Origin of the sequence: Streptosporangium sp. 'caverna', from assembly GCF_003203775.1 — a bacterium.
GTDB lineage: Bacteria > Actinomycetota > Actinomycetes > Streptosporangiales > Streptosporangiaceae > Streptosporangium > Streptosporangium subroseum.
Window position 1 is genome coordinate 7,204,570 of record NZ_CP029711.1, and the last position, 922,746, is coordinate 8,127,315.

658 protein-coding genes, 1 tRNA gene, 1 other RNA gene, 3 pseudogenes and 1 riboswitch (2 of these 664 cut by a window edge) are annotated in these 922,746 nt (G+C 70.0%); of the genes and pseudogenes, 283 read left to right on the forward strand and 380 right to left on the reverse strand.

All coding sequences use genetic code 11. The annotated features are described in order from the left end of the window. On the reverse strand, window positions 1–48 hold the beginning of the coding sequence (locus DKM19_RS31520; protein WP_110700669.1) for a sensor histidine kinase. 1,188 nt of this gene lie to the left of the window's left edge; the window shows 48 of its 1,236 coding nt (coding positions 1–48); its start codon is at window positions 46–48; its stop codon lies off the left edge, out of view. Between the two features lie 213 nt (window positions 49–261). On the opposite strand from DKM19_RS31520, the gene DKM19_RS31525 reads away from it, so the two are divergent. Continuing rightward, window positions 262–1,296, forward strand: a complete 1,035-nt coding sequence (locus tag DKM19_RS31525) for a hypothetical protein (RefSeq protein ID WP_110700671.1) — start codon at window positions 262–264, stop codon at window positions 1,294–1,296. 477 nt (window positions 1,297–1,773) lie between these two features. Here the strand turns inward: DKM19_RS31525 and DKM19_RS31530 are convergent, their stop codons facing one another. The 4 genes from DKM19_RS31530 to DKM19_RS31545 all read right to left on the reverse strand — a co-directional run bounded on the left by DKM19_RS31530 (window position 1,774) and on the right by DKM19_RS31545 (window position 7,661). Then, window positions 1,774–2,931 carry an acyl-CoA dehydrogenase family protein gene (locus DKM19_RS31530; protein WP_204358333.1) on the reverse strand — a complete coding sequence of 386 codons (1,158 nt, stop codon included), beginning with the start codon at window positions 2,929–2,931 and terminating at the stop codon, window positions 1,774–1,776. A gap of 99 nt (window positions 2,932–3,030) precedes the next feature. Continuing rightward, complete coding sequence (locus DKM19_RS31535) at window positions 3,031–3,960, reverse strand: hydroxymethylglutaryl-CoA lyase (protein ID WP_110700675.1); 930 nt, start codon at window positions 3,958–3,960, stop codon at window positions 3,031–3,033. A gap of 120 nt (window positions 3,961–4,080) precedes the next feature. Then, a complete protein-coding gene (locus DKM19_RS31540; protein ID WP_110700677.1) occupies window positions 4,081–6,045 on the reverse strand; it encodes a biotin carboxylase N-terminal domain-containing protein in 1,965 nt (654 codons plus the stop codon). A 47-nt stretch (window positions 6,046–6,092) separates the two neighbouring features. Beyond that, entirely contained in the window at window positions 6,093–7,661 is a 1,569-nt protein-coding gene (locus tag DKM19_RS31545; protein WP_110700679.1) for a carboxyl transferase domain-containing protein, read from the reverse strand. 101 nt (window positions 7,662–7,762) lie between these two features. Here DKM19_RS31545 and DKM19_RS31550 point away from each other — a divergent pair, with 101 nt between their 5' ends. Next, window positions 7,763–8,362: a TetR/AcrR family transcriptional regulator gene (locus DKM19_RS31550; RefSeq protein WP_110700681.1), complete on the forward strand. Its 600-nt coding sequence runs from the start codon at window positions 7,763–7,765 to the stop codon at window positions 8,360–8,362. Between the two features lie 220 nt (window positions 8,363–8,582). Beyond that, window positions 8,583–9,404 carry an alpha/beta fold hydrolase gene (locus DKM19_RS31555; protein WP_110706140.1) on the forward strand — a complete coding sequence of 274 codons (822 nt, stop codon included), beginning with the start codon at window positions 8,583–8,585 and terminating at the stop codon, window positions 9,402–9,404. A 245-nt stretch (window positions 9,405–9,649) separates the two neighbouring features. Here DKM19_RS31555 and DKM19_RS31560 read toward each other — a convergent pair whose 3' ends face one another. From DKM19_RS31560 to DKM19_RS31580, 5 genes are all read right to left on the reverse strand, one after another. Then, window positions 9,650–10,498: a universal stress protein gene (locus tag DKM19_RS31560; RefSeq protein ID WP_110700682.1), complete on the reverse strand. Its 849-nt coding sequence runs from the start codon at window positions 10,496–10,498 to the stop codon at window positions 9,650–9,652. Window positions 10,499–10,729: 231 nt separating this feature from the next. Further along, window positions 10,730–11,086, reverse strand: a complete 357-nt coding sequence (locus tag DKM19_RS31565; RefSeq protein ID WP_110700684.1) for a nitrile hydratase accessory protein — start codon at window positions 11,084–11,086, stop codon at window positions 10,730–10,732. Next, window positions 11,083–11,676 (reverse strand): nitrile hydratase subunit alpha, encoded by a 594-nt coding sequence (nthA, locus tag DKM19_RS31570; RefSeq protein ID WP_110700686.1) that lies wholly within the window; start codon window positions 11,674–11,676, stop codon window positions 11,083–11,085. The genes DKM19_RS31565 and nthA overlap by 4 nt, the downstream gene beginning before the upstream one ends. After that, window positions 11,673–12,338, reverse strand: a complete 666-nt coding sequence (gene nthB, locus DKM19_RS31575; protein WP_110700688.1) for a nitrile hydratase subunit beta — start codon at window positions 12,336–12,338, stop codon at window positions 11,673–11,675. Before nthB ends, nthA begins: the two co-directional genes overlap by 4 nt. A gap of 375 nt (window positions 12,339–12,713) precedes the next feature. Continuing rightward, on the reverse strand, window positions 12,714–14,090 hold the full coding sequence (locus DKM19_RS31580) for a hypothetical protein (protein WP_110700690.1): 1,377 nt from the start codon (window positions 14,088–14,090) through the stop codon (window positions 12,714–12,716). Between the two features lie 205 nt (window positions 14,091–14,295). On the opposite strand from DKM19_RS31580, the gene DKM19_RS31585 reads away from it, so the two are divergent. Continuing rightward, window positions 14,296–16,515 carry a thiamine pyrophosphate-dependent enzyme gene (locus DKM19_RS31585; protein ID WP_110700692.1) on the forward strand — a complete coding sequence of 740 codons (2,220 nt, stop codon included), beginning with the start codon at window positions 14,296–14,298 and terminating at the stop codon, window positions 16,513–16,515. Between the two features lie 42 nt (window positions 16,516–16,557). Here DKM19_RS31585 and DKM19_RS31590 read toward each other — a convergent pair whose 3' ends face one another. Both DKM19_RS31590 and DKM19_RS31595 read right to left on the reverse strand, forming a co-directional pair. Then, window positions 16,558–17,232 carry a YoaK family protein gene (locus DKM19_RS31590; protein WP_204358334.1) on the reverse strand — a complete coding sequence of 225 codons (675 nt, stop codon included), beginning with the start codon at window positions 17,230–17,232 and terminating at the stop codon, window positions 16,558–16,560. A gap of 80 nt (window positions 17,233–17,312) precedes the next feature. Beyond that, complete coding sequence (locus DKM19_RS31595) at window positions 17,313–18,995, reverse strand: LLM class flavin-dependent oxidoreductase (RefSeq protein ID WP_110700696.1); 1,683 nt, start codon at window positions 18,993–18,995, stop codon at window positions 17,313–17,315. A 474-nt stretch (window positions 18,996–19,469) separates the two neighbouring features. Here DKM19_RS31595 and DKM19_RS31600 point away from each other — a divergent pair, with 474 nt between their 5' ends. Then, a complete protein-coding gene (locus DKM19_RS31600) occupies window positions 19,470–20,315 on the forward strand; it encodes an oxidoreductase (protein WP_110700698.1) in 846 nt (281 codons plus the stop codon). Window positions 20,316–20,325: 10 nt separating this feature from the next. On the opposite strand, the gene DKM19_RS31605 is transcribed toward DKM19_RS31600, so the two are convergent. From DKM19_RS31605 to DKM19_RS31615, 3 genes are read right to left on the reverse strand one after another with little or no spacing between them, the layout of a single operon-like run. Then, entirely contained in the window at window positions 20,326–21,468 is a 1,143-nt protein-coding gene (locus DKM19_RS31605) for a magnesium and cobalt transport protein CorA (protein ID WP_110700699.1), read from the reverse strand. A 10-nt stretch (window positions 21,469–21,478) separates the two neighbouring features. Continuing rightward, window positions 21,479–21,955: a nuclear transport factor 2 family protein gene (locus DKM19_RS31610; protein WP_110700701.1), complete on the reverse strand. Its 477-nt coding sequence runs from the start codon at window positions 21,953–21,955 to the stop codon at window positions 21,479–21,481. 13 nt (window positions 21,956–21,968) lie between these two features. Next, window positions 21,969–22,898: an amidohydrolase family protein gene (locus DKM19_RS31615; protein ID WP_239513686.1), complete on the reverse strand. Its 930-nt coding sequence runs from the start codon at window positions 22,896–22,898 to the stop codon at window positions 21,969–21,971. Between the two features lie 74 nt (window positions 22,899–22,972). On the opposite strand from DKM19_RS31615, the gene DKM19_RS31620 reads away from it, so the two are divergent. The 10 genes from DKM19_RS31620 (at window position 22,973) to DKM19_RS31665 (ending at window position 33,741) form a co-directional block, all read left to right on the forward strand. Continuing rightward, window positions 22,973–23,686, forward strand: coding sequence for a M50 family metallopeptidase (locus tag DKM19_RS31620; protein ID WP_110700705.1), 714 nt, complete (start codon window positions 22,973–22,975; stop codon window positions 23,684–23,686). Window positions 23,687–23,984: 298 nt separating this feature from the next. Beyond that, window positions 23,985–24,704 carry a sensor histidine kinase gene (locus DKM19_RS31625; protein ID WP_110700707.1) on the forward strand — a complete coding sequence of 240 codons (720 nt, stop codon included), beginning with the start codon at window positions 23,985–23,987 and terminating at the stop codon, window positions 24,702–24,704. A 147-nt stretch (window positions 24,705–24,851) separates the two neighbouring features. Then, window positions 24,852–27,488, forward strand: coding sequence for a class III lanthionine synthetase LanKC (lanKC, locus tag DKM19_RS31630; RefSeq protein ID WP_110700709.1), 2,637 nt, complete (start codon window positions 24,852–24,854; stop codon window positions 27,486–27,488). Window positions 27,489–27,496: 8 nt separating this feature from the next. Continuing rightward, window positions 27,497–27,640: a SapB/AmfS family lanthipeptide gene (locus tag DKM19_RS31635; RefSeq protein WP_110700711.1), complete on the forward strand. Its 144-nt coding sequence runs from the start codon at window positions 27,497–27,499 to the stop codon at window positions 27,638–27,640. 32 nt (window positions 27,641–27,672) lie between these two features. Next, window positions 27,673–27,816 (forward strand): SapB/AmfS family lanthipeptide, encoded by a 144-nt coding sequence (locus DKM19_RS31640; RefSeq protein WP_110700713.1) that lies wholly within the window; start codon window positions 27,673–27,675, stop codon window positions 27,814–27,816. A 33-nt stretch (window positions 27,817–27,849) separates the two neighbouring features. Beyond that, the gene (locus DKM19_RS31645) at window positions 27,850–27,993 is read left to right on the forward strand and encodes a SapB/AmfS family lanthipeptide (RefSeq protein WP_089207185.1); all 144 of its coding nucleotides are present in this window, start codon (window positions 27,850–27,852) and stop codon (window positions 27,991–27,993) included. 33 nt (window positions 27,994–28,026) lie between these two features. Beyond that, complete coding sequence (locus tag DKM19_RS31650) at window positions 28,027–28,167, forward strand: SapB/AmfS family lanthipeptide (RefSeq protein WP_110700715.1); 141 nt, start codon at window positions 28,027–28,029, stop codon at window positions 28,165–28,167. 107 nt (window positions 28,168–28,274) lie between these two features. Then, window positions 28,275–29,948, forward strand: coding sequence for an ABC transporter ATP-binding protein (locus tag DKM19_RS31655; RefSeq protein WP_110700717.1), 1,674 nt, complete (start codon window positions 28,275–28,277; stop codon window positions 29,946–29,948). Next, window positions 29,945–31,648: an ABC transporter ATP-binding protein gene (locus tag DKM19_RS31660; RefSeq protein ID WP_110700719.1), complete on the forward strand. Its 1,704-nt coding sequence runs from the start codon at window positions 29,945–29,947 to the stop codon at window positions 31,646–31,648. The genes DKM19_RS31655 and DKM19_RS31660 overlap by 4 nt, the downstream gene beginning before the upstream one ends. Next, window positions 31,645–33,741, forward strand: a complete 2,097-nt coding sequence (locus DKM19_RS31665) for a prolyl oligopeptidase family protein (protein ID WP_239513687.1) — start codon at window positions 31,645–31,647, stop codon at window positions 33,739–33,741. The genes DKM19_RS31660 and DKM19_RS31665 overlap by 4 nt, the downstream gene beginning before the upstream one ends. 112 nt (window positions 33,742–33,853) lie before the next feature. Here DKM19_RS31665 and DKM19_RS31670 read toward each other — a convergent pair whose 3' ends face one another. Then, window positions 33,854–34,510 carry a DNA-binding response regulator gene (locus DKM19_RS31670; protein WP_110700723.1) on the reverse strand — a complete coding sequence of 219 codons (657 nt, stop codon included), beginning with the start codon at window positions 34,508–34,510 and terminating at the stop codon, window positions 33,854–33,856. Between the two features lie 296 nt (window positions 34,511–34,806). Here DKM19_RS31670 and DKM19_RS31675 point away from each other — a divergent pair, with 296 nt between their 5' ends. Further along, a complete protein-coding gene (locus tag DKM19_RS31675; RefSeq protein WP_110700725.1) occupies window positions 34,807–36,216 on the forward strand; it encodes a threonine/serine exporter ThrE family protein in 1,410 nt (469 codons plus the stop codon). Here the strand turns inward: DKM19_RS31675 and DKM19_RS31680 are convergent. Beyond that, a complete protein-coding gene (locus DKM19_RS31680; protein WP_110700727.1) occupies window positions 36,139–40,134 on the reverse strand; it encodes an AAA family ATPase in 3,996 nt (1,331 codons plus the stop codon). The two genes, DKM19_RS31675 and DKM19_RS31680, sit on opposite strands and share 78 nt — an antisense overlap. Then, the gene (locus tag DKM19_RS31685) at window positions 40,135–41,262 is read right to left on the reverse strand and encodes an exonuclease SbcCD subunit D (protein ID WP_110700729.1); all 1,128 of its coding nucleotides are present in this window, start codon (window positions 41,260–41,262) and stop codon (window positions 40,135–40,137) included. A 192-nt stretch (window positions 41,263–41,454) separates the two neighbouring features. Here DKM19_RS31685 and DKM19_RS31690 point away from each other — a divergent pair, with 192 nt between their 5' ends. Further along, window positions 41,455–42,921, forward strand: coding sequence for a S9 family peptidase (locus tag DKM19_RS31690; protein WP_110706141.1), 1,467 nt, complete (start codon window positions 41,455–41,457; stop codon window positions 42,919–42,921). On the opposite strand, the gene DKM19_RS31695 is transcribed toward DKM19_RS31690, so the two are convergent. Next, on the reverse strand, window positions 42,894–43,850 hold the full coding sequence (locus tag DKM19_RS31695) for an alpha/beta hydrolase (protein ID WP_110700731.1): 957 nt from the start codon (window positions 43,848–43,850) through the stop codon (window positions 42,894–42,896). The two genes, DKM19_RS31690 and DKM19_RS31695, sit on opposite strands and share 28 nt — an antisense overlap. Window positions 43,851–44,141: 291 nt before the next feature. On the opposite strand from DKM19_RS31695, the gene DKM19_RS31700 reads away from it, so the two are divergent. Then, entirely contained in the window at window positions 44,142–45,644 is a 1,503-nt protein-coding gene (locus tag DKM19_RS31700) for an LCP family protein (protein ID WP_239513688.1), read from the forward strand. Window positions 45,645–45,730: 86 nt separating this feature from the next. Here the strand turns inward: DKM19_RS31700 and DKM19_RS31705 are convergent, their stop codons facing one another. The 4 genes from DKM19_RS31705 to DKM19_RS31720 form a co-directional block, all read right to left on the reverse strand. After that, on the reverse strand, window positions 45,731–46,789 hold the full coding sequence (locus DKM19_RS31705; protein WP_110700734.1) for a glucose 1-dehydrogenase: 1,059 nt from the start codon (window positions 46,787–46,789) through the stop codon (window positions 45,731–45,733). A 150-nt stretch (window positions 46,790–46,939) separates the two neighbouring features. Beyond that, the gene (locus DKM19_RS31710) at window positions 46,940–47,947 is read right to left on the reverse strand and encodes an enolase C-terminal domain-like protein (RefSeq protein WP_110700736.1); all 1,008 of its coding nucleotides are present in this window, start codon (window positions 47,945–47,947) and stop codon (window positions 46,940–46,942) included. A gap of 136 nt (window positions 47,948–48,083) precedes the next feature. Beyond that, window positions 48,084–48,866: a hypothetical protein gene (locus tag DKM19_RS31715; RefSeq protein ID WP_110700738.1), complete on the reverse strand. Its 783-nt coding sequence runs from the start codon at window positions 48,864–48,866 to the stop codon at window positions 48,084–48,086. Further along, window positions 48,853–49,368: a SigE family RNA polymerase sigma factor gene (locus DKM19_RS31720; protein ID WP_110700740.1), complete on the reverse strand. Its 516-nt coding sequence runs from the start codon at window positions 49,366–49,368 to the stop codon at window positions 48,853–48,855. The genes DKM19_RS31715 and DKM19_RS31720 overlap by 14 nt, the downstream gene beginning before the upstream one ends. Window positions 49,369–49,542: 174 nt before the next feature. Between DKM19_RS31720 and DKM19_RS31725 the strand changes: the two genes are divergently transcribed. Next, window positions 49,543–50,520 (forward strand): hypothetical protein, encoded by a 978-nt coding sequence (locus DKM19_RS31725; protein ID WP_110700742.1) that lies wholly within the window; start codon window positions 49,543–49,545, stop codon window positions 50,518–50,520. Between the two features lie 220 nt (window positions 50,521–50,740). Here the strand turns inward: DKM19_RS31725 and DKM19_RS31730 are convergent, their stop codons facing one another. After that, window positions 50,741–52,018, reverse strand: coding sequence for an MFS transporter (locus tag DKM19_RS31730; protein ID WP_239513689.1), 1,278 nt, complete (start codon window positions 52,016–52,018; stop codon window positions 50,741–50,743). Between the two features lie 132 nt (window positions 52,019–52,150). Then, complete coding sequence (locus DKM19_RS31735) at window positions 52,151–52,897, reverse strand: TetR/AcrR family transcriptional regulator C-terminal domain-containing protein (protein ID WP_110700746.1); 747 nt, start codon at window positions 52,895–52,897, stop codon at window positions 52,151–52,153. Between the two features lie 286 nt (window positions 52,898–53,183). On the opposite strand from DKM19_RS31735, the gene DKM19_RS31740 reads away from it, so the two are divergent. Next, a complete protein-coding gene (locus DKM19_RS31740; protein WP_110700748.1) occupies window positions 53,184–54,098 on the forward strand; it encodes an NAD(P)H-binding protein in 915 nt (304 codons plus the stop codon). Between the two features lie 82 nt (window positions 54,099–54,180). On the opposite strand, the gene DKM19_RS31745 is transcribed toward DKM19_RS31740, so the two are convergent. From DKM19_RS31745 to DKM19_RS31755, 3 genes are all read right to left on the reverse strand, one after another. Further along, entirely contained in the window at window positions 54,181–54,903 is a 723-nt protein-coding gene (locus DKM19_RS31745; RefSeq protein WP_110700750.1) for an MgtC/SapB family protein, read from the reverse strand. 251 nt (window positions 54,904–55,154) lie between these two features. Further along, window positions 55,155–56,417, reverse strand: a complete 1,263-nt coding sequence (locus DKM19_RS31750; protein WP_239513690.1) for a low temperature requirement protein A — start codon at window positions 56,415–56,417, stop codon at window positions 55,155–55,157. A 201-nt stretch (window positions 56,418–56,618) separates the two neighbouring features. Beyond that, complete coding sequence (locus DKM19_RS31755; protein WP_110706143.1) at window positions 56,619–57,464, reverse strand: SDR family oxidoreductase; 846 nt, start codon at window positions 57,462–57,464, stop codon at window positions 56,619–56,621. 690 nt (window positions 57,465–58,154) lie between these two features. On the opposite strand from DKM19_RS31755, the gene DKM19_RS31760 reads away from it, so the two are divergent. Together DKM19_RS31760 and DKM19_RS31765 are read left to right on the forward strand one after the other, a co-directional pair. Next, entirely contained in the window at window positions 58,155–59,717 is a 1,563-nt protein-coding gene (locus DKM19_RS31760; protein WP_110700752.1) for an alpha-L-arabinofuranosidase B, read from the forward strand. Between the two features lie 130 nt (window positions 59,718–59,847). Next, window positions 59,848–60,633, forward strand: coding sequence for a GNAT family N-acetyltransferase (locus tag DKM19_RS31765; protein WP_110700754.1), 786 nt, complete (start codon window positions 59,848–59,850; stop codon window positions 60,631–60,633). Between the two features lie 108 nt (window positions 60,634–60,741). Here the strand turns inward: DKM19_RS31765 and DKM19_RS31770 are convergent, their stop codons facing one another. The 3 genes from DKM19_RS31770 to DKM19_RS31780 are packed head-to-tail and all read right to left on the reverse strand — an operon-like array spanning window position 60,742 to window position 63,940. Beyond that, complete coding sequence (locus DKM19_RS31770; protein WP_110700756.1) at window positions 60,742–62,562, reverse strand: hypothetical protein; 1,821 nt, start codon at window positions 62,560–62,562, stop codon at window positions 60,742–60,744. Beyond that, window positions 62,547–63,302 carry an ABC transporter ATP-binding protein gene (locus DKM19_RS31775; RefSeq protein ID WP_110700758.1) on the reverse strand — a complete coding sequence of 252 codons (756 nt, stop codon included), beginning with the start codon at window positions 63,300–63,302 and terminating at the stop codon, window positions 62,547–62,549. The genes DKM19_RS31770 and DKM19_RS31775 overlap by 16 nt, the downstream gene beginning before the upstream one ends. Next, window positions 63,299–63,940 carry a TetR/AcrR family transcriptional regulator gene (locus tag DKM19_RS31780; protein WP_110700760.1) on the reverse strand — a complete coding sequence of 214 codons (642 nt, stop codon included), beginning with the start codon at window positions 63,938–63,940 and terminating at the stop codon, window positions 63,299–63,301. The genes DKM19_RS31775 and DKM19_RS31780 overlap by 4 nt, the downstream gene beginning before the upstream one ends. Before the next feature lie 139 nt (window positions 63,941–64,079). Between DKM19_RS31780 and DKM19_RS31785 the strand changes: the two genes are divergently transcribed. Further along, on the forward strand, window positions 64,080–64,349 hold the full coding sequence (locus tag DKM19_RS31785; protein WP_204358335.1) for a hypothetical protein: 270 nt from the start codon (window positions 64,080–64,082) through the stop codon (window positions 64,347–64,349). Between the two features lie 186 nt (window positions 64,350–64,535). Here DKM19_RS31785 and DKM19_RS31790 read toward each other — a convergent pair whose 3' ends face one another. Next, entirely contained in the window at window positions 64,536–65,783 is a 1,248-nt protein-coding gene (locus DKM19_RS31790; RefSeq protein ID WP_162641921.1) for an MFS transporter, read from the reverse strand. 265 nt (window positions 65,784–66,048) lie between these two features. Then, a complete protein-coding gene (locus DKM19_RS31795; protein WP_110700764.1) occupies window positions 66,049–66,693 on the reverse strand; it encodes a LysE family translocator in 645 nt (214 codons plus the stop codon). Between the two features lie 88 nt (window positions 66,694–66,781). On the opposite strand from DKM19_RS31795, the gene DKM19_RS52620 reads away from it, so the two are divergent. Next, entirely contained in the window at window positions 66,782–66,904 is a 123-nt protein-coding gene (locus DKM19_RS52620) for a hypothetical protein (protein ID WP_255415452.1), read from the forward strand. 45 nt (window positions 66,905–66,949) lie between these two features. Here the strand turns inward: DKM19_RS52620 and DKM19_RS31800 are convergent, their stop codons facing one another. From DKM19_RS31800 to DKM19_RS31840, 9 genes are all read right to left on the reverse strand, one after another. Then, window positions 66,950–68,110, reverse strand: a complete 1,161-nt coding sequence (locus DKM19_RS31800) for a VWA domain-containing protein (RefSeq protein ID WP_110700766.1) — start codon at window positions 68,108–68,110, stop codon at window positions 66,950–66,952. After that, a complete protein-coding gene (locus tag DKM19_RS31805) occupies window positions 68,103–70,856 on the reverse strand; it encodes a DUF5682 family protein (protein WP_110706145.1) in 2,754 nt (917 codons plus the stop codon). Before DKM19_RS31805 ends, DKM19_RS31800 begins: the two co-directional genes overlap by 8 nt. Then, on the reverse strand, window positions 70,853–71,188 hold the full coding sequence (locus DKM19_RS31810; RefSeq protein ID WP_162641923.1) for a hypothetical protein: 336 nt from the start codon (window positions 71,186–71,188) through the stop codon (window positions 70,853–70,855). Before DKM19_RS31810 ends, DKM19_RS31805 begins: the two co-directional genes overlap by 4 nt. Window positions 71,189–71,204: 16 nt before the next feature. Continuing rightward, on the reverse strand, window positions 71,205–72,272 hold the full coding sequence (locus tag DKM19_RS31815) for an AAA family ATPase (protein ID WP_089207211.1): 1,068 nt from the start codon (window positions 72,270–72,272) through the stop codon (window positions 71,205–71,207). After that, the gene (locus tag DKM19_RS31820) at window positions 72,269–73,675 is read right to left on the reverse strand and encodes a DUF5691 domain-containing protein (protein WP_110700770.1); all 1,407 of its coding nucleotides are present in this window, start codon (window positions 73,673–73,675) and stop codon (window positions 72,269–72,271) included. The genes DKM19_RS31815 and DKM19_RS31820 overlap by 4 nt, the downstream gene beginning before the upstream one ends. Further along, window positions 73,672–75,093, reverse strand: a complete 1,422-nt coding sequence (locus DKM19_RS31825; protein ID WP_110700772.1) for an SWIM zinc finger family protein — start codon at window positions 75,091–75,093, stop codon at window positions 73,672–73,674. The genes DKM19_RS31820 and DKM19_RS31825 overlap by 4 nt, the downstream gene beginning before the upstream one ends. Before the next feature lie 337 nt (window positions 75,094–75,430). Continuing rightward, on the reverse strand, window positions 75,431–76,600 hold the full coding sequence (gene murG / locus DKM19_RS31830) for an undecaprenyldiphospho-muramoylpentapeptide beta-N-acetylglucosaminyltransferase (protein ID WP_110700775.1): 1,170 nt from the start codon (window positions 76,598–76,600) through the stop codon (window positions 75,431–75,433). Between the two features lie 252 nt (window positions 76,601–76,852). Continuing rightward, the gene (locus DKM19_RS31835) at window positions 76,853–77,833 is read right to left on the reverse strand and encodes an endonuclease/exonuclease/phosphatase family protein (RefSeq protein WP_110700777.1); all 981 of its coding nucleotides are present in this window, start codon (window positions 77,831–77,833) and stop codon (window positions 76,853–76,855) included. Between the two features lie 352 nt (window positions 77,834–78,185). Next, on the reverse strand, window positions 78,186–79,652 hold the full coding sequence (locus tag DKM19_RS31840; protein ID WP_239513691.1) for an alkaline phosphatase PhoX: 1,467 nt from the start codon (window positions 79,650–79,652) through the stop codon (window positions 78,186–78,188). A 304-nt stretch (window positions 79,653–79,956) separates the two neighbouring features. Here DKM19_RS31840 and DKM19_RS31845 point away from each other — a divergent pair, with 304 nt between their 5' ends. Both DKM19_RS31845 and DKM19_RS31850 read left to right on the forward strand, forming a co-directional pair. Continuing rightward, entirely contained in the window at window positions 79,957–80,388 is a 432-nt protein-coding gene (locus DKM19_RS31845) for a cupin domain-containing protein (RefSeq protein WP_110700781.1), read from the forward strand. 104 nt (window positions 80,389–80,492) lie between these two features. After that, a complete protein-coding gene (locus DKM19_RS31850) occupies window positions 80,493–82,028 on the forward strand; it encodes an aldehyde dehydrogenase family protein (protein WP_110700783.1) in 1,536 nt (511 codons plus the stop codon). A gap of 107 nt (window positions 82,029–82,135) precedes the next feature. Here DKM19_RS31850 and DKM19_RS31855 read toward each other — a convergent pair whose 3' ends face one another. The 3 genes from DKM19_RS31855 to DKM19_RS31865 all read right to left on the reverse strand — a co-directional run bounded on the left by DKM19_RS31855 (window position 82,136) and on the right by DKM19_RS31865 (window position 85,948). Then, window positions 82,136–83,056, reverse strand: coding sequence for an acetamidase/formamidase family protein (locus DKM19_RS31855; RefSeq protein WP_089207220.1), 921 nt, complete (start codon window positions 83,054–83,056; stop codon window positions 82,136–82,138). A gap of 344 nt (window positions 83,057–83,400) precedes the next feature. Next, window positions 83,401–85,221, reverse strand: coding sequence for an adenylyl cyclase (locus DKM19_RS31860; RefSeq protein WP_204358337.1), 1,821 nt, complete (start codon window positions 85,219–85,221; stop codon window positions 83,401–83,403). Window positions 85,222–85,507: 286 nt separating this feature from the next. Further along, a complete protein-coding gene (locus tag DKM19_RS31865) occupies window positions 85,508–85,948 on the reverse strand; it encodes a hypothetical protein (RefSeq protein ID WP_110700785.1) in 441 nt (146 codons plus the stop codon). 174 nt (window positions 85,949–86,122) lie between these two features. On the opposite strand from DKM19_RS31865, the gene DKM19_RS31870 reads away from it, so the two are divergent. Further along, on the forward strand, window positions 86,123–86,932 hold the full coding sequence (locus DKM19_RS31870) for a class I SAM-dependent methyltransferase (RefSeq protein WP_110700787.1): 810 nt from the start codon (window positions 86,123–86,125) through the stop codon (window positions 86,930–86,932). An 87-nt stretch (window positions 86,933–87,019) separates the two neighbouring features. On the opposite strand, the gene DKM19_RS31875 is transcribed toward DKM19_RS31870, so the two are convergent. Together DKM19_RS31875 and DKM19_RS31880 are read right to left on the reverse strand one after the other, a co-directional pair. After that, entirely contained in the window at window positions 87,020–88,846 is a 1,827-nt protein-coding gene (locus DKM19_RS31875) for a M14 family zinc carboxypeptidase (RefSeq protein WP_239513692.1), read from the reverse strand. A 142-nt stretch (window positions 88,847–88,988) separates the two neighbouring features. Further along, entirely contained in the window at window positions 88,989–89,396 is a 408-nt protein-coding gene (locus DKM19_RS31880; protein ID WP_110700789.1) for an ATP-binding protein, read from the reverse strand. Window positions 89,397–89,590: 194 nt separating this feature from the next. On the opposite strand from DKM19_RS31880, the gene DKM19_RS31885 reads away from it, so the two are divergent. Both DKM19_RS31885 and DKM19_RS31890 read left to right on the forward strand, forming a co-directional pair. Continuing rightward, window positions 89,591–90,421 carry a helix-turn-helix transcriptional regulator gene (locus DKM19_RS31885; protein ID WP_239513693.1) on the forward strand — a complete coding sequence of 277 codons (831 nt, stop codon included), beginning with the start codon at window positions 89,591–89,593 and terminating at the stop codon, window positions 90,419–90,421. 27 nt (window positions 90,422–90,448) lie between these two features. Then, window positions 90,449–90,679, forward strand: a complete 231-nt coding sequence (locus tag DKM19_RS31890; RefSeq protein WP_089206526.1) for a DUF397 domain-containing protein — start codon at window positions 90,449–90,451, stop codon at window positions 90,677–90,679. A gap of 159 nt (window positions 90,680–90,838) precedes the next feature. On the opposite strand, the gene DKM19_RS31895 is transcribed toward DKM19_RS31890, so the two are convergent. The 4 genes from DKM19_RS31895 to DKM19_RS31910 all read right to left on the reverse strand — a co-directional run bounded on the left by DKM19_RS31895 (window position 90,839) and on the right by DKM19_RS31910 (window position 99,999). After that, the gene (locus DKM19_RS31895) at window positions 90,839–93,502 is read right to left on the reverse strand and encodes an exo 1,3/1,4-beta-D-glucan glucohydrolase (RefSeq protein ID WP_110706147.1); all 2,664 of its coding nucleotides are present in this window, start codon (window positions 93,500–93,502) and stop codon (window positions 90,839–90,841) included. A 514-nt stretch (window positions 93,503–94,016) separates the two neighbouring features. Then, entirely contained in the window at window positions 94,017–95,705 is a 1,689-nt protein-coding gene (abc-f, locus tag DKM19_RS31900) for a ribosomal protection-like ABC-F family protein (RefSeq protein WP_110700793.1), read from the reverse strand. A gap of 329 nt (window positions 95,706–96,034) precedes the next feature. Continuing rightward, complete coding sequence (locus DKM19_RS31905) at window positions 96,035–96,763, reverse strand: SDR family oxidoreductase (protein WP_110700795.1); 729 nt, start codon at window positions 96,761–96,763, stop codon at window positions 96,035–96,037. Between the two features lie 74 nt (window positions 96,764–96,837). Next, window positions 96,838–99,999 carry a BTAD domain-containing putative transcriptional regulator gene (locus DKM19_RS31910; protein ID WP_110700797.1) on the reverse strand — a complete coding sequence of 1,054 codons (3,162 nt, stop codon included), beginning with the start codon at window positions 99,997–99,999 and terminating at the stop codon, window positions 96,838–96,840. A gap of 284 nt (window positions 100,000–100,283) precedes the next feature. Here DKM19_RS31910 and DKM19_RS31915 point away from each other — a divergent pair, with 284 nt between their 5' ends. Further along, complete coding sequence (locus DKM19_RS31915) at window positions 100,284–100,667, forward strand: carboxymuconolactone decarboxylase family protein (protein WP_110700799.1); 384 nt, start codon at window positions 100,284–100,286, stop codon at window positions 100,665–100,667. Here DKM19_RS31915 and DKM19_RS31920 read toward each other — a convergent pair. Beyond that, entirely contained in the window at window positions 100,662–101,921 is a 1,260-nt protein-coding gene (locus DKM19_RS31920) for a nucleotide sugar dehydrogenase (RefSeq protein ID WP_110700801.1), read from the reverse strand. The two genes, DKM19_RS31915 and DKM19_RS31920, sit on opposite strands and share 6 nt — an antisense overlap. 332 nt (window positions 101,922–102,253) lie before the next feature. On the opposite strand from DKM19_RS31920, the gene DKM19_RS31925 reads away from it, so the two are divergent. Next, window positions 102,254–104,476 carry a hypothetical protein gene (locus DKM19_RS31925; RefSeq protein WP_110700803.1) on the forward strand — a complete coding sequence of 741 codons (2,223 nt, stop codon included), beginning with the start codon at window positions 102,254–102,256 and terminating at the stop codon, window positions 104,474–104,476. Between the two features lie 36 nt (window positions 104,477–104,512). Here the strand turns inward: DKM19_RS31925 and DKM19_RS31930 are convergent, their stop codons facing one another. Both DKM19_RS31930 and DKM19_RS31935 read right to left on the reverse strand, forming a co-directional pair. Next, entirely contained in the window at window positions 104,513–105,331 is an 819-nt protein-coding gene (locus tag DKM19_RS31930; RefSeq protein WP_204359190.1) for an aldo/keto reductase, read from the reverse strand. 74 nt (window positions 105,332–105,405) lie between these two features. Then, window positions 105,406–106,422, reverse strand: a complete 1,017-nt coding sequence (locus DKM19_RS31935) for a glycosyltransferase family 2 protein (RefSeq protein ID WP_110700807.1) — start codon at window positions 106,420–106,422, stop codon at window positions 105,406–105,408. An 89-nt stretch (window positions 106,423–106,511) separates the two neighbouring features. On the opposite strand from DKM19_RS31935, the gene DKM19_RS31940 reads away from it, so the two are divergent. The 4 genes from DKM19_RS31940 to DKM19_RS31955 all read left to right on the forward strand — a co-directional run bounded on the left by DKM19_RS31940 (window position 106,512) and on the right by DKM19_RS31955 (window position 109,956). Next, complete coding sequence (locus DKM19_RS31940; protein WP_110700809.1) at window positions 106,512–106,967, forward strand: GtrA family protein; 456 nt, start codon at window positions 106,512–106,514, stop codon at window positions 106,965–106,967. Window positions 106,968–107,107: 140 nt separating this feature from the next. Then, on the forward strand, window positions 107,108–108,175 hold the full coding sequence (locus DKM19_RS31945; RefSeq protein ID WP_110700811.1) for a glucose-1-phosphate thymidylyltransferase: 1,068 nt from the start codon (window positions 107,108–107,110) through the stop codon (window positions 108,173–108,175). Beyond that, window positions 108,172–109,149: a dTDP-glucose 4,6-dehydratase gene (gene rfbB / locus DKM19_RS31950; protein ID WP_110700813.1), complete on the forward strand. Its 978-nt coding sequence runs from the start codon at window positions 108,172–108,174 to the stop codon at window positions 109,147–109,149. Before DKM19_RS31945 ends, rfbB begins: the two co-directional genes overlap by 4 nt. 108 nt (window positions 109,150–109,257) lie before the next feature. After that, complete coding sequence (locus DKM19_RS31955) at window positions 109,258–109,956, forward strand: bifunctional 2-polyprenyl-6-hydroxyphenol methylase/3-demethylubiquinol 3-O-methyltransferase UbiG (RefSeq protein WP_110700815.1); 699 nt, start codon at window positions 109,258–109,260, stop codon at window positions 109,954–109,956. A gap of 126 nt (window positions 109,957–110,082) precedes the next feature. On the opposite strand, the gene DKM19_RS31960 is transcribed toward DKM19_RS31955, so the two are convergent. The 3 genes from DKM19_RS31960 to DKM19_RS31970 form a co-directional block, all read right to left on the reverse strand. Then, on the reverse strand, window positions 110,083–112,275 hold the full coding sequence (locus tag DKM19_RS31960) for a hypothetical protein (protein WP_110700817.1): 2,193 nt from the start codon (window positions 112,273–112,275) through the stop codon (window positions 110,083–110,085). Between the two features lie 397 nt (window positions 112,276–112,672). Continuing rightward, window positions 112,673–112,858 (reverse strand): hypothetical protein, encoded by a 186-nt coding sequence (locus DKM19_RS31965; RefSeq protein WP_162641924.1) that lies wholly within the window; start codon window positions 112,856–112,858, stop codon window positions 112,673–112,675. A 204-nt stretch (window positions 112,859–113,062) separates the two neighbouring features. Continuing rightward, on the reverse strand, window positions 113,063–113,989 hold the full coding sequence (locus tag DKM19_RS31970) for a LysR family transcriptional regulator (RefSeq protein ID WP_204358338.1): 927 nt from the start codon (window positions 113,987–113,989) through the stop codon (window positions 113,063–113,065). A 97-nt stretch (window positions 113,990–114,086) separates the two neighbouring features. Here DKM19_RS31970 and DKM19_RS31975 point away from each other — a divergent pair, with 97 nt between their 5' ends. Then, complete coding sequence (locus DKM19_RS31975) at window positions 114,087–115,220, forward strand: alkene reductase (RefSeq protein WP_110700823.1); 1,134 nt, start codon at window positions 114,087–114,089, stop codon at window positions 115,218–115,220. Between the two features lie 407 nt (window positions 115,221–115,627). On the opposite strand, the gene DKM19_RS31980 is transcribed toward DKM19_RS31975, so the two are convergent. The 5 genes from DKM19_RS31980 to DKM19_RS49945 form a co-directional block, all read right to left on the reverse strand. Beyond that, the gene (locus DKM19_RS31980) at window positions 115,628–116,692 is read right to left on the reverse strand and encodes an acyltransferase (protein ID WP_162641926.1); all 1,065 of its coding nucleotides are present in this window, start codon (window positions 116,690–116,692) and stop codon (window positions 115,628–115,630) included. A gap of 333 nt (window positions 116,693–117,025) precedes the next feature. After that, window positions 117,026–118,162: a glycosyltransferase gene (locus DKM19_RS31985; protein ID WP_162641927.1), complete on the reverse strand. Its 1,137-nt coding sequence runs from the start codon at window positions 118,160–118,162 to the stop codon at window positions 117,026–117,028. After that, a complete protein-coding gene (locus tag DKM19_RS31990; RefSeq protein WP_162641929.1) occupies window positions 118,159–119,259 on the reverse strand; it encodes a glycosyltransferase family 4 protein in 1,101 nt (366 codons plus the stop codon). The genes DKM19_RS31985 and DKM19_RS31990 overlap by 4 nt, the downstream gene beginning before the upstream one ends. Before the next feature lie 11 nt (window positions 119,260–119,270). Then, a complete protein-coding gene (locus tag DKM19_RS31995) occupies window positions 119,271–120,521 on the reverse strand; it encodes a hypothetical protein (RefSeq protein ID WP_162641930.1) in 1,251 nt (416 codons plus the stop codon). Window positions 120,522–120,642: 121 nt separating this feature from the next. After that, window positions 120,643–121,509, reverse strand: coding sequence for a bifunctional 2-polyprenyl-6-hydroxyphenol methylase/3-demethylubiquinol 3-O-methyltransferase UbiG (locus tag DKM19_RS49945; protein ID WP_162641932.1), 867 nt, complete (start codon window positions 121,507–121,509; stop codon window positions 120,643–120,645). A 541-nt stretch (window positions 121,510–122,050) separates the two neighbouring features. Here DKM19_RS49945 and asnB point away from each other — a divergent pair. From asnB to DKM19_RS32040, 7 genes are all read left to right on the forward strand, one after another. Further along, a complete protein-coding gene (gene asnB / locus DKM19_RS32010; protein ID WP_369986528.1) occupies window positions 122,051–123,967 on the forward strand; it encodes an asparagine synthase (glutamine-hydrolyzing) in 1,917 nt (638 codons plus the stop codon). After that, window positions 123,946–125,283: a lipopolysaccharide biosynthesis protein gene (locus tag DKM19_RS32015; protein WP_110700837.1), complete on the forward strand. Its 1,338-nt coding sequence runs from the start codon at window positions 123,946–123,948 to the stop codon at window positions 125,281–125,283. The genes asnB and DKM19_RS32015 overlap by 22 nt, the downstream gene beginning before the upstream one ends. A gap of 158 nt (window positions 125,284–125,441) precedes the next feature. Next, the gene (locus DKM19_RS32020; RefSeq protein WP_110700839.1) at window positions 125,442–126,623 is read left to right on the forward strand and encodes a glycosyltransferase; all 1,182 of its coding nucleotides are present in this window, start codon (window positions 125,442–125,444) and stop codon (window positions 126,621–126,623) included. Then, window positions 126,620–127,567, forward strand: coding sequence for an NAD-dependent epimerase/dehydratase family protein (locus tag DKM19_RS32025; RefSeq protein WP_110700841.1), 948 nt, complete (start codon window positions 126,620–126,622; stop codon window positions 127,565–127,567). Before DKM19_RS32020 ends, DKM19_RS32025 begins: the two co-directional genes overlap by 4 nt. A 73-nt stretch (window positions 127,568–127,640) precedes the next feature. After that, the gene (locus DKM19_RS32030) at window positions 127,641–128,630 is read left to right on the forward strand and encodes an NAD(P)-dependent oxidoreductase (protein WP_110700843.1); all 990 of its coding nucleotides are present in this window, start codon (window positions 127,641–127,643) and stop codon (window positions 128,628–128,630) included. Next, window positions 128,627–129,667 carry a glycosyltransferase family 4 protein gene (locus tag DKM19_RS32035; RefSeq protein ID WP_110700845.1) on the forward strand — a complete coding sequence of 347 codons (1,041 nt, stop codon included), beginning with the start codon at window positions 128,627–128,629 and terminating at the stop codon, window positions 129,665–129,667. Before DKM19_RS32030 ends, DKM19_RS32035 begins: the two co-directional genes overlap by 4 nt. Before the next feature lie 4 nt (window positions 129,668–129,671). Then, the gene (locus DKM19_RS32040) at window positions 129,672–131,096 is read left to right on the forward strand and encodes a polysaccharide biosynthesis tyrosine autokinase (RefSeq protein WP_162641935.1); all 1,425 of its coding nucleotides are present in this window, start codon (window positions 129,672–129,674) and stop codon (window positions 131,094–131,096) included. Here DKM19_RS32040 and DKM19_RS32045 read toward each other — a convergent pair. From DKM19_RS32045 to DKM19_RS32060, 4 genes are all read right to left on the reverse strand, one after another. Continuing rightward, complete coding sequence (locus DKM19_RS32045) at window positions 131,074–131,670, reverse strand: hypothetical protein (RefSeq protein ID WP_162641936.1); 597 nt, start codon at window positions 131,668–131,670, stop codon at window positions 131,074–131,076. The genes DKM19_RS32040 and DKM19_RS32045 overlap by 23 nt on opposite strands. A 275-nt stretch (window positions 131,671–131,945) precedes the next feature. Then, window positions 131,946–133,673: a DUF4012 domain-containing protein gene (locus DKM19_RS32050; RefSeq protein ID WP_110700851.1), complete on the reverse strand. Its 1,728-nt coding sequence runs from the start codon at window positions 133,671–133,673 to the stop codon at window positions 131,946–131,948. A gap of 22 nt (window positions 133,674–133,695) precedes the next feature. Then, entirely contained in the window at window positions 133,696–134,355 is a 660-nt protein-coding gene (locus DKM19_RS32055; RefSeq protein ID WP_110700853.1) for a hypothetical protein, read from the reverse strand. 274 nt (window positions 134,356–134,629) lie between these two features. Further along, the gene (locus DKM19_RS32060; protein WP_110700855.1) at window positions 134,630–135,820 is read right to left on the reverse strand and encodes a sorbosone dehydrogenase family protein; all 1,191 of its coding nucleotides are present in this window, start codon (window positions 135,818–135,820) and stop codon (window positions 134,630–134,632) included. Between the two features lie 183 nt (window positions 135,821–136,003). On the opposite strand from DKM19_RS32060, the gene DKM19_RS32065 reads away from it, so the two are divergent. After that, the gene (locus DKM19_RS32065; protein ID WP_110700857.1) at window positions 136,004–136,756 is read left to right on the forward strand and encodes an SDR family oxidoreductase; all 753 of its coding nucleotides are present in this window, start codon (window positions 136,004–136,006) and stop codon (window positions 136,754–136,756) included. Window positions 136,757–137,066: 310 nt separating this feature from the next. Here DKM19_RS32065 and DKM19_RS32070 read toward each other — a convergent pair whose 3' ends face one another. After that, window positions 137,067–138,281: an ABC transporter ATP-binding protein gene (locus tag DKM19_RS32070; protein WP_089206496.1), complete on the reverse strand. Its 1,215-nt coding sequence runs from the start codon at window positions 138,279–138,281 to the stop codon at window positions 137,067–137,069. 176 nt (window positions 138,282–138,457) lie between these two features. On the opposite strand from DKM19_RS32070, the gene DKM19_RS32075 reads away from it, so the two are divergent. Continuing rightward, window positions 138,458–139,456, forward strand: a complete 999-nt coding sequence (locus tag DKM19_RS32075; protein WP_110700859.1) for a LacI family DNA-binding transcriptional regulator — start codon at window positions 138,458–138,460, stop codon at window positions 139,454–139,456. 9 nt (window positions 139,457–139,465) lie between these two features. On the opposite strand, the gene DKM19_RS32080 is transcribed toward DKM19_RS32075, so the two are convergent. Next, entirely contained in the window at window positions 139,466–139,951 is a 486-nt protein-coding gene (locus tag DKM19_RS32080; RefSeq protein WP_110700861.1) for a glutathione peroxidase, read from the reverse strand. Between the two features lie 630 nt (window positions 139,952–140,581). Between DKM19_RS32080 and DKM19_RS51070 the strand changes: the two genes are divergently transcribed. Then, complete coding sequence (locus DKM19_RS51070; RefSeq protein WP_204358339.1) at window positions 140,582–141,346, forward strand: hypothetical protein; 765 nt, start codon at window positions 140,582–140,584, stop codon at window positions 141,344–141,346. Window positions 141,347–141,416: 70 nt separating this feature from the next. On the opposite strand, the gene DKM19_RS32090 is transcribed toward DKM19_RS51070, so the two are convergent. From DKM19_RS32090 to DKM19_RS32110, 5 genes are all read right to left on the reverse strand, one after another. Beyond that, complete coding sequence (locus DKM19_RS32090) at window positions 141,417–141,662, reverse strand: hypothetical protein (protein WP_204358340.1); 246 nt, start codon at window positions 141,660–141,662, stop codon at window positions 141,417–141,419. 168 nt (window positions 141,663–141,830) lie between these two features. Beyond that, window positions 141,831–142,550, reverse strand: coding sequence for a hypothetical protein (locus tag DKM19_RS32095; RefSeq protein ID WP_110700863.1), 720 nt, complete (start codon window positions 142,548–142,550; stop codon window positions 141,831–141,833). 252 nt (window positions 142,551–142,802) lie between these two features. Next, the gene (locus DKM19_RS32100) at window positions 142,803–143,162 is read right to left on the reverse strand and encodes a DUF202 domain-containing protein (protein WP_110700865.1); all 360 of its coding nucleotides are present in this window, start codon (window positions 143,160–143,162) and stop codon (window positions 142,803–142,805) included. A gap of 176 nt (window positions 143,163–143,338) precedes the next feature. Further along, entirely contained in the window at window positions 143,339–143,680 is a 342-nt protein-coding gene (locus DKM19_RS32105; RefSeq protein ID WP_089206491.1) for a YidH family protein, read from the reverse strand. Window positions 143,681–143,737: 57 nt separating this feature from the next. Then, window positions 143,738–144,142: a hypothetical protein gene (locus DKM19_RS32110; RefSeq protein ID WP_110700867.1), complete on the reverse strand. Its 405-nt coding sequence runs from the start codon at window positions 144,140–144,142 to the stop codon at window positions 143,738–143,740. 310 nt (window positions 144,143–144,452) lie between these two features. On the opposite strand from DKM19_RS32110, the gene DKM19_RS32115 reads away from it, so the two are divergent. Continuing rightward, window positions 144,453–144,710, forward strand: a complete 258-nt coding sequence (locus DKM19_RS32115; RefSeq protein WP_110700869.1) for a ubiquitin carboxyl-terminal hydrolase 14 — start codon at window positions 144,453–144,455, stop codon at window positions 144,708–144,710. Between the two features lie 155 nt (window positions 144,711–144,865). Here DKM19_RS32115 and DKM19_RS32120 read toward each other — a convergent pair whose 3' ends face one another. Continuing rightward, on the reverse strand, window positions 144,866–146,458 hold the full coding sequence (locus tag DKM19_RS32120) for a Na+/H+ antiporter (RefSeq protein WP_110700870.1): 1,593 nt from the start codon (window positions 146,456–146,458) through the stop codon (window positions 144,866–144,868). Between the two features lie 313 nt (window positions 146,459–146,771). Next, complete coding sequence (locus DKM19_RS32125; protein ID WP_162641938.1) at window positions 146,772–148,109, reverse strand: hypothetical protein; 1,338 nt, start codon at window positions 148,107–148,109, stop codon at window positions 146,772–146,774. A 264-nt stretch (window positions 148,110–148,373) separates the two neighbouring features. Here DKM19_RS32125 and DKM19_RS32130 point away from each other — a divergent pair, with 264 nt between their 5' ends. After that, window positions 148,374–150,503 (forward strand): ATP-dependent DNA helicase, encoded by a 2,130-nt coding sequence (locus tag DKM19_RS32130; RefSeq protein ID WP_110700874.1) that lies wholly within the window; start codon window positions 148,374–148,376, stop codon window positions 150,501–150,503. A 376-nt stretch (window positions 150,504–150,879) separates the two neighbouring features. On the opposite strand, the gene DKM19_RS32135 is transcribed toward DKM19_RS32130, so the two are convergent. The 9 genes from DKM19_RS32135 to DKM19_RS32175 form a co-directional block, all read right to left on the reverse strand. Beyond that, window positions 150,880–151,683 carry an SGNH/GDSL hydrolase family protein gene (locus DKM19_RS32135; RefSeq protein WP_110706148.1) on the reverse strand — a complete coding sequence of 268 codons (804 nt, stop codon included), beginning with the start codon at window positions 151,681–151,683 and terminating at the stop codon, window positions 150,880–150,882. A 202-nt stretch (window positions 151,684–151,885) separates the two neighbouring features. Beyond that, the gene (aroQ, locus tag DKM19_RS32140; protein WP_110700876.1) at window positions 151,886–152,323 is read right to left on the reverse strand and encodes a type II 3-dehydroquinate dehydratase; all 438 of its coding nucleotides are present in this window, start codon (window positions 152,321–152,323) and stop codon (window positions 151,886–151,888) included. 202 nt (window positions 152,324–152,525) lie between these two features. After that, the gene (aroB, locus tag DKM19_RS32145) at window positions 152,526–153,602 is read right to left on the reverse strand and encodes a 3-dehydroquinate synthase (RefSeq protein WP_110700878.1); all 1,077 of its coding nucleotides are present in this window, start codon (window positions 153,600–153,602) and stop codon (window positions 152,526–152,528) included. After that, window positions 153,599–154,102, reverse strand: coding sequence for a shikimate kinase (locus tag DKM19_RS32150; protein WP_110700880.1), 504 nt, complete (start codon window positions 154,100–154,102; stop codon window positions 153,599–153,601). The genes aroB and DKM19_RS32150 overlap by 4 nt, the downstream gene beginning before the upstream one ends. Before the next feature lie 64 nt (window positions 154,103–154,166). Beyond that, window positions 154,167–155,345 (reverse strand): chorismate synthase, encoded by a 1,179-nt coding sequence (gene aroC / locus DKM19_RS32155; RefSeq protein WP_110700882.1) that lies wholly within the window; start codon window positions 155,343–155,345, stop codon window positions 154,167–154,169. 377 nt (window positions 155,346–155,722) lie between these two features. Next, on the reverse strand, window positions 155,723–156,403 hold the full coding sequence (locus DKM19_RS32160; protein WP_110700883.1) for an A24 family peptidase: 681 nt from the start codon (window positions 156,401–156,403) through the stop codon (window positions 155,723–155,725). A 343-nt stretch (window positions 156,404–156,746) separates the two neighbouring features. Next, the gene (locus DKM19_RS32165; protein WP_110706149.1) at window positions 156,747–157,295 is read right to left on the reverse strand and encodes an SseB family protein; all 549 of its coding nucleotides are present in this window, start codon (window positions 157,293–157,295) and stop codon (window positions 156,747–156,749) included. Window positions 157,296–157,441: 146 nt separating this feature from the next. Then, a complete protein-coding gene (locus DKM19_RS32170; RefSeq protein ID WP_089206480.1) occupies window positions 157,442–158,533 on the reverse strand; it encodes a ring-opening amidohydrolase in 1,092 nt (363 codons plus the stop codon). Between the two features lie 33 nt (window positions 158,534–158,566). Next, window positions 158,567–159,484 (reverse strand): carbamate kinase, encoded by a 918-nt coding sequence (locus tag DKM19_RS32175; RefSeq protein WP_239513696.1) that lies wholly within the window; start codon window positions 159,482–159,484, stop codon window positions 158,567–158,569. A 255-nt stretch (window positions 159,485–159,739) separates the two neighbouring features. Here DKM19_RS32175 and DKM19_RS32180 point away from each other — a divergent pair, with 255 nt between their 5' ends. Beyond that, complete coding sequence (locus tag DKM19_RS32180) at window positions 159,740–160,648, forward strand: cation diffusion facilitator family transporter (RefSeq protein ID WP_110700885.1); 909 nt, start codon at window positions 159,740–159,742, stop codon at window positions 160,646–160,648. A 114-nt stretch (window positions 160,649–160,762) separates the two neighbouring features. On the opposite strand, the gene DKM19_RS32185 is transcribed toward DKM19_RS32180, so the two are convergent. From DKM19_RS32185 to DKM19_RS32205, 5 genes are all read right to left on the reverse strand, one after another. Continuing rightward, the gene (locus DKM19_RS32185; RefSeq protein ID WP_110700887.1) at window positions 160,763–161,170 is read right to left on the reverse strand and encodes a YidB family protein; all 408 of its coding nucleotides are present in this window, start codon (window positions 161,168–161,170) and stop codon (window positions 160,763–160,765) included. A gap of 318 nt (window positions 161,171–161,488) precedes the next feature. After that, window positions 161,489–162,280, reverse strand: a complete 792-nt coding sequence (locus DKM19_RS32190; RefSeq protein ID WP_110700889.1) for a metalloregulator ArsR/SmtB family transcription factor — start codon at window positions 162,278–162,280, stop codon at window positions 161,489–161,491. Between the two features lie 425 nt (window positions 162,281–162,705). After that, the gene (locus DKM19_RS32195; protein WP_110700891.1) at window positions 162,706–163,569 is read right to left on the reverse strand and encodes a GNAT family N-acetyltransferase; all 864 of its coding nucleotides are present in this window, start codon (window positions 163,567–163,569) and stop codon (window positions 162,706–162,708) included. A 210-nt stretch (window positions 163,570–163,779) separates the two neighbouring features. Beyond that, window positions 163,780–164,964: a pyridoxal phosphate-dependent aminotransferase gene (locus DKM19_RS32200; protein ID WP_110700893.1), complete on the reverse strand. Its 1,185-nt coding sequence runs from the start codon at window positions 164,962–164,964 to the stop codon at window positions 163,780–163,782. Between the two features lie 162 nt (window positions 164,965–165,126). Continuing rightward, entirely contained in the window at window positions 165,127–166,728 is a 1,602-nt protein-coding gene (locus DKM19_RS32205) for a GDSL-type esterase/lipase family protein (protein ID WP_204358341.1), read from the reverse strand. Window positions 166,729–167,480: 752 nt separating this feature from the next. On the opposite strand from DKM19_RS32205, the gene DKM19_RS32210 reads away from it, so the two are divergent. Beyond that, on the forward strand, window positions 167,481–168,824 hold the full coding sequence (locus DKM19_RS32210) for a PHB depolymerase family esterase (protein ID WP_239513697.1): 1,344 nt from the start codon (window positions 167,481–167,483) through the stop codon (window positions 168,822–168,824). A gap of 132 nt (window positions 168,825–168,956) precedes the next feature. Here DKM19_RS32210 and DKM19_RS32215 read toward each other — a convergent pair whose 3' ends face one another. The 4 genes from DKM19_RS32215 to DKM19_RS32230 all read right to left on the reverse strand — a co-directional run bounded on the left by DKM19_RS32215 (window position 168,957) and on the right by DKM19_RS32230 (window position 173,499). Further along, entirely contained in the window at window positions 168,957–170,333 is a 1,377-nt protein-coding gene (locus DKM19_RS32215) for a GH1 family beta-glucosidase (protein ID WP_110700895.1), read from the reverse strand. Further along, window positions 170,330–171,220, reverse strand: coding sequence for a carbohydrate ABC transporter permease (locus DKM19_RS32220; protein ID WP_110700897.1), 891 nt, complete (start codon window positions 171,218–171,220; stop codon window positions 170,330–170,332). The genes DKM19_RS32215 and DKM19_RS32220 overlap by 4 nt, the downstream gene beginning before the upstream one ends. Before the next feature lie 3 nt (window positions 171,221–171,223). Then, on the reverse strand, window positions 171,224–172,150 hold the full coding sequence (locus DKM19_RS32225) for a carbohydrate ABC transporter permease (RefSeq protein WP_110700899.1): 927 nt from the start codon (window positions 172,148–172,150) through the stop codon (window positions 171,224–171,226). A 65-nt stretch (window positions 172,151–172,215) separates the two neighbouring features. Then, window positions 172,216–173,499 (reverse strand): ABC transporter substrate-binding protein, encoded by a 1,284-nt coding sequence (locus tag DKM19_RS32230; RefSeq protein WP_239513698.1) that lies wholly within the window; start codon window positions 173,497–173,499, stop codon window positions 172,216–172,218. Between the two features lie 276 nt (window positions 173,500–173,775). Between DKM19_RS32230 and DKM19_RS32235 the strand changes: the two genes are divergently transcribed. From DKM19_RS32235 to DKM19_RS32255, 5 genes are all read left to right on the forward strand, one after another. Further along, window positions 173,776–174,801 carry a LacI family DNA-binding transcriptional regulator gene (locus tag DKM19_RS32235; protein WP_110700903.1) on the forward strand — a complete coding sequence of 342 codons (1,026 nt, stop codon included), beginning with the start codon at window positions 173,776–173,778 and terminating at the stop codon, window positions 174,799–174,801. 71 nt (window positions 174,802–174,872) lie between these two features. Further along, on the forward strand, window positions 174,873–175,853 hold the full coding sequence (locus DKM19_RS32240) for a DUF418 domain-containing protein (RefSeq protein WP_110700905.1): 981 nt from the start codon (window positions 174,873–174,875) through the stop codon (window positions 175,851–175,853). Next, window positions 175,816–176,610, forward strand: a complete 795-nt coding sequence (locus DKM19_RS32245) for a carbon-nitrogen hydrolase family protein (protein ID WP_110700907.1) — start codon at window positions 175,816–175,818, stop codon at window positions 176,608–176,610. The genes DKM19_RS32240 and DKM19_RS32245 overlap by 38 nt, the downstream gene beginning before the upstream one ends. A gap of 39 nt (window positions 176,611–176,649) precedes the next feature. Continuing rightward, a complete protein-coding gene (locus DKM19_RS32250; RefSeq protein ID WP_089206472.1) occupies window positions 176,650–177,081 on the forward strand; it encodes a hypothetical protein in 432 nt (143 codons plus the stop codon). Then, a complete protein-coding gene (locus DKM19_RS32255; protein ID WP_110700909.1) occupies window positions 177,078–177,509 on the forward strand; it encodes a hypothetical protein in 432 nt (143 codons plus the stop codon). Before DKM19_RS32250 ends, DKM19_RS32255 begins: the two co-directional genes overlap by 4 nt. A 62-nt stretch (window positions 177,510–177,571) precedes the next feature. Here DKM19_RS32255 and DKM19_RS32260 read toward each other — a convergent pair whose 3' ends face one another. Both DKM19_RS32260 and DKM19_RS32265 read right to left on the reverse strand, forming a co-directional pair. Continuing rightward, entirely contained in the window at window positions 177,572–179,068 is a 1,497-nt protein-coding gene (locus DKM19_RS32260) for a carboxyl transferase domain-containing protein (RefSeq protein ID WP_110700911.1), read from the reverse strand. Further along, window positions 179,065–180,219, reverse strand: a complete 1,155-nt coding sequence (locus tag DKM19_RS32265; RefSeq protein WP_110700913.1) for a CaiB/BaiF CoA-transferase family protein — start codon at window positions 180,217–180,219, stop codon at window positions 179,065–179,067. The genes DKM19_RS32260 and DKM19_RS32265 overlap by 4 nt, the downstream gene beginning before the upstream one ends. A gap of 176 nt (window positions 180,220–180,395) precedes the next feature. Between DKM19_RS32265 and DKM19_RS32270 the strand changes: the two genes are divergently transcribed. Beyond that, entirely contained in the window at window positions 180,396–180,971 is a 576-nt protein-coding gene (locus DKM19_RS32270) for a uridine kinase (protein WP_110700915.1), read from the forward strand. A 252-nt stretch (window positions 180,972–181,223) separates the two neighbouring features. Here DKM19_RS32270 and DKM19_RS32275 read toward each other — a convergent pair whose 3' ends face one another. Continuing rightward, window positions 181,224–182,129 (reverse strand): alpha/beta fold hydrolase, encoded by a 906-nt coding sequence (locus DKM19_RS32275; RefSeq protein WP_110700917.1) that lies wholly within the window; start codon window positions 182,127–182,129, stop codon window positions 181,224–181,226. Between the two features lie 398 nt (window positions 182,130–182,527). Between DKM19_RS32275 and DKM19_RS32280 the strand changes: the two genes are divergently transcribed. After that, window positions 182,528–186,043, forward strand: a complete 3,516-nt coding sequence (locus DKM19_RS32280) for a S8 family serine peptidase (RefSeq protein ID WP_110700919.1) — start codon at window positions 182,528–182,530, stop codon at window positions 186,041–186,043. An 86-nt stretch (window positions 186,044–186,129) separates the two neighbouring features. Here the strand turns inward: DKM19_RS32280 and DKM19_RS32285 are convergent, their stop codons facing one another. Then, entirely contained in the window at window positions 186,130–186,777 is a 648-nt protein-coding gene (locus DKM19_RS32285; RefSeq protein ID WP_110700921.1) for an O-methyltransferase, read from the reverse strand. Between the two features lie 71 nt (window positions 186,778–186,848). On the opposite strand from DKM19_RS32285, the gene DKM19_RS32290 reads away from it, so the two are divergent. Beyond that, on the forward strand, window positions 186,849–187,511 hold the full coding sequence (locus DKM19_RS32290; RefSeq protein ID WP_110700923.1) for a TetR/AcrR family transcriptional regulator: 663 nt from the start codon (window positions 186,849–186,851) through the stop codon (window positions 187,509–187,511). Here the strand turns inward: DKM19_RS32290 and DKM19_RS32295 are convergent. Then, window positions 187,508–189,610 (reverse strand): hypothetical protein, encoded by a 2,103-nt coding sequence (locus tag DKM19_RS32295; protein WP_110700925.1) that lies wholly within the window; start codon window positions 189,608–189,610, stop codon window positions 187,508–187,510. The two genes, DKM19_RS32290 and DKM19_RS32295, sit on opposite strands and share 4 nt — an antisense overlap. Before the next feature lie 148 nt (window positions 189,611–189,758). Further along, window positions 189,759–190,415 (reverse strand): histidine phosphatase family protein, encoded by a 657-nt coding sequence (locus tag DKM19_RS32300; RefSeq protein WP_162641940.1) that lies wholly within the window; start codon window positions 190,413–190,415, stop codon window positions 189,759–189,761. Window positions 190,416–191,075: 660 nt separating this feature from the next. Between DKM19_RS32300 and DKM19_RS32310 the strand changes: the two genes are divergently transcribed. From DKM19_RS32310 to DKM19_RS32340, 7 genes are all read left to right on the forward strand, one after another. After that, entirely contained in the window at window positions 191,076–192,320 is a 1,245-nt protein-coding gene (locus DKM19_RS32310) for a hypothetical protein (RefSeq protein ID WP_162641941.1), read from the forward strand. Continuing rightward, window positions 192,317–193,675, forward strand: a complete 1,359-nt coding sequence (locus tag DKM19_RS32315) for an MFS transporter (RefSeq protein ID WP_110700932.1) — start codon at window positions 192,317–192,319, stop codon at window positions 193,673–193,675. Before DKM19_RS32310 ends, DKM19_RS32315 begins: the two co-directional genes overlap by 4 nt. A 69-nt stretch (window positions 193,676–193,744) precedes the next feature. Continuing rightward, the gene (locus DKM19_RS32320; protein WP_162641943.1) at window positions 193,745–194,449 is read left to right on the forward strand and encodes an SRPBCC domain-containing protein; all 705 of its coding nucleotides are present in this window, start codon (window positions 193,745–193,747) and stop codon (window positions 194,447–194,449) included. Between the two features lie 10 nt (window positions 194,450–194,459). Further along, complete coding sequence (locus tag DKM19_RS32325) at window positions 194,460–195,041, forward strand: flavin reductase family protein (protein WP_110700936.1); 582 nt, start codon at window positions 194,460–194,462, stop codon at window positions 195,039–195,041. A 130-nt stretch (window positions 195,042–195,171) separates the two neighbouring features. Next, window positions 195,172–196,209 carry an aldo/keto reductase family protein gene (locus DKM19_RS32330; RefSeq protein ID WP_110700938.1) on the forward strand — a complete coding sequence of 346 codons (1,038 nt, stop codon included), beginning with the start codon at window positions 195,172–195,174 and terminating at the stop codon, window positions 196,207–196,209. A gap of 1,325 nt (window positions 196,210–197,534) precedes the next feature. Continuing rightward, the gene (locus DKM19_RS32335) at window positions 197,535–198,359 is read left to right on the forward strand and encodes an AfsR/SARP family transcriptional regulator (protein ID WP_110700940.1); all 825 of its coding nucleotides are present in this window, start codon (window positions 197,535–197,537) and stop codon (window positions 198,357–198,359) included. Then, window positions 198,307–198,579, forward strand: coding sequence for an ATP-binding cassette domain-containing protein (locus DKM19_RS32340; RefSeq protein WP_110700942.1), 273 nt, complete (start codon window positions 198,307–198,309; stop codon window positions 198,577–198,579). Before DKM19_RS32335 ends, DKM19_RS32340 begins: the two co-directional genes overlap by 53 nt. A 43-nt stretch (window positions 198,580–198,622) precedes the next feature. On the opposite strand, the gene DKM19_RS32345 is transcribed toward DKM19_RS32340, so the two are convergent. The 3 genes from DKM19_RS32345 to DKM19_RS32355 form a co-directional block, all read right to left on the reverse strand. Beyond that, window positions 198,623–199,609 (reverse strand): polysaccharide deacetylase family protein, encoded by a 987-nt coding sequence (locus DKM19_RS32345; protein WP_204358343.1) that lies wholly within the window; start codon window positions 199,607–199,609, stop codon window positions 198,623–198,625. A gap of 300 nt (window positions 199,610–199,909) precedes the next feature. After that, entirely contained in the window at window positions 199,910–200,812 is a 903-nt protein-coding gene (locus tag DKM19_RS32350) for an AEC family transporter (RefSeq protein WP_110700946.1), read from the reverse strand. Between the two features lie 288 nt (window positions 200,813–201,100). Further along, window positions 201,101–201,544: a VOC family protein gene (locus DKM19_RS32355; RefSeq protein WP_110700948.1), complete on the reverse strand. Its 444-nt coding sequence runs from the start codon at window positions 201,542–201,544 to the stop codon at window positions 201,101–201,103. A gap of 139 nt (window positions 201,545–201,683) precedes the next feature. On the opposite strand from DKM19_RS32355, the gene DKM19_RS32360 reads away from it, so the two are divergent. After that, window positions 201,684–202,235: an ABATE domain-containing protein gene (locus tag DKM19_RS32360; RefSeq protein ID WP_110700950.1), complete on the forward strand. Its 552-nt coding sequence runs from the start codon at window positions 201,684–201,686 to the stop codon at window positions 202,233–202,235. Window positions 202,236–202,396: 161 nt separating this feature from the next. On the opposite strand, the gene DKM19_RS32365 is transcribed toward DKM19_RS32360, so the two are convergent. From DKM19_RS32365 to DKM19_RS32380, 4 genes are all read right to left on the reverse strand, one after another. Further along, window positions 202,397–204,808, reverse strand: a complete 2,412-nt coding sequence (locus DKM19_RS32365) for a prolyl oligopeptidase family serine peptidase (protein WP_110700952.1) — start codon at window positions 204,806–204,808, stop codon at window positions 202,397–202,399. Window positions 204,809–205,202: 394 nt separating this feature from the next. Then, on the reverse strand, window positions 205,203–207,056 hold the full coding sequence (locus DKM19_RS32370; protein ID WP_110700954.1) for a hydantoinase B/oxoprolinase family protein: 1,854 nt from the start codon (window positions 207,054–207,056) through the stop codon (window positions 205,203–205,205). Continuing rightward, the gene (locus DKM19_RS32375) at window positions 207,053–209,116 is read right to left on the reverse strand and encodes a hydantoinase/oxoprolinase family protein (protein ID WP_110700956.1); all 2,064 of its coding nucleotides are present in this window, start codon (window positions 209,114–209,116) and stop codon (window positions 207,053–207,055) included. Before DKM19_RS32375 ends, DKM19_RS32370 begins: the two co-directional genes overlap by 4 nt. A 365-nt stretch (window positions 209,117–209,481) precedes the next feature. Next, on the reverse strand, window positions 209,482–209,841 hold the full coding sequence (locus tag DKM19_RS32380; RefSeq protein WP_239513699.1) for a hypothetical protein: 360 nt from the start codon (window positions 209,839–209,841) through the stop codon (window positions 209,482–209,484). Window positions 209,842–210,074: 233 nt separating this feature from the next. Between DKM19_RS32380 and DKM19_RS32385 the strand changes: the two genes are divergently transcribed. Then, window positions 210,075–210,707 carry a thymidine kinase gene (locus tag DKM19_RS32385; RefSeq protein WP_089206446.1) on the forward strand — a complete coding sequence of 211 codons (633 nt, stop codon included), beginning with the start codon at window positions 210,075–210,077 and terminating at the stop codon, window positions 210,705–210,707. A 155-nt stretch (window positions 210,708–210,862) separates the two neighbouring features. Here DKM19_RS32385 and DKM19_RS32390 read toward each other — a convergent pair whose 3' ends face one another. From DKM19_RS32390 to DKM19_RS32410, 5 genes are all read right to left on the reverse strand, one after another. Beyond that, window positions 210,863–211,561: a DsbA family protein gene (locus DKM19_RS32390; RefSeq protein WP_089206445.1), complete on the reverse strand. Its 699-nt coding sequence runs from the start codon at window positions 211,559–211,561 to the stop codon at window positions 210,863–210,865. A gap of 186 nt (window positions 211,562–211,747) precedes the next feature. Next, a complete protein-coding gene (locus tag DKM19_RS32395) occupies window positions 211,748–211,963 on the reverse strand; it encodes a DUF3072 domain-containing protein (RefSeq protein WP_110700958.1) in 216 nt (71 codons plus the stop codon). A gap of 174 nt (window positions 211,964–212,137) precedes the next feature. Further along, the gene (fumC, locus tag DKM19_RS32400) at window positions 212,138–213,628 is read right to left on the reverse strand and encodes a class II fumarate hydratase (RefSeq protein WP_110700960.1); all 1,491 of its coding nucleotides are present in this window, start codon (window positions 213,626–213,628) and stop codon (window positions 212,138–212,140) included. A gap of 1 nt (window position 213,629) precedes the next feature. Further along, window positions 213,630–215,363: an NAD-dependent malic enzyme gene (locus DKM19_RS32405; protein WP_305000269.1), complete on the reverse strand. Its 1,734-nt coding sequence runs from the start codon at window positions 215,361–215,363 to the stop codon at window positions 213,630–213,632. A 267-nt stretch (window positions 215,364–215,630) separates the two neighbouring features. Beyond that, window positions 215,631–216,149 carry a DinB family protein gene (locus DKM19_RS32410; protein WP_110700962.1) on the reverse strand — a complete coding sequence of 173 codons (519 nt, stop codon included), beginning with the start codon at window positions 216,147–216,149 and terminating at the stop codon, window positions 215,631–215,633. Window positions 216,150–216,686: 537 nt separating this feature from the next. Between DKM19_RS32410 and DKM19_RS32415 the strand changes: the two genes are divergently transcribed. Continuing rightward, complete coding sequence (locus tag DKM19_RS32415) at window positions 216,687–219,200, forward strand: cation-translocating P-type ATPase (protein ID WP_110700964.1); 2,514 nt, start codon at window positions 216,687–216,689, stop codon at window positions 219,198–219,200. Window positions 219,201–219,404: 204 nt separating this feature from the next. Here DKM19_RS32415 and DKM19_RS32420 read toward each other — a convergent pair whose 3' ends face one another. Together DKM19_RS32420 and DKM19_RS32425 are read right to left on the reverse strand one after the other, a co-directional pair. Next, the gene (locus DKM19_RS32420) at window positions 219,405–220,004 is read right to left on the reverse strand and encodes a hypothetical protein (protein WP_110700967.1); all 600 of its coding nucleotides are present in this window, start codon (window positions 220,002–220,004) and stop codon (window positions 219,405–219,407) included. A gap of 132 nt (window positions 220,005–220,136) precedes the next feature. Further along, window positions 220,137–220,613, reverse strand: coding sequence for a TIGR00725 family protein (locus DKM19_RS32425; RefSeq protein ID WP_239513700.1), 477 nt, complete (start codon window positions 220,611–220,613; stop codon window positions 220,137–220,139). Between the two features lie 324 nt (window positions 220,614–220,937). On the opposite strand from DKM19_RS32425, the gene DKM19_RS49950 reads away from it, so the two are divergent. Beyond that, entirely contained in the window at window positions 220,938–221,300 is a 363-nt protein-coding gene (locus tag DKM19_RS49950; protein WP_162641944.1) for a hypothetical protein, read from the forward strand. Between the two features lie 400 nt (window positions 221,301–221,700). On the opposite strand, the gene DKM19_RS32435 is transcribed toward DKM19_RS49950, so the two are convergent. The 9 genes from DKM19_RS32435 to DKM19_RS32475 all read right to left on the reverse strand — a co-directional run bounded on the left by DKM19_RS32435 (window position 221,701) and on the right by DKM19_RS32475 (window position 231,849). After that, complete coding sequence (locus tag DKM19_RS32435) at window positions 221,701–222,600, reverse strand: hypothetical protein (protein ID WP_110700969.1); 900 nt, start codon at window positions 222,598–222,600, stop codon at window positions 221,701–221,703. A 25-nt stretch (window positions 222,601–222,625) separates the two neighbouring features. Then, window positions 222,626–222,955, reverse strand: a complete 330-nt coding sequence (mnhG, locus tag DKM19_RS32440) for a monovalent cation/H(+) antiporter subunit G (RefSeq protein ID WP_110700970.1) — start codon at window positions 222,953–222,955, stop codon at window positions 222,626–222,628. 147 nt (window positions 222,956–223,102) lie between these two features. Next, window positions 223,103–223,363, reverse strand: coding sequence for a monovalent cation/H+ antiporter complex subunit F (locus DKM19_RS32445; protein WP_089206438.1), 261 nt, complete (start codon window positions 223,361–223,363; stop codon window positions 223,103–223,105). A gap of 141 nt (window positions 223,364–223,504) precedes the next feature. After that, window positions 223,505–224,053, reverse strand: coding sequence for a Na+/H+ antiporter subunit E (locus DKM19_RS32450; RefSeq protein WP_110700972.1), 549 nt, complete (start codon window positions 224,051–224,053; stop codon window positions 223,505–223,507). Window positions 224,054–224,182: 129 nt separating this feature from the next. Beyond that, on the reverse strand, window positions 224,183–225,784 hold the full coding sequence (locus tag DKM19_RS32455) for a Na+/H+ antiporter subunit D (RefSeq protein ID WP_110700974.1): 1,602 nt from the start codon (window positions 225,782–225,784) through the stop codon (window positions 224,183–224,185). A gap of 43 nt (window positions 225,785–225,827) precedes the next feature. Continuing rightward, window positions 225,828–226,661, reverse strand: a complete 834-nt coding sequence (locus DKM19_RS32460) for a Na(+)/H(+) antiporter subunit C (protein WP_110700976.1) — start codon at window positions 226,659–226,661, stop codon at window positions 225,828–225,830. Further along, window positions 226,658–229,444 carry a Na+/H+ antiporter subunit A gene (locus DKM19_RS32465; RefSeq protein ID WP_110700978.1) on the reverse strand — a complete coding sequence of 929 codons (2,787 nt, stop codon included), beginning with the start codon at window positions 229,442–229,444 and terminating at the stop codon, window positions 226,658–226,660. The genes DKM19_RS32460 and DKM19_RS32465 overlap by 4 nt, the downstream gene beginning before the upstream one ends. 342 nt (window positions 229,445–229,786) lie before the next feature. Further along, window positions 229,787–230,527: a carbon monoxide dehydrogenase subunit G gene (locus DKM19_RS32470; RefSeq protein WP_110700980.1), complete on the reverse strand. Its 741-nt coding sequence runs from the start codon at window positions 230,525–230,527 to the stop codon at window positions 229,787–229,789. Window positions 230,528–230,781: 254 nt separating this feature from the next. Next, entirely contained in the window at window positions 230,782–231,849 is a 1,068-nt protein-coding gene (locus tag DKM19_RS32475; protein ID WP_239513701.1) for an acyl-CoA desaturase, read from the reverse strand. 519 nt (window positions 231,850–232,368) lie between these two features. On the opposite strand from DKM19_RS32475, the gene DKM19_RS32480 reads away from it, so the two are divergent. Then, entirely contained in the window at window positions 232,369–233,259 is an 891-nt protein-coding gene (locus DKM19_RS32480) for a polysaccharide deacetylase family protein (protein WP_110700984.1), read from the forward strand. Between the two features lie 187 nt (window positions 233,260–233,446). On the opposite strand, the gene DKM19_RS32485 is transcribed toward DKM19_RS32480, so the two are convergent. Continuing rightward, the gene (locus DKM19_RS32485; RefSeq protein WP_110700986.1) at window positions 233,447–233,977 is read right to left on the reverse strand and encodes a hypothetical protein; all 531 of its coding nucleotides are present in this window, start codon (window positions 233,975–233,977) and stop codon (window positions 233,447–233,449) included. 282 nt (window positions 233,978–234,259) lie between these two features. Here DKM19_RS32485 and DKM19_RS32490 point away from each other — a divergent pair, with 282 nt between their 5' ends. Next, a complete protein-coding gene (locus DKM19_RS32490) occupies window positions 234,260–235,705 on the forward strand; it encodes a cytochrome ubiquinol oxidase subunit I (protein WP_110700988.1) in 1,446 nt (481 codons plus the stop codon). Between the two features lie 11 nt (window positions 235,706–235,716). After that, window positions 235,717–236,658, forward strand: a complete 942-nt coding sequence (gene cydB / locus DKM19_RS32495) for a cytochrome d ubiquinol oxidase subunit II (RefSeq protein WP_110700990.1) — start codon at window positions 235,717–235,719, stop codon at window positions 236,656–236,658. A 196-nt stretch (window positions 236,659–236,854) separates the two neighbouring features. Here the strand turns inward: cydB and DKM19_RS32500 are convergent, their stop codons facing one another. Beyond that, window positions 236,855–237,415, reverse strand: coding sequence for a dihydrofolate reductase family protein (locus DKM19_RS32500; RefSeq protein ID WP_204358344.1), 561 nt, complete (start codon window positions 237,413–237,415; stop codon window positions 236,855–236,857). A gap of 422 nt (window positions 237,416–237,837) precedes the next feature. Between DKM19_RS32500 and DKM19_RS32505 the strand changes: the two genes are divergently transcribed. Both DKM19_RS32505 and DKM19_RS32510 read left to right on the forward strand, forming a co-directional pair. Continuing rightward, window positions 237,838–239,082, forward strand: coding sequence for an MFS transporter (locus DKM19_RS32505; RefSeq protein WP_110700994.1), 1,245 nt, complete (start codon window positions 237,838–237,840; stop codon window positions 239,080–239,082). Window positions 239,083–239,249: 167 nt separating this feature from the next. After that, window positions 239,250–240,437, forward strand: coding sequence for an MFS transporter (locus DKM19_RS32510; protein ID WP_110700996.1), 1,188 nt, complete (start codon window positions 239,250–239,252; stop codon window positions 240,435–240,437). A 124-nt stretch (window positions 240,438–240,561) separates the two neighbouring features. On the opposite strand, the gene DKM19_RS32515 is transcribed toward DKM19_RS32510, so the two are convergent. From DKM19_RS32515 to DKM19_RS32535, 5 genes are all read right to left on the reverse strand, one after another. Beyond that, window positions 240,562–240,981: a PPOX class F420-dependent oxidoreductase gene (locus DKM19_RS32515; protein WP_110700997.1), complete on the reverse strand. Its 420-nt coding sequence runs from the start codon at window positions 240,979–240,981 to the stop codon at window positions 240,562–240,564. Between the two features lie 292 nt (window positions 240,982–241,273). Beyond that, window positions 241,274–243,664, reverse strand: coding sequence for an aerobic carbon-monoxide dehydrogenase large subunit (cutA, locus tag DKM19_RS32520; RefSeq protein ID WP_110700999.1), 2,391 nt, complete (start codon window positions 243,662–243,664; stop codon window positions 241,274–241,276). A gap of 208 nt (window positions 243,665–243,872) precedes the next feature. After that, entirely contained in the window at window positions 243,873–244,361 is a 489-nt protein-coding gene (locus tag DKM19_RS32525) for a (2Fe-2S)-binding protein (protein ID WP_110706155.1), read from the reverse strand. Between the two features lie 22 nt (window positions 244,362–244,383). Further along, on the reverse strand, window positions 244,384–245,253 hold the full coding sequence (locus tag DKM19_RS32530; RefSeq protein ID WP_110701001.1) for a xanthine dehydrogenase family protein subunit M: 870 nt from the start codon (window positions 245,251–245,253) through the stop codon (window positions 244,384–244,386). After that, a complete protein-coding gene (locus DKM19_RS32535; protein ID WP_110701003.1) occupies window positions 245,250–246,665 on the reverse strand; it encodes a uracil-xanthine permease family protein in 1,416 nt (471 codons plus the stop codon). Before DKM19_RS32535 ends, DKM19_RS32530 begins: the two co-directional genes overlap by 4 nt. 347 nt (window positions 246,666–247,012) lie before the next feature. Here DKM19_RS32535 and DKM19_RS32540 point away from each other — a divergent pair, with 347 nt between their 5' ends. The 5 genes from DKM19_RS32540 to DKM19_RS32560 are packed head-to-tail and all read left to right on the forward strand — an operon-like array spanning window position 247,013 to window position 253,870. After that, window positions 247,013–248,341 (forward strand): cytosine permease, encoded by a 1,329-nt coding sequence (locus DKM19_RS32540; protein WP_110701005.1) that lies wholly within the window; start codon window positions 247,013–247,015, stop codon window positions 248,339–248,341. After that, complete coding sequence (locus tag DKM19_RS32545) at window positions 248,338–249,957, forward strand: hydantoinase/oxoprolinase N-terminal domain-containing protein (RefSeq protein ID WP_110701007.1); 1,620 nt, start codon at window positions 248,338–248,340, stop codon at window positions 249,955–249,957. The genes DKM19_RS32540 and DKM19_RS32545 overlap by 4 nt, the downstream gene beginning before the upstream one ends. Next, window positions 249,950–250,999, forward strand: a complete 1,050-nt coding sequence (locus DKM19_RS32550) for a DUF917 domain-containing protein (RefSeq protein ID WP_110701009.1) — start codon at window positions 249,950–249,952, stop codon at window positions 250,997–250,999. The genes DKM19_RS32545 and DKM19_RS32550 overlap by 8 nt, the downstream gene beginning before the upstream one ends. A 4-nt stretch (window positions 251,000–251,003) precedes the next feature. Next, window positions 251,004–252,239 carry a DUF917 domain-containing protein gene (locus DKM19_RS32555; protein ID WP_110701011.1) on the forward strand — a complete coding sequence of 412 codons (1,236 nt, stop codon included), beginning with the start codon at window positions 251,004–251,006 and terminating at the stop codon, window positions 252,237–252,239. Then, entirely contained in the window at window positions 252,236–253,870 is a 1,635-nt protein-coding gene (locus DKM19_RS32560) for a CdaR family transcriptional regulator (RefSeq protein ID WP_204358345.1), read from the forward strand. Before DKM19_RS32555 ends, DKM19_RS32560 begins: the two co-directional genes overlap by 4 nt. A gap of 186 nt (window positions 253,871–254,056) precedes the next feature. Here the strand turns inward: DKM19_RS32560 and DKM19_RS32565 are convergent, their stop codons facing one another. Together DKM19_RS32565 and DKM19_RS32570 are read right to left on the reverse strand one after the other, a co-directional pair. Next, the gene (locus DKM19_RS32565; RefSeq protein WP_089206415.1) at window positions 254,057–254,278 is read right to left on the reverse strand and encodes an RNA-binding S4 domain-containing protein; all 222 of its coding nucleotides are present in this window, start codon (window positions 254,276–254,278) and stop codon (window positions 254,057–254,059) included. Window positions 254,279–254,466: 188 nt separating this feature from the next. Next, window positions 254,467–256,029, reverse strand: a complete 1,563-nt coding sequence (locus DKM19_RS32570) for a PucR family transcriptional regulator (protein WP_110701012.1) — start codon at window positions 256,027–256,029, stop codon at window positions 254,467–254,469. A 210-nt stretch (window positions 256,030–256,239) separates the two neighbouring features. Between DKM19_RS32570 and DKM19_RS32575 the strand changes: the two genes are divergently transcribed. The 5 genes from DKM19_RS32575 (at window position 256,240) to DKM19_RS32595 (ending at window position 264,249) form a co-directional block, all read left to right on the forward strand. Further along, a complete protein-coding gene (locus DKM19_RS32575) occupies window positions 256,240–257,124 on the forward strand; it encodes a DUF2877 domain-containing protein (RefSeq protein ID WP_110701014.1) in 885 nt (294 codons plus the stop codon). A gap of 55 nt (window positions 257,125–257,179) precedes the next feature. Continuing rightward, window positions 257,180–258,784 (forward strand): FdrA family protein, encoded by a 1,605-nt coding sequence (locus tag DKM19_RS32580; protein WP_204358346.1) that lies wholly within the window; start codon window positions 257,180–257,182, stop codon window positions 258,782–258,784. 262 nt (window positions 258,785–259,046) lie between these two features. Next, window positions 259,047–260,456, forward strand: a complete 1,410-nt coding sequence (locus DKM19_RS32585; RefSeq protein ID WP_110701016.1) for a DUF1116 domain-containing protein — start codon at window positions 259,047–259,049, stop codon at window positions 260,454–260,456. A gap of 220 nt (window positions 260,457–260,676) precedes the next feature. Then, window positions 260,677–262,743, forward strand: coding sequence for a serine/threonine-protein kinase (locus tag DKM19_RS51080; protein WP_204358347.1), 2,067 nt, complete (start codon window positions 260,677–260,679; stop codon window positions 262,741–262,743). A 78-nt stretch (window positions 262,744–262,821) separates the two neighbouring features. Next, a complete protein-coding gene (locus DKM19_RS32595) occupies window positions 262,822–264,249 on the forward strand; it encodes an MFS transporter (protein WP_239514497.1) in 1,428 nt (475 codons plus the stop codon). Here DKM19_RS32595 and DKM19_RS32600 read toward each other — a convergent pair. From DKM19_RS32600 to DKM19_RS32615, 4 genes are all read right to left on the reverse strand, one after another. Further along, a complete protein-coding gene (locus tag DKM19_RS32600; protein WP_204358348.1) occupies window positions 264,200–265,456 on the reverse strand; it encodes a GNAT family N-acetyltransferase in 1,257 nt (418 codons plus the stop codon). The genes DKM19_RS32595 and DKM19_RS32600 overlap by 50 nt on opposite strands. A gap of 107 nt (window positions 265,457–265,563) precedes the next feature. Continuing rightward, the gene (locus DKM19_RS32605; protein WP_110701020.1) at window positions 265,564–267,162 is read right to left on the reverse strand and encodes a bifunctional 3'-5' exonuclease/DNA polymerase; all 1,599 of its coding nucleotides are present in this window, start codon (window positions 267,160–267,162) and stop codon (window positions 265,564–265,566) included. A gap of 36 nt (window positions 267,163–267,198) precedes the next feature. Further along, window positions 267,199–268,707 (reverse strand): metallophosphoesterase, encoded by a 1,509-nt coding sequence (locus DKM19_RS32610; protein ID WP_110706158.1) that lies wholly within the window; start codon window positions 268,705–268,707, stop codon window positions 267,199–267,201. A 39-nt stretch (window positions 268,708–268,746) separates the two neighbouring features. Continuing rightward, window positions 268,747–270,411, reverse strand: coding sequence for a serine/threonine-protein kinase (locus DKM19_RS32615; RefSeq protein ID WP_162641945.1), 1,665 nt, complete (start codon window positions 270,409–270,411; stop codon window positions 268,747–268,749). Window positions 270,412–270,642: 231 nt separating this feature from the next. On the opposite strand from DKM19_RS32615, the gene DKM19_RS32620 reads away from it, so the two are divergent. Continuing rightward, window positions 270,643–271,053, forward strand: coding sequence for a thioesterase family protein (locus DKM19_RS32620; protein ID WP_110701024.1), 411 nt, complete (start codon window positions 270,643–270,645; stop codon window positions 271,051–271,053). 109 nt (window positions 271,054–271,162) lie between these two features. Here the strand turns inward: DKM19_RS32620 and DKM19_RS32625 are convergent, their stop codons facing one another. Further along, on the reverse strand, window positions 271,163–272,764 hold the full coding sequence (locus DKM19_RS32625) for an FAD-binding oxidoreductase (protein WP_110701026.1): 1,602 nt from the start codon (window positions 272,762–272,764) through the stop codon (window positions 271,163–271,165). 46 nt (window positions 272,765–272,810) lie between these two features. Here DKM19_RS32625 and DKM19_RS32630 point away from each other — a divergent pair, with 46 nt between their 5' ends. The 4 genes from DKM19_RS32630 to DKM19_RS32645 all read left to right on the forward strand — a co-directional run bounded on the left by DKM19_RS32630 (window position 272,811) and on the right by DKM19_RS32645 (window position 276,983). Beyond that, a complete protein-coding gene (locus DKM19_RS32630; RefSeq protein WP_110701028.1) occupies window positions 272,811–273,404 on the forward strand; it encodes a TetR/AcrR family transcriptional regulator in 594 nt (197 codons plus the stop codon). Continuing rightward, on the forward strand, window positions 273,401–274,933 hold the full coding sequence (locus DKM19_RS32635) for a glycerol-3-phosphate dehydrogenase/oxidase (protein WP_110701030.1): 1,533 nt from the start codon (window positions 273,401–273,403) through the stop codon (window positions 274,931–274,933). Before DKM19_RS32630 ends, DKM19_RS32635 begins: the two co-directional genes overlap by 4 nt. Before the next feature lie 692 nt (window positions 274,934–275,625). After that, a complete protein-coding gene (locus tag DKM19_RS32640; protein WP_110701032.1) occupies window positions 275,626–276,564 on the forward strand; it encodes a sucrase ferredoxin in 939 nt (312 codons plus the stop codon). A gap of 104 nt (window positions 276,565–276,668) precedes the next feature. Then, window positions 276,669–276,983: a WhiB family transcriptional regulator gene (locus tag DKM19_RS32645; protein ID WP_012893126.1), complete on the forward strand. Its 315-nt coding sequence runs from the start codon at window positions 276,669–276,671 to the stop codon at window positions 276,981–276,983. Window positions 276,984–277,083: 100 nt separating this feature from the next. On the opposite strand, the gene rsgA is transcribed toward DKM19_RS32645, so the two are convergent. From rsgA to DKM19_RS32670, 5 genes are all read right to left on the reverse strand, one after another. Beyond that, the gene (rsgA, locus tag DKM19_RS32650) at window positions 277,084–278,202 is read right to left on the reverse strand and encodes a ribosome small subunit-dependent GTPase A (RefSeq protein WP_110701034.1); all 1,119 of its coding nucleotides are present in this window, start codon (window positions 278,200–278,202) and stop codon (window positions 277,084–277,086) included. 549 nt (window positions 278,203–278,751) lie between these two features. Then, window positions 278,752–280,008, reverse strand: a complete 1,257-nt coding sequence (glyA, locus tag DKM19_RS32655) for a serine hydroxymethyltransferase (RefSeq protein WP_110701036.1) — start codon at window positions 280,006–280,008, stop codon at window positions 278,752–278,754. 33 nt (window positions 280,009–280,041) lie between these two features. Further along, a riboswitch (ZMP/ZTP riboswitch) is annotated at window positions 280,042–280,121 on the reverse strand. A gap of 8 nt (window positions 280,122–280,129) precedes the next feature. Continuing rightward, the gene (locus tag DKM19_RS32660; protein ID WP_239513702.1) at window positions 280,130–281,095 is read right to left on the reverse strand and encodes a YihY/virulence factor BrkB family protein; all 966 of its coding nucleotides are present in this window, start codon (window positions 281,093–281,095) and stop codon (window positions 280,130–280,132) included. 111 nt (window positions 281,096–281,206) lie between these two features. Continuing rightward, window positions 281,207–281,605 carry a YccF domain-containing protein gene (locus DKM19_RS32665; RefSeq protein WP_089206538.1) on the reverse strand — a complete coding sequence of 133 codons (399 nt, stop codon included), beginning with the start codon at window positions 281,603–281,605 and terminating at the stop codon, window positions 281,207–281,209. Window positions 281,606–281,638: 33 nt separating this feature from the next. Further along, on the reverse strand, window positions 281,639–282,457 hold the full coding sequence (locus DKM19_RS32670) for a TIGR03084 family metal-binding protein (RefSeq protein ID WP_369990656.1): 819 nt from the start codon (window positions 282,455–282,457) through the stop codon (window positions 281,639–281,641). A gap of 327 nt (window positions 282,458–282,784) precedes the next feature. Here DKM19_RS32670 and DKM19_RS53105 point away from each other — a divergent pair, with 327 nt between their 5' ends. The 4 genes from DKM19_RS53105 to DKM19_RS32690 all read left to right on the forward strand — a co-directional run bounded on the left by DKM19_RS53105 (window position 282,785) and on the right by DKM19_RS32690 (window position 286,327). Beyond that, entirely contained in the window at window positions 282,785–282,868 is an 84-nt protein-coding gene (locus tag DKM19_RS53105; protein WP_364250218.1) for a putative leader peptide, read from the forward strand. A gap of 150 nt (window positions 282,869–283,018) precedes the next feature. After that, the gene (locus DKM19_RS32675) at window positions 283,019–284,701 is read left to right on the forward strand and encodes a nitrite/sulfite reductase (protein ID WP_110701042.1); all 1,683 of its coding nucleotides are present in this window, start codon (window positions 283,019–283,021) and stop codon (window positions 284,699–284,701) included. A gap of 136 nt (window positions 284,702–284,837) precedes the next feature. After that, a complete protein-coding gene (locus tag DKM19_RS32685) occupies window positions 284,838–285,569 on the forward strand; it encodes a phosphoadenylyl-sulfate reductase (RefSeq protein WP_089206395.1) in 732 nt (243 codons plus the stop codon). Further along, window positions 285,566–286,327, forward strand: coding sequence for a sirohydrochlorin chelatase (locus tag DKM19_RS32690; protein ID WP_239513703.1), 762 nt, complete (start codon window positions 285,566–285,568; stop codon window positions 286,325–286,327). Before DKM19_RS32685 ends, DKM19_RS32690 begins: the two co-directional genes overlap by 4 nt. A gap of 12 nt (window positions 286,328–286,339) precedes the next feature. Here DKM19_RS32690 and DKM19_RS32695 read toward each other — a convergent pair whose 3' ends face one another. From DKM19_RS32695 to DKM19_RS32705, 3 genes are all read right to left on the reverse strand, one after another. Further along, on the reverse strand, window positions 286,340–287,095 hold the full coding sequence (locus tag DKM19_RS32695) for a hypothetical protein (RefSeq protein WP_110701046.1): 756 nt from the start codon (window positions 287,093–287,095) through the stop codon (window positions 286,340–286,342). A gap of 1 nt (window position 287,096) precedes the next feature. Further along, window positions 287,097–287,594: a SigE family RNA polymerase sigma factor gene (locus tag DKM19_RS32700; RefSeq protein ID WP_110701048.1), complete on the reverse strand. Its 498-nt coding sequence runs from the start codon at window positions 287,592–287,594 to the stop codon at window positions 287,097–287,099. Window positions 287,595–288,130: 536 nt separating this feature from the next. Beyond that, window positions 288,131–288,961, reverse strand: coding sequence for a DUF1707 domain-containing protein (locus DKM19_RS32705; protein WP_204358349.1), 831 nt, complete (start codon window positions 288,959–288,961; stop codon window positions 288,131–288,133). 209 nt (window positions 288,962–289,170) lie between these two features. Here DKM19_RS32705 and DKM19_RS32710 point away from each other — a divergent pair, with 209 nt between their 5' ends. The 4 genes from DKM19_RS32710 (at window position 289,171) to glgX (ending at window position 295,832) form a co-directional block, all read left to right on the forward strand. Further along, window positions 289,171–290,619: an ankyrin repeat domain-containing protein gene (locus DKM19_RS32710; RefSeq protein WP_110701050.1), complete on the forward strand. Its 1,449-nt coding sequence runs from the start codon at window positions 289,171–289,173 to the stop codon at window positions 290,617–290,619. Between the two features lie 338 nt (window positions 290,620–290,957). Further along, a complete protein-coding gene (locus DKM19_RS32715) occupies window positions 290,958–292,610 on the forward strand; it encodes an isovaleryl-CoA dehydrogenase (protein WP_110701051.1) in 1,653 nt (550 codons plus the stop codon). 129 nt (window positions 292,611–292,739) lie between these two features. Continuing rightward, window positions 292,740–293,168 carry an OsmC family protein gene (locus tag DKM19_RS32720; RefSeq protein WP_089206388.1) on the forward strand — a complete coding sequence of 143 codons (429 nt, stop codon included), beginning with the start codon at window positions 292,740–292,742 and terminating at the stop codon, window positions 293,166–293,168. A gap of 492 nt (window positions 293,169–293,660) precedes the next feature. Further along, entirely contained in the window at window positions 293,661–295,832 is a 2,172-nt protein-coding gene (gene glgX / locus DKM19_RS32725; protein ID WP_110701053.1) for a glycogen debranching protein GlgX, read from the forward strand. On the opposite strand, the gene DKM19_RS32730 is transcribed toward glgX, so the two are convergent. Continuing rightward, window positions 295,804–296,232 (reverse strand): hypothetical protein, encoded by a 429-nt coding sequence (locus DKM19_RS32730; protein ID WP_239513704.1) that lies wholly within the window; start codon window positions 296,230–296,232, stop codon window positions 295,804–295,806. The genes glgX and DKM19_RS32730 overlap by 29 nt on opposite strands. Before the next feature lie 102 nt (window positions 296,233–296,334). Between DKM19_RS32730 and DKM19_RS32735 the strand changes: the two genes are divergently transcribed. The 3 genes from DKM19_RS32735 (at window position 296,335) to DKM19_RS32745 (ending at window position 298,674) form a co-directional block, all read left to right on the forward strand. Next, window positions 296,335–297,054, forward strand: coding sequence for a pyrimidine reductase family protein (locus DKM19_RS32735; RefSeq protein WP_110701057.1), 720 nt, complete (start codon window positions 296,335–296,337; stop codon window positions 297,052–297,054). Window positions 297,055–297,215: 161 nt separating this feature from the next. Then, complete coding sequence (locus tag DKM19_RS32740; RefSeq protein ID WP_110701059.1) at window positions 297,216–298,253, forward strand: ATP-dependent DNA ligase; 1,038 nt, start codon at window positions 297,216–297,218, stop codon at window positions 298,251–298,253. Window positions 298,254–298,308: 55 nt separating this feature from the next. Next, entirely contained in the window at window positions 298,309–298,674 is a 366-nt protein-coding gene (locus tag DKM19_RS32745) for a hypothetical protein (protein ID WP_110701061.1), read from the forward strand. On the opposite strand, the gene DKM19_RS32750 is transcribed toward DKM19_RS32745, so the two are convergent. Together DKM19_RS32750 and ligD are read right to left on the reverse strand one after the other, a co-directional pair. Beyond that, window positions 298,652–299,185: an NUDIX domain-containing protein gene (locus DKM19_RS32750; RefSeq protein ID WP_204358350.1), complete on the reverse strand. Its 534-nt coding sequence runs from the start codon at window positions 299,183–299,185 to the stop codon at window positions 298,652–298,654. The genes DKM19_RS32745 and DKM19_RS32750 overlap by 23 nt on opposite strands. Before the next feature lie 229 nt (window positions 299,186–299,414). After that, window positions 299,415–300,419, reverse strand: coding sequence for a non-homologous end-joining DNA ligase (gene ligD, locus DKM19_RS32755; RefSeq protein WP_110701062.1), 1,005 nt, complete (start codon window positions 300,417–300,419; stop codon window positions 299,415–299,417). 333 nt (window positions 300,420–300,752) lie between these two features. Between ligD and msrB the strand changes: the two genes are divergently transcribed. Then, window positions 300,753–301,154 carry a peptide-methionine (R)-S-oxide reductase MsrB gene (msrB, locus tag DKM19_RS32760; RefSeq protein ID WP_089206381.1) on the forward strand — a complete coding sequence of 134 codons (402 nt, stop codon included), beginning with the start codon at window positions 300,753–300,755 and terminating at the stop codon, window positions 301,152–301,154. A 526-nt stretch (window positions 301,155–301,680) separates the two neighbouring features. On the opposite strand, the gene DKM19_RS32765 is transcribed toward msrB, so the two are convergent. The 3 genes from DKM19_RS32765 to hemG form a co-directional block, all read right to left on the reverse strand. Next, complete coding sequence (locus DKM19_RS32765) at window positions 301,681–302,244, reverse strand: hypothetical protein (protein ID WP_162641946.1); 564 nt, start codon at window positions 302,242–302,244, stop codon at window positions 301,681–301,683. A 456-nt stretch (window positions 302,245–302,700) separates the two neighbouring features. Next, complete coding sequence (gene hemQ, locus DKM19_RS32770; RefSeq protein WP_338055665.1) at window positions 302,701–303,408, reverse strand: hydrogen peroxide-dependent heme synthase; 708 nt, start codon at window positions 303,406–303,408, stop codon at window positions 302,701–302,703. Next, the gene (gene hemG, locus DKM19_RS32775; RefSeq protein ID WP_110701066.1) at window positions 303,405–304,847 is read right to left on the reverse strand and encodes a protoporphyrinogen oxidase; all 1,443 of its coding nucleotides are present in this window, start codon (window positions 304,845–304,847) and stop codon (window positions 303,405–303,407) included. Before hemG ends, hemQ begins: the two co-directional genes overlap by 4 nt. Before the next feature lie 205 nt (window positions 304,848–305,052). On the opposite strand from hemG, the gene DKM19_RS32780 reads away from it, so the two are divergent. After that, the gene (locus DKM19_RS32780; RefSeq protein WP_162641948.1) at window positions 305,053–306,024 is read left to right on the forward strand and encodes a DUF4349 domain-containing protein; all 972 of its coding nucleotides are present in this window, start codon (window positions 305,053–305,055) and stop codon (window positions 306,022–306,024) included. A gap of 60 nt (window positions 306,025–306,084) precedes the next feature. Here the strand turns inward: DKM19_RS32780 and hemE are convergent, their stop codons facing one another. Continuing rightward, a complete protein-coding gene (gene hemE, locus DKM19_RS32785; protein ID WP_110701070.1) occupies window positions 306,085–307,122 on the reverse strand; it encodes a uroporphyrinogen decarboxylase in 1,038 nt (345 codons plus the stop codon). A gap of 684 nt (window positions 307,123–307,806) precedes the next feature. Between hemE and DKM19_RS32795 the strand changes: the two genes are divergently transcribed. Together DKM19_RS32795 and DKM19_RS32800 are read left to right on the forward strand one after the other, a co-directional pair. Then, window positions 307,807–308,403: a DUF3000 domain-containing protein gene (locus DKM19_RS32795; RefSeq protein WP_089206376.1), complete on the forward strand. Its 597-nt coding sequence runs from the start codon at window positions 307,807–307,809 to the stop codon at window positions 308,401–308,403. Further along, complete coding sequence (locus DKM19_RS32800; protein ID WP_110701074.1) at window positions 308,400–309,626, forward strand: ribonuclease D; 1,227 nt, start codon at window positions 308,400–308,402, stop codon at window positions 309,624–309,626. Before DKM19_RS32795 ends, DKM19_RS32800 begins: the two co-directional genes overlap by 4 nt. Window positions 309,627–309,936: 310 nt before the next feature. On the opposite strand, the gene DKM19_RS32805 is transcribed toward DKM19_RS32800, so the two are convergent. Next, the gene (locus DKM19_RS32805; protein WP_110701076.1) at window positions 309,937–310,569 is read right to left on the reverse strand and encodes an HNH endonuclease family protein; all 633 of its coding nucleotides are present in this window, start codon (window positions 310,567–310,569) and stop codon (window positions 309,937–309,939) included. A 278-nt stretch (window positions 310,570–310,847) separates the two neighbouring features. On the opposite strand from DKM19_RS32805, the gene DKM19_RS52125 reads away from it, so the two are divergent. The 4 genes from DKM19_RS52125 to DKM19_RS32825 all read left to right on the forward strand — a co-directional run bounded on the left by DKM19_RS52125 (window position 310,848) and on the right by DKM19_RS32825 (window position 314,590). Further along, window positions 310,848–311,183: an SDR family oxidoreductase gene (locus DKM19_RS52125; RefSeq protein WP_239513705.1), complete on the forward strand. Its 336-nt coding sequence runs from the start codon at window positions 310,848–310,850 to the stop codon at window positions 311,181–311,183. Between the two features lie 133 nt (window positions 311,184–311,316). Next, complete coding sequence (locus DKM19_RS32815) at window positions 311,317–312,459, forward strand: Gfo/Idh/MocA family protein (RefSeq protein WP_110701078.1); 1,143 nt, start codon at window positions 311,317–311,319, stop codon at window positions 312,457–312,459. After that, window positions 312,459–313,589 carry a dihydrodipicolinate synthase family protein gene (locus tag DKM19_RS32820; protein ID WP_110701080.1) on the forward strand — a complete coding sequence of 377 codons (1,131 nt, stop codon included), beginning with the start codon at window positions 312,459–312,461 and terminating at the stop codon, window positions 313,587–313,589. The genes DKM19_RS32815 and DKM19_RS32820 overlap by 1 nt, the downstream gene beginning before the upstream one ends. Continuing rightward, window positions 313,586–314,590: a sugar phosphate isomerase/epimerase gene (locus tag DKM19_RS32825; protein WP_239513706.1), complete on the forward strand. Its 1,005-nt coding sequence runs from the start codon at window positions 313,586–313,588 to the stop codon at window positions 314,588–314,590. Before DKM19_RS32820 ends, DKM19_RS32825 begins: the two co-directional genes overlap by 4 nt. A 182-nt stretch (window positions 314,591–314,772) precedes the next feature. On the opposite strand, the gene DKM19_RS32830 is transcribed toward DKM19_RS32825, so the two are convergent. After that, window positions 314,773–315,765, reverse strand: a complete 993-nt coding sequence (locus DKM19_RS32830) for a LacI family DNA-binding transcriptional regulator (protein WP_110701082.1) — start codon at window positions 315,763–315,765, stop codon at window positions 314,773–314,775. A gap of 225 nt (window positions 315,766–315,990) precedes the next feature. Here DKM19_RS32830 and DKM19_RS32835 point away from each other — a divergent pair, with 225 nt between their 5' ends. The 3 genes from DKM19_RS32835 (at window position 315,991) to DKM19_RS32845 (ending at window position 319,819) form a co-directional block, all read left to right on the forward strand. Further along, complete coding sequence (locus DKM19_RS32835) at window positions 315,991–317,190, forward strand: thiolase family protein (protein WP_089206366.1); 1,200 nt, start codon at window positions 315,991–315,993, stop codon at window positions 317,188–317,190. Next, entirely contained in the window at window positions 317,187–319,259 is a 2,073-nt protein-coding gene (locus DKM19_RS32840; RefSeq protein WP_110701084.1) for a 3-hydroxyacyl-CoA dehydrogenase NAD-binding domain-containing protein, read from the forward strand. Before DKM19_RS32835 ends, DKM19_RS32840 begins: the two co-directional genes overlap by 4 nt. 95 nt (window positions 319,260–319,354) lie before the next feature. Then, window positions 319,355–319,819 carry an SSI family serine proteinase inhibitor gene (locus DKM19_RS32845; protein ID WP_110701086.1) on the forward strand — a complete coding sequence of 155 codons (465 nt, stop codon included), beginning with the start codon at window positions 319,355–319,357 and terminating at the stop codon, window positions 319,817–319,819. Window positions 319,820–319,828: 9 nt separating this feature from the next. Here DKM19_RS32845 and DKM19_RS32850 read toward each other — a convergent pair whose 3' ends face one another. Both DKM19_RS32850 and DKM19_RS32855 read right to left on the reverse strand, forming a co-directional pair. Next, on the reverse strand, window positions 319,829–321,766 hold the full coding sequence (locus DKM19_RS32850; protein ID WP_110701088.1) for a maleylacetate reductase and hydroxyquinol 1,2-dioxygenase domain-containing protein: 1,938 nt from the start codon (window positions 321,764–321,766) through the stop codon (window positions 319,829–319,831). A gap of 106 nt (window positions 321,767–321,872) precedes the next feature. Then, window positions 321,873–322,754 carry an AraC family transcriptional regulator gene (locus DKM19_RS32855; protein ID WP_110701090.1) on the reverse strand — a complete coding sequence of 294 codons (882 nt, stop codon included), beginning with the start codon at window positions 322,752–322,754 and terminating at the stop codon, window positions 321,873–321,875. Between the two features lie 318 nt (window positions 322,755–323,072). On the opposite strand from DKM19_RS32855, the gene DKM19_RS49955 reads away from it, so the two are divergent. After that, a complete protein-coding gene (locus tag DKM19_RS49955; RefSeq protein WP_162641950.1) occupies window positions 323,073–323,240 on the forward strand; it encodes a hypothetical protein in 168 nt (55 codons plus the stop codon). 80 nt (window positions 323,241–323,320) lie between these two features. Here DKM19_RS49955 and DKM19_RS32860 read toward each other — a convergent pair whose 3' ends face one another. After that, window positions 323,321–324,823: an amino acid permease gene (locus DKM19_RS32860; protein WP_110701092.1), complete on the reverse strand. Its 1,503-nt coding sequence runs from the start codon at window positions 324,821–324,823 to the stop codon at window positions 323,321–323,323. A gap of 147 nt (window positions 324,824–324,970) precedes the next feature. Between DKM19_RS32860 and DKM19_RS32865 the strand changes: the two genes are divergently transcribed. Next, complete coding sequence (locus DKM19_RS32865; protein ID WP_162641952.1) at window positions 324,971–325,621, forward strand: DedA family protein; 651 nt, start codon at window positions 324,971–324,973, stop codon at window positions 325,619–325,621. A 49-nt stretch (window positions 325,622–325,670) separates the two neighbouring features. On the opposite strand, the pseudogene dxs reads toward DKM19_RS32865, so the two are convergent. Beyond that, window positions 325,671–327,497 (reverse strand): annotated as a pseudogene (gene dxs, locus DKM19_RS32870) (1-deoxy-D-xylulose-5-phosphate synthase); the annotation flags it as partial. A gap of 119 nt (window positions 327,498–327,616) precedes the next feature. On the opposite strand from dxs, the gene DKM19_RS32875 reads away from it, so the two are divergent. The 3 genes from DKM19_RS32875 to DKM19_RS32885 all read left to right on the forward strand — a co-directional run bounded on the left by DKM19_RS32875 (window position 327,617) and on the right by DKM19_RS32885 (window position 330,283). Beyond that, window positions 327,617–328,537 (forward strand): neutral zinc metallopeptidase, encoded by a 921-nt coding sequence (locus DKM19_RS32875; protein WP_162641953.1) that lies wholly within the window; start codon window positions 327,617–327,619, stop codon window positions 328,535–328,537. Window positions 328,538–328,629: 92 nt separating this feature from the next. Then, entirely contained in the window at window positions 328,630–329,412 is a 783-nt protein-coding gene (locus tag DKM19_RS32880; protein ID WP_110701100.1) for a neutral zinc metallopeptidase, read from the forward strand. Window positions 329,413–329,683: 271 nt separating this feature from the next. Next, window positions 329,684–330,283 carry a hypothetical protein gene (locus tag DKM19_RS32885; RefSeq protein ID WP_162641955.1) on the forward strand — a complete coding sequence of 200 codons (600 nt, stop codon included), beginning with the start codon at window positions 329,684–329,686 and terminating at the stop codon, window positions 330,281–330,283. Window positions 330,284–330,444: 161 nt separating this feature from the next. Here DKM19_RS32885 and DKM19_RS32890 read toward each other — a convergent pair whose 3' ends face one another. The 8 genes from DKM19_RS32890 to DKM19_RS32925 all read right to left on the reverse strand — a co-directional run bounded on the left by DKM19_RS32890 (window position 330,445) and on the right by DKM19_RS32925 (window position 341,313). Next, window positions 330,445–331,647 (reverse strand): ROK family transcriptional regulator, encoded by a 1,203-nt coding sequence (locus tag DKM19_RS32890; protein ID WP_110701104.1) that lies wholly within the window; start codon window positions 331,645–331,647, stop codon window positions 330,445–330,447. Between the two features lie 35 nt (window positions 331,648–331,682). Next, on the reverse strand, window positions 331,683–332,930 hold the full coding sequence (locus tag DKM19_RS32895) for a sugar ABC transporter permease (RefSeq protein WP_110701106.1): 1,248 nt from the start codon (window positions 332,928–332,930) through the stop codon (window positions 331,683–331,685). Beyond that, complete coding sequence (locus tag DKM19_RS32900; RefSeq protein ID WP_089206353.1) at window positions 332,927–333,691, reverse strand: ATP-binding cassette domain-containing protein; 765 nt, start codon at window positions 333,689–333,691, stop codon at window positions 332,927–332,929. The genes DKM19_RS32895 and DKM19_RS32900 overlap by 4 nt, the downstream gene beginning before the upstream one ends. 179 nt (window positions 333,692–333,870) lie before the next feature. After that, window positions 333,871–334,998: a sugar ABC transporter substrate-binding protein gene (locus DKM19_RS32905; RefSeq protein ID WP_110701108.1), complete on the reverse strand. Its 1,128-nt coding sequence runs from the start codon at window positions 334,996–334,998 to the stop codon at window positions 333,871–333,873. Window positions 334,999–335,196: 198 nt separating this feature from the next. Continuing rightward, window positions 335,197–335,892 carry a sulfite exporter TauE/SafE family protein gene (locus DKM19_RS32910; protein WP_239514499.1) on the reverse strand — a complete coding sequence of 232 codons (696 nt, stop codon included), beginning with the start codon at window positions 335,890–335,892 and terminating at the stop codon, window positions 335,197–335,199. 261 nt (window positions 335,893–336,153) lie between these two features. Continuing rightward, window positions 336,154–338,949: an aconitate hydratase AcnA gene (gene acnA, locus DKM19_RS32915; protein ID WP_110701110.1), complete on the reverse strand. Its 2,796-nt coding sequence runs from the start codon at window positions 338,947–338,949 to the stop codon at window positions 336,154–336,156. Window positions 338,950–339,140: 191 nt separating this feature from the next. After that, window positions 339,141–339,869 carry a metal-dependent hydrolase gene (locus tag DKM19_RS32920; RefSeq protein WP_110701112.1) on the reverse strand — a complete coding sequence of 243 codons (729 nt, stop codon included), beginning with the start codon at window positions 339,867–339,869 and terminating at the stop codon, window positions 339,141–339,143. A 724-nt stretch (window positions 339,870–340,593) separates the two neighbouring features. Further along, window positions 340,594–341,313 carry an SDR family oxidoreductase gene (locus DKM19_RS32925; RefSeq protein ID WP_110701114.1) on the reverse strand — a complete coding sequence of 240 codons (720 nt, stop codon included), beginning with the start codon at window positions 341,311–341,313 and terminating at the stop codon, window positions 340,594–340,596. Window positions 341,314–341,373: 60 nt separating this feature from the next. On the opposite strand from DKM19_RS32925, the gene DKM19_RS32930 reads away from it, so the two are divergent. Further along, complete coding sequence (locus DKM19_RS32930) at window positions 341,374–341,997, forward strand: TetR/AcrR family transcriptional regulator (RefSeq protein WP_110701116.1); 624 nt, start codon at window positions 341,374–341,376, stop codon at window positions 341,995–341,997. A gap of 349 nt (window positions 341,998–342,346) precedes the next feature. On the opposite strand, the gene DKM19_RS32935 is transcribed toward DKM19_RS32930, so the two are convergent. Continuing rightward, window positions 342,347–342,799, reverse strand: a complete 453-nt coding sequence (locus DKM19_RS32935; protein WP_110701118.1) for a hypothetical protein — start codon at window positions 342,797–342,799, stop codon at window positions 342,347–342,349. A gap of 701 nt (window positions 342,800–343,500) precedes the next feature. On the opposite strand from DKM19_RS32935, the gene DKM19_RS32940 reads away from it, so the two are divergent. Then, window positions 343,501–344,280, forward strand: a complete 780-nt coding sequence (locus tag DKM19_RS32940) for a PadR family transcriptional regulator (protein WP_110701120.1) — start codon at window positions 343,501–343,503, stop codon at window positions 344,278–344,280. Between the two features lie 7 nt (window positions 344,281–344,287). Further along, a complete protein-coding gene (locus DKM19_RS32945) occupies window positions 344,288–344,842 on the forward strand; it encodes a DUF1707 domain-containing protein (protein ID WP_110706162.1) in 555 nt (184 codons plus the stop codon). Between the two features lie 319 nt (window positions 344,843–345,161). On the opposite strand, the gene mug is transcribed toward DKM19_RS32945, so the two are convergent. The 6 genes from mug to DKM19_RS32975 form a co-directional block, all read right to left on the reverse strand. Continuing rightward, window positions 345,162–345,755, reverse strand: coding sequence for a G/U mismatch-specific DNA glycosylase (mug, locus tag DKM19_RS32950; protein WP_110701122.1), 594 nt, complete (start codon window positions 345,753–345,755; stop codon window positions 345,162–345,164). A gap of 63 nt (window positions 345,756–345,818) precedes the next feature. After that, window positions 345,819–347,228: a sugar porter family MFS transporter gene (locus DKM19_RS32955; RefSeq protein WP_110701124.1), complete on the reverse strand. Its 1,410-nt coding sequence runs from the start codon at window positions 347,226–347,228 to the stop codon at window positions 345,819–345,821. A 78-nt stretch (window positions 347,229–347,306) separates the two neighbouring features. After that, entirely contained in the window at window positions 347,307–348,470 is a 1,164-nt protein-coding gene (locus tag DKM19_RS32960) for a VLRF1 family aeRF1-type release factor (protein ID WP_110701126.1), read from the reverse strand. A gap of 109 nt (window positions 348,471–348,579) precedes the next feature. Beyond that, complete coding sequence (locus DKM19_RS32965) at window positions 348,580–351,237, reverse strand: polynucleotide kinase-phosphatase (RefSeq protein ID WP_110706163.1); 2,658 nt, start codon at window positions 351,235–351,237, stop codon at window positions 348,580–348,582. Then, the gene (locus DKM19_RS32970; protein ID WP_369986532.1) at window positions 351,230–353,149 is read right to left on the reverse strand and encodes a 3' terminal RNA ribose 2'-O-methyltransferase Hen1; all 1,920 of its coding nucleotides are present in this window, start codon (window positions 353,147–353,149) and stop codon (window positions 351,230–351,232) included. Before DKM19_RS32970 ends, DKM19_RS32965 begins: the two co-directional genes overlap by 8 nt. Window positions 353,150–353,562: 413 nt before the next feature. Next, window positions 353,563–354,486: an LLM class F420-dependent oxidoreductase gene (locus tag DKM19_RS32975; RefSeq protein WP_110701128.1), complete on the reverse strand. Its 924-nt coding sequence runs from the start codon at window positions 354,484–354,486 to the stop codon at window positions 353,563–353,565. 146 nt (window positions 354,487–354,632) lie between these two features. Here DKM19_RS32975 and DKM19_RS32980 point away from each other — a divergent pair, with 146 nt between their 5' ends. The 3 genes from DKM19_RS32980 to DKM19_RS32990 all read left to right on the forward strand — a co-directional run bounded on the left by DKM19_RS32980 (window position 354,633) and on the right by DKM19_RS32990 (window position 357,066). Beyond that, window positions 354,633–355,715, forward strand: a complete 1,083-nt coding sequence (locus DKM19_RS32980) for a hypothetical protein (RefSeq protein ID WP_162641957.1) — start codon at window positions 354,633–354,635, stop codon at window positions 355,713–355,715. Window positions 355,716–355,970: 255 nt separating this feature from the next. Continuing rightward, window positions 355,971–356,768: a Clp protease N-terminal domain-containing protein gene (locus DKM19_RS32985; protein WP_110701131.1), complete on the forward strand. Its 798-nt coding sequence runs from the start codon at window positions 355,971–355,973 to the stop codon at window positions 356,766–356,768. A gap of 4 nt (window positions 356,769–356,772) precedes the next feature. Beyond that, entirely contained in the window at window positions 356,773–357,066 is a 294-nt protein-coding gene (locus DKM19_RS32990; RefSeq protein WP_110701133.1) for a hypothetical protein, read from the forward strand. A 199-nt stretch (window positions 357,067–357,265) separates the two neighbouring features. On the opposite strand, the gene DKM19_RS32995 is transcribed toward DKM19_RS32990, so the two are convergent. Continuing rightward, on the reverse strand, window positions 357,266–358,588 hold the full coding sequence (locus DKM19_RS32995; protein ID WP_239513707.1) for a class I SAM-dependent RNA methyltransferase: 1,323 nt from the start codon (window positions 358,586–358,588) through the stop codon (window positions 357,266–357,268). Between the two features lie 74 nt (window positions 358,589–358,662). Continuing rightward, a complete protein-coding gene (locus DKM19_RS33000; RefSeq protein WP_110701134.1) occupies window positions 358,663–360,705 on the reverse strand; it encodes an APC family permease in 2,043 nt (680 codons plus the stop codon). A gap of 115 nt (window positions 360,706–360,820) precedes the next feature. Here DKM19_RS33000 and DKM19_RS33005 point away from each other — a divergent pair, with 115 nt between their 5' ends. Both DKM19_RS33005 and DKM19_RS33010 read left to right on the forward strand, forming a co-directional pair. After that, window positions 360,821–361,486: a TrkA family potassium uptake protein gene (locus DKM19_RS33005; RefSeq protein ID WP_110701136.1), complete on the forward strand. Its 666-nt coding sequence runs from the start codon at window positions 360,821–360,823 to the stop codon at window positions 361,484–361,486. Next, window positions 361,486–362,157 carry a TrkA family potassium uptake protein gene (locus DKM19_RS33010; protein ID WP_089206339.1) on the forward strand — a complete coding sequence of 224 codons (672 nt, stop codon included), beginning with the start codon at window positions 361,486–361,488 and terminating at the stop codon, window positions 362,155–362,157. The genes DKM19_RS33005 and DKM19_RS33010 overlap by 1 nt, the downstream gene beginning before the upstream one ends. An 88-nt stretch (window positions 362,158–362,245) precedes the next feature. On the opposite strand, the gene DKM19_RS33015 is transcribed toward DKM19_RS33010, so the two are convergent. From DKM19_RS33015 to valS, 7 genes are all read right to left on the reverse strand, one after another. Continuing rightward, complete coding sequence (locus DKM19_RS33015) at window positions 362,246–362,908, reverse strand: DUF3159 domain-containing protein (protein ID WP_110706164.1); 663 nt, start codon at window positions 362,906–362,908, stop codon at window positions 362,246–362,248. A gap of 33 nt (window positions 362,909–362,941) precedes the next feature. After that, window positions 362,942–363,334 carry an OB-fold nucleic acid binding domain-containing protein gene (locus DKM19_RS33020; RefSeq protein ID WP_110701138.1) on the reverse strand — a complete coding sequence of 131 codons (393 nt, stop codon included), beginning with the start codon at window positions 363,332–363,334 and terminating at the stop codon, window positions 362,942–362,944. A 48-nt stretch (window positions 363,335–363,382) separates the two neighbouring features. After that, window positions 363,383–364,078 (reverse strand): DUF3710 domain-containing protein, encoded by a 696-nt coding sequence (locus DKM19_RS33025; RefSeq protein ID WP_110701140.1) that lies wholly within the window; start codon window positions 364,076–364,078, stop codon window positions 363,383–363,385. A gap of 139 nt (window positions 364,079–364,217) precedes the next feature. Beyond that, window positions 364,218–364,661, reverse strand: coding sequence for a dUTP diphosphatase (gene dut / locus DKM19_RS33030; RefSeq protein ID WP_110701142.1), 444 nt, complete (start codon window positions 364,659–364,661; stop codon window positions 364,218–364,220). Continuing rightward, window positions 364,658–364,831, reverse strand: a complete 174-nt coding sequence (locus tag DKM19_RS33035; protein ID WP_204358351.1) for a hypothetical protein — start codon at window positions 364,829–364,831, stop codon at window positions 364,658–364,660. Before DKM19_RS33035 ends, dut begins: the two co-directional genes overlap by 4 nt. A gap of 144 nt (window positions 364,832–364,975) precedes the next feature. Continuing rightward, window positions 364,976–366,175 (reverse strand): AI-2E family transporter, encoded by a 1,200-nt coding sequence (locus DKM19_RS33040; protein ID WP_110701144.1) that lies wholly within the window; start codon window positions 366,173–366,175, stop codon window positions 364,976–364,978. A 416-nt stretch (window positions 366,176–366,591) separates the two neighbouring features. Then, entirely contained in the window at window positions 366,592–369,132 is a 2,541-nt protein-coding gene (gene valS / locus DKM19_RS33045) for a valine--tRNA ligase (RefSeq protein ID WP_110701146.1), read from the reverse strand. A gap of 80 nt (window positions 369,133–369,212) precedes the next feature. On the opposite strand from valS, the gene DKM19_RS33050 reads away from it, so the two are divergent. After that, window positions 369,213–369,509, forward strand: a complete 297-nt coding sequence (locus DKM19_RS33050; protein ID WP_110701148.1) for a DUF4235 domain-containing protein — start codon at window positions 369,213–369,215, stop codon at window positions 369,507–369,509. A gap of 39 nt (window positions 369,510–369,548) precedes the next feature. Here the strand turns inward: DKM19_RS33050 and DKM19_RS33055 are convergent, their stop codons facing one another. From DKM19_RS33055 to DKM19_RS33075, 5 genes are all read right to left on the reverse strand, one after another. After that, complete coding sequence (locus DKM19_RS33055) at window positions 369,549–370,922, reverse strand: trehalose-6-phosphate synthase (RefSeq protein WP_110701150.1); 1,374 nt, start codon at window positions 370,920–370,922, stop codon at window positions 369,549–369,551. 53 nt (window positions 370,923–370,975) lie between these two features. Continuing rightward, window positions 370,976–371,782: a hypothetical protein gene (locus DKM19_RS33060; RefSeq protein ID WP_110701152.1), complete on the reverse strand. Its 807-nt coding sequence runs from the start codon at window positions 371,780–371,782 to the stop codon at window positions 370,976–370,978. Window positions 371,783–371,863: 81 nt separating this feature from the next. Continuing rightward, on the reverse strand, window positions 371,864–372,163 hold the full coding sequence (locus tag DKM19_RS33065) for a DUF4193 domain-containing protein (protein ID WP_089206330.1): 300 nt from the start codon (window positions 372,161–372,163) through the stop codon (window positions 371,864–371,866). 273 nt (window positions 372,164–372,436) lie between these two features. After that, complete coding sequence (locus tag DKM19_RS33070; protein ID WP_110701154.1) at window positions 372,437–373,738, reverse strand: cell wall metabolism sensor histidine kinase WalK; 1,302 nt, start codon at window positions 373,736–373,738, stop codon at window positions 372,437–372,439. A gap of 65 nt (window positions 373,739–373,803) precedes the next feature. After that, complete coding sequence (locus DKM19_RS33075) at window positions 373,804–374,457, reverse strand: response regulator transcription factor (protein WP_110701156.1); 654 nt, start codon at window positions 374,455–374,457, stop codon at window positions 373,804–373,806. 217 nt (window positions 374,458–374,674) lie between these two features. On the opposite strand from DKM19_RS33075, the gene DKM19_RS51085 reads away from it, so the two are divergent. Next, complete coding sequence (locus DKM19_RS51085; protein ID WP_179281925.1) at window positions 374,675–374,839, forward strand: hypothetical protein; 165 nt, start codon at window positions 374,675–374,677, stop codon at window positions 374,837–374,839. A gap of 68 nt (window positions 374,840–374,907) precedes the next feature. Here DKM19_RS51085 and DKM19_RS33080 read toward each other — a convergent pair whose 3' ends face one another. After that, the gene (locus DKM19_RS33080) at window positions 374,908–375,702 is read right to left on the reverse strand and encodes an inositol monophosphatase family protein (protein ID WP_369986533.1); all 795 of its coding nucleotides are present in this window, start codon (window positions 375,700–375,702) and stop codon (window positions 374,908–374,910) included. Between the two features lie 58 nt (window positions 375,703–375,760). Then, window positions 375,761–377,743: a S9 family peptidase gene (locus tag DKM19_RS33085; RefSeq protein ID WP_110701158.1), complete on the reverse strand. Its 1,983-nt coding sequence runs from the start codon at window positions 377,741–377,743 to the stop codon at window positions 375,761–375,763. 139 nt (window positions 377,744–377,882) lie between these two features. On the opposite strand from DKM19_RS33085, the gene DKM19_RS33090 reads away from it, so the two are divergent. Beyond that, the gene (locus DKM19_RS33090) at window positions 377,883–378,845 is read left to right on the forward strand and encodes a ferrochelatase (protein WP_110701160.1); all 963 of its coding nucleotides are present in this window, start codon (window positions 377,883–377,885) and stop codon (window positions 378,843–378,845) included. On the opposite strand, the gene DKM19_RS33095 is transcribed toward DKM19_RS33090, so the two are convergent. Next, complete coding sequence (locus DKM19_RS33095; RefSeq protein WP_239513708.1) at window positions 378,836–380,095, reverse strand: lytic transglycosylase domain-containing protein; 1,260 nt, start codon at window positions 380,093–380,095, stop codon at window positions 378,836–378,838. The genes DKM19_RS33090 and DKM19_RS33095 overlap by 10 nt on opposite strands. 173 nt (window positions 380,096–380,268) lie before the next feature. On the opposite strand from DKM19_RS33095, the gene DKM19_RS33100 reads away from it, so the two are divergent. The 3 genes from DKM19_RS33100 to sepH all read left to right on the forward strand — a co-directional run bounded on the left by DKM19_RS33100 (window position 380,269) and on the right by sepH (window position 385,246). Next, complete coding sequence (locus DKM19_RS33100) at window positions 380,269–381,459, forward strand: MFS transporter (protein WP_110701164.1); 1,191 nt, start codon at window positions 380,269–380,271, stop codon at window positions 381,457–381,459. Window positions 381,460–381,685: 226 nt separating this feature from the next. Further along, window positions 381,686–383,002 (forward strand): D-arabinono-1,4-lactone oxidase, encoded by a 1,317-nt coding sequence (locus DKM19_RS33105; RefSeq protein ID WP_110701166.1) that lies wholly within the window; start codon window positions 381,686–381,688, stop codon window positions 383,000–383,002. A 558-nt stretch (window positions 383,003–383,560) separates the two neighbouring features. Continuing rightward, window positions 383,561–385,246 (forward strand): septation protein SepH, encoded by a 1,686-nt coding sequence (gene sepH / locus DKM19_RS33110; protein ID WP_110701168.1) that lies wholly within the window; start codon window positions 383,561–383,563, stop codon window positions 385,244–385,246. A 314-nt stretch (window positions 385,247–385,560) separates the two neighbouring features. Here the strand turns inward: sepH and DKM19_RS33115 are convergent, their stop codons facing one another. Both DKM19_RS33115 and DKM19_RS33120 read right to left on the reverse strand, forming a co-directional pair. Then, window positions 385,561–387,627 carry a PH domain-containing protein gene (locus DKM19_RS33115; protein ID WP_239513709.1) on the reverse strand — a complete coding sequence of 689 codons (2,067 nt, stop codon included), beginning with the start codon at window positions 387,625–387,627 and terminating at the stop codon, window positions 385,561–385,563. Next, complete coding sequence (locus DKM19_RS33120; RefSeq protein ID WP_369986534.1) at window positions 387,624–388,232, reverse strand: PH domain-containing protein; 609 nt, start codon at window positions 388,230–388,232, stop codon at window positions 387,624–387,626. Before DKM19_RS33120 ends, DKM19_RS33115 begins: the two co-directional genes overlap by 4 nt. Window positions 388,233–388,384: 152 nt before the next feature. On the opposite strand from DKM19_RS33120, the gene DKM19_RS33125 reads away from it, so the two are divergent. The 8 genes from DKM19_RS33125 (at window position 388,385) to DKM19_RS49960 (ending at window position 398,837) form a co-directional block, all read left to right on the forward strand. Continuing rightward, complete coding sequence (locus tag DKM19_RS33125) at window positions 388,385–389,353, forward strand: ATP-binding cassette domain-containing protein (protein WP_110701170.1); 969 nt, start codon at window positions 388,385–388,387, stop codon at window positions 389,351–389,353. Then, window positions 389,350–390,156, forward strand: coding sequence for an ABC transporter permease (locus DKM19_RS33130; protein WP_110701172.1), 807 nt, complete (start codon window positions 389,350–389,352; stop codon window positions 390,154–390,156). Before DKM19_RS33125 ends, DKM19_RS33130 begins: the two co-directional genes overlap by 4 nt. Before the next feature lie 111 nt (window positions 390,157–390,267). Next, complete coding sequence (locus tag DKM19_RS33135) at window positions 390,268–393,390, forward strand: DEAD/DEAH box helicase (protein WP_110701174.1); 3,123 nt, start codon at window positions 390,268–390,270, stop codon at window positions 393,388–393,390. A 1-nt stretch (window position 393,391) separates the two neighbouring features. Then, on the forward strand, window positions 393,392–393,613 hold the full coding sequence (locus tag DKM19_RS33140; RefSeq protein ID WP_110701176.1) for a hypothetical protein: 222 nt from the start codon (window positions 393,392–393,394) through the stop codon (window positions 393,611–393,613). Window positions 393,614–394,113: 500 nt separating this feature from the next. Beyond that, window positions 394,114–394,587 (forward strand): YbhB/YbcL family Raf kinase inhibitor-like protein, encoded by a 474-nt coding sequence (locus DKM19_RS33145; protein ID WP_239513710.1) that lies wholly within the window; start codon window positions 394,114–394,116, stop codon window positions 394,585–394,587. Window positions 394,588–394,770: 183 nt separating this feature from the next. Beyond that, on the forward strand, window positions 394,771–396,315 hold the full coding sequence (locus DKM19_RS33150) for a hypothetical protein (protein ID WP_110701180.1): 1,545 nt from the start codon (window positions 394,771–394,773) through the stop codon (window positions 396,313–396,315). A 72-nt stretch (window positions 396,316–396,387) separates the two neighbouring features. Beyond that, entirely contained in the window at window positions 396,388–398,637 is a 2,250-nt protein-coding gene (locus DKM19_RS33155; RefSeq protein ID WP_110701182.1) for a SulP family inorganic anion transporter, read from the forward strand. A gap of 32 nt (window positions 398,638–398,669) precedes the next feature. After that, window positions 398,670–398,837, forward strand: coding sequence for a hypothetical protein (locus DKM19_RS49960; RefSeq protein WP_162641958.1), 168 nt, complete (start codon window positions 398,670–398,672; stop codon window positions 398,835–398,837). Window positions 398,838–399,284: 447 nt separating this feature from the next. Here DKM19_RS49960 and DKM19_RS33165 read toward each other — a convergent pair whose 3' ends face one another. Continuing rightward, window positions 399,285–399,740: a hypothetical protein gene (locus DKM19_RS33165; RefSeq protein WP_110701186.1), complete on the reverse strand. Its 456-nt coding sequence runs from the start codon at window positions 399,738–399,740 to the stop codon at window positions 399,285–399,287. 177 nt (window positions 399,741–399,917) lie between these two features. On the opposite strand from DKM19_RS33165, the gene fxlM reads away from it, so the two are divergent. From fxlM to DKM19_RS33185, 4 genes are all read left to right on the forward strand, one after another. Next, window positions 399,918–401,090, forward strand: coding sequence for a methyltransferase, FxLD system (gene fxlM, locus DKM19_RS33170; protein ID WP_162641960.1), 1,173 nt, complete (start codon window positions 399,918–399,920; stop codon window positions 401,088–401,090). A gap of 125 nt (window positions 401,091–401,215) precedes the next feature. After that, the gene (locus tag DKM19_RS33175; RefSeq protein ID WP_110701190.1) at window positions 401,216–401,725 is read left to right on the forward strand and encodes a SigE family RNA polymerase sigma factor; all 510 of its coding nucleotides are present in this window, start codon (window positions 401,216–401,218) and stop codon (window positions 401,723–401,725) included. Next, window positions 401,722–402,825, forward strand: coding sequence for a hypothetical protein (locus DKM19_RS33180; RefSeq protein WP_110701192.1), 1,104 nt, complete (start codon window positions 401,722–401,724; stop codon window positions 402,823–402,825). The genes DKM19_RS33175 and DKM19_RS33180 overlap by 4 nt, the downstream gene beginning before the upstream one ends. 236 nt (window positions 402,826–403,061) lie before the next feature. Next, on the forward strand, window positions 403,062–403,529 hold the full coding sequence (locus DKM19_RS33185; RefSeq protein ID WP_110701194.1) for a hypothetical protein: 468 nt from the start codon (window positions 403,062–403,064) through the stop codon (window positions 403,527–403,529). Between the two features lie 135 nt (window positions 403,530–403,664). On the opposite strand, the gene DKM19_RS33190 is transcribed toward DKM19_RS33185, so the two are convergent. Then, a complete protein-coding gene (locus DKM19_RS33190) occupies window positions 403,665–404,306 on the reverse strand; it encodes a LysE family translocator (protein ID WP_110701196.1) in 642 nt (213 codons plus the stop codon). A gap of 96 nt (window positions 404,307–404,402) precedes the next feature. Beyond that, complete coding sequence (locus DKM19_RS33195) at window positions 404,403–405,230, reverse strand: helix-turn-helix transcriptional regulator (RefSeq protein ID WP_110701198.1); 828 nt, start codon at window positions 405,228–405,230, stop codon at window positions 404,403–404,405. A gap of 430 nt (window positions 405,231–405,660) precedes the next feature. On the opposite strand from DKM19_RS33195, the gene DKM19_RS33200 reads away from it, so the two are divergent. Continuing rightward, window positions 405,661–406,176 (forward strand): hypothetical protein, encoded by a 516-nt coding sequence (locus DKM19_RS33200; protein ID WP_110701200.1) that lies wholly within the window; start codon window positions 405,661–405,663, stop codon window positions 406,174–406,176. 18 nt (window positions 406,177–406,194) lie between these two features. On the opposite strand, the gene DKM19_RS33205 is transcribed toward DKM19_RS33200, so the two are convergent. Together DKM19_RS33205 and DKM19_RS33210 are read right to left on the reverse strand one after the other, a co-directional pair. Beyond that, complete coding sequence (locus DKM19_RS33205; protein WP_110701202.1) at window positions 406,195–407,523, reverse strand: cytochrome c biogenesis protein/redoxin; 1,329 nt, start codon at window positions 407,521–407,523, stop codon at window positions 406,195–406,197. Next, entirely contained in the window at window positions 407,523–407,741 is a 219-nt protein-coding gene (locus tag DKM19_RS33210; protein ID WP_110701204.1) for a hypothetical protein, read from the reverse strand. Before DKM19_RS33210 ends, DKM19_RS33205 begins: the two co-directional genes overlap by 1 nt. 110 nt (window positions 407,742–407,851) lie before the next feature. Between DKM19_RS33210 and DKM19_RS33215 the strand changes: the two genes are divergently transcribed. Beyond that, window positions 407,852–408,415, forward strand: coding sequence for an ABATE domain-containing protein (locus DKM19_RS33215; RefSeq protein WP_204358352.1), 564 nt, complete (start codon window positions 407,852–407,854; stop codon window positions 408,413–408,415). A gap of 611 nt (window positions 408,416–409,026) precedes the next feature. Beyond that, window positions 409,027–410,346, forward strand: a complete 1,320-nt coding sequence (locus tag DKM19_RS33220) for an epoxide hydrolase family protein (RefSeq protein ID WP_110706167.1) — start codon at window positions 409,027–409,029, stop codon at window positions 410,344–410,346. A 177-nt stretch (window positions 410,347–410,523) separates the two neighbouring features. On the opposite strand, the gene DKM19_RS33225 is transcribed toward DKM19_RS33220, so the two are convergent. From DKM19_RS33225 to DKM19_RS33245, 5 genes are all read right to left on the reverse strand, one after another. Continuing rightward, window positions 410,524–411,183, reverse strand: a complete 660-nt coding sequence (locus DKM19_RS33225; protein WP_110701208.1) for a hypothetical protein — start codon at window positions 411,181–411,183, stop codon at window positions 410,524–410,526. A 393-nt stretch (window positions 411,184–411,576) separates the two neighbouring features. Next, on the reverse strand, window positions 411,577–412,539 hold the full coding sequence (locus tag DKM19_RS33230; protein ID WP_162641962.1) for a zinc-binding dehydrogenase: 963 nt from the start codon (window positions 412,537–412,539) through the stop codon (window positions 411,577–411,579). 44 nt (window positions 412,540–412,583) lie between these two features. Further along, window positions 412,584–413,414, reverse strand: coding sequence for a helix-turn-helix transcriptional regulator (locus DKM19_RS33235; protein WP_239513711.1), 831 nt, complete (start codon window positions 413,412–413,414; stop codon window positions 412,584–412,586). Window positions 413,415–413,521: 107 nt separating this feature from the next. Then, entirely contained in the window at window positions 413,522–414,508 is a 987-nt protein-coding gene (locus DKM19_RS33240; RefSeq protein ID WP_110701214.1) for a zinc-dependent alcohol dehydrogenase family protein, read from the reverse strand. 310 nt (window positions 414,509–414,818) lie between these two features. Beyond that, on the reverse strand, window positions 414,819–415,394 hold the full coding sequence (locus DKM19_RS33245; protein WP_110701216.1) for a TetR/AcrR family transcriptional regulator: 576 nt from the start codon (window positions 415,392–415,394) through the stop codon (window positions 414,819–414,821). Window positions 415,395–415,579: 185 nt separating this feature from the next. Here DKM19_RS33245 and DKM19_RS33250 point away from each other — a divergent pair, with 185 nt between their 5' ends. Both DKM19_RS33250 and DKM19_RS33255 read left to right on the forward strand, forming a co-directional pair. Continuing rightward, window positions 415,580–416,296 (forward strand): hypothetical protein, encoded by a 717-nt coding sequence (locus DKM19_RS33250; RefSeq protein ID WP_162641963.1) that lies wholly within the window; start codon window positions 415,580–415,582, stop codon window positions 416,294–416,296. Between the two features lie 393 nt (window positions 416,297–416,689). After that, window positions 416,690–417,130: a spore-associated protein A gene (locus DKM19_RS33255; protein WP_204358353.1), complete on the forward strand. Its 441-nt coding sequence runs from the start codon at window positions 416,690–416,692 to the stop codon at window positions 417,128–417,130. A gap of 633 nt (window positions 417,131–417,763) precedes the next feature. Here DKM19_RS33255 and DKM19_RS33260 read toward each other — a convergent pair. Continuing rightward, entirely contained in the window at window positions 417,764–418,687 is a 924-nt protein-coding gene (locus DKM19_RS33260; protein WP_204359193.1) for an NADP-dependent oxidoreductase, read from the reverse strand. A gap of 99 nt (window positions 418,688–418,786) precedes the next feature. On the opposite strand from DKM19_RS33260, the gene DKM19_RS33265 reads away from it, so the two are divergent. After that, window positions 418,787–419,752, forward strand: a complete 966-nt coding sequence (locus tag DKM19_RS33265) for an AraC family transcriptional regulator (protein ID WP_110701224.1) — start codon at window positions 418,787–418,789, stop codon at window positions 419,750–419,752. A gap of 603 nt (window positions 419,753–420,355) precedes the next feature. Then, a complete protein-coding gene (locus DKM19_RS33270) occupies window positions 420,356–423,271 on the forward strand; it encodes a family 20 glycosylhydrolase (protein ID WP_162641965.1) in 2,916 nt (971 codons plus the stop codon). Between the two features lie 197 nt (window positions 423,272–423,468). Here DKM19_RS33270 and DKM19_RS33275 read toward each other — a convergent pair whose 3' ends face one another. The 4 genes from DKM19_RS33275 to DKM19_RS33290 form a co-directional block, all read right to left on the reverse strand. Further along, complete coding sequence (locus tag DKM19_RS33275) at window positions 423,469–423,951, reverse strand: MarR family winged helix-turn-helix transcriptional regulator (protein WP_110701228.1); 483 nt, start codon at window positions 423,949–423,951, stop codon at window positions 423,469–423,471. Between the two features lie 65 nt (window positions 423,952–424,016). Then, on the reverse strand, window positions 424,017–424,856 hold the full coding sequence (locus tag DKM19_RS33280; RefSeq protein WP_110701230.1) for a YceI family protein: 840 nt from the start codon (window positions 424,854–424,856) through the stop codon (window positions 424,017–424,019). Window positions 424,857–424,984: 128 nt separating this feature from the next. Continuing rightward, window positions 424,985–427,510: an MFS transporter gene (locus tag DKM19_RS33285; protein ID WP_204358354.1), complete on the reverse strand. Its 2,526-nt coding sequence runs from the start codon at window positions 427,508–427,510 to the stop codon at window positions 424,985–424,987. A gap of 696 nt (window positions 427,511–428,206) precedes the next feature. Next, window positions 428,207–428,776: a GNAT family N-acetyltransferase gene (locus DKM19_RS33290; RefSeq protein ID WP_110701234.1), complete on the reverse strand. Its 570-nt coding sequence runs from the start codon at window positions 428,774–428,776 to the stop codon at window positions 428,207–428,209. A gap of 375 nt (window positions 428,777–429,151) precedes the next feature. Between DKM19_RS33290 and DKM19_RS33295 the strand changes: the two genes are divergently transcribed. Further along, a complete protein-coding gene (locus tag DKM19_RS33295; RefSeq protein ID WP_110701235.1) occupies window positions 429,152–435,466 on the forward strand; it encodes a metallophosphoesterase in 6,315 nt (2,104 codons plus the stop codon). Window positions 435,467–435,596: 130 nt separating this feature from the next. On the opposite strand, the gene DKM19_RS33300 is transcribed toward DKM19_RS33295, so the two are convergent. Then, window positions 435,597–436,205 carry a CGNR zinc finger domain-containing protein gene (locus DKM19_RS33300; protein WP_239513712.1) on the reverse strand — a complete coding sequence of 203 codons (609 nt, stop codon included), beginning with the start codon at window positions 436,203–436,205 and terminating at the stop codon, window positions 435,597–435,599. An 81-nt stretch (window positions 436,206–436,286) separates the two neighbouring features. Here DKM19_RS33300 and DKM19_RS33305 point away from each other — a divergent pair, with 81 nt between their 5' ends. Next, window positions 436,287–437,078, forward strand: coding sequence for an MBL fold metallo-hydrolase (locus DKM19_RS33305; RefSeq protein WP_110701239.1), 792 nt, complete (start codon window positions 436,287–436,289; stop codon window positions 437,076–437,078). A gap of 316 nt (window positions 437,079–437,394) precedes the next feature. Here the strand turns inward: DKM19_RS33305 and DKM19_RS33310 are convergent, their stop codons facing one another. The 4 genes from DKM19_RS33310 to DKM19_RS33325 form a co-directional block, all read right to left on the reverse strand. Then, a complete protein-coding gene (locus tag DKM19_RS33310) occupies window positions 437,395–437,628 on the reverse strand; it encodes a hypothetical protein (RefSeq protein WP_110701241.1) in 234 nt (77 codons plus the stop codon). Window positions 437,629–437,811: 183 nt separating this feature from the next. Continuing rightward, complete coding sequence (locus DKM19_RS33315) at window positions 437,812–438,252, reverse strand: SRPBCC domain-containing protein (RefSeq protein WP_110701243.1); 441 nt, start codon at window positions 438,250–438,252, stop codon at window positions 437,812–437,814. 186 nt (window positions 438,253–438,438) lie between these two features. Then, window positions 438,439–439,026, reverse strand: a complete 588-nt coding sequence (locus DKM19_RS33320; protein ID WP_110701245.1) for a TetR/AcrR family transcriptional regulator — start codon at window positions 439,024–439,026, stop codon at window positions 438,439–438,441. Beyond that, window positions 439,019–439,855 carry an alpha/beta fold hydrolase gene (locus DKM19_RS33325; RefSeq protein ID WP_110706169.1) on the reverse strand — a complete coding sequence of 279 codons (837 nt, stop codon included), beginning with the start codon at window positions 439,853–439,855 and terminating at the stop codon, window positions 439,019–439,021. The genes DKM19_RS33320 and DKM19_RS33325 overlap by 8 nt, the downstream gene beginning before the upstream one ends. Window positions 439,856–440,065: 210 nt before the next feature. Between DKM19_RS33325 and DKM19_RS51090 the strand changes: the two are divergent. The 4 genes and pseudogenes from DKM19_RS51090 to DKM19_RS33345 form a co-directional block, all read left to right on the forward strand. Beyond that, a pseudogene (locus DKM19_RS51090) lies at window positions 440,066–440,281 on the forward strand (ANTAR domain-containing protein); the annotation flags it as partial. Between the two features lie 288 nt (window positions 440,282–440,569). Then, the gene (locus DKM19_RS33335; protein ID WP_110701247.1) at window positions 440,570–441,250 is read left to right on the forward strand and encodes an alpha/beta fold hydrolase; all 681 of its coding nucleotides are present in this window, start codon (window positions 440,570–440,572) and stop codon (window positions 441,248–441,250) included. 297 nt (window positions 441,251–441,547) lie between these two features. Further along, a complete protein-coding gene (locus tag DKM19_RS33340; RefSeq protein WP_239513714.1) occupies window positions 441,548–442,387 on the forward strand; it encodes an alpha/beta fold hydrolase in 840 nt (279 codons plus the stop codon). Window positions 442,388–442,482: 95 nt separating this feature from the next. Next, window positions 442,483–443,409: an alpha/beta fold hydrolase gene (locus tag DKM19_RS33345; protein WP_204358355.1), complete on the forward strand. Its 927-nt coding sequence runs from the start codon at window positions 442,483–442,485 to the stop codon at window positions 443,407–443,409. Between the two features lie 85 nt (window positions 443,410–443,494). Here the strand turns inward: DKM19_RS33345 and ppk2 are convergent, their stop codons facing one another. Genes ppk2 through DKM19_RS33360 form a run of 3 tightly spaced genes read right to left on the reverse strand, consistent with a single transcriptional unit; the run spans window position 443,495 to window position 445,793 of the window. Next, window positions 443,495–444,442 carry a polyphosphate kinase 2 gene (gene ppk2, locus DKM19_RS33350; RefSeq protein ID WP_110701251.1) on the reverse strand — a complete coding sequence of 316 codons (948 nt, stop codon included), beginning with the start codon at window positions 444,440–444,442 and terminating at the stop codon, window positions 443,495–443,497. Further along, window positions 444,439–444,642, reverse strand: a complete 204-nt coding sequence (locus DKM19_RS33355) for a hypothetical protein (RefSeq protein ID WP_110701253.1) — start codon at window positions 444,640–444,642, stop codon at window positions 444,439–444,441. Before DKM19_RS33355 ends, ppk2 begins: the two co-directional genes overlap by 4 nt. Next, the gene (locus DKM19_RS33360; protein WP_110701255.1) at window positions 444,639–445,793 is read right to left on the reverse strand and encodes an inorganic phosphate transporter; all 1,155 of its coding nucleotides are present in this window, start codon (window positions 445,791–445,793) and stop codon (window positions 444,639–444,641) included. The genes DKM19_RS33355 and DKM19_RS33360 overlap by 4 nt, the downstream gene beginning before the upstream one ends. 400 nt (window positions 445,794–446,193) lie before the next feature. Between DKM19_RS33360 and DKM19_RS53110 the strand changes: the two genes are divergently transcribed. After that, complete coding sequence (locus tag DKM19_RS53110) at window positions 446,194–446,301, forward strand: three-helix bundle dimerization domain-containing protein (RefSeq protein WP_369986535.1); 108 nt, start codon at window positions 446,194–446,196, stop codon at window positions 446,299–446,301. A 177-nt stretch (window positions 446,302–446,478) separates the two neighbouring features. Continuing rightward, window positions 446,479–446,892: an anti-sigma factor antagonist gene (locus tag DKM19_RS33365; protein ID WP_369986536.1), complete on the forward strand. Its 414-nt coding sequence runs from the start codon at window positions 446,479–446,481 to the stop codon at window positions 446,890–446,892. 337 nt (window positions 446,893–447,229) lie between these two features. On the opposite strand, the gene rnpB is transcribed toward DKM19_RS33365, so the two are convergent. From rnpB to DKM19_RS33385, 4 genes are all read right to left on the reverse strand, one after another. Then, window positions 447,230–447,622: RNase P RNA component class A (rnpB, locus tag DKM19_RS33370), an RNA gene on the reverse strand. 149 nt (window positions 447,623–447,771) lie between these two features. Further along, a complete protein-coding gene (locus DKM19_RS33375) occupies window positions 447,772–449,130 on the reverse strand; it encodes a bifunctional RNase H/acid phosphatase (protein WP_110701259.1) in 1,359 nt (452 codons plus the stop codon). Next, window positions 449,127–449,867 (reverse strand): zinc ribbon domain-containing protein, encoded by a 741-nt coding sequence (locus DKM19_RS33380; protein WP_110701261.1) that lies wholly within the window; start codon window positions 449,865–449,867, stop codon window positions 449,127–449,129. Before DKM19_RS33380 ends, DKM19_RS33375 begins: the two co-directional genes overlap by 4 nt. Next, a complete protein-coding gene (locus DKM19_RS33385; RefSeq protein ID WP_110701263.1) occupies window positions 449,864–450,700 on the reverse strand; it encodes a Nif3-like dinuclear metal center hexameric protein in 837 nt (278 codons plus the stop codon). Before DKM19_RS33385 ends, DKM19_RS33380 begins: the two co-directional genes overlap by 4 nt. Window positions 450,701–450,780: 80 nt before the next feature. Here DKM19_RS33385 and DKM19_RS33390 point away from each other — a divergent pair, with 80 nt between their 5' ends. From DKM19_RS33390 to DKM19_RS33405, 4 genes are all read left to right on the forward strand, one after another. Further along, window positions 450,781–452,220: an NAD(P)/FAD-dependent oxidoreductase gene (locus tag DKM19_RS33390; RefSeq protein ID WP_110701265.1), complete on the forward strand. Its 1,440-nt coding sequence runs from the start codon at window positions 450,781–450,783 to the stop codon at window positions 452,218–452,220. A gap of 123 nt (window positions 452,221–452,343) precedes the next feature. Next, the gene (locus DKM19_RS33395; protein WP_239513715.1) at window positions 452,344–453,456 is read left to right on the forward strand and encodes a dipeptidase; all 1,113 of its coding nucleotides are present in this window, start codon (window positions 452,344–452,346) and stop codon (window positions 453,454–453,456) included. Next, window positions 453,453–454,547 (forward strand): M20 family metallopeptidase, encoded by a 1,095-nt coding sequence (locus DKM19_RS33400; RefSeq protein ID WP_110701267.1) that lies wholly within the window; start codon window positions 453,453–453,455, stop codon window positions 454,545–454,547. The genes DKM19_RS33395 and DKM19_RS33400 overlap by 4 nt, the downstream gene beginning before the upstream one ends. Further along, a complete protein-coding gene (locus DKM19_RS33405; protein WP_204358356.1) occupies window positions 454,544–455,350 on the forward strand; it encodes a GNAT family N-acetyltransferase in 807 nt (268 codons plus the stop codon). The genes DKM19_RS33400 and DKM19_RS33405 overlap by 4 nt, the downstream gene beginning before the upstream one ends. A 221-nt stretch (window positions 455,351–455,571) precedes the next feature. Here the strand turns inward: DKM19_RS33405 and DKM19_RS33410 are convergent, their stop codons facing one another. The 3 genes from DKM19_RS33410 to DKM19_RS33425 form a co-directional block, all read right to left on the reverse strand. Next, window positions 455,572–457,206 carry an AMP-binding protein gene (locus tag DKM19_RS33410; protein WP_110701269.1) on the reverse strand — a complete coding sequence of 545 codons (1,635 nt, stop codon included), beginning with the start codon at window positions 457,204–457,206 and terminating at the stop codon, window positions 455,572–455,574. A 20-nt stretch (window positions 457,207–457,226) separates the two neighbouring features. Further along, window positions 457,227–458,207, reverse strand: a complete 981-nt coding sequence (locus tag DKM19_RS33415; protein WP_110701271.1) for an acyl-CoA dehydrogenase family protein — start codon at window positions 458,205–458,207, stop codon at window positions 457,227–457,229. Between the two features lie 220 nt (window positions 458,208–458,427). Further along, the gene (locus DKM19_RS33425; protein WP_110701274.1) at window positions 458,428–459,615 is read right to left on the reverse strand and encodes an acyl-CoA dehydrogenase family protein; all 1,188 of its coding nucleotides are present in this window, start codon (window positions 459,613–459,615) and stop codon (window positions 458,428–458,430) included. A gap of 177 nt (window positions 459,616–459,792) precedes the next feature. On the opposite strand from DKM19_RS33425, the gene DKM19_RS33430 reads away from it, so the two are divergent. Next, the gene (locus DKM19_RS33430) at window positions 459,793–461,136 is read left to right on the forward strand and encodes a cell wall metabolism sensor histidine kinase WalK (protein WP_239513716.1); all 1,344 of its coding nucleotides are present in this window, start codon (window positions 459,793–459,795) and stop codon (window positions 461,134–461,136) included. A 9-nt stretch (window positions 461,137–461,145) separates the two neighbouring features. After that, window positions 461,146–461,748 carry a TetR/AcrR family transcriptional regulator gene (locus DKM19_RS33435; protein ID WP_089213870.1) on the forward strand — a complete coding sequence of 201 codons (603 nt, stop codon included), beginning with the start codon at window positions 461,146–461,148 and terminating at the stop codon, window positions 461,746–461,748. Here the strand turns inward: DKM19_RS33435 and DKM19_RS33440 are convergent. The 4 genes from DKM19_RS33440 to DKM19_RS33455 all read right to left on the reverse strand — a co-directional run bounded on the left by DKM19_RS33440 (window position 461,705) and on the right by DKM19_RS33455 (window position 465,490). Further along, window positions 461,705–462,628 carry a DMT family transporter gene (locus DKM19_RS33440; protein WP_110701276.1) on the reverse strand — a complete coding sequence of 308 codons (924 nt, stop codon included), beginning with the start codon at window positions 462,626–462,628 and terminating at the stop codon, window positions 461,705–461,707. The two genes, DKM19_RS33435 and DKM19_RS33440, sit on opposite strands and share 44 nt — an antisense overlap. A 953-nt stretch (window positions 462,629–463,581) precedes the next feature. Continuing rightward, window positions 463,582–465,033, reverse strand: coding sequence for a condensation domain-containing protein (locus DKM19_RS33445; protein ID WP_110701278.1), 1,452 nt, complete (start codon window positions 465,031–465,033; stop codon window positions 463,582–463,584). Beyond that, window positions 465,030–465,314: an acyl carrier protein gene (locus DKM19_RS33450; RefSeq protein ID WP_110701280.1), complete on the reverse strand. Its 285-nt coding sequence runs from the start codon at window positions 465,312–465,314 to the stop codon at window positions 465,030–465,032. Before DKM19_RS33450 ends, DKM19_RS33445 begins: the two co-directional genes overlap by 4 nt. After that, window positions 465,311–465,490 carry an MbtH family protein gene (locus DKM19_RS33455; RefSeq protein ID WP_110701282.1) on the reverse strand — a complete coding sequence of 60 codons (180 nt, stop codon included), beginning with the start codon at window positions 465,488–465,490 and terminating at the stop codon, window positions 465,311–465,313. The genes DKM19_RS33450 and DKM19_RS33455 overlap by 4 nt, the downstream gene beginning before the upstream one ends. Before the next feature lie 830 nt (window positions 465,491–466,320). Here DKM19_RS33455 and DKM19_RS33460 point away from each other — a divergent pair. Together DKM19_RS33460 and DKM19_RS33465 are read left to right on the forward strand one after the other, a co-directional pair. Beyond that, a complete protein-coding gene (locus tag DKM19_RS33460; RefSeq protein ID WP_110701284.1) occupies window positions 466,321–466,896 on the forward strand; it encodes a copper resistance CopC family protein in 576 nt (191 codons plus the stop codon). Then, entirely contained in the window at window positions 466,896–467,927 is a 1,032-nt protein-coding gene (locus DKM19_RS33465; RefSeq protein WP_110701286.1) for a copper resistance D family protein, read from the forward strand. Before DKM19_RS33460 ends, DKM19_RS33465 begins: the two co-directional genes overlap by 1 nt. Here the strand turns inward: DKM19_RS33465 and DKM19_RS33470 are convergent. Beyond that, window positions 467,885–469,045: a hypothetical protein gene (locus DKM19_RS33470; protein WP_110701288.1), complete on the reverse strand. Its 1,161-nt coding sequence runs from the start codon at window positions 469,043–469,045 to the stop codon at window positions 467,885–467,887. The two genes, DKM19_RS33465 and DKM19_RS33470, sit on opposite strands and share 43 nt — an antisense overlap. Window positions 469,046–469,310: 265 nt before the next feature. Here DKM19_RS33470 and DKM19_RS33475 point away from each other — a divergent pair, with 265 nt between their 5' ends. Continuing rightward, a complete protein-coding gene (locus DKM19_RS33475) occupies window positions 469,311–472,040 on the forward strand; it encodes an alpha/beta fold hydrolase (protein WP_110701290.1) in 2,730 nt (909 codons plus the stop codon). Further along, window positions 472,037–472,936: an ABC transporter permease gene (locus DKM19_RS33480; RefSeq protein ID WP_110701292.1), complete on the forward strand. Its 900-nt coding sequence runs from the start codon at window positions 472,037–472,039 to the stop codon at window positions 472,934–472,936. The genes DKM19_RS33475 and DKM19_RS33480 overlap by 4 nt, the downstream gene beginning before the upstream one ends. A 217-nt stretch (window positions 472,937–473,153) precedes the next feature. Here the strand turns inward: DKM19_RS33480 and DKM19_RS51095 are convergent, their stop codons facing one another. Beyond that, a complete protein-coding gene (locus tag DKM19_RS51095; RefSeq protein WP_204358357.1) occupies window positions 473,154–473,318 on the reverse strand; it encodes a hypothetical protein in 165 nt (54 codons plus the stop codon). A 165-nt stretch (window positions 473,319–473,483) separates the two neighbouring features. Here DKM19_RS51095 and DKM19_RS33485 point away from each other — a divergent pair, with 165 nt between their 5' ends. Next, complete coding sequence (locus tag DKM19_RS33485; RefSeq protein WP_110701294.1) at window positions 473,484–475,604, forward strand: ATPase; 2,121 nt, start codon at window positions 473,484–473,486, stop codon at window positions 475,602–475,604. Window positions 475,605–475,788: 184 nt separating this feature from the next. After that, a complete protein-coding gene (locus tag DKM19_RS33490; protein WP_110701296.1) occupies window positions 475,789–476,796 on the forward strand; it encodes a hypothetical protein in 1,008 nt (335 codons plus the stop codon). A gap of 16 nt (window positions 476,797–476,812) precedes the next feature. Here the strand turns inward: DKM19_RS33490 and DKM19_RS33495 are convergent, their stop codons facing one another. Further along, the gene (locus tag DKM19_RS33495) at window positions 476,813–477,217 is read right to left on the reverse strand and encodes an ankyrin repeat domain-containing protein (RefSeq protein WP_110701298.1); all 405 of its coding nucleotides are present in this window, start codon (window positions 477,215–477,217) and stop codon (window positions 476,813–476,815) included. 101 nt (window positions 477,218–477,318) lie between these two features. On the opposite strand from DKM19_RS33495, the gene DKM19_RS33500 reads away from it, so the two are divergent. Continuing rightward, window positions 477,319–478,227 (forward strand): proteasome assembly chaperone family protein, encoded by a 909-nt coding sequence (locus DKM19_RS33500; protein ID WP_110701300.1) that lies wholly within the window; start codon window positions 477,319–477,321, stop codon window positions 478,225–478,227. Beyond that, window positions 478,220–479,257 carry a Gfo/Idh/MocA family oxidoreductase gene (locus DKM19_RS33505; RefSeq protein ID WP_110701302.1) on the forward strand — a complete coding sequence of 346 codons (1,038 nt, stop codon included), beginning with the start codon at window positions 478,220–478,222 and terminating at the stop codon, window positions 479,255–479,257. Before DKM19_RS33500 ends, DKM19_RS33505 begins: the two co-directional genes overlap by 8 nt. Window positions 479,258–479,419: 162 nt before the next feature. Here DKM19_RS33505 and DKM19_RS33510 read toward each other — a convergent pair whose 3' ends face one another. From DKM19_RS33510 to DKM19_RS33520, 3 genes are all read right to left on the reverse strand, one after another. Then, window positions 479,420–480,217, reverse strand: a complete 798-nt coding sequence (locus DKM19_RS33510; protein ID WP_110701304.1) for a tyrosine-protein phosphatase — start codon at window positions 480,215–480,217, stop codon at window positions 479,420–479,422. Between the two features lie 239 nt (window positions 480,218–480,456). Then, window positions 480,457–482,916, reverse strand: a complete 2,460-nt coding sequence (locus tag DKM19_RS33515; RefSeq protein ID WP_162641968.1) for a tetratricopeptide repeat protein — start codon at window positions 482,914–482,916, stop codon at window positions 480,457–480,459. A gap of 514 nt (window positions 482,917–483,430) precedes the next feature. Beyond that, entirely contained in the window at window positions 483,431–485,539 is a 2,109-nt protein-coding gene (locus tag DKM19_RS33520) for a M6 family metalloprotease domain-containing protein (RefSeq protein ID WP_239513717.1), read from the reverse strand. Window positions 485,540–485,686: 147 nt separating this feature from the next. On the opposite strand from DKM19_RS33520, the gene DKM19_RS33525 reads away from it, so the two are divergent. Continuing rightward, complete coding sequence (locus tag DKM19_RS33525) at window positions 485,687–486,736, forward strand: hypothetical protein (protein WP_110701308.1); 1,050 nt, start codon at window positions 485,687–485,689, stop codon at window positions 486,734–486,736. Between the two features lie 9 nt (window positions 486,737–486,745). Here DKM19_RS33525 and DKM19_RS33530 read toward each other — a convergent pair whose 3' ends face one another. Beyond that, window positions 486,746–487,321 (reverse strand): NADPH-dependent FMN reductase, encoded by a 576-nt coding sequence (locus DKM19_RS33530; RefSeq protein ID WP_110701310.1) that lies wholly within the window; start codon window positions 487,319–487,321, stop codon window positions 486,746–486,748. 362 nt (window positions 487,322–487,683) lie between these two features. Next, on the reverse strand, window positions 487,684–488,106 hold the full coding sequence (locus DKM19_RS33535; RefSeq protein ID WP_239513718.1) for a MarR family winged helix-turn-helix transcriptional regulator: 423 nt from the start codon (window positions 488,104–488,106) through the stop codon (window positions 487,684–487,686). Between the two features lie 117 nt (window positions 488,107–488,223). Between DKM19_RS33535 and DKM19_RS33540 the strand changes: the two genes are divergently transcribed. After that, the gene (locus DKM19_RS33540; RefSeq protein WP_110701312.1) at window positions 488,224–490,053 is read left to right on the forward strand and encodes an ABC transporter ATP-binding protein; all 1,830 of its coding nucleotides are present in this window, start codon (window positions 488,224–488,226) and stop codon (window positions 490,051–490,053) included. 98 nt (window positions 490,054–490,151) lie between these two features. Beyond that, on the forward strand, window positions 490,152–490,721 hold the full coding sequence (locus DKM19_RS33545) for a GrpB family protein (RefSeq protein ID WP_110701314.1): 570 nt from the start codon (window positions 490,152–490,154) through the stop codon (window positions 490,719–490,721). A 147-nt stretch (window positions 490,722–490,868) separates the two neighbouring features. Here DKM19_RS33545 and DKM19_RS33550 read toward each other — a convergent pair whose 3' ends face one another. Both DKM19_RS33550 and DKM19_RS33555 read right to left on the reverse strand, forming a co-directional pair. Beyond that, complete coding sequence (locus DKM19_RS33550; RefSeq protein ID WP_110701316.1) at window positions 490,869–491,567, reverse strand: dienelactone hydrolase family protein; 699 nt, start codon at window positions 491,565–491,567, stop codon at window positions 490,869–490,871. A 93-nt stretch (window positions 491,568–491,660) separates the two neighbouring features. Beyond that, window positions 491,661–493,673, reverse strand: coding sequence for an erythromycin esterase family protein (locus tag DKM19_RS33555; protein ID WP_110701318.1), 2,013 nt, complete (start codon window positions 493,671–493,673; stop codon window positions 491,661–491,663). A gap of 346 nt (window positions 493,674–494,019) precedes the next feature. Between DKM19_RS33555 and DKM19_RS33560 the strand changes: the two genes are divergently transcribed. The 4 genes from DKM19_RS33560 to DKM19_RS33575 all read left to right on the forward strand — a co-directional run bounded on the left by DKM19_RS33560 (window position 494,020) and on the right by DKM19_RS33575 (window position 497,952). Then, window positions 494,020–494,514: an NUDIX hydrolase gene (locus DKM19_RS33560; RefSeq protein ID WP_110701320.1), complete on the forward strand. Its 495-nt coding sequence runs from the start codon at window positions 494,020–494,022 to the stop codon at window positions 494,512–494,514. A 197-nt stretch (window positions 494,515–494,711) separates the two neighbouring features. Then, window positions 494,712–496,175: a gamma-glutamyltransferase family protein gene (locus DKM19_RS33565; RefSeq protein ID WP_239513719.1), complete on the forward strand. Its 1,464-nt coding sequence runs from the start codon at window positions 494,712–494,714 to the stop codon at window positions 496,173–496,175. Window positions 496,176–496,326: 151 nt separating this feature from the next. Continuing rightward, complete coding sequence (locus DKM19_RS33570) at window positions 496,327–496,656, forward strand: DUF5709 domain-containing protein (RefSeq protein WP_110701324.1); 330 nt, start codon at window positions 496,327–496,329, stop codon at window positions 496,654–496,656. Between the two features lie 159 nt (window positions 496,657–496,815). After that, window positions 496,816–497,952, forward strand: a complete 1,137-nt coding sequence (locus DKM19_RS33575) for an NAD(P)/FAD-dependent oxidoreductase (RefSeq protein ID WP_110701326.1) — start codon at window positions 496,816–496,818, stop codon at window positions 497,950–497,952. 203 nt (window positions 497,953–498,155) lie between these two features. Here DKM19_RS33575 and DKM19_RS33580 read toward each other — a convergent pair whose 3' ends face one another. After that, window positions 498,156–498,803: an HAD family hydrolase gene (locus tag DKM19_RS33580; RefSeq protein ID WP_110701328.1), complete on the reverse strand. Its 648-nt coding sequence runs from the start codon at window positions 498,801–498,803 to the stop codon at window positions 498,156–498,158. A gap of 400 nt (window positions 498,804–499,203) precedes the next feature. On the opposite strand from DKM19_RS33580, the gene DKM19_RS33585 reads away from it, so the two are divergent. Both DKM19_RS33585 and DKM19_RS33590 read left to right on the forward strand, forming a co-directional pair. Beyond that, window positions 499,204–499,821, forward strand: coding sequence for a Uma2 family endonuclease (locus DKM19_RS33585; protein ID WP_369986551.1), 618 nt, complete (start codon window positions 499,204–499,206; stop codon window positions 499,819–499,821). 172 nt (window positions 499,822–499,993) lie between these two features. After that, window positions 499,994–500,590 (forward strand): Uma2 family endonuclease, encoded by a 597-nt coding sequence (locus DKM19_RS33590; RefSeq protein ID WP_369990662.1) that lies wholly within the window; start codon window positions 499,994–499,996, stop codon window positions 500,588–500,590. A 178-nt stretch (window positions 500,591–500,768) separates the two neighbouring features. Here DKM19_RS33590 and hrpA read toward each other — a convergent pair whose 3' ends face one another. The 3 genes from hrpA to ppgK all read right to left on the reverse strand — a co-directional run bounded on the left by hrpA (window position 500,769) and on the right by ppgK (window position 508,438). After that, a complete protein-coding gene (gene hrpA, locus DKM19_RS33595; protein ID WP_110701334.1) occupies window positions 500,769–504,665 on the reverse strand; it encodes an ATP-dependent RNA helicase HrpA in 3,897 nt (1,298 codons plus the stop codon). Between the two features lie 440 nt (window positions 504,666–505,105). Next, on the reverse strand, window positions 505,106–507,418 hold the full coding sequence (locus DKM19_RS53115; RefSeq protein WP_110701336.1) for a glycoside hydrolase family 6 protein: 2,313 nt from the start codon (window positions 507,416–507,418) through the stop codon (window positions 505,106–505,108). Between the two features lie 285 nt (window positions 507,419–507,703). Continuing rightward, window positions 507,704–508,438: a polyphosphate--glucose phosphotransferase gene (gene ppgK / locus DKM19_RS33605; RefSeq protein ID WP_110701337.1), complete on the reverse strand. Its 735-nt coding sequence runs from the start codon at window positions 508,436–508,438 to the stop codon at window positions 507,704–507,706. Window positions 508,439–508,568: 130 nt separating this feature from the next. On the opposite strand from ppgK, the gene DKM19_RS33610 reads away from it, so the two are divergent. Beyond that, window positions 508,569–509,072 (forward strand): hypothetical protein, encoded by a 504-nt coding sequence (locus tag DKM19_RS33610; protein ID WP_110701339.1) that lies wholly within the window; start codon window positions 508,569–508,571, stop codon window positions 509,070–509,072. A 26-nt stretch (window positions 509,073–509,098) separates the two neighbouring features. Here the strand turns inward: DKM19_RS33610 and DKM19_RS33615 are convergent, their stop codons facing one another. Together DKM19_RS33615 and DKM19_RS33620 are read right to left on the reverse strand one after the other, a co-directional pair. Beyond that, window positions 509,099–510,079 (reverse strand): LacI family DNA-binding transcriptional regulator, encoded by a 981-nt coding sequence (locus DKM19_RS33615; protein ID WP_110701341.1) that lies wholly within the window; start codon window positions 510,077–510,079, stop codon window positions 509,099–509,101. A 228-nt stretch (window positions 510,080–510,307) separates the two neighbouring features. After that, on the reverse strand, window positions 510,308–511,945 hold the full coding sequence (locus DKM19_RS33620) for an ABC-F family ATP-binding cassette domain-containing protein (RefSeq protein ID WP_110701343.1): 1,638 nt from the start codon (window positions 511,943–511,945) through the stop codon (window positions 510,308–510,310). 383 nt (window positions 511,946–512,328) lie between these two features. Here DKM19_RS33620 and DKM19_RS33625 point away from each other — a divergent pair, with 383 nt between their 5' ends. The 3 genes from DKM19_RS33625 (at window position 512,329) to DKM19_RS33635 (ending at window position 515,124) form a co-directional block, all read left to right on the forward strand. Continuing rightward, window positions 512,329–513,060, forward strand: coding sequence for a hypothetical protein (locus DKM19_RS33625; RefSeq protein WP_110701345.1), 732 nt, complete (start codon window positions 512,329–512,331; stop codon window positions 513,058–513,060). Between the two features lie 328 nt (window positions 513,061–513,388). Then, window positions 513,389–514,198: an SAM-dependent methyltransferase gene (locus tag DKM19_RS33630; protein ID WP_110701347.1), complete on the forward strand. Its 810-nt coding sequence runs from the start codon at window positions 513,389–513,391 to the stop codon at window positions 514,196–514,198. Then, window positions 514,195–515,124, forward strand: coding sequence for a TIGR03619 family F420-dependent LLM class oxidoreductase (locus DKM19_RS33635; RefSeq protein WP_110701349.1), 930 nt, complete (start codon window positions 514,195–514,197; stop codon window positions 515,122–515,124). Before DKM19_RS33630 ends, DKM19_RS33635 begins: the two co-directional genes overlap by 4 nt. 108 nt (window positions 515,125–515,232) lie before the next feature. Here the strand turns inward: DKM19_RS33635 and DKM19_RS33640 are convergent, their stop codons facing one another. The 4 genes from DKM19_RS33640 to DKM19_RS33655 all read right to left on the reverse strand — a co-directional run bounded on the left by DKM19_RS33640 (window position 515,233) and on the right by DKM19_RS33655 (window position 520,328). Next, the gene (locus DKM19_RS33640) at window positions 515,233–516,273 is read right to left on the reverse strand and encodes a family 2 encapsulin nanocompartment cargo protein polyprenyl transferase (protein WP_110701351.1); all 1,041 of its coding nucleotides are present in this window, start codon (window positions 516,271–516,273) and stop codon (window positions 515,233–515,235) included. A 42-nt stretch (window positions 516,274–516,315) separates the two neighbouring features. After that, complete coding sequence (locus DKM19_RS33645) at window positions 516,316–517,725, reverse strand: family 2B encapsulin nanocompartment shell protein (protein WP_239513722.1); 1,410 nt, start codon at window positions 517,723–517,725, stop codon at window positions 516,316–516,318. Between the two features lie 652 nt (window positions 517,726–518,377). After that, window positions 518,378–519,526, reverse strand: coding sequence for a glycosyltransferase family 4 protein (locus DKM19_RS33650; RefSeq protein ID WP_239513723.1), 1,149 nt, complete (start codon window positions 519,524–519,526; stop codon window positions 518,378–518,380). 529 nt (window positions 519,527–520,055) lie between these two features. Continuing rightward, window positions 520,056–520,328, reverse strand: a complete 273-nt coding sequence (locus DKM19_RS33655) for a GlsB/YeaQ/YmgE family stress response membrane protein (RefSeq protein WP_110701355.1) — start codon at window positions 520,326–520,328, stop codon at window positions 520,056–520,058. A 428-nt stretch (window positions 520,329–520,756) separates the two neighbouring features. On the opposite strand from DKM19_RS33655, the gene DKM19_RS33660 reads away from it, so the two are divergent. The 4 genes from DKM19_RS33660 to DKM19_RS33675 all read left to right on the forward strand — a co-directional run bounded on the left by DKM19_RS33660 (window position 520,757) and on the right by DKM19_RS33675 (window position 526,173). Next, window positions 520,757–521,275, forward strand: a complete 519-nt coding sequence (locus tag DKM19_RS33660) for a hypothetical protein (protein WP_239513724.1) — start codon at window positions 520,757–520,759, stop codon at window positions 521,273–521,275. A 320-nt stretch (window positions 521,276–521,595) separates the two neighbouring features. After that, a complete protein-coding gene (locus tag DKM19_RS33665) occupies window positions 521,596–522,453 on the forward strand; it encodes an NAD(+)/NADH kinase (protein ID WP_110706177.1) in 858 nt (285 codons plus the stop codon). Window positions 522,454–522,918: 465 nt separating this feature from the next. Further along, entirely contained in the window at window positions 522,919–524,367 is a 1,449-nt protein-coding gene (locus DKM19_RS33670) for an RICIN domain-containing protein (RefSeq protein ID WP_204358358.1), read from the forward strand. A gap of 384 nt (window positions 524,368–524,751) precedes the next feature. Further along, window positions 524,752–526,173: an alpha-amylase family protein gene (locus DKM19_RS33675; RefSeq protein WP_110701359.1), complete on the forward strand. Its 1,422-nt coding sequence runs from the start codon at window positions 524,752–524,754 to the stop codon at window positions 526,171–526,173. Between the two features lie 139 nt (window positions 526,174–526,312). On the opposite strand, the gene DKM19_RS33680 is transcribed toward DKM19_RS33675, so the two are convergent. Both DKM19_RS33680 and DKM19_RS33685 read right to left on the reverse strand, forming a co-directional pair. Then, complete coding sequence (locus tag DKM19_RS33680; RefSeq protein WP_110701361.1) at window positions 526,313–527,428, reverse strand: arabinogalactan endo-1,4-beta-galactosidase; 1,116 nt, start codon at window positions 527,426–527,428, stop codon at window positions 526,313–526,315. A gap of 217 nt (window positions 527,429–527,645) precedes the next feature. Beyond that, window positions 527,646–529,838 carry a beta-galactosidase gene (locus tag DKM19_RS33685; RefSeq protein ID WP_239513725.1) on the reverse strand — a complete coding sequence of 731 codons (2,193 nt, stop codon included), beginning with the start codon at window positions 529,836–529,838 and terminating at the stop codon, window positions 527,646–527,648. 217 nt (window positions 529,839–530,055) lie between these two features. Between DKM19_RS33685 and DKM19_RS33690 the strand changes: the two genes are divergently transcribed. The 4 genes from DKM19_RS33690 to DKM19_RS33705 are packed head-to-tail and all read left to right on the forward strand — an operon-like array spanning window position 530,056 to window position 534,192. Beyond that, complete coding sequence (locus tag DKM19_RS33690; RefSeq protein WP_110701363.1) at window positions 530,056–531,363, forward strand: ABC transporter substrate-binding protein; 1,308 nt, start codon at window positions 530,056–530,058, stop codon at window positions 531,361–531,363. After that, the gene (locus DKM19_RS33695) at window positions 531,360–532,262 is read left to right on the forward strand and encodes a carbohydrate ABC transporter permease (RefSeq protein ID WP_110701365.1); all 903 of its coding nucleotides are present in this window, start codon (window positions 531,360–531,362) and stop codon (window positions 532,260–532,262) included. The genes DKM19_RS33690 and DKM19_RS33695 overlap by 4 nt, the downstream gene beginning before the upstream one ends. Beyond that, window positions 532,262–533,137, forward strand: coding sequence for a carbohydrate ABC transporter permease (locus DKM19_RS33700; protein WP_110701367.1), 876 nt, complete (start codon window positions 532,262–532,264; stop codon window positions 533,135–533,137). Before DKM19_RS33695 ends, DKM19_RS33700 begins: the two co-directional genes overlap by 1 nt. Before the next feature lie 53 nt (window positions 533,138–533,190). Beyond that, window positions 533,191–534,192 carry a LacI family DNA-binding transcriptional regulator gene (locus tag DKM19_RS33705; protein ID WP_110701369.1) on the forward strand — a complete coding sequence of 334 codons (1,002 nt, stop codon included), beginning with the start codon at window positions 533,191–533,193 and terminating at the stop codon, window positions 534,190–534,192. A gap of 132 nt (window positions 534,193–534,324) precedes the next feature. Here DKM19_RS33705 and DKM19_RS33710 read toward each other — a convergent pair whose 3' ends face one another. Next, window positions 534,325–535,509, reverse strand: coding sequence for a hypothetical protein (locus tag DKM19_RS33710; RefSeq protein ID WP_239513726.1), 1,185 nt, complete (start codon window positions 535,507–535,509; stop codon window positions 534,325–534,327). Between the two features lie 344 nt (window positions 535,510–535,853). On the opposite strand from DKM19_RS33710, the gene DKM19_RS33715 reads away from it, so the two are divergent. Together DKM19_RS33715 and DKM19_RS33720 are read left to right on the forward strand one after the other, a co-directional pair. Beyond that, on the forward strand, window positions 535,854–536,087 hold the full coding sequence (locus tag DKM19_RS33715; RefSeq protein WP_110701373.1) for a hypothetical protein: 234 nt from the start codon (window positions 535,854–535,856) through the stop codon (window positions 536,085–536,087). A gap of 436 nt (window positions 536,088–536,523) precedes the next feature. Then, complete coding sequence (locus tag DKM19_RS33720) at window positions 536,524–536,784, forward strand: hypothetical protein (protein ID WP_204358359.1); 261 nt, start codon at window positions 536,524–536,526, stop codon at window positions 536,782–536,784. A gap of 69 nt (window positions 536,785–536,853) precedes the next feature. Here the strand turns inward: DKM19_RS33720 and recQ are convergent, their stop codons facing one another. After that, the gene (recQ, locus tag DKM19_RS33725) at window positions 536,854–538,671 is read right to left on the reverse strand and encodes a DNA helicase RecQ (protein WP_305000270.1); all 1,818 of its coding nucleotides are present in this window, start codon (window positions 538,669–538,671) and stop codon (window positions 536,854–536,856) included. 195 nt (window positions 538,672–538,866) lie between these two features. Between recQ and DKM19_RS33730 the strand changes: the two genes are divergently transcribed. Next, window positions 538,867–539,253 carry a VOC family protein gene (locus DKM19_RS33730; RefSeq protein ID WP_110701375.1) on the forward strand — a complete coding sequence of 129 codons (387 nt, stop codon included), beginning with the start codon at window positions 538,867–538,869 and terminating at the stop codon, window positions 539,251–539,253. Between the two features lie 42 nt (window positions 539,254–539,295). On the opposite strand, the gene DKM19_RS33735 is transcribed toward DKM19_RS33730, so the two are convergent. The 5 genes from DKM19_RS33735 to DKM19_RS33755 form a co-directional block, all read right to left on the reverse strand. Further along, window positions 539,296–542,529: a glycosyl hydrolase 115 family protein gene (locus DKM19_RS33735; RefSeq protein ID WP_110701377.1), complete on the reverse strand. Its 3,234-nt coding sequence runs from the start codon at window positions 542,527–542,529 to the stop codon at window positions 539,296–539,298. Between the two features lie 752 nt (window positions 542,530–543,281). Beyond that, window positions 543,282–544,139 carry a sulfotransferase gene (locus tag DKM19_RS33740; protein ID WP_110701379.1) on the reverse strand — a complete coding sequence of 286 codons (858 nt, stop codon included), beginning with the start codon at window positions 544,137–544,139 and terminating at the stop codon, window positions 543,282–543,284. A 130-nt stretch (window positions 544,140–544,269) separates the two neighbouring features. Continuing rightward, window positions 544,270–545,376, reverse strand: coding sequence for a serine hydrolase domain-containing protein (locus tag DKM19_RS33745; RefSeq protein WP_110701381.1), 1,107 nt, complete (start codon window positions 545,374–545,376; stop codon window positions 544,270–544,272). A gap of 118 nt (window positions 545,377–545,494) precedes the next feature. Continuing rightward, the gene (locus DKM19_RS33750; protein WP_239513727.1) at window positions 545,495–546,445 is read right to left on the reverse strand and encodes an RNA polymerase subunit sigma-70; all 951 of its coding nucleotides are present in this window, start codon (window positions 546,443–546,445) and stop codon (window positions 545,495–545,497) included. Between the two features lie 2 nt (window positions 546,446–546,447). After that, on the reverse strand, window positions 546,448–546,660 hold the full coding sequence (locus DKM19_RS33755) for a hypothetical protein (protein WP_110701385.1): 213 nt from the start codon (window positions 546,658–546,660) through the stop codon (window positions 546,448–546,450). Between the two features lie 593 nt (window positions 546,661–547,253). On the opposite strand from DKM19_RS33755, the gene DKM19_RS33760 reads away from it, so the two are divergent. Beyond that, window positions 547,254–548,051: an alpha/beta hydrolase gene (locus DKM19_RS33760; RefSeq protein WP_110706179.1), complete on the forward strand. Its 798-nt coding sequence runs from the start codon at window positions 547,254–547,256 to the stop codon at window positions 548,049–548,051. A 131-nt stretch (window positions 548,052–548,182) separates the two neighbouring features. On the opposite strand, the gene DKM19_RS33765 is transcribed toward DKM19_RS33760, so the two are convergent. The 4 genes from DKM19_RS33765 to DKM19_RS33780 form a co-directional block, all read right to left on the reverse strand. Then, complete coding sequence (locus DKM19_RS33765; protein WP_110706180.1) at window positions 548,183–548,524, reverse strand: MmcQ/YjbR family DNA-binding protein; 342 nt, start codon at window positions 548,522–548,524, stop codon at window positions 548,183–548,185. A gap of 90 nt (window positions 548,525–548,614) precedes the next feature. Next, a complete protein-coding gene (locus tag DKM19_RS33770) occupies window positions 548,615–549,625 on the reverse strand; it encodes a hypothetical protein (RefSeq protein WP_110701387.1) in 1,011 nt (336 codons plus the stop codon). Then, window positions 549,622–550,893 carry an MFS transporter gene (locus DKM19_RS33775; protein WP_110706181.1) on the reverse strand — a complete coding sequence of 424 codons (1,272 nt, stop codon included), beginning with the start codon at window positions 550,891–550,893 and terminating at the stop codon, window positions 549,622–549,624. The genes DKM19_RS33770 and DKM19_RS33775 overlap by 4 nt, the downstream gene beginning before the upstream one ends. A gap of 89 nt (window positions 550,894–550,982) precedes the next feature. Continuing rightward, window positions 550,983–552,398 (reverse strand): DNRLRE domain-containing protein, encoded by a 1,416-nt coding sequence (locus DKM19_RS33780; RefSeq protein ID WP_110701388.1) that lies wholly within the window; start codon window positions 552,396–552,398, stop codon window positions 550,983–550,985. A gap of 725 nt (window positions 552,399–553,123) precedes the next feature. On the opposite strand from DKM19_RS33780, the gene DKM19_RS33785 reads away from it, so the two are divergent. Next, window positions 553,124–555,247, forward strand: a complete 2,124-nt coding sequence (locus tag DKM19_RS33785; RefSeq protein WP_110701390.1) for an alpha-L-fucosidase — start codon at window positions 553,124–553,126, stop codon at window positions 555,245–555,247. Window positions 555,248–555,379: 132 nt separating this feature from the next. Here DKM19_RS33785 and DKM19_RS33790 read toward each other — a convergent pair whose 3' ends face one another. Then, a complete protein-coding gene (locus tag DKM19_RS33790) occupies window positions 555,380–555,652 on the reverse strand; it encodes a hypothetical protein (RefSeq protein WP_110701392.1) in 273 nt (90 codons plus the stop codon). A 51-nt stretch (window positions 555,653–555,703) separates the two neighbouring features. Continuing rightward, on the reverse strand, window positions 555,704–556,285 hold the full coding sequence (locus DKM19_RS33795; protein ID WP_110701394.1) for a CGNR zinc finger domain-containing protein: 582 nt from the start codon (window positions 556,283–556,285) through the stop codon (window positions 555,704–555,706). Window positions 556,286–556,415: 130 nt separating this feature from the next. On the opposite strand from DKM19_RS33795, the gene DKM19_RS33800 reads away from it, so the two are divergent. The 4 genes from DKM19_RS33800 to DKM19_RS33815 all read left to right on the forward strand — a co-directional run bounded on the left by DKM19_RS33800 (window position 556,416) and on the right by DKM19_RS33815 (window position 559,988). Beyond that, on the forward strand, window positions 556,416–557,414 hold the full coding sequence (locus tag DKM19_RS33800; protein ID WP_110701396.1) for a zinc-dependent alcohol dehydrogenase family protein: 999 nt from the start codon (window positions 556,416–556,418) through the stop codon (window positions 557,412–557,414). Window positions 557,415–557,610: 196 nt separating this feature from the next. Then, window positions 557,611–558,627 (forward strand): alcohol dehydrogenase catalytic domain-containing protein, encoded by a 1,017-nt coding sequence (locus DKM19_RS33805; protein ID WP_110701398.1) that lies wholly within the window; start codon window positions 557,611–557,613, stop codon window positions 558,625–558,627. A 97-nt stretch (window positions 558,628–558,724) separates the two neighbouring features. Beyond that, window positions 558,725–558,901 carry a hypothetical protein gene (locus DKM19_RS33810; protein ID WP_162641970.1) on the forward strand — a complete coding sequence of 59 codons (177 nt, stop codon included), beginning with the start codon at window positions 558,725–558,727 and terminating at the stop codon, window positions 558,899–558,901. 103 nt (window positions 558,902–559,004) lie between these two features. Further along, the gene (locus DKM19_RS33815; protein WP_110701402.1) at window positions 559,005–559,988 is read left to right on the forward strand and encodes an alpha/beta fold hydrolase; all 984 of its coding nucleotides are present in this window, start codon (window positions 559,005–559,007) and stop codon (window positions 559,986–559,988) included. A 1-nt stretch (window position 559,989) separates the two neighbouring features. On the opposite strand, the gene DKM19_RS33820 is transcribed toward DKM19_RS33815, so the two are convergent. Continuing rightward, window positions 559,990–561,057, reverse strand: a complete 1,068-nt coding sequence (locus DKM19_RS33820) for a DMT family transporter (RefSeq protein WP_110701404.1) — start codon at window positions 561,055–561,057, stop codon at window positions 559,990–559,992. A 73-nt stretch (window positions 561,058–561,130) separates the two neighbouring features. Between DKM19_RS33820 and DKM19_RS33825 the strand changes: the two genes are divergently transcribed. The 3 genes from DKM19_RS33825 (at window position 561,131) to DKM19_RS33835 (ending at window position 566,304) form a co-directional block, all read left to right on the forward strand. Beyond that, a complete protein-coding gene (locus DKM19_RS33825; protein ID WP_110701406.1) occupies window positions 561,131–562,048 on the forward strand; it encodes a LysR family transcriptional regulator in 918 nt (305 codons plus the stop codon). 657 nt (window positions 562,049–562,705) lie between these two features. Next, entirely contained in the window at window positions 562,706–564,280 is a 1,575-nt protein-coding gene (locus DKM19_RS33830; RefSeq protein ID WP_110701408.1) for an alkaline phosphatase, read from the forward strand. A gap of 14 nt (window positions 564,281–564,294) precedes the next feature. After that, on the forward strand, window positions 564,295–566,304 hold the full coding sequence (locus DKM19_RS33835) for an NPCBM/NEW2 domain-containing protein (RefSeq protein WP_110701410.1): 2,010 nt from the start codon (window positions 564,295–564,297) through the stop codon (window positions 566,302–566,304). A 267-nt stretch (window positions 566,305–566,571) separates the two neighbouring features. Here the strand turns inward: DKM19_RS33835 and DKM19_RS33840 are convergent, their stop codons facing one another. Beyond that, window positions 566,572–567,072 carry a DinB family protein gene (locus DKM19_RS33840; protein WP_110701412.1) on the reverse strand — a complete coding sequence of 167 codons (501 nt, stop codon included), beginning with the start codon at window positions 567,070–567,072 and terminating at the stop codon, window positions 566,572–566,574. A 416-nt stretch (window positions 567,073–567,488) separates the two neighbouring features. On the opposite strand from DKM19_RS33840, the gene DKM19_RS33845 reads away from it, so the two are divergent. Then, a complete protein-coding gene (locus DKM19_RS33845; RefSeq protein ID WP_110701414.1) occupies window positions 567,489–567,797 on the forward strand; it encodes a hypothetical protein in 309 nt (102 codons plus the stop codon). 27 nt (window positions 567,798–567,824) lie between these two features. Continuing rightward, complete coding sequence (locus tag DKM19_RS33850; RefSeq protein WP_110701416.1) at window positions 567,825–569,831, forward strand: hypothetical protein; 2,007 nt, start codon at window positions 567,825–567,827, stop codon at window positions 569,829–569,831. Window positions 569,832–569,843: 12 nt separating this feature from the next. On the opposite strand, the gene DKM19_RS49965 is transcribed toward DKM19_RS33850, so the two are convergent. Beyond that, entirely contained in the window at window positions 569,844–570,317 is a 474-nt protein-coding gene (locus DKM19_RS49965; protein ID WP_162641972.1) for a hypothetical protein, read from the reverse strand. Between the two features lie 494 nt (window positions 570,318–570,811). Between DKM19_RS49965 and DKM19_RS53120 the strand changes: the two genes are divergently transcribed. Then, window positions 570,812–571,342: a Scr1 family TA system antitoxin-like transcriptional regulator gene (locus DKM19_RS53120; RefSeq protein ID WP_162641974.1), complete on the forward strand. Its 531-nt coding sequence runs from the start codon at window positions 570,812–570,814 to the stop codon at window positions 571,340–571,342. A gap of 14 nt (window positions 571,343–571,356) precedes the next feature. Here the strand turns inward: DKM19_RS53120 and DKM19_RS33860 are convergent, their stop codons facing one another. The 6 genes from DKM19_RS33860 to DKM19_RS33890 all read right to left on the reverse strand — a co-directional run bounded on the left by DKM19_RS33860 (window position 571,357) and on the right by DKM19_RS33890 (window position 576,885). Further along, a complete protein-coding gene (locus DKM19_RS33860) occupies window positions 571,357–573,342 on the reverse strand; it encodes a phosphocholine-specific phospholipase C (protein WP_110701420.1) in 1,986 nt (661 codons plus the stop codon). 89 nt (window positions 573,343–573,431) lie between these two features. Next, window positions 573,432–573,617: a DUF6203 family protein gene (locus tag DKM19_RS33865; RefSeq protein ID WP_110701422.1), complete on the reverse strand. Its 186-nt coding sequence runs from the start codon at window positions 573,615–573,617 to the stop codon at window positions 573,432–573,434. Between the two features lie 111 nt (window positions 573,618–573,728). Further along, the gene (locus DKM19_RS33870; protein WP_204358360.1) at window positions 573,729–574,028 is read right to left on the reverse strand and encodes a hypothetical protein; all 300 of its coding nucleotides are present in this window, start codon (window positions 574,026–574,028) and stop codon (window positions 573,729–573,731) included. A 190-nt stretch (window positions 574,029–574,218) separates the two neighbouring features. Then, window positions 574,219–575,154, reverse strand: coding sequence for an SDR family oxidoreductase (locus DKM19_RS33875; RefSeq protein ID WP_110701424.1), 936 nt, complete (start codon window positions 575,152–575,154; stop codon window positions 574,219–574,221). Between the two features lie 155 nt (window positions 575,155–575,309). After that, window positions 575,310–575,933: an NADPH-dependent F420 reductase gene (locus tag DKM19_RS33885; RefSeq protein ID WP_110701426.1), complete on the reverse strand. Its 624-nt coding sequence runs from the start codon at window positions 575,931–575,933 to the stop codon at window positions 575,310–575,312. Window positions 575,934–576,150: 217 nt separating this feature from the next. Further along, complete coding sequence (locus tag DKM19_RS33890) at window positions 576,151–576,885, reverse strand: SDR family NAD(P)-dependent oxidoreductase (RefSeq protein WP_110706182.1); 735 nt, start codon at window positions 576,883–576,885, stop codon at window positions 576,151–576,153. Between the two features lie 263 nt (window positions 576,886–577,148). Between DKM19_RS33890 and DKM19_RS33895 the strand changes: the two genes are divergently transcribed. Continuing rightward, window positions 577,149–578,048, forward strand: coding sequence for a LysR family transcriptional regulator (locus DKM19_RS33895; RefSeq protein ID WP_110701428.1), 900 nt, complete (start codon window positions 577,149–577,151; stop codon window positions 578,046–578,048). 365 nt (window positions 578,049–578,413) lie between these two features. On the opposite strand, the gene fusA is transcribed toward DKM19_RS33895, so the two are convergent. The 20 genes from fusA to DKM19_RS34125 form a co-directional block, all read right to left on the reverse strand. Further along, window positions 578,414–580,507, reverse strand: coding sequence for an elongation factor G (fusA, locus tag DKM19_RS33900; RefSeq protein ID WP_110701429.1), 2,094 nt, complete (start codon window positions 580,505–580,507; stop codon window positions 578,414–578,416). Window positions 580,508–580,991: 484 nt separating this feature from the next. Next, window positions 580,992–581,924, reverse strand: coding sequence for a 3-hydroxybutyryl-CoA dehydrogenase (locus DKM19_RS33905; RefSeq protein WP_110701431.1), 933 nt, complete (start codon window positions 581,922–581,924; stop codon window positions 580,992–580,994). Further along, a complete protein-coding gene (locus DKM19_RS33910; protein ID WP_110706183.1) occupies window positions 581,921–582,910 on the reverse strand; it encodes a 3-oxoacyl-ACP synthase III family protein in 990 nt (329 codons plus the stop codon). The genes DKM19_RS33905 and DKM19_RS33910 overlap by 4 nt, the downstream gene beginning before the upstream one ends. A 2-nt stretch (window positions 582,911–582,912) precedes the next feature. Beyond that, window positions 582,913–584,259, reverse strand: coding sequence for a crotonyl-CoA carboxylase/reductase (gene ccrA, locus DKM19_RS33915; protein WP_110701433.1), 1,347 nt, complete (start codon window positions 584,257–584,259; stop codon window positions 582,913–582,915). A gap of 32 nt (window positions 584,260–584,291) precedes the next feature. Beyond that, window positions 584,292–585,086 (reverse strand): VCBS repeat-containing protein, encoded by a 795-nt coding sequence (locus tag DKM19_RS33920; protein ID WP_110701435.1) that lies wholly within the window; start codon window positions 585,084–585,086, stop codon window positions 584,292–584,294. Window positions 585,087–585,170: 84 nt separating this feature from the next. Next, complete coding sequence (locus DKM19_RS33925; RefSeq protein WP_110706184.1) at window positions 585,171–585,842, reverse strand: 4'-phosphopantetheinyl transferase; 672 nt, start codon at window positions 585,840–585,842, stop codon at window positions 585,171–585,173. Continuing rightward, complete coding sequence (locus tag DKM19_RS33930; protein WP_110701437.1) at window positions 585,842–586,891, reverse strand: sulfotransferase; 1,050 nt, start codon at window positions 586,889–586,891, stop codon at window positions 585,842–585,844. The genes DKM19_RS33925 and DKM19_RS33930 overlap by 1 nt, the downstream gene beginning before the upstream one ends. Then, the gene (locus tag DKM19_RS33935; protein WP_110701439.1) at window positions 586,888–587,658 is read right to left on the reverse strand and encodes a thioesterase II family protein; all 771 of its coding nucleotides are present in this window, start codon (window positions 587,656–587,658) and stop codon (window positions 586,888–586,890) included. Before DKM19_RS33935 ends, DKM19_RS33930 begins: the two co-directional genes overlap by 4 nt. Continuing rightward, window positions 587,655–593,588: a type I polyketide synthase gene (locus DKM19_RS33940; RefSeq protein WP_110701441.1), complete on the reverse strand. Its 5,934-nt coding sequence runs from the start codon at window positions 593,586–593,588 to the stop codon at window positions 587,655–587,657. Before DKM19_RS33940 ends, DKM19_RS33935 begins: the two co-directional genes overlap by 4 nt. A gap of 29 nt (window positions 593,589–593,617) precedes the next feature. After that, window positions 593,618–615,043, reverse strand: coding sequence for a type I polyketide synthase (locus tag DKM19_RS33945; protein ID WP_110701443.1), 21,426 nt, complete (start codon window positions 615,041–615,043; stop codon window positions 593,618–593,620). Between the two features lie 145 nt (window positions 615,044–615,188). Then, window positions 615,189–624,959: a type I polyketide synthase gene (locus DKM19_RS33950; RefSeq protein WP_110701445.1), complete on the reverse strand. Its 9,771-nt coding sequence runs from the start codon at window positions 624,957–624,959 to the stop codon at window positions 615,189–615,191. A gap of 30 nt (window positions 624,960–624,989) precedes the next feature. Further along, window positions 624,990–645,641 carry a type I polyketide synthase gene (locus DKM19_RS52140; protein WP_239513728.1) on the reverse strand — a complete coding sequence of 6,884 codons (20,652 nt, stop codon included), beginning with the start codon at window positions 645,639–645,641 and terminating at the stop codon, window positions 624,990–624,992. Window positions 645,642–645,670: 29 nt separating this feature from the next. Continuing rightward, a complete protein-coding gene (locus DKM19_RS33990; protein ID WP_110701447.1) occupies window positions 645,671–660,325 on the reverse strand; it encodes a type I polyketide synthase in 14,655 nt (4,884 codons plus the stop codon). 157 nt (window positions 660,326–660,482) lie between these two features. Beyond that, a complete protein-coding gene (locus DKM19_RS33995; protein ID WP_110701448.1) occupies window positions 660,483–669,623 on the reverse strand; it encodes a type I polyketide synthase in 9,141 nt (3,046 codons plus the stop codon). A gap of 287 nt (window positions 669,624–669,910) precedes the next feature. Continuing rightward, a complete protein-coding gene (locus DKM19_RS52820) occupies window positions 669,911–674,509 on the reverse strand; it encodes a type I polyketide synthase (RefSeq protein ID WP_110701450.1) in 4,599 nt (1,532 codons plus the stop codon). A gap of 483 nt (window positions 674,510–674,992) precedes the next feature. Further along, on the reverse strand, window positions 674,993–717,109 hold the full coding sequence (locus DKM19_RS52165; protein WP_239513729.1) for a type I polyketide synthase: 42,117 nt from the start codon (window positions 717,107–717,109) through the stop codon (window positions 674,993–674,995). Window positions 717,110–717,543: 434 nt separating this feature from the next. Continuing rightward, complete coding sequence (locus tag DKM19_RS34110; RefSeq protein ID WP_110701452.1) at window positions 717,544–718,866, reverse strand: NAD(P)/FAD-dependent oxidoreductase; 1,323 nt, start codon at window positions 718,864–718,866, stop codon at window positions 717,544–717,546. 48 nt (window positions 718,867–718,914) lie between these two features. Next, window positions 718,915–719,460, reverse strand: coding sequence for a PadR family transcriptional regulator (locus DKM19_RS34115; RefSeq protein WP_110701454.1), 546 nt, complete (start codon window positions 719,458–719,460; stop codon window positions 718,915–718,917). 236 nt (window positions 719,461–719,696) lie between these two features. Beyond that, window positions 719,697–721,244 carry a PH domain-containing protein gene (locus tag DKM19_RS34120; RefSeq protein ID WP_110701456.1) on the reverse strand — a complete coding sequence of 516 codons (1,548 nt, stop codon included), beginning with the start codon at window positions 721,242–721,244 and terminating at the stop codon, window positions 719,697–719,699. Next, the gene (locus DKM19_RS34125) at window positions 721,241–721,741 is read right to left on the reverse strand and encodes a PH domain-containing protein (protein ID WP_239513730.1); all 501 of its coding nucleotides are present in this window, start codon (window positions 721,739–721,741) and stop codon (window positions 721,241–721,243) included. The genes DKM19_RS34120 and DKM19_RS34125 overlap by 4 nt, the downstream gene beginning before the upstream one ends. Before the next feature lie 236 nt (window positions 721,742–721,977). Here DKM19_RS34125 and DKM19_RS34130 point away from each other — a divergent pair, with 236 nt between their 5' ends. Beyond that, a complete protein-coding gene (locus tag DKM19_RS34130; RefSeq protein ID WP_204358361.1) occupies window positions 721,978–723,660 on the forward strand; it encodes an NAD(P)/FAD-dependent oxidoreductase in 1,683 nt (560 codons plus the stop codon). A 172-nt stretch (window positions 723,661–723,832) separates the two neighbouring features. On the opposite strand, the gene DKM19_RS34135 is transcribed toward DKM19_RS34130, so the two are convergent. The 4 genes from DKM19_RS34135 to DKM19_RS34150 are packed head-to-tail and all read right to left on the reverse strand — an operon-like array spanning window position 723,833 to window position 727,333. Beyond that, window positions 723,833–724,456 carry a response regulator gene (locus DKM19_RS34135; RefSeq protein ID WP_369986583.1) on the reverse strand — a complete coding sequence of 208 codons (624 nt, stop codon included), beginning with the start codon at window positions 724,454–724,456 and terminating at the stop codon, window positions 723,833–723,835. Then, window positions 724,453–725,625: a sensor histidine kinase gene (locus DKM19_RS34140; RefSeq protein ID WP_204358362.1), complete on the reverse strand. Its 1,173-nt coding sequence runs from the start codon at window positions 725,623–725,625 to the stop codon at window positions 724,453–724,455. The genes DKM19_RS34135 and DKM19_RS34140 overlap by 4 nt, the downstream gene beginning before the upstream one ends. Continuing rightward, window positions 725,622–726,491 (reverse strand): ABC transporter permease, encoded by an 870-nt coding sequence (locus DKM19_RS34145; RefSeq protein WP_110701462.1) that lies wholly within the window; start codon window positions 726,489–726,491, stop codon window positions 725,622–725,624. Before DKM19_RS34145 ends, DKM19_RS34140 begins: the two co-directional genes overlap by 4 nt. Then, window positions 726,488–727,333: an ABC transporter ATP-binding protein gene (locus DKM19_RS34150; RefSeq protein ID WP_110701464.1), complete on the reverse strand. Its 846-nt coding sequence runs from the start codon at window positions 727,331–727,333 to the stop codon at window positions 726,488–726,490. Before DKM19_RS34150 ends, DKM19_RS34145 begins: the two co-directional genes overlap by 4 nt. Window positions 727,334–727,468: 135 nt before the next feature. Here DKM19_RS34150 and DKM19_RS34155 point away from each other — a divergent pair, with 135 nt between their 5' ends. After that, window positions 727,469–728,296: a metallophosphoesterase gene (locus tag DKM19_RS34155; RefSeq protein ID WP_110701466.1), complete on the forward strand. Its 828-nt coding sequence runs from the start codon at window positions 727,469–727,471 to the stop codon at window positions 728,294–728,296. Window positions 728,297–728,372: 76 nt separating this feature from the next. On the opposite strand, the gene DKM19_RS34160 is transcribed toward DKM19_RS34155, so the two are convergent. Beyond that, on the reverse strand, window positions 728,373–731,126 hold the full coding sequence (locus DKM19_RS34160; protein WP_110701468.1) for a LuxR family transcriptional regulator: 2,754 nt from the start codon (window positions 731,124–731,126) through the stop codon (window positions 728,373–728,375). Between the two features lie 617 nt (window positions 731,127–731,743). On the opposite strand from DKM19_RS34160, the gene DKM19_RS34165 reads away from it, so the two are divergent. The 3 genes from DKM19_RS34165 to DKM19_RS34175 are packed head-to-tail and all read left to right on the forward strand — an operon-like array spanning window position 731,744 to window position 735,269. Continuing rightward, entirely contained in the window at window positions 731,744–732,862 is a 1,119-nt protein-coding gene (locus DKM19_RS34165) for an agmatinase family protein (RefSeq protein WP_110701469.1), read from the forward strand. A gap of 41 nt (window positions 732,863–732,903) precedes the next feature. After that, entirely contained in the window at window positions 732,904–734,346 is a 1,443-nt protein-coding gene (locus DKM19_RS34170) for a class I adenylate-forming enzyme family protein (protein WP_110701471.1), read from the forward strand. Continuing rightward, entirely contained in the window at window positions 734,343–735,269 is a 927-nt protein-coding gene (locus tag DKM19_RS34175) for an ACP S-malonyltransferase (protein ID WP_110701473.1), read from the forward strand. The genes DKM19_RS34170 and DKM19_RS34175 overlap by 4 nt, the downstream gene beginning before the upstream one ends. Window positions 735,270–735,473: 204 nt before the next feature. Here DKM19_RS34175 and DKM19_RS34180 read toward each other — a convergent pair whose 3' ends face one another. Next, window positions 735,474–736,088: a TetR/AcrR family transcriptional regulator gene (locus DKM19_RS34180; RefSeq protein ID WP_110701475.1), complete on the reverse strand. Its 615-nt coding sequence runs from the start codon at window positions 736,086–736,088 to the stop codon at window positions 735,474–735,476. Window positions 736,089–736,157: 69 nt separating this feature from the next. Here DKM19_RS34180 and DKM19_RS34185 point away from each other — a divergent pair, with 69 nt between their 5' ends. Then, a complete protein-coding gene (locus tag DKM19_RS34185; protein ID WP_110701477.1) occupies window positions 736,158–736,733 on the forward strand; it encodes a peroxiredoxin-like family protein in 576 nt (191 codons plus the stop codon). Between the two features lie 194 nt (window positions 736,734–736,927). Then, window positions 736,928–737,539 carry a DUF6461 domain-containing protein gene (locus tag DKM19_RS34190; protein ID WP_110701479.1) on the forward strand — a complete coding sequence of 204 codons (612 nt, stop codon included), beginning with the start codon at window positions 736,928–736,930 and terminating at the stop codon, window positions 737,537–737,539. Window positions 737,540–737,770: 231 nt separating this feature from the next. Here DKM19_RS34190 and DKM19_RS34195 read toward each other — a convergent pair whose 3' ends face one another. Next, entirely contained in the window at window positions 737,771–738,049 is a 279-nt protein-coding gene (locus DKM19_RS34195; protein ID WP_110706190.1) for a hypothetical protein, read from the reverse strand. 65 nt (window positions 738,050–738,114) lie between these two features. Between DKM19_RS34195 and DKM19_RS34200 the strand changes: the two genes are divergently transcribed. Beyond that, window positions 738,115–738,849: a MerR family transcriptional regulator gene (locus DKM19_RS34200; RefSeq protein ID WP_110701481.1), complete on the forward strand. Its 735-nt coding sequence runs from the start codon at window positions 738,115–738,117 to the stop codon at window positions 738,847–738,849. Between the two features lie 139 nt (window positions 738,850–738,988). On the opposite strand, the gene DKM19_RS34205 is transcribed toward DKM19_RS34200, so the two are convergent. The 4 genes from DKM19_RS34205 to DKM19_RS34220 all read right to left on the reverse strand — a co-directional run bounded on the left by DKM19_RS34205 (window position 738,989) and on the right by DKM19_RS34220 (window position 742,263). Next, entirely contained in the window at window positions 738,989–739,822 is an 834-nt protein-coding gene (locus tag DKM19_RS34205) for an ABC transporter permease (RefSeq protein WP_110706191.1), read from the reverse strand. Window positions 739,823–739,827: 5 nt separating this feature from the next. Then, a complete protein-coding gene (locus DKM19_RS34210) occupies window positions 739,828–740,724 on the reverse strand; it encodes an ABC transporter ATP-binding protein (RefSeq protein WP_369986590.1) in 897 nt (298 codons plus the stop codon). 316 nt (window positions 740,725–741,040) lie between these two features. Further along, the gene (locus DKM19_RS34215) at window positions 741,041–741,265 is read right to left on the reverse strand and encodes a hypothetical protein (RefSeq protein WP_110701485.1); all 225 of its coding nucleotides are present in this window, start codon (window positions 741,263–741,265) and stop codon (window positions 741,041–741,043) included. 245 nt (window positions 741,266–741,510) lie between these two features. After that, entirely contained in the window at window positions 741,511–742,263 is a 753-nt protein-coding gene (locus tag DKM19_RS34220; RefSeq protein ID WP_110701488.1) for an oxidoreductase, read from the reverse strand. 219 nt (window positions 742,264–742,482) lie between these two features. Between DKM19_RS34220 and DKM19_RS34225 the strand changes: the two genes are divergently transcribed. Then, entirely contained in the window at window positions 742,483–743,130 is a 648-nt protein-coding gene (locus tag DKM19_RS34225) for a TetR/AcrR family transcriptional regulator (RefSeq protein ID WP_110701490.1), read from the forward strand. A gap of 212 nt (window positions 743,131–743,342) precedes the next feature. Here DKM19_RS34225 and DKM19_RS34230 read toward each other — a convergent pair whose 3' ends face one another. Continuing rightward, complete coding sequence (locus DKM19_RS34230) at window positions 743,343–744,467, reverse strand: hypothetical protein (RefSeq protein ID WP_110701492.1); 1,125 nt, start codon at window positions 744,465–744,467, stop codon at window positions 743,343–743,345. Window positions 744,468–744,877: 410 nt separating this feature from the next. Here DKM19_RS34230 and DKM19_RS34235 point away from each other — a divergent pair, with 410 nt between their 5' ends. Further along, window positions 744,878–745,234, forward strand: coding sequence for a helix-turn-helix domain-containing protein (locus tag DKM19_RS34235; RefSeq protein ID WP_110701494.1), 357 nt, complete (start codon window positions 744,878–744,880; stop codon window positions 745,232–745,234). Window positions 745,235–745,261: 27 nt separating this feature from the next. On the opposite strand, the gene DKM19_RS34240 is transcribed toward DKM19_RS34235, so the two are convergent. Then, window positions 745,262–745,852 (reverse strand): ClpP family protease, encoded by a 591-nt coding sequence (locus DKM19_RS34240; protein ID WP_110701496.1) that lies wholly within the window; start codon window positions 745,850–745,852, stop codon window positions 745,262–745,264. Further along, window positions 745,849–746,478: a ClpP family protease gene (locus tag DKM19_RS34245; protein ID WP_110701498.1), complete on the reverse strand. Its 630-nt coding sequence runs from the start codon at window positions 746,476–746,478 to the stop codon at window positions 745,849–745,851. The genes DKM19_RS34240 and DKM19_RS34245 overlap by 4 nt, the downstream gene beginning before the upstream one ends. A gap of 348 nt (window positions 746,479–746,826) precedes the next feature. Between DKM19_RS34245 and DKM19_RS34250 the strand changes: the two genes are divergently transcribed. Next, entirely contained in the window at window positions 746,827–747,381 is a 555-nt protein-coding gene (locus DKM19_RS34250; protein WP_110701500.1) for a DUF1349 domain-containing protein, read from the forward strand. 78 nt (window positions 747,382–747,459) lie between these two features. Here the strand turns inward: DKM19_RS34250 and DKM19_RS34255 are convergent, their stop codons facing one another. The 3 genes from DKM19_RS34255 to DKM19_RS52625 form a co-directional block, all read right to left on the reverse strand. Next, complete coding sequence (locus DKM19_RS34255) at window positions 747,460–752,160, reverse strand: PQQ-binding-like beta-propeller repeat protein (RefSeq protein WP_110701502.1); 4,701 nt, start codon at window positions 752,158–752,160, stop codon at window positions 747,460–747,462. Between the two features lie 30 nt (window positions 752,161–752,190). Next, window positions 752,191–753,321 (reverse strand): HupE/UreJ family protein, encoded by a 1,131-nt coding sequence (locus tag DKM19_RS34260; RefSeq protein WP_110701504.1) that lies wholly within the window; start codon window positions 753,319–753,321, stop codon window positions 752,191–752,193. An 872-nt stretch (window positions 753,322–754,193) separates the two neighbouring features. Then, window positions 754,194–754,325, reverse strand: a complete 132-nt coding sequence (locus DKM19_RS52625; protein ID WP_255415454.1) for a hypothetical protein — start codon at window positions 754,323–754,325, stop codon at window positions 754,194–754,196. Window positions 754,326–754,399: 74 nt separating this feature from the next. Between DKM19_RS52625 and DKM19_RS34265 the strand changes: the two genes are divergently transcribed. Both DKM19_RS34265 and katG read left to right on the forward strand, forming a co-directional pair. Then, window positions 754,400–754,831: a Fur family transcriptional regulator gene (locus DKM19_RS34265; RefSeq protein WP_110701506.1), complete on the forward strand. Its 432-nt coding sequence runs from the start codon at window positions 754,400–754,402 to the stop codon at window positions 754,829–754,831. Between the two features lie 15 nt (window positions 754,832–754,846). Beyond that, entirely contained in the window at window positions 754,847–757,117 is a 2,271-nt protein-coding gene (gene katG, locus DKM19_RS34270; protein ID WP_110701508.1) for a catalase/peroxidase HPI, read from the forward strand. Between the two features lie 304 nt (window positions 757,118–757,421). Here the strand turns inward: katG and DKM19_RS34275 are convergent, their stop codons facing one another. Further along, entirely contained in the window at window positions 757,422–758,561 is a 1,140-nt protein-coding gene (locus DKM19_RS34275) for a cellulose binding domain-containing protein (protein ID WP_110701510.1), read from the reverse strand. A gap of 673 nt (window positions 758,562–759,234) precedes the next feature. On the opposite strand from DKM19_RS34275, the gene DKM19_RS34280 reads away from it, so the two are divergent. From DKM19_RS34280 to DKM19_RS34295, 3 genes are all read left to right on the forward strand, one after another. Further along, window positions 759,235–759,687: a hypothetical protein gene (locus DKM19_RS34280; RefSeq protein ID WP_110701512.1), complete on the forward strand. Its 453-nt coding sequence runs from the start codon at window positions 759,235–759,237 to the stop codon at window positions 759,685–759,687. Window positions 759,688–760,117: 430 nt separating this feature from the next. After that, window positions 760,118–760,600, forward strand: coding sequence for a GNAT family N-acetyltransferase (locus DKM19_RS34285; RefSeq protein WP_110701514.1), 483 nt, complete (start codon window positions 760,118–760,120; stop codon window positions 760,598–760,600). An 804-nt stretch (window positions 760,601–761,404) separates the two neighbouring features. Next, complete coding sequence (locus DKM19_RS34295) at window positions 761,405–764,266, forward strand: LuxR family transcriptional regulator (RefSeq protein ID WP_110701516.1); 2,862 nt, start codon at window positions 761,405–761,407, stop codon at window positions 764,264–764,266. 598 nt (window positions 764,267–764,864) lie between these two features. Here DKM19_RS34295 and DKM19_RS34300 read toward each other — a convergent pair. From DKM19_RS34300 to DKM19_RS34335, 8 genes are all read right to left on the reverse strand, one after another. Next, window positions 764,865–765,110, reverse strand: coding sequence for a DUF2630 family protein (locus tag DKM19_RS34300; RefSeq protein WP_110701518.1), 246 nt, complete (start codon window positions 765,108–765,110; stop codon window positions 764,865–764,867). Then, the gene (locus DKM19_RS34305) at window positions 765,107–765,667 is read right to left on the reverse strand and encodes a pyridoxamine 5'-phosphate oxidase family protein (RefSeq protein WP_204358364.1); all 561 of its coding nucleotides are present in this window, start codon (window positions 765,665–765,667) and stop codon (window positions 765,107–765,109) included. Before DKM19_RS34305 ends, DKM19_RS34300 begins: the two co-directional genes overlap by 4 nt. 514 nt (window positions 765,668–766,181) lie before the next feature. Further along, a complete protein-coding gene (locus DKM19_RS34310; RefSeq protein ID WP_204358365.1) occupies window positions 766,182–767,051 on the reverse strand; it encodes an alpha/beta fold hydrolase in 870 nt (289 codons plus the stop codon). A gap of 384 nt (window positions 767,052–767,435) precedes the next feature. Next, on the reverse strand, window positions 767,436–768,611 hold the full coding sequence (locus DKM19_RS34315; protein WP_204358366.1) for an LLM class flavin-dependent oxidoreductase: 1,176 nt from the start codon (window positions 768,609–768,611) through the stop codon (window positions 767,436–767,438). Between the two features lie 236 nt (window positions 768,612–768,847). Further along, window positions 768,848–769,123 carry a hypothetical protein gene (locus tag DKM19_RS34320; protein ID WP_162641977.1) on the reverse strand — a complete coding sequence of 92 codons (276 nt, stop codon included), beginning with the start codon at window positions 769,121–769,123 and terminating at the stop codon, window positions 768,848–768,850. Between the two features lie 22 nt (window positions 769,124–769,145). Continuing rightward, the gene (locus tag DKM19_RS34325; protein ID WP_110701524.1) at window positions 769,146–769,865 is read right to left on the reverse strand and encodes an alpha/beta fold hydrolase; all 720 of its coding nucleotides are present in this window, start codon (window positions 769,863–769,865) and stop codon (window positions 769,146–769,148) included. A gap of 169 nt (window positions 769,866–770,034) precedes the next feature. After that, on the reverse strand, window positions 770,035–770,898 hold the full coding sequence (locus tag DKM19_RS34330; RefSeq protein WP_110701526.1) for an alpha/beta fold hydrolase: 864 nt from the start codon (window positions 770,896–770,898) through the stop codon (window positions 770,035–770,037). 111 nt (window positions 770,899–771,009) lie between these two features. Next, the gene (locus DKM19_RS34335) at window positions 771,010–771,579 is read right to left on the reverse strand and encodes a TetR/AcrR family transcriptional regulator (protein ID WP_162641978.1); all 570 of its coding nucleotides are present in this window, start codon (window positions 771,577–771,579) and stop codon (window positions 771,010–771,012) included. Window positions 771,580–772,008: 429 nt separating this feature from the next. Here DKM19_RS34335 and DKM19_RS34340 point away from each other — a divergent pair, with 429 nt between their 5' ends. The 3 genes and pseudogenes from DKM19_RS34340 to DKM19_RS34350 all read left to right on the forward strand — a co-directional run bounded on the left by DKM19_RS34340 (window position 772,009) and on the right by DKM19_RS34350 (window position 776,061). Continuing rightward, the gene (locus DKM19_RS34340) at window positions 772,009–775,338 is read left to right on the forward strand and encodes an AAA family ATPase (RefSeq protein ID WP_204358367.1); all 3,330 of its coding nucleotides are present in this window, start codon (window positions 772,009–772,011) and stop codon (window positions 775,336–775,338) included. Window positions 775,339–775,471: 133 nt separating this feature from the next. Beyond that, window positions 775,472–775,735, forward strand: a pseudogene (locus DKM19_RS34345) (type II toxin-antitoxin system RelE/ParE family toxin); the annotation flags it as partial. Further along, complete coding sequence (locus DKM19_RS34350; RefSeq protein ID WP_110701532.1) at window positions 775,732–776,061, forward strand: helix-turn-helix transcriptional regulator; 330 nt, start codon at window positions 775,732–775,734, stop codon at window positions 776,059–776,061. The pseudogene DKM19_RS34345 and the gene DKM19_RS34350, both read left to right, overlap by 4 nt. 495 nt (window positions 776,062–776,556) lie before the next feature. Here the strand turns inward: DKM19_RS34350 and DKM19_RS34355 are convergent, their stop codons facing one another. Next, the gene (locus DKM19_RS34355) at window positions 776,557–778,173 is read right to left on the reverse strand and encodes a metallophosphoesterase family protein (RefSeq protein ID WP_110701534.1); all 1,617 of its coding nucleotides are present in this window, start codon (window positions 778,171–778,173) and stop codon (window positions 776,557–776,559) included. A gap of 622 nt (window positions 778,174–778,795) precedes the next feature. Here DKM19_RS34355 and DKM19_RS34360 point away from each other — a divergent pair. After that, window positions 778,796–779,353: a tyrosine-type recombinase/integrase gene (locus tag DKM19_RS34360; RefSeq protein ID WP_239513732.1), complete on the forward strand. Its 558-nt coding sequence runs from the start codon at window positions 778,796–778,798 to the stop codon at window positions 779,351–779,353. Window positions 779,354–779,397: 44 nt separating this feature from the next. Here DKM19_RS34360 and DKM19_RS34365 read toward each other — a convergent pair. The 6 genes from DKM19_RS34365 to DKM19_RS34390 form a co-directional block, all read right to left on the reverse strand. Then, window positions 779,398–779,472: transfer RNA gene (locus DKM19_RS34365), tRNA-Val, on the reverse strand. 32 nt (window positions 779,473–779,504) lie between these two features. Then, window positions 779,505–780,527 carry an ROK family protein gene (locus DKM19_RS34370; RefSeq protein WP_110701536.1) on the reverse strand — a complete coding sequence of 341 codons (1,023 nt, stop codon included), beginning with the start codon at window positions 780,525–780,527 and terminating at the stop codon, window positions 779,505–779,507. Between the two features lie 366 nt (window positions 780,528–780,893). Further along, on the reverse strand, window positions 780,894–781,241 hold the full coding sequence (locus DKM19_RS34375) for a hypothetical protein (RefSeq protein ID WP_239513733.1): 348 nt from the start codon (window positions 781,239–781,241) through the stop codon (window positions 780,894–780,896). A 23-nt stretch (window positions 781,242–781,264) separates the two neighbouring features. Beyond that, entirely contained in the window at window positions 781,265–781,723 is a 459-nt protein-coding gene (locus DKM19_RS34380; protein ID WP_110701538.1) for a peroxiredoxin, read from the reverse strand. An 81-nt stretch (window positions 781,724–781,804) separates the two neighbouring features. Further along, window positions 781,805–782,233: a DUF3052 domain-containing protein gene (locus tag DKM19_RS34385; RefSeq protein WP_089211288.1), complete on the reverse strand. Its 429-nt coding sequence runs from the start codon at window positions 782,231–782,233 to the stop codon at window positions 781,805–781,807. A gap of 123 nt (window positions 782,234–782,356) precedes the next feature. Continuing rightward, a complete protein-coding gene (locus tag DKM19_RS34390) occupies window positions 782,357–782,764 on the reverse strand; it encodes a secondary thiamine-phosphate synthase enzyme YjbQ (RefSeq protein ID WP_110701540.1) in 408 nt (135 codons plus the stop codon). 454 nt (window positions 782,765–783,218) lie between these two features. Between DKM19_RS34390 and aceE the strand changes: the two genes are divergently transcribed. After that, window positions 783,219–785,966: a pyruvate dehydrogenase (acetyl-transferring), homodimeric type gene (gene aceE / locus DKM19_RS34395; RefSeq protein WP_110701542.1), complete on the forward strand. Its 2,748-nt coding sequence runs from the start codon at window positions 783,219–783,221 to the stop codon at window positions 785,964–785,966. 127 nt (window positions 785,967–786,093) lie between these two features. After that, complete coding sequence (locus tag DKM19_RS34400) at window positions 786,094–787,638, forward strand: alpha/beta hydrolase (RefSeq protein WP_110701544.1); 1,545 nt, start codon at window positions 786,094–786,096, stop codon at window positions 787,636–787,638. A 120-nt stretch (window positions 787,639–787,758) separates the two neighbouring features. Here the strand turns inward: DKM19_RS34400 and DKM19_RS34405 are convergent, their stop codons facing one another. The 4 genes from DKM19_RS34405 to DKM19_RS34420 all read right to left on the reverse strand — a co-directional run bounded on the left by DKM19_RS34405 (window position 787,759) and on the right by DKM19_RS34420 (window position 792,416). After that, the gene (locus DKM19_RS34405) at window positions 787,759–789,558 is read right to left on the reverse strand and encodes a bifunctional serine/threonine-protein kinase/glutamate ABC transporter substrate-binding protein (protein WP_162641980.1); all 1,800 of its coding nucleotides are present in this window, start codon (window positions 789,556–789,558) and stop codon (window positions 787,759–787,761) included. A 159-nt stretch (window positions 789,559–789,717) separates the two neighbouring features. Continuing rightward, entirely contained in the window at window positions 789,718–790,518 is an 801-nt protein-coding gene (locus DKM19_RS34410) for a DUF4097 domain-containing protein (RefSeq protein WP_162641981.1), read from the reverse strand. A 15-nt stretch (window positions 790,519–790,533) separates the two neighbouring features. Then, entirely contained in the window at window positions 790,534–791,175 is a 642-nt protein-coding gene (locus DKM19_RS34415; protein ID WP_110701549.1) for a response regulator transcription factor, read from the reverse strand. Next, the gene (locus DKM19_RS34420) at window positions 791,166–792,416 is read right to left on the reverse strand and encodes a sensor histidine kinase (protein ID WP_110701550.1); all 1,251 of its coding nucleotides are present in this window, start codon (window positions 792,414–792,416) and stop codon (window positions 791,166–791,168) included. Before DKM19_RS34420 ends, DKM19_RS34415 begins: the two co-directional genes overlap by 10 nt. A gap of 254 nt (window positions 792,417–792,670) precedes the next feature. Between DKM19_RS34420 and DKM19_RS34425 the strand changes: the two genes are divergently transcribed. Beyond that, window positions 792,671–794,512, forward strand: a complete 1,842-nt coding sequence (locus tag DKM19_RS34425; RefSeq protein ID WP_110701551.1) for a glycoside hydrolase family 15 protein — start codon at window positions 792,671–792,673, stop codon at window positions 794,510–794,512. Between the two features lie 46 nt (window positions 794,513–794,558). Here DKM19_RS34425 and DKM19_RS34430 read toward each other — a convergent pair whose 3' ends face one another. Further along, the gene (locus DKM19_RS34430; RefSeq protein ID WP_239514507.1) at window positions 794,559–795,818 is read right to left on the reverse strand and encodes an amidohydrolase family protein; all 1,260 of its coding nucleotides are present in this window, start codon (window positions 795,816–795,818) and stop codon (window positions 794,559–794,561) included. 98 nt (window positions 795,819–795,916) lie between these two features. Between DKM19_RS34430 and DKM19_RS34435 the strand changes: the two genes are divergently transcribed. After that, window positions 795,917–796,435, forward strand: a complete 519-nt coding sequence (locus DKM19_RS34435) for a MarR family winged helix-turn-helix transcriptional regulator (RefSeq protein WP_162641983.1) — start codon at window positions 795,917–795,919, stop codon at window positions 796,433–796,435. A gap of 20 nt (window positions 796,436–796,455) precedes the next feature. Here DKM19_RS34435 and DKM19_RS34440 read toward each other — a convergent pair whose 3' ends face one another. Then, entirely contained in the window at window positions 796,456–797,157 is a 702-nt protein-coding gene (locus DKM19_RS34440; RefSeq protein WP_110701554.1) for a YafY family protein, read from the reverse strand. Window positions 797,158–797,292: 135 nt separating this feature from the next. On the opposite strand from DKM19_RS34440, the gene DKM19_RS34445 reads away from it, so the two are divergent. The 9 genes from DKM19_RS34445 to DKM19_RS34485 all read left to right on the forward strand — a co-directional run bounded on the left by DKM19_RS34445 (window position 797,293) and on the right by DKM19_RS34485 (window position 805,762). Beyond that, the gene (locus DKM19_RS34445) at window positions 797,293–797,694 is read left to right on the forward strand and encodes a hypothetical protein (protein ID WP_110701555.1); all 402 of its coding nucleotides are present in this window, start codon (window positions 797,293–797,295) and stop codon (window positions 797,692–797,694) included. A gap of 10 nt (window positions 797,695–797,704) precedes the next feature. Then, the gene (locus tag DKM19_RS34450) at window positions 797,705–798,865 is read left to right on the forward strand and encodes a glutathionylspermidine synthase family protein (RefSeq protein WP_110701556.1); all 1,161 of its coding nucleotides are present in this window, start codon (window positions 797,705–797,707) and stop codon (window positions 798,863–798,865) included. A gap of 18 nt (window positions 798,866–798,883) precedes the next feature. Then, on the forward strand, window positions 798,884–799,366 hold the full coding sequence (locus DKM19_RS34455; protein ID WP_110701557.1) for a DUF350 domain-containing protein: 483 nt from the start codon (window positions 798,884–798,886) through the stop codon (window positions 799,364–799,366). Between the two features lie 280 nt (window positions 799,367–799,646). Next, complete coding sequence (locus DKM19_RS34460) at window positions 799,647–800,756, forward strand: CdaR family transcriptional regulator (RefSeq protein ID WP_110706194.1); 1,110 nt, start codon at window positions 799,647–799,649, stop codon at window positions 800,754–800,756. A gap of 117 nt (window positions 800,757–800,873) precedes the next feature. After that, complete coding sequence (locus DKM19_RS34465) at window positions 800,874–801,770, forward strand: ACP S-malonyltransferase (protein WP_110701560.1); 897 nt, start codon at window positions 800,874–800,876, stop codon at window positions 801,768–801,770. Next, window positions 801,767–802,723: a beta-ketoacyl-ACP synthase III gene (locus DKM19_RS34470; RefSeq protein ID WP_110701562.1), complete on the forward strand. Its 957-nt coding sequence runs from the start codon at window positions 801,767–801,769 to the stop codon at window positions 802,721–802,723. The genes DKM19_RS34465 and DKM19_RS34470 overlap by 4 nt, the downstream gene beginning before the upstream one ends. An 80-nt stretch (window positions 802,724–802,803) precedes the next feature. Further along, a complete protein-coding gene (locus DKM19_RS34475) occupies window positions 802,804–803,043 on the forward strand; it encodes an acyl carrier protein (protein WP_089207771.1) in 240 nt (79 codons plus the stop codon). A gap of 52 nt (window positions 803,044–803,095) precedes the next feature. After that, on the forward strand, window positions 803,096–804,328 hold the full coding sequence (gene fabF / locus DKM19_RS34480) for a beta-ketoacyl-ACP synthase II (RefSeq protein ID WP_110701564.1): 1,233 nt from the start codon (window positions 803,096–803,098) through the stop codon (window positions 804,326–804,328). Window positions 804,329–804,340: 12 nt separating this feature from the next. Next, complete coding sequence (locus DKM19_RS34485; protein ID WP_110701566.1) at window positions 804,341–805,762, forward strand: acyl-CoA carboxylase subunit beta; 1,422 nt, start codon at window positions 804,341–804,343, stop codon at window positions 805,760–805,762. A gap of 183 nt (window positions 805,763–805,945) precedes the next feature. On the opposite strand, the gene DKM19_RS34490 is transcribed toward DKM19_RS34485, so the two are convergent. Further along, a complete protein-coding gene (locus DKM19_RS34490) occupies window positions 805,946–806,440 on the reverse strand; it encodes a DUF3145 domain-containing protein (protein ID WP_089207768.1) in 495 nt (164 codons plus the stop codon). Window positions 806,441–806,644: 204 nt separating this feature from the next. Here DKM19_RS34490 and DKM19_RS34495 point away from each other — a divergent pair, with 204 nt between their 5' ends. The 4 genes from DKM19_RS34495 to DKM19_RS34515 all read left to right on the forward strand — a co-directional run bounded on the left by DKM19_RS34495 (window position 806,645) and on the right by DKM19_RS34515 (window position 811,407). Further along, a complete protein-coding gene (locus tag DKM19_RS34495; protein WP_110706195.1) occupies window positions 806,645–807,709 on the forward strand; it encodes a S8/S53 family peptidase in 1,065 nt (354 codons plus the stop codon). A 61-nt stretch (window positions 807,710–807,770) separates the two neighbouring features. Next, on the forward strand, window positions 807,771–808,343 hold the full coding sequence (locus tag DKM19_RS34500; protein ID WP_089207795.1) for an RNA polymerase sigma factor: 573 nt from the start codon (window positions 807,771–807,773) through the stop codon (window positions 808,341–808,343). Further along, a complete protein-coding gene (locus tag DKM19_RS34505) occupies window positions 808,340–808,804 on the forward strand; it encodes a hypothetical protein (RefSeq protein WP_110701568.1) in 465 nt (154 codons plus the stop codon). Before DKM19_RS34500 ends, DKM19_RS34505 begins: the two co-directional genes overlap by 4 nt. Before the next feature lie 11 nt (window positions 808,805–808,815). Then, entirely contained in the window at window positions 808,816–811,407 is a 2,592-nt protein-coding gene (locus DKM19_RS34515) for a CHAT domain-containing protein (RefSeq protein WP_162641984.1), read from the forward strand. Here DKM19_RS34515 and DKM19_RS34520 read toward each other — a convergent pair. Genes DKM19_RS34520 through DKM19_RS34530 form a run of 3 tightly spaced genes read right to left on the reverse strand, consistent with a single transcriptional unit; the run spans window position 811,347 to window position 813,858 of the window. After that, entirely contained in the window at window positions 811,347–812,159 is an 813-nt protein-coding gene (locus DKM19_RS34520) for a sulfurtransferase (RefSeq protein ID WP_110701574.1), read from the reverse strand. The genes DKM19_RS34515 and DKM19_RS34520 overlap by 61 nt on opposite strands. Continuing rightward, window positions 812,156–813,271 carry an alkaline phosphatase family protein gene (locus tag DKM19_RS34525; RefSeq protein ID WP_110701576.1) on the reverse strand — a complete coding sequence of 372 codons (1,116 nt, stop codon included), beginning with the start codon at window positions 813,269–813,271 and terminating at the stop codon, window positions 812,156–812,158. Before DKM19_RS34525 ends, DKM19_RS34520 begins: the two co-directional genes overlap by 4 nt. Further along, window positions 813,268–813,858, reverse strand: a complete 591-nt coding sequence (locus DKM19_RS34530; protein ID WP_089207763.1) for a DUF5998 family protein — start codon at window positions 813,856–813,858, stop codon at window positions 813,268–813,270. The genes DKM19_RS34525 and DKM19_RS34530 overlap by 4 nt, the downstream gene beginning before the upstream one ends. 360 nt (window positions 813,859–814,218) lie before the next feature. On the opposite strand from DKM19_RS34530, the gene DKM19_RS34535 reads away from it, so the two are divergent. After that, window positions 814,219–815,700 (forward strand): hypothetical protein, encoded by a 1,482-nt coding sequence (locus tag DKM19_RS34535; protein WP_110701578.1) that lies wholly within the window; start codon window positions 814,219–814,221, stop codon window positions 815,698–815,700. Between the two features lie 269 nt (window positions 815,701–815,969). On the opposite strand, the gene DKM19_RS34540 is transcribed toward DKM19_RS34535, so the two are convergent. After that, complete coding sequence (locus DKM19_RS34540; RefSeq protein WP_110701580.1) at window positions 815,970–818,615, reverse strand: bifunctional GNAT family N-acetyltransferase/acetate--CoA ligase family protein; 2,646 nt, start codon at window positions 818,613–818,615, stop codon at window positions 815,970–815,972. 148 nt (window positions 818,616–818,763) lie between these two features. On the opposite strand from DKM19_RS34540, the gene DKM19_RS34545 reads away from it, so the two are divergent. Next, window positions 818,764–819,657, forward strand: a complete 894-nt coding sequence (locus tag DKM19_RS34545; RefSeq protein ID WP_110701582.1) for a carbohydrate kinase family protein — start codon at window positions 818,764–818,766, stop codon at window positions 819,655–819,657. Between the two features lie 177 nt (window positions 819,658–819,834). On the opposite strand, the gene DKM19_RS34550 is transcribed toward DKM19_RS34545, so the two are convergent. Further along, window positions 819,835–821,904 (reverse strand): ATP-dependent DNA helicase RecQ, encoded by a 2,070-nt coding sequence (locus DKM19_RS34550; protein WP_110706196.1) that lies wholly within the window; start codon window positions 821,902–821,904, stop codon window positions 819,835–819,837. Window positions 821,905–822,104: 200 nt separating this feature from the next. On the opposite strand from DKM19_RS34550, the gene DKM19_RS34555 reads away from it, so the two are divergent. Both DKM19_RS34555 and DKM19_RS34560 read left to right on the forward strand, forming a co-directional pair. Then, complete coding sequence (locus DKM19_RS34555; RefSeq protein ID WP_110701584.1) at window positions 822,105–822,710, forward strand: GNAT family N-acetyltransferase; 606 nt, start codon at window positions 822,105–822,107, stop codon at window positions 822,708–822,710. Between the two features lie 189 nt (window positions 822,711–822,899). Continuing rightward, entirely contained in the window at window positions 822,900–825,401 is a 2,502-nt protein-coding gene (locus DKM19_RS34560) for a DNA topoisomerase (ATP-hydrolyzing) subunit A (RefSeq protein WP_110701586.1), read from the forward strand. Window positions 825,402–825,406: 5 nt separating this feature from the next. Here the strand turns inward: DKM19_RS34560 and DKM19_RS34565 are convergent, their stop codons facing one another. Both DKM19_RS34565 and DKM19_RS34570 read right to left on the reverse strand, forming a co-directional pair. Continuing rightward, window positions 825,407–825,772: a VOC family protein gene (locus DKM19_RS34565; RefSeq protein WP_110701588.1), complete on the reverse strand. Its 366-nt coding sequence runs from the start codon at window positions 825,770–825,772 to the stop codon at window positions 825,407–825,409. 206 nt (window positions 825,773–825,978) lie between these two features. Further along, entirely contained in the window at window positions 825,979–826,296 is a 318-nt protein-coding gene (locus DKM19_RS34570; RefSeq protein ID WP_110701590.1) for a hypothetical protein, read from the reverse strand. 167 nt (window positions 826,297–826,463) lie between these two features. On the opposite strand from DKM19_RS34570, the gene DKM19_RS34575 reads away from it, so the two are divergent. Further along, window positions 826,464–827,012, forward strand: coding sequence for a carbonic anhydrase (locus DKM19_RS34575; RefSeq protein ID WP_110701592.1), 549 nt, complete (start codon window positions 826,464–826,466; stop codon window positions 827,010–827,012). A 106-nt stretch (window positions 827,013–827,118) separates the two neighbouring features. Here the strand turns inward: DKM19_RS34575 and DKM19_RS34580 are convergent, their stop codons facing one another. Further along, a complete protein-coding gene (locus DKM19_RS34580) occupies window positions 827,119–829,191 on the reverse strand; it encodes a type IIA DNA topoisomerase subunit B (RefSeq protein WP_204358369.1) in 2,073 nt (690 codons plus the stop codon). 238 nt (window positions 829,192–829,429) lie between these two features. Between DKM19_RS34580 and DKM19_RS34585 the strand changes: the two genes are divergently transcribed. Next, entirely contained in the window at window positions 829,430–829,657 is a 228-nt protein-coding gene (locus tag DKM19_RS34585; RefSeq protein WP_110701596.1) for a hypothetical protein, read from the forward strand. A gap of 600 nt (window positions 829,658–830,257) precedes the next feature. After that, window positions 830,258–830,998, forward strand: coding sequence for a YaaA family protein (locus DKM19_RS34590; RefSeq protein ID WP_110706197.1), 741 nt, complete (start codon window positions 830,258–830,260; stop codon window positions 830,996–830,998). 174 nt (window positions 830,999–831,172) lie between these two features. On the opposite strand, the gene DKM19_RS34595 is transcribed toward DKM19_RS34590, so the two are convergent. The 3 genes from DKM19_RS34595 to DKM19_RS34605 all read right to left on the reverse strand — a co-directional run bounded on the left by DKM19_RS34595 (window position 831,173) and on the right by DKM19_RS34605 (window position 836,217). Beyond that, window positions 831,173–832,138 carry a hypothetical protein gene (locus DKM19_RS34595; RefSeq protein WP_110701598.1) on the reverse strand — a complete coding sequence of 322 codons (966 nt, stop codon included), beginning with the start codon at window positions 832,136–832,138 and terminating at the stop codon, window positions 831,173–831,175. Between the two features lie 111 nt (window positions 832,139–832,249). Further along, on the reverse strand, window positions 832,250–833,881 hold the full coding sequence (locus tag DKM19_RS34600; RefSeq protein ID WP_110706198.1) for an RNA polymerase sigma factor: 1,632 nt from the start codon (window positions 833,879–833,881) through the stop codon (window positions 832,250–832,252). 242 nt (window positions 833,882–834,123) lie between these two features. Beyond that, window positions 834,124–836,217, reverse strand: a complete 2,094-nt coding sequence (locus tag DKM19_RS34605; protein ID WP_110701600.1) for a SpoIIE family protein phosphatase — start codon at window positions 836,215–836,217, stop codon at window positions 834,124–834,126. A gap of 743 nt (window positions 836,218–836,960) precedes the next feature. On the opposite strand from DKM19_RS34605, the gene DKM19_RS34610 reads away from it, so the two are divergent. The 7 genes from DKM19_RS34610 (at window position 836,961) to DKM19_RS34640 (ending at window position 843,015) form a co-directional block, all read left to right on the forward strand. Next, window positions 836,961–837,203, forward strand: a complete 243-nt coding sequence (locus tag DKM19_RS34610) for a hypothetical protein (RefSeq protein ID WP_110701602.1) — start codon at window positions 836,961–836,963, stop codon at window positions 837,201–837,203. 203 nt (window positions 837,204–837,406) lie between these two features. Further along, window positions 837,407–838,918, forward strand: coding sequence for a hypothetical protein (locus DKM19_RS34615; protein ID WP_239513734.1), 1,512 nt, complete (start codon window positions 837,407–837,409; stop codon window positions 838,916–838,918). Between the two features lie 7 nt (window positions 838,919–838,925). Then, window positions 838,926–839,681: a LamB/YcsF family protein gene (locus DKM19_RS34620; protein WP_110701606.1), complete on the forward strand. Its 756-nt coding sequence runs from the start codon at window positions 838,926–838,928 to the stop codon at window positions 839,679–839,681. Between the two features lie 10 nt (window positions 839,682–839,691). Beyond that, window positions 839,692–840,387, forward strand: coding sequence for an allophanate hydrolase subunit 1 (locus DKM19_RS34625; RefSeq protein ID WP_110701608.1), 696 nt, complete (start codon window positions 839,692–839,694; stop codon window positions 840,385–840,387). Next, window positions 840,384–841,241 carry a biotin-dependent carboxyltransferase family protein gene (locus DKM19_RS34630; protein ID WP_110701610.1) on the forward strand — a complete coding sequence of 286 codons (858 nt, stop codon included), beginning with the start codon at window positions 840,384–840,386 and terminating at the stop codon, window positions 841,239–841,241. The genes DKM19_RS34625 and DKM19_RS34630 overlap by 4 nt, the downstream gene beginning before the upstream one ends. Before the next feature lie 38 nt (window positions 841,242–841,279). Further along, the gene (pnuC, locus tag DKM19_RS34635) at window positions 841,280–841,921 is read left to right on the forward strand and encodes a nicotinamide riboside transporter PnuC (RefSeq protein WP_110701612.1); all 642 of its coding nucleotides are present in this window, start codon (window positions 841,280–841,282) and stop codon (window positions 841,919–841,921) included. Beyond that, a complete protein-coding gene (locus tag DKM19_RS34640) occupies window positions 841,918–843,015 on the forward strand; it encodes an AAA family ATPase (RefSeq protein ID WP_110701614.1) in 1,098 nt (365 codons plus the stop codon). Before pnuC ends, DKM19_RS34640 begins: the two co-directional genes overlap by 4 nt. Before the next feature lie 181 nt (window positions 843,016–843,196). On the opposite strand, the gene DKM19_RS34645 is transcribed toward DKM19_RS34640, so the two are convergent. The 6 genes from DKM19_RS34645 to DKM19_RS34670 form a co-directional block, all read right to left on the reverse strand. Then, entirely contained in the window at window positions 843,197–844,918 is a 1,722-nt protein-coding gene (locus tag DKM19_RS34645; protein WP_239513735.1) for an ABC transporter family substrate-binding protein, read from the reverse strand. 13 nt (window positions 844,919–844,931) lie between these two features. Then, window positions 844,932–847,196, reverse strand: a complete 2,265-nt coding sequence (locus DKM19_RS34650) for an ABC transporter ATP-binding protein (RefSeq protein WP_110701618.1) — start codon at window positions 847,194–847,196, stop codon at window positions 844,932–844,934. Next, window positions 847,193–848,110 carry an ABC transporter permease gene (locus DKM19_RS34655; RefSeq protein WP_110701620.1) on the reverse strand — a complete coding sequence of 306 codons (918 nt, stop codon included), beginning with the start codon at window positions 848,108–848,110 and terminating at the stop codon, window positions 847,193–847,195. Before DKM19_RS34655 ends, DKM19_RS34650 begins: the two co-directional genes overlap by 4 nt. A 7-nt stretch (window positions 848,111–848,117) precedes the next feature. Next, entirely contained in the window at window positions 848,118–849,101 is a 984-nt protein-coding gene (locus tag DKM19_RS34660) for an ABC transporter permease (protein WP_110701622.1), read from the reverse strand. A gap of 368 nt (window positions 849,102–849,469) precedes the next feature. Further along, entirely contained in the window at window positions 849,470–851,830 is a 2,361-nt protein-coding gene (locus DKM19_RS34665; RefSeq protein WP_110701624.1) for an AAA family ATPase, read from the reverse strand. A 448-nt stretch (window positions 851,831–852,278) separates the two neighbouring features. Continuing rightward, a complete protein-coding gene (locus tag DKM19_RS34670) occupies window positions 852,279–854,132 on the reverse strand; it encodes a tetratricopeptide repeat protein (RefSeq protein ID WP_239513736.1) in 1,854 nt (617 codons plus the stop codon). A 257-nt stretch (window positions 854,133–854,389) separates the two neighbouring features. Between DKM19_RS34670 and DKM19_RS34675 the strand changes: the two genes are divergently transcribed. The 3 genes from DKM19_RS34675 (at window position 854,390) to DKM19_RS34685 (ending at window position 857,265) form a co-directional block, all read left to right on the forward strand. After that, window positions 854,390–855,151 carry a DoxX family protein gene (locus DKM19_RS34675; RefSeq protein WP_162641986.1) on the forward strand — a complete coding sequence of 254 codons (762 nt, stop codon included), beginning with the start codon at window positions 854,390–854,392 and terminating at the stop codon, window positions 855,149–855,151. Between the two features lie 128 nt (window positions 855,152–855,279). After that, window positions 855,280–856,437 carry a low temperature requirement protein A gene (locus DKM19_RS34680; protein ID WP_204358370.1) on the forward strand — a complete coding sequence of 386 codons (1,158 nt, stop codon included), beginning with the start codon at window positions 855,280–855,282 and terminating at the stop codon, window positions 856,435–856,437. A gap of 165 nt (window positions 856,438–856,602) precedes the next feature. Continuing rightward, entirely contained in the window at window positions 856,603–857,265 is a 663-nt protein-coding gene (locus DKM19_RS34685; RefSeq protein ID WP_110701630.1) for a response regulator transcription factor, read from the forward strand. A gap of 225 nt (window positions 857,266–857,490) precedes the next feature. On the opposite strand, the gene sthA is transcribed toward DKM19_RS34685, so the two are convergent. The 3 genes from sthA to DKM19_RS34700 form a co-directional block, all read right to left on the reverse strand. Next, on the reverse strand, window positions 857,491–858,894 hold the full coding sequence (gene sthA, locus DKM19_RS34690; RefSeq protein ID WP_110701632.1) for a Si-specific NAD(P)(+) transhydrogenase: 1,404 nt from the start codon (window positions 858,892–858,894) through the stop codon (window positions 857,491–857,493). Between the two features lie 67 nt (window positions 858,895–858,961). Continuing rightward, window positions 858,962–859,219, reverse strand: coding sequence for a hypothetical protein (locus tag DKM19_RS34695; protein WP_110701634.1), 258 nt, complete (start codon window positions 859,217–859,219; stop codon window positions 858,962–858,964). Between the two features lie 138 nt (window positions 859,220–859,357). Then, window positions 859,358–862,900 (reverse strand): serine/threonine-protein kinase, encoded by a 3,543-nt coding sequence (locus tag DKM19_RS34700; protein ID WP_110701636.1) that lies wholly within the window; start codon window positions 862,898–862,900, stop codon window positions 859,358–859,360. Window positions 862,901–863,040: 140 nt separating this feature from the next. Here DKM19_RS34700 and DKM19_RS34705 point away from each other — a divergent pair, with 140 nt between their 5' ends. From DKM19_RS34705 to DKM19_RS34710, 3 genes are all read left to right on the forward strand, one after another. After that, window positions 863,041–863,439, forward strand: a complete 399-nt coding sequence (locus tag DKM19_RS34705) for a hypothetical protein (RefSeq protein ID WP_110701638.1) — start codon at window positions 863,041–863,043, stop codon at window positions 863,437–863,439. A gap of 335 nt (window positions 863,440–863,774) precedes the next feature. After that, window positions 863,775–863,930 (forward strand): hypothetical protein, encoded by a 156-nt coding sequence (locus DKM19_RS50030; RefSeq protein WP_162641151.1) that lies wholly within the window; start codon window positions 863,775–863,777, stop codon window positions 863,928–863,930. Between the two features lie 353 nt (window positions 863,931–864,283). Beyond that, window positions 864,284–865,036, forward strand: a complete 753-nt coding sequence (locus DKM19_RS34710; protein ID WP_204358371.1) for a pyridoxamine 5'-phosphate oxidase family protein — start codon at window positions 864,284–864,286, stop codon at window positions 865,034–865,036. On the opposite strand, the gene DKM19_RS34715 is transcribed toward DKM19_RS34710, so the two are convergent. Then, window positions 865,000–866,313 (reverse strand): MFS transporter, encoded by a 1,314-nt coding sequence (locus DKM19_RS34715; RefSeq protein WP_110701640.1) that lies wholly within the window; start codon window positions 866,311–866,313, stop codon window positions 865,000–865,002. The two genes, DKM19_RS34710 and DKM19_RS34715, sit on opposite strands and share 37 nt — an antisense overlap. Before the next feature lie 82 nt (window positions 866,314–866,395). On the opposite strand from DKM19_RS34715, the gene DKM19_RS34720 reads away from it, so the two are divergent. Continuing rightward, window positions 866,396–867,259 (forward strand): LysR family transcriptional regulator, encoded by an 864-nt coding sequence (locus DKM19_RS34720; protein ID WP_110701642.1) that lies wholly within the window; start codon window positions 866,396–866,398, stop codon window positions 867,257–867,259. Here DKM19_RS34720 and DKM19_RS34725 read toward each other — a convergent pair. The 3 genes from DKM19_RS34725 to DKM19_RS34735 all read right to left on the reverse strand — a co-directional run bounded on the left by DKM19_RS34725 (window position 867,226) and on the right by DKM19_RS34735 (window position 870,751). Then, on the reverse strand, window positions 867,226–868,995 hold the full coding sequence (locus DKM19_RS34725; RefSeq protein WP_110701644.1) for an alpha/beta fold hydrolase: 1,770 nt from the start codon (window positions 868,993–868,995) through the stop codon (window positions 867,226–867,228). The two genes, DKM19_RS34720 and DKM19_RS34725, sit on opposite strands and share 34 nt — an antisense overlap. A 136-nt stretch (window positions 868,996–869,131) precedes the next feature. Further along, window positions 869,132–869,698 (reverse strand): TetR/AcrR family transcriptional regulator, encoded by a 567-nt coding sequence (locus DKM19_RS34730; protein WP_239513737.1) that lies wholly within the window; start codon window positions 869,696–869,698, stop codon window positions 869,132–869,134. A 189-nt stretch (window positions 869,699–869,887) separates the two neighbouring features. Continuing rightward, the gene (locus tag DKM19_RS34735; protein ID WP_110701648.1) at window positions 869,888–870,751 is read right to left on the reverse strand and encodes an RNA polymerase sigma-70 factor; all 864 of its coding nucleotides are present in this window, start codon (window positions 870,749–870,751) and stop codon (window positions 869,888–869,890) included. 102 nt (window positions 870,752–870,853) lie between these two features. Here DKM19_RS34735 and DKM19_RS34740 point away from each other — a divergent pair, with 102 nt between their 5' ends. Beyond that, window positions 870,854–871,471 carry a TetR/AcrR family transcriptional regulator gene (locus tag DKM19_RS34740; RefSeq protein WP_110701650.1) on the forward strand — a complete coding sequence of 206 codons (618 nt, stop codon included), beginning with the start codon at window positions 870,854–870,856 and terminating at the stop codon, window positions 871,469–871,471. A gap of 781 nt (window positions 871,472–872,252) precedes the next feature. Here DKM19_RS34740 and DKM19_RS34745 read toward each other — a convergent pair. Further along, window positions 872,253–872,522 carry a hypothetical protein gene (locus DKM19_RS34745; RefSeq protein WP_162641988.1) on the reverse strand — a complete coding sequence of 90 codons (270 nt, stop codon included), beginning with the start codon at window positions 872,520–872,522 and terminating at the stop codon, window positions 872,253–872,255. A gap of 375 nt (window positions 872,523–872,897) precedes the next feature. Here DKM19_RS34745 and DKM19_RS34750 point away from each other — a divergent pair, with 375 nt between their 5' ends. Both DKM19_RS34750 and DKM19_RS34755 read left to right on the forward strand, forming a co-directional pair. Continuing rightward, complete coding sequence (locus tag DKM19_RS34750) at window positions 872,898–874,370, forward strand: AlkA N-terminal domain-containing protein (protein WP_110701652.1); 1,473 nt, start codon at window positions 872,898–872,900, stop codon at window positions 874,368–874,370. Window positions 874,371–874,410: 40 nt separating this feature from the next. Continuing rightward, complete coding sequence (locus DKM19_RS34755) at window positions 874,411–874,932, forward strand: methylated-DNA--[protein]-cysteine S-methyltransferase (RefSeq protein WP_110706201.1); 522 nt, start codon at window positions 874,411–874,413, stop codon at window positions 874,930–874,932. A gap of 311 nt (window positions 874,933–875,243) precedes the next feature. Here the strand turns inward: DKM19_RS34755 and DKM19_RS50040 are convergent, their stop codons facing one another. Further along, on the reverse strand, window positions 875,244–875,504 hold the full coding sequence (locus DKM19_RS50040) for a hypothetical protein (protein ID WP_162641989.1): 261 nt from the start codon (window positions 875,502–875,504) through the stop codon (window positions 875,244–875,246). A gap of 234 nt (window positions 875,505–875,738) precedes the next feature. Continuing rightward, window positions 875,739–876,239, reverse strand: coding sequence for a winged helix-turn-helix transcriptional regulator (locus DKM19_RS34765; RefSeq protein WP_369986632.1), 501 nt, complete (start codon window positions 876,237–876,239; stop codon window positions 875,739–875,741). 94 nt (window positions 876,240–876,333) lie between these two features. Between DKM19_RS34765 and DKM19_RS34770 the strand changes: the two genes are divergently transcribed. After that, a complete protein-coding gene (locus DKM19_RS34770; RefSeq protein ID WP_110701656.1) occupies window positions 876,334–877,767 on the forward strand; it encodes an MFS transporter in 1,434 nt (477 codons plus the stop codon). A 238-nt stretch (window positions 877,768–878,005) separates the two neighbouring features. Here DKM19_RS34770 and DKM19_RS34775 read toward each other — a convergent pair whose 3' ends face one another. Both DKM19_RS34775 and DKM19_RS34780 read right to left on the reverse strand, forming a co-directional pair. Further along, the gene (locus DKM19_RS34775) at window positions 878,006–879,640 is read right to left on the reverse strand and encodes a phosphodiester glycosidase family protein (protein ID WP_110701658.1); all 1,635 of its coding nucleotides are present in this window, start codon (window positions 879,638–879,640) and stop codon (window positions 878,006–878,008) included. 349 nt (window positions 879,641–879,989) lie between these two features. Then, complete coding sequence (locus DKM19_RS34780; protein ID WP_110701660.1) at window positions 879,990–880,880, reverse strand: LysR family transcriptional regulator; 891 nt, start codon at window positions 880,878–880,880, stop codon at window positions 879,990–879,992. 98 nt (window positions 880,881–880,978) lie between these two features. On the opposite strand from DKM19_RS34780, the gene DKM19_RS34785 reads away from it, so the two are divergent. Then, window positions 880,979–881,908: a DMT family transporter gene (locus DKM19_RS34785; protein WP_110701662.1), complete on the forward strand. Its 930-nt coding sequence runs from the start codon at window positions 880,979–880,981 to the stop codon at window positions 881,906–881,908. A 283-nt stretch (window positions 881,909–882,191) separates the two neighbouring features. Here the strand turns inward: DKM19_RS34785 and DKM19_RS34790 are convergent, their stop codons facing one another. Further along, window positions 882,192–882,656: a hypothetical protein gene (locus DKM19_RS34790; RefSeq protein ID WP_110701664.1), complete on the reverse strand. Its 465-nt coding sequence runs from the start codon at window positions 882,654–882,656 to the stop codon at window positions 882,192–882,194. A 160-nt stretch (window positions 882,657–882,816) separates the two neighbouring features. Between DKM19_RS34790 and DKM19_RS34795 the strand changes: the two genes are divergently transcribed. After that, window positions 882,817–883,737 (forward strand): aminoglycoside phosphotransferase family protein, encoded by a 921-nt coding sequence (locus DKM19_RS34795; protein WP_110701665.1) that lies wholly within the window; start codon window positions 882,817–882,819, stop codon window positions 883,735–883,737. 718 nt (window positions 883,738–884,455) lie between these two features. On the opposite strand, the gene DKM19_RS34800 is transcribed toward DKM19_RS34795, so the two are convergent. The 4 genes from DKM19_RS34800 to DKM19_RS50045 all read right to left on the reverse strand — a co-directional run bounded on the left by DKM19_RS34800 (window position 884,456) and on the right by DKM19_RS50045 (window position 889,874). Next, window positions 884,456–885,469 (reverse strand): hypothetical protein, encoded by a 1,014-nt coding sequence (locus DKM19_RS34800; protein WP_162641990.1) that lies wholly within the window; start codon window positions 885,467–885,469, stop codon window positions 884,456–884,458. A gap of 422 nt (window positions 885,470–885,891) precedes the next feature. Further along, window positions 885,892–888,720 (reverse strand): vitamin B12-dependent ribonucleotide reductase, encoded by a 2,829-nt coding sequence (locus DKM19_RS34805; RefSeq protein WP_110701670.1) that lies wholly within the window; start codon window positions 888,718–888,720, stop codon window positions 885,892–885,894. A gap of 85 nt (window positions 888,721–888,805) precedes the next feature. Continuing rightward, window positions 888,806–889,267, reverse strand: coding sequence for a transcriptional regulator NrdR (nrdR, locus tag DKM19_RS34810; protein WP_089207714.1), 462 nt, complete (start codon window positions 889,265–889,267; stop codon window positions 888,806–888,808). A gap of 340 nt (window positions 889,268–889,607) precedes the next feature. After that, complete coding sequence (locus DKM19_RS50045; protein ID WP_162641992.1) at window positions 889,608–889,874, reverse strand: LysM peptidoglycan-binding domain-containing protein; 267 nt, start codon at window positions 889,872–889,874, stop codon at window positions 889,608–889,610. 55 nt (window positions 889,875–889,929) lie between these two features. On the opposite strand from DKM19_RS50045, the gene DKM19_RS50050 reads away from it, so the two are divergent. Continuing rightward, entirely contained in the window at window positions 889,930–890,562 is a 633-nt protein-coding gene (locus tag DKM19_RS50050; protein ID WP_162641993.1) for a hypothetical protein, read from the forward strand. A gap of 72 nt (window positions 890,563–890,634) precedes the next feature. Beyond that, window positions 890,635–891,345 (forward strand): transcriptional repressor LexA, encoded by a 711-nt coding sequence (lexA, locus tag DKM19_RS34820; RefSeq protein ID WP_110701674.1) that lies wholly within the window; start codon window positions 890,635–890,637, stop codon window positions 891,343–891,345. Between the two features lie 63 nt (window positions 891,346–891,408). Here the strand turns inward: lexA and DKM19_RS34825 are convergent, their stop codons facing one another. Then, entirely contained in the window at window positions 891,409–892,275 is an 867-nt protein-coding gene (locus DKM19_RS34825; RefSeq protein ID WP_110701676.1) for an NAD(P)-dependent oxidoreductase, read from the reverse strand. Between the two features lie 303 nt (window positions 892,276–892,578). Next, the gene (gene leuS, locus DKM19_RS34830; RefSeq protein WP_110706202.1) at window positions 892,579–895,047 is read right to left on the reverse strand and encodes a leucine--tRNA ligase; all 2,469 of its coding nucleotides are present in this window, start codon (window positions 895,045–895,047) and stop codon (window positions 892,579–892,581) included. Between the two features lie 558 nt (window positions 895,048–895,605). Here leuS and DKM19_RS34835 point away from each other — a divergent pair. Beyond that, entirely contained in the window at window positions 895,606–897,888 is a 2,283-nt protein-coding gene (locus DKM19_RS34835) for a hypothetical protein (RefSeq protein WP_110701678.1), read from the forward strand. A 75-nt stretch (window positions 897,889–897,963) separates the two neighbouring features. Here DKM19_RS34835 and DKM19_RS34840 read toward each other — a convergent pair whose 3' ends face one another. The 3 genes from DKM19_RS34840 to DKM19_RS34850 form a co-directional block, all read right to left on the reverse strand. Further along, the gene (locus DKM19_RS34840) at window positions 897,964–899,238 is read right to left on the reverse strand and encodes a cytochrome P450 (RefSeq protein WP_239513738.1); all 1,275 of its coding nucleotides are present in this window, start codon (window positions 899,236–899,238) and stop codon (window positions 897,964–897,966) included. A 76-nt stretch (window positions 899,239–899,314) separates the two neighbouring features. Then, window positions 899,315–900,547, reverse strand: a complete 1,233-nt coding sequence (locus DKM19_RS34845; protein WP_239513739.1) for a cytochrome P450 — start codon at window positions 900,545–900,547, stop codon at window positions 899,315–899,317. A 291-nt stretch (window positions 900,548–900,838) separates the two neighbouring features. Continuing rightward, window positions 900,839–902,383 (reverse strand): GMC family oxidoreductase, encoded by a 1,545-nt coding sequence (locus tag DKM19_RS34850; RefSeq protein ID WP_110706204.1) that lies wholly within the window; start codon window positions 902,381–902,383, stop codon window positions 900,839–900,841. A gap of 172 nt (window positions 902,384–902,555) precedes the next feature. On the opposite strand from DKM19_RS34850, the gene DKM19_RS34855 reads away from it, so the two are divergent. Continuing rightward, the gene (locus DKM19_RS34855) at window positions 902,556–904,091 is read left to right on the forward strand and encodes a long-chain fatty acid--CoA ligase (RefSeq protein ID WP_110701681.1); all 1,536 of its coding nucleotides are present in this window, start codon (window positions 902,556–902,558) and stop codon (window positions 904,089–904,091) included. Window positions 904,092–904,246: 155 nt separating this feature from the next. Here DKM19_RS34855 and DKM19_RS34860 read toward each other — a convergent pair whose 3' ends face one another. From DKM19_RS34860 to DKM19_RS51240, 7 genes are all read right to left on the reverse strand, one after another. Then, window positions 904,247–904,873 carry a class I SAM-dependent methyltransferase gene (locus DKM19_RS34860; RefSeq protein ID WP_110701684.1) on the reverse strand — a complete coding sequence of 209 codons (627 nt, stop codon included), beginning with the start codon at window positions 904,871–904,873 and terminating at the stop codon, window positions 904,247–904,249. Then, window positions 904,870–905,607, reverse strand: a complete 738-nt coding sequence (locus DKM19_RS34865) for a PIG-L deacetylase family protein (protein WP_204358372.1) — start codon at window positions 905,605–905,607, stop codon at window positions 904,870–904,872. Before DKM19_RS34865 ends, DKM19_RS34860 begins: the two co-directional genes overlap by 4 nt. Further along, window positions 905,604–906,584 carry an acyl-CoA dehydrogenase gene (locus tag DKM19_RS34870; protein WP_239513740.1) on the reverse strand — a complete coding sequence of 327 codons (981 nt, stop codon included), beginning with the start codon at window positions 906,582–906,584 and terminating at the stop codon, window positions 905,604–905,606. The genes DKM19_RS34865 and DKM19_RS34870 overlap by 4 nt, the downstream gene beginning before the upstream one ends. A 261-nt stretch (window positions 906,585–906,845) precedes the next feature. Continuing rightward, on the reverse strand, window positions 906,846–908,105 hold the full coding sequence (locus DKM19_RS34875) for a class I SAM-dependent methyltransferase (RefSeq protein WP_110701688.1): 1,260 nt from the start codon (window positions 908,103–908,105) through the stop codon (window positions 906,846–906,848). A gap of 13 nt (window positions 908,106–908,118) precedes the next feature. Then, complete coding sequence (locus DKM19_RS34880; RefSeq protein WP_369986642.1) at window positions 908,119–909,501, reverse strand: FAD-binding oxidoreductase; 1,383 nt, start codon at window positions 909,499–909,501, stop codon at window positions 908,119–908,121. Window positions 909,502–909,585: 84 nt separating this feature from the next. Then, a complete protein-coding gene (locus tag DKM19_RS34885) occupies window positions 909,586–910,584 on the reverse strand; it encodes a D-isomer specific 2-hydroxyacid dehydrogenase family protein (RefSeq protein WP_239513741.1) in 999 nt (332 codons plus the stop codon). A gap of 1 nt (window position 910,585) precedes the next feature. Then, window positions 910,586–912,253: a serine/threonine-protein kinase gene (locus DKM19_RS51240; RefSeq protein WP_204358373.1), complete on the reverse strand. Its 1,668-nt coding sequence runs from the start codon at window positions 912,251–912,253 to the stop codon at window positions 910,586–910,588. 202 nt (window positions 912,254–912,455) lie between these two features. On the opposite strand from DKM19_RS51240, the gene DKM19_RS34895 reads away from it, so the two are divergent. The 4 genes from DKM19_RS34895 (at window position 912,456) to DKM19_RS34910 (ending at window position 915,385) form a co-directional block, all read left to right on the forward strand. Further along, window positions 912,456–913,589 (forward strand): CaiB/BaiF CoA-transferase family protein, encoded by a 1,134-nt coding sequence (locus DKM19_RS34895; RefSeq protein ID WP_110701692.1) that lies wholly within the window; start codon window positions 912,456–912,458, stop codon window positions 913,587–913,589. 300 nt (window positions 913,590–913,889) lie between these two features. Next, the gene (locus DKM19_RS34900) at window positions 913,890–914,126 is read left to right on the forward strand and encodes a helix-turn-helix transcriptional regulator (protein ID WP_089207699.1); all 237 of its coding nucleotides are present in this window, start codon (window positions 913,890–913,892) and stop codon (window positions 914,124–914,126) included. Next, window positions 914,126–914,662 carry a hypothetical protein gene (locus DKM19_RS34905; RefSeq protein ID WP_110701694.1) on the forward strand — a complete coding sequence of 179 codons (537 nt, stop codon included), beginning with the start codon at window positions 914,126–914,128 and terminating at the stop codon, window positions 914,660–914,662. The genes DKM19_RS34900 and DKM19_RS34905 overlap by 1 nt, the downstream gene beginning before the upstream one ends. 195 nt (window positions 914,663–914,857) lie before the next feature. Then, a complete protein-coding gene (locus DKM19_RS34910) occupies window positions 914,858–915,385 on the forward strand; it encodes a hypothetical protein (protein WP_110701696.1) in 528 nt (175 codons plus the stop codon). 63 nt (window positions 915,386–915,448) lie between these two features. Here the strand turns inward: DKM19_RS34910 and DKM19_RS34915 are convergent, their stop codons facing one another. Next, on the reverse strand, window positions 915,449–915,916 hold the full coding sequence (locus tag DKM19_RS34915; protein WP_089207696.1) for a GyrI-like domain-containing protein: 468 nt from the start codon (window positions 915,914–915,916) through the stop codon (window positions 915,449–915,451). Between the two features lie 137 nt (window positions 915,917–916,053). On the opposite strand from DKM19_RS34915, the gene DKM19_RS34920 reads away from it, so the two are divergent. Further along, a complete protein-coding gene (locus DKM19_RS34920) occupies window positions 916,054–917,493 on the forward strand; it encodes a GuaB1 family IMP dehydrogenase-related protein (RefSeq protein WP_110701698.1) in 1,440 nt (479 codons plus the stop codon). Between the two features lie 205 nt (window positions 917,494–917,698). Here the strand turns inward: DKM19_RS34920 and DKM19_RS50055 are convergent, their stop codons facing one another. Beyond that, window positions 917,699–917,848: a hypothetical protein gene (locus tag DKM19_RS50055; protein ID WP_162641994.1), complete on the reverse strand. Its 150-nt coding sequence runs from the start codon at window positions 917,846–917,848 to the stop codon at window positions 917,699–917,701. A 230-nt stretch (window positions 917,849–918,078) separates the two neighbouring features. Here DKM19_RS50055 and DKM19_RS34925 point away from each other — a divergent pair, with 230 nt between their 5' ends. Next, window positions 918,079–918,792 (forward strand): general stress protein, encoded by a 714-nt coding sequence (locus tag DKM19_RS34925; RefSeq protein ID WP_204358374.1) that lies wholly within the window; start codon window positions 918,079–918,081, stop codon window positions 918,790–918,792. A 56-nt stretch (window positions 918,793–918,848) separates the two neighbouring features. Here DKM19_RS34925 and DKM19_RS34930 read toward each other — a convergent pair whose 3' ends face one another. From DKM19_RS34930 to DKM19_RS34940, 3 genes are all read right to left on the reverse strand, one after another. Continuing rightward, window positions 918,849–919,799, reverse strand: coding sequence for a carbohydrate ABC transporter permease (locus tag DKM19_RS34930; RefSeq protein WP_110706207.1), 951 nt, complete (start codon window positions 919,797–919,799; stop codon window positions 918,849–918,851). 55 nt (window positions 919,800–919,854) lie between these two features. After that, window positions 919,855–920,829 (reverse strand): carbohydrate ABC transporter permease, encoded by a 975-nt coding sequence (locus DKM19_RS34935; RefSeq protein ID WP_110701700.1) that lies wholly within the window; start codon window positions 920,827–920,829, stop codon window positions 919,855–919,857. 83 nt (window positions 920,830–920,912) lie between these two features. Then, entirely contained in the window at window positions 920,913–922,271 is a 1,359-nt protein-coding gene (locus DKM19_RS34940) for an ABC transporter substrate-binding protein (RefSeq protein WP_110701702.1), read from the reverse strand. Between the two features lie 191 nt (window positions 922,272–922,462). Here DKM19_RS34940 and DKM19_RS34945 point away from each other — a divergent pair, with 191 nt between their 5' ends. After that, on the forward strand, window positions 922,463–922,746 hold the 5' end (the start) of the coding sequence (locus tag DKM19_RS34945) for a GH1 family beta-glucosidase (protein WP_110701703.1). Its footprint extends 1,096 nt past the window's final position; only the first 284 of its 1,380 coding nucleotides appear in the window; it begins with the start codon at window positions 922,463–922,465; its stop codon lies off the right edge, out of view.

Consider the following 922,746-nt stretch of genomic DNA (forward strand, 5'->3'; position numbering starts at 1 on the left):
TTCGACGCCCCCTCGCTCCGGCTCGGCGGTGACCGCACTATTCAGCACGAACCCACCATAGAGCGGGCCGGGCGCGCTCCGCGTCTGCCGATCGGCAGATATCGGGACCGCCGGGGCGGCTGCGAGTCTCCAGACTGCGTGCCGCTCACAGGGGCGGCGCCAGAGTCCAGGAGGAGAGATGACCCATTCGAATCCGCCCGCGCCGCGGAACGGGGCGCACTGTCCCGGCGATCCGCGCGGCACTCGGTTCGGAGGACGTCGATGACCGCGGCCGAGGTGGTGACCGCGCGGTACGGCGGCCGCATGGTGGGGCGGCTGTGGGGGCTGGTCCCCTACGCGGCCGCCCTGTGGTGCCTGGGCTATGGTGCCCTCGCCGTGTACTGGGCGTCCGGCGGTGCCGGGTTCCCCTTCGGCGCCGGCGACCCCAAGGGCATGGAGATGGGAAACCTGCTGGCCACCGCCGAGCCGCGAACGGCCGGCGTGGTCATCGCCTTCGGTTGCGCGGCCGGTCTGGTCGCCGCGCTGGCCGGGCGGTCGCCGTGGACGCGGTGGATCCCGCACCGGGCTGCGGCCGTGGTGCTCCTCGTGGTGGCGGCACCGCTGCTGCTGGCGATCCCCGACGTCCGGGTGCTCCAGAACATGGCCTACGGGCTGCACGGACACGCCCTGGTGGACTGGCCATTGACGAACCAGCTGCTGTGCGCCCTCGGCGGCGCGCTGCTCGCCGGTACGGCGGCATCACTGCTGCGCGACCCGCGCTGCCCGCGGTGCGACCGGACACGCGCCGAACCGGGTACGGCGGCGCGCTGGGCCCGGATCGGCCGCTGGGCGACCGCGGTGGCGGTGGTGGCGCCGCTGCCGTACGCGGTGCAGCGGGCAGCGTGGAACCTCGGCATCCCGCTGGGCGTGGACCAGCAGTTCGTCCGAGGCCTGGCGGCCGACATGGCCGCGAAGGGGATCGGGCCGCTGATCGAGTACAGCCTGCCGCTGTCGGCCGTGGGCGGTGCGCTGCTCACGCTCGGGCTGTCCATGCGCTGGGGCACGGTCCTGCCGGGATGGGTGCCCTACCTGGGCAGCCGGCGCGTGCCCGTGGCACTGGCCGTGGTCCCCGCCACGGTCGTGACCGTCGCCGTCATCTCGGCCGGACTGGTGATTTACCGGCTGTTCATTTTTGACGGCCTGCCCATCACGGGCAGCGGCGCGCCCGGCCTGCTGTGGCTACCGTGGGGAATCGGGCTGGGCCTGGCCACGCTGGCCTACCATCGGCGCAGGCGGGCGACCTGCTCCGGCTGCTGACCCCGCGTCCCGCAGGACCGCGCCGAAGCTCGCCGCCGCTATGCCCTACTACGGTTTGACCAGGCCGGACCGTCCGCTCCCGGGCACGCCGTCCCGCGTGCCCACCGGACTTCAGCTCATGGAGTTCGAAGAAACCCGCTCATGTTGAGTTGCGGCGAAGTGAACGACGCCGTCCGACACGACGGTCGGCAGCGTACGGCAACGCCAGCGGGGATCAACCGAGCGGACCTTCCCCATCCCGGAGCCTGCCCGCCCAGCGAGGGCATGTCCCATTGATCTTGTAGCTCTAGGTGACGGTTCATCATCGGATCAGTCAGAGGCCGGGTCTGGTCGTCAATAAACGATCGTTTATTGACGACTGTTCCGGCCGCGTTTCTCGTCTGACGGAACAGGGACGGAACAGAGCCGGTTCTGGGATTGCCTCCGCGGCCGGGCGGTGGCCGGATCGGCTCTCCCCCTGGCTCATGTATCCGCGGGTCAGAGGCTGCTCAGGCCCAGCTCTCTGGCGATGAGCATGCGCTGGACCTCGCTGGTGCCCTCGCCGATCTCCAGGATCTTGGCGTCACGGTAGAAGCGGCCGACCGGATACTCGTTCATGAACCCATAGCCGCCGAAGATCTGGGTGGCGTCGCGGGCGTTGTCCATGGCCGCGTCGCCGGCGACGAGCTTGGCGATGGCCGCCTCCTTCTTGAACGGCTCACCGGCCAGCATCTTCTCCGCCGCGTGGTAGTAGGCCAGGCGGGCGGTGTGGGTGCGGACCTCCATGTCGGCGATCTTGAACTGGATGGCCTGGTAGTGACCGATCGGGTGGCCGAAGGCCTGGCGTTCGCGGACGTAGCGCAGGGACTCGTCCACGCAGCCCTGGGCCAGGCCGACCGAGAGGGCGGCGATCGCGATGCGGCCCTCGTCGAGGGTCTGCAGGAACTGCGCGTAGCCCCGGCCGCGCTCGCCGAGCAGGTTCTCGGCCGGGACCCGGCAGTTGTCGAAGGAGAGCTCGCGGGTGTCGGAGCAGTTCCAGCCGACCTTGGAGTACTTCTTCGAGGCGGTGAAGCCCGGCGTCCCGGCGGGGACCAGGATCGTGGAGATCTCCTTCTTGCCGTCGGCGCGCTCACCGGTGATCGCGGCCACGCCGACGACGCCGGTGATGTCGGTGCCGGAGTTGGTGATGAACGCCTTCGTGCCGTTGATCACCCACTCGTTCCCGTCCAGCACGGCCGTGGTCCGCATGCCGCCCGGAACGTCGGTGCCGCCGCCCGGCTCGGTGAGGCCGAACGCGCCCAGCATCTCCCCGGAGGTCAGGTGGGGCAGCCACTCGGCGCGCTGCTCCGGCGTACCGAACCGGTAGATCGGCATCGCGCCCAGCGACACCGCGGCCTCCACGGTGATCGACACGCTGGAGTCGACCCTGGCCAGCTCCTCCAGCGTGAGGCAGAGCGCGAAGTAGTCGCCGCCCATGCCGCCGTACTCCTCCGGGATCGGCAGCCCGAACAGGCCCATCGCGCCCATCTGCCGCACGATGTCATAGGGGAACTCCTCGCGCTGGTAGAGGTCCCCGATCACCGGGGCCACCACGTCGCGGGCGAACGCCTCGACGGTTTTGCGGAGGTCTTCGTAGTCCTCGTTGAGCTTGGGCATCGTTACTCCTTGACGTAGTGATCGGCCGCTCGGCGCGCCGGGTCCGTTCTCCATGGCCGGCCGCTCAGCGCGCCCGGTCTGTTTTCAATGGCCGGTCTCTCAGCGCGCCGGTTTTGGTCCCAGTGCCTGGACGACCCGCGAGGTGCTGGGGCGGCCGAGCTTCTCGGCCAGCCAGGTGCTGGTCTCGACCAGCGATTCGAGGTTCAGGCCGGTCTCGATGCCCAGGCCGTGCAGCATCCAGACCAGGTCCTCGGTGGCGAGGTTGCCGGTGGCGCTCTCGGCGTACGGGCAGCCGCCGATGCCTCCGGTGGAGGCGTCCACCACGGTCACGCCCTCGCGGAGGGCGGCGAGGGTGTTGGCCAGTGCCTGGCCGTAGGTGTCGTGGAAGTGCACCGCCAGCCGCGACGGCCCGCCGAAGGCCTCGATCAGCGCGCTCACGTGGCCCGGCGTGGCGACGCCGACGGTGTCGCCGAGCGACAGCTCGAAGCAGCCCAGGTCGAGCAGCCGGCGTCCCACGGTGACCACCTGGTCGATCGGCGTCGGCCCCTCCCACGGGTCGCCGAAGCACATCGACACGTAGGCCCTGACCTTCAGGCCGTGCTCCAGCGCCCGCGCGACCACCGGCTCGAACATCTCGAACTGCGAGTCCAGTGTCCGGTTCAGGTTCTTGGCGGCGAAGGTCTCGGTGGCGCTTCCGAAGATCGCGATCTCCTCGACGCCGTGTTCGAGCGCCCGGTCGAGGCCACGCTCGTTGGGCACGAGCACCGGGTAGCGCACGCCGGGAACCCGCTCCATGCCCGCCAGCAGCTCGGAGGCGTCGGCGAGCTGGGGCACCCATTTGGGGTGCACGAAGCTGGTCGCCTCGATCACGCGGTGCCCCGCGGCGGCCAGCCGGGCGATGAACTCCGCCTTGACCTCCACGGGGATCACCGCCGACTCGTTCTGCAGCCCGTCGCGCGGCCCGACCTCGTAGATCGTGACCCGCTCCGGCAGCCCTTCGGCCCTGACCCCGTACGGCTCACGCATCATGACTCGTCCTCTCCCCTGCCCGGCCCGCCGCCCTGATCTCGTACGGATCACGCCTCATGACCCGTTCTGTCCCTGGCGGCCCTGTCATCCCGGCCCTGTACGGCTCGCGCGTCATGGCCGTCACGACTCCTCGTGCCGGACCACGGCCAGCACCGCGTCCATCCCGACCGCCTGACCTGCCCGGACCGGCAGCTCGGCGACCACCCCGGCGATCGGCGCGGTCACGGTGTGCTCCATCTTCATCGCCTCGACGATGAGCAGCGGCTGCCCCTCGGCGACCTGCTCCCCCATGGTCGTCTTGACCACGAGCACCGTTCCGGGCATCGGGCTGCGGACCACTCCGTCCGCGCTGCCGCCCGCGCCCGCCCGGTCGGCGGGGTCGCCCAGATGGCGGCGGGTGAGCGCCCAGGTGTCGCCGTCCCGGCCGAGCCAGATCGTGTCGCCGTCCCTGGCGACGGCGTAGCGGCGCGCGGTCCCGCCGAGGGTGACCAGCAGGTCGCCGCCGTCCCGCGACAGCGTCGCTCGCAGGGAGGTGTCCGGGTCGCCGCCGGGCGGGCGGACCTCGGCTCCGGCGGCGGGCAGGCCGCGCACCCGGATCTCGGCCACGCCGTCGCGGCTCTCCAGACGCCAGGTGGTCCACGCGGCCTCGCCCAGCCGCCAGCCGTCGGGCACGTCCCACGGGTCGGCGGGCGCGACGGGCACGTGCTCGTGCTGCAGGAGCAGGGCCGCGGTGGTCAGGACGTCGGCGGGGACGCCCCCGTCCGCGACCAGCTCGTCGAGATGGCGCTCGACCAGGCCGGTGTCGAGGTCTCCGGCGACCACCTCGGGGTGGTTGATCAGCGCGCGCAGGAAGGAGATGTTGGTGGGCACGCCCAGCACGGTCGTCATGGCGAGTGCCCCGTCCAGCCGCCGCAGCGCGGAGGCCCGGTCGGGCCCCCAGGCGATGACCTTGGACAGCATCGGGTCGTAGTCGCTGCCGACCACGCCCCCGACCATCAGGCTGGAGTCCACGCGGACGTCTTCGGGCTCGCGGAGTGCGAGGACCCGGCCGCCGGTCGGCAGGAAGCCCCGGGAGGGGTCCTCGGCGTAGACGCGGGCCTCGACGGCGTGGCCGCTCAGCCGTACCTCGTCCTGGGTGAGCGGGAGCGGCTCGCCGGTCGCGACCCTGAGCTGGAGCTCGACCAGGTCCAGCCCCGTGACCAGCTCGGTGACCGGGTGCTCGACCTGGAGGCGGGTGTTCATCTCCATGAAGTAGTAGTCGGCGGTCGCGCCCTGGACGATGAACTCGACCGTCCCGGCGCCGACGTAGCCGACGGACCTGGCGGCCTCGACCGCCGCCGCGCCCATGCTCGCCCGGGTCGCGGCGTCGAGCAGCGGGGAGGGCGCCTCCTCGATGATCTTCTGGTGACGGCGCTGGAGGCTGCACTCGCGCTCGCCCAGGTGGATGACGTTGCCGTGTGTGTCGGCCATCACCTGGATCTCGATGTGCCGGGGGTTCTCCACGAACCGCTCGATCAGCAGCGTCGCGTCGCCGAACGCGGCGGCGGCCGTACGGCGGGCCGACTCCAGCGCGTCCGGAAGTTCCGCCGCGGAGCGCACCAGCACCATGCCCTTGCCACCGCCGCCCGCCGAGGGCTTGATCAGCGCGGGGAAGCCGACCCGCTCGGCGGCGGCCGCCAGGTCGTCGTCCGGCTCCGCGCCGCCGGGGACGACGGGGACCCCGGCCGCCGAGACGGTGGCCTTGGCGCGGATCTTGTCGCCCATGGCCTCGATGGCCTCCGGCGGCGGGCCGACGAACACCAGCCCGGCCTCGGCGCACCGCCGGGCGAAGGCCGCGTTCTCGGCCAGGAAGCCGTAGCCGGGGTGCACCGCCTGGGCCCCGGTCTCCGCGGCGGCGGCCAGGATCGCCTCGGCGTCGAGGTAGCCGCCGCCGAGCCGCAGCGCGACGTCGGCCTCGCGGGCGTGCCGCGCGCCGGCGTCGGCGTCGCTGTAGACGGCGACGGAGCGGATGCCCAGCTTCCTGAGCGTGCGGATGATCCGCAGGGCGATCTCGCCCCGGTTGGCGATGAGAACGGTGTCGAACATTCCGGGCGCTCCCGGTGAGGGGTGAGGAGCCGATGAGTGGGTCATGGTCACATCCGGAAGACGCCGTAGCCGACGGGTTCGAGGGGGGCGTTGGCCGAGGCGGACAGGGCCAGGCCGAGGACGGTCCGGGTGTCGAGGGGGTCGATGACCCCGTCGTCCCAGAGGCGGGCGGTGGAGTAGTAGGGGTTGCCCTGCTCCTCGTACTGCCTGCGGATGGCGTCGGGATCGGCGTTGCCGACCGTGGAGAGCACGTTGGCGGCCTGCTCGCCGCCCATCACCGAGATGCGCGAACCGGGCCACATCCACATGAACCGGGGTGAGTAGGCGCGCCCGGCCATCGCGTAGTTGCCCGCTCCGAACGAGCCGCCGATGACCACGGTGAACTTGGGCACCCGGGCGCAGGCGACGGCGGTGACCATCTTGGCGCCGTGCTTGGCGATGCCCCCGGCCTCGTACGCCTTGCCGACCATGAACCCGCTGATGTTCTGCAGGAACACCAGGGGGATGTTGCGGCGGTCGCACAGCTCGATGAAGTGGGCGCCCTTGAGCGCCGACTCGCTGAACAGGATGCCGTTGTTGGCGATGATCCCGACCGGGTGGCCGTGGAGGTGGGCGAAGCCGGTGACGAGCGTGGCACCGTACTCGGCCTTGAACTCCAGGAACCGGCTGCCGTCCACGAGACGGGCGATGATCTCGCGCACGTCGTACGGCGTGCGGGTGTCGGCGGGGACGATGCCGTAGAGGTCGCGGGGGTCGTGGAGCGGCTCTTCTGCGGGGAGGCGATCCCACGGGGAGGGGGTGCGCGGCGCGAGGGTGGCCACGATGTCCCGGACGATCTTCAGGGCGTGGCGGTCGTCGTCGGCGAGGTGGTCGGTGACGCCGCTGACCCGGGCGTGCAGGTCGCCGCCGCCCAGGTCCTCGGCGGAGACCTCCTCGCCCGTCGCGGCCTTCACCAGCGGCGGGCCGCCGAGGAAGATCGTGCCCTGGTTTCGGACGATCACCGCCTCGTCGCTCATCGCCGGGACGTAGGCGCCGCCCGCCGTACAGGAGCCGAGGACCGCGGCGATCTGCGGGATGCCGCGCGCCGACATGGTGGCCTGGTTGTAGAAGATCCGGCCGAAGTGTTCGCGGTCGGGGAAGACCTCGTCCTGCTTGGGCAGGAACGCGCCGCCGGAGTCGACGAGGTAGACGCACGGCAGGTTGTTGTGGAGGGCGACCTCCTGGGCCCGCAGGTGCTTCTTGACCGTGATCGGGTAGTAGGTGCCGCCCTTGACGGTGGCGTCGTTGGCGACGATCACGCATTCGCGGCCGGAGACGCGGCCCACTCCGGTGATGATCCCGGCCGCGGGGGCCTCGTCGCCGTACAGGCCGGTGGCGGCCAGCTGGGAGAGCTCCAGGAATCGTGAGCCCGGGTCGAGCAGGGCGTCGACGCGGTCGCGGGGCAGCAGCTTGCCCCGGGACACGTGCCTGTCCCGCGACCTCTGCGGGCCTCCCAGCGCGGCGACCGCGAGCCGTTCGCGCAGGTCGGCGGCGAGGCGCTCGTTGACCTCGGCGTTGCCCTTGAAGCTCTCGCCCCCCGGGTCGCAGGCGCTTCGCAGCACCGGCCAGCCACTCATCCGAGCTCCCTTTCGACACGACTGCCACGGCTCCGTCGCCGTGGGTTAGCGGTCGCTAACTCCACCGGAGATGTTAGTCATTATTAACGTTACCGTCTACCATGCGAGAGGTGACGACTGCCCAGAGCCCTACCCGCAATCGTGGGTCACGGCGCATGGAGATTCTGGACGCCGCGGCCGAGCTGTTCGCGGCGCGCGGTTTCCACGGTGTCTCCATCGAGGACATCGGCGGCGCGGTCGGCACGTCGGGCCCCGCCCTCTACCGGCATTTCAGCGGCAAGGAGGCCCTGCTGGCGGAGATGCTGCTGGACATCAGCGAGCGCCTGCACACCTCGGCCACGAGCCGCGTGACCGAGGCCCCCGACGCCGAGCACGCGCTGGACGCCCTGCTCACCGGCCAGATCGAGTTCGCGCTCAGCCATCCGGCGTTGATCATCGTGCACGACCGCGAGCTCGGCAACGTCCCCGAGCCCGCCCGACGCCGGATCCGCCGCCTCCAGCGGCTCTACGTCGAGGAGTGGGTCACCGTGCTGAGCGAGCTCTACCCGGACTGCCCGCCGCCCCGCCTGCGCGCCGCGACCCACGCCATCTTCGGCCTGCTCAACTCCACCCCGCACAGCGCGGGCGAGCTCGATCCCGCGGCGATGGCCGAGCTGTTGCGCGGCATGGCCCGGGCCGCGCTGGCCGACGCCCAGAGTTAGGACTTGTTAACTCTCGCCCGAGTTGATCGTTTGGTGTCGCCGAAGGCGCCCCGATCGGGTGGCCGCCGTCCGGCAGGCGCGACCGCGATGACAGCCCATACCGGACATCAGGTACTTTGAGTCGGTTTTCACATCCGGCTTCCTGCCACCGGCGCAGGGGGAACGCCGTTTGAGCCGCCTGGCGATCCCGGCCGGCATCATCAACGCAAAGGGGAAATCGATGGGCACCATCACCACCAAGGATGGCACCGAGATCTTCTACAAGGACTGGGGCAGCGGGCAGCCCGTCGTGTTCAGCCATGGCTGGCCGCTGAACGCCGACGCCTGGGACGACCAGCTCGCCCTGGTCGCCGCCAACGGTTTTCGCGCGATCGCCCACGACCGTCGCGGGCACGGCCGCTCCGGCCAGTCCTGGGACGGCAACAACATGGACACCTACGCCGACGATCTGGCCGAGCTGATCGAGGCGCTGGACCTCAATGACGCCGTTCTGGTCGGGCACTCCACCGGTGGCGGCGAGGTGGCCCGCTACATCGGCCGCCACGGCACCGCGCGCGTCGCCAAGGCCGTCCTGCTGGGCGCGGTGACGCCGTTGATGGTCAAGACCGACGCCAACCCGGAGGGGCTGCCGATCGAGGTGTTCGACGGCATCCGCGCGGGCGTCGCGGGCGACCGGTCACAGTTCTACAAGGACCTCAGCATCCCGTTCTACGGCTTCAACCGGCCGGGCGCGGCGGTGTCGCAGGGCGCGAGCGACGCCTTCTGGCTGTGGAGCATGCAGGTGGGCCTCAAGGGCGCGCTCGACTGCGTCAAGGCCTTCTCCGAGACCGACTTCACCGAAGACCTCAAGCGCTTCGACATCCCGACCTTCATCGCGCACGGCGACGACGACCAGATCGTTCCGATCGTCGCCGCGGGCCTCAAGGCGGCCGAACTGGTCAAGGACGCCACCCTGAAGGTCTACCCCGGCGCCCCCCACGGCCTGGTCGGCGCCTACAAGGACGAGTTCAACGCCGACCTGCTGGCCTTCCTCAACACCTGAGCCGCGGGATCGACCCGGCCGGCCGTCACCCGGTTTCCGCGCACCGAGCGCCAGGCGGATCCGGCAGGCCACGGCGGGCCGGGCAGCTCCTGAGCCCGCCGTGCGGGCCGGACCACAGCGGCGACGACCCTCGACCGCGTCGCCATGTGGGCCGGCGTCGCGGTGCGGGCCGGCGTCGCGGTGCGGGCCGCCTCCTTGGGCGACGAGCGCACCGTCCTTCGGGCGGGGACGCCTTCGTGTCCGGCTCACCAGAAGGACAGGGACAGAATCCGCGACGGGACCACGATGACCGGGCACCCCGCCTCTCGCAGCAGTGAGTGACACACCGGGCCGAGCGGCAGATCGACCGGGTCGTCCTGCTCCCTGTCGCTGATCACCACCAGGTCCGAGCGGTCGGCCGCATGGCGGAGAACCTCCGCGTGGGGCCGTGTCTCGACGATGGTCTCCACGTCCACCCCGGAATACTTCTCCTCCCACACCGCGACGTTGGCGTTGAAGCGAACGACCAGCGGCCGTATGTCCTCCATGTCTTCGGGGCAGAGACAGATCGCCAGCAGCGAGTCCCTGCGCAGCCTCGCCTCCTCGAACGCCACGGCGAGCTCCGCCGATCCCGGGTTGACGCCCTCCACGCCGACCGCCACGCGGTTCGTGCGCGGATGGGTGGTCTCCTTGACGACGGCCACCGGGGAGCGCGCGTGCGAGAGAAGCTGGACGGCGGTCGGGCCGATCCGCGACCTCTCGACGCCGCCCCATCCGCGAGGGCCGATCGCGACCAGCTCCGCCGCGACCGACCCGCTCACCAGCACGGCCGCCGGCGACCCCTCCACCAGCTCCCCCCGGATCCGCACCCGGGGAGCCAGGTCATGCGCCAGGCTCACCCCCATCTCGAGCACGTGCCGGCTCATGCGCCGTATGATCTCCGTCGACTCCTGGCTGATGGGGATCGGGGAGCGCGGCCGCTGCCAGCCGTGGCAGACGAGCAGGGGATCGAACCGCATTCGGGCCTCTTCGACGCCCCACCGGAGAGCATGCTCGCTCGTTTTCGAACCGTCGTATCCGACGACCACGGGTCGCCCGTCGTCACCTGCGCGCATTGTGACTCCTATGTTCCGCCGCTTACCTCAATACTTCTCCCGTCCACCCGCTGTGGCGGGCGCGTCACCACAAGACTTGCCTTGTTTTACGGCTTGCGTCCGCAAATGAAATCGGACATCACCTGACCCTTGCGTCACAGCCGGGTGCCGCCGTCCCACCGGACGACTCCATCGAGCAGAACCACGGGGATGTCTCCGAGCCCTGGCCGGGGCGTCGCGGGGCGGGTGGGATCAGTGCGAGTGATCGTGATCGTCCGGGTGGTCGTGGCCGGTGGGGCGCCGGGCCAGTGTCCGGCCGCGGGCGGTGATCTCCTCGGCGAGCACGGTGCCGCCGTCGGCCAGCACGTCCTCCAGCGCGCCCAGCCAGTGCCGGTAGTAGTTCCAGTGCTCGCCCCCGGCCGGTGCGGCCTCCCAGGCCGCGATCCGGGCGATCAGCGCCGCCTGGAACCGCGGCCAGGTGAACGCGCCCGCCTCGTACAGGGTGACGGCCATGCCGAAGGCACGGCCCTCCCACGGCTCGGCGAACACCAGTTCGCCGTTGGAGCGCGGCGGCGCGGCCGGGCCCTCGGCGTCCAGCGGGGCGCTCACGGCGCCTTGACCTTGGCCACGCCGACCATCGCGTCCCGGGTCACCAGTGGCACGAGCTGTTCCGCCGTCAGCTCCTCGGTGCCGGCCGGACGTTCGGGCAGCACCAGCCAGCGCACCTCGCTGCTGGAGTCGTGGACGGTGATCCGTACGTCGTCGGCGAGATCGAGGCCCATCTCGGACAGCACCCTGCGCGGCTCCCTGACCATCCGCGCGCGGTAGGCCGGGTCCTTGTACCAGCTCGGCGGCAGGCCGAGCACCGACCACGGATAGCACGAGCACAGCGTGCAGACCACCACGTTGTGGGTGGTCGCGGTGTTCTCCACGACGACGATGTGCTCGGCCTGCCGCCCCACGTAGCCCAGCTCCCTGATCGCGGCGGTGCCGTCGTCGAGCAGCCACCGGCGGTACTCCGGGTCGGTCCACGCCTTGGCCACCACCTTGGCGCCGTTGAGCGGACCCACGTTGGTCTCGTAGGTGGTGATGATCCTGTCCATCGTGTCCGGGTTGATCAGGCCCCGTTCGGTGAGCAGCTGCTCCAGAGCCTCGGTGCGCAGCGCCGGGGAAATGCGTTCGGTGGATCCGGTGGTCATGCGGGCTCCTCCAGATAGCTCTCGAACAGCTCGACGGTGAGTGCGAAGGGCTCGGCGTCGGCGCCCCACAGCTCGCGGGAGTCGAACCGCACCGAGTAGACGTACTGCGGGTTCTCGCCCAAGAAGTGCGCGTTCGTGTCCGGCAGCACCGCGGCGGGCTGGACGAGCGCGACGACTCCGGTGTGCCCGCGCACGTAGCCCGCCAGCCTGGTGTGCCCGGGCGGCGACATGTCCTTGGCACGCACCCGCTCGCCCACGGCGAAGGCCGGCGCGGCGTCCACGGTGCGCAGCGAGCCCTCGGCGGCCGGTGCGTAGTCGGGTTTGGCGGGCTCGGGGACCGGCGGTTCCTCGACCCGCTCGCCGCGCAGGTTGCGGGCGCGGGCGTCGATCGCGGCCGGCGCCAGGATGGCGGTGTCGGTGAGCATCAGCTCCGAGGCGTTGAGCCAGCGGCCGTAGTAGCCGTCGTCCAGGTAGGCGGTCCGGTCCAGGCGCTCGAGCGCATGCCGGAAGGCGTCCACGTTGTATCCGGACACCTGCTCGGAGAGCAGGGTCAACGCGAACGCCCGGCCCTGCCAGGCTTCCTCGAAGACCGGTTCGTCACTCCTCGGCGGATGAGCGGGGCCCCAGCCCTCGGTGCCCCCCATGTCGGCGATCCCGTCCATGGCATCACCTCCCGTGGTTGTACGGAAAGACGTTTGTCACCGTGCGTCAGCGGGTGCCCAACCCTTATTCTCGCAGGTCATAGGGGTGCCGAGCGATAGCGCACCCCGCCGGGAGTGTCCCGGGCGCCGCACCGGAAAGCGGCACGGCGATCCGAGGGTCGTACCTGCTCGCCCGCCCGGTCCACCAGTGCCGCCGTCACTCCGGCGAACCGGACATCACACCGCTCGCTCCCTGCGGGAAACCCGGGCCGACGTCGCGTACGGGGCCGCTGCCACCGATGCCGGGCAAGGGAGCGGCCCGGGTGCTCGAGCACCCGGGCCGCCGTCTGTCAGGTCCGAGCCGGGGCTACGGACCGAATCTCCTGAACCTCGTCGTCAGCGCTTGACCCTGACGTAGTCACTGCGGCTGGAGTCACCGTGGAAGTCGTCGTCGCCCTTGAAGACGAACTTCCAGTAGCCCGAACCGTAGGCCATGGTCTTGGTGTAGAGCCTGCCGCTGCCGTTGGCCGTCGTGATCTTCACGTAGCGCCACTTCTTCGAGCTCGTGGCCTTGAAGTACAGCGCGACCTTGGCCCGGTAACCCTCCCAGCCCCCGTCGTCCACCTGGAGCTTGCCGGTGAACCTGAGGTACTTGCGGTAGCGGACGGGCTCCGGTGAGGCGTTGAAGCTGATGACACGGCTGGCCGCACGCTCCGGCTCCGGCGCGGGCTCCGGCTTGCGGACCGTCACGTGGTCGGTGTCGCTGCTGCTGCCCTTGACGCCGTCGGCGCCGCGGAACTCGGCACGCCAGTGACCCGAACGCCTGGCCGTCACGTCGACGTCGAAGCGCCCGTCGCGGTTGGTCCAGCCGCTGTCCACCTGGTCCCAGCGGGACGAGCCGTCGGCGCGGAACAGGATGGCGACCTTCTGGCCCCTGTAGCCCTCCCAGCCGTGCTGGGCGTCGAGCTGCAGGAGACCTCTGACGCTCAGCCTGTCGCCCTCGGTCACCCAACCGGGTCCGGCGCCGAAGCCGACGATCCGGCTGGATCGGGCCTTGGCCCTCACATCCACCCGGTCCGTCTCGCTCCTGGCTCCGAGGCGGGTCGACGAGCCGTCGTACTCGGCCCGCCAGTGACCGCTCTTGGACGCCCTGGCCTTGAGCCAGAACTTGCCCTGGCCGTTGGTCTCCACGCTGCCGGGGAGACGGCTGTAGGAACCGCCCAGCGGCCGGAAGGCGAGATGGACCCTGGCGTTGGGCACGACGGCCCAGCCACTGGCGCCGTTCTGCCTGAACACGCCGCTGAGGGTGACCCATTCGCCCTCGTCCACGACCGAGGGGGCGGCCGCGATGTCGTCGAAGTCGGTCTCGTAGACCTGCTTCACGCTGAACTCGGTGGACACGGTGGAGCTGCCCACGACCGCCCTGAAGGTCCACTTGATGGGGGCGGACTGGCGGTTGAAGTCCTTGGAGTACTTCCACCTGGCCTTGCCTGAACCCAGGTCCGCGTCCTTCGCCAGTTCGAAACCGGTCTCGACGCCGAGTTCCGGCTTGATCACACCGGTGACCTTGGACGCGTTGTCCTTGGTCTCCGCGGTGAAGACGACCTTCACCGTCTCGGAGCCCTTCACCACGATCGGATTGGGGTTCACCGAGACGCTGCTGACTGCGGGGTCGACGTTGTTCGTCCCCGCTGATGCCGTCGTGACCGGGCCCGCGACCAGAGTTGCGATGCCCAGTGCTGCCACGACGGCGACACGAATGCGCTTAACCATTCGGGCCTTCCGTCCTTCCCGTTGGTTGCACGCGGCATGAGGGTGCCACGTCATTCCACCAAGTAGACGGCTATAGGAGGTCAATGGTTCGTAAGTCTGACAAGTTGTTATGGAGGACTGTCGAATAGGATCGGTCCACTGACTGTGTTGCACCAAACATGTCAAGGTTGAGGACGAGACCGAATGATGAGGACATAATCAGGTTGTGGTCCGCGACATTGTTGAAACTCATTTCGCCGAGGCCGTGGCCGCCCTCTCCCCCGGGGCCCCACGCGATGCCGGCCTGCCCGTACGAGAGGGCACGGGCCTGACCGGGGCTCGCTGCCGCGAGCTGTTCGAGTTCCAGCTCGGCAGCAGACTCCTGGATGTCACCGCACGCTGGCTGCGTGAGCAGGGCCAGGGCTTCTACACCATCGGCTCGGCCGGGCACGAGGGCAACGCCGCGATCGCCGCGGCGCTGCGCACCACCGATCCCGCTCTCCTCCACTACCGTTCGGGAGCCTTCTACCTGACCCGGTCCGCGATGGCGGGGCGCCTGCCCGAGGAGGGGCTGCGCGACGTGCTGCTCGGCCTGACCGCCGCGGTCGAGGAGCCGATCGCGGGCGGGCGGCACAAGGTGTTCGGCCACCCCGACCTGGCGGTGATCCCGCAGACGTCCACGATCGCCAGCCACCTGCCTCGCGCGGTGGGCGTGGCCTTCGCCATCGAGCGCGCCCGCCAGCTCGGCGTGCCGAGCGCCTGGCCGGACGACGCGATCACGGTGTGCAGCTTCGGCGACGCCTCGATCAACCACGCCAGCGCCCTGTCCGGGCTCAACACCGCCGCCTACGGCTCCCACCAGGGCCTGGCGCTGCCGATCCTGTTCGTCTGCGAGGACAACGGCCTGGGCATCAGTGTGCGCACCCCGCAGGGCTGGGTCGAGGGCGCCCATCATCCGCTGCTCCGTTACTTCGCGGCCGACGGCTGCGATCTGGCCGACGTCCACGACGTGACGAAGAGTGCCGCCGAGCACGTCCGCACCCACCGCGCCCCGGCCCTGCTGCACGTCAACACGGTCCGGCTGATGGGCCACGCGGGTTCCGACGTGGAGCTCTCCTACCGGACGAAGCGGGAGATCAACGGAGATCTGGAGCGTGACCCGCTCGTCGCGACCGCGCGGCTGCTGGTCGAGGCCGGTCTGACCACCCCCGACGAGCTGCTGCTCCACTACGACACGACGCGAGACCACCTGTTCAAGATGGCCATGGAGAGCTCGCGGCGGCCCCGGCTGATCTCGGCCGCCGACATCATGGAGCCGCTGGCCCCGCGCACGCCCGAGGCCGTCGCGTCGGCCAGCACCGTGGCCGCGGACGGCGCGGAGGCCAGGATCAAGGCCTTCGGTGGCAAGCTGCCCGAGCAGGAGGGTCCGCTGACCCTCTCCCAGGCGATCAACCGGACCCTGACCGACGCCCTGGCCGCCCACCCCGACGTGCTGGTCTTCGGCGAGGACGTGGCCCGCAAGGGCGGCGTCTACGGCGTCACCCGGGGCCTGCAGAAGCGCTTCGGCCTGGGCCGGGTGTTCGACACGCACCTCGACGAGCAGGCCGTGCTGGGCCTGGCCCTCGGCTCGGGGGTCTCCGGGCTGCTGCCGGTGCCCGAGATCCAGTATCTCGCCTACCTGCACAACGCGCTCGACCAGATCCGGGGCGAGGCCGCGACGCTCCCCTTCTTCTCCCAGGGGGCCTTCCGCAACCCGATGGTGGTGCGCGTCGCCTCCTACGCCTACCAGAAGGGCTTCGGCGGCCACTTCCACAACGACAACTCCATCGCCGCGCTGCGCGACATCCCCGGCCTGGTCGTGGCCTCCCCCGCCCGGCCCGACGATGCCGCCTCGATGTTGCGCACCTGCCTGGCCGCCGCCCGCACCGACGGCAGCGTCTGCATCTTCCTCGAACCGATCGCCCTCTACAACACCCGCGACCTGTTCGAGGACGACGACAAGGGCTGGCTCTCGCCGTACGTCCCTCCGGCCCGCTGGGCGGAGACCCACATTCCGATCGGCCGCGCCCGCAGCTACGGCGACGGCCGCGACCTGACCATCGTGACCTTCGGCAACGGCCTGCGGATGAGCCTGCGCACCGCGGTCAGGCTCACCGCGGAGGGTTTCAGCTGCCGGGTCCTGGACCTGCGCTGGCTCTCCCCGCTGCCGGTGGAGGATCTGATGCGGGCGGCGGAGCTGACCGGCAAGGTGTTGATCGCCGACGAGACCCGCCGCACCGGGGGCGTATCCGAGACCATCATCGCCGAGCTGCTCGACGGGGGCTTCACCGGCAAGATCGCCCGGGTGACCTCCTCCGACAGCTTCATCCCGCTGGGCGAGGCGGCCAAGCACGTGCTGCTGTCGGAGGACGCGATCGAGGCGGCCGCCCGCAAGCTGCTCAGTTGATCCATGGGCCCGGCGGCCGGGAGGCCGCCGGGTGGAAACCGCTCACGCGCCCCTGCGCTCATCGACGACGAACAGGCCCAGCGCCACGACGAGCACACCCGCCGCCACCCAGATCGCGTGTGCGCCGACGTGCAGCGTCAGCCAGCCGCCGACGAGGCCTCCGGCGATGAAGCCGACGATGATCACCGCGAAGTTTCGTGTCTTGCGCGCCGAGTCCGGGTCGCGATCCGCGATCGCCAGATACAGGGCCTGCGAAAACGAACGGAGGTTGCCGGTCATCATCGTCGTGTTGTAGGACCACGTGATCAGGGTGCGGAAGGTCGAGACCTGGACCGACGCCACAAACGCGATCACGACCACCTTCACGCCGCCGGGCACACCGGCGGGCAGAAATCCCACAACGATCAGCACGAGGATCTCCAGCACCAGCGCGGCCCGGGCCGGCCGGCGGAGGGCGGCCGCGACACGGGGGCGCCGGAGCGTCTCCGCGACCGCCACCCCGATCACGAACGCGACGATCGGCGGGATGTGCCGTGCGGCCGTTCCCCAGTTGCCGCGAACGGCCTCGACGCCCAGCAGCACGACGTTGCCGGTCTGGGCGTTGGCGAACACGCCGCCGAGGCCTATGACGGAGTAGGCGTCGAGGAACCCGCCCACCACGGCCAGCAACGCACCCAGCTCCACCGACACCACGGTGCTCCGCCGCATCGGCTCCATTGTCATCTCCTGGCCTCCGGCACCTCGGGAACAGGGGGACAACTGGTCGTCGCCGCTCTCCGCGCGGCTTCGGTACGGCCTCAGTACGGCGAGGGCCCCCCGAACATCTCCCCGAGGCGAGAGGCCAGAGCCGGGTCACCGGCGAGGTGGATGCGGCCGGCGGTCAGGAGACCCCCCGGATCGGCGGTGCCCGCGATCAGGCGGAGGAGGTCGGCGCCGGAGAGCGTGAGGACGACGGCGGGATCGGCGACCGAGATCTGGCGCGCGAAGGCGCGGTCACCGCGGATCATGATCGTCCATGGGGTGGGCGCCGGGTCCGAGCCGGTCAACCGGAACTCGATCGCCCCCTGGAAGCCGAACGCCTTGGCCGGGTCGAACGCACCGGCCAAGGCCGCGAACAGGACGCGCTGCCCGCGAGGCCCGAGTCGCCTCTCCAGCTCGGCGTCGGAGCGATCTCCCACCATCCGGGCGAGCAGGTCCTGTCCCCGGCGCCGGACGAGCCTGCGGGTCCCCGCGACGGCCGAGGAGAGCAGCACCCGGGGTGACGGCATCTCCCGGCGGACGATCCGGGCGAGCTCGGCCTCCTCGGCGATCTGGTAGCCCTCGGGCATCTGCCGCGCCGGAGCGCGCCTGGCCAGTGCGGCCTCGATCGCGGGCGCGAGCCGCTCCGCCTTGGCCCGCTCGCGCTCTTCCCTGCCTTCGGCGAAGACCGGGATCACTCGCTTGCCGAACAGCTCCAGGCTCTCGCATATGTCCTCGTGCCGGTTCTTTCCCGACTGGAGCACGAAGATCATTTGATCCACGCCCGCGTCCTGGTAACTCCGGACCAGTTCGATCAGCTGCTCGGGAGTGCCGATCCCGGTGGCCAGCGGCGACGTGGACTCCGTACTCCGGCGGGTGAACGAGGACCAGATGTCGCCGTGCCCCGGGGAGTGCTTGGAGGGACCGTAGTAGTGGGCCAGGGCGTAGCCGAAGAAGTTCGCCCCCTGCGCGCCGCGTTCCCTGGCCGTCTCGAGGTCCTCGTGGCACATCATCGGGAGCACCACGGCGAGGTTGGGGTTCACGGCGAACCCCGCGGGCAGGCACTCCTCGGAGGCGAGCAACGCGTAGTACTCCCCCGACCAGCGGGCGGCCTCCTGCGGCGTGACGAACGAGAACGACAGCGCGCCGATTCCGTTCCGTGCCGCCAGGTGGATGGTCTCCCTTCGCGAGCAGGCCACCCAGAGCGGCGGGTGCGGCTTCTGCACGGTTTTCGGGATGACGTTGCGGGGAGGCATCCGGAGGTATGACGAGTGCCAGCCGGCGAAGGGCTCCTCCACGAACATCCGGGTGATCGCGTCGAGGGCGTCCTGCCACATGGCCCGCTTCTCGCCCCTGGGCACGCCGAACCCGCTCAGCTCGGCGGCGGAGCTGGCCTCACCGGTGCCGAAGTCCACCCGGCCGTCGGAGATCAGGTCAAGGGTGGCGATCCGCTCCGCCACCCGGGCGGGATGGTTGACCGGCGGCGGGATCTGCACGATGCCGTGACCGAGGCGGATGGTGGTGGTTCGCTGCGAGGCCGCGGCGAGGAAGATCTCCGGCGCCGCCGAGTGGCTGTACTCCTCCAGGAAGTGGTGCTCGACCTCCCAGGCGTAGTCGAAACCCACCCGGTCGGCGATCTCGATCTGCTCCAGCGCGTCCTTGTAGAGCCGCCGCTCGTCACCGGGCTGCCACGGCTTGGGAAGCTGGTGTTCGTAGAAGATGCCGAACCTGATCCGAACCACCTCCTGGTTCCCGGGCCGAGGAGGCCTCCGGCCGGAGGTCCCCTCCCGGCCAGCCTTACCCGCATTGAATCGCGTCAACGCGGCGCCGCCCATGCGACCGAGGAACGGGAAGCCGGTCGCGTGCGGATCCCGCCGTACGGAGAGCCCGTCGCGTGCCGACCTGACCTGAGGGGAAGGAACGTCGCCGCCGGGCCGAGCCGGTACGGCCGCCCATCGGCGAGCGGGTCCGCGACAGGTGAGTACGGCAAACGGTGCACGATGTCTGATTTCTTCCAAATTCCCACCAAAAGAGATCGATAGGGGTCCAGACAGCGCCTGGCTGGGTAGCTTCCTCCGGGTCGGCGCGCTGCGCGGGCTGCGGAGTCGGCGCAGCGCGCAGAAGACGTTACGAGGGACAGCGGCCCCTGCGCGGGAGGGCCCTCAGCGGGCACGCCACCGCCATCCGGCACACCACCATCACCGAGGAGGTTCACCATGAGTGTCTGGTTCATCACCGGCGCCTCGCGCGGGTTCGGACTTCTCATCGCCCACGAGGCGCTTGCCCGCGGCAACCAGGTCGTCGCGACCGCCCGCCGTTCGAGCGATATCCAGAAGGCGCTGCCCGACGCCGGCGACAACCTGGTCGCGGTCGACCTTGACGTCACGAACGCCCGGCAGGCAACGGCGGCCGTCCAGGCCGCGACCGACGCTTTCGGACGTATCGACGTCCTCGTCAACAACGCCGGGCGCGGAGTGCTCGGCGCCGTCGAGGAGATTTCCGACGAGGAGGCCCGCGCGGTCTTCGATGTCAACGTCTTCGGCACGTTGACCGTGCAGCGCGCCGTTCTCCCCGTCCTGCGCGCCCAGCGGTCCGGGCATGTGATCAACATCAGCTCGGTCGGCGGACTGGTCGGCTCGCCCGGGTGGGGCATCTACGGCGCGACGAAGTTCGCGATGGAGGGATTCACCGAGGCGCTCAGCCAGGAACTCGCCCCACTCGGGATACGGGTCACGCTCGTCGAGCCCGGATACTTCCGTACCGACTTCCTCGACGCGTCGAGCCTGCGCACGGAGGGTCTGGTGATCGACGACTACGACCAGACCGCCGGCGCCACGCGCCGTAGGGCGGTCGACGTCAACCACGCGCAGCCAGGTGACCCCGTCAAGGCGGCGTCCGCCATCGTCGACATCGCCGAGGTCCCCGATCCGCCGCTGAGGCTGCTCCTCGGCATGGACAGCGTGACCAACGTCGAGAACAAGCTCAGGCAGGTGGCCGCGGACATAGAAACCTGGCGCGCCCTGTCCGTCTCCACCGACCACGACGACGTCCGCGCGGTATGAGGGGTGACGTTCACAGCCAGTCGCGGCGCTTGAACACCAGGTACAGGGTCGTGCAGACGCCCGCCATCAGGAGCACCGCGAACGGATAGCCCCACGCCCAGTGGAGTTCGGGCATGACGTCGAAGTTCATGCCGTAGATGGTGCCGACGAGGGTGGGGGCGAACAGGATGGCGGCCCAGGCGGAGATCCTCTTGACCTCCTCGTTCTGGGCGTTGCTGGCCTCGGTGAGATTGGTCATGTGCTCGTTCTGGGCCTGGGCGACCATGGTGGAGTTGACCACGAGGATGTCGTGGAGCATCTGGCGGAAGCCGCTGACCCGCTCCCCCACGGTGATCGTGTGATCGGCCACGTCGCGCAGGTATCGCTGCAGCTCCTCGTCCACCCCGTATTTGACCGCCCCCGCGATGAATCCCTCGATCATGCCGAGCAGCGGCTGGGTGGCCCGCTGGAACTCGATCACCTCGCGTGACAGCTCGTAGATGCGGCGCGAGACGCCGGGCTCGTTGCCGAAGACCTGGACCTCGATTTCGTCGATGTCGTTCTGCAGGCCGGCGACCACGGGGGCGTAGCCGTCCACGACCGCGTCGAGGATGGCGTAGAGCACCGCCTGCGGACCCTGGCCGAGCAACTCGGGGTCGTCCTGCATCCGGCTGCGGACCTGGGAGAGGTCGGGGGCCTCGCTGTGCCGTACGGTGATCACGAAGTTGTGGCCGACGAAGACGTGGAGCTCGCCGAAGTCGACCTCCTCGACCTCGTCGAGGTATCTGGCCGGGCGGAGCACCACGAACAGCGTGTCCCCGTAACGGTCCGCCTTGGGCCGCTGGTGGGCGACGATGGCGTCCTCGACCGCCAGCTCGTGCAGGTCGAACTTCTCCGCGACGTTGAGGATCACCGCGTCCTCGGGCCGGTAGAAGCCGATCCAGGCCATGCTGTCCGGGGTGTTCTTGAGGCTTTCGAGGGCTTCGCGCAGCGACTCGGGGGTGGAGGACCTGCAGCCGTTCACGTAGATCGCGTTGTCGATGATGTGCGACCGGGGCGGGATCGGTTTGTCGCCCGCGGAACGGGGGTCCATCGACCGCTCGGGAGAGTCCCGGACGATGCCGGAACGTCCGCGAACCAGACTCCGCAGGCCACGCACTCGCCGATCGGTCACACACTTCTCCTCATCGGGTCTTCATGAACTCTTGCAGTGACTGCGTCGCCCTGCCCCTGACCGAGGCCCGGAACATCGGGGTCCAGCCGAAGAAGAACCCGACCGGCTTTCCCATGGCCATCTTCGACCACCGCCTGAAGTCGAACTCGTCGTGGTGCCGGACGATCAGGCCGTCCTCGAAGCGGAACAGGGCGTCGACCTCGTTGACGACCGCCCTGCCCGTCCCGCTGAAGGTGTAGTGGGCGGTCCAGTGCGCCGTGCCCTCGTGCTCCTGCGCGGTGATGTCGCGCGCGGTCACGGTGATGTCGGCGCTGCGGCCGAGCAGCATCCGCCACATCCCCATGACCTTGTCGCGGCCCTCGAGATCCTGGAAGACGGGGTCGCCGAACGTGACCTCGGGGTGGTAGCAACGCTCCATGGTGTCGGCGTCGCGGCGCCCGAAGGCGTCGTAGAACGTCTTGATGAGGGCGGCGTTCTCGTCGTTCACAAAGATCTCCCGATCATGACTGGCCTGGCGGCTGAGTGTAGTCGGGAGTGAGATCTAGTAAATGGTCGGCATTGTCCCAGCACACCGCTCGCAGCCAGTCCTCACCGAGACCGAGGCGGTCCAGCGACTGGAGCTGGTGCGCGTACGAATGCGGGATGTTCGGGAAGTCGCTGCCGAGCAGGACCTTGCCCGCCAGCCCGAGGTCACGCAGGCGCGGCTTGAGGCGGGCGGGAAACGGCATATCGCGCTCGGCGAAGTCGGTGAAGGTCATCGTGGTGTCGAGCCGCACGCCGGAGAACGCCTCGGCCACCTCGAAGAACTCGTCGTACTCCGGCATGCCGAGATGCGCGATGATCATGGACAGGCGGGGATGGCGGGCCAGGACCTCGGCGACCGGCTCCGGACCGGTGCACCGGCCGGGCAGGGGGATCGAACTGGCATGGACGACGACCGGGACGCCCCGCTCCGCCAGCAGCCCCCACACCTCGTCGATCTCCTTCATCCTGGGATCGAAGTCGCCCACCTGGAGATGGACCTTGAAGATGCGCGCACCGCGCTCGAGCGCGTCCCGCACGTAGTCGAGGACCCCAGGCTCGGGGTAGAAGGTGGCCGAGGGGAGACATCCAGGGGTACGGCGGGCGAAGTCGAGCGTCCAGTCGTTGAGGCTTTCGGCCATGCCCGGTCTGTGAGCGTATGCCAGGGCAGAGAACACCTTCACCCCGAGATCCTTCAGCCGGGCGACCCGCGCCTCGACGGACACCCGGTAATGTATCCGCCACCCCTTCCCCATCAGCGGGCCACCGTTCTCGAAGTGGTGCCAGACTCGGCGCTCCATGCGCTCGGGCAGGAAATGGACGTGCACATCCGCCAGACCAGGTAGACCAAGTCCCCTCCACCAGGCGGAGACCCCGGCGTCCGTCAGTTCCGGAATCCTGTTCTGCACAACTACGACTTTATCGTGAGCAGACCATCCCATATGGGACGCTCTGCTCCGACGTCGAGAAGGAGAAGTGAACGTTGTCCGAGGTCTGGGTGACTCTGACCACGGCCCGTTCGGGGCCGCCCCCGCTGGTCGTGCTGCTGTCCGCGCTGGCCGCACTGGTCGTGGTGTCGTGGTCCACCTCCTGGCAGCTCTCCCGAGGCCTGATCACGATCGCCCACGAGGGCGGGCACGCGCTGGTGGCGCTGCTCACCCGGCGCAAGCTGCAGGGCATCCGGCTGCACTCCGACACCTCGGGCGTCACGCTCACCCGGGGCAGGCCCACCGGTCCCGGGATGATCCTGACCGCGGCCGCCGGATACGTCGCGCCGTCCCTGCTGGGGCTCGGCGGAGCGTGGCTGACCGCCTCCGGCTACGTGGCGGTGCTGATCACCATCGTGATCGGGCTGCTCTTCTGCATGCTGCTGCTGATCCGCAACCTGTTCGGCGTGGTGAGCCTGCTCGTCACGGGTGGCGCGATCTTCGCCTTCACCTGGTACGCGGCGCCCGACATGGACGCGGTTCTGGCATACCTGGCGGTCTGGTTCCTGCTGCTCGGAGGCTTCCGGCCGATCGTGGAGCTGCAGCGCAAGCGGCGCCACGGCCGCGCCCCCGACTCCGACGCCGACCAGCTCGCCCGGCTGACCTTCCTGCCCGGCGGGTTCTGGGTGTTGCTGTTCATGCTCGTGGCGGGGGCCTCCCTGGTGAGCGGCGCATACCTGCTGTCCCCGGTGCCGCTCGATTTCGGCTGAGGACCACGGGGCCCGTCGCACCGCGTCCGGCGGGTGATCGGCCGTTCCCCGGTGACCGCGTCCGGGAGCGCCCGCTCCGGCAGGCCGCACTCCGTGATGCCGCGCCCCACGATGAGGTCGGGAATCACCGGATCACCTATGCCCGGTTAAACACGTTAATAAATCACGCTATAGCGCGAGCCGATATCGCTATTACCAACCTTTCGACTGCCTTGGAGCATTACTCTCCTTTGGCGACAGTTAATCATTTTTTTGAGTGTATTACGAGGCATGCCGTTCACTCGGCGAGAGTCGGTAGATGCTGCACCACACGTACTTCGCTGGAACAGCCGCCCTGGGGATCTTCCTGATCTCACTGGGTGTGACGATCGCTCTGACGCTGCGGATCAGACGGCTCCACGCCGAGAAGGACCGCGCCGTCGCCCTGGCGCAGGAGCAGCAAGAACAGCAGGAGCAGCTCGCCCGCGACGTGCACGACCTCGTGGGGCACTGGCTCTGGCTGGCCTCCATCAAGAGCGAGCTGGCCTACCGGCACGCCGAGGGTGACGCGCGCCTGCGCAGGGATCTGAGCGAGATCTCGCAGGCCGTACAGCATGCCGCGCACGCCGTGCGGAACGTGTCGAAGGTCTACCAGCAGCTGTCGCTCCAGGGGGAGACCACGCGGGCCGAGGCCCTCCTGTCGAGCTTCGGGGCCTACTGCTCGGTGCGGATGGACGTCACCGACCTGCCCGATGACGTGAGCGCCACGCTGGGAACCGTGGTCCGCGAAACCCTCACGAACATGCTGCGGCACAGCAAGGTCACGAGATGCGCGATCGAGCTGACCGGGCACGGCGGCCGGCTGCGGCTGACGGTCGCCAACGACGGCGCCTCCCGGCGGGAGCCGACGTCCACCGGCAGTGGCCTGGGCAATCTGGGGCATCGCGTGGGCAAGCTCGGCGGCACGGTGCGCGTCACGGCCGACGGGGACGGCTGGTTCATTCTGATCGCCGAATTGCCCCTAAATTTTTCCGAATAACCTTCATATCTATTGCAAAAGCGCAGGTAGCGCACACCGTCACGGTCGGACCTGTGAGGTTCGCACACATGAATGGTTTAGTTTGTAACTAGTGATTCCTCGGGTTATCCGTAAGTCTCTCTTCTGGAAGACAGCAGGGAGAATGTCGTGGATGACCAGTATGAGCTTTACTGCCTGGCGGACCCGCTCTTTTATGACACGCTTGACGGCCGCCGGGGCAATCACCCCGATTTTTCGCTAACCAACCGTGATGTTCCGGACGGCTGGGGGCACCAGGCGACCGACACCTGGATGCACTACGCGCCCCTCGCCAACCGGACGCCGGCACAGGGTTGGAAGATCCACGTGTCAGCGTGCCTGGAGGACGCCGAGCGCGTCACCGAGGCGGTCTGGGACTACTGCGTGCCGCGGGACATCGCGTTCAAGTTCCTGCGCAGCCGGTCGGTCATGACCATGTTGAACTCCAAGGCCGCCCCCCGCGGGTCCAGCGGCAAGCTCGTGACGATCTATCCCCTGGACGACGACCAGCTCGAGCTCACGCTGAAGGAGCTCGACGAGCTGCTCCGAGGCGTCGAGGGGCCCTACATCCTCAGCGATCTCCGCTACGGCGAGGGTCCGCTCTTCCTCCGGTACGGCGGCTTCTCGGCGCGGCACTGCCTGGGCGAGAACGGCGAGCAGGTGCTCGCCATCGAGGACCGTGAGGGGCGACTCGTCCCCGATGTGCGGGGGCCGGCCTTCAGCCTTCCGTCCTGGTTGACGCTGCCCGCGTTCCTGGAGCCCCACCTGGCGGCCCGCAACGCGGTCACCACCAACGGCCTGCCGTACACGATCGAGAGCGTCATCCAGTTCTCCAACGGCGGAGGCGTGTATCTCGGGCGTGACACGCGCACCGACGAGCAGGTGGTGCTCAAGGAGGCTCGCCCGCACGCCGGGCTGGACGCCGCAGGCCGCGACTCCGTGACGCGGCTGGCCCACGAACGGGACATGCTGGAGCGCCTGGCGGGACTCGACTCGGTGCCGGAGCTGCTCGACTACTTCACGCTCGGCGATCACCACTTCCTGGTCCAGGAATTCATCGACGGCAACCCGCTGCAACGGCTCCTCGTGCGGAAGTACCCCCTGACCCGGGCGAACTGCGACCAGGAGACCCTCGTCGAGTACACCTCGTGGGTGCTCGACATGCTCCCCCAGGTCCGTCGGGCGGTCGAGTCCCTGCACGAGCGGGGGGTGGTCTTCGGCGACCTGCACCCCAGCAACATCCTCATCAGCGGAGAGGGCCGCCTGGTCCTGATCGACTACGAGGTCGCGACCCTCGCCGCGGACCACGCCCGCGCCACCCTCGGCCATCCGGCCTTCAGCCCGCCGCCCGGCAGGCAGGGCGTCGACATCGACGCCTACGCCCTCGCCTGCCTCTGCCTCGGGCTGTTCGCCCCGCAGCTCACGATCATGTTGCCGCTGGACCGGGCCAAGGTGGTCCAGCTGGCCGGGCTCATCACCGAGACCTTTCCCGTGGCACCGGGGGTGATCGACGAGGCCGTCCGGACCATCATCGGCACCGACCCCGTGACGGCGCGGCTCATCCCCAGGCTCGACCGGGACAACTGGCCGCAGCTCAGGGAGGCGATGTGCCGGGCGATCCTGGCGAGTGCCACACCTGAGCGCGAGGACCGGCTCTTCCCCGGCGACGTGGCCCAGTTCCAGCCCGGCGGAAGCGTGAACCTCGCCTACGGCGCGGCGGGAGTGCTCTACGCGCTGGCCGCGGCCGGGGCACCGCGCCTCCCCGAGTACGAGGACTGGCTGCGCCGGCACGCGCTGGCCCCGGATCCCGGAACGGGCATCGGGTTCTACGACGGGCTCCACGGCGTGGCCTACGTCCTGGACCTGCTCGGGCATCGCCAGGACGCGATCGACACCGTCGACCTGTGCCTGCGGGAGAAGTGGGACTCGCTCGAACTGGGCCTGTTCGGCGGACTCGCCGGAGTCGGGCTGAACCTGCTCCACCTGGGCGGGACGACCCGCGAGGCGACGTTCACCGACCTGGCGCTCCAGATCGTCGACATCTGTGCGGACAGACTCGGCGGACCCGACGACGTGCCGGAGATCAGCGGCGGCGCCAATCCCCGCGCCGGGCTGATGTACGGCTCCGCGGGCCCCGCCCTGCTCTTCCTGCGCGCGTACGAGCAGACCGGTGACACGGCGCTGCTCGACCGGGCGGCCGTGGCCCTCCGGCAGGACCTGCGGCGGTGCTCCTCAAGCGAGGACGGCACGCTCCAGGTCACGCAGGGCTGGCGCACTCTCCCCTACCTGGACGAGGGCTCCGTGGGCATCGCCCTGATCCTCGCCCGCTACCTGACCCACCGCGACGACGAGGGTTTCCGGACCGCGCTCAGCGCCTGCCGGCTCGTCACCCAGGGACGATACTTCGTGCAGTCCGGGCTGTTCACCGGCCGGGCCGGCATGGTCGCGACCCTGGGCACGGGGCTGGGACCCGCACCGAACGATCCCGACATCGACCTGGCCGAACAGATCCGCGGACTTGGCTGGCACGCGCTGCCCTACGGCGGCGGCCTGGCCTTCCCCGGCAACCAACTGTTCAGGCTCTCCATGGACTTCGCGACCGGCACGGCCGGAGTCCTGTTCGCGATGAGCACCGCGCTGCGCGAGCGCCCGGTGTTCCTCCCCTTTACCGAGCCGCCCGGCGGCGCAGGCGCCCTGTCCACGGCACTGCCTGCGCATGAATCCGCCGAGCGGCTTCGCTCCTACGAGTCACTGAAGGAGGTGTAACTACAAAGATGGTACTTCTCGACCTCCAGAGTCTGGAAGCCCCCACCGGCGGCGGAGGCCACGGTGGTGGCGGTGGCGGCGGCAGCACGCTCACCGTTCTCGGGTGCGCGTCGGTCACCCCGAGCAACCTCAGCCTTGTCCTCTGTCACTAGTCATCGCGGTTCACCAGAAATGGAGCAACACCATGGTTCTTCTCGACCTCCAGGCTCTCGAGACCCCCGGCGGCGGCGGCCACGGCGGTGGCGGCGGCGGGGGCGGTAGCACCCTGACCGTCCTCGGCTGCGCCTCGGTCACCCCGAGCAACCTCAGCCTCCTGCTCTGCCACTAGTCGTTCCCGTCTCCCAAGAAGTGAGGTAACACCATGGTTCTTCTCGACCTCCAGACTCTCGAGGCTCCCGGCGGCGGCCACGGCGGCGGTGGCGGTGGCGGTGGCGGTAGCACGCTCACCGTCCTCGGCTGCGCCTCGGTCACCCCGAGCAACCTCAGCCTCATCCTCTGCCACTAGTCGTTCCGCTCTCCCAAAAGTGAGGTAAGAAAAATGGTTCTTCTCGACCTTCAGTCCCTGGAAACCCCCGGCGGCGGCCACGGCGGCGGTGGCGGCGGGGGCGGTAGCACCCTGACCGTCCTCGGCTGCGCCTCGGTCACGCCGAGCAACCTGAGCCTCGTGCTCTGCCACTAGGTGAGCCGGGTGCCCGGGACGGCCAGCGACGGCGGCCGTCCCGGGCACCACTCTTTCCCCAGTCCTTTCCACAGAGCCCTGCTCACGAGCTTTCACGAGGAGGAACGGTGCGGACGGCAGATCGGCTGGTGGTCCAGACCGTACGGCGGGGCGGCCCCTGGCTGGGCGTTCTCGCCGTCACCTCCGTCATCGGCGCCTTCGCGGAACTGGCGCTCCCCCTGGTCCTGGGCAGAACGGTCGACAGTCTCGTGGCGGCCGGGCCCGAGGGCGGATCCTGGCTCGGCGCCTGCGCCGCCATCGTGATCCTGACCGTGCTCTGCGACACCCTGGGCGTCTGGGCCTCCGGATCGAGCAGCGCGCAGGCCTCGGCGTGGCTCCGCAACCGGATCGCGCGGCACGTCCTCGGAGTCGGCCAGGCGATGACCCGCCGGTTCTCCGAAGGAGACCTGGCCACCCGGATGGGCGTGAACGCCGAGGAGGCCGGGCGCGCCCCCGAGTCGATCGTCACCGGGGCGACGCTGATCATCCCCACGGCGGGCAGCATCGTGGCGCTCACCCTCATCGACTTCTGGCTGACCCTGACCCTGGTCGCCGGCCTCGTCCTCATCGCGCTGGTGCTCCGGGCCTTCCTCCAGGTGAGCACCTCGATCGCCGGCGACTACCAGGAGGCGCAGAGCGACATCGCCGCCCGCCTGGTCGACGCCCTCGCCGGAGCCCGCACGATCGCCGTCGCCGGTACCGCCGACCAGGAGAGGGCTCGGGTGCTGACCGCCCTGCCCCGGCTGCGCCTGCACGCCATGGAGATGTGGCGGGCCAACGCGAGGGCCGGGGTGCAGGCGGGCATCGTGGTGCCGCTGCTGGAGGTGGCCGTGCTGGCGGTGGGCGGGCTGCGCCTGGCGGCCGGTGATCTCACGGTCGGCGAGCTGTACTCCGCCGCCCGCTACGTCGTGCTCGGAGCCGGTCTCGGCGCGGCGCTGGGCTACGTCAACCGGCTGGCCCGGGCACGTGCCGCCGCCGGCCGGATCACCGAGCTGATCGACGAGAGGCCGAGAGCGTACGGCGGGCAGCCGCTGCCCGCGGGCCCCGGCACCCTGGAGTTGCGCGGCGTCACCGCCGACGGGCTCGCCGACGTCGACCTCGTCGTCCCCGGCGGATACGCGGTGGCCGTGGTCGGCCGGTCCGGCACGGGCAAGTCCCTGCTCGCCGCCCTCGCCGGCCGGCTGGTGGACCCCCTGAGCGGGACGGTCTCCCTCGACGGCGTGCCGCTGCCCCGGCTCTCCCCCGAGGCGCTGCGCCACGCCGTCGGCTACGCCTTCGAACGCCCCGCGCTGATCGGCGGCACCATCGCCGGGGCCATCGGCCTCGGCCTCGACCGCCCCGATCCGGAGACCGTACGCGCGGCCGCCCGCGCGGCGTGCGCCGACACCTTCGTCCGGCGACTCCCCCTGGGATACGACACCCCGCTGGACGAGGCCCCCATGTCCGGCGGGGAACGGCAGCGGATCGGCCTGGCCCGCGCCTTCGCGCACGGCGAGCGCCTGCTCATCCTGGACGACGCCACCTCAAGCCTGGACACCGTCACCGAGCGCCAGGTCGGCAGGGCACTCGCCGGAGAGCTGCACGGCCGTACGCGCCTGATCGTGGCCCATCGGGTCGCGACCGCGGCGGCGGCCGACCGGGTGATCTGGCTGGACGGCGGCCGGGTGCGCGCCTACGACAGCCACCACGCACTGTGGCGCGATCCCTACTACCGGGCCGTCTTCCAGGCGGGTGCCCCGTGAACCGCCCCGTGCGCCGGGCGCTCAGAAGCGACCCGTACCGGCTGGTCAGGCTCGGTGCCTGGTCCGTCGCGGAGACCGCGCCCGCCCTGGTCATCGGCCTCGCCATCGCACGGGCGATCGACGAGGGCTTCGCCGCCGGCCGGCCGGGCGTCGGCTTCGCCTGGCTGGCCGTCCTCGGCGGCGCCTGGCTGTTGGCCGCGGTCGGCGCGCGGCAGGTCGTGATGGCCGTCGCCGCGATCGTGGAACCGTTCCGCGAGGATCTGCTCGCCCATGTCGTCGAAGGCGCGCTCCAACGGTCGACCGCGTCGGGCCGGGGGCCGGGCACGGGGGCGGTGGCCCGGTCGAACCTCCAGGTCGAGCTGGCCCGCGACGCCTTCGCCTCGGTCATCACGGTGGTCAGGTCCTTCGTCTTCACCGTGGTGAGCGTCATGCTCGGCCTGACGACCCTCATCCCCGAGGTGCTCGTGCTGGTCCTGCCCCCGTTTGTCGTGGGGCTGGGCCTCTTCCTGCTCTCGCTGCCCGCCCTGGCCAGGCGGCAGCGGGCCTTCATCATGGCCGACGAGCACACCGCCGAGTCGCTCACCGACATGGTCGGCGGGCTCCGCGACATCACCGCCTGCCGCGCCGAGGACCGGGTGGCCGCCACGGTCGGCCTCCAGGTGGCGGAGCAGGCACGCGTGACGCGGTCGCTCGCCCGGGTGACCGCGCTGCGCACGGTGTCGCTGGCGGTGGGAGGGTGGCTGCCCGTGCTGCTCGTGCTCGCCGGCACCCCCTGGCTGATCAGCCGGGGAGCCGGCGCCGGGGTGATCCTCGGCGCCCTGGCCTACATCACCCAGTCGCTGGCCCCCGCGCTCGGCAACCTCGTGGAGGGTCTGGGGATCAGCGGGGTCCGGCTGCGCGTGTCGCTCAACCGCATCCTGCACTCGGAAGACCTGCCCCGCCGACCGTCCGGGCGGAGCCCGTCCAAGGGCACGTCCAGGGGAGCGGGAGTCGAGCTGCGCGGTGTGACGTTCGCCTACGGACCGCACGCGGAGCCGGTGATCGACGACCTCCATCTGTCCGTCCCCGAGGGGGATCACATCGCCGTGGTGGGGCCCAGCGGCATCGGCAAGTCCACGCTGGCCGCACTCGTCACCGGCATGCTCCGGCCCCACTCCGGGCAGATCCTGGTGGGCGGCGTCCCCGCCGAGGAGCTCCATCCGGCGGGGCGGACGCTGATCCCCCAGGAGGCCTACGTCTTCCGGGGCTCCCTCATGGAGAACCTGACCTATCTCGCCCAGGCGCCCGCGGCCGCCGTGGACGGCGCCGTGGCCGCGGTCGGTCTCACGGCCCTGGTGACGCGGCTGGGCGGATACTCCGCCGAGATTCACTCGGGCATGCTGTCGCCGGGCGAGCGCCAGCTGATCGCCCTGGCCCGCGCCTACCTGGCCCCGGCCCGGCTGGTGATCCTCGACGAGGCGACGTGCCATCTGGATCCGGCGGCCGAGGCCCGCGCGGAGGAGGCGTTCATCCGGCGCGGCGGCACGCTCCTCGTCATCGCCCACCGGCTCACCTCGGCGCTTCGCGCGCGGCGAATCCTCGTCATGGACGGAACCAGCGTCCAGCTGGGCGGGCACGAGGAGATGCTCGCCGTCTCCCCTCTCTACGCGGACCTGGTCGGCCGATGGAACCCTTCGAACACTCAGGAGCTGGTCCCGTGATCTATCCACCCGCCGAACGGCAGCCGGTCGTCGACCACCTTCACGGCCATGCCGTACCCGATCCCTACCGGTGGCTTGAGGATCGGGAGAGCCCGGCGACGCAGGGCTGGCTGGCCGCCCAGGACGATCTGTGGCGCGGCCACGCCGCCGCGCTGCCCCGCCGCGACAGGTGGCGCGCCCGCGTGTCCGAGCTCACCGACGCGGGAACGGTCGGCCCTCCGCTCTGGCGGGGCAGGCGCCGGTTCTTCCTGCGCCGTACGGCCAGGCAGGAGCACGCGGTGCTCTACACCATCGCCCCCGACGGGGCCGAGGAGACGCTGATCGACCCGATGGAGATCGATCCCAGCGGGCTGACCACTCTCGACAAGTGGCAGCCCGACCTGGACGGACGGCTGCTGGCCTACCAGCTGTCCAGGTTCGGGGACGAGCGGTCGGAACTGCGGGTCATGGACGTCGGCACCCGGCAGATCGTGGACGGCCCGATCGACCGTTGCCGTTACTCGCCGATGGCGTGGCTCCCCGACGGGAAGTCCTTCTACTACGTCCGCTCCCGCCAGGTCTGCCTGCACCGGCTCGGCACCCCGGCCGAGGACGACATCGTGATCTGCGGGGCCGACCGCTCCTACGGTCTGGGAATCAGCTACAACGGCCGCTGGCTGACGGTCTCGGCGCCGTCCGACGGCGGCAACGACCTCTGGCTGGCCGACCTGTCGAACTCCTCCCCCGACCGCCCGGACCTGCGGGTGATCCAGGAGGGGGTGGACGCGGTGACGGTGTCCACCGTCGGCCGCGACGGGCGCCTGTACCTTCTCACCACCCTGGACGCGCCCCGGGGTCGCCTGTGCGTCGCCGATCCCGCTCGCCCGCGGCCCGAGCACTGGCTCGACCTGGTCGGCCCGGATCCGGAGGCGGTGATCGGTGACTTCGCGATCACCGGCGACTCGGTGCTCCTCGTCGGCTGGACCCGGCACGCGATCAGCGAGATCAGCGTCCACGACCTGAGGACCGGGGAACGACGCGGCGAGGTGCCGCTGCCGGGACTGGGTTCGGCCGGAGGGATGTCCACCCGCTCCGGGGGCGGCCACGAGGTCTGGTTCACCTACACCGACGGGGTCACACCGCCCAGCGTGCACCGCTACGACGTGCGCACCGGGCAGACCTCGCTCTGGGCCAGTGCGCCGGGCACCGTCGAGGTGCCGAAGCTGGAGGCTCGCCAGGTGGTCTACCCCTCGGCGGACGGCACGGCGGTGCGGATGGTCGTGCTCGCCCGTCCGGGGACCGGTCCCCGGCCCGCGATCCTGTACGGCTACGGCGGGTTCGGGCTCTCCCTCACGCCCTCCTACTCCAGCTACATCCTGCCCTGGGTCGAGGCCGGCGGGATCTTCGCGCTCGCCCAGCTGCGCGGCGGCGGAGAGGAGGGCGCGCAGTGGCACCGCGACGGCATGCTCGACCGCAAGCAGAACGCCTTCGACGACTTCACGGCGGCGGCCGAGAAGCTCATCGCCGACGGCTGGACCACGGCCGGACAGCTGGGCGTCTGCGGCGAGTCGAACGGCGGGCTGCTCGTCGGCGCCGCGGTCACGCAGCGCCCGGACCTGTTCGCCGCCGCCGTCTGCTCGGCCCCGCTGCTCGACATGGTCCGCTACGAGCGGTCCGGACTCGGCCCTTCGTGGCGATCGGAGTACGGCTCCGCCGACGACCCCGAGCAGCTGGGCTGGCTGCTGGGCTACTCCCCCTACCACCGGGTCACGGACGGGGTGGACTATCCGGCGATGCTGCTGACCACGTTCGACGGTGACTCCCGGGTCGACCCCATGCACGCTCGCAAGATGTGCGCGGCCCTGCAGCGGGCCACCTCGGGCTCGCGCCCGGTCCTGCTGCGTCACGAGGACGGGGTCGGGCACGGGTCCCGGTCGGTCAGCCGGTCGGTCGACCTGGCGGCCGACATGCTCGCCTTCCTCGCCGCGCACACCGGGCTCGGCGACCGGCCGACGACCGGCGGGGAACCACCGATCAGACCCGTGACCGGTGACGGACCGGAGATCGGGAACGGGGACCGGCGGGAAACCACCGATCGGGTCGGCGACCGGTAACGGATTGGCGATCAGGCCGACGACCGGCAAGGGGACCGGCGGGGAACCACCGATCGGTCGGCGACCGGTAACGGGCCGACGATCAGGTCGGCGACCGCCGAGGAACCGGCGATCAGGTCGGCGACCGGTACCGGATCACCCCGAGATCTCCCAGGTCGTCGGGCCACAGCCAGCCGGCCTCCCTGGCGATCGTGACCGCCTCCACCCGTGTCCGGGCTCCGATCTTGCTGAGGATCCGCGACAGGTAGTTGCGCACCGTTCCCCCGGAGAGACAGAGCCGGTCGGCGATCTCACCGACCGGCGCCCCCTCGGCCGCGGCCTTGAGCACCTCCAGCTCGCGGGTGGTGAGCGGGTTCTTCCTGGCGTGGAGCGCGGCGACGGCCAGATCGGGGTCGACGACCCGTTCGCCGGCGGCCACCCGGCGCACGCACTCGGCGAGCTGCCTCGCGGGGGTGTCCTTGACGACAAAACCGCGCGCCCCGGCGTCCAGCGCCCGCCGCAGCGCCGCCGGGGTCGCGAGACCGGTCAGGATCACCGCCTTGCACTCGGGAAGCCTGCGGCTCAGCTCCGCGGTCGCGGTGAGACCGTCGGTGCCGGGTAACCCGATGTCGATGAGCGCGACGTCCGGTCTGTGGAGCAGGCACGCGGGCACCACCTCGTCACCGTGTCCGACCTCGCCGACCACGGTGACGTCCTCCTCCGCGGAGAGCAGGGCGACCATGGCCCCGCGGATGAGATGCATGTCCTCGGCGATCAGGACGTTTATCACGGTGCTCGCTCCTTTTTGGTGGCGTACCGGTGTTCCTGGGCCAGGGTTGTTACCTAAAGGGGTCAAACGATTACGCACCATGCCCGAGTTAAGCATCGATACACGGGATCCATAAAAGGAATCGCCTCCTCCCGCGCATCGGGAACCCTCTCGCGAGGTTCCTTCGCCCACCGAGTGAGCGTTTCGATCGGTTTGACGTGTTCGCAGGGTGAATCCCGAGGCCGGCCGACCGGCGGCACTCAACGCCTCGGCGAGCGGGTAGCCTCTTGGGGCATGCCGGGAGGTCAGGGGGCACATTGTCGGCGTCACCTCTGGACCAGGCACCCGTCCAGCGCGACATCTACCGGGCCATGGGACTGGCACTGCGCGTAGGCGAACTGCTGCTCGGCAGCGGGGAGTCCACCGAGACGGTCACCGTCACCATGCGCAGGGTCACCAACGCATACGGCGTGCCCCACTGCGAGGCCGACGTGAACCTCTCGGTCATCACGCTGTCGCACGTCCCCACGGACGGCAGCGCGCCGGTCACCGCCCAGCGCAGGGTCCGTCGCCGCCTGCCCGACTACGACCGGCTGATCGCGGTCCACGACATGGTCAGGGAGGCCTCCGGCAGGTCGGTGCCGCTCGACGACGCCGAGGCCCGGCTGCGGGAGATCACCCGGCGGGTTCCGGCCTACCCCAACTGGTTCCTGGTCACCGCGCTCGCGCTGATCGCCTCCTCGGCGAGCATCCTGGTCGGCGGCGGCTGGTCCGTCGCGGTCGCCGCGTTCTGCGCCACCGTGCTGGGCGACCGGGCCAGCGCGTGGCTGGCCAGGCGGGGCGTGGCGGAGTTCTTCCAGCTCACGGTGGCGGCGATGCTCGGCTCGCTGGTCTCGGTCCTGATGATCGCGATCGACGCGCCCGTTCAGGCCTCGGCCGTGGTGGTCGGCGCGGTCGTCGCGCTGTTGCCGGGCCGCCCGATGGTGGCCTGCGTGCAGGACGGCATCGCCGGGGAGTACGTGACGGCGACCGGCAGGCTGTTCGAGATCTTCTTCATACTGGCCGCGGTCGTCTCGGGGATCGGCATCACGCTGTACGCCGCGATCCGCCTCGGCGTGCCGCTGAGGGTGGAGAACGTGCCCGGCGCGCCCCTCGTGCTCAGGCCGGAGCAGTTCCTGGGCGCCGTCGGGGTGACGGTGTCGTTCGCCGTCGCGCTCCTGGTGCCGCCCCGCTACCTGATCCCGGCGGCGATCGGCGGCGGGGTGACCTGGACGGTCTTCGTGCAGCTCCACAGCTGGCAGGTCCCGACCATCCTGGCGACGGCCGTCTCCGCCGCGGTCGTCGGCCTGTTCGGCACCGCCTACACCAGGCACGTCAAGGTGCCCTCGATGGTGATCACGATTCCGGCGATCGGCACGCTGCTGCCCGGCACCGCCCTCTACCGGGGCATGCTCGAGGTCAGCCTCGGGCACGGGGACGCGGGTGCGTCCAGCCTGCTGCAGGCTCTGTCGACCGCGCTGGCCCTGGGAGCCGGGGTCATCCTCGGCGCGGAGATCCTGCGTGCGGTCACCGGCTCCGACCTGACCAAGCGGGTGCTCCGCCCGGCCGCCCGCCGTACCCGAGGCTCCGCCGAGCGCGCCCCGGAGAAGTCACGAAGTCGTCGTGGACAGGGTGGAGCCCCGGCGCTCCTTGCGGACGCGGAGTTGAGCGGGGACGCGGGTGCGTAGCTCGGCGACGTGACTGACGATGCCGACCGCCCGGCCGCCGTCGCGCAGGTTGTCGAGGATGTCGAGCACCCCGTCCAGGGTGTCCTCGTCCAGGGTGCCGAAGCCCTCGTCGACGAAGAGGGTGCCGAGCTCCACTCCCCCTGCCTCGGCGGTCACCACGTCGGCCAGGCCCAGGGCGAGCGCCAGCGAGGTGACGAAGCTCTCGCCGCCGGACAGGGTCGCCGGATCGCGGTCCACACCGGTCCAGGCGTCCAGGATCCGCAGGCCGAGCCCGCCGCCCGACTTGCTCCGGTCGCCCGCGGTGCGGCTGAGGTTGTGTTCGAGGAGATATCGCCCGCCCGACATGTGGTCGAGCCGCTCGTTGGCCGACTCGACCACCTGGCGGAGACGCTCGCCGAGCACGTAGGACGACAGTCGCATGTTCCACTGGTTGTCGGTGGAGTTACCGCCGGTCAGGGCGGCGAGCCGCTCGGTCAGGCGGTGCCGCTCGGCGGCGGGCAGCCAGCGTTCCAGGCAAGCGGCCAGCTCGGTGCGGAGGGCGGCCAGGCGAGCCCGGCGGGCCTCGGCCTGGTGCCGTTCGGAGAGCAGGCCGGCGTGCACGGCGTCGGCCGCGTCCCGCGCGGCCCGCAGCCCGGCGAGGTCGGGCTCGGGCTCCGCGGCGGCGGCGATCAGCTCGGGGTCGGCGAGCAGCGCGGCGACCTCGGTGCTCGCCCTGTCGAGCTCCTGGAGCCGTTCGGTCTTCTCCTTCAGCTCGGCGGCGGGACGGATCGCCGCGCGGGCGTCGTCGAGCCCGAGGAACCCGGCCTCGACGATGGCGGCCAGGGCCCGCTCCCGGGCGGTCGCGAGCTCGGCCGCGGTGGTCCGCTCCTCACGGGTGGCCTCGACCGCCTCCCCGAGCAGGTCGGCCTCCTCGGTCAGCCGTTCCAGCCGGGCGGCCAGGGTCGCGTCGTGCCCCCTGGCCTCGTTGATGCGGCCGGTGAGCTGCTCGGCGTCGGCGGTGAGCCCCTCGACGTTCGTACGGCGGGCGGCGAGGGCGACCGCGAGCTCGCGTGAGCGCTCTCCCAGAAGTCCCAGCTCGGCGGCCAGCGCGTCCGCCTCGGCCAGCAGCCCGCGCTCGGCCTCCGCCGACTCCCGCAGCGCGGTCAGTGCCCGCTCCGCCTCGGCGAGACCGGCCCTCGCGAGCTCCACGGCGAGATCGGTCCTGTCGCACGCCTCGCGGTGGCCGGCCGCGAGCTCGGCGACGAGGGTCGCGGCGGCGAGGGCGACGGCGAGGAGCGCGGCCTCCCCGGTGAGACGGTCGCGGCGCGCCTGGACGGTGGAGTCCATGCCGCGGGCGCCGTCCAGGCGGGCGGTCAGCCGGTCGTGCTCGGCCTGCCATCCGGCCAGGCGCATACGGTCTCCGGTCAGCCGCCGGGCGAGCTCCGCGGCTTCCCTCCTCGCTTCGTCCAGCTCGGCGGCGAGGCGCTCCACCTCCGCGGCGAGTGCCTCCTCGGTGCTCGCGGCCGAGGTCAGGGCCTCCAGCTCCCGCTCGGCCTCGGCGAGGGTCTCCTCGGCCTGCCGCACGGTCAGGTCACCGGCGATCGCGAGGGCCTCCTCCAGGCGGGAGCTCAACGCGGTGACGGTGTTGCCGGCGTCCCGGCGGCGTTCCGTGGCCGTCTCGTAGGCGCTCTGGGCGGTGCGTTCGTCCTCGGCGGTGGGCGCCTCGGCGGCGGGGGCGGCCGGGGCGGGGTGGTCGGGTGAGCCGCAGACCGCGCAGGGGTCTCCGGGGGAGAGCTTGGCCGCGAGCTCGGCGGCCATGCCCTCGATCCTGGCCTGGCGGAGATCCTGGTGCCGGTCGCGGAGATCCTGGGCCTCGTCGACGGCCTTCACCTCGGCCGCGCGGGCGTCCTTCAGCTCGGTGCGGAGGTCGTCGCGGCGCCGGGCGGCGCCGAGCACGGCGGCGGCGGTGCCGGCCGCGGCCCGCGCGGCCGGGATCCCGGCCGCCTGCGCCCTGGCGGCGGCCAGCCGCGCCGAGGCGTCCGCCGACTCGGCGGGCAGTCCTTCCTGGCGCTCGTGGAGCACCGACTCCTGCCGGGCGAACTCCTGGATCTCGAGGTCGAGCGCGGTGAGCAGACCGTCCAGCTCGGCGAGCCGGGCCTCGTCGGCCCGCAGCCCTTCCAGCCCCGCGAGCTCCTCACGGCGCTCGCGCTCCCAGGAGGCCAGCGCCTCACGGGCCCCGGATTCGTCGGCCTCGTCCGGCGCGACGGGCAGGACCGCGAGCTTGGCCGCCAGGTCCGCGCGGGCGCGAGACAGCTCGGCGGCGAGGCTCTCGCGGCGCTCGGCCGCCCGGAGCAGGACGGCGGCGCTCTCGGCCGCCGACTCGGCGGCGGGGACGCGGGCGGCGTCGAGGCGGGCGGCCGTGAGGCGGGCGTCCACGTCGAGCCGGAGGCCGGGCAGGACCTCCAGGCGGGCGTCGGCCTCGGCCTGCGCGGCGGTCAGATCGACGATCTCCCGGCCGGCCCGCTCACGCTCCTGGACGATCGTCGCCAGGCGTGACTCCTCGGTGCGCAGCTCACGCAGCCGGGTGATCTCACTTTGGCGGTCGCGCTCCAGCGTTGCCAGAAGGTCCGGGCTGGGGTCCCGGCCGGCGGCGAGGAGGGGAAGCGCGCGGGCCACGGCGTCGGCGGCCAGCTGGGAGGCCTTGGCCGCGGCCTCGGACCGCTGCTCCGCGCCCTGGATCAGGGGGAGCAGCCGGTCGGCGCGGGCGGCCTCCGTCAGGGTGGCCTGCAGATCTACCCGCTCCTCGGCGGTCTCCTCGACCATGCGGCTCCGCGTGAGCGCCTCGGCGTGGCGACGCCGCCGGTCGGCCAGCGCGGCGCCGTACTCCAGGCTCGTGCGCGACTCGCGCACCGCGACCTCGCCCTCGGCGCAGTCGCGGCTCACCCGGGCGACCATCCGGCCCGCGAGCTTCTCAAGCGCGTGGGCCCATTCGAGCGGGTCCTCCTCCACGGAGACCGCCACGCTTCGCGGTCCGGCGCCCTCGGCGAGGTCGGAGACCACTCGCGCGACACCGGAGGCCACGCCGTCCGGCGCCTCCCCGAGGGCCGCCCCACCCGAGAAGGCCGCGCCGTCCGGGGAGACCGAGCCGTCCTGAAGCTCCTCCGAGGTCTCGCCGTCCCGGAGGTCGCCGGAAGCCGCGCCGTCCCGGAGGTCGCCGGAGGCCGCGTCGTCCGGAAGGTCGCCCTCGGCCAGGGCCGTGATAAGGGCGGGGCCCGCGGCCTCCTCCAGGCGCTTGGCGGCGAAGTCCACCTCCCTGCGGAGGGACTGCTGCTCGCGGTGGGCCTCGGTCCGCCTGTCCGCGAGCCAGGATTCGGCGGCGGCGTAGATCTTCACGGAGAACAGGCGTTCCAGGACCTTGCGGCGGTCCTCGCCGTCGGCGCGCAGGAACTTCGCGAAATCGCCCTGGGGCAACATCGCGACCTGGAAGAACTGGTCGGCGTTCATGCCCAGCAGGGTGCCGATCAGCTCGCCGGCCTCGTCGACCCGGGTGGTCAGCCCGATCCACTCCCCCGAGGCGTTGAGCTCCTGGAGGAGTGCCTTCTCGTTCTCCCTGGTGGTGCCCGTACCCCTGAGCTTCGGGCGCTGCCAGGACGGCGATCGGGTGATCTTCAGTCGCCTGCCCCTGATCGTGACCTCCAGCGCCACGCTCGGCCCCCGGCCCGGGGGCGCGTGATCACAGCGCAGGCTCTTGGCGCTGTCGCGCTTGCCGGGCACCCTGCCGTAGAGGGCGTAGCAGAGCGCGTCGAGAACCGTGGTCTTGCCCGCGCCGGTGGGACCGTGGATCAGGAACAGGCCCGCCTCGGTGAGGGCGTCGAAGTCGACCTCCTCTTCGGCGGGAAAGGACCCGAACGCGGTGATCCACAGACGGTGCGGGCGCATCTACGCCATCGCCTCCTTGGTTCGGCATGCCTCGACGGCCTTCTGGAGCAGATCGGTCTCGGCGGGGTCGGCGGCCTCGCCCCTCACCTCGCGGACGAAGTCGAGGGCCACCTCGATCTCGGGACGGCCCGCGACCTTGGGACGCGCCACGGCGTCCTGGACTCCGCCCTCGGGCTCGAAGGACAGGGTGAGCGTGTGCGGGAAGCGGGACCTGAGCCGGTCCATGGCTCCCTTGGGGCGGATCGGGTCGGTGAGCACCACCTGGAGCCAGTGGTCCTCGTAGGGGGCGTGTTCGTCGGAGGTCAGCAGCTCGTCGATGCGCCCGCTGAGCCGGTTGACCGGCCGGGGCACCGGCGCCTCGACGAACTCGGCGCTCACCCGGCCGCCCTGGTCGAGGTCCACCAGCCAGGAGCCCTTCAGCTGGCCGACCTCGGAGAAGGAGTAGGCGAGGGGGGACCCGGAGTAGCGGACGGTCTCGCTCATCCGCTGGCGGCCGTGCAGATGTCCCAGCGCCACGTAGTCGACGCCGTCGAAGGCCGAGACCGGGACGTGCGCGACGCCGCCGACGCTGATGTCGCGCTCGCTGTCGCTGCCCCTTCCCCCGGTCACGAACGCGTGGGCGAGGACCACCGATCGGGGGCCCCGGCGGGAGAGATCGTCGCGGATCAGGGACATGGCGTGGTCGATCGCGGCGGTGTGGGTGCGCTCGGGCAGCTCCCAGGGGACGCGCACCAGCTCGGGCTCCAGGTAGGGGATGCCGTAGAAGGCGACCTCGTCGATCACCACCGACTCACCGACCCGCCCCGGATCGGTGCGCAGGTGAACGCCTGCGGCGTCGATCAGGTCGGCGCCGAAGCCCAGGCGGCGCGCCGAGTCGTGGTTGCCGCTGATCACCACGGTGCGGACACGCTCGGCGGCCAGCCTCCGCAGTGCCTGGTTGCACAGATCCACCGCGTCGACCGAGGGCAGCGCCCGGTCGTAGACGTCGCCGGAGACGACGACCACGTCGACCCGCTCGGATCTGACCGTCTCGATCAGGTGGTCGACGAAGGCTCCCTGGGCGGTCAGGAGGCTCTCCCGATGGAACGAACGGCCCAGATGCCAGTCTGATGTGTGCAGCATCCGCATGTCGCATGAAGCTAACAGGCCCCGGCGATAAATGACGCCACTCTCATCACATGGGTCTCTCGCACTGCCCCTGAGCCCCGCTCATGAGTACGCTTAAAGATCGAGGGGAACGATACCTCCATATGACCATCACGGAGGCGAGTGACGGGCGAGATCCGGAGCGTTGCGCAAGCCGGCCGAGGCGTGCTGAGCATGGCTGCGGGCCTGATTCTGCTTATCCTCGCGACGCTGGGTTACACGCTGCCTCCGCCGTTCGACCCCACCCCGATGACCGCCGACCCGATCTTCCAGACCCTGCCCGCCCAGCCTCCGTCCGAGATCAGGCCGGTCGTCGCGAACGGGAAGATCACCACCCAGGACGTCACCGTCCACGCCGTGGACGGCACGGCCCTGGGCGCCACGATCCGCGCGCCGATCACCCCGGGACGCCACCCCGCGCTGATCTTCGTGCAGGGTGCGGGGCCCGGGGCGCGGGGCGAGTTCACGACGCAGGCCGAGTGGCTGGCGAGGGCCGGGATCGTCACGCTCGTCTACGACAAGCGGACCGTGGGCTACGACTTCCTCAACCGCGACTTCGGACTGCTCGCCGACGACGCCCTGCGCGTCCTGGCGCGCCTGCGGGAGCGCCCCGACGTCGACCCGGCCAGGACCGGGCTCTGGGGGGTGAGCGAGGGCAGCTGGGTGGTCCCCATCGCCGCCGCCAGGAGCGCGGCCGTCGGGTTCACCGTGCTGGTCTCGGCGCCCAACGTCTCCCCCATGCGGCAGGTCACCTGGGCGCTGAGCGAGCAGCTCGACCGGCTGCACGCGCCCAGCGGGGTGCGTGAGCTGCTCACCCGCGCGATAAGCGCGGTCCGCATGAACTTCCTGCGCTACGACGGCCTGCCCATGCTGCGCCAGCTGCATCAGCCGGTCCTGGCCCTGTACGGCACGCGGGACCCGTCGATCCCCTTCGTGGAGAGCAGCCAGGCGCTCACCGGCGCGCTCGCCAAGGGTGGCAACACCGACTACACCATCCGCTATCTCAACGGCGCCGACCACGGCATGCGCATCCAGGGAGGCCCCCTGGCGCCGGGTTACCTGCAGACGCTCTCCAACTGGGTTCTGGGCCTTCCCGGAACCGCCCGGCCCGCGGTCCACATCGCCGGCGCCACCCCGGTCCAGCGCTACCAGGCCAGCGACGTTCCCACCGCCCCCTGGTACGCCGGGGGCGCGGTCCTCGGGCTGGCGCTCTGCCTGGCCGCCGGCGGCTACGTGGTCGGCCCGGTGGCGGAGATGGTCGTACGGCTGCGCGGCCGGCAGCTGGCCGCCGAGACCAACGCCCGGATCTGGCCGCCGATCCGGCGCCGCTTCCGCAAGATGGCGTGGACCGGGCTCGGACTGCTCGTCTCGGTGCTCGCGTTCATCACCCTGCTGGTGCTGTTCTCGGTCAACCAGGCGGGAGCCTGGCCCGCGGTGCTCTCCGGGTGGCTGGTCATCAGGATCCTGGCGCTGCTCATGCTCGTGCAGGAGGTCACGGCCGTGGCGGCCGTCGTCTCCGGGCTGCGGGAGGGCTGGCAGCCCAGCCGCTCCCAGCACGTCGCGATCACCGGGGTGCTGGGCAGCACCGGCCTGCTCCTGATCGCCGGGGCCTACTACGGCCTCTTCGTGTTCCCCTGGTAGCAGTCGATCCAGCGGTCCATCTCGGCGAAGACCCGCTTGCGCACGGGCTCGGGTGACAGCACCAGGTCGTGCATGCCGCCCGGCACCCGGATGCACGTCACGTGCGGGCCGATGCTGGTCGACCAGCGGGCGATCTGCCGGGGATCGAGCACGATGTCCGCGCTCTGCGCCTCCGGCGCGAAGTCGCGCAGCTGCAGTCCCCTCTCAGCGCAGAGCACCAGGACGGGGACGTCCACGCCGAGGCCGCCGTGGAGCCTGCGCTGCGCCCGGCGGATCGCGGCCAGCCAGACCGCGTGCACCGAAAACCCTCCGATCGGCTTCCATTCCAGGTCGAAGTCCCACTCACCGTGGTGGCCGCGGTGCAGGCTCGTGCCGTACGCGGTGGCCGAGCCGAGGGGCAGTACGGTGCGCGTGGACATCCTGGACATCGGCCCCCGCAGCACATCGGCGGCGACCCGCAGGTGCGCGGGAATGTTGAGGTCGAGGAAGGGGCTGTTGAGCACCAGGCCCTGGACCAGCCCCCGGCCCCGGACCCGGTCGGCCCAGAGCGCGGCGATCAGGCCCCCGGTGGAGTGGGCGTTGATGATCACCTCGTCGTGACCGTCCTCCTCCCTGATGATCCGGATCGCCTCGTCGATCTCCGGAAAGTACTCGGTGACGCTGCGCACGAGGCCGCGGGTCTGGTGAGGCAGCAGCGAGCGGCCGTACTTGCGAAGGTCGAGCCCGTAGAAATCGGTTCCCTGGGCGACGAAGTGCTCGGCCAGATGGGTCTGGAAGAAGTAGTCGGTGAAACCGTGGATGTAGAGCACGGCCCTGCCGGTGGGCTCGGCGGCGCGCCGCACCACCAGCGAGGCGACCACCGCCCCCTCGTAGTCGTCTGACATGGGCAGGGTTCTGAGCTGGTAGTCGGAACCGAGAACGTCGGGCATACCGGTCAGGGTAGTCAGGGTGGTTCGCAGGAGTTGACCGGCCGGTGGGGCTCGGGGCCGGAAGGCCCCCTCGACACCCCTGCCCGAAACTCCATCGGAAACCCCGCAGGAACCGCCCATCGCGCCGCGCCAAGTCTCCGCAAAAACCATGATCGAAAATTATTTGAGTAGAAATGAGGCGATAAAGCCGTATTAGCTTTCCGTTCTGTTCATTCACTCGTCGCCTACGGCATGGTTTGCCGCCCTACCATCTCTCTGCGGCGCTCAAGCTTGGTAGGAAACGGGGAGCAGTTGCGGGACAGAACTAAGCCGCCCGGTGTCGGTGCGGTCATCGGTTGGACGGCACTGGCCGCCATCGCCCCCGGGGCCGCGCATTTGCGCGCCGGATGGCGCAGGACCGGGCTGACGCTCCTGTCCGTCTACACGGCGTTGCTGCTGGGCCTGCTCTGGGTCGCACTCACCAGCGACCTCGGTGAGCTCGCCGGGCAACTGGTGGCGTCGTCCTGGCTGACCGTCGTCACGGTGGTCTCCATCGCGCTCGGCGTCGCCTGGTTCGCCCTGATCGTGCACTCGTTCGTGGTGATGAACCCCGGCAAGCTCCACGGAAAAGCCCAGATCATCACCGGAAGTGTGGCGGGGGTGATGGCGGTGGGCGTGCTGCTGCCGTTCAGCCTGGTCGGGCAGTACGCGGCGGTCTCGCAGTCGGCGCTGGACGACGTCTTCAGCGCCCCGGCCACACCGCGGCCCCAGGTCAGCGGCGTGCAGGAACAGGACCCGTGGGCGGGCCACAGCCGGGTGAACATCCTGCTGCTCGGCGGCGACGCCGACACCAACCGGGTGGGCGTGCGGACCGACAGCATCAACGTGGCCAGCATCGACGTCAAGACCGGCAACACCGTGCTGCTGAGCCTGCCGCGCAACCTGGAGAACGTCCGCTTCCTTCCCGGCTCCCCGATGGCCAAGCGCTTCCCCGACGGGTTCAGGCTGCCCGCCAACCCGGACGGCTCGCGCGAGGACCTGCTCTTCGCCGTCTGGGAATATGCCGACATGCACCCGGAGATCTTCGGAGGCCGCAAGGGCCAGGGCACCCAGACGCTCATGGACACGATCGGCTACACGCTCAACCTGAAGATCGACTGGTACGCCCTGGTGAACATCTGGGGCTTCGCCCGGCTGATCGACGCGATCGGGGGTGTGAAGCTGACCGTGCCGCAGGACGTGGTCTTCGGCAAGTACAACGAGGGCCTGGTCAAGGCGGGCACCCGCAAGCTCCGCGGTGCCGACGCCATGTGGTTCGCCCGCTCCCGCACCAACAGCGACGACTACACCCGGATGGGACGCCAGCGCTGCGTGCTGGGCGCCCTGCTCGCCCAGTCCGACCCGGCGACCGTGCTGGTGCGGTTCAACCAGGTCGCGCTGGCCGCCAAGGAACTCTTCAAGACCGACATCCCGCGCTCGATGCTGGAGCACCTGGTCCCGCTGGCCCTGAAGGTCAAGAGCGCCAAGGTGACAAGCGTCCAGTTCGTACCCCCGCTGATCAACACCGGCTACCCCGACTGGAACAAGATCCGCACCGTCACCGCGAAGGCCATCCGGACCTCGACCCTCACCCGGCAGCCCCTCGCCGCCACCGCCCAGCCCACCGCGTCCGGCTCCGCGACCGCCAAGCCGACCGCCAAGCCCGGCACGGGCACGACGGCCTCCAAGCCCGGCGCCCGCCCGACCTCCAGCCCGAGCGCCTCCGGCGCGACGGACGTGACCGCGCCCAAGGACATCAGCGAGGGCTGCGCCTGACCCGGCCTCTCCCGGCCCGGGGCTATGAGGTGGTCAGGTCAAGCTCTCGGCGCGGTCCGGCGCCGAGAGGCCGGTGGGTCTCCGGGTTATGAGGCGGTCTCGTCAAGGGTGATGACGACCTTGATGTCATCGGGCCGGTGCGTGAACGCCTCCGAGAATCGTTCGAGCGGAACCTGCCGGGAGATGAGCCGGCGGAGCCAGTCCGGATCGGCCTTGGCCAGGGCGTCCGCCGCCGCGGAGTAGTGGGTGAGGTTGGCGTTGACCGATCCGACGATCGCGTCGTTCTCCAGGACGATCTCCCGGTTGAGGTCGCCGGCGTCGACGGTGAGCCGGTGTGCCGAGGAGACGCCGGTCAGGCAGACGATGCCGTAGGGGGCCGTGGCGGCGATGGCGTCGAACACGACGCGGCCGCTTCCGGTCGCCTCGATCACGACGTCGGGTCTGGCCGAGGCCACGGCGTCGCCGACCCCGCCGTGATGGTAGGTGGCTCCGAGGTCGCCGACGATCCTGGGTTTGGGCCCGCCTGTGGCCCTGTCCAGGACGTGGACGTCGAGTCCGCGCTGGACGCCGAGCAGCGCGGCCAGCAGCCCGATCGGGCCCGCCCCGGTGACCAGGACGGTGCGGGGCTCGAACCACGCCCGCGCGCCGATCCTCTCGACCTGCTCCCAGGCCTTGGCCACCACGCTGGTGGGCTCCATCAGCACACCGACCCCGGCGAGGGCCGGGTCGAGTTTGACCGCGTAGCCGGCTTCCACGCGCCAGGACCGGCTGGCGTAGCCGTCGATCTCCTTGATGCCGCGTTCGGTGTAGCGGTTGTTGCGGCACATGTCGAACTGCTCGTGCGCGCACGCCCCGCAGGGCACGGGATCCGGGCGTCTCACGACGCCCACGACCAGGTCACCCGGGGAGAAACCGCTGCCGTCCGGGGCCTGACGCACGCGGCCCAGCGATTCGTGCCCGATCACCAGCCTCTCCCTGCCGGGCGGCGCCCAGCCGTACTGCCCGGCGACGATCTCCTTGTCCGTCCCGCACACGCCGACGGCGAGCCCGTCGACAAGAAGGTCTCCGTCACCCCGCTCCGGATCCGGGACGTCGGTCACCGCGAGCGAGTCCTTCTTCAGCGGGACAACGGTCAGTGCACGCATGTGGGCTCCCGATGGCGGTCGTACCTGCGGGATGGCCCGGCTGCGACGCTCTAAACACTCGCCATGTGGAAGCTGTCGACTCTTTGCGATTTTTGTCACCTAGACGATGAACGCCGAGGGCGGGAATCGCGAGAGGACCACGGCCAGGCCCTACCGGGTGGTGTACGACTCCTTGGCGAGACGGCGGACGCGCACCTCGTCGATGGTGTGGCCGAGGCCCGACTGGGTGAGCGGCACGGCCACCACCCCGCCGGAGGCGCCGACGGGCGGGGTGACGATCTGCGCGCTGCGCGGAGGTTCGGCCACGTCACAGGGGAGGTCGCAGCCGGGCAGGCTGGCCGCGGCGACCGTGGCCGCCCTGGCCAGGCCGGTGCCCTGGCCACCGGCGCAGGCGATCTCCCAGCCCGCCGACACGGCGTGGTCGTGCGCTCGCCGTACCTCACGCAGGGAACCCAGCGCGGCGGGGCGCAGCAGCAGGGCCCGGCCCGCGCTCGCCGTGATCGCCTCGTCGAGCTCGGTCACCGAGGACACGTCGAGCAGGACCGGGGCGGCGACGCGCTCCTGCAGGTCGGCGTGGTCGGCGAGACTGGCGAACGGACGTTCGATGGATGAGAGGTTGTAGGCGTCCAGCGCCTCGAGCGCTTCGATGTCGGTGTAGACGCCGCGGGCGTCCACGCCGATGCCCAGCGCCGGGTAGGCGTGCCGGACGGCGCGCAGCGGCTCGATGTCCCAGTCGGGGTGGACGTCCAGCGTGACGTGGGCGTATCCGGCGCAGACGAGGCGGTTCACCCGCGCGACCAGACTCTCCAGGTTGCGATCGCCGCCGATCCTGGCGGTGGCTATGAGCGAGGTGCGGTTGCCGCCCAGGGCGTGGGAGAGCGGCACCCCGCGCATCTTGGTCCACAGGTCCCAGCAGGCCATGTCGGCGGCGGAACCGCCGGGGACGACGCCCAGCTCGTCGGGGTGCTCCCAGTCGACGCCGATCAGGGCCCGGGCGAGCCCCTCCTCCAGAGCCGCCCAGACCTTGGGATCGGCGTCGACGACCTCGCCCCAGCCATCCATGCCCCCGTAGTCGACGAGCCTGACGAGAATGCTCTCCGGCCGCCTGGCATACGGCAGGACCAGCCGGAACACCTCAATCTCACGGACCCGCGGCATGGACCCCCCTCGATCTTTTTCAAGCTCGGAAAACACGAAACCCGCCCGGGGGGCGGGACCCACCCCTCAACACCGGGAAGGGGGGTGTTCTTCCCATGGTGTCATGACGCCCGAATTCCGGCGGGAGCGGGCGGTTTCAGCCCGTGGCGGTGAGCCCTGCGGCGATCTTCTTCAGTTCGCGGTCGACCGTTCTCTCGCCGCCGAGCCGCTTGGCGAAGGTGGGGCTGAACATCACCTCGACCGTCCGCCCCTCCCCCACGCCCAGGAAAAGGCTGGGAGTGCCCTTCAGGCCGTCCTCGCCGACCCACTGCCTGAGCAGATAGCCGGTCCGGTCGCCGATGGTCACGTCCCTGCCCGCCTTCTCCTCGCGGTATGCCCGCACGCGCTCGTCGGCCTCCTGGACCGCCTGGCCCTCGTAGACGAAGATCTGGACGCAGTAGAAACCTTTCTTGTCGCCGTCGTAGTTCCACGAGGTCGTATAGCTGTCTCCGGAGTCCAGCGACCAGTGGGACCACTGCAGACCGGCGGGCAGGTAACCCACCCTGACGCGCCCGAAGGCCCTTCCGTCGCCCAGATCCCCGAGATCGGGAGTCGGAGAGGGGGTGGGCGGGAAGTCGTCGATGGCGGGGGGCTCCGGCACGGCCTGGCCGGTGGCGTCCGGCCGCGGCGTCTCGGAGGCCGCGACCGGCCCGCCGAGCCCGAATCCCTGTACGGCCACGGAGTTCGGGCCGAGGACCAGGTAGACGGGGACCACGGCCCCCGCGACCGCTACCGCGGTGGCCAGGGCGGTGAGCCTGACCCGATTGGTCTTCTTCCGCCGCGAGGATCGGAGAACCCGGTCCACCAGGTCGGGTGCGACGCGCAACTTCTCGGTCTCGTTCGCCATGAGCCGGCGAAGGTCGTCCTCAAGCGTGGACATTCCTGATCACTCCTTTCACTGATTCCCCGCCGATCGCCAGGCGGAGCTTGGCGAGTGCTTTGGAAGCCTGACTTTTCACCGTGCCCGCCGAGCAGCCGAGGACCTCCGCCGTCTGCGTCTCGCTGAGGTCCTCCCAGTACCGCAGGACGACCACCGCCCGCTGCCGGGGAGGCAGGGCCCGCAGCGTGTCCATGAGCACGTGGCGCAGGTCGACGTCGGTCTCCCGCACCGGCAGTTCGGGAGGGGTGTGCATCGGAATGATCCGCAGGATCGCCCGGCGCCGGGCACGGCTGATGGAGGTGTTGACGATGATGCGGCGGACGTAGGGCTCGGGGTCGTCGTACCGCACCCGGTCCCAGTTCTGGTATGTGCGCTCCAGCGCCGTCTGCAGCAGGTCCTCCGCCTCCCCCTCGTCGCCGCACGCGAGGTAGGCGACCCGGAGCAGACTCGTGCCGCGTGCGGCCACGAATGCGGCGAACCCGTCGCCGTCCGTGCCGCTCACGCCTGTTCGTCCAATTTCATGACCTCTAATACGCCTGGACCGCGCCCGGCGTTGCCCGTCTGCGCGAACCGCTGCGCATCCGATGGAATCGGTGAATTCGCGAAATCCACCGGTTGATCGAACCAAGGGCCCCACACGGGCAACCTCCCGGGCGGCCCAGGCGTATTAGAGGTAATGAATGGGGACGCCTGGAGGAAACAGACGACGTTCACGACCGCACCGCTCCGGTCGCTGATCGCAATCGGGGCCGGGGTCGGGGTCGGTCTGGCCGCGGTGGGCGTCATCGCCCTGTCGGGTCCGCCGAACACGCCGGGCTCGCGGCTCGCGACCGCCGCTCAGTCGGTGGCGGCTCCGGCGGAAGGCGCTTACTGGCATACGAGGACGCTGTCGAGGACGATCCATCCCCGGCGACTCGGGCGCGGCGCGAACCGCTACTGGGTGGAGGAGCGGCAACTCACGGAGAATTGGTCCTCACCCGACGGCAAGGCCTGGTTCGGCTACCGGCAGCTGGGGACGCGCCCGAAAAGCCCGGCGGACGAGAAGGCGTGGCACCGCGACGGCTCCCCGGCCACGTGGAACCGCACGGCGGAGGGCACGGTCGTGTCCCTGTCCACCAAACCGGACAAGGGCATGGTCGTCCTCAGGGAGGGCCCGGCCGCGTTCTCCCTGGCCGGGCAGCAGCTGTCGTACGAGGAGCTCCAGAGGCTGCCCGCGGAGCCTGCCGGGTTGAAGGCCTGGCTCGGGCAGGCCGTGCGGGTCGCGAAGGTTCCCGACGACGACATTGACGACCAGGTGACACGGATGCTGCCCTCGCTGTTGCACGAGGTCCCGGTGTCGAAGGAGATCCGCACCGCGGCTTACCGGGCGCTGTCGACGATGCCCGGTGTCCGCTCCCTGGGGAAGGTCAAGGACGAGCGAGGCAGGATCGGCGACGGTCTCTCCATCGTCTACGAGCAGACCAGCCCGGAGAAGGCCACGTCCGTGGACAGGATCCAGATGATCGTTGACACCGGCTCGATGATGCTGCTGTCCAGAGGCGTCAGGATCACGGCCGAGGTCAACGGCAAGCCGCTCCCGGAGACCAACATGACCGAGACCATGCTCCAGGTCGGCTGGACCGACGACGAGCCATCGGTCCCCGCTCTTCCCTAGCCGGCGGGCGCGCTCTCCCGTCAAGGGGCATTCGCGATCCCGGGGAGTGCCCGGGATCGCGTCTTGGGACGAGCGCACCACTCGAACGGCGCCTTTCACACGACGGAGGAGGATTCACCGGCGGCCAGGCGCGCGGCGCCGTGGTCGGCGAGGGGCTCGACGGGAGAAGAGCACCGCGAGCCCCTCGCCCGAGGCTGACCTGCCGATCCCGGCGGCGCCTTCAGGGCTTCGGGACGCCGACCCGGCCCGCGACCAGCGCCCCCGTCGCCGCCATCAGCGCGGTCAGCGCGAAGCAGAGCACGTAGGTGAAGACCGCGCCGCCCAGGGCCGCGAGGATCGCACCGGTGACCGCGACCGCGACGACCGTGTAGACCGACTCGCCGACGCCCAGGGACGCGCTGTTCTCTCCCTCCTCCCCGGGGCGCGACAGCTCCAGGACGAGCACCGACAGCGTCGGGTACACGATGCCCATGCCGAGCCCGAGCACGATCTCCCCGGCGAAGGCTCCGGCGACCGGAACGACGGCGAAGACGGTCAGGCCCATCAGCGCGAGGCCCGTGGCGACCAGCGCGGAGCCGGTCCGCAGGACCAGGACCCGGTCGAAACGCCTGCGACCCACGACCCACGAGCCGAACGACCAGCTCAGCGCGCCGCCGGTCAGCGTGAGCCCGGCCATGGTGAGCGACAGGCCACGCTCCTCGGTCAGCATCAACGGCAGGAACGCCTCGCCTCCGATGGCCGAGCCCGCCACGATCCCTCGCAGAGCGATCACCGAGGGCAGGCCCCGGGCGGCGAGCAGGGTGCCCGGAGGGAGCAGCCGGGGCAGCGCCGCGCCCAACGTGGCCAGGCCGACGAGCAGCAGGATCAGCCCCGCGCCACGGGCAGCCCCGCCGTACTGCATGAGCGCCGCGCCGACCGCGACCAGCACCGCCCAGCCCAGCCGCCGCACGATCGAGGACCGTGCGCCCAGCGGCGGCTGCTCCGACATCGGCGCCGAGATCAGGCCGCGTCCGAACAGCAGCGCGGCCGGGAGGAGGAGGATCGTCACCCCGATGAAGACCCAGCGCCAGCCGGTGCCCTCCACCACGAAGCCGGTGACGGCGGGGCCGATCATGGAGGGCACCACCCAGGCGGTCGCGAAGACCGAGAAGACCCGGGGATGAATCTTCGCCGGATAGACCCGCGAGACCAGCACGTACAGCGAGACCTGGAGAATGCCTCCCCCGAAGCCCTGGACGAACCGCCCGACGATGAACAGGTCCATCGTCGGCGCCAGCCCGGCTACGACCAACCCGGTGGCGAAGGTGGCCATACCCGTCCAGAGCGGCGCGATCGGCCCCCTGACGTCGCTCCACCGCCCGCCCAGTACCGTCGCGATCACTCCGGCCGCCATCGCCCCGCTGAACGCCAGCCCGTACAGCGCGTGTCCGTCCAACTCGTCCGCCACGACCGGCATGGCGGTGGCCACCGCCAGATATTCGAAGGCGACCAACACCATGAGGGCCACCATTCCGACCGTCAGCGCACGGTAGGGCTGGGCGAATATCCCAGCTGGGCGTTCAACAGTCGTCAAAGTAGTCATGATTCGACAATATGATCACCTCTCGGCACGGGACATCGGCCCGAGGGCTCAGCCCTTGGTCGTAGGACCCGCTGGATCCGCGCCTTCGACGCGGGAGGCCAGGCCGCGCAGAATCAGGTCAAGACCGAACTCGAACCGCTCGATGCCATCGGCATCCATCAAATTGTCCACCTGGGCGACGAGGGTGGGGAAGCGGTCAGCGGGCAAGCTTCGGTAGAAACCCTCGATCTGGCCGAAGAACTCCTCCATGAAGCTCCCCAGCTCCTTTCCGCTGTCGCGCTGCCTGCTGAGCTGGAGCGAATCCTCGTAGACGTCGGAGCAGATGTAGAGACCGAGACGGTCGATCATGATCCCGGCGAACTTGGGAGGCACGCCGCCCGCGAGCATGATGGCCATCTGCGCCTCGGCGATCCGCAGCCCGTTGGGCCCCGTCGGGAGGTTGCCCAGGCCGATCTTGGCGATGTCCGCGTGGGCGCTCAAGACTCGGAACGCGTCGAGTGCCATCTCCCTGAGCTGCTCCAGCCATCGCTCCGGCTCGGGCTCGGGCACACGGATCTCGGCCAGCGCCTCGTCGTAGATCAGGTCGAGCAGTTCCTTCTTGTTCTCGACGTGGGCGTAGAGGGAGGCGGGACCGGTCCCGAGCTCCTGTGCGACCCGGCGCATGCTCAGCGCGTCGAGGCCTTCGGCGCCAAGAATCCGCAGGCTGGTCGCGACGATGAGATCCCTGTTCAGAACGGCCCGTGGAGCGTTCGCCTTGCGAGTCCTGCGCCACGGCGGAACCGGGATCTCGGTCATCCGCCGATCGTATATCGCGGGAATCGTCTGCGGCGAACACTGTACTTAAGGCGAACGCCGTTCTTCAAAGGAACGATGTTCGTTCAAAAAACGGCGTTCGCCGACCCCTTAGGGGCCTACCTGCTTTCGCCTTCCCGCCTTCCCGCCTCCCTGCCCTGCCCTGCCCCGCCCCGCCCGCCCCGCCCCGCCCCGCCCCGCCCCGCCCCGCGAGAGGAGACCACCGGACGAGAGCCGGTGGATCGCTCGCCGAAAGGTGGTGACTACCCTGAGGTAAGGAGGCATCACGATGGTTGACGACAGCCTTATCCTCGTCACCGGTGCCGGCGGTGGTGTCGGAGGCGTTGGCCGTACCGTTGTCCGACTGCTGCGCGAGCGTGGCCTGCCCGTGCGGGCGATGCTTCATCACGACGACGAACGCGCCGACGCGTTGCGGACCCTCGGCGCGCAGATCGTCGTCGGTGATCTCACCCGGCCCGACGACGTGGCGAACGCCCTTGACGGCAGTTCCCGGATGTTTTTCAGCATGAGCGTCTCACCGTCGTATCTGGAGGCCGCCGCCACCGTCGCGACGGTGACCCGCGCCCTGGGCACCCTCGAGGCCCTGGTCGGCATTTCGCAGATGACCGTGTCGCAGATGAACCCGTTGAGCACCGAGGAGTCGCACCAGCAGCGGTTGCACTGGCTGTCCGAGCAGGTGCTCGACTGGTCCACGCTCCCGATCGTGCACATCCGCCCCACCATTTTCCTGGACAACCCACTGTTCACGACGCTGGCCGCGCAGTCCATCATCGACAGCGGAACCATCCGGCTTCCCTTCGGAACCGGCCGCACCTCACCGGTCGCGGCCGACGACGTCGCGCATGTCGTCGCCGCTGTTCTGGAAGATCCGCGACCGCATCTCGGGCACGTCTACGAGCTGACCGGATTCCGGTCGCAGGAGATGACCGGCGTCGCCGAGGAATACTCCCGCGCGCTGGGAAGGAAGATCACCTACGTGGACGTCCCGCTCGACCCCTGGATCGACCAGGTCGTCCTGCCCGCCGGATTCCCGCCGCACACCGAAGAGCACATCATCACCATGGCGCGCCTGCATCGCCGGAATCGTTACGACCGGGCGACCCGGGACATCGAATCGATCCTCGGAAAGCCCGCGAAAACGGTGGAGGAGTTTGTCGCGGAACGGGCCGGGCTTTTCGCCTGACAACCGTTTCCACCGCGCCGACGGGCGCTCTTCCCGATGGACGCCCTGCGCGGCGACAGGGCCCGGGACCTCGGTACGGCCTTCAGGGCACCGCCGCGTTGGCGTCCTGGCTCAGCACGGCGAGCACCCCGTCGGTCTCGGAGAGCGCCGCGGTCAGCTCCGCTATCGAGCCGGCGCCGTACACGGTGAGCCAGAGCGAGACGGTCGCCGGGTCGCGGCGCTCGATCCGCTGGTCGATGGCCAGCTCGTTCACGCTGAATCCCCGCCGCGTGCATTCGGTCAGCACCTGCCGCAGCACGCCTCGCCCGTCGAGATAGGTCAGGCGGAGCCGCGAAGGCACGTACTTGGACCGGGGGAGCCGGACGGCCATCGGGGAGAAGATGAACATCGTCATGAAATATCCCACGGTGACGATGACGGCCAGCAGCCACAGCCCCGCCCCCGCCGCCATGCCCACCGCGGCGGTGAGCCAGATCGCCGCGGCGGTGGTGAGGCCGCGGACCGCGTCGCTGCGAACGAATATCAGGCCGGCGCCGAGGAAGCCGATACCGGACACGATCTGGGCCGCCACCCGGGAGGGATCGAGAATGACGCGCTCCCCCAGAACATCGGCGAAGCCGTACTTCGACACCAGCATGATCAGGGCGGCGGCGATGCCGACCAGGGTGTGGGTGCGCAGTCCCGCACTCTTCTGGCGGACCTCCCGCTCGAGGCCGATCGCGGCCGAGAGCACAAACGCCAGGGCCAGCTCCCCGACCTGCGTCCAGCCTTGCCCGGTGAGGTCACCGAGATATGCCAGTGCCATCGTCCCAGGTTAGAGGACATCTGATCGAGAAACTTGAGCAGCTCACCATCCGGCCGTCCACGCTTTCCCCTTGGATGCCGGGGCCGGGGAACAACACCCGTCGTCGACAGCCGGAGTCGGCTCCGCCCGGGTTCGTCTACTTCCGCCCAAGGCGCCGTGTCCCAGCGCAATGAACGCACCCGCACGACGTACGACCTGTGTCTCCCCGTCTCTGACCGTCTTCGGGTGCGCGATCCGTGTGGACCAGGCGGTCACTGCTGTCCGTCATGCCCCAACGTGCCGCGGAGGCCGGCTCGGGCCTGCGTGTTGCGAGTGGTCTCGACGACGATGAGGGCGGTCAGGAGGACCACCGCGCCGGCCAGCCCGGCAAGCGGTGGGAGGACGACGGCGGCCGGCAGGGCGGCGAGGAACACGCAGGTCGCCACCAGCCGCGGAAGGCTCAGCGCACCGTGCATGCGGCGCTCGAACAGCAGGTGCCCGGCCAGATACAGCGCGAGGCCGCCGAAGAGCGGAAGCGCGTAGAAGGCGCCCAACGACTTGCCCTCACCGGCGTGTGCCAGCACGCCCTCGACGCCGAGGGCGGCCAGCACGATCCCGGCAACGATGGGAAAATGCCCGTACGTGTATGCCTCGACCGCCAGGTTGACCCTGGCTCGGTCTCGCGCCTCGACGAGCCGGTGCTCGGCCGCGAGCGACACCACGTCGAAGTACAGCCACCACAGGCAGACGGCGACGGCAATGCCAAGGATGGCCGCGGACAACAGCGGCACGCTGATGGGCCGGTCGGCGGCGCCGACACCGATGGCGACGACCGACTCGCCGATGGCCAGGATGATGAACAGGCCGTGCCGTTCGGTCAGGTGCATCGGGCTGTGCAGTCGCCAGCCGCCGCGCCTGGCGGTGAGATAGATGCCGAGCCAGTCCACCAAGAGGGCAACGGTGAACAGCACCGTCTGTGTCCAGCCACCCAGCAGCGCCCCGGACACCAGCAGAACCGCACCCGCCGTCATCGGCAGCCAAGTGATCACGATCTGGTGCCGCAGCCCGACGTCACCGGCGGCAGCCACGGTATAAACCGCAAGGTGCACGCAGCGGACCAGCAGGTAGGCGCAGACCAGCACAAGGGGTCCGTCCAAACCTCCGGGTCCGTCGCGCCACGCCTCGGGAATGCTCAAGGCGACCACGAACATCGCCGCCATCGCGACGATCATCCCCGCCCGCACGAAACCCTCATCGGCTCGCGAATGGTTTCCCAGCCAGGTGTAGCCCGACCAGGTCCCCCACAGCAGGGCCAGCATCAGCAGTCCCTGCAGTACGCCGTGCGCGCTGTGCTCGTCCGCCATGTAGCCGGTGACCTGCGTGACCGCGAAGACATAGACCAGGTCGAAGAACAGCTCGAAGGGAGTCGCCCGATGGTCCTCACTGGTGGGGCGAACGCCCTGCCGCACGGCCAACCTCTCCTCCATGGTCCACGTGAAGCATAGGGCCCGGGTGACGAGGCGGATGACGTCCACATCGACTCGTTATCAGCCGGCAAACGCCGGATTGATCCCCGAACGCCCGGACCGAAACCGCGCCCGTTCCACACCTTGATCACGTGCCGGAACACACCCCGGCCATGCGCCGGAGCCCGACTGCCAGACCTCGTTCAATAGCACCCGTCGTCGGCCCAAGAATGCGAATTACTACCTGTCAACCTTTTCCGGCTTACTTGGTCAGCCCCAGCGGCGGAAGCCACCCTCGCTGCTGATGGTCTGTCCGGTGATCCAGGCCGCGTCGTCGGTTACCAGCCAGGCGATCAAACGGGCGGGGTCGTCGGGGGTCCCCCAGCGGCGCGTGGGGAAATGGCGCTTCACGGCCTCCAGGACGCCGGGTGGGGCGTAGCCGGTGTCAACGGGGCCGGGGTTGACGGTGTTCAGGGTGATCGCCTGGTCGGCGAGATGGTCGGCGAGGGTACGGGTGATGGAGGCCAGGGCGCCCTTGCTGGCGGCATAGGCGACTTCGTCGCGCATGGGGCCCAGATCCTGGCCAGAGGTCATGAAGATGATCCGGCCACCGGGGCGGCCGTCATGCTGGGCGGCGAAGGCCTGGGCCAGCAGGATGGTCGAGCGGGTGTTGACCGTCCAGTGCGCGTCCAGCATGGCGGCGTCCAGCTCGCCCAGCGGGCCGTCGCCACCGCTGCGAGCGTGGTTGCACACCAGGATGTCCAGATGCCCGAACTCGCCGGCCGCGGCGCGGATGAGCGCGGCCGGTGCGTCCGGATCGGTCAGGTCGGCACCTTGATGGGCGACGGCGGCCTCCGGGTCGGCCAGAGCCTGAGTGACGCCGTCGAGGATGGCCTGCGGTCCGCCGGGGTCCGCTCCCCACGGCTGGTCATGGTCGTGCGGAGCATGGTGGTGCAGAAACACGCTGGCGCCCAGGGACGCCAGACGGCGGGCGATGGCGTACCCGATGCCGACGCGTCGGCTGACCCCGGTCACCACGGCTGCGCGTCCGCGCAGCGGCAACGGGTCTGTACGCAGCTGAGAATCCGGATTCCCGGACAAGTCGCTATAAGCCATGATCACAAGTATGGCGAAATCCGGGCGGGCCTGGCTGCGCGTGGCCGATCGACGGTGACCTGGATTTGAGTTCTCCGCTATAGCGACCCTGGATCGCCTTCGGCTCTCCGGCGGCACCTCCAGCCATCAGAATGCGCCGGTCGGGACCCGAATCCCCGGCCTGCGGATCAAGAGTCAACAGATATCGCCTCTCATAGGCGATATCCGTACCACGCCGTACCGTTCTGCCGACGCCCTGCGAAGCGGGCCATCGCCGATGAAATTTTCATCACAGGCGATTCCCTCGTGATGTTCGATGACCAGCAACAGGGCGGTGACAGGCGGCCGGCCGGGTGGCGATCCGGAGCCAAGGCTTGACGGGCTCACGTCCGTCGTATTTGCTCCGCCGCATCACCATAAATCGCCCAGCAAAGAGGGCCTGGCTTTGAGAGAAAATGTTAGCGCTATCAAAAGCCTCCAATGCTTGACCATCTCCGGCCGTCCAAATGCCACCGTGCTGACGTCCGTAAATGCGTTAGCGCTAACAATTCTCCTCCCCCGGAGCGGTCACGAAGAGCCATCGCTCGCGAACCTGACTCGCCGACCACAACCGCCGCCGGATGCCGTGTCGACCACACGGTGACCGATTCTCCGATTCCGCCTAGAAATCGTATGCATTCCCGGTCCAACCGTAGAAAGGCACAGGATTCAATGTCCTCTCGGCCCGTACTCCAGAACCTCAAAAAGGCATTACTACCCGCGGGCGCGGCGCTCGCCCTCGTCTCCGGCCTCGTCATCGGCACGGCGGGGACGTCACAGGCCGCGGGGACGCTCCCTTGCGACATCTACGCCGCGGGCGGCACACCGTGTGTGGCGGCGCACAGCACGACCCGTGCTCTGTTCGGCTCCTACAACGGCTCGCTGTACCAGGTGCGCCGCTCCTCGGACAACACCACCCGGGACATCGGCGTCCTGAGCGCGGGCGGAGTCGCCAACGCCGCCACCCAGGATTCGTTCTGTTCCGGCACGACCTGCCTGATCACCATCATCTATGACCAGTCCGGCAGGAACAACCGCCTCACCCAGGCGCCCCCCGGCGGTTTCTCCGGCCCGGCCGCGGGTGGATACGACAACCTCGCGAACGCGACCGCGGCGCCGACCACGGTCGGCGGCCACAAGGCCTACGGCGTTTTTGTGGCTCCCGGCACCGGATACCGCAACAACGCCACCAACGGCGTCGCGAAGGGGGACCAGCCGGAGGGGATGTACGCCATCTTCGACGGCACGCGCTACAACAGCGGCTGCTGCTTCGACTACGGCAACGCCGAGACCAACAGCCGAAACAACGGCAACGGCACCATGGAGGCCATCTACTTCGGGAACAGCAAGGCCTGGGGCTACGGCGCCGGCAACGGCCCCTGGATCATGGCCGACTTCGAGAACGGCCTGTTCTCCGGGGTGAACCAGAGGTACAACGCGGGCGACCCGAGCATCAGCCACCGGTTCCTGACCGCCATCGTCAAGGGTGAGCCGAACCACTGGGCCCTCCGGGGCGGCAACGCGCAGTCGGGCGGCCTGTCGACCTTCTACAACGGGGTGCGCCCCAACGTCGCGGGCTACAACCCGATGAGGAAGGAAGGGGCCATCATCCTCGGCATCGGCGGCGACAACAGCGTCAGTGCCACCGGCACCTTCTACGAAGGCGTGATGACGTCCGGCTATCCCTCGGACGCCACCGAGAACGCCGTCCAGGCCAACATCGTCGCCGCCGGTTACTCCACCGCGTCGGGCGGCAACTCGGGCTCCCTCACCCCCGGCTCGTCGATCTCGCTGAGGGCGACGACGGCCTGTTGCACGGATCGCTCCATCCGCCATCAGAACGACAACGCGGTCACCTCGGTGATCACCTCGTCGAGCTCCGCGACGGACAAGGCCGACGCCACGTGGACCGTACGCCAGGGCCTGGCCAGTAGCTCCTGCGTGTCGTTCGAGTCGAGAAACTACCCGGGGGACTACCTGCGGCACTACAACTTCCAGGTGCGCCGGCAGCTCAACGACGGAAGCGCGGCGTTCGCCGCCGACGCCACCTTCTGCCCCCAGACCGGCAGGAACGGCCAGGGCAGCTCACTCGCCTCGTACAACTATCCGACGAGGTTCCTGCGCCACTACAACAACACCGTCTACATCGCGAGCAACGGCGGCTCGAACGCCTTTGACGCCACCGGCTCGTGGGCCGACGACGTGAGCTGGATCGTCGGTCAGCCCTGGTCCTGAATCCTCTCGCTCGAAGCAGCGCCGTCGCAGAGCCGTCCCCGGTCCACGAGGGCGGCCCGGTACGCGACGGCGAGGTGCCGCGCCCGAAACCCGGTTGCCGGCGCCGGCGTGGTTCTGGTCGGATGCCCGCATGGATCGACAAGCGGTACTCGCGGCCTTCGACGAGCAGCTACGCCGGCGTCCGGAGCCCGACGCACCGGACGGATCCGTCGAGCACGACGGCGGCGTGATCCGCAGCATGTCCGCCGGGGACGGGTGGGCGGGGGTGACCTGGTGCGACCTGGACCCCGCCGGTGCCGACGCGGTCATCGCCGCACAGATCCACCGGTTCGCGGGACTGGCGCGCCCCTGGGAGTGGAAGCACTACTCCTACGACCGGCCCCCGGACCTCCCCGACCGGCTGCTCGCGGCCGGTTTCACCCCCCAGCCGGCCGAGGCCCTGCTCGTCGCCGAGATCGCGGACCTCCCGCTCGAGGTGCCACCGCCCCCGGGCGTGGAGCTGCTGGCGGTCGTCGACGAACAGGGTGTCGACGCGCTCGTGCGGGTTCATGACGAGGTGTTCGGCGGAGACCACTCCCCCGTGGGCAGGACCCTGCTGGCCGGTCTCGCGGGCCAGAGCGGTACGACCGCGGCCGTGGTCGCCCTGGCCGGGCGGACTCCGATCTCCGCCGGGCGCGTGGAGTTTCACCACGGCACCGACTTCGCCAGCCTGTGGGGCGGCGGCACGTTGCCCGCCTGGCGAGGCCGTGGCGTGTTCCGCTCGCTGGTGGCACACCGGGCCGCCCTGGCGGCGGCCAGGGGCTTCCGCTACCTACAGGTCGACGCCTCCCCGGACAGCCGTCCGATCCTGAAGCGCCTCGGCTTCGTCGAGCTCGCCACCACGACCCCGTTCACACACCCGGGCGGAGCCGGCTGACGTCGGCTCCGCCCGATCCTCACCCGGTACGGCGGCACACGCCCGCGCCTTCCCGGTCCGAGATGAGGTGTCACCGTGGCCACCGCCCGTCACCGGCGGCGACCCGGCCTACGCCGCCTCCGTGGAGGTGACCGTTTCACGGCCGACGACGGGGGGCTCCTTGCGCCGGTAAGAGACGATCACACCTGTCGTGTAGATGGCCACTCCCAGGACGACCATGAACACGATCGTGGGCCACTGCAGCCACGGCGGTAGATAGAGGGCCAGAAACCATGAGCGCGTGGGGCTTTCGGAGACCTTGAGGTAACCGGCCACCACGCCCTGCGGAAACAACGGGATCGCGCCGGTCGTGAAGCAGATCATGGCGATGATCTGCTGACGGCGCGTCAGGTCATCGAAGCGGGTCCGGCCGACTACGCCGGGTTTCCCGGCCGGTCGGCGTCCGGTGCGCATCATGTCGAGCAGCTCGGGTCCCTCCGTGAGCAGCCGCCGCTCGGCGAGAAGCCCGAATCCCCAGTAACAGAGAACGCCCGTCAGGGCTCCGACGGCCACGCCCGCCCAGCCGAGCAGCGCGGTCGCGATCGCCGCGGGGACCGCGGTGAGGGCGGTCAGCGCCAGCACCGCGTACACCATGCCGGTGACCGCGCCGTCCTCCTCCGTGGAGCGCAGTGGATTGCCGCCGCGCCGGTGCGGGTCGGTGCCGGGGATGAGCGCGTACACCGAGGCCAGGGGCACCAGCCCGGCGCCTCCGCCCAGCAGCGCGAGAAGAATGGCGAGCAGTGCGGGCGACGGCCCTCCGGTGACCGCGGCGAGAGAGAGCGTCAGCACGACGGCGAGGGGCGCGACGACCAGCAACCACGCGTGCTGGCGCCCGCGGACGTCACTCGCTCCCGGTGTCATGACGGTGAGCCACAGGGCGGTGCCGTCGCCGCCGTAGAGGTTGGCGGACATGGCCGCGGCCATCAAGACGAAGATCGGACCCGCCCAGGGCAGCATTCCGTTCCAGTTCATCAGCAGCGGGGCCGCCGCGAAGCATACGCCGTAGGCGAAGGCGAAGGTCAGCTGGTGTGTGCGCACCAGGTCGCGCGACCAGGTGCGCAGTTCCTTGGCGAGCACGGCGCCGGAGGCGGTGGTGGCCCGCATCGGCCTGCGCCCCCGGGTGGCGGCCCTGGTCGCCCCCGCACGCCGGGTGAGGAGGGCCGCCCATGCGGTCAGCAGCAGGGCGATGAGCACCGCCATTCCGCCGAGAGCCGCCAACGCCCGCAACCAGTCGGCGGACGCGGCGGCCTCGACCGCGACCAGTCCCCAGCCGGAGGGCAGGTAGCGGGTCACCGTCGTCACCACCGGCGGGATGCCCTGTGTCTGGCCGAGCGCCACGAAGACGACCCAGATCTGGCCGAGGATCGCCAGGATCAGGCCGTTGATCAGTCCGGCGCCGATCGCACCGACGCGGGAGCGCAGGGCCAGGCCGATCAGGGCCACCGCGACCCGGGAGAGCAGGACGAACACCACGAGCTGGAGCAGCAGCGCGGGGATCGAGACGAGAGCGGCCACGACGCCCTGCCGTACTCCGAAGACCGCGAGCCCGGTGAGGGCCAGCAGGCTGATCACCGGCGCCACCCCGACGAAGGCCGACACGAGCAGCCCCGAGGCCAGACGGCGCGGCGGCAGGCCCAGCAGCGTGAAGTACTCGGGACGGAGCGTCTCGTCGCCTCCCCCGGCGAAGACGGGGCCGAAGATCCAGCCCAGCATCCAGACGGCGTAGACGGCCGTGAGCAGATCGGCCTCCGAGATGGCCAGGAAGATCGTGCCGGCCGCGAGGACCAGGCCGACCAGCGCGCCCATGACGATGAAGCCGGCCCGCTGGCCGGTCATCGAATGACGGAGCACGGCCACCTTCATCTGGACCATGGTCAGCGCGACAGCCACGTCAGCTCCTTCGATCCGCCGTCGGAGGCGCCGACCAGGCCGACAAAGGTGTCTTCGAGGGACTCGGCTCCGCGGACCTCGTCCAGGGGCCCCGCCGTGGCCACCCTGCCCTTGTCGATCACCGCGACGTGGTCGCAGAGCTGCTCCACGAGGGCCATGACGTGGCTGGAGAGCACGATGGACCCGCCACCGGCCACGAACCCCCGCAGGATCGTCTTGATCGTCGCGGCCGACACGGGGTCCACGGCCTCGAAGGGCTCGTCGAGCACCAGCAGTCTCGGCGCGTGCAGCAGGGCGGTGGCCAGCCCGATCTTCTTGCGCATTCCGGTGGAGTACTCGATGACGAGCGTCTTCTCCGCCTCGTCGAGTTCCAGGACCGACAGCAGCTCCTCGGTGCGCTGGTCGACGACCTCGCGCGACAGCCCGCGGAGCAGGCCGAGGTAGGTCAGCACCTCGCGGCCGGTGAGCCGTTCGGGCATGGCCATCCCGTCGGGCAGCACCCCGACCAGAGTCTTGGCCTCGGCCGGGTTGGACCAGACGTCGGCGCCGAAGATCCGCGCACCACCTTCGTCGGGACGCAGCAGGCCGACGGCCATGGACAGGGTGGTGGTCTTACCGGCGCCGTTCTGGCCGACAAGCCCGTAGAAGGAGCCCTGGGGGATGCTCAGGTCGACGTGGTCGACGGCGACCTTCTCACCGAAGGTCTTACATAAGCCTGAGATCTCGAGCGCTGCGGTCATATGTCACTCCGGGTCGCGAGCATGAAGAGAACGGTCAGTTCACGTGCTAGGTGATCTATATCTAGATCGGGAAATACAACTATTTGGGCTGGTATAGCGTCAATGGCACCGCGAATCGCGATCGCCATCGTCCGGAGGTCGAAGTCGCGGAACTCACCCGTCCGCCGCCCCCAGGTCAGCACCTTCTCCAGATCCGCGATGGCGATCTCGTGCTGGGCGGCATAGGGGCCCGGGCCGCCGTCGCCCGCGCGGCTGTGAGTGACGATCTCCACGAGCGCGAGCAGCGGCTTGGGGTGCAGGCGCATGAATTCCAGGTTCGCCTCGATGTAGACGCGCAGGGCATCGGTCGCCGTGGCCTGGGCGACGATGCGCGGCGTCATCAGATCCGTCGCGATGCCCGCCACCTCGGCGACCACGGCCTGGATCAGCTCGTCCTTCCCGTCGAAGTGGTAGGAGATCACTCCGGTGCTGATCTTCGCCAACTTCGCGATCTTGGCGAGCGAGGCGTTGGCGTAGCCGAGGGTCGCGATGACCTCGATGGCGCAGGCGATGATCTGACTTCGCCGGGCCTCTTCAATGAATGTGCGAGTTCCCAATTGCACGTTCAAAAATTTAAAAGCAAGTTCAAATCGAGTCAAGGGGGTTGATCAACCTCGCCGCGATTCCTATTCAACAAACCACAAGCGGGCATAACAGGCAAAGTTCTATATATATGGTGTTATCACCATAAGCAGGGCGGGGATTGCCGACAGTACGTCGTGACTCACGGAGGCCGCCATGGTCCAGAGAACCAGCACCGCCTCGAATGGCCGCGCGGGCGGCCGGGCGGGCGAACCACAGCGGCCGCACGTCAGCGTGCCGATGATCGGCACGCTGACCATGCCGCCACCGGATCGACTCGTCTTCTACGCCGTACTGGGCGCGCTGGGCGCCTTGGAGGTCATCGAATGGCCCATCGCGCTTGTCGTCGGGGTCGGTCACTATCTGACCGAACAGCGCTTCTCCCCCGCCCTGCGGGAAGCCGGACAGGCCGCCGAAGCGGCTTGACGCGGAGACCCGGGATTCCCGCGCCCACGGAGACGCTCCCGGGGGAGGAACGCGGCGACCCCCGCCGGGTCGCCGTCTTCGATGACCCGGTGCGTCGGTCGACCATCCCGGCCGACGGCCTCGCACCCGGCGTGGACCGGGTCTCCCCGTGGCGGGGAGCGGCGCCCCTCTCCGGAACGATCCGGATCAGGGTCCGTAGACGTCCCGCCGATCGACCGGCGGACGTCGCGACGGGATCGGGACACGCCGCGCCGCGCCGACCAGGAACGGTACGGCGGGGACGATGATCGCGGCTGCGCCCAGCAGGGCCGCCCTGATCGACAGTCGCTCGGCGGTGAGGCCGAGCGGCGGACCGCCGACCAGCTGACCGGCGGCGTCGACCTGGCTGACGAGCGAGTAGACGGTGGCGCGCGTGGCCGCCTCCGTCCGGGCGGCCAGCCACGCTCCGACCAGCGGCCCGGCGGCCGCCCGCAGCAGGCCGACGCAGACCGACGCCGCCGCCGCGAGCCAGAACCGGTCGGCGAGCGCGAAGACGACGATCGCCCCGACGCACGCGGCCTGCAGTACGGCGAGCGCGCGGGCGAGCCGCGCCGGATCGGCCAGATCTACCGATCTGCGGATCAGCTCGGTGAACCCGATGGCGCAGAACATGCCCGCGACGGACAGGACACCGAACCAGACGGCCGGAGTACCGGCTGACGGGAAACCCACGTCGTCGAGGAAGTGCAGTTGGGTGAGACGGTCCAGACCCTCGCCGGCGAAGGCCGTGCACAGCAGTGCCGCGAGCAGGAGCATCAACGCCGGGTCGCCGCGGGTCGCCCGTACGGCGGTGAGAGCCTGCCCGCGCATGGATCGCCACGAACCGCGCTCCTCCGGGGGTGCGGGGGTGAATCCGCGCTCGGGCATGACAACGACGAGGACGAGGCCGAGGACCAGCCACGCGGTCGCGGCCACGACGATCGGGACGTTGAGGCCGGCACCGGCCAGCACGACGCTCGCCACGATGCCGGCGACGGACGAGGCCTGAGCGACCTGCGAGCCCCGGACGAGAGCATCCGGCGCGCGTTCGGCGCCCACCTCGTCCACGACCCAGGCCTCCTGGGCGCCGTCCACGAACGTGGCACCGACGCCCCACACGACGTTCGCGACGAGGATGGCGGCGAACGCAGGGACCAGGCCCTCGACCATGATGCCGGCACCGATCAGGAGATAGCCGACGATGACCGAGAGCCTGCGGCTGTACAGATCGGCGAGCACCCCGGTCGGCACCTGCGCGACGAAGCAGACCGCCTCCAGCACGGTGCCCACGAGGACCAGTTCGAGCGGGCCCAGCCCCGCCACTTCGGCCTGGTAGACGAGATTGAGGGTGAAGGCGGTGGCCCCGGCGAAGGCAGCCACCCCACGAATGACGAGATACGTGACATAAGCACGCAAAACCAGCTCCACGGGTCGGATGGATCGACCCTCCGGCGACGGCGCGAGCTCAGATTGGCGACACCACGACGCCGGAGGCCTGGGCGGCGTGGCGAGCTCTCATCGGGGTCGCTCCCTCCGTGGCGGTACCGACAACGCTAACCGTGCCCGGCCCGGCGGGACAACGGGATTATGAGCGGCCTCGGAGACCTGGGCTGCCCCGGAACCCCTGCCTCCGTGGCCGTGGGCCGTCGCCTTTCAGGAGGAGCCCGTGGCCGTGCACGATCTAGGTACGGTTGCCGAGTGCCAGCTTGCCGCCGAGCGTGAGAAGAACGACTCCGACGACGCCGTCCATTATCGGTTCGAAGTAACGGCGTCCGATCAGCCGGGCGGTACGGTGTGCGGCGACCGCGAAGACGCACTGCCCGCTCAGGTTGGCCACGGCCGCTATGAGCGCCAGGCCGACGACGAGTGGAGCGGCGGCCATCCCGTGGCCCGTGACGAACTGGGGAAGCAGCGCGGTGAAGAACGCGGCGGCCTTGGGATTGAGCAGGTTGGTTATCAGTCCCTGCCTGAACAGAACTCTCGCCGAGACGGCGGCATGCGGCTCGGTCGCCGAAACGATCGCAGAGCCTGGGTGGCGTTGCCACGCCTGCCAGAGCATGCGAATCCCGAGATAGCCGAGATAGGCGGCACCGGCCAGCTTGAGGACGGTGAAGGCGAAGGCGGAGGCCGCCAGGATCACGGCGATGCCCAGACCGGCGGCCAGTCCCCAGATCAGGAGGCCCAGGGCGCTGCCGACACCGGTGCGCACGCCGGCCGACCAGCCATGACGCGCCGCGTTACGCAGGACGATGGCCGTATCCGGTCCCGGGGTAACAGTGATCATCGCAACAACACCCAGGTAGGCCAGCAGTGCTTCACGGGTCATGGGCCGAGTATAAGAAGAGACCCGCAGAACACACTCGGCGCTACCGGCCGCTCCGTTCGCGAGAGAAGGCGGACGACGGAGCCGGCCGGTGCATCACATTTCCGGCGCACACCTCCACCAGCTCCTCGCCCCCGTGGCCGTGGCCGTGGCCGTGGCCGTGGCCGTGGCCGACTGGATGATCGGCGCCGTCGCGGATCCCCGACGCTTTTGACGCTCTGACAGGGGTGGGCCTCCGTGCCGCCCCCGTCAGAGCCGATCAGATCGCCGCCCGGCCCAGCTGCCGCTCGGCCCACTGGCCGATGTCGCGACGCTCGATCGCGGCGGCCATCAGGTCGGGAAAGGCATCGGGGGTGCAGGCGAAGGCGGGCACCCCCAGGGCGGCGAGCGCGGCGGCGTTGTCGTGGTCGTAGAAGGGCGCACCCTCGTCCGACAGCGCGAGCAGCACGATCACCTGGATTCCGGCGGCGGTCATCTGGGCGACCCGGCGGAGCATCTCCTCCCGGACGCCGCCCTCGTAGAGGTCGCTGATCAGAATGAAGATCGAGTCGGTGGGCCGGGTGATGAGGCCCTGGCCGTAGGCGATGGCCCGGTTGATGTCGGTGCCACCACCGAGCTGGGTGCCGAACAACAGCTCGACCGGGTCGTGAAGCTGGTCGGTGAGGTCGACGACCGCGGTGTCGAAGACCACCAGTGACGTCCTGAGCGAGCGCATCGAGGCGAGCACCGCGCCGAAGACGCTCGAATAGACGACGGAGGCGGCCATCGAACCGCTCTGGTCGATGCAGAGCACGACCTCGCGCTGGACCGCCCGCTGCCGCCGGCCGTACCCGATCAGCCTCGACGGGATCACGGTGTTGCGGTCGGGAAGGTAGTTCTTCAGGTTGGCTCGGATCGTACGGTCCCAGTCGATGTCGGCCACCCGCTTGGGCCGGTGGGTCCGCGCCGAGCGATCCAGCGCCCCGGTCACCGCGGCCTTCGTCTTCTGCACGAGCTTGCGCTCCAGCTCGGAGACGACCTTGCGGACCAGCGCCCTCGCCGACTCACGGGCCTTCTCGGGCATCACGCGGTTGAGCGACAGGATCGTGCCGACCATGTGGACGTCCGGCTCGACGGCTTCCAGCATCTCCGGCTCAAGCAGCAGCCGGGTCAGGTTCAGCCGCTCGACGGCGTCCTTCTGCATGACCTGGACGACGGTCGAGGGGAAATACGATCGGATGTCGCCCAGCCATCGCGCCACCCGGGGCGCGGAGGCACCCAGGCCGCCGCTCCGCTCGCTCGAGCTCCCGCCGCCGTCACCGCTGTTGTACAGCGCGGCCAGAGCTCCGTCCATCTGGGCGTCGGTCCCGCCGAGCGCGCATCCGGTGCCGTCGGCGTCTCCGCCCAGCACCATCCGCCAGCGACGCAGCCTCTCATCCATCAGCGCTCTCCGCCTTCCCCAGAATCGTCAGTACGGTCCGTACGACCGCCGCCGCGCGCCTCTCGTCGAGATCCGCCACCTCCTGCGTCCCGTGGGCCGCCCCGGTGGTGAGCGAGCGCACCCGCGAGCCGATCGAACGCCGCTCCGGAGCGGCGAAGGCACCGAACGTCCGCCGGAGCAGCGGCAGCACGTCGACGAACGTCTCCGGGGCGAGCCCGATGAGCCAGTCGTCGACCAGACCGAGCAACCGGGAGTCGTGGACGAGCAGCAGTCCGCCACCCGACAGGAATCCCTCGATCCAGGCCGCCGCCCTCGCGGGCGGATGTCCCGCCGACATCGCCCGCGACATCCGCAGGCCCACTTCGGCCGCATCGAGATCCCCGGCGTCCAGCAGGATCCTGGTGAGCCGTCCCTCGATGATCCCGTGCAGGTCGGCCCGGCCCGACGCGCCACGCAACGTGGTCAGCCACCGCGTCTGGGGCGCCTCCTCGCCGGAGCCGCCGTCGAGCAGGGCCACCGAGGCGTGCACCCCGTCGATGTGGCGCAGCAGGTCACGGGCGGCGTCGTCGTCCAGCCCGGTGACCGCTCCGCCCAGCCCGACGCAGATCCTGGTGAGCAGGGCGTCGACGATGGTGGTCAGGCCCGCGGCGGGGGTGCCGCGCACGTCGCCGTAGCGCTGGGCGCGGACCATCGCGGGGAGCGCGGCCATCAGGTGCGTGACGTCGCTGTCCAGCGCGGCCCGCGCCGACAGCGCGTCGAGCACGTACGGCAGCGCGTCCGGCAGATCCGCGAGCAGGCACCGCTCCACCAGCCCGGTGAGGCCGGCCAGCGTGACCCCTGCGGGCGCCCCGCCTCGCGGGCCACCACCGGATGCCCCGGGCGCGCCGGGTCCCGTGCCTCCCTGACCCGGCATTCTCGCACCGGGCGCCATACCCGGTGTTCCCGCACCGGGTCCTCCCGCACCCGGCGTCCCTCCGCCGAGTCCTCCCATACCGGGCGTTCCCGCACCACCTCGCGTGGCCGAGCCAGGTCCCTGCCCACCGTCGGCCAGGTCACGGACCTTGGCGGCGGCCGCGGCGGAGACGGTCGTGCCCCAGGCGCTCGCCTCGATCAGCTCGATGTCGAACTCGGGCCGCCAGGCGAGCGTCCACGACTCGCGGAAGGTGCCCTTGCTCCGGCTCTCCTGGGGTGTCCCCCAGCCGACGCCGAGCAGGCGCAGACGGTGCAGCAGCCTGCTGCGCTCCAGGTCGAGGGGCTTGCGCAGGTCGAGGTCGTGCTCGCGGTCCAGGGCCTCGGGCTTGAGCTTCACCCGGCGCTGCTCCTCCCGGAGGTGGCGCTGGAGGGGGACCATCGGGGTCGCGTCGGGCACGTGGCCGAGCCGCTCCCCGACGACCATACGCCGCTGGATCAGCTCCACCGGCAGGTCGTCGCCCTCGCACAGCACCGCCCTGACGGCCTCGGTGACCTCTTCCAGCCCGGCCAGCGGCCGTCCCCTGAGCACGGCCAGGCTCTCCGCGAGCCGTACCGCCTCGATGACGTGCGCGGAGGAGACCGGCAGGTCCTCGTCACGGAGCACCCTCGCGGCCTCGGTCAGCCACCGCTCCACGGGGCGGTCGGGGGCGGCGAACAGGTGGTGGTACCAGCCCGGCGACGTCACCCCCGCGCCGTATCCACTCCAGGCGGCCAGCCGTCCGTACGTCCATGGCACCCAGGTCATCTCGGCCTTGACCTTGGGCAGCCCCTTGAGCAGCGCGTCGTCGGCCTTGACCGTGGGCAACCCCGCGCCCCAGGCCGCGCTCTCCCGCGTCGGGCCGTTCGACGAACCACCCGACGACCCGGTCAGAGCGGGCACGTGCCAGGCGCCGCAGACCACGACGATCCGCTCGAACCCGTCCTTGACCGCCTTGCGGATCGTGCGTCGCATGTAGGCCTCGCGCCTGGCCTCGTACGCGTCGGTGACGTACCCTTCGCGAACCGCCGCCATCGCCTCGGCGATCACCTGGAACGGGGTGTCCCCCCGATGCTCGACCGCGTCTTCCCACCACCGCTCGGGGTCGTCGTATCCGGCCGCGCGAGCGAGCATCCCGATCGGATCGGCCCGGAGGGCAGGCGTCCCGGCATCCTGCTTCTCAGCGTCCTGCGGCTGCGACCCCTGTGGCTCCGATCCCTGTGGCTGTGGTTCTGAGTCCTGCCCTTTCTCATCCTGCGGCCCGACGTCCCGCGCCTTCCCATCCTGCGAGTCCACGTCCTGCGGTCCAGCGCCTTGCGCCTTCCCATCCTGCGAGTCCACGTCCTGCGGTCCGGCGTCCTGCGCCTTCCCGTCTTGCGGTCCTACATCCTGCGCCTTCCCCCTCTGCGGCTCTGCGTCCTGAGCCTTCCCGTCCTGTGGATCCGCTTCCTGTGGCGCGGTCTCCGGCGTATCCGGGCGGGAGGCAAGGCTGTGCGCGGCGGGCAGGTCGCAGAAGCGGACCGGGATGCCCGCCTCCACCGCGTGGCGGAGCGCCTGCCATTCGGGCGAGAACACCGCGAAGGGCCAGAACGCGGCCTTGGACGGCTCGCCCGGCACGTGGGCCAGTAGCGCCACCGGCGGTTCGAGATCGGGGTCCTTGGCCAGCTCGACCAGCTCGTCGGCCTCCGGCGGACCCTCGATGAGCACGATGTCCGGCCTGAGCCGTTCGAGCTCGTCTCGCAGAGACCGCGCCGACCCCGGCCCGTGATGCCGGACTCCCAGTACGGAGACGCTCACGGGCATCCTCCGGACAACGTGGTGCCCATCTCCGCGCCCGTGACTGCTTCCATGGCCGTTTCCTTCTCCGCGTCCGTTTCCGTGACCATTTCCGCGTCCGTTTCCGTGGCCGTTTCCGTGGCTGCATCCGCGTCCACGTCCGTGACTGCTTCCGTTTCCGTTTCCGTTTCCGTTTCCGTGGCGGTGGCTGCGTCCGCGTCCGTGGTCGTGACTGCTTCCGTTTCCGTTTCCGTTTCCGTTTCCGTGGCGGTGGCTGCGTCCGTGGCCGTGGCCACGGCCGATGATGGGGTGCGGCCGCCGCCGAGCGGTGTCATCAACGCGGGCGTGCCCATCCGGGCGGTCGTCACCTCAGCCCGCGTCACGGCAGGCCCGGTAGAAGTCGCGCCAGTCCTGGCGCTCGCGGACGACGGTCTCGAGGTATTCGCGCCAGACGACGCGATCGGAGACCGGGTCCTGGACCACGGCGCCGACGATTCCGGCGGCCACGTCGGAGGGGCGGAGCACACCGTCGCCGAAGTGGGCGGCCAGGGCGATGCCGTTGGTGAGGACGGAGATGGCCTCGGCGGTGCTGAGGGTGCCGCTGGGAGACTTGACCTTGGTCCGGCCGTCCTCGGTGACGCCGCTGCGCAGCTCCCGGAAGACCGTGACGACGCGGCGGATCTCCTCCAGCCCGGTCAGGGTCTTGGGCAGCTCAAGGGAGCGGCCGAGCTGGTCGACGCGGCGGGAGACGATGTCCACCTCCTCCTGCGCGGTGGCGGGCACCGGCAGCACGACGGTGTTGAACCTGCGGCGCAGCGCGCTGGACAGGTCGTTGACCCCCCGGTCGCGGTCGTTGGCGGTGGCGATGATATTGAAGCCGCGCGAGGCCTGGACCTCCTGGTTGAGCTCGGGGATGGGCAGCGTCTTCTCCGACAGCACGGTGATCAGCGCGTCCTGGACGTCGGAGGGCATTCGAGTCAGCTCCTCCACCCTGGCGATCCGTCCCTCGGACATGGCCCGCATCACCGGACTCGGTGTGAGCGCCGCCATGGACGGCCCCTCGGACAGCAGCCGGGCGTAGTTCCAGCCGTAACGGATGGCCTCCTCGGCGGTGCCCGCCGTACCCTGCACGAGCAGGGTGGAGTCGCCGCTGATCGCGGCGGCGAGGTGCTCCGACAGCCAGGTCTTGGCGGTGCCGGGCACGCCGAGCAGCAGCAGCGCGCGGTCCGTGGCGAGAGTCGCCACGGCCACCTCCACGATGCGACGAGGCCCGATGTATTTGGGGGTGATCTGCTCTCCGTCGCCGAGGATGTAAGTGGTCACCGCCCAGGGCGAAAGCTTCCAGCCCGGCGGCCGGACCCGGTCGTCGCTCTTGGCCAGGACCTCCAGCTCCTCGGCGTACTGGTCTTCGGCGTGGGCCCGCAGAACCGTTGTCAATGGAGCTCCTTCAACATGTCGTCACGGAAACGCAGGAGGGCGGCGACCTCCTGGATGGGGGGTTCGGGGGAGAGCCGCTCCGCCATACCGCAGAGGGCGGGGTCGATACGCTCACCCGCGAGTTTGGCCAGCTCCCCGATGTTCCAGGGCTGGGTCTCGGAGACCTCGATGATCTTCTGCAGCACGGCCTTCGCCAGGTCCGGCCCCCAGGGGGCCGCCGCCCCTCCGAGAACCATGATCAGCTGACCGTCCAGGCCGTGCCGCCGGACGAAGCCGGCCGCGACGACCTCCTGCTCCGCGGGAGGCAGCGCGGCCAGCAGGTCGGCGAGTGGATCCGAGGCGAACAGCTCTCGCGCCCACTCCGGATCGCCCTGGAGCACGGTGGCCCTGACCCATCCCGCCATGACCTCGCGGCCCCAGTCGACGATCTTCATCTGGACGAGCTCCCGAGGCGGATGGCCGAGCAGCCGGGGCCAGACGCCGAGCGAGGCGCGGGCCACGGCCTGCTGGAGCCACCAACTCTTCTCCCCGGTGCCCCTGGGTGGCTTGGCCCGGATGCCGTCGCGCTCCATCGTGCTGTCACAGGCGACGGGCGGGGTCACCTGGATCTTCCCGCCCACGACGGTGACGTAGCGGGCGACCCGCTCGGCCATGCGCAGGGCCAGACGTGAGTCCGGCAGGCGGGTGAGCAGGTCGGCGGCCTGGTGGCGGACTTCGCGGCGGCGGTCGTCGAGCACCGCCTCCAGGAACGGTTCGTCGTCGAGGGAGAGCCCATCGGCGAGCACCTCCAGGAACGCCGCCCTGTCGTCGGGAGTCTCCTTCTCCCACGTCACGGCGAGCAGCTTCCTGGCCTCCGCCGGGTCCACCGCCCGCAGTGCGGCCAGGTGGGCGCGGCGGTCACCCGAGGTGCCCACCTCCCAGACCTCCGGGGCGTTCGCGGAGCCCGCGGCGGCTACCGTGACCTCCTCCAGCAGAAAGCCCCACGCCGGGTTGAGCCCCGCCAGCCAGCGCCCCCGGTTTCCGGCGAGGACGCCGAGGTGGGATCGGATCGACCGATCCCTGGCCGCGTGGTCGAGAAGCTCGGGCAGCAGGTGCGGAGAGAGCCGGTAGCCGCGCCCGGCGGCGATCTCCAGCCATTCGGCGAGCAGCCGTGGCTGCTCGCCCCCGAGGATCCTGGCGAGCCTGCCGCCCGCCGCACGCGAGACCGCCGGCTGCTCCTCGGGCGCCGCGACACTCAGCGGCTCACTCGCCACCGGTCTCCGGCCCGCCCGCATCCGCAGCGTGTGCACGGCGGCGCGTCCGAGCAACTCGATCTCACCGGCGGCCTCTCCCGCCTGCGGGCGGCGGTCGGTGCCGACGAGCGCGGTCGAGACCAGGTCCTCCCATTCGGCCGAGGCGTTCACAGAATGATCACTTGCCCTTCCTCGTCCCAGGTGGTGAGGGGTCGCAGACCCCTCGGGGTCCATTCGGCGGCGATGGTCAGGGGGTGGCCGCCCGAGACGGCCATCAACCGCCAGGGAGTGCCGGTGGACGGGTGCAGCGGGATCCCGCCGGAGGGACCGGCGATATGCCAGGAGCCGCTTCCGGCCGGGGTCACCGGGCCGAGCACGACGGGCCAGGAGTCCAGCCAGGGGTCTCCCGCCAGGGCGGCGGCCACCTCGTCCAGCGCCTGCTCCACGGTCGATCCGGACGGAAATCCGGTGGAAACGGTGCCGTGGCGGGCGGCGACCAGGGCCCGGAGCGGTGCGGAGCCGGGATAGAACGCCAGGTCGGCGTCCAGGGTCGTACCTGTGACGAGCGAGGCGTCGAGGGCCTGTCCCGCCATGGCGAACGAGAGCACGAGCGCGGCCCTGCCCGTGTGCCTGCCACGGAGCCAGACCCGGCGTGCGATCAGCCGATCCTGCTCCTCGTCACGGCGCCCCACCACGTCCCACAGATCGCGGACCGTCTCCCCCGCGAGCACCTCCTCCTTCGTGACCGGGAAACCGACCCGCTCGCGAACTCTCTGCAGAAGCCCCGCGCCGCCCACTCCCTCCCGAATCCCCGGTGCCTCGGCCGCGGAGCCGGTAACGATGGTTGCGGTGGCGGGCGCGACATCGGAGCCGGAGGCCACTGCGGGATCGGTAGCGGCGGAGAGACGGCGGTGGGCCACGCAGAGGAGATGGAGGAGCGCGTATTCGCTGAGGAGACGGGCGGGCCAGTCCTCGCTGTTCAGGACGGAGCTCAGGCGGGAGAGGGCACCGGCGACGGCCGGAGCCTGGGCATCGATCAGGCGTTTGGACAGCTCGTCCCAGTGGTCGTGGCGCCGGGATCCGGCGATCCCCTGCCTGATCTGGTCGGCGAGCCAGCGCTCCAGGTCCGACAGTCCGGCGGCCACGCGCTGCTCACGCTGCTCGGCCCGGCGGGTGTCGGCGGGACCCGCACCCGCCGCCCCCGTCGCCTGGGGCGACTCGGCCGTCTCCGCCGCGCGGGTTGTCGCCTTGGCGAGGCGCTCGCGCCGCTGGTCGAGCCACTCGGCCACCCAGTCGGCAGGCTCCTCGGCGGCGGGGACTCCGCCGGCCGACCACAGGAGCAGCAGGCCGAGAGCGTGTTTGCAGGGAAACTTCCGGCTTGGGCAACTGCATCGGTAGGCGGGCTCGGACAGGTCGACGCACGCCCGGTAGGGCGTGGAGCCGCTGCCCTTGCACCCGCCCCACACCGCGTCGGCGGTGGCTCCGATTCCCGACCACTTGCCGGGAGAGGAAACTCCTTGGGCCGCTTTCTGGGATGGGGCGTCGGGCGCGAGCGCGAGCACCTGATCCCGGTTCCACCGTTCGATCACGGACCGAACGCTAGCCAACCCCCCCGACAAAACCGGACCTGCTCAACAGACGAAACTTCCGCCTCTCTGTACGGCTTCCGTCCCGACCCCGTACGGCCGTCTCCACCGGCCGGGAAACGGCTGTCGCCGCACCCCCGCAGGACCGCCACCGTCCGGGAAACAGCCGCCGCCACGACTCCGTACGACTGTCACCATCGCCGAGGAGAACATGACGCCCCGACCCCGTACGGCCGTATCACCGGCCGGGGAACAGCTGTCACCCGACCCTGTACGGTCGTCGCCACCGGCCGGGGAACAGCCGTCGCCCCGACCCCGTACGGCTGTCGTCACGGACCGCTCATGTGAGGTCGGTGACGTGTGCCTCTTCGAGGATGACCTTCGCGAGAACGTCGGCCGCGTCGACGCGGCTCAGCGACCGGGCCGCGGCGGCCATGTGAGCGCGCGCCGCCTGGTCTCCGAGGAGGACGCCGAGCTCCGCGAGGAGCTGGTCGGCGCGGGGGCCGTTCTCCAGCAACGCTCGCGCGGCGCCCGACTCGACCAGGTACCGGGCGTTCTGGCGCTGCTCGTCTCCGGCGGACGGGACCAGGGGAATGAGGACCGACGGCTTGCCCACGGCGGTCAGCTCCGCGATGGTTCCCGCGCCGCTGCGGGAGATCACGATGTCGGTGGCGGCGAAGACGTCGGCCAGCTCGTCGCCGACGTAGGGCACCGGCTGGTAGCGCTGCCTCAACTCGGCGGGCAGCCCCTCCGCCGCCCGCGTGAGCTGGGCGATCCAGTCGGGGCCGCACTGGTGGAGCACCTGCGCGCGGGTGAGCAGCGAGGGCAGGATCGCCTCGACCATGGTGTTGATCTGGCGGCTTCCCTGCGCGCCGCCGGTCACGTAGATCAGGGGCAGCTCCGGCGAGAGCCCGAAGTGCCGCCGTGCCGAGGCGGCGTCGCCGTGCAGCAGGTGCGTCCTGACGGGGTTGCCGGTCACGACGGCCCGGCCGCGCGCCGAGGCGGGCAGGTGCTCGATCGACGACGGGTGCGTGAGTGCGACCCGGGTGGCGAACCGCGACAGGATGCGGTTGGCCAGGCCGAGTGAGGTGATCTGCTCGTGCATCACCAGCGGGCGGCCGAGTGCCCGCGCGGCGAGCCCCAGGGGCACGCACACGTACCCGCCGGTGGACAGCACCACGTCCGGCCGGTATCGGGCGGCGACGCCGAAAGCCTGCAGGACTCCGACGGGGATCCGGAACATGTCGGCCAGGTTGGTGAGCAGCTCGCGCATGTTGGGCGAACGCCGGAGCTTGCCCGCCTTGATCGCTCGGAACGGGATGCCGTTCTCGGCGGCGATGCGGGCCTCGAGGCCGCTCGCCGTACCCACCCAGAGCACGTCGAGGTCGAGCCCGCGAGCGGCGGCCTGCTCCCTGACCGCCCCGACCGTGGTCAACGCGGGGTAGGTGTGACCACCGGTCCCACCTCCGGTGACAAGCAGCCGCAGGGGTCGGCGATTTTCGGCCTTCATCTTTTTTCGCTGTCCTTCCAACATCACGGTCGTTTACATGTGTCGGCCGCGCCTGAGCGCGGGGCGGCCTCGCGCACCGTACCGGGGGTTGTGGCAAAGATCTACTTCGGCGGGGCGCGGCTCCCGGCGGGAGGGACGGTGAAGCCTCGGCGCGCCGCCGGTCCGGCCGGGAGCGACGACGTCCGGGCATCGACGCGCTCAGGACCGGCGACGGGATGGCCGCCGACGTGAATCAGGGAATTCAGGGCGTTCTCATCGTGACACCCGCGAGTCGCCGGTCGCCTTCACGGAGGCTCTCAGATCGGTCAGGACCGCACGGTGATCGCTGCCCGTCATCGGCAGCACCCTGCTGTCGAGGGCTATGAACCCGCGGGTGAGAACGTGGTCCAGGCGGACGGCGGGCAGCTTCGCGGGCCAGGTGAACTGCAGGCCGGTGCCGGCCTCCTCCGACACGGGCGACAGGAGGGTGGTGAGGCGCCTCATCTCCCGGTCGGTGGTGGCGGTGTTCAGGTCGCCGGCGACGATGATCCGAGGGCTGGGGTCCGCCTGGATCGCGCGGGCCAGGGCCTCCACCTCGGCGTTGCGGTTGGCGATGACGAATGGCTCGCCTGGGCGGAAGGACGCGAGGTGCACCGCGTAAAAACTGACCGGGCCCTGCGGCGTACGGATGACGGCCTGCCGTGAGCGCGGCACCCCGGGCACCTGCCGTGGCCGGTCGTCGAAGGGGTATCGACTCCACACCGCCACGCCCGGATTGTCCGGAAACTGATATGGGTAGCCGGGGCTGATCTCCCGGCCGAAGACGGGATCGACCGTTCCGTTCCTCAGCATCGGGTCGTCGGGGACCTCCGCGGCCACGAGGATGTCCGCGTCGGTGGCCCGCAGCGCCTTGGCGGTCGCCGCCAGGTCGCGGTTGGAGTAGCTGACGTTCTGGTGGACCACGCGCAGGTCCCGGGGCACGATGCCGGCGATCCCGGGGGCACGGACGAACGCGGGTCCGAACATCACCGCCCACATCACGGCGGGGACCATGGCTCCCGCCAGTGCGAGCCAGGACCGCCGGACGAGCGCGACGAGGAGCATGACGGGAACGGCGAGGCCCAGCCACGGCAGGCCGCTGTCCAGCGTGTTGCCCATTCCGTGCCAGTTCGGCAGCAGCCGGTGCCCCACCATGACGAGGGCGATCAGAACACCCGCGGTCGCTGTCAGCCCGCCCCCGAACCGCGGCGACATGATGGGAGATCCCTTCGACGACTGCGAGCGGCGGTCTTCACCGGATTCAGTCCATCACGACATCAGCGGCCGCAGGGGAGAGCCTGTGATGTCGAGGTCCGTCCATGCCGCTGCCGGGCGGAGGACTTTACCCCCACCTGGTGATTGCCGCCCGGCCGCCCGCGGCACGGCCCGCCGCGCCTCCTGGGGTCCGAAGCGGGCCACGGACGGGCCCGGACACACGGCAAGAGCCCCCGACCCGCGCACGCGCCGGTCAGGGGCCCCTTCTTGCCGGTTCTCACGGTGGAAGGCGCCGCGCCGCCCTGGCCGTTCAACGGAGCAGGGCGGTGCGGCACCCGCGGTCGTACGACGGTCAGTGGTGACCGTGGTCGTTTCCGTGGCCGTGGTCATTCCCGTGGCCGTTCCCGTGGCCGTCGCCCTCGCCCGGCCGGCCCCAGGGACCGGTGATCGCGAACACGTAGCCCGGACTCTGGATGTTGGCGTACAGGATCCTCCCGTCCTCGCTGAAGGTCGGGCCGGTGAACTCGCTGGTGCTGAAATCGTTGCGGGCCATCGGGTAGGCGTTGCCCTGCTTGGTCACGCCGACCAGGTGCGACACGCCCTCGCCGTCCTCGGCCAGGATGACCCCGCCGTACGGAGAGACGGTGATGTTGTCCGGCCCGTCGTAGTCGGTGTCCTTCTCGGGGTCCGGGTTCACACCGAAGATCGTCTTAAGGGTGACCGTCTCGGTCTTGGGGTTGTAGAACCACACCTGGCCGTCGTGCTCGTTGGCACTGCCGTCGTCCGCGCGGGCGAAGCTGGCGACGAAGTAGGCGCCGCCGTCGGACCACCAGGCTCCTTCGAGCTTGCGGCTGCGGGTGACCTGGTCATTGGTGAACTGGTTGCGCACCGAGACGGTCTTGGCGTCGCGGTCGGGAACGTTGACCCACTTCACCTTGTACGTGGTGCCCGGCTGGGTGGCCTCGGACAGGTCGGCGATGTGCTTGCTTCCCTTGAAGCAGCTCATGGCCTCCAGGGTGCCCGCGGTGTCGCCGCCCTTGCTGAGCGCGAGCTTTCGCAGCGCGCCCTTGCCGGCCCGGAAGTGCTTCGGCGGGGTCCAGCGGAAGTACAGCCCGAGCGGGCTTTCCGCGTCCTCGGTCTCGTAGATCGCGGAGGTGTGCGGGTCGACCGCGACGGCCTCGTGCGCGAACCTGCCCAGGAACTTCAACGGGATCGGGTTGAGGTTGGCCTTGCGGTCGAACGGGTCGACCTCGAAGACGTACCCGTGGTCCTTCTGCAGCGCGCCGCCGGCGCGCGCCTCGGTCTCCTCGCAGGTCAGCCAGGTGTCCCAGGGGGTGATGCCACCCGCGCAGTTGTTGTGCGTGCCGGCCACGCTGACGTACTCACGGATGCGGTTGCCGCGGCTGTCGACCTCGATGTTCGTGGTGCCGCCGCGCGCGCCCGGGTCGTACGTCAGGCCCGGCAGTGCGGGTACGCCGTAGGGCTCGGTGCCGTCGATTTCGTGGTTGTTGACCAGGACGGAGCCGTGGCGGCCCTTGAAGAAGCCGGTGCCGTCGGCGTCGCTCGGGGTCGGCTCCCCCGACTCGAGCAGCGTCTTCCCCGCCTGAGCGACGATCTTGTAGGAGAAACCCTTCGGGAGTGCGAGCAGGCCGGCCGGGTCCGCGACGACCGGGCCGTAGCCCACCGCCTTGACACCGGTCTGAGCGGCCTGTGCGGCGGCGGGGCCGGCAATCGCTTCGATACTGCCGACGATGGCAATGCCCAGGCCACCCACTGCGCTGGAACGCAGCAGGTTGCGGCGAGAGATCGAGGAAGTCACAGGGGGTACCTTTTCCATTACATATCGGTAGATACATAATGGACCCAAGTCCTCCGCCCTGAACGATTCCTCTCATGATGCGGTCACCGGGATGAACGCACGGAGAATGCTCAACCCTGACGCCAATAATGCGTTTGTATAGGTGATTAGGTCGTATATAGGCGATTAGAGGGCTATTGGGCGGCCCGGGCCTCCACCCGCCCAGGCGGCCGGCAGCACCTGCGGCCCCTCAGTGACCATGCGGCGGGTCATGCCGGCCGGTCCGACCGGCCGGCATGAAAACGTCGCGACTATCATCGGTCCGATGAAGACCTCTGCCCGTCCTCCGCTCGCCGAGGCCCTGGACCTGCTGCCGCACCCCGAGGGCGGCTGGTATCGGGAGACCTGGAAGACCTCCGCCGACGTCACCCCGCCCGGGTACGGCGGGGCGCGGGCCACCGCCACCGGGATCTACTTCCTGCTGGAGCCCGGCGAGGAGTCACGCCCGCACGTGGTCCGCTCCGACGAGGTGTGGCTCTGGCACCGGGGCGGCCCGCTGACCCTGATCCTCGGCGGCCACGAGGGCCAGCCCTCCAGCACGACGATCCTCGGCCCCGCGGTGGAGGAGGGACAGGCCCCGCAGGTCCTGGTGCCCGCCGGAACCTGGCAGGCCGCCCGGCCGGCCGGCGACGAGGGCGTGCTGGTGAGCTGCGTCGTCTCCCCCGGCTTCGACTTCGCCGATTTCCGCATGCTTTGACATCCTCCCCGCCCTGAAGGACGGAGCATCCGCCCTAGACGTCCGGTGACGAGCTCTCCTTTGCGGGGAGAATGCGGTCACAAGCCCAAACCAGGAGGTCAACGATGACCCGCGAGATCGGTTCCGTCATCGGCGGAAAAGAAGTCCCGAACGGCACGGCCTACGACTCGATCAACCCCGCCAAGGTGGACGAGGTGGTCGCCCGGGTCCAGCTGGCGGACGCGGGCACGTTCTCCTCCGCGTGCCGTACGGCCGCCGCGGCCCAGAAGGAGTGGGCGGCGGTTCCCGCGCCCGTCCGAGGCCGGGTGATCGCCTCGATCGGACGGCTGGTGGAGGCCAACGCCGAGGCCCTGGCCCGCCTGGTCACCCGGGAGATCGGCAAGCCGTACGCCGAGGCGCTGGGCGAGGTCCGCGAGATCATCGACACGTGTGACTTCTTCCTCGGCGAGGGCAGGCGGCTCTACGGGCAGACGGTGCCCTCGGAGATGCCGGACAAGAACCTGTTCACCTTCCGGGTCCCGGTGGGGGTGGCCGCGGTGATCACCGCGGGCAACTTCCCGGTCGCGGTGCCGTCCTGGTATCTCGTCCCGGCGCTGCTGTCGGGCAACGCGGTCGTGTGGAAGCCCGCCGAGTACGCCGCCGCCTCGGCGGAGGCGCTCTACCGGCTGTTCGCGGCGGCGGGGCTGCCCGAGGGCGTGCTGAACCTGGTGCTCGCCGACGGTCAGGCGACGTTCGAAGGCCTGGAGACCGCGCTGGGCGAGGGCACGGTGCACAAGGTCGGTTTCACCGGCTCCACCGAGGTGGGCCGGAGGATCGGCGAGCTGTGCGGGCGGCACCTGCAGTCCCCCTGCCTGGAGCTCGGCGGCAAGAACCCGATGGTGGTCATGCCCGACGCCGACCTCGACCTGGCGGTGGAGGGCGCGCTGTTCGCCGGGTTCGGCACGGCGGGGCAGCGCTGCACCTCGCTCGGCACGGTGATCGTGCACGAGAGCGTTCACGACGAGTTCCTCGACCGCTACACGCGTGCGGTGGCCGAGGCCGAGATCGGCGACCCGGCCGGAGACGTGCTGTGCGGGCCGATGCTCGACCACAAGTTCGCGTCACGGTACGAGGACTACCTGGGCTGGATCCAGCCGCACCACACGGTCGTCTCCGGCGCCACCGGCCGGATCACCCCGGACAACGCCCGCGGCGACTTCACCGGAGAGGGCGGCCTCTACTACCACCCGGTGGTCGTGGACGGCGTGCGCCCCGACGACCGGCTCTTCCTTGAGGAGACCTTCGGGCCGATCGTCGGCGTGAGCACCTTCACGACCCTGGACGAGGCCGTCGAGCTGGCCAACCGTCCCGGCTACGGGCTCTCCTCCTCCATCTACACCACCGATCCCAAGTCCGCCTTCAGGTTCCGCGAGGGCATCGGCGCCGGCATGGTCAGCGTCAACAACTCCACCTCGGGCGCGGAGGCCCACCTGCCCTTCGGCGGAAACGGCAAGTCGGGCAACGGGAGCCGTCAGTCGGGGGTGTGGGTGCTCGACCAGTTCACCCGCTGGCAGGCCATGAACTGGGACTACTCCGGCAAGCTGCAGAAGGCCCAGATGGACGTCGCCGAGGTCGTTCCCGACCTCGACTTCCGCCTCTGACGGGAACCGCCACGGGTCATCCGCTCGCGGGGCGGATGACCCGGCCCGTGCGACAGGTCAGCCGGCTCGCGTGGCAGGCCCGCTGATCCGCGGGGCGGGTCACCCGCTCATCGCAGCACGCCCTCGGGCAGCACGGCGTGGACGCCCCACACCTGGTTGGCCACCTGGGTGACCCGCAGGCTCACGGCCGGGCTGGCCAGCGCGAGGGCGGTGGCCTTGTCCACCCCGAACATCGACTGAAGCCAGCCGAGCATGGCGTCCAGCGCCTGTGCGGACGCCTCGTTGAGGTCGGCGCTGAAGCCGAAGGTGACGCGGCCGGCCGGGGTCACCGCGTGCACCGTCGGGATCGGCCGGTCGGTCACCAGGTCGACCACGATCTCGGTGGTCATCCCGCACTCGATCGCGGTGCCGGACACCTCGCCGTCGCCCTGCGCGGCGTGCCCGTCGCCGAGGCACAGCTGCGCGCCGGGCACGGTCACCGGCAGGTAGAGGGTCGAGCCGGCGACCAGCTCGCGGCAGTCGATGTTCCCGCCGGACGGGCGGGGCGGGGTCGTCGAGTGCTCACCGGCCTCGTCCGGCGGCAGGCCGATGACGCCGAGGAAGGGCGCGAGATCCATCGACAGTCCATGGTTGTTGCGGCCCACGAGTTTGTCGGCGTCCAGCTCCCAGAGCAGCCAGGTCGGGGGCCCGCCCGCCACCCCGAGCCGCCGGTTGAGCGGGTTGTCCACTGCGGCGGCGACGGTCCAGCCCCACTCGTCGGGCCGCAGCGAGACCAGCCGCACCGCGAGCATCATCCCCGGTTCGGCGCCGCGTACGGCGATGGGCCCGGCGAGGCAGTGGCCGCGCTTGGCGCTGAACATCTTCGGACGGACCTCACCGGGCGTCCTCTGCCGCTCCAGGTGTCCCGAGGCGTCCAGGGAGTGCACGACGATCGTGTCACCCGGGTCGACGGTCAGCGCGGCCGGAAGGTCGCGGGAGAAGACGTCGGTCACCGTTTCGGGGGTGGGGTCAAGCCGGTGCTTCGTCATGCAGGTCCTTCTTGTCCGGGGGCACGAGTGATCAGGGAGTCGGTGGCCCCCGGGGGGGCCGGGGGCGATATGACCCTAACTGTCGGGTCCCGTCCAAGAACAGACCGAAACAGCGCACTTCGGAAAGGCCGGTGCGCGAAAGACGACAGGCCGGCCCGGAGTTCTCCGGGCCGGCCTATCGGGTTCGCCGGTCGTCGGGTGACGGGTGACCGGCGACGATGCCCGTGCCGTACGGACCCCGACGGAGGTCAGATCACTGACGACCGACGACCGTGCCCGTGCCGTACGGAGGTCGCCTCACTGACAACCGACGACCGTGCCGTACGGACCGGACGGAGGTCGCCTCACTGATAACTGACGATGGTGCTCGTGCCGTACGAACCGACGACGGGGGTGCCCGCCTCGTTGATCGTCCGTTCGATGCCGCCGCTGCCGTCGAGGAAGACCGTGACCATGTTGTGGAAGTTGACCTTCTTGGTCTTGGGGACCTCGATCCCCCGGTCCGCGCGGATGTCCACACCCTGGTTGAAGTAGGAGTAGACGCCCAGGCCCCACGCCTCGTGAGCCTTCACCCTGGGAGCGACCTTGTACGAGGCCCATCCCTTGCCGGTCGGGCTGGTCCACGCGCTCTGGCTCGGCGGGTCGTACGGAAGCTCGCTCTGGTAGAAGATCGTCCGGCCCTTCTCGCCGTTCCAGATCGTCTGGTACTTCTGGTAGTGCTCGACGAACAGGCCGTACGCCGTCACGTCGTCGCCGTTGACCACGACGCCCGTGTCGGCCGTGTTCTGCGTCCAGCCGATCCCGTTGCCGTGGTCACCGCGCCACGCCCAGATGTTGTCGATGATCGTGTCGTCGCTGTTGACCACGAGGCTCGTCTTCGCCTTGCCCACCCACGGTCCGCCGATGCGGAAGAAGACGTCCTGCAGCGAGATCGGGTTGCGGGAGTGGTCCCGGCGGCTGTTCCGCTCGCCGACCTCGACCAGCGTGTCGGACTCTCGCCGTCCGGCGTCGACGAGCACGCCGGCGATCCGGACGCCGTCGACGTCGTCGATCTTCAGCGCCGCGTCACCGGTGTCGGGGGCCAGGCTCGGCATGCCCAGCCCGAGCACGACCGTGTTCTTGTTCTCCACGCGCAGGGCCTGGTTCAGGTGGTAGACGCCCGGGGTGAGCAGGAGGTGCTTGCCGCGCGACAGCTGCTGGTTGATCTTCTGTGCGCTGTCGGTCGGCTTCGCGATGAAGAAGTCGCGGATCGGCAGCGACGAGCCCTCCTGCTGCCGGCCGTCGGCCCACGTCGTACCGGAGGTGTTGTGGCGCAGGGCGGGGACGAAGACCCGGTAGTCACCCGAGTCGTCGATGTAGAGGAAGGGCTTCTCCCGCGTCACGGGGCTGGTGGGCAGCGTCGTGTAGGGCGGGTTGGGGAAGCCCTCCGGGGGAGCTCCCACCACGCCGGAGAACACCTGGTTCCAGACGCCGTTGGTCCAGGCGTCGCCGAGCGCGCTGTCGCGCGTCAGCCACTGCTGCTGCGAGCCGTTGATCGTGATCCCGTCGACCTTCGAGTCGGCGATGTATCCGCCGCTCGAGAATCCGCCGTTCCCGGGCTCCAGCCAGAGGGTGCCGCGGATGTGGACCCGTCGCATCGGCGACGCCTGCGACACCGCCCACTGGTTCGACCAGTCGGTCGGCGTCACCGACAGGTTCTCGGCGGAGCGCCAGAAGTTGGTGAGCGCGGAGATGCCGGCCACCGAGCCCGGATCGGGCTGGCCGACGACCCGCACCGCGCCGTTGATGTCGACGTCGTCCGGCGACCGGCCGAGCCCGGCGACGGTCGTGTAGTAGCCGAGTCTCGCGTTGACGTCGTACCGGCCGGGCTTGAACAGCACGGCGTACCGGTTCGTGCCCATCTCGTTGTGCTCTTGCTGGGTGAAGAGCTCGTCGAGCTTGGTCTGGATCTGCGCGACGGGCGTCGACGGGTCGTACACGAAGACGTTGGGCCCGAAGTCAGGTGCCCCGCCCGTGTGCGTCGCGGCGGTGGCCGGGACGGACACGAGCCCCGCGCCGGTGAGCACCGCCACCGAGGCGGCGAGTGCGAGGTGACGGACTAAGGAGATGCCTCTGCGTGCGCGCGAGGTGGTCTCTCGCACGCCGTGGTCACGGACAGTTCTCATCGGCCTGCCTATTCGAGAATGGGCGGCGTGACGTCGTCGCGGTGGCGAGAGAGCGCTCTCTCGCCACCGCGACGCTTACGTCAAGCCTTGAACGAAGGGATGAGATGTTTCTATCCGGTTAATTGCATTCGCGCTATGGCAGCGAGGCACCTTTATCGACTTGTTTCAGGCCGGACGCCATTCGGGAACCTCGGCCGTGGACTCGATTTTCCTCGACGCCGTCCTCGCCGCCGATCGCGAATGCCGAATGCGGATCCCCGGGCTCAGCCCTGGGAGCGCTCTCACCTCAATGGTGCCCGACCACGAATTCGACGACCTCGAAACTCGTGAAGAGCAGGAACACGATCCCGAGAAGGGCATAGATCAGGACCGGCTGCGTCCACCGGTGGGGAGATCGCGGATTCAGGCCGGGTACGGAGCCCGGCTCCGTGACCGACTCGGGGCCGAACGTCGCGGGGGCGGGCGCGAGCGGCAGGGTCGTGTAGCGCGGGCGGTGTCCCGCGGGGAAGGCCCGCGCGTCCCCGCAGCCGCAGCCGGGACAGTTCGCTCCCGCCCAGGGCGGCTGGACCAGCACACCGGACCGCAGCCAGAGCACGATGTCGTGCCCGCGGCCGTCGGTCAGATGGCGGACCAGGTATTCCTCCTGCCAGACGTGCCGGCAGTGCGGGCACTCCAACGGCCAGATCTCTCGCGTGCTGAACTCCTCGTGCACGAGGACCACCCCCATCGACGCACTGATTTCCGCCCTGAGTGTGGGCGCACCTTTCCGTGCCAGCAAGCACTTGTGACGGTAAGCGACAACAATGTACTAAATCCGTTACGACCACATAATGAGATGATTCTTCTTGCTATGTGAGACTCGTGTTACGGTTGACAGAGCCGATCGAAGGAGCGATCTTCCATGACGGACAAGAACGCCGTATATACCCATGGCCACCACGAGTCGGTGCTGCGATCCCACAGATGGCGCACCGCCGAGAACTCGGCGGCATATCTCCTGCCGCATCTGAGGCCCGGGACATCGCTACTGGACGTCGGCTGCGGGCCCGGCACCATCACCGTCGACCTGGCGGAGCGGATCGCGCCCGGCATGGTCACCGCCGTCGAGGTCACCGCGGAGGCGCTCGCCCTGGCCCGCGCGGAGGCGGAGCGGCGTGGGCGATCCACCATCGAGTTCTTCGTGGCGGACGTGCACGCGCTGGAGTTTCCCGACGACACCTTCGACGTCGTCCACGCCCACCAGGTGCTGCAGCACGTCGGCGATCCGGTCCAGGCGTTGCGCGAGATGCGGCGGGTCTGCAAGCCGGGCGGGATCGTCGCGGTCCGCGACAGCGACTACGCCGCGTTCACCTGGTTCCCCGAGCAACCCGAGCTGGACGAGTGGCTGACCCTCTACCACCGGATCGCCCGGGCCAACGGCGGCGAGCCCGACGCGGGCCGCCGGCTGCTGTCATGGGCTCACGCGGCGGGCTTCACCGACGTCTCGGCCACCTCCTCGACCTGGTGTTTCGCGACGCCGGAGGATCGTGCCTGGTGGGGCGGCGTGTGGGCCGAGCGGATCCTGAAGTCCGACATGAACCGCCAGATCCTCGCCTCCGGCGCGGCCACCGAAGCAGATCTGCGCCGCATCTCCGACGGCTGGCGGGCCTGGGCCGCGGAGCGGGACGGCTGGATGTCGCTCCTTCACGGCGAGCTGATCTGCCGCGCCTGAGGACCGGGAGCCCCGCCGGGTGGGAATCGAGTGCCTCGCGAGAGCTTGGGGCGCCCCGGGCCTTCGGCGGGGGGCGCCCCAGGCGGGTCAGGGCTGCCGGGTTATCTTGACGTCGTCCACTCCGGCCTCGACCAGCGAGGCGCCGGAGGCGTCACCGGCCTCGATCAGGATGCGGACACTCTGCCCGGCGAAGGCGGAGAGGTTGGCCGTGGCCGTGGCCCAGGCGCCGTTGCGGTTGGCGGCCGCGCCGAGCTGCTGGAACACCTGGGTGGTGGTGGAACCGACGACCTTCACGCGCAGGAAGTCGGCGCTGGAGGCGTTGGAGCCGTGCGCGAGATACCAGGAGAACGACAGGTTCAGCGTTCCGCTCGGCAGGGTGATCGCGGGTGAGCGGACGCTCGTCGTGCCGCCGTCGAGGTCGTAGTCGCCGGCGGCCGTTCCCGCCAGTCGTCCGGTGACCAGGTCGTTGACGCCGCTGACGGTGGTGCCGAGCTGCTTGGCGCCGCTGGAGGTGGTGGCTTCGGGGTCACCGCGCTCCCACTGGCCGCTCGTGGCGGTGTCGGTGGCGCCGGGGTTGGTCGTCCAGCCGGTCGCGGTCTCGAAGGTGTCGGAGTAGACCGTCGTCGGCGGGGTGCCGGTGCCGCAGTACTGCGACTCCTTGCCGATGATCCGGTAGACGCAGTCGGAGTACTCCAGGAAACGGAGCGTGGCCTCCCGGTTGCGGGTCGTCTGCGGAACGATCTGCTCGTCGGGGGGGTAGAAGCCGGGGGACGACCCGGTCGGGTACATCTCGATGGTGTAGCTGAAGATCTTGTAGTTGGCCCACATCCAGTCGTCGATCGAGCCGTCGGTGACGTAGAGGTCGCTGGCCTGCTGGGGGGTGTACGAATTGGTGGAGGCCATGTCCTCCCCCAGCGCCTCGAACGCGTCGTGGTCGTCCTGCGTCAGGCCGGGGGCGGTGTCGCTGGAGGTGTAGCCGTAGGGCCACAGGATCAGCTCGCCGTAGGTGTGCCAGTCGATGTGCGACTTGATCTGCTGCACGCCGCCGACCACCCGGCTGCGCACCCAGTTGGCGACCGCCTTGGTCTCCGGGGCGGACTCGCCCGCCGTACCGCGGTAGGTCTCGCTGGAGGTGGAGCCGGAGGAGCCTCCGCAGCAGCCGAACTGGTAGGCCCAGTTGCGGTTGAGGTCGGTGCCCACGTAGGACGAGCCCGCGTTGGGCTGCCGGTTCTTCCGCCAGGAGCGGTAGGAGCCGCCGGCGATGTCGTACTCGCCGCCGTCGGGGTTGAGGTCGGGCATGATCCAGATCTCGCGGGTGTTCACCAGGTTGGTGATCCTGCTGTCGCTGCCGTAGCCGTCGGTGAGCTGGTTGAGCAGGTAGAGCGCCATCTCGACGGTCAGATGCTCCCGGGCGTGCTGGTGGTGGGTGAACAGCACCTCGGGTTCGTTCTCGTCCGTGCCGACGTTGTCGCTGATCTTGACGGCCATCAGGTCGCGGCCCTCGTACGAGGTGCCGTAACTGATCTTTCTGGCGATGGTCGGATGGTCGGCGACGATCTGGTTGACCGCGGCGGTCAGCTCGGCGTAGTTGTGGTAGGCGGAGTCGGCCGAGGGGAAGTCCGAACGGTCCTCGGGCCCCACCGGGGACAGAGGCTTGGAGATCTTGCTGACGGCGTAGCCGAGTTTCTTGATCTCGGCGACCTCGGACTCGGTGGCGGTGACCACGATCGAGGCGGAGTCGACCTGGTCGATCGCGGCACCTGTGGCGGCGACCGCGCTTCGCTGCTCCGAGTTGCTCGGACCCTGCACCTTGTACTGGCTGTTCGGCTGTGGCTCAGCCGAGGCACCCGCCCCGGTCATGCCGAAACACAGCAGCGCCAGGACCGTGAATACCACGGTCAGACGGCCTCTCACCTAGATCCTCCTCAGACACGTGATCTCGGATTTTTCACGCGCCTGCACTGAGAGTCAAGCAACCACGTCGATTCGGAAAGACCCAACTTTAAAGACTTGTACGGCTCGCTTCATCGCCATATCCGACTTCTGGCCAGAAGGGTCAGAAGTCGACTTCGAACCAGAGAGTCCTGAATCCCCGGACGATGTCATCCTGGACTCCCCATCGGGCCGCGAGCAGGTCCACCAGGAACATGCCCCGGCCGTTCTCCGCCTCCGGCTCGTTGCGCACGTGCGGCGCCGACGTCCCCGATCCGACGTCGCGCACCTCCACGAGCACGGCCTCCGATCCCACCGCCACGGTCATCGCCACCCTGCCGCCGCCGCTCGACCCGGAGTGGACCACCGAATTCGTCACCACCTCGCTGACCAGCAGGACGACGTCGTCGGACGCGGGATGCCCCTCCCCCAGGAGTTCCCTGACCCGGTGCCGTGCCACCGCCACCGATTCCGGCACCCCCCGCAGGGTGACCGTCGATCTAGGCGAGACAGTCTGGCGTCCGGCCGTCATGGCTAACCTCACTCCCCGACATGCATCGTTCACATGCACATCGCGCTCCGGGATGGCACACTCACTCACGGTGAACTGTTCTATCAAGGACTGCAATAGCTCATGTTGAGATTCCACAGTTTTCCTGTAATAGAACGGAGGGAGGTAGATGCGTGGCTTCTCGGCGCAGCCCCACGGCCCGGCATCGCCGCCTGATGGCTGAACTAAGCCGTCTGCGAAAGAGCAGTGGGCTGTCACGGGTGGAGGTGGCCGAGCGGATCGGCTCCACCGACACCACCGTCTGGAGATACGAGACGGGCCTGACCCGTCCCAAGCCCTCCGACGTGTCGGCCCTCACCGACGTGTACGGCGTGACCGGGGAGGCGCGGGACTCCCTGATCCAGATGGCCGTCGAAGCCCGGCGGCGGGGCTGGTGGCACCAGCATCGCCAGACGCTCAAGCCCGGTTTCGACTCCTACATCGGGCTGGAGGCGGAGGCGTCGCTCGTGCGCTCGTACGAGCCGCTGGTCGTCCCCGGCCTGATGCAGACCGAGCCGTACGCACGTGCTGTGACCAAGGCGACCTCCATGGTCCATGACCCCTCCGAGGTCGAGGAGCAGGTCTCCGTGCGCATCTCGCGTCAGCGACTGCTGCACGGTCCCGGGGACCCGATCCAACTCGTCGCGGTGCTCGACGAGGCAGTAATCCGGCGTCGAATCGGCAGCCGTGAAATCATGGCCGAGCAGCTGGAACACCTGATCGATCTCAGCCGACTGCCCAACGTGGAGATCCGGGTCCTCCCCTTCTCCGCCGGAGAGCACGCTGCGATGGACGGCAAGTTCTGCCTGCTCAGCTTTCCGGAGCCCGAGGATCCCGACCTGCTCTACCTGGAGCAGGCCGCGAGCGGGCACGTGCCGAACGACCCGGAGGAAGTGCGCCGATACGCCTCCATGTTCGAGAGCCTGTCAGCGCTGGCTCTCGACCCGGAGGCCTCGACCGCCTTCATCGCCCAGATGGCGAAGAGATTTTCCAACCTCAGCCCGTAGAAAGAAGAAAGAGTGCGAGGGTCCACGATGGATCTGTCCAGCGTCGCGTGGCGCAAGAGCGGTCGCAGCACCAACGGAGGGGACTGCGTGGAAGTGGCGGTCGTTCCGGGTGACCCGGCTGTAGCCGGGCACAAGGCAGACGCCGATGAGCTCTATCTCATCCGCGACTCCAAGGATCCGGACGGCCCGGCGCTGGCATTCACTCCCAGCGAGTGGAGCGCCTTCGTCGGCGGCGTCAAGGACGGCGAGTTCGACTGATGAATCTCCGGGGGAATCGGGTCGCCGGTTCCCCCGGAGCCTTCGGCGGAGCTCCGCCCGCCTATGCGGACGGAGCCGGCGGACGGAGAACTCAGCCTCCGAGGTCCCCGAGCGTGAGCCGCCCGCCGGTGCGGGTGGAGATGCCCCCGCTCCAACCGGTCAGGTCAGATCAGTGCATTTCTTGGCATCCGCGTCCTTGGCCGCCTGCGGCACCCATCGGACGTTGGCGAACGATGCCGAGAACGCGCCCTCGGTGTAGACCAGGAAGGGCGTGTTGATCACCTCGAGGTCGAGGGCCCCCGTCGCGAAGCACGCGATCGGGATTTTGACGGTCGTCTTGCTCCCGATCGGAAGCCCCGCGAACAGCGACGTGGCCACCACCTCGGAGAAGCAGGGATAAACGCAGTGGACACTGATCACGGTCCTCGCGGCCGGAGCCTGGTGGACGATGGTGTCGAAGACCAGGGCGCCGTCGGCGTTGAGGTAGCCCCGCTGGTCGGTGCCGCCCGCCGGATTCTGCATGTAGAACTGCGCCGGCCCGCTGCCGGTCCAGGTCGCCTTGAGGCCGTCCTGCTGCACGTTGACGTCGGACGGCACCACGTTGATCTCGGAGTGTGCCGCCTGGCCGTCGACGCCGATCTCGGTGCCGCCCCAGTTCTCCGCCGAGCCGATCAGGCTCTTGTACGGCGGGACGTCCGTCCGGTTGAAGATCTCGAGGTCCTCGGTCGCGTTGCCGCCGCCACCCGAGGAGCCACAGCCGAGCTCGGGCGCGGTCTCGTCGAGGACCCCGACCGAGCCGCTCTGCCCGTAGTGCAGGCCGTACCCGAGCGGGAAGAGGGGGTCGTAGCCCTCGTCGCCCGGATTGAGCGGCGTCTGGCACGCGCTCTTCGGCCAGGAGTAGGACAGCTTGCCGGTGTAACCGCTGCTCCGGTGTGAGCTCCGGACGAGCAGGTCCGCGACGCCGCCGCCCTCGGTGCCCGGGAGCCATGCGGCGACGAAGGCGTCGGAGCGGTTGAGCTCCTTGTTGACCCAGAGCGGACGGCCGGTGACGTAGACGGTGACCACGGGTGTGCCCTTGCCCGAGACCTTGTCAAGGACGGCGAGGTCGCCGGGGTAGAGCTTGGCCGCCTCCAGCGAGCGCCGTCCGAGGTCTCCGACGCCCTCGGCGTACGGCGTCTCACCGATCACGGCGATGACCGCGTCGTAGGCCGCGGGGTCGACGCCGTCACCCGTCTCGCTGAAGGTGACGTCGGCCTCGCCCAGCGTCTCCCGCAGGCCGCCGAGGATCGTCGTGCCGTTGGGGAAGTCGGCGTTGGTGTTGCCGGTGCCCTGCCACGTGAGGGTCCAGCCGCCGGTCTGGTTCTGCATGCTGTCGGCGCTCTTGCCGACCACGAGCACCTTGGAGTTCGCGGCGAGCGGCAGCACCCTGTTGTTGTTCTTGAGCAGGACCTGCGACTCGCGAACGGCCTCGCGGGCGAGCTTCCTCGCTTCGAGCGCACGGGCCGACCCGGCCATGTCGCGGGCGGACGGCTTCGGCGCGGAGAACACACCGGCGCGCAGCTTCACGCGCAGGATCCGGGTCACCGCGTCGTCGATGCGCGACATCGGGATCTCGCCACCGGCAACCTGGGCGAGGGTGTTGGCGATGAACGCCTTCCAGTCGTTCGGCACCATCACGACGTCCAGGCCGGCGTTGATCGCCTGCGCGCAGCTGGAGTTGGTGCATCCGGCGACCTGGCCGATGCCGTTCCAGTCGGAGACGACGACGCCGTCGAAGCCGACCTTCTGCTTGAGGATGTCATTGATGGCGTACTTGCTGCCGTGGAGCTTGCCATGGTTGATGCCCAGGTCGGCGTTGGTCCAGCTGTTGAACGACACCATCACGGTCTGGGCGCCGGCCGCGAGCGCGCCGTAGTAGCCCTGACCGTGCACGTTGATCATCTCGGCCTCGGACGAGGGGTTGACGCCCTGGTCCGTTCCCCTGATGGTGCCGCCGTCTCCGATGAAGTGCTTCGCGGTCGCGATGACACCGTCCTCGTCGACGCGGTGCGCGTTTCTGCCCTGCAGGCCGTTGACGACCTCGTAACCGTAGGCACGGGTGATCCGGGGGTCCTCGGAGAAGCCCTCGTAGGTGCGTCCCCACCGGTCGTCCTTGACGACGGCGAGCGTGGGCGCGAAGGCCCAGTCCTGACCGGTCGCGCGAATCTGCTCCGCCGTCGCCGATCCGATGTCGCGGACGAGACACGGGTCGTGCGCGGCGCCCAGGCCGATGTTGTGGGGGAAGACCGTCGCGCCGTACACGTTGTTGTTGCCGTGAACGGCGTCGATGCCCCAGATGACCGGGATCTTCGTCCTGGTGGTGACGGACGCCTGCCAGTAGGCGTCGGCGAGGTCGAGCCAGGCCTGGGGCGCGGCGTGCTTGTCGCGGCCGGGCCACGAGCCGCCGCCGTTGAGCACCGAGCCGATGCCGTACTGCCTGACCTCATCGGGGGTGATCGCGCCGATCTCCGGCTGGGTCATCTGCCCGATCTTCTCGGCCGTCGTCATGCCGGCGAGGATCTTCGCGACCCGCCTCTCGTCGGCCGGGTTCTGCTTGATCCGGCTCTTGACCTTGGGCCAGTCCGCGAGGGTGGGCAGCTTCTTCTCGATGCGAGCGCAGCCGTCGGAGTCCAGAGCCGGACCCTCGATCACCGGCTGCCGGACGCCTTTACCCGTCCCGGCGTCCGCGCTCGGAATCCCGGCGCCCCCGGCCAGAAGGGCGAAGCCCGCCAGCAGCGCGAGCCCGCTCCGGCGTGCACGTAATCGGGCGAAAGGTTTGGTCATGGACAGTCCGTTCTTGAAGCGCGTCAACGGTCATTGCGGCCTTCTGAGGCCGCACTGGGCAGATCCTGACCCTGTGATGACAGTTGCGTCAAGAGTTCGCGAGAGCGCTCTCTCAGCCGCACCGATATTCGACGGTGGACGCGAAGAGGCGAAACCGACCCCCACCGGCCGGTCGAACCGCGTTGCGACGGACTTGACCGTACGAAAACGCCCAGGTCAACGCCGAGGTGAGAGCGCTCTCAACAAAATGGTCACCCGTTTCCGAAAAAACGGACCCGATGGTTCTTCAGCACCTCGGCAAAGTGGAAGTTTGTCCGATTCAGCGCGCTCGGCCTGGAGCAGGCGACACCCGAAGATCTGCGGTAAGCCTCAATCGCTCGCTCGACCAAAACGGATATTTCGGCACGTTCGTCGCCTTTGACAGTCCTGCGGGCAGGACCGTCAACACCGCCCTCTGAAAGAAGTGATACTCCCTCAGTACGGCTCCCATCGGCTCTGTCGACGTTCCCGCCGATCAGGCAACGATCCTGCCCTCGCGCAGCGCGGTGTGGGACCCGATGAAGTCACTGCGGAAGCGGCGATCGTGGGAGACCACCACCAGGGCACCTGCGTAGGCGGCCAGCGCCTCCTCCAACTCCTCGACAAGGGTGAGCGAGAGGTGGTTGGTCGGCTCGTCCAGGATCAGCAGGTCAACAGGGTGGACCACAAGCCTTGCCAGTTCCAGACGGCGTTGTTGCCCGACGGAGAGAGCGGCCACAGGCTTGACGAAGTCCTCGCGCTGGAACAGGCCCAGCGCGAGCAGGGCGGTCGCGTGCTCTTCCGGCGACCCTGGCAGACCTTCGGCGAAAGCGGCCAGTACTGTGCGCTTGGACCGCTTGACGGGTACTTCCTGGCGCAGGTAGCCGATCCGCCGAGGGCGGCGTACGGTGCCGGCGTCTTGGACGAGGTCACCGGCGAGCAACCGCAGAAACGTCGTCTTCCCCGCCCCGTTGGGGCCGGTGAGCAGTACCCGTTCACCGGGGACGACCGTGAACTCCTCGACGGTGAGCCGGTTTCCGACGCTGACGCCGTTCAGCTCGGCCAGCGGAGTGACGCCGATCTCGCCGTCGGCACCGCCTGCGTCACCGCTGTCGAATCGGGCGGCGAAGCGCAGCGGGTCGGGCGGGCGCGGGACCACGTCTTCGCGTAGGCGGCGCAGCCGCTCTCGGGCCTTGCGAACCTGGCCTGACAGTCCGGCCTCATGGGAGCGGCGATGGCCGGCCGTACGGGGGCGGCTGCTGGACCTGACGCTGGACGCCAACCGTATGGCGCCCGTATCGGCGAGGCCGGTCTGGCGATCGATTTCGGCCAGCCACTCCTGATACTCCTGCTCCCAGCGACGCCTGGCCGCAGCCTTCGCAGCCAGATAGCCGTCCCAGCCGTCACCGTATCGAGTAACGGTGCGGCGATCACGATCGACCTCCAGGATCGTCGTGGCGACCCGCTCAAGGAACGTCCGATCGTGGGTGACCGTCACGACCGTGCCGCGATGAGCCCGAAGCCGGGTCTCCAGCCACGTCACCGCTGTCTCGTCCAGGTCATTTGTCGGCTCGTCAAGCAGTAGCAACTCGGGCGCGGCGGTCAGCACGCAGGCCAGTGCCAGGCGAGACCGCTCGCCACCTGACAGGGCGCCGAGTCGCCGGTCCCTGGTGAGGTGAGCGAGGCCCAAGCCATGCATGGCCGCGTCGATCCGCGCGTCGACCTCGTAGCCGCCGCACGCCTCGTAAGCCGTGAGCAGATCACCGTAGACTTCCAGCTCCTCCGCGGACGCCTCAGCCAGCGAGGCTTCGGCCTCGCGCATGCGGTGCTCCAGTTCCCGCAGGTCGGCGAGTGCCACATCGATGGCATCCTGCACGGTCTGCGTGGCAGCCAAGTCCAGCGTCTGGCTGAGATAACCGATACCACCGGAGGTGACGACGACGATCTCGCCATCGTCCGGCCTCTCCTGGCCCGCGATGAGGCGGAGCAGAGTGGACTTGCCCGAACCGTTCTCGCCGATGACGCCGACCCGCTCGCCCGAGGCGACGGTGAAAGAAACGTTCTCCAGTACGGCATGGCCTGCGTAGGCCTTGGTGACGTGGGTGACGGTGAGCTGTGACGGATGGGCCAAGGGTTCGACCTCCAGGATTCTCGACGATGGGCATGGGCGGCCGCCGAGAAACATGGGAGAACATCATCCGGCGGCGGAAGGGCGCGGCGTGTCAGAACGTCATCGCGCGAGGGTGGTGAGACCACAGCCAGATCAAGAACACATGTAACGCATCGTATCCGGCGCCGTTCCCCAGCTACAAGGCATTAACTGATCCAAAGCACGATCGAGGTTGCCGGGTGGATACCGACGAAGAAAGAGAATCCTTTGATGAAGGATGCGGCTTTCGCGCAGCCGAGGCGATTTCCAGGAACCGGAGCCCGGGGCGGTTTCCGGAAACCGCCCCGGGCTCCGCCGCCGGCACCCGTCAGAACCCCGGGCCCGTCAGGACGGTGTCAGGGCCGTCAGGCCATCGTTCTGCCGCCGTTGACGGCGAGACGCTGTCCGGTGACGAAGCGGGCACCGGGTGAGGCGAGAAAGGCGATCACGTCGGCGACCTCGGCGGGCACCCCCATCCGGCCCAGCGGCACCCTCTCCGGGTAGTCCCCGAAGTCCGCGCCCTCGTGCCGTTCCACCGGTATCCAGCCGGGCTCGACCGTGTTGACGGTGATCCCCTCCCGGCCCAGCTCGTTGGCCCAGGAACGGGTCAGTCCGTGCATGGCGGCCTTCGCCGAGACGTAATGGCCCATCTCGGGATTGCCCAGGTCCACGACCTCACTGCCCACATTGATGATCCGGCCCGCCCCCGCCTCACGCATTCCCGGGAGTACGGCGTGCAGGATCAGCAGGGGCGCCTTGACGAAGAACCTCAGCTGGTCCAGATGGTCGTCCCAGGTCTGCTCGCCGAGGGGGATCAGCGGCTGTGGCCCGGTCGCGTTGTTGACCACGACCTCGATCGGACCCGCCTGCTCGGCCGCCTCGGCGACGCCCCGCCGTACCGACTCCTCGTCGGTCACGTCGAAGCGGGCCAGATGCACCTTCCCACCCGCCGCAGCGGCACGCTCGGCGACCGCGGTGGCGCCCTCGGTGTCGTGGGCGTAGTTGAGCGCGACCGTCCAGCCTTCCTCCGCGAGCCGTACGGCGATGGCGGCGCCGAGCCCTCGTGAGGCTCCGGTGACCAGGGCGCATCCCATGGGTCTCCCCTTTCACAGCATGTATGGAACCGCACTCATTGTGATGGGAACGCGTCACCCGTGCGATTCGGGGATCACACCGGATACGCCCCGAGCATCGCGAGCACCTCGCTCCGGGACATCCGTGCCCCCGCGTGCCACTCCTCCTCGTAGGCCGTGTCGCCGATCCGGGCGCGGACGGCCGCCGTGGTGCGGACGGCGTCGGGGTGAGCCGTCGCGGTGCCGTGCAGCGCCGTGGCCGCGCCCAGCAGCCGGGCCGCTCCCCCGGCGTCGCCCTCCAGCAGCGCGACCTCCGCCAGCCCCTCGGCCGCCGAGCCCGCCACCAGCAGGTAGCGGTGCGGGCTCTGCTCCAGCGCCTTGCCGTACCAGGCCCTCGCCTCGGCCCCGTCGCCGCTCGACGCGGCGATCCGGCCCAGGTCGACGATGATGCGCAGCCGTGTCTCCTCGGCGCTGTACCACCCCTGCGGGCACAGGGCCAGAGCCTCGTGAGCCAGGACGAGGGCCTCGTCCAGATCTCCGCGGAGCCTGGCGACCTCGCCGAGGCCGCGCCGGACCGCGGCCACGGCCTCGGGGGTGCCCGCCCGGCGGGCGTACTCGGCCGCGCGAAGGTATTCGGCGTGGGCGGTCGTGAGGTCACCGGCGCGCACGGACCCCATGGCCCTGCGATAGATGAGCTCCGCGATGTCCTCCGCCGATTCGAGCTCCTCCGCCAGATGGAGTGCCTCGTCGGCCAGCGCGTGCGACGCCACCCTGTCGCCCCGCAGTTCGGCGAGCTCGGCCAGCTCGGCCAGCGTCAACGCGGCCCCCCAGCGCTCTCCGATGGAACGGAACAGCTCCAGCGCGTCCCCGAAGGAGCGCTCGGCTCCCCCGGCGTCGTCGCCGTACAGCTGGAGGTAGCCGATGCCGAAGTGGGACAGCCCCCGCAGCCACGGATCCGCGACGGCCAGGGCCGTCTGGGCCGAAGACGGGTCGAGGGCGAAACCGGGGGGCGGACCGGTGAACATCGGCCACAGTATCCCGAGGAACGGCCACCGGTACCGCTGGTCGATCGGCGGGACGAGCGGCCTGACCCTCTCCAGCCGCTCCCGCAGCTCCGGGGTCCGCGACTCGCCGGAGAAGGCGACGAGCACGCACATGGCGTACTCCTGCTCCAGCCCGGAGACCGGTTCGGGCCCGATCATGTCGAGGAGATCCGTGGCCAGGCCCTCCCCCTCGGAGCGCCGCCCCCTCACCCACCAGTACATGGCGAGCCCGGCCAGCAGGCGGAGCCCGACCTCGGCCCGGCCGGTCCCGATGGCCCAGCGCAGCGCGGCGTGCAGGTCGTCGCGCTCCTCGTCGAGCCGTCGCAGCCACTCCAGTTGCTCGCCGCGGCGCAGGTGAGGGTCGGCCTCCGCCGCCAGGTCCGCGTAGTACGCCGCGTGCGCCTCGCGGCGCTCCTCCACCTCGCCGGTCTCGGCCAGCCGTTCCGCGCAGTAGGCGCGGATGGTCTCCATCATCCGGTAGCGCTCGCCGACCACCTCGACCAGTGACTTCTCCGCCAGAGAGGTCAGCAGGTCGACGACCTCGGCCTCCGGCAGACCGCACACCCGCCCGGCCGCCTCCAGGGTCGCGCCCCCCACAAAGACGGTCAGCCGTCCGGCCAGGAGCCGCTCGCCCTCGTCGAGCAGGTCCCAGCTCCAGGCCACCACCGCGCGCAGCGTCTGGTGTCGCGGCAGCGCCGTACGGCTGCCGCGCGACAGCAGCCGGAACCGGTCGCCGAGCCGGGAGGCCACCTCGGTCACCGGCAGGGAGCGCAGGCGCGCCGCGGCCAGCTCCAGGGCGAGCGGCAGCCCGTCCAGCGCCCGGCAGATGTCCAGCACCCGCTCGACGTTCCCGGCGTCGACGCGGAAGTCCGGCCGCACCGCGACCGCCCGGTCGGCGAACAACCGCACCGCGGGATAGCCGAGCGCCTCCCGCGTGCTCGTGCCCGCCCGGGGCACCGGCAGGGGCGCGACCGGGTGGATCGTCTCTCCGGTGATGCCCAGCGCCTCCCGGCTGGTGGCCATGACGCGCAGTCGCGGGCAGGCGGCGAGCAGGCGGTCGACGAGCTCGGCCGCGTCCGCCACCACGTGCTCGCAGTTGTCCAGGACGAGCAGCAGCGGGCGGTCGGCCAGCGCCGCGACCAGGCGGGCCGGCGGATCGGGCACATGACGGCCGGACACCGGTGGCGGGAGCAGACCGGCGTCGCGGATCCCCAGCGCGTCGAGGACGGCCTGCGCCATCTCCTCGCCGTCGGAGACGGGGGCCAGCTCCACGAAGCAGACGTCGCCCCGCCGCGCCCCGGCGACCTCTCCGGCCAGCCGGGTCTTCCCCGCCCCGCCGGAGCCGACCAGGGTGACCAGCCTCGACTCGCCGAGCAGCGCGTGCAGCCGGGACGTCTCGTCCTCCCTGCCGACGAAGCTGGTCAGCTGGGCCCGCAGGCCGAGCCGGGTGGCGGCGGAACCGGGGACGGCGGTGAGCGCGGGGTCGGCCCTGAGCACGGCCAGGTGCACGGCGGCCAGCTCGGCCGACGGGTCGACGCCGAGCTCCTCGCCGAGGATCCGCCTGGCCCTGCCGTACACCTCCAGCGCCTCGGCCTGTCGCCCGGAGCCGTACAGCGCCCGCATCAGCTGTCCCTGAAGCCGTTCCCTGAGCGGATGTGCGGCCGTCAGCTCCTGCAGCTCGGCGACGAGCTCGCGGTGGCGGCCCCGTTCCAGCTCGGCCTGGACGCGGTCCTCCAGGCAGTCGAGCCGGAGCCTCTCCAGTCTGGCCGAGGACGCCTGGGCGAACGGCGGCTCTCCCACGTCGGCCAGGGCGGGCCCGTGCCACAGCGAGAGCGCCTCGCCCAGCAGCCCGGCCGCCCGCCCGGGGTCACCGGCCGCCAGGGCGTGGCGCCCCTCTGTGGCGAGCCGCTCGAAACGGTGGGCGTCGACGGCGTCGGCGTCGACCACGAGCCGGTAGCCCGCCGGATGGAACTCGATCACGTCCCGGGCGCCGAGCGCCCTGCGCAACCGCGAGACCTGGGACTGCAGGGCGTTGGCCGCGCCCGCCGGGGGGTCGGTGCCGTACAGCCCGCCGACCAGCCGCTCGGTGGTCACCACCTTCCCCGCGTCGAGGAGCAGCAGCACCAGCAGGGCGCGCATCCCCTGACCGCCTACGGAAACCACGCGCTCGCCGTCGAGCCGAATACGCGTGGGGCCGAGGATGTCGAACCGCATGCCTCGATTATCCGGGTTTTCGCGTCCCATAATCGATCATCCCCCGGAACCGCCGTGCTCCGCGACCGTGGCCGCGGGGTCGCCGGGCGCCGGTTAGGTTAGCCGGGGAAGGTGACGGTTTCTGTAACGCCCGAGGATCCTCAGCACGACATATAGCTATATATCGGGAAGCTTGATGAAAGGGATCTATCTCTGGCGCTGGAACTGGCGAAGGATGAGGGGGTCGAGACGCCCCTCGCTGCGCTCGCCCCCCGACCGGCTTGGCTGACGTACTCGGAGTCCTCATGAGCAACCACGCGAACAACTCCTCCCCCGACCGCCGGGCCCGCGGGCTGGAGGCCATGAAGCGGGTGAACGGCCGTGACCACGTCGGCGACGATCCCGGTGACTTCCTCGGGATGACCGTCGAGCACCTGTTCGCCGAGGTGTGGTCCAGAGACGTGATCACGGTCCGCGACCGCCGGTTGCTGCTTCTCGGCCTTCTCGTCGGCCAGGGTCTGGACGACGAGATCGAGCTCCAGCTGGACGCGGCGCTGCGGACCGGGGACCTCACCCCCGCGGAACTCCGCGAGATCGTCGTCTTCCTGACCCACTACGCCGGATGGCCACGCGGTTCCCGGCTCAACTCCCAGGTCGAAGAGCTGATCGCCCGCGTCCTGAGGTCATAGCCGCTCCACGTTGGGCCCGCTGCAGCGGTTACGCGTGTCGAAGACGAAGGTGCTCGATCGCTGGATCAGCTCGTAGTCGAAGCAGTCGTGGTCGGTGAGGATCACCACCGCGTCCGCCCGGGCCAGCTCCCGGGCCACCGGTTCGACGATCTCGATCCCCGGCGGCATCAGGAAGTCGTCGATGTGGGGGTCGGCGGCCCGCACCTTCGCGCCCAGCTTGTACAGGGCTCTGGCCACCTCGATCGCGGGTGACTCGCGGCAGTCTCCCGCGTTCGCCTTGTAGGAGAGCCCGAGCACGAGGATCCGGCTGTCCCTGAGCGGCTTGCACCGCTGGTTCAACGCGAGGATCAGCCGGTTCACGACATGGGCTGGCATGTGGTCGTTGATGTCGTTCGCCAGCTCCACGAACCGGAAGTTGTGCCCCAGGCTGCGCTTGACCTTCCACGACAGGTACGACGGGTCGATCGGCAGGCAGTGCCCGCCGACACCGGGGCCCGGGGTGAAGCGCATGTAGCCGAACGGCTTGGTGGAGGCGGCGTCGATGGCCTCCCAGACATCGATCCCGAGCTGCTGCGCGAAGATCGACAGCTCGTTCACCAGGGCGATGTTGACGTGCCTGAAGGTGTTCTCCAGGAGCTTGCACAGCTCGGCCACCTGGAGGGAGGAGACCGCGACGATCGGCTGCACGAGGAGACCGTAGAACGCCCGGACCCGCTCCAGGGAGGCCTCGTCGATCCCGGACACGACCTTCGGCGTGTTCTCCAGACGCCAGTGCGGGTTGCCCGGGTCGATCCGCTCCGGGCTGTAGCCCAGGAAGAAGTCCTCCGGCGTCCGCAGTCCGGAGCCCTCCTCGAGCAGCGGCCGGAGGTATTCCTCGGTGGTTCCGGGATAGGTGGTCGACTCCAGGATGACCGTGGCGCCCGGCCGGATCAGCGGGGCCACGGACCGGCCCGCCGAACCGATGTGGCGAAGGTCGGGAGCGCCCTCGCGGAGGGGCGTCGGCACCGTTATCACGCAGACGTCGAACGCCTCCGCGTCAGCGTAGTCGGTGCTGGCCAGATAACGACCGGAACGCATGGCGGCGGCCAGCACCTCGTCGCCGATGTCCTCGACATAGGACTCGGCCACGTTCAGCCGTTTGACCCGCCATTCGTCCACGTCGATCCCCACGACGTCGAACCCCGCCTCGACCGCCCGCATCGCGAGTGGCAGGCCGACGTACCCCTGGCCGACGACGACCAGTTTCTCTCCCATGTCAGGACCCCCGTCGCTTCGAGATGAGATATCCCCGACTGTAGGAGCCAGGCCTTCCCGCACCGTCGATTCGGCGGCGAGCCGGGCGTGTCGGGCGCCCCTGTCTCTCGGCGGGAGGAAATCAGTCCCGACACCGCATAAAAGAGTGGCAAGAATATCGGCCGGACCGAAGGTCCGGACCGGCCCAAAGGCCCGAAGTGATCAGACTTACCCGCATGACCACGACTCCGTCCCTTCCTGACTCCGCTGCGAACCCGCTGAGAACCGGGGCGGACACGGAACCGGATGCCTTCGTTCGCCGACAGGCGCCCTCTCCCCGAGGAGTGCGGCGTTTGCTGGCGTCGCGATGGCCGCCGGTCGCGTTCGCGACCGTCTTCAGCGTGGTCGTGCTGAGTGTCTACGGCGTTTCCGGCTCGGAGACATCCCTCTTCGGCGCCTACGTGGCACTGGGTGTCGCGTTGCCGGGCGTGCTGCTGGTGCGGGCCCTGTATCCCGGTTCCCGCACGCTCGCGGAGGAGATCGCGCTCGGCGTGACCCTCGGCTACGCCGTGGAGGTACTCGCCTACATCGCCGCCCGGGCCGTCGGGCTGCCGCTGTTCGTCCTGGTGTGGCCGGTCACCACCTATGCGGCCTTCCTGCTGGTTCCCCGCCTTCGCCGGCACTGGAGAGGCATGCCCCGCTCCGAGGCGCCGCTCTGGTGGTCCTGGTCGCTCGCGCTGGTCGTCGTGTATCTGGTCGGCTGGAGCGCCTTCACGTTCTTCACGCGTTCCCTCAGCTGGCCGGGGCTCGGGACCAACGTCGACGTGCCGTTCCATCTGGCGCTGATCGGCGAGCTGAAGCACCACGTGCCGCCCACGATGCCCATGGTCTCCGGCGAGCCCCTCTTCTACCACTGGTTCGTGTACGCGCACCTCGCCTCGGCGAGCTGGGTGACCGGGATCGAGCCGCTGGTGCTGCTGCTCCGCCTGGCCATGCTGCCCATGCTGGCCGCGTTCGTCGTCCTCATCGGGATGATCGGCAAGCGCGTCATCGGCTCGCGCGCGGGCGCGCTGATCGCCGTCGGAGGCACGATCTTCGTGGCGCCGCCGAACCTGTACCTGGGCACGGACGTGGTCTTCACCTGGGGCGGCGTACCGGACCTCGCCTGGATGAGTCCCACCCAGACCTTCGGATCCCTGCTGTTCGTCTTGGTCGTCATCCTTCTCGGCGACCTTTTCAGGCGCCGCCGGCAGGGCCCCGGCAGGTGGCTCGTGCTGGGCGTCTCGCTCATCGCGGTGATGGGGGCGAAGGCCACCTACCTGCCCCTGCTCATGGTGGGGCTCATCGCGGTGGTCGCGGCCGAGCTCGTCCGGCGACGGCCGCCGTGGCCCACGCTCGCCGCGCTCGGGATGACGACGGCGTGTCTCGTCTACGCGCAGTTCGTGCTGTTCGGCCAGGCGAGGCAGGGCATGGTCGTGGATCCCCTCTCCTTCATGCGCTCGGCCTGGGGAGAGTGGACGGGCCTGGGCGAGCAGGTCCGTCCCTCACCGGCCTCGGTGCTCGGCGTCACGTTGATCTTCTCGCTGTGCTGGCTCGTCACCTGGTCCGGAATCCTCGGGCTGCTGAGCCGCCCGCGGCTGATCCTGAGATCCGAGACGTCCCTCATGCTGGGAATCGGCGTGGCGGGCATGGGCGCGATGCTCCTGTTCGGGCACCCCGCCCGGAGCCAGCTCTTCTTCCTCTGGGCCGCCTATCCCTATCTGGTGATCGTCGCGGTACACGGGCTTCTTGTCCTCCTGCGGCGGGCTCGGGTGTCGCTCACGGCGAAGGCCGCCGCGGCCGCCGCGGGGCTGCTCGCCGTCTATCTCGTCCCCTTCGTCGGCGGCGTCGAGGTTCCCCTCTCCCCGGGCCGGCCGGATACCGTCCTGTACCGGCCCTACCTCGTACTGCTGGCCGGTTCCCTTCTTGCGGCGGCCGTCCTGACGGTCATGAGGGGACGCCTTCGCGCCTGGGCTCTCGTGACCGTCGCCTTCGCGGCCATCGGCCTGCCGGCGGATCTGCACGCCCGTGCCCTCAAGGTCGCGGGCGACGCCCTGGGAGACGGCCGCACGCCGACGGTCTCGAAGCTGACGGCGCGGACCATCCCGCAGGGAACCCTGACGATCGCGCGGTGGTTGCGCGACCACTCGGACCCGGACGACCTGGTCGCCACGAACGCCCACTGCTTCTGGGGATACGAGAACCCGTGCGACAGCCACCACTTCTGGGTGGCCGCCCTGTCCGAGCGGCACGTCCTGGTCGAGGGGTGGGCGTACGCCTCCCGGAACCTGGACCGCTGGCGCCCGGGCCGGCCCGCGTTCGAGCTTCCGTTCTGGGATGACGAGCGAATCCGGCTGAACGACGAGGTCTTCAACGCGCCTTCGGCGCTCGCGATCCAGCGCCTGCGCGAACGTTACGGAGTGGACTGGCTCCTGGCCGACGAACGTCACCTGGGATCCGGCTCGAGGATCGGGGACTTCGCCGACCTTCAGATCCGCTCGGGCGGCTACGCCCTCTATCGCTACCCGCCTCGATGATCCGTGAGCCTGGACGGCCCGGTGCCCCTCCGGCCGTCAGCCGAAGGTCTCGGGATCCACGCAGAGACGGGTGCCGTCGTCCAGCCGCGCGATCGCGGCCATGTCGTCCGGGTCGAGCTCGAAATCGAAGACATCGATGTTCTCGGCGATGCGCGCCGGCGTCACCGACTTGGGGATCGCCGCGTTGCCCAGCTGCATGTGCCAGCGGAGCACCACCTGGGCGGGTGTCCTGCCGTGCTTGGCGACCAGCCCTGCGAGCGTGGAATCGCCGAGCAGGCGGCGGCCCCGGCCGAGCGGGCTGTACGCCTCGGTCACGATGCCGTGCTCGGCGTGCAAGGCCCGCAATCCGGCCTGGGCCAGATTCTGGTGAAGCTCGATCTGGTTGACGGCGGGCACGACGCCGGTCTCGCCGAGGAGCCGCTCGAGCGTCTCGGCGGTGAAGTTGGAGACGCCGATCGCCCGGGCCCGCCCGTCGGAGTGGAGCCTCTCGAAGGCTCTCCACGTCTCCACGTATCTGCCCCGGACCGGACAGGGCCAGTGGATCAGGTAGAGGTCGACGTAGTCGAGGTCCAGTCGCTTCAGGCTCATGTCGAAGGCCCACAGCGCCTCGTCGTAGCCGTGCTCGTCGTTCCACAGCTTCGTGGTGACGAACAGTTCCGCGCGTGACACGCCCGAGGCGCGCACCGCGCGCCCGACCTCTTCCTCGTTGTGGTAGCGCGCGGCCGTGTCGATGCTGCGATAGCCGGCCTCGATCGCCACGGCGACCGCCCTGGCCGCTTCGTCGCCGGACACGCGCCCCACGCCGAAACCGAGCTGCGGCATCGTGATGCCGTTGTTGAGCGTGACGGTGCTCACCCGTCCCCCGGCGCTTGCCGGGGTCGCTCCGTGCTCCGGGTTCCTGTACGCGTGCGGGGCGGATCCGAGGTCGTTCATATCGTTCTCACCCGCTCCTCCGCTCCGGAGCCCACTCCCGCGTACGCGGGGGCGTCGGTCCGGAGTTGTTGCGGAGCGACGGCCTCCGCGGACGGTCCCGCGTGCTCGCGGATCACGTAGGTCGGCCGCCCCATCCCGCTTCCGTGGATGCGGCCGACGTATTCACCGAGAATCCCGATGGCTATCAACTGGACGGAGGAGAAGATCGCGACCATGGTGGCGATGGTGGTGAATCCGGCGACCTTGGTGTCCCCCGTGATGAAGTACCAGAGGACGCTGCCGCCGAGGAACAGGCCGACGAACCCCGTGAGGAACCCCAGATAGCTGGCCACCCGCAGGGGCGCCGCGCTGTAGCCCAGGAGCATGTTCACGGCGTGCCGGATCAGCAGGCGCGGGGTGTAGTTGGACTGCCCGTGGCGGCGTTCGTCCATGTGCACCCTGACCGCGCCCACCTGCGTGGTGGTCCAGGAAAGGGCGACGTCGACGGAGACGTGCGGTCCGGACATTTCCTGAAATCCATCACGCAGGCGCGTGTGAAAGGCACGGAAAGAGCTGATCGACCGCGCATGACGGACTCCCAGCGTGGCGGACATGCCGGCCTTCACCGACCGGGAGGCGAGGCTCCGGAGAAATCCGTGCTCCTCCTCATGCGGGATCCCGTAGACCAGATCGTGGCGATCGCCCTCGAGCGCGGCCAGCAGGAGGGGGATCTCCTCCGGCGGGTGCTGCAGGTCGTCGTCCATCGTGACGATGACCTCGAATCTCGCCTCCCTGATGCCGACGACCAGCGCATTGTGCTGGCCGTAGTTGCGAGAGAGGCGAATCGCGCGAACACCCTCGAACAGGCGGGTGAGTTCAGCGGCCACATTCCACGTATCATCCGGACTTCCGTCGACGGCGAGAATCACCTCGTGCTGGATGGAGGCGTCGCGCAGGACGGAAACCAGCCTGTTCACCAGCGCCGGAAGGGTTGTCGCCGAGCGATAACATGGAATAACCACTGACACTGACATTAATCCCCCGATTGCAAGACTTGATTTCTCGCGAGACAGCTACACTCCTCTTGATCCAGCTGCTCGACCATGGTCCAGAGGAGCCAAAAATGGTTGAAATGGAAAGTCGGACCGTTCGCGACAAAGATTCAGGGTTCGGGCGGCGAGCTTTGATCTCCGCTCTTAGCGGACAGCGCATCACATACCTGGTGGCCGGCGCCATGACCGCTGTGCTCTATTACGGTCTCCTAGGCCTAGGATTGCTGATCGCTAAAGATGGGGTTCCCTATCTTTTCCTGGTCGTGGCCTGCTATTTGGTCGCTGCGACGATCATCTATCCCTGGTACAGGCTGGTGGTCTTCCGTGGCACGCGCGAATCGTGGACGGTCGGCTATCTCCGGTTCTACGCGGTCGGACTGAGCTTTCTGGCGACATCCATCATTGGTCTTCCCATTTTGGTGGGATTTGCCGGGATTCCAATCCTTATAGCGCAGGGCCTCATAATAATTGCAAGCCCTCCGCTGAGTTATCTAATACATCGAACATGGACATTCCGCACCCACTGAAACATCTAGTCTTGGCAATTTGTCACACATCCTTTGATAGAGGCAGAGGATGGCGAAGAGTCGCTAATCCGAGCTCCGCATAGATTCAGCGGGCAGGTGGTCACTGTGGCCATGCGTTCTTCGCGGAAGGACACAGAGTGATGAAAGCACTCGTTCTAGCGGGGGGCAGAGGGACGAGGCTGCGGCCGCTAACCCATACCTCCGCGAAACAGCTGGTCCCGGTGGCCAACAAACCGGTGCTCTATTACGGACTCGAAGCGATACGGGACGCGGGAATCACCAGCGTGGGCATCATCATCGGTGACACGGGCGCCGACATCCGGGAGGCCGTGGGAGACGGCTCGCAGTTCGGCCTCGACGTGACCTACATCCCCCAGGAGGCTCCCCTCGGACTGGCGCACTGCGTCCTGATCGCCCAGGAGTTCCTGGGCGAGGAACCGTTCGTGATGTATCTCGGCGACAACTTCCTGGTCGGCGGGATCTCCGGCCTCGTCGACGCGTTCCGCGTCGGCGGGTACGACGCCCAGATCCTGCTCACCAAGGTCGACGAACCCCAGTTCTTCGGGGTCGCCGAGCTCGGGCCGCAGAACGAGATCATCGCGCTGCAGGAGAAACCGGCCCATCCGCGGAGCGATCTCGCCATCGTGGGCGTGTACTCCTTCTCCCCGGCCATCCACGAGGCCGTCCGGGCGATCAAGCCGTCGGCCCGCGGTGAGCTGGAGATCACGGAGGCGATCCAGTGGCTGATCGAGAACGGTTACTCCGTGCACTCGCACATGGTCACCGGCTACTGGAAGGACACCGGTCGGCTGAAGGACATCCTGGAGTGCAACCGCATCGTCCTGGAGTTGATAGAACCCGATGTCAAAGGCACCGTTGACGGCCTGAGCGAGATCACCGGCCGGGTGATCCTCGAAGCGGGGGCGGTGGTGGAGAACTCCATTCTCCGCGGGCCGATCGTCGTGGGAGCCGACACGAAGGTCACCTCCTCCTACATCGGCCCCTTCACGTCGATCGGGTCGAACTGTCTCCTGCAGAACTCCGAGATCGAGTACTCGATCGTGCTCGACGGTTCTTCCGTTCACGGTGTTTCGCGGCTCGCCCACTCCCTCATCGGGCGCAACGTCGAGGTGAGCTGTGCCGCGGGCGTGCCCAACACCCACCAGCTCATGGTGGGCGACCACAGCCAGATACAGGTGAGGGCATGAGAATCCTCGTCACCGGGGGCGCCGGATTCATCGGATCCCACTACGTACGGTCGCTGTTGCTCGGCGCCTATCCGGGATACGAGGACGTTCGCGTCACGGTGCTGGACAAACTCACCTACGCCGGCAACCTCGCCAATCTCGCCTCGGTGGCCGGGCACCGAGGCTACGCGTTCGTCCGGGGGGACATCGCGGATCCGGCGCTCCTCGATGACGTCCTGCCCGGGCACGAGGTCGTCGTGAACTTCGCGGCGGAGACCCACGTCGACCGCTCCATCGCCGAGGCGGGCGACTTCGCGACGACCAACGTGCTCGGCACCCAGAGACTCCTTCAGGCGGCGCTGCAGGCGAAGGTCCGCACGGTCGTCCACATCTCCACGGATGAGGTCTACGGCTCGATCGCGCAGGGGTCGTGGAGCGAGGACGAGCCCCTGCTGCCGAACTCGCCCTACTCCGCCGCCAAGGCCGCGGGTGACCTGTTCTGCCGCGCCTACGGCCAGACCTACGGCCTCGACGTCCGCGTGACCCGCTGTTCCAACAACTACGGCCCCTACCAGTATCCGGAGAAGGTCATCCCGCTCTTCGTCACCGACCTCCTCCGCGGCAGGAAGGTCCCCCTCTACGGCGACGGGCTCAACGTCCGGGAGTGGCTGCACGTCGACGACCACTGCCGGGGTATCCAGCTGGTGCTGGAGAAGGGCTCCCCCGGTGGGATCTACAACATCGGCGGCGGTGTCGAGCTGACCAACCGGGAGCTGACCGAACGGTTGCTCGCGGCTCTCGGCATGGGCTGGGAGATGGTCGAACACGTGCCCGACCGGCTCGGCCACGACCGTCGTTACTCGGTCGACAGCGGCAGGATCCGCGCGATCGGCTACAGGCCCAGGGTGGACTTCGACGAGGGACTCGCCGACGTCGTGCGGTGGTATCGCGACCACGAGGACTGGTGGCGACGCCTGAGGAGAACCGGTCGGTGATCTCTGGAGCCCGCCGGCCGGACGCCGTCGCGCTCCCGGTGAGGCGGTGACCTCACTCACGATGAGGCAGTAACCCTTCACACATTCGAACAGGTCCGAGGAGGACGCATGGAGGCCACAGAGATCCGTTGCATGGTCGAGCTGGAGGACCGGCACTGGTGGTATCGCGAACGGCGTGCCGTCCTCGCCCGGGAGCTGCGCCGGCTCGGCACGCCGGGCAGGGCGCTCGACATCGGGGCGGCGGGCGGCGGCAACACCCGCGTGCTGGTGCGGCACGGATGGGACGCGCTGGTCGCGGACTTCTCCGAGACCGCGGTGCGGTTCGCCCGGGAGCGCGGCCTGAAGGCGATCCACGCCGACGCGCGGGATCTGCCCCTGCCCGACATGCGGTTCGACCTCGTGCTGGCGCTCGACGTGCTGGAGCACATCGAGGAGGACGACAGAGCCGTACGGGAGATCGTGCGTGTGCTCCGGCCCGGGGGAACGGCGCTGATCACGGTCCCCTGCGACATGGCGCTCTGGTCGGCGCACGACCTGGCGTGCGGGCACGTCCGCCGGTACACGCGGGACGGCCTGCGCACCCTGCTGACCGAGGGAGGCCTGGTCATCGACGCCATGTGGAGCTGGAACGTCCTGCTGAGACCGATCGTCGCCTGGCGCAGGAAGAAGAGCACCGGATTCGACCTCAAGGAGACGCCGCGCCTGGTCGGCGCCGCCCTCACCGCCGTGATGGTGGCGGAGAGGTACCTGCCGGTCAGGTCACTTCCCGGAGTCACCCTCACCGTGCGGGCGCGTCGCCCGCTGTGAGCTCGCCGTTCTCACGATCGCTCACCGTGCGGGCGCGTCGCCCGCTGTGAGCTCGCCGTTCTCACGATCGCTCACCGCCGTTCCCCCGGAGATCGGCCCGTGCCCGTCAGCGGCCCCGGCGATCGCTCACAGGGATGTGCCGTCCGCCATCCGGTAGACGGCGTAGTCGCCGGAGCGGAACCGCAGGGCCGCGAATCTCCCGATCCCGGGGCCGGTGCTCGCGTGACGTTCGTCGACGAAGAGCCAGCGCACCCCGTAGCGTTCCCGCAGCTGCCGCATCACGGCCGCCGAAGGCGAGACGAAGGCCTCGTCGTTCAACCGGACTCGTTCGGGGTCCCAGAACGGCAGGGTGAACGCCTCCTGCCCCGGACGCCAGTGCTCCAGGTTCTTCGAGGCGTACGCCCACCCCTCGACGAGCGCGCGGCGCTCGGACAGCGCGGTCAGCCAGAAGTGGCGGCTGTCACACGGGCTCTCACGCTCCCAGAGGCAGTGCGCGTTCGTGGCGACCAGGTCGTCCGGGTCCGAATGGTCACGCAACCAGCGTGCGGCGGCCAGTGTGCCCGTCGGGATCGCCGGGGTCGTTTCGACGGAGGCGTTCTCCGCGACGTCGTGCCCGACGGCGAGGACGCGGCCGTGCAGGTCGGCGGGGAGCCCGATGGCCGCGCACGCGACGGTCATCAGGGCCCACGCGCGAAGGCGTCCGCGGGTGAGGGTCAGGACGAGGGCCGCCGACGCCGCGACGGCCGACAACACGGTGTACGGCCGGTACAGGATGGCGTCGTCCTCCCCCGGACCCAGGGGAATCGTGACGCCGCAGATGAAGGCGACGAGGTAGAAGGCGGCAACCCCGGCGCCGGCCGCGAACGCCACCGACCGGAGTGACAAACGTGCCCGCCGCAGGACGGCGACGAGTCCATGGACCGAGACGATCGCCAGATAGGGATAGGCCCCCCAGAGGAAGAAGAGCTGGCTCCGGGTGGGGTGCCCGAGCAGGAACATCGTGCCGAGCCCCGCCGCGCCGATCCCCAGCATGAGGACCACCCCGGGCCGCACGAGCAGCCGCGGCCGACTCAGCAGCCCGAGGATTCCCGACCAGGTGACGAGCCAGCACAGCAGGAACACCAGCGTGATCCCGAGCGTCGAGGCCGGCGAGGGCGCCGCCCGGTCGCCCAGTCCCGTCCACTCTCCCCAGGCCGTACGCATGAAGGACAACGGGTCCACGACGGTGGCGTGAGACGCCCGGCCGAACAGCACCGCCTGCGCGTACAGGAAGCACGCGGCGGTCATCCCCAGTGCGGCCAGCGCGGGCCAGGGCGGCTGGCGCCTGCCGACCGCCTCGACCGCGGCCACCGCCAGCAGTCCCGCGCCGAGCAGGGGCAGGTAGGTGGCCTTGGCTCCCATGACCGCCACCAGGAAGACCCCGAGCAGGAGCCATGGACCGGCCTCCCGCCGCCGGCGTTCGAGAAGATCGACGAGAAGGAGCACCACCGGAGCGAACAGGAGCGTGCCGAAGGTCTGGGTGGGGCTCGTCCAGGCGAGATCCGGGATGCCTCCCCAGGTGAACACCCCGTTCGTTCCCAGATACAGGCTCGGCGCCGCCGCCAGGAGCGTCCCCGCGACGGCCGGCAGCGCTCCCGCGCGGAAGCCGATGACACGCCGCCCGATGGCGCCCAGGATGACGACGAACGCGGCCAGCATGGGCAGCATGGTCAGCCGGAGCAGCAGCATCAGGGGTTCCACCCCGGTCACCCAGCTCGCCGCCGCCATGTGCGCGTAGACGAACCAGTGGTAGAAGAGGGGCTCGCCGTCGACCATGGGCATGGTGGGCGGCATGTGATGCCTCAACTCGCCGATCAGCGCCAGGTGAAACGGCATGTCGCGGAAGGACGTCCCGAGCCCCGGCCAGGTGAGGGGGGTGACCCGGAAAACCGTGCGGGCACTCCAGGCGACCAGATACGCGATGGCCAGGGCGATGGACCATGACCACCAGATCGGCGCTCTCGGGCGGGGCTCGCCCCGCCAGTGCCGGCGGAGCCGGGGCACGGCGAGGAAGACCGCGTAGGTGGTGATCGGCCATGCCAGGACCAGCAACGGCAGCCCGACGGCCCGGGCGGCGATGTAGGCGAGCACTTCCACGGCGTAGCCCAGCGCCAGCCCCAGCGCGACCTCCTCCGCCAGCGTGCGCGTGCGGCGATGAAGGACGCGGATCAGCAACAGACCCGGAAGCGCCAGCCCCAGCGCGACGTACGCGCCGAAGAGGGCCATGTCCGAGGCCGGAACATCGTAGAGGCTCAGCACGGCCACCGTGAGAACGGTCACGAACGCCGCCGGCGACCACCTCGATATCGAGGAACGCCGTGTCCCCCGACGCCGATCGTCCTGCCCGGCCTCGTTCGCCTGAACGCCTCCCGCGGGCGCGAACGGGCTCGGCCCGGAACCTCGGACGGGCGAAGTTGTGTCCATGCACGCAAGCCTGGTGACCTCGGACGTCCGATGGAGACTCAGGCGCCCGCGCTCGGCGATGTCCTTGCCCGTTTTTGGCGAGGTCCGGCCCCGACCTTCCGTCACGGTGTCGGGGGTGAAGGCGGTCCTCGCCCTAGGGCCTGCACGGAGTTGAGATCAGAGGAACTCGCCTGCGCGTCGGTCTCCGATCCTGGTAGGCCATCGACATGGCGCGTGGAGACCTCACCGATGACGAATGGTCCTTGATCGAGCCTCACCTGCCCCTGGGTGAGCGCGGTCCGATCCCGAACCTGCGCCGGCCCCGCACTCGACGGTCGAGCTCGGCGAGGACCGGCTCCAGGAACGGATCGCCGAAGTAGTGGCCGCCGATGTTGGAGCTGATCATGACACCGTCCAGGCCGAGGGTGTCCAGGGCGTACTCGATCTCCTCGATCATCACTGCGGGGCTGTCGCCCCCTTTCCCTCAAGTGCCAAAGTCATGTCGAATTCCTTTTCATGCGGCAGAAGCGCACGGTGGACAGCTGCGGTAACACCGCAACACTGAGTGACCGGTTTCCTTGCGGCGCCGGTCCACTGTCCACGGACCCAAGCCATCAGGTCAAAGAATTCATATTGATAGTGTTCAGCACTGAATCTGATGGCACTACGGCTGGCCCAGCTCCAGCGACGCGGGGTGCAGCTCCCTGAGCAGATCCAGGAATGCCTCGGTCGGAGCACTGGGGCGGCGGCGCGCGGCCGTGGCGACGACGAGCTGCCACCGCAGATCGTGGTCGGCCACCTCCAGCACGTCCAGGCCCGTGTCATCGACGACCAGGAAGCGGCTGAGGAAGCCGATACCGAGTCCAGCACGGATGAGAGGGACGGCCATGGCGATGTCCGCGACCTCCAGAGTCACCTCCCGGTCCACCCCGGCCGTGGCGAAGGCCCGGTCGACCACCACGCGGTTGCCGAAACCCCGCGGGGAGTCGACGAACGGGAACTCCGCCAGCTGCGCCAGCAACACCCGTCCGGCACCCGCCAGCGGATGACCGGCGGGCACGTAGAGCCTGAGCGGCGCGTACGCCAGAGGCCGGGCGAGCAGGCCGGTGGGCAGCGGGTCCGGTAGCGACAGGAACGCGACGTCGATGCGGCCGTCACGCAGCTGCTGTGCCAGGTCGGCCGAACCGCCCGCGGCCGCCCGCAGCCGTACGGTGACGGCAGGATGCCTCTCCCGCAGCGCACCCAGAAGACCGGCCAGATCCACGACGTCGATCGACGTCAGCGTGCCCACGGTCACCTCACCATGGAGAGTGCCCTGCGTGCGGTGGACGGCGTCCTTGGCCGCTCGTGCAGCGCTCAGAGTCTCGCGAGCTCGGGGCAGGAAGGCTCGACCGGCCGCGGTGAGCGACACGGCTTGCGGGGTGCGAACGAACAGACTCGAACCCAGCTCGTGCTCCAGCACCTTGATGGTCGCTGACACTCCGGACTGGACGACATGCAGGTTCCTCGCCGCCTGGGTGAAACTGCCCGTGTCGGCGACGGCAAGGAAGTGTTCGAGGTGACGTAGCTCCATCTCATCAGCATCACACATTTTGATCCTTGTGATGAAAATGAATCATTGGACGCGATGAGCCTCCGAGTGTGACCGTGAAAGGCGCACCCACCCATCACGCCGAGGAGGCGCGGGCATGTCCTTCCCACCGCACGCAGCGGAGCAGCCTCTGCTCCATCCCTACGATCTCGGAGCGGTCCGGCTGCGGAACCGCATCGTGATGGCGCCGATGACCCGGGCGCGCGCCGACAACGCCGAGCTGGTTCCGACAGCACTGCACAGTGAGTACTACCGGCAGCGTGCCGGCGCCGGCCTGATCGTGTCTGAGGGCCTGTGGATCAGTCCCGGCGCCATCGGTGCGATCAACGTGCCCGGCATCTACAGTCAGGAGCAGGTGAAGGCCTGGCGGACGGTGACCGACGCGGTGCACGCGGAGGGCGGCGTAATCTTCGCCCAACTCGCGCACACCGGAGGGGCCTCGCACCCGGCCTTCCGCGGCGGGCATCTCCCGGGTGCCCCCTCTGCGGTCAATCCCGGCATCAAGGTCTTCACGCCCACCAGCGGGCAGGTCGACACGGTCACCCCAAGAGCATTGTCGGCCGAGGAGATCGCGGAGATCGTCGAGGAGTACCGGACGGCCGCCGTCAACGCGCAGCGGGCCGGTTTCGACGGGGTGGAGATCCACGCACAACGTGGCTATCTCATCGCCCAGTTCCTCAATCCCTCGCTGAACCTGCGCACCGACCATTACGGCGGGAGTGCCGAGAACCGGGCCCGCTTCCTCTTCGAGGTGCTGGACGCGGTGACCGCCGTCTGGGCACGGCACCGGGTCGGCGTCAAGTTCGCCCCGCACCAGGTCATCGGCACCGGCTCCGTGTCGCCCGGGGTCCTGGCAGGCCACGAGTACGTCGCCGAACGTCTGGACGACCACCGCCTTGCCTATCTGCACCTGATGATGACCCGCCGCCCCAACGAGACAGTCACCGCCGATCAGCGCCTCGAGTCCCTGAAACGGTTCCGGTCTCTCTACCGGGGCGCCCTCGTCGCCAACGCCAGTCTGGACAGGGAGTCCGGCAACGCAGTGATCGCGGAGGGCCTGGCCGACCTGGCCTCCTACGCACAGCTGTTCATCGCCAACCCCGACCTGCCCACGCGCTTCGCCCACGGCCTACCGCTCGCGGAGGCCGACCGCGCAACCTTCTACCAGGGCGGCGCAGGCGGATACACCGGCTACCCGGCGGCCGATCGAAGCCTGCCCCTGGAGGCATGAGCCGACGTTGGGGCGAGTCTCCCCAACCCATCGGCTCGGTCACGAGGGACGGGGAGGCGACCTCACCCTGGACACGGCACGCCGCCGACAAGGCCTATTCCTCCCGCGGCAACCGCGTCTATCTGCGCCGGCGGCGCATCAAGGCCGTCATCCCAAAAAAAGTGACCAGGCGGCCAACCGTAAGAACCGCGGCTCCCGGGGCGGCCGCCCGGTCAACCATGATCCAGAGCTTTACCAGCAGCGCAACGCGGCGGAACGCTGCATCAATCGGATCAAGGAGTGGCGCGGGCCGGCCTTCCGCTTCGGCAAGACTCCCGGCGGCTACCTCGCCGGCCTTTACCTACGGGGAACCATCTTGTGGGTCCGAAGCCTCCGATCCACCTAAAGATCCGAAGTCCGTACAGGCCCTAGCTCCCCTTCCGGTCCACGGCCACGGCGCTGGGCGCGGGCTCCGGAATCAACCGTGACAGCAACTGCCTCATCGGTGTCTCGATCCTGTCCGCCAGCAGCACGCATCCCACGACCACCAGCACGATGAAGATCGGACCGAGCAGGGGCGAGTCCTCGATCTGGAGACCGAAGATCAGCAGCAGACCGGAGAAAAAGGCGAGCGCCGGCAGGTGCAGCGCGTAGACGGCGTACGACGCGGCCCCGGTTTTCTCGCAGAAAAGCCTCGTCATCCCCGAGGTCTCGCTCTTCGCGCCGAGCAGCACGAGCAACGGAAGCACGACCAGTGCGCAGAACAACTGGCCGTAGGCGCCCAGTGGCAGCAACGCCATCACCGGAATGGCCGCGAGCAGCAGGCCGGGTGGAACGCGGCGAAGGGTCACCGCGCCGTGGAATCGATGAAGGAGGACTCCCAGCATGAACGAGTAGACGACACGCGGGAAGCCGGGCAGGAACGTGTTCCATCCCATGCCGACGGCGGTGGTCTTGAACAGGAAGGTGTCCACGACCAGAAGCGCCCCGGAACCGATGACGACGGCGACCAGAAATCCGGTGCGCTCGAGACGACGCCAGAAGACGACCCAGATGAGGTTCGCGGCCAGCTCGAAGAATATCGACCACATGACCGCGTTGAAGGGAAACAGGTACCTGTCGAACGGTGCCGGGAGCATGACGGCCGCGAACGGAAGGCTCGGAAGGATCCTCGGCCAGTTCCAGATGTCCGGACCCTGGTAGTACTGAGCCATCAGCACAGCCTGCAGAATCCCCAGGGTCGTTCCGAGCAGATACAGCGGGTAGAGCCGCACGATCCGTAAACGCAGGAAGTGCAGAGGAGTCATGCCCGCGCGGAAACGAGGCTCGTAGACATGCGCCAGGACGAATCCGCTGAGAACGAAGAACAGGTCGACGGCCATCTGCGCGGAGAGCAGCCAGCTTCCGAAACACTGCGGCATGTGGTGCGCCACGATGCATATCGCGGCGACCCCGCGGATCCCGTCAAGCGTTCGAAAGCTCCTCGCTGTCATCGATGCGTCCTTAATCTTGCCTGGCCAGAGGTGCGAAGGCGCCTTGACGGGCGCGGCACCGGACATCGTCACCGGCATTCGTCCCATGAGATGCCCAGGTGTGAACACGCGTCCGGCTTCGTGTTCCAGCCGATGGAATGGTTGCGTGAGCGACAGCGAAAACGTCGGCGGTCGCATCGTATGTATTCGCTTGCCGCGATTCGGGGACTTCCGAGTCGCGGCATCTGCAAGTCTGTGGAACAGGTCGGCATGAGAGGGCCAACACAAGGGAAAACCGCCGGATCCCGGCAACCGGAGTCGAGACGCCGTCGCGCCCTCCCGTGACGCTCCTTGTCAGTCGCGCCGCGCCGCCGAGGTCATCTCCTCGTAGAGGTGCTCGAACCACTCGGCGGTGTCCGCCATCTCGACGCCCTCCGAGCTGGCGGCGGCTCCGGAGCACAGCAGGCGGTGCACGTCGGGTTCCATCGCCTCAAGGATTCCGGCGGCCAGCGCGTCCGGCGACCCCGGCTCCGTCAGGATCCCGTTCCAGCCCGAGCGGACCAGCTCCGGTATGCCTCCCACCTCGGTGGACACCACCGGCACCCCTGCCGCGAGCGCCTCCATGACCACCACGGGCAGCCCCTCGTAGTGCGAGCTCAGGACCACCAGGTCGGCCGCCGCGGCCAGTCGCCCCGCCTGCCGCACCCGGCCCAGGATCCGCACGCGGCCGCCGAGCCCGCGCCGCTCTATCTCCCCGGCGACGTGTTCCTTCAGCGGCCCGTCGCCGGCCAGGAGAAATACCGCGTCCGCCCGTGCCCGAAGCACCTCGGCCGCGGCCTGGATCAGCAGCGAGTGGTTCTTCTCGGGCCGGAAATTGGCGACGCAGGCCACGAGGAACGCCCCTTCGGGGACGCCGAACTCGCACCGGACGATCGCGGAGCGCGTCGCCCACAGCCGCTGCTCGGTGACGTCCACGCCGTGCACGCGGGTCAGCAGGCGTCGAGCCCCCCGAACGGAGGGTGAGTGCGCCACCTGCGACGAGACCGCGACGGTCCGGTCGTCGAACCTGCGGGTGAGCCGGTCGGCGAGCATGCTGATCCCCGTCGTCAGACGGTTGAAGCGCACGGTGGTCGGTCGCCGGCAGTAATGGACCGTCGACACCAGGAGTGGCCGCCGCCGAGCGAGCCGTACGAACGGCCAGAGCACGGCGGCGGGCGTCGGCGAGTGCACGTTGAGCACGTCGGGGGCGAGCCGCCGAACCGTTCTGACAAGGTCGGCGTAGACGAGTGGGCGCGGGCTCGGCCCGAGGTTGACGACCGTGATGCCCGAGGCCCGCAACCGTTCTATGAGCTCGTCGGTCGACGCCTGGAGGCATACGACCGTGTAGTCCTTGTTCGCTCTGGGAGCGCGCCGGAGCCGCTCCACGAGAAGCACCTCGGCGCCTCCGGCGTCAAGGGTCTTGACGACCTCGCACACGCGCAGGTCCCTCATCGCGCGTCGCCGTTCCGGGAGCCCGTGGGCAACGCCGCACGACACCATTCCTCGACCCGGCTCGCGACCACCGGCCAGTCCAGGGCCGCGACCGCTCGCATCCCCGTCTCGCCCATCCGGCTCCGGGCCTCCTCGTCGTCGAGCACGGCGCCGAGCACGGCGACCAGGTCGTCCAGCGAGCCGGACCGGAAGGTCCGGTAGACCCCGTGGTCCGGCACCACCGGATCCAGGGACGCCTCCGACGAGAGGACCACGGGCGTGCCCAGAGCCAGCGCCTCAAGCGCGGCCGTGGGCACCCCCTCGCCCTTGCTCTCCAGGCGGCGCGAGGCCAGCACGAAGACCTGCGCGCGCCGGACGAGCTCGTAGATCTCTTTCCTGCCCAGGTGACCGGCCAGCTCGATCGCTCCGCCGGTTCCCGAGAGTTCGCGTAGCCGGTTTCGCTCCGGGCCCTCTCCGGCGATGACCAGCCGGGCTCCCGGCCGGGTCCGCCGGAGGACGGCCATGGCCTCGATCACGAGTTCGTGGTTCTTCACCGGATCCAGGGAGCCGACGCTGACCACGAGGCCCGGGACGCGGACGACCGGACTCCGGAAGCCGGAGACGCTTTCGAGGTCGAGCCCGCTCGACATGGCCAGGATCCGCCTCGGATCGACCCCCAGCTCGACGAGATCCCCCTGCGGCCGGGTTCCCAGGGCGATGAACGCGTCGACCGTCCTCAGCGCCCTGCGCGCCATCGGACGATGTCGCCTCGTCATGGCGCCGTGCACGGTGAGCAGCAGTGGAATGCCGCGTCGCCGGCAGACCGGCCCCAGAACGGCCGCCTCAACATGATCTCCATGAAGGTGGACCAGATCGGCGGGACCGGCGTCTCGAAGTGCCCGCCCGACCTCGGCCGCGAACGCGAGCACGTCGGACCTCGCCCCCAGGGCCACCGACAGTGGAGTCGGCCGGGTGGGCAGTACCGTCGCGCCCTCCGGCACGACGTCCCCTCGCCGGAACGCGAGCGTCACCTCATGACCGCGCTTCAGCTGTTCTCGGGTGAGGCATTCGACGTGCCGCTCCTTACCACCCGGTTCCGGCGGAACGCTGTAACTCACACGGAGGATTCTCATTTCCGAAGCCCGCCCATCCGATCGCGTATCGGTGCGGGCAGCGACGGAAGCAGCTGCCCTCCCTGCTCCGTCCTGGTCCACGCGATCGCGGACAGCAGGCTCGTGACCAGCACGATCGGAATTCGCTGGCGGAATATCAGGCCGACGTTGGCCATCGTCGTCGCATAGGCGATCGTGCTCGGAATGATGAACAGCACAAGGACGAACAGCAGCGTGCGATCGTGGTTCCACAACCGGCGGGCCCCGCGCACCGCGCTGTAGACGAGGTAGTACCAGAAAAAGGTGTCGATCTTTCCCAACTGCAGCGCCAGGCTGCCGCTCATCCAGGGAAACGGAGCCAGAAGCGTGTAGAGGAGCTTGGGCCCGAACGCACCCCACGCGTTTCCGCTGTCCTCGAACAGCACGCCGGAACCACCGTCGGCATTGGCGTTGCGCACCACCGCCGACTGACCGTGATCCAGCTGTTCCTGCATCATCGACAACGGCGAGTTTCCGCCCGCGCCCTCAATGAGCGCCAGGACGACCGCGAGCAGCACCGTGGAGACGACCAGGCCGCGCATGGACAACCTACGCTTGATGCTCGAAAGCCCAAAGATCAGCGGCAGTCCGCACATGAAGACCATGTACGGTCGCACATGCCAGAGCGCCCACAGCAGCGGGATCAGCAGGAGCAGCTTTCCCACGTCGAAGCGCCGTACGCTCGAGGCGACGAGACCGAGGCAGGCCACGACGAGGAACGCGTTGATGCCGTCCTTGAACGTGTCGGACGTGTGCACCAGGAAGGCCGGAAGAAAGGCCACGAAGATCAGCAGCCGGAACGCCGCGGGCTCGTCGGCGCCGATGAGCCGCGCGAACCTGTACATGACGACGCACAGACCGCAGGCGATGAGGGCCACGACCGCCGTACAGGCCAGCGGAGCCGGTCCGCCGACCAGGTAGACGACGGCCCCGAAGAGATTGCACGGCACCTCGACGGAGTACAGGGATCCGATCTGCTCGGAGGTGACGAACCGGAAACCCTCACGGTTCCAGTACGCGGCGACCTCCAGCGCCCTGGTCTGGTACGTGTGGTTGTCTCCGCCGTAACCGATGACGCCGGACCGCATCACCAGAACGTGCACGATCAGGCGGACGAAAAAAGCGGCGAGCACCACCGGGAGCACCCGGTTCGCCGCTCTCCTGTCCAGGCTCGCGTGAACCATCAGAACGCAGAGCGCCGTCAGCGTCACGACAAGGACGTACTCCATGAAGGAAGCACCTCCGGTCCACATCATGATCATGGTATGGAGAGCCCGTCACATGGTCGAGGTGCTGACAAGTGATTCCGCCGAGGCGCCGTCGGCCGTGAGACCGGACCCGATCCGCCGGTCATTTGACGCCGCGGATGACGTACATTCCACGTCGCCGTTCGATCGAGACCTCGCGCAGCGCCAGATCCCTGGTCCAGCGTTCGACGCTCCGGCGCGACTGCGGCTTCTCGTACCGCGGTGACAGCCAGTCGAACGTGTCCAGCACCGACCAGTTCCTCAGCGTCTCCCCGTTTCTCAGGCCCAGGTGCCGGTGGTTCGCGACCGGCACCAGACGGGCGAGGTACGGGCCCACCCCCGGGGCGGCGGAGAGCGTCATGGACAGCGGAAGCAGGCGCGGAACGGCCCTCTCCACCAGTGGATAGAGCTTCGCGGGAGACATCCGCCTGGTGAAGGGCCGCAGCAGTTGCCGGGGGTGCGGATAGGCGACGATCGCCGCGTAGACATCGACGCAGAAGCGGCCTCCGGGCCGCAGATACCGCATTATCGTCTTGAACGTCCGCTCGACGTCCGGCGTGTGCTGGATGACTCCGAAGCAGAGCAGGAAGTCGAAGGACTCCTCGGGAAAGGGCAGGTCGTAGATGCTCGCCTGCACGAGCCGCAGGTTGGGAAAGCGGCCGTTCGAGGCGGCGTTGGCATGGACGGCGCTGGAGATGTCGAACGACGTCACGGTGGCGCCGGTCTCGCACAGCACCTCGGTGAAGCGCCCCGCGCCGCTGCCGCATTCGAGCACGCTCCGGCCCCGCAGCTCGTCCGCGGACCAGCGGCTCCCGGTCATCAGGCGATCGCGTGAGATCGGCATGCCGGTGTAGGAGTCAAGCTGCGTCAGCCGATGCCGGTTCCACTGGAATCCGAATCCCTCCGCGTAGTTGTCCCGGGGAACGAACCGTGGAATCCCGTTGTCGATCGGATACCCCGCCTCGCACATGTCGCATCGAAGTTCGTCCCCGTTGCCGAGTGAGCCACCGCAGCGGGGACAGCACAGTGCGGAGTGCCAGGGAATCCCAACGCGGGCACTGCCGGGTACGTTTTCCGCAAGGGTCATTCGACTGCCCATCCAGCGAGAGAAGAGGGAGTTCGACGCCGCAGCCGGACCTCGGAGTCGCCCTGAGGAAGTCATCGGCCAGGCACGTATGCGAACCGGACATGTTGCCATGAGCGTTGAAACGACGTCGTTCGACATGCTCGCGTTCAAGCTCGCACGGCACCGCCGGGACCAGGGCGTTCACCCGCACCCTTATGGGCAACGATCTTCGCAGTCATTACCCGCAATTAAAATTCGCCGCGACACACATCGCTCGCGGCCCGGTCCTGGACGGCCCGGTATGGTCACTCTCGGTATGGTCGCGATGACGTTGGGAAGCCTGGAGGTGGCTTCCTCAGGGCCGCGGCAGGCACGGAGGGCCCCCGGCGCGACCGGCGCGCGGCGAGGAACACGTCAACCGGTAACACCGACCAGTGGAGGCCCGATGTGCGGGATAGCCGGAATGGCGTCGACGTCGCGCCCGGACCCGGAGCTCGTCCGCCGCATGTGCGACATGATCGTGCATCGGGGTCCCGACGGTGACGGCTTCCACAGCGACGAGCACGCGGCGCTCGGCATGCGCAGGCTCGCGATCATCGATGTGGCGACCGGCGACCAGCCCGTCTACAGCGAGGACGGCCGGATCGTGGCGGTCTTCAACGGTGAGATCTACAACTTCGCCGAGCTGCGGCGGGACCTGGCGCACCGGGGACACCGGCTGCGCTCGGCGGGAGACTCCGAGTGTCTCGTTCACCTCTACGAGGAGCATGGCGCCGACATGGTCCACCGGCTGCGGGGCATGTTCGCCTTCGCCCTCTGGGACCGCGATCGAGAGCGCCTGATCCTGGCCCGTGACCGGGTCGGCAAGAAGCCGCTGTACTGGCGGTCCGACCACGCCTCGATCTGGTTCGGATCGGAGCTGAAGTCCCTCGTCCAGGATCGCGGGATGGACCGCGAGATAGATCCCGTGGCCCTGCATCACTACCTGACCTACCGATACGTCCCCGCGCCGTGGTCGATCTACAAGGGAGTTCACAAACTCCCGCCGGGACACGTGCTCACCTGGGAACGGGGGCAGGTCACCACGCGCCGTTACTGGCAGCCGGACCGCACCCCCCGGCCGGTGACGGACGAGCGGGAAGAGGCCGAACGGCTGCGCGAGCTGCTCCTGGAGGCGACCCGGATCCGCATGGTGAGCGAGCGCCCCATCGGGGCGTTCCTGTCGGGCGGCGTCGACTCGTCCGCGGTGGTGGCGGCCATGGCCATGCAGAGCGGCGACCAGGTGAAAACGTTCTGCATCGGTTTCGACGACAGCCTGTACGACGAACGTCACAAGGCGCGGATGGTCGCCGACCGGTACGCCACCGATCATCACGAACTCGTCGTCACGACCGACCTCCTCGACGTCCTGCCGCGCCTCGCCTGGCACTTCGACGAGCCGTTCGCCGACTCCTCGGCGATTCCCAGTTTCTACGTGGCGCAGATGAGCCGGCGGCATGTCACCGTCGTGCTCAACGGCGACGGCGGGGACGAGTGTTTCGGCGGCTACCAGCGTTATGCCCTGATGAACCAGGCCGGCAGGATCCCGGCCATGCCCCGCGCCCTCGAGGCGGTGTCCGCCCGCGCCGGCGCCCTCCTGATCGAGCGGAGCGGATACAAGTCGGCGATGAGGCAGCTCGGCCGTCTGGTGCGGTTCGCCGCCGAATCCCCGTCGCGGCGCTACGCCTGCCTGATGTCCTGCTTCACGCCGGAGCAGAAGTTCGAGATCTACAGCCACGGGCTCCGCGACCGGCTGGCCGGCGTGGACAGCTACCGGCTGCTTGAGGAGCTCTTCCAGGACTCGTCGGCGACGACCGACCTCGCCCGGGTCCTGGAGGTCGACACCGCCACCTACCTCCCGTACGACCTGCTGGTCAAGGTCGACATCACCACGATGGCCAACTCGATGGAGGCCCGCTCCCCGTTCCTGGACCATCACCTGCTGGAGTGGGCGGCGGGCCTCCCCGACTCGCTGAAGATCCGCAACGGCCAGACCAAACCGCTGCTCAAACAGGCGGTCGCCCCCTGGCTTCCGCAGGAGCTGCTGCACTATCCCAAGCAGGGGTTCGGCGTGCCGCTCGCCGCCTGGCTCCGGGGAGAGCTGCGAGATCTCGCCCACGACCTGCTCACCGACGGCACCGCCCGTGACAGGGGACTGTTCCGGCCCTCGGTGGTCCGCGGCCTGCTCCGGCGGCACGCCGCCGGCGCCGACCACAGCGACCGCCTGTGGGCGCTGCTGCAGTTCGAGCTCTGGCACCGCGCGCACGCGGTTCCGGGTGGCCCCGTCATGACGGAGATCGGATGCCCCGCGTCCCGAGCATGAGCGTGACCCTCACCGGCGCCGTCCAGACGACGGCCAGTCACCTGCTGCGGCTGACGCTGGCGGCGCTGACGGGTGTCCTCATAGCGCGCACCCTCCAGCCCGAGGGCCGGGGCGTCTACGCGATGATCGCGACCACCGGCGGAATCGCGATCGTCATCGGCAGCCTGTCGATAGGGAGGTCGCAGATCGCGCTGTGGCCGGACGGCGCGCGCCACCGGACCCTGACGGGCAACGGCCTGCTCCTCGGGCTGATCCTGGGGGTCGTGTCCGCCCTGGTCACCCTGGCCATCGTGGTCACGTTCGTTCCTCTCACCGCGCCTCATTTGCTGGTCGTCGCCCTGCTCGCGGTGCCGTTCGGCGTCGCGGCGGTCAACCTCAACGGGATCGCGCTCCTGCGGTCCCGCATCGGCCTGGCCAACCGGACGGTCGTCGCGTCGGCGCTCGTCCTGAACGTGCCGGTCCTGGTGCTCGCGGCCATCGGGCACCTCACCGTCACGGCGGTGGTCGTCTGCTGGACGGCGGCCATCGCCGTGCCCTTCTGGCTGCTCCTCGGTCCCCTCGGCCTCCGCGCCATGCGCGTCGAGGCGGCGCTCGCCCGGCGCCAGCTCGCCCTGTCGTGCCGCTACCACGTCGGGGTGGTGGCGTCCCACCTCCTGTTGAGCGCCGACATCTTCCTCCTGAGCGCTCTCGTCTCCCCCGCCGAGGTGGGCCTCTACACCGTCGGAACGGCGTTCCTGACCTTCGCGCGCGTACCGGCCGACGCGGTGACCCAGATCGCCCTCCCTCGCCAGGCGATCCAGGACGAGCGCGCCGCCGGGGACGTCACCGCCCGCGTCCTGCGGGTCAACCTGCTGATCTCCGCCACCCTCGTCGGCACGCTGGCGCTCGTCTCCCCCGTTCTCATCCCCCTTCTGTACGGCGCCGCCTTCACCCGCAGTGTGGCGCCGCTGCTCCTCCTCGCTCCCGGCGTGATCGCGCTGTCCCTGATCCGGCCGGTCGAGCAGTATCTGGTACGGCTGGGCCGTCCGATGACGATGACCGCCATCGCCTTCGGCGCTCTCGCGACGAACCTCGCGCTGAACGCCGTGCTCATCCCGCGCTGGGGAGCCCGCGGCGCCGCCCTGTCCGCCACCGTGAGCTACACCGCGATGCTGGCGATCGAGGTCGCCTGGTTCGTCAGGGCGGCCTCGGCCGGTGTGCGCGAACTGCTGCCTCAGGTCTCCGACCTGCGCTCCATGGTGTCGATGCTTTCCGGTGCGGGCCGCACGCCTTCGACGGCGACGACGCGACAGGAGGAGGACCGGGTCGTTCCGTGAAGGTCACGGTGGGGTTTATGCGCACAACAACCCAACCTGATCATGCGCAGGTAGGGAATAGGGAAAACATCTCGCCGCGACCGTGACGGTGCCGACGAACACCCCAAACGGCGAGCTAACTTCTCCGACGTGAGACAGGTCAATCGCTGAGGAGCCGCATGAAGCCGGACAGTCGGATTCGTGTCATGGAGATCATCGCACGTATGAACGTCGGCGGACCGGCCACTCAGATCATGGGACTGTGCGAGCGGCTGAACACCGAGGAGTTCGACCACCGCCTCTACACCGGCCACGTCGACGACGACGAGGGCGATCACCTTCGCCTGAGGGAGGCGACGACGCGGGTCCACCGGGTGCCGGGCCTCGGCCGATCGGTCAGGCCCGCCGACGACTACCGTGCTCTCTCCTGCCTGATCAAGGCCATGCGCACCTTCCGCCCGCATATCGTCCACACCCGGACGACAAAGGCGGGTGCCCTCGGCCGTGTGGCGTCCCGCCTGTCCGGTGTCGGTTCGGCCCGCGTGCACGTGTTCCACGGTCATCTCTTACACGGATACTTCTCCCGGCCGAAACGCTCGCTCTACGTGCGGTCGGAACGACTCCTCGCCTCCATGTCCGACCAGCTGGTGACCGTCGGGTCCCAGGTCCGTGACGACCTGCTCGGAGCCGGGATCGGCCGCCCCGAGCAGTACGTCGTGATCGCACCCGGCGTTCAGCTGAATCCGGTCCTCGACAGGAGGGCGGCTCGCGCCCTCCTGGGCCTCCCCCCGGATGTGCCGATCGTGGCGTACGTGGGACGCCTGACCCAGGTGAAACGACCGGACCGGTTCGTCGCGGTGGCCAGGGCCGTACTCCAGCGCGTGCCCGGCTGCCACTTCGTCGTCTGCGGAGGCGGCGAGCTCCACCAGGACCTCGAGCGGCGCATCGAGCCCGTACGCGGCTCCTTCCATCTGCTGGGCTGGAGAAAGGACGTGGAGACGGTCTACGCCGCGGCCGACGTCGTCCTGCTGACCTCCGACAACGAAGGCATGCCCCTCAGCCTCATCGAGGCCGGGATGGCCGGAACCCCGGTCGTCTCCACGCGGGTGGGAAGCGTCGCGGAGATCGTCCGGCACGAGGACACCGGTCTGCTGGCCACAACCGACGTCGGCGCACTGGCGGTGCCCGTCGTCCGGCTGCTGTCGGACCCCGCGCTCGCCCACCGGATGGGTGAGTCGGCCCGGCGGTGGACGACCGCCTCGTTCGGGGTGGACCGCCTCGTCGCGGACACCGAGGCCCTCTACCGATCGCTGTACGGCGTGCCCCGGCTCCGCTTCGCCACAGAGGAGACAGTCAAATGAAGGTTCTTGTGACAGGGGGCGCCGGCTTCATCGGCGCGAACGTCTGCCGCGCGTTCACGACCCGGCCCGAAGTGGAGCAGGTCACCGTGCTCGACGACCTGAGCAGCGGGGATCTCGCCAACCTCGACGGGGTGGGCGCGGACTTCGTGATGGGCAGCATCCTGGACCGGGATCTCGTGGCGGACCTCGTCGCCGACGCCACCACGGTGGTCCATCTCGCCGCGCGCCCCTCGGTGCCCCGGTCCCTGAACGATCCGATGGCCTCGCACACCGTCAACGCCACGGGCACCCTCCACGTCCTGGAGGCGTGCCGGGAGACGAAACCGCACCTCATCCTCGCGTCGTCGTCCTCCGTGTACGGGGACTGCCCGGAACCGTACAAGCACGAGGATCTCCCCACCCGGCCGCTCAGCCCATACGGAGCCAGCAAGCTCGCCACCGAGGCCTACGCCCTGGCGTACGCGGAGAGCTACGGCCTGCCGGTCCTTCCCTTCCGCTTCTTCAACGTCTACGGCCCCCTGCAAGCCGCCGACCAGGCCTACGCGGCGGTCATCCCGGCGTTCGTGTCGGCGGCTCTCGACGGCCGTCCCGTACCGATCTACGGTGACGGGCACCAGGCACGGGACTTCACCTACGTGGGATCGGTGACCGGCGTCCTCACCGATGCCGCCGTCCGCCGGACCACGAGCAGGAAGCCGGTGAACCTCGCGTTCGGGACCCGCGTCTCCCTGCTGCGCCTGAAGGACATCCTGGCCTCGGTCCTCGAGCGGCCGATCGAGACGACCTTCCTGCCGCCCCGGACGGGCGACATCCACCAATCACAGGCCTCCCCTCATCTGCTCCGCGAGATGTTCCCCGACGTCTGCCCGGTGTCCCTCGAGGACGGCCTCCGCATGACGGTCGCCTGGTTCGAGAAGGCCGCGATCCCCGGTGCCGGTGCGTGACCGGCACATCTGACTGATCACCTCTCCCCCGCGACAAGCACCTTTCCAGGCAAGTAGGCAGAAGGGGAATCCCGTGGGCAAGGAAGCAGAGAACACCTACCTGATAACGGGCGGCAGCGGGTTCGTCGGATCGCATCTGACCGACGCGCTGCTCGCTCGCGGCAGTTCCGTCGTGGTTCTGGACAACCTGTCGACAGGGCGGTCCGCCAACCTCAACCCGCACCCGAACCTGCGGTGCGTACAGGGGTCGGTCCTTGACGAGCTCATGGTCGACGAACTGGTCCACCAGTGCGACGTCGTCGTCCACCTCGCGGCCGCGGTCGGCGTCAAGCTGATCGTCGAACAACCGCTGAGATGCCTGACGACCAACATCCGCGGCTCGGAGATCGTCATCGAGGCCGCGCACCGGTACCGGAAAAAAATCCTGATCACCAGCACGAGCGAGATCTACGGCAAGAACTCCTCCGGCGCGCTGCGGGAGGACGCGGACCGCATTCTCGGCAGCCCCGCCGTGGTGAGGTGGGCCTACAGCACCGCGAAGGCCGTCGACGAGATCCTCGCGAACGCCTACCACAAGGAGCGCGGCCTGCCGACGATCATCGTCAGGCTGTTCAACACGGTGGGATCACGCCAGAGCGCGGCCTACGGCATGGTCATCCCGCGCCTCGTCCGGCAGGCGCTCGGCGGCATGCCCCTCACCGTCTTCGGCGACGGCAACCAGACCCGCTGCTTCGCCCATGTCGCGGACGTCGTCGACGCACTGCTCCGGCTTCTCGGCAACGACGAGGCGATCGGGGAGACCTTCAACATCGGCTCCGATCACGAGGTGAGCATCCTGGAGCTGGCGAAAATGATCATCGATCACACCGGCTCCACGTCCGAGGTCGCCTTCATCCCCTATCACGAGGCCTACGAGCAGGGTTTCGAGGACATGACCCGCAGGGTTCCCGACACCGCCAAACTCCAGAAGCTCACCGGGTGGGCTCCACAGCACTCTCTCGACGAGATCCTCGCCGACGTCGTGAAGGAGGCCCGTGCGGATCTCGCGGCGTTCACCCAGTGAACGCCGGGGTCCTCCTCGCCGCGGGAGCGGTCGCCTTCCTCCTCAGCGCGGTGACGATCGTGCCGCTGAGGCGTCTGGCACTGCGGTGGGATCTCACCGACCGCCCGGGGGGGAACAAGGCCCATGCCCGCCCGACCCCCTACCTGGGGGGCCTCGCGATCGCCGTGGCCACGGTCGTGCCCACGGCGGCGGTGATCGGCCTGAGCGATCACCGGATCACCGCGATCCTCCTGACGGCCACCGCGGTGGCCATGCTCGGCCTGATCGACGACGTCGGTTCGCTGTCCATGCTCATCCGGTTGACCGTGGAGACCGCGGCGGCGATCGGGGTCGTGCTCGCCGGCGTCCGGATCACCATGACCGACGGCTGGCTGGACGGGCCCGTCACGGTGGTGTGGATCGTCGTGATGACGAACTCCTTCAACCTGCTGGACAACATGGACGGCGCGCTGGGAGCCGTCACCACGGTCACCGCCACCCTTCTCGCGGTGACGGCCTTCGTGTACGCCCAGCCGGTTCTGGGGCTGCTCCTGTCCATGCTGGCCTACTCCGGCCTCGGCTTCCTGCTCCACAACTGGCCGCCCGCGAGGATTTTCATGGGCGACTCCGGATCCCTGTTCATCGGCTTCGTCCTCACCTGTTCGGCGATCCTCCTGGTGATGGGGGCGAGGCTTGACACGACGATCGCCGGGCTGCTCCTGCCGACCTTCGTCGCGACCGTCGACACCGGCGTCGTGTTCCTGTCGCGGATGCTGGCGGGCCGCTCGCCGCTGGCGGGCGGCACCGACCACGTCTCGCACCGGCTCCGCCGGATCGGCCTCGGCCCCCGGATGGTCGCCGCGGCACTCGGTCTGATCACGGCGACCGCCGGAGCGCTCTGCCTGGCGATGGCCCTGCGCTGGATACCGCCGCTCCCCACCGCGATCGTCACGGTCGGAACCGCGCTCGTTCTCATCGGCCTGCTGCAGGGCGTGGACGTCTACTCGCCGGCCCAACGTCAGAAAGCTCTTCCAAGAATCCGTGAAAGGTTGCGTTGAACCGGTGGATCTGCTCTATTTCGCGCGACTCGCGCGCAGGAACTGGCTCCTCATTCTCTTCTCGCTGGTCCTGGCGGTGTCCACGTCACTCATCGTCACAGCACGCATGCCGACCAAGTACGTCGCGACGATCTCCATGCTGGTCTCCGGTTACGACAGGGAGGGCAGCCTCTCCACCGCCATCCAGGCGGGGACGCTGTCGCAGCAGAGGGTGCAGTCCTATGCCAATCTGCTTCCCAGCCGCCGGGTGGTCAGTCAGATCACCACGGGCGACGACATCCGGCGCGTCCAGGAGAACATCACGGCGGAGGCCATCCCCGGCACCGTGCTTCTCCGCGCCACGGTCACCGACACCGATCCCGCACGCGCCGCGCGACTGGCCAACGCCCTGGGCGGGGCGTTCACCCGGCTGGTCGACGAGATCGAACAGCCCCTCCCCACCCGTAAGAGGAAGCACGCGAAAAAGGACGAGGAAAAGGACGGCCGCTCGTCCCGTAAGGACGACCACCCCAACGTCAAGGTCGCGGTGGTGGACCCGGCGGATGTTCCCAGGGCCCCGATCAGTCCGAGGCCGCTGGTCAACCTGGCGCTCGCCATACTCACCGCGCTGCTCATCGCCATGGCCTCTCTGGTCCTGCGCGACCGCATGGACACCACCATCAAGACGAGCGAAGTGCTGCACGAGGCGTCGAAGAGCTCGGTGCTCGGGATCATCGGCTACGAACGCGACGCGCGACGCCACCCTCTCATCCTCCGCGACCGCGGCCGCTCGTCCAGATCGGAGGCGTTCCGCGCGCTCCGTACCAACCTGCAGTTCATCGGCGTCGACCGGCAACCGAGATCCCTCGTGGTCACGAGCTGCCTGCCGGGCGAGGGGAAGTCCTCGACCTCCGCCAACCTGGCGATCACGCTCGCGCAGGCGGGGTGGCGGGTGCTCCTGGTGGACGGCGACCTCCGCCGCCCGCGCATCCCGAACTACCTCGGAATCGAGGGGGCGACCGGCCTCACGGATGTGCTGATCGGCAGGGCACGGCTGGAGAACGCGATCCAGATCTGGGGCGAGTCGGACCTCGCCGTCCTGCCGAGTGGCCAGATCCCGCCGAACCCCAGCGAACTGCTCGGCTCGAACGGGATGCGTACGCTGCTCAGCGGGCTCACGGAGAGATACGACATAGTGATCATCGATGCTCCGCCGGTGCTGCCGGTCACCGATGCCGTGGCACTCGCGGCGATCTGCGACGGCGCGCTGCTCATCGCGCGGTACGGCAAGACCCGGCGCGAGCACGTCGTCCGCGCCGTGGAGGTGCTGACGTCGATCAACGCCCGCCTGGTCGGCACCGTCCTGAACTTCGCACCCGCCAAGAGCAACCGGTACTACGGGTACGAGTACGAAGCCAGGGCCGAGGTCACGCCACGCGTGAGTGTGTGAGCAGCCCGAGCGGGACGGCGAGCGACTTCGCGATCCTCCGTCCCGCCGCCCGGTAGGCCAGCCGGGAGCCGCAGTAGGGATCGGGAATGTCGGGCTGGTCCACTCGGACCAGCCCGCGCCGCGCCCGGACCTCCCCGATCAGCGTGTGTGCCCGCCGTACGGGATCCTCATGGCAGATGACCGCCAGGGGCGGCACGGACCCGGCCAGCGTCCCGAACTCGGCGATGGTGAAGGTCCGCGTGGCCGCCGGGGGGAACGCCGCCACCGATTCGGCACGGTGCTCGGAGGCGGCCGTCAGCACGAGATCGGCGGCGGCCACCAGTTCGGGGGTCAGCGGGCGAGAGCCGAAGCCGTCGGGATCGCCGCCGAGCCGGACCAGCACCCGTCGCGCGCGCTCCGTCATCTGCGTCCCGGCGCCGGCCCGGGTCCCCGCGCTGGTCACCTGAAGCGCCGGGCAGGGTCCGAGGATCGACCGGGTCAGCCGCTCCGCGAGCGGAGAGCGGCAGATATTGCCCGTGCACACGAACAGAAGACGGAAACGGACGTCGTGCCGCGACGCCGGCGCCGCTCGCACATCCCTCCAGCATCGCGGACCGCAGTGCTCGTGACCGGGCTGTGCGACCCCGGCGGCTTCACCGATCTCAGCGATCTCCATGAGCGCGACGGTAGGTCTCCCCCGTGGGGCCGCCGCCCGTGGCACGCCGGGCTTTACGCTTTTCTGTCGATACCGGCGGTACGGCATGCGTCTCGGCCCTCGCCGTGGAACACGGCGAGGGCCGAGACGCATGCCACTCACAGAGCCTTCCGCCGAGCCGGCCACCGGGGGTCCGCCGGAGCCGGAAGGGGTGATCAGAGAGGGCATCCCTGCCGATCCTGGGTGACGCTGGTGCGCTGGGAGCGGACCAGCGGCTGCTCCGGAACCAGTGGCGGCTCGTCGGAGACGAACTCCGTGAGGTCGAGCTCCAGGGTCCTGGACTGCCCGGGAGCGAACTCCAGGATGGTCGAGTAGACGGGGTGGGACCGTTCGGTCGCCTTGATGAGCGACACCGGGTCGCCGTCGAGCCGGGCCCCGGTCATCTTCGCCCCGAGCCCGCCGTACAGCGACACCCACAGCAGGTTGGACCCCGGGGCGTGACGGCGCGTCGGGGAGTCGAGCCGGCTGGTGACATAGCTGGGCAACCTCCCTCGCGGGACGTCGTTGGTGAGGCGGACCCGCACGGTCGAGGAGCGCAGCCCGTCTCGGCAGGGACCCAGCTTGTAGTCGAGGGAGCGTTCCAGGTAGTAGTCGAGCTTGCCGCCGGCGGAGTTGTTGACCACCAGCCCCGCGAACGGTCCCGAGCGCAACGGCAGCACGCCGCTGACCGGGGTCCGCGACAGGCGTCGCTGCTCCGCCTCGTGGCGGCTCCAGATCTGGATCCGCCGCTCGCTCACCATGCGGGTCAGCACGGGCAGCAGCCTGGCGGGCTGGGTGAGGGACGCGGGCAGCGCCTCGCTGACGGCGCCGGCGATCGTGATGAGGAACCGCTTGCGCGCCATGGGGTCGGCGAAGCGGGCGTAGGCCGTCCGCTCGGTGAGGTCGACGACGTTCGAAGAGGTCACCCTCTCCCCACCGGGCAGGGTGACCGGTCCGATCAGCTGCAGCAGGTAGGACAGGCCCACCGGGTCGGTGGCGAGGGCGCCGTCCAGGTGGCCGCGGGCCTGCTGCTCCCACAGTCCCGTCCAGGTGGCCGCGGCGTACGGGAAGTGCGGGGAGAGGTTGGAGACGGAGAGCATCTTGGTCGACCACGGGCCGTAACGCGAGCGGTAGTCCGGGCCGTGGTCGGCGCCGGGCACGGAACTCCCGGCGAGGCCGTTGTTGGCGGAGAGATGCCCGATGTCGACCTTGCCCCGGTCGGCCTTCAGGATGCCGAACGCACCGACCAGGCCTCCGGTGCCTCGCGCCTCCGCGTTGGTCTGGAACGCGAGGAAGTACCGACGGGGGCCGTCGAGGCCGAGCATCGGCGGCAGCAGGGCGGCGGCGGTCGCGGCGGCGTCAAGCCAGCCGTGCAGCCGGTCGACCTCGTGCAGCGCCGTACCGCGTGCCTGGTCCAGCTGCTTCAGGCCGGTCTCCGCCGGGGTGGCCTCCAGGCCGGAGCCGATCCGGGCGAGGCGCTTGGCGGCGGAGTTCAGGGTCGGCGACGCCGCGTCGAGATCGGTCAGCGGCTGCCTCAGGGTGCCCGGGGAGCTCTTTCCCATCGTGGTGAAGACCGCGGCGAGGGGCTGGACGTCGGCCAGCACGTCGGTCAGATCCGCGGCGCTCTCGGCCAGTCCCCGCACGGTCGTCGCGGCGTCTCCCACGACCGGAGTGTGGGCGATCGTCCACCAGTCAGGGCCCTCGGTGAGCCGTCGTGCCTCGGCCGCGTGCCGCCGGGCCTCGGCCAGCGCCGTGGCCACCGGGCGCGGGTCGCCCGTGCTCGCCGCCGCGCGCACCTGGACCAGTGCGGTCCCGGCGGCCTCCAGATGATCGCGCACGCGCATGCCGAGATGGGCCGACCAGCCTCCCGCCAGTACCAAGGCCGTGAAAGCCAGCAGGCCCACTACGACTATGCGACGTCGTCTCCTACTTGACACTGGTGGATCGGCGGCGACGTACCGGGACCAGCACGCCGACGGTTCCCATGGCCAGCAGGCCACCGCCGAGCGCGGCCACGGTCGTCACGGGCGCTCCCGTGAACGGCAGCTCCCTGACCCTGCCGACCCGTTCACCACAGCCCCCCTCGCAGCAGTCCTCCCCGCAGTTGCGGAAACCGCGCCTGTGGTGGCGGTCCTCGTCGCCGAAGTCCTCATAGACGGCTTCGGGATCGACGTTGTTGTTGTTGTTCGTGTTGTTCACCTCGCCGCCCCGCTCACATCCGCGGCTGGCGATCTCCTGAGCCCGCCGGGCGTCCGCATCAGCCCCGACGGCCATCCTCTCCGCGTCCCTGGCCATCTCCACGGCCTCGGAGTCGCCTGCCGCCTCGGCGGCGTCGGCGATGGCGTCGGCCCTGATCCCGATGTTCCTGGCCTCGGCCTCGAGCTCCTCGGCCGCCGCGATGATCCTCGCCGCCTCGGCGGGGCCGCCCTCACAGTTCTCGGCCTCCCGGAGGAGAGCCTCGGCCCTGGCGTCCACACTCGTGGCGTCGGCCATGGCCGCATCGGCGAGAGCGCCGAAGTCGGGCGGATAGGGCTGCGCGTGCACGGCGGCCATCGGCGCCGGCATGCTGGTTGCGGCGATCGCCATTCCAGTGGATCCGAGCGTCAGTCCGCTCCCGGCCACCACTGCAAAAAGAACAGATATTGTGTATTTTCCGGCCATTCCGGACCCCCTGTGGCAATGATTCAGGTCATAGAAAACAGACGCTTGGAACACAAGCGGCATGTCCCCGGAACCCGTTATATTCACCACCGGAAAATGGCAACCTGACCGGCGCACACCTCTTACCGAACAATCAGTGGTTGTTCTCCGAACATTGACATTCGGAGGACGACAAGGCCCCGGCCGGAGACCGGCGGGGTCACGGAGCGACCTCGATCCGGTAGACGGGTCCGTCCAGGCTGAGCGCGTACAGTTCGCCGTCGTGATCCTGGCCGAAGGACGACAGCTGCTTCACCTCGCCCAGGTTCTCGGCCCGCTCCGGCTCCCCCGCGGGGGCGGACCTGATCCATCCCGCGCAGAAGTCGCCGTAGAGGAAACGACCCTCCAACCCGGCGATCTTCTTGCCGCGGTAGACGTATCCGGCGATCACCGAGCAGTTCCCGCCCTCGTGCAGGGGGTATTCGATGACGGGGTCGACCAGATCGCCCGTGGCGTCTCCGTCCCGGAACCGGTGGGTGGCCTCCTTGATGTTCCAGCCGTAGTTCTGGCCGCCCTTGCCCCGTGGCTGGAGGTCGACCTCCTCCCAGGCGTTCTGGCCGACGTCGCCGATCCACATGTTCCCCGTCTCGGAGTCGAAGGTGAACCGCCAGGGGTTGCGCAGGCCGTACGCCCATATCTCGGGCTTGGCGCCGTTCGTGGCGACGAACGGGTTGTCGCCGGGAACCTTGTACGGCGTGCCGCGCGGATCGATCCTGAGGATCTTGCCGAGCCAGGTGTTCAGGTTCTGGCCGTTGCCCTGCGGGTCTCCCCCGCTGCCGCCGTCGCCGAAGGCGATGTAGAGGTAGCCGTCGGGACCGAAGGCGAGCTGTCCTCCGTTGTGGTTGGCGTACGGCTGCTCCTGGGTGAGCACGTCCCTGCGCCCGGTGGCCTTTCCGTCCTTGAAGGCCCATTCCGTCACGTGGGTGTGCCCGTCGCGGTCGGTCCAGTCCAGGTAGAGGAAATCGCCCCCCGGATGGAAGGCCACGCCGAGCAGCCCCTGCTCGTTGCCCCCGCTCACCTCCGCCGAGAGGTCCACGACGGGCTCCTGGGCGACCTTGCCGTCCGTCACGGCGCGCAGCCGTCCCGTCTGTTCCACGATGTAGAGCGTGCGGTCCCCCTTGCGCACGGCCATCGCCACCGGCTTCTCCAACCGGGCGAACTCGGTGAATCTGACCCGCGGGGCGGTCTCCCCTCCCGAGCCTGCCGAGGCCGTGTCGGCGGGCGTCACCGCGGACGTGGCGGCGGGCGGGGAGACGGGCGAGGCGGCCTCGGTGGGCGTGCCGGAGGAGCAGGCCACCAGCGCCGCGCTCAAGAGGGCGAGGCCCCATCCGGTCCGGTAGGAGATCGTCACGGTTCTTATCCTTCAATAATCGGCGACTACCTGACTGACTGCCTTCTACCCAGACATCGCGGCAAAGGTTCCGCGGTCCACCTGGGCACGCGATGGTCCCGGCCCGTGCTCCGCCGAGCCCATCGCGAATCGCGGGGACCGTGGAGGTTAGGGGATCCGATGGCGCGATCTTAGACTGCGTACATGCCAACCGCACTGATCACGGGAGCGACCGCCGGCATCGGCGCCGCCTTCGCCCGCCGTCTGGCCGCCGACGGTTTCTCCCTCGTCCTCGTCGCCCGCGACGGCGAGCGCCTGTCCGCCACCGCCGAGGAGCTGCGCCTGCGCTACGGGGTGAGCTCCGAGGTGCTCCCGGCCGACCTGTCGGCCGACGAGGGCCTGGAGGCGGTCGAGGAACGGCTCCGCCGGGGAGTCGACCTGCTCGTCAACAACGCGGGCTTCGGCCATGGCGGCGCCGCCTCCGACGTGCCCGTGGACGACGAGCGGCGGATGCTCAAGATTCACTGCGAGGCGGTCCTGCGACTGACGCTGGCCGCGCTGCCCGGAATGAAAAAGCGCGGCCGCGGCGCGGTGATCAATGTGGCGTCGGTGGCGGCGTTCTTCCCCCAGGGCACCTACAGCGCGTCCAAGGCGTGGGTGGTCAGCTTCAGCGAGTCCATGGCCGCGGAGCTGGCCGGCAGCCGCGTGCGGGTGATGGCGCTGTGCCCGGGATTCGTGCGCACCGAGTTCCACGACCGCGCCTCGATTGACATGTCGGGTCTCCCCGGGTTCCTCTGGCTGTCGGCGGACAAGGTGGTCGGCGAGGCCATGCGCGATCTGGCCCGCGGCTCATGGGTGAGCATTCCCGACCTGCGCTACAAGGTCATCACCAGGATCGGCACGCTGGTCCCCCACCGGCTGGCCGCCGAGGTCTCCCGCCGTTTCGTCCGCCGGTAGTCGCGGCCCCGCCGTTCCCGCGCTCCGTGAGGAGGGCTGGAACGGCCTCGCACCCGGCCCGCCGATCACACCGGCCCATCACGTCGGCGCGGTGGAGAACCAAGGCCGTGTAGCCGCGTTGGCGCGTTGGCGCGTTGGCGCGTTGGCGCGTTGGCACCGAATCTGCGGAGAGAACGCCCCATCCCGACCTCGGCGCGGGCATCCGGGAAGACGAAAGGACCCGCGCCACGGGAGGGGGTCGTGGCGCGGGCCTTTTCGGCTTACGAGGTTGGTCTTGGGCGGGCCTCGCGGCCCGCGGGGTCACTCAGACTCAGACGTTGGCCTCGTGGCCGATCGCCAGGCCCGAGACCGGGTCGAAGAAGTGCAGGTTGTGGGTGTCCACGACCAGCTCGATGGTCTGGCCGGGGCGGACGTGGCTACGCGAGTTGACGCGGGCGGTCCACAGCGACTTGTCGCCGACGAGCGGGAGGGTCGCCTCCTCGTCGTCACCGGCGTCGGCCGCGGCGACCGTGTCCTGGTGCACGACCGGCGGGGCGTCGATCAGGAACAGCACGTTGATCTCGGAGCCCAGCTCCTCGGTGACCTCGGCGCGGACCTGCAGGTGCGTCCAGCCGCCGGCGGAGCCGTTGGCCGCGGTCGAGTCCTCGAAGTCGGAGGGACGGATGCCCAGGATGATCTTCTTGCCGAAGTACTGGTCGAGGCCGGGCTTCTCGGCGAAGGTCGACTCCGGCACCGGCAGGCGAAGGTCGGCGAAGGCGACGTAGGCGCCACCGTCACCGCGCACCAGCTCGGCGGTGACGAAGTTCATCGAGGGGGAGCCCATGAAGCCGGCGACGAACAGGTTGACCGGCTTGTCGAACAGGTTCTGCGGGGTGTCGACCTGCTGGAGGAGACCGTCGCGCAGGACGCAGACGCGGTTGCCGAGGGTCATGGCCTCGACCTGGTCGTGGGTGACGTAGACGGTCGTCACGCCCAGGCGCTCGTGCAGGGTGTTGAGGGAGGCGCGCATGGAGACGCGGAGCTTGGCGTCCAGGTTCGACAGCGGCTCGTCCATGAGGAAGGCCTGGGGCTCACGCACGATCGCGCGGCCCATCGCGACACGCTGACGCTGACCACCGGAGAGCGCGGCGGGCTTGCGCTTGAGGTACTGCTCGAGGCCGAGCATCTTGGCGGCCTCGCCGACGCGCTTGGCGATGTCCGCCTTGGGCATCTTGCGGAGCTTCAGACCGAAGGCGAGGTTCTCCTCGACGGTCATGTGCGGGTAGAGCGCGTAGTTCTGGAAGACCATGGCGATGTCACGGTCCTTCGGGGGCAGATGGTTGACCATCTTGTCACCGATGAAGATCTCGCCGCCGCTGATGTCCTCGAGACCGGCGATCATGCGCAGGGCGGTGGACTTGCCGCAGCCCGACGGCCCCACCAGAACCATGAACTCCCCGTCCTTGATCTCAAGGTCGAGAGCGTTCACGGCTTTTACGCCGCCTGCATAGATCTTGTCGACTTTGCTGAGAACGATGGAAGCCATGAAAGTCCTTAGCGCTTCGGGCCAACCCCGTGTTTACCCGGTGTGGATACGTTTTCATGCATCTCACCGGAAACGGACATCAGTGTCAAGAGGTAGGTCGATTTTGGCTTGTCAGAAGCACTTCTGTTACCTCTCCGCACTGGATTGACCACGGAAACCATGATGGAATCGTTTCCATGAGCATGCGTCGTACGACCATCAAAGACGTCGCGGGAGCAGCCGGGGTCGGGGTCGCCACGGTGTCACGAGTCCTGTCCGGCGGCTCGGCGAGTCCCGAGACCAGGGAGCGGGTGCTGAACGTGGCCGCCCAGCTCGACTACCGGCCCAGCGCACTCGGCCGCAACCTGCGCCAGCAGAGATCGGGCGGGATCGGGCTGCTGCTGCCCGACATCACCGACACCTTCTACGGCCGCCTGGCCGACGGCGTGCTGGCCTGTGCTCGCTCGGCGGGCGAGCCGGTGATCCTGGGCACGACCGGCGACGACCCGGAGCGCGAGGCCGAGCTGATCGGCATGCTGATGGAACAGGGCGTGGACCGGGTGATCGCGGTTCCCTCCGGCGACGGGGAGATCTGGGCGCCGACCCTGCGGGCCGGGCTCACCATGGTCTTCGCCCACCGGCTCTCGACGGGGCACGACGACGTGCCCGCGGTGCTGGCCGACGACCGCGCCGGCGTACGGACCGCGGTGGACTACCTGACGGGGCTGGGCCACCGCCGCATCGCCTATCTGGGCGGCCCCGGGCAGGAGCAGCGCCTGTCGGTCTTCCGCCAGGCGCTGGGCTCCCTCGTGGACGAGGAGCTCATCGTCGTCGCGCGGGGCAGCCGCGACTCCGCCTACGCCGCCGCCGCCGGGCTCTTCCAGCACCGGCCCGACCTGACCGCCGTGCTCGCCGGGGGCAACCTGCTGGGCGAGGCGGCCGTGCTGGCCGCCAGGGAGCTGGACCTGCGGGTGCCCAGGGACCTGTCACTGATCATGTTTGACGACGTGCCCTGGGCCGAGCTGTGCGCTCCGCCGCTGACCGTGATCGCCCAGCCGGCCCAGGACATCGGCTACCGCGCGGCCGAACTGGTGCTGCGCGAAGGTGGCCGGCGCCCGCGCGGCGTGCTGCTGCCCACCGAGCTGATCGTCAGGGGTAGCTGCGCGCCCAGGAGGACGCCGAACAAGAACGGTTGAACCGATCGGTCAGAGAGACTTCTCGATCGCCTCGACGACCGCGGGGTCGTCGGGCTGGGTGCCCGGCCTGAACCGGGCCAGCACCTCTCCCTCGCGCGAGACCAGGAACTTCTCGAAGTTCCATTTGACGTCTCCGGCCTCCCCCTCGACATCGGGAGTAGAGGTGAGCTCGACGTAGAGCGGGTGCCGGTCCTCCCCGTTGACGTCGGTCTTGGCGAGCAGGGGAAAGTCCACGCCGTAGGTGACGGAGCAGAACTCCTGGATCTCCTCGGCGGTGCCCGGCTCCTGACCGGCGAACTGGTTGCAGGGGACGCCGACGACGGTGAAGCCCCGTTCGCCATAGGCCTGCTGGAGGCCGACCAGTCCGGCGTACTGGGGGGTAAGGCCACATCTGGAGGCCACGTTGACAATCAGGACGGACCTGTCACCGGCCAGCTCGGCCAGGGTGGTGGACACGCCGGTGAGAGTGCTGAGAGGGGTATCACGGAGACTCATGCTCCGCAGCCTAATCCTCGTGTCGCATTGGAGAGCCGGTGCCCCCGGGGGGTGCGACATCATCGATGCGATATATGAGATGTCAAACCATTCACCAGGCCTTTTGTCACCTGCGGACCCTTCGTTGACACAAAAACCGACAGGCGATGTCGGCATGACCGCCGCAGAGCCGTCCGGACGTCGCATCGGCCTCCCCGCGGGGCCCGGGCGGACGGTGGCCCCGCGGGGTCCGAACCGCCCCGGGGAGTGCCGCGGATCACCATATGGGGTGCGAGCTCTTTTCCCGTCGCGGAGCCGGCCCCGATTTGAAACCCCATGCCGAAGCTATTTTCGGTTCGGTCCTCCATAGAGAAGAATCGCCTGTCGTAATTCGGTACCCGCCGAATCGCCTTTAGACCACGAAGATCGGGCAAACACCTTTCCTCCGCGTGTCGCATCCGCCTCTCAATGATCCCTCGGCGTACTAGAAAGCGGCCTAGAGAGATCGTCGCGGTGTCTCATGCCGGAAACAGGCCGGCGAGACCACGCGGGCATTCCTCACCCGAGCCACGGGCGCTGGATCGCCAAGCACGTGAGAGCACCTCGTGCCCTCACGTGCCTCCCGCACGCGGCCAGAGGACAAGGATCACCTTGAACAGCTACCGCCTTGTGCGCAACACCGTCGTGACCATGATCGCCGCGTCGACCATGGTCGGATCGGCGGCGGTGGGGCGAGCAGAGGAGACCGTCGAACCATCCGGGAAAGGAACGGAGGAGACGGTCCGCGAGGACTCATGGTCCACCCAGGCCGAACCTGGGGTCACGATCCGCGAGAACATCAGGACCGCCCAGGCCGAGCCTGGGGTCACGGTCCACGAGGGCATCTGGTCCACCAAGGCCGCACCCAGGGCCGTGGTCCGCGAGAGCACCTCAACCACCCGGGCGAAGCCCGGGGTCGCGATCCGTCGAAGCACCTGGCCCACCCGGGCGAACCCCGGCGTGACGGCCCTCGGCGGAACCTCGTCCATCCGGGCGAGGCCCAGCGTCGCCATCCACCAGAGCACCTGGTCCACCAAGGTCGCACCCAGGATCAGGCTGGCCACAAGGACCGCCAAGGGCAGGAACAAGGCGATCGCTTATCGCCTCGTCTCCCGCCGCGCGTGGTCACACAGCCAGTTCCGATGTCTGGACAGCCTCTGGACCAGGGAGAGCAACTGGAATCACCGGGCCTACAACCAGTCCTCGGGGGCCTACGGCATCCCGCAGGCGCTGCCGGGTTCGAAAATGGGCGGCAGTGGCGGGGACTGGCGGTACAACCCGTTCACACAGATCCACTGGGGTCTGAACTACATCAAAAGCCGTTACGGGTCACCGTGCGGCGCATGGGGTCACTTCCAGTCCAGTAACTGGTACTGACCCCGCCGGGGAGCTTCCAGGGGAAGGGAACGCTCCCTGGTGACGCCCGGGACCTGGCCGGTCCCGGGCGTCACCTTTTCAGCCGTACGGTTATCGCCTTTACGAGCAGTTCCAGGCCGAACTCGAACTCCGACTGGTGGTCGCAGTCGCTCAGCACCGAGGCGAGCCCGCTCCCCTCGGGGAACAGCTGGGGATCGACATCCTTGACCGCGAGGTCCAGGCCGTGGGTCGGAGCGAACGTCGGGGTCACCCCGACCTCCCGCAGCAGTGAGCCCACGAGACCCTGGGCCTGAGCAAGTCCGAGACCGAACGCCACGCGGAGGTCGCCGAGACGGTGGCCCTCGGCGTCGACTCCTGACCTTCCGTACGTCAGGGCAGGCCGAAGACGCTCACCCCCGTACGTCACGGCAGGTCGAAGACGCTCAGTCTTCGTACGTCACGGCAGGCCGAGGGCGCTCGAACCTCCGGTACATCCCTCCGCACGTCACGGCAGATCGAGGGCGCTCAGACCCAGCAGCAGGGTCTGTCGCTCCCTCGTGGTCAGGGTCTCGTACGGCACGGCCGCGCGGCGGTTCGTCTCCGCCTCGATCCGGTCGCGGACGGCGCCCGGCGTCAGGGCGATGATCTGCGCGGCGGTGAAACCCTCCTCCGCCCAGACGGCGGCGTGAACGTCGGCGCGGTGGTAGCGCAGCGCGGCCAGCCGGTTGAACAGGAGCACGCCCGCGGGGGTTCCCTCCGGCTCGTAGGGCGGCGAGGCCTGGGCGAAGGCCGCGCCGCCGCTGTCCGCGCCGGCCGCCAGGAGTCGTCCGGCGAGGTCCGCGAGCTCGGGCAGCCGGTCGGCGTGGTCCGCCCACAACGCGCCGGTCACCGTCGCGTGCACCTCGTACAGGGCCTCGATGAACGCGAGCGAGATGTCCGTCGCGTGCAGCTCGCCGTCGTCGACGAGGATGCCCTGTGCGATCTGCGCCTCGATCTCGGCCCGGTCAAAGGGGTTGTAGCGGTAGAGGGCGGTCAGTCCCTCGGGGGTCAGCGGCCGGATGGGGAGCACGTAGCGGAGATCGATCATCAGCTCCGTCTGAAGACCCGACTGCCTGACGAGCTCCCGGCCGATTGGCCGGCTCGCGACATGGACACCCAGGTGAACGGCATCGATCAGCGGAGCGATCGATGCCGCGTAGCCCGGCAGATCATCGAAGCGTGACATGCTGCGCCATCTTGCCCCATTTTTGATGGGTCAGGAGACGTCATTCGATGCCTGGCAGCTAACCGGCCACCCGCCACCCACCGTCGACCCCCCCGAACGGACCGGGCGGACCGGATGGACGAGCGACCCGGACGGACCAGGCAGACCGGATGGACCGGATGGACCGGATGGTCGAGTGACCCGGACGGATCAGGCAGGCCGGACAGACGAGCGACCCGGACGGACCGGACGGACCGGACGGCCAGCGCGTACCTACCGGGTGAGCACGAGGCTGAGCGCTCCGAGGGTGACGGCGAGGGTTCCGAGCCAGGCGATGAGGGCGTCCACCCGGTTGTCGAGGGGGCGGCCTCCCCGGACGGCCTCCTGGGCGTTCCGGTAGCGGGTACCGGTACCGGTGAGCAGGAGCGCGCCGCAGAAGACGGCCGGGGCGAAGGGGATTATGGCGATCGCAGGTGTGCCGGTGCGCAGGGCGAGGCCCGCGCCGCCCAGGCCGGTGACGGCCAGCAGCGCGGCGGTGCGAACCCAGGCCAGCCGGGTCCGTTCGCTCTGCAGGCCTTCCCCTCCCCTGAGGCTCGACGGCAGGTCCGAAGGCTCCTCTCCCCTGAGACTCATCGGCGAATCCGAAGGCTCCTCTCCCTGGGGACTCATCGGCGAAGCAGGAGACTCCTCTCCCCGAAGGCTCGACGGCAGATCCGGAGACTCCTCTCCCTGGAGGCTCGACGGCAGATCCGGAGACTCCTCTCCCTGGAGGCTCGACGGCAGATCCGGAGACTCCTCTCCCCGAAAGCTCATCGGCGGAACAGGATGAGGACCAGGGCGAGAACGGCTACGGCGGCCACGCCGTAGCCGAACAGGGGCGCGAGGGCCGGGGGCGGGAGCGGGGCGGCGCGGCGCAGGGCGCGCTGGATCAGGCGCCAACGGGGGTACGCCATCGCAGCCGACAGGGCGGACAGCGACACGAGGATGACCGCGAGCACGGTCCGCATCCAGGGCACGAAGACGTCGGCGGAGACCGCCGCCATAGCGACGCCGCCCGCGCTCAGCGCGAGCGACGTGCTCAGCCAGGTCAGGAACGTTCGTTCGTTCGCGAGCGTGAACCGGGGGTCTGGCTCGTTTTCCAGGGTCTTCATGAGAACGACGCTATTTCAGCCACATTCCCCCTAGAGAACCCGGGATTGAGCGGAGGCTCAGCCGCTGCAGGCGCCGGCCAGCTGCTCGACCCACTTCACCGAGTCGGTCGCGACCTTCTGGGCCGCGTCGACGGCGTTGTTGGCGTTTGTGGCGTTCAGTCCCTCAAGGTCCTTGGAAACGCCTTCGGCGGCTTCCTTGAGCGTGGTGTTGGCCGCCTCGTCAGCCAGAGTGCCGAGTTTGGCGGCGCCGTCGTTCAGCGCCTTCTCCATTTCGGCGGGGTCGTTGACCAGGCCGGCGACCTTCGCCGCCGTCTCGGTGACGATGCCCGTGGCCTGAACGCACTGCTGAGCCTTGTCGATGCCCTGGCTCACGTCCTGGATTTCGGAACATCCGGTGATGACGAGGAAAGCGGCCAGAACCGAGGCGGAGAGGATGGGAATTCGTCGCGGGAGAGGTCGCATGCCTCGACCCTACCCAACGGGCCGCCGCGACAGGCGCCTGTCGCGGCGGTCATTGTCCGCCTCCCGCTCCGCGGAGCGGGAGACGCTCACCATGTGGCCCGCGCGGGCGCACGACCTGCCGCTCCGCGAAGCGAGAACGGCTCGGCATGGCCCCGCACGGCGTGCACGGTCGATGAAGCGGGAACGGGGAAAGGGAATCACTGAAGTTCTCCGAACGGTTGTGCCGGACCTCCGCCGTACGGGGCAAGGCGGCCGAGTTGGAACCCGGCTCTGGAAGTACGATCATTGGATGTCTAAGTAAGGGGAGAACATGAGTGTTTGTGAGCACATCGTTGAGGCGCAGAACCCGTCCCCTGGGACGCCGCAGGGGTGCGAGGAATGCCTGGCGGCCGGCACACGCTGGGTTCACCTGCGCAAATGTCTTACGTGCGGGCACATCGGTTGTTGTGACTCATCGCCCAGCAAGCACGCCACGGCCCACTACAAGGAGACCGGCCACCCGGTCATGGCGTCCTTCGAGCCGGGCGAGAACTGGCGCTGGTGCTTCGTGGACAACGTCATCGGCTAGAGGGGCCCGTCCTCGGGCGTAGAACAGACGTCACCGCCGGACGGCCGGCTCCTGCCGGGGCCGGTCCTCCTCGCGGGGCGGCCTGACGGGGGACGGTCCTTTCCCATCAGGCGTTCACGGAGCCGGTCCTCCTCGCGGGATGGCCTCACGGGCCGTCAGTCCCGCTCCAGGGTGGCCTCTTCGAAGTCGATCTCGTGGATGATCCTGCGGAGCACCTCGTCCTCGATGCGTCGCTCGTCGCGGAACCGTACGAACACCTCACGCTCGACGACCAGCATCTCCCTGCGCAGCCGCCGGTAGATCGTGCTGGGGGTCTCCTCCCCCTCCTGGCCCGTGCCGCCGCCGAGCCGCTCCCAGGCCGTGAGGGTCCGGCGTTCGGACCGTGACCTGAGCTGCTCCACGATGTCCTCGTGGACGTCGGCGACGCCCTCGGCGACAAGCTCATCCAGCCGGGCGAGCCCGGCGGAGGCGGCCGCCTGCTGGGCGGCCGCCTCGGCCAGGTTGTCGGTGTAGAGCTCCTGTTCGTTGGAGACCTTCAGCCGGCGGATCAGCGCCGGGAACGACAGACCCTGGACCAGCAGGGTTCCGATCACCACCACGAAGGTGAGGAAGAGCAGTGTGGGCCGGCCCTCGAATTCCAGGGGGATGGCGAAGGCCGCCGCGAGGGAGACCACCCCGCGCATGCCCGCCCAGCTCACGATCGCCACGTTCTGCCAGGCCACCGGATGCGGCTCGCGCCCCCGGAACCTCCTGGCCAAAAATCCCGGCAGGTAGCTGGTGGGCACGACCCAGACGACCCTGGCGAGCACCGCGGCGGCGAAGACCGCCAGCGCCATCCCCGTGAGCTTCCACCGGTCGTCCCAGTCCAGCGCACTCATGATGGGCCACATCTGCAGGCCGATCAGCACGAAGACGATCGACTCCAGGAAGAAGTCCATGACTCGCCAGACGGCGTCGGACAGCAGCCGGGTGCCGAAGCCCGCCCGGGGCATGCGGTGCCCGATGTAGAGACCGACGATCACGACGGCGATCACGCCGGAGACGTGGATGTACGGGCTCTCGGCCACGAAGTAGACCGCGAACGGGGTGAGCAGCATGACCGTGTTCTCGACGAGCGCGTCGCGCAGGCTCAGCAGCACGCGGGCGAGTATCCAGGCGAGCACGACCCCGACCAGCACGCCGCCCACCGCCGAACGGACGAACTCGATGGTCACGGACTGCCAGGTGGCCGCCCCCTGGCCCAGCGCCGCCGCGATGGTCACCCGGTAGAGGGTGAGCGCGGTGGCGTCGTTGAACAGGCTCTCCCCCACCAGGATGGTCACCACCTTGCGGGGCAGCCCGAGCCTGCGGGCCACCGCGACCGCGGCGACGGCGTCCGGCGGCGCCACGATCGCGCCCAGCGCGAACGCGGCGGCCAGCGGCAGCTCGGGCATGAGCAGGTGGACGACCCACCCGATGACCAGCGTGGTGAACAGCACCAGGCCGATCGAGAGCAGCGCGACCGGGCTGCGGAAGGCCTTGAGCCTCAGGTAGGAGCTGTCGATCGCGGCGGAGTAGAGCAGCGGCGGCAGGAACACCAGCAGGATCAGGTTGGGGTCCAGCTGGTAGCCGGGAACCAGCGGCGACAGCACCAGCCCGACCAGCACCAGCACCAGCGGGGACGACCACCCCATGCGCCTCGCCACGGCGGCCACCGCGATCGCGATGACCGGCACCACCAGTATCTGTACCGCCAGAGCCTGGTCCATCCCACCCCTACCGACAGAGAACGATCAGCATGCGGAACCATGCTCACATACGCGCATTAACGCGGAATTACCGTACGCAGAGTACGCGCAACCGTTCCATACACGCGCACGGGCTCCGCGGCCGTGATCGCCTCCACCTGGCCGGGGTCTGCCCGCCCCACCCTCGCGCATGACCTCGACGCCACACCGCGCCACCCGCGTCAACGTCCTGCCGCTTCACGCGCGGGCCAGGCGCCTCACAGATGGCGGGAGGACCCTGACGGCCCGATCACCGGTCGACGCCTCGCCGATGGCGGGGGCCCTGACGGCCCGATCACCAGTCGCGGCGCTCGTCTCGCTCGTCCCGGCGCCGCCCTTCGCGGCGCTCGTCCCGCCGATCGTCGTAACCCTGGTCGTCATGGCGCCGCTCGTCGTAACGCTGCTCGTCGTAGCGCTGCTCGGGACGGAGTCTCTCCCCGGTGGCGTGCGACGGCTCCTGGATGTAGGGGCGCGGCGCCAACTGCTCGGGCTGCTGGCCGCGCAGGCCCAGCGGGTCGGACGGGTCCACGTTCTGTTGCTGGTAGGCGGGCGGCGCGCCGTACAGGTCGCGCAGGTCCGCCGGGTGACCGGCCTGCGGGGACTGCGGCGGGCCGGGTTGCTGGGCGCCGAACGCGTAGAGGTCGGGCTGGACCGGGGCGGGGTAGCCGTAGGGGTCGGGCTGGGCCTGGTAGGCGGGCTGCTGCTGTTGCTGCTGGGCCGCGAACCCGAAGGGGTCGGTGGAGTGCTGCTGCCCCTGGGGCGTGTAGGGGTCGGCGTGCGACTGGTGCGCGGACGCCGGGAACTGGTCGGCGTGGGCCGCGAAGGGGTCGACCGGCTGCCGGCCCGCCGGCGCGGTGAACGGGTCCACGGGCTGCTGGGGAGGCACGCCGTACGGGTCCGGCTGGCCTCCCGGAACGGCGAACGCGTCGGGCTGCTGGCCCGGCGTGCCGTACGGGTCAGGAGAGGCGCCGTACGGGTCGGACGCGCCGTACAGATCCTGATGGCCCTGCGAGGCGCCGTAGGGATCCGGTTGCGAGGTCGGGTAGCGGTCGCCGGGCATCTGGTACATCGGCTCGCCGGAGCCGAGCGGCCCCGCGGACTGCCCGTAGGGCAGGGCGTCGCCCACGATCATGTTCTCGCGCGGCACCGCGTCGCCCGCGCCGTAGGCGGCCATCCGGTCCTGGGATCGATCCGGGGACTGTGGCGCGGTGCCCCGGGCGACGAGCACGTCGTTGGGCCCGAGGGTGGCGACCTGGCGTGGCTCGTCGAGCGGCGGGGCGTGACCGACCGGGTCGGCGTACGGCTGCGGAGGCTGGGCGTAGTCCTCCGAGCGCGGCCGGGCATACTGCCCGGTGGCGGGGAACTCACCGTGCACCTGGTGCTCGACCATGTGCGCGGGCTCGCCCGCCTCGTCGGGATACTGGCCTCCGGCCTCGACAAAACCCTCGTCGAGGGTGTCGACCAGACGTCCCACGTCGTCCATGGGCATGCGGAAACTCGCAGTGCACATCTCACCGCGCCACAGGCTCAGCACCAGCGTGCCTTCGTGCCAAGTGACCCGGAGCACCCGCTCCTGGCCACGCTCGTCAAAGAACACCTCGCCGAACGACGGCAACGGGACAACTTCCGACATGGAAGACATAGTGCTTCAGCCAGCCTTTATTCGTCCACTCGACCTCAGAAAACTCTACCGAACCGACCTTTCCACCCCCATCTTCCGCCCCAGCAACACCAGAACGGTAGATCTTCCTTGACCTTTGGGGGATTGGCGAGCCGGGTGATCGAGCCAGTTTGCCACGGAACATGAGCCCCAGGTTTGCGAATACCGCGATGCGTCCGCGCAGTGACTCCCCGGAGCAGCCGCGATTGTCAGGGCGAGCGGGTACGGTTGGCTGTCGTGCCAACCGACTCCATCGCCCCTCCCGAAGACGTCTCCTCAAAGGTGGATATTCCCCCAGTTGAGGATTTGCTGAGCATCGCCGTCGAAGCCGTCGGCGGGGTCGAGCGCCCCGGCCAGATAAAGATGGTCCAGGCGGTGCAGCACTCGATCGAGTCGGGTGACCACCTGGCCGTTCAGGCGGGCACGGGCACGGGCAAGTCCCTGGCCTACCTGATCCCCTCGATCCGGCACGCGATGACCTCCGAGGGAGCCGTGGTCGTCTCCACCGCCACCATCGCGCTCCAGCGCCAGCTCGTGGACCGCGACCTGCCCCGCCTCGCCGAGGCGCTCGCCCCGCAGCTGCCGCACGAGCCCAAGTTCGCGATCCTCAAGGGCCGCCGCAACTACCTGTGCCGTTACAAGGCGAGTGCCGGATGGCCCGACGACGAGCAGGACCAGCTCTTCGACCCCCGCGAGGTGAACGCGACGGGGCGCATGGTCCAGCGCATCCAGGACTGGGCGAACGAGACCGAGACCGGCGACCGCGACGAGCTCGTCCCCGGTGTCAACGAGCAGGCGTGGCGGCAGTTCTCGGTGAGTGCCAGGGAGTGCCTGGGCGCCACGCGCTGCCCGAGCGGGCCGGAGTGCTTCGCCGAGCTGGCACGGGCCCGCGCCGGGGAGGCCGACGTCGTCGTCACCAACCACGCCCTGCTCGCCATCGACGCGATGGAGGACTTCCCCCTCCTGCCCGAGCACGACGTGGTCGTGGTGGACGAGGCCCACGAGCTGGTCGATCGGGTCACCTCGGTGGTGACCGGCGAGCTGTCCGAGAACATGGTCTCGCTGGCCGTGCGCCGGGTCGGCAGGCTGATCGACCAGCCCACCTCCGACCGGCTCATGGAGTCGGGAGAGGATCTCAAGGCCCTGCTCGCCGCCGCGCCCGCCGGGCGCCTCGACGAGCTGCCCCAGGTGCTCGGGATGACGCTCGCCCTGGTCCGCGACTCGGCGTGGGCGTGCATCACCTCCCTCGGCCCTCGGATGGGCGCCGACAAGGACGACCCCGAGGGCGCGGGCCTGCGCAAGGCTGCCTTCACCGCCCTGGACGAGATCCACGACACCGCGCAGCGGATGCTTGACGCCTTCGGTCACGCCGAGGAGATCGACCGGGCCGAGGTGGTCTGGCTGGAGGCGGGCACCGAGCGACGCCCGCCCCTGCTCCGGGTGGCGCCGCTCACCGTGGCGGGCATGCTCCGCGACAAGCTCTTCGGCGACCGGACGGTGATCCTCACCTCGGCCACGCTCGCTCTGGGCGGCGCCTTCGACGGCCTGGCCCGCCAGTGGGGTCTGGGTTCCGGAGACGGTGCGAAGGACGAGGCCCGGCTGACCGCGAGCACCGCGAACGGCGAGACCGGGGACGAGCCGAAGAACGGAGCCAGAGACGGGGCGAAGGACGGAGCCAAGGCTCGGCCGAGGAAGCGGGCCGGCTGGACCGGCATGGACGTCGGCTCGCCCTTCGACCATCCCCGCAGCGGCATCCTCTACGTCGCCAAGCACCTGCCGCAGCCGGGCCGCGACGGCCTGCCCGAGGCCTACCTCGACGAGATCACCGAGCTGATCGAGGCCGCCGGGGGCCGCACCCTCGGCCTGTTCTCCTCGATGCGCGCGGCCAAGGCCGCCACCGAGGCCCTGAGGGACCGCCTGAGCGTGCCCCTGCTCTGCCAGGGCGACGACTCCACGATGCTGCTGGTCAAGCAGTTCGCGGAGGACGAGCCGACCTGCCTGTTCGGCACCCTGTCCCTCTGGCAGGGCGTGGACGTGCCTGGCCCCTCGCTGCGGCTGGTCATCATCGACCGCATCCCCTTCCCCCGCCCGGACGACCCCCTGAGCTCCGCCCGCCAGCGCCACGTCGCCGCCAAGGGCGGCAACGGCTTCATGGCCGTCGCCGCCACCCACGCCGCCCTGCTTCTCGCCCAGGGTGCGGGCCGGCTGCTCCGCAGCCAGCACGACAAGGGCGTGGTCGCGATCCTGGACCCCCGCCTGGCGACGGCCCGCTACGGGAGCTTCCTGCGCGACTCCCTGCCGCCCTTCTGGCCCACCAACGACCCCGCGAAGGTCCGCGACGCCCTCAAGCGCCTCGGCTCGTCATAGGGACTGTCGGCCGGGGGCCTCGCGACAAGCGTGCCCTGGATCTTCCTGGAGGCGCCGGCGCCTCCAGGAAGAGCACCTCAGCTCGTCCCGGAGATATCTGCATGCGGCTTTTGACGAGCGCCTCAGCTCGTCGTCGAGGCGTCGGGGTGAGGCCGCTGCCGAGAACGGAAAGATCCGCGTTTCCCGTTTCCCGGCAGCGCACCGTTCCGGCGCCGCCGGACCCGGCCCGGCGAGCCGGTGGCCTGTCACTCCGGGATCGCCGGAAAGCCCGGGTTGCCGGAAAGCCCGGGTTGCCGGAAAGCCCGGGTTGCCGGAAAGCCCGCCCCGTCAGGAGCCGGTCATACGACGACGGATGCTCGACGTCCGGAGGCGGCCGCTAGGGAAAGATCCTCAGATCCGGGCGCTTGGGATCGACGGCGTCACCCGAGGAACGCCCGCGCAGGCGGCGGCCGAGCCAGGGGCCGAAGTGCTCGCGGACCCACTGGGCGTCCTCGCGGCGCTTGGCCCTGCGGTCCACGTGCTCGCGGGGCGGCCAGACCTTGCGCCAGTCGTCGTCGCAGTCGATCCCGAGCACCTGGCAGATCTTGGCGGCCACGATGCGGTGGCCCTCCTCGTTCATGTGCAGGCGGTCGTCGCTCCATGCCCGCCAGTCGCGCAGGCCCTGCATCGACCACTGGTCGACCAGGCGGCAGCCGTACAGCTCGGATATGGACCTGACGTGCATGTAGAAGATCGCGAACGTGCCGCGGGCGCGGCGCATGATCGGGGTGTCGCGCGGGTCCACGCCGGTGAACAGCAGCACCTCCGCGCCGGTGGCCCGCAGGTCCCGTACGGCTCCCGCCAGCTTCTTGGCCATCCGGTCGGGGTCGCTGCCCGGCCGGAGCAGGTCGTTGCCTCCGGCGCAGAAACTGACCAGGTCGGGCCGCATCTCGATCGCCCGCGGAACCTGGTGCTCGACGATCTGGTCGATGAGCTTGCCGCGCACGGCGAGGTTGGCGTAGCGGAAGTCCGGGTCGAGCGCGGCCAGCCGCTCGGCGACCCGGTCGGCCCAGCCCCGGAAGTGACCGTTCACACCGGGGTCGTTCAGCCCCTCGGTGAAGCTGTCGCCGAGGGCGACGAACGAGGAGAAGGAGCGGTCGCGCGCGGGGCCACTCGCCGAGTCACTCGCCAGGCCGTTCATCGGATCACCCGCCGAGCCATTCACCGGACCGTTCATCGGGTCACCCGCCGAACCATTCACCGGACCGTTCATCGGGTCACCCGCCGAACCATTCACCAGGCCGTTCATCGGGTCGCTCGCTGAGTGGCCGTTCATCGGATCACTCGTGGGGCCGCTCGCCGGACCGTTCATCGGGTCACTCACCGGGTCGCTCATCGGGCACTCACTCAGCAGAGGTCTCGGCGATGGCGTGCAGCGCGAGCACGTAGGACCTCAGGCCGAAGCCTGCGATCGTACCGGTGGCCACGGCGGCGACCACCGAGTTGTGCCGGAACTCCTCGCGGGCGGCCGGGTTGGAGATGTGCACCTCGACCAGGGGCGCGGTGCGCTGGGCGATGGCGTCGCGCAGCGCGTAGGAGTAGTGGGTGAACGCCGCCGGGTTCAGCACCACCGGCACCCGGCCGTCGGCCGCCTCGTGCAGCCAGCCGAGCATCTCGGCCTCGTCGTCGGTCTGCCGGACCTCCACCGAGAGGCCCAGCTCCCGGCCGGTCTCCCGGCAGAGCGCTGTCAGGTCCGCGAAGGTCTCCGCGCCGTAGACGTCGGGCTCACGGGTGCCGAGCCGCGACAGGTTCGGGCCGTTGAGCACATAGACGGATCTCATGGAATCACTACCACTCTTCAATGGCCGCGTGTCTGCGACACGGCCGACGTTCTGTGCTCACCACTCCACGCCGTTTCATCCGCGGCTCCGCCCGTCGCCTCGCGCACCGCGACCGAGCCGCTCCGCCCGTCACTCCGCATATCGGAGCCGAGCCGCTTCGTCCGTCATTTCGCGCGCACCTCGGGCGGGTCGCACCCGTTACTCAACGGGCCACCTCGTCGTAGGCGGCTTCGAGCAGCGCCTCCGGCGGGTCCTCCAGCGGGGAGAGCTTCGCCAGGTCGTCCAGGAGGATGAAACGGAGCTTGGCGCCGCGGCTCTTCTTGTCCAGGCGCATGTGGTCGCGGAGCTCGGGCCAGGCCTCGCGGCGGTAGGCGGTGGGCAGCCCGACCGAGGTCAGGATGGACCGGGTCCGCTCCACAAGGTCGGGGCCGATCCTGCCGGCCAGGCGGGACAGCTCGGCGGCGTAGACCATGCCGATGGCGACGGCCTCGCCGTGACGCATCTGGTAACGCTCGACCCGCTCGATGGCGTGGGCCAGGGTGTGTCCGTAGTTGAGGATCTCCCGCAGGCCGCCCTCACGCAGGTCGGCCCCGACCACGTCGGCCTTGATCTGGATCTTCCGTTCGATCAGCTCGCGGGTGTGCCGTCCCTCGGGGAGCCTGGCGCCCTCGGGGTCGTCCTCGATGAGCGTCAGGATCGTCGGGTCGGCGATGAAACCGCCCTTGATGATCTCCGCGAGACCGCCGACGTAGTCGTCGCGGGGCACCGAGACCAGCGTGGCCAGGTCGCACAGGACCCCGGCCGGAGGGGAGAAGGAACCGACCAGGTTCTTGCCCTCGGGGGTGTTGATGCCGGTCTTGCCGCCCACCGCGGCGTCGACCATGCCGAGCAGGGTCGTCGGCACCTGCACGACCTTGACACCACGTAGCCAGGTGGCGGCGACGAAGCCGGCCAGGTCGGTGGTGGCTCCCCCGCCGACGCCGACCACGGCGTCGGATCGCGTGATGCCGTGACGGCCGAAGGCCGACCAGAGCTCGGCGGCCACCTCGATCGTCTTGGCCCGCTCGGCGTCGGGCACCGGCAGCGCGACGACCTCGTATCCGGCCGCCTCGATCGCGCCGCAGACCGGCCGCGCGATCTCCGGCAGGCTCGCCGGGTGGATCACGGCGACGGTGCGGACCTTGGGCCCGAGAAGGCCGGGGAGCTCGCCGAGCACCCCGGCGCCGACCACCACGTCGTAGGGGGTGTCTCCGTCGACCTTGATCCTGGAGATCGTCACGGCTCCAGGCCCTTCACGATCTCGTCGACGACCTCGTCGGGCTTGCGCTCGTCGGTCGCCACGGTGATCCGGGCCAGGCCCTCGTAGATCGGGCGGCGGGCGTCCATCAGCTTCTTCAGCTGGCTGCGCGGGTTCAGCACCAGCAGGGGGCGCGCCGAGGCCAGACCCACCCGCTGCACGGCCTGTGAAAGACCGATCTCCAGGTAGACCACCGTGTGACCGGCCAGCAGCTCGCGCGTCGCCTCGTCCAGGATGGCGCCACCGCCGAGGGACAGCACGCCGCCGTGCTCGGCCAGCGCCCGCCGTACGGCCTCCGCCTCCAGCTCGCGGAAGCGCTCCTCGCCGTCCTCGATGAAGATGTCGCCCACCGACTTGCCCGCCACGGTCTCCACGTCGAGGTCGGTGTCACGGAAGGCGACCCCGAAGCGGTCGGCCAGAAGCTGGCCGACGGTGGACTTGCCCGATCCGGGAGGACCGATCAGCACTACTCGGGGACTCACTGTGCCTCCTCAGCTCGCGTCTCGCCCGCCCGGGAGTCGATGCGGCTCCCGCGGGTGCGCCCGCTCACTTGATCACCATCGAAGAAAGGTATCCGGACAGGTTGCGCGCGACCTCCTCGACGGAGTCGCCGCCGAACTTCTCGATCGCGGCGTCGGCCAGGATCAGCGCGACCATCGCCTCGGCGACGATCGCGGCGGCCGGGACCGCGCACACGTCGGAGCGCTCGTGGTGGGCCTTGGCCGCCTCGCCGGTCAGCACGTCGATGGTGGCCAGCGCCCGGGGCACGGTGGAGATCGGCTTCATCGCCGCGCTGACGCGCAGCGGCTCGCCGTTGGTCATACCGCCCTCGACGCCGCCCGCCCGGTTGGTGATCCGGTGGACCCCGTCCGCGGTGTTCTCGATCTCGTCGTGGGCCCTGGAGCCGGGGCGGCGGGCGGTCTCGAAGCCGTCGCCGACGGCGACGCCCTTGATCGCCTGGATGCCCATCAGGCCGGCGGCGAGGCGGGCGTCGAGGCGCCGGTCCCAGTGGGTGTAGCTACCCAGGCCCGGAGGCAGTCCGTAGGCGATCACCTCGACGACCCCTCCGAGGGTGTCGCCGTCCTTGTGCGCCTTGTCGATCTCGGCGACCATCGCGGCGCTGCCTGCCGGATCGGCGCAGCGCACCGGATCGGCGTCGATCGCCGCCAGGTCGCCGGGGCCGGGCATGACGCCCGGGGTGGTCTGCGCCTCGCCGATCGAGACGACGTGGCTGACGATGTCAACGCCGAGGGCCTGCTTGAGGAAGCTCCGGGCGACCTGGCCGAGCGCGACACGGGCGGCGGTCTCGCGGGCGCTGGCCCTGTCGAGCACGGGGCGGGCGTCGTCGAAGCCGTACTTCTGCATCCCGGCGAGGTCCGCGTGGCCGGGCCGGGGACGCGAGCGCGGCGCGTTTCGGGCCTGCCCCTCCAGCAACGCGGGGTCCACGGGGTCGGCCGCCATGACGGTCTCCCACTTGGGCCACTCGGTGTTGCCCACGCGGATGGCGACGGGGCTGCCGAGCGTGCGACCGTGCCGCACGCCGCCCACGACGTTCACCACGTCCTGCTCGAACTTCATCCGGGCGCCGCGGCCGTAGCCCAGACGACGTCTCGCCAGCGCCTCATCGATATGGGCCGTGGTCACCTCCACCCCGGCGGGCATGCCTTCCAGGATCGCGACGAGCTCGGGGCCGTGGGACTCTCCGGCAGTCAACCAGCGCAACATGATGACAAGTCTTCCATGTGCCGCCCACTGGAATGGCCCCAGCTCACCGGGTGAGACGTCGGCCGGCATGCCGAAACGGTCGTACCGCCCGACATCGGGTCACATGAATCACAACAAGGCTGTACAAACCCGCATCGGGCCAGCTGGTCATAACGGGGTCGGCCAGACCGGCACCGGGTCGTACGAGCACCGGGCGGGGTAGCGCCGACCGGCATCCGGTGGCACGGGTCACCGAGCATCCGCAGCGTGGAAGCCTCGCTCTTCGGGACCTTGCCGGCCGATTCGTTGTGGATCTTCTCGACCCGCGCGTCCGACCGCGATACCGGACGTGGCCCGACGGGAATCGGCCGGCGGAGTCCTTCGGGGCGGGGAGGACGTCAGATCAGGAGCGCCGCGAACGCGCCAATGATCATGAATGGGCCGAAGGGGATCTCACTCTTGCGGCCCGCACGGCCCGCGACCATCAGCGCGACACCGTAGAGGCCGCCCGCGACAAAGCCCAGGAACGCCCCGATGACCACGGTCTCCCAGCCGAGCCAGCCGAGCGCGGTGCCCAGGCTTGCCGCGAGCTTGACGTCGCCCAGTCCCATCCCCGCCGGATTGACCAGGAATAGCGCCAGATAGAAGGCCGCCAGCGCGGCGCCCGCCAGTCCCGCCCTGAGAAGATCGTCGAATCGTCCTCCGGTCAGGGCCGCCACCGCGAGCAGGCCGCCGGTCCCGAGGTACGCCGCGAGGGTGAGCCCGTCGGGGAGCCGGTAGACGGCCAGGTCGATGAAGGCCAGCGTCACGGCGATCACCGCCAGCCACCAGAAGGCGAGAAGCTCCCCCACCCACGTGGCATCCGGCGGAAAGAAAGCCTCCGAGGCGGGGCGGTCCGCCACGGCCCGCAGGGCCAGCGCCCCGAGCGCCAGGGCGGTGACCACCGGAACGACCGGCGACGATGGCCTGCCCGGCCGGGACGGTTCCCCCTCGGCCGGGGCGTACCGGGCCACCAGGACGCGCGTCCGGAGCCCGATCACCAGACCGGCCAGGGCCGCCACAACGGGGAGGAGGATCACGCGACGACCATAATCCGCGGGGGCCTCCCCCGTCCGCCGAGCGCCCGGGTCCGCATCGGCACCGGCTCACGGAGGTCTCCCCGGTTCATCGAGACCCGGCACCGTCATGACGGTGTTCTCGTCCCACGTTCTCCATCGCGGCTCCGGCGACCCCGCCGCCGTGATTGCCCCGGTGATCCCGGCCGTCGACGTCGCCGGTTTCCCCCGGTGATCCCGGCCGTCGACGTCGCTTTCCCCCGAGGTTGCCACCGGAAGGGTCCACCTCCGACGTGGCCACCTCCGACGTGGCCGGCTTCGCCGGCGCCACTGTCGGAAGGGCCGGCCATCGGCTGCGCCGGCGCCGTTATCGGAAGGGCCAGCCGAACCGCCGGCGCCGGGGAGGCGGAGCGGGCTCCTCCTCCATGCGCGCCACGGTGACCTCGGGCCCCAGCCGGCCGACCGTGCCCGACTCGACCGCGGCGAGCGCCCGCAGGAGACTTCCCTCGATCACGAAGGGCACCGGGCCCGCCACGTCGATGACAACGGCGGCCACGCCCTCCTGCACCGCGGCCTGGCAGACCTGGAGGGCCGTCGCCTGGATGGGCCGGGCGTCGGGGCGCCAGAGTTTCAGCGACTCGGCCCCGGTGAAGGCGGGCACGGCCTCACGCCCGTCGTTGCCGACCAGCTTCGGGAGAGCCATCTCGCTCTCCTTCTCCTGCTTCAGCCCGTGCTCCCCGACCTCCGAGTCGGTCAGCAGCGCCACCACAGGGACGAGCAGCCTGGCCCCGCCCAGCGCGGCCATCACCTCACCCGCCTCCGCCGTACCGGCGGCGAAGGCCGCGAGCGCGGACGTCACGGAGACGTCGGCGCCGCCGTCGTCGTCGGGGACCAGTGGTTGCGGAATGCTCGGCACGAACCGGGAGCCTACCCGCGGGCGGCGGTGAGGCATGACCGCCCCGCCGCGGTCCCGCCTCACCCGCACGTCCCCGCCCGCTAATCCCCGGGCCGCCCGGAATCCCCGGGCGGCCGGCGATCTGGCCCGTGCTCGCGTGAGACGGGTCAGCCCAGGTCGGCGATGGCGGCCACCGGACCCCCGCCGCTGGGACCCTGATGGACCGCGGCGACCGAGACGAATACCGCGGGATCGCCGGTGACGCTGGCCGCGACCCCGCCGACGGTGGCCTTGATCTGACGGTGCCAGTGCACGTCGGAGTCGTCGAGCATGATGTTGCGGCGTCCCCTGACACTGCCCGACGGATCGGCTTCGCACTTCATGAAGACGTTGACCAGTTTGTCGCCCAGGTCCGACGGATGGGGGCGCTCGGGCAGGTCGATGCCGCTGGAGCGGATGGCCTCCCAGATGCCGTCGGCGTCCAGCGCGTCCTTCATGACGGAGTGGCCGATCCGGTAGCGACCACCGATGCCGCGCACGTTGCCGACGACCACGATCTGGGCCCGGTCCAGCTCGACGCCCGAGGAACAGGACGCGACGGAGGAGAAGAGCGACAGGTCGCGGTGGATCTGGTCGGCGGCGGGCATCTCGATCTCACCGAGCGCGACGGCGATGCCGAGCGCGGTGGTGGAGTTGGAGATGTCCATGGACGGGCCGGTGTCCTCGATGACCACGTCCTTGCCGCGCGACTTGGCCTCGTTGATGGTGGCCAGGGTGAGCAGGGGCGTCTTGGTCTGGACGTAGTGGACGTCGGCGGGATCGTCGATCCCGGCGGCCTTCATCGCCTCGCGGACCCCGGCGGCGACCTTCTCCACCATGGCGGGACGGCCGATGTCCTCGGGAAGGATGACGTCGCTCATCGCGATGCCGACGCTGACGCGCGGCTCGTCGCCCGGCTCGGCGTTCGCCGTGGTGGCGAAGATCGTGGCGTGCGGGCTGAGCACGCCGTCGGTGCCGCCCGACCACACCAGCGGGACGCTCTCGGGGGAGGGATGGCCCTTGGCGGCGAGCACCTCGCGGAAGGCGCGGTCGGCCAGGATGCGGGTGTAGTCGTTCACCCCGCCGTTGCCCTCGGTCTTGCCGATCACCGCGAGCACCCGGTGCGCCTCGATCACCCCGTCGTCGATGAGCCTGGTCAGCCCGGAGGCGTCGGTCACGCTCTCGATGGCCACCTTGCGTACTTCAATCGGTTCCGGCATCCCTGCCACCTTTCAATTGGTTCGTACTCACATTCAATGTCGCACCACGGTGCCGGCCTCCCCCGCGACCGCCGCCCCGATGTTCTCCAGGGAGGTGATCACCGACCGGTCGCCGCCCTGCTCGACGAAACGCAGGGCGGCCTCGACCTTCGGGCCCATGCTGCCCCCGGCGAAGTGCCCGGCGGCGTGCAGCGCGCGCAGCTCGACCGTGGTGACGTGGCCGATGGGCCGGGCCTCGGCCGTACCGAATCCGACGACGGCCTGCGGCACGTCGGTGGCGATGACCAGGGTCGTGGCCCGTACGGCGCGCGCCAGCATCGCGGCGGCCAGGTCCTTGTCGATCACGGCCTCGACTCCGCACAGCTTCCCGTCGGCGTCGCGGACCACGGGCACTCCCCCGCCGCCGGCGGCCACGACGGTGAACCCCGCGGCCACCAGCGCGGCCACCGCGGGCGCGTCGAGGATCTCCAGCGGTTCCGGGGAGGCCACCACCCGGCGCCAGCCCCGGTCGAACCGGTGCCAGGTCTCGCCGAGTTTCTCGAAGCGGCGTGCCTCCGCCTCGGTGAAGTAGCGGCCGATCGGCTTGATCGGGTCCTGGAAGGCCGGATCGCCGAGGTCCACGAGCGTCCGGGTCACCACCACCACGGCGCGACCGTCGAGCGCGTTGAGGATGAGCGTGCCGATCGTGGCCTGGGTCTGGGCGCCGCACCAGTCGAGCGGCACCGGGGGCACGACGTCGGCCGCGATCTGGTTCTTCAAGATCAGGTTGCCGACCTGGGGTCCGTTGCCGTGGGTGAGGGTCACCTGGTGACCGGCCGCGACCAGCGTGGTGACGTGGCGCATCGCGTCCTCGACCGCGCGGCGCTGATCGTCCGGCGACGCGCTCCCGTCGGGGGCCGTCATCGCGTTGCCCCCGAGCGCGATCAGTACTCGTTCACCCAACTCGTTCACCCAACTCGTTCACCCAGCCCGCTCTCCCGGCTCGTCTCATTCATTCCTCCACCCACACGGGCGACGTTAACGGGCTGCCCGGCCCGGCTCATGGGCACTCTTTGCCCAAGGCACGCCTGTTCTTCGACAGAACCCGCCGGTCGGAGGCCCGGCGCCCCGCCTTCCCCTCCGCTCTGCCGTCGCGCGAAAGGCGGGATCTTGCCCCGCTGAGGACATCTTGCGTAATATATGAGCATCTGTTCAGGTGTTAGAGAGATGGATCTTGCGATGGGTCACGGCCACGGTCACGGGCACAGCGCGAACTCCGACCGCCGCTACCTGGCGGCGGCGCTCGCCCTGCTGGTCGTCTTCATGGCGGCCGAAGTCGTCGTCGGCGTGATCGCCAACTCCATCGCGTTGATCTCCGACGCCGGGCACATGCTCACCGACGCCGCCTCCATCGCGCTCGCGCTGATCGCGATCAACATGGCCGCCCGCCCCGCGCGCGGCGCCTACACGTTCGGCTGGAAGCGCGCCGAGATCCTCTCCGCGGCGATCAACGGGCTGACCTTCGTGGTGCTCGTCGCCTACTTCGTCTACGAGGGCGTCCGGCGGCTCATCGAGCCACCGGAGGTCAAGGGGCTCCTGGTCTTCGGTACGGCTCTCGCCGGGATCGCGGTCAACGCCGCCGCCGCGTGGCTCATCGCCAGGGCCGACCGGAGCAGCCTCAACGTGGAGGGCGCGTTCCAGCACATCCTCAATGACATGTACGCCTTTGTCGCCACCGCGATCGCGGGCGCCGTCATCTGGCTCACCGGCTGGGGCAGGGCCGACGCGGTCGCCGCCCTGATCGTCGCGGCCCTCATGGCCAGGTCCGCCTACGGCCTGCTGCGCGACGCCGGGCGCATCCTGTTCGAGGCCGCTCCCGCCGGCGTCCATCCGGCCGAGGTGAACGCCGCGATCGTCGCCCATTCCGAGGTCACCGCCGTCGAGGACCTGCACGTGTGGACCGTGACCAGCGGCTTCCCCGCGCTGTCCGCGCACGTCATCGTCAAGCCCGGTGGCGACTGCCACCGCGTCCGCCGCGAGCTGGCCGAACTGCTGCACGAGCGGTTCCACATCGACCACACCACCCTGCAGGTCGACCACGTGCCCGGCACGGCGTGCCGGATCGTCTCCGCCTGAGCGGTCCCCGCGCCCGGGCCGGGCCTCGAAGACCGTCACCGGCCGGGTGACCACAGCATCGTGGCCGGGCGAGTCGATCACACTCGCCCGGCCCCTCGTACCGACGATGTCCGATCAGGACATGCCGGGAGATCTACCGGGAGGCATGTCGGAGGACATGTTGTGAAGGTCCTTCATGCTCCCGCTGGGCGTGGCCTTGTCGACCACCTCGGGGAGGTGGCTGGCGAGGGCCTGAAGCATCTCGTCCTCCGACATGCCCGCCTTCTGAGCGATCTTCCTGAGGTCGTTCATGTCGATGGCGGACCTCAGTTCCTCCGGGGTCACCGACTTGTTGGGGCCGGGGCTGACCCAGGACTTCGTCTGCTCCCCCAGGCCGCCCTTCCTGAGCTGATCGATCTTGTCGGCGACACCGCCGGACTTTCCGGAGCCGCTCTCGTCCTCTGGGGAGAAGAATGATTTGACCATGTTGCGGACGCCCTCGTCAGGGATGAGCCGCTCTAGGAAACTGTCGAATGCTGCCATGGAATCCCCCGGTTACGCGGTGGCGCCTTCGCGCCGCGAACAAGAACGGACCCTAAGGCCCATAAACCGGAATACCCCGAAATGCTCCTCAGTAATCGATATGTCACTTTAAGTGAGTAAAATCAACGATAAGTTCCCTAACCCTTCCTGGAACCACCTCTGGGAAGCGGAAACGGACGCCCCGACCACCCGACGGAGCCTGAACGGGCCGCCCGGAGCCGCCTCGGGTAAAGCCCGAGCGGACGCCTTCGTCCCCGCCCGCCTTCCCCGGATCATCCGGCGGTACCTCGCGACGTCGTCGAGCCCCGATCGGGGAGGTCACGCATCGTCCGGCAGCGGTTCGCCGGTCTCCAGCAGCGACTTCAGGCTCGCCACCACGCTCGGCCAGCCGTAGCTGACCATCTCGGCCAGGCTCGATCCGGGCTCGAAGCCGTCGTGCACGACGGTGAGCCTCACGACCTGCGCAGCCTCCTCAATCGTGAAGGTGACCTTCGAGCGAGCCTCGCCGGACAGCCGGGCGAGCAGTTCCTCGTCCCAGCCGAAGCGCTTGGCGAGCTCCGGGGTGATGGCGTGCCAGGTGTAGGAGAGCCGGCTGTAGGGTTCGGCCTCCAGCACGACCTGCTCCGGGTCGCTGATCAGCACGCCGTGGTTGTCCCAGGTCATCGGCGAGCCGACGGACCAGTCCGTGGTGAACTCCGTGGCCCAGTAGCGGCGGGTGAAGGCGGGATCGGTCAGCGCCTGCCAGAGCTTCTGCGGGGTGGTGCGGATGTAGGTGGTGTAGACGAAGGTCGGCGCGTCCATCGGGGTCTCCTCCAGGGCGAGTTTCAGGTCCGCCAGGGCTTGGACCCTGGCCCGGTCGTAGCGGCTGATCCACCGGTGGGCGATCTCGTGCACGGGCGCGGCGTTGAGGTAGTGCAGCTTCTCCCGGCCCCGCCGCACGGTGGTGACGAGCCCGGCCTCCTCCAACACCGCGAGGTGCTTGCTGACGGACTGCCTGGCCATGTCGAGTCCGGCGCACAGCTCGCGCAGCGTCTGCCCGTTACGGGCGTTGAGCGAGTCGAGCAGCGCGCGCCGGCTCGGATCGGCCAGTGCCTTGAACACCTCGTCCATGCCCGCCCTCGTACCCAGGTCGCCGCCGTCGATATGCAGCCTTTCGGCTGCCTTTAATTTAGGCAGCCATATGGCTGCCTGTCAAGGCGCGCGGTTACGACGGGCGGAGGCGGGAGTTGATCATCCTCGGCACGGCCTCGCAGGTGCCGACGCGTACGCGCACGCCCGGCGGCCGGTCATCGGACTTCGGTCGGCCCAGGTTCGCCCCGACTTCGTTCACGGGCGTTCCGTGCGCTTCACTCGGTGTCTCTTCGAACGGCGGTCGCCACCCGTCCGCCGCCGCGGATGGGAAGGCAGCAGCGGCTCGGCGCGCCGCCACAGATCGTCGGTGACGATCCAGGGACGCGGACGTGATGGCGTACCCCCGGCGCAGCAGGTAAGCCACCCGCCGTCAGTCGAATCAGAACCAGTTCACACCGTCTGTGTCAGAGGTTCTCAGGCTTCTCGGGAAACTCGGCGATCAGCGCGGTACCGATGCGGCGGAAACCGATCCGGGCGTACATCCGGGCGACGTCGTCGTCGCCGGCGGACAGGAAGACGGTCTTCACACCCCGTGATCTGGCGTCGGCCACCAGCGCGGCGGTGACCGCGAGCCCGAGACCGCGCCGGCGGGCGGCGGGCAGCGTCCCGACTCCGACGATCTCGCTGACCGCTCCAACCGGCTGGTGCTGGCCCGCGCACAGCGCCATCCCGTCCTCGACGGCCGCGGCGATCGCCGTCAGTCCCGCCCGCATGCGCGAGACCGCGCGCTCGACCGAACCGTCGGCGGCGCGGGTCGCCGCCGCCGTGGCCAGTTCCGCCAGGCCCGCCACGCCGACGCCCGTCCCGGGCTCCGCGAAGGCGAGATGCGGAACGGCCAGCGCGGAGGGCAGCGCCGGATCGTCCGGGCCCATGATCCGTACGGACGGTCCCTCGGAAGGCTCGTTCCGCTCCGGTATCGCGGCATCCTCGTCGAGGACCATCAGGGGATGTTCGTGGATCACGAGCCCCGACTCCTCGACCGCGGGCCTCAGCGCGGGCGAGGTCTCGGCGACCCACTCGAAGCTCTCCGGAATCCCGAGCTCGCGCTGCCGGGCCCGCACCAGTGTCACGTCGGTGACGCTCACGGAACCGTGCCATTCCCGAGCGGGCCGCGCGTAGAACGGCCAGCCCTCGCCCTCCCGCACGAACAGCGTGAGCGGGCCGTGGCGCTCCACGCGAGCGCCGGAGAGTGGGACCGCGTCGTAGTACTGCTCAAGCCGGTCCAGCAGGGCCCGCTCAGAATGATCATCGAGTTTCACGGAAGTCATACGATCATCCAAGCAACACCCGGCCGATCACCGCCACCCGATTACGGCCCAGGTCAGGGCATCTACCGTTCAAAGGGACGGTCGACCTGGTCTCCAGCGAACCGTTCAGCGTCGCCGCGCTCACCGGTCCCGTGCCGAGCCGGATTCCGCGAAGGAGCGGGACGGGCTCCGCAAAGGAGACGGACCGCCCGCGAAAGGGGGCGGGCCCCGTCACCCGGGGTGGCCGCCCGTCCCGCCGAGCCGGGCCAGGCGGCTCACGGCCTCGTCGATGACCTCGTCCTTCTTGCAGAAGGCGAAGCGGACGAAGTGGCGTCCGCGCTCGGGACGGGCGTAGAAGACCTGCGTGGGGATGGCGACCACGCCCGCCAGGGACGGAAGCTCTCGGGTGAGGGCGAGACCGTCGGTGAAGCCGAGGGGACGGATGTCGGTCTGGACGAAGTAGGTGCCCGCGGGGCGGTAGACCTCGAACCCCGCCGCGGACAGCCCCGCCATCAGGCGGTCGCGCTTGGACTCCAGGCCGGTGCGGAGGGAGGAGACCCAGCCGAGCTCGTGGCGCAGGCCGTACGAGGCGGCGAGCTGCCAGGGCGCGGCGGCGGTGAAGGTGAGGAACTGCTTGACGGTCTGGACCGCGCGGACGAACTCGGGCGGGGCACAGATCCAGCCCGTCTTCCAGCCCGTGACCGAGAAGGTCTTGCCCGCGGAGGAGATCATCACGGTGCGGTCGCGCATGCCGGGGAGGGTGGCCAGGGGGATGTGCTCGACGCCGTCGAAGGTGAGGTGTTCGTAGACCTCGTCGGTGACGGCGATCAGGTCGCGCTCCTGGCAGAGAAGGGCGATCTCCTCCAGCTCCGCGCGGGTGAAGACCGTGCCCGTGGGATTGTGCGGGGAGTTGACCAGGATCGCCCGGGTGCGCGGGCCGACGGCCGCGCGCAGTTCCGCGGGGTCGAAGGTGAAGCGGCCCTCGACCGGGCGCAGGGTGACCGGGCGGAGCACGGCTCCCGCCAGGGTGACGGAGGCGGCGTAGGAGTCGTAGTACGGCTCGAAGGCGATCACCTCGTCGCCGGATTCGCACAGCGCCAGGATCGCCGCCGCGACGGCCTCGGTGGCGCCGACGGTGACGAGGACCTCCCCATCGGGGTCGTAGTCGAGGCCGTAGTGGTCCTTGCGGTGCTCGGAGACGGCCTGGCGCAGCTCGGGGACTCCGGGACCCGGCGGATACTGGTTGAAGCCATCCCGGATCGCCGCCATCGCGTGCTCAAGCATCGCGGCGGGCCCGTCGGTGTCGGGGAAGCCCTGCCCCAGGTTGATCGAACCGGTCCGCACGGCCAGCGCGGACATCTCGGCGAAGATGGTCGTTCCGAACTCGCGCATCCGCGCCACCAGAGGATCGCTCACGCGTCCCAGAGTAACCGGCACGCCGTTCGCGGCGGATCACGACGCCGGACGTCGGGAAACTCCGCCCGGACCCGGACCGCGGGTGCCTGGAACGGCGGAGCCGTGGCGCGGGAGATGCCCGGCGGGTCGTGGCGGACCCGCCGGGCATCGAGGCGCCGGCGGTCAGCCGGCGACGATCTCGAACTGCTCCCAGGGTCCGATCGCGTCGCGGTTGGCGATCAGAGGCTGCGCCCCGCCGCCCTCCGCGCACACGTACTTACCGTTGATCTGGGCCCGGATGCTGGTCGAGCCGTCCGGGTTGCCGATCAGCTGGAAGGTCTCCCAGGAGCCGGCCGTGGCGCGATCGGCGATCAGCGGCTGCGTCCTCGTGCCCGCGGCGGACACGTACATGTTGTTGATCTTCGCCTTCAGGGCCACGTTCCCGTTGCCCAGGTCGACGCGCTCGAACTGCTGTCCCGATCCGACGGACGTCCCGTTCGCGATCAGGGGCGCGCCGTTGGCGGCGGTGACGTAGCGGCCGTTGGCCTTGGAGCGCAGGCCGACCACCGAGGAGACCGGCGTGCCCGGTGCCCCGAACCAGCTGAGGTTGACCGCGTTCGCGATGGCCTGCAGGCCGGCCTCGTTGGGGTGCAGGTGGTCGCCGGTGTCGTAGGCGGGGAGGAACATCGTGGGATTGGCCGGGTCCCTGGTCGCCACGTCCTGGTCGAGCACGGCGTCACAGCCGCTGTCGGCGCCGCGGACGAAGGTGTTGTAGGCGACACGCTGGTTCTCGGCCGCCTGCGACCAGCCGCCCGCGCCGCGGAAGGGGGTCAGCGTCGAGCAGATGAATTTGATGTTCCGCTGGTGGGCGCGGGAGATGAGCTGCTTCGCGGCGTCGATCAGCTGCGACGCGGCCGGCGGCGAGGCGACACCCAGGTCGTTGATGGGATCGTCGGAGAAGATCACCCATTTGACGCCCGGCTGGGCGAGCACATCGCGTTCGAAGCGGTTGGGCGCGCTCTGCCCGGCGCCGTCGGCCAGCAGCTTGTTACCGCTGATGCCCTGGTTGAGCACTCCGACCGCGCGGCCCGAATCGACCAGCCGGGAGGCCAGCCGGTTGGGCCAGCGCCGGTTGGTGTTGGAGCTGGAGCCGACGCCGTCGGTGATCGAGGCGCCCAGCGTGGCGACGGCGCCCGGCGCGGAGTCGTTCTGCACGTCCAGGTTGGCCAGGAAGTAGTAGCTGCCGACCTGCTGGGCACCGGGGAGGGTCGCGTTCGCGCTGGCGTTCCCCGAGGTGACGTAGTTGGTCTGGCTTGAGGTCTGGTGGTAGGTGGCGGGGCCGGTCGACTGCGGAAGGTAGATGCTGACCGCGAGGTCCGACTGCGCGGGGACCACGAGGTCGATGGCGTCGCTGATCGCCAGCGACCCGGCGGGGATGGTGACGCTCCGCTGACCGCCGAAGGTCGCCACCCGGTCGGTGCCGAGATCGACGCCGGAGTCGGAGGTGCGGCGGGCCACGTGCACGTTGTCGATGGTCACCGCCTGCCTGCCGAACGCGTTCGACAGCTGGACGCGCGCCGACGTGCCGCCGATGCTGGTGTGCACGATCTGGCGCACGGTCTGCTGGTTGAAGACGGTGCTGCCGCTCTGTGGAGAGACCGCCCAGGTGCCGGTCCATCCGATCGCCGCCGCGTCGGCCGGGCCGGTCGTCACGCCGGTCATGCCCGCCGTCAGGACGGCCGCGAGGGCCACTGCTGACAGACGGAAAACGCCGCGTCGTCTCAAGAATCCTCCTGTGAACCGGTGCTGCCGTGAACCGAACCCGGTGGCCGGCCGTATTTACGGACGGCCCACATCAGGGTCCGGTCATCGAATTAATCAAGGCGACATTAGGGCGACATATAGGACTCGGTCAAGCCATAGATAGGATGTATCGACAAACTCCCGCCGGGATGTTTTCGACGTGATCCATTGTAACGTTCCTAAAATACGATTTTTCAGCCAGATTCCTCAGGCGAGCAGGGAACGGGCGATTGGATCTCTCCAAATAGGTCCGATCTATTTGGAAGAAGTGCGGCTCACCGAGTGGCCTGAGATCCGCCGCCGGTCCGTCTGCCCAGGACCGCGACGCCCTAACTCCGACCGTCGAAGACGCCCCCGCCGACGCTCGGCGGCTCGTCCGGCCCGGGCATGACGACGCCCGGAGGCGTCCGGACGCCTCCGGGCGCTCCGTACGCCCGAACCGGGAGCCCCGCGGCCCGCGTAACCGCCTGAATCCCGGCCGCCCGCGCACGGACCCAGTGGGGCCGGCGGACCCGCCGAATCGCCGATCCGCCCGGCGGGCCGGTGGAGATCCGGCCGAAAGTTTCACCTGACCGGTGCTCGCGTTCACGACTTCTTCCAGGTCATCGACCCTCCCTCTGGCGGGGTCCGCGGAGAGGCTTGTCCTCTGAAACATTTCTGTGAACACTTCGAAATATTTCAGACGGTCGCACCCTTGATGCGGTCCGCCCCAGGACAGCCAGAAAGGACAACGGATGAGGGTGAAAGCTCACGCGTTGGGCGCGGTGATCGCCGCCATGGTGCTCGTCATCACGGCCCTGGTCACGGCGCCGCCGGCCTCGTCGGCATCCCTGACCGAGGTGACCGGCTTCGGCACCAATCCCACCAACCTGCGAATGCACCTGTACGTGCCGGATCGCGTCGCGGCCAGACCGGCCATCGTGGTGGCCGTGCATTACTGCACCGGCACCGGCCCTGCCTTCTACTCGGGTACGGAGTTCGCCTCCCTGGCCGACCGGTACGGGTTCATCGTCATCTACCCGTCGGCGACCCGGAGCGGCGCCTGCTTCGACGTCTCCTCACCCCAGGCGCTCAGACATGACGGCGGCAGCGACCCCGTGGGGATCGTGTCCATGGTCAGGTACGTCCAGCAGCGCAACAACGCCGATCCCAGCCAGGTCTACGTCGTCGGCGCGTCCTCCGGCGCCATGATGACCAACGTCCTGCTGGGCGACTACCCCGACGTGTTCAAGGCCGGGGCGGCGTTCATGGGAGTGCCGTTCGCCTGTTTCGCCACCACCGACGGCTCCAGCTGGAACAGCGCCTGCGCCAACGGCACCGTCGTCAAGACCCCGCAGCAGTGGGGCGACCTGGTGCGGGGGGCCTATCCCGGCTACAGCGGCGCGCGTCCGCGCATGCAGGTGTGGCACGGCACCGAGGACGCCACCCTGCGCTACCCCAACTTCCAGGAAGAGATCAAGCAGTGGACCAACGTCCACGGGATCAGCCAGACTCCCACGTTCACCGACCGGCCGCAGTCGAACTGGACGCGGACCCGGTACGGAGGCACCGGCGTGAACGTCGCCGTGGAGGCGATCAGTGTCCAGGGCGTCGGGCACAGCCTTCCCACCAGCGGCATGGCCGCGGCCGCCATCCAGTTCTTCGGCCTGACCGGCGGCCCCACCCCCACACCGACCCCCACCCCGACGCCTACACCCACCCCCACGCCGACCCCGACCCCGACGCCCACGCCCACGCCCACGCCCACGCCGGAGCCCTCCGGTCCCTGCCGCGTCACCTACACCATGAACACCTGGAACAACGGATTCACCACCGCGGTCACCGTTGCCAACACCGGAACCTCCCCCATCACCAACTGGTCCCTGGCGTTCTCCCTCCCCGGCGGGCAGACGATCACCTCCGCCTGGAACGCCACCGTCTCACCGGCCAGCGGCCAGGTGACCGCCAGGAACGTCTCCTACAACGCGACCATCGCGGCGGGCGCCTCGGCCGGTTTCGGCTTCCAGGCCACCCACACCGGTAACACCGGCAAACCCGCCTCTTTCACCCTCAACTCCGCCACCTGCACCACGGGCTGAGAGGATCCGCGTCGGCGCTCGGGGGCCGGCGCGGGCCTGAGGCAGGCGGGTGTCCCTCCACCGCCGACGACTCGGCACGGAGATCGGCACGGAGAGCCACCGTCTCCCGGGCGACCCCCGGGAGACGGTGCCTCACCCCTGGCCACCGATGAAATCGCGGTACCAGTGGTAACTGGCCTTGGGCGTGCGAGCCTGGGTGGCGTAGTCGACGTGCACGAGGCCGAACCGGGCGTCGTACCCCCTGGCCCACTCGAAGTTGTCGATCAAGGACCAGCAGAAGTAACCGCGGACGTCCACCCCGTCGGCGATGGCCGCGCCGGTGGCGGCCAGGTGCTCCGCCAGGTAGTCGATGCGGCCGGCGTCGTCGAGCTCGCCGCGGTCGCCGTAACCGTTCTCGGTGACGAAGACCGGCGGCAGTCCCGGAAACCGCGCGGCGAGCCCGGTGAGGGTGTCCCGCAGGCCGCGCGGCTCGATCCGCCAGCCGAGCCCGCTGGTCCGCGGCCCGTCCGGCATCACCGTGCGCACGCCGATGTCGTGGGCGGAACGCAGCGCCGGGTCGGGCTGGGCGTACGGCGCGGCGGCGGCGTGGATCGGGTAGTAGTAGTTCACCCCGAGGAAGTCCAGCGGCGCCGAGATGAGTTCGAGGTCGCCGTCGCGGCGGAAGGAGAAATCGCTGATCTCTCCGTAGACCTCGGGCAGGTCCTCGGGATAGGCGCCGCCGAGCAGCGGCTCGGTGAACTGCCGGTTGACCATCAGGTCCATCCGGCGGGCGGCGGCCGCGTCCTCGGCCGAGGAGCTCGCCGGCACGCCCGGCGACATGTTGAGCGTGACGCCGATCCGCTCGCCCTCCCGGGCGCGCTCGCGCAGGCGGCCGGTGGCCAGGCCGTGCCCGACGAGCAGGTGGTGTGCCGCGGCCAGGGCCCCGTGCCCCTCCCGGGTGCCGGGCGCGTGGCGGCCCTCGGCGTATCCGACGATCGAGGAGCAGTACGGCTCGTTCAGCGTGATCCAGTACGGCACGCCGTCCAGTGCCTCGTGCACGGTCGCGGCGTAGTCGGCGAAGCGCTCGGCGGTGTCCCGATCCCGCCACCCGCCGCGGTCCTCCAGCGCCTGGGGCAGGTCCCAGTGGTAGAGGGTGACGAACGGCACGATGTCATGCTCGTGGAGCGCGCCGACCAGGCGGCGGTAGAAGTCGAGGCCCCGCTGGTTGACACGGCCGCCTCCCTCGGGGAACACCCGCGGCCACGCCACCGACAGCCGGTAGGCGCCGACGCCGAGACCGGCGAGGAGCTCCACGTCCTGGGGCCAGCGGTGGTAATGGTCACAGGCGGGGTCGCCGGACTCCCCCGCCGCCACGGCTCCCGGGACCTTGGAGAAGGTGTCCCAGATCGACGGGCCGCGGCCGTCGACGTCGACGGCCCCCTCGATCTGGTAGGCGGAGGTGGCCACGCCCCAGACGAATCCGGTGGGGAAGGTCCCGGCCTCCGTGACGCGCTCTTCTGTCGCCGTCATCCCTTGATCGCCCCTGACATGATTCCTCCAATGATCTGCCGGCCGAGGAGCGTGAACACGACCACCATGGGAACGGTCGCGATCACGGCACCGGTCAGCACGAGTGCGAAGTCGGTCGTGTAACCGCTGGCCAGGGTGGAGAGCGCGACCTGGACGGTCGGATTCTCCGGGGTCAGCACGACCAGCGGCCAGAAGAAATCGTTCCATGCCTGCATGAAGGTGAACAGCCCGAGCACGGCCGCGGCGGGCCGGGCGGCGGGCAGCACGACGTGCCAGAACAGTCGCAGCGTGCTGCAGCCGTCCATCCGCCCCGCCTCCAGCAGCTCGTCGGGGACGGCGCCGGAGAGGTACTGCGTCATGAAGAACACTCCGAACGCCGTCACCAGACCGGGGACGATCACCGCCTCGATCCGCCCGGTCCAGCCCAGCTCTCCCATGAGGATGTAGAGCGGGATGATGCCGAGCTGGTGGGGGACGGTCGTGGTGGCGATCGCCGCCACGAGCAGGCCGCTACGCCCCCGGAAGCGGAGCTTGGCGAAGGCGAACCCGGCCAGGGTCGAGAAGAAGACCACCGAGACGGTGACCGTACTCGACACGAGGAAGGAGTTGAACAGGGCCTGCCCGAAGGCGGTGGTGTCGAACACCCGGGCGATGTTCTCGAACAGGTGGCCGCCGGGCACCAGCACGGGCGGCACCTTGCCGATCGCGTCGTTGCTCTGCGAGGCGACGATCAGCGACCAGTAGACGGGGAACAGCGAGCCGAGCAGGAAGGCGACGAGCGCCGCGTAGGTCCAGAATCCCGCCGAGCGGGGCGCGCGGACCTTACGAGGCCGGCGCGGACGTGGGGTGTCCGCCTTGGGAGGGGCCGAAGTGGTGATGGTCGCCATGGGTCAGCTGCCCCTGATCCGTCGGGTGATGGAGAAGTTGACGAGCGCCATGACCACGATGATCAGGCAGAGAGTCCAGGCGATCGCCGAGGCGTAGCCGAACTCGTACAGGCCGAAGCCCTGCTCGTAGAGGTAGAGCCCGACGGTCTGGAACTGCCGGTCGGATCCGCCCGTCGGGTTGCCGGTCCCGGCCTGGAACAGCAGCGGCTCGGCGATGATCTGGAAGCCGCCGATGGTGGAGACGACGCCGGTGAAAATGATCGTCGGCCTGAGCATCGGGATGGTGATCCGCCAGAACTGGGTCCACTGGCCGGCCCCGTCGATGGTGGCGGCCTCGTAGAGGTGATTGGGGATGGCCTGCATGGCCGCCAGGTAGATCAGGGCGTTGTAGCCGGTCCACCGCCAGATCACGATCACCGAGATCGCGATGTGTGAGCTGAGCGTGCCCGCCTGCCAGTCGACCGGGCCGAGCCCGACCACGCCGAGCACCCAGTTGACGATGCCGAAGTCACGGCCGAAGAGCTGGGCGAAGATGATCGTGACCGCGACGATCGAGGTGATGTTGGGCAGCAGCACTCCCATCCGGAAGAACGTCCTGGCCCGCAGGCTGCGGTTGAGCATGTGCGCGACGACCAGGGCGACCAGCAGCTGCGGGATCGTCGACAGCAACCAGATGCTGACCGTGTTGCCCAGGGCGTTCCAGAAGTACGAGTCCTGGATCAGCGCGACGTAGTTCTCGGCCCCCACCCAGTTCCTGGTCGACTCGATCAGGTTCCAGTCGGTCATGGAGACGTAGGCGGTGTAGAGCAGCGGGAACAGGCCGAACACGCCGAACAGCAGGAAGAAGGGGGCGATGTAGAGGTACGGCGAACCCTTGACGTCGAGTGTGTACGCGAGGCGGCGCCGTGGCCGCCTGGTGACGGAGGTCATCGATGATCTCATCCCTGTCGGAGGGGGCACGCCGGCGAGCCCTGGCCGCTCGCCGGCGTCCCGGCTCACTTACTGATGCGCTCGACGTCCTTGAGCATCTGCTCCCACGCCTGGTCGCCGTTCTGTTTGCCCTCCTCCACACGGTTGATCGCGTCGCGGATGGCGGTCTGGATGTCACCGGCGCGCGGGCCCTGGTACTGCGGCTTCAGGTTGAGCGCCGCCGTGGTGAAGATCTTGCCGATCGGGGCGTCGTTGAAGAATTGGTGGGTCAGCCCCGTGACCTCGGGCTTCTCGTAGGTCTCCACGGTCGAGGGCAGGATGCCGTGCTTGCTGAACACCTTGATCTGCTGCTCGGGTGCGGTCAGCCAGGCGATCAGCTCGACGGCTTCCTTGACGTGCTTGCCCTGGGCCGGAACGGTCAGGTAGGAGCCGCCCCAGTTGCCGCCGCCGCCGGGGATCGCGGCCACGTCCCACTTGCCGGCGAACTCCTTGGCCTGGTCCTGGATCTTCGCGAGCATCCAGGCGGGACAGCCGATGGTGGCGAACTGGCTCTTGGCGAAGCCGGTGTTCCACGCCGGGGAGCTGCCGACGAGCTTGGCGGACTGGCCGTCCGTCACGGACTGCAGGACCTGGTCGTAGGCCTTGCGCACCTCGGGATTACCGGCAACCACGACCTTGTCGCTCGTGTCGTAGTAGCCGACCGGGGCCTGACCGATGATCGCGTTGAAGACCTGTGCGGCTCCGTCGTAGAACGCGGCGCCGTCGGGCTTCTTGGCGGTGTACTTCTTGCCGGCCTCGAAGTAGGACGGCCAGTCGGGCCAGAGCGCCGACACCTCGTCGCGGTCGGTGGGCAGGCCGGCCTTCTCGAACAGGTCACGGCGGTAGCACATCGCCAGGCCGCCGACATCGGTGCCGTAGCCGATCTGCGCGCCGGTCTTGGCGAGGGAGGCCTCCCACTTCCACGGCAGCCAGCGGCCGGAGAGCTGGGCGGCTCCGTGCTGGTTGAGGTCGGTGAAGTGCTGTGGCTGCCCGCGGAACTGGGCGATGAAGCCGGTGTCGATCGCCTCGATGTCGCCTGCGCCCTGCTTGGTGGCGAGGTGGGCCGCGAGGTTGCGGTGGTGGTCGTTGTAGGCCGAGGTCCGCTCCACGATCTTGATGTTCGGGTGTGCGGCCTCATATTCGGTGTAGAGCTCCTTGAAGCCCATGTTGCCGAAGAGGTTGAGGGACAGGGTGATCTTCTCATCGCCCTGGGGCCCGGCGGAGGCATCGTCTCCCTGGGAGCCGCAACCGGCGGCGAGCAGTCCTGCCGCGGCCACTGCCGCGATGATGCGCATTCTTCCCGAGAACACAGGGACTCCTTCTTCCTGAAGAAGCGGGGAAAGGTCCCAGAGATAAGGAACAGCGCGACCGCGGGCAACGAGCGGTAACCCAGATTTCACATAGAAAAACGCTCCCCTGTCAAGTCGCGGACCCGTGAAACGGGACGTCGTTACTTAACCGCGAGGAAATCAACCCGGCTGCCGAATACGCCGAACGCAGAGGGGTTGACTGAGCCGGTCAAGACGACTACCTTCCCTGTAACCGGTTACATGAAACCGGTTACAGAGGTACGGTAGTGTGCGGTCGTGGCAACGATCAGAGACCTGGCCCGCCAGTGCGGCGTGTCGGTGGCGACAATCTCCCGCGTTTTCAACAACCCCGAGGTGGTGAACGCCGAAACCCGCGACAACGTCCTGCGCGTCGCCGCGCGTATCGGCTACCAGCCCAACGAGTCCGCGCGGACCCTTGCCACAAAGAAGTCATACATGGTCGGCCTCATATGGGACACCGACCATCGGCGTCCCGGATGGCGTCATCCCTTTTTCCAGGAAATCATCATCGGCCTGAAAACCGCTCTGAGTGAGCGGGGATACCACCTTCTGATGCTCGCCACGAGCGACGACGAAGGAAGCCACTTCCGTGCCGCGAAAAGGCACAATCTCGACGGCGTGGTATTCATCGACAATGGCACTCAGGATCCCGCCCTGACCCAGCTGGCGGAGTCCGACGTGCCCTGCGTCTCTCTGGACCGCCCGATCACGGGGCCCAGGACGACCTACGTCATCTCCGACAACGCGGGCGGTGCCCGTATCGCGGTCAACCACCTGTACGAGCAGGGAAGACGGTCCATCGCCACGATCGCCGGGCCGGGTCGCACCCGGCCGGGCATCGAACGGCTCGACGGATACCGCGACGCGCTCGCGGCGCTCGGCCTGCCCGCGCGGGACGACCACGTCGCCGAAGGCGACTTCTACCTGGCGGGCGGGCACGCCGCGATGCGGCGTCTGCTCGCGCTCGACGAGCGTCCCGACGCCGTCTTCGCGGCCGGCGACGAGATGGCGATCGGCGCCATCCGCGCCATCACCGAGGCGGGGCTGAAGGTCCCCGAGGACATCGCGGTGGTCGGTTTCGACGACATCGAGCTCGCTGCACTGGTCCAGCCGGGCCTGACGACCGTCGCCCAGGACAAGGGCGGGTTCGGCACCGCCGCCGCCACCGCGCTGATCGCCATGATCGACACCCCCGCCACCATGTCGCCTCCGCCCAGCGTCCTGCCCACCAGCCTGGTCGTCCGGGGAACGACGTCGACCCTGCCGAGGACGTCACCTTAAAGGCGCATAGACGCCTTTGTTCCCACTGATGTCTATGCGTGATCAGTTATGTGGTGATACGTCTATTTCTTGTGACCAGAAGACTGCATGAGCTCGACGCGCTCCGTGGCTTCGCGGTGTGCGGGATCATGGTGGTCAACACCTGGCAGCACACGCGCGAACACCTCACGAGTCCGGGGCAGAACGCGGTCGACTGGGCGATCGACAACCTGCTGCAGAGCAGGTTCTATCCGATCTTCTCGTTCCTGTTCGGGCTGAGCTTCGTCCTCTTCCTGAGGTCGGCGGCCCAGCGGACGGATCGTCCCTGGGCCGCGCTGCTGCGCAGGCTGGCGGTGCTCGCGGTCTTCGGCGCGATCCACTGGATCGTGAACCCGGGCGAGGTGCTCCTGCCGTACGCGATCTTCGGGGCCCTGGTCCTGCTGCCCGTCTCGTTCTTCCCTCCGCCCGCGATGGTGATACTCGGGGGCGCCCTCACGATCTGGGCGGTGCACGAGGGCGGCGGGATGATCCTCATCCCCGGGCTGTTCCTGCTCGGCATGGCCGTGATGGAGCGTCCGCCGCCCGAGCGGTGGCTGCTCCCCGCCTTCGTCGTCTCCACCGTGCTGGCGGTGGCGCTCGTGTATCTGTGGAGCCGGACCTTCGACGATCCCGACACCTTCTACCGGGGCACCTACCCGGCCGCGGGGCTCGCCGCCGCCACGGCGTACTGCACCGGCCTGCTGCTGCTCCTGCGGACCCGGCTGCGGGACCCGCTGTTCGCCGTCTTCACCCCGCTCGGCCGGATGGCGCTGACGAACTACCTGCTCAGCACGCCCATCATCCTGCTCTCCCTGCCGCTGCTCACCGCGGATTCGACCCGGATCACCGGGGTGGTCCTGTCCGTCGTCGTGCTGGCGCTCCAGGTCGTGTTCAGCCGGATGTGGCTGGCCAGGTTCAGGTACGGCCCGATGGAATGGGTGTGGCGGTGCCTCACGTGGATGGAACGAGTCCCGAACCGACGGATAAGGTCAGAGCGTGACACGCATAGCCCTGTGCCAGATCCCGGTCTCTGAGGAGCCCGCCGCCAACCTGAGCCGTGCCCGCGAGGCCATGGACAGGGCCGCCGCCGACGGCGCCGACCTGGCGATCTTCCCCGAGGCCACGCTCACCCGGTACGGCAAGCGGATCACCGACCTGGCCGAGCCGCTGGACGGGCCCTTCGTCACCGGGCTGGCCGAGTCCGCACGGGCCCACGGCCTCGCGGTGATCGTGGGAGTGTTCGAGCCGGGAGACGACCTGGTCCACAACACGGCGGTGGCCATCGGCTCCACCGGTAGGATCGAGGCGGCCTACCGGAAGATCCACCTGTTCGACTCCTTCGGCGCCCGCGAGTCCGACCTGGTCTCGCCGGGTTCCGTCCCGGTCGTGGTGGAGCTGGCCGGACTCCGGATAGGCCTGGTCACCTGCTACGACATCCGCTTCCCCGAGTTGACCCGGGCGCTGGTCGACGAGGGTGCCGAACTCTTTGCGGTGATCGCCGCGTGGGGGTCGGGACCGATGAAGGAGGAGCACTGGACGACTCTGGTCAGAGCCCGCGCGATCGAGAACACCACCTGGGTGGCGGCCGTGGGCCAGGCGCCGAATCCGGAGGCCCGCGACGGCTTCGGGATCGGCCGGAGCATGCTGGTCGATCCGATGGGCGTGGTCCGCGCCGATCTCGGCCCGGCACCCTCCGTCCAGACCTGCTCACTCGACTCTCAGATCACGATTGTCACCCGGAATGCCCTACCGTGCCTGGAACACCGACGCCTCAACATCGGCAGATCGTAAAATGCGACCGTGAGTGAGCCACCAGGGCGTAGAACGCAGATGCAGAAGGTCATTCCCCCTCGGCTGCTCGTGCCCTATCTGGCCGGCAGGCGGACGGTGATATCGGGTTACGTCTACCGGGTTCAGGACTGTGCCCGCCTGACCACCCCCGCGGAGCTGTTCATGGGCCTCGACCTGGCGTTCGAGGGTTCCGAGCTGACCGTGACGGTTCCGGAGATCTACCTCATGCGCTGGTTCGCCCGCGACATGGACGCCTATGTCGTGCCGTATGGCCCGCACATGGGCGGCGACTGGAACGATTCACCGCCGTTCGCCGGGAACGGCTTCACCACCTCGCGCGAGCACGTCGTGCCCCAGTTCCACACCACGCCCATGCCGATCCCCGCGGGGGCAGAGATCATCCATGTGACTCCCGACGAGGAGCGCCTCTTCGGCCTCTACGACGGACTCAGCTGGAGGCCGGCTTCATGAGCACCGAGATCGAGCCGGTGGCCTCGGGTTTCGCCGCCCACTACGAGGGCCAGACCTACGCCGCGGCCCTCGGGCCCGGCAGCGCCGAGGTCGTGCTGTTCAACGAGGAGGCCCACAAGGGCTTCGAGGCGGCCTCCGGCTACTGGCGAGCGGTGGTGGCCCGCGAGGACCTCGACTGGCTCGTGCTGGTCCGCACGGTCGGCGCGTTCGGCGGTGAGCCGTGCCTGGTCCTCGACGTCTCGGAGGAGAACGGCGAGGAGAGCCTGCACATCGCCTACACCGGGCACAGCGGGCTGAAGGCCGAGGCCCTGGGTTACTGGATGGTCGACCACGGAGCCTACGAGGTCGTCGTCCCCCGCGACGAGGTCTTCTCCATCCGGATCGAACGCCTCCCCGTCCCCCTCGCCCCGGCGGGCTCGGAGCCGTAGCGTCCACCGGCGGGGCCTGCCGAACCCGCGGCCCCGTCAAGGCGCCGGCCACCGGCGCCTTCTCAGCCCATTCCGAGCCGGCGGTAGCGGGCCAGACGGGCGGCGAGGCGGTCGGCGGGGGGCTGGTCGAGCAGCCCGGCGATCTCATACTCCAGGGCCCGGGAGACCCTGCGGCAGAAAGCCTCGGGTTCGTAGGCGGCGTCGGGGAGCTCCGGGATGATCCGGTCCACGACGCCGTCCTGCCGCAGGGCGGTGGATTTCACCCGCTGGGCCGCGGCGATCTCCGGGGCGAAGTCGACGCTCCGGTACAGCAGCGCCGAGGCTCCCTCCGGGGAGAGCGGCGACAGCCAGCCGTGCTGGGCGCAGAGCACCCGGTCGGCCGGGAGCAGCGCGAGTGCCGCGCCGCCCGCGCCCTCGCCCAGCAGCAGGCAGACGGTCGGGGCGTCGAGCATCACCAGGTCGGCCAGGGAGCGGGCGATCTCGGCGGCGAGCCCGCTCTCCTCCGCCACCTTGGACGCCGCGGCCCCGGCGGTGTCGATCACGGTGACCAGCGGCAGGTTCAGCTCGGAGGCCAGGCGCATGCCCCTCCTGGCGACCCGGAGCCCCGCCGGGCCGACCGGGGCGACGATCCGCTGGCGCCGCCGGTCCTGGCCGAGCACGACGGCGGGAACCTCGCCGAACCTGGCCAGGGCGAGGAGCATCCCGGGGTCGTTCTCCCCCTCGCCGGTGCCGCTGAGCGGCGTGACGTCGGACGCGCCGAGCTTGAGCAGCGCCCGCATGCCCGGACGGTCGTCCCGGCGGGAGCGGCTGATCGCGTCCCAGGCCTGGATCGGCTGGACGTGCTCGTCCGGCTCGGGCCCGGCCTCCAGCCCCGTGCGGGGAGCGCACAGTACGGCGAGCGCCCGGATCGCGATCCTCCGGGCGTCCTCGGCCGACACGACCGCGTCGACCAGGCCGCGGGCGAAGAGGTTCTCGGAGACCTGCACCCCGGTGGGGAACGGGTAGCCGTGCAGCGACTCGAACACCCTCGGCCCGAGGAAGCCGATCAGCGCCTCCGGCTCGGCCGCGGTGACGTGCCCGAGCGAGCCCCAGGAGGCGAAGACGCCGCCGGTGGTGGGATGGCGCAGATAGACGACGTACGGCAGGCCCGCGGCGCGATGGTTGGACACCGCGATGGTGATCTTCACCATCTGGGCGAAGGCCACCGCGCCCTCCTGCATCCGGGTGCCGCCGGAGGCCGGGGCGGCCAGCAGCGGGAGCCGCTCGGCGGTGGCCCGCTCGATCGCCGCGGTGAGCCGCTCGGCGGCGGCCACCCCGATCGAACCGGCCAGGAAGGAGAACTCGCAGGCGACGATCGCGACCCGGCGCCCGTCGAGCAGGCCCTCGCCGGAGACCACCGCCTCGTCGTATCCGGTCTTGGCCCGGACCGCCGCGAGCTCTTCCGCGTAGCCGGAGCCGGGCTCGGCCGGGTCGATGGGCGTCTCGTCCCACGACCGCCAGGTCCCGGGGTCGAGAAAGGTGTCGATCAGCGTGCGCGCGTCAGGCCGGGTGAGGCTCATCCCTCACGGTCCTCCAGCCAGGCGAGCACCTCGTCGTTGTGCTCACCGAGTGCGGGCGGGACCCGGTGGCGCATGGGAGGGGCGCCGTCGAAGCGGAGCGGCGGCCCCGGCAGTTCGATGGGGCCGAGCACGGGGTGGTCCACCTCGATGACCAGTCCCTGGGAGCGGGCCTGGTCCCAGGCGTACACCTCGTCGATGGATCTGATGGCCCCCGCGGGCACACCGGCCTCGCCGAGCGCGGTCAGCCAGTGTCCGCGGTCGTGCTTGGCGAGCGCCCGCTCCATGTCCGCGATCAACTCATCCCGATGAGCGAATCTTTCCCTATTTGTCGCATATTTCGCCACATTGGGATCAATGTCCAGCAAGGCGGCGACTTTTCGCCACTGCACGTCATTCGCCGCGGCGATCTGGATCATGCCGCCGTCGCAGTGAAACGCGCCGTAGGGGGCGATGGAGGCGTGGTGGTTGCCATTGGCCCTGGGCACCTGGCCGCCGACCGTCCAGGCCGTGCCGTGGTAGGAGTGCACGCCGGCCACCGCGGCCAGCAGCGAGGTCCGCACGACCTTGCCCAGCCCGGTCCGCTCGCGCTCGTAGAGCGCGGCGACCACGCCGTACGCCCCGTGGATTCCGCCGAGCAGATCCGCGATCGAGGCGCCCACCCGGTACGGCTCGTCGGGGGACGGGCCGGTGAGGCTCATCAGCCCCCCCTCGCCCTGGGCGATCTGGTCGTAACCGGGCCTGCCGCCCTCGGGACCGTCGTGGCCGAAGCCGGTGATCGACAGGATGACCAGGCGCGGGTTGAGCTCGTGCAACCGCTCGACGGTGAAGCCCAGCCGGTCCAGGACACCGGTGCGGAAGTTCTCGATCATCACGTCGCTCTGCCGTACCAGCCGCTCGATCAGGGCCTTGCCCTCGGCGGCCTTGAGGTCGACGGTGATCGACTGCTTGTTGCGGTTGGCGGCCATGAAGTATGTGGACAGGTCGCCGTCGGGGCCCACGAACGGACCCCAGCCCCGTGACTCGTCGCCCCCTCCGGGATGCTCCACCTTGATCACACGGGCCCCCAGATCGCCGAGCATCTGCGCGGCGTGCGGTCCCGCGAGCGCGCGCGAAAGGTCGAGAACGACGATGTCGCCGAGGGCTCCCTGCAAGATCAACCTCCAGTGGTGGTGGCCGAGCCTAGTCGAACCGGGTCCGGAAAGGCATTCCCCGCCCCACCGGTCACCTTGCCAGGTGACCACCCGGCACGACATCCAGATAGGGAGAAAATAGTCGATTCCCCACGCGGACGATCAATAGGGTAGGCGACGGATGGAATCATGGGAAAATGGCAGTCGCGATCTCCTTCACGGAACTGGCCGGAAAGATCAGAAAGCTGCCGCCGTCGTGCGGGCTCACCCGGGTCGTCGCGGTGGACGGCCCCGCCGGATCGGGCAAGACCACCTTCGCCGGACGGCTGGCGCGGGAACTGGACGCGCAGGTGATCCACAGTGACGACTTCCCCGTGCCGTGGGACGAGCCGCCGGCGGCGTGGTTCGGACGGGTGGAAGACCAGGTGCTCGGCCCGCTGGCGACCGGCGGACCGGGACGCTACCAGCGCTACGACTGGGTCCGCGGCACGTTCGAGGACTGGGTGGACGTGCCCGTCGCGCCGGTTCTCCTCCTCGAAGGGGTGAGCACGGCCCGTCGCACCGCCCCCGTCGCCTTCGCCATCTGGGTGGAGGCTCCCAGGGAGCTCCGGCTGGCCCGCGTCCTGGACAGAGACGGCGCCTCTCTCGCGCCGCGCTGGCGGGACTGGATGCGCGCCGAGGACGAGTGGTTCACCGCCGACGGCACTCGCGCCCATGCCGATCTCCTCCTCGACGGCGCCACGATCCCGGGCGAGTTCGTCGGGATCCGATAGTGCCCTTAGGGCTCAGCCGCCTCGGGCATGGGGCGCCGCTTCTCTCGCTGACTTTAACAATCTGCCCATTTACCAGCGATATTTACATGTGTCGGGTAAAAATCCATTTGCAGTGAGACATGCGGATAAAAGCGCGTCCGCTCGCGCCGCCGTGCCCGGAACCCGGCACGTGACCTCTACGGGGATGCCGCGGCAGGGATCCGCCGCCCGACCGCCGTCGCGCCGCCGTGCCCGGAATCCGGCGCTCGACCGCTACCGGGCCGCCGTGACCCGGGAGAGGAACGAGCCGAGGAGCTTCGCCGCCATCTCGGGCGCCTCCTCGGGCACGTAGTGATCGCAGGGCAGTGCCTGGCCGCGTACGTCGGTCGCGTACCGGCGCCAGACGTCGAGGACGTCGTAGGTGTGGCCGACGAAACTGTCGGCGCCCCACAGTGCCAGGACCGGGCAGCTCACCCGCCAGCCCGCGTCCGCGTCGGCGTCGTCGTGACGCAGATCGATGCTCGCGGCGGCCCGGTAGTCCTCGCAGGAGGCGTGGATGGCCGCCGGATCGGAGAAACAGCGGACGTACTCGTCCAGGGCCGCCGGGTCGAACGGGGTTCCGCCGTTGTGGCGGGCCTGCATCCGGGAGCGGACCCAGAACTCCGGGTCGCCGCCGATCAGGTGCTCGGGGATGCCGCCGCCTCCTGCGAGGAAGAACCAGTGGTAGTAGCCGAGCCCGAACGCGGCGTCGGCGTGCTGGAACACGTGGCGGGTGGGCACGATGTCCAGGACCGCCAGCCCGGCGACCGCCCGCGGGTGATCCAGGGCGAGGCGGTGCCCGACCCGGCCTCCGCGGTCGTGACCCACCACCGCGAAGCGGTCGAAGCCGAGTTCGCGCATGACGAGCAGCTGGTCGTAGGCCATCGCCCGTTTGGAGTAGGCGCTGTGGTCCGGCGTGGAGGGCGGTTTGTCGCTGTCTCCGTACCCTCGGAGGTCGGTGAGGACCACGGTGTGCTTACGGGCGAGCACGGGCGCCACGTGGTGCCAGATGAGATGGGTCTGCGGGTAGCCGTGCAGCAGCAGCACCGGCGGGCCGTCGCCGGAGACGTGGGTGTTGATCCGCACGCCGTCGGCGTCGATCACGCGATGGGCGAACGAGGCAGGCAAAGGGATACTCACGATGACGTCCCTCCCGGGCGCGGCAAGGTCGCGGGATCGGTCGACCGTTCCGCGGCCTCCCTTGGGCGGGCGCTGATGTGCCCCTGATTCGATACCAGCACATACCGGGTCCACCGGCCACACCCGTGCCGCCGGTCGGCACAGAGGTTTTGTCGTATCCCGTCGGAAAGCGGAGGTTCGTCCTTGACCCGTGCGCGTTCGAGGCGTCGCGGGGCCCCGCCCCCACCTGGGGAGCAGCCCATATGTGTTAATTCTGGCGAAATATAATTCTTTAACGGCCTAAAAGCTTGAAAAATTGACAAGATCGATTCACGATTCTCCACGTGGGTTGCAAAGATCATGCGCATCCCACTTCGCTTTCCCCGGCGGGACCCCCCGCCCGGCGTGAAGGAGATCGTGTGTCCAACACCTTCCGGAACTGGCGAGCGGCCCTGATCGGGACCGTCGCCGCCCTCGCGCTCGCGCTTCCCCAGGGCGTCGCCCAGGCCGCGCCCGATCCCGACAAAATCCACCAGACCGTCCTGACGGAGCTGGCCAACGGCGACAAGGCCACCTTCTGGGTACGTCTGAAGAACGGCGCCGACCTCAGCGCGGCCCGCAGGGCGACGACCAAGACCGAGAAGGCCAAGCAGGTCTTCCGGGCCAAGACCGAGCTCGCCACGTCGTCACAGGCGGGCCTGCGCAAACTCCTCACCGCCCAGCATGTCGACTTCACCTCGTTCTGGATCGCCAACGCCGTCCAGGTGACCGGTAACGCCAAGCTCGCCGCGGAGATCGCGAAGCTGCCCGAGGTGGAGCGGATCGATCCCAGCCGCGTCACCAAGTTGCCCGACCCGCTGCCGGGCAAGGTGGAAGCGAAGATCAGCGCGATCGAGTGGAACATCGACCGCGTCAACGCCCCGAGGGTCTGGAACGAGCTCGGCACCCGCGGTGAGGGCATCGTCGTCGCCAACATCGACAGCGGCGTGCAGTTCGACCACCCCGCGCTGGCCGCCCAGTATCGCGGCAAGAAGGCCGACGGCACCGTCGACCACAACTACAACTGGTTCGACCCGGCCGGGATCTGCCCGAGCGCCGCGCCGTGTGACAACAACGACCACGGCACCCACACCATGGGCACCATGGTGGGCGACGACGGCGGCGCCAACGCCGTCGGCGTCGCTCCCGGCGCGAAGTGGATCGCCGCCAAGGGCTGCGAGTCCAACACCTGCTCCGACGCCTCGCTGCTCGCCGCCGGGCAGTGGGTGCTCGCGCCCACCGACCTGAACGGCCAGAACCCGCGCCCCGACCTGGCGCCGGACATCGTCAACAACTCCTGGGGCGGCGCCGGGTTCGACCCCTGGTACAAGGAGACCGTCGAGGCGTGGGTCGCGGCGGGAATCTTCCCCGCCTTCGCCAACGGCAACGTCACGGGCGCGGGATGCAACTCCAGCGGCTCTCCCGGGCAGTACCTCTCCAGCTACAGCGCCGGCGCCTTCGACATCAACAACACGATCGCGACCTTCTCCACCCGCGGCTCCGGTGAGAACGGCGAGATCAAGCCCAACCTCGCGGCACCCGGCGTCAACGTGCGCTCGTCCATTCCCGGCGGTTACGACTCCTTCAACGGCACCTCGATGGCCTCCCCCCACATGGCGGCCACCGTGGCGCTGATGTGGTCGGCCTCTCCCGCCCTGCAGGGCGACATCACCGCCACGAGGGAACTCCTCGACCAGACCTCGATCGACGTCAACGACACGCGCTGCGGTGGTACCGCGGCGGACAACAACATCTGGGGCGAGGGCCGGCTCGACGCGTTCGCGGCGGTCCAGTCCGCTCCCGTCGGGGATCTCGGCGCGCTGAAGGGCACCGTCACCGCGGGCGGCTCGCCGGTGTCCGCGGCGACCCTCACCGTCACCGGTCCGCTGAGCCGTACGGTCACCACCGCGCAGGACGGGACGTACACGCTGCCGCGCCTGATGGTCGGCGACTACCAGATCACCGTCAAGAAGTTCGGATACGACGACGCCACCGCGACGGTCACCGTCGTGGTCGACCAAACGGTCACCGAGGACGTGTCCCTGATCCTGAAGCCCTCGGGCACGGTGTCGGGAACGGTCACCGCCGCGGGCGCACCCGAGGCGGGCGCGGCCGTCGTCGCGGTGGGCACCCCGGTCAGCACGGTCACCGACGCCGCGGGGCGATACCAGCTCACGCTGCCGAACGGCGACTACGAGCTGAACGTCACCCCGGTCTCCCGATGCGCGGGCGGCCTCACCGTGCCGATCACGGTGAGCGGCGACCTGACCAAGGCCATCGACCTGCCGCGCCGCAGCGACACCTTCGGCTACACCTGCACCAGCGCCGCCGAGGCGTACGTCGCGGGCACCGACAAGCAGCCGATCACCGGCGACGACGTGGCCCAGCCGATCACGCTGCCGTTCACCTTCCCCTTCTACGGCACGAGCCAGACCGCGGGCTGGATCAGCAGCAACGGGTTCCTGAACTTCGCCGCCAGCAGCACCTCGGCGGCCAACGGACCCCTGCCCTCCACCGCCGCGCCCAACGCGGCGATCTACCCCTACTGGGAAGACCTGGTGCTGGACGACCAGGCCGGGGTCTACACCGCCACCATCGGGACCGCGCCGAAGCGCACCTTCGTCATCGAATGGCGCAACGCCCGGTTCTACTCCGACGCCAATCTGCGCATCTCGTTCTCGGCGCTGCTCGGCGAGGACGGCTCGATCGGGTTCCGCTATCGCGGCATCGACAGCGAACGCGCCTCCGGTACGAGCACCACGGTGGGCATCGAGAGCCCGGGCGGCACCGACGCGCTGCAGTACTCCTCCGACAGCGCCGCGCTCAAGAACGGTCAGAGCCTGACCTTCACCGCGAGCCGGCACGGGCTGCTGACCGGCGCCGTCACCGACGCCAACGACGGCAAGCCACTGGCGGGCGCGACGGTGAAGGTGGGCGATCTGGCCACCTTCACCACCGGGGAGAACGGCACGTTCATCGGGCAGGTCCTCGCGGGCGACTACAGGGTCGAGGTCTCCAAGGAGAACTACGGAACCTTCACCCAGGACGTCACCGTCGTCGCCGGAGCCTCGGTCCGGGTGGACACCGCCCTGACCACCGGCCGGGTGGCGGCCTCGGTCGGCGAGCTGACCCTGGTGATGCCGGCTGCGTCCACCAGGAGCGGCACGGTCGAACTGTCCAACCTCGGCGGCGCCACGACCTACACCGTCGTGAACGATCCCGCGCAGAGCTGGCTGAGCGTGACCCCCACCGGTGGCGATCTCGGCTCGGGCAGGTCGGTGACGTTGAAGATCACCGCCTCCAGCGCGGGTCTCCAGCCGGGCACCGTCCGTACCGGCAAGCTGCTGGTGCGTTCGGCGAGCGGCCGCAACCCGCAGATCGAGATCACCGTGACGGTCGTGGTGCCCAAGCACCAGGTCGCCGTCGAGGTCGGCGGCACCAAGGACGTCGTCGACGCCGCCGGTGACCGCTGGACCGCCGACCGGAAGTACAGCGCGGGCGGCCACGGCTACGTGGGCACCGGCACCAAGACGAACACCGCGAGCAAGACGGTCGCGGGCACCACCGAGCAGGCGCTGTTCAAGAGTGTCCGCGAGTCGATGCTGGAGTACCGGTTCGACCAGGTGCCCAATGGCACCTACACCGTCGAGCTGGGCTTCGCCGAGACCCGGGGCAAGCGTGAGGGCCAGCGCGTCTTCGACGTCGTCGTCGAGGGCCAGCTCGCGATTCCCGCGCTGGACCTGGCTCTGGAGGCCGGCGCCAACACCGCCGTCAACCGGCAGTACACGGTGAAGGTCACCGACGGCCAGCTCAACCTGCGGTTCGTCGAGCGGACCGGCGACACCATCGTCAACTCCATCCGCATCTCCGAGCGCCCCGACAGGGCCACCCCGTAACGGCCTGAATCCATCACCGGCCCGTCCCGCCTCCATGGCGGGGCGGGCCTCATGCGTCGCCGCCGGGACGTTCGCCTGAAGCGGCGTCAGGTTCGGCAGCTGATCTCCATACCGTCCTCCACGGGGAACGCGATGGTGACGTATCCGTGCGCGGGATCGCGGACATAGGCGAGATAGTCGGCCATGCTCGCGAAGGTGGTGTCGTCGGCGACGATGAGGGCGGCCGGGGCGAGGCGGTCCTCGATCAGCCGCAGCACCGGCAGACAGAGGTCTTTCCAGCCGTCGAGCAGCAGCAGTCCGATAGGCCCGCGGACCTCGGCCAGGGTCACGAGAGCGTCGCCCGCCAGGATCGTCACGTGCTGGGCCACACCGGCCTGCTCCAGATTGCCGCGCGCGGCGTCGACCTTGGTCTGGCTGAGTTCGGTCGTCCATACGTGCCCGATCCCGTTGTCGGCGACCGCGGCGGCCAGGTGGATCGTGGAGGTGGCGTAGGAGGTGCCGAACTCGACGATCGTCTCGGGGCGGCCGTTGCGCACAAGCGCGTAGAGCAGTTGCCCGCCTGACCTGGAGATCGGCATGTACTCCCCCGCCAGCGCGTCGGCGCGCTGTTTCGCCGAGGCGTCGGCGAAGGACGTGTCCAGCGGCCACGGCGCGGGATTCGCCTCTTCGAGGTCGGCGGCCGCGAACAGCCGATCGAGAACAGCGGCGGTGTCCGTCGTCGTCAGTGTGTTCATGGGCGCTACCGTAGACGCACCGTTGCGTCTAGACAAGGTGTTAAGGTCATGTGGTCGAAGGGAACGGACTCATGGGCGCTGACGCCGGCGGCACCGCGAGCAGACACCGCGGGAACAGGCACGGCCGCAGCGAGGAAGCACGCCAGAGCGTGCTGGAAGCCGCCGACGACCTGCTGGTGGAGGTCGGATACACGCGGCTGACCATCGAGGGGATCGCCGAACGCGCGGGTGTGGCCAAGCAGACGATCTACCGCTGGTGGTCGTCGAAGAACGACATCCTCATGGACGCCTTCGTCCAGGACGCCGCCGAGGCCCTCATCCCGTCAGACACCGCAGACCTTCGGCAGGACCTGCGCACCCATGCCCGCAAGATCGCCCGCTTCCTGACCACGTCAGACGCCGGCGCGGTCTTCCGCGCCCTCACCGCCCAGGCCCAGCACGACCCCGCGCTCGCCGCCCGGTTGCGCTTCGAGCATCTCGGCAAGCAACGCGGCCACGACCGGCTCCCCTTCGAACGCGCGGTCGCCCGCGGTGCGCTCGACCCCACCGTCGACATCGACCTCGCCGTCGACCAGATCGTCGGACCCATCTACTACCGCGTCCTCGTCACCGGCCAGACCACGTCCCCCAGGTTCACCGACGCGCTCGTCGACGCCGTCCTCACCCGGCTGCCACCGGCGCGCACCGGTGACAGCACATCTGATCTTGCCGCTCAACAAGGGACAAAAAGCTAGAGCCGTTCCGCCGGGGCGGCCAGGCAGAAGGTGTCGGCGCAGACGTCGATAACCAGGCCGTCCCGGAGGAAGTACGCCTTCTGCACGCGGGCCGAGGGATTGTTCCTGGGGTCCTCGTGCGGGTCGCGGCCGTACTGCGGGCCGGACGGCGGCAGGTTGACCACCGGGGGTGCGGGGGTGCCGCTGTCCCAGACGACCAGGGCCGAGCCGGAGTACGGGCCGCGGGGAAGCGCCCTCAGCCCCCAGTACGGCTCGATGTCGGGATTGCGCCCGTCGCCCACGGCCGGCTGGTGGATGCGCGCGCCCACCGTACGGGCCTCGACCTCGGCCGTCACCGTCGAGACCTGATGGTCGCCGAAGGCGACGTGCAGCAGCACGCGGTGGCGGGGCGAGCCGGGCAGCGGATCGTCGGTCAGGTGCTGGGCGTAGCCGTTCGTCTCGGCCCGGTCCCAGAGCATCTGGATCAGCGCGAAGCAGAGCTGCTGGTTCTGCCTGTCGGGGTAGGAGTCGTTCATGAGCTGCTGGAACGGCTCGAAGTCCACGCTGCGGTTGAGCAGCGTGCTGTAGTTCATGCCCGTCACGCCGAGCACGGCGTTGCGCACGTCGGGCGAGACGGCGACCAGCGCGCCGCCCGCGATGCCGCCCTGGCTGTTGCCGTCGTAGGCGAGCTCGGCCCGCCGGTCGATCAGCGATCTGCCCCGCTTGTCCTGGAAGGCCTTGTGGCCCGCGAAGCCGTCCCTGGTGATCATCGCCCGGCCGAGGAGGACGAAGTTGAGCAGGCTCTGCTGGAGCCGGTCGGTCACCGTACCGAACTTGGAGAAATCTCCGAACACGCTCGCCACGTTCGAGACGTCCTCATCGGCCATCCCGATCCACTTGGTGGCGCAGAACATGAAGCCGTGCTCCCCCGCCATCGCCCGCACGTTGCGGGCGCGTACCTCGGTGGCCTTCCCGAGCAGGCCGTGGCCGTACAGGGAGGGATGCGCGGGCCGCTCGAACGCCGAACGCGGGATCTCGCACAGATACTGCGCCTTCAGGCTGTCGCCGAGGGGCCGCGGCAGTCCGCCGGGTCCCCGGTTGAGGTTCGAGCCGGGCGGGCCGCCCGGCCTGTCGAGAAAGTTGGGGACCGTGATCTCACCGGCGACCTCGCGGGCCACGTTGGGATCCTGCTCGGGGGTGAGGTCGGTGACGGTGGTGACCGTGAAGCGCGGCGAGCGGCCGCGCAGGGCGCTCAGCGCCTGGTCGCGCATCGCCAGCACCGGGCCGGCGATGCCCTGCTCGCTGGCGACGGTGAAGTCCCACGCCAGGTGGAGTCCCTGCGCGTTGACCCCGGCGCGGGCGAGGTCGCCGAGCGTCTGCCGGAGCTCGCGCTGCCGCCGGACGAGGAGGTCTCCGGCGGGGGGCCCGCCGTCGAGGAGCGCGGCGAAACCCTCCGGGACCGGGAGGTCCTCACCGGCGGCGTTCTTCAGCCGTCGCAGGGCGACGGCGTAGCGGTGGCCCTCAAGGAAGTTCTTCGCGGGCCTGATGATCAGCATCCGCCGGGCGGGGTCGGTGGCGCCCGCGTCGAGTTCGGTCCAGTACGGCCAGCGCTCCCCGGTCCTGGTGTCGACGATCACGATGGGGGCGTCGCGCCTCAAGGACCATCCGACGTCGGTGACGGGCGCGGCGCCGGTCTTGGCGAGGTCGATGCCGGGCACATGGGCCAGCAGCATCGAGCCCGGGGAGAAGCCGTCGGCCGTGTTCCACTGCGCCGGGTTGATCGGGGTGCCCGCCGTGTTGCGGGGCATGGCCTCGGCGGAGAAATTGACCCGTAGCCCGGTCGGGGTGTGGGCTTTCGTGGTGAACCAGTCGTTGGGGAACGGCAGCAGGCACTCCGTACCGGCGATCGGATCGCACCCGGCGACGGCCGGTACGGCCGATCCGGCGGAACCGGGACCGGGGCCGGCGGAGACAGAGGCGAGCCCTGGTTCTGCGGCAGCGGTCTCGGAGCCGGAGCCGGAGCCGGGAATCGACCCGGGCTCCGGGGCGGCCCACGCGGGTACGACCGTCGTCGATGCCACGACCAGAACGAGGCTCGCCATCACCATGCGCAGACGCATGCGGCTCCTTCCACGAACCTCATGCCCATGAGGATCTACAAGCGACTAGGCGCAGCAGACCCCAGTAAGACTCAATCGTCAATGGAGCGACGGAAATCCGCCTGAAATCATGTCCTCCGCAGGCGCTCAACGGCGTTGGGGACCTCGGTTAGAACGAGCTCTCCCGCAGGTGGCCGACATCGTTGAAGACCTCGGCCTTGGAACCCCTCCATATCGAGACGGAGGCGTTGCGGACCGGGAGGAACTCCGCCAGGGCGTCCGTCGGAATATCCTCGATCACCTGCTTGAGCATCAGCACCACGGAGTCGTGCGCGACGATCAGCACCCGGCGTCCGGCATGCTCGGCGCGTAGCTCCTCCAGCACCTCGCGCAGCCGGTCCGCGACGTCGGGAAGACTCTCGCCGCCGGGCGGACGCCATCCGGTGAGCAACCGCGACCTCAGGTTCTCGGCCTCCCCGGGAAACCTGTCCCGGATCGCCGCCAGGTTCATTCCCGACCACTGCCCCATGTCGTGGTCTCTGAGCCGGGCGTCCAGCCGGACCTCGGGAGACGTGTCCAGCTCGGCGGCGACAAGCTCCCAAGTCTGCACGGCCCGCAGGTACGGCGAGCTCAGGACGAGGTCGGGCGGGTCCTCCGCCGCCAGCCGCCGTCCCAGCTGCGTGGCCTGCTCCCGGCCGAGCGGACTCAGCGACACGCCCCCGTCCGGACGATCCAGGGCGATGCTCACGCCGCTGCGCTTGGCCTCGTCGAAGGCCGCGTTGGACTCGCTCTGGCCGTGCCGTACCGCAGTGATCGTAGAAGGCATACCACCAGCGAACCGGTCTTCCTCTTCGCTGACAAGACTTGACTCCCGGAAACCGGACATATGCCCCTTAATTACAGCTCGTTTCACAATGAACGGCATGTTGGCTCGACTACGCACCGCTACGGACACCGCGCCGATCTCCATCGGGGCCTGCTCGACCTGGCATCCAGCCCCATCTGTCTGCGCCGCCTCCGCGGCACGCCCCCTCCCACGCCGCCGCGAAGTCTTTGGGCCGGCGACGGCCCGCCGGGCCCGGCGAGGGGCCAGACGGCGTCCGCGGGCCGGGACGCGCGGTGCCCTGCGCCCGTGATCCGGCAGGATCGCCGGGTCACCGGAAAAAGATTCAAAGCCCCTGTCACCAGGCCGGACAATTTTATTCAGGAGCTGTAAAGGACGTCGTGAAACCGGCGCGAAACCGTTGTGAAACTGCTTTCAGAAAAGCTGACTCCGGCAGCAAGGAACAACCCCAAAAGGAGGTGTTTCAGATGCGGAGTGAGGTCTACGCCCCGAGCGAGGTTTACACGCCCAGCGAGGTTTACGCGCCGAGCGAGGTCTACTAAGTCGGTGGATTAAACGCCGATATCTGGCGGGAGAGGATTCCAGCAATCTTCTCCCGCCTTTTTAGCCAGGCGATCGACTTATCTGGAAAAGAGTGGGGCATTGGCGGGCTTGCACACCTATACGCGCGCGGATGATGTCGCGTGGGGGGATCTGGAATTCCCGACCGTGGTCGAGTTGGACACCGTCGGACTGCAGCGCAACTGGAGCGCCTGGTTCACGCTGACTCCCACGGTGGGCGGGCCGCTCTGCGCCGAGAGCACGCCGCTGCTGCTCGCCCTGCTGCGCGACGAGAACAAGGACGAACTGCTTCCGCACTGCTCCCTGATCCTGCAGGGAGACTCACGGTCCTGGCTGGCAAGGCAGGTCAGGCAGGACATGTTCCTGGGGGACTCGCCGGCGGCCGTGGCGGCGAACACCGGACTGGAGCCGTGGCTGTTCCTCAGCCGCCAGATCGCCGAATGGCCGCACCAGTCCGTTCCGCGGCGCGCGGTGCTCGTCAGAATCCTCACGCAACTCGGGTTCTACCGGCTCGCGGCGGAGCTGACCGCGGGCGACGCCGACGGCGCGAGTGGCTCCCACCCCGCCGGCGACTACCTCGCCTACGAGACCGCCCGTGCGCTGCGCCAGCATCTGCGCGACTCCGCGGTGGTGGACGCCTTCACCAGGCTGGCCACCGAGGGAAAACTGCCGACACTGCGCGTGCTCTCGTGCACCCAGCTGATCTCGATCCTGCTGCGGGACCGGGGAGGCGAGCGTGGGAGCGACTACTGGATGGCGTACGGCCAGGAGCTGTTGCCCGCACTGAGCGAGGTCGAGCCCTGGTTGCGCGCGCTCACGGTGAGCAGGTTCTGGCGGGCCGCGGCCTTCCACCGGATCACGGAGAAGGACGCGGACGCGGCGCGGACGGCCATGGACGCGGCGTACGAGGCGGGTGCCGAGGCAGAGAGCCTCGCCGCCGACTCGCAGCAGTGGCACAGCGCCCGGGAGAACACCAGGCTGCTCCTCGACGTGACCGTGAAGGCGGGCACCATGCTTCACCCCGTCGACCACGTGGAACAGGCGGCCGAGCAGCTGTTGCGGGTGGACGGGAACGAGCCTTCCGCGCGCTACTTCGCGGGGGCCTGGTTCCAGCGCAACGGCGACGTCAAGCGGGCGGCCGTTGAGTTCGAGCGAGGCGCCCAGGCGGGTGCCCTCAGGGGGGCCGGCGCGGCGTACAAGGCGGTGCTCTGCCAGCGGGAGCTCGGAGACGCGGACGGGGTCGCGCGCACCACTCGCCTGCTCTTCGAGCTCGATCCTGCCGCGCTGCTCCCCGAGGAGTCCGCCCCGGAGGGCGGGGGCGCATGACGACGCGGGAGGCTCCGGGTGACGGGGACCTGCGGACCACGGTGAAGCCGAAGGGCTCCGGCGCACCGCCGGGCGGGCGGGGAGGGCGCCTGGGCGCGAGGATATCCAGCGGCCTCGGGCGTAACTTCTGGCTGCTCTGGGGAGGCTGGTCGGTCTCGAGCGTGGGAAACGGCCTGACCGTCACCGCGTTGCCGCTGCTGGCCGCCGACCTCACCAATGATCCGGCGACGCTGTCCCTCGTCGGGATGGCGGACAAGCTTCCCTGGCTGCTGCTTGCCCTGATGGGAGGCGCGCTCGCCGACCGCTGGGACCGGCGCCGGGCGATGTGGGTGTCGGACGCCGTCCGGTGCGTGATCCTCATCGTCCTGTTCGTCGCGGTTCTCGGCGGCTGGGCGTCGATTCCGCTTCTCATGGTGATCGCCTTCAGCATCACGTCGATCGAGACCGTCTACGACAGCTCGCGCTCGGCGATCCTCCCGATGGCGGTCTCGCAGGACCGGGAGGCGCTGGAGCGGGCCAACGGCAGGCTGATGACCGCCAACACGGTCGCCCTGAAGTTCCTGGGGCCGGCGCTCGGCGGCGTGCTCTACACCGTGGGCAGGGCCGTGCCGGTGGGCGTGGACGCCATCAGCTTCGCCCTGAGCTCCGTCTTCTCGTTCCTCATGCGCGGCGATTTCCGTGCCGACGGCGACCGGGCGGCGACGGCTCCCGGCGCGAGGCCCCGGCGCGCGATGCGCAAGGAGATCGGCGAGGGCGTGCGCTGGCTGGCCCGCCATCGCGTGCTGCGCGTGTTCACGCTGGTCGCGGGTCTCACCAACATGTGCACGGTCGGCCAGCTGGCGATGCTGGTGCTGTACGCGCGGCAGGTCATGCAGATCAGCGACGTGGCGTACGGGCTGCTGCTCGCCTCGGTCGCGGTCGGCAGCGTGACGGCGGGTTTCACGTGCCGGATGTTCACCCACCGGCTGGGGCCGGCGAGGTCTGCGCTCGGCGGGGTGATGCTGGGCGCGCTGGGCTTCACGATCCTGGGATTCACCAGCGAGGTCGCCTTCGTCGCCCTCGGCCTCGCCATCACCGGCTACACGGCCATGACCTGGAACGTCACGACCGTGTCGATCCGGCAGGCCATCGTCCCGAAGGAGCTGACCGGACGGGTCAGCAGCGTGAACAGGCTGGTGGCCTTCGGGCTGATGCCGGTCGGCATACTCCTGGCCGGCCAGATCGCGACCCACGCCGACCTGGAGACCGTGTACCGGGTGGGCGGCCTGTTCGGGGCGGCCGTGTCACTCATCGGACTACTGACGCTTTCCAACGCCGCAGTCGAGAAGGCCCTGCACGAGGCGGGGGCCAAGTAGGCGATCGACCGGTGTACCGCTGAGCCCGTGCCCTCGTCGGCGCGGATCCCAAGAATGGAGAACGGTGTCATGGCACTCGAAACATCGACGTCACGCGAGATCAAGGTGAGCCGGGACCGTGTCTGGCAGGCCTGGACCGACCCGAAGGAGGTCCGCGCCTGGCTCAACCTGCACGACGCGAGCATCCCCGCCGAGCCGGGCGACCCGCTTCGCTGGCACTTCAACCGGGGAGGGCGGGTCGACCTCGTCTTCACGGCGACGCTGCTCGACGTCAAACCCGGCGTCTCGTGCCTCTATGGCTGGGACGTACCGGGAAACGACGAGCCGACCACCGTGGAGGTGGAGTTCGTCCAGGTCGACGAGGACCGCACCGAGGTGAAGGTGCGCCACTCGGGTTTCAGCGACTCGGTCCGCTCCCGGGTGGAGTTCGACGCGTACGACCACCACTGGTGGCACTACCTGGAGCGGCTCGCGGCCTACCTGGAGCACCGGCCGTTCCAGTTCCACAAGACGCTGACGCCACCCAAGACGGGCATCATCCCCCTGGGGGTCACCCCGGAGACCGGGATGGTCGTGCAGGACGTGGCGATCAACTCCGCCGCCGAGTTCGTCGGCATCCAGCCCGGCGACGAGATCCACGCCATCGACGGCGTCACGCTGAAGGAGATGGAGGACTTCCACCGCTGGCTCGACGACGCGGTGCCCGGCCAGAAGGCGACGTTCACCCTCCAGGACCGCACGGTCGAACTGGTGCTGCGGCCGTTCACGGCATGACGTCCCGGTGATGATCACCGTGGACGACTTCCGGGCCGCGCTCACCCGCTTTCCCAGCGGCGTCACGGTCGTTACGGCACGAGGGGAGCAGGAAGGCGCGCACGGGCTGACCGTGAGTGCCTTCTGCTCCGTCTCCGTCGAGCCTCCGCTGGTCCTGGTCTGCCTCGCCCGGTCCGCGCGCACACTGCCCGCCGTACACGAGTCGGGACGCTTCGCGGTGAGCATGCTCCGCCAGCACCACGACGCCGTGGCGCGCCTGTTCGCGACGTCGGCCCTGGACAAGTTCCAGGGCACGTGGGGGGCACTCACCCCGGGCGGCCCGCCGGTCGTCCCGGACGCGCTCTTCTCGCTGGAGTGCACCGTGCACAGCGTGCTTCCCGCGGGGGACCACGAGGTCGTCATCGGCGCGGTGCAGGCGTACAGCGTGTGCGACGGTGCTCCGCTGATCTACTACAAGAGAGCCTTCCACCCTCTCGCCGGCACCTTCTCCGGAGGTCGCCCAGGCGATTCGCCTCTCCCCCGGGACGGCGCGCGCCCGGGCGAGGCGGATGAGCTCACGAACGGGAAGTCTCGCCGGAGCCGCGTGTCCTGACGCTCCGGTGCACCGGAGCGCGCGACCGGCCCTCCCTTGACGCCGCGCACAGACCAGTATTGTGACCTTCATCTGAAAGGGGGATCGGGAAAAGGGCTCCTCGAAGGAGAGCACCGCATCCTGACTACCAATGGAATATCGCCATCTCGGGCAGAGCGGCCTGATGATCAGTGAAGTCACCTTCGGAAACTGGCTCACCCACGGCGAACTGGTGGATCGGGACCAGGCCGTCGCATGCATCCGGGCGGCACTCGACGCGGGCATCACCACCTTCGACACCGCCGACGTCTACGCGCAGGGAGCGGCCGAGGAGGTGCTGGGCGCCACGCTTGACGGGGTGAGGCGGTCGTCACTGGTCCTCGCCTCGAAGGTCTGCCTGCCCACCGGCGACGGCCCGAACGACCGCGGCCTGAGTCGCAAGCACATCCTGGAGTCCTGCGAGGCGTCCCTGCGCCGGCTGCGCACCGACTACCTCGACCTCTATCAGGCGCACCGTTTCGACGAGACGACCCCTCTGGAAGAGACCCTGATCGCCTTCGACGACCTGGTGCGCCAGGGCAAGGTGCTCTATCTCGGCGTCTCCGAGTGGACGGCCCCGCAGATCGCGTCGGCGCTGACCATCGCCCGCGAGCTCGGGCTGCATAGCCGCATCGTCTCCAACCAGCCGCAGTACAACATGTTGTGGCGGGTCGTCGAACCGGAGATAGTCCCGCTGTGCCTTCGCGAGGGCATCGGCCAGCTGGCCTTCCAGCCGCTCGCGCAGGGGGTGCTGACCGGCAAATACCGGCCCGGCCAGGAGCCGCCGGACGGGTCGCGCGGAACGGCCGGCGGGCGGGCTCCCACGTTCATCCGCAGGGTGCTGGGCACGTCACTGCTCGAACGCGTGCAGGACCTGCTCCCCGTCGCCGAGGAGTGCGGCCTCTCGGCCGCCCAGCTCGCGATCGCCTGGGTGCTCCGGCAGCCGGGGGTCTCCTCGGTGGTCGCCGGTGCCACCAGGCCCGAGCAGGTGACAGAGAACGCCTCGGCATCCGGCAAGACGATCGACGAGGCCGTCCTGAAGCGGGTGGACGAGGTGCTCGGGGATCTCGTCGACCGGGATCCCGCCAAGACCGCGCAGATGATGGCGGTCAAGCCGAGCTGGATGAAAACCGCACCGGCAGACGGTTAGCCGTGTGCGGGCACCCGTCCGCGGGGACGTCGCCGGGGCTCCCGCGCGGGAGCCGCCAGGCCGCGACCAGGACGGGCGGCCGCCACCTGCTGACCGGCGGAGAAGCCGGGCAGCACCGGGCGAGGCCTGCCCGACACCCGGCGGGGCCCGCCGGCATTGAGCCAAGCCCGTCGGCACCCGGCGAAGTCTGCCCGGCACCCGGCCACTCCCGCTCCGGCGCAGATGCCGGAACAGCCTGTCGGAATGGCCTGACGCGCGCCGGGATGTCCGGCGGGCCATCGGTCGGTTCCAAGCCCTGTTGAGTGTTCAGTTCACGGCGAAGCGTTCGTGTCCTCGCCGCATTGTCGCTGTACGGCCGTGGTCGTACAGCGAAGCCGTCTGCGTTCCGCCGACCGATATCCGCTCAGCGCGATTTTCCGTGGTGCTCCGCCCTGCCGGGAATCCGCGTCTCGGTGTGATGTTCGCCAGGAATGACCGCAACAGCATGACCTTATGAAGGTATACGGCCTGCTCCTAATTCGACCGGCCACGCATTGAGATAATCCGGCTTTTCAGCTTGAGGGTAAATCCGGGATCTTGCCCACTGTTTACGTATAATGGCCGGAAGCAGACAAGAGGTATGGGGGCTACCAGATGGCTGTGCGTTTTCATGTTCTCAGACATGCTGAAATTACCGCAGAGAGGAACAAGGCTGGCTTGGGGCGCCGCCGGTGCGAACTACTCACGTTCATGTCGCCGCGCGTCAGCGAAAGGGACGCCGTAGGGCGATCGCGCGGGACCAGGCCAGGGGGCCGCCGTGCGAAGGCCGATCACGTCCCGCTCGTCAAGGCTTCGGCCGAGCCCGGAACCGGAGCGGGAGCCGGCTCTCCGCTGAACCGGCCCGAGCAGGACCGCGCTCACCGGAGTGGCGTCGCCTGAGCCGCGGCTGTCCCGCAGCCCGGTCTCCGCGGTCCCACCGAGACCGCACGCGCCATCGGGGTGCTCGCGGCGGGTTCCCGCCCCGTCGTCCGCGCCGCGGAGGCGGGTCGCGACCCCTCTGGCGCCACCGTCTCCCTCGGGTGCACAGCCGGTGAGATCCGCCGGCTCATGTTCCCGACCGAGTCGCGGGTCGCCCGTTCCGAGCGCGGCGGCACGGCCCTGCCCTGATCATGACGGCGGCGCTTCGCCGGGCCGTCGCACGCGCCCGTCATCGGTCGGCGCGCACGCCGGCGCCCGACGATCCCGGCCCGTGCGAAACCGCCGTTCCGTGACGGCGTACCACGGCGAAGGAAACGACCTTCACATGAAGAGGCTGACGTCCCTTTCCCACCCGCGAAGGACAACGCATGTCGCCTAACACCCTCCCGGAGGGCGAGATACAGTTCCACGTTCTCGGGGATCTAGCGGTTATCGTGAACGGCGTCGAGGTGCCGGTACCGGCCCAGAAGCCGAGGAAGTTGCTGAGCATGCTGCTCAGCAGAGCGGGGCAGTCGGTGCCCGTGGCCCTTCTGTCGGATATTTTATGGACCAAACAGCCCAAGAATCCACGGAAGGCGATGCAGGTTTATGTGTTCCGCCTCCGGCATGTTCTCGGTTACGACCGGATCCAGCAGCGGGGTGAGGGCTACGCGGTGGTCACGTATCCCGACGAACTCGATGTCCACAGGTTCGAGGCGCTCGCCAAACAGGCGCTGAACGCCAAGATGTACTGTGACATAAAGGATCTGGCGCGCTATTCCGCCGAGGCGCTCGACATGTGGCGTGGCAGGCCGTACGTGGACCTGGCCGAGAGCGCCGTCACGGCCCACGAGGTCAGCCGCCTGGAGGAACTGCGAACCTCACTCCTGGAACTTCGCATCGGCGCGGACATAGGTCTCGAAAACCACTTCGAGACCATACCCGAGCTGCGAAGCCTGATCATGCGTTTCCCGTTTCACGAACGGTTCCGCACCCTGCTGATGCTCGCTCTCTACCGGACCGGTCGCCAGGGGGAGGCACTGAAGGTGTTCCACGAGACCCTTGTACTGCTCGACCGGGAGCTGGGAATCCTGCCGGGCCGGGAAATGAGCACGACGCACACTCGAATCCTGCAGTCCGACCCGTTCCTGATGTCCGCCGATGCCGTACTGGAATGCTTGGGGGAGGTCCACCCGAAGGCCGCACATCGGTGAACCCGGGCCGGCGCGGCGCACCGCACGGCCGCCGCGCCGGCCCGGGTTCGGAGAGCTTCGGCGTCCCGTAGTCGCGCTGGTGGGGCCGGACGGCGCGGGCAAGACGACCTGGCTGCATCTCACCGTGGGCATGCTCTCCTCAGGCGAGGGAGAGGTGCGGGTCTTCGGCAGGCCCGTCCGCGAGAGCCTGGAGCGGGTCGCCTTTCGCCTTTTCTCGTAACAATGAACAATGCGTACGCGACACAATTTATTTGTTAGGACTTTTAAGCGCTGGGTCCGGGCAGGCCGCTGATGGGAGCCGGGTCGCGGCTGACCCATGTGACGGTCTCAGGATGAGCGAGAATCCAGTCGGCGATCTGATCCTTACGCGCCCACCACACGTCATCGTGTTCGCGCAGCCTGGTGAGGACACGGTCGAGCACCCGGACCCGGGAGGCGTGACCGGATAGACGGTCGTGGAGGGCGATGACCATCATTCGGCGCTTGTGAGCCCCTTCTTCATAGAGCTGATCGAACTCGTCGACGAGTTGCTGCTCGTACGCGGCCGGGTTGAAGCCGGGGAAGTCGAAGCTGACGATGTCGTTCAGGTGCACCGTGTACGGAACGGTGGCGAACGGCCTTCCGTTGATGGTCTGCAGGAACGGCTCATCAGCGGACAGGTCGTCGATGTGATACCGGAATCCCAATTCCTGCAGGATTTCCAGGGTGTTGACCCCGGGGCGAATCCAGTAATTGGTGTAGCCGCTGGGGCGGGTGCCCGTGGCCTCCTCGATGGATCGCACGTTGCTCGCGATCCACGCCGTCTCCTGCGGGCGATCCAGCTGGTACTGGCGCTGCCAGCTCTGCCCGTGCGCACCGGCCTCATGCCCGCGCCGCACGATTTCGGCGGCGAGGCCCGGGTGGCGACGGACCGCGTCGCCGACCATGTAGGCGCTCACCTTGATGCCGTGCTTGTCGAAAAGATCCAGAAGGCGAGGTATCCCCTCGCGGGCGCCGTATTCGTAGAAACTGTTCTGCCCGAGGTCTGGAAATCCGGGCAGGATCGGCTCGGCGATAGGGCCCGGTGCGCCGCTGATCGGCTGCCCTCCCGCCTCGAATTGAAGGGTGATGGTGACAGCCAGTCGTGCCCTGTTCGGCCAGAAGGTGCTCGCCATGGTCCTGGGGTGGTTCCATTCCATGTAGGTGTGAATAATGCCGTCGCGTTGCGTACGCCACCCGATCCCCAGGGAGCGGGAAGGTCCAGCGCCCATGGCTCACGTTCTCGCGGGCATGCTCCACCTTCGGGCACACCCCCAGAATCCCCATTACCCGATCAATCGGCACCTGGTCGGATCCGACCACAGCATTGATCATTTTTTGAAGGTTCTTAGGACGTCATACTTCGCCGAAGCACATCAAGCGCCCACCGGATCCCGCTTCGAGCAGCGAGGCCTCCCCCGTTGCCGGGACGCTCGGGGCCGTGTTGTGGCACGCGCGCCCCGCCGCATCCGGGCGGGACATCGCATTTCGGGGACGGTCGGTCAGCGAGCCGCTCGGGTCGGGGCGTCAGGTCACGCCAGCAGCCAGCCGATCGTCGCGAGGGTGAGCATCGACAGCGCGGTGCTGGTGATCACGATCCCGCGTGCCACCGAATCGGCCTGGCCGTACTCGCGGGCGAAGATGTACGCGTTCTGCGCGGTGGGCAGGGCCGCGCAGACCACGAGCGCGAGCAGCTCTGCCGGGCGGAGCTGCGCCAGAAGCCCGAACAGGTACGCCAGCAATGGCTGGGCCAGCAGCTTCAGGGCCGACAGTCCCAGCACCTCGCTCCGTTCGCCCGCCAGGCCCGGACCGCGCACGGTCAGGGACAGGCCGAGGGCGACCAGGGCCGCGGGCACGGCGGCGTCGCCGAGCAGGGCGAGCGGGTCGGCGATCATCGGTGGCGGGTGCCGGCCGAAGGCCGAGCAGAGCGCGCCGGCGGCCATGCCGAGGATCACCGGGTTGCGCAGGGGCAGGCTCGCCAGCCGGGACAGCCGGAAACCACGGTCGGCGCCCCGGTCCAGGAGCGTGAGCACGATGGGAGTGATCACCAGGACCTGGAACAGGAGCACCCCGGTCAGGAAGGTGGCGTCGCCGAGCACCTGCAGCGCGACCGGGATGCCGAGATTCGCGGAGTTCACGTAACCGGCGGCCATCGCGCCTATCGTGGCCTCGCCGGGCTTTCGCCGGAAGACCCGGCGGCTCAGGACGAAGCCCAGAGCCATGGTCACGACGGTGCTGGCGGCGAAGGCCCCCAACGCGGGCACGCTGAACGACAGCCGAGTCCGCGTGAGAACGGAGAACAGCGCGGCCGGCATCGCGAGGTGGAAGACGAAACCGCCGAGCACCCGATCGGCCTCCGGGCCGAGCAGCCGGAAACGCCCGGCCGTGAAGCCGAGCAGTGTCAGCGCCCAGATCGGGATGAAGGCCGCGATCAACGGGGGACCATCACAGCTTCCTCACCTCGGCAGGGTTCGAGCGTACCTTGCCGATCTTGACGGCCCGAAGCCGGGGCTCGGCGAGCATCGGACATGCGGCGTCGGCGTGGTCGGGCGGAAGCAAGCCGCCGGGCGGCTACGACGAGTAGCCGAATCGACGGCTCGTGACATGGACCGGCCGCAGAGAAGCCGTCCGGAATGACTTTGGCCGCTCATCCTGAGCGTTCAGGATGGTGAGCCCGTCCGGTTCCTTTTCTGTCGTCGGATCGGCGGCGGGTCAGCGGCGGGTCAGCGGCCGGGGGCGCGGGTGACGATTTCCTGGAGTACCCAGCCGTTGCCGTCGGGGTCGCTGAAGGAGGCGAACGATCCGTAGCTGCGACGCTCCGGGTCCGGACCGGCGACGCGTCCTTCCGTTCCGGCGTGGTGGAACACTCCGTCCGCGTCGTGGAACACCTCGCTGACGTCGACGCCACGGGCGGCGAGGTCGGCCCGGGCGGCGACGATGTCGGTGACGATGACGTGCAGGCCCTGAACGGAGCCCGGGAGCGCCGACGTGACTCCATTGCCGATGATGACGGACGCCTCGGAACCAGGGGGTGTCAGCTGCACGACGCGGAAGTCGTCGCCGACGGCAAAGTCGGCATCCAGCCGGAAATCCAGATTTTCGTAAAAGGCCTTGGCGCGATCGACGTCGGAGACGGGGAGCGTCAGTACTTCAAGCTTCAGGTCCATGATGTGCCTCTCTTGGTGCCCCTGGTGAGACTCGCACCTTTGCGCGTCACCGGTTCAACTGGTGACGAGCATGGCATGGCGTTCCGTCACCCGTCAATGCGGTGACGCATGATGATTCGTCACCTGGCAGACTGGTGACATGGAGCACGCATTCCCCTGTGGCAACCTGGCTCTCGATTTCGTCGGGACGCTGCGAGCGCGACGCAACCCCGTGCCGACGGACATGCTCGCGTCTCCGCGCAGCCTGGATTCCTGGTTCCGGGAATCCGGACTCGTCGATGTCGACGGCAACGCCCGCCCGGCCGATCTCGACGACGCGATCGCGCTGCGGGAGGCGATCTACGCGCTCGTCATCGCGCGAATGAAGAACATCCGGTACGACGAGGACGCGCTCGCGCTCGTGAACCGTGCGGCGGGCCTGCCCTCCGCGATCCCGCGCCTCACCCAGGGCGGCCGGCGGACCGAGGCGACGACGGGGCAGGCGATGTCGTCGGTGGCGAGGGACGCGATCGACATCCTCGGCGGCCCCCACGCCCCACGTCTCAAGGAATGCACCCGCCCCGAGTGCACCCAGGTCTACCTCGACCATTCACGAGGCGGACGTCGCGAATGGTGCGCGATGCAAACCTGCGGCAGCAGGGTGAAAGCGGCGGCCTACCGCGCGCGCAAGCGGCGGTCCGCCGCCGTCTAGTGCCGCACCCGTCGACTCGTCGAGGGGCCGGCCATCCATACCCTGGTGCTCTTGGCATCGTCGCCCAGCACGATGTGGATCTGGTGACCTGGGTCGATCAGCCGGTCGAGTGCCTGCGGCTTTTACCTCGACGATCCTCCACGAACCGACGCGGTGCGGCGTCAATCAGATCCCAGGCCGGTGTGGGCGGCGCAGAAGGCGAGGATGTCGGCCTGCAGCGCGCTCCAGCGGGACGCGGCGCGCGGTCCGTGGCCGACGCCTTCTTCGTAGCGCAGCAGGATGGGGTTGCCGGAGGTGGTGGCGTGCTGGAGGGCCGCGGTCATCTTGCGGGTGTGCATGGAGTCCACGCGCGCGTCGTGGTGCGGGCTGATGAGGAGCACAGCGGGGTAGGCGCTGCCCGGCCGGACCCGGTGGTAGGGAGAGTAACCGAGCAGGGTGTCGAACTGGTCGGCCTGGTCGGGGTCACCGAACTCGGTGACCCACCAGGGACCCAGGCCGAAGTACGGGTAGCGGACCATGTCCAGGACGGCGGCGGAGCAGGCGACCGCGGCGAACAGCTCGGGGCGCTGGGTGAGGGCGGCCGCCACCATGAGCCCGCTGTGTGAGGCTCCCTTGATCGCGAGCTGCCGCGGGGTGGTCCACCGGTGATCGATCAGCCAGGTGGCGGCGGCGATGAAGTCGGCGAAGGCGTTGGGTTTGTTGAGGCCGCGGCCGGCGGCGTGCCAGTCGGTTCCCCGCTCTCCGCCGCCGCGTACGTTGGCGATCGCGTAGGTTCCGCCGGCCCGCACCCACGCCAGGATCGTGGGCGAGTAGGCGGGCAGGCAGGAGGCACCGAATCCGCCGTAGGCGGTCAGGAGCGTCGGACGCGGACCTGACGCGTACGGCCCGGCGGCCGGGGCGATGAGATACATCCGCACCGGGGTGCCGTCGAGAGATTCGTAGGTGATCTGGCGGATCCGCGGGGGTGGTTGCCCCGGCTCCGCCAAGCCGGAGACGCGGCCGGGGACCGAGCCGGAGGGGGCGGGGACAGCGGTGGTGACCGGGGTGGCGGGGGCCGGGACAGCGGTGGTGGCCGAGGTGGCGGGATGGCAGCGCCGGTCGCGCAGGCTGAAGCGGTAGACGGCCGGGGCGGTGACGAAGTCGCTGTAGCTGAACCACGCCTCGGCGGCGCCATGAGCCGGTGCGGTGAGCCTGGTGATGGATCCGGGTCCGGGCGTCGGCACCTCGGCGATCCGGTGGCCTTCGCCGTCGTGCAGCGACAGCTCGGCCGCCCCGTGGCGGGAGCGGCTCAGCAGCAGGTAGACCTCCTCGGAACCGGAACCGGAACCGGGTACGAGGCCGATGCCCGGAGCGGAGGTAGAGCCGGGGACGGTGTCGAGGCCGATGCCCGGAGCGGAGGTAGGACCGGGGACGGGGCCGGATTCAAGGGGAAGGGCGGGACCGGGGACGGACGCGGCGACAGGACCGGGAGCGAAAGCAGGGCCGGGGACGGTGGGGCGGGCTACAGCAGCGGCGCTGTCGGAATCGGGACCGAGAGCGGGGAGTGGGACGCAGCCGGTGAGTACGGCGGGCGGGTCCTGGGCGATCAGGGTGCGCCAGGCCGGGGCGCGGGGATCCGCCAGGTCGACAGCGCACACCCGGCCGAACGGCGCGCCCGCGTCGGTGATCGCGTAGATCCGGCCACCGGGGCCGAAGGTGAGCACCGCCTGAGCGCCGTCGGCGCTCCCGTCATGGAGAAGACGCGGCCGCAGGACGTGCTCCTGCCCGGCGGTCACCTCGGCCAGCCACAGCAGATTGCCGCTCTGCGCTCCTGGCGCACAGCTCAGCATCAGCCACCGCCCCTCAGGGCTGATCTTGACCGACAGCTGCGGGGAGCAGGTCTCGAAGACCACCGCGTCACGGTCGGAGTCGTGGCCGAGGCGGTGCAGCCGGACCTGGCGCTGTGGCGCCGCCCCGGAGCCGCGGCTCCGGGAGAGGGTGACGTAGTAGAACCCGTCATCGCCGGCCAGCCAGGCCGTCGGCGTGGCCCGGCCCGGAACCAGCGGGCCGTCGACGACCCGGCGACCGGCCACCTCCATCACCCACAGCGCGGGCCGCTCATCGCCCTGGTAGGAGAGCTGGTAGGCCAGCAACTCTCCCGTCCAGGACGGCCGCCAGGCGTCCAGCGTCGTGCGTCCCGACGGATCCACCACCAGCGGATCGAGCAGCGCACGCGGCGGCTCGCCGTCCTCGGCGACCATCAGCACGGGCAGCTCCTGGTCGGGGGCGCGGTGCAGGAAGAAGCGACGCCCCGCCCGCCGTAGCGGCGGTGTCACCGCGGGAACGGCCACCGCGCCGTTGCCGGCCAGCTCCGCGACCACCCGATGGAACATCTCCCGCTGCGGCCAGGTGGCCGCCTGCGTCGCCAGTAGATCATCCTGGGCGGCCAGCCACGCCGCGCACTCGGCGCCCTCATCCGACTCCAGCCAACGGTAGGGGTCGGCCACCGTGCGCCCATGCAGTTTCTCGACCAGCTCTTGACGCCGCGCCGCAGGATAGACGATCTGCTCCTTGACTTTCTCTTGTCGTGCCATTGTCGCCGGTTCGCCTCGCCTGATTGAGCTCCCACCCGGCAGTGGGCTTCCCACCCGGGAAGCCCACTGGCCTTTGAGGTTTCAGCGGTGATGTTCAGTCGACGTTTCCGTCGACCAACTCGATCCGCCAGTCTTCGACAGAGACCACCTCATCAGCGAGGATGCTCATGACATCGAGTGGAAGTTCGGTCATGGTCTTCTCTCTTCTTTGCCGATTAACGGCCTCTCCCTGAGGCGCCTGTTGCACGTCACGCCCAGTTTGACGCCATTGATTACTAATCGACTATGTTCCTCCACTTTGACTTACCTGCCTATGAGAGTGGCGGGTTCGCTCACCTAAAATCTCGGCCAGGAAACGGCCAAGTGCCGCGCGCTCGAAACGCTCGCGATGGTTTCAGAGATGGTCCACCTCCGCGTACGGCAGGCCGCCCGACAGCGACGGGAAGCCGGAACCCCGGTCGAAGAACGGGGCGTCCGCGGGGACACGGGCACGCAGCTCGTCACGGAGGCGGCCCGTGCCCTCCTCATCGATCGACAGCTCGTCGGCGGGGCCGTGAAGGATCACGCCGTAGTGCTCGCGGGCCCCTTCTGCCGAGACCTTGCCGTCGCGGACGTCGGCGGCCACCAGCGCAGGGGCGCGATCCAGCGGCGAACCCCAGCCGCCCCCACCCGTGGTGCGCACGCGAATGACCTCGCCCGCGCGGACCGGCGAGTCGTCCACCAGTCCCTCCATCACCCGGCCCTCGATCTCAACGACGAACGGCCGGCCGGCCCGGCCGCCGTTCACTCCCCAGCAGGACAGGATCGAGCGGTCGGCGATGGACATGAACGAGGCGTCGCGGAGCATTCGCAGATGCTTGTCATAGCCGAGACCTCCCCGGTAGAGACCCGGACCGCCGGAGTCCTGCGCCAGGCCGAGCCGTTCGACCCGGAACGGCCAGCGGGACTCGGCGAACTCGACCGGGATGTTGCGCGAGTCGGGGACGACGTGGATGGTGTCCTCCCCGTCGGCGTACCACCGTCCGCCCGAGCCGCCGCCGAGGACCTCTCTCATCAGGTACGGCATGCCGTCGAGGCCCTCGCCGTAGACGCCGGTGTAGCGGATGGTCTCCTGGTCGGCGGGCATCCGGCCGCCGGTCGCCTTGGCCAGCACCCCGGCCAGCACCCCCAGTAGACGCAGGATCACGAACGTCCGGGCGTTCGTGGGCGCCGGGAAGATCGGGGTGAGCAGGGTCCCCTTCTCCGGGAACCTCATCTCGATGAGGGGGACGACGCCCTCGTTGACGTCCAGCTCCGCCATCCGTTCGGGGGTGTCGGCCAGGTTGCGCAGGATCGGCGCCAGCCACTTCTTCAGAAAAACCCCGTCGGCGTAGTCACCCGCATGGTTGATCGGCCCCTTGGCCTGCGGCGACGTACCGGTGAAGTCGATGATGAGAGGAGAGGTGGCGGTGTGGTCGACGGTGATGGTCATCCGCTGGGTGTGCAGGCGAGGCTCGTCCACCCCGTCGTGCTCGGCGTAGTCCTCCCACACGTGCGTGCCCTCGGGAATCTTGGCCAGCAGCTCCCTGCGGAACGTCTCGGTGGTCTTGGAGATGATCGCGTCGAAGCAGTCTTCCACCGCCTCGCACCCGTAGCGGTCGAACAGTTCCCCCAGCCGCCGCGCGCCCATCAGGCAGGCCGAGCACTCGGCGTCCAGGTCACCGGCGAGCGAGTCGGGCATCCGCGAGTTGCGGGTCATGATCGTGAGCGCCGCCCGGTTGGGCACGCCCTCGTCCCACAGCTTGATCGGCGGGACCATCAGCCCCTCCTCGAACACGCTCCGCGCGTGGCTCGGCATCGAACCGGGCACCGACCCGCCGATGTCGTCGTGGTGCCCGAACGCCTGCACGAAGGCGACCACCGCCCCGCGGTGGAAGACCGGGACCGTGACGCACAGGTCGGGCAGATGCCCGATCCCGCCCTCCGACAGGTAGACGTCGTTGTGGAAGAACACGTCGCCGGGCTTCATCTCCTCGGTGGGAAAATCCCTGACGACGGGCTGGACCAGCGCCGAGTAGGACCTGCCGGTCAGCTTGCGCAGCCGTACGTCGTGGATGCCCGCCCGGAAGTCGTGCGCGTCGCGGATCATCGGTGAGCGGGCGGTCCGCGCGATGGCGGTCTCGACCTCCTTCTCCACCGACGCCAGCGTGCCCTCGACGATCTCCACCAGCACCGGGTCCGCCACACTCACCACTCGATTGACGCTCATCGCCGCACCTCCAGGTTTCCGAAGGCGTCCACGACGGCCGTGAAACCGGGATGCACCGGCAGCGTGGATCCGTACTCCTCGATGACCGCGGGGCCCGCGATCACCGTTCCGGCGGCCAGGTCGGCGCGGCGGTGGATCGGGGCCGGGCCCCACTCGTCGTAGAAGACCTGGCGGGCTCTCGCGGGTTCGGGTTCCGGCGGCACCGTGCCGTACGGCCTGCGCCCGATGGCCGGGCGGGTGATCGGGCCGATGCCCGAGACCCGGAGGTTGACCCACTCGACGCCGTGCCGGGGATCGTCGCGGTAGCCGTACCCGTAGAGCTTCTGGTGCGCCTCGTGGAAGCGGTCCAGCACCTCGGCCCGCCACGCCTCGTCCAGTGGACCTGCCGGGGCGGGCACCCGGACCTCGTAGGCCTGGCCGTAGTAGCGCAGGTCGGCGCTGCGCGCGTAGACGTGCCTGTCGGCGGCGAACCCCTCCCGGTCGAGGGCCTCGGCCGCCTGTCCCTCCAGGTCGCCGAAGATCTCCGCTGCGGCGGGCAGGGAGAGGTCGCGGGTGACGAAGGTGCGCACGTAGTCGTTCTTGACGTCCACCGTCAGCAGCCCGAACGCCGACACGTTGCCCGGGTCGGGCGGGACGATCACCGACGGCAGCCCGAGGATGTCGATCAACCGGCAGACCAGCAGCGGCCCCGAGCCGCCGAAGGCCACCATGGGGAAGTCACGCACGTCCAGGCCGCGTTTGACGGTGATCTGGCGGATGGCGTTCGACTGGTTGAACGCGCTGATCTCCAGGATGCCGGCGGCGGTCCGTTCGGGGGTCAGCCCGACCTTGCCGGCCAGCGCCTCGACTCCCTGGCGGGCGGCGTCCGCGTCGAGCGGGATCTCCCCGCCGAGCAGGTGCGGCGGGACCCGGCCGAGGAAGACGTGCGCGTCGGTGACAGTGACCTCGGTGCCGCCCCTGCCGTAGCAGAGCGGGCCGGGATCGGCCCCCGCCGACCTGGGCCCCACCTTCAGCGTGCCCTCGGGCGAGATCCACGCGACGGATCCGCCTCCCGCGCCCACGGTGACGATGTCGATCATCGGAATCTTGCAGGGATAGCGGCCGATGCTGCCCTCCGTGGTCAGCGACGGCTCCCCGTCGACCACCACCGCGACATCGGTGGAGGTGCCGCCGCCGTCCAGGGTGATCGCCGAGGGGTGCCCCGCGGTGGCGGCGATCAGCGCGGCGCCCAGCGCGCCCGCGGCCGGGCCGGAGAGCACGGTCGTGATCGGCTGGTGCACGACCTCGGCCGCGGACAGCACGCCGCCGTTGCTCTTCATGACGGAGAACGGCATGCCGCTCCCCCCTGCCTCCTCCAGCCGTTCGGCCAGGTTGGCGATGTAGCGGCGCATGGTCGGCTTGACCGCGGCGTCCACCAGCGTGGTGACCGACCGCTCGTACTCGCGGTACTCGCGCAGCACGTCGCTGGAGATCGAGACGACCGCGTCGGGGTGCTCCCGTTCGAGGACCTCGCGCATGCGCTGCTCATGGCCGGGGTTGGCGTAGGAGTGGAGGAAGCACACGCCGATCGCGGTGATCCCCCGCTCGCGGAACCACCTGGCCGCCGCCACGGCCTGCGCCTCGTCGAACGGCCGGACCTCGGCTCCGGTGTGGTCCAGGCGCCCGCCGACGGTCTTGATCCGGTGCACCGGAACGATGCGGGGCGGTTTCACCCAGAAATAGGAGTTGCCGTAGCCGTCGGGGACGCTCTGCCGGGCGATCTCCAGGATGAACTCGAAGCCCTCGGTGGTGACGAAGCCCAGATCGGCGATGCGATCCTCGAGAAGCTGGTTGGTGGCGACCGTGGTGCCGTGCACGACGGCCGACACGGCCTCCATCCCCGCGTCGCCCTCTGTGGCCGCCTTCCGCAGGACCTTCCGTACCCCCTCCATGAATCCGTCGGCCGGGTTGGCGGGGGTGGAGGGGGTTTTGGTCGTGACTATCTCACCGGTCTGTTCGTCCACCGAGACCACGTCGGTGAACGTGCCTCCGGTGTCGACCCCGATACGGACGCTACGCATGCCCCCGTGTCTACCCAGTCCTGCGACGTCAGCAAATCGGCGGACCCTGCCGAAGCTTCGTCTGGTCCTTGGGCAGTGTTGGTCGACGTCGGCCGACGTCCTCCCCCGTCTGAAGGACTCCGCCGGCCGATTCGTTGTGGATCTTCTCGACCCACGCGTTCGACGCCGGACCGCGACACCGGACGTGGCCCGATGGGAATCGGCCGGCGGGGCCCCTCAGGGCGGGGATTCCAACGGCGGCCACTCCACGGGGAGAAGGTCGCGTCGAGGGGAGGACATGGAACGGCCACCGCGCGATGCTCCGAGTACGACAGATGTTCGGAGATCTGTGGTGGCCGTCGTTTCGGGCGTCAGCCCGGGTGGTCTCAGCGGCGGCGGGGACCCATGGTGGAGTTGATCACCGCGTCGGCGTCGTGCGCGTGAATCTTCGCGGCGAGCCGGATGGCGATCTCGTTCGTACGGCGCAGCTCGGACTCGACCCGGTCCTTGCCGGACTGGCCGACCTGCACGCCGAAGTAGGCGCCGATGATCGCACCCGACACCCCGACGAGGCCGGCGAACGCGGCGCTCGTGTCATTGCTGCGCAGTGCGATCACCACGAACCCGATCAGGATGACCACGAGTCCCGTGACCACGACGAAGAACCCGTACCGCCAGCGAGCCGCCTCGGCCTGGGCGGCGACGGCCTCGTCCTCGGTCATCATCGCCGCAAGCGCCGTGGGCATCTCCGAGGTCTCCGCGGTGGAGGGACCGGAGGTTGTAGTGGCTGGGATCTTGCCTAGAGGTGGAGCAGAGTTATTGGTGGTCGTCACAGATTCTCCCACTTTGATAGGCCAAAACGAATCTCCCACGCTTTTCATAATCAAGCCAAGTCAAGCTATGTCTGCTCGTATCACACACTTCTACCAGCGCACCGTCTGCCCAAACAGTCCCACCAGACCCACTAGGCTGGCATCCTGTGACCGAATTGTCTGCGCTCTCCGCTGTTCCCGTCGGCTCCAGGGATGGAGTACTGCGCTTCTACTTCGGCCCAATGGACTGCGGCAAGTCCACGCTGGCCCTTCAGATGAATTACAACCACGGCCGCCAGGGTCGGCGCGGCCTGGTGCTGACCAAGCACGATCGCTCCGGCGGACCCCAGGTCACCAGCCGTATAGGGCTGGGCAGCGAGGCCGTCGAGGTCGTCGACGACCTGGATCTGGTGGCCCTGGTCCGTGCGCACGAGCGCATCGACTACGTGATCTGCGACGAGGCGTGCTTCTACACGGTCGCCCAGATCGAGCAGCTCGCCGACCTCACAGACGACTTCGGCATCGACGTCTACGCCTTCGGCCTGGCCTCGGACTTCCGCTCGCAGATGTTCCCGGCGGCCCAGCGCCTGTTCGAGCTGGCCGACGAGATCAACCGCCTCCAGGTGGAGGTTCTGTGCTGGTGCGGGCGTCCCGGACGCCTGAACGCCCGGGTGGTCGGCGGCGACCTGGTGCGCACCGGCGAACAGGTGGTCATCGGCGACACCGGCGCCGACCCGATCCGCTACCAGGTCCTCTGCCGCCGTCACTACCGCTCCGGCGACCTCGGCCTCTCCACCTGACCTCCCACCCGGCCGGACCCACGAGCGGAATGGCGGGTGGTCTTCCCACCCGCCATTCCCACCGGCCCGGCGCCGTCGGACGGCGCGGAACGGGCGATCTCGCGGCCCGGCGCCGTCGGACGGCGCGGAACAGGTGACCCTGCGGGAACCCTGGGTCAGACGGCGCAGTATCCCTCGTCGTCGCAGGCGTCCCCGCCGGATGCGGCGGCCTTGACGGCCCGGGCCGCCGGGCTCTGACCGGTGCGCTCGGCGACCTCTTCGAGTGCGGCGAGCAGGGTGTCCTCGGGCTGGGCGCCGGAGACGGCGAACTGGCCCTCGAACAGGAACAGCGGCACCGAGCTGACTCCGAGGGCGCGGGCGTGGGCCAGCTCCTCCTTCACCGCGGCCGCGCCGTCCTCTCCCTCGAGGTCCGCCCGCACGCCGAGCTCGGTGGCCAGCTTGGAGAGGGCCTCACGCGAGCCGACGTCGAGGCCGTCGGTGAAGTGGGCCCGGAAGAGCGCGTAGAGCGCCTCCTCCCCCTTGCCCTGCTCACCCGCGAGCCGGATGAGGCGGTGCGCGTCAAAGGTGTTGGCCTGGATCGAGCGATCGAAGTCCAGCACCAGACCGTCCTCGGTGGCGACCTCGGTCACCCTCCCGAACATCTGCGCGGCCCGCTCGGACCCGCCGAACTTCTCCGCCGCCCATTTGAGCGTGAGCTCCCCGTTGGACTCCGCATCCGGCGCGAGCTGGAACGGCCGGAACTCGACCTCCACCTCGCCACCCTTGGCCCGGTAACGCTCGACGGCACGGGCGAAGCGCGCGTGGCCGATGTAGCACCAGGGACAGACCACGTCTGAGTAAATTTCAACCTTCACACGTGGCTGCAACCCGTCCGGAGACCCGCTGATTCCGTCGCCGAGGCCGTTGTTCCCCGTGGGATCGCATGGCCCGGCCCGGCCGGTCCGTCCGTGAGTCCGCTTCGGGTCCGCTTCCGCCACTGACGTGCCCGGCTCTCGGAGGGTTCCGAGAGCCGGTAGGGGCGTCTCAGGCGATCGCCGGACTCAGGTCACGCCGCCCTCGTCGATCGGGTGGAGTCGCTCACTTCGATTTTGCAACTCGTCGATCAGCTGGGACGCCTGGGCCTTGGTGAGGCCCTCCGGCACGTCCACACCCGCTTCCCGCGCGAGCGTCTGCAGGTATGACTCCTGCGGCGCGGTCATCGGCTCGTCTCCCGTCGTCCACTCCTCCGGGTTCTTCTCCACCGGTCCGTTACTCATGCCGAATCCCCCCTCGAACCTCTGTTCGCTTCACCGGCCCCAGCATGCCCCCAGATCCGGAACGCAAACCGCCCCCGCATCCCACCCTCGGCAGTGGCGGTTCACCGCCCCCCCCAACCCCCCCCCGTGGAGACAGGACCTCTGGACGATCTTCTTCTGGGCCGGGTTCGATGCCTACTCCGCGCCGGCCTTCGCGGTTTCGGCGGCGCCGGCCACGCCGGGCCGGGTGAGGCGTTCGGGGTCGACGACCCTGTCGTACAGGTCCTGGCCGACACCTGACCTGAGGGCGGCCTCCCTGAGCGTGAGGTCCTCGTCGAGCGCCCGGTGGGCGATCCGGGCGGCCTTGTCGTAGCCGATGACGGGGCTGAGCGCGGTCACCATCATGACGGACCGGTCGATGTTGTCCCGCAGCTTCGCGGTGTTGAGCCGGACGCCCTCGACGAGGTAGATGCGGAAGTGGTCCATCATGTCCGACAGGATCCGCGCCGAGTGCAGGACGTTGTTGATGATGACCGGGCGGAAGGCGTTGAGCTCGAAGTTGCCCTCCGCACCGGCCATCGAGACCGCGCTGTCGTCGCCGATCACCTGGATGGCGACCATCAGCATCGCCTCCGCCTGGGTCGGGTTGACCTTGCCCGGCATGATCGAGGAACCCGGCTCGTTGGACGGCAGGATCAGCTCGTGCAGGCCCGTACGGGGCCCCGATCCGAGCCAGCGCATGTCGTTGGCGAACTTGAACAGCGACACCGCCAGGGTGCGCAGCGCCGAGGAGACGCGGACCAGCGCGTCGCACGAGGCCTGGGCGGCGAACTTGTTGGGTGCGCTGACGAAGGGATACCCGGTGAGATCGGCGATCCGCGCGGCGACCTCGTCCCCGAACCCCGGCGGCGCGTTCAGCTCGGTGCCGACCGCCGTCCCGCCGATCGCCAGCCGGTACAGCCCGGCGAGGGTCTGCTCAAGGTGGTCGGCGGCGTCCTGGAGCTGGGCGACGTAGCCCGACCATTCCTGGCCGACCGTCAGCGGGGTGGCGTCCTCCAGATGGGTACGGCCGATCTTGACCACGTGCTCCCACTCACGGCTCTTGGCCGCCGCGGAGTCCCGCAGCCGCGCCAGCGCAGGCAGCAGCCGGCTGTCGATCGCCCGCACCGCGGCGATGTGCATGGCGGTGACGAACGTGTCGTTGGACGACTGCCCCATGTTCACGTGGTCGTTGGGGTGGATGGGCTCCTTGCTGCCCAGCCGGCCGCCGACCAGCTGGATCGCCCGGTTGGAGATCACCTCGTTGACGTTCATGTTCGACTGCGTGCCGGAGCCGGTCTGCCAGACGTACAGCGGGAACTCGGTGTTCAGATCACCGCTGATGACCTCGTCCGCGACCCGGCTGATCAGGTCGGCCTTCCACCGGGGAAGGCGGCCGGCCTGTCCGTTGACGTTCGCCGCGGCCTTCTTGATGAAACCGTAGGCGTGGTAGACGGCCTTCGGCATGCGGTCGTCGCCGATGTTGAAGTGGATCAGCGACCGCTGGGTCTGCGCGCCCCAGTAGTGGTCGGCCGGCACCTGGATCTCGCCGAGGGAGTCGCTCTCGGTGCGCGTGCCGGAGGCCTTCAGCCCGATCGGCAGATCCAGGATCCTGGGCGGGGTCTTCTGTCCCTGGTGGGCGGCCATGTCAGGCCGCCCGGACCGGCCGGTACTCCGGCTGCCACATGGCGTCCTGGACCTGCTGGACGGGGTCGTGCAGGTCGACGCGGGCCAGGTTCTCCTGGGCGGCCTGCCTGGCGACCGCGACCGCGACCGTGGCCGAGACCTCCCTGAGGTTGTCCACCTGGGGCAGCAGCGACGCGCCCGGCGTCGAGACGTCCACCAGTCCGCCGACCGCCTCGGCGGCGGCCTGGAGCATGCCGTCGCTGACCCGGCGCGCTCTCGAGACGATCGTGCCCAGCCCCAGCCCCGGATACAGCAGGGCGTTGTTGGCCTGGCCGATGACGTAGGTGACGCCGTTGTAGGTGATGGGGTCGATCGGGATGCCGGTGGCGATCAGGGCGCGGCCGTCGGTCCATCGGATCAGATCGGCCGGCATCGCCTCGATCCGCCCCGTCGGGTTGGAGATCGGGAAGATGATCGGCCTGTCGGCACCGGCGGCCATGGCGCGCACGATCTTCTCGGTGAAGGCGCCGTGGACGGTGGAGGTGCCGAGCAGCATGGTCGGCCTGACCCGTTCGACGACCTCGCAGAGCCCGATGCGGTCTCCCTCGCCTCTCCAGTCGCCGACCTCGGAGGCCGGCCGGGCGTAGGGAGCCTGGAAGTCACGCAGATCGGCCATGTCGTCGATCAGCAGGCCCTGCTTGTCGACCGCCCAGATCCGGCGCGTGGCCGTCTCGCGGTCGAGGCCGTCACGGACCATCGCGTCGCGCATCTGGTCGGCGATCCCGATGCCCGCCGTACCGGAGCCGAAGACCACGATCCGCTGGTCGCGCATCGGCGTGCCGGAGACGCGTACGGCGCCCAGCATGGCCGCGAGCACGATCGCACCGGTGCCCTGCATGTCGTCGTTGAAGGTGGAGATCCGGCCGGTGTACTTCTCCAGGATGCGCCGGGCGTTGGACGGGCCGAAATCCTCCCAGTGCAGCATCGCGTTGGGGAACAGACGGGTGGCCACCGAGACGTAGGCCTCGATGAAGTCGTCGTAGCGCTGTCCCCGCACCCGTGAGTGCCCGTTGCCGACGTAGAGGGGGTCGTTGAGCAGTTGCTCGTTGTCGGTGCCGACGTCCAGCGCGACGGGGATGACCCGGGCGGGGTCGATTCCGGCGGCGGCGGTGTAGACGGCCAGCTTGCCGGCGGCGATGCCGGCGCCGCCGCCCACTCCCCAGTCCCCGATGCCCAGGATCTCCTCGGCGTCGGAGGCGACGATCAGGTCGACGTCGTCGGGCCCGATGCCGAAGTTCCGGAAGGCCTGCTCGATGCCGCCGATGTCGTCGATCGACAGGTAGACGCCCCGAGGCCGGCGGTACTCCTGGCTGTAGCCCCTGATCGCCTGCGCGACCGTCGGGTCGTACACGATCGGCAGCATCTCCCGCAGGTGATCGGCCAGGAGCCGGTAGAAGAGCACCTCGTTGCGGTCCTGCAGCGCCAGCAGGAAGACGTTCTTCAGCAGGTCGGTCGATTGCTCCAGATACTGCGCGTACGCGCGACGGGCCTGCTCCTCCAGCGTCTCGACCACCGGCGGGATCAGCCCGTCCAGAGCCAGGTCCGCCCGCTCCTGGGGGCTGAACGCCGTCCCCTTGTTCAGGAGCGGGTTCTCCAGGACCTCCAGACCGCCCGCCGGGGTGACGTAACTTCCGTCGGGATTCTCCGCGAAGCCGCGGCGCATCCCCTTCGACCGTTCGTTTCTGCTGGACGACATCGCCTTCCCCCGTTTCCCTGGGTGGAGCGTTCACCCGCCGCGCGGGCCCTTTCCCAGGTGGTCGGCGGCCGGCTCATCCCCGCCCAGGCTCCCCGCGACGTCCCTGCTAGGGCTTCCCTATGGGGTGTTATAGACACCAAAACGGCTACAAAATTAGATTTGCCCCAGTTTCGCCGTCCCCTTGGGCCACCCGGAGATCAGAACATCGCCCGGCCGTCCCCTTGGGCCGCCCGACGATCCGGGTGGCCCAAGGGGAGGGGCATTCGCTCAGTCGCCGGTCACGCCGTCGGCCATCTCCCTGAGCAGGTCGATGTGCCCGTTGTGCCGTGCGGTCTCCTCGATCAGGTGCATGATGATCCACCGCAACGTGACAGGTTCACCGGTGCTGATCTTTTTCTTTGACGGAGTATCCAGGTCGAGAGATGCCACAAGCTCCCGATACCGCGCGCACTGGGCTTCGTATTCGGCGAGCAGTCGAACGATCGGGATCTCGACGCCGATGCGCATCTCTCGGTCGGGATCCTCCTTGGTCCACGGACCGTGGTCCTCGGCTCCGAGGAATGTGACCTCGAACCAGGAATACTCCACCCAGTGCAGGTGGCTGACCAGCCCGGAGATGGTCATCAGCGGAGAACCCGGCAGGGACGCCCGGCGGGCGTCGTCCTCGGCGATTCCGGCACACTTCGCGTGAACCGTGGCGCGGGTGTAGTCGAGGAACGTGGCGAGCATCGTGCGTTCGTCCCAGGCGGGAGGGACGTCCGTACGGGAGGCGAGCACGGTGCTCATGGATTCGGGAGCCGGTACGGGAACACGCTCGCCGTCGGAGGCGACCGTTGAATCAGAAACCATTTCAGTCCTCTGTTGGAGTCAGACAGAGGCGCGACCTGGATCGGTCAGATCCGGATCCGGGGAGGCGCCTGCAGATCGGAGCACTCGAAAAACTCAGCAAACTCGGAAAACACTGCGTGCCTCCTTTCCCGTCGGGTGCGCCGCACGATGCGACGGCGCGCCGAGCCTAGAACTCACGGGCCGGGCGGCGCAACAGGAATACGACCACGCGACCGGCCGAAATGATCAAAGTGGATCCGGCGAAAATCCGTGATCACCGCGGCCGGGTTCCGCCCTCTCCTGTGACGCGTGGGGGAGCGCTCCTGCGATGCGCGAGAGCGCCGGGTCCGCGTTCGGAGCCGTACCCGAGGATGGGCAGAGCCCGCGGATGCGGCGGCCCGCGGCCCGGCGCAACAGATTGATCTTGCGCGGAATCGATGGATTTACGATGGGAGTGTCGACTCCAGCACTTTCTACCGTGAAGGAGGCCGGCCCGTGACCGATCACGTCCACGCTCGCCACAGGGATGGCAAGGAGCGCAGCACCGCGATCCTGGATGTCAGCGGGTTGCTGTGGGCCTCCGAGCAGAACGTCGTCGCGGCCCGGCTCGGCCGCTGCCCGGGAGTGCTGGAGGTGGAGGTCAACCCGGTCGCCCAGACGGCGACGGTCCTGTTCGACCCGGCCCTCACCTCGCTGGCGGAGCTGCGCGCCAGCGTGATCGAATGCGGTTACCACTGCGCGGGACAGTCGGTGCCCGCCCATATCTGCGATCCGATGGACGAGCCGGACCCACCGCCCGCAGTCCACGGCGGAGCCGGGACGCCGCCCGCCCCGTACGACACGATGGAGCACGACGGGGCCGAGGCGCCGCCTTCCCCGCATGACACAGGCCACGGTGGAGCCGAGACGCCACCCGCCCCGCACGACACGATGGAACACGAAGGAGCCGAGGCGCCGCCCTCCTCGCACGACGCGATGGACCATGGCGGGCACGCCGGGATGTCGATGGCCGCGATGGTGGCCGACATGCGCAACCGGTTCCTGGTGGCGCTGCTGTTCTCGATCCCGATCGTCATGTGGTCGCCGATCGGCACCGAGGTGCTCGGCCTGGACCTGCCGGTTCCCTTCGGGCTGCGCCCGGACATGTGGGCGCTGCTGCTCAGCCTGCCGGTGATCTTCTACTCGTGCCGGCTCTTCTTCAGCGGGGCGGTACGGGCGCTGCGGGCCCGCACGCTGGACATGATGGTGCTGGTCTCGGTGGCGGTCGGCGCGGGCTGGCTGTACTCCCTGATCGTGACCCTCACCGGCGGCGGCGAGGTGTTCTACGAAGCCTCCACCGTCCTGGCCGCCTTTGTTCTGCTGGGGCACTGGTTCGAGATGCGCGCTCGCGGCGGCGCCAACGACGCCATCCGCACCCTGCTTGACCTGGCCCCGCCCAGGGCGGTCGTCATCCGCGGGGACGCGCTGGTCGAAGTGCCCACCGCCGAGGTCGTCACCGGCGACCTGCTGCTGGTACGTCCCGGCGCGAAGATCCCGGTCGACGGGGTCGTCGAGGACGGCGACAGTGAAGTGGACGAGTCCGTGGTCACCGGCGAAAGCCTGCCGGTGCACAAGCAGCCGGCCTCGGCCGTCATCGGCGCCACGATCAACCGCAACGGCACGCTGCGGGTACGCGCCACCAAGGTCGGCGCCGACGCCGCCCTGGCACAGATCGTCAAGCTCGTCCAGCAGGCCCAGAACTCCAAGGCTCCCGGGCAGCGCCTCGCCGACCGGGCCGCCTTCTGGCTGGTGCTCGTCGCACTGGCCGGTGGCGGGATCACCTTCGTCGCCTGGTTCCTGCTCGCCGGTCAGCCGTTCAGCGTCGCGATCTTGTTCGCCATCACCTTCGTGGTCATCGCCTGCCCGGACGCGCTCGTCCTCGCGACCCCCACGGCGATCATGGTCGGTGCCGGGCTCGGCGCCGAGCGCGGAATCCTGTTCAAGAACGCGATCGCGCTGGAGACCTCCGCGCGCGTCCAGGTGGTGGTCATGGACAAGACCGGCACCCTGACCAAGGGCGAACCGGAGGTCACCGACGTCATCACCGACGGTGTGGCGGAGGACGAGGTGATGCGGCTGGTGGCCGCGGTGGAGCGGGAGTCCGAGCACCCGCTGGCCGAGGCGGTCGTCCGCCACGTCGACGCGCGCGGTTCGGACGCGTTGCGGGCCGGACGGTTCGAGAACGTGCCCGGTCACGGCGCCGTCGCCGAGGTGGCCGGCCATCGGGTGATGGTGGGCAACCGGCGTCTGCTTGAGCGTGAGGGGGTGGAGCTCGGCAAGCTGGGCGTCCGCCGGGACGAGGTGGCCGCCGGAGGCCGTACCGCGATCATGGTCGCGATCGACGGCACGGCGGCCGCGGTGATCGGCATCGCCGACGCGCCCCGCCCGACCTCCGCGGCGGCGGTGGCCGCCCTGCACGAACTCGGCCTTGAGGTGGTCATGCTCACCGGCGACAACGCCGCCACCGCGCGGCGGATCGCCGATCAGCTGGGCATCGACACGGTCATCGCCGAGGTGCTGCCCGGCGACAAGGCAGCCAGGATCATCGAACTGCAGACCGGTGGCCGCAAGGTCGCCATGGTCGGCGACGGTGTCAACGACGCCCCCGCACTCGCCCAGGCCGACCTGGGCATCGCCGTCGGCGCCGGCACCGACGTGGCCATCGAGACCGCCGACGTCGTGCTCATGCGCTCCGACCTGCTGGACGTGCCCACCGCGTTGCGCATCGGCCGCGGCACCCTGCGCAAGATGCGCCAGAATCTCGGCTGGGCGATCGGCTACAACACCATCGCCCTGCCGATCGCCGCGGGCGTGTTCGAGCCCGCATTCGGCCTGGTGCTGCGCCCCGAGATCGCAGCCCTGTCCATGTCCGGCTCCAGCATCATCGTCGCCGTCAACGCCCTCGCCCTCAAACTGACGCGCCTGCCCTCGCCGGCCGGCGCGACCTCGAAAGGCGAAACTCGCGCGTGATGCCGGTCCCGCACCGACCGTTGCGGGGTGAAGCGCAGATACCGATCCCGGCCTTTGGAACCTCCCGACCGCCGACGGCTACCGCGTGCGGCGATGGACCACCGAGGCGCCCAGGAGGTCGCCGCCTCTCGCGCATGCGCTGTCGCGGGCCTGGCCATGGCCGACTGCGGTCCGGACATGAGCGGTGTAGAGGTGCCTTGTACGTCAGGCCAGAAACAGGACGGCCAGCCCGAGCAGGAGGTCGAGGACGCCACACCACTCCGCGAACGGACGCGTCACGACCCTGTCGGCCCGCCAGTGGGCCGCGTCCCAGGCGGCGTGGCCGAGCAGTCCTGCGGCCACCAGGTAGTGGCCGAGGTCCGAGGCGACGGACAAGGCGCCCAGCGCGATGACACCGAAGACGAGCATGGCCGACGTCTGGAGCGCGAACGTACCTGGTCTGCGCAGTTGCCCGCGGATCAGACCGGCCGCGACGAGCACGAGCGCGGCGATGATCAGTACGGGCCACAGGTCGATGTCCAGGACTTTCATGAACACCACAGCGACCATCAGTACGACGAGCACGCCCCAAATCGCGCGAGGCCGATCAATGACCGCCGCGGCCAGGTAGCCCAGTGCGGAGATGAACACGATGAACGCGAACTCGCGTCCGTCGTCCAGGTCCGAGGAGACCACGGCGGCGAAGGCGATCGCGAACCATGTCGGCCAGCGGCGCATGAGCGCTGCCGCGATGCGGGCGGGACGGGTCTGCCGGTGCACGGCCGTGTCGCGTGCCGGACCGCGAGCGGGGGTGGTCTTCGTCATGACCTGACTGTGACGGCCCCGTCCGCCCTCACCGGGACCAGCCAGACAAAGGGTCCGAAAACTTGGGCTATTGGTCTTACCGACCCTGCGTTGGGGCCATGGACGGACGTCGGGTCGGCCACGACGACGAGGTCAGCGGTCGGGCCAGAGCCCGGTAACCGCCAGCGCATCCTCCGGGGACGACGCGTGCCTGATACCGGCCACCGGGCGCCCGTCATGGTCGAGGAGCCGCCAGCCGCCGAGCTGGACCACGGGGGCACGGCCGCCGCGCATCGCGAGTGCCAGCTCGGACAGCGTTCCCCACGATCCACCGATGACGATCACGGCGTCCCCCGAGTTGACGATGACACTGTTTCGCGCCTCTCCGATGCCGGTCGGGATCACGATGGAAAGGTCCGGGTTGGCGTACTCCCTGTCCGCTCGGGACAGGATTCCCACCACCGTTCCGCCCGCCGATCGGGCGCCGGCCGCCACAGCGGCCATGACTCCCGTGTAACCGCCGCAGATCACCACCGCGCCGCGCTCCGCCAGCAGCCGGCCGATCTCGTGGGCGTTGGACTCGTCTTCGCTGGTGCAGTCGCGCGGACCACAGACCGATACCTGGATCACGATGAGATCCTGCCAGCGCTGCGCCGGTATCAAGCACCGCCACGAGCGAGGCGGGACGGCCGCCGCCTGGCGCGGGCTTCATGCGCAGCGTCTGCCACCCGTCCTCATCCTGCCCAGAGGTGGCCGCGCCCCTGGAAGTCTCCGAACCACCGTGGTGGATTCGCCGGTACGCGGTCACGGGCATCGCACCACAAAAGTGCTGTTTGTGTGCCATAGTGCGCACTGGGGCTTATATGTGACTTTGTACGCAGAAAAGGACATTTCACCCATCTAGCTTGAGGATGCGCGTTGAGAACAGCGCGCACCACTCAAGGGGGAAATGACATGAAGATCACACGAAGCCTGGCGACGGCGGCCGCGACTCTGGCGATCGCCGGTGGCATCATCGCCTCCACCGGCGGAGCCGCCTCGGCCGCCACCGCGACCACCGCGAGCACCGCGGCCGTCTCGGCCGCCACGGTCAGCGCGAGCCAGACCGTGGCCGTGAGCACATTCAACCGCGGCGAGCGCTACCGCTTCGACGGGCACCGGTTCTACCGGTGGTTCAACGGTGGCTGGAGGGCCGTGTCCTTCGATTACGCCCGCTCCCACCACTACGACCGCAACCACCGCGACCGCGACTACGACCGCGACCACAACCGCCGCGACAACGACCGTCGTGACCACAACCGCGGCGACCGGCACTGAGGACCGAAGACCGGCCCGGTAGCACCGCCGGGCCGGTCCGCACCTTCTCCCATGGAGGACGGGGCTCGGCACACGATCCGGCTCCGGCGTTCCTCGGATGCCGTGTCCCGCCGAGCGCGGCTCGCGCTCTGAGGTGAGCCGGCCCGCCCAGGCCACCGGGTTTTCCGAGAAGGTCCCGTCTTCGAAAGCGGAGAAGGCCACAACTTCCAAGAACATGGTCGGCTGACTGGCACCGTTAAGGTCTTCGGGGGCGTGCCGGTCAGCCGATCAGGTGCACGGCGAAGTGGCCGCAGGTCTGGGAGCCAGAGCGTGCGGTACGTCGATTCGCTCATCTCCGAGGCCTGCGGCACAGCGAGAGGGCACCCCGATCGCACGGCGGTGTGCGGCAGGGAACTCGCTGCTAAGCAGCGTCAGCGATCTCTTCGAGACGGGCGGCGAGCTGCTTGGGCTCGCCGTCGACCAGGGCGGCCACGCCTCGCCACCAGGCGAACCACTCGGCGCTGCGCCACATCCAGTCGACCCTTTCGATCGCTGCGACGACGTCGCCCTTGACCTTCCAGACCTCACCCGCCTGCTGGGCGGACGCGCCGTGTCGCAGGGCCCAAGCGTGCAGGATCTCGGCGGCCGGGGCGTCCACCGGCTCCCCGTAGGGATCGGGATCCTCTTCCAGAAGGTGCGGGCCGAGCCCGGCGGCGACGCCCCAGCTCCACTGGGCCTCGGCCGGGCGGGAGTAACGCAGCGAGTCGAAGTCCAGGTTGGAGCCGAGCTCGTCGTCCGGCCGGCGGAGAACCACCGCGTCGAGCCGGCCGCCCGCGTCGAAGGAGACCACGATCCGCTGTCCCGGGGTGGCGTCCTCGGGCAGCTCGACCCGGTCCTCCGCCTGCCAGGAGTTGAGATCGGTCACGGCGAAAGGGCGGCCCCAGGCTCCGTCCGCCACGTCGTCGGCGATCCAGGCGGCGAGCATCTCCAGCACGGTCAGGTCGGTCCACGGGTCGATCGCGGTCGAGGTCCGGAGCACCTCGTCCGGCGCCGGCAGCTTGCCGCCGCGCTCGCGCCGCCACCATTCCTCGCCGAGCTCGCGGGTGCCGACCAGCAGTCCGGCCAGCGCGGCGAGCTCGGTGGACCTCCGGGTGAGCGGAGCGCCGCGTGCCAGCTCGACGCAGCGCTCGACGCGGTCGATGCCCAGCACCGTCCCCGCCTCACGCAGCAGAACTGCGGCGTCAGGCCGCTCCTCACCCAGCAGATCACGTATAAGTCGTCTGGCCTCGGTCCTTGCGTCCTCCGCACGTGCCTCCCGCATACCGACACGGTACGCCGGTAGATCCTTAAGCGCGAGGTTCTGAGAACGGGCTCGCCGTGCCGTCGTCCTCCGGTGACTCCCCCAGATAGGCGGCCCGTCCCACCACGTAGGCGGCCACCGCCACCGTGACCACCTGGAAGACGCCGATGAGCAGCAGCATCCCCACGACCGTCCAGCCCGGGTCGCGCAGGCCCATGGCCAGCAGGATGAGCAGAAGTCCGAACACCTGGGGCTTCGTCGCCGCGTGCATGCGCGCCAGGGTGCCGGGGAACCTGACCATCCCGACTCCCGCCGCGAACGCCAGTCCCGCGCCCAGCAGCACGCACGCCGCGGCGGCCATATCCAACGGGGTCAACGGACCCACCTCCCGGGAAACCGGATTGGAACGATCAACGGACCCACCTCGCCGAGAGCCTGGCCGTCGTGACAACCGGCCCACCTCGCGGAAACCCAGGCCGATGTGACCAACGGACCCGGCTCGCGAAAGACCCGATCGGCGCGATCATCGGGCTCGCCCCGAGAAGAACCTGGCCAGCGAGACCGATCCGACGAACCCCAGCAGGGACAGCACCAGCAGCACGGGCAGCGCCGAGTATTCGCCGAGTGCCGTCGCCCCGGCTCCGATCCCGCACATCACCACGGCGGTGAGCACGTCCAGCGCGACCGCGCGGTCCAGCATGGTGGGACCGCGCACGAGCCGGTAGAGCGTCATCGCCGCCGCGCCGCCGAGCAGCGCGAGCACGGTCAGATATACCGCCGTCATCGCGGTTCCTCCTGGTCGGTGTGGGCATGGTCGGATACCCTCGCCCTCACGATTCCTCCTGGTCGGCACGGGCACGATCGGATATGCCATCGCCCTCGCAGTTCCTCCGGGTCAATGCGGGCGTCGTCGGATACACCGCCGTCATCGCAGTTCCTCCTGGTCGGCGCGGGTGCCGAAGGCCGCCAGGATGCGGCTCTCCAGCCGCGCCACGTCCGCCTCGGTGACGGCCCGCGCGTCACCCGTGATGCCGAGCACGTGCAGCACCAGCTGCCTCTCCCTGACATGCGCCTCGAGCACCAGGCTGCCCGGCAGCGCCGACAGGGCCACCGTGATCAGCACGGCCATGACCTCCGACGACGAGCGCAGCCGTACCTCGACGATCTGGACCGGAGGGGCGCCCGGGCGCAACGCCCAGAAGGCGACCCTGAAACTGGAGACCAGCATGTCCACCGCGAAACGGACCAGGAAGACGAGCAGCCCGACGGGGTGGACCCGGAGCCCGGAGTCCAGCACCGGCAGCGGCAACAGCCACACGATGACCAGCCCGGCCAGCAGACCGCCGAGCACGTTGCCCACGGTCAGGTCACCCCAGAGCAGCAGCCAGACCAGCGTGAGCCAGGCCACCTGCGCCGGCGGTACGCGCCTGCCCAGCAGCCGTGGTGCGAAGCGCGGACCTCCTCCCCCGTTCATCGCGCGCCTCCGAACACGCCGGGTCCGCCGTTCACCGCGCGCCTTCGAGCGCCACCGAACCGGCCGTTCACCACGCGCCTCCGAGCGCCACCGGACCGCACGTTCGCCGCATGTCTCCGGACCGGCCGTTCATCGCGCGTCTCCGAGCACTGCCGAGATGTACGGCTCGCGGGCCAGCAGTTCGGTGGCGATCCGTTCCGCCAGGGCGGACAACGGCCCGGCCATGACGGTGTACGACAGGGCCAGCGCCACCAGCGCCATCGTGGAGCCCAGCATGGCGGGCGGCATGTTCACGCTGGTCACGATCGCGCGCCCGGTGATCCCCTCGGTGCCGTGCGCGCGGGAGGCGGGGTCTTCCCCGTCCTCCCGCTCCTCGCTCTCGAGTACGGTTCCCGTCTGCCTGATTCCGGGGGGCGGCGCCCGCCAGAAGGCCTTGCTCCACGTCGTCGCCACCGCGTACAGGGTGAGCAGGCTGGTCATCAGGCTCCCCGCGACCAGGGTCAGCGCCATGGGGCGGCCGTCCGCCACTCCCGCCTGGATCAGCGCCAGCTTGCCCAGGAAGCCGGACATCGGCGGGATCCCCGCCAGGTTCATCGCGGGAACGAAAAAGAGCACCGCGATCAGGGGCGCCAGTTTCATCAGGCCTCCCAGCCTGTCCAGTGAGGTGGTCCCGGCACGGCGCTCGATCATCCCGGTCACCAGGAACAGGCTGGTCTGCACGGTGATGTGGTGAACGACGTAGAACACCGCGCCCGCCATGCCCGCGACGGTGGAGAGCGCCACCCCGAACACCATGTAGCCGATGTGACTGACCAGGGTGAAGGAGAGCATCCGCTTGATGTCGGTCTGCGCCACCGCCCCGAACACGCCGAGCAGCATGGTCAGCAGCGCCGCCCACATCAGCAGGCCGCTCACCGGCCCGCCGGGGAACAGCAGCGCCTCCAGGCGGATGATCGAGTAGATGCCGACCTTGGTGAGCAGCCCGGCGAAGAGCGCCGTCGCGGGGGCGGGCGCGGTCGGATAGGAGTCGGGCAGCCACGCCGACATCGGGAAGATCGCCGCTTTGACCACGAATACCAGCAGGAGCATCAGCTCGACGAGCAGCTTGATGTGCTGGGGAAGGACCGAGAACCGCTCGGCGAGCTGGGCCATCGACACGGTGCCGGTCGCGCCGTAGGCCACCGCGATCGCGACGAGGAACAGCAGCGACGACGTCAGCCCCATCACCACGTAGGTGGCGCCCGCCCGGATGCGGGATTCGGTCCCGCCGAAGGTGAGGAGCACGTAGGACCCGCTGAGCAGCATCTCGAACGCGACGAAGAGGTTGAACAGGTCGCCGGAGAGGAAGGCGTCCGACACTCCGGCAACCATGATCAGGTAGGCCGGGTGGAAGATCGACAGCGGGGCCCTGTCCTCCTGGTCGGCGTAGGCCTGGGCCAGCGAGTAGATCATCACGCACAGCGTCACGGCCGAGGAGACCACCAGCATCAGCGTGGAGAGCCGGTCCGCGACGAGCGAGATGCCGATCGGCGCCTCCCAGCCTCCCGCGCGGGCCACCAGCGGCCCCTCCCTGTCGGCCGCCGGCAGCAGGATCAGCGACACCGCCAGCACCGCCGCGAGGGTGAACACGCTGATGAGCGCCTGAAGCCGGCGCAGCCGCCTGCCGATGGCCAGCTTGAGCCCCGCGGCCAGCAGCGGCAGCACCACGGGCACCGAGATCAGCGCCTCCACCGGCGCTCCCCCCGTGCGTCCCGTACGGCATGCGGCATCGCCATCAGCTCTCCTCCTCCGGGTCCGGGCCCTCCAGGTCGGGGTCCTGCGCCCTGGCCTGTCGTTCCCGGTCGGCCCGGATCGCGGCGCGCAGCTGCTTGCGCGCCTCGCGCCGGCGGGTACGGAGCCGCCTGCGGATGTGCCGTTCCCGCTCGGCCTGCTCCCGCTCCCTGCGGGCGAACTCCGAGCGCAGCTCGCGGACCCGCTCCTGCCTGCCCTCCTTGGAGACGTCCTCGGCATGCTGGGCCTCGGCGAAACGCTCCGCGAGCCGCTCCGTGGACAGCCCCTCGTCCTTGTTCTCCTGGAGCCATCGGCCCAGGTCCACGTTGACGTCCAGGATCCGCTGCTCCAGCTCCTCGGCCTCCCTGCGCTCCCTCTCGTGCCGCGCCTCCCCCAGCCGGGCGAGCTCCGCGCGCTGCTCCCGGACCATCCGCCGGTACGCCTCCTGCCTGTCGAGCACGGCCTGGGCGAGCTCTCCGCGCCTGGCGCGCAGCCGTACCCGGCGGTCCTCGGTGTCGTCCTGCACCTCGTCACCGCCGGTGAGCTGCCAGGACCGGTGGACCATGGCGAGCAGGAACGCGGTGACGCCAAGGGTGATCACGATGGAGGTGAGCACCATCGCCTGCGGCAGGGGGTCGGCCATCCGGTCCGGATCGGACCTGCCGAGGATCGGCGGCTCCCCCGCGGGACCGCCCGCGGTGAGGATCAGCAGGTTCACCCCGTTGCCGAGCAGGATGACACCGGCCAGCAGCCGGACCAGGCTCCGTTCCAGCAGCAGCGTCACTCCCGTCGCCACCAGGACTCCCGACGCCGCGAACGGCGCCAGCGAGGCGGTCACCCGGCCTCCTCCTCGACCTGCCGGTCCAGCTCGGTGCCGAGGCTGCGCAGGATGTCCTGCACCATGCCCGCCACCGTGATGTAGACCCCGAGATCGAACAGCAGCACGGTGGACAGGTGAAGCCCGCCGACCAGCGGGACCGTCAGGTCGGCGGAGAGCATGTCCAGAGGCGCGCCGCCGAACAGCAGTCCCCAGAACGCGGTGGTCGTGGACAGCAGCAGTCCCAGGCCGATCAGCACCCCCGCCGTGACCGGCGCGGCGACGGCCAGCTCGTAGCGGCCGCCGGCGAGATAGCGGATGACCAGGGCAAGCCCCGCCACGATGCCTCCCGCGAACCCCCCGCCGACCGAACTGTGCCCGGTGAACAGCAGGAAGACCGAGATCAGCACCACCGTGTGGAAGATCAGCCGGGCCACGACCTCGACGATGACGGCACGCTGCCCCGCGGGCAGGGTCGCCGCGAGCCAGGCCGTCCCGGTGTCCGTGCTCGCCGTCTCCGGCGGGCGTTCCATCGAGTACGTACGGCGGCGCAGGAAGACCAGGCCGGTCACTCCCAGGATGAGGACGGCGAGCACCGAGCTCTCGCCCATGGTGTCCCACGCCCTGATGTCGACCAGGAGCGCGCTGACGACGTTGGAGGCCCCGGCCTCCTCGGCGGCGGCGGCCATCAGCGTGCCGACCGGCACCGCCTGGCGCGCGTTCACGGCCAGTATCCCGGCTCCGGCGGCCACGGCGCCGCTCACCAGCCCGAGGACCAGGCGCACGCCGAAGGGGATCCTGAACCGGCCCTCTTTCGATCCCGCCGGGAGCCTGCGGAGCACCAGCACGAACACGACCAGGCTCAGCGTCTCGACGAGAAACTGGGTCAGCGCCAGATCCGGCGAGCCATGGACCAGAAACAGCAGGGCGGTGCCGTATCCGGTCAGCCCGGCCACCAGCACGAGCACGATGTGCGCCCGCACCCGGAGCGCGATGATCGCCATGGCGATGAGGAGGATCCCGATGACGGGCTGCTCGACGCGCTCCCAGGGGACCACGTCCAGCCGGATCCGGGCGGTGGGCCCGTACAGCAGTGAGAAGACCGCGACCCCCGCCGCGGTCACAAAAGCGATCATGAGGTAGTCGGGGAGCGAGCCCCGCTGGGTGACGCCGGTCAGCTGGAGGGAGAAGCGTTCCAGGCCCCGGACGAGAGCCCAGTAGATCCGGCCGGAGTCGATCACGTGCAGGGCGGCCCCGGCACGCGACAGAGGCTCCCTGGCCACGAACAGGAGCGCTCCCCCGGCCAGCGCGGCGGCCGACAGCAGCAGCGGCACGGGCGCCCCGGTCCACAGCGCGAGGTGGGTGCCGTGGCCGGGTCCGGGGAAGGTGCTGAAGTAGCTCTCCATCGCCTGGCCGTACCGGCCGGAGAAGGGTGCGGCGAGAAGTCCGAGCGCGGCGAGCAGCGCGGACGGCAGGAACATCGCGGCGCCGGTGCGGCGGACGGGGACCGGTTCCAGGCCGGGTCTGCTGCCGAAGGCTCCCCACAGGAACCGCGCGCTGTAGCCGACGGTGAGCACCGAACCGGCGACCACCCCGGCCAGCGTCACGGTGTCGGCGAGCCGCCCGGTCAGCAGCGACTCGAAGGCGGCCTCCTTGCCGACGAATCCCAGGAACGGCGGGATCCCCGCCATCGAGGCCGTCGCGGCGACGGTCGCCGCGCAGAGCCAGGGCGCCGAACGCCGCAGACCGCTCAGCTCGCGCAGGTCGCGGGTGCCCGTGGAGTGGTCGACGACGCCGACGATCAGGAAGAGCGACGCCTTGAACAGCGCGTGCGCCGGCAGCATGCCGACGCCCGCGATCGCGGCGTCCCGGGTGCCCGCGCCGAACAGCACGGCCAGGAAACCCAGCTGGCTCACCGTGCCGCAGGCGAGCAGCTTCTTGAGGTCGTTCTCGCGCAGGGCCCGCCAGCCGCCCAGCAGCATGGTGAGCAGGCCGAGGGACACGGCCGGCCACCGCCAGACGGCCGTGTCCCCGAACGCCGGGCCCAGCCGGGCGAGCAGGTAGACCCCGGCCTTCACCATCGCCGCGGCGTGCAGGTAGGCGGAGACCGGGGTCGGCGCGGCCATGGCAGCCGGCAGCCACATGCTGAACGGGAAGATCGCCGACTTCGACAGCGCTCCGGCCAGGATGAGCACCACCGCCGCCGCGACCATGCCACCCGCCGGGGGATCGGCGACGATCCGTGAGATCCGGTAGGTTCCCGCCGCCTCGCCGAGCATGACCATGCCGGCGAGCATCGCCAGCCCTCCGGACGTGGTGACGGTCAGCGCCTGCATCGCGGCCCTGCGGCCGGTCCTGCTCTCGGGGATGTGGCCGATCAGCAGGTAGGAGCAGACCGTGGTCAGCTCCCAGAACACGTACAGCAGCAGCAGGTCGTCGGCGACCACCAGCCCGAACATCGCCCCGGCGAACGCCACCAGCACCCCGCCGAACCGGCCGAGCCCGTCGTCTCCCGGGGCGAAGTAGCGCGAGCAGTACAGCAGGACCAGCGCGCCCACGCCCGTGACCAGCGACATCATGAGCACGGCGAGCGCGTCGGCGCGGAAGGACAGCCCGAGGCCGAGAGCGGGGGCGAACGAGTGGTGCGACTCGACCGGGACACCGGTCAGCGCCGTCCACAGCGTGTAGGCGAACCCGCACACCGGCGGTACGGCGAGCACGAGGAAGGCGTCGCGGCCGAGACGGCGCACCAGAGCCGGGGCGAGCACCGCGGCCACGGCGTGCAGGATCAGCAGCGGCTCCATGTTCCCCCGGCAACCGTCGTGGTCGACGTATCCCAAACTGCCAGGAGATGCGCGTTTTACCGGCCAAGCGCGCAAGCCGCTTGACCCGAAAACCGCTGGTTCTTCACCGGGACATGATCAGTGCTTCCCGCCGCCACGGCAGATCGGCGCTTCCCGACGGCACCGCCGGGGCAGCCGACCGATCACCGCTTCCCGCCGATACGGCCGCTCACCGCTTCCCCGCGACGCAGCCGGCCGATCACCGCTTCCCGCAGGTACGGCCACTCACCGTTTCCCGGCGGTACGACCGATCACCGGTTCCCGCAGGTACAGCCGCTCACCGCTTCCCAGCGGTACGGCCGCTCACCGCTTCCTGCTGCTACGGCCGAGCAGCCAGCCGATCACCGCGCTGCCGAGTGCGACGCCCGCGCCCATCCCGAACCCCGCGAGGAGCGACCACGCGGGAACACCTGGCCTGGGCTGCTTGGCAGGACGCTCGAAGACCTGCGCGGTCCCGGGCTGCCCCGCCGTACCCGGGACACCCGGGACACCCGGAGCGGCCGGCGCGGTGAAAGCGGCGGCCGACGGCCCGCCCGCCGCGGCGACGTCGAGGACGGGGACCGCGGGCGCGGTCGCGGCGGGAACGGGAACGGGAACGGCCGTCTCGTTGAGGACGAGGTGACTCTCGATGGCGGCGAAGAAGTCCTTCGCGGTCTTCTTCGCGACCGAGCTGAGCATGCGCTGGCCGACCCCGCCGATCATCCCGCCGATCACGGCCTCGGCGTCGTAGTCGACCCGGGTGCCGCCCTCGACCTCGCTGAGGCGGACCTCCACGACGGCGTCCACGGTGCCGGGGGCGCCCTGGCCCCGGGCCCTGAGCACGAACCGCTGCGGCGCGTCGGGTTCGGACAGGGCGACCTCGCCCTGGTAGACGCCCTTGATCGAGGCGACTCCGGCGGTGACCATCATCCGGTAGGTGTCGGGCCCCGTCTCCTCCAGCCGCTCGCAACCCGGGATCGTGCACACGAGCACGGCCGGGTTCTGGAGCGCGGACCACACACGATCTCTGTCGATGCCGAGTACGGCACTGCCTGCGAGCTTCACATGAACCACCCTAGGCAATCGCCCAGCGGAGCGATAACAGCAACATCTGCCCTACGGCGTGGCGTCCGATTGTCAGAGAGGTCCCAGCTCATGAGGGTCCCGGCAAGATCGCCTTAGTCGTCACTCATGAGAGTCAGATCGCCTTGGTCGTCACTCATGAGAGTTCCGGAAAGATCGCCGCAGTCGTCCGGGCCCGCGAACCGTACGCGACGAGCCGGTCGCCACCGGCCCGCCGACGATCAGGGCGACGCGAACTAACGGGCCGCGGCGGCTTGGGCTCGTAGCGGGGCACCCACCTCGTGCAGGTGGCGCAGCGCCTGCGCGTAGGAGCTGACGATCCCGGACTCCAGGTAGTCGACGCCGATCTCCTGGCAGTACTGCTGGACGATCGGCTGGGCACGGCGCAGGTTCGGCATCGGCATGCTGGGAAAGAGGTGGTGCTCGATCTGGTAGTTGAGCCCGCCCAGCACCGTGTCCACCACATAGCCACCGCGCACGTTGCGCGAGGTCAGCACCTGACGCCGGAGGAAGTCGAGCTTTTCGTCGCCCCGGAACATCGGCATTCCCTTGTGGTTGGGCGCGAACGTGCAGCCCAGGTAGACGCCGAAGAGCGCCTGGTGCAGGAAGAAGAACGCCACGGCCTTACCGGGCGACAGCACCGCGAACAGCGCGACCAGGTACAGGACGGTGTGCACGACCAGCAGCGACGCCTCCACGGGACGGTGCTTCATCGTCGGGCGCAGCAGCGCCCGGACACTGGCCACGTGGAGGTTGAATCCCTCCAGCGTGAGCAGCGGGAAGAACAGGTACGCCTGCCAGCGGCCCAGATACTTGGGCAGTCCCTTGGTGACCGCGGCCTGCTCGGGCGACCAGAGCAGGACGTCCGGCGAGACGTCGGGATCGTGGTCCTCGTGGTTGGGGTTCGTGTGGTGGCGGGTGTGCTTGTCCATCCACCAGCCGTAGCTCATGCCGATGGCGACGTTTCCGGCCACCAGTCCGGCGATCTCGCTGGAGCGCCGGGAACGGAAGACCTGCCGGTGAGCCAGGTCGTGCGCGACCAGCCCGATCTGGGCGAACACCACCGCGAGGAAGACCGCGACCAGGAGCTGGTACCAGGAGTCGCCCAGTGCGAAGAAGGCGACCCAACCGCCGACGAAGGAGGCGGTGACGAGACCGATCCTCAGGGCGTAGTAGCCGGGGCGCCGCTCCATCAACCCCGCCTGTGTGATCCGGCGCGACAGACGGGCGAAGTCGCTGCCCCGCGCTCCATCTTCTGGATCGGCGGCTTGGTACACGGCATCGGTCACGATCGAATCGGTCACTGCTCTCCTCATGTGGGCCGGATCACTAGACAAGATTTGTCAGCTATTAGCGCCAAAGGTTGGCATACAGAAGCTGACAGGGTGACCGTCTTAGGGTTTCGTGATTGTCGTGTTCCCGAACTCCAGCCCCCACCCCGGCTCGTGGTAGTGCTGGCCCTACCCAGCACCCGTCGGAGAGCCTGGTGACGATCTCAGAGAATCCCCACGGCAACGTTGGGGAGGGGCGGATTACCAGGTCTGACCTGCGGGGATCTATACGAGCCTCACCTCTGTCGGCCGTATTCCGCCAGGCTACTCGAAGCACGTGAGTCGAATGTGCTATAGAAGGCCGCGCGGTCGTGGCGGACGGAGGCAGCCGGTCGAGATGGCGGCACGGCGGAGGCAGCCGGTTGACACGGCGGGCGTGAGGCGGGTGGAGACAACCTGTCGGGGTGACGGGTGCAACGTGGGCGGAATCCACGGCAGCCGAACTCTCAAATCGGGCATTTGCCCCTTCGACTACTGGCAGGATGATCTTCCATGTCACCGGCGAAGTCATGGGCGATCAGATCGGCGGCCGCGTTCACAGTCCTGGCGGTGAGCGCCGGATGCGGCACCGGAGTGGACCGCGACGGGAAATCCGGCGACGAGGGCACCGTCTCCGCCCCCGGCGCCTCCCCCACCGGATCCCCCGAGCCGGCGAGCCCGAAGGGACCGCCGGGGGCACTCCCCAGGCCGGGTGAGGTGAAGAGGATCCCCCGGTCCGACGACGGCCTGCCGCCGGTGATCAGCTCCATTCCGACCAAGAGGAAGGTCGTCTTCCTCACCATCGACGACGGCTGGGAGCAGGACCCCGGTTTCGTGGCACAGATCAGGGACCAGCGGATTCCCATCGCGGCCTTTGTCATGCGCGACGCCGTGGAGGCCAGGGGCGCGGTCGATCCGACCGCTCAGGGCGGCAGGTTCCTGGGCGCGGGCAAGTGGGGATACGTGCGCGACCTGCGCGACGCGGGCGCGACGATCGAGAACCACACGCTGACCCATCCGAACCTGCCGACGCTCGGCTACGAGCAGCAGAAGGCCGAGATCTGCGGCTCCTCCAAACTGATCCGCAAGCACCTGGGAACCCAGCCCACCCTGTTCCGCCCGCCGTTCGGCAGTCTGAACAGCCTGACGCGCAAGGCGGCCAAGGCCTGCGGCATCGACGCGCTCCTGCTCTGGACCGCGACCGTGCAGCCCGGTGGGAAGATCGCCTATCAGGTGCCCGACAAGAAACTACGACCGGGCGACGTGTTGCTGCTGCACTTTCGCCCGAACCTCTCGCGCGACTTCCGCATCCTGGTGAACAAGATCAAGCGCCGTGGTTTCGAGCTCGGCAATCTCGACGCCTACCTGAAAGCCGCGACCGGCAACCCCTCCGGCAACTCGTAGCCCACGCGACTCCCGCCATTTCCCCGAAAGCCACAATTCGCCATAAAGATGCGATTCCTATAAAGCAATGATGAAAATGGGCAAATCGGCCGGAAGGCGCGACCCATAAACCGCGTGAAAGGCCGAACGGCCCGCCCCCGGAAAGGGGACGGGCCGGTCAGGGCTAGGGGACGGGGACCATATGTGATCACTCGCTCTCGGCGGTGTAGAGGTACTCCCAGTCGCCGCACCTGGTCGGCGAGGAGCTGTGCAGGGGGATCTGGCAGACCTTGACGCGGACGCTGTCCACCCGGTTCTTGGAGAACTGGAACTGCTTGGCCCCGCCGGCTCCGCAGTAGGTGTAGGACTTGCCGTCGTACCACTGGCCGTCGTGGTCGCCGAAGTGGTGCACCGCGAACTTCACGTAGGCGCACTTCCCGCCCTGCTTGTACGTGCGGTGGTCGAGGTCGTACAGGGAGCCCTTCACCCGCACGCTGTTCCACTTCTGGTGCTTGTCCCACTCGACGCCGATCCAGCCGCGGGCCTTGGCCTTGTGGTTGGAAGAGAAGTAGCTGCCCCAGTAGTCGCTGTAGTCGTAGTCGGACGAACCGGCCGCGGCGGACGCGGTGACCGCGGTCGTCGCCGCCGACGTCGCGGCGGACGCGGTGGCCGGAGTGGCGAAAGCGAGGGCGCCGGTGGCGGCGAGCGCCAGCAGACCGGTGGCCATTTTCTTCATCATGATTTCTCCTCAGCCCTCCGTGCCGGCCCTTTGCCGACTCCCCCTTCGGGCTGATTCATTGATATCGGGATGCACTTGCACATCCCCATATCATTCCTTGCAATTTCCTTTAAGAAATGGCTGCAAGCCGGACGGTCGTCGTGCAACCCCGCGGGCCCGTTCCGGACCGTGTGACGAAGATCGCACGAGCTCGCGGCACCTCCCCCTCCCATTGCTCTACAGCGTGTAGTACTACTGAAAGTAGAACTACAACCCGTAGAGCATCGGATCGGCGAGGGGAAGATGGACGCACTGGACCTGGCACGGTGGCAGTTCGGGGTCACCACCGTGTACCACTTTCTGTTCGTACCCCTGACGATCGGCCTCGGCGTCTTCGTGGCCGGTCTGCAGACCGCATGGCACCGCACCGGCAAGGAGCACTACCTGCGGCTCACGAAGTTCTTCGGGAAGCTCTTCCTGATCAACTTCGGAATGGGCGTGGTGACGGGCATCGTGCAGGAGTTCCAGTTCGGCATGAACTGGAGCGAGTACTCGATCTTCGTCGGTGACGTCTTCGGCGCTCCGCTGGCCCTGGAGGCGCTGCTCGCCTTCTTCCTGGAGTCGACCTTCCTGGGTCTGTGGATCTTCGGCTGGGACAAGCTGCCCAAGCGCGTCCACCTGGCCACCATCTGGGCGGCGGTCATCGGGTCCAACCTGTCGGCCTACTTCATCCTCGCCGCCAACGCCTGGATGAAGCACCCGGTCGGCTACGAGGTCGTCGACGGCCGAGCCAGGATGACGGACCTGTGGGCGGTGCTCACCAACTCCACCGCGCTCGCCCAGGTGCCCCACGTGGTCGGGGGCGCCTTCGTGGTCGCGGGCGGATTCGTGCTGGCGGTCTGCGGCTACCGCATCCTGCGGGAGCGGCGGAACGACCCGGCGGACCCCGGCCCGACCACGCCGGCGCGTGAGGGCTCGGCGAGCATGTGGCGAACCCCGATGCGGGCCGCACTGGTCATGGTCGCGATCGCCGGAGTCGTGGTCGTGGGCAGCGGGGACACGTCCGCCAGGCTGCTGTACGAACAGCAGCCGATGAAGCTGGCCGCCGCCGAGGGGCTCAGGCACGACACGGCGGGCGCGCCGTTCTCCCCCGTCCCCGGGGTGGAGGTGCCCAGGCTGCTCAGCTTCCTGTCCACCCACGATCCGAACGCGGTGGTCCAGGGCACCGAGGACCTGCAGGCCACCTTCGAGAAGCAGTTCGGTCCCGGCGACTACCGGCCCAACCTTCCCGTGGTCTTCTGGTCCTTCCGCGTGATGATCGTCTTCGGTCTGTCCACGGTGGGCCTGTCGGTCCTCGGCCTGTGGCTCACCCGCAAGCGCCGCCGCGCCGCCGTCCAGCCACGTGAGATCCCCGCGTGGTTCGCCCGGGCCTGCGTGCTGGCGCTGCCGCTGCCGACCATCGCGATCATCGCGGGCTGGCTGCTCAGCGAGGTCGGCCGTCAGCCGTGGACCGTTCAGGGCGAGCTGCTCACGGCCGCGAGCGTGTCACCCGGCGTCAGCCTGACCGAGGTGGCCGTCTCACTGGCGATTTTCACCGCCCTGTACGGCGTGCTCGCGCTGGCCGAGGCCGTGCTGCTCGTGCGCCACGTCAGGACGGGCCCCGAGCCCGTCTCCCCCGACCCCCTCACGCGGCCCTCCCACGACGACGAGGACCGGGCCGCCCGGCTCCAGCCGACCCTGATGTACTGAAGGCGGAAATCATGGAACTCACCACCTTCTGGTTCGCGGTCATCGCGTTCCTGTGGACCGGTTACTTCGTCCTGGAGGGCTTCGACTTCGGCGTGGGCATGCTGGCACCGGTGCTGTCCAGGAACGAGGCCGAACGCAAGCAGGTTCTGGGCACGATCGGCCCGGTATGGGACGGCAACGAGGTCTGGCTGATCACCGCCGTCGGGGCGATGTTCGCCGCCTTCCCCGCCTGGTACGCCGGGCTGCTCAGCACGTTCTACCTCCCGATCGCGCTGGTCCTCGTCGGGCTGATCGTGCGCGGCATCGGCCTGGAGTGGCGGGGCAAGGTTCACAGCTCCACGGGCCGCGCCCGGGCCGATCTGGGCATCCTGGTCGGCAGTTTCCTCCCCGCGTTCCTGTGGGGCGCGGTCTTCGCCGACCTGCTGCACGGCAGCGCGACGGCGGCGCTGGCCGGCGGGATCTTCTCCCTTTCGCTGTGCGTGCTCCACGGGGCGGTCTTCGTCGCGCTCAAGACCTCCGGTCCGGTGCGCTCGCGTGCCCGCCGTACCGCGATGATCACCTCCGCGGTGGCCCTGCCCGCCGCGGTGGTGGCGCTGTCCGGCATCCCCGGCGCGTCCGCGTCCGTCTCCGACTGGGCCGCGGCACCGTGGCTGTGGGCGTGCGCGCTGACCGCGATGGCGGCCCTGTCCGCCGGGATCGCGCTGACCTGGCGCGGCCGGGACGGCTGGGCGTTCGCCGCCACCGCCTCGTCCATCGCCGGCACCGGCGCCGCCCTGTTCGGCGCCCTCTCCCCGGCGCCCCTACCGGGCCTGACCATCGCCGAGGCCGCTTCCGGCCCCTACACGCTGAACGTGCTGACCTGGATCGGCCTGGTCGCGCTGCCGTTCGTCCTGGGCTACCAGGCCTGGTCGTACTGGGTGTTCCGCAAGCGCCTGGTCGCCGAGGTGTCCTGAGACACCGGACTCGCCGCTTGGGCGAGGTCTCCCGCCGTCAGGCCGGGCCAGGGCGGAGCCGAGTCCTCCTGCCGGTTGTCCCGTCCCGTCCTGGGCAGAACGGGACGGGCCCTCCCGCCGACGGACTCAGGCGGAACGGGACCGAGTCCTCCTGTCGGCGGGCCCAGGCAGAACGGGACCGTGGCGGCGTCGCCGCCTATTTCACGACGCGAAATTCCAGATGCGTGGCGTGGGGTGACTCGATCACTCGGGTCCGTTCCAGCTCGATGTGATCGGTGCCGAGGTGGTCGAACAGCCGGCGGCCCTCACCGATCAGCACCGGTGCGATCTGAAGGTGTATCTCGTCGAGGAGGCCGGCCCTGAGAATCTGCTGGGAGACGTCCGCGCCCATCACGATGACGTTCTTCTCACCCGCGGCCGCCCTGGCCAGCCGAAGTGCGCTCTCGACGCCGTCGGTCACGAAGGTGAACGTTCCACTCTTCATGGCCAGCTCCTCTCGGACCTCATGCGTGAGCACGAAGGAGGGTGCGGGGAAAGGCGTGTCCTCCCACTCCCCCAGGCTCACATCGAACGTCCTCCTGCCCAGCACGACCGCCCCCGTCGTGGCGAACAGCTCCCGGATCACTCCGCCGTCCACATTGTTGGAGGACGCGTTGAATATCCAGTCGTGCAGCCGCGGCCCGCCCCGGCCCATGGGCAGCTCGACGCTGATGTCCGGACCGGCCATGAAACCGTCCAGCGACATGGTGACGTGCAAGATGACCTTCCCCATACGGCCCGACAGTAGAGCACAAACCAGGCCTCACACGACCCTTCACGGTCATCGGGCCGTTTATATCCGAAATGTCAGCACTCCTTCTTCGGGGGAGGTCGTCTCCGATGGCAACTTCAAGGAGGACTACGGCGATCTCAACACCTCGGAGTTCCCCAGACGCACCTGAGATCATCGCCCTGCCCTCAGGGGCCGTACCCCATGAGCGCTCCGTCGAGAAGAACACGGCCGACGGCCATGCTTCGCAAGAGGCGTGATCGTGTCTGAGATCGGTGATGACGAGGACATCTTCATCGATGACGATGTCGCCGAGTTGACGGTCTCCTTCGGAACCTCGGCTGTCGGCTCGGCTCCAACAACGGAGTAAAGGTGTTGATTTTTGCCGCAGAGATCGTCACCATGCCCCGGTGACCTCCCCCAGCCTGTTCCGGCATCGGAACTTCATGCTCTTGTTCGGCGCCGACACGATCAGCCAGGTCGGCACACAGATCAGCATGCTCGCGCTTCCACTGGTCGCGGTGCTCGCGCTCAAGGCGAGCGAGTTCGAGACCGGGCTGCTGGTCGCGGCCGAGACCGCCGCGTTCCTGCTGGTGGGGCTGCCCGCCGGGGTGTGGGTGGACCGGATGCGCAGGCGGGGGATCCTGATCACCGCGGATCTGGTCCGCGGCGCGCTGCTGCTGTCGGTGCCGATCGCATGGTGGCTCGACGGGCTGACCCTCCCCCAGCTGTACGGCGTGGCGCTCGGCATGGGCCTGGCCACGGTCTTCTTCGACATCTCCTACCAGAGTTACCTGCCGAGCCTGGTCGGGCGGGAGCGGCTGGTGGACGGCAACTCCAAGTTGGAGATCGTGCGGACGACGGCGGGCGTGGCCGGGCCCGGCGTGGGCGGTCTGCTGGTCCAGGCGCTCACCGCGCCGGTCGCGGTGCTCCTGGACGCCATCAGTTTTCTGGGCTCGGCGCTGTTCCTGTGGCGGATCAAAGCCACCGAGCAGGTGCCGGACCGCACGGCGCGGCGGAGCCTCCTCAAGGAGATCGGCGAGGGGCTGCGGTTCGTGGCCACGCACCGGATCCTGCGGATGATCGCCGCCTGCACCGCCACCGCCAACTTCGGCAGCGGGATACTGGCGGCCGTTGAGATGATCTTCCTGGCCCGGGTGGTGGGCCTCTCCCCCGGCGGCATCGGCCTGCTGTTCTCGGTGGCGGCCCTCGGCGGGCTCGTCGGCGCGGCAAGCGTGAGCATGGTCAGCCGCCGGGTCGGCACCGCCAGGATCATCTGGCTGTCCAACCTCGTGACCAACCCGTTCATGCTCCTGGTGCCACTCGCCGAGCCCGGCTGGAGAATGTCGCTGTTCGCGATCGGCATGTTCATGAACGGGATCGGCGTGGTGTTCTACAACGTCGGTCAGCTCAGCTTCCGCCAGAGCGTCACCCCCGAGCACATGCTCGGCCGGATGAACGCCACCATGCGTTTTGTCGTATGGGGCACGATTCCCCTCGGCGGCCTGGTCGGAGGGGTGCTGGGCGAACTCTTCGGCGCCCGCACCACGCTGTGGATCAGTGTCGTGCTGGGGCTGCTGTCGGTGGTGCCGCTGCTGCTCTCCCCGCTGCGCACGATGCGCGACCTGCCCCCCTCGGACCAGGTCGACGCCTGACCCTCTCCACCGTGAACATCCGACACCCTTGGAGAGCCCAGCCACTGGCGTCCATGCCCGAGGAGGCGCCTCGCGTCCCTGATGCGGTTTCGGACCTGTTCAACGAGTCGAGATCGGCAAGCGCCCAATCCCTGAAAGACCCCGAAATATCACCCTAAGATTCCGGAATGATCTCCCTGCTCCGGCGTCGGAATTTCCTGTTGTTCCTGGGCTCCGAATTACTCGGTGCCCAGGCGAGCATCATCGGGCTGACGCTGGTGGCGGTGGCGGCGTTCGACCAGAGCTTTGTCACGAGTTCGATGCTCGGAGCCGTACAGGCGGTCCTCATGGTCCTTCTGGCCTTTCCCGCAGGCGTCTGGGTGGACAGGACGCGCCGCCGTCCCGTTCTGGTCACCGCCGCGCTGGCCCACTCGGTCCTGCTGTTCTCCGTCCTGGCCGCCTGGTCGCTCGACATGCTCACCATGTCCCATCTCTGGGTCGCGGCAGTCGGGATCGGCGTGGCCTCGGCATTCGTCTACGTGGCCCGGCCGAGTTTCCTGCCGACCCTTGTGCACCGGGACGCGCTGATCGCCGCCAACGGCACCCTCACGGCCTTCGGCTCGCTGGCCGGCCTCGGCGCGGGACGGGCGGTGAAATGGCTCCTCGCAATCGCGGCGGCACCGGTCGCACTTCTCATCGAGGCCGTCGGTGCACTCGTGTCCGCGTTTCTGCTGCACCGGATCGACGCTCCAGAGGCCGCTGCGGCCGGGCGTCGAGGCTTCATGAAGGAACTCCGCGAGGGTCTCGGTTTCCTGGGGAACTACCCACCCCTGCGTGTGGTCACCTTCGCCACCGGTCTCGCGTACCTGTCACTGACGGTCGTCACGGTCAACCAGGCTCGGTTCCCCTACAACTCGATGGGTCTCTCCGACGCGACCTTCGGCTGGCTCGGCACCGGGGGAACCGCGGGGGCAGTGGCCGGGGCGCTGCTCGCCTGGCCTATCGCCCGCCGGATCGGCCGGATCAGGACCTTCTGGCTCTCCCTGATGGCGACCCAGCCCTTTCTCCTGTTCGTCCCGAACGACTGGCCCGGCGCCTTCCAAGCCGTCCCCGTGTTCGTCCAGAGCATCGGATTCTCGATCTTCGTCGTCACACAGGTCAGCTGCATCCAGGCGATCGTCCCCGGAGGCCTGCTCGGCCGTACGACCGCCGCCATGTACGTGCTGGTCACCCTGCTCTCGACGGCCGGCCTTCTGGTCAGTACCCTGCTGAACATTTTCCTCAGCACTCAGGTCGTTCTGCTGATCGGCATCGCGGGCCTGATCGCCGCGGGAGCCGTCGTCATGCGCTCCCTCCAGCCCGCGCTGTCCGGCTGACGAATCAGCCGGACTCGGCGCCAACGTGCCGACTGAGGTCCCCGGGACATGAGGCGGCCTTCGCCGCCCGCTCACCTGCCGCGGGCATGAGCCACCGCCCGGCCGTCGCCTGCCCGGGCAGGTGTCAGCCGGGCTGTCTGTTGTCCTTGAGCGCGCCCCAGCCGTGCCAGCCGTCGATCTCGATCCAGGCGCTGACCCGGCTGCGATCCCGCTGCGGATAGCTCTTCCCGAGATACTGCTGGGCCAGCCTGTCGATGCCGGTCAGATCCGTGTCGTCGCGCATCTCGGCGACGTGCCCGATGATGCTGACGTGCGTGTACCAGTCGCCCTCGTCGAGCACGGTGAGGGTGACCCGGGGATCGTCGCGCATGTGACCCAGCCGCTTGCGGCCCTCATCCATGTTGACCAGGATCCGGCCGTCGTCCCAGAGATACCAGGTAGCCGTGGACACCGGCTGGCCGTCGGACCGAAGCGTCGTGATGACGGCGGGATTCGGCTTCTTCAGCATGGCGACTGCTTCCTCGGGAAGCGGCGGCTTTGACATGATCACTCCTCTTCGCCTCGACGTCCCCCACGGTGAGGGTGACGCATGCGGCCCGCGAGATACACATCCACGGTGTCACATCGCATATGGTCACGACTCGGCGACCCTCCGTGAACGGCCCGTCTCGTGCTGGAACGCCTGTCCAGGCGGCCGGAACCCCTGGCGCAGGTGGCGTCGGCGGGCCTTGCCGAAGATTTCAAGCACGTACCCGCCGGCGGGAAACCCCGCCCCCGGCATGGCGATCCAACGGATCGGCCCACGGCGGCGCGGGTCGCCCTGGAGATCCGGCGAATCAGCCCGCGGCGGCTCGGCGGAGGTCGAACAGCTCCGAGGGGGAGATCGGCATCTTGTCGATCCTGATTCCCTCGGCGTCCTCGACGGCCGAGGCGATCACCGCCGAGCCCGGGATCACCCCCGCCTCACCCGCCCCCTTGATTCCCAGGGGGTTGAGCGGGGACGGAGTCTCCAGGTGGGCCGTCTCGATGAAGGGGATCTCCGTGGCATAGGGCATCAGGAAGTCCATGAACGAGGCGTTCAGCAACTGACCGTGATCGTCGTAGACCATGCGCTCGTACAACGCGCCACCGACACCCTGGGCGACCCCGCCGTGAATCTGCCCCTCCACGATCATCGGGTTGATCAGGTTTCCGCAGTCGTGGACCACGGCGTAACGCAGGATGCGGATCTCGGCCGTCAGCGGATCGGTCTCGACGATCGCCGCGTGCATGCCGGAGGCGAACGTCGAGCGGATCGGCGAGTAGTAGTCGCGTCCCTCCAGCCCCGGTTCCTCCCCCGCCTCCACCGGCGGCCGGTCGAAGGACGACGCCCCCGCGAACTGGGTCGCCCGGGCCGTCTCGGAGTCGAAGGCGTAGCGCAGGGGGTTGGACAGCACCGCCACCGTCGCCAGCGGGATCGAGACGCCGGGCGAGCCCACCACCCTCACCTCGCCGTCGACGATCTCCAGGTCGCGGGGGTCCGCCTCGAGCGCCTCGGCGGCGATCCGCAGCGCCTTCTCCCTGACCTTCCTGCACGCCAGGGCGATCGCGTTGCCGCTCATCACCGCGGCCCGCGAGGCGAACGTGCCGACCGCGTAGCCGAACCTGCGGGTGTCGCCGGTGACCACCGAGACCCGTTCCATCGGCACGCCGAGCTCGGCCGCGGCGATCTGCGCGAACACCGTCTCGTGGCCCTGGCCCTGCGAGGTGAGACCGGTGGAGACGTGCACCCGGCCGTCGGAGGTGATCTGGACGTGGCCGCCCTCGTAGGGGCCGACTCCGGTGCCCTCGACGTAGCAGCCGATGCCGAGCCCGATCCTCCGTCCCTCGGCCGCGGCCCGGGCCTTCAGCGCGGGGAAGCCGTCCCAGCCGATGAGCTCCTTGAGCAGTCGCAGCGACTCGGGGTAGTCACCGCTGTCGTAGATCAGCGGACGGCCGTCCTGGAAGATCAGACCCTGGTCGTAGGGGAACTCGTCGGGCTGGATGAAGTTGGCCTCGCGCACCGCCGTACGGTCCGCCCCCAGGTATTCGGCGATGTGGTCCATCGTCCGCTCCATGCAGAAGACCCCCTGCGGGCGGCCCGCCCCACGGTACGGCGTGACCTGCACGGTGTTGGTGTAGATCGAGGAGAATTCGACCCGGTAGGCGCCGATCTTGTAGGGGCCGAGGAGCTGGGTGGAGGTGATGATCGGGACGATGATCCCGTACGGCGTGTAGGCGCCGTGGTCGTGCAGGATGTTCACGTCGAGGCCGAGCACCCTGCCGTCGTCGTCGAAGCCGACCCTGACGAACTGCACCTGGGCCCGCTCGTGCGCCGAGGAGATGAAGTGCTCGCGCCGGTCCTCGGTCCACTTGACCTCGTGGCCGAGCAGGATCGCCGCCCACGGGACCAGCACCTCCTCCGGCCACGGATGCACGATCTTGACGCCGAACCCGCCGCCCACGTCGGGCGCGATCACCTCGACCTTCGGCAGAGGCAGGCCGAGCTTGGCCGCGATGGCCATGCGGACGCTGGTGGAGGTCTGGGTGCTGGAGTAGACGCGCAGGGACTGGTCGTCGGCGTCCCAGCGGGCGTACACACCGCGCCCCTCCAGCGGCATGGAGGCGCTGCGCTCGATGTCGAGCCGGAAGGTCAGCGTGTGCGGCGCGGTCTCGATCAGCTCCCGCGCGTCGAGCCCGTCCGCCGAGGGCACCTCCTGGATCAGGTGCGCGCCGACGTTGTCCGGCACGTCCTCGTGGACGAGCTGCGCCGACTGCGCCGCCGCCTCCACCCCGACCACCGGCTTGAGCAGCTCGTAGTCCACCTGGATGAGCGCGCAGACGTCCTCGGCGAGGTAGCGGTCGCGGGCGACGACCATCACGACGGGCTCGCCGACGTGCCTGACGACGTCGCGGGCGAGGGGGTAGGCGGTGCGGCCGTGGGTCAGCGCCGGGTGCGGGATGAGCAGCGGCAGCGGCTGGGCGAGGAGGGTGGGCAGGTCCTCCCACGTGTAGATCGCCACCAGCCCCTCCACGTCGACGGCGTCCGACACGTCGATGTCGCGGATCCGGGCGTGGGCGTACGGGGACCGGACGAACGCCACCTCGAGCGCGCCCGCTCCCAGGTCGTCCACGTAGTGTCCCTGCCCGGTGAGCAGCCGGGGGTCCTCCCGCCGCTGGACCGGCTCTCCGAACAGCTTCGTGCTCATGATGTCCTCGCCTCTTGACCGTCCCTGTCCTGCCCCACGGCTCGGAGTCCGCATCGGCGCACGCCGCGGCCCCTCGCGCGATCTCCTCGCCCCACGGCTCGGAGTCCGCATCGGCGCACGCCGCTGCACCTCACCCGATCTCCTCGCCCCACGGCTCGGGGTCCGCGTCGGCGCACGCCGTGCCCGCAGGCTCGATCCCGTCGCCCCCTCACCCGATCTCCTCGCCCTGCGGCTCGGAGTCCGCGCCCGCTCGCCGTTCCTCCGCCATGATCTCGGCCGCGCGATGAACGGACTTGATGATGTTCTGATACCCCGTGCACCGGCACAGGTTGCCGGAGATGCCTTCCAGCACCTCCTGCTCCGTCGGCGTCGCGTTCTCCCGCAGCAGGGCGGTCACCGTACACAGGAAGCCGGGGGTGCAGAAGCCGCACTGCAGGCCGTGGCACTCGCCGAAGGCCCGCTGCACCGGCGACATGGTGCCGTCCTCTCCGGCGAGCCCCTCCACCGTGGTGATCTCGTGCCCGTCCACGGTGACCGCGAACGTCAGGCAGGACCGGACGGGCTCGCCGTCCAGCAGCACCGTGCAGCAGCCGCAGACCCCGTGCTCGCAGCCGACGTGGGTGCCCGTCAGTCCGAGATCGTGCCGCAGGCAGTCCGACAGCAACCGCCGCCCTGGCACCTCGACCTGCCGGATCATCCCGTTGACGGTCAGCGTGATCTCATGCACCGGTGGCCTCCCTGGCCGCGTCACGGAGTGCCTGCTCGGCCAGGACCCCGGTGAGGTGCCGCCGGTAGTCGGCGGTCGCGTGGATGTCGGTCTCCGGATCGACGCGATCCTGTACGGCCCGCGCCGCCGAGGCCCAGTCGGCCGTCGCCGGCGGCCGGTGGCCGCAGGCCGCGGTGACGTCGACGACCATCGGGACGGGGCCGACGCTCACGCACGCCACCGTGGCCGAGGTGATCCGCAGGTCGTCGTCCAGGCGGACCAGGGCCGCGATCCCTGCCAGGGCGTAGTCGCCGTGCCTCCTGGCGACCTCGCGGAACGCGGTGCCCGAGCGCGGGAGCAGGGCGGGGAAGAACGCGGAGACGGCCAGTTCGCCGGATTCGACCGCCGATTCCAGGGGACCCACGAAGAAGTCGGCGGCCGGGACGTCGCGGGTCACGCCGGGCCGCGCCAGCCGTACCGAGCCTCCGAGAAGGGCCAGTACGGCGGGCAGCTCGGCGGCCGGGTCGGCGTGCGCCAGGCTGCCGACCACGGTGCCCCGGTTGCGGATCACCGGGTGGGCGACCAGCCGGAGCGCCTCGCGGAGCAGCGGCTGAACGGCCGCGACCCGCTCGGACCGCTCCACCTGGGCGTGCCTGGCCAGCGCGCCGACGCGGACGCCGTCCGGCTCCACGTCGAGGGTGGCCAGCTCAGGCAGCCGGTTGATGTCGACGAGGTGCGCCGGGGCGGCCAGCCGCATGTTCAGCATCGGGATCAGGCTCTGGCCGCCCGCGAGGACCTTGCCGTGCTCCCCGGCCTCGGCGAGGGCGTCGAGCGCCTCGCCGAGGGAGCGGGGTGCGTGGTAGTCGAAGGGGGGTGGCTTCACCCGGCGGCCTCTCGTTTCAGCCCGGTCGGCTCGGTCTCGGGAACGGCGGGACCACCGGGACCACCGGGACCACTGCCCGCACCGGTGCGGTTGGATATCGCCCGGAGCACGTGATAGCCCACGAGCACCACGATGGTGCCGAGGGCGATGCCCTCCAGCGTGAAGTCCGAGCCGATCATCTGCTTGACCGGCCCGATGGCGAGGATGATGCCCGCTCCGATCGGAACCATGTTGACCGGGTCGGAGAAGTCCACCCGGTTCTCGATCCAGATCTTCGCGCCGAGCAGGCCGATCATGCCGTAGAGGATGACGGTGATGCCGCCGAGCACGCCGCCCGGCGTCGCCGCGACCAGCGCGCCGAACTTGGGGCAGAGGCCGAACAGGATCGCGATGACGGCCGCGATGTAGTACGCGGCCGTCGAGTAGACCCTCGTCGCGGCCATGACCCCGATGTTCTCGGCGTAGGTGGTGGTCGGGGAGCCTCCGAAGGCGCTGGCCACCACGGTGGCGGCCCCGTCACCGATGATCGCCCGGCCCATGTAGGGGTCCACGTCGGTGCCGGTCATCTCACCGACCGCCTTGACGTGGCCCACGTTCTCGGCGACCAGCGCGATCACGGCCGGGAGCACGAGGATCACGGCGGAGACCTTGAAATCGGGGAGGTGCATGTTCGGCAGGCCGATCCAGTCGGCCTGGGCCACCGCGCCGAAGCTCACCCTCGGATGCGCGTCGACCGCGCCGGTGCCGGCGTTGTAGGCGGTGATGTCGCCGAAGATCCGGTCGGCCCCCCAGGAGAGGAGGAAACCGATGATCAGTCCGAGCAGGATGCCGATCCGGCCGATGAACCCCTTGAAGAGCACGATGATCAGGAAGGTGACGCACATCGTGATCAGGGCGATCCACTGGTCCTGCGGCCAGTAGATGTCCGCGACCACGTACGCCAGGCCGAACCCGATCAGCATCACGACCGCGCCGGTGACGACCGGCGGGAAGATCCGATGGATGATCTGCACGCCGACGTAGTGGATCGCCACGCCGATGAGCGCGAGCACCAGCCCCACGACGAGGATCGACCCGGTGACGATCGCGTCGGCCATGGGGACGTCGCCGCCGAAGGCCGCCCGGATGGCGAGCACCCCGCCCACGAACGACGCGCTGGTCCCGAGATAGCTGGGGATCTTCCCCTTCACGATGAGCAGGAACATGATCGTCGCGACGCCCGAGAACATGATGGCGACGTTCGGGTCCAGCCCCATGACCAGGGGGAAGACGAACGTCGCCCCGAACATCGCGATGACGTGCTGCGCGCCGAACCCGACCATGCGCGGCCAGGAGAGCCGCTCGTCCGGTTTGACGACCTCTCCCGGTGCCAGGGTTTTTCCGTCGCCGTGTTTTGTCCAACCTGCAACCATCAAGCCCACCTTTCACCGGGCCGTCGGTCGGTGGCCGCCCCGCAGGCATCCCTCCGGCGAATCCCCATGCTGTCGTTGCGGGCACATTAGGCCCGCGATCACGCCCTTACACCGTCATGATCTGCCAAATCTGAGTCGCTGACCAGTGAAAGCGTCGCGCACGATCGGCGAGAACGCTCGGTGAACACGCGAGGAACCACGAAGACCTCCCGCGCGCGGCCTCGCCGAGCCCTTCACGAGGCGACGGTGCGAACCGCCCGATTCAGCCATCCAAGCGGTGCGTAACGCACCTATGCCAGGGCGGAACGGCTGCTTACCGTACTCCCAACTCACTTCTGGAGGCCCGGATGGCTGACACCGTCGGCATGGACGACTACTCGCTGGCACGTGTGCCCGCCGAAGCGCGCTACCCCTGGTGGTCGATCGCCGTACAGCGGTTCGGCCAGGTCTCGGCCCTGACCCAGTTCCTGCTCGGCGCGACGCTCGGCTTCGGCATGGACTTCTGGGGCGCGTTCTGGGCGTTGACCATCGGTGCGGTGATCCTGGAGTTCGGGATGATCTTCGTGGGCATCATCGGCATGCGCGAGGGCCTGTCCACCTCGATGCTCGCCCGCTGGACCGGATTCGGCCGCGGCGGCTCCGCGGTGATCGGGCTGGCGATCGGGATCAGCCTGATCGGCTGGTTCGGCGTCCAGTCGGGCGTCTCGGCCCGCGGCCTGTCGGCGCTGATCGGCGGGCCGCCGGAGTGGGTGTGGGCGATCGCCTTCGGCCTAGCCGTCACGGCCATCGTCATGCTCGGCTTCCACTCCATGGCATGGACCGCCTACCTGACCGTCCCGCTCTTTCTCGCGCTGGTCGCCTGGTCGATCATCTCCGAGCTGAGCAGTCATCCGTTCGGCACGCTCGTCTCCTCTCCACCACCGGGGCCGGCCATGACCCTGCTCCAGGGGGTGGCGCTGGTCGCGGGGAGCCTCATGGTCGGCGCGGTGATCACTCCCGACATGACGCGGTTCAACCGGAGCGCCGCCGACGTCGTCAAGCAGACGCTGGTCGGCGTCACCCTGGGCGAGTACGTCATCGGACTCTCGGGAGTGCTCCTCGCCCACGCGGTCGGCAGCTCCGACGTCATCGCGATCGTCACCTCCTCGGTCGGCCTGGTCGGCACGCTGGTGATCGTCGCGGGAACGCTGAAGATCAACGACTGGAACCTGTACTCCTCGGGCCTGGGCATCGTGAACTTCGTCGTCGTCATCACCGGCCGCCGCCCCAACCGGGCCGTGGTCACCGCGGTCGTCGGCGTGGCGGGCACGCTGCTGGGCGCGGCCGGGATCCTCGACCAGTTCTCGAACTTCCTGCTGATCCTCGGGGTGGTGTTCCCGCCGATCGCCGGGATCATGATCGCCGAATACTTCGTGGTGCGCCGCTGGCGCGGCCGGCTCGCCGAGGGCCGCGCGGAGGGCGCCGCTCCGTCGAGCTCTCCGATGTGGGTCCCCATGACACTGGTGATATGGCTGGTCGCCTCGCTCGTCGGCCAGTACGTCACCGCCGGGCTGGGCAGCGTCAACTCCCTGGTCGTGGCCTTCCTCCTCTACGTCGCCTGCGGGAAGCTCGGCCTGGTGAGAGAAGTGGGAACCGCTCCGTCCGACATCGCGATCTCCGAGGGGGTCCGGGCATGAGGATCGGCATCGACGTGGGCGGCACCAACACCGACGCGGTCCTGATGGACGGCGAACGGGTGGTCGCCGCGGTGAAGCGGAGCACCACCCGGGACGTCACCGGCGGAATCGTCGCGGCCCTCGAAGGCCTGCGGGACCAGCTCCTCCACGACCGGTCCGGGACGGGCTCCGTCGGGGCCGTGGGCGGTACGGACACCGCGACGCTGGGCGACGTGAACGCCGTGATGATCGGCACCACGCACTTCATCAACGCGCTGGTGGAGGCCGACCGGCTCGCCCCCACCGCGGCCGTACGGCTTGGCCTGCCCGCCACCTCGGCCCTGCCCCCGTTCGTGGACTGGCCGGACGCGCTGGTCGAGGCCGTCTCCGGCCGGGGCTACCTGTGCCACGGAGGCCACGAGTTCGACGGGCGGCTCATCTCCGAACTCGATCCCGACGAGCTGCGCCGTACCGCCGACGACATCCGTGCCCGCGGTATCCGTTCGGTGGCGGTCTCCTCGGTCTTCTCCCCGGTGAACATCGAGTTCGAGGAGCGGGCCGCGGAGATCCTCGCCGCCGAACTGCCGGGCGTGCCGATCTCGCTCTCCCACGAGATCGGCCGGATCGGCCTGCTGGAGCGGGAGAACGCCACGATTGTGAACGCGGCGCTCAGGGAGCTCGCGACCGGCATCGTGGACGGCCTGGCCGGGGCGATGGCGGGGCTCGGCATCACCGCGCCCCTCTACCTCAGCCAGAACGACGGCACGCTGATGGACCTGGAGTTCGCCAGGCGCTACCCGGTCGCCACCTTCGCCTCGGGACCGACCAACTCCATGCGCGGCGCCGCGGCGCTGTCCGGCATCGGCACCTGCGCGGTCGTCGACATCGGCGGCACGACCAGCGACATCGGCATCCTCAGCGGCGGCTTTCCCCGCGAGGCGACGACCGAGGTCACGGTCGCGGGGATCCGCACCAACTTCCGGATGCCCGACGTATTGTCGATCGGCCTCGGCGGCGGCAGCCGGATTCACCCCGACCACGGCGTGGGCCCCGACTCCGTCGGCTACCGCCTGCCCGAGCAGGCGCTGGTGTTCGGCGGCTCGACCCTCACCGCCACCGACATCGCGGTGGCCGCGGGCCGGGCGGAGATCGGCGACCCCTCGCTGGTCGCCCACCTGGACCGGAGCATGGTCCAGGCGGTCCTCAAGCGGATCGCCGACGAGGTGGCCGAGGCCGTGGAACGGATGCGGACCAGCCCGGAGCCGCTTCCCGTGGTGGCGGTGGGCGGCGGATCGATCCTCCTGCCCGACGAACTGCCCGGCTGCGGCACCCTGCACCGGCCGGGCAACCACTCGGTGGCCAACGCCATCGGCGCGGCCATCGCGCAGATCGGCGGCGAGGTGGACCGGATCTACACCGTTGCCCCCGGCCGCCGGGAGACCGTACTCGACGAGGCCCGCCAGGAGGCCGTGGACCGGGCGATCGCGGGAGGCGCCCAGCCGGGCAGCGTCCGGATCGTGGAGTTCGACGAGATCCCGGTGCCCTACCTCCCGGGGGACGCCACGCGGATCCGGGTGAAGGCCGTGGGCGACCTGGCGATCAAGGGACTTTCGACCAAGGGAGCGGGACATGCGTGAGATCGGCCTCGGCGACCTCGCCGACATCGCCACGGGAGCGGCGATCCTCGGCACGGGCGGAGGCGGCGACCCCTACATCGGCCGCCTCATGGCCCGCGCCGCCCTGCGGGAGAACGGCCCGGTGAAGCTGACACCGCTGGCGGAGCTGCCCGACGACGCGGTGGTCCTGCCGGTCGCGTCCATGGGCGCGCCCACGGTGATGGTGGAGAAACTGCCCGCCGCCGACGAGCTCTCCAACGCGGTGGAGGCCCTGTGCGGCTACCTCGGCCGTCGCCCGACCCACCTGGCCTGCGCGGAGGCGGGCGGCGTGAACTCGCTGATCCCCGTCGCCGCGGCGGCCAGGACCGGCCTGCCGCTCATCGACGCCGACGGCATGGGCCGCGCGTTCCCCGAGCTGCAGATGTTCGTCCCCGGCCTCTACGGGGTCAAGGCCTCCCCGATGGCGATGTCCGACGACAAGGGCAACCGGGCGGTCATCCACACCGTCGACAACCACTGGACCGAACGGCTCGCCCGAGCGGCCACCGTGGAGATGGGCGGCTCGTCCACGACCGCCCTCTACGCCATGACCGGCCGGCAGGCCCGCGAGTACATGGTGCCCGGCACCCTGTCGCTCTGCGCCGAACTCGGCGCGCTGGTCGAGCGCCACCGGACCACCGGCGACACGGCCGAGGCGGTCGCGGAGCGGCTGGGCGGGCGGGTGCTGTTCACCGGCAAGGTCCTGGACGTCGAGCGCCGCACCGTCGGGGGATTCGCCCGGGGTACGGCGAGGCTCACCGACGGCGCGGCCGAGCTGCGCCTGTCGTTCCAGAACGAGCACCTGCTGGCCGAGCTCGACGGGGTGCCCGTGGCGACCACGCCCGACCTGATCTGCGTGCTCGACCAGCAGACGGGCGTTCCGGTGACGACCGAGGGCACCCGGTACGGCCAGCGGGTCACGGTGCTGGTCGCCCCATGTGACCCTCGCTGGCACACGCCGGAGGGCCTGGCACTCGTCGGACCGAGGTACTTCGGGTACGACATCGACCCCGTGACAACCTAGAGAGGTGATCACCGAGCAGGACGTCGCCGCCCTCGACAGTGGCTGCGTCCTGCTCGGTTCCGGCGGCGGCGGTCCCAGCGCCACGATGGCGACGCTGCTGCGGCAGCGGCTCCGCGCGGCCCCGGTGCCGTTCCTGGCGGTCGCCGGCCTCCCCCGTGACGCCGTGGTCGTGCCGATCGGGTTCATCGGGTCGACCGGGCTGCTGGACGAGAAACTCCCCTCCGGCGGCGAGCTGGACGAGGCGATCGAGGTGGTGGCCCGCTGGAGCGGCGTCCGGGTGGACGCGGTCATGTCCCTGGAGGCGGGCGGCGTCAACGGGCTCGCCGCGTTCTGCTGCGGACGGCCGGTGGTGGACGCCGACCTCATGGGACGGGCCTTCCCCAGGCTCGGCCACATGTCCACCTCGCGGGCGAACGTGGCCGCCGGGCCGTACGCGATGGTGGACGCCGCGGGCCGGACCACGGTCATGGACCGGTGCGACCCCGACGCGGCAGAACGGATGATCCGCGGCGCGCTGGCGGCGAGCGGCGGGTGGGCCGCGTTCGCGCACTGGCCGATCCGCGCCGCGGACCTCCCCGGGCAGGCGATCGTCGGCAGCCTCTCGCGGGCGCTCGGTCTCGGGCGCACCATGCTGTCGCTGCCGGGGCGCGCACCGCGTGCGGCGGCCCTCGGCGGCAGGCTCGCCGGGACCGGGCGGGTCGTCGAGGTGGACAGGCGCCCGAGCGGACGCGGCACCGTGACGGTCCTGGACCACGGTGGAGCCGTGCTGCGCGTGGAGATGGAGAACGAGTACCAGGTCGTGTTCCGGGACGGCGTGCCGGTGGCGACCACCCCCGACGTGCTCTGCCTGCTGGAGTCGCGGACCGGGGCGCCGATCGCCTGCCACAAGATACGGCCCGGACACCGGGTCGAGGTCGTCCAGCTGGCATCCCCCGCTCTCTGGCGCCGGCCTGACCGCCTCGCCCAGGTCTCCCCCACGGCGTTCGGCATCGAGATCCCCCCGTGCCTGCTGGAGGACGGCGACGCCGACGGCCGGGGCCCCACCGGAGACGACCCGTCGCACCGGAACGGCACATCGAGTGGAGACAGCCTGCTGCACCGGGACGGCTCACCACGCGGAGACAACCTGCCGTGCCAGGACGGTTCACCGTACGGAGGCGGCCTGGCGTGCCAGGACGGCACATCACGCGGAGACGACCTGCCTCACCGGGACGACCTGCCGGACGGAGAGGGCCGATGATCATCGCTGATCTGTTCGTCCGGGCCCCGCTGGTCGCACTCGCGGGGGAGATCGCGACGGAACGCCAGGTCACCGGCGTGCGCGTGGCGGCGAGAACGGCCGGCGCGACCCTCTCCCCCGGGGAGTTGCTCGTCCTGCTGGATCCCGACCGCACCGCCTGGCGACTGGACGCCGAGCTGAGCCGGGCGGCCGAGGCCGGGGCCGCCGGGCTGCTGGTTCCGGGGACCGAACCGCTGCTGCGCAGCACGGTCCTGCTCGCCGACCGGTTGGAGATGCCCGTACTCGGCTGCCGGGAGGATCCGCTGGAGACGGCGATGAAGCTGGCCGTGCTGGTCGCCTCCCCCGAGGTGGACGTGGCACGGCGGGTTCTCGCGGCACATCGGGTTCTCGACGCCGGCGCGACCGCCCTCGCGGAGATGCGCGACCGGACGAGCGCGGTCCTGGGAACCGAGGTCACCGTGCTGGCGAGGGACGGGACCGTACTGCTCGGCCCCGCCATACCGGCTCGGGTCAGGACGACCGTCCCGGTGCGTCAGCGGCTGACGGGCGGCGGCGTCGCGGTACCGGTCCTCGCCCCTGACGGCCGGACCCCGGAGCTGTGGCTCGTCACAGGCGGCACGACGGACGAGGCGGCGACCCGAGCGGCCAGGAGCGACCCGGCGAAAGGCATCTCGACGACCCACCCGGCGAAGGACATCACGGTGACCCGACCGGCGAAAGACGACACGACGCCTCGCGTGGCGAAGGACATCTCGGCGACCCGGACGGCGGAGAACGACGCGACCGGCTCGGCCGCGGTGGCCGGCGACGAGGAGGTTCTCGCGGTGGCCGCGGCAGCGGTCCAGCGATCGCTGGCACTGCGCCGGGTGGATGTGGAGCGCGACGCCCGGCGCAGGTCGGGCCTGCTCGGCGAGCTCCTTCAGGCGGGCGACGATCCCGGCCCCTCGCTACGCCGCCGCGCGGCGGAGGCGGGCTGGAGGCTGGACGGCTGGCACACGGGCATCCGCATCGGCGTGAGCCGGTCGGTGGACGTGGTGGCGCTGAGCACCGACGTGGTCTCCGCGCTGGCCGCCGAGGGAGTCGCGGCGGTCGTCGTGGCGGAGGACGACGGCTGGATGGCCTGGGTGACCAACGACACCGAGCCCGGTCCCGGACCGGTGAACCGGCTGGCCGCTCGCGTACGGCAGGCCCAGCGCCGCCTGGCCGACCTCGACCTCCACGTGGGCATGGCCCGGCCCCACCTCGGCCCCGGCGGCATCGCCCGCACCCTGTCCGAGGCTCGCGACGCCGCCCGCCTGGCCGGGTCGCGGGTCGAGACCGGCCGTTTCCTGCACGTCGACCGCCTCGGCCTGGCCCAGCTCCTGCTTGCCTGGACCAGAACCGACACGTTCGTCCCCGCCGCCAAGTCGCTGCTCGCCACCCTGGACTCCGAGCCGGGCGACCTGATCCGGACCCTCACCGTCTATCTCGACGCCGAGTCCTCCCTGATCGAGGCCGCCGCCGTCCTGGGCGTCCACCGCAACACCATCGCCCGGCGGATTGCCAAGATCGGGCAGCTCCTCGGCGTCGACCTCACCGACCCCGACACCCGCCTGGCCCTCCACCTCGCCTGCCGCGTCGCACGCATCTGAGCCGCGCGTCGGAGCAGGAAACCACCCGTCCCGCGCCACGCGGCCTCGCCATCCGTGAGAGGCCGCCCGTCCGAAGCCACACAGCCTCGCCATCCGTGGGAAGCCACCCGTCCGGAGCCATGCGACCTCGCCATCCGGCGACAGGGGTCGCCCTGGACGACGGCCACGGGTGAAGACCCGCGGGGGTCAGCTCGCGGGGGCGACCACGCGGATCTCGAAGCCGTCACCGGTCACGACCTGCCCCGTACGGATTTTGCAGGTCTTGCGGAGCTCGATCTCACCGTCCACCATGACGTTGCCATCGGCGATGAAATGCTTGGCCTGGCCGCCCGTGTCGGCGACGCCGCAATATTTGAGCAGGTCACACAGTGGGATGTACTCGGTTTCCAGCTCAAAGGTCTCGTTCACGACCCAGAGTTTAGATCCCGCCGGTCAAGGTGCCGCGCATCCGCAGGACATGCGGGACCACGACGAGGTTGGATGCCCCGCATCCGCAGGGCTTAGGAGACGAGGGCGGGGTTCGGATGCCACGCATACGCAGGACGTGCGGAGCGAGGTTCGAGCCCCATGCATACACAGGACGTGCGGAGCGGGGTTCAGATGCCGCGCATTCGCAGAACGTGCAGGGCGAGGGTGAGGTTCAGCCGTAGATGTGCGTCCTCGGTGAAGCTGCCCAGCATCCTTTCGAGCTTGCCGATCCGGTATCGCAGCGTGTTGTAGTGGAAGTGCAGCCGCCTGGCCGTCTCGGCGACGTTGAGGTTGGTCTCCAGCAGCACCTGCAGGGTCCGGCGCAGGTCCGCGTTCTCCGCGTCGGCGTCGGAGGCGAGCGAGCCGAGCGTCTCGCGGACGAAGGAGTGCAGCTCGGCGGTGTCGTTCACCAGGGACAGCAGGCGGTAGACGCCGAGCTGGTCGAAGTGGGCGACCGCGCCGTGGCCGTGGAGCTGGCGGCCCACCCTGGCCGCCTTCAACGCCTGGCCGTACGCCTCGGGCAGGGCCTCCGCCCCGACGGCGATGCGGCTGGCACCGGTGGAGAAGGTGGCGGGCAGGCATTCGGCGAAGGCGGTGGCGGCGTCCCTGGCCAGGCGGCCGGCGTCGACGGCGGCGTCCACGATCGTCACGACCTCGTGGGAGAACCCGGCCACCGCGCCGCGCGGGTCGTGGCGGCGCATCGCGGCGGTCCAGCAGGTGACCAGGCGATCCTGGGCCATGCGCTCGTCGCCCTCCGGGTCGAGCTCGGCCACCAGCACGGTGACCGGGCGCTCCAGGTCCCAGCCGAAGGTCTTGGCCCGCGAGGTGACCCGCTCGGAGCCGCCCGCCCGCCCGGTGAGCACGTCACGCAGGAAGTCCGCGCGATATTTGCTCTCGACCGCGGTGACCGCCTCCTGCCGCGTCACCACCAGTGCGGCGACCGTGGCGGCACGTTCCAGGATGCCGATGTCGCTATCGCCGATCGACCCGACCGGGCCGCAGGCGACGATCCGGCCGTGGTGGTGCCCACCTGCGACGACGGGAACCGAGGTGTGGCGTCCTTCGGGGGCGTCGCGCAGCGCGGCCACATACTCGGCGGGCCCGGCGGAGGCCAGCATCTGGCCCGCTCCGTCCAGCACGGCCACCGCCACGTCGAGCAGCCCGGCGACCTCGGCCGCCACCTCGCGCAGCCCTCCACCGGCGAGCACGACCTGGACCAGCGCCCGGTGTGCCTCCTCGGCCCTGGCCATCACGGCGGCCTGACGGTTGAGGATGTCGGTCAGGACCTGGTTCAGGATGTCGTCGAAGCCGACGTCGTCCGGAAGCTGGATCAGCGGGAAGCCCAGCCGGTCCGCCTGCTCCACCATCTCCGGCGGCAGCCGGTCCAGATAGCGGCCGAGCTTGATCGCCAGCGCCGCCAGGCCGCGCTCGTCCAGGTCGATCACCAGCCGGTCGAGCGACTGGGGGGTGTTGCGCAGCGGGTAGCCGGTGGTGAGCAGCAGCTCGTGAGGCTTCACCCAGGCGAGGATGTCCGGGACCTCCATCACGTTGAGCCGCTGCACGATCCGGCCCAGTCCCCGCTCCCCCGCGATCAGCCGGGCTCCGGCCAGCGTGGAGACGCCGAGGACCTCTCCGACGGCGACTCCGTGGATGATCGTGCCGGTGCTGGCCAGACGCACGGGGGGTTCCATGAGGTGATTGTGACTGATGCACCCGTCTGTCAGGAAGAGCCAACCTTTAGCCAGACTGTTGGCATCTTTCTCCGTACGGCCTGGATCCATGCCCGTTCTACCGTCACCTCAAGGGATAGGGGTGTCCGTGAGCGAGCTCAGCGAGCGAACCGCTGGAAAAGGGCCTGGAAGAAGCACTGTCACAGCACGGGGCCTGGCAAAGGTGACCACATGACCGTTGGAACGCGTCCGAGGGCTCCGCGCGCGCACGTGCGGACACACGGGACCGGTGCGGTCAGCACGGCGCTGCGCCAGATGCTGGAGACGCCCCGCCGCCCCGCGCGAGTGCTGGCGGCCTTCCCCTCCGGGATCTACCTGGAGGTCCGCACGGAGCTCGAACCACACGTGATCGCGGTGGTGACCGGGGACGCCACCCGCCTGCCCAACGCGATGGTGGTCACCGGCTCGATGCCGCAGGTCGCCGTGGGCGACGAGGCCTCCGTCGGCGACGGCTCGATCGAGATCGGACGGCTCAGCCTGCGGGCCCACCGCTGGTGGAACCCTGCCCCGACGCTCGGGCCCGTGGATCCCGTACGGCTGGCCCGCTCGCTGCCCGTGCTGGCCGAACTGTGCGACCGCTCACCGAGGCGTCCGGGGCTGGAGGGCAACCGTGCCGCCGACCTGCTGACCGAGGGATGCGCCGAGGCCTCGCTGCTGAAGAGCGTCACGGCCGCCGAGCAGCTGGTGGGCCTGGGTCCCGGACTCACCCCGAGCGGTGACGACGTGCTCGCCGGGCTGCTGGTCGCGCTACGTCACCTGGGCACGGCGGCCGGGGTGAGCAGGGCCGTCTGGCTGGCCGACTGGCTGGCCGCCGCGGTCACCTTCGACGCCCGCGGCAGGACCACCCCCATCTCGGCGACGTTGCTGCACTGCGCGGCCAGGGGCGAGGCCAGCGGCGAGGTGCTGGCCGTACTGCGAGGCATGGCCGGACGGCAGTCCCTGGAGCCCGCGCTGCACCGCCTGCTCCAGCTCGGCCACACCTCGGGAGCGGACCTGGCCTGCGGACTGCGCATCGGCCTGGCCGCGGTCATCAACCTGGAGGGCGGGGGCAGTTGAGCACCGATGTGGTCCAGATGCGCACGGGCGTCTATCACCTGGAGGGCGGGGGCAGTTGAGCACCGATGTGGTCCGGATACGCACGGGCGTCTATCACGACTCGGTGAGCCTGATGCGGGTCAGCCAGGCACTCACCGCGCTGCCGGGGGTGCAGGTCGCGGTGGTGGCGATGGCCACCGAGCTCAACCGCGACATCGCCACCGAGCTGGGCTTCGACCTCCCCCAGACCGGCCCCGCCGATCTGCTGATCGCGCTGCGGAGCAGCGGTTCCGACGTGCTGGAGTCCGCCGACGCCGAGCTGGAGCGACTGCTGACCGGGCTCGCCGGCCGGGCGACGGGCGCGACCGCGTCCGAGCGGCCACCGCGCACCGTGCGCGCCGCCGCCCGCGGCCACGACGCCACGCTGGCACTGGTCTCGGTGCCGGGCCCGTACGCGTTCGCCGAGGCGATGGACGCGGTCGAGGCCGGCCTGTCCGTGATGATCTTCAGCGACAACGTGCCGGTCGAGCAGGAGGTGCTCCTCAAGAAGCGCGCCGGGGAGCTGGACGTGCTGGTCATGGGCCCCGACTGCGGCACCGCCGTGATCGGCGGGGTCGGCCTCGGCTTCGCGAACGTGCTCCGCCCCGGCCCCGTCGGCGTGGTGGCCGCCTCCGGGACGGGGGCGCAGCAGGTGACCTGCCTGCTGGACCTGGCGGGCGTGGGGGTCAGCCACGTGCTGGGCGTGGGCGGCAGGGACCTGTCGGCGGACGTGGGCGCGCTGTCCACCCTCCGCGCTCTGGAGGCGCTCGACGCCGACCCGGCGACCGAACTGATCATCCTGATCTCCAAGCCCCCGGCTCCCGAGGTCGCCGACGTCGTACGGGAAGCCGTCTCGAAGCTCGGAACACCGGTGGTGACCGCGCTGCTCGGCCCCGGCCAGGGCGACCTGACGGCCGCCGCCGAGACCGCCCTGCGCACCCTCGGCGTGCCGGTCCCCGAATGGCCTTCGTGGCCCTCCACCGTGCCGAGCCCTCAGGACGAGACCCGTGCTCCCGGCTCTCCCGCCGCCTCCGGTGCCCCAGACTCCGGCGCCCCAGACTCACCCGGTCCTTCCGGTGTCCCCGGCGCCCCGGACCCATCCGGTTCTCCCGGTGTCCCCAGCGCCCCGAACCCATCCGGTTCTCCTGGTGCTCCGGGTGCTTCCGATTCCCCCGGTTCTCCGGGTGCTTCCGCCGCTTCCGGCTCCTCCGGTTCTCCCGGAAGGACGCTGCGGGGCATCTACTCGGGGGGAACCCTGTGCGTGGAGGCCCGGCTGATCGCCGGAACCGGGGAGTTCACCGACTTCGGCGACGACGCCTACACCCGCGGCCGGCCCCATCCGATGATCGACCCGTCGCTCCGCCTGGAGGCCCTGGCCGAGGTGCCGCCGGGCGCGGTCGTACTGCTCGACGTGGTGCTCGGGCACGGCGCCGACCCCGATCCCTCGGTACGGCTCACACCCGCGATCACCGCGGCCGTCGCCAGGGGGGTTCCGGTGGTCGTCGTGCTGGTCGGCTCCTCCGGTGACCCCCAGGGGCTGAACGCCCAGGCCGAGGCGTTGCACGCGGCCGGGGCCACCGTGTTCACGTCCAACGCGCGGGCCGCCCGCTACGCGGCCGATGTCGTCGCGACCGCCCTGTGACCCACCGCATGGCCCACCATCGCTCGACGACCCGCCATCGGATGCCCGAGGCCGGTCGCGAACGCTCCGTGACCCGTCACCGCTCGATGACCCGCCACCGGATGCCCGAGGCCGGCGGTCATCAGGCCGGAAGCCACTCCTCCCCGCTCAGGACCCCGTTCAGGACCCCGTTCAGGACCCCGTTCAGGACCCCGCCCAGGACCGGAGCAGCGGTGGCTCCCGGTCCTGAGCGGAGTCACCGTTCCCCGCTCAGGAGTCGTCGATGACGTTGCCCATGCTCTCCGGCGAGCCGGAAGTGATCACTGTCGGCGCCGACGTGCTCGGCGAGGCGCTGGACGCGCAGGCCGTACCCAGGGTGAGGGTGGACTGGCGTCCGCCGATGCCCGGCACCGACGATGACCTGGCCCGTGTGCTGGCCGATCCGCGCAGGGCCGGTGCCAACGAGACCGCCGTGGGCCGGCTGCTGTCCGCGCGGCCCCAGCTCGTCGGGGTACGGCCGGCGCACGAGGTGCTCGACCTGCCGAAGGGCACGTTCCTGCACGCCGGGCCGCCGATCGACTGGGAACGGGCGTCGGGCCCGATGCGTGGCGCGCTCATCGGGGCGATGCTGCTGGAGGGGCTGGCCGCCGACGCCGAGGAGGCCGAGGAGCGGCTGGCCGCCGGGCAGGCGCGGCTGGACTCCTGCCACCATCACCGGACCGTCGGCCCCATGGCGGGCGTCGTCACCCCGTCGATGTGGATGTTCGAGGTCCGTGACGCCGAGCACGGCGGCACCGCCTACTGCTCGCTCAACGAAGGTCTGGGCAAGGTGCTGCGGTACGGCGCCTACGGCCCCGAGGTGCTGGAGCGGCTGCGCTGGATGGGCGAGGTGCTCGGCCCCGTGATGCGGGCCACCCTGGACAAGCTGGGACCGCTGGACCTCACGTCGCTGATCGCGCAGGCCCTGCAGATGGGCGACGAGCTGCACAACCGCAATCGGGCGGCCACCTCGTTGCTGGTGCGTGAGCTGGCCCCCGGAATCGTGGACGCCTCTCCCGGCCACGCGGCCGAGGTCCTGCGTTTCATCAACGGCAACGACCACTTCTTCCTCAACGCGGGCATGGCCGCGTGCAAGGTCAGCACCGACGCCGCCAGGGACGTTCCCGGTTCCACGCTGGTCGTCGCGATGGCCCGCAACGGCACGGATTTCGGCATCCAGGTCTCCGGGCTGGGCGACCGCTGGTTCACCGGCCCCGCGGGCGTGCCCGACGGTCTCTATCTCGGCGCGTACGGCCCGGCCGACGCCAACCCCGACATCGGCGACTCCACGATCACCGAGACGGCGGGCCTGGGCGGCTTCGCGATGGCGGCGGCCCCGGCGATCGTCAGGTTCGTCGGTGGCGACGTGTCGGACGCGATGGCGGCCACCAGGTCGATGTATGAGATCACCCTGGCCGAGCACCCCGCCTACCAGATCCCCGGGCTCGACTTCCGGGGCACTCCGGTCGGCGTCGATGTCACGCTGGTCGCCAGGACGGGTCTGCTCCCCACGGTGAACACCGGCATCGCGGGCCGGGTGGCGGGCACGGGACAGGTGGGCGCGGGTCTGGTGAGCCCGCCCGCCTCGGCCTTTACCTCGGCCCTCGCGGCGCTGGCCGAGGTCGCCGAGCACAACCGCGCATCAGCTATGTGATTCCTGCCAATAAATTGTGACGAAGCCGACAGCGCTCGTATCACGCCGGGACGCATTCACCGACGTCAGCCCCCCACTCGGAAGATCGAATCCGCAGCAAGATCTGCTTCCGATAGATACCGTTATGTGCTTTCTTTACAGGTCAACTTCCGCTAGCGAATGTTATCCCGATATCGTGGCCCACCTCACAAACGGAACTGGTTTAGGGGAACGGGGTCCGATGACCGATCGCTTGCTCGGCAAAGCCCCCCAGGGGCCGGAGGGCGACGGCGCCCCGGGGACGGCGCCGGAAGGCCAGGGCAGGCTGGTGGGCAGACGCTACCGCCTGATGTCACCGGTGGGCCGTGGCGGAATGGGCATGGTGTGGCATGCGCACGACGTCCTGCTCGACCGGGATGTGGCCGTCAAGGAGCTGATCCTCCCCTATGGGATGGATCACGCGGGCAAGCAGGTGGCGCACCAGCGGATGCTGCGCGAGGCCCGCTCGGCGGCGCGGCTCAGTCACCCCGGCATCGTCACCGTCCACGACGTCGTCGAGGAGGACGGCCGCCCCTGGATCGTGATGGAGCTGGTCCGCGCCTGGTCCCTGGAGCAGGCCGTACGGCAGAGCGGGCCGCTGCCCGTGGTCCAGACCGCCGAGATCGGTGTCCGGGTGCTCGACGCGCTCCGCCACGCCCACGCCGCCGGGATCATGCACCGCGACGTCAAGCCCGGCAACGTGCTGCTCACCTCCGACCGGGTGATCCTCACCGACTTCGGCATCGCCGCCATAGAGGGTGACTCCACCATCACCCAGGCCGGCATGCTCATGGGCTCCCCCGCCTACATCCCGCCGGAGCGACTGTCCGGCCAGCGGATCACGCAGGCCGCCGACCTGTGGTCCTTCGGCGCCACGCTGTACGCGGCGGTCGAGGGACGCCCGCCGTACGAGGGCTCCGACTCGATGGCCGTGCTCGGCGCGATCCTCACCCAGGAGCCCACCCGCCCGCAACGGGCGGGGGCCCTGGTCGCGGTCCTCGAGGGACTGCTCCGCAAGAACCCCGCCGACCGGATGTCCGCCGCCCAGGTGTCGGACCTGCTGGACCGGATACTGCTCAGCCACGGCTCCAGCACCCCGAACCGGGCGCGCCCGCCGCACCCTCCGGCGATGCCGCCCCCCGGCGAGCCCGTGCCGATGCACATGATGCCCCCGCTGGAGTCGCCGTCCGGCCCGATGCCCTCGCGGATCATCGAAACGCCCTCGGGCCCGGTGCGGGTGCCCTACGACCCCGCGGCCAGCTCGTCGGGCGGTTACCCGATGCCCTACGACGCGCTGTCCAGCCCCTCGGGCACGCACCGCACGGACCAGCTGGCCGCGCCCCATCCGTCCATGTACTCCGCGCCTCCGATGGGCGGCCCGCCGAACGACGTCTCCAGTCCGTCCGGCGGGCACCAGCGCGGCTACGACTCGCTGCGCATCCCCACGGCCGGCCTCGAACGCAACGTGCCCGACGCGCCGTCCGACTCCTCGGGTGGCTTCCCCGGCAACGCCTCCGGCGCCGGACTGTGGCCCACCGCGGCCCCATCCGCCCCGGTCCGTCGCGACAGCGCGCAGGACTCCCAGAGCCTGACCTCGCCCGGCCGGTCCGGCGACCGCAGGAGCCGCCGTCTCACGAACGACGGAGGCCGGAACCGCGACGGCCGCCCGCGACTTCGCCTGCTGCTGCTCGGCGGCGTCGGGGTGCTGGCCGTCCTGGTCATCGTGCTGCTCGTCTTCCTGCCCGGCGACGACGCCACGGACACCGCGACCACCGCGGTTCCCTCCCCGGCGAGCTCCGCGACCGCCGGTGCCGAGCCGCCGTCGGAGGAGCCCGGCGAGGTCCCGGACGGGTTCAAGGCGCTGGAAGCGGGAGGGGTCTCCGGCGCGGTGCCCGAGGGCTGGACGGTGAAGACGGGGACCGGCGGAGCCATCGTCTTCTCCGAGCCGAAGACCGGCGGGCAGAACATCGTCGTCACCAAGGTCCCCGTCGCCGACCCCGTGACCGCGCTCGGCCGGGCCGACAAGGAGGGCCTGGAGGAGTACATCGAGGTCGGCGTGACGGCGGTGCCGTACCGCGCGTGGAAAGCCGCCGACTGGGAGTACACCTACTCCCAGTCCAACGGCGTCCCCATGCACGGGCTGACCCGCTACGTCGCCGTCAGCGGCCAGACCGCCTACGAGATCACCTTCAGGGCGCAGGATCTCGAGTGGGAGAAGAGCTCGGACGTCCTGGACACCTTCTTCAGCACGTTCACCCTGACCGGCTGAACGATCCTCGGCCAGCCGGCCCCGGCGGAATAATCCTCCCGGTTGTGTCACGAGTGATGGCAGACTTCACTCGTGACCATGACTCCGGCGAACCCCGATGTCTCCTCCGGAGATGTGATGTCGATCGCCGCCGTGCAGCGGCGGACACTCGCCGTCCTGTCCGCCACGCAGATCTCCAGCGGGATCGGAGTCGCCGTCGGGCTCTCCCTCAGCTCGCTGGTCGTCGCCAGGCTCTCGGGCTCGACGGCGATCAGCGGACTGGCCGGAACCGCGACGGTGCTGGGCGCCGCCCTGCTCGCGCTGCCCACCGCCAGGACCTCCGGCGGGAGCGGACGCCGGGCCGGGCTGACCCTGGCCTACGGGTGCGCCCTGATCGGCTCCCTGATCGCGGCGCTCGCCATCTCCCTGGCCTCGTGGCCGCTGCTGCTGGGCGGCCTGGTGCTGTTCGGCGGGGCCAGCGCGGGCAACCTGGCCTCCCGCTACTCCGCGACCGACCTGTCTCCCCCCGGGCACTCGGCCCGGCACCTGTCGTGGGTGGTGTGGGCGGGCACGATCGGCGCGGTCGCCGGTCCGAACCTCACGGGACCGGCCGAGCATCTCGGCCGCGCGTTCGGCCTGGCCCCGGACACCGGGCCCTTCGTCCTCGCCCTGCTCACCTTCGCGGTCGCGCTGGTCATCCTCGGAATCGCCCTGCGCCCCGACCCGCTGCTGCTGGCCCGCTCGGCCGCGCTCGCCGCGTCGCCCCCCACCCCGCCGCCTCCCACCGCACCGGCCTCCGCGGCGCGGGCCCTCCCCGGACGGGACCCGGCCGCGTCCGCCCTCAACCCGTCGGACTCCACCGCGGCAGCCCCCTCCACGTCGGCTCTCGACGCACCGGCCCCGGCCGCGCCGGCCTCCACCGCGAAGGGCGAGGGCACGCTGCGCACCGCCTGGCGGGCCCTGCGCGATACGCCGGTCGCGCGGCGGGCGCTCATCACGATCGCGGTCAGCCACACCGCCATGGTGTCGGTCATGTCCATGACCCCGGTCCACCTCGACCACGGCGGCGCGACCTACACGGTCATCGGCATCGTGATCAGCCTGCACATCGCCGGGATGTACATCTTCTCCCCCGTGGTCGGCTGGCTGGCCGACCGGATCGGCCGGATCCAGGTGACGATGCTCGGCATGTGCCTGCTGCTGGCCGCCGCCGTCCTGGCGGGCGGGGCGGGACCGCACGACGTCGTACAGGTGACCGCCGGTCTGTCGCTGCTCGGCGTCGGCTGGTCCTGCGGGCTGATCTCCGGGTCGGCGATGCTCAGCGAGGCCGTTCCGCTGCGGCACCGCCCCGCCGTGCAGGGTCTGTCGGACCTGACGATGAACATCTGCGGCGCGACCGGCACGGTGGTCGCCGGAGTGATCGTCGGCAACCTGTCCTACGGCGTGCTCGGCGCGGCCGTGGCGGTCATGGTGACGATCACCGGGGTGTGGCTGGCGGTGACCGGGAACATCGGATCACGACGCTAGTACGGCAGGTAGTAGCTGAGCACGTCGGCGGTGAGCGGCGGGAAGAGCGCCCGGAACAGCTCGCCGTCAGAGCCGGAGTAGACGTCGGGCCGCATCCGGGACAGCCCGTCGATCCCGTGCGGGCCGAACAGCAGCGCGGGCAGGTGGTCGGGTGCCACCCCGGCGCCGCCCACGACCCCTGGCGCCTGCATCGCACCGCCGGCGGTGACCGCGCCGAGGTGGTCGGCGAGGACCGGGATCCGGTAGTGGGCGCCGAACGTGGAAACGTGGAGACGACGACGTCGCGGCCGGTACGGTCGATCCCGGCCGCGGCCAAACGGCGCCACAGCACCGGCCGCAACCGGTCCAGCAGCGCTGCCACGTCCGGGATCCGGATGTAGTACTGCTCCGCCTGCGTCCGCCGCCCGTCGGCGAGAGACCCGTGCCACGCCGCCGCGGCCACGGTGCCCGCCCGCTCGACGACCCGTACCTGCCCGCCGGGCGTGAGGGCTGCGACGCCACGGAGCAGCTCCCGCGCCGCCGCCTCGTCGAGCGCGGCGGCCTCGGCCAGGAGCACCTCGTCATCCGGCGGCGTGGTACGCCCGGTGGCGACGACACCGCCGTCGCGCTCCACCACCCAGACGGTGCTCGCCTCGTGGGCCAGCAGCCACCGCCAGCACGCCGCCGAGTGCGGCATGGCCACGTCGAACCGGCTCTGCGTCAGGTCCTGCAGCTCCGCCATCGCCGGGATGTCCGCAGGCAGGGCGGCCCGCAACGCCGGTGCCCCGTCGTCGGCCGGTACGGTGCGCACGGCCCGCACGGGCGGTATGTCGACGGCGTACTCGTAACCGAACAGGCGGTAGAAGTACGGGATTCCGATCATCGCCTGTACGACGTGGCCCCGGGCGGCGGAGCGGTCGTGCGCCCACCGCATGAGCTCTCGTACGAGCCCGCGCCCTTCGTACTCCCGGTCCGTGGCGACCAGCTCGACCTGTCCGGCGGGGAGCCGCACCCCGGCGATGCGCAGTTCCTCGTCGAGGAGCGTCGCGGTGGAGACGACCCGGTCGCCGTCGACCACCACGGCGCAGGCCGGCCAGCCGGCGTCGGGATCCGTCACGACCAGCCGGTGGTCGAGGGTGTCGTCGGGCTCGCCTCGTTCGGCGAGGAGCGCGCCGATCTGCTCGATGTCCGCCGGGCGCGCCTCTCTCAGGACGAGGCCATCAGCCAACGGGACGGGCGATGAAGGGGCAGCCGCGATCATTCCGGGACTATTTCACCGCCCGAGCAACTCGTCCATGGGTTTCTTCGCCGTCCGAGCGACCCGTCCCCGGCGGTTCACTTGGCGTCGGCGTAACACCGCACCGCGACGGCCTCCATCGGGAAAAGCACCGGGGTCGGCCCGAACAGCAGCCTGGTCGCCTCCTCGGCGGCCCTGCCGACCGCCACGACGACCTCCTCGGCCGCCTCGGCGGGGCAGTGCACCATCACCTCGTCGTGCTGGAAGAACACCAGCCTGGCCGCGTCGGGCAGCAGCCCGCGCAGCACGGCCATCAGCGTGAGCGCCCACTCGGCCGCCGTCGCCTGGACGACGAAGTTTCGGGTGAAGCGGCCCCGGTCACGGGCCGCCCGGTTCCCGTCGGGACCGGAGACCAGCTCCCGCCAGCGGGCCGAGGGCGGCGGGCAGGTGCGGCCCAGCCAGGAACGGACCAGCTTGCCCTCCTCCCCCGACCGGGCGGCGTCCTCCACGAACTGGTAGGCGCGGGGGAAGCGCTGCCGCATGACGGCCAGCAACTTGGGCGCGTCTCCGCTGGTCCCGCCGTACATCGCCGACAGCATGGCGATCTTGGCGTTGTCGCGCTCGCCGCCGAACGGCTGGGCCAGCGCCTGGTAGAGGTCGATCTGCCCGGCGGCCCTGGCCAGGCCGCCGTCACCGGCCATCGCGGCCAGGACCCGGGGCTCCAGCTGGGCCGCGTCGGCGACCACGAGCGTCCAGCCCTCGTCGGCCACCACGACCTTGCGCATCACCTTGGGGATCTGCAGCGCGCCGCCGCCGTTGGTGGCCCACCGGCCCGACACGACGCCACCCACCACGTATTCGGGCCGGAAGCGGTGGTCGCGGACCCACTGGTCGGCCCAGACCCAGCCGTGGAAGCTGTAGATCCTGGCCAGCTCCTTGTAGGCGAGCAGGGGCGCGACGCCCGGGTGGTCCACCTGCTTGATCTCGTGGGCCCGGGTGGAGGCGACGGGCACGCCCGCCAGTTTGAAGGCCTTGACGATCTGCTGCGGGGAGTCGGGGTTGAACGCCATGCCGAAGGCCGCCGACACCTGGTCGGCCAGTGCCTGGAGCTTGGACGGCCGCATGCCGTGCACCGGGCGCGGACCGAGCAGGCCGGTCAGCAGCTCGTCGTGCACGTCCTGCCGCCAGGGCATGCCCTCGTGCTCCATCTCCCCGGCGATCAGCGCTCCGGCCGACTCGGCGGCGACCAGCAGCCGGAACCGGTGCGGGTCGGCGACGGCCTCGATCCGCCGGAGCTGGTCGGCGTGGACCTCCGCGACCAGATCGGCGTCGGGCGGCGGCGCCTCCTCCTCGAAGAGCGTGGCCTGCCGCGCCTGCGGCCCCTGGTGCTCCTCGAGCACCGGGAGGCCGTGCAGCCGGGCGTGCGCGGCCTGGGCCGACCGGGGCTCGCCGTAGCGCCCCTCGTATCCGAGGAGCAGGCCCTCGGTCAGCGCCAGGTCGTGGCAGCGCGCCAGCCGCACGCCGGCGCCGAGGAGCGCGGGGTAGATCTCCCGCGTGTCCGTCCAGACCCAGCGCGGGTGGCTGGTCTCCTCCAGCTCCCGCACCGCCGCCGCCAGGTCGGTGACGGACCTGGCGTCCCGGCCCTCGGGACGCAGGACCCCTCCGCCATCGGGACCGGCCGCGACTGCCACATGCATACGTCACAGACTGCCACGAGACACCGACATTCTCGATCAGACGAGCGGAATGACGACCTCGTCTTCGAGCGGGGGTTCGATCTCCTGCGGCAGGCATCCGGTTGCGGCGAAGCAGCGGATCTTCAGGGCCTCCGGCGTCACGGAGATGTGCAGGAAGCTCTTGAAGAACGGCGGGGTGTCCCAGTCGGACAGCTCCGACAGGTAGCGGTGGAAGACCTTGCCCACCGGCAGCCGGAACGGCATCGACCGGCCGCCGAGGATCCGCGCCGCCCACCTCATCCGCGCGGTGATGCGTACGGGCGGGATGTCCCTGGGCGGGGTGTTGCCGATCTGCTCCGACATCAGCGCCACGCCCTCCTCGGGCGTGAGGTAGAGCCAGCGCATGCGCAGCCGCTCGCTGTAGAGCCTGCTGTAGAACGACAGCGAGTCGCCGCGCAGCGGGTAGCACTTGTAGTCGTCCTCGTGGAGGCCGCCGACCGTGACCCTGGGGGTGGTGTGGGTGGCGTGCATGAAGGCCCCGGAGCCGCCCGCCACGAAATACTGGATCGTCCGATCGCCCACCTTGATCGGGAAGCGCTGGTAGTTGTGCACGTCGCCGCCTATCGCCGCGACGTAGTTGTTCGCGGGGTCGACGACGATGTCGTCGATCGTGCCGCCGCCGTCGAGCGCGGACGGCTTGTAGTCGTTACGGGTGTAGATGGGCTTGCCCGTGATCAGCACCTTGGGCCGGGGGTCCCGGGAGACCTCGCGCAGCCAGTCGGCCTGCTCCCGATCGAGGTCGCCGCGGATCCCGGTGTCCACGCCCACGATGAGCAGGCCGGGAGTCTCCATCGCCCAGTACGGGGCGGGCTGCACGACCTGCTGCTCGGGCAGCGCCCTGCGCTCGCGCGCCTTGACCAGCCGGTCCTCGTCGATCGTCTCCGGCTTGCGCCAGAGCAGCCCGCGCAGTCCCGAGGGCGACAGCTTGAACCCCTGGCGCTCCGCCTTCAGCGCGGGGGCGTCGCAGAAGACGCGCATGAAGCCGCCGAGCCCGTCGTACCAGTCGTGGTTGCCGGGGATCGCGTATATCGGCGCCCGATAGTCCTGGTAGGGACGGAAGAACTTGTCCTCATACTCGTTCGCGGACCCGGTGGGATAGATCACGTCGCTGGCGACGACGGCGAAGGCGGTGTCCTGGCCCAGTTTGAGCATGCCCGGCACCACGGCGTACTGCGAGGCGTCGCCCTCCCCCGTGTCGCCGAGGACCAGGAAGGAGAACTCGGGGCCGACGTCCATCGGGATGCGGAAGGACGGATCGACGCCCCGGTCGCGCTGGGAGCCCACCCAGCGTGCCCGGACCTGCCCGGAGGGGTCGCCGAACAGGGCCGCGAGGACCTCGTTCCTCGACCTCCAGATCGTGCGCGGACTCAACCAGGTGAAGGTCTCCTGGTTGGGCCTCAGATCCTTGAAGGTGCCGACCTGGACACAGGACCAGCCCGCTCCCTCCTCCGAGACCCGGGAGGAGACCTCACGCCCGCGTTCCGCGGCCTGACCGACATCAACCATGACCACATTTTTACCGTCTTTTTAGGATCATGTGCGCCTTCAGGAAAGGCGGTCGATCTCGAAGTCGTCGAAGTAGGCCCGGGTCTCCTCGGACGCCCCCGAACGCTTCGCCACGGACAGTCCGAACCGGGGCTTGCCGGTGGCCCCGCCCGCCTCCGCGTCCACGACCTCCGCCACGAGATGGTCGTCCACCCAGAACCCCAGCCGCATCTCGCCTCCGTCCCGGGAGCACTCGGCCCGCAGCAGCGCCTTCTCCTTGCGGAAATCGGGCACGAGGATGTCCGGCGTCATGTCCCACCCGGTCGTGTCCGTGGCCTTGTGGATCCTCGCGCGCCCGTCGGGACGGATCTCCAGGGTGTAGTAGTAGGCGTGGGTGTCGTCAGGCGAGTAGTCGCAGTAGACACCGGCCCATCCGGAGTAGGGCTCACCACTGGTGATGCCGATCCGGACCGTGACGAGCGCGCCCTCGGGGGATTCCGCGTTGACGGGCGCGCCGTTCGTCCGTGAGGGGGTGGAGCCGTCGGTGGACATCGTGTAGCGGCCGTCCCCGGTATAGCCGTGGGGCGTGTCCAACCGGGTCCCGGCGTCCTTGTACCAGCCCGAGTCGTCGGCGGCGAAATCGTCCTGGTACAGCACGTCGGTGCTCGCGGGCGGCCCCTGGGAGAGCATGCGGATCCCGAGCACGGCGGTCACCGCCGCCAGGAGGATTCCGGCCACCGCACCGGCCGCGACCATCGGACGCCGCCCACGCGACGGCTCCGCCGGGCTCTGGTTGTCCGTGATCCTCGGGATCAGGCCGGTGAGGTTCAGCCGCACCGTGCGGACCACCTTGGCGGTGTCCTTCGCGTCATGCTGCCCGACCAGCCCGGACAGCAGGGCCTCGGCGGTGGGCCTGAGCGCGGGGTCCTTGTTGAGCGCCGCCTCGACCAGGTCTCGCAGTTTCGGATTCGGATCGAGGGCGTCCAGGTTCGGGACGTCGTTCAGGACGCGCTGGAACGCCCCGAAGTGGTTGCGGGAGGCGAAGGGGGACTCGCCCGTCGCGGCGGCGACCACCACGCAGCCCCAGGCGAAGATGTCGGCGGGCGGCCCCGGCGGCTCCGTGGGGACCCCCTCGGCCTTCTCGCCGATGATCCGCTCGGGGGCCGTGTACTCGGGGGTGCCGAGGAACTGGCCCGTCGCGGTCTGTCCGTAGCCCGCGTCCAGGGCACGGGCGATGCCGAAGTCGATCACTCTCGGTCCCAGCGGGGACAGCAGCACGTTGGCGGGTTTGAGGTCGCGGTGGACGATTCCCGCACCGTGGATCGCGCTGAGCGCGAGCGCCACCCCGACGGCCAGCGCCTCCAGGTTGGCCCCGTCCAGCGGACCGCGGTCACGCAGCATCTGGGCGAGGTTGGGCCCGGCCACATACTCCGTCACGACCCAGAGCGGCTCCTCGTCCAGTTGGGCGTCCAGCACCGGCGCCGTGCAGAACCGGCTGACCTTCCTCGCCGCGGCCACCTCGTTCCTGAACCGCACCACGAACTGCGAGTCGGCGGTCAGACCCTGGTTGATCACCTTGATCGCCACCGGCCCCGACGGCCCCTCCGCGAGGTAGACCGTGCCCATCCCACCTCTGCCCAGGCGTCCGGCGATGCGGTAGGGACCGAGCTCGGTCGGGTCGGCGGGTTCGAGATTGAGCACGGTGGGGAGTCCGTATGCCGTCACACCGGACGATCCTAGATCGAATGAATCATCCGATGGAATGCGAATTCCCATCTGAATGACCCCGTTTCCAGCGGAACGAACGAGCCGGAAATCGCTCGAATCGACCGCGCGCCATTTCCCCGGACGGTCCCGATCGCCCTTCCCTCCGCTTCCGGCGCCTCCAGCCGCCGGAGAAGACGGGTCGCCTCGGCCGGGGGCTCCCCCGGAGCCGCTCTGGAATATGGTTCTACCGTGTACGCCTACTGGGAGACCGTTCCGACGAGGTGGAAGGACAACGACGTCTACGGCCACGTCAACAACGCCGTCCACTACTCGCTGATGGACACCGTGATCAACACCTGGCTGATCAGGACCGCGGGCCTGGACATCCACGGCGGGGACGCCATCGGACTGTGCGTCGAGTCGCACTGCGTCTACAGGGCGTCGGTCACCTTCCCCGAAGCCATCAGGATCGGCCTGAGGATCGGCCGCCTGGGCCGCTCCAGCGTCCGTTACGAGCTCGGGCTGTTCCGCGAGGACGGCGAGACGGTCGTGGCCGAGGGCCACTTCGTCCACGTGTTCGTCGACCGGGAGACCCGGCGTCCCGCCGAGATCCCGGGTCCGCTGCGCGAGGCCATGCAAGAACTCGTGATGGCCGGTTGACGTCCTCCCGCACGCCCAACCCGGGGTGATCGCCTTTCGGCGGCCCCGCGGACGACGTCGGCCGTTCCCCCGCGACCAGGGAACGGTGACCGCCCCCGCAACAACCCGGTCAGGGCTCGGAGACGCCCGGCTGGGCGGCCGGAGCCTGGGCGATCAGTACGCCGGGGTTGAGGATGCCCCGCGGGTCGAGCCGGTCCTTGATGCCGCGCAGGATCTCCACGCCCAGCTCGCCGATCTCGGCGGCGTAGGCCTCCCGGTGGTCGCGGCCGACGCCGTGATGGTGCGAGATCGTGCCCCCGGCCGCGACGATCGCCTCGCCGGCCGACCGCTTGGCGGTCTCCCACTGCGCGAGGGGGTCTCCGCTCTGGGCCGTGACGACCGTGAAGTAGAGCGAGGCGCCCGTGCCGTACACGTGGGAGATGTGGCACATCACCAGGGGCGAACCGAGGGAGCCCTGGAGCGAGAGCCGTACGGCGTCGTAGAGCCGGGGGAGATTGGACCAGAACCCCGCCGTCTCCAGCGTCTCCACGGTGGCTCCCACCGCGAGCAGGGAGTCGCGCAGGTAGGGGGCGGAGTAGCGGCCGTGCGCCCAGGACTCACCGGGCTCGGTGCCGAGGTGGACGCCGCCGGACTCCGACAGCACGGCGGCGGCCCGCTCCCGCTGCGCCGTCACCTCCTCGAAACCCTCGTACCCCGCGATGGCCAGGCAGCCCGCGTCCGCCGCCAGGCCGCCGAGCTCGCCCGGCCTGGCCAGGCCGATCATCGTCTCTGTCTCGTCGGACAGGCGGAGCACGGTGGGCACGGGGCCTTCCTGGGCCAGGCGCCGCAGTGCGGCCGAGCCCGCCGCGAACGACGCGAACCGCCACCCCTCGTAGATCCGCCGGGCGGGGGCGCGCCGGACCCGCAGGCGCAGGGAGGTGATCACGCCGAAGGCGCCCTCGGAGCCGAGGATCACCTGGCGCAGGTCGGGCCCCGCCGCGGACTTGGGCGCGCGGCCGAGGTCGAGGGTGCCGCGCGGGGTGGCCACGGTCATGCCGACGACCATGTCGTCGAACCGGCCGTACCCCGCCGAGGCCTGGCCGCTGGAGCGGGCGGCGGCGAAGCCGCCCAGGGTGGCGTATTCGTACGACTGGGGGAAGTGGCCCAGGGTGAGTCCGCGGGTGGCCAGCAGCTGCTCGGCCTGCGGCGTGCGCAGGCCGGGTTCCATCTCGGCCGTCATCGACTCGGCGTCCACCGAGATCAGCCGGTTCAGCCGCGCCAGGTCCAGCGCGACGACCCCCGCGAAGCCGTTCCTGGTGGCGACCAGGCCCCCGACGACCGAGGTGCCGCCGCCGAACGGGACCACCGCGACCCGGTGCGCGGCGCAGAGCCGCAGCAGCTCCGTCACGTCGGCGTGGGAGCCGGGCAGCACCACCGCGTCGGGCGCGTCGGAGCCGTCTCCCGCGCGCATGCGCATCAGGTCGGGGGTGGACTTGCCCCGGGTGTGCCGGATGCGGGCGTCGTCGTCGGAGCGCACGTGGCCGTCGCCGACGACGGCGCGCAGTTCGGCGAGAACGAGCGGTGAGAGTGCCACGGGGGCCAGCCGCACCTCGCCGAAGCTCGCGGCCGGGGTCTCCGGGGCGCGTACGCCCAGCAGATCCTGGAGCAGCTTGCGGAGCGGTTCGGGCAGGGCCGTGGCCTTGGCGGGGTCACCCCAGCCGGACCAGAGCATGGGTTCGGCGGCGCTCGTCGGAGTTTCCACCTCTACACTGTGACATATGCCGTCTATTCGTCACAATACGACTGCAAGCAGCGAGGAGCTCGTCCTCGACGCCGCTCGCGAGGTGATCCTGGCCGTGGGGGTGAGGCGGACCACGCTCACCGACGTGGCGCGCCGGGCCGGGCTGTCCCGGATGACGATCTATCGCTCCTGGCCCGACGTGCGCAGCCTCGTCGCCGACCTGATGACCCGCGAGTGGATGCTCGTCGCGGACGGCTTCGCCACCGAGGACCCGGTCACCGCGGCGGTCGCGGTGGTGCGGGCGCTGCGTGACCACCCGCTCTGGCGCAAGATCGTCGAAGTGGACCCCGAGCTGCTCCTGCCGTACCTGACGGAGCGCCGGGGATCCAGCCAGGAGGCCATGCTCGCGCTGATCGAGGCGGCGATCGAGCGGGGTCAGCGGTCGGGCGCCGTACGGCCGGGTGACCCCGCGACGCTGGCCAGGGTCGTGCTGCTGACCGCCCAGTCGTTCCTGATCTCCGGCTCGACCATGCTGGCCCCCCTCGCCCGGGACAACCCCGGCGCCCCCCTCACCTCGGGCGGCCTGGACGCCGAACTCGCCACGATCCTGGAGAGGTATCTGAGGCCATGAGTTCCTCCCTCAACGCCGCCCGCCGCACGCGGGAGCTCGCCGAGGTCCGCGACCTCGTGGTGGACGTGCTGGTGGTCGGGCTGGGCGCCACCGGTGCCGGCGCGGCTCTCGACGCCGCCTCCCGAGGCCTGTCCGTCGCCGCGATCGACGCCCACGACCTGGCGTTCGGCACCTCCAGGTGGAGCTCCAAGATGATCCACGGCGGGCTCCGCTACCTGGCCAAGGGCCAGATCGCGGTGGCCTACGAGAGCGCGGTGGAGCGCGACGTCCTGCTCCGGCACACCGCACCGCACCTGGTCAGGGCCCACCCGTACATCCTGCCGCTGGTCCCGTCGGTCTCCCGCGGCCAGGCGGCGGTCGTGATGGCCGGATACCGGCTCGGCGACGGGCTGCGAACGGCGGCGCACACGCCCCGCCGCCTCCTGCCCGGCCCGTCGCGGATCTCCGCCGGGCAGGCGCTTGCCCTCGCCGCGCCGCTGAGCCCGCACGGGCTGCGCGGCGCCCTGCTGTCCTGGGACGGGCGTCTGGTCGACGACGCCCGCCTGGTGGTCGCCCTGGCCAGGACGGCCGCCTCGCGGGGAGCCAGGATCCTGACCCGCTGCCGGGCGCTGGAGCTGGCCGGGGACGGAGCGCGGGTCCGCGACGAGCTCACCGGGGACGCCTTCACGATCCGGGCCAGGACGGTGATCAACGCCACCGGGGCCTGGGCCGCCCAGCTGAACCCGGAGATCCGGATGCGACCCTCACGCGGCACCCACCTGGTGTTCCGCCCCGAGACCCTGCCGGGCCTCGCGGCCGGGATGCACGTGCCGATCCCCGGCGAGGGCAACAGGTTCGTGCTGGTGCTCCCCCAGCCTGACGGCCGCGTCTACGTCGGCCTCACCGACGAGCCGGTGGACGGTCCCGTGCCGGACGTTCCACAGGTGCCGGAGGAGGACGTGACGTTCCTGCTCGAGGTGCTCAACTCCGTGCTGGAGGTACCGATCGGACGCGCGCAGGTGGCCGGGACCTATGCCGGGCTCCGGCCGCTGCTGGCCGCCGGGGGACGCACCGCCGACCTGTCGAGGAAACACGCGCTGCTGACGTCCCCGAGCGGAGTCGTGACGATCGTGGGCGGCAAGCTGACCACCTACCGGCGGATGGCCGAGGACGCGGTGGACCGGGTGGTGTCGCTCGGGCGCCTCGGCGCGGGCCCGTGCCGTACGGCACGGCTGCCCCTGGTCGGCGCTCGTACGGGCGCCGCATCGGGCGGCGGCGTCCCCGGTGCCCGTTCCGTACCCGATGTGCCGGACCGGCTGCTGGAGCGCTACGGGAGCGAGGCCGAGGCCGTGCTGGCGCTGATGGCACAGGACCCCGGGCTGGCCGAGCCGGGACCGACGGGGATCACCGGGGCCGAGCTCGTCTGGGCCGTCAGGCACGAGGGAGCGCTGGACGTCGCCGACCTCCTCGACCGTCGGACCCGGATCGGCCTGGTCCCCGAGGATCGCGAGGCGGCCCTTCCCGCGGCGCGGGCGGCCCTGGCCTATTGACGGCGAGTCCACGGAGATCGCGAATCCCCGGCGGCGGACACACCGGCGATCCGCCGACGGCGAGAATCCCGATGACGGCGAATCCGCAAGCGGTATGGACCCATTGACAGCGAACCCGCAAGAAATGCGCTCCCATTGACAGCAGACCCGCAGAACACGCGAATCCAGATGCCCGCGAATCCGCAAGCGATACGGGCCCGTTGACAGCGAACCCGCAGAACACGCGAACTCAGGTGGCGGCGAATCCGCAAACGGCATGGGCCCATTGACAGCAGACCCGCAAGCGGCATGGGCCCATTGACGGCGGACCCGCAAGCGATGCGGGCTCATTGACAGCCAATCCACAGGCCACGTCGACTCATTGACAGCGAACCCGCAGGCCACGCGGACTCCTTGACAGCGAATCCGCGGATCCCGGCGGGCCCGCCTGGCACCTGATCCGCAAGCGGTTCGGATCTATTGGCAGCGAACCCACAGGCGGCGTGACCGCCGGAGCCGGCGGTCGATGGGGGCGGCACCCTTCTCCGGGAAGGCGGGCCCGTATCCGGCGCGGTTCCAGGGAGGGCCGCCCCCTTGACGGGATGCCGCCGGGGGGCATAAGGATTCAGCCACTCCAGTGCTCTGTCACCCCTTCGGCACCACCCGCTACCGATTAGGTTAGTCTTACCTAAGTCGAATTAGAGGGGGAGAGCGTGGCCGCGGGGAGCGTTTCGGATACGACGGTCAAGGGTTGCATGCACCCTTCGGGCTGCCATACCGGCGATCTGCCGGTTCTCGCCAGCGCGACCGTCGGCGCCCGATTCTGGCTGCTCATCGAGCATTCCGGGCCCTGGGCGGCCTACCTTGAGGACTGCCTGCTTCCCAAAGACATACACACCCTTATCAAACGGGCCACAAGCCTCGGAATCCGGGCTCAACTGATCCGTCGACCCGGGCGACGAAACCCCACAAACACCGGCATTCACGTCATGGTCGCCAACTCCACGGGCCCCGAACCGTGGATCGCCGAGGGCGTCATCGCAGGTCCAGACGATCTTGACCTTGACAACGTGGTGGCCGGAGTGGTCCCGGAGTCCTGCATACTTGTGAGTGAGCCGGTTTTTCTGGTCTGCACGCATGCCAAGCGCAACGCGTGCTGCGCCCGCATTGGACTACCCCTCGCTCGGTCCTTGGCAAAAATGTTGCCGGACACAGTATGGGAAACATCACATGTTGGCGGCGATCGATACGCCGCCAACCTCGTGTGCTTGCCACACGGGCTTTACTACGGCAGCATGTCTCAGGCTGCCGCGATCGCGGCAGCCGATGCGTACCGGTCCGGCGAGGTCATCCTCGACCGTTTCCGGGGACGCTCAGGCACCCCTGAGCCATTGCAAGCCGCCGAGCATTTCGTCCGTATTCATACGGGTGAGCTGTCGGTTGGCGGAGTGGCCGTGGAGTCCTCCAGGTTGGACGGCGACATTACCGAGGCATTGGTGCGCGGTAGTGACGCTCGTTTTCGGGTAGTGGTCGAACCCATGACGCTAACAACGCCATGTGGTACGGCTTGTGCTGACACGATCACTACCTATCGGCTGGTCACGCTGGACAGGATAAAACCTGTGCGGTATGCCCCGTCCGCACTGACCTGACCTGAGGGAACATCACGGCCTATCCAGGCGTTGGACTCAGGGACGTCATAAACGTCCAATGCGGCATCAACCCGAAATACCTCTCACTGTAAGGTGGTTTTCTCATGTCTCAGGTACGTCGGCAGACCGCCCGGCCTCGGCCCAGCTGGGGCTGGCAGGATGACGCCGCGTGCCGGGGCGAGGACCTCGTGCTCTTCTTCGGTCCCGATGGCGAGCGTCAGCCCGAGCGTGACATTCGCGAGCGTAAGGCCAAGGCCATCTGCGCCCAGTGCCCCGTGCGCGCCGAGTGTCTCGACTACGCGCTTTCCCGCCCGGAGAAGTATGGCACCTGGGGCGGTCTGAACGAGGACGAGCGCGCCTCCGAGCGTCGCCGTCGCATGCGCCGCGCCGCCAGCGCCGGCATTAGTGCCGTCGCCTGAGCAGTACCTCCACCCGGCTTTCCCCCACGTGTGATCTCGCGTATTCCCCTTGCGAGATCACACGTTGTTGTGTGGGGTCCGTCGTGCCCGGCCTTAGACGTTAAGGACGGTTACGACCCGGCCTCCGCATCTCCTTGTGGATGATCTTCCACTTGTTCTGCAGCTCCTTACGGAGCCGCGCATCACTCCTGGACGCCATCCAGGTGGCCTCGCGCTGGAGTTTTCTCCAGCTCTCCAGCCGCCGTTCGGGGAGCGTCCCGTCCTCGATCGCGGCGAGTACGGCGCAGCCCGGCTCACTGTCGTGACGGCAGTCGGCGAACCGGCACCGGTCGGCGAGCGCCTCGAGGTCGGAGAAGACCATGTCCACGCCCTCGCCCATGTCGTACAGGCCGATGCGGCGGATACCGGGCGTGTCGATGATGAGACCCCCGCCCTCGAGCGGGATGAGCTCGCGGTGCACGGTGGTGTGACGCCCGCGGCCGTCGCCGGCCCTCACCTGCTGGATCTCCATCACCGCCTCCCCCGCCAGGGCGTTGACGAGGGTGGACTTGCCCGCACCCGAAGCGCCGAGCACCACGGCGGTGCGCGTGCCCTTCAGGTAACCGCGGACGATCTCGACCCCCTCGCCGGTGATGGAGCAGATCGCGTGCGCGTCCACCCCCGGCGCCACCGTCGCGACCTCCTCCATCAGAAAGTCCAGCCCCTCGCCGATGAGGTCGGACTTGGTGATGAGCAGCACGGGGAGGCCCCCGCTCTCCCAGGCCAGCGCGAGCAGCCGCTCGATCCGGCCCAGGTCGGCGGTGTCGGTGGCATGCAGGGCGGGTTCTGCGACGAACACGACGTCGACGTTGGCGGCGAGCACCTGCCCCTGGGAGTCGCCGGACAGACCGCCCCTGGAGACCCTGCCGACGCCGCCGCGCACGAACGCGGTACGGCGGGGCAGAAGCGCCTCCAGCTCGAAGCGGCCCTCGGGCAGCCTGCGGAGCGCGGCCCAGTCCCCGACGCAGGGCAGGTCGACCGGGTCGGCGGCGGCCGCCCGTCGTACGTGGGCGCTGTAATGGACCGGGAAGTGACCGTCGGCGGACAGCACCTCGGCGGCGCCGCGGTCGACGCGGGTCACCCGGGCGGGGATCAGGCCGGTGGGAAGCTCGGCGGCGAGTGCGTCGTTCCAGCCGAGCGAGAAGAGAACGGAAGAATCAGAGCCGATTGGCGAAGACAACGTGGATACACCCTTTGGAAAGCCGGGTGCCCTGTCGCAAGTCGGCTAGGCGGGCACCCGGAGGTTGATGGACGGCAGGCTCACCAGAACAACCCGCATAGTCCTCACCTCCAAAGTTCGCGACCATTCATCTGCCGAATGGCGTCTCCGCCTGAACTTTAGCGCAGCACCACCCACTCCGCGCAAGCCGATATCCGCCCTGGGCGCGTCGTGACCTCCGGCGAAACACCGCGTGGAATCGCCTCGCGAATCGGCGCGGAAGCGTCCCGCGAATCGGGGCATCGGTGAATCATCGCCTGAGAACGTCCGGCGGAATACACCGTGGGAGCGTCCGGTGAAACACAGCACGCCCGGTGAAGCACGATGCGTCCGGCGAAACACGGCGCGGGAGCATACGGCACGTCACACAGGCGGAGATGAAGCGCGCGGACGGGGATATCACCGACGGCTCCGCCGGGATCTCCCCGCCCGAGGGCGGGCAACACGAAGCCCCGGGACGCGTCGGTCCCGGGGCCGGGTGGATCAGCTCACAGGCCAGGCCGGATCAGTTCACAGGCCGGGGGCCGGGAAGTGGGAGGTCAGCTCGGTGACCTCGCCGTGGACGCGGGTGATGACGTGCTTGGCCTCGTCCTCGCCCTTGGCGACGGCGCTGACGACCTGGTCGATCCAGGCGCCGATCTGACGCATCTCGGCGACGCCCATGCCCCGGCTGGTCACGCCGGCGGTGCCGATGCGGATGCCGGAGGGGTCGAACGGCTTACGCGTGTCGAACGGCACGCTGTTGTAGTTGGTCTCCAGACCGGCCTTGTCCAGGGCCTGGGCGGCGGGCTTGCCGCCGATGCCCTTGGGGGTCAGGTCGAACAGGATGAGGTGGTTGTCGGTGCCACCGGAGACCAGGTCGAAGCCCCGGCCGTTGAGCTCCTCGGCCAGCGCCTGGGCGTTCATGACGACCTGGCGGGCGTAGTCCTTGAACTCGTCGGTCGCCGCTTCCTTCAGCGCCACCGCGATGGCCGCGGTGGTGTGGTTGTGCGGGCCGCCCTGCAGGCCGGGGAAGACGGCCTTGTTCAGCGCGGTGGCGTGCTCGTCGGAGGTGGCCATGAGCATGGCGCCCCGGGGACCGCGCAGGGTCTTGTGGGTGGTGGTGGAGATGACGTCCGCGTGGCCGACCGGCGACGGGTGGGCGCCACCGGCCACCAGGCCGGCGATGTGCGCGATGTCGGCGGCGAGCACCGCCCCGACCTCACGGGCGATCTCGGCGAAGGCCGGGAAGTCGATCGTGCGCGGGATCGCGGTGCCGCCGCAGAAGATCAGCTTGGGACGCTCGCGCAGCGCGATCTCGCGGACCTCGTCCATGTCGACGCGGCCGGTGTCCTGGCGGACGCCGTAGCGGACCGGGTTGAACCACTTGCCGGTGGCCGAGACGGACCAGCCGTGGGTCAGGTGACCGCCGAACGGAAGGCCCATGCCCATGACGGTCTCGCCCGGCTTCAGGAAGGCCAGGTAGATCGCCAGGTTCGCGGGAGATCCCGAGTAGGGCTGGACGTTGGCGTGGTTCACCCCGAACAGCGACTTGGCCCTCTCGATGGCGAGGGTCTCGATCTGGTCGATGACCTGCTGGCCCTCGTAGTAGCGCTTGCCCGGATAGCCCTCGGAATACTTGTTCGTGAGGACGGTGCCGGTGGCCTCGAGGACCGCCTTGGAGGCGTAGTTCTCTGAGGCGATCAGCTTGACGGTGTCGGCCTGGCGCCGCTCCTCCGCCTTGATGAGCTCGGCAATCTGTGGATCGACGCTGTTAAGAGAACTCATGCCGCGTGCACTCCCCTGTCATCATTGACAACGGGCGAAGACCCAGGCGCACGGCCTCCGCCATTCGCTCCCCGGTGGTCGTTCCACCCAATGCGCCAGTCACGGTTTAGACGATAGCGGACTACCCGCTGCGGCCGACGCGACTTGTTCCGCCGGCGGGCCAGAGCCGATCCACCTCGGCGTTGAGTATGGCTCCGATGAGCACCGCCAGCGCGGTGATGTAGAGCCAGAGCAGCATCGCGATCGGCGCGGCGAGCGAGCCGTAGATGGAGACCGGGGAGAACCAGGCGGCGAGCACCGCGCGCAGCACGGCGGCGCAGGCGATCCAGATGATCAGGGCGAGCACGGCCCCCGGCAGTTCCCGCCACCAGCGCGTACGGACCGGCACGCTCACGTGGTAGAGCAGGGTGAGGAAGCAGACCGAGCCGATGATGACCACCGGCCAGTAGAGGATGTCGACCAGGACGGCGTAGTCGTAGGGCAGCGCGCTCCGCAGCGCCGCGGGGCCGAGGACGAGCACGGGCATGACGACCAGCCCGATCAGCAGGCCCGCGAGATAGAAGCCGAAGGACATCAGGCGGGTGCGGATGATGCCGCGCTCCTCGCCGAGCCCGTAGGCGACCGAGATCAGGTCGACGTAGACGAACAGTGCCCGCGAGCCCGACCAGAGCGCCAGCACGAAGCCCAGGGAGATCAGCGACACCTTGTTCTCGGGCTTCAGCACGTCCTTGATGAGGGGGGTGACGACGGTGTCGACGGCGTTGTCGGTGAACAGCAGGTGGGCCTGTGTCTCGATCCAGACGCTGACGTCCTTCACCGTCTCGGGACCGAAGATCTTGGTGAGCTGGCCGAGCACGCCGATCAGGCCGAGTACGAAGGGGGGCAGCGACAGCAGCGCGAAGAAGGCCGCCTCACCGGCCAGACCGGTGACCCGGTAGGCGACGCCCGCGTTCGTGGTGGCGCTGACCAGCGCCCAGGTGCCCGTCCCCCGGACCCAGGAGAGTCCGGCGCGCAATCTGGCCCTGCGCCCACGCGGTGAGCGCCTCTTGGGTCCGGGCCGCTGCGCCGAGGCATCAGTGGACGTCATGCCACACAACGGTATTCCTAGCCACGCTTGATCACGAGTCCGGCCCGCAACGATCGAATCTCGTGTCGGCCAACCAGACCAAACAATCGGATTTCGGGTCAGCTAACCGGACTACCTGCGATAAAACGCCTCGGCCTCGTTCACATCGACGATCCGGGCGCCCAGCGGCAGCAGCGAGACCGGGATCAGCTTGATGTTCGCGATGGCCAGGGGGATGCCGATGATCGACAGGAAGAGGGGGATCGAGGTCAGCACGTGCCCGATCGCCAGCCAGATCCCGGCCACGACAAACCAGATCACGTTGCCGACCAGGGACAGCACACCCGCGTCGGGGTCGCGCACCACGGTCCGGCCGAAGGGCCACAGCGCGTAGGCCGCGATCCGGAATGACGCGATACCAAATGGAATCGTAATAATCAGGACACAACAGATAATGCCCGCGAGGACGTAGGCGAGCGCCAGCCAGATGCCGGCGAACACCAGCCAGATGACGTTCAACAGGGTCCGCATGATCAAAGCATCTCAGACCCCGCCCTACCGGCTCTATCGGGTGCGCCCCTGAGAGATCCCCGAGGAGGAGCCCCCCGATCCCAGGGGCGCCCGCCCCTTGCCCGGTGGCCCGGCGAACGCCTGGGCCACCGCCGTCCAGGCCTCCGCGGCCGGACCGCGCACCTCCAGGGAGGTGTCGGCGAGGTGGCGTCGCTGGACCACCAGGAGGCAGAAGTCGAGCACCGTCCCCGCGACCACGTCCTCCGCGTCCTCGGGGCCCGCCGACCACGGTGACCCGTTGGGCATCGTCAGCTCCACCCGCACCGGACGCGCGGGCGGCTCCAGACCGCGGATCGCGAAGCCGTACGGCATGGCGCGCACCCCGAGCATCGCCACGTGCCTGAGCCTGGCGCTCGGCGCCCGCGCGGCGCCGAGCGCGTCCGCCACGTCCTGCCCGTGGGCCCAGGTCTCCATCAGCCGCGCGGTGACGAAGGACGCCGCCGACATGTCGGGCCCGTACCAGGGCAGCCTGGTCCGGGGATCCAGCCGGGCGAAGGCCTCCAGGCTGCGGGCCCTGGCCGTGCGGAACCAGTCGCGGACCTGGTCGGCGGTGAGGCCGCGCGAGGCGACGACGAGCTCGTCCACCCCGGAGTGCCCGCGGGCGAGGAAGGCGGGCAGGGCCGCGCGGAAACCCTCGGGGTCGGTCGCCGAGGTGGTGGCGGCGTCGTCGAACCAGGCGAGGTGGCTGATCTGGTCTCGTACGGCCCAGCCCTCGGCCGGGGTGGGAAGCTCCCAGGCGGTCGCGTCGAGTCCCCGGATCATGGCGTCAAGCTCGGCGGTCTCGGCGCGCAGATCCGCCAGCAGCTCGTCCATCAGGCCCACGGTGCCTCCCCGGTCACGGCTAGAAAAGAGTAACCGAGGGATGTTCTGGAAGGAACAGCCACCCGGAGTCGCACAATGGAAGGGTGATCTGCGACGAGTGCAAGCAGCGAAGGCACGACGGGTGCCGGGGAGGCTCGTGGTGCGACTGCCAGCACCAGGCCCCCGAGGAGGCCGAGGGCCCCAGGGAGACACCGCTGGCCTGGCCCCGACAAGGCTAGGGCGGCGTCGGGCGGCGACCGGTGAGGTTAAGACCATGTTTCCGTCCAGATTCTGGACCGGACATTGGACATCTCGGGCCACCAAGGTATCGTCGTAGACATGCCAGTGGACCCATTGCTCGTCGTGCGACGCCACGTCGACCTTCTGCGTGTCCGCAGTGCCATCTGTTGTGACGTCCGTTAATCGTCGCCCTCTGCTGATTTCATCCAGCTCGGCCGCGTAACAGGCGTCCTCGTTTGAGTAACCAACGACCCCCGCACTCAACGATGAGGCGGGAGGTGCCGCCTGTGCGTGTCCGGAAATCATTCCATCGAGCAACAAAAGGACGCGCACATGACGACCCCGGCCCGGCCTGCCAACCGCCACCACAAGCGCCCGCGCGGCGAAGGTCAGTGGGCTCTCGGCTACAGCGAGCCTCTGAACAAGAACGAGGAGAACAAGAAGAACGATGACGGGCTCAACGTCCGTCAGCGGATCATCGACATCTACTCCAAGCGCGGCTTCGACTCCATCGACCCGGCCGACCTGCGGGGCCGGATGCGCTGGTACGGGCTCTACACCCAGCGCAAGCCCGGGATCGACGGCGGCAAGACCGCGATCCTGGAGCCGGAGGAGCTCGACGACCGTTACTTCATGCTCAGGGTCAGGATCGACGGCGGCCGGCTCAACCTGGCGCAGCTGCGCGTCATCGCCGACATCTCCAACATCTACGGCCGGGGCACCGCGGACGTCACCGACCGGCAGAACATCCAGCTCCACTGGATCGAGATCGAGGCCGTCCCCGACATCTGGGAGCGGCTGGAGTCGGTGGGCCTGTCCACCACCGAGGCCTGCGGCGACACCCCGCGCGTCATCCTGGGCTGTCCGCTCGCCGGGATCGACACCGAGGAGCTCATCGACCCGACCGAGCTGATCCGCGAGATCTACGACACCTACATCGGCAACCCCGCGTTCTCCAACCTGCCGCGCAAGTTCAAGTCCGCGCTGAGCGGCTGCCCGGCGCACTGCACCGTGCACGAGATCAACGACGTGGCGTTCGTGGGCGTCGTCAACGAGCAGGGCGAGAAGGGCTACGACCTGTGGGTGGGCGGCGGCCTGTCCACCAACCCGATGCTGGCCAAGCGGCTGGGCGTCTTCCTGACCCCGGAGCAGGTCGCCCCCGCCTACGGCGGCGTGATCGGCATCTTCCGTGACTACGGCTACCGCCGCCTGCGGCACCGGGCCCGGATCAAGTTCCTGATCAACGACTGGGGCGCCGAGAAGTTCAGGGAGATCCTCGAGACGGAATACCTCGGCTACGCCCTGCCCGACGGCCCCGCTCCCGAGCAGCCCCGCGGCGGGCGCAGGGACCACGTGGGCGTCTTCAAGCAGAAGGACGGCAACTTCTACGTCGGCTTCGCCCCCAAGGTCGGCCGCCTCGACGGCGACAGGCTGCACATGATCGCCGACATCGCCGAGCGGCACGGCTCGGACCGGGTGCACACCACGGTCGAGCAGAAGATGGTCATCCTCGACGTGGCGCCCGACCAGGTCGACAGCATCGTCGCCGAGCTGGAGGCCAACGACCTGCGGGTCAAGCCCTCCACCTTCCGCCGCCAGACGATGGCCTGCACCGGCATCGAGTTCTGCAAGCTGGCGATCGTCGAGACCAAGGCCCTCGCGGCCAACCTGATCGACGAGCTGGAGCAGCGGCTCCCGGACTTCAAGGACCCGCTGACCATCAACGTCAACGGCTGTCCCAACTCCTGCGCGCGCATCCAGGTCGCCGACATCGGCCTCAAGGGCCAGCTCGTCGTCAACGACAAGGGCGAGCAGGTCGAGGGCTTCCAGGTCCACCTGGGCGGCTCGCTGGGCGTCAACCCGGGCTTCGGCCGCAAGGTCCGCGGCCTGAAGGCCACCGCCGAGGAGCTTCCCGACTACGTGGAGCGCGTCGTCACGAACTTCGAGAAGCAGAAGGACGAGGGCGAGACCTTCGCCGCCTGGGTCCAGCGCGCCGACGAGGCGGACCTCAAATGACCGAGCGAGCGGTTCCCTTCCACTGCCCCTACTGCGGTGACGAGGATCTCGAACCCTACGAAGGTGACGGCGGCTGGTACTGCCGCTCCTGTGTCCGCGCTTTCAAGCTGAAGTTTCTGGGAATCGGAGTGCGATCATGACCACCCTGGTGGACGTCGAAGTCGGATTACGGCAGCAGCGCGGCGCGCTCGACCTGCAGGACATCGTCGAGTCGGCCGCGCGGTTCCTGGAGGACGCCTCCGCCCTTGAGATCATCCGCTGGGCGGCGGCCACCTTCGGCGACCGGCTCTGCCTCACCGCGTCCATGAGCGACGCCCTGCTGATCGACCTGGTCAGCCGGGTCAAGCCGGGCGTGGACGTGCTGTTCATCGACACCGGTTACCACTTCGCCGAGACGATCGGCACCCGTGACGCCGTTCAGCAGGTCTACGACGTGAACGTGATCGACGTGAAGCCGTCCCGGACGGTCGCCGAGCAGGAGCGCGACCTCGGCCCCCGCCTGTTCGGGCGCAACCCCGACCTCTGCTGCTACCTGCGCAAGGTCGAGCCGCTCAACCGGGCGCTGGAGCCGTACCTCGCCTGGGTCTCCGGCATCCGCCGCGACGAGGCCGTCACCCGCGCCGGCATCAAGGTCGTGGAGTGGGACGCCAAGCGCCAGATGGTGAAGATCAACCCGATCGCCGCGTGGACGCAGGAAGACGTCGACAACTACATGGCCGACAACGGCGTGCTCATCAACCCCCTGCACTACGACAACTACCCCTCGATCGGCTGCGCCCCCTGCACCCGCCAGGTCGCTCCGGGAGAGGACCCGCGCAGCGGTCGCTGGGCCGGACTGGGCAAGACGGAATGCGGTCTGCATCTATGACGTGGCGTGCCCCCGGCACCGCGCCCACGATCCCGTTGATCGCGGTGGCGCACGGGTCCCGTGACCCGCGCGCCGCCGCGACGGTGGAGAGCCTGCTCGACCTCCTGCGCCGGGCACGCCCGGAGATCCCCGTGCGCACCGCCTACCTCGACCACGCTCCCCCGACGCTCGGAACGGCGCTGTCCGGGCTGGCCGAGGCCGTGGTGCTGCCGCTGCTGCTCACCGAGGCCTACCACAGCCGCGTGGACATCCCCGGCGCGCTCGCCGAGGCGACGGCCCGCCGGCCGCTGCTGCGCGTGCACAGGGGCGCCACGCTGGGCCCGCACCCGCTGCTGGTCACCGCCCTGGAGCGGCGTCTGGCCGAGGCGGGGGTGGAGGCCGGCGACCCCGGCACCGCCGTGGTGCTGGTCTCGGCCGGCTCCAGTGACGGGCGCGCCAACGCGACGGTCGCCCGGATCGCCCGGGAGTGGGCCGGGCTGCGCGGATGGTGGTCGGTGACCCCCGCCTACGCCTCGGCCGCCGAACCCACCCCCGAGCAGGAGGTTCGGCGGCTCGTCGAGGCCGGGGCGCCGCGCGTGGTCGTGGCCCCCTACCTGCTGGCCCCTGGCTACTTCGCCGACAAGATCCGCGCCACGACCCTGGCCGCGGGCGCCGAGGTCGTCGCCGACGTGCTCGGCGCCGCCCCGGAGCTCGCGACCGTGCTGCTCGAACGTTATGAGCAGGCCGTGCAGCGGGAGAAGAGCTTCGCGACGGCCTAAGGCGCTGCGGGGTCAGGGAAAGCTCGGAGTTTTCGGCTCGTTGTCGCATTGGAGCTGGACGATCTCCCCGGAGCCGGGATCGACCTGGTAGACCCCGTCGCGGCACTCCAGGTAGCCCAGTCGATTGACCTTGAGTTCCCACTTGACGTCGAACCGCTCACTCGCCGCCAGCAGGTGCTCGACATCCGCCGTGCCATTGAGTTGTTCCGGTATGCGCGCTTCGGCCTCCAGTACGGCACCGGCCACGATGTGCTTGGAAACACGATTATCCTGTGTTCCATCCCACGGGACCACGTAGATTTGACCATCCTTCTCACCGCAGGGTCCGGCCTCGACGAGCTTCCCGTCGATCCAGAGCGCGGCCTTCCTCGGCGGTCCGGAGCACCACAGCCTCACGGAGAAGGGTGCGGCCTCGGTTGCGACGACGAACTCCTTGCGGACCCCACCTTCCCTGTAAGTCCTGCTGCCCAGATCACCCAGGATGTTCGGCGCCCCCGAGGGGGCGTGGACAATTCTCGGCGTCTTCGCAGGCTGGGCCATCACGCCGGTCCAGATGTTCTCCGGCACCACCGTGTTCTTCACCTGCGGCACGGTGAACGCCAGTCCCGCGACGATCCCCAGGCCCGCCACCGCGCCCACGACCCGCAGGCGGCGGCGCCTGATCACGCGGACGCGCCGGTCGACGTCGGCGACGGTCACGCCCCTGTGGTGATCCTCGCGTCCCTCCCCGGTCAGGATCTCGCGCAGCTCGGATTCGGTGATCGTCATCTCAGCTCCCCGTGGTGATCGCGGCGATCGCCGCGGGATCGACGCGTAGTCTGGCTAGGGCCCGGCTGGCCTGGCTGCGGACGGTCGCCGCCGAGCAGCCGAGGATCTCGGCGATCTGCGGGTCCGGCAGGTCGGCGAAGTAGCGCAGGACGATCACGGCTCGCTGCTTGTCGGGCAGGCCGGTCAGGACCTGCCGTACGGCCTCACGCACCCCGAGCTCGCCCGTCTCGTCCTGCGCCGCCACGTCGGGCAGGATCTCGCTGGGCACCTCTCCCCGCCATCTGCGCCGCCACCAGGAGGCGTGGGTGTTGGCGAGGATGCGGTAGACGTACGGGTCGGGATTGTCGCCCACCCGCCGCCAGGCCATCCACGCCTTGGCCAGAGCCGTCTGCAGCAGATCCTCCGCCGTACCCCAGTCTCGGCACAGCAGGTAGGCGGTCTGCAGCAGACGGGCCGAGCGCTGCTCCACGTAGCGCTCGAAGTCGGCCCGGTCTCGCATTCGGGATCCTCACTGTTCGGTGTCCGTCACCGATCACTACGCTCCGGCCCCCTGAAGACGTTGCACGCATTCCCGAAGCGTTTCAACCGGAGGTGCGGAAAGCGTCACCGTGACGCCGGTCTCCACGAATCCGGAGGCCCCGGCGAGTGACAGCGAGATGCCCGTCGGCGCAACTTAGGCCGGGCGATCGGCTGAGGCCACCCCACCGGGCATGAAACAGGGACGCGGAAAGGTGGGCGTGACGGCGCGAGCGTGAAAGGGACGCGTCCGCGAGAGAGCGAGGAGGGCACGGGCGGGGCCCACGCGAGGAGGCCGAAGGACACGGCCGCGGGGTCGTCGACAGCGCTGCCGCTCAGGGGGCCTATGGCGCCTGACATATCGATGCCGCCGCTCAAAGACAGCTACCGGGAGAACAGACGGCGCCCACCATCAGGGGTGCACCGCTTGCGGGATCGGCGGCGACCGGCCGTCCGTGGTACCGCCGTCTGCCGGGGCGCCCAGCCGTCGGTGGCACTGCCGCTTACGGGGTCAGGCCGTCAGCGATCCCGTCGGCGGCGGTCCTCCCGACGGTCCTCCCGACGGTCTTCCCGCCGGGAGCGCTGCTGGTACGGGTAGGACGGCTGCTGGGAGTACTGCTCGTACGGGTACGGCGCCTGCGCGGGAGGTTGCTGTCCGTAAAGCCCGGGGTACGGAGGGTGCTGCGGCTCGCCCATGAGCTCGCCCCGTATCTCCCGCCACTGCTCCCGCCAGGCGGCCCAGGCCTTCTTGACGGGCTCGGCGCGCGAGTCGCCGATCACCTTGACGTCGCCCATGATGGCGTACGCCTTGACCCGGATGAGCGGGACGTTCATACCCGGGGGCGCCTCGATGACCTGGACCTTCTTGTCGCCCATGATCGCGATGCCCTCGAGGTCGACGTCCACGCCGTCCGGAACGATGATCTTCACGTCACCCATGACCGCGGTGGCCACGATGTCCACCACCCCGCTCCGGACCTCGGCCTGGCGCAGGTCGAGCACAACGTCGCCCATCACGGCCACCGCGCCGAGCGGCTTGTCGATCCGCCACTTTCCGCGCCGCTTGGAGTCGCCCATCACGGCCACGAACCAGCGTCGCGTCCGGCCCGGCTGTTCCGCCGGAGCCGGGGCGGACGCGTAGGCGGGCGCGGGCATCGGGGCCTGGCCGGCCAGGGGCAGGTCCGAGGTGACCACCGCCAGCTCCGCCTGGGTGACGGCGGTGTAGGCCGCCTCCGTGCGCTCGGTCAGCTCGCCAAGGCTAAGACGCCCCTCGACGGACGCGACGCGCAACCGCTCGACCGCGGCTTCCCGCTCGGCGTCCGAGGCCCGCATTGCACCAGGGTCGTTCATGACACACAACATATCTCGACTTGTCTCCGCAGGGGATCCCTCAAAAGGAGGAGGCGTCATCCGCATTCCGGACGGCGTACGTTCCCCAGATCTCTCCGGCTCGGGCCGAGCCGATCGGCCGGGCTCGCCGCACGGCTGAGCCGGACGATCGTGCCGAGCCTCCGAGGTGTGCGTCTGGGCCCGGCGGACAACGCCTATGATCCGGAGACATGTACCAAGAACTTCTGGACGCGGTGACGGGGAACGACGCCGAGCGGGTCGAGCACCTGCTCCAGAGCGGCACGAGCGCCGACCCGGACGGCGCGGACGAGACGACGGCGCTCTACCAGGCCGCGATGCGGGGCCGCCTGCCGATCGTGCGCGCCCTGCTCGCCCACGGGGCCGACCCCAACCGGCTCAGCGGCGGCGAGGACGAGGGGCTGCCCCTGTCCGGGGCCGCGGCGTGGGATCACACCGAGGTCGTGGAGGCGCTGCTGGCCGCCGGGGCCGATCCGGCCGGGCGGGAGAGCGACGGGTGGAGCGCCCTGCTCTGGGCCGCCTCCAACGGACGGGCCGACGCGCTGCGGGTGCTCCTGGAGGCCGGGGCCGACGCCGAGGACGCCAACGAGAGCGGCGAGACCGCGCTCACCCTGGCGACCCGGCGCGGAGCCCTGGGCGCCGTGCGCGTGCTGCTGGAGGCGGGAGCCGACCCGGCACGCTCGGACGGCGAGGGTGACACGCCGCTGGTCATCGCCAACGACTGGCTCGGCACCCAGCTGGAGAGCGCCCTGCTGGAGCAGCTCACCGAGCAGGCCCCCGAGGACTCCCAGTTCGTCATCGGCCGCACCCGCGCCAAGGACGGCACCGACCTGGTGACCGTCGCGGCCGTGGGCCCCGACGGGACCCGCACCGCCGAGCTCCAGTGCCAGCGCGGCCACGCCGCCATCGCGACCCTGCTGGAGGACGCGACGAACGAGCCGCAGACGTTCGACGACCTGGTCGAGCGGGCGCTGCCGTACCGGGACGTCGACGAGGAGGCCGAGACCTGGTGGACCGTGGCGAGCTCGCTGAGCCGGCGCGGTGACCAGGAGACCTTCGACGCGCTGGCGCGGCTGAGCGTCAGCGAGGACCCGCGCAAGCGCGAGTTCGCCGTCGACGTGCTCGCCGAGTTCGGGTTCGCCGAGGGCGAGAAGCCCTACCTGGAGGACACGCTGCCGATCCTCCGGCGGATGGCGGCCACCGAGGGTGATGAGCGGGTGCTGCGCTCGGTGCTCGGTGCGCTCGGTCACCACGCCGACCCGCGGTCCCTGCCCGAGGTGCTGGAGATCATCTCTGCCGAGGGCTGGGTCCGCACCCAGGCCGATCCCGCCGCGCTGGCCGCCGTCCTGCCGCAGGGACACGCCGAGGGACTCGCACTGCTCATCTCGATGACCGAGGACTCCGACGAGGAAGTGCGCGACTGGGCGACCATGGGGCTGGCGGGCCTGCAGGAGGACACCGAGCAGATCCGTGACGCGCTGGCCGCCCGGCTCGACGACGAGGACCTGAACACGGTGGCCGAGGCCACCCGCGGCCTGGCCGTCCGGGGCGACGGGCGCGCCCAGAGGGGTGCGGACCGCGTGCTCGCGGAGAGCGACGAAGACGACGACTACATCCGCGACCTGGTCAAGAACCCCTGATCCGCGGGGATTCATCGGGATCCACCTCCTTCGGCGAGGTGGATCCCGGAGCGGGAACACGGGCCTCGGAGCGAAACAGGATCCCGGGCGGGACGGCTCCGGCGAAACCGGGTTCCAGGCACGACGGGTCACGGCGAAACCGGCTTCGGGACGGAAGCGGGTCCCGGGCGAAACCGATCTTGGGGCGGAACGGATTCCGGCGGGGCCCTGCCTCTCGTCGACATCGTGTTCGCGAGTCAGACATCTGATCTCCACGCGGGTGTGTGGATGCGAGCAGAATGCTGAAGTGAGGGACAGGACCCGATAAGGGGTTCAGGTGAGTTCATCGGAGGCCGTACGTGACCCATGACGTCTTCAACCAGGCTCCCCCGTTCAGCGGTCATGACGTGTTCGCGGACGCCACGCTGGTGGCCGGCGTGACACGCGAGGGCGCCGGCTGGGCCACCGGCGAGCTGCACCGGCTCGGCATTCTCGCCGGGTCGGAGCAGGCCATGGAGTGGGGACGGCTGGCGAACGAGCATCCGCCCGTCCTGCGCACCCATGACCGGTACGGCAGGCGGATCGACGAGGTCGAGTTCCATCCCGCCTGGCACGAGCTGATGACCGTCGCGGTCGAGAACGGCATGCACGCCACCCCGTGGTCGAGCGCCAGGCCGGGCTCGCACATGGCCCGCGCGGCCAAGTTCTACGTCTGGAGCCAGGTCGAGTCGGGACACGGTTGCCCGATCTCGATGACCTACGCCTCGATCGCCGCGCTGCGCCACACTCCCGCGCTCGCGGCGGACTGGGAGCCCCTGCTGGCCTCCCGGAGCTACGATTTCGGGCTGCGCCCGCCGCTCGGCAAGCGCGGCGTGCTCGCCGGGATGGCGATGACCGAGAAGCAGGGCGGCTCCGACGTCCGCGCCGGCACCACCCGCGCCGAGCCGCTGAGCGACGGCAGCTATGCCTTGACGGGGCACAAGTGGTTCAACTCCGCCCCGATGTGCGACGTGTTCCTGGTCCTCGCCCAGGCCCCCGGCGGGCTGTCGTGCTTCCTGCTCCCCCGGGTCCTGCCCGACGGCAGCCGCAACGCCATGCATCTGATGCGGCTGAAGGACAAGCTGGGCAACAGGTCCAACGCCAGTGCCGAGGTGGAGTATCACGGTGCGACCGCCTGGCTGGTGGGCGAGGAGGGCCGGGGGGTGCGGACCATCCTGGAGATGGTCAACCTGACGCGGCTGGACTGCGTGATCGGTTCCGCGGCCGGCATGCGGTACGGCGTGACGCGGGCCGTCCACCACACCAGGCACCGCGGCGCGTTCGGCAGGAAGCTGATCGACCAGCCCCTGATGCGTAACGTCCTGGCCGATCTGGCCCTGGAGTCGGAGGCGGCGACCGTCCTGATGACGAGGCTGGCCGGGGCCACCGACCGGGCCATCGCCGGGAACCAGGCCGAGAGCGCGCTGCGCCGTACCGCGCTGGCCGTCGGCAAGTACTGGGTGTGCAAGCGCGCCCCCGTCCACGCGGCCGAGGCGCTGGAGTGCCTGGGCGGCAACGGTTACGTGGAGGAGTCGCAGATGCCCCGGCTGTTCCGCGAGTCGCCGCTGAACGGCATCTGGGAGGGCTCGGGGAACGTCGCGGCACTGGACGTGCTGCGCGCCCTGGGCCGCGAGCCCGAGGCGCAGGAGGCGTTCTTCTCGGAGATATCGCTCGCGGCCGGCGCCGACCGGCGGCTGGACGACGCCGCCGACCGCCTGCGCAAGTCCCTCGGCGACGTCGCCGACATCGAGGTCAGGGCCCGGCGCATCGCCGAGGACATGGCCCTGGTCATGCAGGGTTCCCTGCTCGTACGGTTCGCGCCCCCGGCCGTCGCCGACGCCTTCTGCGTCTCCCGCCTGTCCGGTGACTCGGGCCGCGCCTTCGGCACGCTGCCTCCGGGTCTGGACCTGGAGGCCCTCATCGACCGGGCCGCGACCGCCCCGGCCCCGGCGTCCTCGATGGGACCTCGGTGACTCCTGCGGACCCCTGTGACGATCATCACCTTCCCGGAGCGGCTAAGGGGTGCTCCGGGGAGCGGCTCCGTGATCTCGACGAGTAAGGTCGTGGATGGCTAACGCTTCGTGATCGAAAGGACAATCGCCATGGCGACGACACGCACCGCGACAACTCAGTGGAAGGGCGCGCTGCTCGACGGGTCGGGCACCGTCTCTCTGGACACCTCCGGAGTGGGCACGTTCGACGTGTCCTGGGCCTCGCGGGCCGAGCAGGCCAACGGCAAGACCTCCCCGGAGGAGCTCATCGCGGCCGCGCACTCCTCGTGCTTCTCGATGGCTCTGTCCCACGGGCTGGCTCAGGCGGGCACCCCGCCGCAGTCGGTGGAGACCAAGGCCGATGTGACCTTCCAGCCGGGTGAGGGCATCACCGGGATCGTCCTGTCGGTCCGCGCCCAGGTTGACGGCCTGTCGGCCGAGGACTTCCAGCAGGCGGCCGAGACGGCCAAGGCCAACTGCCCGGTGAGCAAGGCTCTCACCGGCACGACGATCACCCTCAACGCAGAGCTGCTGAGCTGATCACCCCCTTCCGCGACCACGCACGCCCCATCCGAGCATGCGTGGTCGCGTGACGGGTGGCGGAAGGGCTTCGCATGCGCGGCGGCCCCACCTCGAAACCTCGTCCCCCGCATCCTCATACCGGGAGTCACGCGCCTCCGCACGCCGAGGCCCCGCCCGCAAGATCTCCCACACCGGGGTTCCCAGGTCAGAGCCCTGCCACCATGCCTCGCGTCCGGCCACTTCGAGCACATACACTCAGGCGACCCGCACCCCGCGGACACAGCCGAAACCGTGCGCGCATCCGGGCCGACCTGTCCGGAGGCCGCCCGAGGCGGCCACGCATCCGACAAGAAGAGCAGGCGACCGAAGACCCGTAGTACCTCGTGAGCTCCCCCGACGCAGCGGCAAGGCGGGTCAGGTCAGCCTTGGCCGTCGAATCTTCCCGCCAAAGGGTGACAAGAGCGACAACATGCTGCACACGAGGGCCTAACTGGAGGAGAATGGGGCCACATGCGCGAAGTCTGGCCGGGAGAATCGTATCCACTCGGTGGCACCTGGGATGGCGTGGGCACCAACTTCTCGGTGTTCTCCGAGGTGGCCGAGCGGGTCGAGCTGTGCCTTTTCGGAGATGACGGCCGCGAAGAACGCATTGACATGCCCGAGGTGGATGGATTCGTCTGGCACGGTTTCTTCCCCGGGGTCATTCCCGGGCAGCGGTACGGCTACCGCTTCCACGGCCCCTACGACCCCTCCCAGGGGCACAGGTGCAACCCCTCCAAGCTGCTTCTCGACCCCTACGCCAAGGCCATCGAGGGTGATCTGGAGTGGAACGAGGCGCTCTTCTCCTACCAGTTCACCGATCCGAGCAGCCGCAACAACGACGACACCGCCCCCTTCATGCCGAAGAACGTGGTGGTCAACCCGTTCTTCGAGTGGGGCAACGACCGGCTGCCCCGCACGCCGTACCACCAGACCGTGATCTATGAGGCGCACGTGCGCGGGCTCACCATGCGTCACCCCGCCGTGCCCGAGGAGCAGCGCGGCACCTACGCGGGGCTGAGCCATCCGGCGGTCATCGATCACCTGCTGAGCCTGGGCGTCACCGCGGTCGAGCTGATGCCGGTGCACCAGTTCGTGCCCGAGCACGCGATGGTCGCCCGGGGGCTGACGAACTACTGGGGCTACAACACCATCGCCTACCTGGCCCCGCATGCCGCCTACTCCAGTTCGGGGCAGCGCGGCGAGCAGGTGCTGGAGTTCAAGGCGATGGTGCGGGCGCTGCACGAGGCCGGAATCGAGGTCATCCTCGACGTGGTCTACAACCACACGGCCGAGGGCGACCACATGGGACCCACCCTGGCCTTCCGCGGCATCGACAACGCGGCCTACTACCGGCTGCACGACGGAGACCGGCGCTACTACCTCGACTACACCGGGTGCGGAAACTCCCTCAACGTCCGTTCGCCGCACGCGCTGCAGCTCATCATGGACTCGCTGCGCTACTGGGTCCTGGAGATGCACGTCGACGGGTTCCGGTTCGACCTGGCCGCCGCCCTCGCCCGCGAGCTGCACGACGTCGACCGGCTGAGCGCGTTCTTCGACCTGATCCAGCAGGACCCGGTGATCTCCCAGGTGAAGCTGATCGCCGAGCCGTGGGACGTGGGCCCCGGCGGCTACCAGGTCGGCAACTTCCCGCCGCTCTGGACGGAGTGGAACGGGAAGTACCGCGACAGCGTGCGCGACTTCTGGCGCGGGAACGGGTCCGCGCTGCCCGAGTTCGCCTCCCGGCTGACCGGATCCGCGGACCTCTACGCTCTCTCCGGCCGCCGCCCCGTGGCCTCCATCAACTTCGTCACCTGCCACGACGGGTTCACGCTGACCGACCTGGTCTCCTACAACCGCAAGCACAACGAGGCCAACGGGGAGAACAACCGCGACGGCACCGACGACAACCGGTCGTGGAACTGCGGGGCCGAGGGGCCGGTGGAGGACCCGGAGATCGTGCGCCTGCGCCGGCGCCAGCGCCGCAACTTCCTGACCACCCTGTTCATCTCCCAGGGTGTGCCGATGATGCTGGCGGGCGACGAGTTCGGCCGGACCCAGGCGGGCAACAACAACGCCTACTGCCAGGACAACGAGATCTCCTGGATCGACTGGTCGCTGGCCAAGACCGAGGAAGACCTCCTGGACTTCGTCAGGGTCCTGTCCAAGCTGCGGCGCAGGCACCCGGTCTTCCAGCGGCGCCGGTTCTTTCACGGCCGCAAGGCCGAGGACGGCACGCGCGACATCGTCTGGCTCACCCCCGCCGGAGAGGAGATGTCCGCCTCGGACTGGCACACCGGTTACGCCAAGTCACTGGTCGTCTTCCTGAACGGCAACGCCATCACCGAACCGGGCCCGCGCGGTGAGCAGATCGTGGACGACTCGTTCCTGCTTCTGATCAACGCCCATCACGAGGGCATGACCTTCACCCTTCCCGGGGCGAAATACGGCAAGAAGTGGCAGATGGTGCTGGACACCGCGGACGAGACGCTGAAGGATCGGCCGGTTCCCAACGCGTTCTGGGTGCCGGAAGCCGCGGTCGAGGTGGCCTCGCACTCCATACAGATCCTTCACTGCCCCAGGATCCATGGAGCCTCACCGGACTCCGCGCCTAGGCTCCGGACGCGACCGCGGCGGTGAGCAGCACCAGGACGAACGTCGTGAGCCCGGCCGCGCCGTGCAGCAGGACAGCGATCATGGGGAAGCGCTGCTCGGCGCCGCGGGCGTGACGGCCGCCGCCCAGCCAGCGGGTGAACATGGTGAAACCCAGTAGCGCGGACGTCGCGAGCACCCCGAACGACAGCCACGCGAGAACGCGCTCCGAGGTGAGCACGTAGGCGACCCAGCAGAGCAGCGCGGAAACCGCCAGGACCGGATGGGCGAAGATCAGCAGGGTGGGGAACCGGGTGACCTTCGTCGCCTGCTGGCGCAGTCCTCCCCCGGAGATCCACAGGTAGAGCAGGTAAATCCCCACCATCGCAGTGATCAACCACGTCACGATCGCGACCAGCCCCACGCAACCCTCCAGGTCTCCAGTCACGAATCATGTAACGAGAGTCAACAGAAGTCACTAGAAGCGTCGAATCCGTTATCGATCACGCAGAGAAACACGTACAGATCACTGCTGTGTCAAAGTGGGGAGATGCGCCTCATCCATCCCGCGAGCTCAGACGACGTCGACCTGTCACAGGTCTACGCCTACCCTGACCGTCCGTGCGTCAGGGTCAACATGGTGGCCAGCGCCGATGGCGGGACCTGGCTGAAGGGCCTGTCCGGCGGCCTGTCCGGCGGAGGCGACCGGCAGATCTTCGGGGTGCTGCGCGGGCTGGCCGACGTCATCGTGGCCGGCGCGGCGACCGTGCGGACCGAGGGGTACGGTCCGGCCCGGCCGAGAAAGTCGTGGCACCCCCTGCGGGAGGGGCGGACGGCCGTCCCCCCCGTGGCCGTGATCACCCGGCGGCTCGACCTGGATCTGACCAGCCCCCTGTTCACCGAGGCGGAGCCGTACGCCCGGACGATCATCATCACCTGCGGCGCGGCGCCCCCGGAGCGACGCCGGGAGGCCGCCGGGTACGCCGAGGTGATCGTGGCCGGGGGTGAGCGGGTGGATATGGCGCTGGCCGTGAAGGAGCTCGGCGACCGCGGTCTGAGCCGGGTGCTGTGCGAGGGCGGCTCGAAGATCAACGGTCAGCTCGCCGCGGCGGATCTGATCGGCGACCTCTGCCTCACGGTGAGCCCGATCCTGATCGGCGGAGACGCCTCCCGGATCCTCAACGGCCCGGCCGCGCTCACCCAGCTCCGCCTGGTCCACGTCCTGGAGGACGAGGGATTCCTCTTCACCAGATACACCCGGGAGTCCTGAGCCCGTACTCCGATCATCGCGGGCCCGAGTCGCACGACGGGTCGCCCGGGGCGGGGCGCGGCCGGGGAAGGCGCGGATCGGTCCGGCGATCTCGCCGACGCCGGATCACGGCACGGTGACGGAGCGCCCCATCGGGGGCGGCCTCCGGGCAGGATGAGGGAATGAACCTGCCGATAGCCCCGCCGGTGGCGCCGATGCTGGCCAAGCCCGTCAAGATCCTGCCCCCGCAGGACGGCACCCTCCTCTACGAGCCCAAGTGGGACGGTTTCCGCTGCATCGTGTTCCGCGACGGGGACGAGGTCTATCTCGGCAGCCGCAACGAGCGGCCTTTCACCCGCTATTTCCCCGAGCTGGTCGAGGCGGTGAGAGCGGAGTTGCCCGACCGGGTGGTGGTGGACGGGGAGATCGTCATCCGCGGCGGCCAGGTGCTCGACTTCGAGACCCTGCAGCAGCGCATCCACCCGGCCGCCTCGCGGGTGAGGCTGCTGGCCGAGCAGACCCCGGCGTCGTTCGTCGCCTTCGACCTGCTGGCCCTGGGCGAGGAGTCCCTGATGGACGCCCCGTTCTCGGCGCGTCGCGACCGGCTGGAGTCGATCTTCGGCGGGGCGGGTGGCGCCGTACGGCTGACGCCGGTCACGACGTCCGAGGAACAGGCGGCCGGGTGGTTCGAGACGTTCGAGGGCGCGGGGCTGGACGGCATCGTGGCCAAGCCGGGTGGTCTGCCGTACCAGCCGGACAAGAGGGTGATGCTCAAGGTCAAGCACGAACGGAGTGCCGACGTCGTGGTGGCGGGGTATCGGCTGCACAAGTCGGGCCCGGTGGTCGGGTCCCTGCTGCTGGGGCTCTACGACACGCAGGGCGAGCTCCGGCACGTCGGCGTCGCGGCGGCGTTCTCGATGAAGCGCCGGTCCGAGATGGTCGAGGAGCTCGCTCCCTACGTGAGCCACGACGCCCACCCCTGGAGCGCCGAGTCCCTGCCCGGCGCGCTCTCCAAGTGGAGCGCGTCCAAGGACCTGTCGTTCGTGCCCATGAGGCCCGAGCTGGTGATCGAGGTCGCCTACGACCACATGGAGGGGCACCGGTTCCGGCACACCGCCCAGTTTCGCCGCCTGCGCCCTGACCGCACCCCCGAGTCATGCACCTACGAGCAGCTCGAACATCCGGTCTCCTATGACCTGGACGACATCCTGGCCCGCTGAGACCTCGTTCGCACGGACGATGGACAGGGACACCAAGAAGCGATATATCTCGACTATGCCACGATCATCCTCCTCCGGCGACGAATTACGCGCCTCGCTCGAAGCCCGCCGAGACCTCGGACCCGACTACGAAGACTCCCTCGTCGAGGGCTTCCTGGAGAAGATGGACCAGGAGATCGACAGGCGGGTGGACGACCGGGTCGCCGCCCGCGTCCGCAAGGAGAGCCCGGCGATCCGCCCCTCCGTGGACGCCGGCCAGCGGCTGGCGCTGGCGATCATCTCCCTCACGCTCGGCGTGCCCGGGACGATAGCGATCTCCTTCAGCGACCTGAGCGGCCCGTTCCTCGGGTTCGTGCTCGTGCTTCTCTGGGTCGGCATCCTCGGGGTGAACGCGTCCTTCACCCTCGGGCGGCGCCACTAGCGGGGTCGTCCGCCTGCCCTTTCGCCCCGTTGCCCGTCCCGGCCCAGCCGAGGTGCGGCGCCGCGCGGGCGAGCAGATCCGGCAGCGCGGGATGAAGGTCGGCCGGAAGCTCACCCTCACCGAACCAGGTGAGGTTGCGGATGTGATCCGGCTCGGACGGCTTCACCCGGTCCGGGTCGACCCGCACCGCGAACTGGACCGACACCCAGTGTGTCCGCAGGCCCGCCTTGGTCCGCCGTATGTTGGCGACGCCCAGCTGGACGAGGTCCAGAACGGTCGCTCCGAACTCCTCCTCGACCTCGCGCCGGACGCACTCCTCGAAGTCCTCTCCGAACGCGAGCTCGCCCGCGCCCGAATCCCACATCTCGCGACTGTCCCTCGACTTCGGCCCGCGCTGGTGGAGCAGGATCCGGCGGTCGCCGTCATGACACACGAAACTGCAGCTGACCCCGATGTGGGAACGGCCCACGGCACGGGTGTCCACCGAAGCCGAATCGGCACTGTCGCTCACGATAAGCCCGTCCTCGGTCGATCAGGGGTGCGTGCACGCGCTCGCCGGCTCGGGACGGTCACCGGGCCGATGTGCCGTGACGGTGGTCAAGGCCGGGATCCGGCCCGACGGCATCGTAGAACACCTCGAGGTGCCGCCCAAGGCGCGGGGTCGGCCGTGGCTCTCCTCCGATGCCGGCGCCTCACCCGCCCCGGGCGTCCGGCGACGTGACCGGGGCGAGGTCGATCGCTCACTCCGGGTCGTGCCGGGCCTTGCTGGGCTGGACCCGCTTCGGCTCGCCGGGCATCTTCGGGTAGTTCGGCGGATAGGGCATGTCCTGCCGGCCGTCGCGCTCGAACCGCTCCAGGAGGAGCTCGATCGAGAAGGCCTGGTCGTCGATCGCGGCGTGCACGTCTCCCAGCTTCGCGAACCTGGCGGGGACCGTGCGGATGTCGAAGTCGCGCGGGTCGGCGTCCGCGAGCTCGTTCCAGGTCAGCGGCGTGGAGACCGGGGCGTGCGGCTTGGCCCGCACCGAGTAGGCGCTGGCCACGGTCCGGTCGCGGGCGTTCTGGTTGTAGTCGATGAAGACCCGCTCCCCGCGCTCCTCCTTCCACCACGCGGTGGTGGCCAGGTCGGGCACCCGGCTCTCCACCTCGCGGGCGAGGGCGATCCCGGCGTAGCGCACCTCGGTGAAATCCCAGCGCGGCTCGATCCGCACGTTGATGTGGATCCCCCGGCCGCCCGAGGTCTTGACGAAACCGGTGATCCCGAGCTCGCTGAGAACCTCGTGGGTCGCGAAGGCCACCCTGCGCGCCTCGTCGAAGCCGGTGCCGGGCTGCGGGTCGATGTCGATGCGCAGCTCGTCGGGATGGTCCACGTCGGAGGCGCGGACCTGCCAGGGGTGGAAGTCGATGGTCGCCAGGTTCGCGCAGTAGGCGATGGTGGCGACCTCGGTCACCCGGATCGCCTCGGCGGTGCGCCCGCTGGGAAAACGGATCTCAACCGTCTCCACCCAGTCGGGACGCTTGACGGGCGCGCGCTTCTGGTAGATCGCATCGCCCTCCACCCCGTCCGGATGGCGCTTGAGATGGGTGGGCCGGTCGTACAGGGCACGCAGGGCGCCTTCACCCACGCTGAGGTAATACTCGACCAGTTCTCGCTTGGTCCCTCCGATTTCCGGAAAGTAGACCTTGTCAGGGTTCGTTACCTTGACGACCCTGTCCCCTACCGCGAACTCGATGTACGGCGACGCCATACACAAACCGTATCTTGCCGGGGCAGGTCCGTCCCGGAGCCGCCACGGCGGCGGGACCGGGCACTCAACGGGACGGACCGTCCGACCATCTGCCTCGCACTCCGGTTCCAGGCGCTGGCGCGCCACCTGGCCGGCGGCATTCTGACCGTTCCACAACTCGTGGGACGGCCGGACAGATGATCTCACCCCTCAAATGGAAGGCGAATCACCCTCCACATCTATAAAGACGCCAAATCGGTCATGAATGGATGCTTCGGCCTTCAAGATTTTTCCGGGCGTCCAGACCCGCGCCCCCGCCGCCGGAACGCTCCGACGACCGCATAGGCTTGAGAAATGGACAAGGTGGTCAAGAGCGACGCCGAATGGCGCGTCGAACTCTCTCCCGAGGAGTTTCACGTCCTCCGGCAGGCAGGTACCGAGCGCCCCTTCACCGGGGAGTACGTCGACACCAAGACCGAGGGCGTCTACAGCTGCAGGGCCTGCGGCGCCGAGCTGTTCCGGTCTGACACCAAGTTCGACAGCCACTGCGGCTGGCCGAGCTTCTACGAACCTTCGGAGTCCAAGGCGGTGACGCTGATCGAGGACCGCGCGCTCGGCATGACCCGCGTCGAGGTCCGGTGTGCGGCCTGCGACTCTCATCTCGGCCACGTCTTCCACGGCGAGGGCTACGCCACGCCCACCGACGACCGCTACTGCATCAACTCCGTCTCGCTGAGGCTGGAGCCCACCAAGTAAACCGGGTCTCACAGCCCTGACAACCGCACGCGAGCCCCGTCGGCCACGAGCCGGTTCCATCCGGCCGATGGGGCGCCGCGTGATCGGTTGAGGTTAGCAAGGGGCCGGGAAGGGCACAGCAAAATTACGCATGGTATGCGGTCATCTCCGTAGCGTATTTTTCCTCAGGAGCCCCTCAAGGAGCCCCCGTGCATTTCCGCCACAGATGGGAGATCATCGAGACCATCGGCCGGGTGATCACCCAACGCTGCGTGATCTGCGGCAAGACCCGGGTCCGGGTGACCTGACCGGCCACGATGATCGCTGTCCCCAGACCGCGAGTCCCACGGCGCTCGCCGTCTCTCCGCTTCGGAACGCCCGCTCTTCTTGCGCGCGGCGCCCGCCTCCCGGTCGGGGCGCCCACTCCCCCGGTTCGGGGCGCCCGCTCTTCCCGTACCGAACGCACGCTCCCCCCGCATCCCGTACGGAAGGCCCGCTCTCCCCGCACCCCGTAAGGAACGCCCGCTCCCGTCGTACGGGGCGCCCGCTACTTCCCCGGCTCGGGATGGGTGACACGACAGTCGGAGTCGTCCGGGCCGAGGATGTTGGCCAGGACGGGATTGCCGTTCTCCCCGAACTCCGCCTGGACGAAGACCACGGGGTTGGGCTTGCCAAGCTCTCCGACGAGATAGTCCCGGCCCGCCTCGCAGAGTTTGATCGCCTGCTTCGAGTTGCTCGCCGAATCGGGTAGATCCGTATAAATCCTGAGATAGCCGCCTACGATCCGGATGTCCTTGACCCGCTTGGTCTCCTTCCGGCTCTCGAAGTAGGCGACCGCCTCCTTGTCGGTGTGCTTGGACGGCCCCGCCGCCTCGTCCTCACTCGCCTGCCGCTTCTTGTCGGCGCCCTTGGAGGACCCCGCGGCCTCGTCCTTCTTCTCCAGCTCACCGGCCGCCACCGGGCCTCCCCCGACCGCCTTCGGCGGGGCGGACGGCGCCGCCGAGGCCGCCGAGGCCGCGTTGGCCTCCCCTGCCCCCGCGCCCTGCTCCGACGAGTCTCCGCGCAACCACGGTCCGCCCAGCGCGAGACCCCCGACCGTCAGCGCGGCCACCCCCACTGAAATCTCAAGAACCCATGATCGGGACTTCTTCCTGCGGCGTCCGCGTGCGCGCCCCGTGGACCGTGCCAAACCTTCGCCCCCTTTCACCCTTGGCTTCTATATAAACAGGTGATTTTCCCTGAGTATCGCAAAAGCAAAGGATGATATGGACGTTCCACCAGATTATTTCGGGGTGATATCCACCACGGGCACCACCCGTACCTCGGGAAACAACGATCCCGCCGCCCACGGGACGCTTGGGTCCGTGGCGACGGGATGCGCGGGGCCGTACCGGCCGGAGACCGGTGACAAGACGGGGCCGTAGCGGCCGGAGACCGGTGAACGAGATGTGCCGGCCGAACCCGAAGGACGGACGGATCCGCATCCGGCTGGGGGCCGGTGACGAGACATGCCGGCCCGGGATGGGCGGGGCCGCGTCCGGCTGGAGACGCGGCGCCCGACGACCGGTTACGGCAGGGCGGCGATCAGCTCGCGGGTCGGCTTCTTGACGCCCGTGTAGAAGGGGGTCTCCTCCCGGGTGTGCCGCCGGGCCTCGGCGCCGCGCAGGGTCCGCATCAGGTCGACGATGCGGTGCAGCTCGTCGGCCTCGAACGCCAGCATCCACTCGTAGTCGTTCAGGGAGAAGCAGGCGACGGTGTTGGCCCGGACGTCGGGGTAGTCGCGCGCCATCTTGCCGTGCTCGGCGAGCATCCGGCGACGGTCGGCGTCGTCCAGGAGGTACCACTCGAGGGAACGCACGAACGGGTAGACGCTCACGTAGGCGCGCGCCTCCTCGTCGGCCAGGAAGGCCGGGATGTGCGACTTGTTGAACTCGGCGGGGCGGTGCAGCGCCATCGCCGACCAGACCGGCTCGCTCAGCCGTCCCAGGCCGGTGCGGCGGAAACGGGAGTAGGTCTCCTGCAGGTCCTCGGCCGTCGGGGCATGCCACCAGAACATGAAGTCGGCGTCGGCCCGGAACCCGGCCACGTCGTACAGGCCGCGGGTGACCACGTCCTTCTGGGCCATCTGGGCCATCAGGTCCTCGACCTCTTCGGCCATGCCCTCCCGGTGCCCCGGGCAGGGCTCGCTCAGCCTGAAGACCGACCACATCGTGTAGCGGATCACCTGGTTCAGGTCACGTGCCTTGGGCCGCGCGTTCCCGTCCGTCGTCCTCACCCCTTTGTCAGCGAATCGGCTTCTCGGTGCCATTCTCCCGCCGGATCCAGGTGGTCCAGAATCCGGGCCGCCGCGGTGCGGGCGGTGGAGATGCAGGCGGGAATGCCGAGGCCATCGTACGCGGCCCCGCACAGGGCCAGACCGGGCTGAGCGGCGACGGCCGCGCGGATGCGGGCGATCCGGTCGAGGTGCCCCACGTCGTACTGCGGCAGGGAGCCGCCCCAGCGGGTCACCCGGGAGTCGCGGGGCAGCCCGCGCACGCCCATGACCTCGACCATCTCCGCCATCGCCAGGGCGACCAGCTCGGCGTCGTCGCGCTGGAGCACGGCCTCCTCGCCGATCCGGCCGATCGAGCAGCGCAACAGGATCAGGTTGGGGTCGGTCTCGGCCAGGTGCGGCCACTTGACCGAGCTGAAGGTGGCGGCCTTGATCGCCCGCCCGTCGACGGGCGGGACCAGGTAACCGCTGCCGGTCGGCGGCTCGGGGAACGCCTCGCGCGGGTAGGCGAGGGTGACGATGGCCATGCTGGCGTACTCGATCCTGGCCAGCTCGGCGGAGGCCTGGGGCACCTCCGCGGCGAGCATGCGGCTCGCCGCGGGGCCCGGAGCGGCGACGATCACCGCGTCGGCCTCGATGATCTCCGGCTGGGGCACCGGTCCGGCCACCAGCCGCCAGCCGCCCTCGGTCCGCCGTATCTCCCTGACCATGACCCCGGTCCTGATCTCCGCCCCCGAGGCGGCGGCCACGGCCTCCGGCAGGCTGCCCATCCCTCTTCGCAGGGTGGTGAAGACGGGTCCGGTGTTCTTGGGCGTCTTGGCGATGATCTCCCGTGCCGCGTCGAGCAGCGACCTCTCGGACCTGGCCGCGATGGCGATCTGCGGCATCGTCGCGTCCAGCGACAGCCGCTCGGCCGTGCCGGCGTAGACACCGCCGAGCAGCGGCTCGATCAGTCGCTCGACCACCTCGGCGCCCATCCTGGCGCGGATGTAGGCGGCCACCGACACGTCGGCGGTGACGCGCGTCTCCGGGAGGATCTGGTCCAGCGGCACGCGGGCGAGGCCGCTGAGGCTGAGGATGCCCGATTTGGCCAGCATGGTCACGTCCGACGGCACACCCATGACGTGTCCCTTGGGCATCGACCGCATCGTGCCCCGCGTCAGGATGCCCGCCTGGGTGGTGCCGGGGAGTCGCAGCTCCTCGTCCAGGCCGACCATCCGGACCAGGTCCTTGCCCTCGGGCCGCCGGGCGAGCATCGCCTCGGCGCCGGCGTCCATCGAGACCCCCGCGACCTCGGTGGCGTGGAGCTTGCCACCGATCCGCTCGGCGCCGTCGACGACGGTCACCCGGACGCGTTCGCCGCCCTGCCGCAAGTACCAGGCCGCGGCCAGCCCGGCGATCCCGCCGCCGACGACCACCACATGCCACCGGTTGCCTTCCATGGCTCCGACCGTACCGTCACCCGCGCGCGGTCGTGTGTCCCCCCGGCCTCCGGCGCCTCGTCCGCCGCTCAGACCATGCCGGGCCATCCGCCCGCCCCGCCCGGTCCTGTTTCCTCCCGCCTCCGTGACCCGGCGGCACCGAGAACGTGACGCCATCGTGACTGCCTGTTCCAAACCCCGCCGTCACCGGACCCGTCACAAGAGCATGAACAGATTCCGGTACGGCCCGCGCCTCGCGATCCCCCTCGCCGGCCTGGTGTTGCTGTTGTCCGCCTGCGGGAGTTCGGAGCCCACGAGCGGGATGTCCTCCACGGGCGGAGCGGAGGCACCCGCCGCCGGCATCGCGGGCGCGGACAGTGGCACCGTCGCGAAGCCCCAGGTGGGGGAATCACAGACCGACCAGTCGAAGACCAGCCAGGTGAAGGTGGTCCCGCAGGATCGGGCGATCATCTACACGGCGGAGATGACGGTCAGGGCCAAGAACGTCACCGTGGCGTCCGACAGGGCCCGGCAGATCGTCACCGCCGCGGGCGGCTACCTGGCCATGGAGAAGTCGGGCTCCTACTCCGGCGGCGAGGGCTCCGCGAACCTGGTCTTCCAGGTCCCGCCCGGCGTCTATCCCAGCACCGTCGACCGCCTGGGCAAGGAGCTCGGCACGCGTGAGTCGCTGCAGCAGAACACCGAGGACGTCACCGAGCAGGTGGCCGACGTGGAGAGCCGCCTGAAGTCGGCGAAGGCCGCCCTGGACTCGCTGCGCACGCTGATGAAGAGGGCCGAGACGATCGGCCAGGTGCTGGAGGTCGAGCGGGAGGTCTCCAACCGCGAGAGCGAGCTGGAGTCCCTCCAGGCCAGGCAGAAGTCCCTCGCCTCGCAGACGAGCATGGCGACGCTGACGCTGAACCTGGTCGGCCCGGCGACCGTGATCCCCGAGGTCGAGGAGGAGCCCTCCGGCTTCCTCGCCGGGCTCAAGACGGGCTGGAGCGGCTTCGTCACGGCCGTCAAGATCGCCCTGACCGCCCTGGGCGTGCTGCTGCCCTGGCTGCTCGTGATCGTGCCCGTCTGGCTGCTGGTGGCCTTCGTGCTCCGCCGTGACAGGAGGAACGCACCGGCGCCGCAGCCCGTCGTCCGTTCGGATGAAACCGAGGAGGAGGACCCGGTTCCGTACGAACGGTCATAATCCGCCCGCGGTGGTCGCGGGCGGCCCCTCCGGGCCGGAGACGGGCCCGGAGACGGGGAGTCAGCGGGCCGAGGCCTCGTGCACAAAGTCCGTGAGGCGGGCGAGCTGGTCGGGGTCGGTGCTGGGCAGTACGCCGTGGCCGAGGTTGAAGACGTGTCCCTCGGCCTTGGCCGCGCGGGTGAGGATGTCGCTCGCGCGGCGCTCCACGACCTCCCAGGGGGCGAACAGGATCGTCGGGTCCATGTTGCCCTGCAGCGCCTTGCCGGGTCCGACCCGCCGGGCGGCCTCGTCGAGCGGGACCCGCCAGTCGATGCCGACCACGTCGGCCCCGGCCTCGCCGAGCAGGCCGAGCAGCTCGCCGGTGCCGACGCCGAAGTGGATGCGCGGGGCGCCCAGGTCGGCCAGGCCCGCGAAGATGCGGCTGGTGTAGGGGAGGACGAACTCCCGGTAGTCGTCGGGCGACACGGCGCCGACCCAGGAGTCGAAGAGCTGGACGGCGGAGGCTCCGGCGGCGAGCTGGACGCGCAGGAAGCCGAGGGTGATCTCGGTCAGCCGGTCCATCATGGCGTGCCACAGTTCCGGCTCGCCGTACATCATGGCCTTGGTGTGGTCGTGGTTCTTGGAGGGCCCGCCCTCGATCAGGTAGGACGCCAGGGTGAACGGCGCGCCCGCGAAGCCGATGAGCGGGGTGGCGCCCAGCTCCTTCGTCAGCGCCTGGACGGCCTCGGTGACGTAGGAGACGTCGTCGGGCTCGATCGGGCGCAGGACCTCGAGCGCGGCGGCGTCCCTGATCGGGGCGGCCACCACCGGGCCGACTCCGGGCTTGATGTCGAGGTCGACGCCGATCGCCTTGAGCGGAACCACGATGTCGCTGAAGAGGATGGCCGCGTCCACGCCGTACCGGCGGACCGGCTGCATCGTGATCTCCACGATCAGGTCCGGGGTGGCGCAGGCGGTGAGCATCGGAACGCCTTCGCGCAGGGCCCGGTATTCAGGCAGCGAACGGCCGGCCTGCCGCATGAACCACACAGGCGTGTGGGAAACGGGCTCGCGGCGGCAGGCGCGCAGGAACGGAGAGTCGGCAAGCTCGGGAGTCACCCCCCCAGAGTGCCATGTCGAGGGGTCGGTCCGCTCATCAAGGCCGTTGACCGGCGCACCGAGTACGAAATCACCAGTTATTCGATGAGATTGCACCTAACAACACATAGACAGTTCCAAGTGGCGATAATGATCGCGTCTTACCCGTTTGGAGTACTTCGTCCTCCAAAACCCGATGTCAGCACGCCTTAGGCGGCACCGGACGGCACGACACGATCATGTTTCCGGGTACAGTTCCTCCCATTGGGGAATCTGGCCCAGCCCCCGGCTGGTCCAAATGTTCGCCAAGTCACCGCGCGGCATCGATTCCTACACCACTTTCGGGACACGCCGAGCACGCTGCGCGGAAATGTCGGCGCGACGTGCCAACGTCGGACCACGACCCGACGAAAGGCCCGTGCGATGTCCACAATGTGGAGTTCACCCGAACGTCGCGGTGAGCGCTGTGCTTCCTGTGCCGGCGAGCGGGTTTTCGAGCAGCCACCCTGCCTCGACGGCCACCAACCGGGCGAATGTCCCGAGTGGGCCTGCGTCGAGTGCGGTCACGCGCTCTTCCTGGGAGTCCCCCACGGCGAGGACGCGTCCGCGTTCCGCAGGTCGATGGCAGTGGCTTGATCGGCTCCCATGGCTTCTACACGCACCCCAGTGGTCCCCATGCGCTCAGTTTCGACCTACTCTTCCGATATGACCCTCGGTGATGCGCCGCCCGCTCCCGCCGCCTTCCGGCGCGCGGCGGCCAGCATGCGCCCGGCGGAGGTCAGGCCGGAGATCGAGCTGGAGGACATTCCAGCGCCGCAGCGCCTGGCCCCCTACTCGGCCGCCATCGGCGCCTCGGTCTATCGCGACGACGACGAGCTCGCGGTCGGCCGCCTCATCATGCTCTTCGATCCGGACGGCCAGCGCGGCTGGGACGGCCAGTTCCGTCTCGTCGCCTACGTCCGGGCCGACATGGAGCCCGAGATCACCGAAGACCCGCTGCTCGGCCCCGTCGCCTGGAGCTGGCTCACCGAGTCGCTCGAAGCGCACGACGCCGGCTACACCGCCGCCGGAGGCACCGTCACCAGAGCGGTCTCCGAGGGCTTCGGCAACAAGGCCGAAGATCCGGTGACCACGGAGCTGGAGTTGCGCGCGTCCTGGTCCCCTCTGCAGGAGGACCTCTCCGGGCACGTCGCGGCCTGGTGTGACCTGATGTGCCTGGCGGCGGGCATACCACCCCTGCCACCCGACGTGACGGCGCTGCCGTCACGTCGTCGCGAGGATCCGGAGCCCTTTCGAACGTGACCGACGAGACGACCGTAGTTCCGCTGCTGGAGCCCCGAGACGGAATACCACCGGTCATCGAGGGCCCGGCCGACCTCGCGCGCGTCGTGCGCGCCTTCGCCGAGGGCACCGGCCCCGTCGCCGTGGACGCCGAGCGCGCCTCGGGCTACCGCTACAGCGGCCGCGCCTATCTCGTACAGCTGCGCCGCACCGGCGCGGGCAGCGCTCTGATCGATCCGACCTACTGCCCGGACCTGTCGGATCTCGACGCCGCGCTGGCCGACGCCGAGATCGTCCTGCACGCGGCCTCCCAGGACCTGCCGTGCCTGGCCGAGCTGAACTTCCATCCGCGTGAGCTGTTCGACACCGAGCTGGCCGGCCGGCTGCTCGGCTACGAGCGGGTCGGGCTCGGCCTGATGGTGGAGAACGTCCTCGGGCTCAAGCTGGAGAAGGGTCACTCGGCCGCCGACTGGTCCACCCGTCCGCTGCCGGAAGACTGGCTGCGTTACGCGGCGCTCGACGTCGAGGTCCTGATCGAGCTCCGCGACATCCTCTACCAGGAGCTGAAGGACAGCGGGAAGCTGGCGTGGGCACAGGAGGAGTTCGCCGCCGTGCTGGCCCACAAGACCCCCGGCCCGCGCACGGATCCGTGGCGGCGCACCTCCGGCATCCACAAGGTCCGCTCGCTGCGCGGGCTGGCCGTGGTCCGGGAGCTGTGGACGCTCCGCGACGAGTTCGCCCGCGAGTCGGACGTCGCTCCCGGCCGGGTCCTGCCCGACTCCGCGATCGTCTCCGCCGCCCTGGACATGCCCCGCACCACCAAGGCTCTCACCGACATCGCCCCGTTCACCGGCCGCAGCGCCCGCCGGCACCTGCGCGAGTGGCTGGCCGCCATCGGCGCGGCCCGCGCGCTGCCGGACTCGGAGCTCCCCCAGCCCAGCGCGGCGGGAGACGGGCCTCCGCCCGCCAACCGGTGGATGGACCGCGACCCCGTGGCCGCCCGGAGACTGGCCGCCGCCAGGGCCGTGGTGGCCGCGCTCGCCGACGAGCACCACATGCCGACCGAGAACCTGATCCAGCCCGACTCCGTACGCCGCCTGACCTGGGAGCCCCCACCGGTCATCGACGACGAGACCGTCGCCGCCCGGCTCCGCGAACTCGGAGCCAGGGAGTGGCAGATCGAGCTGACCGCGCACCCGATGGCCAAGGCCCTCATCCGCCTAGAGACCAAGGGCGAGGTCTGATCGGCCCCATGGGCGCCGTGGGGCACGCACGGTCTTTCCGCGATCGTGCGGACCGCGGTTCCCGTGAAGCGGCTGAGCCGATCTCCCGTGTCGGCACGCGCCGTCGTCGCGGTGTTCACCGGGTCGTGCGTCCCTGTGCTCACCCGGCATGCCGTCACCGCTCCCGCCGGATCACGGCGAGTCGTCTCTGACCGCGAGCCGAGCCCTTTACAAAGTAGATCATATTTTCTTCCGCGGGAATCCAGCCGCCCGCCGGCTCGGAAGCTCAACGCGGGGGTCACAGGCCCGGGCCTGTGACCCCCGCGTTCGTTCAGCAGGTGGCGAGCATGCTCTGCAGGGCGCTCTTCTCGGCGCTCTGCAGCGTCAGCTTCCAGTAGTACTTCACCTGGATCCACGCCCTGGCGTAGGTACAGCGGAACGAGGCGACCGACGGCTGCCACGTCGTCGGGTCCTGATCGCCCTTCGACTGGTTGACGTTGTCCGTCACGGCCCACAGCTCGGGCCCGCCCAGGTCGTTGGCGTAGGTCTGCCGCTGCGCGCTGGTCCAGCCGTAGGCGCCGGACCGCCAGGCTTCGGCGAGCGGCACCATGTGGTCGATGTCGACGTCACTCGCGGCCGTCCAGGTGGCACCGTCGTACGGGGAGTACCAGCTGCCCGAGGTGGGCGCGCAGTTGGAACCGGCGACCACGCCGACGCCGTCCCTCTTGAGCACGGTCTCCCTGGTATTGCACGCGCCACTGATGGTTATCCAGTGGTTGAACAATGCCCGGTCGTAGGAGGACTGATTGGTTTCCGGGGCGACGGTGAGCGTCGCGAGCCGGGTGGCGGCGGTGGCCGCCGAGGGAATGCTGGGCGGGGTGGCCGACGCCGTTCCCGTGGTCAGGGAGAGCGTGAGAAAAGTCGCTGTGAGGGCAGCGAGAACCGCGGTGACGACTCGTTTCACGAGTGGCCCCTTCTGTCCGCTACCTCGGCCAGTCGGGGGGTCTGGGCTCTGCGAGGCGGGACAGACGGAACTTCTCAAGTCCTGACAAATACAGAAATGTCAGGGTTTGACGATGAGTCAAGGCGCGTTTGGTCGGATCATGCCTTCAATTCGCGAAACAGCCCTTATGACCTGCTGCGATGCCCGGACGAGAACAACCCGGATCACACTTAACAACGCCGAACGCGCCGTGAAACCCTGGTAAACAATCCAGCGGTGGTCTCCGAATACGCCGGGCCATGTGGCCGGAAGGCGAAAAGGAAAAAGGCCGGCGGAAAAACCGCTGGGCGGCGAAACACGGGGCGAATCCGTTCGATCGAGCATTCCGCCCGGCCCAGGCGAACGGAACAGCCCATCCCCTTTCCGGCGAACCGAGCCGCGTCCGGCGGCCAGAGAACGCCGGACGCTCAGGAAGCGAATCCGGCCAGCAGGTCGTCCAGTCCCGCCTTGACGCGCCCGACCGTCACCCCGCAGTCGCCGGCGACATCGCCGCCACCGTCGCCCATCTGGCAGGCGAAGGCGGCAGGAACATCACCGGAGCCTCCATCACCGTCGACGCCGGCACCACGGCCTGACCGCCATGGCCTGGACCGGGGGTGGGCGCCGACCGGGTCCCTGAAACAGGCGAGACCGGATGAGTGCTTGCCGAAGACATGGCGACTGCCGTACCGTATGATGGAAAGCGCTTTCCATAGGAGGCCAGAGAAGATGTCCCCGCGAAGCATCGGTGTCGTGATGAACGGTGTCACCGGCCGCATGGGTTACCGCCAGCACCTGGTCCGGTCGGTTCTGGCGATCAACGAGCAGGGCGGCGTGGCACTGGCCGACGGCAGCCGGATCATGCTCAAGCCGGTGCTCGTGGGCCGGAACCCCGAAAAGCTGGCGAAGATCGCCGCCGATCACGGCATCGCCGGCTGGACCACCGACCTCGACGCGGCCCTGGCCGACGACGACAATCTCATCTACTTCGACACCCAGGTCACGCAGGCCAGGGTGAAGGCCGTCCTCAAGGCGGTGGAGGCGGGCAAGCACATCTACGCGGAGAAGCCGATCGCCGAGACGTTCAGCGACGCCCTGGCGCTGGCCGAGGCCGCGACCGCCAAGGGTGTGAAGAACGGCGTCGTGCAGGACAAGCTCTTCCTGCCGGGCCTGCTCAAGCTCAAGCGCCTGATCGACGGTGGCTTCTTCGGCCGGATCCTGTCGGTGCGCGGCGAGTTCGGCTACTGGGTCTTCGAGGGTGACTGGCAGGCCGCGCAGCGCCCGTCGTGGAACTACCGCGCCGAAGACGGCGGCGGCATCGTCCTGGACATGTTCCCGCACTGGGCCTACGTGCTGGAGAACCTCTTCGGCCGCATCCGGTCGGTCTACGCGCAGGCCGTCACCCACGTGCCCGAGCGGGTGGACGAGCGGGGCATGACCTACCCGGCCACCGCCGACGACGCCGCGTACGGCGTGTTCGAACTGGAGGGAGGGATCATCGCGCAGATCAACTCCTCCTGGAACGTTCGAGTGAACCGGGACGAGCTGGTGGAGTTCCAGGTGGACGGCACGCACGGCAGCGCGGTCGCGGGCCTGCGCAACTGCCGCGTCCAGCACCGCGCCACCACTCCCAAACCGGTCTGGAACCCCGACCTGCCCGCCACCGCCCGCTTCCGCGACGACTGGCAGGAGGTGCCCGACAACGCCGAGTTCGACAACGGCTTCAAGATCCAGTGGGAGATGTTCATCCGCCACGTGGTCGAGGACGCGCCCTTCCCCTACGACTTCGTCTCCGGCGCCCGCGGCGTCCGCATCGCCGAGCTGGGCCTGCGCTCCTCGGCCGAGGGGCTCCGGCTTCCCGTGGAGCCGTGATGAGAATCGCGCTCCCCGGCGGCGACCACACCCTGCGCGAGGCGGTGACCTGGGCCAGGCCCGCCGCTCCCGCCAGGAGCCGCATCGCCTACGCCGCCGCCCACGTGACCGCCGACCCGCTCGGCGACAACACCCCGGGCTCCCCCGCCGTCGTGGACTGGGAGACCACCCTGCGGTTCCGCCGCCACCTGTGGTCGTACGGCCTGCGGATCGCCGACGCCATGGACACCGCCCAGCGCAACATGGGCCTGGACTGGGCGGCCACCCGCGAGCTGATCCAGCGCAGCGCCGGGGAGGCCAAGGAGTTCGGCGACCCGGCGACGCTGGTGGCGTGCGGCGCGGGCACCGACCACGCGCCGCGGGCCCGGACGCTGGACGAGATCGTGGCCGCCTACACCGAGCAGATCGAGACCGTGCGCGACGCCGGCGCCGGGGTCGTCGTCATGGCCAGCCGGCAGCTCGCCGCGATCGCGCGGGGCCCCGAGGACTACCACCGGGTCTACGGGCGGCTGCTGACCCAGACGGACCGCCCGGTGATCCTGCACTGGCTGGGCGAGATGTTCGACCCGGGGCTCGCGGGCTACTGGGGCTCGGGGGACGTGGCCGAGGCCACCGCGTCGTTCCTGGCGCTGATCCGCGAGCACGCGCCGATGGTGGACGGGGTCAAGGTCTCCCTCCTGGACGCCGAGCACGAGATCGGGCTGCGCGCGGCGCTGCCGGAGGGCGTCAGGCTCTACACCGGCGACGACTTCAACTACCCCTCGCTGATCAGGTCGGGGAGCCACGCGCTGCTGGGCATCTTCGACGCGATCGCCCCCGCCGCCGCCGCGGCTCTCCAGGCACTCGACGACGGCGACCTCGGACGGTACGACGAGATCATGGCCCCGACGGTCCCGCTCTCCCGGAAGATCTTCGAGACGCCCACCTACAACTACAAGACCGGCATCGTCTTCCTGGCCTGGCTCAACGGCCACCAGAACGCCTTCAACATGATCAACGGCGCCCAGGCGGCCCGCTCGATTCCACACCTGTCCGAGGTGTTCCGCCTGGCCGACCGGGCCGCACTGCTGGTGGATCCCGAGCTGGCGATCTACCGGATGAGGTCCCTGCTGGCGGTGAACGGACTATGAGCGGGCAGACGGAGAACGAGCGAGCCCGGAGTGAGCGGACCCCGGGGAAATCCGAGAACACGCGGGCCGGGAGCGGGACGCCCCCGGGCCAGGCTGAGAACGAGCAAGCCAGGAGCGGGAGGCCTCCGGGCCAGGCTGAGAACGAGCGGGCCGGGAGCGGGCGGAGCGGAAGTCGTTTCTCGCTGAACCAGTGGACCACCAAGCGGTGGTCGGTGGCCGAGGCCGTCGACGGGTGCGTGCGGCACGGCGTAGAGGCCATCGGCCTGTGGCGGCAGAACGTCGCCGAGCAGGGCCTGGACGAGACCGTGAAGCTGGTCGCGGACGCCGGGCTCCGGGTGTCGTCCCTGTGCCGGGGCGGCTTCCTCACCTCCGGCGACCCGGAGGCCCTGGACGACAACCGCAGGGCGATCGACGAGGCCGCGGAGCTGAACGCCGCGTGCCTGGTCATGGTGGTCGGCGGCCTGCCCGGCGTGGTCCCCGGTGAGCCCCTGGGCGCGATCTCCCGCGACCTGTCCGGAGCGCGGGAGCGGGTCGCCGAGGCACTGGCCGTGCTGGCGCCGTACGCGGGCGAGCGGGGGGTCAGGCTGGCCCTGGAACCGCTCCACCCGATGTACTGCGCCGACCGGGCCGTGCTCTCCACGCTCGGTCAGGCCCTCGACCTCGCGGAGCCGCACCCGCCCGCGCAGGTCGGCGTCGTCGTCGACACCTTCCACGTCTGGTGGGACCCGCAGGTCTTCCGGCAGATCGCCAGGGCGGGCGGGCGGATCGCGAGCTACCAGGTGTGCGACTTCCTGTCCCCCCTCCCGGCCGACGTGCTGCTCGGCCGGGGCGTGATGGGCGACGGCGTGATCGACTTCGCCCCGCTGACCAGGGCCGTGACCGAGGCGGGCTATACCGGGGACATCGAGGTGGAGATCTTCAACGCCGAGGTGTGGGCCGCCGACCCCGACGAGGTCCTGACCAGGGTCAGGACCAGGTTCGGCGAACTCATCGGAGGCTGACGCGGCCGGACGGCGCGAAGCGGCCCGCACCGCCGTCCGCCCGAGGCCCCCGCGCCGTCCGCCCTCCCCCTCCATCTGCCCGAGCTCCCCGCGAGGCCCCGGCCTCTCGCCGTCCGCCCGAGGTCCCAGGCCGCCCGGTCCCGGTCCACGAAGGGCCGCGAAGGGTTGCATCCACGGAGTCCTCAGATCAGCTCGCGCGTGCTCTCCCGCAGGACGACCTCCCCGGCCACGGACTCCACCCGGATCCCCTTGGCCTCCTCCAGGGCAAGCTCCAGCGCGCGGGCGCCCATGTACGCCAGCGGCAGCCGTACGGTGGACAGCGCCGGAACCAGGTCCCGCAGCGTGACGATGTCGTCGAAGCCCGCCACCGAGACGTCGTCGGGCACCCTGACCCCCCGATCCCTGAAGGCCGCCAGCGCGCCCACCGCCATCACGTCGTTGACCGCGAACACGCAGGTGGCACCGGACACCTGGGACGCCGCCGTGTAACCGCCGTCCCGGTCGAAGGAGCCGTGCACGACCTGCGGCGCGGGCAGGCCGAGCACCTCGAGCGCCCCGGCGAACCCCGCCACCCTGTCCCGGGCCGTGATCAGCCCGGGAGGGCCGGCGAGCACGGCGAAACTCCGGTGCCCCAGCCCGGCGAGGGCCCGGGCCAGCGCGGCGGCGCCCTCGTGGTTGCTCGGCACCACCGTGTTCACGCCCAGCAGGTCCTGGCCCACGCAGGCCACCCGCCCTCCGGCGTCCCGGTAGCGATCGAGCTCCTCGCGGAGCCTGCGGGTCACGTGGGGGTCCGCGATCCGGGATCCGGCGAGCAGCACGGCGCAGACCCGCTGCGCGTTCAGGGTCGAGACGAAGGCGATCTCCCGTTCGGCGTCGCGATGCGTGGTGCCGACCATGACCATGAGCGCCTGGCTCTCGGCCACCCGCATGGCTCCGTCCGCGAGAGCGGCGAAGTAGGGGTCGGTGAGGTCGTGGACGACCAGCCCGATCACGTTGCTGGCTCCCTTGGCCAGGGTCTGCGCGGCCACGTTGGTGCGGTAGCCGAGCTGGGCGGCGGCCAGCTCCACCTTGGTGCGCAGTGAAGCTCCCACCTGCCGGGTGCTCCCGTTGAGCACCCGCGACGCCGTGGCGAGCGAGACGCCCGCGTGCCGGGCGACATCCTCGAGCGTGGCCACAGAAAACCTCCAGGAAAGCGTTTTCCAAAACTGCCAGAGATGCTTTCTTCTCGCATTCTGGGCACATCGACGAGGCGCGACCCCAGACCCGCGCACGCCTGTAAGGAACAATCTACTTTCCTGTCCGTCCCGTCCCGCGATCTATCCGGGCACCTGGTCGCGTCAAGCGTTGTTACCGACGAGTAGCATAGGGGTGAAGCAATCCAGCAACGAGGAGCGAACTCCGTGCCTTCGTCTCGTGACGTCGTATTCGTCGACGGTGTACGCACGCCTTTCGGCAAGTCGGGTCCCAAGGGCCTGTATGCCGGGACGCGCGCCGACGACCTGGTGGTCCGCGTCATCCGCGAGCTGATTCGGCGTAATCCGAACCTGCCGCCCGACCGCGTCGACGAGGTGGCCATCGCGGCCACCACGCAGATCGGCGACCAGGGCCTGACCCTCGGCCGCTCCGCCGCGATCCTGGCCGGGCTGCCCAAGAGCGTGCCCGGATACTCGATCGACCGCATGTGCGCCGGGGCCATGACCGCGGTGACCTCGCTCGCCGGGGGCATCGCCTTCGGCGCCTACGACGTCGCCATCGCCGGCGGCGTCGAGCACATGGGCCGCCACCCGATGGGCGAGGGCGTGGACCCCAACCCCCGTTTCCTGGCCGAGCAGCTCGTGGACGGCTCCGCCCTCGTCATGGGGATGACCGCGGAGAACCTGCACGACCGCTACCCGTCCATCACCAAGGACCGCGCGGACGCCTTCGCCCTCGCCTCGCAGGAAAAGGTCGCCAAGGCCTACTCCGACGGCAGGATCCAGCCCGACCTGGTGCCCATGGCGACCCGGTCGGCCGAGGGGGGCTGGGGTCTGGCGACGGTGGACGAGGCTCCTCGCCCCAGCACCACGCTCGACGGGCTCGGCGCCCTGAAGACCCCGTTCCGCCCGCACGGCCGGGTCACCGCCGGCAACGCCTCCGGGATCAACGACGGCGCGACCGGCTGCATCGTGGCCGCCTCAGAGGTCGCCGAGGAGCTGGGCCTCGCGCCCAAGATGCGCCTGGTCTCCTACGCCTTCGCGGGCGTGGATCCCGAGGTCATGGGCGTCGGGCCCATCCCGTCCACCGAGCGGGCGCTCCGCCTGGCCGGGCTGTCCGTCTCCGACATCGGCCTGTTCGAGATCAACGAGGCCTTCGCCGTACAGGTGCTGGCCTTCCTGGAGCACTTCGGCATCGCCGACGACGACGCCCGCGTGAACCCCTACGGCGGCGCGATCGCCTTCGGCCACCCGCTGGCCTCCTCCGGCGTGCGCCTGATGACGCAGCTCGCCCGCGAGTTCGGCGAGCGCCCCGACGTCCGGTACGGCGTGACCACGATGTGCGTCGGCCTGGGCATGGGCGGAACGGTCATCTGGGAGAACCTCAGCTGGGAAGGTAAGAAGTGACGGACATCAAGGAACTCTTCGCCGACGAGGTCGTCACCAGGGCGATCGTCCGCGACGTGGAGCTGCCGTACGGCGCGGGCACCATGGCGCTGATCACCCTGGACAACGGCCTGGACCACACCAAGCCGTCCACGTTCGGCCCCGGCGGCCTGACCTCGCTCGGCGAGGCCCTCGACGCGATCTCCGCCCGCGGCGACGTCGCGGCCGTGGGCGTCATCGGCAAGCCGTTCATCTTCGCGGTCGGCGCCGACCTCAACGGCGCCGCCCTGGTCTCCGAGCGGGACCAGGCGCTGCAGATCGGCAGGCTGGGCCACGACGTGTTCCGCCGTCTCGGCGAGCTGGACGTGCCGTCGTTCGCTTTCGTGAACGGCGCGGCCATGGGCGGCGGCCTGGAGGTCGCGCTCCACTGCACCTACCGGACCATCTCCTCCGGCGTGCCCGCGGTCGCGACGCCCGAGTGCTTCCTCGGCCTGGTTCCCGGCTGGGGCGGCACGCAGCTGCTGCCCCGGCTGATCGGCCCGGCCGCGGCCATCAAGCTGATCATCGAGAACCCGCTCTCGCAGAACCGCATGATCAAGGGCAGGGACGCCTTCGCGTCGGGGATCGCCGACGCGATGTTCGAGCCGGCGGACTTCCTGGAGGAGTCGCTGCGCTGGGCCGCCCGGGTGCTGCGCGGCGACGTGACCGTCTCGCGAACCGACCACACCGCCGGCGACTGGTCCAAGACCGTCGCCGACGCCCGCTTCCTGCTCGACATGAAGCTGCACGGCGCCTCCCCTGCCCCCTACCGGGCACTGGACCTGATCGAGCTGGCCCGCACCGCCTCCCGCGACGAGGGCTTCGACGCCGAGGACCAGGCCCTGGCCGACCTCCTCATGGGCGACGAGCTCCGCGCGGGCCTCTACTCCTTCGACCTGGTGCAGCGCCGGGCCAAGAAGCCCGCGGGCGCGCCCGACGCGGCCCTGGCCCGCAAGGTCACCAAGGTCGGCGTGGTCGGCGCGGGCCTGATGGCCTCCCAGATGGCGCTGCTGTTCGCCCGCCGCCTGGAGGTCCCGGTCGTGCTGACCGACCTGGACCAGGCCCGGCTGGACAAGGGGGTCGGCTACGTCCACGCCGAGATCGCCAAGTTGCTCGGCAAGGGCCGCGTCTCCGCCGACCAGGCGGGCCGGCTCAAGGCCCTGGTGACCGGCTCGCTGACCAAGGACGCGTTCGCGGACGCCGACTTCGTCATCGAGGCCGTGTTCGAGGACCTGGCGGTCAAGCAGCAGGTGTTCGCCGAGGTGGAGGAGGTCGTCTCCGCCGAGTGCGTGCTGGCCACCAACACCTCCTCGCTCTCCCTCACCGAGATGGCCTCCGGGCTGCGGCACCCCGAGCGCGTCGTGGGGTTCCACTTCTTCAACCCGGTCGCCGTGATGCCCCTGCTGGAGATCATCCGGGGTGCCGAGACCGACGACGCGACGCTGGCCACGGCCTTCTCCGTCGGCCGATCGCTGAAGAAGTCGTCCGTGCTGGTCAAGGACGCGCCCGCGTTCGTGGTCAACCGGCTCCTGACCCGCTTCATGGGCGAGGTCATCGGCGCCGTCGACGAGGGCACCCCGCTGGAGGTCGCCGACCACGCGCTGGACGGGCTCGGCCTGCCGATGACCCCGTTCACGCTGCTGCAGCTCGTCGGCCCCGCCGTCGCGCTGCACGTGGCGGAGACCATGCACGAGGCCTTCCCGTCCCGCTACTCCGTGTCGGAGAACCTCGCCAAGCTGGTCGCGGCGGGCAAGCCCGGCGTCTACGCGCCCGACTTCTCGCTGGACGCCGAGGCGGTGGCGCTCTTCTCCGGCGGGACCTCTCCGTCGACGGCGGAGGAGGTACGGCTGCGCGCGCTGCGGGCCCTCGCGGAGGAGATCCGCCTCATGCTCGACGAGGGCGTGGTCGCGGCGGCCCAGGACATCGACCTGTGCATGGTCCTCGGAGCGGGCTGGCCCTTCCACCTGGGCGGCATCACCCCCTACCTGGACCGGACCGGCATCTCCGACCCGCGCTTCCTCGCGCCGGGCGTGGCCTCGCTCCCCGCCTGACGCCTCGGTCTATCGGATCGCCGGGTAAAAAAACAGGAGAATCCTTGACCTGAAAAAACTCGGATCTTGGTCCGGCAGAGGGAATCACCCCTCACATGAGAACCGTCATGATCGTGTCCGCGGGCGCGATGTTCGCGCTCGCGACCGCGCTGCCCACGACAGCCGCGCCCGCCTCGGACAATCGATCGTCGCCGCCCGTCTCGCCCGCTCCGGACGGCCGGTCTCAGCCACCGGTGGCCGCCGCGCCCGCCCGGGAGAGCCGGTCGTCCCTGGCGCTCAGCGTCTCCGTCGCGGGCGCCCCGGCCAGGACCGCCTTTCTCGACTGCGACCAGGCTCTCGGCGGCGGCGCGGCCCTCGCCACGTCCTGCGACATGATCCGCAGGGTCGGCGGCGACCTGTCGAAGATGACGTACGACATCGACATGATCTGCACCGACGAGTACGCCCCGCGCACGGTGAGAGCGATCGGCACCTGGGAGGGCAGGTTCGTCTGGTTCACCAAGACCTACGACAACGGCTGCGAGATGACCGCTCTCACCGGTCCTGTCTTCTCCATCTGAGCCGGCGGGTCAGCTCGGGGTCGCGGGGGCGAGGTGGAAGGTGTATTCGAGGGAGTGCCACGGGCCGTCCAGCTCCCGGCCGTCGGGCGCGGGGCCCTTGCGCTCGGGGAAGTCGACGATCAGTGCGTCCTTGACGCCGAAGACCGTGTCGGAGTCCTGGTAGGCGCCGCCGGCGACGAACAGCTGGGTGACCAGGCGCTGCCGGCCCGGAGCGCTGATCATGAAGTGCAGGTGCGGCGCGCGGTAGTGGTGCCTGCCCGCCGCGTCCAGCATCCGTCCCACGGGGCCGTCGCCGGGGATGGGATACGCCGACGGAAGAATCGACCAGAACTCCACCCGCCCTTCGGCGTCCGAGCGGAACCGTGCCCGCAGGGCGGGGCCGTCGAGGTCGTGGAGCTGGACGTCGTAGAAGCCGTCGGCGTTCGACTGCCAGACGTCCACCACCGCGTCCGGCAGCGCGGTGCCGTCCGTGCCGGTGATCCGTACCGAAGTCCACAGCGGTATGCCGTCCATGCCCTGGGAGATGTCCGCTCCTCCTGGCAGCGGCGGCGGGCCCTCGACGTAGAACGGGCCGAGCACGGCGGAGGGCGTGCTCTCGGCCGTACGGGAGTTGGTGAGAAGGTCGACGGCGCTGGAGACGCCGAGCGTGTCGGAGAGCAGGATGAACTCCTGCCGGGTGTCACTGGACAGCTGCCCGGTGCGGGTGAGGAATCCGATGGCGTACTGCCATTCGTCCTCGGTGAGGTCGTTGTCCGCCACGAAGCCGTGCAGCCGCCGGACCAGGTCGGCGAGCAACCGCCGCACGCGCGGATCGGGGGCGCCGTCGAAGCTCGCCACCACCTGGTCGGTGAGCGTCCGCAGCTCCGCGGTCGGCAGCGCCCGGCTCTCCGAGGCGGGCCTGCGTCCCTCCCAGGCGTCGTGGAGCAGCGCGGCGACGCCGTCGGCGGTGACCTCCCGGGGGTTGGGGTACGACGCGCCGACCGCGAGCTCGACCACCTTGTCCAGGTCCTCCTCGCGCAGGCCGAGCTCACCCAGCGAGACGGGCCCGTGCAGGGCTGAGACCAGGTCGTACACGGCGGCCGGCGCGTCCGCCGCGCCGAGGACTCCGGCGATCCGCCGCATGACGTCCGGCGCCGCCTCCGCGTTGTAGGCCATGACGTGCGGCAGGACGACCGTGTGGGTCGCGGCGTGCGGCAGGCCGAACGAACCGCCGAGGATGTGACACAGCCTGTGGTGCAGGCCCATGCCGACGGCGCCCAGGCAGGTGCCCGCCAGCCAGGCGGCCTGCAGGGCGTCCGCCCGTGCTTCGCGGTCGGCGGGGTCCTCGGCGATCCGGGGGAGGGCGGCGGACATCAGCGCGATCGAGCGCAGCGCCAGCTCGTCGGTCACCGGATTGGCCTGCGGCGCGTACAGCGCCTCGACCGCGTGGGCCATGGCATTGACGCCGCTGGTCACCGAGATCGGCACCGGGAGGTCCAGGGTGAGGTCCACGTCGTAAATGACGGTCTCCGGCAGGATCTCCGGGGAGGACTGAGTGGTCTTGATCCCGTTGTCGGTCTCGCCGAGCACCGGCGTGACCTCGGAGCCGGCGTAGGTGGTGGGGACGATGATCTGCGGCAGGCCGGTGCGTACCGCCAGGGCCTTGGACAGGCCGGTCGTCGAGCCGCCCCCGATCGCCACGACGCAGTCGGCGCCCAGCTCGCGCACGAGGTCGAGGGCGGACGCGGTGACGTCGGTCGGGGTGTGCATCACGGCCCGGGTGAACTCTCCGGCGGCCAGCGATCCGAGCAGCTCCCGTGCGCGGGCGGCCAGGTCCGTCTGGCGCGCAGTGGTCAGGACCACCGCGCGCGAGCAGCCCAGCCGTTCGACCTCCTCGCGCAGCCGAGCCAGCGTCCCGGTGCCGAACACGACCCGTGCGGCCTGTCTGACGTAGGTGAACTCCTGCATGGCTCGCTCCTGTCGCACGACGGACTGTCATCACAAGTCTCGGGCCCACGGGCGGGGAATCTCCTGCACGATTCCGCCGCCGGAGATGCACAAAAAGCGCGGGACCTCAGCCGCTCCGCCTCAGGGCGGCGGGAGTCCTGCCCAGCTGCGCCCGGAGCACGCGCGTGAGGTGCTCCTGATGGGAGAAGCCGCACCGGGCCGAGATGTCGGCGATGGGCAGCGTACTCGTGCGCAGCAGCCGTACGGCCTGCTCCACGCGCAACCGCATCAGATACCGGTGCGGAGGCTGCCCGGTGCGGACCTTGAAGGCACGGGCGAACTGGCTGACGCTCAACCCCGCGACCTCGGCCATGTCCTTCAGCGGCAGGGGCTCGGAGATCCGGGCGTCCAGGAGTTCCCGCACCGCGGCGAACCGCCTGTCCGTCAGCCCGGACGGACCCGCCGGTTCCGGGGATTCGCGGCGGCGTGTGCTGTGGCGCCGGGCCAGCTGCGCGGCGACCGCGACGGCCAGCTGGTCGGCATACGTCCGGTCGCCGGGCTGCCGGTCCCTGACGACCCGGTCCAGGGCCAGGAGCAGCTGCTCCAGCAGCGGATCCGTGCCGCAGAACGCCTCTCCCAGCCGAACCTGCCGCCCCTCTTCTCCCGCCTCCTGAAGCGCCTCATCGGTCAGGTACGCGTGCACGGTGTTCAGCGGTCCGCCCAGCTCGACGTTGAGCGTGGTCTCGGCGGGGTGCAGGAACAGTCCTCCGGCGGGCATCCTCTCCGTGGAGACGAGCCCGCGCCGCCCGCGCCGCACGGTGACCGGCCCGTCCAGGTGCAGGACCATCAGGTGGCACGGCGCCCCGTCGAACGCGTCGCGGTAGGGAAGCTCCCGCTGGGTCGAAAGGTACAGGCTCTCCCAGCCCAGACCCTCGCTTGTCCGGGCCGGACGCACTCCCGGCCGCGCGAGGATGCCCTGGGTGTCGCTCAACCCCAGCTCCCGCGTCATGATGCCGTCCTCCTGCCCGCGCCGATCCCTCAGCTCACGATATAAGGCGTCATGTACGTCATCGTCAGGGACGGGCCGGCCCCGGACCGGTACACGGCGAGCCATTCCGCCCGACCACGCCGCCGATCCCCCGACGGCGTCACGCGCGCCGGCGGCCCGGCTCTGAATTCCCATCGTTGTCCAGGCCAGGGCAAAAGATCACAACACAGGGCGCGGCTCTCGAATATTCGAACATACGAGCGGTTACATAGCTGGTGACGGGAACCGGTCGCCCGGCTGCCGCTGAATGAGAGGTCACCAAACGCAAGGAGTCTCCCGATGCTGCTCACCACACGGGCCGCTGTCATCTTCGGTCTCGGAATCAGTGTCTCGGCCACCGCGGTGGCGCTGAAGCGCACCGAGGGGAAGTCGTGGCCGTCCTCACTCATGTACGGTGGCGCCACGTTCGGCGCGGTCGTCGTCTTCGCCAACAGCGTCATCTCTTGACCCCGGGGCGCGGCGCGGGCCCGCGGACGACGACGCCGGCGAGGCGAACAACCCCGCCGGCGCCCGGCTCGGCGGCGCCGCTACGGCGCCGGGGCCTCGTCGGTGCTCGTAGGTCGCCGGCCCTCCGGAGAGTGCCCCGACAGCCTGCTGTGGCGGTAGCCGTACCCGATGTAGACCAGGACCCCGATGATCATCCACACGGCGAACCTGAGCCAGGTCTCCACCGGCAGGTTGAGCATCAGGTAGAGGCAGGCCAGCACCGACAGGATCGGCACCAGGGGCACCAGCGGGGTGCGGAAGGAACGCGGCAGATCGGGGCGGGTCCGGCGGAGGATGACCACGGCGATCGAGACGATCACGAACGCGAAGAGCGTGCCGATGTTGACGAGCTCGGCGATCGTGGCCAGCGGCAGCAGCCCCGCCAGCAGGGCGACCACGACGCCCATGATGATGGTGATCAGGTACGGCGTGCGGTACGTCGGGTGGACCTTGGCCAGCCTGCCCGGCAGCAGGTTGTCCCGGCTCATCGCGAACATCACCCGCGACATGCCCAGCATGAGGATCATGACGACCGTCGTCAGCCCGGCCAGGGCTCCGATACTGATCAGGGTCGCCGCCCAGGTCAGGCCGACCGCCTTGAACGCGTCCGCCAGCGGCGCGGACTCGCTGAGCTGCTGGTAGGGCTGGATGCCGACGACCACCAGGGAGACCGCGACGTAGAGGATCGTGCAGATGACCAGCGAGGCGATGATGCCGATCGGCAGGTCGCGCCGGGGGTTGCGGGTCTCCTCGGCCGCGGTGGCGACCACGTCGAACCCGATGTAGGCGAAGAACACGATCGCCGCGGCGCTGAAGATGCCCAGGACGCCGAAGGCGACGGGGGTGACCCCGAACAGCACCTGGATCAGCGGCGCGGACAGGCCCTCCACCGCGGGGGTCTGCTTGGAGGGCGGGATGAACGGGACGTAGTGCTCCCGATTGATGTAGAACAGCCCCGCCACGATGACCAGGGCGATCACCGCGAGCTTGATCGCGACGATGATCAGGTTGACCCGGGACGACAGCTTGATCCCGATGACCAGGACCGCGGTGAGGATGAGCACGATCAGCGCGGCGGGCAGGTTGAACACCGGGTTCTCCCCGGCGATCACATCGGGCAGGGGGATCCCCAGAGATTCCAGCAGCGAGTTCAGGTAGCCCGACCAGCCGACCGCGACGACCGCGGCGCCGAGCATCATCTCCAGCATCAGGTCCCAGCCGATGATCCAGGCGGGAAACTCTCCGAGCGTGGCGAAGGCGAAGGTGTAGGCCGATCCCGCCACCGGCACGGTGGAGGCGAACTCGGCGTAGCAGAGCGCGGCCAGCGCGCAGACGATGCCCGCGACCACGAACGACAGGGCGACCGCGGGCCCGGCCATCTCCCTGGCGACCCGGCCGGTGAGCACGAAGATGCCGGTGCCCACGATGACGCCGATGCCGAAGACGGTCAGGTCGAGCGCGCTGAGATCCTTGCGCAACCGATGTTCGGGAGCCTCGGTGTCCTGGACCGACTGTTCTACCGACTTGACGCGTAAAGCATCCATGCCGTTCACCTTGACCGTCCGGAGTCGTCTTTCTCTGTGACTCAGGTCATGCCCACCCAGTCAACCGACGAACGGCAAACTCGGGGTTCTTCGGGGGAAAGTCCGGATGTCTCCGGGGTTTCAGGACGACACCCTTGAGCCATGCTCATGGAAACTCTCGGACAGTTAGACCCATATCTGGTCGGCGCGGTGCTGCTGGCGGTGCTGGCGCTGGACGGTTCGCTGCTGATCGGAGTCGTGCTCCCCGGAGACGCGGCGATCATTGTGGCGGGAACCGCGCTGACCGGCCCCTCCGAGGTCGCGCTCGCGGCGGTCGCCGGGGTGGCCGGGTGCCACCTCGGCGCCACCGGCGGCTGGCTGATCGGCCGGCGGTACGGTTCGCGCGTCCGCCACAGCAGAGCCGGGCGGTGGATCGGCGAACACCGGTGGGCCCGCGCCGAGCGACTGGCCACGGGCGAGGGCAGCGGCCCCGCCCTCGCCGCCGCCTATTTCCTGCCCGTGGTCAACGCGCTGACCCCGATCCTCGCCGGGACCCTCGGCATGTCGTACGGCCGCTTCATCCGCTGGGCCCTGGCCGGCAGCACGGTCTGGGTGAGCGCCTATCTGGTGCTGGGCTCCGTCGCCGGCGAGTTCGTCCGGAACAACGAGCACCTGATGGTGCCGGTCGCCGGATGCGTCGCCGTCGTGGTCGCGGGCCTCATCGTGATCAGCCGACGGGCCCGCGCGGACAGGAGAACGGAGATCAGCGAGCCGGCTGGTTCTCGAACTCCGGAGACCGCTTCGCAACCGCTTCAGTGATCTCGCGGGCGATGTCCTGCGAGGTCAGCCCGATCTCGTTGAGGATCTTCGCCCGCTTGGCGTGATCCAGGAAGCGCTGCGGGATGCCGTAGGTGCGGACCGGAACATCCACGTCGGCGTCGCGCAGCGTCCGGGCGACCGCGTCGCCGACGCCGCCCACCCGGCCGTTGTCCTCGACCACCACGACCAGCTTGTGCGCGCGGGCGGCCGGCACCAACGCCTCGTCCAGAGGCTTGACCCAGCGCGGGTCCACCACGGTGGCCGAGATCCCCTGGGCGTCGAGCAGGGCGGCGGCCTCCAGGCACAGCTCGGCCATCGGGCCGACGGACACGATGAGCACGTCGGACGGCACGTCGAGGTCGCCCGCGCGCAGCACGTCCATCTCGCCGAGCCGGCCGGCCGCCTCGATCTCGGCGGCCACCGGCCCCTTGGGGTAGCGGACGACGGTGGGGCCGTCGTCGACCTCCACGGCCTCGGCCAGCAGCTCGCGCAGACGCGGCTCGTCGCGCGGAACCGCGATGGACAGGCCGGGGACGACCTGCAGGATCGACAGGTCCCACATGCCGTTGTGGCTGGCGCCGTCGTCGCCGGTGACGCCGGCACGGTCGAGCACGACCGTGACCGGCAGCCTGTGCAGGGCGACGTCCATCAGGAGCTGGTCGAAGGCCCGGTTGAGGAAGGTGGCGTAGAGGGCGACCACCGGGTGGAGCCCGCCGAGCGCCAGTCCGGCGGCGCTGGTCAGAGCGTGCTGCTCGGCGATGCCGACGTCGTAGAGGCGGTCGGGATAGGCCTGGGAGAACGGGATCAGGCCGGTCGGGCCGAGCATCGCCGCGGTGATCGCCACGATGTCCTGCCGCTCGGCGCCCAGCCGTACGATCTCCTGGCTGAAGACGTTGGTCCAGCCGTGCGGCTTGGGCTTCTCCTCGCCGGTCAGCGGGTCGAAGACCCCGGGCGAGTGGAAACAGTCCTCGTCGTGGTTCTCGGCGGGCGAGTAGCCGGCGCCCTTCTTGGTGAGCACGTGCACGATGACCGGGCGGCGGAACCCGCGGGCCTTGCGCAGCGCGGTCTCCACGGCCTGCTCGTCGTGGCCGTCGACCAGCCCGATGTATTTCAGGCCGAGGTCCTCGAACATGACCTGCGGGGCCAGGACGTCCTTGATGCCCTTCTTCACGCCGTGCAGGGCGTCGTAGACCGGAGGGCCGAGCACCGGGACCTTGGTCAGGTTGCCCTTGACGAAGTCGAGCATGTTCTCGTAGCGCTCGGTGGTGCGCAGCGAGGCCAGGTGCGACGCGAGCCCGCCGATGGTCGGCGAGTAGGAGCGGCCGTTGTCGTTGACCACGATGATCAGCGGCAGATCCTTGTGCGCCGCGATGTTGTTGAGCGCCTCCCAGGCCATGCCGCCGGTGAGCGCTCCGTCGCCGATCACCGCGACGACCGTGCGGTCGGACTCGCCGCGCACCTTGTAGGCCTTGGCCAGGCCGTCGGCGTACGACAGCGCGGTGGAGGCGTGGGAGTTCTCGATGACGTCGTGCTCGGACTCGGACTGACTCGGGTAGCCCGACAGTCCGCCCTCCTGGCGGAGCGTGTCGAACTGCCCGGCGCGACCCGTGAGCATCTTGTGGACGTAGGCCTGGTGGCCGGTGTCCCACAGGATGCGGTCGTGCGGCGAGTCGAAGACCCGGTGGAGCGCGATCGTCAGCTCGACCACCCCGAGATTGGGCCCCAGATGGCCGCCGGCGCGGGCCGTGGAGCTGATCAGCAGGTCCCGGATCTCCACGGCGAGCTGTGGCAGCTCGTCGGCGGACAGGAGTTTTAGGTCCCGTGGTCCCTTGACCGACTCCAGAAGACTTCCAGGCTGCCCGGTCCGCTCGCTCACGGAATCATCCCCTCTGTCCAGTCATCGTCGAAACGAGTGTAGTTCGCGCGGAGGGCGCTGCCTCCAAGAGGTGAGATCCTGCGCGCTTTATCCACACTTGCCCTAGCCTTTTCCTCACAATGGACACCCTCCCCCCCAGGCGACCATCGTCACTGCTCCTCGCCTCTCTAGTCTTCCTGGTGGCGGGCGCGGGAATCGTCATCATCGCCACTCCGTCCTCCACCCCCTCCGGCGCCCCACCCTCCGCCGAGGCGGCCCCGCCCGCCTCCAGGGCGGTCCCACCCCCCGCCAAGGCCCCTTCCGCGGCCAAGGTCCCCCTCGCCAAGGAGCGGGCGGCACCGAGCGGTCGCGCCGCCGCGACCGCGAGTCCCCTCTACCGGGTCGGCGCGATGCCCAAGGTCAGATGCCGGGCCGGACAGATCCAGCCGGGGAGCGCGGCTTCCTACCGGTTTTTCATGACCGGCGTGAACCGGTGCCTGAACCTGGCCTGGAAAGCCCAGTTCAAGAAGGCCCGGCTCCCCTTCTCCCCGCCGAAGCTCCGCTTCGTGACCTCCCAGGTAAGCAGCCCCTGCGGCCGCTGGCCCACCGGAGCGGGTGGTTATTACTGCTCCGTCAACCGCACCATATACATCGGAGTGACCCGCAAGATCTTGAAGGACGCGTACGGCCCCAACCACGCCCAATTCATGGCACATGAGTACGCTCACCACGTACAGCAACTCGCCGGCATCCTGCCCTACTACGGCCAGAGCTCCTGGCACGCCAAGCCGTCCGCCAGGCTCGCCCTCTCCCGGCGCCTCGAGCTCCAGGCCGACTGCCTGGCCTCCGCCTTCCTCCGCGAGGCCGCCGGCAGCCTGTCGGTCACGCGGCAGCACTGGGACGCCATGGTCCAGTGGATCTCCGCCAACGGCGACAAGACCTGGCCGCGCAACGACCACGGCAAGGGCCGCAACCAGGCCTACTGGATGGAACGCGGTTTCGCGTCCGGCTCCCCCGCCTCGTGCAACACCGGGCTCGCCTCCGCGCGCAGTGTCAGCTGACAGCCCCCCCTGATCACCCGGTCGGCGTGGCCCCCGCCCGCACGGCTTATTTCCGCTTTACCCCGGCTTATGGGCTCCCATAGGGTTTGATCATGCGTCCCCCCATCATTGCGCTGCTGTGCGGCGTGCTGGCGAGCGTGTTGTTCACCGGTACGGCGAGCGCGGGCATCACCGAGCAGAACGGGCCGGTGCCCACCGGCACCGCGGCCCTGATTCACAACCCGATCTACAAGACCGGGAAGCTCGACCCCGGGACGTGCCAGCAGGAGGAGTCACTCAGCCCCGGCGACCGCGAATCCGCGCGGGTCTATCTCGAGTTCGTCCTGGACTGCCTCAACGACAGCTGGCGGCAGCAGCTCACCAAGGCCAAGCTGCCCTTCACCAAGCCCAGGTTCGAGACGACCTCCCGCCTCGGCTTCCCCACGGGCTGCGGCCCGTTCCCCAAGGGCGCCCAGGCGCTCTACTGCTCGCGCAACAACAAGATCACCTTCCTGCTCGACCCGGGGATCCTCTCCCAGGCGAACGAGCTGTTCCTGTTCCAGACGATGGCCCACGAATACGGCCACCACGTGCAGCAACTCACCGGGATCATGCGGACGTACCTCTCCCGGAAGTACAGAACCGACAAGGAGTTCCTCGCCGAGATCCGCAAGGCCGAGCTCCAGGCCGAGTGCCTGAGCGGCGCCTTCACCGGCAGCGTCTGGCGGTCCCTGAACCGCCGCCCCTCGGACTTCACCTATGTCCTGAGCTACGCCTACAGCACGGCCAGCCACGGCAAGGCCCAGAACATCGCCTACTGGCTGACCCGCGGCTTCGAGCAGGAGAGCCCCGGCGCCTGCAACACCTTCTCCGCTCCCAAGTCCAAGGTCGCCTGACCACAGCCCACGCTCGCCTGACCATCACTCGCCGGACAGACCACCCGTCGCCGTTTATGCGCGACGGGTGGTTATTTTTCCCACCCGGTGGAACCGCCGCCACCCCGGGCCGGCTCACGGACGCCACTCCGAACCCGATCACGAGTGGCGATCCGTTCGTGACCGTGCGTAGTCTGGTGCTGCCACCTGAGCGCCCTCCACGGTCACGTACCCGCCGGCTCTGGCTCCCCCTACTGTTCGACTGCGAGGAGAGACGACATTGGACGCGAACGTGGAAACGCGGGTAAAGGTCGTGGAAGGCGAGATCGTCACGCTCCGCGAGGAATCCAGGGAACATCGGGCCACCTCGGCGGCGATCATGGTCGTCCTCAGTGATCTCCGTACGATCACGGACGAGCTCCGCACGACCACAAATGAGCTCAGAGGGGGTCAGGAAGAGCTCCGTAAATCCACCAACGAGCTCCGCACGACCACGAACGAGCTCAGAGGGGGTCAGGAAGAGCTCCGTAAATCCACCAACGAGCTCCGCACGACCACGAACGAGCTCAGAGTGGGTCAGGAAGAGCTCCGTAAATCCACCAACGAGCTCCGCACGACCACGAACGAGCTCAGAGTGGGTCAGGAAGAGCTCCGTAAATCCACCAACGAGCTCCGTGCCACCACGAACGAGCTCAGGGCGACCACGAACGAGCTCAGGGCAGGCCAGGAAGAGCTCCGGGTCGGTCAGGCCGAGATCCGGGAGGAAATCGGCACGATCAGGCGCTCCGTCGGAAACCTGGAGGTCTCGATGAAGCGGGTCGAGGGCGACGTGGCCGAGGTCAAGGCCGGGCACATCGAGCTGCGCAACCTGGTCGCCGGCCTGATCAGGTAATGCGCGACGGCCGGCGGCGCCTCGGAGACCCGGGGTGCCGCCGGTCGGCGGCAGGCACGGGGGCCGCGCACGAGGACGGTCCCGTACCGAGGTATGAGAACGGCGAGGCCACCGGATCCGGCCGGACGAGGTCGGCGGGCGAGAGCCGCCCGGCGGGAGGATCAGGAGCCTGCGCGGGCGAGGACTTCGATGGGGTCGGCGAGCACCTGGGCGAAGGCCAGTTCGGCGGCGCCGACCAGGGTGGCGTCATCGCCGAGGGCCGAGGTGCGCAGGCGCAGGTCGTCGCGGCAGGTGGGGAGGGCGTCGACGGCGAGGCGGCTGCGGACCTGGGCGGCGGAGCCGAGATAGATCTCGCGGAGCATGCCCCCGAACACGACCATCTCGGGGTTGAAGATGTTGACCAGGTTGGCGACGCCCAGACCGAGCCAGTCGCCGACGCGGCTCAGGGCCGCCTGGGCGCCGATGTCGCCGCGGTCGGCGGCGTCGACCACGGCGCGGACCGCGTCCCTGCCGACGCCGGAGCCGAAGAGGCCGGCCGACTCCAGCAGCGCCCGCTCCCCCACTTCGGCCTCCAGACAGCCGAGCGAACCGCACCCGCACGAACGGCCCTTGGGGTTGACGACCATGTGCCCGACCTCACCGCCGAAACCCCCGTGGCCGCCGAGCAACTGGCCGTTGACGATCACGCCGCCGCCGATGCCGACGTCGCCGTGGAGGTAGACGAGATCGCGGCAGCCGACGCCGACCCCGCGGGTGTGCTCGGCGAGGGCGGCGAGATTGGCGTCGTTGCCCACCATGACCGGCAGGCCGAACGCCAGTCTGCGGGCCATCTCATCGGCGAAGGGCACGTCCACCGCGCCCATGTTCGGCCCGAACCTGACGACGCCGTCGCCGCGGGCCACTCCCCCGGAAAAGGCGGCCGCCACCCCGACGCACACCGTGTCGGCCCGGGTCTTGCGGTGCATCTGCCGCGCGAAGGCGGCCAGCGGCCCGACGATCTCGTCCAGGGAGAAGGCGCCGCGTCGCCGTACGGTCTCCCGCCGGTCCAGGATCGTGCCGCCCAGGCCGACCCGGGCGGCGACCAGCCGGTCGACGCCCACGTCCAGGGCGAACACGTAGACCCGCGCCGACTCCGGCCGCACCACCAGGGACGGGCGCCCTGCCCTGCCCGTCTCCCTGGGGAGCTCCTCCCTGACCAGGCCCGCGGCGGTCAGGTCCGCCGTGAGGGCCATGATCGTACTGCGGTTGAGCCCCATCCGGCTGGTGAGTTCCGCGCGCGAGGTCGGTCCGCTCAGATGGACGTGACGGAGCAGAGCACCAAGATTGTGGCGCCGGATCTCCTCTTGGGAGGGGCCTGCCCGCATCGCGTGGGATTCCTTCGGTGGATCGAGGTCGCTGATCACCTTAGACCAGTGGCGGCCGCCCGCTTGCGGGACAGCGCGTCCACCATGGCGGCCAGCAGCAGAACCGATCCGGTGACCATGAACTTGATGCCGGCGCTGTAACCCATCAGGCCCATGCCGTTCTCAATGATCGCGACCACGGCGCCGCCGAGGACGGCGTCCAGCACCCGGCCCTTGCCGCCGAACAGGCTCGTACCGCCGATGACGGCGGCGCCGACCGCGTAGAGCAGCACGTTGCTGCCACCGGTGTTGGGGTCGACGGAGCTGGCCCGGGAGGCGGCCATGATGCCGCCGACGGCGGCCATGGAGGAGCAGATCACGAAGGCGCTGATCTTCATCCGGTCGACGTTGATGCCCGCCCGGCGCGCGGCCTCGGCGTTGCCGCCGACCGCGTAGAGGTGGCGTCCGAACGCGGTACGGCGCAGCACGAACGTCAGGACCACCAGCAGCACCACGATGATGGGCACCACGATCGGCACGCCCGCGAGCGAGACGACCGCCGCGTTGCGGCTGCGTTCCAGGTTGAGGAAGTAGACCGCGAGCCCGCCGAGCAGGGCGAGGGCGGCCACCCGGATCGCGATCAGCGAGATCGGGTCGAAGGTCAGGCTCCGGGCCGCGCGCTTGCGGGCGCGCAGAAGCTGGAGCCCCGCGTAGGCGGCGACCCCGACGGCCAGCAGGATCCAGCCCAGCGTGGGCGGGAGGTTCTTGTTGGCGATGGCGAGGATCGTCTCGTCGCGGATGGCGATGATGGTGCCGCCCTGGACCAGCAGCAGGACGAGTCCCTGGAAGGCCAGGAAGGCGGCGAGCGTCACCACGAAGGACGGGATGCCGAGCTTCGCGACGATGGAGCCGAGCGTGGTGCCGATCACCACTCCGGTGAGGATGGCCGCGCCCACCGCGACGTACCAGGGCAGTCCATAGCTGCTGAGCATGATCGCGAGCACCGCGGCGCAGACACCGCTGGCGAAGCCCGCCGACAGGTCGATCTCGCCGAGGAGCAGCACGAAGACCAGGCCCATGGCGATCACGGTGACCGCGGCGCCCTGGGTGAACAGGTTCGCGAAGTTGCCGTTGGTCAGGAAGGCGGGACGCAGGATGGCGAAGATCGTACAGAGCACGACGATGCCGAACACGGCGGGCAGCGCACCCATGTCGCCGCCGCGGACCCGCTCGGCGTAGCCGCGGACGTTGGTCCTGATCGAGGGTGACTCGTGCGTACGCTTCGGGGAAATCGTGGCGGTCATACGGTGACTCCGTTGGTGAGGCCGAGGTCCCCGCTGCGGCCAGAGGTGATCAGTTCGACGACCTGCGCGTGGGTGACGTCCGAGGTCTTCACCTGGGCCGCCATCCGGCCGAGATAGAGGGTGGCGATCCGGTCGGACACGGCGAACACGTCGTTCATGTTGTGCGAGATCAGGACGACGGCCAGTCCCTGGTCGGCGAGGCGGCGGACCAGCTCCAGCACCTGCGCCGTCTGTGCGACACCCAGTGCGGCGGTCGGCTCGTCGAGGATGACGACCTTGCCGTTCCAGAGCACGGCCTTGGCGATGGCCACGGTCTGCCGCTGCCCGCCGGAGAGACTGGCGACGAGCTGGCGGATGGACTTGACGGTCCTGACCGACAGGCTCTCCAGCGTCCTGGCCGCCATCTCCTCCATCGTGTCCTCGTCGAGGACGAGGCCGCGCTTCTGCTCGCGGCCGAGGAACATGTTCTGGACGATGTCGAGGTTGTCGCAGAGCGCGAGATCCTGGTAGACGATCTCGATGCCCAGGGCGCCGGCGTCGCGAGGGCTGTGGACCTGGACGGCCTTGCCGTCGAACAGGTAGTCGCCGGAGTCGATCGGGTAGATCCCGCCGACGCACTTGACGAGGGTGGACTTGCCGGCGCCGTTGTCTCCGACCAGCGCGGTCACCTCTCCGAGATGGACGGAGAAGTCGACGTCGTGCAGGACCTGTACGGGACCGAAACTCTTGTCGATCCCACGAAGTTCCAGTACGGGGGTCATTAGGTGCTCCCTGTGTTCATTTCCCGTAGCGAGGCCGGGCGCCTGAGGCCTGTGCCTTCCCTCGTGGCTCGGAAGTGCTCGTGACGCGCATTTCCTCGTCCCTCGGGGCACAGGTGGCCGCACCCGGGCGCGGGGGGCACGGCCGGCGGAAGGTCGCCGGCCGTGCCCCCCTCAGCGCGTTACTGGATTCCGGCCTCGGTGCACTTGGCGGCGAACTCGCCGGTGCACAGCTCGTCCTTGGTCACGAAGCCATCCGCGACGACGTCCTTCACGCTGTCGAAGAAGATGGGCTGCGGGTCGAGGAGGACGGCGGGCACGTCGGCGCCGCTCTCGGTGTCCTTGACCGTGGCGGGCGCCGTGGGCTTCTCACCCTTGGCCAGGCCGATGGCGAGCGCGGACGCCGCGTCGGCCTCCTTCTTGATCGCCTTGTAGACCGTCATGCACTGGTCGCCGGCGAGGATGTTCTGCAGTCCCTGCACGGTGGCGTCCTGGCCGGTGACCGGGACCTTGCCGTTGAGGCTGTTCTTCTTCAGCACCGCGATGGCGGCGTTGCCCAGGCCGTCGTTGGCGGCGAGAACACCGGCGATCTTCGGCTGCTCGGTGAGCATCTGCTCGAAGATCGTGCCCGCCTGCGCGTTGTCCCAGTCCGGAACCGACTGGTCCGGGCCCGCGACATACTCCTTGGCGTCGTACTTGGGCTTGAGCACACCGTCGTAGCCGTTCTTGAACAGCGTGGCGTTGTTGTCGGTGGGCGAGCCGTTGAGCTCGGCGATGATCGGCTTGTCGGCCTTCTTGTCCGTCAGGCACTTGACCAGGCCCTCACCCTGCAGGGTGCCGACCTTGGTGTTGTCGAAGCTGACGTAGTAGGAGGCGCCGCCGTTCAGGGTCAGGCGGTCGTAGTCGATGGTCGCCACACCCTGGGCCTTGGCCTTGTCGAGCACAGCCTTGCCGGTGCCGCTGTCCAGGTTGACGATCATCAGGACCGTTGCGCCGTTGGTGATCATCTGGTCGGCGATGGTCTGGAACTGGGTCTTGTCACCCTGTGCGTTCTGGATGTCGTAGGCGACGCCCGCGGCCTTGAAGGCCTCCTCCAGATACTTGCGGTCCGCGGTCTCCCAGCGGGCGGAGGACTTGCTGTCCGGCAGGATGACACCGACCTTACCGGCGACGGCGGCGGGGGCGGACGCGCTTCCGGAGGACGCTGCGTCGCTCGGGGCAGCGGTGGTGGCACCATCGCTTCCGCAGGCAGTGAGGCCGAGGGTCATTACCGCGGCGGCGGTGGTCAGGCTGAGGATCCCCTTGCGCATGATGCACGGGTCCTTTCTTCGAAAAAGGTGGGGGGTCTGGGAGTGCGGCATGCCGAATTCACGGGGACGGCGCTCCGGGTCTCGGCTCACCGTTCCGTTGAATGTTGTTTGCGGCAACGTATTCCGCCGTTGGCCTGGAACACCAGACCCCCTGCAGGTAAAGTTTGTTGTGGCCGGTAACAATCCAGAAACGCACTCTTAACCCCAGGTGCTCTGTGCGATCAACGACAGAGCGGATACCCCGGCCAGCACGAGAATCGCGCCTCTGACCCGCCCGCCGTCCAGAAAGCGCCGCAACGGCCCGGACGCCAGAAAACCCACGACAAGAAACGGGATCAGCAGCGCCCCGGAGGTCAGCGCCTGCGCGGGGAGCTTGCCGAGGAGCGCGAGAATGCCCAGCGACTGGGCCGCGCTGAGGAGAAAGAACATCGCGAGTGTGGCCCTGATCTGCGGCCCCTTGGCGTTCTGGTAGACCAGCCCCATCGGCGGCCCTCCGATCCCGGTCGCCGTACCGGTGATCCCCGAGACGAAACCCGCTCCCGTGAGAGTCCATCCGTTACGCGGCACGGCCACCGCCCAGGCGGTGAGGCCGACCGCGATCAGCACCATCGCCCCGACGAGGACGCCCAGGGCCCGGGTGGAGACGTAGACGACGACCAGGCCGCCGAGGAAACTGCCCGGAATCCTGCCCAGGACCGCGAAGCCCAGCCCGCGCCAGTCGACCCTGCGCCACTCGGCCGCCAGCGTGAACAGGGGCAGCGTGAAGTTCACGACCTGGATCGCCCCGGGCATGACCGAGGGGTTCAGCATCGTGATCACCGGCGCGGCCACCAGTCCCATGCCGAAGCCGATCGCCCCCTGCGCGATGGCTCCAACAAAAACCGACAAACCCACCAAAATAAAGGTAAATACCTCGTCATTCATGACGAAGACCATAGAGCTCGATCATCCCCACCGGGCAGGTGGGCGTTTCCCCCTCGGCTCGCCGGACCACCGGTGCGGCGGGACTCCGGTGCTCTCCGGACCACCGGTGCGGCGGGGACTCCGTCCGAAACGCAGAACCGCCCGGAGGGATGGTGTCCCTCCGGGCGGTTCTGGTTTTCGGGTTGTTCCCCCGATGCGGGCGGAGGCTTGCGTACGGCCCCGCCCCCCTGCTCAGCTCTTGGCGAGCAGGGAGCGCAGGACGTACTGCATGATGCCCCCGTGGCGGTAGTAGTCCGCCTCTCCGGGGGTGTCGATGCGCACGACAGCCTGGAATTCCTTGTCGCCCGCCCTGACCGTCACGGTCTGCGGGGTGCCGCCCCTGTTGAGCTCCTCGACCCCGATGACGTCGAAGGTCTCCTCACCGGTCAGGCCCAGCGACTGCGCCGTCTGGCCCTCGGGGAACTGCAGCGGCAGCACGCCCATGCCGATCAGGTTGGAGCGGTGGATGCGCTCGTAGGACTCGGCGATGACGGCGCGGACGCCGAGCAGCGCGGTGCCCTTGGCGGCCCAGTCGCGCGAAGAGCCGGAGCCGTACTCCTTGCCCGCCAGGACGACGAGCGGGATGCCCGCGGCCTGGTAGTTGGCGGAGGCGTCGTAGATGAAGGACTGCGGGCCGCCGTCGAGGGTGAAGTCACGGGTGTAGCCGCCCTCCACGCCGTCGAGCAGCAGGTTCCTCAGCCGGATGTTGGCGAAGGTGCCGCGGATCATCACTTCGTGGTTGCCGCGGCGGGAGCCGTAGGAGTTGAAGTCCTTGAGCTCGACGCCGTTCTCGCGCAGGTACTGCGCGGCCGGGGTCCCGGACTTGATGGAGCCCGCCGGGGAGATGTGGTCGGTGGTGACCGAGTCGCCCAGCTTGGCCAGCACCCGGGCGCCGGAGATGTCGGTCACCGGCTCCGGGGAGGCGGGCATGCCGTCGAAGTAGGGAGGCTTGCGGACGTAGGTCGAGGTCGGGTCCCACTCGAAGATGTTGCCGGTCGGGATCGGCAGTGAGCGCCAGGTCTCGTCGCCCTCGAACACGTCGGCGTAGTCGTGCAGGAACATCTCGCGGTCGATCGAGGAGGCCACGACCTCCGCGATCTCCTCCTGCGACGGCCAGATGTCGGCGAGGAACACCGGTTTGCCGTCCGAGCCCACGCCCAGCGGCTCGTTGTTCAGGTCGAGGTCCATGGTGCCCGCGAGGGCGTAGGCGACGACCAGCGGCGGCGAGGCAAGGTAGTTCATCTTGACTTCGGGGTTGATCCGGCCCTCGAAGTTGCGGTTGCCCGACAGCACGGCGGTGACCGCGAGATCATTGGCCTGGATGGCCGTGGAGATCTCTTCCTGCAGCGGACCAGAGTTGCCGATGCAGGTGGTGCAGCCGTAGCCGACCAGGTTGAAGCCGATCTTGTCGAGATACGGCTGGAGGCCGGAGCGCTCGAAGTAGCCGGTGACGACCTGCGAGCCGGGGGCGAGGGAGGTCTTGACCCACGGCTTGCGGGTCAGGCCCTTGTCCACCGCGTTCCTGGCGAGCAGCGCGGCGCCCATCATGACAAACGGGTTGGAGGTGTTCGTGCAGCTGGTGATGGCCGCGATGGTCACCACGCCGTGGTCGATCTCGAAGCTCGTGCCGTCGGCCAGGGTGACCTGGACCGGGTTGCGCGGCCGGTCGCCGTTGAGGCCGGGGGCGTGCGGCTCGTCGCCGTTGCCGCCGTGCGAGATCGACGGGGAGTCGGAGGCCGGGAAGGACTCCTCGGAGGCCTCGTCCACCGGGCCCTGGACGCTCGGGGCGTAGTCCTTGACGGCCGCGCGCCAGGCGCTCTTGGCGTCCGACAGCGCGATGCGGTCCTGCGGGCGCTTGGGACCGGCGATCGACGGGACGACCGTGCTCAGGTCCAGCTCGATGTATTCGGAGAAGACCGGCTCCTCGCTCGCCGGGTCCAGCCAGAGCCCCTGGGTCTTGGCGTAGGCCTCGACCAGGGCGACCTGCTCCGCGGGGCGGCCGGTCAGCGTGAGGTAATCGATCGTCTGACCGTCGATCGGGAAGATCGCACAGGTCGAGCCGAACTCGGGGCTCATGTTGCCGATCGTGGCCCGGTTGGCCAGCGGCACGCTGGCCACGCCGTCGCCGTAGAACTCCACGAACTTGCCGACGACGCCGTGCTTGCGCATCATCTCGGTGATCGTGAGCACCAGGTCGGTGGCGGTGGCCCCCGCGGGGAGCCTGCCGGTCAGCTTGAAGCCGACCACGCGCGGGATCAGCATGGAGATCGGCTGGCCCAGCATCGCGGCCTCGGCCTCGATGCCGCCGACGCCCCAGCCGAGAACGCCGATGCCGTTCTCCATGGTGGTGTGGGAGTCGGTGCCGACGCAGGTGTCGGGGTAGGCGGTCAGCACCGCCTCACCGTCCTTGCCGACGCCGCGCGTCATGACGACGCGGGCCAGGTGCTCGATGTTCACCTGGTGCACGATGCCGGTGCCCGGCGGGACGACCTTGAACTCGTCGAAGGCGGTCTGGCCCCAGCGCAGGAACTGGTAGCGCTCGCGGTTGCGCTCGTACTCCTTGTCGACGTTGCGCTGGAAGGAGTCCTGCCCGCCGAAGAAGTCGACGATGACCGAGTGGTCGATGACCATCTCGGCCGGCGCGAGCGGGTTGATCTTGGCGGGGTCGCCGCCGAGGTCGCGGACGGCCTCGCGCATGGTCGCCAGGTCCACCACGCAGGGAACCCCGGTGAAGTCCTGCATGATCACGCGGGCCGGCGTGAACTGGATCTCCACGCTCGGCGTGGCCGCGGGATCCCACTGACTGAGGGCCCGGACGTGGTCGGCGGTGACGTTCGCGCCGTCCTCGGTGCGGAGCAGATTCTCAAGAAGGATCTTCAGGCTGTACGGGAGGCGTCCCGACCCCTCGACGGCGTCCAGCCGGTAGATCTCGTATCCCGCGTCACCGACGCGGAGCGTGTCACGGCTGCCAAAACTGTTCGCGGACACGGTTCGCCTCCCTCATCACCCTGGTGTCTGGCGCGCCGGTACTGAAGGCGCAGTTGAATCCTGCCGCACCGTCGGAGTGCCCGAGTCTGTTAGGTACGCCTAACTCGACGGCCACCTGCGGATCGCAGCGGATGTCTCGATATCAAGATATCCCTACAGATATCTCGACATCAAGTTACTCATCAGTAAACTCACAGGGGGGCGAGGCGGAAGTACAGCAGCCCGAGAACGATGACCGAGAGCACCGGGGCGAGGAACTTCTGCTCGAACTTCTTGCCCGTCTTGATCCCGATCTTCCACGGCAGCAGCCAGTTCTGCTGGAGCGGCCACAACACCGGGCAGCCCTTCTCCGTGCAGCAGTCTCCTATGACGTGGATGAGACATCCGACCGCGACCGCCAGCCCCAACCAGGCATAACCCACGTTCTCGCTGCGGAACACCACGAACAGTCCGGCGGTCATGCCGATGTTGAGGATCGCCGAGGAGAACTTCTTACCCGGAATGCCGATCCCGATCGATCGCAACGACAGGCCGATCAGCAGCACGACCATGATGTCGCGGCCGATCATGAAGTTGCTGGCCAGATAGTGGGTGCCGAACCCCATGGCGACCGCGAACGCCAGCGAATGCGTGGCGTTGCGGTGCCCGCCGCTCAGCCACGCCACGGCCTTGCTCAACGCCCAGGTGACCGGCCCGAAGGTCTGCGCGATCGTCGCACTGGGATGGTCCAGGTCGGGCAGCATCGCGGCCCCGGCACAGACGATCGCCCCGGCCACGAACTCGGCCGGCGTGAGCGCGTTCACCATGATGCCGGTCTCCGTGAACCTGGAGGTCTCGGTGAGCAGCGGCAGGGCCGCTAATGCGGGCGCCACACCCAACCAGGCGATCGCTCCCGTCAGCGCGTGCGTATGCCCCATCATCGCTCAAACACCACCATCAAGATCACCCCGGGCGACTCTACGGCAAAGCCTCCTCCGGGCGGAGGACCGTGCCATTTTGCAGTATCGGCGTGTCGCCCAAGCGAGATCAACTCGCCACGGTGGCTCTCTTTGCCATCCCCCGGTTTCGCGGTCATGCGAGGGGGCAAGAGGCTGCCTCGATCTGTCCACCCGTCCGCGTGCGTCTCGCCTGGTCCGGCCCTTCGTGGCCGTGCCGGTGGTGGTTGCCGGCCGCGAGGACGGCGGTCACTGGGTGATCACGAATGTCTCTGCGGACAGTCTCCATGGACAGAGAACGGATGAGCCCGGCGATCAGTGCCGCCGATCAGGAAGAGTGGCGGTCCCCGGCGTCGGCAAGATCCCGGCCGACGCGGCCTTCGCCCGGAGAGAGTCGCGATCCACCGGAGATTCTCCGGCGGATCGGCATCAGAGTCCTGAAACGACAGACGGGACCGTTCCGCACCGAAAGCACCCCCCAGCCCTTCCGGCACGGAACGAATCCCGTCTATGTCATTTGTAACGTGCAGGTCTCAATGCTTGTTCCAAAAACGGCCAAGATTTAGGTGATCTGCCTCACTTCTTCTCAGCGCAACGACAAGTTCACTTTAGGTAACGGCCTCCGGGGCGGTTCGGCGGATCCCGTCCGCCGCACCGCTGGGGATCCGGAAGCCCGCATCGGGCTCATGATCTCGGCCGGAGTGCCCTGTCAGCCGATGGACACGAGACGTGCCCCGCCGTCGGCTTCGAGGACCGTTCCGGTGATGTTGGTGTTGGTCGCCGCCAGCACGACGACTTCGGCGATGTCGTCCGCGGTCGCGACACGCCGGACCGGAAGCGCCTGGGCGGCCTGGGCGAAATAAGCCCGCCGGACGTCGTCGGGCAGGCCGCTCCACCAGGGGGTGTCGACGAGGCCGGGTGAAACACCGTTGACCCGGACCGGCGCCAGTTCGACGGCCAGGGGCTTGACGAGGGCTTCGACGGCTCCGTTGACGGCGGCGACACCGGCGGTGCCGGGCATGCCGGTACGGGCCGTGATCGCTCCGATCAGCGTGATCGAACCGGTGGGCGTCAGGTGTGGCAGGGCCGCCTGGATGGTGGTGAGGTGGCCCCAGAACTTGGCGTCGAAGGCGCGACGGAGCATGTCGAGGTCGAGGTCGGCGATGGGGCCGACCCCTTCGCTGCCCGTGAGGGCGACGATCAGCCAGTCGATCTCGCCGATCGCCTCGGTCACGGCGGCGATCTCGTCTCGGTCGCCTCCGTCGGCGCGGTGACCCGTAAGCGCCGGGTCGGTGACGGCGACCTCGTTGAGGCGCTCCCGGCTCCGTCCGACGATGTGCACGGCGGCGCCGAGGGCATCGAGTCGCCGAGCGGCGGCCAACCCGATGCCGGATGTCCCGCCCACGACAAGGGCCGTGCGATCGCTCATCAATGAACTCTCCTAAATAGAACCGAACCGTCTCGTTTCGATTTAAGTTAGCATGAGCCCATGACCAACCAACCCGCGCCGGTGCGACCGGGGCGCAAGCGCAGCGATGAGAGCCGCCTGGCGATCCTGGCCGCGGCATTCGACCTCCTCGGCGAAGTCGGCTACGCCGGTCTGACAATCGAGGGGATCGCCGTCCGGTCGGGGACCGGCAAACAGACGATCTACCGCTGGTGGCCCTCCAAGGCCGACGTGCTGCTCGACGCGCTGGCCACCAAGGCGGAGATGTACGTGCCGGTGTCGGACAACGGCAGCTACACGGCCGACCTGCGTGCGTTCCTCACCGAGACCTTCACCCTCGCGCGCAACCCGCACATCGCCGACGTGCTCCGTGCCCTCATGTCCGAGGCGCAGATCAACGCCGGATTCGGCGAACGGTTTCGCGCCTCGTTCCTCCAGCGCCGCCGGGACGCTCTCGGAATCGTTCTCGACCGTGCCCGGGCCCGCGGCGACCTCCCGCCCGGACTGTCGCCCGTCATCGTCACCGACATCGTGTTCGGCACCCTCTGGTATCGGTTGCTGGCCACCCGGCGGCCCGCCGACCAGCAGCTCGTCGACGACCTCATGGCCGTGCTCTCCCGCCCGGGACCCGATCCCACCGCCCCTCCGGCCCGGCCGCACACCTGACCCATCCGCCAACGATCCTCGACACCGGCTCCTTCGACGACCACGGCCGGGCTGCCGCCGGAGGCCGCTCACGTCACCCTCGGCGAGATCCTGCGCGATGGGCATCCCGGCCGCACCGACCCCGGCCAGCGCACCGTCTACGCCCCCGTGAGACCTCCTTGGCAGGACCTCGCCCCGGCCTGGCTCACCTACCGCGAGGCGGAGCGTCGCGGCCTCGGCGCCGAGGTCGGCCTCCTCGGCCCTCCGCCCGGATGAGACCCCCCTTCGCCCGGATGAGGCCTCGCCCCGTGACGAGCCGAGGTTCTCGGCCTTTCCCGGTTCGGAACCCGGGGCGCCGGCCCGCAGGAGGTCAGGGGCGGGTCAGGCGCCTGTAGACCGCCGCGGTCGTCAGGCCGTAGACCAGGTGCGGGATGATGTCCGAGGCCCACGAGACCGCGTCCCACTCGCGCGGGTCGGTCAGCCGGAGCGCGGTGTAGGGGGCGTCGCCGGCGGCCATCCCCGCCACCGACAACCCCAGGGCGGCCACCGGCAGTGGAACGTTCCGGTCACCGGCGAGCAGCCCGTAGAGTCCGCCGACTCCCAGACCCACCGCGTATCCGAGCAGCGCGCCCACGCCTTCGCGCCTGCTCTCGGCGACCTCTCCCGAGCCGAAATCGACGTCGGCCCGGTCGGCCAGCTTGCCGGCGGCCTGAGCGGGCAACACGCTCGCCGGGCGGCCGCGTACGGTCATGTCCAGATAGGTGACGATGTCCAGCGCGGTGGTGCCCGCCGCACCCGCGAAGATTCCCGCCATCAGGCTCATGGAAGTCGCCTCCTCCCCGATGGGACGCCGCCGCGCGCGGGCAGGGCGATGGAACCGCGGAGCCGTCCCGCCCCTTCGAGGATCTCGCGGCCGGCGAGGCAGGTGATCCACATCTCTGGCCATCGCTGCCGTCGTTTTCGAGCGATCATCACGTCATCGTGCCGCCCCTGTGACATGCGCGTTCTCCCCGCGTCGACGATGAGGGCGATATGCCCGTCGTCGCCGCGACCAACCGCGCCGTCCACATCCACGACGCCGCCGACGCACCGCTGATCGGCGCGGCCGAGCGCCGAGTTGGGCGACCGGGACCGGGGCCTGGAACACCGTCTCGACCCACCGGCCGCCAACGGCGGACCCTGCGGTCGCCTGCCTGAGCGAACGGCGCGGGACGAGATCGCGGCCCGGCGGAACGGCGCGGACCAGGCCGGGCCTGGCGGCACGGTGAGTGAGGTCGCGGCCCGGCGGTACAGCGCGGACCTGGCCGGGCCTGGCGCGCGGCGGGCGGGTGAGGGCGTGGTTCGACGGCACGGGCGGTGAGGAACGGCACGGGCGGGTTGGGGCGCGTTGCTCCGTTCTCGAACAGGGTGTCTGACCAGCCAAAATGCCTTTTTTCACCACATGGGCTTGTAGATAGAATTCTATCGATATATCTTTGAGGCATCGAGAGCGATCTAAAGACGATCGCGATACAGGGAGATGACATGAATTCGGCAGATGCGATGGGCGGCCAGTGGGCCGGCGTCGTCCCGCAGGACGTCCGGCGCGAGATGAAGCGCGCGGCCAGGGAGGCCTTGCGGACCATGGCCACCGGCTGGCACCACGGAGGGCCCCACCACGGAGGACCGCACGGACCGCACGAGGGGGGACCCCACGAGGCAGGCCCGCACGAGCACCGGCACCGCGGTCACCGCGGTCCCTTCCCCGGCGGCTTCCCCTGGGACTTCGGCCGGGGCGGCCGAGGCCGCGGCGGCCCGTTCGGCGGCGGCCCCTTCGGGGGAGGACCCCCGTTCGGCCGGGGACGCAAGGCGAAGCGGGGCGACGTCCGCGCCGCGATCCTCGCGCTGCTCACCGAGGACTCACACAACGGCTACCAGATCATCCAGGAGATCGAGCAGCGCAGCCAGGGCGGCTGGAAGCCCAGCCCGGGAGCGGTCTACCCGGCGCTGCAGCAGCTCACCGACGAGGGACTCGTCCTGTCGGAGGAGAACGACGGCCGCAAGACCTTCCGCCTCACCGACGCCGGCCGGGCCTACGTGGCCGAGCACTCCGACGAGGTGCGCGCTCCCTGGGAGGAGATGACGCCCGACGTCGACGGCAGCACCTGGGAGCTGATGGACATCGCCCGCCAGTCGGGGTTCGCCATGCTCCAGATCCTGCAGACCGGCAGCGACGCGCAGATCCAGCAGGCCAGGCAGACCCTGTCCGAGACCCGCCGCAAGCTCTACCAGATCTTGGCCGATGGCGACCCCGGCGAGGAGTGACCAGACCATGACGTCCCGAGACGATCTCCGTATCGGAGACGCCGAGCGTGAGGCGGTGATGACGGCCCTGCGCGAGCACTACGCGCAGGGCCGCCTGACCCACGAGGAGCTCGACGAACGCCTCGAACTGACCCTGTCGGCGCGCACCGGGCGCGAGCTGGCCCTGGTCGGCGCCGATCTCCCCGACCTGCACGGCTCACACTCCGAAGACCCCCGGGGATTCTCAGATCACGACCACCGCGGACACGGGGGACCCGGCTGGGCCTGGCGGCACGGCGGCGCGGAGTGGGCCTGGCGGCACGGAGGCGCGGGCTGGGGTCATCAACGGCACGCCCCCCATCCTGCGGCCTGGCATCATCGCCACCCGGCCCGCCGGGGCGGGGCGCCGTTCTTCCCCATCCTGATCATCCTGCTGATCGTCGGCATGGCGACCGCCGGGTTCGGAGTGCTGAAGTTCATCTTCCTGGCCTGGCTGGTGGTGACCGTGCTGGGCATGTTCCACCGGAGGCACCGGCATCCCCGCGCCCGGGCCCGCCGGGGCAACCGCCCGGGCCCTTTCTGAGCGGCTCCCGAGCCGGGACGCATATCGAGTCGCCGAGCGCGACGACGGCCGTCCCGACCGCACCGGCCGTGACCGCGGGGGCTGTGAAGGCCGTGGCCGTGCCGGCTCCCGAAGGCGCCCGTCCACTCGGCGAAGCTTCGATCTCCGTCGGTGGCGGGCGTCACGTTTGACGTCCTCCCCCGACCGAAGAGCGGGGATTCACCGGCGACCACCTCGCGGAGAGGATGCCTCCACGCTGTGGGCGCTCGGTGACATCGCTCCCTGACCACGGGGGTCAGGGTCGGTCATTCCCCGGTCACGCGGGTGAGGGCCGGGTCCGTTACTTGAGGGACTCCCGGAGCCGCCGCATCTCGTCCGCGATCCGGTCCAGCGGCCAGTGGGCGTTCAGGCCGCTCGGGTTGGGAAGCACCCACAGCCTCGCATCGCCGATCCTGGACTCCTGCGGCCCGATCGCCGCCTTCGGCTCCCCGAACGCCATCCGGTACGCGGTGACCCCCGCCACCGCCAGCACCTTCGGCCGGACCTCGGTGACCAGTCTCACCAGCCGCTCCCCGCCCGCGCGGAGCTCCTCGGCGGACAGCTCCGCCGCCTGTGCGCTCGCCCGTGTCACCACGTTGGTGATGCCCAGCCCCAGGGAGGGGAGCAGTCCCTGCTCCTCGGGGGCCAGCAGCCGGGGCGTGAAGCCCGAACGGTACAGCGCGGGCCAGAACCGGTTGCCCGGCCGGGCGAAGTGGTGACCGGTCGCCGCCGAGTAGAGGCCGGGGTTGATGCCGCAGAACAGGACGTCCAGCGACGGCCCGAGCACGTCCTCGATCGTCCGGTCCTTGGCCGCGTCGAGGTCGGCCTTCTTCGGCCGTACGGCTCTCTCCCGAGGTGCGGCCGACCGCGGCGGCACACGCTCCGGTTCGGACATCCGCTCTCCCGAGGACTCGCGCTCCGGCCCGGACGTTGGCTCTCCCGAGGACACGGGGCGAACCTATCCCATCTCCTCCAGCTTCCGGCCCTTGGTCTCCCTCACCTTGAACAGCACGAAGATGAAGGACAGCACGGCGAAGAAGGTGTAGCCCACGTAGGCGCCGGCCAGGCTCCACGCCGCCAGGGACGGGAACGAGACCGTGATCAGCCAGTTGGCCACCCACTGGGCGGAGGCGGCCACCGAGAGCGCGGCGGCCCTGATCCGGTTGGGGAACATCTCCCCGAGCAGCACCCAGACGACGACGCCCCACGACAGCGCGAAGAACAGCACGAAGACGTGCGCGGCGACCAGGGCGACGAAGCCCTGCGCCTCCGGCAGCCTGACGGTGTCGCCGGACGGGACGCCCGAGCTGAACGCCCACGCGGCCACGGCCAGCGCGACCGCCATGCCCGCGGAGCCGATCAGCAGCAGGGGCCTGCGGCCGATCCTGTCGACCAGCGCGATGGCGATGAACGTGCCGACGATGTTGATGATCGAGGTGGAGAAGCTGATCAGCAGCGAGTTGCTCTGGTTGATGCCGATCGACTGCCAGAGCGACGCCGAGTAGTAGAAGATGACGTTGATGCCGACGAACTGCTGGAAGACCGAGAGCAGGATGCCGATCCAGACGATCGGCAGCAGGCCGAGCTTCGGGCCGCGCAGGTCGCGGAGCCGGGGCCGTCGCTCGCTGCGCAGCGAGTCCTGGATCTCCGTCAGCCGCGCGTCCACGTCGGTGCTCTCGCCCTCCACCTCGGCGAGCACCCTGCGCGCCTCCTGCGTCTTCCCCACCGCGACGAGGAACCGCGGCGACTCGGGAATGATCGTCGAGAAGAGCAGGTAGAGCAGGGCCGGAACCAGACAGGCGCCGAGCATCCACTGCCAGGCCTCCAGGCCGGCCAGCTGGTTGTTGACGTTGCCTCCGGCCGTCTCCGCGATCGCGTAGTTGACCAGCTGGGAGACCGCGATGCCCAGCACGATGGCGAGCTGCTGGAAGGATCCCAGACGCCCCCGGTAGGCGGGCGGCGAGACCTCGGCGATGTAGGCGGGCCCGATCACCGAGGCCATGCCGATCCCCACACCGGCGAGCACCCGCCAGAAGGCCAGATCCCAGACCGCGAACGGCAGCGCCTGCCCGACGGAACTGACCGCGAACAGGATCGCGGCCACCTGCATGGTCCTCGTGCGCCCCCAGCGGTCGGCCAATCCCCCGGCGATCCACGCGCCGAGCGCGGAGCCCAGCAGCGCGATCGCGACCACGAACCCGATCTGAACGGGACCGACGCCGAAGTGTTTCTGGATTCCGGTGACGGCTCCGTTGATGACGGCGCTGTCATAGCCGAAAAGAAATCCGCCGATCGCCGCCGCTGCGGTGATGAAGACGACGTGACCAATGTTCTCGCTGGAAGTACCCGATGGGGCGGTGCTGGCCATGACAGTCCTTTCCCCCGAAAGGAAGTATGAGACGTCAATACCCCAACCAAATACAGGTGATCACCCAGAGGTCGTCATCTACCAGCGAAGAATCGCGGCGACCCCGGCGAAATCGGCGAGAATCTCCGATGCCCCGGAGTTCAGAACGGTGACCTCCGCATCGATGTCCAGCGCTCGCGCGATCATGCGCTCACCCATCGCGGGCTCCGGGACGAGCGTCCGCTCCGACTCCCCCGGCGGGATCTCGCCCGGCAGGTGGAGCATCCCGTAGGCCGTACGGCTGCCGCTCCATTCGCGGGACTCGTTCAGCAGCAGGTTCGCGACCCGGCTCTCGTTCAGCGCGTGGAGCGTGTCCCTCAGACCCAGGACGCCGCGTCCGCCGGCCAGCGCGGCGTCCCTGGCCCGGTTCGCCAGGTCGGTGCCGTGCCGGGTCCTGGCGGCCTTCAGGTGCGGGGCCACGTACTCGACGATCTTCGCCGAGGGCAGCGGGTCCACCACCGCGTCGACCTGGATGACGTCTCCGGTCAGCTCTCCCGCCAGGACGTCGGTCAGCTGGACGTCGCCGACCAGCACGAGCGTGGTCCAGCCCAGGTCCGCGGCATGGGCGCTGACCTGCGGCGCGTCCGCGCGCAGCAGCCTGGCGAGGTTGTCCTCGATCCGGCTGGCGAATCTCTCCCGGTGCGAGACGCCCTGCTGGGAGGACTCCGAGGGCGCGGGACCGCGCATGTCCCGCCAGTCCTCGACGTCGACCTCGTAACGCGATTTCCTGACGTCCTCGACCACGCCGTAGCGGTAGTCGATCACGCGCATTCCGTCCCTGCACACGACGACGATCCCGGCGGGCGGTGCCGCCTCCACCGTGTTGACCAGTGGGCGCACGTAGGCCGTCGGCTCCAGCACGATCTGGTCGACGACCGGTAGTTGGAAGGAGAAGGCCCGCGCCTCACCCCCGCAGACCGGGGCGAACAACACGCGCCCCAGCCCGGACTCGGCGGGGTCGAGCAGATGCTGGAACGGCTGATCCAGCGCAGCCAGCCGTTGGAGGATCGCCTTCTTCCGCGTCCCGTCCCCGTCGGCCATGACCCGCTCTCGCAGGTCGGACAGTTCGTTGCGGAAACGGATCCGCCAGGCGGGCCGGGAGGACTTCTCCTCTCGTGGGTCCGCATTCAGATAGAACGACAACACCCCGATCTCATCGCTGATGGAGACGACTTCCCGCAGGGCAGCGCGATCGAATTTCACGGCGTTCCTCCCTGGTGGTCGGCCCTTAAAAGCCTAAAGACCAGGGAGAAGAATTCCATCATCGCAATCCGGAATATGTCTTTCTACTTCACCTGCCTTTGTCCAAAAATCACAGACGCGGATCCACCGGCTCGGATTCCAGGGCCAGGACCGCGAAGACCGCCTCGTGGACCCTCCACAGCGGCTCCCCCTCGGCCAGCCGGGACAGCGCCTCCAGCCCGAGCGCGTGCTCGCGCAGGGCGAGCGAGCGCTTGCGGCCCAGGAACCGGTGGCGCAGAACCTCCAGGCTCTCGGTGTAGTCGGGGCCGTAGATGATCCGCAGGTATTCCCGCCCGCGCACCTTGACCCCCGGCTGCACCCGGCTCCGCTGTCCCGTCGCGCCCGTGCCCGGGTCCACACGCGTGCCGGTGCCCGGGTCCGCACTCGCGCCCGCGCCCGTGTTCGCGCTCGCGTCCGTGTTCGTAACCGATCCGGCCTCCGCGGGCAGGTCCGGTCCCGCTCCGCTCGTCGTCGGACTCTGCGCCCGGCCGTCCGGGGGCCCCAGTGGCTTGACCACCATGCCCTCCCCGCCCTCGGCGGTCAGGCCGGACCACCAGGCGGTCGCCGCGTCCCTGGACTCCTCAGAGGTCAGATCCACGAACATGTGCCGGGTGGGCACGATCAGCGGGTCGTCGAGCCGGGCCAGCATCTCCAGGTGCCAGGAGTGCGGCTCCAGCACCGCTGTCGCCCGGCCCTCACAGGCGAGAATCTGGAACGGCGCCAAGCGCAGATCATCCAAACTGGAGACAGGCCAGCAGTAACGGGCATAGGCGTCTCTAAATCGGGCAGCGTTGGTTGAGCGGCGGCGGGTGCGGTCCAGTAAAAAGCCCACATCCAACCCGCGCCCGGCCGCCGCTTCCAGCACCGTGATCGCCTCCGGCAGCACCGTGCGGGCCGCGGCGCCCACCGACGCGTACTGGCTGCGGATCAGCCCTCCCGCCTTGGCCGACCAGGGCAGCAGCTCGCAGTCGAGAACGATCCAGTCCGATCCCAGCTCGTCCATGAGCGGCGTGCACGCCCGCCTGAGCCGGTCCACCAGCTCGGTGGTGTCGGCGAAGAAGGGCCTGCCGGTCCGGGTGTAGACCGCCCCCGCGCTCCCGTCCGTGACCCCGAACCGCGCGGCCGCCGCCTCCGGGCTCCGGGCCAGTACGGCCACCGCCCGCGAGCCCATGTGCTTCTCCTCGCACACGACCCGGGTGACTCCGGCCGCCGCGAACTCGGCGAACGCCTCGGCCGGATGCTCCAGGTAACCGTCGAGCCTGGAGGTCTCCGGCGGTGCCATCGTCGGCGGCAGGTAGACCAGCCAGCGTGGATCGACGGCGAACCGGCTCATGATCTCGAGTGCGGCGGCCGAGTTCTCCTTCCGGATCTTGATGTGACCGCCGCCGTGACGCACCTCGATGTGCTTGGCGCCTTGCACGTCCTCGATGGAGAGCACGCCCGGGTCACGGTGGCCGGGAGCGGCGAACGGCTTGACCGACTCGTACCAGACCTTCTCGGCGGGCACCGAGACGATCTCCCTGTCCGGGTAGCGCAGCGCGGTCAGCCTCCCGCCGAAGACCACCCCGGTGTCCAGGCAGATCGTGTTGTTGATCCACTCGGTCTCGGGGACCGGGGTGTGACCGTAGACGACCATGGCCCGTCCCCGGTACTCCCGCGCCCAGGGGTAACGCACCGGCAGGCCGTACTCATCGGTCTCGCCGGTGGTGTCGCCGTACAGCGCGAAGGAGCGCACCCGGCCCGAGGCGCGGCCGTGGTAGGCCTCCTTCAGCCCGGCGTGCGCGACGACGAGCCTGCCGCCGTCGAGACGGTAGTGGCTGATCAGCCCGTCCATGAAGGCCAGCGCCGCCCGCCTGAACTCCTCCGGCTCGGCCGCGAGCTGGTCCAGCGACTCCTGCAGGCCATGGGCGATCTTCACCTTGCGGCCGTTGAGGGCGCGGGCCAGTTTCTGCTCGTGGTTGCCCGACACGCACAGCGCGGTTCCGGCCGCGACCATGCCCATCACCAGCCTGAGCACGCCGGGTGAGTCCGGCCCCCGGTCGACCAGGTCGCCGACGAACACCGCCGTCCTGCCCTCCGGGTGGACGGCGCCCGTGCCGCCGGGGGCGATCTTCCATCCCAGCGTGCGCAGCAGCGTCTCCAGCTCGGAGCGGCAGCCGTGCACGTCGCCGATGATGTCGAACGGCCCGGTCAGCTCACGCCTGTCGGTCCACGACTTCTCCCTGACGACAACGGCGGCCTCGATCTCTTCGGTCCCTCGCAGCACGTGGACCCGGCGGAAACCGTCCCGGGAGATCTTGGCCATGGAACGCCGCAGGTCCTTGCGCTGCCGCCGGACCACCTGGGGCCCGAAGTTGCGGTCGGGCCTGTCCTCGTTGCGCGCGATCGCCACCTCCTCGGGCACGTCCAAGACGATCGCGTCGACCAGCACGTTGTGCTCCTTGGCCAGCTCGATCAGGCTCTTGCGCGCCTCCCACTGGACGCTGGTGGCGTCGACGACCGTGAGCAGCCCCCGCTTGAGCCGGGTGCCGACGATGTAGTGGAGCACGTCGAAGGCGTCGGATGTGGCGGCCTGGTCGTTCTCGTCGTCGGACACCAGCCCTCGGCAGAAGTCCGAGGAGACCACCTGGGTGGGGATGAAGTGCTTGCGAGCGAAGGTCGACTTCCCGCTCCCGGACACCCCCACGAGCACGACCAGGGACATCTCCGGCACGTTGATCTCAGTCATCTCCACCTCCCACACCTACGACGTTTCCAGTGTTTGCGGCATTTGCTTCGCTTGCGGCATGTCCGGCGCTTGCGGCGCTTGCGGCATCTGCGGCGCCTCCAGCGTTTGCGGCATTTACGGCGCCTTCGACACGTGCGGCGTTTTCGGCGCTCCCGTCACTGAACTTTCCGGCATTTACGGCACTTGCGGCACTGAACAGGGCCATCTGGGTGGGCGAGCCCACTTCGGGGTCATCGTCGCCGATCGGCCGGAACGCGACGTGGTAGCCGTACTCGCCGCAGACCTTCGCGGCCCACGCCTGAAACTCGGCCCGCGTCCACTCGAAGCGGTGGTCGGAGTGGCGCAGGCCCTCCAGGAAGTCGTAGCGCACGTTGTACTCGATGTTGGGCGTCGTGACGATCACGTGCACCGGCCGGGCGGTGCCGAAGACCACCCGCTCCAGCGCGCTCAGCCTGGACGGATCGACGTGCTCGACGACCTCCATGAGCACGGCGGCGTCATATCCGGCGAACCGGTCGTCGGTGTAGGTCAGCGCACCCTGGAACAGCTCCAGCCGCTCCAGCTGCCTGTCCGGCATCCGGTCGAGCTTCAGGCGCCTGGCCGCGATCGCCAGCGCCTGCGCCGACACGTCCGTCCCGGCCACCTTGGTGAATCCCGGCCGGCCCAGCAGCGCCCCCACCAGCTGACCCGATCCGCAGCCCAGGTCGATTACCCTGTGCGCGCCCAGTTCCTCCAGCACGCCGACCACGGCCTCGCGCCGCAGGGTGTTCAGGGGCCGCTTCCGCGTCGGGTCCCCGGCCCCTGCCTCGCCGTCCGGCGCCGCCTCACCATCCACGGTCCCGCCAAATGGCGCCACCCCACCATCCACGGCGCCGCCGGAAGGCGCGGCCCGACGATTCACCGCCCCGCCGCCCGACGCCGCCTCACCATCCACGGTCCCGCTGAATGGCGCGGCCTCACCACCCACGGTCCCGTCGAACGGCGCGGCCTCACCACCCACGGTCCCGTCGAACGGCGCGGCCTGGCGGTTCGCCGCCTCGCCGTCCGGCGCCATCTCGTCGTACATCGCCGGGGACCCCTCACCCCGCAGGGCGCCGGCGTCCTCCTCCGGCGGGACGGAGAAGGTCTCGGCGGACTCCTCCTCGACGGGAGGCTCGAGGTCCTCCTCCACGTCGTCGCCGATCTCGGCCAGGCGGGCGAAGGCCGTGCGGGTCAGCGCCCAGCGACGGCCAAGATAGCGGCGGGTGATCAGTCCTCTCTCCGGGTGGGTGGCCAGCCAGGACTCGCCCGCCCTGATCAGCTTGTCCACCTCGTCGGAGGCGACCCAGTAGTGCTTGGAGTCGTCGAGCACCGGAAGCAGCACGTAGAGCTGGTTGAGCGCGTCGGCCAGGCGCACCTCGCCCCGCAGCGACAGCCCCACGTAACGGGAGTCGCCCCACTCGGGAAACCCCTCGTCCAGCGGTACGGCCCGCGCCTCGACCTCCCAGCCCAGCGGTTCGAACAACCGGTGCGCCAGCTGGGGGCCGCCCCTGCAGGGCAGCACGGGCAGCGCGATCTCCAGTGGAATCGGCCCGGCGGCCAGCTCCGGACGGCTGTCGCAGCGTCCGGTGCGCGCCGTACGGAACACATCCCCCAGCGCCACGGCCAGCAGTGACGACGCGGCGTAGGGCCGGTCGTTGACGTACTGGCCCAGCGTGTAGTCGGGCGTGGAACGGCCGCGCGAGCGCACCAGGCGGACCGGGTCGACGTCGAGCATCAACGCCGCCGTGCAGCGCTCCTCGTCCGCCTCCGGATAGAAGACGCGGGCCGTGCCGTATGACTGGCCGAACTCCTGAACCCTGTCTGGGTGCTTGTGCAGCAGGAATCCGAGGTCGGTCGCGGGCCGTACGGTCGTGGAGATCGTTAGCAACACCCGGCTCAGTGTGCCGTACGTCCGATAAGTCCGGCCATCGGTTAACCGTCCCGGCTCACGCCTGAGCCGCGGACTCCTGTCCGCGAGCGTCCGGCCATGACGGTCCCGCGTATCCGGCCGTGGATCCGTCCCTCAGACCTCGGCCCTCTGAGGAGGCGGACCCCCTGTCCACGATGGTCCCGCGCATCGGCTCTGGGCCCGTCCCTCAGACCTCAGCCCTCTGAGGACGCGGGACCCCCGTCCACAACGGTCCCGCGTATCGGCCCTGGGCCCGTCCCTCGGTCCTCAGCCCTTCTGAGGACGCGGACCCCCGTCCGCGACGCCCGGCCATGACGGCCCCGCGTATCCGGTCGTGGGTCCGCACCCCAGGCCTTCGCCCCTGAGGATGAAGTGCGGACCCATGGCTCCACGCCCTACACGTGAGGCAGGACCTCGGCGGCGATGAGCTCCAGGTGGTCCAGGTCCGACAGGTCCAACACCTGCAGGTAGATCCGCTCGGCGCCCAGCTTCGCGAACTCGCCGATCTTCTCGACCACCTCGGCGGGAGTGCCCGCCAGCCCGTTCGCGCGCAGCACCGTGAGGTCATGTCCGGTGGCTTCGGCCCGGCGCGCGATCTCCGCGTCGTCGGTGCCGACGCAGACGGTCTGGGCGACGGAGAATCGGATCGACTCACGCCCCTCCGCCTCGCATGCCCGCCGGACCCGGTCGAAGGCGACCGCGGTGTCGTCCAGGGGGTGAAACGGCAGGTTGTACTCGTCGGCGAACCGCGCGGCCAGCCGTGGGGTGCGCTTGGCGCCGGCCCCGCCGATGATGATCGGCGGCTTGGGGCTCTGCACGGGCTTGGGCAGCGCGGGAGAGTCCGCCAGCCGGTAGTGGGCGCCCTCGAACGAGAACGTCTTGCCCACGGGAGTGGTCCAGAGCCCGGTGATGATCTCGAGCTGCTCCTCGAACCGGCCGAACCGCTCGCCGATCGGCGGAAACGGGATCCCGTAGGCGGTGTGCTCGACGTCCAGCCAGCCGGTGCCGAGACCGAGCTCGACCCGGCCCCCGCTCATCTGGTCCACCTGGGCCACGCTGATCGCCAGCGGGCCGGGCAGCCGGAAGGTGACCGGGGTGACCAGGGTGCCGAGCCTGATCGTGGAGGTCTCCCTGGCCAGGCCCGCCAGGGTCGTCCAAGCGTCGGTGGAGCCGGCACCGGGGTCGCCGGAACCGAACCGCACATAGTGGTCGGAACGGAAGAAGGCGTCGAACCCCAGACGCTCCGCGGTCTGTGCGACCGCCAGCAGCTCGTCGTAGGTGGCGCCCTGCTGTGGTTCAGTGAAGATCCTCAACTTCATAGTCACCATTATCCGGGCACTCCGGACGGCATCCGCTGAAAGCCCACGCCACGACGAGAACGCTTGCTAGCGTTCAGACTTCAGCTGCAATCAGTAGTCGACCAAGCACCGATAGCGATAATCATGTCGTCGAGAAGGTGGATAACGTGCCGGTGGTGACGGGTCGTCCCGCCGCTCGCCAGGCCCGCGAGCCGGGCACCCCGCCCCGATCTCTCGTCGCGCTCGCCTCGGCGGCGCTCGCCCTGGCAACCGGCGTCGCGATCTGGCTCCTGCCCACCAAGGCGGGCGGTGACCAGAGCCTGCCCGGCCTGGCCGCGCGGGCCGGGGTGACGGCTTCCGGACTGGTCACCAGGTCTTCCGCCGGGCAGACACCCGCGCGGGGCCCCGCCGCCTCCCCCACCGGTCGTCCGTCGGGTTTCGTGACGTTCGTGAACACGGTTCAGGACCCGCTCTTCACCCTGCCCGAGGCCGCGGGGAAGGACCACGTCCGCTGGTTCACCCTCGGCCACCTCACCACCGGCCGCAAGGAATGCGTCCCCATGTGGGGCGGCACGCAGGAGCAGGGCGGCAATCTCGTCGCCGATCGCCTGGACCGCCTGCGCGCGGTCGGCGGCGACGCCGGTCTCGCCTTCGGCGGCCCCGTAGGCCGCGAACTGGCCGCCGCCTGCACCGACCTCGACCGCCTCATCGCCGCCTACCGGCAGGCGATCGGCACCTTCGACGCCACCTACATCGACTTCGAGGTCCAGGACCCGGCCAACGCCGCGACCGTGCTGCGCCGCGCCAGGGCGATCGCGACCCTGCAGCGCGAGGCCGCGGCCAAGGGCCGCCCCCTCACCGTGAGCTTCACCCTCCCGGTCACGGGAACGGGCCTGGCCCCGAGTGATCAGACCATGCTCCGATCCACCCGCGAGGCCGGCGCCGAGATCACCGCCGTGAACCTCCTGGCCGCCGTCGGCCCCGAATCCGGGCTCGCCCGAGACCGCCTGCGCCCCGTCGCCTCGGCCGTCCGCGCCGCGCAACCTCAGATCGCGGAATCCCTCGGCGAACCCGTCGCCTGGCGCAGGATCGCGCTCACCCCCGTCCTGAGCAGCTCCCACGACCTCACTCCGGCCAACGCCCACAGGCTCATCGCCTTCGCCGGCCGCAACAAGCTGGCCTGGCTCTCCGTCAGGGGCGCCGCCCCCACCCCGAACGTCGCCCGGTTCCTCACGAGCGCGACACGCTGACGCCTCTGCCCGGAAGATCGTCCACGGCAGCGGCCGACACTTCCGATGATCTCGTCTGTGTCTCCGGCGACACGAGCGGCCGTCTCGGTTTTTCTGCCACCCCTCCACGCGACGACAGAATCCACACCCAGGCGCCGGACCGGCTCCTCTCCGATGAGAAAAGGCGCGTCACACCAGGCAACACACTGGACAGTCACCCCCCTCAGGGGTTATGAATGGGTTATAACCCTTCAGTAACCCCATAGGGGAGATGCCATGCCGAAGATCAATGTCTACCTGCCCGACGAGCTGGCCGAGGCGGTGAAGAAGGCGGGGGTGCCGGTCTCGGCCATCTGCCAGCGGGCCCTGGAGCAGGCCGTACGGCGGGTCACCGCCATCCGTGAGACGGCGCTGAACAGCTCCGACATCGACGACCTGACCGCACGGTTCACGCACTTCACCGCCCGGGCCCGTACGGTGATCAAGCTGGCGGTGGAGCAGGCGCGGGCCCTGGGAGCGGCCGAGGTCGGCACCGAGCACCTGCTGGGCGGCCTGCTGGCCGAGGGCGGCAACCTGGCCCTCCAGGTCCTGGGCGTTCTGGAGATCGAGCGCGAGGAGATCCGGCGCCAGCTGGACCGCCTGAGCCTTGAGACCCCCGAGACGTCCGGCTCCTCCGCGGCCTCCGCCACGGGCGGCGACGCCGAGCTCACCTTCAGCGCGTCCGCGGCCGCGGCTCTGGAGATGACCGTCACCGACGCGACCGCCCTCGGCCACAACTACGTCGGCTGTGAGCATCTGCTCCTCGGTCTGATCGCCGAGCCCGACGGGGCTGCGGGTCACATCCTCCGGGGACTGGGCGCCGAGCCGCGGCTGACCCGCCGCGCGGTCTCGGCCGCCCTGGCGGGCTACGTGCACCTGCGGGCCCAGACCCAGGTCTCCGTAGCCTCCACCCCAGTGCCGATCCCCGCCGACGCGGCGAGCGCTCTCTCAGCGGCCCTCCGTGAGGAGCTGCGGCCCATCCTGCGGAGGCTTGAACGGCTCGAGGAGCACCTGAGCCTCGCGGACGAGGCATGACTCCGTGGGCGTGGTCGTATTCACGGTCATGCGTCTGGTCGTGGGCATCACCGCAGGCGTGATCGTGGGCACGGGCTCGGGTGCGATCATCGGTGTGGCCGCGGGCGTGACCGTGGGTGCGGGCCTGAGCATGATCGTGCGCGTCCCGTGCACGGGAACCGTCGCGCGCTTCCCTCGTGACCACCCGCGCCGCGACCCGCCATCGCTCGATCCGGTCACGGATCATCCGCGCCGCGACCCCACCGCTCGACCCGGTCACACGGAGCGTGGGCCTGCCTCACCGGCCGCGGGGCGATGACGCGGCCCCTTCGACGACCACGCCCCGCGACCGGACCGGTCGCGGGGCGTCTTCATGATCGTCGTATCACCCGTGCGAGGTGATCCGGCCGGTCCCGTTTTTTCGGACGCGCCGCATCGCTGCGGGTCAGCAGCTGGATCTGATCCAACGCCATGGGTGATCGCCCCGGATCGATCGGGGTCGCGCGCGAAACGCAGGGCTAGTCCTCGGGGACCGGCGAAACGTCGTCCGTCGCGCTCTCGCCGGTCGGGGCGCCCACCGGCTCGGCCGGGACGCTGTCCGGATCATTGATCAGCAGCGCCACGCACTCCACGTGGTGGGTCATCGGGAATCCGTCGAAGGCTCGCAGGTCGGCGAGGCGGTAGCCCTGCTCGCCGAACCAGGCGAGGTCACGGGCGAGGGTGGCCGGGTCACAGGAGACGTAGACGATCCGGCTGGCCTGCAGGGTGACGAGACGGTTGACGACCTCGCGGCCGAGACCCGCGCGGGGCGGGTCGACGACGACCAGGTCGGCGCGTTCGATGTCGAAGTGGTCGAGGGCGTTCTCGACCCGGCCCCGCGCGAAGCGGGCCTGGGGGAGGTCGCGGAGGTTGCGTTCGGCGTCTCGGACGGAGACGGACTCGGACTCGACGCCGAACACGGCGCCCTCGGGGCCGACCGCCTCGGCCAGGCCCGCGGCGAACAGGCCGACCCCGCAGTAGAGGTCGAGGGCCCACTCCCCCGGCTTCGGGTCGGCGAACTCCAGGACCGTGCCGAGCAGCGTGGCGGCGGAGCCGGGGTGGACCTGCCAGAAGCCGCTGCCGGTCACCTGGAAGTCGCGCTCGCCGACGCGCTCGGTGAGGTGGTTGCGGCCGTGGACGACACGGCTGCGGCCCTTGCCCTCGTCGACGAAGACGGCCACGCTCGTGTCGAGATCGGGCACGGCCACCGTACGGCGGGGCTTGGGGGCGACCACGACGGCCTGGTCCCCGCCCGAGGAGGCGATGACCTCGACCGAGGAGGCGTGGCGCCAGTTCATGACCTCGGCGCCGACGTTCTCCACCTCGGCGTGGGCGATCAGACAGGCGTCGATCGGCTCGATGTCGTGGGAGCGGTGCCGGCGCAGGCCCGGGACCCCGTCACGGTTGACGGCGAACTGCACCCGGGTACGCCAGCCGAGGCCGTCGGGGGCGCCGGGGACCTCCTCGACGGTTCCCTTCCAGTCGATGCCCGCCAGGCGCTTGAGCTGCTCGGCGACCACGTCGGCCTTCAACCGGCGCTGGGCGTCGAGGGAGGCGTGCTGCCAGTCGCAGCCGCCACAGCGGCCCGGTCCCGCGAACGGGCACGGCGGGACCACCCGGTCGGCGGAGGGTTCGAGAATCTCGACGGCGTCGGCTCGCAGGAAGCGGGTGGTCTCTTCCGTGATCTCGGCCATGACGCGCTCACCGGGAAGCGCGTGCCGTACGAAAACCACCCGGCCGTCATGGCGAGCGACGCACCAGCCACCGTGTGCAACCGGTCCTACCGTCAGCTCTACAGCCATGGCCATGCCCCCAAGGTTCGTCAGTCAAGCCTCCATGCGGTCAGGAGTGCATATGAAGGTAGTGCATGTAAAGGTTATGCCTTGGCGTCCTCGTCCTGGGCCACCTCTTGCCAGGGGCGGCGGACGGCGCCGGGGGCGAAGGGCTCGGGGCGGCCCTTGAGACGGTCGGAGGAGTGGAGCTGCCAGGGCACGCTGATGACCATCACGCCGGGCTGGAAGAGCAGGCGGCCCTTCAGGCGCAGCGCGCTCTGGTTGTGCAGGAGGTGCTCCCACCAGTGGCCGACGACGTACTCGGGGATGTAGACGCTGACCACGTCGCGGGGCGATCGGCGGCGCAGCGACTTGACGTACTCCAGGATCGGCCGGGTGATCTCGCGGTAGGGCGAGTCGAGCATCTTGAGCGGCACCGGGATCCCGCGCCGCTCCCACTCCTCGCGAAGCGCCTTGGCGTCCTCGCCCTCCACGCCCACGGTGATCGCCTCCAGCTTGGACGGCCGGGTGGCGCGGGCGTAGGCGAGGGCGCGCAGGGTCGGCTTGTGAATCTTGGAGACCAGGACGATGGCGTGGTTGCGCGCGGGCAGCATCGACTCGTCCACCTGCAGGTCCTCGGCGACGGCGAGTTCGGCGGCCACGTTCTCGTAGTGGCGGTGGATGCCCTTCATCATCAGGAACAGCACCGGCATGGCCACGCAGACGATCCACGCCCCGTGGGTGAACTTGGTGACCAGCACGACCACCAGCACCACCGCGGTCATGACACCGCCGAAGAAGTTGATGGTCCGCGAGCGGTGCATCTGGTGCCGGACCTTCGAGTCGCTCTCGGTCTTCAGGAGCCGGGTCCAGTGCCGGACCATGCCGATCTGGCTCAGCGTGAACGACACGAAGACGCCGACGATGTAGAGGTTGAGCAGGCGGCTGACATCGGCGTTGAAGCCCCACAGCAGCAGGCAGGCTCCGGCGGCCAGGATGATGATGCCGTTGGAGAAGGCCAGCCGGTCGCCCCGGGTGTGCAGCTGCCGGGGCAGGAAGCGGTCCTGGGCCAGAATCGAGCCGAGCACGGGGAAGCCGTTGAAGGCGGTGTTCGCGGCGAGGAAGAGGATCAGCGCGGTGACCGCGGCGATGACGAAGAAGAAGACCGATCCGCTGCCGAAGACGGCGTCGGCGATCTGGGCGATGATCGGCTGCTGGTAGTAGTCGGGACCGGCGGGCAGGCCGTTGATGATCACGTCACGGCTGGCGGTGGCGGGGTCGGCGACCTTGACGCCGGACGCCAGGCCGAGCGCGATGATGCCGACGAACATCGTGACCGAGACCAGGCCCATCATCAGCAGCGTGGTCGCGGCGTTCTTGCTCTTGGGCTTGCGGAAGGCCGGCACGCCGTTGCTGATCGCCTCGACGCCGGTGAGCGCCGCACAGCCGGAGGAGAAGGCGCGCAGGATGAGGAAGGACGCCGCGAAGGCGGTGAGGTTGCTCTGTTCGGCGACGATCTGATAGCCGGCGGTGGGCGCGCGCAGCTCCTGGCCCAGGACGAGCAGCCGGAAGGCGCCCCAGAGGATCAGGCCGATGACCGCGGCCATGAAGGCGTAGGTGGGGACCGCGAAGGCCGCGCCGGACTCCCGGATGCCGCGCAGGTTCACCACCGTCAGCAGGATGACGATGACGATCGCGACCAGCGGCTTGTGCTCGGCGACGTAGGGAATCGTGGCACCCACGTAGTCGACGCCGTTGGCCACCGACACCGCGACGGTGAGGATGTAGTCGACCATGAGCGCGCTGGCGACGGTCAGCCCGGCGTTCTGGCCCAGGTTGACGGTGGCCACCTCGTAGTCGCCCCCGCCGCTGGGGTAGGCGTGCACGTTCTGCCGGTAGGACGCCACAACGGTGAGCATCACCACGACAACGGCGGCCGCGACCCAGGGGCTGAAGTTGTAGAACGAAATTCCTGCCAGCGAAAGGATGACGAGGATCTCCTGCGGGGCATAGGCCACCGAGGAAAGGGCATCACTCGCGAAAACCGGCAGTGCAATCCGTTTGGGGAGTAGTTGCTCGTGCAACTGCGTACTGCGCAGCGCCTGCCCAATGAAAAGGCGTTTGACAAGGTCCGTCACCTTCGACACGTCTGCAGATGCTAGTCCCCATCACTTAACCCCGCTGACACGGCACTCCCAGAGCGGGCCATACTGACTAAATACATCAGACCAAGATCCGCCTCAACCCGACCGGCGGGGGAGCATGCATATCGTGATCATGGGGTGTGGCCGAGTGGGTTCGACCCTGGCGCACATCCTTGAGGACAGCGGCCACTCGGTTGCGATCATTGACCGCGACCCACAGGCGTTTCGCCGTCTGCGGGCCGGTTTCAGGGGCCGCCGGGTGACCGGGATCGGCTTCGACAGGGACGTTCTGGAAGAGGCGGGCATCGAGTCCGCGGGCGCCTACGTGGCGGTGAGCAGCGGCGACAACTCGAACATCATCTCCGCCCGGGTCGCCCGCGAGACGTTCGGCGTGGACAACGTGGTGGCCAGAATCTACGACTCCCGGCGCGCCGAGGTCTACCAGCGGCTGGGCATCCCCACCGTGGCCACCGTCCGCTGGACCGCCGACCAGATCCTGCGCCGTGTCCTTCCCGAGGGCGCCGAGCCGCTGTGGCGCGACCCCACCGGGGCCGTGGTGCTGGCCGAGGTGGCCTACCACCCCGAGTGGGTCGGCACCACGGCCAAGGACCTGGAACAGGCCGCAGGCACCCGTCTGGCGTTCATCAACCGGATGGGCGAGACCCTGCTTCCCAAGAACGACTCCGTGGTGCAGGAGGGTGACGTCCTGCACGTCATGGCGGTCGGAAGTGACATGGATCGCATCAACAAGGTGCTGTCCGGGGCCCCGGAGGAGGACCACTGATGCGCATCACCATCGCGGGTGCCGGGGCGGTCGGGCGATCGATCGCGGCCGAGCTCCTGGAGAACGGCCACGAGGTCCTGCTCATCGACATCGACCCCAAGGCCATCAAGATCGACACCGTGCCGCGGGCGGAGTGGCTGCTCGCCGACGCCTGCGAGATCTCCTCGCTGGACGAGGCCGGTCTGGCCGACTGCCACGTGGTCGTCGCCGCCAGCGGTGACGACAAGGTCAACCTCGTCGTCTCGCTGCTGGCCAAGACCGAGTACGGCGTGCCGCGAGTGGTCGCCAGGATCAACCACCCCAAGAACGAGTGGCTGTTCAACGAGTCGTGGGGCGTCGACGTGGCCGTCTCGACTCCGCGCCTGCTGAGCGCGCTGGTCGAGGAGGCGGTGAGCGTCGGCGACCTGGTCCGCCTGATGACCTTCCGCCAGGGCCAGGCCAACCTGGTCGAGCTCACCCTGCCGGAGGACGCGCCGGTCGTCGGGCAGCGTGCGGGCTCGGTCCCGTGGCCGAACGACACCGCTCTGGTCGCGATCCTCCGCGAGGGCCGGGTGCTGGTGCCCACCGCCGACGACCCGCTGGAGGCCGGGGACGAGCTGATGTTCGTCGCCAGCCAGGAGGTCGAGGAGGAGCTGGCCGAGCTTCTGTCCCCCCACCGGACGCCGCACTAGCGGCCGGGCACGGCGGGATCCACAGATACAACGGCTGCGCTGAAAGGTGAGGGTCCGGTACGGCATCGCCGTACCGGACCCTCACCTTTCAGGAGACGGCGGCCTTGACCGGGGTCCTGCCCCGGGTCAGGAGCCACACCATCGCGGCGAGGCCCGCGATCTGGAGCGGCCAGCCCATCGCGATCTTGAGAATGCCCAGCTCGGCGACCGCCTCGTCCTTGCCGATCAGGTACACGGGGAGTTGCACGGCCACCCGGACCACGCACGGGATCATGAGCAGCCAGGTGAGCTTGATGCACAGCTTCACCACGGCCGGATCCTTGCGCCAGGCCGTCGGGTCACCGGTGACGGATCCGATCAGGAAGCCCACCACCGGCCACCGGGTGACGATCGAGAGCAGCATGACCACGGAGTAGGCCGCGTTGTAGAGGATTCCCGGCAGGAAGACGTCTTGCGCGGCGCCGGTGCGGGAGGCGAAGAACGCGCCGATGCCGATGCCGATGAGGCTGTTGATCACAAACTGCGGCGTAGAACGCTGCAGCAACCGCACCGCCAGCAGCACCACCGCGGCCGCGATGCTGACGATCAGGGACATTTTCAGGTCTGAGGTGCCGATCCACATCCCGGTGAAGGTGATGGTGGGCACAGCGGCCTCAATGGTGCCACGCACTCCGCCGAAGGCCTTGACGAGCTGACCGCGGATCACGGCCTCTACCGTGTCGTGCGCGGTGGCCTCGTGGGAGGTGGTCATCTTCTCGCTCACCGCTCCGTGATCGTCGATCGCTCACGCACCGCCAGCCGGACGGAGCTCGTATCGGGGATTGAACATCACCTTGCGCCCATCCTGCATGCTGACGAGCCCTTCGGCCAGTACCATTCGGCCCGGCTCGATTCCGGCGATTTTCCTACGGCCCAGCCAGATCAGATCGATCACGTCCGAGCCGTCGTAGAGCTCCGCCTCGAGGGCCGGCGCACCCCCGCGAGGCCGCAGGGTCACGGTCCGGAGCGTCCCGGTGACGCAGAACCGGCGACGCCCACCACACGAGACGATGGGCGTGGCACCATGACGATCAAGGTCCTGCTGGAGTTCGTTGGCTTCCAGCTCGGCCTGGCTGGTCGCCAGCCGCCGGAAAAAGCCTCGAAATCCGCCTTGTTTATGCGGTTCCTGAGAACCCACGACCGCTCCTTCACATACGAGTTGAATCAGCGTACGCGATCCCCTACGTCAGCGAATCTCAGCGATCTCCGGGCCACGCTCGAAAGGGCTGAGATCGGGCACGTCTCCACCGGTCTCCTGCTGCTCCATCGCGTTCCTGGCCTCCGGCGGAAGCCTGAGCTCGATCGCCTCCTTGGGCGCCATCGGCTCGTCACCGCGGACCACGACGATGTCGCGGATGACACCCTCCAGCGTCGCGGCGACCTCCGCGTCCAGCGCGGCACGCCCGCTGATCACCGCGCGGAGGAACCAGCGCGGACCGTCGACACCGAGGTAGCGGACCGGCTGGGGGGCTCCCCCGTCGGCGGGAACCTGGGCGGACAGCTCGACGCCGAACGGCCCCTCCCGCTCCTCCGCCGTGCCTCCGGCGCTCTTCACGCCCTCGGCGAGCTCGCCCCGGACCTCGTCCCAGATGCCGCTCCGCTTCGGCGCCGCGAACGCGTGCACCTGGAGGGCGCTCTCGTTGAACATCACGACCGCGCCGACGATCTGTTCGCCGGCCAGGTTGAGCTGCACCTCGAAACCCGGGTCGACCGGCAGCCGCATGCCACCGAGGTCGACCCGCTCCCGCTCGGAGTGCGACTCCTCCGAGTCCCACGGACCCGACTCACGGACCGAGGCCCGTTCGACCTGCTCGACCTGCTCGGTCTGCTCAGCCTCCACGGCCTCGGCCGGGGACTCCTCGCGACGGCGACGTCCGAACACTTTCCTCACGCTCCTTGAAGTTTCACTGGTCGCTCACCACTCGTCGTGCGTGCCCCGCGGCCGATCTCCGGGCCGAAAGGCCGTTCCGGCCGCGGACCCTTATCCGCCACATCGCCCACCTCGCCGGGCTTGCTTCCTGTCAACGGCCGGTGGACCCGAACCCGCCGGCGCCTCGCGCCGATCCGGGCAACCGGTCCACCTCGTAGAACACGGCCCTCTCCACCTTCTGGATCACAAGCTGTGCGATGCGATCCCCCCGGCGCAGCCGTACCGCGTCCTTGATGTCGGTGTTGAGCAGCGTCACTCTGATCTCGCCCCGGTAGCCGGCGTCCACCGTGCCGGGGGCGTTCACGAGGGTCACACCGTGCTTGGTGGCCAGACCCGAACGCGGGTGAACGAACGCCGCGTACCCGTCGGGCAGGGCGATCATCACACCGGTGCCCACCGTCACCCGCTCCCCGGGGAGCAGTTCGACGTCCTCGGCGGCGTGGAGATCCGCGCCGGCGTCGCCGGGATGGGCGTAGGACGGCATCGGCAGCTCGGCGTCGATCCGATGGATCAGCACCTCGACGGTGTCGGTCACGGGTTCCCCTCGTACTCGTGGTGCTCGTCAACAATGATTGTGGCGTCACCGCGCCCGGCGAAGTGCTCCATGCCCACCTCGGCGAAGAGCGCGACGGCCCGCACGGCGACCGGGCCGTCCGGGAAACCGATTCGGCCCTCAGCCTCAAGGTACGCCCTCCGGCCGGACATGCCGGTGCACCGGGCACTCGGATGCAGGATCGTACCAACCGAGACAGAACCGGGTGCGCCCGCACGTGCCCTCTGGCGGGTCACTCCTGGCGGAGAGGTCGCCACCGGATGTTCAGGGCGGGGAGGACGTCAAGAAGCAGAAGATTACCCCTTGGGCTGCGAGGATCCCGCATTCATCCGCCCACCGGGCTCACCGGACTCGCCGGACTCCGTGGATTCGGCGGGCGGCGGCAGCGGAGGTGGCGGAGGTGGCGGAGGCGACGCCGGGACAGGGGGCAGGGCGATCGGCGGATCGCTCCTGAGTTCGGGCAGGGCCCGGTAGAACACGGCCGCGACCGGCACCGCCACCACCGCTCCGGCGATACCCGCCAGGATGCCGCCCACGGCCAGCACCAGGATGATCGCCAGTGGGTGGAACCGCACGGCCCGGCCGACGATCAGCGGCTGGAGCACGTGATTCTCCAGCTGCTGCTCCACCAGCAGGATGCCGAGGAAGACCAGGGCGTAGATCGGGCCCTTGGCGCCGAGCGTGACCAGCGTGGCGACGCTGCCGGCGATGATGATGCCGACGATGGGGATGAAGCTGGCCATGAAGATCAGCACAGCGAGCGGCGCCCAGAGGGGCACACCCATCGCGGCGAGCACGATGCCCATGACGACGCCGTGCACGGCCGCCACCGCCACCGTGCCCTGCACGTAGTGCGAGAGCGTCACCCAGGCGGCCCGTCCGGCCCTGTCCACGCGGGGCGCGGCCGAGCCGAAGCCCTTCAGGAACCACGACCAGATCTGCTCGCCGTCCTTGAGGAAGAAGAAGGTGACGAAGAGCAGCAGCACCAGCGCGGTCAGCACCTCCAGCGCCACCGTGGCACCGGTGAGCACCGTCTGGGTGATCTGGTTGCGCTGCGCGGTGATCTGCTTGGCGATCTCGTCGACCCACGAGGTGATCTGGCTCGGCTGCAGGTGCAGCGGCCCGGTGTAGAGCCACTGCTCGACGGTCTTGGAGGTCACCCTCACCTGGTCGACCAGCCCGGGGAACTCCTCGTTGGCCCGCACGCCGATGATCCAGCCGGTGCCGCCCAGCACCGTGAACGCGATCAGCATGGTGATCCACGTGGCGTAGATGGGCTTCATGCCCCTGCTTTTGAGACGCCGGGTGATCGGAAACAGCAACGCGGTGAGCAGCAACGCGATGGCCACCGGCAGGACCACGATGCGAAGGGTCGCGATGAACTGCGCGGAGTAGAAGACGGCCCAGCCAATGATGATCAGACACAGGCTCCACACCGCCAGGCGGAGCAGCGTGCGCGGTACCAGCCGCGTCAGACGTTCCCGATCGGAGATCACGTCTTCCAGACTGTCATGCCACGGCGGTGAATGCGCATGGTTATCGCCCGGACACGGTCGGGCACGAAAGAAAGGCCCGGTCACGTGACCGGGCCTCTCCACGTACAGTTCGGATCACCGCGCCAGGTCGGCGCAGATCAGCGCTCCTGCGGCGGCCGGGAAATCACCCGGTCCTCGAGGTAGCAGCTGCAGTTACCGCACCCTGGGATCATGATCTGGTCCTCCCTCACCTGTGGTACCTCGACCGTACGACGGGACCCGCCTCCCCGGAGGACAGATTCGCGTGCCCGGAAGGGGAGAACCGTGCGCCCCCCGGGAGCCGCCCGGGCGAGGAGCGAACCGCACGGAGGCGGGTGCGCTCACCGGCGGCCGCCGGTCGCCGGGTCTGCCCGATCGGCCGACCCGGCGACTCCCCGTCAGGCGAGGGTGACCGCCACCAGCAGCTCGCCCTCGCCCGGCCGGAGCACGAACTCGTCGATGACGCCCGCACCGCACAGATCGTCCTGTGCCTGCCGTACGAGATCGGCCTGCGCGCCGGTGACGGTCAGCCGGGTCACCTCGGCCCGCATCGAGAGCCTGGCGTCCGACTTGGCCTTGCGGACACGGCCGAGGACCGCGGCCACCGCCGGGAGCAGCTCCGGGTCGCCGTCGCGCGCCGACGGCGTGGGCCAGGCCTCCCGATGCACCGAGCCCCCTTGCCACCAGGACCAGACCTCCTCGGTGACGAACGGCAGGAACGGGGCGAGAAGGCGGAGCATGACGCCGAGCGCCTCCCGCAGTGCCGCGTGAGCCGAGCGTGCGGGTCCGTCCGTGTCGTCGTAGGCCCTGGTCTTGACCAGCTCCAGGTAGTCGTCGCAGAACTCCCAGAAGAACCGCTCGATCCGCTCCAGCGCCCGGGTGTGGTCATAGGCCTCGAACGCCTCGGTGGCCTCGCCGACCACCTCCGAGAGCCGGGCCAGCATCGACAGGTCGATCGGCTCGGTGACCTCGCCGCCGTCCTCGCCCAGGTTCAGGACGAACCTGGAGGCGTTCAGGATCTTGATCGCCAGACGGCGGCCGATCTTGATCTGGCCCGTGTCGAAGGTCGCGTCGGTGCCCAGGCGCCCGCTGACGGCCCAGTAGCGGACCGCGTCCGAGCCGTACTCCTGCAGCAGGCCCATCGGCGTTATGGCGTTGCCCTTGGACTTGGACATCTTCTTGCGGTCCGGATCGAGGATCCATCCGGAGATCGCGGCGTGCTTCCAGGGCAGCACGCCGTGCTCCAGGTGGGAGCGGACGACGGTCGCGAACAGCCAGGTGCGGATGATGTCCTGCCCCTGGGGACGTAGATCCATCGGATAGACCCGCTCGAACAGGTCCTCGTCCCGCTCCCAGCCGCCCACGATCTGCGGGGACAGGGACGAGGTCGCCCAGGTGTCCATGACGTCCGGGTCGGCGGCGAAGCCTCCCGGCTTGCCGCGCTGGTCCTCGGTGTAACCGGGCGGCACGTCGCTGGAGGGGTCCATGGGCAGCGTGGACTCCTCCGGCAGGATCGGCGAGGAGTATCCGGGCTCGCCCGCGCCGTCCAGCGGATACCAGACCGGGATCGGCACGCCGAAGAACCGCTGCCGGGAGATCAGCCAGTCACCCGCCAGGCCCTCGACCCAGTTGTCGTAGCGGACCTTCATGTGGGGCGGGTGCCAGGAGATCTCCTCCCCCCTGCTCAGCAGGGCGTCCCTGAGGGCGCGGTCGCGTCCTCCGTTGCGGATGTGCCACTGGCGGGTTGAGACGATCTCCAGCGGCCGGTCCCCGTTCTCGTAGAACTTCACCGCGCGCCTCACCGGCCGCGGCTCGCCTTCCAGGTCACCGGAGCCGCGCAGCAGCTCCACGATCCGCTCCCGGGCGCCGTGCACGGTCCTGCCCGCCAGCTCGGCGTACGGCTCCGCCGGGACGCCTCCGGGGGCCTCGGGGAGCAGCCTGCCGTCCCAGCCGATGACGGCCCGGGTGGGCAGGTTGAGCTCGCGCCACCAGATGACGTCGGTGACGTCGCCGAAGGTGCAGATCATCGCGATGCCCGACCCCTTGTCGGGCTCGGCCAGGTGATGGGCCAGCACCGGCACCTCGACGCCGAACAGGGGCGTCCTGACCGTGGTGCCGAACAGAGGCTGGTAGCGCTCGTCGTCGGGGTGGGCGACCAGCGCCACGCAGGCGGGCATCAGCTCGGGGCGGGTCGTCTCGACCCAGACCCGGTCGCCGAACCCCCTGGCCCGCTGCTCCTGCGACAGCGTGAAGCCGACCCGGTGGAAGGCGCCCGGCCACTCCCGGTCCTCCAGCTCAGCCTGGGCGACGGCCGTGCGGAAGGTGACGTCCCAGAGTGTGGGCGCCTCCGACACGTAGGCCTCGCCGCGGGCCAGGTTGCGCAGGAACGCGCGCTGGGAGGCGGCCCTCGCGGCGTCGCCGATGGTGGCGTAGGTCAGTGACCAGTCCACCGACAGGCCCAGGCGGCGCCAGAGCTCCTCGAACGCCTTCTCGTCCTCGACGGTGAGCCGCTCGCACAGCTCGATGAAGTTTCTCCGCGAGATCGGCACCTGCCGTCTGGCGTCGGGCGTGGCCGGCGGCTCGAACGAGGGGTCATAGGCGATGGAGGGGTCGCACCGCACGCCGAAGTGGTTCTGCACCCGGCGCTCGGTGGGCAGGCCGTTGTCGTCCCAGCCCATGGGGTAGAAGATCTCACGGCCTCGCATGCGCTGGAAGCGGGCGATCGTGTCAGTGTGGGTATAGGAGAAGACGTGGCCGACGTGGAGAGAACCGGAGACCGTCGGCGGCGGGGTGTCGATCGAGTAGATCTCGTCTCGCGTGCGCGACCTGTCGAAGCGGTAGGTGCCCTCGGACTCCCAGCGAGCTACCCATACGGCTTCCAGGCCGTCGAGAGTCGGTTTCTCGGGCATGGGCGCAGGGCGCGGTCGCTGCTTCGTCATGCCTCCCTATGGTATGGCTTCCCGGGAGTCACGTCCGAGGCGACTAGTGTTCTCATGCGGACCGCAAAGAGGAGGAACCCATGGCCGGCAAGACCGAGAAGCAAGACATGGCGTGGAGAGCCATCGGTGGTCTGATAGGGATCGCGACGGCTTGGGGCGCCAAGAAGGTCATCGGATTCGCCTGGGAGAAGACGACGGGCAAGAAACCACCGGCCGACAGCGAGTCGCTGGAGATCAGCCTCGGCGAGGCGATCGGTTACGCCGTGGTGATGGGAGTGGGCATGCAGGTGGCGCAGATCGTGGTCGCCCGCACCGCCAGGAAGCGCTACGACGCGTGGAAGGGCCTGAAGGACTCGGCGAAGGATGTCGTCTCCTGACGGCGGGCGTGCCCCTGGGGGCACGCCGTGCCGTGAAGGTCAGGACTCGAGGGCGTCGAGAAACTCCTTCGCCCAGCGGTCCACGTCGTAGGTCGCCACCCGGCGGCGCAGTGAGCGCATCCGGCGGGACAGATCGTGCGGCGTGGCCCGCATCGCGGCGAGCATCGCCCGCTTGAGACCGTCCACGTCATAGGGGTTGACCATGAACGCCTGGCGCAGCTCGTCGGCCGCCCCGGCGAACTCGCTGAGCACCAGCGCGCCGCGCAGGTCGTTGCGGCAGGCGATGTACTCCTTGGCGACCAGGTTCATGCCGTCGCGCAGCGGCGTCACCACCATCACGTCCGCCGCGAGATAGAGCGCGGCCAGCTCGTCGCGGCCATACGACTGGTGCATGTACTGCACCGGCTGCTGGCCGAACTCTCCCTGCTCACCGTTGATCCGGCCGACCTGGAGCTCGATCGAGTCGCGCAGGCGCATGTATTCCTCGACCCGCTCCCGGCTGGGCGTCGCGATCTGCACGAACGCCGCCTCACCCGGCTTGATCGAACCCTCCGTGAGCAGCTCCCCGAACGCCTTCAGGCGCTGGCCGATGCCCTTGGTGTAGTCGAGCCGGTCCACGCCGAGCAGCATGCACTCGGGGTCGCCCAGCTCCGCGCGGATCTCTTTCGCCCGCTCGATGATGTGCGGCTCGCGGACCAGGGAGTCCAGCTCGCCGAAGTCGACCGAGATGGGGAAGGCCCTGGCCCGCACGATGCGGCCGTCCACCTCGATCTCGTGCTTGTGGTGCTGGAGACCGAGCAGGCGGCGGCAGAGCCGGATGAAGTTGGACGCCCCGCCCGGGCGCTGGAACCCCACCAGGTCCGCGCCGAGCAGACCCTCCAGGAGCTCCCGGCGCCACGGGAGCTGGTAGAACAGCTCGCCCGGCGGGAAGGGGATGTGAAGGAAGAAACCGATGCGCAGGTCGGGGCGGAGCTTGCGCAGCATGGCCGGGACCAGCTGGAGCTGGTAGTCCTGAATCCACACGACCGCGTTCTCCGCGGCCTCCTCGGCGGCGGCACGGGCGAAGCGCTCGTTGACCGTGCGGTAGGCCTCCCATGTGACCCGTGAGTACGTGGGCGGGGCGACCACGTCGTGATACAGGGGCCAGAGCGTGGCGTTGGAGAAGCCCTCGTAGTAGAGCTCCACCTCCGACTCCGACAGGGGCACGGGGATGAGTTGCATGCCGTCGTGCTCGAAGGGCTCGAGTTGCTCGTCGGGAGCGCCGTGCCAGCCGATCCAGGCGCCCGCTCGCCCCTGTAGGACAGGGGCGATCGCGGTGACAAGGCCGCCAGGACTGCGCCGCCACATATCCTCACCGACCCGATCAACGGGAAGGCGGTTGGCGACGATCAAAAATGAACTGCGGCCCTGCACAAATTCCTCCAGGTAGTCGTCTTAACTACTCTAACTACCCAATTCAGGCCTTTTTATGACTTTCCGGGTGGGAGAGCTCGATGAACCCTGAGATCGGCCCGGACGGCCTCGGAGAGTTTTCTTGTGGCGGAACGATTGAGAAACCCACCGGCCACGGCTCCCGTGAGGAAGGGACCCAATGTGGTCATATGCCGCCCAAGAGTGCGCATCAACCGGTTGCGCATGGCGGTCTTGGTCGCGGCGCCCAGCGCGATGGTGACCGAGGCGGGGGACATGGGATCCACGCCACGCTGTTTGGACCAGGCCGTCGCGAAGGCCACGGCCCGCTGGGAGCCGCTGCCGGGCACCTGGACGCCGTACACCTCGTGAAGCTCGGCGATGAGCTTGACCTCGATCGCGGCGACCACGAGGGTCTCGGCCACAAGCTGTGCGGGGGCGGAGAGCAGGAGCGGCGGGGCGGCGAACTGGACCGCCGCGACGGCTCCGCCGATGGCGCCGACCGTCATGGTGGCCTTGGTCGCGGTGCTCACGAGGTCGTCGGCCAGCGCCTCGGAGGTGAGGCCCTTGTGGTGCTCGGAGAGGGTCTGCAGATCACGGATCGGGATGCGGGGCGCCACGGCCATGAACACGTCGGTCAGCCAACGGCTCCGGCCCACACCGGAGGCCTTGGCGTTCTTCGCCCCCACGGCCAGCGACTTCGTCAGGCGGCCGAGCAGCCGTCGCCGCTCGGCGCCATCCAGGTCGTCAGGCTCGGCGAGCCTGCCGACGATCTCGGCTACTTCCTGCTCCGACGCGCCGACCGACTCCTCGGCCGCGGAGTCGGCCGGCTCGGCGCCGGTCTGTTTGTTCTCTGACGTCATGTCGCGGAACCTCCTCAAGGCTGTCCTGGGGCCCTACCCGTCCATGGGCGGGCACACATCGGACAGGCCATCGGAACATCGTCAGGCCGCGCACTCCCGGCAGATCTGCTGACCGTTTCTTTCGACGGCAAGCTGACTACGGTGGTGCACGAGGAAGCAACGCGCGCAGGTGAACTCGTCGGCCTGACGAGGGATCACCCGGAGCGAAAGCTCTTCGTTGGACAAGTCCGCGCCCGGCAGTTCCAGCGACTCGGCGAGATCCGTCTCGTCGATGTCAATGCTGCCCGAGGACTTGTCGGTCCGGCGCGCCTGCAGTTCCTGAAGACTGTCCTCGCTAAGATCATCGTCAGTCTTGCGTGGGCTGTCGTAATCGGTAGCCATCAGTTTGCTCCATCCCCCTCATCTATCTGTCTGCGCTTAACTCGCGCGTGTGTAACGTTCGAGAGGCACAACTTGTGCCCAATCCGTCAAAGAGATTCCTGCTTCGGTACCCCGCCGGAATGGTCACTGAACCTCCCTACACGTGAGGGACTCACTGCCAATGGGCACGGTTAGCCAAATATGGCGTAAACCACAGCATTGGCGGCATGCACCACCGTGTTCGACGGCACATCCAACCACATGTACGGCGTGAACGAGACGCCCCCCGCCGGATCAACGTGACTGAAGTCTCACGGTGATCACAAGACCTCCTCCATCCCTGGGTATGGCGGTCACGTTGCCCCCGTGAGCCCGCACGACCGCACGGACGATGGACAGCCCGAGACCCGCCCCCTTGGCCGAGTCGACCCGATCTGCGTTGAGTCGCCGAAACGGCTCAAACAGGCTGTTCACCTCATATGCGGGAACGTGTAGCCCCGTGTTCGCCACCTGAACAACCAGGGCACCCTCCACCATTCCCGCACGGACCCACAGACGTCCGGATTCAGGAAGATTGTGCTTTATACCGTTCTCCACGAGGTTGGCCACACAACGCTCGAGAAGCACCGGATCGCCTATGGTCTCGGCACTTTGGAGCTCGGTGGTCACCGTGACCCCCGCCTCCTCCGCGCGCGAGGAGAGCTGGTCGATGGCGGTCTCCGCCACGTCCTTCATGTCCACCGGTTTGCGCACGCTGAGCTCGCGCTCGCTGCGGGCCAGCAGCAGCAGGCCCTCGATGAGGCGCTCGTTGCGGGCGTTGACCTCCAGGAGCGTACGGCCCAGCGCCTTCAGGTCACCCGACGCCTCCGGGTCGCCCAGGGCGATCTCCAGGACCGTCCGGTTGATCGTCAACGGGGTGCGGAGCTCGTGTGAGGCGTTGGCCACAAATCTTCGTTGTGTGTCGAATGCCACATTGAGTCTGGTCAGCATGGCATCGAAGGTGTCGGCCAGTTCCTTGAGCTCGTCGTCGGGCCCCTTGAGGTCGATCCGCTCATGGGCGAGCGTGGAACCCGACAGCTTGCGGGCCGTGGCGGTCATCTGCTGGATCGGCTTGAGCGCCCGGTCGGCGACGATGTAGCCGATGATGATCGCCAGGATGCCGACGCCCGTCAAGGCCAGCAGGGAGCGGGTGAGCAGTAGTCTCTGCGCCCCGGAGACCGCGTCTTGCTGCTGCCAGTACCACTGCCCCTGAACCTTGCGCACGAGATCGGGAGATATCACCCCGTCCAGGTCGAGCGGGAACGCCGGCCATGCCGCATTGAGCGCCCAGCCCACCATCAAATAGATCACGAGCATGAGCAGCGCCCCGGCCATGAAGAACAGCACCCCGTAGGTGATGGTCAGTCGCCATCGGATGCTCAGGCGGTCGATGATCATTCGCGCTCGGTCCAGCACCGTGTGCCGTACGGGGGCGGCGCCCACCGGAGGCGGGCCGTCCCACGCCGGTGGGCCGTTCGGCGGCGGGGGCCGGTTGCCGCCGCCGGAGACCGGTTGCTCGCTCCTCCAGGCCTCCCGCTCGGAGTGCGGGCTGATCATCGGGTGGGTCGGCAGAGACCCGAGTGGCTTGTTCGAAGGCCGCTCTCCCCCGCCCTGCGGCGTGCTCACAGCTTGTATCCGACCCCGGGCACCGTCTCGATCACCTGAGGATCGCCCAGTTTCTTCCTCAAGGTCATCATGGTGACGCGCACCACGTTGGTGAACGGGTCGATGTTCTCGTCCCACGCCTTGTCCAGCAGGTCCTCCTGGCTGACGACCGCGCCCTCCGCGCGCATCAGCTCCTCCAGGACCGCGAACTCCTTCTTGGTGAGCGCGATCTCCTCGCCGTTCCTGGCGACCAGCCGCTTGCCCGGGTCCAGACGGACCCCGGCCCGTTCCAGCACCGGCGGCAGGGCCGGGGCGGAACGGCGCCCGAGCGCCCGCACCCGCGCGACGAGCTCGATGAACACAAAGGGCTTGGCCAGGTAGTCGTCGGCGCCCAGCCCCAGCCCCTCCACCTTGTCGTCGACGTCACCCGACGCGGTCAGCATCAGGATCCGGGACGCGGTCCGATCGGCCACCAGGCGGCGGCAGACCTCGTCCCCGTGGACCTTGGGAAGGTCCCGGTCCAGGACGATCACGTCATAGTCGATGTAACCGGTCCGCTCCAGCGCACCGGCGCCGTCGTAGGCGACGTCCACGGCCATGGCCTCACGCCGGAGCCCGGTCGCGATCGCATCCGCAAGCACCCGCTCATCTTCAACCACAAGCACTCGCACGGCCTCTGGCACCTCCCGTGAAATCTGTCAACAGCGGTTGGAACGGCTCTCCATTGTCGCCACATCCCCTGTAAGCCGACGGTAAGCCCACCTCTACGGTAAGCACTGCGCGTGACGTGAAAAACACACATGTTTAGCCCGTGTAACTTGTTGGGTAACAGCCGGGTTCCAGTCCCCTACCGGCGAACCTTCCGTCCCCCGTGAGAAAGAAGGTGAGATGGGCGAGTTCACGACGACGATCGAGCACCGCCTCGACCAGGCCTACAAGAACCTGCAGGAGGCCCGGACCACCGGCGATGACTATCTCGCCGACACCTTCACCGCCGAGATCGAGGATCTCCGCCGTCTGGCCACAGACAACGGCGTTCTCATCCAGCGCTGAGGCGTGAAAGAAGCCCCCCGGCCGATCGTTGGGGGGCTTCTTTCATGCCGTGGACGTCCTCACACGCCTCAGCCGTCGCGTTCGGGGTCCAGTGGCACCAGCAGGTCGTGCAGCTCCTCGAACAGTCCCGGCGCCGCGCAGAGCGTGAGCCCCGGATTGCACGGCTTGCCGTTCAGGCCGCCGACCCTGGCTCCGGCCTCGGCGGCGATGAGGCCACCGGCCCCGTAGTCCCAGTACTGCGGACCGCGCTCGTAGTAGCCGTCCACCCGGCCGGCCGCCACCGAACACAGGTCCGAGGCCGCCGAGCCGCCCCGGCGGATGTCGCGCACGCGCGGCAGCACGTGGGCGAGCACCTCCGCCTGCACCGCGCGCCGCCTGCTCTCGTAGCCGAACCCGGTGGCGATCAGGGCCCGGTCCAGCGGCACGCCGGTGTTGCAGCGCAGCCGCTCTCCCGCCAGCCACGCGCCCTCGCCCTTGACCGCGGTGAAGATCTCACCGCGAGGCACGACGTTGACCACACCCGCGACCACCTCGCCGTCGACCTCGACCGCGATGCTGACCGCCCACTCCGGCACGCCGTACAGGAAGTTGACCGTCCCGTCGATCGGGTCCACGATCCAGCGGACCCTGCCGCCGCCGGTCGAGCCGCCCTCCTCGCCGAGGATCGCGTCATCGGGCCTGGCCGCCTTGATCCTGGCGCGGATCAGCTCCTCCGACGCCTGGTCAAGCGCGGTCACGATGTCGGTGGGACTGGACTTGGTGACCAGCACCTCGGGCCGGGCCGGGCGTTTGGCCAGGAGCATCTCCCCGGCCTCCCGCGCGATCTCCTCGGCCAGCCGGCCGAAGGTCACCCCACCGTCCACGATGACTCCCCGTTCCCCACTCGCCGCACGAACCGCTCATCCCGCGTGGACGTCGGGCTCATGAGAGCGACTCCGGCCGCTTCCACTCCCGGCCGAGGACGTGCTGAGCCAGGAAGGCGAGGACGGTCTCGTACCAGACCACGGCGTTGCCCGGCTTGAGCACCCAGTGGTTCTCGTCGGGGAAGTACAGGAACTTCGACTCCACGCCCGAACGCTGCAGGTCCCACCAGAGCCGCAGGCCCTCGCCGATGGGCACCCGGTAGTCCTTGTCACCGTGGATGACCAGCATCGGAGTGGAGATCTCCGCCAGCGACAGGTGCGGGGAGAGCTTCTCGTACAGCTCGGTCCCCGGCATGCCGAACTCCCGCTGCCAGTACATGGACGCGTCGGTCGTGCCGGCGAACTGGTCCAGGTTCCAGAGCGAGGCGTGGGTGACGATCGCCTTGAACCTGTCGGTGTGCCCGGCGAGCCAGTTGGCCATGTAGCCGCCGAACGAACCGCCCATCGCGGCGGTCCGGGTGGCGTCGATCTCCGGCAGCTCCAGCGCGGCGTCGGTGATCGACATCAGGTCGGCGTGGGTGCGGGGGCCCCAGTTCGCCCAGCCGCGCCGGATCATCTCGGATCCGTAGCCGGTGGACAGGCACGGGTCGGGCAGCAGCACGGCGTAGCCGTTCTGAGCCATGATCCACGGGTTCCAGCGCCAGGACCAGTCGTTCCAGCTGGACAGCGGACCACCGTGAATCCAGAGCAGGAAGGGCGCGGGGTTCTCCGCCGAGGCGCCCTCGGGCAGCACCAGCCAGGCCCTGATCGTCGTACCGTCGTCGGCGGTCGTGGTGACCTCGGTCAGCGTGCCGGGCAGCTCCAGGCTCGGGGCCGGCGAGGCCAGCTCCTCCACCGTGCCGTCGGCGGCGACCCTGACGGGCGCGGGAGGCGCGTTCACGCCGCTGCGCAGCGCGTAGACGGCGCCGTCGGGCGCGACGTTCAGGGACGAGTACGCGGCGTCGCCGGACGTGAGCCGTACCGGCTCGGAGCCGTCGGCCGGCACCTGGAAGATCGGGCGGCGGCCCTGCTCGTCGGCGATCACGTACAGCGACCGCCCGTCGGGCGCCCAGGCGACGTCGGCCGGCCACAGCTCGCCGCCGGCGGCGTGTCCCTCACCGGAGGCCAGGTCGACGATCCACAGGGTGTTCTCGGGGATCCGCGTGGTGTCGGCGTGGTTGCCCCGGGCGCACGCCACCAGGCGCCCGTCCGGAGAGACCCTGATCGGGCCTTCGAAGTCGTGGCCGTCCTGGGTCGCCAGGGTCCGGCGGGCTCCGCCGTCGGACGTCTCGATCGCCACCAGGTCGAACCGGAGCTCGCCGTGCGGAAGGGGCACGGCCCACGTGGTCACGACGGTGGAGCCGTCGGGGGTCACGTCGTAGGAGGCGTTCGTCAGCGCCTTGCCCGGCTGCGGGGTGAGGTCCCTGACCTCGGTCAGCCGGTCGTCGTCCCCGATGGTTCCGGCGAACAGCCGGGGCTCGCCGGGGCCGAGGTCGTGGTCCCAGTAGCGCACCGGGTAGCTCTCGTGCAGGATCGCGCTGATCCCGGCATCCTTGCGGGTCGTGCGCCGCTCGGCCTCCCCCGCCTCGTCGCCCGGGAGCACGTCGGAGCCGAAGACCACGGTCTGCCCGCCGGTCGCGAACCCGGCGACGCCGCCGGGCCTCGACGCGACCTGCCTGGCCTCGCCGCCCGCCGCGGGCAGCAGCCAGAGCGCCGGGACCTCCTCGTTCGGATCCTTGACCGTCGGGTCGGGCCTGCGCGAGCCGAACAGCAGGTCGCCGCCCTCGGTGAACTCGGCCCCGGCCTCGCCCTTGAGGGACCTGGTCAGCCGGTACGGCCTGCGCTCGTCAAGGGGGATCTCCCATAAGGACGTCCCGTAGGACTTGCCATCGGGGTTGAGCGCCTGCACTACGGCGACCAGACGGGTTCCATCGGGGGAGAGCCGCAGGGATGCCACCCGCGGCACGCCGACATAATCACGGATGTCGTTGAATGGGGTCACGGTTTCGAACCTACCCCCGCGCCTACCCCCGCGATCGTCGCGGAGATGTATCCGTCATGCATCCATCCGCACGGTTGACGCCGAATGACCCTACGTGACCATGCGAAAGGACACCCCGGCATGCGGTTTGATAAATGTCATGGGGACTTACGACGCACTGCTCGTCGTCTCGTTCGGAGGCCCGGAGAAGCCTGACGACGTGATGCCGTTTCTGGAGAACGTTGTGCGGGGCCGGGGCGTCCCGCGTGAGCGGCTGCTGGAGGTCGAGGCGCACTACCAGCGCTTCGGCGGGTCCAGCCCGATCAACCAGCAGTGCCGCGACCTGATCGCGGCCGTCGAACCGACCATCGACCTGCCCGTCTACTGGGGCAACCGCAACTGGCATCCCTACCTCGAGGACACGCTCAGGCGGATGGCCGCCGACGGCGTGCGCAAGGCGGCGGCCTTCGTCACGTCCGCCTACAGCTCGTACTCGGCCTGCCGGCAGTACATCGAGGACATCTCGCTCGCCAGGGCCGCGGTCGAGGGCGCCCCGGAGGTCGTCAAGCTCCGGCACTACTTCGACCACCCCGGTTTTGTCGCGGCCATGGTGGACCACACCCGCGAGGCCCTGGACCGGTTGCCCGCCGAGCACAGGGACGCCGCGCGGCTGGTCTTCACCGCGCACAGCATCCCGATCTCGATGGCCCGCACCGCCGGACCGAGCGGCGGCGCGTACGAGGCGCAGCTCCGTCGGGCGGCCTCGCTGATCACCGCGGAGCTGGGCGGCGAGCGGGAGTGGGACCTGGTCTGGCAGAGCCGCAGCGGCCCCCCTCACATCCCGTGGCTGGAGCCCGACGTCTGCGACCACCTGGCCGAGGTCGACGCCCCCGCGGTGGTGCTGGTGCCCGTGGGTTTCGTCTCCGACCACATGGAGGTCGTCTACGACCTCGACGTTGAGGCCGCCGAGGTGGCCGGCAAACTCGGCCTCCCGCTGGCCAGGGCCGCCACCGCGGGCACCCATCCGCGGTTCGTCTCGATGGTCGGCGAGCTGCTGGCCGAGCCGGAGCCGATCATGTGCGCGGCCACCTGCTGCCCGGCTCCGCCCCGCCGTCACGGATAGGCGGCGGCGTAGCCCCGGGAGATGGCCATGACCTTGGCGACGTACGACCAGGAGTGGTTGTAGAACCAGATCGACTTCTCCAGCTTCTTGCCGCCCTGGCCCGCGCCGTTGGCGCACAGGTAGTTGGCCGCGGAGGGAACCGCGTCGTACGGGCTCCAGATGTCGGCGACGCCGTCGGCGTCGCCGTCCACCCCGTAGGACTTCCAGGTGGCGGGCATGAACTGCATCGGCCCCTGCGCGCCCGCCGACGACGGGCCGTTGTTACGCCCGTGCGAGCTCTCCACCTGGCCGATCGCCGCCAGCACCGTCCAGGACAGTCCCGGGCAGACCCCGGCTGACAGGCGATACAGCTCCAGGTAGCTGCCGGGTCTTCCGACCGTCGCCCGCGGGGCCGCCACCGGCTCCTCCTTGGCGGCGGCGTCGGTGGCCGTCCTGTCCGGCACGGCCTTCTCCCCGGTGGTCCTCGCGGTCCCGGCGGTACGGCTCCCGCCCACCGCGACCACCTGCGCTCCCGGGCTCAGCAACCTGCTCACCCCGGCCTTCAGGGCGGCGACCGCCTTTTCGGGTCCGTTCACCAGCAGCGCCACGCCCGGCAGCAGTCCGAGGCGCCGCCCGGTCTCCTCGCTCACCAGGCCGTCCACGCCGGGCAGGCCGAACGGGGCGGAGGCCGCGGCCCGCAACCGGGGCCCGCCGTCCACCTGGTAGGCCGCGCCGAGGACCAGTCCGAAGCGGCGCATCGCCGAGCTGTCGGCGACGAACTCCCCCCTGTCCAGGGCGCTCCACACCCCCGGCTGATCGGCCACGGCCTTCGGCGCCCAGGCGCGGAAGCGGGCGGGATCGACCGCGAGCAGGTTCAGCCCGGTCCCGGAGATCTTGACCGCTCCGCCGTCGAAGGAGTCGATCTTCTGGACGTGCTTGAGACGGGAGATGCCGTCCTTGGTCTGCTGGGGCAGCGTCGACTGGGAGATCACGAGCAGCCTGGGCGGGGTGAGGGTGAGGCCGGGTCCGCCGGCGGCCCGGGTCCTGGAGGGCGCGGGGGTCGCGGGAGCCACCGGGCTCACGGGGTCCGCGGGATTCGCGGGATCCACAGCCGCGGCGGTCGGTCTCGCGGCCAGGGAGCCGGTTAGCGGGGCGAGCCCGGTCAGTTCCCGCACGTCGGACTCGGTGGACACGACTCTGCGGACCTCGGCCGGGCGGGTGGCGGCGAGAACGGCGAACACCGCGCCGCAGGCAGCCGCAAGGACAGTCATGACGGCCAGCACTGGGACGAATGCCCGCAACCCGGGAAGATGCGACACTGCGCTCACGTTAGCCCCAACGGCCCACCATCTGGGCCATTGTCCGGAAATCACTTGCCGAGCAGCGGCTTTGTGAGGAATCGTCGATACGCTCCACGCCGGAAGCACACCGAAGAGGAGAGTCAGTGGTCGGGCCATACCGGGGGCTGTTCAGCGCACCCGGCGTCAAGGGTTTTGTCGTCGCCGGATTCGTCGGGCGGATGCCGATGTCGATGCTCGGCATCGGCGTCATCCTGCTCATCCAGAATCTCACCGGTTCCTACGCTCTGGCGGGTGCGGTGGCGGCCACCTTCAACGTCTCGTTCGCCGTAGCCGGTCCGGTGTCCGCGCGCCTGGTGGACAGGTTCGGTCAGGCCAGGGTAATCGTCCCGCTCGTCCTGATGCACGGCGCCGCGCTGACCGCGATGATGCTCTGTGCGAGGTTCGAGACACCCCGATGGATCCTGTTCGCCACCGGCGTCACGGCCGGCGCGACCGCGATCTCCCTCGGCTCGCTCGTGCGCGCCCGCTGGTCGCACCTGCTGACCGGGTCCCCCAGGCTTCACGCGGCGTTCTCCTTCGAGTCGGTCGCCGACGAGGTCATCTTCGTCACCGGACCCGCGCTGGTCACCGTCCTGGCCACCCTGATCAACCCTTATGCGGGCCTGATCGTCGCCCTGATCTGCACAATCGGCGGCACCCTCGCCTTCGCCCTGCAGCGCGGCACCCAACCGCCGGTCCGGCACGGCGAGCGACGCTCGGGCAGCCCGATCACCATCCCGGGGGTGGCCCTGCTGTCCGGCTCCTTCCTGGCGATGGGCGCGGTGTTCGGCTCGGTGGATCTGATCACGGTGGCGTTCGCCGACGAACACGGCGCCAAACCGGTCGCGGGGCTGCTGCTCGGCGCGTTCGCCGGGGGGAGTCTCGTCTCCGGGCTCTGGTACGGCGCGCGGCAGTGGAAGGTCTCCCTGCGCCTCAGGTTCGTCCGCGCGCTGGCGGTGTTCGCGCTCGGACTGGCCCCGATCGCCCTCATCGGCGACCTCAGGGTCATGGCCGCCGCGCTGTTCCTCGCCGGGCTGGCCATCTCCCCGACCATCATCACCGGCTACACGCTGATCGAACAGCTGGTCCCGGCCCGCCTGCTCACCGAGGGCATGGCCTGGATCTCCACCTCGGTCGGGTTCGGCGTGGCGCTCGGCGCCTGGGCGGGCGGCAGGCTCACCGACTCGTTCGGCGCTTCCAACGCCTACGGCTTCTCCTTCGTCTGCGCCCTCCTGGCCGTGGCCATCGGCATCGGCGGCTCCGCCTGGCTGCGAACCCCTGTTGCCCAGCAGTAATCATGAGTACTGTTCATGTTCACTGACGAAGCGGGCGACCCGGCGAACGCGGTGGCACGCGGCATGGGCTCCGGCCAGGACGTTGACGTCCCGTGGCCGCATTACGAAGGCTTGGCGACACTGAACTGACGCATCGTGAGCACACCGCGAAAACCCGATGACATCGAGTTGACGCGCCGTGGGAGCATCGCGGAAGCCCGGTGGTGCCGGCCGGGTGGGAGAAAGCATGAGCGAGGTCTTCCACAACTGGGCCGGGAACCAGATCTTCGCCCCGGCGGAGGTCCGTACGCCCTCCTCGGTGGAGGATGTGGCGCGGGCCGTACAGGACGGCGCCGCGACGGGGCGCCGGGTGCGCATGATCGGCACCGGGCACTCGTTCACCGGGGTCGCGCTCACCGACGGGCTCCTGCTGCGGCCGGACGCGCTGACCGGAATCCGCGAGGTGGGCGACGGCTGGGTGACGGCCGCGGCCGGGACGACGCTCTCCGTGCTCAACGAGGAACTCGACCGGATGGGCCTGGCCCTGGCGAACATGGGCGACGTCACCGCCCAGACCCTCGCCGGAGCCATCCAGACGGGCACCCACGGCACCGGCAGGGAGATCGGCGGGCTGGCCGACCAGGTCCTGGCCCTGGAGCTGGTGCTCGCCGACGGCGAGGTCGTCACGGTGCGCGGCGACGGCGAGGGAAAGATCCGCGACGGGGTGAGCGAGCGGGACCTGTTCGACGCGGCCAGGGTCGGCCTGGGCGCGCTCGGCGTGGTGACCGCGGTGACCTTCCGGGTGGAGCCGTCGTTCCTGTTGCGCAGCACCCGGCAGCCGATGTCGCTGACGGAGATCCTCGGCTCGCTCGACGCGATCATCGCCGGCAACGAGCACCTGGACTTCTTCTGGCTGCCGCACACCGACACCTGCCTGACCAAGCGCAACAACCGGAGCGAGGGACCCGCCGACCCTCCGAGCGCGTTCAGGCACTGGCTGGACAACAGGTTTCTGGAGAACACGCTGTTCGGCGCGCTGTGCGACGTCGGCAGGCGGTTTCCCGCCGCGATCCCCCGGCTCAACACGTTCTCGGCGACGGCGCTCTCGGCCTCGACCCACACCGACGCCTCGTACAAGATCTTCACGAGCGTGCGGGACGTGCGCTTCCTGGAGATGGAGTACGCCATCCCGCGCGAGCATCTCGGCCAGGCCCTCCATGAGACCCGCGAGCTGGTGGAACGGCGGGATTGGAAGATCACCTTCCCGATCGAGGTGCGGGTCACCCCGGCCAGCGACGCGTGGCTGTCCACCGCCTACGGCAGGGAATCGGCCTACATCGCCTGCCACATCTACCGGCAGACCCCGAATCCGGCCTATTTCGAGGGCGTCGAGGAGATCATGACGAGGTTCGGCGGCCGCCCGCACTGGGGCAAGATGCACACCCGTGACGCGGCCTACCTGGCCATGGTCTATCCCCGGTTCGCCGACTTCCAGGCGCTGCGAGACCGGCTGGACCCGCGGCGCGTTTTCACCAACGACTATCTGGACACCGTCCTGGGCTGACCCCGGGCGCCCGTTCCCCGAATCGACCGCTTCCTGCAACCTTTCGGTAAAGGGGGGCGCAAAGGCTCCCTTGAAGAGTGACGCGTCCGCGTGTCCTGTTGTTCCTGTGACGCCGGTGACAGGCAGATTCGGCAGACACCCGCGCCGCTCAACCCCGAGGGAGTCCGCTGGAGATGACCTTCTCCCGCCGTCCAGGCCCACCGCCACAGTCCATCGCCACGGATGGTGACGGTCCGCCTCCGCATACCTTTGCAATCGTGACATTTCATCCGAGGGTTGGCGGGCCGGACTCACCACCATCTTCCGGCTCTTGGTCGAAGTCCACAGCGGTATCCGGAGTTATTCGCGAGAATCCGATGAGGACCGCGAACTTGCTGCTCCATACCGGTGTCCTGTAAGTAGATGAATGGAGCAAATGTGACCGGCGTCACATCGCTGCGAGCCCCATCCAGGAAGGCGATGTTCGGACATGCCGGGTACGGTGCTGGCAGGCAACCGGCACACGCGAGAGACTCAAGGGTCCGGGGGAAGATTGAGCACGACGACGAAGGGACTCGCATGCAGGAGCTCCGACTCGTCGCGGTGAGCGAGGACGGGACCTACCTCGTGCTGGCGACAGCCGGCCGGGGCACCCGGTTCACGCTGCCCGTCGACGACCGGCTCCGTGCTGCCGTCCGCGGCAACTTCTCCCGTCTCGGCCAGTACGAGATCGAAGTGGAGAGTCCGTTGCGCCCCAAGGAGATCCAGGCCCGGATCCGTGCCGGCGAGACCGCTGAGGAGATCGCCGCCACGGCGGGCATCCCGGTCGAGCGTGTGCGATGGTTCGAAGGCCCCGTCCTCCAGGAACGTGAGTACATGGCTCAGCAGGCGCAACGCTGCGCCGTGCGGCTGCCGGGTGACTCCGCTCCCGGTCCCACCCTCGGCGACCTCGTCGCCGAACGGCTGACCCGTCGCGGCGTGCCCGCCGACGAGATCGAGTGGGACTCCGCCAAACGGGACGACAACCTGTGGCGGATCAAGCTCGGTTTCGTCTGGAACGGTCACACCCGTAACGCCGAATGGATCTTCGATCCACGACGGCGCCACATCACGCCGCACGACGACGAGGCCATGCGCCTGTCCGCGGGCGAGTACGTCGAGCCGGCCGAGGACAGCACGGTGACCCCCTTCGTGCCGCGCGTGGCCAAGCTCGCCCCGGTGCCGCCGCTGGCGCCCGAGCCGCTGAACCAGCCGCCCGTGTCCTTCCCCTCGGTTCTCCGGCACGAGCCACCGGCTCCGTCCCGGCCCGTCTACGCCCAGACCGAGCCGCCGGCCCAGCCCCGGCCGGCCTATGCCCAGACCGAGCCACCCGCCGCCTACCAGCAGCCACCGATGCCGCCGCTCCCGCCCGGCTACGAGGCGCCGAGGGTGTCGGTGCCCCCGCTCCGCGCTCCGGACCCGGCCGGCTACGAGCCGGACAGGCCCCAGGAGCAGGTCCGGCCGGCCGAGCCCGTCGCGCCCGTCGCGCAGGCCTCCGAGCCGGTCGCGTGGGCCACGTCTCCCGAGCCGGTCGCGCGGGTCATGCCCCCCGAGCCGGTGCCCGTGGTGGCCGAGCCCGTGTCCGTGACGGCGCCTGCGGCACCGGAGCCCGCCCCCGTCATTCCGGAGCCCATCGCGCAGGAGCCCGTCCGCCCCCCGGAGCCCGTCCGCCCCGTGGAGCCCACCCCCGCACCCGTCGTGGCGGCCAGGCCGGAGCCCGAGCCGGTCGCCGAGAGCGCTCCAGAGGTCGTCGAGGCCCCGGAGCCTCAGCCTGCCCCTCCCGTCGCCGCCGAGGTCAAGGCCGAGCCGGCCAAGACCGAGCCCGAGCCCGTCCGTGAGCAGCCCCCGGCTCCCGAGGCCGTCGCTCCCGAGGCCGCCGCCGGGCCGAAGGCTCCCGTGGCGGACAGCACGCCCAAGGCGAAGGAGACCCCCGCTCCCGAGCCCGTAGTGGAGACCCAGCCGGCCCAGGAGGGTCCGCTAGCAGTACCGGCGGCGCGCATCAGCGTGGACAAGGCCGAGCCGGTCAAGGAAGAGACACAGGGGGACACGGGGGCAATGCAGGAGACCGAGGCCGAGAAGCCCGCGGCGGAGAAACCCGCGGAGCCGCCGAAACCCGTCGAACCGCCGAAACCGGCTCCGGCACGGCCGGCCAAGAAGGCGCGGGGCCGGCGCGCGTCGGTGCCGACCTGGGACGAGATCATGTTCGGCGCTCGCCGCCAGGACTGACCGTACGGCGAAAGCGGGGGTGACCGGTGTTCCGGTCACCCCCGCTTTCGCCGTACGGGGAAACCTGTTCCGCGCCGCCGTCTTCGGGCGTTCCGGGGGTCTCGGAGGCTTCCAGCACTCTGCGAGTCCCGGGAGCCTCCGGAATTGTGAGAATCTCGGGACCGCCGAGGTCACGGAAACTCCGAAGGCTCCAGGACCGCGAAGGCCTGCGAAGTCTTCCGGGGTTGCGAGTCCCAGAGCTTCTGGGGTTACGAGGATCCCGGAGACCACCGAGGAGTGCGGAAACTCCGACAGCTCCCAGGCCTACGAGAAACTCAGGGATTTCCGAGGTCGCGAGAGCCCCCGGAGGCCTGGGCCGCCTCGGGGGTGACGAACGAGGCGAACCAGTCGGGGGTGACCTCGGCGGCGAAGGCCACACCCTCCACTTCGCCGACGTCGAGGGCCGCGTAACCTCCGCTGCCCGCGCCCACCCCGGCGGTCACGGTGAGCACGCCCGCACGCCGCTGGAACCAGGTCTGGCTCAACGTCCAGCCCACGACGGCCCGTTCCTCCACCACGGCCTGGGAACGGCGCAGCGAGCCCGAGCGGACCGACAGGCGGGTCCCGTCGTAGGTGTGGCCGAGGGACCGGTAGCGGTCCAGGCCGAGCGGGATGCCCAGCAGCGCGAGGATCGCGGCCGGCGCCGCGAGCCACCACCAGTAGGTGGACCACATCAGCGCGGCGGCCGACGCGCAGGCGACCACCACCAGCCACGGGAAGATCGCACGAAACAGCCGGCGCCTGCGTGCAGCCGCCGGATGCGGGCGAAGTCCGGAGGGAGCCGCGCCGATCGCCTCGCTCACCACGTCGAGCACCGTGTCGCGGGGCACCACGGGCAGCAGCTGGCCCCGGGTCGCCGAGTCGCCGAGACCGGTCACGATCGCCCACGCGCGGGCGAGCCTCATGCGGCGCTCGACCAGCCCCTCGACCAGCTCGAACCCCCGCACCCTGCGCCGCTCCAGCGACACGCTCCTGCGAGTGATCAGACCGCGCTCGGCGATGAGGTATCCGTCCCGGCCACGCAGGGTGAAGTCCCAGTTGAACACGCCGTACATGATCATGCCGACGACCGGCATGGCCAGCACCAGCAGTATCAGGGCTCCGGCAAGGAGGAGGGGATGTCCCCAGAGCCACTCCCCCGCGTCCACCACGACCCGTCCGTCGATCTTGAACTCGCTGCCCCACTGGAACGCCAGGCCGACGGCACCGGCCAGCAGCGCGAAGGGGGTCAGCAGGTAGGCACCCGAAAGCGGTCCGTAGACGAGCCACTTGCGCGGCAGCACGAAGAACACCCGCTCCGGAGTCGTGTCACCGACCTCGTGGCCGACGGCGGCGCGAACCGGGGTCTCCCGCGGCGCGCCGGAGGCGGCGGGAAGCGTGCCGGACGCGTCGATCTCCGCCGGGAGGTCGGATCCCGTCCCGGGAACGGTTCCACGCGCCTGAGCGCGTCTCGCCATCCGGGCGCGGGCATGCCAGAGCAGCACCGCCTTGAGTCGCTCCGCCTCCGCGACGGTCACACCGTTGAGTTCGCCTTCCTGCTTCTCGTCGCCGCTCGCCCCGGTGTCGATCCTGAGCACGGCGATGCCGAGCAGGCGGTGCAGCGGCGGCGTGCTGACGTCGACGCCCCGGATCCGCTCCAGCGGGATCGTCCGTACCGACCTGCTGACCAGCGACCGGCTGAGCTCCAGCCGGTCGTCGACGATCCGGTAGGTGAAGGTGACCCAACGGACGGCGGCGAAGGCGACCGAGCCGACGACGGCCACCGCGGCCCACACGAACGATCCGGGCGAGAAGCCGCCGAGGAACAGAACACCGGCCAACGGCAGGAGGAGCGAGGGCAGCATCCGGATCGGATCGGTCAGCAGCACCTTCGGGCTGAGCCGCAACGGCACACCGATCGGCAGGCCGTACTCCCACACCTCCGGGACGGCCCGCACAGCCGCAGACCCGCCCTCGGACGCGGCCTGCGGGGCCACTCCAGCCCCCGGGTCCGATGCGGCCCGCGCATACGCAGGCCCGCCCCCGGGTTCCGCGGGTCCGGCCTCAGACGGGGTCCGCGGGGCCGATCCGGCCCCCATGTCCGATCCGGTCCGCGCATCCGCGCGCCCGACCTCCGGTACGGCCTGGTCCGACCCGACTCCCGCATCCGAACCGGCCTGCGGGGCCGCGCGCCCGACCTCCGGTACGGCCTGGTCCGACCCGACTCCCGCATCCGAACCGGCCTCCGCATCCGGGCCGGCCTGCGGGGCCGGTACGGGGTTCTCCGGGTCTCGCCGGGGGCGGAGGTCCTCGGGGGCGTCCGGCTGTCCGGGAGGAGTCATGTCACCGGGAGATTCGGTCATGTCGCGTCGTCCCTGAGCTCCTCGGCCCGGCGGGCGAGCCCCTCGGCGAGGCCGGCCGCGACCGCGTAGTCGAGACCCTTGATCGTGGACGAGCCGGCGTGGGAGGCGGTGCGGATCTCGACCGTGGCCAGACCCAGCATCCGCTCGAACCAGCCCTGTTCCTTGTCCACCGTCTGGATCCTGCTGACCGGGACGAACACCCACTCCCTGCTGATCCAGCCCGAACGCGCGTAGACCACGTCCTCGCTGAACTCCCAGCGGTGCACGGCGTAGCGCCAGAACGGCTCGATGAACGTGCCGGGAACCAGGAGCACCGCCACCAGCACCGGCAGCCACCAGATGTTGTCCGTCGCCCAGCCGGGCAGCCAGGACCACCTGTCGCCGTCTATCCACCGGGCCAGGAAGTAGGAGCCGCCGATCAGGATGACGGCCCAGAAAACGGCCTCCAGCAGCCACAACACGATGGCCTTGCGGGAGACCGGGTTGGCGGGGTCACGCAGGGGAACACGACCGCGCCCCGGGACCCGCCGGCCATGCTCGCTCTCGCGACCGGCGCGCGCCGCCACGTTCGTGACATCCCTGTGTTCATCGGCTCGGTCGCTCACGCTGTCAGCCTAAACGGTCTTGCCCGGACGGGCCGACCCCTGTGGCGACGATCTGTCAGGGCGCCTTCGCCAAGGGTCGGTCCGGGGTCGGAAAAATGTCGGTGGGGCCGGGCATCCTGGGGGGCGTGAAAACCTAGGGAGAGGTGTCACCGGTGCAATATGCCATTCAGGCAGAAGGTCTAGTGAAACGGTACGGGGAGACCCGCGCGCTCGACGGGGTGGATCTCGTCGTGCCCCCGGGGCGTCTGCTCGGCGTCCTGGGACCGAACGGGGCGGGCAAGACCACCGCCGTGCGAATTCTCGCGACGCTGCTGAGACCCGACGAGGGCACGGCCTCGGTCGGCGGGTTCGACGTGACCAGGCAGGCCCATCAGGTGCGGTCGCTGATCGGCCTCACGGGACAGTACGCCGCGGTGGACGAGATGCTCACCGGCGTGGAGAACCTGATGATGATCGGCCGCCTGCTCGGCATGTCAAGGGCCGACTCGAGGGTGCGGGCGGCCGAGCTCCTGGAGCGGTTCGATCTCTCCGAGGCCGGCGGACGGGCGACCAAGACCTACTCGGGCGGCATGCGCCGCCGCCTGGACCTGGCGGCGAGCCTGGTGGGGCGGCCGCAGGTGCTCTTCCTCGACGAGCCGACCACCGGGCTCGACCCGCGCAGCCGCACCGAGCTGTGGAGCGTGGTGCGCGGCCTGATGGCCGACGGGGTGACGGTGCTGCTCACCACTCAGTACCTCGAGGAGGCGGACCAGCTCGCCGACGACATCGTGGTCTTCGACCACGGCAAGGTGATCGCCTCCGGCACCTCCGACGAGCTGAAGGCGACCACCGGGGCGCAGGTCCTGGAGGTCCGTCCGCTCCAGGCGGACCACCTCGACCTGGTCGCCCAGGTGCTCGGCGACGTCCTGGGCGAGGCTCCGAACCTCATCGGCGGAAAGGTCGTGACGTCCGTGCACGATCCCGCGGTCGTGCCCGTCATCGTGCGCCGCCTCGACGACCTCGGCGTCATCGCGACCGAGCTGGCACTGCGCAAGTCCAGTCTCGACGAGGTGTTCCTGGCTCTCACCGGGCATCCGGCGGAAGACGAGCCCACCCCCGAGATGGAAGAGGCTCTCGTATGACGACGCTGACGACGGCGATGCCCGTCGTGGCCAGGCGCGTCACGCCGCTGGCCACATTGCAGCAGACCATGACGCTCGCCTGGCGGAGCCTGGTCCAGATCAAGCACAACCCGTGGGAGCTGCTCGACCTGAGCATCCAGCCCATCATGTTCCTGCTGCTGTTCACCTACGTGTTCGGCGGCGCGATCTCCGGCTCGACGGGCGATTACCTGCAGTTCGCCCTGCCCGGCCTTCTGGTGCAGAACGCTCTTTTCTACACCCTGTCCACCGCGATCGGCCTGAACACCGACATCACCAAGGGGGTCTTCGACCGGCTCCGCAGCCTGCCCATCGCCCGCACCGCTCCGCTGTCCGGACGGATCATCGCCGACACCGTCAAGCAGGTGTGGGCGTTCGTCCTGCTGGTCGGGTTCGGCATGATCCTCGGTTTCCGCGTCACGACGAGCCTGCTGGGCGCTCTGGGAGCTCTGGCGCTGCTGGTGGTGGTCGCCCTGGCGATGTCGTGGATGTCGGTGCTGATCGGGCTCAAGGCGTCCAGCCCGGAGAAGGTGCAGATGATCTCCTTCTCGACGATGATGCCGCTCACGTTCACCAGCAGCGCGCTCGTGCCCTCCGACACCTTCCCCGGCTGGCTGCAGGCCTGGTCCGACATCAACCCCGTCACTCACCTGGCCAACGCCATCCGCGGCCTGCTGATCGGCGGAGAGGTCGCCGGGGCCACCCTCGTTTCGCTGCTCTGGGCGGCCGGCTTCGCCGTGGTCTTCGCTCCTCTGGCGATCCTCGCGTTCCGCAGCCGCGTCTAACCTGGCCGGAGCACCCGGCCGGGAGGACGACGCCCGAGCGTCGCGGCGACACGATGAGATCGCGACAACGGTGCGGCCGCGATACACGATGAGGAAAAACGGGGTGGTTACGTGCTCGTGGTCCACGGCGCATGGGTGGACGGACGGCTGGGCGTCTGGGCGGAGGACACCGCCCGGGCGCCCCTGCCCGCCTCTCGAGCCGCACTCCGCCGTCACCCGTTCGCGGCTCCCACGGCCACGCTGGTGGCGGCCCTCAACGGCGCCGCCACCCGCGAGGCGGGTCCGGAGGGGCCCTTCACCGGCGTCATGGCCGGAGCCGAGGATCGCGAGCTCACCATCCGGCTCCCCGGTTCGGCCACGGGTCCGCTGCCCTCTCCCGAATCCGGCCTGACGAGCCGCGCGCGGAGCCCGAAGATCTCCACCTGGCTCGTCCCCGCGCTGCTGTTCAGCCCCGTCGACGCGCTCTCCCTGCTCGGCCTCCTGTCCGATCCGAGCTCGGGCTCATCCGGCATCGGTGCCGCTCCCTCCGGCGTCGACTCCTTCTCCGGATCCTCGGGCTCCGAGACCGTGCGCGGGGGCGCCGAGAAGCCCGAATGGGGGCCCGGGCTCTCCCTCCGATATTTCGCCGTGGTCGCCGAGCAGGCGCGCGGCCTGGTGCGGCGTGGCCGGATCCTGCCCCAGCTCGTCGTCGAGAACGGCGAGCACTCGGCCCGCTGGCGCCCCGTGCTCACCGGTGCCGACCTGGCGATGCTGCGCGACCTCGCGGCCGCGATGCCTCCGGTCTGCAGGGCCGTACCCGGAGAGAGACCCTCCTCGGACGTGCTGCGCGAGGCGCTGAACGGCCTGGCCGACGGCGCGGCCCGGCTGTCCCTGCCCGACCGCCTGATCCTCAGCAGCCGGCCGGGGCTCAAGACGGCCCTGCCCGATCGCTGGCTGTACGCGCTGACCGGCGCGGACGCCTCGCTTCCCGCCGCCAGACCCGCCGAGGCCGGGGCGCTCGGCGACGCCCTCGCCGGATGGTTCGCCTCGGCGCACGAGCTGGACGGGCCGGTCCGGGCCTGCTTCGAGCTCATCGAGCCCGCCGGCGACGGCGAATCCTGGAGGGTGGAGTTCGGTCTCGCCCCGGCCGGTGACCCGGCCGGCTACCTGTCCGCCGATCGGATCCGGGCCGGGCAGCGCGCCCCCTGGCTTCCCGAGCGGCCGATGGAGCTTCTCCGCACCGACCTGAACCGCGCCGTACGCCTCCACCCCGACCTCTACACCGCGCTGCGCACGCCCGAGCCGTCCAGCCTGAAGGTCGAGACGGCCTGGGCGTTCTCCTTCCTGCGCAACGGCGCGCCCATGCTCAGGGCCGCCGGGTACGGCGTGCGGCTGCCGGCCTGGGCAGGGCGCCAGGGACTGGGCCTGAAGCTGACCACGCGGGCGGTCGCCGGCGACGAGGCGTTCGGCCTGGAGCGGCGGGTGAGCTTCCGGCTGGACGTGGCCATCGGTGACCACACGATCAGCGGCGAGGAGCTGGCCGAGCTGGCCCGGCTCAGGATTCCCCTGGTTCAGGTCAAGGGGCAGTGGGTGGAGCTGGACGACCAGCAGCTCAAGGCGGCTCTGAAGATCGTCGAAGAGCGCGGCGACGGTGAGCGGACCGTCAGCGAGGTGATCCGCGAGGTCGTGGAGGGCGGCGAGGAGGAACTGCCGCTGGTCGCCGTCGACGCCGACGGGCTCCTCGGTGATCTCCTCTCCGGCGAGGCCGACCGACGCCTCGCTCCCGTTGCCGTGCCGCGGGCCCTGATGGGCACGCTGCGCCCCTATCAGGAGCGTGGCCTGTCCTGGCTGAGCTTCCTGTCCGGACTGGGCCTGGGGGGCATCCTCGCGGACGATATGGGGCTCGGAAAGACCATATCCACTCTTTCGCTGCTTCTGTCGGAGCGTGAGAGCGGCCCGCACAGTCCTACGTTGCTGGTCTGCCCGATGTCCCTGATCGGCAACTGGCAGAAGGAGGCCGCCAGGTTCGCCCCCTCGTTGCGGGTCTACGTCCATCACGGCGCGACGCGGAGGCGGGAGGAGGAGCTCGCCGCGGCCGTGCGGGAGGCCGATCTGGTCGTCACCACGTACGGCACGACGCTGCGGGACCTGGGGGCGCTCGCCGCGCTCGACTGGGGCCGGGTGGTCTGCGACGAGGCCCAGGCGATCAAGAACAGCTCGGCGCAGCAGTCCCGGGCGGTGCGGTCCATCCCCGCCCGCACCCGGCTGGCGCTGACCGGCACGCCGGTGGAGAACCACCTCTCCGAGCTCTGGTCGATCATGGAGTTCTGCAACCCCGGCCTGCTCGGCCCGGCCAAGCGCTTCAGGCGCCGCTATCAGGACCCGATCGAGACCCCGATGACACAGCGCGACACCACCGCCACCGCCGCCACCGCCGCGCTGAAGCGGGCCACCGGGCCGTTCGTGCTGCGGCGCCTCAAGACCGACAAAACGATCATCTCCGACCTGCCGGAGAAATTGGAGATGAAGGTCTGGTGCACACTCACCGAAGAGCAGGCGAAACTATACAAAGCCGTGGTGAACGACATGCTGGGCAGGATCGACGGCTCCGCGGGCATCGAGCGGCGCGGCAACGTCCTGGCCACGATGACCCGGTTGAAACAGGTCTGCAACCATCCCGCGCATCTGCTGAAGGACGGCTCCCGGCTGGCGGGCCGGTCGGGGAAGCTGGCCCGGCTGGAGGAGCTGGCCGAGGAGGTCCTCGACGAGGGTGACAAGGCGCTGGTGTTCACCCAGTACACCGAGTTCGGCTCGCTCCTGCAGCCCTATCTGGCCGCCCATCTGGACCGGCCGGTGCTCTGGCTGCACGGAGGACTGCCGAAAAAACAGCGCGACGCGCTGGTGGAGCGGTTCCAGGACGACGACGAGCCGATGCTGTTCCTGCTCTCCCTCAAGGCCGCCGGCACCGGCCTCAACCTCACCGCCGCCAACCACGTGATCCACGTGGACCGGTGGTGGAACCCCGCGGTGGAGAACCAGGCCACCGATCGGGCCTTCCGGATCGGCCAGACCAAGAACGTCCAGGTCAGAAAGTTCATCTGCCTGGACACGCTGGAGGAGCGGATCGACGAGATGATCGAACGCAAGAAGACCCTCGCCGAGAGCGTCGTCGGCACCGGCGAAGACTGGATCACCAACCTCTCCACCGACCAGCTGCGCGAGCTGTTCCAGCTCGGCCCCGGGGCGGTGAGCTGACATGGAGCCCGTCACCGGGGTTGAGGACGCGCCGTTCGACGAGCGGCTGAACGACTTCTACTCCCCCTCCGTCTCCCTGAGCCGGCTGCGTCCCCGGCCCGACGCCGCGACCGCCCCCGCGGATCTGCTGCTGCGAGCGCTGGAGCCGCCCCCGGTCAAGGTCCGGCACATCCCGCTCGTCGACCTGCTCAGGAAGCCCTACCGGGAGCTGAGCGATGACTGACCCCGCTTCCTCCCGCACGGGCCTCCCTCACGGGTCGCACCACGGGCCCGGGCCGGCTCCGCCGAGCGGCCAGGGCGGCACACGACCGGAAAACGGAGTCCGCAGCGCGTTTCCCAGCGTGTTCGGCGAATGATCCTTCCACATCCCGGCGACCAGCCGGTCGATCGACACGTTCCACCTGCGCCGAGAGGCAGCGGGCCGAGAAAGGAGAACGGACGCTGTCTCGCGATCTTCGCCGTCTCACCACGGCGGTGGGCCTCCGGGGAACCGGGGGCCGCGAAACTCATTTCGGTGTCCGGCCTCAACCCTTCCGTCCCTCGATTCTGCCCGATTCCGGAGTATTTCCGCCCGGCGGAACCTCGCGATCGGGTCTGCGCATCCGCCAGACACGCGTAGCATCATCGGGCATGGGGCAGCCAAGCACGTCTACGCGCCGCCCGCGGCAAGCCGCCGGATTGGCGATGGCCGCGGCGGTTGTTGTCGTGTCCTCAGGTTGTGGCATGTTGGGCAGCACCGCTTCCGCAGAGCGGTTGCAGCTTGAGCTGATCAGCGTCTCAAGCCCTCGGGTGAGTGACGGTGATCCCCTGCCGGCCGACTATTCATGCAAGGGCTCGGTCGGCAATCCGCCGTTGCGCTGGTCGCGCGTGCCGGACGACACCACGTCCGTCGCGGTCGTGACCGACAGCAACGGTCTCACCGGCGGCGAGGTGAACTGGGTCGTGTTCGACATCGACCCCCGCACCAACGAGCTGGCAGAGGGCAGCGTCCCGGTGGGAGCCGTGGAGGGACTCACAACGAGCGGCAAGGTGGGCTACAGCCCCCCATGCGACGCCCGGGAGAATTATCGTTTTACCGTCTATGCGCTCAAGGGCAGGCTCGATCTTAAAAAGGGTGACTCCCTCGACAAGACCTTGAAGGGCATCGCGGCCAAGACGATCGCCTGGGGACGGCTCACCACGGCACACATTGAGTGACTGGCCAAACACCGGAGGTAGTAATGGTTACCAATTCTTCACTTAGGGTGTGACAACGCTCATAGTGGTCCGACACAATCAGATCCAATGTCCGAGCGCAGGTGATCCAAGGGGGCAGGTCGCGTCGATGGCCGCGCGATCTCACCGGCGCCGCTGGAAGGCCATGGCCTTGAGGGTGGTGCAATGATCGCGGTCGTAGTAAGTCTGGTCGCCGTCGTGCTCCTCGTGCTCGTCGTCGTGGCACTGGGAATGCGGTCGATGAACCGCAGAGAGAGCGCGCTCCCCGCGGAGCGTCTGCGGGAGATGGCCGAGAAGGAGGCGCTGACCCCTGCCCGGTCCAGCGACGACTTTGCCACGAGAGAGCCCAACATGGGCCACTTCACTCCAGACCTGACTCCGTTCGACGAGCCCAAGCCGCCACGCCAGCCACGTCCACCGAGCTCTCGCGGCAAGCGCGGACTGAACGAGTTCGGTCAGGCCGACGACTATGACGACGACTACTGGACCCGGCTCCAGGCTGACGAAGGCGGTTTCGGAGGTTCCCTGGCGGCCCGGATGGGCGCGAGCCGTCCCGTCGAGCAGGACCGGCCCCCGGTGGACGCCGACGCGGTGACCATGCAGGCACCTCTGCCCACCAGGCCACAGCCCCCTCGGCCCGCTCCCTCCTCGGAGCCCGCCATCGCCTCGGCTTCCCTGCCCTCGAATCTCACCGACCTGATCGCGCCGGTCCAGCCGAACCCGGCTCCCACGTCCGCTTCGCTCGCCGAGCAGAAGACGGTCACCTTCGCGGCGCCCACCCCGGGCGCCTTCTCCCCCGCCCCGACACCCGGCGCCTTCGGCGACAGCCGTCCCCAGCGGTCGAGTTCCCGCCGGAGCGGCGGCAGGACTCCCGCCCAGGGCAACGGCGCCCCTTCCAGGCCCGACCCGCTGAACGACCCGCTCGGCGGCTCTCACCCGCGTGGTGGCGGCAGGAACGGCGGCAGAACCCCCGCGGGCCCCGCGGCCACGAGCGGCTCGATGCCCGCGCTCGGCGCCAACGGTGGCTCCCCCGGCCCGAACGCCGGTCCGGGACCGCTTCCTCCCATGTCCCCGATGGGCCCCACGACCAGTGGCGGATTCCCCGCCACGCCGAGCGCCGACCCGTTCGCGGCGTCATATCAGACCCGTCCCGAGCCTCGCCGCCCCCAGCCCGAACCGCCCAAGGCCGTTTCGGACAACCCCTGGGCCCAGGCCACGGCCCCCCAGTCCGGGGGCTGGCCCGCGACTCCGAGCACCGCCGACATCCTTGACGACCCGGGACCGGCGTCCTACGGCTCCTACCAGACGCCCGTCTACAACGGCCCCCCCGTCTCCGCCTCCTCCTACGAGGTGAGCGCCGGTTGGGCGACCATCGACGAAGACTCGATCACCGGACCGACCCCGGCGGTCTCCACCCCGACCGGGCCCTCCCGGACCGTTCCTCCCCACGACCGCTCGGCCGACCCTCGGTCCGGAGCGACCGGAGGCTACGGCTACGAGCCTCCGCGACCGACCACTCCGGGGGCCCCTGCCGCCTGGCCCGAGCCGCCCGTCCCCGCCGGAAGCGACGGGGCGAGCTGGCCCACCTACGGCGACCTCTACGGTGCCGGCCCCGAGCCGGCCACCGCCGCTCCCGACGCGCGCGACCGCGCCAACCGGGGCAACCATCACCGGTCACAGGAGCCGGACTACCCCGACTATTACCGCTGATTCTCCCCGCCCTCCGTAAAAGCTTTCGATAACGGCTTAAGCGGCGGGGGGCGGCAACGTACGGTCTCCTACATGGGGACGGACACGAAGAGCGACACGGCGCTCACAAAAAGTAACATAACCTCCGTACTGCGATATGACCTGCCCGCCTCCCTGGTGGTCTTCCTGGTGGCGGTGCCCCTCTCGCTGGGCATCGCGATCGCCTCGGGAGCACCGCTGGCGGCCGGGCTCATCGCCGGCGTGGTAGGCGGCCTGGTGGCGGGCTTCCTGGGCGGTTCGATCGTCCAGGTGAGCGGGCCCGCCGCCGGCCTCTCGCTGGTGGTCGCCGACCTCGTCATAACATACGGCTGGCGAGCCACCTGCATGATCACTTTCCTCGCGGGCGCCTTACAGCTGCTGCTCGGGGTGTTCCGGGTCGCCCGCTCGGCCCTGGCGGTCTCACCCGCCGTGGTTCACGGCATGCTCGCCGGGGTCGGCGTGGTGATCGCGCTCTCCCAGCTGCACGTGGTGCTCGGCGGAAGCCCGCAACGCTCCGCGATCGAGAACCTGATCGAGCTGCCCCAGCAGATCGTCAACAACCACGATCACGCGGTCTTCGTCGGCCTGCTCACCATCACGGTCCTGATTCTCTGCGCCCGGTTGCCCCAGCGGCTCCGGATCGTTCCCGCGCCGCTGGCGGCCCTGCTCGTCGCCTCGGTGACCGCCTGGGTGCTCGACTGGGACATCACCCGGGTCGATCTCTCCAAGAGCCTGAGCGAATGGGCCACCCCGATCTGGCCTCAGGGCGACTGGCACGGGATCATCGCGGCGGTGATGCTCGTGGCGCTGCTGGCCGGAGTGGAGTCGCTGCTCTGCTCGGTGGCCACCGACAAGCTGCACGAGGGCAAGCGGTCCGACCTGGACAAGGAGCTCACCGCCCAGGGTGTGGCCAACATGGTGACCGGCGCGCTGGGCGGCCTGCCCGTGGCCGGGGTCATCGTCCGCAGCACCACCAACGTCCGCGCCGGGGCCCGGAGTCGCTGGTCCACGATCCTGCACGGCGTCTGGATCCTGGTGTTCGCCGTCTTCCTCGGCTGGACGATCACCCTGATCCCGATGGAGGCGCTGGCCGCACTGCTGGTCTTCATCGGCATCCAGATGGTCAACATGGGACATCTTCGCAACCTGCGCGGCCATGGAGAGGTCCCGGTATACCTGATCACGATGGCCGGAGTCGTGCTGCTCGGCCTCGCCGAGGGAGTGCTGCTCGGCCTCGTCCTCGCCGCGCTGCTCGCGCTGCGCCGCCTCACCTGGGTGACCGTGCAGGCCAGGCCCGACGCGGACGGGCGCTGGCACGTGCTGATCGGCGGCTCGCTGACCTTCCTCGGCGTGCCCATGCTCACCTCCGAGCTGCACGCCATCCCCGCCGGAGCCGCGGTGGAACTGGACCTGAACATCGACTTCATGGACAATGCGGCCTTCGAGGCCATCCACGCCTGGCGCCACGACCACGAGCGCGGCGGCGGCACCGTCGACATCGACGAGATCCACGACGAGTGGTACGCGATGGCCGCCAGTGGCGCCCGAATGTTTCCGGCCAAGACCCCGCCGCGCGCCCCGGACCGCTGGTGGCTGCCCTGGTCCCACCGGCGGCATGGGCGGCGGAGCCCCGATTACTCGCTGGTTCCGGCCCAGCACATGCCGGAAGAGGACGACCTCGCCGTGCCCGACCTGCTCGCCGGGGCACGGGAGTTCCACCGGCGCACGGCCCCGCTGATCCGCCCGCTCCTGCACGGCATGGCCCGCGGCCAGGACCCCTCGCATCTCTTCATCACCTGCGCGGACTCCCGGATCGTGCCGAACCTCATCACCTCCAGCGGTCCCGGCGACCTGTTCACCGTCCGCAACATCGGCAACCTGGTCCCCCGGCACGGCTCGACGTGCGCGGACGACTCGGTCGCCGCCGCGATCGAGTACGCGACAAAAATGCTCAATGTCCGGACCATCACCGTCTGCGGCCACTCCGGCTGCGGGGCCATGGCCGCACTGCTCAGCGGGGGCGAGAAGACCGTGGAAGGGTCCGCGCTCTCCCGCTGGCTACGCCACGGCCACCACAGCCTGGCCCGGTTCGTCACCACCGAGAGCGACGGGACAGACGACGGCCCGCTGGACCGCCTCTGCCGGGTCAACGTGACCCAGCAGCTGGAAAACCTGCGGACCTACCCTCAGGTGGACGAGCTCTTCCGCGCCGGACGCCTGGAGCTGGTGGGCGTTTACTTCGACATCTCCACCGCCCGGGTCCACATCCTCGAATCACCTCCGGTCCCGGCCGGTCCGCCCTGAGCGGACGGCTTGCGCCAACGGTGAAAGCGCTCATGGCCCCGCTCCGGCGCGAAGCGCGGGATGAGGCGGAAGACGTCGGCCGCCTGCCCCGGTGGTTCGACCGGATCTCCCGGGGCGGGCACGTCCTCGCTCCGGGAGATCCGGATGCGGCGATGCGGGGCATCGGCCCGGAGAAGGAGGCCAGGATCCTGGCGGGGTGAGCGTAGGAAACCGGTGCCCATCCGATCCGCCCGTGCCCGCCGCCCTCCGGGCGGCGGGCACGCGGCTTCTTCCCGTGCGGGCCGGGAAGAAAGGGAATCGGCGGAGTGGCGATCGATCCGGCGGGCAACGATCTCCGCTTGCGGCGAAGATGCATTTCTACACATACAGAATGCAGCAGCCTGAATTAGATTCGCCTTCGTCCGGCTCCGTCCCCCGAATGCCGGACAGCGGCCCATGCTCCCAGGGCCGTGGGTGGAGAACGGCCGATGGAGGGCTTACAAACCCTTACCCCACATCGGCCCCTGGAGTTCGGCCCTGCGACCAAGCGGTGAAAAACAAAAAGATACGTTCGCGTATCGGCCACCGCGAGAAGGGCCGAACTCCACTCCCCCGAATCGGACCGAGTCGCGCAGACGGAATTCCGGCGGAGACCTGTCGCCGTTTCCTTACCCGCGACGCGTGTGGGCCATCGTCCAGTTGGTCTCCCAGGTCTTCTCCCCGTCGGCGGAGAAGGCCTGCTCCCACAGGGCCGAGGTCGGCGTGATCTCCGACCACACGTAGCGCATCCTGACCGGAGTGCCCTCGTGGGTTTCGTCGCCGTAGAACTCGCCCCTGCCGTCGGTGAACCTGCCGAAGACCGGCGCCTGGAGCGTCCCCAGCCTGCTGTCGACCCAGTAGATTCCCCATTGCTCGCGCTCGGGGTCGAACACCCGCAGCGTCATTCCCGAGAAGCCCTTGGTGGGGAAGACCATCTCATCGAAGATGCCCGCGCCGTTGAAAAAACCATGACAGGTCGAGATGGCCGGGAACTCGTCCCACTCGGTGCTGCCGGTGAGCGGCTTGACGAGCCTGCGGTTGACCACGTCCCAGGTGCCATGCAGAAAGTCGAAATCGCTGTTCATGCCTTGAGCATAGGGGCCCCCACCGGCACCTTCCGTCCATGGAAGCATGGATCCAGATCGGCACGCTATTAAACAGGACAGAAATCAATATTTCACCCATTCCCCTCAAGTTGTCCAAGGCATGTAAATTAGTACATAAATTGGCATATAGAGATGAATTTGGCTTGGAGGTTGGCGATGGCCGGGTGGCAGGTGCTGCGGGAAGAGCTGGTCACGCAGGTGCGCGCGCACGGAATCAGCGGGGGCGTGACCGAGGCCTTCCGGGCTGTGCCGCGGCACGTCTTCCTACCGGATCTTCCCCTTGAGACCGTTTACCGGGACGACGCGATCGTGACCAAGCGTGATGCGGACGGCCGGCCGATCAGCTCCTCCTCACAACCGGCGATCATGGCCCTGATGCTCGACCAGCTCGGGGTGGAGCCGGGACAGCGGGTACTGGAGATCGGGACCGGAACGGGCTACAACGCCGCGCTCCTCGCCCACCTGGTAGGGCCCGGAGGCCAGGTCGTCAGCGTCGACATCGACGCCGACCTGGTCCAACACGCTCGGGAGCACCTGATCGACGCCGGCCATCCCGAGGTGACCGTGGTGTGCGGCGACGGCGCCGAAGGGTTCGCCCCGGCGGCCCCCTACGACCGGGTGATCGCCACCGTCGGCGTCTGGGACCTCTCCCCGGCCTGGCTGGACCAGCTCGGGCCCGAGGGGCGCGTCGTCGCGCCACTGGATGTGCGTGGGGTCCAGCGCTCGGTATCCATGGAGCGGGCGGGCGAACACTGGACGAGCCGCTCGGTGGTGCCCTGCGGATTCATGCGGATGCGGGGTCCCTTCGCCGGCCCGGAGACGACTCTGATGCTGGACAGGTCGTCCGACCTCGCGATCTCCCTTCCCGGTGCGGGCGAGATCGGCGACGTGCTGGCCGCGCTCGAGGGCCCCGCGGTCGAGATGCCCACCGGGATGAGCGCGACCCGCGCACAGCTCCACGACGGGCTGAGCCTGTGGCTGGCGATGCACGAGCCCCGCTGGTGCATGATGTCCGAGGCACAGCCCCGCTGGCTGGCATCGCCCCCGCTCGACCTTTCGGGATTCACGATGGCCGCCGGAATCATCGACGGCGACAGCCTCTGCCTGCTGGAGCCCGAGGCGGACGACATGCTGATCGTGCGCGGCTACGGACCGGGAAGAACGCGGCTCGCCACCGATCTCGTCGACCACGTCAGCGCCTGGGACGGGGCAGGCCGCCCGATGACGGCCGGACTGCGCATCGACGCCTACCTCGAAACCGCGCCCCCGGAGGGATTGCTCATCCGCAAGCGGCACACCACGCTCGCCCTGTCATGGAACGCCGACTGAGCGTCAGAGCCGACCCGTACCGGCCGCGACCTTTCGAGCCGACCGGCACCTGATCATAAACCGGAGACAGATGTGCAACCTTTCGCCCGGCGGGTCGCGTTGGGTACCGGTGAGAGGAGAGCACATTGAATCGTCACGACGGCTTCCGCGAGTTCGTGCTGGCCCGCCAGCAAGCTCTGATGCGGACCGCGTACCTCCTCGTGGGAGACGCACATCTCGCCGAGGACCTGCTTCAAAGCGTGCTGGCCAGGGTCGTCGGGCACTGGCCCAAACTGTCCAGGGACGGGGGCAATCCCGAGGCGTACACGCGTAAGGCGCTGGTCAACCAGTACATCTCCTGGAGGCGCCGCCCCCATCCAGAGTCACCGAGCGCCAATCCGCCCGAGCGGGGCTCATCCTACGAGGAGGCCACGCTCGACCGGATCGTCCTCCACCAGGCGCTGGCCAAGCTGACCCGCAAGCAGCGAGCCGTGATCGTGCTGCGCTTCTGGGAGGACCTCACCGAGGCGCAGACGGCCGATGCGCTCGGCTGCTCGATCGGCAACGTCAAGAGCCAGACCCATCACGCGCTGGCCCGCCTGCGTGCGCTCGCGCCCGAGTTGTCGGAACTGCACGTCGAGGAGGTGGCCCGATGACAAGGCTGCGCAACACGCTGAAGGACCTCGCGGAGGAGGCCCCGCTGGTGAACCTGGCCGACGCGGCCATCGCGATCCACCGGCGCAGGCGGCGCACCATGCTGGCGGTGTCCACCGTCGCGACGGTCGCGGCGCTGGTGGCGACGACGGCGGGCGCGGTGGTGGTCTGGCCCCGTGGCGACCACATGGCCACACCGCAGCGTGTGGACACGGTGCCCGACCTGCCCGACGGCAGAGTGGGGGCGATCAATCATGCCTACCAGACGAACTGCACGGTCAACGAGGCGACGCGTGACGTCGACTGCAGTGCCGTGGAGTGGCGGGTGGCCACCCGGAGCGGCAGGACGTACAGGGTGCCGCAGGCGCTCGTCTCGTCCCGCAAGGCCCTGCGGACGCCCGTCGCGATCAGCCGGGACGGGCGCATGCTCGCCTATTACAGCCACGATGCCCAGGCACACGTGGTCCGCGACCTGGTGAGCGGCGTCAAGGTGACCTCCCCCGTCACGGTGAAGGAGGACCGGATCGGCCCAGGCTCCATGCTCGCGGTCTCCGAGGACGGCCGATACGTGGCCTTCGACCCGCGCGAGGGGAGCAAGGATCCCGGCCTGCTGATCGACATGCGTACCGGCAAGACGGTGTCGATACCGGGCAAGTACGAGGTGACCAGCATCAAGAACGGCGCCGCCGAACTGATCCGGTACCGCAAGACCGACCTGTGGCTGATGCCGGTCACGGGCGGAGGCAAGCCGGTGCGCTTCGACGGTGTGTTCATCATGTTCAGCGAGCTGTCTCCGGACGGCCGTACGGTGGTCGCCGTCGATTTCCCAGAGGTCAGGAAACGCGTGCTCACCCTGCTGGACGCCAAGACCGGGCGGACCCTGCGGAAGGTGCCCATTCGAGGCCTGCCGAAGGACGGCTCGGTCGACGGCACCGCCACCTGGCTGAGCCGATCCGAGGTCACGATCGTCGTCAGTGGCAAGGGACTCAGATCCTCCTACGTGGTCGACGTCAACACCGGGCGGGCCCGGCGCTGGGCCGACTACTCCGTCGCCCAGTTCGGCCAGAGCCTGACCCTGCCCGGAGTCGGCTACAGCTGGTGAACGGATCGTCCCGGGTTCCGTGGGGACCGATTGTTCCCCGGACCCGGGGCGATTCACCGGAGTGGCTCGAACGGGGTCGCGATCGGGCTTTTGACGCCCCTGCCCGTGATTGTGCGTTCTCTGAGGGATGATCCCGGCAAGTAGCCCCGTACAAGGAAATATCAAGCCGACTGCAAGCCCGTTGGCCTATTTCTTGAGGTGGACAGGTAATCCCACCGCCTCCGGGAGAGAACTTCATGCGGGTCGATCTTCGTTTTCTGCTCGGACTCACCGCCGCCGCTCTGGGGCTTGGCCTGACGGCCACCGCGACGGCGTCCGCCGCCGTAACCGCATCGGGAGTGTCCACCACGACGGCCGCGGCACCCACGGCCGAAACCTGGCACTGGGGACCGACCACCTCCTCCGACAGGAAGGGCCGGGCCGGCGGCGTCATCCGGAGCACCGGCTCCGGCCTGCGGATCTCCGGCAGCCTCTACGACGGCGCGGGCGCGCACACGTGCTCATGGCTGAAGATCAAGTGGCTTACGGACAAGGGCAGATATCGCACCGCGACCTTCAAGAACTGCTCGCGGTCGAAGGCTCTCCCCTTCCAGGTGAACGCCGGACACATGCTGTCCTCCCAGGCCAGGGTCTGCCGGGGCACATCGGCCAAGATCACCGGCAAGTGCTCCAGCTGGGACGGCGTCTGGTCCCAGGGCGGCTGAGCCGGTCCATACCCGTCGCGCGGGCCGCCCGCCGGCTACCCGTCGTCGGGCCGCCCGCCGGCACCCGCCCGCTCGGTCTCCGACGGGTGCCCGCGCGACCGCGACGGGGTTCTGGCTCATGCGTGGCAGGTGGAGTCAGTCGCCGATGGCCAGCCGCAGTCCGAAGCCGGCGATGACGGTTCCGGTGATCCGGTCCAGCAGGTTCTGTGCGGAAGGGCGCTGGAGCCAGCCGCGCAGCGCCTGTGCGAAGGCGATCAGCACGGTCGACCAGACGAGGCCCAGCACGATGTGGACGCAGGTCAGCAGGACACCGGTAGCGAAGTGCGGTGCGGTCGGCGGGATGAACTGGGGCAGGACCGCGACGTAGAAGACGCCCACCTTGGGGTTGAGAAGATTGGTGAGCGTTCCCTGGCGCCAACCGCCGTACAGGCCGTTCCTGTCGGAGAGGAGCTGGGCGGTGGTGGGCCCGTCGCCGCCGGGTGCGCGGTGCCAGGTGTCCCACAGCATCCGAGCTCCCATCCACAGGAGGTAGGCGGCTCCCGCCCAGCGCAGGGTCTCGTAGGCGAGGTGGGACGCGGTCAGCAGTACGGTGACGCCGAGAGAGGTGAGGGTGCCCCACAGAAGGGTGCCGGTCTGGATTCCCAGGACGACTCCCCAGGCCCGGCGGCGTCGGCCGAGGGCGGCGGTGCGCAGGATGAGCGCGGTGTCAAGACCGGGGGTGAGGGTGAGGAGCCCTACGACCAGGGCGAACGACCACAGTGCGGCGGTGATGGTCACGAGGGATGAGCATAGGCCTGCGAGTACGGCGCCTGATGCCCGGCTCCTCCCGAATGCTCTCCTGCGGACGGTGACACGAAAACGAGCGGAAGCCCGCTACGACGTCACGCCGGCGAGACTGCCCAACTGGGCCATGCCGCGTTCGGACGGGCTTCCGGGCTCGGCCTGGGCGATGATGATCTGCTGGCCGTAGGTGCCGTTGATGGAGAACGTCTCCTGCCAAAGTGTCAGGTCACCGACCTCGCGGTGACGGAAACGTTTGGACTCGTAACTCCTGACCCGTACGTCGTGGCGAGCCCACATCCGGCGGAAGTCCTCGCTTCCGAGGGAGAGTTCCTCGATCAGATCGAACAGAGACCGGTCTTCGCAGTCCCCTCCCGTAACGGCGCGCAGGTGGGCCACCTTGGACCAGGCGTCATGTTCCCAGTCCCGGTAGAGCTCGCGTGCCGCGGGGTTGAGGAAGGCCAGCCGGATCAGGTTGTCGCTGTACTCCATCCCCTCGAAGAAGGCGATGGCCATCGCGTTTCTGGCCAGTACATCCCACCGGCGGTTCACCACGATCGCCAGCGCGTAGTCCCAGCTCTCGATGAGCCGCAACACGTACGGACTGACCTGGTCGACCCGGTCGCCGGGCCTGTGCTCGCGCGCCCGGGGGCGTGCGAGCTCGTGAAGGTACGCGGTGGCCTCGGGGTCGAGCTCGAGGACCCGCGCGAGGGCGTCGAGCACCTGTTCGGACGGACGTCGTTCACGCCCCTGTTCCAGACGGACGTAGTAGTCGGTGCTGACGCCGGCCAGCGTCGCCACCTCTTCCCGGCGCAGCCCCGGCGTCCGGCGAGAACCCACCTCCAGCAACCCCACCTGTTCCGGCCTGGTGAGCTGGCGTCGAGCGCGTAAGAACTCCCCCAGAAGCTTATTGCCGTCCATTTCGTCACGGTATTTCACGAACTGATGGTCAGGGTGGCTGTGATACTCCCAGGAGTGGTCTTCGCCGTCGGTAAACCCGGCCGGATCGGCTTCCCCGCCCGGTGCCCCTCGACCGCGAGTCACCCCGGCCGATCCGCGGGGCGATGCGCCCGGCCTGCGGGCGGCGGACGTACCGCATGGGGCACGAGCCCTGATCCGATCGGGCCCGGCTGTGCACCAGCCCAAGATCACACCGATCGAGCCCTACGGTCCTCGGTTGTGTGCTCCAATTCGAAGACGACAGTCGGCGGGCCACGCACCAAGGTGAACCCGCCGGACGTGACCACTTCCTCGTTGATCCCGACCTGACTCGGCTGAGGATGAAAGTGATCATCAACCACGCAGATGCCTCTCCGTTCGAGGACAGACCGGCGGAGGAAGAGGCGGCCCCATGACCGGCCGCGTCTCGGTCGGCTGCAGCGTGATCGTCGACACGCTGCTCCACAGCCACGCCTCGACCCGCGCGATCCATGACCTCATCGGCAAGCCGGGATACGTCGTCCGGCTCGTCCCACGGGGAAGTTCCACCTACGCGCTGACCGAGATGTTCGACATGGTCCGCGGCTACCCGGACCAGCGGAAGTGGTCGTTCCACGTGGACGACCTCTACGTGGTCACCGGTCCGGGCCCTGCTCCCCTGGCGCACGGGCCGGGCGTCTACACGGTTGGGTTCGAGGCCTATCCGGCCGAGTTCCGGGTGATGCGCGGGACGAGGCACGCCGTACCGGTCTCCAGAGGCCGGCAGTCTCTCACCGAGTCGGTGTGTGGGCTGATCGTGCGGCCGGTCCACTCGCCGACCTGGCCCGTTTCCTTCGACCCGACCGCGAGAATCTCCTGTCCCGGATGCGCCGAGGGCTTGGTCGCGCGCCATCCGGACCTGGCCGTCAGAGGGCCGGCTTCGCCGTGAGGGTCGTCGTGATCGCCATCAGCGTACGGCCCATGGGACCTGTTTCGGGCTCGGCGAGGTGGTGGCAGCCGGTTCGTCGAGCAGCGTGCGGATGAGCTGTTCGGTCTCGTCGTAGCCGCCCTCACCGATCGAGACCTGGCGGACGGTGCCCGTGGCGTCGATGAGGAAGCTGGTGGGCCACGCCGAGACGCCGTAGTCGTTCCAGGTCGAATAGTCGTTGTCGAGCGCCACCGGGTAGTCGATGTTGAGCCGTCTGGCTCCATCGATCACGTTGCCGGTGTCGCGCTCGAACGTGTACTCGGGCGTGTGGACCCCGATGACCTCGAACCCGGCCGCGTGATAGGTGTCGTACCAGGTCGTGATGTGCTCGATGGTTCTCTGGCAGTTGATGCAGGAGAAGGCCCAGAAGTCGACGAGCACGACTTTGCCCCGCAACGACTGCAGGTCGAGATCGCTGTTGCCGGGTGTGTTGAGCCATCGCCGGATGCCGGTGAGCCGTGGGGCGGTCCCGCAGTCCTGGAGCGTGTCGGTGTGCCCGTCCCAGGCTCCCCGCACGCACGAACTCAATTCCTGACTGACCGGAGCGCCTCCCGGGGCGACGACCGGCGACGGCACCGCTCGCTCGATGCCCTCGCTGAGGGCCGAGGTGTAGTTCGGAATGGCGCGCTGCACGACATCGGTGAGATTGAACGTCAACCCGGCGGCCAGAGCGATCACCGCGATTCCCGCGCCCACACGCACCCGTCGCTGACGGCGGCGGAACGCCGCCGCTCGCTCGGCGATCGCACGACCGGCGAGGGCGAAGGCCAGGAGTGGAATGGCGGTGCCGATCGCGAACGAGACGGTCAGGACCACGGTGCCGATGCCGATGGTCCCTGTCGCACCGGCGATGGTGATGGCCGCGAGCACCGGTCCGGCGCACGGCACGTACACGGCGCCCAGCACGAGCCCGAGCACGAACCCGCTCCGGCCGGTACCGACCTTTCGCTGGGGGATCCACGAGAACGGCTTCTCCAGGATCGACTCGAATCGGGGAGAGATCATCCCGATGCCGAGCAGCACCAGTGCGATGATGCCCGCCCACCGGATCACCGTCTCCGGAATCGGGAGCGAGGACAGCACCAGCGTGCCGAGCAGGGTGAAGACGCTGAAGCTCAGCACCAGGCCGGCCACCACGAGGTACGGCCGGCGAGTGTCGCCGGCCCTCGACGGGTTGCCGGCAGGAGAGAGCCGCGCTCCCTGCGCGCCGCCCGAGAGGAAGAGGACGGGGAGCACCGGCAATATGCACGGTGAGATTCCCGTGATCAGCCCTCCGAGCAGGCCCAGCAGGGCAAGGGTCGGATCCATCAGGCTGCAGCGCTCCCCGGTCCGACCGGCTCGCGGGCGCCGTCCACCCGGCGAGCGATCGCCGGAAGGCCGGCGCCGAGCCGCAACCGCTCAACCGGGGCGGCAACCGTACGGTGGGTCACACCGTTGAGCGCATCGCGCTTGCCGCCCGCGAGCACGATGACCGTGCCGCCTACGTGGCCCGTCGCCTCGTTCCATGCCTGAACGGGATCCGTCATGATCCGTGCCCTTTCTCTCGCGACCCGGGTGAGACTCACGCACTGATGCGTCACCGGTTCAACTGGTGACGATCGTTGCTTATCAATGCGTCACCTGTCAAGATGGTGACGTGAAACACGTCTTCCTGAGCGGCGATCCGGCGCTCGACTTCGCCGCGACGCTGCGTTCGCGACGCGGCGTGCCCTTCGAGATGTTCACGTCGCCGGAGAGCCTCGACTCGTGGTTCCGCGAGTCCGGGGTCGTCGACGGGGACATCAACTGCCGGCCGTCCGATGTCGAGGAGGCGGTGGCCGTCCGGGAGGCGATTTACTCGCTCGTCATCGCCAAAGTGACGGACGAGCTTTATGACGAGGGCGCGCTCTCGCTCGTGAACCGCGCCGCCCGCACACCCCCCGCGATCCCGCAGCTCACTCTCACGGGGCGCCGGACCGAGGCCACCCCGGCGCAGGCGCTGTCGTCCGTGGCGCGGCACGCCATCGAGATCCTCAGCGGGCCGGAGGTGCCCCTGCTCAAGGAGTGCGCGAATCCCGAGTGCACGCGGATCTACGTCGATCGTTCGCGGGGAACGCGCCGGGAGTGGTGCGGCATGGATCCGTGCGGCAACAAGATGAAAGCGGCGGCCTACCGCGCTCGCAAGAGAGGGGACCAACCGCGGTCGGACACCACGAACTAGAAGATGCCGACGCCATCACCCACCGGGCATGATCGCCAGTCTTTGACATCCCTGGCGGATACCCGTTCCAGGGCGGAAATCGTGCCGGGAGGCATGTCCAGGGCAAGCTTCCCTCCCGGTAAGGGCATGCGCGGTCGGCGGCGGTTGACGCATAACAACCGAATGGAGTATTTGTCCAAATACAGCCACCGTGCCGCTCGGAAGGGTGGCCCGCATGGCCGCCTACACGTGCACGCACAACTCGGACCGGGTTTAATGACGCTCGTTTCCGACGGGGAGCGCCCAACCGGCGCGTACGCCGATGGCTCCGGCACAGACTGGCGGCTTCGGCGAATCCGGCCATGCGCGTACCGCTCGGAGTACCGAACGACGTGATTCGGCCCTTTTCCACGTTCTCGGGGTCGTCCCCGCACACGGTTGCCCAAGGTGCCCGCCGCGGCGTGAGCCCTCCGCATCCTCCGGTGTTCGTGCGCCCTGCCGAAGATGCCCTGACGTTCTGCCCGACATTCGAAAGAAGGTCGTCGGCAGGGACGGTCAATCACCCAATCGAAACGACAGAAAGGACGAACACGCCTACGGCCGCGCCAGCTTTTCCACCAAGGAGAATGATCATGTCCGAAACACCGGCCACGCACACGCGGCGCAGCTTTCTCGCCACCGCGCTGCTCGCCACCGCGGCAGGCTCGAGTGCTTACAACCTGCTCTCCGAGCAGTCGGCCGCCGCGACCGCGGTCAACCCATCGCCGTCGGCCGGTACGGCCACCGACACCGCGATCCGTCCCTTCCGCATCGCCATTCCGGAAAAAGACCTCGTCGATCTCCGCCGGCGCATCGCGGCGACGCGCTGGCCCGCCCGGGAAACCGTCACCGATCGCTCCCAGGGCGTCCAGCTGGTCAAACTACAGAACCTGGTGCGCTACTGGGGAACGGGCTACGACTGGAGAAAAGCAGAGGCCAAACTGAACGCCCTGCCCCAGTTCGTCACGGCGATCGACGGACTCGACATCCAGTTCGCCCACATCCGCTCCCGGCACCCCAACGCCCTACCCCTGATCATGACCCACGGCTGGCCGGGCTCGGTCCTGGAACTCCTGAAGGTCATCGGCCCGCTCACCGACCCCACCCGGCACGGCGGACAAGCCGAGGACGCCTTCCACCTGGTGCTGCCCACCATGCCCGGCTACGGTTTTTCGGGCAAACCCCAGGCCCCGGGCTGGAACGCCGACCGCATCGGACTGGCCTGGGACGTGCTGATGAAACGCCTGGGATATGACCGCTACGTGTCCCAGGGCGGCGACTGGGGCGCGGTGATCTCCGACAAGATGGCGCACCGGGCCTTTCCCGGACTGCTCGCCATCCACGTCAACATGCCCGCCACCGTGCCGCCGGACATCGCCAGGCTCCTCAACAACGGCGACCCGGCCCCGGCCGGGCTGTCTGCCGCGGAAAAGGCCGCGTTCGCCTCGCTGGATGCCCTCTACAAGAAGAACAGCGGTTACGCGGTCATGATGGTGACCCGGCCGCAGACCGTGGGCTACGGCCTGACCGACTCACCGGCCGGTCTGGCCGCGTGGATGTACGACAAGTTCGCCGAGTGGACCTACAGCGGCGGCGATCCCGAGCGCTCACTGACCCGGGACGAGATGCTCGATGACATCTCGCTGTACTGGCTGACCAACAGCGCGGTCTCGTCGGCGCAGTTGTACGCGGAGAACAACGAGAACAATTTCAATGCCGTGGACATCTCCATTCCCGCGGCCATCACGGTCTTTCCCGGGGAGATCTACCGCGCGCCCCGCAGCTGGGCCGAGCGCAGCTACCACCGGCTGATCTATTTCAACGAGGTCGCCAAGGGCGGTCACTTCGCGGCGTGGGAGGAGCCCGAGCTCTTCAGCACCGAGATCCGCGCAGCGTTCAGATCACTGCGCTGACGCCATTCCGTGGGGCGGCGAGTCGAGTTTCTTCGGAGGTGGAGTCCGCCGGAACGGCGTCTAGTATCCAGGATCGAACTACCCACGTTCGCCCCAGCAAACAGGTGGCGGAATTCGGCCGCAACCAGGACGCGGAACTTCATCGCCAGCCGTCACGGGCGACTCGCCCCCATCCGGTCAGGGCTGCCGGTCCCGGACCGGTGGGGCCAGCTCGAAGCTTTCGACGACCTCGACGCAGGTGCCGTGCTCACCCATCACGCACAGGGCGAGGGTGCGGTAGACCTCGTCGAACGACTCCACCGGGGGGAGCAGATCGGATGGGACCTGCCGATCGCGCTGCTGGAACCGGGCCATGGTGATGTGCGGCCGGAACAGCTCACCGATCTCGTCGTAGCCGTGCCGGTCGAGGTTGGCGCGGGCGACGGGGGGCGCGACGAGGCGGTGGGCGGCCAGCACGCGACCGACCGGGTCATGCTCGCGCAGCCCGACGCGCAGCGGGTCGAGCCCGGCGATGACGTCCTCCTGGAGCCGCGTGACCGCTTCGGTCCTGCGGTAGAACAGCTCGAACATACCTTGATCGTTTCCGGCGAAATGGTCGGCTTCGAGCGGTATCTCGAAGGTCCGCTCGCCGACCCGCCCCAGCTCTTCCAGCACTGCCCCCAGCTGCGCCGACGCGAAATTCGCCATGTACAGCGAGATATGCGGATACAGCCGGCCGGCCCGCAGGATGAATTCGGTCGGGGCCGACTCGGCGCACCATTCGCTCAGCCGTACCGAACGCGCATTGACGTCCGCGCCGGGCAGGAGCACCGCGTCGTGTACCGGAAGGGCTGACATGGCCCCAGTGTAAAGGGTAACGGCTGATCTCCGGATGCGAATTCAGCTCAGCGACAACACGCCGACCACTGCGGGCAGCGGGCATATCGCAAGAACCGCGCCGGTCCGCATGAATTCGACGAGCGGCACCCGGCGTTAATTTCCTCGACTTCATAATATCGCGACCTAAAAAAGACCACTGTTGTGCTCGCTCTCCTCACCGAGAAATATTCGAAATCGCGATTCGGAAAACTCGAATGACAGGCGGCGCTCTGCGTCAATCCGGATAATTAAGAAACCAAACTAATCACCGCGCGTATCAAGGACTGCCGGGCCGATGGGCTGCTCTCCAGCATCACCTGGGTCGGCCCCTGGCCGGGGTGACCACCCCAAGGATCGATTGGTCCGGGGAACTCAGACTCGTTCGACTTCGAGCACGAGCTTGCCGGTGGTACGGCCGGACTCGATGCGGCGGTGTGCCTGCGCGGCCTGCTCCAGCCGCAGCGACTCGACCCGCACCTGAAGCTCCCCGCTCGCGGCCGCGGCCACAGCCCGGCGCAGCGCCCGACCCGCCTCCGCGGGGAAGGCGGCGGAGAACGCGGCCAGGTTGAACCCGGAGACCGTCTTGTTGGTGAACCACAGCTCGTTGGCCGAGATCCCGACGTCCTCGGCGCCGGAGGCGTTGCCCATCACCACCATCCGGCCCATCGGGGCGAGCAGGTCCAGGCTGCTCCGTCGTGCCGTACCACCGACCATGTCCACCACGATGTCGAACCGACCGGCCTCGGCCACCTGCTCGCGCAGGACGACCTCGTCGTAGCCGAACGCCTTGGCTGTCTCGATCTTGGCGGGGCTGCCCACGGTGCCCACCACGCGGCCCGCGCCCAGCAACCGGGCGGCCTGGCCGAGCTGGCTGCCCACGCCTCCGGCGGCGGCGTGCACGAGCACGTCTTCCCCTGGTTCGATGCGGGCCACCCGGTCGAGCACGACAAATGCGGTGGTGCTGTTGGAGGGCAGCGCCGCCGCGATGCCCGGCGCCAGGTCGTAACCGTCGAGGGGAGCCACCAGGTCGGCGGACGTGGTCACCACCTCTGCGTAGCCGCCGCCGTCGACGATCGTCAGCGCGGCGACCGATTGACCCACGCGCAGCCCCTCGACGCCGGGACCGAGCGCCTGGATGCGGCCGGACACCTCGATGCCGGGCACGAAGGGCAGCGGTACGTCCACCGCGCCCTGCCGGTAGAGGATCTCGGCGAAGTTGGCACCTGCGTAGGCCACGTCGATGGAGACCTGCCCCGGCCCCGGCTCGGGGAGCTCGACCTCGTCGAGGCGGAGGACGTCCGCGCTGCCGAATTCGGGAATCGTGATTGCCTTCATGCCGGCCATCGTGCCGGGACGGCTTTCGGCAAGGCAGTGTCAGCTCATCCTGGGTGTGCCGCCACCAGGCTTTCCACCTTCTCCTTGGTGTCGGTGTCGGGATGCGGCGTGTGCAGCACCACGTTGAGGTCCGCGCGATCCGGCAGCCGGAACAGCGAGTACTCGAAGGTGAGGTCCCCGGCTTCGGGGTGAGTGATCGCCTTGATCCCCTGGAATCGGGAACGGACATCCGGCTGCGCCCACAACTCGGCGAACTCCGTACTGGCGCTGCAGAGCTCTTCGGCGATCCGCCCAAAGACCGGATCGTCGTGATATCGGGCCGCGCCGGCGCGGAAGTCGGCCACCATGTCCGGGGCGAACTCGTGCCACTCGGTGAACCTGCTGCGGTAGATCGGATGGGTGAAGAACGCCACCATGCAGTTCTGGACATCGTCGTCAAAGCCGAACACCCACCTGGCCGCGTCGTTCATCGCCACCAGGTTGTAGTGCCGATCCAGCACATGCGCCGGGTTGGGCATCCATGCGTCCAGCACCGTGCGCAGTTGCACGCTCACCGGCGCACCCGGCCGACCTGCGGGGTCCGGCGGATTCAGCCCGGCAAGCACGTACAGGTGCGCCCGCTCCGCCTCGTCAAGCTGCAGCACGCGGGCGACCGCATCCAGCACGGCGTCGGAGACCTTGATGTCGCGTCCCTGCTCCAACCAGGTGTACCAGGACACCCCCACCCCGGCGAGCACCGCCACCTCCTCCCGCCGCAGTCCGGGAGTACGGCGGCGCCCTCCGGCGGGCATGCCGACGTCGGCTGGGGTGAGAGCCTCCCGCTTGGCACGAAGGAACTCTTTGAGCTGGGCGCGGCGACCTTGACTGGCAGTCACAAACACACCATAAGTGACCATTCACCCCGACTCCGACTCGCGATCGGCCTGTCCACAGGCACCGAGCGTGACGTCTGCCGGATGATCTGCCAAGCGGGTCGGTGGTGTCAGTGCCGGACCGTGACGACGATCTTGCCCACCTGAGTGCTGGACTCCATGTGGCGGTGGGCCTCGACGATCTCGGTCAGGTCGAAGGTGCGGTCGATCACCGGAGTGAAAGCACCCGCGGTCAGGCCGTCGTTGACGAATGTGACGGCGCGGCGCAGCCACGCGGGGTCCTTCGCCGCGTCGGTGATGAGGAAGGAGCCGACGTTCAGCTCGGGGAAGCTCCGCAGGTCGGGCACGGGCCGGGGGTCCAGCATGCCGTAGATGACGAGAGCCCCGCCGGGAGCGACGGTGGCGGCGATGGTGGCCGCGCCGGGGCCTCCGATCGGGTCGAACGCGGTACGGACACCTCGGCCGCCGGTGATCTCCTTCACCCGCTCGACCAAGTCCTCCTCGTCGGTGACGATGACGTGAGCGGCACCGGCGTCCAGCAGGCGCTGCCTCTTGTCTCGGCTGCGAGTGGTCGCGATCGACACGGCTCCGATGCGGTTGGCGACCTGGATGGCGGCCAGGCCCACACCGCCCGTGGCGGCGGCGATCAGGACCGCGTCACCCGGCCGGACTCCGCCGTCCGCGACGAACCCGCCGTACGAGGTGACGTACGCCATCCACACGGCGGCCGAGGTGACCGGATCGATCTCGGCGGGACGGTGCACCGTCGCCGCCGCCGGGACCAGCACGTGGTCACCGTAGGTGCCGTAGTCGTTCAGATCGAAGGCGGGCACGACGCCGACGGTGTCGCCGACGGCGAAGTCCCCCGCATCCGCGCCTACGGCCTCCACCACGCCCGCGGCCTCGTAGCCAAGGCCGGAGGGAAGGTTCGGCTGATAGAGGTAGCGACCCCTGCGGAACATCACCTCGGCCCGGTTCAGGCCGATCGCCTCCACTCTGATCCGCAGCTCGCCCACCCCGGGCTCACCCACCTCCACCTCGCGCAGGGTGAGAACCTCCGGGCCGCCGAGCGTGTCGAACTGTACGTGAATGGCCATGTGTGTCTTTCCTCGAATCTCGCAGAAAGCAGGTGTCCGGTCCCATCGGTTGAGACCGCTTACGAAGGGTCCGTGGCCCGGGAAGTCGTCGACCTCGTCGGCGAACGCCCTCTCACAAGCATGAGGAAACAGATCTGTTTCCTTGCTCGACCCAACGTACACCGATCTGTTTCCTCGAACAAACCCGAGGGACGCCGGCGAGCGGCCCGCCGCCGAGACGCGGAGAGGCCGGTCGGAGAACCGGGGTCAGGACAAGAAAAACCCTCCCGAACCTTCAGGTTCAGGAGGGGATGCGACGGCCGGCCGGCCTTCAGCGCGGCAGCTGGGCCTCGATGAGGGCCTGGGCGGCGGCGTGGCAGCTGCCGGGAATGGTGGTGTCGTGCACGAGGGCATAGGACATGCCACCGTCAAAGACCATCATGAGCTGCTGGGCGAGGCCGGGTGGATCGAGAGCTCCGGCAAGAGCGGCCTGACGCGCGAAGAACCCCTGCAGCAACAGCTTGTTCTCCACCGCCGTCACCCGGGCCGGGTGCGCCGCGTCCGCCAGCTCCGCCGCCGCGTTGATACAGGGACAACCGCGGAAGTCCGCCTCGAAGGACTTGTTCTGGAGTCCGGAGAAGACCGCGAGCATCCGGTCGCGAGGAGTCTTCTCGTCATCCTCCGGCGGCACGACGCCGTCCAGGTACGCGGCGCCGGCGGCGACCAGATAGGCGACCACAAGCTCGTCCTTACTGGCGAAGCGCTGATAGAGGCTTCGCTTGGACACTCCGGCGGCCTCGCTGATCCGGTCGACACCGGTCGCGTTGATTCCCTCGCAGTAGAACAGCTCGCCCGCGGTCTTGAGGATCCGATCGCGGACCTTGTCGGGCTTGGTTTCTGTGGACACGCCAAAGAGTCTAGGTCTCCGATCGAAGAATGGAAACAGATCGGTTTACCTCCGCCCCTGACGCCGGGAGGCGCGTACTCGCAGGAATGAGGTTGCCGCCTCCCCAAATGGACGAGGCGTGGAGTCATCCGGGCACCCTCCTCTCGCGTCTACTCTCCGCCCATACATCATTACCAGGAGTCACTATGTGGAGATTGATCTCAATTGCCCTAACTCTCGCCCTTGCCGGAACGGCGGTCGCGGGCTGCAGTCCGTCATCAAAGCTCTCGGCGGAGCCCTCCGCACCGAAAACCAGCTCAACCAGCAGCGACCCCAATCCCGAGTCCGTCGACGAGGGCACCCCCACGCCAGAAGCCGGAACCGAGAGGAACCCGTTGTCCTATCGCGGTGTCGGCGCCAAGGTCATCCGGCTGAAGGCGGCGGACAAGGACGCGATCTGGCTGGCCAGCTTCATCCACTCCGGCAGTTCCAATTTCATCGTCAGCCCGATCGACCCCCAGGGCGCCGAGCAAGCGTCGATCATCAACGAGATCGGCAACTACAAAGGCACCACCATCTTCAATGTGGATAACGGCACCGAGGCGGGCGGGCTGAAGATCGAGGCAGACGGAACCTGGTCTCTTCGTCTCAAGCCGCTGTCCATGGCTCGCGCATGGGCCGGACCCAAGGCGTCAGGGCGCGGCGATGACGTGCTCAAGTTGGACCCGCAAAGTTCCGGCCTGACGACCGTCCAGGCCCGCCACTCGGGAAGTTCCAATTTCATCGTCGACTCCTATGCCGAGAACGGCGGCGAGGGTCTGATTAACGAGATCGGAAGCTGGAAGGGTGAGGTCCTGCTTCCTGACGGCACGAAGCTGGTAACGATCAAGGCCGACGGCACGTGGAGCTTCGTCCGGTCCTGACCCCGGACACGTGAGAGCCCGGACACCCATCCCGGCGCCATCAGACCCCACGGCCGGGCTCTGACCCGAAGCATCTCCCATCCGAGACTGGACCCCAACATGCGAAACCACGAGCTGTTACCGAGGATGAAAAGGGCTCAGAATACATAACGCGACGCCGAGTGCTCTTAACGTCGAAGTCCTTCTCAAGGAATTTCCTCAACCATGTTGGTTCTGTTTCGGGACCGGTCACGCGAGTGCGCCCGATGAACCAGAAAGAAGTCGCGCATATCGGCCGCAACTTATCGCCGACCGGCGTCACCCGCCTGTCACCACAACTTCAACAGCTGTACATGATCATGCTTGTGATGTTTGCGATATTCTCGCCCCCTACATCACGATAGGGATGCTCTAATGCCAAGCCTGAAGCAAACAGCAATACTGTCACTGGCCACCGCGGCCGCACTGGCTGGATCCACGGTCATGGGCACCCCCGCCATGGCGGCCTCCTCCCCAACGGCTGCGTGCGGCAGCGGTTACCACCAGATCGACTCGCACAAGCTAAGCAGGAGCGGCAAGACGTACGCCACCATCTACCTGCTCTACAACGGCAGCAAGAATTGCGTGGTCACTTGGAAGAGCAGCGGGTACGCGGGCAACACCACCTGGGTCAACGCCAACATCAGGAAGTGGTCCGCCGGCGGCACCGTGCAGAGCGACAGCGGCCACTACAATTTCTACGCCGGGCCGCGTTATGTGACGGCCCCGAATGAGTGCGTCGACTGGGGCGGCTCGTACGGCACCCCGGGCCCGTCGGCCATCTCCTGGCAGAGCGGCTGGACGCACTGCGGCTGATCACCGATATCACGTCGCCAGGAACGCCCGGCATCGATACGCCGGGCGTTCCTGCGCGTGTCACCCGGGATGCGCCCAGGCCCGCCGGCTCTCATTAGGTTCAGCGTCCGCGACGCATCCAGGGCCGTTGTCACTCATTTAGTCACTACGAGGTGTCTCGAGCCTTCCGGACAGGCAGCCGAATCGTCTCCACGGCCCGTTCCACCGCAGGGTCATCATGGGAAACAGAACCGGCTGGGAAGGGTTCTTCTTTCATGGCTCCCTATTTCATCGCCCGGCTTCATTTCGGGACTCAAGGGAGAGCAGCGATTACCGGAATCTGCCACAAATGGAAGATGACCAGAAGCGATCAACTTCACAGATAAAGCTCGCCGACATCGAAGCATATCCATTTCATCGAACACTCATTCGATTCGAAACCATGCCTCGATCTCTGCCGTCGCCAGCCGTTCCAGCCCACCCTGACGCGGCAGAGTGGCCGACGGTTCCGTTTCGACCAGACGGGTTGGCCTCGTGAACCGAGCGGGGCCGGTATGTGCCTACATGATCCCTCGGGCGAGTGCGTCCTGAATATGCCCTGATCTTGCCTGGCGGATGCTCAGCCGCGGGCTGCGGCAAGGGAGGGGGTGCTCGTCACGCGGGGCTCCCTTCCGGGACGATGATCGTTTTTCCGGAGATCCGTCCGGCTTCGGCGTCGCGGTGCACCGAGGCAAGCTCGGCGAGCGGGCGAGACGCCTCGACGCCGACGCTCACCGCGCCGGCATCGACCAGCTTCACCAGCGCGGCGAGGTGCTCGATGTCGTTGCGGACCACGAAGCGCACCGCCCTGAGCCGCGGTCCCGCGAGTTGCCCGACCTCAAGCGTGGCGGAGACCAGCACGCCGCCGGGCCGGACCAGTGGCGCAAGCTCCGCGACCTGGGAGGAATCGATCGCGGCGAAGTTGAGCAGCGCGTCGACCGGCTCGTCCAGGGCGTCGGCGACAGGCGCGGTGGTGTAGTCGACGATCCGGTCGGCTCCCAGCCGCCGGACCGCCTCGGCGCTGCGCGGACCGGCGGTGGCGATGACATGCGCCCCCGCGTACTTGGCGAGCTGAATGGCGAATCTGCCGACGCCGCCCGCGCCGTTGACCAGTACCCGTTGCCCCGGCCTGATGTCCGCGTGCTCGAACACCGCCTGCCACGCGGTGACTCCGGCGATCGGCAGGGCGGCGGCATGTGCCAGCGGGATGGTGGTGGGCGCCGCCACCAGGACCTTGGCCTCGGCGGTCACGTACTCGGCCGCCGCGCCGCCGTCGAGCCGGCCGACGACCCGGTCTCCGACGGCGAAGGCGGACACACCCTCGCCGATCTCCGCGACGACCCCGGCGACATCATCGCCGAGCGTGTGGGGCAGGTCGAGCGGGAAAACCGAGCGCAGCAGACCGCGGCGCAACCCGATCTCGGACGGGTTGAACGACGTCGCGGCGACGCGGACGAGGACCTGGCCGTCGCTCGGCGCAGGGAGGGGAACATCGTCATGACGGATAACTGACACGTCACCGTACCGGTGGATTCTCATGGCTTTCACACGTCCAACCTACGGACGGAGCGGAAGACACTGAATGCTTTAAAGTCCTCGTCTTATACGCGAGCGTCTCTGTCACGGTAGATTCACGGGATGGACGTGCTGAGCGACATACTCGCGGTCATGCGGACCGGCCAGCCTCGTTCGGCACAGGTCACCTGGCATGCCCCCTGGGCGCAGCGGTTCGCGCCCGTGCCCGGGGCCGTGGGCTTCCACGTGATCCTGCGAGGACCGTGCTGGCTCATCGGGCCGGACACCGACCCGATGCCCCTGGCCCCCGGAGATGTCGTGTTCCGGCCTCACGGTCAGGGTCACACCCTGGCCGACAGTCCGTCCACCCAGCCCACCACGCCCGCATGCCGCCCGGACGAACCCGACCTCCTGCCGCGGTACGCCGTCGACACCGTCGGCGTCCCTTCCGGCGTCGGCGGCCCGGCCGCCGTGGTCCTCTGCGGCGCCTACGAACTCGACCCCGCCCTCATCCACCCGCTGCTGCACGATCTGCCGGAACTGGTTCACATACCCGCGCACCTCGGACGCCACCCCCAGCTTCGAGCCGCCGTCGACCTGCTCACCGCCGAGCTGGCACACCCGGGTCTCGGCACCGACGCACTCATCCCGGTGCTACTCGACACGCTCCTGCTGTACATCCTGCGCGGCTGGTTCGACCGGCAGCCCGCGCTCCGCGCCACCGGCTGGGCCGTGGCGCTCAACGACCCCGCCATCGCCGCGGCGCTGCAGGCCATGCACCACCATCCCGCACGGCCGTGGACCGTCGCCGCCCTCGCCGCCGAGGCCCGGCTGTCACGCGCCCCGTTCGCCCGCCGCTTCACCACCCTCCTCGGCCAGCCGCCGCTGACCTACCTCACGTGGTGGCGCATGACCACCGCCGCACGGCTCCTCCGGCAGACCGACGCGCCCTTGAGCGCCATCGCCGGCGAGGTCGGCTACGCCTCCGAGTTCGCCTTCGCCAACGCGTTCAAGCGCCGGTACGGCGCCGCACCCGGTAGGTACCGCCGCCAGGTGGAGCGGACCGCCCTCACGGGTCACCGACTTTGACGCTTCCCGCACCGGATCACGATCTCCGGCAGCGGTGACACCCGGGAACAGGTCCTCAAGCGGGACGGCACCGACGACGGTGTCCGTCGGGTCTGCCGTGTCCGAGCTCCCGGTCGACGGACCGCCCATCGGGTCCCGGATGCCGTGGACGCCGCCCGCCCCGGTATAGACCGGCTGCGGCAACAACCCCCGTTGTTGCGAATCCGATACATGGCGGTATAGACCAAAACTTTAACTTCTGTTTACCCTAACAGCCTGAGACCCCCACATAAGGGATCTATCCGCCGCCCAAGGCCGCCAACCGGTATAGACCAGCCACCCCCCAATAGCAAGGCGGTAATCGAGATGAGCAAGAAGATCGCCGGGACGGTCGGTCTCCTGGTCGCGTGAACTCCCCCACCACATCAGGAAGCTGCACGGACGCTGCAGCGTCGAGCGGGTTCGCCGGGCATGTCCAATCAATGCCCGAACGCGGCCCGTGCTGGAGGTATGCGGTACCCCGATTTAAGGAGTGACGTGAAGATCTCGTTCCTATCGGCGAAGCGCGAGCAGAGAAGGGGCCGTGGCGTAAGTCGACGGCCTCGGGCCCGCGCGACCTCTGCTTTGACAGTCGGTGCGCTTCTCGCCACATCCCTCACCGGTGTCATGGTGAACGCCGCACAGGCCGGCACGGTGCCGACCTCGTCGGCATCACCCCAGATCGCCCCCCTTCCGAGTTCGACGAGCGCCACGCCCGAGAGCGTCAATCTCGCCCTCCTGCCGGGGGTGGTCGCCTCCGCCAAGTCCCAACGTATGACCAAGCCCGATGCGACGTACGCGCCCGCCAACGCCGTCGACGTCTTCGTCCACAACGGTTGGACCTCGAACTACGCGTCGGTCGGGGGCGGTTATGACCCGGCTCAGGACTGGTTCCAGGTCAAGCTGGCCAAGCCCGCCCCGGTCCACGAGGTGTTCAGCCTCTGGACGTCACCGGCCAAGCCGACGGAGTACGACCTGCAGGTCGCCACGGACGCCGACTGTCAGACGTGGTCGACGGTCGCCCACGTGGTGAATCCGAGCGACAAGGATTCCCAGGTGATCGATCGCAAGGATCCGATCTCCTGCATCCGGATGCAGGCCCTGGCCACGAATTCCACGACCGGATACACGATCAACGAGTTCGAGGTATGGTCCGGCCCCAAGCCGGCGCCGGTCGTGGGTCAGATCATTCCCGTGCCGGTGCAGCAGACGCCCGGCACCGGTCAGCCGTGGGAGCTCACGGCCAAATCCCGGATCGTGGTCTCCGGCAGTGGCCTCGCTGCCACGGCCGGGGTCCTTGCGGGCTACCTGCGGCCGGCCACCGGGTACGAACTCCCCGTGGTGACAGGTTCCGCCACCGCCGCCGATATCGCCCTCACCCTCGCGCCGGTGCCCGGCCTTCCACAGGGCAACGAGGTCGCCGCGGCCGAAGGCTACTCCCTCACGGTGTCACGTGCGGGGGTGAACGTCGTGGCCCCGAACGCGCACGGCCTGTTCAACGGCGTTCAGAGCCTTCGGCAGTTGTTGCCGGCGGCGATCCACTCGCCTTCCATCGGCGTGGGGCCATGGACGGCACAGCCCATAACGGTCGTGGACTACCCCCGTTACGGGCATCGAGGTCTCCAACTCGACCCTGCCCGTAACTTCCTGACGGTGGCCGAGATAAGGTCCATGATCGACCAACTGGCGGCGTTGAAGGGCGACCAACTGCACCTGCACCTGAGCGACAGCCAGTCCTGGCGCCTTGAGATCAAGGGCTACCCGGCACTGGACGGCACCGGGTGCAACGGAGCGGGCTGCCTGGCGGGTTTCTACACGCAAGAGGACTTCAAGGGCCTGGTCAAGTACGCGGCCGATCGATTCATCGAGATCGTCCCCGAGCTGGAGGGCCCGGCCCATGCCACCGCGGCGGTCACGGCCCTGGGCGGCCGCGCGGTCATGGGGTGCCAGGGCCAGACCCAGACCGACCGGTTCTGCACCAATCCGAATGACCCGGCCAGTGCGCGGGCTCTCGCGTTCTGGAGAGACGCGATCGCGCAGCTTGCCGCGATCTCTCCCTCACCCATCCTCCACATCGGCGGGGACGAGGCCATCGGGATGCCCCACGAGGACTACAAGTGGTGGATCCGGCAGATGGAGATCATCGTCAACGACAACGGCAAGCGGATGATGGGCTGGAATCCGGCGCTGGAGGGATACGCACCGGGCTCCACCTCCATCAACCACTACTGGTCCGACTACACCGGCGGTGGGCCCGCTCTCATCAAGCCCGAGTGGTTCAACCAGGGCCGGGACGTCATCGTGACCCCGGAATACAACGCCTACCTCGACTTCGGGTATGACGGGTCCCCCGGCAGGACGCCGCGGACGGAACTTCTCCAGTCCTACTCGTGGGACCCGGAATGGGTGTACGAGAAGTACCGGTCGGTCTGGGCCCAACCCGCCTACGGCGGGCCGAAGGCGGAGGACATCCTCGGTATCGAGGCGCCCATCTGGGGCGAGCAGATGCGTGGGCTGTCCACGAACGAGTACATGGTCTTCCCGCGGCTGGCCGGAATCCTCGAAAAGGCCTGGTCCCCCAAGGTGCTCACCCAGGACTACGACGCGTATCGGCAGCGGCTCAGCGTGGCCGGACCCCGGTGGGCGTTCGCGAACGTGAACTTCGGCACCATATCCCAGGTCACCTGGAGCACGGCGACGATGGGGACGGTCGCCCGTTTCGGCGCGGACAGGGCCCTGAGCGATGTGCCCCTGGCACGTATGGCCGCCGGCTCGATTCCGCCCGGCAATGTCACAGCCGTGATCGATTGGGGCGACGGATCCCCGACGGAGCCGGCCGGCATCGCGGGGCGCGACTACGTGGCGAGCCAACGGCAGGGTAGGAGCCTGATGTCGGTCAGCGGGAGCCACACCTATCCGGCGGACCAGGTGTACCACGGAACCGTCACCTACGGTTATCAGGACCGGACCTGGGTCGTGCCGTTCACGGCGACCGGCGTCCCGTCCTGCACGAAGACGATCATCGGGGCCTTCTCCGGCCCATTGACCGTCTCCTCGGGTGTCACATGCCTCGAAGGCGCGACGATCACCGGACCCGTGACCGTGCGTGCGGGTGCCGGGCTTTACGCGTCCGGGTCCGAAGTGCGCGGCCCGCTGACGGCGTCCGGGGCCGTCGACGTTCTGCTGTGCGGGACCACGGTGTCCGGGCCGGCCACCCTGAACGGTGGGACGCGGGTCTGGCTCGGCAACCACAAGGGGGACTGCGCACCGGCGACGGTCAAGGGCCCGGTGACGGTCACCGGCGTGACGGGTCAGGTGACGATCGACGGCTCGACGGTCAGTGGTCCGCTCGTCCTGCAGAACAACAGGGCGACGACGATTGTCGCCGGTAACCACATCGGCGGGCCGCTGTCGTGCGCGGGGAACTCCCCTGCGCCGAGCGACGACGGTCGGCCCAATACCGCGTCCGGCCCGAAGTCGGGGCAGTGCGCCGGGCTGTAACCGGATGAAATGACCGGCCGAGGCGTCAAGCCCGGTAGGTGAAACGCCGGTCACGGCGGCCCTCCCGTCTCACAAAGACGGGAGGGCCGCCGTGACCGGTCAGGCATGGGCAGCCGTCCAGGGACGGGGTAGCCGCAGGCCCGAGATGCCGCCGTCGACGGCGAGCGACATCCCGGTAGGCACCGGCCCCGGGCTGTTCAGGCGTACGGGTCGCCGAGCGCGCCGGTGAGGGCGTTGAAGCGGGCGAGCATGCTGCCGACCAGCCGGACGTCCTCCGTCGGCCAGGTGGCCAGGAGTGCGTAGAAGCGCTGCCTGCGGCCGGACCTGGCGCGGTCGAGCCGCTGCCGCCCCTCGTCGGTGAGGTCCAGCAGGTGGGCGCGGCCGTCCATCGGGTCGGGCTCGCGCTCGATCAGCCCCAGCTCTTGCAGCACCTTCAACTGGCGGCTGATGGTCGCCTTGCCGACGCCGAAGTAGGCGGCCAGGTCGGTGGAGCGTGCCGGAGCGACCTCGCAGATGCGCACCAGCAGACTGTAGGCACCGGCCTCCAGCTCGGGGTGCACCACGCGGCCTATCTCGGCGGACAGCGCGCGGGAACGCCGGAGGAGCACGCCGAGCTGGTGCTCGACCGCGCAGTAGGCTTTGAAATCCTCGCTGGACGCGGTCGCCGCTGTCTCGGCCATCGTGATCCTCCCTCCCGGCTCCCGGCCGGTTCGGCGTCGATTCTTGGGGTTGGCCGCGTGGACGGTCAGGACGACGGCGGGGGTTCCCCCTGGACCGCCTGGATGTCGAGTTCGACCTTCAAGGTGGCTCCGATCAGGGAGATGCCCGCCTGCACCACCTGGTTGTAGTTCATCGCGAAGTGCTCGCGATGCAGCTCGGTGACGGCGCGGAACGCGGCCCGCAGGCCGCCCCACGGGTCGGGGCTGGTGCCGAGATAGGTCAGGTCGAGATCGACCGATCGGGTGATGCCGGCCATGTTGAGGTCTCCGCGCAGCGTCCACCGGTCCGGACCCGCCGCGGACAGCCCGATGCTCCGGTAGGAGATCGTCGGATACGACTCGACACCGAGGAAGTCGGCCGAGCGCAGATGGTCGTCGCGCGTGCCGTTGCCCGTGGTGATCGACGCCGCGTTGATCTCGGCCATGACGCTGGACGTCTCGGCGGTCGCGCCGACGTCGATCCGGCCGGCGAACTCGGTGAACCTTCCCTGCACGCTGGACAGCCCGAGGTGCTGCGCGGTCGCGGCCACCTTCGAATGAGCGGGATCGATGGTCCACACGCCGGGCGGCGGCAGTTCAACACCGCCCTGCCGCGCGAGCACGAGGACGCCCAGCTCGGCGGTGCCGGAAGCGGTCGCGATCGCCGTCGACGCGATGGGTGAGTAGCCGACCGCGGTGACGACGACGGTGTAGACGCCGGGCGCCAGCGGGGCGGTCATCACCGCGCCCTCGGCGTCCGCCTCGGTCCGCACGACCTGGTTGCCGTACCCGTCGGTCACGGTGACGACCGCGTGCTGTACCGCCCAGCCGTCTTTCGTACGCACCACGGCGTGCAGGCCGCGCGGCCCTGAACGCGTGCTTTCCATGGGTGTTCCTGCTTTCACTTCAACTGGGACGGCTGCGCCGGGATGGGGCCGTTGTGGGCCGCTCCGGGCCGCTCCCTTTCCGCGGGCGTGAACGCTCACGGAGGGGAGGCTGTCCGGCGTACCCGGGGTCATTCGGCGTGGCCGAGCCAGAGGTCGTGACCGTCGTCGCCCTGCCCGGCCAGGTTGACGGCGCCGGCCACGGGTGGGTAGCCGGTGGCGATGACGGTGTACTGGCCGCTGGTGAGATCGGCGAAGGCGTACTCGCCGTCCTCGCCGGTGGTCGCCGTGCCGACGACGTTGCCCGCGGTATCGAGGAGCGTGACCCGGGCGTCGGCGAGCGGGCGGGCGCTGTCGTGGACGCGGATGGTGCCGCGCAGCCGGGCACCGGCCTGGAGGACGATGTCCTGGCTGGTGTGTCCGGTGCCGACCTCGACCGGCACCGCCGTCGGACGGTAGGTCCCGGCGCTGACCGCGATGGTGTACGTGCCGGCGACGACGCCGTTGAAGCCGAAGGTGCCGTCGTCGAGGGTGGCGCCAGTGGTGACCACCTCGCCGCGCACATCGGTGACGATGACCATCGCCTGGGCGACGGTCCTGCCCTCCGTGTCGCGCACGGTGCCGGTGAGCCTGCCGGAGCCGGCCAGGATCAGGTCGAACTCCAGCGGCTGGTCGCCGACGGCCAGGGTCGCGACCTGCGGGTCGTGCTCGGCGGCCGAAGCGATCAACACGTACGTGCCGCCCGCGGGAGTTCGCACGTTGTACGAGCCGTCGGCCTGCGCGACCGTATGTCCGAGCTGCTGGCCGCGCATGTCGATCAGGGTGAGGGTGGCGTGGCTCACCGGCGTGCCGTCGGAGCCCCGGATGAAGCCGCGGATTCCGCCGCCGCCGAGGCTCTGCGGATCGGTGGTGCCCGCCGACGCGTACGCCACGTTCGGGACGCGGAGCGGTGCGGTGGCGGGGCCGTTGATGGCCATCTGGGCATCGGCCGGACCGTTGCCGCTCTGGTGACCGGCGCCCACGGACACCAGTTCCCTCGGGTGGCCCTGGGCGTGGCGGCCGGCCATCGTGCCGTTGTCCGAGGGGGCGCCCGCGTCGGTGGCGAGCACTTCGGTGGATGAGGTGCGCAGCGCGACCTCCTTGATGAACAGCACCACGATCAGGGAGAGCAGTGCCAGCGGCGCGGCGTACAGGAAGATGTCTCCGACGCCGTGACCGAACGCGCTCTGCACGACCCCCCGCACCGGAGGGGGCAGCTCGGACAGCACCGGGATGGTGCCGTCGCCGCCACCGGCGCTGGGCAGGCCCAGCTTGGTCAGGCCGTCGCTGGTGTAGACGGCGACGCGGTTGGCCAGGACGGCGCCGAGCGCGGCGACGCCGGCCGTGCCGCCGAGCGTGCGGAAGAACACGACGACGGAGCTGGCCGCGCCGAGGTCCTGCATCCGGACCTGGTTCTGCACGGCCAGGACGAGGTTCTGCATCATCATGCCGACGCCCGCGCCGATGAGGAACATGTAGATCGCGATCTGCCAGTAATCGGTGTCGAACCGCAGCATGCCGGCGAGGGCGATCCCGGCCGTCAGGAAGATGCCGCCGAGAATAAGGAAGATCTTCCAGCGGCCGGTGCGAGTGATGATCTGTCCCGCGAGGGTCGACGTCAGCGCCAGCCCGGCGATCAGCGGCAGGGTCAGGATGCCGGCCATCGTGGGCGACTCGCCCCGGGCGAGCTGGAAGTACTGGCTGAGGAACGTCGTGACGCCGTACATGGCGATACCGACGAGCATGCTGGCCACCACCGACAGGCTGATCGCCCGGTGGGCGAACAGGCGCATCGGCACGAGCGGCTCCTTCACCCGGAGCTCCACCAAGACGAAGATCAGGGCGAGGACCACCGAGCCGCCGACCATCGCCCCGGTCTGCCACGACAGCCAGTCGTACTTGCTGCCGGCGAAGGAGACCCAGATCAGGAGGAGCGAGGTCGCCGCGGAGAACACCGCGGCGCCGATCCAGTCGATCGAGACCTCTCGCTTGATCACGGGGAGGCGGAGGGTCCTCTGCAGCACGATCAGCGCGATGATGGCGAAGGGCACGCCGACGTAGAAGCACCAACGCCAGCCGAGCCAGTCGGTGTCCACGATGACGCCGCCGATCAGCGGGCCGGCGACGGTGGCGAGGGCGAAGGTCGCGCCGAGATAGCCGGAGTACCGGCCGCGTTCCCGCGGCGAGATCATCGCGGCCATGATGACCTGGACCAGGGCGGTGAGACCGCCCACGCCGATGCCCTGGATGACCCGGGCGCCGATGAGCAACCCCGCGTTGGGGGCCAGACCGCCGAGCGCCGAGCCGATCACGTAGATGATCAGGCCGAGCTGGACGAGGACCTTCTTGCTCACCAGGTCGGCGAGCTTGCCCCAGATGGGGGTGGTGACCGTGGTGGCGAGCAGTTCGGCGGTGATGACCCAGGAGTAGGTGGCCTCGGTCGCGTGCAGGTCGGCGATGATCGTAGGCAGCGCGTTCGACACGACGGTCGCGGACAGGATGGCCACGAAGAGACCGAGCAGTAGCCCCGACAGCGCTTCCAGGACCTGCCGATGCGTCATCGGGACGGCCGAGCCAGGTGGAGCCTCCTGGGCCTCGGCCGATACTGCGGTTGTCATCGAATTCCTTTCACTGTTCGGGCCGTGCGTGGGAGACGCCAGACGGGCATGGACGAGCGTCGAAGCTCGTCCGGAGCCTGGCGGGGGGAGTTGGAGCGGCGCGGGGCCTGGCCTGGTGTTTCCAGGGCGACCGCATGCCTGCCGGTTACCGGCTGATCAACCGCATCAGGAGTGTCGAACCTGAGCTGGGGGGGCTGAGCAGCAGCCGACGCCGGTTTTGAGCACCACGAAGACGTTCTTCGGCCGGACGGGTAACTCCTCCCAGAGATCGTGGTGTCGGCACCCCATCTGGCTGCCCGAGGCAATATATATGCTTGCCTAAGGCAACTTTATGGTGGGTATGTGTCTTTTTGTCCGATCTTGTAACCGGCGCCTCGTTTTACCCCGGCGATGTAGCGCCGGAGAACAGGCTCTCCGTCCGACGGCGGCGCTCGTCCGAGACCGGCTGTATCCTGCTCCACCCCTGGTCAGATCGTTGTGGTGCCGCCGGCAGGTCAGGTTCGAGAGGGGCGTGGCCGGGAGGCGATCTCCCTCGGCCGCTCGGCGGCCGAGGTCGATTACGGCCCGCTCCGGCGAGGCGACGATGTGGCGGACATCACTGGCCGCCCCACGCCGGACGAGGACCACGGGGTCAATCCGGGAGAAGTACGCCGTCGTCGGCGAGGCACTCGTTCAGTACCGCGCGGACGTTGTGACTCAGAGCTCCAATGCGAAGCGACGGCAGATGTGCACGCGGGCGAACTGCTCGCGCATTGACTGCTCGTCCCGCAGATTCGCGTGCAGGAAGGCCATCACCGGCCGTAGCCCTGGCCGCTGTTCGCCGATGGCTCGGTCCGGCTCACCGGCGTCGGTGTAGGAGTTCGCGTAAACGTGCAGGTAATGCTCGCTCTCGGCGAAACCGGTGGCCCGATACCAGCGCAAGGTGTCCGGGTCGTCCCTGGTCCAGGCATCCAGCGTCGGCACGCCAAGCGCGCTGACGCGGGCGCGGGCTTCGGAGAGCAGAGCGCGGCCGATGCCCTGATGCTGGTGATCGGGATGAACCGCGACGGTGTCGATGGTCGCCAGCTCACCGTCGACGGTGACGTCCATGATCCCTGTGACGACCCCATGCTCATCGGCCACGACCAGCTCGAAGCCTGGAGCCGGGATCCGGGGCTTGCTGTTGAAGACGGCGTCGAAGTAGGCGGTGCTCAGGAAGGAGAGCGCTCGACAGCGCAGCCAGGAGGTCTCGTCCGCGGGGCTGTACTCACGTATGGCATGGCTCAAGGCAGTGATCCTCAATGTGTGCGGTGATGTCCGGACAGCGGCGGTCACGACATTGAGAGATCACGATGAGCATTCTGCTGACCGGCCCGCGTCCAGGCAATCGGTTTTCGGGCGGCCACCCTCGTCGCCGCCGGCGTGGGACGACGACGGGGAGGACTTACAGGTCAGCCCGTCGGACCTCGTTCCGGCACTCGCAGCCGGGGTAAGCGCGGTTCCCTGCTGGTTCACCGTGGCGATGCGCACGCGAAGTGATCTGTTCCTTCTGTTGTGATTTATCTAGCTTCATCCTGTTTACTCAAGAACGGCAGCAGAATGAGGCGCAGCAGCGCATTACCGATAGCTTCCTGGCCCGGTGCGATCGCAGCGATCGCACTCGTGGCCGGCACCCTGGCCGTCACCCCGCCCCCGGCCATGGCTGCGGACCGGGACCGGCCGGTCTTCCTCGGCAAGTCGCTCTACACCGGCGAGTTCCACGCCCACACCTCGGTGAGCGACGGCGTCCAGCTGCCGCCGGACGCCTACGAGCACGTCCGCGACGAGACCGATGCCGACTTCTTCGCTGTCACCGAGCACGACGTCATGTGGGACATCCGCAACGGCGAGGACTTCGTCGAGGACTGGCGTGACGCCGACTCCGCCGAATGGCGTTCCCTGCACGAGAGCGCCGCGAAGTTCAACGCGACCCAGGACGACCTGGTCGCGGTGCCGGCGGTCGAGAACACCTGGTACGACGGCACCGGCCACATCAACGTGTTCAACACCGACTGGCACGTCACGGCACGGGCGACCGAGAAGGGCAGCGTCGACGGGTTCGGCAACGCCTTCGGCACCGGCGACATGAAGTACGACTACTTCACCTTCCTGGCCCGCCTGAAGCAGGACCCGGACGCGATCGCCCAGTTCAACCACCCCTCCACCACGAGCAAGGGCGACTTCTTCGGTTTCAAGGGCCTGGACCGGGTCGCCGACGACCGGATGGAGCTCATCGAGGTCAAGTCCCCCGACGCGGTGGGCGAGTTCCAGAAGGCGCTGGACGCCGGCTGGCACCTGGCCCCGGTGTGGAACGGCGACGAGCACGAGGCGAGCTGGGTGTCCGGCAACCCGTCGATCACCGGTGTCTGGGCCGCCCAGCGCTCCACCCGAGCCCTGTACGCGGCGATGAAGGACCGCAGCCTCTACTCGACGGGCGACGCCAACGCGGTCCTCGCGTTCGGCGGCAACGACAAGCTGATGGGCTCGATCCTGCCGGGCCGTACCACCGCCCTGGACGTCGACCTCCGCCTCACCGACCCGGACGCGGGAGACTCCTTCACCTCCGCGCGCCTCGTCACCAACGACGGCGCCGTCGCCCACGACTTCGGCAAGATCAACGGCAACGACCTGTCGCTGACGACCAGGCTGAACGTCAAGGACGGCGACTTCTACTACGTCCGCGCCGAGCAGGCCGACGGCAACTTCCTGGTCTCCGCCCCGATCTGGATCGGCGAGACCACCCGCGGCGCGAACTACGCCCCGCAGATCACGGTCCCCGGCACCGTGCCGACCACGGCGGCGTACGGACAGAACATCCGCCTGCCCCAGGTGAAGGCCACCGACGACTCCGGTACGGTGCCCACGACCACGCTGGAGGTGTTCGACTCGGCGGGACAGGTCCCGGTCACCGACGGCGGCTTCCGGATCCGCTCGTACGACGACACCTTCGTGGTCGTGAAGGCGACCGACAACCTCGGCAACACCGACGCCGAGCTGCGTCGCATCCAGGTGTCCCAGAAGGCACCGGTCCCGGCGGACGTCTTCCGCCTCGGCGGCAACGTGTCCGTGGGCGAGAAGCCCGGATCCGCCGGCGTCGCGGTCACCACCGACCGCGACATCGAGAAGGTCTACGCCCAGGTCCTGCCCAAGGGGTCGAAGGACTGGTCCAAGGCCAAGGTCCTGACCTCGACCGCCGACCGCCCCTTCGAGGTGAACGCGGTCGGCAACGACGAGCCCGTCTACCAGCACTCCATCACGGGCCAGACGCTGCGCTCCCACGAGTTCCGCCTGAACGGGCTGAAGGTCGGCACGACGTACCAGTACCGGTTGGGCGTGGCCGACGGCCACGGCGCCCCCGCCCCCAAGGACACGGCGGCCTGGACCGGGGTGCGCGGCGAGTTCCTCGCCGGCGGCGCCGCCGGGCAGCCGGTCTATCTCCTGGGTGACGTGCAGGTGCCGGACGGCAACGCCGACTCCCTCGCCCTGCCGGGCCGGGTGCTCAGCCGGCTGAAGGCCCAGACGCCGGGTGGCGGCACCGTCATCCAGACCGGCGACCTCGTCGAGCGCGGTGGTCAGGGCAGGCTGTGGGCCGAGGCCCACGACGCCCTGCTGTCCGGCCTCGACCTGCAGTACGCGGGTACGGCCGGAAACCACGAGACCTACGAGGATCTCGACTACGACTCGGTCGGCAACCGGCCGACCGCGATCTTCACCAACATGTTCGCGCTGCCGCAGAACGGCGCGATCGGCGAGAGCAACTACTCCTACGACCGCGGCGACATCCACTTCTCGGTGCTGAACTCCAACGTGCGCCTGGACGAGCAGCTGGCCTGGCTGGTCGACGACGTGCGCGCCTCGGACGCCAAGTGGCACGTCGTCGTCGGGCACTTCTCGTACTACGGCGGCGAGCACGCCGAAGACAGCGGCATGGACGTGGACCGGGAGAAGGTCACGCGCATGCTCGACCGGCTCGGCGTCGACCTGTACGTCGGCGGGCACGACCACGTCTACAAGCGCTCCACGATCTACGACGGGCGCCTGGCCACGACCCCCGAGGAGAAGGCCGAGGGCACCACGTTCGTGACGATGGGCTCGTCCGGGCCCAAGTTCTACGACAACAAGCAGTACTGGTGGGACGACAAGGTCTTCGACGAGGACGTCCAGATGGGCGGTGTCCTGACGGCGACCGACGCCGGCCTGCGCCTGGCGACGTACACGATCGACGGACGCGTGGTCGACGACGTGACCGTCACCAAGCCGCAGGGCACCTGGAAGGTCTCCGCGGCCGAGATCAAGAACCGCGAGCTGGAGGGCGTGGGTCTGCTGTCCTACCCGGGCAGCCTCAAGAACGCCACCGTCATGGCCGCGACGTACGACAACGCACAGCAGCAGATGATCAACGTGCGCACCCTCGGCGTGAAGCTCGACCACGCCGGCCGTGAGCAGTACGCGCGCTTCCGCACGCCGCTGCCGGTGGCGCCGAACTCGACCGTGAAGCTGTTCGTGTGGGACTCGCTCGCGTCCGGAAAGCCCCAGCAGCCGGTGATGACCCTGGGCGAGGGCCTGGCCGGTGAGGGCAGCGCGGAGTCTCCGTACCTGATCGACTCCGCCGACGACCTGGCCAAGATCGACAACGAGCCGGCCGCCCACTACCGGCTGACCGCGGACCTGAACCTGACCGGCGTCAACCGCGCCCAGATCGGCCGCCTGGCCGCCTTCACGGGTGTGTTCGACGGCGACGGGCATGCCGTCTCCGGGCTGAGCGCGCCGGCCGACCAGGGCCCCGGCCTGTTCGCCGACAACCAGGGCACCATCCAGAACCTGGTGGTCCAGGGGGAGGTCACGACCGATCGGACGACCGCCGGCCTGGTCGCCGACCAGAACCACGGCACGATCCAGCGGGTCCGCGCCGACGGCTCGCTGACGGCCGACAGCTACGTCGGCGGCATCACCGGGCACCAGTTCGGCACCGTCCGCGACAGCGTCTCCACGGTGGACGTGCGCGCCACGACGCAGTATGTCGGAGGCGTCGTCGGCGTCTCCGTCGGCGGGTCGATCACCGAGAACGTCCTGGCCACCGGTGCGGTCATCGCGGCCACCGCGTCCGCGGGCGGTGTGGCCGCCTACGGCTACACCGACACGCAGGTGCGCCACACGGTCGCGCTGAACTCCAACATCTCCGCGTCGAGCTACGCGCACGCCATCATGGGTCGCGTCTACAGCGGGCAGGTCGCCACGCTGGAGGACAACCACGTCGCCCGGTGGGTACCCGTCAGCGGGCAGACGCTGACCGATCCGCCCGCGGCCGACAACCAGAAGGGCAACGTGGTCGCCCCGGCGGAGATCCAGCAGCAGGCCTTCTACGAGGCACGCGGCTGGGACTTCACGACCGTCTGGCAGTGGGACGACGTCGCCAGGCGTCCGACCTTGCGGATGGCGCCTGAGGCGCTCGAACCGGCCCCGGCGCCCGACCTGCCGACGGACGGACGCGGCTTCCACATCGTCGACAGCGTCGAGGATCTGACCGTGATGGGCCGGCATCCCTCCTACGACTACGTGCTCGCCGCCGACCTCGATCTGACCGGGAAGCCGTTCACCAGCCTGCCCCAGCCGTTCACCGGCGAGTTCGACGGCGCCGGCCACACGATCAAGGGGCTGACCTCCACCGGCGGAGGGCTGTTCGCCCAGATCTCCGGGCACGTCCACGACCTCGCGATCCTCGGCGCTCAGGTCAACACCACCACCGCCAACGCCGGCATCCTGGCCAACGCCGGCACCGGCACCATCGAGCGCGTGCGGGTCTCCGGCTCCGTGACCGGAGGCTCGCGCGTGGGCGGCCTGGTCGGCAACTCGCAGGGTGTCGTACGCGACGCCTACTCCACGGCGGACGTGCACTCGCTCGCCACCGAGGCGGGCGGCGTGATCGGCGTGGCGTTGGCCGGATCTGTCACCGAGCGGGTCTTCGCCACGGGCAGCGTCCGCGCGGACAGCCGGAACGACGGCGGTGTGGCCGGCTACGGCTACACCGGCACCACCATCCGCGACTCGATCGCGCTCAACCCGGCGGTCACCGCGCCGTCCTTCGCGCACCGTTTCCTGGGCCGGGTGCTGGCCGGCAACGTCGCCACGCTCGGCGACAACTGGGCGGTCGAGACGCTCAAGGCGGATGTGCAGACGGAGACCGCGACCGGCCCGGCCACGCTCAACGGCGACACCGCGTCCCTGGACGAGATCGCCGACCAGGCCTTCTGGTCCGGGAAGCTCGGCTTCGACCTGGAGTCGGTCTGGCAGTGGGACGCCGACGGCAGGCGGCCCGTCCTGCGCTCGGTGCCCGAGGACGTCCCGGCCGGCGAGGAGCCACCCGCGAGCCCGACCCTGGAGCGAGCCGACGACGGCTTCTACCTCCTGCGGGAGCCGGATCACCTCGCCCAGTTGGCCGCCTTCCCGTCCGAGCGGTTCCGCCTCGACGCGGACCTCGACCTGACCGGCGTGGCCCGGATCGCTCCGGCCTTCACCGGTGAGCTCGACGGCGCCGGCCACACCCTGACCGGGTACGCCTCGGCCGACGGCGGGCTGTTCGCGTCCGTGACCGGTCGCGTCCACGACCTGACCCTCACCGACGCCTCCGTGCGGACGGCGAAGGCGAGCGTGGGCCTGCTGGCCGACCGCCTCGACGGCACCGTCGAGCGCGTCGCCACCGGCGGCGCGATCGTCGGTGACAACACCGTCGGCGGCATCGTCGGGTACAGCTGCGGTGTCCTGCGCGACGCCTGGTCGGCGGCCGACGTCTCGACCGGCGCCGGGCGGTACGCCGGCGGCCTCGTCGGCATCACCGGAGGCGCCACCCAGTGCGCCGCGACCACCGGCGGCAGCCTGACCGAGCGCGCCTACGCGGCCGGCCCGGTCAAGGCCACCGGCAACCAGAGCGCGGGCGGCATCAGCGGCTACGCGTACACCGGCACCACCGTACGCGGCAACGTGGCGCTCAACCCGACGGTGACCGCGACCGGGTGGGCCCATCGGATCGTCGCCCGCACGCTCGCCGGCGGCGCCCCGGCCGTCGAGAACAACCTCGCCTCCGAACTCGTGGTCGCGGCAACGCAGAACATCGGGGACACCGCACCGGAGAGCTTCAACGGCACCACCGTCACCGCTGCCCAGGCCGCCGATCCGGCCACGTACACGGCACTCGGGTGGGACCTGGAGACGGTCTGGCAGTGGGACACCGGCCTCGGCCGGCCGGTCCTGCGCGGCCCGGCCGCCTCACCCGCGGCCACGGACGAGGCGGTTCCGGCCGCCGCGGTCCTTTCGGCGGCCGGAACCGGTGGCATCCGCCACGAGGCCGTCGCGAACGGCGACGGTAGCGTCACCATGGCGGTGTCCGCCGGGAGCGCCGCGGCGGACCGGCAGCTGTCGGTCCTCCTGCTGGGCGGCCGCGCGTCCACCTCGGCTCCGGACGAGGACGACATCGCCTACCTCGGCGAGGTCCGCCTCGACGGACAGGGCAACGCCACGCTGACCGTACGCGTGCCGGCGCCGGGCAAGACGGCGCTCGCGCTCAACACCTCCGGTGACACCGCGCGCTATACCGCCTCCCTCCTGCCGAAGGAGCCGCCCGCCGGCACCCCGGCGATGAGGGTGCTCGACGACACCGTCACCGCCACGGTCAAGCCGCACGGCGACGCCCCTGCCCAGGCGACGATCACGCTGGTCTGCGCCGGCGGGGCGAAGTGCCAGGAGCAGGTCGTCATCTCCCACAGAGGCGCGGTGGTCGACGCCGGGAAGGTCACGCTCCAGCCCGGCGGGACCGGGGATCTGAAGGTCGACCTCGTCGGTGAGGCGCGCGCCACGCTCCTCGCCGGTCGGTCGGTCGTCCTGGACGTCCGGATCGGCGCGGCTCCGGCGGTCCGGGTGACCGTCACGCCGGAGAGGCGCTGACCGAGGAGAACCTGTGGCGCCCGCGGTCCCGTCCGCGGGCGCCACAGTGCTGTTCCCACGCTCATGCAGGCGGCCGTGGACGACGGCACGATCAAGCTGTCCTCGTCTGCCGTCACGGCGTCGAGCGTTGTCAGTCCGGCTTCGGCTGGGTGCGGCGGGCGTAGGCGCGGGCTGCGCGGGCGCGGTCGCCGCAGCGGACCGAGCACCAGTGACGGCGGCCGTGCCGCAGCAGGTAACGGTTGCAGGGAGGCGAGCCGCATGCGGTGAGCCGCTCCGCCTCTGCGCTGGTGAGCAGGTCGGCGGCGTCGGCGGCGAGAACCGCCATGGCGTGGTCGACGATCTCGGAGGTCGGGTGCGGGGCCACGCGGTACGGGCCGTTCTTGCTGTCCCATTGCAGCAGCGGAGCGGTGGGGACCCTGGTCATCGCTTCGTTGAGGGCGGTGACGGTGGAGGGGAGGGCGGGCAGGGCGGCGATACGCGCGGCCATCAGCGCCCTGATCTGTTCCCGCAGCGCTCGCAGTTGCGCGGCGCACATCTCCCGCATATCCGTATCGGCCGGCGCGAGACCACGAGTGAACAGCCACCGGTTCACCGCCGCGGGCGTGCCGAGCAGGTCGACGAACTGGCCGCTGGGCAAGGCGATGGCGCTGTTGGCCAGGGCCAGGGAGGGGTACTGCTCCTCGCCCGGCGCGGGCAGGGTGGCGCGCTCGCCGGTACCGGTCTCCTGCATGCCCCTCATGGTACAGCTTGCTTTTATCCGTGAGAAGTGACTAGCGTCTACTCATGGATAACCAATTAACCATCCGTGAGGATCCTCTCCATGTCTTCTGTAAGCACGTCCACCGAGCACTTTCCCGTCCGCGTCTTCGGCGGGCCTACCGCGCTCTTCGAATACGGCGGCCTGCGCTTCCTCACCGACCCGACGTTCGACGCACCCGGTGACTACCAGCGCCCGGGCGGCCCGCTGCTGAGGAAGCTCGCGCCTTCCGCCGCCCGCCCTGCCGACCTCGGCCGTGTCGACGTGGTCCTGCTCTCCCACGACGAGCACCCCGACAACCTCGACAACTCCGGCCGTGCCCTGCTGGCCGACGTCCCGCTCACCCTGACCACGCCGGGTGGTGGAGAGCGCCTCGGCGACAAGACCACGGGCCTGGCCGACTGGGAGTCGATCGAGCTGGACCGCCCGGGTGGCGGCACGGTCACCGTCACCGGCGTCCCGGCCGTCCACGGGCCCGGTCCTCGCGAGCAGGTCGAGGCCCGCACGGGCGAGGTCGTCGGCTTCGTGCTGACCGGCGAGAACCTGCCCACCGTCTACGTCAGCGGCGACAACGCCCAGCTCGGCCTGGTCAAGGAGATCGCCGAGCGCTTCGGGCCCGTGGACACCGCGCTCCTCTTCGCCGGCGCGCCGCGCTTCGCCGGTCTCTACGACGGAGCCTGCATCGTCCTCGACAGTGCCCAGAGCGCCGAAGCCGCACAGGTCCTTCACGTGCGGCGCGTCGTCCCTCTTCACTACGACAGCTGGGCTCACTTCACCGAGGGCCGCGACGAGCTGGAGCTCGCCTTCTCGGCGGCAGGACTGGCCGACCGTGTGGACTGGGGGCTTCGAGGCTGACATGCCGTATTCGCGTACCGACGTCGTAATTCGAGGCGGTCGGCGACGCGGAGGCGGCCGGCCGCTGCCGCGACCTGGCGACCGCTGCCCGCTGACACGCCGAAGGCCGGTCGACCGCGGAACTCGGGGTGCCGGTAAGAACGCTGTCACGAGCCCCAAACCAGGATGATCTTGTTTTGTCACCTGGTTCGTCGATGCTGAGCGGTCATCATGGCGCGCGCGCCGACAGGCATCGACGAACTGGTCGAGCACTGGACGATCCTGGACGAGGAATGTGATCTGGTCACGGGATCTCGCTGCCGCGCGATGCAGTCACTCAGTACTGCGGGACCGGTACATCGCGCATGCCGGGGCGGGGTTCGGCCATGAGCCCGGCGGCGGACAGAACCGCCGCGGCCCGCCTCAGCAGCACCGCCTCCACATGCTCCGGCACTCCGTCGGGTGCCGAGACTCCCAGAGCGGTCCGGGACTCGTTCTTGGGCTGTTCTTCCTCCAGCCACATGCCGGTCCGCAGATCTCTTTCCGACTTGGCGGCAAAGTATGACCGCATTGGTTCGGCCATCACGGGTGAGGCATGGGTGACGGAATATACGGGATTGAACATGGAAGTCCCCCCATTGATCGACGGCACTTCCCAGGTTGGCGGAGCGCGATCGAGCACGGGCCGGCCGAGTCGGCCGGAGAGAGAACCCGCACCCTACGGCGCCCGAATCCCGACATTCGAACGGTGAATTCAGGTGCGGTTCCACTGCTGGGTTCGGCTTTCCACCTGTCGCTTGAGGCCTGCGTTGAACGCCGTGTACCCGTTGTCGCCGTTCTGCTTCATGAAGCGCTGCGTCAGGGTTGTCAAGGCGCCAGAGAATTCTTCGTGGTTGGTGAGGTGGGTGGTGCCGTCTGGTTTGGCGACGAGGATGAACGAATGTCTGCCGTGGAATAGTCGCTCAGCGAGGAGAGTACCGGCCCATTGCAGCTGTTCACCCGGTTCCGCGACGGCGACTGTGGGCCTGAAGGAAAAGCCGGGCATACGCATCGTGAGCCTGCTCCCCACTCGGGCCGTTCCTTCAGCGCGGGAGAAATTGCTCCACTCACCGTAGCGGGCGAAGTCAACCAGGACGTCCCATACTGCTTCCTTGCCGGCATTGATGTCGACGCCAGCAGTAATGACATAACTCACTGTTCCACTCCACCATCGGTTTCTTACTCGGCTGAATGATGACGATCGGCGAAGTCAATAATCGCCGTCTGCGCCGCGAGGTAAACCCGTACGAATGATCGGTCTCGCGTCCGCCATGACGTCAATGCACGCTCAGGTGAGAGGATCTTTCGTTCTTCGGTGGCATGTGGGCTCGTTCCTGAGCCGTTAACGGGCGGAGATCAGGTTGGGCCATTTTGCTTTCAGGCCCTGGTCGATGAAGCCGATCATCCAGGTGAAGCTGTCATCAACGTTGGCGTTGATCTGGAAACTGCCGATTGCTTCCAGGGTCGCGAATCCGTGCAAGGTGCTGCGCAGCATCCGCAGCGCGTGGATCTCCTGATCGGGGTCCAATCGGTAGCCGTGCAGCATGGCCGACCAGGAGGCAAGCACCCGACCGACGGCCGGAACCAGCGGGTCGTCGGGCCCGGTGGGGCGGGCAGCGTTGCCTGCCGCATACCGGCCGGGGTGCTCCAGCACGTACTTCCGCATGGCGTGCGCGCCGGCGGCGAGGGCGTCGCTGCCGGCTCGCCCCTGGATGGCATCGCGAATGGCATCCGCGAGTTCGGTCATGGCCAGGACGGCGATCCGGTGGGCCAGGTCGGCCTGACTGGCGACGTGCTTGTAGAGCGAGGGCGTCTTGACCCCGAGGCGTTCTGCGAGCAGACCCATGCTGAGCTGATCGAAGCCGACATCGTCGACCAGGGCAGCGGCGACCTCGGTGACTGTCGCCGGGGTAAGTCCGGCTCTAGGCATTGGTCAGCGTCTTGGCCAGGAACGGCAGGGTCAGGGCGAGGAGCTGATCGGGGGTCTGGGCGTGCGGGTAGTGACCGGCGCCCTCGATGACCGCCAGTTCCCCGAGCCCGGCGGGCAGGTCGGCGACGATCTTCTCGCCCTCGGCACGCGGGTCGGCCCAGTCGGGGTCGAGACCGCCCTCCACGATCAGGACCGGGCAGGTGACGTTGGGCAACTGGGCACCGGCGTCTGTCGGCGCGGTCTTGCACATGGCCTGCAATGCCTTCATCCGGCCGGGCTCGCTCATCTTGGCCTCGATCCGCGCCAGTTCGCCGGCCCAGTCGGCGGGCTTGGTCGGGTAGGCAAGGTCGAGGTACTTCTTCCAGGCCGACAGGCTTCCCAGAGCCATGGTCATACCCAGATGGGTGGAACCGGCCCGGTAGCGCTTCACCCGCAGCAGCGCGCCCAGGGAGACCGACTGCTTGCGGGTGAACGGTGCCAGCTCGACGATCCCGGCGATCAGGTCGGGCGCTGAGGCCGCCGCGATCGTCGCGGCACCGCCGCTGATCGACTGCCCCATGATCACGGCCGGGCCACCCAGGTGACGCACGAGCGCGACCAGGTCGCCGGCGATGTCGGTGCGGCTGTACCCGTCCCAGCCGAGGCTGGAGTCACCGCAACCGCGGATGTCAACGTTCGCGACCCGGTAACCGGCCGCGACCAGGGCTGGGACGACGAAGCGGTAGGAGTGGCGGCTGTCGCCCATGCCGTGCGCCAGGACGACAAGCGGGCCGTCCCCGCTCACGTCATAAGCGATGGTGTTGCCGGCGATGTTCAGGTATTCGGTCACGATGTCCTCCACAATGGCTAACGGTGTTAACCAAAAGCTATCGTTACTAGCTTTACCTGTCAACGACGCTCTTTTCAGGGCCTGCCCCGGCAGACCTGCCGCAGGACGCCCTCTCTGTGGCGCAGGCGCTCGCCGACGTGGCCACGATCGGCATCTTGAACGAGCGCACGGTGCGCGAGCAGCACATCGTCACAGAACCAGCTCCAGTACGCGCTCAACGGCCGGGCGCCGATCGAACAGGCCAAGGGCATGCTCGCCGAACGCGCCGGCATCGACGTCGGCGACGCCATCGCCGTGATCCGGCGATACGCCCGTGACCACAACCGGACGGTGGCCTCCGCGGCCCACGATCCGATCGGCAACGAGGCGGTAACGACGGACCTCATCGCTGTCGCCGTGCGGCAGAGGGCGACCAGATCACGATGAACCGCGCACCTTGAGGCGGGTTTCAGCGGCGAGCCTGAACAGCTCCGCCGCGCACCACCCCCCACACCCGCCTCACCGGGGCGCTGGGTCCCGGCCCTCGCGGCGCACTACCGCTTCTCCCGCAAACCAAGATCATCTCGATTTGGGGCTCATGACAGCGTTCTTACCGGCACCCCAACTTCTGCGTGCTTTCTGCGTGCTGTTCTGCGTGGTCTGTGATCTTCCACGCGACTTGAATGGAGGACATCGGACAGGCATCGGGCCTGTTCATCCAGGCCAGGAGTGACCATGACGGCAATCAGGAACGTCGTGCTCGTGCACGGTGGTTTCGTGGACGGATCCGGTTGGCAGGGTGTCTACGACGACCTCGCCAGGGACGGCTTCCGCATCCGGATCGTGCAGAACCCGACGCTGTCGCTGGAGGGTGACGTCGCCGCGACCCGCCGGGTCCTGGACGCGCTCGACGGCCCGGCCGTCCTGGTCGGCCACTCCTACGGCGGGGTCGTCATCAGTGAGGCCGGCAGCCACCCCAACGTGGCGGCACTCGCGTACATCGCCGCGTTCGCCCCCGACAAGGGCGAGTCGGTCAACACGCTCATCGCCGACCCGCCGCCCGGCGCGCCCGTCCCGCCGATCCTGCCCCCGGTGAACGGATTCCTCTTCCTCGACCGGGACAAGTTCGCCGCGTCGTTCGCGGGGGACCTGCCCGCCAACCAGGCGGCGTTCATGGCCGACGCGCAGGTCCCCTGGGGCGTGGACGCCCTCGGCGGCGCGGTCACCGAGCCGGCCTGGCGGCACAGGCCCAGCTGGTACCTCGTCGCCACCGAGGACCGCATGATCCCGCCGCCGGCCCAGCGCGCCATGGCCGAGCGCGCCGGAGCGTCGGTCGTCGAAGCCATCGGCAGCCACGCCGTCTACGTCTCACAGCCCGCCGCGGTCGCCAATCTCATCCGCCAGGCCGCCGCCTGACGACGGCTCCCCTGACGACGGCCCGCCTGGCTGACCAGGCGTAGCCGGTATCCAGTCGCGACCCAGGCGTCCGGAAAGATCCGCTGACCCCCTCTAACCGGGCAGCGCGCCTGACCTACCCGGCCGGCCGTGACCGAGAGTGCCGGCAGTCACCCAGCCGTGTCAGCCGCTGGCCTCGCATCGGCATGACGGCGCTCGACCTGCGAGGCCGTGCCGTACAGGCCGAGAGCCGCTCCCGGGTTCACCAAGCGGACCGGGCCCATCACCTTCACCAACCCAATTCCACTGGAGATAGACATGCACGCTCGTTCCGCATTGCCGCGCCGTATGGTGCTCGCCATCGCCGCCGGCGGCCTGGCCGCCGCGCTACTCACCGTGCCGTCCGCGTCTGCGGCCGCCGCGCACGATGGCGCCTCCACCGCGGCCAAGCCCACGATCGTCTTGGTGCACGGCGGCTTCGCCGACGCCTCCAACTGGAACGGTGTGATCAGCCGACTCCAGCACGATGGCTACAAGACGATCGCCCCCGCCAACCCGCTGCGCGGACTGCCCACCGATGCCCCTTACATCGCCAGCGTCCTCAAATCGATCGACGGCCCGATCGTGCTGGTCGGCCACTCCTACGGCGGCGCCGTCATCACCAACGCCGCCGCCGACAACCCCAACGTCAAAGCGCTGGTCTACATCGCCGCGTTCGTTCCCGACGAAGGCGAACAGCTCGGTGTCCTGATCAACAAGTACCCCGGCACCCAGATCCCCGCCGCCGTGCAAGAGGTCCCCTACGCCAACCCGGACGGCACCACCGGCACCGACCTTTACCTGCGCCCCGACAAGTTCCGGGCCGCGTTCGCCGCCGACCTGCCCGCCTCCACCACCCGGCTCATGCAAGCCACCCAGCGGCCCTTCAGCGCCTCCTCCTTCACCGACGTGACCAAGGCCGCCGCCTGGCACTCGATCCCCTCCTGGGGTCTGGTCGCCACCCAGGACAAGGCCATCCCGCCCGCTTTGGAGCGCTTCTTCTACAAGCGCGCCAAGGCCCACGTCGTCGAGGTGCCCGGCGCATCCCACGTCGCCATGATCAGCCACCCGGAGACCACCACCCGCCTCATCGAGGACGCCGCGCGTGCGGCCGGCTGAAATCGACAACCCGCGCCGCTGCTTCAGCCCGCGCGCAACCACCTGAGTGCTGCCCCGGCAACCCCGGGGCAGCACTGTCTACGTCAGGAGTCCCTGTGAGCCTCGCCTCCGACCCGCTACGGCCCGGTGCCCATACCGTGAGCATTCAGGGCGTCCTTCAGCGCTATCACGTCGCGGGCTCCGGTCCGCTCTGCCTCGTCCACCCGGGCGGGCCCGGGCTCGGCTGGGAATACCTGCGGATGCCGCAACTGGAGCGGCATCTGACGCTGGTCTACCTGGAGCCGATCGGAACCGGCGGATCCGGACATCTGTCCCAACCACAGGACTACCGCATCGACACCTACGCCCGGTTCCTGCACGGCGTCGTAGAACATCTGGGCGCGCGAAGACCGTTCCTGATCGGCCACTCCCACGGCGGATTCGTAGCACAGAGCTACGCGCTGACCCACCCCACCTCCCTGGCAGGCCTGATCTTGTACGACACCTCGCCCCGCACCGGAGAGGAGTTCTGGAACCAGGCGCTCAGCAACCTCGACCGCCTCCCAGAGCGTCACCCCGACCAGCCTGAGGCGGCCGGCATCCCGCAGGCGTTCCGGCAGGCCCTGGCCGCCACCGACAACGAATCCTGCACCCAAGGTCTGCGCGCCATCCTGCCCGCCTACTTCGCCGACTACTGGGCCCACGAGTCGGACCTGGCCCCCCTTCGGGCCGGCTTGCGCGCTTGGGTCGACCCGATGCGCGCCGAGGAGGAACCCTTCGACAACCGTGGCCGACTCCGCGACATCACCACGCCCACCTTGATCATCAGCGGATACGGCGACTTCATCTGCGGACCCGTCTGGGGGCGGCAACTGCACGCGGGTATCGCCCACTCCCGGTTCGTCCTGCTGGAAAACAGCGGCCACCTGGGACATTTCGAAGAACCTGAGACTTTCACCTCGGCGATCGTCACCTTCACCCTCGGTGCCGGCCAACCGGCGGATTCCCGCACGCCGACCCCGTCCCCCACGGAGTCGACGTGATCACGTACGTGCCGCACGGCTGAGCCCGGGGCGGGCGTTCTCAGAGCCCATAGCCGGGAACCGCACCACCGACCGCCAGCCCACATCAGGCGGGAGGGATGGTGTGGTCCTCGTCGAGGATGTCGGCCGCGCAGATGACGATGCGTGAATCTGGGGTGGCGACTACCTGCTCGTCTTTGCCGGTGTAGTCGAACAGGCTCAGCAGGTGCCGCATCGCCTCCAGGCGGGCGCGTTTCTTGTCGTTGCTCTTGATGACCGTCCAGGGGGCAGCCTCGGTGTCGGTGTGCAGGAACATGTCCTCCTTGGCCGCGGTGTAGCGGTCCCACTTGTCCAGTGAAGCCAGGTCGATCGGGGACAGCTTCCACTGCCGTACCGGGTCGACCTGGCGGATGATGAAGCGGGTGCGTTGTTCGGCGCGGGAGACCGAGAACCACAGTTTGACCAGGTGCAGGCCCGAGTCGACGAGCAGTTGCTCGAACTGCGGGGCCTGCTTCATGAATTCCAGGTACTGCTCAGGCGTGCAAAAGTCCATTACCCGTTCGACCCCCGCACGGGTGTACCAGGAGCGGTCGAACAGTACGATCTCCCCGGCCGCGGGCAGGTGGGCGACGTAGCGCTGGAAGTACCACTGCGTGCTCTCGCGCTCGCTCGGTTTTTCCAGCGCCACGATTCTGGCGCCACGCGGGTTGAGATGTTCGGTGAACCGTTTGATGGTGCCACCCTTACCCGCCGCGTCGCGACCCTCGAACAGCACGGCCAGCCGCCGCCCGGAGCGCTTGATCCAGTACTGCAGCTTGAGCAGTTCGATCTGCAGCAGCCGCTTGTCGCGCTCGTAGTCGGCTCGGTTCATCCGCTCGGTGTAGGGATAGTGCTGGCGCCAGGTGTCGACCGGGCGCCCGTCGGCGCGCAGCAGCACCGGGTCGTCATCTTCTGAGTCGTCCACCCGCAATCCCGGCGTGACGTCGAGCAAGTCGCTGTCGTCGACGCCCACGATGGCCGACTGTCCGCTGTTCCCGTGGGCTAGTTCGGTCATTTGGCGAGCATGACATAGAGACCGAGGACGATGCCCGCGGCCGCGACCAGAAGGCAGAGCGCGGCTCCCGCCCGCCCCGCCGTATGCCCGCTCGACAGACCGACCAGGGACAGCGAGAAGACAGCGGCCAAACCGGCGCCCGCCAGCAACGAGGCGACCAGAACCTTCCACAACGCGTCCAGATCGATGTAGGAGTTCATGCCACGGGCTCCCTGACGGTCGGGACCGGAGCGACCCGCCCGGTCCATTCGTCGTTGACGTTGTGCGCGTTCACCGGCTGACGGCGCGAGGCCACATACAGCCCCCCCGACAAGATCAGCGCGACCGTGAAGACGACCGCCACCCCCAGCGCACCGCCGATCAGGTTGGCGCCGGCCCAGGCCAGCGCGCCGACCGCGGCGGCGGCCGGAAGGGTGATCAGCCACGCGGCGGCCATCCGGCCCGCGACGTTCCAGCGGACATGGGCCAGCCGCTTGCCCAGGCCCGAACCGATCACCGAGCCCGTGCAGACGTGCGTGGTCGACAGCGGGAACCCGAAGTGGGACGAGGCGAAGATGACCGCCGCCGATGAGCTCTCGGCCGCGAAGCCCTGCGGGGTGTCGATCTCGGTCAGGCCCTTGCCCAGGGTACGGATCACCCGCCAGCCACCGAGGTAGGTGCCGAGCGCGATCGCGGTCGCGCTGGTCACGATCACCCACAGGGGGGTCCCGGCGTTCTCGTTGATCGTGCCGCTGGCGATCATCGCGAGTGTGATGATGCCCATCGTCTTCTGCGCGTCGTTGGTGCCGTGCGCGAGTGAGACCAGGGAGGCCGAGCCGATCTGCCCGTATTTGAACCCGCGGTCGCGGACCGTGTCGGAGATGCGTCTGGTGAGGACGTAGACCAGGTAGGTGCCGACGGTGGCCACGAGGATCGCCGCCAGGGGTGCCAGCACCGCCGGGATCAGCACGTGGGAGACGATCTCTGCGGTTTTGACCGCTGAGGCGCCCGCCGAGATCAGGGTGGCTCCGACCACGCCGCCGATCAGTGCGTGGGAGGAGCTGGAGGGGATGCCGAAGTACCAGGTCACCAGGTTCCAGGCCAGGCCGCCGACCAGGCCGGCGAAGACCACGGTGAGGGTGATGGCGCCGGCCTCGACGATGCCGGTCGCGATGGTCGCCGCGACCTTCAGGGACAGGAACGCCCCGACGAAGTTGAGTATTACGGAGAGGGCGACGGCCACTTTGGGCCGTAGCGCCCCGGTGGCGATGGAGGTCGCCATCGCGTTGGCGGTGTCGTGAAAGCCATTGGTGAAGTCAAACGACAGAGCCGTGACGATCACGATGGCGAGCAACACGAGGTTCGCATCCATACCCGCACATATGACACCTCAGAGGACATCTAATCGTCGGGCGACATCCCCTGATACATAATTCATCCTCCCGTCGGCCGCACGTTACCCATCGATATCCGGCGATCAGAGCCGACCGGGAACCTCGAATCGATCACCTCACCGAGCACCGGTGGCTGACGCCGCCGGGTTGGGGCCTGTGGCAGAACAAGCTGGGCGACCAGCGGGTTCGCATACCTGCTGGTCTCATGAAACCGACGTCGCTGATAGCCCCTCACGGCTAGACAAGAAGATCGCCCGCACCACACTCCTGACATCGACAAGGCTTGTTGCGCAGGTCAGAGGTCGCCGCCCCGGCTCGGAAGGCTCGCGAGTCAGGCGTCATCGGCCGGACAGCGCCTAGCGTGGAGATCGCGATGCCATGAACGCCACAATCCACCGGCGCTTCGACAACCGTCCGATCCGTGATTTCGTGCCCGTCTTCGTCGAGCGGATCGCTCGCGAGGAACTCCGCCACTCCTCCCGCTAAGCGCGTCTCACCGAATGGGCTCTGCCGTGCTTTGATCTCTCGCTGTGGCGATGGCGAGAGAGCCGGGCGGGCGGCGCGTCTGATGCGTAGATGTCACCGTCCGATACGTGGACCTCGCGCAGAACAACCAGGACAATCAGTCTGTTGGCTCAGGGCGTGACCGTAGGGGGTGGCGCCATGCCTCGGGATCCAGAGACACAGCTGGAAGTGCGGAGCTGGCGCCTGGACTCGCTGTGGGTCCTCCGTCTTATGGGTGAGCTGGATGCCTGTACGGTCCCTAGCGTCCGGGTGAAGCTGGACAAGGTGTTACTCACCTTCGAGGCGCTCACGTTGGTCGTGGACCTTACGCGTGTGACCTTCATGGCCTCGGCGGGCGTGGGTGTCCTGGTGGAGATCCAGGAAAAGGTCTCGGAGCGTAGCGGACGCTTGATGGTGGTTCTTCCTGCCGGAGGCCGTCCTCATCGTCTCTTTGAGCTGACCGGCATGATGGGTTATCTCGATGTTCGGGAAACCCTGGAAGGCGCGGTGCGTGCGCTGCGGGAGGGAGCGCTATCTCCGGCTCCGGGGGGCGTGGCCGGCGAAATGCATTAGGCACCCGTAAGAGGACACAAGTCCCATCCCGAGCTCGGAGAGGTGAAGTGTGCCGAGCACAGGCGGGTACCGACCACCAAACACGGCCGGGGCGCGCGCTGGCAGGTCCGCCATCGGAACGAGAAGGGCGAGCAGCGCAAACGCAACTTCGAGAAGAAGGCCGACGCCGACCGGTTCGACGTGACGCGCTGTGCTGACGAGCCACGTGGTGAGTGGATCGACCCCAAGCCCGGCCAGACCAGGTTCCAGGTGTACGCGGGAAGCCCGAGGATCGTGCCCTCTGAGCACTTCGATCTTGCCGGGCGGAGGCTCCGCCGCGGGTCAGGGGCGGATAGGGCGAACGAGTCGGCCTGTAGGCCGGGTTTTGTCCTTCACTTGCGTGAAGAGGCGACCATCCATCTAGGACCGACGTTGCCGTCGGCCTCAAGCGGTCTACCCGCGCGACTCGGGCGAGCAGCCCTCAGGCGCCGCGCGCAGGACACTCCAGGGAGTGCCCCTTCTTGACCTTGCTCCGGGTGGGGTTTACCGAGCCGCCCACGTCACCGTGGGCGCTGGTGGTCTCTTACACCACCGTTTCACCCTTACCTCTCTTGCGAGAGGCGGTCTGTTTTCTGTGGCACTGTCCCGCGGGTCACCCCGGGTCGGCGTTACCGACCACCCTGCCCTGTGGAGCCCGGACCTTCCTCGGCGGATCTCCGAAGAGACCCAACGCGGTCGCCCGGCCGACTCGTCCGCCGTGATCCAAGCCTAATGGCTCCTCACATGGTCTCCAACCGAGCGGCAAGCCGCCCCAGGTCAAATCCAGTCGCCACCGGTCAAATATGGATCAAACGCCTCGAAGCGACACTCCTCCAAGGAGGCTCGAGCGAGACCGCCGGTTCAGTGCAGGTGCGAGGTGTCGTTGAACGCCTTGACCACGGCCGGCCCGTCGGCGTAGTACTCGACCAGGGACAGGGCCGCCAGATCGAGATGCATGCGGTACAGCGCGGCGAGAGGAGCCAGCAGCGCGAGCCGGAGCAGCATCTTGATCGGTGTGACGTGGGAGACGACGAGGACCGTCTTGCCCTCGTAGCGCTCCAGCAGCAGGTCCCTGGTCGCCTCGACCCGCTCCGCCACCGTCCCGAAACTTTCCCCACCCGGCGGTGCGGCGGACGGATCCGCCAGCCACGCGGCGAGCTCGTCCGGCCAGCGGCGCTGGATCTCGGTGAACGTGTAGCCCTCCCAGTCGCCGAAGTCGGTCTCCCTGAGACCCTCCTCGACGATCACTTCCAGCCCGGCCTTCGCCGCGACGATCTCAGCGGTGACACGGGCGCGCCTGAGCGGCGAGCTGACGATCACCTGGAGGTTGTACGGCTTGCGCGACAGCCTGGCCGCGGCGGCCTCCGCCTGGGCAATGCCGTTGGGGGTGAGCTCGGGATCGCCGAGCCCGGAGAACCTTCGCTCGACCGAGAGCGGGGTCTCGCCGTGCCGGAGCAGGAGGAGCGAGGTCGCCACGGTCGTGGCCCCACGCCAGCCGGTGCCGGGACTCGTGGCCGCCGCCGGCGTCTTCTCCTCCGGCGAGACCGTCGAATCCGTCGAGTCTCGCGAGAGGTCCGCGGGATCGAAGAGGAGAAGATCCTCAGCGGGAACGCCGGGATCGGTCACGGAGCCGGAAGTCGCGGCCTGGTGGCTCGAACCTCCCGCGCTCGGGAAGCCGGAGCGTCCCGCGTCCCGCGACCCGGAGGACTCGGCGATCGAAGAGCCGGAGAGCCTCGTACTCGAAGTGCCCGAGCCGCCACCGGAACCGCGGGGTTCGGCGGAGGAGGCGCCGAGACGCCAGGGACGGCCCTTGGCCGCGGCGTCCATGGCCTCGTTGGCCAGACGGTCGGCGTCCTTGTTCTTCTCCCGGGGGATCCACTGCCAGGTGACCTTGAGGCGTCGGGCCAGAGCCGCCGCCTCCAGCGCGAGTGGCCGCAGCCCCTCGTTCTTGATCTTCCATCGGCCGGCCATCTGCTCGATGACCAGCTTGGAGTCCATCCGGGCCTCGACCACCGCGCCGTCGCCCGCGAGGTCGAGAAGCAACCGCAGGCCGGCGATCAGCCCGCGGTATTCGGCGACGTTGTTGGTCTGGGTGCCGATCGCCTCGGCGATCTCCACCAGCACCTGGCCGTCCACGGCGTCCTTGACCACGGCACCGTAGCCGGCGGGCCCGGGGTTGCCCCGGGATCCGCCGTCGGCCTCGATGACGAAGGAGGTCACAGCTTGGACTCCGCGGTACGGACCAGGATCCGGCGGCACTCCTCGCAGCGGATGACCTCGTCGTGGGAGGCGGCCTTGATGCGGTTGATCTCGGCGATGGACAGGCTCGTGCGGCAGCCGCTGCAGCGGGCGCCCTGCAGCCTCGCCGCGCCCACTCCGGACTGCTCCCGGATCTTCTCGTAGAGCGCGAGCAGGTCGGCCGGGATGTCTGCGGAGGCCTCGTCGCGCTTGGCCTGGACCTCGCCCTTCTCCTTGTCGATCTCGGCGAAGGCGGCGTCTCTGCCGTCCTCGGCGACGCCGCGGGTGGCCGAGAGCTCGTTGCGCTCGGCGACGAGCTTGGTGACCTGCTCGTCGGCCGCCTCCCGGCGCTCCATGATCTCCAGCACGACCTCTTCCAGATCGCTCTGACGGCGGTTCAGGGAGACGATCTCGGACTGGAGGCTGGCCAGGTCCTTCGGGGAGGACACCTGGCCGGAGTCGAGGCGCTTCTGGTCGCGCTCGGCGCGGATGCGGACCGAGTCGACGTCGGCCTCGGCCTTGGTCTGCTCACGAGCCAGGTCACTCGACTCGGTCTCGGCGCCGATCACCTGAGTCGCGATCCGGGCCACGCGGGCGGAGAGCTCGTCGATCTGAGCCAGCTCTGGCAGGGTGCGGCGGCGGTGGGCCAGCCGGTCGATGACGGAGTCGAGTTCGGCCAAATCGAGCAGACGCTTCTGAGCTGCCGGGGCTGCTTTCACTTCAAATCCTCGCACTTTGCTGTTGTATTCCAGGCGTCCGTGACCGTCTCGGATACGCGCGTCTCAACAGTAATCCCCTTCGCGGCCGATATGGACGTCAGACGCCGCGCCGCATCGGTCAGCCAGGGCCATTCGGTGGCCCAGTGGGCGGCGTCGATCAGCGCGGGACCGCCGGAGGTCTCCATGAACTCGGTGGCCGGGTGGTGGCGCAGGTCCGCGGTGAGGAACACGTCCACTCCTGCGGCGCGGGCCGTACCGAGCAGAGAGTCTCCCGCTCCCCCGCTCACGGCGATCCGCTGGACCCGGCGGTCGAGGTCTCCGGCGACCCGCAGGCCGCCCGCCGTGGCGGGAAGCCCGTCCGCCGCCCGCCGGGCGAACTCGGCGAGGGAGACGGGGGCGGGCAGCGCGCCGACACGGCCGAGGCCGCGCCGGGGATCGTCCGCGGAAGGCTGCAGGGGGGTGAGCGGGCCGGTCAGGCCCACGGCGCGGGCCAGCGCGTCGGAGACGCCCGGGTCGGCGACGTCGGCGTTGGTATGGGCGGTGAAGAGGCCGACGTCGTTTTTGATCAGCTTGTGGATCAGGCGGCCCTTGAAGGTGGTGGCCGCGACGCTCGTGACGCCGCGCAGGTACAGGGGGTGGTGCGTGACGATGAGATCGGCGCCCCACTCGATGGCCTCGTCCGCGACGGCGGCCACCGGATCCACCGCGAACAGGATCTTTCGCACCTCCGCCGCCGGGTCCCCGCAGACGAGCCCGACCGCGTCCCACGACTCCGCCCACGCGGGGTCGTAGATGGATTCGAGCTCTCGGACGACGTCGGCAAGCGTAGGCACGTGCGCAGACTACCGGCCTATTTCCCAGCGCAGGCCCATCGCCTAATGTAAGTGGATCCTGACACCCGGAGGGTCGGCATATGAGCCTTACTGTCGCGATCATCGGTGCCGGATTCGGCGGGCTGTGCATGGCCATACAGCTCGAGAAAGCCGGAATCCGTTCTTATACGATCTTCGAGAAGGGAGCCGACGTCGGGGGCACCTGGCGCGACAACACCTATCCGGGGGCGGGGTGTGACATCCCCTCGCACCTGTACTCCTTCTCCTTCGAGAAGTACTCAAGCTGGACCCGTCGATATCCCGGGCAGCCGGAGATCCTCGACTATCTGGAGACATGCGCCGACAAGTACGGCCTGCGCCCGCGGATCCGGTTGAACACCGAGGTCACGGCCGCGTCCTTCGACGAGTCGCTGGGCAGGTGGCGGGTCCGCACCACGGCCGGGGAGGAGTTGTTCGACGTCGTGGTGTCGGCGGTGGGACAGCTCAACCGGCCCCGGATGCCCGACATCGCGGGAACATCGGACTTCGAGGGCGTGTCCTTCCACTCCGCCCGCTGGGACCACTCCCAGGATCTGACGGGCAGGCGCGTGGCGGTGATCGGGAACGGGTCGTCGGCCGCGCAGTTCATTCCCCGGGTGGCCGAGGTGGCCGGGCAGGTGAACGTCTTCCAGCGGACCCCCAACTGGGTGATCCCCAAGATGGACGCCACCTTCGGCGGCGCTCTGACGACGGCCTTCCGCCGCGTGCCGTCCCTGCAGCGGGGCTACCGTGAGTGGACCTACCGCTACACCGAGGGCGCCCTCTACCCGGCCCTGGCGGGCGGCTGGAGCACCGGGCTTCTGCGCAAAATCGCTCTGGGCCACCTTCACGACCAGGTCCCCGACCCCGAACTGCGGGCCAAGCTCACCCCCGACTACCCGATCGGCTGCAAGAGGATCGTCATCGACAGCGCGTTCTATCCCGCGCTGACCCGGCCCAACGTGAACGTCGTCACCGACCGGATCACCCGGATCGCACCCGGAGGCGTCGAGACCGCCGCGGGCCTTCACCAGGCCGACGTCATCGTCTACGCGACCGGCTTCCACGCCTCCGACTTCCTGGCTCCCATGGAGATCACGGGCCGTGAGGGGCGCCGCCTCGACGAGGAGTGGAAGGACGGGGCGGAGGCCTACCTGGGCATCGCCGTACCGCGCTTCCCGAACCTGTTCATGGTGTACGGGCCCAACACCAACCTCGGTCACAGCTCGATCGTCTTCATGATCGAATGCCAGGTCGGATACATCATGGGCTGCCTGCCGTACATCGCGGGGAGGGGGTCGATGGAGGTCAGGCCGGAGGCGATGGACACCTGGCGGCGGAGCCTGGATCGGGCCATGGGTAAAATGATCTGGCAGGCGGGCTGCACGAGCTGGTACAAGAACGCGGCCGGCCGGGTGACCAACAACTGGCCGGCGGCGACGACCGTCTACCGGCGGATCACCAAGGAGCCCCGGCCCGGGGCGTTCCGCTTCGCACGCTGACCCGGCCGGGCACGGCCCCAGATCTTCACCGTTGGTGCCGCGCCCTCACTCATCCGGGCAAGGAAATCACACTCTCGATAACGTCATGGCGAACGAGAGTCACCTGCGCAGAAGGGCCTGTACGTGTCCACTGACCTCCACCGCGACGCCGTGGTCGCCGATACCCACAACGATCTGCTGATGGCGGTTACCGCCAGGCCTCCGGAGCGGTGGGCGTCGTTCTTCCGTGAGCGGTGGCTGCCCCAGCTGCGTGAGGGCGGGGTGAATCTGCAGGTGCTGCCGGTCTTCATCGACGATCAGTTTCGGCCCGAGGGGGCGCTCCGGCAGACGCTGCGCATGATCGAGTGTGCGCACACGCTGGCCGAGGGCAACGCCGACGCGGTGCGGTTGTGCACCGACGGAGCGCAGATCGACGCGGCGCTCGGCGAGGGGCTGATCGCCCTGGTGCTGGCGCTGGAGAGCGCGCCGGGCCTGGACGCGTCCGTGGAGTTGCTGCCCACCTTGTACCGGCTGGGGGTGCGGGTCGCCTCGATCGCGCACTGGGGCCGTACCGCGCTGGCCGACGGCAGCGGTGAGGACGCCACCGCCAGCCGGCTCACCGCCGCCGGCGTGCACACCCTGCGGGAGATGGAACGCCTCGGCATGATCTTCGATGTCTCGCATCTGGGTGCCTCCGGGGTCGCTCACGTGCTGGAGCTCGCCACCCGGCCGGTGATGGCCACCCACTCCTCGGCCCGCGCTCTGCGCGATCACCACCGCAACCTCACCGACGACCAGATCCGCGCCGTCGCCGCCACCGGCGGCGTCATCTGCGTGAACTTCCTGGCCGCCTTCCTGTCGGAGGACCCGGCCGACCACACGGTGGACCGGCTGGTGGATCACATCGAGCATGTTGTGAGCGTCGGCGGGATCGACCACGTGGGCCTCGGCCCCGACTTCATACGCGAGGTCATGCACGACGTCACCCCGCCATGTTGCGAGGGATTCAGCTACAGCGGTGTCGACGCGCTGGCCTCCATCCCCGGTCTGGGCGGCCCGAGCGGGCTGCCCCTGGTCACCGACGCCCTGCTCAAGCATGGCTTCGCCGACGAGGAGATCGTCAAGATCCTCGGTGACAATGTCCTCCGTCTGTTCCGCAGCGAATTGGGCAGGTCTACCGGATCAGGCGGGACGGCGGGTACGGCGATCACGGATTCGCCGGGCCGGGGAATCGGGCTGGAGAAGGAGACCGCATGAATCTGAGGCACATACTGGATGACCTGGAGGAGCTCGTCGTCTGCGAGTCCTTCTCCGCCGATCACGAGGCGGTGGCACGCAGTGCCAAAGTGGTCGCCGACCAGGGCTTCAGAAGGCTGGGCGTGCGCCCGGAGACGATCGTGATCGACGGGGTCACCCACCTGCGGTGGAGCTTCGGCACCCCCCGGGTCCTGATCCTCGGACATCACGACACGGTCTGGCCGGTCGGGACGCTTGCGAGCATTCCCTGGTCGCTCGTGGACGGCATCGCCCGCGGGCCGGGCGTGCTCGACATGAAGGCGGGGCTGGTGCAGACGTTCCACGCGCTGGCCGCGCTGCCGTCGCTGGACGGGGTGTGCGTGCTGGTCACCGGGGACGAGGAGGTCGGCTCACCGTCCTCGCGCACGCTGATCGAGGAGGCGGCGCGCGAGTGCGCGGCCGCGTTCGTGCTGGAGGCCAGCGGGGACGACGGCGCGCTCAAGACCGCCCGCAAGGGCACCTCCAACTACGAGGTCACCGTGTACGGCAAGGCGGCGCACGCGGGCACCGAACCGGAGAAGGGGGCGAACGCCGGAGTCGAGCTCGCCCACCAGATCCTCACGCTCAACGCGCTCGGCCAGGGGACGACCACGGTCACGCCGACCGTGCTGTCGGGGGGCGTCACGTCCAACACCGTGCCGGCGCTGGCGACGGTGCGAGTGGACGTCCGTACGGCCAGCGTCGCCGAACAGCTGAGGGTGGACAAGCTGGTGCAGGGGCTCACCCCCCGGATATCGGGGACCCGGTTGAAGGTGAGCGGAGGGCCGAACCGTCCTCCCCTGGAGGAGTCCTCCACGATGGACCTGTTCGAGCTGGCCTGCCGGATCGCGAAGGACCTGGACATGGAACCGCTGCGCGCGGTCTCCGTGGGAGGGGGTTCCGACGGCAACTTCAGCGCGGGGGTCGGCTGTCCCACGCTCGACGGGCTGGGCGCGCTGGGCAGTGGCGCGCACGCGCCGCACGAGCACGTGATCGTCTCGGAGATGCCCATCAGGACGGAGTTGCTCACCCAGCTGGTCGCCGCGGTACTGGCGGGAGAGGACGGCATGTGACGGCCGGCGGGGTGCGTGTCACGGAGCTGTCCGAGATCGGTGACTTCGCGGACGTCTTCCAGCTGTTCGACGACATCTGGCACCCCGAGCCCGCCAACACGCCGATCTCGGTGGAGATGATGCGGGCGCTGTCGCACGCGGGCAACTACGTGGCCGGAGCCTACGAAGGCGACCACCTGGTGGGCGCCTCGGTGGCCTTCCTGGGCGCACCCCCCGGACAGGTACTGCACTCCCACGTCACCGGCACCGCGATCGGCCGCGGCATCGGATTCGCCCTCAAACTGCACCAGCGCACCTGGGCCCTGGCCCGGGGCCTGGACCGGATCACCTGGACCTACGACCCGCTGGTCCGGCGCAACGCCCACTTCAACCTGGCCAAACTCGGCGCCCGCCCCGAGGAGTACCTGCCCTCCTTCTACGGCGCCATGGACGACGCGATCAACGCCGGGGACGAGTCCGACCGGGTGCTCGCCGTCTGGCGGCTCACCCAGCCCCACGTCCTGGCCGCCGCCCGGCGAGAGCCGTCCGCCCCGGCGGTCCCGCCGGACGCGGTGGCCGCGCTGACCGACCGCGACCAGCGCCCGATCTTCGGACGGACCGACGCGCGCACCCTGCTGGTCGCGGTGCCCGAGGACATCGAGGCACTGCGCCGCACCGACCCCGGCGCGGCCAAAGCCTGGCGACACGCCGTACGCGACGTACTGGGCGGCCTGCTGGGGGAAGGCGCCCGGGTGACCGGATTCGTGCGTGAGGGTGGATACGTCGTGGAGCGACGGGTGGGAGACGAGCCCCCTCCTCCGTGAGACCTGGGCGGACGCGGCCAGGAGAGAACGCGAAGATCGTTGGGCCCGAGGCGGCTCGCCCCGGCACCCGCGGCCGGCCGGGCCGGGAGAGTTTCCCCTGAAAATCCGGGACAGCCCACCGTGGAACCCGGCCCTCCACCGGGCCGGATATTCCTCCCGGACCCTGGACCGGGAGAGTCTCCCCATGAGAATCCGGGACAGCCCACCGTGGAACCCGACCCCTACCGGGCCAGGTATTCCTCCCGGACCCTGGACCGGGAGAGTTTCCCCGTGGGGGTCCGGGGCAGCTCGTCGCGGAACTCGACGATCTTGGGGTGCTTGAAGCGTGCGATGCGCGGGCCGAGGTGTTCCAGCAGCTCGTCCGGGGAGAGACTGGAGCCCGGCACCGGCTGGATCAGCGCGACCACGTTGTGCCCCCACTCCTCGTCGGGCACGCCGATCACCGCGACGTCGGCGACCGACGGGTGCTCCAGCAGCGCCGCCTCGATCTCCGCCGGATAGATGTTCACCCCGCCGGAAATGATCAGGTCGGTACGGCGGTCGCACAGGAACAGGAAACCGTCCTTGTCCATGAAGCCGATGTCACCCGGGGCGTACCACTCGCCGCGCATGCTGGAGGCCGTCTTCTCCGGGTCCTTGCGATACTGGAAGCCGCCCTGGCCGGACTTGACGTAGATCATGCCGGGCTCGCCGGGGGGAAGCTCCTCACCGTCCGCGTCGAGGATCCTCGCCTCGAAGCCCGGAACGGGACGGCCGACCGTGCCGGGGTGCTCCAGCCAGTCGTGAGGCTTGATGGAGAAGGCGATGGCCGACTCGGTGGAGCCGTAGTACTCATACAGGACCGGGCCCCACCAGTCCATGATCCCCTTCTTGACCGCCACCGGACAGGCCGCACCGGTGTGGATCACCTGCCGGAGCGACGACATGTCGTATCTCTCCCGGACCTCCGGTGGAAGCCGCAGCATCCGGTGGAACATCGTCGGGACCATCATGGCGTTGGTCACGCGGTGCTTCTCGATCAGCTCCAGGATGCTCACCGGCTCGAACCTCGGCGTGATGACCAGGGTGTGGCCCAGGTGGAGCGCGAAGAGGGTGTGCGCGCACGGTGCCGAGTGGTACATCGGCGAGGTCACCAGGTGGATCTCGTCGCCGGGCCGCAGGTCGCAGATCTCTCCGAGGAACCAGGTGGCGAGCGGGATGGCCGCCTCCGGCTCGCGGCCGGACAACGGCCGCTGCACACCCTTGGGGAACCCGGTGGTGCCCGAGGTGTACCACATGACCGCTCCGGACGACCGGCCCTCCGGGGCGGTCACGGGCTGCCCCTCGGCCAGCTCGGAGACGGTCACGAGCCGTCTCTCATCCGCCTCCACGACGGTCGCGGGCTGTCCCGCGGTTGCCGCGGGAACGGTCACGCGCTGTCTCGCGGTCGGTCCGGTAGCGGTCACGGCCGGCCCGGTAGCGGTCACGGCGGGCCGTCCCGTGGCCGGCTCGGCGGGGTCCTCGATCGGATTCTCCGCCGGGTGGGCCCGGTCTCCGACCACGACCTTGGCGTCGCAGTCGGCCACGATGTAGTCGATCTCCGCAGCCGTGAGGTGCCAGTTGACGGGCACGTAGTACAGCTCCACCTGCCCGGTGGCCATCAGCATGACCACTGCGTCGAGGCCGTTGGGCAGCACTCCCGCGACCACGTCGCCCTTGCCGAGCCCACGGGCCCGCAGGCCGTGTGACACCTGGTTGGCCCTGGCGAGCAACTCGCCGAAGGTCGTCACGGTGCCGTCGGTGTCGATCACCGCACGACGGTCCGGGTCGGCCTCCGCGATCCGGTAGAAGCCGAACGGCAGACTGGTTTCGGGCATGTGATTCTCCTCAGACCTCTTCAGAGCTCCAGCAGTTCGGCGAGACGGGCTCGGTGGGTCCGCGATGGGCCAAGGAGCACCTCGTCGGTTTTGGCCCTCTTGTAATAGAGATGCGCATCGTGCTCCCAGGTGAAACCGATCCCGCCGTGCAGCAGGAGATTGTCGCGGGCCACCTCGAAGCAGGCCCTGCCGACGTATGCCTGGGCGAGCGCGGCGGCCATGGGCAGCTCGCCGGGCGCCTCGTCGGCCGCCCAGGCCGCGTGGCGGACGATGGACTCGGCCTGCTCCAGCTTGCAGTGCATGTCGGCGAGCTTGTGCTTGACCCCCTGGTAGGAACCGATGAGGCGGCCGAAGGTCACCCTGACCTTGGCGTAGGCCACGATGGCGTCCAGCGAGGCCCGCAGCACTCCGAGCTGCTCGGCGGCCACCGCCACCGCGAACAGGTCCCTGGCCCGTGCCACGGCCGCCTCGGACGAGGCGATCTCCTCTCCCGGGCCCAGTTCCACCCGCGCCTGCCTGCGGGTCAGGTCCAGGGTGGTCAACGGGGTACGGTCGCCGCCCCGGACGGCCCGGACCCGCGCGCCGTCGATCGCCAGGATCACGTCGGCCTCGGCGCCGTTGAGCGCACGGTCCCCGTCGAGTGCCACGGTCGCGACCGTGGTTCCCGCGGCGATGCCGGGCAGCAACTCCTTGTCCGCCACCTCCGTCAGCAGGATCGCGGCGAGGGTGGTGGCCAGGAACGGCCCCGGCAACAGCGCCGCGCCGGTCTCCTCCAGGACGACCGCGAGCTCGGCGTATCCGGCTCCGGCTCCGCCGTACTCCTCCGGAATGACGAGGCCGGCGAGTCCGAGTTCGCCGTTGAGCCGCCGGTAGACCTCGGGGTCGTGGCCGATCTCGGACTCGGCGGCCCGCCGGACCGCGGACAGCGGCGAGGCGGAGGCGAGGAAGGAACGGACCGCGCCACGCAGCTCCCGCTGATCCTCGGTGAGCACGAGTTTCATGTGAGTGTCGCCCTTTCAACGGTGATCGGATCCGCGGTGATCAGGCCGGTCATCCGGTGACGTTCGGCAGAGACCGCGTCGGTCCTCAGGTGCCACCCCGCAGAGACCAGGCCGGCCCTCAGGTGCCACCCGGCAGCGATCAGGGCCGTCCTCCCGCGATGCCCGGCGGCGATCGGGCCGGTCTTCCCGCGATCTCCGGCCATCGGCGAGCTCCCCGGCGTCACGCGGGGGATCCCCCGCTCACCTTCAGGTCCCTGAACGGCACGGACTTGTCCATGCGAGGCTCGGGGGGCAGGTTCAGCACCCGGTCGCCGACGATGTTGCGCATGATCTCGTTGGTGCCGCCGCCGAGGGACATGCCGGGGGCGAGCGCGATGGATTCCGCCAGCCCGCCGTCGCCGGCGTAGGCGACCGCCTCGGGGCCGACCAGCGAGGTGGCCAGGTCGGCCTGGAACATGGTCAACTCGGCCAGCAGCAACTTGGCTGCGCTGCCCCGGGCACCGGGAAAGATCCCGGCCTTGGTCTCCTGGGAGAGCCTCTGGTTGAACAGGGCGAGCGCGCGGGAGCGGATGTAGAGCTCGACGAGCTGGTCCTTGACCACGGGGTCGGCGGTGTCCACGGTGTGGCGCAGCGACTCGAAGGCGACCGGGTTGTCCTTCTGGCCGCCCATGCCGACGCCGCTGGAGATGGACAGGCGCTCATGCAGGAGGGTCGTGACCGCGCAGCTCCAGCCGTCGTTGACCTGGCCGATCAGATTCTCCGCGGGGATGTGCACGTCGTCGAAGAAGATCTCGTTGAAATGGGAACGGCCCGTCATGTCCCTCAGCGGCCTGACGGTGACGCCGGGGGCGCGCATGTCCACGATGAACATCGACAGGCCCTTGTGCTTGGGCACGTCCACGTCGGTACGGGTGAGCAGCAGGCCGAAGGAGGCGTGCTGGGCGACCGAGGTCCAGACCTTCTGGCCGTTGACCACCCAGCCGTCCTCGGTCGGCGTCGCCCGGGTCTGTAGGGCGGCGACGTCGCTGCCTGCCCCCGGTTCGGAGAAGAGCTGGCACCAGATCTCCTCGCCGCGCAGCAACGGCCGGAGGTGACGCGCCTTCTGCTCTGGGGTTCCGAGGTCGACCAGGGTCGGCCCGCACATGCCCAGCCCGATGGAGAACACGTAGGTCGGCAGCGTGAAATCCTTGGCCTCCCCCGCGAAGACCCGCTCCTCCGCCTGGGTCAGTCCCTGCCCGCCCCACTCCCGCGGCCAGGTGATCCCCGAATAACCCGCGTCGTACAGGCGGGCCATGAAGGTCTTCGCGGCGGTGACGCCACCCGTGTCCGAGGCGCCCTCGACCTCGGCGCCGGTGACATTGGCCTCCAACCAGGCTCTGGCCCGCAGCCGATATTCGTCAAGGTCCATTTCCGCTCCAATCAGTACTTACTTACTCTAACCAGCGATAGATCGGCCGTACAGAGCAATGCTCTACAGCGCCTTACGGTGTAAGCAGGGGGGATCTTTGCCCCGACTTGGCCATGAATGGCCAGGAAACGGCAATTAATCCGTCTAGTGTGACCGTTTGAATCCAAGGGAAAGAGTGTGATCACTCGGAACGCGTACTCCGTCAGGACGCGGTTGACACTGGTCGCCGTCGTCCTGGCCATGGTGTCCGGTATCGCTCTCACGGTGGTCGCGACGATCTCCCTGTACGGCCTGGCGGGCACCTTCAAGATTGCGGAAGTGGCAAACGCGGGCAATGAGATCGCCCGCCTCATCGAGGGGAAACGGCTGCCCGCCGTACTGCCCCGAGGGGAGGCCGAGGCCATCCAGGTCCTGAACGCCACCGGCCAGGTCGTCGCCTCGACCCCGAACCTGGCCGGCGCACCCCGGGTGACGAACTTCACCCCTTCGGACTCGAAAACCCGGGAGGACAGAAAGATCTGCGGCATCTCCCGGCTGCACGGCAGATGCATGAACGTCGTGGCCCTGCGGAGCTACCAGCCGGACGGCAACTGGATCGTCTACTCCATCGGCAGCCCGGTCCCCTGGTACGTCCATCCGGGGTTGTTCGCCTTCATCGTCGGCGCCTGCCTGCTGACCGTGCTGCTGTCCGGGTTCTGCTCCTACCGGACGGTCACCGGGGCGCTCGTGCCGGTGAACGCGATCAGGAAGGAGCTGGAGGAGATCACCGCGACCGACATCGGCCGCCGGGTGCCGGTACCGCCCGCGCGGGACGAGATCAGGCTGCTGGCCGAGACGATCAACCAGACCCTGGACCGGCTGGAGAACTCGGCGGAGCAGCAGCGCAGGTTCGCCTCCGACGCCTCCCACGACCTGCGCAGCCCGCTCACCGCCATGCGCGCCCAGGTGGAGGAGGCTCTGCACTATCCCGATGACGTCGACTGGAAGACCAAGGCCAACGCGATGATCTTCAGCCTGGACCGGCTCCAGGCGATCGTCTCCGACCTGTTGATGCTGGCCAGGCTCGACTCCGGCGTGACCGCGGCCAGGGAACGGATCGACCTGGGCGAGCTGGTCGGCGAGGAGCTCGACCGCCGCAAGCGCTGCGTCGAGGTGACCCGGAAGCTGGAGCCCGGCGTGGTGGTGATCGGCGACCGGCTCCGGCTGGCGCGTCTGCTGACGAACCTGGCCGACAATGCCGAGCGGCACGCCGCTTCTCGAATCACGGTGAGCGTGACCGAACGGAATGACATGGCCGTTCTGGAAGTGGTCGACGACGGCGCCGGAATCGCGCTCGAACAACGGGAGGTGGTATTTCGCCGGTTCACCCGGCTGGACGCCGCACGCAACAAGGATGCCGGGGGAACCGGGCTGGGACTGCCCATTGCCAGGGAGATCGCCGAGGCGCACGGCGGAAGTTTGAAAGCAGAGGACAGCGCCCAAGGTGCGCGATTCGTATTGCGCATCCCTCTGACCCGATAGTGTTCCTTTGTGGCACGGGGATTTGGGCGATTACGTCGTGAAGATCTGCTCCGAACGGCTTGTGACGTCATAGCGACACAGGGGTTCGGGCATACGCGCACAGCAGATATCGCCCAGGCCGCCGGGGTCAGCCAGGCGCTGCTCTTCTATCACTTCGAAACCAAGGAAAAGCTGTTCGCACAGGCCTTCACCTATGCGGCCCAGCTTGATCTGGACGCACTCGCCAAGGTGGAGGAGTCGGGCGGTTCCTCACCCGAACGGTTGCGCGCTCTGCTCAAGCTCTACCCTCCCACCGGCAAGTCCAAGGCGTGGGCCCTGTGGATCGACGCCTGGGCCGAGTCGATGCGCAACGCCGATCTGGAGGAGATGTGCCGCAGAATGGACATGCGCTGGAAGCAGGCCCTTCGCGCGATCATCGACGAGGGTGTCCGGGCCGGAGCCTTCACCTGCGCCGACTCCGAGGGCTCGACCTGGCGGATCATCTCGCTCATCGACGGACTGTCCACCCAGGTGACCGTGCACAAACGCGTGCTGACCCGTGCCCGCATGGCCGAATACGTCCGTACGGCTACGGCGGCGGAACTCGGCCTCTCCCCCGACGAGCTGATCTGAACAGCCTCCCCGGCAGCACGACCAGGAGCATGGCGAGGGCGATCAGCCCTCCCCCGAGGAAGAGGGTCCAGGTGAGCGGCTCGCCGTACACGGCGACGGCGAGGGCGGTCACCCAGAGCGGCTGGGCCGACAGGATCACCGCGGCGGGCACCGGCGGGACGTGGACCTGGCCGAACGAGCGGGCCAGGAAGCCGAGGGCACAGGCCACGATCGACAGATGGCCGAGGATCGCCCAGTCGCCCGCCGTGGCGGGCAGGGTGAGGCCGTCCGGCGCGGCGAGCAAGCCCGTCATGGCGGCGATGGTGCCGAGCTGGATCACCGTGACCGCGTAGGCCTCCTGCCGTGCCAGGGCGGAGTTGCCGAGCAGCAGCGTGTGCCCCGAGTAGAGCACCGCCGACAGCAGGGTGGTGACCAGCGCGGGCAGGGAGATGTCGCCGCCCTCCATCCCGCGCAGCAGGGTGAAGGCGGTCATCGCGGCCAGTGCCAGCGCCACCGCGACCCAGACACGGCCGGAGATCTTCGCGCCGAGCAGGATCAGCCCGAGAACCGGGGTGATCACCACGTACGAACCGACCGTGAACCCCGAGACCGGAGAGGGCAGGTCGTGCAGCGCGACCGCCTGGGCCGTCTGGCCCACGCCGAACAGCAGGCCGAGCAGGATGCCGGTCAGCCACGTGCTCTCCGACAGTCCCCGTAGACATCGCGGGCGGAGTGCGACCAGGACGAGCGTCGCGATGCCGTACCGCTCGGTGAGCAGGTCCGCCACCGGCATACGCACGATGAGATCTTTCATCAGCGGAAAAGCCGACCCCCATGCGGCGCTGACGAACAACAGAAGTACGGCTCCCAGAAGGGGGCGGGGAGCTGCTACCACTGCCATGCCCGAAGGATTCCATTACCGCGCGCTACCGAAGGGTCACGGACCGGATGGAGAGTGGCCGGAATACAACGCTGAGTGAAGGACGTCACACCGGCACGAGGGACCTCATACCTTCACAGGCCTTTCCGGGCTATCCGGCGGCTTGCGCAACCGGTGCGCGGGCCGACCGGCGGGAGCCGGTGCCCGCTCCGGCCATCGCCGCAGGCAGGACGACGCCGACTCCGGCCATCGGCACGGGCGGATGACGCCGGCTCCGGCCTTCACCGCGAGCGGATAAGGCGACGGCCCGGGCCTCGCCTGGTATACGGGCATGGGCATCCGGGGTTCTGCGCCCGGGCCGGGCCCTGATGAGCGGCGACCGCCGTGGATGCCGGTCCGCGGATCACTCCGTGGGTTTCGCCCGCCCCGCCGACGGATGATTACCGGACCTCATACCGGGTTGCCTTCCGGCAGCCAGGCGCCTTTTCGAGTCTCCCATTTAATGAGTGAAATTCACATCTCGCGAATGTTCGGTGCGACTTTGAACTGCGGAAAGCGTCGCGCCTTGGCGGCAGGACCGATGTCCGAGGATTTTTGTCTGGTTTATTAGCCGGAGTGGACCCTTCGGTGGTTAACCGCCAAACCCACCTCCGTCCTTCACCGGCACCTTGACTACGATCATGGAGACGGGACTCGCGAGCCGAGTCGCGTTGTTATCGCGACCGCCTTTATCATTTTTCGCAGCGATTATTGCCGCACTGGCCGATATCGGCCATCAAAACGATTCGGCGCCGACGGGCAGCTCCAACGCCTCCTCGCCGGGCAGGCCTTCCAACGCCTCGATCAGCAGGACTTTCGTGGCCTGCGGTCCCGTCGCGACGGGACCGCAGGCAGGGCCGCCCGCTACTCGATCGAGAGCCCGGCCGGGCGGCTGAGCAGCGCCGCACGCCGGTCCGTCGTGTTCACGGGCCGGCTTACGACGGACCGGACCAGTCGGGGCCCGTCATCACCCAGTCACCGGGCCGTTCGATCGGGGTGATGCCGCACCGTTCGGCGACCTCGTCGAGAGGCACCTCTCCGGCCACACTGCCGACCAGCAGCGCCTCCAGTCCGCGCAGCAGCGCGTAGGCCGTGGACCGTGGCAGGCGGGCGGTGTCGGTCAGCAGGTAGAGCTGGCAGGTGTTCGTGGCGGGACCGGTGGCGAAGAAGGCCGTCGCGTCCACCTTCGGCCACGCGCCGACGAAGAAGGTCCTGGTCCGTTCGGTGAGGGCGGCTATCGCGGCGGGGTCGCCCGCCGGTTCCACCCTGGGCAGGTCCGGCCAGTGACCGATGGTCCGCGTGTCGTTGAAGTAGGCCGACAGGTCGATGGCGCCGCCGCGCTCGCGGCCGACCTCCTCGCGGAGCGCCATCATCCCGAACGGGTCGTACTGCGCGTGCCGGTAGGTGGTCAGCGCCTGCCCGTGTCCGGCGCGGACGGCGTCGGCGAACGTCCCTTCGGGCAGATCGAGGACAAAGAGCCCGTCCTGGACGACGGTGCCCGCCATGGCCTCGGTCTGGGAGCCGTGCCGGTTGGCCACGATGAGCTGCATGGCCACCTCACGGTGTCCCGTCAGCGTGGCCAGCAGCACGGCGCTCGCGGTGGTCAGCACGCTGGCCGTACTGACCGACCAGCGTTCCGCCAGAACCTCGGCCGCGGCGGCGACCGCGGCCGACTCCATGCCGACCCGGACGAACCGCTGCTCCTCCGGCGTCTCACCGGGGAAGTCGAACAGGGACCTGGGCACCCTTCCCAACACCGTGCGCCAGTGGCGGAACGCCCGCTCCCCGCGCGCGGCGCCCGCTCCCTCCCGCTCGAAGGCGGCCTGGTCCAGCGGCTGCCAGGCCGGAGCTGGCAGCTCGTCTCCGGCGAGCAGGCTCCTCCAGTCGGTCGCCAGGACGTTCAGCGACCACCCGTCCACCGCCAGGTGGGTCAGGGCGAAGGCCACCGCCCGCGGCCGTCCGTCGCGGGTCACGACGGCACATCGGAACGGCAGCTCGGTCGCGTAGTCGAATCCCTTGGCGGCCAGCTCGGCGGAGAGCTCCCTCGCCGCGACGAGCGGTCTGGCATCTCCCCCCTCGAACACCTCGACCGTGAACCGGCCCTCACGCGCCACGCGCTGGACCGGGCCGCCGTGAACCTCCTCGTAGGTCGTCCTGAGCGTCTCGTGCCGCTCGACGAGCCGGCGCAGGGCCAGCAGGACGGTGCCGAGGTCTCGCCTGCCGTAGACGGGCAGCGACCAGGGAAGGTTGAAGTAGGGGTCGCCGTCGTCCAGCCACCGGGTCAGCCGCCAGAACGCCTGCTGGCCCCAGGTGAGCGAGGCCTCACCACCCCGCGTGCCGGTGAACTCCACCGGCTCCGCCCGCTGCCACGCGAGATCGCCCGTCATCGTGATCGGGCGATCTCGACGACGACGACGCGGGAGGCGAGCGTCGCGTCCACGTGGCCGACCAGCAGCGGGAAGCTGTCGAGATACGCCGCGCTGCCGCCCAGATCGAGCAGGACGTCGAACCTCTCCTCGACGGCGTCGATCAGCCGGAGCACCGCGAGCGAGGTGACGCCGAGCGCGGACAGGGAGATGTCCGAACCGAGGATCTCCTCGGGGGTGAGCCGCCCCTCACACGCGGTGGAGATCATTCCCGCGATCCCGATCGCCAGCGGCTCGGTCATGCCGGCGCCTGTCGCACGCCGAGCGGGCGCAGGTCCGTCCGCACCCGGTCGATGTGGGCGAGGCGGTCCTCCTTCGATCCCTCGAAGCGCGCGGACCGCCGGCCCGCGGGCGACTCCCCGCCCGCGAGCCGGAGCGAGTACCGCTCCTCGTTGGTGAGCACCACCGGGAAACCCATGTCCGGACCTCATCTTTCGTACGGTTCCTCGGGCGAACGCGGCCCCGCGGAGCCTCGAACCCGACCACGTCGACCGGGCACCGCCCGGCTTCGGCCGGAGATCTTCGGCCTTGGAGTTCGAGGAGGACGTCACTGCACCTCCGTGCTGGCGGAAGGGGAACCACATGCGTTCCGGGCGGCGGAGAACGGGATCACCCTCGCGGGCACTTCCATGAAGGTCGGCCGGACCAGCCCGTCCGGAGGTCGGTCGACCCGGTGACGTGAGGGTCAGGACGTGTCCGCGGATCCTCCTCGTGGTGAGAAGCCGTGGACACGCCTTGGCGCGGCGCGGAATTTCTCCGGCCCAAAGTCGGGGAATGCACCGGCAGGGCATGGACGCCCGCCCGAGCACACCTCATGCTCTTGTGGGAGTGCGGCGGTATGGGAACGCTCCCACGGATGAGGCTAGAGATTACGCGCCAAATTCGTCAAGGTTTCACGACCGTTTTCGAGTACGGCAAACCGAAACAAATCCCCTGTTAGCGTCCCTGTGCAGATGGGACCCCTTACGGGCGATTTCCATGACCCCCGCCGTCCATCCGCCGATCGGCAGCCGTCCCCTCGATTTCCATGCCTTACTGGGAGCGCTCCCATATCGCCCCGGCTCTCAGGGCCCCTGAGGGGCCCTCAGCGGCCCGGACATGTTCCCCGGTCGCCTCCCGTACCGCTCCCGAAGTGCCGGGTATCTGCGGCTGAGAGTCCTCGGGCGCCCGCTCACTCGATTCCCCGGGCGGAAGGCAGGGGTGGGAGCATGGCCGGGTCATGACAAACCCAACGGAAGGCCATGATCGGTGAGGCGGCTACTCACGGTCCTGCTGCTCGCGTGTGCCGTGCTGTTCGGCGCGGTCGCGCCGGCGCAGGCCCACAACATACTGATCGGCAGCGACCCCAAGGACGGCGCGCAGCTCGCCACCGGTCCGGACAAGATCACACTCACCTTCGACCAGCCCGTACGGCAGGGCTTCGCACAGATCAGCGTGACCGGCCCGGACGGGACCCGCTGGGAGAGCGGCAAGACGACCGTCGACAACCACAAGGTCAGCGTCGGCGTCAATCCCCTGGGCCCGGCGGGCGAATACATCGTGGGCTACCGGATCCTGTCCTCCGACGGCCACCCGGTCGCGAGCAAGACGACCTTCACCCTGACCACCCCCGGCACGGGCACCGCGTCCCAGCCGGCCCCGGGCCTCTCCTCCGCCGGGGCGCAGGCGCAGGCTCAGGCACCCGGTCTGGGCGCCCAGGCCGCCGAGGCCGCGCAGAACGGCGGGGCGGGGATGGCCGTGCTCTGGATCGTCGGGTCCATCCTTCTTCTGGGCTGCGCCACCGTCGTGGCACTGCGCCGTACAAAAGAGCGGGAGAGCGCGTGATGACCGTGACCGTCGAGCACGCCCCCCAGGCGGACACGGTCAGGAGGCTGCTGGCCGGCGGGTTCGTCTCGGCGGCCGTGCTGGCCGTGCTGGTCGCGTCGGCGTTCACCGCCCAGGAGGCGGTGCCGGGAATCGCGATACCCGGCCCGCTGGTGGAGTACGGCCTGCCGGTGCTGCGCGTGCTGCTGGACCTGGCCGCGGTGGCCGTGGTCGGGCTGAGCCTGCTGCCCAAGCTGCTGGGGTTCGACGACCCCGATCGGACCGAGCCGGTGATGCGCCGGGCGCGGCCGATGGCGGTGGCGTTCGCGTGGGCGTGGGCGGTGCTGGCGCTGGTCGTCATCGTCTTCCAGACCGCCGAGCTGAACCCCGGGCTGATCCCGACCCCCGGCATGATCGTCGAGTATGTCGACAGCGTCGGCGCGGGCCAGGGGATGCTCTTCAGCGCCGCCTGCGCGCTGTCCTACGCCGGAATCGGGCTGCTGGCCGTGCGGTTCGGCGAGAAGGTCCCGGCCGAGCTCCGGATCGTGATCGCCTTCTTCGGCCTGCTCCCGATCCCGGTCACCGGCCATGCGGTGTCCTCGGTCTGGCACGACCCCATCATGATCTCGATGGAACTGCACGTGATGGGCGCGGCGGCCTGGACCGGCGGCCTGGTCGTGATCACTCTGCTGGTCGCCCGGGATCGGGAGCTGCTGGCGCGGGTCCTGCCGGGATTCTCCAAGATGGCGACGCTGGCCTTGATCGTGGTCGGCCTCTCCGGTGTGGTGAACGGCCTGGCCACGATGCTCCTCACCCCGGGCGTCGAACTGCCCGGAGCGCTGCTGACCGGCGAGTACGGACCTCTCCTGGTCGCCAAGGCCGCGTGCGTGGCGCTGCTCGTCCCGCTTGCCGCCCACATCCGGTTCCGCCTGCTGTCGCGGATCGCGGAACGGCAGGCGACGACGGTCGTCGCGTGGGCGACGGCGGAGATCACCGTGATGGGTGTCGCCTACGGCGTGGCGGTGGCGCTGACCACGGCCTCCCTCTCCTGAGCCCGGAGCGTGTGACGGCTGAGAGACCACTCGGCGGCCATCCACAGGACCGCGAGCCCGGCCCAGCCGATCACCATGGTCATGGGCGTCACCAGCGGCGGCGCGATGAACGTCGCGTGCTGGAAGCGGAGCGCCTGGTCCAGGAGGATGGTGGCCGCGAGCGAGCCGGCCAGCACCCGGAGCGCCGGAATCCTGATCAGGAACGACAGGTCGACGGCGAGCGCCCCGACGATCAGGAAGACCGGCACCGCCGAGTGCGGGAAGCCGGCGAGGGCCAGGAGGGGCCAGATCAGGGTGCGGAAGGCGACGTAGACGGCGACCATCGCGGTGGCGGAGAACATCCGGCCGATCATCGCGCGGGCGTAGACGGCCACCAGCACGGCGGCGATCACGGCGTAGAGCGGGTAGAGCTGATCGGGCACGGGCAGCGCGAAATGGAGCGCCACGGCCCTGTCGTCCACCGGCAGGCCGATCTGGTCGGCGGCGAACTTGATCAGGATCGGCTCGGCCTCCGGCTGGCCGCGGTCCCAGGCGGCGATGCTGTACACGCCGTACTCCTGGTGCTGGGCCGGGAACCAGACGTTCTCAAACAGGAACACAAAGAGCCCGCCGAGCACCATCGTCCGCATCCGTCCGGGACGCGCCCGGACGAACCAGCCGCGGATCACCCCGCAGATCATGAAAAACGTGCCGATGTAGAGCATCAGGTGGGAGGGGCTCCACGAGGTGATGTCGAGCCCGTTGATCCGGTGGTTGATCAAGTCCAGCGGCACCGCGACCAGGAAGACGCCCGTGCCCCAGGCGATGAGGCGCTGCGCCATCTTGTCCACGCCGTAACCGGTGTAGACGTGGATGATCGTGAGCGCGAGGGCGATGGCGGTGCCGACGCTGTTGAGCAGGTGCGGCGGGGCCAGGTCGTCACGGAGCCACTTGAAGTGCCAGGAGACGTCCCAGGACGCTCCGAGCACCTTGAAGGAGAAGGCCACCAACCACCCGAGATAGAGCAGCCGGAACAGATCCTCGGGTGTCTCCCTGCCCGCCTTCCCACGGGTCCAGTAGGGCAGGGCCCACTCCAGGGCTGGGGTGGCTCGTCTTCTGAGGCTCTCAACTGGCTTCACGCGTCGAAATGATGCCCGCCCTTACCTTGCTCCGCAATCGGGGATATCCCTTAGACATGCGTGGGTCTTGTCCCCTCCTGTCTGAATGATCACCTAGGCCTGCTCACCGAGCCTCCCCTCACTCCTCTCCGGGCCCCTCCTCGACCCTCTCCTCACCTCTTGCCTCGCCCCTACCGGCCCTTTGCCGCGGCCGGTCATCGCCACCGACCGTGACAGCTGAGAGCCGTCTCAGCGGCTTCTCAGCCGCGATCAGTAGGCTCTCCGCATGAAGCTTGCGGGAAGGCCGGCCACCTGGACAGCGGTGGCCGCCGTGCTTGTCATCGGTGTCGCGACCTGGCTGCTCTGGCCGTCCGCGCCACAGGTGCGGGCTCAGGATCAGATGATCCAGGTGCTCGACGGGCCTGGCGACGACCAGCGGGTGACGCTGGACGCGAGTTTCTTCCCTCCGGCCGGTGGCGGCAGGGCGCCGGTGGTGCTGCTCGCGCACGGCTTCGGCGGCAGCAAGCAGAGCGTCAGGGAGCCGGCCCTGCGCCTGGCGCAGGAGGGCTACGCCGTTCTGACCTGGTCGGCGCGGGGATTCGGCCGCTCCACCGGGCAGATCGCCCTGAACTCCCCCGACTACGAGGTCAAGGACGTCCGCCAGCTCGTCGACTGGGTCGCCAAGCGGCCCGAGGTCCAGCTCGACGCGAACGGCGACCCGAGGGTGGGCATCGCGGGCGGCTCGTACGGCGGGGCCATCGCGCTGATGGCCGCCGCGCACGACAGCAGGATCGACGCGATCGTGCCGCAGATCACCTGGTACGACCTGGCCGACGCGCTGTTCCCCAACGCCACCGGGCAGGGACCCCAGAGCGGGGTGTTCAAGCGCATGTGGGCGGGTCTGTTCTTCAGCCGGGGCGGCCCGACGCCGGCCGGTCCGGCGATCGGCGCGGTGACCGGCGCCGCGGCCGACCCGGGCTCCGGCCCGGCCTCTCCCGGCGACCGCGCCGCGCGGCCCGCGGTGCCGCTCACCGCGGAAGAGGTCCGCTGCGGCCGGTTCCTGCCGGAGATCTGTGACATGTACCAGCAGGTGGCCGAGACCGGCCAGGCGACCGCGAGCGCGGTGGAGACCCTGCGCAGGTCGAGTCCGATCTCCGTACCCGGAAAGATCAAGATTCCGACGCTGCTGCTCCAGGGGCAGCGGGACTCGCTGTTCCCCCTGGGCCAGGCGGACGCCAACGCCAAGGCCATCGCCGCCACCGGCGCCCCGGTCGACGTCGCCTGGTTCGACGGCGGTCACGACGGCGGCAACGGCGAGGTCGACTGGATCCACGAGGAGACCCTCGGCTGGTTCGACCACTACCTGAAGAAGAACGCCGGAACCGGACAGGCGGACAGCGCCTTCACCGTCACCCGCGACGGCGGCCGGGACCCCGGCACCCGCCGCCCGGTCCAGCTGCACGCCACCGCCGCCCGCTACGCCGGCCTGTCGGGCACCGGCCAGACCCCGGTGCCGATCAGCGGCCCCGAGCAGCAGGTGGCCAGCCCGCCGGGCGGGTCTCCCTCCTCGATCTCCGCGGTCCCCGGTTTCGGCGGCCTCGCGGGCGGCTCCGCCAACCTCAACCTCTCCGTGGACATGGCCGGGCAGAGCGCGGGCTTCGACTCCGCCCCGCTCACCGCCCCGCTCCAGGTCACCGGCAGCTCCACCGTGAAGGTACGGGTGAGTGTGGAGCCCGGAGGGTCCTCGCCCGCCGGCACGACCGGCGCCGCCGGAGACGGGAGCGAGACCACCGCCGCCGAGAGTGAGTCCACCGCCGGCGGGAGCGGAAACGTCGCGGATGACAGTGGGGACGGCAAGGCCGGGCCGCGTGACGTGACGCTGTTCGCCAAGCTCTACGACGTGGCGGGCGACGCCCAGGCGCCGATCCTGCCGGAGGGGCTCGTCGCCCCCGTCAAGATCACCGTCCCCGAGGGCGGCTCGGCCGAGGCGACGGTGACCCTGCCCGCCATCGACCACGGCTTCGACGTCGGGCACCGGCTGCGGGTCGCGTTCACCACCACCGACCTCGGCTACAGCACCCCCGCAGCCCCGGCCGTCTACAAGATCGGCCTGGCCTCCCCCGCGGTGACCGTCCCCACCTACGCCGCCCTGCGCACGCCCTCCACCGCACCCGCTTGGTGGACCTGGGTGCTGCCGCTGGTCTCCCTCGTCGCCGCGGCCGTCCTGCTGCTCGCCGGGCGCCGCCGCATGAGAGACGACCACGACCCCGCCCTGGACTCCGTACCCCTGCGGATCAACGGCCTGACCAAGGCCTACGGCAACGGCGAACTGGCGGTGAACGACCTGTCGTTCACCGTCGAGCACGGCCAGGTGCTCGGCCTGCTCGGCCCCAACGGGGCGGGCAAGACCACCACCCTGCGGATGTTGATGGGTCTGATCCACCCCGACGCGGGAGAGATCCGGATCTTCGGCCACCGGGTCGTCCCCGGCGCTCCGGTCCTGTCCAGGCTGGGCTCGTTCGTCGAGGGCCCCGGCTTCCTGCCGCACATGAGCGGCCGGGACAACCTGGAGCTCTACTGGAAGGCGACCGGCCGTCCCACCGAGGACGCCCACTTCGCCGAGGCCCTGGAGATCGCCGGGCTCGGCAAGGCGCTGGAACGGGCCGTGCGGACCTACTCCCAGGGCATGCGCCAGCGCCTGGCCATCGCCCAGGCCATGCTCGGCCTGCCCGACCTCCTGGTCCTCGACGAACCCACCAACGGGCTCGACCCACCCCAGATCCGTGAGATGCGCGAGGTCCTGATCCGCTACGCCGCGCAGGGCCGTACCGTCATCGTCTCCAGCCACCTGCTGGCCGAGGTGGAGCAGACCTGCAGCCACGTGGTGGTCATGCACCGCGGGAGACTCATCACGGCCGGCACCGTGAGCGAGCTGCTCCGCAGCCGCACCCCGGTCAACGGCGCGGGCCCCCGCCTTGAGGACGTGTTCCTGGACCTGATCGGAGAGAACGCATGAGCGACGCCAACGGCTCGAGTACGGCCGTCGCCGGGGGTGGGATCGCAGCGAGCGGCTCGGCACCCGGATACGCACCGGGGCGCACGCTGCCGCTCGCCGTGGAGATCGTCCGTCAGTTCAAGCGGCGCCGCACGCTGGCGATGTTCGGCCTGCTGCTCGCGCTGCCGTGGATCCTGGTGATCGCCTTCAAGGTCGGCGCCGGATCGAGCCAGCCGGCCAACTCGTTGCGCATCTCCGACCTGGCCACCGAGGGCGCCCTGAACTTCGCCGCGTTCGCCCTGTCGGTGTCGGTCGGTTTCCTGCTGGTCGTCGCCGTGGCGCTGTTCTGCGGTGACACGGTGGCGAGCGAGGCCAGCTGGTCCTCACTGCGCTACCTGCTGGCCGCTCCGATCCCCCGGGACCGGCTGCTGCGGCAGAAGCTGATCGTCGCGATGGGCTACTCGGCGGCGGCGGTGATCTGCCTGCCGTTGATGGCCCTGCTGGCCGGGACCCTGGCCTTCGGCTGGAACGACGTCCGGGTACCCGGCACCGGCGAGACCATCGCCGCGCTGGAGGTGCTGCCCAGGTTCGGGGTCGTGGTCGGTTACGCGCTGGTCAGCCAGTTCGTGGTCGCCGCGCTGGCCTTCCTGCTCTCGGTGAGCACCGACTCCCCGCTCGGCGCGGTCGGCGGAGCGGTCGGCCTGGTGATCGTGAGCAACATCCTCCAGGCGGTCGAGGCGCTCGGCTCGCTCCGGGAGTTTCTTCCGACCTTCTGGAACACGGCCTGGCTGGACGCCCTGGCTCCGCAGCCCGAATACGGCGGCATGATCAAGGGCGTGGCCATCTCGGTCACCTATTCGGCGATCCTGGTCGCGTTCGCCTTCCACCGGTTCCGGCGCAAGGACGTCGTCTCCTAGCCCGCTCGGCCGGACCTGGCCGATATCGGCCAGGTTTGGCCGGCACCGATCGGGTCCTGGTCGATCCGGGTCAGGTCGGACCGGTCCCGGCCGGGGTCCGGCCGACTCCGATCGAGTCTGGCCCGGTCCTAGCTGATCCAGGTCCAACCGGGTCGGTCCTCAGCCGGTTCCGGCAGGGGCTCCGGGCGGGAGGCCCGGTAGAAGGCCCGGTGCGGGGTCACCAGTGGGGCGGGCGATCCTCGATCAGCCGGGCGTCGTCATCCGCCTCGCGCCACTCGCTCCATCCGAGGTCGGTGTCGTCACCGGTCTGGTCGGGCAGGATCGGCAGACCGTCATCGGAGAGGTCGACAGGGCGCAGATCATCAGGTTCATGCGATGTCACCCGTCCATGCTAGCTAACCTCACGGGGAGCCCTCTCCTCTGGGAGAAAGCATTTCGCCCCATGTCCACGGCACAAAGAACAACGCAAAGGACAGCCGGAGGTCCAGACGGTACGATGCAAGGGCAGGTGTGATCTACCCCTCCAGCTACCCCCCGTGAGGCGGCCATGGCAACGCCATCAGGATGGCGGCGAGACGGCAATCTCCCCAACGAGCTGACCAGCTTCGTGGGACGCACCAAGTTACTGATCACCCTCCGGCAGCGGCTTCAAAATCCTGAGACGCGGCTGGTCACCTTGACCGGTGTCGGAGGCGTCGGCAAGTCCCGTACGGCGCTGCGCATCGCGCACCTCGAGCAGAACCAGTTCAAGGACGGCGTATGGTTCGCCGACCTGGCCCGGCTACAGGACGCGGGGATGGTCCGGCACACGATCGCCTCGGCGCTCGGGATCGCCGACCAGTCCTCACGCTCGGAGAGCGACACACTCACCGAGTGGGTAGGCGATCGGCACATACTGCTCATCATCGACACCTGCGAGCACCTGCTGGAGGCCTGCACCAGCCTGATCGACGTGCTGCTGGATCGCGCCCCCAACCTGCGCATCCTCGCAACCAGTCGACAGTCCATGCAACTGCCGTACGAGCAGGTCGTGAACATTCCGCCGCTCGCGGTTCCTGGCGACGATCCCGCCGAGAGTCTGTTCTCCAACGAGTCGATCCAGCTGTTCACCGCGCGGGCCAGGGCGGTCGTACCCGACTTCGTGCTCGACGAGAAGACCATCGGCTCGGTGGCCGAGCTGTGCCAGCGACTCGACGGCATCCCGCTGGCCATCGAGCTCGCCGCGGTGCGGCTGCGGGCACTGTCGGTGGTGCAGATCCTGACGTTGCTGGCCGACCGGTTCAGCCTGCTGTCCGGCGCGAGCCGTACGGCGTTGCCGCGACACCAGACGCTGCGGGCGGCCATCGGCTGGAGTCACGAGCTGTGCGAGCCCTCTGAGCGGCTCCTCTGGGCACGGCTCTCGGTTTTCGCCGGCGACTTCGAACTGGATGCCGCCCGTTACGTCTGCTCCGGGGACAATCTTCCCGCCGAGGACATCATGGATCTCATCTCCAGCCTCGTGGAGAAGTCCATCCTGCTGAGCGACGGCACGCCCTCCGGCCACCGCTACCGGCTGATCGACACTCTGCGTAAATACGGAGAGGAGTGGCTGGAGAAGCTGGAGGACACCGATCGCATACAGAAGCGGCATCGGGACTACTACCTGCAGCTGGCGGAGCGCGGCGAGCAGGCCTGGTCGGGGCCACGGCAGGTGTACTGGTTCATGCGCACGCGTCTGGAGCAGAACAACCTCCGCGCAGCCATCAACTACTGCCTCTCCACACCGGGCGAGGCGAAGACCGCCCTCGATCTGCTGTCGTCGCTCTGGTTCATGTGGGTGGCCTGCGGATTCTCCCGCGAGGGCAAGCTGTATCTGGAGCGGGCGCTGGCGGCGAACCCCAAGCCGAGCAAGGAGCGCTGCAAAGCACTGTGGGTGATTTCGTATATATGCAGCCATCAGGGCGACACGCACGGCGCGATACAACACGCCGAACGGTGCAGTAGCGAGGCCATGCAGGTAGGCGACTCCGCCGCCGTCATCCTGGCCACCAAGATGCTCGGCACCGCGGCCTCGCTCCAAGGCGATCTACGGAAGGCCACTGCGCTGCTGGGCGTCGCCATCGAGTTCCATCGCGGTGGGGGCGAGCTCAATCCGGGCCTGCTGCCGGCGATCGTCGAGTTGTCGTTCGTGCTCACCGCGCAGAACGAGACGGCCGAGGCCGAACAACTCCTACAGGACTGCCTTAACGTCTGCCTGCAACGGGGCGAGCTGTGGCTGCGCTCATACGTGTACTGGGCCATGTCGGAGGCGCAGCTGAAGTCCGGCCGCATCACCGAGGCCGCCACCAACGCCCGTGAAGGGCTGCGCATCAAGCTGCACTTCCATGATGTGATCGGCACTCTGATGTGCCTGGAGGCGATGGCGCGCATCGCCGTCGCCGAGGAGCAGGCCATGCATGCCGCCCGGTTGCACGGCGCCTCCGAGGGCAACTGGCGGTTGTTCGGGCTGCCTCTGTTCGGCTCTCCGTTCTTCGAGGAAGGCCACAAACAGGGCGTCAAGGAGTGCAAGCGCATGATCGGCGACAGCGCCTACCAGATCCACTTCCAGGAGGGCTTCCAGCTCTCGTTGGAGGAGGCGACAACGCTCGCACTTGACGACGGCACGACGCCCGGGCCGTTCCGCAAGTAGCCCCAATATGGCGTCAGTCGGGGAGATGGTTGCACTTCGCCGGAATTGTCCCCATTTGCCAGTCTTGCTACCATTTCGCAATCGTTTAATCCCATAATTCTCATCCAAAGTTCTTGCCCTATCGGTAAATTTGGGGAAATGTAGAGCACATTATCTAGGATTGGGTTATGGAAAGGTCGCACGCATGGAAGATGTCACTCTGCCTGTGTTGCGAATCCCGTTTCCGTCCCGCATCAATCCCTTCGAGGCGGCGGCCGCAGCGCACACCACCGAGTGGGCCCGGAAGTACGGCCTCATCACCGAGGAGGCCGAGGAGGCCCGCTTCGTGGGTGAGTCCTACGCCCGCCTGGTGGCTCGGCTCTACCCTGAGGCATCCCTCCCCGACTTAGAGCTGGCCGCCGATCTGAACAGCTGGTTCCACGTCTACGACGATCAGTTCGAGCTGGCCGAGGTGGGCCGCGACCCCGTCCTGGCTCGCAGGCTCGCCGAGCGGACCGAGTCCCTGCTCCGAGGCGACCCGCCCGGACCCACCGCCGGCCCCGTCCTACTCGGCCTGGTGGTTCTGCGCGAGCGGATGCAGACCCGAGCCGGGGACGCGTGGTGGGAGAGGTTCTCCCGAAACTTGCGGCAGTGCTTCAACGCCGCGATGTGGGAAGTGGACAACCGGGCAACCGGGAAGATCCCCGACCCGGTGTCCTACGTGGACCATAAGCTCGATATCGCCTATGTTCCGCCGTCGTTCGACCTCATCGAGCTGATCGAGCACTTCGAGGTACCGGCCGCTATCCGCTCCTCTGCGGAGTACACCACGCTCCAGCACGAGGCAGGCCACGTGGTCGTGTGCACCAATGACATCGTTGGGCTACGCCGCGAGCTCGCGCAGGGCGAGTTCCACAACCTCGTCGTCGTGCTCAGGAACGCGCAGGGTTGCACGCTCCAGGAGGCCGTCGACCAGGTCGAGCGGACGATCTCAGAACGGGTCGACAAGTACCTCGCCGCCAAGGAGGCGCTGGAGGTCAGGTTCGACATCCTGGGTGTGGACGAGGAAGTACGGTGGGCGACTCGGCGTTGCGTCGCTGGGCTGGAGCACTGGATGCGCGGCTACCTGGACTGGGCGCTGGAGTCCCGGCGCTTCTCCGACCTCGTGCTCCCCGGCCAGGTCTCCAGCTTCCACCAGGAGCTGATCGACTGAGGCACGAGGCGCCGGCTCACGAACCGGCCGGCCCGCCGAACCAGCGGAGGAACTCCTCGTGCCCGAACATCCGCGCCGTATCCGTCGCCGACGGAACCCCCGCGTCCGGATCCGCGCCCGCGTCGAGGAGTGCCCGGATCACTTCCGGCTCCTTCTTGAAGACCGCGCCCGCAAGCGGCGTCTGTCCGCGATCATTGGCTCTGCCCGCGTCGGCTCCCAATTCGGCGAGCACCCTGACGGTCTCCGCGTGCCCGTGGTAGGCGGCGAGCATCAACAGGGTGTCGCCCTTGTCGTTGCTCAGGTTGGCCGGAACCCCGGCCTCGACATATGCGCGGAGCTGATCGGTCTCCCCGGTCCTCGCCAGGTCGAACAGACGGGTCGCGAACTCCTCGAGCTCCGGGTCAGGCTGCATGGGATCCATTCTGCCCCGATAGGGTGCCCTGTGATCGGCACAGGTAGGCGGAATTCAACGGACGCCCCACGGGTTGATCTGAGAGACGACCGACGAAAGGCTGGAAAACGGTGTTCGACCCGACGGATCTCTACCGGCTCAGCGGAGACATCCCTGAGCTGACCGATCCGGTGCTGCTCTACCAATTCGATGGGTTCGTGGACGCGGGCGGGGCCGGGCGGCTCGCCATCGGTCACCTGCTCGACGAGCTGGAGCACCGGGTCGTCGCGACGTTTGACGTGGATCGCCTGCTCGACTACCGGTCCCGGCGACCGATCATGACTTTCGACACCGACCGGTGGGTGGATGTGGACAGCCCCGGGCTCATCCTGCATCTCGCCCACGACACCACGGGCACGCCGTTCCTGGTGCTCACCGGCCCCGAGCCGGACCGCGAGTGGGAGTTGTTCACCGCCGCCCTCGACACGCTGGCCACCCGGCTGAACGTCAGCAAGCTGGTGACCGTTCACGGCATCCCGATGGCCGTCCCGCACACCCGCGCGCTGGGCATCACCGGTCACGCCAGCCGTCCCGAGCTCATCACCGGCCAGACCAGCTCCTTCGGCAAGGTCCAGGTGCCGGGCAGCGTGGCGGCGCTGATCGAGTTCAGGCTCGGCGCCAAGGGACACGACGTCATGGGCTACGCCGTGCACGTCCCGCACTACCTCGCCCAGGCCGAATACCCGTCGGCCGCGGTGACCGCCCTGGAGGCGGTCACGAAGGGGACCGGGCTGGTGTTCCCGCTGGAGAGCCTGCGGGATGCCTCCGACAAGACCAACATCGAGATCGCCGAGCAGATCCAGGCCTCTGAGGAGCTGTCCACCGCCATCACCGGCCTGGAGCAGCAGTACGACGCGTTCGCCACCGGCTCCGCGCGCGAGAGCCTGATGGCCGAGAGCTCGGAGATGCCCACCGGCGACGAGCTCGCCGCCCAGTTCGAGGCCTTTCTCGCCGAGCGTGACGAGCAGCGGGGTGACTGACCTCCGCGTCGGTCTCATCGGGTACGGCGTGGCGGGGGCGTTCTTCCACGCCCCGCTGATCGCCGCGACTCCGGGGCTGCGGCTGTCCGCCGTGGTGACCGGAAATCCCGAGCGGGCAGCCGAGGTGAGCGAGAAGTACGGCGCGCGTGCGGTCGGCGACGCCTCCGGCCTGTGGGACTCCAGCGACCTGATCGTGGTCGCCTCCCCCAACCGCACCCACGTCCCGCTGGCGACGGCCGCCCTGAACGCGGGTCTGCCCGTCGTGGTCGACAAGCCGCTGGCGGCGACCGCGGAGGAGGCGCGCGGCCTGATACGGCTGGCGCGCGATCGCGGTCTGATGCTGACCGTGTTCCAGAACCGGCGCTGGGACGGCGACTTCCTGACGATCAGGCGGCTGCTCTCGGCGGGAGAGCTCGGCACGGTGAACCGGCTGGAGTCCCGGTTCGACCGCTGGCGCCCCACCCCCAAGGGCGGCTGGCGTGAGGTCGGCGGCGCCGACGAGGTCGGCGGCCTCCTCTACGACCTCGGCAGCCACCTGGTGGACCAGGCACTGCGACTGCTCGGCCCGGCCACCGAGGTCTACGCCGAGCTCGACATCCGCCGCGCCGGGGTCACCGCCGACGACGACGCGTTCATCGCGCTCACCCACGCGAGCGGAGCCCGCTCACATCTGTGGGCCGGCGCGGTCACTCCCCGGCTCGCCCCCCGCTTCCGGGTCCTGGGCTCGCGGGCGGGTTACGTGAAGTACGGCCTGGACGTTCAGGAAGAGCGCCTGCGTGCCGGTCTCGGCCCGGACTCCCCCGGCTTCGGCGACGAGCCGCAGGATCGGTGGGGCACCGTCGGCATCGACGACGACAACCACCCCGTCCCCACGGAGCCGGGCGCCTATGCCGACTTCTACGGGGCCGTGGCGGCGAGCCTGCGCGAGGGCACTCCGCCTCCGGTCGACCCGGAAGAGGTGGTCGAGAGCCTCACCGTTCTGGAGGCCGCCCGCCGTTCGGCCACCGAGCGCCTGGTCGTCTCCCTCTGAGACCTGCCGAGGGTCCCGGCCGGAGCTTCTCGCTGAGACACGGCACCTCCGGGTTCCCATCGAGATCCGCCGGGACACTCCGGCCCGGTTCTCACCAAGGTCCGTCTCTCCGAGGCCCCGGGGATCTGGGGGCCGCCGGTCCACCGGCGGCTCCCGGTCCGGTCAGTCGCGCAGACGGGAGCGGACGGCTTGGGAGTCGGCCTCGGTCCAGCCGTGTGCGGCGAGCCACGCCATGGGACCGCCGAAGCGGTCGTCGAGGACGCGCAGGAACTGCTCGATGTATTCGGGGCGCGGCCGGTGCTCGTCGGCCGGGCGGGTGTCGAGGTCGTCGCGGTAGGTGGAGCTGGAGCGCAGCCGGGCCAGGATGCCCTCCAGGCGGTCACCCGTGGCGACGTAGTCGGCGACGATCGCCTCGCGGGTGACTCCGGCGATCTCCAGCGTGAGGGCGCTGACCACGCCGGTGCGGTCCTTGCCCGCCGCGCAGTGGATGATCGCGGCGCCGTCGTCGTTGGCCAGGGTGCGCAGGGCGGCCAGGATCGAGTCGGGGCGCTCACGGAGATAGCCGTAGTAGAAGCCGGTCACCCGGAGCTCGGCGAGGTCCTCGTCGGCCCGCTCCTGCCAGGGCAGCACCTTGTCGGCCTCGATCGTGTCGGCCTCGACGTCGGTGTGCCTGCCGCCCTCGGCGAACAGGGTGAGATGGTGGATGCTCACCTCCGGCACGGTGGTGAGCGGGCCGGGCCCCTCGAGGCTCACCTCGGGGGTGGAGCGCAGGTCGATGACGTGGCGGAGTTTGAGCTCCCCGACGAGCAGTTCGACGTCGCGCTCGGTCAGCCCCTGCAGATTGTCCGACCGATATATCCGGCCGAAACGCGTAGTCTCGCCGTCCACTGTCGCGAGCCCGCCGAGGTCGCGTACGTTGACGGCACCTTCAAGATCGATCCATCGCGTCAAGTCGTTCATCGCTCACCAGCTTATACGCGGAAATATGAGCAAGTAGTTAACGTTGGACGCCCGTTGCCAGAAATAGCGGTGCTCTATCGACAAGTCCGTAAATGTGCCGCATTCATGGCAATGAGATGAGACTGACCGCCGCCCCCGCCGATTCGGCCTCCCGCGCGGGAACTCCGGGGTGCGTCCATCCCGGCCCGATCGATGTGCCGCGTTCATGCGATGAGAAAGGCCCGCCGGTCCTGACCGGTTCAGCCTTCCGCTCGACGCAGGAGCTCCAGGGTGCGCCCCACTCCGGACTGGTTGCCGAGGCTGCGGTAGATGTCCAGGGCCTGCCGGAGTACGGAGACCGCCGCCTGCCGGTCGCCCGCCTCCAGGTGCGTCTCCCCCAGGTAGCGCAGCGACCTGGCCATCCACCAGCGGTCGCCCAACTCCTCGAAGTCGCGCACGGCCTGCCGAAGTGACTCCTGTGCCTCCTGCGTACGGCCCAGCCGCCCGTGGGCGCGTCCGGCGGACAGCTCGGCCCTGGCCACGCCCCACGAGTCGCCGAGCGCGGCCAGCATCTCGGCGGCCCGGCGCACGTAGACGAGCTCGCGGAGCCCGTCTGCCGGGTTGCCGACCTCCCCGGCCGCGCGCAGGCACCTGGCCTCCTCCCAGAGCTCACCGCGGAGCCTGAACATCTCCGCGGCCCGATCCAGGCTGAAGCCCGCCCTCGTGAAGGCCTCCGCGGCACCGCTGTCACCGTCGGCGTGCAGCCCTCTGGCCGTCGCGGCGAGGACCTCGCCGTAGGCGCGCAGCGTCTGCGCCTCGGAGTAGCGGTTACGGTCGTGCTTGAACACCTCCAGGGCCTCCTCCAGCAGTTCCCTGGCCTCCTTGGGCCTGCGCTGGGCGAGCCGGAGTTCGGCGAGGTTCCGCTGGGTCCTGGCCGCCCACCAGCGGTCCTCCTCGCCCTTGAAGTCGGCGATGGCGCCGATCAGGTAGTTCTGCCCGCGGTCGAGGTTGCCGTCGCTGAACAGGGTCATGCCGACCGTGCGCATCGCCCGCGCCGCCCACCAGGACTCGCCGAGGTCGGTGAAGATCTCCAGTGCCCGCTCGGCGTCCGCCACGGCGGACCGGTGGTTGCCCTGCCCGCCCGTCACCGCCGCCCGGTCCAGCAACGCGATGCCCAGCGCCCGCTGGTCGCCCGTGCGGAGCGCGGCCTCGCACAAGATGTCGGCGACCGTTCGCCAGTCGGACCAGTAGGCCCTCAGGGAGTGGCAGAGCGAGCAGAAGGCCCGGCCCAGGCCCCAGGCCAGATCCCACATCTCCAGGCTTCTGGCCTGGCTGATCGCGGCGACCAGGGTCAGCCGTTCGGCGTTGAGCCAGTCGGCCGCCGAGCTCTGGATCTGCGCCGCGGACCTCGGGTCCGCGGGCTTGGCCCTGCGCCCCCAGTCCTGCGGCCAGCGGGCCACGGCCGCGGACTCGGCGCGGCGGCGGTAGCCGGAGAAGACCCGCTCGATGGCCGCCCGGCGGTGGCCGTCGTCGTCGCCGGAGAGGGCCAGCTCACGGGCGAAGATCCGGACGAGGTCGTGCAGCCGGTAGCGCATCACCCCGGCGAAGTCGATGCCCGAGCACTCGGCGAGCTGGGCGTCGATGAGCACCTCCAGCTGGTCGGCGCCGTCCGGCTCGGAGGTGGCGAGCAGCTCTCCCGCCACCCAGCCGGGCACGTCGGGGGCGCCGAGCAGGCTGAGCAGGCGCAACAGGCGACGCTGGAGGCCGGTGCAGTCGTCGTAGCTCAGCTGGAGGGAGGCGCGCACGCTCTTGTCGAGCCTGGGGGCGAGCTGGAGGTGGTCGAGGCGGCGGCGCTCGTCCTTCAGCCGGTCGGCGAGCTCGCGCAGGGTCCAGTTCTCCCGGGTGGCCAGGCGTCCGCCGCAGATGCTGAGGGCCAGCGGCAGGCGGTCGCACATTCGGACGATCTCCTGGGCCGACTCCAGGTCGGCGGCGACCCGGTCGTCTCCGGCCAGCCGTGCCAGCAGCTCCACGCCCTGTGCCTCGCTGAACACCGACAGCTGCTTGTCGTAGGTGTTGAGCAGGAAGAGCGGCTGCCGCGAGGTCACCATGACCGCGCAGCCGGGCTCGGCCGGGATCAGATCCTTGACCTGGTCGCCGTCGCGGGCGTTGTCCAGGCAGATCAGGATGCGCTTGCCCTTGGTCCAGGTCAGCCAGAGCTTGCGCAGCTCGGCCGGGCCGCCGGGGTCGGTGGTGAGCCGCACGCCGAGCGCGCGCAGGAAGCCGATCAGCACCTCCTCGGGGCTGATCGGGGCCTCCACCGTGCCGCGCAGGTCGGCGTAGAGGCGGCCGTCGGGAAAGTGCCCGGCGATCTCGTGCCCGAACCGGGCGATGAGCACGGACTTGCCGACCCCGCCCCTGCCGTACACCGAGACGACCAGCGGCGAGGCGCTCGCCGCGTGACCCCGGGAGCGGCGCTCGGCGAAGACCTCGCGCAGCTCGGCCAGCGACTCGGTGCGGCCGGTGAAGTGCGCGGACACCGGCGGCCACTGGTCCGGCGGACGCCAGGACCTCTCGTCGCCGCCGGCCTGCTCCCCGTCCCGCGTGCCGGCGGTCGCCCAGGTGAGCACGCCGACCAGGAGGCCGGCGATCGCGGTGATGCCGACCTTGGCCCCGATGGGCAGGTCCCAGACGTCCAGTGAGGTCGCCAGGACACTGGCCATCGCCGCGGCGATCCCGGCCGCGGCGGGCGCCGCCAGTGAGATTCGCCGCCTCGGTGGTCTGGGAACACGCTGCTCAGGCAGGTTTGACGGCCCGGCCATCCATCCACGCCCCTCGGAGAAGACCACGGCACGTCCGCGGCCCCCGCCCCAGCCGACGCGTTCTCTCAAGATTCATTCAACCAGATACCAGGCCGGGGACCACAGATCTCGGGGATGCCAACCGGTTGGTATGCACACTTTTCATGAACCGCACACTCCGCGTGGGGTGTCCGGACGTTCGCCGACGGCGACCCCGTTCGGCTACGCCCGGCCTTCCGGTTCGCGGAGGCTCCCATGGGGCGGGGGTACGGCGTGCACGCCGTACCCCCGCTGTCGTTCTTCCGCGGATCTCCCACAGACGGGCCGGGTTCTGCGTTCTGTGCTTCACGGACCGGCCGTGTCCTTCTGCGGGCTCCTATGGATTTCTACTGATCACTACAGGTTTCTACGGACCGCTACAGATTTCTACGGGCCGCTACAGGCCGATCGCGTGGCAGGTCGCCTTGGCCTTCTTGGACGGGTCGCTCTCCGAGGTGGCGGTCAGCGTGACCTTGCCGAGCAGGCTGCCGCCCTTCGCGCGCTGGGCGTTGACGGCGACCTTCGTGTTCTTGCCCGAGTCCGCGGTCACGAGCTCGTTGGGCAGTGAGACGGTCCAGCCCTTGCCCTCGACGGTCGCCGACAGCCGGTAGACGTCGCCCTTGAGGTAGGCGCTCACGTCCTCCGGGTGCTGCCCCTGGGCCGGGGCGGCCTTGCCGGTGTTGAACAGCGGGAAGCTGCAGTTCGACAGGCCCTTGGCGCCGGGGATGCCGACGGCCGGGAGCAGCTTCACGCCGCGCTTGTTCGGGCCGGCGCCGTCCAGGGAGCGGATGGCCACCGTGTAGGACAGGATGCCCTTGCGGTCGCGCTTGAGGTCGAGGACGTAGAAGTGGAGGCGGTTGGCCTCGTCCACGTACTCGAACTCCGATCCCGAGTTGGTGCCGGCGTGGAACAGCGCGTCCGACAGCTGGCGGTAGTCGCCGAGCGTGATGGGCACGGCGGTGCCGTCCGGCAGGACGTAGTCGGTCATGCCGATGTCCTGCGGGTTGGCGTCGATCACCCACTCGAACGGCGCCCGGTCCTGGTCCTTGGTCTTGGCCAGGAGCACGCCGGAGTCGGGGGTGAAGGAGTCGGCACCCATCCTGTCGACGACCTCGACGGTGTAGTTGTTGTAGCCGCCGCCGTCGCAGTAGACATCGGTGTTCACGCTGCAGGCCGGGCTGCGGTCGCCGTCGCCGAAGGCGATGTTGACCCCGGACAGGCCGGTCGCTCCCGGCTGGGCCACCCGGGCGGTGACGTTGGCCACGACGAGACCCGACTCGGCCAGCGCCGCGCGGGACAGGCGCAGCACGTTGTTCTCGTCCACCATCTCAAGCTTGATCTTGTTGCGGAGCATGTGCTGGGCGCCCATGGAGCCGCCGCCGGTGGGAGGGATCGTCCAGCGGCTGTGCGGACCGCCGGGCCCGTTGAAGCTGCCCCGGCTGAGCATCTCCCAGATGCCGGTGTAGGCCCGGCGCAGCGGCACCCCGTACGGGTTGTTGTAGTTGTCGCCGATGCCGAGGATGTGGCTGAGCTCGTGGGCGTAGACGCCCTGTCCGGAGCTCTCGGCCTGGGTGGACGAGCCGCCTCCGGCGTTGGGCCAGATGGAGGCGGCCGAGGCCCAGGAGGTCCACTCCACGTAGCGGGTCCTGGCCCAGTTGGTCAGGGCCGAGTCGGGCGGGCCGAAGTCGTCGGTCACCGCCTCCTTGGTCGGGAACTTCATCGACCCGAACTCCTGCCAGGTGGCCGACTCGTCCTGGCCCGCGCTCAAGTAGAAGACGAAGTCGAACCCGGCGGGGATCTCCGGGCCGACCGCGCTGTCCCACGCGGCCCGCCCGTCGGTCCTGATGTTCCTGTTGCAGTTGTCCCCGGCCGGGCAGGCGGTGCCCTCCTGGAACTCCATGGCGTACTCGTGTGACTTTCCGGGCATCTGGTAAGGACCGAAGGCGGTCAGATCCACGCCGTAACGACCGCCGGAGTCCTCCATCCAGTATTCGTGGATGGTGTGGCCCCGGTTGAGTTCGTTCGGGGTGTTGAGGAAGTCCTTGTAGAACGTGGCGACCTGGTCACGGGGGATGTCGTGGGCCTCGGCGCTGGGGTTCTTGAAGACGGTCGAACCCTTGGGCTGGGTGACCACGAAGGGCTGGTTGGGGTAGTCGAGCAGGACGAGCGCGCCGCGGAAGGTGCGCTTGGATCCTGTGGCCTTGGGGTCGGCCCACTTCGTGCCCGGAGGCTTGGTGTAGTCGGACCACGTCATATGGTCCGGGTTCTTCCAGTTCTGCGGGTCGATCGGGGCGGGACCATCCGGCTGGGTGCGCAACCTGGCCTCGGGAGAGCCCTCTGCGGGGGCGTCCAACTGCCAGGGCTGCGTCTGGGGCCACTGGTCAAGACGCCAGGGCTGTTCGGGGTCGGGAGAGGGATCAGCGGACGCGGGGAGGGAAGCGAAGCCGATCGGGAGCAGCACCACGGCTGCGATCAGTGCTTTCAGCGACCAAGGGGGGCGAGTCACGATAAACGACGTTATAGATCAGTTTCGTAGAGATCAACACCATTTGTAAAGAAGCTGGGTCATCTGAGCGTTTTCTCCGTGAGGTCGTTTGAGATCGACAGGCTGATCAACGTAACCTGGGAAAGGGACGAAACCACAGGAGTGCCTATGCCGACGCGGGCCGACCAGACCATCGGCACGCGTGCGCGGGCACCCGTCTCCATCCACAGCGCGCCGCTGGTCCTGCCCGTCTGCGCCCCACCGGTCGAGGACGGCTCCGTCCTCGTCAGAGGTGACCGCGTGCTCAAGGTCGGGCCTCGCACGAAGATCGAGGCCGCCTATCCCGATCTCACTCCGGTCCGCTGGCCGGGCATGATCGTGCCTGGCCTGGTCGACGCGCATCTCCGGCTCGACAGGACCGCCTTCCCCCCGGTGTTCGCCCACGGCGTCACCGCCGTCGGGGGGGTGGCCGCCGACCTGGACGCCGCGTCCACGCTCGGTGAGGCCGGACTCGGGGGCGTGACCTATCTCGAGACCCGTTGCGAGGACGAGGCCCGGTGGGAGGCCGACGGGCGCGATCGGCTGATCACCGCGATCGGCGAGGTGGACCACCCGGGGATCATCGGAATCGCCGCGCACTCCCCCGATCCCGTGGTCATGGAGGACCTGGCCGTCCTGTCCCGGACCTTCGGCCTCCGGCTCCACGTCGACCTGGGCCGCCATCCGGTCGGGTTCCTGGACGAGGTGGGAGTCCTCGGCCCCGGCTGCCACGTGGCGATCTCCGGACCGCTCGACGAGGCCGACCGCAAGCTTCTCCGGATCCGCGGCACGGCGGTGGCGATCTCGTCGCCGTTCGCCGCCGACGGCCTGCTGGACGGCGAGAACGTGATCGCCTTCGGTACCCGCATCGGCGGCGACCCGCTGGCCGCCGCCCGCATGCTCGACCGGGATCCCGGCCTCGCCCGGCTCCTGGTCGAGGCGGTGACGCTGGGCGGGGCGCGAGCACTGGGCCTGGCCGAGGGCGCCGGACGCCTCGGCTGCCTGGGACCGGGCAGCCGAGCCGACTTCGCCGTCTTCGCCGTGAAGGCCGATGAGCGGACCGCCTACACCGCCCTGCTCCACGAGGGACCGGGCCGGTGCGTGGCCACGGTCATCGGCGGCCGGCCCCACTGGCGCCTCGACGAAACCCAGGGCGTCGAGGCCAGACGTCTGGCCTAAAGCCCGCGGCTAAGCGGTGGTGGCGCCGCGCAGGGACGCCAGTGCGCCGGTCCAGCGCAGCAGCTCGTCCAGCATGAGGGTGGCGGTGTTCTCCATGGCCTCGTCGGCCTGGATCTCGCCCTGGTCGTTGAGGAGCCGCATGGCGAAGGGGATGGGCAGCGCTTCGAGCATGGGCATCATCTTCAACGAGGTGAGAATCGGCTTGATCCCCTGAACGGCGCGCAGGCCGCCGGAGACGCCACCGTAGCTGACCAGCCCCACGGGCTTGTACGCCCACTCGTTGTTCAGGTAGTCGAGGGCGTTCTTCAGCGGTGCGGTGTATCCGTGGTTGTACTCGGGCATCACGATGACAAACGCGTCCGCGGCGTCGGCCGTGGCGCTCCAGTCCTTGGTGTGCTGGTGTTCGTAGCGGCGCAGCCGGGGGTGGTTGGGCTCGTCCATGAGCGGCAGGTTCAACTCGGCCAGGTCGACCACGTTGACCTCGAAACCACCGTGTTTGACCGCCCAGTCGGTGAACCACCGGGCCACGGGCAGACCGATCCTGCCGGGACGGGTGCTGGCGATGATGACATGCAGCTTGGGCATAGGGGTGGACGCTCCTTGGCGCGTGATACTGGGGATCGGGTGACACGGGTTCAGGCGGGGAACGGGCGAACGCGTTCACCCACCGGCGGCCCGGCGAGGACAACCCGGAAGGGGTCTCCGCCGGACATGCCGTCCCTGACTTTCGATGTCGTCAGTAACGCCGAGGAGCCGCGAAAACATACCCGCCCGAAACCACGAGCATGTTCGGCGACGGCCCGTCACACGGCGTGACGCCGACCTCTTCCGGCATCGCCCGCCATGACGCGGGCCCTTCGTGGCGCCGTACGACATGGCGCGGCGGCACCATACGAGACCTGGCGTGGATCACGCTGTGACACCGCACGGCATGGAACGGACCCGCTTCACCCGGGTTGGCGGTCCACGACGCTCAGCAGCTCTCTGAGCTGGTCCTGCTGCTCGGGAGTGAGCACGGAGAACAGCTCCTCGGCCGCTCGCCTACGGGCCTCGCGCACCTGTTCGTATCTCGCGCGGCCCTCGGGGGTCGTCACCAGCAGGGTGGAACGGCGGCTCGCCGGATCGACCTCGCGGCGAACCAGGCCCGCCTCTTCCAGCGCGTCGATCACAGAGGTCACCGAACGCGGCACGATCTTCAGTCTCTCGGCGAGTTGCACCATCTTGAGCGGCGACTCGGAGTCGATGATCATCCTCAGCGCCCGAGCCTGGCTGGGGCTCATCCCGATTGGGCCGAGCTGCTCGCCGTACCCCCGACGCAGTCGATGGCCAACTCCGTGCACCAACTCGGCCAGTTCCGTCTCCACGGCCATGAACTTATCTCATTGTTTACGGGAATGACTATGAGCTAACCTCTGTTTGAGTAAACCTCAGAGAGGAGTTTCATGGCCGTACGAACCCAGGGGGCCGTCCAGCACGAAGGAACGCACATGGACCGCGAACCCTTCGTGAATGACGAGCCCCGCGCGCCCTTGCGGCGCATCGTCGCCCTGTTCCGCCCCTACCGCGGCCGGTTGGCCCTGGTCGGCGGGCTTATCGGGCTGTCCTCGCTCGTCTCGCTGGCCTCGCCGTTCATGCTGCGCGAGGTGCTGGACGACGCCATCCCCCACGGCAGGACCGGCCTGCTGACGCTGCTGGCACTGGGGATGATCGTGGTCGCCGTCACCACCAGCGTGCTCGACGTCGTCCAGACGCTGATCTCCACGGGGGTCGGTCAGCGCGTCATGCACGACCTGCGTACCGGTGTCTACGGTCACCTGCAGCGCATGTCCCTGGCCTTCTTCACCCGCACCCGCACCGGCGAGGTGCAGTCACGCATCGCCAACGACATCGGGGGCATGCAGTCGGTGGTCACCGCCACGGCTGCCTCGATCGTCTCGAACCTGACCACCGTGATCGCGACGATCATCGCGATGCTCGTGCTGGACTGGCGGCTGACCATAGTGTCGCTGCTGCTGCTCCCCGTCTTCGTCGGGATCAGCCGCAAGGTCGGCCGGGAGCGCAGGAAGATCACCTCCGAGCGGCAGCGGAAGCTGGCCGCCATGTCGTCGATGGTCCAGGAGTCTCTGTCGATCAGCGGCATCCTGCTGGGCCGGACGATGGGCCGCTCTCCCGAGCTCACCCGGCGTTTCTCCACGGCCTCCGACGAGCTGGCCGATCTGGAGGTGCGCTCCAGCATGGCCGGGCGCTGGCGGCAGTCCACCATCCAGATCATCATGGCGGCCATGCCCGCGATGATCTACTGGGCCACCGGGCTGACCTCGGTCATCTCCATCGGCACCGTCGTCGCCTTCACCACGCTCCAGATGAACCTGTTCCGGCCCACCGTGTCGCTGTTGCGCCTCGGCGTCGACGTGCAGAGCTCCCTGTCCCTGTTCGGCCGGATCTTCGAGTATCTCGATCTGCCCGTGGACATCCACCCCGGCACCCGCACGCTGACAAACGTGCGCGGCGAGATCCGCTTCGAGCACGTGGACTTCTCCTACGTCTCCCGCGAGTCCTCCGGCGAGCACGATGAAAAGAGCCCCTCCGTCGACGCCGGCGAGTCCGAGGGTGAGTACGGCGAGGCCTCGACGCTGTCGGACGTGAACCTCACCGTCCCCGCGGGCACGACCCTGGCCGTGGTCGGCGAGACCGGTTCGGGGAAGACCACGCTGAGCTACCTTCTCCCCCGCCTCTACGACGTGACCGGCGGCCGGGTCACCGTCGACGGCGTGGACGTGCGCGATCTGACCTTCGAAACGCTGGCCGAGACGGTCGGCGTGGTCTCCCAGGAGACCTACCTGTTCCATTCCTCGATCGCTGACAACCTCCGGTTCGCCAAGCCGTCCGCGACGGACGAGGAGATGGTCGAGGCCGCGCGTGCGGCACGGATCCACGACCACATCATGTCGTTGCCCGACGGGTACGACACCATGGTCGGCGAGCGCGGCTACCGGTTCTCCGGCGGCGAGAAGCAGCGCCTGGCCATCGCCCGGACGCTGCTGCGCAACCCGCCCGTGCTGATCCTCGACGAGGCCACCAGCTCCCTGGACACCCAGACCGAGCGTGCCGTCCAGGAAGCCCTGGACACCCTGTCGCACGGCCGTACCACCATCACGATCGCCCACCGCCTGTCCACGATCATCGACGCCGACCAGATCGTGGTCCTGGCCCACGGCCGCATCGTCGAACGCGGAACCCACGCCGAGCTTCTCACCGCCGACGGCCCCTACTCCGCCCTCGTCAGCCGCGACCAGCCCCTGACCATCGCCGCCTGACCCGACCGAGCCCGCTTCCGCGATATGGCCGCTCGCATTCGACAGCGGCACCTCAAGGGCACTCGGCTTCATCGGCAGGACGGTTTAAGCTGCTGCGGATGCCCAATCATGTGACCATAAATGACTACGACGAGGCCTGGGCCGTACGGGGTCCCGCCCTGGCGGCGGATCTGCGGACCATACTGGGGCCGGCCGTTCTGCGGGCAGAGCACATAGGCAGCACCTCCATTCCCGGAATGGCCGCCAAGCCGATCTATGATCTGCAGCTCAGCGTCCATGATCTGGACGAGGCGGTAAAAACCTTCGACGGTCCCCTCACCCAGATCGGGTTCACCTCGTTTCCCTACTACCAGGACCACGTCCCCGCAGGATCCAACGACGCGCCCCCGCTCTGGCGCAAGCGCCTGTGGGGCAGGCGTGGCGGTCCGGGCGAGGACGTCAACCTCCACGTACGGCTGCGCGGCGCCCCCAACGAGCGTCTGGCGCTGCTGTTTCGCGACTGGTTCAGAGCTCACCCCGAGGCGATCGCCGCCTACGCCGCCTTCAAGCGGGTGCTCGCCGGATCCGTCGGCGAAGCCGGCGTCTACACCGAGGTCAAGGATCCCGTCGTCGATCTGATCGTGGGCATCGCCGAATCCTGGGCCCACGAGACCGGCTGGCGTCTCTGAGGCCCAGGCCACCCGGAGGGCATCAGCCCGGGCCACCCCGAGTGCACAGGTCCAGATCACCCTGGGTGCGTAGGTCCAGATCACCCCGGCGTGCACAGATCCGGACCACCCCAGGGCGCGTAGGTCCAGGCCGCCCCGGGGTTTCGATCAGGGGCTTTCGGGGGCGTCGCCCTCCCTGCCCGGCGTCTGCGGCAGATGGCGGAGGAACCACTCCCCGGCCAGGTGGGCCACCTGTTCCAGCGTCCCGGGCTCCTCGAAGAGGTGAGACGCATCGGGGACGATCTCCAGGCGCGTCTCGCCACGCAGCTCCTTCATCGCCTCGCGATTGAGATTGAGGACGGCGGAATCTCGCTCTCCGACGATCAGCAGCGTGGGCTGGTGAACCGACTGGAGCGCCGCACCGGCGAGGTCCGGTCGCCCGCCACGGGAGACGACCGCCTTCATGAGGGCGGGACGGGCCGCGGCGGCGACGAGCGCGGCCGCCGCGCCCGTGCTGGCGCCGAAGAGCCCGACGCGGAGACCGGCGGTGGGTCTGTGTTCCGCCAGCCAGTCGGCCAGCGCCGCCAGCCGTATGGCGAGCCGGCCGATGTCGAAACGGAACTCGCCCGTCTGGATGTCGACCCGCTCCTCCGCCGGCGTGAGCAGGTCGGCGAGGATCGTGGCGAGGCCCGCCCTCTGGAGCTCACCCGCCACGTATCGATTGCGTGGGCTGTGGCGGCTGCTGCCGCTGCCGTGCGCGAAGAGCACCACTCCCTGTGCCTGCCGTGGCACCGCGACATCGGCCTCCAGCACGACGTCCACGGCCGGGATCTCCAGGCGCTCCAGGTTCATCCGGACGGCGTTCATGGCATTCCCCCTTCGGGCGGAAAGGACGGCTCTCTCCGGGGCCGGGAAGATCGAGCCGCCTCTCCTTCTCGAGTGCGTACGCGGCCTGACGGGTCATACACCGGTCGGGTAGGTCTCGGGGACTTCTCCCTCCTCCCAGCCGGCCGTTCGCTCCAGCGGCTCGACCGCCCTCGTCTCGTCGATGTGGATCACCGCGTCGAACTGCTCCGCCACGCGCGCGTGGAGGTAGTGGCTCCGCCGTTCGGTCTGCGGGCGGTAGACGACGCCGATCGCCCGTTCCAGCCGCGGCGCGCGCAGCGCTTCGGCCGCCCGGGGCGCGAGTCCGAACGAGAGCAGGAACTCCTTGCCGCCGACCTCGTGGAGCAGCGCCTCGATCGATCCGGAAAGCGCCGGCCTCACCCGCATGCGCGCGGCCGGACCACCCCAGTCCTCGGCCGCCGTCACGGTGCCGGCGTAGGCGGTGAACCCGATGAGGCGGCACTCGCCGGGATACCGTTCGCGCGCCAGCCGGCCGAGGTTGATCTCGCCGCGGGCGGCGGCCTCCGTCACCCGGGCGTCACCGACGTGTGAGTTGTGCGCCCACACGACGATCCTCGGCGGCCTGCCCCGCCGACGGGCGAGATGTTCGGCGAGGGCGTCCAGGGTTCCGGCCATGTGGCGGCCGCGCAGGTTCCAGGAGGAGGCCTTCTCGCTGAACATCATGCGGTAGTACCCCTCGGCGGCTTTCACGGTCCGCGCGCTCTGCTCCGCGTGGAAGAGCTCGTCCTGGGTGAGGATCCCGTCCCGCCGGACGTACTCCAGCGCGTGGCGCTGCAGGTCGGCCAGCTGCTCGACCGCCTGCCGCTCGCACGGCTCGCCCGCCCCGAACGCGGCGGCGAAGCCGTACGACCGGCCGTCGCCGCCTGCGTGGTGATCGAAGCAGGCGTAGCGCTCCCGGGCGCGTGCCGCGGCCTGCGGATCGACCCGTTCCAGAAAGGCGACGACCTCGTGGATGGACCGGTGCAGGCTGTAGAGGTCCAGTCCGTAGAAACCCGCCTTGGCCCGCTCGTCCCTGCCCGCCCGATCGTTGTGCTCGCGCAGCCACGCGACGAAGTCCAGCACCACCGTGTTGCGCCACATCCACGTCGGGAAACGCTCGAAGCCGCGCAGCGCCTCCTCGGCGGTCGCGTCGCCGCCGCGTCCGTGGACATACCGATTCACCCTGTAGGCGTCGGGCCAGTCGGCCTCCACCGCCACCGCGCAGAAGCCCTTCTCCTCGATGAGCCGCCGCGTCATGCGCGCACGGGCCTCGTAGAACTCATGGGTGCCGTGCGAGGCCTCCCCGATCAGTACGAAACGCGCGTCACCGACCAGTTCGAACAGGTCCTCCTCGCGCGGCACGCCCTCTGCGGTGGGGAGAGCCTCCAGGCGGACGGCGGCCACCTCCGTGGAACCCTGCGACCCCGTTCCGGCCTGCCGTGATCTCGACGCGGTGCGCAGCAGATCCTGTACTTCCTCGTCGGTTGTCTGGTCGAAGTCCCAGTAAGACCGTCCGACCGCCAGAAAAGGTGACGGTGTGGTGGCACAGACCATTTCATCGGCCATGGCACCGATCTCGCGGCAGGTGGACTCGGGCGCGGCGGGAACCGCGACGACGATCGCAGCCGGCCGGTGACGGCGGAGGGCCTCGACGGCGGCGCGCATGCTCGCGCCCGTCGCCAGCCCGTCGTCCACCACGATGACGGTCCTGCCGGTGAAAGCCGGCGGGGGACGTCCCTCCCGATATGCCTTCTCCCTCCTGAGGAGTTCGCGGCCCTCCCGTTCGGCCGTCTCCTGGATGACCTCCGGTGAGATCTTCATCCCCTGGATGACGTCCTCGTTGAGCACGATGACTCCACCGCTCGCGATCGCCCCCATCGCCAGCTCCTCCCTGCCGGGGGCGCCCAGCTTGCGCACCAGGAAGGTGTCGAGGGGAGCGTCGAGGGCCATGGCGATCTCGTACGCCACCGGCACGCCACCTCGGGGCAGCCCCACGACGATGACATCCGGCGTGTCCCGATAGCGCTCCAGGCGTCCCACAAGAGCGCGACCGGCGTCCCGCCGGTCCTGAAACAGGCGGTCTGACATAGCCGCCACCCCCTGATCGGTGTAGTCGGCCCTACCTCTCTGCACATGCCCAAACAGCGGCCACTGATTTTGGGCGCCACGGATGAATTCCGAGTTTTACCTGGAACGACACTTGCCTTTACCGGTGTGAGCGGGGGGCGGTATTCGGCCTTCACAGGCTTCACACTGGTCCCCGTACCGGCTCTGGCCCACCGTCGCAGCGGTTATCGGGCTGACGCACGGGGGGGACGGCGGTCCCACCCGTGGATCTTGTGACTCCCGCGCCCGCCCGCCGTTCGCACGGAAAGGGCGGAGCCACGGCCAGGTGACGGAGCGGTACGAGGCCCTCGGGAGTAACGTGAACCGAATGACCACGCCCTACCTTGAACCCACCGAGTGGTATGCCAGCCTGCCCAGTGTGTTCACCTCGGCCTGCATGCTGCTCACCGACGCCAAGGACCAGGTCCTGCTGGTCAAACCGAACTACCGGCCCGGCTGGGGCTTTCCCGGTGGGATCACCGAGGCTGGTGAGGCACCCCACGACTGCGCCATGCGGGAGACCGCCGAGGAGCTCGGCGTCTCGGTCAAGGCGGACGAGCTCCTTGTGATCCACTGGTTGCCGCCATCGGGAGAACGCCCTCGCGCAATGATCAACTTCATGTTCGACGGCGGCGTCCTGAGCGACCCCGGCCGCATACGCCTGCAGGTCGAGGAGCTCGACGACGCGTCGTTCTTCCCCTGGGACATCGCCGCCACCCTGCTTCCGGCGAACATCGCGGCGCGCCTCCCCGCGGCACGTCACGCCCGGGAGACCCGGCGTCCCGTCTATCTGCCCGGCGAACCCGGGATGGTCGGCGGCTGAGCAACCCCTCTCCCCGTCGTTCGCAGCCCCGATCGGCCAGAGGTCCGAGGCGCCGGACGCGCCGGGGAAATCGGGGAAGGGGCCGGATCCACCGGCGGACGGCGGAGCCGTACGCTCTGGGCATGCAAAACACCCGATATGCGCGCTCCGGAATGGTTTGTACGGTCGATCACCTCGCTTCCGGCGCGGGTGTGGCCATGCTGGAGCGAGGTGGCTCGGCGGCCGACGCGGCGGTGGCGGCGAACGCCGTACTGGCGGTGACCTCGCCGCACCTGTGCGGGCTGGGCGGGGATCTGTTCGCACTGGTCCACGACGGGACCGGTGCGCCGGCGGCGCTCAACGCCTCCGGACGCTCGGGATCGGGCGCCGACCCCGAGCGGCTCCGGGCCGAGGGGCACGACCGTATGCCGCACCACCACGACATCCGTTCGGTCCCGGTACCCGGCTGCGCGGACGGCTGGCTGGCGTTGCACGGCCGGTACGGCAGGCTGCCTCTGACCGAGGTGCTGGCCCCCGCGATCGGGCACGCCCGCGACGGGTTCCCCGCCTCTCCGCTGATGGTGCCGGGGCTGGCAACCGTCGGCCCGCTCTGTGAGGACTTCGCGACGGCCCGGAGCGCCGGTGACCTGATCCGGCGGCCCGGGGTGGCGCGGGCGCTGGAGGCCCTGGCCGACGGCCGGGACGGCTTCTACCTCGGCGAGTTCGGCAAGGGACTGCTCGCGATCGGCGGAGGCGAGTACAGCGAGGACGACCTGGCCGCCGGCAACGCGGAGTGGGTGGATCCGCTGCGGGCGCGGGTCTTCGGGCACGACGTGTGGACCATGCCGCCCAACTCGCAGGGCTATCTGCTGCTGCTCGCGCTCGGCATCGCCGAGGGACTCGACCTGCCCGCCGACCCGGCGGACCCGCTCTGGGCGCACCTGCTGGTGGAGGCGGCGCGGATGGCCGGGCACGACCGGCTGGACGTGCTGTTCGAGGGCGCCTCCGTCGACGCCGTGCTGGACTCGGCCGACGCCCGCCGGGCCCTGATCGACCCGTCCGCGCGGGCCACGGTGCAGGACCTCGCCGCCGACGGTGACACCACCTACCTGTGCGCGGTGGACGGCGACGGCATGGGCGTCTCGCTGATCCAGTCCAACGCCTCCGGTTTCGGCAGCCTGATCTTCGAACCCAGCACCGGCATCAACCTGCACAACCGGGGCATCGGGTTCTCGCTGATCCCGGGCCACCCCGCCGAGTACGGGCCCCGCCGCCGTCCTCCGCACACCCTCGTCCCCGCGCTGGTCACCCGCCCCGACGGGTCGCTGCGCTCGGTCGTGGGCACCATGGGCGGCGACGCCCAGCCGCAGGTCCTGCTCCAGGTTCTCACCCGCCTGCTCGTCCACAACCGGACGCCCGGCGAGGCCGTCGGCGCCCCCCGCTGGCGGCTGGCCGGCCAGGGCACGGGATTCGACACCTGGCGGGCCCCCGACCAGGTGGTGGTCGAGGTCGAGGAGGGCGGCCCGTGGAGCGAGGGTCTCCGCGAGCGAGGCCACCCCGTCGGCGCCATGCCGTACGGCTCCGCCTTCGGCCACGCCCACCTGATCGACGTGCTTCCCTCGGGCGTCCTGGCCGGAGCGGCCGACCCTCGTTCGATCATCGGGGCCGCGGCCGGTCTCTGACGGGACGGGGCCTCTGACAGGACCGGGCTCCGACGGGAGTCGATCGAAGCATCCCGGCCGGATCGGGCGGGCTCGATCCGGCCGATCCGCTCGGTGAGTACCGAGGGTCTAGGCTGGGGGTTTTCGGCGATAATACGGGTAAGGCGGCGATATGACCGAAACACCTCCAGACCGTGGCGGCCTGGACGACTCGCAGGAGATCGAGGTCGAGGAATGGAACGATGACCTCGGACTCAACCATGAGATCGTCGAACACGACGACGAGCACCAGGACAGCCTCGACGAACGCCTCTGGCGCGAGGCCCCGGAACGCGAGCGGGCTCCGCGCGAGGACACGCGCCTGGTAGCGCCGGATGAGGGGGCGGGCCCGGACGAGACATCCGAGGAGTACGCCTCCGACGTCGGCTCCGACGACGGCGACCTGTCCGCCGAAGAACGTGCCATCCACATCGAGCCCGACATCGAGTACCGCGACCTCTGAGAGCGCGCCCGCGCGCGACGGGAACGGGTGATGCCGCGTCGCGCCCGGGCCATGTCGGTGAGACCCGATCTGGCCAATTGTTTGGGACATGACAGAAACGCCGATGACCGCGACGTTTTCATTGGGACATAACGTGGCAGGCTCACCAACGTGGATGACATGTGGGATCTGGCGATCATCGGCGGTGGTCCCGCGGGCTCCGCGGCGGCCCTGCGCGCGAAGCAACTCCAGCCGGACGCGCGGGTGCTCCTGCTCGACAAGGCCGACTTTCCCCGTGACAAGGCCTGCGGCGACGGCATCGCCGCCCACTGCCGCGAGGAACTCGCCCTGCTCGGGCTCCCGGACCTCATCGCCGACTATCGGCCGGTGCGGCGCCTGACGGTGGTCTCCCCCGGCGGTGTGCGCGTCTCCGCCACCGTCGCCCGGCCCAACCACGTCGTCCCTCGCAAGGTCTTCGACGCCCGCCTCGTCGACGCCGCCCGGGCCCGCGGCGTCGAGGTCCGTCGCCACCGTGTCCGCGCGCTCGCCACCCACGACGATCACATCGTCATCGACGGCACCGTCGCCGCTCGCGCCGTCGTCGCCGCCGACGGCGCCAACTCGACCGTACGGCGCCTCATCGGCATCCCCGCGACCCCCGAGAAGCACACCGCGATCGCCGTCCGCGGTTATGCCGACCTACCCGCCGCCGACGACGACGCCCAGCTCATCGCCATGCAGGAGGACGGATGGCCCGCGTACGCGTGGTCGTTCCCCATCGGCGACGGCACCGCCAACGTCGGCTTCGGGATGCTCCTGCCCCGGCTGCACGCCACCGGCCTGCCCGGTCGCGAGGTGCTCCACGGCCGGCTCGCCGAACTGCTGCCCCACCTGCCCGCCCGCGACCTGCGCGCCCACCACCTGCCCCTGTCTCCCGGCCGGCCCAGGCCCGGCGTCGGGCGGGTGATGCTCGTCGGCGACGCCGCCGGTCTCATCAACCCGCTCACCGGCGAGGGCATCTACTATGCGCTGGTCTCCGGCCGGCTCGCCGGGGAGGCCGCCGTCCAGACGGCCGGCGACCCCCTTCCCGCCTACCGGCGCAAACTGAGAAAGGCTCTTGGACGGCACCTGCGCACCACCGACGTGCTCGCGTGGGCCGCCCAGTCATCCGGCTTCATCGACGCCGCGATCGGCACCGCCGCCCAGCGCAAGGAGGTGTTCGATCTCCTCGTCGACGTGGGGCTCGGCGCGGGCACGGTGCCGCTGCCGCTCGCCTGGGCCGTGGCCCGCCGCTGGCTCCTGAACGGAAAGCGGTGACGCATGGCCCGGCGTCGTGCTGATCAGCCGTTTGGCGGATGTGAGGCCTGTAGAGGCCCCAACCGGACTCCTCGGGAGCGGTTCACCGGTGAAGCCGGGAGAACGCGGGTGAGGGAAAAGCCCTGCCCGCAATGGTCGGCGCCCCCTGCTTCGGCCACGAGGGGACGTCAACCGCGGTCTACCGGCACCGGTGCCGGTGATGGTCAGCGAGCGAGGGCCGCGACCAGGGCGTGCAGGTCGTCGATGACGTGGTCGGCCTTGGCGGCCTCGGGGCGGGTGGCGTGCAGGTAGCCCCAGGGGCCCCGGCGGATCAGGGCGGTCCGCATGCCCGCCGTACGGGCGGGGAGGACGTCGTTGTCGAGCCGGTCGCCCACGTAGAGGATCTCGCCGGGCTCCCGCCCCGACACCGCGACGACCTTGGCGAAGAAGCCGGGGTCGGGCTTGGACACGCCCCAGCCGTCCGAGGTGTGAACGGCGTCTACGGGTAGGTCCATCGCGGTCAGCGCGTCGTAGGCCTGCGGCGGCTGGTTGCCCGCGATGATCAGCTCGTACCCGAGATCGCGCAGCGCGGCCAGGCCGGGCCGTACGTCCGGATAGAGGTCCTCGGCGTCGAAGTTCACCCGGAGCCCGTCCGGGTCCTCCCTGCGCCACGCCTCCTGCTCGGCCTCGAGATCGAAGCCGGGCTTGATGATCCGGAACGCCTCGTCGAAGGACTGTCCGAGCGCCGCCATGCCGCCCAGCACCCCGAGCATCGTGAACCGGGTGGCACCGAGCCGGTCCGCCCAGCGCGACCAGATCCGCGTCTCGTCGATCAGCGTCTCCCCGACGTCGAACACCACTACCCGGACCACGGCTCCCCCTTCGATCGGCCCGCCGATCCTATTTCAGTCCGGCAGGTCCTGTTTCAGTACGGCAAGTCCTCGTTCTGCGGCCCCTTACCGTCAGCACGCAACCCCTGCCTTCGGAACTCAGGTCCCCACCGGCCTCGATACGCAGGACCCGGGCCACTTCACCACGAAGATCTTTCTCTCTACGGACACATCACGTGTCCCGTGTCGGAGACCGGGCCTGCCGATAGCTCTGTGGGTATCGCATCAACGACTCCACCACCACGCGGGGCGTCCAGTTGCGGGGACGTGGGCCGGGCATAGAAGTGATCCATAAATGTGCCGCATACCTTTCGCACCCGAGGGAACCTCATGGAACACTCAGAGTTCCCGTTCGGACACGAAGGGATATTGGTCGATGGTCATGACAGCTTCAAAACGATCTGGTCAGCACACCCCTATCGAAGATCGGCGCGCCCCCTCCGACGAGCAGCCCACACCTCGTACGCCGAGAGAGTTCTTCGACTCCCTTCCCCCCACCCTCCGTCTTCGCGCCGAGATCATCGACGGGAACCTCATAATGAGCCCATCCGGTGTCCCCCACCACGGACGCATCGCCATGCGTCTCGCATTCGCGCTATTTCCCCTTCTTGAAGAGCACTACTGGGAAAGTTTTGTGGGAAATGTCGACGTGTGCATCGAGGGGCCGCGCGACACCGTGGTCCCCGACTACTGCCTGGCGCCCGTGGACGCTCCGCTCTGGGGCGACCGAGAACTCCTCTCATCGGGGTTGATCATGGCAGCCGAGGTCGTCTCGACCGGAAGCATGGAAACGGACCGCGCCACCAAGCCCAGGATCTACGCGGAGGGAGGGATTCCCATTATGTTGATCATCGATCCCATCGCTTCACCTCCCACGGTCACCGTCCTCAGCGACCCGGAGCAAGGCACCTACCGGACTATGGTCCACACCCAGCTGGGCAAGCCGGTCCGGCTCCCCTCCCCCGTCGACTTCGATCTCGACACCTCGATCTTCCTGTGACCTTCTCGACCTCCGTGCCACCGAGAAGGGACATCCGGGACCGCACCGCGACAGCGGGAACCGAGCCTTCTCGACCGATCCATAACCACAGCGCATATTTCCCGCACCCAGGCAGACCTCATGCAACACTTAGAGTGCCTGTTCGGATACGGAGGGGGTTTGATCGATGGCGATGACAACACGAGGGCGATCCCCCAGGCATACCTACCTGGGAGATACGTCGCCCGCTCGCACGGCTCGGGATCTCTTCGAAACGCTGCCCCCCACTCCCGGCTTCCGCGCCGAGGTCATCGACGGGAATCTGATCATGAGCCCCGTGGGCACCCCCGAGCACAGCTGGAGCGCGACGCTTCTCTCCTACGCGCTACAGCCGGTCGTCATGGAGCGAAAGTGGCGCGCTCACGTGGGTGGGGTGAACGTCTGCATCGACGGGCCCCGAGACAGCCTCATCCCCGACTTCGTGCTCGCTCCCGCCGACTGCCCGCGCCGGGGCACTCTGGAGCTGCTCTCCTCCGGGTTGATCATGGTCACCGAAGTCGTCTCCCCGGGTAGCGCCCGGGTCGATCGCGATGACAAGCCTCGCATCTACGCCGCGGGTGGAGTGCCGATCATGCTGCTCGTCGACCCGATCGCCGCCTCCCCGGCAGTCACAGTCCTCAGCGACCCCCAGGACGGCGCCTACCAGATCGTCACGCGCGTTCAGATGGGCAAGCCTCTTCGTATCCCCTCCCCCGTCGACTTCGACCTCGACACCTCGATCTTCCTGTAGCCCCGGACGGACCGGGCGACGGTCCGCGCCGTCCGGATGGCGCTTCTCAGCTTGATCGCCCGCGAGAGCTCCTGCCCTCCGTACGCCGCCGGAGCACGTGACGGCGCCCGGCGTCGCCGACCGGACACGGCTCCGGCCGGCCTGATGCCTCGTCATCGAATCGGGTGAGATCCCGCTCTCAGAGCTGCTCCATGGCCTTGCGGATGCGCTTTTCGGAGATCGAGTACGGAGTGCCGAGGGTCTGGGCGAAGTAGCTGACCCTGAGCTCCTCGATCATCCAGCGGATCTGGCGGACGTCGTCGCCCGTGCGGCGGGCCGGGGGAAGCTTCTCGACCAGCTCGTGATAGTCGTCCTCAAGGTCGTGGACCTTGTGCATCCGCTCCTGGTCGCGGAAGGGGTCGTCGGAGATCTTCTCCAGCCGCCGCTCGGCCGCCTTGAGATAGCGGAGCAGGTCGGGCAGGCGTTTGTAGCCGGTGTCGGTGACGAAGCCCGGGTAGATCAGGCCGGCCACCTGGTCGCGGATGTCCTCGATCGAGGGGGTGGAGCGTGCCGCGGGCAGGAGGCCGGAGACCGCGTGCCAGATCTTGAGGATGGCCTCGACCTTGGTGACCACGTCGACGGTGGTGTCGTACAGCTCGGCGCGGACCTTGTCGTGCAGGACGGTGAAGGCGGACTGGTCCCACACCGGCCCGCCGTACTCGCTCATGAGCTTGTCGGCGGCGCAGGCGATGCAGTCGTCGAACAGGGCGATGGCGCCCGCGTGCGGGCTACGGCTGAGCGCGAGCTTGGCCTGGTTGCTCAGGCGGCCCAGCACTCCCTTGGCCGGGGACGGGGTGTTGAGCAGCAGCAGCCTGCGGGTGCCCACCCACATGGCCTCCCGCTGCTCGGTCTCGGTCTCGAACATCCGCACGGCCACGGTGGCGCCCTCGTCGGCCAGCGCCGGGTAGGCCTTCATCCGGCGCTGTTCGAACGTCTTGGGCAGCGCCCCCATGTTCCAGGTGGTCAGGCCGGACTTCTCCAGCCCGCCGGAGGCCTTGGAGAGGGTCTGGCGGAGCTTGGGCGCGAGCCTCCGTTTGAGGTCGGCCAGGTCCTTGCTCTCGGCCAGCTTCTGCTTGCGCCCGTCGATCACCCGGAAGGTGATCTTCAGGTGGTCGGGGACCAGGTCGGGCTGCCAGGTCTCGCGTGGCACCTGGATGCCGGTCATGTTCAGCAGCTCCCGCTCCAGCACCGCGAGCAGCGGCTCCTGGGTGGGTTTCGCCCGCTCAAGGACCTTCTTGGCGTAGTTGGGGGCGGGGACGAAGTTACGCCGGACGGGCTTGGGCAGGGCCCGGATGAGCGCGGTGAGCAACTCCTCGCGCAGACCGGGAATCTGCCAGTCGAAGCCGTCGGCGTTGACCTGGTTGAGCAGGGCGAGAGGGATGTGCGCGGTGACGCCGTCCGCGTCGGTGCCGGGCTCGAACTGGTAGGTCAGCGGGAAACGCAGGTCGCCCTGACGCCACACGTCGGGGTAGTCACGCTGGCTGACATCGCCCGCCGACTCGCTGATCAGCATCGACTTCTCGAAGCTGAGCAGGTCGGGCTGGTCGGCCTTGGTCTTCTTCCACCAGGAGTCGAAGTGGCGGCCGGAGACGACGTCGGCGGGGACGCGCTGGTCATAGAAGTCGAACAGCGTCTCGTCGTCCACCAGGATGTCGCGACGCCGGGCCCGCTCCTCCAGCTCCTCGACCTCCTCCAGGAGCTTGCGGTTCTCGGCGAAGAAGGCGTGGTGGGTCTCCCAGTCGCCCTCGACCAGGGCGTACCGGATGAACAGCTCCCGGCTCAGCTCGGGGTCGATGCGGCCGTAGTTGACCTTGCGCTGCACCACGAGCGGCACGCCGTACAGGGTGACCTTCTCGTAGGCCATCACCGAGCCCTGCTTCTTCTCCCAGTGCGGCTCGGAGTAGGTGCGCTTGATCAGGTGCTGGGCGATCGGCTCTACCCACTCGGGCTCGATCTTGGCGTTGACCCGCGCCCAGAGCCTGGAGGTCTCCACCAGCTCGGCGGACATCACCCAGAGCGGCTGTTTCTTGGCCAGCGCGGAGCCGGGGAAGATGGCGAAGCGGGCGTTGCGGGCCCCGATGTATTCGGTGAACGGCCTGCGCGGCTCGGTCGCGGGACGGCGGGCGCCGTCGCCCGTGGCCTTCTTCTCGACGACGTCCTTGACCCCGATGTGGGACAGCAGGCCCGACAGCAGGGAGACGTGGATCTTCTGCTCGTCGCCGGGGGTGCTGTTGGGCGTGAGGCCGAGGGACTTCGCCATCTGGCGGAGCTGGCCGTAGACGTCCTGCCACTCGCGCACCCGCAGGTAGTTGAGGAACTCGGCCTTGCACAGGCGCCGGAACGCGCTGGACGACAGCTCCTTCTGCTGCTCCTGGAGATAGTTCCACAGGTTCAGGTAGGAGACGAAGTCCGACTCCTTGTCGGCGAAGCGGCGGTGCTTCTCGTCGGCGACCTGCTGCTTTTCCGCCGGGCGCTCGCGCGGGTCCTGGATGGACAGCGCGGAGGCGATCACCATGACCTCGCTGACGCAGCCGTTGCCGTCGGCCTCCAGCACCATGCGGGCCAGGCGCGGGTCGACGGGAAGACCGGCCAGCTTGCGGCCGAGCGGGGTCATCTGCCTGGCCTGGTCGAACGCGCCCAGCTCCAGCAGCAGGTCGTAGCCGTCCTTCACCTGGCGCTGGTCCGGCGGCTCGACGAACGGGAAGGCCCCGATGTCGCCCAGGCCGATCGAGGTCATCTGCAGGATGACCGAGGCGAGGTTGGTGCGCAGGATCTCCGGGTCGGTGAACTCCGCCCTGGTGAGGAAGTCGTCCTCCTCGTACAGCCGGATGCAGATGCCCTCGGAGACACGTCCGCAGCGTCCCTTGCGCTGGTTGGCCGAGGCCTGGGAGATCGCCTCGATGGGCAGCCGCTGGACCTTGGTGCGATGGCTGTATCGGGAGATGCGGGCGAATCCCGGATCGACCACGTATTTGATGCCGGGCACGGTCAGCGAGGTCTCGGCGACGTTGGTGGCCAGCACGACCCGGCGGTTGCTGTGCCGCTGGAAGACCCTGTGCTGCTCGGCGGCCGACAGGCGGGCGTACAGCGGGAGGATCTCGGCGTCCTTGCGCTTGGAGAGCGCTTCGGCGGTGTCACGGATCTCCCGCTCGCCGCTGAGGAAGACCAGGATGTCACCGGGGCCCTGGGCGCAGAGCTCGTCGACGGCCTTGCCGATCGCCTGGATCTGGTCGTCGTCCTCGGCGATCGGCCGGTAGCGCACCTCGACGGGATAGGTCCGCCCGGAGACCTCCACGATCGGCGCGTCGCCGAAATGCTTGGAGAAGCGCTCGGGGTCGATCGTCGCCGAGGTGATGATGATCTTCAGGTCGGGCCTGCGAGGGAGGAGCTGCTTGAGGTAGCCCAGGATGAAGTCGATGTTGAGGCTGCGCTCGTGCGCCTCGTCGATGATCAGCGTGTCGTACTGGAGGAGCTCGCGGTCGGTCTGCAACTCGGCCAGCAGGATGCCGTCCGTCATGACCTTGACGAGCGTGCCGGCGCCCACCTGGTCGGTGAAGCGCACCTTGTAACCGACGGCGTCGCCGAGCTGGGTGTCCAGCTCCTCGGCCACGCGCTCGGCCACGGTCCTGGCGGCGATCCGGCGGGGCTGGGTGTGCCCGATCAGCCCCCTGACGCCTCTGCCCAGCTCCAGGCAGATCTTCGGCAGCTGGGTGGTCTTGCCCGAACCGGTCTCCCCGGCCACGATCACGACCTGATGGTCGCGGATGACCTCCAGGATGTCGTCCTTGCGCTGGCTGACCGGCAGCGCCTCCGGATAGGTCACCGTGGGCACGCCGGCACGGCGTGTGGCGACCCGGCGCTCGGCCTTCTCGATGTCGGAGGTGATTTCCGCAGCGATCTTCTGTTGAGCGGCGCGGTTTCTGATCCTGCGCGCCCCGTCGAGCCGTCGGCGGAGCCGCCCCTGGTCACGTAGCGTGAGCTCGGGCAGCCGCGCGTGCAGGTCGGCGAGCGGAGATGTCAAAGGAGGTGTTCCCATACTGAGCCCAGGATACTTTCGGCCCGCACAACAGGAGCCAACAGTCCATGGTGCCTGAGCGTGCGCGCCGCCGCATCCCAATATTCACCCGTACGGCACGCGGCCCCGCGCACGCCGTACGCGGCATGCACGGGCCCCGGAAAAGACCTCCCGAGCCGTACGGCGTGCTCACCTCGGAGACCGGCTCGTGGCAACCGCACGGGCCTGCTCGGGTGATGTCTCTGCATGCTCTCAAGCTCATGCGGCGTGCCCGCCTCGAAGGCCCGCTTGTGGCCGGCCGCATGGGCCCGTTCGGGTTGACGCCTCGGCACGCGTCGGCCCTCGAACTCACAGGAAGGGCCCTGCCGTCCCCTCGGGGGACGGCAGGGCCCTGGTGGTCCTCTACGGGATCCCCGGGTGGCCCCCGCCGGAGCGGGGGCCGGGGGCCGGGGGCCGGCGGGTTATGAGAGGGGCGGGTAGGCGTTCTGGAGCAGCTGGCGGAACTGGGCGGAGAACCAGGCGCCGGAGAGCGGGGAGTTCGGCAGGGCGCCGGTCGCGCTGTTGCCGTTGCGCTCGTTGCCGCCGTAGGTCGGGTCGCACATCCGGTCGAAGCCCTTGCCCTCGTCGTTGGGGATGAGGGAGCTGGCGCCGTCGGACTCGCCCGGAGGCTTGATCCAGACGTAGGCGTCCAGGCCGGTGGCGGGGCTGGCCTGCGGGCGCTCGCCGAGGCCGGCGCCGCTCTGGTTGCACCAGTTGCCGGCGTGGATGCGACGGTCCACCCGCGACTGGTTGACGAAGTCGTTCACGTTGGTGGAGGTGCTGGGAGCGGTCGGGCGAGCCGTGCCGCCCCAGCCGTTGCGGGAGGTGTCGATCAGCATGCCGAGCCCCGACTGGAAGCCCTTCTGGATGAGCAGGGTGCGGAATGCCTGGGCGTACGACAGCTCGTCGACGTAGAAGTTCCAGTCGACCCAGGTGGACTGGCGGACCGAGGTGCCGTTGACGGAGCTGTTGATGGTGAAGTGCGGCTCCCGCAGGGCCGAGTAGTTGGCGGTGTTGGTGATGAAGCCGTCGACGCTGGCGAAACCGGCCGTGGTGCCGGAGACGGTGCTCGCGAACAGGTCGGCCGAGGGGCCGAAGTTCGTGTCCCAGCCCAGCCAGCCGTGGTGCCCGGCGTCGATGTAGGTGTAGACGTTGTTGATCGCGTGCAGCTTGTTCAGGGCGTAGCGGACGCCGTCGACGTAGGCACCGGAGCTCTGGGCCTCCTGGCACTTCGCCACGTTGAGGTTGGTGATCAGGTTCGGCAGCGAGTCGATCTCGATGATCGTCGAGATGCGGAGCCCGGCGTACTTCGACTCGCCCATGATCGCGGCGATCGGGTCGATGTACTCGGTCTTGTAGCGGCTCAGGCCGTTGTTGGCGATGAGCAGCTCACCGTTGGAGGCGAGCGCCGAGCAGTCACGGTTCGGCAGGTTGTAGATGACGAACTGGATCGTCAGCGGGGTGCTGCCGTTGGCCGCGTCCTGCACGAGTGCCTCATCCAGGTGGGCGCGGAGGCCCATGGCCGAGGAGGTGCCCGCGATGGCCGCGATGCGGTCCAGCCACACGCCGGTCGAGATGTTGGCCACCGCGGCGCCGCCCGGCTCGGCCGCCGCCTTGGACGACCAGTTGGGGTTCACGTAGCCGGTCGCCCCGGCGTAGGGGTTCGCGACGTGCTCGCCGGTCGGCGGCGGGGTGCCGTCGTCGTCGGCCTCGGTCGCGGTGACGGAGACTCCGGTGTGCCCGGTGGCCGCGGCCGCGATGGTGGCGGTGCCGTTGGTCTGGTCGCTGTCCTGGGCGGCCGAGACCGTCACGTTCTGCGCCGTGTTCCAGTTGGCGGTGGTGAAGGTGAGCGTCGAGGGCGTGATGGTGAGGTTCGTGTCGCCGCTCTTGGTCAGGTTGACCGTGACGCTGCCGGTGGGCGCGGCGCTGAGCCTGAACCCGACGGTCCTGCTGGCGCCCTCGGGAACGCTGACCGAGGTCGCGGAGGCGACGATCGACGGGGTGGTGGTCCCGCCGCCCACGGTGAAGGGAACCGCGGCGGTCTGCGTCGTCAGGGCCGGGCTGGCGTTGTCGTAGGCCCTGGCGCTGGCGGTGTGGGCGCCGTTTGCCAGTCCCGTGGCGGAGAAGGCGTAGGGGGCGGTGGTGTCGCTGTTGACCAGCGCGCCGTCGACGTAGAACTCGACCTTGCTGACCGAGCCGTCGTCACTGGCCGTCGCCGCGAGCGGCACGGCGGCGCCCGTCGCGAAGGTGGCGCCGGAGGTCGGGCCGGTCAGGCTGACCGTGGGCGCCTGATTGGTCGGAGGCTGTACCACGCCGCCGCAGGAGACGCCGTTGACCGTGAAGGCGGTGGGCTTGGGGTTGCTCCCGGTCGACGATCCGTTGAAACCGAGGCTGGTGGAGGCGCCGGTGGCCAGTGCGCCGTTCCAGGCCAGGTTCTTGGCGGTGACGGCGGTGCCGCTCTGTGCCCAGGTGGCCGACCAGCCCTGCTGGAGCTGCTGCCCCGCGGAGAAGTTGAACCCGAGGGTCCAGTTGGTCAGGGGATCGCCGAGGTTCTTGAGGGTGACGTTGGCGGTGAATCCACCCTGCCAGTCGTTGGTGGAGTAGGCGACGTCGCAGGCGACTGCGGCGTGCGCCGTGGCGGCTTGCCCGGTGGCGAGGCCGGCGGCGGCCACCAGCAATGCCACCGTTGTCGCCGCCCGGTTACGCCAGGCGTGGCGGCGCGGATTTACTGTCATTCGTAATCATCTCCAGGACGTGTGTGGGAGCGCTCCCATAGTCCGGATGTTTCACGGATGTGTACAGCATGTTGCACTTTGTCCGCCCACCGCCAGGGGTCTTCTCGCCCCTGACCTCACCGAACGGCTTTCGGGCCCGATGAAAGTTTCAGGCCCCTCTCCGTGTCCGGGATCGGACGGTGCGCAGTGCCCGCCGGCGGTCCGCCCGGCGCGTCGCAACCTCCCCGGCCGCCCGCCGTTCCCCCGCGTCCGTGGCAGTGGGGAACGGCGGCGCCGCACGGGGTCCTACGATTTCGCGGCGGCCATGGCCGCGCCCACGATGCCCGCCTCGTTCTGCAGGGTCGCGACGACGACCGGGGTGTCCAGCTTCAACTTGGGCAGAAACTTCTCGGACTTCTTGCTGACGCCGCCGCCGATGACGAACAGTGACGGGGAGAACAGCGCCTCAAGGTGCTTCATATACTCCTCCACCTTTTCCGCCCATTCGTCCCAGCTCAGGTCGTGAGCCTCCCGCGCGTGGTCCGAGGCGCGCTTCTCCGCCTCCTTGCCCCTGATCTCCAGGTGGCCGAGCTCGGTGTTGGGCACCAGTTGGCCGTCGATCAGCAGGGCACTGCCGATCCCGGTGCCGAAGGTCAGCATTATCACCACCCCGGACTTGCCCCGGGCCGCGCCCGCCGCCACCTCCGCCAGTCCGGCGGCGTCGGCGTCGTTGAGCACCGTCACCGACAGGCCCGTCGCCCGGGCGAACAGTCCTCGCGCGTCCGTGCCGATCCACTCCTTGTCCACGTTGGCCGCCGACCTCGTGACGCCGTCGACGACAACGCCGGGGTAGGTCACCCCGACCGGCCCCTTCCAGGCGAAGTGCTTGGCGATCTGCCCGACCACCTCGGCGACCGCTTCGGGCGTGGATGGTACGGGCGTGGGGATGCGCAACCGCTCCTGCGTCAGCTCGGCCTTGGTGACATCCACCGGGGCACCCTTGATCCCCGAGCCACCGATATCAATTCCCAGCACTTCCATGACAGCTACCTCCTGATTCGACCTCCTTCCCCCTGACGCGGTTGATACTCGTTTGCAGTGAGCGGTCAACCCAGGTGAAAGCGGCCCACAACACACTGCGGACACAACAGTATGAAAGGAACCCGCTCCAATGACGATCACTCGAACCCTCGCCGGCCTCGCACTTGCCACCGTGCTCGTCTCGATCACTCCGGCGGTGGCACACGCCGCGACCGGTCTCCCGGGACAGGCCACGACGGACGTGGCGGCCGCCGCGTCGTGGGGCGCCTACTACGCCCCCGGCCGCGGGGCCAAGGCGCTCGGCTCCCTGAAGGTCACCGGCGAGGACCACGAGGACATCCCCGCCGCCGCGACCGCCAAGATCTCCGGCAAGGTGTACGACCTGACCCGCAAGGCCTCGACCTGCGGCTTGGCGGTCTTCCGCATCACCTACCGCACCTCCGGCGGGAACCTGCCGTTCAAACACCACACCGTCCGCGACTGCTCGTACGGCACGCCGAAGAACTTCTCGTTCTCCTACCGCAACGTCTACGAGGTCGAGCTGAAGGTCTGCTCGGAGGGTGGGAAGAGCTCCAAGCCGTCGAACACCTGCCTCTACGCGGGCGCCTGGAAGGTCATCTACCTGTCCAAATGAACGTCGGGGCCCTCTGCGAAAGGGTCCTAGCGCTTCACGGGCCCCGTCGAGGCTCTGACCACGAGCTCCGGCTCGAAGAGCAGCTCGTCGGCCGGGACCAGGGCCTTGTCGATCTGGGCGGCGAGGAGATCGACGACCGCGCGGCCCATCGCGTCGATCGGCTGGCGCAGCGTCGTGAGCGGCGGGTCCGTGCAGTTCATCAGGGCCGAGTCGTCGTAGCCGATCACCGAGATGTCGCCGGGCACGGAGAGCCCCGCCCTGCGGGCCGCTCTTATCGCTCCCAGGGCCATCAGGTCGCTGGCGCAGATGATGGCGGTCACGCCTCGCCGTATCAGCCGGGAGGCCGCCGCGTGCCCTCCCTCCAGGGAGAACATGGTGTGCTCGACGAACTCCTCGTCCAGTCTCGCCGCCGCCAGCTTGCGCTGGGAGGGCACGTGGTCGGGCGGCCCCAGCACCATGCCGATCCTCTCGTGCCCGAGCGAGCGCAGATGTCCGAGCGCCATCTCGGCCGCCGCCACGTCGTCACAGGAGACCTGAGGGAAGGCGAGATGCTCCACCGCGGCGTTCACCAGCACGGTCGGCAACCGGCGCTCCAGCAGTAGCTCGTAGTGCTCGTGCGAGGCGTCGGCCTGGGCGAACAGCCCTCCGGCGAACACCACGCCGGACACCTGCTGCTGCAGGAGCAGGGCGACGTACTCCGCCTCGGAGACCCCGCCCAGCGTCCTGGTGCACAGCACGGAGGTGAACCCCTGCTGGGCCAGCGCGCCCCCGACCACCTCGGCGAACGCCGGGAAGATCGGGTTCTGCAGCTCGGGGAGCACGAGCCCCACCAGCCTCGCCCTGTCGCCCCGCAACTGGGTCGGCCGCTCGTAACCGAGCACGTCGAGCGCTGTGAGCACGGCCTCGCGGGTGGCCTCGGACACCCCGGGTTTCCCGTTGAGCACGCGACTCACCGTCGCCTCGCTCATCCCGACCTTCTTGGCCACCTCTGCAAGCCGTCGCGTCATGGCGAAACTATAAGGCAAGAGAAGCAATTATTTGCGGCTGCTTGCGAAAGTTACCTCAACGTTCTGGAGGGTTTACATCTACGGAGACGACACAGGAGCTCGCCAACGACCCGATGACCGCCCCGGCGTCTGCCGTGACCCGTCGCGACCTGGGACGATGCGATTCTCCGGGGGCCTTCCCCATGTCCTAGCGCTCCCCCGGCGGCTCCCGGATCGTCTCCGACCGGCTCAGCTCTCCGTGATCCGGCCACCGTCGACGTGGATGTGCCTGGTGGTGTGCACGGCGTCCAGCATGCGCCGGTCGTGGGTGACCAGCAGGAGCGTACCGGGATAGGAGGCGAGCGCCGACTCCAGCTGCTCGATCGCGACCAGGTCCAGATGGTTGGTCGGCTCGTCGAGGACCAGCAGGTTGACCCCCCGGGCCTGGAGCAGCGCCAGCGCGGCCCGTGTCCGCTCCCCGGGCGACAGGGTGGCGGCCGGGCGCGGCACGTGCGCCGCGCGCAACCCGAACTTGGCGAGCAGCGTGCGCAGGTCGGCGGGGGTCATGTCCGGTACGGCGGCGCCGAACGCGTCCACCAGCGGCTCGTCGCCGAGGAACAGCTCCCGGGCCTGGTCCACCTCGCCGACGACCACCCCGGGGCCGAGCGAGGCGTTCCCCTCCTCCAGCGGGATCCGGCCGAGGAGTGCGGCGAGCAGCGTGGACTTGCCAGAGCCGTTGGCCCCGGTGACCGCCACCCGCTCGGCCCAGCCGATCTGCAGGTCCACCGGGCCGAGGGTGAACGCGCCGCGGCGCGCCACGGCGCCGCGCAAGGTCGCGACGACCGCTCCGGCCCGGGGGGCCACCGCGATCTCCATCCGGAGCTCCCACTCCTTGCGGGGCTCCTCGACCTCTTCGAGCCGCTCGATCATCCGCTCGGTCTGGCGGGCCTTCGCGGCCTGCTTCTCCGTCGCCTCGGTACGGAAGTTCCGGCCGACCTTGTCGTTGTCGGGCGCCTTGCGCCGCGCGTTCTTGACGCCCTTCTCCATCCAGGCCCGCTGCATGCCCGCCCGCTGCTTGAGCGAGCTGACCGTGCCCGCATACTCCTCGTACTCGTCGCGGGCGTGCTGGCGAGCGACCTCCCGCTCGGTGAGGTAGGCCTCGTAGCCGCCGCCGTAGGCACGGATCAGCTGCTGGGCGAGGTCGATCTCGACGACCCGGTTCACGGTCCTGACCAGGAACTCACGGTCATGGCTGACAAGAACGGTCCCGGCGCGCAGCCCGGTGACGAAGCGTTCGAGCCGTTCCAGTCCCTCCAGGTCGAGGTCGTTGGTGGGCTCGTCCAGCAGGAAGACGTCGTAGCGGCTGAGCAGCAGGGAGGCCATTCCCGCCCGCGCGGCCTGGCCGCCGGAGAGCGCCGTCATGGGCCGGTCCAGCTCCACCGCCAGGCCGAGCTCCGCGACGACCCCTTCGGCCCGGTCCTCCAGGTCCGCGCCTCCCAGAGCCAGCCACCGCTCCAGGCTGACGGCATAGTCGTCGTCGGCGCCGGGACGGCCCTCGACCAGCCCCTCGGTCGCGACGTCGAGCGCGCGTTGCGCGGCGGCCACCCCGGTCCTCCTGGCCAGGAAGTCGGCGATCGTCTCTCCCGCTCGGCGCTCCCTCTCCTGCGGCAGGTAACCGACCACCGCCGAGGGTGGGCTGAGCCGTACGGTGCCCTGCTCCGGGGGCGTCAGTCCGGCGAGGATCCGCATCAGGGTGGACTTTCCGGCCCCGTTCACGCCGACCAGACCGATCACGTCGCCGGGGGCGACGACCAGGTTCAGTCCGGAGAACAGCGCGCGGTCGCCGTGTCCGGCGGCGAGATCCTTGGCGACGATGGTGGCACTCATGGGGGAACGCTATCCGCCAACCGGCGCCGTGGCCTCATCGCCGGAGTTCGCCGGTGATCGCCGGACCCCCGCCTTCCCCGGTCTCCCCCGGATCCCGGCCCTTCTCGGCCCTCGGTCGGGGCGCCGGCACGGGGTGCCGAAGATCGCCCCATCCGTATTCCCGGCAAATCGGACACATTTTACTAGGATGTCCAAAAAAATTACACCGGGAAGACCTGCGGTTGACCTGGGGAGTTGCGATAGAACGTGGTCTTGCAACGTCTTTAATCGCTCTTTTTTGAAACTTAAGGCAACACTTGCCTCTCCAATACCGTCTTATATAGGTGGAGGCGATCGCTCCTGATCGCTTGCATCTACGGGGATAGGAAGAGGAAAGCGTCTTGATGAAACGAATCGCCGTCGGTCTGCTGTCCGCGGTCGTGAGCGGCTCGATGCTCATGACCGCCGGTACGGCTTCCGCCGAGCGCGTCGCTCTCAGCGTGCGCATCGACAACGTCAACCCGAACCCGGTTGTGGTGAGGGACGGCCATGACACGAGGGTCACGGTCGAGGTCCGTACCACCGAGGCGACCCGCGTCGAGCTCCGCCTCAAGCCGGTCACCGACCAGCTCCGCACGAAGAGTGCGCAGGAGCCCAAGCTCATCCACGAGGGTGACCTGTGGCGCTTCACCACCAGCTTCGACGAGGACGACTTCGTGGGCCGCTGGCTCGCGACCGCCGATGCGTACGACAAGGACGGCAAGAAGGTGACCGACGAGGTCAACTTCTCCGTCAAGCACGCGGAGGTCAGGAAGGCGGACACCCGCGTGTACGGGTTCTCCGCCAGCCCGAGCTCCGTCCGCAAGGGCCGCTCGGTCTACTTCACCGGCCGTCTGCAGGTCAACGACCACCGCTGGAAGGGCGTGAAGAACGAGAAGGTCGAGATCTACTTCCGCACTCGCGGCTCCAGCGCCTGGAAGTTCGTGACCTCCGACCACACCGACTGGAACGGCAAGTTCCAGGCCAAGGGTCGCGCCTCCAAGAGCGGCGAGTACCGTGCGCTCTTCGACGGTGACCGCAGGCTCGACGACAGCTCCAGCCGGTCCGACTACGTGCGGGTCTACACCCACCGCTAGGTCGGGTCCCGTGCGAGCAATCGCATGAACCGCACGAACTGAATGACGCGGAAGCCCGGGGCGACCCGGGCTTCCGCCGTTTCCGGGCGGCGACGAGGGCGCGGACGGGTCCGTGGCGGGCCCGTGGATGGGCGAGTCTGTGGACGAACGGATCCGTGGGCGGACGGGTCCATGGACGGGTGCGGGGCCTTTGGCCGCGGGTCCGACGGCGGGTTAACACAGGGTAGCCGTCAACGATCTTCTTCCGAAAACAACGCCTATCCCGACAGAAGGAGCATTACGCTCTGACTGAAAGATCTTCACCGGGTTAGGATCCGAGGGGAGAAGCGTGACGGATGATGACTGGACGCAACGGGGCATAGACGTCAACACTCCAAGCGTCGCCCGGCTCTACGACTATTACCTGGGCGGGAAGGACAACTTCGCCGCAGATCGCGCCGCGGCCGAGGAGATCCTCGCGGTGGCCCCCGAGGTCCGCCTGGCGGCCAGGGAGAACCGGGCCTGCCTCTTCAGGACCGTCGGATTCCTCGCCGACACCGGGATCACCCAGTTCCTGGACATCGGCGCCGGCCTGCCCACGCAGGGAAACGTCCACCAGGTGGTGCGGAAGGTCGCACCGGGGGCACGGGTGGCCTACGTCGACAACGATCCGATCGTCCTCGTGCATGCCAGGGCGCTCCTGGGCGGAGCCGGAGACGAGGTCATCGTCACCCCGGGTGATCTGCGGCAGCCCGAGGAGATCCTCAAGAACCCGGCGATCCAGGAACATCTCGACTTCTCCAAGCCCGTAGGCCTGCTCCTGATGGCGATCATGCATTTCATCACCGAGGCCGACGACCCGCGGCGGATCGTGGCCACGCTGCGCGACGCCCTGCCGTCCGGTAGCTACCTGGTCCTCTCCCACGGCACCCGAGACTCCCGGGCCGCGGCCGTGGACAAGGGCACGCAGGTCTACCGGCGGGCCACCTCACCGCTCGTCCTCCGCTCACGCCCGGAGATCCAGGAGCTGTTCGACGGGTTCGAGATGGTGGATCCGGGGCTGGTCTGGCTGCCCGAGTGGCGGCCGGAGAAGGGCTCCGTCACGCACGGGGCCCCCTCGCGATCCCTGCTTCTGTGCGGAGTGGGAAAGAAGGCATGACCGTTCCGGCACCCGTTCGCCTCGGTCTGGCGCTGCCGCAGTTCGGCCGGTTCGCCGGCGCGTGGGCGCTCGTCACCGTCGCCAGGGAGGCGGAGGCCGAGGGTTTCGACAGCCTGTGGGTCGGCGACCGGCTGATGACACCGCTCGCTCCCAAAGACCGCTATCCCGGAGGAGACGGCAAGATTCCTCCGGCGCACCGCACGTTCCTGGACCCCTTCGCGGTCATGGCCACCGCGGCCGCCGTCACCACGCGGGTCCGGCTCGGAAGCAGCGCGCTGAACGCGAACTGGTACGCCCCGGCACTGCTGGCACGCTCGCTCGCCACGATCGACCAGCTGAGCGGAGGCCGCCTGGATGTGGGACTGGGGCTCGGCTGGTCGTCGGAGGAGTATGCGGCGGTGGGCGCCTCCTGGCAGGGGCGGGCCGCACGGCTGGACGCCACTCTCGACGCCCTTGAGACCATCTGGCGTGACGACCCCGTCGTCCTCACCGACGAGCGGTGGACCATCCCGCCGAGCCATATCTTCCCCAAACCGGCGCAGCTCCCCCACCCGCCCGTCTATCTCGCGGGTTTCGCGCCTCCGGCCCTGGACCGCATCGGCCGCCGCGCCGACGGCTGGCTCGCGGCGTCCATGCCGATCTCCGTGCTGACCGGCATGTGGAAGATCGTCAAAGAGGCCGCCGAACGGAAGGGACGCGACCCGGACGCCCTGCGCATCGTCATGCGGGCCAATCCGATCATCGTTGACTCTCCCGCCGATGCCGCCCTCCCGCGAAGCGGGACCGTACGGCAGATCGCCGACCACCTGAGCGCCGCCGCGGAGAGCGGTGTGCACGAGATCTTCCTCGACCTCCAGCACACCGCGCAGGGCCCCCGCCACCTGCTCGACCTCGCCGGGGAGCTGCGCCAAGCCTCCGGCCTGTAAGAAGGCTCGCCGGTTGGTCCGTGGGCGGATGAGCGGGCCCACGGACCCGAGAAGAGCCGCGGCGATGACGGCGGGTGAAGCAGTGGTGATCCCTGCCGTCAAGGTCGTTCAGTGATCGCGGCGGGTGGCGAGGTGCGCGAGCTCGCCGAGCTCGACGATCGATCGCGACGCCGGACCGGCCAGACGCAGGCGCTGCAGAGCCCGCGCGAGCAGCTCATCGGCCTGAGCCTGGCTCCAGGAACGCCCGCCCGCGGCTTCGACGAGCTCGGCCGCCTGGACCAGGTCGGCATCGGACAGGGGCTGCTCCCGGTGGTAGAGGCCGGCCAGCTCTCGTCCGGCCGGGGTGCCCGAGGTCAGTGCGGCGACAACCGGGAGGGACTTCTTACGGCTCCGCAGATCTGAGTAGACCGGTTTGCCGGTTACAACGGGATCCCCCCAGATGCCCAGGAGATCGTCGACGAGCTGGAACGCCAGCCCCAGGTCCTTGCCGAAGGCGCGCAGGTGCTCGACCTGCTCGGGACTGCCACCGCCGAACAGGGCGCCGAGACCGCAGGCACACCCCAGCAGGGCACCGGTCTTGCCCACCGCCATGGCCAGGCATTCGGCCAGCACGACATCCCGGCGGTCCTCGAAGGCCACGTCGGCGCTCTGGCCCTCCAGCAGCTCCTGGATCGAGGCGCCGAAGGCCCGGGTCGCCTCCGCGGCGATCGGGTGCTCGCCCGCGGCGAGCACCTCGAAGGCCAGCGTCAGCAGCGCGTCACCGGCCAGGATCGCCGGGCTGACGCCGAAGACGGCCCAGGCCGTGGGACGGTGGCGGCGGATCCGGTCACCGTCCATCACGTCATCGTGGATGAGGGAGAAGTCATGCGCCAGCTCGACGGCGACCGCCGGACGCAGCGCCGCGTCGGCGCTGCCTCCGACGGCCTCGGCCGACAGCAGGACCAGCGCGGGACGGATCGCCTTGCCGCCGCTGGTCGCGACGGGGTGGCCGTGCTCGTCCCACCAGCCGAAGTGATATCCGGCGATGTGACGCATCGACGCGGGCAGCGTGTCGGCGGCCGGTCGAAGGGCCGCCTCGACCATCTCCCGGCTCCAGGCCAGCACCTCGCGCGCGGACCGTCCTTCGGCCGTCACCTCAACCGTGGTCATGTTCTTCCCTCTTCCTTCCAATCGCTCGGCGGCCGGGTCCGATCAGTGACCGAGCTCGACGTCTTCGAGGATGCCGAGCGCGTCCGGGACCAGGACCGCGGCGGAGTAGTAGGCGCTGACCAGGTAGGAGAGGATCGCCTTCTCGCTGATGCCCATGAACCGGACCGACAGGCTGGGCTCGTACTCGTCCGGGATGCCGGTCTGGTGCAGGCCGATGACCCCCTGGTTGTCCTCACCGACACGCATCGCGAGGATGGACGTGGTGCGAGTGTCGGTGATGGGGATCTTGCTGCAGGAGAAGATGGGGACGCCTCGCCAGGCGGGCACCCCGGCGCCGCCGACGTCGACGCCCTGGGGATAGAGGCCGCGGCTGCTGCACTCCCGGCCGAAGGCCGCGATGGCCTGGGGGTGGGCCAGGAAGAAACTCGTGCTTCTCCGGCGGCTGAGCAGCTCGTCGAGGTCGTCCGGGGTGGGCGGTCCGGTGCGCGTGTGGATCCGCTGCTTCAGGTCGGCGTTGTGCAGCAGTCCGAAGTCGCGGTTGTTGATGAGCTCGTGCTCCTGCCGCTCGCGCAGCACCTCGATCGTCAGTTTGAGCTGCTGCTCGGTCTGGTTCATCGGGTCGTTGTAGAGGTCGGCCACCCGGCTGTGCATCCGCAGCACCGTCTGCGCGACGCTCAGCTGATACTCGCGGGGCGCGACCTCGTAGTCGACGAACGTCCCCGGCAGGGTGGCCTCTCCGGCATGCCCGGCGGCCACCTCGACGGCGGCCTCGCCGTACTTGTTCTGCGGTCCCCTCGAACCGTTCAGCTGCGCGGCCTCCAGATGGGCCCGCAGCTCCTCGGACCGCTCGACCAGCTCCGTGAACGCCCGACGGGAAAGGATCATCGCCGTGCCGCTGGTCACCGCCTTGACGGTGAAATCCCACTCGGCCTCCGGGCCGGTCAGCGTGTCGTCTCCGAAGTGGGAACCCCCCGCCAGCACTCCCAGCGTCTGGCTGTCACCGTATGGGCCGGTCCTGACCTTCTGGACCTTGCCGTACGCGATGAGCACGACCTCGTCGGCCGAGCTTCCCGCCTCCAGTAGCACGTCTCCGGGCTGGAAGTCGCGCTGGACGAACTGCCCGGCCAGGGCCTCCAGGGTCTCCAGATCCCCGAAGCCCCGGAGCAGGGGCAGCTCGCACAGCTCCGCCGGCACCACCGACACCTGCGATCCCACGGTGGTGAAACTCACCTGCCCGTCGCCGATCATGTAGCTCAGCCGCCGGTTGACGCGGTAGGTGCCGCCCGACACCTGCACCCACGGCAGCATTCGCAGCAGCCACCGCGAGGTGATCTCCTGCATCTGGGGCGTCGACTTGGTCGTCGTCGCCAGGTTTCGTGCGGCAGCCGTGCCCAGGCTCAACTGCGACTGGGCACCATTCAGCTGCGACTGGACAACATCGAGCTCTGTCACAACACACACCACCGATCCGTACTCGTACCGACAGGGAGAAACCGAAGGCGTGAATCAGGAAATGAGGGGTCACCGATTACGGGAGACATAATTGACAAGCTTGTCCGCCTCCGGCGCGAAGACCCGGACACAGCTCGTCATCGCCGACGAGCCAATCTTGGGACGCGATTAAATGGCTTGTCAAGCATTGAATATGATCCCGCCAAGGATGGATTCGATATTATCGCTAATGTCACGATAAGTTTAAATGTCTTATTTAGACGGGCAACCGGGTCCATACGATCGGTTTCATGAATTGCGGGGACCCGTCATGGACGGGCGGCCGGGGCAGGCTGGGGGCGGGACGGGGCATCGGCTCGCGAACCCCCGCCGCGAGAGGGCCTTCGCGACGAGAGCGCGCCACGGCGGAAGCCCGTTTCCCGGCCGGAGATCCCCACCCGGATCGCAGCCCGAATAAGGATGGAAAGCACGTCCGTAAGACAGGCGAAGGCCGTCACCCCGGGCTTTTAGCGTGGTTCGCGATGCGATATAAGCGATATGAATCGGCGGTTCCATGCTCCTACGCCGGAATGAGCGGCTCTGGGGCGCGTTTCACGCACTCACCGCCTGATGGAAACGCGACATTCGCCCCTTGCTCTCCGCTGAATCCGTCTCAGCTCATTGGCGCACGACTCCGGCCGAGCAGTTCGGCGAACAGATTCTCCCAGAGCGGCATGATCACTTCGGGAGCGTAGTGACGGGCGGTGACAACGGCCGAGGCCCCCATGCGGTGCCGTAGCTCCCGGTCCTCGATGAGCCGGATCATCGCCCCGGCCAGCGCGTCGACGTCCTGGGAGGGGACGAGCAGGCCGTCGATCTCGTCGGTGAGCACGTCGCGCGGACCGGTCGGGCAGTCGAAGGCGACAACCGGCAACGCATGGGCCATCGCCTCGATCATCACCATCGGCAGCCCCTCGAACCGCGAGCTGAGCACATGGAAGGAGGCCTTGGCCAACTCGTCGCCGAGCCGGCCGGTGCGTCCCATCAGCGTGACGTTGTCACGCAGTCTGTGCTTCTTGAGGAGCTCGCGCAGCGCGCCTTTCTGGGGACCCGAGCCGTAGATCCGCAGCCGCCAGTCCGGATGCCGGCGCACAACCTGCTCGAACGCCGGAATCAGCAGGTCGAAACCCTTCTGCGGGACCAGCCGTCCGGCCGCGACCACCAGCCTGTCCTCCTGCCACGGGAGCGTCTGGTCGACGGCCTGCACGGCGTTGGGGATGCACACGATCGGAGTGTCCGGCAGGAAGCTCCGATAGTCCTTCCTGTCGGCTTCTGTGAGCACGGCGACCGTGTCCAGCCGGCCGTAGTGACGGGCGATCGCCGACCGGACACCGGCCGAGTGGGTGGCCAGGTTCAGGTGCTCCTGGGCGACCCGTACGACGCCTACCGGCGTACGGCGGGCGGAGATGAGATTCAGCGCGGGCCGGGTGGTGACCAGGACGCCGTCGTCCAGGGTGGAGACGTAGTCGATGACGGCCCGCTCCACCCGTTCGGTGAAGCTGGACCCCGCGGACTCCCCCGCGGGCACGATCTTGCCGCGGAACCTCCGCCAGATCCGGCGTCCCACCGAGTCCGCGCGCCTGCCCTCCCGCTGGTCCGCCAGCGCATGGAGACGGACGCGTTCGTCGATGGGGAACTGGGGCCTGTCTCGCCGTCGCACCACGCTGACGATCTCGACGTCGTGCCCCGCGGCCGCCATCGCGTTCGCCTGGCTGATCACCGTCCGAATCGTGCCGCCCATGCCGTAGGCATGCAGAAGCATGTAGCGAATCCTCATTGCATCCGGCCGCGCGGTCATCACGTGCACCGCGTTTCGCCCTGCGGGTAACTCCAGCTCACGCGCGTCGACTTTAGCCAGTCGGATACCTTCTCGCCCTCGAAAACCCACACTCCGCCCGGACACTCCCGAACGCCTCCGTGGATTTCCGGGGCGGGGAGAGAGCCGAATCCAACCTCAATTGTGAAATACGCGGTTCGGGCGATTCACAAGATTCATATGGTTAATACGGGATATATGGGACGTGTGATTCGCGCGAGATGTGTGAAACATGCGGGAGGTGTGAGACATACGGCGCGAAACGTGGTTGAGCACCGCCCGCAGGAGCCCCTCGCGGGCGGCAACGGTGGCGGCCACAGCGCGGAGTGCGGCGCCTTCCGCGCAGGAGTCCCTCGCGGGCGGCACAGACAGCGGTGGTCCCGGCCCACGACTGCGGGCCGGGACCACCGGCGAAGCGGGTCGACGTCTCCCGGACTCCCCCCGGACATGGCATCCGGCGGTCGGTCCGGATCGGCTATCGAAGGCCTCGCCTGCCGTACATGCCGGTAACCGCGATGACGCCGGCGGCCGCCAGGACGATCTGGATGATCAGCTCGATCCAGTCGATTCCCCCGGTGCTGGCGACTCCCAGCGCGGAGGCGATCGCGGTGCCGATGAGAGCGGCGACGATACCGATCACGATGGTCAGCCAGATCGGGATGTTCTGCTTGCCCGGTACGACCAGACGGCCCAGGGCCCCGATGATGATTCCAATGACGATGGCGGAGATAATGCCAGTGATATCCATGGTTCACGCTCCCACTTGCTTGGCTGCCAGCCGTATGCCCAAGAAAAGACAGGTAACACATAAAAAGGGACGTAATATTTCCGGCGCTTTCGGAAGCCCTCGCTCCTCACCACGGCACGCCCCCCAGGAGGGAACCCCGCTGATTTGCCGTCATCGGCCGGGGTAGGGACAGGTTCCACCGCTCAAGCAACCAAGCAGCTCAGAGCGCCATGCGGGCGACGACGACCGGGCTCGGACGACGACGGGACGTGACAGGACGGAGTCCTGTCACCCGGCACGCGATCGACGAGACCACTTCGCCGTCCCAGGCGCGCCGGCGCTTTTGGCGAGGAGACGAAGTGATTAATGAGGAAAAGCCGGAAAGGCGCCTATCTTCCGGTATCCGCCTATCTTCCGATGCCACCGTTCCCGGCGCCGATCCCGTTGGCATGAATCCCTCTCCCACCGATTCTGCCGACCTCGGCCCCGCCGCCGACCCCGCCGGCGTGAGGACCACCGCCACCGAGACCGCCGGCGTTGATCCCACCCCCACCGACCCCGCCGGCGTCGGTCCCGCCGCCACCGGCCCGGCCGGCGCGAATCCCGCCGGCATCGACGACACGACCGTGGAGGCGCTGGGCAAGCTCTCCGAGGCTCTGGAGACGACCGAGAGGGCCAGGGGGCACCTCTACTCCTTTCACCAGCTCACCGGTCATGCCGACCTCCAACTCGACCAGGCCGTGGAGTTGCTGCGCGCCTCCGGCCACCCGGAGTACGCCGACATCGTGGTCAACGAGCTGGTCGGCCGCGACGTCCTGCCCGGCCGGTGGACCTTCCAGGTCGTGGAGGAGTACGAAGACGGCTACTACCGCTTCTTCGCCGACCTCGAAAAGCGGATCAGGGATGATCTCGCCGGAGGGCGTCGCCATCTTCACGAGGCACGGATGAAAGAACAACGCCAGGCATGAGCCGTGATCGGGTCTCGTGAGCTCCAGACCCTCCAAGCCACCCTGCCTGCTCGGCTCGCCGACCCGTTTGGCCTGGCCGGCTCGACCCGCTTAGCCGCTCAGCCTGCTTGGCTGCTCGGCCTGCGGAACTTTTCGAATCTGCCGGCGGGCTCGAACATGCCAGGCCTCTCAAACGTGTTCAGCCCTCCGAGCAGGCGGGGATCGTCGGCCGTGCTCGCCTTCCCGGGCCTGCGGTGCCTGCCGGACCTCCCGGGCTTCGCGGGTAGTCCGCCTCCCCGGGCACGACCCCTCGGAGGTCCCCGTACAGTGGCGTCATGGGGATGGTCGAAACCGTAGGACTGGTCCTGCATCCGCAGCGCGATTCGAAGGTGGCCATTGACACGATCGTAGAGTGGGCCCGCGCCCGGAACCGCACGGTGCTCGGGCTGGCCGACGAGGTCGGACGCATCGACTGCAGCGCGGTCCCGGTCGACGACGACACCCTGGTGGACCGCGCCGACCTGCTCGTCAGCCTGGGCGGCGACGGCACGATGCTGCGCACCATGCGGCTCATCGCCGGACGTTCCACACCCATTCTCGGTGTCAATCTCGGCCGTCTGGGGTTCCTCGCCGAGATCGACGTCGACGAGCTCCCTCCGGCGCTGTCCGCCATCGACAACCACGAATACACGGTGGAGCCCCGGATGGCGGTGAAGGCCGTCCTGCCCGACGGGACGGCGGTGACCGCGTTCAACGACATCGCCCTGGTCCGGATCCCCGGCGACGGCCTGTCTGCGGTGGCGGTCTCCGTGGAGGGCCATCCCTTCGTCCGCTACGCCGCCGACGCCGTCATCGTGGCGACCTCCACCGGATCGACCGCCTACAGCTTCTCCGCGGGCGGCCCCATCGTGTCCCCGAGGGTCGAGGGGTTCCTCGTCGTGCCCGCGGCGGCTCATTCGGCGTTCAACCGGGCCCTGGTGCTGTCGGCCGACGAGAGGGTCACCCTCGAGCTGCTCCCGACGAGCGGCCGTCTGGCCGTGGAGGTCGACGGCGCGGTGGGCGCCCATCTCTGCCCCGGAGACGAACTCACCGTCACCGCTCTGCGCGCCGCCGCGTGGGTCGTCAGGCTGGGCGACAAGACCTTCTACGAGCGCGCCCGCCGCAAGCTCCGCGTCAACGGCAGTGCCGAGGTCGACTAGCGGCTTCTCACGCGCCGTCGTCACCCTCTGACGTCAGATACCGGCGGCACGCGCATCACCTGCCGCGAGTACGTACCCAGCGGTATGCGGATGTGGGGGTCCGGCTCGGCACGCGCTTGCCCACTCGACGGGCTCGGCAGGGTTTCCGCAGGTGAGCACCGAATGCCGTGGCTCGCCCCCGGCCCGCCCGGACCTTCGCCCGCAACAGCCTTTCCCGGACCCGCCTCCCTCCGTCGGCGGGTCCGGGCTCCGAGGGGGACGGGACCGAATCAGGGGAACCGGCCTGCGACATAACAACGGCTGTCATGAAAGTTTCACCACTGGTTGACATCGGGAAAACGCTTTCCTAACTTGTGATTGTTCGCTCACATGTACGCGGATCACATATGTGAACGGCGAGTGCTCGCTGGGGGGAACCCGTATCGCAGGCCATACCGGCCTGCCGGACCAGCAAGGAGCTCAACCGTGAAACGCAGAATCAACGGGAAGACCGCCGCCGCCGCGGCCTTCGCCTGTACGGTCGCCCTGTCAGGGCTGGTGGTCGGAGCAACGGCCGCCGCGGCCGCACCGGCTGCCGGGGCCTACACCCTGGTGAACAACGGGAGCGGCCTGTGCCTCAGCGTTCCCGGAAGCAGCACCTCCGATGGCGTGCAGCTCGTCCAGAACGGCTGCAACAACGCGGCCGGCCAGATCTGGAACGTCACCACATCGGGCAGCTCCTACCTGCTCAAGGCCGCACACAGCGGCAAATGCGCGGGCGTCCAGGGCGCAAGCACCTCCGCCGGCAAGGCCGTGCAGCAGGAAAGCTGCTCGGGCGCGACCTCCCAGGTCTGGCAGCTGACCGCATCCGGGTCGAACTACCGGGTGGTCAACGCCAACGGCGGCAAGTGCCTCAACACCAAGGACAACTCGACGTCCGCGGGCGCCCTCGTCCAGCAGAACTCCTGTGACTCCGTGGCGACCAAGCAGTGGAGGCTGACCCCGGCGGGCTCCACTCCTCCGACCAACCCGCCGACCAACCCGCCCACCAACCCTCCGACACAGCCGCCGACGCAGCCTCAGACCGGCCTGGTCGGCTGGGCGACCCAGGGCGGCGGCACCACCGGCGGCGGTAGCGCCTCGGCGACCACGGTCACCAGCTCCTCCGCGCTGACCAGCGCGCTCGCCGCCAGCGGCTCGGCGGTGATCCGGGTGTCAGGCACGATCTCCTGCTCCGGCATGCTCAAGGTCGCCTCGAACAAGACGATCCTCGGCAACTCCGGAGCCACCATCGCCGGCTGCGGCCTCAACATCTCCGAGGCGTCCAACGTCATCGTCCGCAACCTGAACTTCCGCGACTGGAACGACGACGGCATCAACGTCCAGTACTCCACCCGCGTGTGGATCGACCACAACACCTTCAGCAACGGCTATGACGGCGCCGTGGACGTCAAGCGGGGCAGCGACTACGTCACCATCTCCTGGAACAAGGTCACCGACCACGACAAGACCATGCTGCTCGGCCACGACGACGGCAACGGCAGCGAGGACATCGGCCACCTCCGGGTGTCCTACCACCACAACTGGTTCGACGGCACCAACCAGCGCCACCCGCGCGTACGGTTCGGCAACCCGGTCCACGTCTACAACAACTACTACGGCGGCGTCGGCAGCTACGGCGTGGCGTCCACCGAAGGTGCCGGGGTCCTGGTCGAGGGCAACTACTTCGAGAACACCGAAGACCCCTACCACCTCGGCGAGGGAGACTCCGGCCCGGGCAGCCTGGTCGCCCGCAACAACTTCTTCGTCAACTCCGGTAGCGGTCAGACCGGAGGCAGCGTGGCCTCCATCCCCTACTCCTACTCGCTCGACACCGCGGCCAACGTCAAGTCGATCGTGACCGGCGGCGCCGGCGCCGGCCGGATCGCCGTCTGATCCCGGCGAAGCACTGATCCTCAAGCGCACTGATCCCTGAGCGTGACCGGGCTCCCCCCACGGAGCCCGGTCACAGCGCTCTTGCCACAGCCACGCCGCCAGACGCATGGGGTGAAATGGAGCCTCTCAGCCCGCCGTCACCTCCGGTCAGGCCCGCGCTCTGTACTCACACCGCCGGACATCAAAGGCGAAACGGAGCCTTTCAACCCGTCTTCACCTCCCGGCCGGGCCCGTCCAATCGCGCCTTCGCCTCGGTTGCCCCTTCGTCCCGGACCCGCGCACGTCAGAGGATGCCGCCGCGACGGCCCGCGACGGGCTCCCCAAAGCCGGGAGTGGAAGCTCCGTTCACTATTGTTGCCGAGCGTCCCTCACTAAGGAGTGGTCATGGCATCGTGGGTGGATCACGCGATCTGGTGGCACGTTTACCCGCTCGGTTTCACCGGCGCCGAGAGCACCGCGCAGCCTCACGACGTGCCGGTACGGCACCGCCTGCGGCAGCTCGAACCCTGGCTGGACTACGTCCTGGAGCTGGGATGCTCGGGGCTGATGCTGGGGCCCGTCTTCGCCTCGGAGACACACGGTTACGACACCGTCGACCACTTCAGGATTGATCCGCGGCTCGGCGACGACGAGGATTTCGACCGTCTCATCGCGGCGGCACGCGATCGGGGCCTGCGAATCGTCCTGGACGGCGTGTTCAACCATGTGGGACGAGAGTTCCCGGTGTTCGCGCGGGCGACCGGCCCGAACCCCGACCCGGACGCCGCCCGCTGGTTCCGGCGCCTGCCCGCGAACGACGCCACCGGCGGAGCCGCGGGCGGGGCGGGCGGGGCGGGCTCCGTGGAACCGGACTACGCTACTTTTGAGGGCCATCACCGGCTTGTGGCGCTCAACCACGAGGACCCCGCGGTTCTCGACCACGTCGCCAAGGTCATGATCCACTGGCTGGATCGGGGCGTCTCCGGCTGGCGCCTCGACGCCGCCTACGCGATGCCCGCCCGCTTCTGGCACGAGGTCCTGGCGCTGGTACGGCCCCACCACCCTGACGCCTGGTTCGTCGGGGAGATGATCCACGGCGAGTACGCCGCATACGTCGCCGAGAGCGGCCTGGACTCGGTCACCGAATACGAGCTGTGGAAGGCGATCTGGAGCTCGCTCAACGACGGCAACTTCTTCGAGCTCGCCTGGACCCTGAAGCGGCACGACGATCTGCTCGGCGACTTCACGCCCCTGACCTTCGTCGGCAACCACGACGTGACCAGACTGGCAAGCCGTCTCGCCGACGAGCGGCACCTCGGCCACGCGCTCGCCGTGCTGTTCACGGTCGGCGGCGTTCCCGGCGTCTACTACGGCGACGAGCAGGCCTTCCGCGGGATCAAGGAGGACCGTGTCGGAGGGGACGACGAGATCCGCCCCGCCTTCCCCGCCCGGCCGGACGACCTCGCTCCCCACGGGCTGCCCACCTACCGGCTGCACCAGCGCCTGATCGCGCTACGCCGCCGCCACCCCTGGCTGGTCCGGGCCCGAACCACCTCGGAGCACCTGACCAACCTCACCGTCGCCCTGACGTCCACCGCCGGAAACGACGGGGCGGAGAACGGCGAGACGGGGAGCGACAAGGCCGGGAACGGCGGCGGTGAGAGTGGCGGGCCCAGGATCGTCACCCTGCTCAACATCGGCGACGAGCCGTACCGCTTCCCGGTGGAGACCGAGGGGCTGACCATCGAGGAGACCTCCGCGACGTCCCATCCTGGGGACCCCGCCCTGGTTCCGGCCCACGGCTGGACGGTGCTGAGCGGCCGGTGACCCTCCCCGCGCCGATCACCCGGAACCAGATGCCAGACACCAAGCACCAAGCATCGGAGATATCCGGCACCGGACACCGAGCATCAGGCAGGCCGGGGCTCCCGCGATCGTGATGGCGATCGCGGGAGCCCGGCGGACCTCACCGGCGGAGGAACCCCTTCACCGTCGGAAGCAGGCGGTCGTCGAATCCGAACAGTGCCTGGTTCTCCCAGCCGTTGCCGGATGAGGGGTCGGCGGGATCCCAGCCGTTGCCGGGCACTCCCGTCCAGGTGGCCTCCCAGTAGAAGACGCCGAGGCCACGGCCTCCGGGAACCGACCGGACCACCTCCGTCACCGCCCGCATCATCGCCGCCTGCCCCTCCGGGGTGGCCGGATAGCCCGGATAGGGCTCGGTGGAGGTGATGATGTTCTCCAGGCCGTCGTCGTCGGCGGCGGTGAAGGGATAGGCCGTCTCCACCAGCACGACCGGCTTGCCGTACCGAGACGCCACGTCGTTCAGGTTGGCCTGGAACGCCTCGAGCGTCCCGTGCCAGTAGGAGTAGTAGGACAGGCCGATCACGTCGTACCGGACGCCGTAGGTGGCGGCGGTGTCGAACCACCAGCGGTACAGGCCGTTGTCGGCGCCGTCGGCCAGGTGGAGCACCACCTTCGTCGAGCGGGACACCGCCTTGGCCGCGTCGTAGCCGGCGTTGAGCAGCGCGGCCAGGTTCGGCCAGTTCTCCCAGTTGCCGTCCGGCCAGAGCAGCCCGCCGTTCAGCTCGTTGCCGATCTGCACCATGTCGGCCTTGGTGCCCTGCGCCTTCAGCGCGTTCAGCACGTCGTAGGTGTGGTCGTGGAGAGCCTTCTTGAGCGCGTCGAACGGCAGGGCGCTCCAGGCCGCCGGCTTGTTCTGCTTTCCGGGGTCGGCCCAGCTGTCGGAGTAGTGGAAGTCGACCAGCAGCCCCATGCCGAGGGCCTTGGCCCGCTTGGCGAGGCGGAGCACCTGGGTCTTGCCGTTGTAGCCGTCGACCGGGTTCACCCAGACCTTCAGCCGGACGTAGTTGAGCCCGGCAGAGTGCAGGATGGCCAGCGCGTCTCCGCGTTTGCCGTTCGAGGAGCGGTAGATCCCGCCGAACGCCTCCGACTTGGCCAGACTGGAGACGTCGGCTCCCCTGATCGGAAGCCCGTCATGATCCGGGCCGGTGCCCGCGTGCGCCGGTTGCCCGGCCGTGAGTACGGCGGCGCACAGCAACAGCGCCGCGAAGATCCTTCGCATGGTTCCTCCGGTCAGGAGAGGACGGATGGTGTTCGCCGTCACGAGTGGGCGAACCGGGTCGGCGCGGGTAAGGACGTGAGGGCTGCGGCGGCGCGCGGGACCGGCGCCACCAGGGTCTTTTTCATGGATCCTCGCTCTGGAGAGGAGTGATGCGGACACCCCCGAAGACCCTCGATGACGCGTCACGGCCAGGTGACCGGCGCGGCACCGAGGGAGATCATGCGCCCCCGGCCCGCTCGACGACCGTGACGCCACCGGGCGGCACGGTCACGGGCCCCGGGTACTCGGCACCGTCGAACACCCCGGTCCCGCTCACCCCGCGGACCGTGACGGGCTCGTCGTCGTGGTTGATGAGGAAGACGTGGTCGCCTCGCCGTACGAACTCAAGGGTGTCGGGCAGGCCGCGAGGCCGGGACACACCCGCCCGGTCGAGGATCGCGCGGAGAACCCCGCGCAGCTCACGGCCGCCTGCCACGCCGCCGTCGTGAATCGCGCCGAGAAGCCCGTGCGAATCGCGGCCCTCCGCCACGTCACCGTCGCAGGCCGGGTCGGAGGCCGTCTCTCCGTCGCGAGACGGGTCAAGGGCCGCATCGCCGTCGCGAGCCGAATCGGGGACCGGGCCGCCCTCGTGAGACAGATCGGAGGCCATATCTCCGTCGCGAGCCGGGTCGAGGGCCGTCGCGATGTACCACGCCGCTCCCGCACCCAGTTCGTGGCAGGTCACCGCGGGATGGCCCGCGTCGGGGCCCTCGGTGAAGTCCTGTACGGCGTGCGCACCCGCGAGGCGGACGCGCTCGGACCAGATCCGCCCGGTCAGGCCGTGGTCTCCGAGCGCGACCGTCTCGTTCTCGCGCAGCGGATGGAACTCCTCCACCGACAGGCCGAGCACCTCACGCAGGACTCCGGGATAGGGGCCGGAGTGGATGGTGTCGTTCTCGTCGACGATGCCGGAGAAGTAGGAGACGACCAGGTGTCCGCCGGCCTCGACGTAGCGGTGGAGGTTCTTGGCGGAGGCCTCGGTGAGCAGGTAGGAGCTCGGCGCGACAACCAGCTTGTATCCCGAAATATCAGCGGAAGGGTGGACGAAGTCAACGGTGACGTGCTCCCGCCAGAGCGCCTCGTAGAAGGCTTCCACCCGCTCGCGGAAGTCCAGGTCCGCCGTGGGACGCCACTCCAGTTCGAGCGCCCAGTACGACTCCCAGTCCCACACGAGCGCGACCTCGGCCTCGACGCGGGAGCCGCGGACCTTGCCGAGTCTGCCGAGCTCCGCCCCCAGGGCGACCACGTCGTTCCAGAGTTCGGAGCCGGTCCCCGCGTGCGGCAGCATCGCCGAGTGGAACTTCTCCGCGCCGTAGCGGGAGGCCCGCCACTGGAAGAACAGCACCGAGTCCGACCCGCGGGCGACATGGGCCAGGCTGTTGCGCCGCATCTCCCCCGGCCGCTTGGCGAGGTTGCGCGGTTGCCAGTTGACGGCGCCGGTCGAGTGCTCCATGAGCATCCACGGCCTGCCGCCCGCCACCGAGCGGGTGAGGTCGGCGGCCAGCGCGAGCTCGATGTGACCGTCGGCCCGCGCGGCGTCGAGATAGTGGTCGTTGGAGACGACGTCCACCTCGCCCGCCCACCGCCAGTAGTCCATCGGCCTGCAGTTGGGAATCATGAAGTTGGTGGTGACCGGCAGGTCGCTGAAGCGGCGGATGACGTCGCGTTCGCGGCGGAAGTTGGCGATGTGGGCGTCGACGCAGAACCGCGCGAAGTCAAGCTGCAGGCCCGTGAGCTGGCCGACCGGCGCGACCCGGGGCGGCTCCACCTCCTCGAACGAGCCGTAGGTCAGCCCCCAGAACGTGGTCCCCCACGCCGCGTTCAGCGCGCCCACGTCCCCGTGCCGCTCACGCAGCCAGTCGCGGAACGCCTCGGCCGAGGTCTCGCAGTAGCACTGCGCGTTCGCCCAGCCGTACTCGTTGTGAACGTGCCACATGACCACCGCGGGATGGCTCGCGTACCGGGAGGCGATCCGCTCGGCGATCCGCCCCGCGGCCGTGGCGTAGTGCGGGGAGCTCGGGCAGAAGCTGTGCCGGGAGCCGCCCGCGATCACGTGGCCCTCCCTGTCGACGAGGCGGCTGTCCGGATGCGCCTTCCTGAACCACACGGGCGGTGAGGAGGTCGGGGTCGCCAGGTCGACCTTGACGCCGGAGGAGTCCAGCAGGTCGATGATCCTGTCCAGCCTGCCGAAGTCGTACACGCCTTCGGCGGGCTCCAGCAGGCTCCAGTTGAAGATGCCGAGACTGACCAGGTTCACCCCGGCCTCGCGCATCAGCCGGACGTCGTCGTGCCAGACCTCCTCCGGCCACTGCTCGGGGTTGTAGTCCCCGCCGTAGGCGATGCCCTCGGGCAGGACGGGATATCCAGGCAACAGCTCCCCCTCGAATTATTTCTGTGAACGTGCACAGTAATCCAAAGCCGACATCCGGGGAAGAGTCGCCACGAGATAGCTGGCCCTACCTCGTAGTTAACGAGAACGTAACAGGCATTGACAGCGATACGTACGGGATTTCAGTCTGTGAACGTTCACAGAAGCTCGGATATGATCAGGTCCCGATACCTCCCACCCCCCCGACACGGAGGAACGCATGCACAGAAACCGGCTCGCAGTGGCAGTGGGCGCGGCCCTGGCCACCCTGGTCGCCGGATGTTCCGGCGCGTCCCAGGAGCCGGCCCCCGCCGCGCAGAGTTCGGCTCCCGCGGGGCCGGTCACGCTCACCTACTGGTCCTGGGTCCCCAACATGGACAAGATCGCGGCGGTCTGGAACCAGGCGCACCCGGACATCCAGGTCACGATCAGCAAGCAGGCCGGGGGTGACGACGCCGCCGCCAAGTTCCTGACCGCGGCCAAGGCGGGCAACCCGCCGGACCTGGTCCAGGCCGAGTACCAGATGCTGCCGTCCTTCGTCGCCGCCGACGCGCTGGCCGACATCAAGAACGACGTGAGCCAGACGAAGGGTGAGTTCAGCGAGGGGATCTGGGGCCTGGTCACGCTGGGGACCGACGCGGTCTACGCGCTCCCGCAGGACAGCGGCCCGATGATGCTGTACTACCGCCAGGACCTGTTCAAGAAGTACGGCATCGAGGTTCCCAAGACGTGGGACGAGTACGCCGAGGCCGCCCGCACCGTGCGGAAGAAGGATCCCAAGGTCTTCCTCGGCACGTTCTCCAGCAAGGACCCCGGCGCGTTCGTCGGCCTGGCCCAGCAGGCCGGGGCCCAGTGGTGGTCGATCAGCGGCCAGTCGTGGAAGGTCGGGATCAACGACGAGCCCACCAAGAAGGTCGCCGACTACTGGGGCGGCCTCGTCAAGGAAGGCGCCATCGACGGTCAGCCGTACTTCACCCCCGAATGGAACAAGGCGCTCAACGACGGCAAGCTGCTGACCTGGCCGTCGGCGGTCTGGGGCCCGGGCGTGCTGTCCGGCAACGCGCCGAACGGCAAGGGCAAGTGGGCGATCGCGCCGCTGCCGCAGTGGAACGCGGGCGAGAGCCTCAGTGGTTTCTGGGGCGGATCGTCCACCGCGGTCGCCGAGAAGTCTCCCAACAAGGCCGCCGCCACGCAGTTCGCGACCTGGCTGAACACCGATCCGCAGGCGCTCGGCCTGCTGGTCAAGGAGGGCGCGGTCTATCCGGCCTCCACCAAGGGCGGCGGTCTCCTCGGTGAGGCGCCCGACTACTTCTCCAACCAGCCCGACTTCTGGGAGCAGGCCGCGGCCATCTCCGCCGGCGCGCGGGGCTTCACCTTCGGGCCGAACGTCAACGTGACCTACAACGCCTTCAAGGACGCCTTCGACAAGGCCGTCCATGACAAGTCCGTCTTCTCCGACGCCGTCCAGACGATGCAGGAGACGACGGTCGCCGACATGCAGAAGTCCGGATTCCAGCTCACCCAATGACGAGACGCCGCAGTGGCGGCGCCCGCGACGCGGGCGCCGTCCCCTACCTCTTCCTCGCACCGGCCATGGTGCTGTTCACGCTGTTCGTGGCCGTCCCCATCGTCTACACGGCGTATCTCAGCCTGCGGCGCACGAAGGTCTCCGGGCTGGGCCTGGGCAAGAACTCCCGCACCGAGATCTTCGTCGGCCTCGACAACTACTCGGCGGCGATCACCGACGGTGAGCTGTGGGCCGGCTGGCTCCGGGTCCTCGGCTACGGCCTGCTGGTGCTGGCGGTCATGCTCGGCCTCGCCCTGCTGTTCGCCCTGCTGCTGGACTCGGCGCACGTACGGCTCGCGCGCTTCTCCAGGATCGCCGTCTTCCTGCCGTACGCGGTGCCCGGCGTGGCCGCCAGCCTGCTCTGGGGCTTCCTCTACCTGCCGAGTCTCAGCCCGATCCGGCAGGTTCTCGACATCGACCTGCTCGGCACCGGCGCCGTCACCTTCTCCATGGCCAACGTGGCCGTCTGGGGCGGGGTCGGCTTCAACATGCTGGTGCTCTACACCAACCTGCGGGCCGTTCCCAGGACCTACTACGAGGCGGCCAGGATCGACGGGGCGGGCGAGATCCAGATCGCCCTGCGGATCAAGATCCCGATCATGATGCCCGCGATCATCCTGACCACGGTGTTCTCCATCATCGCCACCATCCAGGTGTTCACCGAGCCGACCACCCTGCGGCCGCTGACCAACACGATCAGCTCGACCTGGAGCCCGCTGATGAAGGTGTATCGGGACGCGTTCGTCACCGGCGACCTCTACTCGGCCGCCGCCACCTCGATCGTCATCGCGGCGATCTCCCTTGTCCTTTCTTTCGGTTTCCTGCGTGTCGTCCGCAACCGCGCCTTCGGGGAGGGCTGATGGCCACCACAACCCTTGCCGGAGCAGGGCATCGGGCGAGAGTGCGCAGGCCGTACGGGATCGCACCGACCGCGATCCTGCTGCTCGGCGCGCTCTACTGCCTGCTGCCGGTCAGCTGGGTGCTGATCGCCGCCACCAAGTCGAAGGCGGAGCTCTTCTCCACCTCGACCTTCACCCCCGGCACCGGACTGCTGTCCAACATCTCCGACCTGGCGGACTATCGCGGCGGCGTGTTCTGGCTGTGGATGCTGAACACGCTGCTCTACGCGGGCGGCGGCGCGCTGCTGTCCACGGCGGTCTCGGCGGTCTCCGGCTACGCGCTGGCGAAGTACAGCTTCCGCGGCCGGAACCTGATCTTCAACCTGCTGATCGGCGGCATCCTGGTGCCCGCGGTGGTGCTGGCCGTCCCCCAGTATCTGCTGTTCTCGAAGATCGGGCTCGCGGACACCTACTGGTCGGTCCTGCTGCCGCAGATCCTGCACCCGTACAGCATCTACCTGGCGCGCATCTACGCCACCGCCGCCATTCCCGACGCCCTGCTGGAGGCCGGGCGCATCGACGGCGCCGGCCACCTGCTGCTGCTCCGCCGGGTGGCCCTGCCCCTGATGCTTCCCGGCATGGTGACCATCTTCCTGTTCCAGTTCGTGGCGATCTGGAACAACTTCCTGCTGCCTTTCATCATGCTGGGCGACGACCAGAAGTTTCCGCTGACGGTCGGGCTCTACACGCTGCTCGCGGCGGGGGCCAACCAGCCGTCGCTGTACAACCTGATTCTCACGGGCACGCTGATCTCGATCATCCCGCTGATCGCGCTGTTCCTCACGATGCAGCGCTACTGGCGGACCGACCTGGCCGGTGGAGCCGTGAAAAACTAGTGATCGGGCAAGCTGACGGTCGGCGGGCCGCCGGCCGAGGGGACAATGGCAGCATGGCGAAGCGTCCGACCATTCACGACGTCGCGGCGGTGGCGGGGGTCTCCCGGGGAACGGTCTCCCGAGTGCTCAACGACGACCGTTACGTCAGTCCCGCCTCGCACGCCGCCGTCAAGCGGGCCATCGCCGAGACGGGATACGTTCTCAACCGCGCCGCCCGCAGCCTGGTCACCCAGCGGACCGGTTCGGTGGTGATGGTCCTGTCCGAACCTCAGGAGAAGCTGTTCGAGGATCCCACCTACAGCGTGCTCCTGCGGACCGCCACCCGGAGGCTCGCCGAGCGGGACGTGTCGCTGGTGATGATGATCGCCGCGAACGCCGGCGACCGCGACCGGGTCGTGCGTTACCTGCGCGGCGGCCACGCCGACGGGGTGTTCCTGGTCTCCACCCACGCGGGCGACACGCTGGTCGACGCGCTGGTGGACATCCCGGTGGCCGTCGTCGCCCAGGGGGCGGTCATCGGGCGGGAGAACGTGATCCCCTACGCGGCGGCCGACGACCGCGAGGGCGCCCGGCAGATGACGCGCTACCTGGTGGAGCTGGGCCGCAGGCGGATCGCCACCATCACCGGCCCGCTCGACACCCCCGGCGGCGCGCTGCGCCTGGAGGGCTTCGCCGACATCCTCGGCAGGAAGGCGTCCAAGAAGCTGATCGAGCACGGCGACTACACCCAGTTGGGCGGGGAGAGCGCCATGGCCCGGCTGCTGGAGCGCGCCCCCGACATCGACGCGGTGTTCGTCGCCTCGGATCTGATGGCCGCGGGCGCGCTGTCGGCCCTGCGCGCGGCCGGACGGCGGGTGCCCGAGGACGTCGCGGTGGGCGGGTTCGACGACTCGACGGTGGCGCTCTCCACGCACCCCCCGCTCACGACCATCCGGCAGCCCCTGGAACGGGTCGCCGAGGAGACGGTCCGTCTGCTGCTCGCCCTCATCGACGGGGCCGAGCACCTGGACCCGGTGATACTGCCGACGACCCTCATCGTCCGCGAGTCCACCTAGCCGGGTGGGCGCCTAAGCCCCGGCGGCCCGCTGCCGGGGCGTCCGTTGTCCTGCTGCCCTCTGCCCGGTTTGGGGCCCGACCGGCGTCGGCTGGTTCCCGGGAGACCGGATCTCCGATCTCCCGGCGGCGGGTCAGCGGTTGGGGGACGAGCCGTTGACCGTCAGGACGTGCTCCGTCTCGATGGCGGGGAAGGTCCCCGTGTCGATGATCCCGTGCTCGTTGTACGCGGCCTCCAGCAGCGCGTGGGCTCGGGGCTCCAGCTTCCACAGGGCGCGATACTCGCGGGCGGTGGCCACGGCGATGCCGGTCTCATGGGCGATGTCGGTCGCGCGGGGGACGAACTTCCGCTCGATCTGGTTGTCCCAGTATTCCCGCGCGGCACGCATCTGGGCCGCGCGCTGCGCCGTGTCGACGACCGGCGAGGGCCCGTCCAGCAGCTGGAGCTCCTCGTCGTCGTCATCGGCCAGCAGTATCACCGGCGCCGCCGACACCGCCGGGCGCGCGACCGGTTCCCGGGTCTCGTGACTCCACGGGACGGGCGGGGTCAGGTCGATCAGGGCGGCGGTGTTGTAGAGCGCCCCGATCTGGGAGAGCAGCGCCTCCTGCCGGGCGGAGTCGACGGCCAGGCCGCTGTGCTCCACCGCGCGATCCATGGCACGGTCCAGTTTGACGAGGGCCGCCCGCATCTTCCGGTTGGACGCCCCGGCCTCGCGAAGCGCACGGGCGCGCTTGGCGGCCAGCGCGACGCGGGTCAGCCTGCGGTGCGCGTCCACCTCGCTCGCGGTGCGGTCGCTGACCTCGGCCAGACCGATGCGGACCAGTGCGCGTTCGGGGGTCATCCGCCAGTTGATGCGGGAACGCCCGGTGATGCGGTGCCGCTCGATCGCCATGCCGCGCTCCCACAGCCAGGCCGCCACCAGTGGGGCGGCAAGCCGGAAGACGGCCTCGGCGAGGCTGCGGGCGTCCATGCTCGACAGGACCGCGGTCAGGCAGGTGAGCGCCCATACGGCGACGCCGTCGATGCCCGCGGAGTAGTTCTCCCTCATGTTGCGGCGCGCCCGCACCGCGCTGGTGATGACGGCGACCTCGATGAAGGCGAAGAGCAGGAACCTCAGCGGCCCGTCGAAGCCCAGCACGTCGCCGGAGAAACGCCACATACCCTGGGCGGATACTCCCGTCGCGATGCTGGCTGCGACGATGGTGAGGATGTCCTCCACCGGACGGGGTGCGACGAAGCGGTGGAAGAACCGGGTTCCCGCGCGGTAGGCCGCGCGGAACACAAAAAAGGCCAGAACCAGAAGGATCAGGGCGAACACGCAAATGATGATCGTTCCGACTGGCTGGTCCGATATGAAGGTGGTGATTTGATCGATGGGGGGCATCAGTCACTGTCCGTCAGTCTCGATGTCCGACAGGATATCTACGCGATCCTTCCAGAATGTCGGCAGCTTGTTCGCGAAACGGATGCTGCCATTGTGACTGGATTGGCGTTTTTTCGCTCCGGTTTGCCGGTGAGGAAGAGCGGATCGCACGGGAGTTCGCCGTCACGCGCGGTTTCGTGTCGCTACTCCTGGTCTTGTGAGCTATGTGTCACTCTCGACATCCGGGTCGGCATGAGTGATCAACCCTGACCGAACCGCCAGCACTTGAGGAGAACCCGTTGACCAACCCGCATACGCACGACAATCTCGATCTCGCCGCGAAGGCTCAGGAGCTGGCGGACAACGAGTTGGCCGGATTGCTCGACCGCACCGCAGCCAAGTCGGTGGCCATCACCTGCGCGACCACGCGCGACCTCACCGAGGCCAGGGACGCCCTCGACGGCGTCTCTCCCGACGAGGTACGGCAGGCCGCGCTCGCACTCTTCGATCGCCTTACGACGCAATCCGGGTGATCCCCCGGGACGGCCGCCACCCCGGGTGGGCGCCGGTCATCTCGGCATGGGCGAATACGAACCGATGAGCGAGCCGGCGGGCCGATCCCGTCAGGCCGTGAGCCGAGCCGTGCCCGTTCCCCTCTCCACCGCCGTTCTGGCGACGATGGAGCGGGGACACGCCGTCCGGCCGAGCCGTTGGACACGGCGAATGGGATCGTTCCGGTGACACGTCGGATCGCGGTCCGCCATGCCCCCGAAATTCCGTCCCGAACCGCCTCCCTTGAGCGGTCGCTTCCGGAAACGCCCACTGCGGCCGCGCATCCCGTCCGGTCGCCGAATCAACGGAAAATGTCAGTGCCCGGCGAGATGATGAGGAGGTGAATACGTGTTAAATCAGTAGCGGGGGTAGCCGAAGGTCCGTCAGACTTGGAAGCCCCCGGGGAAGAGACATGCGATGGAAAAAACCATGATGAGCGTGTCCGACCTGGCGCGAGTTCTCTATGCCTCCGCCCTGCAGGCATCGGAAGATCCGTCGCCGGATCAGGTGCGCATGATCATCGAAGACCAGATACGCCTCTGCCATGCAGACCCTGCCCGTTGCGCGGCTCTTGTCGCCCAGGAGGCCGGCGACCATCCGGAGGCGTACGAAGCCCGGATGCGCTGGGCCCTGAAAGCGGTCGGCCGGGCCCGACCGGCCATCCCGGTCACGACCTGACCGATCCCTGATCACGACCTGACCGATCCGGCGAGGGCGCGGACGACGGTTCCGCGCCGGTGCACCGGATCAGGCGGCGAGGGCGTCCAGGATCTCCTGCCCGTACTTCGCGAGCTTGTTCTCGCCGACGCCGTTGATCATGGCCAGCTCGGCCAGGGACGACGGAAGCCCGGTCGCGATCTCGCGCAGGGTCGCGTCATGGAAGATCACATACGCGGGCACTCCCTGCTCCTTCGCGGTGGCGGCACGCCAGGCGCGGAGTAGCTCGAAGATCGGCATAGCCTCTTCGGGCAGGTCGGCGGGGGTGGCCCGGGGGGACTTGCCGGCCTTGGCGGGCTTGGCGGCTCGTGCCGCCCGCTCGGGCTCGCGCCGCAGCGGGACCTGCCGCTGTCTGCCCAGCACCTCGGCGCTCGCGTCGGTGAGCACGAGCGTGCCGTAGTCGCCCTCGACGGTCAGCAGGCCCTGGGCCAGCAACTGGCGCACCACCCCGCGCCACTCGGTCTCGCTCAGCTCCGTGCCGACGCCGAAGACCGTCAGGGACGCGTGATCATGCTGGATGACCTTCGGTGTCTGCTTCCCGAGCAGGATGTCGATGATCTGACCCGCGCCGAACTTCTGGCGCCGCTCACGCTGGAGCCGGAGCACGGTCGACAGGAGCTTCTGGGCGGCGACCGTACCGTCCCAGGACTCGGGTGGCGACAGGCACGTGTCGCAGTTGCCGCAGGCGGTGCTCTGCTGGCCGAAGTAGGCGAGCAGCTGCACGCGGCGGCACTCGACCGCCTCGCAGAGGGCCAGCATGGCGTCGAGATGGCTGCCCAGGCGGCGCTGATGGGCCGCGTCGCCCTCGGAGGTGTCGATCATCTTGCGCTGCTGCACGACGTCCTGGAGACCGTAGGCCAGCCAGGCGGTGGAGGGCAGGCCGTCACGCCCGGCCCTGCCGGTCTCCTGGTAGTAGCCCTCGACGGACTTGGGCAGGTCGAGATGGGCGACGAACCGCACGTCGGGTTTGTCGATGCCCATGCCGAACGCGATGGTGGCGACCATGATGACGCCGTCCTCACGCAGGAAGCGCGACTGGTTCTCGGCTCGGACCCGCGCGTCGAGCCCCGCGTGGTAGGGCAGCGCCTGGAATCCGTTCTCCACCAGGAACGCGGCGGTCTTCTCGACGGAGGCCCGCGACAGGCAGTAGACGATGCCCGCGTCCTCGGGGTGCTCGGTGCGCAGCAGTTTCAGGAGCTGCCGCTTGGGCTCGTTCTTCGGTTCGATGCGGTACTGGATGTTGGGGCGGTCGAAGCTCGCCACAAAATGGCGGGCCTCTCCCAGGTTCAGCCGGGATGCGATCTCGGCGTGGGTGGCCTCGGTGGCGGTCGCGGTCAGCGCGATGCGCGGCACGGAGGGCCAGCGCTCGTGCAGCGTGGAGAGTGCCAGGTAGTCGGGCCGGAAGTCATGCCCCCACTGGGCTACGCAGTGTGCCTCGTCGATGGCGAACAGTGAGATCTTGCCGCGATCGAGCAGCCTCAGCGTCGACTCGACCCGCAGGCGTTCCGGTGCGAGGTAGAGCAGGTCCAGCTCACCGGCGAGGAAGGCCGACTCGACCCGGCGCCGCTCCTCGTGATCCTGCGTGGAGTTGAGGAACCCCGCCCGCACGCCGAGCGCCGTCAGGGCGTCGACCTGGTCCTGCATGAGCGCGATGAGCGGTGAGACGACGATGCCGACGCCCTCCCGCACGAGCGCGGGAATCTGGTAGCACAGCGACTTGCCGCCGCCGGTCGGCATGAGCACGAGCGCGTCACGGCCGGAGACGACATGCTCGATGATCTCCTGCTGGCCCTCCCGGAACGAGGCGTAGCCGAAGACGCGGTTCAGCACGCGCGACGCGTCGCTCACCTCGGGATCGTTCGCGGGGGAGGTCATCGGGTCATTGTACGAGATCATGCTGCCCGCGACGGCGAGCGGGGGGAAACCCGCGCGGCACGCGATGACCATGTAAGCGCATATATCGGCATTCGCGGAAGAATCTCCGGTTTGATGTTGCGCGCGGAGGTTGCGGTGATGATTTCGGGGTGTGGGCAGGATTGGAGCATGGAAGTGCTCAGCAGCCGGATTCTCCTGCGTCCCGCCGACCTGGACCGCAGTCGCCGGTTCTACCGTGACGTGATCGGCCTGGCGGTCTACCGCGAGTTCGGGCCGCCCGACGATCCGGGCGTGGTGTTCTTCCTCGGCCAGGGGTTCCTGGAGGTCTCCGGGCGTTCCGACGGCACGCGCGGACGGACGCTCGAGATCTGGCTCCAGGTCCGCGACGTCCACGCCGAACACGACCGGCTGGTCGCCTCCGGGGTCCGGGTGACTCGGGCACCGCGGAAAGAACCGTGGGGGCTCGTCGAGACGTGGATCGAGGATCCGGACGGCGTGCGCATCGTCATCGTCGAGATCCCCGGCGACCACCCCCTGCGGCGCGACCAGAGGTGATCATCGGGGCGGCGTGGAGGACCGCCCCGATGATCACACTGGCTACCGTCCGGCTCTCATGCTCTCCGGCGGTCCCAGGTAACTGGGCACGACGCCGCCCGTGTCCACCACGAGCCGCTGCACCACCACGGTCGGGTCGACCATCCAGATCTTCAGGACGTGGGCGCCCGGCGTGCCGATCGTGTGCGTGGTGGTGGTCACGTTGACGTTGTCAGACGTGTTCCGCTCCCACTGCCTGTTCATGGTCGTGTCGTTGGCGCCGGTGGCGGTCGTGATGTTCACGATCTGCGGCGCCTGGTCGTCGATCGAGACGGCGTACTTGAGCCCGTCCGTCGGCAGGACGTTGTTCCTGGGCGACAGGAACGCCGAGACCTTGACGGGCCCGGTGGTGAACGTGGTCATCGCGTACTCCAGACGCGGGCCGTTGCCGCCCGGTGTCCGGCTCTGCGCGGTGACCGGGGAGGGCGTCATGCCGTTCCCGGTCCGCCCGATGCCCGGGATGAGCTTCCAGCCGACCCCGGGGGCGGTCACGGCCTTCGTGTAGTGGTCGGCCTCGATCGAGACGTGACCGCCCGCCTCCACGAAGCCCTTGACCTGCCTGTCCGGCATGGACGGGTTGTCCACGACGGCCTTGACGACCACGCTCGTGCCGTTCGGCCCGGAGACCGTGATGGGCACCTCGGTCCTCCCCTTCGGGGCGCGCGACCAGTCGACGCGCACGGTGGCCCGCACCTGCTTGCCGACGCGGCCCGCCTTCGGCGTGACGCTCACCCACGGCACGGACGGCCTGACGGTGTAGTCGAAGGCCTTCGTGCCGCGGTTGAACACCTCGATGTACTGCTCCGGCAGGCTCTGATACGGGCTGAAGGCGGGCAGCACCGCCGGAGACCGCTCCGCCGGCCACCACTTGTCGGACCCGTCGACGGCGACGCCCAGGTCCGAGCCGCCCGGGACCTCGATCCGCTGGAGGTACGGGTAGAAGGCGTCGGGCAGGGCCACGTTGTTCAGTTCGGGCTGCTGCCAGGGCGCGTTCGGCCCGTACCGCTCCACATCCCCGTAGCCGATCTTCGGCTGGAGCTGGAACCCGTTCCACTTCCCGCCGGCCAGCGTGGTGTTGTAGTAGGCGGACATCGCCTGGTCCTCGTCGAACCGGGCCTGGGCGAGGTCGGCGAGGTCGTTGGTGGCGGCACGTCCCTGCCTGGCGTAGAGGATGTTGGTGAACTGCGCGTTGCGCAGCGCGTAGAGGTTGGCCGTCGCCTTCACCTGGTAGTAGACGAGCTGGTAGTAGGCGTCGTCATAGGCTTTCGGCAGGGAGTCGCGGATCTTGCCGGCCTTCGCCGCGAGGCGCTGCCACTCCGCGGTGATCCGGTCCATCTCCTGGTAAGCGGTCAGGCTGAAGGGGGTGTCCTTGTCGTCGTAGACCACGGCGGAGGAGTCCGTGGCGGGGTTCTTGGCGGGATCGAGGCTGATCCGGCGGTTCAGCAGCTCCGGCTTGCGGCGGGACTGCAGGTGTCCGTAGGTGCTCAGGACCTCGGCGATCTCCTCGGCCTGCTTGGGCCCGAAGTTCTGCGCCGCGTACTGCCGTTCCCACTCACCGAGGCGCTCCAGCGGCCAGCGGTCGGGGTCCCACGCGTAGTCGAGGAAGAACTGGAGCGGGAGCTCCTCGTTCTTCATGTCGCCCACGTTGACGACCCAGAGCCGGTCCACGCCGTAGGTGTAGCTGGTGCTCAGCTGCTCCCAGGTGTTGGCGAGGTTGACGGTGTCGGCCCACTTGTAGTTGCGTCCGCCGCCGACGTAGTCGAAGTGGTAGTACATGCCGTAGCCGCCGCTGCGCTCGGCGAGTTGCGGGTTGGGCAGCTTGCGCATGTTGCCCCAGTTGTCGTCGCAGAAGACGACGGTCACGTCGTCGGGCGGGCGCAGACCCTGGTCCCAGTAGCGCTGGACCTCCTTGTAGAGGGTCTGGACCTGCGGGATCGTCTCCAGGTCCTCGCCGCTCTCCGCGGCCAGGATCTCGCGCTGGCTGGCGAGGATGCTCTCCATCAGCTCGATGCCGTCGCCGTCGGGCAGGCTCACGTCGCCGTTGCCACGCATGCCGAGGGTGACCACGCCCTCGTAGTTCTGCTCCTTCATCCGCCGGATGCCCTCGGCCCAGTACTTCTTGATGGCCTCGCCGTTGCGGCGGAAGCTCCACTCACCGGTGCCGCCGAACGGGTCGCTGCCCGGCTTGGTGATGTTGCCCTGGCTGTCGCGCACCGCGGCCACGGCGTGCCGGTTCCACTCCTCGATGCCCCGCATCATCGGCGCCTCGTGCGAGGTGCCCATCACGACGCCGTACTGGGTGGCCGTCCGGTGGTTCGCCGGGTCGTCCTCGGCGAACGCCCGGCCCCAGACCGCCGGCCAGAGGTAGTTGGCCTTGAGCCGGAGCATGACCTCGAAGACCTTGGCGTAGAACTTGCTGTTGAAGCCGCCCTCGAAGCCCGGGGCCAGGCCGGGGCCGAAGAAGCGGGGCGCCCAGGTGCCCAGGGAGGGGTTCTCGTCGTTGATGAAGAACCCGCGGTATTTCACCTTCGGCGTGCCCTGGCTGTGGCGCCCGGGCAGCACGTAGAGCGCGTCCTGGTGACGCGCGGGAACGTCGTCCCACCAGGACCAGGGGGACACGCCGATCTGCTTCGAGACCTCGTACGCACCGTAGATCGTCCCGCGCTGGTCACTGCCGGCGATCACGAACGCACGGCGGACGCCCGGCAGGGGGTTCTGCACCACCTGCTGGAGGGACGTCTCCCATTTGCCCGCGATCGCGGTCACATCCAGCTTCCCCGCGGTCACGAGGTTGTCGATGAGCGGGCTCTTCCCGATGGTTCCGATGAGCACCACGTCGTTCTGCGACGGGATCCGGCCGGACGAGACCGCGGGCTGGACGTCGGTGACCCGCTTGATATCGGCTTGGAGGTCGTTCACCACCCGGATCACCCCCGGATGGTCGTCCGCGCCGACCACGAGCGGCGCGGCCCTGCCGGCCGCCACGAGCGGGAAGCGCCCGGGACCCGCGGTGGTGGAGATGAACGTGTCCGGATCGGCCGACTTGCCGTGGACGAGGCTCTCCTTCCTCGCGTCACCGGCGGATCCGGGGTCTTTTTCCGCACTCCAGGCCGTGGGGGTGGCGAGGGCGGTGGCGGCGGCCACGACCGTCAGCGAAAGCAGGAGTCTCAGGAACCGCGACGGTGCTTGCCGCACCGCGGGCGCGGAGGCCGGTAAACCGATGGCGAACCTTCTCATTTCGCGATCTCCATGGGGGGATGGATTACTGCTGAATGAAAGTTTCTACTCGTTACCGAAAATTTCGGAGGGCAATCAAATTAACCGGATGGTAGCCATACCGGCATGCCCGGTCAACAAGGCTCCCGTGGAAGACCGCCGAATCCACGCCGATCACGTCCGTCATTCACCACCCTGACCGGCACCGCCCGGGCAACCGTGGAAGTGACCTGGCGGAACTCGCCGGGCGGCATCGAAGGCGCCGCGCTTCGCGGTGAGCGGCGGGCCATGAACGTTTCATGGCATCACGACACCACGTCGCCTCGCACCGGCAGGCGCGCGCACGGAATCCGCTCGATCGCCTCGCGCCCACCCCGAGGGGCGTTTCCCACCGATTCGGACATCGGGCGCCCTCCGAAACCCGTATTCATTCAGGGCGTCTCCGGATGTCTCCTCCTTCACGCTGAACCCGATCGGCCCAGGCGGGAGCGTGAAGGAAAGGGATCGCGGCCGTTGGCGTACGGCAAGGGCTCAGAACGGACCGATGAGGAGACTCACCTCGGAGTCGCCGCCGAAGGCCCACCCCTACGCGAGCGGCGACTCCGGAGCGGAGCGGCTCGACTGTCACGCCGAAGGCGGTTCCGGAGCGGACCGGCCTGGGCAACACGCCGAGGGCACCTCCGGAGCGGACCCGCTCCCCGCTCTCGCCCCGGAGTTCACCGCCGCCCTCGATGTCTCCACGGCGTCCGCGACGCATCGGGCGACACCGCCGTTCAACGGTTCACATATCCCCAGGCCTCAGAGATCGGCAGGAGGTCGTGCGGCATCTCGTCCGGTCGTGGGAGGGGACGGCCGGGCTGCACGCTCCCCGTGCGGATCTTGTCCTTCCAGTCGCCGATGCCCTTGACGAACCCGCCGTGCTCGTGGTCCCCGTAGGAGAGCATGCCCGGCTCCCAGGGCACATCGAGGAAGTCGCACACGCTTCGCAGCGTCTCCTCCGGCGACTCGGTCAGGTTCTCGTAGGTCAGGGTGAGCCCGTCGAACGCCTTCCGGGCGTCCTCGACGGCCCGCATGAAGCGGACGGTGTGGCGCACCGCCTCTTCCATCGGCCGCCCCTCCGGATCGCCCTCGTGCCAGGATCGGGCGACGGAGGCCGGATGCCGCAGGAGAAAGATGAAACGGGCATCGGGCCAGCAGGTGGCGATGCGTTTCCAGGCGAACGAGTTGCTCGGCGTCTTGTCGACGATGAACGGTTTTCCGCTCCTCACCAGCTCCCGGTGGAGCATCCGATCCCAGAGAATGTGCTCGATGTCACTCTGGTTGTGGCCGAGCGCCTCCATCGCCTGCTGCACGGGGTCGGTGGTCAGATTCACCGTGAGCCTGCGAATGTGCATCTCGTGCGGTGCGTGGAGCTGGGAGTGGCTGTTGAGCAGGACCCGGAGCAGGGTCGACCCCGAACGCGGCGGAGACAGCACGAAGATCGGCGCTGTGAGCAGGCGATCCGCCTCCGGGTCGGCCGGTGGCCGGATCTCCGGAGCGGGAGGCGGAGGGGGCTCCTGGCTTGTCATCTTCTTGAACCGGTATCCGGTCGCCTCTTCCAGGGCAACGTTGACCTTGCTTTTCCAACCCATGGCAAGAACGCTAGCGAAGCTACCTCAAGATTAGCTTGGAAGTGGGTGTCAAAACCCCTCACATGATCGTCCCCCCGGAGGCTCTGACCTGGCAACATGGATCAGAGCCCCCGCTGGCGGCCCAGGGTGACTAGTCCACCTGAAGCACGATCTGGCCGATCCGGTCGACGACACCGAACTCACCGGCCGAGGCCCGGTTCTTCGTCAGGCCGACGCTGATCCCGGTGGCGGTGTCCGCGAAGGCCGCGGTGCCCCCGCTGCCGGCCATCCCGAACAGGGTGGGGCTGCTGAGCGTCCCGGTCAGGCCGACCGAGTAACCCAGCCCCCAGGTGCCGGGGCCGCCCGTGACCTCGTCCGTGCCCGTCACCGCGGCGGAGGACAGCTCGCGCAACCGGTCGGGAGAGACGAGCGCTCCACCGAGCAGCGCGTCGTACATGCGCGCCACCGCGCGGGCGGTCATCGTGGCGCCCGCCGGGATGTCGGAGCTCAGCACGTCGGGGCGGTTGCTGAACGCGGCGTCCGGCATCGCCGCCATGGGTGCGGCCGTGTAACCGTCGACCACCCTGAAGAACGGGATCGCGGCCAGCATCTCGGCGGGCATCTCCATCGCGGGCCCGGCCTCCTCGATCCTGGCCAGCCGGCCGAGCTCGGACTCGGGCACCCCGAAGAAGAGCTCGTCGGCCACGCCGAGCGGCCCCGCCACCTCCTCGCGGAGCACCTGCGAGATACGCTTCCCGGTCACCCGGCGCACGATTTCGCCGAGGATGTAGCCGTAGGTCTGCGGGTGGTAGCCGAAACGGGTTCCCGGCTCCCACCACGGCGTGGCGTCGGCGATCGCGCCGCACATCCTGTCCCAGTCGCACAGGTCCTCGGGCGTGGTGCCGACCGGCACCCCGGGCACGCCGACCGCATGTGTCAGCGCGTGCCGTACGGTCGCCTTCTCCTTGCCGTGGGCGGCGAACTCCGGCCACACCTCCGCGATCGGGGTCTCGTAGCCGAGCGCCCCGCGCTCAGCCAGCACATGGACGACGGTCGCGGTCACGCCCTTCCCGGTCGAGGTGCTGTAGACCGGGGTGTCGGACGTGAAGGGACGGCCCGTCTCCGGGTCGGCGATGCCCGCCACCGCGTCGACCAGGAGTTCGCCACGCCGGTAGACGGCGACCTGTACGCCGCGCTCGGCTCCCGACTCGACGAGCTCGTCGATGGCGGCCTGCACGTTCTTCTGAAGGTCGGTCATTATGATTCCTCTCTCGAAAGCTCCCCCGTAAGACGAGAGGGGCGCGAAAAAGGAATCGGTCCGCCTTCGAAGGCCCCGGAACAGAGACGGGAGAGGAGACGGATCCGCCTCAGGAGCCTCAGAGCGAGGGCGGAAGGCCGAACCGGGAGAACGTCTCCTCCCCGTACGTGGTGACCTGGGTCACCAGCCCGTCCTCCACCCGCAGGACCCCGAGCCATGAGGGCAGGAAGTCAGACTGGCCGGCTCTACGCAGATACGCGGCCGCCGTGGGCTGCCGGTTGGCCCAGGTGCCGAGCATTCGCCAGTCGCCCCAGGCCTCGGGGCCCACCATCGCGGGAGTCCACGACGCCAGGAACGTCTCGCGCCCCAGCAGCCAGATCGGCGCCGGCGGCATCGTCTGCCACACGTCGGCCCGCAGCACTCCGGCCAGGACGGACGGATCCGCCTGCTCGATGGCGTCGATGTAGCGCTGCAGGACGGTGCGCTCCTGCGGGGTGGGCTCGGCGGACGGAGCCCACTCCAGCCGCTGCGCGGGCAGGTGCTCCTTGAGCGTCGGCCTGGCGCGCTGCAGGGCGCTCTTCACCGCGGCGACGGTCAGCTCCAGGGACCCGGCGGTCTCCTCCGCCGACCAGCCGAGCACGTCGCGCAGGATCAGCACCGCGCGCTGCCTGGGCGGCAGGTGCTGGATCGCCACCAGGAAGGCCAGCTCGATCGTCTCGCGATCGATCACCATGTCGGCCGTGTCCAGCAGCGCGTCGGGGTACGGCTGGAGCCACGGAACCGCGCCCGAGGCCGGTGGGTCGAGCCCGGGATCGGACGCGGCCGGCGCCGAGCGCGGCTGTGGCTGCCGGGGGTGCGCCCTGAGGTGGTCCAGGCAGGCGTTGGTGGCGATCCGGTACAGCCAGGCGCGCAGACCGGCTTCGCTCCGCAGGGTGTCGCGCCGCCGCCAGGCGCGCAGGAACGTCTCCTGCACCAGGTCCTCGGCCTCGTCGAAGGAGCCGAGCATCCGGTAGCAGTGCACGTGCAGCTCTCGCCGGTGCTCCTCGACGCGCTCACCGAACCCGTCCACGGCTACCACCGCCCGAGCTGCTCGAAGCGCCCGGCGAGGGGCCGGAAACCGCGGGCGGCGGAGCCCACGCTCTTCCCGATGAGGACGGCCTCGTCCTTCCCGGTGAGGACGGCCTCGCCGGGGACGATGACACGGCCCTCAGCGGAGACGACACCGAGAGCCGGCACCGGTGCAACGGCACCGAACCCGGACGGCATGAGCCTGATACCCGCCATGGCCGGGATCCTAGCCGTTCGCCGACGAGGACCGCGATGCCCGACGGCACGCATCTCCTGCCCCAGGGACCGCTCGCACCGGACCGCCGGCTCACACCCTCATCGGACCTTCCCCGGGCCTGCGCACCGGACCGCCGGCCCGCACCCTCATAGACCCTTCTCCGGGCCTGCGCCGCGGACCACTCGCACCGGACCGCCGGCCCGAACCCTCATAGACCCTTTCCCGGGCCTGCGCACCGGACCGCCGGCCCGAACCCTCATCGGCCCCTCCCCGGACTGGGGATCACCTCGTGATCCGGGCCGAGCATCACCCTTCTCCCACCGGCCTGACCTCGCCGAGCGTCGGCAGGCGGCGCCGGACAGTCACGTGGCGCTCGGAAATACCGTCACATGACGCTCGCGAGGCGGGCGGCGTGTTCCGTACGGTCTGCCATGAGCAGACAGCGGTCGATACGGACGGCAGATCGTAGGGCACGCCGCCTCTCCTAGAGCACGACGCTCCATCCCCGACGAGGGGACATGTGACCGTTTTGCCCTAGTCCATGACCACAAGGGCCACGGACAGCGCTCCGGGCCCGACCCGAAAGGCGATCATGACGACCCCTACCCCGGTCATCTTCATCCACGGACTGTGGCTGCACGCCACCTCCTGGAACCCCTGGGTCGAACTCTTCCGTGAAGCCGGCTACGAGCCCCTGGCACCGGGCTGGCCCGGTGACTCCGACACCGTCGAGGAATCTCGCGCCAACCCCGACAGCATCGCCGACCACGGCATCGACGACGTGGTCGAGCACTACACCAAAATCATCAACGGCCTCGCCGTCAAGCCGATCCTGATCGGGCACTCCTTCGGCGGCATGATCGCCCAGAAACTCCTCGGACAGGACCTCGCGGCCGCCGCCATCGCCATCGACGCCGCCCAGATCAAGGGCGTGCTGCCGCTGCCGCTGTCGGCGCTGCGCTCCACCCTGCCGGTGTTCAAAAACCCCGCCAACAACCACCGGGCCGTCTCGCTGACCGCCGAGCAGTTCCGCTACGCCTTCGGCAACGCCGTCTCCGAAGAGGAGTCCGACGCCCTGTTCGAGCGCTGGGCGATCCCGGCGCCGGGCAAGCCGCTGTTCGAGGCCGCCGCCGCCAACTTCAACCCGCACTCCCCCGCCAAGGTCGACACCGACAACGAGATGCGCGGCCCGCTGCTACTGATCATGGGCGGCAAGGACCACACCGTGCCCGAGGCCGTCACCAGGGCCACCCTGAAGCAGTATCGCCATTCCCACGCGGTCACCGACATCAAGGACTTCCCCGACAAGGCGCACTCCCTGACCATCGACAGCGGCTGGCGCGAGGTCGCCGACACCTCCCTGAGCTGGCTCAAGGAACAGGCACTCTGAGTGCCCCATGGAGGACTGGAGCGCCGCCCGCAAGGCCGAACCCGCCAGGCGGCGCCCCTACCTCGGCCCGGCGGCCACCGGCACCGTAACGACACCCACGATCGGCCCGGCCGGCTCCGCCCGCGTCGCGTCTAACCGGCCTCGTGCGCGTCGACCAGCTGCCGGGGCGCCGTCAGGCACCAGGCCTCGGTGACCAGCTCGAACAGCTCCTCTGAATCGATCTTCCCGAGGTGCACCACGACCCAGCCGAACCGGCCGGCGGTGAACTGGACCTCGAACACCTCCGGGCGCTCCGCCACCAGCGCGATCTGCTCCTCGATCGTCGCCTTTAGCCCGACGGTCGCGGTCTTCTCCCACAGGTAGCCGAAGCCCTTGCCCCGCACTTTCAACGAGATCCAGCTGCCGCCGTCGCCCTGCTCGACCTCGGGCAGTTCGTCCAGCATCTTCAGGAACTCACCAATGCTCACACCCATGGCCCACATGTATCAGAGCGCTCCGACATTTATCCCCCGGGCGACGGCGGACGGGAGCCGGTCGGCCTCGCGGCCCCCGTCCTGACCGGGTCAGACGCCGGAGCCGTCCACCGAGGGGGAATTGGCCCCGGAGACGAACAGCCGGGGGCCGCCGGTGCCGTCGGCGGGGACGGCCCACACGTCGTTGGTGCCGTCGCTGCGCTGCAGCCCGTAGGCGACGGTCCGGTCGTCCAGCCAGATCGCCTGGTCGTCGACGCTGTGGCTCTCGGCCAGGGCGACCGTCTTCTTCGTGGCGAGGTCCAGCACGGACAGCCGCCAGCCCCGGGCGGGATCCCCGCCGATGGCGGCCTTGAACGCGATGCGGGTGCCGTCCGGGGAGAGGGAGGGGCACTCGACCCCGTCCGTCACGGTCCGGAACGTCCTGGCGGCGAAGTCGCCCTCGACGAGGTAGCGGTGTCCGCCGGAGGACATCGTGGCGTAGAACCGGTTGTCGTCGCTGGTGAAGGTGACACCCCACACGTTCATGTCCGCCGCCCGGTACGGCCGGCCGTCGACGGTGGCCGCGAACGTCTCCACCGAGTCGACCAGCGTGCCGGTGCGGGTGTCGAGAATTCCGGCGCGCGTGGAGAACCCGCCCCCGGAGGCGTAGGAATGGCCGTCGATGAACAGCGTCCAGGCGACCATCCGGCCGCTGGCGGACACACGGAGGCGGTTGGGGAACCCGGTCAGCGGGATCGACCGCCGCTCCCGGAGATCGTGACCGAGGATCGCGAGCTGGGTGGCGCCGAGCGGATTCACCGGGCGCAGGCAGGCGATGGTGTCCCCGGCGGCGAAAGCGCGGTCGCACCGCTGGGAGGTGAGGGTCCGCGGACCGCCCGGGTCCTGGAGGGAGACGGCGGACAGCACACCGTTGCTGAGCACCCGGAGCCGAGGGCCGTCGCCGAGAGCCGCGCCGGCCTCCGCCGTGCCCGGAGCCGTACTCGAGGTCGTGACAGCCGGGCCGGGATGGGCGCTGACGGTGTAGCCGATGGCCACGACGGCCAGCAGGACGGCCGCGGAACCGGCGATCGCGCCCCGCGCGCGCATGCTCAGCCCGCTCATGACGTCACCTCCACGACGCCGGCCGGCCGGTTGACGCCGTACAGGAGGGCCGCCGTCACGATGATCGCGATGACCCCGGCGAGGGCGGCGAGCGCGCACGCGGCGGTGGGACCCCAGAACTGCCACGCGGCGCCGAAGAGGATGGAGGAGCCGACGTAGGTCACCGCCTGGCCGGTCTGCACCAGGGCGAGCCCGGTCGTGCGCAGGCGTTCGGGCATGAGCGGCGCCGCCAGTGCCATCAGCACCCCGTCGGTGGCGGCGTAGAAGACTCCGTAGAGCGCGAGCACCGCGACGATGAGCGGCCACCCGCCGACCGGGCCGAGGAGCGCCAGATACACCAGGACCAGTGCGCCGTAGCCTCCGAGGGTCACCGGAAGCCGGCCGATGCGGTCGGCCAGCGCTCCCAGGGGGGCGGCGAGCAGCAGATATGCCAGGCTGGTGCCCACGGCCATCAACGGGAACCAGACGCCTGCCAGGTCCTCCCGGTCCCTCAACAGGAGATACACGAAGCCGTCACCGATGGTGGCCAGCCCGAGCAGCCCGGCGGCGAGCAGGATCCTTCTCACGCCGGCGATGCGCAGCAGGCCCGCGGCCTGGCGCGGCGAGACCGCTCCCGCCAGGGGCACCGGTCCTCGCTGGTCCCGGACGAACAGTACGAGGATCACCACCCCGAACGCCGCGACGCAGAAGCTGGTGACGAACACCGCGTCGTAACGCTGGCCGGCCACCGCGAGCACGGCCAGCGCGACCAGCGGGCCGAGGAAGGCGCCCACGCTGTCCATCGTCCGATGTACCCCGAAAGCCCTGCCCAGCTGCGCGGGCGGGGTGGACAGGGTGATCAGCGCGTCGCGGGGGGCGGTGCGCAGGCCCTTGCCCGCGCGGTCCGCGGTGATCGCCAGGCCGATCGCGCCGACCGATCCGCCCGCGGCGAGCAGGCCGAGCTTGGCGACCGCGGAGAGGCCGTAGCCGAAACCGGCCACGGCCTTACGCCGGCGCACCCGGTCGGCCAGGTAACCGCCGACGAGTCGCAGCAGCACCGTGGCGCCCGTGTAGGCGCCGTCGACCACGCCGTAGGCGGCGGGGCTGAGCTGAAGGCCGATGATGAGATAGAGCGGCAGGATCGCGGTGACCATCTCGGAGGAGATGTCGGTGACCAGGCTGACCGTGCCGAGCGCGAAGACATTGGTGCCGACCGCCCCCCAGCGGCGCCGGCCGGCCTCGCCTGTGCCGGCGTCCGGCTTCGGACGGCGGATCGTGGACAGATACACGGGCGTGCACACCTTCCCGGGGTTGCGGATGCCGCGCCCGGCGTGCGGGAGCACACCGGGCACGACGCCGTGCGGCAGACGGAGAGCGATCAGTGACAGGCGGTGGTGCCGCTGTCGGTGAAGGTCTTGCCGGCCTGGGGCACGAACTGCCACGTGTAGCTGTTGGAGTGGAGGGTGAACTTCACCACTCCGAAGGTGTTGTTGTTACGGACTTCGCTGTTGGGCAGGATCGTGCCGAAGCTGTAGAGGCCGGCTCCGCCCGTTCCGATGACGAAGTGCCGGAGGCCGCGCGCGTTGTCGAGCTGCCCGCTGGGGTTCATCGGGGCGAACCGTTCGTACTGGTGGTTGTGGCCCGTGACGATCACGTCGGCGTTGTTGTCGTACAGCGCCTGCACCAGCGGCCCCACCGAGGGGTCGGGGGCGTGGTTGGAGCCGGAGGTGAAGCGCGGGTGGTGCCAGTAGGCGAACGTGCACGCCTTGGCATTGGCCGCGAGGTCGGAACGGAGCCACTTCTCCTGCGCCGAGCCCGCGTTGCAGCCGCCCACCGATGAACAGTTGGAGTTGAGCGCCACCACGTGCCAGCTGCCGAGGTTGTAGGAGTAGTAGCCCTTGGCCGGGTCACCCGCGGCGGAGCCGAAGTAGTTGTAGTGGGCCGAGGCGCCCGGCGTGACGTATTCGTGGTTGCCGGCGACCGGACGGGTGCGCGACTTGAAGCGGCCCCAGGTGGGAGCGTAGTAGGAGGAGAAGTTCGAGGCCGAGCCGTCGGGGTAGGCCTCGTCGCCCGCGGTGAACACCGTGCCGGGGATGCCGTCCAGCAGGGCGGCGGTCGCGGTGTCCCCGGTGCCGGAGCTGGCGATGTCGCCCGCGCCGACCAGCACCGGGTCGCCCGACGGCGCCGTGGGCGTGGGGGTGGGAGTGGGCGTGGAGGACGTGCCGGTCGTGAGCACCAGCTGCGGGGCGGTGGATCCGCTCTCGCGCGAGTCGTAGTCGGCGCCGTCGGTGCTGGAGGAGGTGACGCCGATGCTGAAGGCGCCGTTGCCCTTGACGTATGAGCTCACGTCGATCTCGTACCAGGCGTTCCGGACGACCGCGCCGAGCGAGCCGAGGGTCGCACCGTCGACGGCGGGCTGGTTGTTCCAGATCACGCCGGTCTCTGACCAGGTGGTGTTGCTCATCGACGTGAAGGTGCCACCGCTGTTGCTCTCCGCACCGGAGACGTCGTCGGTGTGGATGCGGAGCTTCGCGCCGCTGACCGCCGCAGTGAGGCCGGAGACGTTGAACCTCAGGTACATCCGCTTGATCGGCGAGTTGTCCACACCGAGCTGGCCGGAGGTGCCGTAGTTGGTCGTGGCGAGGCTGTTGTCGGTGTAGGTGTCCGCGACAGGTGTCAAGGTAGTAGTTGCCGCATATGCGACCGAGGTATCGCCGAACACGCCGACGACGCCCACGGTGGTCACACTGGCGGCGACGAGAGCGATCGCGATAGCGATCTTGCGCCTGAACATTGTCGAAGCCCTCCCATACTTTGCGATGGAGGTTGTCTTGGGGGCCAACGAAACGTACATACGTGTCGATACGGCGGCATGGCGGAGAGCAGGTTGCATCATGGCCGCTCGGTGAACGGAAGAAGATCACGACTCGGCCTGTCAAACTTTCCGGCATCGGCGGTGGCCACCGGACGCCGAAGCAAGGCATGACACCACGAACAGGCACCGTCCGTGGCCGCCCGACACGCTTGACGCACAGATTTTGACGAAACCCACGACGCGGGGCACCGCGAGAAGGTCGGCGGGCACCCGCTCCCGGGAGTAGCCGCGCAATTTGATCTCCAGGGCGGGGTTCCGCAGGTCGTCCTCGGTCACCGCCTTGGCGTCGGCTCTCTTCCGGAGGGCGTCGGTCGCGGCCCCCGAGAACCGCCTCGGAGCGGTCGTCTCTCGCCGTTCCAGCCCCTTTGCCGACCCGAAACGTAGGCGACCATCCCTGCGATCCTCGGCAGCCACCCCAGAGGCATCCCATGTATGCGCAGCATGGTCACGGTCAATCCAGGCCATGACCTGCCAAGTCGAGCGTGAGCGTTGACACCGCTCCCTAAAAACCCCGATTTTTCCCTTGACAGATCGGATGTTTCGGGAGATCAATAGGCACCGAAATTTTCGTCTGGTTCGCTTCGGCCTGTAGCGGCGTGCACGCGGCGGCGAACTGATCGCATCCAGGAACCAGAGAGGACTCCATGCGGTCGACATCCCTACGAGCAGCCCTGTCCCTGCTCGTCGCACTGACGGCGACGAGCATCATGCCGCCGTCGCCGGCGAGCGCCGCGCCCGGCGACAACTACGTCTCCGATGACGCGCTGAGCTCATCGCGCACCCGCTGGTTCGACGAGGCGCGCTTCGGCATGTTCATCCATTTCGGCACGTACGCCATGTACAAGGGCCAGTACAACGCATGTCGCGAGGTCGAGTGGATCAAACGGCAGTGCAACATCCCGTGGAGTGAGTACGAGGCGAAGGCCGCCACCTTCAACCCCGCCTCGTTCGACGCGAACGCCATCGTGCAGCTGGCCAAGCAGGCCGGCCAGAAGTACATCGTCATCACCGCCAAGCACCACGACGGATTCGCCATGTGGCCCACCGCCGTCAACCGGTGGAACCTCCGCGACCATTCCGGCTTCTCCCGCGACCTCCTGCGCGAGCTCAAGACCGCCGCGACCGCCAACGGCATCAAGCTCGGCTTCTACTACTCGATCTGGGACTGGCACGACCCGGACTTCGTCGGCGACTTCCCGGCCTACGTCACCAAGATGAAGGCGCAGCTCCAGGAACTGGTGACCGGCTACGACCCCGCCGTGCTGTGGTTCGACGGCGAATGGACCGAGACCAACCCCGTCAACCCGTGGTCGGCTCAGAACGGCGAGGATCTGGAGCGGTTCGTCCACGGCATCTCGCCGCAGGTCGTCATCAACAACCGGGTGGGCAAGCGCCGCGCCGTCGACGGTGACTTCGGCACCCCCGAGCAGGCGCTCGCCGGTTCCCCGCCGTCGATCCAGCTGCAGGAGTCCTGCATGACGATCAACAACACGTGGGGATACGCGGCCTGGGACACCAACTTCAAGTCACCGACCACGATGGTGCGCGACCTGGCGACCCTGACGAGCAACGGCGCCAACCTGCTGCTCAACATCGGCCCCACCGACACCGGGGCGGTCACCGCCGGGCAGGCCGACGGCCTGCGCGGCATCGGAACGTGGATGGCCGTCAACGGGGCGGCGATCACCGGCGCGGGCCATACGGGCCTGGTCGGCCAGCCGTCCTGGGGCCGCGTCACGCGTAAGGGCAACAAGCTCTATCTGATCGTCAACTCCTGGGCCGGCACCCTGCACCTCAGCCGGCGCTCACCGTTCACGGTCACGGGCGCGCGCGTGCTCGGCAGCACCTCACCCGTGAGCGTGCGAGCCGCCGGTGACGGCTACGACTTCCTGCCCGGCGGCGGCACCACCAACGCCATCGCCACCGTCATCGAGGCCGACATCACCACCCCCGCGCCCACGGCGGCCGGCACCGGTTCCGGGCTCAGGGCGGAATTCTGGAACAACACCACTTTCACCGGCACCCCGGCGGTCACCCGGACGGATCCGACGGTCAACTACGCGTGGCGTTTCGGCGGCTCCCCGGCGCCGTCGATCGGCGTCGACAACTTCTCCGGCCGCTGGACCGGATCGATCGAGCCGCGTTACTCCGAGCGCTACACCTTCACCACCGCCTCCGATGACACCGTGCGGCTCTGGATCGACGGGCAACCGGTCATCGACAACACCACCCCGCACACGGCGGCCGTCGACCAGGGCAGCGTGACTCTCGTCGCCGGCCGCCGCTACGACATCCGCCTGGAACAGACCGAACGGGGCAGCGAGGCGTTCATGAAGCTCGCCTGGGCCAGCCCCGGCACACCGGCCCAGATCGTGCCGCAGTCGCAGCTGTATCCCACCGTGGGCACGATCCAGCGGTTCAACGACAACGTGGCCACCTACAGCACCGGCTGGGCGACCAGCAGCGCCCGGGGTTTCGGTGACTACAACGACGACGTGCGGTACACGACCACCAACGGCGCGTCGTTCACCTACGCCTTCAACGGCACCGGCATCGACTACCTGTCGGAACGCAACTCCGATCAGGGTCTCGTGGACATATACCTCGACGATGTCCTCCGGGCCACCGTCGACACCACCAGCGGCGCCCGCCTGACCCAGCAGGTCATCCACAGCGTCCGCGGGCTGTCTCGGGGAACGCACACCCTGCGCGGCGTCAAACGATCGGGCACCTACATGCTCGTCGACCGCTTCGACGTCACCCCCTAGCCGTACCCGGCCACGACACTGACGACGTCGGGCTGGCTCTGAGATGGGAGAACCTCCGGCGGGAGCGGAGACGTCCGACGCCTTCACTCCTTCCGGAGGTTCGTTCACGGCAGGCTGTTGATCCGTCGCCTCTCACCGATCCCGCGAGGGCTGGAGCCTGGCCACCTCGGCGTATTCGAAATTCATGAAACCGAGGGCGACAAAGGGCAGCCGTCCGAGGTGGGCGCGGGCCTCTTCGAGGCTGCCCGCCTCCAAGATGTTGATCACACCTGAGCCGACCGCCAGCCGGAACACCTCTTTGACGACTCCCTGCTCCCGCAACTCGTCGAGCACGCGGATCTCCTCTGGCATGTGCGGACCGATCTCATCGGGATGGGTGATCGTTCCGGTGGCGACGAAGTACATCGAACCTCTCTTGACAGGACTGTGCCCCGGCTCGACCCAGTGGCATTCGGGTCAGTGCTGGGCATCGGGCGTGGCGCTCGACCTTGCCGTGCGTGCGCGGTATGCGGCGACGTTGTTGCGGTTGCCGCAGATTTCGTAGGAGTGCCAGCGGCGGGTACGGCTGCGGGTGGTGTCGTAGAAGACCCTGCGGCACACGTCGTTGGCGCAGATCCGGAGGCGGGACCAGGTGCCCGCGGTGACCAGTGCCGCGACGTCGAGCGTGATCCCGCCGACGACGGGGTCGCCGGAGACCTGGCGCAGCCGTACGTGCCCGGGCGTGGAGAAATCCTGCTGGAACGTGACGGACGAGGTGCGCCCGGTGAAGGCGGCCCAGTCCTGTGCCGCGTCGGCGGGGTCACCCGCGGCGACCAGGTCCATGAGATCCGCACGCAGCGCACGGACGAGATCGAGCCGCCGCGGCGAAGGCTCGCCGTCCTCCTGTCCGAAGGGACGCAGAAGATCCGTGACCAGCTCGGGATTGTCGAGCTTGTCCGCGTGGATCGCGTAGGCACGCGAGTTCAGGAGGTCCACGAGCGCCGCCGCGGGTGCGGGGACACTCGCCTCCTGGTCTGTGCGTGTCGTGATCGTTGGCATGCCTCCATCCTATGACGACATGGTCTATTCAGCAACGAGCTTTACGTAAATCGCCCGAGGGTGCTACAACTGTAATTGTCAAACGAACGAAGCCGATTACGGCACGGCTGGGTACTGAGAGAGAAAAATCATGAGCCAGATCATCCTCACCGGCATCGGCGACGTCGACGACAACGTCCGCCTCGAGAAGAACCCCGATCTGACCATCGATGCCGGCGACCTGCTCGTCGCGATCGAGGCCGCGCCGGTGAACCCGGCCGACTTCCTGCTCGCCAACGGTTGGTACGGCGTGCGGCCGGAGATCCCGAGCACTCTCGGGTCCGAGGGCGTCGGCCGGGTGCTCGAGGCCGGATCCGTCTCCGACCGGGAGCTCGTCGGAAAGCGGGTCGTCATCCTGCCGACCTACGAGCAGGGCACCTGGTCGGACCGGGTCGTCGTCCCCTCCCGCAACGTCGTCGTCGTGCCCGAGGACGCCGACGCGCTGCAGCTGTCCATGCTGGCGATCAACCCGGCGACCGCGCACATCCTGCTCAACCGCTACGTCGACCTCAAGCCGGGCGAGTGGATCGGCCAGAACCTCGGCAACTCCGCCGTCGGCCAGATCGTGATCGCCCTGGCCAAGCTCGCCGGTGTCAGAACCCTCAGCGTCGTGCGCCGCGAGGAGGCCGCAGAGCAACTGCGGGCGCTGGGCGCCGACGTCGTCCTCGTCGACGGCGACGACCTCGGCGAGCGGATCGCCGAAGCCCTCGGCGGCACGCGTCTGCGACTCGTTCTCGACGGCGCGGGCGGAACCACCCCGGGCGCCCTGGCCGGCGCGCTGGAGTTCGGCGGCACCGTCGTCAGCTACTCCTCCACCACCGGCGAATCCTCCCCCCTCCCGCTCGGCGACCTCATCTACCGCGAGATCACCCTGCGCGGATTCTGGCTGGTCAACTGGATCCGCAACGCCCCCCGCGCCGAGATCGAGAAGACCTACTCCGAACTCGCCGACCTCGTCGCCCGGGGCGTGCTCACCGTTCCGGTCGAGGCCACCTATGCCCTCGATCAGTACAGGGAGGCCTTCGCCCACGCCCGCACCCCCGGGCGCGCGGGCAAGGTGCTCTTCGCCCCCAAGACCGCGAGCGCCTGAGAGGCCCCGGGGCCCTGGCTCCGATCACGCCGGCCACCCGCCCGGAGTCAGGACCCCGGCGTCTCAACGGCCACCCGCCCGAGGTCATGGCCCCGGCGTCTCAACGACGGCGACCGATCGATCGGTCGCTCGCCGGACATCCTTCGCCGGCCGGTTCCGACCGGCCGGGAAAACCACGCACCAATGAGGAAGACCTATGTCTACGTATCGCGCATTCGAACTGACGGGATCACGCAATTTCACCCTGGTGGAACGTGAACTGAGCGAGCCGCTGCCGGGGCAGGTGCGGCTGCGGGTGGAGACCTGCGGTGTCTGCCACTCCGATGTCCTGGCCGTCGAAGGACTGCGCGCGGACCCGTCCGCGCCGATCGTTCCCGGGCACGAGATCGTCGGAGTGATCGACGCGGTCGGCGCCGGGGTGACGGCCTGGCGGATCGGGGACCGGGTGGGAGTGGGTTTCCTGGGCGGTCACTGCGGTGAGTGTGAGTTCTGCCGCCGGGGTGACTTCGTCAACTGCGCGGACCAGCCGCATACGGGGACCACGGTGGACGGCGGGTACGCGGAGGTCGCGTTCGCCAGGGCCAGCGCCCTCGTGCGGATTCCGGAGGGGATGACCGCGATCGAGGCGGCGCCGCTGCTGTGCGCGGGGCTGACGACGTTCACCGCGTTGCAGCAGATCGAGAGCCGGCCCGGCGCGCTGGTGGCGGTGCAGGGTATCGGCGGGCTCGGGCACCTCGGGCTGCAGTATGCGAGCAGGCTCGGATACCGGGTCGCCGCGATCGCGCGGGGGACGGACAAGGCGGAGCTCGCGGCGAAACTGGGGGCGGAGCACTACATCGACAGTGCCGGCGAGGACCCCGGAGCGGCGTTGCAGAAGCTCGGCGGCGCCGCCGCGATCATCGCGACCGCGGCCAGTGGCGCGTCGATGTCGCCGCTGATCGCCGGGCTGGCACCTCGCGGCCGGATGATGGTGGTGGGGGCGGCGCCGGATCCGATCTCGGTGCAGACCACGGAGCTGATTTTCGGGACGCGGACGCTCAGCGGAAGCCTGACCGGTAGCTCGATCGACAACGAGGACAACCTCCGGTTCAGCCTGGCTCGGGGCATCCACCCGATGACCGAGGTCCTGCCGATGGCGGACGCGGCCAAGGCCTACGAGCACATGCTGTCCGGCCAGGCTCGGTTCCGCGTCGTACTGGACATGACGGCTTGAGACGGAGGCGTGGGCGCTCGTGAGGTGGTCGCGAGCGCCCCGCTTTACAATGTAGATCAATAACTTCCCGCCCGGCATGTTCCGAGGCTGGACCAGGATGTTCACCGACCCCCTCCCCCGCGCGGTCATCGCCGACCGCCGCACCCGCAACGGAACGACCACCAAAGCCGGCACCCACTCCTACCGCCTCGCGCAGACCCGCGCCGGACACAACGCCGGCCGAGAGTCCGTCGTCGTTGCCGGGGCAGGAATCGATCCTGGTGGGGACGGGTGAGTCGAAGGTTGTTGCTGAAGCGGCAACAGGATTCGCGGGCTTCCGGGCCACCGTCCCATGATTGGGAGACGCGCCAGAGGAGCGCTTCGATTCGGGGGGATTCATGTCGCGGGCAGTTCAGGCTGGGGAAACGCACCGTCTGGTTCCCTCTCCGGCGGGCCGGACCCATCTGGTGGAGCGGGGCACCGGGCCGCTGGTGCTGTTGGTGCACGGGTTTCCGGAGTCCTGGTACTCCTGGCGCCACCAGCTGGCGGCACTGGCCGCGGCCGGATACCGGGCGGTGGCGGTGGACGTGCGCGGATACGGCCGTTCGTCCAGGCCGGATGGGGTGGCGGCCTACCGGATGCTGGAACTGGTCGAGGACAACGTCGCGGTGGTGCACGCCCTCGGCGAGGAGACCGCGATCATCATCGGTCACGACTGGGGTTCGAACATCGCCGCCGGCAGCGCCCTGGTCCGGCCGGAGGTGTTCACCGCGGTCGGGCTGCTGAGCGTCCCCTACGCGCCGCGGGGCGGGCCCCGGCCCAGCGAGGTCTTCGCCCGGATGGGCGGCGAGGAGGAGTTCTACGTCAGCTACTTCCAGCAGCCCGGCCGGGCCGAGGCCGAGATCGAACCGGACGTCCGCGGCTGGCTGGCCGGGTTCTACGCCGCGCTCTCCGGCGACACGATGCCCGCCCCCGGCATGCCCGACCCTCATTTCACCACCCGCGGCGGCACGCTCCGCGAGAGGTTCCCCACCGGCCCGCTGCCGTTCTGGCTCGACCAGGACGACCTGGACGTCTACGCCGGAGAGTTCGAACGCACCGGCATGAGCGCGGCACTCAACCGTTATCGGAACATGGACCGGGACTGGGAAGACCTCGCTCCGTGGGACGCGGCCCCCATCATTCAACCGTCGGTGTTCATCGGAGGCGCCCTGGACGCCTCCACCACCTGGATGAACGACGCGATCGACGCCTACCCCGTCACTCTGCCCGGACTCGCCTCCTCTCATCTCCTCGACGGTTGCGGCCACTGGATCCAGCAAGAACGCGCCCACGAGGTCAACCAGATCCTGACCGGCTGGCTCGCCTCCCTGCCCGCCTGAATCACTCCGCCGCTCGTCCGTGCCGGATGCCCGAACTCATGACACTTCCGGACGATGCCAGGTCGGCCGTCTCGGCGTGGCCGTCTCGTGCCGGATCCGAGGTCTGGTGGGTCCCGGGGCCGGGTTGGCTGGACGCCGGGCGCGAACTCTGGTCCTGGCGGCGGGCGCCGGTGCGCCGGAGCTGGAGGACGGCCACGGACGACAGCACCAGCGCGCCGCCGGCGAGCTGCACCGGGGTCAGGGACTCGCCGAGGATGAGCGCGGCCAGTGCGGCGGTGACGACGGGCTCGAAGGTGGACAGGATGGCGGCGTTCGACGGGCCGGTGCGCCTGAGCCCGGCGAAGAAGGTCAGCATCGCCACGACGGTGGAGACCACGGCGATGCAGGCCAGCCAGAGCCATCCCGACACCCCGAAGCCGAGATCGACGCCGCCGGTGAGCAGGGCGCGGGCGCCGAGGGTGCCGGCCGCGCCGGTCATCACCAGCGCGGACAGCACCACCGGTGCCAGCCGGTGCACGACGGTGTCGGCGACGAGGATGTAGACGGTGTAGGTGATCGCGGAGGTGAAGGCCAGCAGCGCCCCGAGCGGGTGGAAGCTCACGCCGCCGGCGCCGATCAGGACCAGCAGCGTTCCGCCCGAGGCGGCCACCAGCGCGGCTCCGCGCGCGGGGGTGAGCCGGTCACGGCCGAGCAGCACCGCCACCACGGTGACCATGACCGGGTAGGTGTAGAGGATCAGAGCCAGCAGGGATGCGTCCATCAGCTGCAGCGCGGAGAAGAACAGACTCGCCTGCGTGGCGTACCCGATGGCACCCAGGCCGATGGCGATGGCCAGCACCCGGCCGCGCGTCATCGCCGGCCGACCGGCCGCCTCACCCCGGGGAGAACCGGAGGCGGCGCGGCGCAGCCCCGGCCGCACCAGCAAGATGATCCCGAGCAGGACGGCGGCCAGGGTGAAACGCACCAGCAGCAGCGCCCCGGGGGAGACGCCGGCGTCGTAGGCGAGCTTGCCAAAGATCGCCATGGCGCCGAAGCCGGCCGCGGACAGAAGACACAGTGCTGCACCCATGCACCCAAGGATTGGACACTTGACCCATCGGGTCCAGCGATGATTTCCGGAGGTGACTCGTTAGGATTCCCGCATGATCGAGCTGGACCTTCGACGGCTGCGCTTTCTGCGGGAGTTCGAGGAAAGAGGCACCCTGGCCGCAGTCGCCGCAGCTCTGGGCTACAGCCCTTCCACGGTCTCCCAGCAGCTCGCCCTGCTGGAGAAGGAGGTCGGCGCCCGGCTGCTCGACAAGGCCGGGCGCGGTGTGCGGCTTACCGACGCCGGACGCCTGCTCGCTCAGCACGCGCGGGTGTTGCTGTCAGCCGCCGAGGCGGCAGAAGCCGACCTTGCCGCCCTCAGTGGCGACGTCCGGGGCACCGTCCGCGCCGGCGGCCTGCAGTCGGCGGCCCGCCGCCTCCTCATCCCGGCAGTGGCCCGTATGAAGGCAGAGCACCCGCAGGTTCGCGTGGAGATCTTCGAGCTGGAACTCGAACAGTCCCTGCCGGGTCTACGCCTGGGCGCGGTCGACCTCGTCATCGGCGACGAGTACGACAGCCACCCCCGCCCTCGCCCGGCCGGACTCCGCTTCATGCTTCTGCTCGAAGAGCACCTGAAGATCGTGCTGCCGGCCGCGCATCCACTCGCCCAGCCGGGGAGCCCCGTGGCGGTCACCGACCTGCGATCCGACATCTGGGCCGCCTCCGCCGAGGGCACCGGCCAGCACGCCATGGTCGTCGGGACCTGCCGCGCCCTCGGCGGCTACGAGCCCGACCTCCGGCACCGCTCCAACGACGCCGACGTCCAACTCGAACTCGTCCGCGCCGCGACCGCCGTCGCCCTCCTGCCGACCCTGACCCTGCCCGGCAACGACCCCGCCCTCGCGATCCGGGACATCGCCGAAACCACCCTCAAACGCCGCCTGGTCGCCGTCACCCGAGACACCCCACCCACTCCCGCACTGACCGCCCTCCTGACAGCCGTGACGGACCAGGTGAACAAGCTCGACCTGTGAGCGACGCCAGACCAGGGACCAGGTCCAGTAGACCTCCGGTGCGATCAGCGGACCGCGTAGAGGAGCAGGAGACCGAGAGCCGATCAGCGGAAGACCCGGCGCACCGATCGAACTCCTTGAGTACGCGGCCGGCGCGGGGCCGCCGTAGCCGTGAGAGATCACCGTCGTCCGGGAGATCTCGATCCGGATGTCCCAATGTAGGCCTCCCCGTTGGGCCTGATTACGCCGGTGCTCACCAGATGTTAGGGAAGCACCGATAGACAAGGTCGTCGCTACAGAGCGGTCACTGGCCCCGCTTTGGGTCGAACGCCGTTGTTGATGGACTTTTCTGCGGTTCCTGGGGGGACGAGCTGATGTCGCGGGTGGATTTCACGGACGTCAGCGAGGCCGCGTGCGAGCGCGCCGCCCCCGTCTTCAGCCTCGATCAAGGGCAAGCCGTCGCCCTGGGCCGCCGGCCAGACCGTCCAGGGGGCAGCGCGTCGCTCGAGTGACCCTCCCCCGCCGGCCACCGGCGGAGCGGCTGTCCCACAGACCGCCGACGAGCAGCAGGCCGCATCCACAGGACAAGGAAACCCGCGCCGTATCCCTCTCCGGCCATGCCTGACCGGACCTCCTGGCGCGAACCCGGTTGATCTCTCTGTAAGGAGAACGCTCCGCATGCCCCCCACCTCCAGGGGAATCACCCGACGTTCCCTCATGGCCGGCGGCGCCGGCCTGGGCCTCGCCGTCGCGCTCAACTCGCCCGTGCGCGCGGGAATCCGATCCACGGGCAGCCGCCCCACCCCGCTGACCGACGTGTTCCAGCTGGGCGTGGCCTCCGGTGAACCGGACTCGCGGGGAGTCGTCCTGTGGACCCGCCTCGCCATGGACCCCGTCTCCCCCGACGGTCTCGGCGGCATGCCCAACCGGCAGGTGCCGGTCCACTGGCAGGTCGCCAAGGACGAGCGGTTCAAGAAGATCGTACGGCGGGGGGTCGAGAGCGCGAGGCCCGAGGAGGCGCACAGCGTCCACGTCGAGCTGGACGGCCTGGACTCCGGCGCCGAGTACTTCTACCGGTTCAAGGTGGAGAACGAGCTGTCGCCCGCGGGCCGTACGCTCACCGCTCCCGCGCCCGGGACCAGGAAGCGCGACCTGCACCTGTCGTTCACCTCCTGCGCCGACTACCAGAAGGGCTGGTTCACGCCCTACCGCCGCATGGCGGAGGACCACCCCGATCTGATCGCCTTCCTCGGCGACTACATCTACGAGTACGGCGACTACAAGTACCCGGTGCGCGACCAGGCCGGCGGGGAGTGCTTCGACCTGGCCGGTTACCGGCTGCGGCACGCCCAGCACAAGGCCGACCTCGACCTGCAGATGGCCCACGCGATCGCACCGTGGACCGTGGTCTTCGACGACCACGACGTCGACAACGCCTGGGCCGGTGACGTCCCCGAGCAGATCGATCCGCCGTTCCCGGCGCGCAGGGCCGCCGCCTTCCAGGCGTTCTGGGAGAACATGCCGATGCGCCGGTCACAGAGGCCGAAAGGCCCCGAGATGTCGCTGTACCACACGCTGCGCTGGGGCTCCCTCGCCAACATGCACATGCTCGACACCCGGCAGTATCGCGACCTCTACGCGTGCACCGGCAAGTCCGGCACCGTCGGCGACGACTGCACCGACCGGTTCGACCAGAACCGCACCATCCTCGGCGCCGACCAGGAGGCCTGGCTGAGCGGCCGGCTCCGCGACTCCCGGGCCGTCTGGGACCTGCTCGGCCAGCAGGTCTTCTTCATGCAGATGGACTGGACGAACGGCCCGGCGCACGGCTACTCCAACGAGGGCTGGGACGGCTACGTCGCCGGCCGCAACCGGGTGACGGCGGCCATCGCCGACAACGGGCGCAACGGCGTGGTCCTCACCGGAGACGTTCACGCCCACTGGGCGGGCGAGGTGAAGCGCGACTACGCCGACCCCGAGTCGCCGTCCGTCGCCGTCGAGCTGGTCTCCACCTCGGTCACCTCCGAGGGCGACGGCGTCGACGCGGCCGCCAACACCCAGGCCCTCCTGGCCGAGAACCCGCACGTGAAGTTCTTCAACGGCCGCCGCGGCTACGTGCGGACCGTTCTCTCCGAGCGGGAGATGAAGGTCGACTTCCGCTCGCTGGGTTACGTCTCCGAGCCGTACGCCCCGGCGTATACCTCCGGCTCCTTCGTCATCGAGCCCGGCAATCCCACCCTGAACCCCGCCTGACGGAGCCCTCCCCCATGTATCGCAGAACGGCCGCCGCCCTGGCGGTCCTCCTCGGCGCGCTCGCCGTCCCGGTCGCCTCCACGGCTCAGGCCCGGACCGCGCCCCCACCCATCAGCGCCCCGCCCATGGGCTGGAACAGCCGTGTGCTCGCCTGCAACGTCTCCGAGGCGGCGATCAAGAACGCCGCCGACACGCTGGCCGGCAACGGCCTGGCCGCGGCGGGCTACAGACACGTGATCATCGATGGTTGCTGGCTCGCCAGGCAGCGGGACCAGCAGGACGGCCTCGTCGCCGACCCCGCCCGTTTCCCCAGCGGGATCAAGGCACTCGCCGACTACGTCCACGGCAAGGGCCTCAAACTCGGGCTCAGCCACTCGGCCGGCACCACCGCCTGCTCCGGCGGCGGTCCGGGCGCCTACAGGCACGAGGCGGCCGACGGGGCGCAGATCGCGAGCTGGGGCGTCGACTACCTCAAATACGACTGGTGCTCGATCCCGACCGCGGACTTCCCCGGCCAGAACGTCCAGCAGATCGCCCAGACGCTCTACCCGCCGATGCGCGACGCGCTCGGCGACCCGGTCGCGTTCGCGATGAACAACGAGGACGGCAGCACCGTCCCGTGGCTCTGGGGCAGGCAGGTCGCCACCACCTGGCGTACCAACGTCGTGACCTCCCCGCTGGCCGACTCCTACGGGAGCATGGTGACCGCCTGGGAGAACAACATGCTGCGCGGTGAGTACGCCGGGCCGGGCAGCTGGAACGACCCGGACCTGCTCCAGGCCGGCCGGGGCGGCATGTCGGCCAGGGAGTACCAGACCCAGTTCAGCCTCTGGGCCGTCATGGCGTCCCCGCTGATCGCTCAGGCCGACGTGGCCAAGCTGAACGGCGACATCATCGGCAACGCCAAGGTGATCGCCGTCGACCAGGACCCCCTGGGGGTGCAGGGCCACTACACCAGCACCGACGGCTGGTACCACGTCATCGACAAACCGCTCCGGAACGGCGACCACGCGGTGGTGCTGTTCAACGAGAGCAACCGCTACGCGACCATCACCGCGACGGCCGGACGGCTCAGGCTGCCCGCCTCTCCTGAGTACCGGGTCGAGGACCTGTGGACCGGCGCCGTCTCCCTGACCAAGGGAGACATCGGCGCGGCCGTGCCCCCGCACGGCGTGGTGATGTACCGGATCAGCGCTGGTGGACGGGCCGATGCCCCGCCCGCGGTGACGTTCGAGGTCGACCCGTCCTCGTTCCTCGGGAACAACCGGCCGACGATCCTCGAACCCGGCAGGGCCAACCGGATCATCACCCGGGTCGTCAACACCGGTGGCACCGACAAGATCAACAAGGCCGCCGTCTCGCTGACCCCGCCCGACGGATGGAAGGCGAAGGCCGTCACCCCCGCCACCTCGAAGAACCTCGCGGCCGGTGACGTCTTCGAGACGACGTGGGAGGTCACTCCGCCCGCCGACGGGCAGCTGACCACCTACCAGATCGGCGGCAGGGTCACCTGGAAGGGCGGGCCCGAGATCACCTCCGGCGCCGACGTCCTGGCGGGCAGGGCTCCCGCCTCGGGGACGACCTACCTGAGTGACCTGCCGTGGACCGTGATGACCAACCACCTCGGGTCCGTCGAGCGGGACCGGAGCAACGGCGACGGCGGCGCCGCCGACGGCCGCCCCCTCACCGTCGAGGGCACGGTGTACGCCAAGGGCCTCGGTGGCCACGCCCCCGCGGATGTCGAGTTCTACGTGGGCGGCCGGTGCTCCACGGTCGAGTTCCTCGGCGGGGTCGACGACGAGGTCGACGAGCCGACGATCAAGCACGGGTCGGTGGAGTTCCAGGTCTGGACGGACGGCGAACTCGCCGCCCGGTCCGGCGTGGTCACGGGTGACCAGCCCGCGAAGAAGGTCACCGCCTCGGTGAAGGGGGCGACGTACATCCGCCTGGTCGCCACCAACGGCGTCGACAACGCCTACTGGGACCACGCCGACTTCGCGGACGCGAAGATCACCTGCGACTGAGAGAGCGCCTTGATCCTGTCGACCTGGGCCGGCTGGAGCCGGTCCAGGTCGACAGGCATATACAGCAGTGCGTGACTAACGGTCCGGCCGCTGTGGTCGCTGAATCCGGAGACGCAGCTCTCGTTCACGGTTCTCGTGCCGCTGCTCGCGACGGAGCTCCCGTTCTTCGGCGTCCTTCTGGTCCCAGCGCCACACACTGATGATCAACGGTGGCCGTACTCGTGTCGTCAGCAGGCCCCTGCCCCAGGTCGAGCTTGCGGAGGAGCGCTATATACCGCGGCTGCCGTCGAGACTCTCGCGAATGATGTCCGCATGACCGGCGTGCCGGGCCGTCTCCTCGATCATGTGAAGCAGGACCCAACGCAGGTTCCTGCCCGCCAGGGCGGGCAGACTGCACGGATCCTCCAGTGACATGCCCGCGACGATCCCCCGCGAGATGGCCACCTGCTCCTCGAAGAAGGCCGTCCAGTGCTTCACCGTGTCCCCCTCGTCAACACGGAAGTCTTCGTCTCTCCAGCCCTGGACCTCTGCTTCGGTCCACTCGCCGGGAAGTGCCCGCCCCGCAACGACGATCTGAAACCACCTGCGCTCCCAGAGGGCCGAGTGTTTGAGCAGGCCCATCAAGGACAACGAGCTCACCGTCGGAGTCATGCGGGCATCCGTGTCAGAGACACCTTCGACCTTCCGAAGCAGATCGGCGCGCTGCTTGTCGAGAAAGCCGCAAAGGGCCTCCCGCTCGGTAGAAGTCGAGAACTGGCTGACTGTCATGTCCAGACGCTACCGGTTCACAGGGGCAGCTCCCCGACCGGTGCTGCTGCGCAGCTATCCAGCATGAAGATCACGATCTACTGCTGGAGTACTAGGGGCGTATCCACCTGGCCGGTGAGGGCCAGCGCGAAAATGGCGATGAAACACACCCATGCGGCGGTCTTGGCGGCGATTTCCATCGTGTCGATGCGTTCTTCGAACAGGGATATCCGTTACCTCGACACTGTCGAGTGGAGCAGTCGTTCCGGCATGGATGGAATGGCCGAAATATCGGATCCGTCCATTCTCTCGCCCGTAGTTCCGGGACGGAGATGCGATATCAGCGGTGTCCGGGACTTGTCGGTGTAGACGATCCATATCTACTGTGGTATTAATTTTTCTCTTTCATGGCGGGGTCCTGGAGAGGACGGGGCGGCGTGGCCGAGCCGATGGTGCCCAATCCCCGGCACGCGAAGCTGCAGCGTCTCCTCACCGAGGCCCAGGAGAGGGCACAGGAGGTACGGCAGGCCTACCAGCGTGCCTCCTCGGCGATGCGGTCGGGAAAGGTCTGGACGGGGCCGACGGCCACCACGTGGACCACCGAACTGGAAGACCGGCACCAGCGGCTGGGACGGCTCGCGCAGCGCGTGGTGGACGCGATCGAGGAGGAGCTACGCCGCCATCCTCCGCTGGTGACCGAGTCCCAGGCGAACGCCACACGCCGGGAGATGGCCGGGCGCACATGACCGTCGTGACCGCGAAGGGAAGACTCCATGGCACCCACCGCCGAATTCTGCGGCATCGATCCCGAGGAGATGGGACAGCTCGCCGCCTCCCTGCGCGGTGCGGCGGACCGGCTGACCGCGTTCAGCAAGGAATTCGAGGGGAAGCTCCGCCAGCACGGGATCAGCACCCCCGCGCTGCGGGAGATCGCTGACATCGCCGACTGGGGCGGCACGCAGGTCTTCATGCTCCACGGCCGGATCGACCTGATAAACGCCCTGGGCAAGGGCGCCCCGGAGTTGGGTGGGGCGGGCGGCGCAGCCTCGATGGCGGCGGGCGGGCAGGGGATCGTCCGCCTCCCCGACGAGTTGGAAGGCTTCGAGACCGCCCGAGGCCTGGCGAACATGTACGGCAACGACATCCTCGTCAACCGCGGCGGCGAACTCCAGGCCGCGCTCATCCACGAACACGCCGACGAGGTCGCCAAGCTCGCGAAGAACCCCCAGGCCGCCGCCGCCTTCTTCGCCCTGCTGTCTCCAACGGTCCGCGACAGCCTGCCTGGTCTCATCGCGAGCACCGGCAGCACGACCGCCAAGCAGGACCTGGCCGCCTTCAGCACGGCCCTCGGCGCGGCCCTGCGCGCCCCCGCCCTCGTCCCGGCCTTCGCCAAGGTCAGAAGCGATCTGGTGAGACCGGCCGGCAGCAAGGTCGCCGCGTGGAACCGGCTCGCATTGCTCCAGGGCGCGAACGCCCCTTCCAACGTGCGCAGCGCGGCGGCCCGCACCCTGGTCCTGGACGAGTTCATGAAGAAGCCCCAACAGGACTGGCGCGCGGCCGGCCCCACCGAGGTGAGGGCGTACGGCCTGCCCTCCGACGTGGTCGCGCTGGGACTGGAGGTGCTCGCCGGGAACGGTACCGCGGCGCGGGACGCGTTCGCCACAATGGGCGGTACAGACGTCAAGCTGAGCCAGGTCGAGAAGATGAAGCGGTTCCTCGACTATGCCAAGGGGACGGGCACCGGGGACGAGGTGGCCGACGCCTTCGGCCGGGTGATGGAGGCGGGCGCCGAGACCACAACCGAGAAGGCAGGACAGCACAGCCCGGCCGCCTCCGCCTTCGCCTTGGACGCGATACGGGCTGCGGGCTCCTTCGGCGACGACCTGCCGAGACCCGCCGGAGACTCCATGGTCGTCATCGCCACGTCGTACATCCACGAACTGGCCTCGGGCGCCCGCTTCGACAAGGCTGCCTATCGAGGTTCCGGTATGGCACTCCCGGAGAACTGGGCCCCCCTTCCCAACGTGACCCCGGCGTTCTATCTCAGCCCGGGGGATACTCATCGCTTCTTCAAGACCTTTGTCGGGGACAAGCAACTCACCAACGACTTCGACAAGACTGCAGCGCAATTCCGCCACGACACACTGACGGCGGCGGCTCACCTGGACGCGCAAGCCGGGACCCAGCACTTCGAGGGCGCTTCGAGGATGTTCGGCGACCTCGCCGGTCTGGAGTTCAAGGCCACACTGGACGTGCGTGGCGAGATGGATGCCACTGACGACCTGATCCGCGACATCACCAAAAACACCCTCTCTCTCGGGATCGACCGCGTTCCCTTGACGGGTGTCCTCACGCATAACGCCATCCAGGAAACATGGGAGCTGACCAAGGCATACGGTGTCAGCACCCTGCTCGACATGTGGGCCGACAGCTTCGAGACGCGGGTCGAAGAGGCCACCGGAAACCGGTCAGACTTCGCCCTGCGCTTAAAATACGATATGGCACACCTTCTCCATAGCGCCGATTACCCCGCAAACGATCTGCCTGCTGAACTCATCAGCAAAACCACTGGAAGCCTTAAGACTTACGACGAATTTGTCGCCGAGGCCAAACGCGAGACCAGCGGCAGTGATACGAAATGGGAACAGTCGCTAGGAAATAAATTGATTGCCTATGAACGCTGGATGGACAGCAACGAAAAACTTGATATCAAAGTTGAGAACTCTTCCAGAATTCAAGTCAACGAAACGGCCCAGGAGCAACTGCGCATATGGGGTTGAGATGGGCGTGAATTATTTGGGAAGACAGGAGGTCTCCGCATGTAACCTCCAGGTGGGAGCCTCCGGTGCAACATACACCGCAACTAATACCCCCACCTCTTTGAGACCATGGATAAATCTTCCCTCCTCAGCATCCCCTTCGCTAAAGGGATATTCCAGTTTGTAGCCAAGCTCATGAACAAGAGTCCCCGCCATCACCCCTTCTGCCTGATCTAGATGACTGTCGACATCAGTGGTCTTACGTTCGTCGTCAGCGGTGACTCGCAGCACTCGCTTGAACTTGTCCTTGTCGCAAGGGATGTCCTTGTCCGGACGCTGCAAGATGCGAAGTTTCATTAACGGGTTTTTGAAGACATCGTCTTTCTCCAGACGTTGTGCGTCCTTCTGTAGCTCCGCTGCCGCTTCCTTCAGTGAAGGCTCTGAAGTACATCCCGATGCTGCCATCACCAACGTCAAACTGACGGCCATTAGCCAGGCGAAACGCATTCAGTACCTCCGGGGATGACTGGGGCCGGGACGTACCCAATCCTTACCCACTTGGCTCGTCTTCGCCACACCCTTCCCATATCCATTCGTCAATAAGGGCCTCCTTAGCGTTGGTCGGCAGGCTCCACCCGTCGCCGTCGACCTCGGCGGAGGCATGTCCTCGCGGATCGGAGCCGCGATCTTCCAGCCGGAAACTTGTCCACTATGGTTTCACACTTCGGGTGCTTTCTAATTTTTTGACCGAGGCGTTAGAGGGCGCTATCGCATTCATGTGCGCCCTGATCCGTTTCTGGCCGAGAAGGTGGTGAACTACTTTTTATCGCACTGTCATGAGGAGAGTTTCTACGCCTAGACCGACCTATCAGTAGTGGAGCGGCTACGGGATTGGCAATCCAAGCCAGATCGGATGATGACAGCCGTTGGTCTAATTGGACTGAATTCAGCCTCGCCGATCGAATAATAAGTCCGCTTTTTCTAATTCGAGAGGAAATATGATGGATGGTGTGCCGCCTCCCGACTCCGGGTCTCCTCGCGTACGGTTCGGCGCCGAGATGCGTCGGCTACGGGAGGCCGCAGAGCTCTCGCAGGCCGCCGTGGCCTCCCGCCTCGGCTGCACCCAGACGCAGATCAGCCGCCTGGAGAAGGCCACCCGGACCCCGTCAAGGTCCGACGCCGGACGACTGGACCGCCTTTTCGAGGCGGCTGGCAACGTCTCCTTAACCCGGCTCTACCAGAGCCTCGTCGCTCAGTCCCGCAGCCCGGCCTGGTTCCACGACTGGGCGGAGGAGATCGAGCCCACCGCCCTCGTCCTCCGCTCCTGGGACCCCCTCCTCATTCCAGGCCTTCTCCAGACGGAGTCCTATGCTCGTTATCTTTTCGGCCAGGCTCCTCAGATCACCTCTGATGAGGTAGAGGAGCGAGTCCAGGCTCGCCTGCGACGGCAGAAGATCTCCAACAGAAAAACCCTCCCCTCTTCCTCGCGCTTATCGACGCGGGCGTTCTGCGCCGTAAGGTGCAATACCTGAATCGGCACTGCTCCTCAGCCCGTGATACTGGATTTGCCGTTCTCGATGTGTCCCATCAGGCGGCGGGCGAAGGCGGCGTCGCCGGCCACGGTGACCAGCAGGTCGTACCATCCGAGCGCGGTCTGCCACGGCACTCGGGCACTGCCCCGGCCCGCGAGCCGGAGGGTCTGCGGCGCTCCGCCGTACGCCAGGGGCGAGATCGTGACGTCGACCGGCGACTCATCGCCGTTGACGACGGTGATCTCGATCGTCCGCGTATCCGCGTCGATGACGCTGGTCAGCTCTATCGGGTCATCCGTCCCGCCCCGGAACTCCCGGCGGAAGCCGTTCGGCCCGGTGAGAACGAGGGCGTACGTGGGGCACGGGAAGTAGATCACCTCACGGGCGTGGCCGAGCACGTCGAAGTGGAGCGGCCGGGCGAGCTCTCCCATGTAGCCGTACAGCGCCAGGTGGGCGCTCTCCGTACCGGCGTTGCTCATCGTGATCTCGACGGCGCGCCCGCGGATCCGCGCCGAGGCGTCGGGCCGGTACGGCAGCGCGCGGGCGGGTTTGGTGCCCGGTTCCTGGTCGGGCATCCGCTGCTCGGCGGGGACGTCGGGATACCAGCGGCCGACGGAGGCGCTCTTCGAGGCATCAAAAGCAGGCGTCTCCACCGCGGGGCGCGCCTGCGGGGCGGCGAAGTCGAAGGCGGAGGTGAGATCGCCGGCGACGGTCCGCCGCCAGGCGCTGATGTCAGGGGCCTTGATTCCGAGCCAGGTCTCCAGGAAGCGGACGGTCGAGCTGTGGTCGAACGTCTGGGAGCAGACGTAGCCGCCCACGCTCCACGGTGACACGACGGTCATCGGGACGCGCATGCCCAGCCCGAGGGGCCGTCCGGCGACGAACTCCCCCGGGGTGCCGTCCGGTGGGACGGGCGGGGGGACGTGGTCGAAAAAACCGTCGTTCTCGTCGTAGGTGATGAAGACCGCCGTGTTCGCCCACACCTCGGGATGCGACGCCAGGGCGTCGAGAACCTGGTAGATGACCTTTCCGCTCTCGACGGCCGAGGACCCCTCCGGGTGTTCGGAGTCGGCGAGCGAGGTCACGACGTAGGAGACCGCCGGAAGGCGCCCCGCCGCCACGTCGGCGGCGAACCACTCCCCCAGCCCGCCCGTCCCGGTACGGCGGAGCGCCCGGTCGTAGAGCTCGCGGTCGGCCGGATCGAGACGCGCCGCCTTCTCCTCCAGCTCGGCGAGCATCGGCGCGGGGTCCTCGGACGCGCGGACCTTCTCGTAGAAGGAGTGCATGCTGGTCTGCCCCAGCTTCGCCATGACCGCCTTGAAGGCGGCGAAGAACTCAAGGTTGTTGCACTGGTAGTTGTCCCACTCCTGGTAGACCTGCCAGCTCTGCCCGGCCTGGGTGAGCAGTTCGGGCACCGTGATCCAGGAGTAGCCAGGGTGCCCGTCCTCCTCGCAGGCGCCGTTGTCGACGGCCCGCTGCTCGGTGCCCGGCTCGTAGCCCGTGTATCCGGAGACGTGGTAGTTGCGGTTCGGCGTCGTGGAGGTCAGCAGCGAGCAGTGGTAGGCGTCACAGATCGTGAACGTGTCCGCCAGCTCGTAGTGGAGCGGGAGGTCCCGGCGGTCGTAGTACGCCATGGTGGAAGGGCCCTTGTTGGGGACCCAGGCGTCGTTCCAGCCCATCGCCCAGGCGTTCTGCGTGCCGAGCCAGGTGTGGTCGTGGGTGTCGAGCAGCATCGGGTCGGCCCCCGCGCGCTCGGCGGCCTCCCGTACGGGGAAGGGCAGCACCCCGTCCTGCTCGAAGGCCGGCCTCCAGGCCCGGGTGGACACCGCGTTGCGGTCCCCGTAGCCGCGCACGCCGCGCATGCGGCCGAAGTAGTGGTCGAACGACCGGTTCTCCTGCATGACAAAAACGACGTGCTTGAGGTCGGAGATGGTGCCGGGCGGAGCGGGTCGCTCCAGCAGACGTGTGAGGGAAGGGGGAAGTGAGGATCTTGCCGGCATCGATGCGTCCCTTTGGCGATATTTCGGGCAAGCATCAACCTAACAACCCGGCCTCTCCCGTCACGCGCCCGGACCCACCCGCGTGAGCCCTACCTCCGCCGTCCGCCCCGCTTGCCCTGGCTCTGGAGGCGATCCCTCCGCCGTCCACCCCGCTCACCCTCGCTCTGGGCGCGCTCCTTGCGTCGTCCCAGTAACCAGCCCAGTCCCAGGATCGCCAGACCGATCGGCGTACGTGCCAGCCAGCGCACCACCACGACCTTGAAGAATTTTTTCATGGGAGCGCCTCTACCCTCCAGGAGGCGAAACAGGCACGACGATGGCCCCGCCGCCTACCGGACGGGGCCATAACACGGCCGGACCATACCGCGGCCCGCGCCAACCTGCGGTTACCGCGTCGCGGTGGCCAGTGCCGCGCGGATGGCGTCCTCGCCGACCGGCCGGCCCTTCTCGTTCGAGAACGGCCCGTACGGGGTCCCCCACACCGGCGTGCCCGTCGCCTGCCGCCAGCTATCGGCCAGCGGTCCCGCGTCCACCACGCCGTACCCGATGGATTCGATGAGTTCGGTCACCGCCGCCTTCGCCGGCGCGGAGTCCCCGGCGATCGGCAGGTACGAGCGGTCGGCCGCCCCCGCCGAGCGGGCGAGTGACAGCAGGTGATTGAAGAAGATGTCGTTGAACGCTTTCACGACCATGGCGTCCGGGATGTACCGCAGCAGCAGCTCGCTCGAGGTGAGCGGCCTCGATGGCGAGCCGCGCGACGGTACTGCCGATGTATCCGCTTCCGATGAATCCCACAGTCGTCACATTCTCCGCGTCCCTCCAGAAGAGCCGCATCCCTGCCATTTGCCGGACTCGTTGCGATTCGGGTCCCTGCCGTCAGCCGGCGGAGAAGTAATGGCCGTTGTCCAAATCGGCGAGCAGGCCGGGCTGAGCGGGTTCCCAGCCGAGGGTCCGGCGGGTGATGAGGTTGGACGCCGGGTAGTTCTGCGTGACTATGTTCGCGAGGAACCCAAAGTATCCCGGCACCATCAGTACGTCCGCGGGAACGCTCACGGCGGGCAGGCCCAGACGGCCGCCAATGGCCTCGGCGATCTCGCGGAGCGGGATGGCCCCGTCCCCAACCGCGTGCCAATATTTGCCGGCCGGCCCCTTCTCCAGCGCCAAGCGGAACAAGGAGGCGACGTCGCGGACGTGCACGGCGTTCCACAGGTTCGCGCCGTCTCCGGGGTAGCCGACGAAGCCCTTCTCCTTCGCGAGCGCGATCAGCTGCACGAGGAAGCCGGCACGATCGGTCGTGCTGTGCGCGATGTTGGCAATCCGCACGACCGAAGACCGCACTCCCCGCTCGGCGAGACCGACTACGGCGGTTTCCACGACGTTACGAACCCGCAGGGTGCCCTTGTACTCATCGCCGCCGGGAAGGGCCGGGTCCTCCTCGGTTGCCGGCCGGCCCAGGTTCCCGGGCGAGCCGATGCTCCCCGCCGCGACCAGCGGCTTTCCGGTTTCCGCGAGTGCCTCGCCGTACGCGAGCATGATCGGGAGCTCCGCGGCGGCCACGGCGTCGATCCCGCCGGACGGAAGCAGGTCTTGCCTGTGTGCGACGTGGATGACGCCGTCGGAGTCCGCGGCCGCCTCCTTGAGCCCGTCGAGATCCTCGAGGTCGCCGCGACGCACCTTCGCGCCGAGTGCGGACAGCGCCGCCGCAGCCGTGTCCGACCGGGCCAGGCCGGTGACCTCGTGCCCGGCGGCGATGAGCTCGGGGATGATGTACGAACCGGAATGGCCGGTCCCGCCAGTGACGAAAACGCGCACGCTACTGCTCCTTGTGAATGATGTGGCGCGAGAAGTGGTGGTGCGGGTGCGCTCAGCTGCGGGCACGAGCCCGGTTGGCGTCCTTCTGCGGGCCGGGTTTGTTCTTGCCCTTGTACGGCGTGGTCACCCGTTCCCCGGTCTCGTCGTAGCGGGGCTCAGCCGGTAAATTCGTTGACGCCGAGGGCGAAGTCCCAGTGGCCGACCCCGTTGCCGGCGAGGCTCACCGTGACCAAGCCCACCCCTTCCAGCCAGTGCGCCATTTTCAGGCCGCCGACGTCCAGCGGGCGCAGCCCCAGGCTCTCGATGAATGCCGCCACGCCCGCCTTGGCCTGCGCATCGTCGCCGGCGATGAAGACGTTGGGCCGGCCCTTCTCCAGGACGTTACGGAAGATGGTGTTGAACGCCTTCACCACGCTGGCGCCGGCCGGGGCCACCTTGGCGACTTCCTGCGCGATCGAGGTCTCCTCGCTGTGGGCCAGTCCGTCGAACGTGGCGTTGAAGGGGTTGCTGATGTCGACGATGACCTTGCCCGCGAGGGCGTCCCCGTAGTGGGCGACGGCCGGAACGACACCGTCGTACAACAGGGCCGTGATGACGACGTCCCCGGCCGGGACGGCTCCCCACTTGCCCGTCGTCGCGCCGCCGCCCAGAGCCTTGGCCAGGTCATCGGCCTTGGACTGATCGCGTCCCATGACCTCGACGGTGTTGCCGCCCGCCACCGCGAGCGTGCCGATGGTACGGGCCATGTTCCCCGTACCGATGAGGGTGATGCCGCTCATGAGGTGTGCTCTCTTCCTGTTCTCGAGGTGTCGCTCTGTCTCGTTCGTGCCGGGTCAGGCGCGGGGCGTCGGCCGCGACGTTTCTGGGCCGACTGCCGCACGCGAATTCGGCGCCCGCGCAACACTTCGGCGTGTTGCGGATGTCCGCGTTCGAGATCAGTTCGTTGTGGCGACGGGGTTGTTGTGGGGTGTGCCCGCGGCATTCCTGGTGTGTGGTTCAAATGGCGGTGGTGCCGCCGTCGGTGACCAGTTCCAGGCCGTTGACGTAGCTGGAGTCGTCGGAGGCGAGGAACAGGGCGACGGTGGCGATTTCTTCGGGGCGGCCCATCTTTCCGCGGGGAATGAGGGACTCGAATGCGGCCTTGGTTGCCTCGTCGAACAGTTCTTCCTGTTTGGCGGTGGCGACCTGGCCGGGGGTCAGGACGTTGACCCGGATCTTGCGGTCGCGCAGTTCGTTGAGCCAGACGCGGGCCCAGGCCTGCTGGACGGCTTTGCTTCCCGCGTAGAGGCTCCAGCCGGGGAAGGCGCCGAGGGAGGCGTTGGATCCGGTCATGAAGATCGAGCCGTTGTCGTTGATCAGCGGCAGTGCCTTCTGCACGGTGAACAGGGTGCCGCGCGCGTTGAGCCAGAAGGCGCGGTGGAACTGTTCCTCGGTGATCTCGCCGAGGACGGCGGGTTCACCCATCCCGGCGCTGGCCCACAGCACGTCGATCGAGCCCTTTTCCCGCTTGACGGTGTCGTACAAGCGGTCCAGGTCGTCCAGTTCGGCCGCGTCACCCTGGACGGCGGTGATGTTGCGGCCGATCAGCTTGACGGCGTCGTCCAGTGCTTCCTGCCGCCGGGCCTGGATGAAGACGTGCGCTCCTTCCTCGACGAACAGTTTGGCGCCGGCCAGTGCCATGCCGGTGGATCCACCGGTGATCACCGCTACCTTGCCATCGAGCTTTCCCACGATCACTCCGTTAAATTGAGTTGAATTGATGGATATCCGAAACGGTTCGGTTCAAGAACAAATGACGCGATGGACCGCGCTCAATTCATGATGTGCTCATTCCGGTTCTGGACCTGCCATCAAGTCCCGATGCCGAACTCTTATATCGAATTCGCTCCGGCCCTATTAGGCACCTTTTAAGGGTGCCATTGGCCTGAGTGGGTGTCCAAGACCTCTTTCAGCCGTTGCGATACCCTGAAGGCATTGCCGAACCGGGGGGTTCCATGGATCTGGACCTGCGCAAGTTGCGCTACTTCGTCGCCGTCGCCGACAGGCTGCACTTCGGCCGCGCCGCCGATGAGCTGCACATCGCGCAGCCGGTGCTCAGTCGGCAGATCCGCGCGCTGGAACAGGATCTCGGCGCCCCGCTGCTGACAAGAGACAGCCACGGCGTGGCGCTGACCGACGCCGGCAGGCAGCTGCTGACCGACGCCGGCCCGCTGCTGGCCTCCGCGCACGCGGTCCGCCGCCGGGTGACCGTGGCCGCCCGCGGCAGCCGGCGGCTGGCGGTCGGCTTCCGGACCGGCATCCCGGTCATCCCGGCGGCTCGGGCGTTCGAGGCCCGACATCCGGACGTGGTCGTGGACGTGCAGCGGATCGAATGGGACGACCAGGCCCCGATGCTGCTCGACGGCCGCATCGACGTCGGCTATGTGCGGCTGCCCATCGACGAGACCGGCCTGCGCGTGACCCCGCTGTACACCGAGCCGCTGATGGTGGTGCTGCCCGCAGGCCACCGGTTGGCCGGCAAGGAGGAGGTCACCGAGGCCGACCTGGCCGGTGAGCCACTGGTCTGGCATGCCGACCCGAGCACGCATCCCACCAGGCGCCCGCACCTCGACTCCGGGCTCCGGGTGCGCGGCGTGGAGGAGAAGCTCGAGCACGTCGCGGCTGGCCGGGGCATCTCGTTCGTGGGGCGTTCGGAGACAGTGTTCTACTCACGTCCGGACATCAGCTACGTACCCATCCCGGAACTCGCGCCCGACCAGGTGTGCCTCGCGATGGCGGCATCGCGCACCTCGCCGCTGGCCGACGACTTCTTCACCGCGGCGCAGGCGACGGCCGAGATCACGGCAGAATGTGGGAACTACGATTCGGGTGCGGCTGTTCTGAAGGGGCGCTGAGACAGCCGGTCACCTGCGAGTTCCGCAACCTGGGTGATCTTGAGGGGCTCCTTCCCGCTACGTTCGTGGGTGCTTGAAGTCCATGAACCACAAGAAGGAGCCCGGTGTCACACCGCGCGATGCACCCGGACCAGCAGGCGTTCGAGGCCTCCCGCGCGATGTGATCGGTTGTCCGATCGTCCCGCGCCCCCGGCGTCGACAAGCGCAAGGTCAGCCGATGTCCCCATCTCGATCAGACGAACGAACGCCTCCGCTTCTCGGTCTGTGGTCCGGGTCGGGACGGCGACCCACCACCGCGACCCTCGCGACCCCGGAGTGTCGCGAGGATCGCTGGCGTCCGCCGTACGGGCGGGGCCGTCGGGGTTCTACCGGGACGGCGTCCCGTTGGACACCGCGCCTGCCACCGGGGCGTACCCGGTGGCCCGGGTGGTGAAGGTTCCCCTGCCCTGGGTACGGCTGCGCAGCCGGGTCGCGTAGCCGAACAACTCGGCCAGCGGCACGGTCGCGGTGATCACCACCGTGCCCGCCCGCGCGGTCGAGCCCAAGACCCGGCCGCGCCGTGCCGCCAGGTCCCCCAGCACCCCGCCGACGGCGTCGTCGGGCACGGTGACCGTGACCTCGACCAGCGGTTCCAGCAGCACCATCGCGCTGGCGCGCAGTGCCTCCCGCAGCGCGAACCGGCCGGCCGCCTGGAACGCCATCTCCGAGGAGTCCTTGGGATGGGTGGCTCCGTCGGTCAGCGTGACCCGCAGGCCGGTCACCGGATGGCCCCCGAGGGGACCCTCGGCCAGGGCGTCCCGGCAACCCGCCTCCACCGCCCGGACGTACTCCCGCGGCACCCGCCCGCCGACGACGGTCGAGCGGAACACGAAGCCGGCCGTGCCGCCGTCGTCACCGGCGTCGTCCAGCGGTTCCACATCGAGGACGACGTGGGCGAACTGACCGGCGCCTCCGTCCTGCTTGACGTGCCGGTACAGCAACCCGGACACCCCGCGGACGACCGTCTCCCGGTAGGCCACCTGCGGCCGGCCGACCCCGACCTCGAGCCCGTGGGCGCGACGGATCTTCTCCACCGCGACCTCCAGATGCAGCTCGCCCATCCCCGACAGCACCGTCTGACCGGTCTCGGGGTCGGTCCGGACCACCAGCGAGGGATCCTCCTCGACCAGCCGGGCCAGCGCCGACGCGAACCGGTCGGTGTCGGTGCTCCTGCGGACCTCGACCGCCATGGAGACCACCGGGTCGGCCACGGCCGGCGGTTCGAGGACCAGCGGCGCCGCGGGGGCGCACAGGGTGGCCCCGGTGCGGGCCGTCTTCAGCCCGACCACCGCGACGATGTCCCCGGCCACCGCCCGGTCCACCTCCGTGTGCCGGTCGGCCTGGACCCGCAGGATCCGGCCGATGCGCTCGGTGCGCCGTGCGCCGGCGTCCAGCACCGCGTCCCCCCTCTCGATCGTCCCCGAGTACACGCGCAGGTAGGTCAGCCGCCCGGTGGCGGTCGAGTTCACCTTGAAGACCAGCGCGGCGAACGGCGCCGCCGGGTCGGCGGCCCGCTCCTGCACCGTGCCGCCCTGGGTGCCGCGTACCGGCGGCACGTCCAGCGGCGAGGGCAGGTAGGCCACGACGGCGTCCAGCAGCGGCTCGATCCCGCGGTTGCGGTAGGCCGATCCGCACAGCACCACCACGCCCTCACCCGTGCGGGTCAGGTCGCGCAGTGCGACGGCGAGGGTCTGTGCGGAGATCGCCGACTCCGTGCAGAACTCCTCCAACGCGATCGGGTGCAGTTCGGCCACCGCCTCCTCAAGGAGCCGGCGACGCCGGTGCGCCTCCTCCCGCAGGGCGTCCGGCACCGGGCCCTCCCTGAACGTGCCGCGGTCGTCGGCCCAGACCAGCGATCGCATACGCAGCAGATCCACCACTCCGGTGAACCCGTCCTCCTGCCCGATCGGCAGCTGGACGACCAGCGGGGTCACCCGCAGCCGCCCCCGGATCGACGCGACCGCCGTGTCGAGGTCGGCGCCGGCGCGATCCAGCTTGTTGACGAAGGCGATCCGCGGCACGCCGTACCGGTCGGCCTGCCGCCACACCGACTCGCTCTGCGGTTCGACACCCGCGACACCGTCGAACACGGCGATCGCGCCGTCGAGCACCCGCAGCGAGCGCTCCACCTCGTCGGAGAAGTCGACGTGGCCGGGCGTGTCGATCAGGTTGATCCGGTGGTCGTCCCAGGCGCAGCTCACCGCCGCGGCGAAGATGGTGATCCCACGATCGCGCTCCTGGGAGTCGAAGTCGGTGACGGTCGTGCCGTTGTGCACCTCGCCACGCTTGTAGGTGGCGCCGGTGACGTACAGGATCCTTTCGGTGATGGTGGTCTTGCCCGCGTCAACGTGGGCGAGGATGCCCAGATTGCGGACGCCGGTCAGTGGGTCGGTGAGATGACGGTGCAGGTTGGTACGCACGGTCCATGCCCTTCAGGACGATCCAAAGAGGACGGCGCGTTTCCCGGACGACATGGCCTGAGGTCAGGCCATGCGGAAACCCCTGAGGCGGTGCGACCGCGTCGGGACATGCTTGACCGGTTGGCTCAGCACCGGCGGATCAGGGGTCAGGCGTTCGTCACGGGCGTCCGGTGCCGGCCGCGCAGCCGGCATCGGGCATCAACGAAGACACCAGGATCACCTCGTACCGTGACCGGGGAATGACAACAGCGGTGCGATAGCGCACGGCCGGCTCCCCTCACTCGTCAAGGCGCGCGCCGCGAGTCGTGGCGTCGCGTGGTTCATGGTTCGTGGCGAGTGTACTGAAATCGGTGTGGACGGGAAACCGATTTCTTTCACCGGCGTAAGCGCATGCTTATGTACGACCCGGTCGCGTCCGGCGGCGCACGAGTCGATCTCCACGTAGATCCGCACCCCGTGGTCCGCGCTTCGGTACGGCCGGCGTCTACCGCGGGTAGTCGAAGAAGCCGGAGCCGGTCTTGCGGCCCAGCCGGCCGGCGGTGACCAGTTCCCGCAGCAGCGGCGGCGGCGCGTACAGCGGTTCGCCGAACTCCGCGTGCATCGCCTCGGCGACCGACGCGACGGTGTCCAGGCCGATCAGGTCGGCCAGCTCCAGCGGGCCGAGCGGGTGCGAGCAGCCCAGCTTCATGCCGCGGTCGATGTCGGCCCGGGTGGCGTGTCCCACCTCGACCATCCGCACCGCCGCGAGCAGGAACGGGATGAGCAGCGCGTTGACGACAAAGCCACAGCGGTCGGCGGAGCGGATCACCTGCTTGCCGAGCACGTCCGCGGCGAAGGCCTCGGCGACGGCCACGACGCGTTCGGCGGTCCGCTCCGCGGGCACCACCTCGACCAGCGGGAGCACCTGCGCCGGGTTGAAGAAGTGCATCCCCACCACGCGCTCGGGGCGCTCGGTGCACTCGGCCAGGGTGGCGATCCGCAGCGAGGAGGTGTTCGACGCCAGGATCGCGCCGGAGTCGGTGAGCGCGGCGTCGAGCGCGGTGAACACGCTTCGCTTGAGCTTCTCGTCCTCGGTGACCGACTCGATCACCAGTTGCCGGTCGGCGAGGTCGGGAAGCGCGTCGGTGAACGAGATCGCGGCGAGGGCCCGTTCGCGGGCTTCGGCGGTGAGCTTGCCCCGGGTGACGGCCCGGCCCAGCGACTGGGCGATCCGCCGGCGGCCGGCTTCCGCCGAGCCCGCCGAGGAGACCGCGACCCGCACGTCCAGGCCGGCCTTGGCGCAGAGTTCGGCGATGCCGGCGCCCATCGTGCCGCAGCCGACGACGCCCACCCGGGTGATGCCCGCTCCGGTGCTCCCGGCCGCGCTGCTCTTCACCGCGGTGTTCTCCGCTCCCGTGCTCCCCGCCGCGGTGTTCATCGCGTGGCCGTCCACCGCAGCAGGGCCGCGCCGAGCGACATGCCGCCGCCGAACCCGGCGAGCAGCACCAGGTCGCCGTCGCGGAGATGCCCGCCCCGGTGGGCGGCGTCGAGCGCGAGCGCGACCGACGCGCTGCCGGTGTTGCCGTACTGCTCCAGCGTCCGGTGGGTGTGCGCGTGATCCAGACCGGCGAGGGTCACCAGCTCGCTGAGCAGCACGCCGTTGGCCTGGTGCGGTACGAAGTGGTCGACGTCGGCCAGCCGGTGACCGGTCCGCTCGACCAGCGTCTTGACCGCGCCGGGGACGTTCTCCATGACGAAGTCCCGCACACCCCGGCCGTCCATCCGGAAGAAGTGCTCACCGTTGTCGACGGTCTCGTGGGTGGTCGGCATCCGGCTGCCGCCGGCCTCCACCCGGATCAGTCCGTGCGCGGAACCGTGGCTGGCCAGCTCGACGTCGAGGAAACCCCCCGACGGCACGGCGCCGACCAGTGCCGCCCCGGCGCCGTCGCCGAGCAGCACCACGGTCTTGCGGTCGGTGACGTCCAGGATCCGCGAGTACACGTCGGCGGCGATCACCAGCGCGTACGCGTCCGGCTCCTGGGCGACCAGTGCCCGGGCCAGTGCCAGGCCGTAGACGAAGCCGCTGCAGACGACGTTGAGGTCGAAGCACGCGGCGCGGTGCGCGCCGAGGGCGTCCTGCACCAGGTAGGAGGTGGGCGGCTGCGGCGAGTCGGGGGTGGAGGTGGAGACGATGAGGTACCGCAGCGCCTCGGCCGGCAGCCCCGCCTGCTCGAGCGCCTGCTTAGCGGCCTCGACCGCCAGGTCGGAGGTGGCCTGGTGCGGTGCGGCGTAGCGGCGGGCGACGATCTGCGTCTTCCGCTCGATCCACTCCGGAGTGACGCCGGCCGGACCGGCGACGTCCGCGCCGGTCACGATCTGCTTGGGGACGTAGGATCCGGTGGCCAGAATTCCGATCGCGCTCATCGTCACACCCGCGCCGTCGACGCGTAGCGGCGCCACGAGGTGAGCCGTTCGACGCCGATCCGTTCCCGGGCCTCCGGATCGGTGACCCCCAGTCCCTCGGCGGGGGCGAGGCAGAGCACGCCGACCTTGCCGACGTGCCGGTTGGTCTGCACCAGCCTCAGCGCCTCGCCGGTCTCCGCCAGCGGGTAGACGTCGGTGAGGATCGGCACCAGGCCGCCCTGCCGGAACAGCCGGGCGGTGTCCCACTGCTCCTGCAGGTTGGCGATGTGGCTGCCGATCACCCGCTTGAGGTTCATCCACAGGTAGCGGTTGTCGTACTGGTGCTGGTAACCGGTGCTCGACCCGCAGGTGACGACCACGCCGCCGCGCCGCACGACGTGCACCGACGTGCCGAACGTGGCCCGGCCGACGTAGTCGAAGGCCACCCGCGGGTCCTCGCCGAGCTCGGCCCGGATCCTGCTGCCGAGCCGCTTGCCGTACTCGATCGCGTCGCCCGTGCCCTCGGCGCCGTCGCCCATGCCGATCTCGCGCCGGTCGATGACCACGTCGCAACCCTGCTCGCGGAGGATCTGCGCCTTCTGATCGGAGCTGACCACCCCGACCGCGATGCCGCCGCCGTTCTTGACCATCTGGACGGCCAGCCCGCCCAGGCCGCCGGTGGCGCCCCAGACCAGCACGACGTCGCCCTGCTTGATCTGCGCGCCGCGGTCGCTGACCAGCATGCGGTAGGCGGTGCCCGCGCACAGTGTGATCGAGGCGGCTTCCTCCCAGGTCAGGTGCGGCGGCTTGGGCACCAGCTGGCTGGCCCGCACGATCGTGTAGTGGGCCAGGCCGCCGAAGTTGGTCTCATACCCCCAGGCCCGCCCTTCGGTGCCCATCATGCCGTCGGCGTGCGAGCCCGGATCCTGGTCGTCGACGTAGGCCGGGCTGACCATGACGTGATCGCCGACGTTCCAGTGCCGTACGCCGTCGCCGACCCGGACCACCACGCCGGCGGCGTCCGAGCCGACGACCTGGTGGGGCAGGTCGTGGCGGGCCGCGTAGCCGCCCTGCCGGGCGAACCGGCGCAGCGTCGTGAACGTCGAGATCGGCTCGAACATCGCCGACCACACCGTGTTGTAGTTGATCGAGCTGGCCATCACCGCGACGACCACCTCGTCCGGGGCCAGCCGGGGCATCGGCACCGACCCGACGTGCAGGGATCGCCGGACGTCCTTGTCGGTCTCGCCGTCGAAGATTCCGACGTCGGAGGCCCGCAGGTGCGCCGCGAGGAAATGCTCCGGGAGCGGGAGCCCGCTGAGTTCTTCCGGCGTGGCGCCGGAGAGCACCGCTTCGGCCAAGGTATCCATGAAAGTCCTCGCGATCGCGATCGGATGTGCGGTCAGCCGATGACGTCGAACGCGTCGACGCCGACGGCGACCGGAACCGGGAAGAAGAACGTGACTGCCGGGTCCTGCGGCCAGAAGACGCCGCTGTGCGGGAAGACCAGCAGCTCGCCGTCACCGCCGACCGCGAGCAGGTCGACCAGGCCGTCACCGCTGACGTCGGTCGCGGCGACCACCACGGCGTCGTCGAATCCGGCGCCCAGGTCGTGCCAGAGTCCGCCGCTGGAGGTGCCGGGGTACTCCCACGCGCTGACCCCGCCGTCGGGGCGGCGCAGCAGCAGGTCCGGCCGGCCGGTACCGGTGACGTCTCCCATCCCGAGCAGTACCGCGCCCGGGTCGATCGTGGTCAGCGGTTCCCCTTCGCCGGGGGCGGACGCCGCGGACAGGCGGACCATGCCGTCGGGCGCGGCGCGCAGCACCTGCTCGGGGCGGCCCTTTCCTGAGCGCACCACGACGGCCTGCGTGGCCTGCGCCGGCTCCGACGCCGCGGGCGGCAGGTCGGCCGCGGTGAACGACTCCGACGCGGACAGCAGGACCTCGCGGCCGTCGGGCAGGCCGCAGAGCAGTTCCAGGCCGCCGTCGCCGCGGAAGTCCCCGGCGGCCAGCACCGGGGCCACGCCGGGAAGGAAGCCGGTGCCGATCCGGACCGGGGCGCCGTAGCTGCCGGGGTCGATGGCTCCGGGGCGGTGCGGATAGCCGAACAGCTCACCGGTGGACCGGTTGCGCACGTACAGCGCGCCGCCGGCGCCGAGCCGCTGGGGGGGCGTCGCCATCCCGGTAAGCGTGTGCATCAAGCTCTCCAACCCGTTGCCGTGCAGGTCGTCCTGTGCCGATCCTCGGTGCCGTCCGCGCTGGTCCACACCCCAGCGTCACCCCTAGGCGGGTACGGCGATCGCGGTGATCACGAGGCCGTCGCGGTGGATCCAGCGGCCGGTGAACCCGGTCAGCGGGCCGGCGACGGTGCTCGGCGGCGCCACCAGCAGCGTCGCGGTGAACCCGCCGTCCGGGTCCAGCTCGATCCGGGCCTGGTGGAACTCCAGGAACCGGCGGGTGAGCGGGAACCAGGCCTTGTAGACCGATTCCTTGGCGCTGAACAGCAGCCGGTCCCAGGGTGCTCCCGGTCCCAGGCGCCGGATGGCGGCCCGCTCCTCCGGCAGCGCGATCGCGTCCAGGACGCCGTCGGGCAGCGGCTCGGCCGGCTCGGCGTCGAGGCCGATCGTGCGCAGGTCGCCTGCGTGGGCGACCGCGCAGCCGCGGAAGCCGGCGCAGTGGGTCATGCTGCCCACGACGCCCTCCGGCCAGCCGGGCGCGCCGCGCTCCCCGGGAAGGATGGGCCCGGGCACCACCCCGAGCCGTTCCAGCGCGGTGCGGGCGCAGTGCCGGACGGTGGTGAACTCGCGGCGGCGTTTGTCCACCGCCCGCGCGATCACCGCCTCCTCGGCCGGGAACAGCGAGAGGCCGGGCGGATCGGCGTACGTCTCGGCGGTCACGGTTTCCGCCGGCAGGACCCGTGCGAGCAGTCCGGTCGTCGACAGCAGGTCGTTCATCACGCGAGCGTAAGCATGAAGCTGGCCGCCGCGAGCATCGCGTCGACGGCCGAGCCGGGCGCGCAGGAGCGGCGCAGGGCGGCCAGCAGCCGCGCGTCCAGGCGGGCCGAGGCCGCCCGCCGATCCGGGTCGACCAGGCGGGCGGCCCTGTCCAGCCACGGGGCGGTCGCCGGCACGCCGAGGAAGCCGGCCAGCCGGGTCAGTTCCGCCGGGGCGTCGGCGACCAGGGCCTCGTAGGAGGTCATCATCCACTTCTCGGTGGGCAGCCGCAGCAGCTCGTCGGCTCCCTCGCAGGTCATCCCCGACCACAGCGCGCCGAACGCGGTCACCGGGATGTCCCGCCGCATCAGCTGGGGCAGCTCCGACGGGGTCGTCAGCAGCCGGCCCAGCTCCGCCGGGAGCAGCCGGAACTGGTCGGGCCCCAGCTGGTCCGGGGAGGTGACCCCGGCGATCCGGGCGGCCTCACGGCCCAGCAGTCTCATCCGGAATCCGGCGTGCCTGCTCATCGACAGCGCCGAGTCGGCGCCGTCCCGGGTGAGGTAGATGAACCGGGCTTCGGGAAACCGCTCCCGCAGCAGCGGCACCATCTCCAGCGACGCGCCAGACCGCTCCACGACCACCGGCCGGTCGAACCGTTCGGCCAGGTAGGCGAAGAGCGCCCGGTACTGGTCGGCGATCGGGCGCGCCGGCCAGGTGGGCACCTCCGCGGCCAGCTCGTCGTAGAGCGCGTCCGGATCGTCGGTGAGCATCGGCAGCGTCATGTGGCAGATCGCCGGGACGCCCTTGGCGGGGTCGAAGCGCCCGGTCCCGTACGGGTAGATCAGCTCGGAGACCTTGAGGCCCTCGGCGACCATGACGTCCATGGCCGGGTCGGGCTCGCTGAGCATCCGCCAGAACTGCGCGCCGTCCGGGGCGCCGTCGAGGTAGCCGCGGTTGCGCACGGTGCTGAACAGCTCGCTGAGGCTGAGCACCTCGGAGTGGACGCGCAGCATCTGGGAGACCAGCGTGGACCCGCACCGGCCGGTGCTGATCACGAACGTCGGAGTCATATCCGTCCTTGGAGCGTCAGGGAGAGCAGCTGGTCGCTGATCAGATTGATCACTTCGCGCTGGTGCTGGGCGAGGTAGAAGTGGCCGCCGCTGAACGTGCGCAGCTCGAACCCGCCGGTGGTGTGGTCGGCCCAGGCCTGGGCCTCGTCCAGGGTCACCTTCGGGTCGCTCTCCCCGGTCAGCGCGACGATCGGGCAGTCCAGCGTCGGGCCGGGCCGGTACCGGTAGAGCTCGGCGGCGGTGTAGTCGCTGCGGATCGCCGGCAGGATCATCCGCAGCAGCTCCAGATCGCCGAGGATGCGGGCGTCGGTGCCGCTGAGCTTCTTCAGCTCGGTGACGATGCCCTCGTCGTCGAGCTTGTGCACGGTCTCCACCCGGTGCCGGGAGGGGGCGCGGCGGCCGGAGGCGAACAGCGTGACCGGGGCGCCGGCCAGCTCACGCTTCATCCGTACGGCGACCTCGAAGGCCACGGTGGCGCCCATGCTGTGCCCGAAGAAGGCCAGCGGACGGTCCATCAGCGGGCGCAGCGCGGCGAACGACTCGTCGGCCAGCTCGGCGATCGTGGTCAGCGGCCGCTCCTCACGCCGGTCCTGCCGGCCCGGGTACTGCAGCGCGACCACCTGCATGGTGGACTGCATGGCGTCGGAGACCGGGTAGAAGAAGCTGGCCGAGCCGCCGGCGTGCGGGAAGCAGACCAGGGTGACCCGGGTGTTCGGCTCGTGGTGGAACCGGCGGATCCACAGGTTGTCGTCGGCGGGGTTGTTCATCGGGTCGTCGCTTTCGGTTCGAGGGGGAGGACTGCGCGGGAAGAAGGGGAGGCGGACAGCCACTCGTCGACGACTCGCGCCGTGGTGGCGGCATGCTCCTCCATGACCGAGAAATGGCTGCCGGGGGTGTCCACGGCACTGTGCGGCAGCGTCCAGGACGAGCGCCAGTCGCCGTCGCGCGACCAGCCGAACATCGGCTCGGTGGCCCGGACGAGCAGGGTGGGGGCCTGGATCGGAGTCGGCTGCCAACCGTGGAAGAGACGGACGTAGCCGCCCATCGCGGTCAGCCGGGTGTCGTCCATCGGGACGTAGCCGTCCTCTCGCTCGATCATGCCGGCGCTGAGCACCGGCTGGATGCCGGCGAGTGCCTCGACGTCGTGGGAGTAGATGTCGATGAGCACCAGCGCGTCCACGGCGACGCCGGCGCGTTCGAGCTCGGCGGCGACCGCGTGCGCGAGCATGCCGCCGGAGGAGTGCCCGACCAGCGCTGTCGGCGCCCCGCCGGTGTGCGCGAGGATCGCTTCCGCCTGGGCGGAGACCACCGCCTCCACCGTGGCCGGCAGCGGTTCGCCGCGGCCGAACCCGGGCGCGGCGACCGCGGCGACGTCCCGCCGCCCGCGCAGCGCACCGGCGAACCGGACGTACTGGTGCGGGCCGGAGATGGCCAGGATGGAGGGCAGGCAGACCAGGCCGGGCCCGTCCGCACCGGCGGCCAGGCGCATGACCGCGACCGGCTTGGGCAGCTCGCGGCTGGTGCGGAAGGCCGGGCGGAACGCCGACGCGGCGACCAGGACGCCGAAGAACTCGCCGCTGCGCCCGCTGGCCGAGGCTTCCCGGAACATCGCGCCGAGCGTGCCGGCGGCTTCCTGCGGCGCGGGCTGGTCCCCGGACGCGAACTGGTCGGTGAGGTGGGTCACGAGGGCGTCGGCGGTGGGGTGGTCGAACAGCAGCGTGGTCGGCAGCCGCAGCCCGGTGGCCGCGCTCAGCCTGTTGCGCAGCTCCACCGAGGTGAGCGAGTCGAAACCGGCCTCCAGGAACGGCCGGTGCGGGTCGAGGGCGTCGGGCTGGGCGTGGCCGAGGACGACCGCGGCCTGCCGGCCGACCAGGTCGGCCAGCGCCGCCCGGCGCTCGTCGGCGGGCAGCTGGGCCAGCCGGCGCTGGAAGGCGGCGAGCGCCTGCTGGTCCGGCGCGCCTCCGCCGGGCCTGCCGGCCGGGACGAGCCCGGCGAGGACCGGCGGAAGCGCTCCGGCGGCCTCGGCGGCGCGGAGCCCGGACACGTCCAGGGCCACCGGGACGACGAGTGGGCGCCCGGTGGCCAGCGCGGCGTCGAAGGCGGCGAGGCCCTGCTCGGCGGTGAGCGGGACGATTCCGCCCTGGCGCAGTCGCCGGTGCTCGGCGTCGGTGAGCGTCCCGGCCATGCCGGCGTCCCACAGGCCCCAGGCCAGCGAGGTCGCCGGGACGCCCTGTGCCCGCAGCTGCGTGGCGTAGGCGTCGAGGAAGGCGTTGGCGGCGGCGTAGTTGGCCTGGCCGGGGTTGCCGAAGATCCCGGCCACCGAGGAGTAGAGGACAAACGCGCGCAGCGGCCTGTCCTTCGTCGCGGCGGCGAGGTTGCGGGCGGCGTCGACCTTGGCGCGGAAGACCGTGTCGAGCCGCGCGGGGGTCAGGTCGGTGAGCAGACCGTCGTCGAGGACTCCGGCGACGTGGATCACGGCGGTCACCGGCTCGTCCCGCAGCGCCGCGGTGAGCGCGGCGGCGTCGGCCACGTCGCAGGCGACGGACCGCACCCTCGCCGGAGCGAGCTCGCGTTCGAGGTCGGCGTTCCCGCCGGAGCGAGAGATCAGTATGAGGTCGCGGACGCCATGGGCTTCGACCAGGTGCCGGGCGACGAGCCTGCCGAGCGTTCCGGTGGCCCCGGTGACCACCACGGACCCGTCACCGAAGTCGACCGCGTCGGCGCCCCTCAGCCGAGTCAGGCGCGGCACCGTGACCACTCCGTCGCGCACCAGCGCCTGCGGCAGCGGGAGCACCGTGTCCTCGGGCGCGTCCAGCAGGTGGACGCGGCCGGGGTACTCGGCCTGGGCGGACCGGGCCAGGCCCCACAGCGCGGCGCCGTCCGGGTCGGTGATCTCCTCGCCCGCCGCGCCGAAGGTCCGGATCACCAGGCGGGAGTCGGACCAGGCGGGGTCGGCCAGCCAGGCCTGCAGGAGCGTGAGCAGGGCGGCGGCGCGATCGCGGGCGGCGCCGGGCGCGGTGGCGTCCACGAGCAGCACCGCGGCGGGGGCCGGCAGCGGGGCACCGAGCGGGATCACCGCGTCCGGCGCCGCGCCCGACGCCTCCTGCGGGGTCCACTCGACGCCGTAGAGCAGGCGGTCCGCCGCTCCCCCACCCAGCTGGTCGGCCGTGACCGGCCGCAGCGTGAGCCGCTCGACCTGGGCGATCGGCAGCCCGGTCGGGTCGGCCAGATCGAGCCGAACCGTGTCGACCCCGCTCAGGGCCGTCAGCCGCACCCGCAGCTCGGTGCCGGCCTGGGCGAACCGGTGCACCCCGGAGAACGCGAACGGCAGCCGCAACCCGTCGCCGGGCAGCAGCGCCGCCGGGCCGATCGCGTGCAGGACCGTGTCGAACAGCGCCGGGTGCAGCCCGAACCCGTCGGCCGGAGCGTCGGTCCGCACCTCGGCGAACACCTCCTCGCCGCGCCGCCACAACCGCCGCAGGCCCTGGAACGCGGGCCCGTAGGCCAGGCCGGCGTCGGCGAACGTCTCGTAGAGCCCGGCCAGCGGCAGTTCCTCGGCGCCGGACGGCGGCCAGCTGACCAGGTCGGCGCCGACGTCGGCGGGTTCGGCTGCGGAGAGCACGCCGGTGGCGTGCAGGACCCAGGGCTCGCCGTCGTCGGCGCGGGAGTGGATGGTGATCGGGCGCCGTCCGTCCGTCTCGGTCACGGTGAGCCGGACCGCGACCGTACCGCGCGCAGACAGCGTCAGCGGTGCCTGCAGCAGCAGCTCGTCCAGCGCCGGCGCGCCGGCCTGCTCGCCGGCGGCCAGGGCCAGCTCGACCAGCGCGGTGCCCGGCAGCACGGCGCGGCCCATCACGGTGTGCTCGGCCAGCCAGGGCTGGGTGGCCGCCGTGAGCGTCCCGGTGAGGACCAGCGTGGAGGCGTCCGGGATCTCGATCGCGGCGCCGAGCAGCGGATGGCCGATCGGGTCGAGGCCGAGGCCGTACGCGTCGCCGGCGCCGCCGGGGCGCGGGCGGGGCCAGAGCCGGCGATGGGTGAACGGGTAGGTCGGCAGGTCCGCGTGGCCGGTTCCGCCGACGGCGGCCCGCCAGTCGACGTCGGCGCCGTCGACGAACAGGGTGGCGACCGAGGTCAGCAGGGTCCGCGTCTCCGCGCGGTCGCGGCGCAGCGCCGGCACGGCCAGCAGATCGGCGTCGGCGTCCTGGACCAGCGTGGTGAGCACCGCGTCCGGACCCACCTCCAGGACGCGGGTGACGCCCTGGGCGGCGAGGGTGCGGACGGCGTCGGCGAACCGGACCGGCCGGCGGACCTGGTCGGCCCAGTAGCCCGGGTCGGTCCACTCGCCCGGGGTCACCGGCGCCCCGGTCACGGTGGAGATCGCGGCCAGCTTCGGCTCCGCGAACGTCAGCCCGGCGGCGACCTCGGCGAAGTCGGCGAGCATGGGCTCCATGAGCCGAGAGTGGAAGGCGTGGCTGGTGTGCAGGCGGCTGGTCTTCCAGCCGCGCTCGGCGGCGTCCGCCGCGACCCGTTCGATCGCGGCGTCCGGCCCGGAGACGACGACCGCGTGCGGTCCGTTGACCGCCGCCACGTCGATGTCGGGGAACGCCGCCCGGACGTCGGCCTCGGCGGCGCGGACCGCGAGCATCCCGCCGCCGGACGGCAGCGCCTGCATCAGCCGGCCGCGGGCCGCGACCAGTGTGGCGGCGTCGGCCAGGTTCAGGACGCCGGCGGCGTAGGCGGCGGTGATCTCACCGATCGAGTGCCCGGCGACCACGTCCGGTGTGAGGCCCCACTGCTCCAGCAGGGCCAGCAGCGCGACCTCGACGGCGAAGAGCGCGGGCTGCGCCGTTCCGGTCTGGTGGATCCGCTCCTCGTCGTCGAGCAGGTCGTGCAGCGGCAGGTCGAGTGCGGCGCACACCGCGTCGAACGCGGTCGCGTACGCCGGGAAAGCGTCGTACAGCTCGCGGCCCATGCCGATCCGCTGGGCGCCCTGGCCGGTGAAGACGACGGCGAGCCGGCCGTGGCGCGCGGTGCCCCGTACGGTGCCGCCCTCGGCCAGTGCGGCCGCCAGTTCGGCCCGGTCGTGGCCGAGCGCGACGGCCCGGTGCGGCAACCGGGTCCGGCCGGCGAGCGTGCGGGCGACCTCGTGCAGCGGCACGTCCTCGCGGTCGGTGAGATACGCGGCCAGCCGGGTGATCTGGGCGTCCAGCGCGGTGTCGTCGGCCGCCGCGAGCACCAGCGGCGTGAGCGGCGGCTGCGGCCCGGCCGGTTCGAGCGCGACGGGTTCGGTGGTGGACGCGGCGGGGTCGGCGGGTGGGGCTTCGAGGATGACGTGGGCGTTGGTGCCGCTGATCCCGAACGAGGACACCGCCGCCCGGCGCGGCCGGTCGACCTCCGGCCAGGCCCGCGCCTCGGTCAGCAACTCCACCGACCCGGCCGACCAGTCCACCTCGGAGGTGGGCGCGTCCACGTGCAGCGTGGCCGGCAGCGTGCCGTGCCGCATCGCCTGCACCATCTTGATGATCCCGGCCACACCGGCCGCCGCCTGGGTGTGCCCCAGGTTCGACTTCACCGAGCCCAGCCAGAGCGGTTCGCTCCCGCGCTGCCCGTAGGTGGCCAGCAGCGCCTGGGCCTCGATCGGGTCGCCCAGCGGCGTGCCGGTGCCGTGTGCCTCGACGGCGTCCACGTCACCGGGTTCGAGCCGGGCGTTGGCCAGCGCCTGGCGGATGACCCGCTGCTGGGAAGGCCCGTTCGGCGCGGTCAATCCGTTGGAGGCGCCGTCGGAGTTCACGGCGCTGCCCCGTACCACGGCGAGGATCGGGTGGCCGAGCCGCTGCGCGTCGGAGAGCCGCTCGACCAGCAGCATGCCGACACCCTCGCCCCAGCCGGTGCCGTCCGCGCCCTCGGCGAAGGACTTGCACCGACCGTCGGGTGCCAGACCGCGCTGGCGGGAGAATCCGATGAACGTGTTCGGGGTGGCCATCACGGTCACGCCGCCGGCCAGCGCCAGCTCGCACTCCCGGTTCCGCAGCGCCTGGATGGCCAGGTGCAGCGCGACCAGCGACGAGGAGCAGGCGGTGTCGACGGTGACGGTCGGCCCCTCCAGGCCGAAGGTGTAGGCGACCCGCCCGGAGGCGATGCTGCCGCCGGTGCCCATGAAGCCCTCGGCCGCGTCCGCGGACTCGCCCACCACCAGCGCGTAGTCGTTGTACATGATGCCGACGAACACGCCGGTCCGGGATCCGCGCAGCCCCAGCGGGTCGATCCCGGCGCGCTCGAACGCCTCCCAGGAGGACTCCAGCAGCAACCGGTGCTGCGGGTCCATCGCCAGCGCCTCACGCGGCGAGATCCCGAACAGGCTCGGGTCGAAGTCCGCGGCGCGGGCCAGGAAGCCGCCGTCGCGGGAGTAGGTCGTGCCGGGGTGGTCCGGGTCGGGGTGGTAAAGGTTCTCCACGTCCCAGCCCCGGTCGGTCGGGAACGACCCGATCGCGTCCCGGCCGGAGGCCACCAGCTCCCAGAGGTCCTCCGGTGAGCCGACCTCGCCGGGGAACCGGCAGGCCATCCCGACGATCGCGATCGGCTCGGACGCGGCCTGCTCGGCCTCGCGCAGCCGCTCCCGGGTGTCGTGGAGCTCAGCGGTGACCCGCTTGAGGAAGTACCGCAGCCGATCCTCGGGAACTTGGCCTGGCTCGCTCATGTGCTGTTGCCTCTCTTCGCCGCGGCGGGTCAGGAGATTCCGAATTCCTTGCCGAGCAGGTCGAACATCTCGTCGTCGGTGGCGGTCTCCAGCTCTTCGGCCAGCACCGCGCCGCCGGTCGACGCCGCGCCCTGCCAGCCTGCGAGCAGGCTGGTCAGCCGGGCGGTCACCCGGGACCGCTCCTCGTCGTCGGCCGTCGCCGCGCGCAGGCCCTGCTCGAGCTGGTCGAGCTCGGCCATCAGCGCCACGACGGGGGACACCACCGCGGGCCGGAGCCGCTCGGCGAGGTGCGCGGCGAGCGCGCCGGCGTTCGGGTAGTCGAAGACCAGCGTCGAGGGCAGCCGTAGCTCGGTCGCGGCCATCAGCCGGTTGCGCAGCTCGACCGCGGTGAGCGAGTCGAAGCCCAGCTCGGTGAAGGCCCGCCCGGCCGGGACGGCGGCGCCGGAGTCATGCCCCAGTACGGCCGCGACCTGCGCCTGTACGGCTTCGAGCACGAGCCGGTCCTGGTCCTCGGGGGACAGCCCGTCCAGGCGCCGGCCCAGCGTCGGCCCGGCGGGGGCGGCCCGGCGGCTGCGCGGCGCGCGGACCAGACCGGCCAGCAGCGGAGGCAGCAGGCCGAACTCGGCGGCCTGCCCGAGCGCGGCCGGGTCGAGGGCGAGCGGGGCGACCAGCGCCGTTCCGGTGCCGAGGGCGGCGTCGAACGCGGCCAGTCCCTGCTCGGGCGTGAGCGGCAGGACACCGCCGCGGCGCATCCGGCTCCGTTCCGCGTCGGTGAGCGTCTCGCCCATGCCGGCGTCCCACAGGCCCCAGGCCAGCGAGGTCGCCGGAACGCCCTGCTCCCGGAGCTGGGTGGCGTACGCGTCGAGGAAGGCGTTCGCCGCCGCGTAGTTGGCCTGCCCGGCGTTGCCGAACAGTCCGGCCGCCGAGGAGTACAGCACGAACGCCGCCAGGGGCTGATCGGCCGTGGCCGCGGCGAGGTTGCGGGCGGCGTCGATCTTGGCCCGGAAGACGGTGTCCAGCCGCTCGGGGGTCAGGTCGGCCAGCAGGGCGTCGTCCAGCACACCCGCGGCATGGATCACCGCGCTCACCGGCTCACCCCGCAGGGCTTCGGCGACCGCGCCGGCGTCGGCCACGTCACAGGCGACCGAACGCACCTCCGCCGGCGCGAGCCGGCCTTCGAGGTCGGCGGTCGCGCCCGACCGCGAGAGCAGGAGCAACCGGCGGACGCCGTGCGCCTGCACCAGATGCCGGGCGAGGAGACCACCGAGCGTGCCGGTCGCGCCGGTGAGCACCACCGTCCCGTCCCCGAACTCCGCCGAGCCGGACGCCTTCAGCCGCGCCAGGCGGGGAACGTTGACCGCGCCGTCACGCACCAGCGCCTCCGGCACCGGGTAGAACACGTCCTCGGGACCGTCCAGCAGGTGGATCCGTTCCGGGTGCTCGGACTGCGCCGACCGGACCAGGCCCCACAGCGCGGCACCATCCGGATCGGTGACCTTCTCCCCGACCGCACCCCGCGTACGGACCACCAGCCGCGAGTCCGCCCACACCGGCTCGGCCAGCCAGGTCTGCAGGAACCTCAGCAGAGCGGCGGCCCGATCCCGGGCGGCCCCCGGCGCCGTGGCGTCCACCACCATCACCGAAGCAGGCACGGCAGGCAGCGGATCGCCCAGCGCGATCACGACCCGCTCTTCCGCCGCGGGCACGACCTCCTGCGGCGCCCACTCCACACCGAACAACAAGCGGTCGGCGATTCCACCGAACTGGGTGGGCGTGACCGGCCGCAGGGCGAGGCTCTCCACCGTCGCCACCGGGCTGCCCGACGAGTCGGCCAGCGAGAGCCGGACGGTGTCGGTGCCGGGCGCGGGAGCGATCTCGACCCGGAGGCCGGTCCCGGCCTGTCCCGCGACCCGGACCCCGGTGAAGCCGAACGGCAGCCGGACGCCGCCCTCGGCCGGGAGCGCGCCCCCCGCGCCGATGGCGTGCAGCGCCGCGTCGAACAGCGCCGGGTGCAGCGCGTAGCCGGTGACCGAGCCCTCGATCTCGACCTCGGCGAACACCGTCTCGCCGCGCCGCCAGACCCGCCGCAGTCCCTGGAACGCCGGCCCGTAGTCCAGCCCGGCGGAGGCCGCCATCGGGTAGAAGCCGGTGACGTCGATCTCGTCCGCGTCCGCCGGAGGCCAGACCGCCGGCGTGGCGGTGTCCGGGAGCGACTCAGCGTCGCCGGTCAGCAGGCCGCCGGCGTTGAGCACCCACGCGTCGTCGTCCTCCTCGGATCGGGAGTGGATCGTCACGGCGCTGCGTCCCGCGTTGGGTGCGGCCAGGGTGACCCGGACCTGGACCGCGCCCTGCTCCCCGAGGGTCAGCGGGGCCTGCAGCAGCAGCTCGTCCAGGACCGGCAGACCGGCCTGGTCCCCGGCGGCGAGCACCATCTCGACCAGCGCGGTACCCGGGACGACGGTGCGGCCGGAGACCGTGTGGTCGCGCAGCCACGGGTGGGTGCGGACGGAGAGCTTCCCGGTGAAGACGCTGTCGCCGGACGGCAGTGCGACCGCGGCGCCGACCAGCGGGTGCCCGGTGCCGACGAGGCCGAGGCCGGCGGCGTCACCGGTGGGGCCGGTGCGCGGGCTCGGCCAGTACCGGCGGTGCTGGAAGGCGTAGGTGGGCAGATCGGCGCGCGAGCCGGCGCCGAGCACCGCGGCCCAGTCGACGTCCTGGCCCTCGACGAACAGCGTCCCGGCCGCGGTGAGCAACGTCTCGACCTCGGCGCGCCCGCGACGGAGCGCGGCGACCACGGTCAGCTCCGGGCGGAGGTCGCCGACCAGCGCGGTGAGCACGCCGTCCGGGCCCAGCTCCAGCACCCGGCCGGCATCCAGGGCGGCGACCGCGTCGGCGAAACGGACCGGCCGGCGGACCTGCTCCACCCAGTAGCCGGGGTCGGTCCACTGACCGGGCTCGACGGGTCGGCCGGTCACCGTGGACACGGCCGGGATCACCGGCTCGGCGAAGCTCAGCGTCTCCACGACGGCGCGGAACTCGGCCAGCATCGGCTCCATCAACCGGGAGTGGAACGCGTGACTGGTCCGCAACCGGTTCGTCTTCCAGCCCCGCTCCACCGCCAGCTCGGCGATCCGCTCGACCTCGGCCTCGTCGCCGGACACCACCACCGCGTCCGGACCGTTCACCGCCGCGACGTCGACCGCGACACCGCCATCGATCCCTGCGGCCTCGGCCCCGTCGGTCAGCAGCGCGCGAACCTCGGTCTCGGAGGCGCCGATCGCCAGCATCGCGCCGCCGACCGGCAGGGCCTGCATCAACCGGCCCCGGGCCGCGACCAGCGTGGCGGCGTCCGCCAGGCTCAGGACCCCGGCGGCGTACGCGGCGGTGATCTCACCGATCGAGTGCCCGGCGACGGCGTCCGGCTCCACGCCCCAGGACCGCACGAGCGCCAGCAGCGCCACCTCGACCGCGAAGATCGCCGGTTGTGCCCACCCGGTCTGGTTCAGCCGGGATTCGTCGTCCAGCACCTCGCGCAGCGGCAACTTCAGAGCCTCGCACGCCTCGTCGAAGGCCGCCGCGAACGCCGGGAAGGTCTCATGCAGCTCGCGGCCCATGCCGACCCGCTGCGCGCCCTGTCCGGTGAACACGATGGCCAGTCCGGCGCGGTGCGCTTCCCCGCGCCGTACCTCGGGCCGGGGCGCGTCGGTCGCGCCGAAGCCGGCCAGCGCGCGGTCGAGCGCGGGGCGGTCGGTGGCGAGGAGCACCGCGCGGTGTCGCAGCGCCGCGCGTCCGACCAGCGCCCGGCCGATCTGGTCCAGCGGCAGGTCCGACGCGACCGCGGTGTGCAGGCGGGCGGCGTAGGCGTGCAGCGCGTCCGGATCGGCCGCGCTGAACACGATCGGGGTGACCGGCAGGCCCTCGCTCGGCGCGACGGCCGGGGCGGCGGGTGCCGCTTCGAGGACGATGTGGGCGTTGGTGCCGCTGATCCCGAACGAGGACACCGCCGCCCGACGCGGCCGGTCGACCTCCGGCCAGGCCCGCGCCTCGGCCAGCAACTCCACCGACCCGGCCGACCAGTCCACCTGCGAGGTGGGCGCGTCCACGTGCAGCGTCTTGGGCAACATGCCGTGCCGCATCGCCTGGACCATCTTGATGATCCCCGCGACACCGGCGGCGGCCTGCGTGTGGCCGAGGTTGGACTTGATCGAGCCCAGCCAGAGCGGCGTCTCCCGATCCTGACCATAGGTCGCCAGCAACGCCTGCGCCTCGATCGGATCCCCGAGCGAGGTACCGGTGCCGTGCGCCTCCACGACATCCACATCCTGCGACGTCAGACCGGCAGACTCCAACGCCTGACGAATCACCCGCTGCTGCGACGGACCATTCGGGGCGGTCAACCCGTTGGAGGCGCCGTCCTGGTTCACCGCCGAGCCCCGCACCACGGCCAGGACCGGGTGACCCAGCCGCTGCGCGTCCGAGAGCCGTTCGACCAGCAGCATGCCGACACCCTCACCCCAGCCGGTGCCGTCCGCGCCCTCGGCGAAGGACTTACACCGGCCATCGGCGGCCAGACCACGCTGCCGGGAGAACCCGATGAACGTGTTCGGCGTCGCCATCACGGTGACCCCACCGGCCAGCGCGGCGTCGCACTCCCCGTTGCGCAGCGCCTGGATCGCCAGGTGCAGCGCCACCAGCGACGACGAACACGCCGTGTCCACCGTCACCGCCGGCCCCTCAAGACCGAACGTGTAGGACACGCGGCCGGAGGCGATGCTGCCGCCGGTGCCCATGAAACCCTCGGCATTGTCGTCCGAAGCGCCCAGCACCATCGAGTAGTCGTTGTACATCACGCCGACGAACACGCCGGTCCGCGAACCCCGCAGTCCCATCGGGTTCACCCCGGCCTGTTCGAACGCCTCCCAGGAGGACTCCAGCAGCAACCGGTGCTGCGGGTCCATCGCCAGCGCCTCACGCGGCGAGATCCCGAACAGGCCCGGGTCGAACTGGGCGGCGTCGAGCAGGAAACCGCCCTCGCGGGAGTAGGTCGTACCGGGGTGGTCCGGATCGGGGTGGTACAGGTTCTCCACGTCCCAGCCCCGGTCCTCGGGGAAGAACCCGACACCGTCCCGACCGGCCGCGACCAGATCCCAGAGCTCATCCGGGCTGCTGACACCACCAGGGAAGCGGCAGGCCATGCCGACGATCGCGATCGGGTCGTCCGTCCGCACGGCGCTGCCCGTCGTGCTCGCCGGTGCGGCTCCGATCTGTTCGACGGCTCCGGCGAGTTCGGCGGCGAGGTGCCCGGCCAGTGCGAGCGCGTTCGGATAGTCGAACACGAGAGTGGAGGGGAGCCGCAGCCCGGTGACCGTCGCCAGCCGGTTGCGCAGGTCGACCGCGATGAGCGAGTCGAAGCCCAGCTCGCTGAAGGCCCGCTCGACCTCGACCGCGTCCGGACCCGGATAGCCGAGAACCGCGGCCACGTGGGTCCTGACCAGGTCGAGCACGGCCCGCTCGCGCTGCGGCGCCGGCAGACCGGCCAGGCGCTGGCCCAGCGCGGTGTCGGCGCGCTTGCGGACCGGCACCCGTACCAGGCCCGCCAGCAGCGGGGGCAGCAGCCCGGCCGCGGCGGCCTCGCGCAGCGGGGCGGTGTCCAGTGCGAGCGGCGCGACGGCCGCGCGACCGGTGCCGAGCGCGGCGTCGAAGGCGGCCAGGCCCTGCTCCGCCGTGAGCGGCAGGACTCCGCCGCGACGCATCCGGTCGCGGTCCGCTTCGGTGAGCGTCTCACCCATACCCGCGTCCCACAGACCCCAGGCCAGCGACGTCGCCGGAACGCCCTGCCCGCGAAGCTGGGTGGCGTAGGCATCCAGGAAAGCGTTGGCAGCGGCGTAGTTGGCCTGCCCGGCATTGCCGAACACACCCGCCGCCGACGAATACAGCACAAACGCCGTCAAAGGCTGATCGGCCGTGGCCGCGGCGAGGTTACGGGCGGCGTCGACCTTGGCCCGGAACACCGTGTCCAGCCGCTCGGGGGTCAGGTCGGCCAGCAGGGCGTCATCCAGCACCCCGGCGGCGTGCACCACCGCGCTCACCGACTCACCCCGCAGGGCTTCGGCGACCGCGCCGGCGTCGGCCACGTCACAGGCGACCGAACGCACCTGCGCCCCATCAACCTCCACGCTCCGGCCCGACCGGGACAACAGCACCAGGTTCCGGACGCCGTGGACCTGCACCAGATGCCGGACCAGGAGACCACCCAGCGTGCCGGTCGCACCGGTCACCACCACGGCCCCGTCACCGAACTCCACCACACCCGACGCCTTCAACCGCGCCAGACGCGGCACCCGAACCACACCATCACGCACCAGCGCCTCCGGCACCGGATAGAACACATCCTCGGGACCGTCCAGCAGGTGGATCCGCTCCGGATGCTCCGACTGCGCCGACCGCACCAGGCCCCACAGCGCCGCCCCGTCCGGGTCGGTGACCTCCTCACCCACCGCACCATGCGTGCGCACCACCAGCCGGGAGCCGGCCCAGGCCGGATCGGCCAACCAGGTCTGCAGCAAGGTCAGCAGGGTGGCGGCCCGATCAAGGGCGGCGCCCGGAGCCGTCGCGTTCACCGACACCACGGGCGCCGGAGCCGGCAGCGGATCACCGAGTGCGATCACGGCCGGGGTCTCCGTCGAAGCGGTCACCTCCTGCGGTGTCCAATCCACCGCGTAGAGCAGCCGGTCGGCCGTACCCGCTCCCAGCTGGGCGGCCGACACCGGACGCAGTACCAGGCCGTCGACCTCGGCGACCGGCGTGCCGGACGCGTCGGCGAGCGCGAGCCGCACCGTGTCGGCGCCGCCTGCCCGGGTCAGGTGCGCCCGGAGCCGCGTATCGGCCGGCCCGAACGTCCGGAGCCCGGTGACGGCGAACGGCAGCCGCATCTCGCCGTCGGTGAACAGGCCGCCGACGGCGATCGCGTGCAGCACCGCGTCGAACAGCGCCGGGTGCAGGCCGTATCCGGTGGTCGTGTGGTCCAGCTCGACCTCGGCGAACACCTCCTCGCCGCGCTTCCAGACGCCCCGCAGGCCCTGGAACGCCGGGCCGTAGACGAGTCCGCTCGCGGCCGTCTCCGAGTAGAAGCCGGACAGGTCCAGCGCGTCGGCCTCGGCCGGCGGCCAGGAGACCAGGTCGATCTTGGTAGGGGCTCGATCGTCCGCGGCGGCCAGAACGCCGGTGGCGTGCGTCGTCCAGGGCTCTTCGTCCTCGGCGCGGGCGTGGATCGCCACCGTACGGCGACCGTCGGCGTCAGGCTCGGCGAGCGTGGCCCGGAGCTGGACGCCGCCGCGCTCGGGCAGCGGCAGCGGGGCCTGCAGCAGGAGTTCCTCCACGACCGGGACGTCGGCCCGCTCGCCGGCCGCGCGGGCCATCTCGGCCAGCGCGGTGCCCGGCACGAGCGTGCGGCCGAGCACGACGTGGTCGGCCAGCCACGGGTGGGTGCGCAGCGACAGCCAGCCGGTGAGCAGCGTCATCGCCGCGTCGGGAGCCTCGATGGCCGCGCCGAGCAGCGGGTGACCGGTCTCGGCGAGGCCCAGTCCGATCGCGTCCCTGCTCGCACCGGTCCGCGGCCGGGGCCAGAAACGCTGGTGCTGGAAGGGATAGGTGGGCAGGTCGACCGGGCGGGCAGCGGTGCCGTCGAACAACGCCCGCCACTCCACCTGCTGACCGCTGACGAACAGCTCGGCCACGGCGGTCAGCAGCGTCGTGGGCTCGTCTCGGTCCCGGCGCAGCGCGGCCACCGCGACCGCGTCCGGGCTCGCCGCGCCGATCAACGCGGTGAGCACACCGTCCGGGCCCAGCTCCAGTACCCGGTCGGCCTTCAGAGCAGCGGCCGCGTCGGCGAACCGGACCGGCTTGCGGACCTGCTCGACCCAGTACTCCGGGTCGGTCCACTGCCCCGGAGCCACCGCCACACCGGTCACCGTGGAAACCGCCGGAGTCGTCGGCTCACTGAAGCTCAGCCCACGGACGACCCCGGCGAACTCCGCCAGCATCGGCTCCATCAGGCGCGAATGGAACGCGTGACTCGTCCGCAGCCGCGAGATCTTCCAACCCCGCTCGCCGGCCAGCTCGGCGATTCGCTCGATGTCGTCCTCAACCCCGGACACCACCACCGACGCCGGACCGTTCACCGCCGCGACGTCAACGGCCAAATCCTCGCCGTCGGCCATGGAGTCCAGAAGCACCCGGACGTCCGCCTCCGCCGCCCCGACCGCGAGCATCGCCCCACCCGAGGGCAGCGCCTGCATCAACCGGCCACGAGCGGCCACCAGCGTGGCCGCATCCGCCAGGGTCAGAACACCGGCGGCGTACGCGGCGGTGATCTCCCCGATCGAATGCCCCGCCACGACCTCCGGGACCACACCCCAGGAGCGGACGAGTGCCAGCAGCGCCACCTCCACCGCGAAGATCGCCGGCTGCGCCCACCCCGTCTGGTCCAGCAACGCCGCGTCCAGCTCATGCAGCGGAAGATCCAGAGCCGCGCAGACCTCGTCATAGGCCGCCGCGAACACCGGGAAGGCCGTATACAGCTCGCGGCCCATGCCGGCCCGCTGCGACCCCTGACCGGTGAACACCACCGCCAGGCGACCGTGCCCGGCCACGCCGACCTGCGGATGGGCCCCGGCGGCCACCGCCGCCAGCCCGGCGTCCAGACCGATGCGGTCCGCGGCTACGACGACCGCGCGGTGCCGCAGCGCCGTGCGCCGGGTCAGCGACCGCGCCAGGTCCGCGATCGGCGCGTCCACTCCGCGTACCTGCTCGGCCTGGGCGCGCAGCCCGGCCTCGTCGGCGGCGGTGAGCACCACGGGCATCGGCCGCCCGTCGGGCACCGCCGGGGTCGTCACGGCCGCGGGTGCCGCCGCCTCGAGGATGACGTGGGCGTTGGTGCCGCTGATCCCGAACGAGGACACCGCCGCCCGCCGCGGCCGGTCGACCTCCGGCCAGGCCCGGGCCTCGGTCAGCAGCTCGACCGCACCGGCCGTCCAGTCCACCTGGGAGGTGGGTGCGTCCACGTGCAGGGTGGCCGGCATCGTGCCGTGCCGCATGGCCTGCACCATCTTGATGATCCCGGCGACACCGGCGGCGGCCTGGGTGTGCCCCATGTTGGACTTGATCGACCCCAGCCAGAGCGGCGTCTCCCGGTCCTGACCGTAGGTCGCCAACAGCGCCTGCGCCTCGATCGGGTCGCCCAGCCCCGTACCGGTGCCGTGCGCCTCCACGACGTCCACGTCGGTGGCGGAGATCCGCGCGTTGGCCAGCGCCTGGCGGATGACGCGCTGCTGCGACGGACCGTTCGGGGCGGTCATCCCGTTCGACGCGCCGTCCTGGTTCACCGCACTGCCCCGCACCACGGCCAGGACCGGGTGGCCCAGGCGTTCGGCATCGGCGAGCCGCTCGACCAGCAGCATGCCGACGCCCTCGCCCCAGCCGGTGCCGTCGGCGCCCTCGGCGAAGGACTTGCACCGGCCGTCGGCGGCCAGACCACGCTGCCGGGAGAACCCGATGAACGTGTTCGGCGTCCCCATCACGGTCACGCCGCCCGCGAGCGCGGCGTCGCACTCCCCGCTGCGCAGCGCCTGGATCGCCAGGTGCAGCGCCACCAGCGACGACGAACACGCCGTGTCCACCGTCACCGCCGGCCCCTCAAGGCCAAAGGTGTAGGACACCCGCCCGGAGGCGATGCTGCCGCCGGTGCCCATGAAGCCCTCTGCGCTGTCGTCCGAAGCGCCCAGCACCATCGAGTAGTCGTTGTACATCACACCGGCGAACACCCCGGTCCGCGAACCGCGCAGCCCCAGCGGGTCGATCCCGGCGCGCTCGAACGCCTCCCAGGACGTCTCCAGCAGCAGCCGGTGCTGCGGGTCCATCGCCAGCGCCTCACGCGGCGAGATCCCGAACACCGCGGGGTCGAAGTCTCCCGCGTTGTAGAGGAACCCGCCCTCGCGGGTGTACGAGGTACCGGGGTTGTCGGGATCCGGGTGGTACAGGTTCTCCACGTCCCAGCCCCGGTCCTCGGGGAAGAACCCGACACCGTCCCGACCGGCCGCGACCAGCTCCCAGAGCTCATCCGGGCTGCTGACACCACCCGGATAACGACAGGCCATGCCGACGATCGCGATCGGCTCGTCCGAGGCGACCGCGGCGGTCACCACGGGGATCGCCGCGGCGGCCGCCCCGGAGAGCTCGCCGACCAGGTACGCGGCGAGCGCGGCGATGTTCGGGTAGTCGAAGACCAGCGTGGACGGCAGCCGCAGCCCGGTGACGGTCGCCATCCGGTTACGGAGCTCGACCGCGGTCAGCGAGTCGAAGCCCAGCTCGCTGAAGGCCCGCTCGGGGTCGACGGCCGACCCGTCGGCGTGGCCGAGGACCGTCGCCACGTGGGTGCGGACCAGGTCGAGAACGATCCGCTCGCGTTCGGCGTCCGGCAGTCCGGCCAGGCGCGCGGCGAACCCGCCGCCCGCCGAGCCCGCCGCCGCGCGCCGGCCCGGCGCCGGAAGCAGCCCGCGCAGCAGCGGCGGCGCCCAGGCCCGGGTCCGCAGCGCGGCGAGGTCGAGGCCGAGCGGCGCGACGACCGCGCGGTCGGCGGTCAGCGCGGCGTCGAACGCGGCCAGGCCCTGCTCGACGCTGAGCGGCACGATCCCGGCCTGCCGGGCCCGGGACCGCTCGGCGTCGCTGAGCCCGCCGCCCATGCCGGCGTCCCACAGGCCCCAGGCCAGCGAGGTCGCCGGGACGCCCTCCGCCCGCAGCTGCGCGGCGTACGCGTCGAGGAAGGCGTTGGCGGCGGCGTAGTTGGCCTGGCCGGCGTTGCCGAACAGCCCCGCCGCCGACGAGTACAGCACGAAGGCGCTGAGCCGGTGGTCGGCCGTGGCGGCGCGCAGGTTGACCGCGGCGTCCACCTTGGCCCGGAACACCGCCCGCAGCCGCTCCGGGGTGAGGTCGGTCAGGAGTGCGTCGTCCAGCACGCCGGCGGCGTGGATGACCGCGGTGACCGGCTCGTCCCGCAGGGCTCCGGCGACCGCGCCGGCGTCGGCCAGGTCGCACGCGACCGACCGCACCGTCGCTCCGTCGAGGTCGAGGTCGAGGTCGGGGTCGGCCGCCCCGCCGGACCGGGAGAGCAGGAGCAGGTCGCGGGCGCCGTGCGCCCGCACCAGGTGTCGGACGAGCAGCCGTCCCAGCGTGCCCGTGGCGCCGGTGACCACCACGAGGCCGTCGCCCAGGTCCACCGTGCCCGACGCCTGGATCCGCGCCAGGCGCGGCACCCGTGCGACGCCGTCGCGGACCAGCGCCTCCGGCAGCGGAAGGACCGTCTCCCCGGGGGCGTCGAGGAGATGGATCCGGTCCGGGTGCTCGGCCTGCGCCGAGCGCACCAGGCCCCACAGCGCGGCGCCGTCGGGGTCGGTGATCTCGTCGCCGACCGCGCCGAAGGTCCGTACGACCAGCCGGGAGTCGGCCCAGGCCGGGTCGGCGAGCCAGGTCTGCAGCAGGGTGAGCAGGGCCGCGGCGCGTTCGCCCGCCGCACCGGGCGCGGTCGCGTCGACCGTCAGCACCGGGGTGGGAGCCGGCAGCGCGGCGCCGAGCGGGATCGTGACCCGGGGCTCCTCGGAGCTCTCGGCGTCCTCCGGCACCCACTCCACGCCGTAGAGCAGTCGCTCGGCGGCCGAGAGCTGCACACCGGAGACCGGCCGAAGCGTCAGCTGCTCGACCTCGGCCACCGGCAGGCCGGACTCGTCGGCCAGCGCGACCCGCACGCTGCCCGGGCTCGTCCCGACGGTGAGCCGCGCTCGCAGCGTCGTCCCGGCCTCGCCGGAGATCCGTACGCCGGCGAACGCGAACGGCAGCCGGACGCCGTGCTCGGGCAGCAGCCCGCCGGCGCCGACGGCGTGCAGGGCCGCGTCGAACAGCGCCGGGTGCAGCGCGTATCCGGTGACCGCCTCCTCGATGCTCACCTCGGCGAACACCTCCTCGCCGCGCCGCCAGACCTTGCGCAGTGCCTGGAACGCCGGGCCGTAGGCCATTCCGATGGCGGCGAGCGTCGGGTAGAAGTCCGTCAGCGACACCGGCTCGGCCCCGGCCGGCGGCCAGGAGACCAGCCCGGCGTCGGCCGTCTCCGCGGGCTGCGCGGTGAGCGAACCGGTCGCGTGGACGGTCCAGGGCTCGGTCTCGTCGGCGCGGGCGTGCAGCGTGACCGGGCGTAGGTCATCGGTCGCGTCGGCTGTGTCGTCTGTGTCGTCTGTGCCGGCCGTGACCGTGACCCGGACCTGGACGCCGCCGCCCGGCGGCAGGGTCAGCGGAGTCTGCAGCAGCAGTTCCTCCAGCGCGGGCGCGCCCGCCCGCTCACCGGCGGCCAGGGCCATCTCGACCAGCGCGGTGCCGGGCACCACGACCCGGTCGAGCACGACGTGGTCGGCCAGCCACGGGTGGGTGGCGACCGAGAGCCAGCCGGTGAGCACGGTGGCCGTCGAGTCGGGCAGTTCCACCGCGGCGCCGAGCAGGGCGTGGCCGGTGCCGACCAGGCCGAGGCCGGCCGGGTCGGACGCGTGCAACCCGGGGCGCGGGCGAGGCCAGTAGGTGACGTGCTGGAAGGCGTAGGTGGGCAGTTCGAGCCGGGTCGCGCCGGTGCCGGCGAAGACCGCCGCCCAGTCCACCGCGACGCCGACCGTGAAGAGCTGCCCGATCGCGGCGAGCAGCGTCGCGGCCTCGTCGCGGCCTCGTCGCAGCGCCGCGACGGCGGTGCGGTCGGGGTGCGCGTCATGCACCAGCGCGGTGAGGACGGCGTCCGGGCCGATCTCCAGAATCCGGTCGGCGTCGAGTGCGGCCAGCGCGTCGGCGAACCGGACCGGCCGGCGGACCTGTTCGACCCAGTACTCCGGGTCGGTCCACTCGTCCTGGTCGACCTTGGCGCCGGTCACGGTGGAGACCGCGCGCAGCCGCGGCTCGCTGAACCGCAGGCCCCGTACGACGTCGGCGAACTCGGCGAGCATCGGCTCCATCAGGCGGGAGTGGAACGCGTGGCTGGTGCGCAGCCGCGAGGTCTTCCAGCCCCGCTCCGCCGCCACCTCCGCGACCCGATCGACGTCGGCCTCGGTGCCGGACACCACCACCGCGCGCGGCCCGTTCACCGCGGCGAGGTCGACGTCCGGGAAGGCCGCGCGCAGGTCCGTCTCGGACGCGCCGACCGCGAGCATCGCGCCGCCGGCCGGCAGCGCCTGCATCAGCCGGCCCCGGGCCGCGACCAACGTGGCGGCGTCGGTCAGGGACAGGACCCCGGCGGCGTAGGCGGCGGTGATCTCACCGATCGAGTGCCCGGCGACGACCTCCGGCGTGACGCCCCAGCCGCGCAGCAGGGTCAGCAGCGCGACCTCGACGGCGAAGATCGCCGGCTGCGCCCAGCCGGTCTCATCCAGCCGCTCCTGGTCGTCGAGGACGTCGAGCAGGGGCAGGTCGAGCGCGGCGCAGACCTCGTTGAACGCGGTCGCGAACACCGGGAAAGCGTCATACAGCTCACGGCCCATACCGGCCCGCTGCGCACCCTGACCGGTGAACACCATCGCCAGCCGCCCATCGACGGCGACGCCTCCGCTCCTCGCACCGTCGGCGAGGTCCAGCAGGTCCATGACGGTCTGGTCGGCGGTGTGCGCCAGCACCACCGCCCGGTGCGGCAGTGCGGCCCGACCGGCCAGCGAGCGGCCGATGTCCAGCAACCGCGCGGTGGGGCGCTCGTCGAGGAAGTCCAGCAGTCTGCCGGCCTGCCCGGCGAGGCCGGCGGCGTCGTGCCCGGAGAGCAGCAGCGGCACGACCGGCAGCGGGCTGCCGGTCTCCGGCTCCTCCGCCGGGGCGGGGGGCTCCTCGAGGATGACGTGGGCGTTGGTGCCGCTGATGCCGAACGAGGAGACGCCGGCCCGGCGGGGGTGGGCCGCACGCGGCCAGGGGCGGGCCTCGGTCAGCAGTTCCACCGCTCCGGCGGCCCAGTCGACCTGCGGGGAGGGCCGGTCGACGTGCAGGGTGGAGGGCAGCACGCCGTAGTGCATGGCCAGCACCATCTTGATGATCCCGGCGACGCCCGCCGCGGCCTGGGTATGGCCGAGGTTGGACTTGACCGAGCCGAGCCAGAGCGGGGCCCCGGTCCGGTCCTGGCCGTAGGTGGCCAGCAGTGCCTGCGCCTCGATCGGGTCGCCGAGGGTGGTTCCGGTGCCGTGGGCTTCGACCGCGTCGACCGCGGTGGGGGTGAGCCCGGCGACGGCCAGGGCCTGCCGGATGACCCGCTGCTGGGAGGGGCCGTTGGGGGCGGTGATGCCGTTGCTGGCGCCGTCCTGGTTGACCGCGCTGCCGCGGACCACGGCGAGCACCGGGTGGCCGGCGCGGCGGGCGTCGGAGAGCCGTTCGAGCAGCACGACACCGGCGCCCTCGCCCCAGCCGGTGCCGTCACCGGCGGCGGAGAACGCCTTGCAGCGGCCGTCGGAGGCCAGCCCGCCCTGCCGGCTGAACTCGACGAAGGCGCCCGGGGTGGCCATCACGGTGACGCCGCCGGCCAGCGCGAGGTCGCACTCGCCGGAGCGCAGCGCCTGGGCCGCCAGGTGCAGGGCGACCAGGGAGGAGGAGCAGGCGGTGTCGACGGTGATCGCCGGGCCCTCGAACCCGAAGGTGTAGGAGACCCGGCCGGAGACCAGGCTGACGGCGCTGGCCGCGCCGGCGTAGCCCTCGGCGCCGGTGCTGCCCTGCCGCAGCACCGTGGCGTAGTCGCTGTAGAGAACGCCGGCGAACACGCCGGTGCGGCTGCCGCGCAGCGTGGTCGCGTCGATGCCGGCGCGCTCCAGGGCCTCCCAGGAGGTCTCCAGCATCAGCCGCTGCTGCGGGTCCATGGCCACGGCCTCACGCGGGCTGATGCCGAAGAACCCGGCGTCGAACCGGCTGGCCCCGGTGAGGAACCCGCCCTCCTGCGCGTGGGAGGTGCCGGGGTGGTCGGGGTCCGCGTGGGAGAGCGCGTCGAGGTCCCAGCCGCGGTCGTCGGGGAAGCTGGAGACGCCGTCCCGGCCGTCGGCGAGCAGCCGCCAGAACTCCTCGGGGGTGCTCACCCCGCCCGGGTAGCGGCAGCCCATGCCCACGATGACGATGGGGTCGTCGAGATCGGTGGCGGAGAGCCGCTGCGAGGCGGCCGGGGCGGCCTGTTCGGCCAGCGCGCCGACCAGTTCGCCGCGCAGGAACACCGCCAGCACCTGCGGGTTCGGGTAGTCGAAGGTGAGTGTCGCCGGCAGCCGCAGGCTGGTGGCGGCGTTGAGCCGGTTGCGCAGCTCGACCGCGGTCAGCGAGTCGAAACCCAGCTCGCTGAACGCCCGCGCGGCCGGAATCGCGTCGCCGGAGGCGTGGCCGAGCACCGCGGCGACCTGGGTGCGGACCAGGTCCAGCAGCAATCGGTCCTGGTCGGCCGTGGCCAGGTCGGCCAGGCGCTGGAGCAGGGAGGCGGAGGTCGCACCGGTGGCCGCCCGCCGGACGGGCTCGCGGACCAGGCCGCGCAGCAGCGGCGGCAGGCCGACGTCGCCCTGCCGGGCGCGCAGCACGGTGTGGTCGATCCGGAGCGGCACCAGCAGCGGCCGCTCCGCGTCCAGGGCCGCGTCGAACAGGCCGAGGGCCTCGGGCAGCGCCAGCGGCGCGATGCCGCCGCGGCTCAGCCGCCGGCGGTCGACCTCCGACAGGTTCCCGGCCATGCCGACGGCGGTGTCCCAGGCGCCCCAGGCCAGCGAGGTGCCGGGCAGGCCGCGGCTGCGGCGGGCGGCGGCGAACGCGTCGAGGAACGCGTTGGCGGCGGCGTAGTTGCCCTGGCCGGGCGTGCCGAACAGGCCGGCGACCGAGGAGTACAGCACGAACGCGTCCAGGTCGGCGCCCGCGGTGGCCTCGTGCAGGTTGACCACCGCGTCCACCTTGGCGCGCAGCACCGCGTCGAGCCGGTCGGGGGTCAGTCCGGTGAGCACGGTGTCGTCCAGGACACCGGCGACATGCACGACCGCGCGGACGTCCACGCCGTCCAGCACCCGGTCGAGGTCGTCGCGGTCGGCGACGTCGCAGCGGACCAGCCGGACGCGGGCGCCGGCCTCGGTCAGCTCCGACCACAGCTCGCCGGCGCCGGGCGCGTCGGTGCCGCTCCGGCTGAGCAGCAGCAGGTCGCGGACGCCCCGGGAGTGCACGAGGTGCCTGACGAGCAGGCCGCCGAGCGTGCCGGTGGCGCCGGTGACGACCGTGGTCCCGGTCTCGCGGGCCGTACGGGGCATCAGCAGGACGTTCTTGCCGACGTGCTTGGCCTGGCTGATGAAGCGGAACGCGTCGCGGGCGTGCCGGATGTCCCAGGCCCGCACCGGGGGCAGGCTCAGCTCGCCGGCCTCGAACAGCTCGAGGATCTCGGTGAGCATCGCACGGATCCGGTCCGGGCCGGCCTCGAACAGGTCGAACGGCCGGTACCGGACGTCGGGATGGTCGGCGGCGAGCCGCGCCGGGTCGCGCAGGTCGGTCTTGCCCATCTCCAGGAACCGGCCGCCGCGCGGCAGCAGGGTCAGCGACGCGTCGATGAGTTCGTTGGCCAGCGAGTTGAGCACGACGTCGGCGCCCCGGCCGTCGGTGGTGCGGGCGAACTTCGCGGCGAACTCGGTGCTGCGGGAGGAGGCGATGGCCTCCTCGGGAAGGCCGAGCGCGCGCAGGGCGTCCCACTTGGCCGGGCTGGCGGTGGCCAGGACCCGGGCGCCCAGGTGCCGGGCGATCTGGATCGCGGCGGTGCCGACGCCTCCGGCGCCGGCGTGCACCAGCACGGTCTCCCCTGGCCGCACGTCGGCCAGGTCGACCAGCGCGTAGTAGGCGGTGAGGAAGGCCATCGGCACCGCGGCGGCCTCGGCGAACGTCCAGCCGGACGGCACCGGGACCAGCAGGCGTCCGTCGGTGACCGCGATCGGGCCGAACCCGCCGGCGAACGCGCCCATGACCCGGTCGCCCGGGGCGAGGTGCGACACCTCCGAGCCGACCTCCAGCACCACGCCGGCGCCCTCGCTGCCCAGGTCGAGGGGATTGTCGCTGGGGTAGACGCCGAGCGAGATCAGCACGTCGCGGAAGTTCAGGCCGGCGGCGCGGACGGCGACCCGCACCATGCCCGGCTCCAGCGGGCCCTCGGGCGCCGGATAGGCGGCCAGCCGCAGCTGGTCCAGGGTGCCGCCCGCCGTGCTCTCCAGCCGCCAGGTCGGCGAGTCCGGTGGGGTCATCGCCGGGTCGGGGGCGATGCGGGCCAGCAGGGGCGCGGCGACGACGCCGGCGCGGATCAGCGCCTGCGGGACGTCACCGGCGGCGACCAGGGCGGGCAGCGCGGCCCACGACGCCGCGCCGCCGTCCACGTCGGCCAGGACGATCCGGGCCGGGTACTCCGACTGGGCGGAGCGGACCAGGCCCCAGACCGCGGCGTGCGCGAGGTCGGTGGGTTCCTCGCCGGGGCCGCCGGAGACCGCTCCGGTGGTGGTGACGACCAGCGTGGTCTCGGCGAGCCGCTCGTCGCCGATCCACCGCTGGAGCGCGGCCAGCACCCGCTGGGTGGCTGCGTGGACCCGGGCGGCCAGCCCGATCGGGCCGTCGTCGAGGCCTGTGGTCTCGGGCGGGCAGTCCAGCAGCAGCACCGCCGGCGAGCCGGTCAGGGAGTCCAGGTCGGCCAGTGGCAGGCCGGTGTCCCGGACTGCGCCGAGGGCGGCCCAGCCGGTCGGGGCCGGGGCCGCGTCCAGCGGGCGTTCGACCCAGTCGACGCCGAACAGCGAGCGGGGCGCCTGCCGCGGCCCGGCCTCCATCTGGGCGGTGGTCACCGGCCGCATGACCAGCGACCCGATCGTGACGACGACGGCCCCGGCTCCGTCCGCGGCGGAGAGCGCGACCCGGTCGTTGCCGGAGGGGGTGAGCCGGACGCGCAGCACGGTGGCGCCGACGGCGTGCACCGTGACGTCGGTGAAGGCGAACGCCATCCGGGCCGAGCGGTCGGCGCCGGTCTCGGCGAGCGCCACGCCGTGCATCGCGGCGTCCAGCAGCGCGGGGTGGAGCTGGAACCGGGCGGCCTGACCGGTCTCGGACTCCGGCAGCGTCACCTCGGCGTAGATGTCCTCGCCGAGCCGCCAGGCGGCGGTCAGTCCCTGGAACGTCGGCCCGTAGCCGAAGCCGGCGCCGGACAGCCGCTCGTAGAACCCGTCGACCGGCAGCGGCGTGGCGCCGGTCGGCGGCCAGACGCTCAGGTCGACCGGCGGGGTCTGCGGGCCGGTGCGCGCGAGGTACCCGGCGGCGTGCAGGGTCCACGGCTCGTCGGCCAACGCGTCCTCGCTGCGGGAGTGGACGCCGACGGGACGCCGTCCGGTCTCGTCGGCGGCGCCGGTGACGACCTGCAACGCGATGCCCCCGGACGCGGGGACGGAGAGCGGGGCCTGGATGGTCAGCTCCTCCAGCACGGGAGCGCCGACCTGCTCGCCGGCTCGCAGCGCCAGTTCCACCATCGCGGTGCCGGGCAGTACGGCGGTGCCGAGCACGGCGTGGTCGGCCAGCCACGGGTGGGTGGCGACGGAGAGCCGGCCGGTGAAGACGCTGCCGTCGCCGTCGGCGAGGGTCAGCACCGCGCCGAGCAGCGGGTGACCGGTCGCGGTCAGTCCCAGGCCGGCGGCGTCGACCGTGACCAGGTCCGCCGGGGACGGCCAGTACATCTGGTGCTGGAACGGGTAGGTGGGCAGGTCGAGCCGCTCGGCGGGGCGGGCGGGATAGACCGTCGACCAGGCCACGGTGGAGCCTGCGGCGTGGAGCCTGGCCAGCGTGGTGAGGAACGTGGTGACCTCGTCGTGGTCCCGGCGCAGCGCGGCGACGCACACCGGGGCGTCCGGCAGGGTCTCGGAGGCCATCGCGGCCAGCACGGTGTCGGGGCCGAGCTCCAGGTAGCGGCCGGCGCCCAGGGCGTCCAGCGCGTGGACGGCGTCGGCGAACCTGACCGGCCGGCGCACCTGGTCGACCCAGTACTGCGGGTCGCTCCACTGCCCGACGGCGACCGGGCGGCCGGTCACGCTGGAGACCGCGGCGAGGGTCGGCTCGGCGAAGCCGAGCCCGTGGACCACCGCGCCGAACTCGGCGAGCATCGGCTCCATCAGCCGGCTGTGGAAGGCGTGGCTGACGCGCAGCCGGGTGGCCTTCCAGCCAGCGTCGCGGGCCTTCTCCGCGAACCGGTCGATCGCGGCCTCGTGGCCGGAGAGCACGACGGCGGCCGGGCCGTTGACCGCGGCGATGTCGAGGTCGTCCAGGCCTGCCTCCCGTACGGCGTCCTCGGTGGCCTGGACGGCGAGCATCGCGCCGCCGGGAGGCAGCGCCTGCATCAGCCGGCCGCGCGCGACGACCAGCGCGGCGGCGTCGTCCAGGGAGAGCACTCCGGCGGCGTGGGCGGCGGCGATCTCACCGATCGAGTGGCCGGCGACGATCTCCGGCTCCAGGCCGAGGCCGCGCACGGTCTCCAGCAGGGCGACCTCGACCGCGAACAGGGCGGGCTGGGCGTAGCCGGTCTGGTGCAGCAGGTCGCTGTCGAGCAGGTCCCGCAGGGAGGGGTCCCCCGGCTCCCGCACGAGGTGCCGGTCGAGCGCGGCGGCGACGGTGTCGAACGCCTCGGCGTACCGGGGGAACCGCTCGGCGAGCTGCCGGCCCATGGCCAGCCGCTGCGTGCCCTGCCCGGTGAACAGGAAGGCGAGCTTGCCGTCGGCCGGTTCGCCGGTGACCAGGCCGAGCCCCGGCTCGCCGACGGCGAGGGCGGCCAGGCCGCGCTGGAGGGCCTTCAGGTCGTCGGCGAGCACCACGGCGCGGTGCTCCAGCGCGGCGCGTCCGGTCGCCAGCGCCCAGCTCAGGTCGGCGATCTGCAGCTGCGGCCGGTCTTCGACGAAGGTGTAGAGCTGCTGGGCCTGCGCGCGCAGGGCGGCGGCGTCCCGGGCGGAGAGCACGACCGGGATCGGCGCCGGGCACGGCTCACCCGGCTCGGTCTCGTCCTCGGCCGGTGCCGGCGGCTCTTCGATGATCATGTGGACGTTGGTGCCGCTGACGCCGAACGACGAGATGCCGGCCCGGCGGGGGGTGTCCCGGCGGGGCCAGGGACGGGCCTCGCTGAGCGGCTCGACGGCGCCGGCGGTCCAGTCGACGTGCGGGGAGGGCTCGTCCAGGTGCAGCGACTTGGGCATGGTCTCGTGCCGCATCGCCAGCACGGCCTTCATCACGCCGGCGACGCCCGCGGCGGCCTGGGTGTGGCCGATGTTCGACTTGATCGAGCCCAGCCGGGCCGGGCCGCCGGTGCGGTCCTGCCCGTAGGTGGCGAGTACGGCCTGGGCCTCGATCGGGTCGCCGAGCCGGGTGCCGGTTCCGTGCGCCTCGATCAGCTCGACGTCGTCGACCGACAGCCCGGCGTTGGCCAGCGCCTGCCGGATGACCCGCTGCTGGGAGGGGCCGTTGGGTGCGGCGATGCCGTTGCTGGCGCCGTCCTGGTTGACCGCACTGCCCTTGATCACACCGAGGATGGGGTGGCCGAGGCGCTGTGCCCGGGAGAGCCGTTCCAGCAGCACCAGGCCGACGCCCTCGGAGAGCCCGATGCCGTCGGCGTCGGCGGAGAACGCCTTGCACCGGCCGTCGACGGCCAGGCCGCGCTGCCGGGAGAACTCGGTGAACGCGCCCGGGGTGGCCATCACGGTGACGCCGCCGGCCATCGCCATCGTGCACTCGTCTGCGCGCAGGGCCTGCGCGGCGAGGTGGATGGCGACCAGCGACGAGGAGCAGGCGGTGTCGATGGTGACGGCGGGGCCTTCCAGCCCGAGCGTGTAGGACACCCGGCCGGAGATGACCGCCGCGGTGGTACCGGTGATCATGAAGCCGTCGGCGGCCTGCGCGGTGCCGCCGATGACCCGGACGTAGTCCTGCGTGTTGGAGCCGATGAACACGCCGGTGCGGCTGCCGCGCAGCGTGGCCGGGTCCACCCCGGCGCGCTCCAGCACCTCCCAGGACGCCTCGAGCACCTGCCGCTGCTGCGGGTCCATCGACAGCGCCTCACGCGGGCTGACGTCGAAGAACGCCGCGTCGAACGCGCCGGCGCCGGCCAGGAAGCCGCCCTCGGAGGCGTATCCGTCGACGTGCTCGGGGTCCGGGTCGTAGGCGTCGTCCAGGTCCCAGCCGCGGTCGGTGGGCGGGCGGCCGATCGCGTCGGTGCCGGTGTTCACCAGCCGCCACAGGTCGTCGGGGGTACGGACGTCACCCGGGTAGCGGCAGCTCATCGCCACGATCGCGATCGGCTCCCGATCGGCGGACTCGGCCTTGCGCAGCCGCTCACGGGTCTGATGCAGATCCGCGGTGACCCGCTTCAGGTAGTCGAGGAGCTTCTCTTGATCAACCAACTCGGGCCTCACCAAGATCGGTTCGCGCGAAGCGCGGGAGAGCAACGAAGGACCGCCGGAGCACTGTGTCCACTCCTGCCAGCGTTGCCGAAGGTAGGCGGCCCTCCCGGGCCGGCCCACCCCTAGCGCTCCCCTAACTGGGCGTTTACGACACGCCGAGCTCGTCGATGAACCGGAACAGCTCGTCGGCGCTGGCGGCTTCGAGCTTGCCGCTGACCGAGTCCTCCCCCGGCTCCTCGGCGTCGCCGAGCCCGTCGAGCAGGCCGCGCAGCCGCATGCCGACCCGCAGCCGCAGCGCGGTGTCGCCGGCGGTGGCCGCCAGCGCCTCGGTCAGCTGGTCGATCGTGGCCAGTACGGCCTCCGGGGTCATGCCGCCGCTCACCAGGCGATCGAGCAGCAGCCGGGCCACCGCCGCCGGGGTCGGGTGGTCGAAGACCAGCGTCGCCGGCAGGGTCAGTCCGGTGGCCGCGGTCAGGCGGTTGCGCAGGTCGACCGCGGTCAGCGAGTCGAACCCGAACTCCTTGAACGCACGGCGGGCGTCGACCGCGTCCGGGCCGTCGTGGCCGAGCACCGCGGCGGCGTGGCCGCGGACCAGCTCCAGCACGATCTGCTCGTGCTCGTGCGGCGCCGCGGCGGCCAGCCGCCCCCGCAGCGCCGAGCCGGCGTCGGCCGGCGGAGCGGCCTCGACGGTCGCCTGGAGGGCCCGTACGAGGGGCAGGTCGGCGATCAGCGGGCGGGGCCGGGCGAAGGCGAAGGCCGGAGCGAAGACCGACCAGTCGACGTCGACGACCGCGAGGAACGTCTCCCCCGCCCCGGCGGCCTGCCGCATCGCGGTGATCGCCGCCTCGGGCGCCATGCCCTGGAAGCCGCGCCGGCGCATGTAGTCCTCGCCGCCGCTCTCCTCGGCCATCCCGCCGCCTGCCCACAGCCCCCAGGCCACCGACGTGACCGGCAGGCCACGCTCCCTGGCCTGCTCGGCCAGCGCGTCGAGGGCGGCGTTGGCCGCGCCGTAGGTGCCCTGGCGGGCACTGCCCCAGACGCCGGCGTTGGACGAGAACAGCACGACCTGCTCCAGGTGCGCGGGGTCGAGCAGGTCGAGCAGATGGACCGCGCCCTCGACCTTGCCGGAGCGGACGTCGGCCAGCTCCTCCGGGGTGGAGTCGGCGAGCAGGACCGGGGTGAGCGTGCCGGCGGCGTGGACCACCGCGGTGACCGGCTCGGGCAGGCCGGCCAGCAGCGCGGCGACCTGCGCCCGGTCGGCGGTGTCGCAGGCGGCGATGGTCACCCGCGCTCCGAGCGCGACCAGTTCCTCGTACAGCTCCGCGGCGCCGGGGGCGGCCGCGCCCCGGCGGCTGGTGAGCACGACGTGGTCGGCGCCGGATCCGGCGGCCCACCGGGCCACGTGCCCGCCGAGCGCGCCGGTGCCGCCGGTGATCAGTACGGTGCCGTGCGGCTCCCACAGCGGCGCGGTCGGGTCGGCCGGCGCGGGCAGCAGCCTGCGGGCCAGCACGCCGGTGGCGCGGACGGCGACCTGGTCCTCGTCGTCCAGGCCGGCCAGCACGGCCGCGACCCGGTCGGCCGCCCGGGCGTCCAGCGTCACCGGCAGGTCGAGCAGGCCGCCCCAGGCCTCCGGGTGCTCCAGCGCGAAGGTGCGGGCCAGCGCCCAGACCTGGGCGGGGGCGAGCCGGGACGCCGGGTCGCCGGGGGCCGCGGCGACCGCGCCCCGGGTGAGGATCCACAGCGCGGTGTCCAGGCCGCCGATCGCCTGGGTCAGCGCGAGCGTGTCGAGCACCGCGCGGTCGTCGTCGCGCAGCGCCAGCAGCGAGACGACACCGGCGTAGGGCTTGGCGGCCAGCGTCTCCCGGTCGAAAACCGTGCTGTGCTCGACCTCGGCGCCGGCGCCGACCAGTACGAGCGTCACCTCGCCCGGATCGACGTCGGCCGGGTGGAGCACCAGCCAGGTGCCCGACAGCCTGCCCGGTTCCGGCTCGGGCAGCGGCTTGAACGCGATCCGGAACCGCCAGGCGTCCAGTTGCGAGCGTTCTCTCTGGCCACGGCGCCAGCCGGCGAGCGCCGGCAGCATCCGGGCGAGGGCGTCGGGGTCGACGCCGAGCGTCCGGCCGAGCGTCGCGGCGTCGGCGGCCTCGACCGCGGACCAGAACTCGTCGTCCGGTTCGTCGGTGGCCGCGCCGGGCGCGTCGGTCAGCCAGTAGTGCTGGTGCTGGAAGGCGTAGGTGGGGACCTCCAGCGCACGACGGCCTCCGGTGAGCACCGTCGCCCAGTCCACCGGCACGCCGGCGACCCAGGCCTCGGCAAGGGTCCTGATCTCCCGGTCCGGGCCGTCCTCGTCCCGGCGGAGCGTGCCGACCGCCGCTGCGTCACCCGTGTCGCTTGCGTTGTCGGAGGCGATGTCCTGGATGCCGGCGGTGAGCACCGGGTGCGGGCTGACCTCGACGAAGTGCCGGTACCCGTCGGCGAGCAGGCGCTGGACGGCCGCGGCGAACCGGACCGGCTGCCGCATGTTGTCGTACCAGTAGCCGGCGCCGTCCTCGGGCGCCATGGGCTCGGCCCGCACGGTGGAGTACCACGGCACCCGGCCGGCGCCGATGCGCACCGGGGCGAGCAGCTCCAGGACGCGGTCGCGGAGGACCTCGACCTGGGCGGAGTGGCCGGCGGCGCTGGCCTTGATCCGGCGGGCCCGGACGCCTTCCACCTCGTACCGGGCGGCCATCTCGTCGATCGCGCCGGCCTCGCCGGCCACGATCACCGCGGCCGGCCCGTTCACCGCGGCGATCTCCAGCCGGCTCCGTCCCGGCTCGTCGGCGTGCTTGGCCTCGTACTCGGCGATCCGGGCGGCCACGTCGGCCTCGGCGGCGGCGACCGAGAGCATCGCGCCGGCTCCGGCGATCGCCACCATCTCCCGGCTGCGCAGCGCGACGATCCGGGCCGCGTCGTCCAGGCTGAGCGCGCCGGCGACGCAGGCGGCCGCGATCTCACCCTGGGAGTGCCCGACGACCGCCGCCGGGGTGACGCCGTGCGCGTCCCACCAGGCCGCCAGCGAGACCATCACGGCGAACAGCACCGGCTGGACGACGTCGAGCCGGTCCAGGGACGGGGTTCCCGGCTCCTGCCGGAGCACCGCCTCCACCGAGTAGTCCAGATACCGGCCAAGCGCGCCGTCGCACTCGCGCAGGCGGGCGGCGAACGCCGGGGAACGGTCGAGCAGGCCGGCGGCCATGCCCTCCCACTGGCCACCCTGGCCGGGGAAGACGAAGACGACTCCGCCGGTCGGCCCGGCCGCGCCGGTGACGACGTCGGCCGAGGGGCGCCGGTCGGCCAGGGCGGCCAGACCGGCCTCGTTCAGCGCGACCGCGCGATGCTCCAGCCTGGCCCGGCCGGCGAGCGTGTGCGCGACGTCGACCAGCGGCACGTCGGGCCGGTCGCGGAGGAACGCGGCCAGCCGGCGGGCCTGGGCGGCCGGCGCGCCGCCGTCGCGGCCGGAGAGCAGCAGCGGGACGACCGGCAGCGGCGGGTTCTCCGGTGCGGACGTCGCGGGCGGGGACTGCTCCAGGACGACGTGGGCGTTGGTGCCGCTGATGCCGAAGGAGGAGACGGCGGCGCGGCGCGGCCGGCCGGCCTCCGGCCAGGGGCGTTCGGCGTCCAGCAGCGCGACGGCGCCGGAGGTCCAGTCGATGTGCGGGGAGGGCGCGTCGATGTGCAGGCTGCGGGGCAGCACCCCGTGACCGAGCGCGAGGACCATCTTGATCAGTCCGGCGACGCCGGCGGCGGCCTGGGTGTGGCCGAGGTTGGACTTGATCGACCCGAGCCAGAGCGGCTCCTGGCGGTCCTGGCCGTAGGCGGCCAGCAGCGCCTGCGCCTCGATCGGGTCGCCGAGTCGCGTCCCGGTGCCGTGGGCCTCGACGGCGTCCACATCCTGCGGGGTCAGGCCCGCGTTGGCCAGCGCCTGGCGGATCACCCGCTGCTGGGACGGGCCGTTCGGGGCGGTCAGCCCGTTGGAGGCGCCGTCCTGGTTGACCGCGCTGCCCCGCACGACCGCGAGGATCGGGTGGCCGAGCCGCTGGGCGTCCGAGAGCCGCTCGACCAGCAGGACGCCGGCCCCCTCCGACCAGGTGGCACCGTCGGCGGCGGCGGAGAACGGCTTGCACCGGCCGTCGGCGGCCGACCCGCCCTGCCGGGCGACCTCGACGAACGTGCCCGGGTTCGCCATCACCGAAACGCCGCCGGCCAGCGCCATCGAGCACTCGCCCCGGCGCAGCGACTCCGCGGCCAGGTGCAGGGTGACCAGGGACGACGAGCAGGCGGTGTCGACGGTGAGCGCGGGGCCCTCCAGTCCGAAGACGTAGGAGACGCGGCCGGACACCACGCTGCCGGAGACGCCGGTCGCGCGGTAGCCCTCGACGCCTTCCGGCAGCGTGGACAGGCTCATGCCGTAGTCGTGGTACATCAGGCCGGCGAACACGCCGGTCTGGGAGCCGCGCAGCCCCAGCGGGTCGAGGCCGGCGCGCTCGAACGCCTCCCAGGAGATCTCCAGCAGCAGCCGCTGCTGGGGGTCCATCGCCAGCGCCTCGCGCGGGGAGATGCCGAACAGGCCGGCGTCGAACTCGCCGGCGTCGTAGAGGAACCCGCCCTGCCGGGTGAAGTCGGTCCCGGTGAGGTCCCAGCCGCGGTCGACGGGGAAGCCGGCGATCGCGTCGCCGCCGTCGCTCAGCAGCTGCCAGAGGTCCTCGGGGGAGCGTACGCCGCCGGGGAACCGGCAGGCCATGCCGATGATCGCGATCGGCTCGTCGACGTGCGCCGGACCGGTCCTGGCCGGCGACGCCGCGCCCGGCGCCAGGTCCGCGCCCAGCGCCCGTTCGAGCAGGTACCGGGCGATGGCGCGGGCGTTCGGGTAGTCGAACGCGAGCGTCGCCGGCAGGGTCAGGCCGGTGGCCGGCTGCAGCCGGTTGCGCAGCTCGACCGCGGTCAGCGAGTCGAAGCCCAGCTCGCGCAGCGCCCGGTTGCCGTCGATGGCGCTGCCGGTGGCGAACCCCAGGACGGCGGCGATCGTGCCGCGGACCAGTTCGGTGACGGTCTGCTCGCGCTCGGCCTCGGGCAGGCCGGCCAGCCGCTGGGCGAACGCGCCCGGGCCGCCGGCGGTGGTGGCCCGGCGCGGTCCGGTCCGGACCAGCCCGGACAGGACGGGCGGGAGCATGCCGTTCTCGGCGGTGGCCCGCAGCGCGGGCAGGCTCAGCGCGACCGGGACGGCCAGCGCGGTGTCGGCGCGCAGGGCGGCGTCGAACAGGGCCAGGCCCTGGCCGACCTCCAGCGGCAGGATGCCGCCGCGCCGCAGCCGGCGCCGGTCGGCGTCGGTGAGGTTGCCGGCCATGCCCTCATCGGTGTTCCACAGGCCCCAGGCCAGCGAGGTGGCCGGCAGCCCCTGGGCGCGCCGGAAGGCGGCGAAGGCGTCGGTGAACGTGTTGGCGGCGGCGTAGTTGGCCTGGCCGGCGTTGCCGAGCAGGCCGGCGGCCGAGGAGAACAGCACGAACGCGGCGAGCGGCCGATCGGCGGTGGCCGCGTGCAGGTTCCAGACGGCGTCCGCCTTGGGGCGCAGGACGGCGTCCAGGCGGTCGGGCGTGAGGTCGGCCAGCAGCCCGTCGTCGAGCACGCCGGCGGTGTGGAACACGGCGCTGACCGTCACGCCGCGCAGCGCGGCCTCGACGGCCTCCGGGTCGGTGACGTCGCAGGCGACCGCGCGCACCCGCGCGCCGTCGAGGTCGAGGCTTCCGCCGGAGCGGGACAGCAACAGCAGCTCGCGGACGCCGTGGGCGGCGACCAGGTGCCGGGCGACCAGGCGGCCGAGCGTGCCGGTGGCGCCGGTGACCACCACCGTTCCGGCGGTCAGGTCGGGGAGCTCACCATCGGGGGCGGCGTGCCGGACGATCCGGGGCACCAGGACCTGTTCGCCGCGTACCGCCGCCTGGGGGTGGCCGGCCGCGAGCACGTCCGGGATCCGGTCCGTGGACGGAGCGTCGACGATCGTGAGCCGGCCGGGGTGCTCGCTCTGCGCGGACCGGACCAGCCCCCACAGAGCGGCGGAGACCAGCCCGGGCACGGTGTCCGCGGGGTCGGCGGCGATCGCCCCGTCGGTGCGTACGACCAGGTGGGTGTCGGTCCACTTCTCGTCGGCGAGGAACCGTTGCAGGGTCTCCAGCAGCCGACCGGTCTCGCCCCGCACCGCGGCACCGTCCGGGACGGCGTCGCTCGCGCAGTCCAGCACCAGCACGTCCCCGGTGTCGCCGGGGAGCGCGTCGCCGAGCGTGATCGTCGGCAGCGGGCTCGCCGTACCCGCCGGCACCCCGGCGTCCATCCAGTCCAGGGCGTACAGCGGCGTGCCGGGCTCGGCGCCGAGCTGGTCGGCGGTGACCGGCCGGACCGCGAGCGCGTCGATGTCGAGGACGGGCAGTCCGGCCTCGTCGACGGCGTGCAGCCGGATCGTCTCCGCGCCCTCGCCCGCGGTGAGCCGGACGCGCAGCGAGCCGGCGCCGACGGCGTGCAGGTGGACGCCGCCGAACGCGAACGGCAGCCGGACCGCGCCGTCCTCGCCGGGCACCAGGCCACCGGCGGCCAGGGCGTGCAGGCAGGCGTCGAGCAGCGCCGGGTGGACGCCGTACCCGTCGGTGCCGCTGTCGGCGTCGAGGGCGACCTCGGCGAGGATCTCGCCGTCGCGTCGCCATACCTGGCGCAGCCCCTGGAACGCGGGCCCGTAGACCAGGCCGGTGCCGGCCAGCGCGGCGTAGAGGGTCTCGGCGTCGATCGGCTCGGCGTCACGCGGCGGCCACGGCAGGTCCGCCGGTTCGGGCGCCGGCCCGGCCGGGCGGAGGGCGCCGGTGGCGTGCGGCGTCCAGGGGTGCTCCCTGTCGGGTCGGGAGTGGATGGTGACCACGCGGCGGGCGGTGCCCGGCTCGGGCGCGGCGACGGTGACGCGCAGGTCGACGCCACCGGTCTCGGGCAGCGCCAGCGGGGCCTGGAGGAGGAGTTCCTCGATGAGCGGGGCGTCGGTCCACTCGCCGGCCGCGAGGGCCAGCTCGACCAGCGCCGCGCCGGGGATCAGGACGGTGCCGAGCACGTCGTGGTCGACGAGCCAGGGATGGGTGCGCCGGGAGACGTGCCCGGTGAAGACCACGGTGTCGGAGTCGGGCAGCAGGACGGCGGCGGCCAGCAGCGGATGGCCGGTGTCGTCCAGCCCGGCCCCGGCCAGGTCGCCGGCGCCGGGTGCGGAGGCCAGCCAGTAGTGCTGCCGCTGGAAGGGGTAGGTGGGCAGGTCGGGGAGCCAGTGGCCGTCGGTGGGCCAGGCCCGCCAGTCGACCTCGACCCCGCGGACCCACGCCTCACCCAACGCCCGGACCTGCCCCGCCGGACCGTCCTCACCCCGCCGCAGCGTCCCCCACACCCCCGCATCCGGAGCGCACTGCTCCAACGCCAGTCCCAGCACGGGGTGACCGGAGATCTCGGCGAACAACCAGAAACCGTCCTCGGCCAGCTTCGCCACGACGGGTGCGAACCGCACCTGCTGCCGTAGGTTCGCCCACCAGTACTCCGCCCCCACCGCCTCGACGACCTGCTCACCGGTGACCGTCGAGTACCACGGGATCACCGGTGCCGCGCCCTGCACGTCCGCCATCCCGGCCAGGACCGCGTCGCGTACCGGCTCCACCTGCGGTGAATGCGAGGCGTATCCCACCTCCACCAGCCGGGCCCGCACCTCCTGCGTCTCGCACCAGGACACGAACGCCTCAAGCGCCGGCCGCTCCCCCGCCACCACCACCTGCGTCGGGGAGTTCACCGCGGCCACCACCAGGCCCGCCCACCACGGGTCGGCCAGCCACTCCGCGACCTTCTCCGCGGGCGCACTGACCGAGGCCATCCCGCCCGTGCCGTCCAGCTCCACCAGCGCCCGGGAACGGGCCGCCACCACCCGGGCGCCATCCTGCACCGACAACGCCCCGGCCACCACGGCCGCGACGACTTCACCTTGCGAGTGGCCGACCACCGCGGCCGGGATCACTCCGTAGGAGGCCCACCAGGCGGTCAGCGCCACGCCGACCGCCCACAGCACCGGCTGCACCACCTCCACCCGGGTCAGCCACTCGTCGCCACCGCGCAGGACGGCCTCCACCGAGAAGCCCACCAGCGGCGCCAGCGCCGCATCACACTCCCGGAGACGTTCGGCGAACGCCGGGGAATCCAGCAGCCCCACCGCCATCCGCAACCACTGCCCGCCCTGACCCGGATAGACGAACACCACGTCGGAGTTGCCCAGCGGGGATCCGGTGACCGGGCCGAGGCCGGCGGCCACCGCGTCGAGGCTCTCGGCGTCCCAGGCGATCGCCCGGCCGGGCAGCGCTCCCCGGGTGACCAGCGTGGCGCCGACGTCGGCCAGGGAGGCGCCGGTGGCGCTCAGGTGGTCGCGGACCGTGGCGGCCTGGGCCCGCAGCCCGTCCGGGTCGGCCCCGGCCAGCGGCAGCGGAACGATCGCCGAGGTGCCCGCCGGTGCCGCGGCGGCGGCCGGCGCCTGTTCGAGGACGATGTGGGCGTTCGTGCCGCTGAACCCGAAGGAGGAGACCGCGGCCCGGCGGGGGGCGTCGTCCCCGGTCGTCCAGGGCCGGGCCTCGGTGAGCAGCTCGACGCCGCCCAGCTCCCACTCCACGTGCGAGGAGGGCGCGTCGACGTGCAGCGTCTTCGGCAGCACGCCGTGGCGCATGGCCTCGACCATCTTGATCACTCCGCCGACGCCGGCGGCGGCCTGGGTGTGGCCCAGGTTCGACTTCAGCGAACCGAGCCAGAGTGGGGTCTGCCGGCCCTGGCCGTAGGTGGCCAGCAGGGCCTGGGCCTCGATCGGGTCACCGAGCCGGGTGCCGGTGCCGTGCGCCTCCACGGTGTCGACCTGGGCCGGGGTGAGCCGGGCGTCGGCCAGCGCGTCGAGGATGACCCGCTGCTGGGAGGGGCCGTTCGGGGCGGTCAGGCCGTTGGAGGCCCCGTCCTGGTTCACCGCGCTGCCCCGCACCACGGCGAGGATCGGGTGGCCGAGGCGCTGGGCGTCGGACAGGCGCTCGACGAGCAGCACGCCCGCGCCCTCGGACCAGCCGGTGCCGTCGGCGGCCTCGGCGAACGGCTTGCACCGCCCGTCGGCGGCCAGCCCGCCCTGCCGGGCGAACTCGACGAACGTGTTCGGGGTGGCCATCACGGTGACGCCGCCGGCCAGCGCCATCGCGCACTCGCCCCGGCGCAGCGCCTGCACCGCCAGGTGCAGCGCGACCAGCGACGACGAGCAGGCGGTGTCGATGGTCAGGGCTGGGCCCTCAAGACCGAAGGTGTAGGCGACGCGACCGGAGACGATGCTTCCGGAGGTGCCGGTGGCCAGATAGCCCTCGACGCCCTCGGGCAGTGTGGTCAGCTGGGTGGCGTAGTCGTGATACATGACGCCGGCGAACACGCCGGTACGGGAGCCCTTGACGCCGAGCGGGTCGAGACCGGCCCGTTCGAACGCCTCCCACGCGCACTCCAGCAGGAGCCGCTGCTGCGGATCCATGGCCAGCGCCTCGCGCGGGGAGATGCCGAAGACCGCCGGATCGAACGCGCCCGCGTCGTCGAGGAAGCCGCCCTCCTGGGCGAAGTCACCCTCGGCCACCGCCCAGCCGCGATCCTGCGGGAAGCCGGTGATCGCGTCCCGGCCGGCGTCCAGCAGGTCCCAGAGCTGCCCGGGCGTGCGCACCCCGCCGGGGTAGCGGCAGGCCATACCGATGATCGCGATCGGCTCGGCGGCCTTCTCCTGGACGTCGACGAGGTCGCGGCGGGCCTGACGGAGGTCGGCGGTCGCCCGCTTGAGATAGTCGCGGAGCTTCGCTTCGGTGTCCATGTCTTGCCAACTCCAGGTGCTTGGGGTGGGTCAGTTCGCGCCGAGTTCGTTGTCAAGCAGGCTGAACAGCTCGTCATCGTCGGCGGCGGCGATGTCGGCATCGGTGTCCGGGGCATCCTCGGGAGCGTCGCCGGTCGGCCCGGCGGTGCTCGTCCACTTGGCGAGCAGCGCCCCCAGCTGGAGCGCGACCGTGGTCCGGGTCGCTTCGGTCGGGGTGCTCGTCGCCAGGCTGGCTTCCAGCCGGGCCAGCTCGGCCAGGAGCGCCTCGTCGTCCTCGATCGCCTCGGGGGCGAGCCGGTCGCGGAGGGCATCGGCCAGCGCCAGCGGCGTCGGGTGGTCGAAGATCAGCGTCGGCGCGAGCCGCAGGCCGGTGTCGGCGGCCAGGCGGTTGCGGAACTCGACCGCGGTGAGCGAGTCGAAGCCCAGCTCGCCGAAGGTACGGGAGTCGCCGATCTCGGCCTGGTTGGCGTGGCCGAGCACCGCGACCGCGTGCGTGCGGACCAGCCCGAGCAGCGTGCGGGTCTGCTCGGCGTCGGTCAGCGCGGCCAGCTGCCTGGTCAGCGCGCGGTCCCGGCCGCCGGCGGCGGCCGGTCGGGCCGCCGGGCGGACCGGCGTCGGCGCCAGGCCGGTGAGCAGCTCCGGGAGCAGGCCGGCGGCGGCCGCCGGACGGAGCGCGGGCAGGTCGAGACCGATCGGGGCGACCAGGGCGACGTCGACGCCGAGGGCGGCGTCGAAGAGGGCGAGCGCGTCGCCGGTGGCCAGCGGCACGATCCCGCCGCTGCGGAGCCGGTCGCGGTCGGTTTCCGTCAGGGCGCTGCCGAGGCCGGTCTCCCACAGCCCCCACGCCAGCGAGGTGGCCGGGACCCCCTCGGCCCGCAGCCGCGCGGCGTAGGCGTCCAGGAACGTGTTGGCCGCGGCGTAGTTGGCCTGTCCGGCGCTGCCGAGCAGGCCGGCGACCGAGGAGAACAGCACGAACGCGCTGAGTGGCCGGTCGGCGGTGGCCGCGCGCAGGTTGACCGCGGCGTCCACCTTGGCGGCCAGGACGGACGCGAGCCGGTCGGGTGTCAACGAGGTGAGCATCGCGTCGTCCGTACTGCCGGCGGCGTGCAGCACCGCGCCGACCTCGACCGGGCCGATCAGACGCTGGACGGCGGCCGGGTCGGCCAGGTCGCACGCCTCCAGCCGGACCTCGGCGCCGGCGTCGACCAGCTCGCCGACCAGGGCCGCGGCGCCGGGTGCGTCAAGGCCGCGCCGGCTGACCAGCAGCAGGTCCTTCACCCCGTGGGTGGCGACCAGGTGCCGGGCCAGGGCGGTGCCGAGCGCTCCGGTGGCACCGGTGAGCACGACCGTCCCGTCACCGAGGCCGGACGCGGTCGGCAGGTCCGGTACGGCCGACAGGACCGGCACGGCGACCAGGCGCGGCACCAGGACGGCGCCGGCGCGGATCGCCGCCTGCGCGAGCCCGGCCTCGACGACGCCCGGGATGAGCGTGCGGCCCTCGGCGTCGACGTCGATCAGCGTGAACCGGCCGGGGTTCTCGGTCTGGGCGGCCCGGACCAGGCCCCAGAGCGCGGCGTGGGTCAGCCCGGGCATGGTGTCAGCCGGGCTCGTGGCCACCGCTCCCGAGGTCAGCACCACCAGGTGGCTGTCGGCCCAGGCCGGGTCGGTGACCCACGCCTGGAGCGTGCCGAGGGCGGCCACGAGCGCCTGCCTGACCGCGGCCGGGCCGGCCGGCGACGGTGCGGTGGCGTCGAGCAGGACGACCGGAGGCACGCTGGGCAGGGTCGGCAGCGGTTCGCCGAACGGCAGGTGATGCCACCCGGCCGTTTCCCCGACGGTGACCGTCGCGGGGGAAGGCCGCCAGTCCACCGTGTAGAGCCCGGCCGTGTCGGTGGCCTGGCCCGCGGCGACCGGCCGCAGCGTGACCCGTTCGACCTGGGCCACCGGCAGCCCGGTGGCGTCCGCGATCGCCAGGCGCACGCCGCCGGGCCCGTTCGGGGTGAGCCGGACCAGCAGCGCGGTCGCGCCGCCGGCCACCAGCTGGACACCGGAGAACGCGAACGGCAGGTGGACGTCCGCGCCGGTGAGCAGCCCACCTGCGGCGATGGCGTGTAGCACGCTGTCCAGCAGCGCCGGGTGGAGTGCGAAACCGCCGGGCGGTTCGGCGACCTCGACCTCGGCGAACACGTCGTTCCCGGCGCGCCAGGCCCGGCGCAGGCCTTGGAACGCCGGTCCGTACCCCAGGCCCGCGGCGTCCATCGCCGGATAGAAGCCGGCGAGGTCGAGCTCCTCGGCTCCGGCGGGGACGGTGACTGCGGCCGGTTCGGCGCCGGTGCCGGTGGACAGCAGGCCGGTGGCGTGTTCGGTCCAGGGCGTCTCGGCTCCGGTTCGGGAGTGGACGCTCACCGGCCGGCGGTTCGCGTCGTCCGGTGCGCCGACCGTGAGTCGGACCTGCACGGTCTCCCGGTCCGGCAGGACGAGCGGGGCCTGCAGCAGCAGCTCTTCCAGCATCGGGACGCCCACCTGGGAGCCGGCCGCCAGGGCCATCTCGACCAGCGCGGCGCCCGGCACGACCGTACGACCGTGGACGGCGTGGTCGACCGCCCAGGGGTGGGCCGCCGCGGACAGCGAGCCGGTGAACAGCATCACGCCGGAGCCGGGAACCTCGGCCGTCGCGCCGAGGATCGGGTGGCCGGTGCCGGTCAGGCCGAGCCCGGTGACGTCCCCGCTGACGCCGGTCCGGGGCCGGGGCCAGAACCGCCGGCGCTGGAACGGGTAGGTCGGCAGGTCCGCGGCGGCCCGGCCGACCAGCGCGGTCCAGTCGACGGGCTGGCCGTGGACGAACAGCTTGGCGACCGCCCGGAGCAGCGTGTGCGGCTCGGGCCGGTCCCGGCGGAGCGCGGCGACCGCGGTGAGTTCCGGGTCGACGTGGCCGACGAGCGCGGTGAGCACGCCGTCCGGGCCGAGTTCGAGCACCCGGCCGGCGTCGAGGGCCGTGACCGCGTCGGCGAACCGCACGGGCCGGCGGACCTGCTCCACCCAGTAGCCGGGGTCGGTCCACTGACCGGGCTCGACGGGTCGGCCGGTCACCGTGGACACGGCCGGGATCACCGGCTCGGCGAAGCTCAGCGTCTCCACGATCGCGCGGAACTCGGCCAGCATCGGCTCCATCAACCGGGAGTGGAACGCGTGACTGGTCCGCAACCGGTTCGTCTTCCAGCCCCGCTCCACCGCCAGCTCGGCGATCCGCTCGATGTCGTCCTCAGCCCCGGACACCACCACCGACGCCGGACCGTTCACCGCCGCGACATCAACGGCCAAGCCGCCGCCGTTCGACCCGCCGTCGGCCACCACCACCGCGTCCGGCGCGTTCACCGCCGCGAGGCCACCGTCGGCCCCCGCAGTCTCGGGCCGGTCGGTCAGCAGCGCGCGCACCTCGGTCTCGGAAGCGCCGATCGCCAGCATCGCGCCGCCGACCGGCAGGGCCTGCATCAACCGCCCGCGCGCGGTGACCAGCGTCGCCGCGTCGGCCAAGGTCAGGACACCGGAAGCGTACGCGGCGGTGATCTCACCGATCGAGTGCCCCGCCACGACCTCCGGGATCAGCCCCCAGGAGCGGACGAGCGCCAGCAGCGCCACCTCCAGCGCGAAGATGGCCGGCTGCGCCCACCCGGTCTGGTGGAGGCGCTCCTCGTCCGCCACCACCTCACGCAACGGCAGGCCGGTGGCCGCACACGCCTCGTCGAAGGCGGCGGCGAACACCGGGAACGCGTCGTACAGCTCGCGGCCCATACCGGCCCGCTGCGTGCCCTGCCCGGTGAACACCACCGCCAGACGTCCTTCGACGGCCGTCCCGGTGATGGCCCGATCGGTGAACGCGCTCAGCGACTCCTGCAGCGCGGCGCGGTCCTCGGCCAGGAACACCGCGCGCTGCGGCAGCGCCGCCCGGGTGGACAGGGCGGCCGCGAGCCGGCCCAGCGGCAGGTCGCACCGTTCGGCGAGCCGGCCTGCCAGCATGCGCAGAGCGTCCTGGTCGGCCGCCGCGAGCACGACCGGGGTCACCGGCAGAGACGGCGCTTCCGCCGGGGCCTTCGGCTCGTCCGCCGGGGCTTCGAGAATGACGTGGGCGTTGGTACCGCTGATCCCGAACGAGGACACCGCCGCCCGACGCGGCCGACCGGTCACCGGCCAGTCACGGGCTTCGGCCAGCAACTCCACCGACCCGGCCGACCAGTCCACCTGCGAAGTGGGCGCGTCCACGTGCAGCGTCTTGGGCAACATGCCATGGCGCATCGCCTGCACCATCTTGATGATCCCCGCCACGCCCGCCGCAGCCTGGGTGTGACCGAGGTTGGACTTCACCGAACCCAGCCAGAGCGGCTCGCCGGAGCGGTCACGCCCGTACGTGGCCAGCAGCGCCTGGGCCTCGATCGGGTCTCCGAGCGAGGTACCGGTGCCGTGCGCCTCCACGGCGTCCACGTCCTGCGACGTCAGACCGGCAGACTCCAACGCCTGGCGGATCACGCGCTGCTGCGACGGACCGTTCGGCGCGGTCAACCCGTTGGACGCCCCGTCCTGGTTCACCGCCGAGCCCTTTACCACGGCGAGAATCGGGTGACCGAGCCGCTGGGCGTCCGAGAGCCGCTCGACCAGCAGCATGCCGACGCCCTCACCCCAACCGGTGCCGTCCGCACCCTCGGCGAAGGACTTGCACCGACCATCAGCCGCCAACCCGCGCTGGCGGGAGAACCCGACAAACGTCCCCGGGGTCGCCATCACCGTCACACCGCCGGCCAGCGCCGACTCGCACTCCCCGTTACGCAGCGCCTGAATGGCCAGGTGCAGCGCCACCAATGACGACGAACACGCCGTGTCCACCGTGACCGCCGGCCCCTCAAGACCGAACGTGTAGGACACCCGCCCGGAGGCGACGCTGCCACTCGTGCCGAGGAAACCCTCGGCGTTGTCATTGGACTGGTCGAGCACCAGTCCGTAGTCGTTGTACATCACACCGGCGAACACGCCGATCCGCCGGCCGTGCAGCCCCAGCGGGTCGATCCCGGCGCGCTCGAAAGCCTCCCAGGACGTCTCCAGCAGCAACCGGTGCTGCGGGTCCATCGCCAGCGCCTCACGCGGCGAGATCCCGAACAGGCCGGGGTCGAAGTCCGCGGCGTCGCGCAGGAAGCCGCCTTCGCGGGCATACGAGGTGCCGGGGTGGTCCGGGTCGGGGTGGTACAGGTTCTCCAGGTCCCAGCCCCGGTCCTCGGGGAAGGGCACGATCCCGTCCCGGCCGCCCGCGACCAGCTCCCAGAGCTCCTCCGGGCTGCTGACACCACCAGGGAAGCGACAGGCCATGCCGACGATCGCGATCGGCTCGTCGGGGTCGACCGTGGCGGTGACGACCGCGGTGGCGGCGTCCCGGCCGGCGAGTTCCCCGGCGACGAAGGCGGCCAGGGCCGCCACCGTCGGGTAGTCGAAGACCAGCGTGGACGGCAGCCGCAGCCCGGTCGCGGCGGCCAGCCGGTTGCGCAGCTCAACCGCCGTGAGCGAGTCGAAGCCCAGCTCGGTGAAGGCCCGCCCGGCCGCCACCCGGTCGGCGGAGCGGTACCCGAGCACCTCGGCGACCTGCGTCCGGACCAGGCCGAGCACGGCGTGGTCGCGTTCGGCCTGGGGCAACGCCGCCAGCCGCCGCCCGAGCGCGTTCGTGGCCCGGGCTCCTGCGGAGGCGGGTGCGAGGCCCCGCAGGAGCGGCGGGACGGTGGTCGCGTTGCGCAGTGCGGTGATGTCGATCACCAGCGGGGCGACCAGCGCCGTTCCGGTGCCGAGAGCGGCGTCGAAGGCGGCCAGCCCCTGCTCGGCGGTGAGCGGCAGTACACCACCACGGCGCATCCGGTCGCGGTCGGCGTCGGTGAGCGTCTCACCCATGCCGGCGTCCCACAGGCCCCAGGCCAGCGACGTCGCCGGAACGCCCTGCCCGCGGAGCTGGGTGGCGTACGCGTCGAGGAAGGCGTTGGCGGCGGCGTAGTTGGCCTGCCCGGCGTTGCCGAACAGCCCCGCCACCGACGAATACAGCACAAACGCCGTCAGAGGCTGATCGGCCGTGGCCGCGCGCAGAGCGCGAACGGCATCGATCTTGGCTCGGAACACCGTGTCCAGGCGCTCAGGCGTCAACGATTCGATCATGCCGTCGTCCAGCACCCCGGCGGCATGGATCACCGCGCTCACCGACTCGCCCCGCAGGGCTTCGGTGACCGCGCCGGCGTCGGCCACGTCACAGGCGACCGAACGCACCTGCGCCCCATCAACCTCCACGCTCCGGCCCGATCGGGACAACAGCACCAGGTTCCGGACGCCGTGGACCTGCACCAGATGCCGGACCAGGAGACCACCCAGCGTGCCGGTCGCGCCGGTCACCACCACGGCCCCGTCACCGAACTCCACCACACCGGACGCCTTCAACCGCGCCAGACGCGGCACCCGCACCACACCATCACGCACCAGCGCCTCCGGCACCGGATAGAACGCGTCCTCGGGACCGTCCAGCAGGTGGATCCGCTCCGGATGCTCCGACTGCGCCGACCGCACCAGACCCCACAGCGCCGCCCCGTCCGGGTCGGTGACCTCCTCACCCACCGCACCATGCGTGCGCACCACCAGCCGCGAGTCCGCCCACGCCGGACCGGCCAGCCAGGCCTGAAGCAGAGTCAGCAGCGCGGCAGCCCGATCCCGAGCGGCCCCCGGCACCGTGGCATCCACCACCAACACCGCAACGGACACGACCGGCAACGGATCACCCAACGTGATCACGACCGGCTCTTCCGTCGCGGGCACGACCTCCTGCGGCACCCAATTCACACCGAACAGGAACCGGTCCGCGGTGTTCGCCAGCCGGCCTGCCGCCACGGGGCGAAGGGCCAGATTGTCGATCTCGGCCACCGGAAACCCGGAAGCGTCGGCCAGCGCGAGCCGTACCGTACCCGCGGTCGGGCCGGCCGTCAGCCGCACCCGCAGCGCCGCACCCGCCGGCCGCTCCCACCGGACGCCGGAGAAGGCGAACGGCAGTTGGGCGCCGTCGGCCGCGAGCAGTCCGCCGACGCCGATCGCGTGCAACGCCGCGTCGAATAGCGCCGGGTGCAGGCCGTACCCGTCGACCGCCTCACCCGTCGTGACCTCGGCGAACACCGTCTCGCCGCGCCGCCAGGCCCGTCGCAGGCCGCGGAATGCCGGCCCGTAGCCCAGGCCCGCGTCCGCGAACGCCTCGTACAGCCCGTCCAGGCTGAGCTCCTCCGCGCCGGCCGGCGGCCAGACGACCAGGTCCGTACCGTCGTCGCCGGACTCGGACCCGACGGTGAGCAGGCCGGTGGCGTGGGTGGTCCAGGCGGCGGGCTCGTCGTCGGGGCGGGAGTAGATGGTCAGCGCGCGCCGGCCGTCGTCGTCGGGCGCGGCGACCAGGACTCGCAGCCGGACGGACACCCCGGCGGGCAGCGTCAGCGGGTCCCGCAGGACCAACTCGTCCACCGCCGGGGTGCCGGCCCGAGCGCCCGCCGCCAGGGCCAGCTCGACCAGCGCGGTGCCCGGCACGATCGTGTGGCCGTGGACGGTGTGGTCGGCGAGCCAGGGCTGGCTTCCTGCGGCGAGGGTTCCGGTGAACAGCAGCGCGCCGGAGTCGGGGAGTTCGACCGCGGCCGCGAGCAGTGGGTGGTCCGAGGCGTCGAGGCCCGCGGTGGTCACGTCGCCGGTCGGCGGCGTCGGTTCCAGCCAGTAGCGCTGGTGCTGGAACGGGTAGGTGGGCAGTTCGGCGCGGGCGCCGTCACCGAGCACCGCACGCCACTCGATGCGCTGCCCGTGGACGAACAGCTCGGCCACGGCGGTGAGCAGCGTCATGACCTCGTCCCGGTCCCGGCGCAGCGCGGCCACGGCGACCGCGTCCGGGCTCGCCGCACCGACCAGCGCGGTGAGCACGCCGTCCGGGCCCAGCTCCAGCACCCGGTCGGTGCCCAGAGCAGCCGCGGCGTCGGCGAACCGGACGGGCTCGCGGACCTGCTCGACCCAGTACTCCGGGTCGGTCCACTCCCCCGGCGCCACTGCCAGGCCGGTCACCGTGGAGACCGCGGCCAGATTCGGTTCGGCGAACGTCAGGGTCTTCACCACGGCGCGGAACTCCGCCAGCATCGGCTCCATCAACCGCGAATGGAATGCGTGACTCGTCCGGAGCCGGCTCGTCTTCCAGCCGCGGTCGCCCGCCAGCGCCGCCATCCGCTCGACGTCGGCCTCGACGCCGGAGACGACGACCGCGTCCGGACCGTTCACCGCCGCGACGTCGACCGCGAGGCCGCCGTCTGTCTCCGCGACCTCGGGCTGACCGGTCAGCAGCACGCGAACGTCGGTCTCGGGGGCGCCGATCGCCAGCATCGCGCCGCCGACCGGCAGGGCCTGCATCAACCGGCCCCGGGCCGCGACCAGCGTGGCGGCGTCCGCCAGGGTGAGAACCCCGGCGGCGTACGCGGCGGTGATCTCACCGATCGAGTGCCCGGCGACGGCGTCCGGCTCCACACCCCAGGACCGCACGAGCGCCAGCAGCGCCACCTCCACCGCGAAGATCGCCGGCTGTGCCCAGCCGGTCTGGTCCAGCAACGCCGCGTCCAGCTCATGCAGCGGAAGATCCAGAGCCGCGCAGACCTCGTCATAGGCCGCCGCGAACACCGGGAAGGCCGCATACAGCTCGCGGCCCATGCCGGCCCGCTGCGACCCCTGACCGGTGAACACCACCGCCAGGCGACCGTGCCCGGCCACGCCGACCTGCGGATGGGCCCCGGCGGCCACCGCCGCCAGCCCGGCGTCCAGATCGGTGCGGTTGCTCGCAAGGAGGACTGCCCGGTGCCGCAGGCGCGCACGGGTCGCCAGGGCCCGGCCGACCTGGTCCAGGGACGCGTCGGCCGGAAGGCCCCGCTGGAGCCGCTCGGCGGCCTCCCGCAGCGCGTCCGGCTCCGCGGCGGTGAGCACCACGGGGACGGTCGGCAGCTCAGCGACGGGCGCCGGAACCGGCTCGTCCGCCGGGGCTTCGAGGATGACGTGGGCGTTGGTGCCGCTGATCCCGAACGAGGACACCGCCGCCCGCCGCGGCCGGTCGACCTCCGGCCAGGCCCGGGCCTCGGTCAGCAACTCGACCGACCCGGCCGACCAGTCCACCTCGGAGGTGGGCGTGCCCACGTGCAGCGTGGCCGGCATCGTGCCGTGCCGCATGGCCTGCACCATCTTGATGATCCCGGCCACACCGGCGGCAGCCTGGGTGTGGCCGAGGTTGGACTTCACCGACCCCAGCCAGAGCGGCGTCTCCCGATCCTGACCATAGGTCGCCAGCAACGCCTGCGCCTCGATCGGATCCCCGAGCGAGGTACCGGTGCCGTGCGCCTCCACGACATCCACATCCTGCGACGTCAGACCGGCAGACTCCAACGCCTGACGAATCACCCGCTGCTGCGACGGACCATTCGGCGCGGTCAGACCATTGGAGGCGCCGTCCTGGTTGACCGCCGAGCCCCGCACCACGGCCAGGACCGGGTGACCCAGCCGCTGGGCGTCCGAGAGCCGTTCGACCAGCAGCATGCCGACACCCTCACCCCAACCGGTGCCGTCCGCGCCCTCGGCGAAGGACTTGCACCGGCCATCGGCGGCCAGACCGCGCTGGCGGGAGAACCCGATGAACGTGTTCGGCGTCGCCATCACGGTGACCCCACCGGCCAGCGCGGCGTCGCACTCCCCGTTGCGCAGCGCCTGGATGGCCAGGTGCAGCGCCACCAGCGACGACGAACACGCCGTGTCCACCGTCACCGCCGGCCCCTCAAGACCGAAGGTGTAGGACACCCGCCCGGAGGCGACGCTGCCGGAGCTGCCCGTGCTGAGGAAGCCTTCGACGCCGGGCGGCACCTCGGCGGTCTGCGAGCCGTAGTCGTGGTACATCAGTCCGGCGAACACGCCGATCCGCCGGCCGCGCAGCCCCAGCGGGTCGATCCCGGCGCGCTCGAACGCCTCCCAGGACGTCTCCAGCAGCAGCCGCTGCTGCGGGTCCATCGCCAGCGCCTCACGCGGCGAGATCCCGAACAGACCGGGGTCGAAGTCGGCGGCGTCCCGGAGGAAGCCACCCTCCCGAGAGTAGGTCGTACCGGGGTGATCCGGATCCGGGTGATACAGGTTCTCCAGGTCCCAGCCCCGGTCCTCGGGGAAGAACCCGACACCGTCCCGACCGGCCGCGACCAGATCCCACAGCTCATCCGGACTGCTGACACCACCCGGATAGCGACAGGCCATACCGACGATCGCGACCGGGTCGTCGTCCACACGGGTGCGGTGGGTGAGCGTGACGGCCGGCCCGTGCGTGCTGGAGAGCCGCTCGCCGAGGAAAGCAGCCAGCAGTGTGGCGTTCGGATAGTCGAAGACCAGCGTGGACGGCAGCCGCAGACCGGTCGCGGCGGCCAGCCGGTTGCGCAGCTCAACCGCGGTCAGCGAGTCAAAACCCAGCTCGCCGAACGCGCGGTCGGGATCGAGCTGGTCCGGTGACGCGTACCCGAGCACGGCGGTGACCTGAGCGCTGACCAGCGCCAGCACCGCCCGCGCCCGCTCGTGCTCGGGGAGCGCGGCCAGCCGCTGGGCCAGCGGGCTGCCCTGCGCGACCGCGGTACGGCGGGGGACCAGGCCGGCCAGCAGTGGCGGCACGAAGTCGGCGGTACGGAGCGCCGCGGTGTCCACGCCCATCGCCGCGACGAGCGGCCGTCCGCTGGCGAGCGCGGTGTCGAACGCGGCCAGCCCCTGCTCGGCGGTGAGCTGCAGGACGCCGCCGCGGCGCATCCGGTCGCGGTCGGCGTCGGTGAGCGTCTCGCCCATGCCGGCGTCCCACAGACCCCAGGCCAGCGACGTCGCCGGAATGCCCTGCGCGTGCAACTGCGTGGCGTAGGCATCCAGGAACGCGTTCGCCGCCGCGTAGTTGGCCTGCCCGGCATTGCCGAACAGCCCCGCCGCCGACGAATACAACACAAACGCCGTCAGAGGCTGGTCCTTCGTCGCCGCGACGAGGTTGCGAGCGGCGTCGACCTTGGCCCGGAACACCGTCCGCAGTCGCTCAGGGGTCAGGTCGGCCAGCAAGGCGTCGTCGAGCACGCCGGCGGCGTGGATCACAGCGCTCACGGACTCGTCCCGCAACGCCGCGGTGACCGCGACGGCATCGGACACGTCGCAGGCGACCGAACGCACCTCCGCCGGCGCGAGTTGGCCTTCGAGGTCGGCGGTCGCACCCGACCGCGAGAGCAAGAGCAACCGGCGGACGCCATGGGCCTGCACCAGGTGCCGGGCGACCAGCCGTCCCAGCGTGCCCGTCGCGCCGGTGACCACCACCGCCCCATCCCCGAACTCCACCGCACCGGACGCCTGAAGCCGAGTCAGGCGCGGCACCCGCACCACGCCGCCACGCACCACCGCCTGCGGCACCGGGTGGAACGCGTCCTCGGCGGCGTCCAGCAGGTGGATCCGGTCCGGATGCTCCGACTGCGCCGACCGCACCAGGCCCCACAGCGCCGCCCCGTCGGGGTCGGTGACGTCCTCGCCGACCGCGCCGTACGTACGTACGACCAGCCGGGCATCAGCCCAGGCAGGGTCGGCGAGCCAGGTCTGCAACAGCGACAGCACGGCGGTCGCCCGATCGAGAGCACCACCCGAGGCCGTCGCGTTCACCAGCACCACGGAGGCCGGGGCCGTTTCGTTTACTGACGTCGCGGAGACCGGGGCCGTCGAATTCACCGGCACCACGGGAACCGGGACCGGCAACGGATCGCCGAGTACGAGCGAGATTGAGGCTTCGGCGGTCGGCGCGACCTCCTGCACCACCCAGTCCAGCCCGAACAGCAGGCCATCCGCGGCACGAGAGAGCTGCCCGGCCGAGATCGGGCGCAGCGTCAGTCCATCGACCCGGGCGACCGGCAGGCCCGTCTCGTCGGCGAGCAGCAGCCGCACCGAGTCGGCGGAGCTCCCGGCCGTGAGCCGGATCCGCAGCGTACCGGTGGCCACGCCCACCACGCGTACACCCGAGAACGCGAAGGGCAGCTGCGCGCCGTCGGCCGCCGGCAGCAGACCACCCACCCCGAGCGCGTGCAGCGCGGCGTCGAACAAGGCCGGGTGCAGGCCGAACCCGTCGGCCGGCTCAGCGCTCGTCACCTCGGCGAACACGGCCCCGGCGACTCGCCAGGCCCGCCGCAGACCCTGGAACGCCGGTCCGTAGGACAGGCCCGCGTCCGCGAACGCCTCGTACAGGCCGTCCAGACCGAGCTCCTCCGCGCCGGCCGGCGGCCACACGATCAGGTCGGCGTCCGCCGCGGCGGTGGTGTCCTCCGGGGAGAGAACACCGGTCGCGTGCAGCGTCCAGGGGGTCTCGTCGTCGGTCCGGGCATGGATGGCGACCTGATGCCGTCCGTCGCCGTCCGGTGCGCCGATCGTGGTCCGGATCTGCGCGCCGCCGGACGCCGGCAACGTCATCGGCGCCTGGAGCAGCAGCTCATCGAGGACCGGTGCCCCGATCCGTACACCACCGGCGAGCGCCATCTCGACCAGGGCGGTGCCGGGGACGACCGTGGTGCCGAAGACCGTATGGTCGGCCAGCCACGGGTGGGTGGCGACCGACAGCCGGCCGGTGAGCACGCTCTCCGGCGCGTCCGGGAGCGCGATCGCCGCGCCGAGCAGCGGATGGCCGGTCTCGGTCAGACCGAGGCCGACGGCGTCGGCGTCGTGCAGGGTCCGGCGACGTGGCCAGAAGCGCTGGTGGTCGAAGGCATAGCTCGGCAGGTCGAGGCGTTCGCCGCCGCCGAGCACAGCCTTCCAGTTGACCGTGAGGCTGGTCGAGTGCAGTTCGGCGAGCGCGGTGAGCAGGGTCGTGGCCTCGTGCCGGTCCCGGCGCAGCGCGGCCACCGCCGTCGCGTCCGGGTTCGCGTCCCGGACGAGCGCGGTGAGGACACCGTCCGGCCCGAGTTCGAGCACGGCGGCAGCGTCCAGCGCCCGAGCGGCGTCGGCGAACCGGACCGGCTTGCGGACCTGCTCGACCCAGTAGTCCGGGTCGGTCCACTGCCCCGGTTCCACCGTCGCGCCGGTCACCGTGGAAACCGCCGCCAGCCTGGGCTCAGCGAAACTCAGACCACGAACAACCTCGGCGAACTCGGTCAGCATCGGCTCCATCAGGCGCGAATGGAACGCATGGCTGGTGCGCAGCCGCGAGGTCTTCCAACCCCGCTCCGCCGCCAGCTCGGCGACCCGCGTGATGTCGGCCTCAGCCCCGGACACCACCACCGAGGCCGGACCGTTCACCGCCGCGACATCAACGACCGGGCTATCGCCATTCGACGCGTCGCCACCGGCCAGCTCGATGACTCGCTCAATGTCCGCCTCAGCCCCGGACACCACCACCGACGCCGGACCGTTCACCGCCGCGACGTCAACGGCCAAGTCCTCGCCGTTCGACGCGTCACCGGCCATGGAGGCCAGGAGCGCCCGGACATCCGCCTCCGCCGCTCCAACGGCGAGCATCGCTCCACCGGAGGGCAGCGCCTGCATCAACCGGCCCCGCGCCGCGACCAGCGTCGCCGCATCCGCCAAGCTCAAAACACCGGCGGCGTACGCGGCGGTGATCTCACCGATCGAGTGCCCGGCAACGGCGTCCGGCTCCACGCCCCAGGAGCGGACGAGTGCCAGCAGCGCCACCTCCAGCGCGAAGATCGCCGGTTGTGCCCAGCCGGTCTGGTCCAGCAACGCCGCGTCCAGCTCGCGCAGCGGAAGATCCAGAGCCGCGCATACCTCGTCATAGGCCGCCGCGAACACCGGGAACGCGTCATACAGCTCGCGGCCCATGCCGGCCCGCTGCGAGCCCTGACCGGTGAACACCACCGCCAGAGATCCAGGCCGGACCTCTGCCGCCGGCGGTGAAGCACCGAGCGCGGTGAGCAGCTGGTCGCGATCGGCGGCCAGAACCACCGAGCGCCGAGGCAACGGCGTCCGGTGGACAAGCGTCCAGGCGACGTCGGACACCGAGGCGTCCGGGTGGGCCAGCAGGTACCTGTGGAGCCGCTCGGCCTGCCCGGCGAGGGCCCGCTCGGTCGCGGCGGTGAGGACCACCGGTACGGCCGGCAGCGCCGATGGCGATACTTCCTTCGGCGCGGTGACCGATACGGCCGGTGGCGGTGCCTCTTCCAGTGCGGTGACCGGTACGGCTTCGAGGATGATGTGGGCGTTGGTGCCGCTGATCCCGAACGAGGACACCGCCGCACGCCGCGGCCGACCGGTCACCGGCCAGTCACGGGCTTCGGCCAGCAACTCCACCGAGCCGGCCGACCAGTCCACCTGCGAGGTCGGCGCGTCCACGTGCAGCGTCTTGGGCAACATGCCGTGCCGCATCGCCTGCACCATCTTGATGATCCCGGCGACACCCGCCGCAGCCTGGGTGTGACCGAGGTTGGACTTCACCGAACCCAGCCAGAGCGGCTCGCCGGAGCGGTCACGCCCGTAGGTCGCCAGCAGCGCCTGCGCCTCGATCGGGTCTCCGAGCGAGGTGCCGGTGCCGTGCGCCTCCACGGCGTCCACGTCCTGCGACGTCAGACCGGCGCTGGCCAGAGCCTGACGAATCACCCGCTGCTGCGACGGGCCGTTCGGCGCGGTCAACCCATTCGACGCACCGTCCTGGTTCACCGCGCTACCCCGCACCACCGCCAGGACCGGATGGCCCAGCCGCTGAGCGTCCGAAAGCCGCTCGACCAGCAGCATGCCGACACCCTCACCCCAGCCGGTGCCGTCCGCACCCTCGGCGAAGGACTTACACCGACCATCAGCCGCCAACCCGCGCTGGCGGGAGAACCCGACAAACGTCCCCGGGGTCGCCATCACCGTCACACCGCCGGCCAGCGCCGACTCGCACTCCCCGTTACGCAGCGCCTGCACGGCCAGGTGCAGCGCCACCAGCGACGACGAACACGCCGTGTCCACCGTCACCGCCGGCCCCTCAAGACCGAACGTGTAGGACACCCGCCCGGACGCGATGCTGCCGCCGGTGCCGAGGAACCCTTCGACCTGCGCCTCGGCCTGCTCCAGGACGTTCGCGTAGTCGCCGTACATGACGCCCACGAACACACCGGTCCGGGATCCACGCAGGGTCCGGGGATCGATCCCGGCGCGCTCGAACGCCTCCCAGGAGGACTCCAGCAGCAACCGGTGCTGCGGATCCATCGCCAGCGCCTCACGCGGCGAGATCCCGAACAGGCCGGGGTCGAAGTCCGCGGCGCCCGGCAGGAAGCCGCCGTGCCGGGTGTAGGAGGTGCCGGGGTGGTCCGAGTCTGGATGGTAGAGCGCCTCGAGGTCCCAGCCCCGGTCCTCGGGGAAGGGCACGATCCCGTCCCTGCCGGCCGCGACCAGATCCCAGAGCTCCTCCGGGCTGCTGACACCACCGGGATAGCGGCAGGCCATGCCGACGATCGCGATCGGCTCGTCGGCACGGGCGGCAAGCGTCGGCGCGGCTGCCGTGGGAGCAGCGGGAGCCGCGTCGGCCAGTTCCGCGCCGACATGACCGGCCAGCACCGTGGCGTTCGGATAGTCGAAGACCAGCGTCGAGGGCAGGCGCAGCCCGGTCGCGGCGGCCAGGCGGTTGCGCAACTCGACCGCGGTGAGCGAGTCGAAGCCCAGCTCGTTGAAGGCCCGCTCGGGGTCGACGTCCTCGGCCCGGCCGTAGCCGAGCACGTCCGCCACCTGGGCCCGGACCAGCCCGAGCACCGCCGCGACGCGCTGTTCGGCGGGCAGGTCGGCCAGTCGCCGGCCGAGCGCGGTACCGGCGGTCGAACGGGCGGGGGCGCGGACCAGCCCGCGCAGCAGCGCCGGCGCACCGGTGGCTTCGCGGAGCGCGGCGGTGTCGATCACCAGCGGGGCGACCAGCGCCGTTCCGGTGCCGAGAGCGGCGTCGAAGGCGGCCAGCCCCTGCGCGGGCGTGAGCGGCAGAACGCCGCCACGGCGCATCCGGTCGCGGTCGGCGTCGGTGAGCGTCTCACCCATGCCCGCATCCCACAGACCCCAGGCCAGCGAGGTCGCCGGCACGCCCTGCCCGCGGAGCTGGGTGGCGTACGCGTCGAGGAAGGCGTTGGCGGCGGCGTAGTTGGCCTGCCCGGCGTTACCGAACACACCCGCCGCCGACGAATACAGCACAAACGCCGTCAGGGGCTGGTCCTTCGTCGCCGCGACGAGGTTGCGTGCGGCGTCGACCTTGGCCCGGAAGACGGTGTCCAGGCGCTCGGGGGTGAGCGATTCGAGCGTGCCGTCGTCGAGCACGCCGGCGGCGTGGATCACCGCCGTCACCGGCTCGTCCCGCAGGGCTGCGGCGACCGCGCCGGCGTCGGCCACGTCACAGGCGACCGAACGCACCTCCGCCGGCGCGAGTTGGCCCTCAAGGTCGGCGGTCGCACCCGACCGCGAGAGCAAGAGCAACCGGCGGACACCATGGACCTGCACCAGGTGCCGGGCGACCAGCCGTCCCAGCGTGCCGGTCGCACCGGTGACCACCACCGTGCCGTCCCCGAACTCCGCGGTCCCGGGGCTCTGCAGCCGCACCAGGCGGGGAACATTGACCGCGCCGTCACGCACCAGCGCCTCCGGCACCGGGTAGAACACGTCCTCGGGACCGTCCAGCAGGTGGATCCGTTCCGGGTGCTCGGACTGCGCCGACCGGACCAGACCCCACAGCGCGGCACCGTCCGGATCGGTGATCTCCTCGCCCACCGCCCCGGAGGTCCGTACCACCAGCCGAGACTCGGCCCAGGCCGGATCGGCGAGCCAGGCTTGCAGCAGAGCGAGCAGGATGGCGGTGCGGTCGCGGGCCGCGCCCGGCACGGTGGCGTCCACCAGCACGACGGGGGTGGGGGCCGGCAGCGGATCACCGAGCGCGATCACGACCGGCTTCTCCGCCGCGGGCACGACCTCCTGCGGCACCCATTCAACGCCGAACAGCAGGCGGTCCGCCACGCCACCCGACAGCTGGGCGGCCGTGACCGGCCGGAGCTGGAGCGCGTCCACCTCTGCGACCGGAAGCCCGGCCCCGTCAGCGAGCAGCAGGCGCACCGTGTCGGCGCCGTCGCCCCGGGAGAGACGGACGCGCAGCTCCCCGGTGGCCGCCCCGGTGATCCGCACGCCGGTGAAGGCGAACGGCAGCCGTACTTCCCCGCCCGGAAGCAGGTCCCCGGCGCCGATCCCATGCAGCGCCGCGTCGAACAGGGCCGGGTGCACACCGAACCCGTCGGTTACCTGGTCGACCGCGACCTCGGCGAACACGGCCTCGCCGGCCCGCCAGACCCGCCGCAGTCCCCGGAACGCCGGCCCGTAGGCCAGACCGGCATCGGCGAACGCGTCGTACAGCCCATCGATCGACATCTCGTCGGCGCCGCTCGGGGGCCAGGCGACCAGGCTCAGGTCGGCGTCGGCCTCGATGGCCGGGACGAGCATGCCCTCGGCGTGGGTGGTCCAGTCGTCGGCGTCGCCGTCCTCGGGCTGGGCGTAGACGGTGACCGCGCGGCGTTCCGCGTCGTCCGCCGACCCGACCCGTATCTGCAGCCGGACGCCGCCCTGCGGCGGGATCACCAGCGGCTCGCGGAGGATCAGCTCCTCGACGCCGCCCGCGCCCACCCTCCGTCCGGCGGCCAGAACGAGGTCGAGCAGCGCGGTCCCCGGGACGAGCACGGTGCCGAACACCTGGTGGTCGGCGAGCCAGCCGGGCGCACCCGCTGCCAGGCGGCCGGTGAGCAGGGCGCCGTCGCCGTCGGCCAGCAGCATCGCGGCGCCGAGCAGCGGGTGGTCGGACGCGTACAGGCCGGCTGTGGTGACGTCGCCGGTGTCGGTGGCGGTGTCGAGCCAGTACCGCTGGCGCTGGAAGGGGTAGGTGGGCAGGTCCACCGGGCGGGCACCGGTGCCGTCGAACAACGCCCGCCACTCCACCTGCTGACCACTGACGAACAGCTCGGCCACGGCGGTCAGCAGGGTCGTAACCTCGTCACGGTCCCGGCGCAGCGCGGCCACCGCGACCGCGTCCGGGCTCACCGCGCCGACCATCGCGGTCAACACACCGTCCGGGCCCAGCTCCAGCACGCGGTCAGCGTCCAGAGCGACCACGGCGTCGGCGAACCGCACCGGCTTGCGGACCTGCTCGACCCAGTAGTCCGGGTCGGTCCACTGCCCCGAAGCCACCGCCACACCGGTCACCGTGGAAACCGCCGAGATCGTCGGCTCACTGAAACCGAGCCCACGGACAACCTCGGAGAACTCCGCGAGCATCGGCTCCATCAGGCGGGAGTGGAACGCATGGCTGGTGCGCAACCGCGAGATCTTCCAACCCCGCTCCACCGCCAGCTCGGCGACCCGCGCGATGTCGCCCTCAACCCCGGACACCACCACCGACGCCGGACCGTTCACCGCCGCGACATCAACGACCGGGCTATCGCCATTCGACGCGTCGCCACCGGCCAACTCGACCTGCTCGATGTCGGCCTCAGCCCCGGACATCACCACCGACGCCGGACCGTTCACCGCCGCGATGCCGACGGCGAGACCACCGCCGTTCAACTCGTCACCGGCCATGGAGGCCAGGAGCGCCCGGACATCGACCTCGGCCGCCCCGACGGCGAGCATCGCCCCACCCGAGGGCAGCGCCTGCATCAACCGGCCCCGCGCCGCGACCAGCGTCGCCGCATCCGCCAAGCTCAAAACACCGGCGGCGTACGCGGCGGTGATCTCCCCGATCGAATGCCCCGCCACCACCTCCGGGACCACACCCCACGAGCGCACCAACGCCAGCAGCGCCACCTCCACCGCGAAAATCGCCGGCTGCGCCCACCCCGTCTGATCCAGCAACGCCGCATCCAACTCGCGCAGCGGAAGATCCAGAGCCGCGCAGACCTCGTCATAGGCCGCCGCGAACACCGGAAACACGTCATACAGCTCCCGGCCCATCCCGGCCCGCTGCGAACCCTGACCGGTGAACACCACCGCCAAACGACCCTCGGCCGCCGCCCCCCGAATGACCGCATCACCCAGCAGCACCGCACGCTGCTCCAGCACCGCCCGCGCCGTCAACGCCACACCGACATCCAACGGAGCCGCACCCAACGCCCGCACCCGCTGAACCTGCGCCTCCAACGACCCCACAGACCGCGCACTCACCACCAACGGCACCACCGGCAACCCCACCACCGGCCCCACCGGCCCAACCACCGGCACGACAGCCGGCGCCTGCTCCAAAATCACATGCGCATTCGTCCCACTGATCCCAAACGAAGACACGCCCGCCCGCCGCGGCCGATCAATCTCCGGCCACGGCCGGGCCTCGGCCAGCAGTTCCACCGACCCGGAGGCCCAGTCCACCTGCGGCGACGGCGCATCCATATGCAAGGTGGCAGGCAGCAGCCCGTGCCGCATCGCCTGCACCATCTTGATGATCCCGGCCACACCGGCCGCCGCCTGGGTGTGGCCCAGGTTGGACTTCACCGACCCCAGCCAGAGCGGCTCGCCGGAACGGTCACGCCCGTACGTGGCCAGCAGCGCCTGCGCCTCGATCGGGTCACCGAGCCGCGTCCCGGTCCCGTGCGCCTCCACCGCGTCCACATCGGCGGGCGACAGCCCGGCAGACGCGAGGGCCGCCCGGATCACCCGCTGCTGTGACGGGCCGTTCGGGGCGGTCAGCCCGCTGGAGGCGCCGTCCTGGTTGACCGCCGAGCCCCGGACGACGGCCAGGATCGGGTGGCCGAGCCGCTGGGCGTCCGAGAGACGCTCGACCAGCAGCATGCCGACGCCCTCGCCCCAGCCGGTGCCGTCGGCCGCCGCCGCGAAGGACTTGCACCGCCCGTCGGCGGCGAGGCCGCCCTGCCGGCTGAACTCGACAAACGTGGTCGGCGTGGCCATGACCGTGACGCCGCCGGCCAGCGCCAGGTCGCACTCGCCGTTGCGCAGTGCCTGCCCGGCGAGGTGCAGGGCGACCAGTGACGACGAGCAGGCGGTGTCGACCGTGACGGCGGGGCCCTCCAGCCCGAACGTGTAGGCGATCCGCCCCGACGCGACGCTGCCCGAGTTGCCGTTCCCCAGGTAGCCGGCGACGCCGTCGGGCAACTCCAGCGGGCGCGAGCCGTAGTCGTGGTACATGACACCGGCGAACACCCCGGTGCGGGGGAACCCCACCGCGGTGGGATCCAGACCGGCCCGCTCGAACGCCTCCCAGGATGTCTCCAGCAGCAGCCGCTGCTGCGGGTCCATCGCCAGCGCCTCGCGCGGACTGATCCCGAACAGGTCCGGGTCGAAGCTCGCGGCGTCGTGCAGGAAGCCGCCTTCGAGCCGGGCCTGCCGGTCGAGTTCGCCGCTCTCATGGTCGTAGAGACCCTCGACGTCCCAGCCGCGGTCGGTCGGAGGAGCGCCGATCGCGTCGGAGCCGGAGGCGACCAGGCGCCACAGGTCCTCGGGGCCGTCGACCCCGCCGGGGTAGCGGCAGCTCATCGCGATGATCGCCAGGGGCTCGCTGCCCCGGTACTCCAGCTCCTCCACCCGGCGGCGGGCGGCACGCAGGTCCGTGGTCGCCCGCTTGAGGTAGGCGAGGTACTTCTCCTCGGTCCCGGCGGGTTCGCTTGCGGAGGTCATGGCGGAACCGCCTTCGGGTTTGGGCTGGATCACTGGGTGCCGAGCTCGTCGAGGAGGTCGAAGATCTCGTCGGCCGTCGCCGACTGGAGGTCGTCGGTGTCGGCGCCGCCCGCGGGCGCGGCCCAGGCGGAGGCGAGCGTGCGTAGCCGCTGCCCGATCCCTGCCCGGTGCCCGTCGTCGAGGGCGGCGGCCTTGAGCAGGACTTCCAGGCCGGCGATCTCGGCGTAGACGGCGTCGACGGGGCTGGTCTCGGGTGCCTGGTCGGGGCGGAGCAGCTCGGCGAGGTGCCGGGCGAGTCCGGTCGGCGACGGGTGGTCGAACAGCAGGGTCGCCGTCAGGCGCAGCCCGGTCTCGGTCTGCAGCCGGTTGCGCAGCTCCACCGCGGTCAGCGAGTCGAAGCCCAGCTCGAGGAAGCCCCGGGTGGGCTCGACGTCCTTGGGCGACGCGTAGCCCAGGATGCCGGCGGTGCGGGACCGGACCAGGTCGAGCAAAATCCGGTCGCGCTCGACCTCGCTCAGCGGGGCGAGCCGGGCCGCGAGCGTCTGGGTGGGGGCGGTGTCGGCGGCCCGGCGAGGTACGGCGACCAGGCCGCGCAGCAGTTCGGGGACCGTACCGTCACTCGCCGCGGCCCGGAGCGCGCCCAGGTCCAGCGCGATCGGCACCGCCAGCGGCCGACCGGCCGCGAGGGCGGCGTCGAAGGCGGCGAGGCCGTCGGCGGCTGTGAGCGCGCCGAAGCCGGTACGGGCCAGCCGGGCGCGGTCGGCGTCGGTGAGCGTGCCGCCCATGCCGGCGTCCCACAGGCCCCAGGCCAGCGAGGTCGCCGGCACCCCCTCGCCGCGCAACCGGGTGGCGTACGCGTCGAGGAAGGTGTTGGCGGCGGCGTAGTTGGCCTGGCCGGCGTTGCCGAACAGTCCCGACGCCGAGGAGTAGAGCACAAAGGCGCGCAGCGGCCTGTCCTTCGTCGCGGCGGCGAGGTTTCGGGCGGCGTCGACCTTGGCGCGGAAGACCGCGTCGAGCCGCTCGGGGGTGAGAGACTCCAGCGTCCCGTCGTCGAGCACACCGGCTGCGTGGATCACGGCGGTCACCGGCTCGTCCCGCAGCGCCGCGGTGAGCGCGTCGGCGTCGGACACGTCGCAGGCGATCGACCGCACCCTCGCCGGAGCGAGCTCGCGTTCGAGGTCGGCGTTCCCGCCGGAGCGAGAGATCAGCACCAGATCGCGGACGCCATGGGCTTCCACCAGGTGCCGGGCGACGAGCCTGCCGAGCGTCCCGGTGGCCCCGGTGACCACCACGGACCCGTCACCGAAGTCGACCGCCTGCGAACCGTCGAGCCGTACGAGGCGCGGAACCCGCACCACGCCGTCGCGTACCAAGGCCTGTGGCAGCGGATACCGCGCGTCCTCGGCGGCGTCCAGCAAGTGGATCCGGTCGGGATGCTCGGACTGGGCCACCCGGGCCAGGCCCCACAGCGCCGCCCCGTCCGGATCGGTGACCGTGTCGCCGACCGCGCCGAACGTGCGCACGACCAGCCGGGAATCGGACCAGGCGGGATCGGCGAGCCAGGCCTGGAGCAGGGTGAGCAGCGCGGCGGCCCGGTCCCGGGCGGCGCCGGGCGCCGTGGCGTCCACGACCAGCACCGTCGCGGGGGCCGGCAACGGATCGCCGAGCGCGATCACGACCCGGGGTTCCGCGGCGGGCGTGACCTCCTGTCGCACCCAGTCCACGCCGAACAGCGACCGGAAGCCGGCCGGCACGGCGCTGACCTGCTCCGCGGTGACCGGGCGGAAGGCCAGCTCGTCGATGGTGAGCACCGGAGCGCCGGAGCCGTCCAGAGCGGCCAGGCGGACCGCGCTGTCGCCCAGTCGGGTGAGGTGGACGCGGAGCGTGCCGGCGCCCACGGCGTGCAGGCGCGCGCCGCTGATCGCGAACGGCAGCCGTACGGTCTCGTCGAACAGTCCGGCCGCGCCGATCGCGTGCAGAGCCGCGTCGAGCAGCGCCGGATGGACGCCGAACCCGTCGAGGTCCACGCCGTCCAGCCGTACCTCGGCGACCACCTCGTCGCCGTCGCGTACGGCGCCGACCAGGCCCTGGAACGTCGGTCCGTAGCGCAGGCCCGCGTCGGCCAGCCGCTCGTAGAGGCCGTCGAGAGGAACCGGCTCGCCGCCCGTCGACGGCTCGGGGAGCGGCACCGGCGCCCCGGCGTCGGCGGAGAGGAGACCGGTGGCGTGCGTGGTCCAGCCCTCGGCGCCGTCGGGTTGCGAGTAGACGGCCAGGGTACGGCGTCCGTCCTCGTCCGGTGCGCCGACCGTGACCCGCAGCGCGACCCCGCCGGTGGCCGGCAGCGCGAGCGGCGCCTGGAGCAGCAGCTCGTCGAGGACGGGGACGCCGGACCGGGCTCCCGCGGCCAGGGCGACGTCGACCAGGGCCGCGCCGGGGACGATCACGGCGTCGAAGACCGCGTGGTCGGCCAGCCAGGCCGGTGACCCGGCGGCCAGCCGCCCGGTGAACAGCAGGGCGTCGCTGTCCGGGAGCGTGACGGCCGCGCTCAGCAGCGGGTGCTCGGCGTCGTGCAGGCCGGCGCCGGCCAGGTCCCCGGCCGGGTCGATCACGTCGATCCAGAGCCGCTGGTGCTGGAACGGGTAGGAGGGCAGGTCGAGGACGGGCGCCGGGCCGGTGCCGAACGTCGCGGCCCAGTCGACGGTCTGGCCGGCGACGAAGACCTGGGCCACCGCGGTGAGCAGGGTCTCGACCTCGCCGCGGCCGCGGCGCAGCGTCGCGGCCGCGGTCAGCTCGGGGCGGGCTTCCTGGAACAGCGCGGTGAGCACGCCGTCCGGGCCCAGCTCCAGGACGCGGGCCGCGTCCAGCGCGCCGATCGCGTCGGCGAACCGGACCGGCCTGCGGACCTGCTCGACCCAGTACTCCGGGTCGGTCCAGCGCAGCGGCTCCCCGGGCTCGACGGTGGAGACCGCGGCCAGCCGAGGCTCGGCGAAACTCAGTCCGCGGACGACCTTCGCGAACTCCGCGAGCATCGGGTCCATCAGCCGGGAGTGGAACGCGTGGCTGGTCCGCAGCCGCGAGGTCTTCCAGCCCCGCTCTGTGGCCAGCACGGCCACCCGGTCGACGTCCGCCTCGGCTCCCGACACCACGACCGCGCTCGGTCCGTTCACCGCCGCGACGTCGACGGCGAATCCTTCGGCGGTGGCGGCCAGCAGAGCGCGGACCTCGGCCTCGGCGGCGCCGATCGCGAGCATCGCGCCGCCGGCGGGCAGCGCCTGCATGAGCCGCCCTCGGGCCGCGACCAGCGTGGCGGCGTCCGTCAGGCTCAGGACCCCGGCGGCGTAGGCGGCGGTGATCTCACCGACGGAGTGACCGGCCACCGTCTCCGGCGTCACCCGCCAGCTGCGCAGCAGGGTCAGCAGCGCGACCTCGACCGCGAAGATCGCCGGCTGCGCCCAGCCGGTCTCATCCAGCCGTTCCTGGTCGTCGAGGACGTCGAGCAGGGGCAGGTCGAGCGCGGCGCAGACCTCGTTGAACGCGGTCGCGAACACCGGGAAAGCGTCATACAGCTCACGGCCCATACCGGCCCGCTGCGCACCCTGACCGGTGAACACCATCGCCAGCCGCCCCTCGGCGGCGCGGCCGGCCGCGACCGGTTCCCCGGAGCCTGGGCTCAGCAGCACCGCGCGGTGCGGCAGCGTGGCCCGGCTGGTCAGCGCGTGCCCGATGTCCTCCGGCCGCGCCTGCGCCCGGTCGCGGAGCACGACCCGCATCCGCTCGACCAGCTCGGTCAGCGCCGCCGGGTCGTTGGCCGACACCACCAGCGGCACCGTACGGGTCACCGCCGGGACCGGCGTGGTCGCCTCGGCCGGGGGCTCCTCCAGGATGATGTGCGCGTTGGTCCCGCTGATCCCGAACGAGGAGACGCCGGCCCGGCGCGGTCTGGAGGAGGCGGGCCAGGGCCGGGCCTCGGTGAGCAGTTCGACCGCGCCGGAGGCCCAGTCGACCTTCGGGGTCGGCTCGTCGACGTGCAGCGTCTTGGGCAGTACGCCGTGCCGCATGGCCTGGATGACCTTGATGATCCCGGCGACCCCGGCGGCGGCCTGGGTGTGCCCGAGGTTGGACTTGATCGAACCGAGCCAGAGCGGTGTCTCCCGGTCCTGGCCATAGGCGGCCAGCAGCGCCTGCGCCTCGATCGGGTCGCCCAGCGTGGTGCCGGTGCCGTGGGCCTCGACGGCGTCCACGTCCCGCGAGGTCAGGCCCGCGTTGGCCAGCGCCTGGCGGATCACCCGCTGCTGGGACGGGCCGTTCGGCGCGGTCAGCCCGTTGGAGGCGCCGTCCTGGTTCACCGCGGTGCCCCGGACGACCGCGAGCACGCGGTGCCCGTTCCGCCGGGCGTCCGACAGCCGCTCTACCAGCAGCATGCCGACGCCCTCGCCCCAGCCGGTGCCGTCGGCGGCGGCGGCGAAGGACTTGCACCGGCCGTCGGCGGCCAGGCCGCGCTGGCGGGAGAAACCGGTGAAGGTGTCCGGGGTCGCCATCACCGTCACGCCGCCGGCGAGCACCAGATCGCACTCGCCCGACCGCAGCGCCTGGGCGGCCAGGTGCAGCGCGACCAGCGACGACGAGCAGGCGGTGTCGACGGTGACGGCCGGGCCTTCGAGTCCGAAGGTGTACGCGATCCGGCCGGAGGCGACGCTGCCGGAGTTGCCGGTGCCGAGAAAGCCCTCGACCTCCTCCGGCACGGCGGTCAACCGGCCGAGGTAGTCGTGGTACATCAGGCCGACAAAAACGCCGGTACGGGAGCCGCGCAGCCCCAGCGGGTCGACACCGGCGCGTTCCAGGGTCTCCCACGAGGATTCCAGCAGCAGCCGCTGCTGCGGGTCCATCGCCATGCCCTCGCGCGGGCTGATCCCGAACAGGCCCGGGTCGAAGTCGGCGGCGTCGTAGAGGAACCCGCCCTCCCGCGCGTACGACGTACCGGGATGGTCGGGGTCGGGGTGGTAGAGCCCCTCCACGTCCCAGCCCCGGTTGGCAGGGAACAATCCCATGCCGTCCCTGCCCTCGGCGACGAGGTTCCACAGCTCGTCCGGGGTGGTGATCCCGCCCGGGTAGCGGCAGGCCATGCCGACGATCACGATGGGGTCGTCGTCGGCCGGTGCGGCGACGGCCGCCATCGGCACCGGGGCCGGGGCCGAGCCGGAGAGCTCGGCGGTGATGAACTCGGCGAGGGCGGTGGCGTTCGGGTAGTCGAAGATCAGCGTCGCGGGCAGCCGCAGGCCGACCTCGGTGGCGAGCCGGTTGCGCAGCTCGACCGCGGTGAGCGAGTCGAAGCCCAGCTCGCGGAAGGCCCGGCCGGCCGGGATCGCGTCCGAGCCGGGGTAGCCGAGCACCGCGGCGGCGTGGGCCCGGACGGTGGTCAGCGCCGCCAGGACCCGATCGGCCTCCTCCATGCCGGCGAGGTGCTGGGCCAGCGAGGAGCCGCCGGTCTCGGTCCTGGCCGCGGCGGCGCGCCGCCGGGTGACGGTCCGGACCAGGCTGTGCAGCAGCGGGGGAAGCTCTTCGACGCCGCGGAGCGTGGCCAGGTCGAGCCGGATCGGGACGGCGACCGGGCGGCCGGAGGCCAGCGCGGCGTCGAAGAGTGCGAGGCCGGCCGTGGCGTCCAACGCGCCGAAGCCGCCCCGGGCCAGCCTGCGGCGGTCGGCCTCGGAGAGCGCGCCGCCCATGCCGGCGTCCCACAGGCCCCAGGCCAGCGACGTCGCCGGGACGCCCTGTGCCCGCAACTGTGTTGCGTAGGCGTCCAGGAAGGCGTTGGCGGCGGCGTAGTTGGCCTGGCCGGCGCTGCCGAACAGCCCCGACGCCGAGGAGTAGAGGACAAACGCGCTCAGCGGCCTGTCCTCCGTCGCGGCGGCGAGGTTACGGGCGGCGTCGACCTTGGCACGGAAGACGGTGTCGAGGCGCTCGGGGGTCAGGTCGGTGAGCAGGCCGTCGTCGATGACGCCGGCGGCGTGGACCACGGCGCTGACCGGCTCGTCCCGCAACGCCGCCATGACCGCGCCGGCGTCGGACAGGTCGCACGCGAGCGAGCGCACCTCCGCGCCCTCGATGTCGACGCTCCCGCCGGAGCGGGAGAGCAGGAGCAGTTTTCGAACACCGTGGGCCCGCACCAGGTGCCGGGCGACGAGACCGCCGAGCGTGCCGCCGGCGCCGGTGACCACCACGACGCCGTCACCGAAGTCCGCCGTACCCGAGGCGTGCAGCCGGGCCAGACGCGGCACCGTGACCGCGCCGTCGCGCACCAGCGCCTGCGGCACCGGGTAGAGCGCGTCCTCGGCGGCGTCCAGCAGGTGGATCCGGTCGGGGTGCTCGGACTGGGCCGACCGGACCAGGCCCCACAGCGCCGCCCCGTCGGGGTCGGTGACGTCGTCGCCGACCGCGCCGAACGTGCGGACGACCAGCCGGGCATCGGACCAGGCGGGATCGGCGAGCCAGGCCTGGAGCAGGGTGAGCAGCGCGGCGGCCCGGTCCCGGGCCGCGCCGGGCGCCGTCGCGTCCACGACCAGCACCGCCGCCGCCCGCGCGGGCAGCGGCTCGCCGAGCGCGATCACGACCGGGGCCTCCGCCGCCGCGGTCAGTTCCTGCGGCGTCCACTCGACGGCGAACAGCGAGCGGGCCGCCTCGTCCTGACCGGCGGCGGTCTCGTCCGCGGTGACCGGGCGGAAGACGAGGCCTTCGACGGTGACCACCGGCTCGCCGGCGGCGTCGACCGCGTCGACCCGTACGGTCTCGCCGTCCATCCGGAGCCGGGCCCGCAGCAGCCCGGCGCCGTCGGCGTGCACGGTGACGCCGGTGAACGCGAAGGGCAGCCGGGTCACGCCGTCGCCGGCCGGTCCCGTGCTCAGACCGTGCAGGACCGCGTCGAGCAGCGCGGGATGGACGGCGAACCGGTCCGGATCGCCGGGCAGCTCCGCTTCCACGTAAAGGTCGTCGCCCTGCCGCCAGACCTCGCGCAGGCCCCGGAAGACCGGCCCGTACTCGTAGCCCGCGGTGGCCAGCCGGTCGTAGAGGTCCTCGGTGGCCAGGCGGGTCGCGCCGGCCGGGGGCCAGGCGAACGCCTCGGCGGCCGGCTGGGCCCGGCTCACGAAACCGGTGGCGTGGACGGTCCAGGGGTCTTCGGTTCCGGAGTCGGGCTCGCCCGGGCGGGAGTGAACGGTGACCGGGCGGCGGCCGTTCTCGTCCGGGGCGCCGACGCTGACCTGTACGGCGACGCCGGCCGAGGCGTCGAGCCGGAGCGGCTGCTGGAGCACCAGCTCCTCGACGGCCGGGGCGCCGGCCACGGCGCCGGCGGTGAGGGCGAGGTCGAGCAGGGCGGTCCCCGGCACCAGGACGGTGCCCAGGATCGTGTGGTCGGCCAGCCAGGGCTGGGCGCGGAGCGTGAGGCGGCCGGTGAGCACGGCGCCGTCGCCGTCGGCCAGCGAGACCGCCGCGCCGAGCAGCGGGTGCTCGACCAGGCTCAGCCCGAGGCTCGCCGGGTCGGTCTCGGCGCCGGTGCCGGCCTGCGGCCAGTAGCGCTGCCGCTGGAAGGCGTAGGTCGGCAGGTCGGGCAGCGGCGTGCCGGCACCGTCGAGGACGCTCGCCCAGTCGACCTCCGTACCCCGTGTGAACACCGTCGCCATGCCGGTGAGCAGCGTGGCGACCTCGTCCCGGTCCCGGCGCAGCGTCGGCACGGCGAGCGCGTCCGGCTCGTTCGCACCGACCAGGGCGGTCAGCACGCCGTCCGGCCCGACCTCCAGGAAGCGGGTGACGCCCCGGGCGGTCAGCGCGGCCACCGCGTCGGCGAACCGGACCGGCCGGCGGACCTGCTCGACCCAGTACTCCGGCTCGGTCCAGCGCAGCGGCTCGCCCGGCTCCACCGTGGAGACCGCGGCCACCTGCGGCGCGGTGAAGGCGAGCCCGTCGACGACCGTACGGAACTCGGCGAGCATCGGCTCCATCAGCCGGGAGTGGAACGCGTGGCTGGTGCGCAGCAGAGAAGTCTTCCAGCCCCGCTCCGCGGCCAGTTTGACGATCCGGGTGATGTCGTCGGCGGCCCCGGAGACCACCACCGCGTCCGGGCCGTTCACCGCGGCGAGGTCCACCTCCGGGCACGCCTCCAGGACGTCGGCCTCGGACGCGCCGACCGCGAGCATCGCGCCGCCGGCCGGCAGCGCCTGCATCAGCCGGCCCCGCGCCACCACCAGCGCCGCGGCGTCGGTCAGGGACAGGACCCCGGCGGCGTAGGCGGCGGTGATCTCACCGATCGAGTGCCCCGCGACGAAGTCGGGCGTCACGCCCCAGTGCCGGAGCAGCGCCAGCAGCGCCGCCTCGACCGCGAACAGCGCGGGCTGGGCGTAGCCGGTCTGGTCGAGCGCGTCCGGGTCGGCGAAGACGACCAGCCGCAGCGGCTGGTCCAGCAGCGGGTCGATCGACGCGCACACCTCGTCGAACGCGGCCGCGAACACCGGGAAGGCGGCGTAGAGCTGCTCCCCCATCGCCAGGCGTTGCGCGCCCTGGCCGGTGAAGAGCAGGGCGAGCCGGCCGTCGCCGATCTCGCCGCGCGCAGCGGTCTCCCGCCGCTTGAGCGTACGGAGCAGCTGGGCCCGGTTGGGCGCCAGGTAGACCGCCCGGTGCGCGAGCGCGGCCCGCCCCGCGGCGGTCCGGGCCACGTCGGAGACGTCGGCGTCCCGATGCGCGTCGAGCCAGTCGCGGAGGTTTTCGGTCTGCGCGTCCAGGCCGGCCTCGGTGGCCGCGGAGACGACAAACGGCAGGACCGGCAACGTGCTGCGGCTGCGCGGTCGCTCGTCCTCGACGGCGGCCGGCGGCTCCTCCAGGATGACGTGGGCGTTGGTGCCGCTGACCCCGAACGCGGACACGCCCGCCCGGCGCGGCCTGGAGGAGGCGGGCCAGGACCGGGCCTCGGTGAGCAGCTCGACCGCTCCGGAGGTCCAGTCGACGTTCGGGGTCGGCTCGTCGACGTGCAGCGTCCTGGGCAGCAGCCCGTGCCGCATCGCGAGGATCATCTTGATGATGCCGGCCGCACCGGCGGCGGACTGGGTGTGACCGATGTTCGACTTGATCGAACCGAGCCAGAGTGGCTCCTCGCGGTTCTGGCCGTAGGTGGCCAGCAGCGCCTGGGCCTCGATCGGGTCGCCGAGGGTGGTGCCGGTGCCGTGGGCCTCGACCGTGTCGATCTCCTCCGGCGCCAGGCCGGCGTTGGCCAGCGCGGCCCGGATCACCCGCTGCTGGGCGGGGCCGTTGGGGGCGGTCAGGCCGTTGGAGGCCCCGTCCTGGTTGACCGCGCTGCCCCGTACGACGGCCAGCACCGGGCGCCCGGACTCCCGCGCCGAGGACAGTCGCTCGACCAGCAGCATGCCGACGCCCTCGGCCCAGCCGGTGCCGTCGGCCGCCGCCGCGAACGACTTGCAGCGACCGTCGACGGCCAGGCCGCGCTGACGGGAGAACTCGGTGAACGTGCCGGGTGTGGCCATGATCGTGACGCCGCTGACCAGAGCCATGCCGCACTCGCCCTGGCGGAGCGCCTGCGCGGCCAGGTGCAGGGCGACCAGCGAGGACGAGCAGGCGGTGTCGACGGTCATCGCGGGGCCTTCGAGGCCGAACGTGTAGGCGATCCGCCCGGAGGCGACGCTGCCGGCGCTGCCGATGCCGAGGTATCCGCTCAGGTCCTCGGGGCTCTCCTCCAGCAGGGAGATGTACCCCTGGTGGGTGGTGCCGACAAAAACGCCGATCTGCTGTCCGCGGAGTGAGAGCGGGTCGAGGCCGGCCCGTTCGAACGTCTCCCACGCGGTTTCCAGCAGGAGCCGCTGCTGCGGGTCCATGGCGAGGGCCTCGCGCGGGCTGATCCCGAACAGGCTCGGGTCGAACCGGTCGGCGTCCTGAACGAACCCGCCGTTGACCGTGTAGGAGGTGCCGGAACGGTCTGCGTCGGGGTTGTAGAGCGCGTCGACGTCCCAGCCGCGGTTGGCCGGGAACGAGCCGATCGCGTCGACCTCCCCGGCGACCAGGTCCCACAGCTCGTCGGGGGTGCTGACGCCGCCGGGGAAGCGGCAGGCCATCGCGGTGAGCACGATCGGGTCGTCGACGTCGGCGAGCACGGCCGGGGCGGTGACCAGGGCGGCCTCGCCGCCGAAGACCTCCTCCTGCAGGTAACGGGCGAGTTCCAGCGGCGTCGGGTAGTCGAACGCGAGCGTTGGGGAGAGGCGCAGCCCGGTCTCGGTGGCCAGCGCGTTGCGCAGCTCGACCGCGGTGAGCGAGTCGAAACCGAGTTCGCGGAACGGTCGCCTGACCGCGATCGCCTCGGCGGACGGGTAGCCCAGGACGAGCGCGGCGTGGCCCCGTACCAGGTCGACCAGCTCGGTCTCGCGCTGTGCCGGGGGCAGGGCGGCCAGCCGGGAGCGCCAGCCGGTCTCGACCACCGGCGCGGCGGCGGCCAGGCCGGCGACCTCCGGCAGGTCCTCCAGCAGCGGCCGGCGGCGGGCCGCGGCGAACGTCTCGACGAAGGAAGCCCAGTCGACGTCGGCGACGGTGAGCAGCGGCGAGCGTCCCCCGGCGGCCTGCCGGAGGACCTCGATCGCGAGGTCGGGGGACATCGGGGCCAGGCCGCGCCGGCTCAGCGCGGCGGCGGTGCCGCCCTCGGTGGCCATGCCCGCCTCGGCCCATGGGCCCCAGGCCAGCGACGTGCCGGCCAGGCCGCGAGCGCGCCGCCGCTGGGCCAGGGCGTCGAGGCCGGCGTTCGCGGCCGCGTAGGCGCCGCCCCAGCCGCTGCCCCAGGTCGCGGCGATCGAGGAGAACAGAACGAACGCGTCCAGGTCCGTGTCGCCGAGGAGTTCGTCGAGGTGCAGCGCCCCGGTGGTCTTGCCGGCGAGCACCGACGCGAGGCCGGCGGCGTCGAGGTCGGCCAGCGGCGCGCTGTGCGCGATGCCGGCGGCGTGCACGACCGCGGTGAGCGGGGCCTCCGGGTCGGCGGTGGCCTCCTTGAGGAGGGCCGCGACCGCGTCGCGGTCGGCCAGGTCCGTGGCGACGATCGTGACGCGGGCACCCGCGGCGCGGATCTCGTCGGCCAGGTCGTGCGCACCGGGTGCGTCCGGCCCGCGCCTGCCGGCCAGGACGAGGTGCGCGGCGCCGTGGGCGGCGGCCCAGCGGGCGACGTGGCCGCCGAGCGCGCCGGTGCCACCGGTGATCAGGACGGTGCCGCGCGGCTGCCAGCCCTCGTCGGTGCCGGCCGGAGCGTGCTCCAGCCGGCGGACGAGCAGGCCGGAGGGGCGGATCGCGACCTGGTCCTCGGCGTCGAGACCGCCGGCGAGGACCGCGACGAGCCGGTCGGCGGCGCGTGGGTCGAGGGTTTCGGGGAGGTCCAGGAGGCCGCCCCAGCGGTTCGGGTACTCCAGGCCGACCACCCTGCCCAGGCCCCACACCTCGGCCTGGGTGAGGGTGGTGACGTGGTCGCCGGGAACGGCGGCGACCGCGCCCCGGGTGAGGATCCACAGCGGAGCGGGGACGGCGGCGTCCTCGACGGCCTGGGCGAGCGCGAGCGTTCCGGACAGCGCCGCCGGGAGACCCGCCTCGTCCGTGCCGTCGCCCATCGCGAGGAGCGAGACGACCCCGGCGACGTCGGCCTGGTCGCGGAGCCGGGCCGCGAGCGTGGCCCGGTCGGCCGCGGGAATCGTCACGACGTCGCCGCCGGCCCGGGCGAGGATCTCCTCGACGCCGTATGCCTCGGCGGGGACGACCAGCACCCAGGTGCCGGTGAGCGTCCGCGTGGTCGGGTCGGGCAGCGCCGTCCAGGTCTCCCGGTAGCGCCAGCCGTCGACCTGGTCGCGCCGCTGCCTGTGGCGGTGCCAGGAGGAGAGGGCCGGGACCAGGGCGCCGAGCGTCTCCCGGTGGGCCTCGGCGTCGATACGCAGTTCGTGGGCGACCGCGCTGAGGTCGGCGGAGTCGATCGCGGCCCAGAAGTCGGCGTCCGCGCCCGTCGCGGTGACCGCTTCACGGGGGGCGGGGCGGAGCCAGTACCGCTGGTGGGAGAAGGGGTAGGTGGGCAGGTCGACCGGGCGGGCACCGGTGCCGTCGAACAACGCCCGCCACTCCACCTGCTGACCACTGACGAACAGCTCGGCCAGTGCGGTCAGCAGCGTCGTGGGCTCGTCTCGGTCCCGGCGCAGCGCGGCCACGGCGACCGCGTCCGGGGTCGCCGCACCGACCAGTGCGGTGAGCACACCGTCCGGGCCCAGCTCCAGCACCCGATCGGCCTTCAGAGCAGCGGCCGCGTCGGCGAACCTGACCGGCTTGCGGACCTGCTCGACCCAGTAGTCCGGGTCGGTCCACTGCCCCGACCCCACCGCCGCACCGGTCACCGTCGACACCGCCGCCAGCCTCGGCTCAGCGAAACCCAGCCCACGGACAACCTCGGAGAACTCCGCGAGCATCGGCTCCATCAAGCGCGAATGGAACGCATGACTGGTGCGCAACCGCGAGATCTTCCAACCCCGCTCCGCAGCCAGCTCGGCGACCCGCTCGATGTCGCCCTCAACCCCGGACACCACCACCGAGGCCGGACCGTTCACCGCCGCGACATCAACGGCGAAGCCGTCGCCGCTCGACCCATCGCCGCCGCCTACGGAGGCCAGGAGCGCCCGGACATCGACCTCGGCCGCCCCGACGGCGAGCATCGCCCCACCCGAGGGCAGCGCCTGCATCAACCGGCCCCGCGCCGCGACCAGCGTCGCCGCATCCGCCAAGCTCAAAACACCGGCGGCGTACGCGGCGGTGATCTCCCCGATCGAATGCCCCGCCACCACCTCCGGGACCACACCCCACGAGCGCACCAACGCCAGCAGCGCCACCTCCACCGCGAAAATCGCCGGCTGCGCCCACCCCGTCTGATCCAGCAACGCCGCGTCCAACTCACGCAGCGGAAGATCCAGAGCCGCGCATACCTCGTCATAGGCCGCCGCGAACACCGGAAACACGTCATACAGCTCCCGGCCCATCCCGGCCCGCTGCGAGCCCTGACCGGTGAACACCACCGCCAAACGACCCTCGGCCGCCGCCCCCCGAATGACCGCATCACCCAGCAGCACCGCACGCTGCTCCAGCACCGCCCGCGCCGTCAACGCCACACCGACATCCAACGGAGCCGCACCCAACGCCCGCACCCGCTGAACCTGCGCCTCCAACGACCCCACAGACCGCGCACTCACCACCAACGGCACCACCGGCAACCCCACCACCGGCCCAACCGGCCCAACCGGCTCATCCACCGGCACGACAGCCGGCGCCTGCTCCAAAATCACATGCGCATTCGTCCCACTGATCCCAAACGAAGACACGCCCGCCCGCCGCGACCGACCCGTCTCCGGCCACACCCGCGCCTCGGTCAGCAGTTCCACCGACCCGGAGGCCCAGTCCACCTGCGGCGACGGCGCATCCACATGCAGCGTCTTGGGCAGCAGCCCGTGGCCCAGGGCCAGAACGGTCTTGATGACACCACCGACGCCGGCCGCGGCCTGCGCATGGCCGAGGTTGGACTTCAGCGAGCCCAGCAGGAGCGGCTGCTCCCGGTCCTGGCCGTACGTGGCGAGCAGGGCCTGGGCCTCGATCGGGTCACCGAGCCGCGTCCCGGTCCCGTGCGCCTCCACCGCGTCCACATCGGCGGGCGACAGCCCGGCAGACGCGAGGGCCTGCAGGATGACGCGCTGCTGGGCGCCGCCGTTCGGGGCGGTCAACCCGTTGGAGGCGCCGTCCTGGTTGACCGCGCTGCCCCGCACGACCGCGAGGATCGGGTGGCCGAGGCGCTGGGCGTCCGAGAGGCGCTCGACCAGCAGCAGGCCGACGCCTTCCGACCAGCCGGTGCCGTCGGCGGCCGCGGCGAAGGACTTGCACCGGCCGTCGGCGGCCAGGCCGCCCTGCTTGGTGAACTCCCCGAACGAGTCCGGGGTCGACATGACCGCCACACCGCCGACCAGCGCGATCGAGCACTCCCGGCTGCGCAGGGCGCGGCCGGCCAGGTGCAGTGCGACCAGCGAGGAGGAGCAGGCGGTGTCGATCGTGACCGCCGGTCCCTCCAGGCCGAACGTGTAGGCGAGCCGGCCGGAGAGGACGGCCGGCGCGGTGCCGGTGAGCAGGTGGCCGAGGACGCCGTCGGGCAGGTCCTCGACGTAGGAGCTGTACCCCATGTAGCTACCGCCGACGAAGACGCCGGCCTGCGTGCCGCGCAGCGTCGCCGGGTCGATCCGGGCCCGCTCGAAGGTCTCCCAGGCCACTTCGAGCAGGACTCGCTGCTGCGGGTCCATGGCCAGGGCCTCGCGCGGGCTGATCCCGAAGAACGCCGGGTCGAAGTCACCGGCGTCGTGGAGGAAGCCGCCGGTGAGCGTGTCCATCTCGGCCGAACCCGGCTCGTACCAGGTATCCCAGCCACGGTCGGCGGGGAACCCCGAGATCGCGTCCTGGCCCTCGGTGACCAAGCGCCAGAGATCCTCGGGGGAGGAGACTCCGCCGGGGAACCGGCACCCCATCGCGACGATGGCGAGCGGCTCCTGCTCGGCCGATTCCATCTCGGTGAGGCGCTGGCGGGTCTGGGCGAGATCCGCGGTCACCCACTTGAGATAGTCGCGGAGGGTTTCCTCAGTCGCCATTCGTCCACCTCTGCGGATAACCGAGCAAACGTCGAATTGACCGACGTCCGAAATCGAAGGCTGTTTCTCGGAATAGCGAATTCAGCAGCCCGACACTGAGGCTAGGAGCACAGGATCGACGCCCGTACCCCTAGCGCTCCCCTACGGAACCGCTCGCTCAAGCCCGTCCCAGCTGCGAATCAATGAACTTCAGCAGCTCGTCGTCGGAGTCTCCGACCGGCGTCTGCGGCAATGGCGCAGGCGCCGGAGCACCCCCCGCTTCCAGCACGGACAGCAGCGAACGGAGCTTGATCCGCAGTTTGGTGCCCGTGATCGTGTCCGGGGTCGAGCCGGCGAGCCGCCGCTCTATCTCGTCGAGTTCGTCGAGTACGGAGCGTGAATTGTTCGGGACGATATTAATACGCAGGTATGTCGCGAGCGCGGCCGGAGTGGGGTGGTCGAATACCAGTGTCGCGGGACACCGCAGTCCCGTCGACGCATTCACCCGGTTGCGCAATTCGACCGCCGTGACCGAGTCGAAGCCGATTTCCCGGAAAGCGCGGCCCGGCGGGATCTTCTCGGTGTCGGGAAAGCCGAGCACGGCCGCGATGTGGCCCCGCAGCAGGTCGACCAGTTCGCGGTCTGCGTCCTCGGCCGACAGGGTGGCCAGGCGGTCCCGCATCGCGGTGACGGCGTCGGTGTCCTCTGCCTGATCCGTGCCGCGCGTGGCGGTGGCTTCCAGCTCGTCGAAGAAGCGGCTGGGCCGTGCCAGGCCGAACGCCGGCAGGAATCGGGCCCAGTCGACGTCCGCGGCGACCAGCGCCGGCAGCGCGGTGGCCAGCTCGGCCACCGTACGTCCCGGGTCCAGAGGCCGGATGCCGAGCCGGAGCAGCGAACCGTCCGCGGCCACCGTGGCGGCGATCCCGCCGCCCGCCCACGGCGACCAGGCGATGGCCGTGGCCGGCCGGCCCTGGGCGCGGCGCCAACCGGCGAACGCGTCGAGGAAGGCATCGGCGGCCGCGTAGGCGGGGTGGCGCGCCGTACCCCAGACACCGGCCACGGACGAGAAGACGACAAAGGCATCCAGTTCGACGTCGGCCAGGAGCTCGTCCAGGAGGAGTGTCCCGGTGACGCGGGCGCCCGTCACCGCCGCGGTCTCGGCCGTCGTCAGGTCGGCGATCGGCGTGTCCTGGGCGACGCCGGCCGCGTGCACGACCGCGGTGAGGTCGGCGGGAAGGTCGGCGACGAGCGCGGCCACCTGGTCTCGGTCGGCGAGGTCGCAGGCGACGACGGTCACGTGCGCGCCAAGGTCGGCCAGCTCGGCACGGAGCGCTTCGGCGCCGGGGGCGTCCGGGCCCCGGCGGCCGGCCAGGACCAGGCCGGTCGCGCCGTTGCGGGCGGCCCAGCGGGCGACGTGCCCGCCGAGCGCACCGGTGCCGCCGGTGACCAGTACGGTTCCCCGCGGACGCCAGCCGCCTCCGGCCGACGCCGGTGCGGGCCGCAGGCGCCGCCCCCAGGCCTGACCTTCGCGGAGCGCGAGCTGATCCTCGCCCCCGGCCCCGCCGAGCACCGCGGCGAGCCCGTCCGCGCCGGTGACCGGCAGGTCGACCAGGCCGCCCCACCGCCGGGGGTGTTCGAGCGCCGCGACCCGGCCGAGGCCCCAGACCTGGGCCTGCGCGAGGCTGCGCACCGGCTCGGTACCGACCTCGACCGCTCCGCTGGTGACAACCCACAGCGGAGCGTCCACTCCGTCCAACGCCTGCAGCAGCGCGACGGTGTCCGCGAGGCCGCGGGGAACGCCCGGGTGGTCAGGGTACGGACGCTCGTCGAGCGCCAGCAGCGACACGATGCCCGCGATCTCGCCCGCCGGGATCTCACCCGCGCCGACGGTCACCACGTCCGCCCCGGACGACGCCAGCTGCTCCGTCACGGCCCGCACGACCGGGTCGGCGCCGGTGGGCGTCACGACCAGCCAGCGGCCGGTGAGCCGAGCGCCGCCACGGAGCGGCACCGGAGCCCAGCCGACGGTATGACGCAGACCCGCCTCCGGGGCGGGGAGGGGCTCGCCCGCATCGCTCGGCGAGAGCCAGTACCGGCGATGCTGGAAGGGGTAGGTGGGCGCGTCGGGGAGCCAGTGGCCGTCGGTGGGCCAGGCCCGCCAGTCGACCTCGACCCCGCGGACCCACGCCTCACCCAACGCCCGGACCTGCCCCGCCGGACCGTCCTCACCGCGCCGCAGCGTCCCCCACACCCCCGCATCCGGAGCACACTGCTCCAACGCCAACCTCAACACCGGATGCCCCGACACCTCGGCGAACAACCGGAAACCGTCCTCGGCCAGCTTCGCCACCACCGGCGCGAACCGCACCTGCCCCCGCAGATTCGCCCACCAATACTCCGCCCCCACCGCCTCGACGACCTGCTCACCGGTGACCGTCGAATACCACGGGATCACCGGTGCCGCACCCTGCACGTCCGCCATCCCGGCCAGCACCGCGTCACGCACCGGCTCCACCTGCGGCGAGTGCGAGGCGTATCCCACCTCCACCAGCCGGGCCCGCACCTCCTGCGTCTCGCACCAGGACACGAACGCCTCAAGCGCCGGCCGCTCCCCCGCCACCACCACCTGCGTCGGGGAGTTCACCGCGGCCACCACCAGGCCCGCCCACCACGGGTCGGCCAGCCACTCCGCGACCTTCTCCGCGGGCGCACTGACCGAGGCCATCCCGCCGGTGCCGTCCAGCTCCACCAGCGCCCGGGAACGGGCCGCCACCACCCGGGCACCCTCGTGCACCGACAACGCCCCGGCCACCACCGCGGCGACCACCTCACCCTGCGAATGCCCCACCACCGCGGCCGGGATCACTCCGTAGGAGGCCCACCAGGCGGTCAGCGCCACGCCGACCGCCCACAGCACCGGCTGCACCACCTCCACCCGGGTCAGCCACTCGTCGCCACCGCGCAGGACGGCCTCCACCGAGAAGCCCACCAGCGGCGCCAGCGCCGCATCACACTCCCGGAGACGTTCGGCGAACGCCGGGGAATCCAGCAGCCCCACCGCCATCCGCAACCACTGCCCACCCTGACCCGGGTAGACGAACACCACGTCGGCCCCCGACACCGAACCCGACACCGGTGCCAGCCCACCCGCGGCCGCGTCCAGGCCGTCGAGATCCCAGGCCACCGCGCGCTCGGCCAGGCCGGCCCGGGTCGCCAGCGTCGCTCCGACGTCGGCCAGGGAGGCGCCGGCGGCGACGAAGTCCCGCATCGCCGCGGCCTGCGTCCGCACCGCACCGGCGTCGGCGCCGGAGAGCAGCAGCGGCACCGGCCCGCCCGACGCCTGGGCCGGGGCCGGCTCAAACGCCGAGGCCGGCTCGGACGTCGGGGTCGGCTCGGACGCCGATGCCGGAGCCAGTGCCGATTCCGGTTCGACCGCCGGGGCCGATACCGATGCCGGTTCGAGCGCCGGAGCCTGCTCCAGGATGACGTGCGAGTTCGTGCCGCTGACGCCGAACGCGGACACCCCGACCCGGCGCGGTCGCCCGGTCTCCGGCCAGGGCCGGGCCTCGGTGAGCAGCTCGACGCCGCCCAGCTCCCACTCCACGTGCGGGGAGGGCTTGTCGACGTGCAGCGTCTTGGGCAGCACACCGTGCCGCATCGCCAGCACCATCTTCATCAGCCCGGCCATGCCGGCCGCGGCCTGGGTGTGGCCCAGGTTCGACTTGATCGACCCGAGCCAGAGCGGCTCACCGGTACGGCCGGCACCGTAGGTGGCCAGCAGCGCGTTGGCCTCGATCGGGTCACCGAGCGTGGTGGCGGTGCCGTGGGCCTCCACGGCGTCGATGTCGGCGGGGTCGAGCCGCGCGTTGGCCAGCGCCTGGCGGATCACCTTCTGCTGCGAGGAACCGCTCGGCGCGGTCAGCCCGTTGGAGGCCCCGTCCTGGTTCACCGCGCTGCCCCGCAGCACCGCGAGCACCGGGCGGCCCGCCCGCTGGGCGTCGGAGAGCCGCTCCACCATGAGCACGCCGACGCCCTCCGACCAGCCGGTGCCGTCGGCGGCGGCGGCGAAGGACTTGCACCGCCCGTCGGCGGCCAGGCCGCCCTTCCTGCTGAACTCCACGAACGGGCCGGGCGTCGACATGACCGTGACGCCGCCGACCAGCGCCAGGTCGCACTCGCCCTGCCGCAGCGCCTGCGCGGCCAGGTGCAGCGCGACCAGCGACGAGGAGCATCCGGTGTCGATGGTCATCGCGGGGCCTTCGAGCCCGAACGTGTACGAGACCCGTCCGGACAGGACGCTACCCGCGTTGCCGGTGCCGAGGTGGCCCTCCAGCTCGCTGGGGAAGATCCCCATCGACCACATGTAGTCCGAGCCGTTGGTCCCGGCGAACATGCCGGTACGGGTGCCGCGCAGGCCGAGCGGGTCCAGGCCCGCGCGCTCCAGGGCCTCCCAGGAGCACTCCAGCAGCAACCGCTGCTGCGGGTCCATCGCGACAGCCTCGCGCGGCGTGATCCCGAACAGCCGCGCGTCGAAGCCGGCGACGTCACTGAGGAAGCCGCCCTCGCTGGTGTAGGTGGTGCCGCGCACCGACGAGTCGGCGTTGACCAGGTCCCCGAGGTACCAGCCCCGGTCGGTGGGGAACGGCGACATCGCGTCGACGCCGTCGGCCACCAGCCGCCACAGGTCGTCCGGGGAGCCGACCCCGCCGGGGAAGCGGCAGCTCATCGCGGTGATCGCGATCGGCTCGTCCAGCGCGGCCACGCTCGCGGTGACGGTCACGGTCGCGGCGGGGGCGGCGGTTCCGCCGACCCGGGCGAGCAGGTGCGCCGCGAGCGCGGCGGCGTTCGGGTGGTCGAAGACGACCGTGGCCGGCAGCGGAACCCCGGTCTCGGCCCGCAGCCGGTTGCGCAGGTCGACCGCGGTGAGCGAGTCGAAGCCCAGGTCGCGGAAGGACCGGCGGGGCGCGATGTCGTCGTTGGAGGCGTGGCCGAGCACGGCGGCGGCGCTGGCCCGGACGAATTCGAGGACGACCCGCTCCCGCTCGGCGGCGGGCAGGCCGGCCAGGCGGGTGGCGAGACCGGCGCCGTCTCCGGCGGGCTCCGCGGCCCGCGCGAGCGCGTCCCGGACGGCGGGGATGTCGCCGATCAACGGCCGGGGACGCTCGGCGGTGAACAGCTCGGCGAAGCGCGGCCAGTCGACGTCGACCACGCAGATCGTCGTGTCGTCCTGCGCGACCGCGAGACGCAGTGCCTCGATCGCCGGCTCGGTCGGCATCGCGACGATGCCGCGCCGGCGCAGTTCGGCCCCGACCTCGGCCGAGGCCATGCCGGCTTCGGCCCATGAGCCCCAGGCGATCGCGGTCATCGCGCCGCCGCGGGCCCGGCGCTGCTCGGCGAGCGCGTCCAGGGCGGCGTTCGCGACCGCGTAGGCGGCGTGCGACTGGCTGCCCCAGACACCGGACAGCGACGAGAACGTGACGAACGCGTCCACGTCACCGACCAGGGCGTCCAGATTCACCGCGCCGGCGACCTTGCCCGCGAGCAGTCGCTCCACCAGCGCGACGTCGGTCTGGTCGAACGGCACGTTCGCGCCGACCCCGGCGGCGTGCACGACGGCGTCGACCGTTCCGACGCTCGCCAGCAGTGCCTCGACCGCGGCCCGGTCGGCCAGGTCACACGCGACGATCCGCACCGCGACGCCGGTCTCGGCCAGCTCGTCGCGGAGCCGCGCGGCTCCGGGGGTGTCGGCGCCGCGCCGGCTGGTCAGCACGAGCCGCTCGGCGCCGTTCGCGGCGGCCCAGCGCGCGACCCGGGAGCCGAGCGCGCCGGTGCCGCCGGTGATCAGGATCGTGCCGCGGGGCTGCCAGCCCTCCCCGCCCTTCCTGGCCGGGGCCGGGGTGACGCGACGGGCCCACAGCCCGCCGGAGCGGATCGCCACCTGGTCCTCCGCGCCCAGGGCACCGGCGAGGACGGCGGTGAGGGTCTCCCCCGTGCGGGCGTCCAGCGTCTCGGGCAGGTCGACCAGGCCGCCCCAGCGGCGAGGCATCTCCAGCCCGGCGATCCGGCCCAGGCCCCAGACCTCGGCCTGGGCGAGGCTGCGTGGAGCCCCGTCGACGCCGACCGCCCCCTGGGTGAGGACCCAGACGGGGGCGTCGTTCCCGGCGTCGCCGAGCGCCTGGATCAGCGCCAGCGAACCGGCGACCGCGCGCGCGACCAGGGGGTGTTCCGGCATCGGCCGCTCGTCGAGGGCCAGCAGCGACACCACCCCGGCGTACGGCCCGGTGGGCAGGGCGGCGGCCAGCACGGCCCGGTCGGCGGCCGCGTCCACGACCAGCACGTCAAGGTCGGGGAAGAGGCCGGCCAGGTCCGGGGTCTCGACGCCGTCGGGCCGCACGAGCAGCCACCGGCCCTCCGGTCGCGCCGGTACGGGGACCGGCAGCGGGGCCCAGCCGACCGCGTACCGCCAGCCGTCGATCGTGGACGTCAGTTTCCTTCGCGCCCGCCAGGACGTCAGGCCGCCGAGCACCGGCTCGACGACGTCGGTGGCCAGGCCGAGTTCTCCGGCGAGGGACTCGGCGCCGGCCTCGACGGCGGTCCAGAACTCCGGGTCACCTCCCTGGTCCCGGCGCTGCTCCTCGGGCGTCAGCCAGTGGCGGCGGCGCTGGAACGCGTAGGTCGGCAGTTCGGGGAGCCAGGGCGTATCGGCGAACCACGGCGACCAGTCGATGCCGGCGCCCCGCGCCCAGGCCTCGCCCAGGGCGCGGATCTGCCCGGCCGGGCCGTCCTCGCCGCGGCGGAGCGTGCCGCAGACCTCGGCGTCCGGAGCGCACTGCTCCAGCGCCACGGTGAGCACCGGGTGACCGGAGACCTCGGCGAACAGCCGGAACCCGGCGTCGGCGAGGCCCTGGATCACCGGCGCGAACCGTACCTGCTCGCGCAGGTTCGTCCACCAGTAGCCGCCGTCCACCGGGTCGGTGATCCGCTCCCCGGTGACCGTGGAGAACCAGGGAATGCGCGGTACGGCGCCCCGCACGTCGGCCAGTCCTTCGAGGATGGCGTCCCGCACCTGCTCGACCTGCGGCGAGTGCGACGCGTACCGGACCTCGACCAGCCGGGCCCGCACCCCCCGCTCCTCGCACCACGGGACGAACGCCTCCAGCCGGGGCCGGTCGCCGGCCACGACGACCTGCGCCGGGCCGTTGACCGCGGCCACGACGAGGTCGGCCCAGCTCGGTTGTCCCGAATCCTCAGGCGCGGCCAGCCAGCGCTCGACGTCGGCCGCGGCGGCGCTCACCGAGAGCATCCCGCCGTTCCCGCTGAGGTCGATCAGCGACCGGGACCGGACCGCGACGACCCGCGCGCCGTCCTCGATCGAGAGCGCGCCGGCCACCACGGCCGCGACGACCTCGCCCTGCGAGTGGCCGACCACCGCCGCCGGTGTCAGCCCGTGTGACTCCCACCAGGCGGTGAGGGCCACGCCCACCGCCCACAGCACCGGCTGCACGATCTCCACCCGGGTCAGCCAGTCGTCCGTGCCCCGCAGTACGGCCTCCACCGAGAACCCGGCGTGCGGCCGCAGCGCCGCGTCGCACTCCCGGAGGCGGTCGGCGAACGCCGGCGAGTCCAGCAGCCCGACCGCCATGTTCAACCACTGGCCGCCCTGCCCCGGGTAGACGAACACCACGTCGGAGGCGTCGAGGGCGGTGCCGGCCACGAGCCCGGACTCGACCGCCTCCAGGCTCTCGAGGTCCCACGCCACCGCCCGGTCGGGCAGTGCGGCCCGCCGGGCCAGCGTCGCCCCGATCTCCCGCAACGACGCTCCGGCCGCCGCGAAGTTCCGTACGGCGGCGGCCTGCGCCCGCAGCCCGGCCGGGCCGGCACCGGAGAGCAGCAGGGGAACCGGCCCGGCCTCGGTCGGCCGTACGGTCTCCTCGACCGGATCGCCCTGCTCGAGGATCACGTGGGCGTTCGTGCCGCTCATTCCGAACGACGACACGGCCGCCCGGCGCGGACGGCCGGTCTCCGGCCAGGACCGGGCCTCGGTGAGCAGTTCGACCGATCCGGCGGACCAGTCGACCTTCGGGGTCGGCTCGTCGACGTGCAACGTCTTGGGCAGCAGCCCGTGCCGCATGGCCAGGACCATCTTGATGATGCCGCCGACGCCCGCGGCGGCCTGGGTGTGGCCGATGTTCGACTTGAGCGAGCCCAGCCAGAGCGGCTCCTCGCGGTCCTTGCCGTACGTCGCCAGCAGTGCCTGAGCCTCGATCGGGTCGCCCAGCGCGGTGCCGGTGCCGTGCGCCTCGACGGCGTCGACCTCCTCCGGCTCCAGCCCGGCGTTCGCCAGCGCCGCCCGGATGACCCGCCGCTGGGCGGGGCCGTTCGGGGCGGTCAGGCCGTTGGAGGCGCCGTCCTGGTTCACCGCCGTGCCGCGGATCACGGCCAGCACCGGACGCCCGGCCGCCCGCGCCGACGAGAGCCGCTCGACCAGCAGCACCCCGGCGCCCTCGCCCCAGCCGGTGCCGTCGGCCGACGCCGCGAACGACTTGCAGCGGCCGTCGACGGCCAGGGCGCGCTGCCGGGAGAACTCCATGAAGGTCCCCGGCGTCGACATCACCAGCACGCCGGCGACCAGCGCCTGGTCGCACTCGTCGGCCCGCAGCGACTGCGCGGCCAGGTGCAACGCGACCAGCGACGACGAGCACGCGGTGTCCACCGTGACCGCCGAGCCCTCCAGCCCGAACGTGTACGCCAGCCGGCCGGACAGGACGCTGGAGGCGTTCCCGGTGCCCAGGTGTCCTTCCAGCTCACCGGGGTGGTCGCCGAGCAGGCCGAGATAGTCCTGGTCGTTGCTGCCGGTGAAGACGCCGGTACGGGCGCCGCGCTGGCCCAGCGGGTCCAGACCGGCCCGCTCGAACGCCTCCCAGGCGCACTCCAGCAACAGCCGCTGCTGCGGGTCCATCGCGCGGGCCTCGCGCGGGCTGATCCCGAACAGGGAGGCGTCGAAGTCACCGACGTCGTAGAGGAACCCGCCCGCGCGCGTGACAGAGGTACCGGACGCGTCGGGGTCGTCGCTGAACAGCGTGGTGAGGTCCCAGCCGCGGTCGGCCGGGAAGTCTCCGATCGCGTCCGTGCCCCCGGCGACCAGACGCCAGAGATCCTCCGGGCCGCGCACCCCGCCGGGGTAGCGGCAGGCCATGCCGACGATCGCGATCGGCTCGGTGGCCCGCGCGGTCGCCTCCTCCTGCTGACGGCGGAACCGGTTGGTCTCCTTCAGTGCGCTGCGCAGGGCCTTGACGAGCTTGTCGTCCGGCTGGGTCATGGTTTACTCCGCTCGTCAGGCCAGGTCAGGGGTTGTCGGAACTGCTGGGGTGGGGGGCGGGGCGGCTGGGGGATCGGAGTTGCTGGGGCAGGGGTTGTCGGAGCTGCTGGGTCGGAGCGACCGGGTGCGTCGCGGGTGACGAGGTAGGTCGAGAGATCGTCCTGGCGGTACGGCTGGTGAGGTAGGCCGAGGAGTCGTCCTGGCGGTGCGGCTGACGGAGTAGGTCGAGGGGGCGTCCTGGCGATACGGCGTCGGGAGTATCGGTCGTCGGGATCCGGGCGTGGGCGTCAGTCCGCGTCAGGGGCGTCGCCGCCCAGCGCGAGCTTCACCAGGTCGTCGAGATCCATCTCGTCGAGGTCGTCGGTGGGTGCGGCGGTTTCCGGGACCGACCGGCCCGGCTCCGCCGGCGCCAGCCGCAGCAGCCGGGGCAGGAGCCCGGACTCCCGAAGCCGCTCGACCGGGATCGCGGCCAGCACCGCGCGGATCTCGGCGTCGGGCAGCTCCGCCGCCGCCTCGGCGGGCACGAGCGTCTCCCGCAGATGCCCGGCGAGCTGCTCGGCGTTCGGGTAGTCGAAGACGAGCGTCGGCGAGAGCGACAGCCCGGTGGCGGCGATCAGCCGGTCGCGCAGCTGTACCGCGGTGAGCGAGTCGAAGCCGAGCTCGCTGAACGCCCGGCCTGGCGCCACCGCGGTTCCCGACCCGTGCCCGAGTACGGCGGCCACCTCGTCCCGGACCAGTCGCAGCAGGATCCGGTCCCGCTCGGCCGGGGTGGCGTCGGCCAGCCCCGCGGACAGGTCGTCGCGTGCCGGGCCCGCGTCGGTCTGTCCGTCCGGGAGCAGATCGGTGAGCAGCGGCCGGGGCCGCGCGGTGGAGAACACCGGAACGAACCGCGCCCAGTCCACGTCGGCCACGGTGACCAGAGCGTCGTTCGCGCCGACCGCGACGCTGAGCGCGTCCAGCGCGCGGGCCGGTGCCATCGGGGTGAGCCCGCGCCGCCGCAGCCGGTCCGCGATGTGATCGTCGGCCGCCATGCCGATCCGGGCCCACGGCCCCCAGGCGACCGCCGTCCCGGGCCTGCCCCGCGCCCGGCGCCGCGCGATGAGCGCGTCCAGGGCCGCGTTCGCCGCCGCGTAGGCGGCCTGCTCCGCGCTCCCCCAGACACCCGCGATCGAGGAGAAGACGATCAGTGGCACGTCCGGCAGCAGCGCGTCGAGGTGGGCCGCGCCGTCCACCTTGCCGGCCGCCACGGCGCGCAGGTGGTCCGCGTCCTCGGCGGCCAGCGGCACATCCTGGCTGACGCCGGCCGCGTGCACGACGGCGTCCACCTCGCCGACGTCGGCGAGCAGGGCCTCGACCGCCGACCGGTCGGACAGGTCGCAGGCGCGCGCCTCCGCCATGGGCAGCTCAGCCAGCAGTTCCTGCGCGCCGGGGGCCGCGGCGCCCCGGCGGGAGACCAGCACCAGCCGCCGCGCGCCGTGGGCTACAGCCCACCGGGCGACCTCGGCACCCAGGCCGCCGGTGCCGCCGGTGATCAGTACGGTTCCGTCCGGCCGCCAGTTCGGGGCGCCGCCCGGCACGGGTGCGGGGACCAGCCGCCGCAGCATCGGGCCGGTCGCGCGGAGGGCGATCTGGTCCTCGGCGCCGAGCCCGCCGGCCAGCACCGCGACGAGCCGGGCCGCCACCGGGGCGTCGAGCCTCTCGGGAAGGTCGACCAGCCCGCCCCACCGGTCGGGGTGCTCCAGGCCGGCCACCCGGGCCAGCCCCCAGGCCGCCGCCGGGTCGAGATCGGGCGCCGGGTCGTCCGGCCCGGTGGACACCGCGCACCTGGTGAGGAACCAGTGCGGTGCCGCCAGGTCCAGCCGGGTGACCGCGAGGGCCTCGGCCGGGGTCGACACCGCGGCCAGCACGCCGTCGAGGTCCGGCCCGGGCTCCGTGACCACCTCGGCGCCCGCGGCCCGCAGCGTACCGGCGAGGGTGCCGTCGTCGTCACCCAGCACGAGCCAGACGCCGGTCAGCGACGCCGCCTGCGGCTCGACGGCCGGCTGCCACTCGACGCGGTAGCGCCATCCCTCGGTGCCGGGCTGCTCCGCGGGCAGCGCGTCCAGCCAGAACCTCCGCCGGTGGAACGCGTACGTCGGGAGATCGACGCGGTGCGCGTCCGGGAGCACCGCGGCCCAGTCGACCGGGGAACCGTGGACGAACAGCGTGGCCAGGGCGGTGAGCGCGGTGGTGGGCTCGTCCCGGTCCCTGCGCAGCGTCGGAACGCACACGGCGTCCGGCCGCAGCTGCTGGGTCATCGCGGTGAGAACGCCGTCCGGCCCGAGCTCCACGAACGTGCCGATGCCTTCCAGCGCGCCGATCGCGTCGGCGAACCGGACCGGCCTGCGGACCTGCTCGACCCAGTACTCCGGGTCCGACCACTGCCCGGGCGTCACCGGCAGGCCGGTGACCGTCGAAATCGCCGGCGTTTTCGGCTCGGCGAAGCTCAGGGTCTTCACAACGGCCCGGAACGCGGCGACCATCGGCTCCATCAGCCGCGAGTGGAAGGCATGACTCGTCCGCAGGCGATTGGTCTTCCAGCCCCGCTCGGCCGCCAGCTCGGCGATCCGCTCGATGTCGTCCTCAACCCCGGACACCACCACCGAGGCCGGACCGTTCACCGCCGCGACGTCAACGGCCAGGCCCTCGCCGTTCGCCTCGCCGTCGCCCACGACGGCCAAGCCACCGCCACGCGACTCGCCACCGCCGTTCGATTCATCGCCGCCACCTACGGAGGCCAGGAGCGCCCGGACATCCGCCTCGGCCGCTCCAACGGCGAGCATCGCCCCGCCCGAGGGCAGCGCCTGCATCAACCGGCCCCGTACGGTGACCAGCGTGGCCGCGTCCGCCAGTGAGAGCACCCCGGCCACGTGCGCCGCCGCGATCTCCCCGATCGAGTGGCCCACCAGGACGTCGGCTCGGACGCCCCAGTGCGAGAGCAGGGCGTGCAGCGCCACCTCGACGGCGAAGAGCGCCGGCTGGGCGTACCCGGTCCGGTGGATGAGGTCCTCGTCGCCGAGCACGGCGGCCAGCGGCCGGTCCAGGTGCGGGTCGAGCGCGGCGGCGACCGTGGCCAGCGCGTCCGCGAACACCGGGAACTCGGCGGCGAGCCCCGCCCCCATGGCCAGTCGTTGCGCGCCCTGTCCGGTGAGGAGGAACGCCCGCTTCCCGCGTGCTGTGACTCCCTCGACCACACCCTCGCCCCGGCCTCCGGCGGCCCAGGCGGTCAACGCGTCGACGGCCTTCCCCGTGCCGTCGTCGGTCCGCTGCGCGAGGAACACCGCCCGGTGCGGCAGCGCGGCCCGCAGCGTGCTCGACCAGGCGACGTCGGCCAGGGACTCGCCCGGGTGTTCCCGCAGGTGCCGGCCGAGCCGCCCGGCCTGCCGGCGCAGCGCGTCGGCGTCCGGCCCGGTGACGACCAGCGGTGCTACCCGGCCGGCCGCCGAACCGGAAGCGACCGTCTCGGCCGGGGGCTCCTCCAGGATGACGTGCGCGTTGGTCCCGCTGATCCCGAACGAGGAGACGCCCGCCCGGCGGGGGCGCTCCCCCGCCGGCCACGGCCGCGCCGAGGTGAGCAGTTCGACGTTCCCGGCGGTCCAGTCGACCGTGGGCGTGGGCTGATCGACGTGCAGCGTCTTGGGCAGTACGCCGTGCCGCATGGCCTGGATGACCTTGATGATCCCGGCGACCCCGGCGGCGGCCTGGGTGTGCCCGAGGTTGGACTTGATCGACCCCAGCCAGAGCGGTGTCTCCCGGTCCTGACCGTAGGCGGCCAGCAGGGCCTGCGCCTCGATCGGGTCACCGAGCGTGGTGCCGGTGCCGTGGGCCTCGACCGTGTCGACGTCCTGCGGCCTGAGATCGGCGACGGCCAGGGCTTCCCGGATCACCCGCTGCTGGGCGGGGCCGTTCGGCGCGGTCAGGCCACTGGACGCGCCGTCCTGGTTCACCGCCGTACCCCGGACGACCGCCAGGATCGGGTGGCCGTACCGCTGGGCGTCCGACAGCCGTTCGACCAGCAGCATGCCGGCACCCTCGCCCCAGCCGGTGCCGTCGGCGGCGGCGGCGAAGGACTTGCACCGGCCGTCGGCGGCCAGGCCGCGCTGCCGGGAGAACCCGATGAACGTGTCCGGGGTGGCCATCACCGCGGCCCCGCCGGCCAACGCCAGGTCGCACTCGCCCGCCTGCAGCGCCCGGGCCGCCAGGTGCAGCGCGACCAGCGACGACGAGCACGCGGTGTCCACGGTCAGCGCGGGGCCTTCCAGCCCGAGTGTGTAGGAGATCCGCCCGGAGGCGACGCTGCCGGAGTTCCCGGTCCCGAGGTAGGCCTCGACCTCGTCCGGGACGTCGAGCAGGCGCGCGGCGTAGTCGTGGTACATCAGCCCGACGTAGACGCCGGTACGGCTGCCGCGCAGGCCGAGCGGGTCCACCCCGGCGTGCTCCAGCGCCTCCCAGGCCGTCTCCAGCAGCAATCGCTGCTGCGGGTCCATCGCCAGCGCCTCACGCGGCGAGATCCCGAACACGTCCGGGTCGAAGTCGGCGGCGTCGTAGAGGAACCCGCCCTCCCGGGCGTACGACGTACCGGGGTGATCGGGGTCGGGGTGGTAGAGCCCCTCGACGTCCCAGCCCCGGTTGGCAGGGAACAGCCCGATGCCGTCCCTGCCCTCGGCGACGAGGTTCCACAACTCGTCCGGGGTGGTGATCCCGCCCGGGTAGCGGCAGGCCATGCCGACGATGGCGATCGGCTCACGCGCCCCGGCCTCGACCTCCGCCAGCCGCTTGCGGGTCTGGTGGAGGTCTGCGGTCACCCGCTTCAGATAGTCCCGAAGCTTCTGCTCACTCGACGACACCAGCGCGTCACCTCACTCCGGCGGTCACCGGGATCGCGGGGGCGGGCGGCACCACGGACCGGCGGCACCGTCCCAGACGGTAAGAGCGCCCAGCGGCCCCCTCAACCCCTACGACTCCCTTAGAAGACGTTCCGGGGTCGGGTGGGACCCAGACCGGCGTCACCACGACGCGGCGCGTGGTCAGGCATGGCAGTAGCCGTGAGCCGGTGCCGTCCTGCCGAGAAAGCGGTCACCCCATCGCTGCCGCCCTATCGAGAAAGCGATCACCCCATCGGTTCTGCCCTTCTGAAAAGGCGATCACCCCGCCGGTGCCGTGCTGCCGAGGAGATGGTCACCCCGCCGGTGCCGCCCTGCCGAGGGGGTGACCACCCCGTCGGCTCAGCCGCTCGGAATGAGTACGGCCCGAGCGAGGTCACGTATCGCGAACTCCCCACTCGGGCCGCACTCTTCCAGCCGGGAAGGCGGCACGCCGCCACCGGCTGGTTACAGGCCCAGCTCGTTGTCGATGAAGGCGAACATCTCCTCGTCGCTGGCCTCCTCCAGCAGGTCGACGACTCCGTCTGCCTCGGTCGGCTGCCAACCGGCGAGCAGCTTCTGGAGCCGGCCGGCGATCTGGTCGCGGACCGCCGGGTCGAGCCCGTCGGCGGCCAGTGCGGCCTCGAACCGGTCGAGCTCGGCCAGCGCGGGCAGCGGCGGGGCCGCCGGGGCCAGCCGGTCGCGGAGGTGCTCGGCCAGGTCGTCGGAGGTCGGGTAGTCGAAGATGACCGTCGCCGGCAGTCGCAGGCCGGTCGCCGCGGTCAGACCGTTGCGCAGCTCGACCGCCGTGAGCGAGTCGAAGCCCAGGTCGAGGAAGCCCCGGGTGGGCTCGATCGCCTGGTCGGCCGGGTAGCCCAGCACGGTCGCCACGTGGCTGTGCACCAGGTCCAGCAGCAGCCCGCGCTGGTCCTCGGCCGACAGCCCCGCCAGCTGCTGGGTGACGGGCACCGCCGCCGCGGGCGCCGCGGCCCTGACCGTGGGCGGCCGGACCAGGCCGCGCAGCAGCGGCGGCACCTCCCCGTTCGCCCGTACGGTCGCCAGGTCGAGCCGGATCGGCACGACCTGCGCCGCCGGCGCGGCCACAGCCGCGTCGAACGCCGCGAGCCCCGACTCGACGTCGAACGGCTGCACGCCGGACTGAGCCATCCGCTGCCGGTCGGCCTCGTCCAGGCCACCGGCCATACCGCCATCGGCCCACGGTCCCCAGGCCAGCGCCTGTCCCGGCAGGCCGAGCGCCCGGCGATGCTGCGCGAGCGCGTCGAGGAACGCGTTGGCCGCGGCGTAGTTCGCCTGGCCCGGCGTCCCGAAGATCGCCGAAGCGGAAGAGAACAGGACGAACGCCGACAGGTCCAGGTCGCGGGTGAGCTCGTGCAGGTGCAGCGCGCCGTCCACCTTGGGCCGCATCACGCGGTCGAGCTGGTCGGGCGTCATCCGCTCGACGATCCCGTCGGCCAGGACCCCGGCGGTGTGCACCACCGCGGTCAGCGGATGCTCCGCCGGGATCTCGGCGAGCACCGAGGCCAGTGCGGCCCGGTCGGCCACGTCCGCCGCGGCGAGCGTGACCTGCGCACCCTCCGCGCGGAGCGCCTCGGCGAGCGTCTCCCCGCCGCCGGTGCGGCTGACCAGGACCAGCCGGCCGACCCCCTGGGAGGCGACCAGATGCCGCGCCACCTGACCGGCGAGCGCGCCGGACCCACCGGTGATCAGTACGGTGCCGGCGCCGAACGGCTCGGACACCGGATCCGCCGCGGCGGTGCGCGCCAGCCGCGGCGCGAACAGCGCGCCGCCGCGGATCGCCAGCTGCGGCTCGCCGGAAGCCAGCGCCGCCGGCAGCGCCCGCCAGGACGCGGCGTCGTCGTCGACGTCCACCAGCAGGAACCGGTCGGGGTTCTCCTGCTGGGCCGAGCGGAGCAGTCCCCAGACCGCCGCCCCGGCCAGGTCGGCGCCGCCGCCCTCCGGCAGGACCGCGTTCCTGGTCAGTACCACCAGCCGGGAGTCGGTGGCCAGCGAGCGCTGCAGGATCTCCAGCACCCGGCGGACCTCGGCATGCGTCGCCTCAGCGACCTCCTCGGCGTGCGTGCCCTCGGCGTCCTCCTCGACGTGCGTCGCCTCGGCGATCTCATCGGTCGCGGCACCCCAAGCGGCCAGGAGTGTGACCGGAGCACCGAGGGTGGCCTGCGCGGGCACGCCGGGCAGTTCCGGCAGCGGCTCACCGAGCACCGCCCAGCCGGCCGTCTCCGGGGAGGTCACCGACGCGGAAGACGCAGGCACCCGGGCCCACTCGACCGCGAACAGGTCGGTCGCGCCGGGGCGGGCGGAGGGCACCGGCCGCAGCACCAGCGATCCGACCGTGAGCACGGCCTGCCCCGCCGTGGTGAACGCCTCGAGCCGGACCGCGTCGCCGCCGACCGGGCTGAGCCGGACCCGCAGCCGGTCCGCGCCGGTGGCGTGCACGGCCATGTCCGACCAGCTGAACGGCAGCCGGGCCGCCGCGTCACCCTCGCCGGTCAGGCTCAGCGCGTGCAACGCCGCGTCGACCAGAACGGGATGCGCGCCGAACCGGGACGCCTCACGCTGCTGGTCGTCGTCGAGGACCACCTCGGCGAACAGGTCGTCACCGCGCCGCCAGACCGTCTGCAGGGCCTGGAACGCCGGTCCGTACTCCAGGCCGATGTCCCGGAGACCGGCGTAGAAGCCGTCGAGCGACACCGGCATGGCGTCCGCGGGCGGCCAGGCGTCTGTGAACGGTTCGGCTGTGGCGCCGGCCAGTGTGAGGCTGCCGGTGGCGTGGTGCTGCCAGCCGTCGCCGCGCTCGCCACGCTCGTCGCGGGAGTGGATCCGCAGGGCTCGGTGACCCCGCTCGTCCGGACCTTCCACCGTCACCTGGATCTGGGTCGCGGCGCGGTCCGGGACGACGAGCGGCGCGTGCAGCGTCAGCTCCTCGACGGTGTCGCAGCCGACCTGGTGGGCGGCCTGGACCGCGAGTTCCAGAAGCGCGGTCCCGGGCAGCAGCGCTGCGCCGGAGACCACGTGGTCGGCGAGCCAGGGCTGGGTGCGCAGCGAGATCCGGCCGGTGAGCACCACCCCGTCCCCGTCGACCAGCGGCACGACCGCGCCGAGCAGAGGGTGGTCGGCGGCGTCGAGCCCGGCCGCGCTCAGGTCGCCGGCACCGCGGGTCGCGGTGATCCAGTACCGCTGGCGCTGGAAGGCGTACGTCGGCAGCGTCGCCTGCCGGACGCCTTGGTGCAGTGCGCTCCAGTCCACCGGGACGCCGTTGACGTGCAGGGTCGCCAGCGCGGTCAGCGCGGTGGTGACCTCGTCCCGGTCTCGGCGCAACAGCGGAACCGCGACGGCATCCGGCTGCTGCACCAGCGCGGCCAGCACCCCATCCGGACCCAACTCCACAAACCTACTGACACCCTCCAGCGAACCGATCGCATCGGCGAACCGGACCGGCTGACGGACCTGCTCAACCCAGTACTCCGGATCCGACCACAGCCCCGACTCCACCGGCCGACCGGTCACCGTCGACACCACCGGAACCACCGGCTCAGCGAAACTCAACCCACGAACGACCCCGGCGAACTCCGCCAGCATCGGCTCCATCAACCGCGAATGGAACGCATGACTCGTCCGCAACCGCGAGATCTTCCAACCCCGCTCCGTCGCCAGCTCGGCGACCCGCTCGATGTCGCTCTCAGCCCCGGAGACCACCACCGACGCCGGACCGTTCACCGCCGCGATGTCGACGGCCAGGCCGCCGCCGCTCGACTCGCCACTACCGTTCGACTCATCGCCGCCCACGGCAGCCAGGCCGCCGCTGCTCGACTCGCCACCACCGTTCGACTCATTGCCGCCCACGGCGGCCAAGCCACCGCCATGCGACTCGCCGTCACCGGCCACCGAGGCCAGCAGCGCCCGGACATCCGCCTCGGCCGCCCCGACCGCGAGCATCGCTCCGCCCGAGGGCAGCGCCTGCATGAGCCGGCCCCGGGCGGTGACCAGTGTGGCCGCATCCGCCAGCGACAACACCCCCGCCACCTGCGCCGCAGCGATCTCCCCGATCGAATGCCCCACCAGCACATCCGGAGCAACACCCCAGTGCGACAACAACGCGTGCAGCGCCACCTCAACGGCGAACAGTGCCGGCTGCGCATACCCGGTCCGGTGAATCAGCTCCTCATCGGCCAAGACATCCGCCAGCGGCCGATCCAGATGCGGATCAAGGTGCGCACAGACCGCGTCGAACGCATCCGCGAACACCGGGAACGTCTCATACAGACCCCGGCCCATCCCAACCCGCTGCGACCCCTGACCGGAGAACAGGAAACCGACCCGACCCGAACGAGCCATCCCGGTCAGGCCACCGGTGCCGGACGCGACCGCATCAAGACCGACGGTCAGCGTCTCGGCGTCGCCCGCGAGGATGACCGCCCGATGCGCCAGCATCGGGCGCCGAGCGGACGCCGCCGCCAGAGCCGGCAACTCCACTTCCGTTCCAAAGCCTCGCTCTGCCGCGGCGACGGCGAGCACCTCCGGGACCGCTCTGCGCAGCCGCTCTGCCTGCGCCCTCAGCGCCGCCTCACTCGCCCCGGAGACCAGCACCGGCACCACCGGCAGGTCCACAGCCGGCATCGGCGCGGCAACCGGCTCCGCAGGCGGAGCCTCCTCCAAGATCACATGCGCGTTCGTGCCACTGACACCGAACGCCGAAACGCCCGCTCGACGCGGCCGCTCTCCGGCCGGCCAGGGCTGTGCCTCCGTCAGCAGCGATACCGCGCCAGAGGCCCAGTCCACATGCGGAGACAACCGCTCCGCATGCAAAGTGGCAGGCAGACTCTCATGCCGCATCGCCAAAACCATCTTCGCGATACCCGCAACACCGGCCGCGGCCTGCGTGTGACCGATGTTCGACTTCACCGACCCCAGCCACAACGGCCGCTCTCGATCCTGACCGTAGGTCGCCAGCAACGCCTGCGCCTCGATCGGATCACCCAGCGTCGTACCGGTCCCGTGCGCCTCCACCACGTCCACCTCGGACGAGGACAGACCGGCATTGGCCAGGGCCTGCCGGATCACCCGCTGCTGTGACGGACCGTTCGGCGCGGTCAGTCCATTCGACGCACCATCCTGGTTCACCGCCGTACCCCGCACCACCGCAAGAACCTCATGGCCGAGCCGTCGAGCGTCGGAAAGCCGTTCCACAACGAGCACACCGACGCCCTCCGACCAGCCGGTGCCATCCGCGTCGGCGGCAAAAGACTTGCACCGACCGTCAGGGGCGAGACCCCGCTGCCGGGAGAACTCCACGAACACATCCGCGTTCGGCATCACCGTGACGCCACCGACCAGGGCCATCGAGCACTCGCCCGACCGCAGCGCCTGCGCGGCCAGGTGCAGTGCCACCAGCGACGACGAGCACGCGGTGTCGATGGTCACCGCCGGGCCTTCGAGCCCGAACGTGTAGGAGAGACGACCCGACATCACCGACGACGCCGTCCCGGTCAGCATGTGCCCCTCGAGACCGTCGACCGATTCCCCCGGTCCGTTCCCGTAGCCCATGAACGAGGCGCCGACGAACACGCCGACCGACTCGCCCCGCAGGCCGAGCGGGCTGATCCCCGCCGCCTCGAACGCCTCCCAGGAGGTCTCCAGCAACAACCGCTGCTGCGGATCCATCGCCAACGCCTCACGCGGCGAAATCCCGAACAACCCCGCATCGAACTCGGTGGCGCCGTACAGGAACCCGCCGTGCTGGGTGTACGAGGTGCCCGCGTGGTCTGGGTCCGGGTGGTAAAGGGCCTCCAGGTCCCAGCCGCGGTCGGCCGGGAAGGTCCCGATCCCGTCCCGGCCGGAGGCGACCAGGTCCCAGAACTCCTCGGGCGTCTCCACCCCACCGGGTAGCCGTACGCCCATCCCGACGATGACGATCGGGTCGTCGGTGGTTACCGCCGTGACCTCGGATCCCACCACCAGGGCGGTCACGCCGACCACCTGCTCAAGCACAAACGCGGCCAGCCGTTCGGCGCTCGGGTAGTCGAACGCCAGGGTCGCCGGCAACGCCAGCCCGGTCGCGGCCCGCAGCCGGTTACGCAACTCCACCGCGGTCAGCGAGTCAAAGCCCAACTCCTTGAAGGCCCGGCCCGGCGCCACCATCTCGCCAGACGCATGACCCAGCACCGCAGCCACCTCGGCCCGCACCAGATCCAGCACACTCCGCGTCCGCTCCGCCGGAGCCAACCCCGCCAACCGCGCCGCCAACCCCGAATCCGGCTCCGGCACAACGGCCGCCACAGCCGCCTCCGGCAGCTGATCAAAGAACGGCCGAGCCCGGCTGGCCGTGAACAGCGGCAGGAACTCCGCCCACCGCACATCCGCCACCGTGAGCGCCTCGTCCCCGGAGCCCACGGCCAACGCGAGCGCGGTCAGCGCCTGAGTCGGCGCCATCGGGCTCAGACCCCGACGGCGCAGCTGGGCCGCGACCTCGCCGTCGGCGGCCATACCGACCTCCGCCCACGGACCCCAGGCCACGGCCGTACCCGGCAGACCGCTCGCACGGCGCCGGGCGATCAGCGCGTCCAGCGCGGCGTTGGCGGCTCCATAAGCCGTCTGCTCCGCACTCCCCCAGATCCCGGAGATCGATGAGAACACCACAAACGCATCGACGTCACCGACCAGCGCGTCCAGGTGGAGGGCTCCGTCGACCTTGCCGGACAGCACCCGGTTCAGATGCGCGGCATCGGCGTCGACCAACTCGACGTCCTCGGCCACACCGGCGGCGTGCACGACCGCGTTGACCTGGCCGATCGTCGCCAGCAACCCCTCCACCGCCGAACGATCGGCCAGATCACAGGCATGCACCTCGGCGTTCGACAACTCGGCCAGCAGCGCCTCCGCTCCGGGCGCATCCACACCGCGCCGCGAGACCAGCACCAACCGCTCGGCCCCATTGGCCGCCACCCACCGCGCCACCTCAGCACCCAGACCGCCGGTCCCACCGGCGATCAACACCGTGCCACGAGGCCGCCACACCTCACCACGCGAAGCCGATGCATGACCGAGCCGCCGCACCGAAACCCCACTGGCCCGAACCGCGACCTGATCCTCCGCACCAAGAACCCCAGCAAGAACCGCGACAACCCGAGCCGCCGCCCGCCGATCCAACTCAACCGGCAGATCCAGCAACCCACCCCACAACTCCGGATGCTCCAACCCCACCGCACGACCAAAGCCCCAGAGCTGCGCCTGATCGACGTCCACCGCGCCATCCGCCCGCCCCGTGGCCACCGCACCCCGGGTCACCAGCCACAACTGGGCGCCGCTCTTGGCGTCGGTCATCGCCTGGACCAGCGCCAGCGCTTCTTCCAAGGAGTTCGTGGCCGCTATGACGCCGGTGGCATCCAGGCCGCGCAGGACAGTGGTCAACTCCGCCCTCGACCCCGTCGGCACCGAGACGACCGTGGCGCCGTGATGCTCCAGCGCAGCGGCGAGCGGGGCGTCGCCGACCAGCACCCAGGTTCCCGAAAGACTCGCGGGTCCAGGCTCTGGTACCGGCTCCCAGGTAACCCGGTACCGCCAGCCGTCGACCAACGACCGTTCCTGGCCCTGCGCCCGCCAGCTGGTCAGCGCCGGAAGGACGCCTTCGAGGGCGGTCTCCGCGACGCCAAGCTGCATGGCCAGGCCAGGCAGGTCGCCCTGCTCGATCCGGTCCCAGAACCCGGCCTCGACGGGATCGGCGGCGCTGGTCTTCTCCGGTCGGGTCTCCAGCCAGTACCGCTGGCGCTGGAAGGCATAGGTCGGCAGGGTCACCGGCTGAGCGCCGGTTCCGGCATATACGGCCGACCACTCCACCGGGACGCCGTTGACGTGCAGGGTGGCCAGCGCGGTCAGCGCGGTGGTGACCTCGTCCCGGTCTCGGCGCAGCAGCGGAACCGCGATGGCATCCGGCTGCTGTACCAGCGCGGCCAGCACCCCGTCCGGACCCAACTCCACAAACCTACTGACGCCATCCAGTGAACCGATCGCATCGGCGAACCGGACCGGCTGACGCACCTGCTCAACCCAGTACTCCGGATCCGACCACAGCCCCGACTCCACCGGCCGACCGGTCACCGTCGACACCACCGGGATCGACGGCTCAGCGAAACTCAGTCCACGAACGACCCCGGCGAACTCGGTCAGCATCGGCTCCATCAACCGGGAATGGAACGCATGACTGGTCCGCAACCGCGAGATCTTCCAACCCCGCTCCGTCGCCAGCTCGGCGACCCGCTCAATGTCCCTCTCAGCCCCGGACACCACCACCGACGCCGGACCATTCACCGCCGCAACATCAACAGCCAAGCCCCCGCCACTCGACTCGCCACTACCGTTCGACTCATTGCTGCCCACGACGGCCAGGCCGCCGCTGCTCGACTCGCCACCACCGTTCGACTCATTGCCGCCCACGGCAGCCAAGCCACCGCCACGCGACTCACCGCCATTCGACCCATCGCCGTCACCGGCCACCGAGGCCAGCAGCGCCCGGACATCCGCCTCGGCCGCCCCGACCGCCAGCATCGCTCCGCCCGAGGGCAGCGCCTGCATCAACCGGCCCCGAGCGGTGACCAGCGTGGCCGCATCCGCCAGCGACAACACCCCCGCCACCTGCGCCGCAGCGATCTCCCCGATCGAATGCCCCACCACCACATCAGGGCTCACACCCCACGACCGCAACAGAGCATGCAACGCCACCTCAACCGCGAACAACGCCGGCTGCGCATACCCGGTCCGGTGAATCAACTCCTCATCGACCAAGACATCCACCAACGGCCGATCCAGATGCGCCTCCACATGCAACGCCACCTGATCGAACACATCCGCGAACACCGGGAACGCCTCATACAGACCCCGGCCCATACCGATCCGCTGCGACCCCTGACCGGAGAACAAGAACGCCACCCGACCGGCACCCACGGCCCCGGTCAAACCACCGGTGCCGGACGCGACCGCATCAAGACCGACGGTCAGCGTCTCGGCGTCGCCCGCGAGGATGACCGCCCGATGCGCCAGCATCGGGCGCCGAGCGGACGCCGCCGCCAGAGCCGGCAACTCCGCTTCCGTTCCAAAGCCTCGCTCTGCCGCGGCGACGGCGAGCACCTCCGGAACCGCCCTGCGCAACCGCTCCGCCTGAGCCCGCAGCGCCGCCTCACTCGCCCCGGAGACCAGCACCGGCACCACCGGCAGGTCCAAAACCGGCACCGGGGCCGGAACCGGCTCCGCAGCCGGCGGCTCCTCCAAGATCACATGCGCGTTCGTGCCGCTGACACCGAACGCCGACACACCCGCCCGACGCGGCCGGCCGTCGGTCTCCCACGGCTGCGCCTGAGTGAGCAGTTCGATCGCGCCGGAGGCCCAGTCCACGTGCGATGAGGCCTGCTCCGCGTGCAGCGTCGCGGGCAGCAGACCGTGCCGCATGGCCAGCACCATCTTCGCGATACCGACCGCGCCGGCTGCTGCCTGGGTGTGGCCGATGTTCGACTTCACCGACCCCAGCCACAACGGCTTTTCCCGGTCCTGGCCGTAGGTGGCCAGCAACGCCTGCGCCTCGATCGGGTCACCCAGCGTCGTGCCGGTGCCGTGCGCCTCCACCACGTCCACCTCGGACGAGGACAGACCGGCGTTGGCCAATGCGGTTCGGATCACCCGCTGCTGGGCCGGACCGTTCGGCGCGGTCAGTCCATTCGACGCGCCGTCCTGGTTGACCGCCGTACCCCGCACCACCGCGAGCACCGAACGCCCCGCCGCCCGCGCCGACGACAACCGTTCCACGAGCAGCATGCCCGCACCTTCGGACCAGCCGGTGCCGTCCGCGCCCTCTCCGAAGGACTTGCACCGACCGTCAGGGGCGAGACCTCGCTGCCGGGAGAATTCCACGAAGATATCCGGAGTCGGCATCACCGTGACACCGCCGACCAGGGCCATCGAGCACTCGCCCGACCGCAACGCCTGCGCGGCCAGATGCAGAGCCACCAGCGACGACGAACACGCTGTGTCCACCGTCACCGCCGGACCTTCGAGCCCGAACGTGTAGGAGATCCGGCCGGAGATCACTGACGATGCCGTCCCGGTCAGCAGGTGCCCTTCCAGCCCCTCCCCGCTCTCGATCGGCCCGGTGCCGTATCCCATGAACGCAGCGCCCACGAACACACCGACCGGCTCGCCCTGCAGGCCGAGCGGGCTGACCCCGGCCGCCTCGAACGCCTCCCAGGAGGTCTCCAGCAGCAACCGCTGCTGCGGATCCATCGCCAACGCCTCACGCGGCGAAATCCCAAACAACCCAGCGTCGAAGTCACCCGCGCCATACAGGAACCCACCCTCACGGGCATAGAACGTCCCAGCATGCTCCGAATCCGGGTGATAGAGCCGGTCAAGATCCCAACCTCGATCGGTCGGGAACGCCCCGATCCCGTCCCCACCGGCGGCCAGCAGGTCCCAGAACGCCTCGGGTGTCTCCACTCCGCCGGGTAGCCGTACGCCCATCCCGACGATGACGATCGGATCGTCGTCCGTCGCGACCATGGGCGCCGAGCCAGTGGGAGAGGCTGTCTCCGTACCACCGACCTCGGCCAGGACGAACCGGGCGAGCCGTTCGGCGCTCGGGTAGTCGAACGCCAGGGTCGCCGGCAACGCCAGCCCGGTCGCGGCCCGCAGCCGGTTACGCAACTCCACCGCGGTCAGCGAGTCAAAACCCAACTCCTTGAACGCCCGGCCCGGCTCCACCATCTCGCCAGACGCATGACCCAGCACCGCAGCCACCTCGGCCCGCACCAGATCCAGCACACTCCGCGTCCGCTCCGCCGGAGCCAACCCCGCCAACCGCGCCGCCAACCCCGAACCAGACTCCGGCACAACGGCCGCCACAGCCGCCTCCGGCAGCTGATCAAAGAACGGCCGAGCCCGGCTGGCCGTGAACAGCGGCAGAAACTCCGCCCACCGCACATCCGCAACCGTGACCGACTCCTCACCCGCGCCGACCGCGCCGGCCAGCGCGGCGAGCGCGAGCCCGGGCTCGATCGGCGTCAAGCCACGCCGCCGCAGCTGAGCGGCGGTCTCATCATCGGCGGCCATACCGACCTGAGCCCACGGACCCCAAGCCACAGCCGTACCCGGCAAGCCACTCGCCCGCCGCCGCGCGATCAAGGCATCCAACGCGGCGTTCGCGGCCCCATAAGCCGCCTGCTCCGCACTCCCCCAAATCCCAGAGATCGACGAGAACACCACAAACGCGTCAACGTCACCGACCAACGCGTCCAGATGCAAGGCCCCGTCGACCTTGCCGACGACCACTCGACGCAGGTGTTCCTCGTCCACGTCCGTCAACGCCGCGTGCTCACTGACGCCGGCGGCGTGCACGACCGCGTTGACCTGGCCAATCGTCGCCAGCAACCCCTCCACCGCCGAACGATCGGCCAGATCACAGGCATGCACCTCGGCGTTCGACAACTCGGCCAGCAGCGCCTCCGCTCCGGGCGCATCCACACCGCGCCGCGAGACCAGCACCAACCGCTCGGCCCCATTGGCCGCCACCCACCGCGCCACCTCAGCACCCAGACCACCGGTCCCACCGGCGATCAACACCGTGCCACGAGGCCGCCACACCTCACCACGCGAAGCCAGTGCGCGACCGAGCCTCCGCACCGAAACCCCACTGGCCCGAACCGCGACCTGATCCTCCGCACCAAGAACCCCAGCAAAGACCGCGACAACCCGAGCCGCCGCCCGCCGATCCAACTCAACCGGCAGATCCAGCAACCCACCCCACAACTCCGGATGCTCCAACCCCACCGCACGACCAAAGCCCCAGGTCTGGGCTTGGATCGGACTAGCCGGCGCGTCCGCCCGGCCGACGGACACCGCGCCCCGGGTGACCAGCCAGAGAGGTGCGGCCAGCTCAGCGTCCAGGTAGGCCTGGACAACGGCGAGCGAGTCGAGCAGCGGCGTGTCCTCGATCGCGGCGAGGCTCACCACGCCGGCGACCGGACCGTCCAGTGCCCGCAGCCGCTGCGCCAGCGCGGGCCGCTCGTCCGTTCCGACTGCCAGGACGTGGGCGCCGTGGCCGGCCAAGACCGCGGCGAGCCCGATCGGGTCGGCGCCGATCAGCACCCAGGTGCCCGCCAACACGGCCGGGCCGGGCTCGGGCACCGGTTGCCAGGCGACGTGGTAGCGCCAGCCGTCCAGCCGGGAGCGTTCACGGCCGCGCACCCGCCAGGACGTCAGCGCGGGTAGCACTCTCTCCAATGAAGAGGAGGGGTCGACACCGAGCTCTGCGGCGAGCTTGGTGAAGTCGCCGCGGTCGATCAGGTCCCACAAGCCGGCGTCAGCCGCTGCGACCGGCGTTTCGGCGCGGGTGCGCAGCCAGTAGCGCTGCCGCTGGAAGGCATACGTCGGCAGCTCGACCGGCTGAACCCCGGTGAAGAGCTGCGACCAGTCCACCGGAACACCGTTGACGTGCAGGGTCGCCAGCGCGGTCAGCGCCGTGACGACCTCGTCCCGGTCCCGGCGCAACAGCGGAACCGCGACGGCATCCGACTGCTGCACCAGCGCGGCCAGCACCCCATCCGGACCCAACTCCACAAACCTACTGACACCCTCCAGCGAACCGATCGCATCAGCGAACCGGACCGGCTGACGCACCTGCTCAACCCAGTACTCCGGATCCGACCACAGCCCCGACTCCACCGGCCGACCGGTCACCGTCGACACCACCGGAACCACCGGCTCAGCGAAACTCAACCCACGAACGACCCCGGCGAACTCGGTCAGCATCGGCTCCATCAACCGGGAGTGGAACGCATGACTGGTCCGCAACCGCGAGATCTTCCAACCCCGCTCCGTCGCCAGCTCGGCGACCCGCTCAATGTCGGCCTCGGCCCCGGACACCACCACCGACGCCGGACCGTTCACCGCCGCGATGTCGACGGCCAGACCGCCGCCACTCGACTCGCCACTACCGTTCGACTCATTGCTGCCCACGACGGCCAGGCCGCCGCTGCTCGACTCGCCACCACCGTTCGACTCATTGCCGCCCACGGCGGCCAAGCCACCGCCACGCGACTCGCCGCCACTCGACTCATCGCCACCACCCGCAGAGGCCAGCAGCGCCCGGACATCCGCCTCGGCCGCCCCGACCGCCAGCATCGCTCCGCCCGAGGGCAGCGCCTGCATCAACCGGCCCCGAGCAGTCACCAGGGTGGCCGCATCCGCCAGCGACAGCACCCCCGCCACCTGTGCCGCAGCGATCTCCCCGATCGAATGCCCCACCAGCACATCAGGGCTCACACCCCACGACCGCAACAGAGCATGTAGCGCCACCTCAACGGCGAACAGTGCCGGCTGCGCATACCCGGTCCGGTGAATCAACTCCTCATCGGAATCGGCCAACACGACCGCCAACGGCCGATCCAGATGGGCATCCACGTGCAACGCCACCTGATCGAACGCATCCGCGAACACCGGGAACGCCGCATACAGACCCCGGCCCATACCGATCCGCTGTGATCCCTGACCGGAGAACAAGAACGCCACCCGGCCGGCACCCACGGCCCCGGTCAAACCACCGGTGCCGGCGGCAACGCCACGCACACCCTCGACCAGCGTTTCCCGATCGCCCGCGAGCACAACCGCCCGGTGAGACAGCGCGGCACGCCGGACCGAAGCCGCACCCAACTCCGCCAGCGAAACAGCATCCACGCCAGGGTGATCGAGCAGCCGCTCCGCCTGCGCCCGCAGCGCCGCCTCATCAGCCCCAGACAGCAACACCGGCACCACCGGCAGGACCTCTGCGACCTGGTCGGAAGGATCAACCGCCGGGGCCTCTTCAAGAATGACGTGCGCGTTCGTCCCGCTGACGCCGAACGCCGAAACGCCCGCTCGACGCGGCCGCTCTCCGGCCGGCCACGGCTGTGCCTCCGTCAGCAGCGATACCGAGCCAGAGGCCCAGTCCACATGCGGAGACAACCGCTCCGCATGCAAAGTGGCAGGCAGACTCTCATGCCGCATCGCCAAAACCATCTTCGCGATACCCGCAACACCGGCCGCGGCCTGCGTGTGACCGATGTTCGACTTCACCGACCCCAGCCACAACGGCGTCTGCCGATCCTGACCATAGGTCGCCAGCAACGCCTGCGCCTCAATCGGATCACCCAGCGTCGTACCGGTCCCGTGCGCCTCCACCACGTCCACCTCGGACGAGGACAGACCGGCATTGGCCAGGGCCTGCCGGATCACCCGCTGCTGCGACGGACCGTTCGGCGCGGTCAGCCCATTCGACGCACCATCCTGATTCACCGCCGTACCCCGCACCACCGCGAGCACCGAACGCCCCGCCGCCCGCGCCGACGACAACCGCTCGACCACGAGCACGCCGACGCCTTCCGACCAGCCAGTGCCGTCCGCGCCCTCTCCGAAGGACTTGCACCGGCCGTCGGGGGCGAGACCCCGCTGCCGAGAAAACTCCACGAACACATCCGCGGTCGGCATCACCGTCACGCCACCGACCAGCGCCATCGAGCACTCACCCGACCGCAACGCCTGCGCGGCCAGATGCAGAGCCACCAGCGACGACGAACACGCCGTGTCCACCGTCACCGCCGGCCCCTCAAGACCGAAGGTGTAGGAGAGACGACCCGACATCACCGACGACGCCGTCCCGGTCAGCAGATGCCCCTCGATCCCCTCACTACCCTCAGCGGACTCGACCGGGCCGACCCCGTACCCCATCGCCGTCGCACCCACGAACACACCGACCGGCTCACCCTGCAAACCGAGCGGGCTGACCCCGGCCGCCTCGAACGCCTCCCACGAGGTCTCCAGCAGCAACCGCTGCTGCGGATCCATCGCCAACGCCTCACGCGGCGAAATCCCAAACAACCCCGCATCAAACTCACCCGCGCCATACAAAAACCCACCCTCACGGGCATAAAACGTCCCCACATGATCAGGATCCGGGTGATAAAGCCCATCCAGATCCCAACCCCGATCAGTCGGGAACGCCCCGATCCCATCCCCACCCGCAGCAACCAAATCCCAGAACTGCTCAGGCGTCTCCACCCCACCAGGCAACCGCAACCCCATACCAACGATGACGATCGGGTCGTCGTCGGCGGGTGCGATCACCTCGGCGATGGTGGCGTCCGACACCAACGTGCTCGGCGCGAGACGCCCCAGCACAAAAGCAGCGAGCCGCTCGGCATTCGGATAATCGAACACCAACGTCGCCGGCAACCCCAGCCCGGTCGCGACCTGCAACCGGTTCCGCAACTCCACCGCGGTCAGCGAGTCAAAACCCAACTCCTTGAACGCCCGATCCGGCTCCACCGCCCCAGCAGAGGAATGCCCCAAAACAGCGGCCACCTCGGCCCGCACCAGATCCAGCACACTCCGCGTCCGCTCCGCCGGAGCCAACCCCGCCAACCGCGCCGCCAACCCCGAACCAGACCCGGGCGCGACCGCCGGCACCAAGGCCTCCGGCAGGTCAGCCAGCAACGGACGCGACCGAGCGGCGGTGAACAACGGCAGGAACTCCGCCCACCGCACATCCGCGACCGTGACCAGGTCGTCCCCGGTGCCCACGGCCTGGGCCAGCGCGGCCACCGCGTGCTGCGGGTCCATCCCGACCAGACCCTGCCGGCGGAGCGCGGTGGCGGCTTCGGCGTCGGCGGCCATGCCGACGCGAGCCCAGGGGCCCCAAGCGATCGAGGTGCCGGGAAGCCCGGCGGCTCGGCGGCGCAGAATCAGACCGTCGAGGGCGGTGTTCGCCGCCCCATACGCGGCCTGCCGACCGCTGCCCCAGGTCGCCGAGATCGACGAGAACACCACGAACGCATCGACATCACCGACCAACGCGTCCAGGTGCAGGGCCCCGTCGACCTTGCCGCGGATCACGCGGTCCAGATGAGCCTGGTCGGCGTCGGCCAGCGGCACGTCCTCGACGATGCCGGCCGCGTGCACCACAGCGTCGACATCCCCGACCGTGTCGAGCAACGCCTCCACCGCGGACCGGTCGGCCAGATCACAGGCGTGCACCTCGGCGTTCGGCAGCTCGGCCAGCAGCTCCGCAACACCCGGCGCGGCCACGCCCCGACGCGAGACCAGCACCAGCCGCTCGGCCCCGTTCGCCGCCGCCCACCGCGCCACCTCGGCACCCAGCCCACCCGTGCCTCCAGTGATCAGCACCGTGCCACGCGGCTGCCACGCCCGGGCGGCACCGGCCGGCGCATGCGCGAGGCGCCGGACAAGCACCCCACCGCTGCGGAGCGCGACCTGGTCCTCCACGTCCAAGGCGCCGCCCAGGATCGCACCAAGGCGGCCCGCAGCCCGGGTATCGATCGCCTCGGGCAGATCCAGCAAGCCGCCCCACAGCTCCGGATGCTCCAGACCCACCGCACGACCGAAGCCCCACAAGGCAGCCTGATCGACGTCCACCACGCCATCCGCCCGCCCCGTGGCCACCGCACCCCGAGTCACCAACCACAACGGAGCCCGGCCTGCGACGTCCGCCAAGGCCTGGACCAGCGAAAGCGTCTCATCAACCGAGCCGAGCACCGAGACCACGCCGGACGCTTCCAGCCCGGCCAGCCGAGCCGCCAGCTCGGCGCGGGAACCCGCCGGCACCGCCGTAACGGCCGCGCCGAGCCCGGCGAGCACCTCGGCGAGGCCGAAACGGTCGTCGCCGACCAGCACCCAGGTCCCGGTGAGCCGTCCCTGGCCCGCGACAGTGGCGGGTTTCCAGGTGACGCGGTAGCGCCATCCGTCGATCAACGAGCGCTCCCGGCCCCGTGCGCGCCAGGCGACCAGCGCGGGGACCAGGCTCGCCAGCGCTGTGGTCTCCACGCCGAGGCGGTCGGCGAGGGTGCCGACGTCGCCGTCCTCGACCGCCGCCCAGAACCCGTCCTCGTCACGGTCGCCGCGGGGCTTGAGCCCCTTCGCGGGCCAGAACCGCTCCCGCTGGAACGGGTACGTCGGCAGGTCCGCGCTCCGAACCCGGCCGAACAGCGTCGACCAGTCCACCGGCACGCCGTTGACATGCAGGATCGCCAGCGCGGTCAGCGCGGAGGTGACCTCATCCCGGTCCCGGCGCAACAGCGGAACCGCGACGGCATCCGACTGCTGCACCAGCGCAGCCAACACCCCGTCCGGACCCAACTCCACAAACCGGCTAACACCCTCCAACGCGGCCAGCGCATCAGCGAACCGGACCGGCTGACGCACCTGCTCAACCCAGTACTCCGGATCCGACCACAGCCCCGACTCCACCAGCCGACCGGTCACCGTCGACACCACCGGAACCACCGGCTTAGCGAAACTCAACTGCGCCACAACCGCCCGGAACTCCGCCAGCATCGGCTCCATCAACCGCGAATGGAACGCATGACTCGTCCGCAACCGCGAAGTCTTCCAACCCCGCTCACCAGCCAGCTCAGCGACCCGCTCAATGTCGGCCTCAACCCCGGACACCACCACCGACGCCGGACCATTCACCGCCGCAACATCAACGGCCAGGCCACCGCCGCTCGACTCCTCGCCGCCCACGGAGGCCAAGCCACCACCACTCGACTCACCGCCGCCACCCGCGGAGGCCAGGAGCGCTCGGACATCCGCCTCCGCCGCTCCAATGGCGAGCATCGCCCCACCCGAGGGCAGGGCCTGCATGAGCCGGCCCCGGGCGGTGACCAGCGTGGCCGCATCCGCCAGCGACAACACCCCCGCCACCTGCGCCGCAGCGATCTCCCCGATCGAATGCCCCACCACCACATCAGGGCTCACACCCCAGTGCGACAACAACGCGTGCAGCGCCACCTCAACGGCGAACAACGCCGGCTGCGCATACCCCGTCCGATGAATCAACTCCTCATCGGCCAAGACATCCACCAACGGCCGATCCAGATGCGCCTCCACATGCAACGCCACCTGATCAAACACATCCGCAAACACCGGGAACGCCGCATACAGACCCCGGCCCATACCGATCCGCTGCGACCCCTGACCAGAGAACAAGAACGCCACCCGGCCGGCACCGGCCACTCCACGCACCGCACCGGCCCCAGCCGCGACCGCGGCAAGACCACCGGTCAACGCCTCGACGTCACCGGCAAGCACCACCGCCCGATGCGCCAGAACAGCCCGCCCCACGGTGGCGACGCCCAACCCCGCCAGCGGAGCGGTATCCACACCGGGATGGTCGAGCAGCCGCTGCGCCTGGGCCCGCAGCGCCGCCTCATTCGCCCCGGACAGCAGCACCGGCACGATCGGCAACGGCGCCGGAGTGTCCACGGGCTCGTCGGCCGGAGCCTCTTCCAGGATCACGTGGGCGTTCGTGCCGCTGATCCCGAAGGCGGACACACCCGCCCGACGCGGCCGAACCCCGGCCGGCCACGGCTGCGCCTCGGTCAACAGTGACACCGCGCCGGAGGCCCAGTTGACGTGCGGCGAGGCCTGCTCCGCATGCAGGGTGGCGGGCAGGGTCTCGTGCTGCAGAGCCAGCACCATCTTCGCGATACCGGCCGCGCCGGCCGCGGCTTGGGTGTGGCCGATGTTCGACTTCACCGACCCCAGCCACAACGGCGTCTCCCGATCCTGACCGTAGGTGGCCAGCAACGCCTGCGCCTCGATCGGATCACCCAGCGTCGTGCCGGTCCCGTGCGCCTCCACCGCATCCACCTCGGACGAGAACAGACCGGCATTGGCCAGAGCCTGCCTAATCACCCGCTGCTGCGACGGCCCATTCGGCGCGGTCAGCCCATTCGACGCACCGTCCTGGTTGACCGCCGTACCCCGCACCACCGCGAGCACCGAACGCCCCGCCGCCCGCGCCGACGACAACCGCTCGACCACGAACACCCCGGCGCCCTCGCCCCAGGTGGTGCCGTCCGCGTCGGCGGCAAACGACTTGCACCGGCCGTCGGCGGCCAGCCCGCGCTGGTGGCTGAAGTCCAGGAATGCGGTCGGGGTCGCCATCACGGTCACGCCGCCGACCAGCGCCATCGAACACTCACCCGACCGCAACGCCTGCGCGGCCAGATGCAGAGCCACCAGCGACGACGAACACGCCGTGTCCACCGTCACCGCCGGCCCCTCAAGACCGAACGTGTAGGAGACCCGGCCGGACAGTACGCTCGCCGCGTTGCCGGTGCCGATGTGCCCGACGGAGCCCGCGACGTCCTCGAGTCCGTCGTCCAGCAGCGCGACGTAGTCCTGACCGTTCGTGCCGGCGAACACACCGACCTGCTCACCGCGCAACGACAGCGGATCGATCCCGGCCCGCTCGAACGCCTCCCAGGAGGTCTCCAGCAGCAACCGCTGCTGCGGATCCATCGCCAACGCCTCACGCGGCGAGATCCCGAACAACCCCGCATCGAATTCGGCCGCGTCGGACACGAAGCCACCTTCACGCGTGTACGTGGTGCCGGGGTGGTCCGGGTCCGGGTGGTAGAGCGCGTCCAGGTCCCACCCGCGGTCCGTGGGGAAGGCGCCGATCGCGTCGGTGCCGGAGACCAGGAGGTCCCAGAGCGCCTTGGGAGTGTCCGCATCACCCGGGAACCGGCAGGCCAGCCCGACGATGACGATCGGATCGTCGGTGGCCGACGCGACCAAGGCGGCCGGTGACGCCGCGGGCAACGCGCCGACGAGCTGACCGAGCAGGAACGTGGTCAGCCGCTCGGAGTCCGGATAGTCGAAGACCAGCGTCGCCGGCAGCGTGAGCCCGGTCGCGGCGGCCAGCCGGTTGCGCAGTTCCATCGCGGTCAACGAGTCCAGCCCGAGTTCCTGGAACGAGCGATCGGGTGCCACCGCGTCGGCGGAGGAGTGTCCAAGCACGGCCGCGGCCTGGTCGCGGACCTCGGTCAGGACCGTCCGGCGCGCCTCGGCGGGCGAGAGGTCCGCCAGCCGTACGGCCAGCAGCAGCCGACCGGTCACCATCACCTCTCGACCTGGCGCCCGCAGCTCGGGCAGGTCGGCCAGGACCGACGCCGGCCGGACCGCGCCCAGCTCGGCGGCGAACCGCTCCCAGCGCACGTCCGCGACAACCACCGTCGGTTCGCCGCTGCCCACCGCGGCGGCCAGTGCGGCCAGCGCCGATGCGGGGCGCAGCAGCGAAAGGCCGGCACGACGGAACTGCGCTGAGCCCCCGTGGTCGGCCATCATGCCGGCATCGGCCCAGGGTCCCCAGGCGATCGAAGTCGCGGGCAACCCCAGCACCTTGCGGTACTCCGCGAGCGCGTCGAGCGCCGCGTTGGCGGCGGCGTAGTTGGCCTGGCCCGGGTTGCCGAAAACGCCGGCCGTCGAGGAGAACAGCACGAACGCCGAGAGTGGCCGGTGTTCGGTGAGCTCGTGCAGCTGCCAGGCCGCGCCGGCCTTGCTCGCCAGCACCGCGTCGAGCCGGGCCGGGTCGAGTCCGGCGATCACGCCGTCGTCCAGTACCCCGGCGGCGTGCACAATCGCCAGATCGGGTTCGCCGTCGAACTCCCGCACCAGCGTCGCGACCGCGGACCGGTCGGTCAGGTCGCAGGCGCGCGCCTCGATGTTCGTGAACTCCGCCGTCAGATCACGGACGCCGTCCGCCGCGGCCCCTCGCCGGCTGACGAGCACGACCCGGCGGGCACCGTGCTCCGCGGCCCACCGGGCGACCTGTCGGCCGAGGCCGCCGGTACCGCCGGTGACCAGGACCGTCCCGCGCGGTTCCCAACCGCTCCCGGGGCGTTGCGGCGCCGGGGTCAAGCGGCGGGCCAGCAGCCCGGCGCCGCGGACGGCGACTTCGGTCTCGTCGCCCAGACGCCCGGCGAGGACGGCGACCAGGCGGGCGGCCGCACGCGGGTCGAGCCGCTCGGGGAGGTCGATCAGGCCACCCCAACGGTCGGGGTGCTCCAGACCGACGACCCGGCCGAAGCCCCAGAACTCCGCCTGGAGCGGGTGGGCTGCCGGGTCGGCGGCGCCGGTCGCGACCGCGCCACGGGTGAGCAGCCAGAGCGGCGCCACGACGTCGGCGTCGCCGAGCGCCTGGACGACCGCGAGCGTCCCGGTGAGCGGGCCGGCCGGCGCGAGCACGCCGGTGATCGGCGTGTCGAGCGTCCGCAGCCGGTCGGCCAGTTCGGTCCGCGTCCCGGTCTCCAGCCGGAGTACGGTCGCGCCGTGGCCGGTCAGGGCCTCGGTCAGCGCGGCAGCGTCCCCGCCGTCCCCGCCGTCCCCGCCGAGCAGCAACCAGGTGCCCTCGAGCGGAGCCGGGCCGGGATCGGCGACCGGCTTCCAGGTGACGCGGTAGCGCCAGCCGTCGATCTGGGACCGCTCGCGGCCTCGCGCCCGCCAGGTCGACAGCGCGGGCAGCATGGTGGCCACGGCCTCGGCGTCGACACCCAGCTCGGCTGCGAGGGCGGGGAGATCGCCCTGCTCGACGGCGTTCCAGAAGCCGGCCTCCACCGGTTCCGCGGAGCGAGCGGGCACCGCTGCTCGCAGCCAGTAGCGCTGCCGCTGGAAGGCATACGTCGGCAACTCGACCGGCTGAACCCCGGCAAAGAGCTGCGACCAGTCCACCGGAACACCGTTGACATGCAGGGTCGCCAGCGCGGTCAGCGCGGAGGTGACCTCATCACGCTCCCGGCGCAGCAGCGGAACCGCGACGGCATCCGACTGCTGCACCAGCGCGGCCAGCACCCCGTCCGGACCCAACTCCACAAACCTACTGACACCCTCCAGCGAACCGATCGCGTCAGCGAACCGGACCGGCTGACGCACCTGCTCAACCCAGTACTCCGGATCCGACCACAGCCCCGACTCCACCGGCCGACCGGTCACCGTCGACACCACCGGAACCAACGGCTCAGCGAAACTCAACCCACGGACAACCTCGGCGAACTCCGCCAGCATCGGCTCCATCAACCGCGAATGGAACGCATGACTCGTCCGCAACCGCGAAGTCTTCCAACCCCGCTCACCGGCCAGCTCAGCGACCCGCTCAATGTCGGCCTCAACCCCGGACACCACCACCGACGCCGGACCATTCACCGCCGCAACATCAACAGCCAAGCCCCTGCCGCTCGACTCGCCACCACCCACGACGGCCAGACCGCCGCCGCTCGACTCGCCACCACCGTTCGACTCATCGCCGCCCACGGCAGCCAAGCCACCGCCACGCGACTCACCGCCACTCGACTCATCGCCACCACCCGCAGAGGCCAGCAGCGCCCGGACATCCGCCTCCGCCGCCCCGACCGCGAGCATCGCTCCGCCCGAGGGCAGCGCCTGCATGAGCCGGCCCCGGGCGGTGACCAGTGTGGCCGCATCCGCCAGCGAGAGCACCCCCGCCACTTGCGCCGCAGCGATCTCCCCGATCGAATGCCCCACCAGCACATCAGGGCTCACACCCCACGACCGCAACAGAGCATGTAGCGCCACCTCAACGGCGAACAGTGCCGGCTGCGCATACCCGGTCCGGTGAATCAACTCCTCATCGGAATCGGCCAACACGACCGCCAGCGGCCGATCCAGATGGGCATCCACGTGCAACGCCACCTGGTCGAACGCATCCGCGAACACCGGGAACGTCTCGTACAGACCCCGGCCCATACCGATCCGCTGTGATCCCTGACCGGAGAACAAGAACGCCACCCGACCGGTGCCGGCCACCCCGCGCACCGCACCGGCCCCAGCCGCGACCGCGGCAAGACCACCGGTCAACGCCTCAGCGTCACCCGCGAGCACCACCGCCCGATGCGCCAGAACAGCCCGCCGCACGGTGGCGACGCCCAACCCTGCCAGCGGAGCGGTATCCACACCGGGATGGTCGAGCAGCCGCTGCGCCTGGGCGCGCAGCGCCGCGCCATCCGCCCCCGACAGCAGCACCGGCACCACCGGCAGGTCCGAAACCGGCGTCGGCGCGGCAACCGGCTCTACGGCCGGAGCCTCCTCCAAGATCACATGCGCGTTCGTGCCACTGACACCGAACGCCGAAACGCCCGCTCGACGCGGCCGGTCAGCGGTCGGCCAGGGCTGTGCCTCCGTCAGCAACGACACCGCACCAGAGGCCCAGTCCACATGCGGAGACAACCGCTCCGCATGCAAAGTGGCAGGCAGACTCTCATGCCGCATCGCCAAAACCATCTTCGCGATACCGGCGACACCGGCCGCGGCCTGGGTGTGGCCGATGTTCGACTTCACCGACCCCAGCCACAACGGCGTCTCTCGGTCCTGGCCGTAGGTCGCCAGCAACGCCTGCGCCTCAATCGGGTCACCCAGCGTCGTTCCTGTGCCGTGTGCCTCCACCACGTCCACCTCGGACGAGGACAGACCGGCATTGGCCAGGGCCTGCCGGATCACCCGCTGCTGGGCCGGACCGTTCGGCGCGGTCAGCCCATTCGACGCACCATCCTGATTCACCGCCGTACCCCGCACCACCGCGAGGACCTCGTGGCCAAGCCGCCGGGCATCAGACAGCCGCTCGACCAGCAGCATGCCCGCACCCTCGGCCCAGCCCGTCCCATCAGCCTCCGCGGCGAAGGACTTGCACCGGCCGTCGGGGGCGAGACCCCGCTGCCGGGAGAACTCCACGAACACATCCGCGGTCGGCATCACCGTCACGCCACCGACCAGCGCCATCGAGCACTCACCCGACCGCAACGCCTGCGCGGCCAGGTGCAACGCCACCAGCGACGACGAACACGCCGTGTCCACCGTCACCGCCGGCCCCTCAAGACCGAAGGTGTAGGAGAGACGACCCGACATCACCGACGACGCCGTTCCCGTCAGCAGATGCCCCTCGATCCCCTCACTACCCTCAGCGGACTCGACCGGGCCAACCCCGTACCCCATCGCCGTCGCACCCACGAACACACCCACCGGCTCACCCTGCAGCCCAAGCGGGCTGACCCCGGCCGCCTCAAACGCCTCCCACGAGGTCTCCAGCAACAACCGCTGCTGCGGATCCATCGCCAACGCCTCACGCGGCGAAATCCCAAACAACCCCGCATCAAACTCACCCGCGCCATACAGGAACCCACCCTCACGGGCATAAAACGTCCCTACATGATCAGGATCCGGATGATAAAGCCCATCCAGATCCCAACCCCGATCAGTCGGGAACGCCCCGATCCCATCCCCACCCGCAGCAACCAAATCCCAGAACTGCTCAGGCGTCTCCACCCCACCAGGCAACCGCAACCCCATACCAACGATCACGATCGGGTCATCGTCGATCGAGACGACCGGGGTGCGGGCGTCCGCCGAAGCCGCGTCCGGGCCGGTGACCTGGCTCAACAGGAAGTCGGCGAGCCGGGCCGCGCTCGGGTGGTCGAAGGCGAGCGTGGCCGGCAGAGCCAAGCCGGTCGCGGCCTGCAGCCGGTTGCGCAGCTCCACTGCGGTGAGCGAGTCGAAGCCCAGCTCCTTGAACGCCCGGCTGGGTGCCACCGCCTCGCTGGACGCGTGACCCAGCACCGCGGCGACGTGCGTACGCACCACCTCGGCGACGAGTCGTTCCCGGTCGGCGGCGGCCAGGCCGGCCAGCCGCTGCGCGAATGCGGACACCGCGGGGCCGCCGTGCGTTGCTGGGGTGGCAAGGGCCTGGGCGGCCGAGAGGTCCGCGAAGAACGGCCGAGCCCGGCTGGCTGTGAACAGCGGCAGGAACTCCGCCCACCGCACATCCGCCACCGTGACCGACTCCTCACCCGCGCCGACCGCGCCGGCCAGCGCGGCGAGCGCGAGCCCGGGCTCGATCGGCGTCAAGCCACGCCGCCGCAGCTGAGCGGCGGTCTCATCATCGGCGGCCATACCGACCTGAGCCCACGGACCCCAAGCCACAGCCGTACCCGGCAGACCACTCGCCCGCCGCCGCGCGATCAAGGCATCCAACGCGGCGTTCGCGGCCCCATACGCCGCCTGCTCCGCACTCCCCCAGATCCCGGAGATCGACGAGAACACCACAAACGCGTCAACGTCACCGACCAACGCGTCCAGGTACAGGGCCCCGTCGACCTTGCCGGACAGCACCCGGTTCAGATGCGCGGCATCGGCGTCGACCAACTCGGCGTCCTCGGCCACACCGGCGGCGTGCACCACAGCGTCGACCTGGCCGATCGTCGCCAGCAACCCCTCGACCGCCGACGGGTCGGCCAGATCGCAGGCGTGCGCCTCGGCACTGGGAAGTTCGGCGAGCAGCGCCTCCGCTCCGGGCGCGTCCAGACCGCGCCGCGAGACCAGCACCAGCCGCTCGGCCCCGTTCGCCGCCGCCCACCGAGCCACCTCCGCGCCGAGCCCGCCGGTACCACCAGTGATCAACACCGTGCCACGCGGATGCCAGGTGTCTCCGCCGGTCGCCGGGGCTGCTACCAGCCGCCGGACCAAGACCCCACCGCTGCGCACCGCAACCTGATCCTCGGCACCGAGCGCCCCAGCCAGCACCGCACCAAACCGCGCGACCGCCCGGGCATCAAGAGCTTCCGGCAGGTCCAGCAGGCCGCCCCAGCGCTCCGGGTGCTCCAGACCGATCACCCGGCCCAGGCCCCACTTCGCGGCCTGTGCGACATCCGGCGCACCGTCCGCCCGTCCCGCAGCCACCGCGCCCCGAGTCACCAACCACAACGGAGCCCGGCCTGCGACGTCCGCCAAAGCCTGAACAACCGTCAACACACCGGTGAGAGCAACCGACGGCAGCACAAGGACCCCGGTGGGTGCCAACTCACACAGACGCACGGCCAGGTCAGTACGGTCGCCAAGCGGCACGACCACGGCCTCGGCGCCCATCCCCGTCAGCGCCTCGGCAAGTCCCAACGCATCGGCTGCTCCCAGCACGTCATCACCGATGAGAGCCCAGGTCCCGTGGGGCGCCGCCTCGGCCAGGTCGGTGACGGGCTTCCAGGTAACCCGGTAACGCCACCCATCGACCAACGACCGCTCCCGGCCACGGGCCCGCCAGGACACCAGCGCCGGCAGGAGCGGTTCGAGCGTGGTGACCGGAACGCCCAGCCGGGTGGCGAGCCCAACGGTGTCGCCACGGTCGATCGGGTCCCAGAAGCCGGCGTCAGCCGCTGCGACCGGCGTTTCGGCGCGGGTGCGCAGCCAGTAGCGCTGCCGCTGGAAGGCATACGTCGGCAGCTCGACCGGCTGAACCCCGGCAAAGAGCTGCGACCAGTCCACCGGAACACCGTTGACGTGCAGGGTCGCCAGCGCGGTCAGCGCGGAGGTGACCTCATCCCGGTCTCGGCGCAGCAGCGGAACCGTGACGGCATCCGGCTGCTGCACCAGTGCAGCCAGCACCCCATCCGGACCCAACTCCACAAACCTACTGACACCCTCCAGTGAACCGATCGCATCAGCGAACCGGACCGGCTGACGCACCTGCTCAACCCAGTACTCCGGATCCGACCACAGCCCCGACTCCACCGGCCGACCGGTCACCGTCGACACCACCGGAACCACCGGCTCAGCGAAACTCAACTGCGCCACAACCGCCCGGAACTCCGCCAGCATCGGCTCCATCAGACGCGAATGGAACGCATGACTGGTCCGCAACCGCGAGATCTTCCAACCCCGCTCCGTCGCCAGCTCAGCGACCCGCTCGATGTCGCTCTCAACCCCGGAGACCACCACCGACGCCGGACCGTTCACCGCCGCAACATCAACAGCCAAGCCCCCGCCACTCGACTCGCCACCGCCCACGACGGCCAGGCCGCCGCCGCTCGACTCGCCACCACCGTTCGACTCATTGCCGCCCACGGCGGCCAAGCCACCGCCACGCGACTCGCCGCCACTCGACTCATCGCCACCACCCGCAGAGGCCAGCAGCGCCCGGACGTCCGCATCGGCCGCCCCGACCGCCAGCATCGCCCCGCCCGAGGGCAGCGCCTGCATCAACCGGCCCCGAGCAGTCACCAGCGTGGCCGCATCCGCCAGCGACAGCACCCCCGCCACCTGCGCCGCAGCGATCTCCCCGATCGAATGCCCCACCAGCACATCAGGGCTCACACCCCACGACCGCAACAGAGCATGTAGCGCCACCTCAACGGCGAACAGTGCCGGCTGCGCATACCCCGTCCGGTGAATCAACTCCTCATCGGAATCGGCCAACACGACCGCCAACGGCCGATCCAGATGGGCATCCACGTGCAACGCCACCTGATCGAACGCATCCGCGAACACCGGGAACGTCTCATACAGACCCCGGCCCATACCGATCCGCTGTGATCCCTGACCGGAGAACAAGAACGCCACCCGGCCGGCACCCACGGCCCCGGTCAAACCACCGGTGCCGGCGGCAACGCCACGCACACCCTCGACCAGCGTTTCCCGATCGCCCGCGAGCACGACGGCCCGGTGAGACAGCGCGGCACGCCGGACCGAAGCCGCACCCAACTCCGCCAGCGGAGCGGTGTCCACGCCAGGGTGATCGAGCAGCCGCTCCGCCTGCGCCCGCAGCGCCGCCTCATCAGCCCCAGACAGCAACACCGGCACCACCGGAAGATCCACAACCGGCGTCGGCGCGGCAACCGGCTCTACGGCCGGAGCCTCCTCCAAGATCACATGCGCGTTCGTCCCGCTGACGCCGAACGCCGAGACACCCGCTCGACGCGGCCGGTCAGCGGCCTCCCACGGCTGCGCCGACGTGAGCAGCGACACCGCGCCGGAGGCCCAGTCCACGTGCGATGAGGCCTGCTCCGCGTGCAGCGTCGCGGGCAGCAGACCGTGCCGCATGGCCAGCACCATCTTCGCGATACCCGCGACACCGGCCGCAGCCTGCGTGTGACCGATGTTCGACTTCACCGACCCCAGCCACAACGGCGTCTGCCGGTCCTGGCCGTAGGTGGCCAGCAACGCCTGCGCCTCGATCGGATCACCCAGCGTCGTACCGGTGCCGTGTGCCTCCACCACGTCCACCTCAGCCGGGGACAGACCGGCATTGGCCAGCGCGGTCCGGATCACCCGCTGCTGCGACGGACCGTTCGGCGCGGTCAGCCCATTCGACGCACCGTCCTGGTTCACCGCCGAACCCCGCACCACCGCAAGGACCTCGTGGCCAAGCCGCCGGGCATCAGACAGCCGCTCGACCAGCAGCATGCCCGCACCCTCGGCCCAGCCCGTACCGTCCGCGTCGGCGGCGAAGGACTTACACCGGCCGTCAGGGGAAAGACCCTGTTGCCGGGAGAACTCCACGAAGATATCCGCGTTCGGCATCACGGTCACGCCACCGACCAGGGCCATCGAGCACTCGCCCGACCGCAGCGCCTGCGCGGCCAGGTGCAGTGCCACCAGCGACGACGAACACGCCGTGTCCACCGTTACCGCCGGACCTTCGAGCCCGAAGGTGTAGGAGAGACGACCCGACATCACCGACGACGCCGTCCCGGTCAGCAGATGCCCCTCGACGCCATCGGCCGCCTCGACTGGTCCGCTCCCGTAGCCCATGAACGAGGCCCCGACGAACACACCGACCGGCTCACCTCGCAGGCCGAGCGGGCTGACCCCGGCCGCCTCGAACGCCTCCCAGGAGGTCTCCAGCAGCAACCGCTGCTGCGGATCCATCGCCAACGCCTCACGCGGCGAAATCCCAAACAACCCCGCGTCAAACTCCGCGGCGTCGTACAGGAACCCACCCTCACGGGCGTACGAGGTACCCGCATGCTCCGGATCCGGGTGATAAAGCCCATCCAGATCCCAACCCCGATCGGTCGGAAAACCACCGATCGCGTCGGTGCCTGCGACGACCAGGTCCCAGAGCGCCCGGGGAGTGTCGACGCCGCCGGGGAGGCGGAGTCCCATGCCGACGATGACGATCGGGTCGTCGTCGGCGGGTGCGATCACCTCGGCGATGGTGGCGTCCGACACCAACGTGCTCGGCGCGAGACGCCCCAGCACAAAAGCGGCGAGCCGCTCGGCATTCGGATAATCGAACACCAACGTCGCCGGCAACCCCAGCCCGGTCGCGACCTGCAACCGGTTCCGCAACTCCACCGCGGTCAGCGAGTCAAAACCCAACTCCTTGAACGCCCGATCCGGCTCCACCGCCCCAGCAGAGGAATGCCCCAAAACAGCGGCCACCTCGGCCCGCACCAGATCCAGCACACTCCGCGTCCGCTCCGCCGGAGCCAACCCCGCCAACCGCGCCGCCAACCCCGAACCAGACCCGGGCGCGACCGCCGGCACCAAGGCCTCCGGCAGGTCAGCCAGCAACGGACGCGACCGAGCGGCGGTGAACAACGGCAGGAACTCCGCCCACCGCACATCCGCGACCGTCACGGCCGCCTCACCCGACCCGACGGCGAACGCCAGCGCGGTCAACGCCCGGGCGGGGTCCATCGGAGTGAGGCCGCGACGGCGCAGCTGGCCGGACACCTCCTCGTCGGCGGCCATGCCGACCTGTGCCCACGGGCCCCAGGCCACGGCCGTTCCCGGCAGGCCGCTTGCCCGGCGCCGGGCGATCAAGGCATCCAGCGCGGCGTTGGCGGCCCCATACGCAGTCTGCTCCGCACTCCCCCAGATCCCCGAGATCGATGAGAACACCACAAACGCATCGACATCACCGACCAACGCGTCCAGGTGCAACGCCCCGTCGACCTTGCCGCCGACCACCCGACGCAGGTGTTCCTCGTCCGCGTCCACCAACGCGACGTCCTCACCGACACCGGCGGCGTGCACGACCGCGTTGACCTGGCCGATCGTCGCCAGCAACGCCTCCACCGCGGACCGGTCGGCCAGATCACAGGCGTGCACCTCGGCGTTCGGCAGCTCGGTCAGCAGCGCCTCAGCTCCAGGCGCGTCCACACCTCGCCGCGAGACCAGCACCAGCCGCTCGGCCCCACTGGCCGCCGCCCAGCGAGCCACCTCAGCACCAAGCCCACCGGTACCACCGGTAACCAGCACCGTGCCACGCGGACGCCAGGCCGGGGCCGCACTCGCTGGGGCGTGCTCCAGCCGCCGGACCAGGATGCCGCCGCTGCGCACCGCGAGCTGGTCCTCCATGCCGAGCGCGCCGGCCAGTACCGCCCTGATCCGGCCCGCAGCCCGGGTATCGATCACCTCGGGCAGATCCAGCAAGCCGCCCCACAGCTCCGGATGCTCCAGCCCCACCGCACGACCGAAGCCCCAGAGCTGCGCCTGATCGACGTCCACCACGCCATCCGCCCGCCCCGTGGCCACCGCACCCCGAGTCACCAACCACAACGGAGCCCGGCACCCGGCCTCCACCAGCGCCTGGACCAACCCGAGCGCGCCAACCAGGGATGTGGGCGACGCGACGAGGCCTGCAACGTCGAGCCCCGCCAGTTGCTCCCGGTCGGTCACCGGCAGCACCGACGCGCCCAGTCCTGCCAGCACCTCGCCGAGGCCGTAGATGTCCTCACCGACAACCGCCCACACGCCGGCGAGCCGGGCCTCGACCGGAACGGTCACCGGCTCCCAGGTGACCCGGTACCGCCAGCCGTCGACCAACGACCGTTCCCGGCCTCGCGCCCGCCAGGACGCCAGCGCCGGGACCAGGCCTTCGAGCGCGGTGGTCGCAACTCCGAGCTGTTCGGCCAACGCCGGCAGGTCGCCACGTTCGACGGTGGCCCAGAAGCCCGCGTCATCCCGATCCGGCTCCGAAACCCGGCCGGCAGGTGCCTCGTCGGGCCAGTACCGCTGGCGCTGGAAGGCGTACGTCGGCAGCTCGACCGGTTGAACCCCGGCAAAGAGCATCGACCAGTCCACCGAAACGCCGTTGACATGCAGGGTCGCCAGCGCGGTCAGCGCGGAGGTGACCTCATCACGCTCCCGGCGCAACAGCGGAACCGTGACGGCATCCGGCTGCTGCACCAGCGCGGCCAGCACCCCATCCGGACCCAACTCCACAAACCGGCTGACACCCTCCAGTACGGCCAGCGCATCAGCGAACCGGACCGGCTGACGCACCTGCTCAACCCAGTACTCCGGATCCGACCACAGCCCCGACTCCACCAGCCGACCGGTCACCGTCGACACCACCGGAACCACCGGCTCAGCGAAACTCAACTGCGCCACAACCGCCCGGAACTCCGCCAGCATCGGCTCCATCAACCGCGAATGGAACGCATGACTCGTCCGCAACCGCGAAGTCTTCCAACCCCGCTCACCAGCCAGCTCAGCGACCCGCTCAATGTCGGCCTCAACCCCGGACACCACCACCGACGCCGGACCATTCACCGCCGCAACATCAACGGCCAGGCCACCACCGCTCGACTCCTCGCCGCCCATGGCGGCCAGACCACCATCGTTCGCCTCGCCATCACCCACGGAGGCCAGCAGCGCCCGGACATCCGCCTCGGCTGCCCCGACCGCCAGCATCGCTCCGCCCGAGGGCAGCGCCTGCATGAGCCGGCCCCGGGCAGTGACCAGCGTGGCCGCATCCGCCAGCGACAACACCCCCGCCACCTGCGCCGCAGCGATCTCCCCGATCGAATGCCCCACCAGCACATCAGGGCTCACACCCCACGACCGCAACAGAGCATGTAGCGCCACCTCAACGGCGAACAACGCCGGCTGCGCATACCCCGTCCGGTGAATCAACTCCTCATCGGAATCGGCCAACACGACCGCCAGCGGCCGATCCAAATGGGCATCAACATGCAACGCCACCTGATCGAACGCATCCGCGAACACCGGGAACGCCGCATACAGACCCCGGCCCATACCGATCCGCTGCGACCCCTGACCAGAGAACAAGAACGCCACCCGGCCGGCGCCGGCCACCCCGCGCACCGCACCGGCCCCAGCCGCGACCGCGGCAAGACCACCGGTCAACGCCTCGACGTCACCGGCAAGCACCACCGCCCGATGCGCCAGAGCGGCCCGCCGGATCGATGCGGCCCCTATCCCGGCCAGGTCGACGCCGTCCGCACCGTCGGCGACGACCCGTAGGACGCGCTCGGCCTGAGCCCGCAGCGCCTCCGCAGTGTGCCCGGACACCACGACCGGCACCATTGGCAACCGTGCCGGGACGGCCACGGGCTCGACTGCAGCCGGGGGCTCTTCCAAGATCACGTGGGCGTTCGTGCCGCTCATACCGAAGGACGAGACGCCCGCCCGGCGCGGCCGGTCAGCGGCCTCCCACGGCTGCGCCGACGTGAGCAGCGACACCGCGCCGGAGGTCCAGTCCACGTGCGGCGACGGCTCGTCCGCGTGCAACGTCGCCGGCAGCAGACCATGCCGCATCGCCAAAACCATCTTGATGATCCCGGCAACACCGGCCGCGGCCTGGGTGTGGCCGATGTTCGACTTCACCGAGCCCAGCCACAGCGGCGTTTCCCGGTCCTGGCCGTAGGTCGCCAGCAACGCCTGCGCCTCGATCGGATCACCCAGCGTCGTACCGGTCCCGTGCGCCTCCACCACGTCCACCTCAGCCGGGGACAGACCGGCATTGGCCAGCGCGGTCCGAATCACCCGCTGCTGGGCCGGACCGTTCGGCGCGGTCAGCCCATTCGACGCACCATCCTGGTTGACCGCCGTACCCCGCACCACCGCGAGGACCTCGTGGCCAAGCCGCCGGGCATCAGACAGCCGCTCGACCAGCAGCATGCCCGCACCCTCGGCCCAGCCCGTACCGTCCGCGTCGGCGGCGAAGGACTTACACCGGCCGTCAGGGGCAAGGCCCCGCTGCCGGGAGAACTGGACGAAGGTCTCCGGCCCGGACATCACGGCCACACCACCGGCCAGGGCCATCGAGCACTCGCCCGACCGCAGCGCCTGCACCGCCAGGTGCAGCGCGACCAGCGACGACGAACACGCCGTGTCGATAGTCACCGCCGGGCCTTCGAGGCCGAACGTGTAGGAGAGCCGCCCGGAGACGACGCTGGCGGCGGTTCCGGTCAGGAGGTGCCCTTCCAGCCCTTCCGGCAGTCCGTCGGCCCGGCTGGCGTAGTCGAGGCTGTTGGTGCCGGCGAACACGCCGATCTGCTCGCCCCGCAGTGAGAGCGGATCGATCCCGGCCCGCTCGAACGCCTCCCAGGAGGTCTCCAGCAGCAACCGCTGCTGCGGATCCATCGCCAACGCCTCACGCGGCGAGATCCCGAACAACCCCGCATCAAACTCCGCCGCACCATACAAAAACCCACCATGACGGGTATACGAGGTACCCGCATGATCGGGATCCGGGTGATAAAGCCCCTCCAGATCCCAACCCCGATCGGTCGGAAAACCACCGATCGCATCAGAACCGGAGGCCACCAACTCCCAGAGCCCCTCGGGAGTGTCGACACCACCGGGCAGCCGCACCCCCATCCCGACGATCACAACCGGATCATCATCAACAGCGGCGACAGCCTTCGGCGCGATGACGGCGTCAACCGAACCGCTGAGCTCTTCAAGCAGGTAAGCGGCCAGCCGCTCCACACTGGGATAGTCGAACACCAACGTCGCCGGCAACGCCAAACCGGTCGCGGCCCGCAACCGGTTCCGCAACTCCACCGCGGTCAGCGAGTCAAAACCCAGCTCCTTGAACGCCCGGCCCGGCGCCACCGCCTCACTGGAGGCGTGACCCAGCACCGCCGCCACATGCGTCCGCACCACCTCGACGACAAGCCGCTCCCGATCACCAACCGCCAGACCGGCCAACCGCTGCCCGAACGTGGAGAACACCGTCCCGGCGACGGCGGGCGCCTCTGCCTCGACCAGGTCATCGAAGAGCGGACGCGCACGAGCGGCGGCGAACAACGGCACGAACTCCGCCCACCGAACATCGGCGATCGTCAGCGCACCCTCGTCGGCGCCCACCGCATCGGCCAGCGCGGCCACCGCCCGCTGCGGGTCCAGCGGCACCAGGCCCCGGCGGCGCAGCTGGGCCGCGACCTCGTCGTCGGCGGCCATGCCGACCTCCGCCCACGGACCCCAGGCGACCGCGGTGCCCGGCAGTCCGTGCGCGCGGCGCCGGGCGACCAGCCCGTCCAGGGCCGCGTTCGCCGCCCCGTAGGCGGCCTGCTCGCCGCTGCCCCAGACTCCGGAGATCGACGAGAACACCACAAACGCGTCGACGTCACCGACCAGCGCGTCCAGGTGCAGAGCCCCGTCAACCTTGCCGGACAGCACCGTACGGAAGTGCGCCTCGTCGGCGTCCCGCAGCGGTACGTCGGCCGCGACGCCGGCCGCGTGCACCACGGCGTCGACCGCACCGACCACAGCCAGAAGAGCCTCGACCGCAGACCGATCGGCCAGATCACACGCGTGCACCTCGGCATTCGGCAACTCGGCCAGCAGCGCCTCAGCCCCGGGCGCATCCACACCACGCCGCGACACCAGCACCAGCCGCTCAGCCCCATTGGCCGCCGCCCACCGCGCCACCTCCGCGCCAAGCCCACCGGTACCACCGGTAACCAGCACCGTGCCACGCGGACGCCAAGCAGGAGCCACACTCGCCGGAGCGTGCTCCAGCCGCCGAACCAGAACCCCACCGCTACGCACCGCGACCTGATCTTCGACGCCGAGCGCCCCGGCCAGCACCGCCCCGATCCGCGTCCCCGCGCGGGAATCGATCGTCTGCGGCAGGTCGAGCAGACCACCCCAGAACTCCGGGTGCTCCAGACCGATCACCCTGCCGAAACCCCACAGTGCGGCCTGGTCGACCTCGACCGCGTCGTCCGCCCGGCCAGTCGCCACCGCGGCCCGGGTCACCAGCCACAACGGAGTGTCGCTCTGGATGTCCGCCAAGGCTTGCACCAATGCCAGCGCTTCACCCACGGAAGCGGCGGAAGCCACCATGCCGGAGGCGTCGAGTCCCGTGAGCCGGGTAGCCAGCTCTGCCCGGGTGCCCGCGGGCACATGGATCACCGACGCACCGAGCCTGGACAGCACCGCGCCGAGTTCAAAAAGGTCGTCACCGACCAGGACCCATCGTCCGGTCAGCTCGGCGGCCGGCAGGTCAGCGGGCTCCCAGGTGACCCGGTAACGCCAGCCCTCGATCAGCGATCGCTCACGGCCACGCGCCCGCCAGGACGCGAGCGCGGGCAGCACGTTCTCCAGCGACGCGGTCGGGACGCCGAGCTGCACGGCCAGTCCCGGCAGATCACCCTGCTCCACCGTCGCCCAGAATCCGGCCTCGACCGGGTCGGCGGCGGGTTTAGCCGGCTGGCTCTCCAGCCAGTACCGCTGGCGCTGGAAGGCATAGGTCGGCAGGGTCACCGGCTGAGCGCCGGTTCCGGCATATACGGCCGACCACTCCACCGGCACACCGTTGACATGCAGGGTCGCCAGCGCGGTCAGCGCGGAGGTGACCTCGTCCCGGTCTCGGCGCAACAGCGGAACCGCGACGGCATCCGGCTGCTGCACCAGCGCGGCCAGCACCCCGTCCGGACCCAACTCCACAAACCTACTGACACCCTCCAGTGAACCGATCGCGTCGGCGAACCGGACCGGCTGACGCACCTGCTCAACCCAGTACTCCGGATCCGACCACAGCCCCGACTCCACCGGCCGACCGGTCACCGTCGACACCACCGGAACCACCGGCTCAGCGAAACTCAACCCACGAACGACCCCGGCGAACTCCGCCAGCATCGGCTCCATCAACCGGGAGTGAAACGCATGACTGGTCCGCAACCGCGAGATCTTCCAACCCCGCTCACCAGCCAACTCAGCGACCCGCTCGATGTCACCCTCGGCCCCGGAGACCACCACCGACGCCGGACCATTCACCGCCGCGATGTCGACGGCCAGGCCACCACCGCTCGACTCCTCGCCGCCCACGGCGGCCAGACCACCATCATTCGCCTCGCCATCACCCACGGAGGCCAGCAGCGCCCGGACATCCGCCTCGGCCGCCCCGACCGCGAGCATCGCTCCGCCCGAGGGCAGCGCCTGCATCAACCGGCCCCGAGCCGTGACCAACGTGGCCGCATCCGCCAGCGACAACACCCCCGCCACCTGCGCCGCAGCAATCTCCCCGATCGAATGCCCCACCACCACATCAGGGCTCACACCCCACGACCGCAACAGAGCATGCAACGCCACCTCAACGGCGAACAACGCCGGCTGCGCATACCCCGTCCGGTGAATCAACTCCTCATCGGAATCGGCCAACACGACCGCCAGCGGCCGATCCAAATGCGGATCAAGGTGCGCACAGACCGCGTCGAACGCATCCGCGAACACCGGGAACGTCTCATACAGACCCCGGCCCATCCCAACCCGCTGCGACCCCTGACCGGAGAACAAGAACGCCACCCGACCGGCACCCACGGCCCCGGTCAAACCACCGGTGCCGGACGCGACCGCGTCAAGACCGACGGCCAGCGCCTCGGCGTCGCCCGCGAGGATGACCGCCCGATGCTCCAGCGCCCCGCGGCGGACCGACGCGAGCCCGACCCCGAGCAGGTCGGCGTCCGCCACCGCGCGCAGCCGTACGGCCTGCGCCCGCAACGCGTTCTCGGTCTGGCCGGAGAGCAGCACCGGCACCACCGGCAGGTGCACGGCCGGCGTCGATGCCGGGACCGGCTCCGCAGCCGGGGGCTCCTCCAGGATCACGTGGGCGTTCGTGCCGCTCATGCCGAACGACGAGACGCCCGCCCGGCGCGGCCGGTCAGCGGCCTCCCACGGCTGCGCCGACGTGAGCAACTCGACGCTGCCCGCAGCCCAGTCCACATGCGACGACGGCTCGTCCACGTGCAACGTCGCCGGCAGCAGACCATGCCGCATCGCCAAAACCATCTTGATGATCCCGGCAACACCCGCCGCGGCCTGCGTGTGGCCGATATTCGACTTCACCGACCCCAGCCACAGCGGCCGCTCTCGATCCTGACCGTAGGTGGCCAGCAACGCCTGCGCCTCGATCGGATCACCGAGCCGCGTCCCGGTGCCGTGCGCCTCCACCGCATCCACCTCGGCCGGGGACAGGCCGGCAGAGGCCAGGGCAGTCCGGATCACCCGCTGCTGCGACGGCCCGTTCGGCGCGGTCAACCCGTTCGACGCACCGTCCTGGTTCACCGCCGAACCCCGTACCACCGCGAGCACCGAACGCCCCGCCGCCCGCGCCGACGACAACCGCTCCACCAGCAGCATGCCGGCGCCCTCGGCCCAGCCCGTCCCGTCGGCGGCCTCGGCGAACGGCTTGCACCGGCCGTCGACGGCCAGCCCGCGCTGGCGGCTGAAGTCCAGGAACGCGTCCGGGGTGGACATAACGGTGACGCCGCCGACCAGCGCCATCGAGCACTCACCCGACCGCAGCGCCTGCACCGCCAGGTGCAGCGCGACCAGCGACGACGAACACGCCGTGTCGACGGTTACCGCCGGGCCTTCGAGCCCGAACGTGTAGGAGAGCCGCCCGGAGACGACGCTGCCGGCGGTGCCGGTGCCGAGGTATCCCTCCAGATCGGAGGGGATGTCGTACCGCTGGGCGGCGTAGTCCTGCCCGTTGGATCCGGCGAACACGCCGATCTGGGCACCGCGCAGCGCCAGCGGGTCAAGGCCGCCGTCCTCCAGCGCCTCCCAGGAGGTCTCCAGCAGCAACCGCTGCTGCGGATCCATCGCCAACGCCTCACGCGGCGAAATCCCGAACAACCCCGCATCGAACTCCGCCGCACCATACAAAAACCCACCATGACGGGTATACGAGGTACCCGCATGATCGGGATCCGGGTGATAAAGCCCCTCCAGATCCCAACCCCGATCCGTCGGAAAACCACCGATCGCATCAGAACCGGAGGCCACCAACTCCCAGAGCCCCTCGGGAGTGTCAACACCACCGGGCAGCCGCACCCCCATCCCAACGATCACAACCGGATCATCGTCGGTAGCGACCGCAGTCTTCGGCGCGATGACGGCGTCAACCGAACCGCTGAGCTCTTCAAGCAGGTAAGCGGCCAGCCGCTCGACACTGGGATAGTCGAACACCAACGTCGCCGGCAACGCCAAACCGGTCGCGGCCCGCAGCCGGTTCCGCAACTCCACCGCGGTCAGCGAGTCAAAACCCAGCTCCTTGAACGCCCGGCCCGGCGCCACCGCCTCACTGGAGGCATGACCCAGCACCGCCGCCACATGCGTCCGCACCACCTCGACGACAAGCCGCTCCCGATCACCGACCGCCAGACCGGCCAACCGCTGCCCGAACGTGGAGAACACCGTCCCGGCGACGGCGGGCGCCTCTGCCTCGACCAGGTCATCGAAGAGCGGACGCGCACGAGCGGCGGCGAACAGCGGCACGAACTCCGCCCACCGAACATCGGCGACGGTGACCGTGCCGTCCCCGGCACCGACCGCGCCGGCCAGGGCCGCGATCGCCTGAGCGGGTGCCAGTGGGGGAAGGCCCTGCCGCCGCAGCAGCTCGGTCTCGCCCTGGTCGGCGGCCATCCCGATCCGTGCCCACGGACCCCAGGCGATCGCCGTACCGGGTCGACCGGCCGCGCGACGGCGCTCGACGAGGGCGTCCAGGGCCGCGTTCGCGGCGCCGTAGGCGGCCTGGCCTCGGCTGCCCCAGACCCCGGAGATCGACGAGAACACCACGAACGCGTCGACGTCACCGACCAGCGCGTCCAGATGCGACGCACCGTCGACCTTGCCGGACAGCACCCGGTTCAGGTGCGCGGCATCGGCCTCGACCAGCTCGGCATCCTCACCGACGCCGGCCGCGTGCACCACGGCGTCGACCGCACCGACCACGGCCAGAAGAGCCTCGACCGCAGACCGATCGGCCAGATCACACGCGTGCACCTCGGCATTCGGCAACTCAGCCAGCAGCGCGTCCACTCCGGGCGCATCCACACCGCGCCGCGACACCAGCACCAGCCGCTCGGCCCCATTGGCCGCCGCCCACCGCGCCACCTCAACACCAAGCCCACCGGTCCCACCGGTAACCAGCACCGTGCCACGCGGACGCCAAGCCGAGGCCGTACTCGTCGGAGCATGCCCCAACCGCCGGACCAGAACCCCACCGCTGCGGACCACGACCTGGTCCTCCACGCCGAGCGCGCCGGCCAGCACCGCCCCGATCCGCACGACCGCCCGGGCGTCGAGGGTCTCCGGCAGATCGAGCAGGCCACCCCAGAACTCCGGGTGCTCCAGACCGACCACCCGGCCCAGGCCCCACTTCGCGGCCTGCGCGACATCCGGCGCGCCGTCCGCCCGTCCCGCGGTCACCGCGCCCCGGGTCACCAACCACAACGACGCGTTGCTCTCAATCTCCGCCAACGCCTGGACGACGGCCAGCGCATCGGCGAGAGCAACCGACGGAAGCATCAGGACCCCGGCCGGCGCCAACTCACCCAGACGTACAGCCAGGTCAGTACGGTCGCCAACCGGCACGACCACAACCTCGGCGCCCATCCCCGTCAGCGCCTCGGCAAGCCCCAGCGCGTCATCACCGACAAGCGCCCAGGTTCCCCGGGGCACCGCCTCGGTCAGGTCGGTGACGGGCTTCCAGGTGACCCGGTAACGCCACCCGTCGATCAGCGACCGTTCCCGGCCACGGGTCCGCCAGGACACCAGCGCCGGCAGCACGCCGGCCACGGCCGCGGTGTCGACCCCCAGCTCCGCGGCGAGCGCGGGCAGGTCGGCGCGGTCGACCGCGGCCCAGAAGCCGGCGTCGCCCGGGTCGGCCGCGCCCGGCCGTGCCGGACCGCTCTCCAGCCAGAAGTGCTGCCGCTGGAACTCGTAGGTCGGCAGGTCCACCACGCGGGCGTGGGGGAACAGGGCCGGCCAGTCCACCATCGCCCCGTGGACGTGCAGCGCGGCCAGCGCCGCGGCCGCGGTGGCGGCTTCGTCACGGTCGCGCCGCAGCAGCGGCACGCAGACCGCCTCCGGGGCTGCCTGCCGGGCCAGTGCGGTCAGCACGGCGTCCGGGCCGAGCTCCACGTAGTTCGTGACGCCGTCCAGCGCGGCCAGCGCGTCGGCGAACCGGACCGGGCTGCGGACCTGCTCGATCCAGTACTCCGGATCCGTCCACTGCCCCGACTCCACCAAACGCCCGGTCACCGTCGAGACGATCGGCAGTTTCGGCTCGCGGAAGGTCAGGAAGCGCAGCACGCGACGGAACTCGGCGAGCATCGGTTCCATCAGCCGCGAGTGGAAGGCGTGGCTGGTCCGCAGCCGGGTGGTCTTCCAGCCCCGCTCGGCCGCCACCGCCGCGACCCGTCCGATCTCGGCCTCACTCCCCGAGACCACGACGGCGTTCGGCCCGTTGACCGCCGCGATGTCGACGTCCGGGAACGCCTCGCGCACATCGGACTCACCGGCCTGGACGGCGAGCATCGCGCCGCCGGCCGGCAGCGCCTGCATCAGCCGGCCGCGCGCGCCGACCAGCGCCGCGGCGTCGGCGAGCGACAGCACTCCGGCGGCGTAGGCGGCCGCGATCTCGCCGATCGAGTGTCCGACCAGGACGTCCGGGGTGAGTCCCCAGTGCCGGACCAGCGCGAGCAGCGCCACTTCCACCGCGAAGATCGCCGGCTGCGCGTACTCGGTCCGGCCGAGCAGCTCCTCGTCGGCGAGGGCGTCGGCCAGCGGTCGGTCGAGTTGCAGGTCGAGGTACCAGCCGGCCTCGTCGAAGGCCGCGGCGAAGACCGGCTGGGTGGCGTACAGCTCGCGGCCCATCGCCACCCGCTGCGAACCCTGGCCGGTGAACAGGAAGGCGGTCCGGCCCGGGGCCACGGCCCCGGTGACGACCTGCGCGGAGGGGTCCCCGGCGGCGAGCGCGGCCAGCCCCCGAGCCACCTGCTCGCGGTCCGCGCCGAACACGACGGCACGGTGGGCGAAGTGGGTGCGCGTCGTGGCCAGCGAGAAGCCCAGATCGGCCAGGTCGGCGTCCGGCTCGCCCAGCCGGCCCAGCAGGTTCGCCGCCTGCCCGGCGAGCGCCTCCGGCGTCCGTCCGGAGACCGGCAGCGCGAACACCCCGGCCGCCGGCGCAACCGGCTCCGGAGCCGCCGCGGCCGGTTCTCCCGTCGGCGGCGCTTCGAGGATGAGGTGGGCGTTGGTGCCGCTCATGCCGAACGAGGAGACCGCCGCCCTCCGCGGCCGGTCGGTCTCGGGCCAGGGCTGGGCCTCGGTGAGCAGCCGTACGGTGCCCGCGCTCCAGTCGACGTGCGGCGTCGGCTCGTCCACGTGCAGGGTCTTCGGCAGCAGGCCGTGCTGGAGCGCCTGCACCATCTTGATGACGCCGCCGACCCCGGCCGCGGCCTGGGCGTGCCCGATGTTCGACTTCAGCGAGCCGAGCCAGAGCGGGGTGCCGGCGCGGTCGCGCCCGTAGGTGGCGAGCAGCGCCTGCGCCTCGACCGGGTCGCCGAGCATCGTGCCGGTGCCGTGCGCCTCGACCGCGTCGACGTCCGACGCCTCCAGCCGCGCGTTGGCCAGGGCCTGGCGGATCACCCGCTGCTGCGACGGGCCGTTCGGCGCGGTCAGGCCGTTGGACGCGCCGTCCTGGTTGACCGCCGAGCCGCGGATTACGGCGAGGATCCGCCGGCCGGCGGCCTGGGCCGAGGAGAGCCGCTCGACCAGCAGCATGCCGACGCCCTCGGCCCAGCCGGTGCCGTCGGCCGCGGCCGCGAACGGCTTGCACCGGCCGTCGACGGAGAGCCCACGCTGCCGGGAGAACGCCACGAACGACGCCGGGCTGGCCATGACGGCGACGCCACCGGCCAGCGCCATCTCGCACTCGCCCTGGCGCAGCGCCTGCGCGGCCAGGTGGAGTGCGACCAGCGACGACGAGCAGGCCGTGTCGATGGTGAGCGCCGGGCCCTGCAGACCGAGCGTGTACGAGACCCGGCCGGACGCGACGCTCGCCGCGTTGCCGGTGAGCAGGTAGCCCTCCAGGCCGTCGGCGGCGTCCTGCAGCCTCGGCCCGTACTCCTGGGTCTCCGCGCCGACGAAGACGCCGACGCGCTGCTCGCGCAGCGTCTCCGGCGGGATGCCGGCCCGCTCCAGCGCCTCCCAGGAGGTCTCGAGGACCAGGCGTTGCTGGGCGTCCATGGCCAGGGCTTCGCGCGGGTTGATCCCGAAGAAGTCGGCGTCGAACTCCGCCGCGTCGTAGAGGAACCCACCGTGGCGGGTGTAGCTGGTGCCCGGCTGGTCGGGGTCGGCGGAGTAGAGCGCGTCGAGGTCCCAGCCCCGGTCGGCCGGGAACTCCCCGATCGCGTCGGCCTCGGACTCCACGAGGCGCCAGAGCGCCTCGGACGACCGGACACCACCGGGGAACCGGCAGGCCATGCCGACGATCGCGATCAGCTCGTCGGCGTGCCCGACGGCGGCGTCGATGTCGATCCGCTCCGGGGCGAGGCCGAGCAGTTCGGCGTAGAGGTGGCGGGCGAGCGCGGCCGGCGTCGGGTAGTCGAACGCCAGCGTCACCGGGAGCGCCAGTCCGGTCGCGGCGACCAGCCGGCTGTGCAGCTCCACGGCGGTCAGCGAGTCGAACCCGGTCTCGAAGAACGTTCCGTCGGCCGCGACCGGCTCGCCGGGCGGGCGGCGCAGCGCGGCTGCGGCGAGCTCGGTCACCAGGCCGGTGAGCATCCGCTGCGCCTCCGGCGCCGGCAGGCCGGCCAGGCGCCGCCGCAGCTCGGATCCCGCCGCGGCACCCGCTCCGTCACCGGTCGGCGTAGGTGCTCCGAAATCCCCGGACGAACTCATCATCTAGCGCCCACCTTCGGCGAAAAGAACAGGAATAGCCCATACCGCTTGGCGAGGCTATCCAGCTGGGCTTTTCACCACAGCTCCTACCGCACCCCTAGGGCCTGTACGGAGTTGAGATCACAAGGATTCGCCTGCGCCGTGGTTCCGGTCCCGTTAGGCCATCGCCATGGCGCGCGGAGACCTCACCGACGAAGAGTGGTCCCTGATCGAGCCTCACCAGCCCCTGGGTGAGGCTCGATCCCGGACCTGCGGCGCCGGTTCAACGCCGTGATGCGACGGTTTCGCACCGGCAGCCCGTGGCGTGATCTACCTGACGGGTACGGCCCCTGATCCACCGCCTACGACAGGTTCCGGTTATGGGCCACGGCCGGCGTCTTCGAGCAGCTGATGCAGGCCATGATCGCCGAGGCCGCCGCCCGCGGGCGGGCCGACGCTCAGCGCTCCCCGAACACCGCGCGGCCGACGGGCGGGACGGCCCCGCACGCCCGGAAGAACCATCGAGCCGTTGATCGCTTCAGCGCGCTTCGGGTGATCGCGGCTTCGGTGTTGCGCACGACCTCGCGGACCGTCTCGAACCCGTGGCGCAACATGTCCGCCTCATAGGCGCGCAGTGCCTGCGGCAACGGCTCCTCGCCGCGGTCAGCCGCGGCGAGCGCGGCGCAGAGCCGGTGCGCGTCGCGCAGCGCCGCGTTGCCGCCGAGCCCGCCGACCGGGGGCATGTGGTGTACGGCGTCTCCGAGCCCGGTGACGTTGCCGGTCTCCCACCGGTCGAGCGGTTCGGCGGCGCTGAACCCGGTCTGGTAGAGGGTGTCCGGGGTCGAGGCGGTGAGGAGGCGGCGCAGGTCGGGATGCCACCCGATCGTCCGCTCGGCCAGCAACTCCCGCACCGCGGCCGGATCGCCCTGAGCCTTCGACGTGAAGCTCGCCGGGAGTGAGTCGCGGTGCATGATGAACGCCCACAGGACGTAGTCGTCGTCCTGCGAGTCCGCCAGCAGGTGCTCCGGGTCGAGCCCGAGCGCGCGCACCTGGTCGCCGAGCCTGGCGGTGATCGCCGCGGGGTCCTCGCGCCTGCGGAAGATCGCGGTGAACAGGAAATCCTGTCGCGGCCAGAAGACGTTCCTGCCGGCGAGTAGCCGTTCCGGCAGCCATCGGCGGTTCTCCTCGGTGAGGAACAGCTTGCCGGCGACAGCCATTGCCGGCAGTGCGGTGCGGCAGGCCGCCGGGTGGAGCTGCGCCCACACCCGCGAGCCGGCGCCGTCGGCTGCGACGAGCACATCGACGGTCGCGGTGGTGCCGTCGGCGAACTTCGCCGTGACCTTCCCGTCGTCCGCCCGAGCGAAGCCGGTGAACTCCTTGCCGAACCGGACGACGTCGTCCAGGCCGGCCAGCAGCAGTTTGCGCAGCGTGACGCGGCTGACCGCGTGCTCGCTGGTCGTGGGGTCGAGCGGGTCACGATCCGGGCGGTCCTGGCCGATGAGGATGAGCGGCCGCATCCGCTCGTCGAGGAAGCCGATCCCGGGCCCTGGATCGCCCGCTGTGGCCACCAGCACCTCCCACAGGGCGGGTGGCAGGCAGGCGTGCAGGGCGACGCTCCCGGTCGGCTCGATGTTCAGCCGGAAGCCCTGGAGCCGCGAGTCGGCCGTGCGGTCCCGTTCGTACACGGTGACGCTCACACCGGCTCGCTTCAGGCCCTGCGCCAGGCAGAGCCCGCCGATCCCGCCGCCGATCACGGCGACGTCCAAACGCCGAGAGAACATGGGTTCCCGCTTTCCTGTGAGGTCGCGCCGCGAGGCGAGCCCGTGCCGTCAGGTTTGCTCAGCCGTGTCCGCGAGCTCCGCCAGCAGGCGGTCGTGCCAGGTCACCTCCGTCTCGAGCCGCATCAGGGTGTAGTCGAAGGCGACGGCCTCCAACCTGGTCAGGTACGGCTTGGCCTCGACCCGTAGGTTGCGCCAGAAGTCGAGCTGCGCGGCGTACGAGTCGCGCCTCTGCCGGACAGCCGTGCGCAGCTCATCGGAGCCGATCTCGCCGCCGTGCAGGAGCACCAGCTGGATCGGATCCGGCCGGAGCCTCGTGTCGGCGAGGACGGACCTGATCAGCGAGACCAGATCGGCCCGGCCCTTGTCGGTGATTCCGTACACCGTCCGGGCGGGGAGGTTGCCTTCCTGCTCCGTGCGGACCACCTCGACGACGCCCTCGTCAGCCATCCGGCGCAGCGCGCCGTACAGCGATCCGGGCTTGATGTCCGCCCATAGTTCCACCCGGTCGAGTTGCGCTGCGGCCCGGATCCTGTGCCCGTGCATGGGACCGCCGTCGGCCAGAGCACCGAGAATGAAGAGGCGAGTTGCTCGCATATGAGTACTCAAACACGACTACCCATGGAGCACAAGAGCGAGTACTCAAACAGGAGTACTCCTGATCTCGGGCACACCCACTCGCGGCCAAGGCCCTGGTGGCACGTGAATATTCACGACCACTTCGCGGGGGGCGACGTGGCGTGACCGGCGACCCGGCCGGGTGCTTTATCTGTCGGCCGAGCGGTCAATCGGCCGGACGAGCGTCGGCGGCGCTTATTTCGCCCTCGGGTTGATCAGGGCGTTCGGCGCTGGACGGGCAGAGCGGGAACGCTTTTCTCGATGGATTCAGAACAATTGTCCGGAGTCGATTCGAGGAATTCCTCGAACATCCCGGGAGTCGCTTCGCGGACGAGCGCGAGCCCGTCGGCGAGGGCCACGTCACGGATCTTGTAGCCGCCCCGGCCGGCGGCGACCATCGCGACCAGGGTGGCCACGCCGGCCCGGCGCTGGGACGCCGACTGGTTGACGCTCCAGGCGATGATTCCCGACCGGTCGAGCAGGACGGTCCGCCGGGCGTAGGTGCCGTAGCGGGTGACCAGATACCGGCCGAGCAGGCCGGAGCCGAGGCTGCGGTAGGCGTCGACCGCCGCGGCCAGCGCCAGCGGCACCAGCACGAGGCTCGAAATCCAGGCGATGTGGAGCAGCACCTCGGTCAGGAGCACACCGAGGATCACCAGGGGCGCCTCGAACAGGGCGACCGCCGCCAGACCCCAGGTGACCCGGCGGCGCAGCGCCGCCCGGGGCGCCCGGGCCAGCTCGAGGCCGGCCAGAAATCCCGGCTTCTCACCGAGCACGGCGGCGGCCACCCGGTCCGCCTCCAGCCGTGACGCCGGCGGCAGCAGCGCGCTCTTGGTCGACGTCGACCGGTCGTCGGATTTGCCCAGTCCGGTGGCGATCGCGTTGAGCTGGGCGCCCCGGGCCAGGCGCAACGGCAGCGGCTCGGCGATCTGGACGCCGCGCAGCCGCCGGCGCTCCAGCCAGACCGACCGGGTGCTGAACAGGCCGCGGCGCAGCTGGAGCGCGCCGTCGCCGACCGCTTCCAGCCGGTAGTCCCACCACGTCTCGACAAACGTCACCAGAGAGGTGAGCGCGCCCAGCAGCACGACGGCCAGGACCGGCACGATGATCGCGGCCCAGAGCGGCAGGCCGGTCAGCCCGGACCAGGCCGCGCGGAGAAACCCGACCTCCGCCGGGTTGATCTTCAGTGAGTCGAGCAACCGGGCGAAACCGCCGACGACGAACCCGACCCCGGCTATGCCCCAGAGGGTCAGCGGCGCATACCGCAGCCAGCGCCAGCGCAGGACGGCCAGCGCGGTGTCCGGCGCCGTTCCGTCCGGTGCCAGCCGCCGCCGCAACCGCTCGGCGTAGTCCCGGGACACGCCGTCGAGGGTCAGCTGCCTTCTGTCGGCCGCCACGTGCTCACCGGTGCTGATCCGGACCACGCGCAGCCCCAGGGCCCGGTGGAACGGGTTCGCGGTGACGTCGACGCTGCGAATCCGGTCGCGGGGCACCGTGCGGTACTGCCGGAAGAGCGCGCCGGTGCGCAACTCCACCTGGTCGCCGGTGATCCGGAACCGGGTGGTCAGCAACCGGAGGCCGAACGCCACCGCGATGATCAGGAAGGTCAGGCCGATGGAGCCCAGCGTGATCACCGCGGCCAGGTCGAGGTCGCCGCCGGTGATCGACAGGGTCAGCAGGGTCGAGCAGAGCGGCGGGACCAGCCAGGTGAGGCTGATCGCCAGCATCCGCGGGTCCAGACGCTGCCAGCCCTCTGCGGTCACTGGCCGTCTCCGGGCATGGCCTGGGCACGGGCGGACAGGGACTCGGCCAGATCGTCCGCGACCTGGCGGTCCAGGCCCTGGATCCGGACCGGGCCGGCCGCCGACGCGGTGGTCACCACCAGCCCCGCCAGCCTGAACATCCGCTGGATCGGCCCGCTGGTGGTGTCGACGGTCTGGATCCGGGCCATCGGCGCGATCCGTGCTCGCTGCCAGAACCAGCCGGACACCGCGTAGACCGCGTCGTCGGTCGTCTCCCAGCGGTGGACGCGGTACCGCCAGATCGGCATCGCCAGCACGTACGCCAGCCCGATCGCGGTGACGATCCCGAGGCTGAGCCCGAGCCACGTGCGGGCCGGCGGGATCAACGCGGTCAGCAACGCCAGCACCGCGATCGGGGGCAGCGCGACGACGAAGGCCTGCACGCTCCACCAGCCCAGGGCGCGGCGTTCGAGCCGATGACGGGGACGCCGAAGTTTCAGTGGTTCGTTGCCGGACACCTCGCCATTGTAAGTACCGGCGCATTCACGGAATACACCCATCCGGAAGGACTGGGGTATCCGAGTCGTCTAGGGGTTGTCGGCCGCGACGGGCGCCGATAGCAATTTCTCCGTCACGTCATAACACCCGCTCGAATTGCGGGACGAACAACCGATGAATGCTCCGGAAACAGCGGGGGCATAGCAATTTATCCGTCATATCACAACGCCTGCTCGAATTGCGGGACGAACAACCGATGAATACTTTGGAAACAGCGGATGCGCTCGCGGCGGACCTGTCCGCACCGCCGATCACCATGTTCGGCCCCGACTTCCCCTTCGACTACGACCGGTGGGTGCGCCACGCCGACGGCCTGGGCTCGGTCCCCGCTGAGCGGCTCGGCACGACGGTCGCGGTGGTCGGCGGCGGGATCTCCGGGTTGGTCGCCGCGTACGAGCTGATGCGCGTGGGCCTGCGCCCGGTGGTGTTCGAGGCCGAGCAGCTCGGCGGCCGGATGCGGACCGCGAGTTTCCCCGGGCATCCCGGTACGGTCGCCGAGCTGGGCGCGATGCGCTTCCCGCCGTCGGCCACCACGCTGTTCCACTACGTCGACCTGGTGGGGCTGGAGACCCGGCCGTTCGCGAACCCGCTGGCCCCGGCGACCCCGCACACCGTCGTCGACGTCAACGGCGCCCGGCACTTCGCCCGGGTGACCGAGGATCTGCCGACGGTGTACCAGGAGGTCTACGACGCCTGGACCAAGGTGCTGGAGGAGGGCGCCGACTTCACCACGATGGACGCCGCGATCCGCCGCCGGGACACGGCCACGATCAAGGCGTTCTGGAACCGGCTGGTACCGCTCCTGGACGACCAGTCCTTCTACGGCTTCCTCGCGTCCTCGCCCGCCTTCGCCTCGTTCCGGCACCGGGAGATCTTCGGCCAGGTCGGCTTCGGCTCCGGCGGCTGGGACACGGACTTCCCCAACTCGATGCTGGAGATCCTCCGGGTCGTCTACACCGGAGCCGACGACCGGCACAGGGCGTTGGCCGGCGGGGCCCAGCAACTCCCCCTGCAGCTCTGGGAGCACGCGCCGGACCGGATGGCGCACTGGCCGGCCGGCACCTCGCTGGCGTCCCTGCACCCCGGCGGCTGGCGGCCGGCGGTCACCCGGATCTCCCGGGCCCACGGGCGGATCCGGGTGGAGACCGCCGACGGGACCGACGAGTTCGCCGCGGCGGTGCTCACACCGCAGGTGCGGTTGCTGCTCTCCCGGATCGACACGGCCGAGGACCTGTTCCCCGTCGACGTCTGGACCGCGGTCGAACGCACCCACTACATGGGCGGCTCGAAGCTGTTCGCGCTGGTCGACCGGCCCTTCTGGCGGGACCTCGACAAGCGGACCGGGCGTCCGGTGATGGGCATGACGCTCACCGACCGGGCGCCGCGGGGGGTCTACCTGTTCGACGACGGCCCCGACGCGCCGGGCGTGATGTGCCTGTCGTACACCTGGAACGACGACTCGCTGAAGGCCGCAGCGCTGCCGGCCGCCGAACGGCTGGACGTCATGCTCCGCCACCTGCGCCGGATCTATCCGGACGTGGACGTCCGCCGCCGGATCATCGCCCCGCCGATCGCCGTGACGTGGGAGACCGAGCCGCACTTCATGGGCGCGTTCAAGGGCAACCTGCCCGGCCAGTACCGCTACCAGCGGCGCCTGTTCACGCATTTCATGCAGGACGCGCTCCCCGAACACCAGCGTGGGGTCTTCCTCGCCGGCGACGACGTGTCGTGGACCGGCGGGTTCGCCGAGGGCGCGGTGACCACCGCGCTCAACGCCGTCTGGGGCGTTCTGCACCACCTCGGCGGCCGGACGCCCGCCGCCAACCCCGGCCCTGGCGACGCCTTCCCCTCCATCGCGCCGATCGAACTGCCCTACTGAGCGCTCGGCCGCCGTCCAGCCGACCGGCCGGGACTCCGCGGTGCCGACGCCTCCGCCACTGCGCCTGATCGAGCACCGGCCGGCCCGATCGGCGGTCGCCGAGCGCGGCGAACCGTCGAAGGCAGGCGAACCGTTGGAGACAGGGGCAGGCTGAAGAGGTCCGGCGCCGTGGTCAGCTGAGGATTCCGGCCTGCATCGCCGCCATGACGGCGGCGGTGCGGTCGGACACGTCCAGTTTGGCGAAGATCCGTACGACGTAGGTCTTCACGGTGGCCTCGGTGATGAACAGGGTGCGTCCGATGTCGGCGTTGGTCAGCCCCTGGGCGACCAGCTGCAGCACCTCGACCTCACGGCGGGACAACGTCTCCGGGCGGGGTTGACGCACCCGGTCGAGGAGCTTGGCCGCGATCGATGGGGACAGGACGGTCTCGCCGCGCGCGGCGGCTCGGACGGCCTGGGCGAGGTCGGCCGGCGAGGTGTCCTTCAGCAGGTAGCCGACGGCGCCCGCCTCGACCGCGCGGAGGATGTCGCCGTCGGTCTCGTAGGTCGTCAGGATCACCACGCGGATTCCCGGCAGCTCGGCGCGGATCGCCGCCGTGGCGCTGACCCCGTCGCCGTCCGGCAGCCGCAGGTCCATCAGGATGACGTCGGGCGTCAGGTCGCGGGCGGCGGTCAGCGCGGCGGAGCCGGACGCCGCCTCGCCGACGATGGTGAGCTCGGGGGCGTCGTAGAGCATGGCGCGGATGCCGGCCCGGATCACCGGGTGGTCGTCGACCAGCAGCACGGTGATCGTCACGCGGGCACCCGGATCCGTATGGAGGTGCCCTCGCCGGGCGTCGAGTCGACCTGCAGCACCCCGCCGGCCTGGCTCAGCCGCCTCCGCATCAGTGGAAGGCCGTGCCCCGGCGGGGTGGCGTCGGTGGCGAACCCGCGGCCGTCGTCGCGCACCTCCAGCCATACGCAGTCGGCGTCGACGGAGAGGACGACCTCGACCCGGCTGGCGTCGGCGTGCTTGCGGACGTTGCTCAGCGCCTCCTGCGCGAGCCGGAGCAGGTCGACGTTGAGCGCGGTGTCGGCGGGGTCGGGAGCGCCGTCCACCCGCAGGGAGGCGTTGACGCCGTGCACGTCCCGGAGCCGGTCGACCTCCCGGCGGAGCGCGTCGGCCAGGGAGGCGGAGGTGGCCTCGGGCAGGGGGCGCGTGGTGATCAGCGCCCGGGCGTCGGCCAGGTTGTCGCGGGTGGTGGTCTCGGCCAGCTCCAGGTAGCGGCGGGCCCGCTCGGTGTCGGTCGCCAGCGCCGAGCCGGTGGCCTGCAGCAGCATGATCGTGCTGGACAGGCCCTGGGCGAGCGTGTCGTGGATGGCGTCGGCGAACTGCTCGCGCTCGGCGGCGCGCCCCGCCTCGTAGGACAGCCGGCCCAGCTCGGCCCGGGTGGCCTCCAGCTCCCGGATCAGCGAGGCCCGCCCGGTGCTCTGCCGGATGATCTGGCTCACCCAGACGCCCAGCACGATCGAGAGCGCCGCCCCCGTCACCCCCGCGACGCCCAGCAGCGAGCCGGAGCCCAGGAACGTCTCGCCGGCCGCCGCCACCCCGAGCCACACCAGGTTCAGGACCAGCACGATCAGGCCGCCGGCGACCGGGCCGACGGTCATGAACGCCGGCGCGCACAGCGCGAACAGCATGAACGCGCTGCTGGTCACCAGCCCGACGGCGGCGGCGAACACCAGCACCACCCCCAGCTGGTACAGCAGTGCCCGCCGGGTGCCCCGGTCGAAGCGGATCAGCCGCCGGCCGAGCAGCAGGTGGGCGGCGACCAGCAGCACCAGCAGCCCGGCGGCGCCGGCCCGCCGCACGGGGTCGACCCCGCCGGTGAGCAGGACGCCACCCAGGCCCGCGGCGCTGACCAGGACGAAGTACGCGTCCCAGACCGGCTGCCAGCGCAGCCACTCGTCCGGCGTGCGGCTCAACCGTCCTTCCGTCCCTGCCAGCGGAACGTCGTCAGGCACAGGATCAGACCTCCAAGGCACCAGGCCGCCAGGACCAGCGCGATGCGGCCGTGTTCCCAGACGCCGGCCGGTTCCATCGCGGCCACCGCGTCGGGGAGGAACACCGAGCGGAAGCCCTGCGCCATCCATTTCAGCGGGAAAACGGCGCCGATCTGCTGCAGCACCTGCGGCAGCGTGGTGATCGGCACGATGAAGATACCCGAGACGAACTGCAGGATGAGGAACGGCAGGTTGACAATGGGTGCCGCGGCACGCACCGATCGCGGAACGCTGCTCATCGCCGTGCCTAGCAGCGAGCACCCGGTCACTCCCAGCAGGAAGACCCACGCGAAGGTCACCCAGCGCCCGACATCGGTGGGCAGCGGCAGGTCGTAGAAGATCGTGGCGATGGCCAGGACGATCGCCACCTCGACCACCGCGGTCACCAGGACCAGGATGATCTTCCCGACGAAGTAGGCGATCGGAGGCATCGGCACGCCGCGCAGCCGCTTGAGCGTGCCGTCCTCCCGGTCGCTGGTGATGCTGGTGGCGAGGTTGACGAAGCAGGTCGAGCCGATTCCGGCGGCGATCATGCCGGCGGCCAGCAGCTGGCTGGACGGGATGCCGGTGGCGGCCATCTGCTTGTCGAAGATCGCGCCGAGCAGGATCAGCAGCACGACCGGCAGCGCGAAGGTGAAGATCACGGCGGTGCGCTCGCGGAAGAACTGGCGCAGCTCGACCCCGCCGCGGGACAGGCACAACCGCCAGACCGACGGCTCCCGGACGGTGCGCGGGGTCGATGTCGGGTTTTCGGGGGTCCCGGGGGTATCGGTGGTCAGGGCGGTCATCGCGGGCTTCCGATCAGGTCGAGGTAGATGTCTTCCAGGGATGGCCGGGTGATGGCCAGTCCGGGGATCTGGCCGTCGAACCGGGCGGCCAGCTTGAGCGTGGCCCCGGTGGGGTCGTCGGTCCGCAACTGCTGGGGCTCACCGTTCTCGATCCAGCTCACCGTGGCCTCGGCCGACGCGCGGCCGCCCAGGTTGGCCGGGGTGTCGACGGCGAGGATCCGTCCGGCGGAGATCACGCCGACCCGGTGCGCCAGCGCCTCGGCCTCGTCCAGGTAGTGGGTGGTCAGCAGGATCGTGGTGGCGTCCTGCTCGGACAGCTGGCGGATCAGCGCCCAGAACTGGCGGCGCGCCTCCGGGTCGAACCCGGTCGTCGGCTCGTCCAGGAACAGCAGCCGGGGTCGCCCGACCACGCCGATCGCGACGTCGACCCGCCGGCGCTGGCCGCCGGAGAGCGTCCGTACCTTCTTGTCGGCCTTCTCGGTCAGGCCGACCAGTTCGAGCACCTCGTCGACCGGACGGGGGTCGGGGTAGTACCCGGCGAAGTGCCGCACGGTCTCCACGACGGTCATGTCGGCCATGTCCGAGGCGTTCTGCAGCACCAGGCCGATGCCGTACCGCCAGCGCCGGGGCGCCCGCTGCGGGTCCTCGCCGAGCACCCGGACATCGCCGGAGTCGCGCTTGCGGAACCCTTCGAGGATCTCGACGGTCGTCGTCTTGCCGGCTCCGTTGGGACCCAGCAGCGCGAAGATCTCGCCGTCGGCGATGGTCAGGTCGACACCGTCGACGGCGGGAGCCCCGTGGTAGCTCTTGTGTAGGCCGTGTACTTGCACCGCGTCTGTCACGCTTCCATCCTTGGCCGCCGGGCCGATGGACCGCGACGGCCGGCGGACGGACAGCTGTCCATCGATCGGTGGACACCGCGCCGCCGGGGTGCGCTAGGGGTTGGGCCCGGTGAGCGCCGTACATAGCCTTCGGCGGTGGAAGACCCAACGCTGTTCGCGATCAGCGACCTGCACATCGCCTACGCGGAGAACCGTGAGATCGTCGAAGGAATCCGGCCCGCGCACGACGGCGACTGGCTGATCGTCGCCGGTGACGTCGGAGAGATCTTCGCCGACGTGGAATGGGCCCTGGGCCTGCTCGCCGGCCGGTTCGCCAAGGTGATCTGGGCGCCGGGCAACCACGAGCTGTGGACGCCCCGGGAGGACCCGATCCAGCTCCGCGGCGAGGCCCGATACCGCGGCCTGGTGGAGGTCTGCCGGAAACTCGGCGTCGTCACCCCGGAGGACGAGTATCCGGTGTGGACCGGGCGGGGCGGCCCGGTCGCGGTCGCGCCGCTGTTCGTGCTCTACGACTACTCGTTCCGGATGCCGGGCATGGCCACCAAGGAGGCGTCGCTGGCGCACGCCTACGAGGTGGGCGTGGTGTGCACCGACGAGATCCTGCTCCACCCCGACCCGTACCCCAGCCGGGAGGCGTGGTGTCGGGCCCGGCTGGCGGAGACCGAGCGGCGGCTGGCGGAGGTCGACCCCGAACTGCGGACCGTGCTGGTCAACCACTTCCCGCTGGTCCGCGAGCCCACCCGGATCCTGCACTACCCGGAGTTCGCCCAGTGGTGCGGCACCGACCAGACCGCCGACTGGCACCTGCGGTACCGGGCCGCGGTCGCCGTCTACGGGCACCTGCACATCCCCCGGACCACCTGGTACGACGGCGTCCGCTTCGAGGAGGTGTCGGTCGGCTACCCGCGCGAGTGGCGTCGGCGGAGCACCCGGCCGGGAACACTCCGCCGGGTGCTCGGCTGAGCCGATGGCGGATGCGCTCGCTCCCACCGGGCGCTCGGCTGAACCGGCGGCCGGTGCGCTCACCCGCCGCCGGTGCTCACGCGATGTTGCTGATCCGCGGCCCGAGCTTGACCAGGAGGTCGACCCGCCGGGTCACGTTGAGCTTGCGGTAGACCTTGGTCAGGTGCTGCTCGACGGTGCTCACCGTGACGAACAGCTTGTTGGCGATCTGCCGGTTGGTGCTGCCCTGGGCGGCCAGCGCGGCGACCCGCCGCTCGGCGTCGCTGAGCGAGCTGAGAGCCTCCGCGTCGGGCTCGTCGGCCGCCTCCAGCACCGCGTCGTCGACGTCGGGGAGCAGTCGCTGGCGCAGCGCGTCGGCCTGGCAGTCGCCGGCCAGGTCGTAGGCCCGCCGGACGGTCATCCGGGCGCGGTGGAAGTCGCCGAGCGAGCGCTGCGCCTGGCTGAGGTCGGCCAGCGCGTGGGCCAGCTCCAGGCGGTCCCCGCAGGCGCGGAGCATCTCGGCGGCCTCACGCAGCAGCGTCGGGCGCTGCGAGAGCGGGGCGACCGCGGCCAGCACGCGCAGCGCGGCCGCCTTGGTCCGGCTCGGCTCCTGGCCCAGCTGCGTGAGCTGGATCTCGGCCAGCGCGCGGGCCTGCTCCGGCTGGTTGAGCGCCAGGTAGGCGTGGGCGGCGTGGATGCGCCAGGGCACGAGAGCGGGCAGGTCGAGGTTCCAGCGGGCCATCAGGTCCCCGCAGGTGGTGAAGTCGTCCAGGGCGGCCTCCGCCCGGCCGGTCGCCAGGTAGTAGCCACCGCGCGCCCGCAGGTAGTACAGGCCCCAGACCGTCTGGAACATCGCGTCCGGCACCGGCTGGTCGAGCTGCCGGCCGGCCTCGGCCAGCTGGCCGCGCGCGGTGTGCGCCAGCAGCACGGTGCCCAGCGGGACGCCGATCGCGGTCGACCAGCTCTCGCGGGACATCATGCCGAGCGCGACCTCGGCGTAGCGCTGCGCGTCGGCCAGCTGGCCGGAGCGGAGCGCGATGTCGGCGCGGACCGCCATCAGCATGCCCCGCCAGGACGGCGCGCCGCGCTCGCCGGCCTGGGCCAGCAGGCGGTCGGCCCAGAGGGTCGCGGTCTCGAGATGGTCGGAGTAGATGAGGATGATCAGCGCCGTGGCCAGCGAGGCCATCGCGTCGCCGCGGAGCGGGGAGCGCGGCAGGGCCTGCTCGGCCGTGACCACCGCCGCGCTGTTCGGGCCCTTGGCCAGTACGGTCTCCAGGGCGTGCGCCAACGCGTCCCGGGTGCTGACCACGCCCTCGGCGCCGCGCCGGGACGCCCGGGGTTCCATCGGCTCGTCGTCGAGCAGGCCGGGGTGGGTGAACCGGGCCCACACCATGAGAAACCGGATCTCGGCGCTCTGTTCCGCGTCGACCTCCAGCGCCGCGAGTTTGTCGAGCATCTCGACCGCCTCGGCCGTACGCCCCAGCCAGAGGAGGCAGTGCGCGGTGGCCACGCGCGCGGCCACGCTCAGCTGGCCGGCCCGGGCGGCGGCCGCGAGCTGCCCCAGCCGGTGCCCGGCGGCGGCCGGATCGGTGCGCCACTCCGCCTGGAGCAACGCGACCTTGAGCCCGGCCCGTTCCATGTCGTCCGTCGCGCCGTCGTGCGCCAGCCGCAGCAGGGCGACGGCCAGCTCGGTGTCTCCGGTGCCGAGCAGTTCCTCGGCGGCGACGCTGAGCACCGGGCCGGCCCAGTCCGGTGTCCGCCCGGCCGCCAGCAGGTGCCGGGCGACCGTGAGCGGTGCCGACCCCTCCTCGTAGAGGAGCCGGGCCGCCCGCAGGTGCAGGTCGGTCAGGGCCGCGGGCGGCAGCTGTTCGAGCATCGCCTGGCGGGTTCCCGGGTGCGGGAGCCAGCCGTCGCTGACCAGGCCGGCGCTCTCCAGGCCGGCCAGCGCCCGGCGGGCGGCTGCGGTGTCGACCTCGGCCAGGCGGGCGAGCGTGAGCGGGCCGGCCGGCGGGCGCCTGTCGAACAGCGCGGTGGCGGCCAGGACCCGCCGGGTCACCGGGCCGCAACTCTCCACATACCGGCGGATCGCGGCGGTGTAGGCGGGACCGGGCAGGACCTGCCCGTCCCGGTCCAGGTTGGGCCCGCCGGAGTTGCGAAGGTCCGCGATCAGCGTCCGGGTCAGCAGCGGATTGCCCCCGGACGCCCGCGTACAGGCGTCCACCAGCGCGTCGGTCGGCTGGTCGCCCAGGGCTTCGGCGAGCAACTCGCCGACCCCGCGCCGCGACAGCGGCGGCAGCGTGAGGTGGTTGCCGGATGCCAGCTCCATCAGCTCGGCGTACAGCTGCGGATCGGTCGGCTCCACCAGGTCGCCGCCGCTGACCACCACCAGGATCCGCGCGCTGCGGATGCGCCGGATCAGGTAGATCAGGGAGTGCAGGGAGAGCGCGTCGACGTGGTGCAGGTCGTCGACCGCCAGGAGCACCGGCGTCTGCTCGCCGGCGGTCAGCAACGCGGCGGCCGCGATGGGCACCACCCGGATCAACTCGGCCTGGTTGGCGCAGTCGGCGTGGTCGATTTTGACCGGAAAGTCGCGGCAGAACTGGTTGACCAGGCTGAGTGGCAGTTCCCGCTCGGTCCGGGCGCCCGTAGCCCACAGGACGTGGAACCCCGCGGCGGCGGCGCGCTCGGTGAACACGCGCAGCAGTGTGGTCTTCCCGCTGGCCAATGAGCCGCTGACCGCCAGAAGCCTGCCGTTGCCGGCCTGGCACTCCGCGAGCGCGGTCATGAAACCGGCGAGCTGCTCCTGCCGTTCGACAACCACCAACTGCTCCTGCCGTTCGACAACCACCATGCGTGGTTCCTCCCCGAGGTCACGCCCGTTATCCGGGGCCTGCTAATGCCGTGCCGCCTTTCACCGCACCGAAAAAGGGTTGTGCGGCATTCGGTCGGCTCGACGTGGTGCTCGATACATTTCGCCGCCGTCGCAGGAGGAAATGCTTTTGGATTCCTTGGGCGGCGGCGACAGTATGTCAGTCGAAAATTGATCGGAAGTTGACGCGAGCAAGTCAGCTGCGTGAACAGCGATCATGACCTGGCCTCGGCGTGGGCGCGCCGGTTTCGATGGGCAGGTCGCGCTGCGGACCGGTGGCTGCGGCACCGGCTGGACAGGCCTTCCGGCTCTCCCAGACTCGGCGGCCCGGGCTCGGCAAGGGTCGGATGACCACGCCTCACGGGAGCCGTCCCGGCGGGAGCGGTCCGGCCCCCCCAGGTGTTCACGGAATTGACACGATCGCATCCGGGGCGTGAATAGGGGTGCTTCAGGGGTGGACCTTTTCCCCCGCCTTTAGGTTTCAGAAGATAGGGGATCCGCTGGGGTTGGCCCATTAAACGCTGTTCAGTAACGTGCCGCTGGCGTTGAGTAGTTGCCGGATAACGCGTTTACAGTCGCGTTTATAGTAAGGAAGTGGCGTGACGGAAAACGGGGCCGAAGAGGTTTGGCGAATTCCGATCGACCGCTCGCAGGCCCCGGCGCGCGAGCCCGGTCCGATCGACCTGCGGCGCAACTTCCTGCAGGCGGCCTACAGCGGCATCCCCACGTTCATGGGAGTGCCCGTCTGCCTCAACCAGGAGGACCTGCGCGCCGGCGCCGTCGACGTCGCGGTGTTCGGTGTGCCGCTGGACTCCTCATCCGGCCACCGGGGCGCCGCCTACGGCCCGCGCGCCCTCCGCTCCGACGAGCGCTACCTGTTCAACACCCCCGAACTGCTGGTCAACGCCAGCACCCGGATAAGCCCGTTCAACCTGCTCAAGGTGGTCGACTACGGGGACGCGGCGGTCGACATCTTCAGCGTCGAGAAGTCGCTGCCGTCCATCGCCGCGACCGTCCGCGAGGTCGCGGAGGTCGGGGCCGTGCCGGTGATCCTGGGCGGCGACCACTCGCTCATGATCGCCAGCGTCGGCGCGCTGGCCGACATGTACGGACCGGACAAGGTAGGCGTCGTCCACTTCGACGCCCACCCCGACTGCCACGAGCACATCTTCGGCCACCGGATCACCCACGGCACCCCGATCTGGCGGCTGATCGAGGAGAAGAAGATCCCGGGCAAGAACTTCATTCAGGTGGGACTGCGCACGCCGACCGGTCCGGACGACTCGCTGTTCAACTGGATGCGCCGCGCCGGCCTGCGGACCCACTTCATGGTGGAGATCGAGCGGCTGGGCTTCAACGCGGTGCTCGACAAGGTCATCGAGGAGGCCCTCGACGGACCCGAGTTCATCTACCTGTCGCTCGACATCGACGTTCTCGACCCCGCGTACGCCCCCGGCACCGGCACGCCGGAGCCGGGCGGACTGACCCCGCGCGAGCTGTTCCCGGCGTTCCGGCGGCTGTGCGCGGAGACCAACGTCATCGGGATGGACGTCGTGGAGGTCGCGCCGCACCTGGACCCGGGCTACTCGACCACGATGAACGCCCGCCGGGCCATCTTCGAGGGCCTGACCGGCCTGGCGATGAGGAAGGCCGGCATGGTCAGCACCGACTACGTCAACCCGATCGCCTCCGGCCAGCTGAAGTTCCCGCTGACCTGACTCCGTTCGCACCTCCACCCGCGGAAGGACGGCATCCGCCGATGACCGCCACTGTGTTCGCACCCGACTCCGCCCAGCCCCTGGCCGAACTGGAGCGGTCGGCCGCCGGCGTCGCCGGGGTCCTGGCCGACCTCGGGGTCCGCCCGGGCACCCGCGTGCTGTTCAAGGCGGACAACTCGATCGCCTGGGTCACGGTGCTGCTCGGCCTGGCCCACGCCGGAGCGTCGATCGTGTTCGTCGACCACCAGGACAAGGCCGAGGAGACCACGCGCATCCATCGGCTGACCCGGGCCGCGCTGTCGATCGTGGACGACGACGCGCTGCCGCCGGCCGAGGGTGAGACGGTCTCCGTCCACCAGCTGCTGGCCGCCGCCGCGTCCCGCCCCTCGCCCGTGCTGGACGGCCCGCTGGACCTGGACGTCTGGCGCGGGCTTCCGGACGGGCTGATCATGTGGTCCTCCGGGTCGACCGGCGTCCCGAAGGGCGTCGTGAAGACCGGCGCTCGGTTCCTGAAGAACCTGGAGCGCAACGCCGACCAGATCGGCCACCGCCCGGACGACGTCCTGCTGCCGCTGCTGCCGTTCTCCCACCAGTACGGGCTGTCCATGGTGTTCATAGCCTGGCTGGTGCGGTGTTCCCTGGTCGTCGCCCCGTACCGCCGGGTCGACCGGGCGCTGCGCATGGCCGGCGAGACCGGCGCCACCGTGCTCGACGCGACCCCGGCCACCTACCGCAGCATCTGGAACATCGTCACCCGGCGCCCCGACCCGATGGCCGACCTGCGCGGCGTGCGGCTGTTCTGCAGCGGCGCCGCCCCGCTGGACCCCACCCTGGTCGACCGGTACGTCGAGCTGTGCGGCAAGCCCCTGCTGGACAGTTACGGCAGCACGGAGCTGGGCAACGTCGCCTTCGCGACCGCTGACAACCCGGTGGCCACCGGCCGGCCGGTCGAGGGAATGGGCGTGCGGATCGCCGACGACGCGGGCGTGGTGCTCGGCCCGAACGAGATCGGCGAGATCGAGGTCGACTCGCCGGACCTCATGGAGGGCTACCTCGATCCGACCGGGGCCCTGGCCCCGGTCGCCCGGGGCTGGCGGCGCACCGGCGACTTCGGCCGGCTGGACGAGTACGGCAACCTGTTCATCCTCGGCCGCAAGCTGGCCGTGCACCGGATGGGCTACACGCTCTACCCCGAGCAGATCGAGGTCCGGATCGCCGAGGCCGGCTGCTCGGCGAAGGTGATCGCGGTCCCGGACGACCGGCGCGGCAGCTCGCTGGTGTTCTTCGTCGAGGACGAGACCGGCGCGGACTCCGCGTACTGGCGGGAGCGGATCTGCGCGGTGCTGCCGGCTTACGAGCAGCCCAACCAGGTCATCGTCCTGGACCGGCTGCCGCTCAACCGCAACGGCAAGCCCGACCGGAAGGCGCTGGAGCGGCTGGCGGCCGGGCCGGTCGTCGAGAAGCCCGCCGAGGTGTCCGTATGACCGCCGCGATCGTCTTCCCGGCGCTCTCGCCGGTCCGCCGCAAGGACCTCGGCACGTTCCTGATGATCCACCCGTTCGCGCGCCGGCTGCTCGCCGAGGCCGACGACGCGCTGGGCTACCACCTCGCCGACGCGCTGGCCGACGCTCCGCCCGACGACGACTACGCCGAACCGGTCCAGGTCGCGGTGTTCGTCGCGTGCCTGGCGCTGGCGGAGTGGGCCGAAGAGCGGCTCGGCGCCGCCCCGGAGTACTGCGTCGGCCCGAGCTTCGGGGAGCGAGCCGCGCTGGCCTACACCGGTGCGCTGCCCTTCGCCGACACGGTCCGGCTGGTGGACGAGATCGCCCGGGTCGAGCGGCGCTACTTCGCCACCGAGCATCGCGACATCGTCACCCACTCGTTCGTCCGGGTGCCCGCGGAGCGGCTGGACGCGCTGCTGGCCGACCTGGAGTGGCACGAGATCTCCGGCCGGTTGGACGCCGACTTCCACATGGTGTCGCTGCGCGAGGCGGAACTGGCCGGCTTCAAGGCGGCGATCAGCGCGGTCGGCGGGTATTCGATGTACACCATGCGTCCGCCCGCACATGCGTCCCTGTTCACCGGGGTTCGCGCAGAGATGGAGCAGGTGTGCGCGCGGTACACCCTGTCGGCGCCGCGGATGCCGATCGTCTCCTACCAGGACGGCGCGGTGCTGACCGACCCGCAGGCGCTGCGGACCAGCCTGCTCGACGGGTTCGTCCGCCCGATCCGCTGGGTCGAGGCCGTCCGGTCGCTGCGCGAGCTGGGCGTCGACCGGCTCTGGGTCGCCGGCCCGGACGCGATGTTCTCCCGGCTGCGCACCACGGCCGACAACTTCGACGTCGAACTCTGCGACCTCCGACGGGCCCTGGTACGCCCTCGCCGGTCCAGCACGGTTTCCGGATGATCTAGCGTCCAGCAGCCGTCGCAAGGTTCCCGGACCGGCGACGCCCCGGCTCCCGCGCCTGGACGGGGCCCCACGGACGCGGGAGGTCGTTTCTCACGCGGCGACGGCCCGGCCCGGTCGACCGCCCCACGCGCCGCCGGGCCCCTGACCCGGCCGAGGTGAGGGTCCTGCCGCCCTACCGGCACGGCGATCCGTCCGTCCAGGTCAGGCTTCGCGCATTCCGCGCAGCACAAGATCGAGGCCACCGCGGAACTCCTCGTCCGCGCCGATGAGACGAGCGTGACCCGCGGTCTCGGCCATGTGGGGAAACTCCGCGTGCGACAGTTCGGTGATGGCGACCGTACCCGCACCCGACAGGGGGCCCAGATGCTCCAGCTGGATCGCCCCGATCACGTAGCTCAGCAGGCCACGCAGTGCGATGACCCTGTCGGGGCCCTCGACACCCGCCTCGGCGAAGATGCCGAGCACCGCCTCCGACCAGCGCAGCACGCCCGCGGAGCGATGCCGGTGAGTCATCGTCAACGGCACGACGTTCGGGTGCGCGCCCACGCGGTCACGCATCCTCCCGACCAGCACCGCGATCCGTTCACGCCATGACGTCCCGGATGGCGGTGAGACGTCGACGCCGCCGAGCACCAACTCGACCACGAGGCCTTCCAGCTCCTGGCGATCGCTGACATAACGGTAGAGCGCCATCGTGCTCACGCCGAGTTCCTGGGCGACCACACGCATCGAGAGCGCCGCGAGCCCGTCGCGGTCGATGACGGCGAGGGCGGCGGCGGAGATCTGATCCTGGGTGAGCGAACGTGGGCGCGGCATGAGGGTTGTAAGTGTACGGCATACACCTATAATCGTAGGCGTATGCTGTACACCTACAGAGGGAGTTCCATGCGCCTCCAGACCGGCTCCGCCGTCTCCGCCCGCGAACTGTCTTCCGTCAACGGCCCCGCCATCCCTCTCCCGGATCACGAACACCTCATCCACCTGCAGTTCCGGCGCTTCGCCGGCTGCCCGGTCTGCAATCTGCACCTGCGCTCCATCGTTACCCGGCACGCCGAGATCGAGGCGGCGGGCATCCGTGAGGTGGTGGTGTTCCACTCCCCCGCAGAGGAACTGGCCGAGCACGCCGCCGGCCTGCCGTTCGCCCTCATCGCCGATCCGGGCAAGAAGCTATACGCGGAGTTCGGCGTGGAGTCGGCTCCTCGCGCGCTGCTCACCCCGCGGGTATGGGGAACAATCGTCCGGGCCGTCGCCCGCAGCCTCTGGGCGATCGCCCGCGGGCGGGAACACGGGCCGGCCTCCCGAGTGCACGGTGGGCGGCTCGGACTTCCCGCCGACTTCCTGATCGCTCCTGACGGCCGGGTGATCGCGTGCAGGTACGGCGAGCACGCCTACGACCAGTGGCCGGTCGACGAACTGCTGGCGCTGGCTGCTCGCGCACGCCGGGCGGATACGGCCCGATGACGCCCGACCGCACAGCGGACGCCGAGCGCGCCGGTGTCCGGCCTCGTCCACGGCCGTTGTCACCCGGTTGATCGCTCAGGGGACATCCCTGTGATCGGGATCGCCCCCGGCGTTCCCTCACCGATTCGGATTTCCGAACCTCTTTTGTCGGCGACGGCTGCGATCATGCTGCTCACGTGATCAAAGGAGCGACGATGACAGAGCGTCCCGAAGGGTTCCGCTGGCTCTCCGACAGCGACCCCCTGGGTGAGATCTACTGCGTGTCCTTCGTCCGAGGGCTCTCGCCGGAGGAAGTCCTCCGCCGGTTCGGCGTGGACGAGGGCACTCTGGAGGAGGTGGCGTTCAACGAGCTGGAAGAGCGCTCGGTGGAGAGCCTGAGGGATGACGCGGCCGGTTACATCGGCGCCGCGAAGATCGATGACTGGACCGTGGTCATCGAACCGGGGGGATGGCAGATCGCCGGCGACTCCGAGATCGGCGGCCGGGTTTCGCGGGGAACCGAGGTCGTGTCGGTGTGCTGCCACGAGTACGCCTCGGACACCTTCGCCTACCTCGTCGACGGCGAGCCGGTCGTCTGGTTCGACCCGATGCTCCCGGACGCGCGGTCGGGCAGCGACCCGGACCGCTTCGTCAAGGAGATGCGCGAGGCCGGGCTGGACCCCGAACACGACATCGACGTCGACGACTCGGACATCGACTTCCCGATGGAGCGTTCGTTCGCCCTGGCGAGCAGGATCACCGGTCTCCCCTTCTCCCCGGAGACGCTGAAGCTGCAGTTCCTCGGCGCAGAAACCCTTGAGGGCTGATCCCGGGCAGGTCCACGCGGAGATCGGGCCGTCGGCGAGCCGCTGACCCACTCATCGAGCTCATCGAGTGGAGAGTCAGCGGCTCGCGCGCCTGGGGGCACTGTGCAGGGCTTGAGCGTTGCCGGAACCACGCGGGCGCGCCGGGTGAGGGCCTCAGGGCTGCGCGAAACCGCGAGGAGGCACCCGCCCGTCCCGCCCCTTTGACGGCCACGTCGCGCGGCATCGAAATCGTCAGCCCTCACGCGCGTCGATCGGCGCGGCGAGCAGTCGTTCCAGCTCGTGGCCGGCCTCGTCGGACCCGGCGTCCCACAGCCGCTGCAGCTCACGCAGGTCACCCGCCGTGACCGCGCGTCGCGTGAGCAGGTGCCCGGCCCACACGCAGCCCTCGTCCAGCAGGTCGCTCAGCTCTTCGAGGTCACCACGGGCATCGGCCAGGTCGGCCAGGCGGCTCAGGGCCGTCTCATTGCCCTCGTCGGCCAACGCGCGGAGGGTGTCCCGGTCAAGATTCATGTTCGCCATGGCTCCATGCTGCAACCCTGCCCCTGGGGCAAGGTCAAGTGGGAGACCATGGAGAGGTGATTACCATTGGTCAGCTCGCCCGGTACGCCGGCGTTTCGATCAAGACGATTCGGGTCTACCACGACAAGGGGCTGCTGTCTGAGCCCGGCCGTGACTCCTCCGGCTACCGGCGTTACACCGCCCAACACGCCGTCGACCTGATCAAGATCCGCACCTTGGCCGAGGCCGGAGCCCCCCTGGCCCGCATCCGAGAGCTTCGCGCGGCCTCCGACGAGGACTTCCAGAAAGCTCTCCGCCATGTGGACGCCGACCTCACCGCCCGGATCCGGGACTTACGAGAAACCCAACGTCGGCTGCGACGGCTCGCGGCCGGTCGCCTCCAGATGCTTCTCCCCGAAGTCGGCGACCACCTCGACCAGCTGCCCGAACTCGGGTTCAGCCCGCGATGGATCGCCCTTGAGACCGACCTGTGGATTCTGATCTTCGCCACTCACCCCGATACCGCCGTCGAGTTGTTCCGCGACCAGGCCCAGGCCCTCACCGATCCCGCGCTACGTCAGATCTACCTCGACTACGACCGTGCCCACGACCTCGACCCGCACGACCCCCGCGTTGACGACCTCGCCCAACGCATCGTCCGCGCGACCCGAGAACGATACGGACCCGGCGATCTTCCCGGGCAGAACACCGGCTCTGAGATCCCGGCGCTGATCCAGGGAGCGGTCAACGCCTCATCCCCGGCCTGGCAACGACTCGACGCCCTGATCCGAGACGAACTCCTCCGCACCTGACGTCACCGTTCACGGGCGCACCGTCACGCCGCCTCCGGCCGACGCCCAGATTCACAGAGTCCCCACTGAGCAACGATCGCACCCGACGGGAGGCGACCCGGTTTCCGGCACCCGTACCTCCCGTTCCGTGGCGGGTGAATCACGAGTCGCGGCGGGAGAAACCGAGACTTCCCGCCCCCAGCGCCACGACCACATAGAACGCCAGGACCGCCGTAGCCGCGGGAGGTGACAGCAGATACGCCGACTCGGCACCCACGACCTGGGGAGCGAGGTTGGGAATCAGCACCGAGGCCACCCACAGATGGAGGGACGCCGGCAAGAAATGCGCGAAACTCGGCACCACCAAGGTGAGCGCCACGATCACCGTCACCGTCGCGGTCGTCGACCGCAGGACCGCCCCGAGCCCCAGTGCCACGAGACCGGTGACAAGGGTGGTGATGGCCGTACCGGCCGCGGAAGGGATCGCATCCCACCAGTGAGCCCAGGGGTTGAGCGGCGCGGATCGGTCGCCCAGGATGAGTATGGCGACGATCTGTGACAGGCCCGCGAACAGCACGCCGCTGGCGAATGCGACGCAGGCGACCACCACGGTCTTGGCGGCCAGCAGCATCCGCCGCTGAGGGACCGCGACCAGGCTGGGACCGAGGGAGCCGGTCGAGAACTCGGTGGTGATGGCCAGAGCACCGAGACACCCGATGAAGCATGCCACGACCGGCATGACGAGGACGGCTGGATCGGCGCTCTCGAAAGACGCCTGCTCCGCCGGTGAAGCCTGATCGTAGGAGCCGACATGGATCATGAGGATGACCAGGCCGATCAGGGTGGAAACGGCTGCTCCGGCCCATACCGCCCACGTGGAGCGCATGGTCCGGAGCTTGAGCCATTCCGCCGCGACGACGTCCTTCACGGACGCGAGCCCGGACACGGCGATCTCGGGCGAGGCCTGCCCCGGCGGTACGGTCTGCAACGACATGAAGATCACTGGCTCCTTCTGCCGCCGGCGCGGTAATCGGCGGCCTCGTCGGTCATTTCGAGGTAGACGTCCTCGAGCGTGGCGCTGCGCGGCGTCAGCTCGTGGATCGGGATGCGATGCTCAGCGGCAAGATCACCGATCGTGGCGGTGTCGGCGCCCGTCACCGCAAGACTGCTCTGCGGCCCGAACGACACCGACGCGCCGGCGCCCTGCAGGATCCTGCCCAGCTCCACGTGCCCCGGGGACCGGACCAGGATGTCGCGGCGGAAGCGCCTGGCGAGGTCCTCCATCGAGGTCTCGGCGATCAACCTGCCCCGCCCGATGATGAGCACGTGGTCAACGGTCTGGGCCATCTCGCTCATCAAATGGCTGGACAGCAGCACCGTCCGGCCTTCCGAGGCGAGCGTGCGCATCAGGTCACGCGCCCAGCGGATGCCCTCGGCGTCCAGTCCGTTCACCGGCTCGTCCAGGAGAACGACGCCGGGATCACCCAGCAGCGCCGCCGCGATGCCCAGCCGCTGCCGCATACCGAGCGAGAAACCCCCGATGCGCTTGTGCGCCACGTCCTGCAGCCCCACCTGCTCCAGCAGCGTCATGATCCTGGAGGAGCCGATGCGGTGGCTGCGGGCCAGGCAGGCGAGCTGGTTGAACGCGGTGCGGCCCGGGTGCACCGCACCGGCGTCGAGCAGCGCGCCCACCTCGTACAGCGGCCGGCTGATCTCCGCGTATCGACGCCCGTTGACCAGGGCCACGCCGGACGTCGCGTCATGAAGGCCGACGATGACGCGCAAGGTCGTGGATTTCCCCGCGCCGTTGGGTCCCAGAAAGCCGGTCACCCGCCCGGGGTGAGCTTGGAAGGACAGCCGGTCCAATGCGAGCGTCGAGCCGTATCGCTTTGTCAACTCTCTTACTTCGATCACATGGAAAGGGTGACAAAACCACCCCTGCCGGCGCGTCTGCCCACGGTCGGAACTTCCGCGTCTGCCCACGGTCATACATAGACGGCTGTCTGTACGACCGCAGGATGATCACCGCCGGTCGACACCGAGGCGCCGGCCGGAACTGTCGGCCCTGTAGGCCATGACCGGTAACCCACGCCGCTTTTCGGGTGGGCCGATCGTCCTCGTCGGGTGCCGGATGCGTGGTCGGAAGGTGGTGGACGGTGGCCGAGGTGAGCTCGAGCGCTGGGATGCGACCCGCTCGTTCGAGGAGGAAACCTCAGCCGCGTACCGACGCGAGAGAGAGCAGGGCCGTGTCCACGGCGGAGACGAGCCGGCGTGGGTCGGAGTCGGCTTTCACGATCACCTGTAGTCCTTCGAGGAGCATGGTGAGCATGGCGGCGGCGGCGGGGAGGTCGAGTGCGGGGGAGATCTCTCCCTGCCGGGCGGCGACTCGCAGACCTTGCAGGAAGCCGTCCTCCACGACGGACAGAATGCCGCGCACGCTACGGGCGACCTCTTCGTCTGTCGACGGCGGCCTCATGGCCTGACCCGATCACCGGGATGACCTGTTGATGGTCGTCTCGGTGGTTCTCGGTTTTTCGTGGCCGATGATGTCATGCGCCCTCGTTGTGCCCTGTGAACGTGCGGGAGCGAGCCCTGACCGGGCGCCCCGAGGCTGTGCCTCGGGGCGCCGCGCTCCATGGGCCTGGGGAGCGCTGTCGGCAAAGCCCAAGGAAACGCCTGGGATCAGGCTCCTCCGTTGGCGTGGAGGTCGGCTCCGGCGATCCACTGCGCTCGTTCGGAGACGAGGAACGCAACGGCCTCGGCCACGTCCCGGGGGTCGCCTCCGCGCCCCAGAGGAATGGCGGAGTACGCGTGTTGCGCACTGCCTCCCATTGTTTCCATCACCGACTGCAGCAGCTCGGTCCCGCCGGGCGTCTCAACCATGCCGAGCGTGATGGTGTTGACCCGGACGCCGACCGGGGCAAGCTGGGCGGCCAGGCCCTTCGACCAACTGGCCAGTGCGGCCTTGGCCGCACCGTAATGGAGCATGGGCGCGGGCGGATTGGCCGCGACGCCCGACGAGATGTTGATGATGGAGGCTCGGCCGGCCTGCTGCAGCGCCGGTAGAGCAGCGTTTGTCACGCGCACCGCGGACAGGAAGTTGACGGCGAGGGAGTCCTCCCACTCCTCGTCGGGAATCCCGCCGAAGTGCGCACGAGCGGCCCCCGCGTTGTTCACCAGGATGTCCAGTCCGCCAAGTGTTTCAAGCGCGGCGTCGACCAGCCGGCGCGCGCTTTCGGCTGTCCGGATGTCCGCGCCGATGAACGTGGAGCCCTTGGGAGTCTCGTCGTTCCAGCTTCTGGCGCTGGTGACAACAGCGGCACCGCTGTTGATCAGGCGCTGTGCGACAGCGGCCCCGACTCCTCGCGAACCACCGGTGACGAGCGCTCGTCGCCCGGCGAACTCTCCGGGGACAGGGATGGTTGGAATGTACATGCACATGCCTTTCCGGACACGATCAAGAAGTTGTTGAAACATAAATTATCATACTCAGAGTCTGATGAAAATCTGCCACCGCACCCGGTGCAGCCCGGCAGGGCTGAACCCGGGCGGAGCCGAGCCTGGCCGAGGGTGGAACAATGGCGACCCGGAGCCGCCGCGGGTAGCCCTCCACGGAGGCTTCCCGCCGCAGGATGACCGGGAGAATGGAGCAACGTGCCGGAGAGGCTAGGGAGCAGGGCGCCGTACCGCTCGGGCATCAGGGTTCGACAAGCCGCGAACACGCGCAGCGCGGTCCTCGAAGCCGCGGCAGAGCTGTTCACCACACGCGGCTATGCCGCGACCTCGGTGGATGCCATCGCCGAGGCCGCGGGAGTCAGCCGCTCCACCGTCTTCACGGCAGCGGGTGGTAAGCCATGGCTCCTCAAAACTGCCTACGACCAGGCGATTGTGGGCGATGATCGCCCTGAGAGCCTTGCGGAACGACCCGAATCCCGTGCGATGCGGTCCCTCTCCGAGGGCACCGAGATCATCGCCGTCTACGCTGCCATCCTGGCCGGCGCGGTGGCACGCGTGTCGGCCCTGTACCACGTCGTGCGGATGGCGTCTGACGCGGATCCGGACGTCGCCACCCTCTGGCAGGACATCCAGCGGCAACGGAGAGCCGGAGCCGATCAGATCGTCGCCCTCTTGATCGCTGCGGATGCCCTGTCGAAACGTCTTGATGCCGACCACGCCGCAGACGTGATCACGGTCTACAACGACCCCGGCATCTACCACCACTTGGTGGGCACCCGGGGCTGGACCCACGAGGCTTTTCAGGACTGGCTGGCTCGAGCTCTCGTCCGGGAGCTCCTGGACTGAGCAGGCGGCTCCCACCTCTGTTGTCCGTCCCGTCTGCCATCGCACCCCTCCGTGAGGAGGCAGCAGGCCGGCGACGGAGGCGCGAGTCCGGCTTGGCGTGTTCCTGCGCCTGTGATGTACCCCGGCTTTCGTGGAGCCGCTCTGTCATCAGGTTTTCCTGTGACGGTGCCGTCTTTTTCCGATGTTCCGTTGAGCCGGGCACGGCATGGTTTTCAGTCCCGGGTCTTCGCCCATGTGCGTTCGGCCGCCACCACTCGCTCGATCTCGGGCCCCGTGGCGTCGCGCACCTCCACCACACCGCTCTCGCTGCGCAGTATCGTCACGATTCCGGTGATCAGCTGTCTGCGGCCGAGCACGTCGCGGGCCAGCACCTCACGTGAGGCCAGGAGCGTGTCATCCCAGGGCCTGTCCTCGACACCCCAGCACCATGCCCGGCGGGTCAACCCGGCTGAGTGACCGGTGGAGAGCTGGATGTCCTCGGCGCCAAGCCGGAAGGTCCGCATGCCGTTCGGATTGAGACGCTTGGCGATCCGCAGTCCGGAGCGCAGCTCGTTCAGATAGCGGTCGCGACTTTCCTTGGGCCGTTCCGCGAGATCAGACGGAGCAGAGGTGAGCACTTTCCAACGCAGATCACCGAGCAGCTCGTCGATTTTGCGTTGGTCCTCCTCTGCTTTCCGCTGATTTTCCCGCCACTCCGGCGACATGTCAGCCTCCCAGCCGACGCCCTCGGCCTCCGGCGAGTCGCCGCCCTGATCGGCCGGCAGGCGGCCAGGCCATATCAGGTTGGAGAGTTCCCTCCCCATGGCGGGCCGGCCCTGAAGCGTGGAAGGCGCGGGAGGCGCGGGCAACGGCCGGGAGGACGGCCAGTCTCCGAACCGCGAGCGCGCCTCAACGACGTCGGCGGGGATAAGCGTTGGGGCGAGCCCGGCAGGCCGGGCATGCCGTGCGGGATCAAAGACATCTTTGATCGGCCAGAATCTCAGCAGAAGCCCCTGATCGCCGGCGAGGATGCGCAGGCCGTACTCGAAAAAGGGCGGTCCGATCAGCATGCTCCGCCCCGACCCGCCGGACATCAAGCTGGACAGTCCGACCACGCCGGTGTCCGCCACGCATCGTGCCGTCGCCATCGCCTCCCAGGACCCGTCAGGCGCGGGCGGCTCCTCATCCCAGGCCTCGATCCGGCACCTGCCGTCCGAGAGCCACACATAGACCTGGTCTTCCATCTCGACGATCACGTCCGCCGGCTCCACGCTGTGCAACCGGCGCACGCCATGCAGCATGAACTGCCCGTAGCTGATGTGAACGCTGTCATCCAGCTCATCGAGCAAGCACGACATACCGGCCTCCTGATCATCGGAGTGCATGACTTTAGACGACCAGGCGATAGTGATCACGGGTCAGCGCATCGGCCTGCGATGACCCGGGCATCGAACGCCCCCGGTTGCTCCGTCCGACCGACATCGCTCAGGCCGAGATATCTCAGACCCTTGGTCCGAGGAAGCCGCACAGGCTGAACCGACGGTTTTACGGAGCCCCGTCCACGGAGTTGTCCCATAGGTCCTGACCTGCAGCAACTCGGCCTCGGCACCCATCCCGCCGCGCATGACGACGCGCTGCTCGCCCTCCGGCGAGGTCGGTTCGAGTTGCGATCCTCACCGGCCCCGAGGGCCGGGACGGAGGAGGCGGGGGCGTTCCGCTCTGCGCGAAGCCGGCAGAACTCGAACGCGCCCTCTATCTATGGTGAGGTATGGCCTCCTCTGTCCCGCCGCTGCGACCGGCGATCGACCGGACCGATCCCAAGCCGTCTCCGGCTCGCGAGCCACTGTGGCGGCACGTGCTCGGTGAGCGTCTCAGAGGTCTTCGTCACGAGCGGGGCGAGAAGCTGAGCGAGACGGCGCGTCGCGCCGGCGTCTCGCCGCAGTATCTCTCCGAGATGGAACGAGGCGTCAAGGAGCCATCGAGCGAAATGATCGCTGCGGTCGCCGGGGCACTGGATGTCACCCTGGTCGATCTGACCCTTGCCGTTGCCGAGAGCCTGCGGTCCGCTCAGAACAGCACGTCGAGAGGCGCTACCTGCTCGGCGGCGTATGCTCTGGCCGCGTAGCGTGGCCTGCCGGGATCATCCACGAGCCTATGAATGCTCCTCGATGATCTGATCGAGGAGCCCATACTCCAAGGCCGCGGTCGCGGTGAACACACGGTCGTGATCGGTGTCGGCGCGTAGGGTCTCGATGGTCTGGCCCGTGTGCCGTGACAGGATGCGCTCGATGTCCGCTCGGACACGTACGACCTCGTCGGCTTGCAAGATGAGATCGGGGATCGTTCCGCGCCCATGAGCGGCCGGTTGGTGCAGGATCACTCGTGCGTGCGGGAGGGCGGCACGTTTTCCTTCGGCGCCCGCGGCGAGAAGGACGGCACCCACCGCGATGGCCTGTCCGACGCAGGTTGTCTCAACCCGCGGGCGGATATAGCGCATGGTGTCGTATATCGCGAGCATTGCGCTCGGGTCCCCGCCTTCGCAGTTGATATAGAACTGTATTGCGGCGTCCGGGTTGTCCGACTCCAGAAAAAGAAACTGTGCGACGAGCGCGTTCGCGACGCCCGCATCAATTGCGGTTCCCAGATAGACGATTCGCTCGGTGAGCAGGTGTGAGTAGACATCCATGATCCGCTCGCCACGAGAATTCCGGGCGATGACGTTGGGAATCGTGTATGTGGTCACTGGCCGACTCCTTCGGTGACGCCGAACCCGGGCCGTGGGCGATTGTGTGGCGGCGCGATTTCGTCGAAGCTCTGGACGATCGCGTCTATGAAGCCGTAGTCCAGCGCCTCTTGCGCCGTGTACCAGCGATCATGCAGAGAATCCTCGAATATGCTCTCTACGGACTGACCCGTGTCCTCGGCGATAAGACCGAGCACCGTGTCGCGAGTATGCCGAAGGTCGCCGGCCTGCAGTTCGATGTCCACTGCGGTGCCGCCGATTCCGGCCGAGCCCTGGTGCATCAGGACACGTGCGTGCGGCAGTGCGCGGCGCTTCCCTCGGGCACCCGATGACAGCAAGAATTGCCCGGCGCTGTAAGCGATGCCCAGCACGAGGGTCGATACGTCACAGGGAATGAGTCGAATGATGTCACGGATCGCAAGCATCGATGGAACCGAGCCGCCCGGGGAGTGAATCCACAGTGCGATATCGGTCGACGCGTCCTGCGTGGCGAGTGCCATCAATTGCGTGGCGAGCAACGTCCCATTGTCGTCATCGAGAGGGCCGTCGAGAACAAGAACGCGCCGCTCGTAAAGCTGATTTCTTACCTGCGCGTTGAACAGTGGAATTTTCGATTCTTCACCCATGCGTCCATCATGTGGGGCGATCCGGATCGGCGTCGACACGATCCGCCTGGGGCAGATCTGCTCTGAGCAGCGAGAACTCGGTTTCCGGCCCTCTGCTCTTCTGTTGTCTCTGCCGCACCCTTCCTCCGTCTGGGGGCGTTCCCGCTCCCCTGCTGCGAACCCCGTCCCGCCTCGTCGTCAGCGTCCGGCGTGGAACTCCCCCTTCCTCTCCGTCGTATCGGCTCTCGACTCCCCCGGCCCGAGCCGGCACCTCCACCGCGTCAACCATGGCTACCCGACGTGAAAGTCGCTGAGATCGCCTCAGTTAGTGGCAGTGGATCTCTCAGAGGCGATCGGTAAAATGATCGCGTGACGGTCCAGGATTTCAGTGAATGGCAGTGGATCAACGAGCCCGCGAAGTGGGCTGCGGGTGAGGATCTCCGGATCACCGCCGAGGCGCGCACCGATCTGTGGCGAGTCACCCACTACGGATACATATACGACACCGCCCACATCTTCGGCAGAACGCTGCCGGGCGACCTGCGGGTGACCACGACCTTCCAGGCCGCCTACGTCGACCGGTACGACCAGGCGGGCGCCGTGCTCCGGATCGACGAGAAGAACTGGATCAAGGCGGGCGTCGAGTACGTCGACAGGAAGATCAACCTGAGCGCCGTGGTGACCAGGGACTTCTCCGACTGGTCGATGCTCACGGTGTCCGAGCCGGTGGAGTCGGTGACCTTGGAGCTGGAGCGCAAGGGTGACGCCGTGACCGTGAGATACGGGCTCAACGGCGCGGCGCCGGTCACCATGCTCCGCTTCGCCTATTTCCCTGCGGGGGTCCCGGCACTCGCGGGCGTCATGTGCGCGGCCCCCAGGGGCGAGGGTTTCGAGACCCGCTTCACCTCGGTGACGGTCTCCTGACACCACGGCAACCCCTACGCGCACGGGGCCGGCCCGGTTGGAGTCCGGACCGGCCCCGTGTGGTGGGGTGGGTGTGCGTTACGGCGCGGAGACGCCGTCGAGGATGCTCACCGCGTCGGTGCCCGGGGTGACGACGAGCTTGCGGGTGAGGGTGTAGGAGCCACCCGCCGGCACGTCGACGTTGAACCGGCTCATCACCCAGTTGCCCGCGGCGTAGACGTCGAAGGCGCCGGCCGGCGTGCCGTAGACGAGACCGAAGACCTGCGGGTCGGCCCCGGTCATGCCGATGTACGGCTTGGTCGGGACGTAGACCGCCGTCTCACCCGGCACCACGACGCCGGCACCCGGGATCACACTGGCCTGGCCGGCCGCGTCGTGGTCCATCGCGTCACCGGTCCACACGCTGAGTGGAGCCGAGCCGGAGTTGCTCAGCTCCGTCGAGACCGTGGCGAAGTCGTCCCCCCGCTTCAGCGTGTACGTCGTCGCCGCCGTCAGACCGGTGAAGCCCTTGACCGGCCCGGATACCCGGACGACGGCCTTGTCGCCGGTCGCCTGGACGATCTGGACGTCGGTCGCCACCACCGACCGGATGTCCCACGCGCTACCGCCGGTCGGCTGGGTCGCCGAGACGTAGGGCAGGTTGATCCAGTCGAACTGGTCGGCCATGCCGCGGACGGCGATGTCGACCGGCTTGCCGCGGGTGCCACCGGAGAGCTGCGAGTCGTTGTAGGCGTCGGCGATCGCCATCGAGAGCTTGTCGTTCTCGAGCATGACGTCGCCGTAGCCCGCCTCGACCAGACCCGAGCCGATCTGCTTGCCGTAACTCGCCTCGACCGTGACCGGGCTCAGCGTGACGTCGGCGACGCCGCTGCCCGCCGCCGGCACGGTGACCGTTCCGGTGGCCGTCTGGTAGCCCAGCTTGGACACCCGGACGTCGTACTGACCGGCCGGGGCCTTGACGAGGTACTTGCCCTGGGCGTCGGTGCTCGCGGTCGCGACCGCCGTGCCGGCCTGCTCGAGGGCGACCCGGGCACCGGAGACGGCGGCGCCGCCCGCGGTGATCGTGCCGGCCGCGCGAGCGGCGTCCGGGACGGCCGTGTCGTGCAGGTCGATCTCGTCGGTCCACTTCGCGATGTTGCCGGTGGGGTCGCCGCCGGCGGTCGCGTAGTCGGTCAGGTGGTAGAAGCTGAACTGCTTGGTGGCACCGGGCGCCATCGTGGCGTCGTAGTAGAGACCCTCGACGTAGCCGTACGCGCCGACCGCGGCCGGCGTGTCCAGTGCCCACGCGAGACCGTGGGCGGCCTGGCCGTTCGTGGTGGCCGCGTCAGCACCGACGTAGACGTAGTTCCCGGTCCAGCCCGAGGTCTTCAGACCCGGGTTGACGCCGCTGAACCCGGGGATCCGGCCGTTGTCGGCCGAGCTGTCGGGGTCGATCATGTAGTTGAAGTAGCCCTGGTAGCCCGTCGTGCCGGTGTTGGTCAGCTTGACCGTCATCTTCACGACCGGAGCGTCGGGCAGGGTCTCGTAGCGGACCTGCGCCTTGATGGCCGGGTTCGCCCGGTACTGACCGTTGCCGACCACGGCTGCGCCATCGACCGCGAGGTCGGGCAGGTCGAGCTGGTCGTTCGGCCGGTCCCACGAGTCGGGCGGCGTGAGGCTCGGACGCAGCAGCATCTCACCCCAGTCAAGGGTCTCGGCGCCGTTGGCGTCGTTGAGCATGATGTCCGACAGCGCGCCCTGGCCCAGACCACCGGCGAGGTTGTTGCCGGCGGTGTACGGCGTCACGGACGCCCGGATCTTGTCGTTGGCCAGGTAGTAGTACTCCTTGCCCGTGACGACGTCCGTGCGCGTGCTGCCGTTGCCGTAGTCCGGCGCGTACGTCGACTTGCCGGCGACCGGGTGGGCCACCTTGATCAGCTTCAGGTCGGCCGTCTCGTTGCCGGTGGTGCCGACCGTGACGCCGGCGGTTGAGCGGCCGTCGGCGATCAGGCCGCGCTTGGCCGCCGTGACGGTCCAGGTCGAGGCCGGCAGGCCGATCCGGTAGTGACCCTTGTCGTCGGTGCTGGTCACCACGGTGTCCTGACCGTCGGCGATGGCGGTGACCTTCGCGCCGGCGATCGGAGCGTCCGTCTCCGGGTCGCTGACCGTGCCGGTCACGGTCGCCCAGCGCGGTGCGGACTCGCCACCGGGCACGTAGGCGTAGAGGTTGCCGTCCCAGGCGCCCGCCACGACGGTGTTGCCGCTGACGGCCGGCCCGGCGCCCACCCAGGTGCCGATCTCGTGGCTCCACAGGATCTGGCCGGTGTCGGTGGCCAGGGAGTAGAACCTGCCGTTGTTGGCGCCGACGAAGAGCGTGTCGCCGGCCACTACCGGGCTGGACATGACGCCACCGTGGTAGATGTCGCCGGGCAGCGCCCGCTCCCAGATGACGTTGCCGGTCTCGGCGTCGAGGGCGACGACGGCGCCGCTCGGGAAGCCCATGTAGACGACGCCCTGCTTGACGGCCGCGGCGCTCGGGGTCGAGCCGCTTGAGACGAGCGAGGAGCGCGGGCTGGTGTACGTCCACAGCGTCGCGCCGGTCTTGGCGTCACGCGCGACCATTCCGTTGTTGGCGCCGATGAAGACCTTGCCCTCGGCCGCGGTCGGCACGCCGTCCTGCCAGCTGCCGAGCGACTCGGTTCCGGTCCACTTGCGGATGCCGGTGGCCAGGTCGTAGGCGAGCACGCGGTCGGCGGTCTCGTTGCCGACGTACACGGTGCCGTCCATGACGGCGGGCGTGCCGTCGCTCATGGTCGCGCCGGACATCGGGGAGGCCCAGATCTGCTTCCCGGTGCGGGTGTCGAGCGCCTTGAGGACGCCCTGGCTGCCGATGCCGAAGCGGGTCTGGTACGGCCAGAGCACCGTGTGGCCGGAGACGGCCGGCGAGTAGTAGCCGTAGGCGCGCTGGTTGTTCGGGGCCGGCGCCTGCTCGGGCACGGCCTTCCAGCGCAGCTTGCCGGTCTCCGCGTCGACGGCGTAGAGCTCCGAGCCGAGGGTCGGCGCGAAGATCAGGCCGTCACCGTAGGCGAGGCTGCCGTGGATCGACTGCGGCACCTGGACGTTCCACAGCTCCCTGCCGTTCTTGAGCCGGACGGCGTGGATCCGGCTGTTGCCGTCGCCGTTCTCGTCGCGGGTGCCCGCGTAGACGACGCCGTCGTGGATGACCGGCGACCCGGTGAGGAAGGTGCCCTCGGTGCGGAAGCTCCAGGCGAGGCGGCGGCCCGCCTCCTGCGCCGGCGCGACACCGGAGTGGGCCTCGTCGCCGTGGTGCTGGTCCCAGTCACCACCGGCGACCGGCTTGAGCTCCGGCTCGCCGGTGAGGGTGAAGTCCGCCGACTTGGTCCAGGTCTTGCCCGCCGCGTCGACCACCTGCACGTCGATCCTGTGCGCACCGGGCGTCTGCTGGCTGTTGGGCAGGTTGCCCCGCCAGGTGAACTCACCGCTGCGGTACAGCGGCCTCCAGTTCTTGTCGCCGGCGATCTGGAAGCGTGCCGAGACGACCTCGTCGCCGGTGTCGTAGGCGTTGATCTGGACGTCCGGCATCCCCGCGGCCGGCACCTTCGAGCCCGGCGCGGGGTTGACGATGGTTAGGTGCTCGTTCTCGCCGTACATCCGGAACGGGTTGTCGAAGTCCGGGCCCGCCATGTGGATGTAGCGGAAACCGCGGGGCGCGTTGTCGATCGTGTACGAGCTCGACACGGTCTGGATGTGCTTGGCGGTCGAGGCGAACGCCGAGTTGTTCTCGACGTGGTTGGAGTGCTCGTGGCCGACCAGGATCAGCTGCGCCTTGTACTTCTCGAGCACGTCACCGAAGGCGTCGTACTCCGACGGCGAGCCGAACGGGACGTTCATCGGCTGGTGGGTGAGGACGACGAGCTCGATGTCGTTGCTCGGGTCGTCGTCGAGCGGAACGCTCGCGGCGAGGTCGTCCTTGAGCCAGTTGATCTCTTCGTCGAACGGCGCCGAGCCGTTGTTCTCGAGCACCACGAAGTGCCGGTTGCCGTAGTTGAACGAGTACCACTCCGGACCGACGTTCTTGCGATAGTTGTCGATCCTGTCCGCGTACGCCGACCCGCTCGCGTACTCGTGGTTGCCGACGGCCGGCCACACACCGACGGCCGACTGCTGGGCGCCGCGACGATACGTGTCGAACTGCCCCTGGCTGGCGTCGTTGGTGAGGTCGCCGCTGACCGCGATGAAGCGCAGGTCGGTGCCGGTGGAGTTGATCTCGCGGATCTGGTCGGGCAGCTGTGCGTTGACGTGCGGGTCGGCGATGTTGGCCCAGGAGAAGGTGTCGCCGTCGGAAAGGTCGTCACGGACGAGCGCGAAGTCCGCGGTCGGCGTGGCGTCGTCGTCGAGCTGGCCCAGGTTGGCCCAGAACCTCGGCTCCTTGTACTGGTCCAGGCCGAACCGGTAGCCCCGCGGCTGGCCGGCCCACACGATGTCCGTCTTGCGACGGTCAGTGGAGATCATCAGGGAGTAGGAGCCGTCGGCGGCGGTCGTGGTGGCGACCTTGCTGTCGGAGACGCGTACGCCGGCCAGGCCGACCTCGCCGGGGTTGCGCTGGCCGTCGCCGTTGGCGTCGACGTACACGACGCCGCTGACGGTGGCCTCCGGCGGGTCGATGACGGTCGCCGCGTACGACGCGAGCGGGCCCGCCACGACACTGGCGGCGAGCCCCAGCGTGGTGGTGTACAGGACGACGCGCAGGCGCGCGCGTGTCCAGAATAACGCGGACATCGGGATCCTTCGGGATGAGGGAGGGAGGTGTCAGGTCAGGAGCGGGGAACGTTCCACGAACCAGACCAGACCGGCACCGGCGACGGCGACGGTCGCCGCGACGGTGCCGAGCGTAAGAACGCGAGCGGCGACCGGTGTGGTCGCGGCCCTGCGCAGGAACAGCAGCGCCGGGAAGGTGAGCGCGATGATCGTCAACTGGACGAGTTCGATGCCGACGTTGAAGGAGACCAGGTCGACCAGCGTCGAGGCCGACAGCGGCCCGTCGACGCTGAGCGTGCCCGCGAAGCCGAGCCCGTGCAGCAGCCCGAAGCCGAAGACCACGGGCAGCCGGTGGCTCGTCCTCGGCGAGAGCAGGTTGTCGAGCGCGACGAACGCGATCGACAGCGCGATGAGCGGCTCGACGATCCACCCGGGCACGCTGACCAAACCGATCGCGGCCAGCACCAGGGTCACCGAGTGTGCGACCGTGAAGGCCGTGGCGACCTCGACGACGTCGCGCAGCCGCTTCGCGCCCAGCAGCAGCGCCAGCAGGAACAGCACGTGGTCGATCCCGAAGAGCAGGTGCTCCGCCCCGAGCCGGACGAACCGCGGGATCTCGCTGAGCAGGTCGGTGCGCCCCACCGTGACGCTGGTGCGGGCGGTGTCGAGCAACGTCGAACCGCGGTGGCCATCGATGTCGTAGGCCACCATCGTGGTGGTTTTGTCGACGACGCCGTCGGAGGCGCGGAAGATGTCGCTGCGGACGGTGAGCGCGCCGGACGCCGGGCAGTCGTAGGCGAGCGCGACCTGTACCGCGCCGGAGTCGGCGAGTTCGACGCGGGCGTCGTCCTCAGCGGCGCACCCGATCAAACCACGGCTCAGCCGCAGGCGCCCGCCGACGTACGCCGCCACGTCGCTCGCGTGCGCGTCCAGCGAACGGCGCCGCACCTCGGTCGGCACCTCGACGGCCGCGCCGTCCACGCCGACCGCGTCCGGGCTCAGGGCCCCGTCGAGACTCAGCAGCCGGGCAAGGATGTCGTACTCCATGTCGACGACAGCGGAGACGCCGTCGCCCTGGCTACGCAGGTCGACCGCGACCGAGGTCGCGCGGACGTGTGCCTGCGCCGGAGCGGCGAAGAAGAGCACGGCGACAAGGGCGGCGAGGAAGGCCAGTAGACGCACAGGAAAGCACTTCCGTCGTGGGGGGAATCGCGGTCGTTGCCCAACCCTGCAGTGCTCGTTCCACGCCCGGCAACTCGAGACGGCCCAATTCACCGACTCTTCCGCTACCGGTCATCCCCCGGCCGGAGCCGGGTTTCCGAGCGCCGAAAACCGGGTTTTTGAGCCCGGCATGCACGAGCCCGTCGTCGCCGGCCTCGTGCTGAAGGATGCGGGAGGCGACGGCATTCGCCGGGCGGTGTGCCGGCGGGGACCGGGGCGTTTTTCCAACGACTCTGGCGACAGCCGAAGGTAACCGTCCCGTTTACCTTCGGCTCACCCAGGAGAGCAGCGAGCCGGCCTCGTCTGCCTTGATCCATCCTGGGCGCTGATCCACCCACCGTGACCGGCTACCGGTCCACGCCCACCGTCACTGAGGTCATCTCATCCACCGTGGAGTACTCGGACTTCGACATTCCAGTGGACTTCACTCCGCATCACCGGCCGGAGATCGTGCCCCGACCCGCATGAAACCGAAGGTCTCTCAAAGTCCTTAGAAGCTGGCGCCCCTGCTCCCAAAGCACCCTGGGAGCCAATCCGACCAGCCTCGGAGACGGGCTCGCCCTGGTGGAGTCGTCCGCTGCCGTCCACCGCTGTTCATAGGCGTTCATGGTTGTCGTCGCGCAGTTGGTCACTCAGTCGCTCGCGACATACGACCCGGCGCGTGTCCCTGAGCCGATGACCTTTCTCAATCATTGGATGCCAACGATCACAGACGGGCTTGAGCTGGAGGAGCCGGTCTGCTGGGCTCTGCCTGGGACATGGCGGACGGGAAGATCAGGTTCCGCCCCAGCCACTACTCCCCGACATGGAGCGGGACTCGACTCGCCGAGGCTTCACGACCTGCGCCATGCCCGTGCCTCGTCCCCGCTCGCCTCCGGTGCCTCGCCTCGGGCCGCGACGAAGACGCCGGGGCACAGCCGGATCGGACTGATCATGAGCACGTACACGTATATGCCCCTGGACATCAAAGGGGACCTACTAAGGCATGAATGAGTCAATATATTGAATTATTCGTGTTTGTGACGGTATACATGGATTCATGACCGCATCCCAGCCCCCGACCACCGCCGAGGAGCTGCGAGGTGCCGGCCTACGGGTGACGGCGGCCCGTGTCGCACTGCTCGAGACCGTCCGAAACGGTGACCACCTCGGTGTCGAGGCGCTCACCTCGGGAGTACGTGACCGTATCGGCCAGGTCTCCCTCCAAGCCGTGTACGAAGGCCTCCACGCGCTCACCGCTGCGGGGCTCGTCCGCCGTATAGAACCGCCGAACAGTCCGGCCCTGTTCGAGGGGCGGACCGGCGACAATCACCACCACATCGTGTGCCGATCGTGCGGTGTCGTCGCCGACGTCGACTGTGCGATCGGTGAGGCACCCTGCCTGACCGCTTCCAACGATCACGGCTTCACGATCGACGAGGCCGAGATCATTTACTGGGGCGTGTGCCTCAACTGTTCCACCGCCAGCTGATCCGGAAGGATTTCCATGACCGAGAACCACGACGCGATCGTCACCGACACGAAGAACGGAGGCGAAGCAGGCGGCTGTCCGATCGCGCACGACTCCGTGACCGCGCATGGCAGCGAGAGCGAGAACCCGGCCATCGACTCGCCGACTCCGAAGACCGGCGGTCGTCCGCACACGAATCGGGACTGGTGGCCCAACCAGCTCGACCTCTCGATATTGCGCGCGCACTCCTCCAAGGGCAACCCGCTGGCAGAGGACTTCAGCTACGCCAAGGAGCTCGAGCAGGTCGACGTCGAGGCCCTCAAGCAGGACATCATCGAGGTGCTCACCACCTCGCAGGACTGGTGGCCGGCCGACTTCGGCCACTACGGCGGCCTGATGATCCGGATGAGCTGGCACGCTGCGGGCACCTACCGCATTCACGACGGTCGCGGCGGGGCCGGCGACGGCTCTCAGCGTTTCGCCCCGCTCAACAGCTGGCCCGACAACGCCAACCTCGACAAGGCTCGCCGGTTGCTGTGGCCGGTCAAGCAGAAGTACGGCCAGCAGATCTCGTGGGCCGACCTGCTCGTACTCGCCGGCAACGTCGCCCTGGAGTCCATGGGGTTCAAGACCTTCGGCTTCGGTTTCGGCCGCGAGGACATCTGGGAGCCAGAGGAGATCTTCTGGGGTCCGGAGGACGCCTGGCTCGGCGACGCGCGCTACGTCACCGAAAATGAGATGTCACCGGACGTCGGCTCGACCGAGATGGGTCTCATCTACGTCAACCCGGAGGGTCCCCGCGGCAACGCGGACCCGGCCGCGGCGGCGTATTTCATCCGCGAGACCTTCGGACGGATGGCGATGAACGACGAGGAGACCGTCGCTCTCATCGCCGGCGGCCACACGTTCGGCAAGACCCACGGCGCCGGGATCGCGGACGACCACGTGGGGCCGGAGCCCGAGGGCGCGCCGCTGGAGTCGCAGGGGCTGGGCTGGCTGAGCACGTACGGCACCGGCCAGGGCGGAGACACGATCACCAGCGGTCTCGAGGTGACGTGGACCGACGTGCCGACACAGTGGAGCAACCGTTTCTTCGAGATCCTCTTCGGCTACGAGTGGGAGCTCACCACGAGTCCCGGTGGCGCGAAGCAGTGGGTCGCGAAGGACGCCGAGGCGATCATCCCCGACGCCTATGACCCGTCGAGGAAGCACAAGCCGACGATGCTCACGACCGACCTGTCGCTGCGCGTCGACCCGGCGTACGAGAGGATCTCCCGCCGCTTCCTGGAGAAGCCCGACGAGTTCGCGTTGGCCTTCGCCAAGGCCTGGTACAAGCTGCTGCACCGCGACATGGGTCCGGTCAGCCGCTTCCGCGGACCGTGGGTCGCCGAACCCCAGCTGTGGCAGGACCCGGTGCCGGCCGTCGAGCACGAACTGGTGGGTGACGACGACGTCGCCTCCCTGAAGGCCAAGGTCCTGGAGTCCGGCCTCACGACCGCCCAGCTGGTCTCCACCGCCTGGGCCTCCGCCGCGAGTTTCCGGTCCACCGACAAGCGTGGCGGCGCCAACGGCGCCAGGCTCCGTCTGGAGCCGCAGCGGAGCTGGGAGGTCAACCAGCCCGAGCAGCTCGCGACGGTCCTGGACACCCTCGAGGGCATCCAGCGTGAGTTCAACGAGGCCGGCGGCGCGAAGATCTCGCTTGCCGACCTGATCGTGCTGGCCGGCTCGGCCGCCGTCGAGAAGGCGGCACGCGAGGCCGGCGTGACGGTGACGGTACCGTTCCGCCCGGGCCGCACCGACGCCACTCCGGAGCAGACCGACGTCGAGTCCTTCCGGGTCCTCGAGCCCCGCGCCGACGGGTTCCGCACCTACCTGTCCTCCGGGGTGAAGACCCCACCGGAGGTGCTGCTCGTCGAGCGTGCCTACATGCTCAGCCTGACCCCGCCCCAGATGACCGTCCTCATCGGCGGCCTGCGCTCTCTCGGAGCCAACGTCGGCGGTACCCGGCATGGCGTCCTCACCGACCGGCCCGGCGTGCTCACCAATGACTTCTTCACCAACCTGCTCTCCCCGGGCACCCGGTGGAAGGCATCGGAGTCCGAGGAGCACGTGTACGAAATCCGCGACGTGAACACCGATGAGGTGAAGTGGACCGCCACCGCGGTCGACCTCGTCTTCGGCTCCAACTCCCAGCTCCGAGCCCTCGCGGAGGTCTACGCCAGCCGGGACGCCTCCGACAGGTTCGTGGCCGACTTCGTCGCAGCCTGGACCAAGGTCATGGAACTCGACCGGTTCGATCTCGCCTGATCCATTTCCACCCGACGAGCCCGGTCGAGCCACCACGATCGACCGGGCTCGTCCGCTATGAGACCCGGCAGGACCACCATCGCCGACCTTGGCGCAACCTCGTCCGGCCCGACCTCATCCGGCCGCGATTTCAGCCTGAGCCGCGCCGGAACCGGCCTTGGCGGCGCTCGGCGAACACAAGCGGGTTCAGGCGGGCCGTCTTCCCCGGGTACCGCAGGACGGACCGATCCCTGAGACGCTTCCCGGCAGAGGCGGCCAGGTGAGCCGTGCTTCGCCGGGAGCGCCGAGGACGGGTCGTGCGCGGTCACTCTGGGATGCAGCGGCTCCCGTTCAGTTTGAAGGTCAGGGGCGAGGGGTTGTCGCCCGAGTGCGTGCCGTTGAAGCCGATCGCCATGGACTGGCCGGGCTTGACGGTCTTGTTCCAGGCCAGGTTGGTCGCGACGACGGTCATGCCCGACTGGACCCAGGTGGCGGACCAGCCCGAGGTGAGGTGCTGAGCGGTGAGGGGGAAGCCGAACTCCAGCCGCCACCCGTCGATCGGGGTCTTGCCGGTGTTCTTTATGGTGACATCCGCGGTGAAGCCGGTCCGCCAGTTCCTCGCCGTGTAGGTGACCGCGCAGGCCACGGGCGCCGGCGTCACTGTCGGGGTCGCCGTCGGGGTCGGCGAGGAGCGCAGGTAGGTAGCGGCGTTGGACGGGTCGCTCAGGTCGCCGGCCTCGCCGACCCCCACCACCTGGAAGGTGTAGGAGGCCTCGTCACCGACTCTCGCCATGGTGCGCGGAAGCCGGCTGTATCCCGCGTAGCTCCATTCGGAGGAGGAGCGGCGAAACACGTCGATGAGGGCTTGGCCCGTGCCACCTGCGATCGCCCACTGCATCCCCACATACCCCGGAGCGGGCCCGGCATAGACGCGCAGGTCGTAAGGCCTCGCCGGGGCCGCCGGCCACGGGGACGGGCCCGGGACCGGCGGCTCGGTCATGGCCGTGTTCCGAACCAGGAGGCTGGGCACGCTCTTGTTGCCGGCGGCGTCCACGGCGCGGACGTAGAACAGAAAGTCGCGGTCGGGCGTGAGGTCGGGCACCTCGGCGGTGACCTCGGTTGCCGAGGAGGATGTGATGCGCGCGGGGACGCGACTGAAGGAATCGACCGTCGGATTGCTGTACGACCAGGCGTATACCTCATATCCGGCGACCGCGACGTCATCGGCCGACGGTGTCCAGGACAGGCCCGCTACGCCGTTCAAATAGATGGTCCGGGGCGTGAGCCCGCCAGGTGTGCTGGGCGGTGCGGTGTCGGCGACGGCCACACCGATCCGGGCCGTGCCGGAGACGGCGTCCGAGGCGGGCGGCGATCCGGCGCCGAGCAGTGCCGCCGCAGCGGCAGCCGCGCAGCATCCGAGCAGAAGGCCGCGCAACGCGGCCCCACGGGGGCGGGACAAGGGCATCGTCTGCCTCTCTTGTCGGACGGCCAGGACTGGGCGGGCCTGACCGCGACATGCCGGTCAGAGGCAGGTGCTGCTGTCGGACACACACGACGACGATGACGTCAGCCGGCCACCGGCCACCGGGGCACCAAAGCGGTCCCCCGCGAGCATGCACGGGCCTGGCGGCTGGTCGTCGCGTTGACTCCCCCGAGCGGGACGGCGGAGTGTCGCCGCCCATCACGATGCTGCGTCCGCTTGGCGGCGCGGTCCAGCACTGGTTGGGCCGCATTCCCATCAGGACAGGTCAGAGCCATCGCGGCATCGCCGGGAGGATGAAAGTTTCCATCGAGAGCGCAGATCGCCGCCCGATCTCTCGAAGGCGTGCCGCGCCCGCTCGCGGCACCGCGAGGCCGCGTGCGGCTCGAACCAGACCGAGTCCAGATCATGACCGGAAGTAAGACGGCCATCATGGACACGATCACCCAGTACGGCGACCGCGAGGCGTGTCGAGCACCATGGCAGGGCTGGCGCCGTCGACTACCTGAGCGTGTTGCATCGTCCTCTGTCTCCCGTTCCGCCATAGAACGACCTCACGATCACTCCTCGAACACCTTTCAAGCCTGCGACGAACCCATCGACGCGCATACGACGCAAGCCCGCTTCAGCTCCCCTCTTCCGATCTACGCTCGGTGGCATGCACGAGGAACTCCTGGCCGCGCTGGAACCGGTATGCCGCGACCTGCGCACGAGCTGCGCCGTGCCTCCCGACATCCGCGAGGCCCCCGACGACCCCGGCTGTTGGGAAAGGCAGGCGTTCGTCATGTTCTACACTCCCGACGGCAACGGACAGGGCGTCTCCGTAGTACTCGGACAGGATCCGACCGAGCAGATAGCCTGGCTCGCAGATCAGGTGCAGGAGTGGGCGGTGGAGGCATTATGGACCGCGGGCCTGTCCGCGGTGTGGCCGCACTGCCCGTCGCATCCCGATTCGCACCCCCTGGTCGCCAGGGTTGAACGCAACGAGGCAGCCTGGTTCTGTCCGAACACCGGTGAATTGGTTGCTTCCATCGGGCAATTGCCCGCTATCGCGCCTCCCCCAAAAAGATCCTCGCGCAGGAGAAAGAGACCTTCGCGCAGGAGTCCGTAGCACAGCCGGCAAGTGCGGCTGGAACCACAACCACCGCATCGCTCTCGTTGGTGGTTTTCGTTCTGGAGCATGGTCCGCTGTGAGCGGCACAGACCACTTCGATGCGAAGCAGCCCCTCACCCAAAGTGTCGTGATCATCGCCGAACCCGGAAGCCGACCATTCCCACCTGAAAGAGATCTTGTCCAGATCGGGTATCCCGTGCACGGGTGACGCACTGTCCGGAAAACGCGAGGCGTATCAACCTCAGCCGAGATGATCCGGTCGACGCCGTTATCCGACGGACACTATTGTGGCGTGCCATGGAGTGCTTTGCCGCTTGCCGTACCCGTCGCTGAGGGCCGGCTCACCGCCGACACCAGGCCGTGAGCGGGCCAACTGATGCCCTTTTCCGTTCAGGTATCAAGCTCTCAGCCCGAAAGGCGCACTTCCATGCTCATCCGCCCGTTTGTTCAGCACGACCTGGCGCGGCTCACCGAATTGACCATCGAGACGTTCCGGCCGTTCTACGAGGACTACTTCCGCCCCCTGGTGGGTGAGGTCGTCTTCGCCAACCAGCACGGCAACTGGCGCGACGACTATCGCGAGCAGGTCGCCGATCTCCACGCCCCGAGCCGGCACAAGTACGTCGCGGTCGCCGAGACCGAGGACGCCATCGTCGGCTACGTGGCCTGGACCCTCGACCCGGCTCGCAGGAACGGAACCGTCACACACCTCGCCACCTCGGCCGAGCACCGCCGACACCACACGGGCACCGCGCTGTGCGAGCACGCCTTCGGTGAGATGCGTGCCCTCGGAGCCGAGGTGGTCGAGATCGGCACCGGGGGCGACCCCTTCCACGCACCCGCCAGAGCTCTCTACGAGAAGCTCGGATGCATCCAGCTTCCGGTCGCCGTCTACTACCGAAGGCTCTGACCGAAACCCCTCCGGGACGGCGCCCTCACAGCCCGTCCCGGAGAGGGCAAGCACCTATCCGACTTTGCTTTTGAAACAGGCCCTGGATCCGCCCGGCGCACCTACATGCGCGGAGGTGTTAGAACGCAGCCGCGCTGAGCGGACACGTCGAGGTGACGATCAGCGTCGGCCCACACTCCGTCAAGGCCGCTTAATGTGAGCTGGGCTCATCTGGGACAGTTCCCTCTGCGGCGTACAGGATCGCTCACCGTGCCGCCCCGGATACACGGCTAAGACCAATGGCATGGTGATAGTACGAAGCCCCATCCAGAAAGCTTGGATGGGGCTGTTTTGGCTGGTGGGCACTACTGGGTTCGAACCAGTGACATCTCGCTTGCAAGGCGATCCGAGCACGTGCCTGACCAGGGCCGACATAAGCCCTGATCTGGAGCTGAAGTCACGCAAGCGGCCAGAGTAGCCACCTCGCCGATGACTCCGCCACGTCATTCCGTCCGTGATTGCGATCCTCCACTTCCTGGCATCGGGATGGGTGGGTCACAGAAGGCAATCCCCGCTGCCTGCAGATCTGGGCTTAATCCTGTTTTGACAGACATTTGAGATCAAATATTGACTCCCGGGAGAGAGCCACATGATGGAGAGCGCGAGGAGGAGGAATCCAGGTAAAGGTCTCGCATTGTCAAGCGGGTGACGGCCTTCCTCGTGAAGGTGACGTCACGAAGACGGAGAAACCGCAGGCCTCCTTCCTATCTCGTGCTTGCCTATCTCGTGCTTGGCGCGGCTGATACTTGGGTAGTTCATGGATTTATGGGGGATTCATCCCGCTGTGGACATGAAGCCGCCGGTGAGCCCGATTTCCGCCGATCGTCGTGGCCCGGTTGGCGTGGCCGCGCCCGGGAGTGGGAGCTTGTCGCCGGACTGCTGCAGGCGACCAAGGTCGGCCGGGGTGGGGTCTTATTGGTTGAGGGCCGATCGGGCGTCGGAAAGAGCCGCCTGCTCGGCATAACCGCCACCGCGTCAGCAAAAGCCGGACTGGCAGTCGCCCAGGGCACCGCGGACGAACTGACCCGACTGATACCGCTGGCCCCGCTGACATCGGCGCTCGGACAATCGGGCCGCGCGCTTCCCGCCGACGATCGCCTGACCGTCTGCGGTCCGGCCGATCAGCGGTTGCTGCTGGTGGAGCGACTGCAGGGACCGCTGGAGCAGCGAGTGGCTCAAGGACCGCTGCTCCTCACCTTGGACGACCTTCACTGGGCCGACCCGATAACCCTGCTGGCGCTGAGGTCGATGACCAGAGAACTCGCCTCCTACCCGCTCGTCTGGATGCTGTCTCGCACCAGCGGCAGCGGCAATGACCCCCGCCTCAACTGTCTGTTCGACGTGCTGAAACGTGACGGCGCAAGCCGGATCACGTTGGAGGCGCTGGACGAGCGAGCAGTGACCGACGTCATCACCGACGTCCTCGGGGCGGCGCCCGACCCGGACGTGCTGGCCCTGGCCGACATCGCGGACGGCAACCCCTTCCTGCTCGTCGATCTCCTGGAGAAGCTCAACGGCGAGGGCGTCTTCCAGATCGCCGATGGCCACGCGCGGATGGTCTCGGCACGGCTGCCACACGCTCAGGCGATCACCCAGGAACGCCTGGAGGAGCTGTCCGCACCGACCAGGCACATGCTGCAGGGCGCCGGAATCCTGGGCCGTTCATTCTCGGTGAGAGATCTGACCGAAATATTCGGCGAATCGACCAGCGGCCTGTTGCCGATGCTGGAGGAGGCGATGACGGCCGGCATCATCGAACCCGCCGGGGACGAGCTCACCTTCCGGCACGACCTGCTGTGGCAGGCGGTGATCGGAACCATCCCCACCCCCATACGCCGGGCCCTGCACCACAACGCAGCAGAGATGCTGCTCAAACGGGGCGGGTCGGCCGTTCCCGCCGCCACACACCTCATTCACAGCGCCGGCCGCGGTGATACGTCCGCACTCCTCGGACTGGACCAAGCCGCGCGGGAAGTGCTGCGATCCTCACCTCAGACCGCCGCCGACCTCGCCCTGCGGGCGCTCGAACTCAGCGACTCCACCGACCCCGACTGGTTCGGTCGCGCCACCACAGCGGTCGACGCCCTGACGGTCATCGGGCGGCTGTCCGAGGCGGCCGATCTCGCCCGCACCGCACTGGGCAGGGCCCCGGCCCGCCATGCCCCTCGCCTGCGATGCGCGCTGGCCCACATCCTGCTGCTGAGCGGCCGACCGGCGGATGCGGTGTCCGAGGCCGAGAGCCTGCTCGCCCAGAAAGACCTTCCCGAGGACCTTCGCGGCATCGCCGAATGGACGATGTTCTGGGGGCTTACCTGGCTGAACGACTTCCGGACAGGACGGCAACAGGCGGAAGCCGTTCTGGCCGATCGCGAGCAGCACACCGATGCCGCCGTGGTCGGAGCTCTCCTGCTGCTCGCCCGGTTCGCCATGGTCGACGGGCGAATCGCCGACTCGTTCGCGCATCTTTGCGAAGCCCTGCACATCACCGACACCGGCACCGTCGAAGCCATCCAGCGCCCGTACACGCGCCTGATACTGAGCCTCCACTACAGAGCCGTGCGTCAGTTCGATGAGGCCGACATCGCCATCCAGGCCGCCGAGGAGGAGATCAAAGACCTTGGGCTGACCGTGCTCGCCGCGCAACCCGCACTGTTCCGCTCCGTTCTGAATCTGGGCGCCGGTCGACTCGACGACGCCGCCGCCGAGGCCCAAGCCGGGAAAACGATCGCCGAGGAGCTGGGCACACACGGCTTCATCCGCGTCGGGCTGTCCATACTCGCTGTCCTTGCCCTGCGGCGGGGCGACATCGACGCCGCGGTCGGACACATCGAACGCTTCCAGTCCATACTCGCCGCGCCCGAGATGTTGTTCGGTTCGGTGTGGGAAAGGTGGGTGATGGCGGCGGTGGCCGAGGCCCAAGGTGATCCCGGACGGGCGATCGACATACTCCACACCATCTACACCGACAACGAGGAGCGGCGCTGGACACTCCTCACGACGCCTCTCACGGCCGCCTGGATGACCCGGTTGGCGCTGGCCGCGGCGAACCGTCCGTATGCGCAGGCCATGGTTGACACGGCCGAATACCTGGCCCGGAACAACCCGGACTTCCCCGTCTTCGCCACCACGTTCGCCCATGCCCGCGGCATTTTCCATCAGGATCCCGACGCGTTGGCCGCCGCCGCCGATCAGCCCGAACCGTGGGCACGCGCCTTGGTCGCCGAAGATCTCGGCGTCTTGTGGGCCGGTGCTTCCGGCGCCGATGCCTCGGCGAAGGCCGTCGACAGCCTGGACCAGGCGCTCGAGGGCTACGAGCGCATCGGTGCGCTCTGGGACGTGGCCCGGGTGCGAGCCCGGCTGCGGGCCCTGGGTGTACGGCGCCGTCACTGGGCGCAATCCCAGCGGCCGGCTTTCGGGTGGGACAGTCTTACCGACACGGAACGCGCGGTGGCCGGCCTGATCGCCCGGGGGATGACCAACCGCCAGGCCGCCGAGCGGATGTTCCTCTCCCCCCACACGGTGTCCACCCACCTTCGCCGGATGTTCGGCAAACTCGACATCGCATCCCGTGCCGAACTGGCCCGCATCGTCGCCGAAGAATGCCCCGAGCTCCCCAAAGGCGCTTGAGCCCGAGAGTCGGTTGGCGTTTCCCTTGATTACCAACAGCCCAATTCGGCAAGTTCATGGCCTCCTGGTCCCGAAGCAATCGCGGTACCGGTTCAATGTGGCTTGGGACCACGCTCTTCCTGCTGGGATAGTCCGCTGTCGTCCGTCAGTGTCCGCAGGCGTTCGGGGTCGTTGTCACCCGGTTGGTCACTCAGGTGTAGCAACCGTCGGTCAATCAGGCAGCAGCCTGAACGCCGATATGTGGCGAGGCCGAACGACTGACCACGCGTTCCCGCAGGTCAGGGTGCGCCCCCCGAAAGTTCGGGAACATTCTCGGTGGCTACCGGCGACAACCACTGTTGTTGACCGCGCCGCGGGGAAGGCCGGAAACCGAGTCGGATCCTCGGAAGGCGGCTCGGAACTCCGGAATCTCCCTGTGAGAGGCTGAACGACCCTCGCCGGGACGGCACTGATCACCGAACGGACGTCTCCGGCCGTTCGAATCGTGGCGGCTGCGGACGTTGGTGCGGCTCATGAGAGCCTGCTTCGCGACGTTGCAGGCTCGTCGCCTTCGGGCTGCTCGCAGGCGGCAGGGCCCAGTTCGAGCCCTGCCCCCGACCTACTGCCAGTAGCTCTCGACCACTGAAGCGGACCTGGGGACGGCCTCATCAGGGTCTCCGCCGAAGTCCCGCTTCGCGCGACGTTGGCGGAGAAGGTCCCAGCACTGATCGAGTTCCGCCTCGACCGCGTGCAGCTCGTGGTGTTCGGTCCGTTCGTCCAGGGAGCCGTCTGCCCGATGACCGCGCAACGTGTGCTCACGATCGACCAGTGCGGTGATCCGGTCCAGGATGTTGTCGTCGTTCACCGGCTCTCCTCCGGTTGTTGTGGCTGGGATAGACGTGTCTCGGGGTCCGACAAAAATGATGCGACCCGGACGCGAAGAAGGTCGTTCTCGGCCTCCAGGGCGTCAATGCGGTGCCGAAGCGGTTGCAGCAAGGGCGCCACTTCCTCGGCCGTGTAGCGCGGAGTGATGTGCTGAGGGCAGTTCCAGTCGAACGCTTTGACCTCGACGCGCACCTCACGTTCGACGATCGCCCGGTACCCCGGGACCGCGGACGCACTTGACGACGGTCCTCGGTGGCGTACGTCGTCGATGGTCGCGACTCCGAAGATCTTGAGGCGCAGCCGGCGGGCGTAGTCCATGAAGATGATGGATACGCGCGGGTCGTGCGCCACGTTGCCGGTGCTGATGTACTGACGATTGCCTCGGAAGTCGGCCCAAGCCAGGGTGTGCTCGTCGGGGGCGGTCACGAATCCTGGTGGGCCGCCGCGGAACTGGACGTACGGCCAACCGCTGGTGGCGACCGTCGCCAGATAGAAGCCGTCCCGCCCGGCGATGAAGTCTCGTTCGTTGCGGCCCAAGGAATCCTTGATCTGATCGAGTCCATCGGTCTCCGCAGCCTCGGTGTTCGGAGCCGAGCCCGTCCCGTCTGCCGCCCCGATGCTCGAAGGCCCCGGGCCGGCGAGATGCCGGTCCGTGCGGTGGACAGCGCTCCGGCTTCCGTACCGGTCCTGCGCGTCCAGGACCGGCTCGGTGAATGCGATCGAATGGTAGTTGCGGCTCATCTGTCCCCCTCGTCGGAGCGAGCGTCATGCTCGCGGTCTGCTTGTTGTTGCGATGCAGGAAAAGCCGCGACTGGGCGGCCAGGTCGCCGAAGCTACGTGGGTGCAGTGGAGGAAGAGTGAAGACCCTGTGCACCGTTGCGCCGAGCCGGCCGCGCCGACTGCTGGGATGAGACGTCCCGTGACCACTCAGGGGGCGTCTCCGTTCGAACAGCCTCAGACGAGCCGGGCAAGGTCCGGCAGGTTCGGCCGCGCACGTCACCGGGCCGTCTGCGCAGGGCGCAGACGGCCCGGTGGCTCGAGATCGCGTTGCCTACTTGGTCGGCGTCGACCGATCGGCCTTGACGATCAGTGCCTCGACGGTGTGCGGGTTGGTGATCATCGGGAGGTGCCCCGCTTTGACTCTGGTGATCTTGGCCCCTGCGTTCTTGGCCATCGCGCTCTGCAGGGCGACGGGGACGATGTGGTCCTGGGTCCCGAGCAGGTAGAAGCTCGGCAGCGACTTCCAGGCCGGCGCGCCGGACTCGGCCGTGAGCGCGCTGAGGGTGACGGGCCGCTGGGCCGCGGCCATCGCAGCCGCAGCCCGTGCCGGGATCCCGTTCGCGATGGTGCCCGGGAAGACACTCTGCTTCAGGTAGAGGTCGTAGTCGCCGTCCGGAGCGCCCGGGTACTGCACGAAGTCGAAGAGATCAGCCGGGTCGAGCTCGTGGTTCGGGTCCAGCAACCCAAGGATGCTGTCACCCGCGTCGGGAACGAACGCGTTGATGTAGACGAGGGCCTCGACGTCCTTGTCCGACCTGGCGGCGTTTGTGATGACGGCTCCTCCGTACGAGTGGCCGACCAGGACGACCGGGCCGGTGGTTCGGTCACGGAGGAACGCGGCGAGGTACTCCGAGTCTTCGCGTAGCCCGCGCAGCAGAGTCGGCGGCGCGAGGACCTGGTAGCCCTGGGCTTGCAGGTCACTGGTGACCTGCGCCCATCCCGAGGAGTCCGCCCAGGCCCCGTGGACGAGCACCACCGTGGGCTTGGGCTCCGACTCACTCGAAGGCGCCGTGCTCGTCACTGACTGTCGGCCGCCCGCGTTGTCGATCACCTGAGTTGCGGAGACACCGGTCAGGGGCAGCATCCCGATGAGGGTGAGAACGCTGACCGCGTGCAGCCGTCGTGCCCGGAAAATCTTCATTGTGACTCCTGATGAGTTGATGGGATCAAGCGGTATGTCTAGGAAGCCGGAGCGAAGAGGCTGACGTTCTTGTGCATGACCGGTTGAGTGGGAATGACCTGACGACGGTCTCCTGTCCTCCTTGCCGGACGCGGGCAATCGCGGTCCCCGGGTGTCGCGAGGTTCGAGTGCCGCTGGTGCTCTCGGAGCGGAGGAAGGCGCCAGGGGAAGAGCAGCTGTCCGAGCCATCACGGCGGACGGGCACGACGCGCATCCGGCGACCGATGCCAGACGTCGCGACGCGGTCGCGGGCTCGTGGCATGCCGACACCGTCAATCCGGCCGCCACCACCGTGCGGTGAGGCCCGTCGGGTTCGCGAGCCCGTTGATGTCCTGGGTAGCAGGTCTACACAGTCAGGTCGGTCCGTGCGCTTGAGGGAGCGCCGGCCTGTCGGAGGAGCTGCTCGAAAGGTGTCGCTGCGGCGAGGTCCGCGTCGACATGCCGGCGCGGGCCGCCCGCGGCCGCCACGAGGGAGGCGTGGGTCGGCGCGTCGGGCACGTGCGCCGGTCGGCCCTCGGCGAAGCCGGCGCGCAGGTCCGGCAGCAGTTCGCCGAGCAGGTCCAGCTGCTCGAGCACCGTCTTCAGCGGCAGACCGGCATGGTCGATGAGGAACAGCTGGCGCTGGTAGTCGCCGACGTACTCCCGGAAGGCCAGCGTGCGCTCGAGCACCTCCTGCGGTGAGCCCACGGTCAGCGGAGTCTGCGCGGCGAAGTCCTCCAGTGAGGGCCCGTGGCCGTAGACCGGAGCGTTGTCGAAGTACCGGCGGAACTCGGCCACGGCGTCCTGGCTGTTCCTCCGCATGAAGAACTGGCCGCCGAGACCGACGATCGCCTGGTCGGCGGTGCCATGGCCGTAGTGCTCGAAGCGGCGTCGGTAGAGCTCGACCATCTGCCGGGTGTGCGAGGCCGGCCAGAAGATGTGGTTGGAGAAGAAGCCGTCGCCGTAGTAAGCCGCCTGCTCCGCGACCTCGGGGCTGCGGATCGAGCCGTGCCACACGAACGGCGGCACGCCGTCGAGCGGCCGCGGGGTGGCGGTGAAGCTCTGTAGCGGCGTCCGGAACCGGCCCTGCCAGTCCACGACGTCCTCTCGCCACAGCCGATGCAGCAATGCGTAGTTCTCGACGGCCAGGTTGATCCCCTCGCGGATGTCCTTTCCGAACCACGGGTAGACCGGGCCGGTGTTGCCGCGGCCCAGCATCAGGTCCATCCTGCCGTCGGTGAGGTGCTGGAGGGTGCCGTAGTCCTCGGCGATCCGGACCGGGTCTGTCGTCGTGATCAGCGTCGTGGACGTCGAGAGGATGATCCGCTCGGTCTGCGCGGCGATGTAGGCCATCGTCGTGGTCGGGGAGGACGCGACGAACGGCGGGTTGTGGTGCTGGCCGACCGCGACGACGTCGAGGCCGACCTCCTCGGCCTTCTTCGCGATCTCCACCTGCGCCTTGATGCGCTCGTGCTCGGACGGGGTGCGCCCGGTGGTGGGGTCCGTCGTCACGTCACCGACGGAGAAGATCCCAAACTGCATGACCTACCTGCCTCTCATCTCGATATCCAAGGAAGTGTTGGTGACGGGTCGTCCGTCTCGATGGCGACATCGGGAGCGTCGCCGCCGACCCTCGATCCGGGTCCGAGTGGGGGGTCGACGTCGTTCAGTCAGGAGACGACGGCATGCGGACATCCAGCCAACCGTCGTCGGCGACGAGGGAGCGGCCGCGTCCGGCGACCCGGCGCACCAACGGGGGGTGAGGTCCCGCCGCGCCGTCACCGGGGACGGCAGGACAACCGAGCGACCGCGGCGAAGTGGTCCACCAGGTCCACGAGTTCGATGACCGGTGGGCGCCGACAGGACCTGACGTGTTCCCACGTCTCGCTCACGCTCTGCTGCTCGCCAGGCCGGCCGGGTGCGACCGCGACCCGCCCGTGCTCGCCGAGGAGCCGTACCCACCGGGCCATCGCCTCGTCATGGAGCCACCTGTCGTGGATCAGCATGACGGGTCGGGCCTGCGATGCTGCCCTGGGCTCCTCCTGGCGGGTCACGCTCGATCGGGTGCCGGCGTCGTCACACGGTCACGGAAGCGAGTGCCTCGCGGATCACCTGGACGACCTCCGCCGGGTGGGCGTGCATCACCAGATGCGAGGAGTCGACCTCGGTGACCTTGGCCTGGGCGCGCTCGTAGCCGAACCGCTGGACGTCGGGGTTGATGGCCCGGTCGGAGGACGCGACGATCCCCCACACGGGCCGGCCCTTCCAAGCGGCCGTGCTTGCCGGCTCGCCGAAGGCGGCCCCGGCGAGCGGTCGCTGTGAAACGGCCAGGGCGCGCGTGAGTACGGTGTCCACATCCGCGGCGAAGATCTCCGGGAACCTGGAGATGTCCACCGACACATCGGTGCCCGGCTCGTCGGAGCCCTCGACGGGGAAGGGCGTGTAAACGAGGGCCCCGGCCAGCGGCGAGTCGGGGAAGCGGCTCTGCAGTTCCCCGAGGCTCTCGCCCTCGTCGAGGACGTAGGCGGCCAGGTACACCAACCCCACCACGTTGTCCTCACGACCGGCGACGGTGATCACTGCGCCACCGTAGGAGTGACCGACAAGGAGGACGGGTCCCTCGATCTGCCGGACGACGGAGGCGACGTACGCCGCGTCGCCGGCGAGGCTGCGGTTGGGTACGGCGGGAACCAACACCTGGGTGCCGTCGGCGAGCAGTTCGGTGACGACGCGGGCGAAGCTGGACGCATCGGCGAAAGCTCCGTGGACCAGGACCACGGTGGGCGTGTTGGACATGACTTCTCCTTCGGTGAACCGCCGGTGGCGGCAGTGGGAACGCGCCGTCCGGCACGTCCGTGAGATGTCGGTCGCTCCTCGGGAGCTCCTGCCATCGCTTCCGAAGGTAGGGAGGTGCGGTGGACGACTAGTGACCGATCTGTGGACCGCGCCGGCCGGAGTGGGCGCGTCAGAGGTGTTTGCCGAGAAATGCCCGGATGAGAGGCACGACCTCGTCGAGAGCGCTCTCGAGCAGGAAGTGGCCGCCGGCCACCAAGCGGACCTCGGCGTCCGGCAGGTCGGTGGCGAAGGCGAGCGCCCCGGCGGGTCCGAAGATCGGGTCGCCCTTCCCCCAGACGGCGAGCAGCGGAACCTGCCGCTCACGGAAGTATCGGTGCACCTTGGGGTACAACGTCAGGTTGGTGGCGTAGTCCAGGAACAGCGCGAGCTGCACCTGGTCGTTGCCAGGCCGCGACAGTAGGTCGTGATCGTGAGTCCAGGTGGTGGGGTCCACCAAGGTCTCGTCTGTCACGCCCGCGAGGTACCGCCAGCGGGTCAGCTCAAGGGTGAGCGCCTGACGAACCCCGGCCTCGGTCTGGGGGGTCTGTTCTCTCCAGTAGTCGCACACCGTGATGAAGAACTCCGGCTGCAATCCCTCGGCGTACGCGTTGCCGTTCTGGGTGATGATCGCCGTGACCGCATCCGGTGCCCTCAGGGCAAGCCGCCACCCGATCGGCGCGCCGTGGTCGTGGACGAACAGGCAGTACCGCTCGATGCCGAGCTGCGCAAGAAGAGCTCCCGTGATATCGGTGAGCGAGTCGAAGGAGTACGTGAACTCGTCAACCGTCGGTGCGTCGGAGAGCCCGAAACCGACATGGTCAGGTGCCACGAGGTGCCAACGATCCGCCAGCCGTGGGAGGAGGTGCCGGAACATCAGAGAGCTGGCGGGGAAGCCGTGAAGAAGCACCAGGGTGGGCCGGTCTCTCGGCCCGGCTTCTCGGTAGAAGATCTGGTAGCCATCGACCATGGCATACCGGTGATGGATCGTGACCATGTTGTGTGCCGCTTTCGCCCGGTGTTCCCGTTGTCTTGGGGTGCTCACCGAAACGTATTGACGCACTGTGGACGAATTGTGAAATCGCGACGGAGTGACGCGTCCGCCCCGTCAGTCCTTGAGGATTGCGGCCGCGACCCGATCCACCAGCCACCGTGTCCCCCGGTCGACGCCCCACCCGAACGTCTCCACCGCGAGGACCAGTTGAGGGTTGCGGAAGTGGAAGAAGATGATCTTCGCTGCGTCCTCGACCGAGAGTCCCTCGGCCAGGTCGCCGTTGCTGGCGATGCCCTCGACGATCATCTCCAGCGCCTCGATGTGACGTTGGTCGGCGACGTCGAGGAATGCCTGGGCGGCTGGGGAGCTGGGTGCGGCGCGCTCGATGATGCGCATGATGTCGCCGGCCTCCTCGGCGTGCGCGGCGTAGCCCGCAGCCAGGACCTCCAGCTTGGTCCGGCCTGTGGGCGCGGCCGCCGAGTCGGCGATGATCCGTCCCACCGTCGGGCTCGTCGTCCAGATGTCCATCAAGGTCCGGAGCAGCCCCTCCTTGCCTCCGCACTGGGCGTAGACGGTGGCAGGGGAGACACGCGCCTCGCGTGCGATCTTGTCGACCGTGGTCTGCGCGTAGCCGGGCACGGCGTACAGCTTCCGCGCGGCCTTGATGACCTCTTGCCGCGTCATCTCGGCGTACTCGTCACGACGACTTGGTGCTTGGTCTGACAATGTCTCGCTCCCCATCCCGGTAGTGACCGGTGTCTCCGGCCCAGGTGCGTCCGAATGCTCTCATGGGAGTCCAGGCGGCACCGGTCGCGCACTCGAACGCGTCGCGCCTCAGGACGGCCGAGACGCGGATCCGGATCGCGTCCGGCTCGCGTGCGTCGTCGGGGTCGGGCACCTGGCCGAGGACCGCGAAGACGTGTCGGTGAACCCGATCAACCGTGCGGCCAGTCACACGTCCCCGTCCGTCACCGCGCCTCCCCTGGTTGGAAATTCGAGTCTGGCTAGAGTGGCACTCCAGCGTTTAGAGTGTGCGTACACTCACACTAGTACAACTCCGAACCGGCGCGCGGCGAACGGTAGGATCGGGGCCGGGCACCGAAGGGGTCAGACATGACAGCGACGCTCGTCATTCCCGAAAGCACCGACGCGATGAGGGGACTTCCGCTCGAGGGCCCCCTGCGCCTGCAGGTTCTCGGCCCGTTGCGGGTGTGGCGGGGCGAGAGCGAGCTCGAGGCCGGGCCACGCCAGCAGGCGTACCTGCTGGCGCTGCTCCTCGCTCGCGGAGGCCGACCGACCGGCACCGGCGAGCTGATCGACCTGATCTGGGGTGAGGACGCGCCCGCCAGCGCCCTGAACGTGATCCACAAGTATGTCGGCTCGCTACGACGCCTGCTGGAGCCCGACCTGCCCCCTCGAGGAACAGGCGCCTACCTGCTGAAGCGGGGCAACGGCTACCTGTGCGCAGCCGGAGCGGACCTTCTCGACCTCACGAGGTTCCGGCAGCAGTCCGGCGCCGCCCGGACAGCGCGGGCGGAGGGGCACGACGCGGCGGCACTGGATCACTACCTCTACGCACTCCGTCTGTGGAGTGGACCGGCCGGCGATGGGTGGGTGCACGGACCTGCAGCCGCACCGATCTTCGCCGGCCTCAACGACGAGTACTTCCAGGCCTGCATCGAGGCGGCCTCCGTCGCACTGATGCTCGGACAGCCCACGCGAGTGCTGCCGGCCCTGCACCTGGCCGCCGCGATGGCCCCCCTGCACGAACCGGTGCAGGCCGGTCTCATCACGCTGCTGGGCGGCGCGGGTCAGCAGGCGGAAGCCTTGGCCGTGTTCAACGCGGTGCGCAGACGCCTCACCGAGGATCTCGGAATCGACCCCGGGGAGGCCCTCAAGGCCGCCCACCAGCGGGTGCTCACCCAGACCCCCGCGACCCAGGCGTCAGCCGCCCAGGCCCCGGTCACCGAGCCCTCGGGCGCGCCGGCACCGTCTCTGCCGCCGACCTCGCCGACGCCCCCGTCGGGCGACGCCAACCGACTGGTCGGCCGGTCGGACGAGATCGCGGTGCTGCGACGTGCTGTCGAGCCGGCCCTGGAGAACAGCACGGCAGTCGTGCTGCTCGAGGGCGAGCCCGGGGCCGGGAAGAGCCGGCTCATGGAGGAGATCGCCGGCCACGCCGAGGATCGTGGCGCCCTCGTGGTGTGGGGTCACTGCCTCGAGGGCGAGGGCACGCCGACGATGTGGCCGTGGGTCGAGACAGTGTCCAGCCTGCTCGACGTCATGCCAGAGGCACGGTGCGAGCAGTGGCTGGCTCGCGATCTCGGTCACCTCGTCGGCTCCCGCGTGGAGATGTCAGGGGCACCGACGATCCCGGACGGCAACGCCCGGTTCCGTCTGCTGGAACAGGTCGTCGGCCTGATCGCCGAGGCGGCCGGCGAGCGGCCGGTCGTGATGATGATCGACGATCTGCAGTGGGCCGACACGAGCTCGCTACAGCTCCTGGATCATGTCATCTCCCGCCTTCCTGCCGGCACAGCTGTCGTCGGCGCGCTTCGCAACCGGGGCCCTTCGCCCGGCTTGGAGCTGGTCCGGATGCTCGCCGCCGCCAGTCGCGTGACCGGCCACCGGCGGCTCCTGGTCGGCCCCATGAGCCCCGCTGAGGTGGCCGAGCTCATTCACCTCGAGACCGGCGTCCGGCTCGCCCCTGACGTGGCCGCCTCAGTGCACACCCGTACGGCCGGCAACCCGTTCTTCGTCCAGGAACTGGGCCGGCTGTGGGGCTCCGGCAGCGAGCTCACCACGGAGACGGTGCTGCGCGGCACCGTCCCGATGACAGTGCGCGACGTCGTACGCGACCGCCTCGCCGTGCTCGACGGCGACGCACAGGAACTGCTGGAGATCGCAGCACTTGTCGGTCAGAGCGTCGAGCTCGCCCTGCTCGCCCGGATGGCGTCCCTCGACGTGGGCTCCTGCCTCGATCGCTTGGAACCCGTCCGCAGCCTCGGTCTGGTCGGCCCGACGCCCGGCGACCCGTTCTCCTATCGCTTCACCCACGACCTAGTGCGCCAAGCCGTGTCAGAGGCGATCCCGCCGGGTCGCGCGATCGCGCTGCACGGCTCCATCGCGGACGCCATCGAGGAGGTCGGACTGAGCGACGAGTCCGTCGCCGAGCGGGTGGCACACCATCTGTGGTCCGCGGGGCCCGTGGCAGACCCGGCTCGTACCGTTGCGGCCCTGGTCCGCGCCGGCGCTCGAGCCAAGGCGAAGACGGCGTTGGCGGCAGCCGAGCGCCACCTCGGGTCGGCGGTAGAGCTGGCGCGCAGGGCGTCACTTCTCGAACTGGAGCTCAGTGCGCTCTCGCAGCTGATCGCGGTCGTCGGGATGCGCTCGATGTACGGCACGGCCTCCGTCAGCCTGCTGGAGCGAGCAGAGCAGGTCGCGCAGCGCCTCGGGCGCGATCGCGAGGCGGCCGGGTTTCTGTTCTCCCGCTGGACCGCGCACGGCCAGGCCCTCGACCTGGACCGCAGCAGTCCTCTCGCCCGTCGGCTCGAGGAGTTGGGCAGGACCTCCGAGGACCCGGTCGTCCGGTGCTACGGCAGGGCCGCGGCGGGCATCCACGAGTGGTGCCTGGGGAACATCGGTGAGTCCTTCCAGCGGCTGAGCGCGCTGAGCCCCGACCTCCTCTCCGACCACGATGAAGAACACCGCGATTCCGTACGGGACGGCGTGCAGCTGATGGCCGCTGGGATGTTCGCCGAGATCGCGGGCTACCACGGACAGACGGCCCAGGCGCGCGCAGTGCTCGACACCCTGGCGAAGGCGGCAGGTGATGACCCGTACGCGGTCACCGCCGCGACCTCCTTCGAGGCCCGGACCGCCTCGGTGGTCGGCGACCCCGACTGGGCTCTGCGTGCAGCGGAGCGCGGGATCGCCGCCGACCCGCACTTCTCCTTCGCCTCCCTCGGCACCTACCTGCGCCTGGCCCGGTGCTGGGCCCTGGCGACGACCGGACAGGACCCCGCGGCCGCCGCGGACGAAGCCGAACGACTCATTCGCACCAACCTCGCCAGCCCCGCCCGTACCTGCGTCTCGACCTGGTACGCCCTGCTGGGTGAGATGCGCATCGCCGCGGGCTCGCTGGACAAGGCCGCGGCAGCGCTCGACAGCGCCGAGGAGTACCTCGAGCGCTACGGCCAACGTTCCGCAGAGGCGCTGCTCGTCCTCGTCCGCGCGCAGTTGGAGCACGCCGCCGGTGACGACCACGCCGCCGTACGCCTTGCCGATCAGGCCCGCACCGTGGCACTTCGACAGGGGGCGCATCTCTTCGTGCAACGCGCCGACCGGTTCCTTGCCGAATTGGGCGGCGAGACGCCCATGGGCGCGGCGGTCCAGGATCTCTCCGCTCTTCGCCCACCGGGCACTCACAGGTTCTCGACCTGAGCGCGGCGGGGCCGGTCCCGAGCCGCGTCCCACTCAGCGAGCGAGATCGAAACCAATGACTACGTCCGTTGTCTTCATCCATGGCCTGTGGATCCACTCCGTCTCGTGGCGGCCCTGACGGCTCGCCGAGGTCGGCCCCGCCCTCGGTCGCCCCTTGGTGGACACGTTGGAGGACGACGACCTGAACAACCTCGAGGAGATCCGTCCAGGCTCGCGAGGGCGATCAGAGATCAGAATCATCTTCGTCCCCGGCAGAGAAGCGGTCTTTCTCGTAGCCGGGGACAAGGCAGGCAAGTGGTCGCGCTGGTATGACGAGGCGATCCCGCCGGCCGAGTCTCGCTACATGGAGCACCGCGCGGAGAAGAAGGCCGAGAAGACGAAGGAGGACAGGCGATGAGCCCTGCGCGCCGCTGGCAGGAGGTCACGGCTGAGGCCCACCGGCTCCATCCCGAGCCGGCCGCTCCCGAGCGTCGGGCTGCCGCCGAAGCCGAACTGGATGCATACGTGGCGGGCTATCACCTGAAAGAGCTGCGTAAATCACTGGGCAGAACCCAAGCCGAGGTCGCCGCCGCTCTCGGCATCTCCCGGTCACGGGTCTCCCAGATCGAAAACGGCGACCCCGACGCCATGGAGCTGGAAACTCTCCGGGCCTACGCGGCCGCGCTGGGCGGACACGTCGAAGTGACGATCAGTGTCGGCCCGCACCCCGTCAAGGTCGCCTAAGGTGAACCGGGCTCATCCGGGACAGTCCCTCTCTGCGGCATACAGGGTCGCTCACGGTGCCGCCCCGGATACACGGCTAAGACCAACGGCATGGTGATGTACAAAGCCCCATCCAGAAAGCTTGGATGGGGCTGTTTTGGCTGGTGGGCACTACTGGGTTCGAACCAGTGACATCTCGCTTGTAAGGCAACCAACGCAGCCCTCTGGCCTGGCACCTCATAGGGATTGAACTGCCGGAACCGTCCACCACGGTCCCCGCTCGTCCGCTGGTGTCCGTCCCGATTGTCACCCAGTTGGTCACCCGCTTCTTGCGCGACTCGATCAGCACGCAGCCCGCCGCTAGCCACCAACTGGTGTTCAACGCCGCACCGGCGGTTCGCCGAACCTGCCACCCCGGACGAGGGCGCCAGCTGCGATCTCTTCGACTGTCGAGCAGGGGCCGGGACGTGGTCCCGGCCCCTGGGGGCCCGACGATTGAGGCTGCTGGCGAAGGGGTCAGTGCTGGTGCTTGCCGCCGTCGCTGCGCCGGCGCTGCAGCGTGAACTGCTCGAACACCTTCAGCTCACCTGTCGGGGTGATCACGTTGTAATAGGTGACATAGATCCGGGTCATGTCGCCCGGGTGGCGGCCCGGGTCGACGGCGAACTCGGCGAAGCCGTAGGGGTGCATGTCGTCGCGGACACCGATCCAGACCGCGGCCTCCTGCTCCTTGACCGAGTTGTACTTGCCGACGTGCTCCATCTGGACGTACGCCGAGTGGTGGCCGTGGCCGTCGTAGTCGTCCATCGTGAAGCTGGTGTTGGTGACGCCGGAGACGCCGCCGCCGCCGAGGACCATGTGCGTGGTACCGAACTCGCTCTCGACGACGTCGGTGGCGCTCTGGCTCGGGTTGGGCGTGAGGGTGGCGCTGCCCGGCACGACACCACGGACGGCCAGCGAGCGCTCGTAGTCGTGCTCGTGGCCGCACACGACCAGGTCGACGCCGTACTTGTCGAACAGCGGGCCGTACGCCGCACGCAGCGCCAGGTCGGGGCCGTTCGCCGCGGTCGCGGAGCTGATCATCACCTGGTGCATGCAGACAACGATCCAGTCGATGTCCTTGGAGGCACGAGCCGCCTTGAGCTCCTTCTCCAGCCAGGCGAGCTGACGACCGCCGGAGTAGCCGCGGTTGTAGATGTCGCCACCCTCCTGCAGCGCGATCTCGTCGTTCTGCAGGGCGATGACCCGGACCGCGCCCACCGTGAAGGCATACCAGAGGTTGTCCAGCTCGGGGTCGGTCTCGGTCGAGGGCAGCTCGAAGTAGGTCTGGAACGCGTCGAAGCCGAGCACGCCGTTGCCGGCCTCGATCTCGTGGTTGCCGGCGCACGGCATCCATGGACGGAACCGCGCCGAGCGGCTGTTGTTGGTCAGGTAGTGGTTCCATGTGCGAACCCGGTCGGGGCCGCTGTTCGCGTAGCACAGGTCGCCGTTGAGCAGGTGGAACAGCGGACCGACCTTCTCCACGCCCGTGACGATGTCACCGGCGGCCGGAGTGGCGTTGGGCTCGAAGTCGCGGCCCGAGGCGTCGACCGGGTTCGAACCGTTCTTCCATGTCACCGTCGGCGAACCCTGGTCGCCGAAGCTGGTGAACGTGAACGGCGCTCGACCCGACGGCGCTGTGTGGAACGTGCCCGCGTCCGGCGTCGCGCCGTCGTGCTGGGCGGCGTAGAGGTAGTCGGTGTCGGGCTTGAGCTTGCTCAGCAGCGCGTGGTGCGCCCAGACGGTCTTGCCCGACTGTCCGTCGGTGTAGGACTTCGTGACCGCGGACGCCGTGGACCCGAAGCCTCTGTTGAGCGTGCCGTAGACGACCCGCGGGTTCTTCACCTTCTCATCGGTGATCCACGAGACCACCATCTGGCTGCGCGGGTCGCCACCGAACTGGAGGTGCAGGCCCTGGACCGGCGTGGAGCCCGAGCCGTTCCTGAGGCTTCGTACCGCCGACGAGGCCGGGGACGCCTCGGCCACACCTGCACCGAGCAGCATCGGCCCGGCCGCGACACCAGAGGCTGCCGCCCCGAACACGCCGAGCGCGTTGCGGCGCGAGATTCGAGTCTGCTTTCGTTCTTCGGACATTCCCGTGGCCTATCAATCGTCGGAGGCTAATCGAGCACCGAGGGATGGCAGCAGTCCGAGCCCGAGAGGGCCGCGGGAGGCCATCGGCGCACGTCGCAGATGCTAGGGAGCAGGCTCATCAAAACGGCTGCGCAGGCATGAACGACAGATGGCAGTCACGGCAACAGACAGCAGCACAGGCCACGCCCTGGGCCATTACCGATGGCCACTGACGCTCGCAACATCCGTGCCGTTGATAAGGCGAGAGGGGATGCGAACCCAACCCGCAGACCTGGCTGCCATCCCGTCTGCCGCCGACCCGCCCTCCGGGAGCGGGCCGCCGCCCGGTCCGCCACGTCAAGCGGACCTTGACGCACGTTCTGACGCTGGCGGGCCGGGCGGGGGTCTGCTCGGCTTGCCAGGGTCGTCGGCTGGCGGGATGGCCCTGCGCAACCACCCACGGACCGCAAGGCGCGGACGGAGCCCCGGCCATGCCCCGGCAGTTTCCCCCGTAGGCCTGGTGCTGCCCCAACTGACATGGCCACAGGCCTGATCGTCCCGCCGGAGAGGGCAGCCGGATGGGGAACCGCCCAAGCCAGCCGAGCGCTCCCTAGGAACCTCTTCCTTATCGGGCAATGGCAACATGTTCGACCTGGCCTTACAGGGGTTCCACCTGCGGAGACCGTCCGCTGTCGTCCGTCAGTGTCCGCAGGCGTTCGGGGTCGTTGTCACTCGGTTGATCACTCAGTCACAAGCGGCGGTGGATCTGTCTCCGCCAAGCAGCAACCTTCTGAAGGGAGACACCAAGACCGTTAAGTCCCGTCGCTCTCTCAAGCTCCCTCAGCGGTGCGTAGAGGCACTGCGGGCGCTCCGGGAAGAGCAGGAGAAGTCCAGCGGTAAGGAGGTGGAAGCGGGCCTTGTCTTCGGCACCTCGACGGGAACGGTGATGAGTGCGGGCAACGTGCGCCGCGACATACGGAAGATCCTTGAGAAGGCGGGACTCCGTGGCACCGACTGGACCCCTCGCGAGATGCGGCATAGCTTCGTCTCGCTGCTGTCGGACTCCGGCGTCCCGATCGAGGACATCTCTCGCCTCGTCGGCCACCGGAATACAGTGGTCACGGAGATGGTCTACCGGAGGCAGATCCGCCCGGTGCTCATGCAGGGCGCGGAGGCCATGGATGACATCTTTAAGAGTTAGTCACTCACGCCCCGTTTCCATGATTGGAGACGAGGCGTTTTGGCTGGTGGGCACTACTGGGTTCGAACCAGTGACATCTCGCTTGTAAGGCGAGCGCTCTACCGCTGAGCTAAGCGCCCGGGAAATCCCGTCGGACACACGGGACAACACCCTACGCCACCCAAGGGGATTTCAGTACATCGAGCGGCCACGTGGCGCCCGCGTCAGGAACTCCGGCGGCGCGCCAGCCCAGGAGGGCCGCACCGAGCATGCCGGCGCGAACACCCAGGACCGCGGGGCGGAGGGGCGGTGCCTCGCGGAAGGCGAGGCGGCCCTGGAGGCGTTCGGCCAGGGGGTCGGACAGGAGGCGTCCGGCTTCGGCCAGGCCGCCGCCGAGGACGATCGCGGAGGGATCGAGGAGCAGCGTGTAGGTGGCGAGGGCGAGGGACAGAGCCTCGACGGCGTCGTCCCACACTTCCATCGCCACGGGATCACCGGACGCTGTCAGCGCGGCGACCTGCTCGGCCGTGACAGGCACGGCAAGCGGGACGGGCGAGGCGGCAGAAGCGGGCGTGGCGAGCGAGGTGGGCGTGCCGGACGTGGCCGGCGTGGCGGCGACGCGGGCGGAGTAGCGGCGGCCCACGGCGGAGGCGGAGGCGTAGGTCTCCAGGCAGCCGATCTGGCCGCAGGCACACGTCTCCCCGTTGGGAAAGACCGGGATGTGCCCGATCTCCCCGCCCCAACCGGCGGTCCCGCCGTACGGCTCGCCCTTCAGGATCACCGCGCCCGCGATGCCGGTGCCGATGGGCAGGAACAGGAAGTCGGAGAGTTCGCGGCCCGCGCCGAGCACGCTCTCGGCGAGACCGCCGGTGCGTACGTCGTGACCGAGCATGACGGGCACGTCCAGCGGGACGAAGTCCGCCGCGGGAACGTTGCTCCAGCCGATGTTGGCGGAGTAGAGCGCCGCGTCCGCGGTGACCAGGCCGGGTACGGCCAGGCCGACCCCGGCGGGGGTACCGCCGCCGGCGACGGCGAGCTCGTCGATGAAGGACCGGATGGCTTCGACGACGACGGCGGGGCCCTTGTCGCGTGGGGTCACGCGGCGGTCGGTAAGGATGATCTCGCCCGAACGACCGACGAGGCCGCCCTTCATGGACGTGCCACCGACGTCAAGGGCCACAACGAAGGAGCTCATGCACGCATCCAGCGGGTCGAAGGGGCGGAACCGAGCCTGACGACCTTAGCGCACGTCAAAATGACCGCCTCGCTCCACTATGCCCATAGGCGCACGTGGAGCGGGTTGATGAGCGTCACCAGGCCCATCGGTACGCATGAGGTGGATCAACGATCCTCAACGGGCTCATAGGCGCCCTCGAAATGAGTCAACGAGCATCACCGGTTCATCGGTGCACGTGAAGTGAATCAACGCACGTGAAGTAAATCAACGAGCGTCACCGGGCTCATCGGTGCCTTCGACGCGAATCTACGAACATCCCTGGCTCATCAGCGCGCTCGACGTGGATTCACCAGCGCCGGCAGGCTCACCGGCGCACGGACACGCTCAGTGAACCCGGCCGAGGACCCGGTTCAGTGCCGCCTCCACCTCGTCAGCGAGGCCGGGCGCGTGGGACACCGCGAGCTGGTCGCCGCTCCGCGCGAGCCGTACCGAGCCGCAGGACTTGCATTCCACCTCGCCGAGCCGGCAGATGAGCGCGACGGAGCCGCATGAGGAGCACGCGTCGAGGTTGAGGTCGTGTGCGCGCTGGCAGTCCGGGCAGATGAGCACCTGCGTTTCCTGGCGCACCCCGCGTTTCCACGGGCTCGCACCACGGACCGGGTCGGTCTGCCTGGCCCCGCAGGAGAAGCAGGGCATGATCGCCTCCGAGAGGTCGAGACCGACGGACGCCACGCGGGCGTCTGCCGGATCACCGCTTAGGAAAGTTCGGCGAGCACCTTGCGGTACTCGGCGATGTCGCGCGCCTGCGGGGTCGGGTTCACCACGCTCCAGCGGACCACGCCCTCGCCATCGATGATGAAGGTGCCCCGGGTCGCGAAACCCTTCTTCTCATCGAAGACACCGTACGCCCGCGCGACCTCCCCGTGCGGCCAGAAATCGGAGAGCAGGGGAAAGTTGTAACCTTCCCGGTCCGCCCACGCGCGGTGGCTGAACATGGAGTCGACCGAAACGGTGAGCACCTGGACGTCTTCGGGCATGGTCGCGACGAACTCGTCGCGGATGGCGTTGAGCTCACCGCTGCACACGCCGCTGAACGCCAGGGGGTAGAAGATCAGCACGACTTTTTTGCCCCGGTGGTCCGAAAGCTTGACCGGAGTGCCGTACTGGTCCTTCAGCTCAAAGTCCGGAGCCTGCCCCCCCACCTCGACCGCCATGCCCCTGAGTCCTTTCAACGGATAACGAGCACCCATCGTCCCGCCGTACGGCTCGCGTGAGCCGCACGGCAGGACGGACCCTCAACGGCGCGTCTTGGGCGTGGCCAGCCGCGTCCCCGACCAATCAGGGGCGGCACTGATGCTTTTGGTATCCGAGAGGCCTGCGGTCTTGGCGTTGTCCCCGATATCACTGGGCTCCACGTGCCCGTCCCTGCCAACCTTGGGAGTGAGCAGCCAGATCTGGCCGCCGTCACTCAAGTTGGGAAGCACTTCGCTCAGGGCGTCGAACAGATCACCGTCGTCATCGCGCCACCACAGCAGCACGACGTCGACGACGTCCTCGAAGTCTTCATCGACCAGCTCGTTACCGGTCAGCTCCTCGATGGAGTCGCGCAGTTCCTGGTCGGCGTCTTCATCCCATCCGACCTCCTGCACCACCTGACCCGGCTTGAGGCCGAGCCGTTCGGCCAGGCCGCGTTCGCCTTGCGCCTGACCCGCGGTCGCGCTCACGTTTGTCCCTCCTGCTTGAATGGCCCCGCAATCACACGGTGCTCAAAGTGCTTCGGCACAGTCCACACGCTGTGACCCTCAGTCGTCAACGGTCGCCACGGCAACGAGTGTGCTACGTATGAATTAGTCCGACAAAAATGACAAACGGACCTGGCGTTCCCGATTGTCGATGTTGAGATCCACTACGGCGATGGATTGCCAGGTTCCCAGCGCGAGCCGCCCCGACAGAACCGGGACGGTGGCGTACGGAGGAATGAAGGCCGGCATGACGTGCGACCGTCCATGCCCTCTGGATCCGTGCGCGTGCTTCCATCTGTCATCGGCCGGAAGAAGGTCCTTCAAGGCCGTGAGCAGGTCATCGTCGCTACCCGAGCCCAGCTCGACCAGCGCGATCCCCGCGGTCGCGTGGGGCACGAAAACATGCAGCAGACCGTCGCCCCCACATGACCGGACGAAGCTCTCGCACTCGGAGGTGATGTCGTGCACCCGCTCACGGGAACCCGTTACCACCTCGATCGTCTGAGATCTCACATACTGATCCTACGATCCATCCTGAGCTGCGACGACGAGCGCGCCCGATACCCCGTGTCACGGAGAACAGCAGATGGTGTGTCCGAGGGGCGCACGTTGCACGTTTCGAGGGCCGCGATCGGAGCGTCGGAGCGCGTCACACACCTGCGGATGACACTGTCTGTCCTGCGGGGAACGTCCAGGATCTCCCGCGGAGGGTGTCCCGGATCTAGAAAGGATCTAGAGAGAAGGCGGGGGCCGGATTCCCGGAGCCGGGAGAGGGTAAAAAAAGAGCGAGCTACATGTAACCTTTGGTGGCAATTCGTCCTACCATCGGTGGTCTAGGCCACTTTCGTGCCTCTGCCTGCAGGGAACCCTGGTTACCGGTCAGTAGAGATGCACTTTCCGGGGTAAGCCACCAGGATGGAAGACGACCTACACCAGACAAAAGTCCATCCTCGGAAGGCGAGACCCAGTGGCTTCCGGACGCCAGCGTTTCTCGGTCATCAGCGACGGCCTACCCAGCCAACTGCCTGATGTCGACCCCAGCGAGACCCAGGAGTGGCTCGAGTCGCTCGACAACGTCATCAAGACGGAGGGTCGAACGCGCGCCCGTTACCTGATGCTTCGGCTGTTGGAACGGGCTCGCGAGAACCAGGTCGGCGTGCCCGGCCTGCGGAGCACCGACTACATCAACACCATCCCCCCGGAACGCGAACCCTGGTTCCCCGGCGACGAATACGTCGAACGCCGCATCCGCGCCTACACGCGTTGGAACGCGGCCGTCATGGTGACCCGGGCCAACGCCCGCACCAACGTCGGCGGGCACATCGCCACCTACGCCTCGGCCGCGTCACTCTACGAAGTGGGCTTCAACCACTTCTTCCGCGGCAAGGACCACGGCGAGTCCGGAGACCAGGTCTTCTTCCAGGGTCACGCGGCCCCGGGCATCTACGCCCGCGCGTTCCTGGAGGGCCGCCTCAACGAGGCCCAGCTCGACGCCTTCCGGCAGGAGCTGTCGCACGGCTTCAGGGGCCTGCCCTCCTACCCGCACCCGCGCCTGATGCCCGACTTCTGGGAGTTCCCCACGGTCTCCATGGGTCTCGGTCCGATCGGAGCCATCTACCAGGCCCGGTTCAACCGTTACCTGCTGAACCGGAAGATCAAGGACACCAGCCGCAGCCACGTCTGGTGCTACCTCGGCGACGGCGAGATGGACGAGCCCGAGTCGCTCGGCGCGATCGGCCTGGCCGCCCGCGAGGAACTCGACAACCTCACCTTCGTCATCAACTGCAACCTGCAGCGTCTCGACGGCCCGGTGCGCGGCAACGGCAAGATCATGCAGGAGCTGGAGTCCTACTTCCGGGGCGCCGGCTGGAACGTCATCAAGGTCGTCTGGGGTCGCGACTGGGACCCGCTGCTGGCGGCCGACGTCGACGGCGTGCTCGTCAACAAGATGAACACGGTCCCCGACGGTCAGTTCCAGACATACTCCGTCGAGTCCGGCGAATACATCCGCGAGGACTTCTTCGGCGGCGACCCGCGCCTGCGCAAGATGGTCGAGCACCTGTCGGACGAGGACATCCGCAAGCTGCCGCGCGGCGGTCACGACTACCGCAAGGTGTACGCGGCCTACAAGGCGGCCAGTGAGCACGTCGGCCAGCCGACGGTCATCCTCGCCCAGACCATCAAGGGCTGGACGCTCGGCAAGGACTTCGAAGCGCGCAACGCGACGCACCAGATGAAGAAGATGTCGAAGGCCGACCTGAAGGAGTTCCGCGACCGGCTCTACCTGCCGATCCCCGACTCCGCCCTCGAGGCCGACCTCCCGCCCTACTTCCACCCGGGCGAGAACGACCCCGAGATCGAATACATGAAGGAGCGCCGCGCGGCCCTGGGCGGTTTCCTGCCCAAGCGCATCCTTCGCGCCAAGCCGATCAAGCTCCCGGGCGACGCGGCCTACGCGCAGCTCAAGAAGGGCTCGGGCAAGCAGAACGTCGCCACCACCATGGCCGTCGTCCGCCTGCTCAAGGACCTCATGCGCGACAAGGAGATCGGCCACCGGTTCGTGCCGATCATCCCGGACGAGGCCCGCACCTTCGGTCTTGACGCGATCTTCCCGACCGCCAAGATCTACTCGCCGCACGGCCAGACCTACCAGGCCGTGGACCGGGATCTGCTGCTGTCCTACAAGGAGTCGACCGAGGGTCAGATTCTGCACGAGGGCATCAGCGAGTCCGGCTCGATGGCCTCGACGATCGCCGCGGGCTCGGCGTACGCCACGCACGGCGAGCACATGATCCCGGTCTACATCTTCTACTCGATGTTCGGCTGGCAGCGCACCGCCGACCAGATGTGGCAGCTCGGCGACCAGATGGGCCGGGGCTTCCTGCTCGGCGCCACCGCCGGCCGCACCACGCTGAACGGCGAGGGCCTGCAGCACGAGGACGGTCACACCCCGCTGATCGCCTCGACGAACCCGGCGGCGGTGTCCTACGACCCGTCGTGGGGCTACGAGCTGGCCTACATCGTCCAGGACGGTCTGCGGAGGATGTACGGCGAGAAGCCGGAGAACATCTTCTACTACCTGACCATCTACAACGAGCCCTACCTCCAGCCGGCCGAGCCCGAGGGCCTGGACGTCCAGGGCCTGCTCAAGGGCCTTTACCGGTTCGCCCCGGCTCCGGCCATCTCCGGTCCGAAGGCCAACATCCTGGTATCCGGCGTCGCCGGGCCGTGGGCCGTGGAGGCCCAGCGGATGCTGGCCGAGGAGTGGGGCGTGGCGGCCGAGGTCTGGTCGGCCACCTCCTGGTCGGAGCTGCGCCGCGAGGCGCTCGCCGTCGAGGAGCACAACCTGCTCAACCCCGACTCCGAGCAGCGGGTGCCGTACGTGACGCAGGCCCTGTCGGCGGCTCAGGGGCCGTTCATGGGCGTCAGCGACTACATGCGTGCGGTGCAGGACCAGATCTCCCAGTGGATTCCGGGTGACTGGACCTCGCTCGGCACCGACGGCTTCGGCCTGTCGGACACCCGGTCGGCGCTGCGCCGCCATTTCCACGTGGACGCGGCCTCTATTACGCTGGCCGTGCTCACCCAGCTGGTGAGGCGGGGCGAGCTCAACACCGGGGTGCTGAGCGACGCGATCGCCAAATATCACCTGAAGAACGGCGTGACCGAGGCCGGTGGCGCCGAGAGCAACGACGTCCAGTCCATGGGACTGTGATCACTGCCGGGCGGGTTCTCCTTTCTATGGAGAGCTCGCCCGGTTAGGGTTGAAACGCTCCCCCCGAGCGAATGGCCTTCGGGGGGCGAACCACTCCCCCGGGCGAATGACTTCTGGGGAGCATGTAATGCGAAGAACGCTAAGGGCGGCCGCCGTAGCCGCGGTCCTCTCTACCGCGCTGGCCGCCTGCAGCGGCACCATCGGCCGGAACAGCGCCGCCCTCGTGGGGGGACCGGACACCGATCCGAGCACCGCCGGGTCCGCGGGCGCGATCGCCTGGACCACCTGCACCGACATCAGGCGTCCCGACGGGCAGATCGCCAAGCCCGACCCCTCGTTGCAGTGCGGGAAGCTCACGGTCCCGCTCGACTACGCCAAACCCGACGACCTGTCCCTGGACATCGCCGTCATCCGTACCAGGGCCACCGGCCCCGGCCCGCGAATCGGCTCCCTGATCTTCAACTTCGGCGGCCCCGGCGCCTCCGGCGTCGACACCCTGGCGCAGGCGGCCAAGGTCTTCGGCTCCCTGGGCGCCCGCTACGACCTGGTCAGCTTCGACCCGCGCGGGGTGGAACGCAGCTCCGGCGTCAGGTGCGGCACCGACGAGGACATGAACAAGTACACCTCGCTGAACACCCTGCCCACCGACGAGGCCGAGCGGGCCGAGATCGACGCGGGCACCAAGGCCTTCGTCGACGCCTGCGGCCGGACGGCCGGCAAGCTGCTTCCCTACGTCGGCACCGTGAACGCCGCCCAGGACCTGGACCGCCTCCGCGCGGCCCTGGGCGACCAGAAGCTCAACTACTTCGGCATCTCGTACGGCACGCAGCTCGGCGCGATCTACGCGACCAGGTTTCCCAAGAACGTGAACCGGATGGTGCTGGACGGCACCCTGGATCCCAGCGCCACGCTGGAACAGCGCACGCTGGCCCAGACGACCGGGTTCCAGCATGCCTACGAGTCCTTCCTGAAGGACTGCGTCAAGGAAGCCGGGCAGTGCGAGATCGGCACCGACACGACCATCGCCGACAAGAACGTCGAGAAACTCCTGTATGACCTGAAGGCCAAGCCGATCAAGGTCGGCGACCGTACCCTCACCCAGGGACTGGCCAGCACCGCCATCTCCGCCGCCCTGTACTCACCGCTGACCTGGCCGCTGCTGGACCGGGCCGTGGCCGAGGGGCTGAAGGGCGACGGGCGGATCCTGCTGGCCCTGGCCGACAACTACAACGGCCGCCTGCCCGACGGCGGCTACACGACTCTCATGAGCAGCTTCCCCGCCATCAGCTGCGCGGACACCGCGGAGCGGCCGACCAAAACGGAGCTGGACAGGACCGAGGCCGAGTCGCTGAAGCTCTCCCCGCTGTTCGGCAGCTCGGGCCTGGGCAGCATCTGCACCCTGTGGCCGGTCCCCGGCAGTGACGAGGCCAGGAAGGTCAACGCCGCCGGCTCGGCGCCGATCTTGGTGATCGGCAACACCGGCGACCCCGCCACGCCGTACGAGTGGGCGCCCAAGCTGGCCAAGGAGCTCGGCACCGGTGTGCTGTTGACCTACAGGGGACAGGGACACGCCTCCTACCTGTCCGGCGATCCGTGCGTCAAGAAGACCGTCGACAACTACCTCCTCGACGGGAAGATCCCCGCGAAGGGGACCACCTGCCCCGCGCCCTGACCTTCCGGCAGACGCCCCGCCCGGCCCCTCGCACGGCCATGACAGCCCCGCGAGGGGATCTGCCGGGCGAGGCCCCATAACCGTCCGGACGAGGCCTGACAGCCCCTTCCGGGCGGGGCTCTAACAGCCTTCCGGGCGGGGCAGTTCGGTCTCGAAGCGGAAATCAACCCTGCCCAGGTGGCGCTGGAGCAGCTCTTTCATGGTCCCGTCCGCGTACATCGACCCGATCACGTCGTTGATCGCCCGGCACGCCACGGAGTCTCCGCGCCGCAGGGCCACGCCGTACCGCTCCGAGGTGAGCCGGATTCCGGCGATCTTGAGCTTGGCCGCGCGCAGGCGGGCCCCGAAGCCCGCGATCACCACGTCGTCCCCTGCCAGGGCGTCGGACCGGCCGTCGGCGACCTGGCTCGCACACTTGGAGATGTCGTCGTCCTGGACGGTGACGACGTCGACTCCCCTGTCACGGATCATCGCGGCGGTGGTCAGGCCGGACGTGACGCAGATCTTCTTGCCGCGCAGGTCCCGCAGCTTGGAGATCTTCGTGCCGGCGCGGACGAGGACGTCGCGATGGGCCACGTAGTACGGCCCGGCGAAGGCGACCCGGCCGGGGTCGGCGGCGTCGATCGAGAAGTTGGCGATCACGAGATCGACCTTGCCCTCCTCGACCGCCTCCTCCCGGGCGGCGTAGCCCACGGGGACGAACCTGACCCCTCCTTCGGGCACCTTCAGGGCCTTCGCGATGTGCTCGGCGACCTCGATCTCGAATCCCCGGGGCGGATGGCCCAGTGAGACTCCGGGCAGTCCGTCGCGGTAGCCCACCCGGAGCCTGCCCGTCGCCCTGATCCGGTCGAGCAGGGCGGAGCCGGTGGAGAGCGTCCGAGTCGGAGCCGGAGTCGGGCTGGTGGCGGCCGGGATGGGCGTGATGTCCCCGTCCGGTGTGAAACCGAACTGAAAGAACAGGAAGGCGGCGGCCGCGCCGAGGACCGCGAGCCCACCGGCGACCACGGACCGGCGCCGGGTGGTCCGAACGGGCTCCTCGGCCTGTGTCAGGTCCATGGTCGCCGCCTGGGCGCCCTCCGCGAGCACCTCCTCGGAGGCCTCCACCTCGTCCGCCGGATGACCGAGCAGACGTTTCAGCAGCCCGTCCGCGGTGGGCCTGAGCGACTGGTCCTTGTTCAGGCAGCCGGCGACGATCTCGCGAAGATCGTCGGGGAGGCCGCTCAGATCGGCCTCGTGGTTGATGACGCGGTTGAGCGTCGCCACGATCGTGTCCCCGCCGAAGGGCGCCTTCCCGGTGGCGGTGAAGACCATGGTCGAACCCCAGGCGAACACGTCGGCGGGGAGGCCGACGCGCTCACCGGCGATCTGCTCGGGCGCCATGTAGGCGGGGGTGCCGACGGCGCGGGTGGTGATCGTCCCGCTCTCGTCGATGATTTTCGCGATGCCGAAGTCGACGACCCGGGGACCGTCCGCGGCGAGCAGGACGTTGTCCGGCTTGAAGTCGCGGTGCGCGATGCCCGCCTGGTGGATCGCGGTCAGCGCGGTGGCCGTGCCGATGGCGAGCCGTTCGAGCGCCTCCCCGGCCAGCGGGCCGTCGCGCTCGACGACCTGGCGCAGCGAGGGTCCCTCGATCAGCTCGCTCGCGATGTACGGGGTCTCACCCTCGAGATCGGCGCTGAGAACCCGGGCGGTGCAGAAGGGCGCCACCCTCCGCGCCGCCGCGAGCTCCCGTGCGAAGCGGGATCGCGCCTGGGCCTCGCCGGTGAAGCGCACGTGCAGCAGCTTGATGGCCGCGCGTTCGCCGGTCGCCGACTCCCCGAGGTAGACGACGCCCTGTCCGCCCTGACCCAGCCTGCCCCTGAGCGAGTAATCCCCCAGCTGCGGCGGATCCCCGGGCCGCAACGGTTTGATCTCCGGCACTGCCGACCCCTCGCGTACGGCTCTTTGCCTGAACATTACACACTCGGGCGGCGAAGATCGCCGGTCTCCGCTGAAGCGGCGGACGTGAAGATCACCGGTCTCCGCTGGAGCGGCGGAGCGTGAAGAGCTCACGCTTGACGGGAGGGGATGAAACGGCTCTCAGTTCCCCGCCCGGTCAGACGAGAAGATCCGCAGATTGCCCTCGGTGACCAGCGCTGTGATCTTTCGCGAGGCCTCGGGGTCCAGCTGGATGTCGAGGTTCTTGCTTCTGGCGTCGGCCTCCACCCGGTAGCCGTCGCCGGGCGGCACCGTGACCTCCACGTCCCCGGCCGTCCTCACCACGGCCCTGACGCTGTCGGGCGGACCCGCGAATCTCAGGGTGGCGTTGCCGCCGCCGATCTCGACGTCGGCCTCGGCGGACCTCAGGTTGTTCCCGGTCACGCTCCCCTGCTCGGTCCGCGCCCACAACGTCCCCCGCGCGTCGTCCACGACCACGTCACCGTAGGTGGTGGAGAGCCGCAGGTCCCCCGAGACGCCGGTGGCCGTCACCAATCCCTCGGGGCTCCTCGCCTCGACGTCGGTGGCGGCGGGCAGGGTCAGGGTGTAGTCGGCCCGGCAGACGGTCCCGCCCTCGTGGCCGTTCCCCGGGCAGGTGACGCCGATCCGCAGGGTGTCGCCCTCCCACTCCTCCGTGACCCGGGGCCTGTCCCCGGTCCAGAGGAGCCCCCGCGTCATGGACAGCCGCCCCGTCGCACCGGCGACGATCGAGATGTCGACGGGCCCGATCGTGTCCACCACGACCTTGGACGACGTGAGCGAGTGCGGCGGGCGGGTGACGGTCTCGTACGCCGTGCTGGGCCGGGTGACCTCGGCCCACACGGCCAGGGCGACGCCGAGTACGGCGAGCGCGGTGAGCGTCCCGCCCACGGCGATCCAGCCGGTCCGGACGTTGCTTCGCATCGGCATGTCCCTCTCTCAGACCTTCAGGAAGCGCAGTACGGCCAGCACCCGGCGGTGGTCCTTGTCCACGCCGGAGAGCTCGAGCTTCATGAAGATGTTGTTGATGTGCTTGCCGACCGCGCTCTCGGAGACCACCAGGATTTCGGCGATCCCGCTGTTGGAGCGGCCTTCCGCGATCAGCGCCAGCACCTCGTGTTCCCTGGGGGTCAGCCGCTCCAGCGGATCGCTGTGCCTGCGGAGCAGGAGCTGGGCGACCACCTCCGGATCCAGGGCCGTACCGCCCCCCGCCACCCGGCGCAGCGCGTCCAGGAACTCGGTGACGTCGGCCACCCGGTCCTTGAGCAGATAACCGAGGCCGCCGGTCGCCGTGGACAGCAACTGGGTGGCGTAGCGCTCCTCGACGTACTGCGAGAGCACGAGGATCGCGAGGCCCGGCCGCTGGCGGCGCAGCACGAGCGCCGCGCGCAGTCCTTCGTCGGTGTGCGAGGGGGGCATCCGCACATCGGTGACGACGAGGTCGGGACGGTGTTCGTCCACGGCGCGCAGCAGTTCGTCCGCGTCGGCCACCGCCGCCACGACCTCCATGCCCGCCGAGCCCAGCAGGCGGATGAGCCCCTCTCTGAGCAGGACGGAGTCCTCCGCGAGCACTACTCGCATGGCAGCTCCACTCTGATCGTCGTCGGGCCGCCACCGGGGCTGTCGATGCGCAGGACCCCGTCCACGGACCCGACCCGCTGGGCCAGGCCGCGCAGTCCGGTTCCTCCGTCGAGGTCGGCGCCACCGCACCCGTCGTCGAAGACGGTCAGGTGGAGCAGGTCGCCCCGGCGGTCGACCGCGACCTGCGCGCCGGAGGCCCGGGCATGCTTGGCGATGTTGGTCAGCGTCTCGGACACGACGAAGAAGGCCACCGCCTCGATCGTGGGAGAGGCCCGTTCGCGCATGTCGACGCGGAGCCGTACCGGGAACGGAGCCCGCGCGGCGAGGCCCGACAGCGCCGCGTCCAGGCCCTCGTCGTTGAGCACGGCCGGATGCAGTCCGCGCACGAGGTCGCGCAGTTCCTTGAGAGCCTGCTTGGCCTCCTCGTGGGCCTGCGCGATCACCTCCCGGGCGGGTTCCGGGATGTCGGTGAGGGTGGCGCGGGCCATGCCCAGGTTCATCGCGAGCGATACCAGCCGCTGCTGGGCGCCGTCGTGCAGGTCCCGCTCGATGCGGCGACGCTCGGTGTCGGCGGCGTCGACCACCTCGGCGCGGCTCTCCCTCAGGGTCTCCACCCGCAGGACCAGCTCGTCGCTGAGGCTGGGGCCGAGCATGGCCTCGGCGGCGATCACGTCCAGCGCGGTGACCCCGCTCACCACCCACGGCCCGGCCACGAACAGGACCAGCGAGAGCAGGACGAGAAGGGCGAAAGTCGCGCTCGTCCAGGCGCCCTCCAGGGTCCAGCGCCGTACGGCGAGAGCGGCCGCGACCAGGCTTCCCGACCAGGCCCCGACGACCACGACAAAACCGATCCCGCTGATCAGCGACGACAGCAGGTGGTAGCCGATCTGCCGCCAGGTGCTCCTCGTCCGCGCCGCGTGGAACAGCAGCTTCAACGGGTTCCTTCCGCCCTCGGAACGGCGCGGCACCGCGGGGATGTCCACGTCCAGGAAGGCGGAGAACCGGCACCGCTGCAACCAGGTGAACACCCGCACGGCCTGGAAGAGCACCAGCGACGCGATCACCGGGACCACCACGGTCCAGACGAATATCACCGACAGGACGGCCAGGCCCACGATCGTCAGCGAGGCCAGCAGGGCGAGCGGAACGCCCGTCACCACGTGAACGGTGCGAAGCCAGGTCCGCGCCGACCAGTGGGGGCGGATCCTGTCCCAGGGAGTGATCGCCTCGGTGTCGGTCATACGACCACGGTAGAGATCACAACCGTCCGGTTCCATGGGCGAGGTATCCCGTAAAAGGGTGAGGCAGGCCTCACCCCGGGAAGCGCCAACCTACCGCTGTGTCTCCCAGGTCCGCCCTGTCTCCTGGTCCGCCGGGCGACGCTCTCCATTCCGAAACCTTCCGGCCCCTTGGTATTGGACAGACCAATACAAATACCCTGAAAGCGTAGTTTTAGGTCGTAATGTGTGTGTCTGCGGATGGCGGAAAGGCTGACATGACAGCAACGGAATCCGCTTATCACCCGGAGCCGGCCGGAGTCCCCCCGTATCCGCCGATCGCCGACCACGGACTGATCGGTGACCTGCGCACCGTGGCGCTCGTGGACACGACCGGCACGATCAGCTGGTACTGCTGCCCGAGCTTCGACGCGCCCAGCGTGTTCGCCTCGATCCTGGACGCCGAGAAGGGTGGGTCGTTCCAGCTGGCACCCGGCATCCCGGCGAAGACCAAGCAGTTCTACTTCCCCGACACCAACGTGCTGATCACCCGGTTCTACGCCGCCGACGGGGTCGGTGAGATCCAGGACTTCATGCCGATCGTCGACGGCTCGCACAAGAGCGGACGGCACCGGCTGATCCGGCGGGTCATGTGCGTTCGCGGATCGCTGCCGTTCCAGGCGCGAATGGCTCCCCGGTTCGACTACGGGAGGCAGCCGCACACTGTGAGCCTGCAGAAGGGCAGGGCGATCTTCGAGTCACCGTCGCTCCGCCTGGCGCTGACCGCCAGTATGCCCATCGAGGTCGACGGCCAGGACGTGTGGTCGGAGTTCAAACTCGAGGAGGGCGAGACCGCGGTGTTCGCCCTCGACCGGTACGGCGAGGGCGCGGCGCTGCGATCGTGCCCCCTCGCCGAGGCGGAGAGGGAGTTCACCGCGACGGTCGCGTTCTGGCGGCGCTGGCTGTCCGCGTCGCTCTACCGCGGCCGTTGGCGGGAGATGGTGCACCGTTCCGCGCTGACCCTGAAACTGCTCACCTACGCGCCGACCGGCGGGATCGTGGCCGCCGCGACGACCAGCCTGCCCGAGCAGGTCGGCGGGGAGCGCAACTGGGACTACAGGTACGTCTGGATCCGTGACTCCGCGTTCTGCGTGTACGCGCTGCTCAGACTGGGCTTCAGCGAGGAGGCGGAGGCATTCATCGGCTTCCTGTCCAAGCACGTCAGCCACGACAACAGCGGCGCGTCGGGCCCGTTGCAGGTCATGTACGGCATCGACGGACGCACCGAACTGCCGGAGACCGAGCTGTCCCATTTCGACGGCTACCAGGGCTCGGTCCCGGTACGCATCGGAAACGCCGCCGCCACACAGCTCCAGCTGGACGTCTACGGGGCCCTCATCGACTCCGTCTACCTCTACGACAAGATGTGCCGGCCGATCTCCAGTGACTACTGGGAGCAGATCCACCTCCTGGTCGACTGGGTCTGCGGCAACTGGGATCAGCCCGACGAGGGCATCTGGGAGACGCGCGGGGGGCGCAAGGACTTCGTCTACTCACGGCTGATGTGCTGGGTGGCGATCGAGCGGGCCATGCGGATGGCCCGCCGCCGCGGACTGCCCGCCGACACACCGCGCTGGCAGCGGTCCCGCGACGCGATCTACCGGCAGATCATGCGGCGCGGCTGGTCGGACCGGCTGCAGGCCTTCATCCAGCACTTCGACGACGACGTCCTCGACGCCTCGATCCTGATGATGCCGCTGACCAAGTTCATCGCCCCCACCGACCCGAAATGGCTGTCCACGCTCGACGCGCTCGGCAAGAAGCTGGTCTCCGACTCCCTGGTGTACCGCTACGAGCCCGCGGCCAGCCCCGATGGGCTGCGGGGAGAGGAGGGCACGTTCTCGATCTGCTCGTTCTGGTACGTCGAGGCGCTCGCCCGCGCCGGACGCCTCGACGAGGCGCGGCTGGCCTTCGAGAAGATGCTCACCTACGCCAACCATCTCGGCCTGTACGCCGAGGAGATCGGGCAGACCGGCGAGCAGCTCGGCAACTTCCCGCAGGCCTTCACCCACCTCGCGCTGATCAGCGCCGCGTTCAACCTCGACCGCGCCCTCGGCTAGACCTGCCGCTCCCGCGGCCGGGATCGCTTCGCGCCCTCCGTCCGGCCTACCGTACGGTCGCCGCCGCCCCGGCGGCCTCGGCGATCCGCGCCGCCGAACGGGACACGAGGCCGAGGACCCTGGGTACGTCCGCGTGGATCAGTCGACCGGCCCGCTTCACGATCCGGCCGGCGACGATCACGGTGTCCACGTTGGAGGTGTCGGCGGCGGTCACCACGGCACCGACCGGGTCGTGCACCGGCGCGAGGTTGAGGGTGTCGGCCCGGAGCATGACGATGTCGGCCTGCTTTCCCGGCCGCAGCGATCCGATCCGATCCTCCATCCCGAGGACCTCGGCCCCCTCGACGGTCGCCATCCGCAGCACCTCGGCCACGGTCAGCGATCCGCCCCTGACCCGCTCCGCGGCGAACGCGGCCCGCATGACGGTGAACATGTCGCCCGGCGCGTCGATGACCGTGTCGACGCCGAGCCCCGTGGGGATCCCGAACCTGCGGAACCTCCCGGTCTCCGGATACCCGTGCCCCATCTGCGACTCCACGACGGGCGAGACCGAGGCGGCCCCGCCGCTGTCGGCGATGAGTTTCATCGCCTCCTCGGAGAAGCCGTTGCCGTGCACGAACATGACGTCGGGCCCGAGCAGGCCGGCGGCGTGCAGCCGCTCCACCGCCCCGGCCCCGGTCGCGTGCAGGCTGATCCCGAACCCCAGCTCGCGGGCCAGTCTCCAGTCGGCCTCGGCCGCGGCGACCGAGCCGTATACGGGCCCCCACGCCGCCAGGGCGGGAGTCACGAGGCCGGACAGGCCGAGCGAGGCGACTCGCCGCACCTCGTCCTCCCGGCGTGCGGCCTCTTCGGCGGCCGGATGCGCGTAGCCGAAGACGCTCCTGGCCCCCGACTCGCGCAGGGCGTCGATCGCGGCGTCGGTGTGCTCGGGGGTGAGCTGGATGTGTGACCAGTCGTAGAGCGTGGTGACACCGGCGTTGAGCGCCTCAAGCGCCCCCCAGAGGTTCGCCGCGTAAACGTCCTCCGCGCGGAAGGCGGGGGCGAGCCGGCCCAGGACGAGGCCGAGGTAGTCGCCGAGCGTCGTGTCGGCCGCGATGGAGCGGAGCGCGCTCTGCCAGACGTGCCGGTGGGTGTCCACGAAGCCGGGCAGCACGATCTGACCGGTCGCGTCGAGGAGTTCGGCGCCGTCCGCGCCGAGCCCCTGGCCCACAGCGGCGATCACTCCGTCCTCGATGAGCACCTCGGCTCCGGGCAGGACGTGCGGCTCCGGCTCGGTGTCGATCACGGTTCCGTTGGTTATGAGCATGCGCACGAGGGATCTCCTCATCCATAAAGCAATGTAGAAAGCTTTTTAAAAAGCTATCAGGCGGTAGAGCTATCCTCAATCCCATGGCCCCGGGAGAGATGACGCGGCGTGACCACGTCGACGAGATGATGGAGGGATGGCGGGCGGAGCTGCCCGAGGCCGCCACCGTGCAGCTGGAGATCATCAAGCGCGTGGGAAGGCTGAAGGCCCTCGTCGAGGAGACCACCCAGTCCGTGCTCGACGAGTACGGCCTCACCTATGCGGAGTTCGACGTCCTGGCCACGCTGCGCCGGGCCGGGCCGGGCTATCGTCTCAAGCCCAGCCATCTCGCCTCCCGCTCCTCGCTCACGACGGGAGGGACGAGCAACATCCTGCAGCGGCTTACGAGCGCCGGGCTCGTCGAGCGTGAGCCCGACCCAGCCGACGGCCGGAGTTCCTGGGTATGCCTGACGGCGCTGGGCGCCCGGCGAACCGAAGAGCTCGCCCTGGCCACGGGCGAGGCTCACAAGGATCTGCTCTCGGATGTCCCCGAGGACACCGCACGGGCCCTGGCCGATCTTCTGCGCGAGGTGCTGCTCGCGCTCGGAGACCGGCCCCGACCCTCGCGCAGGAACTGACCGGACGGCTTTCGGCGGCGCTACGCCTCGGCGGCCTCCGGATGGGAGAACCGCCCCGGGGGGTGCTCGGGCGCGGTCTCCCCGGTCTCCTCGGCCCAGCCGATCCGGTCGAGCCGGAAGGCCCGTACGTCCTGCCTGAGCCGGCACATGCCCACGAGGTACCAGTGGCCGCCGCGGCCGCCCACGAAGGTCGCCGGCTCGACCTCCCGGACGGTGGTCCGCCCCTTCTGGTCCTCGTATTCGAGGCGCAGCACCCGCCGGTGGAGCAGTGCCTGCTCGATCACCCGTGACGCCCGGGGATAGGGCTCCGGCTCGATGATCGCGTGGCCCCGGGCGGCGGGCCTCTCGGGCTCGTCGCCTTCGGAACCGCTCTCAGGGCCGCTCTCGGGTGGCGACATCGCGACGGCCAGCTTGCGCAGGGCGCTGCGCGCCTGGAAGGCGAACGGGGTGTCCCGCGCGCCGCTGAGCGCCACGGCGACCGCCACGGCCTCGGCCGGGGTGAAGGTGAGCGGGGACGGGGACATGCTCTCGCCGAGGGCGTAGCCGTGCCCGCCGGGCCCCACCTGGATGGGGACCCCGGACTGCTGGAGCGCGTGGATGTCACGCTCGATCGTGCGGACGCTGACCTCGAACCCGGCGGCCAGCTCACGTGCCGACCGGTGCCGGGGCGCGATCGCGCGAAGCTCCTCGACCAGCGCGTAGAGGCGATCGGTGTGGTTCACATTTTCAACGCTACGCCTCGGCATCGACAGTGTCGCTGGTTAGGATGCATACAGCTGTTGACAGACAAAACAGCATCGATAACCTGTGGCGACGCATCTCATTGGAGTTCGATGGCCGCACAAGAGAAACACCCCTTGGCCGCAGGGCAACACCCCGCGGGCAAGCCGCCCTCGACCCCTCCGAAGTCGAAGGCGTCCAAGGTCATCGCGCTCACCGGGATCGGCGTCGTCTCGCTCCTCCTCGTCGGTTACTGTTCGGCCCAGAACGACTACGAGGAGGTCGGCGCCGACTGCGTCGACCTCAGCAACCCCCAGCCGGACGGCTCCTACACGTACGTGGACGACGACTACTGCGACGGCCACTACTCCGGGTCCCACGGCGCCTACGGCTGGTACTACGGCGGCCTTCGAACGGGGAACCACATCAGGCAGGGCAGCACCATACGCCCCTCGGACGTCCAGATCGTCACCCGCAAGGGCACAGTGATCCAGCGAGGCGGCTTCGGCGGGCGCAGCGGCAGCGGCAGCGGGAGCTGAGCCGGTACCGATGAGACGCGAGACCTCACTCCCCCGGGACGACTGGGAGAGCATCATCGAGGGCCACGGCCTGGCCTACCACCGTTCGGCCCACCCCGACGGCCTCAAGCGCCCCTACTGGGACGAGGCCGTGCAGTACGTCTTCTCCATGGACGAGGTCCTCGACCTGGAGAATCAGGTCGAGGACCTGCACCGGATGTGCCTCCACGCGGTGGAGCACGTCATAGAGCACGCCCGCTACGCCGATTTCGCCATTCCCGAATGGGTGGCACCGGAGATCGCCCGCTCCTGGGAACGGAGCGATCCACACCTGTTCGGCCGGTTCGACCTGCGCTACGACGGGACCGGTCCGGCCAAGATGCTCGAATACAACGCCGACACCCCGACCAGCCTGCTGGAGAGCTCCGTCGTGCAGTGGTTCTGGCTGCGGGACCGCTATCCCGACGACGACCAGTGGAACTCCATCCACGAGCGGCTGATCGGCCGATGGCAGCAGATCTCGGCGGGTCTCCCCACCGGTCCCGCGCACTTCGCCTGGACCAACATGGACCAGAGCGGTGAGGAGGCGATGACCCTCGCCTATCTCCAGGAGACCGCCGACCAGGCCGGGCTGAGGACGGTCGCGGTGGCCATGGAGGACATCGGCTGGGACGACCTCAACCTGCGGTTCGTGGACATGGAGCGCCGGGTGATCCGCTCGCTCTGCAAGCTGTATCCGTGGGAATGGGCGATCGCCGACCCGTTCGGGATCCAGGCGGTGCGCCAGCAGGTCTCGATGACCTGGATCGAGCCGCTCTGGAAGATGCTGCTGTCCAACAAGGCACTGCTCGCGGTGCTCTGGGAGCTGTATCCGGGGCACCCGAACCTGCTGCCCGCCTACCTCGACGGCCCCCGGGACATGTCCTCCTACATCGTGAAACCGCTCCTCGGCCGCGAGGGCGCGAACATGCGGATCGTCACCCCCGGCGACCGCCTCGAGACCTCCGGCGGCTACGGCGCCGAGGGCTACGTCTACCAGGAGTTCCAGGCACTGCCCGTCTTCGACGGCTGGCGGCCCGTGCTCGGTGCCTGGGTCATCCACGACGAGGCCGCCGGGGTCGGTATCCGCGAGACCTCGGGTTTCGTCACCGACGACACGTCGTCCTTCGTCCCGCACCGCATCGAACTCTGAGCCCCGAGAGAGAGTCACATGAGCCCCACCCCCCTGCCGATCCCGGTCCCCATGCCCGGTGTCGACACCACCTCGCTCGCCGAGATCCTCGGCCGCGGCGCGCTCGCCATCGCCGCCTACGCCGCGCTCGGCGTCATCCTGCTGATCATCGGCTTCTACGTGCTCGACCTGGCCATCCCGGGCAAGCTCAGCCAGCTGATCAAGGTGGACCGCAACCCCAACGCCACCCTGCTCACCGGCTCCGGCCTGGCCGCCGTCGGGCTGATCGTCTCGGTCTCCATCTGGTCCTCGGGCGGAGCCCTCCACGAGGGTCTGCTCGCGACCCTGGTCTTCGGCCTGGTCGGCATCGCCGTGCAGACCGTGGCGATGGTCGCGTTCGACAAGGTCGCGGGGATCTCGGTCCGCGAGCTGGTCAAGGAGCCCAACCTCCAGCCCGGCACCCGCCTTCTCGCGGTCACCCACATGGTCATCGGACTGATCACCGCCGCCGCCGTCATCTGACCGGGGACGGCCTTCTCCCGGGGCGTCGGCCTCTCGGGGCGTCGACGTCCCGCCGGGCTTCGCCGTGTGGGACCGTGCAGGACACCGTACAGAACGAAGGCCCGCACGCTGTCCGATACCGCGGCTGGCGCATCTCACGCGACCTGGCACTCTTAGTGACGTGAGGGAGCGGAGCGAGCGAGCGGAAACACACGTAACACACAGCGACGTCGTGGCCGACGGGGGTGACCTCGATCAGGACCGGACACGGGAAGACACCACGCGCAGGCTGGAGCGTGCCATGGGCACGCTGGGCACGGCCGCCATGTCCAGGATGGACGATCGGCTGATGTGGTTCCGTGCCCTGTCCGCCGAGGACAGGTCCTGGGTCGGGCTGGTGGCCCAGGCGGGGATCGCCGCGTTCGTGGAGTGGTTCCAGCACGCCGGGGAGGGCCGTCCGACTCCCAGCATCGAGTTCTTCGGCACCGCGCCCCGGGAGCTGAAGCGGTCGATCTCGCTGCAGCAGACCGTCGACATCGTCCGGGTCGTGGTCGAGGTGGTCGAGGCGCAGACCGGGGATCTGGCCGCGCCGGGCGGGGAGGACCAGCTCCAGCAGGCGATGCTCCGCTACACCCGCGACGTGGCGTTCGCCGCCGCCCAGGTCTACGCGCGGGAGGCCGAGGCGCGCGGCGCCTGGGACGCGCGGCTGGAGGCGCTGATCGTGGACGCGCTGGTCAGGGGCGAAGTGGACGACGGCCTGCACTCCTGGGCAGCCGCCCTCGGCTGGACCTCCTCCCCCGTCGTGGTCCTGGCCGGCCAGACGCCCGACGACGATCCGCAGGAAGTGATCGACGCGCTGCGCGAGCGGGGCCGCAGGTCCGGGCTGGACATGCTGGCGGGGGTGCAGGGCGACCGGCTGATCGTGATCGTGGGCGGGGCGGACAACGTCGCCGCGGCGGCCAAGCACGTGGTGCCGCGCTTCGGTCCGGGTCCGATCGTCATCGGGCCGGAGGTGAACGACCTGCACGCGGCGGCGAGCTCGGCGCGGGCGGCGATCGCCGGCCTGCGGGCCGCCTCGGGGTGGCCGGACGCGCCCAGGCCGGTCCACGCCGAGGATCTGCTGGCCGAGCGGGCCATCGACGGCGACGCCGCCGCCAGGGCCCAGCTGATCGAGAACGTCTACCTGCCGCTGATCGGCACGCCGCTTCTCGACACGCTGGCGACCTATTTGGAGCAGGGAACGTCCCTGGAGGCCACGGCCCGGTTACTCTTCGTACATCCGAACACGGTGCGCTACCGTCTGCGTAAGATCACCGAGTTGACCGGATACCAGCCGACCGAGGGTCGCTCGGCCTTCACTCTGCAGGTGGGGCTCATTCTCGGCCGCCTATCCGAGACGACTGCAACCTGACCGTCCTTACTTAACCTGCGTGAAACTCCTGTTGTAGGGTCTCCACAAAATAGTGGGGACAAAGTTCGTCCGGATTCTCACCCGTGTATTGAACTTCTACAGGGCAGGCTAGATTTCGTGCTCGTCATCGTCGCTCCGGGCCAAGGCGCCCAGACTCCAGGTTTCCTGAATCCATGGCTCGAACTACCGGGTCTGGCGGACCGTCTGTCCGCCTGGTCCGATCTGGTCGGCCTCGATCTGGTCGCCTACGGGACCACCGCCGGCGCGGACGAGATCCGTGACACCTCCGTCGCGCAGCCCCTGCTGGTCGCCGCCGGGCTGGCGGTCGCCGAGGTCCTCGGAGCCTCCCCCGACATCGTCGCCGGACACAGCGTCGGCGAGTTCACCGCCGCCGCCCTGGCAGGGGTGCTCACACCCGAGCAGGCCCTGGTCCTCGTCCGGGAGCGCGGCCAGGCCATGGCCAAGGCCGCCGCGATCACCGAGACCGGCATGTTCGCCATTCTCGGCGGCGCCGAGGAAGACGTTCTCGCCGCCATCGACAGGCACGGTCTCACCGCCGCCAACGTCAACGGCGCCGGGCAGATCGTGGCCGGTGGCACGCTGGAGCAGCTGGAGGCCTTCAAGGCCGAGCCGCCCGCGCGGGCCCGGCTGATCCCGCTGTCGGTCGCCGGCGCCTTCCACACGGTGCACATGGCCCCCGCGGTGGACCACCTGCGCGAGGCCGCCGCGGACATCACGCCCGGCGATCCCGCCGTAACGCTCCTGTCCAACGCGGACGGCGCGGTGGTCGAGAGCGGCGGCGAGTTTCTCACGCGCCTGGTCAACCAGGTCGCCAATCCGGTTCGCTGGGACGCCTGCATGTCCACCATGGCCGACCGCGGTGTCACCACCATGATCGAGTTAGCCCCCGGTGGCACGCTCACCGGCCTGGCGAAGCGTGCGCTGCGCGGGGTGACGACCGTCGCCCTCAAGACACCCGATGATCTGGACGCCGCACGAGAGGCTCTCAAATGAAGACCACACAGGGCTCACCCGGCGCGAAGATCCTTTCCTTCGGCCACTACCAGCCCTCCAACGTGGTCACCAACGACGAGCTGTCGGCGACCATCGAGACCAACGACGAGTGGATCCAGAGCCGGGTCGGCATCAAGGAGCGCCGGATCGCCCTGGAGGGCGAGTCCGAGATCGATCTCGCGGTGCAGGCGGGCGGCAAGGCCCTCGCCTCGAGCGGTCTCTCGGCCTCCGACATCGACCTGGTGATCGTCGCCACCTGCACGCTGGAGACGCAGATTCCCAACGCGGCGGGCCGGGTGGCCACGCGGCTGGGCATCGACGCCCCCGGCGCGTTCGACGTGAACACCGCCTGCTCCGGCTTCTGCTACGCGCTCGCGGTCGCCAACGACGCGATCCGCGCGGGCTCGGCCACCAACGTGCTGGTCGTGGGCACGGAGAAGCTCTCCCAGTGGATCGACTGGACCGACCGGGCCACCGCGGTGATCTTCGCCGACGGCGCGGGCGCCGCGGTCGTCGGCCCGTCCGACACCCCCGGCATCGGCCCGGTGGTGTGGGGCAGCGCCGGTGACAAGTCCACCGCGATCATGATCAAGGACCGCGACTCCTTCCTGCAGCAGGAAGGTCAGACCGTGTTCCGCTGGGCCACGACCGCGCTTCACCCGATCGCCAGGGAGATCTGCGAGCGTGCAGGCGTAGACCCCGCCGATCTCGCGGCTTTCGTACCCCATCAGGCCAACCTGCGCATCATCGAGGCAATTGCCCGTAAGATCGGCGCCGACAACGCGGTGATCGCCAAGGACATCGTCCTGGCGGGCAACACCTCCGCCGCCTCGATCCCCCTGGCACTGTCCCGGATGATCGAGCGCGGCGAGGTCCGGTCGGGCGGGCTCGCCCTGCTGCTGGGCTTCGGTGCCGGCCTGACCTATGCGGGCCAGGTCATCGAAATCCCCTAAAGCTTGTACGGCTCCGCCGTGCAAAACCAGAAAAATCCGCGCAAGACCATTAAAGATCGAATCCAAGGAGAACACGAGACATGGCCCTGACCGAGCAGGAGATCCTCGCTGGCGTCGGCAAGATCATCAACGAGATCACCGGTATCCCGGCGGACGAGGTCACCCCGGAGAAGAGCTTCGTGGACGACCTGGACATCGACTCGCTGTCCATGGTCGAGATCGCCGTCGCCGCCCAGGACGAGTTCGGCGTCGAGATCCCGGACGACAAGCTCAAGGACCTCAAGACCGTCAAGGACGTCATCGGCTTCATCCAGGGCTGAGAAGTCCGCGCACCTCCCAGCATTGACCCGCGATTCACAAGGAGCGTAGAACGTGAGTACAGACCAGGTACGTGTCGTCGTCACCGGGCTCGGCGCGACAACGCCTCTCGGTGGAGACGTCGCCTCATCCTGGTCGGCGCTCCTCGCCGGTCAGTCTGGGGTCCGCAACCTCACCGAAGACTGGGTCGACTCCGTCCCAGTGAAATTCGCCGCTCGCGCCGCCGTGGACCCGACCGAGGTTCTGCCCCGGCCGGAGTCGCGGCGGCTTGACCGCACCGAGCAGTTCGCGCTGATCGCGGCGCGCGAGGCCTGGGCGCACGCCGCGATCGACAAGGTCGACTCCGAGCGCCTCGGCGTGGTCGTGGGCAGCGGAATCGGTGGCATCACCACCATCCTCGACGCCTACGACACCTTCAAGGAGAAGGGCTGGAAGCGGCTCTCTCCGTACACCGTGCCCATGCTGATGCCGAACGGGGCAGCGGGCTGGATCGGCATCGAGATCGGCGCCCGGGCCGGCGTGCACGCCACCGTGAGCGCCTGCGCCACCGGCGCCGAGTCGATCGGCTACGCCATCGAGATGATCCGTTCCGGCCGGGCCGACGTGGTCGTGGCCGGCGGCACCGAGGCCGCCATCCACCCGCTGAACATCGGCTCCTTCGCCGCCATGCGCGCCATGTCCACCCGTAACGACGAGCCGCAGCGCGCCTCGCGGCCGTGGGACAAGAACCGTGACGGGTTCGTCCTCGGCGAGGGCGCGGGCATCGTCGTGCTGGAGTCCGAGGAGCACGCCCTGGCACGCGGCGCCAAGATCTACGGCGTCGCCGCCGGCGTCGGCTACTCGGCCGACGCCCACCACATCGCCCAGCCGGAGCCGACCGGCGCCGGGGTCATGCTGGCCATGCGCCGTGTCCTGGAGAACGCCGGCCTCACCGGCCAGGACATCAAGCACGTGAACGCGCACGCCACCTCCACCCCCGCGGGTGACGTGGTGGAGACCAGGGCGATCAAGGAGGTCATCGGCGACCACCCGCTGGTCAGCGGCACCAAGTCGATGACCGGTCACCTGCTCGGTGGCGCCGGCGGCATCGAGTCGGTGTTCACCATCCTCGCGCTGCACGAGCGTATCGCCCCCGGAACGATCAACCTGGACGATCTCGACGACGGCATCGAGGTGGACATCGTGCGCGGTGCGCCGCGCAAGCTGCCCGACGGACAGATCGCCGCGATCAACAACTCCTTCGGGTTCGGCGGGCACGACGTCGCCGTGGCCTTCACCAGCATCTGACAGGAGCTCGTGATGACTGTGCTCGAGAACAGGGTGGTGAGCGACGCCTCCGACCAGGAGGTCGCGGATCCTCGTGATCCCCAGGTGCGCCTCGCGGCCCTGCTGGACGAGGGTTCGGTCAGGCTGATCTCTCCTGCGGACCGCAGTGGCATCCTCTCCGCGATGGGCCGCGTCGAAGGCGTGCCGGTCGTGGCGTTTCTCAGCGACCCCCGCTTCCAGGGCGGCGCGATGGGCAGCGAAGGCTGCGAGCACATCGTGCACGCCTACGACATCGCGGTCCGCGAGCGGGTTCCGATCATCGGCGTGTGGCACTCCGGCGGCGCCCGGCTCGCGGAGGGCGTCGAGTCGCTGCACGCGGTCGGCCGCGTCTTCGCCGCCATGACCCGCGCCTCCGGTGTGATCCCGCAGCTGTCCGTGGTGGTCGGCCCCGCGGCCGGCGGTGCCGCGTACGGCCCGGCCCTGACCGACATCGTGATCCTGGCGGACGAGGGCCGCATCTTCGTCACCGGCCCGGACGTGGTCCGCAGCGTCACCGGCGAGCAGATCGACATGGCCGCCCTCGGCGGCCCCGAGCCGCACAGCAAGCGCAGTGGCGTCGTTCACGTCGTCACCAAGACCGAGACCGACGCCTACGTCCAGGCACGGCGCCTGGCGGTTCTCCTCGGTCACCAGGGCCGGGTCCGCACCGAGGTCGAAGAGGTCGACTTCTCCGGCCTGCTGCCGGAGAACGTGCGCCGCGCCTACGACGTGAAGCCGCTCGTCAACGGCCTGCTCGACGAGCCGGGCGTGGAGCTGCACGCCAAGTGGGCGCCCAACATCGTGACCACGCTGGGCCGTCTCGGGGGCCGGACCGTGGGCGTGGTCGCCAACAACCCGATGCGCCTGGGCGGCTGCCTCGACTCCCTCTCCGCCGAGAAGGCCGCGCGGTTCGTCCGCATGTGCGATGCGCTCGGCGTGCCGCTGGTCGTCCTGGTGGACGTCCCCGGCTACCTGCCTGGCGTCGGCCAGGAGCACGACGGCGTGGTACGCCGCGGTGCCAAGCTCCTGCACGCCTTCGCCGAGGCCTCCGTGCCGCGGATCACCCTGGTGACCCGGAAGGCGTACGGCGGCGCCTACGTCGCCATGAACTCCCGCTCACTGGGCGCGACCAAGGTCTTCGGCTGGCCGACCACCCAGATCGCGGTCATGGGCGCGGTCGCGGCGGTCCGCATCCTCAAGCGCCGCGAGCTCGCGGCGGCCTCCGACGAGGATCGAGCGGCCCTGGAGACCAAGCTCGCCGAGGAGCACGAGATCCTCGCCGGCGGGCTCGACCGGGCCATCGAGCTCGGCGTGGTGGACGAGGTCATCAAGCCCGAGGAGACCCGCGGCGCGATCGCCAGGATCCTGGCGACGGCGACCCCGGCGCGCGGCGCCCACGGCAACATCCCGCTCTGATCTGATCATCGCCTCGCGAGCCCCCACCGGTCCACACCGGCGGGGGCTCGCCTGGTTTCGGGGTTCGGACGCGCTGGAACCGGCTCCAGGCTCCGGACGCGCCCTGGAACGTTCCAGGGCGGCGAGCGGCTCCGCCCGGCGAACCCCGGCCGGCACCGCTCGCCCGGCGCGGGACCCAGCGGCTCAGACGGCGGCGTGCAGCCAGCGGACCGGAGCGCCCTCTCCCGCGTAGCGGAACGACTCGAGCTCGGCATCCCACTGTTTGCCCAGCAGGCGATCCAGCTCGTCCTCCAGCACCACACGGCCCTGCCGCGCCATCAACATGACGGAGCGCAATCGGTCCTCGGGCACCAGGATGTCACCCGTGGCCCCGATCACCGCCGTGAAGGCGCCAAGACTCGGGGTGTAGGCGTGCCGGGACCCGTCGGCACCCGGGGAGGCGTCTTCGGTGATCTCGAAGCGGATCCGCTGCCAGCCCATCAACGATGAGGTGATGGCAGCCGCGGTCCCTTCACGAGCTTCCCACTCCGCCTGTGCGCGCACGTGTCCCGGCGCGGCGGGTTGTGGAGTCCAGGTCAGGTCTACGGGCACGCCAAGGACACCTGCGACCGCCCATTCGATATGAGGGCACAGCGCAGGCTGAGCTGAGTGGACGTAAAGCACGCCACGAGCAGACACCGGACCTCCCGTTTCGTACGAGGTGCGCCTTCCCCAACGGCCTCGTCCCCGGATGATCACAAGTGACTGAAGGAGAGACTACCGTCGGTTGCGACGTCGCACCAGAGGGGGGTCATACCGAGATGTTGCAAGAACGGCACTTGACCGGTACATCCTCGGGAAGGAACAAGACCCAGCGAGCTGGTGATCGATCCCGGAGGACAGATGGACGCGGAAATCAAGCGGGTTGAGCCCGTACCCGGAGCGCCGGCTCTGATCAGAAGGAACCAGCTGCTGACCGACGCCGCCGGCGTGGAGGCCGTCGCCCGGTGGACCACCGCCGTGTCCGAGGCCGACGGGATCTTCCGCATACGGCTCTCGCCGGGTGTCGACGTCTGCGAGCTGGTGACGACCCTCCGCGACCAGGGCCACCTCGCCTCCCCCAACCACGTCCTGATCGGCCAGCCGCTCTACTACGGCGGTCCGGCGTCCCGCCCCTTTCCCGCGGCCCCCCTCGCGGCCCCCCATACAGCGCCCGAGCCCGGCGAGAGCGGCGTGACGGTGGCCCTGGCCGACACCGGCCTGGCCGCGCACCCCTGGTGGCAGGAACATCCCTGGTTCCTCGAACAGCGGCGCGAGGTGGCCGAGGTGCCCGATTCGGACGGCGACGGCGAGCTGGACGGCCAGGCCGGGCACGGCACCTTCATCGCCGGGCTGGTCCTGCGGTCGGCTCCCGGGGCACGGGTGCGTCCGCTCCGGGTGCTGGACGGCCACGGAGTCGGGGACGAGGCGGGGCTGCTGCGAGTCCTGGCCCGGATCAGGGGCGAGATGCCCCAGGTGCTCAACCTCTCCTTCGGCGGGCACACCTTCGACGACCGTCCCTCCCCGCTGGTGGAGGCGGCGCTGGCGGAGCTGCCCGGCACGGTCGTGGTGGCCTGCGCGGGCAACACGGCCTCCGACCGCCCCTTCTGGCCGGCGGCGTCGACCAAAGTGATCGCCGTCGGGGCGCTGGACGCGGCGGAGGAGGCCAGGGCGCCGTTCTCCGCGCACGGCCCGTGGGTCGACGCGTGCGCGCGAGGCGAGTGGCTGACCAGCACCTTCCTGAGGCACGGAGCCTTCCAGGGCTACGCGCGCTGGAGCGGGACCTCCTTCGCGACGGCCGTGGTGAGCGGGGCGATCGCGGCGGCGGCCAGGACCCGGTCACCCGAGGAGGCCGCGAAATGCGTCCTCGATCCCCTCGGCGCCCGCCAAATCCCCGATTTGGGGGTCGTGGTGCCCGTGCCAGGCTAAAGTCTCACCCAAAGTCTTCGCCCGAACACCCAGTGTGTTCTATGTGGTCTCGGAGGTGCCGGTGAGCGACCAGCACACGGTCGATGCCCCGCTGACAGGCGATCAGGTGGCCTGGGACGTGCTGGTCAGCCGGTTCACGGGTCCGCTGTGGTCGGCCGTCCGCGCTTACGGCCTGAGCCCGGCTGACGCCGCCGACGCGGTGCAGGGGACGTGGCTGCGACTGGTCGAGAGCCTGCACACCATCCGCGACCCGGACCGGATCGGTCCCTGGTTGTTCACCACGGCCAAACGCGAGGCATTCCTCCTGAGCAGGCGCAACCGGGGCGAGCGACTGATCGCCGACCCCGGAGACGCCGAGCATGCTCGCTTCGACCCGGCCGACGCCGGGCATGTCCACTCCGATCCGGCGCTCACCGTGCTGACCGCCGACGAGGGCCGCCGCCTGTGGCAGGCCGTCGAGGAGATGCACGAGCCGTGCCGGTCGCTGTTCCGGCTGATGGCCACGGCCCCTGACGCGGGCGTCCACCAGCTGGCCGGGCGCCTGGACATGCCCAGCGGCAGTTACGGTCCCACCCGGGGCCGCTGCCTGAACCGACTACGCACCATGCTCACCGCCCGGGAGGCGACACCGTGACACGACATCCCCCGATGATCGACGACGAGTCCCTGATAGCCGCACTGCGCCTGGCATCCGGGCACGACCCGGTCCCCGCCCACGTGTCGGACGCCGCCCGCGCGGTCTTCGGCCTCCGGCTGCCCGGCGCCGCCACGGCCCGGCCGGTGGCCACGCCCGCCCCGAGCGGCGTCCGCTACTCCGAGGAGACCCGGCTGCTCAAGTTCACCGCCGCGGATCTGACGGTGGAGCTGGAGGTCACCTCCCTGGACGGTCTGGTGGCCCTGGCCGGTCAGGTGTCCCCCTGTCCCGAGGCGGGCACGCTGGTCGAGATCCGCACCCTGCACCTCACCCAGTCGCGCGAGCTCTCCCCAACGGGCCAGTTCGCCGTCACCGGGCTGCCTCCCGGCTGGTTCAGCGTGGTGTGCCACCGGCCCGATCACGCCCCGGTGGCCACCAGCTGGACCCGGATCCGCCCGTAAACGGCCCCTGAGTGGCTCCCGACGACGCGATCGCGGCCGCCGAGCATGCGGTGGGCCTCTCCGCCAGCGACCCGGCGCAGGCCCGGGCACTCGCCCGCGACGTGCTCCGCTCCGTGTCTCCGACCGGCCCTCACCGTGAGGCCGTGGCGGTGGCGCACCGGGCTCTGGCGCTGGCCGCACGCGAACTGGGCGACCTGCCGCTGGCCGAGGAGCACCTGCACCGGGCCGTGAGCGTCGCGATCTCCGCGGATCTGCCTCACCGGGCCGCCCAGGCACAACTGTCGCTGGTCCACGTCCGCACGGAGCTCGGCCACCCCGAGCAGGCCCTGGCCCTCGCCGCGGCCGCCGAACCCCATCTCACCTCCGTCGAGGTGGCCAAGCTCGACGTCCACCGGGCGGTGGCCCTGGGCAGGCTCGGCCGCCATCGCGAAGCCGTCGCCCGCTGTGACCGCGCCGTGGGCCTCCTCGGCGATGATGTCGGTTTCCTGGCAGGAGCGATGCTGAACCGGGGACTCGCCAGGGCCTTCCTCGGGGAGTTCGAGGCCGCGGAGGCAGATCTGGCCCGATGCGCGGAGCTGGCAAGGGGAGCGGGCCTGGATCACCTGCTCACGCTCGCCGAGGGCAACCTGCCGTTCCTGGCGGCGCGGCGCGGTGACCTGCTCGCCGCGTTCACCGCCTACCGGCGCGCGGAGAGCAGCCTGTTCGGCTACCCGGAGCGGCTGGCCACGATGCGCTGCGACCTGGCCGAGGCGCTGATCGCCGCCCACCTGCCCGGCGAGGCGCGGGTGCTGCTCGACCTCGCGGTGCCCGAGCTGACCGCCGCGGGCGCGGAGGTGGCCCTGTCCGAGGCCCGCCTCCTGCTCGCCCAGGTCGAGCTGCGCACCGGCGACCCGCGCCGCGCCCGCGAGAGCGCCGAGCTGGCCGCGACCGGCCTGGCCGCCCAGGGCCGGACCCTCCTGGCGCCGCTCGCCACCGAGATCCTTCTGCGGGCCCGGCTCGTGCTGGGACCGCCCTCCGGAGAGCTTCTCGCCGAGATGCTCGCGTGCGCGGACGCCCTCGACGGCGCGGGACATCCGAACGCGTCCGCGGCGCTCCGGTTCACCGCCGCCGACGTCTCCCTCCAGCTGGGCGACCCGTTGGCCGCGGACGACCAGCTCGGCCGTCTCGCCTCCTGCGGCCGGAGCGTGGTGACCCGTCAGGCGACGGCGCTGCGGCGGGCTCTGGCGGGAGATCGGCGCGGGGCGTTCGCGGCGTTGCTGGCCGGGCTGGCGGAGGTGGGCGCCGGGGCGAAGGCGTTCGAGAACCCGATAATGCGCGCTCAGGCCGTCAGGGACGGTGAGCCGCTGGCCAAGTTCGGGCTGACCCTCGCCCTGGAGACCGGGCGGGGCCGTACGCTCCTGGCCTGGACAGAGCGGTGGCGGGCGATCGTCGGGGGCACGGGGCAGCCGGTCGCACCCGACCTGAACGAGCTGCGGGCCGCACTCGGCGACGGGGTCCTGGTGGAGTTCGTCCGTCACGGCGATGAGCTGGTCGCCGTCGCGGTCACCCCGGACCGCGTGATGCTGCGCCGCCTGGGTCCTTTCACGGCCGTCACCGAGGCCACCGTCCGCCTCCGGTACGGCCTGCGCAGGACGCACCTGCTCGACGGGAGGGTGCCCGAACCGGCCACGGAGGCCACGGCGCTGGAGCGGCTGCTCTTCGGCCCGCTGCGCGGCCCCCTGCGAGAGCGGCGTGGCGACCGGTCCGGTGAGCGGCGTGGGAGCGGGCACGGTGATCAGCCCGGCGACCCGCATGGGAGCCAACATGACGATCAGCCCGGCGACCCAAGTGGGAGCCGGCACGGAGGCCGGCCGGATAGCCGGGATGGCGACCGGCTGGGCGACCGGCCGCTGGTGATCGTGCCGACGGAAACCCTGTACACCCTGCCCTGGCCCCTCCTGCCGATGAACGCCGACCGTCCGGTGACCGTGGCCGCCAGTGCCGCGACCTGGCTGGCCGGGTGCCGGACGCGCTCCTTGCCCAACCGGGGGATCATGGCGGTGGCAGGTCCCGGGCTGCGGTGCGCGGAGGCCGAGGCACGCATGGTCGGCAGGTGCCACCCGGGGACGGAGCGGGTGGTGGCGCGGCGCGCGGAGGTGACGGCGGCGCTGGACCGGGCCGACGTCGCGCACCTGGCCACCCACGGGATGTTCTCGCCCCGCAGCCCGCTGCTGTCCAGCATCCATCTCGATGACGGCCCGCTGATGGCCTATGACCTGCTACAACTGCGCACGCCGCCCCGGCTGGTGGTGCTGTCCGCGTGCGACGCGGGGATGGCGCACGCCCCCGCGGACGGGGCCCCGCTGGGGCTGGCGGGCACGTTCCTGTCGCTGGGATCGCAGTGCGTGGTGGCCAGCCTGGTGCCGGTGCGCGATGAGGAGACCCTGGCCCTGATGACGGTCTTCCACGGGCTGCTGGCCGCCGGGCACCCTCCCGCCCAGGCCCTGACCATGGCGAGCGGAAAGACCGGGGTGGCCGGTTTCGTCTGCTTCGGGTACGGAGGTCAGCCGGTGGCGACCGGCCGCGAGGGGTCGGCGACCCAGTTGGACCAGGATCCGACGTAGAGGGCGGCCGGGATGCCGGCCACCTCCAGAGCCAGCACCTGGTGGGCGGCCGTCACGCCGGAGCCGCAGTAGGCGCCGACCTCCACGCCGGGGACGGCGCCGAGGGTGTTGAACCGTTCGCGGAGGAAGTCGGGCAGATGGAAGCGCCCTGACGGGTCGACGTTGTTGCCGGTGGGGGCGCTCACCGCGCCGGGGATGTGCCCGGCGACGGGGTCGATCGGCTCGACCTCGCCCCGGTATCGCTCGGCGGCCCGGGCATCCAGCAGCACCCCGTCGGCGGCGAGCTCCATGGCCTGCGCCGCGTCGAGCACGGGCATTCCGCCCGGGCGCGCGACGAAGTCACCGGGTGCCGCGATCTCCTCTCCCTTGGAGACGGGCAGGCCCTGCGAGGTCCATGCGCGCAGCCCACCGTCGAGGACCCGGACGTCGGGGTGGCCGAAGTAGCGCAGGGTCCACCAGGCGCGGGCGGCGGCGCTGGAGTCGGCTCCGTCGTAGACGACGACGGTCCGGGAGCCGGACACCCCGAGGCGGCGCGCCGCCTCCTGGAACGACTCGGCGGAGGGCAGGGGGTGGCGGCCTCGCGGTCCCGGCGGGGCGGCGAGGTCGGCCTCGAGGTCGCAGAAGACCGCGCCGGGGATGTGCTCCTCGCGGTAGGAGTCGATCCCGGGCGGCCCTCCGAGCTTCCATCGCACGTCGAGGACCGTCGCCTCGGGCAGGCCGGCCAGTTCGGAAGGAGTGATCAGCGGGCTCATCTGGCACTTACCTCCAGTAGTGGGACGTACTGCTCGGCGGGGGTCAGCGAGCCGTGACAGCCGATGAACGACGATTCGATCGGCTCGGCGACCGAGGCGACGATGGCGCAGTCGGTGTAGGGCACGGCGAGGACGTCGCCGATCCTGGGCAGCCATTCGGGGCGGACCCGCGGCCCGAACCAGCCGGACTCGACCGCCTCCTCCCGGGAGACCACCCACGCCGTCCCGGCCAGGGTGTCGCGCCAGGCTTCGAGGACCGCCCCGGCGGCGCCCGGAGCGGCGTAGACGTGCCGGACCCTGGTCTCGCCGCCGAGCAGCGCGACGCCCTCACGCAGTGCGGGGATGGCGTCCACGTCGACCCTCTCGGTGACGTTGACCATGCCGTGGTCGGCGGTGACGTACATCGCCGAGCCGGGCGGGAGCGTTTCGGCCAGCCGCTCGGCCATCAGATCGACCAGGGCGAGCTGGGCGAGCCAGGGCTCGGTGCCCCAGCCCTCCACGTGGCCCGTGGAGTCGAGGTCTCCGTAGTAGACCGACACGTGGGCGCGAGGTTCGGCCAGCGCGCGGCGGACTCCCTCGATCCGCTCGTCGACCGTGTCGGCGCCGACGAAGCCCACACCGCGGTAGACGGCCCGGTTGAACCCGCTGGTCTCGAACTTGGCCGGACCGACGTAGCTGATGGGGATCCCGGCCGCCGTGGCACGTTCGTAGACGGTCGGGGCGGGCTGCCACACGTCAGGATCGATCGGCGGGCCCGGGGCGGTCCAGCGCAGGCAGTTGAGCAGGTAACCGGCGCCGGGCACCGCGAGCTGGTAGCCGAGCATGCCGTGCTCCCCGGGGGGCACGCCGGTGCCGAGCGAGCCCAGGCTGGTCACGGTGGTGGCCGGGAAGCCCGCGGTGAGCACCCCGCCCGGCTGCGCGGACAGGAACGGCGCCGTCCGCGGGTGGGCACGGAGCAGCTCGGCGCCCATGCCGTCGACGAGGAACAGCACGACCCGCTCGGCCGGGGCGAGGCCAAGGGGGTTGTCCCCCTCCATCCCGACCGCGGCGAGCAACGAGGAGGACAGGTCCGCGAGCGACGACGCGCCGTACGCGGGGATCAGGGGCTTCACGACGCGGCGCGGGCGGTGGCCTCCGACAGTGCCTTGGCGAAGGCCAGCACGTGGGAGACCGCCTCCGGTCCGTCGGCCGCCTCGCTCACCCGCAGGGAGAGATCGTCGGCGGTGATGGCGCCGGTGTATCCGTGGTCGGCCTCGCAGTTCTCGTCGCCGCAGGTAGCCGGTTCCAGGTCGACGTGGGAGATGGCTCCCCAGCCGATGGTGAGCGTGACCTCCGTGGGCGGCACGCCCGGCACGTAGGAGGCCGGGTCGGGAACGACCCGGGTGACCGCGACCGACTGGATCCGGCTGAGGCGTACGGCCTCGGTGGTCGTGGACGCGTGGGACGCCGACACTCCCTCCACGGGCGGGTGCTCGTCGGTGTGGCAGACGAGCAGCCTGGTGGGCGAGAGCACCAGCACGGTGACGTGCCTGCGAACTTCCATGGCCGGGTCGAAGGTGGCTTCGTGGTGCACCACATAGGCGCCCACCTGCTCCTTGCCCAACGCGGATTCGACGGCGTCGGCGACCAGGTCTGGATAGTAGCCACTGCGGTCGATGGCGTCACGCAGGCCGGCGGCCGAGAGTCGGGTTTCCCTCATGGGTCCATCCTGCCCTGTCCGGAGCAGCGCTTTCGCCTGGAGTGCGTGAGGTTTCGCTACCGGGGCAAATCGTGACCCTGTCCGGGTACGGCTCTATTGCGCCCTATAAGCAGTTACCCAAGCGGTCGGCGCTTAATGACATACCCGCTCGACGACGCGCCTTTTGATTCGGACCAGTTTGCCTCGGCCTTTTTGAGGCTACCGACAGTAGTGGCGGCGGCACGTCCGGCGCACCTAAACGGCCGAGGCGAGCCGCACGCCGGCGCGTATTCGGCGGGTGTCTCCCCCGGACGGGGATGCTCTCCGCCGCTCCAGAAATAGAAGTGGTGAAAAAATAGCGAAATCGGGGGATGAGCAATTATGACTCGTGGACGTCTGCGTTCGCACAGACGGCCCAAGAGGGCACGGCGCATCGGCTTCACGCTCGTCATGGCAACTTTCACGGCGACCGTCGCGGGCATCGCCCTCGTGGCCTCGATCCCGTCCGCCTCCGCGACGGAGCTTTACTCGGAGCTTTACGCGGAGGGGTTCCACGGCGCGTCGACCTCGGACGGTCTCTGGAAGGCGAGCAGCCCGGGAGGCGGCCACGCGCCGTGCCTCACCGCCGCCACCGCGCCGGCGCCGCCCGGCTCGCTCCCGGCGTGCGCCGAGGGTCCGTACGACCGCGCGGGGAAGGGCGCCCTCCGGCTCACCGACGGCACCGGGCAGGAGACCGGCTCGCTCCTGCTCGCGAAACCGATTCCGACAGACCGCGGCCTGACGGTCGAGTTCGACATGTACATGTGGGGCGGGACGAAATACACCGACGGCAACGGCTCCCGGGCAGGTGACGGCATCTCGTTCTACGTCGTGGACGCCGACCGGAGCCAGACCGCGGCCGGCGAGCCCGGCGGCGCGCTCGGTTACAAGGGCCTGGCTGGTGCGTTCGCCGGCGTCGGCTTCGACCAGTTCGGCAATTTCTCCAACCCGCGCTGGGCGGGCGCCGGCGGCCCCCGGGGCTGCCCGGCGGGAGGGGGCAACGCCTGCGCCAGGCCCAACAGCGTCGTGATCCGCGGCTCGGAGTCCGCGGGCTACGCCTACGCGTCCGGCAGACGGCTCAACCACCCGCTGGACACGCCGGAGGCGAACACCCGCAAATACGCCAGGCGGCACGTCCTGGTCGGCATAGGCGCCGACAGCCGCATGGACGTGCTCATCCGCCACCAGGACGACGGGCCGTACGAGACCGTGGTCTCGAAACTCGACCTCGCCAGGCTGCCCGGCCAGGGCGCGCTGCCGGACGAGGTCAGGATCGGATTCGCCTCCTCCACCGGCTACGCGACCTCCGTCCACGAGATCTCCAACGTGGAGATCCGTACCCGCGACGCCGATCTGGTCCTGCGGACCGGATATGACGGCCCGTTCGAAGCGGGCGGCACCGCCACATCCTTCCTCGACGCGGGCGCCGGTCCCGGCTTCGGCTGGATCGACCACCCGACCGAGGTCTCCTACCACCTCCCTGCGGGCCTGACCCCCACGGCTGCCTCGGGCGACGGCTGGACATGCGACACCTCGGGCCAATGGGTCATCTGTGACACCGCCGGGGAGGCCGCTCCCGGCACCTCGCTGCCGCGAATCACCGTTCTCATGAACGTGGCGGCGGACGCCTCGGGCACGCTGACCGCCTCGGGCAGGGCGGTTCAGATCACTCCGGATCCCGACGCCGAGATCGATCCCCTGAACAACACCGTCGCCGGCACGGTCCAGGTCGCGCCCGCGGGCCCGCCCGTGACCTGGAGGACCGCCGTCTCACCTCTCGGCCGAGACGGCACGGATCTCCCGGCCGGGACGCGAACCGCTTAGCCGAGACGGCGCGGTCCGCCCGCCCGGACGGACCGTCCGACCGGAGGCAGCGCGGACCGCCCGACCCGTCGGACCGCCCGACCGGAGGCAGCGCGGACCGCCCGACCCGTCGGACCGCCCGACCGGAGGCAGCGCGGACCGCCCGACCCGTCGGACCGCCCGACCGGAGGCAGCGCGGACCGCCTGACCGAGGCGGCGCGAACCGCCTGACCCGTCGAACCGTCCGGCCGAGGCAGCGCGAATCGCTTGGCCGAGGCGGCGGGGACCGTTCAGCCGAGGCGGCGGGGACCGTCGTCGGGCCGTGGTCCCCGCGGGCTGCTCAGTACGGCACGCGCTCCCAGCACGATCACCTCTGACTCCCCCACCAGCACCGGGTCGAGGTCGATCCTCACCACCTCGGGAAGATCTTCCGCCAGCTGCCCGAGGCGGATCAGCAGTTCCTCCAGCGCCTCGACCGCGACCGGCGGGTAACCGTACTCACCGAAGAGCAGAGGGGCGGCTCGCGGCGACCTCACCAGGGCCGCGGCGTCCTCCCTGGTCAGCGGGGCGAGGCGGTACGCCTCGTCGCGCAGCAGTCGCGCGGTGATCTCGCCCAGCCCGAAGGACACCACCGCGCCGAAGCCGGAGTCCTCCAGAACCCTGGCCACGGTCGGCACCGCGGGCTGCGGGACCATCCGCTGCACCGCGAGCACGGCGTCGGGCCCGAGCTGCCGCGTCAGGTCGGCGAAGGCGTCACGCACCCCGTCCGCGCCCGAGAGCCCCAGGCGCACGGTCCCGGCACGCTTGGCCGCCTCGGGATCGGCGGCCTTCAGCACCACGGGCCAGCCCAGTCTCCCCGCCGCCGCGACGGCCTCCTCCGGTGATTCCACCACCTCGGCGGGCCACACCGTCAGCCCGTAGCAGGCGAGCAGCTCGGAGGCGTCGATCTCTGACGGGGTCTCACCCAGCTCCGCCAGCACCAGCCGCCGTGCCGCCTCGGTGTCGACGCCCTCGATCTCCTCGTGCGCTCCCGCGGGCCGCTCCAGCCAGCGAGCGTGCCGTACGACATGGGCCAGCGCCCGGACAGCCTCCTCCGGAGCCGCGTAGGAGGGGATCGACCCCTTCTGGGGGGCGGTGCCGACCCGCAGCTCCCGCGGCATGCCGATCTTTCCCTCGAACGTGGCCAGCACCGGCTTGCCGCACTCGAGGGAGACCCGCAGCAACTCGGCGGCGACCTCGTCGGCGTGGGCGGGGATGGGCGGCATGTAGATCGCGACCACCGCGTCGACGTCCGGGATCAGCGAGGACAGTGCCGTACCGAACTCCGCCGCTCCCGCCCCCGCGCCGAGGTTGACCGGCGGCTCGGGCTCCAGGCCCGCGCTCACGCAGGCGTCCACCGCGAGCAGCGCCATCGCGTCGGAGTTGCTCACCAGACCGACCCTGGGCCCGGCCGGCAGCGGCTGGTAGGCCAGGAGCTGGGCCACGTCGAACTGCTGGATCAGATCGTCGACCCTGATCACCCCGGCCTGCTCGAACAGCGAGCTGAGCACGGTGTCCGGCAGGCGCAGCACGGGCGCGGCGTGGCCGGTGGGCACGCCCTGGGTGGTGCCGCCGCTCTTGACGACCACGATCGGCTTGCGCCGCGAGATCCGCCGCGCGAGGCGGGTGAACTTGCGGGGGTTTCCCAGCGACTCCAGGTAGAGCAGGATCACATCGGTCTGCGGATCCTCCTCCCAGTACTGGAGCAGGTCGTTGCCCGAGACGTCGGCGCGGTTGCCCGCCGACACGAACGAGGAGATGCCCATGCCCCGCTGGGCCACCCGCTGCAGCAGCGCGGTGCCCAGCGCGCCCGACTGGCTGAAGAAGCCCACCCGCCCGCGCCCGGGGATGGTCGCGGCGAGCGTCGCGTTCAGCCGCACCGCCGGGTCGGTGTTGGCGATGCCCAGGCAGTTGGGGCCGACGACGCGCAGGCCGTACGCGCGGGCGATGCGAACCAACTCGTCCTGCCTGGCCCGTCCCTCGGGACCCGTCTCTCCGAAACCCGAGGAGACCACGATCAGCCCGCGCACCTCCTTCTCCGCGCACTCCTTCACCACCTCGATCACCCCGTCGGCGGGTACGGCGAGCACGGCGAGGTCCACCTCCCCGTCGATGGCCGTCACGCTCGGATAGGCCCGAACCCCCGCGACGGCCCGTGCCTCGCGGTGCACGGGGTAGACGGGACCGGCGAAGTCGGCGCCCAGCAGGTTGCGCAGCACGGTCTGGCCGACGCCGCCCGGCTCCCGGCCCGCCCCGATGACCGCCACCGACCCCGGGGAGAGCAGTCGCTCGATCGAGCGGGACTCGGCCCGGTGCTCGCGGGAGGTGGTCACCTCCTGGGCGGTGTCGGTCGGGGCGAGGTCGAGGGTCATCCGGACCACCCCGTCGGCGAAACGGCTCTGCGCGGTGTAGCCGACCTGTTTGAGTACGGCCATCATCTTCTGGTTGGCGGGCAGCACGTCGGCGACGAACCGGGAGATCCCCCGTTCCCTGGCGGTCGCGGCCAGATGTTCCAGCAGCACCGAGGCGACCCCCCGGCCCTGGTGCGCGTCCTCGACGAGGAAGGCCACCTCCGCCTCCCCCGGCTCGATCCGGTCGTAGCGGATCACCGCCACCATCTCCGTGCCGATCGTCGCGATGAGCGCGACCCGGTCCACGTAGTCGACGTTGGTGAACCAGGTGATCTCCCGGTCCGAGAGACGCGGCCTCGGACCGAAGAAACGGAAGTAGATCGACTCGTCGGACAGCCGGGAGTAGAAGGAACGCAACCGGTCGGCGTCGGCGGGCCGAATCGGGCGTACATGGGCGGTCCCGCCGTCCGAAAGGACAACGTCCGCCTCCCAGTGAGCGGGATACTGTGCAGCCTCCACAGACCCGAGAGTAGACGCGAATCCCATATGACTGATCAGCCGGGCAGGTTCACGCAACGCTTGTGCATCGACTATGGCCCGCTGTCCGATCCTGACCCCATACGCTTGCCGGAAGCTGTTAAGTTTTTCGCGGCTAGAGGCACGTCAGCATCGAAGGCAGCAAGGTGGTGACATCATGACGCGGGTGGTCGTGGTGGGCGATCTCATGACCGACGCGGTCGCGCGGGCTCGCTACCCGCTGGCCAGAGCCAGCGACACACCGGCGATCGTCACCATGCACGGCGGTGGTTCGGGGGCCAACATCGCCTCCTGGCTTGCCGTCGAGGGCACTGAAGTGGCTTTCATCGGGCGTCGCGGCGCCGATATCACCGGGCGTAACCGCGACATGGAGCTGATGGGTTACGGCGTCGACGCACGTCTTGTCATGGATCCCGAGCGGCCGACCGGCACCTGCGTGGTGCTCGTCACCCACAAGGGCGAGCGCACCATGCTGTCCGATCCGGGCGCGAACGCGGCGCTCTCCCCCGAGGACCTGCCCCGCGACCTGTTCTCCCACGCGGGCCACCTGCATCTGTCGGGCTACACCTTGATCAACGAGGGCTCTCGCGACGCCGGTCTCGCCGCCCTGGAGATGGCCCGCCGCGCGGGAATGTCCGTCTCGGTCGACTGCTCCTCCTCCGCTCCCCTGGAGCGCACCGGAGCCGAGCCGTTCCTGGAATGGACCCAGAGCGCCAAGCTGCTGTTCGCCAACGCCGACCAGGCCAAGGTCCTGACCGGCCGCGACGACCCGGCCGCCGCCGCGAAGGTGCTCACCGCCTGGTTCCCCCAGGTCGTCATCAAGCTCAACGACGAGGGCGCGCTGTGGTACACCAGCAATCGCCCCGAACCGATCAAGGTTCCCGCCAAGACCGTTGAGCGGGTGGTCGACGGCACCGGTGCCGGCGACGCCTTCACCGCGGGCTTCCTCCCCCCCTGGCTCGACGGCAAGCCCCCGGCGGAAGCCCTCGCCAACGGCTGCCACCTGGCCTCCAGGGCCATCTCCCACCTGGGCGCCCGCCCCCGCCTCTGAAGTCACCGGCGCCCCCGGACGCCGGATCTCGGTCGGGGAGCGCCGGACGACCACGCGTCCACCGGTCCTGACCCCGCGTTCCGCACGTGACCCCGATCGACCTGGGGCGATTACCCACAGCGCTGGATCAGATATGGCTGCTGACCTGCAACGATGTGGCACGTGCGGAAAACGGGCCTAGCTGGTGACCGCGAGGGCGAGCGGGAGGACCGCGGGGGCCCCGGCGTGGCGCAGCATGGCGGCTCCCAGTGTCATGGTCCAGCCGGTGTCGACGCGGTCGTCGACCAGCAGGACCGGACCGCCCGCCGCGGCGACGGCCGCGCCCAGGGCTGCGGGCATGGCGAGGGTGGACCTGATCGCCTGGACCCGCTGAGCGCTGTTGAACTGCCGTCCGGGCCGGCCCGACCGGTAACCCAGATCACCCAGATAGGACAGGCGGCCCACCTGGGCCAGCCGCTCGGCCAGGCTGCGGACCAGCTGGGGCCGGCTGCCCGAGGGCATCGCGACCACGCTGATCGGGCGCTGTGACCATTCCCAGGACGACAGCACCTTGATCACAGCGGCGAAGACGTCGTCGGGGACCGGGCCGTCGGGGGCTCCGTCGGCGAGAAGCCCCCTCAGACGGTTGCCCCAGCCGATGTCGGTGAGCCGGCCCAGCACCCGGCCGGGCTCGGCGCCCAGCTCGGGCTTGATCCGGCCCTTGAGGTCGGTCAGCCCGGTCGGCCACTGCTTGCGCGCCTCGATCTCCACCCCCGGCCGCTGCAGGCGCTCGGCCGCGCGCTCCACGGCCTGCGCCTCGACCTCCGGCGAGCGGTGGACTCCGGTGCAGTTGTCGCAGCGCCCGCACGGTTTGGCGGCGTCGTCGTCCAGGCGGTGGCGGAGGAACTCCTCGCGGCAGCCGGTGGTGTCGAGGTAGTCGAGCATGGCCTTCTGCTCGGCCTCTCGCTCGGCGGCGACCCGGGCGTAGCGGTCCGCGTCGTAACCCCACGGTTCGCCGGTGGCCTCCCAACCGCCCTTGACCCTGTGCACCGCGCCGTCCACGTCGAGGACCTTGAGCATGGTCTCCAGCCTGCTCCGGCTGAGATCCACCCGGTTCTCCAGGGCGGCCGTGGACAGCACCCCCCCTTCCTCCAGGGCGGCGAGCACGGTCCGCACCACCGGCTCGGGCGGGAAGGCCAGCGAGGCGAAATAGGCCCAGATCTCGCGGTCTTCCGCGCCGGGCAGCAGGATCACCTCGGCCCGTTCCACCCCGCGACCGGCCCGGCCGACCTGCTGGTAGTAGGCCACGGGAGACGGCGGCGCGCCCATGTGGATGACAAAGCCGAGGTCGGGCTTGTCGTACCCCATCCCCAGCGCCGAGGTGGCGACCAAAGCCTTGATCTTGTTGTCGAGCAGCGCCTGCTCGGCGGCGAGCCGCTCCGCCTGCTCGGTCTGCCCGGAGTAGGCGACCACCTCGTGACCCTGCTCACGCAGGTAGGCGGCGATCTCCTGGGCCGCGGCCACGGTGAGCGTGTAGATGATCCCCGAACCGGGGAGCTCGTGCAGCGTCTGGGCGAGCCAGGCCAGGCGCTGCTCGGCGCCGCGCAGGCGCACGACCCCGAGGTGAAGGCTCTCGCGCTCCAGCGCCCCGCGCAGGACGAGTGTCTCCTCGCCCATCTGCTCGGCGACGTCGCGGGTGACCCGGGCATTGGCCGTGGCGGTGGTGGCCAGGATCGGCACGCCCTCCGACAGCTCCTCGAACAAGGTGCGCAGCCGCCGGTAGTCAGGGCGGAAGTCATGGCCCCAGTCGGAGATGCAGTGCGCCTCGTCCACCACGATCAGGCCCGCGCTCTCGGCCAGCTCGGGCAGCACCTGGTCGCGGAAGTCGGGATTGTTGAGCCGCTCGGGGCTGACCAGCAGCACGTCGACCGTGCCCTCGGCGACCTGGTTGTAGATCTGTTCCCAGTCTTCCGGGTTGGCCGAGTTGATCGTTACCGCGTTGATCCCGGCCCGCTCGGCGGCGGCGATCTGGTTGCGCATCAGGGCCAGCAGGGGCGACACGATGACGGTCGGCCCCTCTCCCAGCTCGCGCAGGAGCGCGGTGGCGACGAAGTAAACGGCCGACTTGCCCCAGCCCGTGCGCTGCACCACGAGCACCCGGCTTCTCTCCATGACCAGCGCCTTGACCGCCGTCCACTGGTCCTCACGCAGCCGGGCGTGCTCTCCGGCGAGCGCACGCAGTCGCTCTTCGGCCTCTTCTCGCAGCATCTGCTCTTCGCTCACCGGTCATTGGTACCAGGTCCCGGTGACTATTTCCCCCTACTACGGCATGCGGGGTCGCGACGACACCGAACGGAGTGACCTGGGTCACACTGCGCGCAGAATGGTGTCGAATGGTGTCTTCCGCCGCCTTCCGCGGGCACGGAGGGATCGGCCGCGTTCCGCGCCATGGTTTGATGCATCTCACTATGGACGTCACCACCTGGTATCTCGAACAGACCTCACCTGCCGATCTGCTCGCCGCGAAGCAACCGGCGATCGAGGTCGGCGTCGTGCTCGCCGAAATGCCCTCGCCCGAGTTCAGCCGGTTCCTCAGCACGGCCGTCGGCGGAGAATGGCACTGGACCAATCGGCTACCGTGGACCTGGCAGCAGTGGGCGGACTGGCTGGACCGCGGTGTGGAGACCTGGGTGGCCTACCACCGCGGCACCCCGGCCGGATATGCCGAGTTGATGCCTCAGGACGACGCGACTGTTGAGATCACCTGTTTCGGCCTCCTGCCCTGGGCGATCGGCAAGGGCGTGGGCGGGCATCTGCTCGAGTTCACCGTGGCCCGCGCCTGGGATCTGGCCGAGCGGCAGCCGGACCGGGAGCCGACCCGGCGGGTGTGGCTGCACACCTGCTCCCTCGACAGCCCGGTGGCGCTCGCCAACTACCAGGCGCGGGGGTTCCGGATCTACGACAGCAAGATCAACGTTCCCGGAGACGAGTACGAAGGCGACACTCCCGGGCCCTGGCCCGGAGCGGGGCCCAGGCCTGCTCCGGCCCCCGGTGCCCCGTCCGATCGCCGGTAGCCGGGAGATCGGCCCGCAGACGGCCTTGAAGTGTCGGGTGCCCTGGGTATGGTATCGAGTCTCGGCATAATGTTCGGTTTCCCGGCCTGACGCTCCTCCAGAGCCGATGGCTACGGCTACACCACGCAGACAGAAGGAGGATGCGCTTCCCCCCGGCCTGAAGGCCGAGGTGCCCGCGCAGGAAATCAGATGGCTCGACGGACGACCACACCCCCGACTGACGAGGGCTTCGAGGAGCGGATCGTCGACATCGACGTTTCCACCGAGATGCGCACCAGCTTCCTCGAATACGCATACTCGGTCATCTATCAGCGCGCGCTGCCCGATGCCAGAGACGGCCTCAAGCCCGTCCAGCGCCGCATCCTCTACTCCATGAGCGAGATGGGCCTGCGCCCCGACCGGGGTCACGTCAAATCCTCGCGCGTCGTCGGCGACGTGATGGGCAAGCTGCACCCGCACGGCGACACCGCCATCTACGACGCGCTGGTCCGCATGGCGCAGCCGTTCTCGATGCGGCTTCCGCTGATCGACGGGCACGGCAACTTCGGCTCCCCCGACGACATGCCCGCCGCGATGCGTTACACCGAGGCCCGCCTGGCCTCGGCGGCCATGGCGATGGTGCAGTCGATCGACGAGGACACCGTCGACTTCAAGCCCAACTACGACGGCCAGGAGACCGAGCCCACGGTCATGCCGTCGGCTTTCCCGAACCTGCTGGTCAACGGGGCCACCGGTATCGCGGTCGGCATGGCGACCAACATGGCGCCGCACAACCTCGTCGAGGTCATCGCGGCCGCACGCCACCTGATCAAGAAGCCGGACGCGACCCTCGACGACCTGATGCGGTTCGTGCCGGGGCCCGACCTGCCCACCGGCGGCACGATCATCGGCCTGGACGGCATCCGCGACGCGTACACCAAGGGCCGGGGCACCTTCCGGATGCGCGCCAAGTGCGCCGTGGAGCAGGTCAGCCCCCGGCGCAAGGGCATCATCGTCACCGAGCTGCCGTTCAACGTCGGCCCCGAGCGCGTGGTCACCAAGATCAGAGAGCTGGTCACCGCCAAGAAGCTCCAGGGCATCTCCGACCTCAAGGACCTCAGCGACCGGCACAAGGGCCTCAGCCTGGTCATCGAGATCAAGAACGGCTTCATCCCCGAGGCCGTGCTGGAGGAGCTCTACCGGCTGACGCCGATGGAGGAGACCTTCGGCATCAACAACGTGGCGCTGGTCGACGGCCAGCCCCGCACGCTGGGCCTGCGCGAGCTGCTCCAGGTCTACGTGGACCACCGCATCAACGTGGTCCGCCGCCGCTCGGCCTACCGCCGGCGCAGGCGTGAGGAGCGCCTGCACCTGGTCGACGGTCTCGTCATCGCCCTGCTCAACATCGACGAGGTCATCCAGGTCATCCGTTCCTCGGAGAACTCCGCCCAGGCCCGCGAGCGCCTGATGGAGGTCTTCGAGCTTTCGGAGATCCAGGCCGCCTACATCCTCGACACCCCGCTGCGCCGCCTGACCCGCTTCGACAAGCTGGAACTCGACAACGAGAAGCGGGTTCTCCAGGAGGAGATCGCCGACCTGACCGCGATCCTGTCTTCGGACGACAAGCTCCGCAAGGTCGTCTCCGACGAGCTCGCCCAGGTCTCCAAGACCTTCGGCACGCCTCGCCGCACGGTGCTGCTGGAGTCCTCCGGCGTCACCAGGAACGCCATGGCGCCGCTGGAGGTGCCCGACGACCCGTGCCTGGTGCTGTTCTCCTCGACCGGCCTTCTCGCGCGCACCTCCGACGCCTCCTCGCTGGCCGGCGACGGTGAGCGCTCGGCCCACGACGTGCTGGTCTCCGCGGTGAGAAGCACGGTCAGGGGTGAGGTCGGCGTGGTCACCAACCAGGGCCGGATGATCCGGGTCCAGGTGGTCGACCTGCCGACGCTGCCTCGCTCGGTCAACCCGCCGTCGCTGTCCGGCGGACATCCCGTGTCCGAATATGTCACCTTCAACCCGGGTGAAACGGTTGTAGGCATCGGCTCGCTCGATCCTGACGGGCCCGGGCTGGCACTGGGCACGGCACAGGGCGTGGTCAAGCGGGTGGTCCCCGACTACCCGGCGAACCGCGACGACTTCGAGGTCATCGGGCTCAAGGACGGCGACACGGTGGTGGGGGCGGTGGAGCTGACCAGCGAGGATCACGACCTGGTCTTCGTCACCTCCGAAGCCCAGCTCCTGCGTTACCCCGCCTCCATCGTCCGTCCGCAGGGCCGTCCGGCGGGTGGCATGGCGGGCGTACGGCTCGACAACGACGCCACCGTGATCTGGTTCGGCGTGGTCGATCCGGCACGCGAGTCACAGGTCGTGACGATCGCCGGATCCTCCACCGCGCTGCCCGGCACCCAGATCGGCGGGGCCAAGATCTCCGACTTCACCGAATATCCGGCCAAGGGCCGTGGCACCGGCGGCGTTCGCGTCCAGCGGTTCCTCAAGGGCGAAGACGTGCTACTGCTCGCCTGGGTCGGCCCCGGCCCCGCCCGCGCGGTCTCGGCCGTCGGCAAGCCCGTGCCTCTCCCCGAGGAGCTGGGCCGGCGTGACGGCTCCGGAGTCCGGCTCACCCACACCGTGGCGGCCGTCGGCGGAGCCATCGGCGCCTTCGACGAACCCGCGCAGGACCCTCAGGCCCCACAGAGCCCTGAGATCGCGTAGGACCGTCAGTCCACGCAGAGGCAGAACGGATGCCCGGCTGGGTCGAGAAAGACGCGGAAACCGTCCTTCTCGCCCGGCTGGTGCGGGTGTTTGACCGCGCCCAGCGCCACCGTGGCCGCTTCTGCCTCGTCAAGGTCGTCCACGGTCACGTCGATGTGAAACTGCTGGGGCCGGTCGGCACTGGGCCAGACGGGCGGCTGGTGGTCCGGAGCCAGCTGGAAGCAGAGTCGTCCTGGATTTCCATCGGTGACCGTCACCCAGTCGTCCTCGACACTGGTGATCTCCCACCCCAGAAGGGCGCTGTAGAAGTCGGCCAGGCGCTTCGGGTCGGGACAGTCGAGAACGATCGACCGCATGCGGGCAATTGCCATGATTCCTCCAAATTTCAACACCGGTAAAGATCCTATGGCGGTGCCTACGGAAGCTCCAATCGCTTTTCGCGCCCCTCGGCTCGGAGTGCGCGAAACGCCCCGCCCCTGAGCGCGCAGCACGCCCCGGCCCCGGGGCCCGTCAAACGCCTCAGCCTTGGGACGCGCGGAACGCCTGCCCCAACGCCACCGCCGCATTCCTCATCCGATCACGCCGGTGCGCCCTGGAGAGCGAACCGGATCGCCATCAACAGCTGCCAGGGCTCTCCGGACTCCCAGAAACGGATCAGCCGGGCGACCTGATCGGTCGGCTGGAACTCGTCACAGCCGTGCGGGCCGAAGCATCCCGCCTCCGCGAGAGTGACCACGAACGGGTCGTCGTCGCTCAACGATCGGGCGTAGACCGCCGCGTCGAGGAGGGCCAGCGCCGAGCGGGCGTTGCGCCCCTCATCTCCGGCCTCCACCCGGTCCAGGCTTCGCCTACCCTGAGCGCGCAGATAGTCGGCCAGGGATTCGGTCCTGCTCATTGCCCTCTCCACACTTTCACACCGTGCATCACAACATCATCACTCAGAGTGAGCATCGATGGTGGGACCTTCGTGAAGACACCCCGAAAAGAGGACCCGGAAATTCCCACGAAATGGGCATGAGGGATTATTGGTCTCGTTCATTCCGCTGACCAAGAGGTGTTCATGTGAGTGTCTTCGACGACCTGCTGGCCGCGAACGAGGACTTCTCCGCCGCATTCACCGATGCGGAGCTGACCGGCAAGGCGGCCCGCGGCCTAGCAGTGGTGACCTGCATGGACTCGCGGATCGACCCGCTGGGACTGTTCGGCCTGAAGCCCGGTGACGCCAAGATCCTGCGTAACGCCGGAGCCCGGGTGACCGACGACGTGCTGCGGACGCTCGTCCTGGCGGTCTACCTGCTGGGCGTCAAGCGGGTGCTGGTCATGCCGCACACGGACTGTGGCATGTCGAAGGCCACCGACGACGACGTGCACAAGCTCGCCGCCCAGCACGGCGTCGACACCCGGAGCCTGGAGTTTCACACCGTCCCCGACCAGAACGCCGCCCTGCGCCACGACCTCAGGCGCATCGGGACCAGCCCGTTCTTGCCCGCGGACCTGCCCGTGGGCGGCGCGATCTACGACGTGCGCACCGGAAAGCTGATGCCGATCGAGATGTGGACCGGGCGCGGGCAGGCTTCCCCGCCCCTCGATCCCGGCGACACGACCCGCTAGGCCCATTTTCCGCACGTGCCATGTCGTTGCAGGTCAGCAGCTACATCTGATCCAACGCCGTGGGTAGTCGCCCCAGGCCGGTCGGGGTCACGTGCGGAATGCGGGGCTAGGCGTCGATGTGGTCGCGGTCGACCTCGGCCGCGCTGCCCACGATGAACTCCCGGCGCGGGGCCACGTCGCTGCCCATCAGGAGGTCGAAGATGCGCTCGGCCTCCTGGATGTCCTCGATCTGGACCCGGCGAAGAGTCCGGTGGCGAGGCTCCATGGTCGTCTCGGCCAGCTGGTCTGCGTCCATCTCGCCCAGGCCCTTGTAACGCTGGACCGGATCCTTCCAGCGCTTGCCCCGGCGCTCCAGGTCGCGCAGGACCCGGTGCAGCTCCGCGTCGGAGTAGCAGTAGACGTATTTGTTCTGACCGCGACCGGGGTTGGTGACCTCGATCCGGTGCAGCGGCGGGACGGCGGCGAAGACGCGGCCGGCCTCGACCATCGGCCTCATGTAGCGGTGGAACAGGGTGAGCAGCAGGCAGCGGATGTGAGCGCCGTCGACGTCGGCGTCGGCCATCAGGATGACCTTGCCGTAACGGGCCGCCTCGATGTCGAAGGAGCGGCCGGAGCCCGCGCCGATGACCTGGATGATCGCGGCACACTCGGTGTTCTTGAGCATGTCGGCGACGGACGCCTTCTGCACGTTCAGGATCTTGCCGCGGATCGGCAGCAGCGCCTGGAACTCCGAGTCGCGGGCAGCGCGGGCGGTGCCCAGCGCCGAGTCACCCTCGACGATGAACAGCTCGCTGCGGTCCACCTCGTCGCTGCGGCAGTCGACCAGCTTGGCCGGGAGCGCGGAGTTTTCCAGGGCGGTCTTGCGCCGCTGGTTGTCACGGTGCTCACGGGCGGCGACGCGGGCCTTGGCCGCTGCGGCGATCTTCTCCAGGACCGCGCGCAGCTGCTGCTTGGCACCGCGCGGAAGGTTGGTGAAGAGCTCCTTGAGCTCTCGCGCGACGACGTGGGCGACGATCCTGGAGGCCGCCGAGGTGCCCAGGACCTCCTTGGTCTGCCCCTCGAACTGCGGCTCGGGCACCCGGACGGTCACCACTCCGGTGAGGCCCTCCATGATGTCCTCGCGGGTGACCGGGGCATCGCCGTTCTTCAGCAGGCGGGTCTCACGCAACTGCTCGTTCAGCGTGCGGACGAGGGCCCGCTCGAAACCGTTGATGTGAGTGCCGCCCTTGGGGGTGGCGATCACGTTGACGAAGGACCGGATGGTGCTGTCGTAGCCCTTGCCCCAGCGCAGCGCGACGTCCACGGTGAGCTCGCGCTGGACCTCGGTGGCGGTCATGTGCCCAAGATCGTCGAGGACCGGCACGGTCTCGTGGAAGTGGCCGACGCCCTGCAGGCGCAGCACGTCACAGACCGCCTCGTCACGGGCGAGGAACTCGGTGAACTCCGAGATGCCGCCGTCGAAGTGGAACTCCTCCTCGGCGGCCTCCTCACCGCGGCTGTCACGCACGGCCAGGGTCAGGCCGGGGACCAGGAACGCGGTCTGACGGAGGCGGACGTGGATCTCGTCGAGGGAGACCTCGGCATCGGGCAGGAAGATCTGGTGGTCCACCCAGAAGCGGACGCGGGTGCCGGTGACCTTGCGGGCGAGTTTGCCGCCGTCGCGCAGCCCGGACTTCTTCTTGAACTTGGCCGTGGGCCCGTTGCCGTCGAAGACGCCGGGGACTCCCCGGCGGAAGCTGATCTCATGGATCTGGCCACCGCGGTCGACCTCGACGTCCAGCCGCGAGGACAGGGCGTTGACCACCGAGGCGCCGACGCCGTGCAGGCCGCCGGAGGCGCCGTAGGAGCCGCCTCCGAACTTCCCGCCGGCGTGGAGCTTGGTGTAGACGAGCTCGACTCCCGCCAGGCCGCTCTTGGGCTCGATGTCCACCGGGATGCCACGGCCGTTGTCACGGACCTCGATCGAACCGTCGGCGTGGAGCTCGACCTCGATGCGGTCGCAGTGACCGGCCAGGGCCTCGTCGACCCCGTTGTCCACGATCTCCCAGAGGCAGTGCATGAGGCCACGGCTGTCGGTGGACCCGATGTACATGCCCGGACGCTTGCGAACGGCTTCGAGACCCTCCAGCACCGACAGATGACGAGCCGTATAACCCGCCTCCGCGCTAACTGCGGTCACAGCCACTCCCACTCTGCTCGAACACGTGTGCGCAGCTTACCGTTCTTCCCACCGCTGCGCGTACAAGCTTGCCATCAGGTGGCCAACAGTGTTACATCCGGCGTGATCACCCTTACCTCCGGGGCTTTCCGCTCTCGGCGTAGTGGGGGGTCGGTTGGGAACGTTCGTATCGGGTTAGATGTTCTCTCAAGTGACTGACGCCAGATCCTCCACTTGGGGATGACCTGAAAGGCGATACGTGACTGGAACTCTCGCCCCCGCCAAGCAGCTAACGGCCGCGGACCGCTGCGACCGGTGCGGCGCCCAGGCTTACATCCGCGCGACCCTGCCCATAGGTGGGGAGCTGTTGTTCTGCGCCCACCACGGGCGGCAGCACATAGCCGTGCTGCGGGACAAGGGCGCCAACATCCAGGACGAGTCGGCGCGTCTCAGCGACGCTCCTTCGGCTGCGACCAACGATGAATAGGTAGGTGCAGGAGTCATCGGACCCGGTAGCGATATCGGCCCGACACCGTGAGGTCCTGCCGCTCCTAGAGCGGCCGGGTCACGGTGTTCGCCTCCACCACGACTAAATATGCCCGCCAGACGTACCCTGCCCTCGCGCATACGAGAGCAGGGCACGCTATATCTCCCGTTGATGGCCCGGGTGCCGCGCGCGCGGCACCACAGCCATAAAACAAGATCTCGGTTCCGCTTCACGGCCTCCTGCCCCAACGAGGCGTGGACGGCAGGCGTGCCGATGAGGATGTGCGTGGCCGTCCTCAGGCCGCCGACACCGAATTCCCCGTTCACGCTTCGAGATTTTCCGCTCACGCTGCGCGGTCGTCGCACGCGTTTTTCCACCCGCGTTCCATCAGGCCTTGAGCCGTTCCTGGGTGAGCCATGCCCACGAGAGCGCTCAGCCCGCTCGGTCACATCGCCGGCGGCGCGCAGAACCCGTCTCTCCGCGTTCGTCCGGTGAATCGCCGGCCAGGAGCGGTCGACAGGACGGTCAAAAACCCTGTTGATCACGCTGAAGGACGCTGAAGGACTCCGGCCGCCTCTCACCGCACTACGCTCGGCGACTGTGCTGATTGTGCTGCCTCCGTCGGAGGGAAAGGCCCCGCTTGGCGACGGCCCCGCCCTTAACCTGTCCCAACTGAGTTTTTCCTCCCTGAACGCGCCCCGGGAGATCGTTCTGGACTCGCTCGGCGCACTGTGCGAAGGCGCCGAGGCTCAGGTCGTTCTCGGACTGTCGCCGGGACAGCTCGGTGAGATCGGCAAGAACCAGATCCTGCGGACCGCCCCCACGTTGAAGGCCGCCGATCTCTACACCGGCGTGCTCTACGAAAATCTCGGCCTGGCCTCCCTGTCCCCCGAGGCGTCCGGGCGGGCGGCGGAGAGCCTGTTGATCTTCTCCGGGCTCTGGGGCCTGCTGCGGATCACCGACCGGGTGCCACCGTACCGGCTCTCCATGGGAGTGAAACTGCCGTCGCTCGGTGGGCTGGGCTCCTACTGGCGCCGGTCGATCACCCCGGTTCTCGACGCCGAGCCCGGTCTGATCGTAGATCTGCGCTCCAGCACCTATGCCGCGGCGTGGCGGCCCGGTGACCGTGCGGTGACGGTGCGAGTGCTCAGGGACGGCAAGGTCGTCAGCCACATGGCCAAGGCCACTCGCGGTGCGATCGCCCGCTCCCTGCTGGAGGAGGGCACAGACCCCCAGACTCCCGGAGAACTCGCCAAGATCCTGGACCACCTGGGCCACTCCGTCGCCCTCGAACCGCCTCCGAGCGGTAGAGGATCGTGGACACTTAGCGTCAAAGTGTGACATATGACGCATTTATCAAAGCCGGAGGCATACAGGGCACGCCCCTGCCGAAAGCTCACCGCGCGCCGCGGCGGTCTCCCGATCTCCTCCGGGACGCACGGAGAGCTCTCCCCAGAACGCCCGGAGAGCGCACCCCTTACCGGAAACCTCCACGCCGAAAGGTTTCCTGGGCGCTCACACAGGAACGACGTTGAGCCGGCCGCAGGCCCGCAGAAACTGCTGAGCCGGATCACCGAGATAGGACCACGGCAGCCGGCTCACCCTGCCTCCGGTCCGCATGAGGTGCCCGCGTGCGGGCCGCCGCAGGTCAGCCAGGTAGAAGGCGGCTCCGAACAGGTTGTGGGCCTCCACCGCCCGTGGATGTCCGCCCCTGCCCAGCCAGCGACCCGCGTGTGAGACGACCTCGCGCAGCGCCTCGTCCGAGAACCAGCCTCCCCGCGACATCGGCGAGCGCTCGGCTGCCACCTGCTCGAAATGCGCCAGGGGCAGCAGCGCGGGCATCGGGTCGCCGTCCGGCGCCTGCGAGACGGCTTGCCTGACAAACCCCAGCATCTCCTGTGCGCTGCCTCCCCAGGCGGGAGAGAGCGTCATCAACCGGGCCACGTGGGCCGGAAAGAGCGTCGGATAACGGCGAACGGCCTCGAACCAGGCCGCGTCCTTCTCCTGACGCGGGCGGTCGAGGCCGAGACAGAACCACATCATCGACTCCCAGGGCACCGGATCGGACGGTGCGAGCGCCGCAGCGGCGAGGAGCGGATGCCTGGCCGACTCCATCGCCTGCTGGAAGGCCTGCAGGCGCTGCGCCTGCACGGCTCTCGCCTTCACATCCGGTTTGAGCGCCCAGGCCTCCTCGATGCGAGTACGGCCCAGCCACAGCCAGAGATCGGGATTGCCCTGGTCGCGGCTTGTCAGCGCCTCGATGCTCCGGCTGAAGCCGACAGCGGCCTTGGCCAGTGCCTCGACCCTGAGTGCCCGGCTCTCCGGATCTCCTCGCGTCGCACCGAGCGCGACCGTCCCGGCCTCGAAAATCTTTCGGCGCACCGCGGCGACCGCGTCGTCGAGCATTGCGTCCGCCCACGGGCGATCAATGATCACCCGCGGCCCCCGGGCGCGAATCCTGTCCATTTCGGCCACACCCATGGGGCGGGAGCCTAGAAGCCCGTCCCACACTCCGTGCTACCGGGCTGTTACAGCTGCGTTAACGACGGCAGGGCCCACGCCAGATGGCGTGGGCCCTGCCGTCGTTGAATCTCAGTCCAGGTAGTCGCGCAGAACCTGGGACCGGGACGGGTGGCGAAGCTTGGACATGGTCTTGGACTCGATCTGCCGGATGCGCTCACGCGTCACCCCGTAGACCTTGCCGATCTCGTCGAGAGTCTTGGGCTGACCATCGGTGAGACCGAACCGCATCGAGACCACGCCCGCCTCACGTTCGGACAGCGTGTCCAGAACGGAGTGGAGTTGCTCCTGCAGAAGCGTGAAGCTGACCGCGTCGGCCGGGACGATCGCCTCGGAGTCCTCGATGAGGTCACCGAACTCGCTGTCGCCCTCCTCACCCAGAGGGGTGTGCAGGGAGATCGGCTCACGACCGTACTTCTGGACCTCGACGACCTTCTCAGGGGTCATGTCGAGCTCGCGGGCCAGCTCCTCGGGAGTGGGCTCGCGACCGAGATCCTGCAGCATCTGCCGCTGGACACGGGCCAGCTTGTTGATCACTTCGACCATGTGGACCGGGATGCGGATGGTCCGCGCCTGGTCGGCCATGGCTCGGGTGATCGCCTGCCGGATCCACCACGTGGCGTAGGTGGAGAACTTGTAACCCTTGGTGTAGTCGAACTTCTCGACCGCGCGGATCAGGCCCAGGTTGCCCTCCTGGATCAGGTCCAGGAAGAGCATGCCGCGGCCGGTGTAGCGCTTGGCCAGCGAGACCACGAGACGGAGGTTGGCCTCCAGCAGGTGGTTCTTGGCCCGGCGGCCGTCCTCGGCGATCCACTCCAGCTCGGCGCGCACATCGACCGGAAGCGTCTCGCCGTCGGTGCCCAGCTGCTCCTCGGCGAACAGGCCGGCCTCGATGCGCTTGGCGAGCTCGACCTCCTGCTCGGCGTTGAGCAGCGGGACCTTGCCGATCTGCTTGAGGTAGTCCTTGACCGGGTCGGCGGTGGCGCCGGCGGCGGCGACCTGCGGCACAGGAGCGTCGTCGTCGTCGTCGGAGAGAATGAGGACCTCGTCCTCGTTCTGCTCGACGACCACGACCTTGGGCGCTTCCTCGGCCTCGGCCTCAACCTCTACTTCGACCTCAACCTCGACTTCGACCTCAACCTCGGCCACGGCCTCCAGGTCGAAGTCCTCGAGCTCGACATCCTCGAGCTCGACGTCCTCATCGTCCTCGCCCAAGGCCGACTTCGGCTTCGGGTCGGACTTCGGGGCAGCCGCCTCGGGCCCGGCCTTCTTGGGCGGGGCGGGAACCGGCTTCTTGGCAGCCGGGGCGACCTTCTTGGCCGGGGTCGCCGGCTTCTTGGCCGCGGGCGTGGGCTCGGAGCCGCTGACGACCGCGGTGACGGTCTCCGGCTGCTCCTTGGCCGCCGCGGCGGTCTTGGTCTTCTTAACTGTGGCGGGAACGGCGGGGGCACGGCGCTTGGTCGAAGTCCGGGACTTCTTGGGAGCCGCGGAGTCCTCAGCGGTCAGTCTTACCGTGATGCCCTCTTTGCTGAGGCTGCGCAGTATTCCAGCGACCTGCGCCATCGGAATGTCCGCTTCCTCGACGGCCTTGCGGACATCCTCGGACTCGAGGAACCCCTGCGAGCGCCCCCGCTCCATCAGCTGCTGAATGACGGGCTCGTTCAGCTCGGATGGCTTCGAGCGAGTCGAACTTGCAGGCGACACGAACACCTCTCGAAGGAAAGCGTGACGAGAATGGACCCAGATGCCCAACTAGGGGCAGTTAGCTCTAGTTGTAATTAGCGAGGCCGCGCGAACCGCGACGCACCTGTCCAGCATTGTGGCATGACACCGTGATCCATACGGCCGCCTCCTGGCGGTTGTCCTCCACCCTAGGCCGACCAAGAGAGTAGTGCGTACGTAAGCGAGGCACCGATACCCGAAAGCAACCGTTATGACTGATTCATTCAGTCACTCTTCGTGGCTGGAGGAACATGAATCGCGAGCACCGTGACGTCGTCATCCTGCTCATATCCCGACAGCATCCGATCCACCAGGAAATCCAGCAACATATGCGGGCTTCCGACGACTTCGGGTGGCGCTTCGGTCACAACAGAGCAAAGTTCCGCGAGTCCGGCATCGAGCCCACGCTTCCTGTTCTCGACCAGACCGTCTGAATACAGGACAGCGGTGTGACCAGGAGGAACGCAGAACCGGAACTGCCTGCGGCTCGTGGGCCAGCCGAGCGGCGTGCCCGGCTCACCGTCGCACAGCAGCGGCACGCCCTGCGGTGAGACGAGCAGAGGCGGCGGGTGGCCGGCCAGCGCCAGCGTGCCCTCTCCGGTGCCGGGCTCGACCACCATGTAGGCGAGGGTGGTGACCTGCTCCTCCTCCTCGGTGGCCTCGAAGACCCGGTCCAGGCCGGTGAGAACCGCCGCGGGCGGCGGATTGGTCAGTGCCAGGGCCCGCATGGCGTTGCGGATCCTGCCCATCCCGGCCGCGGCCTTGACTCCCTTGCCCATGACGTCGCCGACCACCGCCGCGACCCGGCCGTCCTGCAGCACGAACGCGTCGTACCAGTCGCCACCGACCTGCACGTGACGGCTTCCCGAGCGGAAGCGCTGGGCCAGCACCAGGCCGCGCACCACCGGCAGGCGATCGGGCAGCAGGCTGCGCTGGAGCGTCTCGGCGGTGCGATGCTCCCGCTCGAACAGGGTGGCCCGCTCCACGGCCAGAGCGCACTGCCCGGCGAGCGCCTCCAGGAAGACGCCGTCCTCCTGAGAGATCTTCTGGGGTCTGGTGAAGGAGAAGCGCAGCGCGCCGAGCGCGCGCCCCGCGGCCAGCAGCGGCAGGCCCACCCAGGCCCGCTCATCGCTGTGGGCGATGAAGCTGGTGACGGTCTCCTCCTCGCCTCCCGCGTCCACAAGCTGGGACCTCAGGCTCTCGGGGGACTCGGCGAAGACCGGGCGGCGGCTGTTCACCGCCATGGTCATCACGCTGGAGTGCGACAGCGGGATCTCCTCACCCGGCGCGCCGGGCACATCGGGGATGCCGCCGCTGTTGACCAGCTTCAGGGCGGCCCTGTCGATGTCGAGGAGTGCCACGGCCGACCTGTCGGCCGCCAGTGCCGTACGGCCCACGTCGATGATGACCTGGACGACCTGCTCGACGGTGAGCGCCTCGGCGAGCATCGCCGTGGCGCCCTGGAGCCGGGCGGTCCGCAGGGCGGCGGCGCCGAGCTGATCGGTCAGCCGCCCGCGCATCTCCTCGGCCTCGCGCTGCGGGGTGACGTCGGTGTTCGCGCCCACCCACTCGACCACCCGGCCGTGCCGGATGATCGGGACCGCGCGCACCTCGAAGTGGCGATAGCCGCTGGATCGGGTGCGGACGCGGTAACTCCACTCGAACATGGTCCGGCCGCGCAGCGCGTCGCGCCACGCCTCCTCGGTGTGGGGGCGATCATCGGGATGAACGGCCTCCAGCCAGCCGTGGGTGAGGTATTCCTCAAGTCCCTGGCCGGTGATGGCGCGCCACTGCGGCGCGTCCTCCATGACGACCCCGGTCGGCGCGGTGATCCACACGAGCTGGGACTGGGCCTCGACCAGCGAGCGGTAACGCTCCTCGCTGCGCCGCAGATCCTCTTCGACCTGCCTGCTGTCGGTGATGTTCACACCGATGAGGCAGACCGCGCGGAGCGTGCCCTTGTCGTCGTGGACCGGGGAGAACGTCAGCGACCAGTGATGGGTCTCCCCGTCGGCCGTGCGCACCCGGATCCGCTGATCGCCGTCGACCTCGGAGCCTTCCGCGATGCCACGGACAGAGCCCTCGATGAGCGCGGTGAGATCGGCGGAGAGCAACTCGCCCGGAGCCCGGCCGACCAGACGCTCGACGGAGAGCCCGACCACGTCGGCGAAGACCTCGTCGACCCGCTGGAAACGACCGGCGGGGTCGAAGAACGCGAAGGCGAACGGTGACTGCGACAGCAAGCCCTGTAACAGCCCGGAGTCTGAGATGTCCACACCCGACTCCCGGGGACGGGGCACGGAGGTTTCGGCGCTCATGGTCGGCACCTCCGTCGCGTGCCAGGGTCTCCCACGAGGCACATCTCCAAACTTGCGAATTGGCGTAGCGCGGCTCCGGGGGACCGGATCCTGCAGTACATCATCAGCGATGGGTGTGTGCGGACGGAAGCCCCGCCCATGATGAGGTCGGCGCATCCCTCGAACGTCTTCGGCCCGGGGCCCGGGGGTTCCACGCTAACGCGCCGGGGCGCCGGCATGGGCATCCGCCGGCCGGCACTGCGCCGGAGCCGGATGGTGACGCTGTCTCCCGCCGCATCCGCCCCCTTTCCGAGGCCGAGGCAATCTAACGCCCTGATGCGAGAAGCCCGGATCGGGATCTTCCCGCGTGCTCGGCGTCATGGCTCTCGCCGGCCTTGCGCCGCCCAGAACCTGACGCTGCTCCCACCGTGTTCGCGACCGCCGGCGCGATCATCGCCGACGCCTTAAACGTTTGCGGCCAGGACCCTAGCAGGATCGAGCCGGACCGTCCCGGCAACTGCCGACCTCGTCTCCATCGGCAGCCCCGGCAAGATCAGGCTACTGACTCCTTGTCCGTTTGGCTCCCTCTTCGATGACACCGGCCCGCTCCCCTGTAGCCAAGTTGAGTCAAGTTAAGTTGTCAGCTTCCCATATCACTCCCTCGGAGGGTTGACACTTACGGGATAAGTTGTGGAATGAGAACGCACGTCCCGGCCGTCTCCCTAGGGGTCATCCCCCCGGAAAACCGGAGGAATGCGACACTCATGCCTGCTCTCGCCATCCGCTCCACCGGCGGCACGACGACGTTCCACGAGCCGGTGAGCGCCCATCTGGCCGCTGAGTTTCTCACTGTTCCCGCGTCCACCGTGGATCGATGCGTGGCCGAAGTCCGGGCCTGCGCCGAGCACCTCGGCATCAGGGCGACACCCGAAGTGATCGAACGTGTGGCGCGCGAGCATTTGCTCGCCCTTGTCAACTCCGCGCCGCCGCCCCGAAGTCCCCGGTAGCATCGGGGGCACCCGGCCGTCTTCTACGCACCGTTTGGCCCGGGAATGCGAGAAGGTTGGGGCGTGAGCGAGCGAAGCGAACGGGCCAATCAGCGCGGCGGCAGCGGCGACAGGCTCATACGGCCGACGGAGGAGGCTGCTTGAGCCGGCGACATCGTCGAGACCCCAGGGAGAGCCAGTCTCCGGATGAGGTTTTCTCCGAGATGTTGCTGGCGGCTCGCGAGCTGCTCGCCGTACGCAGCCCGCTGGACGCCGAGCTCATGGTCTCGGACATGATCGGAGCATGGTGGGGGCGCCGGCTGAAACGGGGAGACGCCGAGCAGGTCCTCGGTGAGGGTCTGGTCGACTACGCGGCCAAGGCCGGGTCTCCTGCCGCGCTCACCCTGCTGATCGCGCTGGCCTACCTCGGCACCGCCCGCCAGGCCGCCAAGGCGGAGGGCGCGGCCCTGGCGCTCATGGAGCGCGACGTGGCCAGGCCCCGCTGGGCCAACCGGCTGGGCGCGGTCAAGCCGACCGGCTGCTTCGTCTCCCGCGACGCCTACGGCGACCAGGACACGGTCATCTGCACCTTCGGCTACCGGGGTGCCGACAGCGGCGAGGACCGGCACGCGCTGGTCGTGATCGTCGACTACAACATGCGGGGCATCGCCCGCGACGCCTGGGTCTCCTCACACGTGGACAAGCTGCTGGAACAGGCCCGGGCCGAGGCCGAGGGCAACCCGATGCTGAGGTTCCAGGAGATCGAGCCGCAGCAGGCCCGGGCGCTGCTCGAATCGGCCATGAAGGCCACCGTGGAGTACGGCGACCGCAGGACGTCCGCGCCGATCAGCGACAGCTACAGCGCCTACCACGCCTTCGCCCGGTCCCGGATCAAGGCGCTGCCGCCCGGCCGCAAGCGCCCGGCCCCGCTGCACAGCGAGGCTCCCTACAGCCGCGACCGCCGGGCGATGCTGGCCGCGGAGTTCCTGTCCTCGAGCGCGGCCGAGCACCTGTCGGACCCCTCGGCGGCCTCCCGGTGCGCCGACCACATCATCGACTACGGCTGTGACCAGGATTTCGGCCGTCCGCTCCGGGTAAGCCCGACCAAGTGCGAGACGTTCCTTCTCGACTGGTTGCCGCGCAAGGTCCTGCTCACCCCTGCCGAGCAGGAGGCGGTGCCTCACGTGCTGGGGGCATGGGCGCGCTTCGCCGCGCGCAGGACCGGCCTGCCCGACGAGGGCCTGCGCGCCACCCTCGACGGGATCTGGGAGGCGACGGGCAAGTTCGCCGAGGCCTACCGCGACCCGACGACCTTCGGCCTCGACGACAACCTGCTGGAGCGGCTGTTGCCGGACGGCGACCTGTCGGCCCTGGCCAGACGGGTGTTCGCGTTCCCATTTCTCCAGGGCACGCACGGCGAGATCAAACTCGGCCTGCTGAATCCGGCCGACGAGACCGACCGGCGGGTCCTGCTGGGGATCGATCACGGCGGCGAGATCAACCGGCCCGACTACGACGAGCACCTCGCCTGGCACGAGGAGATCGCCGGCCGCCTCTGGGAGGGTGATCCTCCACAGCTCTGGGAGGCCGCCCAGCGGCTGCTGGACCTCGGCCACGACCGGCACGACGTGCTGCACGTCCTGATCGAGATCGCCGAGCGGATCGGCGACGATCCGGAGGAGCTGGCCATCGCCCTTGACGACATCGCAGACATACCCGACGAACCTCCAATGTAGGTGAGCCATGGTGATCGATCTCAACGCCGACCTGGGTGAGGGCTTCGGCATCTGGCGGCTGGGCGACGACATGGCCCTGCTCGACGTGGTGACCAGCGCGAACATCGCCTGCGGGTTCCACGCGGGTGATCCGGTGATCATCCGCCGCACCTGCGCGGCCGCGGTGGACCGGGGCGTCATGATCGGCGCGCAGGTGTCCTACCGGGATCTGGCCGGGTTCGGGCGCCGCGAGATGGAGGTGGATCCGGAGGAGCTCTGCGCCGAGGTGCTGTACCAGCTGGCGGCGGTCGACGGGATCGCCAGGGCGATGGGCGGCCGGGTCTCCTACGTCAAGCCGCACGGCGCGCTCTACAACCGGATCTGCCGCGATCCCGAGCAGGCCGAGGCGGTCGTGACCGCGGTGGTCGACTACGACCGGGGTCTGCCGGTGCTGACCCTGCCCGGTTCCGCCGTCCACGAGATCGCCGCCCGCGAGGGGCTCGCCACCGTCGTCGAGGCCTTCGCCGACCGCGCCTACACCTCCGCGGGCGCCCTGGTCTCCCGCCGCTCCCCCGGCGCGGTGCTCCACGACCCCGCCGAGGTCACCGCCAGGGCCGTGCGCATGGCGACCGCCCAGACGGTCACCGCCGTGGACGGCTCCCAGGTCCCGGTGGACGCGCGCTCGATCTGCGTGCACGGCGACACCCCCGGCGCCGTGCTCCTGGCGCAGAGCGTCCGCGACGGCCTGGTCAAGGCCGGCGTGACGCTGAGGGCTTTCACGTGAGGCCGGCGCGATGACCCGCGAGGACGCCCCACCGGCGAGCCTGGAGACGGCCCTCGGGGGCGGGGCGCCGGAGGGCACGACGACGATCCGGCGGGCCGGAGAGCACGCCCTGCTGGTGGAGACCGGCTCGCTGGCGGTCTCCCACCGGCTGGACGCCCTCCTGCGGGCCGACCGCCCCGCCGGGGTGGTCGAGATCGTGCCTGGCCCCGCCACCGTCCTCGTCGCCGCACCGGGCGCCGACCTGCCACGACTGCGGGACCGGCTCTCCGGTCTGCTGGCCACGGCCCGCACCACCGGCGCCGGAGCCTCCCTGCCCACCAGGACCGTGACGGTCCCCGTGGTCTACGACGGCGCCGACCTGGACGACGTGGCCGCCCTGAGCGGGCTCTCCGTGGCGGAGGTGGTCGAGCTGCACGCCCGGCGGGAGCTGGTGGTGGGCTGGCTGGGCTTCGCCCCCGGATTCGCCTATCTCACGGGTCTGGATCCGGTGCTGCACGTGGCTCGGCTCTCCACCCCGCGGACCTCGGTACCCGCCGGTGCGGTGGCGATCGCCGGACCTTACTCCGCGGTCTATCCCTCGGCCTCCCCGGGCGGCTGGCGGCTGCTCGGCCGCTCCCCCCTGATCGTGTGGGACGTGACCGCCGACCCGCCCGCCGTTCTCACCCCGGGCACGCGGGTGCGCTTCCAGCCGATCGCCGGTCCATGATCGAGGTGATCGCTCCGGGACCGTACGCCACCGTGCAGGATCTCGGCCGGCCCGGATACGGCCACCTCGGCGTGCCCCGTTCCGGTGCCGCCGACGCGCCGAGCCTGCGGCTGGCCAACCGTCTGGTCGGCAACCCCGAAGGCGCGGCGGGAGTGGAGCTGACCTTCGGCGGTGCCCGGTTGCGCTTCGCCGCCGGAGCCTGGGCCGCCGTCACCGGGGCTCCCTGTCCCGTGGAGCTTTCGCGGCCCCGCGGAACGGTCCCCGCGGGGATGTGCGCGCCGTTCTGGGTCGCTCCGGGCGACGAGCTCCGGATCGGGCTCCCCTCGGCGGGCCTGCGCACCTACGTCGCGATCAGGGGCGGCCTCGACACTCCCGCCACCATGGGGAGCAGGTCGACCGACTCGCTCTCCGGTCTCGGCCCTCCCCCGCTCCGTCCCGGAACGGTCCTGCCCGTGGGGCCGACCGGCGCTCTGCCTCCGCTCACCGTGGACGCGGCGGCGCAGCCCGGAGTCATGACGGATGTCCTGCGAGCCCTGCCTGGTCCCCGCGACGACTGGTTCGTGCCCGGCGCGCTGGCCGACCTGTGCGCGGAGCCGTACGAGGTCAGCCAGGACGGCAACCGGGTGGGCGTCCGGCTGCGCGGCGCCTGCCTCGAACGGGTCCGTGAGGGGGAGCTGCCCAGTGAGGGCATGGTGGCCGGAGCCGTCCAGGTGCCGCCCAACGGCCAGCCGATCGTGTTTCTCGCCGATCACCCGCCCACGGGCGGTTATCCCGTCATCGCCGTTCTGACCTCGGCCGCCCTCGCCAGAGCCGCCCAGCTCCGCCCCGGTGACCGGATCCGCTTCCATATGTGATCATCTATTATCGTCACAGCGACGATTAAGGAGATCGCATGACGCTCGCAGAACTCCTGGATCCCCTCCTCCAACCCGCCTTCGTCGTCGGCGGGGCGCCCACCAGCTGGGCCGAGTTCCTCGGCTTCGTCACCGGGATCCTCACGGTCTGGCTGGTGGCCCGCCAGCACCTCTGGAACTGGCCGATCAGCGTCGCCAACGTGATCCTGCTCGGGCTGGTCTTCCTGGCCGTCGGGCTCTACGCCGACGCGACCCTGCAGATCCTCTACGTGGCGCTCGGGCTGTACGGCTGGTGGCAGTGGCTGTACGGCGGGGCGGGCCGGACCCGGCTGACGGTCCGCAGGACCGATCGCACCGAATGGGCCGCGCTGATCGGCTGCGGCATCGCCGCCACCGCCGTGCTCACCGTCGTCCTCGCCACCTGGACCAACTCGACCGTGCCCTTCTGGGACGCCCTGACCACCGCGCTCTCGCTGATGGCCACCTACGGGCAGACCCGCAAGCTGGTGGAGTCGTGGTGGCTGTGGATCGCGGTCGACCTGATCTACGTCCCGCTCTACGTCCACAAGGGCCTGTACCTCACCGGCGCCCTCTATGTGATCTTCCTCGCGCTCTGCGTCTCGGGCCTGCTGGCCTGGCGCAGGGACCTCGCGACCCGGCCTGTCCCGGTGACGGCATGAGCGCGGCCTTCGCCCATGGCCTGATCGTCGGCAAGTTCTACCCTCCGCACGCGGGTCATCATCACCTGATCGACACCGCGGCGGCGCGATGCGCCCGGGTGAGCGTGGTGGTCACCGCCTCGACCGCGGAGAGCATCCCGCTGGCGTTGCGCGCGGCCTGGCTGCGTGAGGCGCATCCACAGGCCGAGGTGACGATCGCCCCCGTGGTCGACGACGTCGAGATCGACTACGCCGATCCGGAGATCTGGTCGGCGCACGTCACGGTGTTCCGGCACGCGCTCGCCCTCGCGCACGGCGGGGCTCCGGAGATCGACGCGGTCTTCTCGTCGGAGGAGTACGGTCCGGAGCTGGCCCACCGGTTCGGCGCCGCCCACGTCGGCGTCGACCCGGATCGGGGGCGCTTCCCGGTGAGCGGCACGATGGTCAGGCGCGACCCGGCCTCGTGCTGGCGGTGGCTCTCTCCCGCGGTCCGCGGCCACCTGGCCCGTCGCGTGGCGGTCGTCGGCGCGGAGTCCAGCGGGACCACCACCCTGGCCAGGGATCTGGCCGCCCATTACGCCGCCCGGGGCGGGCCGTGGGCGGCGACCCGGTGGGTGCCCGAGTACGGCAGGACGTACTGCGAGGAGAAGCTCGCCCTGGCCCGCCGCCGTGCCAAGGCCACCGGGCTGCCCAAGCCATGGCTGGACGATCTGGAGTGGGAGTCCCCGGAGTTCGCGACGATCGCCGAACGCCAGCTCCTCTGGGAGGACGCCGCCGCCCGCACCGGCTCTCCCCTGCTGGTCTGCGACACCGACGCGCTCTCCACCTCGCTCTGGCACGAGCGCTATCTGGGAGTGGCCTCCGCCGTGCATCCGCGCGCCCGGCACGACCTGTGGATCCACACCTCGGTGGAGGACGTGCCGTTCGAGCAGGATGGCTGGCGGGACGGCGAAGCCGTCCGGCACCGGATGGACGCCCGTTTCCGCGAGGAGCTGGCCCTGCGGGGGTTGCCGCACCTCGTGGTGTCCGGTCCGCCGCACGCGCGGTTGGAGCGAGCCGTCGAAGCGGTCGACGCCCTGATCACACAGGGCTGGGCGTTCGCCGCACCCCTCTGAGCGTCCCTCGGCCTGGCACGGGGACTCATCCTCCGGGCTACCGCACCGCCACGCACCGAATCCACCACGTCGCCAAACCACCGGGCCGCCGGGCCACCGGACCCACCGCGTCGCCGGACCCACCGCGTCACTGGAGGACCGCGTCACCGGAGGACCGCCGGGCCATCGGGGTCGGCCTGACTTATTTCATGAAACCGATGTCCTGGTATTTCAGGTCATAGAAGCCGCGGGCGCCGAAGTTGGCGATGGTGTTCTTGACGGCGACATTCTGGGGGCGCTGATAGAGCGTCACCACGTTCACCGCCTGCCAGATCAGTTTGTCGGCGGCGTTGGTGTCGGCGATGGCCTGGGCGCCGTCAAGCTCGGCGGTCGCCCTGTCCATGGCGGCGTCGATCTGGGGGGAGCCGATGCGGCCGAGGTTCGCGTTCCACCGCTTGACGCCCTTGGGGTCCTGCGTGGCGTTGGCGTACTGGCCGTAACCGCTGGAGACGGGGAAGGGCGTGCCCACGTAGGCGAACGCGGTGATGTCGTAGTTGCCGGGAATGATGTACGCGGTGAAAAAATCATCGCCGGGCACCGTCTGGAGGGTGACCTTGACCCCGATCTGGGCGAGCATGTTCTGGGTCAGTTCGGCCTCGGCCTTGGTGAGCTGCAGGCCGGAGGGCATGACGAACCGCAGGTTCAGCTCCTTGCCGTCCTTCCTGCGGGTCTGGCCCTCCAGCTTCCAGCCGGCGGCGTCGAGCATCTGCCTGGCCCTGCCGGGGTTGTAGACGCCGAGCTCACCGGCGTTGTCGCGGTATCCCCCCTGGGTGTTCATGAAGAAGTGGTTGTTCAGCAGGACGATCGGCCAGTCCAGGCCCTGCAGGTCCGACTGGGCGATGGCCTGGCGGTTGATGCCCATCGTGATGGCCTGACGGACCTTGGGGTCGGAGAGCATCGCGCTCTCGCCGTTCATCGTGATGTGCCGGAAGTCGGGCGCGGCGGCCTGCCGTACGATCGCGTCCGGGGTGAGCTTGGCCCGCGCGTAGTCGGGCGCGGACGGGCCGATGTCGAAGGTGTCCAGCTCGCCGTTGCTGAAGGCGCCGATCAGCGCGTCGCTCTCCAGCGAGCGGTAGATGATCTGGTCGAGCTTGGCCCGATCTCCCCACCAGCGGTCGTCCCTGCCGATGGTGAGCGTCTTGGCCGTCGGGTCGAACGCGATGAACCTGAACGGGCCGGCGGTCACCGGGATCCGGTTCAGCCATCCGTTGTTGAACCCCGCGGGGGTGGCGTTGGTGACCTTCGGATAGAGCGGGGCGAACAGCGACTGCCAGTCGCCGAAGGGTTTGGCGAAGGTGACGACGACCTGGTGGTCGTCCTTGCCCCTCGTCACGCTCTCGATGTCCTGGTAGCCGGTGGTGCCGGCGACGCGGTAGTCGCCGTGCTTGCCGCTCAGCGCCTGCCACTGGGCTCTGTAGTCCTCCCAGGTGATCGGCTTGCCGTCGGACCACCTGGCTCTCGGGTTGAGTGTCAGCGTGACGACCTGTCTGGGCCGGCTCGCCGTGACCCTGCCCGACAGCAGGTAGTCGACGTTCGCGGAGATCCTGCCCTTCTCGTTGGACCGGAAGGGCGAGGGCATGAGCCCGTCCATGACCCTCTTGACCGTCGCGAGGTTGCCGTCGACGTGGTTGAGGTTCCAGTTGGCCGGATACTCGTTGAGCCCCCAGCGGAGAACGCCCCCGTCCCTGACCTTCTCCCGGGCGACCGGGTTGATGTCGTAGGCCTTGATCTCCGAGGCGGACCCGGCCGGCGGCCCGCTCCGCCCGCCGCCGCAACCGGCCAGAACCAGCGAGCCGACCACGGCCAGCACAACCAGCACGGCCAGCACGGCGGCCGGCGCGCTCACGCGCCGGATTGATGTCACGGTTCCTCCTGGGTCATACGACTTCAAGCTTCTCGGCGAAGTGGCATGAGGCGCCGTGGTCCTCACCGAGGGACCGGACCTGGGGCTCCTCGTTCACGCATCGCGCCCTGTCCGTTTCGCCGAGCGTCTTGAACTTGGGGCAGCGGGTGCGGAAGCGGCAGCCGGAAGGGGGATCGGCCGGACTGGGCAGGTCACCCTCGAGAAGGATGCGTTTCCTGGAGCGTTCCTTCTCGGGGTCGGGCAGCGGGACCGCCGACAGCAGGGCCTGCGTGTAGGGGTGCATCGGGGCGTCGTAGACCTCGCCGACCTGCCCGATCTCGGCGATCTTCCCGAGATACATGACCGCGACCCGGTCGGCGATGTGGCGGACCACGGCCAGGTCGTGTGCCACGAACAGGTATGACAGCCTCAGACGGCCCTTCAGCTCCTCGAGCAGGTTGATCACACCCGCCTGGATGGACACGTCGAGCGCCGAGACCGGCTCGTCCAGCACGATCAGCCGGGGCTCCAGGGCCAGCGCGCGGGCGATGCCGATGCGCTGGCGCTGGCCCCCGGAGAAGTCCTGCGGGTAGCGGGCCGCGTGGGCGGCCTCCAGGCCGACCAGACGGAGCAGCTCCCGGATCCTCGGCCCGGGGTCCCTGGTCCCGTGCGTGCGCAGCGGCTCGGCGAGGATGTCGTAGACGGTCATCCTGGGATCCAGCGAGGCCAGCGGGTCCTGGAAGACGATCTGCATGTCCCTGCGGATCGCCATCCGATCGCGGGAGCTCATCGCCGAGGTGTCGCGGCCCAGCACCACGACTTTGCCCCGCTGCGGCTTGACCAGCTCCAGGATCTCCATCAGCGTGGTCGTCTTGCCGCAGCCGGACTCGCCGACCAGGCCGAGCGTCTCCCCCTCGCGGATGTCGAAGCTGATGCCGTCCACCGCGTAGACCGTGCCGACCCGCCGCTTGAAGAGCGAACCCTTCATCAGGGGGTAGTGCTTGATCAGGTCGTCCACCGACAGGACCACGTCGCGCTCCCCGCGCGGCAGCCGTACCGGCCGCTTCTGGACGACAACGGACTCGGTGAGGGGCTCCTCGACAACGGGCGCGGTGACGGACTCGGCAGCGGACTCGGTGACGGGGCCCGTGACGGACTCGGCAGCGGACGTGGTGGCGGGGCCGCCGTCGTTCTCGCTCCGCACGCCGTAGACCTGTGCGGGCGACCAGCCCGCCGCCTCGATCTCGCCCGAGCGGATGCACGCCACCAGGTGACCGGGCGAGCCCACCGGCTCCAGCGCGGGCTCCGCCTCGGCGCACTCGGGGACGGCCAGCGGGCATCGTGGCTCGAACGGGCAGCCGGGCGGCAGCGCCGCCGGTGACGGCGGGTTCCCCTCGATCGGGACCAGCGGCTGCTCCCCGCCCTGGTCCAGGCGTGGGATCGAGCCGAGCAGCCCCATGGTGTACGGCATGCGCGTGCGGTAGTAGACGTCGTCCACGGAGCCGACCTCGACGGACCGTCCCGCGTACATGACGAGGACCCGGTCGACGAACCCCGCGACCACCCCCAGGTCATGGGTGATGATGACGATCGCCGCGCCCGTCTCCCGCTGCGCCTTCTTGAGCACCTCCAGCACCTGCGCCTGGATGGTGACGTCGAGCGCGGTGGTCGGCTCGTCGCAGACGATCACGTCGGGATCGTTGGCGATCGCCATCGCGATCACCGCGCGCTGGCGCATGCCGCCGGAGAACTCGTGCGGGAACGCCCTGGCGCGCTGCGCGGCGTTGGGGATGCCGACCAGGTCGAGCAGCTCCACGGCGCGCCTGGCGGCCTGCCTCGCGGTGACCTTCTGGTGGATCCGTACGGCCTCGGCGATCTGGTCGCCCACCCGGTAGACCGGGGTGAGCGCGGAGAGCGGGTCCTGGAAGACCATGGAGATCGTCTTGCCGCGGAACGCGGTGAGCTTCTTCTCCGTCGCTCCCAGGATCTCCGTGCCCAGCAGCCGCACCGAGCCGGTGGCACGGGCGTGCGACGGGAGCAGGCCCATCACGGCCAGCGAGGTGACCGACTTGCCGGAGCCCGACTCGCCGACGATGCCCAGCACCTCGCCGGGACGGACCGCGTAGCCGACCCCCCTGACCGCGCGCACCGCGCCGGGACCGGTGCCGAAGGTGACGTTGAGATCGCTCACCTCGAGGACCGGATCGGCTCCGAGGCCTCCTTCACCGGTCCTTCCGGTCTCTCCCGTCTTCGCGGGCTGGGACCTCGCGTCCGTCGGCCGCCTGTCGCGCTCGCTCATCTGTTCTCCCTGCCCCTCCGTGCGGTGGGGTCGAAGGCGTCGCGGAGGGAGTCGCCGACCAGGTTCACGGCGAGCACCATGACGATCAGCAGCCCGGAGCAGAACCAGAACGTCCAGGGGGCGTAGATGGCCGTCCTCGCCCCATCCGCGATGAGACTGCCCAGCGAGACGTCGGGCGGCTGGATGCCGAAGCCGAAGTAGGACAGGGAGGTCTCGGTGAGGATCGCGGCGCTGACGTTCAGGGTGGCGTCCACGACCAGCAGCGAGGACATGTTCGGGATGATGTGACGAAAGATGATCTTTACCGGCGGCACGCCCATGAATCTGGCCGCCTGGATGAACTCCCGCTCCTTGAGCGAGATGGTCATGCTTCGGACGATCTTCGAGGTGACCATCCAGAGGAAAACGGCCAGTACCAGCACGAACAGCAGCCACTGACCGCTTTCGAAGAGCGGAGACATGATCGCCAGGATCAGGAAGGCCGGGAGCACCAGCATCAGGTCGGTCACCCAGGTCAGCGAGCGGTCGGCCCAGCCCGTGAAGTATCCGGCGAAGGCGCCCACCACGGCAGCCAGCGTGGTGCCGATCACCGCGGCCAGCAGGCCGACGATCAGCGACTTCTGCAGGCCGCGCAACGTGACCGCGTATACGTCGGCCCCCGTCTGCAGGGTTCCCCACCAGTGCGCGGGGGAGGGCGGCTGAAGGAACGCCGTGAAGTCCTGGTCGGTGTAGGTCCATCTGCCGATGTAGGGCCCGGCGAAGGCCAGCAGGAAGATCAGTCCCAGCAGCGCGAACCCGATCCGGCCCTGGAGCGAGCCGAAGAAGCGGCCCGCGACCACCCGCAGTCGCGAGGGCGCCTGGATCCGGCCGATGGCCGACTGCTGCTCGGCGAGCTCCTCGTCGGAGATGGTCATCGCCCGCTCACCCCACCCTGACCCGGGGATCGAGGACGGCGTGGAACACGTCGGAGGCCAGCGAGGCCAGCAGCACCGCCAGGGCGGCGAAACAGCTGATGGCCGCGACGGTGTTGACGTCGTTGGTGGAGATGGAGTTGACCAGCTGCTCCCCCATGCCGTGCCAGCCGAAGATCTTCTCGGTGAAGGTGGTGCCGACCAGCAGCGAACCGAACGTGAAGGCGAAGTAGGTGACCGCCGGGATCAGCGCGGTGCGCAGCGCGTGCCGGGTCAGCGCGGTACGGCGGCGCAGCCCCTTGGCCATGGCCGTGCGGATGAAGTCGGCGCCGAGCACGTCGAGCATCATGTTGCGCTGGTAGCGGCTGTAGACGGCGATCAGACCGAGCGAGAGTGAGATCGTGGGCAGGATCAGGTGCTGGAGCCGGTCGACCAGTTGGGTGAGGAACCCTCCCTGGAGGCCGGGAGTCGCCTCGCCGCTGACAAGGAAGACCTGGGTGCCGACCGCGTCGTTGAACCAGATCACGGCGATGATCAGGATGTTGGCCAGCACGACCGTGGGGACCGCGAGGACGACGAAGGAGACCGCGGTCGACAACCGGTCGAACACGCCGTACTGCTTGACGGCCGCGTAGGCGCCGATGAGCACGCCGGTGACGCTGCCGACGATCAGCCCGGTCGTGATCAGGCGCAGGGTGACGCCGATCCGTCTCGCGAGGTCGTCGTTGACCGAGCCACCCGTCACCGTCTTGCCGAAGTCACCGCGGAGGATGCCGCCCGCCCAGGTCAGGTAGCGCTGGAACAGCGGAGTCTCGTCGTTCAGATTCAGCTCGGTGAGGCGCGCGTCGATGACCGCCGGTGGAATCGGGGGGTTGCGTCCCTCGTAGTTCGATCGGGGATTGAGCGCGCTCGCCGCCAGCATGTAGGCCAGGCTCGTGGCCACGATGATCAGTACCAGATAGTTGAGCAGCCTCCGGACAAGGAATCCCGCCATCGTCCCCCCTCCGGAGCCTCTTGCCGCCAGCGGCCATCCTGCTACATTGGGCGACTGGTTGAGTGCATAGAGTACTGATTCGAAGGTGCGATCTCAGCCAACAGCGGTGTTTGGTCGCTCCACCTCGCGAACGCGGGCTCGCAGAGGCTCCGCGCGGACCCCGTGAGGGCCCGCCCCGTGCGGGCCGGCGTGAGCTCGGCGCGGGATCGGTAAGGGCTCGACGTCGGCTCAGCGCGTGATCGCTCGACGTGGGCTCGACGCCATATCAGTACGGGCTCGATGTGGACTCGACGCCGGCTCAGCGCGCGCTCGGTGCGGACTCGACGCCGGCTCGGTACGGGCTCGCTCGGCGCGTGCTCGGCGCGGGATCAACGCCCGGCGAGCTCCTCCACGGCGGCGCGCAGGTCGGCGCTGGTGATCGTGGTCAGGTCGGCGGCACTGGCGGTCCCGCCGCCCACGGCGGCCAGGCGGACATCCCTGCGCATGGCGGCGCGTTCGAACAGCGAGCGCGCGAACCGTCCGTTGCCCAGGCCGTCTATCAGGCCCTCGTCGCAGACCCAGGTGAAGACCTCGGCCAGATCCTGACGGGCGGCGTCGTCGAACCTGTCACCCGACCCCTCGGCAAGCAGCGCGGCGATCTCGGCGAGCTCGTCCGGAGAGTAGGAGGGGAACCGCACGTGCTGGTTGAACCTGCTGGCCAGACCGGGGTTGGAGGACAGGAAGGCGTCCATCTCCCGCCCATATCCGGCCAGGATGATCACTAGTCGGTCGCGGTCGTCCTCGGCCCGCTTGAGCAGCGTCTGCACGGCCTCGTTGCCGAAGGCGTCGCCCCCGGCGTAACCGGGGTTGACCAGGCCGTAGGCCTCGTCGATGAACAGCACCCCGCCGAGCGCCCGGTCCACCAGCTCGTTCGTCTTGATCGCGGTGGCCCCGAGGTGCTGACCGACCAGGTCGGCCCGCTGGGCCTCGACCACGTCGGGCTGGGCGAGCAGGCCCAGCGCGGCGAAGATGCGGCCCACGATGCGGGCCACGGTGGTCTTGCCGGTGCCCGGCGGCCCGGCGAAGACGAAGTGCCTCATCTGCGGCGGGGTGGGCAGCCCTCGCTCCTGGCGCATCTTGGCCACCCTGAGCTGCGCGGTGATCGCGTGCACCTGACGCTTGACGGGCTCCAGCCCGGCCATCCGATCCAGGTCGGCGAGCGCCTCCTCCAGGGTGGGAGTGGCCTGGTAACCGCGGTAGCGGGCGGTCAGCTCGTCAAAGGCCTTCGTGACGTCGCGCTCGACGGTGGTCACCAGGTCCTCGGTGGTGGGTGAGCCTCCCCCGCCCACCACGCGCACATCCCTGGCCTGGGCCGCGGCCTCCACCAGGCTGCGGACGAACCGGGCGTTACCCAGCTCGTCCACCATGGCGCGCCGGTGAACGTCTTCGAACCGGGCGAGCAGCACGGGCTTGGCGTCCTCGGCCATCCGGTCGCCCCGCCGCCGCTGCAGCAGCTCGGTGATCTGCAGCAGCTCGTCGGGGCCGTAACTGGGGAAGCGGACCCGGCTGGAGAAGCGGCTGGACAGGCCGGGGTTGGAGGACAGGAAGGCGGTCGTCTCCTTCTCGTATCCGGCCAGGATGATGATCAGCCGGTCGCGGTCGTCCTCGGCCCGCTTGAGCAGCGTCTGCACGGCCTCGGAGCCGAACCTGTCGGGCTGGCCTTCGCCGGAGTTGACCAGGCTGTAGGCCTCGTCGATGAACAGCACCCCGCCGAGCGCCCGGTCCACCAGCTCGTTCGTCTTGATCGCGGTGGCCCCGAGAAACTCCCCCACGAGGTCGGCCCGCTGGGCCTCCACCACGTAGGGCGTCTCCAGCAGGCCGAAGGCGTAGAAGATCTTCGCGACGGTCCTGGCCACGCTGGTCTTGCCCGTGCCGGGCGGGCCAACGAACACGAAGTGGCGCATCGGCGGCTCGGTGGAGTATCCCGCCTCCTTGCGCAGCCTGGCCGCCTCGATCGAGGCGGCGATCGAGCGCACCTGCTCCTTCACCGGGGCCAGGCCGATCATGCTCTCCAGCTCGCCGAGGGCCTCCTCCAGCGAGATCGGAGGCGGCGCGGACGGCTCACCGGACGCGGAGACGGGAGCGCCGTTCACCCCGTCGCGACCCCGGAGCCTGACCTGCTGCTCCTCGCCGGCCAGTGCGATCCTGGCCTGGCGTGCCTGGACGAAGCGGTAGACCATCACCGCGACGGCCACGCCGTACGCGACTCCCACGGCGACGCCCGGCGACCCCGAGGCGACCGTGGTGGCCAGCACCGCGGCCACCACACCGGCGGACACCAGCGCCAGGAGCGTGGTCACCCACGGGGGAACCCAGCGGATGAGGTGGGCGATCCCGGCCACGGAGAGGCCGAGGACCACCAGCGACGTCGAGACCAGCGGCGGCCAGCCGTACGTGCCCTGGAGGAAGAACAGCGCCATCAGCCATCCGAGCACCACCACCAGGGTGGCGGCGGCCCGGGGGAAGCGCAGGGTCAGCGCGACGAAGCCGAGCAGGGTCAGCGTGGTCATGAACGTGTAGATCGGATCCCAGCCCACGCCGAGCGCCAGCCCGACCATCCCGACCAGCACACCGGCGTAGATGAGTCTGCGCAGGGGCACAGAGAGCCGGAAGTAGCTCAGCCTCACCTGCTCGAACAGATCTCGTGCCGCCGCGCGTCCCGCCGGCCGGGCCCTGCCGGATTCCCGCATCACGCCTCCCCGGTCCGCCCCCGGTTATACCGCACCGAGGATGCGTTTGCGCGCGCCTGAGCGCCACGCCACGCCGTCACACAGACACGATCAGATATACGGATGAGATCGGATTAACTCTACGATCCAGGCACCAAGTTCCGGCCCCCCTCTTCCCGCGCGGGCGAGCCTCTCTTTTCACTCTGTTCTCATACATATCACCAGCAGACGAATCCCCCTCTCATCAGATGAAATGGGTCGTTCCGCCCGCCGTCGGCACCTTCTCCGCGCCCTCGCGGAGCGGGCGCCGGACTCCGGGCAGAGGAATGTCACCGACCGGCAAGGCGACACCGACGACGGCGATCGGGCCAAGCGCTCGCCGGGGAATCCCCGGCCACCACGGGACGCGGCCCATCGGCTCTCGCCCGTCGCCCGTCGCCCGGGATCGTACGGCCGCGGCGGGCTCTCCTCAGCCGGGACGGGAGCGGCCCTGGTGGCGGCCGGGGTATTCGCCGACGACGACCTGCTGGGGTGTGATCCTCAGCACGTCCGCCTCGCTGTCGCCGATCGCGATGCCGCGTACCTCGGCCCAGAACCGGCGGTCCACCGGATCGGCGACGAACACCGCCACCCTCGGATCACGTTCGGCCGCCTCCCAGGCGTCGGAGGCGGCGATGAGGCGAAGTTCGCCGCTCGGGCCGACCGAGCTGACCGACCCCACGGCCAGCGCGCGCGGCCCGCTGGAATCGGCATAGGCGAGCACCACCCCGCGGCCGTAGGTGAAGGCGTCGCGCACCTCCACGCTGAGCCCCACCGGCGGACCGACGTCGCCGGGCACGCGCCGGCCGCAGCTCTCGCACATGATCAGGGATGCCCGCCACGGCCCCGGCGCACCCCGCCACCACGCCTGCACCGACCTCGTGGCGAACACCGCCACCAGCACGGCCAGCATCCCGACCCCCGCCTGCCCCGCCCAGCCGCCCACGACCGGGGGCAGGCCGAGCACACCGGCGACCGCCGTCCCGCCGAGCGCGAGCGAGGTCGCCACCAGCAGGCCCAGCGCGGCCACGAGCCAGCGATCCGCGGCGAGTACCTGGCCGAGGCAGGGAGACAGCCCGCCCCGGACGCGCACCCAGGCGAGCGCGAGCGGGACGGCCACCGCGGCGAAGGCCCATCGCGGCTCGCCCAGGATCAGGGCGGTCCCCGCGACCGCGGCCAGCACCGACCACGCCCGGCCCACCACCAGCCAGAGGGTCACATCGATGTTCCGCCGGGCCGTACGGTCCTGGTGAATCGTGGTGAACTCGGCCAGCGCCCTGACCGGCCGTCCGCGCCACGCCTCGACCAGCACGCGCAGGACCAGCACGGCCACGCCGTTGAAGAGGACCAGCCCCGCGAGACCCGCCCAGACACCGCTCACCATGTCCGGCGCCGAGCCGAGTGTGAGCGCGGGAACCTCCGCGGGAAGGGTGGCGATCGCCGCGACATAGGCGGCGACCCCGACCAAGGTGATCGAGACGGACATGCTGAGCCAGAGATCACGGGCGAGCATGCCGGGCACGTAGGGCCAGAGCCTGACCCGGTGCGCCTGCCTGAGGGTGATCACCAGGACGACGAGGGGCATCGCCCCACCGCCGATTTTCGCCTCGGTGACCAGGCCGAACCCGAAGGCCACCACCCCCACCACGACAAACGCCATCGCGAGCAGGATGCGGGTCTGCCGGGACCACACCTCCAGGGCGCGCCTGGCCCGCCCGGTCTCGCGAGGGTCGATCGGCCAGGCGGGATCGTGGTGGCCGCGAGGGCGTTCCCAGCGCAGGAACGTCAGGCCGAGGTTGATCCTGGCGCCGGGATGGTCCTCCAGGCGGCGCAACGCGTTGCGGTAGGCGGTCTCCGCGCGCTTGTGCTCTCCACGCAACAGCGCGAGGTCGCCGACGAGGACGTGCGCGTCGGGCTCCTCGGGTGCGTAGCGTACGGCCCTGGCCGCCTGGGCCCACGATTCGCGCCAGCGTCCCGGCACCCGGCGCAGGGCCGCGCCCAGGCGCAGTCGCGCGGCCCAGGACCCGGGCGCCAGCCGTACGGCCTCCTCCGCGGCGGCCACGGCCTCGGCGTCGCGGCCGAGCCGTTCGAACGAGAGGCTGGCGAGGCGGTAGCCCCAGTCGGCGCCGGGATCAAGGTCCACCGCCTTTCGCGCGGCGTCCAGTGCGGCCTCCGGCTGATCGTGGCCGAGCAGGGTGACGGCCGCGACACACCATTCCCGTGGGCCGTCCGGAGACGGCGAGAGCGGGACCCGCGCGAAGTCCTGTTCGTCAGGACCTCTCACCACGGTGGTTCACGGGCCTCGCGCCGGCTGACCACGATCTGACTCCCCATGATCACCATGGTCCGTGCGAGACCGCCGTTTGCCTAGATAGCGGCTATATGCCTGTATCTCTCTAGAGAGGTCGCGAATGCTGTCACAAGGCGCGCCTCCGATCCGCCGGGCAGAACGACACCGGGTGAGGGTTTGGACGGTCTCCGTTCGGTCAGTTATCGGTCAACCATGGGCAAGAATGGGGAATCCGACCCGAAGGAGGAACCGTGCGACGAACCCTCCATGATCTTGCCTCCCTGGCCGCCAGACTGGGAGTGGGCGGGATCTTCTTCGCCAACGGCTGGCACAAGCTGGAAGCGGGCCTGACCGCCACGAGCGACCAGTTCGGGAGCCTGGGTGCTCCCGCCCCCGGGGCGTGGGCCGCCACCACGATGCTGACCGAGCTCATCGGCGGTGCCCTGCTCGTGGCCGGACTCGCCGTACCGGCCTGCGGGCTGCTGCTGTTCGCCGAGGCCGTCGCCGTGTTCGTGGTGGCCAGCGGCGATCAGGGCCTGCCCCTGACCGGGGGCGACATCAACCTGATCGTGGCTCTTGGAGCGGCCTCCATCCTGCTGGCGGTCGGCGGCGCGGGCCGCCTGTCGGTCGACCACATGGTGGTGATCAAACGGCGTGAGGCCGAGGCCGCCGAGGACTTCGCCGCCGATGCCGAGGCCGACGACGTCCTCGCCTCGCTGCGCGAGCCGGAGACCTCCACCGCGCCCGCCCCGCCCGTCACCGACCGCACCGACCGCACCGACCAGAAGACGGGCAAACCGGCCGCTTCCGGCTCGGACGATCCGGGCAGCTCGGACAACACCGCCGACACCGCGGAGTTCCCCGCCGCCAGCCGTCCGCGGGTACGCACCCGCCGGCCCCCCGCCGGTGACGCGACCCCGGCGACCGCACCCGCGCCGGTCGTCACACCCACCCCGGACAAGGCAGGCGACACCCTCGTGGCAGGGAAGAAGGACAAGTCCGCCGAGAGCTGAACAACCCGGCGGAACAGTCAGGTGACCGGAGTGACCAGGTAGAGCGGGAAATTACTGCGAAGCGGGCGATTGGGTAATCGTCCGCCTTTCAGATAAGCAGTACCGGAACGGCCCGTCGTAATTGCACAATGACCACCATGCGCCTACCCGACTGGTTCGCAGAGCGGGTGGAACCCGCGCCCCCGGAGACCGAACTCCGCGTCTCCACCCTTGAACTCTTCTTCGATCTGGTCTTCGTCTTCACCGTCACGCAGCTCACCAACCTCCTGGTGCAGGGACTGCAGGACGGCGAGGCCTTCGAGGGCGCGCTGCGCGTGCTCCTGGTGTTCGGTGTCATCTGGTGGATGTACGCGGGCTACGCCTGGCTGACCAACGCGGTTCCCCCGGTTCGTCCCGCTCGCCGGGTGCTGATCCTGCTGGGCATGGCCGGGTTCATGATCGTGGCACTGTCGATCCCCGCGGTCTTCGACGGCGACGGCATGGCGTTCACCATCGGATACCTGCTGCTGATCGTCGTCCACGCCGGGCTGTACATGCAGGCCACCTCGGCCTTCGCCCGGGTGATCCCGTTCAACCTCGGCGGGGTCGCGCTGGTCGGCCTGGCGAGTTTCGCCGGCGAGCCGTACAACTACCTGCTCTGGGGCGCCGCGGTGGCGCTGCTCTGGGGCAGCCCGTACTTCATCGGCCAGAAGGGCTTCGACCTCAGGGCCGGGCACATCGTCGAGCGCCACGGCCTGCTGGTGATCGTGGTGCTCGGCGAGTCGGTCGTGGCGATCGGCATCGGCGCCGCCGGACTGCACGTCGGCTTCGCCCTCGGCCTGGCGTCGGTGCTCGGTCTCGCGCTGGCCGCCTGCCTGTGGTGGCTGTACTTCGGCGGGGACGACGAGGTGCACGCCGAGCACACCCTGGCGGAGGCCGAGCCGGTACGGCGCACCCGCCTGATCCTCGGCGCCTACTTCTACGCGCACATCCCGATGTTGCTGGGCATCGTCGCGGTCGCCACGGGCGTCAAGAAGGCGATCGGGCACCCGGTCGATCCGCTGAAGCTCAGCGCCGCCGTCACCCTGGCCGTGGGCGTCGCCCTGTTCATGGCGGGCAACGCCTGGTTCCGCCGGGTCCTCGGCGTGACGGGCAACGGACTGCGGAATGCGGGCGCCCTGATCGCGCTCGTGACGGTCGCGCTCGGGCTCTGGTCGGCCCTCGCCCAGCTCACCGCGCTGGTCGCGCTGATGGTCACGGTGATCGCGCAGGAGCGGCGCCCGGTCTCTCGCTCATCCCTTCGCTGAAGGGTCGCCGAGATCGTTGGGACCAAGGTCATGAAGAGACCGTGTTCCGTCTAACGTGGTCTCCTGCTCCATCCAGGACAGAGCGGGGACGCGGGCGTTCGGGACGCTCAGGCGGCGTTCCCCGCCCGCCGGACAGAACGCGCCCGCCGTACCGGAGGAGAAGACGTGATCAAGGTTCTGATCGTGGACGACCAGGTGCTGGTCCGCGCGGGCTTCCGGATGATCCTGGAGGCCCAGGACGACATGAGCGTGGCGGGCGAGGCCGGGGACGGTGAGGAGGCGTTGCGCCTCACCCGGGAACTGCTGCCCGACGTGGTGCTGATGGACCTGCACATGCCTCAGGCCGACGGCATCACCGCCACCGGCGCGATCACCTCTGAGCTGCCCGGGGTGCGGGTGCTCGCGCTGAGCACCTTCGACCTGGACGAGTACGTCGTCGACGCGCTGCGGGCCGGGGCGTCGGGTTTCCTGCCCAAGGACATCTCGCCCGAGGAGCTGGTGGAGGGCGTGCGGGTCGTGCACCGCGGGGAGGCGGCGGTCGCGCCCCGGCTGCTGACCCGCCTGATCGGCACGTTCGTCCGGGCGGCCCGGCCGCGCCATACGACCACGTCCGAGCGGCTGACCGGGCTGACCGACCGTGAGCGGGAGGTGCTGGTCCTCATCGCCCGCGGCCAGTCCAACACCGAGATCTCCAGGACCCTGCAGCTGGCCGCCTCCACCGTGAAGAACCATGTGAACAGCGTGTTCGCCAAGCTCGGCACCCGTGATCGAGCCCAGGCCGTCATCACCGCCTACGAGACCGGGCTCGTCACCCCCGGGGACTCCTGAGTCCCGAGCCCACACGGCCCGGAATGCCGGCCGTCACGGAGCCGACGTGACCACGTCCGGGCCCCGAGCCCGTACGGCCCGGGATGTCGGCCGTCACGGAGCCGAGGTGACCACGTCCCGCCCCCGAGCCCGTACGGCCCGGGATACCGGCCGTCACAGAGCCGACGTGACCACGTCCCCGGCCCCGTACGGCCCGGGACGTCGGAGGCCGACCGGCGGGCCCGGCTAGAACTCGTCCGTCAGCCGGGCGATCGCCCGCATCTTGTTCATGGCGTCGAGGGCGGCGACCTTGTAGGACTCGGCCAGCGTCGGGTAGTTGAACACGGCGTTGACCAGGTAGTCGACCGTTCCGCCGCAGCCCATCACGGCCTGTCCGATATGCACCAGCTCGGTGGCTCCGGTGCCGAACACGTGAACGCCGAGCAGTCGCCGATCGTCCGGAGAGACGAGCAGCTTGAGCATCCCGTACGAGTCGCCGATGATCTGCCCGCGGGCCAGCTCCCGGTACCGCGAGATGCCCACCTCGAACGGGATCTTGTCCCGGGTCAGGTCGTCCTCGGACTTTCCGACGAAACTGATCTCCGGGATCGTGTAGATCCCGATCGGCTGCAGCTCGTGCATGTTGGCGACGGGCTCGCCACACGCGTGCTGGGCCGCCAGACGGCCCTGCTCCATCGAGGTGGCCGCCAGGGCGGGGAAGCCGATCACGTCGCCGACCGCGTAGATGTGCGAGACGGGGGTGGCGTAGTTCGCGTCCACGTCGATCCGGCCCCGGTCGTCGGCGGCGAGCCCGGCGGCCTCGAGGCACAGCTCGGCCGTTTTGCCCTGCCGTCCCGCGGAGTACATGACGCAGTCGGCGAGGATCTTCTTGCCGCTCTCCAGGATGGCCAGCGCCCCGCGCGGCCGTCGCTCGACCGCGGCGACGCTCTCACCGAACCGGAACGTCACGGCCAGGTCCCGCAGGTGGTACTTGAGCGCCTCCACGATCTCCAGATCGCAGAACTCCAGCATCCGCTCCCGGCGTTCCACCACGGTGACCTTGGTACCGAGCGCCGCGAACATCGAGGCGTACTCGATCCCGATGACCCCGGCGCCGACGACGACAAGGGTCTCGGGCACCCGGTCGAGGTGCATGATCGCATCGGAGTCGATGACCGTCCGGTCGTCGAACTCCACGGTGGGCGGGCGGGCCGGCGAGGTCCCCGTCGCGATCACGATCTTCTCGGCCGTGACCTTCTTCTCCTCGTCGCCGGTGACCCCGACCGTGTGCTCGTCCAGGAACCGCGCGGTTCCCTGCAGCATGACCACCCGGTTGCGGCTCAGCTGGGCGCGGATCACCTGGACCTCGCGGCCGATGACGTGCTGGGTGCGCATCCCGAGATCCGCGACGGTGATCTCTTCCTTCACCCGGTAGCTCGCCCCGTACAGCTCCCGCTGGTTGAGCCCCGTCAGATAGAGGACCGCCTCGCGCAGGGTCTTGGAGGGAATCGTCCCGGTGTTGATGCACACCCCGCCGAGCATGTCCCGCTTCTCGACGACCGCGACCTTCTTGCCGAGTTTCGCCGCGGCGATCGCGGCTTTCTGCCCGCCCGGACCGGTCCCGATCACGAGGAGATCAAAGTCATACATAGAGACCAGTGTGGACGCCGGAGGCGTCCACGACCAGACTCCCAGGGATCTACGTGGAGGCCATCTCCTACATACCCTGCCCTGCCGATACCCCGACGCGGTCCACGATCGCGTTCGCGCCCTCCTCGCGAGCGCAGTGCGCACAGCAGAACCAGCGCCGGTCCGCCTCGACCCCGTGTCCGGCGATCCGGACCCCGCAGTGTTCGCACATCGGCGCCATCCGGTGGATCGCACACTCGAAGCTGTCGAAAACGTGCACCACTCCCTGGGCGTGCACCTCGAAGCTCATGTCGTAGTCATTGCCGCAGACTTCACACTGCGCCATGTTTTCCCCCCGAAAACTCACGGCATCTTCCGTGTAGGTCTACCCAGGCATCTTCCGATCAGACAGGCATTCTCACCGCGGTCATTTCCCCATTCAGAGCGCGCGCCGTCACCACGACCACGGGCGAGAGAACCGTTTTCAAACAGGACAGACATTTTGATAGGGCACGCCGTTCAGATAGGTGCTCCACTCCCCGCGCGACAGGGTTCGGCCCGCCCGCGCGCAGACCGTACTCGCCACCAGCTCCGGGTCGATCGGATGGTCGACCAGAACGCCGCCGGAGTCGATCATCATCAGCCGGGACCCGTCGGCGTTGAACGCCAGCGACCGGAGGTCACCGGTCAGCACCGTGATCGGCTGGCCGAGGCGGAGTCCGGTCTCGACGTCCCACAGCGCGACCGCCCGTTCGCCGGTCCCGGCGGCGATCACGTCGCCACGGGGCGAGTGGGCCAGCTCGAACCCCGCGCCCGCACCGCTCCTGACCAGGATGCCCACCCGCCTCCTGCTCGCCGTCTCCCAGACCGAGATCCGTCCGGCCTGGTCGGCGGTGGCGAAGCGGGCACCGTCCCGGCCGAAGGCCAGCGCGGTCGTCGGGATGCCGACACCGGGCGATCCGTATGCTCTGCCGAACGGCTTCCCCGTGGCCGCGTCCAGCAGTCGTTGATCTCCCCCGACGGGCGCGAGCGCCTTGCCGTCCGGGCTGAACACCAGCCCCTCGACGGACTCCTGATGCCGCGACCAGCGCGGATGCCCGCCGGGCACCTGCCACACGTGGATCTCCCCCCTCCCCTGGGGCGCCTTCCTGACATCCTGGTAGTTCGCGTAGGAGGCCACGAGGGAGCCGTCGGCGTTGATCGCCACGGCGATGGCCTGCGCGTCGCGCTTGACGGCGACGGCGGCGATCCGCCTGAAGGTGGCGGTGTCCCAGACCGTCAGCCGAGGTCTCTCCCCGCCCGTCTGGATCGCCAGTCGCCTGCCGTCGCCGCTGAAGGCCATCTCGAGGTGGCCGTCGTCCCGTACGGGCCCGACCTCCAGGGCGGCGACGCGCGTGCGCCGTCGTACGTCCCGGAGCACGACCTCGCTCGTCTCCGTCTCCCTGGAGGCGAGCAGCCGCCCGTCGGGGCTCAGCTCCGCCCAGTTGGTCGCGGGCCCCTTCAGCATGACGGGCCTGGTCAGCGCGGTGGTGTCGAGAGTCGTCACCGAGCTTTCCGTGAGATAGCGAAGCGTGCGCCCGTCGGGGTCGAAGGCCACGACGGGCGACAACGCGTTGATCTTCTGGGTCAGCAGCAGCCGTCCGTCCCGGACCCGCCAGAGCTTGAGGCTCGTCTCGTTCGCGACGCTCAGGAAGCGTCCGTCAGGGCTGAAGACCATGTCACCGCTGCCGCCTTCCTCGAAGAGACGGTCCAGCTTCGCTCCGGTGAACGCGTTTCGCAGCTCGATGCTCTTGTCCCGGGCGACCGCGACGGTCTTGCCGTCCGGGCTGTAGGTCACGCCCAGCGCGCAGCCGTCGCACCTGCCGCCCAGCCGGACGCCCGTGAGCCGGTCCAGTGTCCAGGCCGTCACCATGCCGTCGATGCCGCCGATCACAAGCCCGTGCCCGTCGGGGGAGATGTCGAAGCTCCCGGAGGTGGGCGGGGACCTCTTCTTCCCCGTGGTGAGGTTCACGATCGTGAGCGCCTCGCCCTGGAAGACCGCGAGCCGGTTCTCGGCCTGCCCGAAGGACGCTCCGGTGTCTCCGCCGTCGAAACGCCCCTGGACGGTGAGGGTCACGCCGGTCGGCCTGCCGGTCGTCACGTCCCAGACCTTCAGCTCCAGATCGCTGATCACCGCGAGCAGCCTGCCGCTCGGGCTCAGCGCCAGCGCCCGCAGATCCCCTCCGATCCCCTTGAACCCGCCGGTGCGCCTGCCGGTCCGCACGTCCCAGACCCGTACCTCGCCCTCCCCCGCGCTGATGAGCGTCCGCCCGTCTCGGCTCAGCGCCCTGAGCGTCTGGATCGAGGTGGCCGGATCGTGGAAGGCGGCCGTCTCCCACTGGGTCAGCGAGCCGGACAGGCTCGCCCTGGCCTCGGTCACCGGGGCCAGCCGCCAGGCGGCCACGCTGAGCAGCATGGCCCTGACCGGATCGGCGACCCGCAGCGAATCGGCGATGGCGGCGAGCCGGCGGGCCTCCGCGCTGTCGCGCTGGGAGGCGATGACGGCGCTGCGGGCGTCGGCCGCCCTGTTCTGCTGTACGGCGAGCGCCCCGGCGAGCAGCGCGGCCACCAGCAGCACGGCCAGTGTGGCGGACAGCAGCCGGCTCCGGCGGGCACGGCGCCTGGCGAGGGCGGCGCCCGCCTCCAGGAAGTCGCGTTCGACCGGGCTGAGCGTGATGTTGCGGCGGCCGGTGGCCGCCCAGTGCATGGCGTTCTCCAGGCCGCTGCCCTGGAGCAGGTCACCGTCCTTCCGGCCCTGGCTCTGCCAGCGCCGCGCGGCGGCGAGGATCCCCCGGTGCACGACCAGGCCGTCCCGGTTGGCCTGGACCCACGTGCGCAGTTTCGGCCAGGCCTGCGGCAGCGCGGGCCGCGACAGCCAGATCTCCTGGTCGTCGCTGCTGAGGAGATAGGCGAACGCCTCCAGCAGCCGCCGGACGGCGGCGGCCTCGTTCTCGTGCCGTCCGTCGAGGAACTCGGCCCACTGCGCCCGCCGTACGATCAGCTGGCCGTCGTCGGTCACGGTGACGAGCCGGAGGAACACCTCGGGGGCGAGGTCCCGCTCGGCCGGGCCGAGCCCGGCGTACACCTCCTCGGCGAGGGTGCCGAGCGTGGGGTCCGCGGCGGGGACCCGGACCCGGGCCCCGGCGTCGCTGCCCGCCGCCAGCAACTCCGGGGTGTCGAGGCCGTCCTCCCCGCTGATCAGGGCGAGCAGCAGGTCCCTGGCCGACGGCCTGGCCTCGGGGTCCTTGGCGAGCGAGGCGGCCACGAACGGCCGGAGGCGCTCGGGCAGCATGTCCAGCTGGGGCTGGACGGAGAGCACCCGGTGCATGACCCCGCCCAGGCTCTCCGCCCGGAACGGGTCCGCCCCCGTGGCGGCGAAGACCATGATCCCGCCCCAGGCGAACACGTCGGCGGGCGTGCCGGCGCGCTCGCCCATGAAGATCTCGGGGGCCATGTAGGTCGGGGTGCCCGCCACCATGCCGGTCGCGCTCAGCGACATGTCCGCCGTACGGGCGACACCGAAGTCGATCACCCGGGGACCGTCGGGGCCGAGAAGCACGTTGTCCGGTTTGAGATCGCGGTGGATGACCCCGGCCTCGTGGATGGCGGTCAGCGCGGTGGCGATCGCGGTCGCGAGACGATGCAGGTCGCCACCGGTGAAGCGGCGGCCCTCCGCGACGGCCCTGCGCAGCGTCGGGCCTTCCACGTACTCGGAGACGATGTACGGCCTGGGCCCGTCGAGGTCCGCGTCGAGCACTCCCGCCGTGCAGAAGGGGGCGACACGACGGGCCGCGGCGGCCTCGCGTCCGAACCGGCCTCGCAGCTCGGGGTCGGTGCCCGCGTCACCGTGCAGCACCTTGACCGCGACCCGTCTTCCCTCGGCGTCGTAGGCCTCGTAGACCACGCCCTGACCACCCGTGCCCAGCCGTCCGGCCAGCCAGTAGCCACCCAGCCGCTGCGGGTCCCCGTCCATCAGTCCGGCCTTCACCTCACTCTCCGTTCAACGGCGTGCCGGACGTCCCGGCGGACGGGGTGGTTCGCCGGATGTCGCACACTCGGGACATGTCTCGTCCTCCTTACGTGAACGGTGACGAAGGTCGTGGCAGAGTCGGGCCCCGGCCGGCAGGGATGGTCTACGCGCCGTCCGGCGGCCTCGACGAGGTCAAGGACGTGGTCCAGGATGCCTGGTTCCGGCTGGGCAGGGCGGACCGTTGGGAGATCGGGCGCGTCGCCGTCCGGCCGACGGTCCCGATATCCCCGCTCGCGCCGGAGACGCCGCGCTCGCCACGGGCGCTCAGGGAGGCGGGTTTCGGGCCGCGGCTCCCCCGGCCGGCCCTCGCCCCGGCCGAAGAGGTCGCCCGGCGCGGCGATCGCGGGGAGGCGGTGCCGGACGAGGTGCGGGATCAGGCCGCCCGCTGCGAGCCGGAGGCGCCAGCCGCGCCGGAGATCTCAGCGATCAACGCGTGGAACCGTATTTCCGTCACCACGCGTATGGTTCATGAATCTTTCCGTAACCAAAACGGTTGATCCCAGTGGCGATGGCGGACTAGGTTGGCTCGCATGGGCCTCCGTGCGGGCCCGCCCAGCTCGGCCGGGTCGGCCTTGCAAACGGTTGACAACCGGATGCCAAGTGACGTGGAGCACGGTGAGTCCAAGGAAAGGGGCAGACCATGCGACGCACCAGAATCACCCGGCAGGGCCGGCGCCGTCCCATCCGCACTTCCGGTCTGGACCTACGATCACCCTCGGGTCGTCGGCTCCCCTACTGACCTTGTCTTTACGACAGTCTTATGCTGCGATCTGTAGACATCTCATATAACAAGACCATCACGCCGGGGGGCTCAATGAAGAGACTTGTGGTCGTGCCACCATATGTCGCACGGCTCAAGATCCGGGACATCCGTTCCGCGACACGCCGCAGGACGCCCGGTGACACGAAGGTCGTCGACCTTCGCGCCTACACCGGACGAAACGTCCTGCGCTTCCCACGGACGAGCGGCCCCACCCCCGCCGCCTGACCCAGCCCGCGAAAGACCCGTCTCGTACGGGTCTTTCTCTGTGTCCGGCCCCTGCCTCACGGGTCTTTCGCCGGCCCGTCGTCAAAAAATCGCCTGCCCGCCGCCACCTTCGGGAGGCCTGTTTCGCAGGTTTCCCGCAAATCTGCCGCCACCTTCCGGAGGCCCGTTTCACAGGTCCCTCGCAAATCTGCCGCCAAAAACGCCTTTCTGCCCTCAACGCCCGATATTCAGGACTGATCCACAGATTTACCCTGGGCTGGTCACCCGTCGAGTTCGTCACGGAGAGTCCATCGTCGGGGGACCGTTTTCAATGTCTGGTTAAATATCCCTCCGTGAACGAATCATCGGCAGGGTTGTCAGAGTTATCGGCGACGGAGCGCACCCGGCACCGCCGCCTCCGTGAGAAGGGCCGGACCGACCGTGCCGCCCTGTACGAGGTGCTGCGTGCCGGATTCATCTGCCATCTCGGGGTGATCTCCGGAGGCGTGCCGATGGTGGTTCCCACGGTCTACGGCTTCGACGCCGACAACCTCTACGTCCACGGGTCGGCCGCCAGCCGGAGCCTGACCGGGCGAGAGCCCTCACGGTCGCGAAACGGATCAGAGGCGGATACCGGGACGGATGCGAGACAGGACGCGCCGGGCGGATCGGAGGCCGAGACGAGCGCGGCCATGGGCACGGTCTGCGTGACGGTCACCCATGTGGACGGCCTCGTCCTCGCCAGGTCGGTGTTCGAGCACGGCGTCAACTACCGCTCCGCCATGGTCTACGGCGTGCCCCGGAAGCTGGAGGGCGAGGAGAAGCTGACCGCGCTGCGGATCCTGACCGAGCACTCCGCCCCCGGGCAGTGGGACTACGCCAGGCAGCCCAGCCGCAAGGAACTGGCGGCGACGACCATTCTCGCGATCTCCCTGGCGGAGGCGTCCGTCAAGATGAGTTCGGGTCCGCCCGACGACGGCGAGGGGCCCGACGCCGCGCTGGGGCTCTGGGCGGGTGTGCTGCCGATCGCCACCACCTGGCTGGCCCCGATCCCCGACCCTCTGCTCCCCGAGGGGCTCACGCCTCCCGATCACATCGGCGTACGCGCGGGCACGCGCCTGTCCTGACCCGCGGCACGACGTCCGGCCCAGCGCGTGCCGCACTGGGCCGCGAGGGCGAGGACGATGAGGACCGCAGCAAGGAGCAGCGCGCGGGAGGTTCCGTCGGCCCCGTCGCGGGCGACGACTCCCATGACCGAGACTCCGAGGACCGCGCCCACCTGACGCACCGCGTTGAGCAGGCCGCCCGCCGTGCCCGCCGTACCGGGGGGAGCCATCGACACGACGTCGGCGACCAGGGCGGGCAGGCAGCAGGAGAGACCGAAGCCCATAATGATCATTCCCGCTGTCGAGGGGGCGACGACCAGGCCCGCGGACAGCAGGGCGAGACCCGCCAGGATCGAGGGCCCGGGACCGTAGCGGGCGACGAGGCGGCCGGTGAGCAGCGCGTTGAAGGTCATCGGAACGGTCAGGGGCAGGAACGCCAGCCCCGCCTCCAGCGGTGTGAGCCGCCGCTCCCCCTGGAGAAGCAGCGTGATCACGAAGAGCGCCCCCGAGAAGGCGAAGTTCACCACCCCTCCGGTCAGCAGGCCCGTCCAGGAGGCGCGGAGCAGCCCGCCGGGCAGCGTGGGCGCGGGAGCGCGCCTCTCCAGCCAGACCAGCGCGGCGAGGGCCACGAGGGCGAGCGAGGCGGCCAGGAGCGAGGCATCGATGATCGTCGCAGCCAGGAGACCGAGAAAGGCGCAGGCCACGGCCTGCACCCCCCAGCCGATCCTGCCCGCTCCCACGGCGGAGACCAGGCCTCCGACGGCGATGAGGCTCGCCGCGGCGAGCGGCGGGTTGATGAGGAAGATCGCGCGCCAGCCGTACGACTCCACGAGCAGTCCGCCGAGCAGCGGACCGGCCGCGAGCGCGGTACCGGTGAGCCCGGCCCACACCCCCATGGCCCGCGCCCTCTCGGCGGGGCCGGTGTAGAGCTGGGCGATCAGGCCGAGGGAGCTGCCCAGACAGAGCGCGCCCATCAGGCCCAGTAGCGCGCGCAGGGCGATGAGGAGTCCCAGATCGGGCGCGAACGCGCACATCAGGGAGATCACCCCGAACCCGATGACTCCTAGCCGGAACACCCGAGCCGCGCCATACCGGTCGGACACCGCCCCGCCGGTCAGGAGCGACGCGGCGAACGCGACCGTGTAGCCGTTGACGGCCCACTGCTGCCCGGCGAACGTTCCTCCGAGGGAGGCGCGCAGGTCGGGCAGGGCGACGGTGAGCACGGTGGTGTCGAGGAGAACGAGGAAGTAGGCGAGGGAGATTCCGGCGAGCCGCCGGAAGGACGTTGTCGCGAGCATGCCGGCAACTCTGCGGAATCGGACATTCCATCTCAACAGCCGCAGCCGTATGGGGCGTTCGGGAAAACCGTATGCTGACGGCATGGATTTGCGGCAGTTACGGGGGTTCGTCGCGGTCGCCGGGACGGGCACGATCACCGGGGCCGCGCATCGGCTGGGCCTGGCGCCGGCGTCGACGTCGGAGCAGATCCGTCGGCTGGAGAAGTCTCTCGGGGTGACGCTCTTCGAACGCACCCCCCGGGGAATGCGGCTCACCGGGCCGGGACAGACCCTGCTCGCCCAGGCCCGCGGCCTGCTCGACCACGCGGAGGCGGTACGGCTGGCCGTCACCGGGCAGCGCCGGAAGGTCCGGGTGGGCGCGTTGGAGATGCTGGCGGCGACCCGGCTGCCCGGCATCGTCCGGCGCCTGGCCGAGCTCCGCCCCGACCTCGACCTCGACGTCACCGCGCTCCCCAGGCACCTGCTGTTCTCCGAGATCGCCCAAGGTTCCCTCGATGCCGGGCTGCTGCTCGACTCCGGCCTGCGGATCGGCGGCCTCGGCTTCACCCCACCGCCCGAACTGGACTTCCTCGACGTGGGAGAGGTACGGCTGGTGCTGGTCGCGGCCCCCACCGGGCACGGCGACACCCTGCTGGTGACCGAACCCGCCTGCTCGATCCGGATGGCCTCCGACCGGATGTTCGGCCTCGGCGTCAAGCAGCGGGAGCTGCCCGGCGTCGTCACCGTCAGGGAGTGGGCCAAGCAGGGGGTGGGAATGGCCCTGCTCCCCGACTTCGCGATCGCCGAGGACCTGGCGGCCGGCACCCTGGTCCCGCTGGAACCGGAGGCTCCCGCCCTGGCCCTGCGCCTGGTCTGGCTCAAAGGCCGCGAGGAGGTCCTGCGCGACGTGCTCTACGCCATGAGCTCCTCGGCTCAGCCCCGGGCGGATCGCGACGGCTCCGGGTGAACCCGCTCACCGACCGCTCGCAACACCCGGGCCAGCTCCTCGGGGTGCGTGAGCTGAGGATGGTGCCCGGCGCCCTCGATCTCCGTGAAGGGTCTGTTCCCCGTCGTCGGATCCTCGGACCCGGCCACGATCGTCACCGGGACCTCGATCCGGTCGAGCAGCCCGTGGAGCTCCTCCCGCACCGCGTGAGCCGCGCGCATCGCCTCGATCACACGCCGCGCCGCACCCGGCCGGCGCAGGTCCGTGATGGCGTCCGCCGGAAGGCCGAGGCTCCTGCCCAGCCGCTCTCGTGACATCCCGCGCAGCATCTGCACGGCCATCCCCGAACGGGAGAGCCGTGCCGACGGCGCCTGGAGGAAGGCCGGGGCGACGAGGACCAGGGCGGCCACCCGCTCCGGGTGGGTCGCGGCGTAACGCAGGGCGGGCCCGCAGCCGAGGGAGTGACCGACCAGCACCGGGCGGGTCCTGACGGGTGCCAGCAGGTCCGCCGTCCAGTCGTCCAGCGAGCGGGCGGGCGCGGAACGGCCCAGGCCCGGCAGGTCGGCGGCGAGGACCGGCGCTCCCAGCAGATCGCGCACGCCCTCCCACGAATCGGCGTCCACCGGCAGCCCGTGCAGCAGCACGTACTCGGGATTCTCCCGTTCGCCCGTCACCCAGGTCCTGCTCCCCGCCACGCCGCGGAACCCGTACGGTCCGCGCGGCGGGAGCCCCCTGCCGAATCGGGCTCCGACCAGATCGTCGGCCCAGCGCCGGAGCGTCTCTCCGACCGGGGGCATGCGGAGCCCCGCCCGTTCCGCGAACTCCAGGGCGGGGGCGGTGTCGTAACGGTCCACGGATATGAACGACAGCGTCTCGGGGTCGGTCCCGGTGAGCGCGCGGGGCAGCCGCCGCACCACCCGAAGCGGGATCGAGAGGCGGGGCGCGGGCACGCCCAGGTGCCCGGCGATCAGTCCGACCAGTTCGGGCAGGTTGGGCGTCTCGTCGTCGAGCACCCAGTAGGCCTTCCCCGCGGTCTCCTCGTGTACGGGCAGGGCAGCCATGAAGCGGGCGAAGTAGTCTCCGTCCACGACCGGCAGGAAGATGTCCGGCCCGCCGGGAAGTGCGGGAAGCCGCCCGCGCCAGAGATCTTCGACCATCGAGGCGAGGCCGACGAACTGGCCGGGGCCGATCACCGTGCACGGGTTGGCGATCGTCAGCGGGACTCCCAGCTCGCGCGCCCGGACCCGCACCACCCCGTCTGCCTCCTTCTTGGACGCCTCGTAGGCGCCCTCCCCCCGGTAGTCCACGGGGCCGCCGGAGACGCGATAGCCGCTGATGTGGACAAGACGGCGCAGGCCGGGGCGGGCGGCGGCCCAGTCGACCACGTTGAGCGCCCCCGTCACGTTGGCCGACCTCGCCTCCTCGACGCTCAGCCCGAAGGCGAAGCGGGCCGCGGCGTTGTAGACGTCACGCACCTGCTCCAGGTCCTCCGGTCCCTCCAGGCCTTCGATGCCGAGACCGGGCACGGTGATGTCGGCGGTGACGACGGTCAGCCCCGAGGTGTCCACCTCCTGCGCGGCGAGCCACGACGTGAGCCGGTCCCCGGACCCGCGCACGGCGGCGGCCACCCGGCGCCTCTGGCGGAGCAGCTCCGCGACCAGGGAACGCCCGATGAATCCCGCCGCGCCGAAAACCACGGAGTCGATGGAATCGGCGGAGCCGAGGGGGCCGGTGGGATCAGTGGGGTCTGTGGTCATGCGGTCGCTCCAAATAGATCGGTCTACATATTCAATGGACATGCAAGAACCCGCTGGAGCGGATCCTTCAGAGCAGCGCCGTGATCCGACGGAACACAGCGTTAGAGCAGGCACCGCGATCCGGCCGGACACAGAGTTAGAGCAGCACCGCGATCTGACGGGCCACCCGGTCGAGTGGCTCCCGGCTGCGATGCGCCTTGGCAAGCACCAGCGCACCCTCGATCAGGGCAAGAACGGTGACCGCGACATCGGCGGCCTCGGGGTGCCCGTCGGCCACCAGCCGGTCGCGGAGCGAACCCTCCCAGGATCCGTAGACCTCCGAGCAGACCTCCTGCAGCGGATCGCTGGTGGCCGCCATCTCCAGTGCGACCGCGGCCACCGGGCAGCCCTTACGCCACCCGGAGGCCTCCAGCCGGTCCCCGAGCAACCCGAGCACGGCCGTGACCAGGGTCACGGTGTCGGGCGCGGTCTCGGCCAGGCCCCCTATGATCTGGCCGATCTCGCGACCCGCTCGCCGTACGGACTCCGCGACGAGCTGGTCCTTGCCTCCGGGGAAGTGGAAGTAGAGCGAGCCGCGCGGTGCCCCGCTGGTCGCGATCACCTGGTTGAGCCCGGCTCCGAAGTAGCCACCGCTCTCGATCAGGTCTCGCGTCGCATCGAGCAGCCGGCCGCGTGTCTCCTCGCCCTTCTGTCCCATATCCATAAAATAGACCGGTCTGCTTATTATTGGCAACCCTCTTTCCGAAAAGCGGGAGTTTTCGGAGAAGGAGAGTCGCGAGGGCCGGTGCGCCGGACGTGGGCGCGACGACCCGGCCGACCGCTTTCACCCCGGAAGCGCCTCTCGGCGCCAGGGGCGGCCCACATCTCGGTGAGCCTCAGGGGCCAAGGCGGCTTACGCGTCGGCGAGCCTCAGGAAAGGCGATAACTTATCCGGATTCAGTACGGTCCGGAGCCCGACGATCATCCCGTCGGCCATCTCCATCACGAATACCGCGACGAGCTCGTCTCCCCGCCACGCGAGCATCGCGTCCTGGCCGTTGACCTCCGTGTAGTCGAACTCCACCCCGGCCCCGAACTTGATCGCGATCCCGATGACGTAACGGATGACCTTCTCACGGCCGATGATCGGCCGCAGGACCGCGGCGGCCTTGCCGCCCCCGTCGGCCCAGGCCGTCACATCGGCGGCGAGCACCTGCTCCAGCCCGGCGAGGTCGCCACTCCGCGCGGCCGCCAGGAACCGTTCCACGATCTTCCGCCCCTGGTCGCCGGGAGCGTCGAACCTCCGGTGCTCACCGACGTGCCGCCGGGCCCGGCCGTACAGCTGACGGCAGTTGGCCTCGGACAGGTCGAGCACCTCGGCGATCTCGCCGTAACCGTACGAGAAGGCCTCGCGCAGCACGAACACGGCCCGCTCGGCCGGGGTGAGCCTCTCCAGCAGGACCAGAAACGCCAGGGACACCGAGTCGCGCTGCTCGACGGTCTCCAGCGGACCGAGCGCGCCGGTCGGCGCGGGTTCGGGGAGCCAGAAGCCGACGTAGCGCTCGCGGGTGGTGCGGGCCGCGGTCAGCCGGTTGAGGCAGAGGTTGGTGACCACCTTGGCCAGCCACGCCCCGGGCGAGTCGATGCTCTCCCTCTCGGCGCCGCGCCAGCGCAGATAGGCGTCCTGGACCGCGTCCTCGGCCTCGGCCACCGAGCCGAGCATCCGGTAGGCGAGGCCGAACAGCTTCGGCCGGTGCGTCTCGAACTCCTCCGTCACGCGTACCAGGGTGCCAGAGATTCCGGGAATTTCCCTCTAGTAGAACGGAATCTTATGTTCCGCAGATATATTGAGGGCGTGGAGACAACGACCCCGGCGCCCATGAGCGGCCGGAAGGCCCAGGCGGCACGGAACGACCACGTGATCCTGGAGGCCGCGCGCGCGGTCTTCGTCGCCGATCCCGGTGCGCCGATCTCCGCCGTCGCCGAACGCGCCGGAGTCGGCATCAGCGCGCTCTACCGCCGCTACCCCGGCAAGGAGGATCTGCTCCGCACGCTCTGCTCGGACGGCCTGAAGCTCTACATCGCCGAGGCCGAGACGGCCCTGGCCGACGAGGGCGACCCGTGGACCGCCTTCACCGAGTTCATGCGCCGCGTCGTGGAGGCGGACATCCACTCCCTGACGATCAACCTGGCCGGGACCTTCGCTCCCACCGAGGACCTCCACCGCGACTCCGCCCACGCGTCCGAACTCGCCGAGCGGGTCTTCGAACGCACGAGGGAGGCCGGCGCGCTCCGCCCCGGCCTGACCGTCGTCGACGTGGCGATGATCTTCGATCAGCTCGCCGCGGTCCGCCTCGGCGACGAGGCCAGAACCTCCCAGATCAGGCACCGATATCTGGCCCTGCTCATCGACGCCATGCACCTGACCTCGGCCGAACCCCTGCCCGGCCCGGCGCCCGACGCCGAGGAGCTCAACCAGCGCTGGACCGTCCGGTAAATCCTCCCCCGCATGCCCGGAGCGACCGGGATACCCCGGGTGACCGGCATACCCCGGGGTGACCGGGGTGACCGGCGTGACCCGGGCGACCGGGATGCCCAGGGTGACCGGCGTGACCAGGGTGACCGGGTCCCGATACCCGTACGCCCCGGCCGGACGGCGCGTCAGCCGTCGTTCTCGACCGCCCGGGTCTCCCGCCAGAGCGGGCTGTCGAGGAAGTGGTCGTCGAAGCGCTCCTGCGCCTCAAGGAGCTCTTCCAGCGTCGCCGAGACCGATGACCGCTGTGCCTCCGTACGCCGGCCCCCGGTCCTCCCGCAGGGCGCGGATTCCCCGGCGGCGGGACATTCTCACCCGTAACCCCCCGTGCTACAGCGTCGTCACCTGGCTTTCGGCAAGTCATCCGCCTTGCGGAGAGTCATTTTGCCGTTAGCAGGAACGGCCGGTGCGAGCATCGCCGGAGAGCCAGAACTGATCATGATAATTGGGGGGGAAATGCTCCGAAAACTGATCCCGATCCTGGCCATGGTCGTGGCGGCCGGATCACCGGCCGCCACGACCGCGGCCTGGGCGGACGGGTTATCGACCGCTCCGGCGGCGCAGGCGGTCATCGCCGCCGCTCCGGCGGCACGGACGGTCACCGCTCCGGCGGTACAGGCGGCGGCCGGAGCGGCCGCGCAGGCGGCCGGTACGTGCAGTGCTCCCGGCAGTCCTCCCGGATCTCCGTGCGCGGCGGTCAACTGCGGTCCGGGCCGCGTCTGCGTGCCCTCGCCCAAGCAGTGCATCACCACGCCGTGCCCGCAGTACGACTGCGTGCCCGCGTCGGGTCCCGGCGGCCCCTGGCCTCCTCGCCCCGGTCCCTGGCCACCGCACCCGAACCCGAACCCCTGGCCTCCGCATCCCGGTCCCTGGCCCCCGCACCCGAGCCCCTGGCCTCCCCACCCCGGTCCCTGGCCACCGCACCCGAACCCGAACCCCTGGCCACCACACCCAGGCCCCTGGCCTCCCCACTCGAACCCGAACCCCTGGCCTCCCCACCCAGGCCCCTGGCCACCGCACCCGAACCCGAACCCCTGGCCTCCGCATCCCGGTCCCTGGCCCCCGCGTCCGAACCCCTGGCCTCCCCACTCGGGAAACCAGCCGGGCCAGGTACGGCCTCCCTATCAGGGCTCGAACCCGGGTCAGGCACAGCCCCCCTACCCGGGAGGTCAGCCGGATCGGGGAAGACCCCCCTATCCGGTACGGCCCCGCTAGCGGACGGCAGATCGCTCAGGGAGCACGTCTGATGGCGGTTCCCGATCCTTGAAGGCGGCGGGTGCTGCGGGCCACGGCCCGCAGCACCCGCCGCCTTCGGCGTACCGGCCCGGCTCTACGGGTGATGTCGGATTTCCGCTAGCCCAACGGGGTGGCCACCGAGCATGCTGGCGATATGCATGACGATGTGGAGCGGTGCATGCGGGCCGTGCAGTCCAAGGACGCCCGGTTCGACGGCTGGTTCTTCGGCGCGGTGATCACCACGGGGATCTACTGCAGGCCGAGCTGCCCGGTGGTGCCACCCAAGATCAAGAACATGCGGTTCTATCCCAGCGCCGCCGCCGCGCAGCTGGCCGGATTCCGGGCGTGCAAACGGTGTCGGCCCGACGCCAGCCCGGGCTCCCCGCAGTGGAACGAGCGCGCCGACGTCGTGGCGCGGGCGATGCGCATGATCGCTGATGGCGTCGTCGACCGCGATGGAGTACCCGGCCTGGCCGCGCAGCTCGGCTACAGCACCCGCCAGATCGAACGGCAACTGCTCGCCGAGCTCGGAGCGGGCCCGCTCGCGCTGGCACGGGCGCAGCGGGCCCAGACCGCCCGGCTGCTGATCGAGACCAGCACCCTGCCGATGAGCGATGTCGCCTTCGCCGCCGGGTTCACCAGCATCCGGACGTTCAACGACACCGTGCGCGAGGTCTTCGCCCTGACGCCGACCCAGCTCCGGGACCGCGTCGCCCGCGGGCGGCCGGCGATCACCCCCGGGATGCTGTCACTGCGGCTGCCGTTCAGGGCTCCGCTCTGCCCCGGCAACCTGTTCGGGCATCTCGCCGCGACCGCCGTACCCGGAGTGGAGGAGTGGCGCGACGGTGCCTACCGCCGCACCCTGCGTCTGCCGTACGGCCACGGCATCGCCACCCTGCGACCACTGCCCGACCACGTCGGCTGCCGGCTGGCCCTCACCGACCTCCGCGACCTCTCCACCGCGATCAGCCGGTGCCGGCGCCTGCTCGACCTCGACGCCGACCCCGTCGCCGTCGACGATCTTCTCCGCGGTGACCCGGTGCTCGCCCCGCTCATCGACAAGGACCCCGGCCGCCGGGTGCCCCGCACCGTGGACGCGTCCGAGTTCGCGGTGCGCGCGGTGCTCGGGCAGCAGGTGTCCACCGCGGCCGCCCGCACCCACGCGGCCCGGCTGGTCATCGCCCATGGTGAGCCGATCGCAGACGCCGCCGGAGGCCTCACCCACCTCTTCCCCGGCCCGGCGGCACTGGCCTCGATGGATCCGGCCGCGCTCGCCCTCCCCCGGGCGCGCCGCACCACGCTCACCACGCTGGTCGCCGCTCTGGCCGCCGACGAGATCGATCTCAGCGTCGGCGGCGACTGGCATCGAGCCCGTGCACAGCTCTCGGCGTTGCCGGGAGTCGGGCCCTGGACCGTCGAGACCATCGCGATGCGTGCCCTCGGCGACCCCGACGCGTTCATACCCACCGACCTCGGCATCCGCTTCGCCGCCCGCAAGCTCGGCCTTCCCACCACCCCTGCCGCGCTCATCCGCCATGCCGTCGCCTGGCGGCCCTGGCGTGCCTACGCCGTTCAGCATCTCTGGGCCACCGGCGACCACCCCGTCAACCGGCTTCCCGCCGCCTGAGCTCCCCCACCGGCCAGAGATCCATGTGAAGGACCCCCTGATGACCCTGCCGAAACACCATCCGCTGGAACACCGGACGCACACCGTGGTGGACAGCTCCGTCGGCCCGCTCACCCTCGTGGCGGTCAATGGAGTTCTCGCCGGTCTCTACATGCACCGGCAACGCCATCGGCCCCCGGAAGAGACCTTCGGCGAGCCCGACCCCGCGCCTTTCACCGAGGTCGCACGCCAGCTGCGGGCCTACTTCGACGGGCGGCGAACCGACTTCGACCTCCCCATGGTTCTCGTCGGCACGCCCTTCCAGCGGCGGGTCTGGGCCGCCCTGCGCGACATCCCCTACGGCGAGACGATCACTTACGGTCAGCTCGCCGACCGGATCGGGCAGCCCACCGCGGCCAGGGCCGTGGGCCTGGCCAACGGCAAGAACCCGATCGGCGTCATCGTTCCCTGCCACCGCGTCGTGGGTTCCACCGGCAGCCTCACCGGCTACGGCGGTGGCCTGGCGACAAAACGGTATCTACTCGACTTCGAACGAAGTGTCGGCGGGACCTCTCTCTTCTAACGAGCCGCCGCGCATGCCGCCCCTTAATTGATTCGTATGGCCGGCCGAACTAGGAGACCCTCCTCTCCCGCGGCACCGACGCGCTCATCGCGCGACCGTCCTAACCGAAAGGTCGCGGCTGTGGCGTACCGATCCGGTACGCCACAGCCGCGACCCGTAGATCCCCCGCCGACGGGACGGCCCTCTCGAACGAGCCGTTGTACGCCGTCGGCGGGGGCACAATCCACCGGGTAAGAAAAACCCTCTCGAAGGGGTCGAACAGGCCGGAGGTCGATCGCGGACCGCCCGTAGGTTGAGCCGGGCAGCCGCGACTACTTCTTACTCGTGTCCTCCGGCGTCTGTGACAGCGCGCTGGCCGCGGCGGACTTCTCCGCACCGTCCGATTTCGGATCCGACAGCGTCCTGGACGAAGCCGACGCCGCCTCGGCGCCGGTCTCTCCCTCGCTCTCCGGAGCCTGCGACAGCGCGCTGGCGGCGGCGGCCTTCTCCTCCTCGGTTGACGTGGGGTCCGCCAACGTCTTGGCTGCGGCCGACGCCGCGTCGGAGCCGGTCTGTCCCGAGTTACTCGCCACGATCTCACCTTTCGTCGAACCGTATGCGCATCGCGGCCGGGAAAGCGATACCCCGCGGTTCCCGCAGGGCACCTGACATCGCTTTCCGCGTCGCGGCGAGCACCCGGTCCTCGATGACCGGTTTTTCGCCGTTCTGAGCCGCTGATGACAGCGCGGAGCGCCTACCCCAACCGCCGTCCCCCAATCAGAAAACGGAAACGCGGGAGGCTCTCAGCCGATGTTCACGCAATACGGTCAACGCCTGCCCGAGAGAACATCCCGGGCGAGGGCGTCCCGCTCCGCCGCCTCCCGCTCCGTGGTCTCCTGCTCGACCGCCACGCGGACGTCGTACGCCGAACGGGCGGTGGCGATGTCGTTCTGGTGCTGCTCGGTCCAGGTGACCAGCGCGCGGATGGTGTGGTGCAGGCTCGCCCCCAGGGGCGTGAGTTCGTAGTCCACCCGCGGTGGCACGACCGGGTGCACGGTACGGCTCACCAGGCCGTCGCGCTCCAGGTGACGCAGGGTCCGGGCGAGCATCCGCTGGCTGATCCCGTCGATCGCCCGGCGTAGTTCGGTGAAGCGCAGGCTGCGCTGATCGAGCAGGGCGATGACCAGTAGCGACCATTTGTCGGCGATCCGGTCGAGGATCTGCCGGACCTCGCAGTCCTCCCGCGTGTCCCACTGAAGAACGTCGTAGTCGCCGTCGGTATCCCCGCAGTAACCGGGGGACTTTGAAGTGCCGTCTTCCATGGTCATCGATGGTGTCCGAAGCTGCTGCTGGTTACAAGAGGGAACCGGCAGTCATTTGGAGAACCAGGCCGGTCCCGCCTTTCGCGAGAGGAATCGACTCATGTCCACATCGAGCGGCCGGATGGACGGACGTGCTTGGGGTGTGTTGCTCGTACTGTGCGGAGCCATCTTCCTGGAGGGCATCGACGTGGCGATGCTGAACGTCGCGTTGCCGTCGATCCGGGCCGACCTGGACCTGTCCACCGGGATGCTCAGCGGTGTGGTCAGCGCCTACGTGCTCGGTTACGGCGGGTTCATGCTGCTGGGCGGCCGCACCGCCGACCTGCTGGGCCGCCGCCGGATGTTCCTCCTCTGGCTGACCGTCTTCCTGGTCTTCTCCGGTCTGGGCGGTTTCGCCACCGAGGGCTGGATGCTGCTGGTCGCCCGGTTCGCCACCGGGGTCGCGGCCGCGTTCATGGCCCCCGCCGGGCTGTCACTCATCACCGGCAACTTCCCCGAGGGCCCGCAGCGCACCAAGGCCCTGGGGGTCTACGCCGGAACGGCGGCCGGCGGTTTCTCGCTCGGCCTGGTCGCCGGTGGCCTGCTGGCCTCGTTCGGCTGGCGATGGGTGTTCTTCGCCCCGGTGATCCTGTCGGCGGTGATCCTGCTGGCCGCCATCCCCCTCCTCAGGGATTCGAGGGCTCCGGAACGCCCGGCCGGCGGCTTCGACCTCGCCGGCGCCTTCAGCATCACCGGGGCGATGCTGCTGCTGGTGTACGGGGTGGTCCGCCTGGAGCGTCCCGGCAACGGCTGGGCCGGCACGGTGGGGACGTTCGCCGCGGGTCTGGCGCTGCTGGCCGCCTTCATCGTGATCGAGCGGCGGGCGGCCAATCCCCTGGTGCGGCTGGGCATCCTGCGCTCGGGACCCCTGGTACGCGCCAATCTGGGAGCGCTGTTGTTCCTGAGTTCCTTCGCCGGCTTCCAGTTCCTGGTCACCCTGTACCTGCAGGAGCTACGCGGCTGGAGCACGCTGCAGACGGGTCTGGCCATGCTGGTGGTCGGCGTCGACACGGTTCTCGCCCCGACCCTGACACCGCGGCTGGTGAACCGCTTCGGCAACGTCCCGGTGCTCTTCGGAGGCATGGTCCTGGCGACCCTGGCCTACGTGCTGTTCCTGCCCGTCGGGCTGGACTGGGCCTACACCGCCATGCTGCCGACCATGGTCCTGCTGGGGCTGGCCTTCTCCCTGGCCTACGGCCCGTTGACCATGGCCGCCGTCGAGGGCGTGGACGAACACGAGCACGGCCTGGCCGGCGGCCTGCTGTACACCGCGATGCAGTTCGGCACGGCCCTCGGCCTGTCGGCGGTGACCGCCGTCAACGTCGCGTCGCTCGGCGACGGCGGCTCACCGGAAGCGGGGCTGACCGCTCTGCAGGCCGCCCTCGTCGTCCCGGTCGTCGCAGGAGTCCTCGGCGCGGTCGTCACCGCGTTCGGCCTCCGCGCCCGCAAGGCGCCCCGGATCCACGGGCCCGTCCCCGCCGAGACCGCGGCCTGACCACGACCGGATAGACCGAACCATGTCCTTCAACGCGGTCAAGGACGAGTTCGGTGACATCGTCCACGCCGCCATGACCGTCGTCGCCGGGGAGGCGCGCCCCGTGCGCGGGTGCTGATCCCGTTCTGGAGGAGCTCCGTTCCGCCGCGAACACAAAAAGGGGCGCCCCGGCCGTCGTGCGGGCCCGGGCGCCCCTTGCCGGTTCACCTTCTGGTGGACGCCGGCTTACGGGCCGACGTCAGCGGGTGCGCGGCAGTACCTGAATCGTGTCGCCCACGGCGCGTTCGCCCGTCGCGTCCGACGGGCGGTTGACGAGCGCGCCGTTCACCGCCATGGCGGTGGAGCCTCCGCCGTCCAGGTTCAGCGCCTGCTCCGCGCCGAGGGACCGCATGAAGGCCGCGCCCTCGGCGATGGTGAAGCCCTCGCTCCCGCCGCTGAGACGGCCGTCCACGGTGACCAGCAGCAGCCGGCCCCGCCGGTCGATGCCCGCCATCGTCCGGGGCTGGCGGTTGTTCGCCCACGCGTAGCCGAAGGACAGGTCCGCCGGGTCGACGACGCCCTCGGTGGCGGCGTCGATGCGGATCCGTCCGTTCTCCACCAGGGTCGGGGCGGCGCTGATGATGCTGTCGTTCGCACCGAGCCTGACCCGCCGGCCGTCCGCGTCGCGAACGACCTCCGTCACGGAGACCTTCTTGCCCACCACGGCGTGGGCGGTGAGCCAGTCGGCCGCCGCGCCGATGCCCTGGAGCACGGTGTGACCGGGCGCGACGACGCCTCCCCTGACGCCGACCGACACCACGCGGTCCTTGGAGTCCAGCACCGCCTGGACACCGGAACCGGCCGGCAGGTCGTGGGCGTACTCGGCCGTGAACGTGACCAGGTCGTCGGCCAGGGTGCAGGTGGTGTCATGGCGCGGCGCCGCGGTGGGGAGCCCGCCGGGCAGACCGCAGTTCCGGGCCAGCCCCGGCGTGCGGTTGACGCCCCGGACGGCACGGTCGAAGCGACCGGCGCTCGCGGTGACGGTGGTGGTCAGATCGGCGATCCGGTTGTGCCGGCCGCCGTCCCCGAGGATCAGCGCCGCGCGCGAACCCACCGCCATCGAGGCCAGCTCGCCGTTGTAGGCGCCGATGCCGGCCTGGACGCCCTGGACACCGTCGGCGTCGGAGGTGAGGAAGAAGCCGCCGTTGACGCCCACCAGCGAGCCCAGCTTGGTGGCCACCGACGACGTCGTCTCCCGCTGCGCGACGTTGCCGTCGTGGGTGGCCTTGACGGAACCGGTGAACCTGCGCGGGTCGATGACCGCGACCTGGATGTTCTCCACGTCGGCCGGCTGGTCGGCGTCGTAGCCGGTCCACTCCACGACGGTACGGAATCCCGCCGCGGTGACCTGTGACGCCGTGCTCTTCGCCGCGTCCTGGGTCGGGTAGGAACCGACTCGGATCCGTACGCCCATGAGGCCACGCGGCGTGTCGGCGTAATCCGGCCACGGCACCCGGGTCGTGTCAGGCTCGAAGCCGGCGGCGCGCAACCGGCTCACCGTCGCCGAGGCCCAGGACTCCGTTCCCACCACGGCCCAGGCCGGGGTCCCGAACCTGGACGTGACGGCGGCCTGCACCGTGACGGTCCAGCCGGGTGTGGCCGCGGGGTTCCTGACCGTGCCGGTGCGCACCTCCACGCCCGGCGCGACGGTCCGTGTCGTCCACTGCGCCGCGGTCCCGCCGCCGTTCGAGGCGGTGGACACTGCGGGTACGGCCGGCTCTGCCGCGGCGGCCACCCCGGAGATCGACAGTGGCGCCGCGACGGCCAGCACGGCGGCCACGCCGAGCGCGAGCCGTGCACGGGAACTGCGGCCGAGGCCTGGGCGGTTGTTCATGACACATCCTTGTGGCTCGGTGAACGACCGGAGTCATCCGAAATACGGACGATTCCGATAAAGACAATCGAGTCGAAAGTCCAACGCACCGAGACAAACTGCGGGACTGAACCAGGAATGCATCCATGGTCGGGAAGGTGAACGACTCGGTCCGGTGCCTCCCGGCCTTCCTCGCCCGGGACGACACCACCGAGCCGTACGTCGCGGCCGGGCCGCGAAGACGTTGCCGTTCCCGGCCCCACCGGCTCGCACGGGCGGCTGACGTCACCGTTCCCGACACCCCGCCGGCCACGAGCGGCCGACGGTCACCGTTCCCGACGCCCCGCCGGCTCGCACGGGCGGCCGACGGTCACCGCGTCGCCGCGTCCCCGAGTGCGGAGAGCAGCCCGCCGAGCGCGGACTGGCCCAGCGAGGTCTCCCGCACCGCCGCCTGAATCACCCTGAGGGGTTCCGGCCTGCGAACCTTGCGCACGACGACGGCGGGGTGGCGGTTGGCCAGCCCCATCTCCGGGATCAGGCTGATCCCCAGGCCTGCGGCGACGAACCCCTGCGCCGTGGCGTAATCCTCGCTCTCCACCACGAAGCGCGGGCTGAAACCCGCCGCGGCGCAGCCTTCGAGCATGGCGTCGAGGCAGGGTCCCGGCCCCTCGCTGCCGACCCACGGCTCGCCGGCGAGATCGGTCAGGTCGAGGACCCTTTTTGCGGTGAGCCGATGCCCCCTGGGCAGGACCGCGCGATAGGGATCGTCGAGCAGGTGGACGAGGTGGACGCCTTCGTGGAGCCGGTCGTGGGGCCGGACCACGACGGCCAGATCGGCCCGGCCCTGCGTCACCTCCCCCAGCGGGTCCTCGGGGTCGGTCATCTTGAGGTCGACCTGCACGCCCGGATGCTCCCGGCGGAACCGGGCGAGCGCGGGCGCCACCAGGGTGGCGCCCGCCGTCGCGAAGTAGCGGATCGCCAGCCGCCCCGTGCGCCCGGCTCGCAGATCGGCCAGCGCCGCCTCCGCCTCCGCCACCTGCCCGCCGATGACGGCCGCGTGCTCGGTGAGCAACCGCCCGGCCGCCGTCGGCCGTACGCCCCGGCCGACGCGCTCGAGCAGCGCGAGCCCGACCTGCTTCTCCAGCGCCGCCACCTGCTGACTGATCGCGGACGGGGTGTATCCCAGATCCGTCGCCGCGGCGGTCACCGACCCGCTGGTGACCACCGCGCGGAGGACCTGCATGCGTCGCACATCAAGCATGTAGCACAGCTTAAAGGTAGTGAAGAAGCCTTCACTTGTCCTGTCGGGTTGTCCTCGGGCAACGTTCATGTCGGACCGACCGAACGAGGAGGCGAAGAGTGACCACCGGCGGACATGGCTCGTTGGCCCGCATGGCCGTACTCGCGCTGCTGTGGGGATCGGGCTTTCTCTGGATCAAGCTGGCCCTGAACAACGGGCTGACCCCGCTCCAGATCACCTTCGTTCGCTCCGCGCTCGGTGCGGCCGTCCTTCTCACCCTGGCCCGCCTCGCACGCCAGCGCCTCCCGCGAGATCGCGTGACCTGGGGCCACCTCGTCGTGGCCGCCCTCTTCTGCAACGCTCTGCCGTTCCTCCTCTTCGGCATCGGTGAGCATACCGCCGACTCCGGAACGGCCGGCGTGCTGAACGCGACGACGCCGCTGTGGTCCCTGCTGATCGGCATCCTCATCGGCACCGAGCGCGGACTCCGCCCGGCCCGCCTGGGCGGGCTCCTGCTCGGGTTCGCGGGTACGTTGCTGATCTTCGCCCCCTGGCACGAGACCGGGCTCCTGAGCTGGAGTTCCCTCGCCCTGCTCGGGGCGGCGGCGAGCTATGCCGTCGCCTTCGCCTACATGGGACGCAAGCTCATCCGGAAGGGCAGCGCCCCTCTCGCCCTGGCCGCGGCCCAACTCGTCGCCGCCACGGGACTGAGCGCGTCGGCCCTGCCCGCCGGCGGCACTGCGCCGGTGGACCTCAATGCGAAGGCCGTGATCGCCGTCGCCATCCTCGGGATCTTCAGCACCGGAATCACCTTCTACCTCAACTACCGGCTCATCGCGGACGAAGGCGCGACCAGCGCCGCCACCGTCGGCTACCTGCTGCCGATCGTCTCGGTGGCGCTGGGGGCGATCGTGCTCGGTGAGGAACTCGGACTCCGCGTCATCGCGGGAATGGTCGTCGTGCTCGTCGGCGTCGGGATGACGCGGCAGAAGCGGCCGCCGTCGCCGGCCACGGAGGACCCGGCGACGCTCGCCGCCCCGAGGAACTGAGAACAGGCGACGGCGTCACCCCACCGCAAACGTGTGTCTGCGATAGACCCCGGCGGTGAAGGACAACGTTCGAGGCTGGAAATGCCCGCTCGATCGCGCGCAAGGAGTTCGCCACGATGGCCAAAGCCGCCGATGAGTGCATCACGGCGGTCGCCGGCATCGACAAGTCGACCCGCGGGTGATCCGACAGGAGAACGCCAACCTGCTGACCCAGATGATCGCCGACCCGGAAGCCCGGCTCACCGAGCCGGCAGCAGCGTTCAGAGAGTTCGCCGGCTCGCAGTCAGGTGACGTCATCCAACTGTTCGGCGATCCGCTCCAGGCCACCCTTGATGAGCTGCCCGTACTCGTCATCGCCAAGCGCGCCGATCCCGGCCCGCGCCTGCTGGAGGTGCTCGCGGGCGCGGCTCAGATCGCCCAGCTTGCGATAGCACTCGCTCAGGTTGAGGTGCAACGACGGATACAGGCCGGCCACCGAAAGCGGCACCCCAGCCTGCGCCACCTGCTCATCGGTGACCAGATCGGCGGCGGCAAGCGCTCGCAGATCCCACATCAGCTCCTGGTGCACGTCGTCCTGCACATCGGCCATCGAGTGGGCCAGGACGCAAACATGCAGCGGGTCGCCCTGCTCGCCGCCGATGTCGTCCCAGATCTGCGCGAACAGGTCGCGAGCGGCTTCACGCTGACCTTGGTGGTGATGCAACTCCACCCCCTGGCCGATCCGGGTCATCGTTGAGTCGGTGGTCATCAGGGGGCTCCTTCACCGTCGTGGGCGATCACGGTCAGCCTACTTGCCTGACACGCCTCAACGACCTTCAAACGGCTGATCGGCCAGTCCGCTTGACACCCCCGGACAACCATCGAGCGGTTGGAACGGGCCGGCCGCCATCCGGCTACCGTTGATTCGCATGACGCACACCGGGATCGAGATCACCGCGGAGTTGGTGCGGGATCTGCTGCGCGACCAGCACCCCGATCTGGCCGATCGCCCTGTGCGGCTCGGCGCGCGCGGCTGGGACAACCAGCTGTGGCGGCTCGGCGACGACCTCGCCGTCCGGTTGCCCTGGGCGACGGAGTCCGCTGACGCGCTGCTGCGCAAGGAGCACACCTGGCTGCCCGCCCTCGCCCCGCGCCTTCCGCTGCCGGTTCCCGTTCCGCAGCGCCTCGGTGAGCCCTCCGCGCGGTTTCCGCGGCCCTGGATCGTCACCACCTGGGTGCCGGGCGAGCCTGCCGACCGCGCCCCCGTCACGCGCGCAGCGGAGGCGGCCGACGCCCTGGCCGCTTTCCTGACCGCTCTGCACCAACCCGCCCCCGAAGAGGTGGACACCGCCGGCCGGGGCCGCGGAGGACCGCTGGCCGGCTCCTCCAAGTGGGTCGCCCAGCAACTCGCCTCGGCCACCGAGCTGGGGCTCGTCCCCGACCCGGACGCCGTCCGCGCGGTCTGGGAAGACGCCGCCGCAGCGCCCGACTGGGCCGGCCCGGCGCTCTGGCTCCACGGCGACCTGCATCCGGCCAACATCCTCACCGCGGACGGCACCATCTGCGGCGTGATCGACTTCGGCGACCTGTTCGCCGGCGATCCGGCCGTCGACCTCGCCGCCGCCTGGACTCTGCTGCCAGACGGCGGCGCCGACCGCTTCCATGACGTCTACCAGCCGACCCCGGACACGGCGACCCTGCGCCGCGCCCGCGGTTGGGCCGTGATCCGCGCCCTCGTCGGCCTCCACGTCGGAGACGCCGGCATCCACGGCCGCCCAGGCGGCAAGCCCACCTGGGGCCCACCTGCCCACGCCGCACTGCGACGCCTCATCGCAACGACCCATCGCTGATCAATCGCTTCCCCACGCGCCGGAGGACCGCCGCGCTGCATGCTCCGCATGCCGGCGTCTACCTGCCTGACGTGCCTCGACGACCTCCATGCGGCTGACCGGCGAGCTCGTTCGACACCCCCGGACAACCATCGTGCTCACGTGGTCCGCACGCTTGTCATAGAAGTCCGAGTTCGTCGAGGAGATCCTCCGGATCGCCACCGCCATCTTCGTCGAGGTTTCAAGTCCTGGGCCGAAGGAGTCAAGATCCTCGGTGTCTTCATCGCGAAGTACTTGTCCCCAGTAGTTCGCGTAGATGCTGCCGGCCTTGTTGCCCCCAGTCCACGGTGGTGTTGACATGGAGGTCGAGGAGCCGGGCCAGGGTCCTTGGCACGTGAGAGCCCTGTGGCAATGGCAAGGAGGCCCGGCCAAAAGGCCGGACCTCCTCACAAACCCAGCGTCAGCACGACCTCAGCCGAAGCGCCGAGCTCCGGTTGGACCGAATGACTTCGGAGAAATACTGGGGCGGTGCACTTATTCGGAGGGTGCGGTATTCGGCGTCACTGACCGGATATCGTCACGTAGTGCGCGGGCGATGGGCGCGTCCGCAGGGAAGTACGCCTCGACTGTGCCCCTTCGAACGTGATGTCCAAGCGGCGCCGAACGTGGTGGTCGTCCGGAGATCCCGAAGCCTCGACAGGCCCGATAGGCTCGACGAAGTGCGACGAAAGGGCGAGATCTAGCGACGCCCTCCGGTCCCCCGGCCCAGCAGTTCGCGGGCGGTCGTCGGCCGGACATGGTCGGTGGCGGCGAGTAGTTCCGCCTCGGTCACGACGAGACCGCTGATCTGGAGCAGCACCTCGCCGTATCTGGCGAACAGGGCCACGGGCCTGTCGTCAATGATCCACAGGACGCGGCCATCGGGCAGCGTCCGGCAGGTGCCGCTGCCGGGAAAAGCCCAGACGGGTTTTAGATACCGTGCGGCGCACGCCTGGCCGGGGGTGGCAGCCGTGGCACGGATGAACACCTGCGTCTCCCACTCCACTCGCAGATTGAAGCCGGGTGTGTAAAAGCGATGGATGATGGTGCGGGGTGTGTCCAGGCGATAGGTGAGCTCGACTGCCGGGCCTCCGTCCTCTGGGGCGAGTCGCCATATACCCGCCACGTGCCGACGGCCGGGGAGGTCCAGGGAGACCAGCGGCACTCCCATCGTGTCTAGGTCCCAGACCTGGTGCCAGTGCCGTACCCGATCCGAGACCTGGGCCGCACCGACCGGAAACGCGATCACCGCTCCCGCGAGGAGGATCCGCGGCAGGACGGTACGCGGCATGACCATCCAGGCCGCCGCGGCGTACCCCGCGACACCGGCCAGAAGAAAGATGATCCCGAAGAATGCCTCGGGCAGACCATAGGCCGCCCTGTAGGAAGGGGTAAGCGCGAACAGTCCCGAGGCCAGCGCCCCGAAGGCCGCGGATCCGGCGAGTGCCACCAGCCACCACCGGGAAACCTTGGCCGACCGCGCCAAGATCCCGCTGAGCAGAATCGGGACCACGATGATCGCGATGCCGTTGATGACGCCGCCCACTCCTTGGGAGGACGCCAGCTTGTTGGGCCAGATGGCACTGATGACGAAGCTGCTCAGCCCTCTGCGGCCCATTACGTCGTCGGTCCAGATGACGGTGACCACCACACCGACGGCGAGCCCTACCAGAGCGCTCCTGGCGAGGAGGACCCGACCCGATAATTCGCTCATGGTCGCAACTATCGATCAGGCCTGGCAGTCTGCCAACCGGACGAGACAGGCCACCGGCGCGTAACAGACCCGTCCACCACATCATGGGCCGGGATCCCGCCCTTAGCGATACACCGACGAGTCAACCTGCTCACTAGAAGTCGATGACCCGATCGAAAAGCGAATTGAACTTGTCAACCAGAACTCCCTGACCGCAATCGAACGTCGGGCCTGCATGGCTCGCCAAGCAAGGCGCGCCCCATCGTGGGTAGCGGAAGAGTTTGTCGAGCCGTGACGGAAGAGCTCCGACGCCTCCTCCAGATCAGCGAACAGTTCACTGCCCCGGAAACGCCGAAGGGGGCCGGACTTGATTCCGGCCCCCTTCATTACCAGGAACTACGCAGATTCTGCCCCTATATCCAACACTGCTTTTCTGCCCGAAATCAGCTGCAGCCGCTGGTGGAGCCGCAGCCTTCGCAGACGTAGCAGCTACCGGCGGGGCGCATCTTGGTGCCGCAGGTCATGCAGAGCGGCGCGTCGGCGGTGCGGCCCTGGTGGGACTCCAGGGAGCCGACCCGCTCCGGGGCCGCCACGGCGACCACTTCCCGGCGAGGCTGCGGCTGCTCCTCTATCGGGGCGGAGGTGGCGAGCTCGGCGATGACCTCGTCGGTGTGGATCGGGGCCGGGTCCTCGCCGCGCTGCTGAGCGGAGCGCTCGGAGGCGGAGAAGATGCCGAGGGCGGCTCGATCGTCGTAGGGCAGGTGGTCCAGGGCCAGGCGACGGAAGATGTAGTCCATCACCGAGGCCGCCATACGGACGTCCGGGTCGTCGGTCATGCCGGCCGGGTCGAAGCGCATGTTGACGAACTTGCCGACGTAGGTCTCCAGCGGCACGCCGTACTGCAGGCCGATGGAGATGGCCACCGAGAAGGCGTCCATGACGCCCGCGAGGGTCGAGCCCTGCTTGGACATCTTCAGGAAGACCTCGCCGAGACCGTCGTCGGGGTAGGACGAGGCGGTCATGTAGCCCTTGGCGCCGCCCACGGTGAAGCGCGTGGTGGTGCTGGGACGCTGGTTCGGCATCCGGCGGCGGGTCGGGCGGCTGATCTCCACGACCTGGACTTCCGGCTCCGCGGGAGCGGCCTTCTCCTCGTTCTTCTTGCCGGCGACGGAGAGCGGCTGGCCGACCTTGCAGTTGTCGCGGTAGACGGCCAGGGCCTTCAGGCCGAGCTTCCAGCCCTCCATGTAGACCTGCTCGATGTCCTCGATCGTCGCGGACTCGGGCAGGTTGACCGTCTTGGAGATGGCGCCGGACAGGAACGGCTGGGCCGCGGCCATCATCCGGACGTGGCCCATGGGGGCGATCGCCCGCTCGCCCATGGCGCAGTCGAACACCTCGTAGTGCTCCCGCTTGAGACCGGGGGCGTCCACGACGTGGCTGTTCTGGGCGATGTATTCGACGATCGCCTCGACCTGCTCCTCCTGGTAGCCCAGCTGCCGGAGCGCGCGCGGGATCGTCTGGTTGACGATCTGCATGGAGCCGCCGCCGACGAGCTTCTTGAACTTGACCAGGGCGAGGTCGGGCTCGATGCCGGTGGTGTCGCAGTCCATCATCAGGCCGATGGTGCCGGTGGGCGCGAGCAGCGAGGCCTGGGCGTTGCGGTAACCGTTCTTGTCACCGAGCTTGAGGCACTCCGCCCACTGCTTGGAGGCCTCCTTGTGGATGGCGCCGTCGATCGCGTCGATCGTATGGAGGGCGTCGTTGGCCGCGCTGTGCTTGTGCATGACCCGCTTGTGGGCGTCGGCGTTGCGGGCGTAGCCGTCGTACGGTCCGACGACCGCGGCCAGCTCGGCGCTGCGGCGGTAGGAGACGCCGGTCATCAGCGAGGTGATCGCGCCGGCGACGGCCCGGCCGCCGTCGGAGTCGTAGGCGTGGCCGGTGGCCATGAGCAGCGCGCCGAGGTTGGCGTAGCCGATGCCGAGCTGACGGTAGGCCCGGGTGGTCTCGTCGATCTTCTGGGTCGGGAAGTCGGCGAAGGTGATGGAGACGTCCATCGCGGTGATGACCAGCTCGGTGACCTTCACGAAGCGCGCGACGTCGAAGGAGTCGTCGTCGTTCAGGAACTTGAGCAGGTTGATGCTCGCCAGGTTGCAGGAGGAGTTGTCCAGGTGCAGATACTCCGAGCACGGGTTGCTGGCGGTGATACGGCCCGTCTCCGGGCTGGTGTGCCAGTCGTTGATCGTGTCGTCGTACTGGACGCCCGGGTCGGCGCACTCCCATGCCGCCTTGGCCATCTTGCGGAACAGGTCCTTGGCCTCGACCGTCTCGATGACCTCGCCGGTGAGACGGGCACGCAGGCCGAACCGATCGCCCTTCTCCACCGCGTTCATGAACTCGTCGGAGACGCGCACGGAGTTGTTGGCGTTCTGGTACTGGACGGAGACGATGTCCTTGCCGCCCAGGTCCATGTCGAAACCGGCGTCGCGCAGCGCGCGGACCTTGTCCTCCTCGCGCGCCTTGGTCTCGATGAACTCCTCGATGTCGGGGTGGTCCACGTCCAGGACGACCATCTTGGCCGCGCGGCGGGTGGCGCCGCCCGACTTGATGGTGCCCGCGGAGGCGTCCGCGCCGCGCATGAAGGAGACCGGGCCGCTGGCCGTACCGCCGCTGGAGAGCAGCTCCTTGGAGGAGCGGATCCGGGAGAGGTTCACGCCGGAGCCCGAACCACCCTTGAAGATCACACCCTCTTCCTTGTACCAGTCGAGGATGGACTCCATCTGGTCGTCGACGGCCAGGATGAAACAGGCGCTGACCTGCTGCGGCGAGGCGGTGCCGACGTTGAACCAGACCGGCGAGTTGAAACTGAAGACCTGGTTGACCAGAGCGTGCTTGAGCTCATGGTCGAAGATCTCGGCGTCTTCCTCGGTGGCGAAGTAGCCGTGCTCGACAGCGGTCCTGGTGTAGACGCCCACCACGCGGTCGACGAGCTGCTTGAGGCTCCACTCGCGCTGCGGGGTGCCCACCGCGCCGCGGAAGTATTTGGTGGTCACAATATTGGCGGCGTTGACCGACCAGGACTGGGGGAACTCGACGCCCCGCTGCTCAAAGTTGATCGATCCGTCGCGCCAGTTGGTCATGACGATGTCACGGCGCTCCCAGAGCACCTCATCGTAGGGATGCACCCCAGGTGTGGTGAAGATGCGCTTCATCCTCAAACCCTTGTGCACTCGCTTGCCCCCACGTGTAACCGCGCCACTGACGGTTTCCGTCATGACTTCCCCCTTCCGGGGCTCTTGCGGAGCCCTCGAGTCGGATACATCAACGCGCCGCCCTGTCCCCCGGCGCTCGGGGTCTGATTCAGTCCTGCTTGATGGAACGCTCTGTCCTCAACTGCTCGATCTCCGCCTCGAAGTCGGCCAGGGTCTCGAATCCGCGATAGACGGAGGCGAACCGTAGGTAGGCCACTTCGTCCAGTTCGCGGAGCGGACCCAGGATCGCGAGCCCGACCTCGTGAGCGGCGATCTCCGCGCATCCGGTCGCCCGGATGCTCTCCTCGACCAGCTGGCCCAGCTGGGCCAGCGAATCCTCGCCGACCGGCCTGCCCTGGCATGCCCGCCGGACCCCGGCGACCACTTTGTCCCTGAAGAACGGTTCGGTCACGCCGCTGCGCTTACTCACCATGAGCAGCACCGTCTCCTGCGTGGTGAACCTGCGCCCGCACTCCGGGCACGTGCGCCTGCGGCGGATGGCGCCGCCGTCCTCGGTGGACCTGCTGTCGATGACCCGCGTGTCAGGGTGACGACAGAACGGACAATGCACGCGGTCGCCTCCTTGACCGGCCGAGCGGCTCATCCACCTCATGCACCTCGCGGCTCTCGGACCGAGACGCCTGCGCACGCCCCTCGAATAGTCGAGATGCGGTAATGGAAACACAATCTATGGTGAAGGATGTCGCCGAAGCCACTAGATGTTGTGGTCCAACGGTAGGAGTGTCGGACCATGAACGCAAGTTAGGAAGGCCCTTTGGAGCGAAGTCGCTGATCAGCCCTCATCGCCCGGCGTGTCGCCCCCGGAAGGTCCGTCGAACGGCCTCCCGGCTCACCGCGGACCTTCCGGCAATCTTTCGAACGAAACTTCGGAGACCTCTTGGGCCGTCCCCTCAGGGGGCCAGGCCATCGGGCAGGTAGAGCCGCGTCCCGGGCTGGGGCACAGAGCCGGACAGTCCGTTGAGATCCATGATCCGGCGAGCCACCCTGCCGGGATCGACCTCTCTCGTCGCCGCGTCCGCGATCTCCCGCAGCGTGTCGCCCTCGTGCACCACGACCCAGGGCAGGCCCTCGTGACCGCTCCGCTCGCCCGCCGAGGCGGCGTCGATGCGGCCCCCGATCCAGAGCCCTCCCAGAGTGAGCAGTGCGAGCACCGCCACCACCACGATTCTCCCACGCCGGGTGAGGCGGAGCGGCGCGTGAGGACGCCGGGCATTGCCCCGCGGGCCCGGCCGCGGGGGCGTCACCGCCCGGGCTCGCGGCGCCGGCACGGATCGCAGAGCCCTCGCAGATCGTGACGTCACCGCAGGTCGTGGCGTCACGGCTGATCGAGGCACCTTCGAGGATCTTGGTGGCGGCACGGATCGCAACGTCCTCGCGGACCGCGGCGTCGGCACGGATCTCGATGACGTCACGGGTTTCGACGGTGTCGCAGATCTCAGTGGTGTCGCGGATCCCGGCGTCGGCACGGACCTCGGCGGTGCCATGGATCCCGGCGCCGGAACGGACCTCGGCACGGACCTCAGTGGCGTCGCGGACCTCGACGACGACCCGGCCGGCACGGCCGGCACGGCGCCCGACGGCGGCAGAGATCGCCGCACCCTCGCGGGCGGTGGCGTTTTCGGTGTTCTCGGTGTTCTCGCGGACTCCGGTGGAGTCGCGGATCTCGGTGACGGCACGGATCGCAGCGTCGTCGCAGTCGGCTTCAAAATGGCCCCCATCCCTTCGACCTGGCCGAACACATGTCGAAGAAAGATCGGCGAATCGAACACGATGTCGATCGAACTCCCGTACGATGTTGTACACCACGCTGGCATCGATTTCGAGGACATTCGAACAATTGTTTGAATATGATCTTCGGTCGAGGTACGGTCGCTGTGTGCGACGTAATCAATACAGACCGGGATGCGAGGAGATCGCATGAGCGAACATGATGAGAACGGTTCGGCCACCAGCGACCTGGCGGTACGTAGGCGTGACTCTCTTGGCCTCACCCCCAGGCAGCGGAAGATCCTTGAGGTTATCCGTGACTCCGTGCAGCAGCGGGGCTATCCGCCGTCCATGCGGGAGATCGGCGAGGCGGTGCAGCTCACCAGCACCTCCAGCGTGTCGCACCAGTTGACGGCGTTGCAGCGCAAGGGTTACCTGCGCCGCGATCCACACCGCCCGCGTGCTCTTGAGGTGCGCCTTCCCGGCGAGCCCGCCCTGTGGATGGATCCCAGTGCCGGCGACGACGAGGCGCCGATCAACCGCCCGACCGCGGCCTACGTGCCGCTCGTCGGCCGGATCGCCGCCGGTGGCCCGATCCTCGCCGAGGAGAGCGTCGAGGACGTCTTCGCCCTGCCCAAGCAGCTCGTCGGCGAGGGCACGCTCTTCCTGCTCCAGGTGGCCGGCGACTCGATGATCGAAGCGGCGATCGCCGACGGCGACTGGGTGGTCGTGCGCCAGCAGCCCGTGGCCGACAACGGCGACGTCGTCGCGGCGATGATCGACGGCGAGGCCACGGTCAAGACCTTCAAGCGCAAGGACGGCCACGTCTGGCTGGTCCCGCACAACTCGAACTACGATCCGATCCCGGGTGACGAGGCCACCGTCCTGGGCAAGGTCGTGGCGGTTCTGCGCAAGCTCTGAGACGACGCATCCGAGGGGAGTGGGGCCGCCCGGTCAGGGCCGCGCCTCGCTCCCCTCCGGCGTTCAGCGACGCTGCTCCCGGAGCAGTTCCACGACCGCGGTGATGTCGGAGTCACTCCAGCCGCGCCCGGCGGCTTCCTCGTAGCGCCGTTCGACCAGCCGGGCGATCGGCAGATCAAGGCCCTTCGCCTCCGCGACCTCGGCGAGGAGTCGCACGTCCTTGGCGCCGAGCGGCGTCGTGAACCATCCGCGATGGTCGCCCCCGATGAGGTCGTCGAGCCGGTTGTGCAGGGCGGGCGCGATCGTCGGCCACTCGAAGAGGAAGTCCCGCAGGATCGCCTCGTCGAGCTCGGCCGCCTGGCCCGTGGCCACCACTTCCGCAAGAACGGCGATACCGGACATCATCAGGTAGTTGTTCAGGAGCTTGTACGTCAGGGCGCCTCCGGGATCGCCGCCGCAGTAGTACCAGCGCGCCGTGAAGGCATCCGACCAGATCGGCTTCAGCCGGTCCACGAGGTCGCGTTCACCGCCCACCAGGCCCACGGCCTGTCCCGCGACGACGGCCTGCGGGCCCCCGACGACGGGTGCGGCCACGAATCGGCCTCCCGGCGCCAGGTTCACCAGCGCGCGGGACGTGTCCGGAGAGACGGTGCTCATGTCGGCCACGACCGGTCCGCCGGGATCCGATCCGAGATCGGCCAGCCGGGTCATGACATCACGGACCGCCTGATCGTCGGCGAGCGACAGCAGTACGGCCTCAGCCCCCCGCGTGGCCTCGGCCGGCGACGGGGCCTCCGCGGCGCCGGCGTCGACGACCTCGGACGCCTTGCCTGGAGTCCGGTTCCAGACCGTGACCGCATGACCGCGTTCGAGCAACCGCAGGGCCAGCGCCCGCCCCATGTTGCCCATCCCGAATACTGATATCCGCATGTCCCATCCCTCTGTCAGCGAATGTCTTCCTCCTTTCGCGACCGGCTACGCGGGGACGGCACGAAGAGGTGCGAAGTCTTTACGACGACGCACCGAGGATGGGCCAGCGTGCTCCGCCCGACATGCCACGACCTCGCCGCATTCGACGGCGAAGACGGCACGGCGGGCTGGTCACCTTCGGTCGGGATCTCAGACCGGCGGACGGAGCCGTGAGGCGTCAGACATCCCGTGCCGCGTCACGCGCCCTGCGAGACGCCGCGTGACGCGGCACGGGAAATCTCCGGAGTCCGTCCGGAGATCAGATCAAGGGACGATGTTGACCAGCTTGGGCGCGCGGACGATGACCTTGCGCGGCACGCCGGACAGGAACGGCTGGATCTTCTCCGAGGCCAGTGCCAGAACCTCCAGCTCCGCGTCGGAGATCTCCGGGGAGACCTCCAGCCGGTCGCGCACCTTGCCGGCGACCTGGACGACGCAGGTGACGGAGTCCTGGACCAGCAGGGCGGGCTCGGCCACCGGCCAGCCGGCCTTGGCGACCGTGGCGGGGTGCCCCAGCCGCTCCCAGCCCTCCTCCGCGGCGTACGGCGCGACCAGCGACAGCATGACGGCCAGGGACTCGGCGGCCTCCCTGACCGCCGGGTCAGAGGCGCCGGGACCGGAGTCGATGGCCTTGCGGGCCGCGCTCGTCAGCTCCATCATGCGGGCCACCGCGACGTTGAAGCGATGGGACTCGATCAGTCTGGTGACCTCTTCGATGGTCCGGTGGACGACCTTGCGCAGGCTCAGGTCACCGGTGGTGAAGTCCGCGCCGGGAGCCGACGCCGCGCCGGCCTCGGTCATGACACGGAACGCGCGGGCCAGGAACTTCTGCGACGCGGCCGGGGAGAGGTCGGCCCAGTCGATGTCGTCCTCGGGCGGGCCGGCGAACACCACGGTCAGCCTGACCGCGTCCACGCCGTAGGAGTCGATCTGCTCGCCCAGGTCCACGCCGTTGCCCAGCGACTTGGACATCGCCTTGCCCCGGTTGATCACCTGTCCCTGGTTCAGCAGGCGGGTGAAGGGCTCGACGAAGTCGACCATGCCCATGTCGTGCAGGACCTTGGTGAAGAACCGCGAGTACAGCAGGTGCAACACGGCGTGCTCGACGCCGCCGACGTACTGGTCGATCGGACCCCACTTGCGCAGCTTCTCCACGTCGAACGGACCGCCCTCGTAGGTGGGGTCCACGTAACGCAGGAAGTACCAGGAGGAGTCGACGAAGGTGTCCATCGTGTCGGTGTCGCGCTTGGCCGGGCCACCGCACTTGGGACAGTCGACGTTGACCCAGTCTTCGGCCGAGGCCAGCGGGGAGACCCCCTTGGGGGTCAGTGCCTCGCCGCGCAGGTCGGGCAGGGTGACGGGCAGCTGGTCGTCGGGGACGGGGACCTCGCCGCAGTCGCCGCAGTGGATGATCGGAATCGGGCAGCCCCAGAAACGCTGGCGGGACAGCAGCCAGTCGCGCAGCCGGAAGTTGACCGTGGGCCGACCGGTGCCCCGCTCGCTCAGGACCTCGGTGATCCTCCGGATCGCGTCGGCCTTGGTCAGGCCGTCCAGCGGGCCGGAGTTGACCATCGCGCCGTCGCCGGAGGTGGCGACGCCGGTCTCGCCGGGGTCGGCCAGGCCGGTGTGCACGACCACGCGGACGGGCAGGCCGAAGGTGCGGGCGAAGTCCAGGTCGCGCTGGTCGTGCGCGGGGACCGCCATGATCGCGCCGTGGCCGTAGTCGGACAGCACGTAGTCGGCGGCCCAGACCGGCATGCGCTCGCCGTTGACCGGGTTGATCGCGTAGCGGCCCAGGAAGACGCCGCTCTTCTCCTTGTCGGTGGACAGCCGGTCGATGTCGGACAGCTTGGCCACCTCGGCCCGGTAGGCCTCGAACGCCTCGCGCCGGTCTTCGGTGACGATCTCCTCCGCCAGCGGCGCGTCCGGGGCGACCACGAAGAAGGTCGCGCCGTACAGGGTGTCGGGACGGGTGGTGTAGACGGTGACCGGCTCGTCACGGCCCTCGATCACGAAGTTGACGTCGGCGCCCTCGGAGCGGCCGATCCAGTTGCGCTGCATGGTCAGCACGCGCTCCGGCCAGCCGTCCTTCAGCTGCTCCATGTCGTCCAGCAGCCGGTCGGCGTAGTCAGTGATCTTGAAGTACCACTGGGTCAGCTCGCGGCGGACGACGTCGGCACCGCAGCGCTCGCACCTGCCGCCGACGACCTGCTCGTTCGCCAGCACGGTCTGGTCGTTGGGACACCAGTTGACCAGGCCGCCCTTGCGGTAGGCCAGGCCGCGCTCGAAGAAGCGGATGAACAGCCACTGGGTCCACTTGTAGTACTCGACGTCGCTGGTGTGCAGGCGGCGGGACCAGTCGAAGGAGACCGCGTAGCGCTTGAAGGAGTGGGCCTGGGTCTCGATGTTGGCGTAGGTCCACTCGGCGGGGTGCGCGTTACGCCGGATCGCCGCGTTCTCGGCGGGCAGGCCGAAGGAGTCCCAGCCGATGGGGTGCAGCACGTTGTAACCGCGCTGGAACCAGTAACGCGAGACGACGTCGCCGATGGCGAACACCTCGGCGTGGCCCATGTGCAGGTCGCCCGAGGGATAGGGGAACATGTCGAGCACGTAGCGTCGCTCACGCGTGTCAGAAGGGTCGTCGGAGCCCCGGAAGGGGTCGAGTTCCTCCCATCGCTGCTGCCACTTGACCTGCAGCGCCTGCGGGTCATAGTGCTGCGCGTCACTCTGCATGTCGGCTTGCTCGCTCACGTCAATCTTCCCTCGGTATAAGTCTGTGCAGATGATCAGGCCCGTTCTGCCCCAATGGAAAAACCCTCCGCTCACGCGGAGGGCAGCCGCATCGGCGGGGACTCAGAGCCAGGAAAGCCGATGCGGCCCGGTAAGCAGCAGGGTCGCGGCATGCATATCCCAAGCCTATCGCAGTCCATCACGTCATATTCGTGGCCTGGGGAAACAAGACCGATCATGGCGAAAGGGGGACAGGCGGACCGACAGGTCGACACAATAGGAACGTTCATACATCTGGACAAGACGAGACCAGATGGCGATACACCTGTTGTGACCTCGTACGTCCCCCCGCTTACTCTCTTTACCGTGGCATATTCAGTTGAGCCAGGGCAGGGCCCGGATCCGTCGGAGGTCGGCCTGCCCATGCAGGATCCACCAACCGACCCCACCGGACTCCAGTTCAGGGGGGCGTTCGCCAGTTTCCCTGCGAACTCCCCTGTCTCACGTGAGACCATGCCCAATACCCTTAATTCGGGCACCCGCGCGGGAGGTAAGGAAAGCATGGCCTCGGAGCAGTCCAGCCAGTCCCACCCGCCTCGGGCATGGCCGGAGGCAGAAGAGCCACCGCCCACCTGGGCGCAGGATCCCCTTGGCACCAGCAGCCCCCGACTCCCTCTCCCCCAGGACGAGCCCCGAGCCGACGGCTCCTGGCAGACCTCCCCCGGCACCACCTCTCCCGGCAACGGCTGGCAGCAGGCCGCCGCACCGCAGGGAGGCAACGACGCCCGGCAGCAGGCCCCCGGCCCCCAGGGAAACGGCGACGGCTGGCAACAGGCCTCCTCCGGCAACTCTGCCCCCGGCAACGGCTGGCAGCAGGCCGCCGCCCCTCAGGGAGGCAACCCAGGCCGCCTTCCGGGAGGCGGCGACGGCTGGCAGCAGGCCGCCGGCTCCCAGGGAAGCGGTGACGGCTGGCAGCAGGCCGCCGCACCGCAGGGAGGCAACGACGGGCGGCAGACCCCGGGCTCCCAGGCCGACGCTTCCTGGCAGACCTCTCCCGGCAATCCTTCTCCCGGTAACGGCCGGCAGCAGGCCTCCGGCCCCCAGAGCGGCGGCCCGAGCCGCCTGCCGGGGGGCAGTGACGGCTGGCAGCAGGCCTCCGGCCCTCAGGGAAACGGCGGATGGCAGCAGCCCTCCCCCGGCGCCCCCTCCCCCAACGACGGCCGGCAACAGCCCTCCCCGGGCAACGGCCGGCAGGCCTCTTCCCTTGAGAACGTGTGGCTGCCGGCCACCCCGGCGCAGGGAGGCAACGACACCCGGCAGCAGGCCCCCGGCCCCCAGGGAGGCGGCCAGGCCCGCCCGCAGACTCCCGGTTCACCTCCGGCCGAGCCCTGGCAGACCTCCGCGGCGCCGAGGGAGAACCTCGGCTCCTGGCCGCCGGCTCAGGGGGCCGACAACGGTGCGTGGCCCCCTACTCCTCCGGTGGAGAGCACGGCGTGGAACGCGGGTCCCCCCGCATCGCGGGATCCGCTCTTCTCCCCTCCTTCCTGGGCGAACCCTCCAGCCGAAGCCCCCACCTCCTGGACGAACCCCCCGGCCGAAGCGGCCCCTGCCTCTTGGGCGAGCCCCCCTGCCGAGGTCCCCGTCGCTCCGTTCGGCGGTGCTCCCTCCGGCAACGGCGCCCCTCTCGGCAACGGCATGAGCAACGGCGGCACCAACGGCGGCAACGGCGCGGGCCCCGCACCGCGGCGCAGCTACGGCGTGCCGGACAATCCCGCCATGTGGGCTCTGGCCGCCGCGACCGCCGCGGCCACGTCGTCGGCCACACCCGACGTCCCCGTCTTCCCGCCCCGGGGACCCGACGTTCCGCCTCCCGGCAACAGCCCTCATACCCAGCAGACCGTGCAGATGCAGATCCCACAGGCTCCGCCGACGCAGCCGGGTCAACCGGGTCAGCCGGGCCACCACCTGAGCCGGGATCCGTCCGACCCGAACAAGCCGTTTGTCACCGCGGGCCAGATCAGTGGCCCGAAGACCCCTCCGCCCGAGCGTCAGCAGGAGTTGTGGAACACGGTCTTCGGTGAGAACTACCAGGGCATGGACGAGGAAGAGGATCTCGAGGGGCAGGGCAGACCCGTCTGGGTCTTCGCCCTCGCGGGCTCCGTGGTCCTCGCGCTGATCCTCGCGCTGCTCTGGGCGTTCATCGCCGGACCGCTGGCCTCCACCGAGGAGGAGCCCACCACCTCGACGGCCAAGCCCGTGGCCACCGGCAAGAGCGCCGCCAAGCCCAAGCCGGTGGGCCGTCTGCCGCGCTTCCCCGGCGAGGCCTCGCCCGTCGCCGGCACCCTCACCGACCAGGGGGCCGGGATCACCCTGGCCAAGCTCAGCACTCCCTGGCGGCAGGACCAGCGCGCGACCGTGCCCACGGTCTTCGGATTCTCCACCCGCCAGTATCTCCCCGCGGGCCCGGACTCCACGGGCAAGACGCAGTTCGCCCAGGTGATGTCGGGGCCGCTCTCGCCCCGGCTGAAGAGCAAGTACACCTCACCGGAGAACCTCGCCCCCGTGATCAACGCGGTGGCGTCCGCCGGTCGTAAGAAGTTCTTCCCCGAGGACAACACCGCCCGCAAGACCGCCCAGCAGACCCTGACCGTCAACGGCCTGCCGGGTCAGCTCGCCGCCTATGAGATCACCTCTGGCGAGGCCAAGACCACCATGGTCGTGGCCGCCGTGAGCACCGGCGCCGACCTGCCCGCGATCGTCTACATGTCGGTGCCGGACAGCAAGAAGGAACTGCTGCCCGACATCAACACCGTCTTCAAGTCGATCAAGGCGTCGACCTCTTGACGTCCTCCCCGGCTCTGAGAGCCGGGGATTCCGGCACTCGGCCTTCCAGCCGGGTGCCGGCGGTTCGCGAGTGGCTCAGAACTCGCATTTCATGTGCTTGATCCCGTTGATGAAGCTGGAGTAGAGCCGTTCCGGGCTGCCACCCTCGATCTGCGGGACGCGGCGAAGCAGTTCCCGGAACATCACGGTTATCTCACGGCGGGCCAGGTGGGCGCCGAGGCAGAAGTGCGGGCCCGGTCCGCCGTAGCCGACGTGCGGATTGGGGCTGCGGGTGATGTCGAAGCGGAACGGGTCGGGAAAGACGCGCGCGTCCCGGTTGGCGGCCCAGTAGTACAGGACGACCTTCTGGCCCTTGCGGTAGAGCTGGCCGTTCATCTCGTGGTCGCGAGTGACCTTGCGGCGCATGTAGTTCACCGGCGAGGCCAGGCGGACGATCTCCTCGACCGCCCCGGGGAGGCGTCCGTCGAGATCCTGCAGCAGCAGGGCGCGCTGGTCGGGGTTCTGGGTGAGGAGACGCAGGCCGTACGAGATGGCGTTGCGCGTGGTCTCGTTACCCGCCACCACCAGCAGGATGAAGAACGAGCCGAGCTCCTGGGCGGTGAGCTGCTCCCCGTCGATGTTGGCGTTGACCAGCGATGAGATGAGGTCGCTCGTGGGGTGTTCGGCCCGCTGCGCGGCGAGGTCCTGGACGAGCTGCTGCAGCTCCATCCCCGCGGTCAGCAGCTTCTCGGCGACGGTGGACATGTCCTCGCCGCCGTACTCGGGGTCGAACCCTCCGAGGATCATGTTGGACCGGTCGAAGACCGTGCCGTAGTCCTTCTCCGGTATCCCCATCATGTCGCAGATGATCTTCAGGGGCAGCTTGGCGGCCACCTCCGTCACGAAGTCGCACCCGGACCCCTTGGCGATCAGGTCGTCCACGATCCGGGCGGCCGCCGTGTCGACGTCGGCCTCGAACTGTTTGATCATTTTCGGGGTGAACGCCCGGGAGACGATGCGGCGGAGCCGGGCGTGCCTCGGGTCGTCCATATTGATCATCGAGCCGAAGTACTCGGTGAACTCCGGCGGCATGTCCGGGATGTTGGTGGCTCCGCCCTCCCCCGAGCAGAACACCTCGGGGTTGCGGCTGGCCTCCAGGATGTCCGCGTGCTTGACCAACGCGTAGTATCCGGGGCCCTTCGGCGCGTAGGTGAGCTCCACCTCCTCGTAGAAGGCGGGATGCTCCAGATCTCGCAGGAGCTGGAAGGCATGCTCCCGCTCCGGCATGGGCCTGGCCCAGAAGTCATGGTCCGACAGGTCAAAGTCGGCGGCGGAGATGATCGGCTTCCGCTCGGCTGGCGTCACACTCATGGCGCCAATCATTTGCGAAAGCAACCACTTACGTCAATGAATCGAACCATAAGTCATGATTTAAGAGGCTATGGCTTTAAAAATCACAGTCGAGATGCTTGATGCCGTTGATGAAACTTGAACGCAGACGGTCGGGTTCGCCGACGGAGCGGATCTCCGGGATCCGGGTGAACAGCTCCCGGAACATCACGGTGATCTCGCGGCGGGCCAGATGGGCGCCGAGGCAGAAGTGCGGGCCCGGTCCGCCGAAGCCCAGGTGCGGGCCTTCGGCGCGCTGGATGTCGAAGCGGTAGGGGTCGGAGAAGACGGCCTCGTCACGGTTGGCGGCCCAGTAGTAGAGCAGGACCTTGTCGCCCTCGCGGTAGAGGTGGCCGTTCATCTCGTGGTCCTGGGTGAGGCTGCGGCGCATCCAGGCGACGGGCGAGGCCAGCCGGACGATCTCCTCGACCGCCCCGGGGAGGCGCCCCTCCAGGTCCTCGAGCAGCAGGGCGCGCTGGCCGGGATTCTCGGTGAACAGGTGCAGGCCGTGCGAGATGGCGTTGCGCGTGGTCTCGTTGCCCGCCACGACCAGCAGGATGAAGAACGAGCCGAGCTCCTGGGCGGTGAGCTTCTCCCCGTCGATGTTGGCACTGGTCAGGGAGGTGATGAGGTTGTCGCCGCCCTCGGCGGCCAGGGAGACGACGAGGTCCTGCAGGCGCTGTCCCGCGCCGAGCAGCAGCTCGGCCGCGCGGCTGATGTCCGCGATGAACTCGGGATCACCACCCGACAGGATGAGGTTGGACGCGTCGAGGACCATCTGGTAGTGCTCGGAGCCGACGCCCATCATGTCGCAAATGATCTTCAGGGGCAGCTTGACGGCCACCTCCGTCACGAAGTCGCACCCGGACCCCTTGGCGATGAGGTCGTCCACGATCCGGGTGGCCTCAACCTGCACGTCGGCCTCGAACTGTTTGATCATTTTCGGGGTGAACGCCCGGGAGACGATACGGCGGAGCCGGGCGTGCCTCGGGTCGTCCATATTGATCATCGAGCCGAAGTACTCGCCGAAGTCGGCCCCCAGGTCCTGGATGGAGGTCGTGCCCCGGCCCGAGGAGAAGACATCGGGGCGACGGCTGGCCTCGACGATGTCGGCATGCCTCACCAGGGCGTAGAAGCCGGGCCCCGGGGCGGCGTAGGCGACCGGCGGCTCGGGGAACAGGATCGGGGCCGGCTGCGCGCGCAGCAGTGCGAAGGCCTCCTCGCGTTCGACCATCGGCCGCTCCCAGAAGGTGATGTCCGACAGATCGATGTCCGCGAGTGAAACCGTCACACCAGCCTCCGTTGGAATCTCATGCCGTTCACCGAGTCCCGCCACCTGATCTTCACCCCAACCGCTCCAGGGCGGGATCGCCGGCCTTTCGGGGCCGCCTGGGGCATGGGAGGGGCCCGGTGCCGAGAACATGTTCCCCCCTGGAGCCCGGCGAAAGGAAGCCCACCGCCCCATCGGCCCGTTCCAGACACGGCGGCCCTCACGCGCTCCACGCGGACGGGAACGGCGCGGGCGCGCTCGGTGGCATGACGACGGACGGCGGACGCCGCCGTGCCGGCCCGGTCGTCGCCGTCACCCGTTACCCATGATCAGATCGGCGGCCTTTTCGGCGATCATGACGGTGGGCGCGTGGGTGTGCCCGCGGTTGATGACCGGCATGACGGAGGCGTCGACGACCCGGAGGGCGTCGATCCCCCGGACCTTCAGGTCGGGATCCACCACCGAGTCGGCGTCCTGCCCCATCCGGCAGGTGCCGACCGGGTGGTAGAGGGTCTCGCTGCGCTCCCGGATCCAGCGGGCGAGCTCCTCATCGGTCCGCGCACCCCAGTACGGGTCCATCGGCGGTCCGGCGAGCGGTCCGAGCGCCGCGGTCTCGAACAGCTCCCCGGCCTTCTTCAGCCCGGCGACCAGCCGCCGGAGGTCGGCCTCCGCCGTCAGGTAACCCGGATCGATCACGACCTCCCCGCCGTCCAGGGAGACGCGTCCGCGGCTCTCCGGCTGGAGCAGGATCACGGCGATGGTCAGGCCGTGACCCGGCGGCGGGGTGAGCCCGTGGTTGATGAAGGGACCGGGAGCGAAGATCAGCTCGATGTCGGGGGCGGGCTCGTCGGGGGAGGTGCGGATGAAGGCCACGGCCTCGCCGACGTTGGAGGTGAGCATGCCCCTACGGCCGACCAGGAAGCGGAGCAGGTTGCCGACCGACTCCGCGCCCGCGAGCGTGATCGACTTGGGGCAGTGCAGGAAGATGCCCGAGGCCAGGTGGTCCTGGAGGTTCCTGCCGACCTGGGGCAGCTCGTGGACCGGCTCGACGCCGCCCGCCCGCAGCTCGTCGGCCGCGCCGATGCCCGACAGCATCAGCAGGTGCGGGGAGCCGATCGCGCCGGCCGACAGGATGACCTCCCTGCGCGCCCGCACCACCGTGCCGTCGCCGTACTTCACACCGATCGCGCGCCCGTCGGCGACGAGTATCCCGTGCACGTGCGAGGAGGTCAGCACGGTGAGGTTGGGCCGCTTCATCGCGGGCCGGAGATAGGCGTCGGCGGAGCTCCAGCGGCGGCCTCTGTTCTGGGTGACCGGGGTCTGGGAGTAGCCCTCGTTGGAGGGGCCGTTCAGCTCCGCCAGGCGGGTGAACCCCAGCTCCCCGCAGGCCTGGAGGAAGGCCGCGGTGGCGGGGTTGGGGGTGCGCAGCTCTTCGATGTGGACCGGGCCTCGCGTGCCGTACACGCCGCCGTGGTTGGAGCCGACGCGGCGCTCGATCCTCTGGAAGTACGGGAGGACCTCGTCGTAGGACCAGCCGGGAACGCCCCAGCCGTCATAGTCGGCCCTGTGCCCGCGCACCCACATCTGGGCGTTCATCGACGAGGAGCCGCCGATCATCCGGCCTCGCGGCCAGTAGAGCTCGCGGCCGAACATCTCGGCCTGCTTGGCGGTGGTGAAGTTCCAGTCGAGGTCGGTCTTGAAGAGCTTGCCGAAACCGGCGGGCATCCGGACCTCGAGCTTGTCGTCGGATCCGCCCGCCTCGATCAGCGCGACCGTCACCCCCGGGTCCGCGGAGAGCCGGTTGGCCAGCACGCACCCCGCCGATCCGGCGCCCACGATCACATAGTCGTACTCCATGCCCACTGACCTTTCCTCGCACAGACGGTCAGCTCGCCTCCCCGTAAGCGGGCTCTTACGTATCTACCTTCCCATTGCCTGCCCGTCAATTTGTAATAACAGTTACCTACCGGTAGGTATCCCGATCTGGAAACATGAGCGAATCAAGGGCTTGCTCTGAGGAGGACGCACCATGCTCAACCTGTCGATCGTGCTGGAGGACAGCACCCGGGAGTTCCCCGACCGCACCGCGCTGGTCTTCGGTGACCTGCGGCTGCCGTACTCCCTGGTCGACACCGTCGCGAACCAGGTCGCCAACCTGCTGGTCTCCCGGGGCATCGGCAAGGGCGACAAGGTCGCACTGGCCTGCCCCAACCTGCCCTACTTCCCGTTCGTCTACTACGGGATCCTCAAGGCCGGGGCCACGGTCGTACCGCTCAACGTGCTGCTGCAGTCGAGGGAGATCGCCTACCACCTCGACGACTCCGACGCCAAGGCGCTGTTCTGCTTCGAGGGCTCCCCGGAACTCCCGCTGGGCGAGCGCGGGCGGGCGGGCTTCGAGAACGCCGCGTCGACGGAGCACTTCTTCGTACTGCCCGCCGCCGCGTTCGCCACGGAGTCCGAGTACGGCGAGACGCTGTGGGCGGCGCTGGAAGGCCAGCCCGGCACGTTCGAGACCGTGCAGACCTCGGCGGACGACACCGCGGTGATCCTCTACACCAGCGGCACCACGGGCCAGCCCAAGGGCGCCGAGCTCACTCACCAGAACATGCTGCTCAACGCCATGGTCTCGGATGAGATGTTCCCGCGCACCGAGGGCGGCGACGCCTACCTCGCGGTGCTGCCGCTGTTCCACTCCTTCGGCCAGACCGTCGTCATGAACGCCGGGTTCCGGCGTCACGCCACCGTCGTGCTCATGCCGCGCTTCGAGCCCGGCCCCGCCCTGGAGCTCATCCGCCGCGAGAACGTCACGCTGTTCGCGGGCGTGCCGACCATGTACTGGGCCATGCTGACGAAGATCCACGCCGACGGCGACGAGGTGCCCACCTCGCTCAAGATCGCGTCGGCGGGCGGCGCCTCCTCCCCCGTCGAGGTGCTCAGGGACTTCGAGGCCACCTTCGGCATCGGCATTCTCGAGGGCTACGGCCTGTCGGAGACCTCACCCGTGGCCAGCTTCAACCAGCTCGGCAGGCCCACCAAGCCCGGCACGATCGGCACGCCGATCTGGGGCGTGGAGATGAAGCTCGTCGACGGCGACTGGAAGACGATCGAGGGCGAGGGTCCCGGCGAGATCGCGATCCGGGGCCACAACGTGATGAAGGGCTACTACAACCGGCCCGAGGCCACCGCCGAGGTCATGAACAACGGCTGGTTCCGCACCGGCGACATCGCCACCCGCGACGAGGACGGTTACTACTCGATCGTCGACCGGGCCAAAGACATGATCATCCGGGGCGGCTTCAACGTCTATCCGCGGGAGATCGAAGAGGTCCTGATGACCCACCCCGACGTCTCCCTCGTCGCGGTGGTCGGAGTCCCGAACGACTCGCACGGCGAGGAGGTCAAGGCCTATGTCATCCGCGTCCCCGGAGCGACCGTCACCGAGGAGGAGCTGGTCTCCTGGTCCAGGGAGACCATGGCCGCCTACAAGTATCCGCGGATCGTCGAGTTCCGTGACGCGCTGCCGATGACCGCCACCGGCAAGATCCTCAAGCGCGAGCTTCGCTGAGCGCACGGCGGCACGCGGCCGTCGGCCCTCAACCCGCGCGGACACGGCGTCGCACTCGAGCATCCCTCAGCCGGTGCTCGGCATGGCGTCGTGTCCGACCCTTCAGACCCCCGTACCGGCACGGCGTGGCGTTCGGCACGACTCCGGCGGCCGGATCACATAAGTCCTTCGGTCTCGGCCACCGAGGGAGCCGTGGAACCACGGAGATAGACCTCGGCGAGGAAGTCCGGCTCGCGGTGGTCGACGAGGCGGGTCAGCTCGGTACGGCCGGCGAGGGCGTGGTGCACCTCTTCGCCGCCCCGCGGATACTCGGCGACAGGATGTCTCCAGTGCACCGCGAGGAGGGTGCCGCCGGGGCTCAGCGCGGCGGTCGCGAGGTCGAGCATCCGGTTCAGGTCCTCGCCGCCGAAGTAGTAGAGCACCTCGGACAGCACGATGAGATCGAATCCGCTCTCCTGTAGCGGCCAGTCGCCGGGCATGGTGCGCCGTTCCACCCGCGTCCACGGGTAGCCGGCCGTACGCTCGGCGGCCGCCGCGACCGCGACGGGAGACAGGTCGCAGGCCAGCAGGCGGTCGCAGCGCGGGGCGAGCAGGGCGGTGAACACTCCGATGGAGCAGCCGACCTCGAAGGCGTCGCGGTAGCGGCGGGAGGGCAGCATCGCGGCGCTGACGGCGTATTTGCGTTCCTCGTACCAGCGGGAGGCGAACCCCCACGGGTCGGGTGAGGCCGAGTACATGTGATCGAAGTACTCCGGCCCGAGAGTCGACGGCTCGGCCGTCATCGGAAGAGCACCTCGTGGTCGCGGGTGAAGTGGGCGAGGATGCCGGGTGGGAGCACGGCCTCCAGGCCGTCGCGGGGCTCCAGCTGGCTGGCGAAGCAGCCGATGGCCGCCAGCTTGCGCGCCCGGTTCGGCGGCGGCAGGGGGATCCGCAGCGCCCGGCTCCAGGGCAGCCGCACGTCGCCGGGGCGGGCCCAGTGCCAGGTCCAGATCGGATAGAAGTAGGGCCGCAGCCCGGCCGCCACCGCAGCCCGGCCCGCGGCCTCGTGATCGGAGTGCACGTCCGCCTCCCACGGGGCCAGGCACACCTGGAACCCGGCGGCCGCCTCCTTCAACGCCTCGGCGAGCTCGCCCTCGTGGGCCGCCACCCCCGTGTCGGGCATCCCCAGCCGCAGGACCTCGACGGCGTGGGCGCCGAGCGCCTCCAGCGCGGACTCGCTCTCCTTCACCCGTCGCGCCGCCAGCGCCGGCACATCGGCGATGCCCGGGTGGGAGGCCTCTCCGTCGGTGACGGCGATCAGCCGGAGCCGTACGCCCGCGGCCGCCAGCAGCGACAGCAGCCCGCCCACCCCCAGCACCTCGTCATCGGGATGAGCCGCGATCACCACCACGCTCTGCCAGCCGCCGTACGCAAGCGCGGGAAGGGCGCCGAGCCCCGGCCACGCGCGCCACTCGGCCTCCGGGGTCCCCGGGGCGTCGATGGGGTTGAGGGCCGGACCGGCCTGTTCCGCGTTCACCAGACGGTCCCCTGCTCGGCGACGAGCGCGCCCAGCGCGGCCAGGTCCCGTTCGGCGTGATGCTGGCGCAGATAGACCGTCAGGTCGGCGACCCTGCGCCCGTGTGCCCTGTCGCGGGCGAGGGGCCCGGCTCCCAGCGCCCTGCCCACCCGGCCCATGACGTCGGTGGACACGGCCTCCACCAGTGCCTTGAGGCGCAGCGACCGCAGCCTTCCGGCGTCCTTGAGATCGTGGGGATCGGCGTCGATCTCGTCGGCCGCCTCCTGCAGGGCGGCCCTGGCGGTCCGCAGCGCCACGTCGACCGCGCCCAGGTGGGCCAGGGCGTGCGGACCGACGTCCCGCTCACCGGCGGCGGTCAGCAACGTCTCGGCCACTCCCCTGGCTCCTCCGTACCAGCACGCGGCGACGCCCGCACCGCCGTGGTGGAAGCCGGGTCGTTCCACGTATCCGCCCACCGGTCCCACCGGTTCGGCGCGAACGGCGTCGAAGAAGACGTCCAGGGTGTCGCTGGCGGCCATTCCCGTCGCCCCCCAGCTGTCGGCCACCGGTTCCAGGGCCTCGACCGCGACGGCGAAGAGGCGGGGGCCGTCCGGGGCCTCGGCGGTCACCAGGGCATGGGTGCACACCCGCGCTCCCGAGCAGTACTGTTTGGTCCCGCGCAGCCGCCAGCCGCCTTCCTCCGGAATCGCCGAGAGGGACGGGCCCGGGGGCTGTGCCGCCCACACGCCCCACCGGCTGTCCGGTGAGGGGCTCGGGCCGTCGAGTTCGGCGAGAATCGCGACGGCGTCGGCGTGGCCCTCGCACAGCCGCGCCAGCGACAGGTCACGCTGGGCCAGAGAGGCGAACGCCTCCCACCGCCGCATGGTCCGGCCCGCACCCGGCAACGGAAGGTCCAACCGTCCCGACGCCACGGCGGCGGCGAACTCCCCGCCGACCTCGCCGTACCGGACAGGACTTCCCTGCTTTTCCCCGTTCACAGGCTGGGGACTACCCCGCCGAAGGCATTCCTATCACCCGGCGCGGGCGATGAAGGAGCAGTGTTCTCCGGTTTCCCGTGTTCTCCGGGCGGATCGCCCGGTCACGGGTGCGTGCGTCCCTTCCCGCGAAGTCTTCGCGGGAAGGGACGCACGGTCCGGGACGAACTCGCCCGCACGCCGTCTTACCTGCTGTCCTGTAAGTCAGCGCCCCGCACGTCAGAACGAGATTCGTTAAAACGTCGTGTTTCAGGGCGCTGTGCTTCAGGGCCAGTCGAGAGAGGGGCGGAGGGGCATGTGTGCCTTGCCCTCGGAGTCGAGCTTCACTCCGAGGAGCTGGTGGAGCTGGATCTTGTTACGTTCGAAGCCGACCACGCAGCCGGCCATGTAGAGGCGCCAGACCCTGGCCCTGCCCTCGCCGACCTCCTCGACCGCCTCGTCCCAGTGCTCGTCGAGGTTGGCGCACCAGTAACGGAGGGTCTCGGCGTAGTGCTCGCGCAGGTTCTCCTCATGGCGGATCTCAAAACCGAGATCCTCCATCTGACGGACGAGGTAACCCACCGACTCCAGCTCCCCGTCGGGGAAGACGTAGCGGTTGATGAACCCCTTGGTGTTGATGGTCTTCTCGGTGCCCGTCGGCCGGGTGATGCAGTGGTTGAGCAGCCGCCCGCCCGGGACGAGCTTGTCGTAGAGGAACCGGAAGTAGAACGGCAGCTGCTCCTTGCCGATGTGCTCGGTCAGTCCGATCGAGCTGACGGCGTCGAAGTCGGTTTCCTTGACGTCCCGGTAGTCCATGTAGCGGACCTCGGCCAGTTCGCCGAGTCCCGCCTCGGCGATGGCCTTCTGCGCCCACTCGGCCTGCTGGCGCGAGAGGGTGACGCCCAGGGCCTTCACCCCGTACTCACGGGCCGCGTGGATGACCATGCCGCCCCAGCCGCAGCCGACGTCCAGCAGCCGCATGCCGGGCTTCAGGTCCAGCTTGCGGGCGACCAGGTCGAACTTGGCGTACTGCGCCTCCTCCAGCGTGGACTGCTCGTTGGGGAAGACCGCACAGGTGTAGGCCATGGAGGGGCCCAGCACCCACGAGTAGAACTTGTTGGACACGTCGTAGTGATGGTGGATGGCCTCGGCGTCGCGCTGCTTGGCGTGCCTGCTGCCCATCTTGGCCAGCATGCTGCGCCGCATCTCCTGCGGAGGCGGCGGCACCCGCTTCAGCAGCGGCCGTACGCCGAGAGCGCGCACCGCCGCCGCCTTCTGGCTCATCGGCAGGTCGTTCATGGTGAGCGACCACATCCGGGAGAGCAGGGCGTAGACGTCCCCGTGGACGTCGATGTGCCCGGACACGTAGGCCCTGGCAAGTCCCAGCTCGCCCGGCGCCTGTGCCAGGTAGGCTACGGCGACAGGGCTCTTCACCTCGATACTGATGTCCGCGCTGACCGGCCCGGCCTTGCTTCCGTCGTAGGCGATGAAGCGGACGTCCGCCTCAGGGCCCATGACCTTCTCAAAGATTTCTGCGAGCATCACAGAATCAACCTCCCTAGCGCCCCCGTACACACTTGTCGTAGAGGTCGAGCAACCGGCCACCCCCGTCGTATGCCCGCTTGACCGGCCAATAGGCCTTACCGTTATAAAACTTCCAGAATTCGTCCCGGGGATAGAACGATGTGGAGTATAGGGACTTGTGCCCGTCCAGCTCGTGCACCTGGTGCTCGATGAGACGGTTGTAGTAACCGTCGAACTGGCCTCGGGGCAGTGGGACCATCCCCCAGAAACCGAAGTTCACGTACAGCCGCCCCTGCTCCAGCGGGTAGAGAGGCCACTCGCCGTTGGACTTCAGCGGGCACATCCAGACCGGCGCCATGCCGACCTTGTCGTGGAAGAACTCCAGGAACTCGGCGCCCCGCTCGACGGGCACCTCGATGTCCTGGATGACCGACTCCTGCAGAGGCTGGCCACGCCAGCGGTCCACCCGGGCGATCACGCCGTATTTGTGGTCGAGCCCGACGAGCTTGCGATAGACGTCGGAGCGCATCCACTTGCGCGGCATCAGCGAGCGCACGAGCGCCCCCTGCACGCCGAAGGCACGCGAGCACCAGAACCAGTCGGTGTCCCAGCGCCACAGGTAGTCGCGGACGGTCAGCCAGTCGCGGGCCCTGGTCTGGATCGACCGGTAGTAGATGCGCATGCCGGTGTAGTCCGACAGGTACGGGGCACGCTCGGCGAAGCGCCCGACGGTGATGTAGAGCTCGCCGGGGCCGAAGAACGTGCCGTCCACGAAGTCGACCCGCTCCCCCTCGTGCTCGCCGCTCTCGCAGATCTCCTTCATGGCGATCATGCACTTGTCGGCGTCGGTGAAGGGGATGTGGCTCAGCCGGACGTACGGCTCCACGGCCCTGAGCTTGATCCGGATCCGCAGCGCGTAGCCCAGCGTGCCGTAGGAGTTGGGAAAGGCGCGGAACAGGTCGCGGTGCTCGTTGTCGTCACGGGCCACGACGATCCTGCCGTCGCCCGTGAGGATCTCCAGCTCCTCCACCGACTCGTGCGGCAGCCCGTCCCTGAAGCTGCTGGACTCGATGCCCAGCCCCGTCACCGCACCGCCCAGCGTGATGGTCTTCAGCTGCGGCACGACGTACGGCATGAGCCCGTGCGCCAGCGTGGCGTCCACCAGATGCTCGTAGGTCGTCATGCCCTGGACCTCGGCGGTCATGGTGATCGGGTCGACCTCAATGACCTGGTCCAGGTCCCGGGCCGACAGCTTCGCCGCCTTCGCGCCCTCCCTGAACCGGAACAGGTTCGTGGTGGCCTTGGCCAGCCGAGGCACCGCGTCGGCGGGGAGGGCGGCGTAGGACTCCCTGATCTGGTCCACCGCCCGCCGGTGTGCCGACATCTGTGTCATCTGTTGCACAGTAATCACCCCCATGACCTTCATCGAAAGATCGCCCCTAGCACGGTATAACTCGGATCTCTCCGGAACCAGGCGGGGCGCGTTAAACAAGGGAAAACTCTACGGACGTGTCACTCGGGAGTGGCGCCTGACCACCGTATCCACTCCGTTGACGACGTTCGTCACCGGGCGGCCGTTCACGACGGCCTCCAGGTTGTCCAGCACGAGGCGGATCATGCGTCCGGTGGACTGCGGGGTCACTCCGGCCACGTGTGGCGAGAGCAGCAGCCGGGGGCTGTCGCGCAGCGGATCGTCCGGCGGCAGCGGCTCGCTGTCGAACACGTCCAGCGCGGCGCCGCCCAGGTGCCCGGAGTCCAGGGCGGACAGCAGCCCCGCCGAGTTCACCACCGCCCCACGCGCCGCGTTGACGAGCAGCGACCCCACGGGCATCCGGGACGGGTCGACCAGCCCCCTCGTCTCCTCCGACAGCGCGATCACCACGACGAGCACGTCGGAGCCGGCGACCAGCTCGTCGAGTTCGCGGTAGGCGTAGGGCACCTCGCGCGGGGTGCGGCTCCAGTAGGAGACCTCGCACCCGTAACCGCCGAACATCCGCGCGCAGGTCTCCCCGATCGGGCCGAACCCGACGATGCCCACGCGCGAGCCGTACAGCTCCCTGGGCCCGAGGTCCAGCTGTGGCCAGCGGCCCGCCCTGACCGCGGCGTCGGCGTCGAGCAGCCGCCTCGACAGCGCGAGCGCGGCGGCGAGACACCACTCCGCGACCCCGATCGCGCTCACACCGCCCGCGTTGGACAGCGGCACGCCTGCGGCGGCCAGCGCGCCGAGGTCGTGGCCGTCCACGCCCACCGAGGGCTGCTGCACGAACGCCAGGCGCGGAGCCGCGTGGACGGCCTCGGCGTCCAGCGAGAGCTCGGCGGTCCAGTCGCCGACCACGATCTCGGCCTCGCCCAGGGCGTCGAGCAGGGCGCCGCGATCGCGAGCGGCCGGCACCGACAGGCTGATCCGCTCGCCCAGCGGGCCGAGCAGTCTTCTCAGCCCCTCCTCGGGAAGCGGGGGCAGGGCGACCACCTTCCAGGCGGCGCCGGCTTCCAGGGACACGTCACTCGCCTCCGCGGGGGTGGAAACTGTTGAACACGCGGTTCATCAGGCCCTGCTGCCCGGCCCACGCCGAGGCGTGGGTGGTCCAGCTGAGCACCATGATCTTATCGCCGACCGCGATGAACCTCTGCTTCTCGCGATACGTCACCCCGGCGGTGGCCCACGGTGCCCCGCCGCTGTCCTTCATCGTCCAGGTGAACTCCCACTGGAGCCCGGCGCCGTAGGCCAGGGGGATCTGCGCCGTGTCCTCGGACAGGATGTCGCTCCACCGCGCCACGTTGTCCCTGACCCCCGCCTGGAGCGACTCCAGGGTGTCGATCGAGCCGTCGAGCACCTCCACCGACATGTGCGCGGCTCCGTCGCGGCGCAGCCACTGGGTGTAGCCCGTGGGAGCCCAGTCGCCGGTCCAGTCGGCCGGATACTGGATGGACCAGTTCTCCGGCGCCTTGGCCTGCCACACCTTCAGCTGCGGCCCGGACTCGGCGACCACGGTCTTCGAGGGCTTGGGGGTGGGAGAGGGGCTGGGCTTCTTCGTCTTCGTCTCCGTCTTCTCGGGCTCGGCGGTGGACGGGGCCGTGGCCGGTTCGGTCTGCGTGACGGGCTGCGACTCCGGCGACGACACCGCCATGGCCACGGCCCCGCCTCCCACCGCCAGGACCACCACGGCCGCCACGATCAGCGGGATCCGGCTCCGGCTCTGGGGCCGCCTGCGGCCGTGCCCCGAGACGACGGGGTTCGCCGTCGTTCCGGTGGTCCTGTTGGCCCTGTTAGCCCCGGTGGCCCCGGTTGCCCTGGTGGAGCCGGTGGTCCCGACGCTCCGTCTCTCCCAGTCACCGGTACGGCGGGCCGGCGCCGACGGGTCACCGCTCGCCTGCGCCAGCAGCATGTCGGCCTGATCGACGGTCAGCCGGTGGGCGGGATCCCGCTGGAGCATGCCCGAGAGCACCTCCCGCATCGCCGGGGGCACCGGGCCGAAGTCGGGCTCCTCGGTGAGCAGGGCGCCGAGGGTGGAGATGGCGTCGCGGCGCTCGAAGGGACCGTGGCCCACCAGCGCCGCGTAAAGGGTGGCGCCGAGTGCCCACAGGTCGGACCAGGGACCCGCCTCGACGCCCATCGCGCGCTCTGGTGGCAGGAAGCTCGGCGAGCCCGTCACCATGCCGGTCTGCGTGAGGGAGCTGTCGCCCTCGATGGTGGCGATGCCGAAGTCGGAGAGCACCGCGCGGCCCTCGGCGTCGAGGAGGATGTTGCTGGGCTTGACGTCCCGGTGCAGGATGCCCGCCTCGTGCGCCGCCCGCAGGGCCGACAGCACCTGACGGCCGATGTCGGCGACCTGTTGCACGGGCAGCTGCCCGACCTCGTCCAGCCCGCGGGCCCTGACCAGTTCCATGATGATCCACGGGCGGTCGTCCTGCTCCGCCACGTCGTAGATCGCCACGATGCCCCGGTGATTGAGCCGGGCCGCGGTCCTGGCCTCACGCGAGGTGCGAGTCAGCTGGAGCTGATGCTCGGCCGGGGAGAGATGCGGCGGGAGCAGGACCTCCTTGACCGCGACCGAGCGGTTGAGGAGGGTGTCGTATCCCTCCCACACCACCCCCATGCCGCCTCGGCCAAGCTCTCGCAGCAATCGATAACGCCCAGCGACCACCCGTTCACTGTGCGGATATGTCATCTCAATTACCCCTAGACCTCGTTCAGAGAGGGCGCAAGTTTCCCATACCACCTGAGCGCCACGTGGCCTCAAGACAGATGTCTTGCCAGGGAAAGCCGAATGTTGTTCTACTTGGCCGTGGGGGAGGGACCGCGGATCGCCAGGCGGCTGCCCGCGTACGCCGTACCGAACCGGAGTCGAAATCGCACTCGAGGAGATATCGATGGAGCGCGTGACCAGAAAAGGCCCGCTGGCCGGAGTTCGCGTGCTCGAACTCGCCGGCCTGGCCCCCGGGCCGTTCGCCGGAATGATGCTCGCCGACCACGGCGCGGAGGTACTGCGGGTGGAGCGCGTCAAAACCGTCGCCGCGGCCGGGGACAGACCCCGCGCCGACGTGATGGACCGGGGCAAGCGGACGGTCGGCCTCGACCTGAAGTCCCCCGAGGGGGTGGCAGCGCTCAAGGAACTGGTCAGAAGCGCCGACGTGATCATCGAGGTCTTCCGGCCCGGGGTCGCGGAGCGGCTCGGCATCGGCCCCGCCGACCTGCACGCGGTCAACCCCCGCCTGATCTACGGGCGGATGACCGGCTGGGGCCAGGACGGCCCGCTGGCGCCCACCGCCGGGCACGACATCGACTACATCGCGATCTCCGGCATCCTGTCGATGCTGGGCCGCGAGGGCGAGAGGCCCACCCCGCCGATCAACATCCTGGGCGACTTCGCCGGCGGCGGCCTCATGCTGGCGTACGGCGTGCTGCTGGCGCTGCTGGAGCGGGAGCGGACCGGCGAGGGCCGGGTGATCGACGCGGCCATGGTGGACGGGGCCTCGACGCTGTTCGCGATGTTCTACCACGGCGTCCAGACCGGCGCCTGGGGCCCGCGCGGCACGAACCTGCTCGACACCGGCGCGCCGATGTACGACACCTACGAGACCGCCGACGGCAAGTTCCTGGCGGTCGGCGCACTGGAGCCGCAGTTCTGGGCGGAGATGGTCTCGCTCATGGGCCTCACGGACCTGCCCGACCGTGGCGACAGCGCCCAGTGGCCCGCGCTGCGCGAGCGGCTGGCCGAGGCCTTCAGGTCCAGGACCCGGGCCGAGTGGGAGGCGGTGTTCGACGGCACGGACGCGTGCGTCTCCCCCGTGCTGGAGATGGACGAGGCCGCCGACCATCCGCACAACAAGGCCCGCGGCGCGTTCGTCGAGGTCGGCGGCGTCCGGCAGCCCGCTCCCTCACCGCGCCTGCTCGGCGCGCCCGAGCAGGATCTCTCACCCGCCACCCGGCTGGCGGACCTGTCCTCCTGGGGCCTGTCCGACGAGACCACCGCCAGGCTCCGCGCCGCGGGAGTGCTCGCGTGACCTGACCTCCGCGGCCCGGAGAGCGCTCACGCGCCCCGGTCCTCACGGTCCGGAAGATGCCCGTCTCGTCTGGATCTCATGGTCCGGGGAGCGCTCGCGGCCTGATTCTCGCAGCTCAAGGGCGGTGCACCTGGCACAGGTGCACCGCCCTTTGTCATGGGGGTTGTAGATAATGTAGTAGATGTACTACATTCATAAACATGAGTACTGCGGTGGGTGTTCGCGGGTCGTGGATGAAGTACGGCGCGGCCGAGCGCCGGCTCGCCGCCCAGGGCTCATGAGCGCTGGGAGACTACTGACATGGCCGCGGAAGACGTATTCAACCGGATCCCGATGCTGAGAGCCGAGCGCGGAGTGTCGCGCAAGGATCTGGCAGCCGCCCTGGGCGTCCACTACCAGACGATCGGCTACCTGGAGCGCGGCGAGTACAGCCCGAGCCTGTATCTCGCCCTGCGCATCGCCGAGTACTTCGAAGTACCGGTGGAAGTCGTTTTCTCGTTGAGGTCGTTCCCACGGCTGGGAAGTGAGGCGAAGTGATGGGCAACCTGTCGGAGCGCTGGCAGCAGGCACAGGCCAAGGCCCTGGAGCGCGACCTCCTGCCCGGCTGGTACGCCACCCGGAGCCGCCGGCGGCTGCTCGCCGCGGCGGGGATGTTCGCGGTAGGGCTCATATGGGTCGACGCCGCCGTGTCCTGGAGCATCGGCCCGAGCGACGACGCCACCCGTATCAGCTTCATCCTGCTCGCGGTCATGTTCGTGATCTACATGCCGACCGTCACGCTGCTCAACATCGCCACTCGCGGTGTCAACGAATTGGCGGAGCGCCAGCTCGACGAGCGTCAGGTGGGTGAGCGCCTGCGCGCCATCGCCCTCGCTCACCGGATCATGCTGGGCATCCTCGTCGTGCTCGTCGCCGTGGCGCTGGCGGCGGGCCTGGCCCGCGGTGGTCCCGGCTCCTCCGTACCGACGACGACGGTCGTCCAGCTGTCGATCGCGCTGATGCTGACGCACCTCGTACTGCCGCTGATCGTCGTGGCCTGGCGGCTGCCCGATCCGCCGCCGGACGACGAATGATCGGCGCGGCGCGGACGGAGCCGCGGCGCGGACGCCCACGGCTCCGGGCCACGGTCCTCCATCTCGGCGGTGAAGGACTCGCTGCCATACATGGCCCGAACCTGTTTCCCGTGCGTCGCCGAGTACGTCAAGCCGCCGGCGAAAGTCGTTTTTCCCTTTGAAACCGTTCCCGTGATCGGACAGTGAGGCGAAGTAGTGAGCGAGCTAACCCCCCAGCAGCTGGAGAACCGCTATCGCAGCTGGCCTCCGCCCACCTGGTACGCCACCCGCAGGGGCCGTCGGATCCTCGCCGGCGTGGGCGCCGCATCCGCCGGAATGATCTGGGTCAGCGCGATCGTGTGTTTCTATCTCGCGCCGAGCACCACCGCCATGTGGACCACCTTCGCCCTGGCGGGGATCGCATCGGTGATCTACGTCGTGTTCTACAGCGCACTCATCGGGGCCACCCGCGGTACGGTCGGCCTCGCCGAGCGCCACCTTGACGAACGCCAGTCCCGCGAACGCCAGAAGATCCAGGCCGACGCCCGTCGAGGAACCTTGTGGATTCTCATCGCACTCGGCGTGTCGCTCTCGCTCGCGGTGCCCAAGGGCGAACTCATCGTCCGGGTCCCCTCGGCGGCGATCACCGTACTCGTGTTCGCCGTGATCGCGACGCACCTGATCCTGCCGTCGCTGCTGGCGGCCTGGCGGCTGCCCGACCCGCTGCCGGACGACGAGGACTGACCGCGGTCATTACGCCGCCACGGCCGGAATCGCCTTGATCAGACGGTCGAAGCGCCTCCCCTGTCACCCCATCGAGGGGAACACCGCCACGTAGAGGTCCACGCCGTCCCGGTGATGGATCTCCACGTCGGTGGTGAAGGCGCGCGGCGGGGTGCCTCCGGACTCGGTGTGCTTCCACACCTGCTGCCACGCGTCGAGCAGCGCGTCCGGCATCTGCCCCCGGGCCTCCAGCTTCATCGACGGCACCCCGGACACCCGGACCGCGACCATGCCCTCGGGCAGCGCGGCGGCGCTGCGCACGGCCACCCCGACGATCTGGGTGTAGGAGCCGTGGTGGTCGTTCTCGTAGTCGGTCAGCACGGCGTAGAGGTTCTCGTCCACCCGGCCGGGCACATGTGCGAAGGCTCCCGGAGAACCCGCCCGCGCCCACAGCGTGCCGAGCCGTCCCCGGCCCTGCTCCATCTCGTCGGCGTTGGAGGTCCGTACGGCATGGCCCACGACGAGCATCTCAGGCCGATCAACAACGATCACAGCTACTCCTCATGGCCACACCGTTAAATTCACGCAAACCGGATCCTAGTCCCCGCTCTGGCCAGGTCGATCCTCTTCGGGGCGGCTCGAACGGGGAGCGCTCGTTTTTGGTTATTCACCCGATAAGATGGGCGAACGTGAAGTTTCTTAATGAGATGGCACCGGCCTACGACCTGACCTACAGCGACGTGTTCATGGTCCCCTCGCTGTCCTCGATCGACTCGCGGCTCGCCGTCGACCTGTCGACCCACGACGGGACCGGCACCACCATCCCCATCGTCGTCGCCAACATGACCGCGGTCGCGGGACGCCGTATGGCCGAGACAGTCGCCCGGCGGGGCGGGATCGCCGTGATCCCCCAGGACATCCCTATCGACGTCGTCGCGAACGTCGTCGACTGGGTCAAGAAACGCGACCTGGTTCACGACACGCCACTCACGCTCACCCCGCACGACACCGTCGGTGAGGCGCTCAACCTGCTGCCCAAGCGCTCCCACGGCGCGGTCGTCATCGTCGACTGGGACAACCGCCCGATCGGCGTGGTCACCGAGAGCGACTGCTCCGGCGTGGACATGTACACGCAGCTGTCCCAGGTCATGTCCGACCACCTGCTCAGCCTGCCCGCGGGCCTCAACCCGCGCGAGGCGTTCGACCGGCTCCACGGAGGCCGTCACCGGCTCGCCCCGGTCGTCGACGACGACGGACGCCTCGTCGGCATCCTGACCCGGACCGGCGCGCTGCGGGCCACGCTGTACAGGCCCGCGCTCGACACCTCAGGAAGGCTGCGCATCGCCGCCGCCGTCGGCGTCAACGGCGACGTGGCGGCCAAGGCCGAGGAAGTGCTCGAGGCCGGGGTGGACTGCCTGGTCGTGGACACCGCCCACGGCCACCAGGAGAAGATGATCAGCGCTCTGAAGGCGGTCCGCGCGCTCAACCCCGGCGTGCCGATCGCGGCGGGCAACGTCGTCACCGCCGCCGGCGTGCGCGACCTCGTCGAAGCCGGAGCGGACATCCTCAAGGTCGGCGTCGGACCCGGCGCCATGTGCACCACCCGGATGATGACCGGCGTGGGCCGCCCGCAGTTCTCCGCCGTGCTGGAGTGCTCCGCCGAGGCCCGCCGCCTCGGCCGTCACGTCTGGGCCGACGGCGGCGTCCGCCACCCTCGCGACGTGGCCCTGGCCCTGGCCGCGGGCGCGGCCAACGTGATGATCGGCTCCTGGTTCGCCGGCACCTACGAGTCTCCCGGCGACACGCGCACCGCCGCCGACGGCCGCAAGTACAAGGAGAACTTCGGCATGGCCTCGGCCCGCGCCGTGAAGCTGCGCACGGCTGACGACTCCCCCTTCGACCGGGCCCGCAAGGCACTGTTCGAGGAGGGCATCTCCACCTCCAGGATGTATCTCGACCCGGCCATGCCCAGCGTCGAGGACCAGATCGACGCCATCGTGGCCGGCCTGCGCTCCTCCTGCACCTACGCGGGCGCCTCCACCCTGGAGGAGTTCCACGAGCGTGCGGTGGTCGGCATCCAGAGCTCGTCCGGCTACACCGAGGGTCTGCCGCTCCACCAGAGCTGGTGACCTCGGGGGCGGCGGCGCCCGGCGTCGTCGTCCCAGCCGGGTTGCCCTCCGCTCCCGGCCCCGTCCCCGGTCACCGGGCGCGCTGCGAGGTCTCTCAGGAGCGCGCCGGGCTTTCCCGTCGGGCCCGCGCATCTGTGCGCCCGGCGCGGAGGTGCCGGTTGTCGGCGGGGGCACATCCGTGACCCGCCGGGGACGGGTGGGCCGTTCACCCGCAGGAAGGTGGCTCCATCACGCGTCTGCGATCACGGGGGTCATCCGGGGACAGCGGTCTCCCCCGGTAGCGGGTGAGACGGCACAGGGCCATCAGCCCCATCAGCGCGAGTACTGCCTCGATCACCACGATGAATGCGATCATTCAAGCTTCCTTCGCGGGCCCGGCCCCTGATGTCCCTTTTACATCCATCGCAGGCACCATTTCGTAAGAACCTTAACAGTAGGAGATCCCATTTGTCGCGCAATGTCCACTTTTGTTCTTATTGTCTTTCATGATTTTCGCGCGACGCCAGATCCACGGTGGGACCGCGCATCGACACCCCTCCGGGGGGTAGTCCGCAAGCCGGACCATCACCCACTCTGGAGAGGCACATGGACATGGCAGACATGCCCACGAATCTGGACGCGCAGGTCGTCGTCGACCGTAGGGTCCTGTCCGGCTACGACAACTATCTGGCCGCGCAGCGGACCGTGGACACCCTCTCGGACGCGGGGTTCCCCGTCGAGAACGTGGCGATCGTCGGTAGCGACCTGAAGCTCGAGGAGACCGTCACCGGCAGGATGACCAACGGACGGTCCGCGCTCGCCGGAGCGGGCAGCGGCGTGATCTTCGGCGCCGTCGCGGGGATGTTCCTCGGGCTGTTCACCTCGACCACGCTGTCGTTCGTCGTACTCGTGCTGTGGGCGGCGCTCTGGGGCGCCGTGATGGGCGCCGCGTTCGGTTTCATCAACCACCTGTTCACCGGTGGCAAGCGTGACTTCGCCTCGCGCAGCGCGATCGTCGCCGGCCGCTACGACGTGCTGGTCACGGCCTCGCACCTCGACCATGCCCGCGCCATCCTGGACGGGACCCCGGGTCCCGCCGACACCGTGGTCGTCGAGGTCCCGCAGTCCGCCGGAACGTACGATCCCGCGGCCGTGCAGCCGACCGCGCCGGACCACCCCTTCCCTTCGCAGCCGACCGCTCCGGACCTCCCCGCCCCCGAGCGGACGATCACGCCGGAACGCCCCGCCCCGACGCGGACGATCACGCCGGAGCAGGCCGTTCCCGCGCAGCCTGCCACGTCCGACAGCCCTCGGCCCTGAGGCCCCGGCCGTGAGAGGGTGGCGGATCTCGGAGGGTCCTTCACGAACCCGCCAGCTCATCCCTTGACGCTGCCCGCCAGCAGGCCTCGGACGAAGTAACGCTGCATCGACAGGAAGACCGTCAGCGGGATGATCACCGAGACGAACGCGCCCGCGGTCAGGCGCTGCCACTCGTTGCCGCGGGTGCCGGCCATCTGCGCCAGCCGTACCGTCATGGGAGCGCTGTCGGGGGTGCCACCGGCGAAGATCAGGCCCACCAGCAGGTCGTTCCAGACCCAGAGGAACTGGAAGATCGCGAAGGTGGCCAGTGCGGGGAGGACCAGCGGAAGGACGATCCTGCGCAGGATCACTCCGTGGTTGGCGCCGTCCACCCTGGCCGCCTCCATGAGCTCGCCGGGAAGCTCGGACATGAAGTTGTGCAGCAGGAAGATGCCCAGCGGCAGGGCGAAGCAGGTGTGTGCGAACCAGACCTGGATGAAGCGGGCCGGCCCCTCCAGGTTCCAGGCGGGTGACAGCTGGAGGCCGAAGACCTCCACGCCCTGGGAGAAGAAGGACAGCAGCGGGACGAGCGACATCTGCAGTGGCACGATCTGGAGTGCGAAGACACCGATGTAGATCCACTCGCGTCCGCGGAACGGCAGCCAGGCCAGCGCGTAGGCGGCGAAGGTGGCCAGGGCCAGCGGAAAGAGCACCGAGGGGACCGTGATGACGATCGAGTTGATCAGGAAGCTCATCATCTGACCGGAGGACGAGGAGGTGCCGAACAGCACCTCCCGGTAGTTCTCCAGCGTGAGCTGCGGATCGGCGAAGAACGTCCACCAGCCGGTGGTCTTGATCTGGTCCTCGGGACGCAGCGAGGACAGCAGCAGGCCGAAGGTCGGGGTGGTCCACAGGACCGCGATGACGATCGCGACGGCGCTGGCGATCCTGCTGCTCAGACGCCACCGGACACGCTGCGGCGCCGTCGTGGTCTTCGCCCGCACCGCGGTCTGGGCCAACGTGGTCACGCTGCCTCCTTCGTCGGCCACGTTCCCGTAGCACTGTGCCTGCCGGTTCGCTCACTCATCGGGCGGCCTCCCGGCGCTGGCGGATCTGGTAGACGACGATGGGCAGCACGAGGACGAACAGGAAGACCGCCAGCGCCGCTCCCTTGCCGGTCTCGCCGTACCGGAACGCCTGGTTGTACATCTCGTTGGCGATGACGCTGGTGTCGAACTGGCCGCCGGTCATGGTCCGGACGATGTCGAACAGCTTCAGCGTGCCGATCGACTGGGTGACCAGCACCACGACCACGGCGGTGCGGATGGAGGGCAGCGTCACCCGGAAGAACATCTGCATCGGGCTCGCCCCGTCCAGCTTGGCGGCCTCGATGATCTCGGCGGGGATCCCCTTGATCGCTGCGGAGAGCACGACGGTGGCGAAACCGGCCTGGATCCAGACCATCACCACGATCAGGAACAGCGTGTTGAACGGAGGATCCTGAAGCCACTGCTGGGGCTCCCCTCCCACGGCGACCACGAGCTGGTTGAGCAGGCCGATCTGTTCCTGCTCTCCGGAGCGGTAGGCGTAGACGAAACGCCAGATGATGCCCGCGCCGACAAAGGAGATCGCCATCGGCAGGAAGACCAGCGACTTGGCGATCGACTCGAAGCGCGTACGGTCCACCAGGACCGCGTAGACCAGCCCGACCGAGGTCACCAGCAGCGGGACGAGCAGGACCCAGACGAGCGTGTTGCGCAGGACGGTCACGGCCTCGGGCTGGGTGAACATCCAGGCGTAGTTGTCCAGACCGACCCACTGCTTGCTGTCGCCGCTCATGAACGACAGCAGGGTCGTCCGGATGGCGGGAATCACCAGGCCGATGCCGAGAAGCAGGAGCGCGGGCAGGAGCAGGATCGTCGCGTGGAGCCAGGCCCGCCGCCGCATCGGGGCGCGGTCGACCAGGATCAGGACGACCGCGACCACCACGAGGAAGGCGGCGACGCCGATCAGCAGTTGGACGAGTTTGGGTTGTTCGGCGGCGAAGTCGAAGTCCATCGGAGGGATCTCCCGGAGGGAACGGGCCAAGACGGACGATGTGTCCGGTGCCGGTCACCCGGCACCGGACACATCGCTATATATCAGGACTTAGGCCAGGAAGCCTCGATGTAGTCGAGGACCGTCTTGGTGTCCTTGCCGTTGATCCAGTCGGTCATGCCCTTCCAGAACGTGCCGGCGCCGACCGCGGCCGGCATCAGGTCCGAGCCGTCGAAGCGGAAGACCGTGCTCGGGTCCTGGAGCATCTCCATGGAGAGCTTGTCGATCGGGTTCTGGGCGTTGGCGGGGTCCACGCCCTTGCGCGCGGTGACGTAGGTCGCCAGCTTCATGCGGGTGGCGGGGAACTCCGCGCCGGCGAGGTAGGCCTGGACGGCCTGGACCTCAGGACGGTCGGTGAAGGCCGCCACGAACTCGCCCGCGCCGAGCACCGGCTTCTTGGCCGGGTCGTTGCCCGGCAGGTAGAACGCGAACACGTCGCCGTCCTCGGCCACCTTGGTGCCCTCGGGCCAGAAGTTGGCGTAGAAGGACGCCTGGCGGTGCAGGGCGCACTTGCCCTCGGTGATCGGGACGCCGCCCTCCTGGAAGGCGGTGCTGACGATCGACTTCACCGGGCCGTAGCCGCCGTTGACGAACTTCTCGTTCTTGAGGATCGCGCCGACCTTGTCCACGGCCGAAACGATCTTGGGATCGTTGAACGGGATCTTGTGGCTCACCCAGTCGTCGTAGCCCTCGGGACCGATCTCCCGGAGCAGGATGTCCTCGATCCAGTCGGTGGCCGGCCAGCCGGTCGCGTCACCGGACTCCAGTCCTGCGCACCACGGCTTGATGCCGGTGCCCGCGATCGTGTTGGTGAGCGTCATGAGCTCGTCCCAGGTCTTGGGGACGGCCCAGCCCTTCTCCTTGAACATGCCCGGCGAGTACCAGACGAAGGACTTCACGCTGGCGCCCAGCGGAGCGCCATAGAAGACGCCGTCGACGGTGGCGTACTTGGCCCAGTCGGGCGACCAGCCCTCCTCGGCCAGCTTCTTCACCTCGGCCGAGGCCGGCTTGAGCTTTCCGGCCTTGGCGAAGCGCTCCAGCAGGCCGGGCTGCGGGAAGAACGCGATGTCCGGCGGGTTGCCGCCGTCGGCACGCACCTGGATCTGAGCCTCGAACTCGCCGCTGCCCTCGTAGGCGATCTTCATTCCGGTGCACGTGGCAAATGGCTTCCAGGCTTCCTGGAAAAGGTCGGCCTCGGCATCACGGATGGAAGAGTAAATGCTGACGGTCTTGCCCGCATGATTGCCGTATTGGGTGAAGGCTGCGCATTCGGGGGCCGCGCTGGCGCTGCCGCCACCCGCCGATGGCTTGGCATCCGTGGAGGCGCAGGCGCTGGCGACCAGAGCGAGTCCGATGGTGCCCGCTGCCAGAGCGACGCGATGAGGCCGTGAGAGGAGTGACATGAACCTTCCTCCATATACGTTGCCGGGGAGTGTGAGAGCGCTCTCTGGAAGAATTGTCTGCACACAACGCGATGTCAATAACTGTGATATTACGGTTACGGGTCCATTTTTCTTGACATGCTCCTTGCGCTACCGTGATGCTCCAGAGAGCGCTCTCACATGACTGCGAAACAGAATGGGGCGGTGAGGACATGACCATGTCCGCCCAAAAGTCCTACAATCTTCAGGACTCCGGCGTACTGAGGTTTCCCGAGGGCTTCGTCTGGGGCGCCGCCACCGCGGCCTACCAGATCGAGGGCGCGGCCCGAGATGACGGCAGGGGACCCTCGATCTGGGACACCTTCTCCCGGACCCCCGGCAAGGTGCACGCCGGCCACACCGGCGACGTCGCCTGCGACCACTACCACCGCTATCCCGAAGACGTCCGCATCATGGGCGACCTGGGCCTGCACGCCTATCGTTTCTCCATCTCCTG

Coding starts and splice junctions, on each gene's coding strand:
- DKM19_RS31525 (WP_110700671.1), top strand. CDS start 262: ATGACCGCGGCCGAGGTGGTGACCGCGCGGTACGGCGGCCGCATGGTG.
- DKM19_RS31530 (WP_204358333.1), bottom strand. CDS start 2,931: ATGCCCAAGCTCAACGAGGACTACGAAGACCTCCGCAAAACCGTCGAG.
- DKM19_RS31535 (WP_110700675.1), bottom strand. CDS start 3,960: ATGATGCGTGAGCCGTACGGGGTCAGGGCCGAAGGGCTGCCGGAGCGG.
- DKM19_RS31540 (WP_110700677.1), bottom strand. CDS start 6,045: ATGTTCGACACCGTTCTCATCGCCAACCGGGGCGAGATCGCCCTGCGG.
- DKM19_RS31545 (WP_110700679.1), bottom strand. CDS start 7,661: ATGAGTGGCTGGCCGGTGCTGCGAAGCGCCTGCGACCCGGGGGGCGAG.
- DKM19_RS31550 (WP_110700681.1), top strand. CDS start 7,763: ATGCGAGAGGTGACGACTGCCCAGAGCCCTACCCGCAATCGTGGGTCA.
- DKM19_RS31555 (WP_110706140.1), top strand. CDS start 8,583: ATGGGCACCATCACCACCAAGGATGGCACCGAGATCTTCTACAAGGAC.
- DKM19_RS31560 (WP_110700682.1), bottom strand. CDS start 10,498: ATGCGCGCAGGTGACGACGGGCGACCCGTGGTCGTCGGATACGACGGT.
- nthA (WP_110700686.1), bottom strand. CDS start 11,676: ATGACCACCGGATCCACCGAACGCATTTCCCCGGCGCTGCGCACCGAG.
- nthB (WP_110700688.1), bottom strand. CDS start 12,338: ATGGACGGGATCGCCGACATGGGGGGCACCGAGGGCTGGGGCCCCGCT.
- DKM19_RS31580 (WP_110700690.1), bottom strand. CDS start 14,090: ATGGTTAAGCGCATTCGTGTCGCCGTCGTGGCAGCACTGGGCATCGCA.
- DKM19_RS31590 (WP_204358334.1), bottom strand. CDS start 17,232: ATGGAGCCGATGCGGCGGAGCACCGTGGTGTCGGTGGAGCTGGGTGCG.
- DKM19_RS31600 (WP_110700698.1), top strand. CDS start 19,470: ATGAGTGTCTGGTTCATCACCGGCGCCTCGCGCGGGTTCGGACTTCTC.
- DKM19_RS31625 (WP_110700707.1), top strand. CDS start 23,985: ATGCTGCACCACACGTACTTCGCTGGAACAGCCGCCCTGGGGATCTTC.
- DKM19_RS31635 (WP_110700711.1), top strand. CDS start 27,497: ATGGTACTTCTCGACCTCCAGAGTCTGGAAGCCCCCACCGGCGGCGGA.
- DKM19_RS31640 (WP_110700713.1), top strand. CDS start 27,673: ATGGTTCTTCTCGACCTCCAGGCTCTCGAGACCCCCGGCGGCGGCGGC.
- DKM19_RS31645 (WP_089207185.1), top strand. CDS start 27,850: ATGGTTCTTCTCGACCTCCAGACTCTCGAGGCTCCCGGCGGCGGCCAC.
- DKM19_RS31650 (WP_110700715.1), top strand. CDS start 28,027: ATGGTTCTTCTCGACCTTCAGTCCCTGGAAACCCCCGGCGGCGGCCAC.
- DKM19_RS31680 (WP_110700727.1), bottom strand. CDS start 40,134: ATGCGCCCGCACCGTCTGTGGATCACCGCGTTCGGGTCCTTTCCCGCC.
- DKM19_RS31685 (WP_110700729.1), bottom strand. CDS start 41,262: ATGCGGATGCTGCACACATCAGACTGGCATCTGGGCCGTTCGTTCCAT.
- DKM19_RS31690 (WP_110706141.1), top strand. CDS start 41,455: ATGGCTGCGGGCCTGATTCTGCTTATCCTCGCGACGCTGGGTTACACG.
- DKM19_RS31695 (WP_110700731.1), bottom strand. CDS start 43,850: ATGCCCGACGTTCTCGGTTCCGACTACCAGCTCAGAACCCTGCCCATG.
- DKM19_RS31705 (WP_110700734.1), bottom strand. CDS start 46,789: ATGCGTGCACTGACCGTTGTCCCGCTGAAGAAGGACTCGCTCGCGGTG.
- DKM19_RS31710 (WP_110700736.1), bottom strand. CDS start 47,947: ATGCCGCGGGTCCGTGAGATTGAGGTGTTCCGGCTGGTCCTGCCGTAT.
- DKM19_RS31715 (WP_110700738.1), bottom strand. CDS start 48,866: ATGTCCACGCTTGAGGACGACCTTCGCCGGCTCATGGCGAACGAGACC.
- DKM19_RS31725 (WP_110700742.1), top strand. CDS start 49,543: ATGAATGGGGACGCCTGGAGGAAACAGACGACGTTCACGACCGCACCG.
- DKM19_RS31730 (WP_239513689.1), bottom strand. CDS start 52,018: ATGGTGTTGGTCGCCTTCGAATATCTGGCGGTGGCCACCGCCATGCCG.
- DKM19_RS31735 (WP_110700746.1), bottom strand. CDS start 52,897: ATGACCGAGATCCCGGTTCCGCCGTGGCGCAGGACTCGCAAGGCGAAC.
- DKM19_RS31740 (WP_110700748.1), top strand. CDS start 53,184: ATGGTTGACGACAGCCTTATCCTCGTCACCGGTGCCGGCGGTGGTGTC.
- DKM19_RS31745 (WP_110700750.1), bottom strand. CDS start 54,903: ATGGCACTGGCATATCTCGGTGACCTCACCGGGCAAGGCTGGACGCAG.
- DKM19_RS31755 (WP_110706143.1), bottom strand. CDS start 57,464: ATGGCTTATAGCGACTTGTCCGGGAATCCGGATTCTCAGCTGCGTACA.
- DKM19_RS31760 (WP_110700752.1), top strand. CDS start 58,155: ATGTCCTCTCGGCCCGTACTCCAGAACCTCAAAAAGGCATTACTACCC.
- DKM19_RS31765 (WP_110700754.1), top strand. CDS start 59,848: ATGGATCGACAAGCGGTACTCGCGGCCTTCGACGAGCAGCTACGCCGG.
- DKM19_RS31775 (WP_110700758.1), bottom strand. CDS start 63,302: ATGACCGCAGCGCTCGAGATCTCAGGCTTATGTAAGACCTTCGGTGAG.
- DKM19_RS31785 (WP_204358335.1), top strand. CDS start 64,080: ATGGTCCAGAGAACCAGCACCGCCTCGAATGGCCGCGCGGGCGGCCGG.
- DKM19_RS31795 (WP_110700764.1), bottom strand. CDS start 66,693: ATGACCCGTGAAGCACTGCTGGCCTACCTGGGTGTTGTTGCGATGATC.
- DKM19_RS31800 (WP_110700766.1), bottom strand. CDS start 68,110: ATGGATGAGAGGCTGCGTCGCTGGCGGATGGTGCTGGGCGGAGACGCC.
- DKM19_RS31810 (WP_162641923.1), bottom strand. CDS start 71,188: ATGGGCACGCCCGCGTTGATGACACCGCTCGGCGGCGGCCGCACCCCA.
- murG (WP_110700775.1), bottom strand. CDS start 76,600: ATGAAGGCCGAAAATCGCCGACCCCTGCGGCTGCTTGTCACCGGAGGT.
- DKM19_RS31835 (WP_110700777.1), bottom strand. CDS start 77,833: ATGTCGCCGCGGTTCGGGGGCGGGCTGACAGCGACCGCGGGTGTTCTG.
- DKM19_RS31845 (WP_110700781.1), top strand. CDS start 79,957: ATGAAGACCTCTGCCCGTCCTCCGCTCGCCGAGGCCCTGGACCTGCTG.
- DKM19_RS31850 (WP_110700783.1), top strand. CDS start 80,493: ATGACCCGCGAGATCGGTTCCGTCATCGGCGGAAAAGAAGTCCCGAAC.
- DKM19_RS31855 (WP_089207220.1), bottom strand. CDS start 83,056: ATGACGAAGCACCGGCTTGACCCCACCCCCGAAACGGTGACCGACGTC.
- DKM19_RS31860 (WP_204358337.1), bottom strand. CDS start 85,221: ATGAGAACTGTCCGTGACCACGGCGTGCGAGAGACCACCTCGCGCGCA.
- DKM19_RS31865 (WP_110700785.1), bottom strand. CDS start 85,948: ATGGGGGTGGTCCTCGTGCACGAGGAGTTCAGCACGCGAGAGATCTGG.
- DKM19_RS31870 (WP_110700787.1), top strand. CDS start 86,123: ATGACGGACAAGAACGCCGTATATACCCATGGCCACCACGAGTCGGTG.
- DKM19_RS31880 (WP_110700789.1), bottom strand. CDS start 89,396: ATGACGGCCGGACGCCAGACTGTCTCGCCTAGATCGACGGTCACCCTG.
- DKM19_RS31885 (WP_239513693.1), top strand. CDS start 89,591: ATGGCTGAACTAAGCCGTCTGCGAAAGAGCAGTGGGCTGTCACGGGTG.
- DKM19_RS31890 (WP_089206526.1), top strand. CDS start 90,449: ATGGATCTGTCCAGCGTCGCGTGGCGCAAGAGCGGTCGCAGCACCAAC.
- DKM19_RS31895 (WP_110706147.1), bottom strand. CDS start 93,502: ATGACCAAACCTTTCGCCCGATTACGTGCACGCCGGAGCGGGCTCGCG.
- abc-f (WP_110700793.1), bottom strand. CDS start 95,705: ATGTTTCTCGGCGGCCGCCCATGCCCATCGTCGAGAATCCTGGAGGTC.
- DKM19_RS31905 (WP_110700795.1), bottom strand. CDS start 96,763: ATGGGATGCGCCCTGGTCACCGGAGCCTCACGAGGGCTCGGCGCCGCC.
- DKM19_RS31910 (WP_110700797.1), bottom strand. CDS start 99,999: ATGCGGTTCGACATCCTCGGCCCCACGCGTATTCGGCTCGACGGCGAG.
- DKM19_RS31915 (WP_110700799.1), top strand. CDS start 100,284: ATGAGCAACCACGCGAACAACTCCTCCCCCGACCGCCGGGCCCGCGGG.
- DKM19_RS31920 (WP_110700801.1), bottom strand. CDS start 101,921: ATGGGAGAGAAACTGGTCGTCGTCGGCCAGGGGTACGTCGGCCTGCCA.
- DKM19_RS31935 (WP_110700807.1), bottom strand. CDS start 106,422: ATGTCAGTGTCAGTGGTTATTCCATGTTATCGCTCGGCGACAACCCTT.
- DKM19_RS31940 (WP_110700809.1), top strand. CDS start 106,512: ATGGTTGAAATGGAAAGTCGGACCGTTCGCGACAAAGATTCAGGGTTC.
- DKM19_RS31945 (WP_110700811.1), top strand. CDS start 107,108: ATGAAAGCACTCGTTCTAGCGGGGGGCAGAGGGACGAGGCTGCGGCCG.
- rfbB (WP_110700813.1), top strand. CDS start 108,172: ATGAGAATCCTCGTCACCGGGGGCGCCGGATTCATCGGATCCCACTAC.
- DKM19_RS31955 (WP_110700815.1), top strand. CDS start 109,258: ATGGAGGCCACAGAGATCCGTTGCATGGTCGAGCTGGAGGACCGGCAC.
- DKM19_RS31970 (WP_204358338.1), bottom strand. CDS start 113,989: ATGTGTGATGCTGATGAGATGGAGCTACGTCACCTCGAACACTTCCTT.
- DKM19_RS31975 (WP_110700823.1), top strand. CDS start 114,087: ATGTCCTTCCCACCGCACGCAGCGGAGCAGCCTCTGCTCCATCCCTAC.
- DKM19_RS31980 (WP_162641926.1), bottom strand. CDS start 116,692: ATGACAGCGAGGAGCTTTCGAACGCTTGACGGGATCCGCGGGGTCGCC.
- DKM19_RS31985 (WP_162641927.1), bottom strand. CDS start 118,162: ATGAGGGACCTGCGCGTGTGCGAGGTCGTCAAGACCCTTGACGCCGGA.
- DKM19_RS31995 (WP_162641930.1), bottom strand. CDS start 120,521: ATGGAGTACGTCCTTGTCGTGACGCTGACGGCGCTCTGCGTTCTGATG.
- DKM19_RS49945 (WP_162641932.1), bottom strand. CDS start 121,509: ATGTGCGAGGCGGGGTATCCGATCGACAACGGGATTCCACGGTTCGTT.
- asnB (WP_369986528.1), top strand. CDS start 122,051: ATGTGCGGGATAGCCGGAATGGCGTCGACGTCGCGCCCGGACCCGGAG.
- DKM19_RS32015 (WP_110700837.1), top strand. CDS start 123,946: ATGCCCCGCGTCCCGAGCATGAGCGTGACCCTCACCGGCGCCGTCCAG.
- DKM19_RS32020 (WP_110700839.1), top strand. CDS start 125,442: ATGAAGCCGGACAGTCGGATTCGTGTCATGGAGATCATCGCACGTATG.
- DKM19_RS32025 (WP_110700841.1), top strand. CDS start 126,620: ATGAAGGTTCTTGTGACAGGGGGCGCCGGCTTCATCGGCGCGAACGTC.
- DKM19_RS32055 (WP_110700853.1), bottom strand. CDS start 134,355: ATGGCGATCGCCGCAACCAGCATGCCGGCGCCGATGGCCGCCGTGCAC.
- DKM19_RS32065 (WP_110700857.1), top strand. CDS start 136,004: ATGCCAACCGCACTGATCACGGGAGCGACCGCCGGCATCGGCGCCGCC.
- DKM19_RS32070 (WP_089206496.1), bottom strand. CDS start 138,281: ATGGCTTCCATCGTTCTCAGCAAAGTCGACAAGATCTATGCAGGCGGC.
- DKM19_RS32075 (WP_110700859.1), top strand. CDS start 138,458: ATGAGCATGCGTCGTACGACCATCAAAGACGTCGCGGGAGCAGCCGGG.
- DKM19_RS32080 (WP_110700861.1), bottom strand. CDS start 139,951: ATGAGTCTCCGTGATACCCCTCTCAGCACTCTCACCGGCGTGTCCACC.
- DKM19_RS32095 (WP_110700863.1), bottom strand. CDS start 142,550: ATGTCACGCTTCGATGATCTGCCGGGCTACGCGGCATCGATCGCTCCG.
- DKM19_RS32100 (WP_110700865.1), bottom strand. CDS start 143,162: ATGAGTCTCAGGGGAGAGGAGCCTTCGGACCTGCCGTCGAGCCTCAGG.
- DKM19_RS32105 (WP_089206491.1), bottom strand. CDS start 143,680: ATGAAGACCCTGGAAAACGAGCCAGACCCCCGGTTCACGCTCGCGAAC.
- DKM19_RS32110 (WP_110700867.1), bottom strand. CDS start 144,142: ATGCGACCTCTCCCGCGACGAATTCCCATCCTCTCCGCCTCGGTTCTG.
- DKM19_RS32115 (WP_110700869.1), top strand. CDS start 144,453: ATGAGTGTTTGTGAGCACATCGTTGAGGCGCAGAACCCGTCCCCTGGG.
- DKM19_RS32120 (WP_110700870.1), bottom strand. CDS start 146,458: ATGGACCAGGCTCTGGCGGTACAGATACTGGTGGTGCCGGTCATCGCG.
- DKM19_RS32125 (WP_162641938.1), bottom strand. CDS start 148,109: ATGTCGGAAGTTGTCCCGTTGCCGTCGTTCGGCGAGGTGTTCTTTGAC.
- DKM19_RS32135 (WP_110706148.1), bottom strand. CDS start 151,683: ATGAACGGCCTGGCGAGTGACTCGGCGAGTGGCCCCGCGCGCGACCGC.
- aroQ (WP_110700876.1), bottom strand. CDS start 152,323: ATGAGATCCGTCTATGTGCTCAACGGCCCGAACCTGTCGCGGCTCGGC.
- aroC (WP_110700882.1), bottom strand. CDS start 155,345: ATGTTGCGCTGGTTGACTGCCGGAGAGTCCCACGGCCCCGAGCTCGTC.
- DKM19_RS32170 (WP_089206480.1), bottom strand. CDS start 158,533: ATGCCGGAACCGATTGAAGTACGCAAGGTGGCCATCGAGAGCGTGACC.
- DKM19_RS32180 (WP_110700885.1), top strand. CDS start 159,740: ATGGATCTTGCGATGGGTCACGGCCACGGTCACGGGCACAGCGCGAAC.
- DKM19_RS32185 (WP_110700887.1), bottom strand. CDS start 161,170: ATGGCAGCATTCGACAGTTTCCTAGAGCGGCTCATCCCTGACGAGGGC.
- DKM19_RS32190 (WP_110700889.1), bottom strand. CDS start 162,280: ATGGACGAGGTGTTCAAGGCACTGGCCGATCCGAGCCGGCGCGCGCTG.
- DKM19_RS32195 (WP_110700891.1), bottom strand. CDS start 163,569: ATGACTTCCGTGAAACTCGATGATCATTCTGAGCGGGCCCTGCTGGAC.
- DKM19_RS32210 (WP_239513697.1), top strand. CDS start 167,481: ATGAGGGTGAAAGCTCACGCGTTGGGCGCGGTGATCGCCGCCATGGTG.
- DKM19_RS32215 (WP_110700895.1), bottom strand. CDS start 170,333: ATGACGGCGACAGAAGAGCGCGTCACGGAGGCCGGGACCTTCCCCACC.
- DKM19_RS32220 (WP_110700897.1), bottom strand. CDS start 171,220: ATGGCGACCATCACCACTTCGGCCCCTCCCAAGGCGGACACCCCACGT.
- DKM19_RS32225 (WP_110700899.1), bottom strand. CDS start 172,150: ATGACCTCCGTCACCAGGCGGCCACGGCGCCGCCTCGCGTACACACTC.
- DKM19_RS32250 (WP_089206472.1), top strand. CDS start 176,650: ATGCAGAAGGTCATTCCCCCTCGGCTGCTCGTGCCCTATCTGGCCGGC.
- DKM19_RS32255 (WP_110700909.1), top strand. CDS start 177,078: ATGAGCACCGAGATCGAGCCGGTGGCCTCGGGTTTCGCCGCCCACTAC.
- DKM19_RS32260 (WP_110700911.1), bottom strand. CDS start 179,068: ATGAGCCTCACCCGGCCTGACGCGCGCACGCTGATCGACACCTTTCTC.
- DKM19_RS32270 (WP_110700915.1), top strand. CDS start 180,396: ATGGCAGTCGCGATCTCCTTCACGGAACTGGCCGGAAAGATCAGAAAG.
- DKM19_RS32285 (WP_110700921.1), bottom strand. CDS start 186,777: ATGAACACACTGACGACGACGGACACCGCCGCTGTTCTCGATCGGCTG.
- DKM19_RS32290 (WP_110700923.1), top strand. CDS start 186,849: ATGGGCGCTGACGCCGGCGGCACCGCGAGCAGACACCGCGGGAACAGG.
- DKM19_RS32295 (WP_110700925.1), bottom strand. CDS start 189,610: ATGCGTCTGCGCATGGTGATGGCGAGCCTCGTTCTGGTCGTGGCATCG.
- DKM19_RS32300 (WP_162641940.1), bottom strand. CDS start 190,415: ATGCCTTCTACGATCACTGCGGTACGGCACGGCCAGAGCGAGTCCAAC.
- DKM19_RS32315 (WP_110700932.1), top strand. CDS start 192,317: ATGACGACGCGGGAGGCTCCGGGTGACGGGGACCTGCGGACCACGGTG.
- DKM19_RS32320 (WP_162641943.1), top strand. CDS start 193,745: ATGGCACTCGAAACATCGACGTCACGCGAGATCAAGGTGAGCCGGGAC.
- DKM19_RS32325 (WP_110700936.1), top strand. CDS start 194,460: ATGATCACCGTGGACGACTTCCGGGCCGCGCTCACCCGCTTTCCCAGC.
- DKM19_RS32330 (WP_110700938.1), top strand. CDS start 195,172: ATGGAATATCGCCATCTCGGGCAGAGCGGCCTGATGATCAGTGAAGTC.
- DKM19_RS32335 (WP_110700940.1), top strand. CDS start 197,535: ATGTCGCCTAACACCCTCCCGGAGGGCGAGATACAGTTCCACGTTCTC.
- DKM19_RS32340 (WP_110700942.1), top strand. CDS start 198,307: ATGCCGTACTGGAATGCTTGGGGGAGGTCCACCCGAAGGCCGCACATC.
- DKM19_RS32345 (WP_204358343.1), bottom strand. CDS start 199,609: ATGGGCGCTGGACCTTCCCGCTCCCTGGGGATCGGGTGGCGTACGCAA.
- DKM19_RS32355 (WP_110700948.1), bottom strand. CDS start 201,544: ATGGACCTGAAGCTTGAAGTACTGACGCTCCCCGTCTCCGACGTCGAT.
- DKM19_RS32360 (WP_110700950.1), top strand. CDS start 201,684: ATGGAGCACGCATTCCCCTGTGGCAACCTGGCTCTCGATTTCGTCGGG.
- DKM19_RS32365 (WP_110700952.1), bottom strand. CDS start 204,808: ATGGCACGACAAGAGAAAGTCAAGGAGCAGATCGTCTATCCTGCGGCG.
- DKM19_RS32370 (WP_110700954.1), bottom strand. CDS start 207,056: ATGAGCGTCAATCGAGTGGTGAGTGTGGCGGACCCGGTGCTGGTGGAG.
- DKM19_RS32375 (WP_110700956.1), bottom strand. CDS start 209,116: ATGCGTAGCGTCCGTATCGGGGTCGACACCGGAGGCACGTTCACCGAC.
- DKM19_RS32380 (WP_239513699.1), bottom strand. CDS start 209,841: ATGCCCACGGCGCTTGCGGCGATGATGACCGAGGACGAGGCCGTCGCC.
- DKM19_RS32395 (WP_110700958.1), bottom strand. CDS start 211,963: ATGAGTAACGGACCGGTGGAGAAGAACCCGGAGGAGTGGACGACGGGA.
- fumC (WP_110700960.1), bottom strand. CDS start 213,628: ATGGCCGCCCACCAGGGACAGAAGACCCCGCCCAGGATCCTGGATCTG.
- DKM19_RS32405 (WP_305000269.1), bottom strand. CDS start 215,363: ATGTCGTCCAGCAGAAACGAACGGTCGAAGGGGATGCGCCGCGGCTTC.
- DKM19_RS32410 (WP_110700962.1), bottom strand. CDS start 216,149: ATGAGCACCGTGCTCGCCTCCCGTACGGACGTCCCTCCCGCCTGGGAC.
- DKM19_RS32420 (WP_110700967.1), bottom strand. CDS start 220,004: ATGACGAAGACCACCCCCGCTCGCGGTCCGGCACGCGACACGGCCGTG.
- DKM19_RS49950 (WP_162641944.1), top strand. CDS start 220,938: ATGAAGATCACACGAAGCCTGGCGACGGCGGCCGCGACTCTGGCGATC.
- DKM19_RS32435 (WP_110700969.1), bottom strand. CDS start 222,600: ATGCGGGAGGCACGTGCGGAGGACGCAAGGACCGAGGCCAGACGACTT.
- DKM19_RS32445 (WP_089206438.1), bottom strand. CDS start 223,363: ATGACGGCGGTATATCTGACCGTGCTCGCGCTGCTCGGCGGCGCGGCG.
- DKM19_RS32450 (WP_110700972.1), bottom strand. CDS start 224,053: ATGAACGGGGGAGGAGGTCCGCGCTTCGCACCACGGCTGCTGGGCAGG.
- DKM19_RS32465 (WP_110700978.1), bottom strand. CDS start 229,444: ATGGAGCCGCTGCTGATCCTGCACGCCGTGGCCGCGGTGCTCGCCCCG.
- DKM19_RS32480 (WP_110700984.1), top strand. CDS start 232,369: ATGTCACCGGCGAAGTCATGGGCGATCAGATCGGCGGCCGCGTTCACA.
- DKM19_RS32485 (WP_110700986.1), bottom strand. CDS start 233,977: ATGATGAAGAAAATGGCCACCGGTCTGCTGGCGCTCGCCGCCACCGGC.
- DKM19_RS32490 (WP_110700988.1), top strand. CDS start 234,260: ATGGACGCACTGGACCTGGCACGGTGGCAGTTCGGGGTCACCACCGTG.
- cydB (WP_110700990.1), top strand. CDS start 235,717: ATGGAACTCACCACCTTCTGGTTCGCGGTCATCGCGTTCCTGTGGACC.
- DKM19_RS32510 (WP_110700996.1), top strand. CDS start 239,250: ATGATCTCCCTGCTCCGGCGTCGGAATTTCCTGTTGTTCCTGGGCTCC.
- DKM19_RS32515 (WP_110700997.1), bottom strand. CDS start 240,981: ATGTCAAAGCCGCCGCTTCCCGAGGAAGCAGTCGCCATGCTGAAGAAG.
- cutA (WP_110700999.1), bottom strand. CDS start 243,664: ATGAGCACGAAGCTGTTCGGAGAGCCGGTCCAGCGGCGGGAGGACCCC.
- DKM19_RS32525 (WP_110706155.1), bottom strand. CDS start 244,361: ATGATCCGGCAGGTCGAGGTGCCAGGGCGGCGGTTGCTGTCGGACTGC.
- DKM19_RS32535 (WP_110701003.1), bottom strand. CDS start 246,665: ATGGTTGCAGGTTGGACAAAACACGGCGACGGAAAAACCCTGGCACCG.
- DKM19_RS32540 (WP_110701005.1), top strand. CDS start 247,013: ATGGCTGACACCGTCGGCATGGACGACTACTCGCTGGCACGTGTGCCC.
- DKM19_RS32545 (WP_110701007.1), top strand. CDS start 248,338: ATGAGGATCGGCATCGACGTGGGCGGCACCAACACCGACGCGGTCCTG.
- DKM19_RS32550 (WP_110701009.1), top strand. CDS start 249,950: ATGCGTGAGATCGGCCTCGGCGACCTCGCCGACATCGCCACGGGAGCG.
- DKM19_RS32560 (WP_204358345.1), top strand. CDS start 252,236: ATGATCATCGCTGATCTGTTCGTCCGGGCCCCGCTGGTCGCACTCGCG.
- DKM19_RS32570 (WP_110701012.1), bottom strand. CDS start 256,029: ATGGAACCCCCCGTGCGTCTGGCCAGCACCGGCACGATCATCCACGGA.
- DKM19_RS32575 (WP_110701014.1), top strand. CDS start 256,240: ATGACCGTTGGAACGCGTCCGAGGGCTCCGCGCGCGCACGTGCGGACA.
- DKM19_RS32585 (WP_110701016.1), top strand. CDS start 259,047: ATGACGTTGCCCATGCTCTCCGGCGAGCCGGAAGTGATCACTGTCGGC.
- DKM19_RS51080 (WP_204358347.1), top strand. CDS start 260,677: ATGACCGATCGCTTGCTCGGCAAAGCCCCCCAGGGGCCGGAGGGCGAC.
- DKM19_RS32595 (WP_239514497.1), top strand. CDS start 262,822: ATGACTCCGGCGAACCCCGATGTCTCCTCCGGAGATGTGATGTCGATC.
- DKM19_RS32605 (WP_110701020.1), bottom strand. CDS start 267,162: ATGCATGTGGCAGTCGCGGCCGGTCCCGATGGCGGAGGGGTCCTGCGT.
- DKM19_RS32610 (WP_110706158.1), bottom strand. CDS start 268,707: ATGGTTGATGTCGGTCAGGCCGCGGAACGCGGGCGTGAGGTCTCCTCC.
- DKM19_RS32625 (WP_110701026.1), bottom strand. CDS start 272,764: ATGCTCTGGTCCGGCTGGGGTGACCCCGCCAAGGCCACGGCCCTGCCC.
- DKM19_RS32630 (WP_110701028.1), top strand. CDS start 272,811: ATGCCGTCTATTCGTCACAATACGACTGCAAGCAGCGAGGAGCTCGTC.
- DKM19_RS32635 (WP_110701030.1), top strand. CDS start 273,401: ATGAGTTCCTCCCTCAACGCCGCCCGCCGCACGCGGGAGCTCGCCGAG.
- DKM19_RS32645 (WP_012893126.1), top strand. CDS start 276,669: ATGTCTCAGGTACGTCGGCAGACCGCCCGGCCTCGGCCCAGCTGGGGC.
- glyA (WP_110701036.1), bottom strand. CDS start 280,008: ATGAGTTCTCTTAACAGCGTCGATCCACAGATTGCCGAGCTCATCAAG.
- DKM19_RS32660 (WP_239513702.1), bottom strand. CDS start 281,095: ATGACGTCCACTGATGCCTCGGCGCAGCGGCCCGGACCCAAGAGGCGC.
- DKM19_RS32665 (WP_089206538.1), bottom strand. CDS start 281,605: ATGCGGACCCTGTTGAACGTCATCTGGCTGGTGTTCGCCGGCATCTGG.
- DKM19_RS32670 (WP_369990656.1), bottom strand. CDS start 282,457: ATGGACGAGCTGCTGGCGGATCTGCGCGCCGAGACCGCCGAGCTTGAC.
- DKM19_RS53105 (WP_364250218.1), top strand. CDS start 282,785: ATGCCAGTGGACCCATTGCTCGTCGTGCGACGCCACGTCGACCTTCTG.
- DKM19_RS32675 (WP_110701042.1), top strand. CDS start 283,019: ATGACGACCCCGGCCCGGCCTGCCAACCGCCACCACAAGCGCCCGCGC.
- DKM19_RS32685 (WP_089206395.1), top strand. CDS start 284,838: ATGACCACCCTGGTGGACGTCGAAGTCGGATTACGGCAGCAGCGCGGC.
- DKM19_RS32690 (WP_239513703.1), top strand. CDS start 285,566: ATGACGTGGCGTGCCCCCGGCACCGCGCCCACGATCCCGTTGATCGCG.
- DKM19_RS32695 (WP_110701046.1), bottom strand. CDS start 287,095: ATGACGATCACCGAATCCGAGCTGCGCGAGATCCTGACCGGGGAGGGA.
- DKM19_RS32700 (WP_110701048.1), bottom strand. CDS start 287,594: ATGCGAGACCGGGCCGACTTCGAGCGCTACGTGGAGCAGCGCTCGGCC.
- DKM19_RS32705 (WP_204358349.1), bottom strand. CDS start 288,961: ATGAACGACCCTGGTGCAATGCGGGCCTCGGACGCCGAGCGGGAAGCC.
- DKM19_RS32710 (WP_110701050.1), top strand. CDS start 289,171: ATGTACCAAGAACTTCTGGACGCGGTGACGGGGAACGACGCCGAGCGG.
- DKM19_RS32720 (WP_089206388.1), top strand. CDS start 292,740: ATGGCGACGACACGCACCGCGACAACTCAGTGGAAGGGCGCGCTGCTC.
- glgX (WP_110701053.1), top strand. CDS start 293,661: ATGCGCGAAGTCTGGCCGGGAGAATCGTATCCACTCGGTGGCACCTGG.
- DKM19_RS32735 (WP_110701057.1), top strand. CDS start 296,335: ATGCGCCTCATCCATCCCGCGAGCTCAGACGACGTCGACCTGTCACAG.
- DKM19_RS32740 (WP_110701059.1), top strand. CDS start 297,216: ATGAACCTGCCGATAGCCCCGCCGGTGGCGCCGATGCTGGCCAAGCCC.
- DKM19_RS32745 (WP_110701061.1), top strand. CDS start 298,309: ATGCCACGATCATCCTCCTCCGGCGACGAATTACGCGCCTCGCTCGAA.
- ligD (WP_110701062.1), bottom strand. CDS start 300,419: ATGGCGTCGCCGTACATCGAGTTCGCGGTAGGGGACAGGGTCGTCAAG.
- msrB (WP_089206381.1), top strand. CDS start 300,753: ATGGACAAGGTGGTCAAGAGCGACGCCGAATGGCGCGTCGAACTCTCT.
- hemG (WP_110701066.1), bottom strand. CDS start 304,847: ATGGAAGGCAACCGGTGGCATGTGGTGGTCGTCGGCGGCGGGATCGCC.
- DKM19_RS32780 (WP_162641948.1), top strand. CDS start 305,053: ATGAACAGATTCCGGTACGGCCCGCGCCTCGCGATCCCCCTCGCCGGC.
- DKM19_RS32795 (WP_089206376.1), top strand. CDS start 307,807: ATGACCCTCGGTGATGCGCCGCCCGCTCCCGCCGCCTTCCGGCGCGCG.
- DKM19_RS52125 (WP_239513705.1), top strand. CDS start 310,848: ATGTGGCCGGAAGGCGAAAAGGAAAAAGGCCGGCGGAAAAACCGCTGG.
- DKM19_RS32815 (WP_110701078.1), top strand. CDS start 311,317: ATGTCCCCGCGAAGCATCGGTGTCGTGATGAACGGTGTCACCGGCCGC.
- DKM19_RS32820 (WP_110701080.1), top strand. CDS start 312,459: ATGAGAATCGCGCTCCCCGGCGGCGACCACACCCTGCGCGAGGCGGTG.
- DKM19_RS32825 (WP_239513706.1), top strand. CDS start 313,586: ATGAGCGGGCAGACGGAGAACGAGCGAGCCCGGAGTGAGCGGACCCCG.
- DKM19_RS32845 (WP_110701086.1), top strand. CDS start 319,355: ATGAGAACCGTCATGATCGTGTCCGCGGGCGCGATGTTCGCGCTCGCG.
- DKM19_RS32850 (WP_110701088.1), bottom strand. CDS start 321,766: ATGCAGGAGTTCACCTACGTCAGACAGGCCGCACGGGTCGTGTTCGGC.
- DKM19_RS32855 (WP_110701090.1), bottom strand. CDS start 322,754: ATGACGCGGGAGCTGGGGTTGAGCGACACCCAGGGCATCCTCGCGCGG.
- DKM19_RS49955 (WP_162641950.1), top strand. CDS start 323,073: ATGCTGCTCACCACACGGGCCGCTGTCATCTTCGGTCTCGGAATCAGT.
- DKM19_RS32860 (WP_110701092.1), bottom strand. CDS start 324,823: ATGGATGCTTTACGCGTCAAGTCGGTAGAACAGTCGGTCCAGGACACC.
- DKM19_RS32865 (WP_162641952.1), top strand. CDS start 324,971: ATGGAAACTCTCGGACAGTTAGACCCATATCTGGTCGGCGCGGTGCTG.
- DKM19_RS32875 (WP_162641953.1), top strand. CDS start 327,617: ATGGACACCCTCCCCCCCAGGCGACCATCGTCACTGCTCCTCGCCTCT.
- DKM19_RS32880 (WP_110701100.1), top strand. CDS start 328,630: ATGCGTCCCCCCATCATTGCGCTGCTGTGCGGCGTGCTGGCGAGCGTG.
- DKM19_RS32890 (WP_110701104.1), bottom strand. CDS start 331,647: ATGCGGGCAGGCCCCTCCCAAGAGGAGATCCGGCGCCACAATCTTGGT.
- DKM19_RS32895 (WP_110701106.1), bottom strand. CDS start 332,930: ATGACCGCCACGATTTCCCCGAAGCGTACGCACGAGTCACCCTCGATC.
- DKM19_RS32900 (WP_089206353.1), bottom strand. CDS start 333,691: ATGACCCCCGTACTGGAACTTCGTGGGATCGACAAGAGTTTCGGTCCC.
- DKM19_RS32905 (WP_110701108.1), bottom strand. CDS start 334,998: ATGCGCAAGGGGATCCTCAGCCTGACCACCGCCGCCGCGGTAATGACC.
- DKM19_RS32920 (WP_110701112.1), bottom strand. CDS start 339,869: ATGATGGGGCATACGCACGCGCTGACGGGAGCGATCGCCTGGTTGGGT.
- DKM19_RS32925 (WP_110701114.1), bottom strand. CDS start 341,313: ATGAGCGATCGCACGGCCCTTGTCGTGGGCGGGACATCCGGCATCGGG.
- DKM19_RS32930 (WP_110701116.1), top strand. CDS start 341,374: ATGACCAACCAACCCGCGCCGGTGCGACCGGGGCGCAAGCGCAGCGAT.
- DKM19_RS32935 (WP_110701118.1), bottom strand. CDS start 342,799: ATGAGCCTGATGGCGGGAATCTTCGCGGGTGCGGCGGGCACCACCGCG.
- DKM19_RS32940 (WP_110701120.1), top strand. CDS start 343,501: ATGAATTCGGCAGATGCGATGGGCGGCCAGTGGGCCGGCGTCGTCCCG.
- DKM19_RS32945 (WP_110706162.1), top strand. CDS start 344,288: ATGACGTCCCGAGACGATCTCCGTATCGGAGACGCCGAGCGTGAGGCG.
- mug (WP_110701122.1), bottom strand. CDS start 345,755: ATGTCCGAACCGGAGCGTGTGCCGCCGCGGTCGGCCGCACCTCGGGAG.
- DKM19_RS32955 (WP_110701124.1), bottom strand. CDS start 347,228: ATGGCCAGCACCGCCCCATCGGGTACTTCCAGCGAGAACATTGGTCAC.
- DKM19_RS32965 (WP_110706163.1), bottom strand. CDS start 351,237: ATGACTGAGATCAACGTGCCGGAGATGTCCCTGGTCGTGCTCGTGGGG.
- DKM19_RS32975 (WP_110701128.1), bottom strand. CDS start 354,486: ATGAAGTTGAGGATCTTCACTGAACCACAGCAGGGCGCCACCTACGAC.
- DKM19_RS32985 (WP_110701131.1), top strand. CDS start 355,971: ATGCCGAAGATCAATGTCTACCTGCCCGACGAGCTGGCCGAGGCGGTG.
- DKM19_RS32995 (WP_239513707.1), bottom strand. CDS start 358,588: ATGGCTGTAGAGCTGACGGTAGGACCGGTTGCACACGGTGGCTGGTGC.
- DKM19_RS33005 (WP_110701136.1), top strand. CDS start 360,821: ATGCATATCGTGATCATGGGGTGTGGCCGAGTGGGTTCGACCCTGGCG.
- DKM19_RS33010 (WP_089206339.1), top strand. CDS start 361,486: ATGCGCATCACCATCGCGGGTGCCGGGGCGGTCGGGCGATCGATCGCG.
- DKM19_RS33015 (WP_110706164.1), bottom strand. CDS start 362,908: ATGACCACCTCCCACGAGGCCACCGCGCACGACACGGTAGAGGCCGTG.
- DKM19_RS33035 (WP_204358351.1), bottom strand. CDS start 364,831: ATGTCCGGCCGGAGGGCGTACCTTGAGGCTGAGGGCCGAATCGGTTTC.
- valS (WP_110701146.1), bottom strand. CDS start 369,132: ATGACGAAGCAGCGACCGCGCCCTGCGCCCATGCCCGAGAAACCGACT.
- DKM19_RS33050 (WP_110701148.1), top strand. CDS start 369,213: ATGGCCGGCAAGACCGAGAAGCAAGACATGGCGTGGAGAGCCATCGGT.
- DKM19_RS33060 (WP_110701152.1), bottom strand. CDS start 371,782: ATGACGTCAGAGAACAAACAGACCGGCGCCGAGCCGGCCGACTCCGCG.
- DKM19_RS33065 (WP_089206330.1), bottom strand. CDS start 372,163: ATGGCTACCGATTACGACAGCCCACGCAAGACTGACGATGATCTTAGC.
- DKM19_RS33070 (WP_110701154.1), bottom strand. CDS start 373,738: ATGATCAGCCCGCACTCCGAGCGGGAGGCCTGGAGGAGCGAGCAACCG.
- DKM19_RS51085 (WP_179281925.1), top strand. CDS start 374,675: ATGGGCGAGTTCACGACGACGATCGAGCACCGCCTCGACCAGGCCTAC.
- DKM19_RS33090 (WP_110701160.1), top strand. CDS start 377,883: ATGGGGACTTACGACGCACTGCTCGTCGTCTCGTTCGGAGGCCCGGAG.
- DKM19_RS33095 (WP_239513708.1), bottom strand. CDS start 380,095: ATGACTGTCCTTGCGGCTGCCTGCGGCGCGGTGTTCGCCGTTCTCGCC.
- DKM19_RS33105 (WP_110701166.1), top strand. CDS start 381,686: ATGAGCGAGGTCTTCCACAACTGGGCCGGGAACCAGATCTTCGCCCCG.
- sepH (WP_110701168.1), top strand. CDS start 383,561: ATGCAGGAGCTCCGACTCGTCGCGGTGAGCGAGGACGGGACCTACCTC.
- DKM19_RS33115 (WP_239513709.1), bottom strand. CDS start 387,627: ATGACCGAATCTCCCGGTGACATGACTCCTCCCGGACAGCCGGACGCC.
- DKM19_RS33130 (WP_110701172.1), top strand. CDS start 389,350: ATGACGACGCTGACGACGGCGATGCCCGTCGTGGCCAGGCGCGTCACG.
- DKM19_RS33140 (WP_110701176.1), top strand. CDS start 393,392: ATGGAGCCCGTCACCGGGGTTGAGGACGCGCCGTTCGACGAGCGGCTG.
- DKM19_RS33145 (WP_239513710.1), top strand. CDS start 394,114: ATGTTGGGCAGCACCGCTTCCGCAGAGCGGTTGCAGCTTGAGCTGATC.
- DKM19_RS33150 (WP_110701180.1), top strand. CDS start 394,771: ATGATCGCGGTCGTAGTAAGTCTGGTCGCCGTCGTGCTCCTCGTGCTC.
- DKM19_RS33155 (WP_110701182.1), top strand. CDS start 396,388: ATGGGGACGGACACGAAGAGCGACACGGCGCTCACAAAAAGTAACATA.
- DKM19_RS49960 (WP_162641958.1), top strand. CDS start 398,670: ATGGCCCCGCTCCGGCGCGAAGCGCGGGATGAGGCGGAAGACGTCGGC.
- DKM19_RS33165 (WP_110701186.1), bottom strand. CDS start 399,740: ATGAACAGCGATTTCGACTTTCTGCATGGCACCTGGGACGTGGTCAAC.
- fxlM (WP_162641960.1), top strand. CDS start 399,918: ATGGCCGGGTGGCAGGTGCTGCGGGAAGAGCTGGTCACGCAGGTGCGC.
- DKM19_RS33180 (WP_110701192.1), top strand. CDS start 401,722: ATGACAAGGCTGCGCAACACGCTGAAGGACCTCGCGGAGGAGGCCCCG.
- DKM19_RS33185 (WP_110701194.1), top strand. CDS start 403,062: ATGCGGGTCGATCTTCGTTTTCTGCTCGGACTCACCGCCGCCGCTCTG.
- DKM19_RS33195 (WP_110701198.1), bottom strand. CDS start 405,230: ATGGACGGCAATAAGCTTCTGGGGGAGTTCTTACGCGCTCGACGCCAG.
- DKM19_RS33200 (WP_110701200.1), top strand. CDS start 405,661: ATGACCGGCCGCGTCTCGGTCGGCTGCAGCGTGATCGTCGACACGCTG.
- DKM19_RS33205 (WP_110701202.1), bottom strand. CDS start 407,523: ATGGATCCGACCCTTGCCCTGCTGGGCCTGCTCGGAGGGCTGATCACG.
- DKM19_RS33210 (WP_110701204.1), bottom strand. CDS start 407,741: ATGACGGATCCCGTTCAGGCATGGAACGAGGCGACGGGCCACGTAGGC.
- DKM19_RS33220 (WP_110706167.1), top strand. CDS start 409,027: ATGTCCGAAACACCGGCCACGCACACGCGGCGCAGCTTTCTCGCCACC.
- DKM19_RS33225 (WP_110701208.1), bottom strand. CDS start 411,183: ATGTCAGCCCTTCCGGTACACGACGCGGTGCTCCTGCCCGGCGCGGAC.
- DKM19_RS33230 (WP_162641962.1), bottom strand. CDS start 412,539: ATGAAGGCAATCACGATTCCCGAATTCGGCAGCGCGGACGTCCTCCGC.
- DKM19_RS33240 (WP_110701214.1), bottom strand. CDS start 414,508: ATGGCCATTCACGTACAGTTCGACACGCTCGGCGGCCCGGAGGTTCTC.
- DKM19_RS33250 (WP_162641963.1), top strand. CDS start 415,580: ATGTGGAGATTGATCTCAATTGCCCTAACTCTCGCCCTTGCCGGAACG.
- DKM19_RS33255 (WP_204358353.1), top strand. CDS start 416,690: ATGCCAAGCCTGAAGCAAACAGCAATACTGTCACTGGCCACCGCGGCC.
- DKM19_RS33260 (WP_204359193.1), bottom strand. CDS start 418,687: ATGAGAATCCACCGGTACGGTGACGTGTCAGTTATCCGTCATGACGAT.
- DKM19_RS33265 (WP_110701224.1), top strand. CDS start 418,787: ATGGACGTGCTGAGCGACATACTCGCGGTCATGCGGACCGGCCAGCCT.
- DKM19_RS33275 (WP_110701228.1), bottom strand. CDS start 423,951: ATGGCCGAGACAGCGGCGACCGCGTCCAGCGAGGATTTCAAAGCCTAC.
- DKM19_RS33280 (WP_110701230.1), bottom strand. CDS start 424,856: ATGGAAAGCACGCGTTCAGGGCCGCGCGGCCTGCACGCCGTGGTGCGT.
- DKM19_RS33285 (WP_204358354.1), bottom strand. CDS start 427,510: ATGACAACCGCAGTATCGGCCGAGGCCCAGGAGGCTCCACCTGGCTCG.
- DKM19_RS33300 (WP_239513712.1), bottom strand. CDS start 436,205: ATGAGGGGCATGCAGGAGACCGGTACCGGCGAGCGCGCCACCCTGCCC.
- DKM19_RS33305 (WP_110701239.1), top strand. CDS start 436,287: ATGTCTTCTGTAAGCACGTCCACCGAGCACTTTCCCGTCCGCGTCTTC.
- DKM19_RS33310 (WP_110701241.1), bottom strand. CDS start 437,628: ATGCGGTCATACTTTGCCGCCAAGTCGGAAAGAGATCTGCGGACCGGC.
- DKM19_RS33320 (WP_110701245.1), bottom strand. CDS start 439,026: ATGCCTAGAGCCGGACTTACCCCGGCGACAGTCACCGAGGTCGCCGCT.
- DKM19_RS33335 (WP_110701247.1), top strand. CDS start 440,570: ATGACGGCAATCAGGAACGTCGTGCTCGTGCACGGTGGTTTCGTGGAC.
- DKM19_RS33340 (WP_239513714.1), top strand. CDS start 441,548: ATGCACGCTCGTTCCGCATTGCCGCGCCGTATGGTGCTCGCCATCGCC.
- ppk2 (WP_110701251.1), bottom strand. CDS start 444,442: ATGACCGAACTAGCCCACGGGAACAGCGGACAGTCGGCCATCGTGGGC.
- DKM19_RS33355 (WP_110701253.1), bottom strand. CDS start 444,642: ATGAACTCCTACATCGATCTGGACGCGTTGTGGAAGGTTCTGGTCGCC.
- DKM19_RS33360 (WP_110701255.1), bottom strand. CDS start 445,793: ATGGATGCGAACCTCGTGTTGCTCGCCATCGTGATCGTCACGGCTCTG.
- DKM19_RS53110 (WP_369986535.1), top strand. CDS start 446,194: ATGAACGCCACAATCCACCGGCGCTTCGACAACCGTCCGATCCGTGAT.
- DKM19_RS33365 (WP_369986536.1), top strand. CDS start 446,479: ATGCCTCGGGATCCAGAGACACAGCTGGAAGTGCGGAGCTGGCGCCTG.
- DKM19_RS33390 (WP_110701265.1), top strand. CDS start 450,781: ATGAGCCTTACTGTCGCGATCATCGGTGCCGGATTCGGCGGGCTGTGC.
- DKM19_RS33400 (WP_110701267.1), top strand. CDS start 453,453: ATGAATCTGAGGCACATACTGGATGACCTGGAGGAGCTCGTCGTCTGC.
- DKM19_RS33410 (WP_110701269.1), bottom strand. CDS start 457,206: ATGCCCGAAACCAGTCTGCCGTTCGGCTTCTACCGGATCGCGGAGGCC.
- DKM19_RS33415 (WP_110701271.1), bottom strand. CDS start 458,207: ATGAAACTCGTGCTCACCGAGGATCAGCGGGAGCTGCGTGGCGCGGTC.
- DKM19_RS33425 (WP_110701274.1), bottom strand. CDS start 459,615: ATGGACCTTGACGAATATCGGCTGCGGGCCAGAGCCTGGTTGGAGGCC.
- DKM19_RS33440 (WP_110701276.1), bottom strand. CDS start 462,628: ATGGCAGTGGTAGCAGCTCCCCGCCCCCTTCTGGGAGCCGTACTTCTG.
- DKM19_RS33445 (WP_110701278.1), bottom strand. CDS start 465,033: ATGACGGGCGATCTCGCGTGGCAGCGGGCGGAGCCGGTGGAGTTCACC.
- DKM19_RS33450 (WP_110701280.1), bottom strand. CDS start 465,314: ATGACCGAGCCGCTGGCGATCGGGATCGCGGGAATGATCTCCACCGCG.
- DKM19_RS33455 (WP_110701282.1), bottom strand. CDS start 465,490: ATGGGTTTCCCGGTGGTGCTCACCAACGAGGAGCGGTACTCGCTCCGG.
- DKM19_RS33465 (WP_110701286.1), top strand. CDS start 466,896: ATGACCGTGACCGTCGAGCACGCCCCCCAGGCGGACACGGTCAGGAGG.
- DKM19_RS33475 (WP_110701290.1), top strand. CDS start 469,311: ATGAAGCTTGCGGGAAGGCCGGCCACCTGGACAGCGGTGGCCGCCGTG.
- DKM19_RS33480 (WP_110701292.1), top strand. CDS start 472,037: ATGAGCGACGCCAACGGCTCGAGTACGGCCGTCGCCGGGGGTGGGATC.
- DKM19_RS33485 (WP_110701294.1), top strand. CDS start 473,484: ATGGCAACGCCATCAGGATGGCGGCGAGACGGCAATCTCCCCAACGAG.
- DKM19_RS33490 (WP_110701296.1), top strand. CDS start 475,789: ATGGAAGATGTCACTCTGCCTGTGTTGCGAATCCCGTTTCCGTCCCGC.
- DKM19_RS33495 (WP_110701298.1), bottom strand. CDS start 477,217: ATGGATCCCATGCAGCCTGACCCGGAGCTCGAGGAGTTCGCGACCCGT.
- DKM19_RS33510 (WP_110701304.1), bottom strand. CDS start 480,217: ATGAACGACTTGACGCGATGGATCGATCTTGAAGGTGCCGTCAACGTA.
- DKM19_RS33515 (WP_162641968.1), bottom strand. CDS start 482,916: ATGGCCAGTGTCCTGGCGACCTCACTGGACGTCTGGGACCTGCCCATC.
- DKM19_RS33525 (WP_110701308.1), top strand. CDS start 485,687: ATGCCGACGCGGGCCGACCAGACCATCGGCACGCGTGCGCGGGCACCC.
- DKM19_RS33530 (WP_110701310.1), bottom strand. CDS start 487,321: ATGCCCAAGCTGCATGTCATCATCGCCAGCACCCGTCCCGGCAGGATC.
- DKM19_RS33535 (WP_239513718.1), bottom strand. CDS start 488,106: ATGGCCGTGGAGACGGAACTGGCCGAGTTGGTGCACGGAGTTGGCCAT.
- DKM19_RS33540 (WP_110701312.1), top strand. CDS start 488,224: ATGGACCGCGAACCCTTCGTGAATGACGAGCCCCGCGCGCCCTTGCGG.
- DKM19_RS33545 (WP_110701314.1), top strand. CDS start 490,152: ATGCCCAATCATGTGACCATAAATGACTACGACGAGGCCTGGGCCGTA.
- DKM19_RS33550 (WP_110701316.1), bottom strand. CDS start 491,567: ATGAACGCCGTCCGGATGAACCTGGAGCGCCTGGAGATCCCGGCCGTG.
- DKM19_RS33555 (WP_110701318.1), bottom strand. CDS start 493,673: ATGTCAGACCGCCTGTTTCAGGACCGGCGGGACGCCGGTCGCGCTCTT.
- DKM19_RS33560 (WP_110701320.1), top strand. CDS start 494,020: ATGACCACGCCCTACCTTGAACCCACCGAGTGGTATGCCAGCCTGCCC.
- DKM19_RS33565 (WP_239513719.1), top strand. CDS start 494,712: ATGCTGGAGCGAGGTGGCTCGGCGGCCGACGCGGCGGTGGCGGCGAAC.
- DKM19_RS33570 (WP_110701324.1), top strand. CDS start 496,327: ATGACCGAAACACCTCCAGACCGTGGCGGCCTGGACGACTCGCAGGAG.
- DKM19_RS33575 (WP_110701326.1), top strand. CDS start 496,816: ATGTGGGATCTGGCGATCATCGGCGGTGGTCCCGCGGGCTCCGCGGCG.
- DKM19_RS33585 (WP_369986551.1), top strand. CDS start 499,204: ATGACAGCTTCAAAACGATCTGGTCAGCACACCCCTATCGAAGATCGG.
- DKM19_RS33590 (WP_369990662.1), top strand. CDS start 499,994: ATGACAACACGAGGGCGATCCCCCAGGCATACCTACCTGGGAGATACG.
- hrpA (WP_110701334.1), bottom strand. CDS start 504,665: ATGGGAACACCTCCTTTGACATCTCCGCTCGCCGACCTGCACGCGCGG.
- DKM19_RS53115 (WP_110701336.1), bottom strand. CDS start 507,418: ATGACAGTAAATCCGCGCCGCCACGCCTGGCGTAACCGGGCGGCGACA.
- ppgK (WP_110701337.1), bottom strand. CDS start 508,438: ATGGAAGTGCTGGGAATTGATATCGGTGGCTCGGGGATCAAGGGTGCC.
- DKM19_RS33610 (WP_110701339.1), top strand. CDS start 508,569: ATGACGATCACTCGAACCCTCGCCGGCCTCGCACTTGCCACCGTGCTC.
- DKM19_RS33615 (WP_110701341.1), bottom strand. CDS start 510,079: ATGACGCGACGGCTTGCAGAGGTGGCCAAGAAGGTCGGGATGAGCGAG.
- DKM19_RS33620 (WP_110701343.1), bottom strand. CDS start 511,945: ATGAGTGCCACCATCGTCGCCAAGGATCTCGCCGCCGGACACGGCGAC.
- DKM19_RS33625 (WP_110701345.1), top strand. CDS start 512,329: ATGAAACGAATCGCCGTCGGTCTGCTGTCCGCGGTCGTGAGCGGCTCG.
- DKM19_RS33635 (WP_110701349.1), top strand. CDS start 514,195: ATGACCGTTCCGGCACCCGTTCGCCTCGGTCTGGCGCTGCCGCAGTTC.
- DKM19_RS33640 (WP_110701351.1), bottom strand. CDS start 516,273: ATGACCACGGTTGAGGTGACGGCCGAAGGACGGTCCGCGCGCGAGGTG.
- DKM19_RS33650 (WP_239513723.1), bottom strand. CDS start 519,526: ATGCTTCTGCATGCCTACGGCATGGGCGGCACGATTCGGACGGTGATC.
- DKM19_RS33655 (WP_110701355.1), bottom strand. CDS start 520,328: ATGGATATCACTGGCATTATCTCCGCCATCGTCATTGGAATCATCATC.
- DKM19_RS33660 (WP_239513724.1), top strand. CDS start 520,757: ATGAATCCCTCTCCCACCGATTCTGCCGACCTCGGCCCCGCCGCCGAC.
- DKM19_RS33665 (WP_110706177.1), top strand. CDS start 521,596: ATGGTCGAAACCGTAGGACTGGTCCTGCATCCGCAGCGCGATTCGAAG.
- DKM19_RS33675 (WP_110701359.1), top strand. CDS start 524,752: ATGGCATCGTGGGTGGATCACGCGATCTGGTGGCACGTTTACCCGCTC.
- DKM19_RS33680 (WP_110701361.1), bottom strand. CDS start 527,428: ATGCGAAGGATCTTCGCGGCGCTGTTGCTGTGCGCCGCCGTACTCACG.
- DKM19_RS33690 (WP_110701363.1), top strand. CDS start 530,056: ATGCACAGAAACCGGCTCGCAGTGGCAGTGGGCGCGGCCCTGGCCACC.
- DKM19_RS33695 (WP_110701365.1), top strand. CDS start 531,360: ATGACGAGACGCCGCAGTGGCGGCGCCCGCGACGCGGGCGCCGTCCCC.
- DKM19_RS33700 (WP_110701367.1), top strand. CDS start 532,262: ATGGCCACCACAACCCTTGCCGGAGCAGGGCATCGGGCGAGAGTGCGC.
- DKM19_RS33705 (WP_110701369.1), top strand. CDS start 533,191: ATGGCGAAGCGTCCGACCATTCACGACGTCGCGGCGGTGGCGGGGGTC.
- DKM19_RS33720 (WP_204358359.1), top strand. CDS start 536,524: ATGGAAAAAACCATGATGAGCGTGTCCGACCTGGCGCGAGTTCTCTAT.
- DKM19_RS33730 (WP_110701375.1), top strand. CDS start 538,867: ATGGAAGTGCTCAGCAGCCGGATTCTCCTGCGTCCCGCCGACCTGGAC.
- DKM19_RS33735 (WP_110701377.1), bottom strand. CDS start 542,529: ATGAGAAGGTTCGCCATCGGTTTACCGGCCTCCGCGCCCGCGGTGCGG.
- DKM19_RS33740 (WP_110701379.1), bottom strand. CDS start 544,139: ATGGGTTGGAAAAGCAAGGTCAACGTTGCCCTGGAAGAGGCGACCGGA.
- DKM19_RS33745 (WP_110701381.1), bottom strand. CDS start 545,376: ATGACCGACCTTCAGAAGAACGTGCAGGCCGCCATCGACGAGCTCGTC.
- DKM19_RS33755 (WP_110701385.1), bottom strand. CDS start 546,660: ATGGCGGGTATCAGGCTCATGCCGTCCGGGTTCGGTGCCGTTGCACCG.
- DKM19_RS33760 (WP_110706179.1), top strand. CDS start 547,254: ATGACGACCCCTACCCCGGTCATCTTCATCCACGGACTGTGGCTGCAC.
- DKM19_RS33765 (WP_110706180.1), bottom strand. CDS start 548,524: ATGGGTGTGAGCATTGGTGAGTTCCTGAAGATGCTGGACGAACTGCCC.
- DKM19_RS33770 (WP_110701387.1), bottom strand. CDS start 549,625: ATGAGCGGGCTGAGCATGCGCGCGCGGGGCGCGATCGCCGGTTCCGCG.
- DKM19_RS33780 (WP_110701388.1), bottom strand. CDS start 552,398: ATGTTCAGGCGCAAGATCGCTATCGCGATCGCTCTCGTCGCCGCCAGT.
- DKM19_RS33785 (WP_110701390.1), top strand. CDS start 553,124: ATGCGGTCGACATCCCTACGAGCAGCCCTGTCCCTGCTCGTCGCACTG.
- DKM19_RS33790 (WP_110701392.1), bottom strand. CDS start 555,652: ATGTACTTCGTCGCCACCGGAACGATCACCCATCCCGATGAGATCGGT.
- DKM19_RS33795 (WP_110701394.1), bottom strand. CDS start 556,285: ATGCCAACGATCACGACACGCACAGACCAGGAGGCGAGTGTCCCCGCA.
- DKM19_RS33800 (WP_110701396.1), top strand. CDS start 556,416: ATGAGCCAGATCATCCTCACCGGCATCGGCGACGTCGACGACAACGTC.
- DKM19_RS33805 (WP_110701398.1), top strand. CDS start 557,611: ATGTCTACGTATCGCGCATTCGAACTGACGGGATCACGCAATTTCACC.
- DKM19_RS33810 (WP_162641970.1), top strand. CDS start 558,725: ATGTTCACCGACCCCCTCCCCCGCGCGGTCATCGCCGACCGCCGCACC.
- DKM19_RS33815 (WP_110701402.1), top strand. CDS start 559,005: ATGTCGCGGGCAGTTCAGGCTGGGGAAACGCACCGTCTGGTTCCCTCT.
- DKM19_RS33820 (WP_110701404.1), bottom strand. CDS start 561,057: ATGGGTGCAGCACTGTGTCTTCTGTCCGCGGCCGGCTTCGGCGCCATG.
- DKM19_RS33825 (WP_110701406.1), top strand. CDS start 561,131: ATGATCGAGCTGGACCTTCGACGGCTGCGCTTTCTGCGGGAGTTCGAG.
- DKM19_RS33830 (WP_110701408.1), top strand. CDS start 562,706: ATGCCCCCCACCTCCAGGGGAATCACCCGACGTTCCCTCATGGCCGGC.
- DKM19_RS33835 (WP_110701410.1), top strand. CDS start 564,295: ATGTATCGCAGAACGGCCGCCGCCCTGGCGGTCCTCCTCGGCGCGCTC.
- DKM19_RS33840 (WP_110701412.1), bottom strand. CDS start 567,072: ATGACAGTCAGCCAGTTCTCGACTTCTACCGAGCGGGAGGCCCTTTGC.
- DKM19_RS33850 (WP_110701416.1), top strand. CDS start 567,825: ATGGCACCCACCGCCGAATTCTGCGGCATCGATCCCGAGGAGATGGGA.
- DKM19_RS49965 (WP_162641972.1), bottom strand. CDS start 570,317: ATGCGTTTCGCCTGGCTAATGGCCGTCAGTTTGACGTTGGTGATGGCA.
- DKM19_RS53120 (WP_162641974.1), top strand. CDS start 570,812: ATGGATGGTGTGCCGCCTCCCGACTCCGGGTCTCCTCGCGTACGGTTC.
- DKM19_RS33860 (WP_110701420.1), bottom strand. CDS start 573,342: ATGCCGGCAAGATCCTCACTTCCCCCTTCCCTCACACGTCTGCTGGAG.
- DKM19_RS33865 (WP_110701422.1), bottom strand. CDS start 573,617: ATGAAAAAATTCTTCAAGGTCGTGGTGGTGCGCTGGCTGGCACGTACG.
- DKM19_RS33885 (WP_110701426.1), bottom strand. CDS start 575,933: ATGAGCGGCATCACCCTCATCGGTACGGGGAACATGGCCCGTACCATC.
- DKM19_RS33895 (WP_110701428.1), top strand. CDS start 577,149: ATGGATCTGGACCTGCGCAAGTTGCGCTACTTCGTCGCCGTCGCCGAC.
- DKM19_RS33905 (WP_110701431.1), bottom strand. CDS start 581,924: ATGAACACCGCGGCGGGGAGCACGGGAGCGGAGAACACCGCGGTGAAG.
- DKM19_RS33910 (WP_110706183.1), bottom strand. CDS start 582,910: ATGAGCGCGATCGGAATTCTGGCCACCGGATCCTACGTCCCCAAGCAG.
- ccrA (WP_110701433.1), bottom strand. CDS start 584,259: ATGGATACCTTGGCCGAAGCGGTGCTCTCCGGCGCCACGCCGGAAGAA.
- DKM19_RS33920 (WP_110701435.1), bottom strand. CDS start 585,086: ATGCACACGCTTACCGGGATGGCGACGCCCCCCCAGCGGCTCGGCGCC.
- DKM19_RS33925 (WP_110706184.1), bottom strand. CDS start 585,842: ATGAACGACCTGCTGTCGACGACCGGACTGCTCGCACGGGTCCTGCCG.
- DKM19_RS33930 (WP_110701437.1), bottom strand. CDS start 586,891: ATGACTCCGACGTTCGTGATCAGCACCGGCCGGTGCGGGTCCACGCTG.
- DKM19_RS33935 (WP_110701439.1), bottom strand. CDS start 587,658: ATGAACAACCCCGCCGACGACAACCTGTGGATCCGCCGGTTCCACCAC.
- DKM19_RS33940 (WP_110701441.1), bottom strand. CDS start 593,588: ATGAGCGAGCCAGGCCAAGTTCCCGAGGATCGGCTGCGGTACTTCCTC.
- DKM19_RS33950 (WP_110701445.1), bottom strand. CDS start 624,959: ATGGACACCGAAGCGAAGCTCCGCGACTATCTCAAGCGGGCGACCGCC.
- DKM19_RS52140 (WP_239513728.1), bottom strand. CDS start 645,641: ATGACCTCCGCAAGCGAACCCGCCGGGACCGAGGAGAAGTACCTCGCC.
- DKM19_RS33990 (WP_110701447.1), bottom strand. CDS start 660,325: ATGGCGACTGAGGAAACCCTCCGCGACTATCTCAAGTGGGTGACCGCG.
- DKM19_RS33995 (WP_110701448.1), bottom strand. CDS start 669,623: ATGACCCAGCCGGACGACAAGCTCGTCAAGGCCCTGCGCAGCGCACTG.
- DKM19_RS52165 (WP_239513729.1), bottom strand. CDS start 717,109: ATGATGAGTTCGTCCGGGGATTTCGGAGCACCTACGCCGACCGGTGAC.
- DKM19_RS34110 (WP_110701452.1), bottom strand. CDS start 718,866: ATGTTCTCTCGGCGTTTGGACGTCGCCGTGATCGGCGGCGGGATCGGC.
- DKM19_RS34115 (WP_110701454.1), bottom strand. CDS start 719,460: ATGCGAGCAACTCGCCTCTTCATTCTCGGTGCTCTGGCCGACGGCGGT.
- DKM19_RS34130 (WP_204358361.1), top strand. CDS start 721,978: ATGAATACTTTGGAAACAGCGGATGCGCTCGCGGCGGACCTGTCCGCA.
- DKM19_RS34145 (WP_110701462.1), bottom strand. CDS start 726,491: ATGACCGCCCTGACCACCGATACCCCCGGGACCCCCGAAAACCCGACA.
- DKM19_RS34160 (WP_110701468.1), bottom strand. CDS start 731,126: ATGGTGGTTGTCGAACGGCAGGAGCAGTTGGTGGTTGTCGAACGGCAG.
- DKM19_RS34170 (WP_110701471.1), top strand. CDS start 732,904: ATGACCGCCACTGTGTTCGCACCCGACTCCGCCCAGCCCCTGGCCGAA.
- DKM19_RS34175 (WP_110701473.1), top strand. CDS start 734,343: ATGACCGCCGCGATCGTCTTCCCGGCGCTCTCGCCGGTCCGCCGCAAG.
- DKM19_RS34180 (WP_110701475.1), bottom strand. CDS start 736,088: ATGCCGCGCCCACGTTCGCTCACCCAGGATCAGATCTCCGCCGCCGCC.
- DKM19_RS34185 (WP_110701477.1), top strand. CDS start 736,158: ATGCGCCTCCAGACCGGCTCCGCCGTCTCCGCCCGCGAACTGTCTTCC.
- DKM19_RS34190 (WP_110701479.1), top strand. CDS start 736,928: ATGACAGAGCGTCCCGAAGGGTTCCGCTGGCTCTCCGACAGCGACCCC.
- DKM19_RS34195 (WP_110706190.1), bottom strand. CDS start 738,049: ATGAATCTTGACCGGGACACCCTCCGCGCGTTGGCCGACGAGGGCAAT.
- DKM19_RS34205 (WP_110706191.1), bottom strand. CDS start 739,822: ATGTCGTTGCAGACCGTACCGCCGGGGCAGGCCTCGCCCGAGATCGCC.
- DKM19_RS34220 (WP_110701488.1), bottom strand. CDS start 742,263: ATGTACATTCCAACCATCCCTGTCCCCGGAGAGTTCGCCGGGCGACGA.
- DKM19_RS34230 (WP_110701492.1), bottom strand. CDS start 744,467: ATGTCGTGCTTGCTCGATGAGCTGGATGACAGCGTTCACATCAGCTAC.
- DKM19_RS34235 (WP_110701494.1), top strand. CDS start 744,878: ATGGCCTCCTCTGTCCCGCCGCTGCGACCGGCGATCGACCGGACCGAT.
- DKM19_RS34245 (WP_110701498.1), bottom strand. CDS start 746,478: ATGGGTGAAGAATCGAAAATTCCACTGTTCAACGCGCAGGTAAGAAAT.
- DKM19_RS34255 (WP_110701502.1), bottom strand. CDS start 752,160: ATGTCCGCGTTATTCTGGACACGCGCGCGCCTGCGCGTCGTCCTGTAC.
- DKM19_RS52625 (WP_255415454.1), bottom strand. CDS start 754,325: ATGTCCAGGGGCATATACGTGTACGTGCTCATGATCAGTCCGATCCGG.
- DKM19_RS34265 (WP_110701506.1), top strand. CDS start 754,400: ATGACCGCATCCCAGCCCCCGACCACCGCCGAGGAGCTGCGAGGTGCC.
- katG (WP_110701508.1), top strand. CDS start 754,847: ATGACCGAGAACCACGACGCGATCGTCACCGACACGAAGAACGGAGGC.
- DKM19_RS34275 (WP_110701510.1), bottom strand. CDS start 758,561: ATGCCCTTGTCCCGCCCCCGTGGGGCCGCGTTGCGCGGCCTTCTGCTC.
- DKM19_RS34280 (WP_110701512.1), top strand. CDS start 759,235: ATGCACGAGGAACTCCTGGCCGCGCTGGAACCGGTATGCCGCGACCTG.
- DKM19_RS34285 (WP_110701514.1), top strand. CDS start 760,118: ATGCTCATCCGCCCGTTTGTTCAGCACGACCTGGCGCGGCTCACCGAA.
- DKM19_RS34295 (WP_110701516.1), top strand. CDS start 761,405: ATGGGGGATTCATCCCGCTGTGGACATGAAGCCGCCGGTGAGCCCGAT.
- DKM19_RS34310 (WP_204358365.1), bottom strand. CDS start 767,051: ATGAAGATTTTCCGGGCACGACGGCTGCACGCGGTCAGCGTTCTCACC.
- DKM19_RS34315 (WP_204358366.1), bottom strand. CDS start 768,611: ATGCAGTTTGGGATCTTCTCCGTCGGTGACGTGACGACGGACCCCACC.
- DKM19_RS34325 (WP_110701524.1), bottom strand. CDS start 769,865: ATGTCCAACACGCCCACCGTGGTCCTGGTCCACGGAGCTTTCGCCGAT.
- DKM19_RS34330 (WP_110701526.1), bottom strand. CDS start 770,898: ATGGTCACGATCCATCACCGGTATGCCATGGTCGATGGCTACCAGATC.
- DKM19_RS34335 (WP_162641978.1), bottom strand. CDS start 771,579: ATGACGCGGCAAGAGGTCATCAAGGCCGCGCGGAAGCTGTACGCCGTG.
- DKM19_RS34340 (WP_204358367.1), top strand. CDS start 772,009: ATGACAGCGACGCTCGTCATTCCCGAAAGCACCGACGCGATGAGGGGA.
- DKM19_RS34350 (WP_110701532.1), top strand. CDS start 775,732: ATGAGCCCTGCGCGCCGCTGGCAGGAGGTCACGGCTGAGGCCCACCGG.
- DKM19_RS34355 (WP_110701534.1), bottom strand. CDS start 778,173: ATGTCCGAAGAACGAAAGCAGACTCGAATCTCGCGCCGCAACGCGCTC.
- DKM19_RS34360 (WP_239513732.1), top strand. CDS start 778,796: ATGTTCGACCTGGCCTTACAGGGGTTCCACCTGCGGAGACCGTCCGCT.
- DKM19_RS34370 (WP_110701536.1), bottom strand. CDS start 780,527: ATGAGCTCCTTCGTTGTGGCCCTTGACGTCGGTGGCACGTCCATGAAG.
- DKM19_RS34380 (WP_110701538.1), bottom strand. CDS start 781,723: ATGGCGGTCGAGGTGGGGGGGCAGGCTCCGGACTTTGAGCTGAAGGAC.
- DKM19_RS34400 (WP_110701544.1), top strand. CDS start 786,094: ATGCGAAGAACGCTAAGGGCGGCCGCCGTAGCCGCGGTCCTCTCTACC.
- DKM19_RS34410 (WP_162641981.1), bottom strand. CDS start 790,518: ATGCGAAGCAACGTCCGGACCGGCTGGATCGCCGTGGGCGGGACGCTC.
- DKM19_RS34415 (WP_110701549.1), bottom strand. CDS start 791,175: ATGCGAGTAGTGCTCGCGGAGGACTCCGTCCTGCTCAGAGAGGGGCTC.
- DKM19_RS34420 (WP_110701550.1), bottom strand. CDS start 792,416: ATGACCGACACCGAGGCGATCACTCCCTGGGACAGGATCCGCCCCCAC.
- DKM19_RS34425 (WP_110701551.1), top strand. CDS start 792,671: ATGACAGCAACGGAATCCGCTTATCACCCGGAGCCGGCCGGAGTCCCC.
- DKM19_RS34430 (WP_239514507.1), bottom strand. CDS start 795,818: ATGCTCATAACCAACGGAACCGTGATCGACACCGAGCCGGAGCCGCAC.
- DKM19_RS34435 (WP_162641983.1), top strand. CDS start 795,917: ATGACGCGGCGTGACCACGTCGACGAGATGATGGAGGGATGGCGGGCG.
- DKM19_RS34450 (WP_110701556.1), top strand. CDS start 797,705: ATGAGACGCGAGACCTCACTCCCCCGGGACGACTGGGAGAGCATCATC.
- DKM19_RS34455 (WP_110701557.1), top strand. CDS start 798,884: ATGAGCCCCACCCCCCTGCCGATCCCGGTCCCCATGCCCGGTGTCGAC.
- DKM19_RS34460 (WP_110706194.1), top strand. CDS start 799,647: ATGGGCACGCTGGGCACGGCCGCCATGTCCAGGATGGACGATCGGCTG.
- DKM19_RS34470 (WP_110701562.1), top strand. CDS start 801,767: ATGAAGACCACACAGGGCTCACCCGGCGCGAAGATCCTTTCCTTCGGC.
- DKM19_RS34475 (WP_089207771.1), top strand. CDS start 802,804: ATGGCCCTGACCGAGCAGGAGATCCTCGCTGGCGTCGGCAAGATCATC.
- DKM19_RS34485 (WP_110701566.1), top strand. CDS start 804,341: ATGACTGTGCTCGAGAACAGGGTGGTGAGCGACGCCTCCGACCAGGAG.
- DKM19_RS34495 (WP_110706195.1), top strand. CDS start 806,645: ATGGACGCGGAAATCAAGCGGGTTGAGCCCGTACCCGGAGCGCCGGCT.
- DKM19_RS34520 (WP_110701574.1), bottom strand. CDS start 812,159: ATGAGCCCGCTGATCACTCCTTCCGAACTGGCCGGCCTGCCCGAGGCG.
- DKM19_RS34530 (WP_089207763.1), bottom strand. CDS start 813,858: ATGAGGGAAACCCGACTCTCGGCCGCCGGCCTGCGTGACGCCATCGAC.
- DKM19_RS34535 (WP_110701578.1), top strand. CDS start 814,219: ATGACTCGTGGACGTCTGCGTTCGCACAGACGGCCCAAGAGGGCACGG.
- DKM19_RS34540 (WP_110701580.1), bottom strand. CDS start 818,615: ATGGGATTCGCGTCTACTCTCGGGTCTGTGGAGGCTGCACAGTATCCC.
- DKM19_RS34545 (WP_110701582.1), top strand. CDS start 818,764: ATGACGCGGGTGGTCGTGGTGGGCGATCTCATGACCGACGCGGTCGCG.
- DKM19_RS34550 (WP_110706196.1), bottom strand. CDS start 821,904: ATGCTGCGAGAAGAGGCCGAAGAGCGACTGCGTGCGCTCGCCGGAGAG.
- DKM19_RS34555 (WP_110701584.1), top strand. CDS start 822,105: ATGGACGTCACCACCTGGTATCTCGAACAGACCTCACCTGCCGATCTG.
- DKM19_RS34560 (WP_110701586.1), top strand. CDS start 822,900: ATGGCTCGACGGACGACCACACCCCCGACTGACGAGGGCTTCGAGGAG.
- DKM19_RS34565 (WP_110701588.1), bottom strand. CDS start 825,772: ATGGCAATTGCCCGCATGCGGTCGATCGTTCTCGACTGTCCCGACCCG.
- DKM19_RS34570 (WP_110701590.1), bottom strand. CDS start 826,296: ATGAGCAGGACCGAATCCCTGGCCGACTATCTGCGCGCTCAGGGTAGG.
- DKM19_RS34595 (WP_110701598.1), bottom strand. CDS start 832,138: ATGGGTGTGGCCGAAATGGACAGGATTCGCGCCCGGGGGCCGCGGGTG.
- DKM19_RS34605 (WP_110701600.1), bottom strand. CDS start 836,217: ATGAGCGCCGAAACCTCCGTGCCCCGTCCCCGGGAGTCGGGTGTGGAC.
- DKM19_RS34610 (WP_110701602.1), top strand. CDS start 836,961: ATGCCTGCTCTCGCCATCCGCTCCACCGGCGGCACGACGACGTTCCAC.
- DKM19_RS34615 (WP_239513734.1), top strand. CDS start 837,407: ATGTTGCTGGCGGCTCGCGAGCTGCTCGCCGTACGCAGCCCGCTGGAC.
- DKM19_RS34620 (WP_110701606.1), top strand. CDS start 838,926: ATGGTGATCGATCTCAACGCCGACCTGGGTGAGGGCTTCGGCATCTGG.
- DKM19_RS34625 (WP_110701608.1), top strand. CDS start 839,692: ATGACCCGCGAGGACGCCCCACCGGCGAGCCTGGAGACGGCCCTCGGG.
- DKM19_RS34630 (WP_110701610.1), top strand. CDS start 840,384: ATGATCGAGGTGATCGCTCCGGGACCGTACGCCACCGTGCAGGATCTC.
- pnuC (WP_110701612.1), top strand. CDS start 841,280: ATGACGCTCGCAGAACTCCTGGATCCCCTCCTCCAACCCGCCTTCGTC.
- DKM19_RS34640 (WP_110701614.1), top strand. CDS start 841,918: ATGAGCGCGGCCTTCGCCCATGGCCTGATCGTCGGCAAGTTCTACCCT.
- DKM19_RS34650 (WP_110701618.1), bottom strand. CDS start 847,196: ATGAGCGAGCGCGACAGGCGGCCGACGGACGCGAGGTCCCAGCCCGCG.
- DKM19_RS34655 (WP_110701620.1), bottom strand. CDS start 848,110: ATGACCATCTCCGACGAGGAGCTCGCCGAGCAGCAGTCGGCCATCGGC.
- DKM19_RS34660 (WP_110701622.1), bottom strand. CDS start 849,101: ATGGCGGGATTCCTTGTCCGGAGGCTGCTCAACTATCTGGTACTGATC.
- DKM19_RS34665 (WP_110701624.1), bottom strand. CDS start 851,830: ATGCGGGAATCCGGCAGGGCCCGGCCGGCGGGACGCGCGGCGGCACGA.
- DKM19_RS34680 (WP_204358370.1), top strand. CDS start 855,280: ATGACCACCATGCGCCTACCCGACTGGTTCGCAGAGCGGGTGGAACCC.
- sthA (WP_110701632.1), bottom strand. CDS start 858,894: ATGTATGACTTTGATCTCCTCGTGATCGGGACCGGTCCGGGCGGGCAG.
- DKM19_RS34695 (WP_110701634.1), bottom strand. CDS start 859,219: ATGGCGCAGTGTGAAGTCTGCGGCAATGACTACGACATGAGCTTCGAG.
- DKM19_RS34705 (WP_110701638.1), top strand. CDS start 863,041: ATGGTCTACGCGCCGTCCGGCGGCCTCGACGAGGTCAAGGACGTGGTC.
- DKM19_RS34715 (WP_110701640.1), bottom strand. CDS start 866,313: ATGCTCGCGACAACGTCCTTCCGGCGGCTCGCCGGAATCTCCCTCGCC.
- DKM19_RS34720 (WP_110701642.1), top strand. CDS start 866,396: ATGGATTTGCGGCAGTTACGGGGGTTCGTCGCGGTCGCCGGGACGGGC.
- DKM19_RS34725 (WP_110701644.1), bottom strand. CDS start 868,995: ATGACCACAGACCCCACTGATCCCACCGGCCCCCTCGGCTCCGCCGAT.
- DKM19_RS34730 (WP_239513737.1), bottom strand. CDS start 869,698: ATGGATATGGGACAGAAGGGCGAGGAGACACGCGGCCGGCTGCTCGAT.
- DKM19_RS34740 (WP_110701650.1), top strand. CDS start 870,854: ATGAGCGGCCGGAAGGCCCAGGCGGCACGGAACGACCACGTGATCCTG.
- DKM19_RS34750 (WP_110701652.1), top strand. CDS start 872,898: ATGCATGACGATGTGGAGCGGTGCATGCGGGCCGTGCAGTCCAAGGAC.
- DKM19_RS34755 (WP_110706201.1), top strand. CDS start 874,411: ATGACCCTGCCGAAACACCATCCGCTGGAACACCGGACGCACACCGTG.
- DKM19_RS34765 (WP_369986632.1), bottom strand. CDS start 876,239: ATGACCATGGAAGACGGCACTTCAAAGTCCCCCGGTTACTGCGGGGAT.
- DKM19_RS34770 (WP_110701656.1), top strand. CDS start 876,334: ATGTCCACATCGAGCGGCCGGATGGACGGACGTGCTTGGGGTGTGTTG.
- DKM19_RS34775 (WP_110701658.1), bottom strand. CDS start 879,640: ATGAACAACCGCCCAGGCCTCGGCCGCAGTTCCCGTGCACGGCTCGCG.
- DKM19_RS34780 (WP_110701660.1), bottom strand. CDS start 880,880: ATGCTTGATGTGCGACGCATGCAGGTCCTCCGCGCGGTGGTCACCAGC.
- DKM19_RS34790 (WP_110701664.1), bottom strand. CDS start 882,656: ATGACCACCGACTCAACGATGACCCGGATCGGCCAGGGGGTGGAGTTG.
- DKM19_RS34795 (WP_110701665.1), top strand. CDS start 882,817: ATGACGCACACCGGGATCGAGATCACCGCGGAGTTGGTGCGGGATCTG.
- DKM19_RS34800 (WP_162641990.1), bottom strand. CDS start 885,469: ATGAGCGAATTATCGGGTCGGGTCCTCCTCGCCAGGAGCGCTCTGGTA.
- DKM19_RS34805 (WP_110701670.1), bottom strand. CDS start 888,720: ATGACGGAAACCGTCAGTGGCGCGGTTACACGTGGGGGCAAGCGAGTG.
- lexA (WP_110701674.1), top strand. CDS start 890,635: ATGAGCGAACATGATGAGAACGGTTCGGCCACCAGCGACCTGGCGGTA.
- DKM19_RS34825 (WP_110701676.1), bottom strand. CDS start 892,275: ATGCGGATATCAGTATTCGGGATGGGCAACATGGGGCGGGCGCTGGCC.
- leuS (WP_110706202.1), bottom strand. CDS start 895,047: ATGCAGAGTGACGCGCAGCACTATGACCCGCAGGCGCTGCAGGTCAAG.
- DKM19_RS34835 (WP_110701678.1), top strand. CDS start 895,606: ATGGCCTCGGAGCAGTCCAGCCAGTCCCACCCGCCTCGGGCATGGCCG.
- DKM19_RS34840 (WP_239513738.1), bottom strand. CDS start 899,238: ATGAGTGTGACGCCAGCCGAGCGGAAGCCGATCATCTCCGCCGCCGAC.
- DKM19_RS34850 (WP_110706204.1), bottom strand. CDS start 902,383: ATGGAGTACGACTATGTGATCGTGGGCGCCGGATCGGCGGGGTGCGTG.
- DKM19_RS34855 (WP_110701681.1), top strand. CDS start 902,556: ATGCTCAACCTGTCGATCGTGCTGGAGGACAGCACCCGGGAGTTCCCC.
- DKM19_RS34860 (WP_110701684.1), bottom strand. CDS start 904,873: ATGACGGCCGAGCCGTCGACTCTCGGGCCGGAGTACTTCGATCACATG.
- DKM19_RS34880 (WP_369986642.1), bottom strand. CDS start 909,501: ATGGGGGTGATTACTGTGCAACAGATGACACAGATGTCGGCACACCGG.
- DKM19_RS51240 (WP_204358373.1), bottom strand. CDS start 912,253: ATGACATATCCGCACAGTGAACGGGTGGTCGCTGGGCGTTATCGATTG.
- DKM19_RS34895 (WP_110701692.1), top strand. CDS start 912,456: ATGGAGCGCGTGACCAGAAAAGGCCCGCTGGCCGGAGTTCGCGTGCTC.
- DKM19_RS34900 (WP_089207699.1), top strand. CDS start 913,890: ATGGCCGCGGAAGACGTATTCAACCGGATCCCGATGCTGAGAGCCGAG.
- DKM19_RS34905 (WP_110701694.1), top strand. CDS start 914,126: ATGGGCAACCTGTCGGAGCGCTGGCAGCAGGCACAGGCCAAGGCCCTG.
- DKM19_RS50055 (WP_162641994.1), bottom strand. CDS start 917,848: ATGATCGCATTCATCGTGGTGATCGAGGCAGTACTCGCGCTGATGGGG.
- DKM19_RS34925 (WP_204358374.1), top strand. CDS start 918,079: ATGGACATGGCAGACATGCCCACGAATCTGGACGCGCAGGTCGTCGTC.
- DKM19_RS34935 (WP_110701700.1), bottom strand. CDS start 920,829: ATGGACTTCGACTTCGCCGCCGAACAACCCAAACTCGTCCAACTGCTG.
- DKM19_RS34940 (WP_110701702.1), bottom strand. CDS start 922,271: ATGTCACTCCTCTCACGGCCTCATCGCGTCGCTCTGGCAGCGGGCACC.